Origin of the sequence: Staphylococcus delphini (assembly GCF_900636325.1) — a bacterium.
Classification (GTDB): Bacteria; Bacillota; Bacilli; order Staphylococcales; family Staphylococcaceae; genus Staphylococcus; species Staphylococcus delphini.
In genome coordinates this window covers 2076174-2798161 of the sequence record NZ_LR134263.1, presented here as the reverse complement: position 1 = coordinate 2798161, position 721988 = coordinate 2076174, and the positions used below count along the sequence as shown (strand labels likewise).

Below are 721988 nucleotides of genomic sequence, written 5' to 3'. Positions count from 1 at the left end.
TTTAACTCCATCTTCCTAAGTAAAAATTTTTGTTATACACAATATCCCCACCTGTGAATGACGTTAATCACAGGGTGTTAATAATTATCCACAATTTAATCACAAGCTGTGGATGAGTATCATTTGATTGTGAGTTATTCACAATATATTTGCGTACATTACATAGTATTCAACCTATGTAGAATAAGGGATTACACCACTTATCCACACAATTATACTTTTTCACAAGGGGTGATGTCAAACGGCTGTGAATATGTTGTTATCATCTTGAGTAACTTGTGCACATAAAAATGTTATCCACAATTCGAGCGACAGGGGATGTGAATAAGTGGACAACTTTTCAACAACGATTATCGAGAATTATGAAAAAACCCACTTGATTTACAGAGATGATTTTGTTATATTGTAGTAGTTGCTTGAAATGTAGACGTTTCATTTTAGTAGAGAAATATCTATTTTGAACTTATTAAAAATGAAATTAACTTAATTTATCTATAATGACGTATTTAGATAATTGAATGAATGAAGATGGAGGTGTTTTGCATGGTAAAACGTACTTATCAACCAAATAAGCGTAAACATAGTAAAGTTCATGGTTTCAGAAAACGCATGAGCACTAAAAACGGCCGTAAAGTATTAGCTCGTCGTCGTCGTAAAGGTCGTAAAGTTTTATCAGCATAAGATCACTGACTCATTCAGTGGTCTTTTTTTTGAGTAAACGACGATTGAATGAGACATGATTGAGCAATTGTGACGAATTAGAAGAGGATCAATGAAAAACGATGAAGTTTGAGTGGTTGTCCTAATCACTATCCCGTTATTTTGGTCATTTTGAAGAAAGACGAGTGATGTACAATGGAAAAAGCATATCGAATAAAAAAAAATGCTGACTTTCAATTGATTTATCGCAAAGGTAAATCTGTAGCCAATCGCCAATTTGTCGTCTATACTTATGAAACTCAGACGTTAACACATTTTAGACTAGGCATCAGCGTCTCAAAAAAGTTAGGTAATGCTGTGACTCGAAATCGAATTAAAAGAAGTATAAGAGAGTGCTTTAAAGTGCACAAAGAAGACATCTTGCCGAAAGATATTATTGTGATCGCAAGGTTTCCTGCGAAGACGATGTCGACAGCTGAAATTCAAAAGAGTTTAGAACATGTTTTAAAAATTGCGAAGGTCTTTAACAAACGAATAAAGTAGGGGAGATTTAGACTTCGGTTTGTGTGACTTCAGACAAACCGAAGTCTAACTTCTAATAACGTATAAAGAAAACTTTAATTAATATACCGTAAATAAAAACATGTGATTCGCAATAGATTGAGAAACATTTTACAATATGAAAAGGAATATTGTGTTAAAGGGAGGTACGTCAATCGTGGAACAACTGGATACGATAACGAGTATATCAACACCAATGGGGGAAGGGGCAATCGGTATTGTCCGTTTATCAGGTTATGATGCGGTCGAGATTGCAGATAAGCTATATAAAGGAAAGCATCTGTTAAAGGATGTCCCGACGCATACGATTAATTATGGTCATATTATTGATCCGGAAACTGAAGAAGTCGTTGAAGAGGTGATGGTGTCAGTATTACGCGCACCACGTACGTTTACACGAGAAGATATCGTGGAGATTAACTGTCATGGTGGTATTCTGACAATCAACCGTGTACTTGAATTAACGATGACATACGGCGCAAGAATGGCTGAACCCGGTGAATATACGAAGCGTGCTTTCTTAAATGGTCGTATCGATTTATCACAGGCTGAAGCGGTCATGGACTTTATCCGTTCTAAGACTGACCGGGCGTCTAAAGTAGCGATGAATCAAATTGAAGGGCGTTTGAGTGACTTAATTAAGCGTCAACGTCAATCGATTTTGGAGATTTTGGCACAAGTCGAAGTGAATATCGATTATCCTGAATATGATGATGTAGAAGACGCGACAACCGAGTTTTTATTAGAGCGTTCACAAGAGATTAAACAAGAAATTCAAAAGTTACTCGATACGGGTGTACAAGGTAAAATTATGCGTGAAGGTTTATCAACAGTCATCGTTGGTAAGCCAAACGTTGGGAAGTCTTCGATGTTGAACAATCTCATTCAAGATAACAAAGCGATTGTGACGGAAGTTGCTGGGACAACGCGTGACGTGCTCGAGGAATATGTCAATGTCCGCGGTGTACCGTTAAGATTGGTTGATACAGCCGGGATTCGTGAGACAGAAGATATTGTCGAACGTATCGGTGTGGAACGTTCGCGTAAAGCTTTAAGTGAAGCGGATTTAATTCTATTCGTTTTAAACTATAACGAACCATTAACGGAAGATGATCGTAAATTATATGAAGTGATTAAAAACGAAGATGCGATTGTCATTATTAATAAAACTGATTTAGAACAACGCTTAGACCTTGCAGAAGTGGAAACAATGGTAGGAGACATGCCAATCATTCAAACTTCGATGCTCCAACAACAAGGGATAGACGAGTTAGAAATACAAATACGTGATTTATTCTTTGGTGGAGAGGTACAAAGCCAAGATATGACGTACGTGTCTAATTCTCGCCACATTTCATTATTAAAGCAAGCTAAAAATGCAATACAGGATGCGATTGATGCTGCAGAAATGGGTGTCCCAATGGATATGGTACAAATCGACTTAACGCGCACATGGGAAATTTTAGGTCAAATTATAGGTGAATCCGCAAGTGAAGAATTGATCGATCAACTGTTTAGTCAATTCTGTCTCGGAAAATAATTATTGGAGGTTAACGAAATGGTAAAATCATTCGACGTGATTGTAGTAGGCGCTGGACATTCCGGTATTGAAGCCGGACTCGCATCAGCGCGACGTGGCGCACATACGCTCATGCTGACAATCAATTTAGATAATATCGCATTTATGCCATGTAACCCATCAGTAGGGGGACCTGCGAAAGGGATTGTCGTACGTGAAATCGATGCGCTCGGTGGACAAATGGCGAAAACAATCGATAAAACACACATTCAAATGCGTATGTTGAACACAGGAAAAGGGCCAGCTGTACGTGCATTACGTGCTCAAGCAGACAAAGTGCTGTATCAACAAGAAATGAAACGTATTTTAGAAGATGAAGATAACTTAGAAGTGATGCAAGGAATGGTAGACGAACTGATTATCGAGGACGGAAAAGTGAAAGGTGTCCGTACGAATATCGGTACAGAATATCGCGCAAAAGCCGTTATTTTAACGACAGGTACATTTTTACGTGGTGAAATCATTCTCGGTAATTTGAAATATTCAAGTGGTCCAAACCATCAATTGCCATCAATCACACTTGCAGATCATTTACGTGAACTTGGATTTGAAGTTGTGCGCTTCAAAACAGGCACACCACCACGTGTGAACGCGAAAACAATTGATTATAGTAAAACCGAGATTCAACCTGGTGATGATGTGGGTCGTGCATTCAGTTATGATACGACAGAATATATTTTAGACCAGCTCCCATGTTGGTTGACGTATACGAATGGCGAAACACACCAAGTGATTGATGATAACTTGCATTTATCCGCGATGTACTCAGGTATGATTAAAGGAACAGGTCCGCGTTATTGCCCATCCATTGAAGATAAATTTGTGCGTTTTAATGATAAGCCAAGACATCAACTTTTCCTTGAACCAGAAGGCCGTAATACAAATGAAGTTTACGTCCAAGGGTTGTCAACAAGCTTACCTGAAGAAGTGCAACGTCAAATATTAGCGACGATTCCAGGTTTAGAAAAAGCAGACATGATGCGTGCAGGTTATGCGATTGAATATGACGCACTCGTCCCAACACAATTATGGCCAACGCTTGAAACGAAAATGATCAAAAATCTTTATACAGCGGGTCAAATTAACGGAACATCAGGCTATGAAGAAGCGGCAGGTCAAGGTTTAATGGCCGGAATTAATGCAGCAGCGCGTGTATTAGGTAAAGAAGAAACGATTTTACGCCGTTCAGACGCGTACATCGGTGTGTTAATTGATGACCTTGTGACAAAAGGAACGAATGAACCGTATCGTTTACTGACATCTCGTGCCGAATACCGTTTGTTATTACGTCATGACAATGCAGATTTACGTTTAACAGACTTAGGTCACGAATTAGGTTTAATTTCTGATGAACGTTACGAAAGATTTAATACGAAGCGTCAACAAATCACTGATGAAATTGCACGTTTAGAACAAATTCGTGTTAAACCGAGCGAACGTGTACAACAAATTATTGAAGAAAAAGGCGGTTCTCGTCTTAAAGATGGTATTTTGGCGAAAGAATTGTTACGTCGTCCAGAAATGACGTATGAAACGATTATTGAGATTTTAGAAGAAGACCATCAATTGCCGGCAGATGTTGAAGAACAAGTTGAAATTCAAACGAAATATGAAGGTTATATCACGAAGTCATTGCAACAAGTAGATAAAGTGAAACGTATGGAACAGAAGAAAATTCCGGAAGACTTGGATTACAGTAAAATCGACAGTCTCGCAACGGAAGCGCGTGAAAAGTTAGCTGAAGTGAAACCGTTAAACATCGCACAAGCGTCACGTATTTCTGGTGTTAATCCGGCCGATATTTCGATCTTATTAGTCTACTTAGAACAAGGCAAAATTCAAAGGGTGAAATAAATGAGCGTAGAATGGTTAGCGACACAATTAAGCGAGCACGGGATCACTTTATCTGAGCATCAAAAGCAACAATTTGAAAAATATTATGAAATGCTTGTAGAATGGAATGAGAAAATTAATTTAACAAGTATTACTGAAAAGCATGAAGTGTATTTGAAACATTTTTATGATTCCATCACGCCGAGCTTTTATCATGATTTCAATCAACCACTCAACTTGTGTGATGTGGGCGCAGGTGCAGGGTTTCCTAGTATTCCATTGAAAATTATCTTTCCAGAAATGCATGTAACCATTGTTGATGCATTGAACAAACGCATTCAGTTTTTAAATCAATTGGCAGAAGCGTTAGAATTGGAAGGTGTCCGATTTGTGCATGATCGTGCAGAAACATTTGCGAAGAATGAAGACTACCGGGCGTCTTTCGATGTAGTCACAGCAAGGGCTGTCGCACGTATGACAGTGTTGAGTGAACTCTGTATTCCGTTAGTGAAAAAGCATGGTGTCTTTCTGGCATTGAAATCTTCAAAAGGTCAAGAAGAGTTGGAAGAAGCACGCTTTGCAGTAGGTGTATTAGGTGGACGCATTGAGCGCGTAGATACGTTTGATTTACCGGAAGATGCAGGTGAACGTCAAATTGTAACGATAGAAAAACGGAGCCAAACGCCTAAAAAATACCCGCGTAAACCGGGAACGCCAAACAAATCACCACTTGTTGGATAAAGCATGGATTATGGAATATTAAAGGGAGAGAATAAACATGAAGAAACCCTTTTCTAAGTTATTTGGTTTAAAAAATAAAGATGACCTACTAACAGTGACAGATGAAGACAAAAAGGGCGTGCAATCGATCAATATTGAAAAAATCGTGCCTAATCGATACCAGCCACGTCAAAAGTTTGATACTGCACGTATTGAAGAATTGGCCGAGTCGATTCGCGCACACGGTTTACTTCAGCCGATTGTTGTGCGTCCGATTGAAGAAAATATGTATGAAATTATTGCAGGTGAACGCCGTTTTCGTGCTTTGCAAATGAATCAAATGACAGAAGCGGAAGTACTCGTGCGTCATTTAGATGATGAGGAAACAGCTGTAGTTGCACTGATTGAAAACATTCAACGTGAAAACTTATCAGCTGTGGAAGAAGCAGAAGCTTACAAAAAATTGCTAGCATTTGAAGGCATTACACAAGCGGAACTGGCTAAAAGTGTTGGAAAGAGTCAAAGTTTCATCGCGAACAAGTTGCGTTTGTTGAAATTAATGCCCGTCGTGTTGGAAGCAGTTCGTGAACATCAGATTACAGAGCGTCATGCCCGTGCGCTCGTTGGCCAAACGCCTGAATTTCAAGAAGAGATGCTCGGCGTTATTTTGAAAGAGCAATTGAATGTGAAACAAACCGAGGAACGTTTGAAGGCAACAGCCGTTAAAGATGATGTGGTGGAAGAGAAAGTCGTGGCGCGTCCTCCTGAATTTGCACAAGACGTCTCTGAAGCCCGTGACATTATTGCGGATAGTTTGATGGAAATCCGTGCTAATGGGATTCGGTATGAACAGAAAGAAAAAGAACATGAGGATTATGTGGAGATTCAAATCCGATTGTATCGTAAGTGATGTTAGACTTAGATGACTTGCACCTTTTCTTTTTGGCTGTCAGAAGTCTTGCACGGTTCTTGCAATCTAGGTGTAGATTCATATTCTAATAATTAAATATCAAACCGTTTGTAAATAGACGTATGTTGAGGGAAGTCTCGGGTACGTCTATTTTTATTTTCTGAGGATGAAAATAGTCTTGTTTGCTAGCTTCCTACTTTTCTAGCTGTATGAAGATTTCGGTCTTAGGGGCTATGACCTTTACCACCAACTTGGATATAGTGGTATTATCTTGTTTGACTAAAGGAGAGGCAACATGACACGCAAAAAAGTTGAACTGATTGCCATATCGGTATTATTGGTGACTATGGTGGTCTATATTTCAATGAGTTTAATCAATTTGAATCAAAAAGAAGTTTATTATGGCCAAGTGACGCACAAAAATGACAGTATCGCTTTGTATTCTGAAAATGACAAGCATACGGCATATTTAAATAAAGATATTGAACAAATGAAAGAGGGCGACTGGATTAAAGTGACGATGACGGATCAAAAAGGGGTTATTTTGAATGTCGAACCTATAGCTGAAAATGAAGTTCCGAAAAAAGTATTAACAACAATAAAAGGTTAGTCATATATCTATGCGTATGATCAAGTGAGCGATGGTGGCTTGGTCGTACGCATTTTTATTTTGAGGAAAATGTCATTTATATTTGACATCCTCCTGAAAATCTCATAATATAAAAGTACAATATATGTGACATTCTGAAAGGGGCATACATGATGAATCGATTGGTGGAATATAGGAAAAAATGTGGGATTTCCCAATTAGAATTGTCTCGAAAAGTAGGGGTCTCCAGACAAACGATTAATTTGATTGAAAATAATAAATACAACCCGTCACTGAAGTTATGCATTAGTATTTGTTTAACATTAGGTGTCACCTTGAATGATATTTTTTGGGAGGACTGATAGGACATGATGGATAACAAAAAGCGCTTCATAAATCGTATGTTAGGTTTCATGCAAGGTCGAGATGAGAGAGAAGAACAATTGATTAATGAAAAAATGACGTACTTATTTTTGAACTCTTTTTGGATACTTTTGTTATTCCTTTTTATTAGTCTTGCTGTTGATGCATATCAAAATACATTGAGCGTCGGAACTGTTTTGATACTCGTTCTAGTATTGTTTAACGCTGTATCTGTTTTAATTACTTTGAAGAAAGCTGATGTATATAAAGAAGTAGTTTATAGCAAAGAAGCATATCACGCTATGTTGAAAAAAGTAAGATTCCAATGCATTTTTGCGAGTGTATTGTTCCTTGTAATCTCGTTGTTAATCAATATATTGTTTGCATTCCTTTCACACCAACGACTCACTTTTTCGGATATCAACTTTTTAGGATGGCTGATCGGAAGCATCTTGTTTGGCGTTTTTTCCTATTATTACGCTAAAAGTAAAATTACTATAGAAAAATAACCATATCAAAAACAGCATGAAAAAAGAGCCTAGGCCCGCGCACCTAAGCTCTTTTTTCATGCGTTATAATGTTTCTTTAGCAGCTAATACGGTGTCTTGCGTTAATTCGTGGCTATTGACCCAATATTCAGTAACGTCTGCACCACGTTCTTTAAAGATACGACGAACGTATTCGCTTGCTTCAACAGGTACCATAGGATCATTTTTACCCATTGAAAGGTAGACAGATTGATCGGATAAGTCAAGGTCTTCGGGGACGTCTAATGGATAAAGTGGTGCAAATAATAAGCCCTTTTTGTACGGCATCGCTTCATTCAACATTAAGCTAATCGCCATGTTTGAGCCGTTTGAGAAGCCTACTAAAACCACTTGATCTAAGTCGAAATGGTATTTGTCTGCTGCACTTTCAAGGAATTCGTGCAATTCAGTTGTTCTAAATTTCAAGTCTTCTACGTCATATTGGCCTTCACCGTGACGTTTAAAGAAGCGGTTCATCCCATTTTCTGAGATATTCCCGCGTACACCTAAAACATTGTAAGAAGGGTCTAACATTTCGGCAACGGGTAAAAGGTCATGCTCGTTACCGCCTGTCCCATGTAATAAGACGAATGTTGGTTTTGAAGAGTCACCTTGTTTAAAAATGTGTTCCATCTCGTGTCACCTCTTTTGTGATTATCTCGGTCTTTCGATTGTAAATGTTTCGCCTAAACGTGCATAGTCATCGCCAGCAAGTCGGCTTACGGGTTTAACATTTTCTACGTCAATATACCCTTTTTCTAGATCAAATAAATCTTCATCTATATAAACCTTTTGAATTTCAAGTAATAACAAATCATTTGTGTTTTCATTGCGAGCATTTTTAATTTCAACGTGTTGATAGAGCTTGACTTCAAATCGGATACTACTTTCATTCAAGCTAGGAACGCTGACCATTTCCGAATCTGTCGTCGTAAATGTCGTATGATCCAATTCGCTTTCATCAGGAGGTAGCAGCGCAGCCGTTTGATTCGCATTCGCAACGTTATCTTCAGTGACGACATGCACGACTGCTTCTTTCGTCGTTAAGATATTGCGCGCAGTGTCTTTCATCTCGCCTTCTTTACGATTGATTGCTACCGACAATAGTGCTGGTTCTGAAGCGACAATATTGAAAAAGCTGAACGGTGCAATATTGAGAAGACCTTCCTCAGACTGACTCGTAATTAATGCGATAGGTCGAGGCACAACAGAACCGATTAAAAATTTATACATTTGCTGTTTTGATAATTCAGATGCGTAAAAAGCGTACATGGTCGCCCTCCATTCTCATATCACTTTTGCACATGAATGCGTGTCTTATTTTGTGCTACGTGTTGTGTCAAATGGGCGTACTTCAGATTCGATGTACGCTCTTTGATCTTCTAAGAATGGTGGTAATGATAATGATTCACCTAAAGTTTCGTATGGCTCGTCACCCATGAATCCTGGACCGTCAGTTGAAAGTTCGATTAAGATGTGACCCACGCGAGTGTAAAGTGCTTTGAAGTAGAAACGGTCTACAATACCAGAGCTTCTTACACCTAATTCATTGTATCTTTCAAACCATTCTTCAATTGCTTTGTCATTTTCTACACGGAATGATACGTGGTGCACTTGACCATAACCTGGACGGCTTTCTTTTGATTCGTCTTTACGTAAGATGACTTGACCACCGTTACCACCTTTACCTACTTCTAAAAGTGTAACGTTTTCTTCTTCTTTGATTGGTTTCATACCATAAAGTTCCATTAATGCTTGTTTGAACTCATCATAGTAGCTGACTGTAATTTCGATTGGACCTAAACCATAAATCGCTTTGTCTTGAGGTACAGGACCATTTTTCCATGCGACACCTGGTTCAACACCTGTATTATTTTCATCTGAGAAGAGTTGATATCTTTGACCATCTTCTTCTTCAAAACGTAATACTTTCGTACCAAATACTGTGTCGATGTCGTCGTGCTTAACACCAAACTCGTCGAAACGCTCTTTGTAGTATTCTAAAGCTGCATCGTTTGGTACGCGGAAACCAGCACGGCTGATTGAGTTTGTACCTGGTGCGCCTTTAGGGTTGTTTGGGAAATCAAAGAATGTCATATCTGTACCAGCGTTACCTTCATCATCAGCGAAGAAAGTGTGGTACGTATAAATGTCATCTTGGTTTACTGTTTTTTTAACAAGTCTCATACCGAGTACATCAGTAAAGAAGTGATAGTTACGTTCTGCGTTATCTGTCATTGCTGTTACGTGGTGAATTCCTTTTAATGGAAATGGTATCATTTAAAAAACCCCTTTTTAATTAATTATCTCTAATTCGAACTAATTGGAAAGTGAAAGAAAAGTACACATCATTGTGCTAATGTTCATGCTGTGTACTTAAAGTCTTTAATGTTTGCTGTAATGTTGCTAATTCTTCATCTGTGAGTATCGAAAAAGCCTGTTCGATTGCTTTCGTATGCTTTGGAAAGATGTTATCCATGAGTTGCTGGCCTTTGTCGGTTAACGAGATATAACTGACACGTCTATCTTTGGTACATTGGCGTCGCTGTAGGTAACCTTTGTTTTCTAAAGAGTTAATGACATAAGTTGTACTGCTACTCGCAATTAAGATGCGTTCTTGAATCCGTTGAATCGTATGTTCACCTTTATTGTATAGTAGTTCAAGTACGGCAAATGCGGTGACACTTAGCCCATATGATTTGACGTCACTACGAATAATGTGATCAATCATGTCATTGGTTCGTTTGATGCCGATTAATGTTTTGAGTGCAGTTTCTGTTCTCTGCAAGTGCCAACACCTCCTTTTTATTTCGAATTCGAGATAATTATAACGTGAATAGAAAGCGTTGTAAAGTATTTGGTTTAAATTTTATACCAAGTAAGCCGAATATTTTGATACCGACTTTGAAAACGCTATACTAATGATGCATGATTCATTATAAAAGGAGGTATCATTATGGCAGAAATTAAAAAAGGTCATAATAAGTATTATGTTGGAGAATCTGAAAGCAATCCAGAAGCACTCATGACATACGTACCGGGAGAAACTCAAATTATTATTGATCATACAGAAGTGGGCGATTCATTAAGAGGGCAAGGCGTAGGGAAACAATTAGTTGAAGCGGCAGTAAAAGATGCACGTGAAAACAACTTCAAAATTTTCGCAACATGTCCATTTGCTAAAGGCGTTTTGGAAAGTACACCTGAATATCAAGATGTATATGGTGCGTAATGGCATCGTGACATCCATGAATATGAGTTGAGAATGAAAAAGGCGAGATGCTTCACAATATGTGAGGACATCTCGTCTTTAGTTTTATTGAGGACTATCCGTGTAGGGGGTTTCTTGAATTTGGTTCGTATTCATTTTTAGTGGTACTAAGAAATGTTGACAGTTTTCCCATGATAAATGGGTTTTGAAAATCTCGAACCCTTGATTGAAAAATGTTGAAAGTGTATCTAGGGTTTCAGGTGTCATCTGTTTCATTTCATAGATTAATTCCGTGAGTTGACGGTCAAAATACGCGTCCGAGATTAAAGGCTGGTCGAATGTAAAGTCTTGGCTAACGAATGGATAAGGTAATACAAAAAACGTTGGCCCTTCGAATCGGTCGTCACCAAACCAGAAGCCGAATTCGATAAAGTGTTCATCAAACGCCGCATACTCAATAACTTGGGAAGGTTCAAACATTTCATGAAAGGCATTGTAGTGCACTAAACATGAGATGTCGAAAGTCCCCCAGAAAAGTCCCGGCTTCATTTTGCGCGCGCGATAAGGTGCAATGAAATATTGCATGGCACGTGTCGCAAATGTCATCAGCTTTAACACTTCACGACTCACTGACTCATCATAATGACAGTGTGTGGTGTCCTCAGAAAATGGTGTCGTATCCTCTACTTCTTGTGGGCGCTCATTAATCGCTACCTCGATACCATGACGATGTAATGCATCCTGAATTTGTTGATAGTAGCTTTGAATCGTCACGCCATCTTTTAAAGGAATCGTCTCTTCGCCATCATTCGTCTCAATTAAAATCATATGTTTCACTAAATTCACACTCACACTATAGGTAGACGATTGATAGAACAGTATGCCTGTAGAAAAGCCTGTCGTTGTAATATCTAACACGACATGTTGCCATTGTGGTTCTTGAAAGGCACTTGCCAACTTATGTTTACCTAGAATTTGTGATAAACGGTGGAGCGTCTCTTTTTCATCTTTCCAATCCGCAAGTTTTAACATGAGGAAAACCTCCAATTTCAATTATTTTTATGTGAAGATTATAATTTCATCATATCAATATCAACACAGAAAAGGTAAACAATTGCATTCTGACATGATCTAAAGGCGCAAATTTTAATAGGGGTGAGTGACGAGCTGTGTAGAACGAAACAAAATGTGAGCGCGGTGAGATAATGACTGAGCATTTTAAATAGGAGATCAGAGCCATCGTTTTCCTGAATATAACAGATGAAATTTGTGACAGTATTGTGAATTTTGAGAATATCAAGTAGAATAAAGAAAACGCTTACATTTTACTTCATAAGGGATATTTTTCAAAAAGGGGGATGCTGTATGATTACGTTTTTAGTGTCTATTGTTTTATTAGTGTTAGGTTATTTTACATATGGGAAGTACATCGAGAAAATGTTTGGACCTCAATACGATCGTCCAACACCTGCACACGATCAACGTGATAATGTGGATTTCGTACCGATGAAAACATCTTCAAATGCCTTAATTCAACTGTTAAATATTGCAGGCGTAGGGCCAATTTTCGGTCCTATATTAGGCGCACTTTATGGACCGGTCGCCTTTTTATGGATAGTGTTGGGATGTATTTTTGCGGGGGCAGTTCATGATTATCTCACAGGTATGATTTCCATTCGTAACCGGGGTGCGCATTTACCGATATTAGCTGGAAAGTTTTTAGGGACAGCGATGAAACATGTCGTTAATCTTTTCACGTTATTGTTATTATTATTGACGGGAACGGTATTTGTGACAAGTCCTGCACTGTTGTTACATCATTTAATGCAAGGCCATGTCGCTTTAGGTGCCATTATATTTGTTATTTTTGTATATTACATTTTATCGACCATCTTGCCTATTGATAAAATTATAGGACGTATTTATCCAGTGTTTGGGGCATTGTTGATGTTGAGCGCAGTGGGGATAGGTTTTCGCTTAATTCAAACTGGAGCACCTATTCCGGAATTAACTTTTGAGAATATGCATCCGGCCCATGCTCCGATTTTTCCGTTGCTATTTTTTACGATTACTTGTGGTGCGTTATCCGGTTTTCATGCCACACAATCGCCCATCATTTCACGTACGACGAATCAAGAGAAAAATGGTCGGCTCATATTTTACGGTATGATGATTGCTGAAGGGATCATTGCGATGATTTGGGCAGCGGCAGCGATGAGTTTATTTGGCAGTTATGGTGGCTTGCAAGCAGTTTTAGCAAAAGGTCAAGCGGCGCTCGTTGTGAGTGAAGCGTCGACGATATTGCTCGGCTCAGTATTTGGCACAATCGCAATTTTAGGAGTGATTGTGTTGCCGATTACGAGTGGAGATACCTCTTTTCGTAGTGCACGTATGATCATTGCAGATTATATTAATTTAGATCAAAAACCATTCAGTAAACGCTTTTTAGTGGCGATACCTTTGTTTGTGTTGAGCTTTGGACTTACACAAGTCGATTTTACAATATTATGGCGCTATTTCTCTTGGGCGAACCAAACAACGGCAGCCGTCGCATTGTGGGTTGGCGCGATGTATTTATTGATTGCGAAAAAGAACTTCTGGGTAGCACTCATTCCGGCTACATTTATGACGTGGAATTTATTCACTTACATTTTAAGCCAGCCGATTGGGTTCGGATTGGACTTGAGTTTAAGTTATGGCTTGGCGGTATGTTGTACAATTGCTTGGGTCGGCTATTTCTTCTATCAATATCGTAAAATCACAGGGGTTCAGACGTTCCAGTTAGATTACCCTGTCAAAACGTGAAATAGCGGCATGGATGACCCATTTAAGACAGCGCGCACTCTAAAAAATAGATTTTGAGGCACAAGTATATCAATAAATAATAAAATCCGAGGTTTTCGTAATAAATTATACAAAAGGCTCGGATTTTCTTTTTTTATATTTGGTAACATTAAGAAAATAGGTCATCTACTGTTGTATCAAATAATTTTGCCAACTTAAACGCTAATGCTAACGTTGGGTCATACTTATTGTTTTCTATTGCATTAATAGTTTGTCGAGATACTTTCAATTTGTTACTCAATGTTTCTTGAGAGAATCCATGTTGTCCTCTATACTTCTAAATTTTGTTTTTCATTTGTGTCTGTTCCCCTTTTTAATGAGGCGTCTAATGAATAGAAATCTAACACAATATGCTCCCTAAAGTTATCCATCTATGACTTTTCAGTATTTAAACAAAATAAATGGCACAGTATTATTTTGTCGCAAAAGTAAAAATAGCTTAATTCAGGTTCAAGTGACTCAGGGTGGTGAATTGTTGAATGGCTTATATCATTGAGCGATTGCTTACAGTTTATGGATGAAATATGCTAAAGTAATCAATAGATAGACATCGATGTATGTATTTTTTTGAGAGTGATTGACAATGATATGTTATTATTGAATAATGTCTAATAGTTTTAATTATATCGTCATAAACCATATAAACAAAGGTATTCAAATAATATGTAATAAGGCACTTCCGAATTCGTATGAGATTGGGAGACCGTTCTTCGATTGTTTAGAATATCGATGTCAAAGACTTAATTATCATTCATCAAATTAGGACATGCGTCAGGTGTGATTTAGCGATATTCAAGGAGATGAAACATATGATAGTAGAAGAGATACAAGGCAACATCGCAAATTTATCTCAAGAGGAAAAGAACGTTCATATTGAAAAGGTGTACTTAGAAAACTCTGACTTAGTGAAACGTATTCAGCGTGTGACGTCAGACCATGGCACTGAAATTGGGATTCGTTTGAGTCAGCCGATTGATTTACAATATGGAGACATTTTATATCGTGATGTAAAAAATATGATTATTATTGATGTGAACTCAGAAGATATTATTGCGATTAAACCACGTACCATTAAAGAAATGGGAGATATCGCACATCAACTAGGAAACCGCCACTTGCCAGCTCAATTTACAGACGATAATGAAATGTTGGTTCAGTATGATTACTTAGTAGAAGATTTATTGAAAGGTCTTGGTATTCCTTATGAACGTGAAGATCGTAAAGTGAACCAAGCCTTTAAACATATAGGACATTCTCATGATTAATCAAGCGCATTTGAAGCTCTTTCAATTTTGTGATTCTCAATTTCCGACAGGTGCGTTTAGTCATTCTTTCGGATTAGAAACGTATATTCAACGTGGGGATATTCATGATGGTGCTTCATTTCAAGCATGGTTAGAAGTGTTTTTGAAGGAGCAGTTAACGTATACAGATGGTTTGGCGATGCGTCTTGTGTATGAAGCCATCGAAGCGAATGATACGGCAGCCATCGAACGACTCGATCAATTGTTGTTCGTGCAAAATATTCCGCGAGAAACGAGAAATGGGACGAAGCAAATGGGTAAGCGGATGATTCAGCTCGCGCGTACGATTTACCATGAAGACAAATGGTTGGACTGGTACGGTGAAAAGGCCGCAGCATATGAGTTGCATACCCATCCGGCAGTGGTGTTTACATTGCTGGGCCATCATTTAGGAATTGAAATTGAAAAAATTATTGATTATTACTACTACCAAAATGTTTCAAGCTTAACGCAAAATGCTGTGCGTGCGATACCGTTAGGGCAAACAGAAGGGCAAACGATTGTAGCTGACATGATTCCATTTATTACGACAACACGTGAGGGCGTGATGCAATTGGATGAAGCGGATTTTGGTTTGACCGTACCAGGTATCGAGATGAATCAGTTGGAACATGAAAATGTAGATGTACGTATTTTTATTTCATAGGAGGAATGAAACATGAAACCGATTAAAATTGGTGTAGGTGGACCTGTTGGCGCAGGGAAAACACAACTGATTGAAAAACTTGTTAAACGTCTATCTGAGGAGAAAAGTATCGGCGTTATTACAAATGATATTTATACAAAAGAAGACCAAAAAATCTTAGTTAACTCAGGCGTATTGCCAGAAGACCGTATTATCGGTGTGGAAACAGGGGGCTGCCCACATACAGCGATTCGTGAAGATGCTTCCATGAACTTCGCGGCGATTGATGAACTCATGGAACGTCATTCAGATATTGAGCTGATTTTCATTGAGTCAGGTGGCGACAACTTAGCAGCAACATTTAGTCCGGAACTGGTTGATTTTTCAATTTATATTATTGACGTTGCGCAAGGTGAGAAGATTCCGCGTAAAGGTGGTCAAGGAATGATTAAATCCGACTACTTTGTGATCAACAAAACCGATTTAGCGCAATATGTAGGGGCTTCATTAGAACGTATGGCTGAAGATACAGAGAAATTCCGTAAAAATCGTCCGTTCGCATTTACCAACTTAAAAACGGATGAAGGTTTAGATGATGTGTTAAATTGGATTAAAAAGGACGTCTTTTTTGAAGGATTAGAATAATGGCAATTTCTAAATGGACAGGTGAGTTAGATTTAACCTTTAAACATGACGGTAGACGTACCGTAAATGGGAAAACGTATTTCCAAGGTGGGCTTAAAGTCATTCGGCCCACTTATTTAAATGGAAGTCCTCATCCGACGATGTTTTTGATTAACTTAGGCGGTGGGTTCGTTGATGGTGACCGTTACCGCATGGCTGTCCACTTTGAGCCACGTACGCATGCGATTTTAACGACTCAAGGTGCGACAATTGTTTTTAAAACATTGGAAGATAAAGTCGAGCAGTACCAAACGTTTCAACTCGATGACGAATCGTTTATGGAATTCATCAGTGATCCGATTATTGGTTATTCAGAGGCGAAATTTTATCAAGCCAATCAATTCCATTTGAGTCCGACTGCTTCGATGTTTTATACCGATATTTTAACGCCAGGTTATGATAAAGAAGGACGCCAATTTAATTATCATTATTTACACCTCAAAAACGAAATTTATGTGGATGAAAAACTCGTCGTATTTGATAATTTGAAGTTAGATACGCAGAAAAATAAAGTGACGCATATGGGCTATATGGAAGGCTTCACACATATGGCTTCTTGTTTTTACATTAGCCCAGGTGTCAATCAGAAAGTCGTTGAAGCGGTACAAGAAGTGGTGACACCTTATATCGATGAACATTGCCGTGTCGGTGTGACATTGCTGCCAACGCACGGTTTAACATTTCGTATTTTAGCGTATTCTACAGACGTCATTCAACGGGTTATTCACGCCGTACATCAATTTGTTATGGAAAATTATCATGAAGAAGACGCACAATTTTTAAGAAAATATTAAAGTAACGGAATACATCACATCAAAAGCTTCTTTTCCTGAATTTAAATGGGAAGAGAAGCTTTTTTATTTAGGGAAGTCTTGGGGGAGTCTTAAAATGAATAGTGATAAAACGATTAGGGAGACACTCATAGCTTATGATAGAATTAAAAAGGTTACATAAGCTTTAAACTTTCTCGTGTTGTTGAAAATAAAAATGTATGGAGGAACTTTTAGTGATTACGAAACTTGAAATGCATATTATGATAGGGCTCATCATTGGTGCGATATTACTTTTTTCAATATCATCTGTTTCACCCAATCAAAATTTCAGCTTGTTTCTATTTTTAGTTATCTTAGCCGTTTTAAATATAGTTTACTTATGCATTGCCAGTATATACGTATGGAAAGATTACAAGAATAAGCAGTAAATAAGGTCGAAATTACTTCTGTCATTTTGGGGTTGAGGCATAAAATTTTTGATGCTATTGTTGCAGTAGTTTGTTTTACTTGCCCTATTCCTAAGATGAATGTTTTTGGATTGCCCTCATGGCTTCGCGTTTTTACTGTTTTACAATTGTTTTTTAGTATTTTGGCATCACTGAACTACGCCTAGCTGATTTTAAAATTTTTTCTAGGTGTTATACTGAATATGTAGGAGAATTTTGAGTTGTTTAGTCATAACGAGTACGACTAACGCAGAAATTTCCTGTGTATATAACGCAAGATGTGCATAGTATAGTTTCATAATTGTAAGTACATATAGCTTTTATAACGCAATGTAGAAAATATGGAACCATTGTACTTTAAATCGCTCAAAGCATATAAGAGATATGAATCCCCTCTATAGATTTAACGTTTATAAAATCCCCCCTATATTTTATAGAGGGGGTTAAATTATTTAACAATAATCACGGGTATTTGCGCACGTTTAGCGACTTTATGGCTAACACTGCCAAGCACCAATTCTTGCAAACTATTCAAACCACGTGTTCCCAAAATAATAGCTTGATAATGTCCGCTATTTGCAACTTCAACTACTTTGTCTGTTGGGATGCCATGGACAAATTTAACTTCGTGATTGACATGATGTTCTACAAATAATTTTTTTATGAAATGGAGCTTTTTTTCTCTTTCTTGTGTTAAACTAGCACCTTGTTGTCCATGTAAAACATCTGTTTTTGACTCATCAACGTCTATAACTGTAAGAATTGTAACCATCGTATGTTCATCTACAAAGTTCAGCGCCTCTTGAGCGGCACGTTCGCTATTTTCTGAACCATCTGCAGCGAGTAAAATGGATTGATACATAAAAACCCTCCTTAATTTAAATGATTTTCGTTTAATTGGCTTAATTCTGAAACGATTTTTCGACTATCTGTGTTTAATTTTTCAACATAGACAATGTTATTTTTCTCTTCAAGTTTTCTAACTATCGTATCAATAGCATCTACTGCTGAATCATCCCATAAATGCGCATGGGCAAAATTCAACACTATAGTACTATTTTCGATATTAAAATTCATTTGTTCCATCATAGAATCAATGGAAACAAAGAACATTTGACCTTTAAAAGAGAAATGATGTTGCTTATCTATTTTTTCATGAATAACTTCAACTTTTGAAATTTTAGTGGCAAAGAATAGTGCACTGAAGACGACCCCTACGATGACACCAATAGCTAAATTATGTGTCATTAACACGATAATGACCGTTAAAATCATAACCAGTGCATCTGTTTTGGGTGCTTTTCTAATATACTTAAATGAGTTCCAGTCAACAGTTCCAATAGAAACCATAACCATAATGCCCGCAAGAATCGGCATAGGTATTTGAACGACGACGCCACCAAGAACAATGATCATAAATATAAGAACAATACCTGCTGTAAATGTAGACAACCTACTATTTGCACCTGATTTAACATTAATCACTGATTGTCCGATCATGGCACAGCCTCCCATACCACCAAAGAAACCAGTAATAATATTGGCAATACCTTGTCCTCGTGATTCTTTATTTTTACTACTATAGGTATCTGTCGCATCATCTACAATTTTAGCTGTCAGTAGACTTTCTACTAAACCTACAATAGCCATTGATAATGAATATGGGAAAATAATTTGCAATGTTTCTAAATGATACGGAACGTTAGGTATTAAAAAGTGAGGTAAAGTTTGTTTAATATTTCCTAAATCTCCTACAGTTCGTATATCAGCGCCTGTATACATATAAAGCGCAGTTAAAATGATTATCGCTATTAATGGGGCAGGAATAGCTTTAAAGAATCTTGGAATGACATATACAATAAATAAAGTGATTATTACATATATATAGGTCGATATAGATATGCCAAAAATATGTTCTATTTGAGACATGAAAATTAGAATACCTAATGCATTAACAAATCCAATCATTACAGATCTTGGAATAAATTTCATTAAACGGCCAACTTTAAGAATACCTAATAATAATTGGATGAAGCCCATTAAAATGGTCGCAGCAAAAAGGTATTCGACACCATGTTCCTTAACTAAAGGGGTGACCAAAAGAGCAACAGCACCGGTAGCACCAGAAATCATTGCAGGCCTCCCGCCAACTATCGCTGTTACAGTAGCAATAATAAATGCTGCATACAAGCCTATCATGGGATCTACACCAGCAATAATTGAAAAAGCAATAGCTTCAGGGATTAATGCTAATGCGACAACAATACCAGCAAGTATATTTTTTCCAGGCTGGTCAAGCCATTCAGCCTTTAATTTCTGAACCATCATTTCATCTCCTTTACTTTAATCATATTGTAAAGTATAACAGAAAAGTTTCATATGTATACCCCTTAATGAGACTGTATGTTACAATTTCTTACAAGGTGGTGTATTAAAATGAAATATGGTTATATTAGACCTGTGACGATCAATGACAGTATCAATGAACAAATAAAGAAAATAGAAACGTACACAAATCATATTATTGAAGAAATGCATGCTAATAATAAAAAAAGAGAAGAACTAGACGTTTTGCTAAATTTAAAACTCACTTCTAATGATATTTTGTATATTACAGATTTATGTATCATTGCAGATTCTACAAAACATTTATTAGATATATTGGATACACTTTCTCAAAAAGGAACTTCTCTATATGTAATTAATTTGAATAAAAATATTATAAAAGATGACAAAAGTTCCTTTATAAAGACATTGCATGATATTGCAGATTTTCAAAGTGATATTGTGAAATTTAGAACACGTATGGGGTTAGAAAATTATACAAGAGAAGGTAAAAGTCTTGGCAGACCGAAGCGTGATGATAAAAATTTAAGAGATGCAATAGAAATGTATATGAGTAAAAAATACACTTTAGATGAAATAAAGGAAAAAACAAACATAAGTCGAGCCACGTTATACAGACATTTAGATCAATAATCCCCCTTAATTTATCATAAAGGGGGAGGTAGATTATAAGCATTTTAATTGTTTTTTATTAATAAAATAGGACGCCTAAGATTATACCTACCAATACAATAGCCCAAGAAGGCATTTTGAAATACATTAACAATACGAACAATAAGCTGGCTAAAGCAAAATCTAATTCTGATTGAATCGTTGAAGTCCAAATCGGGTTATAAAAAGCGGCAATAAGAATGCCGACGACACCTGCACTTATCCCTTTTAAAAAACCTTCAGCATAAATATTAGATTTAATATTATCCCAGAATGGAAGAATTCCAAATAACAAAAGAAATGCTGGTAGGAAAATAGCAATCGTAGCCAATATCGCTCCTCCAATGCTCTCTATAGACATCCCAATATATGAAGCAAATGTAAATAGAGGTCCGGGGACAGCTTGAGCAGCAGCATAACCCGTTATGAAGTTATCGGGCGATATTAATCCTGATGGTACAAACTCATTCTTCAATAAAGGTAAGACCACATGTCCTCCCCCAAAAACTAATGAACCTGATCTATAAAAGCTATCAAACATTTTTAGCCATAGATGATTTGTCATAGAACTCGCTATAGGTAAGACGGTTAATAGTAAAAAGAATAATGATAATGAAACAAAACCTAAGCTTTTAGGTAACGTAAATAATTTGTTTTTAATTTTAGTTCTATTTGTTGAATTTTGTTTTAAAAAGACGAGGCCATATACGCCGGTTATTGATAGTCCAATGACTTGTATATAAATGTTATTGATTACTAATGATAATATGAGAACGAACAATGCCAATGCAACAGTGGTTTTGGTATCTGCTAATTTTTTACCCATTCCGATAATAGCTTGAGCTACAATAGCAACAGCTACGAGTTTTAAACCTTGCATCCAAGTAAAACTTGTATCACTATTTGTAAATAGCGTCGAAAAAATCATGAGTATGATTACAGAAGGGAGCGTAAATCCGATAAATGAGATTATACCGCCCCAGACGCCACCTCTTATCGTTCCTATCCCAATACCTACTTGGCTACTTGCAGGACCGGGTAAAAACTGGCATAGTGCCACCAGATCAGAATACTCTTTTTCATCAAGCCACTTTCTTTTTTTTACATATTCATCATAAAAATAGCCTAAATGGGCAGTAGGTCCACCGAATGATATTAAACCAAGCTTTAATGCTACAACAAATATATTTATATATTTATACATAAAAACCCCCTTTTATTTCGATGTTAATTCTTTGCTTGACTATTGAATTCTTTAATTCTTTTGCCGATTTCATCTCTGACGCGTTGGAATTCTGACCACGCTTTACCTGCTGGATCATCAAATCCCCAGTGTTCTTTTTTTACGTTCGGTGGTAGTATAGGACAATGATTGTCTGCATCGCTACATAATGTCACGACCAAATCGGATTGTTTTAAAATATCATTATCAATCAAGTCTGATGTATGGCTTGATATATCAATATCTACTTCTTTCATAGCTTCTATTGCTTTAGGATTAACACCATGAGTTTCAATACCAGCAGAATAGACGTTCCAATCTGCACCCAATAATGTTTTGCCCCAACCTTCAGCCATTTGGCTACGACAAGAGTTGCCTGTACATATAAAATAAATTGTTTTCCTATCCATAATTAAAGCCTCTTTTCTTAAAATATGATGAGTGTAAGGTATAAACCTAAGAGTGTAACAAATAGCACTGGAATAGTCATGATAATTCCAGTTTTAAAGTATGTTCCCCATGAGATCTTCACACCTTTTTGTGTTAAGACATGTAGCCACAATAATGTCGCTAAAGAACCAATTGGCGTAATTTTAGGTCCTAAATCTGAACCTATAACATTTGCATAAACCATACCTTCTTTTAATATGCCGGTAGCGTTGGATTGACCAATTGCTATAGCATCTATTAAAACTGTAGGCATATTATTCATAATTGATGATAAAAAGGCTGATATAAAGCCCATACCCATAACACTGCTGAATAATCCATGACTTGAAATATTGGATAATACATCAGCTAAAATTGTTGTGATTCCTACGTTTTTCAAACCAAATACAACTAAGTACATACCAATAGAAAATAGAACGATATTCCATGGTGCGCCTTTAATGACTTGTTTTGTTTGAACTGCTTTAGATTTACGAGCGAATAGTACAAAGATAATAGCAATAATACCTGAAATCATTGATACTGGGATTTGAATTAACTCACTAACTAGATACCCCACGAGTAGTGTTGCTAATACAATCCATGAAATTTTAAATAATTTAGGGTCTTTAATTGCATTTTTAGGATCTGAAAGCGTTTCTGTATCGAATGTTTTAGGTATAGATTTTCTGAAATATAACCATAAAATAAAAATACTAGCAATAAGAGAGAATATATTAGGAATAATCATGCGACTAAAATATTCAATAAACCCAATATCGAAGTAATCTGCAGAAACAATGTTAACTAAGTTACTTACAATTAAGGGTAAGGATGTAGTATCTGCAATAAAACCACTGGCAATAATAAAGGGGAAAATCGATTTTGGATTAAACCCTAGATTCCTTACCATAGCTAATACAATAGGCGTTAAGATTAAAGCTGCACCATCATTTGCGAAAAATGCTGCGACAATTGCCCCAAGTAGCATGATTAAAACAAACATTTTTAATCCGTTACCGTTTGAAGCCTTAACCATATATATCGCAGACCATTCAAAAAAACCAATTTCATCTAATATTAATGAAATCAGAATAACAGCTACAAAGGTTAAAGTAGCGTTCCAAACAATACCCGTGACTTCTAATACATCGGAAAAACTTACGACTCCTGTAATGATAGCAACGATAGCGCCAATTAAAGCTGTAATCCCAATATCTAAACCTTTAGGCTGCCATATCACAAAGGTCAAAGTTAAAAGAAAAATCACAATTGCTAAGGTAATCATCAACATTCACCTGATTTCACATCTCTACATATACAGCGTTGATTAGATGTATTAATGACGAGTAAATTTTGATTGATATCATCTAAAATAGAATGATTAAGTCGATACATGTGTTTGTTGCCGTCTTTTCTTGCAATAACTAACTTGTTACCTACTAATGATTTCATATGATGGCTTAACGTAGGTTGTGAGAATTGAAAATGTTTCAGTAAGTCGCAAGCACATAACTCGCCACAAGAAAGTAAATCTAGTATTTCCAACCTACTTGGATCTGATAAAACCTTTAATATTGCTGATATTTCTTGATAAGACATGAATATACCTCCTATGCTCAACATATATTAACATCTATATAGATTACTGTCTATGTTATTTCGTTTACTGCTTTTAAGTTTGGGATGTAATACCTACTTCTTTAGTTATAAATTATTTATATTTTTAGTTATCTTAGCCATTTTAAATAGAGTTTACTGATGCATTTCCAGTATATGTGTATGGATAGATTACAAAAATCAGCAGTAAAAATGTGGTTTTCATGTATTAGCGAATCGAACAACTCACAAAAACACACCCTAAAAGTAAGTTCAACCAATACTTTTAGGGTGTGTTATGTTAATTCATATGCGTGACCTTACTATTAATTCGCTTCGACAGCTTCTTGACGTAATTTGCGTGCGCTGTTAACCAGTACTGTCAATGCGGCCTTCACTTCATCTTCTTTACGTGTTTTGAGACCACAGTCTGGATTCACCCAGAATAATGAACGGTCGATTTGTTGTAAACCACGTTCAATTGCTGTTGTAATTTCTTCTTCTGTCGGGATACGTGGACTATGAATGTCATACACGCCTAACCCGATACCTAAATCATAATCAATATCTTCAAAGTCTTTAATGAGGTCACCATGGCTACGCGACGTTTCGATTGAAATCACGTCTGCATCTAAGTCGTGAATCGCATGGATGATTTGTCCGAATTGCGAATAGCACATATGCGTATGGATTTGCGTTTCATCTGTAACTGAAGACGTCGCCAGTTTAAAGCTATGCACCGCTTTCGCTAAATAATCTTCGTGATATGCTTTGCGTAATGGTAAGCCTTCACGTAATGCTGGTTCGTCCACTTGAATCACTTGGATGCCTGCCTTTTCTAACGCTAATACTTCTTCGTTAATCGCAAGCGCAATTTGATCTTGAACTGTTGAACGAGGAATGTCCACACGTTCGAACGACCAGTTTAAGATGGTTACAGGACCTGTCAGCATGCCTTTCACCGGTTTGTCCGTTAAGCTTTGCGCATACACAGTTTCATCAATCGTTAATGGCGCTGTCCATTTTACATCACCGTAAATGATTGGTGGTTTTACCGCACGTGAGCCGTATGATTGGACCCAGCCAAATTTCGTCACGAGGAAGCCGTCTAACTTTTCACCAAAGAACTCGACCATGTCATTACGTTCAAACTCACCGTGTACGAGGACGTCTAAACCGATGTCTTCTTGAATTTCAATCCAACGTTTAATTTCATCTTGTACAAATTGACGGTACGCTTCATCAGAAATACGGTTATTTTTCCAATCTGCACGCTGTTTACGCACTTCTGGTGACTGCGGGAATGAACCAATCGTCGTTGTCGGTAAATCTGGTAAGTTTAAGCGTTGTTGTTGCACGACTTTACGCTCAGAAAATGCAGAAGCACGTTCGGCACGAACACTGTCAAAATCATACTCAAGGTTTTTGAACGCTTGGCTTTGGAAACGTGTATATTGCGCATGTAAACGGTCATATGCTTCAGTATCGTTGTCATTCACAGCACGTTTCAATGCATCTAACGTTTCTAATTTTTCTGTCGCAAAGCTTAAACCGTCGCGAATGTCGTCTGCTAACGTTTCGTCTTCTAATGATACAGGGACGTGTAATAATGAAGAAGATGGATTGATATATAAATCATCGGAATATTGTGATAATTTTTCGATTAAAGCTTTCTTCGCTTCAACATCTGCAGCCCATACATTTCTACCGTCGATAATACCCGCAAATAATGTTTTTGAACGGTCAAAGTCACCATTTTCGATTTGTTGTAAGTTGTAGCCGCGATCATGTACAAAGTCTAATCCGAGACCTTTGACTGGTAATGCACTTAAAAACTTCACATTTGCACGCTCGAAATACGTTTGAATGACTAACGCTTTTGCGACATCAGCTTCCGCAAATGCCTCGTATGCTTCACGTGTAATGGCTTCTAATTCAGCCGCTTGATCTGTCACTAAAATCGGTTCGTCAATTTGAATGAGTGCTGCCCCTGCATCGATGAGTGATTGTAATACTTCAACGTACAGTGGTAATAACGTACGCACTTTGTCTTCAAATGATTGCGCGCCACCTTTAGAAAGTGCTACGAATGTCACAGGTCCGACAATAACAGGATGTGCATTCACATTAAGCGCTTTTGCTTCGTTAAAACGTTCCAATAAACGATTGTGGTTCACGCGAGGTGTCACATTATCCCATTCAGGTACGATATAGTGATAGTTTGTGTTAAACCATTTGACAAGTGCACTTGCGACGTGTGACTTGTTACCGCGTGCGATATCGAATAGTAAGTCATCATCTACGTCACGGTCTTGGAAACGCGTTGGAATGATATTGAATAATAAAGATGTATCTAAAATGTGATCGTATAATGAAAAGTCGCCCACAGGTACGCTATCTAAGTTACAGTTTTGTTGTAATACTAAGTTAGAACGGTGTAATTGTTGTAATGTGTCGTCTAATTCAGCTTTTGTAATTTTGTTGTTCCAGTAGCCCTCAATGGCTTTTTTCCATTCACGTTTGTGTCCAAGTCTTGGGAATCCTAAGTTTGTTGTTTTAATTGTCATAAAATCGCCTCCTGATGGGATGTTGTAATTGATTTCGAATAGGCTGCAAGTTCTAATGAGTAATCAATACGCTCAAACGGTGTAATTAAATACAAGCCGTTGAAATACGTATGGACGGTGTCGATAAGTGATTTACAAAGCGATAGACTCAGTTCATACGTTGCTTGTCTATCATCGGCAACAGCTTCAAACTGTGCGAGTACATCGTCTGACATTTTGATGCCAGGGACTTCGTGATGTAAAAACAACGCATTTTTGTAACTTGTAATCGGCATAATCCCAATAAAAATAGGGACATCGAGATGCTTTGTCGCTTCGTAAATCTCGACAATTTTTTCTTTTGTGAAGACCGGCTGTGTAATAAAGTAATGCATGCCGCTCTTAATTTTTGTTTCCATTTTGCGGACTGCGGCTTTGATGTTACTCACATGAGGGTCAAAACCTCCCGCGATGTTGAACTGTGTGGCGACTTTTAACGTATCGCCGTCAGTGTTCACGCCTTTGTTAAATCTGAGTGCCAGTTCGGTCAATCCTTTTGAATTTACGTCATACACATTCGTTGCCCCTGGGAGATGCCCGACTTTCGAAGGGTCTCCGGTAATCGCTAAAATCTCATGGACTCCGATTAACGATAAACCGAGGAGGTGAGATTGCAGTCCGATTAAGTTGCGATCGCGACACGTAATGTGAACGAGCGGTTCGATGTTGTATTGTTGTTTGATTAAACTCGCGGCTGCAATGTTGGAGATGCGAACCGTTGCTAAAGAGTTGTCCGCTAACGTTACAGCGTCAATTTGGGCGTCATCTAAAGCTTTGACGTTTTGGAAAAATTTCGTCGTATCGAGATGTTTCGGTGTATCGAGCTCGACGATGATGGTCGGTCGTTCTCGTACACGCGTTGCCAAGTTTTGACGTGTTGGCTTCGGTGCTTCAGATGTTTGTTTTTGATGAATCGGAATGACTTTTTTCTCTTGAATCGGCTTTAACCCTTGGACAGCTGTTTTAATTTTGCGAATGTGATCAGGTGTCGTCCCGCAACAGCCACCGATAAGCCGGACCCCTTCTTGAATGAGTTGTTCCGCGGTCTCACCAAAGTATTGCGCGTTATCACTATATTTAAAAGTTTGCTGGTCGATATCGAGTAAGCTCGCATTCGGATAGCACGACAAGTACGCATTGTTCGGCAATTCAATATGGCCAAAAGTACGCTTCATATGGTGTGGGCCGTGATGGCAATTCAAACCGACAATGTCTGCACCTGCTTTGACCAATTGTTGTAATGCGCTGTTAATCTCTTTACCGTTGACTAAATAATGTGTGTTAGAAGCGGTCAGTTGCGCAATAATTGGAATGTCGTACTTTTGTCGTGTTTGCTTAATCGCATTGAGCAATTCTTCATCATCGTAATAGGTTTCGAATAACAGACCATCGACACCTTCAGCAACGAGCGTATCGACTTGAATGTCCGTGTGATATTGAATGGCTGACAGTGACAGTTCGCCTTGTTTTGTACTTCTAAAGCCACCGACCGTCCCTAAGATGAATGTGTCAGGTCCTGCCGCACGTTTGGCAATGGCTACTGCAGCTTGATGAATGGCTTTGACTTGGTGTTCCAATCCGAACTGTTGTAATTTTTCAAAATTGGCACCGTACGTATTCGTTTGAATGACATCTGCGCCAGCTTGAATGTATGACCGATGAATCTTTTCAACTTTATCAGGATGTGTCAGGTTGTATGCTTCAGGGCAGGTGTCTAAGCCTTCCGAGTAGAGAATGGTCCCCATCGCACCATCAGCGACGAGAATATTGTTTTTCAGTGCGTTCAGTAGTCGACTCATAGGATCCCTCCTTTAATGCTTGATCGAGGTCGGCGATTAATTCATCAGCATCTTCCAACCCAACGCTCAATCGAAATAGTCCGAACGTAATGCCACGCGCTTCTCGAATCTCTTGAGGGATGGCGGCATGTGACATCGTATAAGGGTGTGAAAGAATCGTTTCTACACCACCGAGACTGACTGAGACGAGTGGTAAAGTGAGCTGATCGACAAATCGTTGCGCATAGGTTTCATCTTTTAATCGGAAACCAATAACGGCACCCCCATGTTTAGCTTGTTTGAGATGTACGATGTTGTTGCCTGGATAGTACACTTGCGCAATCGCCGGATGTTCCGCCAAAAAGTGATAAATCCGTTGTGCACTTTTGACAGATTGTTCATAACGGATGACAAATGTTTTCAGATGTTGGGTCAACGTCCAACTGTCATAAACAGATAAAGCGGTTCCTGTGCCATTTTGTATTAAATACAGTGCTTCGGCGAGTGCGTCATCATCTGTAATGACTGCGCCTGCAATGAGGTCGCTATGACCCCCTAAAAACTTCGTCGCGCTATGAATGACGATATCCGCACCGAGCGCCAGTGGATTTTGGCAAAGCGGGGTCATAAACGTATTGTCCACCGCTACTAAAATGTCGTGTACTTGGGCAATATGAACGACTTTTCGAATATCTGTAATTTTGAACAGCGGATTCGACGGTGTTTCTATGTAGATGAGTCGTGTGTTCGGACGAATCGCTGCACGGATTTCTGCCACATTTTCAGCATTCACCGTTGTAAATGTCAGACCAAAGCGCGATAAAATTTGTTCTGTAAGTCGAAATGTCCCACCGTACACATCATCCGGTAAAATGACGTGGTCGCCTGCTTTTAACGTTAAAAATACAGCTGTAATCGCGGCGATACCAGAGTTGAATGCGAACGCTCGCTTTCCGCCTTCAAGTTGTGCGAGTTTCGTTTCGAGCAATTCGCGGTTAGGATTGCCACTCCGCGCATAATCATAAGGAACAGCCTCGCCTAATCGTTGTTGGTGATACGTCGATGCATAATATAGCGGTTGATTGGCACATTGATACGCGACGCCACGCTGTGTATCATGAATCAGTTCAGTTTGTTTAGAACGTGTCATCTGTGCTCACCTCTTTAGATTTTTCTAGTGCTTGAATGAAATCTTGTTCAATATCTTCATAAGCTTCAATACCAATCGAAAGTCGAATTAAGTGTTGGTCAATGCCGCGACGATCTTTCTCCTCATCTGGCATATCGATGTGTGTTTGGGTATAAGGGAAAGTGATAAATGTTTCTGTGCCACCTAGACTTTCCGCAAAACGCAATACTTTCAACTGTCGTAACAATTGATCGACACTATAACCAGGTGCGAGACGTAAACTTAACATACCTGTTCGTCCGCAATAGAGCACGTCTTGAATGCCTGCCAAATTTTCACAAGTTGCTGCAAATCGTTGCGCATTTTGTTGTGACCGTTCGACGCGAAGATGTAATGTCTTTAATCCACGTAACAATAAGTAACTGTCAATCGGTGAAAGTGTCGCGCCAATCATGTTGTGAAATTGGCCTAACTTTTCTGCAAGGACTTCATCTTTCGCAGTGACGACGCCAGCAAGGACATCATTATGCCCACCGATATATTTCGTCGCTGAATGTAACACGATATCTGCACCGTCGCGTAAAGGTGTCGACAAATAAGGTGTGAGAAACGTATTGTCGATAATCATTAATAACTCGTGCTCTGACGCTATGTCGTAATAAGGCGTCAAGTCAATTTCAATCATCAACGGATTTGAGATTGGTTCTATAAATAAGGCTCTTGTTTTCGGTGTGATGGCAGCTTTCACAGCGTCTGGATTTTCAAAATCGATGTAGTGAAAACGAAGCCCATATTGCGTTTCATAAAATTCAAATAGTCGAAACGTGCCGCCGTATAAGTCAAACGAGACGAGTATTTCATCTCCGGGTTCAAAAAGATTACAGACCAATTGGATACTTGCCATGCCACTCGCCGTCGCAAATGACGCGACACCGCCTTCAAGTCGCGCAAATGCATCTTCAAAAACTTGTCGCGTCGGATTTTTAGTTCGTGTGTAGTCAAATCCAGTTGATAGTCCGAGTCCTTCATGTTGGTATGCCGTAGAGAGATAAATTGGATTTGCGATAGCGCCAGTGTCATCTTGAGTCAACGCAATTTGTGCCAGTGTCGTTTCTTTCATCAGTTCAACCTCCTCTTCAAAAATAAAAAAGCTTCCGTCCTTTAGATCCAATAAGACATTAGATATAAAGGACGAAAGCTTGTTCGTGGTACCACCTTTGTTCGTGACATGATTGCTCAAATCACCTCTTCCAGTACGCGAAATTGTGTGCACTGTAAAGCGTATGATAGATATGGAATGTGAGGGATACCTTTGGAATACTTTACCGTGCCACAAAATGTGAATACTGAGTCGCTATAACGGGCGAACCCGGTGATACCTCATATCGGTACCAACACTCCAAGGCCATTTTCAAACGTGCTTTCAATACCTTCTCTCAGCGAACGAAGGCTCTCTGTAAATGCAGGGGACGTTTTACTTTCCTTTTTACAGTGTTTAGGAATATGGTGTTGTGCTTTGATAAAACACACTTTACACGATGACAAAAAGGTTGTCAACATGTTTTCTGAAAATTTAGAAGAGAGGGAAATTTGGCGCGACTTAAAATCATGGAGAAAAGCTTGTGTCTCAATGGTGCAAACAGTAAAATGGAATGGTAAAAAATTTGAAGGGTTGGTGAAAAGGATGACCGAAAAATGGCAAAGTCAACAAAATGATGCCGAGCAAGTTCAACGACTGGCATTGACGGAAATTAGGCCGAATCCGTACCAACCTCGCAAAACGTTTGATGCTGAAAAGTTAACAGAGCTTGCGCAATCGATTGCACAGCATGGCGTGTTGCAGCCCATTATCGTAACGCAAGCGATCAAAGGGTATCATATCGTAGCGGGTGAACGCCGTTATCGGGCAAGTCTAGAGGCAGGCTTAACGCACGTTCCAGCTATCGTTAAACCATTTTCAGATGGTGAGATGCGCGAACTGGCGATTATCGAAAACTTGCAACGTGAAGATTTAAATGCTTTAGAAGAGGCAGAAAGTTATCAACAACTGATGCAACATTTAAATCTGACACAACAAGAGGTCGCAGCACGGTTAGGCAAATCAAGACCGTATATAGCGAATATGTTGAGACTGCTCAAGTTACCTGTTAAGATTAGGACTTTAATACGAGAAGGCCAACTTTCAGGCGGACATGGACGCACACTACTCGCACTCAAAACACCCGAAACGATGATACAATACGCAAAGTTAGCCATCCGGGAGTCTTGGAGCGTGAGATATTTGGAACAACGCGTCGCCGAACATACAGGTAGCGCGCAACAAGCGACCTCGCGTCAACAGCATACGACGAAAAAGCCTGCACTGATTCGCCAACATGAACAACAATTAAAAGAACAATATGGCACAAGTGTAGAAATTTCGACGAAGAAAAATGTAGGCGAGATTACTTTTACATTCCACTCTGAAAGTGACTATCGCAGGCTGATTCAATTACTTAAAAATATGTAATGTCTCCAAGGGTGTGGACATCAACATTGAAGATTATGCATAGAGAAGGGAGTTAATTATGGAGCAATTTAAAGCAATACTCAAAAGTATGGTGCAACCGTTATTAGATCCAGAAACCTATTCGAACCTTTTAACAAAACTAATTATTGTTTTAATCTACGTGTTGGCGGCTTTTATCATTATACGTATTTTAAACAAAGGTATCGCACAATTTTTCAAAGTCAACAATCGTTCAGGTAAAACCAATCGTGCCAAAAGATCAAAAACATTGATTACCCTCGTTCAAAATGTGGTCGGTTATATTGTATGGTTTATCACTTTAACGACGGTGCTTAGCAAATTTGGTATTAGCGTTGAAAGTATTTTAGCAGGGGCTGGTGTCGTTGGTTTAGCGATTGGTTTTGGTGCGCAAACACTCGTGAAAGACGTCATTACAGGGTTCTTTATTATATTTGAAAATCAGTTTGATGTCGGGGACTATGTGAGTATTAAAAACAACAGTGCGCCGATAGCAGAAGGAACAGTCAAATCGATTGGTCTACGTTCGACACGCATTTTATCGTTTACAGGTGAGCTTTCGATTATTCCAAACGGGACGATGAGCGAAGTGACGAACTTCTCAGTGACCAATGGTGTCTCCATTATTGATATTCCAGTGTCGATTCATGAGAAAATTGACGAGGTAGAGAAGAAAATGAACCTCTTCTTAAAAACGATTCCTAAAAAGTATGATATTTTTATCGAACCGCCTGAAGTATTAGGTGTCGATAAATTCAATAGCTATGAAGTGATGATTCGTGTGGCGGGTGAAACGTTGCCTGGTGAAAGCTTTGGTGGATCGCGTATTTTACGTCGTGAGTTAAAAGAGTTTCTACAGTCTGAAGGTATTGAAGCGCCAATGCCGACACTTGTTCAGTTATATCAAGAACAACACAACAAGGAAGCATAGAGGTGAAATTGAGTGGCTTCAAATTACGAATTAAATGATATAGTAGAGATGAAGAAGCAACACGCATGTGGAACAAATCGTTTTAAAATTATTCGTATGGGTGCAGACATCCGTATCAAATGTGAAAATTGTCAGCGCAGCATTATGTTACCACGTCAAATATTCAACAAAAAAATAAAAAAAGTGCTCGAAAAAGCGAGTTCAAATGAGAAGGAGAATGAAACATGGCTTTAACAGCTGGTATTGTCGGCTTACCTAACGTCGGAAAATCAACTTTATTTAACGCAATTACAAAAGCAGGTGCACTTGCTGCAAACTATCCTTTCGCAACGATTGACCCTAATGTCGGCATCGTTGAGGTACCTGATACACGTTTAACACAATTAGAAGCAATCGTAAATCCGAAAAGAACGGTACCTACAACGTTTGAATTTACAGATATTGCTGGAATCGTGAAAGGTGCCTCAAAAGGGGAAGGTCTCGGCAATAAATTTTTATCACACATTCGTGAAGTCGATGCGATTTGCCAAGTTGTGCGTGCTTTCGATGATGAAAATGTCACACACGTTGCAGGACGCGTGAACCCGATTGAAGATATTGAAGTCATCAACATGGAGTTAGTGTTAGCGGATTTAGAATCTGTTGAAAAACGTTTGCCACGCTTAGAAAAAATGGCGAAACAAAAAGACAAAACAGCCGTGAATGAAGTGCGCATTTTAACAAGAATTAAAGAAACACTTGAAAATGGGCAACCTGTCCGTAGTTTAGCGTTTAATGATGAAGATCAAAAATATGTGAACCAAGCACAATTATTAACGTCAAAATCAATGTTATATATCGCGAACGTCGGTGAAGATGAAATTAATGACGCAGAAAATGATAAAGTGAAAGCGATTCGTGAGTATGCGGCACAAGAGGATTCAGAAGTGATCGTCATTAGCGCCAAAATCGAGGAAGAGATTGCGACATTAGACGAGGAAGATAAAGCGATGTTCTTGGAAGAATTAGGGATTGAAGAGCCTGGTTTGAACCGTTTAATCCGTAAAACATATGATTTATTAGGATTGGCGACGTACTTTACAGCAGGTGTGCAAGAAGTGCGTGCATGGACGTTTAAGGAAGGTATGACGGCGCCACAATGTGCGGGTATCATTCATACAGACTTTGAACGTGGTTTCATTCGTGCTGAAGTGACGAGCTATGAAGACTTCGTGGCTAATCAAGGTGAACAAGGTGCGAAAGAAGCGGGTAAAATGCGCTTAGAAGGTAAAGATTACGTAATGCGTGATGGCGATGTCGTGCATTTCCGTTTTAATGTGTAGGAGATAACAAAGAGAGCTAAAGTGTTGAGATCATCAGCATTTTAGCTCTTTTTTGGTGTTTCGGTACATTACGCGTATTGGAATGAGAAGGCGCACGAGGACTAGAGACGATCGCGTGTTTCCTAGAGGGTGATGCGCTTGTTAATCATCGCTATGATGGACTATCGTATTTGTGACATATCGATGTGGTATAATGGTTTCAAAATGAGATAGAGTATTCTGAAATTTCCGTGTAAAATCGATAAAATATCATGTATTATGCAAAAAAAGTGGTAAAATGTGCTTAATAGAGGGTGTGTATAGCAGACAACAATGAGAGAGGTGAGGACGATGTTAGTCCGTGTGAACCAACTACAAAAGACGCTAAATGGTAAAAATGTGATTAATGATATTTCTTTTACTTTGAAACCGGGAACGATTAATGCGATTTTGGGGCCGAACGGGGTAGGGAAAACGACGACAGTTCGCTTATTGACAGGTTTACTTCAACCAACGCATGGTGAAATTGAGGTGTTTGGAGTAAAGACGACAGACCCCCATTTTGAACGCGTGCGTAAACAGATGGGTGTGCAAAATGATGGGAATTTGTATGAAAATCTCACAGTATATGAAAATTTAAAAATATGGGCACGTTTTTACGATGTGCCAAAAGTAGTGATGGACGACCGAATTGATGCATTATTAACTTATTTTGAGTTAATTGAACGTAAAAAAAGTAAAGTTGGGACATTGAGTAAAGGTTTGAAACAAAAAGTCGCGATTATGCGTGCGCTCATTCACCACCCAAAACTATTGATTTTAGATGAACCGACGTCTGGTTTGGATCCATCAGCATCTGAATCACTGAACACCTATTTACAACAGCAAGTGCGAGAGGAAGAAATGACGGTATTTATGTGTACACACCATTTGCAAGGACTAGAACAAATAGCTGACCATATTTTTATGATGGATGACGGTCGTTTTATCGCTTCAGGACGTGCGGAAGATTTGTTGCGTGAAGCATGGCCACAAGTGGAATTTGATATTCATGTGAGTGATGTGACACGTGCATTGGCTTTATTGGAAAATGAGCAGGCATTTGTCGCCCAAGAAAATAGTGACACAGAAGGGTATCTCCGTGTGAAAGTGGAGGCTTATGACAATATTTCCCAGGTGATTAAACTGTTTACAGCACACCAACTCGACGTGTATACAGTCACTGAAGTTCAACATACGATTAAAGAATTATATTTCATGAAGATGGATGTGGTGCAACATGATTAATATGAAACATGTCTTCACAATTGTTTACAAAGACGCATTGGATATTAGAAGTGATCGTGGCGTTTTTGTATCGGTATTTATTGTTCCGTTTATTTTTAGTCTAGTTTTCCCGTTAGCGATAGTGCTTGGTGATGTCAGTTTTGGTGTTGTTGATTATATAGGCGGGGCGCGTATGTTTATTGACCAGTTGCCTGACCAAGTGTTACCGAAATCCATCGACCATCATCACGGTATTGTTTATGCAATCTTGATGTATTTCTTTATTCCATTTTTCATTCTCATACCGGTATTTGTATCCAGTATGTTAGCAACGACAAGTTTTACGGGCGAAAAAGAGCATAAAACGATTGAAGGCCTCCTCTATACGCCGATTACGAATAAAGAATTGATGCTTGGAAAGATTTTAGTTTCAGGCATTCCGGCGATTTTGCTTACTTGGATTTCAGTATTGATTTATGGCATTATCGTCAATGTTTATGGCGTCAAAGTGTTAGGTGAGATGATTTTTCCGAATTTTAGTTGGCTCATGGTCACTTTCCTCGTTGCGCCGCTCATTACGTTTTTATCCATTTCATTTGTTGTAGCCGTATCGCAACGTGTGAATACGAGTAAATCAGCACAGTCTATTTCAATGATTTTAATTTTACCGATTATTGGTTTTATCATTTCTCAAGCAAACGGTGCATTTTTGTTTGGTCCGATGATTTCAATGATTCTCGTCGCTGTATTGATTGTCGTCGATATCATCGTTTATTTAACCATTTCAAAACGATTTAATTCAGATAAATTGTTAACAAAATAGGATATAAAAAATGAGACACACATCATAGGATGACGTATGTCTCATTTTCATTTTTATTTGAAGATTGATAAGAAGCTATTGAAAACGTTTTTCACTGTGTTGGCAGTTTCAGCCGCAGTAATAGCCGCTTTAACTACTGATGGGTTTTGGTATAAAGTGTATAAAACTTTACCTGTATTAATGCTTTCTGTTACAAGATTTCTTGTGTGAGCATATGAGCTGTAAAATGGGTTAGCATTTTTATCAATTTCTAAAGGGGCAATATATGCTTTTGTTCCGTTGTCGTTTAAAAAGCCAAGCACAGTTTTATCAATTAAACCTTTATGATTTTTATATAATTCTGTATAGTATTTTGCCTTATTATATTTTTTAGTAATATAATTATACTGCTCTTTTAAATAATCTAATCCACTTGTCACACCATCTTTAACATACGTATAGCCATTGTACACGCCGTCTTTGAAAGCGTTCCAGTAGCTTGAAAGTGTTGAAGTTGTAGCTTCTCCTGTTTCAGGTAATACAGGTGTAACACTACCATTGTCTTTCACATCTGGTGTCGCTTCTGTTGATGGTGCAGTTTCTTTAGTTTCAGCTGTTTTGTCAGTTTCAGTTTTATTCTCTACTTTAGGTGTTTGTACTTTAGGCGCTTCCACTTTAGGTGCTTTTTCAGCTTTAGCGTTGTTTTCAGCTTGAGGTTTTTTCTCTGCATCCGCTTTTTTCTCTGTGTCTGCTTTAGGCGCTTCTTTTACTTTGCTGTCACTTTCAGCTTTGTGCTCTTCTTTTTTCTCTACTTGTGGTGTGTCTTCAATCGGTACTGGTGTTTTTTCAATGTTCGGTGATTCGCCAATTTGAAGACCTTGGCTTTTCGCTTCAGCATCTGCTTTAATTTTCGCATCACGAGGCGCGTTGATTTTATCTAATTCTTTTTGGAAAGCATCAACTTTATGACGTGGAAGTTTGTTCACTGCATGTTGTGCTGCACGTCTGTTTTGAATTGTATCTTCTTTCGTCAATGCTTTAAGTGCTTCGTTAGCAGCAAGAAGATTTTGATGTTCCTTTTCTAACAAGTCGTTATGAGGTGTTTGTGGTTGCTCAGCTTCTGGTGTGCTGTTCAATGACTTAACGAAAACCTCTTGACTTTGATCAGCATCTTCTCTGATTTCGCTGATGTATGCGTCACGTTGTTGTTCAGATAAATCCTCATTGTGTAATACACTGTAAAATGCATTTTGTTGTGCAACACGACGCTCAGGGTTTTTAGCGTCTTTAATGGATTCTGAAAATACGTTTTGTGCACTTTCTGGGTTTTCATGAAGTTTTTTGATGTATTGGTCACGTTGGCTCTCTGAAATACCTTCCATATGTAACACTTGGTAAAATGCTTTTTGCTCTGGTGAAACGTTTGTTGATTCATAACTTACTGGCTGTGCGTCTGCAAGTGATGATGTTTGCTCGCTTGCGTTTGCAGTGCCTTGTGAAATTAATGTTGCTAAAGATAATGTTGCTGCCCCAATTAATAACTTTGATGTGTATTTAGTTTTCATTGTTCATTCCCTTTCTGTCTATATGCGCTTTCGTTTTTATTATTAACACAAAAGAATATACCACGTTTTTATGAGTATAAAAATTAACTGTTTCTTAATTAAAAGTAAAAAACCATTAATTTTAATTCTTGTTAAGGAGAAAGCGGTTTATTTGAAATGATTTTAAATAGGGAACTAAGTAAATGGTGCGTCCGAACAATTTAGATTGAGGAATTCGTGAAACATATTGTAATTTGTAAGGGGCTATGATACAATTTTTGAATGTGAGTAATGAAAATTATTCCTTGCTTGTCATTTGAATTTTGACAAGCCGCATAGACCATAAGGAGGTGCCAATATACAATGAGAACATATGAAGTAATGTACATCGTGCGTCCAAACATTGAAGAAGATGCACGCAAAGCAGTAGTGGAACGTTTCAACGGAATTTTAGCTTCTGAAGGTTCTGAGGTATTAGAAACTAAGGACTGGGGTAAACGTCGCTTAGCTTATGAAATTGAAGACTTCAAAGATGGTTACTACAACATCGTACGTATCCAGTCTGAAAACAACAAAGCTACTGACGAATTCCAACGTTTAGCTAAAATCAATGACGATATCATTCGTTACATCGTTGTCCGTGAAGACGAAAACAAGTAATAGAATAATTGGGGGCGTGTAAATGCTTAATAGAGTCGTATTAGTAGGTCGCTTAACTAAAGATCCAGAATACAGAACGACACCCTCAGGCGTAAGTGTAGCGACATTTACCTTAGCGGTTAATCGTACATTTACGAATGCGCAAGGGGAACGTGAAGCAGACTTCATTAACTGTGTTGTTTTCCGTAAACAAGCAGAAAATGTTAACAACTTCTTGTTTAAAGGAAGTCTCGCTGGCGTTGACGGTCGCTTACAATCACGCAGTTACGAAAACCAAGAAGGCCGACGTGTATTCGTCACTGAAGTGGTATGTGATAGTGTTCAATTCCTTGAGCCAAAATCACAAAACCAACGTCACGCGAACCAGAACCAAGGTAATCAATTCGATAGCTACGGTCAAGGTTTCGGTGGACAACAACAAGGCCAAAATTCGTCTTACCAAAACAATCATCAACCAGCTAACGATAACCCATTTGCGAATGCGAACGGCCCTATCGATATTAGCGATGATGATTTACCATTCTAATGACAATCTGAACGTATAGAAAACAATCTTTAATGTAAGGGAGGCACTAATCATGGCAGGTGGACCAAGAAGAGGCGGTCGTCGTCGTAAAAAAGTTTGTTATTTCACAGCAAACGGTATTACACACATCGACTACAAAGATACTGAGTTATTAAAACGTTTTATCTCAGAACGCGGTAAAATTTTACCACGTCGTGTAACAGGAACTTCAGCTAAATATCAACGTATGTTGACTACAGCGATCAAACGTGCACGTCATATGGCATTATTACCATTCGTTAAAGACGAAGCGTAAGCCAAACTAATAAAGACCCCGTACATCCATTGAGGTGTATGGGGCTTTTAAATTAAAAGTATTTGAAATCAATAAAAAGCATGACTTTTATAAATAAGCGTAGTAATATTAGAGTATTAGAAGCCAACTAACGCCTCTTAACAATGCGAAACAGAGTTGGCCTTTTTTGTATAAATAGAGGGGTTTAGATGTTTGGAAATATGTGGGGTGGGTGAAATGAAAGAAGTTCACAAGTTACTTTTTGGACGAGTGCTAACAAATATTGGTGATAGTATCATACTCATCTCATTAACGTGGTATGTTGCTGTTACTTACCATAATACTTTATATTTAGGCATCATTGGTGTTATCGTAGGGTTTATTGATGTGTTCATGTTCTTTTTAGGACCCATTTTAGATAGGTACAACATTAAAAAAATCTTATGTATCAGTACACTTGCACAAGTTTTTATAGTGATGCTGATGTCTTTGTATTTCTTATTAGATCATCAACATTTGCTTATTTTGTACGTATTGCTAAGTATGTCTACACTATTTTCGTCTGTGATTTATCCTGCAGAAAGTGTACTTATTCCCCAACTGTCTACTCATGAGCGTCAAGTGATTAAATATAATGCAATATTTCAAATAACATATAAAGGGCTAGATGTGGTATTAGATGCTTTAGTTGGGGTTTTACTCAGTATATTTTTGATAGTGAATATTTTTTCATTCAATGTCATCATATTTGTTGTAGCCTTTTTTGTTTTTAAACTGCTTAGGTTAAATTCAACAACAATTCGTCATAAAGACAATATAGAAGCTAGCAATCGAATATTAAGCCGTTATTTAGCAGATTTGAAAGAAGGGATGAAATACGTATCGCGTCCTAAAATATTAAAACTTTTACTTCCGCTATCCGTTATCAACTTTTCTATTTCAGCTGTAACGGTGATTTATCCTAAAATAGCTGTGCTAGAAGGAAACGATAGTAAAGTGTTTTCAATGATACTCTTTGTTAATGGTCTAGGGCTCATCTTAGGTTACCTAGTGGGACCAAAAATCATTGGGTATATCAAGTTTAGCAAATTACTATTTAGTAGCTTTCTCATGCTGTCGATTATATGGTTATGTATTTACCTATTCATTAATGTAAGCTATGTTTATATATTACCGATGTTTTTAGTTTCAAATATCATGATTGGAATTATCAACTTAGCTTTTATCAACGCGTTTCAATTATTGCCACCTCAAAATATGCTAGGTCGTGTAGCAACTACAAATGAGACATTACTAAGTATTTTGATACCATTTGGGGCGTTCACTGGTGGGATTTTACCTCAAATTTTTGATACGATCAATATCAATTTTATGTTAGTCAGTGTCGCGAGTTTGGTCATTTCACTTTTTTATGTAACGGATAAAGAAATCAAGAAAATGAATGACTTCATGTTGATGACAAAGGAATAAATCATTTTAAAAACATGCAAATCAAAACCCCGTCCCTTATCAATTGTAGGGCACGGGGTTGATTTCTTGTATTCACTTAGCGGTCCCAATATCTTGCTCTATCAAATGCTTTTACAATTGTATCTGGTTCATCTGATGTGAAGACACCAGGCGCATTTAATTTAATTTTTGAATGACCTAATTGTTTCGATGCTTTCTCATTCACGACTAACGGCTTTTTATGTTTATACGTCATTTCCGCAAATGCTTCTGCTTCTGTCAACAGGTCTGAACCGTCTGATAATACGATTGCACTGTCGAATAGTGTAGGGTGTGCAGTGTCGTATGTTTCAGTAATACCGAAATCTTCGTCAATCGAACGCGGTTGTTGACCTACGAATGCATAATTCAGCTTGTTGTCTGCAAATACTTTCGCATAAGACTTGAGTGTTGCTTCACTAATGTCACCACTGACTAATACTGCTACGGAATGTCCTGGTAATGGAATGTCGAATTTTTCCATTGTGAGCTGACTGTCTTTCGCTGTAGACTGTACTTCTTCGTTTTCTTCGGGCACAGAGACGCCCACATTTGCAGCGACTTCCTCGGCTAATTGACGGTCTACTTTATTTAATTGATTGACGGCGTTTTGTTTGACCATTATAGACTTGCACATGCCAATTTCAAATGAAAAGCCTGCGACCATATGCTCATATTCAGGTTTTGTTAAGCTGTTTAAATATAATTTCGCTTGGCTATAATAATCTTCAAAACTTGCGCTACGTTTTCTGATTTTATGACCTTCTACTTTTTCTTGATAATGTTCATAACCGCCTTCTTCTCTCGGCGTGGTATGCGGGTCATTATGGTTTAACGCATTTTTATGGTAAGCCGTTTGTCCTTTGTGTACATTCATTTGGTGCATCGCGTCACGTTGGTTGTTGTGTACTTCATTGACAGGACGATTGATTGGAATTTGGTTGAAGTTTGGTCCGCCCAGTCTTGAAATTTGCGTATCTGTATACGAGAATAAGCGCCCTTGTAATAAAGGATCATTTGAAAAGTCGATACCAGGCACGATATGACCCGGGTGAAAGGCAGCTTGTTCTGTTTCGTCAAATACGTTAGACACATTGCGATTGAGCGTCATTTTACCTACAATTTCAACAGGCACTTGATCTTCTGGCCAAATTTTTGTCGGGTCTAAAATATCAAAATCAAAGTCGAATTCTTGTTCTGGACGAATGATTTGAAGACCGAGCTCCCATGCAGGATAGTCGCCTTTTTCGATAGATTCATATAAGTCTTTACGGTGGAAGTCGATATCTTTACCGGATAAAATTTGTGCTTCATCCCAAACCAATGACTCTAAACCGTGCAGTGGCTTCCAATGAAACTTCACAAAATAAGATTGCCCTTCACGATTGACGAGACGGAATGTGTGCACGCCGAACCCTTCCACTTGTCTAAAGTTTTTCGGAATACCACGGTCACTCATCGCCCAAAATGTCGTATGTGTTGATTCAGGATTTTGCGCAAAGAAATCCCAGAACGTATCGTGGGCACTGCCACCTTGAGGCATTTCGTTATGTGGCTCAGGTTTAACTGCATGAATTAAATCAGGGAACTTAATCGCATCTTGAATAAAGAATACTGGGATATCGTTACCTACGAGATCGAAAATGCCTTCATCTGTATAGAATTTTGTCGCAAAACCACGTACGTCTCTTACTGTATCCGGTGAACCTTTAGAGCCTTGTACAGTCGAAAATCTCACAAATACAGGTGTGGTTTTTTCTGGATGCGTTAAAAAGTCTGCAGAAGTGTACTCAGATAAATCCTTATAAACTTGGAATTCACCATGCGCACCAAATCCACGAGCATGAACAATTCTTTCAGGGATACGTTCGTGGTCAAAGTGCATGATTTTTTCTCTAAAATGGAAATCTTCTAGTAAACTCGGACCACGTTCGCCGACAGTTAAGGTGTTTTCATCTTCACTTACTTTGACGCCGTGATTGGTCGTCATCGCTTGGCCATCGTTATTTTTCTCGTCATTTTTCAATTGTTCTAGCTTTTTATTATTCATTTCCAACTCTCCTCCCACGATATAGTGACTAACAATATACATATACCTTTTTGGAAAGTGGAGAAACATTTTACACCAATGTATAATGAATATACTCATTCATTTATAAATATGATAATAGTGTTGTAGCGTGGTGCAAAAGACAGTAAACAGCATGCATGGATGTTGAATGATAGTTAATAAGATTTTCTGTTAAAAAATTAAGGATTGACAATTAATATAATCTCGGTACAATTAGAAATTAAAAAGATAGAGAAAAGAGGCTATTATGAAAGCGGAATTAAGGGAGATACCTAAGCTCGAGTTACATTGTCATTTAGATGGGTCAGTCAGTTTGAAATATCTAGAACATCAAAGTCAGCAACAAGGCGTGGCGATTCAATGGGACAAAGTGACAGTGGATCAACATTGCCAGAGTTTAGCGGAATATTTACAGTCATTTGACGAAATTTTAAAGGTGATGCAAACACGAGACAGTTTGAGCGCAGCTGTCGTTGATGTGGCAGCACAAGCAACACTAGATGGCGTCAAATATATTGAAGTGCGTTTTGCACCCGCATTTCATCAAGCACAAGGGTTACAGATTCCAGAAATATTAACAGCGGTGTGTGAAGGTGCGACTGTGGCTGAACACACTTTCGATATCAAAGTAAGAATGTTAGTGTGTGGAATGAAACATCATTCGGAGGAAATGAACCGTACGATATTCGACAGTCTCCGCGATCATAAAACTTTAGAAGACTACATAGTGGGCGTGGATTTAGCTGGTGATGAAGCGGCGTCCCCAACAACGGAACATGAAGCATTGATTCAATATGCACAACAACAAGGCTTGAACATTACGTTACATGCTGGCGAATGTGGCTGTGCTAAAAATGTGTATGATGCAGTGCGATTCGGGGCACAACGTATCGGTCATGGCGTGGCAGCATTTAAAGATGACGACGTACTTGCGGCTGTGAAAGCCCAAGATGTATTACTCGAATTTTGCCCACAAAGCAACCTACAAACGAAAGCTATTGAATCATTAGATCGTTTAGATTTACAACGCTTATTGAAAGAAAATATCGCATTCTTAATCAATACAGATAATCGTACCGTGACACAAACGAATTTATTAGATGAGTACGCATTGTTATTGGAACATAAACTGTTGAATTGGGAAGATATCGCACACATTAATTTAAAAGCGATTGACTATATCTTTGCGGATGCATCCACTAAAACATGGTTAACGCAACAATTTGAAGTAGAAGTGCATGAGAAGAAAACGGCTGGTGAATTTTAAGGACAGCGGAAAGAGAACTACAATTTCTTCGGAATACTAAAATGTGTATCGCATGTTTTAATGAGCATCACTCAATATCAAATCATCAAATACAACCGAGTCCGAGACCAAAGTATCTCAGATTCGGTTGTTTAATAGGCGTTATTTCAAACTATCTTCAATGGCTTTAATTTCATCTTGTTTTAAATCGATAATGAGCTCACCATCTTTTGTATCTTCTTTCAATGCGGCTTTTGCTTCTTCAGAGTGGTACAGTTCAGCAATACGTTTGTACACTTTATTGTCTTTATCTTTCGAGTTGACTGCGATGATGTTGATATAAGGTTTAACCGCATCAGAGTCAGAAGCTTCTAAATAAATCGGATCTTTTTTCGCGTCTAAGCCTGCTTTTGTTGCGACCCCATTATTAATTACTGAAATATCGACGTCAGACAATGCTCTTGCTGTTTGTTGTGCATCGACTGCTTTAATATCTAAGTTTTTAGGGTTGCTTTTAATATCTTTAATAGAACTTGATAAACCGAAATCTTTATTTAATTCAAGGAGACCTGCTTTTTCGAGTAATTTCAATGCACGTGCTTGGTTAGACACGTCGTTTGGAATGACCACTTTCGCGCCATCTTTCACGTCTTTAATGTCTTTAATTTTTTCTGAGTAAATGCCTAAAGGTGCCAGTACAGTTGTACGAATCGGTGTAATTTCAGTGCCCTTGTTTGCTTTTTTAAACGCTTCTAAAAATGCGAAATGTTGGAAAGCGTTCATATCGATATCGCCATCATTGAGTGCTGTGTTAGGAACGTTATAATCCGAAAACTGCTTGATTTCTAAGTCAATATCTTCTTTTTTAGCGAGTTCTTTTACTTTTTCCCAAGCTTTTGTGTCATTTGAAGCAACGCCAAGTGTGACTTTTTCAGATTTGTTATTGCCACAAGCGCTTAATACGAATACAGCTAATACTAAAAAGGTAATCAGTTTTTTCATAAATATATCCTCCCGTTAATGTCGTCGTACTTTTTTAGCGAGTGCATTCCCAATAGATTGAATAACTTGCACGATAATCACTAAAACGACAACAGTAATAATAATCACAAGTGTATCGAAACGTTGGTAACCATAAACAAGTGCCATATCCCCAATGCCGCCACCACCGACAGCACCAGCCATTGCGGTTGCACCGATGAGCCCGATAATCGCCGTAGTGAGCGATAAAATAAGTGAACCGAGTGCTTCAGGTAATAGGAAATAACGGATAATCTGTATCGGTGTGGCACCCATCGCATGTGCGGCTTCTATAATGCCTTCGTCTACCTCTAAAAGTGAGTTTTCAACAAGTCTAGCAATATAAGGGGCTACATAAACAGTCAATGGTACAATAGCTGCCGTTGTGCCGATAGATGTCCCTACAATCAATTTAGTAAATGGGATGATTGCGATAAGTAAAATAATGAATGGCACAGAGCGCAAAATGTTAATCACTGGGTTTAAAATGTGATGAATCCAAGCGTTGGGCCATATCCCATTTTGTCGGGTTGCCACTAATACAATGCCAAGTGGAACGCCGATTAAAGCGCCAAAAATGAGTGAAATGGTCACCATGTATAATGTTTGATACAGTGCTTCTAGTAATTGTGCGCTATCAATAGATGAACCTAGCATGTCGGCACCCCTTTCTCATATTGGATTTGATGATGTTCGAAATAAGACGTAACCTGCTGTTGTTGCGCCGCGTCTCCCTTGATCAGTAACCATAAATAGCCGACTGTCTCTTCTTGAATGTCAGCCATCGTCGCGTGTACGATATTCACATTTACGGCGGCTTTTTGAATCAAATCATTAATCAATGTTTGTGTAATTTGAGTCGATTCGATAAACAGGCGATAAAGTTGGTGTTGATTATCAATTTGAAGGTTGTCCATCACTTTTTGAGAAGGTGAGGTATTAATGACAGTAGATACGAAACGTTGAGCAGTCGCAGTTTTAGGATGACTGAACACTTGCTTCACCGTATCCAACTCAATGACGACACCATTTTCCATAATGGCGACACGGTTGCAAATGCTTTGAATGACACTCATTTCATGTGTAATGACGATAATCGTGACCCCAAAAGTTTCGTTCGTCTTCTTTAATAATTGAAGAATTGAATCTGTCGTTGCTGGATCGAGTGCACTGGTTGCTTCGTCACAGAGTAAAATTTTAGGACGTGTCACGAGTGCGCGTGCGATTGCCACACGTTGTTTTTGACCGCCAGACAGTTCATTAGGAAAGTTGTTCGCTTTGCCAGATAATCCTACAAAGTGAAGCATTTCTTCGACGCGAGACTTAATTTCATCCATGGGTACTTTACGTAATATGAGAGGCATGGCGACATTTTTAAAGACAGTTTTAGAATCCAATAGGTTGAATTGTTGAAAAATCATCCCGATATCTTTTTTGACGGCTCTTAACTGTGCAGGGGCATATGTATTTAAATGATGGCCATCGACATAAACGTCACCAGAAGTTTGTTGTTCTAATTGATTGATCAGACGAACAAGTGTACTTTTCCCCGCACCACTATAGCCAATGACACCAAAAACATCACCCGCTTGAATGGAGAAAGAGATGTCTTTAAGGGCGTGAACCGAATGACTCCCTTTCTTAAATATTTTATTCACATTTTTAAACTCAATCATACAGGCCTCCCAGAATTCCGACTTCACAACTAAGCGATATGTTATGTATTGTAGAAGAACTTTATAAGCAAGTCAACACAATTTTGGGCATTTTCAGAAAAATTACAATCGTTTGTTATTAGAGACATATTGTGGCATGTGTATATGGAAAATGGATGTTTCTTTTTGGAATTTTAGTGAGAAATGGAAAGGGTGGGATGGGGGTGTACATCACAAAATTAAAGCGCATGATGATATAACGAAGGTGCTGTCTGACTTCTCAACACGGAATACTTTTGAGAAGCCGAGTCAGCTTTATAATAAGCGGCAATGAAACTACTGTCTCCAGAAGAAGCGAGAGTCTTTTTTATCATGAATATTAAAATCAATCATGTCGTACAACAACTTGTAATTAACTTCATCTGTCCACTTAATCTTCATAAACATTTTAGTCATTTGATAACCCGCTTTTTCAATATCTTTCGCAAAAGTATCTAATGTATGTTTCTCTGGTGCAACGGCAAAGTGGGGTTTCGCTTTACTGAACCCTAAAATAAAAGTGCCATTTTCTTTGTACAATAACATCGGTTGGTTCCATTTGATTTCCATAGTAAGCTCAGGATATTGATTTAATATTGTGTCGATCACTGTTGCCAATTTGTCACGATGTTCTTGTTTTTCAATGGTTTCCAAAAATTCCGCTAATGTCTCCATCATGTCGCCTCCATACGCATTTTTAGACTGCGGTCTGTCTTAAATTTAATGCTTCTGACTTTATTATAAGCGATATTTTAATTTAATGTGACCACTTCAATATACCCTACTTTGAGTCAAAATGAACCACCATATAAATTGTAAACTTTATTATAAAAATAGTTACAATTATGATATACTGACTTTTATATGAGGAGGAATGACTATGAAAATAGCGAAACAAATATTAGAAGGTCGTGCATTGACTCCAGATGAAGCATTAGATTTGTTGGTAAATCCGTCCTATGACACGATGGATCTTGTTCATGAAGCGTACCAACTTCGCAAACATTATTATGGACATAAAGTGAAGTTAAATATGATTTTAAATGCGAAAAGCGGCATTTGTCCTGAAGATTGTGGCTATTGTGGTCAATCGCGTGAAATAAAGCAAAAGCAACGTTACGCTTTAATCTCAGAGGATGAAATTACAGAAGGTGCACGCGTCGCAGCTGAGAATGACATTGGAACGTATTGTATTGTGATGAGTGGTCGCGGTCCGAGTGATAAGGAAATTGACCATATTACGTCGTCTGTTGAACGTATCAAAGCGGAACATCCACAGTTGAAAGTGTGTGCCTGTTTAGGTTTAACGAATGAGACGCAAGCAGAGAAGTTAAAAGCAGCAGGGGTCGACCGTTATAATCACAATTTGAATACGAGTGAAAATTATCATCATGAAGTCGTCTCAACACATACATACGAAGACCGTGTGAATACTATTGAAATGATGAAGCGAAACAACATTTCACCTTGTTCGGGTGTCATTTGTGGGATGGGAGAGTCTGACCAAGATATTGTAGATATGGCTTTTGCATTGAAAGAAATCGATGCGGACAGTATTCCAGTCAACTTTTTACATCCGATTAAAGGTACGAAATTTGGCGAGATGAATCAACTGACACCAACACGCTGTTTACGTATTTTGGCACTTTTTCGCTTGATCAATCCGACAAAAGAAATTCGTATTGCAGGGGGAAGAGAAGTTAATTTACGTTCACTACAAGCGACAGCGTTAATGGTCGCGAATTCAATTTTTGTAGGCGATTATTTAATTACAGGTGGACAGCCGAATCAATTAGACTATGACATGATTCAAGATATGGGATACGACATTGATTATGGCACATCTCATGAATCGGAAGTGTTCGTTTAATCACATCTTTCTTAGCGCGCATGATACTTTTACGCTTAGGTCCCAGGAATGATAGTATTGTTGAACATTCATGGTAAAATAGAGAAAATAGCGTAGCACTAGGAGGAAGTGACGGAAATGTATAAAAAGCTATTAATCAGTGGCGTGGTCACATCGATGTTAATGGTAGGCGTTGCTCAAGCCGCGAATGAATTTAAGCCCAAAGAAGAAATATTTATCCAAGGCGCCGATTTGAATAACAACCAACTTGCTGAGACGAAAGAAAAGTTAGGGGTCGGCAACAATGTGACGACGTATAAAGTAACCAATACGGATGTCATTGAATATACCGGGACAGAATACGACTTTATCCATTCTAGTGCTTTGATTAAACCAAAACGCTTTACGAGTGGTGTGGACGTAGAAATTGAAACGCCTGAAAATATTACACGTATTACACGAGAACAGTATATGAATGCAGCGATTACATCAGGTATTCAAGATGCAACGATTAAAATTGCTTCTGTCGATCAGGTGACTGGTGAAGGTGCATTGACAGGTATTTATAAAGCTTATGCTACACAAGGTCATCGTTTAAATGCGCAAGATATTCAAAATGCGAACCAAGAAATGAATCATTTAGCGCAAATTAGTGAAAATCATCAAAATAAAGATGGCTATTCTGATGAAGCGTTGAATGCAGCAGTTGCAGAAATGAAAGCCCAAATCGCTGAAGCAAAAGCGTCGCATCAACAGCTGAACAGTACAACAATCAACCAAATCGTCAACCAAACGTTAACAGAGCGTGGACTGTATCAGATTTTAAGTGATAACGAAATTGCGGTTATTCAAAATATCATGATGAACGTCGCGCAATCCAATGTAGTCAACCAAGATCCGGATGCGTTTAAAAAACAGGCGACTGAATTAAAAGAAATGATTCAAAGCCAAGCCGGCGACAAACTGAAGAAGTTGAAGGATTTAGATAATGAGGAAACACGTAATTTCTTGCAAAAACTGTGGGATGCCATTGTCAGCATTTTTACTAAAATTTGGAACTGGTTGATTTCGTTTTTGTAGGATAATGTTGATTCCCAATTGCAGAACCATGCTTTACTATTTTAAGGTGTTTGTCCTTTTTTGATTGCACTCAAGGGGCTCCCTTTCCTAGGGGCTGAACCTTTAACTAACTAACGCTTGATTGAACTGTTACATTGGTGGAAGCGTTAGTGGATTTGCCGGTTCAGCTGATCCCTCAGGAGTCTCGCCCAAATTTGCAATCAATAAGGACTTGATTTTATAAGTACGCACCGTTCTAGCAATCTTACGCTTGTCTCTAAACTTCAAATGGGGATCGTGTTTTAAAAAAGTGGAATGCCAATTACAGTATTTCAAAACAATCAACCTTTCACTTGAGGATGGGGATAAGCTCAATTTTTGTGTCCCATCTTATCTTTTGTTTACTGAATCAGCCTAGGTCGATTGTAGTGATTGCACTCAAAGGGCTCTCACATGCTTACTTCGATGGATGAAAAAGCTGTGTTGAATAAAAATAGAAAATCGGACTGGTGAAAAGACAACCCTTTCTCACCAGTCCGATTAATGATATGAATCCTATTTAGTTACGAATCAAGTAGTCGAATGCAGATAATGCTGCTGTTGCGCCTGATCCCATAGAAATAATAATTTGTTTATAGCGTTGGTCTGTACAGTCGCCTGCCGCAAAGACACCAGGAATGTTCGTGTTTCCTAAACGGTCGACTTCAATTTCACCCATGCGGTTACGTTGAACAGTATCACCTAACCATTCTGTATTAGGAGAAAGACCGATTTGAACGAAGACACCATTTAAATCAACATGTTTTTCTTCATCTGTAGCTCTATCTGTATACGTGAGCCCGTTGACACGATCGTCGCCAGTAATCTCTTTCGTAGCAGCTTGTGTAATCACTGTTGTATTCGGTAATGAATTTAAGCGATCTTGTAATACAGAGTCTGCTTTTAATGACTCACCGAACTCAAGGACTGTTACACTTTTACAAATACCTGCTAAGTCAATCGCGGCTTCAACACCAGAGTTACCGCCACCGATAACAGCGACGTCTTTACCTTCGAATAGAGGTCCGTCACAGTGCGGGCAGTATGCGACACCTTTGTTTGCGAATGTGTCTTCACCTGGTACACCGATTTTCTTCCAACGTGCACCTGTTGCGATAATGAGTGAGCGTGTTTTAAGTACTGCGCCGTTATCTAAAGTCAAATGAACGATATCATCTGATTTTTCTAATCCTTCTGCACGTACGCCAGTCATCGCATCTACATTGTAGTCTTTAATGTGTGCTTCAAGGCTTGTCGCAAGTGATGGACCTGTCGTCTTCTTCACGCCAATTAAGTTTTCAATATCAGCTGTGTCATTCACTTGACCACCAATTCTATCTGCTACGATACCTGTTTTTAAACCTTTACGCGCAGCATAGATGGCAGAACTTGCACTTGCAGGACCGCCGCCAACTACGAGGACATCAAATGTTTCTTTGTTTTCAAATTCAGAAGCATCAGGACCTTGACCTAACGCACTCAGAATGTCTGTCACTGTCATACGGCCGTTACCAAATTGTTCACCATTTAAGAAAATTGCAGGGACCGCCATAATGTCTTCTGCTTCTTTTTTGAACACTGCACCATCAATCATCGTATGTGTAATATTCGGATTGATGACACTCATTAAGTTTAACGCTTGAACAACATCAGGACATTTTTGACATGTTAAGCTGATAAATGTTTCAAAATGAAGGGGTTCGTTAATAGACTTGATTTGATCAATTACAGATTGTTCTTCTTTTGGTGCACGACCACTTACTTGTAAGAGTGCAAGGACAAAAGAATTGAACTCATGACCAAGAGGGACACCAGCAAATGTAATGCCAGTGTCCTCATTTGGTCTGTTGATACTAAAGCTAGGCGTACGCTTTAATTCAGCTTTTTCTACTGTAATTCGAGATGACATGTCTGAAACTTCATTGACGAGATCGTTCATTTTTTGAGAATGATCGTCATCGCCAGTGCTCACTTTCAGTACAACGTCACCTTCCATCAAATCAAGAAGTTGTGAAAGTTGTTGCTTTAATTCTTGATTTAACATTCAGTATAGCCTCCTTAAATTTTACCTACTAAGTCTAATCCTGGAGTTAAAGTTTCGCTACCTTCTTCCCATTTCGCTGGGCAAACTTCACCTGGATTTTGACGAACGTATTGTGCTGCTTTGATTTTGTGTACAAGTGTGCTTGCGTCACGGCCGATACCGTCTGCATTGATTTCTGCTGCTTGAACCACACCGTCTGGGTCAACGATGAAAGTACCGCGTTGTGCAAGACCAGAAGTTTCATCTAATACATCAAATTGACGTGTAATCGCTTGAGAAGGATCACCAATCATTGTATATTGTAATTTGCTGATGGCATCTGAATGATCGTGCCATGCTTTATGTACAAAGTGAGTATCTGTAGAAACAGAAAATACGTTTGTACCTAACTCTTGTAATTTTTCGTAATGATTTTGTACATCTTCTAATTCAGTTGGACATACGAATGAGAAATCTGCAGGGTAGAATACGACAACACTCCAGTTACCTTTTAAATCTTCGTGTGTAACTTCAATAAATTCATCTGTTTTTGCATTGTATGCTTGTGCTGAAAATTCCTCAATTTGTTTACCGATTAATGACATAATCAAAATCCTCCTATTTATATGAATCATTATTATTTGGATTAGAACCAAGTTTTTACTTTGTGATAATTCCTTATTAATAATAATTCTAATCTCAAGTAGTATTATGACATGGAACAATCATTACGTCAAATAAATACAAAAGATTTTTATCCAATTTGAAGTTAAACGCTTTCATAATTAATAGCGATTTTGATGTTATAGGTGCAATAAAGCCTAAATACAGTAAAAACGCCACTTTTCGATCACAATTTGGTCACATGTGATGATTGTTCCGCATTATTTTTTATTGTAGTAAAGATAATAAAGCAGATGATACATTGGAAATAAAAAAACGGAAATAAGTTAATTGATAAAAGATTTGAATATCATTTATATGCTTTCATTCTCAATTAAAGGGTAAACATAGAAAGCGCTTTGTTGATATTATCATAACAGATGTGATTTTCGTTAATTAAATAAAGTGCGAGTATAATAGCTAGGAACCATGCACGAATCATGCGTTTTAGTAGGGCAAGTGTTACGATAGAGAAAAGGATGTTAGGAGTGTTTTTTATGTCAGAATATGTGTATGATTTGGCCAAGCGACATCATTCAGTGAGAAAGTTCAAACAAACACCGATCGAACGAGCAACGATTGAAAAATTAATAGAAGCAGGACAAATGGCATCGACGTCAAGTTTCTTGCAAACGACGTCATTTATAGGTGTAGAATCCGTTGAAAAGAAAGAAGCGCTCAGAGAAGTTTCAGGCCAGCCTTATGTCGTTGAAAATGGGTACTTGCTCGTTTACGTGATTGATTACCATCGTCACCAATTGATTAATGAAAAAATGAAAGCAGACATGGAAGCGAGCTTTGAATCAGCTGAAGGATTATTAGTCGGTACAGTTGACGCGGCATTAGCGGCTCAAAATATTGCATTGACGGCTGAAGATATGGGTTACGGCATTGTATATCTCGGTTCATTACGTAACGATGTGCAACGTGTACGCGAAATTTTAAATTTACCTGAACACGTCTTCCCATTATTCGGTATGGCCATTGGAGAGCCAGCAGATGACGAAAATGGTTCACCTAAACCGCGCCTTCCATTATCCCATGTGTTCCATGTGGATACTTACAATCAAGATGACGCTGAATTGTCTGAACAAATTGAAGCTTATGATCAAACTGTGTCTGAATATTATCAAGAACGCACACAAGGCAAACGTGATGAAACATGGTCCGATCAAATCGCTGGCTTTATGAGTAGCAAGCAACGATTAGAGATGAATGATTGGTTGCAAATGTCAGGATTTAATAAGAAATAATATATCGATAATCAAATAAATTCTCCCCGTTCAAAATAAATGGATGGGGAGTTTTTTAGGATTAAAGATGAAGTCCTTGTATTTTATTTCTACACACATATATATAAACTAAATAAGGTGAAAATATTTATTTAATATTGTTGAAAATCAGATTGGTATAAACTATAATAAAGGTGTAATGTTATTATAAAGGAGGATGAAATTATGAAAAATAAGATTTTGAGTACTTTAGTCGCTGGGTTATTGTTAATAGGTATTGGTTCGTCTAGTATAGTTAGTGCAGCAACTATCTATACTGACGGAGGAACTTGGAATTATGGTGTAGGAAGTAAATACGTATGGTCATATTATAGTAATAACTATAGATACCATAGTTCAACAGCAATTGGGAAAACAAGATCGTTTAGTGGATTTAGAAAACCTGGAGTTAGAGCACTGGCATCATCAGAAAAGAGATGGTGGTGGCGTAATGAAGCATATTATAATGTATACTAAGTTTCCAATTTATAGAGGTGAGCAATGAAGTGGATGAAACACTTATTAGATGTGGTCACGCTCACACTAATAAGCTTATTTTTAATTCTTGTACTGTACGAAGAGGACAGCGAAATACTTACTGGAAGTCGTGTGATGCTTGAAGTTGAAAGTTGGGACTACCAACATTCAAAAGCAGAAGTTTTTGAGAAGTTTGAGAAGGTAGCGAAAGATGCAGATATTGCGATTTTTAAAGTCGTTATCGATCATAAAGAACATCAAGTCGATAAAGCGATTTATGCGTTTAATGAGCAAGCCAATCATCACACTATTGCGCCGATGAATACGACATATAGTTACCATCATTTAACGCATGATCAACTGATGCAGCGAGATGTACGTGGTGATTATTTTATATTAGATGATATTGCTAATAAGGAACAATTGAAAACAGCTTTAGAAAGTGTCGGTCTAAAGGTGAGGATGGGATCTGTACAATCATGGATGATCTATGGGGATGTGCTCATTAATCGAGGCGTACTGCTTCCATTTGTGACATTACTTATTATCTATTTGTTGTATCATTTGCATTATCGAAGTCAAAATTTTAAAACATATGCGACGATGCGTTTACATGGTTATCGTTTTTTTAATATCTTGTTTCTGAATATTGAAAAAATTATTATCAGATGGTTGATATTAGCCATAAGTGTCGGATTCCTTTCGATAGGGCTGTTGAAATGGTTAGGATTGGACGGTCAACTCGAATATTTTGTAAGTCGTCTCATCGTTGCGGATATTTTATTTTGGGGAATTTTATCTATCAGTTCATTACTGTCTTGTATCATACTTATCCGGATAGATATCCCATTGATGATTAAAGGACTCAAGCCATATCGTCTGTTACGTGCGATGAATCATATCTCTAAGTTGAGTATGTTAGTTTTACTCACACTCCTCATTTTGCCGAATCTTAATCAAATGAAAAAGTTAGAACAAATACAAGAGACAGAAGCATGGTGGGGCAAACTAGATGATTATTACACAATTGACTTGAAACCCATACGGCGTAGTATGAACGAAGAAATGGAATTTGCGAAACGATATCATCAAATGTTTATATATAGTGAGCGACATGAACAAGCATTATTGATGAATCAAAATGTATTGTATGAACCAAGTCAAACAAATTATTCGCCAGACGAAGGAAATGTGCTGTTTGTCAATCAAAACTTTGTTGATTTTTTTAAGTCTCAATTACGAGAGTTACCGAATTTAGAAGACCGACCTGGACAAATAGAGTTGTATTTACCTCCTCAAGCTAAAAATGAAGTCTCAGCCATACGTGCAGATTTTCAGGATTGGGTGAACTATCAACTTCCAAATCCAGAATCAAAGACAAAGGTACTAGTGACGCAGTTGAAAAATCCTTACGAAATTTACGCCTTTGATGTACGTACGGGATTGTCGACAACCTATATGAAGTCGCCTGCGATTTTAATGTTAAATGCTAAAGACTTAACGGATGATTTTTATTATTCCACATTATCACAAGGGGAATTGATTTTTAAAAATTATGAAAATATTATCCGTAATATCGACCGCTTTGATTTGAAAGATGATGTGCAAGGTGTAACCAATTATAAAGACAGTGTTATGAAAACGTATCGAGAAACACAAACGAAATGGCTTGTGTATAGCTTTTCTAGTGGTATCGCTATGACAGTCTTGTGTATCGTGACATTATTAGATGTATTGCATTACTTTGAGCAGCGTCGTCAATGGTTACTTATGCGAAAAATGTTTGGCTTCAGACGTTGGCAAAACTATCGCAACTATATCGTATTAAATGGTTTATTTACTGCTCTTATTGGCGCATTCTTATTTGAAAAGACACAAAATAGTAATGTGATATGGATTTTTGGCGTGATTTTGCTGTTTCAATTCTTCATTCAATGGGTTTACATCCATTATTTAGAAAAACAATTCAATGTACTAATTAGGGAGGCTTAAATATTGAAGAAAAATATGCTGATATCGATTGCAGTAATCGTCATCGGGTGTGTTCTATTTTTAGCTTTTGTACGTCTGACGTATGTTGATTACTTTAATCCATTTTTAAAGAAGGAGACATCTTATGCGGTGGTACCATTAGGAACACAAACGTATGTGGATATTCAAGCGTATGACGAATCGGGCGAACCACTCAAATATCGTTTGAATTTCGGTGGATATGATGCCAAGTCTGATCATGTAAAAGTGATTCACAAAGGTAAATACGTCTTTGAGATTGAATATATTCATGACCTTTCAAAATGGCCTAAAGAGGTGAAGAAGAAAGAATGATTGAATTAAAAAATGTAACGATTCAAAAAGGGAAACGTACGATTTTTGACAATGTGAATTTGACGTTTGAACCGGGGAAGTCTTATGCGCTTATTGGTCATAGTGGGTCAGGGAAATCGACTTTGCTGAATGCGATTGCAGGATTCGAAACATTGAAACAAGGTGAGGTGCGATTCGATCAAAAAAGATTGAAAGCTGATTTTCGTTTTTATCGCGATATCCTCGGCTATGTATTTCAAAATTATGGTCTTGTTGATTCAATGACGATTAACCAAAATCTCGATATGGCACTGGCTTTCAAGAAAGTATCCAAATCAGAACGCCAACAATTGAAAACACAATGTTTACAAAAGGTTGGGATTGATATGAATCATAAGCGTAAAGTTGCGACATTAAGTGGAGGCGAGCAACAGCGGGTAGCATTAGCGCGTTTATTGCTCAAACAACCGCGCCTGATTTTAGCAGATGAACCGACTGGCTCTTTAGATGACGCGAACGGGCAGAAAGTAGTGGAACTCTTGTTTGAAATGGTAGATGAAAGACGAATACTCATTATCGCCACTCATGACTTAGCACTTGCCCAACGATGCGACGAGATTATTCAAGTTGATGCACTAAAATGTCACAGTAGCGAATTAGAAACCGTACAATAAACATAAGTTAAAAGAGATAGGGGCATTAATATTAGCAGAAAAGAAATGGCGTATCACAGCCAACTTGCCCTCTGTCTCTTTGATTATGTTTATATACATATGTGATTGACTTTGTAGACGCTCTATGAAAATTAAGCTTCAGTATGTACGAAATGTACACTTTAATCTCATTTACAATAAAGCAAGTAATTAACGATGAAATCAAAAGCAAGTTACATCGCATTAATGTAAAAAGTTGCCCTCTTTCTATGACTTTGTAGAGTAAGATTGTCGTGATGGATGAGACTCCCGAGGGATCAGACGCAGCCGAAAATCCGCCAACGCTTCACTTATGTCACAGTATGATTAAGCGTTGGCTAGTTGAGGCAAGTCCCCTGGGAAAGCGAATCCATCAAGACAATCCTAGAACTAATAAATCGTAGGAAGAGGGCAAGTTCATCCGCATATACTGTTTTGTAACTATTGTGTTACTTAATGTTGTGCGGTTAATTCGTCCATATAATTGGAATGGAAAATGTCTTCATCGAGTTGTTTTGTCAGTTTGGCAGTGCCTGTACCCGCTAAGATAGAGTCATTCACGTTAAGTGCTGTACGACCCATATCGATCAGTGGCTCGACTGAAATTAAGACACCCGCAAGACCGACCGGCAAGTTCAATGCAGATAAGACCAGGATTGAAGCGAATGTTGCACCGCCCCCTACACCTGCTACACCGAATGAACTTAACACGACAACGATAATGACTGTCACAATAAATTGTAGATTCACTTCAACACCCGCGACAGGTGCGACCATGATTGCAAGCATTGCAGGGTAGATTCCCGCACAGCCATTTTGTCCGATAGATAGTCCAAATGAGCCCGAGAAGTTTGCGATAGCTTGAGGCACACCTAGACGATTCGTTTGCGCTTGTACGTTTAATGGCAATGTACCAGCACTTGAACGCGAAGTGAATGCGAATAAAATAACTTCGGCTGTTTTCTTCACATAATGTACTGGATTGACACCAATAACAGCTAAAATGATTAGGTGAATGATGTACATTGTAATGAGTGCTGCATACGACGCAATCACGAACTTACCGAGTGTCCAAATCGCAGCAAAATCACTCGTCGCAATTGTGTTAATCATAATCGCTAAAATCCCATAAGGCGTTAGGCGTAAAACAAATGTGACGATAGCCATGACAAGTGCGTAAATGGCATCAATACCGCGTTTTAAAGTTTGACCATTTTCAGGTTGTTTACGTGCGACACGTAAAAATGCAAAGCCTACAAATGCGGCAAAGATCACGACTGCAATAGTAGAAGTTGCACGTGCACCAGTGAAATCTAAAAATGGATTTGACGGTAACAATTCTAAAATTTGTGTTGGCAATGTTGTTGCAGTAAGCCCTTTCGCTTTATCAGTAATTTCGGCGCTACGAGCATTTTCTGCCTGACCTAAGTCAATACTAGAAGCATCTAAATTGAATGCGAGTGCATAGATAATACCGATAATCGCTGCAATCGTTACGGTACCAATCAAAAACATGAAGATTAAGCTGCCGACTTTAGCAAACTTTTCTCCAATTTCAATTTTCGTAAATGCCGCGACGATAGAAACAAAAATCAGTGGAATGACAATCATTTGTAGCAATGCAATATACCCATTCCCAATTAAGCCGACCCAATCAGTTGTTTGTGTCGTCACTTGACCTTCAACGCCATAAATGAGGTGGAGGAGGAGGCCTAATACGATACCTAAACCTAGCGCAAAGAACACACGTTTAGGGAATTTGACATGTTTTTTCGCCATCACCCACAGGCTCAATAAGGCGAGAAGAAAAATAATTAAGTTAATAATAATTAAAAATATAGACATACATACGCTTCCTTTTTAATTCCGACTTATATAATAGGATAATAGTAAGGAAACGTAAAATCAAGATATATTTTTTATATTTGCTTAATTTTAGGTGTAAATGGAGCGAGCTGACGTTGGGCTTCGCTATCCTCGTCAACGAGTTGTGCCATCAGTTGTCCAGCAATGGGTGACAGTAAAATCCCGTTACGATAATGCCCTGTCGTCACAAACAGTTGAGGTGCAATTTCGCCCATAATAGGGATTTCATCTTCTGTAATGGGACGAATCCCTGTCCAAGTTTTAATGACATGGTGTGATCGTAATGCGGGAATCATGTTCAAACTTTCTCGGTCAAGCCACGCAAGGTTATCGTCATTGTTGTCAGTGTCCCAACAATCATAATCAGATGTTGCACCAATTAAGAAGCGATTCGGCAATTTTGGGACGATGTAACAGCCGTTCATATTAAAAATCGTTTCTTTTAAACCGGCGTAATCAGACGCAATCAATTTGACGTCACCTTTAACAGGATGTGTCGGTAATTCGAAACCTAATTGTTGAAGCAATGCGCCGCTCCATGCGCCAGCTGCAATAATGAGTTCGTCAGCTTCAAAAGTGCCTTTTGACGTCTTAATGCGGTAACAATGATGGTGTCGCTGTAACGAGTAAACCTCCGTATGGGTCATTAATTCGATATGGGCACGTTCCATGACCGAAGCAATAAGCGCTTGTGTGTAAAGGTTCGCATTAATTTGGCCGTCGTCTTGAATTTTGAACGCGGCACTTTGTGATGGATCGAGATGGGGAAACCGTTGCGTTAATTGTTCCGTAGACAGTTGGGTGACGGTGTGGTCATGATGGTGTAAAAAATCGAACTGTTGACGGACGGCTTGGACATCTTGAGGTTGAGAAGCGACTTTGATGAGTCCATGCTGTTGATATTCGATATGAATCCCCGTTTCGTGCTCCAAGGCTTGGGCTAATTCAGGCATCATCGCACGACTTTTCATTGCAAGTCGATAAAGTGGGGTATCTTCAAAAAATTCATTTTGTGCGCCTAACATACCACCCGCAGCATAAGACGCGTTCATTCGTGGGGTGGAGCGATCAATGATACGGATGTGACGATGTTTGGCATCGAGTTGGCGTGCAATAGATAACCCCATAACACCTGCACCAATAATCAGGGTTTGTTTCATAAAAAAAGACCTCCTGCATAAAAGGATGCAAGAGGAAAGCATATATGATTAGAATAATGTGACTACGCATCATTCATCTTGAGACTATTTCGTCGTCATATTGCGCTTCCCTTCGTTGGTTCTAACCACGTCAGGTTCAAAGAGTTAAGATACCATCTTTCTCAGCTCACCTCGAGCACCCCTAGCTTATGTTTTTTATTGATTATTCATGAGTATTACTCAAACGGACGTTAAATCCAAACTTTTACATTTTTTAGCTTATCATCAATGTTGCTTAACCACCAAATAAACGTTGGAAGAAACCTTTTTTCTCGTTGCGGTGAATCGTTTCCGCAAGCTCTTGATGTTCTTTTGTTTGGGTTTCAATGGTTTCTTGCGTTTTTGACAATTGCTCTGTTTGTTGTTGTTGCGCAGTAGTCAAAGCTTCAAGAGACTTGTTGCTCGTCTCCAACTGTGTATGTAACTGCTGATGTAATGCTTTAAGCTCTTCTTGTTGTTGATGCACTTGTGAGACCATTTGACCTAACATTTGACGTTCTTCACGCATTTGATTAATTTCGTGGCGCAACTCTTGAATCAATTGTGGCACTTGTTGGTCAGCAGGTAATTGTTGCTCGTTTTCTTTAACGATGACCTGTAAAAAGTCTTTTTCTTTTTCGAGTGCTTCGAAAGCAAGATCGTAACTATTCGTTTGTGCGACACGTTCAGCAATTTCTTGGAAGAGTTCGATATCTTCCTCTTTAAAGTCTGTCGCTTCACGTCCACGATATTCAGTCTTGTTTAAATGATAGCCGCGTTCTTCAAGATGTTGGACAATTTTACGGACTTGTTTTTCACTAAGCTCAGATCGTTGAGCAAATTCTTTTGTTAGCATATGCCATTAGGTCCTTTCTCTCATGTTTTTAGACTGTCGTTAGTGTGCGTTCAGTGACCCGTCAGTCTTACCTCTCTATCATTGTAACGGCTTTAACGGTTGATTTCAAGGGCTTAGGCATAAGGTTCTTTGCGCAAATCCATTTTAACGAGTAATGGATAAATGACATGTCTTGGAATACGGTTCGCAAAAACATATTTGATGATATAGGCAGATTTAATACTCGTACCGTAAATATCCTTTGTTAGAGGAATATTGGCTTTAATATACAACTCCATAGGGACCGGTTTACCATTGCGATTTAATGAAGGTTGTAAATAAGTCATATCACTTTGTTTTTCATAACCGTGTTGCACTAAAAAGCGACGACGGAATGCAATTTTATCAGCCGTTTCAGTGTCCACGTCGGGTGATTCAAATGTCGACTCAAACATAAAGAAATTCACATCTCGGCCGTGGAGTTGGTTAGAAATTTGATTCACATCTTTTTCGATTTGTTCAAGTGTCGCTTTAAGGTACTGTTCACAATTGTCACCGGGCTCACTCAAGAGATAGACTAAAAAGCCCACATTGGTGGTCGCTTCGTAATGCGCTGTCGCAAAACTGACAACTTCATCGTTTTCGATACCTACGAGAAAGACGAAATCATATTGTGTTTTTTCGGTTTTTAAGGATTGTTCAAATACGGACTCGTCTTCTGTTACGAGGGGGTCTAGTTTATCCATATAAAATTCTAATGCTGGGACATACCATGGATCTTGGGTTGATTGAATATGTACAAAATGCATGTCACTTCACCTCTCTTAATGGCTTTAGTATAGCATATATAGATCGAGAAATAGCACAATTAATGGGGGATAGGTAGGTCAATTTCCAGAAATAAATACTTCACCCAAGACTTAATCCTTTCAATACAATGAGGTGTACGAAAGTTAAATTAAATCTTGGGTGAAGTTGTAAGGACCATCGATATGCGTGAATGATTATTCAATCTCGCCGTGATGTTCAGATGGTGCATGTTTATCTTGTGATTTTTGGTTCGCAGCATTATGTTTTTCAAATTCATCTTGACCATATCTCACTTCTTGAACCATCACCACAATTTTGTCATTTAAAATGTCTTGTTTCAGGTCTTCTTTTTGTTCGTCAGAGAAACCAAATTTTGTTAACGCAGCTTCTTCACCATCTTCGCCAATGAAAAAGCGCATAAATTTCTCACTAATCGTACCCGTTGTTGTTTTGTGTTGAATTTGAGAATCATGAAAGCGATCTGTGTTAAGTTTATCTTTGCTTAATACAACGATTTGATTTTCTTTAACGCCTTCTTTTAATAATTGATCTACATATTGAACTGCTTCATCTTCAGTTCGTTTCACTTCGCATTTTGAGATGTTATAAAGTGTCATGCTATGGACCTCCCGCTCATGTTTTATATGTATCTACCCGTATTCTTTACGTGTTAAACGGTTACATTCTTATTATGGCGTTTACAGCACGAATAAGCAAGAATTTACATAAATTTCTGAAAACACTTGATTTAGTACGATAGTATTGCGTAAGTACTTTAAATTTGCTATCATCATGTAATAATTTATCACGCTCATATAATCTGAAGAATATGGCTTTAGAAGTTTCTACCATGTTGCCTTAAACGACATGACTATGAGTAATGGGACATCTATGTAATATGTAACGCGCTGTATCAATGCCTGTATATGTACGGTATCTATTTTCTCCGCGCATCACTACGATAGGTCTTTAGACGTGACATAGTGCCACTTTACAATTGTATGACTCTTACTCGTATACCTGAAACGCTATTCTTTAGTTTTGGGTTTTTTTGATATCTTTTTCGAGGAGGAATTGGAGTGGACGCATTGAGAAGAAAGGTCATTGAAGATGGCGTCGTGATTGATGAAAAGATTCTTAAAGTTGACGGGTTTTTAAACCACCAAATTGATGCAGCTTTGATGTACGATATTGGTCAAACCTTTTACGAACAGTTTGTGGATCAAGGTGTGACAAAAATTCTGACTATTGAGGCATCGGGCATTGCACCCGCAATCATGGCGGCTTATCGTTTTGATGTACCTTGTCTATTTGCTAAAAAGGCGAAACCGAGCACGTTAAATGCCGGTTATTACCAAACAGATGTGCACTCGTTTACTAAAAATAAAACGAACACTGTCATCGTTTCGGAAGAGTTTTTGTCTGCAGATGACAAGGTATTAATTATTGATGACTTTTTAGCAAATGGTGAAGCAGCATTAGGATTACACCGCTTAGTTGAACAAGCTGGCGCAACAACAGTCGGCGTGGGTATTTTAGTGGAGAAAAGTTTCCAACAAGGTCGCTCACGTTTAGAAGAGGCAGGCTTAACGGTGTCATCATTATGCCAAGTCGCCTCATTAACAGACAACAAAGTGACATTAGTGGGAGATACAGAATCATGAAGCGATTTTTATTAAGTTTACAACATTTACTCGCGATGTATGCAGGTGCCATTCTCGTCCCTATAATAGTAGGAACAAGTTTGAACTTTACACCTGAACAAATTGCTTACTTAGTGACAGTGGATATTTTCATGTGTGGTGTGGCGACGTTCCTTCAAGTTTATCGCGGCATCGGTATTGGTTTGCCGGTCGTTTTAGGATGTACCTTTACAGCAGTTGCCCCTATGATTTTAATCGGTCAAACGAAAGGCATCGATGTGTTATACGGTTCGCTCTTTTTATCAGGGCTTTTGGTCATTGTCATCGCACCGTTTTTCGCATCATTAGTTAAACTATTTCCGCCAGTCGTTACCGGAAGTGTCGTGACAATCATTGGGATTACATTAATGCCCGTTGCAATGAATTATATGGCAGGGGGACAGGGCGCTAAAGATTACGGTGACCCGAAACACATTTTACTCGGTTTTGCGACACTTGTGATTATTTTAGTGTTACAACGTTTTGCAAAAGGATTTTTAAAGTCGATTGCGATTTTACTTGGCTTAGTGTTCGGTACGATTTTGGCGAGTGTGTTTGGTCTCGTTGATGTTGCACAAGTCGGTCAGGCGAACTGGTTTGAATTACCGAAGCCATTCAGATTCACAGGCTTTTCCTTTGATGTCGGTGCTACGATTGTCTTTTTCATCGTCGCACTAGTCAGCTTAATCGAATCTACAGGTGTTTATCATGCCTTGAGTAAGATTACAGGAAAGCAACTCGAGCGTAAAGATTTCAGAAAAGGTTATATGGCTGAAGGGATTGCGATTACATTAGGTTCAATTTTTAACGCCTTTCCTTATACGGCTTATTCTCAAAATGTTGGTTTAGTGTCATTATCTGGTGTGAAAAAGAACGACGTCATTTACGGTATGGTCATTTTACTAGTGATTTGTGGCTGTATCCCAAAACTTGGCGCACTCGCGAACATTATTCCATTATCTGTACTCGGTGGCGCTATGCTTGCCATGTTTGGTATGGTGATGGCATATGGTGTACGCATTTTGATTGATATTAACTTTAAAAACCAAAACAACTTATTGATTATTGCGATTTCAGTTGGCTTAGGCGCAGGAATTACAGCAGTGCCAGAAGCTTTCAAAGGTCTTGGCGATCAATTTGCATGGTTTACACAAAACGGTATCGTGTTAGGTACGGTTTCAGCAATTATCTTGAATTTATTTTTTAATGGTATAAACTATCAACAAAGCAAAGAAAATGTGAAATAATAGTAGGTATAAAATTGAATGGAGGCTGTCAATAGTTATGTGGGAAAACAAGTTTGTAAAAGAAGCACTCACTTTTGATGATGTACTTTTAATCCCAGCAGAATCAAATGTGTTACCGAAAGAAGTCGACTTAAGTGTAGAGTTATCAGACAAAATCAAGTTAAACATCCCTGTGATTTCAGCAGGAATGGACACAGTTACAGAGTCTAAAATGGCGATTGCAATGGCAAGACAAGGTGGTTTAGGTGTCATTCACAAAAATATGAGCATCGAACGCCAAGCAGACGAAGTACAAAAAGTGAAACGTTCAGAAAATGGTGTTATCACTGATCCGTTCTTCCTTACACCAGAAGAAAGTGTTTATGAAGCAGAAGCATTAATGGGCAAATACCGTATTTCAGGTGTGCCTATCGTCGACGATAAAACATCACGTAAACTTGTTGGTATCCTGACAAACCGTGACTTGAGATTTATTGAAGACTTTTCAATTAAAATTTCTGATGTCATGACACAAGAAGATTTAGTTACAGCTCCAGTTGGTACAACATTACAAGAAGCGGAAGAAATTTTACAAGCACACAAAATTGAAAAATTACCGCTTGTTGAAGATGGTGTATTACAAGGATTAATCACAATTAAAGATATTGAAAAAGTACATGAATACCCATACTCAGCAAAAGATGCCCATGGTCGTTTACTTGTAGCTGCAGCGATTGGTATTGCGAAAGACACTGATATCCGTGCACAAAAATTAGTAGAAGCGGGTGTGGATGCATTAGTCATCGATACAGCACACGGTCATTCACAAGGTGTCATCAATCAAGTGAAAGCGATCAAAGAAAAATATCCTGAAATTACAGTGATTGCTGGTAACGTAGCGACAGCAGCAGGTACAAAAGCATTGTTTGAAGCAGGTGCAGACGTTGTTAAAGTGGGGATCGGACCAGGTTCAATCTGTACAACACGTGTCGTTGCAGGTGTAGGTGTACCTCAAATTACAGCGATTTATGATTGTGCGACAGAAGCACGCAATCACGGTAAAACAATCATTGCAGACGGTGGTATTAAATTCTCAGGCGATATCGTGAAAGCATTAGCAGCAGGTGGCCATGCAGTCATGTTAGGTAGCTTACTTGCGGGTACTGAAGAAAGCCCAGGTATGGTAGAAATGTTCCAAGGCCGTCAATATAAAGTTTACCGCGGTATGGGTTCATTAGGTGCGATGGAAAGTGGTTCAAATGACCGCTATTTCCAAGAAGATAAAACACCTAAAAAATACGTGCCAGAAGGTGTAGAAGGCCGTATCGACTACAAAGGACCATTAGCTGATACAATTTATCAACTTATCGGTGGTGTGAAGAGTGGTATGGGTTATACAGGCTCAGCGAACTTGAAAGCATTACGCGATGAAGCACAATTTACAAAAATGAGTGCAGCAGGTTTAGCAGAAAGTCACCCACATGATGTTCAAATTACTAAAGAGTCACCGAACTACTCATTCTAATGGATAAAGGAGTACACAGAGTATGGAAATGGCAAAAGAACAAGAGCTGATTCTTGTCCTCGATTTTGGTAGTCAATACAACCAATTAATTACACGTCGTATTCGTGAAATGGGCGTATACAGCGAATTACATGACCACGAGATTTCAATTGAAGAAATTAAAAAGATGAATCCAAAAGGTATCATTTTATCAGGTGGTCCAAACTCAGTCTATGCAGATGATGCATTTACGATTGATCCTGAGATTTACAACTTAGGCGTACCAGTATTAGGTATTTGTTACGGTATGCAGCTGACAACGAAAATATTAGGCGGTAGAGTGGAACGTGCGAACCAACGTGAATACGGTAAAGCCATCATCAACGCCAAGTCAGACGAACTATTTTTCGGCTTACCAGAAGAGCAAACGGTTTGGATGAGCCACTCAGATAAAGTTATCGAAATTCCAGAAGGCTTCGAAGTCATTGCAGACAGCCCAAGTACACAATATGCTGCAATTGAAGATAAAAAGCGTCGCATCTATGGCGTACAATTCCACCCAGAAGTGCGTCACACAGAGTATGGTAATGACATTTTACGTAACTTCGTGCGCCGCGTTTGTGAATGTACAGGCGAATGGACAATGGAAAACTTTATCGATATCGAAATCGAAAAAATTCGTGAAAAAGTCGGCGATCGTCGTGTCCTTTGTGCAATGAGCGGTGGTGTCGATTCATCAGTCGTGGCTGTATTATTACACAAAGCGATTGGTGATCAATTAACATGTATCTTTGTAGACCACGGTTTATTACGTAAAGGTGAAGGCGACATGGTGATGGAACAGTTCGCGGAAGGTTTCAACATGAACATTATCCGTGTGAACGCCAAAGAACGTTTCATGTCTAAACTTGAAGGCGTTTCAGACCCAGAGAAAAAACGTAAAATTATCGGTAACGAATTTGTTTACGTATTTGACGACGAAGCATCAAAATTAAAAGGTGTTGATTTCTTAGCACAAGGGACACTTTATACAGATGTGATTGAATCAGGTACAAAAACAGCACAAACAATTAAGTCACACCATAACGTAGGTGGCTTACCTGAAGATATGGAATTCGAATTAATTGAACCAATCAACACATTATTTAAAGATGAAGTCCGTGCATTAGGTATCGAACTTGGTATTCCTGAACATTTAGTATGGAGACAACCATTCCCAGGACCAGGATTAGGTATCCGTGTCTTAGGTGAAATTACAGAAGACAAATTGGAAATCGTTCGTGAATCAGATGCGATCTTACGTGAAGTGATTCGTGAAGAAGGCTTAGAACGCGAAATTTGGCAATACTTCACAGTGTTACCAGACATCCGTTCAGTAGGTGTGATGGGTGATTACCGTACGTATGATTACACAGTCGGCATCCGTGCAGTGACATCTATCGACGGCATGACAAGTGACTTTGCCCGTATTGATTGGGAAATCTTACAAAAAATCTCAACACGTATCGTCAATGAAGTTGATCACGTGAACAGAGTCGTATATGACATCACATCAAAACCCCCAAGCACAATTGAGTGGGAATAATGATATAGCGTAAATGATAGGCTAGAATTACCGTTATGATGCGGTTTCTAGCCTCTTTTATTTTGCGTTGAATACGTTTTGAATACGTTAATGCTAAAAATTGATATCATTTGCGAATTTTCAGTTACGTGAGCATAAATAGCCATAATGATTTTAATGTCGCCATGTCCTAAACGGTTTTGAACTTCTTGGATAGATAACCCCGCTTCAAATAAAAGTGAACAATGGGTATGGCTAAAGCCGTGTATCTTGATAAGCTTAAATTGATATTTCTGACAAATACTATCTAATACTTGTTGACATGTTCAGGACAGAGAGATTTGTTACTGATAACATGTATTATCCGTCTTTTTTAATAGAGAAGCGGTTTTGTCGGCAATCTGATACGATATTACAAATTGCATCGTGTTTTCATGATATATGTATTAAAAGTTAAACTTAGTATGCAACTTTTTAATTAATTCTTCAGAAGCGCTAATGATATCAATAGTATCAACACCAATTTTTAATAAAGATGTATCATCATAAAAAATGATAAAAGGTTGAATCTGACTATTTTTGATATAAATGCAATAATTTAACGCTTCTGTAATATCTATATCGGATATACTAGAAATGATATATTTTTCATTATCGCAATGAATATTTTCACGCCAATTTTTTATATTAATATACCATCCAAGACGAGTCACCTCTCTTTTACAAACAGGTGAGATAATTTTTGATAGGAATGAACCATTAATCTTTGACTTGAACGATAATCTCATTATTTCTACAAGGTCTCTTTTTTGAATCGAGTCAATATCCCATCTTATTTTGTAATTATCTTCAACTTGAAAATAAGGCGTTTCACTGTTTAAGTCGAATTGAACTACTAGAATTTTTAGTTTAATCTCCATTATTAATCTCCAAACTTCTTTAAATTAGTATCAAATGTGCCGCTACCTGTTTTTTACTGCCCAATTTCTTAATTCTGATTTATTATAACCTAATGAAGCACTTATTAAGATAATTACTGCTAAATAGTCAACGATTCTATTAAAATGGGTATCTTCAACATTCATTCTAATATACGGATGCAAGTGAAAAACAAAGTAAAAAACGCATGAAATCAATGGTTAAAAGAACGCGAAACAGGATTTTACAAGTAACATGCAATTAAAAAATTTATATAAATCAGAGTAAGTCTACACATCAAAATGAATTTTTGTTAAAGGATGATGATAATATCGGTATAACAGATTTGCTCCTTTTTAGCGGTAATTTTTCGAATATTTTTTGGCTTCTTTTACGATAGTAGTCACTGTAGACTCATATGGTTATGTATGTTTCATCATTATCTAGAATAATAAAAAAACCATGATTTCGCTCAGCCCCTTATGGTGGGGTGTCTACTCTCATGGATTATGTTAACTTATTTATAAGCAGATATTGACATCGGTTTTATCAATAGTCAATATTTGACAACAAAGCCTCTCCATTTTACGTATCATGTCTTGATATGTTTGTTTAGCAATATAATTGTTTATTTGTGAGTGTGTTTATATGCTCAAAGTGACTCATACAGCTGTTTTAAATAACATATTACTGTTTCGCTTGGAAATTTTTTGAATATGTTTTTTGAATGACTTTGTAGCTACCAATTTTTTAGTTTTTGCTTTGTCTTGATAGAATGTTATATTATGTTGCCATTCGGCTCCAACAGGTGTTTTTCTTTCATAAATTTTATCTTTATAATATATCACTTTATCTGTACCTAATATGTCATTGCTTATAGCTGATATTCCACCGACCGCTCCAGTTGCTGTATTACTTCCACCTACTCCTTTAGCTACTAAAGCTAGTAATGTACCTGCTCCCATTTTTAACGTTAGATTTCTGGCTTTTGTATCACCGCTTGTTGTTGTAAGGTATTTCCATCCACCGGCAGCCTCAGCTTGATTTTGAGTTGTATAAGTTATTTTACTTTCGGGAAAAGAAGGCAAAATAAGGCTTGAAGTTAATATTGTTGCTGCAGTTATTAAATGTACTTTTTTTGAGAAGTTATTCATATCAAAAATCAGCCCCTATAAAATAGATTGATGTTAAAGGGAATTTCGTCTTAGGATCATGATTTAAGAAAATAATCAGAAAAATATAAGTATTGTGAAAAATAATTGTGATTGATATAGTAGTAAATAAAAGAAAGGTGAAGTCTATGTTTAAACAATCAATCGCAAAAGAGCTATATCAAATTTTACAAGATCAAATGACTTTTGACGAAATCTACCAGTTGATTGAATATCCAGCTAATGAAAATCATGGGGAGTATTCATTTCCGACATTTCAATTGGCTAAAATTTTTAAAAAGCCTCCAGTTGAGATTGCCAATAGTATCAAAGAAAAGTTTGATAATGTTGATGTTCGTCAAACAGAAGTTGTGAATGGTTTTCTCAATTTCTTCTTGGATAGGGATGTGAGTGCACAGAAAATTATTGCACATTTTGGTAATGGACATTTAGAAAGTAACCAAACATTAAGTGGAGAAAAGATTGTTATTGATTACTCAAGTCCGAATATTGCTAAACCATTTTCGATGGGGCATTTGAGAGCTACAGTGCTTGGTGACAGTTTGTCCAAAATACTTGAAGCAAATGGTGCAGAAGTGATTAAAATCAACCATTTAGGTGACTGGGGAACGCAATTCGGTAAGCTTATTGTTGCTTATCAAAAATGGGGAGATGCGAAGAAAGTTGAGGAAAATCCGATAAAGGAACTTTTTTACTTGTATACCAAATTTCATAAAGTGAGTGAAGAAGATCCGCAACTTGATGCAGAGGCGAGAGAAGCTTTTAGACTGCTTGAAAGTGGGAACGATGAGTACGAAGCGTTATGGTCTTGGTTCCGTGAAGTGTCAATGACGTCCTTTAATGCACTCTACAAACTTTTGGATATCCATTTTGATTACATACAAGGTGAAGCTTTTTATAATGATAAATTAACAGATACTGTCAAGTTACTGGAGCAAAAGGGTTTATTAAAGCGTGATGACGGCGCCTATATTGTAGAATTAGAGGATTTACCACCAGCATTAATCAAAAAGAGTGATGGCGCTTCCCTCTATATTACTCGTGACTTATCTGCTGTTTTATATCGTACAGCAACTTTTGACCCAACACGTATCTTATATGTTGTTGGCCAAGAGCAATCTATTCATTTTAAGCAACTCGAACAAGTGACGCATTTATTGGGATTAAAAACTGTCATAGAACATGTTCCGTTCGGTTTGATTTTACAAGGTGGCAAAAAAATGTCCACAAGACAAGGGAAGGTCGTATTGCTTGAAGGCATCATTGCTGAAGTGGAAGCGGCTGTACTCAAAACTTTAGAAGAAAAGCAATCTCAATTAACGAATAAACAAGAAACTGCGCGAGAAATTGCCATTGCGTCTGTTAAGTTTTACGATTTGAAAAATGATCGTTTGAGTAGCTACGATTTTAGAATTGATGAGATGTTAGCGTTCGAAGGCGACACAGCACTATATATTATGTATACGTATGCAAGAATGCAATCTATTTTAAGAAAGAGTGGATATGCGAATAATGCTAAGGAAAGTTTTCAATTCGAAGAGAACATGTGGGCGATTTTGAAGCATTTGAAATCTTATCATGAAGTTCTAGAGATTGCTTCGGTTAACTATACACCATCTTCAATTTGTCGATATACATTACAGTTATGTCGTCATTTTAATAGCTATTACAATGTTGAAAGAATATTAGGTAGTGAAAATGAAAAGTCGAAAATGAAATTATTAGAGATTGTTTCTAAAAATATTGAAGAAGCAATGCAGTTATTAGGTATTAAATTAATCAAAGAGATATAGGGAAATGTTAAAAACAAAAAATATAAAAGAACGACCACCAATTTACATCGTTATGCTGTAAATGCTATGGTCGTTTTTTAATTTAAGATATATTTTTCAAACTTATCGTAGGCATAGACTATTAATGCAGTTCACAAGCGAAGCCATCATGATTTCCATCTAATCGTCGTTGATAAGCTGGATGACCGAGTGGCACGCCGGCAGGATAAACTTTTTTGAGTTCCTTGCAGTTTCTGAAATATGTTTGCTGAGGTGCACTATTTTGATTGACTGTTGCGTGATTTGACGGTGTGTTGGCGGTATTGTGAGTAGGTGTTTGGGCCGATGCCGTATCTTGTGTAGCAGAATTCGTCTGTTCAGACCATATGCCTAACTTTTCTTGTTTTGCCAACGCTTCAGCCGCTTTCAATCGATCTAAATATTTCGTGTTAGGCGGGTATACATAAGCCACCTTTGCCAGTCCTTCTCTGACTAAAATTTCATTGACCATTTTACCATCTACAAATACGTATGCTAAATCTCTACCGTATTTATCTGTTTTAGGACCGACATCATATTCAATTTCAATCTTTTGGGCGTTACTCAGCAGAGATCTCGTTCGTTCAGATGCTTCTCTGCCGAATGGTTGAACACCTAAACGGGGATGTTTCGTTTCAGGTGTATCAATTAATAAATAACGAACCGTTTTTTCTTTGCCGTCAATATTAAACTTGGACGTATCCCCATCAATATGTTTAATAAATATTGCAGCAACTAAATTATCTGACGTTTTATGCTGATTTTCGTCATTGTCAGCGTTATTCTCACCTTTTGATTGCTTTTCTTCAGCTTTTTTACGAGTTTCCGCATCCTTTTTGTCTTTCTCCGCCTTATTTTTCTCTTTTTTAGCTGTCTCTTTTTTATCTTTATCTACTTGATGAGTTTTAGTATCATGGGATGCATTTTTATCTTTAGTCGTATGATTTGTTAAACCAACTAAAATAAAAAGAATTAGAAGTGGAATGAAACTGATTGCGTATCTCTTTGCGACAGGTTTTACGGGCTGCTTTTTAAAGTAATTCACAATCATTTTGATGAACAAATAAACATTATAAATCCAAACGAGCAAGAACAGAAACGTAACAATATTTCCTAACACCTTTTCCCTCATCCTTTACTTTTTCTTTTTATTATGAGGAAAAAATATGTTTATGTAAACAAAATTTCTTATAATATTATGTATTCTGCTCTGAAAATTAAAAACTGAGTAAAGCTCGAATAAGGGGAGAGTAAAGAGTGGCGTTTCAATAAGTCTTTAATCTTACAATTCGAGAAGAATGTAGAGTGCTTTGTCATCAAACAACTTTTTATGAAACTCCCAATACTTACGTTTATCTGTTTGATAAACTGCGTACGATGCTCTACTAGCTTGTTCAGATTCTTTACCTAATAATTGTGCATTAACAAAATGATATGATGCTTTATTAGTCTCTAAATAATCTTTGTTTATCTTAGGATGTAAATGGCGGTTATAAAATGTAGGAAAATGGCGGAATGAAAATGCTGTTTTTCCTACATTTTTTATTTTCTAAAATATATAATCATGTCTTAACTCAATCTTTGAATGGAGGTTGTTTGATTGAGACATGATATATACGAAGGAGTGTCATTTTACATTATGAAAGGCATAAAACCAAATTACGCTGAACTGGCTAGACAATATCATTGTGATCCAAGGACAGTAAAAAAATATTATGAAGCTGGGAAAGGCAATGAGTTGAAAAAATTAAAAACAAGGAAAACGACAAAGAGAGTATCAAAATTAGAACCCTATAAAACGCTCATAGACGAAAAATTAGAGCTAGGTTGTACGGCTATGGCGATTTATAAATATATTACTAAAAAAGGATATGAAGGCAAATATACGATTCTTAGAGAATATTGTAAGAATAAAAAAGGAAAGGAAATTAAAAAAGCAACTATACGGGTAGAAACACGCCCCGGTATAGCTGCTCAAGTAGACTGGAAAGAAGATATGGTCATGCATGATAAATTTGGGAAACGTTATCAATTTAATATCTTTCTTTACGTTCTACACTATTCAAAAATGAAGTATATCACATTAACTTGGGATAGAAAACAAGATACATTATTTCAATGTTTGAAAGAATCTTTTGAGTACACTGGAGGTGTTCCTAAGGAAATATGGTTCGATAATATGAAAACGGTCGTTGATCGTCCTAGAACACAATATAGAAAAGTGGTATTTAACACCCTTTTTCATCAATTTAGTAAAGATGCAAACTTTGAACCCATCGCGTGTAGGCCGTATAGGCCGCAAACCAAGGGCTCTGTGGAATCTTTAGCTAAATTTGTGGAACAACGTTTAAGGCCCTACGATTACGAATTTTATGACGCTGTTGAACTTATCAGTCTTGTCAATCACTTTTGTCATGAAATGAACATAACGAAATATCGCAAGCAACTGACTGCTATCCAATTGATTTATTCAATTCTGAAGAAAAACATCTATTGAACCCGTTTAATGTGCAGTTACTAAACACCTATGTCGAAGATGAATGCATTCGAATTGTTTCTAAAGAGTCGATGGTTAATTTTAGAAAAGGTAAATATTCAGTACCTACAAAGTTTATTGGTGAGGAGGTTGAATTAATCTTTAATGAATTGACTGACAAATTATCCATCTACTTTGATGCCGAGTTAATTAGAACCCATCATTTATCGGAAAAGAAATTCAATTATGTTACCAAAGATATGTGTGAGATATTGAAGTCTGACGCATTCAAGCACAAAGACGATCAAGAAATTCTTACGTATATCGAAGATTCATTATTAAAATATGACGAGGTATAGGAGAAACAGATATGTATACAGACCATCAAAAGCTATTAGAAAGCTTTCAACAGCTCAATCTAAAAATGATTAAAGACTATTATCCGAAGTATTTAGAATCACTATCCAAGAATCAAAAATCTTTAACTGAAATTTTACTTGAGTTGACAGAAAAGGAAGTAGAATATCAAGCTGAACAAAAATTTAAACGTGCTATTAAGTTAGCACGTTTCCCTAAGGTTAAATATTTAAATGACTTTGATTTCACGTTTCAGCCAAGCATTAATAAACAAGAAATACTCACATTAAAATCCATGCATTTTCTAGAGAAGAGTATCAATATATGCTTCTTAGGTAATAGTGGTGTCGGTAAGACACATCTAGCAATATCGCTAGGCGTAGAAGCTTGTAAACAAAATATCAAAACTCGATTCTATACTTTTAAAGAATTAATTGAACTCTTAACCACTTCAGAGGAGAAAGGAATCATCAATAAAACTTTAAAACAATTAAACAGAATTGAACTACTTATTATTGATGAGATAGGCTATACACCCATTTCAAAAGAACAGGCAGACCTCTTCTATCAATTGATGTCACTAAGATATGAAATGAAATCCACGATCATAACGACGAATATCCCTTTTTCTAGTTGGGGCGACTCATTTAGTAACAAGATAGCGTCAGCAGCCATTATTGATAGACTTATTCACCATTCAAAAATATTTAAAATTACAGGCGATTCATACCGACTTAAAGACTATAAAAGTGAAAAAAGTTTAAACATACGTCATTCTTAAACCGCCAAAAAACGACATTTTCAAACCGCTATTGAAATAGGAGATACCTTTCTTTCGTACATCTTACAAAATGGACATTGATAATCTCCAAAAACAATGATTTCTACTTTTTTGTCTTCTCTATTATTAATTGAAGGATAGTATAGTCTTAAATATGTATAAGAGTTTAGTTTCTAAAATCAATAATTGTGAATCTTTTAAAAGAGTGCTAGATAGATAGGATATTTAAGTTCTAAATTTTTTAACTTAATGAAACTTAAAAGTTATTTCAAACGATGATTTTTTTCAGAAAAAGAACCGATTTATGTGACCTTAGTCACATAAATTTTAAATGAGATAGTCTAAACTTAGAATTAGAAGTTCAGACACGAGAGGAGGAATTGCTATGGAACAAGGTGTAATGGTTAGTAACAAAGGTTGCTCAGCATGCGCGGTTGGAGCTGTTTGTCTAGCTGATGGTCCTATTCCTGATTTTGAAGTAGCTGGTATTACAGGTACATTCGGTATAGCTTCTTAATTGAGTATTTACTAGGGGTGTAGCGACTTGTCGTTACACTCAATTTTTAAAGGAGATTTCTATATGCAAAGATATATAAAGTTTAATGAACACGTTAGGTTGCATCAGCTCCCAGAAGGTGGAGTAATAGAAATGAGCTTTAGAGATTCCAAATTTGATATGTTAGAGTTTGAATATTTAGATTTAAATTCTTCTGCATTTGAAGCATGTACCTACTTTGATGGTAGTAAAAAGATAATAGATATTATTCAAGGTATGTGCATTAAGTATGATTGTGAACTTAAGGATCATATTAATTGGTACAGTGATCTAATTAAAAAATTATACAGTAAAAAATTAGTTACACTAACACAAAATAGTAATTCGGGATCAATTAATTTAACAGGTTCTAAAGAACATATTACACCACTACATACAACTTTTGAGATAACTCACAAATGTAATTTAGAATGTAAACACTGTTATTTAGAAAGCTCTCCATCTGTTAAAGATACATTGAGTTTTGACGAGTTTAAAAAAATAGCAGATGAAATGTATAACAATGGGGTTTTAACATGTGAAATTACTGGAGGAGAAACATTTGTCCACCAACATGCAAAAGAAATAATAGAATATGCACTAAATAAGTTTCATAAAGTAGGCATATTAACTAATGCGACTATTTTAAGACAAGACGTATTAGATTTGCTTACAAAATATAAGGATAAGATTATAGTTGGTATATCATTAGATAGTGTTAATCCTGAATCAAATAACGAGTTTCGACAACATCCTAGAGCACATCAACTAACGTGTAAAAATATTAAAAGATTAGCTGATAGAGGTATTTTTGTAAGAGTAGGTATGTCTATTTATGAAGATAATATGTGGGAAATAAAAGACATGGCTAAATTAGTTAGAGAATTAGGAGCACAAGCATTTGCTTATAATTGGATTGATGACTTTGGTCGAGGAAAATCAATAGACGAAATGAAGTTAAATAAACAAAATGATATTTCATTTAAAGAATTTGAGGTGAATGTTTTAAAAGAAAATAAAGATATCATTCCACTTATATCGATTAATGAAAATAAAGCTAATAATTGCGGTGCTGGATGGCGCTCAATAGTTATGGATCCTAACGGTAATATAAGACCTTGTGCATTATTTCCAAAAGAATTTAAAATTGGTAATTTAAAAGATTCTAGCTATGAAGAAGTGTTCTCTAGTGACATTGTCAATAAATTATGGAAATTACAATCACCTCAAAGTTCTAGTTTATGTTCAAAAGAATGTCCGTTTAGAGATTACTGTACAGGATGTTACTTAAAAGGATTAAACACGAATAAAAATCATCGAAAAGACAAATGTAGCTGGATAAAAGAACAAAAACTTGAACCACTGATGGAAAATATTTAGGAGTGATAACATGTCGAAAAATTTATTGAGATTAATAATAGTTATTATTTTTACAATATCAACAGTAGTATTTATAGTGAAAGAAGATTGGGTTTTCTCAGCTATTTTTGGAATTATCTCTATCGTATTTTTATTAAGATTAATACAAGGGGCTAATAATGATAAAAATCTGTGACTTATATGTTTGGTACGACAAGGAATTCATTTTAGAAGATATAAATTTACAGCTAAAGAGTGGAGAAATTTATGCTTTGATTGGTAAAAATGGTAGCGGTAAAACTACACTTATCAATACAATTTGTGGGGTTTTGCCTACATTTAAAGGAAGTATTGTTATGGGCAATGCTTTCTTTAATGCAGAAAGCACTTCTAAAATAATACAAAACAGTAAAAAGGAAAGGTTTTATATAGCAGATAATCCTGAAAAAATAAAATACATGAATTGTTTGCAATATATAAATTTAATACTAGACATATACAAAACGAAGGTAGATCAAAAATTATTACAATATTATATGGAAAGGTATCAATTTACAAATCATAAAAATAAGATAATCGATGAGCTTTCTCTTGGAAATCTCAAGAAACTTAATATTATATGTTCTTATCTAATAAATACTAAAATTTTAATTTTTGATGAACCATTAAATGGACTAGATATTCAATCCATTGAGAAATTTATAGAAGATATACAACTATTAAAGAATAAGGGATATTTAGTAATCTTATCTACTCATATTCTTGATGTAGTTGAAAGGTTTACTAATAAAATTGTATTAATTAATAACAGAAAAGCCACTGAATTAACATTTGAGAATGCTAGTCAAATTAGAGAGGTTTTGGGTGTGAATGAAACTACATAGATATCTAAAATATATAGTTCTCACAGAGAGTAACAAATACCATGTAAAATCGATAAGTAGATTACTTATAAGTATATCGATTTTGTTGATGTTTGAGTTTTATTTAATTTTGAATAGTGATATAGAAATCACTATTATTAAGCATGCCCATTTTAAATTGATTATTTCTTTGACTTCATTTTTTTTAGCATTATCGTTTTGGAGTTCATTTAGAAACAGTTATGTACATACCATGTTTAAGCCATTGCCAGTAAATACAAAAAAATTGTATCTATCGATGGTTGTATATATTTTTTTAGAGGTAGGTCTAAAGAGAATGATTTACCTTTTGATATTGCCTATATTTTTGTATATAACGTCAGATATTAGTTTAACAAATACTATTATAATGATGGTTTCGTACATATTGATGATTTTTTTAACTTTTAGTTGTGTAATTATTTTTTTTGAAACAACTGATTTGTTGAAAAATATAATTCTTACAATTCTCTTATTATTAGTGTCACTGTCACCACCAGTATTTAGCTTTATATTAATAATTATAATGATAAGTTTAATTTATGTGTGTTTTGATAGTATTAAACTGTTAGAAAACAAAAGAACTAATAAATCTGTTGAAAAAAAAGAAGAAGTATCGATATTAAAAATTGAAATAAAAAAATGGATTTCTGATAAGAGTAATTGGATTAATTGTGTCATAGCAATAATTTTTATCGCTATACTGACGTTTAATTTAAATTCCATTGAAAATATAGACCCAAATATTAATTACTTTTTAATCATGATAATTGTACTAGCGATGAGTCCAGTTTATTTATTGTTTTCAACAGATAAAAATTATCAAAGATTATATGTATATTTACCTATAAATAAGCGCAAAGTGTTTTTAATTAAATTTTTGATATGCTCCCTTTTAATGTTAATGATTTTAACATTAAGTTTAGCGATATTCTCATTAATTAAACATAATATAGATTTAAGAGTTATTAACATATATATAATTATGCTTTTTTGTGCATATTTCAGATTGAAATTTGATCAAAAGTTTCCTATATTAAATTGGTCATCTAAACAGGATATATGGAAAAACCCAAAAAAATATATTTCTTTAATCATTTTAATACCATATATATATTTAGCTTTAACTTATAGTATTTGGATTACACTCCCTTTAATGCTTGTGATTTTTGTTTTAAGTAAATTTAAGCCTAATAGGGGTGATTATTTTGTCTTTCTATATTAAAAATGTTAAATCTTCTATATACAATTCGACTATGGAAATAGAACAACTACCAAAAATGAACTTAAGTAAACTAAATTATTATCAATTGTTGTCCTACACGTTTAATGAACTATTTGGGAAATTAGATTCCTATAAACATAGAAGATACACTAGCTTAATTTGTTATAACAATCAGTTTTTCTGGTTATATAATACTTTAAGTTTAGATAATGATTATGATTATGATAATTGTCATTACACAGTAAAAGAATTAAATGAAGCAAAAGATAAAGCAAAAATGAGTTTAAAAGCAAAGATAAGTCAATATCAATTAAGTCCATTTAACATTCATAGGAATGAATATAAAGAAATTCTTGGTTTAGACGATATTTATGGAAAATATAGATATGGAAAAGTAGAAAAATTTTATTTAGTAGATCTGCAAAAGAAAGATATCGATGATGTTATTTTAAGGAATTATGAATATAAGTATAGTAACTACAACAATTTTACAAGAGTAGATAATCCTATAATACATAACAAGTATAATCTTAATAATAACCTTAAAATAAGAAATAACATTTCTGAAATAGGATTAGATAGCCACCCTTTTTATACACTCTGTTGGAGTATTAAATCTAATTGTATTGAGGATACATGTTTTTATGGTAATTTATTGCAAGCATATCTTTCTCATTACGGACATTCAAAATTGTTTGAAGAACTTAGAATAAAGGCTTACCAACTTTACCACTTTAGTTCATATTTTGATAATGAATGTAATCTATTTTTTATACATTTTAGTTCAGATGTTAAGAAAAAAAACGATATTAAAAATTGTGTAAAAAATATAATGAAAAAATTGTGGCTGAGTATTGAAGAATTTGAGAGTATTAAAACCTTTTTAGATACCGAATTAAGATTTTTATTAGATAAACAATACGGTTATAACTTCTATTTATTTAAGTTAGGGCAGAAATATAAAAAGTTTGCTCATCCATTTTATGACATAAAAAAACTGAACTACTTAGAATTTAATAGCATGGTCAAAAATATGACATTTATCGCTTTAGATGAAGGGTGATTATATGCTAAAAGGATTAGATAATAGTATTATGAAGATTGAATTTGCAGGGATTAGCGGTCTAGGTTTTGATATAAAAAACTCATATATCAATTGTATTAGTGTAAAGATTAATTTTGGAGGGCTAGATAGTAAAATTGGATATGCTCACTTTTTGGAACATATGAAATTTTGGAGAGACGATAATCATCTTTATGAAGAAATGAAAAATTTAAGTATTGTCTTAAATGCTACCACTAGTGTAAATAGTACTTATTTTACATTTTTTTGTGCTCCATATGTGTCAGAGGATGCTTTAAATGTATTGTTAAAGTATTTGAAAAACCATGACTTTTCAAAAAATATTTTTGAAAAAGAAAAGAAAGTAGTGATCAACGAAATTAAAGGATATAAAAGTATTCAATCTCAGGATATGAAACTTAATATCATAAGAGACCGTATACTAGGGACCGAAAAAAATATTAATAAAATTTCATTATATGATTTACATAAAATATCTAAAAGTTTTTATAATAAAGATAATATGAGTATTTATGTTATTGGAGATATTGAATTCACCAAAAAAAACAATAATAGTAATTATCATAATGATGTTACCAAAAAGAAGATTATTACTAAGGATGGAGAGTGCGAGATACAAGGAACCGAAGAAGTACTTTTTTTAAAAATTCTTTTGTTAAATATCGCTAATAACAAATCTTTAGTATATTATAATAATCAATTTCTATATTATGGTGAAAAGAAACAACTAGTAAAAAACATTAATCTATTTGAGGAAAAAGATAATAGGATGACTGATAACATCTATAAAGATATTTTAGATAAAATGAGTGCAGTAGTTGAAATAAAAAATATTGTAGAGTTTTGGGAATTGCATAATAATTTTTTCTCGACAATACAAAATATATGCGAAAGTGAAAAATTATTAGATTTAATAAATGAGCTTAAGGGTGAGTTATCATGAAGACAAAATATCAATTTCTATTTGTAGTATTGGTAATGTTAGGCACTTATTATATTTTCGGCATTAATAAATATATTGATTATTGGTTAAATTTTTTCATTATTAAAAGTTCGTGGTCAGAATTTGTGTGTATATCTGTAATAATTACGTTTATAGCAGTTCCATTTCATATGTATATTAATAATAGGATAAAGCATATTAATCAGATTAATGAAAAGTTTTTAGAGGAAAGAAACAAAAAAGATTTTGATATAGAAAAATTTAAAAAAATGTAGAAATTCCTAGTGGCAATTTTATTTATAAAGGCATCATACCTATTACTTTATTAATAGGACTAGGCTTAAAAATTTCAAACCACTTTTCATTAAAACTCCCTTTATTGCTTGTTATATTATTGTATATATTTACTTTTATAAGTACCTTTTATTATAGTTCTAATTTCATTAAAAACATTATCAATAAATGCTTCACTAGATATATTGTTTTACTAGTTGTAAGCGTGATTATCTTGTATATACTGTCAGTAGAGGAACAATTATTTTTATTAACTTTTTCAATCATAATATATCTATCTAGTCGCTTAAGCTTTATTAAAAAATTAACAAATATTACAAAAGTTTAAAGGACATTCTTCACAGTTAATCTGATTTTTAATTGATTCTAAATCTAAGATAATAAACTTTTTGCTCTTTTTATCATAATCTAGAATATTATCGTTTTTTAATTTAGATATTGTTTTGGTTACTCTTTCTCTACTCATACCACATAATTGTGAAAGGTCTTCATGTGTTAATTTAACATCTATTAATATAGTTCCATTTTTGAGTGTTTTTCCAAAAGAATTGGCTAATCGAACTAGATTAGAGAGAATCATTCCCTTTTTACCGTAAAAAGTATAGTCTCTTATAGTTAATTCTCTTTTTCTAACTTCATTATATATATATTTTAAAATTAATGTATTAAGATTATCATTATCAATATATTTTTTTAATTTATTAATAGAGACTTGATATAAAGTAGTATTTTCTTTGAAAAATAAGTGATAGTTTATTTGGATATCATCAATAGTCTCCATATAAACGCTTCCTTTTTTACATATTTTTGATAATAGAACTTTACCCGTGATATCTGTATGCTTTAAAAAAGCTACCCCTTTTTCGAAAGCATATAAAAATTTTTCTCCATTATTTAAATGAACAATTTCATCGTGTATAAAACTTTTACGGTCTCCATATTTTTTTATTAGACTAAATAACTCATTGTTCAACTTTAACATTGCAAAACGTCCCCTTTTTTTTAAATAAGGCTCTAACTTCGTTTCGAAATATAGTGCATTATCATTTACATATTGCTACTTTCTCAGCTAACTGACATGTACTTTTAGAACGCTGTGAGAACCTATTTTCAAAATACGAACCCCCTATATACACAATTAGTGTACCATAACTTAATTCTAAGGTCTTTTGTGAACATAGATTCTTTGTTGGGTTTATGAACACAAAAATATATATAATATTTACTTATTAGACATAAAAAGAGAGTGTACAGAAAACAATGATGCTAGACTAAGAAACGGACACGGTAAATTGATAGGAATTTCATGTATAATAAAAGAAATCAATTTATAGGAGTGTCAGTGATGGCGAGAAGAAAATACGATCATAGCTTTAAAATGGAAGCAATTCAATTAGTCGAATCAGGGAGACGTGCCTCAGAAGTTTCTAGAGATCTAGATATTCCTATTCAAACGTTAACAAGATGGCTGAGTATATACCGTAAAGACGGTGAAAAAGGTTTTGTCGGTAGCGGTAAACGTACGTCAAATAAACAAGCAGAAGCAGATTTAGAAAAGCGATTAAGAGATTTAGAAGAAGAGAATAAAATCTTAAAAAAGGCTATGCACATCTTTGCCAAAGACCAGAAGTAATATACAGGTTTATTTATGAACACCGACATGAATTTCGCGTTGTGAAGATGTGCCAAGTCCTTGGTGTTTCGAAAAGTGGTTATTATGATTGGAAAAATCGCAAGCCAAGTGCGCGTATAGTAAAACGTGATGGTTTGAAGAAGCATATTTATCAAATTTATATTAAGAGTCAAAAGCGATACGGAAGCCCCAAAATCACACAAATACTGAGGAGTCATGGCCATACTGTAACCCAAAGAACTGTCAGTAGATTGATGAAGGAGCTCGGTATAAGGTCTATCACAAAAAAGAAATACAAGGCAACGACCCATTCAAAGCATCATCTTCCTGTCTACCCTAATTTATTGAATCAACAGTTTAAAGTATCACAACTTGGCAGTGTTTGGGTGGCTGACATCACGTATGTATACACAAAAGAAGGATGGCTCTATTTAGCTACAGTCATGGACTTGTTTTCTCGTAGAATCATTGGCTGGGTGATGGCAGCTCGTATGACAAAAGAACTTGTGATGTCAGCTTTAAACAAAGCGTATACAATTCAAGAACCTAAAGAGGGATTAATCCATCACTCAGATCGAGGAAGTCAATATGCCTCAATAGAATATCAAAATTTACTACGTGAAAAAGGGATTCAGAGCAGCATGAGTCGTAAAGGAAACTGTTACGACAACGCATGTATAGAATCTTTTCATAGTATCATCAAAAAGGAATTGATACATCATCAGAACTATAAAACCAGGAATGAAGCGATGTTTAGCATTGTGGAGTATATCCTTACTTTTTACAATTCCAAAAGAGTGCATTCAACGTTAAATGATATGAGCCCCATTGAATTTGAGAAGAAATACGCAACAAAATAACCTAGCTCAGAATGTACTTTTTGATTTTTAAAAGTACATGATGGGCTAGGCTAGCAAGCGAAGCGCGGTAGAATTCTCTTTTTTCTGTGTCCGTATTCTTGACATAGATCCAAATTCTTCCTCTAATCTGATTAAGTCTTCAACTTCACTACCTATTTTGGGTTCCTGTAACTTGTTATTTAAAGTGTGCTCTCCTTTTCTGGCTTTTTCTAATAACTCATTTTTTTCTATTACAAGTTGATCGATTTTCTCAGTTTTGTCCCTAATATCGTTTTCTAAATTCCTTAATTCTGATTGTAAGATGTTGTTAGCATTGTCGAAAATAGTTTTATCTATCGGTAAAAAATGTTTTTGTTCTTTGATGTTAGAGGTATGACATTTAAAGTGCTGCTTTTTTTACTATCTTTTTTATTTAATATAATAGCAAAATGACCTCCAGATAATTCACTGCCGATATTCACTCCAAAATCGACATAAATGATAGTTCCTCTTTTATATTGGTTATAATGAGGTCTAATCTTCCCTTCTAGTTCTTTGGTTAATAAATTTGAATGAGAACGTAACCAAAAAGGTAAAGTAATAAACCTTTCATTGCCACTGTCGAATAAATTTTTATATTTTCCATTAGTATCATCTAATATTTCATAAGCTCTTTCTTTATCCATATTGTTGCACCTCCCTTTAATTCTAAAAAAATAGATACACCTATAAGTGTAAAAACAATAATTCTGTTGCAGTGAATTTGATTTGAAATATTATATCATAATAGTTAGTCTTGGGATACTCAGTTTTGTTGGTGACAAAGTTATTATTAATGCTTTAGAGCATAAAATGTAAAAGATTGGCTATTAATAAGGAGTTTGCTAGTTTTTAATTAAATTTTAAAAGACTTTGAGAGCTTAAATTTAGAAGGATTAATTATAAATAGGATGATACTATAATCGTTTTGTACTGTTTAAGTGTATATTTAAAACAAAAACCTATGATTTCAGCACCCCTTTATATTGGGCTTGCCTATGATCATAGGTTGTGGTAAATTATTTTTAGGCAATAGTATTTAACGTTAGTTTGTCGGCAACAAGTTGAGCAGTATTTTTCTCATTCTCTTATGTGTTTTAGCTCATGAAATCATTAATGCATTAAAAACTCAGCCACGCATTTTAATTTCCGTGGTGACAGCTCACACGCTTCTAAACGGAACGCTGCTGAAAGTCCCCATAAATGGCTTTATAGATGCAATAAGCACCAATACTCAAGATGATAAGCATGTAGATTGCCATTCCCCAAGATGTTAAAAATACGCCTAATAATATACCAAAACGCGCGATGAGTTCAGATAAGTTAAAGCCTAACGAATTAAAGGCGGAGTAAGTTCCTCGTTTATTTTCAGGTATCATTTTGAAGCGGTTGACATCAAAAATAGGGACGTATATGATTTCTCCAATCGTTGCGACCATCATGAATACAATGAGTAAATAAAAGTGATTCAAATGGGTGACACTCGCATAACCGACGACGTACATGACCATGCCAAGTAACAAAATATATTTTTGATTGTATGACATGGACCACTTAGAAATGATATATGTACAAGAGATGACAATGACCGTGTTCACAACCATCAGTATAGAAAACATTTTAACGCCATCAATGTTTAAATATGCAAAATGGATAGGATTGAAGGTCTCTTTCAATCGTATCGCAATGTACGAAGACGCAGAAAGTTCTCCCATCATCAATATACTGAAACCGAGCGTCATAAAAATGAACCGGCGATCTTTCAGTACGGTATCATAACTTTTTATGATTCTGATTGGATGAATGGTAGTGAGATCGTTGGAAAAGTGACCGTGATCTTTAGGGAGCCACTTCCAAAGCGCGCCAAAGACAGCAAAAAATATTAGAAACGCTAGAAATAATAGTGTTGCCTTATAATTGTGGTATAAAAGTCCACCAATTAATGCTCCGAGCGCAGTTGCCACGTTTGTCAGCCAGTAATCGATTTTATAAATGAAGTTTTCGATATCAGGTGTGATGGCGTCCATAATCATCGTGTCCATTGCAGGATATTGGAGTCCCCAAACAATGTTGTATATCGCGTAACAGATACAAAATAGAGCGATACTTTGATGGGAACTGGTCATGATGATTGCCATCAATAAGAGCATTGTGCCCATTATACTTTGATAGAGCAATACAGCTTTCTTTTTAGGGAATGTTTCGATAAGATGTCCGCCTACTATGGACACTGGAAAGTTTGCGACGACGAGTAGTGTCAAAAAGATCCCCGCAAATTTTGGATTCGCTAAGTCGCTTAAATATAATGCAATAAATGGTAAAAATGCCATTGTAATGAATTCTTGAAAAAAGTTACTGATCAGTCGTACGCGTAACGTAATACTTATTTTATGCCACATTGTTTTTTCTCCCATATTTCCGGTAATACGTTTATTGTAGCGTGTATTCGAATGGTTTTCAAAAAAGCCTGACAATTTGTAGTGCTTGGCGCGATCAAATGATACAATAGACCAAACTTAAAATTCAGAAAATAATGATAACAACGAAAGAAGGAATGACATTGAATACATATGAAATTACTTTAAAGGATAATGCTTATAAATATAACAATGTTGCAATGACGTTTAATTTGGATTCGGTAATAGATGAAAAAGGTGACAAAATTTTCAACTTCAAAGTGACGAGCACGTTTGACAACCAAAGTGTTTCAACGGACTTAGCGCTATTTGAGAGTGACATGCAGCAGTTACAGCAATTTGAATTAAAAACGGGTATGACTGACATTAACTTTTTGGAACCCGATCTCTATTTGTCTGTGATTCATCTTGAAGGCGATGAAATCATACTTTACGTCCACTATGATTCGGGTATGTTGTACTCTAATACAGGTACAGATTCGGGTGTAGCGGTTAAATTGAATGTCACTCAACATGCTTTTCTGTCATTTATTGATGAATTGACAGACCTGATTAAAGAGTGAAGGAGCCAATTAAATTGTAAGTTGACTTAGCAGAAAAATATTGAGTTCAATCAATTTGATTTTTTACACAAGTATGTTTAATATAATAACAAATTAAACTTAATAGGGGATGTAAAATGGCGTATTATAAAAATGATTATGAAATGTTTGCAAGAGAATTTAATGAAAAACTTATTGCTTCTGCTAAGTCTTATTTTAAATACGATAATAAGGATGAATATAATGGTTCCTTATTTGTTACTGAAAAAGCATTTATCTTTGCTGCTCAAAAGAAAGCATTTATATATAGAATTCCACTAGGCGATCTTAACATTAAGTTTTAAAGCTATAAAAGCGAAGTTACCTCTTGAAATTGATTAAACAAATATAGGAGTGGGACGATGAACGCTGCGATGTATATTTTTTGTATGCTGATTTGGGGCCTTAATTTTATAGCGGTTAAAATACAAGGGGAAAGTGTAAGTTTAGAAGTGGCACTCCTCTATCGCTCTATGATTGCGTTAGTTTTATTTAGTGTGTTGTTATGGGTGTTACGTCAACGTATTGCATTAAATAATGTAAATTGGTTAACAGTGATAGGCTTCGGTCTTTGCAATTTTACTGTGAGTTATTTGTTGCTCTATTACGGGACGTTTTATAGTACAGCAGCCATTGTGACGCTCATTTTCTCAATGAAGTCTATTTTGACGCCTGTTCTCATCAGCATTGTATTTAAAAAGGCTATTGCTCCTAAAATTTATATCGGAGGTTTTTTAGGGATTCTCAGCGTCATGGTGATTTTGTATCCTGATTTGAATCATTTGTCTAGCCAGTTCATTACGGGCATTGTGATGGCAATCTTTGGAACCATCATCACTTCTGTAGGGGATGTCTTGTCGTTGTTCAATAGTAACAGAGGGACGCACCCGGTTCTTGCAAATACGTTTGGTATGGCGGGAGCTGTTCTATTCTTACTGTTTTATACGTTAATCCAAGGTCAACATTATACTGTTCCTACAGACGTGAATTTTTGGATAGGTCTCCTCTATTTATCAGTTTTAGCTTCTTTTCTTGCGTGGCTGTTTTATTTGAAATTAATTCAAAATATCGGGGCTTCGGAAAGTAGTTACATGGTGGCGATGTTTCCAGCTATTGGGGGCATCGCGAGTGTATTATTGGGTGAATCCCAATTGAGTATGAGTTTAGTTTTAGGCATTGTTTTAGCTTGTTTCGGTGCTTATTTGGCATTAAGGAAAAAAGATGTATCAAACGCTTACCAACATTAAACATATTAAAAACCATTGTCGCGCATCTAAGACAATGGTTTTTAACATACGTCTCTACTTACAATGATAGAAAGGGGTTTGCTTTGAGAAAGGCTTCGGGTGAACTTTTGTTTAACCATTGATCGACTAATGCACCTTCGACGTGACAAATGAAGCGACCGTCGACCATTAAATATTCGCCGTCTTCGGAACCATGACCGAGTATCGCGACGTCTTGATGTGCTTGCTTAAAGTGATTGCGCAAAAAGGATTTCATCTCATTGAATGCGGTAATGTAATCGTGCGCCTCTTCGTTTGGAATGCTGTAAGAACCGACTTTCGTTTGACCAGGGACAAGGCCAGTTGTATCGGAAAGGACCGCTACTGGATTGTAGACCGCGATAATGTCTCCTTCATTGGCAGAAAATGAATAGCGACTTAAAATAAAGTGACTGTTTTGCCAATGCACTTCTTGATAATCAGGTAAATCCTCATATTCTAAATAATACGTTTCGAACTGTATACCTTCTATTGTTTCTGTATGTAACTTCATGCTGTCGACGGCCTCTAACCATGATTTGACTTCTTCTTCCGTTTTGAAAATACCTACGACTTGCCGTGTGTCATATTGTTGTAATTCTAATAAATACATCACGCATCGCCTACTTTCGTTAAGTTGTTTTATAGGTTGATTGTACCTGTTCAAAACGATGTATTCAAAGCGAAATGTGTTGGGATGATTTGAGTCGTACGTCGCTGCAATGTGCCTTGAATTATTATGCTTAAAAACCTATAAACTGAGAAGTGAATAAATTTAATGCTTAGTTAATATTCAGTTAATATCATTTGCCCATTTAATGTATTAAATTTAATAAGTATTGAATATTATTGTAGGTGAGGTTAAGGATGTTAAAAGAAAATTATAAATTAAGAAAATTAAAAGTGGGTTTGGTTTCAACGGCTGCTGCGATGATTTTTGTCATTTCAAATGGGACGGCAGAAGCATCTGAAAATACAGAGACAGAAGTGAAAACGGAAGAACAAAGTGTTGCATCAGAAGAAAAAGAAGGCGTATCAGAATCTGTTGCACTTCAACAAGCGCAGGCCATTCAACTTGATGAAGTACGTCCAGGAGATACACAAGTTTCCGGCTATACGCAGCCGAACAAAGCGATTTCAATCAAAATTGACAATAAAGATATCGTCTCATTAGATGAAGATTACGAGGAAGTCGTGTCAGATGACGAAGGTAAATTTACATACGACTTAAAAGGGCGCAAAATTGTTTACAATCAAAAAGTGGATGTTGAAGCAACGGCCCCATTAAACTTAGAAGAATTAGATGAAGAAGTACTAGAAAGTGACGAGTCGGACAATCTGGATGTATTGGGAGAATTGGAAGATGAAGAAAGTATCGAAACTTCTGTAACAACACCGCGCTACGAAAATGCCTATACAGTTCCAGAAAAACGCTTGGAACCTATGGCAGATCAACACCAAGTTTGGATAGAACCTGTATTAGAAGGTTCAGGCGTGATTAAAGGTCACACTTCAGTCAACGGTAAAGTGGCATTAGCGATTAACAATCAACATGTCAACTTGGGCGATAAACCAGAGCAACTCGAATCCTTAAATGATGTCCAATGGCAAGAGCGTTATGAGGGGATTTGGCGTCAAATTAATGATAAAGGCTTTTTTGAATTTGATTTGAATCGTCTTTACAATAAATCGTATTCACTTCACGCTGACGATGTCGTGACGCTAACATTTAAATCGGATGATGCTAATGATGCGCTAGGACCAGTAGTGTTTAATGTACGTACAGAACCTTTTGAACGTGTAGCGGACGCGCAAACAGTTTATCAACTGAGCGAGCATCCAGCGATTGAAAAGTTAGCTGATGTTGCACAAGGCATCGAGGTACAACCTATATTAGGGGATGTATTGTATTCTGAAACACGCGGTGATCATAAAGTCATTGTAGAGGGTACGAAAAAGGTTGAAGGCCGTACGCAATATGGCAATGCAATCATTCAAATTGACTCTAATCTTGGCGAACATCGCAGTTTCCCAACATTACAAGCAGATGCGTCAGGTCATTTTACATTTGATTTGAAAGAAGCAGGGACACAATTGTTAAACGGAGAAGTATTAACGTTTAAAGTTTTAGACCCACAGACGAGCCAAGTGTTAGCTGAAACAACAATGGGCATTCACCCAGCGGACAAAAAGGGACGTGCATCGGAAAAATCCTTTTTGTATGGACCACTTACAGATGCTGAGAAAGCAAAATTAAGAGAAGAAATTTTACGCCCAATGGTTTTTGATGCTACAGACGATTTAGACCCAGATGCAGAATGGGCTGATGACATGGAAGAAGTAGATCCAGATGCAGCACCTACTGTAGAAAAAGCTGATGAAAATGTAGCGGCAGCATCAACTGATGAAATGGCGGACGTCACTGCAGAAACTAAGGAAAATGGTGAAGTAGATGCCAATACCGCATCGACTGCAACACCAATTGATGAGGCGGATAAAGAAATGCAAACGTCTGAAACGGACAAGGAAGCGGCATCATCTGAAAATGATACGACTTCTCCAATAACAGATGTGACATTGCCAAGTCCTGTAGAGCCATCAAACAACAATGAAGTGATGAATACAACAGCTATCGAAAACATGGGCGACAAAGCAGATATGGTCCGTTTCCAAAACAGACTGCCGTTACTGCAAATGATGCAAAGCCAAGGGACAAAAGACACGCCAACATTGATGCTTCAATGGAATGGGACAACAGAACGTATGACGGATGTCACTCAAGCGATGTCACAAGAAACAGTAGCGAAATCTACGGCGGTGAAAGTATCAAAAAAGTCTTTTACAGCAAAACAAGAAGCGTTACCCCATACAGGTTCTACTACGAAAGTTTCGTTATGGTCCATATTGATGCTTGCTTCGGGCGCAGCGTTGTTAGGGTATAAACGTCGTCGTCAGTCTTAAAACAGGTCTATCTCAAAAAGGATAGAAAGCAATCGGCGTGATGACAAAACGAGCCAAGTTGTTGATATCACGTCACAGTTAGAAATTTATATAGAAGAGAGAATGAATGAGAGCGATTCGTTCTCTCTTTTTTTATGTAAATGAATAAAAAAATATGCGGCTCATACTTCAGTCCTATTGTATATCTAAATTTATTTGATATATTTATAAGTAGATAGTACCAAATATACGCCAGTGAGGTGTTGAACATGATAAGAATAGCTTTTACACTTTTTGCCTTATTGCTTTTGTTAGCTGGATGCGGTGACAAAGACTCTAAAAAAGAAGAGCAAGCATCGACTCAAAACAACAAGACAGAAAAAACAGCAGATCAGAAAGACAACCCATCAGAAAAAGAACAGAAAGAAAAAGCAACAGCAGAAAAAGAAAAACAGTCGGAGCAAGCAGCAGATACAGAAAACAACAATGAGATGAACAGTCAGCAGCAGACACAACAGCAAGGCAATCAGGCACAAACTCAAAATAGTGGAAATCAAGCTACTGTCAACACTCAACAATCTCCAGCACACCAAAATGCGGACGATACGTCTAAAATTGCATTGGCATTTTTCGGCAATGATATCGATCATTACAGTTTAACGCAGTCTGAAATTATGAAAGGTGTGTACGAATATCAAGGTCCAGGTATGACATCGACAAGACAGGTCAACCAATTAACGTTGAAACGTATGCCAGCGATACCTAATGCACCACAAGGGATGAAGTTTTACACTGTTATGCCGGCTAAAGGAAACTTTGCGACAATTATCGGTGTGAATGACAATAAAGTATTCGTCGGTGGTACGCAAGGTGCACTCGTGGATTATCAAAAACTATTAACAACGGGTAAAGAGATGAATGCACAAAGTTTATATCAAGCGCATAAAAATGACCCGGCGTTGACAACGATTACGAATAAAATTCAAATTACAAACTAATAATGTATCATGGCGTGTCTCAGGAAGGATACGCCATTTTTGATGAGTGAGGCGCGTGTATTGAGGGAATATGTTAAATGCGTCGATACCTATGAACAAGCGAAATGATCATAACGATACAAAGAGAGGGAAAAACATTGAAAATTATTGCGACGAGTTTATTTGTGAATGACCAAGAGAAAGCAAAGCAGTTTTATACAACGCAATTAGGCTTTGAATTAAAACATGACATTGATTTAGGTGGGGCACGTTGGTTGACGGTAGTGGAACGTGACTCAGACAATCCTGTTGAAGTTGTGCTCGAGCCGAATCAAAATCCGATTGCGCAAGATTACCAAACACGTCTATTTGAGAGTGGTATTCCGGCGACGATGTTCGGGGTAGATGATCTTGAAGCGACCTATCAAGATTTAACCGCGAAAGGGATTAAGTTTACAAAAGCGCCGATGACTATGGGAGATGTAAAACTAGCCATCTTTGACGATACATGTGGCAACTTGATCCAAATCATTGAACAAGTATAAATAGAAAAGATTTAAAAGCAGATCGCTATTATTGCTTTTTATATAATAGGAAAGGTATAGACGAACAAAAAACTTTTATTTGTGGTTACCATATAGCAAAAGATTTGTTGAGACTTACAGGACAAGAAGAATTACCATTGTTTAATCCATTAAAGGCTGTAGCAAGAAAGAGCAATAATCAAAATAAGAAAGATAATATAAATAAAGTCTCTAGGCAATGGAATGATGTGGCACGTCAATTGAGTGATGCGATTAATTTATTTATTGCATATTGGGATCAGCCTATTTATGGTGTTTTAGCAGCAATACAGTTTGAAATCAATGCTAAATACTATAAACGACCGAAAGACTCTAAAATAAAGTCTGTAAATACATGCTTATATCGGATAATTAATGAAAAGACTTTAAAAGATATAGAACAAGAACTCTCTAAAGAAAATGATATTAAAAATTATGATTTTAGCCTTCTTAATGAGATTTTAAAAAGAAATAACATTAAATCGAGTTTTGGTTAGACACATGAGGTGTAAATATTGAGGAAGAAAGTTTATATAGAAAACCGATACTTGAATTATTTGATATTCAGTGATAATGAAGAAAGTAAGAGTGCAAAGCAGCTATTTGAGAGTATTGGTAATTGGATATTTTCAAATAGCAATCAACAAGAAGCTAAGTTTTTAATAACAGAGATGATATGTGAAATATTTGAGTTGCAGTTTAAAGTAGATTTTAAGTATAGAAGTGAAATAATAGAAGTAATTAAAAGTAAATCTGAGTATATTCATGTAAAAGAGAAAATGAAGAAAGACATAATCAGGGCATACACCGAAACACAACAATTTTTGAAAGATAATCGAAATAATAATGATTTTATTATCTTATATAGGAGCCTAAATCGAAATGAATTAGAGCTGTTTAAGTCAGGTAATCAAAAAGTTACTAGTAATATATTGAATTCTTTTTCTACAGATCCCAACTATCATAGAAGAGAACTACAAGTTTCAGTTAAAGTACCAATTAAGAATGTATTATTTTATGATAACCTATGCCCAATGAGTCGTTCTACAAACTTGGGGTTGTTTGTAGAACGTGAAGCTATAGTTATATGTGAAGATAGCGAATTTTTAATAGATGAAGTTATTAGCGAAGATATTAATATAAGGAAATGTAGAGATATAGAAGAGAATTATAATTAAAGGAGTAATGTAAATGCATGATTTTGAAGATATTATGTTTGTTGCCGAAGATATTTACAGCTATTTTAGTAAATTATCTAGAGAAAATGCTAGAAATGCATCTGAACAATGGGATATTTCTGAAGCACATTCTCAATCTGGTACATTAGCGTTGTGCTTAGAAAATATTTCTAAAAATATCGAAGATTATTCAGCGGAGGAGTTGAGTAAAATGATTTATTCTATTTCCAAAGCCCAAAGAGAAATATTTAAATTAATATGATTTATAATGATACATAGCAAGTGCAATGTATAAGGTATATATAACTTGTTTTACAAAAACCGCTAATGACGGTATAATTAAATTAACGATGAAACAATGTGCATAGGATAGCAAAACCCCCACAGCCGACCAAAGCTTTGTGGGGGTTTTTGTTTGTAATCATTTAATCTTATCATAGATATAGTTTGCAACTATACCTGTAATAATAGGACATATGATACAAGAAACGATGAACATACAAATGTACATAAGGATAGCACACCTCCTTTCCGCACAGGAAGTGCAGTACAATTATAATATAACAATAGAAGAAATGCGTATTAAATATGAAAAATTTAACATTATAGAAGTTTATGAAAAGGCAAAAAATGACAAGAAAGACGTATTGAAAAAAGATGAAGATTAAAAATAGATAAAAAGACCTTCAAAAATCAATATTAACGATGTGATTTAAAGGTATCTTTATCTCATTATTATCATGACCTTTAGTAATAGCAATGTAGTTTTCTAAGGTGTTTATTCGATCGATAAGTCCCTCTATATTTTGGATATAACCATTGTGCCAATAACTTAAAATACAAAAAATGTTCTTGTGCATAATGTATGTAATTTTATCATTTAAAATACTAAGCTGATCTTCAGAGAAAACAGGCATATCAGGATTTATTACTTTCATATAAAAACACCTCACAGCAATATTAGAACATATGTTCGCTTATTGTAAAGCGATATTACAGTAAAAAGAAGTGATAGACAGTGAAAAGAATTTATATTGAAAATATAGATGAATATATTACGATAGACGACCTGGATTTTGAAAAAGTCAGTCAATTAAAATGGCATATTGTTTATACACATCATGTGTTGAGCTGTAGAGCATTTAAAGATTGTTTTTGATTAAAGTATGTTAACAAAAAAACCTCTTTTGACTGTCTAAAAAACGACTTGTTTTTGAGACGAATTTATATCGACTTTAATTATTTTCAGTTAGACCCTGGATTATGCAAAATATCTAGGGTTATTTTCTCTCTATATTCTCAAAACTTGTATCTTTATCTATGTGTTATAATTGTCAAATAACGTGAATTTTGAGATAATACGTAGAGCTCTCATTTGCATCGAAAAATTATTAAGGAGGTAATCTATGGCAAACGTTGGTTACGCTCGTGTTTCTACACAAGATCAAAAACTAGACAGTCAGATTGATGCTTTAAAAGAGTATGGGTGCACTAAAATATTCAGCGAAAAAGTGAGCGGCAGAAAATTTAAAAGAACAGAACTTGATACATGCCTCGAATATTTGAGAGAAGGGGATACACTAGTTATATATAAGTTAGATCGATTGGGAAGAACCACTAAACAATTAATAGAACTTTCTCAGTGGTTTGAAGATAATCATATTGAACTTCATATCATTAATATGAATATCAATACAAAAGATGCTATGGGGAAAATGTTTTTTACAATGATGAGTGCTTTTGCTGAATTAGAGGCTAATTTATTGAGTGAACGAACTAAGAAGGGACTTGCGGCTGCAAGAGCTAGAGGTCACAAAGGAGGAAGACCATCACTACCTGACTATAAAAAACGAGAAATCAAATTCTTATATGATGAACAGAAACTTACAGGGGAAGAAATTGCTAAGCAAACTGGTGTTAGTCGATCTACGGTTTATCGTGTTATAAAAGATTTGACATAACACAAAGAATTAATATAGAATCATTTGTTACTTATACAAGTTATAAATAATTCTATTGATATTCGTTACAAAACATTGAATTAAAGGTTATATGGGAAAAGAATAGTCAATTAATAGCTATTCTATTATTAGATTTGCAGGAGAAACAGTAGTAATATGATATATTGAAAATGACAAGATTGTCTGTATTTGATGTACCTGTCCTCTTCTTACGATTTGTCAATGGTTAAATAATTAAAATTGATATTACTGAATTTGACCATCCAATTTTTATTACTTTGAATAAGGTGTTATGATGTATTTGAGTATATGGTTTCGTTAGTGTGGTGTTCTATGATAATCATATAATTTATCATTGACTATCAAGTAGTGAATGGTCTTTAATAAGCGATTGATACTTGCTATTACGGCAGTCTTGTGGTATTTCCCATGAGGCTGCTCTTTTAAGTTATAATAATAATCTACGATGTGATTTTGATAATGTTTTCTTCCCCTAGGAATGTTCATAATGATTAAATATAATAAACGCCTTCCTTTTTTATTTCCTCTTTTATTAATCGTATCTCAACTATTTGAAGTTCCTGATTGATAATATTTAATATCAGTGCCTACAAATGAATTCAGTTGTTTATTTCCTTTAAATTCTCTAATGTTGCCAAGTTCCTCAATAAGCAATGCAGCTGTAAGTTATCTGATATCTGAAATTGAAATAATATCTTCAAACTCAGTAGTATTCCTTGCTAAATCAATCATTTCTTGATCAAATTTTTCTTATATTCTATCCCAATAAGTAGTTTGTCGCATAAGTATTGAACTTTTCATAGGAGGAAAGGAGAGTTGTGAACATTCGGAAAACTATTATTATTTATCTCAATTAATTTTTTGGCATACTTATGAGCTTTTTAATTGAAATGCCTTTATCAGTTGAATGGAGTACTTTTTCCACCAATTTATCATTAGTTAAAATACTTAAATAATCAGGATGAGAAAATTCTGTAGATATATTTAATGCAATTTTTGAATGTATGCTAGTAAATAATGCTTCTCCGCATGGTAATGTTTGATGGAGCGTTTTTACTAACTCAACTTTGAGACGATTTTGGTTGATCTTCATTTCTAAGTGAAAACGCGAACGTTCTCTCAGTTCAAATTATACCTCTTCAGATTGAAGTTGTACCTTTGAACCTTTCATTCTAAAGGCAAAAAGTGCGAGTTGATGTACATCTGACTTATTTGTTTTCTATGATCTTAATGATCTCATTTTGAACTTGGCTTCTAGAGGATTCATTTCTAAGTAATCTATTTTGTTAATTTCACAAAAGCGCTTCATGCCTCTTGAATAAATACCTGTGTATTCAAATGGGATAAATAGGGAATAAAGATGCTTTATATAATTTTTAAGATGCTGTATATCTATCATAGTAACAATGAATGATAAGAAGTCAGCAAAAGTCATAGTAGGGAAAATGTAACGAAGGACTGAACAATATTCAATACAAAGTAAAGATTGGAGGTTATAGATTTACGACGTTCGGAATACAGTCTTAACCGGCAGCTTATGAAGTATAAGTAGTGTAACGAAAAAACATACATAAGTGTGTACAGCAAATCTTAGATGAAATGTATCATAAGTCTCCACCACTGATAAATCTTGTTGTAAGACCTGACAACATAGAAAAAGCTATCAAGAAGACTAAGAAAAACAAAGGTACTACTGGAATTGACGGCATGAAAGTCAGTGAAACATGCTCATTTTGCGCATTATTTTTCGTAGATAATTAAACAACTACTGGATGATACATACCAACCTCAAGCAGTTCGAAAAGTTCAAATTCCCAAGCCAAATAGGAAAATGCGTGTGCTTGGTATCCCTGTCGATAGAGACAGAGTAATACAACAAGCGATTGAACCAGTCATCGACCGAACATTTTCAAATCACAGCCATGGTTTCAGACCGACTACGGAAGCAAAAAGAAATTTAATACGCGCCTTAAGGAAAATAACGAAACAAAATAGACCCGCTACCTTTAAAGATATTATCGCTGAAATTAATCAAGTGACGCGAGGTTGGATAAATTACTTCGGCAGAGGTTTTATCAGAGGATTTATTGAAACCACGCAATCTTGGTTAAACCGCCGACTTAGACAACTCTTACTTAAACGGTGGAAAAGAGTAAGAACTAAATATAAGATGTTGTGCCAATATGGTCTTTATCATAGAAGTGCGATGAAAATCGCAGAGTCTCGCAAAAAGCACTGGCGATTACGATTATCAAACATACCCACGAGGTTCATCGTGCACTTACAACAAAACAACTCTACAAGTGGAGGGATACCATTAACCCAGCTTGCAGATTTGACTTGCGTAAGATATTGAACCGCCGAGTACGGAATCGTACGCTCGGTGGTGTGAGAGGGCGAATAGTTAATTAATGACTTCAGTCACTTGAGCGCATAAAGCGTACGAAACAATAAACTACTTTAAGTCAAAAGTGATATAGGAGAGATAGGAGATGTGTTTATTATACCTTCTTTACCAAGTGCTATGATATATGACTTTCATAGGTTAAGGCGTTTTCAACTTAGTATTTCTTGTTTTATATGTAAGTGTAAATCTATTTATACTAGTATGTGCTATTATATATAGTGTGACGATAAAATATTGAAAAGAGGTTATTATGAACTATGAACGATTCATCTAGGAGTTTTAAAGAAGTAGCTAGACACCTTGGTTTATCATCGGAAGATATAGTAAATAAAGGGGAGGAATTATTAGGCACTCTAGGTTTAGATTCCTTAACACTCTCTCGTATTAGAGGGTTAATGGCCCCAAAACCAACATATCAAGTTCTAAGTGGACTTACTATAAATCAAATATTAGAAAAAATTGATATTTCTTATGGAAAAGTAAATGTTTCAGAACCAAAAAGGTTAAACTCTTTTGAATTTCCGTTAACCCCGATTCAAGAATCTTATTATATGGGGATATTACAAAACAAACCTTGTCAAATTTACACTGAAATAGATATAAAGGAAGTTGATGTTTATATCTTAAAAAAATCAATAAATAGAGTAGTTAAAAGACATCCAATGCTTAGAGCAAAAATTACTGATAGTGGATTACAAATGGTAAGGGAAGATAGTACTTCTGATATATATATAACGGACAATGAAAATTTTGATTCTATTAGAGAAAGTTGTATTGAGAAATTAAGATCAAATCCTGAATTATATTGGGATGTACAACTATCCAAAGTAGATGCTGAAACTACTAGGATACATATAATAATTGATATGATTTTTATAGATGCTATGAGTGCTATGCAGTTATGCAAAGAAATTTCAGATGAATATAATAATATGTTAGTTGGAGAGACTACAGGGTTTTATGATGAATTTAGATTGAATTTTATAGATTATTGCGAATCAATTAAAAAAAGGAAAACTTCTAGAGAAACTATGTTGTTTTGGGAATCAAAAGTGTCAGAACTACCTAATTCTCCTAATTTGCCAATAACGACTGAAGTATCTTTCAATGAAATGTTTTTTGATAGAGAAACTTTCACTTTAAAAACAGAATGTTGGGAATTTTTAAAAGATATATCTGCGGATGAAGGCATTTCTCCTAATTCATTAATTATAGCAATTTTTTCGGATGTTTTAAAACTATATTCAGAAAATGAAGATTTTACCTTAGCAATAACTAAGTCTAATAGGCCTGTAGATAGTAAAAACAATTTTGCAGGTGTAGTTGGTAACTTTACGGATGTTACTCTATGTCCAATCATTGATAGATATGGTCAAAATGTTGTATCTAAAGCAAAAGAGATTAATGACTTCTTAAGGATAAGTATGGAACACGATGATATAAGTGGAATAGACATTATAAAAATGCTTAAAGATTACTATAAAGACCAACATATTAATTTTCCAGTTGTTTTCACTTCTTTTTTAGGAATATTCGAGTCAGGTATCCAATTAAATGGCAAGGAATTTATTCTTAATTACCAACGTACTCAAACACCACAAATCACTTTAGATTGCCAAATATATGAAAACAACAATGGTCTCGTAGTAAATTGGGATTATGATAACAAAATCTATAGTATGGATCTTATAAGAAGTATGATGAATGAAATGGAAAATTTAATGATTAAATTAACATCTAATCAATCTTCTAAAGCTGAAATACCAATAAAATCTATCGATTTAATAGAACGAATAAATGATACTTCTGATGATTTTGGGGATACAGAATTTAATGCACTACATGATTTGATTGAAGGTAATGAAAGAAAATATTTTACAAAAACTGCTATTATAGATCGAGAATATACTTTGAGTTATGGTGAAATGATAAAGTTATCAAGGATGCTAGCAGGAAAATTGCAGAAAAAAGGGGTTAAGCCAGGATCACATGTTCCTATCATTTTAAAGAAAGGATGGGAGCAAGTAGTTGCAGCATTAGCAGTGCTTATGTCTGGGGGTATTTTTGTACCGTTGAATCACAAAGATCCTGAAAAACGTTTGAACGAAACTGTTAAATCTTTAAATAGTGAATTAGTTATAAGTAATGAAATGTCAATTAGTCTGAACTCTGTATTAAGACACAATGGGGATATTGAATTTTTAGATATTACTTATGACAGAATTAATAGTTTCGAACATTATAGTTATAATCCAATTAAGGTGGCAGATAATCAATTAGCATACATAATATTCACTTCTGGCTCTACCGGAAAACCAAAAGGAGTAGAAATATCACATAATAGTGCAATTAATACTTGCTTAGATATTAATAAGAAATTCTCAATTGGTGATGATTCCATAGCTTTTGGCATTTCAGCATTCAATTTTGATTTGTCTATATGGGACATTTTCGGGGTTTTAGGTGCAGGTGGAACGTTGGTTATATGTAGAGATGATAAAGTAAGAGACCCTGATTATTGGTGGGATCAAATTCAAAATCATAATATAAATATATGGAATTCTGTCCCGACAACTTTTGAAATGTTATTAACAGCTTATTCTGAAGATAAAAAAAATCAGTTAGAATTATCTTTACTTAGTGGAGATGCAATTCGATTTAGTTTAGTTGAGAAAGCTCAAGAGATTTTTCCGGAATTAAAGATTGTTGGCTTAGGAGGAGCTACAGAAGCATCGATTTGGTCAAATTATCATGTATATTCATCTAAATCGAAAAGATTGGGAAGTAAACTATTACCTTATGGTAAACCATTAGCCAACCAACAAATATATGTACTTGATAAAAATTTGAAGTATAGACCTCAAAATGTTGTTGGTGACATATATATAGGTGGAAAAGGTTTGGCTAAAGGCTACTTTAACAATAAAAAGTTAACTCAAAAAAGTTTTATAAATAGTGATAGATTTGGACGTTTGTATAAAACGGGAGATTTAGGAAGATACCTTAGCAATGGTGAAATTGAAATTTTAGGTAGACGTGATATGCAGATGAAAATTGGTGGTCATCGTATTGAACTAGGTGAAATTGAAAAGTGTGTTCAAAATATGGAAAATATTATCAAGGTTAATGTAATAGCAATTAATACAGATACAAGGTATTTAGTTGGTTTTGTAGTAGTTAATCGACATACTGGCAATGAAGAAATTGAAATTAAAGAGTATCTAGCAAACTATGTCCCTGCATATATGATACCACAAAAGTGGATTATAATAGATGATATGCCAAGCACGCTTAATGGAAAAGTAGATGTAAATAAATTAAAAGAAATAGCGCAATATAAAATGTTTGAATTTGACAATCAAAAATATACAGACACATCAACCAATAACAACTTAATATTAGAAAAAGTAAGTGAGTTGTTAGAGATATCACCTCAAAAAATAAATATGTCTAAAAGCCTTTTTGAACAAGGCTTAACATCATTACATGCTGTGAAATTAGTTAATATTTTATCTGACATGTGGAACACCAAGTTACCATATAGTTTGTTATTTAATAATCCTAGTATTGAAAAATTGATGGAATATTATAAAGGAAAAAGTGGTGTTGAGATGCAATTTAAAGATGATGGTGATAGCGCTTCGGATGATTCTATAGCAGTAATAAGCAGCTCATGTAGACTTCCGGGAGGCGTGAATTCTACAGATGAGTTATGGGACATGCTATTAGAAAGAAAAGATTGTATTACTAAAGTACCACCTTCCCGTTTTGATATAGACACTATATATAATACAAATAGAGATTTGGTAAACAGTAGTTATACAAACAAAGGTGCATTTATAGACAATGTTGAGTATTTTGATTATGATTTTTTCTCTATACCTCTTGCTGAAGCTAAAGCAATGGATCCACAGCAAAGAATACTTCTCGAAGTACTTTATGAAGCTTGCTATAAAGGGGGATACGGAAAAGACGAACTAAATGGATCTGATACGGGTGTATTTATAGGTCAAATGAATTATGATTGGATGACTGATTTTTCTTTTAACAAAGAATATGCTGGTACAGGTGTGTCTCCTTCTATAACATCTAACCGTATATCTTATATTTTAAACTTAGTTGGTCCTAGTATGACTATAGATACTGCGTGTTCCTCTTCTTTAGTAGCAGTCGACAATGCAGTCTCTAGCTTGTTGAGTAATTCTTGTTCAATGGCTATAGCTGGTGGGGTTAATTTAATATTATCAAAAGAACCATATATAACTACATGTAAAGCTGGAATGCTATCAATTGATGGACGATGTGCTACGTTTGATAGTAAGGCTAATGGTATTGCAAGAGGAGAAGGTGTTGGTGTAGTTGTATTAAAAAGATTGGCAGACGCTAAACGAGATGGTGACAACATTATAAGTGTTATTAAAGGTACTGCAGTAAATCAAGATGGAAAAAGTGCATCTTTAACAATTCCTAATGGTTACGCACAAGAAAATGTTATAAATAAAGCGCTTAATAGAGCAAATATTCATGGAAATGACATTGACTATATTGAATGTCATGGGACAGGTACGCCTTTGGGAGATCCTATAGAAGTTGAAGCAATTAAAAATACACTTGGAAAAAATCGTAATTATCCTCTGGTATTAGGATCGATAAAAACTAATATTGGTCACTTAGAAGGGGCAGCAGGAATAGTGGGATTGATAAAAACCATAGAGGTCTTGAAACACAAAATAGCCCCAGGAAATGTTCATTTTAATGAACTGAATCCAAAAATAAGTTTTGATGATTTTAATGCTGTCATTTCATCTAATAATATAAATATTGGTCTTCAAAAAGATTCAATATTAGCCAGTGTATCTTCTTTTGGCTATGGTGGAACTAATGCACATGTGATTTTAGAATCTTGGAATAATGAAAATAAAAGTATTAGTAAAGCTCTTCCAGACGTAGAGAAACAGATATTTAACTCGAAACCATTACCATGGAATAAACAAGATGTAAAATCTGAAATTCAAAAAAACATCATAAAAGAACACGTATATGAAATTAATTGGGAATTGATGAATTCATCAAAAGTTGGTTTTGATATGAATGAAACGTCATACCTTGTTATCTCTGAAGGTTTAATTGATAATCTACCATCAAACTGGAAACAGGTGAGTAGTAAAGACTTAGATATTGTAAAAGCAATGATTCAATCTAAAATTTGGGATGGGATTATTGTGATTAATACAGATAGCGAAGACAATGTTTATAAGGCATTAGAAATATTGAAATACTTGGCTAGTGACTCCAATATTATTCAAACACCTATAAGTTTTGTTAGCCATTTTGATAATGTTAATGACTCGGGTATTCAAGGTCTTTTAAAAACTTTCCGTTTAGAATTTCTGGAAGTACAAGCACAAAATATTAAATATAAGAATGAAAATAATCTATTCGCTAATATTGTAAGTTGTATGCATCAACCTTCGGAAGAAGATCTATTAATTGAATCTGATAAAGAAGTATATGGGCTGAGATTAAATCATTCTTCAAAATTAGATGAATTAAAAGAATTAGAATTAAATCCTGATGGGACATATATAATTAGTGGTGGTCAAGGTGCTTTAGGACTTGTTTCGTTAAGATTATTAGTACAAAAAGGTGCTAGAAATATAATCTTACTTTCTAGATCATCATTAAAAGAGGATGTTCATGAAGAATTAAATGCATTGAGAAAAGAATCTAATATAGAACTTTTAAAATGTGATGTATCAAATGAGACAGACGTTAGAAAAGTAAAAGAGTGGCTTAGTGAAGTGAATTGGCCAAATGTTAAAGGGATTATTCACACCGCAGGTGTACTAAGCGATGCTGTTATACAAAACCAAACATCTGAGACTCTTGAAACATCGTATGCAGCTAAGGTGCATGGTGCACATAATTTGCATGACATATTCTTACCACCTGATTTTTTATTATTATTTTCATCAGCAGCGGCAACATTTGGTTCAGCTGGTCAAGGTAATTATGCGGCAGCGAATTCTACACTTGATGCTTTAGCTGAAAAATGGAGTAATAATAATGAAAATGTATTATCAATACAATGGGGCGCATGGTCTGATGGAGGAATGGCAGAGCGTCATTCGGCAACAAATTATTCTGAAGAAATTGGGTTTGGATCTATTTCAAATGAATTAGGAACTCAAATGATTGAGCAAGTAATTGCCAATAAATTAGTAGGTGTATTATGCTTTACTCCAATTAATTGGAACAAGCTAAAATTGTCTACTCAATTAGTTTCTCATTTAGCAAATACTACAAGCCAATCTGTAGTTAATAGGTCGAAAAGTAAAGAGGGAATTACAAATATGACTGTAGAATGGACTTATGATGAAATTCTTTTGAAAATAAAAGAAAGTATATCTCAATTTTTAACTCCAGACCAAGAATTAAATCTAGATACATCTTTCATGGAATCAGGTCTTTCTTCATTAGATTTAGTTCAGTTTAGACAAAAATTGTTAGAGGTTTTTCAAGGATTTGTAAAACTTCCGGCACACTTTGCTTTTAATTATCCTAATATTGAAGATGTTGCAAATCATATATATGACCAACTATCTGAAAGGAACTTAATAAAAATAAAGAATTCTAAAAATGGTTGGAATTTACTGAAAAACACTGATGAAGGGAATCCTATTTTCTTATTAGGAGGCGTTGTGGGTTCTGCTGAAGATACATTTGGTAGAATTTCAGACAATTTGCAAAATCCAGTATACGCTTATATGCCAGTAATACCAGCTGAAGTCAATATAGATAAAAATAATATCAATATAATAGCAGAAAACTTAAAGGAAAAATTATTAGAAATTAATTCATCAGATAATATTACAATTGGGGGCCTTTCATTCGGAGCTACATTAGCGATAGAACTATCTTTGATTCTTGAAAGAGAAGGATATAAGGTGAATTTAATATTGTTTGACCCTAGGCATATACCTCCCTATGTAGCACCAGAAGACCCAGCACCTTTTGAAATATTATCAGAGCATTATATACCTAGTGCTCGTATTAAAAATAAAGTTAAAATTATTCAAACAGAAGAAGTATTTAAAGAAAATCAGTCAGAGTTGATGAAAGAATCTTCTAGAGGATTTCAAAATAATGAAGAAGTATTAAAAAAAACAAAGGAAATTTGTACTAATTTAGAGATTGTTAAAAGTAAAGGTCATCATTTTAATTTACTTTATAAGCATGCTGAATTTGTCGCTAAGGAGATTAATAAGGTTATGACTCAAGAAGAAAAAATAAATGAACCAATTGCAGTAATTGGAACAGCATGTAGATTACCGGGTGATGTATCATCTACAGAAGAATTTTGGGAAATGCTAAAAGAACATAAAGATTGTGTAACTGATGTTCCTCGTTCTCGATTTGATATTGAAAATGTCTATAGTGACAATATAAATGCTATAGGCAAAAGCTATACAAAAAAAGGTGCATTTATGAGTAATGTAGAATATTTTGACTTTAAGTTTTTTAACATTTCACTTAAAGAGGCTAAAACTATGGATCCTCAACAACGTATATTGTTAGAGGTAGCGTATGAAGCTTTCTATAATGCCGGTTACACTAAGGAATTGTTACGGGGTTCAGATACTAGTGTTCATATAGGTATGGCTAATGACGATTGGCGCACTATGAAAGAGAATAAAGATATAAATACACCTTACTTTGGATCTAGTGTTGCGAATTCTATTGCATCAAATCGATTGTCATATATATTAGGCTTGAACGGTCCAAGTATGACTATAGATACTGCGTGTTCATCTTCACTAGTAGCAATAGATTTAGCTGTCGAAAAATTGCGCAGTGGTAAAGTATCTAAAGCATTAGTTGGTGGTGTTAATATAATGTTGCATCCTAGATCTTATATTGGTTGCTGTGCTGCCAAAATGTTATCTTTTGAAGGAAGATGTGCTACTTTTGATAAAAATGCTGATGGATATTGTCGTGGTGAAGGAGTAGGCGCTGTTGTATTAAAACGTTTGAGTGATGCTCAAAGAGATGGAGATCCTATATTAGCAGTTATACGTGGATCTTCTGTAAATCAAGATGGTAAAAGTGCATCTTTAACAGCTCCAAGTGGTAGAGCACAAGAAGCAGTTATAAATGAAGCTTTAGAAGACGCAGGAGTGATAGGTAAAGATATAGATTACGTTGAGTGTCACGGAACGGGAACTCGATTAGGAGATCCTATTGAAGTAGAAGCATTGAAAAATACTTTAGGTGATAACCGTGATTCTCCATTAGTTATCGGTTCAGTTAAAACGAATATTGGTCATTTGGAGGGGGCTGCAGGAATAGTTAGCTTTATTAAAGCAATTGAAGTTTTACGACATCGAGAAGCTCCGGGAAATGTTCATTTCAAAGAATTAAACCCTGAAATTGATATAAATGATTTTAACGTTGTAATCTCCTCTAGATCTACACCGTTAGGTGAAGGGAAAGAAGATTCTTCTTTATTGGCGGGAGTCTCTTCATTTGGATTCGGAGGAACGAACGCTCATATAATTTTAGAATCGTATAAAGAAAATGAGAAAATGGTCAATAGACCTTTCAAATATAACTCTGTATTTTTACCTTGGAATAGAGTTCCTAACCCATTGCTAAGTAACAGAGTGAATAACAGATATATTTCTGATATTAATGAGGAAGTTATGAAATTGTGGGAAGATCATAAAATCAATGAAGAAGTTATTGTACCGGCCTCAAATCATATTGCGACGTTGGCTGGAGCAGCTTTACTAGATAATACGCTTGAAAACTCTAAAGGGGTATTAATAGAAAACACATTAATGATCAATCCATTAGTTATTAATGATAATATTTCTCGAATAATTTGTTGTAATACAACTAATAATAATTATGTTATAAAGAATGACAAAGATGTTAAGTTTGCTGAGTGTGGCGATTTTCGATTACTCTTTGATAGAAGTAAATTAGAAAATATAAATATAGAGAGGATTTCACAACAGTGTGATATTTTCGATGAAAATATTTTATATAATAGTATTAAGCAATACGGCGTAGATTTTGGGCCGAAATATCGAAACTTAAAGAATGTTTATATTGGTAAAAGTGAAGCAATTGCTGATATAGAGGTTGATTATCAAAATTCTCTAGAAAAATCTTTGTCATTGTTACATCCAGCGACAATAGATGCTAGTCTACAGTTACTAGGTTTTTGTTCTATAGAAAGTAGTGGTATATGTATTCCTTTTCATATAGAAAAAGCAGAAGTCTATTTTGTAGAAGAGCAGCCTAAAAATCTTTTTGCCTATGCAAAAATCGATAAATCAGAAAAAAATCATGTAGAAGGAACAGTTATTATATTTGATGAAAATAACGAAGTTGTTACTCGTTTATCGGGAGTAACTTCAAGAGGATTAAATACTAAATTATCTAAAAAAACAGAGGATAACCGCTCAGCGAATAATATAAAAGAACATGTATATGAAAGCAAATGGGAATTAATTAACTCATCAAAAGTTGATTTTAATATGAATGAAACGTCATACCTTGTTATCTCTGAAGGTTTAATTGATAATCTACCATCAAACTGGAAACAGGTGGATAGTAAAGACTTAGATATTGTAAAAGCGATAATCCAATTTAAGACTTGGGATGGGATTATTGTGATTAATACAGATAGCGAAGACAACGTTTATAAGGCATTAGAAATATTGAAATACTTAGCTAGTGACTCCAATATTATTCAAACACCTATAAGTTTTGTTAGCCATTTTGATAATGTTAATGACTCGGGTATTCAAGGTCTTTTAAAAACTTTCCGTTTAGAATTTCTGGAAGTACAAGCACAAAATATTAAATATAAGAATGAAAATAATCTATTCGCTAATATTGTAAGTTGTATGCATCAACCTTCGGAAGAAGATCTATTAATTGAATCTGATAAAGAAGTATATGGGCTGAGATTAAATCATTCTTCAAAATTAGATGAATTAAAAGAATTAGAATTAAATCCTGATGGGACATATATAATTAGTGGTGGTCAAGGTGCTTTAGGACTTGTTTCGTTAAGATTATTAGTACAAAAAGGTGCTAGAAATATAATCTTACTTTCTAGATCATCATTAAAAGAGGATGTTCATGAAGAATTAAATGCATTGAGAAAAGAATCTAATATAGAACTTTTAAAATGTGATGTATCAAATGAGACAGACGTTAGAAAAGTAAAAGAGTGGCTTAGTGAAGTGAATTGGCCAAATGTTAAAGGGATTATTCACACCGCAGGTGTACTAAGCGATGCTGTTATACAAAACCAAACATCTGAGACTCTTGAAACATCGTATGCAGCTAAGGTGCATGGTGCACATAATTTGCATGATATATTCTTACCACCTGATTTTTTATTATTATTTTCATCAGCAGCGGCAACATTTGGTTCAGCTGGTCAAGGTAATTATGCGGCAGCGAATTCTACACTTGATGCTTTAGCTGAAAAATGGAGTAATAATAATGAAAATGTATTATCAATACAATGGGGCGCATGGTCTGATGGAGGAATGGCAGAACGTCATTCGGCAACAAATTATTCTGAAGAAATTGGGTTTGGATCTATTTCAAATGAATTAGGAACTCAAATGATTGAGCAAGTAATTGCTAATAAATTAGTAGGTGTATTATGCTTTACTCCAATTAATTGGAACAAGCTAAAATTGTCTACTCAATTAGTTTCTCATTTAGCAAATACTACAAGTCAATCTGTAGTTAATGGAGATAAAGCAATTGTTAAAGAGGAAAATGATACGGATTATTCTTCTATCCTTTCGAGTGTTAGACAATGTGTTAATGAAATTGTTCCTAACGATATATCAGATGATAGTACTTTGATGGACAATGGCTTAGACTCTTTAGGATCTGTTATGTTAGCTCAGGCATTGAGTCAAGAATTTGATTTGTCATTAAATAGCGTTTTTGTCATTAATAATCCAACCATTAAATATATGGCTGAAGAAATTACCGAAAAAAAGAAAGTTAATAATATAACGTCAAACATTACTATAAATAAAGACCAAATTCATGATTTGAAAAGCGTAGATTCTAATCAAAAAACTAATGGTATAGTTAATATGGCAGATCATAAGGTAAATGAACCAATTGCAGTAATTGGAACAGCATGTAGATTACCGGGTGATGTATCATCTACAGAAGAATTTTGGGAAATGCTAAAAGAACATAAAGATTGTGTAACTGATGTTCCTCGTTCTCGATTTGATATTGAAAACGTCTATAGTGACAATATAAATGCTATAGGCAAAAGCTATACAAAAAAAGGTGCATTTATATCGAACATTGAGAATTTTGATTATGAGTTTTTTAATTTAACTCTTCCAGAAGCTCAGGTAATGGATCCTCAACAACGTATATTGTTAGAGGTAGCGTATGAAGCTTTCTATAATGCTGGATACAGAAAGAAAGAATTATTAGGTTCTAATACAGCTGTATATATCGGTCAAATGAGCTATGATTGGTCTCATATGGAATTAGAGGGTTCATTAGAAGATCCCTATTATGCTGCAGGATCTTCTCCATCTATAACATCAAATCGATTGTCATATATATTAGGTTTGAATGGTCCAAGTATGACACTAGATACAGCTTGTTCATCTTCACTAGTAGCAATAGATTTAGCTGTCGAAAAATTGCGCAGTGGTAAAGTATCTAAAGCATTAGTTGGTGGTGTTAATATAATGTTGCATCCTAGATCTTATATTGGTTGCTGTGCTGCCAAAATGTTATCTTTTGAAGGAAGATGTGCTACTTTTGATAAAAATGCTGATGGATATTGTCGTGGTGAAGGAGTAGGCGCTGTTGTATTAAAACGTTTGAGTGATGCTCAAAGAGATGGAGATCCTATATTAGCAGTTATACGTGGATCTTCTGTAAATCAAGATGGTAAAAGTGCATCTTTAACAGCTCCAAGTGGTAGAGCACAAGAAGCAGTTATAAATGAAGCTTTAGAAGACGCAGGAGTGATAGGTAAAGATATAGATTACGTTGAGTGTCACGGAACGGGAACTCGATTAGGAGATCCTATTGAAGTAGAAGCATTGAAAAATACTTTAGGTGATAACCGTGATTCTCCATTAGTTATCGGTTCAGTTAAAACGAATATTGGTCATTTGGAGGGGGCTGCAGGAATAGTTAGCTTTATTAAAGCAATTGAAGTTTTACGACATCGAGAAGCTCCGGGAAATGTTCATTTCAAAGAATTAAACCCTGAAATTGATATAAATGATTTTAACGTTGTAATCTCCTCTAGATCTACACCGTTAGGTGAAGGGAAAGAAGATTCTTCTTTATTGGCGGGGGTCTCTTCATTTGGATTCGGAGGAACGAACGCTCACGTAATTTTAGAATCATGGCAAAATAAATAATATAGGACGTGAAAAAATGAATAATGTAATTAAATGTTATGACTCTGATAAACATTTATGGGTTTTTACTGGTCAAGGTTCTTTGAATCTGAAAAATATTAAACACTTATATAACAAAAATAATACTTTTAAGTTCTATTTTTCTAAATATATTTCTCAGTTAGAAGATATATTAAATATTTCCATAATGAAAATGATTTTGGATGAATCTTCTGAATTAAACCAAAGGACTGATTTAGAGCAACCAATAACTGTGGCGCTACAGTTAGCGATAGCTAGAATGTGGAATGGAGTGAATTTCTATCCTTCTGTTGTTATCGGTCATTCAATTGGAGAATATTCAGCGGCAGTCATTGCAGGTGTTATGGAACCTTCTGATGCACTGCTATTAGCAACGCATAGAGGAAATTTAATGTCTAAATCTCCAGAAGGTGGAATGGCAGCTGTGTTTAAAGGGATAAAAGAATTGCTCCCATTACCTAATGATATCGTAGTAGCAGCTAAAAATGCGCCAGATCTAACTGTTATTTCAGGTCCATATCAACAATTAGAAAAGTTCTTAAATATTAATCATAGGGATAACTATGTGATGCTAAATGTAGGGCATGCTTTTCACTCACCTTCAATGAGAGAAGCTGCCTCTAAATTTGAGAATTATGTACAAAAAACCAAACTTAAATATCCTAATAAATCTGTAAAATTCATTTCTACTTTAACAGGGAACGAAGAAACGGAAAAACTCACTAGTACAAATTATTGGGTTGAACAAATAGTTCAACCTGTAAATTATTTAAAAGCTATTAAAACCTGTAAGCAAATGTTTCCTAATGTATCGTCAGTTTCAGAATTAGGTGTGAGTTCAACCTTATTAAATATTACTAAAAAAACATTAATAAACACAGGAAAAATAAAATACATTCCGTTCGATTCAAATATAAAAATTGTTAAAAGAAAAAATAAATTATATAATTCTAAGCCTATTCCATGGAATAAACCTAAAATAAACAATAGATTTCAAGAAAGCATGTTAAATAAGTATGCTTTTGAAACTAATTGGGAATTAATAAGCTTATCAAAAGCTGATTTTGATATGAATGAGACATCATATCTTGTTATCTCTGAAAATTCAATTGATAATCTGCCACCAAAATGGAAACAGATTGACGGTAAAGATTTAGATATTGTAAAAGAAATGATTCAAACTAAAGTTTGGGATGGAATTATTGTGTTTAGCACAGATATAGAAGATGATGTTTATAAATCACTAGAAATATTGAAATACTTAGCTAGTGATACCAACATAATTCAGACACCTATAAGTTTTGTTAACCATTTTGATAATATTAACAATTCGGGAATTCAAGGTCTTTTAAAAACTTTCCGCTTAGAATATCCAGAAGCGCAAGTACAATATATTAAATACAAAGATGAGAATAATATATTCTCTAATATTTTGTATTGTATGTATCAATCTTCGGAAGAAGATTTATTAATTGAATCTGACAAAGAAATATATGGATCAAGATTGAATCGTTCTTCCAAATTAGATGAATTAAAAGAATTAGAATTAAATCCTAATGGAACATATATAATTAGCGGTGGGCAAGGTGCTTTAGGACTTGTGTCATTAAGATTATTAGTGAAAAAAGGTGCTAGAAACATAATTTTGCTTTCTAGATCATCATTAAGAGATGATGTTCATGAAGAATTAAATGTATTGAGGAAAGAATCTAGTATAGAACTTTTAAAATGTGATGTATCAAATAAGGAAGATGTAAGGAAAGTAAAAGAGTGGCTTAGTGAAATGAGTTGGCCAAGTGTTAAAGGGATTATTCATGCTGCAGGTGTGCTGAGTGACGCTGTTATACAAAACCAAACATCTGAAAGCTTTGAAGTATCTTATTCAGCTAAAGTACATGGGGCACATAACTTACATGATATGTTTTTACCACCTGACTTCTTACTGCTATTTTCTTCGGCAGCAGCAATATTTGGTTCGGCTGGACAAGGTAACTATGCGGCAGCAAATTCTACACTCGATACTTTGGCTGAAAAGTGGAACTATAACAATGAGAATGTATTATCAATACAATGGGGTGCTTGGTCTGATGGAGGAATGGCAGAACGCCATTCAGCAGCAGATTATTCTGAGAAAATTGGATTTGGCTCTATCTCAAATGAACTAGGATCACAAATGATTGAGCAAGTACTTGCCAATAAATTAAAAGGTGTATTATGCTTCACTCCAATTAATTGGAGTGAATTTACATCAAATACTTCTTTTATTAGTAATTTCATTTCTAAAAAAAGGGAATTAAATAATGATATAAGTAAAATAGATGTATATAGTACTGTCAAAAGCATTGTTTATGATACTTTGGGTAAATCTCTAGATGATTACGATTCTCTATTAGATAATGGGATAGATTCACTAGCGAGTGTATCTATTCGTAACAAAATTATGAATATATTTGATGTCAACTTAACACCTTCACTTTTGTTTGATTATCCTAATATAAAAGCAATTACTAAGTATATAAATAGTGAACTTGTTGGTTATAATACAAAAAATTTAGGATATGAAAACTATATTCAATCAAGTTTACCTGTTCTTGTTATCGGAGCTGGAGTTAGTGGGATTTCTTTTGCAAGAAAACTAGAGAGTCAAGGGATTTCCACTATAATAATGGAGTCCAAAAGTGAAATTGGAGGCGTATGGAGTAATTTAGCTAACAGTCATTCAAAATTACAAATTGATTCTCCTGGATATGGTTTTGATTGTACTGTTCCCCCTTCTTTAAATACGCATAAGTGGTCTAGTGTCTTTCCTACAAGGGATGAGATACTTAAAGAACTGAAAAGTATTTCGACTTCACTTGAAGGTGAAATACTTTATAATACACATGTTGAAAAAGTGAAAAAAATTTCTGAAAATGAATATGAAATAACTTATATACAAAATTCTAGTGAAAAGAGCATTAATGTATCTGGCGTAGCTGCTTTCACTGGTGGTTTACATAAACCAATAAAGAAAAAAATACCTAATGAAGACTGTTTCAAAGGACATATAGCTTCTGGAATTTCAAATGACACTCCTAGGGATATATTTAAAAATGCATCAGTTGCTATTTTAGGGCACGGTGCATTTGCAATAGAAAATATGCGTACAGCTTTTGAAAACGGAGCGAATAGTGTCACAATAATATGTAGAAAAAGAAATCTAGTTATGCCTAACTTTGGGAATTGGCTACTTAATTCAAGCGATAGTACGATGTCAGCAAAAGATGTTATAGAAGTAATGAGACCGTTTTATAAAGCTTGTGGAATTAATATTGAAGAATTAAATGCAATTATAGAGGAACAAAACGGAGAATGGAAAATTAATCAAAATACTGTTCCAGCAGGTTCTGACTTGTATTTTTTATCACAAATTTTAGGTAAGTTGAAGGTTGTAATTGCTGAACCCGAGAAACTTACAGAAGACTCACTTATATTAAATAATGGACAATCTATTGAATGTGATGTCTTTCTTAAATGTTTAGGCTCAAAAACAGACGATAGTATTATAAAAAACATATTTGGAGATAAGGCTACGATACATGGCTTGTGGATTAACGAAGATCCAAACCTAATTACTTATAATGATGGAACCAATGGATCTCAAACCTTAAATAACGTTAAATCATTATTATGTAGCAGTTATACGTTTTTTGTACAATCATTTGTTCAACCATATATTGACTATAGAAAAGACCCAATAAAATTTGACAAACTTATGAAAAGAATAAAAAACAATCCAAAAGAATCAACTGTTGAAATTCTATATACTGAGCTTTGGGATTACTTAGAAAAAGCTAAAAAGAATCTAGCTGCTCACGTAGAAGAAGAATGTCCTTTTGATGTGTTTCAAAGCAAATGCGAAAGCGAATGGGAATATTATTCAAAATTACTAGCTAATGATACTTCTTCTACTATTTCTTTATGGGAATTGATGAAACCAACTTTGCATATAATTAAAAAGCGTAATCCTTCTCTTCCTATTGAAACACGTAAATATAGTCCCTTATTCGGATTTATTTCGACATATATACCAAGTAAACCGAGAGTTTTATTTTTAGCTGGTCAAGGGACTAACTCACAATTATCGAAAGAATTACTAAACCAAACCGGATGGTTAAAACATTCAAATCTTGATTTTGTTATACCAGATGCACCATTTGAAATGCCTGCATTTACAAATGAAGAACAGTTAGAATTATTAGGTTTAGATGAACTATCGAAATCAGGTAAGTATAAAAAAATACTTCCTACAGGGAGTGGAAATCAGGGTTTGAATTATTGTACAATAATTATGAAAATAATGACCCTATTCATATATCTACTACAGATCATTTACAATGGAAAGCTTCTTTAAAATATTTGAAAGAAGTTATAAATGAATTTGGTCCTTTCGATGGTATAGCTGGTTTCTGTGAAGGAGCGTCTATTGCACATGCTGCATTATCTTTACAAAAACATGGTCATGATTTTGGATTGTCTAAAACTAAGTTTTTAATCGCTATGGCACCTTGGGTTTCTCCAATTCACAAAATATTAGATACTCAAATCTCAAACACAACTTTGGATATTCCCATGTTACAAATCGTTGGAAATAATGACATGAATGTTTTTTTAGACGCTGCTCCTAAATTTGCAAATAATTTTAAATATTATAAAGAATTCAGGCATAATGGCAAGCATGTATATCCACTATTAAGTCAAAAATTGCAAGTTGAATTAGAAGATTTAATATTAAGATCTAAATAGGTTTGATGAACTAAATGAAAGAGGTGGTTCCATCTATCATTCAATCACTAATTCTAAGTACTATAAACCTGATCCTTTTGAATTGCCACGTAGTCTTGAGTTAGCCATAGAGCATATATACAAGCCTTGTGGTTTAGAAATTAATGGAATTCCTCAACGTGAATCTGAAAGTGTTGAATATAATGCATGTAGATTAAAAATTGAAGGTAAAAACATTGTATACAGAGATGCAAAGACTACTCAACATAAAATTGGTCAGTTTGTAACTGTATGGAAAAGACCTTTTAAAAGCATAGTTCCTTTTGATAGTACAGATGACATAGACATTTTAATAGTAGGTGTAAGAGCACCTAATCATAGAGGTCAATTTATCTTGGATAAAGAGATACTTATTAAAAAAGGGGTTGTATCGCATGCAGCTAATAAAGGGAAACTCGCTTTTAGAGTATATCCACCATGGACTTATCCCTCTAAATATAGCGCAATTAGAACACAAAAATGGCAATTGAATTACTTTATTGATTATAGTAATCCATATCAGTACATTGATAGGGAAAAGTTATATAGTTTACTAAATATCTGATTTGTATAAAGCACTTCATAAGTATGGAGTGCTTTGTTAATTACAATTTAACTTTATGAGGTGAAATTTATTTGTGTAATATAGAAATATTAAAAATGGAAGCCAATAACTATATTAACTATAGCTATATAGTGTATAACAAATTTAACGTCGGATTAATTATAGATCCTAGTTGGAACTATGAAAAAATCGATTCAAAATTGACTGAAAAAGAAATAAAATTACAAGCTATATTGTTAACTCATGAACATTTTGATCATATTAACTTGGCTGAAAAACTATCGCAAGAATATAAAATACCAATATATATTTCATGGGAATCTATACAAAATTGCAATATAAATAGAAAAAATGCAAAAATTATTTCAAATGAAAGTGTAATATATATTGATGATATACCTATATATCCAATTTTTACACCAGGACATACGAAAGGTAGTGTTTCATACCTTATTTCTACAAACCTATTTACTGGTGATACTTTATTTATAGAAGGATGTGGAATGTGCACAGATGTCACATCAAGTCCACAAGCTCTTTTTTATTCTTTAAAGCGTCTGCTAAAAATTATTCCTAAATCAACAAAAATATATCCCGGACATAGATATAATGCAGAGTTAGGAAAATCTTTTTCGTATACAATAAGTAATAATATATATTTAAATATTGATACATTAGAAGATTTTATAGCATTTAGAATGAGACCTAACCAAAAAGGGTTAATGAACTTCATTTAAAAAAAGAAGGTTATGTGACTATGATTGAAATATTTTCTTTAAAACTACCCAACAAATTCAGTTCCGAAAATTTCAAATTTGCTATAAATAACATCTCTGATTCTAAAAGAAATACTATAGAAAGATATATCTATAAAAATGATCGATTAAGATCTTTACTTTCTGATTTACTAATTAGATATATAGTTATGAATAAATTTAATCTTAAAAATGATGACTTAGTATTTTGTAGTAACAAATATGGAAAACCGTTTTTAAAAAATAGTTCTGATTTTCACTATAATATATCTCATTCAGGTAAATGGATAATTTGTGCTATTCACTCTCAGAAAATTGGTGTAGATATAGAAAAAGTCAGATATTTAGACTTTAATATTCTAATTCAATCATTTTCTAAATATGAAAAATCTTACTTTACTAATGTCGGAGAAGATGACATTAGTAAAACATTTTTCTATATATGGACATTAAAAGAGAGCTATGTAAAAGCTTTAGGTAAAGGCCTTTACATTCCATTAAACTCTTTTACAATAAAAAATCCCTTTTTAGAGAATGACATATCAGTTTACACTAATTATTATGATAACAATTTTTATTTTAAAAAGTATCATTATGATAATTACATATTTTCTGTGTGTTCAAAAGTAAATGAATTCCCTACTTCTATTAATGAAATTGAAATAGAAGATATTTTAAGACATAAGAATTTCAATAGAAAGGAATAAGTATTATGAATAACACTTATATCTCAAAGGAATTAGTAATCTCTGTTATAAATGTAATAAGTAACTTGTCTTTAACGAATATTAAAATTGATAACTTGAACTCTGATTACGAAGCATTTACTTTTGAGTTAGATAAATTAACTTTTAAAAGTAGATTAGCCAAAAAAACCCCAAAAAAGAAAGGGTATTTTGTTGCTTTTTGGCGAAAAAATGAATGTAATGTGAATATCCCTTTTGATTATGATACAACAGAAGATATATTAATCATAAATATTATAGACAATGAAAAAATAGGTCAATTCATATTTCCTAAAAATATTTTGAAAGAAAAAGGAGTTATAAAATCAAATAAAGCTAAAGGTAAAATGGCAATGCGTGTTTATCCGAGCTGGGTTTCAAATTTAAATCCTACTGCTAAAAGCACACAAAAATGGCAAACGAAATACTTTGTAGATCTCTCAAATGACTTTAACGAAGAAAAACTATACTCTTTGTATTTTAGATGATAAACAACAAAACATTATGATTTTATTAAGAGAGTAACTATTAGGCCTGGATTAAATATGCTTGCTATATTCGCGAGTGTGCTTTTAAGTTATACAAACTTTAATTATCTGTTTTATTCATTAAGTTAATTATTCCTAAAATGATGAGAAAAAATTCTACCAAATGAAATAATTGAGCTTATTTATTTATATAGAAGTGCCGTATTTAGATATATATATATAAAACTAGAGAACAGCTGCTAATAAAATGGACCCTATAGATGAGACACTAAAAAAAGAGTCAGTCTATAGGGTTATTTTAATGTATAATTTTAGTAACTACTTCATTGACTAAGAGGTGTAAAGTGATGAGTAAACGTTTATTTACTGAAGATGAGATTGCAGATTTAAAATCCAACAAATACGTGCTTAATGTATCACCTAAAGCTATCACATATACAGAAGAATTTAGAGAACATTTTGTTGAAGAATATGAAAATGGAAAGACGCCTTCACAAATCTTTAAAGAGGCTGGGTTTAATACGAAAATCTTAGGAAGACGAATTAGTAACTTTAGAGAACGCGTACTTATGATGAAAGACCGACCTGAAGGATTACAAGACACGAGGAAAGAAAATTCTGGAAGACCTAGATTATCAGAAATGACACTAGAAGAAGAAAACAACTATTTAAAACATAAAATCCAACTTCAGAATCAACAAATAGAGGCGCTAAAAAAAACGAATTCTATCAATCGCCGTGCTTCAAAAGCTATACGCAAGAAAAATTCGAACTCATAGATAGCTTGATTTCAAGAGACAATAACTTACTTAATATATCTTGGCTGTGTGAGATTGTCCAAGTTGTCAATAGCGGTTTGAAAATGTTGTTTTATGGCGGTTTGAAAATGTCGTTTTTTGGCGGTTTAAGAATGACGTATGTTTAAACTTTTTTCACTTTTATAGTCTTTAAGTCGGTATGAATCGCCTGTAATTTTAAATATTTTTGAATGGTGAATAAGTCTATCAATAATGGCTGCTGACGCTATCTTGTTACTAAATGAGTCGCCCCAACTAGAAAAAGGGATATTCGTCGTTATGATCGTGGATTTCATTTCATATCTTAGTGACATCAATTGATAGAAGAGGTCTGCCTGTTCTTTTGAAATGGGTGTATAGCCTATCTCATCAATAATAAGTAGTTCAATTCTGTTTAATTGTTTTAAAGTTTTATTGATGATTCCTTTCTCCTCTGAAGTGGTTAAGAGTTCAATTAATTCTTTAAAAGTATAGAATCGAGTTTTGATATTTTGTTTACAAGCTTCTACGCCTAGCGATATTGCTAGATGTGTCTTACCGACACCACTATTACCTAAGAAGCATATATTGATACTCTTCTCTAGAAAATGCATGGATTTTAATGTGAGTATTTCTTGTTTATTAATGCTTGGCTGAAACGTGAAATCAAAGTCATTTAAATATTTAACCTTAGGGAAACGTGCTAACTTAATAGCACGTTTAAATTTTTGTTCAGCTTGATATTCTACTTCCTTTTCTGTCAACTCAAGTAAAATTTCAGTTAAAGATTTTTGATTCTTGGATAGTGATTCTAAATACTTCGGATAATAGTCTTTAATCATTTTTAGATTGAGCTGTTGAAAGTTTTCTAATAGCTTTTGATGGTCTGTATACATATCTGTTTCTCCTATACCTCGTCATATTTTAATAATGAATCTTCGATATACGTAAGAATTTCTTGATCGTCTTTGTGCTTGAATGCGTCAGACTTCAATATCTCACACATATCTTTGGTAACATAATTGAATTTCTTTTCCGATAAATGATGGGTTCTAATTAACTCGGCATCAAAGTAGATGGATAATTTGTCAGTCAATTCATTAAAGATTAATTCAACCTCCTCACCAATAAACTTTGTAGGTACTGAATATTTACCTTTTCTAAAATTAACCATCGACTCTTTAGAAACAATTCGAATGCATTCATCTTCGACATAGGTGTTTAGTAACTGCACATTAAACGGGTTCAATAGATGTTTTTCTTCAGAATTGAATAAATCAATTGGATAGCAGTCAGTTGCTTGCGATATTTCGTTATGGTTCATTTCATGACAAAAGTGATTGACAAGACTGATAAGTTCAACAGCGTCATAAAATTCGTAATCGTAGGGCCTTAAACGTTGTTCCACAAATTTAGCTAAAGATTCCACAGAGCCCTTGGTTTGCGGCCTATAAGGCCTACACGCGATGGGTTCAAAGTTTGCATCTTTACTAAATTGATGAAAAAGGGTGTTAAATACCACTTTTCTATATTGTGTTCTAGGACGATCAACGACCGTTTTCATATTATCGAACCATATTTCCTTAGGAACACCTCCAGTGTACTCAAAAGATTCTTTCAAACATTGAAATAATGTATCTTGTTTTCTATCCCAAGTTAATGTGATATACTTCATTTTTGAATAGTGTAGAACGTAAAGAAAGATATTAAATTGATAACGTTTCCCAAATTTATCATGCATGACCATATCTTCTTTCCAGTCTACTTGAGCAGCTATACCGGGGCGTGTTTCTACCCGTATAGTTGCTTTTTTAATTTCCTTTCCTTTTTTATTCTTACAATATTCTCTAAGAATCGTATATTTGCCTTCATATCCTTTTTTAGTAATATATTTATAAATCGCCATAGCCGTACAACCTAGCTCTAATTTTTCGTCTATGAGCGTTTTATAGGGTTCTAATTTTGATACTCTCTTTGTCGTTTTCCTTGTTTTTAATTTTTTCAACTCATTGCCTTTCCCAGCTTCATAATATTTTTTTACTGTCCTTGGATCACAATGATATTGTCTAGCCAGTTCAGCGTAATTTGGTTTTATGCCTTTCATAATGTAAAATGACACTCCTTCGTATATATCATGTCTCAATCAAACAACCTCCATTCAAAGATTGAGTTAAGACATGATTATATATTTTAGAAAATAAAAAATGTAGGAAAAACAGCATTTTCATTCCGCCATTTTCCTACATTTTATAACCGCCATTTACACAAGTTTCAAGATCAGGTTTTTATGCGTGGAAAAAGAGAAACGCTAAGCGCATTGAGTGTGAGAAAAAGGATGAAAAAGATTTTGAATTGATTCTAGCAGCGTTTAATAAGCGAGGGTACTCTAAAGGTTCAAGAAGTATTCATATGACCCTGTTACACCAAGGCGTTGTCATGAATCGAAAAAAGATTATTAGACTTATGAAAAAGTTTAATTTAGTATGCCCAATAAGAAAGCCAAATCCGCATAAACAAGCAATGAAGTATTCTAATGAACAACGTGTTAAAGATAATTTAGTTAACCGTCATTTCAAAATGGGCGGTCCAAAAACAATTCTTCTTACGGATATTACATATTTATATTATGGAAAAGGCAAAATCGCATACCTATCTACTATAAAAGATGCTTACACAAATCAGATACTTTCGTATGAATTAAGTGAGAGTCTGAAAGTATACATTGTATTAAATACGGTTTCAAAACTCATGAAGAAACACCATATATCAAAAAATAAAAAATTAATTATCCACTCAGACCAAGGAATTCACTATACATGTACATCATTTCAAGAATTAGTTAGCGCAAGTGGTTTGAAACAATCGATGTCTAGAAAAGGGAACTGTTGGGATAATGCACCTCAAGAATCGTTTTTTGGTCATATGAAAGATGAAATCAAAAGCATCAAAGGTATTCATGTTTTTCAAGATCTGGTTCGACTAATAGATGATTATATCGATTACTACAACAATGATAGGTTTCAAATAGGGCTGGCAAAGTTATCTCCAAATCAATTTGAGACGTACATTAAAACGGGAGATTATCCATTGATTCAATATCAAAATCCCCCGGCGGTCCCAATATCTCACTATCGAAGTTAAACTCAGTCTCAAATTTAGTGTGATATTGAATAATGAGTTTATTCATTTCTACGGATAATACAATTGAATCAATGTCACACACACTTTCATCAAACATTAGAAAGACATAGAAGTCATAAATAAGGTCATTAGAGCTATTCTTCAACACAAACTTCAGGGTATCATGTAAGTAACTTTCAGATAAACATATCAATCTAAGGGAATTATATGACTCATAGTAATCCAAAAGATTTGTATCATTCAAACCATTAAAATATCGAATCATCCAATTAGGTACCATTCTATTCTCATGTGCCACACAAAACTCACTAAAACTCATAATTTCCATAGTTATAATTTTAAAGCAAAAGCCCATACTCTTAGTTTTGAGTACAGGCTCACATTGCCTTAACTCCTCCTATGTCAATCATAGTGGGAGTTAATTATTAAGTTAATTACCTTTTTTAAAGTGTCCTTGACATGGGGTCCATTTAGATGCTGTAAATGTGACAGTGTCTGTTTTTTTGTGCGCAAAATCTGTTTTTTGAACCCGCATTTATTAAGTATAAGAAATAAAAATGAATGAAATAAGATAACAACAGCTTGAAAAAGGAAAATCATAAAGTTGATAATGATTATCATTGTTGACAATTCAAAAATTAGGGAGTAGGATATTTTTAAATCGGTATGATTACGATTTGAAAAAATTAATATTTATTTTTAAAGGAGATGGAATAACATTGGAAATTGTGCATTTTTCAAAATTTAATCCATCTGGAAATATGACCGTATTAGTCGACTCACAACACGATCCTGCCGACTATGCACGGATTGCACAGCAACTGATGCAAACGTCGCATGTAGGATGTGAACAAGTAGGCTTTATTGTCAATAGTGAAGGCGACATTCCACATCAACTTGTTATGAGCGGACAAGAATTTTGTGGTAATGGCACGTTATCATTTATCCATTATTTAAAGGACAGAAAATTACTTTCGGCGTCCTCTTTTCATTTAAAGGTGTCAGGATTGGATGAACCTGTGGCGTGTGCAGTGGATGAAGAACGTCATCTGTATGAAACGACTTTACCAGAGCCGCACGCGATTAAAGTGCAACATTATGTGATTGATGATGTTTTGTTTGAAGGTTTAGAAATTCAATATGATACATACCAACATTTTGTTTGTCCGATTACTGTTTGGTCAGACAAACTCGCGACGTCAGTTGAGGCGTTTGTAAGAACACAATCATGGCCTGAACATCTAACGGCAGTGGGCATGATGCTTTATGATACGTTACATCAACGTTTGTATCCACTTATTTATGTGCCACAAATCGACAGCATCATTTGGGAACAAAGTTGTGGTTCGGGCACAGGATCGGTAGGCATTTATGAAGCGTATCGCCATCAGCTAGACCATGTAGAAAAAGAAATTGCACAACCTGGAGGCGCATTGTCTGTCATTGTCGATCGAAAAGAAACAGGTTATACGATTGCGATTAAAGGACAAGTTTCAACGGTGGCCACGGGTTTAGCATACATAGAATAGGAGCTCGAGATGATTAAAATGCAACAGAATACGAACGAATTTGAAACACGTTTGAAGTATTATCAGCAACAGTTTGAGCATTTATACGAGACGATTCAGCAAGGAGAGCGTGCACTGGATGATTTAGAGCAATTGATTGATGAATATAGTGGCTACATCCTTGACGATCAGCCGATACAACAATATGAGCATTGGCGTACATCTACGTCTGAACAGCAACCGCTCATCAAACCATTAGCAGACATTACGGCGCGTTGTGTGAAACTCATGGAGTCGACACGTGCACGTCGATTGATTCATGGACAACTCGGTTCGACGGGATACTTTGATAATATCGAGCACTGTATTTCAGAGGAGTTTGGACAGTTCGAGATTACGCCGGAAGATACGGTACTTCTTGTAGGTTCAGGCGCGTATCCGATGACCCTCGTTCAAATTGCGCAAGAAACAGGTGCGCGCGTGATTGGCATTGACATTGATGAAGAAGCGGTGCGTTATGGCCGACAAGTGATTGACATTTTAGCGCCAGATGCCCCGATTGAAATTCATCAAAAAACAGTGGCAGAACTAGAAGCTATTCGAGAAGTGACGCACGTGATTTTCAGTTCGACGGTGGAAATGAAATATGACATTTTAGAAGAACTGTATGATTTAACGGATCATGACATTGTCGTGTCGATGCGTTACGGTGATGGCTTAAAATCGATTTTCAATTATCCAAAACAAGAAACGCATCCACAATATTGGACGTGTGTCGATGATATTACGCGTCCAGACCAAATTTTTGATATTGCACTTTATCAAAAACGATCAGAAGGGCGTGCATAATATGGCAAAATCTGTATTGATTGCGGGGACGGGCCCTGTTGCGGTACAACTCGCGGTATTGTTTAAACGCCATACACCCCACAATGTCGATATGGTCGGGCGAGGGCGTGAGACAGAGAAATCGCGACAGTTTTGGACAGCGTATCAAGCGGCACCTGAATTGGAAGTCCGCGTACAAAATGAGTTGCATGCTTCTTTGGCGGGCACGACATCCCTAGGACAGTTGTACGACTGTTATGAAGCGGTCTTGCCACAATACGATGTGTTAGTGCTAGCTTGTACAGCAGATGCATATAGTCAAGTCATTCAACAATTACCATCTGACGTACGTCAACGGCTCAAACATGTCATTCTCGTCTCACCCACGTTCGGTTCGCATATGATTGTACAACAACAATTAAGTGTCGACCAACCGCAAATCGAAGTCGTGTCATTTTCGACGTATTTAGGTGATACCGGTGTGCCAAATCCAGAAACACCGCATCGTGTCCTCACTAAAGGTGTCAAGAAACATTTATATTTAGGGACGACACATGCGCAATCGGACTTTTCCCGGGAAATAGTAACCCTTATGGCTCAAGTTCAAATTCCTGTAACAACCGTAGCACACCCGCTCATGGCTGAGTCACGGAACAGTTCATTGTATGTGCATCCCGCATTATTTATGAATGAACATGCCTTGAAAGCTGTGTTTGAAGGAATGACCGTCCCATTTTACGTGTACAAATTATTTCCAGAAGGACCGATAACGATGCGTCTTATAGCGGAAATGCGTCAAATGTGGCAAGAAGTCATGGCGATATTACAACGTTTGAATATCGATACGTTGAATTTATTGAAATTTATGGTGAAAGAAAATTACCCACTACGCCCTGAAACGATGGATGAGGCACGCATTGAAGGATTTGAAACGTTGTCACCGATCGAACAAGAATATTTATTATATGTCCGCTATACCGGCATTTTGATTGATCCATTTTCAGAACCTGATGACAACGGAAAATACTTTGACTTTTCGGCCGTCCCTTTTAAACCCGTATTTCAAAATGAACAAGGGATTTGGTACATTCCGAGGATGCCGAGTGAAGATTATTACCGGACACAAATGATGCGCGGTATGGCACGCACACTCGATATTGCGACGCCGATGATGGATACATTGATCGAACGTTATGAAGCGCAACTGACTGCGTTTCAACAGACGCATGTTGGTGACGCGTTATCATCGCAATTCACAATCCAGTCGTTTGAGGAAGATATCGCTCGCATTGACGCGTTATTGAACCTAGATGAGTAAATGACAATGGACAGTGATGAGGAAAATCAGATGTATTGCAAACATAGCGCATTATCTTTTGGGCTGATGTGCAATATGAAGGCATCTTAGCTGCTGATTGTCTGTGACGATAGATTTTGATTGGATTTGTACGCAAATTTGAGATTGCAAGAACTGCCCGAGCCTCCTGGGAACGTGAGGGCAAGTTCAGCAATCTTCGCTCTAAAAGCTTTCATTTGTACCAAAATGCTAGCACGACGAAGTGAAATGAGATAAAGAGAGGATATGAATGATGATGAAAAATTTAAAGTGGATTGCCATGTGTGTTGTTTTTATACTCGTACTCGCAGCTTGTGGCAACTCTAAAGCATTAGAACAGAAAAAAGAAGATAAAAACCTTACATATGCCACATCTAAAGATATTGGAGATATGAACCCACACGTATACGGCGGCTCGATGTCAGCGCAAGGCATGGTCTATGAGTCACTCGTCGACCATACGCAAAAAGGGATTGAACCGTTATTAGCTGAGTCATGGGATGTTTCAGAAGACGGTAAAACTTATACATTCCATTTGAGAAAAGGTGTGAAATTCCAAGATGGGACGCCTTTTAATGCAGATGCAGTGAAAAAGAACTTTGATGCGATTCAAGCAAACCAAAAGTTACATTCATGGATTAAATTATCAACATTAATCGATCGTACAGAAGCGAAAGACGATGATACATTTGTGATGACGTTGAAAGCACCGTACAACGCAACATTGGAAGAACTGGCAATGACACGTCCTTACGTCTTTGTCTCACCTAAAGCATTTAAAGATGGCGGTACGAAAGATGGTTTGAAATCTTACGTTGGTACAGGTCCATACAAATTGAAATCTCACGACAAAGATGAGCAAGCGACATTTGAACGCAATACGGATTACTGGGGTGGCGAGCCTAAACTGAAAACGATTGTTGCTAAAGTATTGCCTGCAGGGGAAACTTCATTTTTAGCATTACAAAAAGGTGAAGTGAACTTTGCATTTACAGATGACCGTGGTACAGACAACATCGACAATGAAGCGATGAAAAAGTTAACGGACAATGGCGATTTTCAATTGAAGCGCAGTCAGCCGATGAATACGAAAATGATTGTTGCAAACTCTGGTAAAAAAGACAGTCCTGCACAAGATAAAGCAGTACGTGAAGCATTATGGCATAGTGTCGATCAAAAGCGTATTGCGGATAAAATTTTAGACGGTACTGAAAAACCAGCGTCACAGTTATTCTCAAAAAACGTGCCACATGCGAACATTGATTTACCGAAACGTGATTTTGATTTGAAAAAAGCAGCGGCGCTATTAGACGAAGCGGGATGGAAGCAAACTGACAAAGGTGAAGTACGTGAAAAAGACGGTCAAAAGCTTGAAATGACGTTATATTATGACAACCATTCAAGCTCGCAAAAACAAGAAGCCGAATTTATTCAAGCGAAAGCGAAAGAAGTCGGCATGGCATTGAAAATTGTAGGCGAAACATCTGATAAAGTGGCAGAACGTCGTACATCGGGGGACTATGATTTACTGTTCAACCAAACATGGGGCCTTCAATATGACCCACAAAGTACGATTTCTGGATTTAAAGCAGATACAGGTTATAAAGCGGCCGTTTCAGGTATTAAAGAAAAAGACCAACTGTTTGATAATATCGATACCGCTTTAGAAACGCAAGATGCAAAAGAACAAGAACAAAAATATAAAGACATTTTAACAACAGTTCATGATGAAGCAATCTTTATCCCGATTTCTCATGGGGGTATGACAGTGGTCGCGCCGAAAGATTTAGAACACATTTCGTTTAAACAATCACAATACGAATTGCCATTTGAACAAATGGATTACAAATAGGGTGGTTCATCGATGGCATATAGTGTGATGAAACGTTTGTTACTGATGATACCGTTGCTGATTGTCATTAGTTTTTTAACTTTTGCATTAACGCATTTATCCAGTGAAGATCCCGCTGTCGTCATTCTACATGCACAAGAAGTTCCTGACATTACACAAAGTTTAATCGAACAAACGTGTGCTAAGTACCATTTGGATGCGCCGTTCCTCGTACAATACTGGGAATGGCTGCAATCCGCGGTACAGCTACAATTTGGGCATAGTTTCGTAACCGGCGAAGATGTCGGCTTGAGACTATGGCCTGCATTTTTTAATACATTGAAGTTAACACTCATTTCAAGTTTGGTGATTATTGTGTTGTCATTACTGTTCGGTATTTTGACGGCATTGTTGCGTGGAACGTGGTTTGATCGTATGACACGGACGACAGCTTTCGTATTAACCGCAATTCCATCTTATTGGCTAGCGGCGATATTAATTATTTTTTTATCGGTTAAATTGAATGCATTGCCGACGTCTGGCTTAACCGGTCCTGAAAGTTATATTTTACCTGTTGCGGTCATTACGCTCGGTTATACAGGGATTTATTTTAGAAATGTTCGAAGTGCGGTCATTCAGCAACTTGATCAAGATTATGTGCTATATATGCGTGCAATGGGTGTGCCGATGTCGCAACTGCTCATTTATGTTGCGCGTAATGCGATGCAAGTCGTCGTTTCTATTTTTTGTATGTCGATTCCTATTATTTTAGGTGGTTCTGTCGTCATCGAAAACGTATTTGCATGGCCGGGTATGGGTCAACTAAGTGTTAAAGCCGTGTTGGAACAAGATTTTCCGATGATTCAAGCGTATGTACTCATCGTTTCGGTGTTGTTTATTTTGTTTAATACGTTGGCAGACGTCATTAATATGTGGCTGAACCCGAAATTAAGGGAGGAGCATTAACATGATCGTTTTCCAAAGATTATTACAAGATAACGGCGCGAAATGGGCGTTGGCAATCATTGCGGTTTATATTTTACTCGGTATTTGTGCACCTATTGTGACGCCTTATGATCCCAATGCGGTGAATATCGATGACAAATTTGCCGGTATGTCATTTGCACACTGGCTCGGGACGGATCATTTAGGACGAGATATTTTAACACGCTTAATTTTTGCGATACGGCCGAGCTTTTTACTCATTTTATTCGCATTAGCCTGTTCAGTGTTGATTGGGACGTTACTTGGCTTTATTTCAGGCTACTTTGGACGCTGGATCGATGCACTTGTGATGCGTATTTGCGATGTCATGTTATCGTTTCCTACATATGTCATGACGCTCGCTTTAATCGGTGTACTCGGCATTGGATTGAAAAGTATTATCGTCGCACTCATCATTACGCGCTGGGCATGGTTTTGCCGAATTATTCGAACAAGTGTAATGCAATATCGTAACTCAGATGATGTCAAATTTGCACGTACGATTGGTCTGTCACACGCACGGATTATTATGACACACATTTTACCGCGAACTTTAGCGGATATTGCGATTATTTCAACGAGTTCGATGGTGTCGATGATCTTACAAATTTCAGGCTTTTCATTTTTAGGCTTAGGCGTTAAAGCACCGACAGCAGAATGGGGCATGATGATGAATGAAGCACGTAAAGTGATGTTCAGTCACCCTGAGTTGATGTTTGCGCCAGGTATTGCGATTATCGTCATTGTGTTAGCGGTGAACTTTTTATCCGATGCCCTCCAAATTGCAATCGATCCGAAATTATCACAACAACAAATGAAACAACGTATTAAGAAAGGGTGGATATAATGGCGGAACAAGTCATGCGTGTAGAAGATTTAACGCTCATTGATGGTCATACGAATCATGTCCTCGTCCATCACTTTAATTTGACGTTACATCGTGGTGAGGTCATTGCGATTATCGGTGAAAGTGGCAGTGGTAAATCGATGACGTGTAAAGCATTACTGGGGCTGAACGACCGTAACATTCAGATGAGCGGTGAAATTTGGTTCCAAGGAGCAGCATTGCATGAAGCCTCTGAAGCGGACTTTCGAAAAATCAGAGGCCGACGTATTGCGATGATTATGCAGCAAGGTGCGACAGCGTTTAACCCTTCTTTTACAGTGGGCGCACAGTTGACGATGATGTTGAAGCAACACCGTCCCATGTCGTCCCAACAACAGAAAGCGACGTTACAACATTATTTCGACATGCTCGGTTTAAGAGATTTTGAGCGTATTTTAAAGTCCTATCCGCATCAATTGTCAGGCGGCATGTTGCAACGGTTAATGATTATATTAGCACTCGCACTCCAACCGGACATCATTATTGCGGATGAGCCGACTACTGCACTCGATGCCATTACACAGTATGAAGTGATTGAAGAATTGCGTGAGGTCAAAGAAAAAATCGGTTGTGCTATGCTGTTTGTCTCACATGATTTAGCGGTAGTAAAGTCGATTGCGGACCAAGTCATCGTCATGCGTCATGGAGATGTCGTGGAGTCAGGTACCGCACACCAATTGTTTACACAGCCACAACATGCATATACACAATTTTTGATTGCAGCACGAGATCGAGTGACGCGTTATTACAAATCATTGCGAGGTGATGCGTCATGTTAGAAGTCCAAAATGTCACGAAATCCTATCGTAGTGGTGTGAAAAGGCAAAAACGGCAAATCGTGAAACAAGTCAGCTTTCAATGTAACAAAGGCCAAAGTATTGCGATTATCGGTGAAAGTGGGAGTGGTAAATCCACATTGGCGCGCATGATATTAGGTATCGAAAAGCCAGATTCAGGGACAGTGATGTTGGATGGTCAACCGGTCTACCAACGTCACGCCCGTCTCGGCAAAGTGAGCGTCGTGTTTCAAGATTACAAATCCTCACTGCATCCCTATTTCAATGTGCGTCAAATTTTAAATGAAGCACTGAGTCAATGTGATACATCGGTTGACGATAAAGAAGCACATATGACGGCATTACTCGAACGTGTCGGATTAAGTGCAGCCTTTTTAAATAAATACCCTCAAATGATGTCAGGTGGAGAAGCGCAACGTGTCGCTATTGCAAGAGCAGTCATTACGAATCCAGACTACATTGTATTAGATGAAGCGATTAGTGCGCTCGACATGTCGATTCAGTCGCAAATTTTAGATTTATTAACGACACTGAGAGATAAATATCAGCTCAGTTTAATATTTATTACACATGATATTCAAGCGGCGGTCTATTTATGTGAAGATTTGATTATTTTTAATGACGGTCAAATTCAGGAACGTTTAAATAGACACCAGCTGAAAGACCTTCAAAATGACTATACACGTGAACTTTTTGAAAAACAATTTATGAACTAGGAGGCTATGATATGAAAGGTGCACTCGCTTGGCCTTTTTTGAGATTGTATATTCTCGCACTTTTTTTCTTTAGTGCCAATGCTATTTTGAACGTCATGATTCCGTTACGCGGACATGATTTAGGTGCAACCAATACGACAATCGGTATTGTCATGGGGGCCTACATGTTGACAGCCATGCTTTTTCGTCCATGGGCAGGGCAAGTCATCGCTAAAGTCGGTCCAATCAAAATATTAAGATGGATTTTAATCATTAACGGTTTTGCATTGATTTTATATGGATTTACAGGTTTAGAAGGTTACTTTATTGCACGTGTGATGCAAGGGGTATGTACAGCCTTTTTCTCCATGTCATTACAAATCGGGATTATCGATGCGTTACCTGAAGAAGATCGTTCACAAGGGATTTCCTTATACTCACTCTTTTCTTACATACCAGGCATTATCGGACCAATGATTGCAGTCGGGATTTGGCAATTAGATAACTTGAGCTACTTCGCATTGACGATGATCATTATCGCGATTACGACAGGTGTGGTCGGTTTCAGTGCGACGCTTCATGGACAAGATGATGCAGACACGACGCCTGCGCAACAAGAAAAGATGCCATATGGTGCGATGACAGTGTTCTTGCAGTTATTTAAAAATCCGTTTTTATTGAAAGCAGGGACGATTATGCTTGTGGCCTCAATTGGCTTTGGGGCAGTGGCAACGTTTATCGTGTTGTACGTCAATACGTATCAAGTCGGTCACGCGAGTCTATTTCTAGCTGTACAAGCGATTACGGTCGTATTTGCACGTTTTTTTTACGTCAATACATTCCTTCAGATGGACGCTGGCACGTTCGCTTTATGTTAGGTGTCCTCGGATTATTAACTGTCGCGCTGTTATTCATTGCAGTCGGTCCTTATGTCGGCGCATGGATACTTTATATCAGTGCCGTCATGATTGGTTTGACGCAAGCGATGGTTTATCCGACATTAACTTCATTTTTAAGCTTTAAATTACCGAAAGTTGGACGAAATATGTTACTTGGTCTCTTTATCGCAACAGCTGACTTAGGTGTTTCACTCGGGGCTGCATTAATGGGTCCTATAGCAGATATGGTCGGCTATGCAAATATGTATCTCATTTGTGGTATTTTAATGGCATTCATTACATTGATGAGTATTGAGAGAAGACCGCAATTTATAGAAAAATAATGTAAAAAAATAAACAGGCTAGGACGTCATGATCAAGTTTTCCTAGCCTGGTTTTTAATTTCAGAAATATCCAAGCAGTTATCGAAAATTCAAAAAATTCTCTGCAAGCATTACTGTGTATCAAATTTAATATTATAAGATAACTCAGAATCCACGATATCTTTATCCAGTGCGCCATTCCATTGATTGTGGTAATTCAATGGTTGCTCAGAAGCTTGCCACTCTTCAAAGCTTTTACGATCTTCCCATAATGAAATCACAACATAACGATTTTGTGGGTCCAAGGGTCTCAAAACACGTAGCGATATGAAGCCATGTACATCATTCAAATCAGCTGTGCGACTTAGAAAGCGTTCCTCAAATGTTTCACTTTGATTCAGATCTACTTTAATATAATTTAAGACACAAAAATGATGCGGTGTGAGTTCGCCTGTCGCTTCTATAGCAGTATATGTTTTGGCATCATTATTTTTATATATGGTCACTGTCGTCCCATCTTCTTCAATTTGATAAAGAAGATCTTTATGAGAGAGTATCATGCTTTATACCTCCTTATACTTATTATTAAATACCCGTTATTTCACATTTTAATTGCACAAATTAAATTTATCGAAAATTATATATTACATTTTCTAAATTCAATGTAAAATTTAAAAGCGAACATTAAATTAAAAGCCGCCACATGTCGGAATGTAGCGGTGCATCAACAGCATAGTGAAACATATAGGGAGGCGGCATATGATTAAAAAAATTTTTAAATGTCATATGTGATGAGTTAAACTTTAATTCGAATGCGCACTGGCCTGTTCTTTTCGTTCGACAGCAGTACTCCATAATAGGAAGACGAGTCCAATTAATGTAAGCAATGGCGCGATTAAACTTAGACTAGCGACGGGGAGTGTGCTCACAACAAGACCATCGATAAAGGCCCCTAATGCATTGCCGATATTAAAGGCGGATTGATTGAGTGTACTGGAAAGTATTGGTGCTTCTTGGGAAATGAGCGTACTTTTGTATTGAAGTGAAGGGCTCATGCTAAAGCCAATAAAACCGAAAAGAAAGACGCCGATCACCATGATTATCGGATGGAACTGAATGAAGTAGAGCAGTCCAAAGTAAGCAGCAAAAATAATAAAAATGCCCATCAGTAGTATTAACAACGCTTTACGGTTAAGACGGAAAGTAAGCATGACGACGATAGGACCTCCAATCGCGACATCTAAAGCGTAACCAGTAATCAATTGTCCTACCTGGCTCACAGATACATTTAAATCATTCGCCACGTTAGGAAGTAAGCCCATGATGACGAATTCAGTCATTCCAATCGCAAATGCTCCAATTGCTAACATCCAAATTGCAATAGGATACTTCTTCATAATGGATTCCTCCTGTTTTCATTTATTTTCATAACGGTGATGATACACATGCCACGTACTTATGAAGCTGTATTTGAGAAAGTAGTTATTAAAAAATGAGCCATGCTGTTGTTGGATTATTATCGTGTAGCACCAATCAAACATGACATACGCGTTTAATCCGCATACAGAAGTGGAAAAGAGACAAGGTTAAAAAGATGATAAAGAGAAAGGAGTATCGCGATGATTAATATCATTTCTGCGATAGGTTCGATTGGTACGTTTATTATGGCACTGTTCTATTTTATTTCCGTCACCGTGCAACTGTATCAAATGAAAATGAGCTTTTTGCCTGCACTCGGATTTAACCAAATTTTGATGACGCGTGATGGAGAAAAGCTAAAATTGAGAAATACATCATCATATGAAAAAGAAGATGACCAATGGGGCGATGATTATTTGAAATTATTTAACCTTGGTGCGGGTGCCGCTAAACAAATCAAGATAGAAGTGTACTTGGATGAAGAAAACGTGTTACAGAGCAAGTATGTCAGTATTTTACCAAGCAAAGAAAGTTACCTTCTCCCTATTAACAAAGACGTATTTAAGGAATTAGACAGTACTATTGAAAATAATGGCTATGAATCGAACCTCCAAATTAAAATTCAATATCAACATAACGTCAGTCGAAAAGTACAAACGCTCTACTTACAAGGGAAAATTGATAGCTTCAACCGTTACGATGAAAGCTCCGTTTATGAATTACAATTTATCCAATCAGAAAATCAAAACACAAAAGAATAGTTTGATATGTGCAAGGGTAGTGCGCCCGCTGTGGTGGCATACCCTTGTTTTTTAATGGATTCAAACAGCACCAACATTGTTAAATCGCAAATGACAGCATAGATTTAGCTACTGCAGTATTTAAATTAATGTGGTTGCTTTAACTTCCAAGTGCTATATTTTCTCAAAATCATATCGAACGCGAGATGGAAAGTGACGAAACTAGAGTTGTCAACTTGATTGAACAAACGGAAAGGTGTGCTATGAACATAGATGTTAAACGTTGCATGTTGCGCTAATGAATTGTCTTGAAGTGTCGTCACACTAATATAGGAAAGTTCTCGTGCTTTAATAGATTTGATGACCTCTTCAAAACGTGTAGTATCACCGGAAAGCGAAATAATAATGAGCAATTCACATGGCGCCATCATATCGAGTGCATGTAAAAGTTCTAGTTCATTTTTCAAGACGACAGATTTTTTGTGCAATGCGAGAATTTGACGTTGTACATCTTGTGCGACGGATTGTTGTGCTGTGCCTGTCCCATAAATATAAATAAAAGGCGCGTCATCAATACGTTGGTTAAGGCTCGAAAAATCGATGTGATTGAGATGCTTCATCGTTTGTTGAATATCGTGTTCAAGTAATGCAATAGTATCTTGTGGTAATGCTTCCTTTTGATAGTTGAGTTTAATATACGTTTTTAATTCGCTATAGCCGTCAAATCCTAATTTACGGCAGAGACGATGAATAGATGAAATGGATGTGTGTGCGGCTAAAGCTAAGTCTTGAATTTTCATTTTCTTCATAGCATCAATATGGTCATGAATGGTTTTGATAATATGTAAATCATTGTCGTTCAACTGGTCATAGTTTGCATTTACAAATCTATCTAATAGCACCTTCAACGCCTCCTGAAAATATTTTCATCAATTGTAAATATAACCCAATCGTACTATGTGGTTCCAAAAAGTGTCAAACGGATTCCAAAATGTAAGCGCTTCAATTATATTGAGGCTAGATGAAATGCATCGTTTGTCGACACAGTTCATCAAATGAAAAAGATTAGAAAGATTAAAAGTAATTCGGAGTAGTCACGCGTGTTTAATCATAACAGCGCGATATCGGTTCGCACAGAAATCTTCTAATCTGATGGAGGGATTTTTGCTCATGAATGCAATCAAACGTTTTGGGAGTGCGATGATTGTTCCTGTTATTCTATTTGCGTTTTTCGGTATTGTTGTTGGGTTAGCGACACTATTTAAAAACGAAAATATCATGGGAAGCATTGCAGCAAAAGGGACAACGTGGTTTAACATTTGGAGTGTGATTGAGAGTGGGGGTTGGACCATCTTCACCCACATGGAGTTAGCTTTTGTGATTGGTTTGCCTATCTCATTAGCGAAAAAAGCACAAGGGCGTGCAACTTTAGCAGCATTGATGATCTATCTCGTATTTAATAATTTCATCAATGCATTACTGACGATTTGGCCGGATATGTTTGGGGTTGATTTAAGTAAAGGGGTCGAAAATGTTACGGGTGTTAAAACGATTGCAGGTATCCCGACATTAGATACAAGTATTATCGGTGCCATTTTGATCTCAGCGATTGCGATTTGGATACATAACCGTTTTTATGATCAAAAGTTGCCTGAGATGTTAGGCATTTTCCAAGGGCTTACATTTGTTGTCATGATTGGTTTCTTTTTGATGATTCCAGTTGCAGTTGCTACAGCATTTGTATGGCCATACGTCCAAGTAGGAATTAAATCATTACAAGGTGTGATGTTACATTCAGGGCTCATCGGTGTATGGTTATTCCACTTTTTAGAGCGTATTTTAATACCAACTGGGTTACATCATTTCATTTATACCCCATTTGAGTTTGGGCCAACTGCGGTAGATGGTGGTTTGAGACCTTATTGGATTCATCATCTTAATGAATTTTCTAACTCAACGAAAGCATTAAAAGAACTCTATCCATATGGTTTCTTATTACAAGGAAATATCAAAATGTTTGGATTGCTTGGTGTCGCTTTAGCAATGGTTTTCTCAACGCCAAAAGCGAATAGAAAGAAAGTCATCGCATTGGTTGTGCCAGCTTCATTAACTGCAATATTTGCTGGCATTACAGAGCCATTAGAGTTCACATTCTTATTCATTGCACCATATTTATTCGCGATTCATGCAGTATTAGGCGCAACAATGGTGACATTAATGAATGCGTTCGGTGTCGTTGGTCTGATGGGTGGCGGCTTGATTGAAATTGCTGCGACGAACTGGATTCCATTATTCGGTAATCATGCGAGTGTATATATCGCACAATTCATTATCGGCTTTATTTTCACAGGTATTTATTTTGTGACCTTCAAATATTTAATTGAAAAGTTTGATATTCCAATTCCAGGACGTAAAGGTGATGAAGGTGCTAAGTTGTTTACGAAAAAAGATTATCAACAAAAGCAAAGTGCGTCCAAACAAGCATTAGGTGAAAATGAATATGACCAAAAAGCGATTTATTATTTAGAAGGTCTCGGTGGCAAAGACAACATTGTTGATGTGACGAACTGTGCAACACGTTTACGTCTAACTGTTAAAGATCCAAATTTAGTGAGAGAAAGTGACTACTTTACACATGAACAAATGGCCCATGGATTGGTGAAGAGTGGGCGTAGTGTTCAAGTGATTGTTGGCATGAGTGTGCCACAAGTCAGGGATTACTTTGAAGAAAAGTTAGAAAAAGAGGAGGAAGTATAAATGAAGAAGTTCACTATTACAATTGCAGGTGGCGGAAGTACGTTTACACCGGGAATTATTATGATGTTATTGGATTATTTAGACGAGTTTCCAATTGATACCATCAAACTTTATGATAATGATGAAGCCCGTCAAAAAACGATTGCAGACGCATGTGAAATCATTTTGAAAGAGCGTGCACCAGAAATGAAACTGATTGCCAGTGTGGATCCAGAAGAAGCATTTACGAATGTAGATTTTGTGATGGCACACATTCGAGTAGGCAAGTATGCGATGCGTGAATTGGATGAAAAGATTCCATTGCGCCATGGTGTCGTCGGTCAAGAAACTTGCGGACCTGGTGGTATTGCATACGGGATGCGTTCTATTCCAGGTGTGCTTGAATTGGTTGACTTTATGGAAAAATATTCTCCAGATGCGTGGATGCTCAATTACTCAAACCCTGCAGCGATTGTAGCTGAGGCAACACGTAAATTACGTCCGAATTCTAAAATATTGAACATTTGCGACATGCCGATTGGAATTGAAGAACTGATTGCGAAAAATTTAGGACTTGAATCTCGTAAAGAGTTTGAAGTGAATTATTACGGTTTAAACCACTTCGGATGGTGGACAGATATTCGCGATAAAAAAGGTAATTCTTTGATGCCTGAAGTAATTCGTCATGTCAGTGAGCATGGTTATGCGACAGATGGTAGTTCTGAATTAGAAAAGCAAGAGAGCTGGAACAATACACTTAAAAAAGCACGTGACGTGCAAGCGTTAGATCCGCAAACAGTACCGAATACGTATTTGAAATATTACTTCTTCCCAACGCAAGAAGTAGAACATTCGAATCCAGAATATACACGTGCGAATGAAGTCATGGATGGACGTGAAAAGTTTATCTTTACGCAATGTCAAAATATCATCGACAAAGGTACAGCGAAAGACACGGAATTAACTGTTGATGAGCACGCGTCATACATTGTAGACCTTGCAAAAGCGATCGCATACAATACGAAAGAGCGTATGTTGATGATCGTTGAAAACCAAGGCGCAATTATTAACTTTGATCCAACAGCCATGGTAGAAGTGCCTTGTATTGTAGGTAGCAATGGTCCAGAAAAGTTAGTCGTTGGCGAAATTCCACGCTTCCAAAAAGCATTAATGGAACAACAAGTCGGCGTGGAAAAGCTTGTTGTAGAAGCATATGAAGAAGCATCATATCAAAAACTATGGCAAGCGATAACTTTATCAAAAACAGTACCGAATGCGGCAGTAGCAAAAGCAATTTTAGATGATTTGATTGAAGCGAACAAAGCGTACTGGCCAGAATTGAAATAAGTATAAAAATGGAAGTCTGGGCGCGTGAATTTTCTCAGACTTCCTCATTCAAATTTTCCAATCCAAAAGTTGTAACTACTTACTTTTCACTATAGCCTACTTTGATTTTGATAGGCGAGCAAGGTGTAAATGGTCTCCAAATGTGGTGTATCCAATTGATGGGCTTTGGCACGTCGATAAATGTAACCTTGTATCGCTTCTACTTCTAAAGGATGTTGATTCATCGTATCGTAATACATGCTCGTCCCCATTTCATCAGGATAACCTGCATAAATATTCATGATTGATGTGACGAAATCCGCACCGAAATGTATCCCTTCCGCACGTGCCACTTGTTCGCCTTCTATTAACAATTGACGGCAAAGTTCAGCCATCCGTTCATCTTTAAGGACACGGGCAGTATCGCGTCCGAGTGCAGTGACGGTATTAATACCAAGATTGACAATTAATTTATACCAAATCGCTTGTTGAATATGAGGTTCCAACACGAGTTTTAATTTTGTTGCTGAGAACGCTTGAGCGAGTTGTTCTGTAATGACATCAGATTGAAGGTGCAGTTTGTAATCTCTAAAGTGTGTCACATGGTTGTCCTTCTTCTGACCACTCACATAAACGACCGCTTGATAGGCGTGATAATCTTTCAATTGCTCGAGCATACCATAACCATTTTGTGCAAGAATGAGGGTGGTTTTGTCGTGTGTGAGTGCGGGGAGTTTGGCAATCACATTCGCCAATTGATGGGTCTTCACGGCGATAAAAATTAAATCAAACGGTTCTGATGCTTCTTGGAGTGCATTTACAGAAAGCGTGCGAGTTGTCTGATCCGCATAATCTTCAAATGTTAAAGTTTGATGACGACGTCCGAGTAGTGTGACTTCGTATTGATCAGATAAGGCAACCGCGATAGAAGTCCCCACTGCACCAGGGCCGATAACAGCAATTCGAGTCATTGGATATCACCTTTCTTCTATTTAATTTAAGCTTTTTTCCACATATGAATATGCTTTAATTTATTATGTTTTAGAAAAGTTGTAAAGTATATCATGTGGAATGATTTAGAATGACGAATGATTCAGTGAAGTTTTGTCAAAGACTTTTCATAATCATGAGGACGATTCTATAAAAATCAAAAAAATCAATGGAAAATACAAGTGACTTGATTTACTATTGATATAATAAAAATTAAAGGGTGAAAGAATTGAAAACTTTAAATCATATTCAACAAATGAAGCGTGACGGTGAAAAAATTTCAATGGTGACCGCTTATGATTACCCAAGTGCGAAACAAGTTGAAGAGGCCAATATCGATATGATTCTAGTGGGAGATTCACTAGGCATGACGGTATTAGGATATGAAAGCACAGTCGATGTAACACTTGAAGATATGTTGCATCATAGCCGTGCTGTTCGACGTGGTGCGCCCAATACGTTTGTTGTCGTTGATATGCCATTTGGTTCAGTAGGTATCGATGCTAAAACAGATATTGAAAATGCGATTCGTCTTTATAGAGAAAGTCGCGGAAATGCTTTAAAAGTAGAAGGTGCACATTTGACTGACTTTATGACACAAGCAACACAAATGGGCATTCCGATTGTCGCACATCTCGGTTTGACACCTCAAAGTGTTGGCGTGTTAGGTTATAAAATGCAAGGTGCAACGAAAGAAGCGGCACAACAGCTGATTGAAGATGCTCAAGCAGTTGAACGTGCAGGCGCGATCGCATTAGTACTTGAAGCGATTCCGAGTGATCTCGCCCAAGTCATTTCAGAAAAATTAACAATTCCAGTAATTGGTATCGGTGCAGGTAAAGGGACAGATGGCCAAGTGTTGGTTTATCACGATATGCTTAATTATGGCGTGGATCGTCATGCGAAATTCGTGAAACAGTACTGTGATCTCTCAATCGGTATCGCTGCGTTAGAAAAATATAATGAAGAAGTGAAAACAGGTGTATTTCCATCTGAAGCATACACTTATAAAAAGCAAATTATGGATGAGGTAGACGCATGACACAACGTATAACATCAATTCAAGAAATGCAACAACTCGCAAGACAATTTCATCGTGAAGGCAAGTCAATCGGTTTTGTACCGACGATGGGAGCGTTACATGATGGTCATTTAACGATGATGCGTCAATCAACAGAAGAGAATGACATCACCGTGATGAGTGTCTTTGTTAACCCATTACAATTCGGTCCAAATGAAGATTTTGATGCCTATCCACGTCAAATTGATGAAGATGAGGCGATGGTCAGTCAAATCGGTGTGGATTACGTCTTTTATCCCGCAGTAGAAGAAATGTATCCAGGTGAAATCGGTACTCATGTAACAGTGGGACGTTTAGCAAAAGTATTAGAAGGTGCGCTACGTCCAGGTCATTTTGATGGTGTTGTGACAGTGGTGAATAAGTTATTTAACATTGTTCAACCAGATGTCGCATACTTTGGTAAAAAGGACGCCCAACAACTCGCAATCGTCGAACAAATGGTCCGCGATTTTAACCACCCCGTTAGAATTGTCGGTGTCGATATTGTGCGTGAAGCGGATGGATTGGCGAAAAGTTCAAGAAATGTTTATTTAACAGCGGAAGAACGACAAGAAGCCGTCCATTTGCGTCAAAGTTTAGTGCTCGCACAGTCGCTATATGATGCGGGTGAGCGTGAAAGTAGCGTCATTATTAATAAAGTGACACAATATTTAGAGACCCACACAAGCGGTCAAGTTCAAGAAGTTGCAGTATACAGTTACCCCGAATTAAGAGAGCAAGCACATATAGAAGGACGTATTTTTATATCATTAGCCGTGAAGTTTACCCAAGCACGGTTAATCGATAACATTATTATTGGAGATGAAACAGAGAAATGATAAGAACTATGATGAACGCAAAAATTCATCGTGCACGTGTCACAGAAGCCAATTTGAACTATGTCGGTAGTATTACGATTGATCAAGACATTTTAGATGCAGTGGATATTTTGCCAAACGAAAAAGTAGCGATTGTAAATAATAATAACGGTGCACGTTTAGAAACATATGTCATTGCCGGTGAGCGCGGCAGTGGTAAAATTTGTTTAAATGGTGCAGCAGCGCGTCTCGTACAAGTTGGCGATGTCGTGATTATTATGACGTATGCGCAGTTGGATGAGACGGAGTTAAAAACACATTCCCCTAAAGTGGCAGTGATGAATGAGCATAATGAAATTGTAGAAATGATTCATGAGAAAGAAGATACGGTAATTCTTTAAATATAAAGTATAACAGGGCTAGGATAACATTATTCCTAGCCTGTTTTTTATGAATGATGCTACAAAAAAGAGGCAACCGCATCGGATTCCCTCTTTTTATATCAAATAGAACTTTTAAAGATCTATCGTAATTTTTTGGATTTTATTGACATCGACCGTGTCGCTCATACGGTGATCTTGTAACTTTTTATTTAACTCTAAAGTCATGATGTCTGTATCTTTATCGCCAATTTTGATGACAATTTTACCGTTGTTTGAGTCGTTTTGGTATAATCCATAATTTTTCATCAGCATTTTTCGAAGTTTAAAGTCTAATTCTTTTAAAGACACTTCTTCTTTGTTTATAGTAAAGTCGTTTGTGTGAATACTTGAAGTTACCCAATCATTTTTTCTATTAATTTCGATGTTAGGTTTTTTCACATAATCGTGGTATGTAGCTTTATTTGATTGAGTAATGCCGCCAATAGATTTAATCTCAGCACTTCTATCTGTTCCCTCTGGCACTACAAAAAGATCTAAATTAGAATAAGTTTTTTGCGCATCAGTGTATTTTGACAAGTCACTTCCGTCTAATGAAACAAGCACTGAGATACCGGCATTTGTTATTACATTAAGTTTGTTATTTCCCTGTACATGACCAGTAACTTTGAAGTCCTCCAAAGGGGTTTTAGAGTAATAATCTTTTAACGCCTTCGTTTGAGTATTAATAACTTGAATATCCCCTTCATTAGCGAATGCTGCTGCGTGACTTTGTAGGCCAACGCCTGTTGTTAAAATACCTACTGCCAAGCTAACTTTTAAAATTGTTGAATGATTCATGATGATTCTTCTCCTTAATATGCTGTCATCTATAGTGTGTCATTGAAGACTTTTTAATTATATAAAGATACTAGGGATTTTAATATTAACTATTTTTTAAATGATTATTAACTTATGAGCTAAAAAATTAATAAGTAAAACCCTCACTTTAGTTTGGAAACTTAAAATAAGGGTTTACGTGATTATTTTATATTTTATTGACCATTGTAAGCTTTATCAATCATTTTGTTAAAGCGTTTTTGGTGCGCTTTGCTTAATGTGTTCACTTTTTGTTGAGCCGCAATTCGGTCTTGATAACGATGTGTGTCAACATATTGGATTCAGCTTCTCTGACATGGTTACGTCGAATAGCGCGTTTCTCTCTTTCCGTGTAACCAGATGTATCACTTTCACTCAAACCGTACAAATAGCCTGACTTTTGGAATGTTGTCGATTCATCAATATCAACAATATTGCTTTCTGTAATTGTTTCAGTTTCAACAGGGGCTTGTTGAGGTGCGTCAGACTGTTCTTGTTGTAAAACAGGTGCCTCGACTTGTTCAGGTTTCTCTTGTACATTTTCTTTTGGTGCGTCTACCGTTTCAGATACTTGTTCGCTATTCAGAGTTGCTAAAGGTTGCGCATTACGCCCTTGAGGGACTTCAAATGTCGTCTCAGTCTTCATTTGTGGGATAGCAGTCATGGGTGTATGTACTGTTGTTTCAGTGTAAACAGGTTGCTGTGGTTTGACAGTTTGTGGCGCTTCAATTGCCATACTATTGCCTGATGCTTGAGGAACTGTTGGCTGACTAGAATGAGCTGATTCGTCAGCAGCTTTCTGTTTCAATGCTCTAGGGTGTCTTAAGTTCACGTTATTTTTAGCTTCTTTTGCATCTTTTCTCAGTTTATTTTTTACTTCATGATTGTTTTCATTTTCTGCTGTCAAAATCGGTATATCTTGAGGACGTGCCAAATCGATTTCTTCAAAAAACTCATCAATAATTGTTTCTAAGTCTTCTACTTTTCTATCTAACATGCGTTTGTTAATTGCTTTCTTTTCTTTACGCTCTTTATCTGTATAACCGATACTCATATCGAGTTTGTTATACAAATTAGATATTGCATCACCTTGTCTAGTAAAGGTTTGACCTAACATTAAAATTTGGTTTTCTAACTTATTTAATTGTTCCTCTGCGCGATCTTGATCTTCGTCATTGAATGGTTTCAACTCAGGGTGTTTTTCATTCAGCTCAGCGATTTCTCTTTCAAAGTCGTTTTTATTTTTTTTCAATTCTTCAAAAACTGACTTGTACCTTTCATACGTTAATCCTACGACAGCTGTTGGAATAGGTTCATTATTTTTTTCCTTTATTCTCTTTACTTTTTCACCTTGTAAAAATTGGTTCATGGCGTCCATTTCAGCCATATAGCGTTGCTTATATTTTTTAACTGCCGCCGCATATTCTGGCTCATCATATTTTTCATGACCATGAATACTTAATGTATAAATCAAGTCTTCTAAGCTCTTTTTATATTGCTCCGTTGTATATGATGATGTATAACTTTGGTCTTTAATAGATAATGCTTTTGATTTATAAGGATTTTCTTCCCCGGTAACGATAGCGGATGCTTCTCCGCCAACTAAAAAGTGTGAAGCGAGAACAGCACTCGCCGATAAAACAAGCAATTTCTTTTTCATTAATGAATCTCCCTTAATATGAATATATTTATAGTTACAAATTATTTTTTAATCTCCCAATTAATTAATTTGCAAGTTTTGATTATATATTAGTTTGAAAACAAGAGAAATTAACTCGGAATTAATTGATATTAAACAATTCTTAAAGAGGTGTAATAATTGATTAAGAAATGATGTGCAAAACTTTATATTGCATGAGTTAATCAACAATGTCACCCACTTCGATTTCAACTAAATGTCCGGCAACTGGTTTTCATCACATGTGAAGAGCAAAGGTCATTCTAAACCAAAGTCGGCCACTTTTTAGTGCTATTTTTATCTAGCGAATACCAAAAAAACCATTCCACTGACAATGTTTCTTTTTACATCTTTCCCTTTAGACTGCTCCTACACGTGATGCCCCATGCAATGTTTATCATTGAAAACGTACTGCGCTTTGATAAATATTTTTGACCATATGGACGTGTTCCTTTATGACAAATTATTGACAATATATAAAAAAATTAATGGACGAACCGATTTTTAATTGTCAATTTCGCATTAATATGACATACTTTTATTTAATTAGTATGACACATTAAAAAGAAAGAGGTGCCCAGTATGACAAAATATGTTTATGCATTTGATGAAGGTCAGAAAAATATGAAGGATTTACTTGGCGGAAAAGGGGCCAATTTATCAGAAATGAAGCGTTTAGGTTTGCCTGTGCCTGATGGTTTCACGTTAACGACAGCGGCATGTATTGAATATTTAGAGCGTGGTGCGCAGTTGTCTGATGAAGTGAAAGCCCAATTACAAGCGCAGTTGGAGGCATTTTCAGCGCGCACGAATAAGGCGTTTTCTTCGGATGACAATCTGTTGCTCGTTTCTGTGCGTAGTGGGGCGAAAATTTCGATGCCGGGTATGATGGATACGATTTTAAATTTAGGTTTGAACGATGAAAATGTTGAAAAGCTGGCACGTAAAACGAATGATGCGCGTTTTGCTTATGATTGTTATCGTCGTCTCTTACAAATGTTTGGGGAAGTGGTGTACGGGATTCCGATGACTGCTTTTGATACATACTTCGATAACTACAAAGCGACGCACAATTATCAAAATGATGCTGATATTCCGGCTGAAGGGTTACAAGAAATTTGTGAGCATTTTAAAACGGTGTATATTGAAGAAGTGTACAAACCATTCCCACAAAATCCGCTCGATCAGTTGTTAGAAGCGATTGAGGCAGTCTTTAAATCTTGGGATAATGACCGTGCACGTGTGTATCGTGACTTGAATGACATTCCACACAATATTGGAACAGCTGTAAATGTACAAGAAATGGTGTTCGGTAATAGTGGACCGCAAAGTGGAACGGGGGTTGCTTTCACACGTAATCCTGTGACAGGTGAAGCGAAATTATTTGGTGAATATTTGTTAAATGCACAAGGTGAAGATGTGGTGGCCGGGATTCGTACGCCTCAAGATATTGCGACATTACATGACCAAATGCCGCATGTCCACGCACAATTCGTCGCTGTAGCAGAACAACTCGAACAACATTATCAAGATATGCAAGATATTGAATTTACGATTGAAAATGAAAAGCTCTATATTCTGCAAACGCGTAACGGTAAACGTACAGCGAAAGCAGCGATGCAAATTGCGGTTGATTTAGTTGAAGAGGGTGTCATTTCGAAAAAAGATGCGATGACTAAAGTGGACGTGAAATCCATTGATACGTTATTACATCCAACTTTTGAAGCACAAGCGTTAGAAAGAGCGACAGTCATTTCAAAGGCAGGTTTACCGGCGAGTCCAGGTGCAGCAACGGGTAAAATTGTGTTTTCAGCAGCAGAAGCGAAACGTCAAGCTGAGGCGGGTGAAAAGGTCATCTTAATGCGTCCAGAAACGTCGCCGGAAGATATTGAAGGGATGATTGCGAGTGAAGCGATCGTAACGACACATGGTGGAATGACGTCGCATGCCGCTGTAGTTGCGCGTGGTATGGGGAAATGTTGTGTGACAGGCTGTGCGGACCTTGAAATTAATACACGTGAGAAAACAGTGACGTATGCGCATGGTCAGTTATTTGAAGGTGATGAAATATCTGTCGACGGTGCACAAGGTGACATTTATGCAGGTATCGTGGAAACGACAAGTGCAGAACATAGCGAGGCGTTCGAGCAATTTATGCAGTGGACGGAAGAAATTGCGCGTCTAGATGTTCGTATGAATGCGGAAACGACGCCTGATATTGAAGCAGGTTATCAGTTCAATGCGCAAGGGATTGGTCTTGTCCGTACAGAGCATATGTTTTTCGGTGCAGAACGATTAGTAGAAATGCGTCGCTTCATTTTATCTTCAGACGATGAGACACGAACACAATCTTTAAATCGTATTCGCACATACCAAACAGAAGACTTTGAACAAATTTTCCGTTTATCAGGCGAGCGTCCAACGATTGTGCGTTTACTCGATCCACCGCTTCATGAATTTTTACCGAAATCTGACGAAGAAATTGACAGTGTCGCACAGCAGTTAAACATTTCTGCGGCACAGCTAAAGCAACGCATGGCAGAATTACATGAAACGAACCCTATGCTAGGCCACCGTGGTTGTCGTCTCGCGATCACATACCCAGAATTGTATGTTATGCAAGTCGAAGCGATGATGAAGAGTGTGGCACAATTGAAAAATGAGGGTATCGCATGTCATCCAGAAATTATGGTGCCGCTGGTTTCTACTGTGGCAGAATTTAAAGTGTTAAAAGCACAAATTCTAGATGCGATTCAGCAAATTGAGACAGACACGAACCAATCACTTCATTATTTAGTGGGAACGATGATTGAAACACCACGTGCTTGTGTGATTGCGGGTGACCTGGCGAAAGAATGCGACTTCTTCAGCTTTGGTACGAATGATTTAACCCAGCTCACTTTCGGTTTTTCTCGTGATGATGCAGGAAAATTTATTAATGACTATTTGAACCAACATATTTTAGCAGCCGATCCATTCCAAACTTTAGATGTGGATGGCGTGGGGGCACTCGTTCGAAATGCGTCAGAACAAGCAAAAGCCGCAAATCCTAATATTAAAATCGGTGTCTGTGGTGAGCTCGGCGGGGATCCGAAATCTATCCATCACTTTAACCGTATGGCGATTGATTATGTGTCTTGTTCGCCATTCCGTGTACCAGGTGCCAAGTTAGCAGCAGCACAAAGTGTCGTTGAAAGTGAGGGATAATATGGCAACAACACCGCAATTGACCATTTTTATCATTTCAGATTCATTAGGTGAGACTGCACAACGTATGGTGCACGCGGTGATGAGTCAATTTCCGAAGCTGACCCAAATAGAAATGAAGAAATTTTCATTGATTGAAAGCGAGGAAGCGCTCCTTAACGTGCTAAAACTCGCCAAAGAACGGCAAGCCATCGTCGTGACCACGTTAGTGACGGATCATTTCAATGCATTGGGGCAAGCGTATGCTGCAGAACATGAAATTCCATACATTGATTACATGTCACCACTTATGCAGCATGTTCAAGCTGCAACGGGTCATATGCCTGTGAAGGAAAAAGGAAAAATACGTGAGTTAGATGAAGACTATTTCAAACGGATTGACGCGATAGAATATGCAGTCAAATATGATGACGGCAAACATTTCACAGACATTGAAGAAGCGGACGTCCTCATCGTCGGTGTTTCCAGAACATCTAAAACGCCATTGAGTATGTATTTAGCGAACAAAGGGTACAGGGTCGCTAATATTCCGTTAGTACCTGAAATCGGTATCCCTTATGACATCGTAAAAGACAAAAAATTGAAAGTCATCGGTCTCACCGCAAGTCCTGAATACATTATGAGCATTCGAACAGAGCGTGTGAAAGTGCTTGGCATGAAAGGGAAACAAGCGTATTACAATGATTTACAGCGCATTAAAGCAGAACTCGCTTATGCTGAAGAAGTGTTCAAGCAGCTCAATGCGACAGTCATTAATACAGAATATCGCTCGATTGAAGAATCCGCATTTTATATCGAAAAGGTTTTACAACAATAGCGGTTTGATGATGTGAATGAGGACAAAATTTCGATATGAAGTCAATCAAGCACATCGAATTATGGGTGTCTCATGAACAGCAATGCATTGTAACCATAAAGGCTGGGATCATATCTCAGTCTTTTTGGTTTTCGCCACTGCACAATTTTAATGTTACATCACGTTTAAAAGATTATATTGATAACATTTTGATTGCGCGTCAAACTTTCAAATATACTTCTGACGGTTCAGTAGGGTGAATGACTGATAATGATAAAGCGCTATATATCCAGGCGAGCGGTTCCATTTATACTAACGAAGATCGCTATCAACCTTTAGATTTTGCGCCTCAATATTTAAAAGCGATATTTAAAGAAATGATGGCATTTGATGACTTTTACATCGTTCGCACGCAAGGTACAGCTAAATTAAGTAAAGAAGCGGTATTACAACAGGCACAATACGATTTAGAGGGAGTTTTCCAAGCATTCTATAGCTAAATATAAAAAAGCTGTGAAGCAATCTAGTGTCACAGATTCCTTCACAACTTATCTGATTCTTTCTCCGACGATATGTGAACGAGATGTTTCGTTTGTATCGACACAATCACATCTCACTTAATGGCACGACATGTGATCCAACGCAAGATTTAATGCTAACACATTGACATAATCCTCATACAAAGTACCTTGATGGGCTTGGTTAGAAATGAGTTGATTGATTTGTTCTGTTGACAGGTTTCTGCGTTCTGCAATGCGCGCGACTTGTTGTTTCGCGTTGTCTACAGTAATATCCGGGTCTAAACCTGAACCTGATTCTGTAACGGCATCAATAGGTGTATGGCCGTTTGTTTGTTTTAAAGTTACCACTCTCTGTTGAAGTTCAGGATGCCCATTAGCATAGTTATGACTACCAGAAGCGATCCCGTTTTCTTTGATCATGGCGGCATCCATATTATATTTCACAGCACTCACACGCCCATGAAAGTATTGGGGTTTATCCCACTGCTGACCGATTAACTCGGAACCGACGACTTGATCGTTTAGTCTCACTAGGCTACCGTTCGCTTGATGATGAAACACTGTCTGTCCAACTGCAGTGACAGACAGTGGAAAGATGAGACCACATAAAATCATTGTCATTACAACGAGTCCTATACTACTTCTTATTGCTTTCATACTACATCCTCCTATAGCCATCATTGAATTAAAAGATCAATTAATTTAATGCCAATAAAAGGGATCATCATCCCGCCGAGTCCATAGACCAACATATTTTTCATCAATATCGTTTCAGTCGATGCTCCTTTAATGCGCACCCCTTTCATCGCAATAGGAATCAACAATGCGATAATGAGTGCATTAAAGATGAGCGCTGAAATAATGGCAGATTCAGGGGAATGTAACTGCATAATATTTAAGCGACTCATTTCAGGTATCGTGACCATCATCATGGCAGGTAAAATAGCAAAATATTTGGCAATATCATTCGCAATACTGAATGTTGTCAATGCGCCTCTCGTCATGAGTAGCTGTTTTCCGATTTTGACGACTTCCATTAATTTCGTTGGATTGGAATCTAAATCAATTAAGTTTGCGGCTTCTTTTGCGCTTAAAGTCCCTGAGTTCATCGCTAGGCCGACGTTCGCTTGGGCAAGCGCAGGGGCGTCATTCGTTCCGTCACCTGTCATCGCAACAATGTGGCCTTTTTCTTGTTCTTCTCTAATGACTTTGATTTTATCTTCCGGTTTACATTCGGCGATAAAACGGTCGACACTGGCTTCTTTCGCAATAGTAGCGGCAGTCAATTCGTTGTCACCGGTACACATGACTGTTTCGATGCCCATTTGACGCAACTCTTGAAAACGTTCCACTAAGCCTTCTTTAATGACATCTTTTAAATAAATCACGCCTAAAATCGTTTGGTTTTCGACGACAATTAACGGTGTGCCGCCTTTACTAGACACTTCAGTGACGAGTGCTTCAATATTGGAAGGGATCACGCCCCCTTGTTGTTTCACATATTTCAACATACTATTAGGTGCGCCTTTAAAGACGGAGCGTTCACCAATAATCATCCCGCTCATACGTGTTTCTGCTTTGAATGGGCGATAATCTCCTTTGACCTCCTCTGGCAACTGTACGGATGAACGTTTGGCTAAAGTGACGATACTTTTGCCTTCAGGTGTATCATCTTCAACGGAACTTTCATACGCTGCGACGAGTAATCTGTCGTACCATTCCTCTCGAACAGGCAGTAAGGCTTCCGCTAAACGATTACCGTAAGTGATGGTGCCGGTTTTATCTAAAATTAAGACATCGACATCGCCACACGTTTCAATCGCGCGTCCACTTTTCGCTAAAATGTTAAATTGTGTAACACGGTCCATACCCGCTATCCCAATGGCAGAAAGTAATCCTCCAATCGTTGTTGGAATTAAACAAACTGTCAATGCAATCAATGTTGCGATAGGGACATTGAGATTTAAATATTGGGCAATGGGATACAACGTTAAAATGACAACGAGAAAAATAATCGTTAATGTCATCAGCAACGTAAACAGCGCAATTTCGTTGGGTGTTTTTTTACGTTGGGCCCCTTCAACGAGGGCAATCATTTTATCTAAAAATGTCGCGCCTTCTTCACTGTTTACTTCAATAATGAGCCAGTCCGATGTCACGGTTGTTCCACCAATAACACCTGAAAAATCGCCACCTGATTCTTTAATGACTGGCGCAGACTCTCCGGTAATGGCAGATTCATCCACTGTTGCAATCCCTTTAATAATGGTACCGTCTGACGGAATCATTTCACCGGATTTTACGAGAATACGGTCACCTCGTTTTAAAGCTGACGCATCAACCGTTTCGTATACTTCAGCGTTGACTATGCGACGTGCAATCATATGAGACTTTGTTTCTCGAAGACTGTTCGCCTGTGCTTTACCGCGTCCTTCTGCAATCGCTTCTGAAAAGTTAGAGAATAGCACGGTAAAGAATAAAATGATGAAAATCGTAAATAAATAAAGTCGTGACATCGCGTCATCTGTAAAAATTTGTGGCACGATTGTCATGATTAACGTTAAAACCATCCCCACCTCTACGACAAACATAATGGGATTTTTAATGAGAGATACAGGGTTTAATTTAATAAAACTCTCCTTGATGGCGTGTCTGACAATCGCGCCATTCACCACATGAGATGATTGTTTCATTGAACACAGTCTCCTTTATTTTAATGATAAAAATTCGCCAATCGGTCCAAGTAATAGAACAGGTAAAAATGTCAAACCACTCAACAAAATAATGAAAATTGTGAGTGATACCCCGAAGAAAGGTTTGTCGATCGCAATCGTTTGATCACTTTTTTGATAGGCCTTTTTATTCACCAAACTCGAAGCAATCATCACTTGTAAAATGATAGGGGCATAGCGTGCAATCAACATGACAATACCTGTCGAAACGTTCCAAAATGTTGTATTATCGCTTAAACCTTCAAAGCCAGAACCATTATTCGCTGCAGATGAGCTCATTTCGTAAAGTACTTGTGAAATACCGTGAAATGCAGGATTGGTGATCGCCTCACTCGCACCTGGAACGATAAATGCCAAAGCTGTTGCGATTAAAATCAATACCGGATGAATTAAAAAGGTCAACGCAATCAGTTTCATTTCGCGACCTTCTATTTTCATCCCTAAATAATGTGGTGTTTTGCCGACCATCAAACTACAAATAAAGACGGCTAATAAAACGTAAATGAGCATATTCATGAGTCCGACACCTTCACCACCGAAAATGGCGTTCAACATCATGAGCACGATAGGCACGAGACCACCAAGAGGGGTAAGTGTGTCATGCATATTATTGACTGTACCGGTCGTAAATGCGGTCGTAATCGTTGTGAATAACGCTGACAGACCCGGACCAAACCGGACTTCTTTCCCTTCCATATTTGGGCCAATGACGCCTAAATGAGACAACACGATATTGCCTTTATACTCTGCAATCAATGCGATGACAAAGCACACTAAGAAAAAGAGCAGCATGGTTCCGAAGATGACATAAGCATGCGCATGAATGTGTTTACCGCTTTTAGTCAACATCCGTCCAAATAGCAAGACGAGTGCACCCGGAATTAACATCATACTCAACATTTCAATATAGTTAGACCATACAGTCGGGTTTTCAAAAGGTGTGGCAGAGTTTGCGCCTAAAAAGCCACCCCCATTCGTACCGATATGCTTAATGGACTCTAAAGATGCCATAGGACCATATGCGATATGTTGAACTTTTCCTGTAATCGTATGCAGCGTTAAGTTCCCTTTTAAAGTTTGCGGTGTCCCTTGACTGATTAACAGGAGACTTACAATGAATGACAAAGGTATGGAAACACGCACTAAAAAGCGCACCATATCTTGATAAAAGTTGCCGATAATATCTGTCATTCCTGTTAAACGGCGCAACATCGCAATACAAACCGCGTAACCTGAAGCGCTAGACGTAAACATTAAATAAGTGATGACCATCATTTGTGTTAAATAGGTTAGACCGGATTCACCAGCGTAATGTTGCAAGTTCGTATTCGTTAAGAACGACACGGCTGTGTTAAATGCTAATGACACAGATTGATTTAAATTATGGTTAGGATTTAAAAAGAGCCATTGTTGAATGAGCAGCAGTACGAACGTCAACGCGCCCATCAGTCCATTAAACAATAGAAAATGTTTCAGGTACGTCTTACCCGACATATGCTCTAATTGCGTCCCTAAAACTTTATAAATGCCTTTTTCAACACCTGAAAATACTTTATCCGCGGGGGTAGGTGTTAATAATGCCACACTGTATAAATAACGACTTAATAAAAATGCACATAGAAAAAAGATGATTAAAAAGATAACGATTTCCATGTTTTCCCTCCATCAATAGCTAAATTTAAAACTTTTCACTGTAAATTAAGGCATAGACTAAATAGCCGATTAATACGATGACGATCAAACCTAATATGCTAATCATCTCTGGACCTCCTCCTTATTGCCGAAATCATTATATAAAAATTTCTATAAGGGGATTATTAATATTTGCGTCGTTTTATTAAGAAGTTATTAAGATAAATAAAAACGTATTTTTTATAGAAAATGTAAGATTTGAAGTTTATGATGAGTGAGAAGAGGTGAAAAATATGGAGCGTCATCCAACGATAAAAAAAGGGTCATTAACGATATATTTGGGTTATTCTCCGGGTGTAGGTAAAACCTATGAAATGTTATCCAATGCGATCGATGCTTATCACGAAGGCGCGGATATTAAAATTGGTTATATTGAGCCACATCAACGTAAAGAAACCCAAGCCCTTGCTGAACAATTGCCAGCCATTCAAACAAAATCTAAAAATCACGGCAGCCACGCATTCCAATATTTAGATGTCGATCAAATTATTGAAGACGACCCAGATGTTGTCCTCATCGATGAATTAGCGCATACCAATATTTCAAAAGAGCGACATGAAAAAAGGTACATGGATATTGAAGAAATACTTTCCCACGGCATTGATGTCCATACAACATTAAATATTCAGCACATCGAAAGTTTGAGTGAACAAGTGGCGTTACTGACGGGGGTCAAAATTAAAGAGCGTGTACCTGACCAATTCATTATGTCGAGTGATGCGATAGAGGTCATTGATATTTCACCAAAGCAACTCATCAACCGACTTAAAGCAGGAAAGGTGTATAAAAAGGAACGACTTGATACCGCATTTTCGCATTTTTTTACATACGAGAACCTTACTGAATTACGAGAATTAACACTGAGAACAGCCGCGGATATGATGAGCCAAAAAGAACGACTTTATAAGAAAAATGCAGATATTACCCCGCATGTCGCAGTCGCTATCAGTGGAAGTATCAGCAACGAAACCGTCATTCGAGAGGCACGTCGCATTGCAAATCGTGAGCATGCTCAATTTACAGCGGTGTATATTGACGTGTTTGATCATGAAGGGAAACAGTATGCAAATAATAGTCAAGTGCACCAAAATTTAATGCTGGCGCAGTCGTTAGGGGCATCCGTCAAAGTGATATATGATAATCAAATTGCATCGGGGCTTGATGATTGGTGTAAATCTCAGAAAGTGACGAAACTCGTTATCGGTCAACATATGAATGACAAATGGCATACACGGTTGAAGCGGCCTTTAATTGATCAATTACTTGATTTAAAACATCATTATAAAATTGAAATTGTGCCGATTAAGCATATTCAAATGAAAGCAAAGCCTGAGCGACAACAGCAACATATGCAACAAAAGCGTTGGACCGTCGATATTTTTAAAATGATTGCGATTCAAGCGATTTGCGTACTTTTAGGCTTGTGGATTTATAGCACAGGCAAAGGAGAACAAGATACAATCATTCTCCTGTTGTTTTTATTAGGGATTGTCGTTTTAAGTATGTGGACACAATCGTATTTGATCGGCTTTTTCGCTGCGATTTTAAACGTGTTAGTATTTAATTTCTTTTTTACCGTGCCAAGATTTACGTTTGAAGTTTATCGCTTTGACTATCCTATCACTTTCACGATCAGCATTATCGTTAGTATCGTCACGAGTGGCTTGTTAAAACAAATTAAACATCAGTACATCGTCACGAAACATCAATTGTACCGGACCGATATTTTGTTGCAATTTAATGATTCAATTAAACAAACGTACACGATTCCTGATTTATTGGTGAATGCAAGACATCAAATCCAACATTTGTTAAATCAAGAAGTCACGATTTATTTAGTAGAAGATGAAAAAATTTCAAACACGATACCGGCTGAAGGGCCACAGACTCATGATTCTCGCCATCAACAAGCGCTAAGTTGGATCATTAAAAATCAAAAGCGTGCAGGGGCAACGACGGATACGTTTCCAGGTATTCACTATTTGCTCATACCGATCGGCACAAAACCGGTCAAAGCGATTGTTTCCATACACTTTTCTGAAGCGAAAATTATCGATTCCTATGACAATTCTATTTTAGAGTCCATGTTGAATGAAATGTCGCTTGCTGTAGAGAACTTGAGCTTACTTCGTCAAACACGAGAGTCGATGTTACGAGCTGAGCGGGAGGTGGCACGTGCGCACTTTTTACGCTCCATTTCTCATGATATTCGCACACCACTCACCTCCATCATCGGATACTTAGATGTCTTATTGCTCAATGGGAAAGAAATGCCTCGCGCAGAACAACAGCAGTTAGTTTCGCGGTCGTTTGACGAAGCCCAGTATTTACACATGCTCGTTTCCAATATTTTGTCACTTACCAGACTCGAGCATTCGAATATGAAGCTCAACCGCCAATTGTATCTCATTGAAGAATTAGTTGAAGAAATCGAATCCGTGCTTGAACGTAGACGACTCAACAAGCAAGTGAAAGTGTCAGCATTACATGAGATGTGCTTCGTCAATATTGATAGTAAGCTCATTTTACAAGCGGTTTTTAATTTGATTGAAAATGCGTTAAAACATACGCCTCCTGAAACACCGATTATGTTAAGAATCAGTAAACATGAACCACACATTTTATTTGAGGTAATCGATAAGGGACCGGGATTGTCGGATGAAGAGCAACAGACGATTTTCCAACCTTTTGAGAAGCATCAACTTTTCAAAGACAATAAGAAAGATAGTATGGGACTCGGGCTTTATCTCGTGCAAGCGATTCTACAAAAACATGACAGTCAGTTAAAATATCGACAAAATGAGCCACATGGGAGTATATTTTATTTCAACTTACCTTTTGAAAAAGATACAAATTGAGGAGTGAAGTGCCGTGAATACAAAAATATTAGTGGTAGAAGATGATGCGGCGATTACCCATTTGCTCGATGTCTCATTAACCCTTGATTATTATGAAGTCATCACTGCGACAAATGGAAAGGACGCTGATTTTCAAATACGTTCTAAAGCACCAGACATCATTTTATTAGATTTAGGGTTACCCGATATCGACGGTTTAGAATTGATTAAAAGGATACGGCAAACTTTCGATATTCCTATTATTGTGATTAGTGCACGATTGGATGAACAAACCATTGTGGAGGCATTGGATAACGGTGCGAATGACTACATGACCAAACCGTTTAATGTGGATGAATTACGCGCACGTATTAGAGTGGTGCAACGGTTGGAGCATATGCAGAATCAAAAAGAAATTGTCTTTGAAAATGGCCCATTAGTCGTGTCGTATCAAGCTAAAACGGCCCAAATGGATGATCAAATGCTCAATCTGACGCCACACGAATTTGCCTTATTAGAATTATTGTGTCGTCACGTAGGTAAAGTGCTTACGTATGATATGATACTTAAAGCAATTTATGGTTATGTGAACCAATCAGAAATGCCGAGCTTGCGTGTACATATGACGTCGTTGCGCAATAAACTGACACAAGCCCATCCCGAGTCGAAACAACTCATTATTACGCGGCCTCGCATCGGTTATCAAATGCAATATTGGCAATAAAGTTATGCTGAAAAACAATGTTTCTGACTGTTTTATAATCATTCAATCATAAATAAGTGAGTAGGAAAGAGGTTGGGGATAACGTATCCCAGCCTCTTCCTGTGTGTTTAAAAAAATAAAGATACTGAAAATCAACCCATTATGGGACATAGATATTGATGTGTTGGGCTTATCTCATCCCCTCATTTTGCTACCTTAATTTGCGGTCCTGTTGTTTATTAGGCACCACAAAATAAAGAATCGCAAAGACGATAATGGAAATAAACGTGACGGTTGCTGTGATTGTCGGACTTAAACCAAACAGCACAGACGACAAGACACATAGCGTACTCACAATGATGGCAATTAAATAAATACGTTCTTTTAATTTTTGCGACATGACTTCTCACCTCTTTTACAACTTAATCATAACAAAATACAACATCGTTTCAATACTAAACTTTTGATGAAATACTATAAAAAAGTGTTTTTTCATTGTCGACAACTGATGAATGTGTTATATTGCAAGATGACTTAAACGATTCAACGTATTAAAGCATAGAAAAAGAGAGGATGAACGGTTTTGTCGCAACGGTCACAATGGAAATCGTCAACCGGCTTTATTTTAGCGAGTGCCGGTTCTGCGATTGGTCTAGGTGCACTATGGAAATTCCCATACATGGCGGGGATGTTCGGTGGTGGCGCATTTTTATTCATGTTTTTAGCTTTCACGATTTTAGTAGGCTTGCCACTACTCATTATGGAATTTGCGGTCGGTCAACTCGGTCGCACGTATACAACAGAAATATTTGGTCAATTAACAGGGCGCAAATGGTTAAACGGTATCGCTTGGATCGGTAATTTAGCGGTGTTTGTGTTGTTTAGTTTTTACAGTGTGATTGGCGGTTGGATTATCGTCTATCTCGGTTTTGTTCTTGCGCAATTGTTCCACATTGTGCCGACACAGCTTCATGATTTGCAATTTCAAGATATGATTAGTCAACCGCTCTATGTCGTTACAGGGCAGGCGATTTTTATTGCATTAACATGTGGTATCGTCATGCGTGGCGTACAACAAGGGTTGGAAAAAGCGTCGAAATTAATGATGCCATTACTATTAGTCTTTTTAATCATCATCGTAGTGAAAACATTATCGTTGGATGGGGCGATGGAAGGGGTGCGTTTCTTATTTCAACCCCGTGTCTCTGAAATCAATATGGAATCGATGTTATTCGCCTTAGGACAGTCCTTTTTTGCGCTATCACTTGGGACAACAGGGATGATGACGTATGCGAGTTACGCTTCAACAGACATGCCGATTAAAACATCCGCAGTGACGATTTTAATCATGAATATTGCCATTGCGATTTTAGCAGGGCTTGCCATTTTTCCAGCATTAGAGACGTTTGGCTACCAAGCGAAAGAAGGACCTGGCTTATTGTTTATCATTTTGCCACTCGTTTTTGAAAAGATGCAGTTCGGTACGCTATTCTATGCGATTTTCTTAGTGCTCTTTTTATTCGCGGCACTGACATCTTCCATTTCACTACTGGAGCTGAACGTGTCGAACTTAACGCGCAACGATAATCGTAAACGTCCAACGATGGCTTTTATAATCAGCTTAGGCGTTTTCATCGTCGGTGTACCTGCTACATTGTCATTTGGACCGCTCAGCCACATCCAATTTGGTGCCGGTTCCATTTTTGATAATATGGACTTTGTTTTTTCAAACATTTTATTACCTGTCGGCGCCTTAGCTTCAACACTAGCGATTGGCTATGCGATGGAAAAGGTGCGTTTGAAAACAGGATTTGGTAAGGATCCTCTGAAATTGTTTTCGATATGGTACATGTTCATTCGATACATTTTACCGGTTGTCATTTTATTGGTTTTCATTTTGCAATTAGTGTAAGAAATGTTCTATTCAAGTTGATTCAATTCAATTATACGCATGTTTGATGGTCTCCAAGGATGGATTGAACACACATCAAAATAAAGAGGAAGTGACTGGGAAAACGCCAATTGTTCCCGATTCGCTTCCTTTTTTATTTTGGGCACTCACATTATTCATAAAGGCGGTCGTCATCTAATGTGCTATGTTGAGCGAAATGACACAAATCATGAATCATTTGTTCGCGTAGTTCGGTCTCTCGTGCAGTTACTTCCAAACCGTGTGCTGCTAAAATGTCGAGACGGCCCATCCAAAAAATCATATCTAAAATGTGATACGCCGAGGCATAGTCTGGATGATCGCCACGAGACCAATTGAAAGTCGCTTGCCAAGTCGGCGTCACTGCTGACAATGCTTGATACAGTTGTTGAAACGGTGCTTTGAAATGCCAATTCGTAATCAGGTCACGCTGTTGTTGGGCAGTTTCGATGTGCTCTAGCGGTGGCACGGGCCCGCCTAAGCGTTGAATGACACGTTGAAATTGCCGCGGGGCTAATTTTTTTTGTTCGTTTTTAATATAAATGTCCCCCTCAGCTGTCGTGTGACCTAATAATACGGGGACATTGACATGGCGATAGTCTCGTTCGATATTAGCTGTGGCAACTGGTTGGTATAACAATTCTAAGCCTTTTGATGGGCCATACTGCATTTGGTGTCTCGCCATTAACGCTAATATCCCTTGTGCATCGAGTTCATGCCAAGGTGTGGACGGATAGTGTTTGGCTTTTAATGCTGTAAAGGCGTCTGCTTTATCGGATGCGACGTGAGGAGATTCCAAATGCAAAATCCCGCTTAACATGACAGCATTTTTAATCCAAGGCCGCACTGTAGGCATACGCAACATGGCCGCAACGCTCATTGCACCCGCGGATTGACCCATTAAGGTGAGGTGCTCCGGGTTTCCACCAAAATGTACGATATTTTCACGTATCCATTGTAGTGCACACATTTGATCTGACAAGCCATTATTCGCATCCCACTCCGGATTGATTGTAGACCAGTCTAAGAAACCGAGTGCACCTAAACGGTAATTCAACGTAACGACGATGACGGATTCGCGCTTGACGATTTCATGAGGATGATACAACGCTTGTGCGCTATGACCATTCACAAAACTGCCTCCATATATGAATACAATGACAGGCAATGGTTGGTGAGAGGGTGTTGCAGGACGCCAAATATTTAAAGTGAGACAGTCTTCACTCTGCGGGTAGTCTTGCACGTGTGTATCAAAAAAGGACTCTAATGAATTCGGTGGCTGAATCGGGACAGGTCCAAATGAAGTCGCTTGAAAATCTTCTGGCCACGTTGACAACAGTTGCGCATGTTTAAAACGTAATGCCCCAATAGGTGGTTGCGCATAAGGAATCCCTTTAAATACTTCATAATCAGTATGACGTTCACCATGAATCGTGCCTTTAGGTGTATGCAGTTCCATCCATCTCTCCCCTTTGTACTGTGAAATGTATCATATGATTGCTTTCATTATAACGCAAACGCGGCTTTCTTGTATGGGATGGCAATGTATAGGCATAAAGTGACAACATGCTTAATGCGTACCTCATAATTGAATCGCTCATTTGCAATTGTATAGCGCTATATCGATTGCTTTTAAGATAATTTGTATTTTTATAGCGATTAGCATTGAAACCGACACACATTTATCTTATAATTCATATGTATTAACTAAGAATTAGACGGTTGAAATGAGGGGACAGTGTTGAGAAATTTTGACTTGATTGGCCGGACACCGCTTGTACAACTCGAGCATTACAGTACGGACCGGGTGCAAATCTTCGCCAAATTGGAGATGCATAATCCAGGGGGCAGTGTGAAAGATCGCTTGGCCAAGTATTTAATCGAGCATGCGATAGAAGAAGGTCAGCTTCACCCCGGTGATCAAATTGTGGAAGCAACAGCGGGCAATACAGGTATCGGGCTAGCGATTGTTGCAAATCATTATGACATTAAATGTGTCATTTTTGCGCCAGAAGGTTTTTCAGAAGAGAAGATTTCGATTATGAGGGCACTCGGCGCTGAGATTCATCGTACACCCCAAGCAGAAGGGATGCTCGGTGCACGACAATGGGCCGAAAGCTATGCTGATGAGACAGGTGCTTTTTATACGAATCAGTTTGAAACGCGCAATAATCCAGCAGCGTACCGGGACACATTAGCAGTTGAACTCATTGAGGCACTTCCGGATTTAGACTACTTTGTTGCGGGTGCAGGTTCGGGTGGCACATTTGCAGGTGTAGCAGAGGCGCTCCAACCTCATGATGTGAAGTCGATTGTCGTTGAGCCACCCGGTTCTATTCTGAGTGGTCAAGAAAAAGGGCGCCATGATACAGAAGGCATTGGCGTTGAAGTGTGGCCACAATTTTTAAAACGAGAATGGATCGAAGCGGTCGAAGTGGTACCGGATGAGGTTGCTTTTCAACACGTAAAAGACTTAGCACGTTACGAAGGCATATTAGCGGGAAGTTCTTCAGGTGCTGCATTGGAAGGTGCGATTCGAGCGGCGTCCCGATTAGAACAAGGAACAGTTGTAGCCATTTTTCCTGATGGCAGTGATCGCTATATGTCGAAAAAGATATTTCAATACGGAGGAGATTTAAATGAATAAAAAAACATTATTGATCCATTGTGGGAATACAACTGATGAATATACAGGTGCGGTGACGACGCCGATCTATCAAACGAGTACGTATGAACAAGATGCGATTGGGGAGTTGAGACAAGGCTTTGAATACTCACGTACAGCGAATCCTACACGTTCATCACTCGAGTCTGTCATTGCTGATTTAGAACATGGGAATTACGGTTTCGCATTCGGTTCAGGCATGGCGGCCATCAGTGCAGTGATTATGTTGTTAGACCAAGGCGACCACATCATTGTCGGTTCAGATGTATATGGCGGCTCATATCGTGCAATGACACGCGTCTTCACACGTTTCGGTATTGAATTTAACTTTGTTAACACAACAGATGTTCAAAATATTGAAAATAAGATTAAAGATAATACGAAAATGTTATTTATCGAAACGCCATCCAATCCATTGTTACGTATTACAGATATTCAAGCAGTAAGTGAAATCGGCAAGCAACACGAACTCATTACTGTCGTGGATAACACATTTATGACGCCATATTATCAAACACCGTTGTCACTTGGCGCAGATATCGTTGTACATTCAGCGACGAAATATTTAGGCGGTCATAGTGACGTTGTAGCTGGACTTGTCGCAGTTAAAGATGAAACACTCGCAGAACGTATCGCATTTGTCCAAAACTCAACAGGGGGCGTATTAGGACCTCAAGACAGTTACTTGCTGATTCGTGGGATGAAAACATTAGCTTTACGTATGGAACAAATCGAACGTAACGCATTAGCTGTCGTTGAAATGTTGAATCAACATGACAAAGTGACGAAAGTGTATCATCCAAGCCAACCGTCACATTTAAACTACGACGTACATCAAGCGCAAGCAGACGGCACAACAGGTATCATCTCATTCGAAGTCGCAGATGTAGAAAAAGCAAAATTCCTCGTGAGACAAACGAAATATTTCACCTTAGCAGAAAGTTTAGGTGCAGTTGAAAGTTTAATTTCTGTACCAAGTTTAATGACACATGCTTCTATCCCCGCAGATGTTCGTGCAAAAGAAGGCATTGCGGATGGCTTGGTACGCTTATCATTGGGTATTGAAGATACAGATGATCTTGTAGAAGATTTAAAACAAGCACTCGATCAATTATAAGTCATGTTGGATTGAGGAGGCAGTACAGAAATCTCATGTGCAACAAAGATTTTGTCTACTGTCCCCATAGTAAGGCTCACTAGGCTTCTCAAAATCACGAGCAATAAAAATAATAAGCCTTAAGCCATCACGATTCTCGTTTATAAAATTAATCACATTCGACAACGTCATGCCATGTCTCGATTTGAACATGGTATGGCTTTTTTATATCCGCCAAATAAAAATGACCTTCGTGGGTGCCAAATTTAGTTGCGGTAAGTCCCAGGAACGCGCAAGTTAAACCAATACGGTATCAATAGCACCAAAAACTTTTATGTCCTATCTTCATGCGCACGCTTTTTAATAAGTATGAAACGAATATATCTAATCAAAATCATATAAAAATATTATAATTTTGATAAGTTGCAGAATTAGTCCCTAGGTTTATCTTATGATGAAAAACCACATTAAGGACTTTCGACAGGAGGCGTGATCAATGAATAGGATTAGAGTCGTACATAGCGTGAACGTTTTGAATTACTTATTTTTAATAGTTGGTGGACCGATTTGTGTGCAATTGATGATAGCGCTTGGTGATTTATTATTATATTTTGATACAACGTCATTAGCTGTTGGCATATTTTCATTGTGGCACCTGAACTCAGATGATGCGAAGTTACGAAAAGTAGGACTCATTTGGTTTATCGTCAATTTGCTAAATATATTTGTTTTGACACCTTTGATTATTTTTGTATTATTTTTTGGCATAAGTTTTTAACGACCGAAATCGCGTCTTGTCTTGTTGGATAGATCGTATCAAATTTTATCATAATACATAAATTCTCTTCCATAAACAATGATGAAGGAGTCATATCTCTCACAATTATGAAAGATAAATAAAAGAAATATTCGAGAAAAATGTCTTTATGAATAATATGATAGCTATTATTTTAATTCTCAAATAAACATGAGTAAATATATATCTATTCTAAACACCGCCATAACAGTTTTTGTAATCATAATGTTATATAACAGACATATTTCTACATGATAATCAGTGTATAATATAAAACTGTATGAGAGTAATATCTTCTATCTTAATAAGGAGGGAAACGAATGCGTAAAAAGTTCATCGCAGCATTATTAGGAACAACAGCTGCCGCTACAGCATTAACAGCACATGCAGATGCTTCAACAACATATCGCGTTAAAGCTGGGGATTCTCTTTGGTCTATTGCGACGAAATATAACATCACAATAGCGCAACTTAAACAACGTAATGGACTAACATCTAACTTGATTTTTCCAAACCAAGTGTTGAATATATCTGGAGGCAGCAGCACATCACGCTCAACAGCGCAATCATCAAATTCAAGTCATAGCAGTTCGTCATCAACAGTATATACGGTGCGTTACGGGGACACTTTATCTGGCATTGCAGCGAGATATGGAACAACATACCAAAACATTATGCGTTGGAATGGTTTGAATAGCTTCTTGATTTTACCAGGACAAAAGTTAAACGTGAGTGGTCCGTCAACATCAAGCCACAAAACAAGTAGTACAACAGCGAAGAAGGCAACGCCGAAACCAACGACAAGAACGTCTTCAAGAAATGCGAGTTATTACACAGTACAACCTGGGGATTCATTGTCATTAATCGCATCTAAATATGGTACGACTTATCGCCATATCATGGATTTGAACGGTTTGACATCGTTCTTAATTTTTCCAGGTCAACAATTAAAAGTGAGTGGTACAGCAACGTCGACGTCTTCAACACAATCGACTTCACGTCCGTCGTCAACAACGCCAAAGCATAACTCGCCTACATTTAATCATCAAAACCTTTACGATTGGGGTCAATGTACTTGGTACGTTTTCAACAAACGTAAAGAAATGGGTATGCCAATTAGTACATATTGGTGGAATGCGAATGCATGGGATGATAATGCAGCGCGTGACGGTTATTTAATCAACCATCAACCAGCAGTGGGCGCCATTTTACAGTCTGACTTAGGTTACTATGGGCACGTTTCTTATGTAGAGCGTATTAACCCAGACGGTAGTATTTTAGTATCAGAAATGAACTTTACTGCGGCACCAGGTATTTTGACATATCGTACAGTTGCAGCTTCTCGTGTAAGTTCATTCAAATATATTCATTAATCGAAAAAGGCGTGAGTATGCATTTTAATGTAGTGCTCACGTTTTTATTTATGTTCATCAATGTCGGATGGGCTAAAAATTTTTGTTGTTTTTGGTTCAAATCTCAAAAAGTTTGAATTTCATGTCATATGCTGTTAACACATTAGTAATAATCACATGGTTTTGGGGATAGTGCGATTAACATGACCGTCATGATGCGCTCGATGAAAGGTATGTTAAAATAATAAAAACAGCGATGTCAAAAAGAGGCAGAGGAGGGCGTGAGATGGATCGACGAATTCGTAAAACAACGAATGCAATTAAATCCGCACTTATCCAGTTGTTAAAAACTGAACCGTTAGACAAAATTACGATACAACAAATTGCAGATACCGCGGATGTCCACCGTGCGACATTTTATCAGCATTATTATGATAAATATGACTTGTTGGATCAAATTGAATATGAAGTGTTGGAAAAGATGCGAGTTAATTTTAATGATAAAGCGAAACAGCTCAAAGCGTTGAATAGTGTAGAAGAAGCGGCGATTGTGTTCAAGGAGATTCCGAAAGCGATGTTGACGATGATTTCAGAGGATATTGAACGCTATCAAGTGCTTTTAAGTAGTGGACGTAACCATGAAATTGAACAAAAACTAGGCGATATGATTGCGTTAAACCTCAAAAGTTTATTGCCTAATCCTGATGAAATTGAAGGCATTCCATTTCGTTACTTTCACGCTTTTGTATTAGGCAGTATGTGGTCGTTAATGCGCACATGGGTGTTGGATGAAGAACGTTTGCCGATAGATGCGCAAGTCGAAAACATTTATAAGCTCATGTATGAAGGACCGTGGAGAATGGTTTATCGTGCGTATCGTACATAAAAAGGCGTCGAACAGAAATCACAATGTAACGTTGGATTTCATGTTCACGCCTTTATTTGTTGTAGGACAATATAGATATCGCTTGTATTAGCTACGTGTACGAATCGCTTGGATTTTTTGAATGCCACTCCACACTTGACGGCTTGCTGAGAAGAAAGACCACGCTTTTGTGAACTTGCTTTTCGCACCAAGTGATAAATAGAAGCTTAATACGACATCCACTAAGCCAAGACCGACTGAAATGTAGCTCAACTTGCGGTTTTTTGAGCGATAAATGTAAGAATTGTAAAAGTCTACAACTAGTGTTGCGCCTGTTAAAGCAGTTGAAAGCACACTTAATGATTTGTTAGATTTTTTAGCCATAATACTTCCCCCAATGATTATAGTAAGATGTCATTCATTATAACATTAGTGATAGACCAAAGCTCAATAGATGCACTTTCCTTAAATTATTGCCGACACATCTTTTAGGTACAGCGTTGTAGAAAAATTTCAGTCCAATGACCGAAACACTTTTGGATGAAAATGTTATCTTAATTTGTTATCATTCGAGTAAGGAACAATATGATATATAAGTTATTATAAAGTGGAAATTTAATTCGACAATTACAAATAACATAAATTCCTAATTTTTTAGAACAGTATCGAGAGAAAGAGGAGTGGTACACATGAATCAAGTTACAAAAATTGCAGTCGCAACAACTTTATCATTAGGTACATTATTAGGGGCAACAGCTGGGTCAAGTGCAATCCATGCAGACGCACATGCCGCAACGGAACAGCAAACACCTTATTACACATATAACGGCTTATTTAACTTTAAAGGGAATAAAGCTTTAGAGGACCGAAACTTTTACCGTGCATTACAACACGACAACTTTAAATATGAAGGCTTAAAAGTTGGCGATTCTACATTCGCTGACGTTAAAAAAGCGGTAGGGAACGACGTGAAAAAATATTATGAAGAAAAAGGTGTCACATACTACGAGAAAAATGACGTCATTTTCGGTATTAATAGCGAAGGCAAATTGGTCAACATGACATTATTGATTGAAAAAATTAATCATAGTGACAAATCTGTACGCGAGCACGTGAAACAAGGCGAAATTTATGATGCCAAAACAACACATGTCGCATTTTACTCAGGTAACTCAATTGTGATTAAAGCAAAAGAGAGCCGTTAAGATTGAGGTGCACTTTGCCCATATAACGTCATAGTTAAAACAAACTCCGGGACTTTTCGTGAATAGTAGACGAAAGCCTCGGAGTTTTTGCGTTGATGAGAGCTTGTTTAAGTATTTCAATTTAATGCAATCGTGTGGCTTTGTTCGGCTTCTGCAATAGACTTGGCGAGATGTTGTGTATTCACAGGCGATTGTAATATCATACTTATTCCGACAAACTGCCAAAGAGATGGGGGGCAGTGCGTGATTCGGTGACGTCTTTAAGTCCTGCAGGTGGGCCGCTATAAAGCACACGCCCACCTTGATTCCCAGCGCCAGGTCCGACGTCAATGAGCCAGTCTGCTTGTGTCATCATCGTGATATTATGTTCGATTAAGATGACGGTATGACCTTCTTCAATGAGTTGATCAAAGCGTGTTTGTAGAATCGGGATATCATCTTCATGTAAACCTGTTGATGGCTCATCGAAAATAAATATTTTTTCTGTTACAGGTTCAATCATGTAGCGCGTCAATTTGAGCCGTTGAATTTCCCCGCCAGATAAGGTGTCGAGTGATTGGCCGAGTGTCATATAGCCGAGCCCTGTAGATTGCAAGGCACTTAACGTTTGAGCAATGGCGTCATGTGTTTGGAAAAGTGATAAGCCTTCTTCAACGGTGAGTGCTAACACGTCTGCGATAGAATAACCGTCGACTTTCGCCTCCAACACTTCTGGACGATAGCGGGTGCCCCTACATACTTCGCATACTTGGGAGAAGTCTGGCATAAAGGCGAGTTCGGTTTTGAGTACGCCTTTCCCGTTACAATTTGGACAGGCCCCATCTGAGTTATAACTGAACATACTTTTTTTCAGTCCTGTTGCTTTACTGAAAAATTCACGAACGTCGTCGAAAATACCTGTGTACGTTAATAAATTCGACCGGTTGGAAGTGTGTACGCCTTTTTGATCTATGAGTATCGCATCTTCATGTTTCGCAAAACCGCCTTTAATTAAGGAGCTTTTCCCTGAACCTGCGACACCTGTCACCACCGTTTGCGCATTTTTCGGGATCGCGACAGAGACGTCTTGTAAGTTGTTGTGTTGCAAATGTTCTAAATGTAACCATGCTTGATTGTCACGAATCGTTGACTGTTTCAAGTGATGTTGACGTGTCAATGCGCGCGCTGTATCGGTATCGGACTGTTTAAGTTGTGCATAACTGCCTTCAAATGTAATCTGGCCGCCATGTTTCCCTGCGCCAGGTCCGATGTCAATCACGTGATCCGCAATTTTGATGACGTCGGGATCGTGTTCGACGATGATGACGGTGTTGCCTTTATCACGGATATTGAGCATAATTTCGTTAATTTTTTCAATATCTGCAGGATGTAAACCAACACTCGGTTCGTCGATAATGTACACGAGGTCGGTTAACGGACTGTTCAAGTGACGAATCAGCTTAATCCGTTGTGACTCCCCGCCAGAAAGGGTCGTTGTTTCACGGGCGAGCGTTAAATAGTTCAGCCCAATATCATTCAAAGCTTGGAGTTGGGCTTTCAATGGTTCGATAATATAAGTCGCTTTGTCGCTGTCGATTTGCTCTAAAAAGGGAAGGGTTTCTTCAATCGTCAGTGCTGTAAAATCGGCAATGTTCAAGCCGTGAATTTTACAGCTGAGCACTTTTTGATTTAAGCGTTGTCCGTGACAGACAGGGCATGTTTGCTTGGTGACTACGCGTTCAACGTCCTTTAAAAAGCGTTTCTTCTCAAAGTTATCATTAATTAAAAATGAGCGTCGGAACCGGTGAATTAACCCTTCAAATTTTGCAGTTCTAGGCCATTCTGCGGGTGGATTTTTCAAACGTGTCGGCTCGGTGTAAAGAAACGTAGCAAGCTCTTCCTTTGTGTAGTCTTTGAGCTTTTTATCATTATCAAACAAACCCGAATAGCGATACCGTTTCCCGCGCCAACTATCCGGCTTAAATGACGGGAAGCGAATCGCATCTTCATTTAAAGATTTGTCGAAATCGAGCAGTTCGTTCAAGTCGATATCCTCGACATAACCGAGTCCTTGACAATGTTCACACATCCCATTCGGATTATTGAACGAAAAGACGTCTGAGTAACCGACGAAAGGTGTGCCAATACGCGACCACAATAGCCGGACGGACGCATAAATGTCTGAAATGGTACCGACCGTTGAGCGCGAATTGCCACCGAGTCTTTTTTGATTGATAACCATAGCGACGGGCAAGTTTTCAATATGGTCAACATCCGGTTTTTCATATTGCGTCAATTGGTGCTGAATATAACTCGAATAGGTTTCGTTCAACAGTCGTTCGGATTCAGCGGCAATCGTATTAAAGACAAGGGAAGACTTGCCGGATCCTGAACGCCCAGTTACGACCGTTAACTGATGTTTTGGAATGGAGACGTCAATATTTTTTAAGTTGTTTTGACGTGCGCCATGAATATGAATCGCTGTCATATCAATTCACCTCATTCACATTGTACCCGTTTTCACTCGGCTTGAAGCTCAGTCTAGATGAAAAGGAAGTTGATGGCGATGTTTCACAAGCCAAGCGGTTATCATAGCTGTAATCGGAATACAGACTGCAATGGCAATGCCACCTAACGCAATCGTAATGACTTCTTGTGCAAACAATTTGGCGTTGAGCATATGGCCGAAACTGTAATGCAAGTTGAAAAACCAAAAGACAATGGTCATCGAGCCCCCAATCAATGCGAGATAAATGGTGTTCGCAGACGTCGCTAAAATTTCTCGGCCGACGCGCATGCCTGAATGAAACAGTTCGCGTTCGGATAATGAGGGATTGGTCTCGTGTAACTCGAATACAGGTGAGCTAATCGTAATCGCCAAGTCAATCACTGCTGCAATGACGGCAAGTAGCACAGTAAAAATCATAAACTGCGCCATATCAATCCCAATATTTAATGAAAAGATATAAGTTTCGTCTTGTTCTTCTTGGGTGAACCCTTGTAGATGTCCCCAATGTACGGATAAGTAAACGGCGACAATCATTAATAGTGTCGTGACCATGCTCGCGATAAATGCAGCTAAAGTTTTTGTATTAAAGCGGTTGAGTAAAAATAAGTTAACCATCGAGACAATAATGCAAAAAATGAAAGTAACAACATAAATCGGTGCGCCAAAAACGATGGCGAGTACGGTCATAAACAAAATGATAAAGTTTAAAAATAGCGTTAAAAATGAAACGAGTCCTGTTTTACCGCCAAATATGAGCATCAGTATAAAAAGAATTAAACCTAAGATGACAATGGCATTCATCGTGTTGCACCTCCTCGTAGGCTTAACCATAAACGCATGAGAAAAATGGTCAATGGGATAGTTAAGACGATACCAATCCCGCCTGTAATGGCCCGGGAAATTTCTAATGACCAATTCATGCTAATGCTGTAAGTGAGCGTGTTGCCATTTTTTAAATAAAGTAAGAGCATCGGTAAACTTCCTGCAAGATATGAGAATAATAAAATATTCGTCATCGTTCCCATAATGTCACGACCGATGTTACGACCTGCGAGTACCCACCGTTGCATTGAAATGTGTGGCGACCGCTCTAACACTTCATACATCCCGCTTGAAATCGTAATGGCGACATCCATCACTGCCCCAAGCGTCCCGACCATAACGGAAGTAAGGAAGACGGTTCTAGGTTGAATCGTGAGAAAGCTCATCGTTTCATATTTAATCCCATGTCCATGTGTTAAACCGATGACACTCCATGCGATAAAAATACAAATGAACGTGCCGAGTAAAGTGCTGACAATGGTCACAATCGTACGCATCGACCAACCAATTACGAGCCACAGTGTTAAAGTTGTCGCAATAACGACTGCGAGACTCATTAGTAAAAAGAGATTCAGTTGCGGATACGTGTGATACAAACTAATGGCCGACAAAATGGCAAGCGCGTTAATGACGAGTGATAGGATGGATTGAAGTCCAATCCGTTGTCCGACAATGAGTAATGCGATAAAGAACGCGCTGATGACTGTAACGAGTACGGTATCGCGTTTTTTCTCGATAATATATGTATCTTTTTGATTTTTTCCTTTGTGTAGCAGAACTTTATCACCCGGTTGATACGCTTGTTCTTCAGTTTTCGATGCGTTATACCGGTGTTCGACGTGAAGGGTGTCGCCTTGTTGTTTCGTATTTAACAATTTCACTTGCAATACGTCTTCATATTTCACATCTTGATTATGTTGTTCATCTACTGACTTTTCTTGGTGATGACTTTCAATTTTCGTCACTTCACCGAGCGGGATATGATAAAACGAACTATTCAAACGTGTGAATACAATCGCACAAATCGCTACGAGGATACTCACCACGATGATGATGGTGTTTGTTTTTTTCGAAAGTTGCTTCATAAATCATTCTCCTTAATGATAAACCGAACGTTGTTGTATATGTGTCATGATGATTTGTATCACTTCATCACGTAATGGTTTTTGTAAATCGCGTCGATAAATGAGGCGTAACGTTTTTTTGAAATCTGTATGTGACAATGAAATCTTTTTCCATTGTTGATTTTGACTATATAAGTTGATGTACGTTGGCGCAAGTACGAAGCCTTTTTGATTGCGCAAAATAAAGCGTGCGAATTGTTCTTGATTCAAGACGCGGACGGGCTTGTCGGCATGCGTCATCAAATACGTTTTGAAGTCTGTAGGGATCGGTTCGAGCAAGTATAACGGTTGTTTCAATATGTGAGATAACGGTGGGTTCGGCACATTCATCATTGGCGCGTGTAAGTCTCCATATAAGACGTACGTTTCTTCCACTAGCGGCACTACTTCAAATGTAGGATCCGTCGTTGTAGCAGTCGTCAGTGCAAAATCAATTTCTTGTGCTTGCAACGCTTGTAATGACTCATGTTCATCTAACAATGCAGGAATGAGTGACAAGGACAGTTCGTTTTCAATTGTCTGTAACACTTGCGGTAAAATTTGGCCGATTGAGCCGTCTACATAACCGATAGTGAAGACGCTTTGCTGCTGTTGTACTTGAGTTTGAAACTGTGACAAAGTGAGATCAACTTGCTCGAGGATTTGTTGGGCATACGTTAGCAACTGTTTGCCTTCTGCGGTTAAAAAGACGTTACGGCCACGACGATAAAATAATGATGTTTCAAGTTCGTTTTCTAAATTATGAATATGACGGCTAATTGCAGATTGTGCGACGTTCAATTCGAGTGCTGCTTCAGAAATATGTTCACGTTTTGCGACTTCGACAAAGTATTTGAGTTGTTTCAATTCCATACCATTCCACCTCTTGCTATTTATATTATCTCAAAATTAGATAGATTTCATCTCAAGTATATATTGATGTGATAAATCGCTTTGCTATATAGTTGAAATATTACTAAAGGGAGGTGTCAGAAATGTCTAACAATTATTTAAATTCCAAAATCGGACTTTATGACAGTCGTGAAGAACATGACGCGTGTGGGATTGGCTTTTATGCGAATATGAATAATGAACGTTCTCATGAGATTGTCGAAAAGTCTTTAGAAATGTTACGCCGTCTTGACCACCGTGGAGGTATCGGTGCAGATGGTATTACAGGTGATGGGGCAGGCATTATGACAGAAGTGCCTTATCAATATTTTTCAGAAGTCACTGATTTTGATTTACCGGCTGAAGGTGACTATGCGGTAGGGATGTTGTTTGCTAACGTCAAGATTTCTGACACAAAACATGCAAAGGTAATTGCATCATTGTTTGAAGGAGAAGGATTGCGTGTCATCGGTGAGCGTCAAGTACCGGTCGACGTGACGTGTCTCGCGCCGCATGTAGCAGAAACGATGCCAGTCATTCAGCAAATATTCGTCGTGAATGATAGCGCTCAAGACTTTAAGCGTGCATTGTACCTTGCGCGTAAACAAATCGAAAAATATGGGGAAAGTGCACAGTTAGATTTATATTTTACGAGTTTATCGACACGTACCATAGTTTATAAAGGATGGTTGCGTTCAGACCAAATTAAATCATTATATGTCGATTTACAACAGCCCTCATACGTATCGAAATTCGGATCGGTACACTCGCGTTTTAGTACGAATACATTTCCGAGTTGGGAGCGTGCACATCCAAACCGCTTGCTCATGCATAACGGTGAAATCAATACGATTCAAGGTAATGTCAACTGGATGCGTGCCCGTCAACGTCGCTTAATTGAAACGATTTTTGGCGAGGCACAACATAAAGTGCATCAAATATTGGATGAATCGGGCAGTGACTCGGCAATTGTGGACAATGCACTGGAGTTTTTAAGCTTAGCGATGTCGCCTGAACAAGCGGCGATGTTACTCATTCCAGAACCGTGGTTGTATAACGAAAGTAACGATCCGAAAGTACGCGCATTTTACGAATTTTATAGCTATTTAATGGAGCCATGGGATGGACCGACCATGATTTCATTCTGTGATGGTGACAAGTTAGGGGCTTTAACCGATCGAAATGGCTTGCGACCAGGCCGTTATACAATTACGAAACAAAATGAAATCGTCTTTTCATCAGAAGTCGGCGTCGTGGATGTAGACGAAGCAGACGTTGTATTTAAAGGACAACTGAATCCAGGTAAGTTATTGCTCGTCGATTTTAATCAACATAAAGTCATCGAAAATCATGAATTAAAAACCACGATTGCAGAGCAGCAACCGTATTTGGAATGGTTGGAAACCTATCAACACAAGCTCGATTTGGAAGCAGTCCCATATGCGGCTGGGCCTGTTGCTGTAGACCATGTTCTTCAAATGCAACAACGCTTTGGCTATACGAAAGAAGAATTGGATAAATATTTAACGGAACTTGTGACGGGTGGTAAAGATCCTATTGGGGCAATGGGTTACGACGCGCCACTTGCTGTACTCAGTGAACAACCTGAATCACTGTTTAACTATTTCAAACAACTCTTTGCGCAAGTAACGAACCCACCGATTGACGCATATCGTGAAAAAATTGTAACAAGTGAATTGAGTTATTTAGGTAAAGAAGGTAACTTGCTCAAACCGGGGCCAGATGTCCTTAAGCGGGTGCAACTGAAACATCCCGTGTTGACGCCAGCACAATTAGACGTCATCGGACAAGAAGGCTTTACGTTAGCAGAGTTTTCGACAGGTTACACAGGTGGCTTAAAAGAGGCGCTAGACAACTTAGGGGGAGCGGTCGTCAAAGCGGTACGTCAAGGGGCAGAAATCATCGTGTTAAATGATAGTGACGTCACCGAAGCAGACCAGTATGCGATGTCGATTTTATTAGCGGTGAGTCATATTCATCAATTATTAATCCGGGAAAATTTACGGATGCAAACGAGTATTGTCGCAAGTTCTGGTGAAACACGTGAAGTGCATCATCTCGCTTGTTTAGTCGGTTACGGTGCGAATGCAGTCATCCCGTATCTTGCACAACAAACAATTGCACAATTGACAGAGCGCGGTCGATTAGACGGTGTAGTGGCCGATAATGTCGCGCGTTACAACGCCATTTTATCAGAGGGACTGATTAAAGTAATGGCGAAAATGGGTATCTCTACGGTTCAAAGTTATCAAGGGGCACAAATTTTTGAAGCGGTAGGGTTATCCGAAGCAGTGATTGACGATTATTTTACGGGCACAACTTCAAAATTATCGGGTATCTCCATTGAAACATTAGACGCTGAAAACAAGGCGCGCCAAACAATTAAAGGTGACACATTAGATCCAGGAAGTACATTCCAATGGCGTCAACAAGGTCAACATCATACATTCAATCCGACAACGATTCGATTACTCCAACATGCGTGTCGCGACAATGATTATGCACAGTTTAAAGCATTTTCTAAAGTGGCGAACGACCAAACGAGCAGCCATATTCGAGACTTATTTGCATTCAAATCACAACAGGCCATCGATATTGCACAAGTCGAACCGGTTGAGGAAATTGTGAAACGCTTTAAAACGGGTGCGATGAGTTACGGTTCAATTTCACAAGAAGCGCATCAAACATTAGCGGAAGCGATGAACCAACTCGGCGGTAAAAGTAATAGTGGTGAAGGTGGAGAAGCTTTATCACGCTATGAACCGCAAGCAGATGGACGCGACTTCAAAAGTGCGATTAAACAAGTGGCTTCAGGCCGTTTTGGTGTAACGAGTCATTATTTACAACATGCGAAAGAGATTCAAATCAAGGTTGCTCAAGGCGCTAAACCAGGGGAAGGCGGACAGTTGCCAGGCAGTAAAGTGTATCCATGGATTGCGGAGGTGCGTGGTTCAACACCAGGCATTGGCTTGATTTCGCCACCCCCACATCACGATATTTATTCGATTGAAGACTTAGCCCAATTGATCCATGACTTAAAAAATGTTAATCGTGATGCGGACATTACTGTGAAACTCGTATCTAAATCAGGTGTCGGCACGATTGCTGCAGGGGTTGCGAAGGCATTTGCAGATAAAATCGTCATTAGTGGTTACGATGGCGGAACAGGTGCGTCACCGAAAACGAGTATTCAGCATGCGGGATTACCATGGGAGCTCGGTCTTGCAGAAACACATCAAACGCTTATGATGAATGATTTGCGTTCACGTGTGCGTTTGGAAACAGATGGTAAGTTACTAACAGGTAAAGACGTTGCCTATGCATGTATGCTCGGTGCGGAAGAGTTTGGTTTTGCGACAGCACCGTTAGTCGTCTTGGGCTGTATTATGATGCGTGTGTGTCATAAAGATACGTGTCCAGTCGGTATCGCGACACAAAACGGTGACTTGCGTAAACTCTACACAGGTAAAGCGCAACATGTGGTGAATTATATGCATTTCGTTGCCGAGGAATTGCGTGAAATTATGGCAGAACTCGGTATTCGTACAGTCGATGAGCTTGTCGGACGTACAGACTTACTGAAACGTTCAGCTGTTGCCTATCATCATCCAAAAGCGCGTGAAATGAAGTTAGAAAACTTGTTGTATCAACATGACGGTCCACGTACAAAAGAAATTGAACAACGTCACGGTCTCGAACATGGCTTTGATTTGACGACGTTATTACCCGCATCGCAAGCGCATATTCAAGCGGGCAGTCACTTTAAAGGTCAGTTCGAAGTCGGCAATGAACAGCGTAACGTCGGTGTCATTACAGGTAGTGAAATTACGCGCACACACGGTTTGCATGGCTTGCCAACAGATACAATTGTAGCTGAAACGCATGGGCATGCCGGTCAAAGTTTAGGTGCATGGATACCACAAGGGTTGACGCTCTATCATACGGGTGATGCGAATGACTATGTCGGTAAAGGATTATCTGGCGGTAAAATTGTCGTCAATGCACCGAATGTCGCGCGTGAAGACGAAATCATTGTCGGTAATGTTTGTTTCTATGGTGCCACGAAAGGTGAAGCGTATATTAATGGGCGTGCGGGTGAACGTTTCTGTATCCGTAATAGTGGTGTACACGTTGTCGTTGAAGGTGTCGGTGATCATGGCCTTGAATATATGACAGGCGGGCGTGTCGTCATATTAGGTGATGTCGGTAAAAACTTTGGCCAAGGCATGAGTGGGGGTGTGTGTTACGCGTTCCCTTCAGATGTTGAACAGTTTAAAGCACACAATCAACTGGCAACATTAGATTTTGATGTGGTCGAGGACGAAGCGGAAAAAGCGATGTTAAAAGGCATGTTGGAACGTCATCTGGCTTATACAGATAGTCAAAAAGCAGCAGTAATTTTAGCTGATTTTGAGGCGCACTTACAGCAATGTGTCAAAGTCATTCCGAAAGATTATAAGCAAATGGTGCAAAAAATTCATTATCATCAGCAACAACGTGCATCACAAGACGACGCGTTATTAGCTGCATTTAATGATGATCAAAATATAGATGAAGTGGCACAAGCGGAACCGATTGCTGTGTACTAAAGGAGGCTAACTATGGGTGAATTTAAAGGTTTTATGAAATATGATAAGCAAAAGCTCGCAGAAATGCCTCTAGAGACACGTATTCATCACTATGAGGCATATCAGTCACGTTTCTCACAAGAAGATGCGCAACAACAAGGGGCACGTTGCATGGATTGTGGGACGCCATTTTGCCAAGTAGGTGAAATGGTCGAACGTGAAACAGTGGGCTGTCCGCTCGGTAATTACATCCCAGAATGGAACGATTTAGTGTATCGCGGTGACTTTAAAACGGCATACGAACGTTTAGCAGAGACGAACAATTTTCCGGATTTTACAGGCTATGTGTGTCCAGCTCCGTGTGAAGCATCATGTGTCATGAAGATTAATCGCGAATCTGTAGCGATTAAAGGGATTGAAAGAACGATTATTGACGAAGCGTTTGAACAAGGTTGGGTGAAGCCGAAAAGCCCTTCAGTACGTCGCGATGAAAAAGTAGCGATTATCGGGAGTGGCCCTGCAGGATTAGCCGCAGCAGAAGAGCTAAATGCATTGGGATATCAAGTCGTCGTGTATGAGAAAAATGCCCAACCAGGTGGCTTACTGACTTATGGTATTCCAAATATGAAGCTCGATAAAGAAGTTGTGTTTCGACGTATTCGTTTATTAGAAGAAGCAGGTATTACTTTTCACTGTAACGTAGAAATCGGTAAAGATGTGAGCAAAAGTGAACTGGATGAGACGTATGATGCTGTCGTCGTTTGTACAGGTGCCGAAAAGCCGCGTGACTTGCCGTTAGAAGGTCGTATGGGTCGTGGTATTCACTTTGCGATGGATTATCTGACTGAACAAACGCAATTGTTATTGCTTGAAACGGATACGCAAACCATTTCGGCTCAAGGTAAAAAAGTCGTGGTCATTGGTGACGGTGATACAGGGGCTGACTGTGTTGCGACAGCATTACGTGATGGTTGCGAATCCATTATCCAATTCAACCGTAAAGCGCGTAAACCTGAGCGTTTTGAATTTAACTATAGCTGGCCGCTTGCACAACCTGTATTGAAGAAAGACTATGCGCATCAAGAATATGAAGCGAAATATGGGCAAGAACCCCGTGCATATGGTATTCAAACGATGCGCTTCGATGTCGATGAGTTAGGTGATGTCCGCGGTATTTATGCGCAAGTCCAACGCGATCATGCTGACGGTACAATTGTAGGGGATGATCGAGAAATTTTTATTCCGGCTGACCTCGTTTTGCTCGCGATTGGCTTTGAAGGTGTCAAATCACCATTGGCACACGCATTGCAGTTAAAAGTAGAGCGTCAAAAAATTGTGGCGGACACAAAAGATTATCGTACGAATCAGTCAAAATATTTTGTAGCAGGGGACGCACGACGCGGTCAAAGCCTTGTTGTTTGGGCGATTAAAGAAGGCCGTGAAGTCGCGCAATCAGTGCACCGCTACATAGCCGGAAAAGTTTTTATATAAATTTTGTAAAATTCTTGTTGACAATGTGAACGAGCTGTAATAATATATGTTATGTGCTCGTCACACGGAGGAATACCCAAGTCTGGCTGAAGGGATCGGTCTTGAAAACCGACAGGGGCTTAACGGCTCGCGGGGGTTCGAATCCCTCTTCCTCCGCCATTATAAGTAAAATCCAAGACTAATAGATATAAAAGCCAAACATTCAAGCGGTTGAATGCTTGGCTTTTTTTTGCGCTTTTTTAACTTAATTGAACCAGAAGTTGTTCATCCTCTATGTGTGGGTGTTCGTTGTCATTGTAAAACACACTTCCTGATACATCCTTCTATATTGTCACCTCGTATGACAGGGATCAGAAATTGTAACATATTTTGTACTACAATTATCAATGTAGTGATGAGAGCGTATTTAACTGTTTGATTTAACGATGCTAACGGGATATTAAAAATAATTGAGGTGAATCAATTATAGCTACAATTACAATTAGAGTCAGTGATGATGAGAAAGTTTTTAAAGTATATAGCAGACTTTTTAGGGTTGAGTTTGAGCGAAGTACTTAAACAATATACTTTTGAAGATTTAGAAGATATCTATGACGCTAAGGTAGGAGATGAAGTGTTAAAAGAATATCGTGAAACAGGTCAAAACGCTTTGGATGTTGAAGATGTAATGAAGTAAATGATAAGACTGGGAAGAAATTCTCGGTCTTTTTATTTTCGAAATGGTAAAAACGTATTTCTTCTCATCTTGCTCATGTTGCCAAGCGAAAGCGCGATGTGATCTTGAGCCAACGTTACATAAAGTACAATAAAAAAGGAAAATGTAAATGTAAGCCTTTACAAAACTTCTCTGTACAAGTTTCTAAATAAGGAGTGACAGTGATGGCAGTGAAAAAGAAAGATGTCCGTGATATTATCGAAGCAATTGGTGGAGAGGAAAATCTTCAGTCCGCAACACATTGTGTGACGCGTTTGCGATTAGTGTTAAAAGATGACAATCAAGTGGACAAAGACAAGTTAAGCGAGAACCCACTTGTTAAAGGGCAATTTAAAGCGGATCAACAATATCAAATTGTAATTGGTCCTGGAACGGTAGACGAAGCATACAAAGTGTTGATGGAGGAAACGAATACGCAAGCGGTATCGAAAGAGGAAGCGAAAGCACAAGCGGCCAAAAAAGGAAATCCGTTACAACGTTTAATTAAGTTGCTTGGTGATATTTTCATTCCGATTTTACCTGCTATCGTAACGGCTGGTTTGTTATTAGGGATTAACAATGTGTTGACGATGAAAGGTTTAGGTGATGCGCCGTCCATTATAGAAAGATTTCCGCAAATTGCTGATTTCGCTAATATTATTAACGTCATTGCGACAACGGCATTTATTTTCTTGCCAGCATTAGTCGGATGGAGTGCAATGCGTGTGTTTGGTGGCAATCCGGTATTAGGGATTGTGCTCGGGCTCGTATTGATGCATCCACAGTTGTTATCACAATATGACATTGGTAAAGTTGATGAAATTCCAGCGTGGCACATTTTTGGTTTAACAATCGAACAATTGAACTATCAAGGACAAGTGCTGCCTGTCCTCCTCGCAGCGTATGTGCTGGCGCAAATTGAAAAAGGGTTGAACAAGGTCGTTCATGATTCGATTAAACTCCTTGTTGTCGGCCCAGTCGCATTGTTAGTAACTGGATTTTTAGCATTTTTATTTATCGGACCTCTCGCGTTATGGATTGGTACAGGTATTACATCAGCGGTTCAATTTTTATTTGGCAATGCCGGCTGGTTTGGCGGTGCCGTGTATGGCTTATTGTATGCACCACTCGTAATTACAGGTTTGCATCACATGTTTTTAGCAGTCGACTTCCAACTCATGGGAAGTGAACTCGGTGGTACGTACTTATGGCCAATTTTAGCGTTGTCTAACATTGCGCAAGGTTCAGCCGCATTTGGCGCATGGTTCGTGTATCAACGTCGTCAAATGAATAAAGAACAAGGTTTAGCGATGACATCTGGTATTTCAGGCTTTTTAGGCGTGACAGAGCCAGCAATGTTTGGTGTCAACTTGCCATTGAAATACCCATTCTTCGCTGCCATTTTAACGACGATGGTCACTGGAGCGATTGTAGGTGGCTCTGGCGTATTAGGTTCAGTCGGTGTCGGTGGCGTACCTGCAATCATTTCGATTAAATCACAATTCTGGGGTGTTTTCGGTATTGCGACGTTGATTTCGATGGTCGTACCGGCAGTATTAACGATCATTTTCTCAAAGTTAAGTCGTGAAAAAACGAAAAAAATGGTCAATGACGAACAGTAAGTTTTAACATGTTGCACAGCACAAAGAAAAAATAAGGTGGGTTTCACATGGTAAGGCAAGATTGGAAAAAATCAGTTGTGTATCAGATTTATCCAAAGTCTTTTAACGATACGACAGGTAATGGGGAAGGCGATTTAAAAGGGATCATTGAAAAACTGGATTATTTACAATTTTTAGGGGTCGATTATTTATGGCTCACACCGATTTACGATTCGCCGATGAATGATAATGGCTATGACATTCGTGATTACTATCAAGTGAATGCGCAATTTGGGAATAAAGAAGATTTACGCACATTGATTGACGAGGCACATGCACGTGGATTAAAAATGATGCTTGATATCGTTATCAATCATACATCAACAGAACACGAATGGTTTCAACAAGCGCAACAGTCAGTAGACAATCCGTATCGCGATTATTACTTTTTTAGACGCTCAGAAGATGGGTCGCCGACGAATTGGCTATCGAAGTTTGGTGGGAACGCATGGCAGTATGATGAAGCGACAGATGAATATTATTTACATTTATTTGATGTGACCCAAGCGGATTTGAATTGGGATAATCCGGAAGTGCGTCATGCATTGTATGAAATGATTAATTATTGGATTGATTTCGGTGTAGATGGCTTTCGCTTTGACGTGATTAATTTGATTTCTAAAGATACGTTTGAAAACTCAAATGACATCGGCAAAGAATATTACACAGATGGGCCACGTGTGCACGACTATATCCATGAAATGAATCGTCATACGTTTGGTGATCGCAATATGATGACGGTCGGTGAAATGTCGTCTACCTCCATTGACCATTGTATTCAATATACGAATCCAGAGCGCCAAGAGTTGAGTAGCGTGTTTAACTTTCATCATTTAAAAGTCGATTATCGTGACGGGCAAAAGTGGACGAACCAAAAATTTGATTTGTTGCAATTGAAGCAGATTTTGATGGAATGGCAAACGAAAATGTATGCTGGCAATGGTTGGAATGCGGTTTTTTGGTGTAATCATGACCAACCGCGTGTCGTTTCAAGATTCGGTAGTGATGCGACTGAAGCGTTACGTCAACAAAGTGCCAAAACGTTAGCCATTGCCTTACATTTATTACAAGGGACACCGTATATTTACCAAGGTGAAGAAATTGGCATGACAGATCCGCATTTTCAGTCGATTCAACAATATCGTGATGTGGAGTCGTTGAATGCGTATCGTGAAATGCGTGAAGCCGGGATAGACGAAGCGGAAATATTAACGATACTCGGGCAAAAATCGCGGGATAATTCACGTACGCCGATGCAATGGAATGGTGAAGCGCATGCCGGTTTTACAACTGGAACACCGTGGATTGAAGTTGCGGATAATTACAACACGGTGAATGTCGAAGCGGCCATAGCAGACCCGGAATCCATTTTATACACGTACAAAAAGTTAATTCAGTTGCGTCATGAACACGATATTGTGACGTATGGAGAAGTTGTGCCGCGCTATCTCGATCATCCGCAACTGTTTGTGTATGAACGACGCTATCAAGGGGACACTTGGTTGATTATTGCGAATATGACATCAGAAAAAGTCACATTGCCGGAAGATTTGGATCGCTCTGGTTCGGTCGTCCTTCAAAGTGGTATAATAAAAGGAAATGAACTCGAAGCATATGCAGCAATCGTTGTAGCGAGATAATGAAAATGAGAGGCAAGTCGGATGAAAAACCAAAATAAATTTCAATATATTTATGAACGTTTACGTATCGCAATTTTGGAAGGTGAATATGAATACGGTGAACAATTGCTTTCTGAACATCAGTTGGTGAAAAAATACAACGTGTCACGTGAAACAGTGCGGAAAAGTTTGAACATGCTCGTCTTGGATGGCATGATTCAAAAAATTCGTGGTAAAGGTTCAGTCGTCATTTATCAAGGCGTGACAGAGTTTCCATTTGCTGATTTGAAAAGCTTTAAAGAGGTTCAATCGCAACTCGGTCTTCATTACGAAACCGTCGTCGTCCGTTTTGAAAAGATCAAAGCGGCGGACGTGCCTCAAGTGAAAAAGGCGTTGGAACTAACAGCTGACGAAGAACTATGGCATTTCATTCGTTATCGTCAAATGGAAGGTATAACGAAAATTGTTGATGAAGATTATGTGCGTGCGAACCTGTTTCCAGAGTTGTCTGAAACGGTCGTTCAAAACTCTTTATACGATTATATTGAAAAAGTGAAAGGGTATGAGATTAGTTTTTCGAGCAAATCGATTACGTTCGAACCGTTTGGAGAGTTGGAGCGCGCAGCATTTGGCGATGTGACACCTCAATATTCGGCCACTGTACGAGGCATCGTCCATTTGAAAGATACGACAAAATTTCAGTATAATGTATCTAAACATATTGCCACTGAATTTAAATTTATTGATTTTTCTAGACGACATTCACATTTATCATAATGGGTGAAACATTACATGATTTTCATTGCTTGCAATCTTGATTATGCTTGCAATTCTAATCTGAAGTATAGTATTATTAGATGTACCGTGCTAAGCGGGGAGGTAGCGGTTCCCTTTACTCGAAATCCGCTTTACGCGAGGCCGAATTCCTTTGTGAAGGGTGTGTATTTGTGAAGTCTGCCCAGAGCACGAGGTGTTTGAAGATTTCGGTCCTATGCAATATGAACCCATGAACCATGTCAGGTCCTGACGGAAGCAGCATTAAGTGGATCCTCGTATGTGCCGTAGGGTAGCCGAGATTTAGCTGTCGACTCTGGTAACGTTTGTGATGCGCATTCGACACAGAGGTGCACGGTTTTAATTTTAAATGTAATGTATTGTGAAATAGATACAAGAGTGGCTGTTAAGAGTCGCTCTTTTTTTATACTTTATTTTAACGCTAAGGGGTTGAAGCAATGTCTATATTTTTAAGTACACCAACTGAAAATGATTATGAAGCAACATATGAAATGATTGCAACAGCATTTGAAGACGTTCCTGAGTCTGACCATCAAGAACACCACCTCGTCAAACGTCTGCGCTTGTCACCGAATTATCGTTATGAATTAGAAGTCGTTGCGAAAACAGATGAAGGCGACATCATCGGTCACGGCATGTGCTCTGAAGTGACAATTCAAAATGATGACACGACGTATACTGCACTTGCATTGGCCCCGTTAGCTGTCGTGGCGGAATATCGTCATAAAGGGATTGGTCGAGCACTCGTTCATGCTATAGAGGAGCGTGCATTTGCTGAGAACTATACAGCAATTGTCGTGTTAGGGCATGCCGATTACTATCAAAAGTTAGGTTATGAGGAAGCGGCACCACATCATATTTTGGCGCCATTTGATGTACCATCTGAAAACTATCGTGTCAAATTTTTGTGGGATACACTCGAGGACCCGCCTAACGGTAAAGTGATCTATCCAGACGCATTTTTTGAATAGGATGTTGCCATACAAATCAGTCGTAACGTGCTATAATGAAACCATTGTTAATTCGGAGGTGCCAAATTGGATTACCAAGCATTATATCGTATGTTTCGTCCTCAAAGCTTTGAAGATGTTGTAGGGCAGGAACATGTGACCAAAACACTTAAAAATGCTATTGCTAAAGGTAAACAGTCGCATGCTTATATTTTTAGTGGGCCACGTGGTACTGGGAAAACGAGTATCGCTAAAATATTTGCCAAAGCGATTAACTGTGAAGTACGTGATGACGGCGAACCGTGTAATGAATGTGCAAGTTGTAAAGGCATCACACAAGGATACAATTCTGATGTGATTGAAATTGACGCAGCAAGTAACAATGGTGTCGACGAAATTCGTAATATTCGTGATAAGGTGAAATATGCCCCGAGTGAATCGAAATATAAAGTGTACATTATTGACGAGGTACACATGTTGACGACAGGGGCGTTCAATGCGTTGTTGAAAACGTTAGAAGAGCCGCCTGCACACGCCATTTTTATTCTTGCGACGACTGAACCACATAAAATACCGCCGACGATTATTTCACGTGCACAACGCTTTGACTTCAAGGCGATTAATGCCAACCGTATTGTGGACCGTTTGAGCTATGTGGCACACCAACAACAAATTGAGTTTGATGAGGCTGCTTTGACGTTTATCGCTAAAGTGTCTGAAGGTGGGATGCGTGATGCGCTCAGTATTATGGACCAAGCGATTGCATTTGGTGACGAACGTTTGACATTAAAGGATGCTTTAGATGTAACGGGGAGTTTAGACGAATCTGACCTCAACGTCCTTTTCCAAGACATTGTTCAAGGTCATGTCCATGAAGCCTTTGAGCGCTATCATCAATTCGTGAGTGAAGGTAAAGAAGTGAATCGTCTCATTAATGACATGATTTATTTTGTAAGAGATACGATTATGGCAAAAACGACGCAATTAGAAACAGAATACGATGCGCTTATGCCATTTAATTTAGAAGCCTTATACAAAATGATAGATGTCATTAACGACACACTCGTATCCATTCGATTTAGTGTGAATCAAAACGTCCATCTAGAAGTCTTGCTCGTGAAGTTATCTGAAATGGTGAAAGAAGTGGGCCGTACAGGTGAAGTCGTAGTCAATCATGCGCCAACTGAACAACATGACGCGATGATAAGACGAATGGAAGCGTTGGAGTCTGAGTTACAAACATTAAAATCTCAAGGCTTCTCCACAGCGACTGCACCACCTAAGCCACAAGCACCAACTAAACGTCGAGGAAGCGGTTCGACGTATTCTGTTGAGCAAATTGCGAAAGTATTGGATAAAGCGAATAAAGAAGACATTGCACTGATTAAAGAACGCTGGGCAGATGTCATTCAATATGCGAAAGATCGTAATCAAAAATCGCTCGTCAGCCTGCTTCAAAATTCAGAACCTGTCGCGGCAAGTGAAGATAAAGTGTTAATCAAATTTGACGAAGAAATTCATTGCGAAATCTTGAAAAAAGACGAAGAGAAAAAGCAAAGTATTGAAAATGTCGTGAAAGATATGATTAACAAATCTGTAGAAGTCGTCGGTGTCCCAGCTGATAAATGGATGCAAGTGCGCAGTGATTACATTTCAAATCGTAAACGTGAGAATACTCAGAACAACGCATCAGAAGCAGAAAAACCAGCTGAACAACAAAATGACGTCGTACAAACTGCGAAAGATTTGTTCGGTGAAGAGATGGTGCATCTGATGGATGAAGAAACATGACAAGCGATTGAAAGGTATGTATAATTGAAATCGAATCTAAGAGAGATATACTCTTATCATAATAGAGTTGAAAATTAAGGAGGATTTATTTATGCGCGGTGGCGGAAATATGCAACAAATGATGAAACAAATGCAAAAAATGCAAAAGAAAATGGCAGAAGAGCAAGAAAAATTAAAAGAAGAACACGTTGAAGGAACAGCTGGCGGTGGCATGGTCAAAGTCGTTGTTTCTGGACATAAAGAAGTGGTCGATGTCATCATTAATGAAGAAGTAGTAGACCCAGAAGACGTAGAAATGTTACAAGACCTTGTATTAGCAGCAACAAACGAAGCGATGAACAAAGCAGACGAATTAACTGCAGAGCGTTTAGGTAAACATACTAAAGGTCTTAACATCCCAGGAATGATGTAAGATGCATTATCCTCAACCGATATCGAAACTGATTGATAGTTTCATGAAATTGCCAGGCATTGGTCCTAAGACGGCTCAACGTCTGGCATTTCACGTACTAGATATGAAAGAAGATGACGTCGTACAATTTGCTAAAGCGCTCGTGGATGTCAAACGAGAACTCACCTATTGTAGTGTGTGTGGTCATATTACCGAACAAGACCCTTGCTATATTTGTGAAGATAAACAGCGTGATCGTTCAATGATTTGTGTCGTTGAAGATGATAAAGATGTGATTGCAATGGAGAAAATGAAAGAATATAAAGGGTTATATCACGTGCTACACGGGACGATTTCACCTATGGATGGTATCGGACCTGAAGATATCAATATTCCAAGTTTAGTAGAACGCTTGAAAGATGAAGGGGTCAAAGAGTTGATTTTAGCTATGAATCCGAATTTAGAAGGTGAATCTACAGCGATGTACATTTCACGCCTTGTTAAACCTTTGGGCATTCGCGTGACGCGACTGGCACAAGGTTTGTCGGTAGGTGGCGATTTGGAATATGCGGATGAAGTGACATTGTCGAGAGCGATTTCTGGCCGTACAGAAATGTAACGGTTTAACCTTATTATGAAGAAAAGCGACATGAGTGGCTACATACTTAAGTTGCTTTTCTTCTTTTTTGTTGTTATGGATTCGAGGGCTATGTATGAAAAGATGCGATTTTAAAATGTTTGATTACATCTTTTTCAATTAATCCTAAAAATAAAAACAACAATGTGCGCTTTATATAACAAAGTGATTGAAATGGTGTAATTTTTATGATTGTTAAACTGCTTAAAAGGCTGTATAGTTATATCTTGTTGAGCGACACAATAAGTTGCTACAACGAAGACGAAAAATAATTAAAAAAAGTTGTTGACTTTGTTAAATGACTTATGTATAATTAATTCTTGTCGAGTTAAAAAATAAATGACATGAACATTGAAAACTGAATGACAATATGTCAACGTTAATTCCAATAATTTGAGTACTTCAAAAGTACTTTCAAGAGTGATTGACTTAAACAATCAACGAGCTATATCAAGCTTACTTCTTTTATGGAGAGTTTGATCCTGGCTCAGGATGAACGCTGGCGGCGTGCCTAATACATGCAAGTCGAGCGAACAGATAAGGAGCTTGCTCCTTTGACGTTAGCGGCGGACGGGTGAGTAACACGTGGGTAACCTACCTATAAGACTGGAATAACTCCGGGAAACCGGGGCTAATGCCGGATAACATGTTGAACCGCATGGTTCTACAGTGAAAGACGGTCTTGCTGTCACTTATAGATGGACCCGCGCCGTATTAGCTAGTTGGTGGGGTAACGGCCTACCAAGGCGACGATACGTAGCCGACCTGAGAGGGTGATCGGCCACACTGGAACTGAGACACGGTCCAGACTCCTACGGGAGGCAGCAGTAGGGAATCTTCCGCAATGGGCGAAAGCCTGACGGAGCAACGCCGCGTGAGTGATGAAGGTCTTCGGATCGTAAAGCTCTGTTGTTAGGGAAGAACAAATGTGTAAGTAACTGTGCACATCTTGACGGTACCTAACCAGAAAGCCACGGCTAACTACGTGCCAGCAGCCGCGGTAATACGTAGGTGGCAAGCGTTATCCGGAATTATTGGGCGTAAAGCGCGCGTAGGCGGTTTTTTAAGTCTGATGTGAAAGCCCACGGCTCAACCGTGGAGGGTCATTGGAAACTGGAAAACTTGAGTGCAGAAGAGGAAAGTGGAATTCCATGTGTAGCGGTGAAATGCGCAGAGATATGGAGGAACACCAGTGGCGAAGGCGGCTTTCTGGTCTGCAACTGACGCTGATGTGCGAAAGCGTGGGGATCAAACAGGATTAGATACCCTGGTAGTCCACGCCGTAAACGATGAGTGCTAAGTGTTAGGGGGTTTCCGCCCCTTAGTGCTGCAGCTAACGCATTAAGCACTCCGCCTGGGGAGTACGGTCGCAAGACTGAAACTCAAAGGAATTGACGGGGACCCGCACAAGCGGTGGAGCATGTGGTTTAATTCGAAGCAACGCGAAGAACCTTACCAAATCTTGACATCCTTTGACAACTCTAGAGATAGAGCTTTCCTCTTCGGAGGACAAAGTGACAGGTGGTGCATGGTTGTCGTCAGCTCGTGTCGTGAGATGTTGGGTTAAGTCCCGCAACGAGCGCAACCCTTGAACTTAGTTGCCATCATTAAGTTGGGCACTCTAAGTTGACTGCCGGTGACAAACCGGAGGAAGGTGGGGATGACGTCAAATCATCATGCCCCTTATGATTTGGGCTACACACGTGCTACAATGGACAATACAAAGGGCAGCAAAACCGCGAGGTCAAGCAAATCCCATAAAGTTGTTCTCAGTTCGGATTGTAGTCTGCAACTCGACTACATGAAGCTGGAATCGCTAGTAATCGTAGATCAGCATGCTACGGTGAATACGTTCCCGGGTCTTGTACACACCGCCCGTCACACCACGAGAGTTTGTAACACCCGAAGCCGGTGGAGTAACCATTTGGAGCTAGCCGTCGAAGGTGGGACAAATGATTGGGGTGAAGTCGTAACAAGGTAGCCGTATCGGAAGGTGCGGCTGGATCACCTCCTTTCTAAGGATAATATACGGAATATCACCATTAGGTGATAAGCGGATTAACGTGACATATTGTATTCAGTTTTGAATGCTCATTCATTTGAGGATTCAGAATGATTTGTACATTGAAAACTAGATAAGTAAGTATAGATTTTACCAAGCAAAACCGAGTGACAAGCGTTTAAAAGCTTGAAACAAAAAATTATCGCTAGTCGTCAAATGACGACTCACATAATTAATAACTGGTGATTTTGGACAAGATTGTATTTCGGTAGACAGACATGATGTTTTGAAAACGTTTGTCAGTCTATGAATCGCAAGCATGAGCGAAGGCGCTTACTACGCGTAAGTAACTGAGTGAATGTGAAGTGATGAAGCCGAATGCGAACGTTTGCCAAAATATTATTGTGATAGGTGACGTATTTATGGATTGACCAAACGTTGATGAAAGCGTTTGTCAGTCAACGCATTTCTTGATGCGCGCAGTGAAGTTTACTTTCCGTAAATGAACAAGCGAAGAAAGAAATAAGGCAGAATGCGAACGCTTATCATAACGTTTAGATTAAGTTATTAAGGGCGCACGGTGGATGCCTTGGCACTAGAAGCCGATGAAGGACGTTACTAACGACGATATGCTTTGGGGAGCTGTAAGTAAGCTTTGATCCAGAGATTTCCGAATGGGGAAACCCAGCACGAGTTATGTCGTGTTATCTGCATGTGAATACATAGCATGCAAGAAGGCAGACCCGGAGAACTGAAACATCTTAGTACCCGGAGGAAGAGAAAGAAAAATCGATTCCCTGAGTAGCGGCGAGCGAAACGGGAAGAGCCCAAACCAATAAGCTTGCTTATTGGGGTTGTAGGACACTCTGTACGGAGTTACAAAAGAATTTGTTAGACGAATAACCTGGAAAGGTTAATCATAGAAGGTAATAATCCTGTAGTCGAAAACAAATTCTCTCTTGAGTGGATCCTGAGTACGACGGAGCACGTGAAATTCCGTCGGAATCTGGGAGGACCATCTCCTAAGGCTAAATACTCTCTAGTGACCGATAGTGAACCAGTACCGTGAGGGAAAGGTGAAAAGTACCCCGGAAGGGGAGTGAAAGAGAACTTGAAACCGTGTGCTTACAAGTAGTCAGAGCCCGTTAATGGGTGATGGCGTGCCTTTTGTAGAATGAACCGGCGAGTTACGATCTGATGCAAGGTTAAGCAGAAAATGTGGAGCCGTAGCGAAAGCGAGTCTGAATAGGGCGAATGAGTATTTGGTCGTAGACCCGAAACCAGGTGATCTACCCTTGGTCAGGTTGAAGTTCAGGTAACACTGAATGGAGGACCGAACCGACTTACGTTGAAAAGTGAGCGGATGAACTGAGGGTAGCGGAGAAATTCCAATCGAACTTGGAGATAGCTGGTTCTCTCCGAAATAGCTTTAGGGCTAGCCTCAAGTGATGATTATTGGAGGTAGAGCACTGTTTGGACGAGGGGCCCCTCTCGGGTTACCGAATTCAGACAAACTCCGAATGCCAAATAATTTAACTTGGGAGTCAGAATGTGGGTGATAAGGTCCATATTCGAAAGGGAAACAGCCCAGACCACCAGCTAAGGTCCCAAAATATATGTTAAGTGGAAAAGGATGTGGCGTTGCCCAGACAACTAGGATGTTGGCTTAGAAGCAGCCATCATTTAAAGAGTGCGTAATAGCTCACTAGTCGAGTGACACTGCGCCGAAAATGTACCGGGGCTAAACATATTACCGAAGCTGTGGATTGTCCTTTGGACAATGGTAGGAGAGCGTTCTAAGGGCGTTGAAGCATGATCGCAAGGACATGTGGAGCGCTTAGAAGTGAGAATGCCGGTGTGAGTAGCGAAAGACGGGTGAGAATCCCGTCCACCGATTGACTAAGGTTTCCAGAGGAAGGCTCGTCCGCTCTGGGTTAGTCGGGTCCTAAGCTGAGGCCGACAGGCGTAGGCGATGGATAACAGGTTGATATTCCTGTACCACCATTATTCGTTTTAAGCGATGGGGGGACGCAGTAGGATAGGCGAAGCGTGCTGTTGGAGTGCACGTCCAAGCAGTGAGATTGAGTGTTAGGCAAATCCGGCACTCTTAAGATTGAGCTGTGATGGGGAGAGGAACTTGTTCCTCGAGTCGTTGATTTCACACTGCCGAGAAAAGCCTCTAGCTAGAATAACGGTGCCCGTACCGCAAACCGACACAGGTAGTCAAGATGAGAATTCTAAGGTGAGCGAGCGAACTCTCGTTAAGGAACTCGGCAAAATGACCCCGTAACTTCGGGAGAAGGGGTGCTCTTTGGGGTTCACGCTCTGAAGAGCCGCAGTGAATAGGCCCAAGCGACTGTTTATCAAAAACACAGGTCTCTGCTAAACCGTAAGGTGACGTATAGGGGCTGACGCCTGCCCGGTGCTGGAAGGTTAAGAGGAGTGGTTAGCGCAAGCGAAGCTACGAATCGAAGCCCCAGTAAACGGCGGCCGTAACTATAACGGTCCTAAGGTAGCGAAATTCCTTGTCGGGTAAGTTCCGACCCGCACGAAAGGCGTAACGATTTGGGCACTGTCTCAACGAGAGACTCGGTGAAATCATAGTACCGGTGAAGATGCCGGTTACCCGCGACAGGACGGAAAGACCCCGTGGAGCTTTACTGTAGCCTGATATTGAAATTCGGTACAGTTTGTACAGGATAGGTAGGAGCCTTAGAAGCGTGAGCGCTAGCTTACGTGGAGGCATTGGTGGGATACTACCCTAATTGTATTGGATTTCTAACCCGCAGCACTTATCGTGCTGGGAGACAGTGTCAGGCGGGCAGTTTGACTGGGGCGGTCGCCTCCTAAAGAGTAACGGAGGCGCTCAAAGGTTCCCTCAGAATGGTTGGAAATCATTCATAGAGTGTAAAGGCATAAGGGAGCTTGACTGCGAGACCTACAAGTCGAGCAGGGTCGAAAGACGGACTTAGTGATCCGGTGGTTCCGCATGGAAGGGCCATCGCTCAACGGATAAAAGCTACCCCGGGGATAACAGGCTTATCTCCCCCAAGAGTTCACATCGACGGGGAGGTTTGGCACCTCGATGTCGGCTCATCGCATCCTGGGGCTGTAGTCGGTCCCAAGGGTTGGGCTGTTCGCCCATTAAAGCGGTACGCGAGCTGGGTTCAGAACGTCGTGAGACAGTTCGGTCCCTATCCGTCGTGGGCGTAGGAAATTTGAGAGGAGCTGTCCTTAGTACGAGAGGACCGGGATGGACATACCTCTGGTGTACCAGTTGTCGTGCCAACGGCATAGCTGGGTAGCTATGTATGGACGGGATAAGTGCTGAAAGCATCTAAGCATGAAGCCCCCCTCGAGATGAGATTTCCCAACTTCGGTTATAAGATCCCTCAAAGATGATGAGGTGAATAGGTTCGAGGTGGAAGCGTAGCGATACGTGGAGCTGACGAATACTAATCGATCGAAGACTTAATCAAAATAATTGTTCATAAGGTAATGCTTGTGAAAATATACTTACTATCTAGTTTTGAATGTATAACATTCAACAACTTAATCTGGTGCCAATGGCAAAGAGGTCACACCTGTTCCCATGCCGAACACAGAAGTTAAGCTCTTTAGCGCCGATGGTAGTCGGACTTACGTTCCGCGAGAGTAGGACGGTGCCAGGTTATTTCGAAAGCTTCGAAGCAATTTTTATTGTTTCGGGGCTTTTTTGTTATCTGTTGATGTGCTTCCCACTGCGCTCTACGCATCTGCATCTATCAGGCCAGTAGCGGTTATGTTAAAATCATGGTGTTAGCAAACGATTTCAATGTATATAAGAAAGGAGGGCTATAGGTGCAACAACCATTAAAGGCAAAAATGTTGGAATGGCAAAAAAAACAACCGATTTCGATGCATGTCCCGGGGCATAAAAACGGGACAATCGGTGACCTTTCAATGACACAAGTTCCATATGATATCACGGAAATTACAGGTTTTGATGATCTTCATCATGCTGAAGCTGTGTTATATGAAAGTATGGTTCAATTGAATAAACATCCGGATTATCGCGGTTACTTTTTAGTAAATGGGACGACAAGTGGTATACTCGCAGTCATTCATGCTGTTGCGTCGATTCAAGGCGATGTTTGTATTGCGCGAAATGTTCATAAATCCGTGTTTCATGCATTGGAATTAGGACAACAACGTGCGCAAATTTTGGCGACGTCCGTGAGTGAGCAAACGGGTCAATATTTGAAACCTGACGTTGAGACAACTGACTTGGCACATGCAAAATTGGGTGTCGTGACGTATCCAAATTATTATGGCGAAACGTTTGATGTGGCACATGTCGTTGAACAATTTCATCAGTTTAATGTGCCTGTTCTTGTTGACGAGGCGCACGGTGCACATTTTGATTTACCCGGCTTTCCAGAGTCAAGTATGCGAGCAGGGGCGGATTATGTTGTGCAATCGTATCATAAAACGTTGCCGAGTTTGACGATGAGTTCAGTGTTGTGGATACATCGAGATGCCCCTTATCGTGAATGGATTGAGTACGGTTTACAAGTGTTTCAATCTTCTAGCCCGTCTTATTTACTTATGCAAAGTTTAGAAGCTGCTCAAGCGTTTTATGCATCGTATGATAGCACGTTATTTTTTGAAAAACGCGCACGACTGATTGCTGCACTTGAAAATAAAGGTTTGACAGTGATTAAACCTCAAGATCCCTTGAAATTGTTAATTCGATATGAAGGCATGACGGGTTCATCGTTACAAGCAGAAATGGAAGCACAAGCGATTGATGTCGAACTGTCAGATGAAAATGCGGTGCTGTGGGTTTTACCGTTATGGCACGAGGAAGATCGATTTCCTTTTGAAGCACTGCTCGAAAGGATTAACCGGATGACCTTAACGCCAGAAATCAACTCAGTTCACGACAGCCACCCCCACTTATTTACACAACCAAGTACATATCAAGCAATGGGCATGCATCCGTCGCGGTCTATTGCTTATCAAAAAGCTGAAGGGTGGACATTAGCTAGACATTTAACACCTTATCCACCCGGTATTCCGTCACTGTTAAAAGGAGAAATAGTGACAGCAGATATGATAAAATTAATAGAATATTGGCAGTCTAGAGGCTTTCGTGTGGAAGGTCTTACGGATGGCAAAATCACAGTGAAGGATGAATGAAAATGTCTCTGTTTATCACAATTGAAGGTCCAGAAGGTTCAGGGAAAACGACTGTTGTTCAAGCAGTTTCGGAACAATTAGCGCAACACTTTGACGTCATGACGACACGCGAGCCAGGTGGCGTACAAACAGCTGAAACGATTCGTCAAATTTTATTAGATGGTGAAACGATGGATGCGCGGACAGAAGCCTTATTATTTGCGGCTGCGAGAAGAGAACATCTTGTTGCGAAAGTACTTCCAGCATTAGCACAAGGAAAACTCGTCATTTGTGACCGTTTTATAGACAGTTCTTTAGCGTATCAAGGTTATGCGCGTCAAATTGGGGTAAAAGAAGTACAAACTATTAATGATTTTGCGATTGAGGGGCGTTATCCAGATTTAACGATTTATTTGGATATCCCAGCTGAAGTCGGTCGAGCGCGTATTGAAAGTAATCGTCGCGCACAAAATCGTTTAGATAAGGAAAGCGTGGCATTTCATGAGCGTGTAGTTGAAGGATATCAGCAACTCATCGCACAAGATCCTCAACGTTTTGCGGTCATTAATGCAAATCAACCGATTGAGCAAGTGGTGGCTGCGACATTAAAAGCGATCCAAGACCAAATGAACGTGCAGTAATGTCGTTTGATACAAAGTGAAGTCATGTACTCAGATATGTTATACTAAACTCCAAGAGGTGTTAGAAAAATGAAAATGATTATAGCAATTGTTCAAGACCAAGATAGTCAAGAACTTGCAGACAAACTCGTTGAAAACAATTTTCGTGCAACAAAATTAGCAACGACGGGTGGCTTCTTGCGTGCGGGTAATACAACATTTTTAAGCGGTGTGGAAGATGATCGCGTGGAGGAAATACTTGAACTCATCGGCGGCTCATGTGGCAATAGAGAACAACTCGTATCGCCTATTACGCCAATGGGAGGCAGCGCAGATTCTTACATCCCATATCCTGTTGAAGTAGAAGTCGGTGGCGCAACAGTCTTTGTCATGCCAGTTGAATCGTTCCATCAATTTTAAAATAGTAAGGAAGGTTGTGACAGTATGACCCCAACAAGTCATATGTATGGTCGCAACCTTTTTTATTGAAATGGATGTGTATGCTATCGAAACAAGTCGATAGAGATCTTAACAAAAGCCTGATCATTTTCTTAATAAATATCTATCCAATGAAGATGTTGACGAATGAAATAAAGTCATAGTCTATCCACACATATTGCGGTAAAATGGAGTAGTATCTCATATCTCTATCCATCAATATCTTTACAAAAGGAGCGCAAGGTTAATGGAAGTAATCGAACAACTCACCAAAGCCTATCACAATCAAAAACTGTCACATGCGTATTTATTCGAAGGTGATGATGCTGAAGCAATGAAGACGACCGCGATAGCCTTTGCGCAGCTCATTTTATGTCAAGATGAAGAACGATGTCGCTTGAAAGTTGAAGGGCAAAACCATCCTGACTTTCAATATGTGATGACAGATGAGACGACGCTTAAAAAAGAACAAGTCGAAAACTTAGTCCATCACATGAACCAATTGCCTATTGAAGGAGACTATAAAGTATACATTATCCAAGACTTTGAAAAGTTAACGATTCAAGGTGAAAATAGTATTCTGAAGTTTTTAGAAGAACCGCCGAAAAATACAATTGCGATCATTATGACAACCAAACCTGAACAAATTTTAGATACGATTCATTCTCGTTGTCAGCATGTGTATTTTAAGCCGATGTCACGTGCTACATTTGTGTCGCGATTAACTGAGCAAGATGACACGATGACTGTACCGATTGCAGAGTTGTTAAGTACGTATACGACACAACTTGAAGTGGCGCTACAACTTCATGAAAATGTTGAATTAGCTCCAATGCGCAAGATGCTTTTACAATGGTGTGAGAAGTTGTTAAAGCAACGCGAAATGGCATTAATTGGTGTCGTGGAATTGATGAAACATGCGAAGACGAGACAGTTACAATTGTTAGCCTTATCTGGCATGAATGCGTTTTTCCAAGATTTAATGTACGTCAAAGTGGGCATGGTGGACCGGATTACATTTTCAGAGTTGCAGTCAGAATATGAAACGTTGGTGACACAGTTGAGTTATCACCATTTAACCTATATTATAGAACAAATAACAGAAGCACATAAAAAGCTCAATCAAAACGTGAATGCCACGCTAGTATTTGAGCAAATTGCAATCAAAGTGAAAGGGTGACGCTAATGCATGCTGTTGTAGGGATTTATTTTGAAAAGTCCAACACATTAGAATATTATGCGCCGAATACAACTTCACTCACAATAGGGCAGTATGTCGTGGTGGAATCTAAGCGTGGCCACGAATTAGGTGTTGTGAGACATGCGCCGAGAGAAGTGTCGGAGCAAGACGTCACGCTGCCATTAAAACCTGTTTTACGTGTCGCAACAGAAGCGGATATCATCCAATATGAAAAAAATGAAGTGGATGCAGCGCGTGCGGCGGACATGTGTAAAGCATTTGTCGAACAATTAGGTCTGGAGATGCGCGTCGTAAATTGCGAATACATTTTAGACCGTTCTAAAATCATTTTTAATTTTACAGCGGATGAACGTATCGATTTCCGAAAATTAGTGCGTATGTTGGCGCAACGTTTAAAAACACGTATCGAATTGCGTCAAATTGGTGTGCGTGATGAAGCGAAACTGCTCGGTGGGATTGGTCCGTGTGGGCGTTCGCTATGTTGTGCGACATTCTTAGGGGATTTCGAACCGGTCTCAATCAAAATGGCCAAAGACCAAAATTTATCGTTAAATCCGACTAAAATTTCGGGTGCATGTGGGCGTTTAATGTGTTGCTTGAAATTCGAAAATGATTTTTATGAATCGGCACGTGAACAGTTGCCAGATATAGGCACACGTATACAAACACCAGAAGGACATGGTGAAGTTGTCAGTCTGAATATTATTGATGTATCCATGCAAGTGCGACTAGATGGCATGGAACAATTGATGGAATACCATATTGAAGAATTAGAAACATTAAAATAGGGAGGTACATCTGTTGGATCGAAACGAATTATTCGCGCGCTTAATGCAGTTAGAACAACACGTCGCACGTTTGAATGAAGGCATGCAAGAGTTAAAGGCACTAACTGTTGAGCTAGTGGAAGAAAATGTAGCATTACAACTAGAAAATGACAACTTTAAAACATTGATGCAACAAGAACGAGAAAATGTGGAAGCAGCGCAAGTTCAAGAAGCAGAAACAGCGCCTCAAAAACCTGTGAAAAAGCAGCGCCAAAGTCGTGAATATTTTGCGAAACTATATCATGAAGGCTTCCATATTTGTCATGATGTATTCGGTAAACATCGTCATGGCGAGGATTGTATGTTTTGCCTCAATGTGCTGAATGAGAAGCAAGAATAGAGGTGCTGTGATGTTACAACCTGGTGAAAGATTGGATTATTTAATACGAGAAGACTTACGCATTATTCAAAATGATGCGGTCTTTTCTTTTTCTACAGATGCACTGCTATTAGGTCATTTTACAGAAGTGAGAAAACGAGATCGTATTTTAGATATGTGTGCAGGTAATGGGGTGATTCCACTTTTATTGTCGGACAAAGGAAATAACGTGATTACAGGGGTGGAGATTCAGCCACAGCTCGTAAATATGGCAGAGCGCAGTATTCAATACAATCATTTAGAAGATCGTATTGCAATGGTTGAAATGGACATTAATGCGCTCGTTCAAGCGTACGCGCCAGCACAGTTTGATTTAATCACCTGTAACCCCCCTTACTTTAAAGCGAATCAAACGAATCAACATCAACTTGAAGCTCACAAAATTGCGCGTCATGAAATTTTTTGTACGTTAGATGATTGTTTGCGTGTCAGCAATCATTTATTAAAAGAAGGTGGCCGCATTGTGATGGTACATCGAGCAGAACGAATGCTAGATCTGTTTGAATCTATGCGTCATTATCGTATTGAACCGAAACGCTTGCATATGATTTATAGTAAGCCTGGAAAAGCCGCACAGACGATTGTCGTTGAAGGGCGTAAAGGGGGACGTCAAGGCCTCGATATTGCACCGCCTTTTTATATTTATGATGCGCAAGGGGACTATACGCCAGAAATGAAGGAGATTTATTATGGCTAAACATTATACGTATATCGTACAATGCAATGATGCGACGTTTTATACGGGATATACAAATGATTTGGAAGCGCGCCTCGTCAAACATAATGAAGGTAAAGGTGCGAAATATACCAAAACAAGACGACCGGTAGCATTGCGTTATCATGAAATTTTTGAAACGAAATCAGAAGCGTTAAAACGAGAACATGCGATTAAAAAGTTGACGCGACAACAAAAAATACAATTAATTGAGGAGCGATAACATGGGAGAGCTCTATTTAGTCGGTACGCCGATCGGAAACTTAGAAGATATGACATTCCGAGCGATTCATACGTTACAACAGGTGGATCTCATCGCCTGTGAAGATACACGTGTGACGAAAAAATTGTGCCATCATTTTGAGATTACCACCCCTTTAAAATCGTACCATGACCATAATAAAGAACAGGAAACGGAAACTTTGATCGACATGTTAGTGGCAGGAAAAACTATCGCTTTGGTCTCTGATGCGGGCTTGCCATTGATTTCAGATCCGGGGTATGAATTGGTTGTGCGTGCACGTGAACAAGGTATCGCAGTAGTGCCAATTCCTGGGCCGAATGCAGGTTTGACCGCATTGATGGCGAGTGGCTTGCCTTCATTTACATATACGTTTTTAGGGTTTTTACCTCGCAAATCACGTGACAAAACGACTTTACTAGAAACGAGAATGTATCAAGACAGTACATTGTTATTGTATGAATCGCCGCACCGTGTGAAAGATACGCTTGACGTGATTGCTCAAATCGATGCTGAACGGACAGTGACGCTTGGACGAGAGTTGACGAAGAAGTTTGAGCAAATTACGACTGCACCTGTCACAACATTGCTTGAACAATTAGAAACAGACATTCCGTTACGAGGAGAATTTGTCGTTATTATCGAAGGTGCTGCGCCAATCGAAGGGACGGCATGGTTTGAAACGCTGTCCGTTGAAGCACACGTGACGCATTACATTGATGAAGGCATGAAACCGAAAGCGGCGATAAAAAAAGTTGCACAAGAACGCGAAATGTCGAGCAAAACCGTCTACAACATTTTTCATAATATTCATTAGTGAGACACCGCAAGACAAATAGGTTGTAACATTGAAAAACAACTAAATTTTAGATATATTAGATAAGATAAGAATTGAGGAGGAGCGCTGATGGTGAAAGATACTTTTTATATTACAACACCGATATACTATCCGAGTGGGAATTTACACATTGGACACGCGTATTCAACAGTAGCAGGCGATGTCATTGCGCGTTATAAACGTTTACAAGGCTTTGATGTACGCTATTTAACTGGGACTGATGAGCACGGTCAAAAAATTCAAGAAAAAGCTCAAAATGCAGGAATGTCAGAGCTCGATTATTTAGACGGTATGATTAAAGATATTAAAGCGTTATGGGAAAAGTTAGATATTTCCAATGATGACTTTATTCGTACTACAGAGCGTCGTCATACAGAAGTCGTTGAAAAAATCTTTGAAAAGTTATTAGAAAAAGGCGACATCTATTTAGGTGAATACGAAGGTTGGTATTCAGTACCGGACGAAACGTTTTACACTGAAACGCAACTGGTAGACCCTGTGTATGAAGACGGTAAAATTGTGGGTGGTAAAAGTCCAGACTCAGGTCATGAAGTGGAATTGGTGAAAGAGGAGAGCTATTTCTTCAAGTTATCCAACTATACTGACCGTTTATTAGCGTTTTATGATGCGCACCCAGAGTTCATTCAGCCCCCTTCACGAAAAAATGAAATGATCAATAACTTTATTAAACCAGGCTTAGAAGACTTAGCAGTATCACGTACGTCTTTCAACTGGGGTGTCAAAGTGCCTTCTAATCCGAAACACGTCGTTTATGTATGGTTAGATGCGCTGGTGAACTATATTTCTGCGCTCGGTTATTTAACAGATGACGACAGTTTATTCCGTCAATATTGGCCAGCAGATATTCATTTAATGGCGAAAGAGATTGTACGTTTCCATTCTATTATATGGCCGATTATTTTAATGGCATTGGATTTACCATTACCTAAAAAAGTGTTCGCACACGGTTGGGTATTGATGAAAGACGGTAAAATGAGTAAGTCTAAAGGCAATGTCATGGATCCGAACGTGCTGATTGATCGTTATGGTTTAGATGCGACACGTTACTATTTAATGCGTGAATTGCCATTCGGTTCAGATGGCGTATTTACACCTGAAGCTTTCGTGGATCGTACGAACTTTGATTTGGCGAATGATTTAGGTAACTTAGTCAACCGCACAATTTCGATGATTAATAAATATTTTGATGGTGAACTGCCTGCATATCAAGGTCCAACACACGAATTGGATGAAGCAATGGAACAAATGGCGTTGGATACGGTACAAGCGTATCATGAAAGTATGGATAAGTTGCAGTTCTCTGTCGCATTATCAACAGTTTGGAAGCTGATCAGTCGTACGAATAAATACATTGACGAAACAACACCTTGGATTTTAGCAAAAGATGAATCTCAAAAAGCAGCGTTAGGTAATGTGATGGCGCATCTCGTTGAAAATATTCGCTTTGCGGCAGTGTTATTACGTCCATTTTTAACACATGCGCCTTATCAAATCTTTGAACAATTAAACATTAATAACGAAGCATTACACGGCTTTGAAGGCTTGGCAACTTACGGTCAATTGACAGAACCGATTATGGTGACAGAAAAGCCACAACCGATTTTCCCACGTCTCGATGTGGAAGCGGAAGTGAGCTATATTAAGGCCTCAATGCAACCGCCAAAAGAAGCAAGCGTTGAAGAAGAAGTGCCTGACAAAGCACAAATTGATATTAAAGATTTTGATAAAGTGGAAATTAAGGCAGCGACGATTATCGATGCTGAGAAAGTCAAAAAATCTAATAAGTTATTAAAAATTCAAGTAGATCTTCATAATGAAAAGCGTCAAATCATTTCAGGTATTGCGCAATTTTATGAGCCAGATGATATTATTGGTAAAAAAGTGGCTGTAGTGACGAATTTGAAGCCTGCGAAATTGATGGGACAAAAGTCTGAAGGGATGATTTTGTCGGCGGAGAAAGATGATGTGTTGACGTTGATTAGTTTACCGAATGCGGTGCCGAATGGTGCTGTGATTAAGTAGGGTGTTTGAGGAGAGTGAGACGGTGATGTTGATGTGTCTCACTCTTTTATTTCATGCTGAACATTTGGGGGTAGTGACGGATTGCGGATTGCTGAAACGCGCTACGCTTTCCAAGGCGCTGAAGTCTCAACTAAATTTGGCTTGATGGAAGTGGGCATTTAGTGGAAGCCAAATTGGATTTTCGACTTCAGCAGATGCCTTAGGAGTCTTGCGCGTTTCTTGCAATCTGGGTGAGTGTCTCAATTGTTTGTATAGTTGAAATTCAAAGGGTGAGATACATGAGATGGCTGAGTTTCTCCACATCGCATCACCCTTCTGATTTTTTAGGGGTGGAGAGAGTAGAGTATTTGGGGGTAGCGATGGATTGCGGATTGCTGAATTGTGCTGCGCTTTCCTAGGGCTGACCCTGCAACTAACTAACGCTTGATTAAACTGTTACATTTGTTGAGGCGTTAGTGGATTTTCCGGGCCAGCTGATCCCTCAGGAGTCTTGCACAATTCTTGCAATCTGGGTGAGTGTCTCGAGCTGACAAGTGGTGGGTTGATATGTTTCTAGCTAAACTGCACCTCATGAAACAAAGCCCATCACATCATCCTTCAGTTTTGTGTGCCTGTGAGTAGCGGGGCAAGGGTTTTGCTGATGTGTGCCATGGTATGAATCGTGGTAATAGTGAAGTGATGCGTGAATGTGAACGTGTGATTTTGATAGATGGAGGAGGATTTTTATGTTAATTGATACTCATGTGCATTTGAATGCGGATCAATACGATAAAGACCTAGAAGCTGTGATTCAACGTGCGCTAGATGCGGGTGTGGATCGCATGTTTGTGGTCGGTTTTGATACGAAGACAATTGAACGCGCGATGCAATTGATAGAGGATTATGATTTTATTTATGCGATTATTGGTTGGCACCCAGTTGATGCGATTGACTTTACGGAGGAGCGTTTAGCGTGGATTGAAAAGTTATCGGCGCACCCTAAAGTCATTGGTATTGGTGAAATGGGCTTAGATTATCATTGGGATAAATCACCGAAAGAGATTCAAAAAGAAGTGTTCCGTAAACAAATTGCGCTCGCGAAACGTGTGAAGTTGCCGATCGTCATTCATAACCGAGAAGCGACGCAAGATTGTATCGATATTTTAATGGAAGAGCATGCTGAAGAAGTCGGCGGGATTATGCACAGTTTCAGTGGTTCTCCAGAAATTGCTGATGTGGTGATTAACAAGTTGAATTTCCACATTTCATTAGGTGGTCCTGTGACATTTAAAAATGCGAAACAACCTAAAGAAGTGGCAAAACATGTGCCGTTGGAGCGTCTACTTGTCGAAACAGATGCGCCATATTTAACACCACACCCATACCGTGGTAAACGTAATGAACCTGCGCGCGTCACGTTAGTTGCTGAAGAAATTGCGCACTTACGTGGGATTTCTTATGAAGAGGTAGCACGCCAAACTACGGAAAATGCAGAAAAATTATTTGGGTTATAATGAAACAAACATGATGACAAACATAAAGAAGGTGCAATGGTGAAAATCAATGAATTTATTGTAGTAGAAGGCCGTGATGATACAGAGCGTGTGCAACGGGCTGTGACGTGCGATACGATTGAAACGAATGGGAGTGCGATTGACCAAGCTATTTTAGATGTTATTCGTCAAGCTCAAGAGACGCGCGGTGTGATTGTATTAACAGATCCTGATTTCCCGGGTGATAAAATTAGAACGACGATTCGTGAAACGGTACCGGGTGTGAAACATGCATTTATTGATCGTGAACGTGCTAAAAATAAACGCGGGAAAATTGGTGTTGAACATGCCAGTCTAGACGATATTCGTGACGCACTCATGCACGTGTCGACGCCTTTATCTGAAGCGCAAGAAACGATTAGTAAAGATGTGCTCATTGATTTAGGATTAATCATTGGTCCTGCTGCAAGACACCGGCGCAACCTTCTAGGCAAACGTCTACACATCGGTCATTCTAACGGGAAACAACTATTAAAAAAGCTTAATGCATTCGGCTATACGGAAGCGGATGTACGTCGAGCATTAGAAGAAGAGGAGTAAAGATATGCATGATAAAGATATTGCCACGCCGTCGAGAACACGTGCTCTATTAAATCAATATGGCTTTAATTTTAAAAAGAGTTTAGGTCAAAACTTTTTAATTGATGTGAATATTATTAACCGTATTATTGATGCGAGTGGTATTGATGCGACGACAGGTGTCATTGAAATTGGTCCTGGGATGGGGTCGCTCACAGAACAGCTTGCTAAAAATGCACAACATGTTTTAGCGTTTGAAATCGATCAACGACTTATTCCTGTGCTTGACGATACATTATCGCCTTATGACAATGTGACGGTGATTAACGAAGATATTTTAAAGGCGAATGTGGCTGAGGCGATTCAACAGTATTTATCGCACTGTGACAAAATTATGGTCGTTGCCAATTTGCCTTATTACATTACGACGCCGATTTTGTTAACGTTACTCGAGCAAGATTTAAATATTGATGGTTATGTCGTGATGATGCAAAAAGAAGTCGGCGAACGTTTAAACGCACAAGTCGGTACTAAGGCATACGGCTCATTATCTATTGTGGCACAATACTATACCGAAACGTCCAGAGTGCTCACGGTGCCGAAAACGGTCTTTATGCCACCGCCGAATGTGGATTCGATTGTCGTTAAGTTAATGAAACGTGACACGCCAATCGTGGATGTAGATGATCCGAATGCGTTTTTCAAAATGACGAAAGGTGCGTTTAGCCAAAGACGGAAGACCATTTACAACAATTATCAGACGTTATTTGAAAATGGTAAAGAACAAAAAGATACGATTTTACAATGGCTTGAGCAAGCAGGTATAGACCCGAAACGACGCGGTGAAACACTATCGATACAAGAATATGCACGTTTGTATGCGGAATTAGAAAATTTCCCAAATTTGTCTTTGTAAATTGATTGACAACAGCTTTCCACCTTGCTAAAATTAAAATTTTATTTGACGAAACACTTCGAGATGTGTTATAATACACTTGTAGCGAGGTGGAGCAATATGCCAAAATCTATTGGAGACATCAAAAACTCTCTTGATTGTCAATTAGGAAATCGTATTGTACTTAAAGCTAATGGAGGTCGCAAAAAAACGATCGAACGTTGCGGTGTGCTGACTGAGACATACCCGTCAGTGTTCGTTGTAGAATTGGACCCAGAGAAACATAATTTTGAACGTGTATCTTATACTTATGCAGATGTATTGACTGAAAATGTTCAAGTATCATTTGTAGAAGATGAGTTACAACAAGAAACAATCGCACAATAAAAATACAGAGACTATCTACATAATAACCATTCTACTGTCGCGAGTAGAGTGGTTTTTTATTGTGTTGTGATGTTCATTTTTGTTGCGATCATGCGTTCGTTGTGTGATTGGGCAAATGGACAACGTTTTGTGTTTTTGACGTCGTGCATCACGTTTATCATGATGAAAATAGCTTGCATCAAACTTTTTAATTTACGTCATCCTTGGTAAACTAAGGCGATGTATTTTTGTCGTATAGAAGATGCTGAACATGGCAATGCGAGTGAGACGCGCTATCACGATAACATTTAAGCTAAGTTACTATACTGAAAAGTGATTCGCATGCTTGAATCGGGGTGTTCGTCTCGTCGCTTGTCATTCATTGATCAAGCGCTTATTAAAAGCTATACGAGACGACTGTTGGTGCGGCTGAAGTCGAAAATGCACCATGTTCAATTAAGCGTTGGCGTGTTACAGTGTGGCATATGAAAAGTTTCGGCATCATGTAAGATAAACATTAAAAAACAACCGTTCGGCTGGAGATAGTGCATGTATGTTAAACAAGGTGCAATTTTAATCTGTATGAGCGCACTTTGAAACGGTTATGTGTTAAAATCACAGTAATACCATTTGGAAAGAGGAAATTGGAATGATTTATGAAACAGCGCCTGCTAAAATCAATTTGACATTGGATACTTTGTATAAAAGAGATGACGGTTATCATGAAGTTGAAATGATTATGACGACGATTGATTTGAACGATCGGCTGTCATTTGAAAAAAGAAATGATTCGCGTATCGTTTTAAAAGTTGATGAAACATTTATTCCTTCTGATGACCGTAATTTAGCGTATCGGGCAGCACTTTTGATGAAAGAAACTTATAAAATTAAGCAAGGTGTAACGATTACTTTAGAGAAAAATATTCCTGTTGCAGCGGGTCTTGCAGGTGGCTCAAGTGATGCAGCAGCGACGATGCGTGGGATGAATCGTTTGTTTGAATTAAATCGTTCTCTTGATGAATTGAGCGAACTTTCAGCGGCAATCGGTTCAGATGTTCCGTTTTGTGTGCACGGTACAACGGCACTTTGTAAAGGGCGTGGTGAAATTCTCGAAATTTTACCGAAAACCCCTTCAGCTTGGGTCATTGTTGCAAAACCACAAGCCGGGCTATCGACGCCTGAGATTTATGGAGGGTTAGATTTGAGTCAACCTTTTCCAGTGCATACGCAACAATGTTTAAAAGCGATTGAAGCTAATGACTATGATGCGCTATGCAAAAGTTTGTCTAACCGCTTAGAGCCTGTTTCTATGCAACTCCAACCTGAAATTGCTAAAATCAAAACGAACATGCTGAATAACGGTGCGGATGGTGCATTGATGAGCGGGAGTGGCCCAACTGTATACGGCTTTGCACAACGTGAACGCCAAGCACGCCATATTTTTAATGCGGTGAGCGGTTGTTGTAACGATGTCTATCTCGTAAGAACACTGGGGTAAAAAGGAGAAAGGGTGACAGCAGTGCGATACAAAAGAAGTGAACGTATTGTTTATATGACACAATATTTAATCAATAACCCGAATAAACTCGTACCACTGACGTATTTTGTAACCAAGTTTGAACAAGCGAAGTCATCAATTAGTGAAGATGTCCAAATCATTAAAGATACACTAGTTAAAGAAGGATTGGGGACAGTGGAAACGATATCTGGCGCAAGTGGGGGTGTGAAATATCGCCCGCAAATGCAAAAGGATGAGGCACAAGCAGTGATTGATGAAGTGATTTCATTACTGCAAGAAAAAGAGCGCTTATTGCCTGGCGGGTATCTGTTCCTCTCTGATCTCATGGGGAATCCTGCATTGTTAAAACGTGTCGGTCGACTCATTGCGACGATTTATATGCAAGAAGAGTTGGATGCGATTGTGACGATTGCAACTAAAGGGATTTCGTTGGCGAATGCTGTGGCGAGTGTACTGAACTTGCCAGTCGTCGTCATTCGTAAAGACAATAAGGTTACAGAAGGTTCAACAGTTTCAATCAATTATGTTTCAGGATCGACAAGGAAAATCGAAACAATGGTATTATCTAAACGTACGTTAAAGGAACATTCAAACGTGTTGATTGTGGATGACTTTATGCGTGCTGGTGGTTCAATTAATGGCGTTATGAATTTAATGAATGAGTTTAAAGCCCACGTAAAAGGGGTATCAGTACTTGTAGAATCCAAAGAAGTCAAACAACGACTGATTGAAGATTATACTTCCTTAGTACGTCTCTCTGATGTCGATGAATACAATCAAGAATTTAAAGTCGAGTCAGGGAACAGTCTATCTAAATTTTAAAGGTAAAAGGAGCGTTCAATTATTTGAAAATCATTAACACGAACAATGCACCTAAAGCAGTTGGACCTTACTCACATGCTTCAATCGTCAACGGACTCGTTTACACTTCTGGTCAAATCCCATTGAACCTGGAGGGGGAAATTGTAAGCGATGATGTAGAAAAGCAAACTGAGCAAGTGTTGGAGAATCTAAAAGCGGTATTGGATGCTGCGGGGTCAGATTTGAATCACGTTGTTAAAGTTTTAATCTTCTTATCGGATATGGAAAACTTTCAAAAAGTGAATGAAGTATATACAAAATACTTTGACACACACCGTCCTGCGAGAAGTGCAGTGGAAGTTGCACGTTTACCGAAAGATGTAAAAATAGAGATTGAAATGGTTGCTGAGGTTAAAGAGATATAATCAAAAAAGTTAAGATGATGACTTCTTAAAAACATACTATTAAAGTATACTTAAATTACTATAGGGGGCTCACTACATGAAAGTGACAGACGTTAGACTTAGAAAAATACAAACAGATGGCAGAATGAAAGCCTTAGTGTCAATTACCTTAGATGAATCATTCGTTATTCACGACTTGAGAGTGATTGAAGGTAATTCAGGTTTATTCGTAGCTATGCCAAGCAAACGCACACCAGATGGTGAATTCCGTGATATCGCTCATCCAATCAACTCGGAAATGAGACAAGAGATTCAAGATGCGGTAATGAAAGTATATGATGAAACTGATGAGGTTTTACCTGCTCAAAAACCAACATCAGATGCATCAGAAGATACAGAAGAAGTTGAATAGTTTTTTCTTTTTATGAGGTTTTGTCATTGTGGTGATGGCAAAGCCTTTTTGTTTGCTTTCACAACATAGTGCCAGTAGGCTGAAATGTGAAAGCGGTTTCGTATATCGTTTAACAGGGCATCGCAAGCACTTGATAATTAGAATGTCTAAAATAAGAAATGATTTTCCACACGTTAGGCAAATCATATATACTGATGCGTAAGCACATAAAAAGGTATTTTTAAAAGGGGGAAAGATATGAACGATAACTTTAAAAATGAATTGATGCAAACGATTAAGCAGGCGTGGATCAAAGATATTGAACAGCTACATAGTGTAGATGAAATCAGTGAGCAATCCCACCACTATTTAGAAATGCTGAAACATTTAAATGCATTAACGATCGTTAACAACAATGAATCAAAGCAATCAATAGCACGCACGAATGATGAAAAAGAGGAACATAGTCAAAGCGATGAATTAGATAATGTCTATATCTTAAGTAGAAATTTACGTGGAGGTATAGGATTAAAAGAAAATAACGATAAAGATACCGTTTATGTGCCGGAAAATATTATACGTTCAGAAAATTTAGAGCACGGAGATTACTTTGCCTATGAAAAAAATGGCTTATCCATTGGAAGAGATAGTTTTATCAAGATAGAAACGTTACCTAAAGGCAGTATTGAGGAGAAAGAAATAACGAGTTATGATTATGCGGTTATAGCATTTGATGATATATTACAGAGTTATATTTGTAATGAATATTATAATGATGGCGTTTTAACTAAATTAACAACGATTTTAATACATGACGAAGATGTGGCTAAATTTAAATTAGAAGTGGGAGATTTAGTAACGATTGCGCATATGCCGGATAAAAGTATTGCTCGGGTACGTTGGAAATATAGCTTAAATGAGGCAATTCCTACACCTACATCTAAAAAGCCAACTTATTATAAACAAAATACGCAGGGAAAAGATGAAGATGAAGTAGATAAAGAAGAATTTTTGGGCATTTATGTTGGTGTATTAGGAGCGGAAAAGTTTAATAACGGCTATACAGAAGAGGTCAATAAACGCGGTGGAACAATTTTCTATACGGATTCTGATGTATCTAGTACCGTTGAAAGTGTAATTAATAAGTCGGATATTGTGTTAATACCTATATTTAATACGAGTCATGCCAAAGCTTTAATTGCCAAAAAACTAGCGAAAAAGAATAATAAGCCTTTTATCATTTTAAAATCGAATGGACGAAATACTTTTGTGAATGAAATCAGAGCACAATTAGAGGAGATGAGAAAAGAAAGTGAATAGTGTATGTTGTAAAAAGTAATGATACTTAATAAACATGACAATATTTTAAAAGATCGAATATTAAATACGATTTAAACGAGTGAATATGAATGGTTCAAAGAGCAATATAGAATAGCAAAATTAAGATAAGTTTTTACTGCTTTATTAATATAGATCAGCTTGTTGCTATGAATTTTTTAGCTGATCAGCCTTTTTAATTGGAGAGGTATCGAATGAGCGCAGCGTTGAGCAAGCGATAAAGGTTATTCCGAAAGGCGATTTTTGACAGACTTGCCACGAAGCTAAGTGTAGAAAGCCGTTGTTGTGTAACATTGGGTCCAAGTTAAATTTTAATGATCTCTATCCGAATACAGGGATGATGAGGTTACACCTTGAAAGTGTGTGCACGGTTAAATTATAATTGTATAGAAGTGTATAAGATAATGGAGGGTTCATTGCCATGCAAAAACATGCAATCGTTTTAGCAGCGGGTAAAGGCACAAGGATGAAATCGAAGCAAGCTAAAGTACTGCATCAAGTTGCCGGGAAGCCGATGATTGGTCATGTCATTGATCAAGTGCGTGCTTCTGGTGTTGATCAAGTTGTCACTATCGTCGGTCACGGTGCGGAAAGTGTAAAAGAGAAGTTAGGGGATGCTTCTTTATATAGCTTTCAACAAGAACAACTTGGTACGGCACACGCTGTAAAGACAGCAGCTGAGCATTTATCAGCAAAAGAAGGGATTACACTTGTCGTTTGTGGTGACACACCGTTAATTACAAGTGCAACATTGTCTCGTTTAGTGGCACATCACGAACAAGAAGGCGCACAAGCAACTGTGTTATCAGCGACAGCGCCTCAACCGTTTGGCTATGGTCGTATTGTCCGTGATGCGCAAGGTCAATTGATGGAAATTGTTGAAGAAAAGGATGCCAATGACAGTCAGAAAGCAATCACTGAAATCAGTTCGGGTATTTTCGTTTTTGACAATCAGACGCTATTTGAGATGTTAGAACGTGTGGACAACAATAATGCGCAAGGTGAATACTACTTGCCGCAAGTTTTAACGTTAATTCTTCAAAATGAGGGTAAAGTCGCAGTTTATCATACGGATGATTTCGAGGAGATTATGGGTGTCAATGATCGTGTGGCGTTAAGTCGAGCTGAAAAAGCTTTTCGCCAACGTATCAATACGTACCACATGCAAAACGGCGTAACCTTGATTGACCCTGATTCAACTTATATTGGTGCTGAAGTTGAAATCGGTGCAGATACCATTATCGAGCAAGGTGTTCAATTGTCAGGGCATACCGTTGTCGGTGAAGGTGTCACAGTCGGTCAATATTCTCAAGTACACAATAGTCACATTCATGACGCTGTGACGATTAAGCATTCGGTGATTACTGATGCAGTCGTCGGTGCCAAGTCTACAGTAGGACCATTCGCACAATTACGTCCAGGCGCAGATTTGGGCAAAGAAACGAAAGTCGGTAACTTTGTTGAAATTAAAAAAGCACGCTTAGACGACGAAGCAAAAGTGTCACATCTCAGTTATATTGGCGATGCAGAAATTGGGGCAAGAACAAATGTCGGTTGTGGTTCCATCACTGTGAACTATGATGGCGTCAACAAGTTTAAAACGATTGTAGGTAAAGATGCGTTTATCGGCTGTAATACGAATCTCATCGCACCTGTGACTGTAGGAGACGGTTCGCTTATTGCAGCAGGTTCTACAATTACAGATGAAATTCCTAAAAATAGCTTAGCACTCGCGCGTTCAAAACAAGTGACAAAACCGGGATACATGACTCAAAAAGAGCAATAGTTTCACATGAAAGACTAAAAACGGTCTGTTGTAATTAAAAAGAGTGACCAAAACAAAATTGGAGGATTCATAATAATGTTAAACACCGAATATAAAAATTCGTCTTTGAAAATTTTCTCGTTGAAAGGTAACGAACCACTTGCACAAGAAGTCGCAGATCATGTAGGTGTTGAATTAGGTAAATGTACAGTTAAACGTTTTAGTGATGGTGAAATTCAAATTAATATTGAAGAAAGTATTCGTGGTTGTGATGTGTTCATTATCCAACCGACTTCTAACCCTGTAAATGTACATTTGATGGAACTTCTTATTATGATTGATGCATGTAAACGTGCTTCAGCAGCAAACATTACGATTGTTGTGCCATACTACGGTTATGCACGCCAAGACCGCAAAGCCCGCAGCCGTGAGCCAATTACAGCGAAGTTAGTGGCTGATTTATTCGAAACAGCTGGCGCGGATCGTATGATTGCATTAGATTTACATGCACCTCAAATTCAAGGATTCTTTGATATTCCGATTGATCACTTGATGGGTGTTCCGATCTTAGCGGACTATTTCTTGAAAAATAAAGAAATCGATCCAGAAAAAAGTGTTGTTGTATCACCAGACCATGGCGGTGTGACACGCGCACGTAAATTAGCAGATATTCTGAAAACACCTATCGCTATTATTGATAAACGTCGTCCAAAACCGAATGTGGCAGAAGTGATGAACATTGTGGGTGAAATTGAAGGACGCACAGCGATTATTATTGATGACATTATTGATACGGCGGGTACGATTACTTTAGCGGCACAAGCGTTAAAAGATAAAGGTGCCACAGAAGTATTCGCTTGTTGTACACACCCTGTATTATCGGGTCCAGCGAAAGAACGTATCGAAAATTCAGCCATTAAAGAATTAGTCGTAACGAACTCAATCCAATTAAACGACGAACAAAAGCCAAACAATATTACAGAACTTTCTGTAGCAGAATTGTTAGCACAAGCGATCGTACGTGTGTATGAACGCGAATCTGTGAGTGTATTATTTGACTAATGCATGTTGACTTATTATCAGCCCTCGTGTAAAATGGGTCTGTTCGTGTCAATACGGACAAATACACACTTGCAAGCAACATAGGTTGATGGGCAAGTGCAGCACAATAGTGTGCAATGGAAAGGTGGAAAATGAATATGGCTTCATTAAAGTCTATTATTCGTCAAGGTAAACAAACTCGCGGTGACTTACGTAAAATCCGTGAAGCAGGTAAAGTACCAGCAGTTGTTTATGGTTACGGTACTAAAAACGTATCAGTTAAAGTAGATGAAGTAGAATTCATCAAATTGATTCGTGAAGTTGGACGTAACGGTGTGATTGAACTTGGTGTAGGTTCAAAACAAATCAAAGTAATGGTATCAGATTACCAATACGACTCACTTAAAAACCAAATTACACATATTGACTTCTTAGCAATCAATATGACTGAAGAGCGTACTGTAGAAGTACCTGTTCACTTAATTGGTGAAGCTGTTGGCGCTAAAGAAGGCGGCGTAGTTGAACAACCATTATTCAACTTAGAAATCACTGCTACACCAGACAGCATTCCTGAATATATCGAAGTAGATGTTACTGAATTAAACATCAACGACAGCTTATCAGTAGCTGATGTTAAAATTTCTGGTGACTTCACTATCGAAAACGATGCTGAAGATACAATCGTTTCAGTTGTTGCACCTACTGAAGAGCCAACTGAAGAAGAAATCGAAGCAATGGAAGGCGAATCTACTCAAGAAGAGCCAGAAGTTGTGGGTGAATCTTCAGACGAGGAAGCAAAAGAAGAAGAATAAAAATGATGTCAATATCATTGCAAGAAGAGCTGAGCCTTATGGGTGTCAGCTCTTTTTGGCGTTGTGGTTGGTGCTCGATTTAAGAAAAGTAATGGAGCCAAATGTAAAAAAGAAGACGTCGTACCAAGCGATACCTTTTTTTGAAATGGCCAATGAAAAAATGCGTGTTGAAAAGTAGTTCAATATGAGAAGCGTGAAAAAGCATTCGTGATATGTGCCGTTGCATAATGTGAAAAGACGTCATTAAAGGTGTTAAGCGTGGCATGAACGCCTATTCAGATTTGAACGTCATCATATCGCGATTTTGAATTTTGGATAAGTTGTGAGTGTTTCGAATAGAAGTTTTATAATAGGAATAGGACGATTCACCAAGTTCAAGGCCAAATGTGTTAATATAGGGATATTAAACGCAAATGATAATGAATAGAGCGTAGGAGAAAGACAAACATGGAGGTCAATGATGAAGTGTATTGTAGGCTTAGGTAATATAGGAAAAAAATATGAATATACGCGACATAATATCGGTTTTGAAGTCATCGATCATTTACTTGATAGACATCAAATCAAACTCGACAAACAAAAGTTTCGTGGCGCTTATACAATAGAGCGCATCAATGGTGAAAAAGTGATGCTCATCGAACCATTGACTTTGATGAATTTGTCAGGTGAAGCGGTTGCCCCTCTGATGGATTACTATGATGTAGAGGTAGATGATTTACTCGTACTGTATGATGATTTAGATTTAGCACAAGGTCATGTACGTTTACGTCAAAAAGGTAGTGCTGGTGGACATAACGGCATGAAATCCATCATCCAAATGTTAGGCACGAGTGACTTTAAACGTATTCGTATTGGTATTGATCGTCCTTCGAATGGGATGGCGGTCAAGGATTATGTATTACAGCGCTTTTCAACCAATGAAATGAAAGTGATGGATACAGTCATTCAACATGTGGCAGATGCCGTAGAAGCATTTATAGGAAACGAAAAATTCGAAAATGTAATGAATCGATATAATGGTGAGGCTAAGTGAAATCAATAATCAATGAAATTATAAATAGAGACTCGAGATTTAAAGATTTAGCAGAGCAAGTCGGTCAATCCAATGTGCTCGTGACAGGATTAACCCCTGCCGCGAAAGCATCTATCATTGCGGAACTTTATCAATCGGACCACCGCCAAGTCGTTTTGGTTACAAACAATTTATATCAAGCGGACAAGATTGAAGCGGATTTATTACAGTTTGTTCCGGCTGATGAAGTGTATAAATATCCTGTTCAAGATATTATGACAGAAGAATTTTCAACGCAAAGCCCGGAATTAATGAGTGAACGTGTACGAACGTTAACAGCACTCGCGAATGATCGTCGCGGGTTATTTATCGTCCCTTTAAATGGCTTGAAAAAGTTGCTCACACCCAAAAAAATGTGGCGCGACCATCAAATGACTTTTGAAGTGGGCGACGATATTGAGATTGACGCGTTTTTAGAAAAATTAGTGAGCATGGGATATCGACGTGAATCGGTCGTATCCAATATTGGTGAATTTTCGGTGCGTGGTGGCATTATTGATGTGTATCCGTTACTAGGTGAACCGATTCGAATTGAACTGTTCGATACGGAAGTGGATTCGATTCGCCAATTCGATGTAGAGACGCAACGTTCATCAGAAAATATCGACAGTGCGGAAATTACGACGGCGCATGATTATATTATGACAGAGGCCGTACGACAACAGATGATGACAGCGTTGAAGTCTGCTTACGAAACGACGCGACCTAAAATTGACAAGTCAGTACGTCAAGATTTGAAAGAGACGTATGACAGTTTTCAAATGATTGAGGATACACATTTTGATCCCCAAATATTGCGTCGTTTAGTGGCGTTTATGTACGAGACGCCTACAACGATTTTAGATTACCTCAAAGATAATGCGGTTATTTTAGTTGATGAATACAATCGTGTTCGCGAAACTGAGGATTCATTGTCGGTTGAAACAGAAGACTTTTTACAGAATTTGATTGAAAGTGGTAAAGGTTTTATCGGACAGCGTTTTATGGATGATGAGGCATTTGATCGAATGTTACGCCAGTTCAAAATTACGTTTTTCACGTTGTTTACCGCTTCAATGCAAATGAAGTTAGACGACATGATTAAGTTTTCGTGTAAACCGGTCCAACAATTTTACGGGCAATACGACATTATGACTTCTGAATTCCAACGCTATATGCGACAAGAAGACCGTGTCGTCGTCATGGTAGAAACGGCAACGAAAAAAGAACGTATTCAGGCGATGTTAAGTGAGATGCACATTCCTACCTTGTTAGAGCCTGACGTTGACACAATGGCGCCTGGACATGCGGCGATTATTGAGGGCAGCTTGTCAGAAGGCTTCGAACTCCCTTACATGTCGCTCGTTGTCGTGACAGAACGTGAATTGTTTAAGTCTAAGCAGAAAAAGAGTACGAAAAAGCGACGCAAAACGTTAAGTAATGCGGAAAAAATTAAATCATACCAAGAATTGAATGTTGGCGATTATGTCGTGCACGTCCATCATGGTGTAGGGCGCTACCTCGGCGTGGAAACTTTAGCAGTAGGTGACGTACACCGCGACTATATTAAAATTCAGTATCAAGGCACAGACCAACTCTTTGTACCTGTCGATCAAATGGAGCAAGTGCAAAAATATGTCGGTTCAGAAGATAAATCGCCAAAGCTATATAAGTTAGGTGGCAGCGAATGGAAGAAAACGAAAGCGAAAGTTCAGCGCAGTGTAGAAGATATTGCGGATGAACTCATTGCTTTATATAAAGAACGCGAACAATCTGTCGGTTATCAATTTGGACCAGATACAGAAGAACAATACGCGTTTGAAATGGATTTCCCATATGATTTAACGGATGACCAAGCGAAATCGATTATCGAAATTAAAAATGACATGGAAAGCCAAAGACCTATGGACCGTCTGTTATGTGGTGACGTAGGTTACGGTAAAACTGAAGTAGCTGTCAGAGCGGCTTTCAAAGCAGTGATGTCAGGGAAACAAGTCGCATTTTTAGTGCCGACGACCATTTTAGCGCAACAACATTATGAGACGTTGATTGAGCGGATGCGTGATTTCCCTGTCGAAATTCATTTGATGAGTCGTTTTCGTACTCCTAAAGAAGTGCGCGAGACAAAAGAAGGTTTGAAATCAGGCTTTGTGGACATCGTTGTAGGGACACATAAGTTGCTCGGTAAAACGGTTGAGTACAAAGATTTAGGCTTACTTATTGTCGATGAAGAACAACGCTTTGGTGTGCGTCATAAAGAAAAAATTAAGCAGTTAAAAGCAAATGTCGATGTACTAACGTTAACTGCGACACCGATTCCGCGTACGTTGCATATGAGTATGTTGGGCGTACGTGACTTATCGATTATTGAAACACCACCAGAAAACCGCTTCCCAGTCCAAACGTATGTCTTAGAGCAAAATACTAATTTTATTAAAGAAGCTTTAGAACGCGAACTTTCTAGAGACGGCCAAGTGTTTTATCTCTACAACCGTGTAAGCGCCATTTACGAAAAGCGTGAACAACTTCAAATGTTGATGCCAGACGCTTCAATTGGTGTCGCGCACGGTCAATTGCCAGAACGTGACTTGGAAGAAACGATGCTCGACTTTATTAATGGAGAGTACGACATTTTAGTGACGACGACGATTATCGAAACAGGTGTCGATGTACCGAATGCGAATACACTCATTATTGAAGATGCTGATCGCTTTGGTTTGAGTCAGCTGTATCAATTGCGTGGGCGTGTCGGTCGTTCGAGTCGTATCGGGTATGCGTATTTCCTTCACGCAACGAATCGCGTATTGAATGAAGTCGCTGAAGAACGTCTCCAAGCGATTAAAGAATTTACCGAACTCGGCAGTGGCTTTAAAATTGCGATGCGTGATTTGAACATTCGGGGTGCAGGTAACTTACTCGGTAAACAACAGCACGGTTTCATTGATTCGGTCGGCTTTGACTTGTACTCACAAATGTTAGAAGAAGCGGTAAACGAAAAGCGTGGCATTAAAGAAGAAACGCCGGTCCCTGAGCTAGAGTTAGACTTGAAACTCGATGCATATTTACCAGCCGAATACATTCGCAATGAACAAGCGAAAATTGAAATTTACAAGAAGTTGAGAGCGACTGAAAGTATGGAGCAATTGATGGATATTAAAGATGAATTGCTCGATCGTTTCAATGCGTATCCAACAGAGGTTGAGCAATTGTTAGATTCTGTAGAGATTAAAGTCCATCTCCTTCACGTCGGTGTGCAATCCGTGAAAGATACAGGCAAAACGATTGAAATTTTATTAACGCAAAAAGGTACAAATGATATTGACGGTGAAGCATTATTTAAAAATACATTGGCGCTCGGTCGTGCAATGAAAGTCGGCGTACAAGATGGCTGTATGAAAGTGACATTGACGAAAGGGAAGCAATGGCTCGAATCGCTGAAGTTTTTAGCGAAGACGTTGGAAGAAAGTTTGAGACTCCCGCATGAAGTCTAACACAGCATTTAATGGTGTCGTTGTCCTGACGTTAGGGTTGATTGTCGTCAAAATATTGAGTGCTTTATATCGTGTCCCTTATCAAAATGTACTCGGCGATGAAGGATTGTATGCGTATCAACAAATTTACCCTATTGTGGCGTTAGGTGTAGTATTGTCGAGCAATGCGTTGCCGAGTGCGTATACGCAAATGTTAGGGCATCAGCGTGTATCGAAACCCTTCTTCATTCGGTTATGTCGAATATTGACAGGTGTAGGTCTAGTCATTTGTGCGCTGATGTTCATCGGTGCGAAAGCGGTCGCGTTGTTAATGGGTGATCCGCAATTAACGCCGATGATTCGAGCGGCAAGTTTCAGTTTTATTTCTGTAGGCGCGCTCGGTTTATTGCGTGGCTATTTTCAATCTCAATACGAAATGCACATGCCCGCGTATTCACAAGTGTTGGAACAATTTGTCCGCGTCGGTTTAATTGGTGTTGTGATCGGGTTGTTTATCTTTCAAGACTTGTCGATTTATCAGGCAGGCATGTGGGCGATTGTCGCGTCAACTGCAGGTTTTGTAGTAGCGACGGTGTTTTTAGCTTTCAAAAGTCACCTACCTGCTATGTCCATCGATCAAGAAAGCTTGCAGTGGCGTCGTTTTCTCGTTGCGACAGTCGTTTTTGCAATCAGTCATTTAATCGTCATTTTATGGCAAGTGGTCGATAGCTTTACAATTGTGAATATGTTGCGTTACGGTACAGGACTCACGTTTGATGAAGCGATTACGCAAAAAGGAATTTTCGATCGTGGCGCGTCCTTTATTCAAATGGGGCTCATCGTCACAACGACATTTTGTTTCGTGTTAATTCCACTTTTGACAGATACGAAGAAAAATGGACAGCGCCAACAAATGCACAGTTATGCGAATGCCTCACTGAAAATTACGATTGTGATCAGCAGTGCGAGCGGTATTGGGCTTGTCAATTTAATTCCGTTACTCAACCGTGTCTTTTTTGAACGCGCAGCATTGACGGGGACATTGTCGCTATATATGTTAACCGTCATATGCGTGTCACTCATTATGATGTACATCGCGTTGCTAGAAGTGCATGAACAATTTCGTATGATTATGAAAGCACTCGTCATCGGAATCGTCACAAAAGGCGTGCTCAACAGCATTGCGATTCCGTTGTTTGGTATTTTGGGTGCAAGTATAGCGACGGTCAGTTCTTTAGTCGTGTTCGTTGTTGTCTTACATCATCGCGTCGTACAGCTCTATCGCCTTCACGCCTTGCGAAAGTTTTATGTGAAATTGGTTTTAGCTTTATTGGTCATGACAGCTGTTGTACAATTATGTCATTATCTCATTCCTGCTGAGACACGTTTCGGTGGTTTAGTTGAACTCCTTATTGCAGCTATGGTCGGTGTCGGTAGCATCGTCTTCATGCTGTTGTACCTCAATATTTTAAGTAAAGAAGAATGGATTCATTTACCGTTTGGCGATAAAGTCATTTCGTGGGAGAAAGGAAGAAAGTCATGACACAGCAACTGACAATTATAGGATTAGGGAACTACGGTTTAGACGAATTACCCGTAAGTATATACAAATTAATCCAACAACAATCTAAAATTTATGTGCGTACGAAAGCGCATCCCGTGATTGCACAATTAGAAGGCATCGCGATCGAAAGTTTTGACGATGTTTACGAAGCGCATGAAACATTTGAACCAGTGTATCAAGCGATAACAGAGCGATTGTTCGAGTATGCGCAACATGAAGACATCGTGTATGCTGTGCCGGGTCATCCACGCGTGGCCGAGACGACGACACAGCTATTGTTGCAAAATGCACCCCAACATAATGTGACAGTTAAAGTGTTAGGTGGACGTAGTTTTATTGATGATGTATTTGAAGCAGTCAATGTCGATCCGAACGATGGCTTTACGATGTTAGATGCAACGGCGCTAACGGTAGACATGCTCAATCCACGGACAGCAACAGTCGTGACGCAAGTTTATAGTGACATGGTTGCCGGTAGCTTAAAGTTAACCTTGATGGAACGTTACCCGGATGACTTTGAAGTGATGGTTGTTGACGGGGCACATCAAGGTGGGGCACAAGTGACGCGTTGTCCAATATATGCATTAGATCATGATGTAACGTATACGAATTTAACGAGTGTCTTTGTACCGAAAGTGACTGATGAGACAGCGTTATATGGTGATTTTGATTATGCGGACCAAGTGATTGCGCGTTTAGTTGACGATGAACACGGTTGCCCTTGGGATAAAGTCCAAACGCATCAAACGTTAAAGCGCTATTTACTCGAAGAAACGTACGAGTTATTTGAAGCGATTGATAACGAAGATGATTGGCATATGATTGAAGAGCTCGGCGATATCTTGTTACAAGTGTTGTTGCATACGAATATCGGTCGTAAAGAAGGGTACATGGATACGCGTGAAGTCGTAGCAAGCTTGACTGAAAAGATGATTCGACGCCATCCGCACATTTTTGGTAGTGAAAGTGCGCAAAATGTCGACGATGTGAAAGCGATTTGGAAAACTGAAAAGCAAGCAGAAGGTAAAAAAGAACGTGTTAAATTTGAGAAAGTATTTGCGACCCATTTCTTAAAATTGTATGATGAAGTCAAAAATAAAGACTTTACGGAAGAAGAACTTAAAGCTTATATAGAACAGGGGGATAGTGATGAGACTCGATAAGTATTTAAAAGTGTCACGCTTAATTAAACGTCGCACACTCGCTAAAGAACTGAGTGATCAAGGGCGTGTTGCGGTGAATGGGAACACTGCCAAAGCGGGGACAGACGTGAAAATAGATGATGAGTTAGTGATTCAATTTGGTCAAAAAATCGTTACGGTTAAAGTCACAGGATTAAACGAGCATGCGACAAAAGAAAATGCTAAAGGGATGTTCGAACTCGTTAAAGAAGAGCGCATTCAGTAAAGGGTAAATAAAGAAAGGTGACGCCCCATGGCCCAAAAAATTCAAAATATCGGCAACCAGTATACAAGCCAAAAAAATGCTAAAAAGCAGCGACATGAACGCCGGAAAAAAGTTGTAAAAAAACGCATTTCTGTTTTCGGAGGGATATTGCTCGCCATCATTATTGTGCTGTTAGTGATGTTGATGGTACAAGTGAAAGGGAACCACGAAGCATCGGTAGAACGTCAAAAGAAAGAAGCGCAATATCAAAAGTTACAAGATCAAGAAATTGAATTAAAAGAACAACTAAACAATCTGAATGATGAAGCGTATGTCGAAAAAATCGCGAGAGACGAGTACTATTTAAGTAATGATGGTGAAATTATTTTCAAATTGCCAGAGGACGCCAAGAACGATAAGCAGTCCGAGAAAAAGTAGCGCACTTTTAGATTTGGATTGTTAACAAGTAAATAACGTAAAGAAAAAAGGCGATGTTCAATTTGCCATTGTGAAAACAGTTAAACAAACGTATAATAGAACTATATATCGAACTAAAGCGGGAGGAGGCATTATAACAATGTCAATCGAAGTAGGAAGTAAGTTAAAAGGTAAAGTCACTGGTATCAAAAAATTTGGTGCATTCGTGGAGTTGCCTGAAGGAAAAAGTGGGCTAGTTCATATTAGTGAAGTAGCAGACAACTATGTCGAAAATGTAGAAGACCATTTAACAGTCGGTGATGAAGTAGAAGTAAAAGTATTATCTATTGCAGATGATGGTAAAATTAGTTTATCTATTAAAAAAGCAAAAGAGCGCCCACGTAAGCAAAAACCGGCGCAAAAACCAGAAGACTTTGAGAAAAAGCTATCTAACTTTTTAAAGGATAGTGAAGACAGACTTACTTCTATTAAGCGTCAAACAGAATCAAGACGTGGCGGCAGAGGTTCACGTCGTTAAGTATTGATAATCACTTAGAGGTTGAGAAACGAAGGATAACTTTGACTCTCAGCCTCTATTTTAATGTAGGAGTGACATCGATATGCAACAAAACTGGAAAGCGACAGACCATATCGTCGTTGCGGTTTCGACAGGAATTGATAGTATGGTACTGTTGCATCAATTGCTATATGATGAGACATTAACGTATTGCCAATTAACTTGTTTGCACGTACATCATGGTTTGAGAGAGGCGTCAGAGCAAGAGGCAGCATTCATTCAACATTACTGCAAACAGCATGACATTCCGTTCTATATGAAGCGATTGGACTTGTCGGATGCGGTGGTAGAAGGGCGAAGTATTCAAAATGATGCAAGAGAGATGCGATATCAATGGTTTGATACGATGATGCACCAATTGGACGCGGACGGTTTGCTCACTGCGCACCACGAGGATGATCAAGTGGAAACGATTTTTTACCGGTTGTTTACTGGAAAAAGTACACGCAGTTCACTCGGCATGTCAGCCATTGAAGCGCGTAACGGATATCGTTTGTTCAGACCGTTGTTAAATACACCGAAGCATGTCATTCGAGCTTATCAACAGCAACACGATGTCCCTTATTTTGAAGATACGTCGAATGCGAGTAATACCTATGTCCGCAATGATATTCGCAATCGGATTTTGCCGCAAATTGACGAGAATGCGCAGTTACAGTCGCAACAATTGTTAAAACTTAAAGCGTGGCATGATGAAGCGTTCATGTTGATGCAACGTGAAGTGGACGACTTTATCGAGCGATTTGTGACATCAAACGCACATTCTTTTGCTGTATCAAGAAACGCTTTCAACGCCTTGACGTACCATGTTAAAATATTAACCTTAGATACTTTGTTGCAACAATTTGAGGAGGATACCGTTACGATAAGTGAGCGTGCGTATGCAGATTGGTTACAAAAATTAGCCGGTCCAGTCGCACAAACACAATTGATGCACACAAACCAATGGCATGCTAATATCGTGTATGATAAATTAGTAATAATGGCGCCAATGCAAAAAAGCTTAGATACATATACTTTACGGGTGACTGAAGCGGGAACGTATCGCTTTGGTCGTTATGACGTTCAGATCACTGACATGATGGACCTGCCCGGCTCTGAATTGCGCATTCGTGCTCGTCAACCCGGCGACCGTATTGCACGACATGATGGGCATCATAAAAAAGTATCGCGGCTGATGATTGATGCGAAAGTTCCTGCATATTTGAGAACGCAAATACCGATCATCGAAACGACGCATGGAGACATTTTAGCTGTAGGCACGTTGTATATTCAGCAACATTATCAAGATGTAATTAAGATTCAATTTATGGGAGATGACATACATGAAAAATGATGTAAAAGAAGTGTTATTAACGGAGGGTGACATTCAAGAGATTTGTCGCACATTAGGTGAAACAATCACAGCAGATTATCAAGGGAAAGATCTGTTTTGTGTCGGTATTTTAAAAGGATCAGTCTTATTCATGACAGACTTAATTAAGCATATCGACTTGCCACTTGCGATTGATTTTATGGATGTATCAAGTTATCACGGTGGTACAGAATCAACAGGTGAAGTACAAATTTTAAAAGACTTAAGTTCATCAATCGAAAATAAAGATGTATTAATCATTGAAGATATTCTTGAAACAGGTACGACATTAAAATCTATCACAGAATTATTACAATCTCGTCGCGTGAACTCATTAGAAATTGTGACATTACTTGATAAACCGAACCGTCGTAAAGCGGATATTGAAGCGAAATATGTCGGTAAAAAAATTCCTGATGAGTTTGTGATTGGCTATGGTTTAGACTATCAAGAAAAGTATCGTAACTTACCTTATATTGGTACACTAAAACCTGAAGTGTACGCAAAATAATCACGTTGATTAGGGCATATCCTCAGCGTTGATAAAAGTCAATTACTAGCCATTTGTGTAACAATTATGGTAAAATTTTTATTAGTTTTATATTTGAAGTAGGAGGAAACGACGCATGCAGAAAGCTTTTCGTAATGTGCTGTTTATAGCCATTGTCGGCGTTGTTATCTTTGGGCTATTTTCATGGATTAACGGCAATGGAAATGTACCTAAAGAGTTAACGTACACGCAATTTATTCAAAAGTTGGATAATGGAGAACTAAAATCTTTAGAAATTCAACCAGAAAATAACGTTTATAAAGTGAGCGGTAAGTTAAAAAATAATGACGATTATGCCTCAACAATTTTGTTTAATAATGATCAAGAATTGAATAAAGTTACTGAAACAGCCAAAGACCAAAAAGGATTAGATTTTACTGTTAAAGAAGAAGAAGGACAGAGTGTATTTGTAAGTATTATTTCTACATTAATTCCTGTTTTAGTGATTGCTTTACTCTTTATTTTCTTCCTTAGCCAAGCACAAGGCGGCGGTGGTGGCGGTCGTATGATGAACTTTGGTAAGTCCAAAGCGAAAATGTACGACAGTCAAAAAGGCCGTGTACGTTTCACAGATGTTGCCGGAGCAGATGAAGAGAAACAAGAACTCATTGAAATTGTTGACTTCTTGAAAGATAATAAGAAATTCAAACAAATGGGTTCACGTATTCCGAAAGGGGTCTTATTAGTAGGGCCACCAGGTACAGGTAAAACATTGCTTGCACGTGCAGTAGCGGGTGAAGCAGGTGTACCGTTCTTCTCAATTAGTGGTTCGGACTTTGTTGAAATGTTTGTCGGTGTCGGTGCGAGCCGTGTCCGTGATTTATTCGAAAATGCGAAGAAAAATGCGCCGTGTATCATTTTTATAGATGAAATCGATGCAGTCGGTCGTCAACGTGGCGCAGGTGTTGGCGGTGGTCATGATGAACGTGAACAAACATTAAACCAACTTCTTGTAGAGATGGATGGTTTTGGTGAAAATGAAGGCATCATCATGATTGCAGCGACAAACCGTCCTGACATTTTAGATCCTGCGTTATTACGTCCGGGCCGTTTTGACCGTCAAATTCAAGTTGGACGTCCAGATGTGACAGGTCGTGAAGCAATTTTACATGTTCACGCTAAAAACAAACCTTTAGATGAAACAGTAGACCTTAAAGCGATTGCGCAACGTACACCGGGCTTTTCTGGTGCCGATTTAGAAAACTTACTCAACGAAGCGTCATTAGTTGCGGCGCGTAGTGGTAAGAAAAAAATCGATATGCGTGATATTGAAGAGGCTACAGACCGTGTCATTGCAGGTCCAGCTAAAAAATCACGTGTCATTTCTGAAAAAGAACGTAATATCGTTGCTCATCATGAAGCAGGACATACAATTATCGGTATGGTCCTTGACGAAGCTGAAGTGGTGCACAAAGTAACTATCGTCCCACGTGGTCAAGCGGGTGGTTACGCAATGATGTTACCGAAACAAGACCGCTTCTTAATGACTGAACCAGAATTGCTCGATAAGATTTGTGGTTTACTTGGTGGACGTGTCGCTGAAGATATTATCTTTAACGAAGTCTCAACAGGTGCGTCAAATGACTTTGAACGTGCGACACAAATTGCGCGTGAAATGGTGACGAAATACGGTATGAGTAAAAAACTGGGTACTGTACAATTCTCACATGGTGGCGGACAAGTCTTCTTAGGTAAAGACATGTCTGGTGAACCTGAATACTCAGGTCAAATCGCCTTTGAAATTGATAAAGAAGTTCAGCGTATCATTAAAGAACAATATGAACGTTGTAAACAAATCTTATTAGAACATGAATCACAATTGAAACTCATCGCGAAAACGTTATTAACTGAAGAAACATTGGTTGCAGAACAAATTCAATCATTATTCCACGAAGGCCATTTACCAGAAGTGAATTATGATGATGCAAAAGTCGTTAACCATTCTGAAAATAAAGCGTTTGACGAAGGGAAATATGGTAAGTCTTATGAGGATATTCGTCGCGAACAAGAAGAATTGACAGAACACGCAAACCGTGGTCAATCAGAACGTCGTAATGAAGACGAAACAACAAATGAGACTGAGTCAAAAGACAGTGAAGACACACAACAAAATGACAATGGCGATAAAACGGGTTATGAACAAGAACCAAACATTGATCGTCCAGGCAATGATCAACCGCCACGTCAATAAGCGATAAACATCAGGGCTTTTCTTGAAAGCAGAACACTTTTAAGAAAAGCCCTTTTTATAATTGGTGAACACTGATGAGATGAAGGGGTGTACCCTTTTCAAAATCATGGGGGCATAAGTGGTGGCAAAGCTTTATAAAAACAGTTGTCTCATCGTGAGAAACGCGAAGCCATGAGGGCAATCAAGAACCATAAATCATAGGGAAGGCAAGTTAAATAAAATACCATATCAATTGCATCAAAAATTTTTATGTCCGCTCCTCTTTCGCTAGTTTGAATGTATAAATGATTTCTATCTCGATACGTAATAAAGCTGTAGAAAGCATTTTGGTTGAGTCGTACGAGACTTCCGCGTATGATAATGCAAAGTAGTGACCTTCCAACCAAACCAGTGACGGACATAGATGATAATCAATCCATAACACAGAATGAACTGCATAAATTTAAGGAGTGATATAGCAAAATGACACATGACTATTTAGTAAAAGCGTTGGCCTTTAACGGAGAAATCCGCGCATATAGTGTCAACGCAACGGAAACAATTCAAGAAGCACAAAAGCGTCATTATACATGGCCCACTGCATCTGCAGCTTTAGGTCGAACAATGACAGCAAGCTTAATGATGGGTGCCATGTTAAAAGGCGACCAAAAATTAACAGTAACGGTAGACGGCGATGGCCCAATCGGTAAAATTATTGCTGATGCAGATGCGAAAGGGAAAGTAAGAGGCTATGTGACGAACCCTCAAACGCACTTCCCACTCAATGAACAAGGCAAATTAGATGTGCGTCGTGCAGTCGGGACAACGGGCGCAATCAATGTCGTAAAAGATGTGGGCATGCGTGATTATTACACAGGTAGTAGCCCTATCATTTCAGGTGAACTCGGTGAAGACTTCACATATTATTTTGCGAACAGTGAACAAGTTCCTTCATCAGTCGGTGTCGGTGTACTTGTTAACCCAGATAACTCTATCAAAGCAGCGGGTGGATTTATCCTTCAAGTCATGCCGGGTGCCAAAGATGAAACTATCGATCGTTTAGAAGCAGCGATTAACACGATGAAACCTGTATCAACATTAATTGATGAAGGTTTAACACCGGAAGAAATGTTAGAAACGATATTAGGTAAAGACAATGTGACAATTTTAGAAAGTATGCCGACTGAATTTGAATGTAACTGTAGCCACGATAAATTTTTAAATGCGATCAAAGGTTTAGGTCAAGCCGAAATTGAAGATATGATTGCAAAAGATCACGGTGCAGAAGCGGAATGTCATTTCTGTCGCTCACGCTATGCATTTTCAGAAGATGAATTGAAGGCGTTACTTGCTGAAATGCCATCTTAAACACACGTAACAAGCTAGAATCAAAATTTTGAGTATATTTAATTTTATATTTCCCTTAACTTGCCCCCATGCACACGCATTCTTTGAGGTTGCCGGTATGGATTCGCTTTTCCAGAGACTTGTCTTAACTCGCCAACACTTCGTGATATTGTTATATTAGAAGTAGCATTGGCGGTTTTTCAATCCCTCGGAAAATCCCCATCCATTTTGGCATTTTTACATTGATAACAGTGGTGTATGAGGGCAAGTTTTGAGTTTGATGAACCATTTCAAAATAGTTATCGTCTCACGTGAATTGATGGCTAATTCAGTAACATTTAAACGACGTCATTTCTTCTCGGTCTTCAATGATATAAAATTGAGTGTGCGAGTCTTTTAAATGAGAAAGGCGTTATCATCGCTCGATATCTAGATAAAAAAACAGTTGCGACTGAGAATGTGCTTTTGCTCGCGTACATTTAGTGGTACACTATAGATATCCGATATAATAGCTATGTTTTAACGAGAAAATTAATTAAAAAGTGAGGTTGTTGATGATGGTCAGAAAACCAGTAGATAATATTACAGACATTATTGGTCAAACACCTGTTGTTAAGTTACGTCATCAAGCAGGTGAAGATGCTGCGGACATTTATGTAAAATTAGAATATCAAAATCCAGGCGGTTCTGTGAAAGACCGTATTGCCTTAGCGATGATTGAACAAGCAGAAAAAGAAGGCAAAATTAAGCCGGGTGACACAATTGTCGAACCTACTTCAGGCAACACAGGTATCGGTTTAGCATTTGTATGTGCGGCAAAAGGTTATAAAGCCGTTTTCACAATGCCTGAAACAATGAGTATGGAACGTCGTAACTTATTAAAAGCTTACGGTGCAGAACTCGTATTGACACCAGGTGCTGAAGCGATGAAAGGTGCAATTAAAAAAGCGAAAGAGCTTAAAGAGACACATGGCTATTTTGAACCACAACAATTCGAAAACCCAGCTAACCCAAGAGTGCATGAATTAACAACAGGTCCAGAACTTGTCGAACAATTTGAAGGTCGTACCATCGACGCCTTTTTAGCAGGTGTAGGTACGGGTGGTACATTGTCAGGTGCTGGTAAAGTGTTAAAAGAAAAATATCCAGACATTCAAATCGTTGCCATCGAACCTGAAGACTCACCAGTATTAAGTGGTGGCGAACCAGGACCTCATAAATTACAAGGTTTAGGTGCGGGCTTTGTACCAGGTACATTAAACACAGAAATTTATGATGAAATTATTAAAGTCGGTAATGAAGTAGCGATGGAAACATCTCGTCGTGTTGCTAAAGAAGAAGGTATCTTAGGTGGTATTTCTTCAGGTGCGGCCATTTATGCGGCGATTCAAAAAGCGAAAGAATTAGGTAAAGGTAAGACAGTTGTAACGGTATTGCCAAGTAATGGTGAGCGTTACCTTTCTACACCACTTTATAATTTTGAATAATCAAGAACAGTGGGGCTGTGCACATACAGTCCTGCTTTTTTATTGCATTTTAGCGATGTGGCTATAGAAAATGATGCGTCTCACTTAGCCATCAAGTTCGCGTATTATTCCGCTTTAAAGACGATGGTTGACATTATATGAAAGCTTCAGAAATCTGTTATAATATACCTATTCTAAGGTGGATGTGAATGGTTGAATGAGACGGAAAGGAAGATCTTAACATGCCACAAACACAAATTATGGGTATTTTAAATGTCACACCGGATTCGTTTTCTGATGGTGGACGCTTTAATGAAGTTGATCGCGCAGTTGAACATGCAACAAAGATGGTCGAACAAGGCGCGCATATCATTGATGTAGGGGGCGTATCCACACGTCCGGGTCACGAGAAAGTCACAGTGGAGGAAGAACTTGCACGTGTCATTCCGGTCGTTAAAGCTTTACAACATTTGGACGTCACTATTTCAGTCGATACATTTCGAAGTGAAGTTGCGGAAGCGGCACTTGAAGCGGGCGCTACAATGATTAATGATCAGTGGGCAGGGCTCTATGATACACGCATGTTTCAAGTGGTTGCGAAATACGACGCAGAACTTATTTTAATGCATAATGGTGATGGCAAGCGGGACGTACCAGTTATGGACGAAATGCTTGTCATGTTATTAAAGCAAGCAAATAAAGCGGTGCTCGCCGGGATTGACCGTGACCGTATTTGGCTTGATCCGGGCATTGGATTTGCGAAAACGCGTGAAGAAGAACAAGAAGTGATGTCACGCTTAGATGAACTTGTGGCAACAGGTTATAAAGTTTTGTTAGCGACGAGTCGAAAACGTTTGATTAAATTTTTACTCGGTGACGACAATCAAGTTGATGAGCGTGATGAAGCGACGGCAGCCACGACAGCTTACGGTATTATGAAAGGTGTACATGGCGTCCGCGTACATAATGTTTTAATGAATGCGCGATTAGCCAAAACGATGGATGCGTTGAAAGGATATGAAGATGGAAGATAAAATATTTTTACAAGGACTTGAATTTTATGCGTATCATGGCGCGCTCCCTGCAGAAAATGAAATTGGTCAAATTTTTACCGTTGATGTTGAAATGAAAGTAGATTTAAGTGTAGCGGGTGCGTCTGATCGCGTGGAAGATACTGTCCATTACGGCGAAGTATATGAAGACATTAAAGCCATTATGCATGATTCCGCAGTGCAATTAATTGAACATCTTGCGGAACGTATTGCATTACGTATAAATTCACACTATAATCGTGTAATGGAAACGAAAGTTAGAATCACTAAAAAAAATCCACCTATTCCTGGTTATTATCAAGGTGTCGGTGTAGAAATTGTGAGGGCGAATCACCATGATTGATGCGTATTTAGGTTTAGGCAGTAACATGGGTGACCGAGAAGCACAGTTAAAAGCAGCGATTGATTTATTAGATGCCCATGACAAGATTAATGTTGTTGCGATTTCATCTATTTATGAAACGAAGCCGGTCGGATATACAGAACAACCTGATTTTTTGAATTTATGCTTACACATTCAAACACAACTTTCTGCACAAGACTTGTTAAAGGTCGCTTTAGAAACTGAGGCAGAGTTACATCGTGTACGTAAAGTGCGATGGGGCCCACGTACAATGGATATTGATATTTTATTGTATGGCGATGAAATCATTGAAGAAGATGATTTAACGGTGCCGCATCCGCGTATGACTGAACGTGCTTTTGTGATGGTACCGTTAAATGATATAGCTTCCAATGTCATCGAACCGCATTCGGGCCAAAAAATTCAACAGATCGTACCTCATGATGATACAGTAGTGAAATATAAAGCAATATTGTGATGGATTTTGGTGATTGACTTTGAATATATTGGAGGAAATTTGAAATGTGGAAAATTGGCGACGTTGAAATTGAAAACAGAGTCGTTCTCGCACCTATGGCAGGTGTGTGTAACTCGGCGTTTCGACTCACTGTAAAAGAATTCGGTGCCGGGCTAGTGTGCGCAGAAATGGTGAGCGACAAAGCGATTTTGTTTAACAATCCAAAAACGATGAAAATGTTATACATCGATGAAAATGAACGTCCATTATCGTTACAAATTTTTGGTGGTGAAAAAGAAACATTAGTTGAAGCTGCCGAATATGTAGATAAAAATACAACAGCTGACATTATTGATATTAATATGGGCTGTCCAGTATCAAAAATTATTAAATGTGAAGCGGGTGCACGTTGGTTGTTAGATCCGAACAAAATTTATGAAATGGTGTCGGCGGTAACAGAACGCGTGAGCAAACCTGTGACATGTAAAATGCGTATCGGCTGGGATGAGGACCATATCTTCGCAGTTGAAAATGCAAAAGCTGCTGAACGTGCGGGTGCTGCGGCGATTTCGCTACATGGTCGCACACGTGTTCAAATGTACGAAGGCAAGGCGGATTGGGATATTATTCGTCAAGTGAAAGAAGCGGTGAACATTCCGGTCATCGGTAATGGTGATGTTACGAGTCCAGAACTTGCTGAAAAAATGCTGAAAGAAACAGGCGTGGATGCAGTTATGATCGGACGAGAAGCATTAGGCAATCCATGGATGATTTATCGTACGGTGCATTATTTAGAAACAGGCGAGTTAATTGACGAGCCTCAAATCGACGAAAAAATTGAGATTGCTTTATTACACTTGAATCGTCTCGTTGATTTAAAAGGTGAAAAAGTGGGCGTTATGGAAATGCGCAAACACGCGTCATGGTACCTTAAAGGTGTCCGAGGCAATGGCAAAGCGCGTAAAGCATTAAACCAGGCAGAAACATTAGCCGAAATGACTGAGATTTTAACAGAATTCCGTGATGAACAAATGGAAAAACAAAAAATAGAGGCATAAGAAGCGAAAAGGAGAGGTAAGCATGACAGAAGAATTGAATGACCAAATGCAGGTCCGTCGACAAAAATTACAAGAATTAAGAGACTTAGGGATTGATCCATTCGGTGAGAAGTTTGAGCGTACTGGAACTGCGGAAACGTTAAAAGCACAATGGGATCAATACGCTAAAGAAGAACTTGCTGAAAAAGAAGCGGAAAGTCATACAGTAATTGCAGGTCGTATTATGACGAAACGTGGTAAAGGTAAAGCAGGATTTGCACATATTCAAGACTTATCCGGTCAAATTCAAATTTATGTACGTAAAGACCAAGTCGGTGATGAACAATTTAATATTTGGAACACTGCAGATTTAGGTGATATTGTCGGCGTTGAAGGTATTATGTTTAAAACAAATACTGGTGAATTATCAGTAAAAGCGAAGTCATTCAAACTTTTATCTAAAGCGTTACGTCCACTACCAGACAAACATCACGGTTTACAAGATATCGAACAACGTTACCGTCAGCGTTATCTTGACTTAATTACCAACGAAGAAAGCACGCAAACGTTTATTAATCGTAGCCGTATTCTTCAAGAAATGCGTAATTACCTTAATGAAAAAGGCTTTTTAGAAGTGGAAACACCAATGATGCATCAAATCGCAGGGGGGGCTGCAGCGAAACCATTCGTGACACACCACAACGCATTAGATGCAACACTTTACATGCGTATTGCGATCGAACTTCACCTTAAACGTCTAATCGTAGGTGGCTTGGAGAAAGTATATGAAATCGGACGCGTATTCCGTAACGAAGGTGTTTCTACACGCCATAACCCAGAATTTACAATGATTGAATTGTATGAAGCGTATGCAGACTACAAAGATATTATGTCATTAACTGAAGAGTTAGTTGCACATATCGCTCGTCGCGTATTAGGTACAACTTCAGTTCAGTACGGTGATGAAACAATTCATTTAGAACCACAATGGCGTAGATTACACATGGTTGATGCCGTTAAAGAAGCAACAGGTGTAGACTTTTATGAAGTGAAATCAGACGAAGAAGCACACGAATTAGCGAAAGTGCATGGCATTGAAGTAGATGACAATATGAAGTACGGTCACATCTTAAATGAATTTTTCGAACAAAAAGTAGAAGAAACTTTAATTCAACCGACATTCATTTACGGTCATCCAATTGAAATCTCTCCTTTAGCTAAGAAAAACCCTGAAGATTCACGCTTCACTGATCGTTTTGAGTTGTTCATTGTAGGTCGTGAACATGCGAATGCGTTTACAGAATTAAACGACCCAATCGATCAACGTCAGCGCTTTGAAGCACAATTAGTAGAAAAAGAACAAGGTAACGACGAAGCGCATGAAATGGATGAAGATTTCATTGAAGCGTTAGAATACGGTATGCCGCCAACAGGTGGATTAGGTATCGGTATTGACCGCCTTGTGATGTTGTTAACGAATTCTCCATCTATTCGTGACGTGTTATTATTCCCATATATGCGTCAAAAATAAGATATATCATCAAACGCTTGTACATTGACTATTCAGTGTACAGGCGTTTTTTTAATTTCAGTAAAGGAGAAATGGATGAACGATAGGGGCATTTCATATTGCAATGCGTAGGCAAGAGAATACTATGATGTATGGAGAATGGATATGGTGAAGCTTGGTTGGTTCCACAGGTGGTGGGGTATCGAAGGGGTTGTGTAAACCATCTTAAATTTATTTTTAAAAAAGGTGATAAAAAGTGTTGACTTTAAAATGATAATTAAGTATTATATAAAAGTCGTCAAATTGAACGGCAAACCAAATTTAAAATGTTTGTAAAAAACTTAAACAAAGTGTAAAATTAACTATTGAAAAGTATTTGCAAAACATGTATTATAAAAAGGTAGCCGATGAGCTACTTAATAAAATAATTATTGTCTGGTGACAATGGCAAAGAGGTCACACCTGTTCCCATGCCGAACACAGAAGTTAAGCTCTTTAGCGCCGATGGTAGTCGGACTTACGTTCCGCGAGAGTAGGACGTTGCCAGGCATTACATATGGAGAATTAGCTCAGCTGGGAGAGCATCTGCCTTACAAGCAGAGGGTCGGCGGTTCGATCCCGTCATTCTCCACCATTGCCGGCCTAGCTCAATTGGTAGAGCAACTGACTTGTAATCAGTAGGTTGGGGGTTCAAGTCCTCTGGCCGGCACCATTTTATGAGCCATTAGCTCAGTTGGTAGAGCATCTGACTTTTAATCAGAGGGTCAGAGGTTCGAATCCTCTATGGCTCATCATTCGAATACTATTGAGCAGAAGTAGTTCAGCGGTAGAATACGACCTTGCCAAGGTCGGGGTCGCGGGTTCGAATCCCGTCTTCTGCTCCATTATTTTTGCCGGGGTGGCGGAACTGGCAGACGCACAGGACTTAAAATCCTGCGGTGAGAGATCACCGTACCGGTTCGATTCCGGTCCTCGGCACCATCTTTAATCATGCGCCCGTAGCTCAATTGGATAGAGCGTTTGACTACGGATCAAAAGGTTATGGGTTCGACTCCTATCGGGCGCGCCATCTTAATAACGGGAAGTAGCTCAGCTTGGTAGAGCACTTGGTTTGGGACCAAGGGGTCGCAGGTTCAAATCCTGTCTTCCCGACTTCTGTAAAATAACATGGGGGCTTAGCTCAGCTGGGAGAGCGCCTGCTTTGCACGCAGGAGGTCAGCGGTTCGATCCCGCTAGTCTCCACCATTATATTTTTGAAATGAACATTGAAAACTGAATGACAATATGTCAACGTTAATTCCGATAATTTGAGTACTTCAAAAGTACTTTCAAGAGTGATTGACTTAAACAATCAATGAGCTATATCAAGCTTACTTCTTTTATGGAGAGTTTGATCCTGGCTCAGGATGAACGCTGGCGGCGTGCCTAATACATGCAAGTCGAGCGAACAGATAAGGAGCTTGCTCCTTTGACGTTAGCGGCGGACGGGTGAGTAACACGTGGGTAACCTACCTATAAGACTGGAATAACTCCGGGAAACCGGGGCTAATGCCGGATAACATGTTGAACCGCATGGTTCTACAGTGAAAGACGGTCTTGCTGTCACTTATAGATGGACCCGCGCCGTATTAGCTAGTTGGTGGGGTAACGGCCTACCAAGGCGACGATACGTAGCCGACCTGAGAGGGTGATCGGCCACACTGGAACTGAGACACGGTCCAGACTCCTACGGGAGGCAGCAGTAGGGAATCTTCCGCAATGGGCGAAAGCCTGACGGAGCAACGCCGCGTGAGTGATGAAGGTCTTCGGATCGTAAAGCTCTGTTGTTAGGGAAGAACAAATGTGTAAGTAACTGTGCACATCTTGACGGTACCTAACCAGAAAGCCACGGCTAACTACGTGCCAGCAGCCGCGGTAATACGTAGGTGGCAAGCGTTATCCGGAATTATTGGGCGTAAAGCGCGCGTAGGCGGTTTTTTAAGTCTGATGTGAAAGCCCACGGCTCAACCGTGGAGGGTCATTGGAAACTGGAAAACTTGAGTGCAGAAGAGGAAAGTGGAATTCCATGTGTAGCGGTGAAATGCGCAGAGATATGGAGGAACACCAGTGGCGAAGGCGGCTTTCTGGTCTGCAACTGACGCTGATGTGCGAAAGCGTGGGGATCAAACAGGATTAGATACCCTGGTAGTCCACGCCGTAAACGATGAGTGCTAAGTGTTAGGGGGTTTCCGCCCCTTAGTGCTGCAGCTAACGCATTAAGCACTCCGCCTGGGGAGTACGGTCGCAAGACTGAAACTCAAAGGAATTGACGGGGACCCGCACAAGCGGTGGAGCATGTGGTTTAATTCGAAGCAACGCGAAGAACCTTACCAAATCTTGACATCCTTTGACAACTCTAGAGATAGAGCTTTCCTCTTCGGAGGACAAAGTGACAGGTGGTGCATGGTTGTCGTCAGCTCGTGTCGTGAGATGTTGGGTTAAGTCCCGCAACGAGCGCAACCCTTGAACTTAGTTGCCATCATTAAGTTGGGCACTCTAAGTTGACTGCCGGTGACAAACCGGAGGAAGGTGGGGATGACGTCAAATCATCATGCCCCTTATGATTTGGGCTACACACGTGCTACAATGGACAATACAAAGGGCAGCGAAACCGCGAGGTCAAGCAAATCCCATAAAGTTGTTCTCAGTTCGGATTGTAGTCTGCAACTCGACTACATGAAGCTGGAATCGCTAGTAATCGTAGATCAGCATGCTACGGTGAATACGTTCCCGGGTCTTGTACACACCGCCCGTCACACCACGAGAGTTTGTAACACCCGAAGCCGGTGGAGTAACCATTTTGGAGCTAGCCGTCGAAGGTGGGACAAATGATTGGGGTGAAGTCGTAACAAGGTAGCCGTATCGGAAGGTGCGGCTGGATCACCTCCTTTCTAAGGATAATATACGGAATATCACCATTAGGTGATAAGCGGATTAACGTGACATATTGTATTCAGTTTTGAATGCTCATTCATTTGAGGATTCAGAATGATTTGTACATTGAAAACTAGATAAGTAAGTATAGATTTTACCAAGCAAAACCGAGTGACAAGCGTTTAAAAGCTTGAAACAAAAAATTATCGCTAGTCGTCAAATGACGACTCACATAATTAATAACTGGTGATTTTGGACAAGATTGTATTTCGGTAGACAGACATGATGTTTTGAAAACGTTTGTCAGTCTATGAATCGCAAGCATGAGCGAAGGCGCTTACTACGCGTAAGTAACTGAGTGAATGTGAAGTGATGAAGCCGAATGCGAACGTTTGCCAAAATATTATTGTGATAGGTGACGTATTTATGGATTGACCAAACGTTGATGAAAGCGTTTGTCAGTCAACGCATTTCTTGATGCGCGCAGTGAAGTTTACTTTCCGTAAATGAACAAGCGAAGAAAGAAATAAGGCAGAATGCGAACGCTTATCATAACGTTTAGATTAAGTTATTAAGGGCGCACGGTGGATGCCTTGGCACTAGAAGCCGATGAAGGACGTTACTAACGACGATATGCTTTGGGGAGCTGTAAGTAAGCTTTGATCCAGAGATTTCCGAATGGGGAAACCCAGCACGAGTTATGTCGTGTTATCTGCATGTGAATACATAGCATGCAAGAAGGCAGACCCGGAGAACTGAAACATCTTAGTACCCGGAGGAAGAGAAAGAAAAATCGATTCCCTGAGTAGCGGCGAGCGAAACGGGAAGAGCCCAAACCAATAAGCTTGCTTATTGGGGTTGTAGGACACTCTGTACGGAGTTACAAAAGAATTTGTTAGACGAATAACCTGGAAAGGTTAATCATAGAAGGTAATAATCCTGTAGTCGAAAACAAATTCTCTCTTGAGTGGATCCTGAGTACGACGGAGCACGTGAAATTCCGTCGGAATCTGGGAGGACCATCTCCTAAGGCTAAATACTCTCTAGTGACCGATAGTGAACCAGTACCGTGAGGGAAAGGTGAAAAGTACCCCGGAAGGGGAGTGAAAGAGAACTTGAAACCGTGTGCTTACAAGTAGTCAGAGCCCGTTAATGGGTGATGGCGTGCCTTTTGTAGAATGAACCGGCGAGTTACGATCTGATGCAAGGTTAAGCAGAAAATGTGGAGCCGTAGCGAAAGCGAGTCTGAATAGGGCGAATGAGTATTTGGTCGTAGACCCGAAACCAGGTGATCTACCCTTGGTCAGGTTGAAGTTCAGGTAACACTGAATGGAGGACCGAACCGACTTACGTTGAAAAGTGAGCGGATGAACTGAGGGTAGCGGAGAAATTCCAATCGAACTTGGAGATAGCTGGTTCTCTCCGAAATAGCTTTAGGGCTAGCCTCAAGTGATGATTATTGGAGGTAGAGCACTGTTTGGACGAGGGGCCCCTCTCGGGTTACCGAATTCAGACAAACTCCGAATGCCAAATAATTTAACTTGGGAGTCAGAATGTGGGTGATAAGGTCCATATTCGAAAGGGAAACAGCCCAGACCACCAGCTAAGGTCCCAAAATATATGTTAAGTGGAAAAGGATGTGGCGTTGCCCAGACAACTAGGATGTTGGCTTAGAAGCAGCCATCATTTAAAGAGTGCGTAATAGCTCACTAGTCGAGTGACACTGCGCCGAAAATGTACCGGGGCTAAACATATTACCGAAGCTGTGGATTGTCCTTTGGACAATGGTAGGAGAGCGTTCTAAGGGCGTTGAAGCATGATCGCAAGGACATGTGGAGCGCTTAGAAGTGAGAATGCCGGTGTGAGTAGCGAAAGACGGGTGAGAATCCCGTCCACCGATTGACTAAGGTTTCCAGAGGAAGGCTCGTCCGCTCTGGGTTAGTCGGGTCCTAAGCTGAGGCCGACAGGCGTAGGCGATGGATAACAGGTTGATATTCCTGTACCACCATTATTCGTTTTAAGCGATGGGGGGACGCAGTAGGATAGGCGAAGCGTGCTGTTGGAGTGCACGTCCAAGCAGTGAGATTGAGTGTTAGGCAAATCCGGCACTCTTAAGATTGAGCTGTGATGGGGAGAGGAACTTGTTCCTCGAGTCGTTGATTTCACACTGCCGAGAAAAGCCTCTAGCTAGAATAACGGTGCCCGTACCGCAAACCGACACAGGTAGTCAAGATGAGAATTCTAAGGTGAGCGAGCGAACTCTCGTTAAGGAACTCGGCAAAATGACCCCGTAACTTCGGGAGAAGGGGTGCTCTTTGGGGTTCACGCTCTGAAGAGCCGCAGTGAATAGGCCCAAGCGACTGTTTATCAAAAACACAGGTCTCTGCTAAACCGTAAGGTGACGTATAGGGGCTGACGCCTGCCCGGTGCTGGAAGGTTAAGAGGAGTGGTTAGCGCAAGCGAAGCTACGAATCGAAGCCCCAGTAAACGGCGGCCGTAACTATAACGGTCCTAAGGTAGCGAAATTCCTTGTCGGGTAAGTTCCGACCCGCACGAAAGGCGTAACGATTTGGGCACTGTCTCAACGAGAGACTCGGTGAAATCATAGTACCGGTGAAGATGCCGGTTACCCGCGACAGGACGGAAAGACCCCGTGGAGCTTTACTGTAGCCTGATATTGAAATTCGGTACAGTTTGTACAGGATAGGTAGGAGCCTTAGAAGCGTGAGCGCTAGCTTACGTGGAGGCATTGGTGGGATACTACCCTAATTGTATTGGATTTCTAACCCGCAGCACTTATCGTGCTGGGAGACAGTGTCAGGCGGGCAGTTTGACTGGGGCGGTCGCCTCCTAAAGAGTAACGGAGGCGCTCAAAGGTTCCCTCAGAATGGTTGGAAATCATTCATAGAGTGTAAAGGCATAAGGGAGCTTGACTGCGAGACCTACAAGTCGAGCAGGGTCGAAAGACGGACTTAGTGATCCGGTGGTTCCGCATGGAAGGGCCATCGCTCAACGGATAAAAGCTACCCCGGGGATAACAGGCTTATCTCCCCCAAGAGTTCACATCGACGGGGAGGTTTGGCACCTCGATGTCGGCTCATCGCATCCTGGGGCTGTAGTCGGTCCCAAGGGTTGGGCTGTTCGCCCATTAAAGCGGTACGCGAGCTGGGTTCAGAACGTCGTGAGACAGTTCGGTCCCTATCCGTCGTGGGCGTAGGAAATTTGAGAGGAGCTGTCCTTAGTACGAGAGGACCGGGATGGACATACCTCTGGTGTACCAGTTGTCGTGCCAACGGCATAGCTGGGTAGCTATGTATGGACGGGATAAGTGCTGAAAGCATCTAAGCATGAAGCCCCCCTCGAGATGAGATTTCCCAACTTCGGTTATAAGATCCCTCAAAGATGATGAGGTGAATAGGTTCGAGGTGGAAGCGTAGCGATACGTGGAGCTGACGAATACTAATCGATCGAAGACTTAATCAAAATAATTGTTCATAAGGTAATGCTTGTGATAAATATACTTACTATCTAGTTTTGAATGTATAACATTCATCATATTTTTGTTTGGTGACTATGGCAAAGAGGTCACACCTGTTCCCATGCCGAACACAGAAGTTAAGCTCTTTAGCGCCGATGGTAGTCGGACTTACGTTCCGCGAGAGTAGGACGTTGCCAAGCAAAACTTTTATCATGGCCAGTTGGTCATTTTTTCTTGGAAAAATTAGAAAAAACAATAAAAGTTGTTGACTTTTTAACAAGAGCACTGTATAATTATCTCTTGTCGAGTCAAAAAGAAATGACATGAACATTGAAAACTGAATGACAATATGTCAACGTTAATTCCGATAATTTGAGTACTTCAAAAGTACTTTCAAGAGTGATTGACTTAAACAATCAACGAGCTACATCAAGCTTACTTCTTTTATGGAGAGTTTGATCCTGGCTCAGGATGAACGCTGGCGGCGTGCCTAATACATGCAAGTCGAGCGAACAGATAAGGAGCTTGCTCCTTTGACGTTAGCGGCGGACGGGTGAGTAACACGTGGGTAACCTACCTATAAGACTGGAATAACTCCGGGAAACCGGGGCTAATGCCGGATAACATGTTGAACCGCATGGTTCTACAGTGAAAGACGGTCTTGCTGTCACTTATAGATGGACCCGCGCCGTATTAGCTAGTTGGTGGGGTAACGGCCTACCAAGGCGACGATACGTAGCCGACCTGAGAGGGTGATCGGCCACACTGGAACTGAGACACGGTCCAGACTCCTACGGGAGGCAGCAGTAGGGAATCTTCCGCAATGGGCGAAAGCCTGACGGAGCAACGCCGCGTGAGTGATGAAGGTCTTCGGATCGTAAAGCTCTGTTGTTAGGGAAGAACAAATGTGTAAGTAACTGTGCACATCTTGACGGTACCTAACCAGAAAGCCACGGCTAACTACGTGCCAGCAGCCGCGGTAATACGTAGGTGGCAAGCGTTATCCGGAATTATTGGGCGTAAAGCGCGCGTAGGCGGTTTTTTAAGTCTGATGTGAAAGCCCACGGCTCAACCGTGGAGGGTCATTGGAAACTGGAAAACTTGAGTGCAGAAGAGGAAAGTGGAATTCCATGTGTAGCGGTGAAATGCGCAGAGATATGGAGGAACACCAGTGGCGAAGGCGGCTTTCTGGTCTGCAACTGACGCTGATGTGCGAAAGCGTGGGGATCAAACAGGATTAGATACCCTGGTAGTCCACGCCGTAAACGATGAGTGCTAAGTGTTAGGGGGTTTCCGCCCCTTAGTGCTGCAGCTAACGCATTAAGCACTCCGCCTGGGGAGTACGGTCGCAAGACTGAAACTCAAAGGAATTGACGGGGACCCGCACAAGCGGTGGAGCATGTGGTTTAATTCGAAGCAACGCGAAGAACCTTACCAAATCTTGACATCCTTTGACAACTCTAGAGATAGAGCTTTCCTCTTCGGAGGACAAAGTGACAGGTGGTGCATGGTTGTCGTCAGCTCGTGTCGTGAGATGTTGGGTTAAGTCCCGCAACGAGCGCAACCCTTGAACTTAGTTGCCATCATTAAGTTGGGCACTCTAAGTTGACTGCCGGTGACAAACCGGAGGAAGGTGGGGATGACGTCAAATCATCATGCCCCTTATGATTTGGGCTACACACGTGCTACAATGGACAATACAAAGGGCAGCGAAACCGCGAGGTCAAGCAAATCCCATAAAGTTGTTCTCAGTTCGGATTGTAGTCTGCAACTCGACTACATGAAGCTGGAATCGCTAGTAATCGTAGATCAGCATGCTACGGTGAATACGTTCCCGGGTCTTGTACACACCGCCCGTCACACCACGAGAGTTTGTAACACCCGAAGCCGGTGGAGTAACCATTTTGGAGCTAGCCGTCGAAGGTGGGACAAATGATTGGGGTGAAGTCGTAACAAGGTAGCCGTATCGGAAGGTGCGGCTGGATCACCTCCTTTCTAAGGATAATATACGGAATATCACCATTAGGTGATAAGCGGATTAACGTGACATATTGTATTCAGTTTTGAATGCTCATTCATTTGAGGATTCAAAATTCAAATGGGCCTATAGCTCAGCTGGTTAGAGCGCACGCCTGATAAGCGTGAGGTCGGTGGTTCGAGTCCACTTAGGCCCACCATTTGAAATTGTACATTGAAAACTAGATAAGTAAGTATAGATTTTACCAAGCAAAACCGAGTGACAAGCGTTTAAAAGCTTGAAACAAAAAATTATCGCTAGTCGTCAAATGACGACTCACATAATTAATAACTGGTGATTTTGGACAAGATTGTATTTCGGTAGACAGACATGATGTTTTGAAAACGTTTGTCAGTCTATGAATCGCAAGCATGAGCGAAGGCGCTTACTACGCGTAAGTAACTGAGTGAATGTGAAGTGATGAAGCCGAATGCGAACGTTTGCCAAAATATTATTGTGATAGGTGACGTATTTATGGATTGACCAAACGTTGATGAAAGCGTTTGTCAGTCAACGCATTTCTTGATGCGCGCAGTGAAGTTTACTTTCCGTAAATGAACAAGCGAAGAAAGAAATAAGGCAGAATGCGAACGCTTATCATAACGTTTAGATTAAGTTATTAAGGGCGCACGGTGGATGCCTTGGCACTAGAAGCCGATGAAGGACGTTACTAACGACGATATGCTTTGGGGAGCTGTAAGTAAGCTTTGATCCAGAGATTTCCGAATGGGGAAACCCAGCACGAGTTATGTCGTGTTATCTGCATGTGAATACATAGCATGCAAGAAGGCAGACCCGGAGAACTGAAACATCTTAGTACCCGGAGGAAGAGAAAGAAAAATCGATTCCCTGAGTAGCGGCGAGCGAAACGGGAAGAGCCCAAACCAATAAGCTTGCTTATTGGGGTTGTAGGACACTCTGTACGGAGTTACAAAAGAATTTGTTAGACGAATAACCTGGAAAGGTTAATCATAGAAGGTAATAATCCTGTAGTCGAAAACAAATTCTCTCTTGAGTGGATCCTGAGTACGACGGAGCACGTGAAATTCCGTCGGAATCTGGGAGGACCATCTCCTAAGGCTAAATACTCTCTAGTGACCGATAGTGAACCAGTACCGTGAGGGAAAGGTGAAAAGTACCCCGGAAGGGGAGTGAAAGAGAACTTGAAACCGTGTGCTTACAAGTAGTCAGAGCCCGTTAATGGGTGATGGCGTGCCTTTTGTAGAATGAACCGGCGAGTTACGATCTGATGCAAGGTTAAGCAGAAAATGTGGAGCCGTAGCGAAAGCGAGTCTGAATAGGGCGAATGAGTATTTGGTCGTAGACCCGAAACCAGGTGATCTACCCTTGGTCAGGTTGAAGTTCAGGTAACACTGAATGGAGGACCGAACCGACTTACGTTGAAAAGTGAGCGGATGAACTGAGGGTAGCGGAGAAATTCCAATCGAACTTGGAGATAGCTGGTTCTCTCCGAAATAGCTTTAGGGCTAGCCTCAAGTGATGATTATTGGAGGTAGAGCACTGTTTGGACGAGGGGCCCCTCTCGGGTTACCGAATTCAGACAAACTCCGAATGCCAAATAATTTAACTTGGGAGTCAGAATGTGGGTGATAAGGTCCATATTCGAAAGGGAAACAGCCCAGACCACCAGCTAAGGTCCCAAAATATATGTTAAGTGGAAAAGGATGTGGCGTTGCCCAGACAACTAGGATGTTGGCTTAGAAGCAGCCATCATTTAAAGAGTGCGTAATAGCTCACTAGTCGAGTGACACTGCGCCGAAAATGTACCGGGGCTAAACATATTACCGAAGCTGTGGATTGTCCTTTGGACAATGGTAGGAGAGCGTTCTAAGGGCGTTGAAGCATGATCGCAAGGACATGTGGAGCGCTTAGAAGTGAGAATGCCGGTGTGAGTAGCGAAAGACGGGTGAGAATCCCGTCCACCGATTGACTAAGGTTTCCAGAGGAAGGCTCGTCCGCTCTGGGTTAGTCGGGTCCTAAGCTGAGGCCGACAGGCGTAGGCGATGGATAACAGGTTGATATTCCTGTACCACCATTATTCGTTTTAAGCGATGGGGGGACGCAGTAGGATAGGCGAAGCGTGCTGTTGGAGTGCACGTCCAAGCAGTGAGATTGAGTGTTAGGCAAATCCGGCACTCTTAAGATTGAGCTGTGATGGGGAGAGGAACTTGTTCCTCGAGTCGTTGATTTCACACTGCCGAGAAAAGCCTCTAGCTAGAATAACGGTGCCCGTACCGCAAACCGACACAGGTAGTCAAGATGAGAATTCTAAGGTGAGCGAGCGAACTCTCGTTAAGGAACTCGGCAAAATGACCCCGTAACTTCGGGAGAAGGGGTGCTCTTTGGGGTTCACGCTCTGAAGAGCCGCAGTGAATAGGCCCAAGCGACTGTTTATCAAAAACACAGGTCTCTGCTAAACCGTAAGGTGACGTATAGGGGCTGACGCCTGCCCGGTGCTGGAAGGTTAAGAGGAGTGGTTAGCGCAAGCGAAGCTACGAATCGAAGCCCCAGTAAACGGCGGCCGTAACTATAACGGTCCTAAGGTAGCGAAATTCCTTGTCGGGTAAGTTCCGACCCGCACGAAAGGCGTAACGATTTGGGCACTGTCTCAACGAGAGACTCGGTGAAATCATAGTACCGGTGAAGATGCCGGTTACCCGCGACAGGACGGAAAGACCCCGTGGAGCTTTACTGTAGCCTGATATTGAAATTCGGTACAGTTTGTACAGGATAGGTAGGAGCCTTAGAAGCGTGAGCGCTAGCTTACGTGGAGGCATTGGTGGGATACTACCCTAATTGTATTGGATTTCTAACCCGCAGCACTTATCGTGCTGGGAGACAGTGTCAGGCGGGCAGTTTGACTGGGGCGGTCGCCTCCTAAAGAGTAACGGAGGCGCTCAAAGGTTCCCTCAGAATGGTTGGAAATCATTCATAGAGTGTAAAGGCATAAGGGAGCTTGACTGCGAGACCTACAAGTCGAGCAGGGTCGAAAGACGGACTTAGTGATCCGGTGGTTCCGCATGGAAGGGCCATCGCTCAACGGATAAAAGCTACCCCGGGGATAACAGGCTTATCTCCCCCAAGAGTTCACATCGACGGGGAGGTTTGGCACCTCGATGTCGGCTCATCGCATCCTGGGGCTGTAGTCGGTCCCAAGGGTTGGGCTGTTCGCCCATTAAAGCGGTACGCGAGCTGGGTTCAGAACGTCGTGAGACAGTTCGGTCCCTATCCGTCGTGGGCGTAGGAAATTTGAGAGGAGCTGTCCTTAGTACGAGAGGACCGGGATGGACATACCTCTGGTGTACCAGTTGTCGTGCCAACGGCATAGCTGGGTAGCTATGTATGGACGGGATAAGTGCTGAAAGCATCTAAGCATGAAGCCCCCCTCGAGATGAGATTTCCCAACTTCGGTTATAAGATCCCTCAAAGATGATGAGGTGAATAGGTTCGAGGTGGAAGCGTAGCGATACGTGGAGCTGACGAATACTAATCGATCGAAGACTTAATCAAAATAATTGTTCATAAGGTAATGCTTGTGATAAATATACTTACTATCTAGTTTTGAATGTATAACATTCATCATATTTTTGTTTGGTGACTATGGCAAAGAGGTCACACCTGTTCCCATGCCGAACACAGAAGTTAAGCTCTTTAGCGCCGATGGTAGTCGGACTTACGTTCCGCGAGAGTAGGACGTTGCCAAGCAGAATTTTAACGCATAGGATGCGATGAGCCGATAGAGACTGTAAAGTCTCTTTTTTTTGTCTTGATTTTGATTTGGAATTTTGTGATGGTGCCAACGCTGATTTGACTTCTACCTGATATGCAATTAGATGTCGATAGACCATCCCCCTCTTTAATAAAGCAGATGTTATAATGATGTCGAATAAATTGAACGGATTAAAGATTATAGAAATTAAGGTGATGTTCATGTTTAAGTATTTTAAAAGCTTATTTGAGTTAGATCAACGAAAAATCGATCTTCATCGAGGTTTGAGGCAGTTTGTTCTGATGCTGATTCCACTCTTATATGGCTTAATATTTAATGATTTTGCGAATGCTTTACTTGCAACAATCGGAACGTTTGCAAACATATATGTTTTTAAAGGAACTGCAATATCGCGTTTAAGATCTGTGACTTTTGCATCCATCGCATTAGTTTTAACGATGATGTTTGGGACTTTAACTGCGGGTCACACACTCCTATTTGGAATTTGTTTACTGATTGTAGCAGTCGTACCACACTATATTTTTGTTACTTTAAATATTCCTGGTCCTTCATCAACGTTCTTTATTATTGCATTCAGTTTATCGAGTGTAATGCCTATCGATCCTAGTGCATTTTTACATAGAGGTCTCGTTGTTGCAGTAGGGGGATTATTCGCAATTTTGTTTGTCTTTATTGATATTAAAGTAAGGCCTGTTCGACCTGAATATACTGCTGTTGTTCAATCCTTTAAAAGTGTACAAAAAATGGTTGAATCTTATAATGAGCAAGCGAAATTTAGTGATATGGCGAAAGATACAGTTCAAATTTTGATGGCGACTTCTGAAATATTAAAGACCTCACATTCTAAAGTTATTAAAAGATCAAGTGATGCGCAACGCTTAATGTTGTTGCATCGTATTGCAGAAGGTATTTACTCTGAATTATTAGAGTTGAATGCGAAAGGTCAGCGTCCCATTCCGGCGATAATTGTGGAAATGGCGAGTTATGTGACTGGACGTGTGCATGATTTTGCTGCGCCCTCGGAAGTATGGAAAAAGCCGGTTCATGTTGCACCTGAATTTGAAAATTTAGTAAATGCAATGTATAAGGTTGATGAAGTGATTGGTATGCCCCGTGAGCAAGTTGAAAAGCAAATGATTATGCAATCTCCACAGTATTGGAAAAGATTACGTTATCACTTAACACCTGAATCGATGAACTTTATATCTACAGCGAAGTATACTTTAATTTTAGGTGTTTCAATTTTTGTTGCGCTTATTTTTGATTTTGAGCGTGCCTATTGGATTCCCCTAAGTGCGCATACCGTGTTAATAGGGGGCACAACTGTGGCAAATATTGAACGTGCTGGTGCAAGATGGATTGGTACGACGGTTGGGGTGACCATTGCGGCATTGTTTTTATTATTTGACCCTAATATTGTGATGGTGGTTGCCGTTTTGTGTTTGAGTGGTGCGGTTACAGAGATGATTATCGGCGCAAACTATGCATTAGCAATGATTGCCATTTCAATGCAAGTGATTTTATTGGGCGGACTTGCACAAGGGAATTTGTCTGCTGTTATTGCGATGACACGAGTGATGGATACAACAATTGGTATTGTGATTACGATTGCTGGTGTGATGTTGATTGGGAGTCGCCTTGCTTCTAAACGTTTGCCAGAAATTATGGCTGAAGTGATGCGTATTGAAGCACAAATATTCCATTGCTTATTTTCGGAAACGCGTTATGATATCCAAGCATTTAAACATCATGATCGTTTGCGACTCAAAATCAATATCGAAAATATGGAAGCGATGTATCGTTTTGCTTATGGAGAGTTGACATCTAATAAAAAAAGAATACAATATTTTTATCCAGCTATGTTTATCCTCGAACAAATGAACTTTAAATTATTGCAGGCCATTGAAGACCCGAAACGTCCTTCGATTGATGGGACAGCGATAGCTCAATACTTATTGGCCTTTGAAAATGTGGCAAAACTTTTTGAGCGAGGACAAAGGGCAAAACAGATGATTGATTTGCCTGAGATGGCACGATATGCCCAATTAAGACGCTCACTCATGCAACTGCAAGAAATAGCGCTGTATGACTATCAATATGTGAAAAATCCCAACTTATTACGTGATAATGATTAACGTCTGGTGAAAATATAGACAATAAAAGCATGCTGAGTGTATGAGATTTTGAATAACACTCAGCATGCTTTTTTATGAGGTTATCTCATGTTGAAAGCACGCAATTAATTGTTGGACATGCGCTTCAATTTCAGATTCATGAATACCACCAAAGCCGACCACAAATTGAGGTTGTACTTGTTGGGTTTCATAAAGATAGTGAGACAGCGGTATCATATTAATGTCATAGTGTTTTAGCTGTTTGATGCATTGTGCCTCGCTCCATCCATTTTTAATTGTAAGAATAAAATGCATTCCCGTTTTTTCTCCTGATATATCAAAAAGTGCTGGATGTTGTTTGAGTGGTTGTAAAATCCTATCTCGCTTATGACGATAAATTTTTCTCATACGATTTAGGTGACGTTCGAATTGATTGGTTTCCATAAACTGAGACACGATATATTGTGTATGTCGAGGTACCGTGCCACCTTCAATATTTTCGATTGTTTGATAATGTTGGATTAAGGACTCAGGTAGTACAGCATAAGCAACTCGAATTGTTGGAGAAATTGATTTTGAAAATGTACTCACATAAATGACACTACCCGTTTGGTCTAAACTTTGAAGTGCTGGAATAGGTTTTCCTTCATAACGAAATTCTGAATCATAGTCGTCTTCAATAATAAAGCGTTGAGGGTCTGCACTAGCCCATTTCAGTAAACGCATTCGCTTTTTGAGGCTCATGGTGACACCTGTTGGAAATTGATGACTCGGCGTAATGTAAACGATGTGTTGTGACGCATTTTCAATCGTATTCATTGCAATCCCATCTTTTTCAACGGGCACAAAACGATAAGGAATGTGTTTACGTTTTAATACTTGATGAACTTGAGGGTAAATAGGGTCTTCTAGCATCATCTCTTTTTGTCCTGGAAGTAAGTCTGTAATGATAGACAATAACTGTTCTGTAGACGAAGCGACAATCACTTGTTCGGGCGTGGATTGTACACCGCGACTATGGAATAGATAACGACTGATTTGTGCACGTAAAGCATCATCTCCTTGCTTATGCCCTGGTTCAACGAGATGAAATTGTAATTCTTCAAACGCTTCTTTCGCATATTTTCGAAATTGATCGAAAGGAAAGTGTGCTTGATCTATCATGCCTAAGTTAAACGCATAAGCGGGTTCGGGCGTTATGTTTTGCTGTGAATGAAATGCGGCTAGCGGTGCCTTGTTAGTCAATGGCAGTGTTTCGATGTCACTCACAAAGAAACCAGACTTGGGTTGACTGTAAATATAACCCTCATCCACGAGTTGTGCGTAGGCATTTTCCACTGTGGTTTGACTGACTGACAAATATTGACTCAGCTGACGTTTAGAAGGCAATTTTTCTCCTTCATGCATACGTCCGTTGATAATACTTTGTTTAATATTATCGTAAAGTTGAATATAAATCGGCTGATCTGCGCGTTGATTAATGTCAAACATCAGCATTTCCATCTCACACCCTCCAATCTGACCCCTTAATATTTTGTAATTCTGACACTTTAAGCGGTTCAGATAATAGTATAAGCTACTTGTGTAAATAATAAAAGGGGGTTTCATCACCTATGTCTAAACAAGTCGGATCAGAACGTGTTAAACGAGGAATGGCAGAAATGCAAAAAGGCGGCGTCATTATGGACGTTGTGAATGCAGAACAAGCGAAAATTGCGGAAGAAGCAGGTGCGGTTGCAGTCATGGCACTTGAACGTGTCCCATCTGATATTCGTGCAGCAGGTGGCGTGGCGCGTGCATGTAATCCATCTATTGTAGAAGAAGTGATGAATGCTGTATCTATTCCGGTCATGGCGAAATGTCGTATCGGTCATATTACAGAAGCGCGTGTATTAGAAGCCATGGGTGTGGACTATATCGATGAGTCTGAAGTATTAACACCTGCAGATGAAGTGTTCCATTTGAAAAAAGATGAATATACAGTGCCATTCGTTTGTGGCTGCCGTAACTTAGGTGAAGCAGCGCGTCGTATCGGTGAAGGTGCTGCGATGTTACGTACGAAAGGTGAACCAGGTACAGGGAATATCGTAGAAGCTGTACGTCATATGCGCCAAGTGAATCAAGAAGTGAAACGTATCACTGTGATGAGCGATGACGAATTGATGACAGAAGCGAAAAACTTAGGTGCGCCATATGAAATCTTAAAAGACATTAAAAAACATGGTCGTTTACCAGTCGTGAACTTTGCGGCAGGCGGCGTGGCAACACCTCAAGATGCGGCATTAATGATGGAATTAGGTGCTGACGGTGTATTCGTAGGTTCAGGTATTTTCAAATCTGAAGACCCAGAAACATTTGCTGAAGCGATTGTACAAGCGACGACACATTACCAAGACTATAAATTAATTGGTGAGTTAGCGAAAAAATTAGGTACAGCAATGAAAGGTATCGATATTAATCAACTTTCATTAGAAGAACGTATGCAAGAGCGTGGTTGGTAAGATGAAAATCGGTGTATTAGCTTTGCAAGGTGCGGTACGTGAACATATCCGTCATATTGAACTTGCGGGTCATGAAGGTATCGCAATTAAAAAAGTTGAACAATTAGAAGAAATCGATGGCTTAATTATTCCTGGTGGTGAATCGACAACTTTACGCCGTCTCATGAATCTTTACGGTTTTAAAGAGGCGTTACGTGCATCAGAATTACCTATGTTTGGTACGTGTGCAGGCTTAATTGTCCTTGCGAAAGATATCGTAGGGGAAGAAGGCTATCTACAAAAGTTAGATATTACAGTAGAGCGTAATTCATTTGGGCGCCAAGTGGATAGTTTCGAGTCTGAACTACACATTAAAGGCATTGACCAACCGATTGAAGGTGTCTTTATTCGTGCCCCACATATTCAATCAACAGAATCAGCCGTTGATGTATTAGGGACAATTGATGACAAAATCATCGCTGTACAGCAAGGTCGCTATTTAGGCGTATCGTTCCACCCAGAATTAACAGATGATTATCGCATGACACAATATTTTATTGAGCATGTGATGCAGCAGTAGGAATAAATAAAAAAGTAGGCTAGGACTTTCAAAATGGTCCTAGCCTTTACTGTTGTAATACGATATGGGGTGTATAAAGAATTGGATAAATCCCCCAATTACGTTTTCATACAAACATGGTGAGGTGTCACTTTAGATTACGGATTTATTGAATAGGATTTTCTAAAATATCTTTTTTACCTTTGTACCACCGAGCAATATCTTTCGTTATGGGTTCCAAGATTGCATTTTTATCGTCATCTCCTCCTTTGACCAATATACCAACCAATTGGTCATTATCTTCTAAAAATACAGAGGAGCCGGATTGACCACCGTATGCAGGTAAGTTTGTTTTAATAAAATCACTATTCGCGAAAGTGATTTCTCCTGTGAATCTATATTGTTTATGAGCGTGGTAGTTATATGGATATCCATATGAATATACCTTTTTACCTATCATACCTTTTAGTTCTTCATCTGTGAAACCTTGAAGTTTTATTTCAGTTTGTGCGAAATCTCTTTGATAATGAATATAGTCCTTACTTTTTTCGCTATCTGGACCATATACAAAAGCGACATCTTTGTTTTCATATGGATTAAAAAGTGTTATGGACATTGATCCAAAAGGTGTTAATAGTCCTGATTCAGCGGGGTAAACGGTACCTACAGAACCTTCTTCAAACCCATTACCACAATGTGCAGCAGTAATTCCAAAATTAGAAGTCAACATTGTAGTGGTACACGGCAGACCTTTTGGACCTTGGAAGATTGCTGTTCTCTTTGCGAGCGGGTCATTTTGAATATCTTCAATCATGCTTTTCGTTCCTTCTTCTACGCCCAAAACATTCGTAGCATTAGTACCCGTCATGCCGATAGTTGTTAAAAGTAAAAATGTTGAACTGAATTTTAAAAATGATTTTTTCATTGATGTCTTCCTTTTCTGTGATTTATTTGTATTAAACCAGTCCGTTAATTCTGTATGCATTGATGATGTCATTTAAATAAAGCTAAAATCCTCATTTGTTGCATATTTGATAAAAATATTTTTAGAATGATTTACTAAAAATTAAAATATCATTGTCACTTGTTTAAATTATATAATGCATGTAGTGATTAATCTACTAAAATTTAAAATATAAATTATATTATTGTCGGATTAGTGAAAGAGTCTCTAGTCCGAGTTTTTTGATTACCTTTTATTAACGAAAAAACTAATCTTTCATAATAAGAAATGAAAACGACGCTTAAATATTCAATTTAAACCTGTCGCCCAACTTAAATGATTTGAAAAGACACAACAAAATAGAGACTCAGCCGTAATGACTGGGTCTCTTTTATATGTGATATATTTGTTTATCTTTCCCAATACTTTGTGCAGCTTACAAGAAGAACCCTGCGATTGCTGCTGATACGAATGATACGAGTGTTGCACCGAATAATAATTTTAATCCGAAACGTGCTACCATGTCGCCTTTTTCGTCGTTTAATGATTTGATGGCACCTGAGATGATGCCGATTGAGCTAAAGTTGGCAAATGATACTAAGAATACCGACACGATACCTAATGAACGTTCTGATAAACCAGATGCTTTGCCGAGTTCAGTCATCGCTACGAATTCGTTGGATAATAATTTCGTTGCCATAATTGAACCTGCGTCCACTGCGTCACTCCAAGGAATCCCTGTTAAGAATGCGAGTGGTGCAAAGATAAAGCCGATTAATGTTTGGAAGTTCCAGTCTACTGAACCGCCAGAAACGAAGCTTACAAGACCGCCAACCAGTCCATTGAGTAATGAAATTAAGGCGATATAACCGATTAACATCGCACCTACAATCACTGCAACTTTAAATCCGTCTAAAATGTATTCCCCTAACATTTCAAAGAAGGATTGTTGTTTCTTTTCTTCTTCAATTAATAATTTGTCGTCTTCTTCATTCACTTTATATGGATTGATAATTGAAGCGATGATGAAACCGCCTAATAAGTTTAATACGACTGCTGTTACAACATATTTCGGTTCAACTAATGTAAAGTATGCCCCGATGATCGATGCTGATACTGTTGACATTGCTGATGCTGTCAATGTGTATAAGCGTTGTTTCGTAATGTAAGGCAATTGTTTTTTAAGTGAAATGAAAACTTCTGATTGACCTAAAATCGCTGCTGCAACGGCATTGTACGATTCTAAACGGCCCATTCCATTAATTTTTGAGATTAAGAAACCTAACACGTTAATGATTAATGGTAAGATTTTTGTATATTGCAAAATACCGATTAACGCAGAAATGAAGACGATAGGTAATAAAACGTTTAAGAAGAATGACATTGCACCTTCATTCGCTAAACCACCGAAAACGAAATTTACACCGACGCCTGCTTGTTTAAGCAAGTAGCCAAATCCGTTCGCAATACCGCCAACAATCGTAATCCCAATGTTCGTTTTAAGTAAGAAGAACGCTAAGATCAATTGAATGACTAACATGATGCCAATGTATTTCCAGCGTACATTCTTTTTGTCAGAACTTGCAATAAAAGCGAGGGCTAAGAAAACACCTATCCCGATGACCCCAATTAAAATATGCATGCGTGTTCCACCTCTATTTTTTCTAATTAATTTTTTACTAAGACTATCATACAACAAAAATGTAAGCAGTAACATAACTATTTATCAAATTTAAAATCAAATTGGTTGAAAAAGGTCAAAGTGGGTTCTATAATATAGTCAAAGATGGTCAAAAGGGGTGATACCATGCATAATATGTCTGACATCATAGAACAGTACATTAAGCAATTGTTTGAAGAGGCACAAGATGATGTTGTTGAAATTCAACGTGCCAATATTGCACAGCGTTTTGATTGTGTACCATCTCAGTTGAATTATGTCATTAAGACGCGCTTTACTAATGAACACGGCTATGAAATCGAAAGTAAACGCGGTGGCGGTGGCTACATTCGAATCACAAAAGTTGAAACGAAAGACCAAAACAATTACATTAAACGCTTAATGGAGTTGATTGGTCCGGCCCTTTCGCAACAACAAGCTTTGTATATTATTGACGGCTTGCGTGAAAATCAATTAATTACGGATCGAGAAGCAAAAATGATTGCGGCAGTCGTGGACCGGGAAACATTAAAAATGGATGTCGCGTCGAGAGATATTATCCGTGCGAATATTTTAAAACGGTTACTTCCCGTAATTAATTATTATTAGAAGGGTGATGTGCAATGAAAATCGATAAACGTGAACTTGATAAACAGCAAAACAAGCACCTTGAATTTCATCCTATTCAAGCTTACGATCAATCAGGTTATGATCAATCTGACGAACAATGGCATGAAGGTGATGACGTTGAAGGCACATTCGTTATCCAACAAATTTTGCAACATTTGGCAGCAAAACATGGTCTGAATGTGGATCAAGTTGTTTATCGAGAGCAAAAACGCTGTCCGAACTGTCAAATGACGTTGAAGGATATTGCACATGTCGGTAAATTCGGCTGCGCGCAATGTTACGAAACATTTAAAGAAGACGTGTATGACATTGTGAGACGTGTCCAAGGTGGTCATATCGAACATTCAGGGAAATGTCCGAAGTCATCACAACATAAACGTGCGCTGAAAAAGCAACTGGAAGAAAAACGTGCACGCCTTGAATTATTAGTCGCGCAACAAGCCTTTGAAGAAGCGGCGATTGTCCGTGATGAAATTCAAGCACTTGAGCAACAAAGCGAGGTGTCCCAACAAGATGATGCATAATTTAGACCAACATATGAGTGATTGGATGAAAAAGGTGAATGCACAACCGGTCATTATGTCCTCGCGTATTCGTTTAGCACGCAACCTTGAAAACTATGTGCATCCACTCATGTTTCCATCTGAAGCTGAGGGACATCGCGTCATTAATGAAGTGCAAGATGTATTAACAGATTTAAAAGTACTTCGCTTAGACGAGCTCGACCAATTGAGTAAGTATAAGCTAGTAGCCAAACACTTAATCAGTCCTGAGTTGACGAAACAACCGGCATCTGCAGTATTGTTAAATGAAGATGAGTCGGTAAGTGTGATGGTGAATGAAGAGGATCATATTCGAATTCAAGCAATGGGTAATGATTTGTCATTAAATGAACTTTATCAAAAAGCATCCGCCATTGATGATATATTAGATCGCACGTTACAAATCAGTTATGACGAGCAACTCGGTTATTTAACGACGTGTCCAACGAATGTCGGTACAGGGATGCGTGCGAGTGTCATGTTGCATTTGCCGGGTTTATCCATTATGAAACGGATGAACCGCATTGCGCAGACGATCAACCGTTTTGGCTTTACGATTCGAGGGATTTATGGTGAAGGCTCACAAGTTTATGGTCATATTTACCAAGTTTCAAATCAGCTGACGTTGGGAAAAAGTGAGCAAGAAATTATTGATGCCTTAACAGAATTAGTAGATCAAATTATTCACGAAGAACTGGCTTTACGTGAACGATTAAACGAACACAATCATACCGAAACTTTAGATAGAATATATCGTTCTTTGGGTATATTGAAGTATAGTCGTTTAATTTCGGTGGAAGAAGCGTCCTATCGTTTAAGTGATATTAAGTTGGGCGTCGATTTAGGCATTTTAGATATGGAAGATTTTCGATTTAATGAATTAATGGTTGCGATACAGTCACCATTTTTGATAGATGAGACAGATGAACAATCTATTGAAGCAAAACGAGCAGAGATTTTAAGAACATATATATAAATAGGAGGTTGGCATATGTTATTTGGAAGATTAACAGAACGCGCGCAACGTGTACTCGCGCATGCACAAGAAGAAGCAATCCGTTTAAACCATTCGAATATTGGGACGGAACATTTATTACTCGGGTTAATGAAAGAACCTGAAGGCATTGCTGCAAAAGTATTAGAAAGCTTTGACATTACAGAAGAAAAAGTGATTGAAGAGGTTGAAAAACTGATTGGTCACGGTCAAGAGCAAATGGGTGCGTTACATTACACACCACGTGCGAAAAAAGTCATCGAACTGTCTATGGACGAAGCGCGTAAGTTACAACACAATTTCGTTGGAACAGAGCACATTTTACTTGGGCTTATTCGTGAAAATGAAGGTGTGGCCGCACGTGTATTCGCGAATCTAGACTTGAATATTACAAAAGCGCGTGCTCAAGTGGTCAAAGCGTTAGGTAGCCCAGAAATGTCTAACAAAAATGCTCAAGCTGCAAAATCAAATAATACGCCAACATTAGATGGTTTAGCGCGTGACTTAACAGTGATTGCGAAAGATGGCACATTGGATCCAGTCGTAGGACGTAACGCTGAAATTACACGTGTCATTGAAGTGTTGAGCCGTCGTACGAAAAATAATCCTGTGTTAATCGGTGAACCAGGTGTCGGTAAAACGGCGATTGCTGAAGGTTTAGCGCAAGCGATTGTGAACAATGAAGTGCCTGAAACATTAAAAGGTAAACGTGTCATGTCATTGGATATGGGGACTGTTGTGGCAGGTACGAAATATCGTGGTGAATTTGAAGAACGCTTGAAAAAAGTGATGGAAGAGATTCATCATGCAGGTAATGTCATTTTGTTCATCGACGAAATGCATACGCTCATCGGTGCAGGTGGTGCAGAAGGTGCGATTGATGCGTCTAACATTTTAAAACCGGCGCTTGCACGTGGCGAATTGCAATGTATCGGTGCGACAACGTTAGATGAATACCGTAAGCATATCGAAAAAGATGCAGCACTTGAACGTCGTTTCCAACCTGTTCAAGTTGACGAACCAAGTGTACAAGATACGATTGCGATCTTAAAAGGCTTACGTGATCGTTATGAAGCACATCACAGAATTAACATTTCTGATGAAGCGGTAGAAGCAGCGGCGAAATTAAGTGACCGTTATGTACAAGACCGTTTCTTACCAGACAAAGCGATTGACTTGATTGACGAGGCAAGTTCAAAAGTGCGCTTGAAGAGCCATACGACGCCTTCAAACTTAAAAGAAATCGAACAACAAATCGAGCAAGTGAAAAAAGAAAAAGATGCAGCAGTTCACGCACAAGAATTCGAAAATGCTGCAAACTTACGTGATAAACAAACAAAACTTGAAAAACAATATGAAGAAGCGAAAAATGAATGGCAAAACCATCAAGGCGGTCAACATACAACATTGGTTGCTGAAGATATTGCCGAAGTCATTGCAGGTTGGACAGGTATTCCGTTAACACGCTTGAATGAAACTGAGTCTGAGCGTTTACTCAACTTAGAAGACACATTACATGAACGTGTCATCGGTCAAAATGATGCCGTGACCGCGATTTCTAAAGCAGTGCGTCGTGCGCGTGCAGGCTTGAAAGATCCGAAACGTCCAATTGGTAGCTTCATCTTCTTAGGGCCAACAGGTGTCGGTAAAACAGAACTTGCCCGTGCATTAGCTGAAGCAATGTTCGGTGAAGAAGATGCAATGATTCGTGTCGATATGAGTGAATTCATGGAGAAACATGCAGTGAGCCGTCTTGTAGGGGCGCCTCCTGGATATGTCGGTCACGATGATGGTGGTCAATTGACTGAAAAAGTACGTCGTAAACCGTATTCTGTCATCTTATTTGATGAGATTGAAAAAGCACATCCAGACGTCTTTAACATTCTTTTACAAGTGTTAGATGATGGTCATTTAACAGATACGAAAGGGCGTCGTGTAGATTTCAGAAATACCGTGATTATTATGACATCTAACGTCGGCGCGCAAGAACTTCAAGATCAACGTTTTGCTGGTTTCGGTGGTAGTGCAGAAGGTCAAGACTACGAAACAATTCGCAAAACGATGATGAAAGAATTGAAAAATGCCTTCCGTCCTGAATTCTTGAACCGTGTAGATGATACGATTGTCTTCCATAAACTCAATAAAGACGAATTGAAAGAAATCGTAACGATGATGGTTGGTAAATTAACAAGTCGTTTATCTGAACAAAACATTAACGTACGTGTGACAGAAGCGGCGAAAGATAAAATTGCCGAAGAAGGTTATGATCCAGAGTATGGTGCGCGTCCATTGATTCGTGCCATCCAAAAAACGGTGGAAGATAACTTAAGCGAGCTTATTTTAGAAGGTAAAGAGTTAGAAGGTAAAAATGTAACTGTCGATTATGATGGCGAAACATTCCAATATGACATCTCGGAAGTTGAGTTGGATGAGGATAAAGCAACGACAGAATCATAGGTCATGAGGTAGAGCAGTGGTGAAGGTCTATTTAGATTTTCACCGCTGTTTTTTGTTGTGCGCGACGTGGGTTAAAGTAAGGTAGTGAAAAGATTTTGCTTTTTACAGGCTACATTTTTAAGTGTTTGTTGTATATTATTTATAATTGAATCGTGTGTTTCGATGAGAACGCATATTTAAAGCGCTTAAATGATAAAGGACAACATTTGTCATAAATCTTTTTCAAGTATAAAATAAGGTATGTTATATGTAGAGACGGAGGTGTCTGAGTGGCAAAAACGAAAACGATTTTTGAATGTACGGCCTGTGGTTACCAATCACCTAAATGGATGGGTAAATGTCCAAATTGTGGTGCTTGGAATTCAATGGAGGAATCTTTTGAACAAAAAACTGCGAGTCCTAAACACGGTGTAAGGGCGCAAAAGACAAGTTCGGCTAAAATACAAAAGCTCAATGACATTAAACAAGAGCTTGCGCCACGTATCCAAACGAATAGTGGTGAATTAAACCGTGTGCTCGGTGGCGGTATTGTAGAAGGGTCACTCGTGCTGATTGGTGGCGATCCAGGGATAGGGAAGTCGACACTGTTACTGCAAATGTGTGCGGCGTTATCTAAAGAAAAAAGAGTACTCTATATTACTGGTGAGGAATCACTCAATCAAACTAAAATTAGAGCGGATCGTTTAGATGAAGATGCGAGTCAACTGAACGTATTTGCGGAAACGGACTTAATGGTTATTCATGAAGCGGTGAAAAAGGTCGAGCCTGATTTGATCGTCGTGGACTCGATTCAAACGATTTATCATCCTGAAATTAGTTCGGCGCCGGGCTCTGTGTCGCAAGTTCGTGAAAGTACGCAAAGCTTGATGCATATCGCAAAGCAGATGAATGTTGCGACGTTTATTGTAGGCCATGTGACGAAAGAAGGCCAAATTGCGGGGCCGCGTTTGCTGGAACATATGGTGGATACGGTGCTTTATTTTGAAGGTGATGAACATCACGCGTATCGTATTTTAAGAGCGGTGAAAAACCGTTTTGGCTCTACGAATGAAATGGGCATTTTTGAAATGAAGCAGTCCGGTTTAAAAAGTGTACTCAATCCGTCAGAAATGTTTTTAGAAGAACGGACGACCAATGTTGCAGGTTCGACAATTGTTGCAACGATGGAAGGAACACGACCATTATTGATTGAAGTACAAGCGCTTGTGACACCGACAACGTTCAATAACCCGAGACGTATGGCGACAGGTATTGACCATAATCGCCTCAGTTTATTGATGGCGGTGTTAGAGAAAAAAGAAGGGTATTTACTACAACAACAAGATGCTTACATTAAAGTAGCAGGGGGCGTCAAACTTTCTGAACCTGCTGTCGACTTAGGTATCGTCATTGCGACAGCTTCTAGTTTTAAAGACCAAGCAGTAGACGGCCTCGATTGTTATATTGGCGAGGTTGGATTGACGGGTGAGGTGCGCCGTGTTTCACGTATTGAGCAACGTGTGCAAGAAGCGGCAAAACTGGGCTTTAAACGCGTAATTATTCCTAAAAATAATATTGGCGGATGGCAGTTCCCAGAAGGTATTGAAGTGATTGGCGTGACTTCTGTCAATGAAGCATTGAAACACGCATTAAAAAATTAAAAAGGAGGGATGATAGAGGTGAATTTTATTAAATTATTAGTGATTGTGTCTTATATTATTATTGGTAGTGTGTTAGGCATACTCTTAATCCCTGCTGTTATGATTGATTTTAATGTCAGTCATCCTCCGATGTTGGAGAATAGTTATGTGACGTCGATTATGGGCGTTGTTATCATGTTTTTATTATTTGGTTGGTTTATCCCCCGTATTGCGTATGCGATGAAAGATTTAGAGCAATTTGTGTTAGGTTATAGTGCTATTGAAATTATCTTCGCAACCATTGGCTTGTTTATGGGTCTACTCATATCTGTCATGATTTCCTTTATTCTTGAATTTATCGGGACGGATTTGATTAACCGTATCGTCCCTATCCTACTTACATTAAGTTTAAGTTATCTCGGTTTTCAATTTGGTCTGAAAAAACGTGATGAAATGCTGTTGTTTTTACCGGAAAATATGGCGCGTTCGATGGCGATTAATGCTCGCAATGCTGTGCCGAAAATTATCGATACGAGTGCGATTATTGATGGCCGTATTTTAAAAATTATGGAAGCGGGATTTATTGATGGTGAAATTCTCATTCCTCAAGGTGTCATTAATGAATTGCAAGTCGTTGCGGATGCGAATGACAGTCTTAAGCGCGATAAAGGGCGCCGTGGTTTAGAAATTTTGAATGCGATTCATCTGTCGAAACACCCGACACGTATTATTCACCCGCAACGCACGCATCAAGACATTGACGACCTGATTGTGAGGCTTGCACAACATTATCGTGCGCACGTGATTACGACGGATTATAACTTGAACAAAGTATGCAGTATTCAAGGGATTCAAGTGTTAAACGTCAATGATTTATCTGATGCGATTCGTCCTGAAGTGCATCAAGGCGATCGTTTTGACTTGATGATTACAAAAGTTGGGAAAGAGCCTGGTCAAGGTGTCGGTTATTTTGATGACGGCACAATGGTGGTCGTGGATGATGCGAAACAATACGTGAATCAAGTCATCACACTTGAAGTAATCAGTATGTTACAAACGGCATCAGGGCGAATTATTTTTGCGAAGAAGGTGGAAGCATAAATGTCAAATTATCACGTGATTATACCAGCAGCAGGAACAGGCAGTCGTATGGGGCGTCCATATAATAAACTGTTCATTGAAGTTGCGGGGCGCCGTGTGTTAGCGCATACGCTTGCCGTTTTTCAATCCGATGTACAGTGTGAAGGCATACATTTGGCGATACACGAGAGAGATCGGGACCAACTTGAGGCATTAACAGCGCCATTTTCAAAAGTAAAAAGTTTAGTCGTTGGCGGCGAGACACGTCAAGATAGCATTCATCAAGTGTTGCAAAACGTTGAGTTCACGAATGACGCTATTGTCCTTGTGCATGATGGGGCCCGCCCGTTTGTTACACATGCTACGATTCATGAGGTGACGGTTGCCATTCAAACATATGGAGCAGCCATTGTCGGTGTGAAAGCAAAAGATACGATTAAACGTGTGTCTGACCAATTTGTAACGGAAACATTGGATCGTGCGACATTATGGCAAGTGCAGACGCCTCAAGGTGCGACATTTGAACTGCTTGCTTCAGCCTATGACCATGCAAAGGCACAACAAATGATGGGGACGGATGACGCCTCGTTAATCGAAGCATATGGTCAACGTATTTATATGGTTGAAGGGGATTATGATAATATTAAATTAACGACTGAAGAAGATTTAACACACGCAGAAGCAATTTTAGAAAAAAGGAGTCGACATCATCATGTTTAGAGTTGGATTAGGATACGATGTGCACGCATTTGATGCGACCCGCCCTTTAATTATTGGTGGGATTGAAGTGCCACATACACATGGTTTGAAAGGGCATAGTGATGCGGATGTCTTGTTGCATGCGATTACAGATGCGATGTTAGGGGCATGTGCATTAGGGGATATCGGTAAGCTCTTTCCAGATACGGATCCACAATTTAAAGATGCAGATTCGAAAAAATTATTAACAGAAGCGTACGCAGAAGTTCAAAAAGAAGGTTATGTCATTAATAACATTGATGCGACGATTATTGCGGAAAAACCGAAATTCCGCCCTTATATCGATGAGATGCGCGCAGTCATTGCTGGTCTTTTTGCTGTCGATATTAAGCGTGTGAATGTGAAAGCGACGACGAGTGAAAAGTTAGGGTTTACAGGGCGTCAAGAAGGAATTGCTGCTCAAGCGATTGTGTCATTAACGGCAACAACTTAACCTAAACTGTGATATGCATAAATAGGCATGACATGCTATAATATAACAATTGAACAATGAAACAGGAGTGAACGAAATGAGTAACCGAGTGAGAGTAAGATATGCACCAAGTCCAACAGGCTATTTGCATATTGGTAACGCACGTACGGCATTATTTAACTATTTATTCGCGAAACATTACGATGGTGATTTTGTCATTCGTATTGAAGATACAGATTCTAAACGTAACTTAGCGGACGGTGAATCATCACAGTTCGATAATTTGAAGTGGCTAGGTTTGGATTGGGACGAATCTGTAGACAAAGATAAAGGCTATGGACCTTATCGCCAATCAGAACGTGGTGAAATTTATCAACCATTAGTCGAGCAGTTATTAGCAGAAGATAAAGCGTACAAATGTTATATGACTGAAGAAGAGTTAGAGGCAGAACGTCAAGCACAAATCGCACGTGGTGAAATGCCGCGTTACGGTGGGAAACATGCGCACTTGACTGAAGAAGAACGTCAGCAGTTTGAAGCGGAAGGACGCAAGCCTGCAATCCGTTTCCGTGTGCCCCAAAATCAAACATATACGTTCGATGATATGGTGAAAGGGCCTGTCACATTCGAATCTGACAACTTCGGCGACTGGGTCATCGTGAAAAAAGACGGTGTGCCAACATATAACTTTGCAGTAGCTGTGGACGATCATTACATGGAAATTTCTGACGTCATTCGTGGTGACGATCACATTTCTAACACACCTAAACAATTAATGATTTACGAAACATTTGGCTGGGAACCACCACGCTTTGCGCATATGACTTTAATTGTCAATGAACAACGTAAAAAATTAAGTAAACGTGACGGTCAAATTTTACAATTTATCGAGCAATATCGCGATTTAAGTTATTTACCAGAGGCGTTATTTAACTTTATCGCATTGTTAGGTTGGTCTCCAGAAGGTGAAGAAGAGATTTTCTCTAAAGACGAATTCATCAAAATCTTCACTGAAAAGCGTTTATCAAAGTCACCAGCATTTTTCGATAAACAAAAATTAGAGTGGATTAACAACCAATATATGAAAGAAAAAGATGCGGAAACAGTATTTGAAATGACATTACCGCATATGATCAAAGCAGGCTTATTGCCAGAATCACCATCAGAAGCGGAGTTAGATTGGGGTCGCAAGTTAGTTGCACTTTATCAAGAACAAATGAGCTATGCGGGTGAAATTGTACCGTTATCAGAGTTGTTCTTCCGCGATGAAAAAGAGTTGGACGAAGCGTCACAAGAAGTGTTGAACGGCGAACAAGTGCCGCAATTGATGACAGCATTGTACGGTAAGTTAGAAGCTTTAGAAAACTTTGAAGCGGCTGAAATTAAAAAGATCATTAAAGAAGTCCAAAAAGAAACAGGTATTAAAGGGAAACAATTATTTATGCCAATCCGTGTTGCAGTAACAGGCCAAATGCATGGACCTGAGTTGCCGAACACGATGGAAGTATTAGGACAAGATAAAGTGCTTCGTCGCATTCAAAGTTTATTATAAAAATGAGTGTGTTCGATTTTCGCACTTGATATCACTTTGAAAATCGACTACTATTAAAGTGGATTTGAATAGAATAAAGGACAAGTAAGCAAATGGCGTGTGAATCAGAGAGTGTACGGTTGGTGAGAGTGCACCACAAAGTTTGTTGAATGCACCTTTAGGATGAGAATTGAATAACCAATTGAGTGAGTATATGGATGCAAAGTTTAAGCTTTGAACATGTACTAATTGAGAGTGGAACCGTGCACATATCGCACCTCTGACATATGACATGTTAGAGGTGCTTTTTTCAATTCTGGTCACGCTTTTTAAAGAGGACGATGAAGCCAAGGGTGGATTGTCCGTGAAAGTCGTTTTTCGGTTAGATACAAGAATAAGTATTGTCATGCTATTTGAAGGAGGGGGTTAAAGTGTTCCGACGTATGATGGATGATGTCAAAATGGTGTTTGAACAAGATCCAGCAGCACGCTCAACGATAGAAGTGATTACAACTTATGCGGGTTTACATGCGGTTTGGAGTCATTTGGTTGCACACCGTTTATATCAAAAGAAACGTTACGTACTTGCAAGAGCGATTTCTCAAGTTTCACGCTTTTTTACAGGCATTGAAATTCATCCAGGTGCTAAAATTGGACGCCGTTTATTTATTGACCATGGTATGGGGGTGGTCATCGGTGAAACATGTACTATTGGTGATAATGTGACGATATATCAAGGTGTGACATTAGGGGGAACTGGTAAAGAAAAAGGGAAACGTCATCCCGATATTGGCGATAACGTCCTCATCGCAGCAGGTTCTAAAGTGTTAGGTAATATTAAGGTGCATTCCAATGTCAATATCGGTGCCAATTCGGTCGTGCTTCAAGATGTTCCAAGTTATTCTACAGTGGTAGGTATTCCAGGACGTATTGTGAAGCAAGATGGTAGACGTATCGGTAAGACATTTGATCATCTCAACTTGCCAGATCCAATTTATGAACAACTCAAACAACTTGAACGTCAACTTGAACAAACTAAAAATGGAGAGATTAAAGATGATTACATTATATAATACATTAACACGTCAAAAAGAAGTGTTTCAGCCTATCGAACCAGGAAAAGTGAAAATGTATGTGTGTGGCCCAACTGTGTACAATTACATCCATATTGGGAACGCGCGCCCAGCGATTAACTATGACGTGGTCCGCCGTTATTTCGAATATAAAGGTTATGAAGTGAATTACGTCTCAAACTTTACTGACGTGGATGATAAATTGATCAAGCGTTCGCAAGAGTTAGGCGAAACAGTACCAGAGATTGCGGAACGTTACATTCAAGCCTTTTATGAAGATACAGAAGCCCTGAATGTTAAAAAAGCGACATCGAATCCGCGCGTGATGGATCATATGGATGACATTATTAAATTTATTAAAAAGTTAGTTGATGAAGGTTATGCATATGAAAGTGGTGGCGACGTTTATTTCAGAACGCGTCAATTTGAAGATTATGGTAAGTTGAGTCACCAGTCGATTGACGATTTGAAAGTCGGTGCACGTATTGAGCAAGGTGAAAATAAAGAAGATGCACTTGACTTCACACTTTGGAAAAAGGCGAAACCAGGTGAAATTAGCTGGGAGAGTCCATTCGGCGAGGGCCGTCCAGGGTGGCATATCGAATGTTCCGTGATGGCCTTTGAAAAGCTCGGCCCTACGATTGATATTCATGCTGGGGGAAGCGATTTGCAATTCCCGCACCACGAAAACGAGATTGCACAGTCAGAAGCACATAACCATGAGACATTTGCGAACTACTGGATGCACAACGGTTTCATTAATATTGATAATGAAAAAATGAGTAAGTCTTTAGGGAACTTCATTTTAGTCCATGACATTATTAAAGAAGTGGACCCAGATGTATTACGCTTTTTCATGATTAGTGTTCATTATCGAAGCCCAATCAACTACAATCTAGAACTTGTTGAAGCGGCGAAAAGTGGTTTAGAACGTATTCGCAATAGTTATCAAGCATTGACAGAGCGTGAAGCTGTGGCGACAGACTTAACAGATGACGCAGTGATGTTAACAAAAATTGATGCGATTTTGACGCAGTTTGAAACAGTGATGGACGATGACTTCAACACAGCAAATGCGATTACAGCTTGGTACGATTTAGTGAAGCTCGCGAATAAATATTTATTAGAGGACAATACATCGACACAAGTGATTCAACGTTTTAAAGAAGTGTTTGGTATCTTTAGTGATGTGTTAGGTGTGCCGTTAACTTCGAACCATGCAGAAGGGTTACTCGACGAAGAAATTGAACAGTTGATTGAAGAACGTAATGCTGCACGTCAAGCAAAAGATTATGCGCGTGCTGACGAAATTCGCGATCAATTGAAAGCCCAAAACATCATTTTAGAAGATACGCCACAGGGTGTGAGATATAAACGTGGATAAACCGACAAATGCCAAACTACTCAATCCACTGTCGCTCGCTTATGTCGGGGATGCGGTGCTTGATCAATATGTCCGTACGTATATCATTTTAAAGCTTCAAAGTAAACCGAATCGTCTGCATCAAGAGGCGAAACGATTTGTATCAGCTAAAAGCCAGGCAGTGACGCTGGAACATTTAATCGCGCAAGATTGGTTCAATGAAGAGGAACTTGCGGTTGTGAAGCGTGGACGAAATGCGAAAAGTTATACGAAAGCGAAGAATACAGATGTCCAGACCTATCGGAAAAGTTCTGGTTTAGAAGCGGTCATTGGCTTTTTATATTTAGAGCATCAAGAAGAACGATTGGAAGCATTGTTAAAAGTGATTGTTGAAAATGTTGAAGAAAGGCGTTGAAATCCATGGACTCGGAAATTATTGTGGGTCGTCATGCAGTGAGAGAAGCAGTCATATCAGGGCATACGATTAATAAAATCTTAATTCAAGAAGGGATTAAGAAGCAGCAAATTGAAGAAATTTTAAAAACTGCGAAATCAGCAAAACTCGTTGTCCAAACGGTACCAAAATCAAAATTAGACCAACTGGCGAATGCACCCCATCAAGGTGTTGCGGCATTCGTTGCACCATATGAATATGCAGACTTGAATCAATTTTTAGCAGCACAAGGGCAAAAAGAAGGCTTGTCTACCGTGTTGATTTTAGATGGTTTAGAAGATCCGCACAACTTAGGTTCTATTTTACGAACGGCCGATGCGACAGGTGTGGATGGGATTATTATTCCTAAACGTCGTTCGGTCAGCTTGACGCAAACTGTAGCGAAAGCTTCAACAGGTGCGATTCAGCATGTTCCTGTGATTCGCGTGACAAACTTGTCGCAAACGATGGATGTATTGAAAGACAAAGGGTATTGGATTGCAGGTGCAGAGGCGAGCAATGCGACAGATTATCGTCAAATGCAAGCCGATATGCCTTTAGCGATTGTCATTGGCAGTGAAGGCCAAGGAATGAGTCGTCGTGTGAAAGAGAAATGTGACTTTTACATTAAAATTCCAATGGTTGGTCATGTGAACAGTTTAAATGCATCGGTCGCAGCGAGTTTGATGATGTATGAAGTATTTCGTAAACGTCAACCTATCGGCGGTGACAAGTAAATGATGAAGGACTATTACGTAATCATAGATGGATATAACATGATTGGTCAGTCCCAAGAATTGAGTCGTGTCGCTAAAGAAAGTTTAGAAGAAGCGAGAGAACAATTGCTCATCGAAATTTCCAACTATAGTGCAGTGACAAAAGGTAAAATTGTCTGCGTGTTTGATGCTTATGATCGGGGTACACCACAGTCGGAATATGAGTATCACGGTGTGCATGTCGTATTTACAAAAGAACACGAAACAGCAGATAGTTTTATCGAGCGCTACGTCTATAATATTTATAATAAGCATACGACCCATATTACAGTCGTGACGAGTGATATGAGTGAGCAACATGCCATTTTTGGAACAGGTGCTTACCGTTTATCCTCCAGAGAAATGTGGCGTCATTTAAAAGAAAACAAAGAGAGTGTGACCAAATCGATGGATGAATTTGGTGAAATGAAGCCACGTACACGTATTCAGTTATCAGAAGAGTTGTTATCTGAATTTGAAAAAATAAGACGCGGCAAGTCTCAAGATTAATCGTTTTGCAAGTTGTAGTGAGACGCCTTTGACAGATATGATAAGACATCATTGGTCGAAGGTGAGGAAAGTTTCATGGCACAAACCCCTAATCCAAACGATATTGTTTCAGAAACCATACAACGTGCGCAACAGCAGCAACCCGAAGCAATTGAAAAGTTGGTTCACTATATTGAGCGTATCGCGCGAAAAAGTTTTGGTGATTTTAGTGTAGCCCAAGCAGATTGTGATGATTTAGTACAAGACGTTGTTCTCGCAATTTATCAAAAAATACAAAGCGAGCAGTTTTATTTTGGTATTCCATTCGAACATTACATTAATCGTACCATTTATCGGCGTAAACTTGACTATCGGCGCAAAAAACTGACCCATCAGCGTATTTTTGAAGATTATGTCGATGGTTATGCAATCAGTTATCGAACCCAGTTGGCCGAGCAGCAACGCCATAGTCACGAATATCTTCATTATATTCAAGACACGTTACAACAGACACTTCAACAGCTGAGTGCATTTGAAATGCGTGTGCTAGATTACCTTGTTGCAGAATGGAGACCTGCAGAAATTGCACATGAACTGAACGTTTCGGATAAGAAAGTTTATAACGCGTTGTATCGAATTCGTCAAAAATTGAAAAGTCTCGTCACGTAAGAAAGTGGTTTGACAATTGAATATAAACTTATGTATAGTAAACTGGTATTATAGAAGCAAGGTGAGAGATGTTGAAAAAAGTGCCGTTAAATTGCGAGAAATGTGGCAATCGAAACTATCACGTACCGAAATCACCGAACGTGACGGAGCGATTAATACTGAAAAAGTTTTGTGCGAAATGTAATACGCATACACTTCATAAAGAATCCAAATAATTGGAGGGGAATTGATTATGCCGAAAAAAGAAAGTTTCTTCCAAGGCGTTAAATCCGAAATGGAAAAAACAAGTTGGCCAACAGGTCCCGAGCTTGTTAAGTATACAACAATTGTAGTTATGACCGTATTGTTCTTCTTGTTATTTTTCTGGGGTTTAGATATCGGAATTGGTCAGTTAATTGAAATGATAAAATAGGAATGAGGAGTTGTCAGCATGTCTGAAGAGCTAGGTGCAAAACGTTGGTATGCAGTACATACCTACTCTGGTTACGAAAACAAAGTTAAAAAGAATTTAGAAAAACGTGTCGAATCAATGAATATGACAGAGCAAATCTTTAGAGTCGTCATTCCAGAAGAGGAAGAAACACAAGTTAAAGATGGTAAAGCGAAAAAACAAATGAAGAAAACATTTCCGGGTTATGTCTTAGTTGAACTTGTGATGACTGACGAATCTTGGTACGTCGTTAGAAATACACCTGGTGTGACAGGTTTCGTAGGATCAGCAGGTGCAGGTTCAAAACCGAATCCATTGCTACCAGATGAAGTTCGTTTCATCCTTAAACAAATGGGCATGAATGAAAAATCTATCGATGTCGAAGTTGAGTTAGGTGAACAAGTGCGTATTACGTCTGGACCGTTCGCAAGTCAAGTCGGTGAAATTCACGAAATTGAAGCGGATAAGTTTAAATTGACGGTTCTCGTAGACATGTTCGGAAGAGAGACACCTGTAGAAGTTGAATTTGATCAAATCGAAAAACTTTAATTGTAGTATAAAATGTTACAAAAAATGTGTTGTATTAAGTTAACGCAAATGTTATAATAACGAGGTCGCGCATTCATAGCGCTACATTTCGTCACGAAATGTTAAGAGTGGGAGGGCAAAAATGAGCCCTGTGACCACATCACGATATCAAGGAGGTGCACATCGTGGCTAAAAAAGTAGAAAAAGTAGTTAAGTTACAAATTCCAGCAGGTAAAGCAAACCCAGCACCACCAGTTGGTCCTGCATTAGGTCAAGCCGGTGTGAACATTATGGCTTTCACAAAGGAATTTAACGCACGTACACAAGAACAAGTGGGTTTAATTATTCCGGTTGAAATTTATGTATATGAAGACCGTTCATTTACATTCATTACAAAAACACCACCTGCAGCAGTTTTACTTAAAAAAGCAGCAGGTATTGAAAAAGGTTCTGGTGAACCAAACAAAAACAAAGTTGCAACTGTAACTAAAGATCAAGTACGTGAAATTGCTAACACTAAAATGCCTGACTTAAACGCTGCTGACGAAGAAGCAGCTATGCGTATCGTTGAAGGTACTGCACGTAGTATGGGTATTGTTGTTGAGTAATTATCAACATATTGACAATTAACAAAATGATACGATAAATTTTCGAAAACGAACGCAGGTAGGCCTATGATTAATGACATATTTCATCATTCTGTGCGTATTGACGCAAAGGGCTATCTGCGCTCAACTTGCTATTAAGGCAAGTTAACGTGGGAGGACATTCCGATAAAACCACTAAAGGAGGACAAAAAATGGCTAAAAAAGGTAAAAAGTATCAAGAAGCTTTAAATAAAGTTGATCGCCAAGCGCTTTACACTGTAGAAGAAGCAATTCGTTTAGCTCAAGAAACGTCTATCGCTAACTTCGATGCATCAGTAGAAGTTGCATTCCGTTTAGGTATCGATACACGTAAAAACGATCAACAAATCCGTGGTGCAGTAGTATTACCACACGGAACTGGTAAATCACAACGTGTATTAGTATTCGCTAAAGGTGACAAAATTGCTGAAGCAGAAGCAGCAGGTGCTGACTATGTAGGCGATGCTGAATACGTAAACAAAATCCAACAAGGTTGGTTCGACTTTGATGTTGTTGTTGCAACACCAGACATGATGGGTGAAGTTGGTAAATTAGGTCGTGTATTAGGACCTAAAGGTTTAATGCCAAACCCTAAAACTGGTACAGTAACAATGGACGTTAAAAAAGCTGTTGAAGAAATCAAAGCGGGTAAAGTTGAATACCGTGCTGAAAAAGCAGGTATCGTTCACGCTTCTATCGGTAAAGTTTCATTTGAAACTGAAAAATTAGTTGAAAACTTCAAAACTTTACAAGATGTGTTAACAAAAGCAAAACCATCTTCAGCTAAAGGTACTTACTTCAAATCTGTTGCAGTGACAACTACAATGGGTCCTGGTATCAAAGTAGATACTGCAACTTTCAAACTATAATTCAATGCGCACTTAATGATTGACGTTTTGTTTAATCATTAAGTGCATCATAAAATATAAAAAAGGTTGACGAATGACACGAAAACCTTTATATTAAATTCTGTTGAATATTTTACCTAAGACAGTAGGAGTTCACGAAAGAACTTAAAACAACATCCTACCGAGGCTAAAACGGACTTGAACGTTAACGCATTCAAGCACTTTTTGCCGTGGGTAAAAAGTGTTTTTTTAATTTAAGTACACACTTAATTATTAAAGCACCCAAAACTTATCTATGGAGGTGTCAAAATGTCTGGAATCATTGAAGCGAAAAAACAACAAGTTGATGTTATTGCTGATCAACTTAAAAGTTCTGTTTCTACAGTAGTTGTTGACTACCGTGGTTTAACAGTAGCAGAAGTAACAGAATTACGTAAGCAATTACGTGAAGCAAATGTTCAGTACAAAGTGTACAAAAACACAATGTTACGTCGTGCAGCTGAAAAAGCTGGTATTGAAGGCTTAGACGAGTTCTTAACTGGTCCTACAGCAGTCGCATTCACAACTGAAGATGTGGTTGCACCAGCTAAAGTTATCGCTGGATTCGCTAAAGAACACGAAGCTTTAGAAATCAAATCAGGTATCATGGAAGGTAGTGTCATCACTGCTGACGAAGTGAAAACTGTTGGTTCATTACCATCACACGAAGGTCTTGTATCTATGCTTCTTTCTGTATTACAAGCACCAATGCGCAACTTCGCTTATGCGGTTAAAGCTGTTGGAGAAAGCAAAGAAGAGAACGCAGAATAATTAATCAATTAAAAAATTAATCAATTGGAGGAAAATAAACATGGCTAATCAAGAGCAAATCATTGAAGCAATTAAAGAAATGTCAGTTTTAGAATTAAACGACTTAGTAAAAGCAATTGAAGAAGAATTTGGTGTAACTGCAGCAGCACCAGTTGCAGTAGCAGGTGCAGCAGGCGGAGACGCAGCAGCAGAAAAAACTGAATTCGACGTTGAATTAACTTCAGCTGGATCATCAAAAATCAAAGTTGTTAAAGCAGTTAAAGAAGCAACTGGTTTAGGCTTAAAAGACGCTAAAGAATTAGTTGACGGTGCTCCAAGCATCATCAAAGAAGCTATGCCTAAAGAAGAAGCTGAAAAACTTAAAGCTCAATTAGAAGAAGTTGGCGCTTCAGTAGAATTAAAATAATTCATTGATAAGTGAAAAACCCGCTATTACGTAATAGCGGGTTTTTGAATATTAAACAATAAAGAGGTGCAACGCCTATGAGTCATTACTATGATGCACATCCCGATGCCGCAACAGACGAAAAAGAAATTACATACGCATATCAACAACATCAACTCCATCTCACTACAGATGCAGGCGTTTTTTCTCGAGATCAAGTCGACTTTGGCTCTGATCTCCTCGTTCACACATTTTTGAATGCACATCCTCCAGGTCAAAAGAAGACGATAGTGGATGTAGGATGTGGTTATGGACCTATCGGATTAATGCTCGCTAAAGTCGCGCCACACGATCATATTACCATGTTAGACGTCAATCATCGTGCATTAGGTTTGGCAGAGAAAAATGCACAGCGCAATCAGTTGTCGAATGTGACGATCCAAGAAAGTGATGGCTTATCACAGGTTGCTGACGAGACACAGCACTATGTTGTCACAAACCCGCCTATTCGTGCAGGGAAGCAAGTGGTCCATCAAATTTTCGTTGATGCGCATCGTGTTCTTGAAGCAAATGGTGAATTGTACGTCGTGATTCAAAAGAAACAAGGCATGCCATCCGCGAAGAAAAAAATGGAAGCAGTTTTTGGCAATGTCGAATCAATTAAAAATAGTAAGGGCTATCATATTTTAAAAAGCGTTAAACCTTGATTTTAATGCTTGTTTATGATATAGTCGTAAGATGAAATAATTATGTTCAATAAGTGTGTACTTTTACGGTTAAAGTTTCATTGTAACATTTCAAAATAAGACTTATAGAATAGAAAATGGTGTCATCGTTTTATGTGCTACCGTTTTCTTTTTGTCTTGTTACATGATGAGGGCTGAAAAGTGTTCGCACAATTTTTGAGGGGTGAATCTGTTTGGCAGGTCAATTTGTCCAATATGGAAGACATCGTAAACGTAGAAACTACGCAAGAATTTCGGAAGTTTTAGAGTTACCAAACTTAATTGAAATTCAAACGAAATCGTATGATTGGTTCTTAAAAGAAGGTTTATTAGAAATGTTCCGTGATATTTCTCCTATCGAAGACTTCACGGGTAATCTTTCATTAGAATTTGTTGATTATAGATTAGGTGAACCAAAGTATGATTTAGAAGAATCAAAAAACCGTGATGCAACGTACGCGGCACCATTACGTGTGAAAGTTCGTTTAATCATTAAAGAAACAGGCGAAGTGAAAGATCAAGAAGTATTTATGGGTGATTTCCCATTGATGACAGAAACAGGTACTTTTGTGATTAACGGGGCAGAACGTGTTATCGTATCACAATTAGTTCGTTCACCATCTGTATACTTCAATGAAAAATTAGATAAAAATGGACGCGTGAATTATGATGCGACAGTGATTCCTAACCGTGGTGCTTGGTTGGAATACGAAACAGATGCGAAAGATGTCGTTTATGTGCGTATCGACAGAACGAGAAAGTTACCATTAACAGTATTATTACGTGCGTTAGGTTATTCAACAGACCAAGAAATCATTGAATTAATTGGGGATAACGAATACTTACGCAATACTTTAGAAAAAGATAGCACAGAAAATACAGAACAAGCGTTACTTGAAATTTATGAACGTTTACGTCCGGGTGAACCACCAACTGTAGAAAACGCAAAAAGCTTATTATATTCACGTTTCTTTGACCCTAAACGTTATGATTTAGCAAGCGTTGGACGTTATAAAGCAAACAAAAAATTACATTTAAAACACCGCCTATTCAATCAAAAATTAGCTGAACCTATCGTTAATACAGAAACAGGTGAAATTGTTGCTGAAGAGGGCACTGTTTTAGATCGTCGTAAATTAGATGAAATTATGGACGTTCTTGAAACAAACGCGAATGCACAAGTCTATGAGCTTCCAAACAGTATCATTGATGAGCCTGTAGAAATTCAGTCTATTAAAGTTTATGTACCAAATGATGATGAAGAACGTACAACAACAGTTATCGGTAATGCATTCCCAGATTCAGAAGTGAAATGTATTACACCGGCTGATATTGTGGCATCTATGTCATACTTCTTCAACTTATTACATGGTATTGGTTACACAGACGATATCGACCACCTTGGTAACCGTCGTCTACGTTCAGTAGGTGAGTTGTTACAAAACCAATTCCGTATCGGTTTATCAAGAATGGAACGTGTGGTACGTGAAAGAATGTCAATCCAAGATACAGATTCTATTACACCACAACAATTAATTAACATTCGTCCAGTGATTGCATCCATTAAAGAGTTCTTTGGTAGCTCTCAATTATCTCAATTCATGGACCAAGCGAACCCACTTGCTGAGTTGACACACAAACGTCGTCTATCAGCATTAGGACCTGGTGGTTTGACGCGTGAACGTGCACAAATGGAAGTGCGTGACGTCCACTATTCTCACTATGGTCGTATGTGTCCAATCGAAACACCTGAGGGTCCAAACATTGGTTTGATCAACTCATTATCAAGTTATGCACGTGTGAACGAATTTGGCTTTATCGAAACACCATATCGTAAAGTCGATATTGAAACAAACACGATTACTGACCAAATCGACTACTTAACTGCTGATGAAGAAGACAGTTATGTTGTCGCACAAGCGAACTCACGTCTTGATGAAAATGGTCGCTTTATTGATGATGAAATTGTGTGTCGTTTCCGTGGTAACAACACAACAATGGCTAAAGAAAAAATGGACTACATGGACGTATCGCCGAAGCAAGTTGTATCAGCTGCGACAGCGTGTATCCCATTCTTAGAAAACGATGACTCTAACCGTGCGTTAATGGGTGCGAACATGCAACGTCAAGCGGTACCATTGTTAAACCCTGAATCTCCATTTGTAGGAACAGGTATGGAACACGTTGCTGCACGTGACTCAGGTGCTGCTGTGATTTCTAAATATCGCGGTCGTGTTGAACATGTGCAATCAAGCGAAATTTTAGTACGTCGTTTAGTTGAAGAAAACGGTCAAGAAGTTGATGGTACGTTAGATCGTTATCCATTAGCGAAGTTCAAACGTTCAAACTCTGGTACATGTTATAACCAACGTCCAATCATCGCAAAAGGTGACATTGTAGAAAAAGGTGAAATCCTTGCTGATGGTCCTTCAATGGAACTTGGTGAAATGGCATTAGGTCGTAACGTTGTCGTTGGTTTCATGACTTGGGACGGTTACAACTACGAGGATGCCGTTATCATGAGCGAACGTTTAGTTAAAGATGATGTGTACACGTCTATTCATATTGAAGAGTATGAGTCTGAAGCGCGTGACACTAAACTTGGACCTGAAGAAATTACGCGTGATATTCCAAACGTATCTGAAAATGCACTGAAAAACTTAGATGATCGCGGTATCGTTTACGTTGGTGCAGAAGTTAAAGATGGCGACATTTTAGTAGGTAAAGTAACGCCTAAAGGTGTAACGGAATTAACTGCTGAAGAACGTTTATTACATGCGATCTTTGGTGAAAAAGCACGTGAAGTTCGTGATACGTCATTACGTGTACCTCACGGCGCTGGCGGTATTGTACTTGATGTTAAAGTGTTCAATCGTGAAGAAGGCGATGACTCACTTTCACCAGGTGTCAACCAACTCGTACGTGTGTACATTGTTCAAAAACGTAAAATTCATGTAGGGGACAAAATGTGTGGTCGTCACGGTAACAAAGGTGTCATCTCTAAAATTGTTCCTGAAGAAGACATGCCGTATTTACCAGACGGTCGTCCAATCGACATCATGTTGAACCCACTCGGTGTACCATCTCGTATGAACATCGGACAAGTTTTAGAGCTTCACTTAGGTATGGCAGCTAAAAACTTAGGTATCCATGTTGCATCACCAGTATTCGATGGTGCGAACGATGATGACGTATGGTCTACAATTGAAGAAGCAGGTATGGCACGTGATGGTAAAACTGTCCTTTACGATGGACGTACAGGTGAACCATTCGACAACCGTATCTCTGTAGGTGTGATGTACATGTTGAAACTTGCACACATGGTTGATGACAAGCTTCACGCACGTTCTACAGGACCTTACTCACTTGTTACACAACAACCGCTTGGTGGTAAAGCACAATTCGGTGGACAAAGGTTTGGTGAGATGGAGGTATGGGCACTTGAAGCATACGGTGCGGCATACACATTACAAGAAATTCTCACATACAAATCAGACGACACAGTAGGCCGTGTAAAAACTTACGAAGCTATCGTTAAAGGTGAAAACATCTCAAGACCAAGTGTTCCTGAATCATTCCGCGTATTGATGAAAGAATTACAAAGTTTAGGTCTTGACGTTAAAGTGATGGACGAACAAGATAACGAAATTGAAATGCGTGACTTAGACGATGATGACATTCCAGATCGCAAAGTCAACATTCAACCGTCAACTGTTCCTGAATCACAAAAAGAATTTAACGAATAATGATGAATTGTAGATAGATTAAGCGGAATAGAGACTTTGATGAAGTTTGAGTTTGTATTCAAATGTGACACTTGGAATGCAACAAGTGCCATATGCGATTAATCGTTTCGGAAGTGTGATCGGAATCCAACGAGAGGGGTTGGGTTTCGATGCATGCCCGATACTGCAACATTTTTAAGATAAATTGTAAATCAATCAACTAGCACAGTTAATTTAAACTAAAGGAGGTAGGCTCCTTGATTGATGTAAATAAATTCCATTACATGAAAATAGGACTCGCTTCACCTGAAAAAATTCGTTCTTGGTCATATGGTGAGGTCAAAAAGCCAGAAACAATTAACTACCGTACGTTAAAACCAGAAAAAGATGGTCTTTTCTGTGAAAGAATTTTCGGACCAACAAAAGACTGGGAATGTAGTTGTGGGAAATATAAACGTGTACGCTATAAAGGTATGATTTGTGACCGTTGTGGTGTTGAAGTTACAAAATCAAAAGTACGTCGTGAACGTATGGGACACATTGAATTAGCAGCACCTGTGTCTCACATTTGGTACTTCAAAGGGATCCCAAGCCGTATGGGTCTCTTATTAGACATGTCACCACGTGCATTAGAAGAAGTGATTTACTTTGCTTCATACGTTGTGGTTGATCCAGGCCCAACAGGTTTAGAGAAGAAAACATTACTTTCAGAAGCAGAATTCCGTGATTACTATGACAAATTCCCTGGTCAATTCACTGCCAAAATGGGTGCAGAAGGGATTAAAGACTTATTAGAAGAAATCAACTTAGATGAAGAGTTGAAAATGCTTCGTGATGAGTTGGAATCTGCGACAGGTCAACGTTTAACACGTGCCATCAAACGTTTAGAAGTTGTGGAATCATTCCGTAACTCAGGCAACAACCCAGCATGGATGATTTTAGATGTACTACCTATTATTCCACCTGAAATCCGTCCAATGGTACAACTTGATGGTGGCCGTTTTGCGACAAGTGACTTAAACGATTTATATCGTCGTGTCATCAACCGTAACAACCGTTTAAAACGTTTATTAGATTTAGGTGCGCCTGGCATCATCGTACAAAACGAAAAACGTATGTTACAAGAAGCTGTGGATGCATTAATCGATAACGGTCGTCGTGGTCGTCCGGTCACAGGTCCAGGTAACCGTCCACTTAAATCACTTTCACACATGTTGAAAGGTAAACAAGGTCGTTTCCGTCAAAACTTACTTGGTAAACGTGTCGACTATTCTGGTCGTTCGGTTATCGCGGTAGGGCCAAACTTGAAAATGTATCAATGTGGTCTACCAAAAGAAATGGCATTAGAATTGTTCAAACCGTTTGTCATGAAAGAACTCGTACAACGTGAAATTGCGACAAACATTAAAAACGCGAAAAGTAAAATTGAGCGTACAGAAGATGAAGTTTGGGATGTATTAGAAGATGTCATTATCGAACACCCAGTATTACTTAACCGTGCACCAACGTTACACAGATTGGGTATCCAAGCGTTCGAGCCGACTTTAGTTGAAGGTCGTGCGATCCGATTACACCCACTTGTAACAACAGCTTATAACGCCGACTTTGATGGTGACCAAATGGCGGTTCACGTACCTTTATCAAAAGAAGCACAAGCTGAAGCACGTATGTTAATGCTTGCCGCTCAAAACATCTTGAACCCTAAAGATGGTAAACCAGTTGTTACACCGTCTCAGGACATGGTTTTAGGTAACTACTATTTAACATTAGAGCGTAAAGATGCAGTCAATACGGGTATGATGTTCAATGATACGAATGAAGTCATTAAAGCTTATGCGAATGGACACGTTCACTTGCATACGCGTATCGGTGTTCAAGCGTCATCATTCAACAACCCAACATTTACTGAAGAGCAAAATCGCAAAATCTTAACAACTTCTGTAGGTAAAGTGATCTTTAACGAAATTATTCCAGATTCATTTGCATACATTAACGAACCAACAGCGACGAACTTAGAGAAGAGTACGCCTGATAAATATTTCGTTGATGCGTCTGAACTTGGAGAAGGTGGTTTAGCTGAGTACTTTGAAAACACTGAACTCGTGCCACCATTCAACAAAAAATTCTTAGGAAATATTATCGCAGAAGTGTTCAATCGCTTCAGTATTACAGATACGTCTATGATGCTTGACTTAATGAAAGACTTAGGTTTCAAATACTCTTCAAAAGCAGGTATTACAGTTGGTGTAGCTGACATCGTGGTATTACCTGATAAACAAGAGATTTTAGACGAGTCTGAGAAATTAGTTGAACGTGTACAAAAACAATTTAACCGTGGTTTATTAACAGAAGAAGAACGTTACAATGCGGTGATTGAAATTTGGACAAATGCGAAAGATAGAATCCAAGCGAAACTGATGAAGTCTCTTGATAAGACGAACCCAATCTTCATGATGAGTGACTCTGGTGCCCGTGGTAACGCCTCTAACTTTACGCAACTTGCTGGTATGCGTGGTTTAATGGCCGCTCCATCAGGTAAAATTATCGAACTTCCAATCACATCATCATTCCGTGAAGGTTTAACGGTATTAGAGTACTTTATCTCGACTCACGGTGCGCGTAAAGGTCTTGCCGATACAGCACTTAAGACTGCCGACTCAGGTTACTTAACACGTCGTCTCGTTGACGTTGCTCAAGACGTTATCGTACGTGAAGAAGACTGTGGTACGGATCGTGGTTTACTCGTTTCAGATATCAAAGAAGGTACAGAAATGATCGAACCATTTATCGAACGTATTGAAGGACGTTATTCTAAAGAAACAGTACGTCACCCAGAGACAGACAAAATCATCATTCGTCCGGATGAATTGATTACACCTGAAATTGCGAAAGAGATTACAGATGCGGGCATTGAAGAAATGTACATCCGTTCTGCATTTACATGTAACACACGTCACGGTGTATGTGAAAAATGTTACGGTAAAAACCTAGCAACTGGTGAAAAAGTAGAAGTCGGTGAAGCAGTCGGAACTATCGCTGCACAATCTATCGGTGAACCAGGTACACAGTTAACAATGCGTACATTCCATACAGGTGGGGTAGCCGGAAGCGATATCACGCAAGGTTTACCTCGTATCCAAGAGATTTTCGAAGCACGTAACCCTAAAGGTCAAGCAGTGATTACTGAAATTGAAGGTGTCATTGATAACATCACAGTGGGTAAAGACAGACAACAAGAAATCGTTGTTAAAGGTGCTAACGAAACACGTTCTTACCTTGCATCAGGAACATCACGTCTGAAAGTCGAAATCGGCCAATCCGTTGCACGTGGTGAAGTCTTAACGGAAGGTTCAATCGAGCCGAAAAACTTCCTTTCTATCGCTGGTTTAACAGCAACAGAAGAGTACTTACTTAAAGAGGTACAAAAAGTTTACCGTATGCAAGGTGTAGAAATCGACGACAAACACGTTGAGGTGATGGTACGTCAAATGTTACGTAAAGTGCGAATCATTGAAGCTGGTGACACGAAATTATTACCAGGTTCACTTGTTGACATCCACAACTTCACAGATGCAAACCGTGAAGCGTTTAAAGAGCGTAAACGTCCAGCAACTGCAAAACCAGTATTGCTCGGTATTACAAAAGCGTCTCTTGAAACAGAAAGCTTCTTATCTGCAGCATCATTCCAAGAAACAACACGTGTCTTAACTGACGCAGCGATTAAAGGTAAACGTGATGATCTTCTCGGCCTTAAAGAGAACGTTATTATCGGTAAGTTAATCCCTGCAGGTACAGGTATGAAACGTTATAGTAAAGTTGATATTGAAAAGGATGATGTGACACAGCCAGGTCTTGAAAATCAAGTGACTGTAGAATAACTTTTCATTTCCAGTGAGTTGAACAGAAGTCATCGATATCGGTGGCTTCTTGTTCGAACTGACTGTGAAAATCTTCAACAAAATCATAGAATATTTTCGAATAACTGTTGACGAACGATTTGCTAAAATGATAATATAGTAAAGGTTGATGCAAGCAGTACTTTGGAGGATATGTAAATGTCTAATGAAAAAGTCACACGCTTTGACAAACAAGCCTACGTGGTTGGTCTGAAGGAAACGTTAAAAGCGCTTCGTGATCAACGCGTAAACAAACTGATTATCGGCGAAGATGTGAATGTGCATTTGCTTGCGCGCGTGTTAAGCTTTGCCAATCAAAATATGATACCTATCGAATTCTTTTCAAGTCGACAAGCACTTGGAGAATATGTTGGTATAAATGTAAAGGCGACAGTCGTTGCTTTGCTCAAGTGAGATTAGTAAGTATGATGCTTACTAAATTTTATTTAACCAAAAAATGAACCACCTGGATGTGTGGGATTAAGAAATGAAGAGAGGAGGAAACTTGAATGCCTACTATTAACCAATTAGTACGTAAACCAAGACAAAGCAAAACTAAAAAATCTGATTCACCAGCTTTAAATAGAGGTTTTAACAGTCAAAAGAAACAATTCACTAAATTGAATTCTCCACAAAAACGTGGCGTATGTACACGTGTGGGTACAATGACTCCTAAAAAACCAAACTCAGCGTTACGTAAATATGCACGTGTGCGTTTATCAAACAACATTGAAATCAACGCATACATCCCTGGTATCGGACACAACTTACAAGAACACAGTGTTGTACTTGTACGTGGTGGACGTGTAAAAGACTTACCTGGTGTGCGTTACCATATCGTTCGTGGTGCATTAGATACGTCAGGTGTTGACGGTCGTATGCAAAGCCGTTCGTTATACGGTACTAAAAAACCTAAAAAATAAGATTAAAAGATTGTAAAAATCTCATTTAATCATGATGAAAGAAATCAAATATACTATAATAGGAAGGGAGGACTTGTATTATGCCTCGTAAAGGATCAGTACCTAAAAGAGATGTGTTACCAGATCCAATTCACAACTCTAAGTTAGTAACAAAATTAATCAACAAGATTATGTTAGATGGTAAACGTGGAACTGCTCAACGTATTCTTTACTCAGCATTCGACTTAGTTCAAGAACGTTCTGGTCGTGATGCAATGGAAGTTTTCGATGAAGCAATCAACAATATTATGCCAGTACTTGAAGTTAAAGCTCGCCGTGTAGGTGGTTCAAACTACCAAGTACCTGTAGAAGTTCGTCCAGAGCGTCGTACTACTTTAGGTTTACGTTGGTTAGTAAACTATGCGCGTCTTCGTGGTGAAAAAACTATGGAAGAGCGTTTAGCTAACGAAATCTTAGACGCAGCTAACAACACTGGTGGTGCAGTTAAGAAACGTGAGGACACTCACAAAATGGCTGAAGCGAACAAAGCATTCGCTCACTACCGCTGGTAAGATATTTGCGAATTCCCTGAGCAATTTCTGTATAGTGCCATCAACTTGCTTTTTAGCCGTTGGTTGAACAGTTCTATACATGCTTAGGGTAAAGCTATATCTAATCATATAATCCTATATTCTGGAAGGAGAAAGAATACCCATGGGAAGAGATTTTTCTTTAAAGAACACTCGTAATATCGGTATCATGGCGCACATCGATGCTGGTAAAACGACGACGACTGAACGTATTCTTTATTACACTGGACGTATCCACAAAATTGGTGAAACACATGAGGGTGCTTCACAAATGGACTGGATGGAACAAGAGCAAGACCGTGGTATTACGATCACTTCAGCGGCTACAACTGCTGAATGGAAAAATCACCGTGTAAATATCATCGATACACCTGGGCACGTAGACTTCACTGTAGAAGTTGAACGTTCATTACGTGTACTTGATGGTGCGGTAACAGTTCTTGATGCGCAATCAGGTGTAGAACCTCAAACTGAAACGGTTTGGCGCCAAGCAACTACATACGGTGTACCACGTATCGTATTTGTAAACAAAATGGACAAAATCGGTGCGAACTTCGATTACGCTGTAAGCACTTTACATGACCGTTTACAAGCAAATGCTGCACCAATTCAATTACCAATCGGTGCTGAAGATGAATTCTCAGCTATCATTGACTTAGTAACAATGAAATGTTTCAAATACACGAACGATTTAGGAACTGAAATTGAAGAAACTGAAATTCCTGAAGACTATCGTGAACGCGCTGAAGAAGCACGTGAAGCATTGATTGAAGTTGTTGCTGAAACAAATGAAAGCTTAATGGAAAAAATCTTTGAAGAACAAGAAATCACTGTTGATGAGCTTAAAGACGCAATCCGTCAAGCAACAACAGATGTTGAGTTCTACCCAGTACTTTGTGGTACAGCATTCAAAAACAAAGGTGTTCAATTAATGTTAGACGCAGTAATTGACTACCTTCCATCACCTTTAGACGTTAAACCAATCGTTGGTCATCGTGCGGATGATCCTGATGAAGAAGTTATCGCTAAAGCGGACGACGATGCAGAATTCGCTGCATTAGCATTTAAAGTTATGACTGACCCTTACGTTGGTAAATTAACTTTCTTCCGTGTTTACTCTGGTACTTTAACTTCAGGTTCATACGTTAAAAACTCAACTAAAGGTAAACGTGAACGTGTAGGTCGTATTTTACAAATGCACGCGAACTCACGTGAAGAAATCAGCACTGTATATTCTGGTGATATCGCAGCGGCTGTAGGTCTTAAAGATACTGGTACAGGTGATACACTTTGTGGAGAGAAAAATGACATCATCCTTGAGTCAATGGAATTCCCAGAGCCAGTTATTCACTTATCAGTTGAACCTAAATCAAAAGCAGACCAAGATAAAATGACGCAAGCGCTTGTGAAACTTCAAGAAGAAGACCCTACTTTCAAAGCGCACACAGATGAAGAAACTGGTCAAGTTATCATTGGTGGTATGGGTGAGCTTCACCTTGACATCATTGTTGACCGTATGAAGAAAGAATTTAATGTAGAAGCAAACGTGGGTGCACCAATGGTATCTTACCGTGAAACATTCAAGTCTTCTGCAGCCGTTCAAGGTAAATTCTCACGTCAATCTGGTGGTCGTGGTCAATATGGTGACGTTCACATTGAATTCACACCAAATGAAACAGGCGCAGGTTTCGAATTCGAAAACGCTATCGTTGGTGGTGTTGTTCCTCGTGAATACATCCCATCAGTTGAACAAGGTCTTAAAGACGCAATGGAAAATGGTGTATTAGCTGGATATCCATTAATCGATGTGAAAGCTAAATTATTTGATGGTTCATACCATGATGTCGACTCATCTGAAATGGCCTTCAAAATTGCTGCATCATTAGCACTTAAAGAAGCTGCTAAAAAATGTGATCCAGTTATCTTAGAACCGATGATGAAAGTTACTATCGAAATGCCTGAAGAATACATGGGTGACATCATGGGTGACGTTACTGCTCGTCGTGGACGTGTAGATGGTATGGAACCACGTGGTAACGCACAAGTTGTTAACGCTTATGTACCACTTTCAGAAATGTTCGGTTACGCAACTTCATTACGTTCTAACACGCAAGGTCGCGGTACGTACACGATGTACTTCGATCACTATGCAGAAGTACCTAAATCAATTTCTGAAGAGATCATTAAAAAGAACAAAGGTGAATAATTCATCATCTTAGTTTGACGCGTCGTCCTTGAGGGTAACTCAAATAGCGACTGGTTTTTAAATTGATTTTTTCCAAGAAATGATTTATAAAGGAAATAACATTATCTATCTCATGTTGGTGAGTAACTTTCATGAGAGATATTAAAATAATAATTCTTAATCAAAGAGGAGAGATTTCATAATGGCAAAAGAAAAATTCGATCGCTCAAAAGAACATGCCAATATTGGTACTATCGGTCACGTTGACCATGGTAAAACGACTTTAACAGCTGCAATCGCAACTGTATTAGCAAAACATGGTGACTCAGTTGCACAATCATACGACATGATTGACAACGCTCCAGAAGAAAAAGAACGTGGTATCACAATCAATACTTCACACATCGAGTACCAAACTGAGAAACGTCACTATGCACACGTTGACTGCCCAGGACACGCTGACTATGTTAAAAACATGATCACTGGTGCTGCTCAAATGGACGGTGGTATCTTAGTAGTATCTGCTGCTGACGGTCCAATGCCACAAACTCGTGAGCACATTCTTTTATCACGTAACGTTGGTGTACCAGCATTAGTTGTATTCTTAAACAAAGTTGACATGGTAGACGACGAAGAATTATTAGAATTAGTAGAAATGGAAGTACGTGACTTATTATCTGAATACGACTTCCCAGGTGATGACGTACCTGTAATCGCTGGTTCAGCATTAAAAGCTTTAGAAGGCGATGCACAATACGAAGAAAAAATCTTAGAATTAATGGAAGCTGTAGACACTTACATTCCAACTCCAGACCGTGACTCAGACAAACCATTCATGATGCCTGTTGAGGACGTATTCTCAATCACAGGTCGTGGTACAGTTGCTACTGGTCGTGTTGAACGTGGTCAAATCAAAGTTGGTGACGAAGTTGAAATCATCGGTTTAACTGAAGAATCTTCTAAAACAACTGTTACTGGTGTAGAAATGTTCCGTAAGTTATTAGACTACGCTGAAGCTGGTGACAACATTGGTGCTTTATTACGTGGTGTTGCACGTGAAGACATCAACCGTGGTCAAGTATTAGCGGCTCCTGGTTCAATCACACCACACACAAAATTTAAAGCGGAAGTTTACGTATTATCAAAAGACGAAGGTGGTCGTCATACACCATTCTTCTCTAACTACCGCCCACAATTCTATTTCCGTACTACTGACGTAACTGGTGTTGTAAACTTACCAGAAGGTACTGAAATGGTAATGCCTGGCGATAACGTTGAAATGGAAGTTGAATTAATTTCTCCAATCGCTATCGAAGACGGTACTCGTTTTTCAATTCGTGAAGGTGGACGTACTGTAGGATCAGGCGTTGTAACTAACATCGAACAATAATCTATCATAAATATAGATAAAAAAAGAGTTGGCCTCGGCCAGCTCTTTTTTATTTACTGTAAAGATGAAAAGGGCGATGCTTTTCTTCCCTTTTTTAGACACTGCTTTAACACTTTACTCAGCTTCTCTAATTTCTTCATTGATATCCTCATAATCAATTTCAGCCTCTGTGAACGAGCGATGGTGGACTGGAAAATGTTGCGTCAGCGTCTCAAAATCTTGAATTTCGACGTCAGCTACTTCAATGTGAAAATCTAACACGTGCCCACCGAATGTTCGCGCATCATCGACAAAGTGAAGATGAAAGCCACCTGCGCCAATGCCATGAAACAGTTCGGGTGTATAAAAGCCAATGAGTGTACCAGAAATATTGGAGCGCGAATATTCGGGTTGTTGCTGTGCGGACTCAATTAAGCGACGATATGGAGGGGTTTGTCCGGGCATCATTCGTACGTGCATATGTTGAAATGTCCCGGTAATTTTGACTGCTGAAAAGGCATTTGGACTACGCATTTTAGTTCGGACCTGCGCTAATACATGTTGCGCGGATTGATTTGTCGCTTTAAACGTATGGTGTGCCTGGAAATGTGTAATTGTCGCGAAAGGCGTGAGTTCTTCTCCAGTGAGTTGCGTGAATTCGTTTTGCGCATTGGCGTGAAATGCTTGACCGTCTATAAAAATGACTTCACCATCCGATCCAGCTAACGTGCCTAAACCCGCATCACCTTGTTCGAGGATGTCTTGAATCGTTGCAGTCCCTTCTAATAAGCCAGCCATGAGTGTACCCAGAGTTCCATGTTGATAGAGTGTATCTCCCATCGTAACATTCCTTCCATTGTGAAATTTTATAGAGAAAAGGAAACGGGACCGGGACATCAAGTTTTCCCAGTCTCATTCAAACGAATTTTAGATTGATTATTTATTAATGATTTTAAAACTGTGTGAAAATGTGAGTGAATGGGATACAAAAAAGATGCTATTGATTTCTTGATTTCATAAACTTGCCCTCAGTTTGCTGTATTTGAAGTAAGATTGCCCAGAAGGCTGAGACTCCTGAGGGAATGCGTGCATACTGCTGACGTTGACTTCTTTACTTTAATAGTGGTTACTGTTTATAGCAGTAGCAGTCTGACTTCTCAATGCATGCGCTTTTGAGAAGTCTAGTCAGCCTTGCGGGGGCAGTACGACGAAATCTTTGTTTCACATGGGATTTCTGTACTGCTCCTAAAATCCACAATGAATGGGTGCCCTGGGAATCAATAAACGGTGTTCCAAGAGCAGGATTTTCGACAGAACTCCCGCGATTTCGGCAAAATTTGGAAATCAATTTTGCTCATCGCTCGGTTCTGCTCAACTCCTAAGCGCTTTTGTCACAACCTCCCTTCAGCCCCTACGAACGCGAAGCCATGAAGGCAATCAAAAACATAGATCGTAGGGTGAGGGCAAGTTAAACAAAAATACTGTAGCTATAGCATCAAAAATTTTCGTATCCCATCTCCCTCATGTTATTTTCTGTTAATCTTTGAATATGCCTTCAAGTTCTAAAATCTTCATAAATGTGCTCACGGCGTATTTCATCGCATCTTCGTCAATATCAAAATGCGGACTGTGATGTGGCCAATCTGTGCCTTTTTGAGCGTTACCACAGCCAGTTAAGAAAAATGCGCCAGGTCTTGCTTTTAAATAAAATGAAAAGTCTTCACCGACCATCATTAAATCGGACTCTTGGTATCGGAAGTTTAGCGCATGAGCGGCATTTTTAACGATATTTGCTGATGCTTCGTGGTTGTAAACAGGCAAATAGCCTTTAATGTAATCAAACGTATAAGTGACATCGTTAGCCAGTGCGAGTCCTTGGAGTAACAGGTCCATCTTGTGGTAAATATGCGCTTGGACATCTGTTTCGAAAGTGCGCACAGTACCACGACAAGTCGCTGTATCAGGAATGACATTATCAGCTTCACCGGCTTCAATTTTACCGAAAGAAATCACGGCTTGTTTGACAGGGTCTAACGTACGAGAAACGATTTTTTGTGCGCTTAAAATAAACTCTGCAAGGATGACAATCGGATCAATCGTTTCGTGTGGTTTAGCCCCGTGGCCACCTTTACCATGAATGGTGATGTTAAATTCGTCTGGTTGTGCCATCATCGGACCTGGTCGTGTGTGAATCGTCCCAGTCGGATAACCGCTCCATAAATGATTGCCATATATTTTATCGACACCCATTAAGGCATTATCTGCAATCATTTCTTGCGCACCGCCAGGCATCACTTCTTCACCATATTGGAAAATTAAGACGACTGTTCCTTTTAATTGAGACTGATGCGCATGGAGTAATTCAGCGACGGTCAATAAAATCGTCGTATGGCCGTCATGACCACACGCATGCATCACGCCAGGAACTTGAGAACGATAAGGCACCTCTTTTAAATCTTCAATCGGGAGTGCATCAAAATCCGCACGTAATGCAATCGTCGGACCTGATTCATCTCCTGTGATTCGTGCAATAATGCCGTTCCTTCCAACTTTTTCGTCAATTTCAAAATTTAATTGTTGAAGTCGTTGCAAAATATAGGCATGTGTTTTTGTTTCTTGAAATGACAATTCAGGATGTTGATGCAGATAGCGCCGAGTTTGAACCATCTCCTGTTCTTTGTCATAAGCCAATTGGAACCAATCGGTCACGCGTATTCTCTCCTTCAATTCGATTATGGCATTTATTATACACTTGCTTTTAAGTTTGTTCAAAATGCGTTATGATTAAGGAGATTTAAAAGTGAAAGGGGAAATTCAGGTGGTACAACAATTAAACGACTTTCTTGATGAAAATTTGAACCATTTAAAAGAAAATGGACTGTATAACGAAATTGATACAGTTGAAGGTGCAAATGGACCAGAAATTCAAATTAACGGCAAGAAATATATCAATTTGTCTTCAAACAACTATTTAGGTTTAGCGACAAATGAAGATTTAAAAACGGCAGCTAAAAACGCAATTGATACACATGGGGTCGGTGCTGGTGCGGTCCGTTCAATCAACGGGACATTAGACTTACATGACGAGTTAGAAGCGACATTAGCTGAGTTCAAAGGAACAGAAGCAGCAGTTGCCTATCAATCAGGCTTTAACTGTAACATGGCAGCGATTTCAGCCGTGATGAATAAAAATGATGCGATTTTATCTGATGAATTGAACCATGCATCAATTATTGATGGTTGTCGATTATCAAAAGCGAAAATTATTCGTGTGAACCATTCAGATATGGATGATTTGCGTCAAAAAGCGAAAGAAGCTGTTGAATCAGGTCAATACAACAAAGTGATGTACATTACTGACGGTGTCTTCAGTATGGACGGCGACGTTGCCAAATTACCTGAAATCGTCGAAATTTGCGAACAATATGGCATTATGGTGTATGTAGACGATGCACACGGTTCAGGTGTGATGGGTAAAGGTGCAGGTACGGTGAAACACTTTGGCTTGCAAGATAAAGTCGACTTCCAAATCGGGACATTATCAAAAGCAATCGGTGTTGTTGGTGGTTATGTTGCTGGTTCACAAAAATTGATCGATTGGTTAAAAGCGCAATCACGTCCATTCTTATTCTCAACGTCATTAGCGCCTGGAGATACAAAGGCGATTACGGAAGCCGTGAAAAAGTTAATGGCTTCAACAGAATTGCATGACCGTTTATGGGAAAATGCAAATTACTTAAAAGAGGGCTTATCACGCTTAGGCTTTGATACAGGTCAATCTGAAACACCGATTACACCTGTGATTATTGGTGATGAAAAGAAAACACAACAATTCAGTAAACGTTTGATGGAAGAAAGCATTTACGTGAAATCGATTGTGTTCCCAACAGTTCCACGCGGTACGGGTCGTGTACGTAATATGCCGACTGCTGCACATACAACAGAAATGTTAGATCAAGCATTAGAAGTGTATGCGCGTGTCGGTAAAGAACTCGGCATTATCGAATAGAATATGTAAGTAGGGCAGTGCATCTTAGGGTGTACTGCTTTTTTTATTGGCATCTTAGTATAAGGGGGAATAGGATATAAACATTTTTGATGCTATTGATGGAATATTTTTAAACTTGTCCTTTTGCTTATCTATAGACTTAAATGTTGAAGATAAAACATCCTGTATGAAAACGCTTATTTATAGTAAAATATGAATGAAGTCATGTGTGAGGAGGTGTCCTGTATGTTTCTTATAGTTGATAGTTGCAGATATTTACAGATTATACGCAACAAATTTGCGACTTTAATTTCAAAATTGGTGGAGTCTGTCCTTTTTGAAGTGTTGAATCAAACTATAAGGAACGGACACTTTAAAGTTCTTCCTTATAGATAATATGGAGGAAGAATGATGAATTTATTAAATGCATCGAATATAACGAAAAATTATACAGAAGAAACGTTATTTGATTATATCAAACTCACGCTTAACACTGGTGACAAAATAGGTATAGTTGGACGTAATGGAGAAGGAAAAACAACTTTATTGAAATTACTTTCAGGTATAGAAAAGCCTTCAACAGGCGTAGTGAGTTGGAAGAAAAATATTAGAATAGGATACTTAAACCAAACGCCTCAATATGAAGAAGATGCAAAGGTATATCAGTGTTTAAAATCTGTATTTCAGGAGTTAAATAAGGTATCGGAGCAACTTGAAGAATTAGAAGACAGAATGAGTAAAGAAATAGACAATATCGATATGTTAATGGCACGTTATGGAGAATTACAGACTTATTACGATGAAAATGGCGGATACAAAATGGATGCCGAAATACGTAGAGTCGCCCATGGCTTAAATATAACGCACTTACTAGAGTCAGTTTGGGGAGATTTGTCTGGAGGAGAACGGACAAAAGTGGTTATTGCGCAAATATTAATCCAACATACAGAGTTGTTATTATTAGATGAACCTACAAACCACCTTGATTTTAAAGCGATTGAGTGGTTAACAAACTATATAAAAAATTACCAAGGTGCTGCTGTTATTATTTCACATGATCGCTATTTTTTAGATGAGACTGTCAATCAAATTATAGAAATAGATCAAAAGCAGCTACACTTTTACAATGGAAATTATTCATATTTTGTTGAGGAAAGAGAGAAGCGGCTTTTAAATGAATTTGAAGCTTATCAAACACAACAAAAGAAAATTAAAAAAATGAAAGAGTCGATTCAACGATTAAGAATATGGGCTAGCCAAGCGAATCCGCCAAATGCTTCCATGTATCGTCGGGCAAAAAATATGGAAAAAGCTTTAAATCGAATTGAACGTTTGGAAAGACCTACGATAGAAGCAGCAAAAATGAAAATGCAATTACAAGAAGGAAAACGTGTTTCCAATAGAGTGGTTGAAATGAAAAATATTACTAAAAGATATGATGATTTATTATATGAAAATGTGAATATGTTGGTAAGAAGAGGTGAACATGTAGCGATTATAGGAGATAATGGTACAGGGAAATCTACACTATTAAAGTTGGTTTTAGGGATGGTTTCAAGTGATAGTGGTATGATTAAAACGCCAGATAATTTAAAAATAGGCTACCTGTCACAACATGAATTTGAAAACGAGCACAATGAGACTTTATTAAATGTATTTCGTGAAAAAGTTAATGTATCAGAAGGACAAGCTAGACATATTTTAGCAAATTTCATGTTTTATGGAGAAGATGTCTTTAAAAAAGTTAAAGATTTAAGTGGTGGTGAAAAAATCCGACTACGCTGGGCACAAATCGTGAATTCAAATTACAATTTACTTGTATTAGATGAACCTACAAACCATTTAGATATAGATGCAAAAGAAACAATAGAAGAGGCGTTGTTAGATTATGAAGGGACTATTATTGCAGTTTCACATGATCGTTACTTTCTCAATAAACTATTTAATGTTACTTATTTATTAAAAGACAAAAAGTTAGAAAGATTTGAAGGTCATTATGATTATGTTAAAGAAAAATGCTTACTGTAATCAATAGTGCAATGGGGGTTAGGGCATTCAGTTGTCATAACCCTCTTTTTCATTTTAAGCAAAAGGTTTGGTGTCGTTACTGTATTTTAGTGTATGCTATACGTATACAAGAAAGCGCTTAAGTGATATAATCTGAGTGTATATGACATGGAATGATTGTACATAGAATACATATGTCCGCATGAGAGAAACAGATTGGAGATGGAAGATAATGAAAAGAATTATGATTACCGGTGCGTTAGGGCAAATTGGAACAGAATTGGTTGCAAAATGTCGTGAAATTTATGGCAATGAAAATGTGTTAGCGACAGATATTCGTGAACCGGAAGCGAATTCTATTGTGGCAGCGGGACCATTTGAAATTCTCGATGTTACAGACGCAGACAAAATGGTTCAATTAGTGGAATCATTTAAACCTGACACGTTGATGCACATGGCAGCATTGTTATCAGCGACGTGTGAGCAAAATCCGTTACTCGCATGGAACTTGAACATGGGTGGTTTAGTGAACGCGTTAGAAACAGCACGTGAATACAATTTACAATTTTTCACGCCAAGTTCAATCGGTGCTTTCGGACCAGACACACCTAAGAAAAATACAGCGCAAGTGACGATTCAACGTCCGAACACAATGTACGGTGTTAACAAAGTATCAGGTGAATTGTTATGTGACTATTACTTCACTAAGTTTGGTGTGGATACTCGTAGCGTGCGTTTCCCAGGGCTCATTTCATACGTTAAAGAGCCGGGTGGTGGCACGACGGATTATGCGGTTGATATTTATTTCCAAGCTGTGAGAGAAGGCAAATATACGAGCTATATTCAAAAAGACACGTATATGGATATGATGTTTATGGACGATGCGATTGACGCGATTATTCAATTAATGGAAGCAGATGGTGGCAAACTCATCCATCGTAATGCTTATAACTTGAGTGCGATGAGTCTTGAACCTGAAATGATTAAAGAAGCGATTCAAGCCCATATTCCAGACTTTGAATTAACGTATGATGTTGATCCAGCCCGTCAAGATATTGCGGAAAGTTGGCCAGATAGCATTGATACGAGTTGTGCACGTGGAGAATGGGGCTTTAATCCACAGTATGACTTAGAAAAAATGACAGTCCGTATGCTTGAAGGGATTCGTGAAAAAGAAAGTCATAAAGCATAAAAATTGTTAAAGTAGTGCGAGATAAGGATGCGGTATCGTGTTCATATTTCGCACTATTTTTATGTGCGTTTATCTCTCGTGCAAATACAACTTATTACACACGTGTCAATCATAAAAAGCAATTATTTTAATTTTCGGAATACTCATTGAATTATAGGTCGGTCATTGCTATAATGGTTAATATTATATTTTACATATGGGAGGAATAATCATGTCAGAAAAAATCGAATTAAAAGTGAGCCCTGCATTAAAAGAAAAACCTGATTTGAGCACACTCACTTTTGGTGAAATCTTTACCGATTACATGTTAAGTTTTGAATATTCATCAGATGAAGGATGGCACGATTTAAAGATTATTCCTTATGGTCCAATTGAACTGTCACCAGCCGCACAAAGTCTCCATTACGGCCAAGCTGTTTTTGAAGGATTAAAAGCATATAAGCATGATGGCGAGGTTGTCTTATTTAGACCTGAGGAAAACTTTAAACGTATCAATCAATCATTAGATCGTTTAAAAATGCCAGAAATTGATGAGGCGTTATTATTAGAAGGATTGAAGCAACTTGTCGATATCGATCGGGATTGGGTACCAGATGGAGAAGGTCAATCGCTCTACATCCGTCCATTTGTTTTCGCAACACAAGGCGTTCTAGGCGTACATCCTTCTCACGAGTATCGTTTATTAATCATTTTATCGCCATCAGGTTCATATTATGGCGGAGATTCGTTACGTCCAACGAAAATTTACGTAGAAGATGAGTACGTGCGTGCAGTACGTGGTGGTGTCGGATTTGCGAAAGTAGCTGGAAACTATGCGGCAAGCTTACTTGCACAAGCCAACGCAAACCAACTCGGCTTTGACCAAGTGTTATGGCTAGATGGTGTGGAACAAAAATATGTGGAAGAAGTCGGAAGCATGAACATCTTCTTCGTCATCGATGGTAAAGTGGTGACACCATCATTAAACGGTAGTATTTTACCAGGTATTACGCGTAAAACAGTATTAGAATTAGCTGCATCATTAGGCTATGAAACTGAAGAACGCCGCATTTCTATTGATGAATTGTATGAATTACATCAAAGCGGTGCACTTACAGAAGTATTCGGTACAGGTACAGCCGCTGTCATCTCACCAGTGGGTACGTTGCAATACAGAGAAGAAGAAATCGTGATTAATAACAATGAAACAGGTCCAATTACGCAAAAACTGTATGATCATTACACAGGCATTCAAAGTGGACAATTAGAAGACCCACACGGTTGGCGCGTTGTCGTTCCTCATTATGAAAGATAATCACCATCAAAAGCTAGAAATCCTGATATGAAGGGGTTTCTAGTTTTTACATTTACGCCTTGAAATTATTTTATATACTATTAAAGTAATGGTATATAAGTGACACTAGGGTGGTGGCATTTATTTGACTAAACGTGATAAAATATTAGAGAAAATAAAAAACAATCCAAGAAATGTGAATAAAAAAGATTTTATCTCTCTACTAAGGAAGTACGGTTTTGAGGTAATGAATCATAGAGGTAAGGGTGGACATATGATGTATAGACATCCTTTATGTAAAGAAATCCCTATGAGAACAGTTAATATTACAGATCCTATACGCAAATATCATATTGAAACTTTACTAAAAGATTTAGAAAAGGTGATAGCATGAAAGATATAAATTACTATTTAAAATTACCTTATACGTTAAAAATAGAGCAGGATACGGATTATGATGGTAGTGAATATTTTATAGCTAAATATGAAGAACTAGATGGACTTGTTGGTACTGGTGATTCAGAAATAAAAGCTGTAAATGATCTTTTAACAATAAAAAAAGATTGGTTTGAAGCGAATTTAAATGTAGGTACGCCTATACCAGAACCAATTACTAAAAAAATTGAAGAACAAACAAGGTTCACATTACGTCTACCCTCTCATATAGATAAGCAATTAAATCAATATATGCAACGAGAAAATGTTAGTAAAAATACTGCCATTATAGTTTTATTGCAATCTGGTTTATATCATAACTTTCATGAAGAAATTGAAAATAAAGTTTCACATCGTCTTAATTGAGTTGAATTAATCACCATCAAAAGCTAGAAATCCTGATATGAAGGGGTTTCTAGTTTTTTACTGTAGCATAAATGGATTGAGGAAGGGCGCTTGTATTTTGTGTTGAATGAAACGCCGTTATAAACAGCGCTGTATGATGAGCCGTGCAGTTGATTCATATAAAAAACCGAGATGTATCGCGATGGATGACGAACGTCTCGGTTTTTATGGAAATATTAGAGTTACCTGTTTAGTTGTCGGGAAAGGAACAGGTGTGATTGAATATACGTGAGCTAAAGATAATGATTTTTTAGGACTACTTTTATTTACTATACGCTTTTACTGGATAGTGATCAGAGTAATCGTTATACACGTAAAGGTATGGGAATTTGTAAACATCCCAAGTTGGTGATTTTTCAGCTACAGCTTCGTTAATGAGTTGGCCAGGTTGGCGATGATCTTTATCTACAAAAATATAGTCTAGATATTCTGGTGCACTATGTGGATAATTGTATTTGGCAATTGAGTTAGATTGAGGATCCCATGTGCTTGAATGACCTGCGTAAAGGACATCATTAACATTTAAGTTTTTCAACATGTCTTGGAATTCGCCGTTTCCAGCATTTTTGTTTACATTCATATCTCCGCCAATGTAAACGACTTCATCTTTAGGGATGTTTTTGTTTTTAACAAAGTCACTGATTTCTTTCATTTGTTCAGCTCTAATTGCTCGGTCTTGACCTCTACCACATCGAGAGTCTTCAGATTGTGTATGTGTACCGATAACGTGAACAAATTTTCCGTTCTTTTCTATTTTTGTGTAGACAAAGCCTTTGTTGCTGTCATTGTCAAAACCACAGCCATGTCGGAAAACGTGTTGAATCTTTTCTTTAATTGGGTATTTACTGATAATCGCAACACCACCATTTTCAAAAGTTGTACTTGAATAATGACCTTCCGTACGATCCCACCCTGAATATGAACGACCGAGTACGGGGGTTTGGTGTGGATAGGATGATTTTAAATGATTGAGTAGCTGATTTGCTGAAGTCGGGTAGAATGCTTCATTAAAAATCACTACATCGTTATCTTGTATATATTTTGCTTTTGAAATTAAATCTGCACGCTTACTTTGTCCCCAGTTAGGATAAAGATAACCAGAAAGCATGTAAACATTGTGCGTTGCTAATTTGAGTTCCGGTTGATTTTCGTCTGAAGCAGCATGGCTAACGCCAGTGTTCATGATACCTAAAAGCATGGTAGTGGCTAATACTAGTGATGTTAATCGTTTTTTTGGTTTTAGTTTTTTCATGTTCATCACTCCTTCTGCTATATTTTACATCATATATAAAATAAAAAAATTAAATGGTTCTTAACTGTTTGTTAAACATTGAATAAATATTGAAATGCTATTTTCTTTAATAGAAAGATTTTGTAACATAAGAATGTGTTGGACGTGACGGAATGATTTAAAAAGGTCTTTTTGAGTTGTTTTTGTCACTTTTAGTTTGATATAAAGAGAGAAATGAGATGAACGGAGGCATATGAATGAATGCAACGAAGTGGATTTTATTTGATAAAGATGGGACATTGATTCATTTTGATGAGAGTTGGACGAAAACCGGAATTCAACTGGTCGATGATGTATGTGACCATTTCCAACTTGAGCGTCGACAAGCGGTGTATCGTGCGATTGGCATTAAAGAGGGGCGATTTGAGAAGGATAGTGTGATGAACGGGGGAACATTGAAAGATTTGATTGCGGTTTTCCAACAGTTTTCGGATGAAGAGATGGGAGAATGGATTGCGCAACGAAGTCAAACGCTCATCAGTCAACGTGTCCCTGAAATTGAATTGTATGAAGGTGTAGCGGCATTAGTGCAACGTTTAAAGGCGCAAGGTTACGCGTTAGGTATCGTAACGAGTGACAATCATACGGGTGTGACACAATTTTTGGAAGAAACGCAATTGACGGATGTATTTGATATGGTCATCTCAACGAATGATGGACAGTATGAGAAGCCAGATATTCGTTTGCTTCAGCCGTTATGGAATCGCGGTGTGCGTGGGAAAGATGTGATAATGGTGGGCGACACGGATAATGATATGTTGACCGGTCAAAATATGAAAAGTGCGCTGAATGTAGGCGTCCGTACAGGATTAGGACAAGAGGCAACGTTTGAAGCGGCAGATGTCGTCATTGACCATGTCGGTTTGTTAGAAAGTGTGTTAGCCAAAGCGAAATAATGTGGAAAAAGCGATACTTTCATATACCTATAAAGAAACAGGCCGGAAAATCTTCCAGCCTGTTCATTTTGCGATTTGAGTCATTGAGAGCATGGAAGCGGAGATGCTCAAAAATGACTTCATCTTTCTAATATATTGATTTTAGAAGTGTTTACAATGATCAAGATACGTTTACCCTAATTTTATGAACGTTGATTGACTTGTCTATAAGTATGAATGACATGTTCGATTTTCTTCAAGACGACATCAATCGACTCCGGATCATCAAACAAGTCGTACTCTTTAATATTCACGCGCACGACTGGACATGCATTGAACTGATTAATCCAATCGTCATAACGTTGGAATAACATTTTCCAATATTCAGGATCCGTTTCAATCTCCATTTGACGGCCACGCGTTTGAATTCGCTCAATCACGGTATCGTAATCTGACTCAAGATAAATGAGTACGTCAGGTTTAGGGAAATAAGGCGTTAATACCATCGCATCAAACAAGTTCGAGTACGTTTGGAAATCTTCAGGTGACATCGTACCTTGTTCTTCATGCATTTTCGCAAAAATATCGACATCTTCATAAATCGAACGGTCTTGAACAAATCCGCCGCCATATTCAAACATACGCTTTTGTTCTTTGAAACGTTCAGCTAAAAAGTAAATTTGTAGGTGAAAACTCCAACGTGTAAAATCGTGATAAAATTTATCTAAATACGGATTATGTTCAACATTTTCATAAGATGTTCTGAAATTGAGTTTTTCAGCGATGGCACGTGTTAAAGAAGATTTCCCTACACCGACAGTCCCGGCGATAGTAATAATAGCGTTGGACGGTATATCATATTGATTCATGTTCATGGCCTCCGATTAGTTCATTAATTTGATTAAATACATACGCATAATCTGCTTCATTTTGGACAAAATCAAGGTTTGTCGTATCAATCCACAACACCGCATGTCCTTCATTTTTTAAAGAATTGTAGTAATTTGCATAGTCTTCTTTAAGTTTTAGTAGATAACTGTCTTGAATATGGGCTTCAAAACTACGATCACGTTTGGCGATGCGTCGTTTGAGCACACTTAAATCTGCATCTAAAATGACCGTAAAATCCGGTGAGATGAGATCTTCAGTTAAAATGTCATAAATTCTTGAAAATTTATCATATTCTGTGTCATTCAAAGTATTACGTGCAAATATTTTGTTTTTATATATATGATAGTCACTGACAATACCATCTGTATGTTCTGCAAGGTCTTGATAATCTTTGTAGCGGTGGCATAAAAAGAACATCTCAGTTTGAAAGCTCCATTTTGAAATATCAGTGTAAAAGTCTGATAAATAAGGGTTTTCGCCGACGATTTCTTTCGCTTCATAAAAGTGATAAGATTGACTCAACTGATGTGCTAATGAAGATTTGCCAACGCCTATCGGACCTTCAATTGCGATAAACGGTTTTTTCATATTTTTCGCTCCATATCATTTATTTTAACCAGTACTAAAAATTTTAACATAAGTGAGGCTAATTCTGTATGACAAGTCATCAATATTATATGTCAATTGCGCTAGAAGAGGCGAGAAAAGCTGCTAAAAAAGGAGAAGTCCCGATTGGCGCGGTCGTTGTCAAAGATGAAAAAATTATTGCACGGGCGCACAATTTACGAGAAACAGATCAAAGTCCGACAGCACATGCGGAACATCTAGCTATGGAGCGCGCTGCAGAAGCTTTAGGCACATGGCGTTTAGAAGGGTGTACGTTGTATGTCACATTAGAGCCGTGCGTCATGTGTGCAGGTACGATTGTGATGAGCCGAGTCGATACGGTGGTATTCGGTGCAATGGATCCGAAAGGGGGCTGTGTCGGCAGTTTGATGAATCTTGTGCAAGACAGTCGAATGAATCATCGTGCGACCGTCGTGAGTGGGGTGTTGGCTTATTCATGTGGCGAAATTTTACGGCAATTTTTTAAAGCGTTACGGTTGCAGAAAAAAAGAAAGAAAAGTTAAGTCATATGAGGTGGTTTTTCTTTATATGAGTAGAGGAGTTAATTCACTTTGCGATACTTCCCTAGCTAACTTTGATAAAATGAGTTTATATTTTATGAGAGACAGATGAACGAGAGAAAAGAACTGAGAGAGGGATAAAGATGGTTAAACTGATAGCAACAGATATGGATGGCACGTTACTGAATGCGGCTCATGAAGTATCCAAAGAAAATATAGAGGCGATTCAATATGCCCAGTCTCAAGGGATTACAGTTGTTATTGCGACAGGTCGTGCGTTTTATGAAGCGAATGATCCTATTGCAGCGACAGGTTTAAAAGTACCGTATATTTGTTTGAATGGTGCAGAAGTACGTGATGAAAGTTTCGATATCGTCCATACGTCGAGTTTGAATCATGGCTTATATCAACGCATTCGTCAAACATTAAACGATGAAAATATGTACTATCAAGTCTATACGAACTTTGGTATTTATACAGAAGACCCAGAGAAAGACTTAGCTATTTATTTAGACATTGCGAAACATTCTGGTCAACAAGGCGATGAAGCGAAAATTAGAAAACATATCCAACACCGTATCGATTTGGGGACGTTGAAAGTCGTTGATAATTATGACGAAATCGAATCCGTACCAGGCGAACTGATCATGAAAGTTTTAGCGTACGACAAAGATTTAGCTAAAATTGAACGTGTGAAAAAGAAATTGTCAGAAAGCAGTAATTTAGCAGTGTCCTCATCATCACTCGGTAATATTGAAATTACACATATTGATGCACAAAAAGGGTTAGCCTTACAAGCCATTGCTGAACAACTCGGTATCGATATGGCGGACACGATGGCAGTGGGCGATAACTTAAATGATAAATCGATGTTAGAACGTGCTGGCGTGGCCGTCGCGATGGAAAATGCATTGCCAGAATTGAAAGACTTAGCGACATTTGTGACAGATTCGAATGAAAACAGCGGTGTCGCCAAAGCCATCTATCGTGCATTAGGGAAAGAAGAATAAAACGATATGACCACAATCTCACTTACTAGATAGCGGGGTTGTGGTTTTTATGATTGATAATTTACTGAACTATAAAACGACAAAAAACTGGCAAGGTGTTTATCACCTCACCAGTCCATCTATCCAATCCCATTATTTTCGATACTTTAATTTCGCAAATGCGTCATGTTGGTGAATTGATTCTTCGTTACGACATTCAATATCAAAGCCTTCTAACCAAGAGACTTCGACTAAATCAGCCGCAATTAAACGAATCAAATCTTCCACAAAACGCGGATTTTCATAAGCACGTTCTGTCACGCGCTTTTCGTCCGGACGTTTTAAAATCGGATACAACATGGAGCTAGCATTGGCTTCCATCGCATCTAAAATGATTTCTTTATAATCTTCTGGTAGTGTTGCTGTTTTATCGAAATACGCTTTCACTGTAATGATGCCACGTTGGTTATGTGCAGAATACTCACTGATTTCCTTTGAACAAGGACATAGCGTCGTAACAGCTGCCTCAATAGTGATTTCTTTACGAGACACTGCATCATTTTCTAGTGCTAAACCAAACGTCACATCCGCACTGCCCACAGCTTTCATTTGTGTAACTGGGCTATAGCGATTAAAGAACCACTTACCACTGACATCCACACCCGCACTGTGCTGCTTCATGCGACCTTTTAATTGGTTTAATAATTGCGTTAATGCGTCAAACTCCAGACGAATACCGTTGTCATATTCTGCTTCTACAGATTCTAAAATACGGCTCATATTAATGCCTTTTTCGTCTTTATTCAGGCTTGTTGAAAAACTAAAGTTCCCAGCGGTTTGATATTGATCAATCCAAACTGGGTACACGAGATTTTTAATGCCTACTTCTTCTATTTCAAACAAAAAATTCTTGTGTGTACTTTGAAGGTCGGTCATTTCGGCTTTTGTTGTAGGTTTTGACCCTTTAATAGGATCTACTGAACCAAAATGTTTCCAACGACCTTCACGTGTCGATAAATCGAATTCAGTCATGTATCTTCCTCCACTAAAATGTCACATGCATGTGCAATACGTTATTTATTTAAATGAATAAGTCCAAAATGTTTCGGTTGTTAAAAAGTTTGCAGCATCTTTAGGCACACCGGAAACGTCACCTTGTGGATTGGCAAGTTGCTCAAGGAAAGGTCCCGTTTGTGAACGATGTGCTTCGAATGCGGCATATTTACGGTCTTGATAAGCTGAAATGTCATTGACGATATCAGGTTCGCCCAACTGTTCAACGGCGTCATTACTAAATGCGACTAATTGCAGTCTTGGACGACGAGATGCCTCCATACGACCAACAGTTCTCACGACCGCTTCTGCTGTTGCTTCATGATCAGGATGGACGGCATAACCGGGATAAAATGAAATAATCGTGGAAGGTTGTGTTTCATCGATGAGTGATTGCACCATCGCATCCATTTCTTCCACGGGTTCAAATTCCACAGTTTTATCACGCAAGCCCATTTTACGTAAATCTGTAATACCGATTGCTTTCATGGCGTCATCGAGTTCACGTTCGCGAATGTCTGGCAGTGATTCACGTGTAGCGAAAGGTGGGTTGCCGAGATTGCGTCCCATTTGCCCGAGTGTCAGACATGCATACGTCACTGGCACACCTTCATCAATATAACGTGCAAGCGTACCTGCCGAAGAAAATGTCTCATCGTCCGGGTGTGGGAAGATGACAAGAATATGGCTTTCAGTTGTCATAATCATCATAACTCCTTTCTATGCTTTAAAAGGCTTGTGGCTCATTTCAAGTGCTGCCGCAAGCTGTCCTTCATAATTGAATCCTGCCAGTAAAAACATCCCGTCTTCTGTCACATCATAATGTGTTAAACCTTGAACATATACCCAACTATGGTCGGCAAGTTTGAGTCCTACGCGGTAAGGGTCTTTTTCTCCGCCTTTAAGTTGTGCATGCTGGTAAGTGACTTGGATGTTTCTTAAAAAAGTGCCTGCATTGAATACACGTTGATCGAAATGATTGGCATAAGCGCCATTAGTCGTTTCAACGTGAAGATAGACAGGTTGATTTGCGTATTGGTCGAGTAATGCTTGTACCGCTTCGTCTGTAATCGGTTGCAAAAGATTCACTGCCTTCCTGATTATGATTATCTATCTATTTTACTAAAAATCATTGGAAATTAATATAGCTCTGCTCAGTTTAATCTTGTAGTCGGTGAAAATCATGCGGTGAATAGGTTGTGGTCGCTCTTTTCGCTAACAGTTGTTCATAACTCGACGTGAAATGGGCCAACCGTTCTTTATTTTGTAGTAAATGGTAACTCAATAAATCAATAATAAAGTGATTGGCGAGTTGAGAATTAATAAAGTAAGCATCATGTGTTTGATTACGGTCGGCGGTCATAATGATGCGATGACAATGTTGTTCCAGTGCAGGTGTCCGAAAATGAGAAATGGCTATCATAGTCGCCCCGTTTTCACGACCATGACTTAAACTATCCATAATTTCTTTCGTAGCACCACTATTCGTAAATGCGACGATCGTAGTATTGCCATGACACATGTGCCCGATGACTGTCATTAAATGCGCATCCGTAATCGCGAGTGTGTTGAAGCCCATGCGCGACGTGCGAAAGTACAATTCTTGCGCGCTTAATCCTGAGCTGCCAATGCCGATAAAAATGATTTTATCACTCTGTTCAATGGTGTTGACGAGATACATCAAATCGTCTTCAACGAGAAATTCACCCGTGTGATCCATGATGGCGCGATAATGTTGATGCAAAATTTGAATGGAAGGACTATTGTGAATCGGTTCCGTTTGCAGTTCATGTTGGATGGCGAAACGAAACGATTGGAAGCTGTCGTAATTTAATTTATGTGCAAAGCGTGTAATACTAGAAGGTGACACCCCAATCGCATCCGCTAACTGATTAATTGCACCTAAGTCCGTATGATCATCCACCGACAAAATAAATTGAGCGATTTGCTGGTCGACTTTTGTGAAATGATGTTGATTTTGTTGAATACGATTTTCAATTTTCATTGTCATCCTCCTTTAAACTCAGTATATTTGAAAATAATTTCCAAAACAACATATTTTGTTGACGAAAATTTTCTTAGTGATATATTGAGAGTGAACAGGGAAGAAGAGGGTGACAAAATTGAATACATTATTTGATAAAGCACAGCAATTTGGGAAGTCATTTATGTTACCGATTGCGATTTTACCGGCAGCTGGATTATTACTTGGTATTGGAGGCGCACTGAGTAATCCGAACTCTATCGAAGCGTATCCGTTTTTAAATATCCCATTGTTGCAACATTTGTTTGTATTAATGCGGACAGCTGGCAGTATTGTGTTTCAAAACTTGTCAGTATTGTTTGCGATAGGTGTTGCAGTCGGTTTAGCGCGAGCAGATAAAGGTACTGCGGGGTTAGCTGCGATGTTGGGATTTTTAATTATGAATGCAACGATGAATGGCCTCTTGACGATTGCCGGACAGATGGCAGCACCTGACCAATTAGCGAAAGCAGGACAAGGGATGGTTTTAGGTATTCAAACTGTAGAGACAGGTGTGTTTGGTGGTATCATTGTCGGTATCATGACGGCAATGCTTCATAACAAATACTATAAAATCACATTGCCGCAGTTTTTAGGCTTTTTTGGAGGCTCGCGTTTCATTCCGATTGTGACGGCTTTTGCATCTATTGTATTAGGTTTAGTGATGTTCTTTATTTGGCCGTTATTTCAACATGCGATTATGGGAGCGGGTCAACTCGTGAAGCAAACAGGCGTGATTGGTACGTTCCTATATGGTTTCATATTGAGAATGCTAGGGCCTTTCGGATTGCATCACATTTTTTATCTTCCATTTTGGCAAACCGCGCTCGGAGGTTCACTCGAATTGAATGGCAAACTGATTCAAGGGATGCAAAATATCTTTTTTGCACAATTAGGAGATCCAACAACGACACATTATTATGAAGGTATTTCACGTTATATGTCGGGCCGTTTTATTACAATGATGTTTGGGTTACTTGGTGCGGCACTCGCGATATATCATACAGCAAAACCTGAGCGCAAAAAGGTGGTCGGTGGTTTGATGTTATCTGCAGCTTTAACGTCTTTTTTAACAGGTATTACAGAACCGTTAGAGTTTAGCTTTTTATTTGTGGCGCCTTTACTGTATGTCGTGCATGCTTTACTAGATGGTTTAGCGTTTATGATGGCAGATATTTTTAACATCACGGTTGGGCAGACGTTTAGCGGTGGTTTTATAGATTTTATTTTGTTTGGTGTTTTACAAGGCCAAGCGAAAACGAATTATTTATGGATTATTCCAATTGGTGTCGTCTGGTTCATATTGTATTACGTCATTTTCAGAGTTTTGATCCAGATGTTTAACTTCAAAACCCCAGGGCGCGAAGATGAAACGACGCAGCAAACTGTAGCGACGACTGAACGTGCGACAACAATTATTCAAGCGCTAGGTGGTCCAGAAAATATTGAGATCGTGGATTGCTGTGCGACACGCCTGAGAGTCACGTTAAAAGATACACAAAAAGTCAATGAAAGCTTGATTCAAAGTACTGACCCTAAAGGAATCATTACGAAAGGAAACGGCATCCAAATTGTCTATGGACCTCACGTTTCGACCATTAAAAATGAAGTAGAAGAACAATTAGAAGGGAGTCATTAGATGAATTTAACACAAGGATTAATCGTATCTTGCCAAGCGTTACCAGATGAGCCACTCCATTCCTCATTTATTATGGGAAAAATGGCGTTAGCCGCAAAACAAGGGGGCGCTGTGGGGATTAGAGCGAATACGAAAGCAGATATTTTAGCGATTAAAGAAGAGGTGGATTTGCCAGTCATTGGTATTGTGAAGCGGGACTACGACAACTCTTCTGTATTTATTACTGCGACACAAAAAGAAGTGGATGAACTTATTGAAAGCGGATGTGAAGTCATTGCGATGGATGCGACATTGCGTGAGCGTCCTGCTGAAGATTTAGAAACATTAGTGCAATACATCCGTAAAGCAGCGCCCAATGTTGAAATTATGGCAGACATCGCGACGGTAGAAGAAGCGCAAAACGCAGAACGTCTCGGCTTTGACTATATTGGTACAACGCTACATGGCTATACAGAACAAACGACAGGGCAAGTGTTATACGCCAATGATTTTGCGTTTTTAAAAGACATATTAGCGAACGTATCTCAAAAAGTCATCGCTGAAGGCAATGTCATCACGCCTGAAATGTTAAAAACAGTCATGGATTTAGGTGTGTATGCAGCAGTCGTCGGTGGTGCCATTACGAGACCACGCGATATTACGAAACGTTTCGTGAAAATGATTGAGGAGGAATAAGCACAATGAAAATCATTAATTTAGGTAGTGAAGCGAACGCATCATTTTACGTTGCGAGCGAATTATTTAAACAAATGTTATACCAAAAAGACAGTCGTTTAGGTTTGGCGACGGGTGGCACAATGGTTAAAGTGTATGACTATTTAGTGGAATTACTTCAAAAAAACCAACTCGACGTGTCTCAAGTGGAAACATTTAACCTAGATGAGTACGTTGGCTTAGCGTCTGATCATGAAGAAAGCTATTGTCAATATATGAAACATGTTTTATTTGGCGCATATCCTCATTTTACTGCTGAAAATATTCACGTGCCAAATGGTGAAGCGTCAGATATTGAAGCGGAATCAAAGCGTTATGAAGCGCTATTAGAAGAAGGCGGTCCGTTAGATATTCAAATTTTAGGCATCGGTCAAAACGGTCATATCGGTTTTAATGAACCAGGGACACCGTTTGAAAGTTTAACGCATTGTGTCGACTTAACTGAAAGCACAATCAAAGCGAACAGTCGTTATTTTGAGTCGATTGATGATGTGCCGAAACAAGCGATTTCAATGGGGTTAAGCTCTATTATGAAAGCGAAACGTATCATTTTGTTAGCGTTTGGTGAACAAAAACGTGAAGCGATTCGTCATTTAATGAGCCAAGAAGTGACTACAGATGTGCCAGCGACAATTTTACATCGTCACCCCCATGTCGAAGTGTTTGTGGATGACGCGGCAATGCCTGAAATTGACAAGTAAGTCGTGTTGAATAGAAATCCGACATGTTTCATCTCTTTTGAAAAGGGTATTCCACCAACTGTGAGAGAAAAACATGACGGAGGATTGATGAAATCATGGAATTACAATTAGCCATCGATTTATTAAATAAAGAAGACGCAGCAGAACTTGCGAAAAAAGTAACGGATTATGTCGATATTGTTGAAATTGGGACACCTATCGTCATTAATGAAGGTTTACCTGCTGTACAACATTTAAAAGAGAACGTGAAAGATGAAGACGTCAAAGTATTAGCTGACTTAAAAATTATGGACGCGGCAGACTATGAAGTGAGCCAAGCAGTGAAATTTGGCGCAGATGTGGTCACAATTTTAGGTGTGGCTGAAGATGCATCAATCAAAAATGCGGTGGAAGAAGCGCACAAGCATGGTAAAGAATTGCTTGTCGACTTAATTGCGGTACAAGATTTAGAAAAACGTGCGAAAGAAATCGACGCATTAGGTGCAGACTATATCGCAGTGCATACAGGTTATGATTTACAAGCACAAGGGCAATCACCATTAGATAGTTTAAGAAAAGTCAAATCAGTGATTAAAAACGCTAAAGTTGCTGTCGCTGGTGGTATTAAACTTGAAACTGTGAAAGAAGTTGCGGATGAAGGTCCAGATTTAATTATTGTAGGCGGCGGTATCGCAAATGCTGACGATCCACGTGAAGCGGCGAAACAAATCCGTGAAGCGATTGAAGGTAAGTAACATGGCTATTCAACAGCAGTTTGAACGGATTCGCCGTGAGATTGAACAGACGTTATCACAAGTGGATAATCAAGCGATTGCGCAATTCGAACAAGTTGTATCCGATGCAGAAGCGGTGTTTGTGACAGGCAAAGGCCGTTCAGGATTCGTCGCGAACGGTTTTGCGATGCGATTGAACCAACTCGATAAAAAGGCGCATGTCGTTGGAGAATCGACGACACCGTCCATTCAAAAAGGGGATGTGCTTGTTGTCATTTCCGGTTCAGGTTCGACAACACATTTAAAACTGTTAGCCGATAAAGCGCATGAAGTCGGCGCCACGATCGTATTGGTGACGACAGCAGCGGATTCTAAAATTGGTGAATTGGCAAACGTGACACTCATTCTACCAGCTGGCACGAAATATCAGGCTGAAGGTTCTGAACAACCACTCGGCAGCTTGTTTGAACAAAGTGCACAGTTGATGTTAGATGGTGTCGTGTTAGACTTTATGACCGCATGGAATGTCGATGAGACAACGATGCAAAACAATCATGCGAATTTAGAGTAAATTGAATCAAATGACAAATTAAAGTCGATGAAAAGCTAGTTTCTACAATACAGATGTAGAGGCTAGCTTTTTTGAAGTGCGCGGAAGGATTGAAAATGAAAACCAGGGTCTGAGTGATAATTGAATGACAAAACCTATATACCTCGATGTTGGAAGTGGGGATAGGGGACTGTTCTGTTCCACGTACGTCAGATGCTGTTAATAGAACTACTTGATAATTAAATAGGAAACATGTATTAGCAACGGATGACACAATTTGTTAGATTAAAGTAAAGGCAATAATGAAGGAGGCAATAAGATGGAGTATTCACCAAAACAAGGGGTTAGAAGTCACGGTTTGCCACACGATCCATTTAAGAGTAGTACAGTCCCACGTCCGATTGGTTGGATTTCAACGGTTTCAAAAGATGGCAAAGATAATTTGGCACCTTATAGTCAGTATCAAAACTTAACTTGGGACCCGCCAATGGTTATGTTTGCGGCGAATCAATCCGTACTCGGCAATCATGAACGCAAAGATACAGTAAAGAATGCGGAAGAGACGGGTTGGTTTGTTTGGAATATGGCCACGTATGATTTGCGAGAAGCGGTGAACTTGTCATCAAAAGCATTACCACCTGAAGAAGATGAGTTTGAGTTTGCAGGCGTCACGAAAGAAGCATGTATTGAAGCCCCCGGATATCGTGTTAAAGAATCGCCCGTACATTTTGAATGTGAGTATGTACAAACCATTCGCATTCCAACGGGGGATCCTGTATCAACAGTCGATATTGTCATTGGCCGTGTCGCGCAAGTTCATATCGATGACAAGGTGATTATGGAGAATGGAAAGTTAGATATCAAGTCTATTCGTCCGATTGCACGCCTCGGTTATTATGATTACACTGTGGTAGATCAAATTTTCGAAATGAAAGCCCCAGCCGCAACGAAAGAAGAGCTTGCAGGACTTGAAGGACGTAATTTCGATAATCAAACTGAATAAGCGTGCTTCCGATACCATTAAGTGATGTCGTTGCATTCTTACAGGCGCATTTAAATAAAAGAATAGAAAATCTTTGGAATGTTTAAGTTTGATTCTAAGATTTCATAGGAGGACAGCAATGTTTTTAGTTGAATTGAAATGTAGTCATTGTAACAAAAAGTTAACAAAAGATGATGAAATTATGATTAAAACCAAAGTCTCTGAACTTAAAGGTATCACAAATTTAAAATCTTGGGCGACATTGCAAAAGATATATTGTCTGCGTTGTTATAACTCGAAAGAAAGCGTGTAGCAGAAAAGTATGCTGTTCAGTTTCTGTGGTGAAAAGAGAATTAAAATTTTTACATTAAAGACTGGGAAAACGTATCATCATGTCCCGGTCTTTTTTCATTTATATGCACAATCAACTCGCTTTACTTATAAATAAAAAAAGAATATATTGGATTATATCTATAAAAGGACGAGAAATAGCGTTTAAACTTTGCGATTGAAAGGATGAAAGAGATGAAAATAGCCATCATTGGACCCGGTGCGGTAGGAACAGCGATCGCTTCGGCATTGGATACGCTAGATGTAACATTGTTAGGGAGACAAGATAAAGTCATGACATTTGAAGAGCGCGATACAGGAGAACGTAAAAGTATCCCTGTCAAAGCGTTGTCATCTGTAACGACGCCGTTCGATGTCGTGTTTATTGCAGTGAAGACCCATCAAATTGATACAATTTTACCACAACTGAAAACCATCACGCACGCGCAATCGAAAGTGATTTTAGCGCAAAATGGTAGCGGCTTACTTCCAAAATTAGAGGGCTATGATGCGTATCAAGCGGTCGTATACATTAGTGGTGAAAAGCAGGAGGATAAAGTGAGACATGACAAAGATTACCGCATTCAGTTGAAGCAAGATACGTTTACTGAACAATTGAAAGCGGTCATTTCAACGACAAAGCTCACGTTAGAACTTGAAGACAATATTGAGAAGGCAATTTGGTTTAAATTGATTTTCAACCTAGGTATGAATACATTAACTGCATTAAGTCGAGACACCGCGCGCCTGTTAAAAGACGACCGTATGCTTGAATTATGTAAAAACTTGCTTAAAGAAGGTTTGCAAGTCGCTAACGCAGAAGGAATTACGTACGAAGATTCATTTGTAGATGATGTCATCGCAGCATATCGAATCTTCTCTGACGAAAGTGCGACAAGCATGTATTATGATACGATGAACGAACGTGTGACAGAAGTTGAAGCGATTCAAGGGTATATTTATAGACAAGGTCAAAAGCATCAACTTCACATTCCTTATATTGAAACGACCTATACATTGTTGGCGCATCAAAATGAAGTCAGACAGCGATAAACATATAGTCTGTTATGGTGAAATATAGGAAAACATGATTTCACTACAATCAAATCTTTTGAAATCCATGTGATAGCAAATGACTCAATATATTCATATTTTATCATGTTTAAAGTATGAAAAAGAGCGAAAAACTTGTTATAATCAATTTATAAAATAAAGAAAGCGCATTTGTTGATACAATATGAGTACGTGAACGTCTTTTTTGATCAACAAATGTTGCGGCACTGGCGTTCACGACATAGAAAGAAGGTAAAACATGCCAAAACTTATTTTATGTAGACACGGACAAAGCGTCTGGAATGCTGAAAACTTATTTACAGGATGGGCAGACGTCGATTTATCCGAACAAGGTCACAACGAAGCCATCACATCAGGAAAAAAATTGAAAGAACAAGACATTCATATTGATATCGCATTTACCTCATTATTGAAGCGTGCGATTAAGACCACGTTTCATTTATTAAATGAGTCTAATCAACTCTTTGTACCCGTTGTTAAATCGTGGCGTTTGAATGAACGTCATTATGGCGGTTTACAAGGATTAAATAAAGATGAAGCACGTCAGCAATTTGGTGAAGAACAAGTCCATATTTGGAGACGCTCTTACGATACACCACCGCCAGCACAAGATGAAGCACAACGCGAGAGCTATTTAAAAGATCGCAAATACGAATTATTAGATAGACGTGTAATGCCTGAAGCTGAAAGTTTGAAAGATACTTTAGTGCGTGTCATCCCATATTGGAACGACCAAATTTCTCAAGAACTATTAGCTGGTAAAACAGTGCTTGTGGCGGCACACGGGAACTCATTACGTGCTTTGATTAAATATTTAGAAGGTGTATCGGATGAAGATATCATCGGCTATGAAATCAAAACAGGTGCGCCACTGATTTACGAACTGTCAGATGATTTAAAAGTCATTGATAAATATTATTTATAACAACTGTATCATTTTAAGGCTGGGCATTTCATGATGACCCGGCCTTTTTATATGGAAATGCATCGATATTGACCCGTTCTCATTACATTTTGCATGATACGTGATGACATCATTTGAACTTTGGAGATACAAAAATGACGTTCACATATGTGGAAAGTGCGCGCTATGTTAAAATAAAGCAAAACTGTAAAAGTAGTGTGATGAAGTTTGGAATTGTTAAAGCGACTTGAAACCTATGCCGTAGAAAGGCCGGAACATATTGCAATTAGGATGGATAATGTGACGCTCACCTATGAAACGTTGTGGCAACATGTCCAAAAGGAAAGTAAAACATTGCCCGCGAATATGACGTGTCAAAATGTGATGTTGACGCATACTCAAACGGCGGACTTTATCGTGGCTTATTTAGCAGTGCTCGTACGTCAAGGTGTGCCGTGCGTGCTCGGGCCACAATGGTCAATGGAACAACGGGATGCCCTCATGAGATTACACCGTATAACTTATATATGGGATGATGGCGGGTTGAAGTGTACTTCATATGAACCCTCACATAAAGCGCCAACGATTCCGCAATGCTTACATATTGGGTTTACGTCAGGTACGACAGGTTTACCGAAAGGCTTTATAAGAGATTTACCGTCATGGATTGCTTCGTTTGAGGTGAATGATACGTTACTCGATGCCTCTACACAGACGTATATGGCGCTCGGTCCGTATGCCCATTCGTTAACGTTGTATGTGCTGATTTATGCGTTATGGAATGGCAAAACGTTTATCGGGCAAGATCGCTATAATATGGCAAAAGGTCTGTCGTATGTTGCAGAACTTCAACAAACGTGTGCATTGTTTCTCGTACCTACAATGGTGTACGATGGGATCCATTTAGGACAACGATCACAGTGGGTACGTCACATTTTTATTTCAGGGGACAAATTGCCAGCTCGTCGTCACACACAACTCCAAACGGTATTTCCTGAAAGTACGATTGATGAGTTTTTCGGCACGTCGGAAGCGAGCTTTATTAGTGTCAATCGAAATCAAACTGCGCCACTCGATTCTGTGGGGCGTCTATTTCCAAATGTGACGGTGACTTTACGTGAACGAGATGATGCCGGAATAGGACAATTGTTTGTGAAAAGCCCGATGACATTTTCAGGTTATCTCGGTGAGGACGCCGTTAATGATTGGATAGCGACAGGTGATTACGCCCGTATCGAGAATGATGTGTTGTATTTACAAGGACGTGTACAAGACCGCTTAATTATTGGTGGGAAGAATGTGTATCCTGCCGTGATTGAACAATATCTCAAGCAATGGCCTGAAATTGTAGATACAGTCATTGTGCGACGTCCACACGATAAGCTAGGTGAGTTAGCGATTGCACTTTATATCGGTCCGGAGCAGTTGGATGTTCAAGCGGTTCGGCACTGGCTGTCATCACGTGTTTCGAGATATGAAATACCTTCAAAATTCATTCGCGTCACATCATTGCCATATACTGCGAGTGGAAAAGTTTCGAGAAAAATGGCACAAATGTGTTATGAAAGGGGCGATTATCAATGACGAAAGCAGTCATCGTTGCAGCAAAACGGACGCCAATTGGAGTGTATGGTGGCCAACTTCAAAAATGGGAGCCTGAGCATTTATTGAAACCGTTATTCGAACATTTTGAAGCGACATTACCTTGCTCGCTCAATGATTTGGATGATGTCATTCTCGGTAATATTGTCGGTAAAGGGGGCAATATTGCGCGAAAAAGTTTGCTCGAGGCAGGGATAGATGTGTCTGTCCCAGGTCTCACGGTTGATCGTCAATGCGGTTCGGGCCTTGAAGCGATTCATTTGGCGAGTCGACTCGTTGAAAGTGGCGCAGGGGACTTTTATATTGCAGGGGGTGTCGAAAGTACGAGCCGTGCACCTTGGAAAATGGAAAAGCCGACCTCACTGTATCCAATGACACCTCCGACATTTTATGACCGTGCTCCATTTGCGCCGGCAGGTCAAGATCCAAGTATGATTGAAGCGGCAGACAACGTGGCAGAACAGTATCGTGTATCACGTGAAGAGCAAGATCGTTTCGCGGTTCAAAGCCATCAACGTGCGAGTGAAGCGATTTCGGCGGGTATCATGTCAGCTGAAATATTGCCTTTAATGGTGAAAGGTCAGCAGATGACACAAGATGAAAGTGTTAAGCCGCATCTTCAGTATGAACGGATTGCACGGTTAAAGCCATTGCGTGAAGATGGGACAGTGACAGTCGGTAATTGTTGTCTCAAACACGACGGCGCTTGTCTAGTTGTCGTCATGTCTGAACAAAAAGCACGCGAACTTGGTATGTCAGAAGGTCTGATGTTTGTGGATTATGCGATTGAAGGGGTGGATCCGCATGTATTAGGCATCGGTCCTGTACCCGCAGTACAGCGTATTTTGGAACGACAACAACGAACGATAGACCAAATTGATGCTGTAGAATTGAATGAAGCTTTTAGTGCGCAAGTGCTAGCGTCTGCACGTGCGTTGAACATTCAAGAGGCGCAATTGAATCGTTACGGTGGTGCAATTGCGATCGGTCATCCGTATAGTGCGAGTGGTGCGATTTTAGTGACCCGTCTGTTTTATATGAAAGATGCACAAAGTACGATCGCGACAATGGGCATTGGAGGAGGCATGGGTAATGCAGCACTTTTTGAACGTTGGCGACCGTGAAGTTAAAGATTACTGTTTTGACAAAAGTACAGTCCATCGTTATCAGCAATTTTTTAATATGCCACAGACGACCACTGTGCCTTTATTAATGACTGCACGAGTATGGCCGCTTTTTTCGCTATTTCGAACGTTTAAAGAGACGGCAATTGAACTTGTAGCGACAGAAATTGAAGCGCATCACCCTTTAAAAGTAGGCGTGCATTATCAAGTGACGATGGCAGTGTTAAAAGTCCAACAAATCAAGTCATTTCAACGTTATCAAATGGCGTTATCATTCGAGCAAGGCGAGACATGCCATTGTCGTATCATACAAACTTTTGTTAGTCGGAGGGGGTCATGATGTATTTTTCAACAGAAGACGTGCAGCACTATTTAGCACTAGTGAATGACACGAATCCGATCCATACGGACATTGTGCCAGGCCAACTCGTTGTGCAACGGATATGTGTCGCAGCAGCAGTTGAACCCATCGCCGTACGTTATAAAAACCCTATTATTGTCGATGAACGAGTCACTTGGTATCGCGACAACATGCAAATTCAAGTGTTGGGAATAGATGAACAGCTGAAACTCGTGATAGCAGTAGAGGAGACAAACAATTAAACCCGTAAAAATAGCGATGAACATGTCTATTGTCATAGGAGATGCGTCATCGCTTTTTGAGTACCTGTTTTTATGTGACTTCTGTGACGCTTTTGTTCTTAATCTGGTAAGTCTTTCTTTATTGAGAGAATGGATAATTCTCTTTATTATATTTGCAAAGCTGAAATTGGGGTATAATTCATAGGTTCAAGCGCCAATATAATTTTGGTGAGTAATTATTGATGAATTTTTTATGTTTCGAATACACTCAAAGCAACGAAATATTCACTCTTTTCAAAATTTCAGAAATTTTCTGTTTACTTTGGTTGTTAAGTGTGATAAAATGTAATCGTGAGTATATACACTTTTTGGGAGGTTATTCATATGATTACACTTTTAAATTTACAACGCCTACAAATTAAATCGGAAACGTTCGACTATTTTGAGGCTAGTTGTACCTCATGCGGAGCTTCATCGTGCAATGGGCCAGATCCAATTCATTGATAGTATTTAAAAGGAGACGATTAATATGGACAAATTATTAGAATTACAAACACTAAAAATATTAGAAACATTTGACTATTTGGAAAATAGTTGTACTTCTTGTGGAGCCTCATCGTGTAATGGACCGGATCCAATTCATTAATGGTATTTATAAAGGGAAGAACTACATGAACAAACGGGCAGAGTTGTAACTAAAAATCTAGTGTATTAGCTAATTATTGTATTTTAAGTGAAATATCATGTGTAAAATTAATATAATTTATTTAGATAATATATATATTTATATTTGCTGTCATTAATAAATAATAATGCGATAAAAGGTTCGAAAGCTTTTATCGTTTTATTTTATAGGTGATAAAGATGAAAATTAAATTACTACAACCCAAACTATTTCTCATTTATGTTTTTATGTTGATTACGGCTTTGGATGGCTTGGTGATTCCGACGCTAGTGGCTGGTATCATTCGTTCGGTTGAAATCAAAAGTCTTTCCTCACTCATCCATTATTTTACTTTCGGTATCATCGGTTACTGTACAATTCGAACTGGTTTATACCTATGGAATCTGTACCAACAAAAATATATTCTAGACTTCAATCATACATATAAAGGAAAAATGATACGAAAATACTTTTCAGGAAACCATGCATCTATGCGTGCCGATTTATTAAGTTTTATTATCAATGATTTCAAATTTCTTGAAACCAACTATATCAAATCTTTGTTTTTATTTATATACTGTGTCAGTTTTTCTTTCATCTCTGCCACGTATGTCCTTGTGATTGATTATCAGCTTGGTTTATTATTTATACTCTTTTCTACTATCCCTGTGATTACGCCTAAGCTCTATAAAAATAAAGTCAAACAGTCCACAGATACATGGTCTTCGGATTCTTCTCAATTTGTAGATCGTCTCAATGAATATTTTAGTGCGTTGACAACGATAAGATTATTTAATAAACAGTCTTTCTTCCAGTCTGCTTTAACAAATCGATTGCATCATCTAGAAAAAAGTAACTATACCGTGCAGAAAAATCTTTATCAGTCGAATTGGGTGACGCACTTATTATCTGGTGTGAGTTCGTTTGTCCCTTTATTTATCGGAGGACTTTTCGTAATTGAAGGTCACCTTTCTTTGGCTGCTTTAATGGCAGTTTATTTGGCGAGTGATCGCATCGTTACGCCAGCTGTCAATGCGATAGATTATTATAATAAACTGCGGTCCTCAAATACGATTGTTCGTAAATATGATCATTTTATCGCCTCACTCACTCATGAGAATAGTGACGTGCAAAATATTTCAAATAGACCGGTCTCGACGCTTCTTCCTATAAAGTTTGAGGACATCTTGCATCAATATGGTGACCGCATCATATTTGAACATGTACATTTAACGATTAATCAAGGAGATCATATCTTATTAAAAGGACCTTCAGGAAGTGGCAAATCTACTTTTTTCAAACTGCTATTGTTACTTGAGCGACCACAAAAAGGACAATTAGTTTTTAACAATAAAGATTCACAACAAATGCATTTTATTGATTTAGTTCATTCTATTCATTATTTCGAACAAAGCCCTTTTATATTTAATGCGTCCATACTATTTAACATTACATTAGGCGAATCGTTTGATGATGATCAACTCGATAATGTAATTGAGCAATGTCATTTAAGTAATTTCGTTCAGACACATGGATTAGAATATCATACAGGTGTCAGTGGAAATCGTTTGTCAGGGGGGCAAAAGATGAGGATTGCATTGGCACGTATTATGATTAGAAAGCCAAAGTTTGTGCTACTCGATGAATTTTCTGCAGGATTAGATAAAGAAAATGCAGATTTTATAAGAGGTATCATACACCAACAAATTGAAACAGTCATTGAAATTACACATGATGAAAGTATAGAATCAAACTATTACAATAAGACTTACGAAATCAAAAATGTAAAAGTAACAGAGGTGAATTAGATGCAAGATCCTAAATATTCAAATCACTTTAGATTCAGTTCTTATGACACATTTTTTTATAAGAAAGGAAATATTGATGATGATTATTTATTTTATGACTCTATGTATTTAAGAAATATACATAATGTGTATCACAAAGATCCGTGGACATATATACATTATACTTCTACTTTGCATACATCTATATGGAAAATACATATATCGGCAACTGTTAAAAATCTACAAACAGTTCTGAAAATCGTCGCAAATTATTGTGATAAAATTAAATTAAACTTTAAATTTAATTCAACATTTAATAATTTTGTATTAATGAATAGTAAGGAAATTTCTAGAGTTTCTGCAGGGAAATTTATAACGGTGTATATTGAAGAATTAGGAGATTTAGAAATTCATTTGAAGGAATTATCTAAGTGTCTAGATAAATTTGAGGGACCATATATTTTGACAGACTTACATTATAAAAATAACATTTATTTAAGATATGGAGAATACTATCCTATTACTCTGATGAATGAAAAAGGAGTTTTTGAAAATTTTATAGTAAAAAATAAAGAATCATTAATTAAAGATGTAAGAAAACCTTATTATCAAGAATATGATTTTATAAAGAAACCTGACTTTTTAGAATTTTTAAATGAAGACACCATATCAATTCTATTGTCTAACTATAGTATTAATGATGTATTACACTTTTCAAGTGGAGGTGGTGTCTATATAGGTTATTCTAAGGATAAAAGGACTAAAGTTGTGATTAAAGAAGCTCGTAACTACACAGGGTTAGATTATAATTTGATATACTTTTCCGAAAGATTGAAAAACGAATATAATTTGCTTTTGAAACTATCCTATACAAAAAATGTTCCTGAAGTTTATGGAATACTTGAGGATAATGGCAACACATATTTGATAGAAGAGTATATTAATGGAGTAACTTTGAAAGAATACATTTTAAAATATAATCCTTTAATGAGGCCAAAAAGCGATAAAAGAATAAATAAGAGTTACTTTAAAAATATGTTTGAAATTATGATACAAATAAAGTCTATAGTCCAAAAGTTTCATACAAAAGATATAGTGATTGGAGACTTATCATTCAATAACTTCATAATTAATGAAAAATCATTAGAAGTTAAAATGATAGACTTAGAGACATGTATAGAGTTATCTGATTTTAGAGAAGGCCATAAGACGATGATAACACCAGGTTTTAATAACACATCAAAGAATCCCATAGAAAATGATAGAAACAAATTTGATACATTAATTGTAACGTCAATTTTTCCGTTGAATAATATAATGCATTATTTTGATGAAAAATATTGTGAAATATTAGACATTTTTAGACATATAACAGATGATTTTCCATACGTACAAAGAATTATCAATCTATCTTTTGGTGGTATAAAAAGTGCAAGCAAAGAAAATTCAAAAGAATCATTATATAGTTATATTAATTTGATTTCTAATAGTATAATGGCAGAATTCTCAAATGAAGAAGGAGTTTTTTTTCCTGCTGATCCTCATGTATATAATACAAATAAATATAGTGTATCACATGGGCTTTTTGGCGTTTTATATTCTTTGTATAAAATAAATAACGAAAACATAGTATACATCAATAAAATAATTGATGATAAAATAATATTCAAATTATTCAAATGTGATAATATACCTAAAGGTATTTTTATGGGATTTTCTGGTATATGTTGGGTTTTATTTGAATTGGGTTATAAAGAAATTGGCAAACAATTATTTGAAGAAAAAGTACTTTATAAAATATCTAAAGACAACGGCATGTTTTATGGAAATGCAGGAATGTTAATGACCAGTATAAAAATATATGTTGAAACACAGGATAAAAATTATTTAGAGTATGCAAATTATTTAGCTTCTTATATGATGAAAGATGTAAACTTTAACGAGTTGCTTACGGGATATGGAGAAGGCATATCTGGTATTTCTTTATCTTTAATATACTACTATAAAATAACAATGGATATTAAGGTGCTAAATACTGCAATAAAATATTTTGATATAGAATATAATAATATGATAAAAGATAAATGTTATTTAGGTATAAAAAGAAATTTTGAGAAAAATGATAGAATCGTTAATTCTCCATATATATATGATGGTATAGCTGGAGTAGGTATTGTTGCTATTCGATTGTTTTTAGTAACAAAAGACAAAAAGTATTTGGAAATAATTGAAAAAATTGTACTTTCTTGTGACTATAAAATCACTTTATTTTCCGGATATATGAGAGGTATGGCCGGCATAATAAGTTTTTTAACAGATGTAATAAAGTACATAAAAGATGAAGACTTAGTACTAAAAGCAACAGAAATAATCTCTCAATTTGAAACTAGTATGAAATTACACATAATAAATAAGGGTGAATACAAACATTTTCTTGGAGAGCAATTATATAAAGCGTCTTGTGATTATTCAACAGGAGGTGCTGGGATTATATTGCAAATATATTATAATAAAAATAATAAAATGATGAACAATCCTAATTTTTTGTTAGATGAACTTATAGATATTTGATGTTATGACAAAAAATAAAAAGGGGGATGGGACATAGACCTTCAGCTCCATTAAGAAAAAGCCGTCAAAATTCATTTTTTAGAATTTGATGGCTTTTTTCTTATTAGCGAACGAAAATGAGCACTGGTTTTAGCCAGTTTTCGTATATTTACTGCTATGAGTGCGATGCCAAGTTCACACTCAACTTTTGATTGATTGCGAACCGATAATCTTTGAAAACCCAAATTAGCCTTCAGATTTCCAAAAGTTGATTCAACATCTATCTTTCTCTTTTGATAAATGTGCTTCGTTTTTGGATCTGAAAGCTGCTTATTTGTGAAGGCTTTAAAATAATCCCAAGACAAATAAACTTTTACTTGTCTTGGGATTAGTGCTTTGCTTCATACATTGACTTCGTAATGGACAGCCCACACACTCTTAACATGCATCTCATTTAAAATCTCTTTGAATACCGTATCCATCTCTTCTCTTTCTGTAACTCTGGAAATGTAATGTCTTCTTATTCGGACATATATAATCATCTCCTACCTCGTTGTATTCCCAGTTAGCAGTAATCAATGGATTGTTTTTATATTTACGCTGCTTCTCTTTGAGGTACATACTATAAGTGATTAAAGGTGTTTTCTCAAATTCATCGAGTATTATGGTATAGTTGTATTCACTTCCGTAACCTGCATCTGCCACGATATACTTTGGAATGTCACCATATCATTTGTGAATTGATTTTAAAAATGGTTCGAGCGTTCTTGTATCATCTGGATAACTATAAACACCAAAAGCTAAAACGAATTGATTATTGGTAGCTATCTGTAGATTGTAACCCGGTTTCAACTGACCGTTTCTCATATGGTCATCTTTCATTCTCATGAAAGTCGCATCATGATCAGTCTTAGAATAACTTTTTCTGTCGCCATAAATTTCCATTTGCTTGTCATATTTTAATTTACGGTCCTTAAAATCTTGGATAGCCTTCTTACTTTGTCTCACTTTACTTCTTTCTTTTCTAAGGTTTTTTCTTGTCTCTACATCTTGAGTTGTTTCAATTTCAGACGTGAGCGCATCATTTTTATGACCTAAATGCGTCTCTATTTGATTCAGTTCTTCACTTGTTAATTCATGTCCAGATTCACGCTTGATTTCAGGAATAATCTCTTCAGAAACGAGTTGTTCATATAATGCCGTTGATTTTTCAATGACAGACTGACTAAAACGCTTCGTATTAGCCAGCCACTGGAATGTATACTTATTCGCATTGGCTTCTATTTTTGTGCCATCAATATAAATGACATCCTCTGTAATGAGTTGATCTTCTAATAACTGTGCTCTTAAACCGACGAATAAAATATGTAGAAATTCCATCATATGGGGATTCACTCTAAAGCGATTGATTGTTCTATAAGTTGGGGTTTGACCTTGCGCAAGCCACATCATTCGGCAACTATCTTTTAAGAGGTGCTCGATTCTTCGCCCTGAAAAAACAGAATTGGCATAACTATACAATATAATTTTCAACATCATTTTTGGGTGGTATGATGAAGGACCTCTTTGGTTATAATATGGATTAAAAGCTTCTTGGGGAATAGATTCTACCAGCTTGTTGATTACGAATACGACATCATTTTCTGGAAAAGACATCTCAGTTTCTAGTGGAAGTGTAAGTTGAGACATGTTATAATTTTTGTACATATAAAGCACCCCTGTCTATTATTTTTGTGGTTATTAATAATTATACGGGAAGTGCTTTATTTTTTTAAGTAATATCTAAAAAGCTCTGATTAAATGTTTTTCAACATCTAATCAGAGCTTTTTTAGCAAACAAGGGGGGGTTATGTCCCATCCTCGTAAGAAATACTGGCGGTTATCGAACACGCACGAGGTTCATCGTGTACTTACAACAAAACAACTCTACAAGTGGGGATTAATACCATTAGCCCAGCTTGCAGAGTTGGCTTACGCAAGATATTGAACCGCTGAGTACGGAACCGTACGCTCGGTGGTGTGAGAGGACGAGTAGTCAATTAATGGCTATTCTCCTACTCGATTAGTTGTAGAGTAGAGTAGAGAGAAGTAGATCGACCAACCCCGTGGATCTTTGAATCCGCATGCTCAGAAAATTAAATTTCTGTCACTTCTACTTCAATTTGTTCAACACGATTTGACGCACCATGATCGACAGGACCGACAAAATCGTTCATTTTCCAACCATTTTTAATGGCAGAAGCTACGAACGCTTTCGCATTAATCACGGCTTCTTTTGGTGTTTGCCCATTCGCTAAGTTGGCTGTTGTCGCCGCCGCAAATGTACAGCCTGCTCCGTGGTTGTAACTTTGTTGGAACATGTCTGTTGTTAATTGATAGAATTTGTTGCCATCATAGTATAAGTCGTATGATTTATCTTGATCTAACGCTTTACCACCTTTAATCACCACGTGTTGTGCACCTTGCTCGTGAATGATTTTCGCTGCTTTTTTCATATCTTCAATTGATTTTAACGTACCTAAACCTGATAGTTGACCTGCTTCAAAAAGGTTCGGTGTCGCAACAGTTGCTTTCGGTAATAAATACTTAATCATTGCTTCAGTATTTCCCGGGTTAAGCACTTCATTTTCACCTTTACATACCATAACAGGGTCTACTACGAAATTTTTTGCGCCTGATTCTGTGTATGCTTCTCCGGCACGTTGGATGATTTCTTCGCTACCGAGCATACCTGTTTTGACTGCATCCGGTCCTACGCTAATGACTGTTTCAAGTTGCTTGTTGAACACATCAAATGGGATAGGGCTCACATCATGTGACCAAGTTTCTTTATCCATTGTGACAATTGCCGCAAGTGCAACCATACCGTACGTGTCTAACTCTTGAAATGTTTTTAAATCGGCTTGCATTCCCGCGCCCGCACTTGTGTCTGATCCTGCAATCGTTAATACTTTTTTCAAAGCCATCATTCATTCACTCCTTCAATTGTACATCTGTTACATCATACCATAATGAGGATGGTAACTGCTGTACACTACAATATGCTTATGTTCACCATTTTAGCATGCGCGTTGAAAGGCTGCTATAAAAATGTTTATTGAATCATAGCGGTGAGTGAGGCGAAATTATGTTAAAATGTGGCTGAGGTGAAGAAGATGGATTGGTCAACAATATTTCATGAAATTAAAGAAAAGCATGATTTTAAAGCGATGCATGACTTTTTAGAAAAAGAATATACGACGCAAATTGTTTACCCCGAGCGAAAAAATATTTATCAAGCTTTTGACCTCACGCCATTCGAAAATGTCAAAGTGGTAATATTAGGACAAGATCCTTATCATGGTCCGAATCAAGCACATGGTTTAGCATTTTCAGTGCAACCGGGTGCGAAATTTCCACCTTCATTGCGAAACATGTATCAAGAGTTGGCTGACGATATCGGTTGTCAACGGACGTCGCCACATTTACAAGATTGGGCGAGAGAAGGTGTGCTGTTATTGAATACGGTGCTGACAGTACGTCAAGGTCAAGCACATTCACATAAAGATATTGGCTGGGAAACATTTACGAATGAAATCATCCAAGCGATATCTGATCATAAAAAAGGTGTCGTCTTTGTATTGTGGGGCAGACCGGCACAACAAAAAGAACGATTGATTGATACATCGCGCCACTACGTCATTAAATCACCACATCCAAGTCCATTGTCGGCACATAGAGGCTTTTTTGGTTCTAAACCGTATTCCAAAACCAATGCCTATCTTGAAGCACAAGGTTTAGCGCCAATCCATTGGTGTGAACAAAAGGAGGAAACGTATGAATAAAGACAAACTGATTCAACTGTTGGAACACGAATTGGTTCAAGCAGACGCCGCGACGACTGATGCAGCTTTTGAAAAACATATGTATGCCATTCATGCTTTAACGGCGCTGTATACGGGGCAAGAGACAAGTACACCATCACGTTCATCTTCAGCCGTCACACCGAAAAAACAAGCGTCGGCACAAGTGACAGATGAAGAGATTCGAATGATGGGCGGTAAAGTATCATCTTCTAGCGCAACCGCACAAACGACATCTGATCAACGTATGGTGACGGATGATGAAATAGGCAATGGTGCTTCAATTTTTGATTTTTAATGGTCACTTTGATGAGGAGGAAATATTGTGAAAGTATTTATTATTTTAGGTGCACTGAACGCTTTAATGGCAGTGGGTACAGGGGCTTTCGGTGCGCATGCATTAGACGGGAAATTATCAGAACATTATATGTCAGTATGGGAAAAAGCGACAACATATCAGATGTATCATGGATTAGGTCTGATACTGATTGGCATTATCGGTGGTGCACTGAACCTTAACGTCGGCTGGGCAGGTTGGCTCATGTTTTTCGGTATCGTGTTCTTTAGTGGTTCACTGTATATCTTATCCTTAACGCAAGTGAGCGTGCTTGGTGCAATTACGCCAATTGGTGGCATTTTGTTTGTCATTAGCTGGCTCATGCTTGCCATCGCAGCTTTTAAATTATAAGTTCAATCGAATCAAGTTGGAAAAGACAGGCAAACGTCTGTCTTTTTTTGTTGGAAAAAATGGAGTGTGCGTAATTCAACTTAATTTACACATTGTTGATACCGACAAAAACAAAGAATGGATTAGGACATAAAAATTTTAAGCCTCAATCCATTCATATATTTTTGACTGATTAATTGATTTTAAAGTAGTTGGAAAATGAGGGAGAATGAGATACGAAAAATTGATGCTATTGATTTCATAAACTTGCCCTCAGTTTCGCTTAATCTGATGTGCATCTTGCTTTCAACATTTCAAAATCAATTATTCTTCTATCATTTTTTCAACATCACGTTTTCTCGTATCCAAAATCAATTGTGTCAGCTCATCTTTATCCATACGACGCAATTTTGGAAAACGAATAAAGAAGAACACCAATCCGAGAATCGTCCAACCCCCTAACGCAATGTAGGATGGCATAGATAACGACGCCGGTGAAAATGGTAACAATAATAACAGTAAAAAGATCAAGGCAAAAATTGAGCCAATAATCGCAAAGACTTTATACACTGGTCCGTATGTTTGACTATTTTTATTAAAGCTAAACAATTTCGCGGCTGCAAGACATGTCACAAGGTAGGCGATAGACACCCCTGTAGATGACATATCGACAATCCATGTTAATGCAGTACGGCCTAACCATGGTGCAATCAATGTAATCGCAACCAAGAACATAATCGCAACGTATGGCGTTTTATATCTTTTGTGTAATTTACTAAATAACGACGGCATAATACCTGAGCGACCCATTGAGAATAACAGACGACTTGAGCTTAACAAGAAGCCGTTTAAACCGGTAAAAATCCCCATAATGATCGCAATACTGAGTACGCCAAGTCCGATTGTACCGAATGCTTCTCGTGTGACAGAACCGGTCAACCATAAGTCACTACTACCACCTGACAACCAGCCTGTATATAAAATCATTAAGATATAGGTCAAGCTCGCTGCAAGTAAACTATAAACGATTAATTTAAATGTTTTATTCGGTGAGAAGTCAAATTCTTCTGCAGTTTGTGGGATATTATCGAAACCGACGTAGGCCCACGGTGCGACTGCGACAATCATAATAATCGCTTGGAACCATCCATAATGTGTCCCATTATAAGGTTTTAAATTATCTAATGAATAGTTAGAACCAAAGAATGATCCGATAAAAAGTAATACGACGACCACGACCATCGCAACACAGAAATAATATTGCAATGAACCTGAAACGCTTGCCCCTTTAATCGCAATCAACATAAAAACGAGTAAAAGGATAGATGCAATTAAAATTTCAGTAATGTAGACATCCCAACCTGCAATCGTATAAAGTTTGCCAAATTCAATCACATCTGGCAGTAAAAACTTAATTAATAAACTGAACGCTGTCGCATTTAACGCGACGACACATATGTATCCAAACGTTAAAAACCATGCTGAGAAAAAGCTGACATAACGCCCGAATCCTAAAAAGCTAAATGCAAAGCCGCCACCTGACACAGGAAAGCGTTCCACTAATGCACCGTAACTTACCGCGATAACAATCATTAATAAGGCACCGATAAAGATACCGATTGATGCGGCAATAGGTCCGGATGATTGAATCCAGTCACCTGGTAAGATGAACGAACCCCAACCGATACATGAACCATAAGCAATGGCCCAAACAAATTTTTCTGAAAGGTTTTGTTGGAGATCACCACGATCAGGTTTTTGATTCTTTTTTTTCATTATTTTTCACCCCTGAATATTCTTATACCCCTGTTTTATTTTTTTATAACAACGAATTTCGACAGTTGGAAAATAAATGATAACCTAAATATTGAAAAATTGCATTAAAAAAATGCGTTTTATAGATTGCGATTGATGTAAATGCTTGTGAACTACTGTTTGAAGACATATTGTTTTAATTGTTGTATTTGTGTATAATAATCAAAAAACTAAAAAGGGGTGAGTGGGATGCAACATTTCAGACTCGCTGTGAATGACGACATTGATTTTGTTTACCCAACACTTAAGGATGCACCAGCGCTTTATAAAGTTGTCGATCAAAATCGAGACCATCTCAAAATATTTTTACCATGGGCTGAAACGATGACCTCTGTGGAAGAAGAAGCGGCATTTATGCAACAAACGTTAAACTTAGTTGCAGAGGGGAAAGCGCTATTTTTCTTGATTTATAAACAAGATCAACTCATTGGGACTATTGATTTACATGCTTGGAATGAAAAAACACGTAAGGCAGAAGTCGGTTACTGGCTTGCGAAAAGTGCAAATGGTCAAGGGATAACAACCGCTGCAGTACGCAAATTATGCGATATTGCATTTACGGATTATCACCTCAATAAATTAGAATTGCGTGCGAATGTACTTAATATTGGGAGTAATCGTGTGGCAGAAAAAGTGGGATTTCGTTTCGTTGGTGTCAAACATGAAGACGAAAGAGATGGCGACCAATTCGTGAGTATGAATTATTATGAATATTTGAAACGTGATTTTGATCATGTGGTAGATGATACCCGATATGTGTAAATGTTACATCTTTTGTGAGACAATTCATAAAAAATCAATAAATTTCTAATATTTGTATCCCAAAATGATTCAAAACATGATACAGTAAGGGTAAGCAAAAGATATGACAGTAAACATATCATTTTGTGTTTTTCATTTTCAAAAAGTTCTCCAATAAAAGGGCCTGTTCACATTGATAGCGTAGCGACTATGAATGATCGAACAGGCCTGTTTAACGTTTGCGCTTATTTTGATGACATCGTTTTGACGCCGAAATATGTGACTTTACGCCACAGCCATTCGAACGGCCCCTGTGTAAAATGACGTTGATACACATAACATATGACGACTTGTATAAAAAACAAAGCGAGCGCAAAAAGGTAAGTTTGGTAAAGTGGCAATTGATTGTAAAAGCCAAAACCGAATCCAGCAAAGAATAATACGCAAACAATAGATTGAGTTAAATAGACGGACAAGCTCATTTTTCCAGGATAACGAAACGGCTTGAGTAACTTTTGAGCCGCTGTATACTGCATGACGCGGAAAAAGAGAAGTACGATGCCGACAGAGAACAAGGGCCCGCCTATAGTAAAACTAAACATCATATAACCAGGGTTCGTGATGATATAAGCCCCGATAAACTTAAGCCCCGTCCCGATAATAATAAAGAGACTGCCTATTTGTGTCGCGTGTGCTGGATGTTGTTTCACCCATTCGACTAAGTTGCCTTTCATCGCAGCCATGCCTATCAATAAATAAGGAAAGATATCGATCCAGTCTGCCGTCAATGTAGTGATGAGGTTAGCGAAGTTATCTTGTGCATTATAAATGAAGAAATCCATGTAATGTGGACTCGTTTTGGCTTGGACTAATGCTTGTAATTCTGCTTGGTCGCCCCCACTTAAAGGTAATTTTGCTTTCGTGAGCCATCCCATAATGAGAAAAGGCAATCCCCAAACGACTACTTTAATGCCAAATAAAATGATGGCAAGTTTTTTAAGCTTTTTTATCGAGAACTGGGTCAACCACATCGCGCCAAACCCCATAACGGCGTACGTCAATAAAATGTCTCCTGAAAATAACAAATAGCCATGTAATAAGCCTATCATCATCAAAAATAGCAGTCGCCGTAGCATAACAGGCTTGAAAGCAATGCCACGTTGATGCGTACTTTTATAAATCAACATTAAACTAAAGCCGAATAAGAAAGAAAAAATAGGATAAAAAGAATCGATGACAAATAGCGATACGAGTCGAAATAAAAAGCCATTGACGCCTTGGAGTGCAAGATCTAGACGTGTATGGTTATAAGGGAAACTAAAAACTAGAATATTCATCAGTAAAATACCGAACAAACTGATTCCTCGTAGCGCATCTAATTCAATGATACGTTGCTTCGTAGCTTTGGATGCCATAATGGATAACCTCGCTTCTCTCTTTTTATAGGTTCATCTCAGCTAGAACTTAGGTGTATGAATCGCAGGATAGCATACTTGTGACATCAACAACAGTGAAACTACCTTCCCATTTTAATAATATTTGAGTATAAAATTTGTGCCATATCGTCAGGAGATTCTTGGCAACCTTGCATGAGCCAACTGTAAATGAGTGCAAGTTCACCGCCAATCGTATAGTTGATAAAATATTTGGATTGTTGCAATTGCGGCAGTTGATTTAATAGCTTTTCATAAGCATCACGTGTAAATTGTAAATATTGATGAATGGCTTTTAATTGCGGTTGTGTCACGATAATGGTCATGAAAAAAGTTTGGTGGCGTTTCATATATTTAAACAGTAAACGAAATGTTTTGATGATACGCGCTTTTGCCTCTTCTAACGGGTAAGACTCAATCACATTTGACGTATACAAAATAAGCTTTTCATACTTTGCCATATGATATGTCGTCAAAACATCAAACAATTGATATTTATCTTCAAACTGGGCGTAAAATGTTGAACGATGAACGCCACTCTCTGCACAAATTTCTTTAATTGTAATCGCATCAAGAGGTTCCGTTTTTAACAATTCAATCATTGCCCTCACGATGCGCCGTCTTGCTTTTAACTTTGTTTTTCCCATATTATCACCATCATTATTATATTATAAATTTCAATCCGACACATTTGTAATGATTGTCTGTATTTTTCAAAAGTGAATTATCTTATAATACAGAAGTTGAATTGATTGAGAAAGGGAGTAGTAAAAATGAAGAAATTAGTCATGATTAACATTGTTACGATTATCGTGTTAATTATCATCGGTGTTGTAGGATTTTATTTCTACAATCAATCTGTGAACTATATTAAAACAGACAACGCACAAGTGGATGGGGACCAAATTAAAATTGCCAGCCCAGCGTCAGGAAAAATTAGTAGCTTAGATGTTCGTGAAGGCGACACATTGAAAAAAGGGGATACTGTCGCGAAAGTACAAGGTGCAAGTCAAGGTGAAGCGCCACAAACGATGACGATTACGATGCCTAAAGCTGGGACTATCGCAAAATTAGATGGTCAAGAAGACGGTATCGCGCAAGCAGGTCAACCGATTGCTTATGCTTATGATCTCGACGACTTATATATCACAGCAAATATTGACGAAACAGAAGTAAAAGACGTTCAAAATGGTCAAGATGTTGATGTGACGATTGATGGTCAAGACGCAAAAGTAAAAGGTAAAGTTGATCAAATCGGTCATGCAACTGCCTCAAGCTTTTCATTAATGCCATCATCGAATAGTGACGGCAACTACACAAAGGTGACACAAGTGGTGCCTGTTAAAATCAAATTAAACAGCCAACCTTCTAACGGTGTTGTTCCAGGCATGAACGCTGAAGTAAGTATTCACAAAAATTAAGAGAGGGGGTCATCACATGTTTATGATGATTTACACCATAATTGCTCTTATTGTGATTATCATACTGAACTGGACGATCATTCGAGGTAGAAGGAAGAAATCACTTTCTCAACAACATCGTGACGTCACATCAGACACCATGCAATCCGAACGTGATGTACATCCAACGACACATACTTTTCGTTTAGATGAAGATGATCAGCATTCAGCAGCAGCTTCGACACGTCAAAGTGAAACTGAAGAGGACGCGTCTCATACAACATCTGATGAAAATGATGACGCACGTCGACATGCGACAGCGGATCAAGCCAAAGCTGACCGTCAACCAGTAAATGAAAAAGTAGCGGATGCCACTCAAAGTTATGTCTTTAAAAAAGGTGTCACACGTGGCAAAATTTTAGTCGCGATGATTTTCGGGATGTTCATCTCTATTTTGAACCAAACATTGTTAAACACAGCACTACCTCGAATCAATACAGACTTTAATATTTCTGCTTCAACAGGACAATGGTTGATGACAGGCTTTATGTTAGTGAACGGGATTTTGATTCCAATTAGTGCATTCTTATTTAACAAATATTCATATCGCCGCTTATTCTTAACTGCGATGTTGATATTTACGGTAGGCTCGCTCGTCTGTGGTTTCGCTTGGAGCTTTCCGATTATGATGGTCGGTCGTGTCCTTCAAGCGATGGGTGCAGGGGTGCTCATGCCATTAGGTACGAATGTGTTTATGACAATCTTCCCACCTGAAAAACGTGGTATGGCCATGGGAACAATGGGGATTGCGATGATTTTAGCACCAGCCATTGGACCTACACTGTCAGGTTATATTATCGAAAACTATGACTGGCATACGATGTTCTTCGGTATGTTTATCGTCGGGATTATTTCACTCGCACTTGCGTTTGCATGGTTCGGCATTTATCAAAAAACGACGAATCCAAAAGCAGATATTCCGGGTATCATTTTCAGTACAATTGGTTTCGGTGCATTGTTATACGGCTTTAGTGAAGCGGGGAACGATGGCTGGACGTCTACAAAAATTGTCATCATGTTTATTATCGGAATCAGCTTTACGGTGGCGTTTGTCGTGCGCGAAATGACAATGAAAGCGCCAATGTTGAATTTTGAAGTACTTAAATATTCAGGATTTACATTAACTGCAGTGATCAATATGATTCTCACAATGAGTCTTTTCGGTGGTATGATTTTACTACCACTTTATTTACAAAGTTTAAGAGGTTTCTCAGCGCTAGACTCGGGGTTATTACTGTTACCAGGTGCATTAATTATGGGTGTGATGGGCCCTATAGCTGGTAAATTGCTTGATACGATTGGGATTAAGCCGATTACGATTATCGGTTTGGCCATTACAACATATGGTACTTGGGAACTGACACAATTAACGATGGATACACCTTATCGTAGTATTTTAATGATTTATATTATCCGTTCGTTCGGTATGAGTTTTGTGATGATGCCGATTATGACAGCAGGAATGAACGCATTGCCGTCACGTTTAATCTCTCATGGTAACGCCTTAGTGAATACGATGAGACAATTAGCCGGCTCAATTGGTACGGCAATCTTAGTGACAGTGATGACACAACAAACCGAATCCCATTTGGCAACATTCCAACAAGATTTAGACCGTACAAATCCAACGATTCAAGATAGCTTGCAAGCCTTGGCGCAACAACTTGGTGGTCAAGAACAAGCAATGGGGGCTATTATTAAATTCGTAAATCAGCTTGCGTCTGTTGATGGGGTCAACAGTGCGTTCTGGGTCGCGACGGCTTTAAGTGGTTTAGCGCTCATTTTAAGTTTCTTCTTAAAGGGCAAATCACATTACATTTCAAACGAATAGTCAGTGTGCTGCTTTGTTAGGTAGAAACTTGCGATTTCCTCTTAACTATATTAATTAATGATTGCCTTTATGGACTCGCGTTCTTAGGATTTGCCTCAACTAAATTTGGCTTGATTAAAGTGTACACTGGATAGAAGCCAAATTGGATTTTCGGCTGCGTCTGATCCCTCAAGAGTCTCGTCCATTGGGGCAATTTTTTCAGTATAGAGGAAAAGACAAGTTTCTGTAAAGCAGTGCATTGCCAATATTAAAATCATGTGATGTTTAGAGGGTGATTGTTTTTTGAAGATATATGGTGAGTTGATTGCCCTTATGGACTCGCGTTCTTAGGATTTGCCTCAACTAGCCAGTGCTTGATTGTGCTATGACAGTTTGGATTTAGTGGTCACGCTATGTCATCATGCAGAGGCGCACGGTTCTATCTTGCTGCCACATGTCAAAAAGAATATTAGGGCTTTGATGATCCAGCAGTTCAAGCATGGTCAGAGTTTCAACGTGTCAGAGATAAAATAAAAGGCATTTCAATCAAATCATAATGCGAACGATCATATTAATTAATTAGTAAAAACACAAAAACTGTAAATGAAAAGGCGCTACTTTTACATTCTGAATGATTAAGACATAGAAAGAGGACTGATGAGATACATTGAGATCTTAGTGGTCCTTCTTTTTGTCGATTAATTTGATCATTAGCGAAGTAAATATGGTTAAAAAGAGGTAAATATACGAAATGCAAAGAGGCACGATGTTTCGTATTGTAATGATAAGTTGTAGTTTTTCTGTTTCAATGTACAAGGCTTTTAGCGAAAAATTAATTCAGTGATACGAAACTAGGTTTATCTATAGCATGCTAATAAAAGAGTCGTTATTTTGAGGTGAAAATATTACAGGATATTATGGTAAGCCTACTTTTGGTTCTCTATGTTAAAAAATGGGATGCAGATATTTTTGTCCGCATCCCATTTTTTAATGAATAGCTACTATTCAATTAAATCCAATTTTGCATTCATTTTCGCGTTACGATCGAGCATGCGTTCATAATAATGCTCATACCGTTCCCATTCGTGAGGCGTCATCGGATCCATATTTAAGCTGCCACCTAAATCTTTAATCGCATAGAGCAGTTTAAACATGACATCTTGCACGGTGATTGGACGGCCGAGCAATTCTTGCAATGACGCCATACTAGACGGATGAATGTCTGGATAAGTGAATTTCGTCGTTTCGCCTTTTAGTGCGCGTTCATAAAAAGCACGCATCAGTTCTGCACGCTCACTTCCTGAACCTTCGACGCACAAGTAAATTTGAACGGCGATGCCACCACGAACACGGCGTTGTGAAATACCGGCAAATTTTTGATTGTTAATACTTAAATCAAACTTGCCTGGACAATACGAATGCGTAATTTCATGTGTCGCAATCTCCGTAAAGTCATCTTCAAACATTTGACTCATCAATAAATACATGACCGTAAAGGCCTCATCAATGGTCACTTCAGTTTTCCCTTTGAACATTAAGGAAATGTTTAAAATACCTTGATCTAAGACGACACCAAGACCGCCTGAATTACGCACAATCGCATTATAACCACGTTCATCTGTCAAATATTGAATGCCATCTTTCAAATAAGGCAAACGTGAATCGTGAATGCCTAAAATAATCGTATGTTGATGTACCCATGTCCGCACAACACTAGGAGATAAGTCCGCACCGACACTTTCTGAAAAGGTGTCGTCAAATGCGAAAGACTGCATGGGCTCTAAACCAGAAGAATGGTCCACATAGCGCCATGTGTGACCATTAAAATATTTGTGTGCTAAATCCATTATTGTAAACTTTGAGCTGCTGTAATAATAGATAAGTTGTAAACGTCTTCTGTAGAGCTACCGCGTGATAAGTCATTCACTGGTGAGTTTAAACCTTGTAGGACAGGACCAATGGCATCATAACCGCCTAAACGTTGCGCAATTTTGTAACCAATGTTACCTGCTTCAAGACTTGGGAAAATAAATACGTTCGCGTCACCTTGGATTTTTGCATCAGGTGCTTTTTTCTTCGCCACTTCTGGTACGATTGCAGCGTCAAATTGGAATTCACCATCAATGATGACGTCTGATAAGTTTTCAGCGTCGATTTTTTCTTGTGCCAATTTTACAGCTTCAGCAACTTTTTCAGTGTCATCTGATTTTGCAGAACCTTTTGTTGAGAAGCTTAACATTGCCACGCGTGGGTCCATGCCGAAGCTTTGTGCTGTTTTCGCACTTTCAACCGCAATTTCAGCTAAGTCTGATGCGGCTAATTCAGGGTTAATCGCACAGTCACCGAAAATAAATTGTTGATCTTCTTTAATCATGAAGAAAACACCTGATGTCTTAGAAACACCTGGTTTTGTTTTGATGATTTGAAGTGCTGGACGAACAGTGTCTGCTGTTGAGTGGGCTGCACCGCTCACTAAACCGTCAGCATGACCTGCATAAACAAGCATTGTACCGAAGTAGTTCACATCATTTAATAACGATTGTGCTTGTTCTTCAGTCGCTTTTCCTTTACGACGTTCTACAAATTGTTCAACGAGTGTAGCTTTTAGGTCGCTCGTATCAGGTTGGATGATATTTAAACCTTCAATATTTAAAGATTTTTCTGCAGCAAGTGCTTTGATTTTGTCAACATTCCCTAATACGATTGGCGCAACGTAGTCAGAAGCTTGTAAATCAACAGCAGCTGTTAATACACGCTCATCTTCTCCTTCTGGTAATACGATACGCACATTTTTACCTGAAAGTTTGTCTTTCAGTACATCTAATAAACTAGACATAATGGTCCTCCTCTACTTTCCTTCATCGATTTTCCACCTATTATTATACGGCATTTATAGTGAGATTTCCATGACACTAATTTGTAATCATTTAAATCGTTCTGTCCAAATATTTTATGATAAAATTTAGTTTGTACAGATAATAATAATTCTAAGGAGTGTTCTGAATGAGTCATGCAGCAGAGACTTTAGATGGTTGGTATAGTTTACATTTATTTTATGCGATAGATTGGGCATCTTGGCGTTTAGTGCCTCAAGAAGATAGAGCGGACAAGATTGCTGAGTTTCATCGTTTAATGGATCGCTTGAAACAGGCACAATCAGAGGGACAAGGTGACCAAGTGTTATATAACGTAACTGGTCAAAAAGCAGACTTACTGTTATGGGTGTTACGTCCAGAAATGAAAGATTTAACTGAAATTGAAAACGAAATCAATAAGTTAGCGATTTCAGATCATTTCATTCCGACATATTCATACGTATCTGTTGTAGAATTGAGTAACTATCTTGCAGGGGATTCGAATGAAGATCCATACGAAAACCCACACGTAAAAGCAAGATTGTACCCAGAATTACCAGAAAAAGAATACATTTGTTTCTATCCAATGAACAAACGTCGTAACGAGACATACAACTGGTACATGTTATCAATGGAAGAACGTAAAAAGTTAATGTACGATCACGGGATGATTGGTCGTAAATATGCAGGTAAAATTAAACAGTTCATTACAGGTTCAGTAGGTTTTGATGATTTCGAATGGGGCGTGACGCTATTTGCAGATGACGTGCTTCAATTCAAAAAAATCGTTTATGAAATGCGCTTTGATGAAACGACTGCCCGTTACGGTGAATTTGGCAACTTCTTCGTGGGTCACCGTTTAGATACAGCACGTTTTGATGCATTAATGACAATTGAACAGTAAGGAAGAGAGGCAGTGTACGTCGATATAAGGGCGGCACTGTCTTTTTTGATATTGAGGTAAATCGATCATTTTCGTTGGATAGCATAGTTGTTGTGAATGAATTGTTGCTTGAAATTGCTACTAGGTTTAAGCATTATCAAAGCAGTCATTACATTTTATTGTTTACTTCTTACTATGACTATTTTTTAGAAATTCATATCATATTTTGTAGTTTGGATTTAAATATGTTTGTATTGCTTTTAAAACTTTACTTTTTAGATTGTCTTGTAATGCATCTTTATAGTGATGTTGGCGAGCGTTTAAGTTTAAAGCACGTATTTGAATCGTATCTATTACGCCAGATACCAGTTCTTTTTTGGTTTTAAGCTCTATATCGGTTGGATAACGCAACTCACGATTTGTGATAGGTACAACTCAAACAAATTCAGTGCCGTCAATCATCATTTGGTTATTGATCACTAAACAAGGTCTCATGTTTTGTTTTTCACGACCGCGAGTTGGATTTAAATCAATGTAAATGATGTCAAATTGTTTAATACTCATATTTCACGACCTACACTTTCGCCGAATTCTACTTCTGATTCTTGATACTTACCACCATTTTGGAAGAAGTTTTTGATACTATCTTCAATAGATACTTTTTTTTAGTAATAAACAGCCCACCATTTATTTTTTGTACTTCAACTGTATCGCCAATCTCAAAATCAACGGATTGAATCGTTTTTTTTACTTAAACTCATCGCTTGACTATTTCTGTTTTTAAAAATGCGTTCGGTCGATATACTTACATTGTTAAATGTTTGAGTCATTTTTATCATCTCCATAAACATATTATAATAAAAGTACTTACTTATGTAGATACAAAAGTGAAAGGTTTGAGGAAATGATGATGCTATAAGCGAGACATCTATTTTTATATCGTTGCGTGGCGTTATCATCTATCATAGCAATCTCATCGTAAATCGGTTATAATTTTTAAATTAAGCGACAGAGTATGAGCCTTTCCAAATTGGATGCAGATCGAAATATATAAAAGTAGGTGACGGAGATGACGCGATACATACCCACGGATCGAGAGGTTACAAATCTGGTGACATTGGCAGGGCGTATTTTATTAGAATGTGGTGCTGAGGCGACGCGTGTGGAAGATACGATGACGCGGATTGCACAAAGTTACGGGTATGAAGAGACACAAGGTTATGCGCTCAATATTTTTATTAACTTTTCATTATCACCTGACCACGAAACCCGTATGGTGAGAATTAAAAAGAACGATACGAATTTAAGAAATATTTATTTAGTGAATCACGTTTCGCGTCAAATTGCACGACAGGCGATTGATTTTAAAGACGCTTATGCGATGTTGAAACAATTAGAACATGAACAAGGGCGGTATGCATTAGGACACAAAATGTTGTTTGCGGGACTCATCTCGATGGGCTTTTTATATTTACAGGGTGCTACATGGGTCGACTTACTTCCTGCAGTGCTTGCCGGTGCAATGGGTTATTTCGTGACAGAATGGATGAAAAGTAAAGAACTCACATTATTTATTCCTGACTTTTTAGGCGCCATTGTGATTGGGTTAATTGCGATACCATTAAATCATTGGTTGGGCAGTCCTAATATCGGTGCTACCATTACTGCTGCGGTGATGCCGATTGTACCGGGCGTCTTAATTACGACAGCCATTCAAGATTTATTCGGACGTCACATGCTGATGTTTACCGCCAAATTTTTAGAAGCGATTGTCACATCATTTGCGATTGGTGCAGGGGTGACGACAGCGTTTCTCATCTTGTAGAAGGGGGCAACCATGACGATAGTATTCATTTTCATATGTAGCTTTTTAACCTCTTTTTGTTTTGCATTTGTGTATGATGCGCCGAAGCGGTTGTTTTTACCGGCTGGTTTATGTGGCGGTTTCGGTTATTTAACGTTTCATATCGCTTTTGAAATATTCGGTATCGACAGCATATACGCGAGTTTATATGGCAGTTTTATTCTCGGCATCATTTCGCATATCATGGCACGTCAATATAAATCACCCGTAATTCTGTTCATGGTGCCCGGTATTATTCCGTTAGTGCCAGGAAGTATATTCTTTAAAGCGACACAACAATTGTTGACATTAAACTTTAATGAAGCGAGTGACATTTTCGTTCGTGCTACATTGATTGCTGGCGCGATTGCGGTCGGATTGTTAATTTCGGATCAAGTGGCGAAGTCATTTATTCGTAAACCGATTGCGATATTGAAGTTGCCCGCTAAAAAATAGTGTACAGATTTCAAGTTAGTGGCTGTATATGACTAGAAAAGCGCCAGTATGGATGGAGTAAATGAAACTTCAACCTATACTGGCGTTAGTAATGTATTAACTGTTGGGCTTTCCGATTAAAAACAAAGAAAGACATACAGTTAACATGGCAACAATCAAAGCAAACACCACGGTTTCATAAAAATGATCAAACGTAGGGTGAAAATAGCGCGCTGTGCAATAGACTAAAAAAGTGATTAATCCTATTTTAAGCGCATAAATGAATCTCTCCATCTCATCACCTTCTTAATCACACCGTCCAGTGGCATTGAGTAGACGTGAACTGGCGTGTTTTTTTCATGATGCTTTTGTTAATGATTTTCACTTTATCACAATTCCCTATTTTTAAAAATAATAATCAGTTTTAGCGTGAACATTTAATATCATTTATTGAAGTGTATTTTCATTTGGCGTGCAATAAAAAGGTTTGACATAGAAAGCGCTTAACTTCCTCTAGATAGCGCATTGTTAAATATGCTATACTATTTAAAAAATTAATACAATTTGGGATGTTCTATTGAAAACAAAGGGGGATGTATCATGAACAATCCAAACGAATCAAGATTGTTAACTTTTTTTACTGACAAAAAGAAGGATCCATCGTACACATTGGCTCAAGCAATCGGACTCGTCCTCGGACCATTATTGTTCGCATTGATTTTACTTTTTGTTCGGCCGGATGATTTAGCTTTCAAAGGGGTTTACGTCCTTGCGATTACAGCTTGGATTGCGATTTGGTGGATTACGGAGGCCATTCCAATTCCAGCGACAAGTTTATTGCCACTCGTGCTGTTGCCGTTAGGACATGTCATGAACAGTGCAACCGTATCCGCGCAATACGGGAATGATATCATTTATCTGTTCTTAGGTGGTTTTATTTTAGCTATTGCGATGGAACGTTGGGACTTACATACACGGATTGCGCTCACGATTATTAGCAGTATTGGTACGAGTACAGGGCGCATTTTACTTGGTTTCATGGTCGCAACAGGTGGTTTATCGATGTTTGTATCGAACACAGCTGCGGTAATGATTATGATTCCGATTGGTTTGGCGATTATTAAAGAAGCCAATGCATTGAGAACGAAAGCGGATAGTGATGAAAGTATTCAAAAGTTTGAACGCTCACTTGTGCTCGGTATCGGTTATGCCGGCACTATTGGAGGGTTGGGCACACTAATTGGAACGCCGCCGTTAATCATTTTAAAAGGGCAATATGCGACAAACTTCGGCGGTGAACTGAGCTTTGCGAAATGGATGATTGTCGGTGTACCCACAGTCATTTTACTGTTATTTTTAGCATGGCTGTACTTCAAATTTATCGCATTCCGTCATGATATGAAAACATTGCCAGGCGGTCAAAAGGTCATCAAAGACAAATTGGACGCGTTAGGTAAAATCAAGTATGAAGAAAAAGTCGTATTCGTCGTCTTTTTATTAGCGAGTTTTTTATGGATTTCACGTGAATTTTTATTATCTAAATGGGCTTTCACAGAACTTGTGGCAGATGGGACGATTGCGATGTTCGTGTCCATTTTACTATTTTTAATTCCAGCGAAACACCAACATAAGCGCATTTTAGATTGGTCTGTCGCAAAAGAATTACCGTGGGGCGTACTCATTCTATTTGGTGGCGGTTTAGCCTTAGCCAAAGGGATTCAACAAAGTGGACTCGCGGCGTGGCTCGGTGAACAGCTGACGTTGTTAAAAGGGGTCAGCCCGATTATTATCGTCGTGGTCATTACCGTGTTCATCTTGTTCTTAACGGAAATCACATCCAATACAGCGACAGCTACGATGATTTTACCGATATTAGCGACACTGTCTGTAGCGATTGACGTCCACCCATTATTGTTAATGGCACCTGCTGCGATGGCGGCTAACTGTGCGTACATGTTGCCAGTAGGGACACCACCGAACGCGATCGTCTTTGGTACAGGTAAAATTCAAATTAAAGAAATGGCAGTCAAAGGATTTGTCATGAACTTAATCAGTATTGTCGTGATTATCGTCGTCGTGTACTTTATCATGCCGCTCGTGCTCGGAATTGATATTACAAACAGTATTCCGATTAAAAAATAATAAGACGCATATATTGATAGGCGTTGAACTACAGTCTGGATGTATTTTTAGATTGCAATGTTCAATGTCTATTTTTTCTGTGCTTGACTACTATATAGTTCAACTGTACAATGCAACTATACAGTTAGACTATATAGTGTGTGGTGAAAATAAATGAAAAAAAGACCTCAACTTGTCCCGTTATCAGAAACAATGCATTACATTTTATTAGCATTACGGCAACCGTTACATGGCTATAGTGTGATGACTTATGTCCAAGAGTTAAGCTTAGGTCAAGTACAAATCGCTGCTGGCACATTGTACGGGGCATTAGAAAATTTAAGTAAACATGGCTATATTCAAATGATTAGTGATCCGAAAGAACGACGCAAAGTGTACCAAATCACAGCACGAGGCGAAGAAATTTTGAAACTTGAAACAGAACGCTTGGAACATTTAGTGTTACTTTATCAACAAGGAGGGACGTCAAATGGGAATGCGTTATAAAAAATGGAGATGCTTTTTTGATCCTCTCAAAGAAGAACAGTGGTTGAATCATCAACTTCAACAAGGTTATCGTTTAGTTAGAGTGTCGAGCTTAGGTACTTATTATTTCGAAAAAGCGACTGAACCTCATATCGTACGCTTAGATTATCAAGAAATTTATAGCCGCCAAAAAATGGATGATTATCTTGCTCTATATGAATCATTTGGTTGGCAGCACGTATACGGCTATCGATTTGGTTGTACGAATCAATATTGGATGAAAGCAGGGGATGAGACAGAAGTGCTGTTTTCTGATCGTGAGTCTTTAAGCAATTATTATAAACGTTGGCTGAAATTTTTGAATGGGTTGCTTTTAGTATTTTTCGCATTATTCATTTCTAATTTAACTAAAAGTCCTTTCGCAAGTGATATTTTCTTAACTCCGGGACTATGGGAGAAGGAAGGTGCTGAGTTTTGGTTTGCGTACTTATTTGAACTGCCCTTTGCGATAATGCGCCTTGTCGGCAATTTTACTTATTTGATTTTCTTGATACCGTTTTTGGTTGTTTATCATAAATTCAAAAAGAAATTGAAAGCACTCAATGTGTAAGAAAATTGGCTTAGAACATTTGCTCATTTTATAGTAAGTCGTAATATAAGAGAGAGGCTGGAAATTAAGCGCCAGCCTCTTTTTTGGCGAATAAGTGAAACAATAAGGTTCTAATTTGCGTGTTCGTTAACCCAGTCCGCGATTCCTTGCGTAAACGGGAGGAAATTGCCTTCAAAATTTTCTGTTCTTGTGATAAGGATACCGACAAATCCACCATCTTTTAAGAAGACACCAGATCCTGATTGTCCTTCATACGTAGGCAATGATGTATGAACGAAAGTGGCTTTTTGATAGTAATAATCAATGCTACCATCACTGCGATATTGCTTATAACCACTAAACTTGTACGGGTAACCATACGCGTATACGTCAAGCCCCATAATACCGTATAAGTCTTGATCACTGAAAGCAGTAACGGGTGTCTTGAATGGTTTAATATAGTAATGATAGTCTCTACTTTGGTCTGCTTCAGTTCCTTTCAATATCGCAATATCATAGTTCGTATTTGGAATATAGGTACTAATATCCATATAACCAAAAGGGGTACTTAATCCTGATGCTCCCGGATAAATTCTGCCGTTATGTGTCGTAGGGTGATCCCCGCCGCAATGTTTCGCCGTTAATGCGACAGTTGAGGAAATGAGTATGGCCGTACAATGTGAGTGGTCCGCAGATTCGTATTTAGCCGTATATTTACTGTGAGGGTCTTTAACTGTATCTGGGACAACTTCTTGTGTGCCTTTTTTCGCATCAGCAGTATCAATAGGGAAAATGATAAAACAGAGTAGAGACACTAATAATAGAAAGCGTAATTTTTGCATATAATCACTCCTTTAACTTAATTCACAATAACTTTAAAATTTATGAAATAATCATCACGTTTATCCTAAAAATGACAACGGATAATAGCACATGAATGATTACATTAAAATCTTAATTTGCGTGTGCGTTAATCCAGTCTGCAATTTCTTTATTAAAAGGAAGGACATTTGCTTCATCTTTATTTGTTGATGAAACAATAATTCCAAGAAACTTGCTATCTTTTGTAAATACGCCAGACCCTGATTGTCCTTGATAGGCAGGCATATTTGTATCAAGTTGAGGAAGGTATTGACTATAATGAGTGATTTTGCCATCACTGCGATATTGCATAAAGACTCCTCCTTTGTATGGGTATCCGTATGAATAGACATCAGAGTTAACGAACTTATTAAAGTCTTCATCTGTATAACCAGTAACTTTCGTACTAAATGGTCTAATATAATATTGGTAGGCTTTACTTTGATCTCTTAAAAGCCCTCTAATTACTGCTATATCGTACTTTGGATGTGGGAAGTATTCTCTAATATTCATATAACCGAAAGGCGTATTTGGACCTGATGCGCCAGGATATATTGTACCGGCACCTTTTAAGTATTTAGTGCCACCACAATGTTTTGCGGTGACTGCGGCAGTTGATGAAATCAGAATAGCTGTACAAGTGTGACTGATACCTGAAACATATTTTGCCGTATATTTACTGTGCGTGTCCTTAACTGTATCTGGAACAACTTCTTGATGAGGCTCTGTAGCTGTATCTGGAGATGCTTCTTGGGCGTAAGCGTTATCGATAGGAAAAATGATAAAGCATGCTAAAGACAATAGAAGTAACAATTGTAATCTTTTCATATGATCACACCTTTATTTGATTATTTTATCAATCATCATAATCATAAAAAGTATGTATTATTAGTTCAATAGCGTTTTTTCTATGGCTTTATTTTAAAAAGCGCCCAATGACAGATGAATGATAACGTACTGAACATCGATGTGTGGCAAGTGTAAACTGCTTAAAGCATCAATTTGTGGCAATTGACTAATGGGGTTGTCGGAACAGCGGGTATGTATTTTAACACATCGTAGTGCTATTTAAGTATTTCTACCTTGAAAAATTGAGAAAAAAGAGTAAAATGAATAGAGTTAAAAAATTGAGAGGTGGGACGTCGAGGTGAAAAATAAATTTTTGGTTTGCGATGATTGCCAAGCAGTAAATCTTAAAACGTTGACGCAAAAACTGAAAAAGCTTGACCCAGACGCTGAGATTGAAGTGGGTTGTCAATCATATTGTGGACCAGGTCGACGTAAAACATTTGCGTTTGTTAATAACCGTCCACTTGCTGCAACGACTGAAGAAGAATTAATGGAAAAAGTTCAGAAGCAGCTTCAAAAACCACGCGATCCTGAAGAAGAAGAGCGTTTGAGAAAACGTAATGAAGAACGTAAACGTCGCAAAGAAGAACAAGACCGTAAATTAAAAGAAAAATTGGCGAACCGTAAAGCGTAAGTCATTTTTCTTATTCAATATATGCCTATACAAAGAGACGACACTGACCCCAAGTGTAACCGTCTCTTTTTTGTGTGCGCAGATACTTTAACAAAAGCGCGCGTACCGTTGTATCATCTGTACTAACGTCCCTTATATTACTATCATAACTGTGAATTTAATGAGGTTAACGGAAAATTAAACGGTGGACGGAACTTGCTAATGACAGTGCGAAAGAGGAGAAGCCACTTCTTAAATTTAAAAATGATTGCTATTTAACGCAGTAGCTATTTGCTTTTTCAGCACGCATCATCTAGTCATGATTGAACCCCTCCTTTATAACGACGAGAGAGACGCCAATTTAAAAACAAATCACAGTTTAAGGGAGATAAAACTTTTGTCATCATCGACTCACTTCATTGCAACAACTTGCGCTCTAATTTATGAGTGTTGACGAAATAAGTAGAACTTGCATCGAAAGGACCCGTGTGAACGGAATGAAGCATGTTGACCCGACCATTTCTAACCACAGAAACTTGCACGCACAGACAAATGTTGTTGACGTAAGATTGCCAAGACGGACGAGACTCCCGAGGGATCAGCTGAACCGGAAAATCCACCAACGCTTCAACCAGTGTCACCGTAATATCAAAGCGTTGGTTAGTTGTAGGTTCAGCCCTGGGAAAGCGAGTCCGTAAGGGCAATCGTTAGTCAACGCACATGTTAAAAAAACCAAGTTGCTGCAACGAAAACAAGTACAATCATAAAGCCTTTTCCACGCGGGCTCGCCCTTAATTTATGATATAATAAAAAGTATTCTAGCAAGCAATAAGGAGCGAAATGTGGAATGTATGAAGTAAGAATTGCTACACCCGATGATGTAATAGGTATCCGCGATGTTGCGACGAAAGCGTGGTACAATACGTACTTAAATATTTATGCAGCTTCAACTGTGAATGAACTCCTCGCAGCTTCATATAACGAAGAGCATTTACGTAAACGATTAGAAGAACAATTATTTATGGTTGCGATTGAAGATCAAGAAGTGGTCGGTTTTGCGAATTTTATTCAAGGTAGTGAACTGTATTTGTCTGCGCATTACGTACGCCCACATTCTCAAAATAAAGGATACGGCCGTTTACTTTTAGAACAAGGCCTCGCGCATTATGAAGGTCAATATGATGCGGTCTATTTAGAAGTCGATACGAAAAATGAAAAAGGTGTCGCATTTTATGAACAAGAAGGCTTTGAAATCATTCGTACATATGAACATGTGATGTACGGTGAAACGATGAATCTCGCACTCATGAAAAAGCCATTAAACTAAATGCGAACAAGGAGGGTTTTGATTGACAGAAACAGCTTATGTTACACGTAAGTTATCAGAAGAGAAAGTGTTCAAAGATCCCATTCATCGCTATATTCACGTTCAAGATCAGCTGATTTGGGATTTAATCAAAACAAAAGAATTTCAACGGTTGCGTCGGATTAAACAGCTTGGGACATTGAATTTAGCTTTTCACACTGCTGAACATAGTCGTTTTGGTCATTCCCTCGGTGTGTACGAAATTGTCCGTCGCATGATTGATGAGACGTTTAAAGATCGCCCAGAGTGGAATAATGCCGATCGTCCACTCGCGATGTGCGCGGCGTTGTTGCATGATTTAGGTCATGGCCCGTTTTCGCATAGTTTCGAAAAGATTTTTAATACCGATCACGAAGCCTATACACAAGCGATTATTATGGGCGATACGGAAGTGAATGCGGTATTGCGCCGTGTGAGTGAAACATTTCCGGCTGAAGTGGCAGAAGTGATCAATAAAACGCATCACAATGCATTGGTCGTGTCGATGATTTCGTCACAAATTGATGCGGACCGTATGGATTATTTACAACGAGATGCTTATTTTACAGGGGTGTCTTATGGTACGTTTGATATGGAACGGATATTGCGATTGATGCGCCCTTCAGCAGATGAAGTGTTGATTAAAGAGAGCGGGATGCATGCGGTTGAAAACTTTATTATGAGCCGTTATCAAATGTACTGGCAAATTTATTTCCATCCGGTGAGCCGTGGTGGTGAAGTGGTGTTGAATCATTGCTTTAAACGTGCGAAATATTTATACGAGCAAGGTTATAAGTTTAATATTCCGCCGCGTGATTTTGTGCCTTTTTTCGAAAATCGTGCGACTGTTGAAGAATACGTCCAATTAGATGAAGCGGATGTGACGTATTACTTGAAACGTTGGATTGATGAAGACGACCCGATTTTAAGTGATTTGGCACGACGCTTTATTCATCGCGATTTATTTAAATTTTTACCGTTTGATGGCTCGATTATTACGATTACGGAGCTCCGTGATTTATTTGAACAAGCAGGCATTGATCCAGATTACTATTTTGTGAGTGATTCGTTTTCTGATTTACCTTATGATTACGATCGTCCAGGTTCCAATCGTCAACCCATCCACTTACTACAAAATAATGGCGGGATTCGTGAAATTAGTAGCCAATCGTTAATCATTTCAAGTATTACGGGGATTAAACGTGAAGATTATAAACTGTATTACCCGAAAGAACTGATTATGAAAATTGAAGATCCAGAGCTTAAAGGGAAAATCATTAACTTATTAAATGAGCTGAATTAACCGTTTAAGTGTTTAATACATGCACAACTTGAACGATACATTTTAAAAAGTATGAAAAGATTTGGAGGTACAATGAGATGGCTGAGAAAAAAGGGTTTAACTTTAATATTATCAAGAACGATCCACTCGATGGGCATAAAGGGACAAATATTGGTTCGATCAGTCTCGATAATATTGCGCCCGTTTTTATCGATATCGAAACGCAAGAAGCCTTTATCGACATTGGTGCCATGCATGCACGTGCAGCAGTAGAACGTGGTGTGAAATGGATTACTGATAAAGAGACTGTCGATGTCGAAGGGGCAAAAGCGTACTGGCTATGTTGGGTGACAACAGAGCGCGGTGAACAAGGTCCTTACTATGCGGGGGTAACTGCGGCGTATTTATTAGTGAATAAAACGATTCGTCGTGGCTATAAAAGTATGCCAGAACATGTCAATATGATGGATAAATCGATGAAACATAAAGTCATTGTGGATCATATTGGTGCAGAAAATCGTCAAATATTAGCAGATTTTCTTAAAACGCACAATCCTGACATGTGGGCGAATGCATCAGAAACGTTACACCAAGCGTTTGAAGATACGAAATAAGGTGAGACTTCATTGTAGTTTGCGTCATGCCGGCCAAAGGTGACTTGATTTCTAAACAACTTATGCGAAGTGACTTTAGAAGGGAGTCACCTTGTGCATTTTGGCCATGATGTTGACTCAAATCGCGCGACAAATGTGAAATTTTATACGTTCAACACATGTGAGATGTGATATAATGGCAAGTATTATTTGATGAAGTAAGGTGAATATGACCATGGAGCATAACATCAAAATTGATGTCCATCAAATTGTGAAAAGAGATGCGGAAAAAGAGCATTTTTCACATCAAACAACGGGCCAATGGTTGAAAAAAGGTGAGGATTGGATTCGTTACCAAGAACAAATTGAAGATGCCACTGTCAATGTAACGATTAAACTGACAGATGAGAGTGTCAAGTTGATGCGTAAAGGCGATATCAATATGAACATGCATTTTATCGAAGGGCAAGATACGACTACTTTTTACGAATTGCCTCATGGAAAAATGGTGTTGACGGTGCATACGATGAGCATCCTTCATTTTGTGACACCGGATGGCGGTAAGTTAAAAGTGCATTATGCATTATTCCAAGGTGATGAAAAAATGGGCACCTATCAATACGAAATGAAATATAAGGAGATATAAGATGAATATTATTGATCAAGTGAAACAGACATTGATTCAAGAAATCGAAAAAAGTATTCAACAAGCGAATATAGTTGAGTCGATTCCTGAAATCAAAATCGAAATTCCAAAAGACACGAAAAATGGAGACTATGCGACTAACATTGCGATGGTGTTGACGAAACTCGCGAAACGTAACCCAAGAGAAATCGCGCAATTGATTGTGGACCATTTAGATACTGAAGCGGCACATGTTAAAAAGATTGATATTGCGGGACCAGGGTTTATTAATTTTTACCTTGATTCAAGTTATTTGAATGCGGTGATCGATCAAGCTTTAGAGCAAGATACGCAATTTGGCCGTGTAGCAGAATCGAAAAATGAAAAAATATTAGTGGAATACGTCTCAGCGAACCCGACTGGCGACTTACATATCGGACATGCCCGTAACGCCGCAGTAGGGGACACGTTATGCAATATTTTAGATGCAGCGGGTTATGACGTGACAAGAGAATATTACATTAACGATGCAGGGAACCAAATTACGAACTTAGCGAAATCCATCGAAGCCCGTTACTTACAACATTTAGGTCAAGAAGCGGAAATGCCGGCAGACGGGTATCACGGTCAAGACATTAAAAATATCGGTGCGGATTTAGCTGAAAAACAACCGAACTTAATGGATTTATCGGATGACGAACGTCTAAAAACATTTAGACAACTCGGTGTAGATTATGAGATGGCGAAATTAAAACAAGACCTCGCTGATTTCAACATTCATTTCGATCATTGGTTTAGTGAAACATCTTTATACGAAAAAGGCGAAATTAAAGCAGTTTTAGAACGCATGAAAGACAATGGTTACACGTATGATCAAGACGGCGCGACGTGGTTACGTACGACTGATTTCAAAGATGACAAAGACCGTGTGTTAATTAAAAAAGATGGTACATACACATACTTTTTACCAGATATTGCGTACCACTATGATAAATTCCAACGTGGCAACGACAAATTGATCAACTTATTCGGTGCGGATCACCACGGCTATATTAACCGTCTGAAAGCGTCACTCGAAACGTTCGGTGTGGATAGCGACCGTCTAGAAATTCAAATTATGCAAATGGTGCGTTTAATGCAAGATGGCGAAGAAGTGAAGATGAGTAAACGTACAGGTAACGCGATTACATTAAGAGAAATTATGGATGAAGTCGGTATCGATGCGGCGCGTTACTTCTTGACGATGCGTAGTGCGGATACACATTTCGATTTTGATATGGCGCTTGCGAAAGAGCAGTCTCAAGACAACCCGGTTTACTATGCACAATATGCACATGCGCGTATTTGTTCGATTTTACGTCAAGCAGAAGCACAAGGGTACCAAGTCGAAAAAGGGGCCGATTATCAAACGATTACTAACGATAAAGCCATTGAATTGTTGAAGAAAGTCGCGGAATTCGAACCGATGATTGAAGGTGCAGCAGAAGCCAGAGCACCGCATCGTGTGACGAATTATATTCAAGACTTAGCCGCACACTTCCACAAGTTTTACAATGCAGAAAAAGTATTAACAGAAGATCAAGCGAAAACACAAGCACATTTGGCATTAATTGATGCTGTACGTATTACATTACGCAATGCATTACAATTGGTTGGTGTCACTGCACCAGAACAAATGTAAATGAAAAGGGCAATTTCAGTTCGTCAAGTGCTGAAGTTGCCCGCTTTTTTACGATTTTAGTCAACAGTAAAAAGAAATGATACTTATCACTTTGCTATTTGAAATAAGAGGAGATAGAAAAAAGATTTATATGGGTGCTTATGGTGATATTGAAGTTCAAAACCTATGATCATAGAAAATTAGGAATAGCTGGGAAAATGGTTGTTTATATACTCATGTATAATTTTCTTTAATTTTGTACATCTAAACCAAGCAATAATTTTAAGTTGCTAAAAATTCTGAATTTTGATAATATAGACTTAAGGGGAAGGGATATTAATGACACATCGTTTAGAAAAAGCAGTATTTTCAAAAGAAATAAGAAATGAATTGAAACCATTGATAAAGAAAAATAATTATATAAACATCATAGCATTATTATTCGATTGGATTATAATATTGGGGAGTGCTTTAGCTTCTATATATTTTAATAATATTTTTGTTTATATTTTAGCTATTGTATTGATTGGTAGTAGAATGAGAGCTTTTGATAATTTAATGCACGAGGCCTGTCATAGATCATTATTCACAAATAGATTTATGAATAAGTGGGTAGCTTGTTTTTTTGTTGCTTTTCCAATATTTACGAGTTATACAGCATATTGTAATTCACATTTTAAACACCATAGAAATTTATGGGATGAAGAAAATGACCCCGATACTCAAAGATATAGATTAGTTGGTTTAGACAAGCCACAGAAAAGTACAAAAGCATTTGTAAAGAACCATATAGTGAAGGGTGCTTTTATTATTTCATGTGCCTAAATACATAATGGGGACTATATCAGCTAATTTATATACTAAAGAGGTTCCAAAGTCAGAACTTTGGGTTAGGAATGTATTGTAAATGGCGGTTATAAAATGTAGGAAAATGGCGGAATGAAAATGCTGTTTTTCCTACATTTTTTATTTTCTAAAATATATAATCATGTCTTAACTCAATCTTTGAATGGAGGTTGTTTGATTGAGACATGATATATACGAAGGAGTGTCATTTTACATTATGAAAGGCATAAAACCAAATTACGCTGAACTGGCTAGACAATATCATTGTGATCCAAGGACAGTAAAAAAATATTATGAAGCTGGGAAAGGCAATGAGTTGAAAAAATTAAAAACAAGGAAAACGACAAAGAGAGTATCAAAATTAGAACCCTATAAAACGCTCATAGACGAAAAATTAGAGCTAGGTTGTACGGCTATGGCGATTTATAAATATATTACTAAAAAAGGATATGAAGGCAAATATACGATTCTTAGAGAATATTGTAAGAATAAAAAAGGAAAGGAAATTAAAAAAGCAACTATACGGGTAGAAACACGCCCCGGTATAGCTGCTCAAGTAGACTGGAAAGAAGATATGGTCATGCATGATAAATTTGGGAAACGTTATCAATTTAATATCTTTCTTTACGTTCTACACTATTCAAAAATGAAGTATATCACATTAACTTGGGATAGAAAACAAGATACATTATTTCAATGTTTGAAAGAATCTTTTGAGTACACTGGAGGTGTTCCTAAGGAAATATGGTTCGATAATATGAAAACGGTCGTTGATCGTCCTAGAACACAATATAGAAAAGTGGTATTTAACACCCTTTTTCATCAATTTAGTAAAGATGCAAACTTTGAACCCATCGCGTGTAGGCCTTATAGGCCGCAAACCAAGGGCTCTGTGGAATCTTTAGCTAAATTTGTGGAACAACGTTTAAGGCCCTACGATTACGAATTTTATGACGCTGTTGAACTTATCAGTCTTGTCAATCACTTTTGTCATGAAATGAACCATAACGAAATATCGCAAGCAACTGACTGCTATCCAATTGATTTATTCAATTCTGAAGAAAAACATCTATTGAACCCGTTTAATGTGCAGTTACTAAACACCTATGTCGAAGATGAATGCATTCGAATTGTTTCTAAAGAGTCGATGGTTAATTTTAGAAAAGGTAAATATTCAGTACCTACAAAGTTTATTGGTGAGGAGGTTGAATTAATCTTTAATGAATTGACTGACAAATTATCCATCTACTTTGATGCCGAGTTAATTAGAACCCATCATTTATCGGAAAAGAAATTCAATTATGTTACCAAAGATATGTGTGAGATATTGAAGTCTGACGCATTCAAGCACAAAGACGATCAAGAAATTCTTACGTATATCGAAGATTCATTATTAAAATATGACGAGGTATAGGAGAAACAGATATGTATACAGACCATCAAAAGCTATTAGAAAACTTTCAACAGCTCAATCTAAAAATGATTAAAGACTATTATCCGAAGTATTTAGAATCACTATCCAAGAATCAAAAATCTTTAACTGAAATTTTACTTGAGTTGACAGAAAAGGAAGTAGAATATCAAGCTGAACAAAAATTTAAACGTGCTATTAAGTTAGCACGTTTCCCTAAGGTTAAATATTTAAATGACTTTGATTTCACGTTTCAGCCAAGCATTAATAAACAAGAAATACTCACATTAAAATCCATGCATTTTCTAGAGAAGAGTATCAATATATGCTTCTTAGGTAATAGTGGTGTCGGTAAGACACATCTAGCAATATCGCTAGGCGTAGAAGCTTGTAAACAAAATATCAAAACTCGATTCTATACTTTTAAAGAATTAATTGAACTCTTAACCACTTCAGAGGAGAAAGGAATCATCAATAAAACTTTAAAACAATTAAACAGAATTGAACTACTTATTATTGATGAGATAGGCTATACACCCATTTCAAAAGAACAGGCAGACCTCTTCTATCAATTGATGTCACTAAGATATGAAATGAAATCCACGATCATAACGACGAATATCCCTTTTTCTAGTTGGGGCGACTCATTTAGTAACAAGATAGCGTCAGCAGCCATTATTGATAGACTTATTCACCATTCAAAAATATTTAAAATTACAGGCGATTCATACCGACTTAAAGACTATAAAAGTGAAAAAAGTTTAAACATACGTCATTCTTAAACCGCCAAAAAACGACATTTTCAAACCGCCATAAAACAACATTTTCAAACCGCTATTGACATGTATTTTGGGTTGCTATAATTACATTATCAATTATTTTTAATTTTTGGTGGTATATCATTTTATATTGGATAGTCCCAACTTTAACAACTTTTCAGATAATAAGGTATTGGGCAGAAATGGCAGAGCATTCGGGCTTAAATAATGGTAGTGAGCTTACGGCTAGTAGGAATACATTTGGTATGCCATGGACTATTTTTATTTTTCACCCACATCATGATAATTATCATTTAGTTCATCACCTGTTCCCAGCTATACCACATTATAACTTAAGAAAAGCACATGAAATTTTAATGAGAGATGATTCATATAGAAATGCTCATCATTGTACAGGTTTTTTTAAAACTACTTTACCTGGGTTTTATAGTGTGGTTAAAGATATATGTACGCCAAATAACGAAAGAAAAGAGAGTTAATCTATGTTGCAAGCTTTAATACATGGAATTTTATTAGCATTAGGCTTGATTTTACCATTAGGTGCTCAAAATGTGTTTGTATTTAACCAAGGTGCCAATCATGGGAAAATAAGTAAAGCTTTACCAGTCATTATAACGGCTGGATTATGTGACACTTTTTTAATTGTAATTGCTATTTTAGGTGTTTCTTTAATCCTGATATCTATGCCAACTTTGCAGCTTGTCATTTATATGATTGGTTTTTTATTTTTAATGTATATGGCATGGTCTTTGTGGAAAGAAAAGCCTTCGAATATTGAAGAAATAGAGCCGATGCGTCCTAGAAAACAAGTGCTGTTTGCTTTATCTGTTTCTTTGTTGAATCCGCATGCGATAATGGATACTGTAGGTGTCATTGGAACAAGTGCTGCGGTATATGCGGGGTACAACAAAATTATTTTTTCTATAGCGACCATTTCTGTCTCGTGGATTTGGTTTGTATTTTTAGCGATACTCGGAAAACTAACAGGAAAAGTGGATAAAACAGGTAAGTATATTGTGATTTTAAATAAGTGTTCCAGTATCATTGTATTGATTGTTGGCTTAATAATATTAAAAAACATTATTGAAATTTTAAATTAAGGGGGGATGGTACATAGAAAATTTTGATGCCATTGATGCTTTTTTGTTAAACTTGCCCTCCCTATGATTTATTGTTTTGATTGCCCAGAAGGCTTCGCGTTCCTAGGGGCTGATCCTACAACTCAATTTGGCTTAATTGAAGAACACACTTAATGGAAGCCAAATTGGATTTTCCGGACCAGCTGATCCCTCAGGAGTCTCAGCCTTCTGGGCAATCTTTTTATCAAATACAGTCACTCAGGGCAAGTTTCTATGAATGAAGACACACAATAGTATTCATTTTTATGTCCAATTCCTCCTTATTTTTCGACGATTTAATCATCATTAGTGGATATTCATCCATAAATAAAAACAGAGACTGGAAAACATAATCTCCCAGTCCCTCTTTGTTAAAAGTTCTGATGAGATGTAAAAAACATTTAGTCAGGGCTTTTTAGATATGATTAAAAAATAAAGCACTTTCCGTATTATTATCATCAAACTTGTAGCAGCTATTCCTCAAGAAGCTTTCCCCATATGATAACCACAGCAACCCTTCATCAGACTACCTAAAAATAATGTTAAAAATCATACTCAATTAACGGGTTAAAGCATTGAAGCCATTTAAAATTGCATTGGCATTGTCGTCTATAATGATTAGCGATAAGGCTTCGTAAATCGAATGATGAACATACTCAGTTCGAACAATAGTATCAAAGGGAAGGACAATAAAATATTTAACATCACGTCAGGCGGTGCAATCAAGCTGGCCAATACGAAACATCCAAAATACACATACTTGCGATAAGGGCGTAACATAGTCGCATCAATCAGCTCGAATTTGGCTAAACCAATAAACAAAATGGGCAATTGGAAAATAACGCCAAAGAAGAGTGACCATCGCAATAGTTCTGTTAAATATTGTTTAAATCCAATCACCGGATCAATTGACATTAATTGTGACAAATTGAATGAATACTGAATGATAAGTGGAAAAATGAGCCAGTAAGCCAGTACGATACCCGTCAGAAACAACATCACGGAAATGAGGCTATATTTATAAACGAATTGGCGCTCAATGTCTTTTAAACCTGGCGCGATAAATGCCCACAATTGATAAAAAAGCACGGGAGAAACGATACATAATGTACAAAATAAGATAATCATAATGTAAATCTGTATCATTTCGGTAAAACTAAAGGCATGCAACTGGACGCCATTTTGAGCTATAGCGTGAATGAATGGCTGAATCCACCAATGTGATGAAATGTAGACTACGATGAGTACGAGGCCAAACGTCATACCTATTTTGATTAACCGTGCTCTCAGTTCGTTAAAATGATTGAGTAACGATAACTCATTTGTGTTCTTGTTTCGTAGATTTTGTACTGGGTGTGTCTAATGATTCGTTATCTTCTGTAATATGTTCTGTGGCAGATTTAAATTCGCGTAACGTTGAACCGATTGCACGACCAAATTGAGGTAACTTTTTCGGTCCAAACAAAATGAGCGCAATAACACTAATGATAATGAGACCTGTTGGACTTGCCATACCTAAAACAAACGTACCTTCTAGCATAAAAATCCCTCTTCTCTTAAAATTTTTCTAATCACCTTTAGCGATACAAGTCATCATATGAATCCATTTTAAAGCAATAGATGTGCGATAAACGAACCATCATCAATTTTCTCAACGCATTCAACATTTGCATTAAAGAGGCTGAACATAGAAAATTTCAAGCCTCAATCCATTCATAGATTTCTGATTCATTAATGACTTTAAAGTAGTTGAAAAATGAGTGTGAATGAGATATAAAAAATGATGCTATTGATTTTCTTCATTTCAAAAACTTGCCCTAAGTCATTACTTTTGATGTAAGAGTGCCCAGAAGTCTAGTCAGCCTTGCGGGGGCAGTACGACGAAATCTTTGTTGCATATGAGATTTCTGTACTGCTCCCAAAATCCACAATGAATGGGTGCGCTGGGAATTAATAAACGGTGTTCCAAAAGCAGGATTTTCGACAGAACTCCCGCGATTTCGGCAAAATTTGGAAATCAATTTTGCTCATCGCTCGGTTCTGCTCAAATCCTAAGCGCTTTTGTCACAACCTCCCCTCAGCCCCTGGAACGCGAAGCCATGAGGGCAATCTAAAACTACATATCATAGGGAGGGCAAGTTCGACGAAAATATTACATCAATAGCATCAAAAAATTTTATGTCCCATCCTTAGCCTCTTAACCAATAACGACTACTTTTGCTTACTTTTCATTATATAAATGAGGACGACGAAAATAATGAAAACAGCTTGTGCGACGATCGTCTCAACGGTTGGATAAAAACCAATCCAACTGAGTGTCGGCACATGTTCTAAACCGTGTCTTGGTATAATATTTAACAATTGTAATTTTTGAATGCTCATACCAAGCATTTTGAACGCCATCACAAAGAGTATAAGCGATAAAAATTTGAAAATGTAATAAATCGGAATGAGTTTCACGATAAAGCGATATAAGAATGCAAAAATCATTAAAACGACCAATGCATACACAATACCGAGGATAAACTGTACGGCGGTAATGTTGCCGACCATCCCCATGTAAAAGACGATTACTTCGACGCCTTCTCTCAATACGGTAATCAATCCGATAACACCGAGCAAGAGGAGGTTACGGTTTTGGATTGCGTTGTCATACATCGACTGCATCATCGCGTCCCAACGTTTCGCATTGGAGCGTTGGTGCATCCAAATCCCTACGATGTACATTAAGAATACAGCCACTAAGCCTAACGTCGCTTCCATACCTTCGCGAAGTACGCCACTATCACCTAGTAAACGGATGAACAAGAATGCGAGCAACAGACTGATAATTAAACCAGCTACGGCACCACTGAGCACACTTGCTGTACCTTTTCTGTCTTTCATTTGACGTGTCATCGTTGTTAATGTCATCACGATGAGTAACACTTCTAAGCCCTCACGTAAAAAGATCAGCATGACATCCCATGCAGTATAGCCTTGTTGACCGACAGTTTCTGCAATATCTTGGTTGATTTCAGTCAATGATTTTTTCACATCTTCTTTGTTATGATCATCTAATATACTTTGATAATAGGGGATGCGATTTTCGATTTTGTTATAAAGACTGATATTTTTCGTTTGAATTTCACCTTCGACATATGGCCAGACTTTAATAAATTGACTGAGAGATTGGTCGGCTTGAGCTAAATCGCCTTTATCAATCGCTTGAATCGCTTTATCGAGATGCGTATTCAAGTCTGTCGCATGGTGTTTCCCTTTATTTTTCGTTGTTGTCGCGTCATCTGCTTGATCGATAGCTGACTTAAAAGATTGCCAACTGGATTCAACCTTTTGCGTATTCAACGGTTCTTTTTCAATCGCAACCCTTAACTGCATTAAATAAACTTCAATTTGTCCATATTGATCGACACTTTTATTTCTAATGACAGATTCGTGTTTCGTCCAAATGGAATTTAATTCACTATTAAGTTGTTTTAATTTGTCTTGATCGTTCGCTTGAATCGCTTTTTTAATCGGTGCCTGTTGTTGATCGATTAATGACTGTAACGTGTTAATTTCTTCTGTATCATCTGATTTGTTGACTGTATTCTCATAAGCAATGAGTGACTTGGTTAATTCTGAAAGCTGGGTCGTTTGTTGTTCAGTCGAGCCCTTTGGATTCAGTGCTTTCAAAGCGGATTGCACATCTTGGCCTTCTTTAGAATCGTCAATGTGCAATGCAGTCACTTGCTTGTCCACTTGGTCAATACTTTGTTTTTTATCCTCATTTGATGTGTTTTTATCTTGTAATGTTGATTTGGCATCTGAAATCGCGACATACACATCACTAAAGTTCGTTTCCGCCGCATCGACATCAGGTAGTCGAACGATGCTAATCAACAATACAGCTATGATGAAGCATTTAACTAAATAGCGATTCACCTAAGTAACCTCCCTTTTTAACGCCTGGGAGAATTAAAAACAAGCCAGACCCTTTATGTGTAATATATTCATTTAATTTATCTACGGCGCCTAAACTGTTTTGAATATCAATAAACTGTTGTGGATGCTTCTGGAATGAAATAAACAGTAGCCCTGCATCATAGTTTCCGGTTTTATCGTTCGTACCACGCATATAATTGTACGAACGACGCAAAATTTCAGTATTCGCTTCTTTGGCTAAACGTGCATGCGCATCTTTCGGAATGACATACTCACCTTGTGCATCTTTCGCGGTTAAATCCATCTCATCAAATTCATCTTTTTTACCTAAAGGGGCACCTGAAGCACGATGACGTCCGAAAGTCGCTTCTTGTTCTTCTAAAGCAGTACGATCCCAAGTTTCAATATGAATTTGAATTTTTCTAAGTACACAATATGTGCCGTACGTCGCCCAACCGTCATCGATAAACACATAGTTTTTGTAAGCTTTCGTATCACGCGGATTTTGTGTGCCGTCTTTAAAAGCCATTAAATTACGCGGCGTTTCTTTCCCTTTACTTGAAATAAAGCCTGTTTCTGACCATTTCACTTGAACGACATCAAGATACGGACGGATTAAGTTATGAATGGCATGGAAAGCGACTTGTGGGTCATCCGCACAAGCTTGAATGAAAATATCGCCACCTGTAATGTCTTTATCTAACTGATCATTTGGAAAGTGCGGTAAATCTTTAAATGAACGGGGTACTTTGTTGTTCAGCCCTAATTTTTGTAAAAAGGATTTACTCACCCCAAAAGTAATCGTCAATTTGTTCGCATCGAGACCCATCGCTTCACCCGTATCAACAGGGGGGAGGAGCGTGTTGCTCGTCGTTTTTCCAATCGCATCCCCGTGCATCATTTTGACTGTGCGCTCAGTCCAAGTTTTAAACATTTGTTGAATTGCAGATTTATCTTTACTTTTTAAGTCTAATACCGCTAAATTAATGTTTTTTTGTGTCGGCGTCGTAATGCCTGGCTGGACTTTACCGTAAAATTGGTACGCTTGATCGGCTTCCTCTTCAGGTGTGTCAAACATCGATTTAAATGAAAAAAGGCTGCCCACACCACTCGCACCAATCGCAACGCCCGCACCGCCAATCCCTAACATTTTAAGGAATGAACGTCTTGAATAAGTCGTTTCGTTATGGTTGTGTTGTTGTGTCATTCTGTAACCACTGCCATTTGGCTCAACGGTTCACCAAGCTCATTGACTGCGTTTGAAAGTTCTTTTTTCTGAGCGTCTGTTAATTCAGTATATAAAATATAACCGTCGCCTTTTTTATATTGATCCAATAAGCCGTTCACTTTATCAAATTTTGCTTTAATTTTTTCGCTTAAAGCTTTATCTTTTTTATCTAAAGTAGGCTTAAAGAGTTCATAAATTTTTTCGGCACCTTCAATGTTCGCTTTGAAGTCATATAAATCTGTGTGAGAATAAATTTCCTCTTCACCCGTAATTTTAGAAGTTGAAATTTCATTCAATAAATCAACAGAACCTTGAAGCATTAATTTTGGTGTAATTTCCAATGTGTCGGCTTTAGCACGTAATTCTTTCGCGTCTTTTAACAATTGATCGGCATCTTTTTTCGTTGTGTCGGTAATCATTTGATCTTCATATAACGCTTTTTCGATTTTATGATAGCCCGTCCATTCGTTTTCCTTTTTCTCTTCTTTTAAGTCAGCTAAACGCGCATCAATTTTAGGGTCTAAATCGCCAAATGATTCAGCGACAGGCTCAGAACGTTCATAATGCATACGAACTTTCGCATACAATGATTTCGCTTTTTCCATATCATCGTTTTTAATCGCTTCAACAAATGATTCCGTCCCAGTGAGGAATTGGTCTAACTCTTTATCTGTAAATTTTTTATATTCTTGTGTTGATTTTTCTAACGCTGCTTTATTTTCTGTATTGTCTTTAGATGATTGTTCCATTGATTTGTCACTATTATCTTGATTGCCACATGCAGCGAACAGCAGTGATGATGCTAATAATACCGTAGTCAACTTTTTCATCTTTTCCACCTCATAGCTATAATAGAGTCCTATCAATTGTCGAAATTATTTGCCATTATAAAACGTTGTATGTATCTCACCCTCTACAACGAAGCCCTTGATATATGAAGAAGCATGTTCTGAAAATCGTATATAATGATAAACGGTCTCTCTCAATTGATAATCATTTTCAATTAATTATATTCCGATGCACAAACACTGTCAATACAGTTTTTTACCGTATTTTATTAGATAGCTTATTAAATATAAATTTCTGTTGATATCGCTTTCAAAAGGAATGGAACAAAGAGTTTTTTGATGTTAACGATGCAATATTTTTGTTAAACTTGCCGGTAATGATTTCTGTTTTTAATGGCTATCATGGCTCTCTATTTAAGTTCAGGCTCATGATACAGTCGATGAAAATGTCTATTAAGGTGGTTTTCAAAAATTTGTACAAAAAATTAATTTAAGACGCCAAAAATCAATGAAAAATGATAAGATAAACAAAAATAAGATGAAAAATGGGAGTGGAAGGATGAAATTAAAATGGTTCGCACCTGTGATTGTCATGGTTGTCTTCATGCTCGCGGGTTGTAACTTCAATACAAATCAGTCGAAGGAGACAGGCAAATCTTCAGATAAAGGTCCGGAACGTATCATTTCGTTAATGCCAAGTAATACAGAGATTTTATATGAACTCGGACTAGGTGATAAGGTGGTAGGTGTTTCTACGGTAGATGATTATCCGAAAGCAGTGAAAGAGAAGCAACAATTTGACGCAATGCAACTTAATAAGGAAGCTTTGATTAAAGCGCAACCGGATTTGATTTTAGCGCATGAATCACAAAAAGCATCTCAAGGTAAAGTGTTGGATAGTTTAGAAGAAAGTGGCATTCATGTTGCTTACGTCAAAGATGCGCACTCGATTAATGAAATGTATGAAACGTTTAATCAAATTGGAAAGCTCACAGGAACTGAACAACAAGCAGAAAAATTAGTGAAAGAAACGAAACATAACATTCAACAGGTGATCGAGACGATTCCGAAGCACAAAAAAGCACCTCACGTGTTTATTGAAATTGCATCCGAACCAGAAATATATACAGCGGGTAAAGGGACATTTATGAATGACATGTTAAAGCAACTCCATGCTCACAATGTGTTTGATGATACGGAAGGTTGGCCGAAAGTGTCTAAAGAACAAATCATTAAGAAAAATCCAGATGTGATGATCGCGACTTCGGGTGTCTCGACAGATGATTATCGTAAGGCTGTAGAACAACGGGGCGGTTTCGACAAAGTTCAAGCAGTGAAAGATGACCGTGTTGTCGCTTTAAATGATGACATGTTATCACGACCCGGACCGCGTTTAGATGATGCGATGAAAATGTTGAGAGATGCTGTGTATGAAAAATAACGTAATGAAGGGCTTCATGAGCATCAGTGCATGGAGCCTTCTTTTAATGGTTGTTTGTGCATACAGTTTATTCAGTCGATTAGAATGGCACACGCCTTTAACAGCGACACTGATTATGGAGGTGCGTCTTCCTAGAACATTGCTCGCCTTGTTTGCAGGCATGGGGCTCACTATAGCAGGGCAAATGTTTCAAATTATCTTGAACAACCCACTTGCAGATAGCTTCACACTTGGACTGGCAAACGGTGCAACAGTGGGGGCGGCACTTGCTGTATTACTCGGCTTACCTTTTGTATGGATTGCGCCTTTAGCGATGGTGTTGGGCATGCTCTCATTAGTCGTGGTGATGACTGTCGCTTATACTATTTCGAGAGGCTATCCAACGCGCGCGCTCATTCTAGCTGGGATACTCATCGGTTCGTTGTTGAATGCAGTGCTGTTTTTACTCGTCCAATTCCATCCGCAAAGACTCCAAAATATTGTGGCGTATATGTTCGGTGGGTTTGGGGCTGCGGAATATCGGGAAGCGGTCGTGGTGATGAGCGTCTTTATCATTATCACATTGCTCCTTATCATGTTAGTTCCAAAAATTAAATTACTGCAAATGAACACGCTCTCGAGTGCTGCATTAGGGCTTCATGTCGAGCGCTTATCGGTGACTGTATTAATATTAGCGACCATGATATCGACAGTCATTATCGGCTTTGTAGGTGTGATTGGCTTTATCGGCATGGTCATTCCGCAATTTGTGCATCGTTTGAGCCGAGGGACATTACCTTTTAAAATGGTTTTAAATGTTTTAATCGGCGGGACAGCGATGGTGCTAGCAGATGTTTTAGGTGCGCAACTGCTTGACCCGATTCAACTGCCCGCAAGTGTCGTTTTAGCAATTTTAGGCATTCCACTGATGTTTTATCTCATGATAGTTGAACGACCTTAAGCAATTGACTAATATAGTATTATATGAATTTTAAAGAATAAGTAATGAGGTATACCATGGACTTAACAAACATTAAAGCAATTATATTTGATTTAGAGGGAACGTTGTTAGATCGACAAAAATCACGTGAAAAATTTATTGAAGAGCAATACGAACGTTTTCATGATTATTTAGTACGTGTACAAGCCTCAGACTTTCGCAAAAAATTTATCGAACTGGACGACGATGAAGATCATGACAAACCAGATTTATATAAAGGCATCATCAAGCAATTTAATATTGATCGTTTAACATGGAAAGATTTATTTTACGACTTTGAAATGCATTTTTATCGGTATGTTTTCCCGTTTCATGATACGACATATACTTTACGCAAACTGAAGGAAGCCAATTATAAAATCGGTGTGATCGCCAATGGGAAATCTAAAATTAAGCGATATCGTGTTTATGCGCTAGGTATCGAATCGTACGTGACGCATTTGACGACTTCTGAAATGGTGGGCTTTCGAAAACCGCATCCACGTATTTATGAAGAAATTATTGAGAAATTAGACGTCGCACCAGAAGAGGTGGTGTATGTCGGCGATGATGCGTTGAATGACGTCGCGCCTGCTCGAGCAATGGGTATGGTCAGCGTCTGGTATCGTCATGGTGAAAGGAAAGATGAGATTATTCCTTTAGAATCAGAAATGGATTTTGAAATTACAACACTAGAAGAATTATTAGATATTTTAAACATCGAACGGGAGGCTGAAAAGTAATGCATTTATTTAGATCATCAGATGGGACAGCACTGAATTATCGCTCAATGGGGAAAGGTTATCCGATTGTGATGGTACATTCGGTGTATATGAACCATACAGTATTTGAAGATATTGCGAAACGTTTGTCACGTTATTTTCAAGTGATTTTAGTCGACTTGAGAGGGCACGGTTACTCTGACAAACCGTTAGCAATTGATTTTCATGATTATAGCCAAGATTTAAAAGAATTGATGGAGTTTTTATACATCGAATGTGCGACGTTTATCGTGATTGAAATGGGAAGTGCGGTTGCATTAGACCTCGTTCAACGTGATCCAAAGAAAGTGTCAGAACTTATTTTAATTAATCCGACCGTCTCTGGAGAAGGCTTACCACATGAGCGCTTGTTCCGTAAATACGCTGAAACGATTCGAACTTGGAGCGATTCAGAACAAGATAAGTTTTTAGAAAAGCATTTATACTATGCTAAAGGAAAAGTGCGCAAGTTTCTTAAAAGTGTCAATGACTCAGCAGCTTTATTAACAGATTATGAGAAAAATGCAGTGGACCAATCATTTACAGATTTTGAACTCAGTGAACCATTGTCTGAAGTGCAAGTGCGTACACTCGTGATTGCAGGTGTGGCGAATGAACGTATTGCGCCGAGCGAATCTGAAAATATTGCCGAGTTGATGCCAAATGCGACGTACGAATTATTTAAAAAGTCAGGCGTATATCCATTTGTAGAAGAAAAGGAAAAATTCCTCAAAACAGTAAAAAATTTCATGCAAAGAACGACGCATAATATGGACTTGTAACCGTTTTGTAATATAACTGTTATTTTATTGCGATTTAGGGTATGATGATAATGAGCACAAAAAAGAGAGACAAAAGAGGAGCGTGTGCCCTATGAAAAAGCTAGTCAGTGCAATGTTAATAACAGGACTTACATTTTCGGGTATTTATGCAGGTACAGCAGATGCGATGTCAGGGAATACATTAGAATCAGTGAAATCATTACAACACGGCGATCGCACAGTAGAAGGTGTGACAATTGGTGAACGGATGAGTGACGTGTTCCGAGACAAAGGCCATGGGATTCATACGAAAGAAGCATATGGTCATCACCATTATTATGAATTTCATACAAAAGACGGTGTAATGATTGTGACTGCGAGTGGCGCGGGTCGTCATGCGAAGGTAACACGTGTGAGTATGATTTACAATAAACTGAACGGTCCGAAGTATCAAGAGGTGAAGGATCAAGTGAGTGCACGTGCGACTAAACGTGAACATCATAACCATGTCACAGGTGGTAGCGGTTATATTTCAGATGGCGAAGTGGCATACCAATTTGCGACTTCTACACCAAAAGATCAAACATTGAAGCTTTATCGCATTGATGTTGAGTAATGTGCGACGCGACTGAACAAACGGAAGCGTCTACACGCCACGTCTCACTTCTGATATAATGGTGCTATCAAATGAGACGGAGGATTTTATGAGACCTAATGATCGGACTTTACTGGAGAATGTAGAAGATTACTTTACGCACAAAGGTGTATCTCCAAGTTTAATCGACGACGTTAAAGAAAATTTGAGAAAAGATATTCAAAAATCAGAAGCGGAAGATAAAGACTATATCGAATATCGTCAAAAATCTCCGGCTGAAATTATATTAACGATACAAAAAAACTTATTTATATTACAGTTCAATCCAGTCGTATTTTTTATCATCAACTTTATCTTAATTTCATCGCTCTATGACAAGCAACTGGTGCCATTCGGTGCTGCGACAGGTTTATCTCTCATATATATGCTTGTCATGTTGCCGATATCGATCATGATATATACGCGAATCATGCACAAAAATTATCTGTATCGCAATAAAATAGAGAGTTATGCAGGCGGGGCTTTAGCCGTTTTCGCCCTCATCCTCATTTTAATGAATGCGTTTGATTTGAACTTAGGTATTCATGTTGTGACGCATTATGCACATATTGCGATGGCAGTGATTGGCGTGATTGTAACGAGCTTTGGATTGTATAAAAAGTATTTAGAATACACGGGAATTGGCTTATTATTACTCCAAAAGACCATTGATGTGATTATTGCTGATGATCAGGCGGCTCAGCTCATTTCCATTGCGATTTGGGTGATGATTTTAGTGTTGATTATTTTCTACACAATTGAATTGTCAGCGAGTAAACGGACATAAATAGCATCCAAGCAATATAAAATCCCCTTTCGAAGCGTGTTTCATTAAGAAATGTCACTTGGAAAGGGGATTTTAGTATGGATTAAACAGAATAAGAAAGTAAAACCACTCGTTGTAGTCGTACAAAAAACAACGAGTGGTTTTACTTTACACTTGCACGTATGCTCAATAAGCCCCATACGCTTCATGATTCATGCTTTGTCCCAAAATTACTGTGGTCGAATATCTGTAGATTTGATTGTTTCATTAACGCGGTCTAATAAAGCGTTGATTTTTTCACGTTGCTGATCGTTAATTAAAATCAGTACCGTACGTTCATCGTTTTCATTACGGCGTTTATCGAAATATCCTTCTTGAGATAAGTTTTTAACAGCTTTCACAACTTGTGGTTGCTTATAGTTTAAGTTGTTAATAATATCTTTTAAATAATATTCCTCTTCAATTCTATAGCTTAAGTGTGTTAAAACTGCGAACTCTTCAAAACTAATTTTAAATTCCTTTTTAATCACACTTTTTAATCTATCAGCGTATGTCACCATAGATAATAACTCAAAACAATCTTTGACTCTTGTAACAGCCATACTCATAACCTCCCATATATATTACCCTTAAACGTGTTTTGAAATATAATACTTGATATATTACATCTCAATAAAATCCCGTTAACACCTTATATTATAGCAAATGAAGTGTATACAACACCACTAAAATGCACTAGTATAAATCTTAATATATTTAATTCGAACGGAATTATTTAATATATTATATCTAATGGGCCTGCATTTGTAAAATAAGACACTTCAACGTTTTACAACATTATAATGATCATAATCAATATTCGAAGTGAGCACGATAAGGTGTCATATATGGTCATTGATCCGTAATTTGCAATTAAATAACTAGAATAACGCAAAAAAAGCAAAAAAGAATTTAATGTTGTGTTTAACTTGGTTCTAAAATATTTGCATTGGGATTCCTAACAACTTTTCCACCAATAAAAACACCTTTATTAATTAAAAGTTGCTTATTTATTTTATCATAATTTATTATGCATTTGATGAATTTACAGTTTTTACATATAACTAGAAATGGCTGATTCAATAATATTTAAGCTGGTCATATGATAAAGGGAAGTTCAATTTTGAGGTTAAAATGAATTCAAATTGGTAACGACTTAGCAGATGAAAAAATATTTAGATATGTGTAAGGGGACTTTCTTTGAATAGCAAGATAGGTTTAAAATATAGATAACTAAAGGGTTTAGAAAGATTGTATAGATGAGGAAATCCGAGTGTAATGGTTTGTGTTTCGTTGAGAGGATAGTAAAAAATATCTTAAATCTAAAAGGTAATTTATTGTGGGTTTGAATAAAATTTTGAGCAAACGAGCAAATTGGTACTAGTTAAAATTTTATGCATTTGCACAATAACGAAGACGGTACTGATCATTGGAGTCTTAGTGGTATGCTGATTCAACGCATTTTCAGTAAAGTGAGTGTAAATGATGTTAAATTTTGTTGTAGATAATTGGCTAAAGCTATCTCGTATACGATTTGAGGATAATCATAAAAAAATAGGCAAGTGTCACCTGTACAAATGAAGCAATGATACCGCTGCTAAAAATGCCAATGCTTTGTAAACACAGTGGTACAGCCTATTCTATGCGACTACTTTGTCGGCTTTACAGCGGCTTTCGAATGATGATTATTTTTTGAAATTGTACAAATAAGTATATAGTATAAATAAAAAGATGTGTAAAAATAATGCGAAATAAAAAATTTAAATATTTATTGACAGGATGATGACTCAATGCTTTAGCGTATTTCTTATATATACGATTCTTTTTAAAGTTGCATCAAAATTTAACATATTTAATTAAAAATCACAGCATTATATATGTCCTTTTTGTATTAACGTACATTTTATTGTGGTACTAAATAATTATGAGCTACATTTATTGTGATTTGTAGTGAATTGAGATAATAAAAGGACATAAATGTATGTAAAAACAAAAAACGTCTTCAAAAAAATGCATGATTCATACACTTTAGAGAAGACGATGGATAAAATAGTGTGTGCTTAGTTGAACTGAATGATCATAATCGCAATAATAATGAGCACAAAACCTAATAAGCGCTGTTTCGTAATATGACGATGTGGTACACCGAATAGTCCGAAATGATCGATGAGTAAGCCCATAATAATTTGGCCAACCATCACAGTAATAAGTGTGAAAGTAACCCCAATGACAGGCGTTAAAATAATATTCGTTGTGACGAAAATGACACCTAATGTCCCGCCAACAAAATGCCACCATTTCAATGGACCGTATTGCTCAGACGTTGCATGAATTTTAACATGTCTGTGTAGTATCAACGTCAAGATAATGAGCGCTGAAGCCCCGACTGTAAATGAAACTAATGACGCAAAGAAGGGGGAGTGGAGCGTTTGGCCTAAATGACTATTGATTGCTGTTTGAATGGGCGGCGTAAAACCAATGATCATACCGACAAGCATCCATGGCCCATTATGACCCGTTTGTGCCAATTGCTTAGCGTTCTTTTGCAGATTCATTAAAATAATACCGATGAGCAATAACACAATCCCGAGCACTTTCATCACATGTAGCGTTTGAACATCTACATTGAACCAACCGAACGTATCAATCAACATACTCATTAAAATTTGACCAGTAATCGTTGTTACGACGGTTAACGATGCGCCAATACGTGGTAACAAAATCATATTACCCGTTAAATAAATCACGCCCATCAACCCACCCACATACCAGTAATAATCAAAATGGTAATGTCCGAAAGCTTTGGCAGTCAGTAGGTGTGGATTGAGTATAAAATTGAGTATCACCAGTAATAATGTTCCGACCGTAAATGAAATGGCAGAAGCATATAAAGAGGATTGCGTGTACCGGCTTAACCTAGAATTGATGGAAGTCTGTACAGGAATGACAGACCCCGCCACTAACCCTAAAATCAATAAGAGTGAAAGCATAATTAACCATCCTTTTGTTTAGGTGTGCTATGATTATAGCAAAATGTCTATGGGATAATGCTATATTTGAATACGAATAATTTCAATAGGAAGACATACAGGGTGAACGATGTCGTTTGCAACTTATTGATTATTATAAGGCAATAATAAAATGTAGTAAATCTTGCATGTAAAAATGTATAATCACCATTGGTAACCGCACCATGACTAAGAATGAAGTTAAAGGAAAGTTGTGATATTTTGAAGGAACATGAAATCGTACGTGTGATTGATGAGCATCTCTTTTTTATTAATGTTAATGCGTCATCAAAGCTTGAAGAGGGGCAGTATGTTGAAGTGCTTAATCCTTTTAAATCTTATAAAACGTTAGCACGTATTGATGAAGTATACGAAAAATATGCGATTTGTCAAAAGCTTGGGAAGTATAAGATTTTTTATGGTGATGAAGTGAGAATTCGTCCGAACTATCAACCTAATGTGTGAATATAGAAGTTGCGAAAGTGGCGAGGTATCAAATTTTTGATAGCCGAGATGATAGGCATTTTGAATTGTGGTGTCCATTCATCCGAAGCTATCTCATATGAATTTGAATATACAAAGGCTGGGATGCGCTCTCAGTCTTTTTTGCATACAGCTTTGAGATTAAGGAGATACCGATAGATTCATAATAAACGTAAAAAAGGCCAGGATATTAATTTCCTAGCCTCTATCTACTTATGGATCGGTAATTCATTAATTGGAAAATGAGAGTGAATTGAATACCAAAATTGATGCTATTGGTTTTTGATTGCCACTTCTCTCATGCGACAGATTAAAACAACACAATGACAGATTTATCAATGACTTGAGCGCCTGCCACTTTAACGACAGGGCCATGTACCGTCTTCAATATATTTAATGCCACTAACTTCTCTGCTTCCTCTTGTACGACTTCTTTTGTGATGGTCCCTTTAATATTAGGTAAACTTAATTTGAAAGTTTTTTGCAATGCGTCTAAAAATGTGATTTCTAAAGTTTTTACGTTCATCGTACTTGCTCCTTTTTATTGAATATTTTCTGATGTCGTTAATTCGATAGTGTCATACTGCTCGCCAGTCAACTTTTCAATCATTTGACTGAAAGCTTTTAAGTCCTCGCGTGAAGCGTCCGTTTTTAACTGTGTAAAGCGACGTGATGCTTTCTTAGGTTTTCCCTCTGGTGATGTTGTTGTTTGCGTCAGAATAAGTGTTAAGTGATTGATGTTCATGTTTCTGACCTCCTTTCACTTTATATATCGAAATCCAACGCAAAAAATCACACCCTTGATGCGAAAAAATTTTGTGAAAGTTGTTTAATGTTACTCAAATATAGTTTATAATTAAATGAGAAACATAAGGGAGGGGAAACGGGTGAATTGCGTGGATCCAATTCGTGAAATGAGAGATATTCATAGGATGTATGATTTTTTACAATCCCATTCGATGCGTGATTATTTGTTTTTTAAGTTTGCAATTCATACGGGTGTTAAGTTAGTAGAATTATTAAATTTAACGGTCGGACAAGTGATAGATGATGATGGCACTGTCATTGAGAAGTGGGAAGTGTCTCAAAATCAGGAGGTAGGTGTGCGTATCCCGGATAGTTTAAGGGAAGAGTTAAAGGCGTATATCGATGCTGAGGCGTTAATTAAGACGGACTTATTATTTCGCTCTAAACGGACACAAAAAGGATTGAGTCGACAACAAGCCTACCGCATTATTAATACAGCGGCACAGCAATTAGGCCTCGAACATATTGGCTTGACGACTTTGAGAAAAACTTTTGCCTACCACGCGTATCAATCGGGCATTTCTATTTCAATGATTCAAAAGTATCTCGGGCACCAAACGTCACATGAAACGATGAAATTTATCGGTGTGTCTAAAAAAGAAATGGATACGACAATCGCTTTAAACTTATAAAAATAGAGAAAAGGAGGCGTGATGATGCTGAGTGGTTTGTTACTTATTTTGATTGTTATGATGGGTGCACTTGTCATCTCGATGCAATGGCAGGCGACACGTTTATCGCATTGGATTGCGATGCTTGCACCTATCATCTCATCAATTGTGTTTATTTTTTATGCTCCTCAAGTTTTAAATCATCAGCAAATCGTTGAAACAATTCAATGGTTCCCTGTACTAGATATTAACCTCATCTTGCGCTTAGACGGACTCGGTCTATTTTTTGCGCTACTGATTTCACTCATAGGTGTGGCAGTATTTTTCTATGCGACACGCTATTTATCACACCAACATGATGATTTACCTCGCTTTTACTTGTATCTTGTCTTATTTATGTTCAGTATGTTGGGCATTGTGCTTTCCGATAATACCATTATCCTTTATATATTTTGGGAATTGACGAGTGTGTCATCATTTTTATTAATTAGTTATTGGTATGATACTTCAGAAAGTCAAAAAGGGGCAGTGACGTCCTTTATGGTGACAGTCTTTGGTGGTTTGGCCATGCTCGTTGGAATGATCATGTTGTATTTCATGACGGGAACGAATGTGATCAGTGAACAACTGAGTCAACGTCATGACATTGCAGCACATCCATTATTTATCCCAATGATGTTGATGCTGTTGCTAGGGGCGTTTACAAAATCTGCACAGTGGCCGTTTCATTTTTGGTTACCGAAAGCGATGGCAGCTCCAACGCCAGTGAGTGCTTATTTACATTCGGCGACGATGGTCAAAGCAGGTATCTACTTGTTACTTCGCTATACGATGTTGCTCGGATTGAGTGATGCGTACACTTATTTGGTGACAGGTGTGGGCTTATTGACGATGATCTTCGGTTCGTTGACGGCGCTTAAACAATATGATTTGAAAGGGATTCTTGCTTATTCCACTATAAGTCAGCTCGGGATGATTATGTCGATGGTCGGCCTCGGTGGTGGTATTGCACAAGCGACAGACACCCATATGATAGAAATATACGCATATGTGCTGTTTGCGGCAATTTTCCATTTGTTCAATCATGCATTGTTTAAAGGGACGTTATTCATGGGTGTCGGCTTAATCGACCACGAAACCGGGACACGTGATATACGAAAGCTCGGTGGTTTGAGACGTCATTTACCTGTGACAATGGTTGTCATGTTTGTGGCATCATTAGCGATGGCAGGTGTTCCGTTATTTAACGGTTTCATTAGTAAAGAGATGTTTTTCGAAAGTTTAATTGAAGCACATCATTTAAGTGCGTTTAATGTGCCACTTATGATTGTGATTGCATTGATCGGATGGTTGGCAAGTATTTTCACATTCATTTATGCCGTATATTTAATTAAAACGACCTTTTTCGGAGCGCTCCAAATAGAACGTCATGTGCATGAGCCGCGTCTGATGATTTTACCTGCGACCGTATTGGCACTATGTTTACCCCTCATCTTTATCGTGCCACAGTGGGTAGGGACACATGTGATTACACCAGCATTTAGAGGTGTCGTGCATACAGAGGCCATCGTCCAAACGGCACCGCATCTCGCGCAATGGCATGGCTTTAATGTGCCATTATTGATGAGTGTGACCGTGATTGTGCTCGGTATCGTAGGGGTGTTTTCTGTCGATCGTATACGCACGCGCTTTTTATTTGCTCAAGAGAATGCATTATCGGTTGAAAATATTTTCCATACGTCATACGAGTCGCTGGAGCGTGTGTCAGGTTATGGGTTACGTCATTTAATGAACAATCGACTCAATTCCTACATTATCGTGACGTTACTCATTTATTTCATTATTAACGTGTACGGCTTAATACGTGCGGGCGTACCGGAACTTTATGATATAGAAGTGACGGATTACCACATTTTCCATATTCTGTTACTCGTGACCATTATGTTGATTGGTTTTGCGCTTATATTTATTCGCCAACGTTTAACTATGGTCATTTTAACAGGTGGGATTGGTTATATTGTGACATTGTTTTTTATTTTAATGCGCGCACCGGATTTAGCATTAACGCAATTAGTGACTGAAACGATTACAACGGTACTGTTTATTGTGAGCTTTTCAAGATTGCCGAATGTCCCACGTGGCAAGTTTAACTTTAAAAAAGAAGCGGTGAAAATCGCGGTGTCATTGATGACTGCCATTACAGTCGTCGGTTTGATATTTATGATTCAACAAGCGAGTGCATTAGAAACGATTTCTGTGTTTTACCATGATGCATATGAAAAGTCTGGTGGTAAAAATATTGTGAATGCGATTCTGGGAGACTTTAGGGCGCTCGATACGTTGGCAGAAGGTTTAGTACTGATTATTGCAGGCTTAGGTATTTATACGTTACTCAACTTTAAAGATAGGAGAGGTCAAGATGAAAGAGAATGATTTAGTCCTTAAAACAGTCACACGTATTGTCATATTCATCATTTTGACATTCGGTTTTTACCTCTTCTTGGCAGGCCATAACAATCCAGGAGGCGGCTTTATTGCGGGATTAATTTTAAGTTCTGCCTTTATCTTAATGTTTTTAGCGTTTGATGTCGCTCAAGTGTTAGACGCGCTGCCCATCGACTTTAGAAAGTTGATGATTATCGGTGCGTTAGTCTCTTTAACGACTGCGATTGTTCCTGTGTTTTTCGGCAAAAATATTTTGTATCAGGCCGATTGGTACGTCAAATTCCCGTATTTTGGTGAAGTGCATCTTTCTACCATTATGTTTTTTGAAGCGGGCATCACATTAAGTGTTGTTGGCGTCGTTGTTACAACCATTCTATCGTTGAGTGGAGGGAAATCATGAATATCATATTACTCATCGTCATCGGATTTTTAGTTTTTATCGGCACATATATGGTGTTATCGAAAAACTTAATACGTATCGTGATCGGTATCGCGATTTTTACACATGCAGGTAATTTAATCATTATGAGCATGGGAGAGTATACGCCTCAAAAAACCGAACCGTTAATTGTGGGGAGTAACCAAAATTTTGTCGACCCATTGTTACAAGCGATTGTATTAACAGCAATCGTCATTGGTTTTGCGATTACGGCCTTTTTACTCGTGCTAGTTTATCGTACGTTTAAAGTGACGAAAGAAGATGAAATAGATGTTTTAACTGGAGGTGAAGATGATGAATGATAATTTATTAGCCGTTCCAATTCTTGTGCCTCTCATCTGTGCTTTATTTCTAGTGATTTTGCATCGACAAGTACGGTTGTCTCGACGTATCGCATTAGGTGCGCTATTGATTTCGTTTATCGTCTCTTTAATCATGTTAATCGAAGTCATGAAACATGGCCCGATGACATTAGACTTTGGTGATTGGCCAGCCCCGTTTGGTATTCAATATGTGGGTGATCCATTAAGCCTGATATTAGTGACGACAACCTTTTTAGTCGTTTTCATGATTGTGGCATTCGGCTTTGGACGTGGTGAAAAACGTGCCAGTCGCTACTATTTACTGTCCTTTATTTTATTTTTAACAACAGGGGTCGTCGGTTCGTTTTTAACGGCAGACTTATTCAATTTATATGTTATGTTTGAAATTATGTTATTGGCATCATTTGTACTCGTCACACTCGGTCAATCTGTAGAACAACTTCGTGCGAGTATCATTTATGTCGTTTTGAATGTGATAGGGTCTTGGTTTTTCCTCGTTGGCATTGGCTTGTTGTATCGCCAAATCGGGACATTGAACTTCACACATTTGGCGATTAGAATTCAAGAGTTACATGATCCAACCGCAATTCATTTAGTTGCGATGTCATTCATTGTCGCATTTGGTTCCAAAGCCGCATTAGTGCTCTTTATGTGGTTGCCTAAAGCGTATGCGGTATTGAATACAGAACTTGCCGCATTGTTTGCTTCGTTAATGACAAAAGTAGGCGCCTATGCACTTATTCGATTTTTCACCCTTATTTTTAATCAGAGCGGTGATATTGTCGAACCATTACTCATTGTGATGGCTTGTCTAACGATGCTCCTCGGGGCGATTGGGACGGTTGCGTATAAAGATATTAAAAAAATTGCAGCGTATCAGGTCGTCTTGTCGATTGGTTTCGTCATATTTGGTCTTGGAACGCATACATTTTATGGCGTTAATGGAGCGATATTCTATTTAGTAAATGACATGATTGTTAAAGCGTTATTGTTTTTCATTATTGGTATCATCGTTTATACGACAGGTTATCGTCAATATCGTCATTTAAAAGGGCTTGCCAAAAAAGAACCATGGCTCGGTGTGGCATTGATTATAGTTACACTAGCTATTGGAGGTGTGCCGCCGCTAAGTGGTTTTCCCGGGAAATTATTGATTTTCATGGGTGCGATTCAACATCAACATTATATCGGCCTAACATTGATGATTTTAACGAGTTTAATCGGGATGTTTAGTTTATTCCGCGTGTTCTTTTATATGTATGCAGGCAATGATAATAAAGGAGCAAAAATAGATTATAAACCGATTAGAATGAATCGTAAGGCCATCGTTATGTTTATGACAGGTGTCACTTTAGCAATGGGTCTTTTTGCGCCCATTATTTATAAAGTAACTGAACAAGCGACAACTTTATCAATGAATCCACATCAATATGAAAAAATGGTGAATCCAGAACTGCGAGGTGGCAGTTAGATGAGACAAATTGGTTTAAACGTCATGATTGCATTTTTGTGGGTACTTTTCCAAGATGAAGATGCATTTCGACTGACGACATTTGTGACAGGTTACATTATCGGTATTGTAGTCATCTATATCGTGCATAAATTTTTCGATCAAGAATTTTATCCGAAAAAAATATGGGTGTCTATAAAGTTTCTGGCCGTTTATTTATATCAATTATTGACGGCAACGATTTCAATTACGAATTACGTCCTTTTCAAAACGAATCAAATGGATCCAGGATTGGTCACCTATGAAACACAATTAGATAAAGATTGGGAAATTACGTTTTTAACGATTCTCATCATTATTACGCCGGGATCAACAGTCATTCGTGTGAATCGTAAACCGAGCATTTTCTTAATTCATGCGATTGATACGACTGAAAAAGAGAAAAAGAGCTTACTCAAAAGTATTAAACAATATGAGGAGTTAATCGTGGAGGTGACGAAATGATTGAGGCATTAACGCAATTTTTTTTATCAAGCGCATTAGTCATTTTTGCAATTTCGTTAGTCGTCGTATTATTTCGTCTTGTCAAAGGACCGACTACTGCAGATCGTGTGGTCGCTTTTGATGCGATAAGTGCGATTTTAATGTCGACAGTAGGGGTGCTCAGTCTATTATTTGAAACATTTTCATTTTTAGATTCCGTATTGCTCATAGCGATTATTTCGTTTTTAAGCTCGGTCACAATTTCCCGTTTTATCGAAGGAGGCAATGTTTTTTATGGCGATGACAAATGATATCATTGAACTTTTAGCAGCCTTTCTTGTATTCGCGGGAAGCCTTATCGCATTAGTCAGTGCTATTGGTTTAGTCCGATTTAGAGACGTGTTTTTACGGATTCATGCCGCGACCAAAGCTTCGACAGCATCCGTATTGTTAACACTCGTCGGCGTATTCATTTACTTTATCATTGCACAAGGTTATTACAGTGTACGGACATTGTTAGCGTTAGTATTTATTAACATTACTGCACCAGTGGGCGGTCATCTCATCTCAAGAGCCGCCTATCGTACAGGAGCATACATGTATCAAAAAAATGCCGCTCAACAAAATACCGATTTGAATAAAGAACATTTGGACGAAGAAGCCAAACGTCAAATCCGTATCGAAAAACGTGCCAAACGGCGTAAACGCATCTATTCAAGGTTGGATAAAGATGATAATTAGTTGACAGAAACAAAAACACCCCTCTCTATGAATGAGAAGTATAAAACTTCAACATCATAGAGAGGGGATTTTTATCATTCTATTTGGATTGAAATGGAGGTCTCAATTGAAATTGCTAGAATCAGCCTTTGTTGTCAGTAGAGCTGTCATCATGTAGATTACAAATCTGGACGAGGCGCCTAGCATATTTAGAATAAAACGAAAACGCCCGCTCTATAGAGAAAGGGGAGTTCGGATGAAAGTACTGTTAGAATTCTGCCGTTTTCCTAAGTCGTTATATTTTAGAATGACTATGGTTCAAATTGCAAAAACCGTGCAAGACGCCCGAGGGATAGAGCCGAAGCGGAAAATCCACCAACGCCTTCCCTCTGTAACTTTCAATCAAAGCGTTGGTTAGTTGTAGCGAGGCCCCTGGGAAAGCGCAGCACGGTTCAGCAATACGGCTAAAGTTAACTGTAGAATTCTAAAATATTACTGCATGCTTTCATGAATCGTCTTAATATTCGATTCCATCATCTTATAATACGAATCCCCATCGCTACCTTCCTTACCAATCGAATCCGTATAAACTGTACCGTAAATCTTGGCACCCGTTTCCTCGCCAAGACTCTTCATACTCTTATCACTCACACTCGTTTCAAGCAATAAGTTTTTAATATGATGCTCCTTAACAAAATCAACCGCTTGCTTCATTTGTTCAGGCGTACCTTGGTTTTCAGTATTGATCTCCCAAATGTAACCAGGTTTCACATCAAATTGTTGAGCGAAATACTTAAACGCACCTTCACTTGTAATCATGACACGTTTTTCTTTCGGAATATCATTGAACTTATCTTTACTCTCTTTATTTAATTTTTCAAGTTTTGATAAGTACTCAGAACCTTGTTTGTCATAATCTTTTGCATGAGTTTTATCTACATTTTCAAGAGCGGCTTTAATTGTTTTCACATACTCAATCCCATTTCCTAAGCTGAGCCAAGCGTGTGGGTCGATATTGTGTTCAGATTTTTCACCTTGTTTTAAGTAAATCGGTTTTACATTTTTAGAAGCTTGAATGACTGTATCATCTTTAATCGATTTGTTTGCTTGCTTCAATGCTTTCTCAAACCAACCGTTACCACTTTCAAGGTTAAAACCATTGTAAATAATGACATCAGCGTCAGTTAAAGCTTGAACGTCTTTCGGTTTAATTTCGTATTCGTGAGGGTCTTGACCAACAGGGACGATTGAATAAATTTCTGCGTCATCTCCTGTAATATTTTTAGTCATATCGTAAAGAATAGAGTTCGTAGTGACAATTTTTAATTGATGCTCGGATTCGTTTCCTTTGTTGATACCACAAGCAGCGAGTAACACAGAGAGAATCACTAAGGCGAAAATTCGTTTCATCATGATGTTTGAAATGCTCCTTTTTGTAATAAATTTTTTAGTTTAATGATGCCAAAAGTAAGGCCATATAATACGGCTGAAATGAGCACGATGACGGCACCACTTGGCAAATTCATTTTAAAACTCATATAAATGCCCAACGTTGAACTGATGACACTAAAGATGCTTGAAACCATCATCATCGTGGACAATTTTTTAGTAAATAAAAACGCTGTTGAAGCGGGTGTGATGAGTAAAGCAACGACTAAAATAACACCGACTGTTTGCACACTTGCGACAATGACCAGTGCGAGTAATAACATGACAAAATAATGAATCAATGTCGTGTTTAAGCCACTCATACGACTAAAAATTGGATCAAACGTCGACATTTTGAGTGGTCTGTATAGTATTAAAATCAATGCGAGAACGACTATGCTGACAGCGAATGTAGTATGAAACGCAGATTGGGTAATCGCGAGAATGTTACCAAAAAGAATGTGATATAAATCAGTGGCTGAATGAATCACACTAATGAGTACAATCCCTAGTGCTAAAAAGGTAGTGAAAGTAATCCCAATAGCAGCATCTTTTTTCGTTTTAGACGCTTCAGAAATATACCCAATCATCATGCTGCTTAACATCCCCGTAACCATTGCGCCGATAAACATCGGAATATTCATTAAAAATGAGAGTGCTACACCAGGTAAGACTGCGTGACTCATCGCATCTCCCATGAGCGATAAACCTCTTAAAATAATGAGACAACCGACGACACCACAAACGACACCGACTAAGATGGCCGTTAACATCGCACGTGATAAAAACTGATACTCAAAGAGGTGTTGAACGAACGACATGTTGTGCCGACTCCTTTCTGTGCATAGGTGTATCTTCTTTGGCTTGGTGGTAACGACTTAAAAATACAGATTCGATATTTTCAGGCTGTAATGCTTCAGCGCTGTCTCCCAAAAATGCGATCGATTGATTTAGAAGAAGGATACGATCAAAATATTGTTCTGCTGTTGAAAGGTCATGGTGTACAATTAAAATCAATTTCCCTTGTTGCTTTAAATGTTGCAACTTCTCAAAAATAATCCGCTCACTTTTGAAATCGATACCGACAAACGGCTCATCTAGAAGGTAGACGAGGCTATCAGACATCAGTGCGCGTGCAATAAAGACACGTTGTAATTGTCCGCCGCTCAATGCATGGAGTTGTCGTTTGCGTAATTCATAAAGTTCGAGTTCTTTTAAAAGTGCATCCCTTTTTTCTCGAATGACTTTAGGAACACGTCGAAACCAACCAATTTCTTGATAGCAACCTGTTAAAACTAAATCTTGGACGTTAATTGGAAAGTCCAGATCCAGTACAGATTTTTGTGGAATATATGTAATATTCGTCAATTGTTGTTGCGCTGGCTGTTGATTCAGTGTGACTTTCCCTTTCGCAGGCAGTTCCCCAATGATTGATTTGATGAGGGATGATTTTCCGCTCCCATTCGGTCCCATAATGCCTATCATTTCACCATTAAAAGGTAAATTTAAAGATATGTTTTTAAGGACGTGCTTTTGACCAAGGTGCAAGTTTAAGTTTTCTATAGACAGCATAATTAACACCACCTTCACTAAATATTAGGCTACCCTAATAAAATTATACGATAAATTGAAAATTGTCAATATGAATTCGTTTCGTGGTACAATAAAGTGAATATTTGAGAGAGGTGAACATATGTTAACTGAGGAAAAAGAAGACTATCTTAAAGCGATATTAAGTCATGATGGTATCAATAAGTATGTTTCGAACAAAACATTGTCTCGCTTTTTAAACATCAAGCCGCCATCCGTCAGTGAAATGGTCGGTCGATTGGAAAAGGAAGGCTATGTGATGACTAAGCCGTATAAAGGTGTCAAATTGTCCGAGCTTGGCTTGTCATATACGTTAGATGTGATTAAACGCCATCGCCTCATTGAACTGTTTCTCATTGAAGTGTTAAATTATACTTGGGAAGAAGTGCACGTAGAAGCAGAAGTGTTAGAACATCGAGTGTCGAAACTCTTTGTTGAACGATTAGATGAGCTACTAAAATATCCAAAAACGTGTCCTCATGGCGGTGTGATACCGCGTGATAATCATTTTGAAGAAATATACAAAATTCCGCTCCTCTCTTTTGAAGAAGGCGATGTTGTGACGATTCGTCGAGTGAGAGATCGTTCAGAATTGTTGGTGTTCTTATCGAGTAAGGCGCTGTCGATTGGTGATACGGTGAAAGTGATAGCGAAAGATGATATTAATCGTTTGTTGGAGTTGGAGAATAAGGGCGAGAAGATTGTGTTGAGCTATCAGAATGCGGAAGTGATTTTTGGTGAAAAAGCTTAGTTTATTAGCTTTTCGGTTACATGATGGAGATGGCGAATCTTTGTAGATGGATGAACCGGGCTGTGTTTTCCTAGGGGCTGATTCCTCAGGCGCCTTGTCTCAACTCAGTTCGGTTAAGTTAAGCGATATTGAAGCCGAAAAAAGAACAAATCACATCAAAAACGGTTGTAGGAGAGAAGGGAGTTCTCATCTACAACCGTTTTTATGATGCCGTGACGTCTATAGTTTTTTGACGGTGAGTAATAAATAGATAAAGAATGGGGCGCCAAATGCTGCGATGAACACACCGGCTGGGACTTCTTTCGGTAAAAAGAGTGTGCGACCGATTAAGTCAGCCACCATAAGCGAAATGGCACCGATACAAGCGGTCATGATGAACTGTTTGACGGTACTTGTTCGAATTAGTGTTTTAGCGATATGGGGTGCAATCAACCCGATAAAGCCAATGTTCCCTACAAAACTAATGGCAACGGATACGAGTAATGTTGCAACGATAATTTGTAACAGTCGCGTTTGTTGTATATGTAGGCCAAGTCCTGTTGCGACAGATTCATTTAAAGCGGCAATTTTCATGCGTGGTATGATGACCCATAACAGCGGTGTCATCAAGAGCAGTGCGCCACATAAAATGAGACTGTCTTGAAAAGAGGCGCCGTATAAACTCCCAACGAGCCATGTATAAGCTTTAGAGGCCGAGAGTTGTTTGGTTGTAAGTAATAGGCCTTGTGTGACGCCCATGAGTACCGTTTGTAATGCGATGCCAATAATGATGAGTGTCGAGGGACGAATTTGATGGTTCATTTGAAATGACATCAAGATGAACATCGCGACTGTTCCTCCCGTGATGGCGAATAGCGGGAGAAGGTGAATGCTTAAATGACTAAACCATGTGATAAAGAGTACAGCACTTAAACTCGCACCCCCTGTGACCCCAATAATATCAGGGGAAGCGATAGGGTTTTTCAGGACATTTTGTAATAACAGTCCACTCAGACCGAGCGCTGTCCCTGCAAGAATCGCAAGTGTAATGCGGGGAAGACGTAAAACTTCTAACGTAAATTGATAAGCACTCGCATTCGGATTGATAAAATATGCGATGACATCTGAAAAACGAATGACGTCTGATCCGAACATCATGCTTAACAAACCTACGATGACAAGACTCATGAGGCCGATGCATAGATGGATATTGTCTTTAATATAGCGCTCATTTTTCATACACGGTAAATCCCCTTTTTCATAAGATAAATCAATACTAAAGCGCCCAAAATACCAGTAATAATGCCCACGGGTAGCTCTAGCGGTCGAATGATGACTCGCGCAACAATGTCCGCACTGATCATTAAACAAGACCCGAGCAATGCAGTATACGGAATCAATAACTGATAGCGAGGGGGCAGTATGAGTTTGGCAATATTTGGAATGATGAGTCCGACAAATACAATCGAACCGGCAAGTGCGACGGAACTTCCTGCGAGCACACTAATCATCAATACGATCACCCATTTGATGCGCTTTACATTTTGACCTAACCCTGTCGCAATCTCATCGCTTGTCATTAAAATATTGAGATGTGGCGCCATGAAAATTGCAGCAATGAGAAACAAAAGGATGACCGCCATCATCCACGGTATGTCCCAAATATTCCGCAACGATACAGAACCGCTCAGCCAAAATAATAAGCCTTGGAGATTCGTTTCGTTCATAATTAAAATACCTTGTGTAAAGGCAGTGAACAGCATTGAAATGGATGCGCCGGCAAGGATGACGCGTTGAGGTGAAAAACGCGCTTGTTTAAACATACCTAATCCGACGACAAGTATCGTGACGAGAATCGCGCCTACAAAAGCCATCACGACGAGTGCTTCAAATGAGTGAACACGAATCAATGTGATGCCCGTAACGATAAAAAAGACGGCTCCTGCATTGACGCCGAACAGTCCTGGTGAAGCAACCGCATTCCGTGTGAGCACTTGCATGAATAGACCTGCAACTGCAAGGGCAGCACCAGTGAGTAGGGCGATGATTGTTCGCGAAGCACGTGAACCTGTCACAAGGGTATGGACATCGTTTTGGCCGTCAAAGTGGAACAACGCCTGTATCAACTGAGGCAGTGATACAAGCGTGTTTCCAATCATTAGGCTTAAAAACGATACAATGACAAGACATGCACTTGCGATAAATAAGTGATGTATCGGTTTAAGCGACATAATGTAACTCCTTATGTTATTGCTTTTTAATATCGAGTTTTTCGTATAAATCGTCAATCAATTTAAGTGAAGATTGGTAACCCCCTGCTAAGTTCCAAGTGATTTCGTCTACACCATCAACGACATGTCCTTTTTTCACAGCGTCTAGGTTTTTCCATTCTGTACTTGATGTCCATTCTTGTTCAGTTTTTTGTACAAGGTCGGCATCTTTTGCTTTCGGATCTGATTTGAAAATGAAGATTTGGTCAGCATCCATCAACGGAATACTTTCTTTTGAAGTCAATTGAATAATGTCTTTCCCTTTATCTACTTCTTTTTGTTGTGCTTCAGGACGTTTAAATCCTAAATCTTGTAAAATATCTCCAGCGTAACCACCAGCATAAATACGTGTTTGGTCAGCACGGAAGTTCACAACAGAAGCTGAAATAGGCCATGCATCACCGTATTTGGCTTTAGCATCTTTTTGGAATGCTTTCACTTTATCATCATATTTTTTAAGTAATGATTGTGCTTCTTTTTCTTTTCCTAAAGCTTTCCCCATCATTTCAGTTGTATCTTTAAATTTATAAACAGTATCTGTCGTAATCGTTGGGGCGATTTTTGACAATTGATCATATACTTTTTCGTTTCTCACTTTAGAAGCAACGATAAGATCAGGTTTTAATTTTGAGATTTCTTCTAAGTTTGGCGCAGGTTCTTGACCGACATTTTTAGTGTCTTTCAAATCATCTCTGAGGTATTCAAATTGTGGTGCTTGTGTCCAAGATTCTACGGCACCCACTGGTTGAACACCTAAAGAAACTGCGACATCCGTTGCGCCTTGATATAAAGTTACCACACGTTTAGGTTCGCCTTTAATTTCAGTCGTTCCCATTGTGTGTTTAATTGTTGTTGTATCTCCTTTCTTGTCTGACGCTTCTTTGTGACTTGAATTGCCACACGCAGATAAGACGAGTAATAAGACTAAAGGTAAAACGAGTAGCTGTAAAAGTTTATTCATGAGATTAACTTTCCTCCTATGTATCATCGGTATTTTCAAAAATAATGAGAATCATTATCAATTAAAGTATGTCGAATTTCAAATCATAAGTCAATAATAATTTTATCTTTTCAACAAAAATTATAAATATTTGACTTATAAATTGAATATCAATATAATGCCACCATAACCGATAATGATAATCATTCTCAGTTATAAATATTTCATCTCAATTCGATACAAGGAGGTCGTCGTTTTTGGTTAAAAATGAAGCAGCATATGATTCGTTATTATCTTGTATTGGCCAGACGCCTATCGTACAACTGCAACGGTTATTTCCTGAACATCGTGTGTTAGCAAAATTGGAATATATGAATCCGGGTGGCAGTATGAAAGATCGTCCAGCCAAATTTATTATAGAGCGTGGGTTAGCGACTGGAGAAATTAACGCATCAACCCATTTAATAGAAAGTACATCAGGCAATCTCGGCATTGCATTAGCGATGATTGCAAAAATTAAAGGATTAAAGCTGACATGTGTGGTCGATCCTAAAATTTCACCAACGAACTTGAAAATGATTGAAAGTTACGGTGCCAACATCGAAATGGTGGATGAACCCGATGAGCATGGTGGCTATTTGATGACACGTATTCAGCGCGTCAAAACATTGTTAGCAGAAACAGAAAACGCCTATTGGATTAATCAATATGCGAATGATTTAAATTGGCAAGCGCATTACCACGGTGCCGGTACAGAAATTGTTGAAGCGGTGAAAGAACCGATTGACTATTTCGTTGCTCCTGTGAGTACGACAGGTAGCATTATGGGAATGAGTCGCAAAATTAAAGAGCATCATCCGAATGCGCAAATTGTCGCTGTGGATGCGAAAGGGTCGATTATTTTTGGTGATACGCCATGTGATCGAGAATTGCCTGGAATTGGAGCCAGTCGTGTGCCAGAAATCTTAAATGCGGCTGAAATTGATGACGTGATACATATTGACGATTATCAGTCTGCATTAGGATGTCATCAATTAGTGGATCAAGAAGGCATTTTTGCAGGAGGTTCGACTGGTGCGATTATCAGTGCCATCCAACAACTTACGCAAAAGGTTGAGCCTGGTGCTACTATTGTGACGATTTTGCCGGATAGAGGCGATCGCTATTTAGATTTAGTGTATTCAGAAAAGTGGTTCGAACAATTAAAAAATAAACAAGAAAGTGAGACTTATTAATATGAAGCATCCATTATTGTATTTAAATCGTACGGACATTGAACAAGCAGGAGGGGCACAGTCACAAATTTATGTTGATGCATTAACAGAAGCATTAACGGCACATGCGAATCAAGATTTCGTCCAACCGTTGAAACCTTATTTACGTCAAGATGCTGAAAAGGGTCATATCGCCGACCGTATTATTGCGATGCCAAGTCATATTGGTGGTGAACATTCAGTATCTGGAATCAAATGGATTGGGAGTAAACACGACAACCCTTCAAAGCGTCAAATCGAACGTGCTAGTGCGGTGATTATTTTAAATGATCCAGAAACGAACTACCCGATTGCGGTCATGGAAGCAAGCTTAATCAGTAGTATGCGTACAGCAGCTGTTTCAGCGATTGCGGCACGTCACTTAGCACGACCAGGTTTTGAAAACTTAACGATTATTGGTTGCGGCTTGATTGGTGACAAACAGCTCCAAACAATGCTTGAACAGTTCGATCATATTCAAAAGGTGTATTTATATGATCAATTTGAAGCAGCATCACAAAAAATGATTGAAAAGTGGTCTGCACAACGACCAGATATGACATGGGTTCAAGCGCAATCTGCACGTGAAGCTGTTGAAAATGGTGATGTAGTCATTCCATGTACAGTGACGGATCAACCGTATATCGAATACGACTGGTTACGTCAAGGCGCTTTCGTCAGCAACATTTCGATTATGGATGTGCATAAAGAAGTGTTCATTAAAGCAGATAAAGTTGTTGTAGATGATTGGTCACAAAGTAATCGCGAAAAGAAAACGATACATCAACTCGTTCAAGACGGTTTATTCAGTCGAGAACAGTTGCACGCTGAACTTGGACAACTTGTGACAGGTGAGAAGGTCGGACGTGAACATGACGATGAGATTATTTTATTAAATCCAATGGGCATGGCGATTGAAGACATTGCGAGTGCATACTTCATTTATCAACGTGCGCAAGCTGAAAATATAGGCACAACATTAAGTCTTTATTAGGAGTGGCATAGATGGTAAGCGAACACGAACACAATGTAACGCGTGCACAACAATACATATTAAAAGACCTTGTGGATGCGTTATTATTTGAAGATTTAGGTGGCATTGCATCAACGAGTGAACGATTAACGATACAGCAACAGACGTATTTACGTTATGAGAAGAAGGGGATTGTGTTGCTCATTCCGGTTTATTTCAGTGGTCTGAATGTGTATCGCTTTAATGGAGAGGCAGTGTTCCACATTGAAAGTAAAACGTGTATGCCTTTGACAGTGCATGAATTGTGGGAATTATTTGTCACAATGAATGCAGATTTAGCGACTGAGTGGGCACATGCGCGCTTTGCAGAGGGATTGGCGGCAGCTGTAGCCGAGTTAACGGCACAATATGACGGATTTAAAGCGAGTGAACAGCCATTCATCTTGTCAGAACAGCTTGCCAGTTTGAAAGACCGACCTTTTCATCCGGTCGCAAAAGAAAAGCGAGGATTGTCAGCAGAAGATTATGCTGTGTATCAAGCGGAATATCATCAACCATTAGCTGTGCACGCTGTTGCAATTCGAAAGTCACATGTCATACAAGGTAAAGGGGTGACAGACAAGCAGTACGCACAGTTTTGGGGTGACACATTGCTTCGATGTCAACAAGCGCTCATTGAGAAAGGGTGTGACACCGCAGACTATGTCATTTTTCCGGTACACCCTTGGCAATACGAACATGTCTTGCCGGTTCAATTTAGCGCAGAAATCGAACAAGGTATCGTCGTCTTGCTTGATGTGACGATGGGACAATACCTCTCTTCTTCATCTATGCGTACATTGATACCATTAGACGCACCGTTCACGCATTTAAAAGTACCGTTTGCAATGCAATCACTGGGTGCGTTAAGACTCACACCGACACGTTACATGAAAAATGGTGAAGCAGGAGAAGCGTTATTGCGTGATATTATCGCTCAAGATGCGTCATTGAACGGTCGTGTGAAGTTATGTGACGAAACGGTGTGGTGGTCATATATGAATGAAGCACAAGATATTTTTCAAGATCAATCGGGACACCTCACTATGCAGTTACGATACTACCCTGAGTCTGTAAAAGATGCACAGTTGGTCACTTCGATGGCGGCACTTGCTGCACATGAATCGACACTCTATGAACGCATTTTAGAGACGGACCATCCAACGACCGAACAAATTAATGCATTGTTTGAACAAGTGAGCGATGCATTTTTACAGATGACACTCGTATTGATGAAATACGGTGTGTTGCCTGAATTGCACGGTCAAAATGTGTTAGTTGTCTTTCGAGAAGGGCGTGTGGCGGAATTTGTATTGCGTGATCATGATACGGTCCGCATTTTCCCAGAGTGGTTAACAGCACAAGGTTTTGAACTGCCGAACTATGCAGTGAGAAAAGACACACCGAATACACTATTAAATGAAGATATTGAAACATTTTTTGCTTATTTTCAAACGTTAGCAGTGAGTGTCAATTTGTATGCGATTGTCGATGCTTTAGTCGATGTATTTAAAGTATCTGAAGCGGAATTGATGACACAGTTGAGACAAACGATGCAACGTCACATCGATACAATAGATTGGTTGCCTGGGACATCTGAAGAAGTAAAACGTATTATTTTTACGCACGACACATGGCCATTCAAACGCATTTTACTGCCATTGTTACATCAACGTGGTGACGGTGGTGGAAGTATGCCATCGAGTATCGGCCGTGTCCCCAATCCAATGAAATGGACAGATGATCATAGAACAAACGTGGCGACGTAATTTCAGAACGCTATGGCTCGGTCAGTTTATGGCCATAGCGGGTCTGACCGTGTTAGTTCCATTACTTCCAATCTATATGGCGTCTTTAAAACAGTTGAACGTTTTTGAAATTCAGTTGTGGAGCGGGATTGCCATTGCGGCACCTGCCATCACAACGATGTTAGCTTCTCCGTTATGGGGAAAGCTCGGTGACCGACTGAGCCGAAAATGGATGGTGTTGCGTGCACTGTTCGGCTTAGGGCTATGTCTCTTATTAATGGCTTTTTGTACGACACCGTTTCAATTTGTACTCGTACGCTTGTTACAAGGCTTGTTTGGCGGTGTGGTCGAAGCTTCGAGCGCATTTGCGAGTGGTGAAGCCCCGGAATCTGAGCGTGGCGCGGTACTCGGTAAATTACAAAGTGCTGTGAGTGCCGGCTCTCTCGTAGGTCCACTGATTGGCGGTGTGCTCGCGACAGTGCTCGGTTTTCAAGCGCTCTTATTCTTAATTGGCCTTATCACTTTGTTGATGAGTATTCTGGGCGTCTTTTTCTTAATTGAAACGACACATACACACGCGAATACAGCACAGCCACAAGTTAAAAAAAGTGTGCGTCAATCGATAAAATGTTTGTTATGTACGCAACTGACTTGTCGCTTTATCATCGTCGGCGTATTAGCAAACTTTGCGATGTACGGCATGATGACTGCTTTAGCCCCATTAGTAAGCACCGTCAATCATCTTCACATTGATGATCGTGCGGCAGTCGGTATTTTACAGTCAGCGTTTTGGACAGCTTCGATGATGAGTGCACCTTTTTGGGGTTACTTCAATGATAAAGCTTATGTCAAAAATGTATATATTATTGCGAGTATTTTATGTGGCATCAGTGTGCTTTGGCAAGGTGTGGCGACAGACTTGTGGATGCTAGGAATCGCACGTGTGTTACAAGGTTTAACTTATAGTGCGCTCATTCAAAGTGTCATGTTTGTCGTTGTGAATGCGAGTCACCACCAACTGAAAGGGACGTTTGTAGGCTCGACGAATAGCTTCTTAGTAGTCGGTCAAATCGTTGGTAGTTTGAGTGGTGCAATGGTGACAAGTTATACCGCACCGGCGACGACATTTATCCTGATGGGCGTGATTTTCGCATTGAGTAGCACACTATTATGGACTTCACATATTAAAAATCAAAAAATCAACCCAATATTGACGGGTTTTTGGGAGGTTAAAGAGCAACGTGCAAAACTTTAAGATGAACAAACGCGCGGAACATGCTGCGTTAGAACGACTGCTCAATATTTATTTTAGAGAAAAAGGTTGTAGCCCTAAAAAAGAAGGAACGTCTCAATGGCACATCGCTTTAAAAGAGGATTTGACGTTACGTGGCAAGTTGCGCTATGTCTCATCAATGGGGCATCACATGTATGATTCAGCGGTTTACTTAGAGAGTATCGGCCATGTATCGCAATTGACACCCCTTGAGGCGATCAGATATTTGCTTGAAGCGATTGCGTACGATGAAACTTCGCCGACTGAGACAACGATAGTAGAAGCGGTTTATCAAGATATATGTAACAGTATTTCACGAACAACACGTTATCTCGATCAAGCGAGACGACATGCACCACCACATCAGAATCATTATATCGCATCAGAACAATCACTTTACCTAGGTCATCCTTTTCATCCGACGCCGAAAAGTGCTACAGGCTTTACTGATGAAGATATTGAACAGTATGCACCTGAATGTCATGTTGCGTTCCAACTGCATTACTTAGCGGTGGATCCGGCTCTATTAGTCGAACGTTACGTGCCCAATTATGAAGCGCGCATTGATGAAACGGTGCGTCAACTTGCACAAATTAAGGAAGATGAGTATACCGCAACCTATCGTTTACTGCCAGTCCATCCTTATCAAATTGAAGTGCTCAAACAACAGCCGACGATTCAGCAACATCTCGCAAATGGTACAATTCAAGACTTAGGGCAACGTGGCCATGTCGTTTATCCGACGTCATCTGTGCGAACAGTATTCGTAAAAGCGTTGAATATTTATTTGAAGTTGCCGATTCAAGTGAAAATTACGAATTTTGTGAGAACAAATGACTTCGAACAAATTGAAAGAACGTTGGATGCGGCAGAAATTGTAGCGGCGATCAAGCCAGAATATGAAACGGCGACATTTAAATTGATGTTTGAACAAGGCTACCGTGCATTGCAACCAGATAATGATGCTGCGATAGATATTTTAGCCAATAGTGCGATGATTGTGCGTGAAGGCATTGAACAGTACGAATCATTAGAAGAAATTCACGTCTTAGCAAGCTTGTTTGAAACGATGCCAGATGAGCCGACGTCAAAATTAGGTCAAGCTTGGTTGCGCAGTGGACTATCTCATGAAGATTGGCTGACAATGTATTTAAATCAAGTCATTTGGCCAATGTTGAAATTATTTGCGGACACAGGGATTAGTCTCGAAGCACACGTCCAAAATACACTCATTGCGCTAGAAAAAGGGCGTCCAACAGTGTGTTATGTGCGCGATTTAGAAGGCATTTGCGTTTCTGAACGTATTGCGACAGCACAAGGGATGATTCCGCATCAAATTAGTGCAGACAGCCCGGTCGTGTATACGCATCATGAAGCGTGGCACCGTTTTAAATATTATGTCATTGTGAATCATTTAGGCCATCTCATTTCTACGTTAGGTAAAGCAACAGGTGATGAAGCCCTGTTATGGCAAACCGTTAATCGCACATTGGAAACGTGGCAAGAACGTGCAGAAGGGCATGATGTGTTAATGCAATGCTTGGAAGATTTACGTTATAATCCGACATTTGCTGCGAAGGCGAATTTGATGAGTAAATTACAAGAACGCGGTGAAGACCCGATTTATATTAAAATTCCTAACCCGATTAGTCAGGAGGAGGACAGTATTTATGAAACAACTGATTGAACAAGTGAGGCAACGTATCATGCAACAGTTGGTCACGTCACTCATATATGAAGACGTGGTGCGTTATGAACAGTTCCCGCACGATGATGATGAGTGTGATACGTTCGTTATTGAGGGTGAAACCGCGACGTATCGTGTGCAACTGCAACAGTCCGATAGTTTTGAACGACTCAGGCTCATCTCTCCAGTTTGGCGTATTGCAGATGGGGAGGAAGCGGTCACTCTTGACTATGCGCAACTGTTACGAGAAATGCGTTTTACATTTGATAAAGATGAACAAAAATTAGAAGACTTTATCATCGAATTATTACAAACCGAACTCAAAGACACGCAAGCGCAACGTTATCGTGCTCAACAATCACAGATGTCATTAACGACATTTGATGATTATGAATCGTATGCCATGGAAGGTCATATGTATCACCCAAGTTATAAATCACGTCTCGGTTTTACACTGGACGACAATGCACGCTATGGTCCGGATTTCCGACCGTCATTTCAACTGCAGTGGATTGCGATTGCACCAGATCACATGGAAACGACGGTATCCGCGAGTGTCAATACAGTAGCATTGCTTCAACGTCAACTCGGTGCAGAGACGTTAGCAGCATTTGAAAAGACACTTCAACAACATGGACACTCACTTGAAACGATGGTGCTCATCCCGGTACACCCGTGGCAGTTTGCACATGTCATTCAAGTCGAATTTGCGGAAGCATGGATGCATGGAGAGATGTTATGGCTTGGGACAAGTGACGAAATGTATGTGCCGCAACAGTCTATTCGAACACTCACACCGACCGATCGTAACAAATATTATTTGAAAACACCGATCAGTATTACGAATACATCAACAAAACGTGTGTTAGCCCCTCACACGATTGAAAATGCCGCACAAATTACGGATTGGTTAAAACGTATTCAGTCAAAAGATACGTATTTACAACAAAGTTTAAAGACGGTATTTCTAGGTGAAGTATTAGGTCATGCGTATCACAATCCGACCTTGTCCGAGGTAAAACAACAACGTATTTATGGAGCGCTCGGTGTTATTTGGCGTGAAAATATTCATCATTATTTAGCATCGCATGAGTCAGCGATTCCATTTAACGCTTTATATTCAGTAGATGCTGACGACCGACCGCTCATTGATGCGTGGATGTCAAAATACGGTGCAGAACAGTGGATGGCACAATTTTTCAGTGTCGCAGTGACGCCGCTGATTCATATGTTGTATAACCACGGCATTGCGTTTGAGTCGCACGCACAAAATATGATGTTAATTCATGAAAATGGCTGGCCGACACGTATTGCATTGAAAGATTTCCATGACGGGATTCGCTTTAAGCCGAGCTTGTTAAGTGAGATTGCACAAAACCCGCAATTACGTGATACACCTGAAGCGCATCGTAAAGTGAACCGCAACTCATTTATCGAAACAGACGATGTCGATCTCGTTCGTGATTTTCTACATGATGCCTTTTTCTTTATTAATATTGCAGAAATCATTGACTTTGTTGCACGTCAATATGAGTTAAAAGCGTCAGAACAGTGGGCAATGGTCCGTACAGTCATTGAACAGTACCAACAGCAATTCCCAGGTCTTGAAAATTATAGACACTTCGATTTATTCGTACCGACCATTCAAGTGGAAAAATTGACGACACGCCGTTTACGCGAAGATGTGGCATTACGTCTTCACGAAGTACGCAACCCGTTGAGGAGGTCTGAAGTATGACATCATTATCACTGAAACGTAACTTAGCAGAAGGAAAAGTACAGTATGGATTGATGAATTCGATTCCGGATCCACTCGTCATCGAAATCATTGCTGCAAGTGGTTATGATTTTGTCGTTATTGATACGGAACATGTTGCAATTAACGATGAAACGTTAGCGCATATGATTCGTGCTGCTGAGACGGCCAATATTATTCCGATTGTCCGCGTGACGGCTGCAATTGAACGCGACATCATTAAAGTGTTGGACATGGGTGCCAAAGGGATTGTGGTCCCACATGTGAATGACCGTGAAACAGCAGAACGGATTGTGAAGTTAAGTCGTTATTACCCACAAGGCATGCGCAGTTTGAATGGCGGACGCGTCGCACGATTTGGCGAAATGCCTTTAAAAGAAGCGATGGTTGAAGCAAACGCATCGATATGTGTCATCGCAATGATAGAAAATATGCAGGGCGTCCGCGCAATTGATGAAATTGTGCAAGTAGCAGGTTTGGATATGGTCATTGAAGGTGCGGCTGATTTATCCCAATCACTCGGCATCCCTTGGGAAACAAGTCATGATCAAGTTCAACAAGCGATTCAGCATGTTTACACGACTACGGCAACTGCAGGCAAACAGTTTTGCGCTTTGCCGCGAGATGACCAACAAGTGCAACGATGGCAACAGCAAGGCGTCCAATGTTTCCTCATGGGCGATGACCGCGGGAAACTGTATCGTCATTTAAAACACAATTTAGCACAGGTGAAAGAGGTGACGGTTCATGACGGCGATTCATACATTAGTTAAACAGCTCAAACAACAAGGCTCGCTCTGCCATTTTATTTATGATATGGACGCCCTACGACAACATCTCGAAACGGTGACATCACAGCTCCCTGACAATTGTGAAATGTACTATGCAATGAAAGCGAACAGTGAGTCTGAGATTTTAGCCGCGATTCAGCCGCATGTCGCTGGCTTCGAAGTGGCGTCAGAAGGTGAAATCACAAAAGTGTTGGCACATACGACAGCAGAGCATGTCATTTTTGGTGGACCGGGAAAGACTGACGAATCTTTACAATACGCGATTCAACAAGGGATTCGACGCATTCATGTTGAAAGTTTATATGAATTAGAGCGTTTAAATGCATTGCTTGAACAAGAAGATGCGACCATGTCTATTTTGTTGAGAGTGAATTTAGCCGGACCTTTTCCAGCTGCGACGTTACATATGGCTGGTCAACCGACACAATTTGGTATTGATGAAACCGAAGTCGACACTGTCATTGCAGCAGTGCAAAAGATGCCACGTGTTCAATTAGAAGGCTTTCACTTTCATTCGATTTCTAACAACTTAGACGCCGCCTTGCATTTACAAGTGATGACGTTATATTTCCAAAAGGCAAAAGCATGGGCAGCACAACATGGCCTTACATTGCAACATCTGAATGTAGGTGGCGGTATCGGTGTGAATTACGCGGACTTAAATGAACAGTTTGACTGGACGTATTTCACGACAGAACTGGCTGCTTTAATTGAAGAAGAAGGTCTACAAAATATAACCATCAACTTTGAATGTGGTCGCTACATGGTGGCACATATCGGCTATTACGTAACCGAAGTATTGGATATTAAACGTGTGCATGGCGCATGGTTTGCTATTTTAAAAGGGGGCACACAACATTTCAGGCTGCCTGTCTCATGGCAACATAATCATCCATTTGAAATATTGCTGCTAGCTGAACAGTCAAATCAAATTGCACCGAGAACGCTTGAACAACAGGCAGTGACGCTCGTCGGTCAATTGTGTACCCCTAAAGATGTGTTTGCTAAAGCGGTGGAAATCCCGGCACTGTCTACAGGTGATGCAGTCATTTTCACATATGCCGGTGCGTATGGTTGGTCAATTTCACATCACGACTTTTTAAGCCATCCGCATCCACAATTCATTTACTGGTCAAGTGAAAAGGAGGGAGAATCATGAAACAGATTTACGACACATTGCAACTGATTCCTGTCGACAAGATTGACCTCCACGAAGCATTTGAACCGAGTCGATTAGAAAAAACGAAGGAGAGCATTGCTAAAGAACAGCATTTACGTCATCCTGTGCTCGTCGTTAAAACATTATTTGGTCGCTATATGGTCATTGATGGTGTGCACCGATTTATGAGTTTGAAAGCGCTAGGCTGTGAAGTGATTCCAGTACAAGTGATTCAACGCACACAGTATTCCATTGGCAGTTGGCATCATAAAATTCCACATGGCGCATGGTGCGAGGGGTTAACGGATGAGGTACTCTTACCGTGGACGACAGAAGTTCGCGACGAAACCCCTTTTATTACGATGTGTAATCAACAGACAGAACATTATTTATATGCAGCAGATTTAACAGCAGATAAACTGGATGTTTGGAAAAAGGTTGTGAACAGTTACAGTGCCAGTTGCAACGTTGAACGTGTGCCACATAGTGCCTGTTTGTGTCTCGATAGCAATGACATCTTAATGAAATATCAGCCTCTTCAAATTGGTGAAATTGAAGCTGTTGTACAAAGAGGTCAAACTGTACCAGCGGGTGTCACGCGTTTTAACATTGCAGGGCGTTGTTTAAATTTACAAGTCCCGCTCCATTTATTGAAAAATAGCAATTTAGCCAATCAGGAACAGTGGCATACATTTTTACAGAAGAAAATTGAAAGCATGCGTTGCTATACTGAAAAGATATATTTAATAGAAGCAGAATAAAACGCATCATCGTTGGTATTGATATGAAGTAAAAAGGCTGGGGAACAATGACGTTTTCCCAGTTTTTCTTGTTACTTTTTGTTGAGAAACGATTCATTGAAATCTCGCCCTTTGAGATGCAACGGCTCAAATAGGCGAGACTCATGAGGGGTGATGTTAAAGGTAGAGAAACGTCATCTAACTTTAAAAGTGGTTATTGTTTATCGCAGTAGCAGTAGCAGTCTAACATTGGGACATACAAAATTTTTATGTTCTCGCCTTTATTCATTCATAGATTTAAGAATCATCAATAATTAGAGGAGGACATGTTGAATGAAATAATAAATGGCTAACAAGTTCACGACAATCCATAAACTTGAAAAGAAAACAGTAGGCAGTTTTGTCAACATTTTTAACGCTGTCCCGTCCCATTCAGGTTGAGGGCGTGCGAATGTAAGTTGCACAATCGTAATCGTCGACTGAATAATTTCGCCTAACAGTGTCCCAAGTATGAAATGGTAAACGAGCATATAAATGAATGAATAGTTCGTTAAATTTTCAGACTGAATACCTAAATAACCAATCAGTATTAAAAAGGCAATGATAAGTAATGGAACAGCCTTTCTTGACGTTTTCCATGTAAAGTAAATGAACACAAGAATATATAGCATAATAAACAATGCGCCTTGTCCCTTACTTTGAATATACAAACCTAAAATCAACATGATAGGCGACATGAGATAGCCACCTAATGTCGTGATGATATGGCCTGAACGACTTCTACTAGCGGTGACAGCATAACCTTGTTGACCTGTTGCGTTACGTTCACGTCTGGTTGCGACAACGACAAAATCTCGTACACGTCCGCCTGATAAGCGATTAAATAGCACATGGCCGAATTCATGCGTCAAGACTGGAATATAATTCAGCGCAATGTCTAATAATGAAAAAATAGAACGGTATGCATAATGGCGGCTTACGAGGTAGAGGCCTGTGATACATAAAAGTAAAATGAATGAAATAGGGATAGGTGAAGTAATCCACGAATATCCGTGCATAGATGTCAATCCTTTCGCAAAACTTATTTTCCATTATAACGGGTTTATTGCGTCTGAACTATAGACTTAAGTCCTAAAGTGTATCATCCAATTGACGTATCACTTTTGCAGGATTACCGGCGACAATCGTATATGCAGGTACATCACGTGTCACGACGCTCCCTGCAGCAATAGTCGCTCCTTGATGCACTGTGACACCGGGGAGGACGAGCACACCTTCACCGATCCATACATCATCTTCAATGGTAATTTTTTGTCCTTGCTCTATCCCTGTACGACGCTCTACCGGGTCAAGTGGATGATTGACAGTAATCAGTTGTACGTTGGGTCCGATTTTGACGTTATTGCCGATAAAAATAGGAGCAATATCAAGCCATGTGTTGTGCGTATTCACATATACATTGTCACCTAAATGAATATTGTAACCGTAGTCGAAGTAGAACGGTGGCTCGATATAACAATGCTGTTGTACGTGACCTAACATGTGCGTCAAATACTGCTCGCGTTGTGCGATGTCTGTCATTGCATTGTATGTATTGCGAGCTGAAGCGGCTTGTTGACGGTCATGTACGAGTGTCGCATCGCTTGGATAATAAGGTAATTCATTGATCATTTTGTCTTTTTCAGTCATTAGAGCACTTCCTTCCCGTAATGTCGTCTTAATTGATACGCAACGTACCCAAAAAGCGGACATCTAAAATATTAAACACAGTGTATCATCATCTCGGACTTTGGAATGAACTTTCAATAAAAAGTATGATTTAGCTTGATTTTGGTGTAAAATGTGTTAAAGTGACATCAATAAATTGTAAAGACCATGTAAAACAAATTGAATTGAAATTAAATGAAAGATTGAAGGTGAGACTATGGCTAAAGCATTGCCTACTGGTCATCATGAGGGCACTTTTCCTAGTCGTGGCACTACAGTAGAGGAAACATATACGTTTAAAGAGAAAAAAGCGCAAGTCCAAGTGATGGATGTGATGTTTGATAATGTCACATTGATGGACATGCATCAAAATATTTTAAAATATATGCATACTGAAACGAAACATAATTTATTTATTGTGACGGCTAACCCAGAAATCGTCCATTATGCATCAGAAAACCCATTATATGCTCAAATGTTGAAACAAGCAGACTTTATCGTTCCGGATGGGACAGGTATTGTTAAAGCTGCTCGGATATTAGGTCAACCTTTACAAGAACGTGTGCCGGGTATTGAAGTGATGGAGACATGTTTAAATATTGCAGATTTAGAGCGCAAAAAAGTGTTTTTACTTGGCGCGACATCTCCAGTTGTTGAAAAAGCTGCACGACGCATTCAACGTCAGTACCCACATATCGATATCCAAACGCATCACGGATTTATCGATATCACTGATCAAAACGTTATCGAACAAGTGCGTGATTTTAACCCGGACTTTATTTTTGTAGGGATGGGCTATCCGAAGCAAGAACAATGGATTCAACATAACCGCCATCATTTCGACCATACATTGATGATGGGAGTCGGCGGTTCGATCGATGTTTATAGTGGAGAAGTGAAACGCGCACCGTACGTATGGAGAGCGATGAATCTAGAATGGGCTTACCGTGCGTTGACAGATATGAAGCGAATTCACCGTTTGAAAAGAATTCCTAAGTTTGTCGTCGGTGTGTATAAACAAAAATATTTAAAACAATAGCGTTATGATAGAGCGAGTGCAACCCTTAAACGAGGAAATTGAGGGGCCTCGCTCTTTTTGAGTTTAAATAGCCTTTCTCAAAAAATTCCTTGGCAGCACGTATACTTATGGAAATAGCAAAGGGGGACAGCGTGAGGAGGAGCATAACAATCAAATGACAGATAAGAAAAACGAGAATGCCTTCAAAGGGGTTAGAACCTAAATTTTTGCTAGCCTGCTATGGTTATATTTAAATAAGCGAATCTGTAAGTGCCTCTAAGAACATGAGTCCTTTGTGGCGCCTCTCAACTTACATTCCGCCCAATCACTTAGCCCAAAGCAGGTCAAAAACTTTGATCATCACTCTGTCCTTATTCGTATAAACTTGCCCGCATTCCTAGGATTTATCAAAAATGTGATTGCCAAGATGGATGAGACTCTTGAGGGATCACTTTAGCCCAAAGCAGGCCAAAAATTTTGATCATCACTCTGTCCCCATTCGAAAAAACTTACCCGCATTCCTAGGGTTTGTCAAAAATGTGATTGCCAAGATGGATGAGACTCTTGAGGGATCAGCTGAACCGGAAAATCCACCAACGCTTCAACAAATGTGACAGTTTAATCAAAGCGTTGGTTAGTTGTAGGTTCAGCCCCTAAGAACGCGAATCCATCAAAGCAATCCTAATCAATCAGATTCCAAGGATAGGGGGCAAGTTTCTACGCATTATCATTAAACAATCATCAAATTCATCACAAATATATTGAAATTAGGCATATGTTGAAGCGGGATAGGGTAAAAGTTCACTGCATCGATTATGAAACGAATAGATTCATCGTGTCTGATGCAGTGTGTGAGGGTTGAAGTGATTAAGCGTACATGGAAAAGTTATTTGACGACAAAGCGGTTTTCATCTAAAGCTTGACGGAATGCTTTTTGTTCTGCAGTCGATTTTTTCTTGAAATCTTTCAAAAAGGCTTCATATTTAGGAAGGACGTCTTCCACAGAGCCGAAATCTTTAAGTTGTCCTGCTTCAATCCAAGCAATTTTCGTACAAAATTCTTTCACTTGGCGTAAGTTGTGGCTGACAAAGAAGATTGTTTTTTCATCTTCTTTAAATTCATAAATCTTTTTCAAACTCTTTTGGGTAAACGTTTGGTCACCTACAGACAACGCTTCGTCAATGACAAGAATTTCTGGATTGATTGTCGCACTAATGGAAAAGCCGAGTTTCGAACGCATCCCGCTTGAATATTTTTTAACGGGTTGATAAATAAACTCACCTAATTCGCTAAATTCGACAATTTCAGGTGTGAGTGCTTTAATTTCATTTTTTTTGAAACCCATGCACAACATTTTGAACTCAATATTTTCCATACCTGTTAAGTTGCCATTGAGTCCGGCGTTAATTGCGATAACACTGACATCACCAGTTTTATCAATATGCCCATGTGTCGGTGTGAGCGAACCACCAATCATATTGCTCAATGTCGACTTACCGGAGCCATTAATCCCGACTAAACCGATAACATCACCTGCGTAGGCTTGGAATGTGACATCTTTGAGTGCATAAAATGTTTTGTTTTTATGTTTGGGCCATATAGCATCTTTAATACGTTCTTTATTATTACGATAAATACGATATTCTTTAGTCACTTCGTTAATACTGACAGTTGGATTCATCTGTGAACAGTCCTTACATTGATAATATTGAAATGAAATTTGGTTTTTGCTTCCATCATCTTGTGTCTATACATTATAATATATTACTAAGTGGTTGTTAAATTTGTGAAGCTATTGTAAAGTATTATGGATACAATGTATCATTCTACTTAAATCAACTTAGCTTTTCAATTAAAGAATAGGCGATGAGACATACTAGGTCAAATATTAATGCACAATATGACTTTGATGATTGGCTCTAGATGGATTATCCAGCATGTGAAAGCGTGGTAAATTATGAATTCTGTTATTACCGTAATGAAAGAACATTTTAAAAGTTTTTATCTAATTCAGCGGTTAGCACAATTCCAGCTTAAGATTTCAAATCATAATAACTATCTCGGATTTGCTTGGGAGATCATTAATCCTGTGATACAAATTATGGTTTACTGGTTTGTCTTCGGTTTTGGGATCAGAAGTAACCACCCGATTGATGGCGTCCCTTTTATTTATTGGTTGCTCGTCGGTATTAGTATGTGGTTCTTCATTAATCAAGGTATTTTAGAGGGAACAAAATCGATAACCATGAAATATGGACAGGTGGCGAAAATGAATTTCCCACTTTCTATCATTCCGACATATATCGTCACAAGTAAACTGTATGGGCACATGATGCTTGTAGTAGCGATTGTCATTTTATGTACAGTGAGTGGTATTACACCAACGATTTATATTTTGCAACTGTTCATTTATATTCCATTTGCGTTTTGTTTGACGGCATCAGTGACACTCCTAACATCAACATTAGGCGTGCTTGTCCGTGATACGCAAATGGCAATGCAAGCTTTATTAAGGGTTCTTTTCTATGCTTCACCGATTCTTTGGACACCTCCAGCGGGATCGTTAGCAGAAAAGATTTTAATGTTTAACCCTATTTATTTTGTAGCGGAGAGTTACCGTGCAGCGATACTATTTCATGAATGGTACTTTATTACGCATTGGGAACTGGCACTTTACAATGTGTGCGTTACAGCGATGTTATTTATTATTGGTTCGATGTTACATATGCGCTACAGAGATCACTTCGCAGATTTTATGTAATGAGAACAGTCCCTCAATACATTAGATTTGTGTTGAGGGTTTTGTTTTAAATAACATTTTAGGGTGGTGAAGAAATGATGCGTTATTATATCAAAGCATTTTATATTTGTATGGTCGCGTGCTTAAGTCGACTGTACAGTTCGTTACGTATCGATAGAAAACATATTGTCTTTTTAATGACTTTTAAAGAAGATCAATTACCAATTATATATCAACTGAGTCAACGCGGTTTTAACATTACCGTTTTTGCAAAGCCTAAAGATTTTCACTATTTAGAAAATAGAAAACATATTACGTATTATCCTTTGAAACAATCTTCCATTTTAAAGCAGTTAGCCGCATTAGCTACCGCAAAAGTGGTGTTTATTGACACCTATTATTTAATGATGGCAGGCTGGCGCAAAAAAGAAGGCCAAACCGTCATTCAAACGTGGCATGCGGCAGGTGCATTGAAGAAATTTGGTTTAGAAGATCATTCAGTAGATTTGACTCAAAAAGAACATGCTGATCAATATTGTGCAGTGTATCAAGCGACAGATAAATACTTAGTCGGTGGTCAACAGATGGCAGATTGCTTTGAAAAGGCGTTCGGTGCACGTTATGAACAGCTGCTGAGCTTTGGGAGTCCGAGATTAACGACATACCGACGCATCGACCGACAAGCACATCAACAAAAACTGAAAAAACAACTAGGTATTCAAAACAAAGTCGCTGTCTATTTACCGACTTATCGTGAAGGTGGACAAACGAACCGTACGATTGACAAAGAAACATTTGAGATGGCGGTGCCTGGCTACACGTTGTTAAGTAAATATCATCCTACCGTTTCCGCAGCGGCAGAAAATATTAAAATGTGTACGCTTGATCTTGTCATATTGGCAGATTTAATTATTACGGACTACAGTTCTTTAGCGATAGAAGCAAGTATTGTCAATACGCCAACCTTATTTTACGTATACGATGAGGCGGATTATGAAATTGTACGAGGGCTCAACAAGTATTATTATGACATCCCGCAAGAATATAAAGCGTATGACGAGCGCACATTGTATGAACGTATTAACGAAGGACAATTACAACCATTATTCCAAAAATGGCATCAATATAATACAAGTGAAAGCTTAAATCAAGTCGTTAATTATGTAGAAAAACTCGTGCGAATTTAGCGTAAACACTGGATATTTTTAGGAATTGAGAAATGTTTATGCTATAATTCTACAAAATGAAGAAAATATTAAAAATGTTAAGGAGGTGTAAAGATGAAACGTGTCATTACATATGGAACGTATGATCTTTTACACTATGGACATATTGAATTACTAAGACGTGCACGTGAAATGGGGGATTACCTCGTTGTAGCACTCTCAAGTGATGAATTCAACCGCGTTAAAAATAAAAAATCATATTACAACTTTGAACAACGTAAAATGATGCTTGAATCGATTCGTTACGTTGACCTTGTGATTCCTGAAAACGATTGGGGACAAAAAGAAACCGACGTTGAGAAGTATGAAATCGATACTTTTGTAATGGGTCATGACTGGGAAGGCGAATTCGATTTCTTAAAAGATAAATGTGAAGTGATTTACTTGAAACGTACGGAAGGTATTTCTACGACACAAATCAAACAAGAATTATATGGCAAAGACGCAAAATAATATGAATTCAAATGGATCAACAATGCGATGGGATTGCATTCTTGGTCCATTTTTGTTACTCAAAAACTTTAAAACCAAAAGTATCTGAAAATTAAGAAAATACATTGTTCTATACTTATTTGCGTGCTATATTGAGTGTGATGGGGTTGAAATAAGGTTGTTTTATCTTATAACGATATATGACGTTTTAATCTCCAAATCTAAAAGTGAAAGGGTGTTTATGATGAAAACAGTTAAAAATACACCAAAAGTAAAACGATTTTCACACCAGTACAAAGGAAAATTACAAGATAAATCATTTTTTGAAATTTGACCTTAAGCGATATAGCGCTCCTTATTTCAAGAAATGTTTAGACTAAGGAGCATCAGATGACATTTTTTAAAACTTTAAAACAGTATCCGTCTGCGCAAAAATTTTTATGGTTCAGTATCTTCTTTTTCTTTTCAATGTATTTATCAAAAACTGTGCACGCATTGTGGTTTGAAGAAAATCATGCACTCACATCTTTCGGTTTTTCCTATACCATGATGGCTATTGCGGGAAGTTTATCATTTTTCACTGGTAAAATAGGAGATAAAATTTCTCCCAGTTTTGCCTTAAAGCTAGGCGCTATCGTGTATGCTATCGGTCTCGTATTAAGGGTCTTTACACAATCTTTCTTACTCGCGGGGTTCTCTGGTTTCGTCGCTGGGCTAGGTGCCTCTCTTGTCATCATTTCATTGCGCTTTTGGATTTTAACCATTGGCACTAAAGAAGATAGGCCGGCTATCGTTTCTATTAACGAAACTGGCACAAGTATTGGAGTTGCAGTAGGAACAGTGGTAGCAGGCCTGCTTGTTACACTATTTGCACACATCGTCGAACATCCGATGATTTACGTGCTGATTTTAGCGGCAGTGTGTTGTGCTTCAACTACGCTCTTAGTCCCTAAATTCCCTAAAAAAACAAGCGATGAAGTTGAAAAAGAAGCAAAAGAACAGCAAGAAAAGCCTATAAAACAATATAAAGTACTCGTGGTAGGCGTCGTCCTTTTCGGCGTGATCATAGGCTTAGCAGTGAGTTTAATCAGTCCGTTTATGCCTATTATATTGAAAAATCAAGGTCTCCCAGTGTCGCTCATCGGTATTTTTATAGCAGTGAATAGTATAGTTTCAATCGTAGCTTCTCCGTTATTTGCTAGTCAAAAAGTCAACCGCTATAAACATTGGATATTTTTCGGTGGTGAAGTGATTGCAGCGATATTGTTGCTACTCTATTTAACACCACTTTCAAGCTTCGTTATTTTGTTGATTTTAGTAGTAAGATCTTTTTTATACACAGGGTCTTTCATTGCACAGGAGTTAATGGAACTTGAAATGTTTCCACAACAGCATTTAGGATTCTTTTTTGGGCTTTCACAATCTTCTTTCTTCATTGGAGATGCGGTTGGAGGGACATTTGGCGGATATATCTACAGTTTATCTATCACGATGGGGATTCTCATGTGTACAGCATTGTTATTGTTCAATGCAGTGCTCTTTCCAATCTTTTATGTGATGATGTCCAAGTATGGGAAGCGCAAAATTTAGGAGAAGTTGAGGGCTGTGTACTTATAAATGATAGGTCGTCGCATGTACAGAAAAGAAGAACAGGGGTTGAGAGTGATATCTCAGCCCTCGTAGCTCTTGAAATTACGAATCCTTCAGCAAACAACAATCACACTACTTTAAAATAAGGTATGGTGAAAGGACGATACATTTTTGATGTTTTGATATGAAAAAACTTGCCTTCTTTCCCCAATGTTGAGGCAAGATTGCCTTGATGGGTTCGCAAGTCCCCTGGGAACGCGAATCTATCAAGGTAATCATTTTTAATAGATCTGTTCAAAAAAGAGGGCAAGTTTACTCATATTCATTATTTCAATGCATCAAAAAAGTTAAGCCACAAGTTCACAATCTTATTTTCTAAACAAGCGTCTAACAATACGATGTAATATCAGCGCGAGTATTAATACAACGACCACCAATGCGATTGTCGTCAATACTGGAAATGCACGCCAAGTCGATACCACCACAGACTTCGATTCATAAATCAGCGGGTTCTCCACTTTTACAGTAGGGGGACCATCATTTTTCGTAATAAACTTCCGTGAGTAGTCGAGATGCACTGTGCTGTCTTTTACTACAAAATGATAAGGTTCAGCCATGTCTTTCGGTACGACATCGTATAAATCTTCTGTCACATAGTACGATTTCCCATCAATTTTGTGTTTACCTTTAGACAGTACCTTTTTATAGTCATATTGTGAAAACGTATAGTTAATGGCACTCGCACTCATCATGTTACGTTGTTTCTCGCCACCGAGATGTTTATAATCGCCAGCGCCCATAATAATATGAAAAATGCGGAATTTTCCACGTTTTGTCGTTAATGAGTTGTTGTAATCTGCAATGTCACTCGAACCTGTTTTCAATCCATCTGTTCCAGGTAAACTCATGTTGCCACCTTCTAACAGATCGTTAAAGGTATAGTATGTGACACCGTGTTGTGTCGGTGCAATTTGTTTAGTGAAATACAAAATTTTAGGTGTGTCTTTCACAACATGCTGGGCAAGAATGGCATAATCGCGTGCTGAAGATGTTGAAGATGGTTCGTGCTGGTATTTCTTTGGCGCGAATTCCAATAATAAGCGGTTTTCTGCACCAGTAGGATTCACATAGTGGGTGTGCGTCATACCTAGAGATTTGGCAGTGTCATTCATTTTATCGACAAAGTCTGATGTATTATCTGAAACTTGATTGGCTAAAATCAGTGCAGCTGCGTTACTTGAAGCGGAGACTGTAATCTGAAGCAATTCTGCAATGGTGTATGTTTCACCAGGATAAAGTTTCGTATTACTCAACTCTGGTAAGGTGGACATCCGGTAATGTTGGTCAGTGATTTGGACCGTGTCGTTTAAGGATAATTTCTTTTCTTTGACAGCTTGTAACGTTAAGTACATTGTCATGAGTTTGGTCATAGAAGCAGGATACCATTGTTGTTCGCTTTGAAACGTATATAAAATTTGTCCTGTTTGACTGATGTTGATCATGCCTTCAGGTTGATAAGCCCACGAGACAGGGTAACCACTTTGTTGTGCAAGTTCAACCGGTGTGGGTGTATATGCACGTGCAAAAGGTGTTATAATAGTGGAAGCGAAGAATACAACCACAATGGATAATATTATTTTTTTCATATGTATTCCCTCAATCTACAAAACTATAAATGATAAACAACACGATTCATTTTACCACAAAGTTTATCGTTTATAAATGTTAATGCAGACGGATATGATGGGCATGAGAGATGATATGAAACTGAGTTAAGCCGTTGTGGTCACTTTGAGAACAATCTGTTGAAGGGTAAAAGTAGAGGTAATCGTAAATGCGGTAAGACTGCCTTCAGAGTGAATGAAGACTGAGAGGTGTCTTATAGCATCACTATAACGAAAATAAAAGAGGTATGAAGTTATGAAAGCACGCAACCCACTTGTATTTTTATTAAAGAAAATTTCATGGCCAGTTGGATTGATTATCGTGGCCGTGACGATTGCTTCAATAGGTAGTTTGACCGGATTATTAGTGCCTTTGTTTACAGGGCAGGTGGTCGACAAATTTACTTTTGAATCGATTAGTCCTGTATTTATTATTGCACTGGTAGCGGTATTTTTAGTGAATGCCGTGTTAAGTGGTTTCGGTTACTATTTACTTAATAAAATTGGCGAAAAAATTATTTACGCGATTCGTTCTCTTTTGTGGGGCCATATTATCCACTTGAAAATGCCGTTTTTTGATAAAAATGAGAGCGGGCAATTGATGAGTCGTTTAACAGATGATACGAAAGTCATTAATGATTTTATATCACAAAAGTTACCAGGATTTTTCCCCTCGGTGATTACGCTCATTGGGTCATTAATTATGCTGTTCGTCTTGGATTGGCAAATGACACTTCTTACATTTATTACCATTCCAATCTTTATATTAGTAATGGTGCCGCTCGGTAAAATTATGCAAAAAATATCAACGAATACGCAAACTGAAATTGCGAATTTTAGTGGGCTACTCGGGCGTGTATTAACAGAAATGCGTTTAGTGAAAGTGGCCAATACTGAGAAACTAGAATTGGATAAGGCACATAGCAACCTTAAAAAGATTTATGACTTGGGGCTGAAACAAGCGAAAATTGCTGCCGTCGTTCAACCGATTTCAGGGATTATTATGCTGATTACAATTGGTATTATTTTAGGTTTTGGAGGTATGCGTATTGCCTCGGGCGCGATTTCAGCGGGGACACTCGTGGCGATGATTTTTTACGTTTTAAATTTATCGATGCCTTTGATTAACCTTTCTACATTAGTGACGGATTATAAAAAAGCAGTAGGGGCGAGCCAGCGTATTTATGAAATCTTACATGAACCACTTGAAAACATCGACGTACCGAATTTTCAAGATAAGATTCCCACTGGCGACTTGAAATTTGATCATGTCTACTTTGGATATGATGATACGCCAGTCCTTAAAGATGTGTCATTTAATGTATTACGTGGCGAAGTGACCGCTTTTGTAGGGCCTTCTGGTTCGGGTAAAAGTACATTGTTCAGCTTGATTGAACGGATGTATGAGATTGATCAAGGTGGCATTTATTATAATGGTACTTCTATTGATGCGCTATCATTAACAGATTGGCGTAGAAAAATCGGTTACGTCATGCAAAGTAATGCGATGATGAACGGCACGATACGCGATAATATTTTATATGGTGTGGATCGAGAAGTATCTGAAGAAGAATTGATCCATTATGCCAAACTTGCGAACTGTCATGAATTTATTATGGAATTTGAACAAGGTTACGACACCATCGTTGGGGAGCGCGGCTTGAAGCTGTCAGGCGGTCAACGTCAGCGCATCGATATTGCACGAAGCTTTGTGAAAAACCCTGACATTCTGTTATTAGATGAGGCAACCGCAAACTTAGATAGTGAAAGTGAGCGTAAAATCCAAGAAGCATTAGATGTTTTAATGGAAAACCGTACGACCATCGTTATTGCGCACCGTCTCTCTACAATTAAAAAAGCGGGGCAGATTATTTTCTTAGACCATGGCGAAGTGACAGGCAGAGGACGTCATGAAGAATTGATGCAAACCCACACAATGTATCAGCAATTTGTTGAAACTCAAAATTTAACACAGCATCGAGCAGTAACAGAACAAACTGAGACAGAACGATAACGAAAACAAAAAGACTGGGTAGCTGAAACCACTTGAAGCAGTGCGTTTTGGACCCAGTCTTCTTATTGTCAATATATGATGCGTGGCGTAACGCAACACAACACCATCACTGCAAATGTTTCGGTAAACTTTCAGTCGGACAACCTTGATTACTTTCACATGCACTACATTTTCCTTGCTTCGACTTTTTGAAAAATCGAACTATTACCCAAGTTGCATAACCTAATATCAATGCAATTAATAACAAATTAATGAATAATGTCAATTTCAACGCCTCCTATATAAAGTACGAACCGATTTGATAGACTAACAATGACAACACATATGCAATGACAAAGGGATATGTCACAGCAAGCATCGTCCATTTCCATGAAGGGGTTTCTTTACGTATCGCAGCCACTGTCGCAAGGCATGGGGTGTAAAGTAAAATAAACACCATGAATGAATAGGCAGAGAGTGCTGTGAAATGTGTTGATACAGTAGCGACGAGACTCTCTTCGCTAACCGCAAAAATAATGGCCATGGAACTAATGATAACTTCTTTCGCTAAAAATCCAGGAATGAGTGTCGCAGCGGTTTGCCATGAACTGAATCCAAGTGGTGTGATCAGTGGCGCAATAGTCGCACCAATCATGTGTAAGAAACTTTGATCGATAGGGACATCAATACCAGATGGTCCTGTGTAATTGAGCAACCAAATCACAACAGAACCTGCAAAAATAAATGTGCCTGCTTTTTTAACAAATCCTTTTCCTTTTTCCCAAGTGCTACGCCATAATGTTTTAATTGAAGGTAATCGATATGGCGGTAACTCTATGACAAAAATGGACGTATCTTTTTTTAGCACTGTTTTAGAGAGTAACCAGCTTACGAGTAGCGCGACAACAATACCTAATACGTATAGACTTAACACGACAAGTGCTTGATGTTGTGCGAAGAAAATGGCTACGAACAAACCATATACTGGAAGACGTGCAGAACATGACATGAACGGTGCGATTAAAATGGTCGTCAGCCGTTCTTTTTCTTCTTCGATACTGCGAGCCGCCATAATACCTGGCACGTTACAACCGAAACCGATAATCATCGGAATAAATGACTTGCCGTTAAGGCCGAATTTTTCCATCATCCGGTCCATAATCACTGCAATACGCGCCATGTAACCTGAATCTTCTAATAATGAAATGAAGAAAAACAGCACTAAAATTTGTGGAATGAATACGAGTACACCGCCGACGCCCGCAATAATACCATCTGTCACCAAGTCTTGAAGTGCCGGATAAATACCGAGTTTATTCATGATATTGACCGTTTGATCGGTTAAAGGGCCTCCGAAAAATGCGTCCAACTGATCAGAAAGCGGTGTCCCAATCCAAGTAAACGTAATTTGAAAGATGAGCCACATCATTCCTAAAAAGATAGGGATCCCCAGTATTTTATGTGTGAGCAACGCATCGATCCGTTCAGTCAAATGTTGACGCTCTGCATCTGGATAAGTCACGACTTCAGCAAGCATAGTATCGATATACTGTTGACGACATTTCAAAATATGTTGTTCAAGGTCGATCGTATTGAACTGTGCCGTCAATATTTCAAACTGTTGTAGCGTTTCTTCATCCAAATAGCGCAACACAGCTGGGTTATTAAGCAAATATTGAATAGCCAAAAAACGGTAATGGCGCTGTGCTAATGGAAGTGTCGAGGGTAACGCTTTGACAAGTTGTGTTAATAAATTTTCAACGGCATCACCGTAATGAATTTTTAAAGGTCGTTGTCTTGAAACATGACGGTCAGCAAGCGCATTGAGCACTTCATCGCTCCCTTTACCGGTACGTGCGATAATAGGAATAATCGGGATATGCAATTGACGCATTAAACGTTGGTGGTCAATCCGGATGCCGCGTTTATTTGCCACGTCAATCATGTTCAGACCGATGAGCATTGGCGCGCCATATTCTAGCAATTGCACAGTTAAATTAAAATTGCGTTTAATTTGGGCCGCATCGATAATGTTGATCATACCGTCGAATTTTTCATGCAGTAAATAATCTGTTACGACAGTTTCATCACGGGAAATGGGTACTAAGTCGTAAATCCCTGGTAAGTCGATTAAATGACCGAAATTTTTCTTAAGTTGACCGACCTTTTTGTCTACTGTGACACCGCTCCAGTTTCCGACATATTCATATGAGCCGGTTAAAGCGTTGAAAAGAGACGTTTTTCCTACGTTCGGATTCCCTAAAATACAATATGCATTACTCATAAGCATGCTCCAATCTAATTTCGCAAGCATCACAGTTACGAATACAAATATGTTGACCGTTCACTTTTAATGTACAAGGTCCTTTGAATAATCCTTTTTGATGGACAGAAATTTGACATCCTTCTACACAACCTAGGGCTCGTAAACGATGCTTTAAATGGACATTGTCTGTATCTAATCCTTTGACACGATATTGTTTTCCAATCTCAGCATTTCCAATATGTAACATACGCACACCTACTTATCGTTAATGATAATCATTTTCACTTAATTATAGAATAAGCCGGTTTTCGTTTGTAGGCAATAACTTTTTAGTACCAAATGTGAAAAAATATCGAATTTCAATCGAAACATTTCACAGTGCCAAATTAAAAAATGAATTAAATCGTATCGTGTTTAGATGAATTGAACTTAAATGATACTGAAAAAAATATATTCTCAGTATGTAAACGTCGTGGTATACTAATGGTGTTAAAAAACAGTTGAAAGGTAAGAGGTATCTCTTTATGTATTTGATTATTAACATTATTGGATTGTTTGTCTTTTTAGGGGTTGCATTTTTATTCTCACGTGACCGTAAAAACATTCAATGGGCTTCTATTGCGACGCTTGTTGTCCTTAACTTGATTTTGGCATGGTTCTTTGTATATTTCCCAGCTGGTACGCTCGCCGTTAAAAAAGCAGCGGAGGGGATTTCTTGGGTCATTGATGCATCGTTTGCAGGGATTGGCTTTGCATTCCATAGCTTCACAGCGCCAAAACAATTGGACATGGCAGTAGCAGCGTTATTCCCAATTTTATTAGTTGTGCCACTTTTTGATATCTTGATGTATTTACGTATTTTGCCATGGATTATGCGCGGAATTGGTTGGGTACTTGCAAAAATTACACGTCAGCCTAAATTCGAGGCATTCTTCGGTATTGAAATGATGTTCTTAGGAAACACTGAAGCACTCGCGGTTTCAAGTGAACAATTAAAACGTATGAAAGAAACACGTGTACTGACTTTAGCGATGATGTCGATGAGTTCGGTATCTGGGGCGATTGTTGGGGCTTATGTGACAATGATTCCAGGTGAATTAGTATTGACAGCGATTCCGTTAAACATTGTCAACGCGATGATCGTTGCTTCTATTTTAAACCCTGTAAAAGTTGAAGTAGACGAAGATGTGATTTACGATTTACGCGCAAATGAAGCACGTCAACCATTCTTCTCATTCCTTGGTGACTCTGTGTTGAATGCTGGTAAATTAGTACTCATCATTATCGCTTTCGTTATCAGTTTCGTTGCATTAGCAGAATTAGCAGACCGTTTAATTCACTTAGTAACTGGTGGTATTGGTCACTTATTCAATGCAAAAGGTAGCTTCGGTCTTGACCAAATTTTAGGTGTATTCATGTATCCATTCGCATTGTTACTTGGTTTACCATTAGATGAGGCATGGTTAGTTGCACAAAATATGGCGAAGAAAATTGTAACGAATGAATTTGTTGTTATGGGTCAAATCGCAGGAGAAGTGAATGATTACGCACCTCACCGTCGTGCAGTCATTTCAACATTCTTAATTTCATTTGCAAACTTCTCAACAATCGGTATGATTATCGGTACGTTAAAAGGTATTGTGAATGAAAAAACATCTGACTTTGTATCTAAATATGTACCAATGATGTTATTAGCAGGTATTTTAGTATCATTATTAACAGCTGGTTTTGTAGGTTTATTCGCGTGGTAAAATCAACCGCCTGTGAATAAATCACAACGTTTTTGAATATAGGAACGAGGGGCTTGGACTAAACGATGTCTGAGCCTCTTTCTTATTTTTGCAAGACACTTTCTATGACATGCGTGAGAAGAAGTATGCATAAAAATAGAGCAGCCCAGCTGATGCTGAACTGCCTTAGACGGGAAATGAATAATTTTGATTGATATTCGAGCATGATATCAATCTCGAGCAAAAAATCTCTTGTACTATAAAAAAACACAAAGGAGATGGCCTCTTGTTGACTAGATGACTAGCAACAAATAAGGTAGTTTCTATTATACACACATTCTCGTCAAAAGTAAACAAAATATTCAGAAATTTAAAATTTTATTTTGCGGCTGCTGAAAAGAGTCGTCACTCAAGGGGTTCGCTTTGTCACAAAGTTGTGATAGTATGGCTTATGACGAGTTAGAAATGATATAAAAGAATGGGAGGAATCATTGGGTGAGCAGAACAATAAGAGATTTGTTATTAGTTATCGTTGGCGCATTTATTTTTTCAGCGGGGGTCAATGCATTTGTCATCGCCGGTGATCTCGGTGAAGGTGGCGTGACAGGTCTTGCTATCGTACTTTATTATGCGTTTCACTGGTCGCCTGCCATTATTAACTTTGTCGTTAATGCGGTATTGATTGCGATTGGTTACAAGTTTTTAAGTAAAAGAAGTATGTATTTAACGATTGTGGCTACAATTTTAATTTCTGTATTTTTAAGTTTAACGCATACTTGGCAAGTCAAATCAGATGATATCATTATTAATGCTGTGTTCGGTGGATTTTCAGTCGGTTTAGGTATTGGCATTATCGTTTTAGCCGGTGGTACGACAGCTGGAACGACCATTTTGGCACGTATTGCGAATAAGTATTTAGACGTTAGTACGCCTTATGCATTGCTCTTTTTTGACTTAATTGTCGTCTTGATTTCATTGACAGTGATTCCGTTAGATCGCGCGCTGTTAACCGTAATCAGTTTATATATCGGTACAAAAGTGATGGATTTCGTTATTGAAGGGTTAAATCCTAAAAAGGCAGTGACGATTATTTCAAAAGAACCTGACCGTATCGCTAAAATGATTGATGAAGATATCGGTAGAGGTGTGACGATTTTAAATGGGCGCGGTTATTTCTCCAAACAAGAAACAGACGTGCTTTATGCCGTGATTAGTAAAACGCAATTGTCACGGACGAAGCGGTTAATTCGTAAAATTGATCATAGTGCGTTCGTGGTCGTGCATGACGTGCGTGACGTCTATGGCAATGGCTTTTTAGTAGAAGATTAAAAGTAAAATGAAGGGCTGGGCATTCAATGTCTTAGCTCTTTTTTTGTGCGATTTGGCTAAAGAGAAGTTTAAAAGTGTTTTTTGACTACGCGTGAATCAAAATATTTAGATGCATGCGTATACATTAGAGGATGGATGAAGTCCAATTGAGACTATTTTGAGTTAGAAATTTTTGATAAATGATGATATACTTGGCATAAACATGATAATGATTATCAATTGCATAAAATGTATATAGATTTCATAATATTAGGGAATGAAAAGCTCACGATTCGTGGTGAGTGTGAACAGTAACGCCTTAATCACGTAATCGATGGTGTGTAAGGGCGTAATCGTTTTAAGAAAGAAGGATGACGATGAGTAGATTAACAGGTAAAGAGGTCACAATTGGGTATGGTGACCGTGTCATTGTTGATAATTTAGATGTCGCAATTCCAGATGGTGCCATTACGTCAATTATTGGGCCCAATGGCTGTGGCAAATCAACATTATTAAAAGCACTTTCTCGATTATTAAATACAAAAAGTGGTGAAATTTGTTTAGACGGCAAAAATATTCATGTCCAGTCAACAAAAGAAATAGCTAAAAAAATAGCGATTTTACCTCAGTCTCCAGATGTGGCGGATGGTTTAACGGCTGGAGAGCTTGTTTCTTATGGTCGTTTCCCACATCAAAAGGGCTTTGGTCGTTTGAACGAAGAAGATAAAAAAGCGATTGATTGGGCGATGCGTGTGACAGGAACGATAGATTTTAAGCATCGTGCAGTCAACGATCTAAGTGGTGGGCAACGTCAACGTGTTTGGATTGCGATGGCGCTCGCACAAAAAACAGACATTATTTTTCTTGATGAACCGACAACGTATTTAGATATTTCACACCAACTTGAAATTTTAGAACTTGTACAAGAACTGAATGCTGAACACGGCACGACAATTATTATGGTATTACACGATATTAATCAAGCGATTCGTTTTTCAGATCACCTCATCGCAATGAAAGATGGCGATATTATTAAACAAGGTGATACGCATGAAGTACTGACGAATGAAATTTTAGAACGCGTATTTAATATTGATGCAGAGTTGAGTACAGATCCACGTACAGGTAAACCGATGCTCGTGACGTACAACCTCTTGTGTAAACATTACGAAAAAGCCTAAAGGTTGGATAAACGGAGTATAGAACATGTTGGAAAAAAGAGTAAATATGAAGTGGAGTGATGCGGTACAGTTTGGCTGTGCCGTTATCGTATTGTTGATAGTATTTATTATTGCGACTTTATTAGGTGAAGCGCATGTGAATTTAAGTACCATTTTTGAAGCAATTTTTCATTATAATCCAAAAATCCAAGCACACAATGTGATTTCAGAAGTTCGTATCCCTCGAAATATCGGTGCTGTGCTAGTAGGGATGGCGCTTGCAACAGCGGGTGCCGTGATTCAAGGTGTCTCTAAAAATGGACTTGCAGACCCCGGCTTAATTGGTTTGAATGCTGGGGCTGCTTTTGCTTTAGCGCTCACTTTCGCACTGTTTCCAGGCGCATCATTTATTGCGCATATTATTGCTGGTTTTATCGGGGCGATGCTAGGTGGCGCGATTGTGATGACGATTGGTGCGTCGAGACGAGATGGTTTTAACCCAATGCGTCTCATTTTAGCCGGTGCTGCTGTCAGTGCGCTGTTAACGGCACTCAGTCAAGGGGTGGCGCTCATTTTTCGTCTCAATCAATCCATTAACTTTTGGAGCGCAGGTGGGGTGTCAGGCACCAATTGGCAACAAATTCAAATCAGCGTGCCGATTATTTTAGTGTCGTTAATCTTATTAATATTGATGAGCCGACAGTTGACGATTTTAAGTTTGGGTGATGCGTTAGCTGTAGGACTCGGTCAAAATATAAAAATGGTCCGCACAGTCGCTTTAATTTTATCGATGCTACTTGCAGGCGTTTCTGTAGCAATGGTCGGTCAGATTGCATTTGTCGGTCTCATCGTCCCTCATATCGTACGTTTTTGGGTCGGTACAGATTATATGAAAGTCCTTCCGATGACTGCGGTAGTAGGTGGTACACTCGTCTTAGGTGCGGACCTTGTGGCGAGACTGTTAGGTGAAGCGCCAATGAGTGCCGTTATCTCCTTTATCGGTGTCCCTTACTTTTTCTATTTGATTCGTAAAGGAGGACGTACGCTATGATTCATCCGCGTTTAAAACGAAAGCAGCAGTTAACATTCATTAGTGCACTCATCCTTTTAATGCTCGCAATCGCATGGAACTTAACGACGGGTGAATATGCGATGTCGTACGGCCAAATTATTCAAACTTTCCTAGGACAAGGTGATGCGGCAGATCGACTCATTTTAATTGATTTTCGTTTGCCACGTGTCGTCATTACGTTGTTAGCGGGAATTGCTTTAAGTATGAGTGGTGCTATATTACAAAGTGTCACTAAAAACCCTCTCGCTGAACCGGGAATTTTAGGCATTAATGCAGGAAGCGGTTTTGCTATCGCGTTGTTTATCTCTTTAGGTCAAATACACGCCGATCAATTTGTCTACGTTTTACCTATTGTCAGTATGATGGGCGGCTTAGGGACGGCACTCGCCATTTTCATATTGAGTTACCAAGGCGATAAAGGGCTTTCTCCGGCAAGTATGGTGTTGATTGGTGTCGGGATGGCCACTGCATTATCTGGTGCAGCACTTACGATTATGGCGACCTTTAATAAAGAGCAATCTGAATTTATTGCAACTTGGCTAGCCGGAAATATATGGGGTGATACATGGCCATTTGTGTTTGCCTTTTTACCATGGCTCATCGTATTAGTGCCATTTTTATTCATCAAGTCAGAAACACTTAACATTATAAATACGAACGATACGGTGTCTAAAGCATTGGGCATTCGACTCAATAAAGAACGGTTCATTTTAGTTTTAGTAGCCGTGACGCTTTCAAGTGTTGCAGTCGCTGTCGCCGGTGCAATAGGTTTCATCGGTTTAATGGGCCCGCATATCGCGAAATCTATCGTCGGTCCGAGACATCAACTTTTCTTACCGATCGCCATTATAATAGGGGCATTATTACTCGTTGTTGCAGATACGCTGGGCAAAATTCTTTTACAACCGAGTGGCTTACCTACCGGATTAATCGTTGCTGTCATTGGTGCGCCATATTTCTTATATTTGATGTATCGCACACGTTCTGTATAATTTCAGCCTCAAGATTGAAGTATATTTCTATAAAATATGTTAAAATGTTCATTGTATTAAAAAATTTGATAAAATTGGACTTAATGTGATTCGCCAATCTGTAATCTTAGTGCAAGTATGTTAAGATGATAGTGATTGGACTATGGCACATTCAGGAGGACGAGCCATGCAAGATTTAATAAAGAGACATGTCTTAAACGGCGAATTTGACGCAGTGAAAAAATTAATGTCTGCCACTGACTTTTTAGAATTTGAAGAAGCCTATATTTCCAGTGCGTATGAAGATGAAAGCGTCATGTATTACACTTGCTTGTTGTACATGATTAAAGAAGAAGAAACAACTGAAATCCATGACTTAGCTTTTCTATTACTCGTATACCCTTTAAGTGACGTGCCAGGTGCAATTGATGCAGCGTATTATCATGCCGAATCTTCTATTGATTTGACAAAGGGTAAAGAGGTGAAGAGCTTGTTGCAAATGTTATTGTTACATGCACTTCCGGAACCTGTGATTTCTGATAAAAAAGCTTTCGAAGTTTCGAAACAAATATTAAAACTTGATCCGAGCAATAAAGTCGCACGTAATGTATTGAAAGATACTGCAAAACGTATGGATCAAGTCGTTGTTGACTTTGACCAATTAAGTCATTATAAAGACGCATAATTTTTTGAATAGAAACCATTCGATGTGATGCAAGCATTGGATGGTTTTTTTACATGTGTAGATAATGTGACGTTCCAGTACATGACATTGAGGAAAACTGATTTCTTAGTTTGGTTTTATGTCAAAAGAGATACAGTGTTAACAAAGGGGGAATGAAAGATGATGAATAAAGAAATGCCATTGATACAATTTACAATCAAATATTGAAAGTAAAATTGTAGCAGTATCTATTTATTATCAATTTGTGTATAATAAACAAGTTCGAAAAAAGAGGGGGTTGAATTATGGGGAACAAAAGTTATTCAAAAATTATTATGACGGTATTTCTCATTGGTGCTTTTTTCATGATTTTAAATGAAACACTATTGAATATTGCATTACAAGAGCTAATGCATTACTTTGATATTTCGAGAACGACCGTGCAGTGGATGGCTAGTGGTTTTATGATGATCATGGGAATTGTTTCACCACTATCTGCGTTAATTATCCAATGGTTTACGACAAGACGATTATTTTTAGGGCTACTCGTCATCTTTACAGTAGGTTCATTCGTGGCAGGTTTTGCTGTGAATTTTCCGATGTTATTAACAGGACGAATGATTCAAGCAGTGGGGACTGGCTTGATGATTCCCCTTATTATGAATGCGATGCTCCTTTTATTTGATGAGTCAGTGAGAGGGCGTGTCATGGGGACATTTGGACTGATCATCATGTTTGCACCTGCACTAGGGCCGACTTTATCAGGTGTTATTGTTGACTATTTAGGATGGCGTTGGTTGTTTTTTAGCGTTATTCCGTTTATGTTATTTACATTTGTATTTGCATTTATTTTCTTAAAAAATGTGGGAGAAGTCACACGACCTAAAATCGATGTACTGTCAATTATTCTATCAACGGTCGGTATTACAGGATTAATCTTCAGTGTGTCTAAAGTGAGTTCGGTAGATGGCGGCTTATTAAATTGGGAAATCGCCGTACCACTTGTTATTGGACTTATCAGTATTATTGCTTTTATCCGTCGACAGTTTATTTTAGAGGAACCTATTTTAGATTTTCGCGTATTGCATTATCACAATTTCCGTAAAGGGATGATCATTTTTGTGATTGTGATGATGAGTATGTTTGCATCTGAAATTGTGATGCCGATGTATTTACAAGGACCTATGGGATTCTCAGCTAAAGTTGCAGGTCTTATTTTACTACCGGGTGCTTTGTTAAATGGTTTACTCTCACCATTTATGGGAGGATTGTTTGACAAATTTGGACCGCGTAAAATGGTTATTCCTGGTTTGTTTTCACTTTTGGCAGTCGCGATATTCTACACAACCATTCATCCAGGTATTCCAGTTTATGTCTTTGTGATTGCTTATATTGTACTCATGGTCGGCATTGCTTCTATTATGATGCCAGCAAGTACAAATGGTTTAAATGCTTTACCACAAGATAAGTATCCACACGGCACAGCGATTTTTAATGTCCTACAACCGATTGCAGGGGCAACAGGTATTGCGGTGTTTGTAGGTATTGTTTCTGGTGTACAAAATAACGAAATCTCAAAACATGAACATGTGACACAAGATATTATCAACAAAGCGATGACGATGGGGATGCACAGCGCTTATATTTTCGCAATTGTATTGATTGTAATTGGTATTTTCTTCGCGTTTAGATTAACAAACGCTTCTAAAGAAAAGAAATTACAAGAAGCGGCTTCACAAACATCAGAACAATGATGATATCGTCTTTTTAGGGGCTAGGAAATGAAGTTTTCTTAGTCTCTTTTTCTTATGTATGGGTATTTCACTAGATGAGGCTAAGGATAGAAAGCCGGTCTCGTTTTCAAATCAACGGTACTTCATTTTAAAAAAATTAATATTTCTGTTTAGTTATGTATAATGTTACAATTAAAATGAAATTCCGATAAAATCCGTGCTCCAAAATAATGAATTCAAGTGTCATGATGAAAAAGAATGCAATTTTCCCATGTTTTTTGCATTCTTATAAGAAATTGTCCTTGATTTCCCTTTAAATATGAATAAAAATACAAAAACAATACACTATAGCGTTTGTTTATTCGATAAAGGGTATAAAAAATAGCGTGTAAATGAATTTGATGACATCATGAACGCTGTCGTATCAAGGGATACAGACGTTTTTAAAACTTGATGAAATTTGAAATTAATGAATGAATATGTTTTAATGTTTAACGTGTTTTGCTAACGAGGAGGTCAAAACAGTATGAAAAAATATAGTGAAGCTATAAAGATAGCTTTTGCCTATGTAGGGGTAGTGGTCGGTGCCGGCTTCTCTACAGGTCAAGAAGTACTGCAATTTTTTAGTCAGTTCGGTATTTATTCCTATATAGGTGTGGTGATTTCAGGGTTAATCTTGACGTTTATCGGTCGTCAAGTTGCGAAAATCGGAACAGCGTTTGACGCGGAAAACCATGAATCAACACTCGAATATCTATTTGGTAAAAAACTTGGACTTGTGATTGACTATGTTTTAATTTTGTCATTGTATGCTGTAACGATTACGATGATTGCAGGTGCAGGTTCAACGTTTTATGAAAGTTTCGGCGTGCCAATATGGCTTGGCGCATTGATTATGTGTATTATCGTTTATATTACGTTATTAATGGATTTCAACAAAATTGTGCGCGCATTAGGCATTGTGACACCGGTATTGATTGTGTTAGTAGTACTGATTGCCGTAGCATCATTATTCCAAGGTTCGATCCCATTTTCAAAAATCAACAGTGTAGTAGAAAAGCCGAATTTAGGTATCGCGATTTGGAACGGTTTTAACTATGGTGGTTTAGCTTTCGCAGTTGGTTTTAGTACGCTTGTAGCCATTGGTGGCGATGCGTCTAAACGATTAGTTTCAGGCTTAGGTGGCTTAATTGGTGGCGTTGTTTATCTCGTACTTTTAGGTTTAATCAACTTTGCGCTTCACTCTGAATATACTGAGATTAAAGATGCAGCGATTCCTACATTAGTTTTAGCTGGAAAAATATCACCTATTTTAACGTTTGTACTTTCTATCGTGATGTTAGCGGTCATGTATAATACGATTTTAGGCTTATCTTATTCATTTGCAGCGCGGTTCACATCACCGTATTCTAAACGTTATTATATTATGATTTCTATTTTAGTCCCATTAGCTTATGCATTGAGTTTCGTAGGTTTTGAAGGCTTAATCGCTGTCGTGTATCCAATGATGGGGGTTATCGGTCTATTTATCGTTGTTGCAGTTGTTGTTAAATACTTCTATAGAAAATCTCAAGATAAGAAATTCATTGCTTAATTAATAGGATATGTTACAATTTTTCCGAAAGGAAAGATTGGAATGACAAATCGTAGAAAAAGATGGATTTTGATTACCGTCATTATTCTTATTGTTATAGCCGGTCTGATAACCGGCTATTTTTTGAATTCTCGTGCCTCCAAAGTGGGTGAGAATAAAGTTTCGATTCAAAACAAAAATGTTTCAGCTTTTGAAAATATTACATATATGGAAGGACTTCCAAACAGTCAATTGGATATTTTAATGCCGAAACATGTGAATGCCTATGACAAATTGCCAGTTATTTTTTGGGCACACGGCGGTGGCTTTATCGCAGGGGATAAGCAATATAAAAATCCTCTACTGGCGCAAATTGTAGAGCGCGGTTATGTTGTGGTGAATGTCAATTATGCGTTGGCTCCGGAATACCAATATCCGACCCCACTTATTCAAATGAACAATGCAGTTCGTTTTATTAAGGCACATGAGCAAGAGCTACCGATTAATTTAGATGAAGTGATTATCGGCGGGGATTCTGCGGGCGCACAAATTAACAGTCAGTTTACAGCGATTCAAACGAATGCGCAATTGCGTGCTGACATGGGGTTTGAACAGCAATTTAAACCAGAACAACTGAAAGTAGCTATTTTCTTTGGTGGTTTTTACGATATGCAAACCGTACGTTCGACTGAATTTCCAAGAATTGATTTATTTATGAGAAGCTATACAGGCGTGAAACATTGGGAAACACGGTTTAAAAATATTGCTGAAATGTCGACGAAAAATCAAATTACGTCTGATTTCCCAGCCACTTATTTGTCAGTAGGTGATGCGGATCCGTTTATGAGCCAAAATGTTTCTTTTGCTGATGCGTTAGAGAAAAAAGGTGTTGTTGTAGAACGCTTTTTCTTTGACGGTTCACATCAATTAAAACATCAATATCAATTTCATTTACAGAAACCAGAGTCTAAAGAAAATATTCAAAAAGTATTGGGCTTTTTAAGTCGAAATACGTCTAACACACAAGTGAATACAGAAGTGAAAGATGACATTCATACAGAAATTAATTTAAATCCGTATGATATGTAGTGTCGATAAATGAACGTCGGCTGTGCTCAATTGATTTAGTAGTAGCCATCTACATCAAATGATGAGAAAGAGGTTGGGATGATTTAACACCCAACCTCTTTCTCTGCATATCTATAAAGGCAAGGGGGGATATCAAGCTTCCTAGCCTGTTGCCTATGTTTTGTTAGCCATGAAAGCGTCTTAATTTATCAAAAATCTTAAATGGATTAACAATGAATTTAGTGATTCGCTATTGGAAATGGTACACTAAATGTATCAATGTGATTCATCTGTCGGTTCACTTAATAAATAAGCCATAATCAGTTCGTTAAAATATTGCCCTTGAATTTTTAAAGTGTGGCGCATTTCACCTTCAACTTTAAATCCGGCACGTTCATATAGATGAATAGCTGTTTTATTTTCAGTGACTACAGTTAACGCAATTCGAGTGATCCCGCGTTCTTGACACCATTTTTTACAATGTTGAATTAAATCAAAGCCAATACCTAAGCCTTGGAATTGACGTAGCACCGCCATGGAAATTTTTGCTTGATGTTCAATACGACGAAGTTTTTGAGTGGTCACCGTCAAATAACCGACTAATTGATGTTCATTTTCTGCGACGAGGATGGTGAGATGGGGTGAAGTGATGACAGCTTCGATACGTGAAATCGCGTTTTCAAATGAAGGCATATATTCACCTGGATCATAAAGCATGTATTCTGATTCTTCAAAAACTTGTTGCATCAGTGTAGTCAATGCTTCCACATCATTGATACTGACTTCCCTGATTGTAATCGTCATGCCTATACCTCCATTCAGTACTTAATCATAGGATACGTTGTTGGAATGCTCTTAAGCTTATTGTAGCCTAATTTAATAAATATAGGAAATTTCTAACATGATTAATTGAGTTTTGAAAAATGGATTATAGATTGATAATGAAAAGAGAAAGGAGTTTTTTATGAAACCGCATGTGTTGTTAGCTGGAGGTACCGGTTATATCGGCCAAAGCTTAATCAAAGAATTGCGTGATACGACGATACTACATACTATCTCACAATATCCTGAAAGTCAGTCGCATACGGACGTCACAGTGATTAAAGGTGATATTTATCATTATGCGGATGTGTTACGTGCAATGGAAAAAATAGATATTGCAGTCTACTTTTTAGATCCGACGAAACACTCAGCCAAAGTGACACGTGCATTAGCGAAAGATTTAAATTTAATTGCGGCTGATAATTTTGGACGTGCTGCCGCGCAACAACAAGTGAAAGAAATCATATATGTGAGGGGAAGCCAGTTTGATGATGAAACAGTCAAACAATTAGGTGCTTATGGCGTCCCTGTTAGAACGACTGAACATGCTGTCAAACGTCCGCAAATTTCTGTTGAATTTCAAACGTCAAAATACAACGATATTCGTATTGCACATCATATCCCAAGACCTCAACCTTGGAATTTAGCGCAATGGATTCAACAATTGCGCATATGGCTCACGATCACACCGGGCACGAGGGTTACGGTTGAACAAGAAGGCCAACAATTCAAAGTGTACCGCAAAAATAGTGCGCAGTTGTTAATGCAGATAGAGTTGGAAAAAATAGATGATGATTTGTATCGACTCGTGATGACACAAGGGCGTTTAGCACGATTAAATCAAGGCAAGCGTGCACAAATTGAATTTCGATACATTCGTCAATTCGATTTTGTGATTGCCCACGTCTTTGATTTTATTCCAAACGCACTCTGGCCGGTCGCATATTTTGTTCAAGTACCCTTTATTCAAATGATGCTGCGTGGTTTTGATACGAAATGTCGCATTCATCATTTTCAATATCGTAAACAAAACGGAGAGGACTTACGTTACACAAAGGACTGATGAAAATGGATATACTCCTTGTAGAAGATGATCAAACTTTATGTCAACAAATTACTGAAGCATTAGCCAGTTGGGATTTCAATGTGATTAAAGTGCACGATTTTAATGCTGTGCTCCAAACTTATCTTGAACATGAACCGCATATGATTTTAATGGATATTACGTTGCCGAAATTTGATGGTTTTTATTGGACGCGCCAAATTCGTCAACATTCAAGTGTGCCTATCATTTTCATTTCGTCTCGTGATAGCCCGATGGATCAAGTGATGAGCATGGAAATTGGTGCCGATGATTATGTGCAAAAGCTGTTTCATATGCCCGTACTCATTGCGAAACTTCAAGCGATTTTCCGACGTGTGTATCAATACAATCAACAAGAACGGCGCACAATGATTTGGCAAGAGGCGGTCGTCGATTGGTCAAAAGGCACAGTGACCAAGCAAGATGATGTGACTTATTTATCCAAAACTGAAATGTTGATTTTAGAAGTGTTGCTGCAACATAAAAATGAGATTGTGGCGAGAGAAGACTTAATGACAGCACTCTGGGATGACGAAGCGTTTGTCAGTGATAATACGTTGACGGTCAATGTGAATCGTTTGCGTAAAAAGTTAACAGCAATGGGGATGCCGTCGGTGATTGAAACGAAAGTTGGAAAGGGATATATTGCGCATGACAACGTCTAAATGGTTTTTATATTTCTTGAGAGAACGTATCAATTGGATTGTAATGTTTATTGTTTTTGATGTTATATTGTTGTGTTTTGGCTTTTTAGATGATGACATTCCTTACCATAATTTGGTGTATGTGATTGGCGTCAAATGGATTGTAAGTGTGTTCTTTTTGCTTCGTGTCTATATAAAAGAAACACGGTTTTATATGCATTTAGAGACATTTGAAGAGATTGAAGTTTTCCAACAGAATCGACTAGCAGAGACGCCTTTTGAAAAAGTGACCCTCAATTATTTAGAAACAAAGATGATGCAGTTGCAACAATCGATAGGCGAACAACAGCACCGAATAGACTTGAATGAACAGAGCATGACAGAATTTATTCACGATATCAAAACACCTGTGACGGCGCTCAAGTTATTGATTGAAAAAGAAGAAAACCATGTGAGAAAGCAGCAACTCATGTATGAATGGTCACGGATTGATTATATGCTGGACCAACATTTGTTTTTAGTGCGTCTCAATCATCAAGCGCATGATATGTATTTTGAAAAAGTGACATTGCGTGAACTGGTCATTGATGAAATACGACAAACACGTCATATTGCGATGCATAAAGGGATAGGGTTTAATGTCGATATTTCTGAAACGACAAAGGTGTACACGGATAAGCGGTGGATGCGTATGGTCATTCGGCAAATTATTTCAAATGCAATTAAGTATTCTGAGCATGCAGATATAGATGTGTATCAGACGATGGAAGAGGGACATGTTCAGTTACATATTCGTGATTACGGTGTCGGCATCGCACAACACGATATGCCACGTATTTTTCAACGTGGTTTTGCAGCTCAGAATGGCGCGCACGTACAATCCTCCTCTGGCATGGGGCTTTATTTAGTGAAAGCAGTCCGTGAAGCACTTCGGTTTGATATCGATGTCACTTCTCAAATCGGTGAAGGGACGACTGTCACGATTCAGTTCGCCAAACAAAATGATTATATTGCACGCATGTCAAAGTGACAAAACTGTCACATGAGGCATGCGTTTTGTCACGTGATTCACACGATTTTGATGCGGATGTCCGCTAAAATAAAAGTATCAATTCATTGTAAAGGAGTGTTCAACGTGTCTATTCTAAAAGTGAGTCACGTGAGTAAAATATATGGCAATAAAAAGCAATCATTTGAAGCGTTAAAGGATGTGCATTTTACAGTTGAAAAAGGTGAGTTTGTGGCGATTATGGGGCCTTCAGGATCGGGGAAAACCACTTTATTAAACGTCATTAGTTCGATTGATAATGTCACAAGAGGTACAATTGAAATTAACGGTCAAGATATTACGAGAATGTCTAATAAACAATTATCCTATTTCAGAAAAAAAGATGTCGGTTTCATTTTTCAAGATTACAACGTGTTGCATACTTTAACAGTACGAGAAAATATTATGTTACCGCTCTCAATTACGAAACTCAGTCATCAAGAAGCAGAAACACGTTATCAAGAAGTGACAGAGGCGTTAGGGATTACTGATATTGGTAGCAAATATCCTGATGAAATTTCAGGAGGACAAAAACAACGTACCGCAGCAGCACGTGCATTGATTAGTAAACCGGCGATTGTTTTTGCTGATGAACCTACTGGGGCATTGGACTCTAAGAGCGCACAGGACTTGTTAAAACGTTTAGAAACCATCAACCAACAAATGGAAACGACGATTGTCATGGTGACACATGATCCGGTTGCCGCGAGCTATGCGAATCGTGTCATTATGTTAAAAGATGGTCAAATTCATACGGAGTTATTCCAAGGCGAACAACCTGTTTCACAATTTTATCAAGAAATCATTCACAACCAGAGCGTATTAGGTGGTGTGAAACATGCGTTTTAGTGCGATCGTCCTCAAAAATTTTAAACAAAACTTAAGACATTATGGCATTTATTTGTTTTCTTTAATGCTTAGTATCGCACTTTATTTTAGTTTTGTGACTTTAAAATATACCGATAGTATTGCAGATGGAGAAAACGCAAAATTGTTAAATTCAAGTGCAGGAATCGGTGAAAAGTTTTTATTTGTGATTATCATCATATTTTTAATGTATGCGAATCGGCTATTTATTAAACGCCGGACGAAAAGTTTTGCGCTATTTCAACTCATCGGTTTATCACGTAAAGATTTAATGCGCATGATGATGCTAGAACAAGCGATCATCTTTATCGGAACAACAGTCATCGGACTGCTTCTAGGCTTATTTGGTTCACGTTTATTACTATTGATTGTTAAAAAGACAGCTCAAATCCCACTTGAAATTAAAATTTTATTTGAACCTGCAGCGCTCACAGTGACGATGATTTTGGTGGTCATTTCATTCATCTTAATTATGGTGCAAAGTTTTATATTCATTAAGCGTCGTTCGATTATTCAACTGATGTATGATGTGCAACAAAGTGAAGCGACACAAGCAAATATGACGAAAACAGAAATGATTTTTGGGATTCTCGGCATTGCGATGATTGGATTAGGTTATTACTTATCGACAATCATGCTTAAAAATGTTGAACTTATCTTAATTTCTGCGCTTTCAATACTCTTTTTAACTGTTGTGGGGGCGTACTTCTTTTTCAGAAGTTCCGTGTCGTTAATTTTTAAATCATTAAAAAGAAGCAAACGTGGTTACGTTAATGTGACAGATGTTGTGTTTACTGCGTCGATCATGCATCGAATGAAAAAGAACGCCTTCTCATTAACAGTGATTGGAATTATTTCAGCGATTACGATTACATTGTTATCTTTTGCGACGATTAGTAAAGCAAACATTGAAAATAATGTAAATGGCCTCGCACCTCATGAATTTACGTATATTAATCAAGGAGAGGCCCAAAAGTTTGAAGCGTATTTAAATGCGAAAAATATTCCATATAATAAAGTGGTCCAACATGTCATCGAAGTACCAATTGTTCATTCGGGTAAAGCATTGCATAAAGACGTTAACAGCCTGCCAATCATTAGTGATGCAGAAGTTGACAAAATGGATGTAAATCCAGGTGAAATTACATTAGTCAATTACTTTAAAGTATCAGAAGCTTTTATTGGGTTAGATGAAGGGGTGACAATCGATTTAGGACGTAAAGAGAAGCATGCCCCATTAGAAATTACAGAAACATCGCCATACAATGTGTTATCTTATCGTGCAACTTTGGGACGTTCTGTAGGCATTGTCGATCATAAAACATTTGAGATGCTTAAAGCAACGCAGATTAAAGATAAAGACAATCCACCGGTTACACAGGTGGGATTTGATTTGAAAAATGCGAAAGATGTTGCAACAGTTGAAAGTGCGAATGAGCAATTCAATCAAATGTTATCACAGTCTCGTACATCATTAGAAAAAGAACAATTGGCATTTTCAGGTATGTTCTTGTTTGTAAGTGGCTTCTTAGGAATTGCCTTTTTAATTGCAGCAGGATGTATCATTTACATTAAACAAATGGATGAAAATGAAGATGAAATGGCAAACTATCAAATTTTACGTAAAATGGGTTACACACACCAAGATATGTTTAAAGGATTAGCATTGAAAATCGCTTTTAACTTTGGGTTACCGTTGATCATCGGTTTAGGACATGCCTTTTTCGCAGCACGCGCTTTTAATACATTGATGAATGGCGTGGACTTTGCACCTGTTATTCTTGCGATGACAGTTTATGCGGTCATTTATTTGATATTTGCAGTGCTCGCTTATTATCATTCGAGACGTGTGATTAAGTTTTCGATTTAACAATGTGAAAGGGAGAGAAAGTTGATGTTCAGGTTGAGCCAGATGCATCTTCTTATCCTATCTTTCTATGTTTTATTTTTACAGTTTATCCTCGTTAAATGAATTTAGCGGGGGTGTTTTTTTGTTGTGATACGTTTCGTTTTCTCCAGTCATAAGTTTGTCCTCATTGATTGGCTGTCTTTGTTATTCAATTATTAAAAAAGGCGAGATTTCTAAAGGGTCAGATGCAGCTGAATTGGATTGAGGCAAGTCCATAGAAACACGAACCTATAAGGGCAATTGTGAATTTAAAATTTTCGAATCACAGCGTCAATGATAAGTTTTTATTATCACGATAAAGTGTGTGATAAAGTCAAAATGAGTCAGTAAAAAGCTTAAAAAATTTTTCTAAGATTTTAATTATTTTACAAAAGCGACATATTTAAGGCGATTTGCATCAAAAAAATTACAAAATACGCCACAAATAGTGCCTTCACCTTCCCGAAAAGTCTTATCCAATGATTGATTTCACATCTTCACAAAATAAAATGTTAAGGTTTTGTAAATTTAATTGTAGCTTCTTTAAATATGTGCTATTTTCGAATAGGATTATGAAAAAATGTGAAAACATTGGGCACCAACAAAATTGAAAGTTAAAAAGGTGATGTTGCCTGCACGTTATGTTTTGAGTTAACAAGGAATTAACAATATTTTATAATTAAAGTAACATAACTTTTACAATAGTGATTTAGGTAATCGCTGAATGGAGGATTTTGACATGATTAGGAAGAAAAAGGATAAGTTCATGGAGCGTCTAGAGGATATGATTTTCAATTTAGACCGAGCTGCAATCGAATTCGGTAAAATGGATTTCAATACACATTTAGATTTGCGAGCTTATGCCGACAACGTGAAGACGTATGAATCTCATGGTGACGAATTAATGCACCAAGTGATTACAGACCTCAATCAAACATTTATTACACCTATTGAACGTGAAGACATTATGTCATTGTGTAATGCGATTGATGACGTCTTAGATGCGATGGAAGAAACGTCCGCTATGTTTGAAATGTACTCAATAGAATATACAGATGAATACATGTTAGAGTTTGTAGATAATATTCAAAAAGCAATCGGGGAAATGAAATTAGCAATTGGCTTAATGACAGAGAAAAAGCTTTCACATATGCGCGTTCACTCAATCAATATTAAAGAATACGAAACAAATTGTGACGGTATTTTACGTCAATCCATTAAACATATTTTTAATAGTGAAACAGATCCTGTCACTTTAATTAAGATCAAAGACATTTATGAAAGTTTGGAAAATATTGCTGACCGCTGTCAAGCTGTTGCGAATAATTTTGAAACAATCATAATGAAAAATAGCTAAGGGAGTCCTCATTTATGGAGTTTTTGTTGCTTATTACAGTAGCTATCATTATCTTTTCGTTATTATTTGATTTTATTAACGGATTTCACGATACAGCGAATGCAGTAGCGACAGCGGTATCGACACGTGCCTTAACGCCAAGACAAGCCATTTTCTTAGCAGCTATCATGAACTTTATTGGTGCTTTGACATTTACAGGTGTGGCTTCAACGATTACAAAAGAAATTGTGGATCCATTTACTTTAGATAATGGTCTCATCGTTGTATTATCCGCGATATTAGCTGCAATTGTGTGGAATTTAGTCACTTGGTTTTACGGTATACCGAGTTCGTCTTCACATGCGTTAATCGGTGCAATTGCTGGTGCGGCGATTGCTTCTGCAGGTTCAGTTGATGTATTACACTATCAAGGTTTTACAAAAATCGTGCTTGTGTTAATTTTATCGCCTGTGATCGCGTTCGTTGTCGGTTTTATCATGTATACGATTGTCAAACGTGTATTTAGAAATGCGAATTTGACACGTGCGAATCGTAACTTCCGTATTTTCCAAATTTTCACAGCGTCGTTACAGTCGTTCTCACACGGGACGAATGATGCGCAAAAGTCAATGGGTATCATTACAATGGCATTAATCGTAGCAAATATGCAAACAAGTGTCGAGCCAGCATTATGGGTAAAAGTGGCCTGTGCTGCTGCAATGGGCTTAGGTACAGCAGTCGGTGGTTGGAAAATTATTAAAACTGTCGGTGGCAATATCATGAAAATCCGTCCTGCAAATGGGGCGTCAGCAGACTTAGCATCCGCGTTAACGATCTTTGTGGCATCATCGTTACATTTTCCATTGTCAACAACACACGTCGTTTCATCTTCAATTCTCGGTGTGGGCTCATCTAACCGAATTAAAGGTGTGCATTGGAATACAGCTAAACGAATGATTGTGACATGGGTGATTACATTACCTATTTCTGCATTGATTGCTGGTATTTTTTACTTCATTTTAAATTTATTCTTATAATGATAAATATATAAGCAAAGAGCTGAGATGTATGTCTCGGCTTTTTTTGATGTCAATTATTTGGGGAGTAGTACAAAGTTCTTATTGTGACAAAAGTATCGTCGTGATGCTCTGGCAAGGATAATGAGGGTGCTCTCAAACGTCGCACAGCTTTTGACAAACTACAAAAACACAATGTGCATTTTCGTTAAAAGGGCAACAAAAAAGATTAACCAATGATGTCCAAAAACACCTTAGTTAATCTCTCTCTTCGCAATATTAATGAATATAATTGTATGATGAAGCAATTGATGCTGGAATTGTGCGATAATCTTGTTGTCCTGGTGGTGTATTGTAGTTCATTTCTGAAATTAAAATACTACCATCATAGTTCACACGTTCAACAAAAGCCACGTGACCCACAGGACCTTCAAAGTTTTGCATAATTGAACCAGTTGTTGGATTATGGTCTACTGTATAACCATCTGCTGCGGCATTAGCTGCCCAATGATCAGCGTTCCACCAATACGTACTAATAGGTTGACCGATTTGTGCACGACGATCAAATACATAATACGTACATTGACCCCAATCGTATAAGTTTTGATGGTTAAATGTAGGTGTGTTGAATTGGCCGATTGTTGAGATGCTACCTGTTCCGCCGGCGCCACCTGTTTTTGGTGCAGTGCCGCCCCTGTTACCACCAGGGATTTGAAGTTGTTGGTTAGGATGGATTAAGTAGCTCGTTAATCCGTTAGCACGCATTAAGTCTTGAACAGATACACCATATTTTGTGGCAATAATATTTAAAGATTCGCCAGCTTGTACAGTGTATGCGCCTCCAGTTTGTTGTGGTACAGTCGCAGAAGATTGCGCACCACTGCCGCCACCGATAGATAAGACTTGGCCTGGGAAGATCATGTTGTTTTGTAATTGATTGGATTGCTTAAGTGCATCAACTGTCGTGCCATATTTTTGCGCGATGGACCAAAGTGAATCACCAGATTGGACTGTATATTGTGTTGACGCGTCGGCATCTTGATGATTGAACATAGCGACGGCTGCCGCACCTGAAGTCAACGTACATGCAAATGCGAGTTTTTTCAATGTATTGCCTCCTTATTTACACGAATGATAATATCTGTTGAGCAATGAATAACGAAATGTGTAATTTGATTATTAATTCAATCATTATGATAACAAAAATATAATCATATAGGGGAGATGTTACGAATCTGTAATATTGCAAAAAATATAGTTGTGTTATCGTATAGTACTTAAATGTTGTCACTATCCAATTTGTAGAAAATTTGACTTGCAAATCTTTTGAGATAATTAAAGTTTTTGTAATATAAATGTATCGTTTCTCAATGGAATAGTTGTATCATTTCTACATTTGATTCTGCTGTAACATATCGTAAAATAGAAGGAAAGGAGGCAAAATGAGATGGCAACACAAAATCAATCCCGTTCTGCTTATGCTAAAGTATGGTTGTTTTTTATGTATTATTGGCTGATTTTTGGGATTTCAACATATTTCGGACAATTTTTACCGATAGCTTGGCGACAACCACTCTCTATCGGACTACTCGTCTTAATCTTAGCATCAATGGTATTTCAACGTGTGCGCTTTAGTGGCCCGATTATTTCTCACATTTATACGATTGTCGTCGGATTATTATCTTATGCGGCATTTATGTATACATTACAAGACTTAGGCGCGCGCTTATTTTTCAATATGGTGATTTTAGCCGTGTCTGGATTCGTTATTTTTGGTATCCTCGGTTATTTTTGGATTAAAGATGCGTCGAGCTTAGGAAGATATTTATTTGTGACATTAATCGCACTGATTTTAGCAGGTCTTGTAGGTTGGTGGATTCACAGCCCAGTTTATTACATGATCATTGCAGTTGTCGGGTTATTACTATTTTTACTGTATACACTTTATGACTTCAATCGTATGAAGCGAGGTCAGTTTTCACCACGAGAATTAGGCTTTAATTTATTTATAAACCTTTTCCACATTATTCGTTATGTGTTAGAATTAGCTCGTATCATGAAACGATAAAACAATTGCATATTTGAAACAATCCACTGGAAGTGCCGTTCATAATGGCTGAGATTGAAATGTTGATTTCAAAATTCCTGAACCTGATCCAGTTCGTACTGGCGTAGGAAAGTGGCTGTATTCGTGTCAAGTGAGGCTACTTTTCTGTTGTAAAAAATGGGGAAGTAGTTTTTTTATTGTAAATAGCAAGGGAGGGATAAGGCGATGATCATTGTGATTACACCGTATGTTGTATTAGACGACTGGCATATCAAAAGACTCTGTGTTATTGAAAATCGGATCGCAGGTGTCATTATACGGACGCCAATGAATCGACACGCACTCAAGCAATGGCTCATCCGATTATTGGCGAACGACTTTCCAAAATCTAAAGTCATCATACATACGGACATAGCATTAGCGGCAGAACTCGGCATTTCAAATGTGCATTTTAAAGAGGGGGATCAACGTGCTGCATCATTAAAAGAAGCACACCCGCATTATCAAGTGAGTATGTCGACACATTCAGCAGCGATGGTTCGTAATGCAAAAGCGCAACATTTAGATTTTGTGTTATTCGGACACCTTTTTCCCACTTCGTCAAAACCTGACTTGCCACCGCGCACACAACTTGAAATGGATGAAGTTTTGGCTATTGATTTTCCAGTAGTGGCATTGGGAGGCATCACAGCTGACACAGTACAACAGATATCGTCTCATTTTACAGGAATTGCGTGTATGAGCAGTGCATTTGGACATAAGCTTCAACAGTTTGAAAAGATGATTGATAATTGGTCATTAAAGAAGGTGAAATGAATGGAAGTTTTTGTAAATGGAGAACGGCAACAATTTGAAGAAGGCACAACGGTACAAGACATTTTAGACCATTACGGTATTGAAGCGAAACGGATGGCAGTCGAACGTAATGCAACAGTCGTGAAACGTTCGGCATGGGCCACAACTGAAGTACGGCAAGATGATCGATTAGAAGTGTTAGAATTTGTAGGAGGCGGTTAACAGATGTTTAAAATTGGAGATTTAACATTCAACTCGAGATTATTTTTAGGAACAGGCAAATTTGAAAACGAAGCCATCCAGTCTAAGGCGATTGAAGCATCAGAAACAGAAGTGCTCACATTTGCGGTGCGACGTATAAGTTTATATGACCGAAATTTACCGAACCCTCTAGCGAATGTCGATTTATCAAAGTTTACGACATTTCCTAATACAGCAGGAGCAAAAACAGCAGAAGAAGCGGTGCGTATTGCTGAATTAGCGCGTGAAGCTGGCGTGTGTGACATGATTAAGGTCGAAGTGATTGGCGATGATGATACATTACTTCCAGACCCACTCGAAACGTACAAAGCGTGTGAAATTTTATTAGAAAAGGGTTATATTGTTTGCCCATACATTTCAGATGATGTCGTGTTAGCTAAGCGACTCGAAAGTTTAGGTGTTCATGCGGTGATGCCACTTGCTTCTCCGATTGGGACAGGACGCGGTATTACTAACCCATTGAATTTACGTTATATCATCGAAAAATGTGAAGTACCGGTCATTGTAGATGCAGGGATTGGTTCAGCAAAAGACTGTGCCGAAGCGATGGAACTTGGTGCAGATGCGATTTTGCTCAATTCAGCTGTATCCCGTGCACAAGATCCCGTGAAAATGGCCGAAGCGATGAAAAAAGGCATTGAAGCGGGGCGTCTGAGCTATGAAGCAGGGCGTATTCCGATTCGTTATAATGCAGTTCAATCAAGTCCATCAGAGGGGCTAGGCTTTTTATAATGACACGCTATCATAGACAAATCCGCTTCCCACATTTTGGAGAACAGAGCCAACGTCAGTTACAACAATTGCACGTCTTTGTCATCGGTGTCGGTGCTTTGGGAAGTGGTATTGCAGAACAACTGGTGAGAAGTGGTGTCGGCAAACTGACCATCGTCGATAAAGATGTGGTGCATCTATCTAACTTACATCGTCAAAGCGGCTATGTTGAAGCAGATGCTGAAGCGATGAAGCCGAAAGTATTTGCGCTAAAGGAACGACTCGCGATGATGAATCATGAAGTCACAATCGAACCGTTATACGAAGAAGTGACAGCACGGAATATTGAAGGCATTCTCGAGGAACTCCAACCAGACATCGTACTTGATGGCTTGGATCGTTTTGAAACACGTTATTTAGTGAATGAAGCGACACGAAAATTGGATATTCCTTATATTTATGGTGCAGTTGTGGGAAGTCAGCTGAGTGTCTTTCCTATTAGTCATGACGGTCCTTGTTTACATTGTGTGATGCCGGATGTGCCTGAGACGATGGAAAGTTGTGACCTTAACGGCGTCTTGCCACCCGCTGTTCATTTGGCGAGTAGTTTTGTCGTGGCAGAAGTCTTTTATTACTTGATGCATGGTGATTTTTCTTACCAAATGACAACAAGTGATATTCATCAAGGTAAAGTGAAAAAGATCTCGATTCAAAGTCTTAAAGAAGCGGACTGTCCCGTATGTGCTCAGCATCAGTTCATGCGTCTACAAAATAAACAACTCAAATCTACGCAATTGTTATGTGGTGGCGTATTTCAGTTTAGATTGGCTCCAGAACAATTTGAAGCAGCGATAAGTAAAGAAGTTGCAATTTTGATTGATAATCCTTTCGTTAAACGCTTTCGACTTGAAGCGTGTGACATGACATTGTATCAAGATGGACGGCTATTAGTATATGGCGCAGAGGATATTCATACGGCACAATCCGTCGCTCGACAACTGTTTGAACACCCCATTCCTATTTAGAATGTTGCCATAGTCTAAATTTTACATGTATAATAAAGGGTACTCAAAAAAGTATTTGAAAGCGAGATGGAAGTCATGGGACGTAAATGGAATAATATTAAAGAAAAGAAAGCGCAAAAAGACAAAAATACAAGTCGTATTTACGCTAAATTTGGTAAAGAAATTTATGTAGCGGCGAAATCAGGTGAACCCGATCCTGAGTCAAACCAACAGTTAAAATTTGTCCTTGAACGCGCAAAAACTTATTCTGTACCCAACCATATTATTGATAGAGCGATTGAAAAAGCGAAAGGTGGCGGCGAGGAAGACTTCGATGCGCTTCGCTATGAAGGTTTCGGTCCAAGTGGTTCGATGGTGATTGTGGATGCCTTAACGAACAACGTCAATCGTACAGCTTCTGATGTGAGAGCAGCTTTCGGTAAAAACGGCGGAAATATGGGCGTATCTGGCTCAGTGGCTTATATGTTTGACCATACGGCGACGTTTGCATTTGAAGGCTTTGATGCGGATACCGTGCTTGAAGCTTTAATGGAAAATGATATTGATGTCCGTGACGTCATTGAAGAAGGCGGTTTAACGATTGTATACGCAGAGCCTGATCAATTTGCGACTGTCCAAAAAGCATTAGTCCAATTAGGTGTGACATCATTTGAAGTTGCTGAACTTGAAATGTTACCACAAACGGAAGTTCAACTTTCAGCAGAAGATCAAGACACATTTGAGAAATTAATCGATGTATTAGAAGAATTAGAAGACGTTCAACACGTTTATCATAATGTAGAACTTGCATAGTCACTGGAGGTCAATGCCATGGAAGCACAAGATTGGGTGCGCCATTTAGAATTAACCCCTCATCCAGAAGGGGGCTATTATCGTCAAACGATTTTAAGTCCGGATACGACGAATGAAAGACCGCATTATTCTAGCATTTATTTTCTGTTAGAGGATAAAAATATTTCACATTTCCATCGTATTGATGCGGACGAGATTTGGTATTATCATGCCGGTGAGACGTTGACGATTCATTTGATTTTTCCAGATCATACGTATCGTGCCGTGCAATTAGGTCCGAATGTCGCGGACGGAGATGTATTGCAATATGTGGTGCCAAAAGGGACGATATTTGCGTCATCTATTGAATGTGAAAATACCTTTGCGGTTGTCGGATGTATGGTGCAGCCTGCGTTTCAATTTGAGCATTTTGAGTTGTTTACACAAGCGGAATTGTTAGCATGGTATCCGGAACATGAGGAAATCATACGTCAATATGCGAAGGTTTTAGTGGATTAATCGATTTGTTAGAAAGGCTGATGAGATGTGATGTCTTGTCGGTCTTTTTTGTTGTCGTCATTGATAGTGAAGCCGTAAACGAAACATAAAAAATACTTGAATCAGATTACGCTTTTCCAGAGACTTGCCGCATCTGCGCGATGTTGATTTTGAATCTTATGCATCAAAACGTGTAGATCATCTGAGTAAAAAATAAGGTGCTCGAGTACGTGTTTATCATGTTTTTGATTAAATTCGCTATGAATTTTGTATGATTGGCTAGTTGCAACAAGTGACATCCTACTTCGATTTATATATAATGAAAAAAAGGGAGTTGGTGGCTGTGAAAGTGAAATATATTGACAAACGTCACTGGCGTCGCCTCTTAGACCATGATTATATCGAAGTTAAAGTCAATAATAATAAATTTAAAGGCATAATAGGTTTAATTTCAATTAAAAAGGTGAGAGATCCTTTAGAGGTGACTGTTGTAAATCAACGAATGGTAGTAGCTGACGATGGCTATCAATGGCTACAAATCCTGCCAGAGAAAAAGCGTTACAGCATGACAGTAATGTTTGATGACAAAGGACAACCTTTACAATACTATTTTGATATTAATTTAAAAAATATTATACAAAAAGGTAAGGCACGAACGATTGATTTATGTTTAGATGTGCTTGCTCTACCAGATGGCCAATATGAGCTTGTCGACCAAGAAGACTTAGAGCGAGCCTTGAAATCGAATCAAATTACGCGAAAACAATATCATGAAGCTTATGTGATTGCACATCAATTAATGATTCAAATTGATGAGGATTTTGAGAGTATACAAAAGAAGGCAATGTATTGTTACCACAAAATTAATCGCAAATATCAAAAGCAAGAAAAGTATAAACAGTTTGAAACATCAAATGGAGATGGTTTTCACACACCGTAGCAACCACCACTGTGTGCTGTGAAAGGATTTCTGCACACTGGACAAATATCTTGTCTAGTGTTTCTTTTATTTTTGAGGAGGCTGTACGATGAAAATTGATGATTATCGGTTATTAATTACTTTAGATGAAACACGCACACTGAGAAAAGCGGCTGAACGTCTTTATATTTCACAACCTGCTGTGACCCAACGTTTGAAATCTATTGAACGTCATTTTGGTGTGGACATTTTTATCCGTACGAAAAAACAGCTGATTACGACGACGGAAGGTGCGATGGTCATTGCTCATGCGAAATCGATGCTGAAACAAGAGCGTCTATTTCAAGATAAAATTAAGGCGCATGTCGGTGCGATTAATGGGACATTATCGATTGGTTGTTCCTCTTTAGTCGGTCAAACGGTATTGCCAGAAGTATTGAACCGGTACACTGCGGAGTTTCCAAATGTTGAAATTCAATTACAAGTCGGCTCTAGTGAACATATTAAAGCGAACCATAATGATTACCATATTATGATCGTGAGAGGGAATCAATTGTTAAATATGCACAATGACCATTTGATGGATGATCAACATTATTTCATCTATCCTAAAAATAAAGAAACTGAATTACATAAGCTACCTTTTATTGAGTTTCAAGCAGACCCGGTCTATATTAATCAAATCAAGACATGGTATCAACAGCATATGTCTCAAGATTATCATGCACGCATTAAGGTGGACCAAGTGGCGACGTGTAAAGCGTTGTTGTTAAGTGGCGTTGGGGTGACGATTTTACCGGAAATTATGATAAAAGACTTAGATACCTCTCAGTTTGCAATGTTAAAAGTGGACGTAGAAGAACAATCTTTAGTCCGTTCTACGTATTTAAGCTATGACATGAGTATGGTACAGTTACCTCAAGTCAGTTCATTTATTAATGTGTTTAAGACATATTTACACATTGAAGATATCGAATAAAGACATGTGATGGAGAGAAAAAGAGAACATAGCATCATGTGATTCTATATCAATTTTAAGTATATAAGGGAGAACACACATGTTTCGTGAATTGTTAACGATTAAAAATTATAAGTTATTTATTGTGAATATGATGCTAATTGGGATGGGCATTGCGATTACAGTCCCATTTTTTGTTCTATTTGCAACGAACCAATTGGGGATGACGACCAATCAGTTTGGGCTGTTATTGGCATTAGCGGCAATTAGTCAATTTACGATGAATAGCATTGTCGCACGTTTTTCAGATACGCATGTAATCAATCGAAAAGTGATTATCATCGCAGGTTTATTCATGGGCGCTATCAGTTTTACGTTGCCATTTTTTGTTCATTCGGTTGTACTGTTTATTATTTTGTATGCCATTTTTCAAGGGTTATTCGCTCCGGCTATGCCCCAACTTTATGCTTCTGCAAGGGAATCTATTAATCAATCTACATCGAGTAGTCGCGCGGTATTTGCCAATTCTGTATTACGTTCCATGTTTTCGTTTGGCTTTTTATTTGGTCCACTCGTCGGTAATATTTTAAATCAGTCGTGGGGCTACAGTGGTCTGTTTGGTGGGACAGTCGCCATTATTTTGACGACGCTACTCCTACAAGTGTTCTTTTTTAAGGACATCAAAGCGAAAAAACCTGTGCGTGACAGTGTGGCGACAGAACAAGATGCACCGTCTATGTTGAAGCATCGCTATTTAATTGTGCCGTTCATTGCTTTTGTGTTGTTACACATTGGTCAGTGGATGTACACGCTCAATATGCCTTTATTTGTAACGCAATATTTACATGAAGAAGAAAAATATGTCGGCCATCTTGCGAGTTTGTGTGCCGGTTTAGAAGTGCCGTTTATGATTATTTTAGGTATGGTTGCAAGTAAAGTAGAAACAAGAACGTTATTAGCGATAGCGGCAGTTTGTGGTAGTCTGTTTTTCGGTAGTATCGGAATATTTGAAAGTGTCCACATGATGCTCGTTGGTCAAGTGTTACTCGCGGCATTTTTAGCTGTATTACTTGGTATCGGTATTAGTTATTTCCAAGATGTTTTACCGCAATACCCCGGCTATGCGTCAACATTGTTCGCAAATGCTATGGTTATCGGTCAATTGTTAGGGAATTTATTAGGTGGCGCGATGAGTCAGTGGGTCGGTTTAGGCAATGTCTTTTATGTTTCTGCGCTATCATTGGCATGTGGTTTTGTGTTAATTTTATTTACTAAAAAGAGTAGAAAAACAGTTCAAACTGTGTAAATAAGGAGTTGACGTATAACAATGTCAGACGTAATTTTATGGGTGCTCATTTTAGCGGCATTCGTATTGGCATTTATCGGTTTAATCAAGCCGGTGATTCCAGCTATTCCCGTATTGTGGGTGGGCTTTTTGATTTATCAATTCGGCATTAATGGTGCCACGTTGTCATGGATTTTTTGGACTGCGATGATTGTACTCACGATTTTTATTTTCATATCTGACTTATGGCTCAACCGTTATTTTGTGAATCGGTTTGGGGGTACGAAAAAAGGGGAGTGGGCCGCTTTAATCGGTGTACTCGTCGGGGCATTTGTGCTGCCGCCATTCGGTGTGATTATTGTGCCATTTATCGCTGTCATTATTGTTGAAATGATGCAGTCTCAAAATTTCATACAAGCCGTCAAAGCAAGTTTCGGGTCGCTAGTCGCATTTTTCTCTAGCGCCGTGATGCAAGCGGTACTCATGTTTGTCATGATCGTTTGGTTTTTCATTGATGCATTATGGATTAACTAAGATCATAAAAACAGTCAGGTGAATGAATGGTAAATCACGCCATGCATCGACCTGACTTTTTTATGGAATGCAGCAAGTTGAAATTTATCGCCAAGATGCACTTTTAGCGTGGTCGTCGTTTTTATATTTCAACATGCCCAGTGGAACGATAATAAACGATGCGATAATAAATGCCCAATTACTAATATGGATATACGGGCCGAATTGTAAAAAGTTTTGTGGGAAAAAGAAAATAATAAAAATTAATAAAATCAGGGCGATCAGTACGACATAGCCGACTAACCAAGCGAGACGTGAATAGTCAAAAGCTTGAAGTTGTATCATTTTAAAACAAGACCAAATGAATAAAAAAGTAACGAAGATTCCCGCAACAAAAGTGAGCGGAAAAGTGTATAAAAAGACACGTGTGTCATTAATGAAAAATCCTAAAAACCCTTTTAAGAAGCAGAATACGCCCAACAAAAAGACGATATGTTGTAAAATATAATGACAAATATTTTTAAACGTATGGTTAGGCATCTCTTTAATCGTTTGAATGGCGTGTTTTTTAGGATGATGATCAAAAAATTCCATCGCATGCAAGCCTTTGTTTTCAGCTTTGAGTAAATGGTCTAAAATACGCTGTAGCACTTTTTCGGAGTCATGTGCATTGACGCGCATATCCGCTCGAACATAGGTCATGTAACTTTCAAAGATTTGACGATCCGTATTGTTCAGCCGTAACGATTTAACATTATTTTCTTTCATCAGTTCATTTGTCGTTTTCATCGGTCAAGCACCTCCTCTAATTTAAATCATAGTGAACTGTACTTATTATGACGATATTCATGAGATAAATCAATCCTAAATGAAAGGAGCGGGTCATGATTATACTTACATATGAAGATAGCGATTATATTCATCGTGTAGCAGTGCAGCACGTCAAACTGTTACAATCAGATACTTTAATGCGAACGCAAGGCACACAAATGGAAATCGCACTTTATGAAGACATGATTGCACATCGATTGCGTTATGCAGGAGACTGGCTAGGCATCGTGACAAACAGAGAGAAACATATGAAAGGTTATGCATGGGCCCATTATGAACCGGCAAATGCGCAAGTGACCATTGAATCATTATATGTTGTTCCTGAACATCGACAACAAGGGTATGCGACTGAATTGAAACAACAGATTGAAAAGTGGGCCAAATCAAAGGGCGCACGTCAAATCATCGGTACAGTACAACAATCTAATCAAGCGATGGTGCAACTGAATGAAGCATTAGGATACCGTGTGGAAAAATATATTATGTCAAAATCATTAGAAGAATCATAAGCATTATGCGAATCTGTTTAAACCGTGATAAAATAAAGTGTAAGTCATTCTAAATGGAGAGAAATAACAATGAAGAAACAACTTATCGCACTTCTGGGAACAGTCGTATTGTTATCAGGGTGTGGCAATAGTGAAAAAGAAAAACTACAAAATGAAATTAAATCGTTAGAAGACGAGCAAAAAGAATTACAAGAAGAAAATAAAAAGTTAAAAGATCAAAGTGAAAAATTAGATAATCAAATTAAAGATCTTGAACATTCTATTGATAAAGCGAAAACTTCAGAAGATAAGAAAAAAACGAGTAGTAAAGACAGCAAGAAATCAACAGAATCTAAAAAAGATGCTAAATCAACAGAAACATCTGATACGCAAGAGAAAAGTTAATTTGAGTGATTCACTTAACGTCATTTTGATATTTTGCGCTATTGACACAACCCGCAATGAATCGCGTTTGATGTTGAGAGGGATAGGGTATTAAAAACACATATATTACGGAGAGAAAAGAGGGTTATCGTATGTACGAAAAAGAATTTAGATTATTAGAAGGGCGCGACATTTCACTGATTGAACTTGGACGCGAACTTGAAAATATTACAGGGTATTCTATTATTGATTCCACAGGTGAATTACAACGTTCTATCGCATTGAAACCGAATTTTGATCATGACTGGGAAACTTATACCGCGACATATCGTTTGAACCATAAAAATGATTTTGTGGACGCTGTATTTACAACGCAAAAAGGACAAAAACCAGAACGATTAAAAGAGGTACCTGTGACGATTCAACTGTTGAGCTATATTTCTAGAGTGTAACGACATGAATATCGCACCGACAACTGAAGGCGCAGGATACATCTGATTGAGCAGTTTGATAAAGATGACAGATGTTGACTGAAGATGGGCCCAGTGAAACTTTCAGAAATCAAATGTATAACTGAGGCGGGAAGCTGAAATCACAAGGCGTACATGCGATTTCTGACCCGCTTCTTTCTTTGGATACACGGTTAAATGGGGGAGGCACAATGACAGTTTATATAGAGACAAATCGATTGAAATTAAGAGACTGGCAAGATGAAGATTTGCAACCATTTCAACAATTGAACGCAAATCGTCAAGTCCGCCAGTTTTTCCCAAGTTTATTAAGTTATCAAAAAACAGCATTGGACTTTGAAGCGATGAAATCTTATTTAAAGCAGCATCAAATCGGATTGTTTGCTGTAGAGTTAAAGGCAACGAAAGAGTGGATAGGGTTTATAGGGGTGAATTATATTCCACAAGCGGTAGATTATCCTTTTGAAGAGCTCCCATTTTATGAAATCGGTTGGCGATTGTCTCCTGAAGTTTGGGATAATGGAATTGCGACAGAAGGGGCAGAAGCGGTGCTCGATTATGTAGCTGAACGCGGCGTAAGTGAAGTGTACGCGATGGCAGCAAAAGTGAATCATGCATCGATTCGTGTGATGGAAAAGATTGGTATGACACATTATGATGATTTCGAGAAGCCGGGATTGAGTGAATATCATGTACTGAGGCCACAAGTACGTTATAGAAAGCAGTTGAAGGAAGCATAAGCAAACACTACTTTTCAGGATTCTCAGCATGAAGTGTACTCGTATATCAAAAGTTGTGAGGCTATGTCGGCCTCTTTTTTTTATGTTTTTTTCAAGAAGTTAGAAGTAAAAATAGGAGATGGTACGTGTATAGAAGTAACAGATTAAATCGAGGTGTAGTCGGAATGAAAAGTGGGATAGTGGCAAGTTGGGGGTAGAAAATAAAGCTTGTGCAAACAGACACGTATGAAGCTCACTTGAAACGCGTCTGTTGCAATTTTGCTATGGTGCAAAAAACAGCCATGCTTAATCGTATGTACGTGTTGAAATCGGCTTGGCATTTTGAAGGCCTTCCAACAATGCTTGAGGCGTTTCATACACACCTGCAAGCTTTTCATACTTTTGATCAATAAAGCCTTCATGAATCATATGTGCAATCAATGCTTCTAAAGGTTTGTAAAATTGTTTAATATTAAAAATACCAATAGGTTTTTGATGTAAACCAATTTGTGCCCAACTATAAACTTCGAAAAACTCTTCAAGGGAACCGGCACCACCTGGAGCAATGACAAATGCATCGGCGAGGTCTGCCATTTTTTGTTTACGTTCATGCATGGAATCAACTAAAATCAGCTCAGATACTTTTTGACTCGTAATTTCACGTTCGTCTAATAAGCGAGGCATCACACCTATTGCATGACCGCCATGATCTAATACGCCATCTTGTATTGCGCCCATAATGCCCACAGATCCCGCACCGAAAACAAGCTCAATCCCTTGTTCTGCAAAGTATTGACCTAAAGCATAGGCTTCTTTGACATAGGTCTCATCAAATCCTTTACTTGCGCCACAATAAACTGCTATACGTTGAATCATTTTCATCGCTCCTTGTTTAATCCATCTTTAGTTATAGTCTAAAACAAAAAGAAGTGCATGTGTAGCAAAACAAGAAATGTTAAGACACATGCACGGCTATGGAGATTGGATACAGCGGCGAAAAGATGTTTCAAAATTGAGTCGTTGCTTTTGATCGAAAGCAGGTGGCCCTTTATGATGACGTTTTGTTTTTCGACGCGCTTGCTGATGATAGTATCGTTGGGCAAGCAGACGATCAATATTTTCGGGTGTATAAATGTGGCCGTTGTGATGCAGGACATGTTTGACTTTTTCTAACGCTAAACTGGCTAATCCATAGTCTTGAGTGACAACAATATCATTCGGTTTTGCATGTTGGAGTAACATAAAATCCACAGCGTCACGTCCGCCATCGATATATTTGACTTTTACATGCGAAGGAAAATCTTGAACAGTAAAATGACTATAACTGCGAAATAAATATACAAAAATGCCTGTCTCAGCCGTGATTCGAACGATGGAATCGACGACTGGACAAGCATCGCCATCTATCAAAATGCGCATTTATCGTCCTTGTTTCTTCATGGATTTTTTAGAGGTGTCATTTAACTGTTGGATTTGTCTTAATGTGTCGCTGTCTTGCACTTGGCGCTCCATATTTTGATAATGTTGTTCGTATAAAGGTGCGTTGTCTGAAGTTGTTTCGACTTGACCTGGCGCACTTGATGTCGGTTGACCTTCGCCAGTATGACTTTGCGTCGTTTGGAGTTCAGATAACGTCGTAATACGTTGTTTTTCTTGTTGGTCATTGGATTGAACCGTGTTGTCATGATTTGCTGAACGATTAGTAGGTACTACATCTGTCGCATGTTCGGCCTTTTCTTCGTGCTTTTTCATGTCTTTCATATTTTTCTTTAATGCTTTTTCACGTGCTTTAGCAGCTTTTTCTTCTTTCTTATGACGTTCTTTTAGGTGCTTTTTTAAATTTTTGTTCATTTTGTCGACTTCTTTTTTGTTGCGCTTTTCAATTTTTTCAGCACGTTTCTCAGTTTTAGCATCGTGCTGTCCTGGTGTATGCCCAACTTTTTCTTCATACTTTTGCATTTTTTTCATTGTTTTAATCATTTGCTTTTGACGTTGATCAAATGCTTTATCTTCGTCTTTGTGACGTTCTGCAATGTGCTTTTCTAAGTTTTTCGCTAACTTGTCAATTTCTTTGCGGTTTTCTTTAGCAATTTCTTTTCCACGTGCACGCACATTTTCAGGACGATTATAACGTTGGATTTCAGCTTCTTTTTTCATCACTTTATTGTAGTCATGACGACGTTTTTTAGTTTGAATAGTGCTTTTTAAATGGCTTGATCCTGAAACAACAGAGTCTTTCACAGAATTCGCAACTTGACCTGTTTTATGTGCCACAGTTTTCGAAGTATTCACTGTTGTTTGTGTCACTTTTTGGACATCGGGATGTGCTTTAAATTTTTTGCGTTCTAAGATGAGTGGTACGAGAAATACAGGTAAAACATTGACTATCATTTTTATTGTTTTATTCATGAACGTTGCCTCCAATTATGAGTATACTTATGATTTTTTACCCTTTCAGCCGTATCGATAAACGCTAAATGGTGACGTTACACTATGGCACACATCAAAAATCGATAAGTTAAACGTATTTCGTGTTGTAATAATATTGTACATTGTTTTGACGAAAATTTAAAAAGTGAACTCATTTTCTTGGAATTTCTAAAATCGGGGATAGGTGCACGCAAGTGTGATGCCGATGTCGACATGACTTTTTCACTATGAGTCCTCATGCAAATGACGGAAGCATTCATGTGTGTAGTGTTCAACTCGGTGGCAGTATTGAAAGGGTAAAAAAAGTGGGGCTAGACACGCAATGGTCTCAACCCCTTCCTCATATTTTGATGCATCTTCAATTATTTAATAATACCGAAATAAACGACAGCAATCACGACGACAAGTACGATTCGGTAAATCGCAAATGGTAATAATTTAACGTTTTGAATTAATTTCAAGAACAGTTTGATTGAAATAAAACCGAATGTGAAAGCCGCTAAGAAACCTAAAATGTAGAATGGAATATGTGCCAATTCGATATAATCTAAATGTTTAATAATCGATAAACCACTTGCTGCTAACATGACAGGCACCGCCATAATGAATGTGAAGTCAGAAGCAGATTTGTGGTCTAACTTCATTAATACCCCTGTTGAAATGGTTGACCCGGAACGTGAAAATCCTGGCCACATTGCAACGGCTTGAGAAAGACCAATGACAAAAGCTTGAAAATAAGTGATTTCATTAAGGCTTTTTGGATTTTTAACGTTAAGGCTAAATTTATCGGCAATAATCATATAAATCGCACCAAGGAATAAACCGATGAGCACAGTGGGTACGCTAAATAAATATTTTTCAATCAAATCGTCGAATAATAGACCGAGTACCCCTGCTGGAATCATCCCAATAATAATGTGTAAGAGATTTAAACGACGTGGTTTTGAACGACGGCCTGGCTGTTGTGTGGGTGCATATTTACCGATATGTAACATTTCGAAATACTTGTGACGAAAAATCCATGCCGCAGCAAAAATTGAACCGAGTTGGATTACAATTTTAAAGGTGAAAGCAGATTCTGGTCCTAAAAACTCAGTCGATTTCAACCACATATCATCGACTAAAATCATATGTCCTGTTGAAGAAACAGGAGCGAACTCAGTCATCCCTTCAACGATACCAAGAATAATGGCTTTAATTAATTCGAAAAATAACATACAAGAACCCTCTTTAATCATTTTTGTGTAAATTTTAATATAACATAGCATATGATAGCATATTCGCATTTAAGATGTCTTTTCCTAACATGAAATTTTTGAAATATACGTCTTGAGCAGTAGGAAGCGCATCATGTGTATGAATTTGAAAATGGTGCCAGTAAAACTTTAATTGAAAGATTTTAGACAAAAAATAGTCGAATTTTTTCACGTGAAAGGGATTGGGCGACCATGTAAAATGGAGAAATGACACATACAAATGGAGGCGAAAATGAAAGATGAAACAACTACATCAATGGGCGAAACAATTTTATAGCTTGCCCATATTTATGGCTATCGTTTGTATCGGTCTTGCGCTATCAGTCGTTGCTCAAAATGTAACGATTGGTATTATATTAGAACGCATTCTCACGCACCAACCTACAGCATGGTCTGTCATGATTGGGTTTTTAGCGTTGACACTTATATTACGTGCAACTTTAGATTTTGTGAATGGATGGCTAGGGGAGCAACTGGCACATCGTGTTCGACAGACGATTCGAGGACGCTTATTACAGCAAGTGTCGCGACAAGCTGTTGGTGAAAGACTGACGATGGCGACGGAAACCTTGTCTGAAATGTTGCCGTTTTATCGCAATTATTTACCTCAAGTGTTCAAGTCGACATTTATCCCTCTTGCTATTATTGTAACGATGCTTTTTGTGCATATACCCACAGCTTTAATTATGCTCGTTACGGCACCATTTATTCCTATTTTTTATATTGTTTTTGGTCTGAAAACACGTGATGATGCCAAAGATCAAATGACATTTTTAAATCAATTTGGTCAACGTTTCTTAAGTTTGACGAAAGGGTTAGTCACTTTAAAACTGTTTAACCGTTCCGAACAAGCAGTGGAAACGATTAGTGAAGAAAGTACACAATTTCGTGATAAGACGATGACGATATTAAAAAGTGCATTTTTATCTGGCTTAATGTTGGAGTTTATTAGTATGTTAGGAATTGGTTTAGTCGCTTTAGAGGTTGGGTTAAGCTTGATTGTATTTCAATCGATACATTTTGGTACAGCTGCGATTGCGATGATTATGGCCCCTGAATTTTATAATGCGATTAAAGACTTAGGTCAAGCCTTTCATACAGGAAAAGAAAGTGAAGGTGCCAGTGACGTGATTCATGCGGCATTAGAAGAACGTGAAGCGGTGACCGGTCATGAAATCAATGTTGATGAAAATCAAGCACCACTCATTCAAGTACGTAACCTTCAATACCATTATCCCAATACGACGTCCAATGTATTAACGGATATGCATCTCGACATTTTTGAAGGCGACCGTATTGCATTAGTTGGTCCAAGTGGTGCAGGTAAATCCACATTTGTGCGTTTGTTGATTGGTGAACTGTCACCACAAGAAGGCCGTATCACGTATCAACGACAAGATTTGAAAATAGGTTATCTTTCTCAAAATCCGTATATTTTTAATGCGACGATTGCAGAAAATGTCGCTGTATTTAATGATGTTCCTGCCGAAAAAATTACTGCGGCATTGGAAGCGGTACAGTTAATGCCCGTTGTCGAAAGGTTTCAACATGACATTGAAACGTTGATTGGTGAAGGTGGCGAAATGTTATCTGGCGGTGAAATGAGAAGAATAGAGCTCGCGCGATTATTATTGTTAGAGCCAGAGTTTGTCGTTTTAGATGAGCCTGTCGCAGGATTGGATAGTACGACGGAACAAGTGATTCAACAAACGTTAGATCGTTATTTCCAACATACGACACGTTTAACGATTGCACACCGTCAGTCTACAATCCAGCATGCGACACGACGCATTTATTTAGCAGATGGTACGATTCAGTCTGATGATGATCGTATTCAACTTTCGTTAAGGCATACGGAAAATGGAGGTGAAGAATAAATGAAACTCCAACAAGTTATCAATATTAAGGGGGATAAAGATATTGTTATGGCCATTTGTATCGGTGTATTTGGAAGCCTTGTTGCACTGGGCATGTTCTTTTTAAGTGGTTACATGATTACTCAAAGTGCTTTAGGTGCGCCGTTATATGCCTTAATGGGCTTAATTGTAACGGTGAAATTATTTGGGTTTATACGTGCCATAGCGAAATATTATGAACGGCTGCGCTCTCACCGTGCGACCTTTACGATGTTGAGAGATGTGCGGGTTCAGCTTTATCGGGCTCTTATTCCGATTGTGCCTGATGTTTTTCGGAAGTTTCGCTCAAGTGATTTACTCGGCAAAATGGTGACACAAGTGGAAACGTTGCAAAATATATATTTGCGCGTCTATTATCCACCTATTGTAATTGGGGTCACGACGCTTATTTCGGCAGTGGCTTTAAGCTATTTTTCATGGGTACATGCCGTCGTTTTAGTCGTTACAATCGTAATTGCTTTATTCATTTTACCTGCATTACGTGTTAAACAAGCGACACGTGTGCGATTACATGTGAATCAAACAGGGGAGCGTTGGATGCATGCGTATTTTGACTACATTTTAGGTCGTGATGAGTTAAAACGATTTAAGAGTGATGAGAAATATAATGCACAACTTATGGCTTCCGAAACGGCATTCAGCCAAGCAGAACACCTGACACAACGGAGTCACCTCGTTTACGATTATATACGTCATTTAATCAGTATGGCAGCATTACTCGGTAGTATCGTGCTCGTGGTAGTGATGGTCGAACAACAACAAGTCGATGTTGTCTATGTAACGAGCATTATTTTAATGATTTTGACATTATTAGAACAAGCTGTGCCGATGAGTCAAGTCGCTGATTATAAAAGTGAGACGGATCTAGCACAACAAAACTTATCAGAAGTGATGGGGCATCGTAAAAATGCGATTGGAAAAGAGCAGGTAGACGTTCATCAAATGTCTCATGGTGCGCCACTGTTAACATTGAAAGATGTCACGTTATGCTACCAACATCAACAGCGTCCAAGTGTGCAACATTTAAATCTACACATCCGTAAAGGTGAACATGTCGCCATTGTAGGGGGATCTGGTTCGGGTAAATCGACGTTATTACAATTGTTAATGGGACTCTATACACCAAGTGAAGGCCAAATTTTAATAGGTGACCATGCGCTAAACGATTTAGATATGACACATTACTATCAACAGTTAAATACGATGTTGCAACAGCCACATTTTTATGACGGTACAGTTTATGAAAATTTATTGACTGATGCTTCAACAGCTCAATGTCGGACTGTGCTCAATCAATTACGCTTGCAACATATTGTGTTAGATCGACCGGTGACATTTAATCGAAATACATTGTCAGGCGGAGAATTTCAGCGATTAGCAATTGCGCGTCTCATGTTGCGAGAAGCTCCGATTTGGCTACTTGACGAACCAACAACCGCGCTAGATATAGAAAATACAAAACATGTGATGCAGCAAATCCATCAACAAGCTGAAACATTGGTCGTTGCAACACATGATGTACAATATTTAACACAGTTTGATAGAATCATACAGATGGAAGAAGGAAAGATGATTGGAGAGATGACACCGGAGCAATTTTTAGCTGAAAAAGTTCATGGATAGGTTAGGTATTACTAACGGTATAAAAAATGAATAAGCTATTGTGGAATAACGACAGCAGGTTTGATGAAAAAAGAAACGACTGGTTATATCGGCTATGAGAGGTGTAAAAAAAGCGCTCAGAATGTCGTTGGAGGGCATTCAAGCGCTTTTAAATGATGATTATGTATGTATAGATAAACTAAGGTTGTATCAGTTAAACAAAAAATGGTATGCTCTCAATATAGTGTCATAACATCAATAACGTTATAGATTTAAATATCAATCACACGAGCCCCAATATTTTCATCGTGTTAAAATTGATATTGTCCCCTAAAACAAGTCTATCTATATCAATACGAAAACGCTGCTTATGACTTAGAAGTAGTGACTGATTACAGTCGTTTACTTACTTTCATCAAAAGCTGTAATCACTTTTTCTAATAATCGAGTTAGTTCGTTTACTTCGTCAGGTGTTAAAGATGAAGCTTCTGCAACTAGTTGAGATGCATTTGCTAATTCTGGTTCCATTGCTTTACTTTTCTCAGTTAAATGAACAAATACTTCGCGTTGGTCGATTTCAGAACGTTCTCTTTTAATCAAATCAATTTGTTCCATACGTTTTAATAAAGGTGATACGGTCCCTGTATCAAGGGCTAAGTCTGTTACAACTTTTTTCACATTTACAGGGGATTGGTCCCATAAAATCTCTAAAACTAAAAATTGCGGATACGTGAGCTTATATTTTTTGAAAATCTTGTTTGAATAATAGCGGTTAACTTGTCTTTGTGCGTTATACAAACTAAAACATACTTGCTCTTTTAAGTTTAAATGGTCAGACATAATTAGTTCTCCTCCAGACATTCTATCCGTTTTCTCTTTTTCTATCACGAATGGGAATCCGTCCATAATCGAGTGATTTAAGCCGTTCTCACTTAAATCTATGCTATCCTTAAAATATAGCATGCAGTAATTTTAGAAGATAAAGCGTACTTTATCAAGTTTAAAGTCAGACATATACATATATTATAACAGATTTGTAGATTTTTTTGAGAGAAAGGGTTAAATTTATGTTTAAAAAACAAACATCACTCATATTGATACATGGATTTCTCGGAAGTGGCAAAACCACATTCTTAAATCATTATATGACGCAAATATTAAAAAAAGATGAGAAAGTTGCACTCATTGTAAATGAATTTGGTGATTTTGATGTAGACAGTCATCTTTTGAGTCAATATCATGTACAACAATCAGCATTACAAGGGTGTATTTGCTGCGATATTCAACACGATTTAATTGCGCATTTGTACCAATTAACACGTGATGCAGAAGTTAATTATATCATTGTAGAAGCGACGGGTGTTGCAAATCCGATTGATATTTTGGTTGCCTGTCAAGACCCTTTATTAGTAGATGCATTTTCATCAATAGAAACAATAGGCTTAGTTGATAGCGTCAGATTTATGAAACGACATGACAATACTGCACAAACGAAAGCTTTAATGGAAGATCAAGTTCGTGCGAGTCAAACGATACTGGTTAATAAAGTGGATTTAGTAGACAATGACGCACAACTTCAAATGGTGATTAAAGAGATTAAGGCGCTATCACCTAAAAGTCGTATCGTTCTCACGCAATATGGTGAAACATTGAAAGTAATTGAAAAAGGTGCAAATGCACAAAATGTCGATGTGACCGGGGTTCATAGTCATACTCATGCACATTATACGAGTTTACAATATCACTTCAATAGTGCCGTCTCTCAGGAAGCACTTGTACAATTCATTTTAAGGCTACCTGACAATGTATTGCGACTAAAAGGCTATATCCGTTTGCGCGAACAACCAGACGAGATCTTCTTAATTCAATATTCAGAAGGGTTGCCCGCTATTGAAAGTGTAGGTCACCTGACACTCCCAACTTCTATTGTCATCATAGGCGAACAATTAGATAAGGCCATGTTAAGAAATCAATTAGATATGTTACAATTTACTTAATTCTGGATTATTCAAGGGGTGTTTAAATGGATCAAATCACTATCAATCAACATGTGAAATATTCTAGAGTCATACAAGGCTTTTTTCGAGCGCATCAATGGCAGAAATCGACACAAGCTATGAATCGTTTCATCCATGAACTTGTTGAGCGTGGTGTGACAACGATGGACCATGCGGATATATACGGACATTACACTGTGGAAAAAATGTTTGGAGATGCATTGGCGTTGTCACCTGAACTGCGCGATAAAATTCAAATCGTAACGAAGTGTGGGATTGTCCTGCCGAATCAAATTTACCCAGAGCAAACTGACCATCGTTATGACTTAAGTAAACAGCATATTAAACGTGCAGTTGAGCGTTCATTAAAGTCATTTCAAGTAGAGTGTTTGGATAGTTTGTTGATTCATCGTCCATCGCCACTCATGAAACCGTGTGAAATTACCGATGCGTTAAAAGATTTAGTCAAAGAAGGCAAATTGTTGTCATTTGGCGTATCTAATTTTCAGCGTCCACAGTATGAATTATTAAATCGTTGTTTGAAAGACGACAAATTTCATATCGCAGTGAATCAAATTGAAATTTCACCTTATCATTTAGAAGCGTTTCATGACGGCACCATAGATGATATGTATCGTGAAGGCGTGAAGTTAATGGCTTGGGGTCCGTTTGCAGGCGGACGTTTATTTGACGAAAATGATCCAGTTGCAGCACGCGTCCTTCCAGTATTAACTCGAATTGCGAAAACACATCATACTTCAGTTGCTGCGGTAGTGTCGGCATGGTTTAAAAAGCACCCAGCTGATATCATGCCTATTATTGGAACTGAACGACTCGAGCGTGTTGACGAAGTGATTGATGGACTCCAACTTGAATTGCATGACCAAGAATGGTTCGATATTTATACTGCTGCACAAGGCTACGACATTCCATAAAATTGTCACATCACATGGGAGTCAATGTACAGCAAACTTTAGTACAATTAAACGTGATTATTAGGAATTGAGAGGGAAAAATATGACAGAAGAGGAAAAAATTAAGCGCAGTCGTTTCAAACGTAATGTCATCGCGATACCATACATCATCTTTGGCTTTATCGTTGCATTACTATTTATCTTTTCACCGGATATCATTTGGCTCGTCACTATTTTTGGTATCTTTATGGTGTATAATGTCATCGCGATGTTTATTGCCTTTTTATTCAAATATGGGCGCACCGCATTGTATTTATTGATGATGACCGCATTGATGGCTGGTGCATTTGCGCTTTATCTCTATATGCTACTTGAATTTCATTAGGTGAAATGTGTGCACGTTTACATGGTGTCCGTCCATGTAGGCGTGTTTTTTTCGGTGTGTGTGGCATTTATTAATTTTAATTAATCTGTTAAAGTTTGAAACGTATTTCTGTTTTAGTTTGTCATTATTTATCTTATAATAAACATATCACATTATTTAAGAACGAAAATACGTTAGGAGGTAAGATGATGCTCATTAACTTTGAATTCAAAAACCATCTTTCTTATAGAGATGATACAGTTTTTAGTATGGAAACAGGAAAAAGACTAAGGAAGTTAAAAGAGAATACTTATGAAGTTCAAAAAACACGTCATACAGAAAAAATCAATTTATTAAAAAGCGCAATTGTGTTTGGTGCAAATGGTTCTGGTAAATCTAATTTAATTAGTGCATTAAAGTTAATGAAACAATTAATTTTGAGCGAAAATATGAGTGCTACAAAAAGAATTCCTAAAGCCTCTTTTCTACTAGATGATTATTCAGATAAAAATAGTACAAAGTTATGTGTGGAAATCGTAGCAAACGGAATTCAATATCAATATCAATTTGAATATGTAGAGACGGCTATTTTACGTGAAACATTACTTTATTATGAAAATGGTAAATACCATAAATATTTTGAAAGAGATGAAGAAGCATTTATTATTACGCCTAAATGGGTTAAAGATGAAGTGACGAAAACGAGAAGAAATGGACTCTTTTTAAAAGTTGGTCAAAGTGTGAATGATACACATTGTTTGAATGTCTATCGATGGTTCTCCAATCAACTCGTTTTCATTAACGGGCATTTAGATCATCATGATATTAAAGAAATGCTACATGTTATAGAAAATGAAGAAAGCAAAAGAGACCTGATAGAATTTTTACAGAAATGTGATATTAAAGTGGCTGATATTGATACAACTATAGATACTTTTAACATACCTAAACAGTTATTGAACATTTTAAATGCAATTAATAACGAAGATGAAGAAGTAATGAATACAAGTGAAGCAGAACTGAAAACTGATGTTTATAAGTTGAATTTAGTATATAAAAAGTATAATCAAGAAGGCGATAGAATAGGAAGTCAACGTATTGCTTTTAATCATGAATCTGAAGGTACGAAAAAATTGATTACTTTGGCACTGAATATACTGGACGAAACTAAAAGGGGAAGCGTTTTTGTGATGGATGAATTTGATGATTCTCTACACTTAAATCTTTCAAAAATTATGATTAAACTGTTTAATCTAATGGAGAACAGAAGTCAATTTATTTTGACTTCGCATCAGCTATTTTTACTAGATTGCGATTTACGTGTGGATCAAATTTATTTAGCTAAGAAAGACTTCGAAGGCGCTAGTGAATTGTACAGTATATTTGATTTTAATGATGACTATGGCAAAAGGTCAGATTTAACAATTTTTAAACGTTATTTGGAAGGTGTCTATGGTGCGGTTCCTAATGTAACGATAAATGATTTTACAACTTTGATTGGTAAAAAGCATCATGTGGATGGTGGTGAGAATGAGTAAAAACAAAAGACGAGGACGAGAGAAAAAAGGCAAAACACCAAACAAAAAAGTTAAAATATACTGTGAGGGTTACACTGAAAAGCACTATTTTGACATGTTAAGGAAAAAGCATAGCAAGTCGAATATCAGTGTGAGTGTTGAAGCGGTTTCTCAAAGTCATAAAGCATTAGTCAAAAAGGTGATTAATAAAGAGAAAGTAGAGAAAAGTGATGTAGTCGTTATCGTTTTTGACAATGACAATCAATCTACTGAAGATATTTCCCAGGCTATTTCAGAAATTAGGAAAAACAACTATTATTTATTTTACAATACGAATCAATGTTTTGAATTATGGTTATTACTACACCTAGAATCTGTAGAAAAAGATAGAAGTTTAAGCGCCGAACAGCTTAATAAGAAATTGGAAACGTATTGCCAAGTTGAAAAGTGGAAAAATTACAAGAATGAAAATTTTAACCAAATTCAAGAAATGTTCGAGGATAATGTGGAGTGCGCAATGAAAAATGCGCTTAAGTTAAATCAAGGGAATATTAATGTGACGAAACAAAAATAGCCCATACCTCATTAAGCAAAATCCTTATACGAATATCCATCATGATTTAAAAGTTATTTTTAATATTACAAAGCGTTTATAAGTAAGTCATAAACCCATCCCCTTGTGTCATCTTCTATAACGATTCATTAGCATTTGTCACAAAGATTACATGTAAAAATGTGAATGGTGTTATACATTTATAAAAATGCAATGATATAATAAAAGTGATGAAAGACAAGGGGGTTTTGGAATATGAGACGAAAAAAAGTTTCAATTATTGGATCAGGTCACACAGGCGCAACACTTGCATTTATTGTTGCTTCTCATGGTAATGCGGATGTGTTGATTGTTGACCGTGAAAAGAACGCGTCAGTGATGAAAGGGAAAACATTAGACATGCAACAAAGTGGGTCTATTTTGGGCTTTAATGTGCATGTGAATTCCACTGTCGACTATGCGGATACGAAAGATTCGGATGTCGTTGTTATCACTGCAGGGGTCCCACGTCAACCTGGTATGAGCCGTGATGATTTAGTCCAAACGAATGAACAAGTCATGGTCGAAGTGACGAAGAAAATTGTGCAATATTCACCTAACTGTACAATTATCGTCTTAACGAATCCAGTTGATGCGATGACGTATACCGTTTATCGTACATCAGGTTTTCCGAGTGAACGTGTCATTGGACAATCAGGCGTGTTAGATACGGCGAGATTTAATACATTTGTGGCGGAAGCTTTAGATGTTGCGGTGAATGATGTGACAGGATTGGTGTTGGGCGGTCACGGGGATACGATGGTGCCGTTAGTGCGTCATAGCCAAGTGAATGGTGTGCCTCTTAATGAACTGTTACCGCCAGAAAAAATGGAAGAAATTGTTGAAAGAACACGTAAAGGTGGCGCAGAAATTGTCCAACTGTTAGGCACGGGTTCAGCTTATTATGCACCTGCAGCGGCAGTGTATGAAATGTTGATTGCGATTTTAGAAGATCAAAAGCGTGTATTACCAACGATTGCTTATTGCCAAGGGGAGTACCAGCTGAATGATATTTATATCGGCGTACCAACTGTATTAGGTGCAAATGGTGTCGAACGTATCATTGAATTAGAGTTAACGGATGAAGAAAAAGCGCAGTTGAAACGTTCAGCTGAAGCGGTTGAAGGTGTAAAGGCAGCGCTAAAAAGTTTATAAAACCAGTTGATTATTGAACTGTGCATCCCTTTACTCGACCCACACTGAATCGGGCCGTGACGGTTCATGCGTTCAATTTCATATATATAAATAAACCCCGCGTCGTTTGATGGGACGTGGGGTTTTAGCATTATGAAAAAATTTGGAAAAGGACGCCGATAAAAGCAAGTGTATTATTAAACATATGCAAGAAAATAGACACAGCAATGTTACAACCACTTTTAATGTAAGCGACGACGAACATCGTTGCTAGAAAAAGATACGGTACCGCTTCCAGTGGATGATGTGCGGCAAACATATGTAAACTCGCAAAAATAACGATCGAAATCAGACCTGTTAACATGACACCCCATTTTTTACCGAGCTCGCCAATAATGATATGACGGAAAAGCAATTCTTCAGTAATCGGTGTCAAAATGGCTAAACTTAAAAATACGAGTGGTAACCAAGCCGGTTGATGGAAAAAGGTCATGAGTGCTTCTTGGTTGCCTGTTTCTTTAAATTGCCATTGTTCAGGTAACAACTGTAATACATAAGTGAAAATCATATTCGCAATCATATAGAACACATACGCACTGATCATTAGCTTAATATGCTTTTTACTTTGCGAAAGTGCGACGGTTATCTTAGTTTTTAAGCCGTGACGATGCGACCATGCCAAATAAATGATGACAAAGATGGACGTGAGTATACCGATAATTAATAGTGCCATTGCGACCGGTATATGTGTTGATGGGATTAAGAATAGGCTGAACACATTGCCCAGAATGATTTGTGCTAAAAAATAGATGACTATCGCCCATAAATCACGCCAGGCGACTTGCTTTGAAGACATATGCATCATTTTCCTCCTAGGTACTTTGCTTCTATATTCATTAAATGCCAAACAGCAATAAATATAAGCTTACAAATTGAAGACATGTAAGTATATAACTGTATTTTAGCAATAATTTCACTTTAAAGGGAAGTTGCCAGTTTGGAAAATGTCGTTCGTAATACAACATTTGAATTCCAAATACTGCAATGCCCATAGGTAGTAACAGCATGACGAGGGGCCACCATTTGCGCCAGCCGATTTGATAGTAAAATAGGGTGATCAGAAGTTGAAAAACCGGTATCGCACTGATAAATATAATGGTTGAAATCATGTACGGCTTCGAACTCCTTTCACAAATAAAAATAGTAACGCCTGAATTAATATGATAAATGAAATGAAAATAAGTGCCTCAAGATTCAGTGCTTTCAATGTTGAGACGATGACGGAAAATGGATGATTAATAATATGCACGCTATGAAAACGTAAAAAGCGACCTACATAAATGCCGAGTCCATTCAAAACCATCATGCCAAACAAAGCCACGATACGTAATACAGTGACTTGAATGAGATGATAAATTTCCATCACAATTAATACATAACAATAAAGTGCGAAGATGACTGATGAGATGAGCAATGTGAAATGGAACCACTCATATAAATTGAGTTCAGCCAAAAAGTTAAATGTAAATTGATTCAAATGGATTAAATCTGTCACCATGTAAAACGTGTTCGGTAACATTAATACAAAAATAAGTAAGTATATGATAAAAAGCGGCCATTCGAATGCACGCCTCGGTATAAAAAGTTTGATTAAATAGGCCAATTCTAATGGAATATAAGCTAAAGATACATTGAGTGTTAAAAACATTAATTGATTGGGAATAAGTATTGAAATAAGAATTAATACCACATAGGTGATACGTGCAATGTATCGGGCATTCATCGTGATACCTCCTTCTATGAGATATATAGCATAACCGTTAATGTCGATGGTTTCAAATGTTTCACTGTCGTTTAAAGAGGAATCGGTCTCGAGTTGTAGAGGTGACAGTGAAAGTGCGGGAAAGCGGAATCGTTACATCACGCGCACCGGCCACCTCTAGATGATCATCAGCTATAAAATGATAAAATGAGTTTGTGTTAATCGTATACAAAAAGTTTGATGTTCTTTATTTCAAAATCTTTTAATTTTAGTGTTTCAAAACTTTCTTTTGTAAAATAAATGTTATATAATGTTGTAATATTTTGAATGAAGCGGAAGGAGTGGCGCATTTGAAAAAACAATTCATCATCTTATATTTGAATATTTTCTTAGTCTTTTTAGGAATCGGGCTCATTATTCCTGTGCTACCGGTCTATTTAAAAGATTTAGGGCTTACCGGGGCAGATCTAGGTGTACTCGTTGCAGTATTTGCGCTCGCTCAAATGTTGATTTCACCTTTTGGCGGGACTTTGGCAGACCGATTAGGCAAAAAACTCATTATTTGTATTGGCTTAGTTTTATTTAGTATTTCGGAGTTTTTATTTGCATGGAGCCACACTTTTTCGTTACTTATCGTGTCACGTGTACTCGGCGGTTTTAGTGCTGGGATGGTCATGCCAGGGGTGACAGGTTTGATTGCGGATCTCTCTCCACCAAAAGATAAAGCGCGCAATTTTGGTTACATGTCAGCCATCATTTCAGCGGGCTTTATTTTAGGGCCAGGGATAGGTGGTTTCTTGGCAGAGATTTCACATCGTTTGCCCTTTGTTTTTGCTGGTGTGCTCGGCGTTTTGGCCTTTATTTGTACTTTGATCTTCATCCAGTCACCGAAACGTGCAACGACGCAAGGGTTTGCACAGTTTGATAGTGCGGAATTTGGCAAAATTAATTATAAAGCCTTTATTACGCCTGCCATTTTAACGTTAATTTTAGCGTTTGGCTTATCTGCATTTGAGACGTTATTTCCATTGTATACGGCGGACAAAATGGATTTTACACCAGGTGACATTTCAATTGCGATTACAGGTGGCGGTATTTTTGGTGCCATCTTCCAAGTGTTCTTATTTGATAAAATGATCCGTCGCATGAGTGAGCTCGTATTTATTATTTATGCTTTAATCTATTCGGCGTTTGTCCTTATGCTCCTTATTTTTGCACATAGTTATTGGCACGTGATGTTGATCTGTTTCATCGTGTTTATCGGCTTTGACTTAATTCGACCTGCATTAACGAATTATTTCTCAAATATTGCAGGGAATCGTCAAGGCTTTGCGGGTGGACTTAATTCAACATTTACGAGTATGGGGAATTTCATTGGACCGCTCATTGCCGGTGGTTTATATGATGTCAATATTGAATATCCATTATACATGTCGATTATTTTCATGCTCCTCGGTTGTATTGTAATTTTGATTGAAAAACAGTTGCGACGTCATCAAAATTTGAAACAGTCTTAGAGATGTGAATTAAAAATAATTTGAAACAGCAGATATCTCATTTGGCACGTCATGACGACATTGGTGTCATGCGATAATCTGCTATTTTCATGTTATAATGTGGGAAATTGAATTGAAGAAGTAGGAGCGAATACGTGATGCACATTAAAATATTAGGCTATAACATTTTTCAAAAAGGTGGCACAACGCGAAGTAACCTCAATTTAATCCAAAGTTTCCTGCGTGCAGGTCATCAAGTGACATATGTCAATTACATGCACTTTCGTCAACGTCAAGTCACTCAATTGAAAGCTGAAGAAGGGCAAGCGATTGAAGGCGCGCAGTTTATCGCATTTCGCGGGGTACAGACGTTAGCTCAGGCAGACTTATTGATTTTAACACGTGAGGACTTTTTCAAATTTGCGCGAGAAGTGAAACATCGTACGCCGGAAATGCGCATTTTAGGTGAAATTCACAGTCCGTTGGCGTATCTAAACCCACAAATGGATCTGGCATTAGAAGCGATTGATGCGGTGCGTGTGAGTACGCCAAAAATTGCAGAAGCATTTCAAGAGCGCTATGACTATCCGTATGTCTTTCCGATGTATGTGAACCATCAGCACGTGCAATTTCAAGCGCAACCCGTCCATCAAACGCACAATTTATTAATGAAAGCCCGCTTTGAAGATGAAATTAAAGACATTTCGTATGTGTTAAAGTTGATGCGCTATTTCGTGCATACACAAGGTGAAACGCGCATTCATCTTTATTTACAAGGATATGGCCCCTCACTGGAACTGTACGAAAATCTCGTCGTTGCGTATCATTTAGAAGATTATGTCCATATTAACGGACCAGAGCCGACAGATTATATTTACGTGTCCACATCGCCATATGAAACGTTCGGTTATTCGATATTAGAAGCAATGGCACAAGGCAATCGTGTGTGTCTTTATCCGGGTGAAGATGGTGTGTTGAAAGATATTTATGCGCCGTTTCATGCAGTCACTTGGCTCACAAAATCATTAGAAAGTGATGCTGCAAAAATTGTAGAGATGGTGAATGGCACGTATACAGATGCGGAACGTGAAGCGGATGTCGAGACTTTCCATACACAACTTGCGCAAGGGCACGATACAGAGGCATTGATTGCTCAAACGAAAGCTATGGCAGCAACGCATACGATTGATGTGGCGCAAATTGCCAAACCGAAAATGAAAGCAAGTTATCAATATGTCCAAAATACGGCGAAACGTGTCGCAGTAAAAGTGAAAGAGACAGCAGAACAAGCACCGAAAAGTCCGTTTCGTAAAGGGTCACGTTTGTATCAACTGACGCGTAAAGGGCTCTTTAACGTTGAAGCACAAGTGAAAAAGTTTCAAAATCAACGCCGTCACGTGTCTGATCAAGCGGTGTTTATCGAATCATTTCATGGTAAAAACTTTTCAGGTGATCCGAAAGCCATTGCATGTGCGATGCAGCGACTATATCCGGAACTTACGATTTATGTGAGTGCAGCGGATCCATTAGTGGAAATGGAAATTCGTAGCTATGATATGACACCTGTACGCTTTGGCACACGTGCTTACATGCGTGCTTTTGAACGATGTCGTTATGCGGTCATTAACGGAAATTTGTGGGATAGACTGGTGAAACACCCTGACCAACAAGTGATTCAAACGTGGCATGGTTTTCCGCTTAAACGGATGGTGAATGACCTAGTAGATGCTGTTGAACGTCAAAAACAAGCCCAACAATTTGCGCCACGCATGCAGAAGTGGGATGTCTTGTTATCCACTTCAGAACGTTACGAAACGTATATTCGATCGGCATTTCGACTTGATACGCATCCGAATTTAACGATTTTACGTGACGGTGCACCACGGAACAGTTTGTTAATCCGCCATCAAAACGATGAAGCGAAATGGTTGGAAATTCAAGAAAAGTATTTCTTCCAAAGAGATGCGTCTAAAAAGTACATTTTATTCTGTCCAACTTGGCGTAAAAATGCCCGAGAATCAGTGTCAGAATTAGATATTGTCGCATTGTTGGAACGTCTCCCGTCTTCTTATGAAATGATTGTGAAATTGCATCCGAATGAAGGACATTTGCGTGAACGTTATCAGAATTTACATCCGCGCGTCCATTGCTTTTTTAATGAAATGGTTGACATTCAAGAGTTATATTTAATATCAGAAATACTGATTTCAGATTATTCGTCAGCAATGTTTGATTATGCGCATTTAAATCGTCCTATTTTAATTCTTGATGAAGATACCGTAGATTATCAACAGGATGTCGGCTTTTACTTTGATATGACGGAGTTTCCAAGTATTCAAAAAGTCGCACCAGATGTTGAAACAATTCAGCAATACATTGAAACAACACCATCTGTTGATCATCAAAAGGTCATTGCACAATTCATGACGTATGACCAAAGTGATTCAGATGAACAAGTTGTGCGGTCGATATTTGCGCGATAAATGATAGAAAGAAGGTAGACTCATGGCGAAACAAAAGAAAACGAATGCGATGCGTCAATTGGATAGAGCGAAAGTAGACTATGAGATTCGAACGTTTGAAGTCGGCGAAGGTCATCTTGAAGGTCATGAAGTTGCAGCGCTAATTAACGCAAACAGTGCAGAAGTATACAAAACGCTCGTTCTTGAAAATGCGAACCATGAACATTTTGTTTTCGTTATTCCGGTGACAGCACATTTAGATATGAAAGCAGCAGCGGCAGCGGTAAACGAAAAGAAATTGCACTTGATGCCACTCGACGATTTGAAAAAAGTGACAGGCTATGTACGTGGAGGTTGCTCGCCGATTGGAATGAAGACCCATTTTCCAACAGTCATTAATGGTACGATAGAGCTGCTCGACAGGGTCTTTGTGAGTGCGGGACAACGCGGCGTACAAATGGGCTTAGCGCCGCATGATTTAATTGAGATGAGTCATGCTGAAGTGAAGCAGGTCATTCAGTAATTTGGAATAGGCGTGATACTTTGGAACATCTGCCATATACAACAAATGTCTGACATTGATATAGGCCCCGGGACTCATGTATACAATGCGATTCGTGAGATATTATAAGGATGTAGCGAAGTTAAAAAATTCTAAATATCGAGTTGTAAGTGATGAAAGTCAGAGATTATTTTGACCGTATTAAAGAAAATTTGTTAGATATGAAGGTCGGTTCTAAAAGTTTTGTGATTATGATTGTGTCAATGGTGTTGTTAAGTATGATTTTCACACCATTTATCGGTATTCCAGCTGGTGCAGTCATTGGTTCTTACGCGTACGAACGTTATTAAAATCATAGCATATAAACAAGAAGCGTGATGCGACGAAAAAGTCGGTCACGCTTCTTGTTTAAGCTTGTATATGATGTAAATGTCAATGATAATAAATGTCCAGAAAATGAGTAAGCTAACAACACTTAATATGAGTGCAATATTCGATTCTTTCGTCATAATATTATAAATGTCTAGTACGACAAAACCTATAAAAATCACTAGAGAAATGACTAGCGATGTCAGCCGTGCTTTTTTACTTTTTAGCATCACCACGTCCTCCTTCAATCTCCTATTTATCTATGATTACTTTAACAAAAGATTGAAACCATTTCGATGGAATCACGTGGTCATGATGATAATACTCGCCATCTTAATTTTTCAATGACGTTTGCTTTTGAACTGCGCCTTAATCGTATGGAAAAGATACGCAGCACCTAGCGCACAGAGTATGACAATGATGATATTGACGATCCATTGCCACCCATGTTCTGATGGTAGATAAGAAAAGAGTACAAAGAAAGGAACAACAAAAATCAAATCCAAAATGCCGATACCATTCAATGCTTCATCGAGGTTATCCGTTTTCAAATCTGTCACGCTCCTTTTTGAATTGTTCATTGATTAGATGTAATCCCTTTAACCCTATCATAGCACGACGACATAACGATTCATATTGATTGTCATGGCTGAATGAAGAGCAAAGTGAAAAATTCCAATGCTCTTTTTGACTGAATGTGACTGATTTTTGTCATTCCTCACCTATATATGACTGATTTTGAAAAATTATGAACGAAAATGGTTGATTAATGAAAACGGATACACTATAATGTAACTAAATTGAGGTGATAAAGTTGTTAACGGAAAAAAGGCATGAACTTATACTCACTGCATTGGAACAACATCAATTCCTATCATTACAACATTTAATGGAATATACGGGCTCAAGTGCTTCCACAATTCGACGTGACTTATCGAAACTCCAAGACGATGGCAAGTTGACGCGTGTGCACGGGGGCGCAAAGTTAATTAGCGAACAAAAGGAACCTGAACTTCATGAGAAACGTACACAGCATATTGAAGAAAAGGTGGAAATTGCGAAAAGAGCGGCACAGCTAGTGAATGATGGTGATTGTTTGTATTTAGATGCCGGTTCTACAACTTTAGAAATGATTCCTTTTTTAACGGCGAAAGACATTACGGTGATTACGAATGGGTTAACACACGTTGAAGAGTTATTGAAAAAAGGGATCGCGACTAAAATTATCGGTGGCGATGTGAAGGCGAACACTTTGGCGGTAGTCGGTAGTCGTGCAGTCTCGTTCTTACAACATTATCGCTTTAATAAAGTATTTCTAGGTGTGAATGGTATCGACTGTGAAGCAGGGCTCACGACACCGGATGAACGTGAGGCGATCGTGAAAGAGACAGCCATGCAACACGCGCAACAAGTGTATATACTTGCGGATGCATCAAAGTTCAATCAGCAATACTTAGCGGCGATTCACGCGACAGAGCAACCGATTTTAATTACTTCAGAAAAAGCACGTCATATGCGTCATTTTGATATTTATGACAATCATTTTGAAATATTAGGAGGCAAATGATGATTTATACAGTGACATTCAATCCATCTATTGATTATGTCATGTTTGTAGATGATTTTGCTGCGGGTGCGTTGAATCGTACGACGGCCACCGCGAAATTTGCGGGTGGTAAAGGGATCAACGTTTCTCGTGTCTTACAAACATTACAAGTCCCTTCAACAGCTTTAGGGTTTATCGGTGGCTTTCCAGGTCATTTTATCGAAAACACTTTAAAAGCAGAAGGAATTCATACGGCATTTACACAAGTTGATGAAGATACGCGCATCAATGTGAAGTTGAAGAGTCAAACTGAAACAGAAATTAACGCAGCAGGCCCACATATTACTGAGGCCCAAGTGGCGACGTTATTCGAACAACTTCAAGCGACGACTTCAGATGATATTGTCGTTGTCGCCGGAAGTGTGCCTTCAAGTTTGCCGGATACGATTTATATCGATATTGCAAAAATCACACAACAAACAGGTGCAAAACTTGTCGTTGATGCTGAAAAGTCTTTAATCGAAGGGATTTTGCCGTATCAACCTTTATTTATTAAACCAAATCAACACGAACTTGAAGCAATGTTTAACACGAAGATAGAGACAGACCAAGACGTGTTAATGTATGCCCGCCGTTTAGTTGATAAAGGCGCACAATCCGTTATCGTATCACTTGGTGGTGCTGGTGCGATTTATGCGGATCGAGAAGTGGCTTACAAAATTCAAGCGCCACAAGGTCAAGTTGTCAATACAGTCGGCGCTGGTGATAGTACAGTAGCCGGAATGATTGCAGGGCTTTCACAAAACCTCGCGTTACCTGAAGCACTCACATTAGCCATTGCATCAGGTTCTGCGACAGCCTTTAACGATGATTTAGCACAATATGACACGATTCAAGAACTCCAAGCACATGTGACGATTCAACCACTTAATGAGGAGGGGTAACATGAGAATTACTGAGTTACTCACAAAAGAAACAATCGCAATGGACCTTTCAGCGACGACGAAAGAGGGTGCCATTGACGAGCTCGCACAACAATTAAATCAAGCAGGAAAATTAAATCACTTAGATGACTATATTGCAGCGATTCACAAACGCGAACAACAAAGTTCAACAGGTATCGGTGAAGGGATTGCGATTCCACATGCGAAAGTAGAAGCGGTTAAAACACCAGCGATCGCATTCGGTAAGTCTAAAGCAGGTGTTGACTACGACAGTTTAGACATGCAACCGGCACATTTATTCTTTATGATTGCTGCACCAGCGACAGGCGCGCAAACACATTTAGATGCTTTAGCCAAATTATCGAGTGTTTTAATGGACGAAAGTGTACGTCAAGGTTTATTAGAAGCGGATTCACCTGAGGAAGTACTTGCAATTATTAATAAAGCAGATGATGAAGCAACAGATGAAGACACAGAAACAACGGCTGAACCTGCACCTGTAGACAATGATGAACCTTATATTCTTGCGGTGACAGCTTGCACAACAGGTATTGCACATACGTATATGGCACGTGATGCTTTGAAAAAACAAGCTGAAGAAATGGGTATTAACATTAAAGTCGAAACAAACGGCGCGAGTGGTATTAAAAACAGATTAACGCAAGAAGATATCGAACGTGCGACAGGTGTGATTGTTGCGGCGGACGTTCACGTTGAAACCAACCGTTTTAATGGTAAAAACGTGGTTCAAGTTCCTGTAGCTGATGGGATTAAACGCCCAGAATCATTAATTAACACAGCATTAGATACAACGCGTAAACCATTCGTAGCTGACAATCGTCAAAGCGCAAATGACGAAGATGAAAAATTAAGTGTCGGTAAAGCGATTTACAAACACTTGATGAATGGTGTGTCGAACATGTTGCCGCTTGTTATTGCGGGTGGTATTTTAATGGCGATTGTATTTATGATTGGACCAAATGCGATGGATCCGAAAAGTCCGGAATATAATGCGTTTGCTGAAACATTATGGAACATCGGGAATAAGAGTGCATTTGCGTTAATCATCCCAATTTTAGCGGGTTACATTGCACGTAGTATTGCTGACAAACCAGGTTTCGCAGCAGGTCTTGTAGGGGGTATGCTTGCAGTCTCTGGTGGCTCAGGATTTTTAGGTGGCATTATTGCTGGTTTCTTAGCCGGTTATTTAACACAAGGAATTAAGAAAGCAACGCAAAACTTCCCGCAAATGTTAGAAGGGCTTAAACCAACATTGATTTACCCAATCGTTTCTGTTACTGTCACAGGCTTATTGATGATTTACGTATTCAATACACCTGCTGCATGGTTAAACAATGCTTTAATTTCAGGATTGAACAACTTATCAGGTAGCAATGTGGTCATTCTCGGTATCGTACTCGGTGCAATGATGGCGATTGACATGGGTGGTCCATTCAACAAAGCCGCTTACGTGTTCAGTACTGCAGCGTTAACAGCAGGCAATACAGCACCGATTACAGCAGCAATGGTTGGCGGTATGGCACCCCCAATTGCACTTGCGATAGCGATGATGATTTTCCGTTCTAAATTTACTAAAGAACAACGCGGTTCAATCATTCCTAACTTTGTCATGGGGGCAAGCTTTATTACTGAAGGGGCTATTCCGTTTGCGGCGGCAGACCCATTACGTGTCATTCCGTCAATGATGATCGGTTCAGGTGTTGCTGGTGGACTTGCGTTACTATTCGGTTCAAATATTAACGCGCCACACGGTGGTTTAGTCGTGATTATTGGTACAGACCCAAGTCACGCATTACTCACACTGCTTGCCATTTTAATTGGTGCAGTTGTCGGTGCGGTGATTTACGGTATCATCAAACAATCACCCAATAAAGCATAGACATTTTTGAAGAGACATATGGAGCTGGGAAATTAAGTTTCCTCAGCTCCTTTACTATATTTTGTTGTGTATACCAAGGGATGGGGCTTGGAAAAATTAAGCCTCAAGCCATTCATAGATTTCTGATTCATTAATGACTTTAAAGTAGTTGAAAAATGAGTGTGAATGAGATATAAAAAATGATGCTATTGATTTTCTTCATTTCAAAAACTTGCCCTAAGTCATTACTTTTGATGTAAGAGTGCCCAGAAGGCTGAGACTCCTGAGGGGCGACGTGCATACTGCTAGCAGTCACTTCTTTACTTTAAAACTGACTACCGTTTAACGCAGTAGCTGTCTGGCTTCTCAATGCGCATGCTTTTGAGAAGTCTAGTCAGCCTTGCGGGGGCAGTACGACGAAATCTTTGTTACACATGAGATTTCTGTACTGCTCCCAAAATCCACAATGAATGGGTGCGCTGGGAATCAATAAACGGTGTTCCAAAAGCAGGATTTTCGACAGAACTCCCGCGATTTCGGCAAAATTTGGAAATCAATTTTGCTCATCGCTCGGTTCTGCTCAAATCCTAAGCGCTTTTGTCACAACCTCCCCTAGGAACGCGAAGCCATGAAGGCAATATAAAGCCACAAATCATAGGGAGGGCAAGTTTAACAAAAATATTGCATCAATAGCATCAAAAATTTTTATGTCCCATCCCCGTGTGTTTTTTTTTAGTGTTTGGGAAAAGTTTGAGGCTCAAGATGTCAGAAATCGTCTCTCAACTTCAAAATGCGTTCGATGTACTGTGTCGCCACACGTATTAACATAGGGTACGTAGCAATAAAGGGAGTCAATCAAAATAAAACAAGGATAAAACGTAATCTGAACAAAATGGGTCTCAAGTCTCACAGGTTCATAGTATAATTTCACTCAAAGATATGATATGATAAAATTAATATTTTTGTGTCTGGAGGTTGCTCAATGGGAAGGATTTAGGAAATGTGAATATGACTTGTCGCTATAGCCAAATCAATACAACATCGCTTTCTATTGGGCGATGTCAATTAACGGAGGTGAATCCCTATCTAATAGGGAACTAATTGGATAGTACGACCATATTATACTTATTTATATTTTTTGCATTAATTGCTTTAACTACAGTCTTTGTAGGTTCTGAATTTGCATTAGTAAAGGTGAGAGCTTCACGTGTGGAACAACTCATTGCTGAGGGAAATGGGAATGCACGTGTCGTGAAAAAAATGATTTCAAATTTAGATTATTATTTATCAGCCTGCCAACTCGGGATTACAGTGACTTCACTTGGATTAGGTTGGTTAGGTGAGCCTTTATTTGAACGAATTTTACACCCGGTCATCGAACTGTTGAACATCCCGGATGCGCTAGTGATGACGGTATCGATTGTAGTGGCTTTTACTGTCGTGACATACATTCATGTCGTGATTGGTGAATTGGCACCGAAAAGTTTAGCGATTCAATATACAGACCGTATCGCATTACTTTATGCAAGACCGCTGTACTATTTCGGATTGATTATGAAGCCGCTCATCTGGTTAATGAATGGTTCTGCGCGCTTTATCATTCGAATTTTTGGTGCAGATCCCCATGCAGGTAATGAAGCGATGTCAGAAGAAGAACTCAAAATCATTATGAATAACAGCTATCATGGTGGTGAAATTAACCAAACTGAGCTCGCATATATGCAAAATATTTTTTCATTTGACGAACGCCACGCGAAAGATATTATGGTGCCGCGTACGCAAATGATTACACTGAACGAACCTTTTAATGTTGATGAGTTGCTGGAGACGATTAAAGAACATCAATTTACACGTTATCCTATTACGGAAGACGGCGATAAAGACCACATTAAAGGTTTTATAAACGTGAAAGAATTTTTAACGGAATACGCGTCAGGTGTACCGATTAAAATTAGTAACTATATTCATGAATTGCCAATGATTTCAGAGACGACACGCATTAGTGATGCGCTTGTACGTATGCAACGCGAACATGTACACATCAGTTTAATTATTGATGAATACGGTGGTACAGCTGGGATTTTAACGATGGAAGATATTTTAGAGGAAATCGTCGGTGAAATTCGAGATGAGTTTGACGATGATGAAGTGAACGATATTGTGAAGTTAGACGAGCAAACATACCAAATTAATGGACGTGTCTTGCTCAGCGACTTAGAAGAAATGTTCGGCATTGTCTTTGAAGATTCAGAAGATATTGATACGATCGGGGGTTGGCTTCAAGCGCAAAACACCGATCTCGAACAAGACGATTTTGTCGATACGGTGCATGATCGTTGGGTGATTTCTGAAATTGAAAACCATCAAATTATTCATGTGTTATTGCGTTACGAATACAACGAAGCACGCATGAAAAATGAAGATGACGAGGATGATTATTTAAAAGATGAATCCTAAATGAGTCATTGCAAGTGTGTCAGAGCAATCGGAGACATGTGCACAAGTAACTGAACAACATTTTATGTAATTGTTTCTATGTAGAGCGGACATACGAAATCTAATGTGAACGTTAGAATTCTATGCCGCTTTTTTATTTTGAGAGTGAAAGTTATGTTTTTCATGCAAAGGGGCAGAAGCAAGGGATAGTAGATAGAAAAAAGCTAATGGAGTAGGTGCACAAAATGAAATTACGTGTGATTGTCCCGTGTTTTAACGAAACGGACGTCTTACATCAAACGATTCAAGAATTAACAGAAATACTAGAAAAAGATAGCGTCGACCAAACTTATGATTACGACATGTTGTTTGTTGATGATGGGAGTCAAGATGATACGATGACGCTTCTCCAACAGGCAGCCGCACAGTCACCCCATGTGAAGTTTATTTCATTTAGTCGAAATTTCGGGAAAGAGGCTGCGATGATTGCAGGGTTTGAACATAGTACGGATTGTGATGTGGTCGTGATGATTGACGCCGATTTACAACATCCGCCTGAGTTGATACCTGAAATGGTCCAAGCGTATCGTGAAGGCTATGATCAAACTATTGCCAAACGTAATCGGGCGGGTGAACATGTATCGCGCAAATGGGTAACCCGTTTATATTACAAAATGATCAATTATTTCATTGAGGATATAGAGTTAGAAGATGGTGTCGGTGATTTTAGAATGTTAAGTCAGCGTGCCGTCCGTTCGCTCGTCAGCTTGAAAGAGTACAACCGCTTCTCAAAAGGACTCTTTTCATGGATTGGTTACAACAGTAAGGTCATTCATTATGAAAATGTCGAGCGTGAAGCGGGTGAATCGAAATGGTCATTCGGAAGTTTGCTCAATTATGCGATAGATGGCTTAATTTCTTTTAATTACAAGCCACTCCGTACAATGATTTATTTAGGACTCCTCATTTTTGGTGTCAGTATGATTTATATTATTTATCTCTTTATTGATACACTCATTCACGGTGTTGACGTACCAGGTTACTTTACTATTATTGCTGCAGTGCTCTTTATTGGTGGGATTCAACTCGTTTCGATTGGTGTCATCGGTGAATATATTGGGCGTATTTATTATGAAGTGAAACAACGACCGAAGTATATTGTGGAAGCAGCGAATGTGGAAATGCCAGAATTTCATGAAGAAAAGAAGTAGGTTAGTGTCATTTGGCCCCTTTTTTCTTTTTTGAACATGTCACATGCATAGGATTGCCGTCTTTCCTTTTCAAACATTTCACATGCATAGGATTGCTTTAATGGGTTCGCTTTCCCAGGGGACTTGCCTCAACTAGCCAACGCTTGATTGAACTGTTACATGAATGAAGCGTTGGCGGATTTTCGGCTGCGTCTGATCCCTCGGGAGTCTCACCCATTTTTGCAATCTTGCATGGACAGAAGTAAGGAAAGGGGGCACTCCTATTCAATTAACTTAAATAACGGCATCAAAGATTTAATCGCTCTTCAATCTATTACCCTTTTTTACATTTTCCCTCGGGAGTCTCGTCCATCCGGCAATCTTGCATGGACAGAAGTAAGGGAAGAGGGCACTCCTATTCAATTAACTTAAATAACGGCATCAAAAATTTAATCGCTCTTCAATCTATTATCCTTTTTTACATTTTCCCTCGTAAGTCTCACCCATTTTTGCAATCTTGCATGGACAGAAGTAAGGAAAGAGGGCACTCCCTATTTCATCGATTCAGTTAGCTTCATCTAGACAGTTACTGCGTCAAACATTGGACATCATTAAGTTTAAGAGGTTAAAACATAAAAAATTTTTGGCCTTAATCCCTTCATAGATTTATGATGCATTAATCTTTTTAAAATAGTCGGAAAATGAGGGGGAATGGGATACAAAAAATTGTTGCGATTGTATGCTGGGTTGCATAAACTTGCACTCAGTTTTGCTGTATTTGATAAAAGGTTGCCCAGAAGGCTGAGACTCCTGAGGGATCAGCTGGTCCGGAAAATCCACCAACGCTTCAACAAATGTAATCGTAAAATCAAAGCGTTGGTTAGTTGGAGGATCAGCCCCTAGGAACGGGAAGCCTTCTGGGCAATCAAAAACTATAAATCATAGGGAGGGCAAGTTTAACAAAAAAGCATTAATGGCATCAAAATTTTCTATGGCTCACCCCCTCGGAAGTCTCATTCATAAAGGCAATTTTGTGTGTGCATTTAGGAGAAAGAGGACGAGTTTTCCCATCTAAGTCATCGTAGCGCAAGATATGTAAGACTAAAAATATTTAAAATAGAATACAAAAAAGGTGTAAGTCGGAAGTCAACCTTAAAGACTTCGCAACCTACACCTCAAGCTATTTTAAAATAAGCGCATTAAGAAAAACGCAACTTATTTTTTGCCTCGCATTTTACCTAAAATTAATGAAGCTAATGCGATTAAAATAATTGATCCGATTAATGCTGGTAAAATGTATACGCCACCGAATTCTGGTCCCCAATGGCCTAATAACCAGCTACCAATTGCAGAACCAACTAAACCTGCGATAATATTTCCAATAATACCACCTGGAATATCTTTACCTAAAATTGCACCAGCAGCCCAACCAATGAGACCGCCGACGATTAACATCACTATAAAACCCATAGTAAATGCCTCCTTTATTTTCTATACTATGTTAAGGCTCAATTAATACATACCACGTTCGATTTGTTTTTAATCATCTTTTTCTAAAATAAATATTTGTTCGAACAAAAAGATGAGGATAAGGCACGCATAAATGATGAGATATAAGTACCAAAAAGGCGTCAATAGCATCATCAGTATCATGGACGCAACAATAAAGCAGGCACCGATGAATAATGGGGTTTTCATTTTCAAACGGCGATAAAAAGTTTCAAACCGTGGTGAATGAAACACACTAGAAAATTGTAAAATGGCGCCGAATAAAAAGACAGCTGGTGCTAAGTACGGCACAGACATGTAAATCGTTTGATTTGCCGTTTGAGTCATCACAACGAATAAAATGCTAATCATCATAGCAATAATACCAGTGAAAAATTTTTGGTTTTGAATCTTAAATGTATGTACATGGCGATCTAAATACATTTGCAAGATGAACCAAGTCAAATACATTAAAAAGCTACTCATCGTAATAAAATTCAGCTGGTTTAATAAAATAGGGTTCAGTAAACTATTCACAGTTATCGCAAATAAGAAAGCACTTAAACGTACGTATTGGTATTGATGTCGATACATATCAATGAGAAATACGCCAACGACGATAATGATATTTAAGATGACAAATAAGGCCATTGTGTTCTCCTAACTTTTCGCAATTCATTACTCTATTATATCAATATCACTGTGGATAAGCATTTAATAACACTTTTAACGAAATAACATTTTGAGGCGATCGTGTTTAAACGATTGATTCGTGACTTTCTTAATGCGCGTGATAACTAAACGCCTTTTTGATTACTCCAAATTAATGTGTGCAATTGGGGTAAGACGAACACTTCATTCATCTCTGCATCCGTTGTCACACGGTCGATTAACTGTTCGTAACGCTCGAGTAGTTTCGCTGTATGTTGTTCGACATGATCTTCTAAATAAGGGTTACCCACTTGTAAGTAGAACGGAATGTCTGGATAACGTTGGTGAATCATTTTTGCAAAGTCATAATCTGCATCATCAAATACGACCACTTTTAAATTAATACGTGAGATATCTAATTGTTCAATGACTTCATCTAAACGTGGTAGATTTTGTTGCATACCAGAACTTGGTGGCTTAGGTGAAAGGGTCAGGTCATTGATTTGGCGCATCCAAGGCTTGAACTGTGATCCTTGTGTTTCAAGTGCTGTACGGATGTCATTGGCTTCACATAAATCTACAAATGATTGCAGCCCTTTAATTAAAGCAGGATTCCCACCAGAAATTGTGACGTGATTAAAACGATTGCCACCGATATTTCTCAGTTGTGCTAAAATTTCTTCTGCTTCCATCATTTCAATGTCATCTTTCATACTGCCATCCCAAGTGAACTTTGAATCGCACCAACTACAGCGAAAGTCACAGCCTGCAGTACGGACGAACATCGTTTTACGACCGATTACGCGGCCTTCACCTTGAATGGTAGGGCCGAAAATTTCGAGTACAGGTATTTTAGCCATGACGTTGCTCCTTATTTTTAGGGCGATAAACGACGTAACTTGTAGGTGTCTCACGTAAAAACACTTGTAAACATTTCGGCGCATTCGGCAATTCTGCTAACCGTGCGCTCACGATGTCATAAATCGTTTGTGCCACAATTTCAGTGGAAGGACTTTTACCTTGAAATGGTACGAGATCGTTTAGTAAATAATGATCGAATTGGTCATGAATTAAGCTTTTCAATTCACTAAAATTAATTAAAAAGCCCATGCTGTCCAGTTCATCTCCGCCAATCGTTAAATTGACAAAGTACGTATGACCGTGCACACGTGTACATTTTCCGGCACGTTCGTCAGGAATGAAATGTGCCGCTGAAAAGTTAAAGTCTTTATTCAGTTCAAACATATAATCATGGTCGACTTGAGGATACATTTGTTGCATCATTAGACTTCACGTCCTTTCTCAGCAAGATATTGTTCAAGACCGCGCTGGCGTAATTGACATGCCGGACATTCGCCACAGCCTTCTGCGATCATGCCGTTATAACACGTTAATGTCCGGTCGCGCACGTAATCGAGTACACCTGAGTCATCACTTAATGCCCAAGTTTCTTTTTTGTTGAGCCACATGAGCGGTGTATGTATCACAAAATCACGGTCCATCGCTAAATTCAATGTGACATTCATTGATTTAATAAAGCTGTCACGGCAATCAGGATACCCAGAAAAGTCTGTCTCACATACCCCTGTAATGAGATGTTTGGCACCGATTTGGTACGCTAATGCACCGGCAAATGAGAGGAAGAGTAAGTTTCGAGCAGGGACGAACGTATTCGGGACGTCATTATGGCTGTCTATCGTCATATCATGTGATGTGAGCGCATTCGGTGTGAGTTGGGAAAGCAATGCCATATCGAGTACGTGATGTTTGAGTCCTTGGTCTTCGGCGATTTCTTTTGCGACTTCGATTTCTTTCGCATGACGCTGACCATATTCAAATGTAACCAGTTCAACTTCTTTAAAATGTTTTTTAGCATAGAACAGACAAGTCGTACTATCTTGCCCGCCGCTAAATACAACAAGTGCTTTTTCGTTATTGAGCACTTCTGACATGATTGATCGCTCCTTTAATAGAGAAGCTCCTAAAATAAGGCATAAAAAAAGCCGTCACTATAAAAAATAGACGGTTACAAGTGTCTAGTTTTTTATAGAGGGTTGATAGCTAGGAACCTCTGCAATTCAATTCTGTTCCATACTGTAATACATTTAGTGTGATAAATCAAGTCGTGCTCTGCTCATTATCACTTCAACTTTGTCAATTAGGTCGACATTTGTGATAATAGAAGTATTAAAGAAAGAACGAGGCAAAAACTATGATAGTGATGATAGATAATAAAGATTCTTTTACGTATAATATTGTTGATTATGTCGAATATGAGCATCAACAACCTGTCACGGTAATCGATGTCGATGCCGTTTCTATTGCGACATTAAAAGAGATGCAACCGACAGCACTCATTATTTCGCCTGGACCTGGTGCGCCAGAAGATTATCCTATCCTATTTGAAGTCGTGAAAGCATTTGAACATACGACACCGATTTTAGGCGTTTGTTTAGGTTTTCAACTATTAGTGACGTATTATGGTGGTAAAATTATACACGCGCCACGACCTGTCCATGGGCATACGACGCGCATCAGCCATGACCAGTCACAGTTGTTTCAAGGGTTACCTGCGCAGTTTGAAGTGATGCGTTATCATTCGTTAATGGCCGATCCTATGACGATTGCGAAACCGCTCGTTGTGTCAGCACAAAATGAACAAGGCATCGTGATGGCGGTGCGTCACATGTCACGACCGATAGACGGGGTTCAATACCATCCCGAATCAATTTTGTCTGAATACGGTCACGAACAAATACGAAACTTTTTGAGAAAAGCGGAGGTCAGCCATGGTTGTGAAGTTTAATTATAAATATTATAACGATCCAAATACGACCACGACATATCAATATCATTTTGAAGAACCGCTCCATACAGGCGTTGCACGAGCATTGAAAGAAGTCGGTCAAATCATTGAAGCGGCGGCACAATATCAACAGCAAGGGTATTACGTCGCACTTTATTTGCCATACGAAGCGGCACCGTATTTTCATGAAGATTTTCAAACGTATACGCCGAACAATAGTATTTATGCAGCATATTATGTATTTGATACGCCTGTTGATGCGTTGCAAGCCGCTACAGCTGAACGCGTGAAACTCAGTCAAGGTGGGCGGTTTCAATTTATGGATGATAAACATACGATTACACAACATATCCGTACGATACATGACGAAATTACAGCAGGGTGGACGTATCAAGTGAATTATACGACGCGTCTCAAAAGTTTTGATCAGATGTCAATTTCTACGTTGTATGACCAGTTGACGCAACAAACGAATGGTGATTATACAGTGCTCATTGATACAGCAGAAGTGAAGGTTGCGTCTATTTCGCCGGAGCTCTTTTTCCAAGTAGGTGACTTTGGTGATCAAGGTCGGACAGTCGTGAGCAAACCGATGAAAGGGACGATGCCAAGAGGTGCGACAGTTGAAGAAGATGAACGTCACGCTCAAGCATTGCGCCAGTCTGAGAAAGATCGTGCGGAAAACGTCATGATTGTCGATTTATTGCGTAACGATATTGCACGTGTGGCCAAACGAGGCAGTGTTAAAGTGTATCATCCGTTTGCGATTGAACGTTATCAAACGGTTTTCCAAATGACGACGATGGTTGCGGGTCAGATTGCAGACACGACAACATATGAAACGTTATTGCGTGCACTTTTTCCGTGTGGTTCTATTACAGGTGCGCCAAAAGTGAATACAATGCGCATTATTCATCGTCTTGAAACGGCACCGCGTCACATTTATTGTGGGGCTATTGGTTTACTCCATCCGAATGGGCGCGCGATTTTTAATGTACCGATACGAACGGTCGAACAAATCAACGACACATTGTATTATGGTGTCGGGGCAGGGATTACGATAGATTCTGATCCGGATCAAGAATATGCAGAATTTCATGCGAAAACGAAAATATTAGAGGGATTGCGATGAATTTATTTGAAACGATGCGATTGGACCATGGTGAAATACCGCGACTGGCGTATCATGCAGAACGACTCCAGCGTTCAAGTACGGCGCTCGGGTTACCATTTGACGACTTAAAATGGCAACAAACCATTCAACAGTTATGCGAAACGTATGCGCGGGGACAGTATCGGGTCAAAGTCATACTTGAACCATCAGGGGAATTGCGTACAGAAGTGGGGACGCTCCAAAAACGACGACGATGACTGCCCAGTTTGTTCCTATGAAAAGCGATATCCCTGAATGGCAACGGATATATAAAACGTCTGAACGTGAACATGTTGCGCATTCGCATACGACCCAACTCGCTTTGTTTTACGATGAGACGACGGATAAAGTGCTCGAATTTGATATTGGGAATGTCGTGCTTACAGTAGATGGTACACATTATACACCGATTTACGACAACGATTTTTTACAAGGGTGTATGCGTCGCGATTTGTTAGCTAGCGCACGTATTAAGGAAAAGTATTTGACGATAGTGATGGTAAAGGAAGTATTGCAACACGGCGGACAATTGTGGATGATTAATAGTTTGCGTGAGTGGGTGCCCATTACGCTGAAATCCAAAAAGTAGGTGATTGTATGATCGGGCTCTATATTTTAGGTTTTCTCATTGTGATGTGGATCGGTCAAATCGTGTCACAACGGCTTGTTGCACGTCAGTATCGCTTATGGGTCTACTTATGGATGGTAGGTATCCTTATCATTCAGTGCATGCTCATCTATGGTTTTGTCGGTGAACTCGCACAACATACAAGTGAAATTTTAAGTTTATTTTATGATGATAAATAGAGGTGAAAAAATGAAAGTTTATAGTCAAGGAGATCAGGCGATTGTTGTCTCTTTACAAGGAGACGTGACACCTGCCGCTACTGAAAAGTTACTACTGATACGTCATTGCTTAATCAATCAAAACTATCCATTTATTACGGAAATTGTACCGACGGAAACGGATATGTTAATTTCTTATGATGCACGCATGATGATGAAACATTTGAATATTGATTCGCCATTTTTACATATGAAAGCGGTCATTGAAAATATTAATATAGAGGATATGACCTTAGACAAGGAAATTCATTGTGTGAAAGTCCCGATTGTCTATGGTGGCGAGAACGGACCGCACTTGGACATGATATTAAAAGAGTTGCATATGGATCGCCAAACATTTATTGATATACATACAGGTGCAGATTATTTCGTTTCGATGATGGGCTACTCACCAGGTTTTCCATATTTATCCGGTGTCGACGCGCAAATTATTGTCAATCATACCGCAACTGAACCACGATTGATTCCAGCAGGATCGGTCATTTTAGAAAACAATAAATGCGGCATTACAACGACCGAAACGTATAGCGACTGGCTCGTAATCGGTCATACGTCATTGCCATTATTCAACCCTAAAAAAGAGGATTTCGCGTTGATTTCATTAGGGGACCACGTGAAGTTTTTTGAAGTACAAGCAGGAGGGAACGACGCATGACAATCATCATAGAAGACAGCGGATTATTTTCAAGTTTTCAAGATTTTGGACGCGAAGGCTATGAACATATGGGGGTCATTCGCAGTGGCGCTTTAGATGTGTTGGCACACGAAATTGCGAACCGCTTAGTCGGCAATGACCGCAATGAAGCGACACTCGAAATGAGCAATCAAATGGCGCGTATTCGTTTTACAGAACCGACGTTAATCGCATTGTCGGGTGCACAAGGTGTCGCACATACAGATGACATGCGTGTACAAATGAATAAGTTGTATTTAATGAACAAAGGAGACGTGTTAGCTGTTGATCATCTACGCCGTGGTTCGCGTTTGTATTTAGCGGTTGCGGGTGGTTTTGAACTCGATCAATGGCTCGGTTCGACGTCGACAGATACGATTTCGGGCATGGGCGGATTTAAAGGACGTCGTTTACAAGCCGGTGATACGATTGAACTCAAACGCGATTATAATGCGCGTCATCATCAGTTGTTTAAAAACTTGGCACAGCGTAAGACGGTCGATTGGGGTGTGGATGGTTATGCCTTGTCTTTCAACTATTTATCAGATGTCGTGCATGTCATTCCGAATAAAGGGACAGAAGATTTTGAAGCGGAAGTGCTCCGTCAATTCACAAATGGTGAGTATCAAGTGACGAGTAAAGCGAATCGTATGGGCGTCGTTTTAGAAGGGACGCCGATTAAAGCGTATTATGATGACATGCCCCCGCATCAATCTGTGAAACGCGGGACAATTCAAGTAAAAAAAGAAGGCGCACCTGTCATTTTATTAAACGACCATTATACATTAGGCAGTTACCCACAAATAGGTACAATTGCCTCTTATCATTTGTCTAAAATTGCGCAAAAACGTCAAGGTTCGAAAATTAAGTTTCAATTTATTGACGTGTTGCAAGCAGAACAAAACTTAGTGAAATATCACAAATGGCGTAAACAACTGTTCCAAGGTATCGAGTTTAGAATGCAAAAAGAAATGCTGAAGTAGGTCTTTGAAATGTGTAAGGAATCATTGTTGAAACCATTCTATTAGTGTTTTTTTGCGAAAAGATGACGCAGCCGGTCGACACTCCCGAGGGAAAAGCCGAAGTCGAAAATCCGCTAACGCTACATTTTATCACTGTTCAATTGGGCGTTAGCTAGTTGAGACAAGTCCCTGGGAAAGGGAGACCGAGGCAAGTCCAAGAGGTAGGGTCATCCTAAAAAGAGGTGTTGAAGTAAGCACATTTGGCAGGAGACAAAGAAATACTACTTGAGTCCGAGTACAATTTCAGCGCATTACAGTATAATCAAATACATTCGACTTGCTGTGCACAACGCTTGATGAAGACAATATGAAGCACTGATAAAGTCAATATGAAGTTGCAATGAATATGATCCATGCAAACAGTTTTGACTTGAAATTTTATGTTAACTCCTATATATTGATATATTGAAATTACTGTTGAATATTACAAAATGATTACAAATAACATAAAAGCTAAGCGAAACTTTTACAATCTTAGTGTAAACAATAAAGAAAACAGCTTTGAGGATTAGAATTAAATACGGGGGAACAATTATGGAAAAAGGAAAAAAGAAAATAGGCATTTTTACGTTTTTCCTACTGATGGTGTTAACAATTGCAATAAAAACGTATTTTGCTTATTATGTGGACTTATCACTTGGCGTGAAAGGTTTAACACAAAATTTAATTTTATTAATGAATCCATACAGCTTAGTAGCACTTGTTTTAAGTGTGTTCTTATTCTTTAAAGGACGTAAAGCGTTTTGGTTCATGTTTGTTGGCGGGTTTTTGCTTACCTTTTTATTATATGCCAATGTCGTATATTTCCGCTTTTTCTCGGATTTCATTACATTTAGTACATTGAACCAAGTGAGCAATGTAGACTCCATGGGCGGTGCAGTGAGTGCATCATTCCAATGGTACGACTTTGTTTACTTCCTTGATCTGATTGTGTACTTATTTGTACTCGTGTTCAAACGTCAATGGTTGAGCCGCAATGTATTTCAGAAAAAGTTTGTGCCGGTAGTCATGGCTACAGCAATCGCGTTATTCTTCTTAAACTTAGCGTTTGCGGAAACAGACCGACCTGAATTATTAACACGTACATTTGACCATAAATATCTTGTGAAATACTTGGGGCCATACAACTTTACAGTATATGATGGCGTCAAAACGGTACAAAACAATCAGCAAAAGGCACTCGCTTCTGAAGATGATTTAACAGAAGTATTGAATTATACAAAACAAAAACAAGCCACACCGAATATGGAATACTACGGGAAAGCTAAAGGTAAAAATGTCATTAAAATCCATTTAGAAAGCTTCCAAACCTTCCTAATTAATAAAAAAATTCATGGTGAAGAAGTGACGCCGTTTTTAAACAAATTGTCGTCAGGTAATGAGGACTTTAGATATTACCCACATTTCTATCACCAAACGGGTCAAGGTAAAACGTCAGATGCTGAGTTCACAATGGATAACAGCATGTACGGGTTGCCTCAAGGTTCGGCCTTTTCATTAAAAGGTGATAACACGTTCCAATCTTTACCAGCGATTATGCATCAAAAACAAGGCTATACAACGAATGTGATGCATGGTGACTATAAAACATTCTGGAACCGTGACCAAGTGTACCGTCATTTTGGTATCGATAAGTTTTACGATGCCACATATTTTGACATGTCCCCAGAAAACTTAGAAAACCTTGGACTCAAAGATAAAGAGTTTTTCAAAGAGGCAGCGGGATACCTATCTAAAGAAAAACAACCGTTCTATTCACATTTAATTACGTTGACGAACCATTATCCGTTTACATTAAGTGATGAAGACGCAACGATTGCAAAAGGTGACACAGGTAACTCAACGGTCGATGGTTACATTCAAACAGCGCGCTATTTAGATGAGTCATTAGAACAGTTCATTCATGACTTAAAAGAACGTGGCCTATACGACGACTCAGTTATTATGATTTACGGTGACCATTATGGTATCTCAGAAAATCATAACAAGGCGATGTCACAGTTATTAGGCGAAGAGATTACACCAGCGAAGTTTAATGACTTGAATGCGACTGGTTTCTGGTTGAAAGCACCAGGCGTTGAACCTAAAGTGGACGACACATATGCAGGTCAAGTTGACGTTATGCCAACGTTACTTCACTTGTTAGGTATTGATACGAAAAACTATCTCATGTTTGGTACAGATATGTTGTCTAAAGACCATAAAGAACTTGTGCCATTCCGTAACGGTGATTTCGTGACAAGAGATTATAAATATGTGAATGGTAAAGCATATAGTAATAAAAATAATCAGCCGTTAGAAACACCACCTGCCGATCTTGATAAAAATAAGAAGCAAGTACAACACGATTTAGAAATGAGTGATAAAGTCTTGAACGGTGACTTATTCCGCTTCTATGACAATCCTGATTTCGATAAATTGAACCCGGCAGATTATAAATATCCAACAGGTCCAAAGGCAAATCAAAAATAAAATGTGATGATAGGGAAGTGTACAAATCAGTACATTTCCCTGTTTTTTATGGTGGGGTTATAAAAAATATGACTTATGAATCCATATATGAACACAACAAAAAACCGCTCAGTGTGTCATCACATTGAACGGTTTTTGAATTTACCCTAAAGCAACATCCAGTATCATCATAATGGTAAAGCCAACCATCAAGCTTAGTGTCGCAAGGTCTGTGTTTTTGCCGGCTTGTGAATCGGGAATTAATTCTTCAACAACAACGAAAATCATCGCCCCTGCAGCAAAAGCGAGTGCGTAAGGCAGTATCGGAGTGACGACCAATACAGCAGCTGCACCCAATGTAGCAAAAACAGGTTCTACAAGTGCTGAAGCTTGTCCATAGTTGAAGGCTTTCCATTTGGACTGTCCTGAAGCATGCATCGGTAATGATAATGCAGCCCCTTCAGGAATGTTTTGAATCCCAATACCAATGGCAAGTCCGAGCGCCCCTAGCAAAGTTGCGTGTTCATTTCCTGTCGCAATACCACCAAAGGCAACCCCGATTGCGAGCCCTTCAGGAATGTTATGCAATGTAATCGCAAGTAATAAAAGTGTGTTTTTATTTAGACTCGTCTCAACACCTTCTTGATGTTGTGATTCATCAGCTGCGTTTCGATGCATATGTGGAATGACATAGTCTAAAGAACGGATGAAAACCCCACCGAGTAAAAAGCCAATTGCAGCAGGGAGCCACGGTACTGCACTGTCCGAACTGCTTTCAATGGCCGGTTGGAGTAATGACCAAAAACTTGCGGCGATCATAATACCCGCAGCAAAGCCTTGCATCGAATTCAACACTTTTTCGTTGACACTTTTAAATACAAATACGGTTGCAGCCCCTAATGCGGTTAATAACCACGTGATGATACCTGCAAGTAATGCTTGTAAAAAGGGCGGCATGTTTGAAATATAATCCAACATTGAAATAGCTCCTTGTATCATTTGTTCCAAAAAAAGTGTATAATATATAGAACTGATTTAAGGTTAACAGATAAATGTGAGTAAATCTATAAGAAAAAGGGTGTATGTGTTGTGGAAGCGTATAAAATTGAACACCTCAACAAATCTTATGCGGATAAAGTCATTTTTGATGATTTACAGTTATCCATTTCCAATCAAGAGCGAATCGGATTAGTTGGTATCAATGGAACGGGGAAAAGTTCATTGCTCAAAGTCATTGCAGGCATGGATGAAGATTTTGATGCCGTTCAATCGCATCCGAAACAATATCGAATTCGTTATGCGGCACAAAATCACAACTTGGATCCAACATTAACAGTTTATGAAGCGGTTTATAGTGCGGATGCTAAAGAGTTGCAAGTCATTAAACGTTATGAAGAAGCTACTGCACAATACGCAGAGCAACAGACTGACAAAGCGTTTGATGCAATGATGGCCGCACAAGCTGATATGGATGCTTACAGTGCTTGGGATTATAGTGCTGAAATTAAAACGATTTTATCGAAACTTGGCATCCATGATACGACACGCCGGATGAGCGAACTCTCAGGTGGCCAACAAAAGCGCGTGGTGTTAGCGCGTACGTTGATTGAAAAACCAGATTTATTATTATTAGACGAACCGACGAACCATTTAGATTTCGAATCGATTCATTGGTTAATTCAATTTGTAAAGTCTTATCCGAAAACAGTCGTCTTTGTGACACACGACCGTTACTTTTTAAATGAAGTGGCGACGCGTATTGTAGAATTGCGAAATGGCAAGTTAGATACATATCCAGGGAACTATGAAGCGTATATTGCAATGCGAGCAGAGCGTGAAGAAATTGAAGCACGTCAACAAACGAAGCAACGTGCACTATTTAAACAAGAGTTAGCGTGGATGCGTGCCGGTGTTAAAGCGCGAACAACGAAGCAACAAGCAAGGCAAGATCGTTTTCATGATTTAAAGGAACAAGTACAATCGCATCAAGTGCAAGAGAAGGGATCATTGAATCTGGCTTATTCGCGTTTAGGTAAACAAGTCTTTGAACTTGAAAATGTGACGAAACGCATTAATGGCCGTACGTTATTTGAAAACGTGTCGACATTGATTCAAAAAGGTGTGCAAGTCGGTATTGTAGGGCCAAACGGTGTCGGTAAAACGACGATGCTGAACATTTTAGCAGGTGAAGACCAACAATTTGAAGGTGTTTTAAAAGTAGGTCAAACGGTAAAAGTGGCTTACTTTAAACAAACGGATGAACGATTGAATCGTGATGTCCGTGTCATTGATTTCTTGCGTGAAGAAAGTGAGTTAGCGCGTCAAAAAGATGGGACAACTGTTTCGATTACGCAATTGTTGGAACGCTTTTTATTCCCGAGTGTGACGCATGGTAAGAAAGTGTATAAACTCTCGGGTGGCGAACAAAAGCGTTTGTATTTATTGAAGTTGTTAGTGCATCAGCCGAACGTGTTGTTGTTAGACGAACCGACAAATGATTTGGATACAGAAACGTTAACGATTTTAGAAGATTATATTCAAACATTTGGTGGGACTGTCATTACTGTGAGCCATGACCGTTACTTTTTAGATAAAGTCGTGGATTGTTATTGGTATATTCATGACGGTCAAATCGACATGATTTTAGGTCAGTTTGAAGATTATTTAGCATATCAAAAGCAACTTGAACAAGCAGCAACTCAAGTGGAATCCGTGAAACAGCAACCGACAGTACAACCGAAAAAGAAAAAAGGATTATCATACAACGAAAAACGAGAATATGACATGTTATTAGTGCGCATCGAGGAAACAGAATCGCGTCTAGCTGAAATTGACGCCGAAATGATCGAAGCGAACGCAGATTATGCCAAAATCAAAGCATTAAATGAAGAAAAAGAAACGCTCGAAGCTCAATATGATACCGACATGACGCGGTGGAGTGAACTAGAAGAAATATTAGAACAATAGAGGGATAGCATGGAGCAAACATTGTCGCATTATTTTGGATACAAATCTTTTCGTCCTGGTCAAAAAGAGATTATTGAACGGGTATTGAATCATCATCATACGTTAGGGGTGTTACCCACAGGTGGGGGTAAATCGTTATGTTACCAAGTGCCAGGATTGATGTTTAAAGGAACGACCATTGTCATTAGTCCTTTAATTTCGTTAATGAAAGACCAAGTGGACCAATTGACCGCAATGGGAATAGCTGCGGCTTATTTGAATAGTAGTTTAAGTACGCAAGCGCAAAAAGAGATAGAAACGCAATTGGTCAATGGTGAGTTGAAATTTTTATACATCGCACCGGAACGTTTTGAACAAACTTATTTTGAAATGTTGCTGCGACGTGTCGATATTTCACTTGTCGCATTTGACGAAGCACACTGTATTTCAAAATGGGGACACGATTTTCGACCGAGTTATCAAGCGGTGATTCAACGCGTATTGACCATGCCGCAACAGTTTTCAATTGTCGCATTGACTGCAACAGCAACGACAGAAGTGCAACAAGACATTATGGAACGGTTGATGATTTCACGTCAGCATTTAGTCAAAACAAGTATTCGCCGTCGTAATTTGAAGTTCCAAGTGAATGGCACATATCAACGTCAAAAATTTGTATTGGATTATATTCAAAAGCATAGTCAGAAGGCGGGGATTGTTTATTGTTCAACGCGTAAACAAGTAGAAGCCTTGTACGAAGCGTTAGAAGACGCAGATGTCCCTGTATCCTACTATCATGCAGGAATGACAGCAAAACAAAGAGATGAAGCTCAAAATGACTTTTTATATGACCGTACTCGTGTAGTCGTCGCGACCAACGCATTCGGTATGGGAATTGATAAATCGAATGTCCGCTATGTCATTCATTACAATATGCCGGGTGATTTGGAATCGTACTACCAAGAAGCTGGACGTGCAGGTCGAGATGGATTAGATAGTGATTGTATTTTATTGTACAGTGATCGAGATATTGGTTTACATCAGTATTTTATCGGTGCCTCAAAAGCGGACGACGATTACAAGGAACGCATGGGCGAAAAATTAACGAAAATGATTCAATATACAAAGACGACGAAATGTCTGGAAGCGACATTAGTGCATTATTTTGAGCCGAATGAAAAGCTTGAAGAGTGTCAGCAGTGTAGTAACTGTATCGATAAAAATAAAACGTACAATATGACGAAAGAAGCGAAAATGATTATTAGCGGTGTCGCGCGCTTACGTCAACAAGAAGGATATCAAACGGTCATTCAAGTTTTGCGTGGCGAGGTTTCGGATTACATTCGTCATCAAGGCTATGAAAACCTTTCGACGTATGGCTTGATGAAAGACTATACGACGGGTGAGTTACATCATTTAATCGATGAACTCCGCTTTAAAGGTTTCCTCAACGAACATGACGAAATACTCATGTGTGATGCCTCAGTAGAAAAATTGTTGAGTGAAGATACGCAAGTTTATACGACACCGTTCAAACGTAAGTCGAAAGAAACAGTGCATATTAACACTGTAGAAGGGGTCGACCGTACGTTATTTGAAAAACTTGTCGAAGTCAGACGTGAAATGAGTGAACGTTTGAACATGCCACCGACGAATATTTTTACTGACTATACGTTAGAAGCTTTTGCGAAAAGAAAGCCTGTCACAAAGCAAGAAATGATTCAGATTGATGGTGTCGGCAGTTATAAGCTGAAGCACTATTGTCCTGAATTTTTAGAAGCGATTCAAGAATATAAAATGCATAGTTCGTAAAACATCAGATGGAGCTAGGGGGAATGCCCGGCTCCTTTTTTACAAATAAAACGATTGTTTATTGATCGGGATAGGACGGGTCTCTAGAGCTCGACAGGGCGTGTGACATGTCGACTTCGAATGCTTAAAAATTTCAAGTGCAAATCAAGTTATTTTTGCAATGAATTGTGCTTTAATGAGTGTATTGCCTGTTGTTTAGGGTAATGGAAAATGTAACGAAATAAACGAAATGAAAACGAAAAGATAGAGGGATTGTATGATAAAATTTAGCAATGTTTCTAAACGTTATGATGACCGAGTCGTCGTCAATCAAGTGGATATGGAGATTAACGAAGGTGAATTTTTCGTCTTGATTGGTCCGTCTGGCTCAGGTAAAACGACAACGATGAAAATGATCAACCGGTTAATACCATTATCTGAAGGTTATATCTATTTTAAAGATCGCCCGATTAGTGATTATTCAGTGTACGAAATGCGTTGGGATATGGGATACGTGTTACAACAAATCGCCTTATTTCCGCATATGTCAATACGTGACAATATCGCACAAGTACCGTTGATGAAAGGCTGGACAAAAGAAAAGATTGATGCACGCGTCGATGAACTATTGTCGATGGTTGGACTGGACCCAGAACAGTTTAGAGACCGGAAACCTGAAGAATTATCAGGAGGTCAACGTCAACGTGTCGGTGTGGTCCGTGCACTCGCAGTTGACCCGCCAGTCATTTTAATGGATGAACCGTTTAGCGCATTAGATCCGATTACCCGAGAAAAATTACAAGATGACTTGCTAAAATTGCAAAGTCAAATTAAGAAAACGATTGTATTTGTGACACATGATATCGAAGAAGCGTTCAAATTGGGAGACCGTATTTGTTTATTGAATCATGGTCATGTGGAACAAATTGGTACACCGAACGACTTTATTAAATCACCCAAAAATGATTTCGTTTGCCAATTTTTAGGTGACTTGACGAGTGTTGTCCTGAATCATTTCTCACTCGGTAAAGTTGTAGAACTTGCAGGTGAAAAAGCGACCGAGGCACAAGTACGCCAATATCCTGTCGTCCATGCAGAGCAAACAGTGAGTGACGTTTATGATGAATTAGTACAACATGAAGCGGTCATAGTCCCAGTTGAAGGTGAGCAGTGGTCTTTATCACGCCAAGACATCTTTAGCTTTTTATCAAAAAATCAGGCAGGTGAGACAGCATGAACACATTTTTAGAGACATTGAATAGCCGAAAAGGTGAATTACTTGCTGCCTTACTTGAACATATACAGCTGTCATTCATTGCGTTGCTGATTGCGGTGCTCATTGGTGTACCACTGGGCATACTATTAACGAAAACGAAAAAAATATCTGAAGTGGTGATTAACATTGCAGCGGTCTTACAAACGATTCCGTCACTTGCGTTGCTCGGTCTCATGATTCCGCTCTTTGGTATTGGAACGGTCCCCGCTGTCATCGCCCTCGTTGTTTATGCATTATTACCGATTTTGCGTAATACATATACGGGGATTACAGGTGTAGACAGTTCGTTAGTAGAAGCGGCTAAAGGGATTGGTATGAAGCCGTTGCGCCGTTTAACTAAAGTGGAATTACCGTTAGCGATGCCCGTGATGATGGCAGGGATTCGTACAGCGATGGTGCTCATTATCGGTACGGCGACATTAGCCGCATTAATCGGTGCAGGTGGTTTAGGTGACTTAATATTATTAGGTATCGACCGTAACAATACATTATTAATTTTAATTGGCGCGATTCCAGCAGCCGTATTAGCCATTTTGTTCGATGTGATTTTAAGAATTTTAAGCCATATTTCTTACCGTAAAATGTTAACGACACTCGGCATCATTTTACTACTCATGTTGATGGTTACGATTGCGCCGCTCTTCTCTAGTCAAAATGAACGTATTACGATTGCTGGGAAGTTAGGCACAGAACCTTCAATCATCACCAATATGTACAAGATTTTAATTGAAGACGAAACAGATTATACTGTGTCAGTGAAAGACGGCATGGGTAAAACAACATTTTTATTCAATGCATTAAAATCAGACGATATTGATGGTTACTTGGAATTTACAGGTACAGTATTAGGTGAGTTGACGAAAGAATCACCGAAATCTAAAGACGAAACAGAAGTATATGAACAAGCGAATGCAAGCTTGGAAAACAAATTTGATATGACGTTATTGAAGCCGATGCAATACAACAATACGTATGCATTAGCAGTGAAGCGTGACTTTGCGGAAGCACACAATATTAAAACGATTAGCGACTTGAAAAAAGTGGAAAGCGAGATTAAACCAGGTTTCACACTTGAATTTAATGATCGTGAAGATGGTTATCCTGCGATTCAAAAAGCGTATGATTTAAACTTCCAAAATGTGAAAAAGATGGAGCCTAAATTGCGTTATCAAGCTGTTGAAAGTGGCGATATTAACTTAATTGATGCATATTCGACAGATGCAGAATTGAAACAATATGATATGGTCGTGCTCGATGATGACCGTAAAGTGTTCCCGCCATATCAAGGGGCACCGTTGTTTAAAAAATCATTTATTGAAGATCATCCGGGTGTTGAAAAAGCATTAAATCAATTAGAAGGTAAAATCTCTGATGAAGAAATGCAAGAAATGAATTATCGCGTTGCTGAAAAAGATGAAGATCCGTATACAGTTGCGAAAGAATATCTTGAGAAACAAGGATTAATCGGCAAGTAGAACTATTGTTTGAGTTTTATTTGTGGATAGGTTGACGAATAATTTGTTGACTTTATTAGAAATAGTATAGGACCGACTGGACTGTTGTGATCTTTCAAAATTTTTGAGGGGCGTCATGGTCCAGTCTTTCTATATCAATGGTATCATCCGGTAGTCATTATGATACACGTACGACCTCGACTTTTTACTTGTACGTGACCCAATTTTTTGTTCGAACCTTTGTTGATTACGAATAAATAGACAGATGCTCTAGCATTTTAAAGCGTTAATCGTTATACTAGTAAATATATTTTAAAAATTCTGATTTATGGGAGGTTTAGAAATGAAGTCTCAAATTTCTAAATTAAGTGCGTATCAACCTGGATTGTCACCGGAGAAATTAAAAGAAAAGTATGGCATTGAGGGTGAGCTTCATAAACATGCTTCTAATGAAAACCTATTTGGTCCATCTCCTAAAGCGAAACAAGCGATTAAAGATCATGTGGATGACCTCTTTTTATACCCTGAACCGAATGCACCATTGTTACAAGAAGCCATTGCAAAACATTATGGTGTAGACAAATCGCAAGTTCTTTTTGGTGCCGGTCTTGATGAAATGATTGTGATTATTTCTAGAACGTTAGTCCGTGCTGGCGACAATATTGTGACAAGTGCGGGAACATTTGGCCAATACTTTCACAATGCGGTCGTAGAAGATGCGGAGACAATTCTAGTCCCACTCATTGATGGCACGTTTGATTTAGACGGCATCGCAGCAGCGATTAATGACAAAACAGCTGCAGTATGGATTTGTAACCCGAACAATCCAACTGGAACATATCACACACATGAGGATATTGTAGCATTTTTAGAAAAGGTGCCTTCACATATTCCAGTATTTATGGATGAGGCTTATGCGGAATATGTCTCTGCAGAAGATTATCCAAAAACGTTAGAATTAATGAAGCAATATGAAAATGTTGCGTTAATGCGTACGTTCTCGAAGGCGTATGGTTTAGCAGGCTTACGTATCGGTTATCTCATTTCTGCGCCAGAGTTAGCTGCACAATTAAACGTGATTCGTCCGCCGTTTAATACGACGCGTTTATCTGAACAAGCCGCATTGAAAGCGTTAGAAGACCAAGAATATCTACAACAAGTCGTGGAGACGAACCGTGTGGAACGTGAAAAATTTTTTGAGCTTGAAACAACTTTAAAAATTTATCCGTCTCAAACAAACTTTGTCTTTGTAGAGACAGAGCGTGCGAAAGAATTGGATGAATCGTTGTTACGTAACGGCATTATTGCGCGACTTTTCCCTAATGGTGTCCGCATTTCATTAGGCTTTCCGGAACAAAATGAAGTGATTCGCAACGTGTTGCAAACATTCTAACCTGTAAAAATGATATACACACCTTGTGCGGGAATCATCAAACGCTGAGACAAAGTATGTTATGATAAAGCGGTGAGATGAATGTATACAAGGAGCGATAACATGAGAACTTCAATAGGGATTGATATGGATGAAGTACTGGCAGATACGATGGGTGCGATTTTAGATGAGTTGAACCGCCGTACACAATTAGGTGTGACAATCGATCAAATCGCTGGAAAACGTATTTATGAAATCATGCCAGAACATACGAAAGAAATCCGTGATATTTTGGCATCAGATGGCTTTTTTGGCCGTTTAGATGTGATGAAAGATGCACAACAGGTCGTTAAAAAATTAGCTGAGCACTATGACATTTATATTGTCACAGCTGCAATGGATGTGCCGACATCTTTCCATGACAAATACGAATGGTTGCTGAAACATTTCCCATTTTTAGATTCACAACAATTTGTGTTCTGTGGCCGTAAAGACATTGTCGCGACGGATTATTTAATTGATGACAATCCGCGTCAACTTGGGGGACATACAGGTAAGCCGTTGATGTTTTCAGCGCCACATAATGAAGGGAATACCGATTTTGAACGTGTGAATAACTGGAAAGAAGTAGAAGCCTACTTTTTCGGTAAAGAAGCATAACGTTTAAAACGGCAGCATTTTTTAATCCAAAACATCAAAAAAGCAGTGACGCCATTGGAGCGTTTCACTGCTTTTTTTGATTCCCTAGTTATCTTTTGCTTGCCCCGGTTCTACCGTCAACAATTCAATCGCTTGGGGAATGATTTCAATATCAACCGGTGTATCTAAAGCAATTTCACCATCGATATCGACACGCATTGACGGCTCAGTCTGCACATGAATGTGACGACTTGGAATGTGTTCGATATTGTCGCTAATTTCACTCCACGTCATACTATCACGTAAACTAAAAATATCTTTAAGGATACTCATGCTGTAATTATTAAAAATGAACGTATTGAGTTCACCGTCAGAGGGCGACATTTCCATGAGCGGAATTTTGCCACCACCGATAAAACGACCATTTGCAAATAACAACATGGACGTTTCACCTGTATACGTTTGACCATCAATGTCTAATGTATAGTTGAAAGGCTTTGGATTAGAAAGGGTTTTAAGTGTTGATGTAATATAACTTAATTTGCCGAACAAGTCTTTAGATTTACCTTGTACATTTTCAGCATTTTGTACCATCAAACCAATGCCCGCAAAGTTTAATACATATTGATCTTCAACTTTCATCACATCGTATTTATGAGGTGACGCAAGCAACAGGTCTTGACTCGCTGGGCCTGCTTTAGTAGATAAATTCAAGGTTTTCGCAAAGTCATTAAACGTGCCACCCGGAATAATACCGACTGGGAGGTTTAAGTCATATTTTAAGACACCATTAATTAATTCGCTGACCGTTCCATCGCCGCCTAAAATGAACAGAACATCGATGTCTTCGCAATTGTTTTGGTCTTGTATACGTTGACAATATTTTTCGATGTCACCTTCATTTTCGCTTAATTGAATGGTAAATCTTTTGCAGAGTTGGGTTAGCGCGACAGTTACTTCACCCAAGCCTTCATGTATTTTGTTGAGTCCTGAATGTTGGTGATAAAAAAGAACGCCGTGTTCGTATTGTGGTGCCATAAGATTGCTCCTTTCAATACACGTACACTTTATTGTACACCGCAATTGTGCTGATGTTAATCATGACAACTTCAATAGATAAAAAAGGGTGAGTACACGAAGGATGTCCCAAACGTATACTCACCTTATTGTGATGTTAACGAATACCTTTCATAGCTCTTAAGATAAATGGTGAACCGATGACGGCTAAAAGCGCGACAACGATAGCGATACCGCCAATAAGACCGAAATAGTTTTGGTTCCCAATAATAGGTTGAAGTTTCACAAGTTGTGCATTGATCGCTTGTGCTGTTGCATTCGTTAATAACCATAAACTCATCATTTGAGAGTTGAAGTTTTCAGGTGCAAGTTTAACAGCTGAACTGTTTCCTGTTGGTGAAATACAAAGCTCACCAATCACACAAATGATATATGACAAGATAATCCATACAAACCAAATGTTAGTATCATTGTAAGCATAAATCACACCCATCATCAGTATGAACGAGCTACCTGCTAAAAATAAACCAATAGCGAATTTAATCGGTAAACTTGGTTCAAAACGGCCTAATCTTCTCCATAGCCAAGAAATGACTGGTGCGAAGACGACAATGAAAAATGGGTTAATCGATTGGAACCATGTCACAGGGAATACACTTTCCCAGCCGAATAAGTTGAAAGCAAGATCTGCTTTTTCATCTGCATATACGGCAAGAACGTTAGCTCCTTGTTCTTGAATCGACCAGAAAATAACGCCGACAATAAATAAAGGAATAAACGCAATAACACGTGAACGTTCGACATCAGTTGTATCTTTACTCACAATCATAATCGTAAAATAAACAAATGGTAATGCAAATCCTAAAACTAATACGATTAAACTCACTAAATTAAAAGAAAGTGTTCCAGTCATCGATGCGATCGCAACGACTACGACAATCGCAGCGATAATCAGACCGAAAATCATACCGTACTTTTTCTTTTCTGCTAGGCTTAAAGGATTCGGTGGTGCGACGCCGATACGTCCTAGATTACGCTTATGAAATAAAAGGTAAAAAAGGAGTGACAGCCCCATACCGATCGCAGCAATTAAGAAGCCACCATGAAAGTTACCGACATTTCTAAAGTGGTCTAACACGAGTGGTGAAATAAACGCCCCCATATTTACGGCCATATAGAAAATAACGAACCCTGAATCTACACGGCTATCATCTTTAGGATAGAGACGACCCACAATATTTGAAATGTTTGGTTTCATCAGACCTGAACCTACAATAATAAAGAACATTGATGACAGTAATCCTGTTAAACCAAAAGGTAAGCTTAAACAAATGTGACCGATAATAATTAACACAGCACCATAAAACATGGAGCGTCTTGTCCCCAGTATTCGGTCAGCTACCCAGCCCCCTAAAATAGATGTCATGAAGATTAACGAGCCATACACAGCTATCAACGATTGAGCGAATGTTTTTTCGAGCCCTAACCCACCTTGACTGACATTGTAGTAAATGTAGTAAATCAATAGGGCACGCATACCGTAATAACTAAACCTCTCCCAGAATTCTACGGTATATAATACGCCTAGACCACGAGGATGGCCGAAGAATCCTTTTTGAGGAATTTCTTGTACAGCTTTTTCGTGTGATAATTCTGACATTTCAATCAATCCTTCCTATCTAAACAAAACATATAATAGAAAGTTTACGCCTGATGAAAATAAATAGCAATTAGTTTTTTAAAAATAATAAAATTTAAAAAATTCAGACAAAAAATTAAGTTAAAAACGCTTGAATCATACACTATTGATAGACATCACATTTGAAGCGCACATGTGAAATGTCTTGTTAAATAAAGAAAGTGATAAGATGGCACGTTTAAATGGAAAATCAATACTTGGAAACGGAGAAGACGTAAGTGGAGAGAAGAAGGGAGGTGAATGTTTTTAGAAAATAATATGAGCGGTGAAGATATTGCTATCCTCAACCGCTCATATTTATAAAGTTTTAACTTATTTTACGCCTTGCATCAAGTTTTTAATTAATGGTGTGATTAAAATTAAAATGACGCCGATCGCTACTGCAAAGAGTCCTGAATAAAGGAAGTATTCGTTTGTACTCATATGGACATAAATCTTCACCATTTGTGCATTTAAACCTTGCGCCATGGCATTCGATAAAAACCATATACTCATCATTTGGCCTGCAAACGCATCAGGCGCAAGCTTAGTTGTTGTTGATAAACCGATAGGCGATAAGCATAGTTCACCAAATGTAACGAGCAAGAAACTCACAACTAACCATAATGGATTAATCAAACTGTTACCGTCTGGAATAATCATAATTAAGTAGGATAGACCGGCTAAAATAACCCCTAATGCAAATTTAACAGCAGTAGGCGGATTATAACGCCCCAGTTTTACCCATAAAATAGAGAATAAAGGCGCTAAAATAATAATGAAAAATGGATTTAAGGATTGGAACCATGCAGGTGGAATGTGGAAATCAATCCATCCTCCTGTGACTTTAGCTAAATCAAGTTGAGTTTTTGTATCAGAGAACTGCGCTAAAACCGTTGATCCTTGCTCTTGAATCATCCAAAAGGCTACAGATGCAATAAACAATGGAATGTATGCAAAAACACGTTTACGTTCTTGGTCTGCTGTTTTCTTACTTAAAATGATTCTTGTAAATATAAGAATCGGTAAGAACACGCCTAAAAATGTAATGATGTTTGAGAACGTTTCAATTGTTAAATGGCCTGTTGCTTGTAGTCCAACACCCACAAGAATCAGTATGATAGCGATACTTCCGACAATTTTGATGAGTCTTGAACGTTCTTTTTTCGTTAATGGATCTGGAACTTCGACACCGGCAAGACCGAGTGACTTTTTATTCGTAAACAGGTACGCCAACAAACCAAAAAACATCCCTACAGCTGCAATGGCAAAGCCGACATGGAAACCGATATTGACTTGTACCCATCCGATAATGAGTGGTGAGAGTAATGCCCCTAAATTAATACTCATATAAAAGATCGTGAATGCCGAATCCATGCGCGCGTCGTTCTTATCGTATAACAATCCTACTGTCGAGGAGATGTTTGGCTTCAATAGACCTGTCCCCATAATTAAAAAGAGTAGTGCAATCAATAGTAAGACAAGGCTGTTCGGTAGTGACATTAATATGTGACCAATCATGATGAGCACCGCACCATAAAACAGTGCGTGACGTGTCCCTGTAATACGGTCGGCAATCCAACCTCCGATAACACCACTCATGTAAACTAAAGCGCCATAAATAGAAACGATTTGAAGTGCAACGCCTTGGTCTAAACCAAATCCACCTTTAGCCACTGAATAATAAATATAGAAGGCCAAAATACCTTTCATACCGTAGTAACTAAAACGTTCCCAAAATTCTGTAAATACTAGCGTACTTAACCCTTTTGGATGACCGAAGAATCCCGAACGTGGCGTACTGTTAAGGATTTCTTCTTTTGTATAATGCGAACTCATTGATAATTCCCCTCCAGTTCAAATCAAGTTAAACTTATTCTATAACTCATCGGTATCATACACAAGGTTTTTTTATACAAAGAACATTTTATAATATATTTTTATGGTTATGTAAATATATATAGTTTACTTCTTGATGTATCATTTATCTGTTTTTTGTACGTATATTCCGATAAAGTCACTAAACTTTATCAGTTATTATAGCACCTTTTTCTCGCTTAGCAATAAAATATTTAAAATTTTTGGCAGAAAGACCTTTTTATCAGTCTAAACAATAAATATGGCACCTTTGAATTCTTATTTTACGGAAAAGTGAGTTGTGAGTTGGAATGGGTGAAAACAGGTCAGCGAAGATAAAAATGAGTGCATCTCTATATAATAGTAGAAAAGTTGATGGCGATTTAATTTAAAGTGTTTAAAAAGAGGTCTGGTTTGAGAGGTAACAAAAAGCGCGCTGAGACATAAAGTTTTCTCAGCGTGCTGCCTACGATATGATGTTAACGGTTGTCGATTTTTTCTGGATACATGTCATGATTCATGAGACGGTGTTCTGCCATTGTTTCGTATTTCGAATTTGGACGACCATAGTTAGTGTATGGATCGATTGAAATGCCGCCACGTGGTGTGAACTTGCCCCATACTTCAATGTAATGCGGATCCATTAACGCAATTAAGTCATTCATAATAATATTCATACAGTCTTCATGGAAATCTCCATGGTTACGGAAACTGAATAAATAAAGTTTTAACGATTTAGATTCGACCATTTTGACATTGGGAATATATGAAATGTAAATGGTAGCAAAATCAGGTTGTCCTGTAATCGGGCATAAAGATGTGAACTCAGGACAGTTAAATTTAACAAAGTAATCGCGATTTTGGTGTTTGTTATCAAATGTTTCTAGAACATCTGGGCGGTAATCAAAGTTGTAAGTGTTATTTTGATTACCGAGAAGTGTAATATCTTGTAATTCGTCTTTTGTACGTCCTTCTGTCATAAGGAAGGCCTCCTTTATATTATTTTGATGGTTGTTGACGATGTTTAGAACGTGTCGAGCGTCGTGCTTTTTCGAACATATAATAGCTTGCACTTAAAATAATGATATAACCGATAATCGCATAAAAATCAGGTGATTCATTAAATAAGATAAAGCCGATAATTGCTGTAAATATAATAGACGCATAAGTGAATATCGAAATATCTTTGGCTGGCGCGTAACTATATGCGACTGTAATACCGATTTGACCTACCGCAGCCGACAGACCTGCTAAAATCAAGTAAACGATTTGAATCATACTCATCGGTTCAAATGTAAATGCGACGAACGGTATCAGCACAATAACCGAAAAGAATGAGAAATAAAATACGATCGTGTATGGGGCTTCTCGTGTACTTAAAGCACGTACAGCGGTATATGCTGAAGCCGCGAAAACACCGGATAATAGTCCGACAATCGCAGGGATGACATCAGATGAAAATTCAGGTTTAACGACGAAAAGCATACCTATGATTGCGATAATCATTGAAGTGATTTGATATTTTTGAATAAATTCCTTTAAAAAGATGAGGCTTAACAGTATCGTCCAAAAAGGATTCAATTTCATCAAAATATCGGCATCACTTAACACCATATGATCAATGGCATAGATGTTTAACAGGACGCCCATTAAACCTAAAACAGAACGTGTCACTAATAAAGGTTGACTACTGAGTTTACCGAAGAAGGGCTGTTTATATTTAAGAATAAAGAATAACGGAATAAACATGGCTACGAAATTTCGAGCGAGTGATTTTTGAAATACGGGTAAATCGCCGGATAGACGAAAAAAAACTGCCATAAAACTAAAACCAATAGCAGAAATTAAAATAGCGATGATTCCTTTCACTTTAGTATTCATGATATCGCCTCTTATTGATAAAAATTTGACTTATACATAGTAGCACAAAATGATACAACTTGCATTATATCTTGGGATTTTACTAAAAGGAGATACAATAATAGGGAACTTACGTTCTGTTTTAGAAGTCTATATAAACGTTTCGGTTAAGAAAGTCAAGTGAGAGATGCACTTCAATCAGAAAATAATTTTTTTTGCTCTTCTAGTGGTTGATTTCATCGCTTTTGATGACAATGGGTGACAAAAGTTCCAATTTATCTCTTTAAATTAAGAATAGAGTTCTGTATAATGAAACACATAATATAGTATGAGAGAGCGGAATTAAACACAACATATAGTGTTTGAGAGATGGCTAACAGCACAAGAATGGACAAAATCAATGGAGCTTTACACGATTTTGAACATTCTATTTCTTTGATTATCTACATATAGTAGCTGTGTCAATGTGAGTCATTATGAGATGTGAATAATGGCAAGTTAGCAACTTTTCAACTTATTTTATGAATTAAACAACAGCAAATATATGTTCGTATTTTATTTAATTACATTTATATTGTGAATAAGAAAAAGTAACATTAAAAAGCACACGAATCATTTATCTCGTAAGAAAGGTGGTTATTCAGGATGAAAGTGGTATTTTATTCTTTTACGGGTAATGTGAGACGATTCGTTAAACGCACAGAACTTGATAACACACTAGAGATTAATGAAACCAACGCCTCAGAAGAAGTGACTGAACCTTTCATTATTGTGACAGGGACAATTGGTTTTGGTGAGGTACCTCAACCAGTCCAACAATTTTTAGAAATTAATCATGAAAATTTAAAGGGTGTGGCTGCAAGTGGCAATCGTAACTGGGGAAGCAACTTTGCGAAAGCTGGCACGACGATTGCAGATACGTATCACGTCCCTTTACTAATGAAGTTTGAATTACACGGCAATAGTCAAGATACAACGGAATTTAAAGAGAAGGTGGTCAATTTTTATGAAAACTATGGAACAAAAACAGTACAAGCATATTGAACTTAACAACCAAGTGACTAAAAGAAATGAAAATGGGTTTTTTCAACTTGAGAAAGATCAAGAAGCACTTGCGATTTATTTAGAAGAGATTCAAGATAAAACCGTTCATTTCGACAGTGAATTAGAACGCCTTCACTTTTTGGTTGACAACAATTTTTATTACAATGTGTTTGAAGAATACAGTGAAGCACAACTTGTTGAATTGATTGCATTTACAACCGCAATTCCATTTCGCTTTGCAAGTTATATGTCAGCAAGTAAATTTTTCAAAGATTATGCATTAAAGACGAATGATAAGTCGCAATATCTTGAAGACTATCATCAACATGTGTTCATTGTGTCACTCTACCTTGCAAAAGGGAATGTTGACCTAGCAAAACAATTGATTCAAGCGATGGTAGAGCAACGTTACCAACCAGCGACACCTACATTTTTAAACGCGGGTCGTGCACGTAGAGGCGAGTTAGTTTCATGTTTCTTATTAGAAGTAGACGACAGTTTAAACTCTATTAATTTTATCGATTCAACAGCTAAGCAATTGAGTAAAATCGGTGGCGGTGTAGCGATCAACCTATCGAAATTACGTGCGAGAGGTGAAGCGATTAAAGGCATTAAAGGTGTTGCGAAAGGTGTCTTACCGATTGCAAAAGCGCTTGAAGGTGGCTTTAGCTATGCCGATCAATTAGGTCAACGTCCAGGTGCAGGCGCAGTGTACTTGAACATTTTTCACTATGATGTAGAAGAATTTTTAGATACGAAAAAAATCAATGCCGATGAAGATTTACGTCTTTCAACGATTTCAACAGGCTTAATTGTGCCATCTAAATTTTTCGACTTAGCCAAAGAAGGAAAAGACTTCTTCATGTTTGCACCACACACGGTAGAACAAGAATACGGCGTCACATTAGATGACATTAATATTGAGGATTACTACGATGAGCTTGTGGCTAATCCAAATATTATGAAGAAAAGTAAAGATGCGCGTGAAATGTTAAATATGATTGCACAAACACAATTGCAATCAGGTTACCCTTATTTAATGTTTAAAGACAATGCGAACCGTGTGCATCCTAACGCTAACATCGGTCAAATTAAAATGAGTAATTTATGTACAGAAATTTTCCAACTGCAAGAGACTTCAATCATTAACGATTACGGTGTAGAAGACGAAATTAAGCGCGATATTTCTTGTAACTTAGGTTCATTAAATATTGTGAATGTGATGGAATCAGATCAGTTTAGAAATTCTGTGCACACAGGTATGGACGCGTTAACAGTCGTAAGTGACGAAGCGAACATTCAAAATGCGCCAGGTGTGAAAAAAGCGAACAGTGAATTGCACTCAGTAGGTTTAGGTGTGATGAACTTGCACGGTTATTTAGCGAAAAATCATATCAGTTATGAATCAGAAGAAGCGAAAGATTTTGCGAATGTGTTCTTCATGATGATGAACTATTATTCAATCGAACGTTCAATGCAAATTGCGAAAGAACGCGGCGAAGCATTTACAGACTTTGATCAATCAGACTATGCAAACGGTCGTTATTTTGAACGTTACACTTCTGAAGACTTCTTGCCACAATCTGAAAAAGTGAAGGCATTGTTTGAAAATCATCCGATTCCGACACGTGAAGATTGGAAAGCATTGCAAGCAGAAGTAGAAAAGCATGGTTTATATCACGCGTACCGTTTAGCGATTGCGCCAACACAAAGTATTTCATATGTACAAAACGCAACAAGCTCAGTTATGCCGATTGTTGACCAAATTGAGCGTCGTACTTACGGTAATTCAGAAACGTTTTATCCAATGCCGTTTCTATCACCGCAAACAATGTGGTATTACAAATCAGCATTCAATATCGATCAAATGAAATTGATTGATTTGATTGCAACGATTCAAACACATATTGATCAAGGGATTTCAACGATTCTATATGTGAATTCAGAAATTTCAACACGTGAATTGTCACGTTTATACGTTTACGCACATCATAAAGGCTTAAAATCATTGTATTACACACGAAATAAATTATTGAGTGTAGAAGAATGTACGAGCTGTGCGATTTAATATCGATGTCAATGTAGGCAGCTTTGCTATTAACAATAGTGCATCGAGGCTATAGCACTTTATAGAAATTGAACGATGAGCAATCAGGCTAGGAAGATGAAATGTCCTAGCCTGAAAATAGAAACGAACGTGGGGCAGGTGATGACTGAACGAGATGGTGATTTTAATTGTTCGGTCATCCTTGCCAGAGTGGGACAGTGCGTTAAACGGCTGTCTCACTCGCAACTTAAAAAATTTAGGGAATGGGGCACACGTTTGGCCCATTTGTTACACATCATAATATAGATAGGAGCAGATAAGGTCAATGATAGCTGTAAATTGGAACACACAAGAAGATATGACGAATATGTTTTGGCGCCAGAACATTGCTCAAATGTGGGTGGAAACGGAATTTAAAGTTTCAAAAGATATCGCAAGTTGGAAAACTTTAACTGAAGCAGAACAAGAAGCGTTTAAAAAAGCATTGGCAGGTTTAACAGGTTTGGATACACACCAAGCTGATGACGGTATGCCATTAATTATGCTACATACGAAAGATTTACGTAAAAAAGCCGTTTACTCATTCATGGGGATGATGGAACAAATCCATGCTAAGAGTTATTCGCATATTTTTACAACCCTGTTACCTTCTAGAGAGACGAATGAGTTACTAGATAAATGGGTACTTGAAGAACCACATTTAAAATACAAATCTGAGAAAATTATTAGCAATTACCATAAATTGTGGGGGAAAGAAGCGTCTATTTATGATCAATACATGGCGCGTGTTTCAAGTGTCTTTTTAGAAACTTTCCTATTCTATTCAGGTTTCTATTATCCGCTATATTTGGCTGGACAAGGCCGCATGACGACATCTGGTGAAATTATTCGTAAAATTTTATTAGACGAATCGATCCACGGTGTATTCACTGGCTTAGATGCGCAAAGTTTACGTAATGAATTATCAGAAAGCGAAAAACAAAAAGCAGACACAGAAATGTATAAGTTATTAGAAGACTTATATGCCAATGAAGAATCGTATACACGTAGCTTATATGAACCGATTGGCTTAGCGGATGATGTCATGAACTATGTCCGTTATAACGGGAATAAAGCACTGTCAAACTTAGGATTTGAACCGTATTTCGAAGAGCGTGAATTCAGTCCGATTATTGAAAACGCCCTCGATACATCAACGAAAAACCATGATTTCTTCTCAGTTAAAGGTGACGGTTATGTGCTTGCATTGAATGTAGAATCATTGCAAGATGAAGATTTCATTTTCTAATCATTAAAGTATTTAAGAAGAGTGGAGCAACAGAACATGTTGTTTCGCTCTTTTTTGATACACTTGCTTTTTGAGAAAAATGAAAGTGATTTTAAGTAAGAGAAAGGGGAAATTGTGAAGAAAAAAGATTAGGGCCGAGACACAATGGTGTTTCCCAGCTCTAATCCCAAAAGTATATTAAATTTCGAAATAATGGTGATAATGAAACTTACAACGGTTATTAAAATGCGCTTCACATTGAGGACAAGATTCGGTCATCATATACGTTTCAATCGGCATCTCATAACCGCAAACGCCACATAAAATAGCGCGCTTATCAAATTCATCCGAATGCCAACGTTTCGGACGATGTTTTTCAGATTCATTATGACATTTAAAGCAAGGATAATATTTATGACAACATTTAAACTTAATTGCGATCACATCGAATGGCGTATTGTAGTGTGTACAACGTGTTTCTTGGTCGACAGTCGCACCATAAACTTTCGGCATTGCATTCGCTCCTTAAACTTTTCTTTATTTCTCTAAATTTTCCCCAATAATACGAACTTCTCTTTCTAACTCAATCCCAAATTTTTCTTTCACGACGTTTTGGACATGATGAATTAAGTTTTCGTAATCTGTCGCTGTCCCGTGATCGACATTTACCATAAATCCAGCATGTTTACGAGAGACTTCGACGCCACCGATACGATGTCCTTGCAAGTCGGCATTTTGAATGAGTTGACCTGCAAAATGACCAGGTGGACGACGGAAAACACTACCACATGATGGATATTCAAGCGGTTGTTTAGATTCGCGTCGTTCTGTGAGATCATCCATTTTCTCTTGAATGTCTTCTTGCTTTCCAGGTGTGAGTGTAAATGCAGCTTCCAACACGACATAATGCTGTTGTTGGATAATACTATTACGATAATCCAATTCAAGTTCATTATGTGTTAATTTAAGCAATTCGCCACGTTCATCAATGACAAGGGCGTAATCGATCACATCTTTCACTTCGCCCCCATAAGCGCCTGCATTCATATAAACAGCGCCACCGATAGAACCAGGAATCCCGCATGCAAATTCAAGACCTGTTAATGAAACGTCGCGTGCTTTTCGAGACACATCGATAATAGCCGCACCACTGCCTGCAATAATTGTCGCATCAGAAGTGACGATGTGATTTAAAGACAATAAGCTCAAAACGATTCCTCGAATACCGCCGTCTCTAATAATAATATTTGAACCATTTCCCAAATAGGTTACAGGTATGTCATGTTCATACGCATATTTCACGACTTTTTGTACATCTTCATAACGTTCGGGTGAAATATAAAAATCCGCATTCCCCCCCGTTTCAGTGTAAGTATAGCGTTTTAATGGTTCATCTACCTTAATAATACTTGCAGGAATCAGTTTTTTTAAATCCTGTAAGATGCTAGAATGATTCACAAATAACATCCTTTCTGTTCGTTATAATCCATAGTGTTTTTGCCAATTATAAATCAATTGTTCATATTTGATGGTCTTTACAAAGTGTGTTTGGTATTTTTAGACTTAATTATATTTTAACTGTTTTAATAGAACGCGTCATGTATGAACTTTTTTATGTTGCGTATTGTTGAAGTTGTTTAAACCATTGCTTTTTTAAGTTTTCATAATCTCGGATAGGCATGAATGGTTGTTCGAGAGAGGTTTTTTGCGCTTTAAAAAATTGAATGGCTGCTGGATGATGCGTTAATAATTCATGAAATTGTTGGTATTGTTGGAAAGTAGGCGTGTGCATTTGAATAATATGTAAGCGGACTTCTTGCTTTAATTCATTCAGATTATTAAATTTTGCCATCACGACTTTCTTTTCATAAGCATGGTGTAAACGATAAAATCCTGCATAGTTTAAGCGCTTTTCATCTAAAGACGTAATGTCGTGCAAATTTTCAACACCGACTAAAATATCTAAAATGGGTTCGGTCGGATAATTAAAATGAAAAGTACCGCCGATATGTTGTGTGAACTTCACCGGTGAGTCTAAAAGATTAAACAAAATGTGTTGGTATTTTTCGTATTGTGTCGCATAAAATACCTGTTGATTTTCAGTCGTAAATGGTTGGACATGACGATACATATGGAGGCCTCCTTGAGTGTCCTTTTGCGTAATTCTGCATTACTATATCATATATTATTTTCAAGTTAAATACGTTTATGTATAATACGAATTGAATAAGAGGTGCAGCGATGAAAAAATGGATAAAATTGATCATTTTAAGTTTCATGATGATTGGCAGTCTTACCGCATGTATGGCATCATCCCAAAAGCAGATGCATGCATTCGACCAACAAATGAAGACGGTCGCAGAAAAAGAGCGCAATGTGAATCGAACATTAGAACAAATGAATTTAAACCAACTGTATGATTTGAGTCAAACAGATACGACAGATGCGAACAAAAAAGCGTTTGATCAACTTAAAAAGCAAATTGACGATGAATTAAAGCCGGCGATGAAAGCGTATCGTCAAGAGGCGAAAGCACTTCCTGAAACAAATAAAGATTTGAAAGCGTTGAAATCTACATATTTAGAGGGCATAAAGGGTAAAGAAGAAGTAGTTGAAAAATTGGATCAGTTTATCGTACTCTGCCAAAATTCAATCCGCGCGAATGAAAACATACTGGATTTCACACAACAATTTGAAAAGTATCGTAGTCGTGTAGAGACGCAAATAAGTAGTGCGAAACAAACGTCGCAAGGGTTAGAAGATAGCGCAAAATTAGAGGCACGGCTCGATGAAAATAATCGCCATATCAAAGAAAAAGCAGAGACTTCTATCCGTGAAAAAGATGGAAAGGCACAAATGCAGGCGATTCAAGAAGAAGTGATTCCGTTAGTTCAAACACAAATTAAAGATTTAAATGAAATGCAACTCCGAGATGAGATGACGAACCGCGCACGACAAAATGCAGTGCAAATGTATTACAGTCTTGAGCGCTATTATCAAGAACGTCTCAAAACGATTGACTATAATCAAAAATTAGCTCAGGTGAATATTCGTAAACTCATTACGAAAGCGAAAGATTTAGACAGCTATAACGCACCGTACGAAAATCAGCGAGATCAGTTGAATTCAAACTAATGGACGCGCGCTGTTTTAGATGGATTGTTTCGGTAGATGGGGAGCGGATTCAAAATTAAAGGTTAACAAGCCTATATTATGTGTGTATAATGGTAAACATTGAGAAAAGTACTTAGTTAATTGAGATAAAAGACAAACAGAAAATCTACTTAGAGGTGAAGAGAATGGCGATTAAGCTAACTTCGATTGACCAATTCGAACAAATGATTGAAGAGAATCCATATATATTTATTTTAAAACATAGCAATACTTGTCCGATTTCGGAAAACGCATTCGACCAATTTAATAAGTTTTTATATGAGCGTGATATGGATGGTTACTATGTCGTTGTTCAAGAAGCACGTGAACTATCGGATTATATTGCTGAAAAGACAGGTGTCCAACATGAATCACCTCAAGCGCTTTATTTCGTAAACGGTGAGGTCAAGTGGCACGACAGTCATAAAAATGTGAATGTCTCTGAACTTGCGAAAGCTGAGGAATAGGCTGACATTGTTTGATAATGGTTGAATCGATGTGATGATATGTCATGATCGATAGACCTGAAAAGCGCAACCAAGAAATATTTGAAAATATACGAAAGCAACACACGCGATCAACTAGGATGTGTTGCTTTTTATTTTGAGCAATGACATACGTGTGATGAGTACGTATCATGGGGGGAATTGAGGAAAGAGGTTGAAATCGAATGTTCAGTTCATTTGTACACTTTTGAAGGTCAAGGCTATAATATAGAATAATGAGATTGGAAGTAATAAACGGATATTCAATCAATAAAGCATATGATCTATCACACGACAGGTTGAACATCAATATTTGAGAGATAAGAGGGTGACCACATGAAAATATTAGTAGCTATGGACGAATTTAATCACATTATTTCGAGTTATGACGCAAATCGCTATGTAGAAGAAGGTGTGGCGAGTCAAATTGAGGATGCAGATATTGTACAAGTCCCACTATTTAATGGGAGAAGAGAATTATTAAATGCCGTCTTTTTATGGAAATCTGGGACACAATATCAAATTTCAGTACATGATGCGGCGATGCAAGCTGTAGACGCCACGTACGGTCAAACAGATGATGGCATTACCGTTATAGAAGCGGGGCGATTTTTAAAAGGGACGTTACCACTTGTAGAACAGTCAAGCTATGGTTTAGGCGAAGTGATGCGTCATGCTTTGGATAAAAACGCGCAACATATGATTATTTCAGTAGGTGCTATCGATACATTTGATGGTGGCGCAGGGATGTTACAAGCTTTAGGTGCACAGTTTTACGATGATGAAGGGCGTACTGTTGATATGACAAAAGGTGGCGGCCAAATTAAACATGTGCGACGTATTGATCTTGAAGGTTTACATGAAGGTTTGAAAGCGTGCCGTATTCAGATTGTGACAGATTTTGAGAGTAAGTTATACGGCAAACAGAGTGCAGTCATGAAGACCTATCCAAATCTTCAAATCGACCGAGAAGAAGCAGTGGTAATTGACAATTTGCTTTGGTATTGGAGTGAATTGTTTAAACATCAGCATCATATCGTGCTTGGTACGGTTGAAAGAGGCGGTGCTGGTGGCGGTATTGCGGCAACGTTACATGCATTATATAAAGCTGAAATTCAAACGAGTCATGAATTAGTTGATCAAATTACAGGATTGAATCAATTAGTTAAACAAGCGGACTTAGTGGTATTTGGTGAAGGCATTGATGAACAAGACGAAATGATTGAAACGTCTTCATTAAGAATTGCTGAACTGTGCCAACAATATAATAAGCCGGCTATCGCACTATGTGGTACAGCGGATAAATTCGAACGATTCGAAGCACTAGGTGTGACGGGTATGTTCAACACGTTTATAGAGATGCCGAAAACATTAACTGACTTCAAAATGGGGATACAGTTAAGAAATTATGCCGTACAAGCCATTCGATTGTTGCGCACATCGTTTAATTAATAAGAGGACATGAATTTAAAAGGACAGAGACTGGAGCATATCAAAAGTTCTCCAGTCTCTGTGTTTTTGTGGAATGATATCCATCTATCGTTTAACAGACATTGATGATATTACTGTTAAACACTTCTATTTTCTCTCTTTTTACAAGGCTTATTTTTCTGCTACTTTTTGGACGATGCCTAAGATGACTTGTACAGCTTGTGCCATGACATCGATAGAAGCATATTCATAAGGACCGTGGAAGTTATCACAGCCAGTAAATAAGTTCGGTGTCGGTAGGCCCATAAATGAAAGTTGTGACCCATCTGTACCGCCACGAATCGGCTCAGTATTGGGTGTGATATGAAGGTCAGCATAAACCGCTTTTGGAATGTCGATAATATGTTGTAGCGGCTTAATCTTTTCTGCCATATTACGGTATTGATCATTGATAACAAGATGAACAGGATCGTAATAATAACGTGAATTGATATCTTTTTGAATTGCAATGAGTTGTTGTTTTCGATTTTCAAAAGAAGTGCTGTCATGGTCGCGAATGATGTACTGTGCAGTCGCTTTTTCAACGTTACCATTCAGTTCCATGAGGTGGAAGAAGCCTTCGTAACCTTCCGTATGTTCTGGAACTTCATTGGCAGGTAATGCTTGATGAAACGCGTTAGCTAAATTCAATGCGTTAACCATTTTATCTTTTGCAGAACCTGGATGCACATTCACACCATCAAACGTAATTTTAGCTTCTGCCGCATTAAAACTTTCAAATTGTAATTCACCTAATTGACTGCCATCCATTGTATAGGCAAAGTCTGCGTCAAAACGTTCCACGTCGAATTTGTGAGGACCGCGACCGATTTCTTCATCAGGGGTAAAGCCGACACGAATACGGCCATGTTTAATTTCTGGATGTGCAATTAAATATTGGAGTGCTTCCATAATTTCAACGACACCTGCTTTATCATCGGCACCAAGTAATGAAGTCCCATCTGTTGTCATGAGTGTATGCCCTTTGACTTTAAGGATATCTGGAAAGACTTCAGGATTAATTTCGCGACCAGATGTACCTAAAGTAATGATGCCGCCATCATATGAGTCTATAATCTGAGGATTTACATTTGCGGCGTTGAAATCAGGTGACGTGTCCACATGCGCTAAAAATCCGATCGTAGGTGCATCTGTTTCAATATTCGCTTCTAATGTGGCGAATAGGTAACCGTGACGATCTAAATCGGTATCAAGTCCCATCGCTTTTAATTCACTTTCCAAAAGACGAAGTAAATCCCATTGACGCTCAGTAGAAGGGGTCGTCTCGCTATTCGGGTCAGATTGTGTATTGATTTTAACGTAACGTGAGAGTCTTTCGATAATTTGTTCTTTCATACTTAACACTCCTTTTTATCTACTTAGATACGGTTATTCATATGGTATCCTTTACGATAATGCTTTCCTTTAAGTTTACCATAGGCATGTTTAAGTCGTGTATAGATGTAGTAGAAGATTTCGGCGCAAAGAATACCGAATGCGATGGCACCTGATGTTAAAGTCACTTCTAAAAATTGATTGACTGCAGGCGTATAAGCATTTGTTACGAGTAAACGGGTTGCTTCATATGCTGCACCTCCAGGCACTAACGGAATGATACCCGGCACAATGAAAATAATGACAGGGCGCTTGTAACGACGGCTCATCGTATGACTCATGATTGCAAGGATAAAACTTCCTAAAAAAGCAGCCATGACAATCCCATAGTTCATATCAACTGTAAATTTATAAATGGACCAACCCATGGCACCTACAAAGCCTGATGCGAGTAAAAGGCGTTTCGGCGCATTGAAAATGATTGAAAATAGCATCGTCGAAACAAAGCTAATTAAAAACTGCGCAATATAATAAAAAATATAAGTCAATGTCCTCACACCTTTCTAGAAAATAAGTAGTACAATCGCAACGCCGGCCCCAATCGCAAATGCAGTGAGGGCAGCTTCTACCCCCCGCGACATGCCTGCTAAAAGTTCACCCGCCATTAAATCACGAATGGCATTTGTAATTAAAATTCCGGGTACAAGTGGCATGACACCTGCAATGGTAATAATATCTTGATTGGTCGCCCATCCATTTTTAGTGAAAAAGGCGGCCACTGCAATGACAACTGTTGCACTAATGAATTCTGAGAAAAATTTAATTTGAATAAAGCGCTGGACTAAGTCGAATGTTAAAAATGCAGCGCCTCCCGCAATAACCGCATAAATAAAATCTTGTCGAACACCGCCGAACATAAATAAAAAGAAACCACATGCGATAGATGCAGCTAAAAACTTAATGATAAATGAATATTGTAGTGAAGCGTGTTCTAAATGAATCAGTTCCGCTTTTGCTTCGTCTAACGTTAATGCATTACGCGAAATCTTTCTTGAAATATTGTTAGCGAGTGCAATCTTTTCTAAGTCTGTCGTCCGTTCACGCACCCGCACAAGACGTGTATTCGTCCGGTCATTCAGTGAAAAAATAATCGCTGTTGATGTGACAAAGGCGTATGTATCTTCTAGACCAAAGCTCGCTGCAATACGGCCCATTGTATCTTCTACACGATAGGTTTCTGCGCCACTTTCTAACAAAACCTTACCCGCAAGTAGGACGACATCAATGACTTTGTTTTCATCAATAATCGTGAGTGCTTCTGCCATGGCTGTGTCTCCTTTCATCTCAATCAATAGTCAGTCTACATGGGAATAATACCACTTGCAACAGTTAATACTTAGTTTTTATGAAAGTTTTAAAAGTATGATTTGGCAAATGAATGAAAATGAAGTGGGGAAGAAATTCTATTTTAAGTCAAGATTGCTGAACGAGTTCTCCTTTTCCCAAGGACTTGCCTCAACTAAATTCGGCTTGATTGACGTATACATTGGATGGAAGCCGCATTGGATTTTCGGCTGCGTCTTTATCCTTCAGGTGTGTCGAATTGTTCTTGCAATCTTTAACATGGTGTTTCAATACATGGGTGCCACACGTTATTCATACATTAATGAGTGGGTGATTGGAACGTTATCCCAGACCTTAAAACTAAGCAAATATTGAATCAAAGCATATAAAAAAGCCACCTCTCTGTCATCAAAGAAAGGTGACTTTAATCTGTTATTTTGGGCTGATAATAGGGCTGAACATCACTTGATTACGCCCTTCGTTTTTTGCGACATGTAACATATCATCAGCATCTTTAAATAATTTGCGTTGTGATTTATGACTTTCACTCGTCATGTAACCGACGCCAATAGAGACGGAGAGTTTAATGACAATTTTGTCTGGCAAATGGAAATTTGATTTTTCCACAGCTTTACGAATACTTTCAGCAAGTTTGACACATTCGTCTAAAGAACAATCACGTAAGACGACCGAAAACTCTTCGCCGCCGTTTCGGAAAATGCGTGTTTTTTTAGGTACATAATTTTGTAAAAGGTGTGACATTTGTTTTAATACGGCATCACCTGCATGATGTGTATAAGCATCGTTCACATCTTTAAAACCATCAATATCAATTAATAATAACGCTAAACTTTGGCGTTCATCTTCTGCAACGCGTGCCATCTCGTTTAAATGACGGTCAAATTCTTTTACATTGCCTAAACCGGTTAAGTAATCGACAGTATCTTCATTCTCATAACGTTCGATGAGTGAGAAGAATCTGAGCAAGTCGACGTAAAATACGGCTGTTACTAATGTTGCAATCATTGAAATAGGGATTAAATAGAGCACTTCTACGGTATCAAATGACGGCATGATCATTGCAATAATCGCTAAAATAATAATGCTTAAAATATTTAAGATTTGAATCGCAACGACATGATTTTGCTTGAGAAATGGTCCAATTGTACTTACAATAGCTGCAATGACTAATAACGACACAGCATAAGTTAATGTCGTCGATAATACAAAGTAGCCGACCAACGCGATAATGACTGCTGCGAAAACTGTGTAAAATGAATTTGTATATCGGCCTAAAAAGAGTAAAGGGACAAAAGAAAGTTGAATCATATAGTTTTCGATTGGAATAGGTTGAAATGCAAGTAACAACCCTACAATAGTCATCAATACGGTAATATAACTTTTTGAGAATCTAAAGTCATGAGATTCAGCGTATTGAAGACGATGAAATAAATATATTCCAGCGATTGTCACTGAAATATTATAAATAATAGCTTCAATCATAATTAAGCGACTCCTTTTCTTTACCATTAGTTATTGTATGTGAAATGTTACAATTTGTCATTATTTTTTATGACGTGTAAAGATTTATGCGATTGAAAATGTTTTTATAGGAACTTGAGTCCTAATATGTGATAAAATAAACCTGTATTTTAACCTTATCAACGCGTTTATTTAAATGAAACATACATACATCATTCAATTTAATTGATGGGTTTAATGTGCTTTTAATTTAATGTAAAATAAATATATTGGCAACACGGACATAATAAAAAATAATTAATGTATAATCGTGTATTGTGTGTTGTCTTGTATTTAACTGATGTGCTGATGTCGTTTAATTGCGAATGAATGAGACATTAACTGTTTCAAATCATCTTGCCGTTGTTGAACGACGAATGAAGAAAAATTCCGTGTAATGTAGGTGAACTGATGTATACTTTAACACTCATTGGCGTCTCGATGATAGTCAGTTTAATAGTTACACCAATAGTAATAGCCGTTTCTAAAAAGCTAGATATTGTAGATAAACCCAACTTCCGTAAAATACATACTAAACCCATTTCGATGCTTGGGGGTACGGCAATATTATTATCTTTCTTAATAGGAATTTGGCTTGGACATCCGATTGAACGAGAAATCAAGCCGCTATTACTTGGTGCAATTGTTATGTATTTTGTTGGATTAATAGATGATTTATATGACTTAAAGCCTATACTTAAATTAATAGGTCAAATTGCAGCGGCATTAGTCGTTGTGTCGTACGGCGTGACTATCGATTTTATTTCCATTCCAATTGGGCCAACGATTTACTTCGGATGGTTAAGTGTCCCAATTACCATTTTTTGGATTGTAGCCATTACGAATGCGATTAACTTAATAGATGGCTTAGATGGACTTGCAGCAGGCGTCTCTGTCATTGCGCTTGTGACGATTGCGTTTATTGCGATTTTACAAGGCAATATTTTTATCATTATGATTTGTAGTGTTCTGATTGGTTCACTTTTTGGATTTCTTGCTTTCAATTTTCATCCAGCTAAAATCTTTTTGGGAGATAGTGGCGCGTTATGTATCGGTTTTATTATCGGTTTCGTATCACTACTCGGTTTTAAAAATATTACGTTTATTTCCTTGTTTTTCCCGATTGTCATTTTAGCAGTGCCATTTATTGATACACTCTTTGCGATGATTCGCCGGGTTAAAAAAGGGCAACATATTATGCAAGCCGATAAATCTCACTTACATCACAAGTTATTAGAGCTCGGTTATACGCATCGACAAACGGTGATTTTAATTTATTCTATCGCATTTATGTTTAGTGTCGTGAGCATTATTCTATATCTCTCACAACCGTGGGGCGTCTTTTTAATGATCATCCTCATTGTCATTACGATTGAATTGATTGTTGAATTCACCGGCTTAATAGACGATGATTATCGCCCATTACTTGACCTCATAGCCAGACAAAAGCGATTAAGAAGTAAAAAATAAACATTGAAACATATATTACTTGGAGCTGGGATATTAAGATTCCTCAGCTCCTTTACTATATTTTGTTGTGTATACCAAGGGATGGGGCTTGAAAAAATTAAGCTTCAAGCTATACATAGATTGCATATTCATTAATGACTTTAAAACGGTCGGAAAATGAGCGTGAATGGGATAAAAATTGATGCTATTGTTTTCTTGATTTCATAAACTTGCCTTCAGTTCTGTGTATTTGATATAAGATTGCCCAGAAGGCTGAGACTCCTGAGGGAATGCGTGCATACTGCTGACAGTCGCTTCTTAACTTTAATAGTGGTTGCTGTTTATCGCAGTAGCTGTCTGACTTCTCAACGTATACACTTTTGAGAAGTCTAGTCAGCCTTGCGGGGGCAGTACGACGAAATCTTTGTTACACATGAGATTTCTGTACTGCTCCCAAAATCCACAATGAATGGGTGCGCTGGGAATCAATAAACGGTGTTCCAAAAGCAGGATTTTCGACAGAACTCCCGCGATTTCGGCAAAATTTGGAAATCAATTTTGCTCATCGCTCGGGGTTCTGCTCAAATCCTAAGCGCTTTTGTCACAACCTCCCCTCAGCCCCTAGGAAACATATTAAGATAGTAGTGAAGAAATTATGACGATAGTTTCTTCACTACTTATTTTTTATAATAGGTAGTTGAGAGAAGTTAAATCGAGCTTCGCGTGGATTTAAAATTCGTTAGGAAACTGATTGGCTTCACTCCCTTATGAATTTTGTTTCAATATGTAGGCTCTAGAAGTCGTGTAAGAAAATAAAGTGATTAAGGATTAAGGGTGAAGGTTTGCTTATCTCAAGACTTAATTAAGGAGGCATTTTATGCATATTTTTGGTATTGATATCAGTAAAGCATCGGCATTTGTGGCCCATTATGAAGATGAAACATTCGTTAAAGAATTGGACTTATTCTATGATTCAAAGAACTTACTTCAGTTCTACACATATTTAAAATGTTTTGAAGATAAGTTATTGATATTCGAAGCAACAGGTGTTTATTCAACAATTATTCGTCAATTTTGTATCAATCATAATATTAAACATATTTGTATAAACCCCTTAGAAGCACACTTTAAGATGAAGTCATTAAGAAGATATAAGACAGATAAGGTGGATGCACATAAACTCGCTCATTTAGGCTTTACACTAGATGAAAAATACATTATTCATCACACTTCAGATGAAGATATTGAGAGAAAGAGTTACACACGTTTAATCATGCGTATTGAGGACGATTTAACTAAATTAAAAACGAGACTTAAAGAGAGGCTATCTCAAGTATTCCCGTCACTTCAAGACTTAGTGAAGCACAACTATAATATTCCTAACTTAAGGCTTATCAATTTATTTGCACATCCTCAATTCGTCTTAAATTTGACTAAACAACAACTCAAAAAGCTCATTAAGCAGCACAATAACTGCCAAAAGACACATCTTGAAAATCTGACTATCAAGCTTGTTGAATGGGCTCAAAACACATATATTACCGTCCACGAAGAGCACCCACTTGTCGAAGAAATCAAAGATATTACTGAAGATTTAATTCGACTCATTGGTAGAAAAAAGAATTATGTCGCTAAACTCAAAAAATTATGTGCTGATCAAAAATTATATCACGTCTTATTAAGTATCAATGGTGTTGGAGAACAAAATGCGGCTTTACTCACAGGGGAATTAGGGAATATTGATCGCTTTGAGACGAATAAGCAACTCAATGCGTTTGTTGGTATCGATATCGTCAGATATGAATCAGGAACGGTTTATAAAAAAGACCGTATTAATCGGCGTGGCAGTAGTGTAGCACGAAAAATTCTCTATCAAATGGTTGAGCTTTTTATTATGAATCAACACCGTCAGCAGAATCATATTTGCGATTATTACTATAAATTAAAAGAGCCACCTTACAATAAACATCATAAAGTGGCCATGATTGCTTGTGTGAACAAGCTCATTAAAGTTATGCATTACTTAAACACTACAAACTCAAGATATGACTTTGAACGTGCTACAAGGCATTTAAAGGATAACTCAATAAAGCCTTCCTAGGATAACCACTTCCATTAGCCAAGCACTATGCACATCTTGAGTTATATACACAGGAAAATTCTACACTAGTCATACTCGTTATGACTAAATAACTCAAAATTTTCCTACACATTCAGTATAACACCTAGAAAAAATTTTTAAAATTAGCTAGGTGTAGTTCAGTGATGCCAAAATACTAAAAAAACACTTGCAAAACAGTAAGAACGCGAAGCCATGAAGGCAATCTAAAGCCACTAATCATAGGGAGGGCAAGTTTAACAAAAATATTGCATCAATAGCATCAAAAATTTTTATGTCCCATCCCCAAGTTTTTACACGGTTGAAAGTAGCGAATCATGCTTGTTTTCATACGGTATGTAGCCTTGGATGCATATGGAAAGTACAAGAAAGGAAATGTTGGACTAGGTTACAAAGTTAATCAATGTCAAAAGGTAAGCGCATCACTGGGTCAGTTTCTAAAGTATATTTACCTTGAGTATGTTGATTGGCAAATTGTATGAATGCCTCATATTCTTCTTCAAGGACATCGATGTGGTACGTCACTTGGTCTGTATATGCGGTGTCGCGAAGCATAAAAGTAGTCGATTGGAGTTCATATTCAAATTTTCCAGTTAAATCATAAGCCATCGAAATACGGACAGGAATCGCCGGACGTAATGCGACACGGCCGACATCTTGGATCACATCACGTACAGCACCGCCATATGCACGTATGAGCCCGCCTGTTCCAAGTTTAATCCCACCAAAATAGCGGGTCACTACCACAGCGACATCATGGACATCCAACTTTTTTAACATTTCTAACATTGGAACACCCGCCGTGCCGCTCGGTTCGCCATCATCATGGGCTTTTTGAATGAGCATCGTATCACCAATCGTATATGCCGAACAGTTATGCGTTGCTTCACGGTGTTCTTTTTTCTTCGCTTCAATAAATGCTTTTGCCTCATCTTCATCATGGACCGGTTTAATATGGGCAATGAAACGAGATTTACTAATGACGTTTTCTATAATGTGTTCATCTTTAATTGTAATTACTGAATCTGTCATACAGGTCACCCTTTATTGTAATAATTGCTTAACTCATTATACTATATTTAGATTTAAGTTAAAGATTGTGAAAGTATGCTACATGACTTTGCAAAATATAGTATGATAGTAGCATATGTGGAAATAAAGAATGTCGTGATGACAAAGAAAGCATGAAAAAATAGCATTCCATGATGAAATTTGTTATATAATAAACTGTCGAGATCAATTCATACAAAAAGCAGTATCGTCTATGATGAATGTTTTTGCACATATGCGTGATTAAAATTAAGTGTTTGCTTTAGAGGAGGAAGAAAACATGAAAATAGCTGTCATGACTGATTCAACAAGCTATATCCCTCAACATATATTAGAAAAAAACAATATTCGTATTGTACCGTTAAGTATTACGTTAGAAAGCGGTGAAAACTATAAAGAAAATATTTCAATCTTTGCGGACGAATTTCATGAAATATTAAGAACGTCAGAATCTATCCCAACAACGAGTCAACCTGCCATTGGTGAAATGATCAGTGCGTACGAAGCGTATAGAGATGAAGGTTACACGGATGTTATTGTTGTGCATCTTTCAAGTGGCATCAGTGGGGCATATCAAACGGCGATGCAAGCTTCAACAATGGTCGAGGGGATTCGTGTACATCCAGTCGATTCCAAAATAGCATGTTTACCTGAAGGCTCCCTTGTATTGCGTGCTTTAGACTTGATTGAACAAGGATTAGATGTCGAGGCAATATTGGCAGACCTAGACGATATGGTTCAACATGTAGGGGCATTTTTAGTTGTAGATGACTTGAAGAACTTGCATAAAAGTGGCCGTATTACAGGTGCCCAAGCGTGGATTGGAAATTTATTGAAGATGAAACCTGTACTGACATTTGAAGATGGTTTGATTGTCCCTTACGAAAAAGTGCGTACGAAAAAAAGAGCGCTAAAGTTAATTGAAGATAAAGCGGTTGAATTATCGAACGAATATGAACAGTCGACGATTATGGTCATTGGTGGCGATGATAGAGAAGAGTCTCAAGGCGTTTACAAAGATCTCAAAGAAAAGTATCCGAATAAAAATATTGTCTTTTCAGAACTGGGTCCCGTTATTACATCGCATTTAGGATTAGGTGGATTTGGTATCGGCGTCGTCAACCGTCATATCGATGTTCCTGATTCAATCAATGCTGAACGTTAACAATCAAATGCGTTTAAAGCAGCTTCCTAGGTAGGGGGCTGTTTTTATTTTGAAGAGATGTCGTATTAAAAGTAGGTACGGTCAGAAAAAATTTTTCCAATTAAAAAAGTAAAATGAGGCGTTGGGACGTGTATGTTATTGAAAGGAGCTTCAAAATGTATTTTAATGGCCAACTCGTAACAGACGCGACGTTATACGATGACAATCAAATTATTCAAGTAGACAAGGGGGTGACACGTAGATCAAATGGATGGCGATGTACACGATGTGCAACTGAGGAACGACACCACTTTTATCAATATGAAAGTGATGTGCTGAATGAAACAATCACCTATTGTCGTCACTGCATTCAAATGGGACGGATGGATAGTGTGACAGCTGTTTTTACATTGAGAAGTGTCACTTGTCGTTCGGAAGCGGCGTATCAGTTACCCTTTCAACTGTCGGCACAACAGCAATATGCCTCTGATCACATTGTTCAAGCTGTGCTGCGTCATGAATCATTATTACTTCATGCCGTGACAGGTGCAGGTAAGACCGAGATGATGTTTGAAGCCATTGCTCAAGCACGTCGTCAAGGATACAATGTCGCGGTCGTTTCACCACGGCTAGATGTGGTCATTGAAGTGAGTATGCGGATTAAGCAAACATTTTTAAATGAAGCGATTGATATATTACATCAAGCAAGTCAGCAGCAGCATGAAGCACATTTTGTCATTTCGACAGTACACCAACTGTATCGATTCAAGCGGCATTTTCACGTTATATTTATTGATGAAGTCGATGCTTTCCCACTCGCAATGGATCCCTCTTTAATGCAAACGATTGAAAATGCAGCAAGAATGGAAAAAGCACTCATTTATATGACAGCCACCCCGCCGCCGCATTTAAAAACGCAATTTGATGATGCACATACGATTACTTTACCTGCTAGATTTCATCAGCATCCTCTAGTGATTCCTACATTTAAATATTTTAAGCTTCGAGTGAACAAAGTGCAGTTTTATTTATTCACACGCATGAAAGCCCAACAAGAACAGCAACGGACAACGTTAATTTTTTTCAGTGACATACGTGAAATGAAGCGATTTTTTGAAACGTATGCGCCTTTAATGGAACGTCTAGGATTGGTTTACAGTGAAGACCCTGAACGGTTACATAAAGTAGAGGCTTTACGCAACGGTCTATACGACATCATGTTAACGACAACAATATTGGAAAGAGGATTCACGATGCCTTATTTAGATGTATGGGTGGTGGATAGTCACCGCTATACTTCAACAGCCTTAATACAAATCGCTGGACGTGTAGGACGTAAAGCTGTTTGTCCAGATGGTGACGTGTTGTTTTTGCATGAAGGACGCACAAAGGCGATGTATGATGCCCGTCGTCAAATTGCTGAAATGAATCAACTCGCAAAGAAACGAGGATGGATTAAATGAAACGCTGTCTTTTTTGTATGAATACGATGCATGATGCGATTTTAATGGCGAACCTCTTTTCTAGAACGGATCCTCTCTGCCCGAAATGTCATGAATTAATCGAGAATTGTCGTTTTGATGAGGAGAATCGATGTGCATATTGTAAAGGCAAATTAGATCTTTCAGGGGAATGCCACAATTGTCGGAACCTCACCGCTATGGGTGTACAATTTGAACACATTGAATCACTTTTTCATTATGATCATTTTGTGAAAACATTGATACATCAGTATAAATTTTTAAACGACGTCGCACTTGCGAAAGTTTTTGCACATTACATACGGATAAAACGTGTGAAAGATGAACTGATTGTACCGATGCCATCCAGTCAAGACCACGATTTACAACGCACTTTTAATCCAGTTCAAACGATACTGCATCATCTGGAATTACCTTATGTCGCATGTTTAAAAATGCGTCCTCGCTCGAAACAATTTGCGTTATCACGTTCAGAACGTTATGCAGTCGATAATCCCATTTACTTCGATAGTGATATTTCTCTGGAAAACAAAAGTATTCTCCTTATTGATGATATTTACACGACTGGTCACACTGCCCACTGTGCTGGAAATGTATTATTACAACAAAAAGTCAGAAAATTAAGTATGTTAACGTTTGCGAGATAGCGTAAACATGTTAAAATATAAGTAAGGAATATATTATAAAAAGAGGTTGAAAGGAGCGAGCACTATGATTAACTTTGAAATTCATGGAGACAACCTCACAATCACAGATGCTATTAGAAATTATATTGAGGAGAAAATTGGTAAGTTAGAACGCTATTTCACTAATGTGCCAAATGCAACAGCGCATGTGAAAGTGAAAACATATCAAAATTCAAGTACTAAAATCGAAGTGACAATTCCATTGAAAAATGTAACGCTTCGTGCAGAGGAACGACACGATGATTTATATGCAGGTATCGATTTAATTAATAATAAACTTGAACGTCAAGTTCGTAAGTATAAAACACGCGTTAATCGTAAAAACAGAGACCGTGGTTATGAAGAGGATGTATTTACAGAAGTTGAAGCGACTGAACCAGAAGTGGAACAAGAAGCAACAGCGTCTGATATCGAAATCATTCGTTCTAAAACATTCAGCTTAAAACCAATGGACTCAGAAGAAGCTGTACTACAAATGAATTTATTAGGACATGACTTCTTCGTGTTTAATGATCGTGAAACAGATGGCACAAGCATTGTTTATCGTCGTAAAGATGGTAAATACGGTTTGATTGAAACTGAATAATCTCTAATCATGATAAAGAGATGACGTTCATTGCGTGGCACAACTCGATAACTAAAAAATCTTGATTGAACGCGTGATGAGTCGTACAAAAAAGGGTGGGGCAAGTGTATAAATCTAATCAGATGCATTAGATTTAAAGCTTGTCCCTTCTTTTATCAAATGGGAAATGTTTGTGTGCCGTATGGTTCAAAAGTCTGACTACAAGTTTTATATTTGGTTTATACGTCGAACGTCTTTCATAGTAGGAAGTTGATTCGAATATCATAAAGAAACATCATGCATTGTTATTTGACGGTATGAGGTATTATAATAAAATTGTTAAATGATACGTATATATATAAGTGGTTTGAGTATAAATTTATACCGAAAAATGATATGATGGATAGTTGTAAGCGGCACAGTTTTATGGCTAAAGGAGCGAACAAAATGGGTTTGATAACTAAAATGATTGACGGTAATAAACGAGAAGTCAAACGTTTAAGTAAGTTAGCAGATAAAGTCATCGCATTAGAAGAAGATATTGCATTGCTAACTGATGAAGAAATGAGAGCGAAGACGAAAGCTTTCCAAGAAGAACTTCAACAAATAGAAGACATTAAAAAACAGAATAATAAATTAGATGATATTTTACCGGAAGCCTTCGCACTTGTACGTGAAGCTTCTAAACGTGTGTTCAATATGACACCATATAAAGTACAAATCATGGGTGGGATCGCCATTCATAAAGGTGATATTGCAGAGATGAGAACCGGTGAAGGTAAAACATTAACTGCAACGATGCCAACCTATTTAAATGCATTAACTGGTCGCGGTGTGCATGTCATTACGGTAAACGAATATTTATCTAGTGTTCAAAGTGAGGAAATGGCAGAACTGTACAATTTCTTAGGTCTGTCAGTCGGCTTGAATCTCAATAGTTTAAGTACAGTAGAAAAACGTGAAGCTTATAGTAAAGATATCACGTACAGTACAAATAATGAACTTGGCTTTGACTATTTACGTGACAACATGGTGAATTACAAAGAAGACCGTGTGATGCGACCATTGCATTTTGCGATTATTGATGAGGTCGACTCAATTTTAATCGATGAAGCCCGTACGCCGTTAATTATTTCAGGTGAAGCGGAGAAATCTACATCTTTATATACACAAGCGAATGTATTTTCAAAAATGCTTAAAGCTGAAGAAGATTATAACTATGATGTCCAAACGAAAAGCATTCAGTTGACGGAACAAGGTATCGACAAGGCAGAACGCATGTTTAAAATTGAAAACTTATACGATGTGAAACATGTAGATGTGATTCACCATATTAACCTTGCTTTACGTGCGCATTATACAATGCAGCGTGACGTAGATTACATGGTAACCGGTGGCGAAATTCTGATCGTTGACCAATTTACAGGTCGTACAATGCCAGGACGTCGTTTCTCAGAAGGTTTACACCAAGCGATTGAAGCGAAAGAAAATGTACAAATTCAAAACGAATCTAAGACAATGGCGTCGATTACCTTCCAAAACTATTTCAGAATGTACAACAAGTTAGCGGGTATGACAGGTACAGCTAAAACAGAGGAAGAAGAGTTCCGTAATATTTACAACATGACTGTAACTCAAATTCCAACGAACCGACCTGTCCAACGTGTCGACCGTTCAGACTTAATTTATGTGAGTCAAAAAGGTAAATTTGATGCGGTTGTTGAAGAAGTGATTGAAAAACATCGCAAAGGTCAGCCTGTATTATTAGGTACTGTCGCAGTAGAAACATCGGAATATATCTCGAATTTATTGAAAAAACGCGGTATTCGTCATAGTGTGCTTAATGCGAAAAACCATGAAAGAGAAGCGGAAATTGTTTCAGGTGCAGGGCAAAGAGGCGCTGTAACGATTGCGACAAACATGGCCGGACGTGGGACAGACATTAAACTAGGTGAAGGTGTTGAAGAGCTAGGTGGTCTAGCCGTCATTGGTACGGAACGTCATGAATCACGCCGTATTGATGATCAGTTGCGTGGTCGTTCAGGTCGTCAAGGTGATAAAGGGGACAGTCGTTTCTATTTATCATTACAAGATGATTTGATGGTGCGCTTTGGTTCGGAACGTATGCAGGCGATGATGAGTCGTCTAGGCATGGATGATTCTACGCCGATTGAATCTAAAATGGTATCACGTGCTGTAGAGTCTGCACAAAAACGTGTAGAAGGTAACAACTTTGATGCGCGTAAACGTATTTTGGAATATGATGAAGTTTTACGTAAACAGCGTGAAATCATGTATGAAGAACGTAATCAAATCATTGACCAAGATCAAAGTACCGACCTAGTGATGCAAATGATGCATTCCACATTAGACCGCGCATTGCTACATTACGTGAATGAAGACGAAGAAAAGATGGACTACGAGCCACTCATTCACTATGTTCAAGACATCTTTTTACATGAAGGTGACTTAACAGAAAGTGAAATTAATGGCAAAGATAGAGAAGATATGTTTGAAGTCATTTGGGCGAAAATTGAAGCTGCATATAATCGTCAAAAAGATCAACTTGGCGAGCGTATGCCGGAGTTTGAACGTATGATATTATTGCGTTCAATCGACAATCATTGGACATCACATATTGATACAATGGACCAACTCCGTCAAGGGATTCATTTACGTTCGTATGGTCAACAAAATCCATTGCGTGACTATCAAAACGAAGGACATCAATTGTTCGATATGATGATGCAAAGTATTGAAGAAGATGTCAGCAAATATATTCTGAAATCTGTCATCACGGTAGAAGAAGATGTTGAACGTGAGAAAACGAAAGAGTTAGAAGGTAAACACGTTTCAGCTGAAGATGGCAAAGAAAAAGTTAAACCACAACCTATTGTAAAAGAACATGAGGTCGGACGTAATGAACCATGTCCATGTGGAAGCGGCAAAAAATATAAAAATTGTCATGGCAAATAGTGGTGACAATAGTTGAATATTTAAAAGGAGCGATACATGATGGAATTGTCCGAACTTAAACGCAATATGGATAGTTATAGCGCAAAATTAGAACAACTTAGGGGGTCTCTTTGACTTAGAAAACAAAGAGACGAACATCCAAGAATACGAAGAGATGATGGCGGACCCACAGTTTTGGGATAATCAAGAGCGTGCGCAAACGATTATCGATCAAAACAATGCGATTAAATCCGTTGTAAACAATTACTATGAAGTTGCTGAAACGCTTGAAGAGATGGTGGCGACGTATGAATTGCTACAAGAAGAATATGATGACGAAATGAAAGATGATTTAGAACAAGAAGTCATTGGATTCCAAACGAAAGTGGATCAATTCGAATTGCAACTCTTGCTGGATGGCGAGCATGATGCAAACAATGCCATTCTCGAGCTACATCCTGGTGCGGGTGGTACAGAATCTCAAGACTGGACAAATATGTTGTTACGCATGTACCAACGTTATTGCGAACAGCAAGGATTTAAAGTAGAAATTGTGGATTACCAAGCAGGCGATGAAGCGGGTGTGAAGAGTGTTACGATGCTCGTCAAAGGACACAATGCTTATGGCTATTTAAAAGCAGAAAAAGGTGTGCACCGTCTCGTTCGTATTTCGCCGTTTGATTCTTCAGGTCGTCGCCATACGTCATTTGCGTCATGCGATGTCATTCCTGAATTTAACAACGAAAAAATCGAAGTTGAAATCAACCCAGACGATATTACTGTGGATACTTTCCGTGCTTCGGGTGCAGGGGGTCAGCATATTAACAAAACTGAATCAGCCATCCGTATTACGCACCATCCGACAGGTATTGTTGTGAATAACCAAAATGAACGTTCACAAATTAAAAACCGAGAAGCAGCCATGAAAATGTTGAAAGCAAAACTTTATCAACTCGAGCTAGAGCAAAAAGAACAAGAGCTCGCTGCGATTCGTGGTGAACAAAAAGAAATTGGTTGGGGCAGTCAAATTCGTTCTTACGTGTTCCATCCTTATTCAATGGTGAAAGATCACCGTACAAACGAGGAAACGGGCAACGTCAACGCAGTCATGGACGGTGAGATTGGTCCGTTTATCGAAGCGTATTTAAGACATCAAATGCAATAAGATGAAACGTATCTCAAACTAGGGGCTAGGGCATTCAATTGTTCAAGCCCCTGAATTATATGGATGATGAAGACGTTTGATGTTTAGTATGTGCACGTACAAGCATTTTTTCAAAAGATAGAGAAACAAGTGATATAAACAATATAAATGTGTTAATATAATCAACAAATGGACATCAAATGTAAACATGACAGGAGGAGGTTGATTATGGGAATTCATCAATATTTTAAAAGGTTATCAGACTTAGAAAAGCTCATTCGATTACCCGGGAAATTTAAATACTTCGAGCATAATGTAGCCGCGCACTCTTTCAAAGTTACAAAAATTGCCCAGTATTTAGGTACGGTTGAAGAGCATCATGGCAAGACAGTGGATTGGAAAAGTTTATATGAAAAGGCGCTCAACCACGACTTTGCCGAAGTATTTACAGGAGATATTAAAACGCCTGTGAAGTATGCAAGTGGTGAATTGAAAAAACTGTTCTCACAAGTGGAAGAGGAAATGGTTGATACATTCATTAAAGAAGAAATTCCAGAACAGTATCAAGATATTTACCGCCGTCGCTTACAAGAAGGTAAAGATGACTCGTTAGAAGGACAAATTCTATCAGTCGCAGATAAAATTGATTTATTGTATGAAACATTTGGTGAAATACAAAAACGTAATCCTGAACCTCTATTTTTTGAAATTTATGAGATGAGTCTTGAAACGATTATGCAATTTGATCATCTGGCTTCCGTACAGGATTTTATTGAAAATATTATTCCAGAAATGTTAACTGAAAGATTTATACCACGCACTGAATTAAAAGAAATGACGATGCAAATCCTAAATAAAAGAAAGATGTGATAGGGTTGATTTGGTATCTATTGGCCGCTTTTTTTCCTTGTGTCCTTGTGGTTGTTTTCAGCGCGATAACGAGAAGTAAATGGATGGGAACGCTCATTACATTAGTCGTGATCGGTGCATCAGTTTATAAAGGTTTTTTCCATAATGAATGGATTATTTTCCTTGACGTTGTATCATTGTTAGCAGGGTATATTATTGTAGAAGAACTCAAAATTCATCATATCGAGCATGATAAAGAAGGCGGTATGTGATTGTTGTGCAAATGTCCTCGTAATTATAGCGGCATCAGGAGTGAATCTGACACAGTTTGAATGTAATCAGAAGCACTCCTCTTTGTGTTGGATTACGAACAAATGTTTGTATTTTGTCGTTGTGTTCTGTTAAAATATGAGTATTAAGCAGATAGGAGGCGGACAGTGAATGGAGCATCATGACTTTAAAATTGCTTCAAATTTCGAACCACAAGGGGACCAACCCCAAGCAATCAAAGCACTGGTAAAAGGGATAGAAGAAGGCAAGCGTCACCAAACATTACTCGGTGCAACAGGTACGGGTAAAACATTTACGATGAGTAATGTCATTAAAGAAGTGGGCAAACCGACGCTGATTATTGCGCATAACAAAACGTTGGCAGGGCAATTGTACAGTGAATTCAAAACCTTCTTCCCTGAAAATAGAGTGGAATATTTTGTGAGTTACTACGATTATTACCAACCAGAAGCGTATGTTCCGTCTACCGATACGTTTATTGAAAAAGATGCGTCAATTAACGATGAAATAGACCAACTCCGACATTCAGCAACGAGTGCGCTGTTTGAACGAGATGATGTCATTATTATCGCCAGTGTAAGTTGTATTTACGGTTTAGGTAATCCAGACGAATACCGTGACTTAGTTGTGAGCATTCGTGTAGGGATGGAAATGGATAGAAGCGAGTTGTTGCGAAAGCTCGTTGACGTACAATATACACGAAACGACATTGACTTTAGACGCGGAACATTTAGAGTACGCGGCGATGTCGTTGAGATTTTCCCAGCTTCACGTGAAGAGTTATGTATTCGTGTGGAATTTTTTGGTGATGAAGTCGACCGTATTAGCGAAATTAATTATTTAACGGGTGAAGTATTAAAAGAACGTGAACACTTTGCGCTTTTCCCAGCTTCTCACTTCGTAACCCGTGAAGAAAAAATGAAGATTGCGATTGAGCGTATTGAAAAAGAATTAGAAGAACAACTGGCATATTTAAGAAGTGAAAATAAATTACTCGAGGCGCAACGTTTAGAACAACGAACGAATTATGATTTAGAGATGATGCGCGAAATGGGCTTTACGTCGGGGATTGAAAACTATTCGGTTCATCTTACGTTACGACCACTTGGCTCTACACCGTACACTTTGTTAGATTATTTTGGTGATGATTGGCTGATTATGATTGATGAGTCGCATGTAACGTTACCTCAGATTCGTGGTATGTACAACGGTGACCAAGCACGTAAAAAAGTGTTAGTTGAGCATGGTTTCCGTCTTCCGAGTGCTTTAGACAACAGACCATTGAAGTTTGAAGAGTTCGAACAAAAAGCGAAACAACTCGTTTATGTATCGGCGACACCAGGCCCATATGAAATCGAACATACAGATGAAATGATTGAACAAATCATTCGACCAACTGGCTTGTTAGATCCGAAAATCGAAGTCCGCCCTACGAAAAATCAGATCGACGACTTGCTCAGTGAAATCCAAGAACGAACAGAACAAGGCGAACGTGTACTGATCACAACGTTAACGAAAAAAATGAGTGAGGATTTAACGACTTATTTAAAAGAAGCCGGTGTAAAGGTCAATTACTTGCACTCTGAAATTAAAACGTTAGAACGGATTGAAATTATTCGAGATTTACGTATGGGAACATTTGATGTGCTCATCGGTATTAACTTGCTTCGAGAGGGACTTGATATTCCAGAAGTATCATTAGTGGTGATTTTGGATGCGGATAAAGAAGGTTTCTTACGTTCTGAGCGTTCGTTAATCCAAACGATGGGCCGTGCAGCGCGTAATGATAAAGGGCATGTCATCATGTATGCAGATCGAATAACGGATTCCATGAAAGTCGCGATTGATGAAACGGAACGACGTCGTGAAATTCAAATCGCATACAATGAAAAACATGGCATTGTACCGAAAACAATTAATAAAGAGATTCATGATGTCATTAGTGCAACGGTCGAAACGGATGAAACAAATGAAGATCAACGTAAAGAAGTACCGAAGAAAATGACGAAAAAAGAACGTGAAAAAACGATTGAAAATGTTGAAAAAGAAATGAAAGAAGCCGCAAAAGCATTAGATTTTGAAAGAGCAACCGAATTAAGAGATTTATTATTTGAACTAAAATCAAAAGGGTGAAATGCATGAAAGAACCATCAATCGTAGTGAAAGGGGCCCGTGCCCACAATTTAAAAAATGTTGATATCGAATTGCCAAAAAATCAGTTAATTGTCATGACAGGACTGTCGGGATCAGGAAAGTCTTCGCTTGCATTTGACACGATTTATGCTGAAGGGCAACGTCGATATGTGGAGTCTTTAAGCGCATATGCTCGTCAGTTTTTAGGGCAAATGGATAAACCAGACGTAGATACTATCGAAGGTCTGTCTCCAGCGATATCGATTGATCAAAAGACAACGAGTAAAAACCCGCGTTCAACGGTGGCGACTGTAACGGAAATTTATGATTACATTCGTCTCCTTTATGCGCGTATCGGAAAGCCTTTTTGTCCCAATCATGGTATCGAAATCGAATCACAAACTGTACAACAAATGGTCGATCGTATTATGGAATTGGAAGAACGTACGAAAATCCAACTGTTAGCACCTGTTGTGAACCATCGTAAAGGGACGCATGAAAAATTATTAACGGACATCAGTAAAAAAGGTTATGTACGTGTGCGTGTTGACGGTGAAATTATGGACGTGACACAAGTGCCAGAACTTGATAAAAATAAAAACCATACGATTGAAATTGTGGTGGACCGTTTAGTTGTGAAACCGGGTATTGAAACACGTTTAGCAGATTCCATCGAGACCGTACTTGAATTAGCAGACGGTCGACTCGTTGTGGACATTATTGATGGAGATAAGCTGGAGTTTTCAGAAAAGCATGCATGTCCAATTTGTGGCTTTTCAGTCGGTGAGTTAGAGCCGAGAATGTTCAGTTTTAACAGTCCATTTGGCGCGTGTCCAACGTGTGATGGTTTAGGTCAAAAGCTAACTGTAGACTTAGATTTAGTCGTTCCAGATAAAGATAAAACACTGAATGAAGGCGCGATTTTACCGTGGGAGCCGACAAGTTCGGACTTTTATCCATCGATGTTAAAACGTGTGTGTGAAGTGTATAAAATCAATATGGATAAACCATTTAAAAAATTAACTGAACGCCAAAGAAATATCATTTTATATGGTTCAGGGGACAAAGAAATTGAGTTTACATTCAAGTCGAAATTCGGTCAAGAGCGTAAACGTACGATGCCGTTTGAAGGGGTAGTCCCGAATATTGAGCGTCGTTATCATGAGTCACCTTCAGAATATGTACGTGAAATGATGCAAAAATATATGGGGGAACAAGTGTGTGAAACGTGTCATGGCCAACGATTGAGTCGTGAAGCGTTGTCGGTTTATGTAGCAGGTAAAAATATCGGCGAAGTGGTAGAACAATCCATTAAAGAAGCTTTGATATATTATGAAAACATCGAGCTATCTGAACAAGATGCACAAATTGCCCATTTAATTTTAAAAGAGATTACGTCGCGGTTAGCCTTTTTAAATAACGTTGGACTCGATTATTTAACGCTGAACCGTTCATCTGGCACATTGTCAGGTGGGGAGGCGCAACGTATTCGACTAGCAACACAAATTGGTTCTCGTTTGTCAGGTGTCTTGTACGTGCTAGATGAGCCTTCTATTGGCTTACATCAACGTGACAACGATCGTTTGATTCATACATTACAAGAAATGCGCGATCTCGGGAACACATTAATTGTAGTTGAACACGACGAAGACACGATGATTGCGGCAGACTACCTTGTTGATATTGGTCCAGGTGCGGGTGAGCATGGTGGTGAAGTCGTTGCGAGTGGTACGCCGAAACAAGTGATGCGTAACTCAAAATCACTCACAGGTCAATATTTAAGTGGCAAAAAGTTCATTCCCGTTCCGGAACATCGTCGTCCAGTGACTGACCGTAAAATTTCAGTCAAAGGTGCGCGTAGTAATAACCTCAAAAATGTCGACGTTGATTTTCCACTTTCTGTCATGAATGTTGTGACAGGGGTATCAGGTTCAGGAAAAAGTTCGCTCGTGAATGAAGTGTTGTACAAATCATTAGCTAAGGCGATTAATAAATCAAAAGTCAAACCTGGTGAACATGACGAAATGACAGGCATGGATCAAATCGATAAAATTATTGATATCGATCAGTCGCCTATAGGAAGAACACCACGTTCTAACCCAGCCACATATACAGGCGTATTTGATGATATACGAGACGTCTTTGCCTCAACGAACGAAGCAAAAGTACGTGGTTATCAAAAAGGGCGTTTTAGTTTTAACGTTAAAGGTGGCCGTTGTGAAGCGTGTAAAGGTGATGGTATTATAAAAATAGAGATGCATTTTCTACCTGATGTGTATGTGCCTTGTGAAGTATGTCATGGCAAACGTTACAATCGTGAGACGTTGGAAGTCACTTATAAAGGAAAAAATATTGCTGACGTATTAGAAATGACTGTAGAAGACGCAACTCAATTTTTTGAAAACATTCCTAAAATCAAGCGCAAATTACAAACGTTAGTCGATGTTGGATTAGGCTATATTACGCTTGGGCAACCTGCAACGACACTTTCAGGTGGTGAAGCGCAACGTGTTAAACTCGCCTCAGAATTACACAAACGTGCAACAGGACGCTCAATTTATATTCTCGATGAACCGACAACAGGCTTACATGTCGATGATATTAGTCGATTGTTAAAAGTGCTCAATCGACTCGTTGAAAATGGTGATACCGTTGTGATCATCGAACATAATTTAGATGTCATTAAAACAGCAGATAACTTAATTGATTTAGGTCCTGAAGGTGGTGACGGTGGCGGTACGATTCTTGCGACAGGGACACCTGAAGAAATTGCTGCTATCCCAGAATCTTATACGGGTCGTTATCTTAAAACTGTATTAGCGCGTGATAAGGAACGAATGGAGGGCTAAGCCATGGAAGAAGCTAAAGTCAAAGTACTGGAATTACTGAAAGATGGCAAGATTTCTGTAGAAGAAGCAACGACATTATTGGACGCGATGACAACGGAAGACAAAGTAGCACATGCCACAACGAAAGATAAAAGTGATCGTTCTGAAAAGACGACGCGTGATTTTGAAGAGACGGTAGAAGGTTTTGTGAATACGACATTGGATAGTGTCGCGAGTTTGTTAAAGCATGGTCAAAAGTTTATTACTGTGAATCGTGATAAAGTGAAAGAGATGAGTGAAAGTGAACGTCAGGCAGCTTTGAAAAAAGTGGAAGAGACGTTGAATGAAGTAAGAGAGAAAATGAAGAAAGATTAATATTTAGAGGAAGTGTACTGTGAAGGGGGCACTTCCTTTTGTTTTTGGCACAAAAATTCACATAGATTGCCTCACCGTGCTGTACATTTTTACAGTTTTCGCAATGAAAGCTGCGTGGCTAACCCTATATCGCATTTATATAATCCGAAAACATGGATACCATTCCATCTCCACTGCCTCACAGTAATCCATTTTATTTCAAACTAAAGTTGCGTATCTCTCATGCATTTTTAGTGGTATACTTTGAATGCTAAAGGACACTGCAAAAAAGACGGGATATGTGTTAAGATATAGCGATGTTCATACTGATACACTGAACTTTTGATAATGGAAATGTACAACAAAGCGAGCACGTTTTTCGTGATTTTGCATACGTGTTGAAATGTGTTTCAAATGTGGAGATTCATGTATAATGAAACAAGTAATGCGTAGTCAAAAGCGATTAAAAATAAAAATTAATTTAAAGTAAACAGTAAAACTGAGGTGATTAGATGCTAACGACACAAGATTTAGTTAAGCGATTTAATATGAATGTGGTCGCTGGTGAAGCGGGATTAAACCGTCCAATACATAATACAGACATTTCAAGGCCTGGTTTGGAAATGGCAGGGTATTTTTCTCACTACGCTTCCAATCGTATTCAACTTTTGGGTACAACGGAACTGTCTTTCTACAATTTATTACCAGATGCTGAACGTCAAGGGCGCATGCGTAAACTTTGTCGTCCTGAAACGCCAGCCATTATTATTACGCGTGGGCATGATGCGCCGGATGAGTTGTTGGAGGCGGCACAGGAGTTAGATACACCGTTGATTTATGTCGAAGAAGCAACGACACGTGTCATGGGCCGTTTGACAACGTATCTCGAACATGAACTTGCCAATTCGACATCGTTACATGGTGTGCTCGTCGATGTGTATGGTGTCGGTGTATTAATTACAGGGGATTCCGGTATCGGTAAAAGTGAAACAGCTTTGGAACTTGTGAAACGTGGTCATCGTCTTGTTGCGGATGATAACGTAGAAATTAAAGAGATTACGAAAGATCAACTCATTGGTAAGGCACCTAAAATCATTGAACATTTGTTAGAAATTAGAGGATTGGGCATTATTAATGTAATGACTTTATTTGGTGCGGGTTCGATTTTAACGCAAAAACGCATTCGCTTAAACATTAATCTGGAAACGTGGCATCAAGATAAATTGTATGATCGTGTCGGTTTAAATCAGGAAACACTTAAGATTTTAGATACCGAAATTACGAAAAAAACGATTCCTGTTCGTCCAGGGCGAAATGTAGCGGTTATCATTGAAGTAGCGGCCATGAACTACCGCTTGAATATTATGGGCATTAATACAGCAGAAGAGTTTAACGAACGTTTAAATGCTGAAATCTTAAAAAATAGTCAACAAAATAAAGGAGACATAGAATGATGATAGGATACATTGATCCAGTCGCTTTTTCCTTGGGCAGCTTAGAAGTGAAATGGTACGGGATTATCATAGCGAGTGCGATTTTAATCGGGTATTGGATTGCACAAAAAAGCGCACAGTCAGTCGGTTTCCGCGAAGATGATCTTGTCAATATTTTATTAGTTTGTGTATTTGTTGCGATTATTAGTGCGCGTTTATATTTCGTACTTTTTCAACTGGATTATTATATTCAAAATCCGATAGAAATTCCGATGATTTGGCATGGCGGTATTGCGATACATGGGGGGCTCATCGGTGCGTTTGCGATGGGAATTTACTACTGTTATCGCAAAAACTGGCATCCGTTTCAATTAGGTGATGTAGTAGCGCCAAGTATTATTTTAGCGCAAGGCATTGGACGTTGGGGTAACTTTATGAACCACGAAGCGCACGGTGGTCCAGTGAGTCGTTCGTTTTTAGAATCGCTACACTTACCGCAATTTATTATTGAAAATATGCAAATTAACGGTATTTATTACCAACCGACATTTTTATATGAATCGATTTGGGATGTGATCGGTTTTATTATTTTAATTACTATCCGTCGTCATTTGAAAATCGGCGAAACATTTTTCATCTATATCATTTGGTATTCGATCGGTCGTTTCTACATAGAAGGCCTGCGTACAGACAGCTTAATGTTAACCGAGACGATTCGAATTGCACAGGCTGTCTCAATTGTAAGCATTATCATTGGCGTGGTCTTTATTGTATGGCGTCGACTAAAAAAAGATGTGCCACTTTATCGTGAAGCAAAAGTGTTAAGTTGGCCGTTCGACAAGAAAGGAAAGCGTTAAGTTGAAGCGACGACTTAAAGTTTATCCAGCGGGCGGTCATAATGCATTACATGATCTGTATCGTTATATTCGATTTATGCGACTTTTTAAAAATACGCTCATTATTGAAATAGCGAGATATATACCTCATGTCGGTGTGAAACGATGGATGTACCGCCGTTTATTAAAAATGACGATAGGTGAAAAAACTGCATTTGCTTTTAAAGCGGTGCCTGATTTATTATATCCAGAAAAGATAAAAATAGGTCATAACGTGATTATTGGTTACAATACAACTTTATTAACCCATGAATTTTTAACTGAATCGTTAAGAGTCGGTGAAGTTGAAATTGGGGACCATACGATGATTGGTGCGAATGTGACCGTATTACCAGGTGTGAAAATTGGCAGCCACGTTCAAATTGGTGCGGGAAGTGTCGTTTCAAAAGATATTCCCGACTATACTGTGGCGTATGGCAATCCGATACAACTGCACTCAAAACATTAGAAAAGAGAGGTGACAATGGATGACACAAAAACGAAATATTATACAGTTCAGCGATGATGTGGCACTTTATGAACGTCTAGCAAAACAAAAAATACAACAACAAGATTATGTGAAAGCACAACGCTATTTAGCAAAAGTGTTAGCGTTGTCACCAGATTGTTTTGAGGCGAAACAGCAACTTGCGACATGTTTTATTAAGTTAAATGCGCCAAGACGTGCTGAAGCGATTTATTATGAAGAAATTAGTAAGGGAAATGAGTTGGAAGCTTCTTACTATGAATTAAGTCAGTTGAATATTGACTTAAATGAGCCAAACAAAGCGTATCTATTCGGTTTGAGTTATGCTTTTTTAGCAGATGACGAAGCATATCGAGAAGAGTTAGAAGACATGTTTGAAGTGGCATTCAACGGCGAACATCCACTTGAAGAAGAAAGTCAGTTGTTTGTCACACAAGTCATTTTTCAATATTTATTCGGTCAAGGGCGTTTGTTAGAAGCGCGTGAATATTTGTTGAGACAGGACGAAGCAATTCAAGATAATCGAATCATCCGCAATTTACTCGCGATGTGTTATCTCTATTTAAATGAAAACAAAATCGCTCAAGAGATGTTTGAACGTTTGTTGAAAGAGGACCCTTCCGATGTGCATGCGTTATGCCATTACACTTTGTTGCTCTATAACATGAATCAACAAACACGCTTCCAAAATTATGTGAAAATATTAAACAAAATCAGACCGATGAATGATGAAGAGTCTTTTAAACTTGGGATTGTGCTCAGTTATTTAAAGCAGTATCCAGCTTCCCAACAGTTGTTAGTACCACTACACCGCAAAGGCAAGTTTCAGACCTTTCAACTGTTTCATGCGCTTTCGTTCAATTATTATTACCTAGGAAATATCGAACAGAGCCATCACTTTTGGCAAGTATTAACGCAATTTTCGAAAGCGAATCGTGGTTTTCCGCCATGGGTCATCGAGGAAAGTGCCCATTATTTTACTCAACACGTAGAGCCTTTGTTGCTCAGTGATGATCAACATGAACGTTTGTACGGTCTCTTTTTGTTAAATCAACTCAACGGTAAAGAAATTTTGATGACGAAAGAAGTTTGGACGATTTTAGAATCAATGGGAGATTATGAAAAATTGTATCTCTCTTACCTCATTCAAAATCTAAAACTGACGAAACTACACTTTATTCATCAAGGTATGGAGGCACTCTACCGCCTTCCAGAAACACAACCTTATGCCGCCCTCTTTTTAAGTTGGATGAGTTATGCAGAAAGTCTATTAGCCGAGCAAGTCGACCACGAACAAGTGGAAGCGTATGTGGCTGCGGTCGCTTATCTCTTTTTCAACCAAAAAGAAAACCATGATATGACGCGACCACAAATTATTGAACACTTTGATGTGGCAACAGATGCTTTTGAACAAGCACTTCAGCATTTGTTGAGCATTTAGATTTGAGTCCATGAATTAAATGTTGTAAAATGCGTATGATGAAATTAAAGGAGGAACAGATCATGTCAGAACAAGTAAGATATGATGTTGCGATTATTGGTGCAGGACCAGCAGGCATGACAGCTGCTGTTTATGCCTCACGCGCGAATTTAAATACAGTAATGATTGAACGCGGTATGCCAGGCGGGCAAATGGCGAACACTGAAGAAGTCGAAAACTTCCCAGGTTTCGAAATGATTTCAGGACCTGATCTTTCAAGTAAGATGTTTGATCATGCGAAAAAATTCGGCGCTGAGTACAAATATGGCGATATTAAAGGCATTGAAGATAAAGGTGATTACAAAGTCATTGATTTTGGTTCTAGTACACTTGAAGCGACAGCTGTGATTATTGCGACAGGTGCGGAATATAAAAAAGTAGGGGTACCTGGAGAAGAACAGCTTGGAGGTCGCGGTGTCAGCTACTGTGCTGTATGTGATGGTGCTTTCTTTAAAAACAAAAATGTCTATGTCATCGGTGGTGGCGATTCAGCAGTAGAAGAAGGTACGTTCTTAACTAAATTCGCTAGCAAAGTCACAATCGTACACCGTCGTGATCAATTAAGAGCACAAAAAATTCTCCAAGACCGTGCTTTTAAAAACGATAAAATTGATTTTATTTGGAATCACACACTTAAATCTGTTAATGAAAAAGACGGTAAAGTCGGTTCATTAACACTTGTTTCAACAGTGGATGGCACTGAACAAACAGTAGAAGCAGATGGATTATTTGTATATGTAGGTATGAAACCTCTCACACAACCATTTGAAAACTTAGGTATCACAAACGAAGCAGGCTATATTGTGGCAAATGATGATATGAGCACTGCCATTAAAGGTATTTTCGTAGCCGGAGACGTTCGTGAAAAAGGCTTACGTCAAATCGTGACAGCGACAAGTGACGGTAGTATTGCCGCTCAAAGTGCACAAGAATATATCGAAAGCTTACACGACTAATTTTTAAACACATGACATTGAATCAACAGGAGCTGGGACCCCGTTTCCAGTTCCTTTTTTATAGTTTTTCATCATTTTTGAAGATGTGCAGCCTCCCTCTATAACTTTAGACTGATTTCATGTAAACTAATAGAGAATATGATTGGATGGTGGTTAATAATGCAACATGAAGAAAATAATGAAATCGTAAAAAGTGAGCTCCTTGTTGTCACAGGTCTCTCTGGTGCAGGGAAATCATTAGTCATTCAAAGTTTAGAAGACTTAGGCTATTTCTGTGTCGACAACTTACCGCCGATTTTACTTCCGAAATTTGTAGAATTGATGGAACAGGGGAATCCGTCGATGCAAAAAGTTGCGGTAGGGATTGACTTGAGAGGACGCGAATTTTTCCAATATTTAGTACGTGAAATCGATGCAGTACAAAGTCGCAAAGATGTCATTGTTGATGTGTTATTCGTTGATGCAGATACTGAAAAGCTCATTTCACGCTATAAAGAAACACGTCGTAAACATCCTTTACAAGAACATACGGAGTTACCGCTCGTCAAAGCCATCAATGAAGAACGCAAATTACTAGCAGAAATAAGAAGTTTGGCGAATTACACTTTAGATACAACAACATTATCACCTAAAGCCTTGAGAAAACGTGTTTATGAATACTTTAACAAAGAAAATAAATCAACATTTACAATCAATGTCTCTAGTTTTGGTTTTAAGCATGGCATTCAAATCGATGCAGATTTAGTGTTTGATGTCCGCTTTTTACCGAACCCATACTATGTAGCGGAATTGCGACCACTCACAGGTATGGATGAAGATGTTTATAAATATGTGATGAAGTGGAAAGAAACGAATACCTTTTATGAAAAACTATTAGATTTATTGTTATTTATGATTCCGGGTTATAAAAAAGAAGGCAAATCACAACTCGTTATCGCAATTGGATGTACGGGTGGTCAACATCGCTCAGTCGCACTAGCACAACGTTTAGCTGAAGAACTAAAGCAAATTTATGATTATAATGTATATGTTCATCATCGTGATGCGCATATAGAAAGTGGCGAGTAAAATGAAACAACTTAAATTAGTACTGATTGGTGGAGGTACTGGTTTATCCGTTTTGGCAAGAGGATTAAAAACTTTTCCAATAGATATTACAGCAATTGTGACAGTAGCAGATGACGGTGGCAGCACGGGGAAAATAAGAGATGAGATGGATATTCCGGCACCAGGAGATGTACGTAACGTATTGGCTGCTTTAAGTGATGTAGAACCGACACTTGAGCAACTGTTTCAATATCGATTTAAAGAAGATCAAATTAGCGGTCACTCACTGGGAAACCTGTTGATTGCGGCTTTAACGAATATTACTCATGATTTCGGTCATGCTGTGAAAGAACTAAGTAAAATTTTAAATATTAAAGGCCGTGTTATACCGTCGACGATTTCGAGTGTCTCTTTGAATGCAGAAATGGAAGATGGCGAAATTGTTACAGGGGAGTCTAATATTCCAAGAAAACAAAAGAAGATTAAGCGTGTGTTTTTAGAGCCGGCAGATGTGCAACCGATGGACGAAGCGATTGAAGCATTGCGTGAAGCGGATTTGATTGTGTTAGGTCCAGGCTCGTTATACACGAGTGTGATTTCAAACTTGTGTGTCAAAGGCATTGCCAATGCGATAGTCGAAAGTGACGCGAAAAAATTATATGTTTCTAACATTATGACGCAACCGGGCGAAACAGATCATTACACAGTCATGGATCATATCGATGCCATTCATCAACAACTCGGTGATCATGTGCTTGATTTTGTGATTGCGAATCAACTAGAATTTTCACCTCAGATTATTGAAAAATATGAATCAAAGGGCGCAAAGCCTGTGTATTATGATAAGGATGAATTGAATCAACTCGGTGTGCAGCTCGTGACAGGACAGCATCTTGTAGAAGTTTCAGAGCATGATTATGTGCGCCATCGTACAGAAGTTTTGGCAGAAATGATTTATGAAATTGCCTTACAAGAAATTAGTACGATTCAGTTTGACCCAGATCAATTCAAATCCTAATTGTAGCCATTTTGAACCATAGCAAATAGAAAGGGAAAGATTCATTATGAGCTTTGCATCTGAAATGAAAAATGAACTGACACGAATTGAAGTTGACCATGCGAATGCTAAGGCAGAACTGAGCGCACTGATTCGAATGAACGGGGCCTTGAGTCTGTCTAATCAACAATTTGTGATTAATATCCAAACGGAAAATGCAACGACGGCGCGACGTATTTATTCACTGATTAAATTTGTGTTTAAAGTTGAAGTTGAAATATTAGTGCGCAAAAAAATGAAGTTGAAGAAAAACAATATTTATATTTGTCGAATAAAAATGAAGACGAAGGAAATTTTGGATGAACTTGGGATTTTGAAAAACGGCATGTTCAGCCATGATATCGCTCCTGAAATGGTGAAAGATGACGAAATGAGACGGAGTTACTTACGTGGCGCATTTTTAGCAGGTGGCTCCGTGAACAATCCAGAAACGTCTTCATATCATTTAGAAATTTTCTCGCTCTATGAAGGTCATTCAACTGGTTTGACACAATTGATGAATACGTATGAGTTAAATGCAAAAAGTTTAGAACGTAAAAAGGGATGGATTACATATCTCAAAGAAGCTGAACGCATTGCTGAATTTTTAAGTTTGATAGGTGGTTATCAAGCGTTATTAAAGTTTGAAGATGTGAGAATTGTCCGAGATATGCGAAATTCAGTTAATCGTCTCGTTAATTGTGAGACGGCAAATTTGAATAAGACAGTCAGTGCGGCCATGAAACAAGTGGAAAGTATTCAATTGATTGATCAAGAAATCGGCATTGATAATTTGCCAGATCGACTAAGAGAAGTTGCGAGATTACGTATTGAGCACCAAGATGTCTCGCTAAAAGAATTAGGTGAAATGGTGAGCACCGGTACCATTTCCAAATCAGGCATTAACCATCGTTTGAGAAAACTGAATGAAATGGCTGATAAAATTAGAAGTGGAGAACCATTTGAAGTGTAAAAGCCATATTTATCTCATCATAACCATCATCAACAACGTAAAAGTTACAATAACGACTTAATCGGGAATAGATGAATGAAAGTCCATAAAAAGGCCGTGAAATGTTCGTCATCCAGCGCGCTATTGACTATTAAAACAAAAAGAACCCCGCCGTTATGGGATTCTTAATTTTAAAAAGTGTGTTATTGAATGGTATGAACCCCCTCGAGAGGAATCGAACCTCTATCGTAAGAACCGGAATCTTATGTGTTATCCATTACACTACGAGGGGTTAATTGCGTAAGTCTATTCACCATTGTACCTTTCGGGCATGCGAGGGTCAACTCCTAACACAAATATGTCTAAGAGTGCGTTGTTTTTGACCATTTTTGACTTTTGCGTTAGAATAAACATAAATTAAACAATTTAGGAGGAATCACCAAATGAATTTAATTCCTACAGTTATTGAAACGACAAACCGCGGTGAACGCGCATACGATATTTATTCACGTTTATTGAAAGACCGTATCATCATGTTAGGTTCAGCGATTGATGATAACGTAGCAAACTCAATCGTATCACAATTGTTATTCTTACAAGCACAAGACGCGGAGAAAGATATTTATTTATATATTAATTCACCTGGTGGTAGTGTGACAGCTGGTTTTGCGATTTACGATACAATTCAACATATTAAACCAGATGTACAAACAATTTGTATCGGTATGGCAGCATCTATGGGATCATTCTTATTAGCTGCAGGTGCAAAAGGTAAACGTTTCGCATTACCAAACGCAGAAGTGATGATTCACCAACCCCTTGGCGGTGCACAAGGTCAAGCGACTGAAATCGAAATCGCAGCGAAACACATTTTAAGAACACGTGAAAGATTAAATAAAATTTTATCAGAACGTACAGGTCAACCTATTGAAAAAATCGAAAAAGATACAGACCGTGACAACTTCTTAACTGCACAAGAAGCGAAAGAATACGGTTTAATCGATGAAGTAATGGAGCCTGAAAAAGCTTAATAAAGTGATGCGATAAGTGAGGGGTGAGACAATAGTTTCATCCCTCTTTCCTATATTGGGAGGATTTGAAAGTGTGTATTCAGGGAGGAATGACGATGAAGCAACATGTTAGACGAGCGACACTTAATGATTTAGAAGCAATTATGACAATTTATAATCACGCCATTTTGCATACTACAGCAGTTTATACATACGAACCCACAAATATTGAAGAACGACGCCAATGGCTAGCACAAAAGGAACGTGATGGCTATCCTGTTTTTGTTTATGAAAATGAAGGGACAGTGTTAGGTTTTGCGACTTATGGCCCTTTTAGAAATTGGCCCGCCTATCAATTTACCATTGAGCATTCCATCTATGTTAGCCCCGATGCAAGAAGACAAGGTGTGGCGTCTCAGTTATTAACGGTGGTGATTGAAGATGCAACGGCGAATGGTTATCAAACGATTGTGGCTGGCATTGATGATAGCAATGAAGGAAGTTTGAAATTGCATGAAAAAATGGGCTTCAACAATATAGGCACATTGGAAAAGGTCGGCTATAAATTTGAACGTTGGCTCAATCTTGCATTCTATCAAAAGCAGTTAAAATAAGATGAAAATTGAACGTTGGGCTGTTAAAAGTGATTATAGACCACTAAAAAGATGACTCTGAGTGTAAAAAAGGTTGTAAAATCAACAACAACTCGAGTCATCTATAGTGGTTTTTATTTTGAATATAAATCCTTTAAAGCTGACGGCAAGGTTGGAAAGTCGAATTGAAAGCCTAAGTCTGATATTTTTTGTGGCACCATGTATTGTGTATCGAGTATGAGCGTCGACATTTTACCGAGCACAAGACGTAGCATCAATGCAGGCATCCAAGTGTAATGTGGTCGATGCATGACGCTTCCTAAAACTTTGCCGAATTGATGCTGTGTTTCGGGTGCTGGTGCTGATAAATTATAAGGTCCTGAAGCTTTGGGAGACTGAATGAGAAATTGAATGGCACATACTAAATCTGATAAATGAATCCATGAGTACCATTGACGGCCATTCCCCACACGTCCACCGACAAAGAAACGATAAGGCATTGCCATCATGGGTAGTGCGCCACCGTCACGAGATAGAATCAGTCCAAAACGTCCGCAGATGACACGTGTGCCAAGTTGTTCAAACAGTGTCGCTTGTCTTTCCCACTGATACACGATTTCTGATAATAAATCGTGCGGTGTCGTTTGATATGATTCAGTGTACACAGCGGTTTCTGATGGTGGATAATATCCCATAGCACTGGCATTAAATAGCACATCTGGTTTTCTCTCACGTTGTTTAAATAAGTCAAACAGCGCACTTGTCGCTTGAATACGACTGGTCATCATAAGCTGCTGATGCTGAGGTGTCCAACGTTTGTTCAATGTAGCGCCTGCTAAATTAATGACAATGTCAATGTGCGGGACTTCTTCTTCCCAACCGTCCTTGCTCCAATTTATATAATGTACATGTTGTTGTTGCGAGGTTTTATCACTTCTTGTCAGGATATAAATCATCGCTTCATTAGAACGTGTAAGTTGTTCAACTAAAGCACGTCCCACCATACCAGTGCCACCTGTAATTAAATAGCGTTTCATAGGCTTCACTCCTTTACTTTATGTGCGTTCATAGTATTGTCAATAAATGGTCATCAATTCTTCACTAACGATGTCTTAAATCTGTTTATTTTTTCACAAAGTACGTTATAATAGAGATACCTTCGATAATTAATACATCTCTTAATTAAATTCAGTATACCCCTTAAATATATACGACGAAGGTATTTTTGACTCCCTTTAGTAGAGATCTGGATGATGCAGCATTCAGATCTCTTTATTTTTGTTAGGGCATCGTTATCGTCTTCGTTGATAGCTTCAAAGTGCCTCATAAAAATGACCCGTGTAAGATAATTATTTATTTTTACGTTGACGGTCATTCATTTTTTGATTGATGAACTTACCAATGACACGATAAACGATGAAACGAATGAGCATATTAACAATTCTTTTCATTTTAACTCTCCTTTACATCTGTCGTAGTACATACATTCCTTTATTTTTACAAATTAAACTTAAGGACGTGTCAGACTTAACTAGAATTAGAAACCTGTATTAAAAAAAGCTTTTCGCATGAATGATTTCAAGAGATATAAACGGGTAAATAATAAGATGAATAGTAAAAAGTTAAATGGTTCTATTTCATGGCTATGTCCGGCGTGATAGATAGAAAGAGAGAGGCGATCATGTGACAATCAGATGATCGTGACGTTTACATTCATTGAAATTCCAGTATACTAAAAGCTAACGCATTTTATTAATTACAATAAAATGCGTGCGTTAAGTTTTGAATTCACAATGAAATATGATTGAATAAAATATATTGTCATCAATTTATAAAGAGAGGGAATGCAATGTCAGCACCAAAACCAAATGAGCAAGGTAACCGCAATGTGAAACCGAATAAAAAAAAGAGACGTTTACTCGGCTTTTTAAGTGTCGTCGTCATACTATTATTGCTCGGGGGCCTCGTCTTTGCCATTTTTTCATTTGTCGATCAATCGCATAGAGGGAATGAACGTCTAAAAGAGAAGTCAATTGAGGAACAAAAGGAAAAGCGTGACGCAGAAATTAAAAAAGAGAGAGAACGAAAAGAACGTGAAGCTCGAGAAAAAGAACGAAGCATTGAAGCGGCTCAAGCTGAACAAGAGCGATCTATTGAAGCCGCACGTCAAGCAGAAATAGAAGCTGAACGTCAAGCGCAACTCGAGTGGCAACGTCAACAACAGCAACAACAACAAAGAGAAAAAGCAGCAGAAGCTCGAAAATCGAAGGAAAAAACGGATGACGAGAAAGACGACAGCGATAGTGAAGCAACAGAAGAGGAATCTGAAACAAAAGAGGAACGTACAACGGAAGAGGCCACGACCGAAGAATCGAAAACGACACAACCTAAACCTTCAACCGAGCAGCGTTCATCTCAAGAAGCGCAAACAGGTCAATCGCAGTCTAACGAGCGTCCAACAACTGATAGAAGTATTGCACCAAAACAGAGCTCAGAAACACCTTCCAAACCGCGCAATAGTGACGAGTCATAACGTATCGTAATTATAAACAAAATGAATAGGGCAAAAAAGGGCTGTTGAGACATGTAAATCTCAGCAGCTCTTTTTTATTAATGATGCATATCCATTTAGAAAATGAGGTTAAGAAGCAATGTTAAGAGTATCGATATAATAATAGAGAAAAGACAGCCAGGCAAACATCCTACAGGGGTACAACCGATTGTGCGCACATATGTCCGTTGAAATGGTCCTGTATCGTTTTGGAATGTATCATCTTGGCGACGGTTAATTTCATCAGGATGTCGATAGCGTGGGTCGGATGGCTCAATGACTTCGGGTTGATCAGATTGTTTAGACATAGTTTCACCTCTTTCTTTCAATGTAAATTATCTTGTCAATGATTGCAATGAATGGCGTATCGATGTTTAGTTTTAGTGAAAAATGTGAATTATAACAGCACATCAGTAATTATGTTGTGCATTGGTGGTCGTTATTTGTCCAACGTTTATAAAAATCGGGATGCTTTTTGACTTGCATTTGTTGTGCACAAATAGTATGATGAATTTGTAAACATGATCAGTATTTAGTGTATTTGGGACTAAAAATGTCACGGCATGGCTTGAATATGGCCATCTTGTCACTATTAAGGAGGCCTTTATCATGGAACGTATGATTCATGTTCAACAAAAAATTGTGCCTGACTTGATAGACAAAATGCGTCGACGTTTTTCTATTCTAACAACGATTCAAAAGTATCAACCGGTTGGGCGGCGGACTTTAAGTGAGTTGCTTAACCTCACTGAGCGTGTGCTACGTTCAGAAACAGATTTATTGAAACAACAAGAATTGATATCTGTAAAATCAACAGGTATGACATTGACTTCTCAAGGTTTAGATGTTGTCTCACAGCTGAATGCATATTTCGATCAGTATACGGACTATCATCACCTTGCACAATCCATCAAATCGACATATCAACTTGATGAAGTTCATGTGATTCCTGGTGATAGTGATAAAGATTCAAACGTTAAAGTAGAATTAGGTCGCATCGCTGGACAGCTTCTTGAAAAGCAACTGTATGACCATGCTATTGTGTCAGTAACAGGTGGCTCTACTATGGCATCGGTAAGTGACGCAATGTCGCATTTGCCTTTCCAAGTACTCTTTGTGCCGGCACGTGGCGGTCTCGGTCAAAATGTCATCTTTCAAGCGAACACAATTTGTTCTCATATGGCTCAAAGGACTGGCGGCAGTTACACAACGTTATATGTGCCTGAACAAGTGAGTGAATTGACCTATCAAAATTTAATGAACGAACCTTCAGTGATTCAAACGCTCGATAAAATACGTGAATCACAGTTTACAATACACGGCATTGGTGATGCGCTGAAAATGGCGAAGAGAAGACAATCGTCACCAGAAGTCATAGAAAAACTTCAACATCATTTTGCTGTGGGTGAAGCGTTTGGTTATTATTTTGATCAACAAGGCCAAATTATTCACAGAGTTAAAACGATTGGTATTCAACTAGAAGAAGCGCAATCAAAAGCACATATTTTTGCTGTCGCTGGCGGAGAATCCAAAGGGCTTGCGATTAAAGCTTATCTTAAGATGGCGACACCTAATACGGTGTTGATTACAGATGAAGCTGCGGCAAAAGTAATCACAAGGGAAAAATTTGTTGAAAATAAAAAGTGAGTGAATTGTTTAAGTATTGAATTGATCCACTTTTTAAATATCATTTAAAGGAGGCCATTAACATGGCAGTAAAAGTAGCAATTAACGGATTTGGTAGAATTGGTCGTTTAGCATTTAGAAGAATTCAAGATGTGGAAAATATCGACGTTGTAGCAGTAAACGATTTAACAGACGACGATATGCTTGCACACTTATTAAAATATGACTCAACACAAGGTCGTTTTACTGAAGAAGTAGAAGTAATTGACGGTGGTTTCCGTGTAAATGGTAAAGAAGTGAAATCATTCTCTGAACCAGAACCTAAAAACTTACCATGGGGCGAGTTAGACATCGACGTGGTATTAGAATGTACTGGTTTCTTCACTGATAAAGAAAAAGCTGAAGCACACATCGAAGCAGGCGCGAAAAAAGTATTAATTTCTGCACCAGCTAAAGGTGACCTTAAAACAGTTGTATATAACGTTAACCACGAAATTTTAGATGGTACTGAAACAGTTGTTTCTGGTGCTTCATGTACAACAAACTCATTAGCACCTGTTGCAAAAACTTTACAAGACAACTTCGGTATCGTTGAAGGTTTAATGACAACAATTCACGCTTACACTGGTGACCAAAACACATTAGACGCACCTCACAGAAAAGGTGACAAACGTCGTGCGCGTGCAGCTGCTGAAAACATCATCCCTAACTCAACTGGTGCTGCGAAAGCAATCGGTTTAGTTATTCCTGAAATCGATGGTAAATTAGACGGTGGTGCACAACGTGTTCCTGTAGCAACAGGTTCATTAACTGAATTAACTGTAGTATTAGAAAAAGAAGTTTCTGTTGAAGAAGTTAACAAAGTCATGAAAGAAGCAACTAACGAATCATTCGGTTACACTGAAGACGAAATCGTTTCTTCAGACGTTGTTGGTATGACTTTCGGTGCTTTATTCGACGCAACTCAAACACGTGTAATGACTGTTGGCGACCGTCAATTAGTTAAAGTTGCATCTTGGTACGACAATGAAATGTCATACACTGCTCAATTAGTTCGTACTTTAGAATATTTAGCAAGCCAATCTAAATAATATAGATTAAAATAGGTTTGTAAGTACTTAAATATGTGCTTCTAACTATTTTGTAGCTGATAGTAGGCGGGGGAGCACAAACGCTTCTCCGCTTATTTTAAAATTGAGAGCGATAACAAGGAGGATGCTTTATGGCAAAAAAGGATGTCACAAATGTTGAATTAAAGGATAAGGTTGTTCTTGTACGTGCGGATTTCAATGTTCCTATGAAAGACGGCGAAATCACGAACGACAACCGTATCGTTCAAGCATTGCCAACTTTAAAGTACATCATTGAGCAAGGTGGGAAAGTGGTCGTATTCTCACACTTAGGTAAAGTGAAAGAAGAAAGTGATAAAGAGAAACTTTCACTAGCACCTGTTGCAAAACGTTTATCAGAAAAATTAGGTCAAGATGTCCAATTTATTCCTGAAACACGTGGCGAAAAATTAGAGTCTGCAATCCAAGCATTAAATTCAGGTGATGTGTTGATGTTTGAAAATACACGTTTTGAAGATGTTGACGGTAAGAAAGAATCTAAAAATGACAGTGAATTAGGTCGTTACTGGGCATCACTTGGCGATATTTTTGTTAATGATGCATTCGGTACAGCCCACCGTGAACACGCGTCAAACGTTGGTATTTCAACACATTTAGAAACAGTTGCTGGATTTTTAATGGAAAAAGAAATTAAATTTATCGGCGGCGTTGTTGAAAATCCAAACAAACCGGTTGTTGCTATCCTTGGTGGTGCGAAAGTTTCTGATAAAATCGGTGTTATCGAAAACCTATTAAACATTGCTGACAAAGTGCTGATCGGTGGCGGTATGGCCTACACATTCTTAAAAGCACAAGGCAAAGAGATCGGTCTTTCATTACTTGAAGCAGATAAAATTGACTTCGCGAAAGATTTATTAGAACGTGCAAGCGATCAAATCGTATTACCAGTTGATGCAAAAGTTGCGAAAGAATTCTCAAACGATGCACAAATTACAACCGTTTCTATCGACGACATTCCTGAAGACCAAGAAGCAATGGATATTGGTCCTGAGACAGTTGCACTTTTCAAAGAACAATTAAAAGGTGCGCATACAGTGGTATGGAATGGACCAATGGGTGTGTTTGAATTCAGTAATTTTGCACAAGGTACAATTGGTGTTTGTGAGGCGATTGCTGAACTGCAAGATGCGACAACAATTATCGGTGGTGGCGATTCTGCAGCAGCGGCAATGCAACTTGGCTTTGAAGATGACTTCACGCACATTTCTACAGGTGGCGGCGCGTCATTAGAATACTTAGAAGGTAAAGAATTACCAGGCATTAAAGCAATTTCAAATCTATAAGTCTAGATATGAGATTTGATTGAACAATAGAGGGAGTGTTTAATAGTGAGAAAACCAATCATCGCAGGTAACTGGAAAATGAACAAAACTGTACAAGAAGCAAGAGATTTTGTACAAGCGTTACCAGCATTACCAGATACAAATGAAGTTGAGGCAGTGATTTGTGCGCCTACCATTCAACTTGATGCACTGATTTCATTAACAAAAGACAATGTTGCGCCAGGTCTTAAAATTGGTGCGCAAAACACTTATTTTGAAGATAGTGGTGCGTTCACAGGGGAAACATCTCCAGTCGCATTAGAAGCATTAGGTGTAAGCTACGTTGTTATCGGTCACTCTGAACGTCGTGACTTATTCCACGAAACAGATGAAGATATTAACAAAAAAGCACATGCAGTATTTAACCACAACATGACACCAATCATTTGTGTGGGTGAATCAGATGAAGAACGTGAAAGTGGTCAAGCGAACGAAATCGTTGAAGCACAAGTAGAAAAAGCATTAAAAGGTTTATCAGATGAACAAATTAAACAAGTTGTTATCGCATACGAACCCATTTGGGCGATTGGTACAGGTAAATCTTCAACAGCGAAAGATGCGAACGAAATGTGTGCAGCAGTTCGTCAAAAAATCGCGAAATTAACAAGTGATGAAGTGGCACAAGCGACACGTATTCAATACGGCGGTAGTGTTAAACCAGGCAATATTAAAGAATATATGGCTGAAACTGATATTGATGGCGCATTAGTTGGTGGCGCATCACTTAAAGTAGAAGATTATACTCAATTGTTAGAAGGTGCAAAATAATTATGGCAAAAAAACCTACAGCGCTGATTATTCTTGATGGGTTTGCGAATCGAGAAGAAGTACACGGTAATGCTGTTAAACAAGCGCATAAACCAAACTTTGATCGCTACTATGAGAAGTATCCTACGACTCAAATTGAAGCAAGTGGTTTAGATGTGGGACTTCCTGAAGGACAAATGGGGAATTCAGAAGTGGGCCATATGAACATTGGTGCTGGACGTATTGTGTACCAAAGCTTAACTCGTATCAATAAATCTATTGAAGATGGCGACTTTTTCGATAATGACGTCTTAAACAAAGCGATGGACCATGCATTAAACAATCATAGTGCATTACACATCTTTGGTTTGCTTTCTGATGGTGGCGTACACAGTCATTACAAACATTTATTCGCGTTGTTAGAATTAGCGAAACGTAAAAACTTAACAAAAGTTTATGTCCACGCATTTTTAGATGGTCGTGACGTTGATCAAAAATCAGCTTTAAAATATATCGACGAAACAGAAGAGAAATTTAAAGCATTAGGTGTAGGTCAATTTGCATCTGTATCAGGACGTTACTATGCAATGGACCGTGATAAACGTTGGGATCGCGAACAAAAAGCGTACGATGCGATTCGCGGATTCAGTGATGTGAAGTACGCATCAGCGCGTGAAGGTGTTCAAGCAAACTACGACAACAATTTAACTGATGAATTTGTTGAACCGTTTGTAGTTGAAAATCAAAACAATGGTGTGAACGATGGCGATGCTGTCATTTTCTACAACTTCAGACCAGACCGTGCTGGCCAGATGTCTGAAATCTTTACGAGCAAAGCATTCGACGGTTTTGAAGTTGAGCGCGTGAATGATTTATTCTATGCGACATTTACAAAATACAATGATCAAGTCGATTCAGCAGTTGTATTTGAAAAAGTAGACTTGAAAAATACAATTGGTGAAGTGGCACAAGACAATGGTTTAGTTCAATTACGTATTGCTGAAACTGAAAAATATCCACACGTGACATATTTTATGAACGGTGGACAAAATGAAGAGTTCGAAGGTGAACGTCGTATTTTAATTAATTCGCCTAAAGTTGCAACGTATGACTTAAAACCTGAAATGAGTGCTTACGAAGTGCGTGATGCATTACTTGAAGAGTTGGATAAAGGCGAGTTAGACTTGATTATCCTTAACTTTGCCAACCCTGACATGGTAGGCCACAGTGGAATGTTAGAGCCAACGATCAAAGCGATTGAGGCTGTAGATGAATGTTTAGGTGACGTTGTTGATAAAATCTTAGACATGGACGGACAAGCGATTATTACGGCCGACCATGGTAACTCAGATGAAGTATTAACAGATGACGATCAACCGATGACAACACATACGACTAACCCAGTGCCTGTCATTGTCACAAAAGAAGGCGTCACATTACGTGAAACAGGCCGTCTTGGCGATTTAGCACCAACGTTACTTGATTTATTGAACATCAAACAACCTGAAGATATGACGGGTGAATCATTAATTCAACATTAAATTATTTGAGAAACACAGATGAATCGCTATAATAGCATTAAGTAGTCAAATATAAAACGGAATAAAGTATGTTCAAACCATATTGAATATATATTTATAAATTGATTGAAAAAGGAGATTTAACATTATGCCAATTATTACTGATGTATACGCTCGCGAAGTATTAGACTCACGCGGTAACCCTACAGTTGAGGTAGAAGTATTAACAGAAAGTGGTGCGTTCGGTCGCGCATTAGTGCCATCAGGTGCATCAACTGGTGAACACGAAGCAGTAGAATTACGTGACGGCGATGCGGATCGTTACTTAGGTAAAGGTGTAGAAAAAGCAGTTGAAAATGTAAACGAAATTATTGCACCTGAATTAATCGAAGGCGAGTTCTCAGTATTAGAACAAGTTTCAATCGATAAAATGATGATTCAATTAGATGGTACTGCAAACAAAGGTAAATTAGGTGCCAATGCGATTTTAGGTGTTTCTATTGCAGTTGCGCGTGCAGCAGCAGACTTCTTAGGACAACCTTTATACAAATATTTAGGTGGATTCAATGCAACAGTATTACCAACACCGATGATGAACATTGTTAATGGTGGTTCTCACTCAGACGCACCAATCGCATTCCAAGAGTTCATGATTTTACCAGTGGGTGCTGAGTCATTCAAAGAAGCTTTACGTTGGGGTGCTGAAGTCTTCCACGCATTAGCTAAAATCTTGAAAAAACGTGGCTTAGTGACTGCAGTAGGTGATGAAGGTGGATTCGCGCCTAAATTCGAAGGAACTGAAGATGGCGTAGAAACAATTCTTGAAGCCATCAAAGCAGCTGGTTTAGAGCCAGGTAAAGACGTATTCTTAGGTTTTGACTGTGCATCATCTGAGTTCTATGAAAACGGTGTGTATGACTACACTAAATTCGAAGGTGAAAATGCAGCGAAATTAACTGCTGAAGAGCAAGTAGACTACTTAGAACAACTTGTTAACAAATACCCAATCATCACAATTGAAGATGGTATGGACGAAAACGACTGGGAAGGTTGGAAGTTATTAACTGAACGTATCGGTGACCGTGTTCAATTAGTAGGTGACGACTTATTCGTAACAAACACTGAAATTTTATCTAAAGGTATCGAACAAGGTATCGGTAACTCCATCTTAATCAAAGTCAACCAAATCGGTACTTTAACAGAAACATTTGAAGCAATCGAAATGGCACAAAAAGCAGGTTACACTGCAGTCGTATCACACCGTTCAGGTGAAACAGAAGATACAACAATTGCGGACATCGCTGTTGCAACAAATGCTGGACAAATCAAAACAGGTTCATTATCACGTACAGACCGTATTGCGAAATACAACCAATTGTTACGTATTGAAGATGACCTTTACGAAACAGCTAAATATGAAGGCTTAAAATCATTCTACAACTTAAGCAAATAAGTAGATGATACAAGTAAGAGAGGTTAGGACATCACGTTCTAACCTCTTTTGTTGATTAATTTTTGATAGGTAGAGGACGAGTCATATTTTTGGTGGACGTTGCCCCTCTTTCCTTTTTGAACATACTTTCCACGCAAGATTTCGAAATAAAGCAAGCTCATCCTATCAAATTTTGTGTTCTTTAATAAGTGTTTGTATCCACTCACGCCACCGCATCGTTATTTTTTATTATCTTATTCACTTACTTTAAATTGGAATGATAGTTTTGTATTTTTAGGTAGGGATATGTTTTGTAAGGAGTTTTTGAAACGCAAATTCATCAAGACAATCTTAAGGTAACAAAATGTTCGAATCGGAAAAAGCGTAGAGGTTTGTATCGATTATGACAGTCACCTTATCAAAATTTATTATCCTTTTAATGATTCGTTTATTATGTTGAAACTGGTGTATTTAACATTCGTTTTCTTTCATCGTTTTAAACTGTTATAATAGTTTTAAATGATGAAGAAGGAGAAAGGAAATGCCACAAATTCAAGACACGGAATTACGTGCCCAACATACAGGGAAATTACTCGCTTATCTCTCATTTCTCTTCGCCGTTTGCTTAGTCATCCATCAAGTCATGATTGTGGATGGTCAAGTGGTGACGTACATGCTTGAACATTCAGGTAATAAAGCGACAGAGAATAGTATTAACGCCATCAACAATAGCTTGCGTTACATTGGTATTCTCTACATACTTGCTAATGCAGCAGGGGTGGTCGCATTAAAAAACCAACATCCTTATTTATGGTGGTTTATGTTAGCGGTGTTCATTTCACAAATTTTCAACGCGTTACTCAATCCACCGATTCTTTACACAGCGATTTTTTATGTGAAAGGTTTCTTCGGTTTAATCCCATATGCGGTAGTAATCATTGGATCGCTTATACTGGCAGTGATGATGATTCGGGTGAGTGTCAAGCGCAAGTCCACGTTTAATCGATAAAGCTTGTTGTGAATCGATTAAATATATGATAAAATAGCTTTCGTATATGATGAATGGAGGACAGTCTGATGCATAGTTTTTTCGTAGTATTACTCATTATTGACTGTATCGCGCTCATCACTGTTGTTTTATTGCAAGAAGGTAAAAGCAATGGCTTATCAGGTGCCATTAGTGGTGGTGCTGAACAATTATTTGGTAAACAAAAACAACGTGGTGTAGATTTATTTTTGCATAGATTGACAATTGTACTTTCGATTATTTTCTTTGTATTAATGTTAGGTATCAGTTACTTTAATATGTAAAGTCCGGCCGTTGAAAAGTCGGACTTTTTTGTTTGTGTACACTGTGTCAAACCGATAAAATAGAGTGTATGAGTTATTGAAAGGACGAGAGTTTACCGATGAAGATTCAATTACCGAAACCTTTCTTTTTTGAGGAAGGGAAACGTGCAGTATTATTATTACACGGTTTTACTGGCAACAGTTCAGATGTCAGACAATTAGGGCGCTTTTTACAGAAAAAAGGGTACACGTCTTATGCACCTCATTATGAAGGGCATGCGGCGCCACCTGAAGAAATTTTACAATCGAGTCCCCACGTATGGTATAAAGATGTGCTCGATGGTTATGAATTTTTAGTGGAACACGGTTATGACGAAATCGCTGTCGCTGGTTTATCACTAGGTGGTGTTTTTGCATTGAAACTAAGCTTAAACCGAACAATAAAGGGTATTGTAACGATGTGCTCACCAATGTACATTAAAACTGAAGGGACAATGTATGAAGGTGTGCTAGATTATGCCCGTCAATTTAAAAAATATGAAGGTAAAGATGACGAAACGATTGAGCGCGAAATGGCAGCGTTTCACCCGACTGACACGTTGAGAGAGTTACAAGGAACGATTCAAGAAGTGCGCGACAGTGTGGATGAAGTGATTGATCCTATATTAGTGATACAAGCTGAACAAGACGAAATGATTAATCCAAATTCTGCTAACGTCATTTTTGATGAAGTGATGTCGGACGAAAAACGAATTTCTTGGTATAAAAAATCGGGTCACGTCATTACGATTGATAAAGAAAAAGAAGCAGTATTTGAAGATGTTTATCAATTTTTAGAGTCATTAGATTGGTCTGAATAAATAGCCGATAACACATCTATTTTAACTATTTTATAAAAAGAAAGGAGGAGCAAAATGAATTTAAAAGAAGAGATTATCGCAATCATTAAGAGTGCAGATTATGAACCTATGTCTGTATCTGACTTCCAAGATGCATTAGGACTGAGTAGTGCGGATTCATTTCGTGACCTTATAAAGATTTTGGTAGAGTTAGAACAAACAGGAATGGTGACGCGTACGAAACAAGACCGTTATCAAAAACAACAACAGAAAACAAATTCAGGTTTAGTAAGAGGGACGTTAAGTCAAAATAAAAAGGGATTTGCCTTTTTACGTCCAGATGATCAAGAAATGGAAGACATCTTTATTCCGCCGACTAAAATCAACCGTGCAATGGATGGCGACGTCGTATTAGTTGAAGTGAAGAAGTCGCGCGGTGATTTTCGTAAAGGCAAGTTCGAAGGTGAAGTGAAGGCGATTGAATCCCATTCGATTAAACAAGTTGTCGGTACATTTTCTGAAGCGCGTCATTTCGGTTTCGTGGTGCCAGATGATAAACGCATTATGCAAGATATTTTCGTGCCAAAAGGTCAAGAACTCGGTGCGGTAGAAGGTCATAAAGTGTTAGTGCAAATTACGCAATACTCAGATGGTACGAACAGTCCAGAGGGGCAAATTTCAGCAATTTTAGGCCATAAAAATGATCCGGGTGTTGATATTTTATCGATCATTTACCAACACGGCATTGAAATTGAGTTTCCTGATGATGTATTGAAAGAAGCGGAAGACGTACCTGAAACGATTCAACCCGATGAACTTAAAGGGCGTCGTGATTTAAGAGATGACCTGACGATTACAATCGATGGGGCAGATGCGAAAGATTTAGATGATGCCATTGCTGTGAAAAAGTTAGACAATGGCAACACCGAATTGACGGTTAGCATTGCGGACGTGAGCTATTATGTCACAGAAGATTCAGCGTTAGACCGTGAAGCATATGATCGTGCGACAAGTGTCTATTTAGTCGACCGTGTCATTCCGATGATTCCGCACCGATTGAGTAACGGGATTTGTTCGTTAAATCCTGAAGTCGACCGTTTAGCGATGAGTTGTCGTATGGAAATTGATGCTCAAGGTCAAGTGGTCAAACACGAAATCTTTGAAAGTGTGATTCATTCTAACGCACGTATGACTTATGACGCGGTAAATCGGATCATTACAGACAAAGATGCAGCGACAAGAGCACAATATCCAGAAATCGTGCCTATGTTAGATTTAGCACAGACGTTATCACAACAATTGATTGCGATGCGTAAAAAACGTGGCGAAATCGACTTTGACATTAAAGAAGCGAAAGTGATCGTGAATGAGGAAGGGATTCCAAAAGAAGTCGTGACACGAGAGCGCGGTGAAGGTGAACGTTTAATCGAATCATTTATGTTGATTGCGAACGAAACAGTGGCAGAACATTTCAATAAAATGGAAGTGCCATTCATTTACCGTATTCACGAGCAGCCGAAATCAGAACGTCTCCGTCAGTTCTTTGATTTTATTACGAACTTTGGCATTATGGTCAAAGGGACAGGCGAAGATATTCATCCAAGTACACTTCAAAACATTAACGAAGAAATTGCTGGGCGTCCGGAAGATATGGTCATTTCAACAATGATGTTACGTTCGATGCAACAAGCACGTTATGACGCCGATAACTTAGGCCATTTCGGTTTAGCGGCAGATTATTATACGCATTTCACATCACCGATTCGTCGTTATCCAGACTTGATTGTTCATCGTTTAGTGCGTAAATATTTAATCGAAAAGTCAATGGATGGCCGTGCAATGCATGAATGGGAAGAAAAGCTCCCGCAAATCGCTGAGCATACGTCCAATCGTGAGCGTCGTGCGATTGATGCAGAACGTGATACAGATGAACTGAAAAAGGCAGAGTTCATGATTCAACATATTGGAGATGAATTTGAAGGTGTCATTAGTTCTGTCGCGAATTTTGGTATGTTTGTAGAATTGCCAAACACGATTGAAGGTATGGTTAACATGCAAAATATGTCTGATGACTATTACCATTTTGATGAGCGACAAATGGCATTGATTGGTGAACGAAAAGCGAAAGTTTACCGCATTGGTGATGTCGTAAAAGTTAAAGTCATTCATGTTGATGTGGATGAACGTCAAATCGATTTCCAAATTGTAGGCATGCCAATTGATGTGAGCTCGAAACGTGAAAGAGACCCACGTGGTAAAACGATTCAAGCGAAAACAAAAGGCAATCAATTTGAGAAAACTGATAAAAAGAAAAAGCGTCAATCACGTAAAGGTAAAAATGCGAGACAACGTGACAAATCAGGTAATACACAGCATAAACCATTTTATAAAGGTAAAAAAGTAAAGAAAAAAGCACGTAAAAAGAAAAAATAACTCGAGGTGAAACCAATGCCAAAAAAATCAGGAAAAGGCACATTAGCAGAAAATCGTAAAGCGCGCCATGACTATAACATCGAGGACACGATTGAAGCGGGCATTGCGTTACAAGGGACTGAAATTAAGTCGATTCGTCGTGGGAGTGCCAATTTGAAAGATAGTTATGCACAAGTGAAACATGGCGAAATCTTCTTGCATAATATGCATATTGCGCCTTATGAAGAGGGCAACCGATTTAATCATGATCCGCTACGTGTACGTAAACTGTTACTACACAAACGCGAGATTTTGAAATTAGGCGAGCGTACACGTGAGATTGGTTATTCGATCATTCCGCTTAAATTGTATTTGAAACACGGCAATTGTAAAGTATTATTAGGCGTTGCACGCGGTAAGAAAAAATATGATAAGCGCCAATCATTAAAAGAAAAAGCGGTCAAACGTGATATGGACCGTGCGATGAAACAAAAATATTAAGAATTTGCGAAGTATGTCAATTTTTGATATGATATAATGTGCTTTCATATCACGGAAGCACATTGAATACTATGGGGACGTTTATGGATTCGACAGGGGTCCCCCGAGCTCATGAAGCGTGTCGGAGGGTTGTCTTCGTTACCAACACATCAGTTTATAATAACTGGCAAAACTAACAATAACTTCGCAGTAGCTGCCTAAGCGCACTCTGCATCACCTAACAGCATCGCCTATGTGCTGTTAACGTGATTCAACTTGAGTAGGATACGCGCGTCACTGCCGTTTGAAGTCTGACGTGAAGAGATGAATCAAACTAGCATCATGTTGGCTGTCTATCGCCTTGCATGATGTGAATTTCAACGATAGACTACACACGTAGAAACATTTGTATCAGGACCTTTGGACGCGGGTTCAAATCCCGCCGTCTCCACTACATATAAAGCTAGAACCTTGTCATAACAGGGTTTTTGAAAAGCAAGTGTCAATAAAGTGTCAAGAGTATATTTCTCTGGCTTTGTGACCTTGCTTTTTTGTTTTGAATGAAAGTTATCATTTTGTGAACATGACCAATGATGGATAAACCTAAGAGTCATGTCAATGTCGCAGGCGTCAAACAGGACGAGTGTAAGGCGCTTACATGTATGATTTTTTATAATCACAACTTGAGCAGGCGATTGTTTATATAATTTAATTATTATATTATAAGTATATATAGCTATTCTTGGGTTTTTGAATGGAGGAGAAAAGTATGAACAAGAAACGATTGCTCTCAAGTATATTTGGAATTATTGTAGGCTTACTCGTACTTTCAATGTCTGATGCTTTAGCGGATAATTCGGCAGATCCAACACCAGAACAACTACATAAATCAAGCGAATTCACTGGTGTAATGTGGAATTTAGAATATTTATATAAAGAGCATGGTATATCCGCAAGTAATGTAAAATCTTTTGATAGCCTTTTGAGTCACGATTTGATTTTTAATATAAAAGGAGAGCAAACACAAGACAGTTATGAAGTAAAAACAGAATTGATGAACAAAGAATTAGCTGAAAAATATAGAAATCGGCAAGTAGACCTTTATGGCACAAATTATTATGTGAATTGTTACTTCTCTCAAAAAGGAAAGCAAGATAATAATAAAACTTGTATGTATGGTGGTATAACAAACTATCAAGGCAATCACTTTGATAATGATGCGTCACAAAATATTGTAGTAAACGTTTTTGAAGACAAGAAGAATAGCCTTTCCTTTCAAATTCAAACCGATAAGAAACAAGTCACTGCACAAGAACTTGATATAAAGACTAGAAACTTTCTAATTAGTAAACTAAACTTATATGAATACAATAGCTCTCCTTTTGAAACGGGTTATATTAAGTTCACTGAAAAGGATGGCAGTTCGTTTTGGTATGATATGATGCCGCCACCAGGTAATGCATTTGATCAAGCTAAATATTTATTGATATACAATGATAATAAGACTGTTGAGTCTAAAAGTGTAAAAATTGAAGTGTATTTAACTAAAAAAGAAAGATCATTTAAACATGACAAGATAGAACGTGAAGTTGAACCATCGCATCACTGAAATATTTGTACGATGGTTAGGGTTTAAAAGCAGGCATTTCGGTGCTTGTTTTTTATTTTGCTAAAACTGACAATGTGAGTATGATGGAACACTGATGTATTCAAAATCACAAAAAACAAAAAGGGTACGATGATGTACATGTACCCTTTATACATTGCTGAACCTTTGTACTAAACGTTCTTTATGATGGAATGACAAGACGCTCACATTATATTGAGATAGCATGGTTGCCACAGCGTCACTGATATCATCTTCGTTATCAGTAATGATGTTGAGTCTAGCATTAGCATCAAACGTTTGATTTCTATACGCTTCGACATCATCCCAATCAAAAAGTGCGTTTTTAGCAGTATTTATATTAATATTTTTTATCGCTTTAACATATTCAGTGGTTTGGCCAGGAAATACAGCGTCAAAATGATGAGTCAATTTAGATTTGCCTTCTATTTTAAACTCTGGAAAAATATTGGGATAAAGATTGCGATTTTTTAAAAAATAATGTATAACTTCATCTTTAAACATGGATCTTATATTTTCTTTTTTCAAAATAGCGAGGTGGCTGATTTCGGATAAAGTTAAAATATAATCATGTATCGCTTGAGGTAAGTTTTTTCTATTTGTATACAGCGATAATGTATCGTTTTCTAAAAATAAACCGTGACTGTCCATAATATTTTTCAGGAGTTGATACTTTTTTTGTTGTTTATGCCGCATTAAATCTATACCGAATTCCTCCATATTCCACAATGTTTCACCATGGTCTGTTAATTTATAGTGGCTTCCAGTAAATGATATGTTTACAGAAATAGAATCTCCAAAAAAATCAACAACAGGGGAATAAAATTCGATTGACTCATTTTCTAATGGTAGAAACTTAGATTCGTTTTTTAAATAGTTGAAATATTCTTCACTAATAGATTTAATTTCATTTTTAAACATTGTATCACCACCTTAAAAATAGATTCGTTTCAACGTTAATATTATCATTGTGTCGTGTTTTTGTATATTCTAGTAGTGCAAACAACTGGTTAACAAAATCTGAATTATCTTCAAAAATTTTATAAGGAAGCGCATAAGCTCTCATGTAAGTAGAACCGTCATTTTTTCTTAAACATTCTTCCTCAGAAAAGATATTGATTCTGTTTCCTCTGATTATTTCGTTATTTGAATTTTTATGAAATCCATTATTTAAGTTTATTCTTATGAGACAAATATTGAATTCTGTCTCTCTAAAATTTAATGAGACTTTTCCTGGTCTAACGAAATAGCTTAATACAAAGGATTTTTCTGAATTGGTGGCTGTAATATTTATGGTTCCCTTACATTTTTCCTCCAATTGAATATTATATTGCGTTAAAATCTCTTTACACAAAACTAATAATTTTTGAACATCATTATCAGTTAATTTTATATCCATTGTAAATCTCCTTTTTAAATTTTTTAAACTTTAGAACTTGTGTTGAGTTGTTTTAAATGTTTTTTCTTTAACGATTCTCGATGAAAATTGTCATATCGTTGGGATACAAAGATTTTAAAATGAAATTTATAAATGGTATGAGTTAAGAGTAGATAATTGAAAAGGACTAAAAAGGAACAGAGAAATAAGGTTCAATTTAATATTTAAAAAGCACCTAAGAATTTGAGAGTAATAATTAGGTGCTTCTTATTTTTTTGTTGTAATTAATAGTGTTGAATTGGAGTTGTTTCAACTTTGAATCTGTTGTTATTACGTTACTGTGTCAAAATGGCTTTTATCCTATCTTTATCTGACCAATGTAATATTGAAAGATGTTCATGCTCTGCTGCTTGACGAGCTTTAGCTGTAATCGGATGCTCAATGTCATTTGCGACGATGAACATTTGAGGAGCTAATCCGCTTCTACTAGGTCTATTATGTTTAACATCTCTGTACATAAAAGCATCAGTCGTCACTTTATTAAAATCTAGATGGTTTGCAAAATTGATAAGTTTTTCAGGTTTTGATTTTGTTTCCGGTAAAATGAAATCAATAAAATATTTGATTCCTGATTCTCCTGAAACTGAAACTTTTGTAGAACCTAGAATTTCTTCGTTGTATAAAAAATCGAATACTTCTTCATAAAAGAGTCGTGACACATTTGACTTTGTCGTTAATGTTAAATCATATATTTTTAAAATCCCTTGTATCAAGTTATGTTTTGACTGAGCGAAACTATTATTTTTGACATTAGTGACAATTTCTTCTCCATCTAAAACGAGGTTAAATTGGTTTAACACATTTTGAATGAGTCTACTTCTGGCTTTTGTATGAATATCAATACCTGCGAGCTCAAGTTCATTCATTGTTAAACTGTCGTCAGATAATCGAATGTCGTTATTGGGTAATACATCAAGATATATTCTAATATAATCATTTAATGGATTGATAAACGGTGTTGTTATTTCTGTTGAATCTTCTAATTCTTTGTATTTGTAATTTTGTTTCATCCATTTAAAATATTCATTCATTTTTTGTTCAATGCTCTCCATATGCAATTCACTCCTTTCTGCTTTAAAGTGATTATGGCTTGATGATGATATTGTCTTTTTTTATTTTAGTATAATCCATAAAAAAATCTAGAGCATCTATCATCTCGTTAATCAGTTCAATATTTTGTATGTCGTGTAATGGTATAGCAATAGTACCGTTTTTATATTCATCCGTCATGATATGGAGGTGTGGCGTAGGTATTCGATTAAAGTTTGGAGGATTGGCATGATCACTTCCATTAACGTCAAATCGTATCATAGTGCTATTTTGATTCATACTGTATAGCATTATAGTAAGGTTATCGGGATTTTTATGACCTCTTTTATTTATAATTAATTTAAATCTTTCAGCGTCATCTATAATATGAATCAAATGGTGCTGAATTTGCTCTCCAACACTGGGTAAGTTGACAATATTTTTTCGAAGACCTTTATTTTACGCATTAATTGTTCGTATATTTCTTTTTCCATAGGCATCCGCCTTTATTAATGTTTCATTGTGATTTGCTGATATCGGACGGATTAGATTGAAAATGGTAGGTGAAAATTGTCATATCGTTGGGATACAAAGATTTTAAAATGTAGTCAATCAAAAGCTTGAGTTCAAGGTAGGTGGATTGAACGGAGGTTGAGATAACTGGAATATTTACATCAATATTATATTGTGCTTCTTATATTTGCAAGTCTCAATTTGAGGGATTGAATTGCGCTTGAAATGATTTTAAGTCAGCCAAAATCCAAGGCGCAATAGGACTAAATAACGCTCTTTTTTGCATGAAAGATGGAGGATATATCCGAAGTCATCGCAAGTTTATCATTTCACAATAGCGTTGCACGATAAAAACATAAAAACATTTTTAAATTCAATATATTTCATGGTACACTTTATACAATACAATTGCTCAAATGTGTCAATATAGGGACATAACATTAAACAGCGAAGTATTACATCAACACTTCAATTCTCCTAATTTGATGATACCTTTAGTGGTTAACGATTCAGTTAATGGATAGGTAAAGGTGGAGAATGATAGAGGAGTAGAATAAATGTGAACAAAAGAAAAACAACTCGACTCACTTATTTCATCATAAGTGTCACTATTATTGTCATATTTGCAAGTGGTCTTTATTTATATCATCAGTTTAAACTGTTGAGTGAAGAGGATCAATTTACGTTAGAAGATAGGGCGCAACACCAAAAGGAACATACTCCTGAGAAAACAGAGGAGATTCAGCCGCTTAAGACGGTCGTTGATCAACAAAATCCTGTATACAAAACGATTGATCAATATTTAGAAAGTGTCCAATTCAACGGAACGATAGCCGTGTTTGAAGATGGCAAATTAAAAATGGATAAGGGATACGGTTATCAAGATTTTGAAAGCCAAAAGAAAAATAGTCCGAATACGATTTTTTTGATTGGATCTGCTCAAAAGTTTTTAACGGGAATGATTGTTAAAAAGTTGGAAATTGAAAATAAAATCCATGTGGAAGATTCTGTTACTAAATACATCCCTGATTTCCAATTTCCGCAAGATATTACGATTCAAGACCTACTGCGACATCAAAGTGGTTTATATAAATACCAAGGTTCAGATGATATTTCAGATTTAGATGGTGCAATTCAATCTATTGAAGCTCGAGGCATCGACCCTAATTTTTATCATAAACATTTTTACAATGATGCCAATTACCTGGTGCTTGCGAAGGTCATTGAAAATGTAACGGGACAATCCTATGTTCAAAATTATTATCGTTATATTGCAAACCCTTTTAAATTAATGCATTCAGCGTTTTTCGATGACGAACGGTATAAAGGTGATATGGCAAAAGGGTATCGATTCGATAATCAAACACAAAATGTAGCCTTTCGAGAGCCGCATTATTTGAATCAATATTATGGTGCGGGCAATTTGTATATGTCAGCGCACGATATGGGTGTGTTAGTGCGGAAGTTACAGACGAATCACATTTTTCCTGAAAAGGTTACCTTACCGTACATTCACGAATTCATGACGACGCGTTATCCTGAAAAGTATCGCTACGGTTTTTATGTGTATAATAATTTCAACCGCATCAACGGTATTTTCTTTAATCAAATATTTACGACGTATTACAACGATAAATTTATTGTTGTGTTAGGCACGAACTATGATCAACCTAAACCAAACAATAACGAAGCACGTATTAAGCATATTTATTTTGACATTTTAAATCAGCATGCAATTGTTAATCAGCCTGGTGTCACAGTGCCGGTGCCGAAATCACCATAAATCGACTCAATAAAAACGCAATGAATCTTATCATCAAAGGTTCGTTGCGTTTCTTATTATAGTTTCATGATCGCACTTTGAAGTAAATAAGGTTGTTCATATTTTAGCGTGAGGTGCTGGATAAATTGGATACATGTGTCATATGTCACCGTTTGTATGTCAAGTTGTTTGAGTAAAGTAGTATACCTTTCTTTTTCTGAGGGTGTCGCGACTTTTTTGAAATAACCCCACAAATGTTGGAATGTATTTATAAATGCGGAATGTTCAATCGGTTTTGTTAATATTTCTTGAATGGTTCCTTCGATTGTTTTAAAAGAGGCGCCATGTTTAATCAATGTTTGAACGGTTTGATAGTCTTTATAGTTACGCATCATGACGTTGTATTTTTGATAGCGCCAAGTATGTTGAATTCTCGTCGTTTCTTTCATTTCACACCTCTTATGTATAATAAATGAGCCAATGATCCTCGATGTAATGACCATTAATCTTACGTGCATTTTCTTCTAAAGCTAGAAATTCGAATCCAAAGTTATCATAAAAAATTTTTGCGGCAATGTTGTTTGATGCGACAGAGATGAAGATGTTTTCAATGCCATTCTCTTTGGCGTGGGGGATGAGGACTTCTAATAATTGTTGGGCTATCCCTTCATTTCGATATTGAGGTAGCACATATAAATGTTCAATGACTGCTTTATGGCGTTTCGTAAGCTGTGAATTGTAGTTGAGTTGAATGAAACCGACTAATGTGTCAGCGTCGAATGCACCTAATAGTACTGCGCTTGCCTGATTATCCGGGTGAAATAAAGCATCGATGTCTTCAGGTGTTAGTTCAACTTCATAATGATTCGGGTTTGTTTCGATCAGTTGCACGTCGTTGATGAGTTGTTTAAATTGACTCAAATCGTTGCGCGTCAATATTTTTATCATTGCGCCACCTCCAGTTTACTTCAATCCGTTATCTCACTATTAATCATAAACAATTAAAATTGTAAATTCAACGTTATTTAAGAATCTTCTGAATTTAAAAAATACATTTATAAAAAGAATGCCGTTTATCATTATTAAAATATAGCTTTAAATCCATATCGTGTCGTGTTTAAAAACAGTATGAATAAGCAGGACAAGTTAAAAATATGACAGCACTGAGTGAACAAAATGCGATATCATATCAATAATGGTGACACATGTGAATGACGTGGTGCAGCATTTTTCCTAATAAAAAGAGCAATCCCACTATAAAAGTAGCATTGCTCTTAAAGATTGCTGAACGGATCTCGATTGATGAGCCGACAATGACTCGGAAATTGAGATTTAATCTAGCAAACTATATTACTTTTTTAGAAAATGACTTAATCTTCAACTGTCACATTCATACTAAATTCAATATTGCCATTTGTTGCTTTTGAATATGGACAGAATGCATGTGCTTCCTCTAAGCATTTTTCGGCATCTTCTTGTGACATGTTTTTAACTTTTGCTTGAATGTCGACACCTAACATTGGGCTTTCTGAACTAGGATCATCCATTAATTTCACTGTTAAATCTACAACTGGTTCAGCTTTACGGAAACCATTACGTTTTAATATTAAATCAAAAGCCCCATTGAAGCATGACGCATAACCTGTCGCAAATAATTGCTCAGGATTTGTTTCGTTCTCTTTCGCGTTATCGGGTGGCGCTAATCTAAATTCTAATTTATTGTCATCTGTTTGGACGTGACCTTTACGTCCGCCAGTGTTTGTTGCAGTTGTTTGATAAATAATACCCATCATGAAGACCTCCTTGTTTTTAATGTTTCGTCCTATTATTTACCCGATGAAATACTTTTTAATCATCACATCTTTTCAAGATAAAAAGAATAGGCTATAGTTATTTTATTCAGAATTAACTGACATTTTTACTGGGAGGAATGAACAATGACAAAAATTTTAGTGTTTGATGTAAGGGAAGACGAGTTACCAGCGTTAGAACAATGGAAAGCAGCGCATCAAGATGACGTTGAGGTTGAATTGATTGAAGCACAACTGGATGCGTCACATTTGGCACAATTGACGGATGTCGACGGTATTTCAATTTCGCAAACGACGCAATTTGACAGCCAATTTTATAAAGTGTTAGCAGAAAATGGGATTTTTCATATTGCGCAACGTTCGGCAGGATACGACCAGTTTGATTTAGAAGCGGCAAATCTTGAAAATGTTAAAATTAGTAACGTACCGAGTTATTCGCCACAATCGATTGCTGAATTCGCAGTGACACGTACGTTAGAGTTAGTGAGACATACAGCACAAATTGACCGTAATATGGCTCAAAATGATTTCACGTGGAATCTAAATTTACAAGGTCGTACGGTGGAATCTTTAAAAATTGGTGTGTTAGGCACAGGGCGTATTGGAAGTCGTGCAGCTAAAATATTTAAAGGATTCGGTTCAGAAGTTTTAGCCTATGATATTGCACCGGATGAAGCACTAAAAGACGTGGTGACATATGTAGACAGTCTTGAAACGCTCATTTCACAAGTCGATGTGTTAACACTTCACATTCCTGGTTCTAAAGAAAATCATTATTTGATTAATGATGCGGTTTTAAAACAAGCGAAACCGGGATTGTTACTCATTAATGCTGCACGTGGTAGCGTAGTGGATACGACAGCGTTAATCCGCAGTTTAGAAGCGGGGCATGTCGCAGGGGTAGCCATTGATACGTATGAAAATGAAGGGGCATACTTCAGACATGACTGGGGCGGCCGTGAATTAGAGGATGAGACTTTAAAGGTACTATTGAATCATGAAAAAGTATTGCTCTCACCACATGTCGCATTTTATACTGATGAGGCTGTGAAAAACTTAGTCGACATTCCATTAGATGATGTTTTATCATTTATTCGTACTCGACACGCAGAAAATATTGTTAATCCATAAAGAGAAAAGGTGAAACAGAATTGAAAACACAAATTGTTGCGAGCTTAATGCCTTTAAATCCTACGTTGACGCATGAGGAATTGCACGATATCAAACGTTACGCGAATGATTTTGATATTCTTGAGTTGCGCATTGACGGGATTCCTAATTGTGAAATACCGGTGATTGAAAAGATGGTTCAACAAATTGTCGCACTTCCCATTACATTTGAGTTGCTAGTGACGTATCGAACGTCTCAACAAGGAGGGAAAGGGGCATTATCAACAGATGCGTATTTACAGTTATTGCGTCAGTTAGCCACGTTAGACAAAATTGATTTCATTGATATTGAATGGGAACCTGATCAAGATGACCGTCGTCAAGTGGTGGAAGCGATTCATCAAGGTGGAAAAGTGTCGATTGCGTCTTATCATAATTTTGAAATGACGCCTACGATAGAGGTGCTGAAGAAGACGTATTATCATATGTCGAAACTGGGGGCGAATCATTTAAAGGTTGCGGTGATGCCCAAGACACAACAAGATGTATTAACATTGTTACAAGCATTAAGTGAGGCGCATGAAGCATTACAACAATGGGTGACAGGAATTTCAATGGGGCAACTCGGACTGATTTCTAGAACGGCACAAAACACGTTCGGTGGCGCGTTGTCTTATGGTGCATTGTCTGACAGCGTTGCACCAGGCCAACTTCACGTAAAAACATTGGCACAAGTTTTACCGCTATACAGTATATTTGAAAGTTAAAACCCTGTCGTTTATAATTGATAATGGTTATCAATCAAAAAGGGGTAGATAGAATGGAACTCCAACAAGCGATTCAATCGAGAAGAAGTATAAAGAAGTTCAACAGAGATATGTATATAGACGAAACAGCATTAAAGGATGCAATTTTTGGAGCGGCAGACGCACCGAATCATGGGATGAGGGAGCCATGGCGTGTTGTGTATGTACCAAAGCATAAACTTGCTGAAATGAGTCGTGAAATTTCGCGTTATGCTTTTCCGAGAGATCTCGAAAAGCAACAAAGTCATTATGAGGCAGTGACGAAACTAGGTGGGTTCCTTGCAATTGTGATGAAATGTGATGCACGACAACGTGAAGAAAATGAAAATTATTTAGCGGTAGGGGCATTTGCGCAAAATCTCCTTTTATTACTGTATGAAAAAGGAATCGGGACATGTTGGAAAACACCCGAGTATATTTTTAAACCTAAAGTACGTACAGCATTTGGTGTGGGGCCAGATGAAAAGTTAATCGGGTTTATTTATTTAACCGATTTGGAAGAGGAAACCGACTATCGCAAAGTACCACGAAAAAACAGAGGAATCATGACAGAATTTTAAATATAAATACTTTCATCTTGTCATGCTGTCATTTAAAATACCCTGTTCATTAAGGCTGCATCTTTAATGAACAGGGTAAATTTATTTTTTTCTCAAACATTGTATTATTAGGGCTACTTTTAATAAGCCATTGACAAATCGTAGGAAAAAGGCAATCCGTAAATCATCTCATTAAATGAGGGGATTGTGATTTACGGACTACCCTCTGATTTATTGTTCTAGGTTACCCTAAACTTTCAGCTAAATAGCTTTCGACTTGTTCAGGTGACTTAGCATTGGCAGAATGTAAGTGGTGTAGCTTTTCGCCATTTTGGAAAATTAAAAGGCTTGGAATGCCCATCACTTCATATTGTGTTGCTGCGTCTTCTAATTCATCACGATTCACTGCATACCATTTGTATTGGTTATACTTTTCAACGATAGGGTCAATCCACATATCCATTGCTCTACAGTCTGGGCACCAACCTGCTTCGAATTTAACAATGACAGGCTCATTGCATTGTATCACTTCGTTAAATGATTCCATATTTTTAATACTTTGCATGTTAGAACTCTCCTTTTTTAACTTTTGAGTAACGATATTATAACGAATTTTACCCAAGAAGTCATCTTTGTAAATTGAGTATTGAAAAAGATGTGAGGGTCGTAAATCGTTAGTGCGAGCTCAGTTTTCGACTTTTTGATGCATATGATTAAAGTATGTTAGAGAGTTGTCCTTCGAATCACCACATAAAAATTACATAATGAGTGGCGTTTCATTCTAAACACGAGATAGTACGATTTCGGTATAATTTGGAAATCAATGTTGAGCATCTCTTGGCTTTGCTCACGTCCTAACATAACAACCAAAATAGGTATAAGAGAGGCATAACTTTTTGATGACATTAAATGAGTCGGATTCATGAAATTATGCGCTTCTACATCTCAAATTGCGCTCTTTTCGTTACAACTGTGTATAAGATAAGGTTGTTGCGCGTTTCTTTTTCCGCCTCAGTAATTTTTTTCATGGCCCTGTGATGCAAGAACGGCAATGTAAGTGAGAGACCTTATACGGATACGATTAACTCACTAAGTAGCATGCCATTACCTCTTTCCAAATGTTTAACGCAGAAGATTGCCAGATGGACGAGACTCCCGAGGTAAATGAGAAAAATGGTACGTGGTCCTTTATGTTTGATAGTGCCAATGCTTAACACAGTAGCTGGCTAGGTGACGTTATCTGAGTCAGTTCAATAGGAATGTCCACTCTCCATGCACTTGTTCATGCATGATTGCCGGACGGACGAGACTCCCGAGGGATCAGTTGAACCGGAAAATCACAATGAATGGGTGCGCTGGGAATCAATAAACGGTGTTCCAAAAGCAGGATTTTCGACAGAACTCCCGCGATTTCGGCAAAATTTGGAAATCAATTTTGCTCATCGCTCGGTTCTGCTCAAATCCTAAGCGCTTTTGTCACAACCTCCCCTCAGCCCCTGGGAACGCGAGTCCAAGACGGCAATCGTATGCAAGCGACATGTTCAAAAAAAAGAAAGTAACGGCAATCGTATGCATTTGACATGTTCAAAAAAGAAAATGCGGGTAAATTCAGCACTATTCATTAAAAATTTACATAAGCTCTATGACATGCACAATACTCTGAAAAAACTCCGACTTCACAGCACCAATCGCATTTCGAACAATGTATAGCAGGCATACAAAGCATCATATATGTTGAATTATGCTTACTAAAAACAAGCATTTTAAATAATAATTTGTTATATTTAAATTAATTTGAACGAGGAGGTTTAATGATGATTAAATTTTATCAATATCCAAACTGCACAACTTGTAAAAAAGCAGCCAAGTTTTTAACAGATAATGGCGTGAGCTTTGAACCTATTGATATTACACAACATACACCGACAAAAGAAGAGTTTCGTCAAATCATTGAAAAATCAGATTTAGAAATTAAAAAATTCTTCAACACGCACGGTGCAAAATATAAGGAACTGAATTTAAAAGATCGATTAGGTGAGATGAGTGATGAAGAAAAATTAGAATTACTCGCATCTGATGGCATGTTAGTGAAAAGACCACTTGCGGTTTCGGGTGATACGGTAACAGTTGGTTTTAAAGAAGCCGACTATCGTGACATTTGGGTGTCATAAAATAGTTGATTGAACCGTTGCAATGTGTCATGATTAACTTGTAACCGTAATCATTAAATAGGAGGGGATTCAAGTGGCAGTGCCAAGTGGATTAAAATATTCAAAAGAACATGAATGGGTAAAAGTTGAAGGAAATACTGCAATCATTGGTATTACTGACTTTGCGCAAAGCGAACTTGGGGATATCGTTTTCGTTGAGCTTCCAGAAGTTGAAGACGAATTAACAGAAGGTGAAACTTTTGGTAGTGTAGAATCTGTTAAAACAGTATCTGAGTTATATTCTCCAGTTTCTGGTAAAGTCGTTGCAGTGAATGAAAACTTAGAAGATGCACCAGAAGCAGTGAACGAATCACCATACGAGGAAGCTTGGATGGTTAAAGTTGAATTAAAAGACGAAAGTGAACTAGACGCATTATTAGATGCAGCTGGTTACGAAAAAATGATCGGCGAATAATATCATAATGAGAACTCCTGGGTAATTTAATTATCAAGGAGTTTTTTATACTCAAATATTTTTTAGAAGGTGAAGACCATGACGATGATCCATAAGGTTATTGTTGTTGAAGGGAAATCTGATAAAAAACGTGTTCAAGAGGTGTTGTTGGAACCTGTCGAAATCATTTGTACACATGGCACGATGGGAATCGAAAAGTTAGACAATATGATTGAATATTTGTATGATAAACAAGTCTACATTTTAGTTGATGCAGATGCAGAAGGTCGTCGCATTCGCAAATGGTTTACGACATATTTGAGTGAAAGTACTGATATTTTCATAGATACAAAATATAGTGAAGTTGCCCGTTGTCCCCGCGATTACCTCTCAAATGTATTGCAGCATTTTGACTTTAAAGTGAAGCAAGACTTTTATGTAAAAGGGAAGTATTCATATGAAGAGTGTTTCAAAGCAATTGAACAATATATCTGAGCATTTTAATCAACGTGTGCATCTGATTTTTGGTTATACACCGATGTGTGGCACATGTAAAATGTCAGAACGTATGCTAGATATCGCGAATGAAATCACCCAGTTACCGATTGTGAAGTTAGACTTGAATTATCACGCTGAGTGGAGTCAAGAAAAAGCAATTCAATCGGTCCCTATTTTAATGATCATGCGCTACGATCAAGAAGTAGAGCGCATCTATGCATTTCATTCCGTGCCTTATTTGTTAGAAAAATTAAAAAAAGTCATTGACGACAGTGAGTGACGATGATAATATAATAATCAATCGAATAGTCAGAAAACTCTTATCCAGAGTGGTGGAGGGATGTGCCCTATGAAGCCCGGCAACCGTCTATATTTAGAAATGGTGCCAATTCACATAAAGTAACGATTTACTTTTGAAGATGAGAGAAAAGCGTCCATATTTATGCTTTCTCTTTTTTCTTTAAAAGGGGAAAGCATTTTTTTTTCGAAAATTTTTAAAGTAGCAACACAGGGGAGGAACAGTATGATCACGCTTAAAAATATAGTGAAAAAGTACGAAAGCAAGACGAAATCTGTTACTGCTGTAGATGGTGTCAATCTTGAAATTGGGAAAGGCAAGATTTATGGCATCATTGGATTTTCAGGTGCAGGTAAAAGTACTTTAGTCCGTTTATTTAATTATTTAGAAAAACCAACGTCAGGTGAAGTAATTATTGGCGGTGATAACATTGGGCAATTAAGTCCAGCTGAACTACGTCAAAAACGTCAAAAAGTGAGTATGATTTTCCAACATTTCAATTTGTTGTGGTCAAGAACTGTACTCGATAACATCATTTTTCCACTTGAAATTGCGGGTGTGCCTAAAAGCCAAGCGAAAGCACAAGCATTAGAATTAGTGTCTCGCGTTGGGCTACAAGGGAGAGAACATGCGTATCCATCCGAATTATCAGGGGGACAAAAGCAACGTGTCGGTATCGCGCGTGCACTCGCTAACGATCCAGAAGTATTGTTGTGTGATGAAGCGACAAGTGCGTTGGACCCACAAACAACAGATGAAATTTTGGATTTATTACTACAACTCAAAAACGAGAAAAACTTAACAATTATTATGATTACACATGAAATGCACGTCATTCGTCGTATTTGTGATGAAGTTGCAGTCATGGAAAATGGTCGTGTGATTGAAGAAGGCAAAGTGTCACACATTTTCGAGCATCCACAACATCAAGTGACACGTCGATTCGTTCAAGATGATTTGAAACCGAGTGATGACAGTGAAGATTTAGCGCAAACCTTTAAATTAGGCAAAGATGAAGTGTTGGCTAAACTCATTTTTTCTGGTGAGAATACGACGCATCCAGTGGTGTCACACTTAACGCAAACACACGGGATTTCAGTGAATATTTTAGAAGGCAATATTAAGCATTCTAAAACGGGCACATTAGGTTATTTATTAGTGCACATTGAACAGTTTTCGAGCATTAACTTTGATCAAATTCAAGCAGAGTTAAAAGCACAAAATGTTGAGATAGAGGTGGTCAGTCATGGGTAAAAGTTTTAGCGAAATCTTGCAAGAAATGATTACAATGCCGAATGTACGTTGGCCAGATGTATGGGAAGCAACGTACGAAACATTGTATATGACCATCATCTCGACAGCATTTTCGTTCGTGTTAGGTCTGATCCTAGGTGTCATTTTGTTTTTAACATCGAAAAGCGAATCCAAAATCGGTCGTGTCTTTTATAGCATTGTATCGTTTGTGGTGAACTTATTCAGAGCGATTCCATTTATCATTTTAATCTTGCTCTTAATTCCGTTCACAAGTTTAGTGCTCGGTACGATTAGTGGTCCGACAGGTGCGTTACCTGCATTGATTATCGGTGCTTCACCATTCTATGGACGCTTAGTTGAGATTGCGTTGAAAGAAATTGATAAAGGTGTCATCGAAGCGGCACGTTCAATGGGGGCAACAACTTGGAACATTATTCTTAAAGTGTTAATTCCAGAGTCATTGCCGGCACTCATTTCAGGGATTACTGTGACAGCAATTGCGTTAGTAGGATCGACTGCGGTTGCCGGAGTTATCGGTGCTGGAGGATTAGGTAACCTTGCTTATCTGACAGGTTTCACACGTAACCAAAATGACGTGATTTTAGTTTCAACGATTTTAATTTTAATTTTAGTATTTTTAATTCAATTTCTTGGGGATTGGATTACAAATAGAATTGATAAACGCTAATGATTAAGGAGAATGTGGAATGAAAAGAATTTTATCGATTATTGTTATTTTAGCTTTAGCCATTGGACTTGCTGCGTGTGGAAATAAAACAGCAGATAAAAAAGATGATAAGAAAATTGTCGTAGGGGCATCACCAGCGCCACATGCAGAAATTTTAGAACAAGCGAAACCATTATTGAAAGATAAAGGTTACGATTTAGAAATTAAAACAATTAACGATTACACAACGCCAAACAAATTATTAGATGCTGGAGAATTAGATGCAAACTTCTTCCAACATACACCATATTTAGACACTGAGAAAAAAGAAAAAGGCTACAAAATCGAGTCTGCAGGTGACGTTCATATCGAACCAATGGCTGTCTACTCACACAAATATAAAAGCTTAAAAGATTTACCAGATGGTGCAGAAATTTTCGTTTCTAACAACCCAGCTGAACAAGGTCGTTTCTTAAAATTCTTTGTAGATGCAGGCTTAATTAAAATTAAAGATGGCGTTAAAATCCAAAATGCAACATTTGACGACATTGTAGAAAATAAAAAGAACATCAAATTTAATAGCAAACAAGCTGCAGAATTTTTACCAAAAACGTTCCAAAATGATGAAGGTGATGCTGTGATCATCAACTCTAACTTTGCGATCGAACAAAAATTAAACCCTCAAAAAGATTCAATTGCTGTTGAAAAAGGGGAAGACAACCCTTATGCAAACTTAATCGCTGTTAAAGAGGGCCATAAAGACGATGCGAAAATTAAAGCGTTAATGGAAGTTTTACATTCTAAAGAGATTAAAGATTTCATTAAGAAAAAGTATGACGGTGCTGTATTACCTGTAGAATAAGGTGCATCGCCCTGAGGTATGATTTGAAATAAAAATAAGATGTGGTGTGATCAGGTGAAAGTCAGTTAAAAGGCTTCACTATCACACCACATTCATTATAACGAAGATGAACAGAATACGAGGGGAGCGTATGATACATATGAGAAAATTATCAGTATTTTTAACGGCAATGGTGGCATTAGTGCTCGTTTTAGCAGCATGTGGTAAAGGAAGCAATGAAAGCGACAGTAAAAAAATTGTTGTAGCAGCGACACCAACACCGCATGGGCAAGTTGTGAAAAAGGCTGCTGAGATTATGAAGAAAAAAGGCTATGACGTTGAAGTGCGTGAAGTCAATGACTATAAAATTCCGAATAAACTGTTAGACAAAGGTGATGTCGATGCGAACATGTTCCAACACGTTCCTTATTTAAAAGCTGAACAAAAGTCGCACGGTTATCAAATTGAAGAAGTCGGCAAAGTATTAACGACACCAATGGCTGTTTATAGTAAAAAACATAAAAGTTTAAAAGACTTGCCAGATGGCGCTAAAATTTATATTTCAAATAACCCAGCTGAGGAAGGCCGTTTCTTATCATTTTTCGTTAAAGCGGGATTAATTAAGATTAAAGATGGTGTGAAAATTGAAGATGCAAAGTTAGATGACATTGTGGAAAACAAAAAGCATCTTGAGTTCGATAACCAACAAGGAGCGGAATTCTTACCAAAAACGTACAACAATAATGAAGGGGATGCGGTGATTATGAACTCCAATTACGCAATTGATAATGGTTTGAAGCCATTGAAGGATTCGATTGCGGTTGAAGACGAGTCATCTCCATTTGCGAATATTTTAGCTGTTCAAAAAGGACATAAAAATGATGAAAAATATCAGGAGTTATTGAAGGCATTACAGTCAGATGAAGTGCGTGATTATATTAATAAAGAGTTTGATGGTGCTGTCATTCCTGCGAAGTAATGTTTGGGTTCACATTTTATATATAATGCATTTGAGAAATATGCCTATTACTTAAAACGGGTGGCGTTTCCTGAGGTGCTGAAGTCTTAACTGAATCCAGAGCTTGGTTTAATTTGTAGTTTTATATAAGCTGGATTGAATTTTCGACTTCGGCAAAATAACTTGGGGGCCTCGCTCGTTTTATCCATTTGAATTCAAAGTCTGTGAATTGATGAAGGAAGGACGTGAAAATTTTTAGAAAATAAAAAATATAGGAAAAACAGCATTTTCATTCCGCCATTTTCCTACATTTTATAACCGCCATTTACAATACATAAGGCCCCCCTTTTTACCATCTGATTTTTTGAATTTTTTCAAATAAACTTTCAAACATATTTTTGTAATTATTAGCACCTATGCTATCACAAAACTTTATGTGTAGGACTATAGCATTTTCGATATTATTACTAGGACTTTTTAGATAGGTTTCGAAAAGTTTAAATAATTTAACCATATAAAGTTCAAAGAAATTATTTTCTTTTACGCTAATGTTATAAGCCATACTTAACCATTTATTAAAATGTATTCTATCGTTACGTTCAATTGCGATAACTAATGCATTTACTATTATTCTTACTTGATCATTCCCATAAGGCCTTAAATCTTCAAACTTGGTAAATCTTTTCAAACATTTTGATAGAAGTATATCAATTAATTCTATATCAAATATATACATACAATTAGAAAAAATTGTCAATTCATATTTTGTCCAATATTCTGCGTCTATTAGATAACGAGATATATTTTGACATTTAATAGAATTTTCAATATTAAGAATTTTATTAATCCTAGAATCAACTACTTCAAGTAAATGACTTCTTTTAGGTTCTGAAAATTGAATACTTATAATCTTAGTCATTGATTTTAAAGATGAAACATCCTTTTTTATTGTGAAATGATCAAGTGTTTCTAATACTTTCATTGTTTTATTAGAGCATCCATTTTCATGTATTATTAAAAATTCTTCCGGTGTTATATTGAGCCTATCAAGTAAAGAAAAAAAATTAGTGATACTTGTATCCATTCTATTATTTACGTATTTGTAATAAGCACTCCTAGTGAAAATATTTTCACACAATGAAGTAACAGGAATGTTTTTGTTTTTACGAATTATTTCTATTGTAGCACCAAACATAATATCCCCCCTAAAAGTGTAAACTTTAGTTTACATTATACAATATTATAGTTTGGTTGCGTATAACATAGTGTACAAGGAACAGAGATGGGGGGATTAATATGTTTCACTTATTATTTAAAGCAGCAATAGATTTTTTAGTACTATGTAGTGTATGGCTAGGTATTTACTAATCTCAATATGTGGTGATCTTTATGAAAATAAGTTTAATAATGAGTGTTAGGAATAAATCTCTTTTAGTACTTTTAATAATATTACTTGCATCAACATTAACTGGCACTTTCATTCAGTTTTTAAAAGGGTACATATTCCAAAATGCAATTGAATTGAAATTCAGCCATATGAGTCTATTTATTATATTTTTGGGCTTAACAATACTTTTTGAAGTGTTGCTATATTATATTGAATGGTTGTATGAAAACAAATTGATTAAAGAAGCTTTGGCTAAACAAAAAATTAGTGTTGGGAAAACAATACTTAATTTAAAGCATTACAAAGACATAGAAAATATTAAGGAAAATAATTTGAATAAACTGACAAATATTATTGATAGTTTAGAATATAGTTACTATAAGGCATTTTTTGATGTACTGTACTTATTATTTAGAGTACTATTTGTATCGGTTGCGCTTATATATATCAACATTTATGTCGGACTTATTGTGATCCTAATGATGTTTCTTCCATTATTAATCACAAAAATATTTAAAAATAAACTTGCTCACTTAGAAGAGAAATTGTATGAACAAAAAGGTGTGAATTTAAAATTTTATAAAAACTTGATGGATAATTTGAAGTATATAAAAGTATTCGAATTAAGAAAGCATTATTATCGAAAATTCATAACTAATGTTGGAGTAGAAAAAAAGAGTTGGGCAACATCTAAGAATTATCAAGTTACTTTAAATGCTGCTTATTCATTAAGTTCGTACTTATCACACTTTATAGTATTAACTATTGCAATTTATTTAGTTTATAAAAATGCTATTAATCCAGGTACAGTAATCACATTATTAGGATTAGTGGATCAACTGAGCATGCCCATACTTAGCCTTTCAAGAAATATAAATAGTATTAATAGCACAAAGAAACTAAGAAGCCAATTATCTAACAATTATAATACAATAGATGATAGTGAATTGGTAACGATTGATTTTAAAGACAAAATACATGCTAGTGGTTTAGAACTTAATATCAAAAATTATAATTTAATTTATAAAGATGTAGAATTTTGCAAAAACAAAAAGCATTTAATTATTGGAAGAAGTGGCATAGGTAAATCTATTTTTATTGACGCGCTTCTAGGATTGAGCCCGATAGATGCGGGAGTTATTCAATATGATGCTAAACAACTGAATGAACATACGAATCCATTGAAAAAAACATCCTATATCATGACAGAAAATATATTATTTGATGAAACTGTGCTATACAACATCATATTCAATAATACCGCGACTGAGAAGCAATATTTCATTATTAATAAACTATTGCCAGACAATGTCATTTTCGAAAAAAGTATTGATAAATTGTCGAGTGGTGAAAAAAGAAGGGTGTTGCTGCTAAGGGGACTATTGTCAGATAAAGATACATTAGTTTTTGATGAACCTACATCAAATTTAGATGAAAGTACGAGTCAGGTATTTTGGGATTTACTCATGAATATTAATCATAAGACAGTCATCATCATCTCACATAACACACCTCAATATATTTCTGAAAAATTTGATTATATCATTGATTTTGCCAATTATGTAGAAAGGAATCGTGATATTTAATATGGAGGTTATATATTTTGGAGTTGATACTGTAGAGGGATATTTAAAGTCATTTGGATTGATAACTAAAAACAAAAAAATCATCTGAAAATTCTTGATGCATATCCACCGCTACCGGACTATATCATAAATAAAATTATTGTAGAAGTTAATGAAAACTCTCCATTAATAATCGAAAATTGGAAAGTAGGAAAAAATAAGGTTAAATTTATTAATGATGATGAGTATTATATATATTTGGAGGAATTTTCATATCCTTATTATAATGATTTAAAAGGAAAATCAGTGCATACTAACCAGTGTTTAAATTTTCATCAAGAGATATTTATACCTAATCGTTATACACGTATACTTCTAGATCTAAGGTGATAGTATTACAGAAATGAAAAATTATTACAATAAATTGATAGATATAATTAAATTACAAAAAATAGTAGAAATTAGTTTATTAGTTTCTAATACTACATGCAGCTCTGCTGAGTTATTTGTTGAACAAATGGCGTATAGTTATAATATATTAATAAATTGAGTGAGTTAATAGATAACAACAATATAAAGATAACCCATGGTAAATCAAAAAAAATGATGGAAAAGTGGACCGATAAAGTGAATTTTTCACCTCCTATTACTGTACCATTTTTTCAAAACTAGTTTTCTTTTTTTCATGGATGTGCAATTCGTATAAAAAATAAAACAGTTGTTATTTTGGGACCAAGTAGATCAGGTAAAACAACTTTAATAATGGAATTAATGGATTTAAAATGTAAACTTATCAGTGATGATTTGGTAGTGATAAATAATATAGATGGTTCCATTCTCCCTTTTAAAAAGCCAATAGGAATCAGAAATACTAATAAATTTCTTTTTGAAAAAAGAATTCAGAGATTACTTATAGATAAAGATAATTCCCCCTTTTTTTCATTAGCAAATGGATTGCAAACCGCTCTAATTCACATAACTGATGTAAATGATTGGTCATTTTTCGAAAAAGCCAGTTATATCGATGAGATTTATTTTATAAGCGACAATTTTAAAGACGTCGATAGTCCAGAAGATTTTTTTAAATTATTTTTAAAACAAGCTTGTATTTCAATGGATATAGTAAATACTCTTATGAAAATATATTTACAATTAAAAAAAACACCAGCTAAAATTAACGTTAGAGATTTAAATGACGTCTTAAAGGTGTTAGACATCTAGGGGTGAGAGCATGAATAATTTAGCAATTAAATTGGAAAATGTGAAATTTACGTACGGCACAAAAGCGCTGATTACAATTAAAACGTTAGCGGCTTATAAAAATGAAAGGATAGCCATCGTAGGAAAGAATGGTTCTGGTAAAACAACACTTTTAAAGCTGATTCAGGGTATTATCACTCCGCATGAAGGGACCATCAAAACATATATTAAAATGACATATATTCCTCAAATTGAATATGATCAACTGACAGTAGATACCAATACATTAGATTTTGAGTTGCTATCAAAATTTCATGTTCCAGATATTACAATGACACACTTAAGTGGGGGAGAAAAACGTAAGCTACTTTTAACAGAAGGTCTGTCTTATTATACTGAAGGTTTATTATTAGATGAACCTACTACTCATATGGATTATAAAGGGATAAATCAGTTGAAATCTATTCTAAATTACCATTATGGCTTAGTCATATTTGTGAGTCACGATAGAGATTTTATCAATGAAATTGCAACGCAAATATGGGAAATTGAAGATGGACAAATTAATGTATATTTAGGGAACTATGACGATTATATGCAACAGAAAAATGAAATGTTAGAAGCTGTTAAAAATGAAAATGATAAGAAGCAAAAAGAAAGGAAGAGATTACAAAAATCTTTGGAAGAAAAAAGAAAGCAAGCAGAAAGTATTGAAAAAATAAGCAAAAAGCAGAGAAAGCGTCATATTAAACCGAATCGTTTAGCAGCCTCAAAACAAAAAGATACTGTACAGAAAAGTATTTTTAAAAATGCTAAAAATATTGAGAAAAGAATAGAAAATATAGGAGAGGATTTAACAATTGGAGAGCTTCCTCAAATTGAGTTTCCTACTGTAAAAAGTTTGGAAATGCATAAAAGGTTTCCTATTATGGGCGAGGACATCACACTCACAATCAACGATAAACAAATTTTTAATCGTCTTAGCTTTCAATTTGAAAAAGGCGAAAAAATAGCGATTATAGGTGATAATGGCACGGGTAAAACCTCTCTTCTCAATTATATAATTAGAAATGAAGAAGGAATGACTATTTCTAAAAATGCTAAAATTAAAGTTTATGAACAAATGGGTTATATTTTGGATGACGATCAAACATTGATTAAGTATCTTGAAGAGAAAAGTGATTATGAAAACAGCTTGATTAAATCGGTTATTTTAAACCTTGGATTTAGCCAACTCGAAATCAATACGAAAAAAATGAATGAATTAAGTGGGGGAGAAGCGACTAAACTGAGTATCGCCAAATTGTTATTAGAACCCTCCAACGTATTAATTTTAGATGAACCTACGAATTTTATGGATGTTTACACGATAGAAGCGCTTGAAAATCTTTTGATGAGTTATAAAGGCATGGTTATCTTTACAACACATGATCAAGCCTTTGTAGACAAAGTTGCCACGCAAGTTTGGGAGATTAAAAATGCGCGTCTACAAAGAATATAAGTTCCAATCTGAGTAGAAAATCACTTGTTCTTATGACAATGTATGAAGTTTAATGCTTTTGGTAGAGGAATAAATGATTTTTCCAATACATTAGAAGGATAAAACACACGCCATCAAGTGAGTACTTGAGTCGCTCTTATGGGGTGTATTCTAAAACGCAATTTCGAATGTTATTTTAATAATTGGAAATTTTTAGAAACAAATTGTTTTGGGAAGGTATGTTTATTTCTAATCGTATAGATTGCTATTACATTTAATAGGATGTTTCTCATGGGGCTTGTGTTGATGAGATTTAATGTATGATTTTTCCAATCTATTTCAAAATTGAGATGAATGTTGCAGCTTTTTGATTTTTATAGTTCGCACCTGGCCAATGAAAACCATTCCAGTAATTTGTGTAATTATCCAAGTTTCTTTGTAAGTGACTGCGGTTTTTGTTTTTTGAGCATCGCTAGGTTTATATGACAAGACACTTAAAAATTCAAGATTAAAATTACCTTTTGCTTAAACCGGGATTTGATATGTTGAATAAGAAGTTTTGACATACGCTTAACTTACTTTGTCTACCGCCTAAAATAATTCATTACATGGTAGCTATCTTGGTCATAGGGTTCCCAAGTGCGATTCATGATTTTATATGCTTCAACATTCCAACCACTTATTTTGTTATCAGTGTGGCTATCGATAGTTGTTCTATAGCTTGCTTGTTTATAATTAATTGTTTCTGAACATGACTCATTTCCGTTTATTCCACCTGATAAACCTTTTGAGATACTAATATCTCCTTCCAAAGAGTAGCCTAGCGAATTTTGAAAGTGAAACGCATCATTTTGATGTTTAGGTGCATCATCTACAACATTGGTACCTTTTGAATTTGCATTGACTAAGCCAGTATATTTAGCATCGAATAAAAGTTTGAAAAGATATAATCACTGTGATTGGGACATTGACACCATGAGTTAATATTACCAGCAGCTTTTAGGATTAATGTAGCTTTATCGCAGTTTTATTTCAATAAAATTCCCTTTAAAGTTATCGAAATGTTTTTGAAAGTACTATATTTTGTATGGTCTTTTTAAGGTGAAAGCTAACAGTAAGATAAAAGCAGATTACTTAATAAAGTATACAATAGAAAAGGAAAAAGCTGATAATCCTACATAATTGTATTTATTTATAAAAAAGATAAGCATATAAATGAAGTTTGCGTGCCAATTTCTTTTTTTCCTAGCGATAACGAACCATATTTTAGGTGTGTTTATGTGTACGCTACTACAAAGTAAACTGATATATGGTGAATATGCAGAGGTTTTGTATCACAATAAATCTTATGTCAATTAAAAACATTAAGAAACTGAAGGTCTGTATCCGAAGATGGTGAAAAAACTATCGTCATCACGTTCTATCCACTATAGTAAAATGTTCTAGCAAAATGACTTGGTATGGAAGTCTTGCCCGTTTCTTGCAATCTAGAGTGTTCGTCACAACTATATTAAATTTTGAAAGTATGAATATAGGGATATTGGTGAATTGGTAAGTAAAACATCACTGAATCCTTTATATTAAAAGGTGTACGTGGAAAGTAAATCACCATAACGATTCATTACCAAGTTGAGCGCCTTAAAAATGAACCATTCCGTATTTCTTCCTATAATAATGTCAAAAAGCACACATGATTGTAATGGTTCACGTGTGCTTTCAGTTTATTTTGTTTCAGCTTCGGCAGTAAATTGACCTAAGACGTAACTGATAACAAAACCGATAATGAGTGTTACGATAGAAACGACCCATGAGAGTCCTGATGTTGGCAGGCCAGGGAACACTGAGAAGAGTGAACCGATGACAAGCCCTAATATCGCAGCATATGTTAAATAGGTATAATGTTCGAGTAAAAATGTAATGATCTTACTTGCGATAACAAAACCGATGACGACACCGACACCGACGAGTAATATGACAGGAAGTCCTTCAAAGTTAAAACGAACAGCTTCTGAAATAGAAAATGTCACTGTACTGTAGACGCCGAATAATAATAACACGAATGAACCTGAAATACCGGGTAATAGCATCGCACTTGATGCACAAATCCCTGCTATTAAGTATTTTATTAACATCGGTCCTGATACATCGATGTGTGAAGGTACAGCATGACTACTATCACCTTTGAAAAACGCCATTGATGCTAAAATAATAACGCAGGCAAGCATAACGAGCCAATGTTGAATGTGATAGGTCTGTCTATATCTTGAGATGCGTAATAAAAATGGAATAATGCCTAATATCAGTCCAAAGAAAAAGAACATAGTCGGGACGGGATGTTCCGCTAATAAATAATTAATGACACTACTTAAAATACCGATTGCTAAGCCCATACCTATCACGATCGGTAATAAAAATAAAATACTCTTTTTAAAATTCTTTGAGAAAACACCACTTACAGATTGAATAAAATCATCATATATTCCGAGTAATAACGCAATTGTACCGCCACTTACGCCTGGGATTAAATCACTGACACCCATTGCGAAACCACGAGGAATATTAGAAAGTTTAAATTTCGACATAATTGTAATCCTTTCTTTTTTATCCATACATCATAACATATTATACCCATTTTCTATTAGCGATAATATCATCTTGATTTGAATGAGAACAGAGTGCTTTTAATTATCAATAACGTTTCTAAAAAAGTTTGTGAGAATGATTCTTCTACAAACTGAATATATAACGCTAAACGGTTTATCAATCCCTTTATTTCCGTTATAATAAGCAACTAGATAGATTTGAAAACCTTTTGACGTTACATTAAAATTATTATAAACTAAACTATGGAATCTAACATTATTTTGGAGGGAATATTAATGCCATCAACATTAGAAATTAAAGACTTACATGTGTCTATTGACGATAAAGAGATCTTAAAAGGTGTTAACTTGACAATCAACACAGGGGAAATTCATGCCATCATGGGGCCAAACGGTACAGGTAAATCAACATTATCTTCAGCAATTATGGGCCACCCATCATATGAAGTGACACAAGGTGAAGTGTTATTAGATGGAGTAAATGTTTTAGAATTAGAAGTTGATGAACGTGCTAAAGCGGGTCTTTTTTTAGCTATGCAATACCCATCAGAAATTACGGGAGTGACAAATGCGGACTTTATGCGTTCAGCAATCAATGCGCAACGTGAAGAAGGTAACGAAATTAACTTAATGCAATTCATTAAAAAGTTAGACAAACAAATGGATTTCTTAGACATGGATAAAGACATGGCGCAACGTTACTTAAATGAAGGTTTCTCTGGTGGGGAGAAAAAACGTAACGAAATTTTACAATTAATGATGTTACAACCTAAATTCGCTATTTTAGATGAAATTGACTCTGGTCTTGATATCGACGCATTAAAAGTGGTATCAAAAGGAATCAATGAAATGCGCGGAGAAGAATTTGGTTCATTAATTATCACGCACTATCAACGTTTATTAAACTACATTACACCAGACCACGTGCACGTAATGTATAACGGTATCGTAGTGAAATCAGGTGGTGCTGAATTAGCAAAACGCCTTGAAGCAGAAGGTTATGAATGGGTTAAAGAAGAATACGAATCAGTAGTGGCAAACCAATAATCATCACAGGAGGAAATAATTATGACGACTGAAACATTAAATATTTCTGAAGCTCAACTTGTTGATTATTCACAAGCCCATAACGAACCTTCGTGGATGACTGAATTAAGAAAAAAAGCACTTAAACAAGTCGAATCTTTAGAAATGCCTAAACCAGATAAAACAAAATTAACGAAATGGGATTTTGACTCATTTAAACAGCATGAAACAGAAGGTGCTGTATACAACGATTTAAAAGAATTACCGAAAGAAATCGATCGTATTATTAACGTCGAAAACACTGAAAACTTAGTGATTCAACACAATAATACGCTTGCATATACAAAAGTCAATGAAAAAGCGCAACAAGACGGTGTGATTATTGAGCACATTCAAGAAGCGTTAGTAAACCATAGTGATTTAGTAGAAAAATACTTCATGAAAGATGCAGTGACTGTTGATGAGCATCGTTTGACAGCGTTACACACGGCATTAATGAACGGTGGTATTTTCGTCTATGTACCGAAAAATGTTGTTGTCGAACATCCAATTCAATATGTTGTACTTCATGACGATGACAATGCAAGTTTCTTCAATCATGTTTTATTAGTGACTGAAGAAAGTGCTGAAGTGACGTACGTAGAAAACTATTTATCAACAGCGAGTGGCGAAGGAAACCAATTGAATATTATTTCAGAAGTGGTTGCTGGCGCGAACTCTAACATTTCATATGGTTCTGTTGACTTTTTAGACCAAGGTTTTACAGGTCATATCATTCGTCGTGGTGTGACTGCAGCAGATGCCTCTATTCGTTGGTCATTAGGTTTAATGAATGAAGGCGACCAAATTATTGATAATACAACAAACTTAATTGGTGACCGTTCATCTTCTGAGCTTAAATCAGTTGTGGTTGGACGTGGTACACAAACAATTAACTTAACATCTCGTATTGTGCAATACGGTAAAGAAACAGATGGCTATATCTTGAAGCATGGTGTGATGAAAGAAAATGCTTCTTCTATCTTTAATGGTATTGGTCATATTAAACATGGCGGTTCAGGTTCATCAGCTAACCAAGAATCACGTGTGCTCATGCTTTCTGAAAATGCACGTGGTGATGCGAACCCAATTCTATTAATCGATGAAGACGATGTAGAAGCAGGACACGCAGCATCAGTAGGTCGTGTAGATCCAGAACAACTTTACTACCTTATGAGTCGTGGTATTTCGCAATCAGAAGCAGAACGTCTTGTTATTCACGGTTTCTTAGATCCAGTTGTACGTGAATTACCAATTGAAGATGTTCAACGTCAATTACGTGAAGTGATTGAGCTGAAAGTAGGCAAATAATACAATTCAAGAAAGGTCTGTGATTGTAGTGGCCGATACAAAACTAAATGTAGAAGCAATTATTAAAGACTTTCCCATTTTAGAACAGCAAGTCAATGGGAAACGTCTTGCATATTTGGATTCAACAGCAACAAGTCAAAAGCCGAAGCAAGTGATTGACGCTTTGTCAGATTACTACGAGCGCTACAATTCGAACGTGCATCGTGGGGTGCATACACTCGGTTCACTTGCGACAGATGGTTACGAAGGGGCACGTGAAACGGTCCGTCGTTTTATCCATGCGAAATATTTTGAAGAAATTATTTTTACTCGTGGTACAACGGCAGCGATTAATATGATTGCGCATAGCTATGGAGATGCCAATGTCAGTGAAGGTGATGAAATTGTTGTCACACAAATGGAGCACCATGCGAATCTTGTCCCTTGGCAACAACTCGCGAAACGTCAAGGTGCGACATTAAAATTTATCCCAATGGCAGAAGATGGTACGATTACATTAGAAGCTGTGCGTGAGACTGTTTCAGAACGTACGAAAATTGTAGCAATTGCGCATGTTTCTAACGTATTAGGAACAATTAATGATATTAAAGCGATTGCAGAAATTGCGCATGAACATGGTGCGATTATTTCAGTTGATGGTGCACAGTCTGTTCCACATATGAAAGTAGATGTTCAAGATTTGAATGTTGATTTTTATAGTTTTAGTGGCCATAAAATGCTTGGACCAACAGGAATTGGTGTCCTTTACGGCAAAAGAGAACACTTAAATCAAATGGAGCCTACTGAGTTCGGTGGCGATATGATTGATTTTGTGGACTTGTATGACAGTACTTGGACAGACTTACCGACGAAGTTTGAAGCAGGCACACCTTTAATAGCTCAAGCGATTGGTTTACAAGCAGCTATTGAATATATTGAGTCCATTGGTTTTGATGCGATTCATGACCATGAACATGCTTTAACAACGTATGCCTATGAACAAATGTCACAAATTGAAGGTATCGACATTTACGGACCATCTAAAGACAAACGTGCAGGTATCATTACGTTCAACCTTAAAGATGTACATCCACATGACGTTGCGACTGCTTTGGATACTGAAGGTGTTGCAGTGCGTGCAGGTCACCATTGTGCACAACCATTAATGAAATGGTTAAACGTTTCTTCAACAGCGCGTGCAAGTTTTTATATCTATAATACAAAAGAAGATATCGATCAACTTGTCGAAGGATTGAAACAAACGAAGGAGTTTTTCTCATATGAATTTTAATAATCTAGACCAATTATATCGTTCGGTGATTATGGATCATTACAAAAACCCTCGCAACAAAGGTGTCATTGAAGACGGGACGATGACTGTCGATATGAACAATCCCACTTGTGGTGACCGTATCCGCTTAACATTTGATATTGAAGACGGTGTCATTCGTGATGCGAAATTTGAAGGTGAAGGTTGTTCGATTTCGATGTCGAGTGCGTCGATGATGACTGAAGCGATTAAAGGGCATAGTTTAAAAGAAGCCATGCAAATGAGCCAAGAATTTACGAAAATGATGCTCGGTGAAGATTATGAAATCACTGAGGAAATGGGAGATATTGAAGCATTACAAGGTGTTTCTCAATTCCCAGCCCGCATTAAATGTGCCACACTTGCATGGAAAGCACTTGAAAAGGGTACTGTAGAAAAAGAAGGTAAAAGTGAAGAATAGTCATTTGTGAGAACTTTTTACACAGCGATAACGATAGAGTTGAAAATGAGTTGTCATAAGGCACTCATGAATGAATTAGAAATAGGAGTGATGATTGATGGCTAAAAAAGCACCTGATGTAGGCGATTATAAATATGGCTTCCATGATGAAGACGTATCGATTTTTAGATCAGAACGTGGCTTAACAGAAAATATTGTACGTGAAATTTCAAGAATGAAAAACGAACCTGAATGGATGCTAGACTTCCGTTTAAAATCGTTAAAACAGTTTTATAAAATGCCAATGCCACAATGGGGCGGCGACTTATCTGAATTAGACTTTGACGACATTACGTATTATGTTAAACCGTCAGAGCGTTCAGAGCGTTCTTGGGATGAAGTACCTGAAGAAATTAAACGTACTTTCGATAAATTAGGTATTCCAGAAGCTGAACAAAAGTATTTAGCAGGTGTATCTGCACAATATGAATCAGAAGTGGTTTACCATAACATGGAAAAAGAACTTGAAGAAAAAGGTATCATCTTCAAAGACACAGATACAGCATTAAAAGAAAACGAAGAACTTTTCAAAGAATATTTTGCATCTGTTATTCCAGCAGCTGACAACAAGTTCGCAGCATTAAACTCAGCAGTATGGTCAGGTGGTTCATTCATTTACGTACCGAAAAACGTAAAATTAGACACACCATTACAAGCGTATTTCCGTATTAACTCAGAAAACATGGGTCAATTCGAACGTACATTAATCATTGCTGATGAAGGTGCATCTGTAAACTATGTTGAAGGTTGTACAGCACCAGTGTACACAACGAACTCATTACACTCGGCAGTGGTTGAAATCATTGTACACAAAGATGCGCACGTTCGTTATACAACGATTCAAAACTGGGCGAACAACGTGTATAACCTTGTGACAAAACGTACATTCGTTCATGAAAATGGCAACATGGAATGGGTTGATGGTAACTTAGGTTCGAAATTAACAATGAAATATCCAGCATGTGTATTACTTGGTGAAGGTGCAAAAGGTAGCACATTATCTATCGCATTTGCGGGTAAAGGCCAAGTTCAAGATGCGGGTGCTAAAATGATTCATAAAGCACCAAACACATCTTCAACAATCGTTTCAAAATCTATTTCTAAAGACGGCGGTAAAGTGGTCTACCGCGGTATTGTACACTTTGGACGTAAAGCGAAAGGCGCACGTTCAAACATCGAATGTGATACGTTAATTTTAGATAATCAATCAACATCTGATACGATTCCTTACAACGAAATTTTCAATGACCACATTTCATTAGAACACGAAGCGAAAGTTTCTAAAGTATCTGAAGAGCAATTATTCTATCTCATGTCTCGTGGTATTTCTGAAGAAGAAGCGACTGAGATGATTGTAATGGGCTTCATTGAACCATTTACAAAAGAATTGCCAATGGAATATGCCGTTGAAATGAACCGTCTCATCAAGTTTGAGATGGAAGGTAGTATCGGTTAAGCTGAATACGTATGGTTGAGCGGTTTTGATTGTTGAAAAATGCCGCTTGATACCATTTTGATGGAGCTGGGACATTAAGTTTCCTCAGCTCCTTTACTATATTTTGTTGTGTATACCAAGTGATGAGGCTTGAAAAAATTAAGCCTCAAGCATACATAGATTGCATATTCATTAATGACTTTAAAACGGTAGCAAAATAAGGGGATGGGATACAAAAAATTGATGCTATTGTTTTCTTGGTTTCATAAACTTGTCCTCAGTTTCGCTGTGTCTGTTATAAGATTGCCCAGAAGGCTGAGACTCCTGAGGGAATCCGTGCATACTGCTGACAGTCGCTTCTTTACTTTAATAGTGGTTGCTGTTTATCGCAGTAGCTGTCTGACTTCTCAACGTATACACTTTTGAGAAGTCTAGTCAGCCTTGCGGGGGCAGTACGACGAAATCTTTGTTACACATGAGATTTCTGTACTGCTCCCAAAATCCACAATGAATGGATGCGCTGGGAATTAATAAACGGTGTTCCAAAAGCAGGATTTTCGACAGAACTCCCGCGATTTCGGCAAAATTTGGAAATCAATTTTGCTCATCGCTCGGTTCTGCTCAAATCCTAAGCGCTTTTGTCACAACCTCCCCTCAGCCCCTAGGAAACGCGAAGCCATGAAGGCAATCTAAAGCCACAAATCATAGGGAAGGCAAGTTTAACAAAAATATTGCATCAATAGCATCAAAAATTTTTATGTTCCATCCCCATTTTTACACAAGTTTTTTATGTCTTACCTTAATTTCGAAAGGATGCGCTATATGAAAAAGATCATGATTGTCAATACAAGTCACCATCAGTTTGAGAATAATAAAAAGGAGACTGGGTTATGGTTAGGCGAACTCGTCCATTTTTATGACTATTTCAATCGCGAGGGCTATACCATTGACATGTTTAATATTAATGGGGGTGACACACCTATTGACCCAGTCAGTTTAAATAAATTGATGTTAGATCGTGCCACTCAAACTTATTATGAAGATGCACATTTTATGGATTTACTAAAAAACGCGCAACCTATAACTCACGCAAATCCTCAAATGTATGATGCCATCTATTTCACTGGAGGTCATGGTGTGATGTATGATTTTCCTGACAATGACGCTATACAAAATGCGGTGAATGAGATATACAATCATGGCGGTATCGTTGCTGCGGTATGTCATGGTGTTACGGCATTATTAAACGTGAAAAATAACGATGGAAGATATTTTGTAGATAGCAAGCAACTTACGGGTTTTTCGAATTTAGAAGAAGTGTTGGCGAATCGTAAAAAAATCGTTCCATTTATGTTGCAAAGTGAACTAGAAAAACGGGGTGCGAAATATAGTAAAGCAAAATGGCCATTTAGACCTTATATTCAAATTGATGAAAGATTAGTGACAGGGCAAAACCCACAATCTCCCAAACATGTCGCACAAGCCGTTGATGAGTTATTGCAGCAAAATAAAACCACTATTCAAGCGTAGGGCGAATTTTTTTGCTAAGGTATCCAAGCCATGACATAAAACTTGTATCAAATCAAGTTAAATGACGGATGAAAATCATGCGAGTATTCCATGTGATTCATTTGCAATTTAGCTATCGTTCAGACACAATAATATTATCATTACCGTATGTTATTTCGGTGTGTAAGGTTTGAGATGATAGAAAAGTAGAAACGATGTGTTTGATTTAGTAAGAGATAGGGTGAGACATTCAGTTTTCTCATCATCTTCTTTCTAATGTTTTTATTGCGCATTGACAATTATAAAACAGTTGCAAAATGAGAATACGTTTAACATATCGACTATTTTCTTATGCTAGAGATTAAGAGGGGGAACAGCTTAATGATCATTGCGATCATTTTACTCATCATTGTCTCTTGTTTCTTTTCGGGGAGTGAAACGGCACTTACCGCAGCAAACAAGGTCAAATTAAAATCTGAAGCGGACCAGAATCACCAAAGATCCGCGAAATTATTGAAGTTATTAGAAAAACCGAGTGAATTCATTACCACTATTCTAATCGGTAATAACATTGCGAATATTTTGTTGCCAACATTAGTTACGATTTTAGCAGTAGATATGGGCTTAAGTGTCGGTATTGCGTCCGCGGTGTTAACGGTCGTCATTATCGTATTTGCTGAAGTGATTCCGAAATCTGTAGCCGCAACGTTTCCAGATCCAATTGCACGTTTTGTATATCCAGTGATCCACCTTTGTGTCATCGTTTTTAAGCCGATAACGGTCGTGTTGAATGCTTTGACAGATGGCATTAACCGTATATTGTCACGTGGTCAAGAAAATCAAGGTATGTCTAAAGAAGAAGTGCGCACGATGGTGTCGATTGCAGGTACGGAAGGCGCATTTAACGAAATGGAACGGAATCGTATTCAAGGGGTCATGGATTTTGATCGTTTGAAAGTGAATGATGTCAGCAATACACCACGTGTGAATGTGACGTCACTATCTGTAGAGGATACGTATGATGAAGTGTATGACATTGTGATGAATCATCCATACACGCGTTATCCGGTATATGAAGGTGATATCGATAACGTGGTAGGCGTGTTTCATTCTAAATATTTGTTAGCTTGGAGTAAAACACCCGACAAAGCAGTGACAGATTTCTGTTCAGAGCCGTTGTTTGTTTATGAACATAACCGTGCTGAATGGGTATTGAGAAAGATGACGGTCACACGTAAACATATGGCCATTGTCCTTGATGAATATGGTGGTACAGATGCGATTGTGACACATGAAGATTTGATTGAAGAAATGTTAGGTATGGAAATTGAAGATGAAATGGATCGCGAAGAAAGCGATAAATTGAAACTAATCCGTTAACGCGATATGAAAATATAGAAACTGGCTGGGAGATCATTGTGTCCCGGCTTTTTTCTTAAACTTAAGGGGAAAGCGTAATGTGGTATAAAACAAAGGTGATAGAACAATGTCGAATTGACTATCCAATGATACAAGCGGGAATGGCCGGAAGTACGACACCAGAACTCGTCGCAACGGTCAGTGAATTAGGCGGACTTGGGACGATTGGTGCAGGTTATATGACGCCAGCAGCACTCGAACAAGAAATTTTAAAAGTGAAAGCACGCACATCCAAGTCTTTTTCAGTCAATTTATTTGTGCCAGAGTCATTTTCATATACAGATGCAGAGGTGGCGGCGATGAACGACTTTTTAGCACCTTATCGCCAAGCATTAAATCTTGAACAACCGACAATTGGCGAACATGATTCTGCTGCATTTGACACAATGATTGACATTGTCGTTGAACAACACGTTCCGATTTGCAGTTTCACTTTTGGAATTCCTGATGAAAAAACAATCAACCGTTTAAAAGCAGCAGGTACAATATTAATTGGCAGTGCGACAACCGTTGAAGAAGCCAAAGCAGTAGAAGCGGGAGGTTTAGATGCAGTTGTGGCACAAGGAAGTGAAGCAGGCGGTCACCGTGCGACATTTATTGATCGTCAAGAGACGACGTCATTAATCGGAACAATGGTACTCATTCCTCAAGTGGTGGATCATGTCAATATTCCAGTGATTGCAGCAGGTGGTGTGATGGATAGTCGCGGTTGGCTTGCAAGTCATGCGCTAGGTGCACAAGGCGTTCAAATGGGGACAGCTTTTTTAACAACGCATGAACGTAACGCAAAATCAGTGCATAAACAAGTGATTTTTAACAGTAATGAAACAGATGCGATTGTGACACATGAAATCAGTGGGAAACCTGCAAGAGGACTGCACAATGCGTTGATTCAGCATTTACGCGAAGAAGGTCCGGCCGTTTTACCTTATCCAATACAAAATGATTTAACAAAACAAATTCGGGCTGCGGCAGGAAAAGCAGGTCTCACCAAATGGATGCATATGTGGAGTGGTCAAGGTGTCCGTCTCGCGCAAGATCATGATGCGGCTACTTTTTTCAAGCAACTGATTCAAAATGCACAGTCACAAGCTGAACAATTCAACATGTAACTATGCATCATGTGGGCCCGCTATACCGTATCGCCTGCAGTACGATGGGCGAGCCATTCTAATAACATATTGAGATGTGTCGCCCCAGGGTTAATACAATCCAAATGATCTAAATAAGGTAAGGCATAGAGTGTTAAATATTGGCCATGCTTATAGTTTTCTTGTACATAGGAGAGCGTGGTATCCATATGTACGGAAGTGTCGTTAAATCCGTGTATAATGAGTGTATCGACATCAATGGGCGCTTGCATTAAAGGTGAAGCCGCGCGCATCGTATGGGTTGAGCTAGAGTCAAAATATTCTGCTGCAGCGTCTTGTCCTAAATGTTGGTGTAACGTGTAAAGGACGTCTGTCACAGGTGCGAGCGCGACGATTTGATCGAATAACTGTGCGTTTAATAAGGCGAGTTGTCCACCCACGGAATGTCCGATGCCGACCAGTTGTTGTGGTTGATAGTCAGAAGCTTTAAAATGTTGGATTGCTGCTGCCACATCGTCGCTCGGTATCGGCCATGGATGTGCTGTACCGCGACGATATTCCACATTGACTACCGCATAGCCTGCTTCAATCAATGTATCAATCATTAAATCCATCATCGCTTTACTATATTTTTGTCTCCAATAGCCACCATGAATGAGAACAATCCATGCTTGTGACGTCTTCTGTTCATTGTCATAAATGTCATAATGTTGGTCTTCATGTGTCCCGTAACTGATTTGTTTTACCATCATTAAAAACTCCTTTTTGCACGTCTTTAATCCCATTATACCCGATGCCGCTTTCCAACAAACGAGGGGCACCATCACGTACATCATCGTGGTGGATATGATAAAATGAAGGCGGTGATAAAAATGATAGAAATTGGTCTAACAGGGTGGGGCGATCACGACACCTTGTATGAAGATTTACAGCGCAAAACAGACAAACTACAAACTTATGCAAGTCATTTTCCAGTCGTTGAATTAGATGCGTCTTACTATGCCATCCAACCTGAACGTAATATTGTGAAATGGATGAGTGAAACGCCACAACGCTTTAAATTCGTCGTCAAAATTCATCAAGCACTCACGTTACATGCAGATTACCACGACTATGCAGACACGATTGAAAGTTTATTTCATGACTTTCGACTGATGTTGCAACCATTAGTGGAAGCCAATCGTTTAGCCATGGTTCTCGTGCAGTTTCCGCCTTGGTTTGATTGTAATGCTAAAAATATTAAATATATTCGCTACGTCCGCGCGCAACTCGAGCATGTACCGGTATGTATCGAATTTCGTCATCAATCTTGGTTCCAAGGTGAAATGAAAGAGCATACGTTACAATTTTTAACAGACAATCAACTGATTCATTCGGTGTGTGATGAACCGCAAGTCGGAGAGGGGAGCATCCCATTGGTGAACCGCATTACACATCAAACGGCACTCGTTCGACTTCATGGACGAAACAAGTATGGTTGGACGAAAAAGGATATGACGGACCAAGAGTGGCGAGATGTGCGGTATCTTTATAATTATAACGCTGAAGAATTACAACAATTAGCAGATAAAGTAACATTATTAAATCAAAAAGCGCAACATGTATATGTCGTGTTTAACAACAACTCAGGCGGTCATGCTGCAGCAAATGCCAAATATTTTCAAAAGCTTTTAGGCATTGATTATGAAGGTTTAGCACCACAACAACTTAAATTATTTTAGAGGAGGGCATGACGTTGAGTGTCATTATTCTTATTTTGGTAGGATTTTTATCCGCTATTATCGGTTCTTTAGTCGGAATCGGTGGCGGCATTATTATTGTTCCGACATTAATTTATTTTGGTGTCACATTAAATGTTTTAGGAGGCATTACACCCCAGACGGCCATTGGTACATCATCTATCATTTTGATTGCGACAGGGTTGTCCTCAACGGTAGGGTATTTAAAACAAAAACAAGTGGATGTGAAAAACGGCTTTATCTTCACGATTGGGATTATTCCTGGGGCATTGATTGGTGCTTACCTCAGCCAGTATTTAACACTCCATTCATTTAATCTATATTTTGGGATGTTTTTGATTCTTGTGTCTGTTTTACTCATGGTGCGTCATCGTATCCCACCGATTAAGGCTTTCCAACAAGAACGCTATATGAAGTCATTTACAGATGCACACGGTGAGCATTATCGTTATGGTGTAGTGCCATCTATTGCGGTGATCGCGTCATTTGTTATTGGTTTAACAGCAGGCTTATTTGGCATTGGCGGTGGTGCATTGATGACGCCACTCATGTTACTGGTGTTCCGTTTCCCACCCCATGTTGCAGTAGGGACAAGCATGATGATGATTTTCTTCTCAAGTGTGACGGGTTCCATCGGCCATATTATGTTAGGTCATGTGTTATGGGGTTACAGTTTGATTTTGATCATTTCAAGTTGGGTCGGTGCACAATTAGGTGTGAGATTAAATAAAACGGTCAAATCCGATACCGTAGTCTTAATTTTACGCTTAGTCATGCTAGGATTAGGGATTTATCTCATTTTACAATCATTCTTTAACTAAAAAGTGAGGCGAGATTATGCGTTTAACGATTTATCATACGAATGATATTCACAGTCATTTACATGCTTATTCACGTATCACAGCTTATTTAACAAAGGCACGTGCACAATTAACGCACCCTTCTCGTTATGTCGATATCGGCGATCATGTCGATTTGTCCTTACCTGTAACAGAAGGCACGTTAGGGAAGCGCAATATCGAACTCCTGAATGAAGCAGGATGTGATGTAGCGACAATCGGGAACAATGAAGGCATGACGATTTCACATGAAGCGCTGAATGCATTGTACGATGAGGCACAGTTTAAAGTGACGTGTACGAATGTATTAGATGAATCAGGTCAATTACCGCACAACTGTTTAACGTCTTATATTGAACAAATCGAAGGCGTACGTGTGATGTATGTCGCAGCAACCGCACCCTTCACCCCATTTTATCGCGCACTAGATTGGGTAGTGACTGATCCACTTGATGCGATACGACAAGAAATCGCCGTGCATGAAGGTGAATATGACGTTTTGATTGTATTGAGTCATGTCGGTATCTTTTTTGATGAGAAACTTTGCGAAACGATACCAGAAATTGATGTTATCTTTGGTGCGCATACTCATCATTATTTTGAAGATGGTGAAGTTCAAAATGATGTATTAATGGCGGCAGCAGGAAAGTACGGTCAATATTTAGGGGAAGTGACGTTAGAGATAGAAGACGGTAAAGTCATTGAGAAGACTGCGATGTTACATCCACTCGAACAATTGCCTGAAGTTGAGACGAACTTTGAAGCGGAAGGGAAAGCACTCCTCAACGCACCAGTCGTGGATACACCGATTACTTTGCAACGTGCGATGAATCATATTACAGAAGCGAGTTATTTGTTAGCTGAAAGTGTGCACGAATTTACCGAAGCGGACTGTACAATTATTAATGCAGGACTGATCGTCAAAGGCTATACGGCACAACGATTAACCGAATACGATATCCATCAAATGTTGCCACATCCGATCAATGTCGTGCGCATTCGTTTAACAGGGGCTGAATTGAAAGAAGTGTTATTGAAAGCCCGTGCACAAGAATATATGTACGATTACGCGCAAGGTCTAGGTTTTCGTGGGGATATCTTTGGCGGTTATATTTTATATGATGCGGGCTACATTGAATCGAGTGAACGTTACTTTGTGAATGGCAAAGAGATTGATGATGAGGCGACTTATATTTTAGGGACAGTCGATATGTACACGTTTGGACGCTATTTTCCAACCTTAAAAGACGGTCACATCCAATATTTAATGCCTGAGTTTTTAAGAGACATATTTAAAGAAAAGTTGTTAACGGTTTAATTTGCATGAACAGGAGATTTTAATTTCTTGTAAATTTCGTTATAATATAGTAAGACCTATAAATTATGGGAGGTTTTCCGCTGTTATGGCTACAAAAAATGAAGAAATTTTACGCAAACCAGATTGGCTTAAAATAAAGTTAAACACAAATGAGAACTACACAGGCTTAAAGAAAATGATGCGCGAAAAGGGACTACATACTGTATGTGAGGAAGCAAAATGTCCAAACATCCACGAGTGTTGGGGTGAGCGTCGTACGGCTACATTTATGATTTTGGGTGATGTTTGTACACGTGCATGTCGTTTCTGTGCAGTTAAAACAGGTTTACCGAATGAGTTGGACTTAGGTGAGCCAGAACGTGTCGCTGATTCAGTGAAACAAATGAACTTGAAACACGTCGTTATCACTGCAGTAGCGCGTGACGACTTGAAAGATGCCGGTTCAAACGTATACGCTGAAACAGTACGTAAAGTTCGTGAGCTTAACCCATTCACAACAATTGAGATTTTACCTTCTGACATGGGTGGCGACTATGAAGCTTTAGAAACATTAATGGCTGCACGTCCGGACATTTTAAATCACAACATCGAAACAGTACGTCGTTTAACACCAAGAGTGCGTGCGCGTGCTACTTATGATCGTACATTAGAATTTTTACGTCGTTCTAAAGAGTTGCAACCAGACATCCCAACAAAATCAAGTATTATGGTGGGATTAGGTGAAACCATTGAAGAACTTCACGAAACGATGGATGATTTACGTGCGAACGGTGTAGATATTTTAACAATCGGTCAATATTTACAACCTTCTCGTAAACATTTAAAAGTACAAAAATACTACACACCATTAGAATTTGGTAAATTGCGTAAAGTTGCGATGGAAAAAGGCTTCAAACATTGTCAAGCGGGTCCATTAGTGCGTAGTTCTTACCATGCAGATGAACAAGTAAATGAAGCAGCAAAAGCGAAACATCGACTTGGTGAAGAACAACTTAAATTATAAGAACCAGGTGATGAACGTATGATTAAAGTAGGAAACCATTATTTTGAATTATTAACGTCATATAAAGATGGGTTCAATGAAGATGATTTTATTGCGAGATATTCTGAAATTCTAGATAAATATGACTTTGTCGTTGGGGATTATGGTTACGATCAATTGAGATTAAAGGGCTTCTATCATGATTCCTATAAAAAAGCAGATTTTAACAAGCGCTTTTCAACGATACAAGATTATCTCTATGAATATTGTAATTTTGGATGTGCCTACTTTGTCGTACGTCGACTTTCAAAAGCAGAAGTCGAACAACAATTAGGACATGATGCGCCTATTGATGCAACAGATAAATTGAAGGATGTCAAAATACAACCGACAATACAAGATTAAATCATTCGAATAATCTATGAGCAGCATGTGCATAGTGAAGTAAAGTTAACTTCATCGTGTGCGTGCTGTTTTTTTAATTGGGATATTAAGCATTGAGTGTGATCAGTTACGTAGAAAACAGAGGAAAGCACTGAAAAACACGTATAACAAGAGGTTTATTGACCAGAAAATCTCACTCCATCAACCCCCAAAAATGATTGAGAGGAAGAAGTAAAAGCGATGAGGAGAAGCGCTAAAAATATAAAACAAGAAGTGGAGAAGTCGAGTGGTTGTATAACATTGAGTCATTTTTTATTCCAGTTCCAAAATTGCCAAGAACCGTGCAAGACTCCCGAGGGATGATGTAAAAACAAAATAACGTCATTTAACTCTAAAAGCGGGGAGTGTTGAACGCAAAAATCAGCAATATTTCCAGTCAATGTATCATTACAATAGCGCCTTGTATTATATCCACATAAGTAGTAGAAATCTCACACCATCAACCCCCAAAAATGATTGAGAGGAAGAAGTAAAAGCGATGAGGAGAAGCGCAAAAAATATAAAACAAGAAATGGAGAAGTCGAGTGGTTGTATAACATTGAGTCATTTTTTATTCCAGTTCGAAAATTGCCAAGAACCGTGCAAGACTCCCGAGGGATCAGCTGGCCCGGAAAATCCAATTCGGCTACCTTCCAATGTACACTATAATCAAGCCGAATTTAGTTGAAGGGATCAGCCCCTGGGAAAGCGCAGCACGGTTCGGCAATCGGACGAACAAAAAAGCGATTACCCGAAATGTTTATACCCTCTACTAAAAAGCGATGATTCGTAATGCTTATCAACCTACTGAATCACTTCATGCAAATAAGCCGTAATCTCATCGCCTTCTTCTTCACTCACACCCAAAATATAAGCAATATAACCTTCTTCCTCTAAATCATCCGTCCCAATAATCCCAAACTTATTCGTCTGCGTGTTCAACACTAACGTCTTACCATAATGACGATCCGTTTGAATCAACACCAAATCATAACGACTATGTTCACCAACAAAGCCAACAAAACGAATTTGAGAAGGTTCCATATCATCATATAAAAACATATCTATCATGTGTGTAACTCCTTTAAAATCATGTTAAGGCAAGTATAGCGATAAATGAAGTTGCATGCAAAATTATGATATGATAGAGGGGAATAGGGGTGACCACAAAGTGTATTTTGTTGATAAAACGCAATTAGAAACGAAATTAAAATATTTAAAACAACTCACTGAAGATTATGAGGCGGTAAAATCAAATCATTACGCATTTGAACGTGTCGCACAAATGTTAATTGAGTCCTCGGTCGATATCGGCAACATGATTATCGATGCCTTCATTTTGAGAGACCCAGGCAATTATAAAGATGTCATTGATATTTTAGAGCTTGAGGGTGCTATTTCTAAAGAGACCCAACACGCTTTACACCAAACGATTGATGTGCGCCGTCAGTTCGTGCACTATTACGATACATTAGATACAGCGCAGTTAATCCCATTATTTGATCAAACAGTTCCATTTTATGAGCATTTTATTGAGGAAGTTTTACAGTTTTTAGAAAATGAAAATGTCCCTGTAACAGCATTTGGAAAAGGAGCGCAATAAGCAATGAAAGCATACAAAGGCTATTTAATCGACTTGGATGGAACGATGTATAAAGGTAATCAAAAAATTGAAGGTGCATCTGAATTTATTGATTACTTAAATGAAAATCAAATTCCACATTTATATGTGACGAATAACTCAACGAAAGCACCAGTCGATGTTGTGGAAAAATTAACGACGATGGCCATTGACGCAAAGCCACAAGAAGTCATTACGTCAGCTATGGCAACAGCAGATTATATCCATGGTGAAAAACCAGGTGCCACAGTCTTTATGATTGGAGGCTCTGGATTAGCGACAGCATTAGAAGAGGCGGGCTTACAACTTAAAAATGACATCGATGTCGATTATGTCGTAGTAGGTTTGGACGAAGCGATTACTTATGAAAAATTAACGACAGCCACGTTAGCAGTTCAAAACGGTGCGACATTTATTTCTACCAATCCAGATCCATCGATTCCGAAAGAACAAGGCTTTTTACCAGGCAACGGTTCTTTGACAAGTGTTGTAACGGTATCATCTAAACAACAACCGATCTTTATTGGTAAACCTGAAACACCGATTATGGATAAATCGCTCGAAGTGCTACAACTGAACAAAGATGAAGTGGCGATGATTGGTGACTTGTACGACACGGATATTATGGCAGGCATTAACTTCGGCATCGATACGATTCATGTTCAAACAGGTGTGACGTCGAAAGAAGAAGTGATGCAACGTGACGTACCGCCGACTTATAGTGTGAAAGATTTGAATGAGTTACGTGAACAATTAATCAAAGGCGAGTGATAGAAATGGAAAAAATTTTAGTAACGCGACGTATTCCACAGAAATTTGTAGAGCGTCTTGAAACTTTAGGCGAAGTTGAAATGTGGGATCATGAATTGACACCTATGCCACGCGAGAAATTTTTAGCAGCAGTCCAAGATAAAACAGCAATCCTTGTCACGTTGAGTGAGAAAATCGATGCCACTTTATTTGAAGCGGCGCCGAATTTGAAAATTGTCGCAAATATGGCTGTAGGTTATGACAATATTGATTTACAAGCAGCAGCCCAACATGAAGTCGAGATTTCAAACACACCGCATGTGCTTACTGAAACAACAGCTGAATTAGGCTTCGCGCTCATGATGGCAACGTCCCGACGTATCGTAGAAGCAGAAAAATATGTACAAGATGGTAAATGGGAAAGTTGGGGGCCTTATTTGTTAGCGGGCAAAGATATTTATCATTCAAAAGTTGGTATTTTTGGAATGGGTGAGATTGGCCGTGCCTTTGCGCGTCGTTTAAAAGGCTTCCACGCTGACATCTTGTATCACAACCGTTCGCGAAATATTCAAGCTGAACAAGAACTAGGTGCATTTTACACATCTTTTGATCAATTGATTAAAGAAAGTGATTTTATTATTTGTACCGCACCGTCTACACCTGATACGCAAAATAAATTCAATAAAGAAGTATTCAAAAACATGCGTAATGATGCGATTTTCATTAATATCGGCCGTGGGGATTTAGTCGTTGAAGAAGATCTCGTTGAAGCGATTGAAACAGGAGAAATTGCAGGCTGTGGCTTAGATGTCGTGCGCGATGAACCGATTCGTACAGATCATCCGTTACTGCAATATCCGAACGTCATTGTGACACCACATATCGGTAGTGCGACAGTACTCACACGTGACCAAATGATCCAAACGTGTTTATTAAATATTAAAGACGTTTTAGAAGGTCAAAAACCACGCAATCAAGTGAAGGTGGATTAAGTCTATCATATTTGGCTTGTTTCTTTTAGCTGAAATGCAGAATGAAATGTGTCCACTGTGCGTTAAGAGCATGTCCACTTTTCGTTAAGAACATGTCGCATGCATACGATTGCCGTCTTGGACTCGCGTTCCCAGGGGGCTGATCCTTCAACTAACCAACGCTTTGATTTTACGGTGACATTTGTTGTAAGCGTTGGTGGATTTTCCGGATCAGCTGTTCCCTCGGGAGTCTCGTCCATCCGGCAATCATGCATGAACAGAAGCAAGGAAAGAGGGCACTCCCATTTTATCGACTCAGCTAACATCATCTAGATAGCTACTGTGTTAAACATGAGCCACTTTCATATGTAAAAGAAAAAACTTGTTAATTTTCACACTTTCCCTCGGGAGTCTCGTCCACCCGGCAATCATGCATGAACAGAAGCAAGGAAAGAGGGTACTCCCATTTTATCGACTCAGTTAACATCATCGAAAAGTTGAGGCTCTTTTCAACTTATTTTTTGCTTAGGGACACCTGTGATTAATTTTCCAGTACATCTATTCATCGTCACCTAGTCAGCTGTTGCGTTAAACATTGGCCAGAATTAAAAACAAAAGTATCTCGTTCATTTTTATCAATGCCATTTCAAAAGTGGCGGGAAGTGTCATCCTATGCATTTTTAAACGTGTCTGAAAAATAAAGAAAAGGCTGAGGAAATTTGACATCCCAGCCTTTACACTTTGCTCATATGAAATACAACATTCAAATCAACATGTTGTTAGAATACTTGTTCGACCTCGACAACACCTGGCACTTCTTCTACTAATGCACGTTCTATACCAGCTTTTAAAGTAATTGTACTACTAGGGCATGTTCCACAAGCACCGAGTAATTGAAGTTTTACAATACCATCTTCCACGTCGACAAGTTCACAGTCGCCACCGTCACGTAATAAGAACGGGCGTAATTTCTCAATGACTTCTGCAACTTGATCGTACATTGTAGCATTTTCAGTTGGCATGTGTAATGCCTCCTTTCAAATTTAAATGGTTCATTTTATCCTTATCTTTTTATTATAATAGAATCAGTACAAAAAATCTATCGAATCAATTAGGGGGATGGCTATGGAAAAAGTAAGCGTCGTTGTTTATGGTGCAGAAGTCGTTTGTGCAAGTTGCGTGAATGCGCCAAGTTCGGAAAACACGTATGATTGGTTGAAAACATTATTACCACGCAAATATCCAAACATCGATTTTGAATATACGTATATTGATATTATGGGGTCACAAGATAATTTGTCAGATCATGATATGCAGTTTATTGAACAAATTCAAGAGGATGAGTTATTTTATCCACTAGTGACGATGAACGATGAATATGTGGCAGATGGTTATGTTCAATTGAAGCCAATTAAACGTTTTATTGAACGTAACTTTGAAGTATCTGCAGAATAGGGGAAGTTGAGATCAACAGCGGTGAGTGTGAATCAGCACTTACCGTTTTTTGATGCATTTTTGAGTTGATTTCTAAAACATTGACGCATGATTGTAGCCCCCTTAATATAAAAATGCCAATATGGGCGAGCATCCCGAGAATCAGTTCCGGGAAATACGAGCTCATTTTGGCATTTATGAAAATAGCGTTTAAATGAATAGTAAAAGTTCAATTTCTATCCGTTATGATGTTTATACAACCAAAGTACGCCTGATTTCAAGATGGAAGCCAAACGTCCAGTCACTGTAGTGTCCATCAAGTAAGCGAAACCTTTCTTTTCACCTAAAGAACCTAAGAAACCTTGAATTTTAATTTCAGGCATTTTTTCAGGTAAACTTTTGCCTTTCCACAATGTAGTTAACACCATGGCGATTTGGTCAGCTTGTTCTTCAGCGAGTTGCGCGCTCGGTGCATGTGGCAAGTTCGCACAGTCTCCAACAACATATACATTAGGATACGTTGGGATTTGGTGATATTGGTTTACCATGACGCGATTACTACGACTTAAGTCAACTGGCAAATTGCGCACGATTTCGACAGGTTGAATACCCGCTGTCCAGACGATGAGGTCGTGTTCATTTTTCGTTTCTTTATTATAAAGTATACCGGGTTCAACTTTGACGATATCCGAATTAGGCACGACTGTGACATCGTGTTGATCGAACCATTTTTTAACATAATTACTTAATTTTTCAGGGAATTGATTTAAAATACGCTCACCGCGGTCGTATAAGTAGATTTTCAAATCGCTACGGCTTTCGCGTAATGCACTTGCAAGTTCGATACCGCTTAAACCAGCACCGACAATACCGACAGTTGCATTGGTAGGAAGGTCAGAAATGTCGTGATAAGTTTTACGAGCGTCATGTAAAGTTTGGATGCTGTACGTATGTTCTTTAGCACCTGGGACATTGTGGTATTTATCTTCGCAGCCTAGACCGATCACTAGTTCATCGTAATCGACTTTTGTTTGACCTACAGAAATGATTTGATTGTCTAAATCGATATCTGTAATTTCTCCGTATACTGTGTGGGTTCTGTCATGTTGTGGGAAATTAACACGTACCTCTTTATCAGATTTAGAGCCAGCAGCTAATGCATAAAATTCTGTTTTAAGCCCATGGTAAGGCATCCGGTCGATTAACGTAATATTATAATCATTTGGAAGCGCGTCTGGTAAAATTTTAGACATAATGCGCATGTTACCATAACCGCCGCCTAGCAATACTAAATTCTTCATTTTGATACCCCTCTTTAGTGATGTATATTCCGATATCTATTTCAGCAATGGACTCCAAACAAAACGAAATAAATACCGTTCAAGTTATTGATCATAGCTCTAAACTTCATTATATCCCTTTTTCGAAAGCCACACAAACAAAGGAAGACACGTGCTTTCAAAATTTTTCATAAGCCAATTTTGTCAATCCAACCGACGCGCATGATGAAGCGTTAACATGAGCCGTCACATAGATGTCTGTTCTAAAATTTGTTATACTGATAACATTAAAACATAGAAGAGGGTGTAAAATGAATCCGATTGTCGAGTTTTGTATTTCTAATATGGCGAGAGGTTCAGAAGTTGTTTACCAAACTTTAGAAAATGATCCGGGCGTGGATGTTCTAGATTATGGTTGCCTTCAAAACTGTGGAATTTGTTCGTCGGGGCTTTATGCACTTGTGAATGGAGATATAGTCGAAGGTGATACGCCAGACGATTTATTGCAAAATATTTATAAGCATATAGAAGAAACGTGGATTTTTTAAGGAGGCTAAAACATGGCAGTAGTCAATTTGACAGAAGCAGCAGCATATGAAGTGAAAGATATGTTGAAGCAAAATGATATGGCAGATGGTTATTTAAAAGTGAAAGTAAACGGTGGGGGCTGTACAGGCTTAACGTACGGCATGACTGCTGAAGCTGAACCTGGTGAAAACGACGAAGTACTTGAATTTTTTGGTTTAAAAGTACTTGTAGATAAAGAAGATGCGCCGATTTTAAATGGCACAACTATTGACTTTAAACAATCTTTAATGGGTGGCGGTTTCCAAATTGATAATCCGAACGCGATTGCATCATGTGGTTGTGGTAGCTCATTTAGAACAGCGCAGGCAGCAGGTTCACCAGAAAGTTGTTAATCGGGTAAATGGAGGACAACATCCTTTTTAATGCGATTAACGTCACGCTTAAAAAGACTGAAATGTAACATATGAAATCAACCACGCAGTGATATTGAATATCCGAGACTTTTCGTCATATCGAATCGTCTCGGTTTTCTTCGTATGACACAGATGTATTCAAATGAAATCAAGTAGGTCATATCATAGGCTAAGCACACTTACAATTATTTGACGTGTCACAAGCTATTTTAAAAAGACGAGTGACAAAAATAATGAAAATCTGTTGAAAACTTATAGGGTATTAACTTGAATTCAATAATAAAAAACTATACACTAATGAATGACAACATTTTACAATTTTGTGTACTGTAAAAATTGAGAGGGTATACAGTATTATTGGAATTTGATTATATTTACGAAAGAATAGGTGAATGCAAATGGCAGAACGTAAAAAAGTACTTGTTTTAGGTGCTGGTTATGCGGGCTTACAAACTGTTACAAAACTTCAAAAACAATTATCAGAACAAGACGCACAGATTACTTTAATCAACAAAAACGACTATCACTATGAAGCAACTTGGTTACATGAAGCTTCAGCAGGTACATTAAATTATGAGGATGTCTTATATCCAATCGAAAACGTGTTGAAAAAACATGTTGATTTCGTTCGTGCGGAAGTCACAAAAATCGACCGCAATGCGAAAAAAGTTGAAACAACACGCGGTATTTTCGAATATGATATTTTAGTTGTTGCTTTAGGCTTTGAATCAGAAACATTTGGTATTGAAGGTATGAAAGAACACGCTTTCCAAATCGAAAATGTCAATACTGCGCGTCAAATCTCTCGCCATCTTGAAGATAAATTTGCAAATTATGCTGCATCAAAAACAAAAGACGACAAAGACTTAGCGATTCTTGTCGGCGGAGCAGGATTCACTGGAATTGAATTTTTAGGTGAATTAACAGACCGTATCCCTGAACTTGCTAACAAATATGGTGTAGAACAAAGTAAAGTCAAAGTCACTTGTGTAGAAGCTGCGCCAAAAATGTTACCAATGTTCTCTGATGAGCTTGTTAGCCATGCAGTGAGCTATTTAGAACAACGTGGTGTAGAGTTCAAAGTCGGCACACCTATCGTTGCAGCAAACGACAAAGGTTTCGTTGTTAAAATTAACGATGAAGAGCAACAATTAGAAGCGAACACTGTCATTTGGGCTGCAGGTGTTCGTGGTAGCCAATTAATGGAAAAATCGTTCGAAGGCGTTAAACGTGGACGTATTGTAACGAAACAAGATTTAACTATTGAAGGTTACGACGACATCTTCGTTATTGGTGACGTCTCTGCATTCATTCCTGAAGGTGGCGATCGTCCATTACCAACAACAGCACAAATCGCAATGCAACAAGGTGAAAAAACAGCTTCTAACATTGTGAACATCTTAAAAGGTGCACCAACAGAAGCCTTCAAATATATTGATCGTGGTACAGTATGTTCATTAGGTCGTCATGACGGTGTGGGTATCGTTTATGGTCGCGAAATTACTGGTAAAAAAGCAGCATTCATGAAACGTGTCATTGATACACGTGCCATCTTTAAAATTGGTGGTTTAGGTTTAGCTTACAAAAAAGGTAAATTTTAAGCATTAATCGACCCTGCTTTGATCCGACGATATTAAAATTCGAAGTCTCACTGAGTAAGGTTTTGCAATAAATAACGCGTTGACGATGAAACGGTATGACTTTCATCAGTCCAATGCTTGATTAGAGAAAAAGATTTTAAGCATACGGTACACATATACAGTGCAACAAAATGTATATGATAATGCAGGGAGTGGAAAAAGGAATCTAAATGTTAGATTTAGGTTGCTCTTCCACTCCTTTTTTACATATTGAAAAGGAGTGAAAGTGATGCCTTCACAGCAAACAGAAACAGCAGCTGCGATCATTGCAGGTGTCCCAGAACATTTAAATCAATATTTCGATGTCGTGAAACAGGATACGGCATTTTTCGAAGCATTGACGGAATTAAAAGCACATCATCTCATCAGTTCAAAAGTAGGTGATATCGCGTCTACTGCAGTCACAATAGAAGGCCAAATGTATCGTTTAATTACGGTAGGTCTAGGTAATTTGAATCAATTGAAAGCACAAGATTATTTGAAAATATGGGGCAAATTATTCCAATATTTACAACAAGGTGCGATTGCTAAAATCAATTTAAAAGTGAATACGTTTTTCGCCAAATCCCTGGAATCAGAAACGATTTTTAATTTAATGGGGCTTCAAAGTGAACAAGCGATTTATCAATTTGATGATTATAAATCTGACAAAAAAGCACCGTTCCATCTTAAAATGGTATTGGATTGTGACCAAGTATCAGACTATACAGCGCCAATTGAAGCAGGACAAAAGTTAGGTCGCGCCATTAACCGTGCGCGTGATTTGAGTAATACACCCCCAAATATGATGACGCCTGCTTATTTAGCTGAAACGGTGGAACAGTATTTTAAAGATACCTCAGTTAAAGTCCACATTAAAGACGAACACGCGATTGAACAAGAAGGATTCGGATTAGTCCAAGCTGTCGGCAAAGGGTCTATACATCCTCCGCGCATGATTACATTAGAATATCAAGGAGACCCAGACCATGAAGACCAAGTGATTGCTTTAGTCGGTAAAGGGATTACGTACGATTCGGGTGGTTATTCCATTAAATCTAAAAATGGCATGCCGTCAATGAAATTTGATATGAGTGGTGCGGCGAATGTCATGGGTATGGTTGAAGCGATTCGAGCATTGAAGTTGAAAGTGAATATTGTAGCAGTCATTGCGGCAGCAGAAAATATGATTGCGAATAATGCGATGAAGCCGGATGATGTATTTACAGCGCTCAGTGGGGAAACTGTTGAAGTGCCGAACACCGATGCAGAAGGGCGTTTAGTGTTGGCTGATGCGACGTTTTATGCGAACCAATACAAACCTGAGATGATTATGGATTTCGCGACACTGACAGGTGCGGCAGTTGTAGCATTAGGTGAAGATAAAGCAGCCGTGTTCCAACATCGTGTCCAACCAGAAGTGCTGAATCAAATCTTTCAAACTTCTCAAATTTATGAGGAACCTGTGTTTGAATTGCCGATTACCGAGACAGAACGTAAAAATATTAAAGCATCTGATGTGGCGGATTTAACGAACCATGTCAATGCGCACGGTAAAGCTTTATTTGCGGCAGCATTTATTACACATTTCAGTGGTCAAACCCCGCATCTTCATTTTGATATTGCGGGGCCAGCGACAATCAATAAAGCGACACATAAAGGTCCAAAAGGTCCAACAGGCTTTATGATTCCTACTATTGTCACATGGTTGAAAAATCAATACGGTATGAATCAGTAAAGAAAGGGGAGTGTGCCATGAATTTGTGCCACTCCCGCTTTATTTTTGATGTGGTAAGCATTGACGAATGACGTGACAACTGTTACCATTATACCCATATGCTTTAGCTCGATAATGAATTAAAGGAGATAGAAAAAATGAATGCTGTGTTAATAGCGGTCGTCATCATGATAGTGCTCTGTTTATGTCGGCTTAACGTCGTCATTAGTTTATTTATTAGTGCACTCATCGGCGGATGGATTGCAGGTCTGCCATTTGATAAAACGATTACAACTTTTACTGAAAATATTGTGGATGGGGCAGAAGTTGCGCTCAGTTACGCTTTACTCGGTGGCTTTGCTGCACTCATTTCATACAGTGGGATTACAGATTATCTCGTACGTAAAGTGATTTTATCTATTCGTGCAGAAGAGACAAAAGTTTCAAGAATTAAAGTGAAAGTACTCATTATCGTGAGTTTACTATTACTGAGCATCATGAGTCAAAACGTGATTCCAGTCCATATCGCTTTTATTCCAATTGTGATTCCCCCTTTATTAAGCTTATTTAATGAATTGAAAATCGATCGCCGCTTAATTGCGATGATTATTGGTTTTGGTCTATGTTTCCCGTATGTCTTATTACCATTTGGCTTCGGTCACATTTTCCATGAGATTATTCAAAAAGGATTTGAAAAGGCGCATCATCCGATTGCATTTAATATGATTTGGAAAGCCATGCTCATTCCAGCATCGGGTTATATTATCGGACTGATTATCGCCATGTTTTATTATCGTAAACCGAGAACGTATCGGGAAACAGCAGCGCAAGAGGAAGAAGTGGCTGTGGATTTAAAACCAGCTGTCATTATCGTTACGGTTGTCGCGATTTTAGCTACATTTCTCGTTCAAATGTTCTCAGATTCAATGATTTTCGGAGCATTGGCAGGGGTACTTGTCTTTTTCATTTCTGGTATTTATTCTTGGCGCAAACTCGACGACCAATTTGTGGATGGCATTAAAATTATGGCCTACATCGGCGTCGTGATTTTAACAGCGAATGGTTTTGCAGGTGTGATGAATGCGACAGGTGATATTGAAAAGTTAGTGACAGGGTTAACTGCGGTTTCAGGAGATAATTTATTGGTAAGTATTGTACTCATGTATCTCATCGGTTTAGTCGTGACTTTAGGAATTGGTTCTTCATTTGCGACGATTCCCATTTTAGCCGCGCTCTTTATACCGTTTGGTGAAGCAATGGGAATGAGTACGATGGCATTAATCGCATTAATCGGTACAGCGAGTGCACTTGGAGATTCAGGTTCTCCAGCAAGCGATTCGACACTAGGGCCAACAGCAGGGCTCAATGTAGACGGTCAGCACGATCATATTCGCGATACGTGTATTCCGAACTTTGTCTTTTATAATATTCCACTCATTATTATGGGAACCATTGCGGCACTCGTATTATAATAATAGAAAAAAGGAGTGACCCTCATGACAAACTTAATCGAGTTATTAGAAATGAAAGTCGAAGCGCAGGAAGACGGCTATTTGAAAATGTCGATGCCTGTGACGGATAAAGTTAAACAGCCATTTGGTTATTTACATGGCGGTGCATCACTCGCATTAGGTGAAACTGCTTGTTCGTTAGGCTCGGCCCATTTAATAGATACTTCGATGCATATTCCTTTAGGGCTAGAAATGAATGCGAACCATATCAGCTCAGTCCGTGAAGGTGTGGTCTATGCAGAGGCACGTATTTTGCATCAAGGTCGTACGACACATGTGTGGGACATTCATATTAAAAATGAAGCAGGGCAGTTGATTTCAGTCATGCGCGGTACCATTGCGATTAAACCATTGAAGAAATAATTTGAGAGAAGGGCAGGCAGAGATGTGCTTGCTCTTTTTGTATGTAAAGATAACGCCGAAGTTACAATGAAAAACGGCTAGGACACCAACACTCCTAGCCGTTTTTATATATTGAGTAAACATAATGTTCTATCTCTATAATTTGGTATCTTTCATGTCTTCTTTAATTTCATCCAACTTCAATCGTTTAGAAGCGGGTGTTTTAAGGTTATACGCTGCTTTCAATACGAGATGGCTCGCTAAAGGGCCTGTAATAAATACAAAGACAATCCCGATAATCAATTGAAAGTTGACGTAGCCTTCTTTACCGATGAAATAAATAAATGTCCCGGTTAATAACAACATTGCGCCAAGTGTTGAAGCTTTACCCGCAGCGTGCGCACGAGAGTACACATCATCGAGACGTATCATTCCAATGGCTGCGAGGGCACTAAATAACGCACCGACGATAACAAGAATCAAACCGATACTAATCGTGATCGTTTCTGTCATGTTCAATCACCTGACCTTTATCCATAAATTTGGCGAACACGGCTGTACCTAAAAAGGCTAGAATCCCAATTAAAAGAATCGCTACAATCATATAATGTGTGTCTAAAATAATTGAGAACAATCCGATGACCGCCATTAATTGAATGCCAATCGCATCTAACGCCACGACACGATCGGGTAATGTAGGACCAAGAATCACACGGACAAGCATTGCTAAAATCGATAAAACGACGATGACTAAAGCAATAATGATGAAAATATCATAGTTCATTACGATTCACCCACCTCTCTCACTGCTTTTTCAAGAGAGCCTTTAATACCAGCAACTTCTTCTTCTTTTGTCGAGAAGTTCAAACAGTGAATATATAAACGTTTCATATCATCATTGACCCCGATCACAACAGTACCAGGTGTTAATGTGATTAAATTCGATAATAATGCGACTTGCCAAGGATGCTCTAAGTCTGTTTCATAGACGAAAAACGCAGATTCATTTTTAATGCGTGGTTGAAGGATAATACGCAATACATCAATATTCGCTTTGATAAGTTCGAGTAAAAAGACAAATACGAGTTTAACGACTTTGTATAACGTAATCACGTAAAAGCGTCCAGGTAATAGTTTGCGCATTAAAAATACAAGTAATAAAGCGAAAAGATAGCCTAAGACGAAAGCGTTCATCGTATAACTGTCAGAGACGAACAGCCAAAATATCGCTAAAAATAAATTAATGACGATTTGTATTGCCATATTACTGCACCCCCAATACGCTATGAATATACGTGTCTGGTTGATAGAATGACTTCGCAGCTTCTGCAACGATTGGATACAGTTGTCCTGCTGTCAGACCGAAGACCACCGAAATAACGACTGCTAAAACACTCACTGCTAATAAACCGCGGTGATGTAAGCGTGGGTTGTACACATAGCCATAACTTTTACCAAAGAAACCACGTAAAAAGATGTTGATGACTGAATAAAGTACAACGAGGCTTGAAAGCAGCACGATAATACCTGTCGCATAGAATCCTTCTTCAAATGCAGCTTGCACGATGTAAAGTTTGCCGTAAAAACCACTTAATGGCGGAATCCCAGCTAAACTTAATGCCGCAATGAAAAATGTCCAACCTAATAATGGATAGTGATGAATCAGACCACCAAATTTACGTAAGTCCGTTGTTTTCGTAATTTTAAACATAATCCCAATCAGGAAAAATAGCGCGGCTTTAATTAACATATCGTGAAGGGTGTAGTAAATCGCACCGACCATACCTGATTCGTTCATTAAGCCCACACCAACTAAAATGACGCCGACTGCAATCATAATGTTGTATAAAATAATACGCTTCGTATCACGGAAACCGACTGCACCGACTGAACCAAAAATAATGGTCAACAATGCGAGGGCTAAAATCGTGTAATGCGAGAAAGTCAATGTATCATGGAAGAATAAACTCATGACACGTGCAATCGCATAAACGCCGACTTTTGTGAGTAGGGCACCGAAAAACGCAATAATGGCAAATGGTGGCGCATAGTAAGCCCCTGGTAACCAGACATACATTGGGAAGACCCCGGCTTTTGTCGCAAATACAAAGATAAATAAAATAAATGCGACACTGAGTAAACCTGGATGATCTTCTGAAAGTGTATTTAATTTTAGACTAATGTCCGCCAAGTTTAATGTACCGACAATAGAGTATAAAATGCCGACCGCCATGACGAAAAAGGCAGAAGAGACAACATTCACTAACAAGTATTTGACGCTTTCTTGAAGTTGGATTTTAGTGCCACCAATCACCATTAAGCCATAAGATGACATTAAAAATACTTCGAAAAAGACGAATAAGTTAAAGATGTCGCCTGTAATAAATGCACCGTTAATCCCTGTGAGCATCATCATGACTGTGAAATAGTAATAATACGTTTCACGATGTAACCCAATCGACTGGTACGAAAATAAAATAATCAGTAACGTAATAATAATACTAGTTGTCACGAGGAGGGCACTAAATAAATCGAGTACGAAAACGATACTATAAGGCGCCTCCCATGCCCCCAATCTTAAAACAATCGGATGACCGCTTTGCCATACGTTCACTAAATTCCATATCGAAAACGCTAACGTGACAAGCGTCCCAGTTAATGCGATGTAACGTTTAATAAAAGGTCGGAGTCCACTGACAATTAACAGAATCGCTGTCATAATTGGGACAACTAACACCATAACGATTAAGTTTTCATTCATCATCTTCTTGTGGCACCCCTTTCATTCTTTCTACGTTGTCTGTTCCTAATTCTTTATAACTTCTGAAAGCGAGTACTAAGAAAAAGGCAGTCACCGCAAATGAAATAACAATCGCTGTTAAAATTAATGCTTGTGGGATGGGGTCTACATAATCAGAAACGCCTTTTTCATATATAGGGACGTTCCCGTTTTTAAGCCCACCCATCGTTAAAATAAATAAGTTTGCAGCGTGTGATAATAATGTTGTACCGATAATAATTCTGATCAAACTTTTAGAAAGAATGAGGTACACACTGATGGAAGTTAACAAGCCACAAACGACGATTAAAACAATTTCCATTACTCATTCTCTCCAATCGTTAGAATAATTGTAAGGACTGTGCCGATAACGACAAAAAGGACGCCGGTATCAAAAATCACAGCTGTATGCACATGCATCGGTTGTAACAATGGCAACGGAATATCCACAGACGTATGTGTGAAGAAGTTCTTACCATATGTCCAACTGAGCATAGGTGCACCGACACAAAACGTTAAGCCTACAGCAATTAACTTTTTAAAATCCCACGGGAAAACTTTACGCAATGTTTTAACGTCAAATGCCACTGCAATAATGACGAGCGCACTTGAGACGAGTAAACCACCGATAAAGCCGCCCCCCGGTGTATAATGTCCAGCTAAGAAAAGTGAGAAGCCGAACATCATAATTAAGAAAAAGATAATTAATGATGAATACTGCGCAATTAAATCATTTTTCTGTCTGTTCAATCTTCTCAACCCTTTCATAACCGTTTTTATGTTTCGCACGTAATTTAATTAATGTGTATATGCCCATACCTGCAATGCCGAGTACTGATGATTCGAACAATGTATCGGTACCACGGAAGTCAACAAGTATCACGTTCACCATGTTTTTACCTTCAGCGAGGTCATACACATGTGCTTTGTAGAATTCACTAATAGATTCGAAGTGACGGTTGCCGTAAGCGATTAAACCTAACACAATCACCACTGCGCCGACCCCGATAGAAATGATCGCATTCACGACACGATAGCGTACAGATTCGTTGTAACGACTCATATTAGGCAAGTGATAGAAACAAAGTAAGAACAATGCCGTTGAAATCGTTTCTACAACGAATTGTGTTAAGGCAAGGTCAGGCGCATTAAAGAAAATAAAGAAAATCGCCATAGAGTATCCGACAGCACTTAACATGATAATGCTGAACAAGCGTGAACGTGCAAAAATAATCATAATCGCCGCAATCGTAATCGTAATCACTGATACAAATTCATAAAGTCTGATAGGCGATACCTTCATAAAGTCAACTGTGAAAGGTACGAAAATCAGTGTCACAAAAGTAAGGACAATCATCATGAAAAAGATAATGACTAAATTGTTGCGATTGAAACCTGTCATATAAGTACGCGTAATTTGTGTCGCGTAGTACGGTGTGTAACGTCCTGTTTGGTTATACCAATGATTTAAGGTCAATGCGTTTGGAATGCCTCTTAATATTGGTACCCAACGTTTGGCCGTCAATATGAGTACGGCACCGACAGCGTAAATGACTAAAGTTGCGATAAATGCTGGTGTGAAGCCGTGCCATAAATGGAATGACGCACTCACTTCATTTGTGTTCGCAATTGATTTGACTGCAGGTTCAACGAGTGGTGCAGATACAATACTAGGGAATAATCCAATCGAAATGACTAAAATGGCTAAAATCGTTGGTGAAATATTCATTAGTATTGAAGCTTCATGTGCTTTGTTCGGAAGTGCATCAGGCTTATGATCACCTAAGAAAATTTCCACAATAAATTTAAATGAATACACAAATGTGAAAATACTTCCGACAATCGCGATGATAGGGATTAACAAGCCGACTGTGTTTAAACTAAAAACAGAGGCATGTGTCACTTCTATCATAGATTCGATAAAGGCTTCCTTAGATAAGAAACCGTTAAATGGGGGTACCCCCGCCATACTTAATGACGTAATGATAGATAAAGTGAATGAAATCGGCATGATTGTCATTAAGCCACCGAGTTTACGAATATCACGCGTTCCCGTCGCATGGTCCACGGCACCTGTAATCATAAACAGTGCCCCTTTAAATGTTGCGTGGTTGATGAGATGGAAAATCGCTGCACTGTATGCGGCAAGATATAACTGACTTTCATCGCCTTGGAAATGGTAACTCACAGCACCAATACCGAGCATCGACATGATCATCCCAAGTTGAGACACAGTTGAAAATGCTAAAATGCCTTTAAGATCTTGTTGCTTCGTCGCATTAAGTGAGCCCCAGAAAAGCGTCACGAGACCAAATGCGGTTACAGCCCAAATCCATCCTTGCGACACTGCAAAAATCGGTGTTAAACGCGCAATGAGATAAATACCTGCTTTGACCATTGTTGCTGAATGCAGATACGCACTGACCGGTGTCGGCGCTTCCATTGCATCAGGTAACCAAATGTAAAACGGAAATTGTGCAGATTTTGTCATTGCACCAATAATCACAAAAATCATGGCGAGTAGAAAAATCGGTGACGTTTGAATTTGGTCAACGTTTTCGATAATGTCACGAATACGCCATGTGCCTGAAGCAAGATACAGCAAGATGAAACCACCGAGTAGTGATAAACCACCAAAAACGGTAATCATCATTGACTTCATTGCACCATACAGTGACTTGTCTTTGTGTCGCCAAAAAGAAATCAATAAGAAACTTGAAAATGATGTTAACTCCCAGAAAAAATAAAGGACGAGTAAATTATCAGAAAGGACGACGCCGAGCATCGCACTCATAAACATTAACAAGTAACAATAAAAATGGCCGAGTTGTTCTGATTGGCTTAAATAACTAATTGAATATAGTACAACAAGACTCCCAATGCCAGTAATCAGTAAACTAAAAAGTAAACCTAGACCATCGACATAAACGTCAAAGTTCATCCCAATTTGTGGCATCCAAGCAGCAGACTGTTCTGTAAATTGCCCGGACATTGTTGGTTGAATATAAGATAAAAAATAAGCAAACAATACAACCGGTATCGGCAAAACAAACCAACCGAGATGGATGCGTTTGTAGAAGCGATACAATATCGGAATGAGTATTGCGAATATTAACGGCAACAGTACCGCCATATGTAACCAACTCATAAATTGCCCTCCTTTAAAAACTACGATATATCTATTATACATGATTGTGGAACGTCTGAAAAACATGGCTATACATAGATGCGTCTAGATTTCAATCACTTTTAAATAAGAAGAAACACGTCGATATTATGAAAAATTTGTTTTATATTGGCGTGTATAATCTTCTTTAAGTTGTGCCAAACAATTTAAGGATGCATGCGCAAAAGGGATATCCATTTCTTGTAATTGATGTTCGAGTGTTGTAATCGCACGTTGTAACGTCACTGTATAATCTTCAATGTCACCTTCGAATGGTTTTAAACGACTTGGAGATGTATATCTTTTTTCATAGAGACTTAACGCTTTTCGTTCATGGAAAAAGACCCCTTCAACTTCATTTGGGTTATGAAGGTCGCCTTGTTTCGGGTGTTTAATCACTTGTAGCACTTTGACTAACACCTGATCACCCTTTTCTTCTACGACCTCTACAGCATAGACACCAGTTTTATGTGCAAAACGATAAAGCATGTCAATACCATCCTCTCTCAAATATGTTAAAATAGTGATATACAACAGTTTATCACGAATGGAGTATTAAAAAATGACTAACTATCCACAATTAACGAAAGAAATTCAAGAAAATGAAATTAAAGTGATCATGCATACGAATAAAGGGGACATGACATTAAAGTTATTCCCTGAGATTGCACCTAAAACAGTTCAAAACTTTGTTGAGCTTTCTAAAAAAGGTTACTACGATGGGATTACGTTCCACCGTGTCATCAATGATTTTATGATTCAAGGTGGCGACCCAACTGGTACGGGTATGGGTGGCGAAAGTATTTACGGTGGCCCATTTGAAGATGAGTTTTCAATGAACGCGTTTAACTTATACGGTGCGTTATCAATGGCTAATGCAGGTCCAGGTACAAACGGTTCACAATTTTTCATCGTTCAAATGAAAGAAGTACCGGCACAAATGGTAGACCAACTTGTTGATGGCGGCTGGCCAAAAGAAATCGCTGAAGCATACAAAGAAAAAGGCGGTACACCTTGGTTAGATCAAAAACATACAGTATTCGGTCAATTGATTGAAGGTGAGGACACTTTAGAAGATATCGCAAGTGTTAAAGTCGGTGCACAAGACAAACCGATGTACGATGTTGTCATTGAATCGATTGACATTGAAGAATAATCAATGAATGGAGGTCATCACGTGGCAAATAATGATTTGAATATTCGATTATATCAATATTTAGCGGATTGGAATCCTATGCAATTTGATGACCCAACAATGGGAGACGCAGAAGTTTACGAAATGATGGATGCAGTACATCAAATAGGCGAGGCAGAAGCCGTTGCACAAGCGTTTCAACAGATTTTTCAATTTGCTTTTGATGAAACATTGCCGTATGCGGTCTGTTTAGGTAAGGCGACTGAAGCGGTGAATTTGCAAATGGAATGTAGTATTTCTTAATGATGGAGAGGGCGACAACAATTTGATGTTGAAATAGCCCTCTTTTTTTGGTCACTATGCTATGATTGCCTTTAAAGTAAGATATTAACGTCGTCCAATGAGAATTCTCCATAAGCGCTGTTACACAATTATACGTATGGAATGTATAGATGTTCACATAATATTGTAATGGTTATCCTTAGTATCAAGAAAAGAATAAACTCGTTTCACTTGGATAAAAAGAACTCTTTTTGGGACTTTTTACTCTTCGCTATTCAAAATACCATTGATTACATCAACGTGAAGGTTGCTATTCCTATATCCTTCCAAAACATCATCAACTTGTCGATTTGGAATTTCAGGAAGTTCTCTTATATCACATAAAGCCTCTTTAAATTCTTTTTTAGTCACTTTATCTTCGTTGAATGTTAATTCAAATAAATAATCATTCAATTTCTTGATTTCTTCAACGTTATAACCATAACGTAATAAAACTAAATCTTTTGTTTTTAAATGAGGCGCCAACTCTTCTTGTAAAACATCTATTGATTGCTTAATTAATAAAAGTTTAGATTCTAATTCTTCGTTATTCATTCAAATCACACTCTCTTATATTAAAGTTTGACCTACTTGAGACACCCAGTAAGCAATGCTACGAGCAGAAGAATCTTTAATACCTGTTCCCATTAACGCTTGGGCCACTTGACCTGCTACATTGCCCCATGTAGCCTGTTCTTGTTTTAAAATCTTTTTTAAAGTCGGTTCAACATATTTATTCCAACGTTTTTCTAAAGATTTACCAGCACGAGGACTTATCTTTTGAACTCCTGAAAATACAGCATTTTGTTCTTTATCATTGCTTTAATTCAATTCCTTTATTGAAGTTGATCCTCGAAAATCTTAACAAACGTAAAACTTGGCAAATTGTCGATTTGATGGCTCAAACTAAACGGATTTTTGTCTTTAAGTTTAGTTAAGGATTCTTCTCAACACCAATAAATTTTCTCGGCATAGATAAATACGTAACTTACTTTTTTCGTTTAGCGTTCCAGCCAATTAAAACATTAGAAATAAAACCAACTACGCCACAGAATAGAGCTACAAAAAATGAATGATCTCCCATATAAAAAACAACTAAAAATATTAAAATGCCTGTTATCAAACTAATTATGAACGAACTTAAATTCATAAAACAAACAACCCCTTTTTAGTAAATTTTATCATAAGAATTAATCTATCAATAGCCCATGAATATCTGATTAATGATGTTTTGAGTTCATTCATGACTTATTTAGTAACCTAATTCTGAACATCTGAAATAACAAAGGTTTTAAATGGAATGAAATTCATGACTGAGACTGAGACATCATTCCTGTCCACTTCACTTAAAGGGGCTGAGGTATATGTGTCATTTCTTTTACACTAAAAAGTATGAAATCGTTTGTATAATTACTTATGGAATCCATCTAGGCACAACGATACTTGTTAATCAACTTTGCGCTGTATCTTCAATACTTCTGGTAAAATGAGTAATTTGATTCAAAGCTTTAATAAGGCTAACAATTGTGATTACAGAAACCCTTTTTCTTTTGGGCTTTACTTAAAGATAAAGTGTTAATTGTAGTTCACTAGCTCTGTTAATCTCCTTAACTACTTTTTTTTACTTATCGAATAGGTGTAGAACATTATTTTTGAAATTAAATTATAAAAGTAGTGTACTTTTCAGATTTTATGGGTAAAATATACATAAGAGACAAAAAATTCTGTTATTTTATTTGTATTCAAGGGGGAATTGTCATGCCAAAAAAGTTATTTAGCATTGATTTGCACAAGACGATGGACCAACAAGCGCACCCAGGACATAACAGATGGCACCCAGATATTCCAGCAGCATTTTCAGTCGAACCAGGTGAATCATTTCGCATGGAATGTCTAGACTGGACAGATGGACAAATTTCTAACAACGATGATCCGAGTGATATTAAACATGTAAACCTCAATCGTGTTCATGTTTTGAGTGGACCTGTTTACGTAAATGGCGTCGAACCAGGCGATTTATTAGTCGTAGATATTTTAGATGTCGGCGCGTTTCCAGAGCACGAGTGGGGATTTAACGGTATTTTTGACAAGAATAATGGCGGAAGTTTTTTAGTCGATCATTATCCAGAAGCGCAAAAATCAATTTGGGACTTTAATGGTATCTTTGCATCAAGTCGACATGTCCCAGGCGTCGAATTTGCGGGTGTAATTCATCCAGGTTTAATTGGTGTTGCACCGTCACATGAGATGTTGGCAGAATGGAATAAAAGAGAACGTGCACTCGTGGATACTGATCCGAATCGTGTCCCACCTTTAGCGAATTTACCAAATGAAGATGCGGTCGTTCTCGGCACTTTAAAAGGAAAAGACTTTGATCGCGTTGCTAAAGAAGGGGCACGCACAGTACCGCCACGTGAGAATGGCGGAAACTGTGATATTAAAAATTTATCTAAAGGTTCGAAAATTTATTTCCCTGTGTATGTCGAAGGTGCAAAACTATCTGTAGGCGATCTTCATTTTTCACAAGGCGATGGTGAAATTACATTTTGCGGTGGTATTGAAATGCCGGGTTGGATCGATTTAAGAGTGAACGTGATTAAAGGTGGCATGGAAAAATATCATATTAAGAAAAACCCTGCATTTAATCCTGGACCTGTCATGCCAAACTATTCAGATTATATTGTATTTGAAGGTATTTCAGTTAATGAATTTTCAGGCAAACAAACATACTTAGATGCAAATACAGCTTATCGAAATGCTTGTTTAAATGCGATTGAATTTTTAAAAACACGTGGATTTACTGGAGAACAAGCATACATGTTGCTTGGCTCAGCACCTGTACAAGGCACTGTTGCAGGTATTGTTGACATTCCAAATGCTTGTTGTACGATTGCCATACCACGAGAAATTTTCAAACCGGGTGTATTGCCGGATAAGGGTGAATTTTAATGCCAAATTATTCATATACATGTGAGGTGTGTGGGACTTTTACGATTCGACAACGGATATCGGAGCAACATGAAACAGCCACATGCCCATCGTGTGAGCGAACAGCTAAACGTGAATTTGTCGCATTTCAAACGTACAAAATGGATGATCGTGTGAAACGACGTATTGAGCAAGGTCAGCAACCGCGTACAATGAAAAAAGAAGACCTGCCAATGCAACAGCGTCGTTCATCACAAAACACGCGTCCATGGATGGTTGGACACTAAGCACAACGTAAAAAAGAGACGAGGTACACGTACCTCGTCTCTTCATATCGAGTTAAACTAGATTACATTTTAACAACGTTTGCTGCTTGCGCACCACGTTCGCCTTCAACGATATCAAAGTCAACATTTTGACCTTCTTCTAAAGATTTGTAGCCATCTCCAACGATTGCTGAGAAATGTACAAATACATCGTCGCCGTTTTCTCTTTCAATAAATCCAAAACCTTTTTCTGAGTTAAACCATTTTACTGTACCGTTATTCATATAGAATACCTCCACGTGCTTTTGCACAAATATTTGCAATAAATTCATTGATTAAAAAAGAGGATATTCTAAACAAATACACTACATTTAAATTCAAGTTCTTTTATTACGATAACCTAACTATACGCCCTAGTTTGAATAAAGTAAAGCATTATTATTTCAAAACTTTAAAAACAGACGTTGAAAACAGCTCCAAACCCGGGCGCACGTAGGCACGAAAAAATATAAAAATATAAAGGTGCGCTTTTTTATTAAAGAGAGGAGACACTACTTTCAAAATTGTAGAAGAAGGGAGTAAAACACGATTGTTCATCGTTCAATCTGTCTAGAAGAAGTAAAAGATTGTTTGAACAAAGAAGAGAAAGGGGTTAACCATGAAGTAAATAGTGCAATGACAAAATCGGAGTGTTGGATGTCAAAAAAGAAAGAGAAAAACAACCTCTCTCTTTCTTTTTTATTGTGAGATACACTTTCAGATATAGGTATCATCTAACTGAAGATTGGAAAGCACAGTTTCTGTACATGTAATACTAAATTTTGAGTGCTTTTTAAATTTTTAACTCTAACCCAAGCATTTCTGATGTGTCATTACATATAAGCACAATATCTCCTTAATCGCTGGTTTAGGCACTTACAATGATAGAGATATTTGCGCTTTTTTATAATTAAAAAATAAAATAATGGTCAATGATTATTTCATCAACCGTCAAAAATATACAACCAGTATATACAACGAAAAAAAAGCCAATGCACATACCGCACATTGACCTCAAGCGTTATTTAGACTCATATCTCATCTTCTTTTTGGACTGTTTCACCCAATATGGCAAACGTTCCTCTAATGTTCGAAACCCATATTTTTCAGTTTCCTGAATTTCATCCAATACTGAATACTTACCTTTTTTACGCTCATAATTTTTAAAATAGTCATTATCCTTTAAAGATAAATTTAATTTTCCGTTTTGATCAATAGAGATGATTTTGGCTTTCACAGTTTGACCTGGTGACAAAAGCTTCTTTAAATTGTGTACATAATCATCCATGATTTCGGATATATGAATGAGTCCTTCAGTACTGTCAGGGGTCTCGACGAAAGCGCCGTAGGGTTGAATACCAGTCACGCGTACTTTGACATGTTGCCCAACACGATACTGTCTTTTCAACATTCATAACCCCTTATCGATTAGTTTTTAACATTTTAATCATAGCACATCTTTGAAAAATCTCCTAACTATTCGTTATTCAGAATGGATAATTGACAACAAACATTCACGTGCTTATATAGTAAATGGTGGGATTAAATACATCACTGCAAAAGGCGCGTAAAAATCACTAATTTTAAGCAGAACACTATTGCAAAACCAAGGTTAAAGAGTCTATAATTGCTTATAAATGAAAGCGCTTAATTACTATCGATTGACTCAAAATGATTCGAGCATTTGAGTACCTCATGGCATGTGACACGAACAGCTTTTAGGTTGATACAAATAGTGTTTTCTTTTACAAATATGTCATGAATATGTCATGATAGATGTAAGGGTTTTCTTATTATAAACAAAGGAGGATTTTTAAATGATTCCATATCAACACGAACCATTTACAGATTTTACGAAAGAGGAAAATCGCGAGGCTTATTTTCGTGCATTAGAAAAGGTTGAAAGTGAACTCGGGAAAGATTATCCATTAATTATTGGTGGAGAGCGCGTATTCACTGAAGATAAAACACGTGTATACAATCCTTCAAATCGCGAAGAAACTATTGGCTATGTTTCAAAAGCAACGAAAGAACATGCGCAACAAGCGTTAGATGCAGCGAAAGAAGCGTTTAAAACTTGGAGAAAAGTAGATCCTAAAGTACGCGCGAATATTTTATTCAGAGCTGCTGAAATTACACGTAAACGTAAGCATGAATTCTCTGCATTACTTTCAAAAGAAGGCGGTAAACCTTGGAAAGAGGCAGATGCAGATACAGCGGAAGCGATTGACTTCATGGAATATTATGGTCGTCAAATGCTCGAACTTAAAGACGGTAAACATGTAAACAGCCGTCCTGGTGAATACAACCAGTTTGATTACTTGCCTGTAGGTGTCAGTGTTGTTATTTCTCCATGGAACTTTGCATATGCGATTATGGCGGGTACAACGTCAGCACCGCTTGTAACAGGGAACACAGTATTATTAAAACCATCTTCTAATACTCCAATTATTTCTTATAAATTTATGGAAGTTTTAGAAGAAGCCGGTTTACCTAAAGGGGTCGTAAACTGGATTCCTGGTTCTTCAAGTGATATTGGTGACTTCTTAATCGAAAACAAAGATGTGGGCCTCATTTCATTTACAGGTTCTAAAAAAGTCGGTAAAGAAATTATCCAAAAAGCATCAGTGATTCAAGAAGGTCAACACCATATTAAACGTGTCATTGCTGAAATGGGTGGTAAAGATGCAATCATCGTCGACAACGAAGCGGATTTACAAGTTGCCACAGATGCTATTGTTTACTCAGCGTTCGGTTTCTCAGGTCAAAAATGTTCAGCATGTTCACGTGTTATCGCGCATCAAGACATTTATGATGAATTGTTAGAGCGTGTTAAAGAAGCAACTGAAAAAATTAAAGTCGGTAATGCTGCAGAGCCGGATACGTATGTGGGTCCTGTCATTGACCAAAAATCTTTAGATAAAATTAAAAACTACATCGAAATTGGTAAAGGTGAAGGTCGTCTTGTAACAGGTGGTAATACAGACGAAGAAGTCGGTAACTTTGTATATCCAACGATCTTTGCTGATTTAGATCCAAATTCACGCGTGATGCAAGAAGAAATTTTCGGTCCAGTTGTCGGTTTCACTAAAGTTAAAGACTTTGATGAAGCGATTGATGTCGCAAATGATACAGAATACGGTTTAACAGGTGCCGTGATTTCAAACAACCGTATGAAGTTAGAACAAGCGCGTCGTGACTTTATGGTCGGCAACCTTTACTTCAACCGTGGCTGTACAGGTGCTGTTGTGGGCTACCAACCATTCGGCGGTTTCAAAATGTCAGGTACAGACTCAAAAGCAGGTGGACCAGACTACTTAGTATTACACATGCAAGGTCGTTCAGTATCAGAACATCTATAATGATGAATTAAATAACAGAAACGTACAGGACACATTGTTTTGTACTGATGTAGGGTAAATCATTTATGAGCACCGTTCACTACTTGAATGATAGGTATTGGATGATACTATTAATCGATTTGCCCTACACTTTCATGTGAAGAGATGTGCGTATTATATTTAAGGAGGAGATGGCATGGTAACAAAATCTGAAGAAATCATTGAAAAAACGAATCATTACGGGGCGCATAACTATTTACCGCTTCCAATCGTGATTGCCGAAGCTGAAGGGGTATGGGTAAAAGACCCAGAAGGCAATCGTTATATGGATATGTTAGCGGCATATTCAGCAGTCAACCAAGGGCATCGTCACCCTAAAATTATTCAAGCTGTTAAAGAACAAGCGGATCGTGTCACACTCGTTTCTCGTGCTTTCCATAGTGACAATTTAGGGGAATGGTATGAAAAAATCTGTAAATTATCAGGGAAAGAGAAAGCCTTACCGATGAATACAGGTGCAGAAGCGGTAGAAACAGCATTAAAAGCTGCACGTCGTTGGGCGTATGAAGTGAAAGGCATTAAACCAAATGAAGCTGAAATCATTGCGATGGTCGGTAACTTCCACGGTCGTACAATGGCGCCGGTATCACTTTCATCAGAAAAAGAATATCAACGTGGTTATGGGCCACTATTAGAAGGTTTCCAAAATGTTGAGTTTGGTAACATTGAAAGTTTAAAAGCGGCCATTAATGAAAATACTGCTGCTGTTTTGATTGAGCCGATTCAAGGTGAAGCAGGGATTAACATTCCACCAGAAGGCTATTTAAAAGCAGTACGTGAACTTTGTGACGAACACAACGTATTATTTATTGCAGACGAAATTCAAGCTGGTTTAGGGCGTACAGGTAAACTCTTTGCGACAGATTGGGATGATGTAAAACCAGACGTTTACATTTTAGGAAAAGCACTCGGGGGCGGTGTATTACCAATTTCAGTTGTACTTGCAGATAAAGAAGTACTGGATGTCTTCACACCAGGTTCACATGGTTCGACTTTCGGGGGTAATCCACTCGCATGTGCCGCTTCAATTGCTGCACTTGATGTCATTGTTGATGAAGACTTACCAGGTCGCTCACTTGAACTCGGTGACTATTTCAAAAATGCATTACTTGAAATTGATCACCCGGCGATTAAAGAAGTACGTGGTCGCGGTCTCTTTATCGGTGTGGAATTGCATGAAGATGCACGTCCTTATTGCGAACGTCTTAAAGATGAAGGGCTTTTATGTAAAGAAACACACGATACAGTCATTCGATTTGCACCCCCATTAATCATCACAAAAGAAGAGTTAGATTTTGCGATTGAAAAAGTGAAAAAGGTGTTCGCACAGGGGTAAAAAGTTAAACGTTTAATTTGAGCGGAAACCACTTTAAAATAAAAACGCTTATGTTACAATACGAATGTAAGCGAAAACAATAGTAGGAAAAAGAGGCGAAATGGATCATGGCTGAAAAAAATAATTTAGTGACGTCAACGCAAGGCATCATTAAGGAAGCAATGCATAAATTAGGCTTTGATGATGGCATGTATGAACTTATCAAAGAACCTTTAAGATTTTTGACAGTACGTATTCCAGTGAAAATGGACGATGGTACAGTCAAAACATTTACAGGTTACCGCGCACAACATAACGATGCAGTTGGGCCAACTAAAGGTGGGGTACGTTTCCATCCAGATGTTGATGAAGAAGAAGTTAAAGCATTGTCAATGTGGATGACATTAAAATGTGGTATTGTCGACTTGCCATACGGCGGTGGTAAAGGTGGTATCGTTTGTGACCCACGTCAAATGAGTATTCATGAGGTTGAACGTTTATCTCGTGGTTATGTGCGTGCGATTTCACAAATTGTTGGACCGACAAAAGACATTCCAGCGCCAGACGTATTTACAAACTCTCAAATTATGGCGTGGATGATGGACGAATATAGCCAAATGGACGAATTTAACTCTCCAGGCTTTATTACAGGTAAACCTATCGTATTAGGGGGTTCACAAGGACGTGACCGCTCAACAGCATTAGGTGTTGTTATCGCCATTGAAGAAGCTGCAAAACGTCGTGGCAAATCCATTGAAGGTTCACGTATTGTCATTCAAGGTTTCGGTAATGCAGGTAGCTTCTTAGCGAAATTCTTGTACGATAAAGGTGCGAAAATTGTAGGTATTTCAGATGCTTACGGTGCACTTCATGACCCAGAAGGACTGGATATCGACTACTTATTAGATCGTCGTGACAGTTTTGGTACAGTGACAAACTTATTTGAAGATACGATTTCAAACAAAGAGTTATTCGAATTAGACTGTGATATTTTAGTACCAGCAGCCATTGCGAACCAAATTACTGCAGATAACGCAGCAGACATTAAAGCTGAAATTGTTGTAGAAGCAGCTAACGGACCAACAACGCCTGAAGCAACAAAAATTTTAACTGAACGTGGTATTTTATTAGTGCCAGACGTGCTTGCAAGTGCGGGTGGTGTAACAGTTTCATACTTTGAATGGGTACAAAATAATACAGGTTATTATTGGACTGAAGATGAAGTCAATGAAAAGTTACGTGAAAAATTAGTGAACGCATTTGATACGATTTATACTTTAGCTGAAAATCGTAAAATCGACATGCGATTAGCAGCCTATATTGTAGGTATTAAACGTACTGCAGAAGCGGCACGTTACCGCGGTTGGGCATAAGAGAAAAAGAGATGAATAAGCAGAGACGCTGGAATGAGCGTTTCTGCTTATTTAATACATTGAAACTTGAAAATTCAGGTGAAATATCAAGGAGGCCACAACAATGAATAGAAGTACGTTCACCCTCATTATCGCAACTATTTTTTCAGTAGCGGGTATCACGTTTGCGATGAAGCACGAATGGTTGATTGCAGCACTGTTCATCTTGATTGGCGTGATTTACGTAATTAAAGGCATCAATCGCGGTCAATCTAATAAGTGATAGGTAAAAACGGTATATGTCAAATAGCCAGTTCATGCATGTATAAGTGCAAGAACTGGCTATTCTGTATTTTAACAAGAATCGGAAACCGCTTTACATCTTTTATTGTTGAATTAATGCGTGATATAGGTCTGGATAGTTCGTGAAGACGCCTGTGACTCCATATTGATTTAAACGCACCATTGTTTTTTGATCGTTAACGGTATAAGGATGAATATAAAAGCCATCTTGACGTAATGTGCGTGTATTTTTAGCAGTTAAATCATGAAAGTCGGGTCCAACACCGACAGCATAATTTTGTATTTTTTTAAAATCAGAATGAGACTGTTTCTGAAGTTCGCCTCTCTCTAACAATTGTACGAGTGGAATACGAGGATTCTCGTGATGAACCTTTTTAAGACTGTCTCTTGAAAATGATTGAATGACGACTTTACCGTTACGCAAATTCTTTTTACAGTCGAGCCCATATCGATGTAATTGGCGGAGCAGTTTTTCCTCCATGCCTGGATAAACATCAGGTGACTTTGTTTCGATGTAATAATTGACACTTGTACCATAACGACTGAAAATCTCATCAAGTGTTGGCACTTGTTGACCGACATATTGCGGATTTTGGTACTTTGGATATTTTTGGTTGAACCATGAACCGGCATCTAACTGTTTCAATTCAGCAAGTGTATAATGATCGACACGGCCTGTGCCATTGGTTGTACGGTCAACTTTGTCATCGTGCATCGCAACTAAATGACCATCTTTTGTCATTTGTAAATCCAGTTCTAAATAATCAGCATGCATTTCATAAAGGCTTTTATCGTAAGACGCAAAAGTATGTTCCGGCGCATAACCACTCGCGCCACGATGTCCGATATTCACATAAGGTTTGTTCAAAACATTGTGTTGACTTGGAGAGAGGGGTGTCGCTTGATGATGGCCATGATTTTGAGGTGAACCGGCGTTTGCACTATCAACAAGTGCGCTGGAACCAGCAAGCAGTGTTCCGATTAAAACGGTTGATGCAAAAAGGTGTGATGCAGCTTTCATTTTGACGCCTCCTTAGTATAATAGTTAATTTCAGCATAGACAAAATTTAAAAAAATGGCAATACTCTTAATTTAAAAATTACTTTATCTTTATGTTTGAAATGATTGCGATACATTCAATTAAAAGGGGCGGATGTGAATCGTGACAAATCAGCATGTTTAACGTTGCCACCTTGCTATGTAGACACAAAAAAGAGACACGGACTTTCAGTTGTCCGAGCCTCATATTTGGATGGTCCTACTTTGAATGATGTTGTGCGAAATGGGTCTTTGCGACGTCGATTTGGTGACGCACTGCATCTTGACCTGTAGCACCGTAACTTTGACGGCGTTTCACCGCTTCATCAGGTTGTAAATATTGATAAATATCTGCTTCGATTTGGGCGTGATGGTCTTGATACACCTCTAACGGAATATCGAGTAAATACATCTCATGTTGAATCGCCCATAGAACGAGCTTACCGACAATTTCGTGAGCCTCTCTAAACGGGATACCTTTCGTTACGAGATAGTCTGCTAACTCTGTCGCATTTGAAAAGTCTTGACGCACTGTTGCTTGGAGACGATCGGTGTTCACAGTCATCGTTGCGACCATACCGTCAAAAATGCGCAGTGACCCTTTGATCGTTTCAATCGCATCAAATAGACCTTCTTTATCCTCTTGCATATCTTTATTATAAGCAAGCGGTAATCCTTTTAATGTCATCAATAAACTCACGAGATGTCCAGTCGTACGGCCTACTTTACCGCGAATAAGCTCAGCCATATCAGGATTTTTCTTTTGTGGCATAATAGATGATCCTGTTGAAAAACCGTCAGATAATGTGATAAATTTCGCTTCTTCCGATGACCAGAAAATGATTTCTTCAGCAAAACGAGACAGGTGAATCATCGTTAAGTTAATATTGTTCAACGTTTCAACAATGTAGTCGCGATCACTCACGGCATCGATACTGTTTTCATATAACCCATTAAAACCGAGTAACTTTTGTGTTTCATGACGGTCAATTGGATATGTCGTCCCACTCAATGCTGCGGCGCCTAAAGGGGAGACATCGATGCGTGCCAATGACTCTTTGAAGCGCGTCTGGTCACGTTCGAGCATCCAAAAATACGTCATGATATGATGCGCAAATGAAATCGGTTGTGCACGTTGAAGGTGTGTATAGCCGGGCATCATCGTTTCTACATGCTGTTCTGCAAGCTGCAATAACGTTTGTTGAAAAGCATGAATGTAATCAATAATCGTATGCACTTCTTTTTTCGTATACAAATGCATATCCGTTGCAACTTGGTCATTACGGCTACGTCCGGTATGCAGTTTACCGCCGACAGGACCGATACGTTTAATCAATTCATGTTCAACATTCAAATGAATATCTTCTAATGCTGTTTGAAATTCGATTTGTCCTTCATGAACGTCGTGTTGAATGTCTTTTAACGTTTGGATAATCAATTCACTTTCTGCTTCAGTTAAAATATTTTGATGTGCGAGCATCGTTGCGTGTGCAATGCTACCTTGAATATCTTCGTTAATGAGCGTTTGGTCAAAGTGAATCGACGCATTAAAAGCATCGACCCATTCTTCTGGTTTCTCTTCAAATCTACCGCCCCAAGCTTTTTTACTCATCCGCATAGCCTCCATGTAACATTGCGTTGACTTGTGTTGGTAAGCCATAAATATCGATAAAGCCCACTGCAGATTGTTGGTTGAACGCATCTTCTTTCGTATAAGTTGCTAGTTTTTCATTGTAAAGCGTGTACGGTGATTTTCTACCATTGACGATGGCATGACCTTTAAATAGTTTGACACGTACTTCACCCGTCACATATTTTTGCGTATGGTCTACAAACGTTTTAAGGGCATCAGTTAAAGGTGAAAACCATAAGCCGTTATACACTTGTTCTGCAAATTGCTTTTCAATAATGGGTTTAAAATGCGCCACATCTTTCGTCAAAGTGATCGTTTCTAATGCTTGGTGCGCTTTAATAATCACTTCAGCACCTGGTGTTTCATACACTTCTCTTGATTTAATACCGACGAGACGATTTTCAATATGGTCGATTCTACCGATACCATGTTTTCCAGCGAGTTCATTTAAATACAAAATGAGATCATCTAATGCATAATACTCACCGTTAATATGTGTTGGAATGCCTTGCTCAAATGTAATTAAAATTTCATCAGCTGTATCGGGTGTATCTTCTAATTCTGCTGTTAAATCATAAGCATCTTGTGGTGGTGCGACATACGGATCTTCTAGTACACCACATTCATTGCTACGGCCCCATAAGTTTTGGTCGATAGAATACGGAGACGCTTTGCCAATAGGGACAGGGATATTGTGTTTTTTCGCATAATCGATTTCTTCTTCACGACTCCAACCCCATTCACGTACAGGTGCAATCACTTTAAGGCTTGGATCCAATGCTTTAATTGCGACTTCAAAACGCACTTGGTCATTGCCTTTTCCTGTACAGCCATGCGCAATAGCAACGGCATTTGTTTCGTGTGCAATTTCTACTAACTTTTTAGAAATGAGTGGGCGAGACAATGCAGAAACGAGCGGATACGTTTGTTCATACATCAGATTACCTTTGATCGTATAACCGACATAATCTTCCGCAAATTCTTTCGTTGCATCTATAACATGAGACTCAATTGCGCCCATATCGAGTGCTTTTTGATAAACAAGGTCTAAATCTTTTCCTTCACCAACATCCAAACAACATGCAATGACGTCGTAACCTTGTTCAATCAACCATTTAACGGCCACACTTGTGTCTAAACCGCCTGAATATGCTAAAACCACTTTATCTTTCATCCTAGTCACCTCTGTTAAAGAATTAATATTTGATTAAGTTTACTATAACACAAATGAATTTATATGCAAATAACCAAATAAATATTCATATAAAATGCATGTCAATGGGTATGCTTGGGTAAGTCAATTGAATTTGTTGAAACAACTTAGTAAAATGAAAGTGCGTTAAGTTAAATTAGGAGGCAATAGTGTATGACACATATCCAATTAGATTATCAAAAAGCTTTAAAATTTTTCGGTCAACACGAATTAGATCAGCAACAAGATGCTGTTAAAGCAATTCACCGTACAATTCATGAAGGTACAGGTGCAGGAAGTGACTTCTTAGGATGGGTTGACCTACCAGTTAATTACGATAAAGAAGAATTTTCACGTATTAAAGAAGCAGCTAAACAAGTACAATCACATTCAGACGTACTTGTCGTAATCGGTATTGGTGGTTCGTACCTTGGTGCACGTTCAGCAATCGAAATGTTAACACCAGCATTCAAAAAAGATAGCGAATATCCTGAAATTATTTTTGCGGGTAACCATTTATCATCATCATATTTACAATCACTCATCGACTATTTAGCAGATAAAGACTATTCAGTTAACGTGATTTCAAAATCTGGTACAACGACTGAACCTGCAGTTGCGTTCCGTATTTTCAAAAAATTATTAGAAGAGAAATATGGTAAAGAAGAAGCAGTTAAACGTATTTTTGCAACAACTGACCAAGCTAAAGGTGCATTGAAACAACTTGCGACAAATGAAGGCTACGAAACATTCGTCGTACCTGATGATGTCGGTGGACGTTTCTCAGTATTAACAGCAGTAGGTTTATTACCAATCGCTGTAGCTGGTATTGATATCGATGCAATGATGGGCGGTGCAGCAAAAGCACGTGAAGAATTATCTTCTGACGATTTGTCTTCAAACATTGCATACCAATACGCATCAATCCGTAATATCCTTTACAACAAAGGTTACACTACAGAAATGTTAATTAACTACGAACCATCATTACAATACTTCAATGAATGGTGGAAACAATTATTTGGTGAATCAGAAGGTAAAGACTTAAAAGGGATTTATCCTTCAAGCGCTAACTTTACAACTGACTTACACTCATTAGGTCAATATGTACAAGAAGGCCGTCGTTTCTTAATTGAAACAGTATTAAAAGTAGAAAATCCTGAACACGATATTACAATTGAAGAAGATGCGGATGACTTAGATGGCTTAAACTACTTAGCAGGTAAAACAGTAGATGAAGTTAACACTAAAGCATTCGAAGGAACTTTACTTGCGCATACTGACGGTGGCGTGCCTAACATGGTTGTTAAATTACCTCGTTTAGACGCTGAAACATACGGTTATGTTGTTTACTTCTTTGAATTAGCAGTCGCAATGAGTGGTTACCAATTAGGTGTGAACCCATTCAACCAACCAGGTGTAGAAGCTTATAAACAAAACATGTTTGCATTATTAGGTAAACCTGGATTTGAAGATAAGAAAAAAGATTTAGAAGCACGTCTATAATTCGAGATGGCTGTTGAATAGAATATAAAAGAAGGGCTGATGAGGCATACGTTGTCTTGTCAGTCTTTTTAGTGCACGCGTTGACTCAGTATCCTATTTTTGTTCAGGAGTAGGGACAACAAAAATTTTGTGTTACATCCCCCCTTATCGTTAAAAGTGAATTTAAAGTAATCAATGAAGTGCAGGATTTAAATGTAAAAGTTAACGTTTTAAGAGAAATTATGATAAGATAAAATTTGTTATGATGAAATTGATAGGATTGGGAGTGCAAAATTGAAGTTTCTGATAAAGATGACATTCGCTCTCATCAGCGCATTGGTCGTTTTAGCCGTCCTCGTCTTGTTTGTTGTCATCCCATATGAAGTAAAACATCAAAACATGGACACAACACTGCAACCCCATGATCGGCTGTTGGTGAATAAACTCGCACCACGCTACAATGGGATTCATCATCAAGATATCGTTGTCTACTATGCGGATGGTCAGTATCGTGTGGGACGCGTGATTGGAGAAGCGGGGCAATCAGTTGAATTTCAAAAAGGTCAACTGTATTTGGACCATACCCCTGTGACTGAATCGTATGTGAATCAACAAGATCAGCGGTCATGGTCACTGAAATCACTGCCGAATTCAGAAAGTGATATCATACCGCCAAACACGTATTTAATATTAAACGATCGTCGTGATGATGGTGTCGATTCTCGAAAGTTTGGTCTCATTAAGAAATCAACTATTGAAGGTAAGTTATGGATACGTTATTATCCTTTTGATAGAATAACGACTCATTTTTAAAATAAGAGGTGTAAAGCTGTGAAAAAAGAGACAATGGAATGGTTGCTGTCTATAGGATTAGCATTATTGATTGTAGGTCTATTGTATGCATTTGTCATTAAACCCTATAACATTAAAGGTGATTCTATGGACCCTACATTAAAAGATGGAGAAAGAGTTATCGTTAACAAAATAGGGAAAACTCTAGGTCATTTAGATAATGGTAATGTCATCGTCTTCCATGCAGATGAAACGAATGACTATGTAAAACGTATTATCGGTAAACCGGGTGATCATGTCGTTTATAAAAATGACCAACTGTACTTAAATGGTAAAAAAGTAGATGAACCTTATTTGGATTATAACCTTAAACATAAAACTTATGAACAAATTACCGGTTCATTTGATTCTAAAGACTTGCCAGGTAGCAACGGTCAGGAACAAATTCCGAAAGATAAATATCTCGTATTAGGTGACAACCGTGAAGTGAGTAAAGATAGCCGTGCTTTTGGGCTTATCGATAAAGATCAAATCGTAGGGAAAGTCGCATTTAGATTCTGGCCATTGAGTGAATTTAAAATTAACTTCAATCCAGATCATACAGATACACAAGAGTAATCATGAATTTTAGTGTTTAATGCATAGACATCATAAAGAGATTCGATAACAAAAAATACTAAGCAGAGGCTGGGAGACCATGACGTTTTCCCAGCTTTTTCTGTGTCAAAAGATCCAACAAACGACTGACTTTCATAGAGTATCAAGTGGGGTTAATGCTATAATAAACTTTAAATAATGAATGCCGATTTGTATTAAAGATAGGGGGGGATTCGATGTTTCGAACACTTTTAGGTCGTGCTGGAACGGGCAAAAGTACACAGATGTTAGCAGAAATTAAAGACAAAATGAAAGCACAACCGATAGGGCATCCTATCATTATGATTACTCCGATGCAAGGGACGTATTTGTATGAACAAGCACTCGTCAAAGACACCGCATTGTTAGGGAGTGTGCGTACAGAAGTGTTGCACTTTGAACGACTGGGTCATCGCATTATCCAAGAATTAGGTGGCGTGCATGAAAAACGTTTGTCGTCGATTGCTATTGAAATGATGATTTACGATATTTTACAAGAAGCACAAACAGAGTTGAAGTTGTATCGCTCACAAGTAGGTTATATGGGATTTAGTACAAAAGTGCGGGAACAAATTCAAGATTTCGAAAAATATGCTGTCACTCCTGAGATGGTTTCGGAAATGGCTACCGATGCGCACCTTGAACCACGCACCCGTCATAAGTTACACGACATTGGGTTGATTTATGAAAAACTGCAAGCCCGTATGTCTTCGGAATATATTACCGGGGAAGCGATGATGAATCGACTTGTCACGCTCATTCCACAGTCGAAGTGGCTCAAACAAGCAGACATATACATAGATGGGTTTCATAACTTTTCGACTCAAGAATATCAACTGATCGAAGCTTTAGTGAAGCATGTGAAGTCTGTGACGGTAGCATTAACGACAAACGGCGATCAAGATGTATTAAGTATGTTTCGTAAGCCGTCTGAGTCGTTACGTCATTTTGAAGAGATGGCTCACCGTGTTGGTCAACCACTCGAACGCCTGTATTTTCATACGCAGCAACGATTCAAAGCACCGTCATTAACCGTGTTAGAGCAGCAGTTTGACGCATTACAACCTGAAAGTCATCATGCAGCGGACGATGGGGTTCGCATACTAGAAGCACCGACGACACGTGAAGAGGTCAATGAAGTAGCACGTGCGATTTTAAGAGATGTGCGTGAAAAACAGTACCGTTATCAAGATATTGCAATTTTGTATCGTGATTCGTCGTATGTCTATTTGTTAGATGCAATTTTGCCACAATATGATATTCCGTACAATATTGACGTCAAAAAATCGATGACACACCATCCGATTATGGAAATGTTGCGTGCATTAATCGAAGTGTTGCAAACAGAATGGCAGTTTGAACCGTTGATGCGTTTGTTGAAAACGAATGTCTTAACCCAAACGATTCCAGATAGTGCCTATTTAGTCCATTTGTTGGAAAACTTTGCGATAGAACGAGGGATTTATGGCAAACGTTGGCTCGATCCACAATATTTTGAACTGAATCAATTCCGTAAAATGGGTATCCGACCGAACGATCCATTGACGGAAGAAGAGACGGCTACATTTGAACGTGTGATCGATTTGAAAACGAAAGTGTTTAATCAATTGTTGAAATTTGAAGAAAAATTAGCACAAGGTTCAAATGCCAAAGCTTTTGCGACGTATTTTTATGAAACGATGGAAGATTTTGAACTGCCCAATCAGTTGATGACGCAGCGGGATATGTTAGATGAGCAAGGTCAACATGAAGCAGCAGAAGAAATTGACCAGATTTGGAACGGGTTGATTCACGTGTTGGATGATGTTGTGACCGTGTTTGGTGACCGTGATATGACGTTAATGCGCTTTTTAGAAGTGTTAGATGTCGGTTTGAACGAACTCGAATTTTCAATGATTCCACAAACGTTAGATCAAGTGACGATTGGGACGATGGATTTAGCGAAAGTGGATAATAAAAAGCACGTGTATATGGTCGGAATGAATGATGGTGTGATGCCCCAAGCGATTAACGGTTCTGGTTTGATCTCAGACAATGAAAAGAAAGCATTTGAAACACATGCGGGTGTACAGTTGAGCCCGACATCCGATATTTTACAAATGGATGAAGCATTCGTTTGTTATTTCGCGATGACACGTGTGACAGAAGCGGTGACCTTCTCATACAGTTTGATGGATGCGAGTGGTGCAGAACGAGAAAAAAGTCCGTTTTTAAATGATATCCGTCAAATGTTCCGTAACTTAGACATCATCCAACTGACACACCAACACGCACGTGACACATTATCACTTATCGAACATCCACATCAAACGAAAGTGCATCTGTTTGAAGCATTTAAAACGTGGTTAGATGAAGGATTGATTTCAGATACATGGTTTACGACTTATGCTGTGATGGCGCAATATCCACAACTCAATGACGGTCTGACACATTTGAAATCAGCACTGACTTACAATAATGATACCGTACAATTAGATGCAGAGTTGACGGCACAGCTCTACGGTAAAGCAATTCATGCGAGTGTGTCCCGTTTTGAAGGGTACCAAAATTGTCCATTTAAACATTATACGTCACACGGTTTGAGGCTCAATGAACGGACAAAATATCAACTTCAAAATTTTGACCTAGGGACAATTTTCCATGACGTTTTGAAATATATCGCTGAAAAGGTTGAAGGGCGTTTTAATCAATTGACAGAACTTCAAATTGCGCAATTGACGAACGACGCATTAGAAACCTTATTACCACACGTACAGTTTAATTTGTTGAACTCAACGTCGTATTATCGTTATTTATCACAACGTATCGGTGCAATAGTTCAAGCGACATTATATGCGATGAAGTATCAAACGTCGCATTCTCAATTTAAACCGATCGCATTTGAAAAGTCGTTCCGTAAATCACCGAAAGATGCATCCGAACTGAAAGCAGAAACGTTGTATACGTCACAAGGTATGCCGATTTATATTCGTGGCCAAATTGACCGTATTGATACGTACCAAAAAGATAATAAAAGTTTCGTCAATATTATCGATTACAAATCATCATCTTCAAGCGCATCACTCGATTTAGTGAAAGTGTATTACGGCTTGCAAATGCAAATGATGACCTATATGGATATCGCGCTTCAAAATAAGGAACGTTTAGGTTTGGTGGAAGAAGTGAAACCAGGCGGCTTTTTATACATGTACGTGCATCAGTTTAGAGATGAAAAGCGTGCGTGGAATGATATCGAAGCGGCCAAGTTAGATGAAGCCTTTTTGAAGTCGTATCAATTACAAGGGTTGCTCAACAATGATGTAGATGTATTAGAAGCGTATGATGAAAGATTGACAGCGGGCTTTAAATCAGACATCGTGCCACTCGGTATGAAAAAAGATGGCAGTTTAAATGCGACGAGTAAAGTGGCGGATGAAGCAACCATTTATAAACTGATCCAACATAATAAGCAAAACTTTGTGGATATCGCAAGTCGTATTATGGATGGACATAACGAAGTCGCGCCAATGCAATACCGCAATCATTTGCCATGTCAATATTGTCAATATCAAGCCGTTTGTCACGTAGATAGTATGATTGATAGTCCGAAATACCGTCGAGTGGATGAAAAAATTAAGCCCCTTGAAATACTTGCGGCAGAAGAAGAGGAGGATGAAGTATGATTCCTACAAAACCTGAACACGTACAATGGACCGATGCACAGTGGGAAAGTATATACGCAAAAGGTCAAGATGTACTTGTAGCAGCAGCGGCGGGTTCTGGTAAAACAGCAGTCCTTGTTGAGCGCATTATTCAGCGTATTTTACGTGATGGCATTGATGTCGACCGTTTACTCGTTGTGACATTTACGAACTTGAGTGCACGCGAAATGAAACATCGTGTCGAGGCGCGTATCCAACAAGCCGCTATTGAAGATCCTTCCAATCAACATTTAAAAAATCAACGGACAAAAATTCATCAAGCACAAATTTCAACGTTGCATAGCTTTTGTTTACGTCTCATTCAGCAACATTATGACGTGTTGGACATTGATCCTAACTTTAGAACTGCGAGTGAAGTTGAAAATGTCTTGCTGCTCGAAGAAGTGATTGATGACGTGTTTGAAAAGCATTACGACCGTTTGGATCCAACATTTGTGACATTGACTGAGCACATTTCGACAGATAGAGATGATGCCGCATTACGTTTAATGGTTAAAAATTTATATGATTTCAGTATCGCAAACCCTGATCCGATTGGTTGGTTACATGCGTTAGATCAACCTTATTTGGAGCGTCATTTGCAACAACATTATTTAGATATTTTAAACAAGTATGTCCGCTTATATTTAGAAGCAGCACAAAATGCGATAGAAGAAGCGTATCATCAATTCGAATTGGTAGGGGATTTTCCTAAGCACATTGATTTTATCGAGGGTCACCGCCAATTTTTACGCCGACTATTAAGTGAACAGCTTATCGACAAAACAGCAGTGGCGACGTATCAACTCGGTCGTATCCCACCTAAACCGAAAGCTGTAAAAGAAGATCCGATGCTTGATGCGGCTTATGAAAATTTTAAAGCGTATTATGAGCAATTTAAAGACAATCTCAATGCAGTGAAATCTACATTCGTTGGACGTGATGATGAGACACTGCTTGAGGAATTGCAACACTTAGCACCGCGTGTGAAATATTTGGCCACCTTAACTGAAGATGTCATCCATGCATTCAGTCGTGCGAAACGAGCGCGGAACATCTTGGACTTTTCAGATTATGAACATTTTGCGTTACAGATTTTAAGAGATGAACAAGGTGACCCGTCCGAAATTGCGGCGTTATATCGTGAACGTTTTGAAGAAATATTAGTCGACGAATATCAAGATACGAACCGCGTACAAGAAAGTATTATTGGCAGTATTAAACGCGGGGACGAATCAAACGGTAATTTATTTATGGTGGGTGACGTGAAACAATCCATTTATAAATTTAGACAAGCGGATCCGAGTCTGTTTATCGAAAAATATCAACGTTTTAACCAACCGGATCAGTCAAGTGGTTGGCGCATTGATTTATCGCAAAATTTCCGTTCTCGTAAAGAAGTGCTCTCGACGACGAACTATTTGTTTGATCATATGATGGATGCTGAAGTGGGTGAAATTGAGTACGATGCCGCTGCAAAACTTTATTACGGTGCGCCGTATGATGAGGTCGATATCCCTGTGCAGTTTAATGTTCTGATGGTCGATAAAGACCGCGAGATGACTGCGAGTGAGCAAGAGGCGTATTTTATTGCGCAACAGGTACAGACGATTTTAGAGACCCAAAAAGTGTATGATCCGAAAACAGGTGCGTATCGTCCGGCACAATATAAAGATATCGTCATCCTTGAAAGAAGTTACAGTAATGCAAGGCTCATTCAACAAGCGTTTAAAGATCAAGATATTCCGCTGTTTGTGAATAGTAAGCAAGGTTATTTTGAACAAACAGAAATTCGTTTAATGTTGTCATTTTTGCGTACGATTGATAACCCACTGCAAGATATTTATTTAGTCGGCTTAATGCGTTCGGTCATTTATCAATTTACAGAAGATGAACTGGCTAAGATTCGTATTGTATCGCCACATGATAACTATTTTTATCAATCCATTCAACATTACATGGCAGATGAAGCGGCGGACCCTGCAATTGTGGCAAAGTTAAAGCCGTTTTTAAATGATTTAGTACGCTACCAAGACTACAGCCAACATCATCCAGTGTACCAACTCATCGACAAACTGTTTAATGATCATTACATCATTCAATATTTTAGTGCACTAGTAGGTGGGCGTGGCCGTCGTGCGAATTTACATGGCCTGTTTAATAAAGCTGTCGATTTTGAAAATTCTAGTTTCCGCGGTTTATTTCAATTCGTTCGTTTTATCGACCAAATGATTGAACGGGGTAAAGACTTTGGTGAAGAAAATGTTATCGGTCCAAATGATAATGTCGTACGTATGATGACGATTCATAGTAGTAAAGGTCTTGAATTTCCATTTGTCATTTATTCAGGGTTAACGCGCGACTTTAACAAAAATGATTTAGGAAAACCTGTCGTACTGAATCAACATGAAGGTCTCGGTTTACAATATTATGACGAGGCACAAGGATTATTTTATCCGTCGCTCATTTCAATGAGTATCGATTTGATCAATCAAAAAGAGTTAATCTCAGAAGAAATGCGATTGATTTATGTTGCTTTAACACGCGCAAAGGAACAACTTTATTTAATCGGAACGTCCAAAAAAGCAGACGCACTCGAGATGATGGCAGCCGTTACAATTACTGATGAAAAATTAGCAGCCATTGACCGATTTAACGCGAAAAATCCGTTTCAGCTGATATATAGTATCTTGAGTAAACATCAGAACACGAATATTCAACGCCATCAGCAGTTCGAATCAGATGTGGAGGCTTTGGATGCAGCTGTCAAGCCACGACTGCAGTTACAACATATTGATGCAAGAGATGTGTTGCCAACAGAACAAGATTTGGCGACATATCAAGGTCACGCGATTGAAACGTTAGAGGCGCGACTGGCTGCGACCCCGTTAGACGATGAACTCGCGCAACGTGTCATGCAACAATTGTTGTATGTTTATCCGTATCAACAAGCCGTACAACAAGCTTCAAAGCAATCTGTGTCAGAGCTAAAACGCCAACTTGATACAGAACAAGCCGATACGAACTATGAGCGTGTCCGACAATATCGTTTAGGCGTGGCCACGTATGAGCGCCCGCAGTTTTTACAAGAACAACAACATACTGCAGCAGAAGTAGGAACGTTGATGCACACGGTGATGCAACATTTGCCATTTAAAGAAGCCGGATTAACAGAACAAGCATTAAATGACTACATTGAATCATTGGTCGAGCGTTCAATCATTCGCGCACATGATGTGAATGTCATTGCGATGGAAGAAATTAAACGTTTCGTTCAAAGTGATTTGTATGGTCGCATTGCGAAAAGTGACGAAGTGTATACCGAATTGCCGTTTGTCGTGAATCAACATCAAGTCGAACATACACCAGATACGACAGATGCTTCTATTATTCAAGGGATGATTGACCTGGTCTTTAAAGAAAACGGCCATTATTACTTCGTGGACTATAAAACAGATGCACTCATTCGTCGTAAAGGGATGTCTGATGAAGCGTTGGAAAGACAATTGAAGGAGAAGTATCGTGTCCAAATGCAATATTATCAACGTGCATTAGAAACCATTTTGAAATGCCCAGTGAACGGCTATTTATACTTCTTTAAATATGGCGAACTCACGATTTAAGTAGATTAACTTCAAAAATTTGTGATTTGTCTAAATTTTTCGTTATAATATGACTAAGATATACGTTAGGAGCTGATTATGAATGAAATTCCTATCATTCAAACATAAAGGTGAAACTTCATATGGAGTGAAGGTAAAAAGAGAAGAAGCGGCTTGGGATTTAAAACAAGTCTTCGCAAATTTTGGAGAAGGTGACTTCCATCCCAAAACATTGCTCGAAGGATTACAACAAAACCATACTTTAGACTTTCAAGAGCAAGTACGTAAAGCAGTTGTTGCTGCAGAAAAGAGTGGTAACGGCGATGCGTATAAAGTGAAATTTGAGGATATCGAGTTTTTACCACCAGTAACACCTACGAATAACGTCATTGCATTTGGACGTAATTATCAAGCACATGCAGAAGAGTTAAAACATGAAGTGGATCGTTTATATGTATTTACGAAAGCAGCTTCGTCATTAACAGGTGATGAAAGTACAATTCCGAACCACCAAGACATTACAGACGCTTTAGATTATGAAGGTGAACTCGGTGTCGTCATCGGTAAATCGGGTGAAAAAATTCCAAAAGGTTTAGCGTTGGATTATGTATATGGTTATACCATTATTAACGACATCACAGACCGTAATGCACAAAAAGCACATGACCAAGCATTCTTGTCTAAAAGTTTAACAGGGGGTTGCCCAATGGGTCCTTACATCGTGACAAAAGATGAACTCCCTACACCTGAAAACGTAAATATTGTGACAAAAGTGAACAATGAAATTCGTCAAGATGGGAATACTTCACAAATGATTTTGAAAATTGATGAGTTAATTGAAGAAATTTCAAAATATGTGGCGTTACACCCAGGAGATATTATTGCGACCGGTACGCCAGCAGGTGTTGGTGCGGGTATGAATCCGCCGAAGTTTTTACAACCTGGTGATGAAGTGAAAGTCACGATTGATAATATTGGAACGTTAACAAACTTTATTGCGAAAGATTAATATTAAAAAGGCATCGAGCAATTGAACGCTTGGTGTCTTTTTTTATACTCCGGTGATTGGAGCATTTCGGATTTTAGGGGATGGATTGCTTTTGGGGTTCGCTTTCCGAGGCGCTGAAGATCTCAACTAAATTTGGCTTGATTAAAGTGAACATTTGATGGAAGCCAAATTGGATTTTCGACTTCAGCAGATGCCTCAGGAGTCTCACCCCATCGCAATCTCATCAATTACCGTTCATTGGCACGTCATGGGATGTTTAATTTGAGTGTTAAAAGCACTAGGTCAATCACTCGATGTCCGTATGTTAATCTTCGCATAAAGTTAGTTTAAGGGGGAAAAAGAGGAGGAAGGATAGTGTGAGGGGGATGGATTGCTTTTGGGGTTCGCTTTCCGAGGCGCTGAAGATCTCATTACCAATCTGATAAAGTTATTTTCTATACACGCATCAACTATTTTCATGACTAATGAAGAAAAGAGAAGGGGTGTACGTATGACTAGGAGATTTTTCAGTAGTGAATAGAAAAATAAATTATGATTACAAGTGTTTGGAATAACAATAATTAGGTAATTAAAATGTGTAGAAGACTATATTATGTTATGATTGAAAAGATACGCAACATAAGGAGGTTATCAAACATGATTTTAATCAACGTACATATCGTCAGTTGGATTGTCCTTTTGATTTTGTTTTATGCGACGTATGAAAATTATTCAAACAAGCAAGGCCCGACGCCATTATTTAAATCACTTCATATGGCAACGCGATTATTTATGCTTCTCGTTTTAATGACTGGTTTTTGGCTTGCAATCAAAGCATTTTCAGTTACGGGCGTGAGTCATATGTTAATGACTTTAAAAATGGTTGCAGGTATTGCAGTGGTCGGTTTAATTGAAGTGACTTTAGCGCGTAAGAAGAAAAAAGCGTCAAGTCGAGGTGTCTTTATTGCGACTTTCGTTGTAGCTATTGTGACGATTATTTTAGGTGCTATTTTACCATGGGGTCCGATTACGGGGTTATTCCAATAAGTGGTTACATGTTTGAAATGTGAGTCATTTATGAAAGTACAACCGTTCATATCAAATAACGCAAACTTATCTCCTGGAGGATTCATATATGATTTAACTGTTATACAAGCAGGAGATATAAAAGATAGTTGGATAAAAGCTGCTGCTGCTGGCAAGTCAGCTCAAATTGATCATTGCCAAGCTACTAACCCAGGACATACAAATGGAAATGGTGTTTTAGCATATGAAAATGTTAAATTTAAATAAAAAAAGAGGGATATTCTATGAATAAAATATCCAAAATTTTAATAACACTTTCAATATATGTAATCATATTTATAACATGTAATATACTCATAGAAAATAACAGCAAATATATCATTTTTGCAATAACAGGACTAATAACAATCTATACAATATCGAAATTATATACTATGGAAAATAAAAAACATTAAAAATTCACATTTTATTCAATGCTCCTTTTTAAATAGAAACTTTGAACCCTAAAATCCAAAAACATGTTAAATGACATTCAGTTTAGGGTTCTTTTTCTTTTTCAAAAAGCTTTCTCAGTATAAAAAACAACACATTTGTTTCTCAGACGTTCAAAAAGTAGCAATACACGCTTCTAAGTGTATTCATAATATCCCACTAAAAAACGCTATCGCGAGTATATGAGCCTCTAAGTGTTGCCCAAACGCTTAACGGGTTCCACCCTTGCGTTTTCAGAGGCTCAAATACTACTTACGAACATGCAATATCCACATATCACGCATCAGTAGAATAGTCTGGCTTAACAGGCTTATCATACTCATCACGTTTAAAATCCATAACAGATTCATCTGACACACCATGCACAGTTGGCAACGTTAAATGATTACTACTCCAATATTAACCCTTGTTTTTACGTGCTGGCGTATTCAATAAATCTTTTGTGATATATTTCGTCACATAGCTACTAATTTTTGATTTAAACCCCATCATTTGCACATTTGATAAACCATGTTCCCAATCTGGACAATTAAATATTTTTTGATTTCTAAACGTCTTACCACAATAAACTAAAGTTGGTTGCAAATTATCAGTCACCATATGCCAATGAATCAATACACTTTTATGACGTTCTGGTATTGCTATATACATAAACGGTTGTTCACTTTTTCGATTATGTATAGCGCGCATTTTATGTAACCATTTACGCATTTCTTCAAAACGATATTCATCTTCAAATGCTTGCTTACATCTTTTGGAGTCAAATGTAAGCGTCTAAACCATATCGAAATAATTATTCAAAACTAAATCTTTAATTTTCGTTTTCATTTAAACATATAACTTTTTTGATTTTCCAAACGTTCTTCTTCAGTCAAATCTGAAAATAATTATGTCCCATTTCCATGTTTTTCATATTATAGATTTCGTGCTTTATAACCGAGCATATTAATTAAGTCTTTAGGATGTGCAAATGGCGGCGCATAAGCAACTTCAAATTCTGTTAATTCGTCAATGGTTGCTTGATGCATTAATGCCATAGATAGGACGTCAATGCGTTTGTCGACATCTTTTTGACCCACTGCGGCAGCTCTTAAAATGCGACGTGTTTTTTTATCAAAATATGCTCTCAAATGCACTTTGCTGTTATCAGGGTAATAACCGGCATGCGTATTAATGTTGACTTCGACCATTTGATGATCAAAGTTTTTCAATTCTTGCGGTGAGATACCTGTACTTGCTAATCTGTAATCGAAAAATTTAACGATATTAGCACCGACGTAACCTTTAAATGTCACTTCTGGATGACCTGCAATTTGTTCAGCGACGATACTTGCACCGCGATGTGCACCCCAAGCGAGTGGGACATGTGCAGGGAGATCAACGTGACGATAAAAGCTTGTAACAATATCGCCGACCGCATAAATGTTTGGAATGTTCGTTTCGAATTTGTCATTAACTGGAATGTAGCCTTTTGCGTCAAGTTGAATACCAGAGTGTTGAATGAACTCTGAATTGGGTTGGACACCAACACCTGCAATAATCATGTCATAATCTTCAACTGCGCCTGACTTAAATGTGACTGTATGACCATCAATGGATTGAATTTCTTCATTTAAGCGATACGGAATATCGTATGCATTAAGTGCATCAAAAATGACACTGTTCATGTCTTGATCCATCAGTTTATTCACTGCTTCAGAACGGTGAATTAACGTCGGCTGTAACCCACGATGATGCATATTTTCAACCATTTCGAGACTCACATATCCCGCGCCAACAATTAAAACAGTTTTCACATTGTTTTCGCGAATATATGTATCGATTTGGTCAGTATCGTCCATATTGCGCAATGTGAAAAGATGAGGCGCGTCAAAGTTCAGGCGACTTGCACGTGCACCGGGGCTGAGCACTAAAATATCATAAGGATCTTCAAATGTTTCACCAGTGAAGTGGTTTTTCACAGTTACAGTTTGTTTTTTGCCATCAATCTTGAGGACTTCGTGTTTCACTTTAACATCAATATTCTTTTTAGCCTTAAATTTTTCTGGCGTTGCTGATAAAATGTCATCTCGTTCTTCCACGACATTTCCCAGGTAATAAGGTAAACCACAATTTGCGAAACTCATAAAACTATCTTTTTCGTATACAGTAATACGGCTTTCATTGTCTAAACGTCGAATTTGACTAGCACTTGTTGCACCACCCGCGACTGCACCGACGACGATAATATGTTTTGTCATTGTAACCACTCCTTCTTCCAACTGTTGTATTATTTCTCTTTAGGTATATTTAAGTTAAAGAAACGATTCAAATAAATGCCGATACCGTCTTCATTATTCGACAGTGTTGTTTCTTTCGCAACATGTTTGAGCTCGTCAATCGCATTTCCCATCGCAATTCCATGTTTCGCGTATTTAATCATTTCTAAATCATTATCTTCATCGCCAAATGCAATAATATGGTCATGTTCGATTTGTAGGCAGTCTTTCACAATATCAATTCCGACTGCTTTACTGATGCCCTTTTTGACAATTTCAATGACTGGGAAAGGGGCCCCCCAACGACGATGTTCGATATTTTCAGCATAGAAGCGTGTCAACACTTGTTTCACACGTGGAATCATCACTTCTTCTGCTTCGATTAATAGTGACGTTGGATCTTCATTTAAGTTTTCACGTAGGTCGCCCACTTTTGTCACTGGATTGCCCATGCTAAAACCTTCAAAAAGACGTGGGTCAGGTTGATCTAAAAAGACGCAATCTTTCACTTCAGCAATCATGTTTTTCACTTGCATTTTTTTCAAAGTTTCAATAATGCTTGTCGCAAGCCCTTCATCTAAACGATGGTGTTGCACTGGGAATGTTTTATCATGTGGGTGATGTACAAACGCACCATTAAAGTTAACGATAGGCGTTTTTAATCCGAGTTGATCGTAATAACGTTGGCTCGCACGATAAGGTCGACCCGTTGCAATGATAATGGCGTGTCCTTTTTGTTGTAGTGCTTTTAACACACGAAATGTATATTCTGGAATCTCCTTTTCATCATTTAAAAGTGTTCCATCTAAATCTAAACAAATTAAATGTTGTTTCATTCATACTCTCCTTAGTACCAAGTTTCAGTGTATTCATATCATAGCATTTTATTGTCGAAAAGTGGGGATTTTGATATATTGTTACTAGTAATAACATAAAAGAGGTGATACGGATGGAAGAGGCACTGAAAGATAGTATTTTAGGCGCGCTTGAAAATGTCATTGACCCTGAGTTAGGGATTGATATTGTCAATTTAGGGCTTGTTTATAAAGTTGATTTAGATGATGATGGTTTATGTACTGTAGAAATGACACTGACTTCAATTGGTTGTCCATTAGGACCGCAAATTGTTGACCAAGTGAAAACAGTATTAGCAGAACTTCCAGAAATTCAAGATACCGAAGTGAACATCGTTTGGAATCCACCATGGAATAAAGATATGATGTCACGTTATGCTAAAATTGCGTTAGGTATCAGCTAATATTTTGAAGTAGTGAAAGGGGCTTTCTCAATTGTGAATTCAATTTTGAAAGTCTTTTTTCACCTATGGGCAGCACGCCAACTTGCCTCTTGAAGTGACAGGTCAATGACAGCATTGGAAGTGTAGCGATAACGGTGTTAAAAAATTTTAGATACGCAATAAAACGTTTACATTAATTTTAGCGAATACAATTGTACGAATGAAAACAAAAGTATACAATATATAATCAATACATTAAATTTGGAAAGAATGATGTTTGTGTGGAACTTTAATCAACGAGACAGAAAACCTATCAGTCCGCGATACATGCCTGGGTTAGACGGTATTAGAGCGGTGGCAGTTATCGCAATCATTATCTATCATCTCAATCCGCAATGGTTGTGGGGTGGCTTTCTAGGGGTAGATACATTTTTTGTGATTTCTGGTTATTTAATTACGAGTTTGTTATTAACAGAGTATCATAATACGGGAAAAATTGAATTGACATCATTTTGGCTAAGACGTGTGAAACGACTGATTCCTGCAGTGCTCTTTTTAGTCATGGGTGTACTTGTGCTGACCTTAATTTTCATGCCTACAGAAATTGAAAAAGTACGTGCGGATAGTATTGCGGCAATATTTTATGTGTCGAATTGGTGGTACATCATGCAAAATGTCGATTACTTTGAACAATTTGCAGTACAACCATTAAAACATTTATGGTCGTTAGCAATAGAAGAGCAATTTTATCTCGTGTTTCCGATTGTATTACTCAGTTTGTTAAGCTTTATACGTCGTCTGAAATCAATACGTATCATATTTTTAATCTTACTCGTCATCTCCATGATCACGATGATGGTGTTATATGTACCGAACGAAAATGTGGCACGTGTTTATTTTGGGACTGACACACGGATCCAAACATTATTGATGGGGGTATTACTTGCCCTTGTTTGGCCACCATTTCAATTAAAAGCGAAAGTGAACCGCAAGATGCGCATGATGATTGATACTGCGGGTGTCGTCGGCTTGGCGATTTTGTTCATTTGTTTCAAGTTCGTATCTGAGACGAATAGTATTCTTTATTACGGTGGATTTTTTCTCATTTCAGCTGTCACATTATTAGTTATCGCGAGCAGTGTGCATCCTTCAGGGTATTTTGCGAAGTTTTTAGGCAACAAAGTTTTTACCTTTATAGGGAGTCGTTCATATAGTTTGTATTTATGGCATTATCCGATTATTGTGTTAATTCACCATCAGTTCGTGCAAGGTCAAATTCCACCTTTAGTTTATGTCGTTGAAATTTTATTGATGGTACTCATGGCGGAGTTTTCTTACAAATTTATCGAACAGCCATTTAGAAAAGAAGGCTTTAACATTTTCGCCTTTCATCATTTAAAAAATTGGCGTTCACAAAAGGTTTTGCGGACATGGTTAGTGCTTATTTTACTTATTCCAACGTTACTCGTGATGGTGGGGGTCTTTAACCGTTTCGCCCAAAATAATAGTGCGCAAGTAACAGAAGTGAATACCGAAGAAATTGATAAACTGATTACCCAGCCACTGCCGTTACCACAACTTGAAATTGATGGCTTTGTCGTCAAAGGGAATAAGCAAAAATATGCATCATGGAAACCGTTATTGATTGGTGATTCCGTGATGGTAGACATTGGTGATTACTTTAAATCATTTGTGCCTAAAGCAGACATTAACGGTAAAGTTGGACGTCAATTGGTCGAAGCCACTTCTCTTGCTAAACAACAGTATCAAAGCTATCGTGATAAAAATGACATTGTCGTCCTTGAATTAGGGACAAATGGTGATTTTACAGATGAACAGTTGAACAGTTTGCTAGAACAATTTGGCAAGGCCGATATTTATCTCGTCAATACACGCGTTCCACGTTCTTATGAATCACATGTGAATCAAGTATTAGCGAAAGCCGCGAAAAAACGAGCGAATGTGACGTTAGTCGATTGGTATAGTCGTTCTGAAAATCATACAGAATATTTTGCGCCGGACGGTATTCATTTAGAGCCACCAGGTGTACGCGCATTAACGAACAGTATTATTCAAGCGATCGAAAAAAATCACAGTACGAAGAAAAAGAATAAGTAAGAAAAGGAGGGGATGGGACATAAAAATTTCAAGTCTCAATCCATTCATATATTTTTGACTGATTAAATGATTTTAAAGTAGTTGGAAAATGAGGATGAATGGATAAAACATTGATGCTATTGATTTATTGATTTCATAAACTTGCCTTCAGTTTCCCTGTATTTGATATAAGATTGCCTAGAAGGCTGAGACTCCTGAGGGAATGCGTGCATACTGCTGACAGTCGCTTCTTTACTTTAATAGTGGTTGCTGTTTATCGCAGTAGCTGTCTGACTTCTCAACGTATACACTTTTGAGAAGTCTAGTCAGCCTTGCGGGGGCAGTACGACGAAATCTTTGTTACACATGAGATTTCTGTACTGCTCCCAAAATCCACGATGAATGGGTGCGCTGGGAATCAATAAACGGTGTTCCAAAAGCAGGATTTTCGACAGAACTCCCGCGATTTCGGCAAAATTTGGAAATCAATTTTGCTCATCGCTCTGTTCTGCTCAAATCCTAAGCGCTTTTGTCACAACCTCCCCTCAGCCCCTAGAAAGCGAAGCCATGAAGGCAATCTAAAGCCACAAATCATAGGGAGGGCAAGTTTAACAAAAATATTGCATCAATAGCATCAAAAATTTTAAAGCCCCATCCCTTGGTATACACAACAAAATATAGTAAAGGAGCTGAGGAAACTTAATGGTCCAGCTCCTATTTTTAATGATTGAAAAAGCTGAATGGGGTTAAATATATGAGGAAGCATTAAAAAAATAGTCAAAAAAAGTCAAAGTTATCGATTGATTTTTAGTGAATGTGGCCTTATAATAGAATTAAGGTCAAAGAAAGTCAAAGTCAATCCGACCTATTTCAATAAAGGAGTGAGACATTTTGGACATTAATCAAATGACACATGCGATTCAAAATGCACTTCAAAAAGCAATTGAACATGCGAAAACGTACAAATTAACAAATGTAGAAGTAGAGGCTGTATTAAAAGCAGTTCTCGAAGCACCAGAAAGCTTATTCCAAAGTATTTTAGAACGTGCAAACATTGATACGCATGCTTTAAACCAAGCTTATGAGGACAAGCTAAAAAATTATCCTACAGTGAAAGGTGACAACGTCCAATACGGGCAATATATGTCCCCTCAAATGAACAATTTATTCGTTAAAGCTGAAAATTACATGCAAGCATATGATGATCAATATATTTCGATGGAACATGTTTTACGTGCGGCCATCGATGTTGATGAAACGACGAAGCAATTTGTTGACGGTAAAAAAGAGGTCATCATTGAAATCATTAAAAAGATAAGAGGAGGGAATCATGTGACTACACAAAATCCTGAAGTAAACTACGAAGCATTAGCAAAATATGGTCGTGACCTCGTTGAAGAAGTCCGTAAAGGCAACATGGACCCTGTCATTGGTCGTGATGAAGAAATTCGTAATACGATTCGCATTTTAAGTCGAAAAACGAAAAACAACCCTGTGCTTATCGGTGAACCCGGTGTCGGTAAAACGGCGATTGTTGAAGGATTGGCACAACGTATCGTAAAAAGAGATGTGCCGGATTCATTGCTTGATAAGACTGTGTTTGAGTTAGACTTGAGTGCGCTCGTTGCAGGTGCGAAATACCGTGGTGAATTTGAAGAACGACTCAAAGCGGTATTGAAAGAAGTGAAAGAATCAGAAGGCCGTATTTTACTCTTTATAGATGAAATTCATATGTTGGTCGGTGCAGGTAAAACGGACGGTGCGATGGATGCCGGCAATATGTTGAAACCGATGTTAGCTAGAGGTGAATTGCACTGTATTGGTGCGACAACATTAAATGAGTATCGTGAATATATTGAAAAAGATTCTGCGTTAGAGCGTCGTTTCCAAAAAGTTGCGGTTGCAGAGCCGACTGTTGAAGATACGATTTCTATTTTAAGAGGTTTGAAAGAACGTTATGAAGTCCATCATGGTGTGCGTATTCAAGACCGTGCACTCGTTGCGGCAGCGGAATTGTCAGATCGCTATATTACAGATCGATTCTTACCGGATAAAGCGATTGATTTAGTCGACCAAGCTTCAGCAACGATTCGTACAGAAATGGGTTCAAATCCAACTGAACTCGACCAAGCGAATCGTCGTGTGATGCAGTTAGAAATTGAAGAAAATGCATTGAAAAAAGAGTCTGATGAAGCAAGTCGTATTCGTTTGAAAGAATTACAAGAAGAATTAGCTGAAGAAAAAGAAAAACAAGCAGCATTGCAAGCACGTGTGGAAAATGAAAAAGAAAAAATTGCAAAAGTGCAAGAAAAACGTGCAGAGCTTGATGAAAGTCGTAAAGCATTAGAAGATGCAGAAAACAACTATGACCTTGAAAAAGCAGCGATTCTTCAACACGGTAAGATACCAGAATTAGAAAAAGAATTAAAAGCGTTAGAAGCGGCATTCCAAGAAGAAAAAGGGACAGACTCAGACCGCATTATTCGTGAAGTTGTGACAGACGAAGAAATCGGTGAAATCGTCAGTCAGTGGACAGGTATTCCTGTGTCGAAATTGGTCGAAACTGAACGTGAAAAATTATTACACTTATCCGATATTTTACATGAGCGTGTCGTAGGTCAAGATCGTGCGGTAGATTTAGTCGCAGATGCGGTCGTACGGGCGAGAGCAGGAATTAAAGACCCAAATCGTCCTATTGGTTCATTCCTATTTTTAGGGCCAACAGGGGTCGGTAAAACAGAATTAGCCAAATCATTAGCGTCATCATTGTTTGATTCTGAAAAACATATGATTCGCATTGATATGAGTGAATATATGGAAAAACACGCGGTCTCTCGTTTAATCGGAGCGCCTCCAGGTTATGTAGGTCATGATGAAGGGGGGCAATTAACGGAAGCAGTGAGACGTAATCCTTATTCAGTCATTTTGTTAGACGAGGTAGAAAAAGCACATACAGATGTCTTTAACGTATTACTGCAAATTTTAGATGAAGGTCGTTTAACAGATTCAAAAGGACGTAGCGTTGATTTCAAAAACACAATTATTATCATGACAAGTAATATCGGTTCACAAATTTTACTTGAAAATGTGAAAGATAGTGGCAAGATTGATGAGGCAACAGAAAAAGCAGTCATGAACAGTTTGAATGCCTACTTTAAACCTGAAATTTTAAACCGTATGGACGATATCGTATTATTCAAACCATTAACTGTGGATGACATGCAAATGATTGTCGATAAAATCTTGATTAACTTGAACATGCGCTTAATGGATCAACGTATTACATTAGAAATTTCAGACGAAGCAGCAAAATGGATGGGTGAAACAGCATACGAACCACAATTTGGTGCACGCCCACTTAAACGCTTCGTACAGCGACATGTCGAAACACCACTTGCACGTATGATGATTAAAGAAAATTTACCAGAAGGCACAATCGTACGTGGTGACTTGAAAGATGGCGACATTCATTTTGAAGTAGAAAAACCGCAAAGCGTAGAGAGTGAAAACGAATAGATTCAAGGTAGAGACTGGGAGACAATGAAGCTTCCAGTCTTTCTTTCGTTGTCATAAACATAAAAAATTTAATAGAAATATTGAGATTTACTGAAAAAGGTTTTAATATAGATGTGTGAATTTAATATTAACCAAATTCGCGCATTATACATAGAAAAGGTGAAGAACTTGAATAAATGGACAAAAGCATCAGCAGCACTTTTAGCATTAGGCATCGTTTCTTCTAGCGTATCGACAGCAACATATGCTTCAGGTAGTGGCGCGGTTAAAACAGAACAAACAGAAAAGCACGAAACAAAAGAGAAAGATAAAGCAGCACAAACGCTAGGTCAACAAAACATCATGAGTGTGGCTTGGTATCAAAACTCAGCAGAAGCTAAAGCGTTGTATGCACAAGGTTATAACGCAGCAAAAGAAACATTAAGCAAGAAAATTAAAAATCACCACGGTGGTAAAAAGTTAGCGATCGTCCTTGATATTGATGAAACGGTACTCGATAACTCACCGTATCAAGCAACGAATGCATTAAAAGGTCAATCTTTCCCAGAAGGTTGGCATGAATGGGTACAATCTGCACAAGCGAAACCTGTATATGGTGCGAAATCATTCTTGAAATATGCAGATCGTCATGATGTTGAAATCTTTTATGTATCAGATCGTTCACATGAAAAAGATTTAGACGCGACAATCAAAAACTTAAGAAATGAAAAGTTACCACAAGCCGATAAAAAGCATGTGTTATTGAAAAAAGAAGGGGAAAAAGGTAAAACTGAACGTCGTGATAAAGTACGTACAGATTACAATTTAGTGATGTTATTTGGTGACAACTTATTAGACTTTGATGAGCCTAAAGAACCGACAGCGAAGTCACGTGAAGCTTTAGTGAAGCAACATGAAGATGATTTCGGTAGCAAGTACATCATTTTCCCTAACCCAATGTATGGCAGCTGGGAAGCGACATTATACGACAATAACTACGGCTTAGAAAACAATAAAAAAATTCAAAGTCGTGAACAGTCATTACGTTACTTTGATGCGAAAACAAATAAAGTAAAATCATATGAAATGCAGTAAATTTTACTCAACCTTAAAAACTGATGAGGCATGATGGAAGTCTCGTCAGTTTTTTTACATATAGCAAGTGCTTTGAAATACGTGTGGCATATGTAAAAAAGGCAAGACATTGAACAAAACTTCTGTTCAACATCTAACCTTTTCAAAATTACATACTATGTCAAATCTCATTCGTATCTTGTGATTGTTTAGGTGGTGTCGTTGCAACATCTAACAATGCAAGTGCAATCACCATAATGACAGCGACAAACAGTGGTGTCACAACATTGAGTGGACCGCCACCACTCAAGCTATTTAAAACGAAATTAATCATTTCTACAAGTAAAATAGCCCAAATCAATGTGATGAAGTATTTCATTGTATATTGCCTCCATTTAACTGATAATTCTATTATAGTACGCTTGAGATGTTTTGTATACCATCCCTAGCATGTCACTTGTCTTTTTTTGTGACAATATGTTAAATTAATACCTGGTATTAAAAAATTTAAAAGAAGGTGTTCAAACCATGAATGTAGGTATTAAAGGATTTGGCGCATATGCCCCAGATCGTGTTGTCGATAATGCATATTTTGAATCATACCTAGATACTTCTGACGAATGGATTTCACAAATGACTGGGATTAAAGAACGTAGATGGGCAGATGAGAATCAAGATACATCTGATTTAGCGTATGAAGCAAGTATTCGTGCGATTGAAGATGCAGGTATCGATGCACAAGACATAGACATGGTTATTGTTGCAACATCTACTGGAGATCATCGTTTTCCAACAGTGGCAAATATGTTACAACAGAGACTAGGACTCGGTAAAGTTGCATCTATGGATCAATTAGCCGCATGTTCTGGATTTATGTACGGTATCGTTACGGCGCGTTCATTTGTATTATCAGGTGAATATCAAAATGTGCTTGTAGTCGGTGCAGATAAACTTTCAAAAATTACAGATTTAAATGACCGTTCAACTGCTATTCTGTTTGGAGACGGTGCAGGTGCAGTGATTATTGGCGAAGTATCTGAAAATCGTGGTATTCTGAGCTATGAGTTAGGTTCAGATGGTGTTGGTGGCAAATACCTTTACCAAGATCAAGAAACAAACTTTATTCGTATGAATGGCCGCGAAGTTTTCAAATTTGCGGTACGTGTGATGGGTGAATCGTCACAACGTGCAGTTGAAAAAGCGAATTTAGGCCCAGATGACATTAATATGTTTATTCCACACCAAGCGAATATCCGTATTATGGAATCCGCGCGTCAACGATTAAATTTACCAAAAGAGAAAATGAGTGTTTCAGTGGATAAATTTGGTAACACATCAGCAGCTTCTATCCCGCTCAGTGTCAAACAAGAACTAGAAAATGGACGTATTAAAGACGATGATGTCGTTGTTTTTGTAGGCTTCGGTGGCGGACTCACTTGGGGCTCAATCGTCATCAGATGGGGTAAATAAATAGAGGAGGAAATGAATATGACAAAAAAACAGCGTGTTGTAGTGACAGGTCTTGGTGGCTTATCACCAATCGGAAATGATGTCCCGACAATGTGGGAAAATGCATTAAAAGGTGTGAATGGTATCGATAAAATTACAAGAATCGATACTGAACCTTACCAAGTACACATTGGTGGAGAACTGAAAGATTTTAATGTAGAAGACTTTATTCCTAAAAAAGAAGCACGTAAAATGGCGCGTTTTACACAATATGCCGTTGTAGCATCACGTGAAGCGTTAACAGATTCAGGACTTACTATTGATGAAACGAATGCGAATCGTGTCGGCGTATGGATTGGTTCAGGCATTGGTGGTATGGAAACATTTGAACAAGCATATGATCAATTGAAAGCTAAAGGACCACGTCGCGTTAGTCCTTTCTTCGTACCGATGTTAATTCCAGACATGGCATCAGGACAAGTGTCAATCGATACAGGTGCGAAAGGGCCAAACGGTGCAACAGTTACAGCATGTGCGACTGCAACGAACTCTATTGGTGAAGCGTTTAAAATTATCGAACGTGGCGATGCAGATGTGATGATTGCAGGTGGAACAGAAGCGCCAATCACACATATGTCTATTGCAGGGTTCAGTGCGAGCCGTGCATTAACTACAAACGGTGATATCGAAACAGCATGTCGTCCATTCCAAGAAGGTCGTGACGGTTTTGTCATGGGTGAAGGTGCAGGGATTTTAATTTTAGAATCATTAGAATCTGCACAAGCACGTGGCGCGAAAATTTATGCTGAGCTTGTCGGATACGGTGCGACAGGTGATGCATATCATATTACTGCGCCAGGTCCAGAAGGTGAAGGGGGTTCTCGTGCGATGGAAGCTGCGATTAAAGATGCAGGTATCCAACCGAGCGACATCCAGTACCTCAATGCTCACGGCACAAGTACACCAGTAGGCGACTTATCTGAAATTCAAGCGGTTAAAAATACGTTTGGTGAAGCAGCGTATAACCTTAAAATTAGTTCTACAAAATCAATGACGGGTCACTTATTAGGTGCAACAGGTGGTGTTGAAGCGATTTTCTCTATTTTATCCATCCGTGATAGTAAAATCGCACCGACTATCCATGCAAATTCACCAGATCCAGAAATTGACTTAGATATTACACCAAACGTTGCGGTGGATCATGACATCGAATACGCAATGAGTAACAGTTTAGGATTTGGTGGACACAATGCTGTATTAATTTTCAAGAAATATAGTGAATAGAATGATAAAACTCAGCGATGATGCTTTCTATGACGATAGAGGGTGTCATCGCTTTATTCATGTCTGTAACTTTTTCTAAAAAACAGTACGACGATGAATGCGAGGACAGCACAAACGACATAGACGATACCATAGTGAAGCGGGACTAACAACTCAAATAAGACATACGATAAGAGGGTCAAACCGGATACAATACTTTGTGTTAATGAAAATACGCGTGATTTGAAATGTTCTTCAATCATTTGATGCATCATCATTTGAAATGGAATATGATTCAGCGACATTGAACAGCCTAACCACACGTTACTGAGCAATATCAAACTATAGACGAGCATAGGATGCGTGAGTGAAAAGTATGTAGATGCAACAATGAGTAAGGATAATGCTTGTAATATCATGGAGATGACATATAAATTTTTAATATGGCTATTGATTTTAAACATTGAGATAACGAGCGAGGATGATCACTTTTAATGAATGATGGTGAAATAAGAAAATTCTGTTAATTTTTCAACTATAAAAAAGACGAGGTCATTCTAAATTGCCTCGTCTTTTTGGGTCATATCATGGTTAAAGCAATTTTCATATCTTTGAATAGTTATACATCACTGTTTGTATTAGAAGTACATTTGAATGGTTACATGAGGGTCTGATTTGAAAATGAAATAGTAATAAGTCACTATATAATAGTAGAAAGTCGTCACAAACATTCCGTTTATGCAATAAAGTCATATTGCCGTCATACTGCTATATGGCTATAAAAGCAGTATGTATCGCTAGATGTCTATTAACGAAATAAATACTTTGAACTTGTATGATATGGCTAACTTCAAAGTAATCAAGCATCACAGTGACATTTCGGAATAATCAGACTTCATATACATGCTAAACAAACATTTGTGCATAACACATATACAGTTTTTTAAATTAAATATGCAATAATGATCGCTAATAAAAAGTAAATGAGCTGCATGATTAAAGCAGGTTTAATCCATGGTGATACGAAATGATGTGCTTTTTTAGGCTCTTTAGGGTTAAAAAATTCATCATCTTCTATACGTGAGCGATTTTTTTTGCGCATCATTTGATAACGAAATTTTCTAAAACCATAACTAGTGACGTCAAGTATCCCTTCTTGCACAACTAATAAAGTGAATAAAAGGATGCCGACTAAGACAGAAAAAGTAAAAAAAATATTCAATAGATGCGTCACAGTGTGCGTCGTCAATGCCCATATCATCAAGCTTCCAATAGGTGTCAATAAAATATAAATCAGTGCATTTTTGTTTAAAGTTTTCATCATTTCAGTCCTTTTTAGTATTTACTTACATCATTGTAAACGAAAGTGCATCATTTGGCATTAAATTCTTAACAGCCAAAAATTTTATTAACGTTTAAAACGGTTGGTGCAAAGCTTGCAACGCTATAAACTTTATTGCATTAAATTAAAACTGTATTGATTAAATTTTATGAAAAGTCTATAATGGCATTAATATTTCTGAAAATTTGGAAGGGAATGTTAATTCGTAAGTAGGGGGTAAAAATCAATGCTTAGATATACGTTAAAGCGTTTGCTGTATATGGTCATTTCTCTATTCATCATTGTAACCATTACATTTTTCTTGATGAAATTAATGCCAGGTTCACCATTTAACGATGAAAAGTTAAGTGAACAACAAAAGACAATTTTGAATGAGAAATATGGATTAAATGATCCACTACCTGTTCAGTACGGCAACTATATGAAAAATGTTGTAAAAGGAGATTTTGGTAATTCATTCCAATATGACAACCAACCTGTTTGGGATCTCATCAAACCGAGACTCGTGCCGTCGTTTCAAATGGGCTTATTTGCGATGGTTATTGGTGTCATTTTAGGGGTGATACTCGGAGTGATTGCAGCGACCCGACAAAACACATGGGTCGATTATCTCGCCACCTTTATATCGGTTATCGCCATTTCGGTACCGTCATTCGTATTAGCCGTATTATTGCAATACGTGTTCGCGGTACGTTTACAATGGTTCCCGGTAGCAGGTTGGGAAGGGATATCTACGGCAATCTTACCATCACTCGCATTATCAGCAGTTGTATTAGCGACAGTTGCACGATACATTCGAGCAGAAATGATTGAAGTGTTGAGTTCTGATTACATATTACTTGCTCGAGCAAAAGGGAATTCGACAGCAAGAGTATTATTCGGACACGCGTTACGAAACGCACTCATTCCAGTTGTCACAATCCTTGTACCGATGTTAGCAAGTATTTTAACTGGGACATTAACGATTGAAAATATTTTCGGTGTGCCAGGACTTGGTGACCAGTTTGTGCGTTCAATTACGACAAATGACTTCTCAGTGATTATGGCGATCACATTACTATTCAGTACATTGTTTATCGCTTCAATTTTCATTGTGGACGTCCTTTACGGTTTGATTGATCCACGAATTCGTTTGCAAGGGGGTAAAAAATAATGTCAAATCAAGAACGTCATTTACCACAAGATGATCATTCAGGCGCGACAGTAGCGCAAACCTCTGGAATTATGCACGAAGATTTTATTCGTACAGGTGCACCGGATAGTGGAGAACAAGAATTTCAACGTGAGGGTCGCACATTTTGGCAAGATGCTTGGGCACAATTAAAGCGTAATAGACTTGCGGTAGTTGGGATGATAGGCCTTGTGATTATCATCTTATTCGCTTTAATCGGGCCTCTGTTAAATGGTCACGATTATGCAGAACAAGATGTCCAACGTCGTAACTTACCGGCGAAAATTGCAGTATTAGATCAAGTGCCGTTCCTCCCATTTGATGGTCAAGGTGTCGATGGGAATGCTTATGAAAAGGCAAATGTGACTGAAAATTTCTGGTTTGGAACAGATCAACTCGGACGTGATTTATGGACGCGTACGTGGGAAGGGACACAAGTTTCACTCTTTATCGGACTCGTTGCAGCGTTGTTAGACATTTTTATCGGTGTCATTTACGGTGCGATTTCTGGTTATTTCGGTGGACGCGTCGATGATGTCATGCAGCGTATTATTGAAATTATTTCTTCAATTCCAACGTTAATTGTCGTCATTTTATTCGTCTTAATTTTTGCGCCATCGATTTGGACAATTATTTTAGCGATGACGATTACAGGATGGATTGGCATGAGTCGTGTCGTACGTGGAGAATTTTTAAAATTGAAAAACCAAGAATTCGTTTTAGCGTCACGCACGTTAGGGTCATCCAATTTAAAATTAATTTTCAAACATATTTTACCGAATACGTTAGGTGCGATTATTGTAACGTCTATGTTCACTGTGCCGAATGCGATTTTCTTTGAGGCATTTTTAAGCTTTATCGGTATCGGGGTTCCAGCACCAAGAACATCATTAGGTTCGCTTGTTAACGATGGGCGTGCCATGTTACTCATCCACCCGCATGAATTGTTTATTCCAGCGGTCGTGTTAAGTTTATTAATTCTATTTTTCTATCTCTTTAGTGATGGATTGCGTGATGCATTTGACCCTAAGATGCGTAAATAAAGGAGGAATGTACAATGTCTGAGCGTGTATTAGAAATCAATGACTTGCATGTTTCCTTCGATATTGAAGCAGGGGAAGTGCAAGCGGTTAGAGGCGTGGATTTGTACTTGGATAAAGGTGAAACGTTGGCCATCGTTGGGGAGTCAGGTTCAGGAAAATCTGTAACAACGAAAGCCATTACGAAATTATTCCAAGGTCAAACAGGGCGCATTAAAAACGGTAGTATTATTTTTAATGGGGAAGATTTAACCCAAAAATCAGAAAAAGAACTCATGAAGTTACGTGGGAAAGAAATTTCAATGATTTTCCAAGATCCGATGACGTCACTCAACCCAACGATGAAAATTGGGAAACAAGTGATGGAACCCATTATTCGTCATATCGGCTTAAGTAAAGCTGAAGCGAAAAAACGGGCCGTCGAGTTGTTAAAATTGGTTGGTTTAAAACGTGTTGAAGAGCGTTTCAATGCCTATCCACATCAATTTTCAGGCGGTCAACGTCAACGTATTGTTATTGCGATGGCACTGGCATGTGAACCGAAAATTTTAATTGCGGATGAACCAACAACAGCACTTGATGTAACGATGCAAACACAAATTTTAGACTTGATGAAAGAACTTCAACAAAAAATTGATACGTCTATTATTTTTATCACCCACGATTTAGGTGTCGTGGCGAATGTGGCAGATCGTGTTGCGGTGATGTACGGGGGGCAAATGATTGAGACAGGCGATGTCAACGAAATATTCTATGACCCCAAACACCCATACACATGGGGATTATTGTCATCGATGCCAGATCTAGAAATGGCTGATGATACGGCGTTAATGGCGATTCCAGGGTCACCACCAGATTTAACACGTCCACCAAAAGGAGATGCCTTTGCGGCGCGGAGTGAGTATGCGTTGGCAATTGATTTCAAAGAGGCACCGCCATGGTTTAAAGTGTCGCCAACACATTTTGTTCGTTCATGGTTGTTAGATGAACGTGCACCTGAAGTTGAACCGCCAGAAATGGTAAAGCGTAAGCAACGTCCAATGCCGAACAACTTTGCCAAACCAGAACGCGTAGAAAGGGTGTCGTTTAATGAATGAAAAAGAAGTATTAGTTGAAGTGAAAAATTTAAAGCAATATTTCAATCAAGGCAAACGCAATGAAGTTCGTGCGATTGAAGATATTTCTTTTAAAATTTTTAAAGGGGAAACTTTCGGACTTGTAGGCGAATCAGGTTCTGGTAAATCGACAACAGGTAAAGCCATCATTAAGTTGAACGATGTGACAGATGGACAGGTGCTTTACGAAGGGGTTAACATTCAAGAAATTAAAAAACGTAAAGATTTATTGAGATTTAATAAAAAGATTCAAATGATTTTCCAAGATCCATACGCATCACTGAATCCACGTTTAAAAGTGATGGATATTGTTGCGGAAGGGATTGATATTCACGGTTTAGCGAAAGACAGTAAAGACCGTAAAAAGCGTGTCTATGATTTGTTGGAAACTGTAGGATTAAGAAAAAGTCATGCCAATCGTTATCCGCACGAATTCTCTGGGGGTCAACGTCAACGTATCGGGATTGCCCGTGCATTAGCTGTGGAACCCGAATTCATTATTGCAGACGAACCTATTTCAGCATTAGACGTATCGATTCAAGCACAAGTTGTGAACTTAATGCAAAAATTACAACGTGAACGCAACATTACATTTTTGTTTATTGCGCATGATTTATCAATGGTGAAATACATCTCGGACCGCATTGCTGTGATGCATCTTGGACGAATTGTAGAACTCGGACCTGCTGATGAAATCTATCACAATCCGATTCACCCTTATACGAAGTCTTTATTATCTGCCGTACCACAACCTGATCCAGACAGTGAGCGTACAAGAACACGTGTCGCTTATGAAGAGGATCATACGAAAAATGATCAACGTCGATTAGTGGAATGTACGAAAGATCATTATGTATTTGCGACAGAAGAAGAACTGAAACAATTTCAAACGGAACACCAATCAGTCGGTGTATAAAGACGGAAAGGGGGAATCATAATTGAAAAAGCAACATAGATTTAAATTATTAATCACATCTATTTTATCAGTACTCGTATTAGCAGCTTGTGGTAACAATGGTGGTATTTATAGTGATGAAGGACAGGTATTCCGTAAAGTTATCCCTCAAGATATGTCCTCACTCGATACAGCAAAAGTGACAGATACAGTCAGTTTTGATAAGTTCAACCAAGTGTATGAAGGTTTATATACATTAGATGGTAACGATAATGCCGTACCAGGTGTTGCGAAAGGTCAACCGAAAATTTCAGATGACGGCAAAACGTGGACAATCGAGTTACGTAAAAATGCGAAATGGTCGAATGGGGATCCTGTAACAGCACACGATTTCGTCTTCGCATGGCGCCGTGTGTTAGACCCAGATACAGCTTCAGAATATGCGTACATTATGTATGATTTGAAAAACGCCGAACAAATCAATATGGGTAAAAAGAAACCGTCAGAACTTGGGGTAAAGGCTCTAGACGATTACACGTTACAATTTGAATTGGAAAAACCGATTCCATATTATAAAGAAATGTTAGCGTTCGGTACGTTTTTACCACAAAATGAAAAAGTCGTGAAAAAATTTGGTGATCGCTATGGTACAACTGCTGAAAAAGCGGTGTATAATGGACCATTTAAAGTGAAACAATGGGCCGTTGAAGATAAAATTTTATTAGTGAAAAACGACAAGTATTGGGATAAAGATGTTGTCAAACTTGATAAAATTAACTATAAAGTGTTAAAAGACGGTCAAGCAGGTGCGTCACTCTACGATACAGAGTCAGTCGATGATACGACGATTACTTCAGAGCAGGTGGACAAATATAAAGATTCACCGGCATTAAAAAAACGTTTACTTGCATCGACGTTTTATTTGAAATTAAACCAAGATAAAGTGCCTGCATTGAAAAATAAAGATATGCGTCTTGCATTGGCACAAGCGATTAATAAAGATGAGTATGTCGACTCCGTACTTAATAATGGTTCGCAGCCAACTGATGGATTTACGGCAAAGGCAACAGCAAAAGACCCAAATGGTAAAGATTATACAGATCAAATTAAGTCACCATTAAAGTACAATCCAAGTGAAGCGAAAGCTAACTATGAAAAAGCGAAAAAAGCATTAGGTCAAAAAGAATTTACATTTACAGTTAATACTGAAGATACACCAGGCTCTAAAATTTCCGCTGAATTTATTAAAGCGCAAATTGAGAAAAACTTACCGGGGGTTACAATCAAAATTCAACAATTACCATTCAAACAGCGTCTTGCACGTGAACAAAGTGGGAACTATGATATTTCTATTTCTGGTTGGGCACCAGATTATCCTGATGCGATGACATATCTATACATTATGACAACAGGAAACTCTGTTAACAACACAGGCTGGAGTAATAAAGTGTACGATCAAAAAGTTAAAGATGCGAATGGACCGTTGTTAACTGATGTTAAAAAACGTAACCAAACTTTAGTGGAAGCTGAAGAATTATTATTAGCTGAAGCACCCATCGCACCAATTTATCAAAAAGGTGAAGCGCATTTAACAAATCCACAAGTGAAAAATCTTTATTATCATAACTTCGCTGGAGATACAACATTGAAATACGCTTATATCGATAAGAGTATTGATAGAGAAACAGGTAAGAAAAAAGAGAAATAGTTGAAAGAAGTCATTAAAAAACGTGTGACTGTGTAGGAGAGATTCGATGCAGTCGCACGTTTTTTGATAGAGGGTGTTGAATGTGTCATCTTTCCATTATGAACATGTCACATGCATACGATTGCTGTCTTGGACTCGCATTTCCCAGGGGACTCGTCTCAACTAAATTTGGCTTGATTAAGGTATACACTTGATGGAAGCCAAATTGGATTTTCGGCTTCGTCTGATCCCTCGGGAGTCTCGTCCATCCAGCAATCTTGCATGAGTAGGCGCAAGGAAAGAGGGCACTCACATTTCATCAACTCAGTTAACGTCATCTAGACAGCTACTGCGTTAAACGTTGGCAACATTCAAACATCATATACTTTATTATTTTTCTTGCTTTACATCGGGGATCTCGTCCATCTGGCAATCTTGCACGAAAAGGAGCAAGGAAAGAGAGCAATTTCATGTAACCGCCTCAAATAACGTCATTAAGAAGTTTTGCCTTTTTTCAACCTATTTTTGTCCTGTTATTGCGTTAGAATTTGAGTAGCACCAAGAGAATAGAAAAATGTATTTACCACCAGTGCATTCATTTATCGTTATCTGGATAGCTACTGCGTTAAACGTTGACAACATTCAAACATCATATACTTTATTATTTTTTTACTTTACACCGGGGGTCTCGTCCGTCCGGTAGTCGGTAGTCATGCACGAACAAGATTAAAGAAAGAAGAAGCTGTGAAGGTTACATTGCACGTATATCGATAAAAAGAGACTATTTCTGTAAAGTAGCGCTGTTAAAAGTTCTACAATAGTAATATATTATCGCTTTTCGGTTGACCAATAATCATCTCTCATTCTTTCCCACATCAATAAAGCACTAAAATAAAATCATCAAAAACTGACGCGCACCGGATGTATTAATTATGATTTTCTACCTAAAAGCAATGGGTTAAGGTCAGTGAAAAGTTTTGAATCTATAGAAGCAAAAAGGGGTATAACAGCAGAAAAAAATTGCAAAGCAAACAGCGACCAGGTCGAGACTCACATGATACAGTCTCTCCTTCAAAAGCAATGGGTTAAGGCCGTAACAAAGCATATCAATAAGTAATGCACGTTTGCAAGATTGCAAGAATCATTCAAGACTCCTGAGGGATCAGCTGAACCGGAAAATCCACCAACGCTTCAACAAATGTAACAGTACAATCAAAGCGTTGGTTAGTTGAAGGTTCAGCCCCTAGGAAAGCGCAGAATGATTCAGCAATCGATAGATTACACCGGTTTGTTTTTGTGGTGCTAAGCTAATTAACGCTTACGTCCTAACCCCATTGCTTTTTCCATTTTTTTCAATGTTTTAAATGATGCGCGATGTGCTTTGTCGCGGCCTTCATCTAAAATTCTATCCAACTCATCTGATCCATAAAAACTATTGAACTTCTCTTGGAAATCCGTCAAGAAGTTTTCAACCACTTCTGCTAAATCTCCTTTGAACTTACCATAACCTTCATTTGCATAACGATCCTCCAATGACGCAATCGACTCACCTGTTAAGCTAGAATAAATCGTCAATAAATTCGTAATGCCTGGCTTGTTTTCTTTATCGAATTTGATAATCCCATCCGAATCTGTCACGGCACTTTTAATCTTTTTCGCAGCGACTTTAGGCTCATCTAATAAAGAAATGAAGTTTTTAGGATTGTCATCACTTTTACTCATTTTCTTAGTAGGGTCTTGTAAACTCATCACACGACCGCCGACTTCTGGCATTTTAATCTCTGGCTTTGTTAAAACGTCATTATAGCGACTGTTGAAACGGTCTACTAAATTACGTGTCAATTCGATATGTTGCTTTTGGTCATCACCCACAGGCACGATGTCAGTGTTATATAAGACGATATCCGCTGCCATTAAAGGTGGATAAGTTAATAAACCAGCTGGAATACCTTCGCTTTGTTTTTGAGATTTATCTTTAAATTGTGTCATACGTTCCAGTTCGCCGATAGAAGAAATCGTTGTGAGCATCCATCCTGCCTGTGCGTGGGCTGGCACTTCGGATTGAATAAATAATGTTACTTTTTCTGGATTAAGCCCTGTCGCAAGGTAAATTGCTGCGAGTTGGCGAATTTGTTTTCTTAATTTCAAACGATCTTGTGGTACCGTAATCGCATGTTGGTCCACGATACAGAAATAACAGTCGTACGCATCTTGAATGTCGACAAACTGCTTTAATGCACCGATGTAATTACCGATTGTGGGGATACCACTCGGTTGAATTCCTGAGAATAACGTTTTCATATTGGATAGCCTACTTTCTTTCATGTTTAATCGATACTCCTATTGTAACAGTATTTTCATCGTTTGTAAGTTATGATATGATGAACGTAATGATTGGATTTACAAAACTACTACTAAAGTCTGATTATTGAAATCATTGGATTATTTTGCATTTTTCTCATTTAATTTTAATGTTTTAGGTGTATAATAGAAACATAGCGTTAGAAGCGAAAACGTAAAGATTTGAATTGTTTTAACACATATTGAGCAGTCAATCTTGAAACGTTAAATTACAATGAATTCATTTTCATTAAATTAGGAGAGTGAGATGTATGGTAACATTATTTACTTCACCAAGTTGCACATCTTGCCGTAAAGCGAAAGCATGGTTACAAGAACATGACATTCCGTATACGGAGCGAAATATTTTTTCTGAACATTTAACTTTAGATGAAATTAAACAAATTTTAAAAATGACTGAAGATGGAACGGACGAAATTATCTCAACACGTTCTAAAACATACCAAAAATTAAACGTGGATATCGACGCACTACCTCTTCAAGATTTATATGCGATTATTCAAGATAATCCTGGTATTTTACGTCGACCAATTATTTTAGATGATAAACGATTACAAGTGGGCTACAACGAAGATGAAATTCGTCGTTTCTTACCACGTAAAGTACGTACGTTCCAATTACAAGAAGCGCAACGTATGGTAGATTAAGCTTTCATCGTAATGAAGTTATATATTAAAGGACTAGAACTTTTGACGTTCCGGTCCTTTTTCTGTTTTTATCCATGCGATATTCACGCTATAACATTTACAATTAAAATAAATTGCTCTCAAAATATTGTCATTGTAAAGTCTAGGTATAAAATGAACATGACATAGAGGAAGTTATAAAAAATGGTGCCATAAACAGATTGTGTTATACTTAATATAGAATATTCTTGAAAGATTGTATAATACAGACAAATAGATTGAGTTTTTGGAAGTTGTTTAATACAATAGGATTACTATTCATCGACTGTAAGGAGTGAGATGATATGAGAATAGAACGAATTGATGACATGACAGTAAAACTTTTTATTACGTATACAGATATAGAAGCACGTGGATTCAAACGTGAAGATCTTTGGACGAACCGTAAACGCGGAGAAGAATTTTTTTGGTCAGTCATGGAAGAAGTCAACGAAGAAGAAGATTTTGTGGTTGAAGGGCCATTGTGGATTCAAGTACATGCCTTCGAAAAAGGTGTCGAAGTAACCATTTCAAAATCTAAAAATGATGATTTAATGCAAATGTCTGAAGAAGATAGCGCCTTTGATGAATTTGACAGTCAACTCAATGAATTGTTGTCACAGTCGTTGAAAGATGAAGAAACAGAAAATGATAAAGATACAGAACAATCATATCGTAAACGTTCAAATAAAAATCGTGCAACAACACGTACGGCCATCTTTAAGTTTGAAGATTTAGAAGATGTGATTGCTTATGCACACCGAAATGATCAACGTCTGACACAATTTGAAGACTTACTTTATATGCTAGATGACACGTATTATTATGTTGTTCATTTTGATGAGACTGTTGCAGAATCGCACATCCATGACTATTATGGCCAAATTTTAGAGTTTACTGCACCAAGTGATAAAACAGAATTTTATTTGAATGATTACGGTAAAATTGTGATGAGTCATAACGTGGTAGAACAAGTGAAGCGTTATTTCCCTGAAGCAGAATAAATTGAATATCAAATAAATTCAAAAGAGATCAAGTGTCATTGGCGCTTGGTCTTTTTATTTGCGGAAAAATTTACCTTATCCCAAAGTAATTCTACAAACTTAAACGTGTAATAGGATGAGGTGAAAAAAGATGTTAACAGCTTATAATGTGCAATCACAACAAATTTTAGCAACGCAGGCACGTAAGGAAGAAGTGTATCATTGTCCAATTTGTAAAGAGGTATTGATTTTAAGGCAAGGGGTGCGAAAAGGGGCTCATTTTGCGCATTATCGGCATTCAATGGGACATTTACATTTAAAAGGAGAGTCTGTTCAGCACGCACGATGTAAAGCTACTTTGTATGAACAACTTTGTAAGGTCGATTCGTCAACACAATTGGAACCTTACATCAAAAACATTGCACAAATTCCAGATATTATTTTTGGAACATGGGCTATCGAGATTCAACTGAGTTCTATTGCGATAAAGACGATGAGAGCACGGACAGAAGGATTGCAAAGTGAGGGATATCACGTTTTATGGTTAGTCGAAAAACCTCAAATGAAAAAAGGGCTTTATGTGTTATCACAACTGCAACAACAATGCATTATGCCTTCTACAAAAACGTTATATTGTATAGATACGACGTCATGTGAGTTGTTCAGATTATCTCGCATTATGCCGATTACCGCTAAAACTTTTCATGGAGAGTTGACACCCCTTTCTATTCAAGCATTTAGCCACGCATTACAGCAGGATCCTCAGTATGATGTGATTGTCAGAAAGTTGTCGACATCTCAAATTTTGAAATACATTCAGCAATGTCGGCGTCAAAACAGTGTGCTCGAGCCTACGTTGTCATTAATGTATCAAATGCGCATGTTGGACGAACAAGTCGCGAAAGTTACAGGCTTTTTATTCCCAGAACAAATATACATCCATACGCATCCAGTGTTATGGCAATTGTATATATTGAAATGTCTTCAAGCAGGTATACCGAGTCATTCACTGTTGTTAAAGCAATTAAAGTTTCGTCATTTTGCGGTAGAGGCATGCGATCGTCAACAAATCATCAACCGAATCGTACAGCGTTATTTAAAAGTTCTCAATTTGTAGGTATATAGAGTGCATTATTATGAGAAAAATGAGAAAATAGAAGTATTACATACATCACGAGGAGGAATTTATAATGAGCCAACAATTGACAAGAGAACAACAAGAGCAGAAATATCCAGAGTATTCATGGGACCTCACGACAATTTTCGAAAGTGATGAGGCTTGGGAAGCAGCGTTTAAAACAGTTGAAAGCTACCTTGGAAAAGAAGAGCAATTCAAAGGCCATTTAGGTGATGACGCCGAAACATTGTATCAAGCCCTTTCATTAGAAGATGAAATTGAAACAGAAATTGAATCAGTTTATGTTTATGCACATTTAAAGCAAGACCAAGATACAGCGAATGACAAATACACAGGTTTTGAGGTGCGTGCACATCAATTAGCGATTAAATTAAGTTCGGCATGGAGTTTCTTAGTACCTGAATTACTTCAAATCGATGAAAAAACAATCGAATCTTACGTTGCTAAGCATGAAGGATTAAAACGTTTCGAATTTGATTTGAACTTAATTAATCAAAAACGTCCGCACGTCTTAGATGCAGAAAAAGAAAAATTATTAACTGAAGCACAAGATGCGTTGTCTACACCGAGCAATGTGTTCAGTATGTTTGATAATGCCGACTTAACTTTTGATGATGTCACAGACAAAGACGGTGAAAAGCATGCATTGACACAAGGTTCATACATCAAATATTTAGAGTCAGATGATCGTATTTTACGTCAATCAGCTTATGAAAACATTTATAAAGCTTATGGTAGTTATAACAATACATTGGCGGCAACATTAGCAGGTGAAGTGAAGAAGCATGTGTTTAATGCACGTTCTCACAACTATAAGAGTGCAAGAGCGCAAGCATTAGGGAACAACCATATTCCTGAAGAAGTTTACGACAATCTCGTGAAAACAGTTCATGAATACTTACCACTGTTACATCGTTACACAAAATTAAGAAAAGAATTACTCGGTGTCGATGATCTGAAAATGTACGATATGTATACGCCAATGGTTAAGGACATCAAGTTTGAAATGCCTTATGACGAAGCGGTTGAGTGGATGTTAAAAGGTCTTGAACCGATGGGTGAAGAATATTTAAATGTCATTAAAGAAGGTTTGAATAACAGATGGGTCGACGTTTATGAAAACAAAGGTAAACGTTCAGGTGCTTATTCATCAGGTTCACACAAAACCAATCCATTCATTTTATTAAACTGGTCTGACACAGTATCTGACTTGTATACGTTAGTACATGAATTTGGTCATTCAGCGCACAGTTATTTCAGCCGTAAAAACCAACCATCGAATATGAGCGGTTATTCTATTTTCGTAGCGGAAGTGGCATCAACATGTAATGAAGCGTTATTAAGCCACTACATGGAGCAAAATTTAGATGACAAGCGTCGTTTACTGTTACTCAACCAAGAGTTAGAACGTTTCCGTGCAACGTTATTCCGTCAGACCATGTTTGCAGAATTTGAACATAAAATTCACCAAATTGAAGAAGCAGGGGAACCATTAACAGCAACACGTATGAACGAAGAATATGCTGCATTAAACCGTCAATATTTCGGTGATACTGTTGAAACAGATGATTATATTAGTAAAGAATGGTCACGCATTCCGCATTTCTATATGAACTATTACGTCTATCAATACGCGACAGGTTACAGTGCAGCACAAAGTTTAAGTCATCAAATTCTAACAGAGGGTGCACCTGCTGTTGAACGTTATATCAATGAATTCTTGAAAAAAGGAAGCTCAAATTATCCAATCGAAATCTTGAAAAATGCCGGTGTCGATATGACAACACCAGGTCCAATTGAGGACGCATGTAAAGTGTTTGAACAAAAATTAGACGCTTTTGAAAAATTAATGAAAGCTTGATGATGCTGAATCCGTTTACAATATGTCAGATTTGTGAAAGTTTTAATTTCTGGGTTTAAATGGGTTGAAACAACATCACACACGTGATATATTATGAACATGAAATTAATCACATTACAAACATACCCCTTTGTTTGAAGTGAAAAATTTCTCCCATCCCCTTTGTTTAGCGCCGTGTCAAAACACGGCGTTTTTTTAATACTTTCATTTCCTGTTTATTAACAATAATCCCTACATTTATGACACTCAAAATGATTAACATTCCACTTAATCAACAAAATATTCCGTTTATAGCTATCACGCTTTATTTTATAAGAAGTGCACAATATAAAAGTGTGTATGAGAAGTCATTCCAAGTTGACTATAGTAAAATGGTTGATTAAAAAGCCTCTATATGTATGTTATCGTTATCTTTTCTATTCAATCACTTTGCTGTAGAAGAAGTACAAAGCGTTTTAATACTTTATCAAACAAGTTTATAAAAATGGATTGAAAACCCTCGAACTTGTGCTTGCATATCGCCACACTGATTCGTGATTTACTATGATGATGGGAGAACTTTAAAAAGAGAGAAGCACATTTCTTATTCGAACGTGAGCATTTCAAATTTTTAGACCTATGCAAGTCGTATGAGGGGATAGAAGGTTGTAAATGATGCCATTGCAAATAGATAGTACCTTCAAAATAAAATATGTGCACAGCGTTCAAAACCAATGTAAAAAAGAGGGCCCCACAAACGAGACACCTCTTTACATCATCGACTTCCAAAATTCGCCGTCTGGATAATTCAATTTTCTTACTTTCTGCTGCAACATTAATTTCTTTAACTCTTTTTGCAATGTTTTTTCTGGCCATTCATAAATAGTGAGTAACTCTTCCTCAGTCACCAGTTGCTTTTGTTGAATATACTCGCATAATTTAGGTGGTAAGCTTTTTTCTATAGGTGATCCCATCATTTCGTTAATGATATACGTATAAATATGGTACGGATAAAGCCCTTCCACTTTTAACCCTTCAGCTTGAATATCCTCATTAAAAAAGACTAAAGAAGGGGCTTGTTCGACTTCCATTTCTCGTGCGATATGGAGGTCGACTTTCAAACTCTCACGTAATTGTCCATTTTTTAAATCGTCAAGGTAAACATTATAATCTAGCCCAGCATTAATAATACATTTCGCAATCATGTCCTCTGTCACAATATCGCGCTTCGGTATAATTTCATTTTGAATGAGATGCATAAAACGATGCGCGCGTGCACGACCTTGAAGCTCTGCTGCTTTAAAGGCGAGTGCAATATTGTCTCGATCTGATGTACTTTGTGCCTGACATTTCGTGAGTACCCGCAATGATGGGTTTAAAATATGACGAATACGGATATATTGATGATATTCAATTCTTAACTTTGACAAAACGGCCGATAGCTTAAAACTGTCTTTGTCAAATGGATCAAAAAAAGAATAGATTTCGATCTTACTGACAGGTGAAAGATTTGAATCTTCACGACAAGTATTTACAATAGCTCTCAATTCTTTCGTCATGTTATTTCACCTACAATTAATTTTCTATATTGACCATGTGATTTGCTGTTAAACGTAATCTTTCGTACAAATAATCGCCCGCACCATGAGGAAGTTGGGCGTGCGTGATGGCAGTATGCATATTTTCAAGCCAAGCTTCTTTCGCTTTGTCGTCGATAGCAAAAGGCATATGGCGCATTCTTAACATCGGGTGGCCGTGTTCTTGGGTATACAAGTCGGGGCCCCCTAAAAATTGCGTTAAAAACTGTTTTTGCTTACGTGCTGTTTCTGCAAAATCACCTGGAAACAAATGATTAATACGATTATCCTGTTCTACAAGGCTATAGAAGTGATCAATCAGCTGATAGAGCCTTTCTTGTCCAATCACTTCATAAGGCGTTTGTGTCATTTATATCACCGCTCATATGACTTATTATATATAAATCATAACATGAATTTTTACATTTCAAAGCAAAAACACTTACATACAAGATGTTTCGTGTTTATCGCTGTACTGAATAGAATTTTTGGATAAATTGAAGGTACAAGATGACGATTTTTAACGTGCAAAAATCACCTTCTGTATCCTTTAAGCGTCATTAAATAGATAGAGATTAAGCCAAGGCGTACGCATTACCTTTCTCTCAAAACTACTTTCAAAATGTTATTTTTATTATTTTACAGTTTATGAAATAAGAGATAAAGAAAAACGCATGATATGCTATAAAGCTTTTAAGTTTTTCATTGATGTTTGCGTTGATATTCGAAAAAGCGTTGCACTTTGTTTTTCGGGACAACAGGTGATAATTTCAGCTGTGCCAATAAATTGTTAAAAGCTTGTTGACCGACTTCGAAATCATGTACTTCAAATTCGAGCTCATAATCTTCAGTGCCTAAGTACAGACTATGGTCAAGTACGAGTAACCCTTCGTCTGTCTGCGTTTCTAATCGATACGTCGTTAAAGCACCTAAAATTTTTAGTGCATCTAATTGAACATGTCGCTGCTCAAGGACTTCGCGTATGTCGTCATCGATATCAGAAGGTTCGAGTATCATATTTTCTGCTGGTTGCATGTGGAGTCGCGCATTGTATTCTAACAAACCGACTGTGTCAGGGACTTTTAATGTCAGTTCAAAAGTACCGTCAGCTTTTTCGCGAATGCGCAATGCCATTTTTTGAGATTGTATTTGAAAATCATCTGTATCGATATAGTAATTAACTTGTTTAAAAGGGGTCTGATTGTTAAAATATTGTGTTTTGATAGATGTATAACTGTCTGCGTCCAATAATTGTTTAAATTCTATTTCACGTTCGATTGCCAATGAAATCACTCCTTATGCCATATTATGCCGAATTGATACTTGAATGAAAAGTATTTAGAATAGGGTAGAGTTCACCAATGAGAGTGTGCGTGAATTGTGATAAAATGTTATGTGATGAGGAGGAAAGTATATGCGTATTTATGTCAACGAAGTAAAAATTCAAGATAACCGTATTTTATGCTATACGGATCAACCTACAGAAGGTCTAACAGAAGTCGGGCAAATGCTCGCCGATAGTGACCGTCATGCTTTTGTTTATTTATTAGACGATGGCTCTTCATTCTCATACTTATTGTTTGTAGAAGAAACTTGGTCAATGCTTCACGAACATCGAGATAAAGAGATCGTCATTAATGATTCCTTAACGCTCACAAAGTTTTCTGAGGAATTAGATTACTTGCTCGATAATATTAAAGGTAATTCCAACTATGGGAAAGAATTTGTGTCTGCTGTTGAAGAAACATTTGAACTCGAATGAAGCGGAGTGAGGTAAGATGAACCAATGGGAAATTTTTCTAGCACCCTATCAACAAGCCATAGATGAATTAAAAGTGAAATTAAAAGGTTTGCGCAAACAATATCAAGTGAATGAACATAATGCACCAATCGAATTTGTCACGGGTCGCGTCAAACCGATTTCGAGTATTGTTGATAAGGCGAATAAAAGGGGGATTGCATTCGATTGTCTGCGTGAAGAGATGTATGATATCGCAGGACTTCGAATGATGTGTCAATTTGTAGATGATATTGATATTGTTGTGGCATTATTGCGTCAACGAAAAGATTTCAAAGTAGTCGAGGAACGTGACTACATTAGCAATACGAAACAAAGTGGCTATCGTTCTTATCATGTCATTATTGAGTATCCCATCGAAACGTTAGATGGTACGACGACGATACTCGCGGAAATTCAAATTCGAACTCTCGCAATGAACTTTTGGGCGACGATTGAACATACATTGCGTTATAAATATGATGGTGACTATCCACCAGAAATTCAAACGAGACTCGAACGTGCCGCTGAAGCCGCTTTTCTTTTAGATGAAGAAATGTCTGAGATCAAAGAAGAAATTCAAGAGGCACAAAAGTACTATTCTAAAAAGCGTGCCAGCAAGCATGATCATGATGATTGAGGTGTGTATAAATGCGTTACGTTATTTTATCTAAGGGAGATCCTAAATCAGAAGCATTGAAGCATAAAATGATGTGTCACATGCAAGACTTTAATATGATAGAGGATGCTGAAAACCCTGAAATTGTTATTTCTGTCGGTGGTGATGGCACTTTACTTCAAGCGTTCCACCATTATAGCCATATGTTGTCACGTTGCGCATTTGTCGGGATACATACTGGGCATCTCGGTTTTTATGCAGATTGGCTTCCTCATGAAGTTGAAAAGCTGGTTATCGCGATTAATAAAGCTGAGTTTCAAGTGATTGAATACCCATTGTTAGAGGTGATTGTCCGTTATAACGATGAAGGGTATGAAACGCGTTATCTTGCATTAAATGAAGCAACGATGAAAACTGAAAATGGCAGTACGTTAGTTGTAGATATTGATATTCGGGGTCAACATTTTGAACGTTTTAGAGGTGACGGGCTGTGTGTCTCTACGCCATCAGGTTCGACGGCCTATAATAAAGCGTTAGGTGGGGCGCTCATTCATCCGTCATTAGAAGCGATTCAGTTGACTGAGATTGCGTCGATTAATAATAGAGTATTCCGTACAGTCGGATCGCCGCTCGTCTTGCCTAAACACCATACTTGTCATGTGAAACCTGTCAATCACGGTACGATTTTGTCGACTGTCGATCATATTAGCGTCAAACATAAAAATGTGAACGCTGTCCAATACCGCGTCGCCAATGAAAAAGTACGATTTGCACGTTTTAGACCTTTCCCATTTTGGAAACGTGTGCATGATTCGTTCATTTCTAGCGGTGAATCATTGTGATTTTTAAATATCATGTGACGGAATCGACAACGTTAAAAACATTTTTATATGAACAACAATTTTCAAAAAAGACGTTGAGCGCCATTAAACAAGATGGCGCTCTCCTTGTTAATGGCACGGCACGTACGGTACGCTATTCTTTGCAAGTTGGTGATATATTGGAAGTCCATTTGCCGACAGAGCTACCGAGTCCGTATCTTGAGCCTTACGATGCGCCTTTAAATATTTTGTATGAGGATACGTGGTTGTTGATTGTGGCCAAGCCGAGCCATCAAAATACCGCACCTTCACGTGAGCATCCACATGAAAGTTTGGTCGAGCAAGCGTTGGCACATATGCAAAAGCGTGGTGAACGCGGGATTCCGCATATTGTCACACGGCTGGATCGCAATACGATGGGTATCGTCATTATCGCAAAATCACGTCATATGCATCATCTCATGAATCAATGCGACATAGAGAAGTATTATGAATGTATTTGTGAAGGCGTTTTGACAACACAAGGCGAGATTGATCAACCGATTGCAAGAGCGTCAGATAGTATTATTAATCGAATTGTCTCGGAAAAGGGAAAACGAGCGCGAACCATTTATTGGCCACTTAAAAATTTCAAGACTTATACATGGTGCCGTGTTAAACTTGAAACGGGTAGGACACATCAGATTCGTGTGCACTTTCAATGGTTAGGGGCGCCATTAGTGGGCGATACATTATATGGACAGGCACATCATACGTATCAAACCCAATTATTAAAATGTGCGGAGGTCAGGTTTGTACATCCATTGACTCAGGAACAACTGACAATCAAGAGTGAACAGCCTCACTTCGAACAATTATTAACCACTTTGTAGATTTACAGGAACGATGGAGGTGGCAAACGTGGTGAACGACAATGAACAAATCTTGTTAGGTGACGAAGAACTGTTCAACAAAGCTTTGTTAGATGATTTCATCGCGAAAGGGGATATTGACGGCTTTCGTGAAGAGTTTTTAGCATTGCACTCATATGAACAAAGCGAATATTTCGAAGTCAGTGACGATGATGTCCGTCAAAAAATGTATCGATTTTTATCTCCAGAAGAAGTTTCGGAGTTCTTTGAGAATTTAGAGATTGATGAGGAAGATTACGAAGCATTATTTGAAACGATGAATGCGACTTATGCGAGTCAAGTGCTCGAGCAGATGTCTTACGATAATGCGGTCGATATTTTAAACCAGCTTTCGAAAAAGAAAATCGCGAGTTTATTAATGTTGATGAACCGCGAAGAAGCGAAAGAAATTAAAGCATTACTCCATTATGACGAAGATACAGCCGGCGGTATCATGACGACGGAGTATATTTCACTCACGATTAATACACCAGTACATGAAGCGTTAATGCGTGTGAAAGATCAAGCGCCAGACGCCGAAACCATTTATGTGATTTTCGTCGTGGATGAAGATAAAAAACTGGTCGGGGTTATTTCATTAAGGGATTTAATTATTGCCGAAAATGATGCGTACATTGAAGATATTATGAGCGAACGTGTCATTAGTGCCAATGTCGCTGATGACCAAGAAGATGTTGCGCAAACGATGAGAGACTATGACTTTATCGCGATGCCGGTTGTAGATTACCAAAATCATCTGTTAGGGATTATTACGATTGACGATATCGTCGACGTTATGGATGAAGAGGCAAGCGAAGACTACTCTCGTTTAGCCGGGGTATCGGATATCGACTCAACTGATGATACGATCTTCCAAACCGCCTTAAAACGTTTGCCGTGGTTACTCATTTTGACCGTATTAGGTATGATTACAGCATCCATTTTAGGCTCATTTCAAGAAACGTTAGAAAAAGTGGCGCTATTAGCTGCATTTATTCCAATTATTAGCGGGATGTCCGGAAATTCAGGCACCCAGTCGCTTGCCGTATCTGTTCGTAATATTTCAACAGGTGATATTAAAGAAAAAAGTAAGATTAAACTTGCATTACGTGAATCAGGCAGTGGCTTTTTGACAGGAATTACCTGTGCAATAAGTTTAAGTTTGATTATTATGTTGTTGTACGGTCAACCTTTTCTTGCATTGATTGTAGGGACAAGTCTGACAATCGCGATGACAGTAGGGACAACGATTGGTTCTGTCATTCCACTTGTGATCAATCGTTTAGGTATTGACCCTGCTGTTGCGAGTGGTCCGTTTATTACAACGATTAATGATATTGTTAGTATGTTGATTTATTTCGGATTAGCTACGACTTTTATGTCATATTTAACTTGAGGGGGTACCCATGGGATTTGTATCGCTTGTCGTCGTCATCGTAGCTGCTATGATGACGCCGATTTTGATTCATAGGTTGAAAATATCATTTTTACCTGTCGTGGTCGCCGAAATTTTAATGGGGATCATCATCGGAAATTCGTTTTTAAACCTCGTTCATCGTGACGAAATGTTAAATATTCTGTCGACGTTAGGCTTTATATTTTTAATGTTTTTAAGTGGTTTGGAAATTGACTTTTCAGCATTTAAAAAGGATAAAGGTAAAAAGAAAAAAGATGAAGAACAACAAAGTCCGAGTCATTTTAAACTCGCATTAAGCGTATTTATGTTGATTATGATTTTGTCGGTGATACTTGCTTACGCCTTTCAATGGCTAGGCTTAATCGATGACGTGCTGCTCATGATTATTATCATTTCAACAATTTCATTAGGTGTTGTAGTTCCAACGTTGAAGGAAATGAACTTAATGAGTACGACGATTGGCCAATTAATTTTGTTAGTTGCGGTATTAGCCGACCTTGCAACGATGCTGTTACTCACTGCTTATGGTGCGTTACATGCTTCAGGTGGTGGCACGATTTGGTTAATCGGTATTTTAGTTGTCTTTACAATTGTGTTCTATTTCTTAGGTGGCTTATTCAAAAAAGCACCATTTTTAGAAAAGTTAATGGCTGGAACGACACAAATTGGGATTCGGGCTGTATTCGCACTCATCATCTTACTTGTTGCGTTAGCTGAAGGTGTCGGTGCGGAACATATTTTAGGTGCCTTTTTAGCAGGTGTTGTCGTGTCATTACTCGGACCCACACAAGATTTGGTTGAAAAGCTCGACTCATTTGGATATGGCTTCTTCATTCCGATATTCTTTATTATGGTTGGTGTGGATTTGGACATTCCATCATTAATTAGTGATCCTAAAGTATTACTCATTATTCCAGTGCTCATCATTGCATTTATTATTTCTAAATTAATTCCTGTTATGCTGCTGAAAAAATGGTTTGATATGAAGACAACGATTGCGTCTGCATTTTTATTAACGTCGACACTCTCACTTGTCATTGCAGCGGCCAAAATTGCTGAAAAACTTGGCACGATCAGTGAAGAAATTTCTGGTATTTTAATTTTGAGTGCTGTCATTACATGTGTCTTTGTGCCGATTGTCTTTAAGAAATTAATTCCGATTCCTGATGAAATGCAACGTTCCATTAAAGTGGGTATGATTGGGAAAAACCAATTGTCGATTCCGATTGCACAGGGATTGCGTTCACAGTTATATGAAATTTCATTGTACTACCGAAAAGACTTATCAGATCATCGCGTATTGTCAGATGACATTACGATGATTGAAATTACAGACTACCATTCAGATATATTGGAGCGGTTAGGTTTGTATGATAGTGATATTGTCGTATGTTCAACTAACGATGATGAAATTAACCGTCGTGTAGCATTAATGGCTAAAGAACACGGTGTCGAACGCGTTATTTGTCGTCTCGAAACGAATGACGAATCTCAAGAACTGAGCAGCCAAGGCATCGAATTGTTCAGTAATTTCCAAAGTAATCAAATTTTATTAAAAGGCATGATTGAGACACCAAACATGCTGAACTTATTAAGCAACGTCGAAACATCATTGTACGAAATTGGTATGTACAATTACGCTTTCGACCATATGCAACTCCGTCATTTCCCATTTGGCGGCGATATTATCTTTGTCCGTATTATTCGAAACAATGAATCAATCGTGCCTCACGGGGATACACAACTCCAATATGGTGACCGATTGATTGTGACAGGAACGAAAGAATACGTCGATCAACTGAAAATAGAATTAGAAATGTTTTAACTGAACTTAGACACAGTTTTGAAATATGGACGTTAACTATTTCAAGGCTGTGTCGCTTTCTTCAAAAGGGAAATACTTTTCAAAATTTAGTACCAGATGTTAAAATTAAAATAATCATGTTATTAAACGTAAAGGAGCAATCTACAGTGATGAATCTTGAAGGTAAAACTTTTGTAATTATGGGGATCGCAAACAAGCGTAGTATTGGTTTCGGTGTAGCAAAAGTATTAGACCAATTAGGCGCAAAATTAGTGTTTACATACAGAAAAGAGAGAAGTTTTAATGAATTAGATAAGTTGATCGATCAACTGAATCAATCTGAAAAGCATGTGTATCAAATCGATGTACAAAGTGATGAAGAGGTTGTCAATGGCTTCGAAAAAATTGGTCAAGAAGTTGGCAAGATTGATGGTGTATTCCATTCTATCGCGTTTGCACGTGTAGAAGAATTAAGAGGTCGTTTCTCAGATACATCACGTGACGGTTTCTTACTTGCACATGACATCAGTGCGTATTCGTTAACGATTGTCGCACGTGAAGCACGTAAAATTATGAATGAAGCGGGTAGTATCGTGACATCATCATACATTGGCGGCGAATTTGCAGTACCGAACTACAATGTAATGGGTGTTGCAAAAGCAAGTCTTGAAGCATCTGTGAAATATTTAGCAGCAGACTTAGGTCAAGATAACATTCGTGTGAATTCGATTTCTGCAGGCCCCATCCGTACATTAAGTGCACGAGGCGTTGGAGGCTTCACAAGCATCTTAAAAGAAATTGAAGAACGCGCGCCTTTAAGACGTAATGTCGATCAAGAAGAAGTCGGGAAAACAGCTGCGTACTTATTAAGTGATTTTTCTTCTGGCGTAACAGGGGAAAATATTCATGTTGACGCAGGTTATCACGCGATTCGATAAAATATAATAAAAAAGACACCCACCTATTTGGAAAGGGTGTCTTTTTTTGATGCTTAGACTTGCAGACCTATTAATCCTAGTCACTACAAACATTCAAAAAATAACCATCTCTAACTTTTGGGAAGTGTGATGGTTATTTTTTAATAACTAAACTATTGCCACCGTCTTTTTAACGGTCTCACTGAGGGGATGGGACATAAAAATTTTTGATGCTATTGATGCAATATTTTTGTTAAACTTGCCTCCCTATGATTTGTGGCTTTAGATTGCCTTCATGGCTTCGCGTTCCTAGGGGCTGGCCCTTCAACTAACTAACGCTTGATTAAACTGTTACATTTGTTGAAGCGTTAGTGGATTTTCCGGACCAGCTGATCCCTCAGGAGTCTCAGCCTTCTGAGCAATCTTATATCAAATACACAGAACTGAAGGCAAGTTTATGAAATCAAGAAAACAATAGCATCAATTTTTATCCCATTCACGCTCATTTTCCGACCGTTTTAAAGTCATTAATGAATATGCAATCTATGTATGGCTTGAGGCTTAATTTTTTCAAGCCTTATCACTTGGTATACACAACAAAATATAGTAAAGGAGCTGAGGAATCTTAATGTCCCAGCTCCGTTTTATACTTACAAAATAGCACATACAGGGATTTTTGTCTAATGTATTTGTTCATATGTTTTTTTCGCCAAATAAGGGTGAGACCTAAGATAGACAAAACTTCAAATCTTATAATAATATAAAAATTTTGAATGATCCGTCGATGTTAAAGTTAATTTTATCACTATAAATAAAAAACATGCTCACCCCAAAGTTGAAGTCAGCATGTTTGTTTATCCATTAAAGCATTCCTTTATCATCGACGTCACTGTGGGCTTTATGCATAATTTGATGACGGTACTTGAACACATTACGTACGATAGTTTTAAGTACAGCATAAAGGGGTACTGCGACTAAAATCAGTGTAAAGCCACCTAAACTACCTGAAGCTAAAATCACAATGATAATCGTGAGTGGGTGAATGTTTAGTGATTTACCCATGACGTTAGGTGTAATGACGTTACCTTCTAGTTGTTGCGCAATCAAAGTAATGACACAGACCCAAATGAACGTGGTTGGACTTTGAATTAAGCCTAAAATACCGGCTGGTAAGAACGCCATCCAAGGACCTAAAAACGGAATCATATTCGCTACAATCGCAAACATGACTAAGAGCATTGTGTACTCTAACCCGATAATCGAATAACCAATATATAAAATAGCCCCAAGAATTAAACTCACTGTCACTTGACCTTGAATGTATGACATCAGCGTTTGGTTTAAATCTTTTAATAAGTTAACGATGAAAATTTTACGTTCGCCATTAAAAATATTTGCGACAGCTGGAATAAAACGTTCGTGGTCTTTTAACATGTAAATCAAGAAGAATGGTACTAAAATCAATAAGAACAATGTCGACACAATACTTGAAATAATGTTAAGCGAGTTAGACAACAGGTCTGAAGCCATCTGACTTAAATAAGACACGATGTCGTTAATTTTTTCTGTCACTTGATCAGGTAAGCGATCGCGTTGATCGAGTGCAAAATTAATTAAACGTTCAGTTTCACGTTGAATAAATGGAATTTGATGGATTAAATTCTCGATTTGCGTGGCAATAACCGGTCCAATCACACCAATAACTGCCGCCATCATTGCTGTTAATGCAAGTAAGATAATCGTAATACTTGCCCATCTCGGCAGATGACGCTTCTCGAGCATTTTTTGGAATGGCAAACAGATGTAAAATAAAAAACCACTCAGCAATAAAGGTAATATAATAGATTGAATGATAATAATGATTGGCATAAATATGTGGTTAACATCTAAAAATAATTTGATGATTAAAAATAAAAGTAGTAGGGCTACACCCGTTCGGAACCACACTTTATTTGTCATGCATTGTTTCCTCCTTCTATAAGAACACTGATTACAGTATATCCCAATCGGAATCACGTTAAAAGAAAAAATTTAATCCATATTCGAATCATTTTCATTTTCGCGTGGTGTATTGTCATTAAAAAAGAGTTGCGCGGAATTTTTTAACTGTGTATACTTATATCAGATTTATCAGAAAATTTTTGAAAATGGACATATAGGAAGAAGGGGGAATGCTTATGTTAGAAACGATTGTGGGATGGCTCAACGATATTGTTTGGAGTAAGCCATTAGTGTATGGTCTTTTACTAACGGGAGTCGCATTTAGTTTAATGAGTCGATTTTTACAGGTCCGTCACTTTAAAGAAATGATTCGTCTCATGTTTCAAGGCGAAAAGTCACCAACTGGGATTTCTAGTTTTCAGGCTATTGCGCTATCATTAGCAGGTCGTGTAGGTACAGGGAATATCGTTGGGGTGTCTACTGCGATTTTCATCGGGGGTCCTGGTGCAGTTTTTTGGATGTGGGCTACTGCATTTTTAGGCGCAGGGACAGCATTTATCGAGTCAGCATTAGGTCAAATTTATAAGCAAGAAGAAGACGGTGAATACCGTGGTGGTCCAGCGTACTATATTGAAAAAGGGATTAAAGGTAAATTTGGGAAAGTTTACGGTTTAGTCTTCGCGATTGTGACGATTATTTCAGTGGGTCTATTGTTGCCAGGTGTTCAGTCGAATGCGATTGCAAGTTCAATGCATAATGCGTTCGGTATTCCTGCGTGGGTGATAGCAGTCGTGCTTGTAGTCGTTTTAGCGCTCATTATTTTTGGTGGCGTAAAATGGATTGCGAAAGTAGCGACGGCAGTTGTTCCGTTTATGGCGATTATTTATATTTTAATGGCGATTGTCATTATCGTACTTAATATTCAAGAAGTGCCAGCATTATTTGCGCTTATCTTCAAATCAGCGTTTGGTATGGAAGCGGCATTCGGTGGTATTATCGGTGCAATGATTGAGATTGGTGTAAAACGTGGTCTATATTCAAACGAAGCAGGTCAAGGTACAGGCCCTCACGCAGCGGCAGCAGCAGAAGTGTCACATCCTGCGAAACAAGGTCTCGTTCAAGCGTTTTCAGTTTACGTGGATACATTATTCGTTTGTACAGCAACAGCACTCATTATTTTAATTTCTGGTACATACAATACGACAGATGGTACTGTTGGTGCGAATGGTATGCCTGGTTTATTGAAAAATGGAGAAATTTTTGTCCAAAACGCAGATGGCACGAAAGATTATTCAGGCACAGCGATGTACGCACAAGCAGGGATTGATAAGGCATTACAAGGTTCAAGCTACCATTTTGATCCAGCTTTCTCAGGATTTGGTTCATACTTTATTGCGATTGCGTTATTCTTCTTTGCTTTTACAACAATTTTAGCGTACTACTATATTGCAGAAACAAATGTGAGTTTCTTAACGAACCGAATTGCTAAAAATCAAACACACTTATGGCGTAATGTGACACGTCTCGTCTTAATCGCAGCGACTGCATACGGTGCGGTAAAAACGGCGGATATCGCATGGGCTATGGGGGATTTAGGTGTAGGGTTGATGGCGTGGTTAAACATCATCGCAATTTGGATTTTACACAAACCTGCCATGCATGCATTAAAAGACTTTGAACGTCAGAAGAAAGAAAAAGGGACAGGTAAAACCGCGATTTACCGTCCAGATCCTAAAGAGATTCCAACTGCTACGTTCTGGTTAGAAGATTATCCAAAACGTTTGAAAGAAGAAGATATTCAACCGTAACGTCACAAATTAGACAAAAAAGCGTCAAATCAAGCTTTATAGATGAACACAACACGCGTCTCCTGATACAATGAGATTAATTCGTATGAGGAGGCGCTTTTTATGACTACATTTAATCCAGGTGAAGTAACGGTCACACATCTACAAAGCGACTACTTAGAGCGAGAAATTACATTATCAGTCTATTTGCCGAAAGATTATTCTGATTTATATAAATCGAAAGTAATTTTTTGTTTTGATGGTCGTGACTTTCTAAGTTATGGTCAACTTCATCGTGTATATGAAAAATTAAGAAAAAATGGGGAAGTCGAACGGGCCATCATCGTCGGACTGCATTATCAAGATGTGAAGATGCGTCGAATGGAGTTCCATCCAGAAGGGGAAAAGGCTGCACAAACGGTTCAAGCGGTTGCCAATGAAATCTTTCCTTGGATTGATCGAAATTTTGCGACATATAAGGTCGGTCACGCAAGAATTTTACTAGGTGATAGTTTGGCCGGGAGTATTGCACTGTTAACTGCACTATCTTATCCACGTGTCATGAGTCAAGTCGGCTTATTAAGTCCACATTATGATGACATTGTGAAAATGATATTCGAACGTTGTCAGTTTAAATCTGAATTAAACATTTGGCATGCAGTAGGTGAAGAAGAGATTGATTTCAAATTGCCGACAAGTGGTGAACGTGCCGATTTCTTAACACCCAATCGTACATTGAAAGATTTATTTGAATCGAAACAAATGACCTTTTACTACGAAGAATTACAGGGTGGACACAATTGGAAAACTTGGCAGAAAGCATTGCCAAAAATGTTAACATACTTTTTAGGTAACTCGTTATAAGAAAATTTGCTATAATAAAAGTAAGCGAATACAAAGGAGGAATTCAAATGATTTTAGGATTAGCGTTAATTCCGTCAAAAGATTTCCAAAGCGAGGTCAACGCTTATCGTAAACGTTATGATAAGCACTACACAATGATTCAACCTCATATTACGATTAAAAGTAATTTTGAAATTGATGAAAAAGACCTTGATCAAGTTAAAGCTGAAATAGAAAAGCGTTTAGAAGGGGCACAACAAGCAGAGGTTTACGTATCAAAAGCATCAAACTTTGCACCTATTACAAACGTTATTTATTTTAAAGTTGAGAAAAATGCAGCATTAGAAGATTTATTCAACCGCTTTGATGGCGAAGATTTTTACGGTAAATCAGAACACGCATTTGTACCACACTTTACGATTGCACAAGGTTTAACAAGCCAAGAGTTTGAAGATATTTATGGTCAAGTGCATTTAGCAGGCATTGATCATAAGGAAACGATTGATACATTATCATTAATGCGTTTTAAAGAAGATGTAAAAGAATGGGAAGAAATCGCTACTTTTTCATTATAAGACGCTGTGATGAGGCTTAAGTGATTGAACATCATGCCTCATGATTTCAAATTTATGTCTCATTTATGACATGACTGCACGATGACCAAAGTTTTTTAACGAATCAATGTGTTATGTTAATTAAGCTCAGTCATTTTTAAGGTGCGTGTGATGTACAAAATTATTCAGCCACCTGTTGCCTTCTGTCAAACTATAAGGTACAATAAAGGTAACAAAAACATCTGCATTTATGCACCAATCCCCTTACTAATGGCAGTAGTAAGGGGATTTTTATTGGTGTGAAAAATCGTCAAATGTATCACGGCTAACGGATTATATACTATAATAAATGATAAGTGCGTTAAATGGAGGAAGGACAATGTCAATTACAGAAAAACAGCGTCAACAACAAGCTGAATTACATAAAAAATTGTGGTCTATTGCGAATGATTTAAGAGGGAACATGGATGCGAGCGAGTTCCGTAATTATATTTTAGGTTTGATTTTTTATCGCTTCTTGTCCGAAAAAGCAGAGGCAGAAGTGGCGGATGCATTATCAGGCGAAGATCAAACATATGAAGAAGCTTGGGCAGACCCTGAATACCAAGAAGATTTGAAAGCGGAATTGTTAGACACAGTGGGCTACTACATCGAGCCACAAGATTTATTTAGCACCATGGTGAAAGAAATTGAAAACCAACGCTTCGATATCGAACATTTAGCACAAGCGATTCGTAAAGTTGAAACGTCGACACTCGGTCAAGACAGTGAAGAAGACTTTATCGGATTGTTCAGTGATATGGATTTAAGTTCAACACGTCTCGGTAATACAGTGAAAGATCGTACAGCGTTATTAAGTAAAGTGATGGTGAACTTAGCGGACTTGCCATTTGTTCATAGCGATATGGAAATTGACATGTTAGGGGATGCGTACGAATTTTTAATCGGACGTTTTGCGGCAAATGCAGGTAAAAAAGCGGGCGAATTCTATACCCCGCAACAAGTGTCGAAAATTTTAGCGCAAATCGTCACATTAGGAAAAGATAAATTGAGAAATGTATACGACCCAACATGTGGCTCTGGTTCATTATTGTTGCGTGTTGGTAAAGAAACGAAAGTGTACCGTTACTATGGGCAAGAACGTAACAATACGACGTACAACTTAGCACGCATGAACATGTTGTTACACAATGTGCGTTATGAAAACTTCGACATTCAAAACGATGATACGTTGGAAAATCCAGCCTTTTTAGGTGAGAAATTCGACGCCGTGGTTGCCAATCCACCGTACAGTGCGAAATGGTCCGCAGACAGTAAATTCAATGATGACGATCGTTTCAGTGGTTACGGCAAACTCGCACCGAAATCGAAAGCCGACTTTGCTTTTATTCAACATATGGTCCATTATTTAGATGATGAAGGCACAATGGCAGTCGTATTACCACATGGCGTCCTATTCCGTGGTGCCGCAGAAGGTGTTATTCGAAAATATCTCATTAAAGAGAAAAACACTTTAGATGCGGTCATCGGCTTACCGGCGAACATTTTTTACGGCACAAGCATTCCGACATGTATTTTAGTCTTCAAAAAATGTCGTAAAGCCGACCAAGACGTGTTATTTATTGATGCTTCCAACGCATTCGAAAAAGGTAAAAATCAAAACCACCTGACAGACGAACACGTTGAAAAAATCATGAACACATACAAAAACAGAGACACCATTGATAAATACAGTTATGCCGCAACATTACAAGAAATAGAAGAGAATGATTACAATCTCAACATTCCGAGATACGTTGACACGTTTGAAGAGGAAGCACCGATAGACCTCGACCAAGTCCAACAAGACCTCGCCGGCATCGACAACGACATCGCCCAAGTTGAAGAAGAAATCAACAACTATTTGAAAGAACTGGGAGTGGTGCAGCATGACTGATTTAAAGAGAAATGTCCCAGAGTTACGATTTCCTGAGTTTGAAAGTGAGTGGGAAGAGAAGAAGTTGGGAGAATTATGTACTTTTAGTAATGGAATTAATGCTAAAAAAGAACAATATGGTCATGGACGTAAATTTATAAATGTGTTAGATATTCTAAATAAAAATTATATAACTTATAATGAAATAATTGGGAAAGTAGCTGTATCTAAAGAAGTTGAACACCGGAACAAGGTGGAATATGGTGATCTATTATTTTTAAGGAGCTCAGAAACAAGAGAAGAGGTAGGAACAAGTAATGTCTATTTAGATAATACGTTTGCTCTCTATGGTGGATTTGTTATTAGAGGAAAAAAAGTAGCTAACTATGACCCAATGTTTATTAAAAATCTGCTAAATACTTCTAAAATCAGAAATATGATTAGTGCCTCTTCTGGTGGAAGTACTAGATATAACGTAAACCAAGAAATATTAAAAAAATTGAAGTTAAAATTTACTGGAATAAATGAACAACAAAAAATTGGCGAGTTCTTCAGTAAACTTGACCGTCAAATTGAGTTAGAGGAAGAAAAATTAGCTTTGTTGGTAGAACAGAAAAAAGGCTATATGCAAAAGATTTTCTCACAAGAACTTCGGTTTAAAGATGACAATGGAGAAGAGTATCCGGAGTGGGAGGAGCATAAGTTAGGGGAAGTATACAAAGTGACAATGGGGCAAAGTCCCAAAAGTATTAATTATACAGATGATCATAGCTATCCTGTTTTAGTACAAGGAAATGCAGATTTATATAAAGGTAATATTTATCCTAGAATATATACGAAAGAAACTACAAAATTAGTGAAAGACGGAGATATATTGCTAACTGTAAGAGCGCCAGTAGGAGAAGTAGGGATAGCTCAATTTGAAGCATGTATAGGCCGGGGTGTCTGCTCAATAGAAGGAGATAAGTTTATTTATTACCATCTAGAATATTTTAACCTTCAAAGTAAATGGCAAAAGTTATCTCAGGGTAGTACATTTGAATCTATTTCAGGAAGCGAAGTTAGAAATGTTGAAGTATCTATACCAAGTGCAAGTGAGAGAGAAAAGATAAGTCGTTATTTCACCAAAATCGATCAGTTAATTAAACGACATAGTCAAAAAATTGACTTACTTAAACAGCGTAAGAAAGGCTTCTTACAAAAGATGTTCGTATAAATATAAAATGTAATTAACAATAGATATCAAGCGAATGAAAAACCTCAAATGGAGATTACAAATGAAAAATTAAACCTTAAAAAACTTTATTCTATTATTATCTCTAATACTAACTATTACTTCTGTAACTGGACTGATTGAAACTGGAAATATTAATGCAAGTGAAACATCTATTAACTCAATATTCATCCATTCCATATATCCTTAGAATGATATTTCTATTCGTCGGTGCGAGTGTTTGCGTCCGACTTCTTTCAGATTCCACTTCGCAGTGGACACCCTTGTCTTTCGCTAACAGTTCCTCCTACCAAGTCTGTAACGGCCTTTCACCGTCAAGGTGTTACCCATGTCAGGCGCACCTAAAAGCCCTCCAAAGTTCACATATGGCCATGTGCCTTTGAAGGACAATTTATAGTTTTTATAGACGATGCACTATTCTTGCTTAAATAAACTCGTAATTTCAACTGTTAACTTCTTTTTTCATCATGAATAGTATTCGTGACATATCTTTAGTTTAAAATAGCAATAATTGTAAACTTGACTACATCAGATTACAACAAAAGCACTCTGTTTTATATGCGATTTTTAAATATTTAAAAAACACAATTTTTTGTATTGACAAAGAGTATTGTGTATGGGTATACTTTAATTGTACTTTTTTATTATAACTTTTTGAGAGCAGGTATTGCTATGGATGCTTTATTGAAATTGTTTGGTTTAAATGAGGTAAATTTGGGAATTGTTAAATACACTTACAAAGGTAAAAAACACCAATGGTAATAATAAAAGGTCGTCTCTTATGAGTCGGCCTTTATTACTGTAAAGTGAGGATACTATGTACATATTAAAAGATAATAATTATTCAAAAATAGAAGTTGTTCTTTTGTGTTTATCACTTACTATACTATCTTCTTTTGTTCTTAACTTAGGAAGTTTATTTGTCATATTATCACCTCATACTAAAATCAATAATTTGTATATTATTATTTTAGGAATAACTATGGTGGTAGGTTTTATCTTTATTCCTACAGTTATTTTGAAAAGATTAATCGGCTTTAATACTAGCCCAATAAGATTAATTAATATATACAAATTCCTTATGTATATAATTCTAATTTTTGTTGTTTCTTTGTTTTACTCTGTAAAGATGGAAGAAATAATACATCCTTTTGTGGTAGCCACATGTGAAGAATATTTATTTAGGGGCCTTTTTTTTAGCTTACTACTAACTAAATTTTCTAAGTTCAAATCTATTATAATAGGATCTTTAATTTTTTCTTTACTATTACATTTAAATGGTAATTTTATCGAAAATCTATTGATAAAATTACCTACTAGTGTAATTTTATATATTATAAGAGAGAAAATAGGTTTGCAAGAATCCATAGTCGTGCACTGGTTATACAATCTAATTATAACAAAAATTTCAATGTAGGAGATTTTTATCGTGAATAAAAAATATTTTTATCTTTTCTTAATCAACGCTTTAATATTCTTTATAGGTATATTAATAAATACTAAGATGTCACTGTTTATTTTTATTTTGATTTCATATATTTTCCCTGTAATTAGCAATAATATAATCAATTTTGTCTTTAAAAGTACTAGAAGTTTAAAGTCCAATTTACTGATATCATTGATTTCGACAATTTGCTATTTTGTTTTCAGTGTTTATTTTATTTCACGCCCTGACTTCGAAAGTTTCATTAACAGTAATCAACAAAGGACAGGAGACATATCTATTGAAATAAATCCTGGCTTAGCAAATATTGAACAATTAATATTTGTGTTTTTATTAAACTTTATATCTCTATTTTTAGTCAGTTTGTTTTTTAGAAAGGAGCGTTCCGATGTTAGAAATCAAAAAATTAAGTAAAAAATTCAAAAAAAATCATAAATATTCGTTAGAAAACGTTAATTTTACAATCAAAAAGGGGGAAATAGTTGGTTTAATAGGTAAAAATGGTGCTGGAAAAACAACATTAATGAAACTTATAGCTAAAGCAATAAAACCTACTAGTGGCGAGATTTTTTTCAATAAAAAAAATATATTAAATTCACCTAATTCTTTGAAAGATATTGGATTTATGATTGAAAGCTCACTATTTAATCACTTAAATGCATTAGATCATTTAAAATATTTCATTAACTTAAATGGAAAACCAGATCATTATAAAAATATAAAACCCATCCTAGAATTGGTTGATTTGTGGGAAAGACGTTATGAGAACCCTAAAAATTTTTCTTTTGGGATGAAACAAAGACTTTCCTTAGCACTTTGTTTAGTGACAAATCCGAAAATCCTAATATTAGATGAACCTTTTGTAGGATTAGACCCTAATGGAGTTGATAAATTAATTATGACTCTAAAAAAATGGGTTCTAAATCAAGATACCGCTATTATAATTTCAAGCCACCAACTAAGTGAATTAGAAGAAATCTGTAATCGTTTCATTTTTATAGAAAACGGAAAACTAAAAGATGACTTTACAGCTGATGATTACAATGCTACTATCATAAAGCTTGATAGACCTTTTAATTTCTCAGAAGAATATCAAAAAAAATATAACGATAGAATTTCATTAACAAGAAATAATTCTATTATAGAAATATATGATAAAGATAATATTTTTAATGAATTGCTTTCTGATTTATTAAAAGAATATAAAATATTAAGTATAACAGACAAAAACAACTTTATACATAATAAATTTAAAGAAGAGGATGAATAATATGGTGAAATTCAAACCTATATTTTTTAATTTACTCAAAATGAGAAGCTCTTGGCTATATTTACTATTTGGCTTATTCCCGTTAATTCTTTTTATAGTATCTTTTTTCAATACTAACTTTATGCAACTAAGTGGCGAAAAAGGGTCTCTTAGCTTTATGGAGTTTTTTTCTTCTGTGTTCGTTATTCAAAATAATGCTGTTATTCCCTTGGTTGTACTAACATATATTATAGGACTGAATTTCCACACTGAAAAAGAAACAGGACAACTCTACTTTTATAAAGACCTTCAAAGGACGAAACTTTTTAACAGTAAGTTGCTTTCATTACTTTTTCTATACATATTATTTATAATAGTTCTAATAATTAGTTCTTTGATATTATATTATTTTCATATTAATAATACATCATTGTCTTCTCATAAGTTATTCCCTGATAGTAAGAGTGACTTAGAATTTGTTATTATTGAATTTTTAGGTACATTTTTTATCCAAATATTATGTATTTTATTAGCAATACTACTTTCGATCAGTTTACCTAATGGTTACACTATTTTAGGGGTGTTATTTTTCTTTATTATAAGTTCAATTGCACCGTTTTTAAGTACTCTAAAATTTATTTTCCCAAATGGATACCAAGAAAAACTTACAAATTCTAACTTCGACAATATCTTAACATTAATATTTTTTATATTCTTTATCTATGCATTAATTTTCTATATAATTAGTATATTCAAATTTAAAAATCTTGAGTACTAGTGATGCTAGACTAAGAAACGGACGGGGCTGGGACATAGACCTTCAGTTCCTTTATCGAGTAGGAGAATAGCCATTAATTGACTATTCGTCCTCTCATACCACCGAGCATACCGTTCCGTACTCGGCGATTCAATATCTTGCGTAATCCGACTCTGCAAGCTGGGTTAAAGGTATCAGCCCCACTTGTAGAGTTGCTTTTTTGTAAGTGCACGATGAACCTCATGCGTGTTCGATAATCGCCAGCATTTCTTACGTGACTGTGCGATTCTCATCGCACTAATATGGTCAAGACCATATTGGCGTAACATCTTATATTTAGTTTTTACTCTTTTCCACCGTTTAAGAATGAGTTGTCTAAGTCGACGGTTTAACCAAGATTGCGTGGTTTCAATAAATCCTCTGATAAAACCTCTACCAAAATAATTTATCTAACCTCGCGTCACTTGATTAATTTCAGTGATAATCTCTTTAAAGGTACCGGGTCTATTTCGTTTCGTTATTTTCCTTAAGATGCGTATTAAATTTCTTTTTGCTTCCGTAGTCGGTCTGAAACGATAAACCCATTGACCTTGGTTATTAGACAATTCAAGAACTTTAAACGTGTGACTGCTCCGACTCTACTTTTCTCTTCATTGACAACCAACTTCAGTTGTTTTTCAATGAATTTCGTTACACTCGTCATGACGCGTTCACCTGCACGTTTTGTGCGTACAAAGATGACAAAGTCATCTGCATATCGTACAAAACGGTGTCCACACTTTTCGAGTTCTTTATCCAGTTCATGTAGATAAATATTACATAGTAAGGGAGAGATAACGCCCCCTTGTGGTGCACCTATCTTTCTTTCTGCGACTTCGCCAGATAGGTCAATGGCAGCCACTTGTAAGCTTCTACGGATAAATGTGGAAATTGACTTGTCTTGAACATGGCGTTCGAACAGATACATGAGCTTATCATGGTTCAACATGTCAAAGCACTGTTTCAAATCACAATCTACGGCTATTTTATAACCTTCTTCGTAGTAAGTGGCACATTGCTTAAGTGCTGTGCCTGTGCTACGATTAGGTCTGAAGCCATGGCTGTGATTTGAAAATGTTCGGTCGATGCCAGGTTCAATCACTTGTCTAATCGCTTGTTGTATTACTCTGTCTCTAGCGACAGGAATACCAAGCACACGCATTTTCCCATTTGGTTTGGGGATTTGAACTTTTCGAACTGCTTGAGGTTGATATGAACCATCAAGCAGTTTTTTCGTTATCTGCGAAAAGTACTGCTCAAAGTGAGCATGGAGTTCGCTGACTTTCATGCCGTCAATTCCAGGAACACCTTTGTTTTTCTTAACCTTCTTGATAGCTTTTTCTATGTTGTCAGGTCTTACAACAAGATCCATCAATGATGGAGACTTACGATACATTTCTTTCATTTCATCTAAGATTTACTGTACACACTTATGTATCCTTTTTCATTCCACTACTTATTTTTCCATAAGTTGCCGGTTAAGACCGTATTCTGTACGTCGTAAACCTATAACCTTCAATCTTTACTTTGTACTGAATATTGTTTAGTCCTTCGGTACATTTTCCCTACTATAACTTCTGCTGACTTCTCATCATTCGTTGTTACTACGGTAGAGAATACCACTGATGAGACCTCCCCGGGTAAGGTGTAATCCCTTACCACTAACGTCACCGCATCATTTACTATATAGAACTCGGGTAGTATCGGGCTTCATCTTGTTTGGTAGATTCATCCATTCTATATAGCATTAGTATGATGTTTATATTCGTCGGTGCGAGTGTTTGCGCCCGGACTTCCCTCAGATTCCACTTCGCGGTGGACACCCTTGTCTTTCGCTAACAGTTCCTACTACCAAGTCTGTAACAGACTTTCACCGTCTAAGTGTTACCCACGTCGGGCGCACAAAATTTAAACATGCTATTAAGTTAGCACGTTTCCCTAATATTAAACATTTAAGTGACTTTGATTTCACGTTTCAACCAAGTATTAATAAACAAGAAGTACTCACATTAAAATCCAAGCATTTTCTAGAGAAGAGTATCAATATATGTTTCTTAGGTAATAGTGGTGTCGGTAAGACCCATCTGGCAATATCGCTAGGTGTAGAAGTTTGTAAACAAAATATCAAAACGAGATTCTATACTTTAAATAATTAATTTAAATATTAAATAATAAATAGAGAAAATGAATAATAAATAAAACTTTAAAACAATTAAACAGAATCGAACTCCTTATCATTAATGAGATAGGCTATACCCCCATCTTCAAAGAACAGGCAGATCTCCTCTATGATTTAATGTCACTAAGATATGAAATAAGATCCATAATCATAACGACGAATATCCCCTTTTCTAGTTGAGGATTCATTTAGTAATAAGATAACGTCAGCAGCCATTATTAATAGACTGATTCATCCTTCAAAAATATTTAAAATTACAGGTGATTCATACCGACTTAAAGATTATAAAAGCGAAAAAAGTTTAAACATACGTCATTTTTAAACCGCGATTGACATCAGTTTCTATTGGAATTGTAAGGTGAGACATGTTACAATTCTTATGACTCCATAATATCTCCTTTTCTATTATTTTTGTGGTTATCAATAATGATACGGTAAGTGCTTTTTTATAATACCTAAAAAAGCCCTGATTAAATGTCTTTGACATCTAATCAGGGCTTTTAGCGAAGAGGGCAGGAATTATGACTCAGTCCCATTACGGGCTAGACTAGCAAGCGAAGCACGGTAAAATTCTCTTTTTTTGGATTCTTGACATAGATCCATAGTTTATATTAATATATGTCATAACTTATTTATTATTTATAATAATTTTTTTATAGTTTTTATTGATGATTTATGAATTTTAAAGTGCATTACCTTTATTTACTTTTTTAGAAAGCGTGATGAGTTTGAGAAGCACTTTTAAAACCTTGATAACTTGTTTAATTGCTCTAATTGTAATGACTTTAATAAATGCTCTTTCACCTCTCATCGGTTTATTTAATTTTATAGGTATGGGTGATGTAGGATATGTGGCTTTTCATGTATTAATTTTAGTATTAACTTCCATAATTTTTATTTTATGGATTAAAAAAGGATTCAAAGCTGATTTGAATGATTATCGAATCACAGCACCTTATCTTAAAGTAGAGTGGTTTCTGATAAGTCTTGTAGGTATAGGACTTATGTATTTACTATTTAATATACTAACAAACGGCAAATGGGAATTTAATAATGGAAACTTATTTTTGTTAACAATAGTTATTCTTATAACTTCTTTAACTACGGCTATTTCAGAAGAACTTTTTTTTAGAGGATTTTTAATGGGTTATATCGAAAAGAAAACTAATATTAATTTCAGTTTGATTATAACATCATTTTTATTCGGTGCTGTTCACCTTATGAATGGGGTTGATAATCTTAAAACTTTATTTTTAGTTATCACTGGAATTTTTATTGCTGGGATTTTTTATGGATTGATTTCTATATATTATCGTACAATATGGGCATCAATTACAGTTCATTTCCTCTTTGATTCAACACAGTTATTCGATATTACAACCGAAAGACATAGTCAAAGTTTAATAGAGTATGTCTACCATAGTCCGTATATAACTATTACTGGTGGGGAATATGGCTCTACTGTATCTATCATTACAATGTTTTCTTTTTTAATTATGATTTCAATTATAATATTTAAAAAACGTAGAGAAAGCAATTCTTCATAAATTTCTTCACAGTTTTTTGCTACAGTGAGGTGTAAATGGCGGTTATAAAATGTAGAAAAATGGCGGAATGAAAATGCTGTTTTTCTACATTTTTTATTGTCTAAATTATAAATCACCTCTTAACTCGATTTTTGATCGGAGGTTGTTAGATTGAGATAGTATTCTGTACGTCGTAAACCTATAACCTTCAATCTTTACTTTGTACTGGAAATATTAATGCAAGTGAAACATCTAACAACGAAATCACACAAGAAGATTTACATAAAAGTAATTTACAAAATCCCAATGAAGTAGAAATTATTGATAAAACAAATAACGATACAGATCCAGTAATTGCATTATCTAAAGAAGATATTGATTTAAAAGCAAATATTCAATATGATTTGGATACTGATACAGTGGGCGTTAAGGGTAATTATATTGACGAAAATAGTAATCAATAAATAAGCAGTATAATATTTTAATAGATCAACTTGAAAATGAAGAATATGAAGCTACATTTATCGATAAAGATACTGGGGAAGTAACAAAATACAACTCAATTGAAGCTAAATCATCTGTATGGCCATTAATCATATTAGCAGCTGTAGCTAGATATGGTCTGAAATAGGCTTTAAAAAAATATGGAAAGAAAGCAACTCAAAACGCTATTAAAACTAAAGCCTAGTAAAGTTTTACCTCCAATAGCAAATTTAGGTGCAAATAAAAGAAAACACATTCTTGCTAGTAAACATAATTGGAGCAAAGTAACTAAAAACAGTTGGAGTGATGTTTCTAAAGTAATGTCACATGTTATGAGGCATGGAAATCAAAGCAGATATAAGAAAAAAGCATATCAAAAACACTTACCATGAGTGGTAGGACTGTAGTTGTAACCTATGCACGTAAAACGGTAATATATGTACCGAATGGGTGGGTCAAATAAATGAAGAGTACTAACATTATATTAAATTTATTGCCAACTGAATTACAAAAAATGTTAGAAAACAAAGATATAGAGAATGTTTTAACATACTTTATGTCAAACGATATTTCAGACGAAAAATTAGCATTTTATTTATCAAACCTTGCTAATCAAATTAACACGATTGAATATCATGAAATGGTCGCAAGCATCTATCATTTTCACTTTAATTATGTGGATAGTGCTTATGATTTAGCTTATTATCACTATTGGCAATCACTAGAAATCTCACAATTTAAAGATCAAAATCTGTTAAATGAATTTTTAGAAATTCTAGATGAACCAGATTTTGATATGATTACCAAAGAGAATATTAAAATGGTTGCAAATAAAGTACTTGAAAAAGATCCTAAAAATGATATAGCAATGAAATATGTTAAATCATAATTAAATCAAACATACTAAGATTAGTAGTGGAGTAACCTACGAGCAACAACTTATCATCAAAAAAATCCCGCTACGTTTGCCCAGCTGAGCGAATGTAACGGGATTTTATTTTCATTTTTATAATTTTTGTAAAATGCCTAAGCTTGAGAAAAGAATCGCTACGATAATCACGATGAAGATCGCACGTGTTGAGTTCATATTTTTACGACCTAATAACCAATATACAGCGAATACTACTGCTAATGGCACAAGACGTGGTAAAATCATGTCAGCATTTTTACTGAAATTGATTGTCACGTCGCCAAGTGTTGGTGCAAATGCAAATTTCACACGAATCATTGTCGCAACAAGCGCACCAACCATGAAAACACCCATTAATGTTGCTGCGTTTGTCAATGATTCTAAACGGTGTTGCATTGTTGTAACGAGTGAAATCCCTTCTTTATAAGCGAATGGTAATTGTTTCCATCTGAAGCCGATAATGAATAAGACTGCGAAGAACCAAAGTAAAATACCAAATGGGTTACCGTCTGCGGCCATGTTAGCTGCGATGGCACCGAAGATCGTTGGAATTAATGAACCGAAAATGGCATCCCCAACTGCCGCGAATGGTCCCATCAAACCAACTTTAATCCCTTTCACAGATTCTTTTGCTTTAAGTCCTTCATTTTCTTCCATTGCGATATCGATACCTGTCACAATCGTATTAAAGTAGTTACTTGTATTGAAGAATTGCGCATGTGTACGCATCATTTCTTTTAATTCAGGTGAGTTATCGCCATACATTTTGCGCAATTGCGGTAAAATTGTAAATAAGTACCCAGAGCCTTGCATACGTTCGTAGTTCCAGCCCCATTGGAAGAAGAATAAACTCCGCAAGTTGATTTGACGAAAGTCTTTCTTCGTGAGTTTATACGGCTCTTTAGGGGGTCTTCCTGTTAATGTTGGATCTTCAAACGGATTGTTTAATGCTAAAGGTTCTTTTGAATTTTTTGTTTTAGAGTTCGTCATCTTCTATTTCCCCCTCATCATCTACATTTGACTGTTGACGTTGTTGACCCGCATATCTTGGTGCTGTTTGCGTGCTACGTTGGTAAGCCATTGCTGCTAAACTGAAACCGATTAAAGCAACTGCAAGCATTGGAAGTGGACCCATTGCAGCTGTAAAGTTTTTGTCTAACCCAGCAACTGAAGTCCCTAATGTTGTTAAACCACCAAAAATCGTAACGAATAATGCAGTAATGACGAAACCAAGAATAAAGTATGGGTAATGACGTTTTAATGGTAAGTATTTTAATAAGATTGCGAAACCAACAGCTGGTAAAAGAGCACCTGCCAATGTTAAGCCATCACCTAACCATTTTAAGTCTGTGTTCAAGTAATTCACGACCGGTTTAACGATATTGCTACCGAAAGTTAAAGCTAAGAATACAGGAACCGCACGTGATAACGACCAAGGAATGGCACCATATAAGTAGTTACGCTCAATGCCTCTGTAGTCCATTTTTTCAATTTTGCTATCAATACGATGCGCAAAGAATGTGTTTGTGAAACGTGCTAAGATGTCTGTTTGAATCATTAAGCTCGCTACTGGTACACCTAATGTTGCTAGGGCTTGTTCTGGGTTCATCCCAATCGCTACCGAAAAGGCAACAGATAAAACAGTCCCTGAGTTGGCGTCGATATGAGACGCACCACCGAATGTCCCTACACCGAGGATGGTTAATTGCATACCGCCCCCGATGATAAGGCCTGTAGTGACATCACCCATAACGAGACCACTGATAAGGCCGGCCATAACAGGTTGTGCTAAAAATCCAAATGATAAGTTATCTAGGATTTGGACACCTGCATAAATTGTTAAAAGTAAAATTTGCCACCATAGAATATCCATAATTTTCAACTCCCTTTATGTTAACGCTTACATAATTTATTTAAACTAAAGCTATATGCGCATCACATATAGCTTTAGAATAAAGCAGTGTCATATTGATTTGATTATTGACGCTGACGCTGTGCAGATTTGTTTCGTGCTTGTAAATGATTGAGTGTAGGTTTTGTTTCAGATAAAATCTGAAGTTCACCATCTTTCACAAAACCTTCTTCTCTCCCTGTCAATGCTTTAATCAATTGTTGCTTCAATTCATTTTTAATCGCTTGATGTTCAGCTTCATGAATTAAGTTATGCTTTTCATGTGGATCATTTTGATAATGAAACAATTGTTCGATGCCTCTTACCGGATACCATGTATATTTCCACGTATCATTCATGATAAATTGGTTCGAATCTTTACCGAAACTGTGTTCACCATGTAGATAGTCGCGTGTCACAAAAGTATCGTCGTAAAGGGCAGGTTTTAAGCTCACACCATCAATGTTTGTTGGAATGTCGATATTGGCCAAATCTAATAAAGTTGGATAAATATCTCTTAATTCAGCAATTTGATGTAAATCGTGATGCTTCCCTTTTAATAAGTTGCCTTTATCATAAATCATCATCGGAATATGGATACTTCCTTGATACGGATACGCTTTTCTGAATAAATTGTGTTCACCTAATTGATCGCCATGGTCAGATACAAATAAAATAATGGTATTTTTGGCGATACGTTGTTCATTCAGCGCGATCAGGAAGCGACCGATTTGGTGATCGATATGTGTGATATTGCCATAATAGCCTGCACGCATCCGATCGAGTTCGTCTTTATGATAATGTCCTTTTTTAGCTGTAATACTAAAAGGTAACGGTTCCTCTATATCTTTCCAATCACCAATCTCAATCTCCGGAAATTCATCTATTTTATTCATATACATATCAAAATAGTATTGGGGCGGATTGAGCGGTGGGTGAGGGCGTGTAAATGAAAGGTTTAAGAAAAATGGTTTTTCGGGGTCTCTTCTTTGTAAAAAACGAATGCCTTCATGTACAACCCAATTTGTTGGATGATACTGTTCCTCATACATCCACGGACGTGCGACCCATGAATTCGGTTCGATACCATCGTCCATTAAATCTGCGCGATGGCCTAACTGTTCTTTCAACCACATTAAATAATCGTCAGCATATTCAAAATTTTGACCATACGGTGCGGTGTATTTACGTGCTTCGTGAAGATAACCATCATGCAACATCACATGATCAAAGCCAATACGTTTTCGTTCAGGTGTTACGTGCAACTTGCCCACTGCTTCTGTTTGATACCCTGCATTTCTAAAACTATCTGCCATAAATTGATCATAAGCCCAGTCCACATTGTCTTCATAACCGACACGACCATGATTCGCTTGTGTCAATCCTGTCATCAATGCTGCACGACTTGCGATACAACTTGGCACGGCAGTATACATTTGATTAAAATGATAACCTTGAGATGCCAACATATCCAAATGAGGTGTTGAAACGACAGGGTGGTGATGATGACCTAACGTGTCAAAGCGCAGTTGATCCACACAAATGAGGATGATATTCGGTTGTTGTTGTGTATCCATCCAATCTCTCCTTTCTCTATTTAATTTAAAAATAGCACTAATGGTACGTATTGACAATATGACCAATTTTAAAGGGAATCAATGAATTATGGGGGTGTTAATGTAAGCGTTTACTTAATTTTAAGGCATTTCAGCTTGTCATGAGTGGTTATGACCAGTTTTGAAAATTTTCGTCACTTTTACCAAAAATCTTGTTTATAGCTAAATGGAATACATGTTTTTATTTAAATGGCTATATGATTTGAATAAAGTGGAGGTTAAACGTACCTCAAATACTTCTAAGCCGTTTTGAAAAGAATGATATCGAGAATCTAAAGAAATACTTAACAAGAAACATTGAAGAATATGATGATATAATTAAAGAAATTAAGCAATATTTAGTGAGGTGAGCAATATGTATAAAGTAAAATACGCAAGTTTAAATTATTATCCTGATGTTTTATTGATTTCAAATATAGCTGTTGCAGTTGTCTTTCAGGTAGATGGAACTTCTTATCATAAGAATCACTTTAATATTATGCCAAAAATAAATAAACTTTTTACATTTGATGACGAACTTAATCCGAAATTCACTAAATTATTGTTAAATTCTATTAAAGAGAGCGTATTGAATTTTAAAGGAGAGTTATCTGACTTTACCTTCAATTATGTGAATAATTTCAAATTCACGAGTATCGAAGCTCAAACATTTAATGATTTAAAACAAGTCGAAAAGTTCATTGAAGATACGACGCGGTATATATTGCATACTTCAATGAATGAAGATAAAAAAATGACAGAAGATGAAAAGAAAGAATATATCACGACTTATCTTAAACAAAGATTTGCGAAAGTAAGAAAATCATATAGAGTCATTGGCAAAAATAAGAAAGATAACATAACATTTGATTTCATGGTTGTAGATGAAAGTGGGCAAAATATCGGATTTAAAATCATAAATAAATCAAATCAAGCCATGTACAGTATTCGTTCTTTTGCCATGCACGCCATGATTAATAAAGAAAATTTGACATTTATTTTAGATGAAGATATGAATGATGAAAAAGCGTTTGTTAAAGATTTAAAGCAGCCCAATATTATAGCGTTAGATAAAAATGAACTTATAACATTAAATTAATTTTTTACCGTACTTTTTTGGTACGGTTTTTTTATGTCCAATAGAAATAAGAAAAAATTGAAAAGCGAGGTTTAAGCATGTGATGACCGTAACCTCGCTTTTCAAATATATTTAATTATATTTTAATAAACCCGTCGTTGTTTGACGAAATATACGCCATAAAATAGAGCTAAGAAAAAGATAAGGAGTGCCGCGAAATAAAATGTAAAAATAGGGCTGCCCATAATTTGAGAGATTGGACCGCCGAATAATGGTCCAAGCATGGCACCAAAGCCCTGGATACTATTGATTACACCCCAAGTTTCTTCTTGTTCACTCGGATGGATAAATTGTGCCATAAATGTATTCCATGTCGGTAAAAGTAAACCGTACAGCAAGCCGATAAATAACGCGATAATCCAAACGATGACAATTTGCTGAATCAATGTTAATGCGAAAATTGATAAGCCATAAATGATAAAACCGGCAAAAATGACACTATACATAAAGCGTGTAGAATAGGCATCAATCATTTTTGATAAAAACAGCATTGAAATCGTACAACCAATACCGCCAATCACAATCGCTACCGTATATTCAACGGTACTGACACCGACGATATCCACAGCATATTGAGGCAGGACAGGAATGAGCGCACTGATCGCAATCCCTTGCAGTAAAATCCCAGGAAAGAGCACAAGGTGACGCTGTGACACACTCACAATTTGTCTAAGCTGTTGTTTCACATTTTTCGTATTATAATCTGTTAACTTCACTTTAACAAAATAATAAAGCACAAAAGCAATCGCTACACAAAGGGCCATCAAAAAGTTAAAATGTGTCGGATGTGCTTTGAAAATTAGGTTCATTCCAATCATACCGGCTAACATTCCTGCAAGCCATGCAAAATAAACGTAACCCATCTGAGTGCCACGTTTTCTTTCATCTACACTGGCGAGCATGATAACCCATATTGGACAGACAGCAACACCGAGCATGACAGCACTTAAAATAAGAATCATCGGCGAGGTCGGCATCCAAATAATTAAAAAGAGACTCACTAAAGCGAGAAAAAATCCTGAAGTGAGTACAACTTTAGCGCCAAAACGTTTCAACACAAAGCCAACGAAAAAGTTTGTTATTGAGTCAGCGATAAAATGTATGGAAATTGCAATTGAAGTAATACTAACGGCAATGGTCGTTGCTGTCGGTAATAAAGGTAAATAACTTAATACATACATTCCTCTTGCAAATTCCATCAGAAATAAAATGACTAATAGGATATAGAAATTCCGCATAGCCATCTTATTTGACGAGTAGTTTTGCATATAAAGGCACCTTTCCATATACAGTTTCGAATGTTGAAGCGTTGTAAAGTAAGTCTAACAAGTCTTGGCATAAACGTTTCGTCGCATGCGGTTGACGCGCTTCACTCATATTGTGTATCATTTGGTCGATTTCATTTGAGTGACGTGTTAAATGCGTTACAATATCAATCGCCTCTGTCGGTGTGTTCGCAATTTTCCCGAAGCCTTTTTGTTCAAAATAGAGCGCATTTTCTAATTCTTGACCTGGCGCAGGATTCAAGAAAATCATTGGTATTTTTCGGATTAACGCTTCTGAAATGGTAATGCCACCCGGTTTCGTAATCATTAAATGACTTGCCGCCATCCATTCATTCATATGGGTCGTATAACCTAAAATAAGCACGTTAGGATTGTCTTTAAACGCAGTAGACAATTGACGTTTCAGTTCTTTGCTGTGACCACATATCATGACGACTTGTGCATTCTGACTTTCATCAAGGATACGTTGAATCATTTCGTCAAATCCTTTAGACACACCAAACGCACCCGCCGACATTAAAATGGTTTGCGCTTCGGGATCAAGGTGATGTTGACGTAACCAAGCTGCGCGATCAATCGGCTCTTCAAATTGTTCAGAAATAGGGATACCCGTTACTTTAATACGATCACTTGGAATGCCCACTGCTTCAAATTCTTGCTTCAAATCTTGTGTGGCTAAATAATAGCGCTCAGAATTCGGTGTAATCCAGTTTTTGTGCATACGATAATCCGTCATGACCGTCGCAATTGGAATGTTCATATTAAACTGCTCAGTCAATACAGACATGACTGGTGTCGGGAAAGTTACCAAAATCAAATCTGGTTTTTCTTTTAATAGTAAGTTGAGTAATTTATTTAAACCGTAATATTTATAGAAGCACTTATCTAATTGATCAGGGCGACTATAATAAAATGCTTTATACATACGGCGGAAATACTTAAAACTATTGATGTACCACTTTTTAGTAATCGTTGTCATAATCGGATGTGCTTCGAGAAACAAATCACGTTGTATGACTGTCAGATTGTCAAGATTCATTTGATTCAACTGTTCAACAATACTGTTCGTCACTTGAATATGGCCATTGCCGAATGAACCGGTGATAATCAATATTTTTTTCTTTTCAGTGATCATGAAAGCCACCCTCCGAGATATTGAGACTTTAACTGGTTCTATGCTAGTGTACCGCAATTTGTACGTCTTGTGAAAAGTTAAAGGCATTTCTTACAAAACGAAAACAATGTTAAAATCATTTTGACTGTACACCTCGTTGTAAAAGATGAGAAAATGTGTATACGCTACCCATATTTTACGGTAAATTCATTATATTATCTTAATATACTCCATAGATAGGCACAATAGTGATTTACATATTTCAGTCTTGAGATGTAAGAAAGAATAAAATAATATTTAAATCAATATACCCTTATATTAAAATTTCAATCGTATTTGACTGATAAAAAGCAGTTGGGGTTGGGACATCAAAGTTTTTCCTATTCAACCTCATTATCCGACAGTTTTAAAATCATTAATAAATCATCGACCTATGAATAGATTGAGGCTAAAAATTTTCTGTCTCTCGTCTCCATTCCTAATAGGATTTCAAGCAAAAAAGTGTATAATAAATGAGTGTATATATAAAGGAGAGATGTCTGTGAATGCACAACAATTATTTGATCATATTTTAATTAAACAGGTCATAGGACGTTTAGATATTGAAGTGAATGATATTACGACAGATTCGCGTCAAGCAAAGGCTGGCAGTATCTTTGTTGCATCAAAAGGCTATACCGTCGATAGTCATCGTTTTGCGCAAGACGTCGTAGAACAAGGATGTCAGATTGTTGTTGTGAATCGTGCGCTTGAATTACAAGGTGACGTCACCCAAGTGGTCGTGCCAGATACGTTACGTGTCGCGAGTCATTTAGTGCATCATTTGTATGGATTTCCAAGCAAGCAACTGACGACGATTGGTGTCACGGGGACAAATGGTAAGACATCGATTGCGACGATGATTCATCACATTTATCGAAAATTAGGCAAAGGCAGTGCGTATTTAGGTACGAATGGCTTTCAAATTAACGAAACAGTGACAAAAGGTGTGAACACGACACCAGAAACCGTGGTCTTAACGAAGAAGATTCACGAAGCGGTAGAAGCAGGGGCTGAAGCGATGACGTTAGAAGTGTCCTCGCATGGGTTGAGTTTAGGTCGTTTGAGTGGTGTTGAATTTGATGTTGCGATTTTTTCAAATTTAACACAAGATCATCTCGATTTTCATGGCACAATGGAGGCGTATGGTCATGCGAAATCGTTGTTATTTAGTCAACTCGGCCAAGATTTGAGTCGTGATAAATACGTGATTATTAACGCAGATGATCCATTTTCTACTTATTTAAAATCAGTTACGCCATACGAAAGTTTAACATATGGCATTGAACAAGAGGCGCAGTTCATGGCAACGAACATTCATGAATCTTTACAAGGCGTGACGTTTGATTTTGTAACACCTTTTGGTACATATCCAGTGCGTTCACCGTACATCGGTCGATTCAACATTGCGAACTTAATGGCAGCAATGTTAGGTGTATGGGTGAAAGGTGCACCACTAGAAACGGTCACAAAAGTTGTCGCTGATTTAGAACCGGTAGAAGGGCGTTTAGAAGTACTTGATCCATCATTGCCAATCGATTTAATTATTGATTATGCGCATACAGCAGATGGTATGTCGAAATTGATTGATGCAGTTGAACCGTTCGTTAAGCAAAAACTTATTTTCCTAGTCGGTATGGCTGGAGAACGTGACTTAACGAAAACGCCTGAAATGGGACGTGTCGCTTCACGTGCAGATTATGTCATTTTCACACCGGATAACCCGGCAAATGATGATCCGAAAATGTTGACGGCCGAACTTGCGAAAGGTGCGACACATGATCGTTATGTGGAATTCACAGACCGCGCAGAAGGGATTCGACATGCGATTGAAGTGGCAGAACCAGGTGATACCGTTATCCTTGCCTCTAAAGGACGTGAACCGTATCAAATTATGCCAGGTCACGTCAAAGTGCCTCATCGTGACGATTTAATCGGGTTAGAAGCAGCGTATCAAAAATTCGGTGGAGGTCCAAATGAAGATTAGGGAAAGTCATAGTGAAAATTATTCAGCTAAAGTTTGGTTATATCACAATCAAAAAGAACATTATATTGTCGTATCGATTCCAGATTTGTACTGGTCGATTCAAATAGAAGATACACTATATGGTGAAGAACTAACAGAACATTTATTTGTGCATTTATTTAATGTAATAGATGAGGAAGAAGCACAAATTTTAGCATTGCGTATCACAAGATGGTTACAAGAAGTTTGATGAATTAAAGGAGACGTACAATGAGTATTAAAAAAGAAGTAGAATCCCGCAAGACGTTTGCGATTATTTCTCACCCTGATGCGGGGAAAACGACATTAACTGAAAAACTGCTGTACTTTAGTGGTGCGATTCGTGAAGCAGGGACAGTCAAAGGGAAGAAAACAGGTAAATTTGCGACAAGTGACTGGATGAAAGTTGAACAAGAACGTGGGATTTCGGTTACAAGTTCTGTGATGCAGTTTGATTACGATGATTTTAAGATTAACATTTTAGATACACCAGGGCACGAAGATTTCTCTGAAGATACGTACCGAACGTTAATGGCGGTCGATAGTGCGGTCATGGTCATTGACTGTGCGAAAGGGATTGAGCCACAAACATTAAAGTTATTCAAAGTGTGTAAAATGCGTGGAATTCCTATTTTTACATTTATTAACAAACTTGACCGTGTTGGGAAAGAACCGTTCGATTTGTTAGATGAAATTGAATCCACACTCGGTATCGAAACGTATCCGATGAACTGGCCAATTGGTATGGGACAAAACTTCTTCGGGATTATTGATCGAGAAGAACGTACGATTGAGCCATTCCGCGATGAAGAAAACATTTTGCATATTAATGAAGATTATGAATTAGAAGAGGTACATGACATTGCGAATGATAGTATTTTTACACAAGCGATTGAAGAGTTGATGCTTGTGGATGAAGCTGGCGAGTCATTCGATAATGATGCATTAATGCGTGGAGATTTAACACCCGTCTTTTTCGGCTCTGCATTAGCAAATTTCGGGGTACAAAACTTCTTGAATGCCTATGTTGACCATGCACCGATGCCACATGCACGTCAAACAGATGAAGAGGTTGAGGTAAGTCCGTTCGATACAGATTTTTCAGGGTTTATCTTTAAAATCCAAGCGAACATGGACCCGAAACACCGCGACCGTATTGCCTTTATGCGTGTTGTAAGTGGCGCATTCGAACGTGGTATGGACGTGACTTTGCAACGTACAGGTAAAAAACAGAAAATCACACGTTCAACAAGTTTTATGGCTGATGACAAATCGACAGTGAATCATGCTGTAGCGGGTGACATTATCGGTTTATATGATACAGGAAATTACCAAATTGGAGATACACTTGTTGCAGGTAACCAAAAGTTCCATTTCAAGGCATTGCCTCAGTTTACACCTGAAATTTTCATGAAAGTATCACCGAAAAACGTCATGAAACAGAAGCATTTCCATAAAGGGATTGAGCAGCTCGTGCAAGAAGGAGCGATTCAATATTATAAATCACCACATACGAACCAAATCATTTTAGGTGCAGTAGGACAACTCCAATTTGAAGTGTTCGAACATCGTATGAACAATGAATATAATGTCGATGTTGTGATGGAACCTGTCGGTAAAAAAATCGCGCGTTGGATTGAAAATGAAGAAGACGTGCAAGATAAAATGAGCACGAGTCGTTCGATTTTAGTAAATGACCGTTATGATAATAAAGTGTTTTTATTTGAAAATGATTTTGCGACACGCTGGTTTGAGGAAAAATTCCCTGAAATTAAATTGTACAGCTTGTTATAATGGGAGGACATGGACTACAATCATCAACCAAGTGAACTTACCCTGTTTCCTCTATTAGCATGAATATATACTATGATTGCCCCTTATGGACTCGCGTTCTTAGGGGCTGAACCTCTAACTAAATTTGGCTTGATTGAAGTGAGCACTTGATGGAAGCCAAATTGGATTTTCGGGAGCAGTACAGAAATCTCATGTGTCTCAAAGATTTCGTCGTACTACCCCCGCAAGGCTGACTAGACTTCTCAAAAGCATCAGCATTGAGAAGTCAGACAGCTACTGCGTTAAACAGTAACCACTATTAGAGTAAAGAAGTAACTGTTAGTAATATGCACGTATCCCTCAAGAGTCTCACCCATTTTGGCAATCTTTTTCTTTAACATTTGGGGAGCAGGGCAGGTGCATGTGATGTAGTGAGGTCATCTCATCAAAGTACAAGCAGTCCACTTTAACCACCCGTTTTTTGAGAAATGGATGAAAGAAAAACAAAAGTGTTGATTTTTAATATTTTATTTATTTCAAGATTATAGACTGTTATTTTCATAAAAAATTGGGTATAATGTTAACATCATAATTAAATACCTGTGACTGACTATTGTCAGAGGGGAGTAACTTGATTAGCGTCATAAACGTTAATAACGCTTTGTCGTCATTACGAAGAAACTGAATTTCTTCCGGTGAAGCGGGCATGATAAATTTGCTAAGTGAGACCTTTGCTATTGATGTAGCATGGGTCTCTTTAATTATGTCTTTGACTGAGCGTGGGTGTTCACGCGAAACATTGGAATGATACAGGGCGCGCACATGTGCCTATATAAAAATTGAAGGAGTGGTCTGTGAATGGATCCGAGTTTGTTATTATCTTATGGATGGGTCGTATTAGTACTTGTATTTTTAGAAGGACTATTGGCTGCAGATAATGCAATTGTTATGGCTGTTATGGTAAAACATTTACCACCAGAACAACGTAAAAAAGCACTATTTTATGGTTTGTTAGGCGCATTTGTTTTCCGTTTAATCGCATTATTCTTAATTAGTATTTTAGCGAATTTCTGGTGGATTCAAGCGATCGGTGCGGCATATTTAATTTATATGTCAGCGAAAAACTTATATGACTTTTTCAAACATAAAGGTGGAGAACTCGAACAACCTGACAACGATGATCATCATTATGACGAGTCAGGTGTTGAGAAAAAAGTGAGTGCGAAAGAATTTTGGGTCACTGTCCTCAAAGTTGAAGTTGCAGATATTGCTTTTGCGATTGACTCGATGTTAGCTGCATTAGCGATTGCTGTAACATTACCGAAGATTGGTGTGCATTTCGGGGGGATGGATGCAGGTCAATTCGCGGTAATGTTTATCGGTGGTCTAATCGGTGTAATTTTAATGCGTTTTGCTGCAACATTCTTTGTAGAGCTACTGAACAAGTATCCTGGCCTTGAAGGTGCTGCCTTTGCGATTGTCGGATGGGTCGGAATTAAACTTGTCGTACTCGTCTTAGCACATGAAGATATTGGTGTGATTCCACATGACTTCCCACATTCTACATTGTGGCAAATCATTTTCTGGACAGTGATGATTGGACTTGTACTAATCGGTTGGTTTACATCAGCAGTACGTAATAAAAAGCATGATGCATCATAATGAAATGTGAATAAGGGTGTTTGACTTAGGCTGGGATATACGTTATCTTGGCCTTTCTTTATGTTTTGCTGTATTAAAGCAATAGCAATATCAGTGTTTAAACAGGGGGCGATTGCTTTGTTGTTGAATGATGCAAAGTGAAACGCGTATTTAAAATTCGATAAACATCAATATTGTCAGGTTGCGACGTATCGCAGAAAATACATCTTAAAATCATTCGAAAAGTTTGCGATATATAGGTAAATATTACAGAAATTTAAGTAGCGATATGTCATAATAGATAAAAGAGATACATAAGGAGGGCGTGCAATGGAACGAGATCAAAAACATGTGATTCCAAGGCAACATTATAAGCGCAAACGTCGCGAATATTTCCATAATGAAGAACGTGAGGAAAGACTCAAAGCTGAAGAAAAAGAAAACGCGCTCAAAGCTGAAAAGGAAAAAAAGCAAGCGAAAAATAATGAAGAACGTGTTAAAGATAATCTACGTAAAGCACGTATTGAAAAATTAACACATGACGAGGGGGATAAAAATCATCAACCGTCTGAAATAACAGCCGAAGAAAAATTCGAAAGTGCACGACCACTTGAAGAGACATCATCAGTGACGATTAATGGCAGTCAAGCGAAAGAAGCGGCGCGTACAGGTGCAGTAGCCGAAACAACGCATCAGCCAAACAAGCCGCCACATGAGACTTCAGAAACAACCACAAAGGCTGAAGATGAACAAGACCATACTGAAGACCGCCACCAAACAGAGGCGTCGAAACATCAATACACGACAAAACGTGATTGGACTGAAAAAGTCACACAATTCATCTCTAGAGAATGGGCGAAAATTTTAATTGTACTTGCGGCCATTTTAGTCTTGTTGTTATTGTTTGCTATTTTTAATAACGTCAATAAAAGTAATAATGCGAATATGAAGCAAGCACTTGAAACGCAACAGAAAGAGAAGGGGACGAATAAAAAAGTCACACAAACGATGGCAAACGCGAATACAGCTGTAAAATCTGTCGTTTCGATTGAAAATAATAGTCAGCCTACACCGGATGCAGTTCAGGATTCAGATGCTCAGGCACAAGTTGAAAAAGAAAGTGGATCGGGTGTCGTCTACAAACAAGTAGGCGACACTCTTTACATACTGACAAATGCGCATGTCGTAGGAGACCGTAAAGAACATGAACTCACTTTTGGTGACAAGCAAACTGCTAAAGCTAAAGTGATTGGTAAATATAAAATGGCTGATATTGCTGTGATGACGATGAAAGCCCCTAAAGACGATACATTGAAGCCACTTGAACACGGAGATTCTAGTGCAGTTGTATTAGGAGAACCGGTTTTAGTTGTGGGCAATCCGTTGAGTCTTGACTTCCAAAATACAGTCGGTGAAGGTATTGTATCAGGATTAAATCGTGATGTCCCAGTTGACCTCAACCAAGACAATGAGTACGATACATTGCTCAGTGCGTTCCAAGTTGATGCACCGATTAATCCAGGTGACTCAGGTGGTGCGGTAGTCGATCAAGAAGGCCATTTAATTGGTATCGCATCACTAAAAATTAACATGCCAAGTGTTCAAAATATGGGGTTTGCCATTCCAATTAACTCAGCGTTAGCCATTGCGCAAAAAATCGAAAAAGAAGGCGACATTCAACAACCGAAGACGGATATTGATATGCAAAACGTGGTAGATGTGGATAAAGTAACACGTGATGAATATAAGATTGCTCAAGATGTGTCCACAGGTGTCGTCGTTCAAAAAGTTAACGACAACAGTCCGGCCAAAAATTCTGGTTTGAAAAAAGGTGATGTCATAGTAGAATTAGATAGTAAACCTATCAAAGATAATTTGGCTTATAAACAAAAGTTAACGCAACACATTGATCAACAAAAGCCAGTGAAGTTAAAGGTCTTACGTGAAAATGAGGTGAAAGAAATCTCATTCAAATTGAAATAGTTTTGGGGTGAATGACTTGTCCATAGTCAAATTACTACTAAAAAAATCCAGCCCACAACAAGGGATTGTCTTGTATTACCTTGTCGCAATTGTCGGTGCGTTTTTGCTACTGAATCTGCCAGGTGTTCATAAACCAGGGGTAAAAGTCGCACCGATTGATACATTGTTTGTAGCGGTATCAGGTGTCAGTGTGACAGGATTAACACCAGTCAATATTTCCGAAACATATTCAGCCTTTGGATACATTGTCTTGTTGGTCATCCTTAATATTGGTGGCATTGGTGTCATGGCCATTGGTACGCTGTTATGGGTTGTATTAGGCAAGCACATTGGCATACGTGAACGTCAGCTCATTATGTTAGATAACAATAGAGAGGCGATGAGTGGGACAGTCAAACTGATTTTAGATATTGTGAGAGCGATTTTAGTGATTGAATTAGTAGGTGCAACACTGCTCGCATTTTATTTTTATCAAGATATTCATGATTTAAAAGATGCGATATTACAAGGTGTCTTCGTTTCCATCTCTGCGACGACAAATGGGGGATTAGACATAACAGGGGACTCCTTAATCCCATACGCGAACGATTACTTTGTACAAACGATTGTGATGTTTCTTATCGTTTTGGGTTCAATCGGCTTCCCAGTATTATTAGAAATTAAAGCATACATTAAAAATAGGATTCCAAACTTTCGATTTTCACTGTTTACTAAAGTGACAACGGTGACGTATTTAATTATTTTAGTTGTAGGAGTAATCGGAATTTTATTAATTGAAGCGAATGGTGTGTTCGCAAATGAATCATGGCACAAAACGTTATTTTATGCGATGTTTCAATCGGTGTCGACGCGAAGTGCAGGATTACAAACTTTTGATGTGTCACAGTTTTCAGATGCGACAAACCTTCTGATGGGTGGCCTCATGTTTATTGGTTCCTCACCAAGTTCTGTCGGTGGCGGTATACGAACGACGACTTTCGCGATTATTATCCTGTTTGTCATTAACTACAAACCGAACGCTGAAAAGTCATCTATTAAAGTATTTAATCGTGAAATTCATAATCAAGATGTTCAGCGTTCCTTTGCAGTATTTTGTATTGCGATTGTGATGACATTTGTAGGTACATTTATCATCATATTAAACGAAGGGCATCATATTGATTTCATTAAGATTTATTTTGAAATTATGTCTGCATTCGGAACATGTGGTTTATCGACGGGCATTACTTCGGAGCTCGGTAGTGTTTCAAAAGTCGTCTTGATGATTTTAATGTTTATCGGACGTGTCGGCTTGATTTCGTTTATTATTATGATGAGTGGCAATCGTGAGCCAGCGAAGTATCATTTCCCGAAAGAACGCATTCAAATTGGGTAATAATAGGAAGGGGGAAGTGTTGGAAATCCCAGCGCTTCTCCTGTTTTTTTGTATGAGGGGACTGCGATGATACAGAGTTCAATGCAACAGTCAGCCCATAGAAATAAAGAATCGCATCAACCAAATAAAAAAGCCATAGCCTGTTTTGAAAACTGACAGGTTATGGCTTTTTTAATGTGTTATTATTGGTCGATGTGTTGTTTAATATGTTGCGTCACTTCAACCCAACCGCGCCATCCGATGTGGACAGCATCACTCATGTAATAAGATTCATAGTCGCGACGTGATAAATCCACAACATGGCCGTGATGGTCTTCAATCGTTTTGACAATCTTCTCATTGACTGCTATACGTCTGTCACGTGGAAGATTAATGTGATCGTACCATTTACCATTGACAGGTATTAACACGTACTGTACATCCGCACCCGCTGCATTGAGTGTATCCACTAAAAGTGATAAATCATCATACTCAACGGATTTTAAGTGGAACTCGTGGTCACGGCTCACAGACTTTTTATGCTTTAATTTTTTCCAATACTCATCCTTGATTTGATAAGGGTTAGACTGACTGTGATGCGCCCCGTATTGATGCGCTTCTTTGTCTAATGCTTTCCAATTTAATGGTTGCTTTTGACTTTTATCGAACAGTCTCGGCAATTTACCTTGATGATGAAACGGTAAATAACTTTTCAACGCTTCCATTTTCTCAAGATGATTCGCATAAAGTGGGTTTAAGAAATGACCTTGTGCTTCGTGTGACTGTGCAAATTGTTTTAAAAAGTCGTTTTGCTTATTGTCTTTAAAATGCAATAAACGTTTGGCTAAGCGTGTTTTAATATCGTTAGAAATATTTGGGTTATTGAATATACTATTAATTTGTAACTGAGAAGCACGACCTTGGTAATTCTCTTCAGTTAAGCCATGTCTCGTAAACCATTGTGGTGATACAATGACCGTCATTTTTTTGTTTTTTAAATGGTCATATTGTGCACCTAACGTCATTAACTGAATTAAATCCGTGGAACCCCCAGTACCTACATAAAAGAGGTTTTTCGTGTGCCCCTTTAATAAGATGGCAGGTTGAAAAGGGTCCTCTTTGTTAAGCTCGCTCGAACCATATACTGGGTAGTAATGAGGGTCCTTAATCATAGCTTCTTGCACATATTGGCCTTTTAACATATCGCTATCTGTGGAGACTTGATACTTTGGCAGTTGGTTTGCGATATGAGGTGGCACAAACCATTGAGCTGGTAATATGATGAAAATACCGAATAATAGAATACTCACCAAAAAAGCAATGATGTAAGGTTGTTTTAACTTCATTTTAATTTTGCCAATTCGTTAATGATTTGATTTGGCGTACCCCAATCTTCTCTATTAAAGTCCATAATTGGTACTTCTATATCAAGTTCGTCTTGAAACGCAACTAATAATTGTACAGATTGCATTGAATCCATAATGCCTTCATCAAAAATATGAATATCTGGATTTGATTTCACAATATCATCATCGGCCACTTCTGCAATAATATCTAAAACTTTTTCATTAAATTCCATAAAACTCTCTCCTTAAATTAATTGTCCTGAAAAGATTAAAAAGCCAAAAGCGACACAGTGGAAAGTGATAACGATGCTCAATGCATTAATCACCGGGTGATCCCACTTGCCGAAACGCTTTTTACGCCATTTTTCATAGTGGTTATACAAAAAGAATAACAATGCGTGATACAAACCATACGCGACATAAAACCATTCAAATCCATGCCAAAGTCCCATAATCCCAAAGTTAAGTAAGAAAGCAAGGTTAGACACATGGAAGTTTGATTTAATGTATTTTTTCTTAGTCATAAAGAAAATAAAACGCATGTAAATACAATCACGGAACCAGAACGATAGACTCATGTGCCATCTATTCCAGAAATCTTTAATATTTTTTGCTCTAAATGGTTGGTTAAAGTTAATCGGTGTTTCAATACCATACAAGTAACTCAACGCAATGGCGAATAAGCTGTAGCCTGCAAAGTCAAAGAACAGGTAGAAACTATAGCCATACATGTATATCACGTAATCACCAAATGTATCGAGGTGACCTGTATAAGGTGTCACAAAATACTGTTGGACGAAATGCGCAATGATGTATTTGTAAAGAAAACCTATCATAATGTAATGAATCGCTTTACCAAGTAATTGTGAATAGTTGTCCATTGTCATTTCTTTATCATAATCTTTCACAAAACGGCGATAGCGATCGATAGGTCCAGAAGAAATCGTAGGGAAGAACGTAATAAATTGTACGAGTTTCTTCACGTCCACCGTTTGCTTCAATGTACCATCATGAATTTCCATAATCAGTTGCACACTTTTGAACATAATGTACGAAATACCGAGGAAACCGAACAGTTCCACGATTTTTGAGCTGTGCAAATGAAGCTGTCCAGAGCCTAGCCACGAACTTTGTAGGAGTTTGACCATAAAGAGTGGCAAGATAGACAAAATCATTGTCGTAATGTAAAGCGGTGTGGAGCGCTTGTTTGCTCTAAGGCGCTCGAAAACTTTAATAATAAGCACTTGCCAAATAATATACAAAGCAAGGCTCAGCAAATGATAACTTAAATATTTGATACCGAATAAGTTATGTTGATTGTCGGCAAATATTATGACAATCATAATCAATGTACTGATGAAATTGTAAACTTTAGATCTTTTGCCTAATAACCCAAGTATAATCACAGGTAACAGCACAATGAGCGCAATCGCAAAAAAGTGAAAGCTACTATATGGGATCATGATTGATATACCTCGTTAATTCGTTTGCGGTCGAGTTTACCATTGTTAGTCAGTGGCATCTCTTCAGCAATTTCGATTTTTTTAGGAATCATATAATCCGGCAACTCAGCTTTAAGACGGTGCTTCACTTCTTTTGGCACATCTGCTGGATCGATGTCTTCAGAATTTAATTTAACGACGCCTTTCAAGTAGGCAATTTTGTCTTTTTTATAAATTGGCACAACCAATGACGTATTTACAAATGGCAATGCGTTCATTTTAGCTTCAATTTCTTCAAGTTCCATACGATAGCCGTTATATTTAATTTGGTTGTCAATGCGGCCTTTGATAAACCACAAGTCATCTTCAAATACAGCTTTGTCACCTGAATAGTAAGCGCGTTTGTCGCCATCTTTGAAAAAGGCTTTCTCTGTTTTTTCAGGGTCTTTTAAATAACCCGCACTTACTGAATTACCAGTAATAATAAGCTCTCCTTCTTCAGTCACACTTAATGTCGTCCCTTTTCTCGGTAAGCCCACAGGAACATATTTGTGGCTATCAAGCACTGATTGCGTCACTCGAATACTTGTAATCGCAACAGTCGCTTCTGTAGGACCATACGTGTTGTATAAATAAGATTGTGGAAACTTATTTAACAATGTTTGCGCTGTATGATGACCTAACACTTCACCACAGAACAAGAATGTACGTAAGTGTGGCATGCCTGCTTCATTGACATTTGGTAACATTAAGCAAATTTCCATAAATGATGGGGTAGACACCCAAACATTAATTTTCTCGTTTTGGAACAGCTCATATAATTTTTTAGGTGCTGCAATCATTTCTTTGTTGACTAACAATAGTGTACCGCCTGAAATGAGGCACGGGTAAATCGCCATAACTGATAAATCAAATGAGAATGGTGCTTGGTTTAACCAAACATCTTTCGTGTGATATTGGTTCAATAAATCCACCCAATTTGCGAACTCTACTAAGCTCTCGTAATAAATTTTAACACCTTTAGGAAGACCTGTTGAGCCCGATGTAAAAATCGTGTAAGCAATACCATCATTTTGCATTAAAGGCAATGATGATACAGTCTCGAATGATTGAATATCTTGAATGGTAATCTCTGTCACACCTTCATAATTAAGCGGTGTATCTGTCGTGTTAATTAAAAATTGTGGTGAAACCTTTTCTATAATATGTTGAACACGGTTTGCAGGTATCGATTGATCAATTGGAACATAACCGCATCCGGCTTTAAGTGCACCAATCATACCCACTACCATAAATGGAGACATGTGGCCATAAACAATAACAGGGTTGTTGCTTGTAAGCAGTTGTGATGCTAAGCGTGAGGAATAACTTTCTAACTCTAAATAAGTTAATGATTCACTCTGATGTTGTACGGCAACTCGGTCCGGCTGAGTTTGACTGTGCTGTGAAATCATTGTTAAAACATCTTTCATGTGTCGGCTCCTTTAATGATTAAAAATCGTTGTAGATAAAAGTATTTTGTGTATCACCATTACCATAAATAAAATATAAAGTCAGCATGATTGCAAAATAGAGCAACGTTAATGCGACAGTTTTAATCGGTAATTGTTTTAATTTCATAATAAATTTTCACCTTCTGCATGATATGACATGAGGGTTAAACGTGCTCATTTAACCTAGATAAAATTAATGTAATTTAATACTTTATGAAAGTCAATTCATTTCTCGAAAAAAAGGATAAAAATACAAGAAAATAGGTCTGGAGTTGTATGAGTATGTTTTTAATATATAAAATTATAGTTTAATTAAAGATTTCTATTGAACCATATTTAAAAATAACAACTGTTTGCTTATGATAAATTTTTTCAAATGAAACGTGTTTGCATTTATTTTTGTATGCAAGGAATAATGATAGTGGGGGAATGTCGAGATATGGTAGAATACGAGTTGAATATTGAGATTTGGGGTGAAAGCAATGAGTGAGCATGATGAAATAAATATACAAATTATAGCGACTTCTGATATGCATAGCCATATACTCAATCAAACTGAACGTTCCAATATATATCGAGCAGGTACCTATATTAATGAAGTAAGACAGCAATATCCGCATGTCGTATTAGTGGACAACGGTGGTAATTTAGCAGGCAGTGTGACAGCTTTTTATTACGCCATTATTGCGCCATATAAAAGGCATCCGATGATTAAGTTAATGAATGCGATGAACTATGATGCGAGTGGCATGAGCGAAAATGAATTTAAATATGGTTTAGATTTTTTTAATCGTTCTGTCGCATTGTCACGTTTTCCATGGTTATCGGCGAATGTAGAATATGCTGTCACGCATGAACCGTATTTTTCAACACCTTATACTGTGAAGGATATTGAAGGGCTGAAATTAGTCGTGATGGGCGTGTCATCTGAAGGCTTGATGAAAAATGAAAATGTGGAAATGGAGCCTGAAGTCATTGTCGAAAGTGCGACTTTTGCAGCACAACGTTGGATTCGCTATATTTATGAAACGATAGAACCCGACTTTCTCATTGTTTTGTACCATGGTGGCTTGTCAAAATTAAGTCATGATGCAAAATCACAATTCGAAAATCGTGCAGAAGAAATTATGAAACAGGCGGGCATTATTGATTTGATGATTACGGGTCATCAACACGAAACGATTATTGAAAACGATGGGACGACGCTATATGTTCAAGCAGGTCAAAATGCTGAAAATGTCATTCATGTTAATGCGAAATTTAAAAAACGACGGAACTCTTTTGAATTGTTAGAGATGCAGCCAGAGATTGTGACATTGACGGATTATGAGGAAGATGAACGTTTATTGAACTTAACGTATTACGATCGAAAAACGATACGAAATTGGAAAAACGAATATATTATCGCGCATGAAGTGGATATGCAATTTGATACATTTCATGAGTTGTTAATCCAACCCCATCCATACATTCAATTGCTACATCAAAGTTTGAACCATGAAACGGAAATCCCATTAACATGTGTACATTTGCCCTTACCGAATACGAAAGGGTTAAAAGGGCGTTTGAAAAATGAAGATGTTTATCGTACGTATCCGCATCCCGACAAACCGATTGATCTTACATTAAAAGGGAGCGATATTAAACGTTTAATTGAAGAAAGTGTAAGTCATCTTGAATTAGAAAAAGGGCAGTGGACGTTGAAAGATACAGACCCGACACACTTTTTATTCTGGTCAGGTTTTGACTATACTGTAGATATGTCGAAGCCGATAAATGCGCGTGTTACGGATTTTGAATTGCGTGAAGATTATTGTTATCGATTGGTGACGACGGATTATATTTATCGCCATTATCGTCATCTGTTAAGTGAAGCGGTCGTGCACCAAACATTTCCAATCACGATGCCAGAGTTGCTCGTTCGAGAAATTCAAGCAAAACAAGCGCTGCAGCCTGTAACGCAAAATATGCATATTATAAGTGAAACATCGAAGGAATAGAATATAAGAAAAAAGACCCATGTCTAGCATTTCATAAAGAAACGCGACATGGGTCTTTGTGTGCATCACACTTAAATCACAAGTTGAAGTTAGTGTGATTGTTTTTTATCTTGGCGTTTTTTACGTGCAAAGAGTAAAGCACCTAAAGCAGCTAAAATACCACCAAATAATGTACCTTGATGTGATTCAGTTTCACCTGTTTCAGGTAAAGCTTTTTGTGGTTGAGATGGATTTACTTTTTCGCCATGCGTTTTTGATTGTGTAGCATCAGTTGAACTTGGTTGTTCAGGGTTCTGAGTGCTTGGTACTCCTGGATGACTTGGTTGTTCCGGAGTAGGGTTGTTCGGTTGACCTGGTTCAGAAGGTTGTTCTGGACTAGGGTTATTCGGTTGACCCGGTTCAGAAGGTTGTTCTGGACTAGGGTTATTCGGTTGACCCGGTTCAGAAGGTTGTTCTGGACTAGGATTATCAGGTTGACCAGGATCAGTCGGTTGATCTGGATCTGGGTTATCAGGTTGACCAGGATCAGTTGGTTGGTCTGGATCCGGGTTATCAGGTTGACCAGGATCAGTTGGTTGGTCTGGATCCGGGTTATCAGGTTCAGTTGGTGGCTCTGGTGTCTCTTTGTAGAAGCCGCTGTCCAATGTAAGGTCATCATTGTCACCCACAGTCACTTTTGTAGAAGTACCGTTTGAGTCGTTTTCTGCTGTACCTTGACCTGTTTGTGTTGGTGTGTAACCCTCAGGTGTTTCGAAAGTAACCGTGTATTCGCCTGGTTTAACGTCTTCAAATAAGTAGTTACCTTCATCGTCAGTTGTACGTGTACCTACAACGTTACCGTCAGCATCTTTTAATGTGACTGTTACATTAGCGATACCTGGCTCATTATCGTCTTGGATACCGTCTTTATTCGTGTCTTCCCAAACTTTGTCACCAATATTACGAGTAGGTGGAACAGGTGGTTCAGTTTTGTAGAAACCACTGTCGAGTGATAAGTCATCATTGTCACCCACAGTCACTTTTGTAGAAGTACCGTTTGAGTCGTTTTCTGCTGTACCTTGACCTGTTTGTGTTGGTGTGTAACCCTCAGGTGTTTCAAACTCGACAGTGTAGTCACCTTGTTCAACATTTTCAAATAAGTAGTTACCATTTGTATCAGTGACACGTGTATCGACAACGTTACCGTCTGCATCTTTTAATGTGACTGTTACATTAGCGATACCTGGCTCATCAGCATCTTGGATACCGTCTTTATTCGTGTCTTCCCAAACTTTGTCACCGATATTACGAGTAGGTGGAACAGGTGGTTCAGTTTTGTAGAAACCGCTGTCGAGTGATAAGTCATCATTGTCACCCACAGTCACTTTTGTAGAAGTCCCATTAGAGTCATTGTCTGTTGAACCTTGACCTGTTTGCGTCGGCGTATAGCCTTCAGGTGTTTCAAACTCGACAGTGTAGTCACCTTGTTCAACATTTTCAAATAAGTAGTTACCATTTGTATCAGTGACACGTGTATCGACAACGTTACCGTCAGCATCTTTTAATGTCACTGTAACGTTAGCAATACCTGGCTCATCAGCATCTTGGATACCGTCTTTATTCGTGTCTTCCCAAACTTTGTCACCGATATTACGAGTAGGTGGAACAGGTGGTTCAGTTTTGTAGAAACCACTGTCAATCGTTAAGTCGTCACGGTTTTCAACCAAAATACGTGCAGAAACCCCGTTCGAGTCTCTTCCTAATGTACCTTGACCTGTAATCGTCGGCGTATAGCCCTCAGGCGTTTCAAAATCAATAGTGTATTCGCCCTCTTTAACGTCTTCAAATAAGTAGTTTCCTTTATCATCAGTCGTACGCGTACTCACAATATTACCGTCAGCATCTTTTAATGTGACTGTCACATTAGCGATGCCTGGTTCATCAGCGTCTTGAATACCATCTTTATTTAAGTCTTCCCAAACTTTATTACCAACATTTTGTGTCGGTATTTCAGTGAGGTAAAAACCTTGGTCAACGGTTAAGTTGTTTCCGTCACTAATGATGCCTTGTGCACTTGTCGGACCATCTGAATCTAACGCATCATTACCTTGGTTTTGTGGACTCGCTGTGTAGCCTTCAGGAGTTTCGAAGTCAACGGTATAAATTCCATTTTTCAAATTATCAAAAACGTATTTGCCGTTCGCATTGGTTTCAGTGTGCTCAATCACTTTTCCATCGCTATCTTTCAAAGTGACTTTTACGCCGGGAATTCCGAGTTCACCTGCATCTTGAATACCATTTTTATTCGTGTCTTCCCAAACTTTGTCGCCCAATTGATATAAAGCCTCTGTTCCATCTGCATTCCCACTAGACGCACTTTTCAGAATATTATTATCCCATGTGATACGATCGTATTGATTATATTTATTTTTCGTATACATTGAAGCACGTAAGTTTAAGTCTTCAGAAGAACCCGAAACCTCTTTACTTGAAACTTTAATAATGTAACGCGCGCCGTGCAAGTCACCGAGGAAAATATCTGCCATGTTTTCGCCGTTACGATAAATCGTTTGAAATTGCTTGGTTACATCCTCATATTGACTATCATCTACACCGAAACTACTATTAAGTGCCTGATTGTCAGCAACTTTTAAAATTTTGATTTGAGTGGCATCTGGGTTTACTTGACCATTACTTGTGGCAGGATCGTTTTGGAAGCCTTGAACTCTTACGACAGTGCCATATGCCTCTTTTTGTAATGGATTGACGTAAATGTATTGTTCATATTCACCTGTTTTAGGGTCTTCCATCGTGATCATTGATTTCAAGTTAGAGTCGCCGACATTGTAATATTGACCGTAGTGTACATTGAGCTGTGTATCAAATGTTTCACCAGCGATTTCATAATTTAAAGGATATGTTGCTGACTCTTTTGCGACTTGACGATCCATAAATTGTGTTAAGTTGAATGAACCACTTACATTTTGTAAATTATTAACCACGTTAGTAAATCTATAAGTCAATGTATGGCTATCTACGTCATACTCACCTAAATGTTTCAGTCGCTTCATTTTGTTTTTCTTCTGTTTGAGCAACGTCAGCTTCTTTTGGACTTTCTTTAGCTTGTGTTGTGCTGTCTTTAACTTCTGATGATGCAGCATCTGAAGTTTGCTCAGTAGGTGTTGCTTCTTGTTCAGTCACTTCTTGATCTTGAGTTGGTGAGATTTCTGTTTTAGGTTGTTCTGCTGTAGCTGTTGATTCATCTATAGAAGTTTCATTCACTTTTGTTTGTGAGTCAGCTTGTTCTTCTGCCGACGCTTTGTTTGAGCCTTCTTGTAATTGCGTCACAGTCACAGGTGTTGTTGAGTTTTCAGCTGCAAAAGCTTCGTGGTGAATGCCGAAAAATGCAACAGTTCCGATTAAAAAGGACGCTGTACCTACAGAACACTTTCGAATAGAAAAGCGAGAAAGCGTTCTAGCGTTTCTTAAATTAGGTGTTTTCATTTAAATATCATCTCCAATAACATTTGTTGATTGAAATTTTCAATCAATCGTGTAAGAATTCTATCATAATAAACTGTTTAATACAAGAAAAGAAGTTAAAAGATTTAATTAATCAAGCGTTTTTTAAACGGAATCTTTTCTGCTTTATAAATATTATTTTTTTGCAAATAGTTAATTTCAACCAGTGATTTTGTACTCTAATTCTATTAAACAAAATAATGATTAACTGAGACTTGAGGATTAATTTAATTATTATATTATAATATAAAGTTTTTGTGCGAGTGCGATCTCTTTCAATTCATTTTGTAGCTATGAAAGTGATTATTACGATTCATAACAATGTCGTGTTGTCTGCAAAGTTAAAGTGTTGTACTATACAAAATAAAGAGATAAAATAATCTATTTTCAAGTTAAGCATCAAAATGTCTAGGATTTAAAATACAGTTTGCGATGACTTGAGAAAATAAATCATTGTATCCATTTAAGGTCTTAAAAATAAGGTGGATACAATAGAAAGGGGACTTATATGAACAAGAAAGAAACAGCATTAACGATATTGAATATTATCGCAAATGTCATCCTCTCTGTCGTGATTGTTGTACAAATGGTGGATAAACGTCGTTCAAAGTCACGCAGCCTTTAATTCGATAGTATGTATTCAAAAAAGTAAGAGACGATATATGTATTATTCTGAGGCTATTTCAAATAGGAGAGCATCAGATAATGGAATAAGCGGTTCTTTTGTGAAGGGGATGGCTTTTACAAGTGGATCCCATGCATATGGATGTTTGTTTATTATAATATATACTCATTTTTACAACAAGTTTTTTGAATGCAATGTGAATAAGTTGGGACTAGGCATATTCTTGATTTGAAAGGTTAGATAAGGATATTGAAAGAAAAGCGTAATAGGGCTTGTGAAGACATTACAGAAATTGTGAGAAATGTAATCGTTGTCCTTACAAGCCTTATCGCTATTATCAATATCGTAGTCGAGGCTTTAAAATGTGAGGAGTTGATTAAGGTGACAAATAGAAATAAAGATATAATGGCCATTATTTTTAATATTGCCGTGATTATCATATGTGGTATAGGTATTTTTTATTTGCTGAGTTATTAAAATGTTTGAAAATGGGAAGTTACAACACTTTAATTTGTGTGCTTGAGATTATTGATGGCTAGTGTCACATCTATTGAAACAATCATAATGAATAGATTTGGCACGAAAGATTAAGTGGGCGAAATATGATTAAACAGGGCGATCATTCCTACTGCCCTGATTTTTTGTGTTAAGAAATTGATATCATTAACATTTATACATATTAAAGTAATTTGATATATTGATATTGGGGAGTTGATTAAGGGATTGTTTAAACTTTTAAAGGGGTTTTTGCAATGAACAAGAAAATAAGTAAGATTGTTACTGCTACAGTTCTTACATCGCTTTTAACAGATCCTGTATATCTCATATTGGATGCTAACAACGTTAATGCTGAAACGACTAAAACGATCGATGAAGAAATGAAGCGAAAAAAAGAAATTGGAAATGCTTTATTGAACGAGATAAACAATAGTAAAAAGGACTTCAAAGATCCAAGTATAGCTGAAAAATTAAAAATTCAAGTTGAAAATTATAGAGATGGCGTTGCAGAAAGAGGGAAAGCAACTTTAACTGCTAAAGCAGGGGCTAAGGCGATTAAGGCAACTGTAAATAAAGTTGGGGAAAAAGCATGGAATAAATTAGTTGAGAAGGTAGAAAAAACAAGCGGAATAAAATTGGTTATGTTTCACTATCAAAGTATCAATAAATTTTGTGATATTTTAACAGGATTTGAAGGTAATTTAGCAGATGCTATGGCGACAGGATTGACTCGTAATTTTGGGTTTAATCAACAGTTTGCTTATATTGTTGCTAGAGCTTTCATCGCAATTGTGTTGTAGGTTTATTTGCTATGAGTACTAATAAAATAGTTTATTTGGTGTTTCTGATAATTACCTTTATTATTTATGTGTCTTTACCTGTTATAATTGGAAAAAATTCATTTGATGCTCGATTATTTGTTATTTTCCCCTTACTGTTTTTTGGAGCTTTTTTATTTTCTTCCGGCAATAATAAAAAGAAGTGATTGAAATACTATATCTTGGCTATTTTAATATTTTAAGGAGATTATTATGTTAAAAGAAAAAGAAAGCTTTAGATTACTTTATCAAGCAATACGAGAACTTGCAGATAAAATTGGAGATAATCAAGTAGAAACCAATTCTGTTAGTTTATTATTATTAGATTTTGATTTTGAACACGAAGTATTTGATAAGTTATATTTAGCAATTTTAAAATATTTAAATACAGTGAGTATAGATGATATAAGTCATAGTGAACTTTTGGATTTGATAGACAATACAATTCCAAAAGATCGAGAACTTAATACCTTTATAAAAAATAGAGTAATTATTGGTTTTGCTAATAATTATTTTCCAGAACTACAAGTATTAGCAGATACTATAAAGTCTGATATGGGAAGTTTATTAAGTCAATAATTCGATTTCTAAACTGTATTTAAGGTCAACTGTTGCGACAGTTACCTATCCACGGGACGTTTTTCTATACTTTTACGATTTTGGGAACGTTTCAGGGACGTTTAGGATGAAATACGATGTTCAACTAAAAATAACCAAAAACAACAAAACACCGTTATACCAACGTTTTAAATTACGTGATATAACGGTGTATTAACGAAAAATAATCAAAATACGGAAACATTAAAAGTAGCTGCGGATGTGATGAAGTCATATGGGTTAGCAGTAAATAGAAACACGGTTCGCTTGCATAACGAATTCTTCGGTACTTCTTGCCCACATCGTTCATGGGAGTTGCACGTCGGCAAAGGTGCGCCATACACAACTACAAATATTAATAAAATGAAAGATTATTTTATTAAACGTATCAAACACTATTATGACGGTGGAAAGTTAGAAGTTAGCAAATCGGAAACTATCAAACAATCTGACGTTAAACAACTAGTTAAAAAGCAAGAAGCAAAACAAGTTGTTAAGGCGACAGATTGGAAACAGAATAAAGACGGGATTTGGTATAAAGCAGAACATGCCTCGTTCACAGTGACAGCAAGCGAGGGAATCATCACTCGCTACAACGGTCCTTGGACTGGTCACCCTCAAGCAGGAATATTAAGAAAAGGTCAAACGATTAAATATGATGAAGTTCAAAAATTTGATGGTCACGTTTGGGTATCGTGGAAAACGTTCGAGGGAGAAACAGTGTATATGCCAGTGCGAACATGGGACGCTAAGACTGGTAAAGTAGGTCCGTTGTGGGGAACAATTAAGTAAAGTATGATATACTATGTATATCCACGACATGAAAGGGCGGTCATTACGACTGCCCTGTTTTTTTGTATAAAACAAAGGAAAATCTTACAAAAAACTATATTTTTAACTAGATATGGTATAATTAATCATATTTTAGATTAGGAGATTTGTGATGAGACCGTTAGAAGCCAATACTAGAAGTAATTTCGACCAAACATTAATAAATTTGAATTATATAATAGACGAAACTAATGAACTCTGCAATGTTTTTAAAGAACAACCTAAAACCGAAGAACAAAAGAAGAGGTTAGGAAGAAAAAGAGCAGATTATATAATATATGAATCAAATACAGATAACCCACTAGCCGTTGTAGAAGCCAAAAAAATAGGTGAAGATATTGAAAAAGCTTCTAGTCAAGCTATAGAATATGCAAGATGTATAAAGGCTCCTTTAGCATTTGTTACAAATGATACTAATATCTTAGGGTTTGATGTGATATCAAATAATGTTTTGAAAATTGACAATATGCCCTTACAAAGATTTGTTGATGAAAGTTTATTGTTACGCTTTATACAAGAGGGTGACGATTTAATTAGTAAACCTATAAGTGAAAAGTTAAATAAAGCAGAAATATTAAACATTTTTAAGAAAATTAATGATTTATTGAGGAAAGAAGGATTAAGAACTGGTCATGAGAGGTTTTCAGCTATATCAGACTTATTATTCTTAAAATTATTAAGTGAGGATAGTAATTTAGGAGAATATACAGGAAATACTGCGATGCATATAGGTAAAAATACAGTTGGGAAGAATTGAAAAAACAAGACGACAATAACTTAGTGGATTTTTTCAATGATATTGTAAGGCCTAGATTGATAAAAAGATATGGTGCTATTTTTGAAAACCAATTTACTATTAAAAAGGATAGTATTTTAAGAAAAATAATCGAATTATTAGATCCTATTAATCTTTCTAAAGCTAATTCTGATATTAAGGGAGACGCTTTTGAATATTTCTTAAAAAATTTAACTAATGGTAACAAAGATTTAGGAGAGTATTATACACCGAGACATATAATACAATCAATAATAGGTGTTCTGGATCCTAAGTATGGCGAGAAAATTTATGATCCTTTTTGTGGAACTGGAGGATTTTTAATTGAAGCTTTTAAATATTTAACATTAAAATCAGACATGTCTAATCCAGATATTAGAAAGTTTATTAAAAGTAAGAGTTTATATGGTAGTGAAATAAGTTCTACTGCTAGGATAGCTAAAATGAACATGATTTTGTTTGGGGATGGAAGTACAAATATATATCAGCAGGATACTCTTGAAAACCCAAAGAAAAATAAGTACGATATTG

637 protein-coding genes, 11 tRNA genes, 10 rRNA genes, 2 other RNA genes, 21 pseudogenes, 4 riboswitches and 2 other annotated features (1 of these 687 only partly in view) are annotated in these 721988 nt (G+C 38.1%); of the genes and pseudogenes, 491 read left to right on the top strand and 190 right to left on the bottom strand.

Annotated elements, in window-relative coordinates:
* The first annotated feature begins 543 nt into the window (after positions 1-543).
* The 9 genes from rpmH (at position 544) to EL101_RS13125 (ending at position 7724) form a co-directional block, all read left to right on the top strand.
* Complete coding sequence (rpmH, locus tag EL101_RS13165; protein ID WP_000240855.1) at positions 544-681, top strand: 50S ribosomal protein L34; 138 nt, start codon at positions 544-546, stop codon at positions 679-681.
* Between the two features lie 174 nt (positions 682-855).
* Positions 856-1203 (top strand): ribonuclease P protein component, encoded by a 348-nt coding sequence (gene rnpA / locus EL101_RS13160; RefSeq protein ID WP_015728500.1) that lies wholly within the window; start codon positions 856-858, stop codon positions 1201-1203.
* 214 nt (positions 1204-1417) lie between these two features.
* The gene (mnmE, locus tag EL101_RS13155; protein WP_241523317.1) at positions 1418-2761 is read left to right on the top strand and encodes a tRNA uridine-5-carboxymethylaminomethyl(34) synthesis GTPase MnmE; all 1344 of its coding nucleotides are present in this window, start codon (positions 1418-1420) and stop codon (positions 2759-2761) included.
* Positions 2762-2779: 18 nt separating this feature from the next.
* On the top strand, positions 2780-4654 hold the full coding sequence (gene mnmG / locus EL101_RS13150) for a tRNA uridine-5-carboxymethylaminomethyl(34) synthesis enzyme MnmG (RefSeq protein WP_096595911.1): 1875 nt from the start codon (positions 2780-2782) through the stop codon (positions 4652-4654).
* Positions 4655-5374, top strand: coding sequence for a 16S rRNA (guanine(527)-N(7))-methyltransferase RsmG (rsmG, locus tag EL101_RS13145; protein ID WP_096595910.1), 720 nt, complete (start codon positions 4655-4657; stop codon positions 5372-5374).
* Between the two features lie 37 nt (positions 5375-5411).
* Entirely contained in the window at positions 5412-6263 is an 852-nt protein-coding gene (locus EL101_RS13140) for a ParB/RepB/Spo0J family partition protein (RefSeq protein ID WP_096595909.1), read from the top strand.
* A gap of 295 nt (positions 6264-6558) precedes the next feature.
* Entirely contained in the window at positions 6559-6873 is a 315-nt protein-coding gene (locus EL101_RS13135) for a hypothetical protein (protein ID WP_096595908.1), read from the top strand.
* A gap of 152 nt (positions 6874-7025) precedes the next feature.
* On the top strand, positions 7026-7214 hold the full coding sequence (locus EL101_RS13130) for a helix-turn-helix transcriptional regulator (protein ID WP_080552883.1): 189 nt from the start codon (positions 7026-7028) through the stop codon (positions 7212-7214).
* A gap of 6 nt (positions 7215-7220) precedes the next feature.
* Positions 7221-7724 (top strand): hypothetical protein, encoded by a 504-nt coding sequence (locus EL101_RS13125; protein WP_096595907.1) that lies wholly within the window; start codon positions 7221-7223, stop codon positions 7722-7724.
* A 63-nt stretch (positions 7725-7787) separates the two neighbouring features.
* Here the strand turns inward: EL101_RS13125 and mhqD are convergent, their stop codons facing one another.
* From mhqD to EL101_RS13105, 4 genes are all read right to left on the bottom strand, one after another.
* Entirely contained in the window at positions 7788-8375 is a 588-nt protein-coding gene (mhqD, locus tag EL101_RS13120; RefSeq protein ID WP_096595906.1) for a methylhydroquinone degradation carboxylesterase MhqD, read from the bottom strand.
* 21 nt (positions 8376-8396) lie between these two features.
* On the bottom strand, positions 8397-9014 hold the full coding sequence (locus EL101_RS13115; protein WP_096595905.1) for a flavin reductase family protein: 618 nt from the start codon (positions 9012-9014) through the stop codon (positions 8397-8399).
* A gap of 45 nt (positions 9015-9059) precedes the next feature.
* Positions 9060-10022 carry a ring-cleaving dioxygenase gene (locus EL101_RS13110; RefSeq protein ID WP_096595904.1) on the bottom strand — a complete coding sequence of 321 codons (963 nt, stop codon included), beginning with the start codon at positions 10020-10022 and terminating at the stop codon, positions 9060-9062.
* Between the two features lie 76 nt (positions 10023-10098).
* Positions 10099-10530 (bottom strand): MarR family winged helix-turn-helix transcriptional regulator, encoded by a 432-nt coding sequence (locus EL101_RS13105; protein WP_096595903.1) that lies wholly within the window; start codon positions 10528-10530, stop codon positions 10099-10101.
* Positions 10531-10698: 168 nt separating this feature from the next.
* On the opposite strand from EL101_RS13105, the gene EL101_RS13100 reads away from it, so the two are divergent.
* Entirely contained in the window at positions 10699-10974 is a 276-nt protein-coding gene (locus EL101_RS13100) for a GNAT family N-acetyltransferase (RefSeq protein WP_096539763.1), read from the top strand.
* A gap of 84 nt (positions 10975-11058) precedes the next feature.
* On the opposite strand, the gene EL101_RS13095 is transcribed toward EL101_RS13100, so the two are convergent.
* Positions 11059-11985 (bottom strand): DUF5996 family protein, encoded by a 927-nt coding sequence (locus tag EL101_RS13095; RefSeq protein WP_096595902.1) that lies wholly within the window; start codon positions 11983-11985, stop codon positions 11059-11061.
* 333 nt (positions 11986-12318) lie between these two features.
* On the opposite strand from EL101_RS13095, the gene EL101_RS13090 reads away from it, so the two are divergent.
* The gene (locus EL101_RS13090; protein ID WP_096595901.1) at positions 12319-13758 is read left to right on the top strand and encodes a carbon starvation CstA family protein; all 1440 of its coding nucleotides are present in this window, start codon (positions 12319-12321) and stop codon (positions 13756-13758) included.
* 148 nt (positions 13759-13906) lie between these two features.
* On the opposite strand, the pseudogene EL101_RS13085 reads toward EL101_RS13090, so the two are convergent.
* Positions 13907-14092 (bottom strand): annotated as a pseudogene (locus tag EL101_RS13085) (helix-turn-helix transcriptional regulator).
* A 514-nt stretch (positions 14093-14606) separates the two neighbouring features.
* On the opposite strand from EL101_RS13085, the gene ureE reads away from it, so the two are divergent.
* The 4 genes from ureE to EL101_RS13065 are packed head-to-tail and all read left to right on the top strand — an operon-like array spanning position 14607 to position 17204.
* Positions 14607-15062: an urease accessory protein UreE gene (gene ureE / locus EL101_RS13080; RefSeq protein ID WP_096595900.1), complete on the top strand. Its 456-nt coding sequence runs from the start codon at positions 14607-14609 to the stop codon at positions 15060-15062.
* Positions 15055-15747: an urease accessory protein UreF gene (locus tag EL101_RS13075; RefSeq protein WP_096595899.1), complete on the top strand. Its 693-nt coding sequence runs from the start codon at positions 15055-15057 to the stop codon at positions 15745-15747. The genes ureE and EL101_RS13075 overlap by 8 nt, the downstream gene beginning before the upstream one ends.
* A gap of 12 nt (positions 15748-15759) precedes the next feature.
* On the top strand, positions 15760-16371 hold the full coding sequence (gene ureG / locus EL101_RS13070; RefSeq protein WP_019166031.1) for an urease accessory protein UreG: 612 nt from the start codon (positions 15760-15762) through the stop codon (positions 16369-16371).
* Positions 16371-17204, top strand: coding sequence for an urease accessory protein UreD (locus EL101_RS13065; RefSeq protein ID WP_019166030.1), 834 nt, complete (start codon positions 16371-16373; stop codon positions 17202-17204). The genes ureG and EL101_RS13065 overlap by 1 nt, the downstream gene beginning before the upstream one ends.
* Positions 17205-18077: 873 nt before the next feature.
* On the opposite strand, the gene EL101_RS13060 is transcribed toward EL101_RS13065, so the two are convergent.
* On the bottom strand, positions 18078-18491 hold the full coding sequence (locus tag EL101_RS13060) for a universal stress protein (protein ID WP_096595897.1): 414 nt from the start codon (positions 18489-18491) through the stop codon (positions 18078-18080).
* A gap of 11 nt (positions 18492-18502) precedes the next feature.
* A complete protein-coding gene (locus EL101_RS13055; protein WP_096595896.1) occupies positions 18503-19954 on the bottom strand; it encodes a SulP family inorganic anion transporter in 1452 nt (483 codons plus the stop codon).
* Between the two features lie 111 nt (positions 19955-20065).
* On the opposite strand from EL101_RS13055, the gene EL101_RS13050 reads away from it, so the two are divergent.
* Entirely contained in the window at positions 20066-20608 is a 543-nt protein-coding gene (locus EL101_RS13050) for a recombinase family protein (protein ID WP_096595895.1), read from the top strand.
* Between the two features lie 58 nt (positions 20609-20666).
* Here EL101_RS13050 and chrA read toward each other — a convergent pair whose 3' ends face one another.
* The 8 genes from chrA to EL101_RS13010 all read right to left on the bottom strand — a co-directional run bounded on the left by chrA (position 20667) and on the right by EL101_RS13010 (position 30509).
* Positions 20667-21830 carry a chromate efflux transporter gene (chrA, locus tag EL101_RS13045; protein WP_096595894.1) on the bottom strand — a complete coding sequence of 388 codons (1164 nt, stop codon included), beginning with the start codon at positions 21828-21830 and terminating at the stop codon, positions 20667-20669.
* A 23-nt stretch (positions 21831-21853) separates the two neighbouring features.
* On the bottom strand, positions 21854-22258 hold the full coding sequence (arsC, locus tag EL101_RS13040) for an arsenate reductase (thioredoxin) (RefSeq protein WP_096595893.1): 405 nt from the start codon (positions 22256-22258) through the stop codon (positions 21854-21856).
* Positions 22259-22275: 17 nt separating this feature from the next.
* Positions 22276-23568 (bottom strand): arsenite efflux transporter membrane subunit ArsB, encoded by a 1293-nt coding sequence (gene arsB / locus EL101_RS13035; protein ID WP_164715599.1) that lies wholly within the window; start codon positions 23566-23568, stop codon positions 22276-22278.
* Complete coding sequence (locus tag EL101_RS13030) at positions 23565-23879, bottom strand: ArsR/SmtB family transcription factor (RefSeq protein ID WP_096595891.1); 315 nt, start codon at positions 23877-23879, stop codon at positions 23565-23567. The genes arsB and EL101_RS13030 overlap by 4 nt, the downstream gene beginning before the upstream one ends.
* 323 nt (positions 23880-24202) lie before the next feature.
* Positions 24203-26443 carry a 5-methyltetrahydropteroyltriglutamate--homocysteine S-methyltransferase gene (metE, locus tag EL101_RS13025; RefSeq protein WP_096595890.1) on the bottom strand — a complete coding sequence of 747 codons (2241 nt, stop codon included), beginning with the start codon at positions 26441-26443 and terminating at the stop codon, positions 24203-24205.
* Positions 26440-28281: a bifunctional homocysteine S-methyltransferase/methylenetetrahydrofolate reductase gene (locus tag EL101_RS13020; protein ID WP_096595889.1), complete on the bottom strand. Its 1842-nt coding sequence runs from the start codon at positions 28279-28281 to the stop codon at positions 26440-26442. Before EL101_RS13020 ends, metE begins: the two co-directional genes overlap by 4 nt.
* Positions 28235-29410 (bottom strand): cystathionine beta-lyase MetC, encoded by a 1176-nt coding sequence (gene metC, locus EL101_RS13015; RefSeq protein ID WP_096595888.1) that lies wholly within the window; start codon positions 29408-29410, stop codon positions 28235-28237. The genes EL101_RS13020 and metC overlap by 47 nt, the downstream gene beginning before the upstream one ends.
* Entirely contained in the window at positions 29397-30509 is a 1113-nt protein-coding gene (locus EL101_RS13010) for a PLP-dependent transferase (protein WP_096595887.1), read from the bottom strand. The genes metC and EL101_RS13010 overlap by 14 nt, the downstream gene beginning before the upstream one ends.
* Before the next feature lie 64 nt (positions 30510-30573).
* Positions 30574-30888, bottom strand: a binding site (T-box leader).
* A 59-nt stretch (positions 30889-30947) separates the two neighbouring features.
* On the opposite strand from EL101_RS13010, the gene EL101_RS13005 reads away from it, so the two are divergent.
* The 6 genes from EL101_RS13005 to EL101_RS12980 all read left to right on the top strand — a co-directional run bounded on the left by EL101_RS13005 (position 30948) and on the right by EL101_RS12980 (position 36237).
* On the top strand, positions 30948-31898 hold the full coding sequence (locus EL101_RS13005) for a ParB/RepB/Spo0J family partition protein (protein ID WP_096595886.1): 951 nt from the start codon (positions 30948-30950) through the stop codon (positions 31896-31898).
* Positions 31899-31956: 58 nt separating this feature from the next.
* Positions 31957-32847, top strand: coding sequence for a mechanosensitive ion channel family protein (locus tag EL101_RS13000; protein ID WP_096595885.1), 891 nt, complete (start codon positions 31957-31959; stop codon positions 32845-32847).
* A gap of 12 nt (positions 32848-32859) precedes the next feature.
* Positions 32860-33081: a DUF951 domain-containing protein gene (locus EL101_RS12995; RefSeq protein ID WP_096595884.1), complete on the top strand. Its 222-nt coding sequence runs from the start codon at positions 32860-32862 to the stop codon at positions 33079-33081.
* Positions 33072-34169: a redox-regulated ATPase YchF gene (gene ychF, locus EL101_RS12990; RefSeq protein WP_096595883.1), complete on the top strand. Its 1098-nt coding sequence runs from the start codon at positions 33072-33074 to the stop codon at positions 34167-34169. The genes EL101_RS12995 and ychF overlap by 10 nt, the downstream gene beginning before the upstream one ends.
* Before the next feature lie 330 nt (positions 34170-34499).
* Positions 34500-35435 (top strand): ABC transporter ATP-binding protein, encoded by a 936-nt coding sequence (locus tag EL101_RS12985; RefSeq protein ID WP_096595882.1) that lies wholly within the window; start codon positions 34500-34502, stop codon positions 35433-35435.
* Complete coding sequence (locus EL101_RS12980) at positions 35428-36237, top strand: ABC transporter permease subunit (protein ID WP_096595881.1); 810 nt, start codon at positions 35428-35430, stop codon at positions 36235-36237. Before EL101_RS12985 ends, EL101_RS12980 begins: the two co-directional genes overlap by 8 nt.
* A 53-nt stretch (positions 36238-36290) precedes the next feature.
* Here EL101_RS12980 and EL101_RS12975 read toward each other — a convergent pair whose 3' ends face one another.
* Entirely contained in the window at positions 36291-37781 is a 1491-nt protein-coding gene (locus EL101_RS12975) for a B domain-containing protein (RefSeq protein WP_096595880.1), read from the bottom strand.
* A 342-nt stretch (positions 37782-38123) separates the two neighbouring features.
* Here EL101_RS12975 and rpsF point away from each other — a divergent pair, with 342 nt between their 5' ends.
* The 4 genes from rpsF to EL101_RS12955 all read left to right on the top strand — a co-directional run bounded on the left by rpsF (position 38124) and on the right by EL101_RS12955 (position 40690).
* Positions 38124-38420: a 30S ribosomal protein S6 gene (rpsF, locus tag EL101_RS12970; protein ID WP_014614921.1), complete on the top strand. Its 297-nt coding sequence runs from the start codon at positions 38124-38126 to the stop codon at positions 38418-38420.
* Between the two features lie 22 nt (positions 38421-38442).
* The gene (ssb, locus tag EL101_RS12965) at positions 38443-38946 is read left to right on the top strand and encodes a single-stranded DNA-binding protein (RefSeq protein WP_096539724.1); all 504 of its coding nucleotides are present in this window, start codon (positions 38443-38445) and stop codon (positions 38944-38946) included.
* 52 nt (positions 38947-38998) lie between these two features.
* Positions 38999-39241, top strand: a complete 243-nt coding sequence (gene rpsR, locus EL101_RS12960; protein ID WP_014614919.1) for a 30S ribosomal protein S18 — start codon at positions 38999-39001, stop codon at positions 39239-39241.
* A gap of 216 nt (positions 39242-39457) precedes the next feature.
* Entirely contained in the window at positions 39458-40690 is a 1233-nt protein-coding gene (locus tag EL101_RS12955) for an MFS transporter (protein ID WP_126489892.1), read from the top strand.
* Positions 40691-40766: 76 nt separating this feature from the next.
* On the opposite strand, the gene EL101_RS12950 is transcribed toward EL101_RS12955, so the two are convergent.
* Positions 40767-42758 carry a catalase gene (locus EL101_RS12950; protein WP_096595878.1) on the bottom strand — a complete coding sequence of 664 codons (1992 nt, stop codon included), beginning with the start codon at positions 42756-42758 and terminating at the stop codon, positions 40767-40769.
* Between the two features lie 268 nt (positions 42759-43026).
* On the opposite strand from EL101_RS12950, the gene add reads away from it, so the two are divergent.
* The gene (gene add / locus EL101_RS12945) at positions 43027-44046 is read left to right on the top strand and encodes an adenosine deaminase (protein WP_096595877.1); all 1020 of its coding nucleotides are present in this window, start codon (positions 43027-43029) and stop codon (positions 44044-44046) included.
* Between the two features lie 141 nt (positions 44047-44187).
* Here the strand turns inward: add and gmpC are convergent, their stop codons facing one another.
* From gmpC to EL101_RS12925, 4 genes are all read right to left on the bottom strand, one after another.
* A complete protein-coding gene (gene gmpC / locus EL101_RS12940) occupies positions 44188-45027 on the bottom strand; it encodes a dipeptide ABC transporter glycylmethionine-binding lipoprotein (protein WP_019166962.1) in 840 nt (279 codons plus the stop codon).
* A gap of 15 nt (positions 45028-45042) precedes the next feature.
* A complete protein-coding gene (locus tag EL101_RS12935) occupies positions 45043-45702 on the bottom strand; it encodes a methionine ABC transporter permease (RefSeq protein ID WP_096595876.1) in 660 nt (219 codons plus the stop codon).
* On the bottom strand, positions 45696-46721 hold the full coding sequence (locus EL101_RS12930; RefSeq protein WP_096595875.1) for a methionine ABC transporter ATP-binding protein: 1026 nt from the start codon (positions 46719-46721) through the stop codon (positions 45696-45698). Before EL101_RS12930 ends, EL101_RS12935 begins: the two co-directional genes overlap by 7 nt.
* Before the next feature lie 315 nt (positions 46722-47036).
* Positions 47037-47417 carry an iron chaperone gene (locus EL101_RS12925; RefSeq protein ID WP_240622710.1) on the bottom strand — a complete coding sequence of 127 codons (381 nt, stop codon included), beginning with the start codon at positions 47415-47417 and terminating at the stop codon, positions 47037-47039.
* A 202-nt stretch (positions 47418-47619) separates the two neighbouring features.
* Here EL101_RS12925 and bioB point away from each other — a divergent pair, with 202 nt between their 5' ends.
* Positions 47620-48609, top strand: coding sequence for a biotin synthase BioB (bioB, locus tag EL101_RS12920; protein WP_096595873.1), 990 nt, complete (start codon positions 47620-47622; stop codon positions 48607-48609).
* Positions 48610-48726: 117 nt separating this feature from the next.
* Positions 48727-49668 (top strand): DUF1002 domain-containing protein, encoded by a 942-nt coding sequence (locus EL101_RS12915; protein ID WP_096539712.1) that lies wholly within the window; start codon positions 48727-48729, stop codon positions 49666-49668.
* A 538-nt stretch (positions 49669-50206) separates the two neighbouring features.
* On the opposite strand, the gene ahpF is transcribed toward EL101_RS12915, so the two are convergent.
* Complete coding sequence (gene ahpF / locus EL101_RS12910) at positions 50207-51730, bottom strand: alkyl hydroperoxide reductase subunit F (RefSeq protein WP_096595872.1); 1524 nt, start codon at positions 51728-51730, stop codon at positions 50207-50209.
* Between the two features lie 14 nt (positions 51731-51744).
* Positions 51745-52314 carry an alkyl hydroperoxide reductase subunit C gene (gene ahpC, locus EL101_RS12905; RefSeq protein ID WP_096539709.1) on the bottom strand — a complete coding sequence of 190 codons (570 nt, stop codon included), beginning with the start codon at positions 52312-52314 and terminating at the stop codon, positions 51745-51747.
* Between the two features lie 555 nt (positions 52315-52869).
* Here ahpC and nfsA point away from each other — a divergent pair.
* From nfsA to EL101_RS12880, 5 genes are all read left to right on the top strand, one after another.
* Positions 52870-53625, top strand: coding sequence for an oxygen-insensitive NADPH nitroreductase (gene nfsA, locus EL101_RS12900; RefSeq protein ID WP_096595871.1), 756 nt, complete (start codon positions 52870-52872; stop codon positions 53623-53625).
* Between the two features lie 204 nt (positions 53626-53829).
* On the top strand, positions 53830-54120 hold the full coding sequence (locus EL101_RS12895) for a lactococcin 972 family bacteriocin (RefSeq protein WP_096595870.1): 291 nt from the start codon (positions 53830-53832) through the stop codon (positions 54118-54120).
* Positions 54121-54144: 24 nt separating this feature from the next.
* On the top strand, positions 54145-56112 hold the full coding sequence (locus EL101_RS12890; protein ID WP_096595869.1) for a DUF1430 domain-containing protein: 1968 nt from the start codon (positions 54145-54147) through the stop codon (positions 56110-56112).
* A gap of 3 nt (positions 56113-56115) precedes the next feature.
* Entirely contained in the window at positions 56116-56445 is a 330-nt protein-coding gene (locus EL101_RS12885; RefSeq protein ID WP_096595868.1) for a YxeA family protein, read from the top strand.
* Entirely contained in the window at positions 56442-57098 is a 657-nt protein-coding gene (locus EL101_RS12880; protein WP_096595867.1) for an ATP-binding cassette domain-containing protein, read from the top strand. Before EL101_RS12885 ends, EL101_RS12880 begins: the two co-directional genes overlap by 4 nt.
* A gap of 471 nt (positions 57099-57569) precedes the next feature.
* On the opposite strand, the gene EL101_RS12875 is transcribed toward EL101_RS12880, so the two are convergent.
* The 5 genes from EL101_RS12875 to EL101_RS12855 form a co-directional block, all read right to left on the bottom strand.
* Positions 57570-58961: an L-cystine transporter gene (locus EL101_RS12875; protein ID WP_096595866.1), complete on the bottom strand. Its 1392-nt coding sequence runs from the start codon at positions 58959-58961 to the stop codon at positions 57570-57572.
* Positions 58962-59035: 74 nt separating this feature from the next.
* Positions 59036-60142, bottom strand: a complete 1107-nt coding sequence (gene thiO / locus EL101_RS12870; RefSeq protein ID WP_096595865.1) for a glycine oxidase ThiO — start codon at positions 60140-60142, stop codon at positions 59036-59038.
* A 90-nt stretch (positions 60143-60232) separates the two neighbouring features.
* A riboswitch (TPP riboswitch) is annotated at positions 60233-60335 on the bottom strand.
* Between the two features lie 81 nt (positions 60336-60416).
* Positions 60417-61016, bottom strand: a complete 600-nt coding sequence (locus tag EL101_RS12865) for a DNA-binding protein (protein WP_096595864.1) — start codon at positions 61014-61016, stop codon at positions 60417-60419.
* A gap of 113 nt (positions 61017-61129) precedes the next feature.
* Complete coding sequence (locus tag EL101_RS12860) at positions 61130-61804, bottom strand: hypothetical protein (protein ID WP_096595863.1); 675 nt, start codon at positions 61802-61804, stop codon at positions 61130-61132.
* Positions 61805-61999: 195 nt separating this feature from the next.
* On the bottom strand, positions 62000-62422 hold the full coding sequence (locus tag EL101_RS12855) for a general stress protein (protein ID WP_096595862.1): 423 nt from the start codon (positions 62420-62422) through the stop codon (positions 62000-62002).
* A 174-nt stretch (positions 62423-62596) separates the two neighbouring features.
* Positions 62597-62699, top strand: a riboswitch (purine riboswitch).
* Between the two features lie 185 nt (positions 62700-62884).
* Here EL101_RS12855 and xpt point away from each other — a divergent pair.
* The 4 genes from xpt to guaA are packed head-to-tail and all read left to right on the top strand — an operon-like array spanning position 62885 to position 67802.
* Positions 62885-63469, top strand: coding sequence for a xanthine phosphoribosyltransferase (gene xpt, locus EL101_RS12850; protein ID WP_096595861.1), 585 nt, complete (start codon positions 62885-62887; stop codon positions 63467-63469).
* Complete coding sequence (gene pbuX, locus EL101_RS12845; RefSeq protein ID WP_096546826.1) at positions 63466-64734, top strand: xanthine permease PbuX; 1269 nt, start codon at positions 63466-63468, stop codon at positions 64732-64734. Before xpt ends, pbuX begins: the two co-directional genes overlap by 4 nt.
* Positions 64735-64771: 37 nt before the next feature.
* The gene (gene guaB / locus EL101_RS12840; RefSeq protein ID WP_096595860.1) at positions 64772-66238 is read left to right on the top strand and encodes an IMP dehydrogenase; all 1467 of its coding nucleotides are present in this window, start codon (positions 64772-64774) and stop codon (positions 66236-66238) included.
* Between the two features lie 22 nt (positions 66239-66260).
* Positions 66261-67802: a glutamine-hydrolyzing GMP synthase gene (guaA, locus tag EL101_RS12835; protein WP_019166941.1), complete on the top strand. Its 1542-nt coding sequence runs from the start codon at positions 66261-66263 to the stop codon at positions 67800-67802.
* 47 nt (positions 67803-67849) lie between these two features.
* Here the strand turns inward: guaA and EL101_RS12830 are convergent.
* From EL101_RS12830 to EL101_RS12815, 3 genes and pseudogenes are all read right to left on the bottom strand, one after another.
* Positions 67850-68136, bottom strand: a pseudogene (locus tag EL101_RS12830) (tyrosine-type recombinase/integrase); the annotation flags it as partial.
* A 91-nt stretch (positions 68137-68227) separates the two neighbouring features.
* A complete protein-coding gene (locus tag EL101_RS12825; protein ID WP_096595858.1) occupies positions 68228-68701 on the bottom strand; it encodes a hypothetical protein in 474 nt (157 codons plus the stop codon).
* Positions 68702-69361: 660 nt separating this feature from the next.
* Complete coding sequence (locus EL101_RS12815; protein ID WP_096595857.1) at positions 69362-69853, bottom strand: hypothetical protein; 492 nt, start codon at positions 69851-69853, stop codon at positions 69362-69364.
* Positions 69854-69999: 146 nt separating this feature from the next.
* On the opposite strand from EL101_RS12815, the gene argS (EL101_RS12810) reads away from it, so the two are divergent.
* Positions 70000-71664: an arginine--tRNA ligase gene (argS, locus tag EL101_RS12810; protein WP_096595856.1), complete on the top strand. Its 1665-nt coding sequence runs from the start codon at positions 70000-70002 to the stop codon at positions 71662-71664.
* Positions 71665-71785: 121 nt separating this feature from the next.
* Here argS (EL101_RS12810) and EL101_RS12805 read toward each other — a convergent pair whose 3' ends face one another.
* Positions 71786-72802 (bottom strand): thermonuclease family protein, encoded by a 1017-nt coding sequence (locus tag EL101_RS12805; RefSeq protein ID WP_179299312.1) that lies wholly within the window; start codon positions 72800-72802, stop codon positions 71786-71788.
* Positions 72803-73321: 519 nt separating this feature from the next.
* On the opposite strand from EL101_RS12805, the gene istA (EL101_RS12800) reads away from it, so the two are divergent.
* From istA (EL101_RS12800) to EL101_RS12760, 11 genes are all read left to right on the top strand, one after another.
* Positions 73322-74179 carry an IS21 family transposase gene (gene istA, locus EL101_RS12800; protein WP_241971469.1) on the top strand — a complete coding sequence of 286 codons (858 nt, stop codon included), beginning with the start codon at positions 73322-73324 and terminating at the stop codon, positions 74177-74179.
* Complete coding sequence (locus EL101_RS13600; protein ID WP_241971468.1) at positions 74176-74517, top strand: Mu transposase domain-containing protein; 342 nt, start codon at positions 74176-74178, stop codon at positions 74515-74517. The genes istA (EL101_RS12800) and EL101_RS13600 overlap by 4 nt, the downstream gene beginning before the upstream one ends.
* Positions 74518-74528: 11 nt before the next feature.
* Positions 74529-75296, top strand: a complete 768-nt coding sequence (gene istB / locus EL101_RS12795) for an IS21-like element helper ATPase IstB (protein WP_126489891.1) — start codon at positions 74529-74531, stop codon at positions 75294-75296.
* 385 nt (positions 75297-75681) lie between these two features.
* Complete coding sequence (locus tag EL101_RS12790) at positions 75682-75813, top strand: subtilosin A family bacteriocin (protein ID WP_096598771.1); 132 nt, start codon at positions 75682-75684, stop codon at positions 75811-75813.
* 63 nt (positions 75814-75876) lie between these two features.
* Positions 75877-77211 carry a radical SAM/SPASM domain-containing protein gene (locus EL101_RS12785; protein WP_096598769.1) on the top strand — a complete coding sequence of 445 codons (1335 nt, stop codon included), beginning with the start codon at positions 75877-75879 and terminating at the stop codon, positions 77209-77211.
* A 10-nt stretch (positions 77212-77221) separates the two neighbouring features.
* Positions 77222-77386, top strand: a complete 165-nt coding sequence (locus EL101_RS13310) for a hypothetical protein (protein WP_164715589.1) — start codon at positions 77222-77224, stop codon at positions 77384-77386.
* Positions 77370-78074: an ATP-binding cassette domain-containing protein gene (locus EL101_RS12780; protein ID WP_096598767.1), complete on the top strand. Its 705-nt coding sequence runs from the start codon at positions 77370-77372 to the stop codon at positions 78072-78074. Before EL101_RS13310 ends, EL101_RS12780 begins: the two co-directional genes overlap by 17 nt.
* Before the next feature lie 406 nt (positions 78075-78480).
* A complete protein-coding gene (locus tag EL101_RS12775; protein WP_240622774.1) occupies positions 78481-79317 on the top strand; it encodes a hypothetical protein in 837 nt (278 codons plus the stop codon).
* Positions 79301-80380: an insulinase family protein gene (locus tag EL101_RS12770; RefSeq protein WP_096598763.1), complete on the top strand. Its 1080-nt coding sequence runs from the start codon at positions 79301-79303 to the stop codon at positions 80378-80380. Before EL101_RS12775 ends, EL101_RS12770 begins: the two co-directional genes overlap by 17 nt.
* Before the next feature lie 4 nt (positions 80381-80384).
* Positions 80385-81344, top strand: coding sequence for an insulinase family protein (locus tag EL101_RS12765; RefSeq protein WP_164715588.1), 960 nt, complete (start codon positions 80385-80387; stop codon positions 81342-81344).
* Positions 81341-81619, top strand: coding sequence for a hypothetical protein (locus EL101_RS12760; protein WP_096598759.1), 279 nt, complete (start codon positions 81341-81343; stop codon positions 81617-81619). The genes EL101_RS12765 and EL101_RS12760 overlap by 4 nt, the downstream gene beginning before the upstream one ends.
* Positions 81620-81942: 323 nt before the next feature.
* Here EL101_RS12760 and EL101_RS12755 read toward each other — a convergent pair whose 3' ends face one another.
* Positions 81943-82620 carry a Crp/Fnr family transcriptional regulator gene (locus tag EL101_RS12755; RefSeq protein ID WP_096598757.1) on the bottom strand — a complete coding sequence of 226 codons (678 nt, stop codon included), beginning with the start codon at positions 82618-82620 and terminating at the stop codon, positions 81943-81945.
* Positions 82621-82983: 363 nt separating this feature from the next.
* Here EL101_RS12755 and EL101_RS12750 point away from each other — a divergent pair.
* Positions 82984-84131 (top strand): annotated as a pseudogene (locus EL101_RS12750) (IS3 family transposase).
* 332 nt (positions 84132-84463) lie between these two features.
* Here the strand turns inward: EL101_RS12750 and EL101_RS12745 are convergent.
* Positions 84464-84796 (bottom strand): type II toxin-antitoxin system PemK/MazF family toxin, encoded by a 333-nt coding sequence (locus EL101_RS12745; RefSeq protein WP_096598645.1) that lies wholly within the window; start codon positions 84794-84796, stop codon positions 84464-84466.
* 525 nt (positions 84797-85321) lie between these two features.
* Positions 85322-86548, bottom strand: a complete 1227-nt coding sequence (locus EL101_RS12740) for an MFS transporter (protein ID WP_096598643.1) — start codon at positions 86546-86548, stop codon at positions 85322-85324.
* Between the two features lie 161 nt (positions 86549-86709).
* On the opposite strand from EL101_RS12740, the gene EL101_RS12735 reads away from it, so the two are divergent.
* The 3 genes from EL101_RS12735 to EL101_RS12725 all read left to right on the top strand — a co-directional run bounded on the left by EL101_RS12735 (position 86710) and on the right by EL101_RS12725 (position 88394).
* Positions 86710-87129, top strand: a complete 420-nt coding sequence (locus EL101_RS12735; RefSeq protein ID WP_096598641.1) for a hypothetical protein — start codon at positions 86710-86712, stop codon at positions 87127-87129.
* Between the two features lie 116 nt (positions 87130-87245).
* On the top strand, positions 87246-87452 hold the full coding sequence (locus EL101_RS12730) for a hypothetical protein (RefSeq protein WP_096598639.1): 207 nt from the start codon (positions 87246-87248) through the stop codon (positions 87450-87452).
* Positions 87453-87509: 57 nt separating this feature from the next.
* Positions 87510-88394: a DMT family transporter gene (locus tag EL101_RS12725; RefSeq protein ID WP_096598637.1), complete on the top strand. Its 885-nt coding sequence runs from the start codon at positions 87510-87512 to the stop codon at positions 88392-88394.
* 58 nt (positions 88395-88452) lie between these two features.
* Here EL101_RS12725 and EL101_RS12720 read toward each other — a convergent pair whose 3' ends face one another.
* Positions 88453-89025 carry a hypothetical protein gene (locus EL101_RS12720; RefSeq protein WP_096539673.1) on the bottom strand — a complete coding sequence of 191 codons (573 nt, stop codon included), beginning with the start codon at positions 89023-89025 and terminating at the stop codon, positions 88453-88455.
* Between the two features lie 254 nt (positions 89026-89279).
* Here EL101_RS12720 and EL101_RS12715 point away from each other — a divergent pair, with 254 nt between their 5' ends.
* The 7 genes from EL101_RS12715 (at position 89280) to EL101_RS12685 (ending at position 94738) form a co-directional block, all read left to right on the top strand.
* On the top strand, positions 89280-91373 hold the full coding sequence (locus tag EL101_RS12715; RefSeq protein ID WP_096598635.1) for an LPXTG cell wall anchor domain-containing protein: 2094 nt from the start codon (positions 89280-89282) through the stop codon (positions 91371-91373).
* Between the two features lie 248 nt (positions 91374-91621).
* Positions 91622-92350, top strand: a complete 729-nt coding sequence (locus tag EL101_RS12710) for a hypothetical protein (protein ID WP_096598633.1) — start codon at positions 91622-91624, stop codon at positions 92348-92350.
* A gap of 137 nt (positions 92351-92487) precedes the next feature.
* Positions 92488-92874: a VOC family protein gene (locus EL101_RS12705; RefSeq protein ID WP_096539667.1), complete on the top strand. Its 387-nt coding sequence runs from the start codon at positions 92488-92490 to the stop codon at positions 92872-92874.
* 137 nt (positions 92875-93011) lie between these two features.
* Positions 93012-93389, top strand: a complete 378-nt coding sequence (locus EL101_RS12700) for a hypothetical protein (protein ID WP_096598631.1) — start codon at positions 93012-93014, stop codon at positions 93387-93389.
* 18 nt (positions 93390-93407) lie between these two features.
* Complete coding sequence (locus EL101_RS12695) at positions 93408-94070, top strand: hypothetical protein (RefSeq protein WP_096598629.1); 663 nt, start codon at positions 93408-93410, stop codon at positions 94068-94070.
* Positions 94071-94083: 13 nt separating this feature from the next.
* Entirely contained in the window at positions 94084-94332 is a 249-nt protein-coding gene (locus EL101_RS12690) for a hypothetical protein (protein ID WP_096598627.1), read from the top strand.
* Between the two features lie 214 nt (positions 94333-94546).
* Complete coding sequence (locus tag EL101_RS12685) at positions 94547-94738, top strand: hypothetical protein (protein WP_096598625.1); 192 nt, start codon at positions 94547-94549, stop codon at positions 94736-94738.
* Positions 94739-94756: 18 nt separating this feature from the next.
* On the opposite strand, the gene EL101_RS12680 is transcribed toward EL101_RS12685, so the two are convergent.
* Entirely contained in the window at positions 94757-95008 is a 252-nt protein-coding gene (locus EL101_RS12680; protein WP_096598623.1) for a YolD-like family protein, read from the bottom strand.
* Positions 95009-95476: 468 nt separating this feature from the next.
* Here EL101_RS12680 and EL101_RS12675 point away from each other — a divergent pair, with 468 nt between their 5' ends.
* Entirely contained in the window at positions 95477-96031 is a 555-nt protein-coding gene (locus tag EL101_RS12675; RefSeq protein WP_096598621.1) for a recombinase family protein, read from the top strand.
* Positions 96032-96595: 564 nt separating this feature from the next.
* On the opposite strand, the gene EL101_RS13865 is transcribed toward EL101_RS12675, so the two are convergent.
* Positions 96596-96706, bottom strand: a complete 111-nt coding sequence (locus EL101_RS13865; RefSeq protein ID WP_420894430.1) for a transposase — start codon at positions 96704-96706, stop codon at positions 96596-96598.
* 945 nt (positions 96707-97651) lie between these two features.
* On the opposite strand from EL101_RS13865, the pseudogene EL101_RS12665 reads away from it, so the two are divergent.
* From EL101_RS12665 to EL101_RS12625, 9 genes and pseudogenes are all read left to right on the top strand, one after another.
* Positions 97652-98408 (top strand): annotated as a pseudogene (locus EL101_RS12665) (group II intron maturase-specific domain-containing protein).
* A gap of 308 nt (positions 98409-98716) precedes the next feature.
* On the top strand, positions 98717-110905 hold the full coding sequence (locus EL101_RS12660; RefSeq protein ID WP_126489890.1) for a non-ribosomal peptide synthetase: 12189 nt from the start codon (positions 98717-98719) through the stop codon (positions 110903-110905).
* Between the two features lie 16 nt (positions 110906-110921).
* Positions 110922-115319 carry an SDR family NAD(P)-dependent oxidoreductase gene (locus tag EL101_RS12655; RefSeq protein WP_126489889.1) on the top strand — a complete coding sequence of 1466 codons (4398 nt, stop codon included), beginning with the start codon at positions 110922-110924 and terminating at the stop codon, positions 115317-115319.
* The gene (locus tag EL101_RS12650) at positions 115244-115711 is read left to right on the top strand and encodes an alpha/beta hydrolase family protein (protein WP_126489888.1); all 468 of its coding nucleotides are present in this window, start codon (positions 115244-115246) and stop codon (positions 115709-115711) included. The genes EL101_RS12655 and EL101_RS12650 overlap by 76 nt, the downstream gene beginning before the upstream one ends.
* An 82-nt stretch (positions 115712-115793) precedes the next feature.
* On the top strand, positions 115794-116294 hold the full coding sequence (locus EL101_RS12645; protein ID WP_197717997.1) for a MepB family protein: 501 nt from the start codon (positions 115794-115796) through the stop codon (positions 116292-116294).
* 71 nt (positions 116295-116365) lie between these two features.
* On the top strand, positions 116366-117031 hold the full coding sequence (locus EL101_RS12640; RefSeq protein WP_096598751.1) for an MBL fold metallo-hydrolase: 666 nt from the start codon (positions 116366-116368) through the stop codon (positions 117029-117031).
* Between the two features lie 20 nt (positions 117032-117051).
* On the top strand, positions 117052-117756 hold the full coding sequence (locus EL101_RS12635; protein ID WP_096598749.1) for a 4'-phosphopantetheinyl transferase family protein: 705 nt from the start codon (positions 117052-117054) through the stop codon (positions 117754-117756).
* Between the two features lie 5 nt (positions 117757-117761).
* Entirely contained in the window at positions 117762-118262 is a 501-nt protein-coding gene (locus EL101_RS12630; RefSeq protein ID WP_096598747.1) for a MepB family protein, read from the top strand.
* 347 nt (positions 118263-118609) lie between these two features.
* Entirely contained in the window at positions 118610-119041 is a 432-nt protein-coding gene (locus EL101_RS12625) for an HTH domain-containing protein (RefSeq protein WP_096543367.1), read from the top strand.
* Between the two features lie 125 nt (positions 119042-119166).
* Here the strand turns inward: EL101_RS12625 and istB (EL101_RS12620) are convergent, their stop codons facing one another.
* Both istB (EL101_RS12620) and istA (EL101_RS12615) read right to left on the bottom strand, forming a co-directional pair.
* Complete coding sequence (istB, locus tag EL101_RS12620) at positions 119167-119934, bottom strand: IS21-like element helper ATPase IstB (RefSeq protein ID WP_096596554.1); 768 nt, start codon at positions 119932-119934, stop codon at positions 119167-119169.
* Positions 119935-119945: 11 nt separating this feature from the next.
* Complete coding sequence (gene istA, locus EL101_RS12615; protein ID WP_241971460.1) at positions 119946-121142, bottom strand: IS21 family transposase; 1197 nt, start codon at positions 121140-121142, stop codon at positions 119946-119948.
* Between the two features lie 212 nt (positions 121143-121354).
* On the opposite strand from istA (EL101_RS12615), the gene EL101_RS12610 reads away from it, so the two are divergent.
* The 10 genes and pseudogenes from EL101_RS12610 to cntE all read left to right on the top strand — a co-directional run bounded on the left by EL101_RS12610 (position 121355) and on the right by cntE (position 132266).
* Positions 121355-122179: an IS3 family transposase gene (locus EL101_RS12610; protein ID WP_240622746.1), complete on the top strand. Its 825-nt coding sequence runs from the start codon at positions 121355-121357 to the stop codon at positions 122177-122179.
* Positions 122180-122907: 728 nt separating this feature from the next.
* Complete coding sequence (gene cntK / locus EL101_RS12605) at positions 122908-123708, top strand: histidine racemase CntK (protein WP_240622747.1); 801 nt, start codon at positions 122908-122910, stop codon at positions 123706-123708.
* 18 nt (positions 123709-123726) lie between these two features.
* Positions 123727-124536 (top strand): staphylopine biosynthesis enzyme CntL, encoded by an 810-nt coding sequence (cntL, locus tag EL101_RS12600; RefSeq protein ID WP_373364892.1) that lies wholly within the window; start codon positions 123727-123729, stop codon positions 124534-124536.
* Between the two features lies 1 nt (position 124537).
* On the top strand, positions 124538-125833 hold the full coding sequence (cntM, locus tag EL101_RS12595) for a staphylopine biosynthesis dehydrogenase (protein WP_096598142.1): 1296 nt from the start codon (positions 124538-124540) through the stop codon (positions 125831-125833).
* 271 nt (positions 125834-126104) lie between these two features.
* A complete protein-coding gene (cntA, locus tag EL101_RS12590; RefSeq protein WP_179299329.1) occupies positions 126105-127703 on the top strand; it encodes a staphylopine-dependent metal ABC transporter substrate-binding lipoprotein in 1599 nt (532 codons plus the stop codon).
* A gap of 12 nt (positions 127704-127715) precedes the next feature.
* Positions 127716-128648 carry a nickel/cobalt ABC transporter permease gene (gene opp1B / locus EL101_RS12585; RefSeq protein ID WP_096598138.1) on the top strand — a complete coding sequence of 311 codons (933 nt, stop codon included), beginning with the start codon at positions 127716-127718 and terminating at the stop codon, positions 128646-128648.
* A 1-nt stretch (position 128649) separates the two neighbouring features.
* A complete protein-coding gene (gene cntC / locus EL101_RS12580) occupies positions 128650-129513 on the top strand; it encodes a staphylopine uptake ABC transporter permease subunit CntC (RefSeq protein ID WP_096598136.1) in 864 nt (287 codons plus the stop codon).
* Entirely contained in the window at positions 129513-130331 is an 819-nt protein-coding gene (gene cntD / locus EL101_RS12575) for a staphylopine uptake ABC transporter ATP-binding protein CntD (RefSeq protein WP_096539653.1), read from the top strand. Before cntC ends, cntD begins: the two co-directional genes overlap by 1 nt.
* Positions 130325-131065: an ABC transporter ATP-binding protein gene (locus EL101_RS12570; protein ID WP_096539651.1), complete on the top strand. Its 741-nt coding sequence runs from the start codon at positions 130325-130327 to the stop codon at positions 131063-131065. The genes cntD and EL101_RS12570 overlap by 7 nt, the downstream gene beginning before the upstream one ends.
* Positions 131066-131076: 11 nt before the next feature.
* A pseudogene (cntE, locus tag EL101_RS12565) lies at positions 131077-132266 on the top strand (staphylopine family metallophore export MFS transporter CntE).
* A 110-nt stretch (positions 132267-132376) separates the two neighbouring features.
* On the opposite strand, the gene EL101_RS12560 reads toward cntE, so the two are convergent.
* Both EL101_RS12560 and EL101_RS12555 read right to left on the bottom strand, forming a co-directional pair.
* Positions 132377-132805, bottom strand: coding sequence for an antibiotic biosynthesis monooxygenase family protein (locus EL101_RS12560; RefSeq protein WP_096539640.1), 429 nt, complete (start codon positions 132803-132805; stop codon positions 132377-132379).
* A gap of 243 nt (positions 132806-133048) precedes the next feature.
* Entirely contained in the window at positions 133049-133642 is a 594-nt protein-coding gene (locus EL101_RS12555; RefSeq protein WP_096598134.1) for an MFS transporter, read from the bottom strand.
* 222 nt (positions 133643-133864) lie between these two features.
* Here EL101_RS12555 and EL101_RS12550 point away from each other — a divergent pair, with 222 nt between their 5' ends.
* Positions 133865-134425, top strand: coding sequence for a hypothetical protein (locus EL101_RS12550; RefSeq protein WP_096598132.1), 561 nt, complete (start codon positions 133865-133867; stop codon positions 134423-134425).
* A gap of 125 nt (positions 134426-134550) precedes the next feature.
* Here EL101_RS12550 and EL101_RS12545 read toward each other — a convergent pair whose 3' ends face one another.
* Positions 134551-135306, bottom strand: coding sequence for a MurR/RpiR family transcriptional regulator (locus EL101_RS12545; protein WP_096598130.1), 756 nt, complete (start codon positions 135304-135306; stop codon positions 134551-134553).
* A gap of 268 nt (positions 135307-135574) precedes the next feature.
* On the opposite strand from EL101_RS12545, the gene EL101_RS12540 reads away from it, so the two are divergent.
* Positions 135575-137161 carry an alpha-glucoside-specific PTS transporter subunit IIBC gene (locus tag EL101_RS12540; RefSeq protein ID WP_096598128.1) on the top strand — a complete coding sequence of 529 codons (1587 nt, stop codon included), beginning with the start codon at positions 135575-135577 and terminating at the stop codon, positions 137159-137161.
* Entirely contained in the window at positions 137162-138487 is a 1326-nt protein-coding gene (locus EL101_RS12535) for a 6-phospho-alpha-glucosidase (protein WP_096598126.1), read from the top strand.
* A gap of 89 nt (positions 138488-138576) precedes the next feature.
* Here the strand turns inward: EL101_RS12535 and EL101_RS12530 are convergent, their stop codons facing one another.
* Complete coding sequence (locus EL101_RS12530; protein WP_096598124.1) at positions 138577-139437, bottom strand: oxidoreductase; 861 nt, start codon at positions 139435-139437, stop codon at positions 138577-138579.
* A gap of 275 nt (positions 139438-139712) precedes the next feature.
* Between EL101_RS12530 and panB the strand changes: the two genes are divergently transcribed.
* From panB to panD, 3 genes are read left to right on the top strand one after another with little or no spacing between them, the layout of a single operon-like run.
* A complete protein-coding gene (panB, locus tag EL101_RS12525; protein WP_422396471.1) occupies positions 139713-140498 on the top strand; it encodes a 3-methyl-2-oxobutanoate hydroxymethyltransferase in 786 nt (261 codons plus the stop codon).
* Positions 140495-141355, top strand: coding sequence for a pantoate--beta-alanine ligase (panC, locus tag EL101_RS12520; RefSeq protein WP_096598120.1), 861 nt, complete (start codon positions 140495-140497; stop codon positions 141353-141355). The genes panB and panC overlap by 4 nt, the downstream gene beginning before the upstream one ends.
* Positions 141352-141735, top strand: coding sequence for an aspartate 1-decarboxylase (gene panD, locus EL101_RS12515; RefSeq protein WP_019166912.1), 384 nt, complete (start codon positions 141352-141354; stop codon positions 141733-141735). The genes panC and panD overlap by 4 nt, the downstream gene beginning before the upstream one ends.
* A gap of 114 nt (positions 141736-141849) precedes the next feature.
* Here panD and EL101_RS12510 read toward each other — a convergent pair whose 3' ends face one another.
* Together EL101_RS12510 and EL101_RS12505 are read right to left on the bottom strand one after the other, a co-directional pair.
* On the bottom strand, positions 141850-142554 hold the full coding sequence (locus tag EL101_RS12510) for an exotoxin beta-grasp domain-containing protein (protein ID WP_096598118.1): 705 nt from the start codon (positions 142552-142554) through the stop codon (positions 141850-141852).
* Between the two features lie 262 nt (positions 142555-142816).
* Entirely contained in the window at positions 142817-144232 is a 1416-nt protein-coding gene (locus EL101_RS12505) for a coagulase domain-containing protein (RefSeq protein ID WP_240622744.1), read from the bottom strand.
* Positions 144233-144832: 600 nt separating this feature from the next.
* Here EL101_RS12505 and ppdK point away from each other — a divergent pair.
* From ppdK to EL101_RS12490, 3 genes and pseudogenes are all read left to right on the top strand, one after another.
* On the top strand, positions 144833-147457 hold the full coding sequence (gene ppdK, locus EL101_RS12500; protein ID WP_096598116.1) for a pyruvate, phosphate dikinase: 2625 nt from the start codon (positions 144833-144835) through the stop codon (positions 147455-147457).
* Position 147458: 1 nt separating this feature from the next.
* The gene (locus EL101_RS12495) at positions 147459-148274 is read left to right on the top strand and encodes a pyruvate, water dikinase regulatory protein (protein ID WP_096598114.1); all 816 of its coding nucleotides are present in this window, start codon (positions 147459-147461) and stop codon (positions 148272-148274) included.
* 131 nt (positions 148275-148405) lie between these two features.
* Positions 148406-148753, top strand: a pseudogene (locus EL101_RS12490) (NAD(P)H-dependent oxidoreductase); the annotation flags it as partial.
* 117 nt (positions 148754-148870) lie between these two features.
* Here EL101_RS12490 and kdpC read toward each other — a convergent pair.
* Genes kdpC through kdpF form a run of 4 tightly spaced genes read right to left on the bottom strand, consistent with a single transcriptional unit; the run spans position 148871 to position 153265 of the window.
* Positions 148871-149431: a K(+)-transporting ATPase subunit C gene (gene kdpC / locus EL101_RS12485; protein ID WP_096598112.1), complete on the bottom strand. Its 561-nt coding sequence runs from the start codon at positions 149429-149431 to the stop codon at positions 148871-148873.
* Between the two features lie 20 nt (positions 149432-149451).
* A complete protein-coding gene (kdpB, locus tag EL101_RS12480) occupies positions 149452-151467 on the bottom strand; it encodes a potassium-transporting ATPase subunit KdpB (RefSeq protein WP_096598110.1) in 2016 nt (671 codons plus the stop codon).
* Between the two features lie 15 nt (positions 151468-151482).
* On the bottom strand, positions 151483-153159 hold the full coding sequence (kdpA, locus tag EL101_RS12475) for a potassium-transporting ATPase subunit KdpA (RefSeq protein ID WP_096539612.1): 1677 nt from the start codon (positions 153157-153159) through the stop codon (positions 151483-151485).
* A gap of 25 nt (positions 153160-153184) precedes the next feature.
* The gene (gene kdpF, locus EL101_RS13860) at positions 153185-153265 is read right to left on the bottom strand and encodes a K(+)-transporting ATPase subunit F (protein ID WP_064485063.1); all 81 of its coding nucleotides are present in this window, start codon (positions 153263-153265) and stop codon (positions 153185-153187) included.
* Between the two features lie 166 nt (positions 153266-153431).
* Between kdpF and EL101_RS12465 the strand changes: the two genes are divergently transcribed.
* A complete protein-coding gene (locus EL101_RS12465) occupies positions 153432-156056 on the top strand; it encodes a sensor histidine kinase (protein WP_096598108.1) in 2625 nt (874 codons plus the stop codon).
* Between the two features lie 13 nt (positions 156057-156069).
* Positions 156070-156759 (top strand): response regulator transcription factor, encoded by a 690-nt coding sequence (locus EL101_RS12460; RefSeq protein WP_096598106.1) that lies wholly within the window; start codon positions 156070-156072, stop codon positions 156757-156759.
* A gap of 190 nt (positions 156760-156949) precedes the next feature.
* On the opposite strand, the gene EL101_RS12455 is transcribed toward EL101_RS12460, so the two are convergent.
* The gene (locus EL101_RS12455) at positions 156950-157138 is read right to left on the bottom strand and encodes a hypothetical protein (protein WP_019166899.1); all 189 of its coding nucleotides are present in this window, start codon (positions 157136-157138) and stop codon (positions 156950-156952) included.
* 183 nt (positions 157139-157321) lie between these two features.
* On the opposite strand from EL101_RS12455, the gene EL101_RS12450 reads away from it, so the two are divergent.
* Complete coding sequence (locus EL101_RS12450) at positions 157322-158650, top strand: sodium-dependent transporter (RefSeq protein ID WP_096598104.1); 1329 nt, start codon at positions 157322-157324, stop codon at positions 158648-158650.
* Between the two features lie 151 nt (positions 158651-158801).
* Here the strand turns inward: EL101_RS12450 and EL101_RS12445 are convergent, their stop codons facing one another.
* The gene (locus EL101_RS12445) at positions 158802-160127 is read right to left on the bottom strand and encodes a carboxylesterase family protein (RefSeq protein WP_096598102.1); all 1326 of its coding nucleotides are present in this window, start codon (positions 160125-160127) and stop codon (positions 158802-158804) included.
* A gap of 282 nt (positions 160128-160409) precedes the next feature.
* Between EL101_RS12445 and EL101_RS12440 the strand changes: the two genes are divergently transcribed.
* The 5 genes from EL101_RS12440 to EL101_RS12420 all read left to right on the top strand — a co-directional run bounded on the left by EL101_RS12440 (position 160410) and on the right by EL101_RS12420 (position 165463).
* On the top strand, positions 160410-161315 hold the full coding sequence (locus EL101_RS12440) for a PLP-dependent cysteine synthase family protein (RefSeq protein ID WP_096598100.1): 906 nt from the start codon (positions 160410-160412) through the stop codon (positions 161313-161315).
* Positions 161308-162450: a bifunctional cystathionine gamma-lyase/homocysteine desulfhydrase gene (locus EL101_RS12435; RefSeq protein ID WP_096598098.1), complete on the top strand. Its 1143-nt coding sequence runs from the start codon at positions 161308-161310 to the stop codon at positions 162448-162450. The genes EL101_RS12440 and EL101_RS12435 overlap by 8 nt, the downstream gene beginning before the upstream one ends.
* 475 nt (positions 162451-162925) lie before the next feature.
* Positions 162926-163207 (top strand): hypothetical protein, encoded by a 282-nt coding sequence (locus tag EL101_RS12430; RefSeq protein ID WP_240622745.1) that lies wholly within the window; start codon positions 162926-162928, stop codon positions 163205-163207.
* Positions 163208-163545: 338 nt separating this feature from the next.
* Positions 163546-164598, top strand: a complete 1053-nt coding sequence (locus EL101_RS12425) for a LysM peptidoglycan-binding domain-containing protein (RefSeq protein ID WP_096598096.1) — start codon at positions 163546-163548, stop codon at positions 164596-164598.
* Positions 164599-164863: 265 nt separating this feature from the next.
* Positions 164864-165463: a TetR/AcrR family transcriptional regulator gene (locus EL101_RS12420; RefSeq protein ID WP_096598094.1), complete on the top strand. Its 600-nt coding sequence runs from the start codon at positions 164864-164866 to the stop codon at positions 165461-165463.
* An 87-nt stretch (positions 165464-165550) separates the two neighbouring features.
* On the opposite strand, the gene EL101_RS12415 is transcribed toward EL101_RS12420, so the two are convergent.
* Positions 165551-165826, bottom strand: coding sequence for a hypothetical protein (locus tag EL101_RS12415; protein WP_096598092.1), 276 nt, complete (start codon positions 165824-165826; stop codon positions 165551-165553).
* A 305-nt stretch (positions 165827-166131) separates the two neighbouring features.
* Between EL101_RS12415 and isaB the strand changes: the two genes are divergently transcribed.
* Entirely contained in the window at positions 166132-166647 is a 516-nt protein-coding gene (gene isaB / locus EL101_RS12410; RefSeq protein ID WP_096598090.1) for an immunodominant staphylococcal antigen IsaB family protein, read from the top strand.
* A 205-nt stretch (positions 166648-166852) separates the two neighbouring features.
* Here isaB and EL101_RS12405 read toward each other — a convergent pair whose 3' ends face one another.
* Genes EL101_RS12405 through gltC form a run of 4 tightly spaced genes read right to left on the bottom strand, consistent with a single transcriptional unit; the run spans position 166853 to position 171933 of the window.
* Positions 166853-169114 carry an ATP-binding cassette domain-containing protein gene (locus tag EL101_RS12405; RefSeq protein WP_096598088.1) on the bottom strand — a complete coding sequence of 754 codons (2262 nt, stop codon included), beginning with the start codon at positions 169112-169114 and terminating at the stop codon, positions 166853-166855.
* A gap of 48 nt (positions 169115-169162) precedes the next feature.
* The gene (locus EL101_RS12400) at positions 169163-169936 is read right to left on the bottom strand and encodes a YibE/F family protein (RefSeq protein WP_096598086.1); all 774 of its coding nucleotides are present in this window, start codon (positions 169934-169936) and stop codon (positions 169163-169165) included.
* Entirely contained in the window at positions 169933-171042 is a 1110-nt protein-coding gene (locus EL101_RS12395; protein ID WP_096598084.1) for a YibE/F family protein, read from the bottom strand. The genes EL101_RS12400 and EL101_RS12395 overlap by 4 nt, the downstream gene beginning before the upstream one ends.
* A 12-nt stretch (positions 171043-171054) precedes the next feature.
* Positions 171055-171933 carry a glutamate biosynthesis transcriptional regulator GltC gene (gene gltC / locus EL101_RS12390; RefSeq protein ID WP_096598082.1) on the bottom strand — a complete coding sequence of 293 codons (879 nt, stop codon included), beginning with the start codon at positions 171931-171933 and terminating at the stop codon, positions 171055-171057.
* Between the two features lie 122 nt (positions 171934-172055).
* Here gltC and gltB point away from each other — a divergent pair, with 122 nt between their 5' ends.
* The 71 genes from gltB (at position 172056) to EL101_RS12035 (ending at position 246461) form a co-directional block, all read left to right on the top strand.
* Complete coding sequence (gltB, locus tag EL101_RS12385; RefSeq protein ID WP_096598080.1) at positions 172056-176561, top strand: glutamate synthase large subunit; 4506 nt, start codon at positions 172056-172058, stop codon at positions 176559-176561.
* A gap of 12 nt (positions 176562-176573) precedes the next feature.
* Positions 176574-178031 carry a glutamate synthase subunit beta gene (locus EL101_RS12380; protein ID WP_096598078.1) on the top strand — a complete coding sequence of 486 codons (1458 nt, stop codon included), beginning with the start codon at positions 176574-176576 and terminating at the stop codon, positions 178029-178031.
* Positions 178032-178097: 66 nt separating this feature from the next.
* A tRNA-Ser gene (locus EL101_RS12375) sits at positions 178098-178190 on the top strand.
* A 334-nt stretch (positions 178191-178524) separates the two neighbouring features.
* The gene (gene relB, locus EL101_RS12370) at positions 178525-178707 is read left to right on the top strand and encodes a type II toxin-antitoxin system RelB family antitoxin (RefSeq protein ID WP_197717996.1); all 183 of its coding nucleotides are present in this window, start codon (positions 178525-178527) and stop codon (positions 178705-178707) included.
* Between the two features lie 203 nt (positions 178708-178910).
* Complete coding sequence (gene treP, locus EL101_RS12365; protein WP_096598074.1) at positions 178911-180347, top strand: PTS system trehalose-specific EIIBC component; 1437 nt, start codon at positions 178911-178913, stop codon at positions 180345-180347.
* Between the two features lie 47 nt (positions 180348-180394).
* Positions 180395-182026, top strand: coding sequence for an alpha,alpha-phosphotrehalase (treC, locus tag EL101_RS12360; RefSeq protein ID WP_096598072.1), 1632 nt, complete (start codon positions 180395-180397; stop codon positions 182024-182026).
* 21 nt (positions 182027-182047) lie between these two features.
* On the top strand, positions 182048-182782 hold the full coding sequence (gene treR / locus EL101_RS12355) for a trehalose operon repressor (protein ID WP_096598070.1): 735 nt from the start codon (positions 182048-182050) through the stop codon (positions 182780-182782).
* 85 nt (positions 182783-182867) lie between these two features.
* Positions 182868-183137: signal recognition particle sRNA large type (gene ffs, locus EL101_RS12350), an RNA gene on the top strand.
* A gap of 100 nt (positions 183138-183237) precedes the next feature.
* Positions 183238-183771 (top strand): GNAT family N-acetyltransferase, encoded by a 534-nt coding sequence (locus EL101_RS12345; RefSeq protein ID WP_096598068.1) that lies wholly within the window; start codon positions 183238-183240, stop codon positions 183769-183771.
* Positions 183772-183837: 66 nt separating this feature from the next.
* A complete protein-coding gene (dnaX, locus tag EL101_RS12340; RefSeq protein ID WP_096598066.1) occupies positions 183838-185541 on the top strand; it encodes a DNA polymerase III subunit gamma/tau in 1704 nt (567 codons plus the stop codon).
* A gap of 91 nt (positions 185542-185632) precedes the next feature.
* A complete protein-coding gene (locus EL101_RS12335) occupies positions 185633-185953 on the top strand; it encodes a YbaB/EbfC family nucleoid-associated protein (RefSeq protein WP_019166099.1) in 321 nt (106 codons plus the stop codon).
* A 1-nt stretch (position 185954) separates the two neighbouring features.
* The gene (gene recR / locus EL101_RS12330) at positions 185955-186551 is read left to right on the top strand and encodes a recombination mediator RecR (RefSeq protein WP_014614826.1); all 597 of its coding nucleotides are present in this window, start codon (positions 185955-185957) and stop codon (positions 186549-186551) included.
* 482 nt (positions 186552-187033) lie between these two features.
* A 16S ribosomal RNA gene (locus EL101_RS12325) occupies positions 187034-188584 on the top strand.
* A gap of 544 nt (positions 188585-189128) precedes the next feature.
* A 23S ribosomal RNA gene (locus EL101_RS12320) occupies positions 189129-192050 on the top strand.
* Positions 192051-192127: 77 nt separating this feature from the next.
* Positions 192128-192242 (top strand): 5S ribosomal RNA (rrf, locus tag EL101_RS12315).
* The 16S, 23S and 5S rRNA genes sit together here, the layout of an rRNA operon.
* Before the next feature lie 169 nt (positions 192243-192411).
* On the top strand, positions 192412-193752 hold the full coding sequence (locus EL101_RS12310; RefSeq protein WP_096598395.1) for an Orn/Lys/Arg family decarboxylase: 1341 nt from the start codon (positions 192412-192414) through the stop codon (positions 193750-193752).
* Positions 193753-193754: 2 nt separating this feature from the next.
* Positions 193755-194372 (top strand): dTMP kinase, encoded by a 618-nt coding sequence (tmk, locus tag EL101_RS12305; RefSeq protein WP_096598397.1) that lies wholly within the window; start codon positions 193755-193757, stop codon positions 194370-194372.
* 69 nt (positions 194373-194441) lie between these two features.
* Positions 194442-194771: a cyclic di-AMP receptor DarA gene (locus EL101_RS12300; RefSeq protein WP_019166569.1), complete on the top strand. Its 330-nt coding sequence runs from the start codon at positions 194442-194444 to the stop codon at positions 194769-194771.
* Positions 194772-195036: 265 nt separating this feature from the next.
* Positions 195037-195969 carry a DNA polymerase III subunit delta' C-terminal domain-containing protein gene (locus tag EL101_RS12295; protein ID WP_096556908.1) on the top strand — a complete coding sequence of 311 codons (933 nt, stop codon included), beginning with the start codon at positions 195037-195039 and terminating at the stop codon, positions 195967-195969.
* A 5-nt stretch (positions 195970-195974) separates the two neighbouring features.
* On the top strand, positions 195975-196778 hold the full coding sequence (locus EL101_RS12290) for a PSP1 domain-containing protein (RefSeq protein ID WP_096598399.1): 804 nt from the start codon (positions 195975-195977) through the stop codon (positions 196776-196778).
* A gap of 13 nt (positions 196779-196791) precedes the next feature.
* Positions 196792-197157: a DNA replication initiation control protein YabA gene (yabA, locus tag EL101_RS12285; RefSeq protein ID WP_096598401.1), complete on the top strand. Its 366-nt coding sequence runs from the start codon at positions 196792-196794 to the stop codon at positions 197155-197157.
* A gap of 10 nt (positions 197158-197167) precedes the next feature.
* Positions 197168-197893, top strand: a complete 726-nt coding sequence (locus EL101_RS12280; RefSeq protein ID WP_096598403.1) for a tRNA1(Val) (adenine(37)-N6)-methyltransferase — start codon at positions 197168-197170, stop codon at positions 197891-197893.
* A complete protein-coding gene (locus EL101_RS12275; RefSeq protein ID WP_096598405.1) occupies positions 197886-198134 on the top strand; it encodes a GIY-YIG nuclease family protein in 249 nt (82 codons plus the stop codon). Before EL101_RS12280 ends, EL101_RS12275 begins: the two co-directional genes overlap by 8 nt.
* Before the next feature lies 1 nt (position 198135).
* Positions 198136-198969 carry a 16S rRNA (cytidine(1402)-2'-O)-methyltransferase gene (gene rsmI, locus EL101_RS12270; RefSeq protein WP_096598407.1) on the top strand — a complete coding sequence of 278 codons (834 nt, stop codon included), beginning with the start codon at positions 198136-198138 and terminating at the stop codon, positions 198967-198969.
* A 90-nt stretch (positions 198970-199059) separates the two neighbouring features.
* Complete coding sequence (gene metG / locus EL101_RS12265) at positions 199060-201033, top strand: methionine--tRNA ligase (RefSeq protein WP_096598409.1); 1974 nt, start codon at positions 199060-199062, stop codon at positions 201031-201033.
* A 725-nt stretch (positions 201034-201758) separates the two neighbouring features.
* On the top strand, positions 201759-202526 hold the full coding sequence (locus EL101_RS12260; RefSeq protein ID WP_096543163.1) for a TatD family hydrolase: 768 nt from the start codon (positions 201759-201761) through the stop codon (positions 202524-202526).
* A gap of 39 nt (positions 202527-202565) precedes the next feature.
* Entirely contained in the window at positions 202566-203105 is a 540-nt protein-coding gene (gene rnmV, locus EL101_RS12255; RefSeq protein ID WP_096598441.1) for a ribonuclease M5, read from the top strand.
* Between the two features lie 4 nt (positions 203106-203109).
* The gene (gene rsmA / locus EL101_RS12250) at positions 203110-204000 is read left to right on the top strand and encodes a 16S rRNA (adenine(1518)-N(6)/adenine(1519)-N(6))-dimethyltransferase RsmA (protein ID WP_096598411.1); all 891 of its coding nucleotides are present in this window, start codon (positions 203110-203112) and stop codon (positions 203998-204000) included.
* 99 nt (positions 204001-204099) lie between these two features.
* Positions 204100-204366, top strand: coding sequence for a biofilm formation stimulator Veg (gene veg / locus EL101_RS12245; protein WP_096598413.1), 267 nt, complete (start codon positions 204100-204102; stop codon positions 204364-204366).
* Positions 204367-204994: 628 nt separating this feature from the next.
* A complete protein-coding gene (ispE, locus tag EL101_RS12240; RefSeq protein ID WP_096598415.1) occupies positions 204995-205843 on the top strand; it encodes a 4-(cytidine 5'-diphospho)-2-C-methyl-D-erythritol kinase in 849 nt (282 codons plus the stop codon).
* A gap of 21 nt (positions 205844-205864) precedes the next feature.
* Complete coding sequence (gene purR / locus EL101_RS12235; protein ID WP_026066943.1) at positions 205865-206686, top strand: pur operon repressor; 822 nt, start codon at positions 205865-205867, stop codon at positions 206684-206686.
* Between the two features lie 23 nt (positions 206687-206709).
* Positions 206710-207090, top strand: coding sequence for a RidA family protein (locus EL101_RS12230; RefSeq protein ID WP_014614808.1), 381 nt, complete (start codon positions 206710-206712; stop codon positions 207088-207090).
* Positions 207091-207166: 76 nt separating this feature from the next.
* Entirely contained in the window at positions 207167-207481 is a 315-nt protein-coding gene (gene spoVG / locus EL101_RS12225; RefSeq protein ID WP_014614807.1) for a septation regulator SpoVG, read from the top strand.
* 237 nt (positions 207482-207718) lie between these two features.
* Positions 207719-208780 (top strand): DUF2325 domain-containing protein, encoded by a 1062-nt coding sequence (locus EL101_RS12220; protein ID WP_096598417.1) that lies wholly within the window; start codon positions 207719-207721, stop codon positions 208778-208780.
* A 439-nt stretch (positions 208781-209219) separates the two neighbouring features.
* Positions 209220-210584 (top strand): bifunctional UDP-N-acetylglucosamine diphosphorylase/glucosamine-1-phosphate N-acetyltransferase GlmU, encoded by a 1365-nt coding sequence (gene glmU, locus EL101_RS12215; protein WP_096598419.1) that lies wholly within the window; start codon positions 209220-209222, stop codon positions 210582-210584.
* Between the two features lie 75 nt (positions 210585-210659).
* A complete protein-coding gene (locus tag EL101_RS12210; protein ID WP_014614805.1) occupies positions 210660-211625 on the top strand; it encodes a ribose-phosphate diphosphokinase in 966 nt (321 codons plus the stop codon).
* 137 nt (positions 211626-211762) lie between these two features.
* Positions 211763-212416, top strand: coding sequence for a 50S ribosomal protein L25/general stress protein Ctc (locus EL101_RS12205; RefSeq protein WP_096556894.1), 654 nt, complete (start codon positions 211763-211765; stop codon positions 212414-212416).
* Between the two features lie 460 nt (positions 212417-212876).
* The gene (gene pth / locus EL101_RS12200) at positions 212877-213449 is read left to right on the top strand and encodes an aminoacyl-tRNA hydrolase (protein WP_014614803.1); all 573 of its coding nucleotides are present in this window, start codon (positions 212877-212879) and stop codon (positions 213447-213449) included.
* Between the two features lie 5 nt (positions 213450-213454).
* Positions 213455-216958, top strand: coding sequence for a transcription-repair coupling factor (gene mfd / locus EL101_RS12195; protein ID WP_373364903.1), 3504 nt, complete (start codon positions 213455-213457; stop codon positions 216956-216958).
* On the top strand, positions 216948-218480 hold the full coding sequence (locus EL101_RS12190; protein WP_096598425.1) for an oligosaccharide flippase family protein: 1533 nt from the start codon (positions 216948-216950) through the stop codon (positions 218478-218480). The genes mfd and EL101_RS12190 overlap by 11 nt, the downstream gene beginning before the upstream one ends.
* Positions 218477-219664 carry a MazG nucleotide pyrophosphohydrolase domain-containing protein gene (locus EL101_RS12185; RefSeq protein WP_096598427.1) on the top strand — a complete coding sequence of 396 codons (1188 nt, stop codon included), beginning with the start codon at positions 218477-218479 and terminating at the stop codon, positions 219662-219664. The genes EL101_RS12190 and EL101_RS12185 overlap by 4 nt, the downstream gene beginning before the upstream one ends.
* Positions 219651-219908 carry an RNA-binding S4 domain-containing protein gene (locus EL101_RS12180; RefSeq protein WP_019165011.1) on the top strand — a complete coding sequence of 86 codons (258 nt, stop codon included), beginning with the start codon at positions 219651-219653 and terminating at the stop codon, positions 219906-219908. The genes EL101_RS12185 and EL101_RS12180 overlap by 14 nt, the downstream gene beginning before the upstream one ends.
* Positions 219909-219935: 27 nt before the next feature.
* A complete protein-coding gene (locus EL101_RS12175; protein WP_019165010.1) occupies positions 219936-220325 on the top strand; it encodes an FtsB family cell division protein in 390 nt (129 codons plus the stop codon).
* 139 nt (positions 220326-220464) lie between these two features.
* Complete coding sequence (locus EL101_RS12170) at positions 220465-220842, top strand: S1 domain-containing RNA-binding protein (RefSeq protein WP_014614797.1); 378 nt, start codon at positions 220465-220467, stop codon at positions 220840-220842.
* Between the two features lie 82 nt (positions 220843-220924).
* Positions 220925-222217 (top strand): tRNA lysidine(34) synthetase TilS, encoded by a 1293-nt coding sequence (gene tilS, locus EL101_RS12165; RefSeq protein ID WP_096598429.1) that lies wholly within the window; start codon positions 220925-220927, stop codon positions 222215-222217.
* Complete coding sequence (gene hpt, locus EL101_RS12160; RefSeq protein WP_096556882.1) at positions 222207-222746, top strand: hypoxanthine phosphoribosyltransferase; 540 nt, start codon at positions 222207-222209, stop codon at positions 222744-222746. Before tilS ends, hpt begins: the two co-directional genes overlap by 11 nt.
* Positions 222747-222861: 115 nt before the next feature.
* Complete coding sequence (gene ftsH, locus EL101_RS12155; RefSeq protein ID WP_096598431.1) at positions 222862-224976, top strand: ATP-dependent zinc metalloprotease FtsH; 2115 nt, start codon at positions 222862-222864, stop codon at positions 224974-224976.
* Positions 224977-225438: 462 nt separating this feature from the next.
* Complete coding sequence (hslO, locus tag EL101_RS12150; RefSeq protein WP_096598433.1) at positions 225439-226323, top strand: Hsp33 family molecular chaperone HslO; 885 nt, start codon at positions 225439-225441, stop codon at positions 226321-226323.
* A gap of 536 nt (positions 226324-226859) precedes the next feature.
* Positions 226860-227789, top strand: a complete 930-nt coding sequence (gene cysK, locus EL101_RS12145) for a cysteine synthase A (protein ID WP_096598435.1) — start codon at positions 226860-226862, stop codon at positions 227787-227789.
* 221 nt (positions 227790-228010) lie between these two features.
* Complete coding sequence (gene folP / locus EL101_RS12140; RefSeq protein ID WP_096598437.1) at positions 228011-228802, top strand: dihydropteroate synthase; 792 nt, start codon at positions 228011-228013, stop codon at positions 228800-228802.
* Positions 228792-229163: a dihydroneopterin aldolase gene (folB, locus tag EL101_RS12135; protein WP_096598439.1), complete on the top strand. Its 372-nt coding sequence runs from the start codon at positions 228792-228794 to the stop codon at positions 229161-229163. The genes folP and folB overlap by 11 nt, the downstream gene beginning before the upstream one ends.
* Entirely contained in the window at positions 229156-229641 is a 486-nt protein-coding gene (gene folK, locus EL101_RS12130; protein WP_019165002.1) for a 2-amino-4-hydroxy-6-hydroxymethyldihydropteridine diphosphokinase, read from the top strand. Before folB ends, folK begins: the two co-directional genes overlap by 8 nt.
* Positions 229642-229685: 44 nt before the next feature.
* The gene (gene dusB, locus EL101_RS12125; protein ID WP_014614788.1) at positions 229686-230678 is read left to right on the top strand and encodes a tRNA dihydrouridine synthase DusB; all 993 of its coding nucleotides are present in this window, start codon (positions 229686-229688) and stop codon (positions 230676-230678) included.
* A gap of 22 nt (positions 230679-230700) precedes the next feature.
* A complete protein-coding gene (gene lysS / locus EL101_RS12120) occupies positions 230701-232188 on the top strand; it encodes a lysine--tRNA ligase (RefSeq protein WP_096598440.1) in 1488 nt (495 codons plus the stop codon).
* Between the two features lie 413 nt (positions 232189-232601).
* A 5S ribosomal RNA gene (gene rrf / locus EL101_RS12115) occupies positions 232602-232716 on the top strand.
* Positions 232717-232725: 9 nt separating this feature from the next.
* A tRNA-Val gene (locus tag EL101_RS12110) sits at positions 232726-232801 on the top strand.
* Positions 232802-232803: 2 nt separating this feature from the next.
* Positions 232804-232879 (top strand) — tRNA-Thr (locus EL101_RS12105).
* Between the two features lie 6 nt (positions 232880-232885).
* Positions 232886-232958: transfer RNA gene (locus tag EL101_RS12100), tRNA-Lys, on the top strand.
* A gap of 18 nt (positions 232959-232976) precedes the next feature.
* Positions 232977-233051 (top strand) — tRNA-Gly (locus EL101_RS12095).
* 8 nt (positions 233052-233059) lie between these two features.
* Positions 233060-233148 (top strand) — tRNA-Leu (locus tag EL101_RS12090).
* A gap of 11 nt (positions 233149-233159) precedes the next feature.
* Positions 233160-233236, top strand: a tRNA-Arg gene (locus EL101_RS12085).
* 9 nt (positions 233237-233245) lie between these two features.
* Positions 233246-233319, top strand: a tRNA-Pro gene (locus EL101_RS12080).
* Positions 233320-233336: 17 nt separating this feature from the next.
* Positions 233337-233412, top strand: a tRNA-Ala gene (locus EL101_RS12075).
* A gap of 133 nt (positions 233413-233545) precedes the next feature.
* A 16S ribosomal RNA gene (locus EL101_RS12070) occupies positions 233546-235097 on the top strand.
* A 544-nt stretch (positions 235098-235641) separates the two neighbouring features.
* Positions 235642-238563 (top strand): 23S ribosomal RNA (locus tag EL101_RS12065).
* An 80-nt stretch (positions 238564-238643) separates the two neighbouring features.
* Positions 238644-238758: ribosomal RNA gene (gene rrf / locus EL101_RS12060) — 5S ribosomal RNA — on the top strand.
* Between the two features lie 243 nt (positions 238759-239001).
* Positions 239002-240553: ribosomal RNA gene (locus EL101_RS12055) — 16S ribosomal RNA — on the top strand.
* A gap of 105 nt (positions 240554-240658) precedes the next feature.
* Positions 240659-240735: transfer RNA gene (locus tag EL101_RS12050), tRNA-Ile, on the top strand.
* Positions 240736-241184: 449 nt separating this feature from the next.
* Positions 241185-244106, top strand: a 23S ribosomal RNA gene (locus tag EL101_RS12045).
* 80 nt (positions 244107-244186) lie between these two features.
* Positions 244187-244301: ribosomal RNA gene (gene rrf / locus EL101_RS12040) — 5S ribosomal RNA — on the top strand.
* Positions 244302-244607: 306 nt separating this feature from the next.
* The gene (locus tag EL101_RS12035) at positions 244608-246461 is read left to right on the top strand and encodes an FUSC family protein (RefSeq protein ID WP_241971467.1); all 1854 of its coding nucleotides are present in this window, start codon (positions 244608-244610) and stop codon (positions 246459-246461) included.
* Positions 246462-246533: 72 nt separating this feature from the next.
* Here the strand turns inward: EL101_RS12035 and pdxR are convergent, their stop codons facing one another.
* Positions 246534-247943, bottom strand: a complete 1410-nt coding sequence (gene pdxR, locus EL101_RS12030; RefSeq protein WP_096597826.1) for a MocR-like pyridoxine biosynthesis transcription factor PdxR — start codon at positions 247941-247943, stop codon at positions 246534-246536.
* Between the two features lie 110 nt (positions 247944-248053).
* On the opposite strand from pdxR, the gene pdxS reads away from it, so the two are divergent.
* Both pdxS and pdxT read left to right on the top strand, forming a co-directional pair.
* Positions 248054-248941: a pyridoxal 5'-phosphate synthase lyase subunit PdxS gene (pdxS, locus tag EL101_RS12025; RefSeq protein WP_096597824.1), complete on the top strand. Its 888-nt coding sequence runs from the start codon at positions 248054-248056 to the stop codon at positions 248939-248941.
* Position 248942: 1 nt separating this feature from the next.
* Positions 248943-249500, top strand: a complete 558-nt coding sequence (gene pdxT, locus EL101_RS12020) for a pyridoxal 5'-phosphate synthase glutaminase subunit PdxT (protein WP_096597822.1) — start codon at positions 248943-248945, stop codon at positions 249498-249500.
* A 145-nt stretch (positions 249501-249645) separates the two neighbouring features.
* Here the strand turns inward: pdxT and EL101_RS12015 are convergent, their stop codons facing one another.
* Both EL101_RS12015 and EL101_RS12010 read right to left on the bottom strand, forming a co-directional pair.
* Positions 249646-250404, bottom strand: a complete 759-nt coding sequence (locus EL101_RS12015) for a trypsin-like serine peptidase (protein ID WP_096597820.1) — start codon at positions 250402-250404, stop codon at positions 249646-249648.
* 454 nt (positions 250405-250858) lie between these two features.
* On the bottom strand, positions 250859-252064 hold the full coding sequence (locus EL101_RS12010) for a NupC/NupG family nucleoside CNT transporter (protein WP_096597818.1): 1206 nt from the start codon (positions 252062-252064) through the stop codon (positions 250859-250861).
* Between the two features lie 165 nt (positions 252065-252229).
* On the opposite strand from EL101_RS12010, the gene EL101_RS12005 reads away from it, so the two are divergent.
* The 30 genes from EL101_RS12005 to tuf all read left to right on the top strand — a co-directional run bounded on the left by EL101_RS12005 (position 252230) and on the right by tuf (position 283928).
* Positions 252230-252691, top strand: a complete 462-nt coding sequence (locus tag EL101_RS12005) for a CtsR family transcriptional regulator (RefSeq protein WP_014614779.1) — start codon at positions 252230-252232, stop codon at positions 252689-252691.
* 14 nt (positions 252692-252705) lie between these two features.
* Entirely contained in the window at positions 252706-253236 is a 531-nt protein-coding gene (locus EL101_RS12000; protein WP_014614778.1) for a UvrB/UvrC motif-containing protein, read from the top strand.
* Positions 253226-254230, top strand: a complete 1005-nt coding sequence (locus tag EL101_RS11995) for a protein arginine kinase (protein ID WP_019166691.1) — start codon at positions 253226-253228, stop codon at positions 254228-254230. Before EL101_RS12000 ends, EL101_RS11995 begins: the two co-directional genes overlap by 11 nt.
* A gap of 15 nt (positions 254231-254245) precedes the next feature.
* A complete protein-coding gene (locus EL101_RS11990) occupies positions 254246-256705 on the top strand; it encodes an ATP-dependent Clp protease ATP-binding subunit (RefSeq protein WP_019166690.1) in 2460 nt (819 codons plus the stop codon).
* Positions 256706-256974: 269 nt separating this feature from the next.
* A complete protein-coding gene (gene radA, locus EL101_RS11985) occupies positions 256975-258345 on the top strand; it encodes a DNA repair protein RadA (RefSeq protein ID WP_096555020.1) in 1371 nt (456 codons plus the stop codon).
* A gap of 18 nt (positions 258346-258363) precedes the next feature.
* Complete coding sequence (locus EL101_RS11980) at positions 258364-259425, top strand: PIN/TRAM domain-containing protein (RefSeq protein ID WP_019166688.1); 1062 nt, start codon at positions 258364-258366, stop codon at positions 259423-259425.
* Positions 259426-260124 carry a 2-C-methyl-D-erythritol 4-phosphate cytidylyltransferase gene (gene ispD / locus EL101_RS11975; RefSeq protein WP_096597816.1) on the top strand — a complete coding sequence of 233 codons (699 nt, stop codon included), beginning with the start codon at positions 259426-259428 and terminating at the stop codon, positions 260122-260124.
* Entirely contained in the window at positions 260117-260596 is a 480-nt protein-coding gene (gene ispF / locus EL101_RS11970; protein WP_096540454.1) for a 2-C-methyl-D-erythritol 2,4-cyclodiphosphate synthase, read from the top strand. Before ispD ends, ispF begins: the two co-directional genes overlap by 8 nt.
* 76 nt (positions 260597-260672) lie before the next feature.
* A complete protein-coding gene (gltX, locus tag EL101_RS11965; protein WP_103214016.1) occupies positions 260673-262127 on the top strand; it encodes a glutamate--tRNA ligase in 1455 nt (484 codons plus the stop codon).
* A 422-nt stretch (positions 262128-262549) separates the two neighbouring features.
* Positions 262550-263179, top strand: a complete 630-nt coding sequence (gene cysE / locus EL101_RS11960) for a serine O-acetyltransferase (RefSeq protein WP_179299327.1) — start codon at positions 262550-262552, stop codon at positions 263177-263179.
* On the top strand, positions 263163-264563 hold the full coding sequence (gene cysS / locus EL101_RS11955) for a cysteine--tRNA ligase (RefSeq protein ID WP_096597810.1): 1401 nt from the start codon (positions 263163-263165) through the stop codon (positions 264561-264563). Before cysE ends, cysS begins: the two co-directional genes overlap by 17 nt.
* Positions 264556-264957: a Mini-ribonuclease 3 gene (locus tag EL101_RS11950; protein ID WP_096540448.1), complete on the top strand. Its 402-nt coding sequence runs from the start codon at positions 264556-264558 to the stop codon at positions 264955-264957. The genes cysS and EL101_RS11950 overlap by 8 nt, the downstream gene beginning before the upstream one ends.
* A 5-nt stretch (positions 264958-264962) precedes the next feature.
* Positions 264963-265712: a 23S rRNA (guanosine(2251)-2'-O)-methyltransferase RlmB gene (gene rlmB / locus EL101_RS11945; protein WP_096597808.1), complete on the top strand. Its 750-nt coding sequence runs from the start codon at positions 264963-264965 to the stop codon at positions 265710-265712.
* A gap of 3 nt (positions 265713-265715) precedes the next feature.
* A complete protein-coding gene (locus tag EL101_RS11940) occupies positions 265716-266240 on the top strand; it encodes an NYN domain-containing protein (protein WP_026067072.1) in 525 nt (174 codons plus the stop codon).
* Between the two features lie 75 nt (positions 266241-266315).
* Positions 266316-266888: an RNA polymerase sigma factor gene (locus EL101_RS11935; protein ID WP_096597806.1), complete on the top strand. Its 573-nt coding sequence runs from the start codon at positions 266316-266318 to the stop codon at positions 266886-266888.
* Positions 266889-266959: 71 nt separating this feature from the next.
* Positions 266960-267103, top strand: a complete 144-nt coding sequence (rpmG, locus tag EL101_RS11930; RefSeq protein WP_019166678.1) for a 50S ribosomal protein L33 — start codon at positions 266960-266962, stop codon at positions 267101-267103.
* Between the two features lie 17 nt (positions 267104-267120).
* Positions 267121-267300 carry a preprotein translocase subunit SecE gene (gene secE, locus EL101_RS11925; protein ID WP_014614757.1) on the top strand — a complete coding sequence of 60 codons (180 nt, stop codon included), beginning with the start codon at positions 267121-267123 and terminating at the stop codon, positions 267298-267300.
* An 18-nt stretch (positions 267301-267318) separates the two neighbouring features.
* Complete coding sequence (gene nusG / locus EL101_RS11920) at positions 267319-267867, top strand: transcription termination/antitermination protein NusG (protein WP_014614756.1); 549 nt, start codon at positions 267319-267321, stop codon at positions 267865-267867.
* Positions 267868-268031: 164 nt separating this feature from the next.
* A complete protein-coding gene (gene rplK / locus EL101_RS11915) occupies positions 268032-268454 on the top strand; it encodes a 50S ribosomal protein L11 (RefSeq protein ID WP_014614755.1) in 423 nt (140 codons plus the stop codon).
* Positions 268455-268645: 191 nt separating this feature from the next.
* The gene (rplA, locus tag EL101_RS11910) at positions 268646-269341 is read left to right on the top strand and encodes a 50S ribosomal protein L1 (RefSeq protein WP_014614754.1); all 696 of its coding nucleotides are present in this window, start codon (positions 268646-268648) and stop codon (positions 269339-269341) included.
* Positions 269342-269438: 97 nt separating this feature from the next.
* Positions 269439-269580, top strand: a sequence feature (ribosomal protein L10 leader region).
* Positions 269581-269629: 49 nt separating this feature from the next.
* Positions 269630-270130, top strand: coding sequence for a 50S ribosomal protein L10 (gene rplJ, locus EL101_RS11905; RefSeq protein ID WP_019166677.1), 501 nt, complete (start codon positions 269630-269632; stop codon positions 270128-270130).
* A 40-nt stretch (positions 270131-270170) separates the two neighbouring features.
* Complete coding sequence (rplL, locus tag EL101_RS11900) at positions 270171-270536, top strand: 50S ribosomal protein L7/L12 (protein ID WP_014614752.1); 366 nt, start codon at positions 270171-270173, stop codon at positions 270534-270536.
* A 77-nt stretch (positions 270537-270613) separates the two neighbouring features.
* A complete protein-coding gene (locus EL101_RS11895) occupies positions 270614-271222 on the top strand; it encodes a class I SAM-dependent methyltransferase (RefSeq protein ID WP_096597803.1) in 609 nt (202 codons plus the stop codon).
* A gap of 212 nt (positions 271223-271434) precedes the next feature.
* Positions 271435-274986 (top strand): DNA-directed RNA polymerase subunit beta, encoded by a 3552-nt coding sequence (rpoB, locus tag EL101_RS11890; RefSeq protein ID WP_019166645.1) that lies wholly within the window; start codon positions 271435-271437, stop codon positions 274984-274986.
* A gap of 263 nt (positions 274987-275249) precedes the next feature.
* Positions 275250-278843, top strand: coding sequence for a DNA-directed RNA polymerase subunit beta' (gene rpoC / locus EL101_RS11885; RefSeq protein WP_240622736.1), 3594 nt, complete (start codon positions 275250-275252; stop codon positions 278841-278843).
* 177 nt (positions 278844-279020) lie between these two features.
* Entirely contained in the window at positions 279021-279275 is a 255-nt protein-coding gene (locus EL101_RS11880; protein WP_019166643.1) for a ribosomal L7Ae/L30e/S12e/Gadd45 family protein, read from the top strand.
* Between the two features lie 95 nt (positions 279276-279370).
* Complete coding sequence (gene rpsL, locus EL101_RS11875) at positions 279371-279784, top strand: 30S ribosomal protein S12 (RefSeq protein ID WP_014614747.1); 414 nt, start codon at positions 279371-279373, stop codon at positions 279782-279784.
* A gap of 80 nt (positions 279785-279864) precedes the next feature.
* Positions 279865-280335 carry a 30S ribosomal protein S7 gene (gene rpsG / locus EL101_RS11870; protein WP_014614746.1) on the top strand — a complete coding sequence of 157 codons (471 nt, stop codon included), beginning with the start codon at positions 279865-279867 and terminating at the stop codon, positions 280333-280335.
* Between the two features lie 142 nt (positions 280336-280477).
* Complete coding sequence (gene fusA, locus EL101_RS11865; RefSeq protein WP_096597799.1) at positions 280478-282559, top strand: elongation factor G; 2082 nt, start codon at positions 280478-280480, stop codon at positions 282557-282559.
* Between the two features lie 181 nt (positions 282560-282740).
* Positions 282741-283928 carry an elongation factor Tu gene (gene tuf, locus EL101_RS11860; RefSeq protein ID WP_019166641.1) on the top strand — a complete coding sequence of 396 codons (1188 nt, stop codon included), beginning with the start codon at positions 282741-282743 and terminating at the stop codon, positions 283926-283928.
* Between the two features lie 114 nt (positions 283929-284042).
* Here the strand turns inward: tuf and budA are convergent, their stop codons facing one another.
* Positions 284043-284747 carry an acetolactate decarboxylase gene (gene budA / locus EL101_RS11855; RefSeq protein WP_096597797.1) on the bottom strand — a complete coding sequence of 235 codons (705 nt, stop codon included), beginning with the start codon at positions 284745-284747 and terminating at the stop codon, positions 284043-284045.
* A gap of 696 nt (positions 284748-285443) precedes the next feature.
* A complete protein-coding gene (locus EL101_RS11850) occupies positions 285444-286616 on the bottom strand; it encodes a M20 family metallopeptidase (RefSeq protein ID WP_096597795.1) in 1173 nt (390 codons plus the stop codon).
* A gap of 109 nt (positions 286617-286725) precedes the next feature.
* Between EL101_RS11850 and EL101_RS11845 the strand changes: the two genes are divergently transcribed.
* The 7 genes from EL101_RS11845 to EL101_RS13305 all read left to right on the top strand — a co-directional run bounded on the left by EL101_RS11845 (position 286726) and on the right by EL101_RS13305 (position 293439).
* Entirely contained in the window at positions 286726-287916 is a 1191-nt protein-coding gene (locus EL101_RS11845) for a glycine C-acetyltransferase (RefSeq protein WP_096597834.1), read from the top strand.
* A 390-nt stretch (positions 287917-288306) separates the two neighbouring features.
* A complete protein-coding gene (abc-f, locus tag EL101_RS11840; protein ID WP_096597793.1) occupies positions 288307-289923 on the top strand; it encodes a ribosomal protection-like ABC-F family protein in 1617 nt (538 codons plus the stop codon).
* A gap of 211 nt (positions 289924-290134) precedes the next feature.
* Positions 290135-291094, top strand: coding sequence for an L-threonine 3-dehydrogenase (locus EL101_RS11835; protein WP_096597791.1), 960 nt, complete (start codon positions 290135-290137; stop codon positions 291092-291094).
* A 211-nt stretch (positions 291095-291305) separates the two neighbouring features.
* On the top strand, positions 291306-292388 hold the full coding sequence (locus EL101_RS11830) for a branched-chain amino acid aminotransferase (RefSeq protein ID WP_096540434.1): 1083 nt from the start codon (positions 291306-291308) through the stop codon (positions 292386-292388).
* A 124-nt stretch (positions 292389-292512) separates the two neighbouring features.
* Complete coding sequence (locus EL101_RS11825) at positions 292513-292761, top strand: type II toxin-antitoxin system HicA family toxin (protein WP_096597789.1); 249 nt, start codon at positions 292513-292515, stop codon at positions 292759-292761.
* Complete coding sequence (locus EL101_RS11820) at positions 292758-293168, top strand: type II toxin-antitoxin system HicB family antitoxin (RefSeq protein WP_096597787.1); 411 nt, start codon at positions 292758-292760, stop codon at positions 293166-293168. The genes EL101_RS11825 and EL101_RS11820 overlap by 4 nt, the downstream gene beginning before the upstream one ends.
* Before the next feature lie 106 nt (positions 293169-293274).
* Entirely contained in the window at positions 293275-293439 is a 165-nt protein-coding gene (locus EL101_RS13305; protein WP_160215376.1) for a hypothetical protein, read from the top strand.
* 30 nt (positions 293440-293469) lie between these two features.
* Here the strand turns inward: EL101_RS13305 and sph are convergent, their stop codons facing one another.
* Positions 293470-294459, bottom strand: a complete 990-nt coding sequence (gene sph / locus EL101_RS11815; protein WP_096540432.1) for a sphingomyelin phosphodiesterase — start codon at positions 294457-294459, stop codon at positions 293470-293472.
* Between the two features lie 236 nt (positions 294460-294695).
* Here sph and EL101_RS11810 point away from each other — a divergent pair, with 236 nt between their 5' ends.
* Positions 294696-295394 carry an HAD family hydrolase gene (locus EL101_RS11810; RefSeq protein ID WP_096597785.1) on the top strand — a complete coding sequence of 233 codons (699 nt, stop codon included), beginning with the start codon at positions 294696-294698 and terminating at the stop codon, positions 295392-295394.
* Positions 295395-295576: 182 nt separating this feature from the next.
* Here EL101_RS11810 and EL101_RS11805 read toward each other — a convergent pair whose 3' ends face one another.
* Entirely contained in the window at positions 295577-296242 is a 666-nt protein-coding gene (locus EL101_RS11805) for a deoxynucleoside kinase (RefSeq protein WP_096597783.1), read from the bottom strand.
* Complete coding sequence (locus EL101_RS11800) at positions 296229-296852, bottom strand: deoxynucleoside kinase (RefSeq protein ID WP_019166675.1); 624 nt, start codon at positions 296850-296852, stop codon at positions 296229-296231. Before EL101_RS11800 ends, EL101_RS11805 begins: the two co-directional genes overlap by 14 nt.
* A gap of 68 nt (positions 296853-296920) precedes the next feature.
* Here EL101_RS11800 and tadA point away from each other — a divergent pair, with 68 nt between their 5' ends.
* Together tadA and EL101_RS11790 are read left to right on the top strand one after the other, a co-directional pair.
* Positions 296921-297394, top strand: a complete 474-nt coding sequence (gene tadA, locus EL101_RS11795) for a tRNA adenosine(34) deaminase TadA (protein WP_096540426.1) — start codon at positions 296921-296923, stop codon at positions 297392-297394.
* Between the two features lie 140 nt (positions 297395-297534).
* Positions 297535-298401 carry a Cof-type HAD-IIB family hydrolase gene (locus EL101_RS11790; protein ID WP_096597781.1) on the top strand — a complete coding sequence of 289 codons (867 nt, stop codon included), beginning with the start codon at positions 297535-297537 and terminating at the stop codon, positions 298399-298401.
* A gap of 132 nt (positions 298402-298533) precedes the next feature.
* Here the strand turns inward: EL101_RS11790 and folE2 are convergent, their stop codons facing one another.
* From folE2 to EL101_RS11770, 4 genes are all read right to left on the bottom strand, one after another.
* Positions 298534-299412 (bottom strand): GTP cyclohydrolase FolE2, encoded by an 879-nt coding sequence (gene folE2, locus EL101_RS11785; protein ID WP_096597779.1) that lies wholly within the window; start codon positions 299410-299412, stop codon positions 298534-298536.
* A gap of 45 nt (positions 299413-299457) precedes the next feature.
* Entirely contained in the window at positions 299458-300135 is a 678-nt protein-coding gene (gene bshB2, locus EL101_RS11780) for a bacillithiol biosynthesis deacetylase BshB2 (protein WP_096597832.1), read from the bottom strand.
* A gap of 18 nt (positions 300136-300153) precedes the next feature.
* Positions 300154-300513 carry a YojF family protein gene (locus EL101_RS11775; RefSeq protein ID WP_164715587.1) on the bottom strand — a complete coding sequence of 120 codons (360 nt, stop codon included), beginning with the start codon at positions 300511-300513 and terminating at the stop codon, positions 300154-300156.
* A 79-nt stretch (positions 300514-300592) separates the two neighbouring features.
* Complete coding sequence (locus tag EL101_RS11770) at positions 300593-301438, bottom strand: MurR/RpiR family transcriptional regulator (protein ID WP_096597775.1); 846 nt, start codon at positions 301436-301438, stop codon at positions 300593-300595.
* 118 nt (positions 301439-301556) lie between these two features.
* Between EL101_RS11770 and EL101_RS11765 the strand changes: the two genes are divergently transcribed.
* The 15 genes from EL101_RS11765 (at position 301557) to EL101_RS11700 (ending at position 317393) form a co-directional block, all read left to right on the top strand.
* Positions 301557-303095, top strand: coding sequence for a PTS transporter subunit EIIC (locus EL101_RS11765; protein ID WP_096597773.1), 1539 nt, complete (start codon positions 301557-301559; stop codon positions 303093-303095).
* A complete protein-coding gene (locus EL101_RS11760; protein WP_096597771.1) occupies positions 303096-303770 on the top strand; it encodes an N-acetylmannosamine-6-phosphate 2-epimerase in 675 nt (224 codons plus the stop codon). It begins immediately after the preceding gene.
* A gap of 5 nt (positions 303771-303775) precedes the next feature.
* Entirely contained in the window at positions 303776-304510 is a 735-nt protein-coding gene (gene nagB / locus EL101_RS11755; protein ID WP_096597769.1) for a glucosamine-6-phosphate deaminase, read from the top strand.
* Between the two features lie 95 nt (positions 304511-304605).
* Positions 304606-305244 (top strand): 3-hexulose-6-phosphate synthase, encoded by a 639-nt coding sequence (gene hxlA, locus EL101_RS11750; protein WP_096597767.1) that lies wholly within the window; start codon positions 304606-304608, stop codon positions 305242-305244.
* 1 nt (position 305245) lies between these two features.
* Positions 305246-305794 (top strand): 6-phospho-3-hexuloisomerase, encoded by a 549-nt coding sequence (hxlB, locus tag EL101_RS11745; RefSeq protein WP_096597765.1) that lies wholly within the window; start codon positions 305246-305248, stop codon positions 305792-305794.
* Between the two features lie 298 nt (positions 305795-306092).
* Entirely contained in the window at positions 306093-306776 is a 684-nt protein-coding gene (locus EL101_RS11740; RefSeq protein WP_096540399.1) for a flavin reductase family protein, read from the top strand.
* A 118-nt stretch (positions 306777-306894) separates the two neighbouring features.
* A complete protein-coding gene (locus EL101_RS13300) occupies positions 306895-307068 on the top strand; it encodes a hypothetical protein (RefSeq protein WP_096597763.1) in 174 nt (57 codons plus the stop codon).
* A 212-nt stretch (positions 307069-307280) separates the two neighbouring features.
* Positions 307281-308138, top strand: a complete 858-nt coding sequence (locus tag EL101_RS11735) for an oxidoreductase (protein WP_096597761.1) — start codon at positions 307281-307283, stop codon at positions 308136-308138.
* 259 nt (positions 308139-308397) lie between these two features.
* Entirely contained in the window at positions 308398-309084 is a 687-nt protein-coding gene (locus EL101_RS11730) for a 2,3-diphosphoglycerate-dependent phosphoglycerate mutase (RefSeq protein WP_096597759.1), read from the top strand.
* A 213-nt stretch (positions 309085-309297) separates the two neighbouring features.
* Positions 309298-310647, top strand: coding sequence for an AMP-binding protein (locus EL101_RS11725; protein WP_096597758.1), 1350 nt, complete (start codon positions 309298-309300; stop codon positions 310645-310647).
* On the top strand, positions 310644-311789 hold the full coding sequence (locus EL101_RS11720; protein WP_096597756.1) for a thiolase family protein: 1146 nt from the start codon (positions 310644-310646) through the stop codon (positions 311787-311789). The genes EL101_RS11725 and EL101_RS11720 overlap by 4 nt, the downstream gene beginning before the upstream one ends.
* Positions 311758-312129, top strand: coding sequence for a hypothetical protein (locus tag EL101_RS11715; RefSeq protein WP_096597754.1), 372 nt, complete (start codon positions 311758-311760; stop codon positions 312127-312129). Before EL101_RS11720 ends, EL101_RS11715 begins: the two co-directional genes overlap by 32 nt.
* Complete coding sequence (locus EL101_RS11710; protein WP_240622734.1) at positions 312126-312392, top strand: hotdog family protein; 267 nt, start codon at positions 312126-312128, stop codon at positions 312390-312392. The genes EL101_RS11715 and EL101_RS11710 overlap by 4 nt, the downstream gene beginning before the upstream one ends.
* An 843-nt stretch (positions 312393-313235) precedes the next feature.
* The gene (locus tag EL101_RS11705; protein WP_096597750.1) at positions 313236-314843 is read left to right on the top strand and encodes an ATP-binding cassette domain-containing protein; all 1608 of its coding nucleotides are present in this window, start codon (positions 313236-313238) and stop codon (positions 314841-314843) included.
* Complete coding sequence (locus EL101_RS11700; RefSeq protein WP_096597748.1) at positions 314844-317393, top strand: class III lanthionine synthetase LanKC N-terminal domain-containing protein; 2550 nt, start codon at positions 314844-314846, stop codon at positions 317391-317393.
* A gap of 71 nt (positions 317394-317464) precedes the next feature.
* On the opposite strand, the pseudogene EL101_RS13855 reads toward EL101_RS11700, so the two are convergent.
* Positions 317465-319079: pseudogene (locus EL101_RS13855) on the bottom strand (IS1182 family transposase).
* 142 nt (positions 319080-319221) lie between these two features.
* Between EL101_RS13855 and EL101_RS13850 the strand changes: the two are divergent.
* Positions 319222-319359, top strand: a pseudogene (locus tag EL101_RS13850) (group II intron reverse transcriptase/maturase); the annotation flags it as partial.
* A gap of 148 nt (positions 319360-319507) precedes the next feature.
* On the opposite strand, the gene thiD reads toward EL101_RS13850, so the two are convergent.
* On the bottom strand, positions 319508-320338 hold the full coding sequence (gene thiD / locus EL101_RS11685; protein ID WP_096597830.1) for a bifunctional hydroxymethylpyrimidine kinase/phosphomethylpyrimidine kinase: 831 nt from the start codon (positions 320336-320338) through the stop codon (positions 319508-319510).
* 189 nt (positions 320339-320527) lie between these two features.
* Between thiD and EL101_RS11680 the strand changes: the two genes are divergently transcribed.
* From EL101_RS11680 to EL101_RS11670, 3 genes are read left to right on the top strand one after another with little or no spacing between them, the layout of a single operon-like run.
* Positions 320528-321196: a uracil-DNA glycosylase gene (locus EL101_RS11680; protein ID WP_096540382.1), complete on the top strand. Its 669-nt coding sequence runs from the start codon at positions 320528-320530 to the stop codon at positions 321194-321196.
* Positions 321189-321512, top strand: coding sequence for a DUF5327 family protein (locus tag EL101_RS11675; protein WP_096597746.1), 324 nt, complete (start codon positions 321189-321191; stop codon positions 321510-321512). The genes EL101_RS11680 and EL101_RS11675 overlap by 8 nt, the downstream gene beginning before the upstream one ends.
* Before the next feature lie 27 nt (positions 321513-321539).
* A complete protein-coding gene (locus EL101_RS11670; RefSeq protein ID WP_096540378.1) occupies positions 321540-321902 on the top strand; it encodes a DUF423 domain-containing protein in 363 nt (120 codons plus the stop codon).
* Between the two features lie 303 nt (positions 321903-322205).
* Here EL101_RS11670 and EL101_RS11665 read toward each other — a convergent pair whose 3' ends face one another.
* Complete coding sequence (locus EL101_RS11665) at positions 322206-323657, bottom strand: APC family permease (RefSeq protein WP_096597744.1); 1452 nt, start codon at positions 323655-323657, stop codon at positions 322206-322208.
* A 228-nt stretch (positions 323658-323885) separates the two neighbouring features.
* Between EL101_RS11665 and EL101_RS11660 the strand changes: the two genes are divergently transcribed.
* Positions 323886-324458, top strand: a complete 573-nt coding sequence (locus tag EL101_RS11660; RefSeq protein ID WP_096597742.1) for a GNAT family N-acetyltransferase — start codon at positions 323886-323888, stop codon at positions 324456-324458.
* A 224-nt stretch (positions 324459-324682) separates the two neighbouring features.
* On the opposite strand, the gene EL101_RS11655 is transcribed toward EL101_RS11660, so the two are convergent.
* Positions 324683-325852: a DUF418 domain-containing protein gene (locus EL101_RS11655; protein WP_096597740.1), complete on the bottom strand. Its 1170-nt coding sequence runs from the start codon at positions 325850-325852 to the stop codon at positions 324683-324685.
* 101 nt (positions 325853-325953) lie between these two features.
* Complete coding sequence (locus tag EL101_RS11650; RefSeq protein ID WP_096597738.1) at positions 325954-326517, bottom strand: TetR/AcrR family transcriptional regulator; 564 nt, start codon at positions 326515-326517, stop codon at positions 325954-325956.
* 126 nt (positions 326518-326643) lie between these two features.
* Here EL101_RS11650 and EL101_RS11645 point away from each other — a divergent pair, with 126 nt between their 5' ends.
* The 3 genes and pseudogenes from EL101_RS11645 to EL101_RS13595 form a co-directional block, all read left to right on the top strand.
* Positions 326644-327291: an HlyD family efflux transporter periplasmic adaptor subunit gene (locus EL101_RS11645; protein ID WP_096540368.1), complete on the top strand. Its 648-nt coding sequence runs from the start codon at positions 326644-326646 to the stop codon at positions 327289-327291.
* A 16-nt stretch (positions 327292-327307) separates the two neighbouring features.
* Positions 327308-329161, top strand: a complete 1854-nt coding sequence (locus EL101_RS11640; RefSeq protein WP_096597736.1) for a DHA2 family efflux MFS transporter permease subunit — start codon at positions 327308-327310, stop codon at positions 329159-329161.
* 375 nt (positions 329162-329536) lie between these two features.
* A pseudogene (locus tag EL101_RS13595) lies at positions 329537-329697 on the top strand (low molecular weight phosphatase family protein); the annotation flags it as partial.
* 444 nt (positions 329698-330141) lie between these two features.
* Here the strand turns inward: EL101_RS13595 and EL101_RS11635 are convergent.
* Together EL101_RS11635 and pta are read right to left on the bottom strand one after the other, a co-directional pair.
* Positions 330142-330987 (bottom strand): lipoate--protein ligase family protein, encoded by an 846-nt coding sequence (locus tag EL101_RS11635; protein ID WP_096597734.1) that lies wholly within the window; start codon positions 330985-330987, stop codon positions 330142-330144.
* Positions 330987-331976 (bottom strand): phosphate acetyltransferase, encoded by a 990-nt coding sequence (gene pta, locus EL101_RS11630; protein WP_096597732.1) that lies wholly within the window; start codon positions 331974-331976, stop codon positions 330987-330989. Before pta ends, EL101_RS11635 begins: the two co-directional genes overlap by 1 nt.
* 167 nt (positions 331977-332143) lie before the next feature.
* Between pta and hemQ the strand changes: the two genes are divergently transcribed.
* Entirely contained in the window at positions 332144-332899 is a 756-nt protein-coding gene (hemQ, locus tag EL101_RS11625) for a hydrogen peroxide-dependent heme synthase (RefSeq protein ID WP_096597730.1), read from the top strand.
* A gap of 198 nt (positions 332900-333097) precedes the next feature.
* Here hemQ and EL101_RS11620 read toward each other — a convergent pair.
* Both EL101_RS11620 and EL101_RS13725 read right to left on the bottom strand, forming a co-directional pair.
* Positions 333098-333442: pseudogene (locus tag EL101_RS11620) on the bottom strand (type II toxin-antitoxin system PemK/MazF family toxin).
* Positions 333439-333708, bottom strand: a pseudogene (locus tag EL101_RS13725) (AbrB/MazE/SpoVT family DNA-binding domain-containing protein). The pseudogenes EL101_RS11620 and EL101_RS13725 overlap by 4 nt, the downstream one beginning before the upstream one ends.
* A gap of 239 nt (positions 333709-333947) precedes the next feature.
* Between EL101_RS13725 and EL101_RS11610 the strand changes: the two are divergent.
* From EL101_RS11610 to EL101_RS11590, 5 genes are all read left to right on the top strand, one after another.
* On the top strand, positions 333948-334703 hold the full coding sequence (locus EL101_RS11610; RefSeq protein WP_179299326.1) for a threonine/serine exporter family protein: 756 nt from the start codon (positions 333948-333950) through the stop codon (positions 334701-334703).
* 12 nt (positions 334704-334715) lie between these two features.
* Entirely contained in the window at positions 334716-335177 is a 462-nt protein-coding gene (locus tag EL101_RS11605; RefSeq protein ID WP_019166289.1) for a threonine/serine exporter family protein, read from the top strand.
* 579 nt (positions 335178-335756) lie between these two features.
* Positions 335757-337298: an SLC13 family permease gene (locus EL101_RS11600; protein WP_096597726.1), complete on the top strand. Its 1542-nt coding sequence runs from the start codon at positions 335757-335759 to the stop codon at positions 337296-337298.
* Positions 337299-337451: 153 nt separating this feature from the next.
* Entirely contained in the window at positions 337452-337784 is a 333-nt protein-coding gene (locus tag EL101_RS11595) for a PadR family transcriptional regulator (RefSeq protein ID WP_096597724.1), read from the top strand.
* Positions 337768-338373, top strand: a complete 606-nt coding sequence (locus tag EL101_RS11590) for a DUF2812 domain-containing protein (RefSeq protein ID WP_096597722.1) — start codon at positions 337768-337770, stop codon at positions 338371-338373. The genes EL101_RS11595 and EL101_RS11590 overlap by 17 nt, the downstream gene beginning before the upstream one ends.
* A 110-nt stretch (positions 338374-338483) precedes the next feature.
* Here EL101_RS11590 and EL101_RS11585 read toward each other — a convergent pair whose 3' ends face one another.
* Positions 338484-339194: a trypsin-like serine peptidase gene (locus EL101_RS11585; protein ID WP_096597720.1), complete on the bottom strand. Its 711-nt coding sequence runs from the start codon at positions 339192-339194 to the stop codon at positions 338484-338486.
* A gap of 112 nt (positions 339195-339306) precedes the next feature.
* Entirely contained in the window at positions 339307-340041 is a 735-nt protein-coding gene (locus tag EL101_RS11580) for a trypsin-like serine peptidase (RefSeq protein ID WP_096597718.1), read from the bottom strand.
* 319 nt (positions 340042-340360) lie between these two features.
* Between EL101_RS11580 and EL101_RS11575 the strand changes: the two genes are divergently transcribed.
* The 11 genes and pseudogenes from EL101_RS11575 to EL101_RS11525 all read left to right on the top strand — a co-directional run bounded on the left by EL101_RS11575 (position 340361) and on the right by EL101_RS11525 (position 350316).
* A complete protein-coding gene (locus tag EL101_RS11575; RefSeq protein ID WP_014614671.1) occupies positions 340361-340696 on the top strand; it encodes a YuzB family protein in 336 nt (111 codons plus the stop codon).
* 826 nt (positions 340697-341522) lie between these two features.
* Positions 341523-342002, top strand: coding sequence for a GNAT family N-acetyltransferase (locus EL101_RS11570; protein ID WP_096555148.1), 480 nt, complete (start codon positions 341523-341525; stop codon positions 342000-342002).
* 22 nt (positions 342003-342024) lie between these two features.
* Positions 342025-343323, top strand: a complete 1299-nt coding sequence (locus EL101_RS11565) for an HD domain-containing protein (protein WP_096597716.1) — start codon at positions 342025-342027, stop codon at positions 343321-343323.
* Between the two features lie 77 nt (positions 343324-343400).
* A complete protein-coding gene (locus EL101_RS11560) occupies positions 343401-343916 on the top strand; it encodes a YwhD family protein (RefSeq protein WP_096597714.1) in 516 nt (171 codons plus the stop codon).
* A 214-nt stretch (positions 343917-344130) separates the two neighbouring features.
* Positions 344131-344541 (top strand): YwiB family protein, encoded by a 411-nt coding sequence (locus EL101_RS11555; protein ID WP_096540336.1) that lies wholly within the window; start codon positions 344131-344133, stop codon positions 344539-344541.
* A 1-nt stretch (position 344542) separates the two neighbouring features.
* Entirely contained in the window at positions 344543-346201 is a 1659-nt protein-coding gene (gene argS, locus EL101_RS11550) for an arginine--tRNA ligase (RefSeq protein ID WP_096597712.1), read from the top strand.
* A gap of 318 nt (positions 346202-346519) precedes the next feature.
* Positions 346520-347081: pseudogene (locus EL101_RS11545) on the top strand (fatty acid desaturase); the annotation flags it as partial.
* Positions 347082-347243: 162 nt separating this feature from the next.
* Positions 347244-348440 (top strand): IS21 family transposase, encoded by a 1197-nt coding sequence (istA, locus tag EL101_RS11540; RefSeq protein WP_241971460.1) that lies wholly within the window; start codon positions 347244-347246, stop codon positions 348438-348440.
* Between the two features lie 11 nt (positions 348441-348451).
* Positions 348452-349219, top strand: coding sequence for an IS21-like element helper ATPase IstB (gene istB, locus EL101_RS11535; protein WP_096596554.1), 768 nt, complete (start codon positions 348452-348454; stop codon positions 349217-349219).
* 59 nt (positions 349220-349278) lie between these two features.
* A pseudogene (locus tag EL101_RS11530) lies at positions 349279-349695 on the top strand (fatty acid desaturase); the annotation flags it as partial.
* A gap of 3 nt (positions 349696-349698) precedes the next feature.
* Positions 349699-350316, top strand: a complete 618-nt coding sequence (locus EL101_RS11525) for a LysE/ArgO family amino acid transporter (protein ID WP_096596555.1) — start codon at positions 349699-349701, stop codon at positions 350314-350316.
* A gap of 636 nt (positions 350317-350952) precedes the next feature.
* On the opposite strand, the gene tatC is transcribed toward EL101_RS11525, so the two are convergent.
* The 5 genes from tatC to efeO all read right to left on the bottom strand — a co-directional run bounded on the left by tatC (position 350953) and on the right by efeO (position 356316).
* Positions 350953-351597: a twin-arginine translocase subunit TatC gene (gene tatC / locus EL101_RS11520; protein ID WP_240622779.1), complete on the bottom strand. Its 645-nt coding sequence runs from the start codon at positions 351595-351597 to the stop codon at positions 350953-350955.
* A gap of 55 nt (positions 351598-351652) precedes the next feature.
* Complete coding sequence (locus tag EL101_RS11515) at positions 351653-351874, bottom strand: twin-arginine translocase TatA/TatE family subunit (RefSeq protein ID WP_096596557.1); 222 nt, start codon at positions 351872-351874, stop codon at positions 351653-351655.
* Between the two features lie 671 nt (positions 351875-352545).
* A complete protein-coding gene (locus EL101_RS11510; protein WP_096596558.1) occupies positions 352546-354258 on the bottom strand; it encodes an FTR1 family protein in 1713 nt (570 codons plus the stop codon).
* Positions 354239-355465: an iron uptake transporter deferrochelatase/peroxidase subunit gene (efeB, locus tag EL101_RS11505; RefSeq protein WP_096596559.1), complete on the bottom strand. Its 1227-nt coding sequence runs from the start codon at positions 355463-355465 to the stop codon at positions 354239-354241. Before efeB ends, EL101_RS11510 begins: the two co-directional genes overlap by 20 nt.
* Positions 355462-356316, bottom strand: a complete 855-nt coding sequence (gene efeO, locus EL101_RS11500) for an iron uptake system protein EfeO (RefSeq protein WP_096596560.1) — start codon at positions 356314-356316, stop codon at positions 355462-355464. Before efeO ends, efeB begins: the two co-directional genes overlap by 4 nt.
* Before the next feature lie 517 nt (positions 356317-356833).
* On the opposite strand from efeO, the gene EL101_RS11495 reads away from it, so the two are divergent.
* The 6 genes from EL101_RS11495 (at position 356834) to EL101_RS11470 (ending at position 361616) form a co-directional block, all read left to right on the top strand.
* Positions 356834-357715, top strand: a complete 882-nt coding sequence (locus tag EL101_RS11495) for an ABC transporter substrate-binding protein (RefSeq protein ID WP_096596561.1) — start codon at positions 356834-356836, stop codon at positions 357713-357715.
* Entirely contained in the window at positions 357705-358655 is a 951-nt protein-coding gene (locus tag EL101_RS11490) for a FecCD family ABC transporter permease (RefSeq protein WP_096596562.1), read from the top strand. Before EL101_RS11495 ends, EL101_RS11490 begins: the two co-directional genes overlap by 11 nt.
* 56 nt (positions 358656-358711) lie before the next feature.
* A complete protein-coding gene (locus tag EL101_RS11485; protein ID WP_096596563.1) occupies positions 358712-359416 on the top strand; it encodes an HAD family hydrolase in 705 nt (234 codons plus the stop codon).
* Positions 359416-360216 carry an alpha/beta fold hydrolase gene (locus EL101_RS11480; RefSeq protein ID WP_096596564.1) on the top strand — a complete coding sequence of 267 codons (801 nt, stop codon included), beginning with the start codon at positions 359416-359418 and terminating at the stop codon, positions 360214-360216. Before EL101_RS11485 ends, EL101_RS11480 begins: the two co-directional genes overlap by 1 nt.
* 91 nt (positions 360217-360307) lie before the next feature.
* Positions 360308-360811: an SA0570 family protein gene (locus EL101_RS11475; RefSeq protein WP_096555168.1), complete on the top strand. Its 504-nt coding sequence runs from the start codon at positions 360308-360310 to the stop codon at positions 360809-360811.
* Positions 360812-360899: 88 nt separating this feature from the next.
* The gene (locus EL101_RS11470; RefSeq protein WP_096596565.1) at positions 360900-361616 is read left to right on the top strand and encodes a hypothetical protein; all 717 of its coding nucleotides are present in this window, start codon (positions 360900-360902) and stop codon (positions 361614-361616) included.
* Between the two features lie 209 nt (positions 361617-361825).
* Here EL101_RS11470 and sarA read toward each other — a convergent pair whose 3' ends face one another.
* On the bottom strand, positions 361826-362197 hold the full coding sequence (gene sarA, locus EL101_RS11465; RefSeq protein WP_014614657.1) for a global transcriptional regulator SarA: 372 nt from the start codon (positions 362195-362197) through the stop codon (positions 361826-361828).
* A 1497-nt stretch (positions 362198-363694) separates the two neighbouring features.
* The gene (locus EL101_RS11460) at positions 363695-364624 is read right to left on the bottom strand and encodes a DMT family transporter (protein ID WP_096596566.1); all 930 of its coding nucleotides are present in this window, start codon (positions 364622-364624) and stop codon (positions 363695-363697) included.
* A gap of 213 nt (positions 364625-364837) precedes the next feature.
* Between EL101_RS11460 and EL101_RS11455 the strand changes: the two genes are divergently transcribed.
* Positions 364838-365107: a hypothetical protein gene (locus EL101_RS11455; RefSeq protein ID WP_019166256.1), complete on the top strand. Its 270-nt coding sequence runs from the start codon at positions 364838-364840 to the stop codon at positions 365105-365107.
* A gap of 328 nt (positions 365108-365435) precedes the next feature.
* Here EL101_RS11455 and EL101_RS11450 read toward each other — a convergent pair whose 3' ends face one another.
* On the bottom strand, positions 365436-365651 hold the full coding sequence (locus tag EL101_RS11450; RefSeq protein ID WP_096540310.1) for a DUF2922 domain-containing protein: 216 nt from the start codon (positions 365649-365651) through the stop codon (positions 365436-365438).
* Positions 365652-365666: 15 nt separating this feature from the next.
* On the bottom strand, positions 365667-365870 hold the full coding sequence (gene sroA, locus EL101_RS11445) for a sigS mRNA-stabilizing protein SroA (protein WP_096596567.1): 204 nt from the start codon (positions 365868-365870) through the stop codon (positions 365667-365669).
* Between the two features lie 142 nt (positions 365871-366012).
* On the opposite strand from sroA, the gene EL101_RS11440 reads away from it, so the two are divergent.
* Genes EL101_RS11440 through EL101_RS11405 form a run of 8 tightly spaced genes read left to right on the top strand, consistent with a single transcriptional unit; the run spans position 366013 to position 372424 of the window.
* Complete coding sequence (locus tag EL101_RS11440) at positions 366013-366564, top strand: tyrosine-type recombinase/integrase (protein ID WP_096540306.1); 552 nt, start codon at positions 366013-366015, stop codon at positions 366562-366564.
* 21 nt (positions 366565-366585) lie between these two features.
* Positions 366586-368976, top strand: a complete 2391-nt coding sequence (locus tag EL101_RS11435) for a DUF4040 family protein (protein WP_096596568.1) — start codon at positions 366586-366588, stop codon at positions 368974-368976.
* Positions 368963-369388 carry a monovalent cation/H+ antiporter subunit B gene (locus EL101_RS11430; RefSeq protein WP_014614650.1) on the top strand — a complete coding sequence of 142 codons (426 nt, stop codon included), beginning with the start codon at positions 368963-368965 and terminating at the stop codon, positions 369386-369388. The genes EL101_RS11435 and EL101_RS11430 overlap by 14 nt, the downstream gene beginning before the upstream one ends.
* Positions 369385-369729 carry a Na+/H+ antiporter Mnh2 subunit C gene (gene mnhC2 / locus EL101_RS11425; RefSeq protein ID WP_019166251.1) on the top strand — a complete coding sequence of 115 codons (345 nt, stop codon included), beginning with the start codon at positions 369385-369387 and terminating at the stop codon, positions 369727-369729. Before EL101_RS11430 ends, mnhC2 begins: the two co-directional genes overlap by 4 nt.
* The gene (locus EL101_RS11420) at positions 369722-371221 is read left to right on the top strand and encodes a Na+/H+ antiporter subunit D (RefSeq protein ID WP_096596569.1); all 1500 of its coding nucleotides are present in this window, start codon (positions 369722-369724) and stop codon (positions 371219-371221) included. Before mnhC2 ends, EL101_RS11420 begins: the two co-directional genes overlap by 8 nt.
* Complete coding sequence (locus EL101_RS11415; RefSeq protein WP_096540296.1) at positions 371222-371704, top strand: Na+/H+ antiporter subunit E; 483 nt, start codon at positions 371222-371224, stop codon at positions 371702-371704.
* Complete coding sequence (locus EL101_RS11410) at positions 371701-371994, top strand: monovalent cation/H+ antiporter complex subunit F (protein WP_096596570.1); 294 nt, start codon at positions 371701-371703, stop codon at positions 371992-371994. The genes EL101_RS11415 and EL101_RS11410 overlap by 4 nt, the downstream gene beginning before the upstream one ends.
* Entirely contained in the window at positions 371978-372424 is a 447-nt protein-coding gene (locus EL101_RS11405; RefSeq protein WP_096540294.1) for a Na+/H+ antiporter subunit G, read from the top strand. Before EL101_RS11410 ends, EL101_RS11405 begins: the two co-directional genes overlap by 17 nt.
* Positions 372425-372895: 471 nt before the next feature.
* On the opposite strand, the gene mntC is transcribed toward EL101_RS11405, so the two are convergent.
* The 3 genes from mntC to EL101_RS11390 are packed head-to-tail and all read right to left on the bottom strand — an operon-like array spanning position 372896 to position 375403.
* Positions 372896-373816 (bottom strand): manganese ABC transporter substrate-binding lipoprotein MntC, encoded by a 921-nt coding sequence (gene mntC, locus EL101_RS11400; protein WP_096596571.1) that lies wholly within the window; start codon positions 373814-373816, stop codon positions 372896-372898.
* Positions 373813-374652, bottom strand: coding sequence for a metal ABC transporter permease (locus EL101_RS11395; RefSeq protein ID WP_019166243.1), 840 nt, complete (start codon positions 374650-374652; stop codon positions 373813-373815). The genes mntC and EL101_RS11395 overlap by 4 nt, the downstream gene beginning before the upstream one ends.
* A complete protein-coding gene (locus tag EL101_RS11390; protein ID WP_096540290.1) occupies positions 374627-375403 on the bottom strand; it encodes a metal ABC transporter ATP-binding protein in 777 nt (258 codons plus the stop codon). The genes EL101_RS11395 and EL101_RS11390 overlap by 26 nt, the downstream gene beginning before the upstream one ends.
* A gap of 121 nt (positions 375404-375524) precedes the next feature.
* Between EL101_RS11390 and EL101_RS11385 the strand changes: the two genes are divergently transcribed.
* On the top strand, positions 375525-376172 hold the full coding sequence (locus EL101_RS11385; protein ID WP_096596572.1) for a metal-dependent transcriptional regulator: 648 nt from the start codon (positions 375525-375527) through the stop codon (positions 376170-376172).
* Positions 376173-376391: 219 nt separating this feature from the next.
* Here the strand turns inward: EL101_RS11385 and EL101_RS11380 are convergent, their stop codons facing one another.
* From EL101_RS11380 to EL101_RS11370, 3 genes are read right to left on the bottom strand one after another with little or no spacing between them, the layout of a single operon-like run.
* A complete protein-coding gene (locus EL101_RS11380) occupies positions 376392-377390 on the bottom strand; it encodes a FecCD family ABC transporter permease (RefSeq protein ID WP_096596573.1) in 999 nt (332 codons plus the stop codon).
* On the bottom strand, positions 377387-378382 hold the full coding sequence (locus tag EL101_RS11375) for a FecCD family ABC transporter permease (protein ID WP_096596574.1): 996 nt from the start codon (positions 378380-378382) through the stop codon (positions 377387-377389). Before EL101_RS11375 ends, EL101_RS11380 begins: the two co-directional genes overlap by 4 nt.
* A 16-nt stretch (positions 378383-378398) precedes the next feature.
* A complete protein-coding gene (locus tag EL101_RS11370) occupies positions 378399-379382 on the bottom strand; it encodes an ABC transporter substrate-binding protein (protein WP_019166238.1) in 984 nt (327 codons plus the stop codon).
* Between the two features lie 236 nt (positions 379383-379618).
* Here EL101_RS11370 and sbnA point away from each other — a divergent pair, with 236 nt between their 5' ends.
* Genes sbnA through sbnI form a run of 9 tightly spaced genes read left to right on the top strand, consistent with a single transcriptional unit; the run spans position 379619 to position 390801 of the window.
* Entirely contained in the window at positions 379619-380596 is a 978-nt protein-coding gene (sbnA, locus tag EL101_RS11365) for a 2,3-diaminopropionate biosynthesis protein SbnA (protein ID WP_096596575.1), read from the top strand.
* Position 380597: 1 nt separating this feature from the next.
* Complete coding sequence (gene sbnB / locus EL101_RS11360) at positions 380598-381608, top strand: 2,3-diaminopropionate biosynthesis protein SbnB (protein ID WP_096540281.1); 1011 nt, start codon at positions 380598-380600, stop codon at positions 381606-381608.
* 11 nt (positions 381609-381619) lie between these two features.
* Positions 381620-383395, top strand: coding sequence for a staphyloferrin B biosynthesis protein SbnC (gene sbnC, locus EL101_RS11355; RefSeq protein ID WP_096596576.1), 1776 nt, complete (start codon positions 381620-381622; stop codon positions 383393-383395).
* A complete protein-coding gene (locus EL101_RS11350) occupies positions 383367-384629 on the top strand; it encodes an MFS transporter (protein WP_096596577.1) in 1263 nt (420 codons plus the stop codon). Before sbnC ends, EL101_RS11350 begins: the two co-directional genes overlap by 29 nt.
* On the top strand, positions 384616-386334 hold the full coding sequence (locus tag EL101_RS11345; protein WP_096596578.1) for an IucA/IucC family protein: 1719 nt from the start codon (positions 384616-384618) through the stop codon (positions 386332-386334). Before EL101_RS11350 ends, EL101_RS11345 begins: the two co-directional genes overlap by 14 nt.
* Positions 386318-388072: a staphyloferrin B biosynthesis protein SbnF gene (sbnF, locus tag EL101_RS11340; RefSeq protein ID WP_096596579.1), complete on the top strand. Its 1755-nt coding sequence runs from the start codon at positions 386318-386320 to the stop codon at positions 388070-388072. The genes EL101_RS11345 and sbnF overlap by 17 nt, the downstream gene beginning before the upstream one ends.
* Positions 388069-388863, top strand: coding sequence for an HpcH/HpaI aldolase family protein (locus EL101_RS11335; protein ID WP_096596580.1), 795 nt, complete (start codon positions 388069-388071; stop codon positions 388861-388863). Before sbnF ends, EL101_RS11335 begins: the two co-directional genes overlap by 4 nt.
* Entirely contained in the window at positions 388838-390040 is a 1203-nt protein-coding gene (locus EL101_RS11330) for a type III PLP-dependent enzyme (protein ID WP_096596581.1), read from the top strand. Before EL101_RS11335 ends, EL101_RS11330 begins: the two co-directional genes overlap by 26 nt.
* Positions 390037-390801: a bifunctional transcriptional regulator/O-phospho-L-serine synthase SbnI gene (gene sbnI, locus EL101_RS11325; RefSeq protein ID WP_096596582.1), complete on the top strand. Its 765-nt coding sequence runs from the start codon at positions 390037-390039 to the stop codon at positions 390799-390801. Before EL101_RS11330 ends, sbnI begins: the two co-directional genes overlap by 4 nt.
* 293 nt (positions 390802-391094) lie before the next feature.
* Here sbnI and EL101_RS11320 read toward each other — a convergent pair whose 3' ends face one another.
* Both EL101_RS11320 and EL101_RS11315 read right to left on the bottom strand, forming a co-directional pair.
* Complete coding sequence (locus tag EL101_RS11320) at positions 391095-391838, bottom strand: M50 family metallopeptidase (RefSeq protein WP_096596583.1); 744 nt, start codon at positions 391836-391838, stop codon at positions 391095-391097.
* Positions 391839-391911: 73 nt separating this feature from the next.
* The gene (locus tag EL101_RS11315) at positions 391912-392469 is read right to left on the bottom strand and encodes a sugar O-acetyltransferase (protein WP_096596584.1); all 558 of its coding nucleotides are present in this window, start codon (positions 392467-392469) and stop codon (positions 391912-391914) included.
* Between the two features lie 235 nt (positions 392470-392704).
* On the opposite strand from EL101_RS11315, the gene tarA reads away from it, so the two are divergent.
* Positions 392705-393526 carry an N-acetylglucosaminyldiphosphoundecaprenol N-acetyl-beta-D-mannosaminyltransferase TarA gene (tarA, locus tag EL101_RS11310; protein ID WP_096596585.1) on the top strand — a complete coding sequence of 274 codons (822 nt, stop codon included), beginning with the start codon at positions 392705-392707 and terminating at the stop codon, positions 393524-393526.
* 865 nt (positions 393527-394391) lie between these two features.
* Here the strand turns inward: tarA and tagH are convergent.
* Positions 394392-395186, bottom strand: coding sequence for a teichoic acids export ABC transporter ATP-binding subunit TagH (gene tagH, locus EL101_RS11305; protein WP_096544055.1), 795 nt, complete (start codon positions 395184-395186; stop codon positions 394392-394394).
* Between the two features lie 276 nt (positions 395187-395462).
* Here tagH and EL101_RS11300 point away from each other — a divergent pair, with 276 nt between their 5' ends.
* The 4 genes from EL101_RS11300 to EL101_RS11285 all read left to right on the top strand — a co-directional run bounded on the left by EL101_RS11300 (position 395463) and on the right by EL101_RS11285 (position 399493).
* The gene (locus EL101_RS11300; protein WP_096540255.1) at positions 395463-396266 is read left to right on the top strand and encodes an ABC transporter permease; all 804 of its coding nucleotides are present in this window, start codon (positions 395463-395465) and stop codon (positions 396264-396266) included.
* A 74-nt stretch (positions 396267-396340) separates the two neighbouring features.
* Positions 396341-397432 (top strand): teichoic acid glycerol-phosphate primase TarB, encoded by a 1092-nt coding sequence (gene tarB, locus EL101_RS11295; protein ID WP_096596586.1) that lies wholly within the window; start codon positions 396341-396343, stop codon positions 397430-397432.
* A gap of 93 nt (positions 397433-397525) precedes the next feature.
* Positions 397526-397924, top strand: a complete 399-nt coding sequence (gene tagD / locus EL101_RS11290) for a glycerol-3-phosphate cytidylyltransferase (RefSeq protein ID WP_096596587.1) — start codon at positions 397526-397528, stop codon at positions 397922-397924.
* 369 nt (positions 397925-398293) lie between these two features.
* Positions 398294-399493 (top strand): MFS transporter, encoded by a 1200-nt coding sequence (locus EL101_RS11285; RefSeq protein ID WP_096596588.1) that lies wholly within the window; start codon positions 398294-398296, stop codon positions 399491-399493.
* A gap of 368 nt (positions 399494-399861) precedes the next feature.
* Here EL101_RS11285 and pbp4 read toward each other — a convergent pair whose 3' ends face one another.
* Positions 399862-401139 carry a penicillin-binding protein PBP4 gene (pbp4, locus tag EL101_RS11280; protein ID WP_096596589.1) on the bottom strand — a complete coding sequence of 426 codons (1278 nt, stop codon included), beginning with the start codon at positions 401137-401139 and terminating at the stop codon, positions 399862-399864.
* 274 nt (positions 401140-401413) lie between these two features.
* Between pbp4 and EL101_RS11275 the strand changes: the two genes are divergently transcribed.
* Complete coding sequence (locus tag EL101_RS11275) at positions 401414-403171, top strand: ABC transporter ATP-binding protein (protein ID WP_096596590.1); 1758 nt, start codon at positions 401414-401416, stop codon at positions 403169-403171.
* Between the two features lie 106 nt (positions 403172-403277).
* On the opposite strand, the gene EL101_RS11270 is transcribed toward EL101_RS11275, so the two are convergent.
* From EL101_RS11270 to EL101_RS11260, 3 genes are read right to left on the bottom strand one after another with little or no spacing between them, the layout of a single operon-like run.
* Positions 403278-403436, bottom strand: coding sequence for a FeoB-associated Cys-rich membrane protein (locus tag EL101_RS11270; RefSeq protein WP_096596591.1), 159 nt, complete (start codon positions 403434-403436; stop codon positions 403278-403280).
* Positions 403437-403448: 12 nt separating this feature from the next.
* Positions 403449-405434 (bottom strand): ferrous iron transport protein B, encoded by a 1986-nt coding sequence (feoB, locus tag EL101_RS11265; RefSeq protein ID WP_096596592.1) that lies wholly within the window; start codon positions 405432-405434, stop codon positions 403449-403451.
* Positions 405427-405663 carry a FeoA family protein gene (locus EL101_RS11260; RefSeq protein ID WP_096596593.1) on the bottom strand — a complete coding sequence of 79 codons (237 nt, stop codon included), beginning with the start codon at positions 405661-405663 and terminating at the stop codon, positions 405427-405429. Before EL101_RS11260 ends, feoB begins: the two co-directional genes overlap by 8 nt.
* 277 nt (positions 405664-405940) lie before the next feature.
* Between EL101_RS11260 and EL101_RS11255 the strand changes: the two genes are divergently transcribed.
* The 9 genes from EL101_RS11255 to EL101_RS11215 all read left to right on the top strand — a co-directional run bounded on the left by EL101_RS11255 (position 405941) and on the right by EL101_RS11215 (position 416716).
* Positions 405941-407167 carry a NupC/NupG family nucleoside CNT transporter gene (locus EL101_RS11255; protein WP_096596594.1) on the top strand — a complete coding sequence of 409 codons (1227 nt, stop codon included), beginning with the start codon at positions 405941-405943 and terminating at the stop codon, positions 407165-407167.
* 474 nt (positions 407168-407641) lie between these two features.
* Positions 407642-408475: a YitT family protein gene (locus EL101_RS11250; protein WP_096596595.1), complete on the top strand. Its 834-nt coding sequence runs from the start codon at positions 407642-407644 to the stop codon at positions 408473-408475.
* Between the two features lie 356 nt (positions 408476-408831).
* Entirely contained in the window at positions 408832-409635 is an 804-nt protein-coding gene (locus tag EL101_RS11245) for an ABC transporter ATP-binding protein (protein ID WP_086428356.1), read from the top strand.
* Positions 409636-409660: 25 nt separating this feature from the next.
* Entirely contained in the window at positions 409661-410665 is a 1005-nt protein-coding gene (locus EL101_RS11240; protein ID WP_096596596.1) for a FecCD family ABC transporter permease, read from the top strand.
* Positions 410662-411678 carry a FecCD family ABC transporter permease gene (locus EL101_RS11235; protein WP_096588852.1) on the top strand — a complete coding sequence of 339 codons (1017 nt, stop codon included), beginning with the start codon at positions 410662-410664 and terminating at the stop codon, positions 411676-411678. Before EL101_RS11240 ends, EL101_RS11235 begins: the two co-directional genes overlap by 4 nt.
* 166 nt (positions 411679-411844) lie before the next feature.
* Positions 411845-412342, top strand: a complete 498-nt coding sequence (locus EL101_RS11230) for a hypothetical protein (protein ID WP_096596597.1) — start codon at positions 411845-411847, stop codon at positions 412340-412342.
* A 284-nt stretch (positions 412343-412626) separates the two neighbouring features.
* Entirely contained in the window at positions 412627-414075 is a 1449-nt protein-coding gene (locus tag EL101_RS11225) for an MDR family MFS transporter (RefSeq protein WP_096596598.1), read from the top strand.
* A gap of 505 nt (positions 414076-414580) precedes the next feature.
* Complete coding sequence (locus EL101_RS11220) at positions 414581-415648, top strand: YkvI family membrane protein (RefSeq protein WP_096596599.1); 1068 nt, start codon at positions 414581-414583, stop codon at positions 415646-415648.
* A gap of 42 nt (positions 415649-415690) precedes the next feature.
* A complete protein-coding gene (locus EL101_RS11215; RefSeq protein ID WP_096596600.1) occupies positions 415691-416716 on the top strand; it encodes an alpha/beta hydrolase in 1026 nt (341 codons plus the stop codon).
* 255 nt (positions 416717-416971) lie between these two features.
* Here EL101_RS11215 and EL101_RS11210 read toward each other — a convergent pair whose 3' ends face one another.
* The gene (locus tag EL101_RS11210) at positions 416972-417499 is read right to left on the bottom strand and encodes a GNAT family N-acetyltransferase (protein WP_096596601.1); all 528 of its coding nucleotides are present in this window, start codon (positions 417497-417499) and stop codon (positions 416972-416974) included.
* 160 nt (positions 417500-417659) lie between these two features.
* Here EL101_RS11210 and EL101_RS11205 point away from each other — a divergent pair, with 160 nt between their 5' ends.
* The 7 genes from EL101_RS11205 (at position 417660) to EL101_RS11175 (ending at position 425421) form a co-directional block, all read left to right on the top strand.
* Positions 417660-418580 (top strand): NAD(P)H-binding protein, encoded by a 921-nt coding sequence (locus EL101_RS11205; RefSeq protein ID WP_096596602.1) that lies wholly within the window; start codon positions 417660-417662, stop codon positions 418578-418580.
* Positions 418581-418585: 5 nt separating this feature from the next.
* Positions 418586-419266, top strand: coding sequence for a response regulator transcription factor (locus EL101_RS11200; protein WP_096596603.1), 681 nt, complete (start codon positions 418586-418588; stop codon positions 419264-419266).
* Entirely contained in the window at positions 419253-420275 is a 1023-nt protein-coding gene (locus tag EL101_RS11195) for a sensor histidine kinase (RefSeq protein WP_096596604.1), read from the top strand. Before EL101_RS11200 ends, EL101_RS11195 begins: the two co-directional genes overlap by 14 nt.
* A gap of 105 nt (positions 420276-420380) precedes the next feature.
* Positions 420381-421142 carry an ABC transporter ATP-binding protein gene (locus tag EL101_RS11190; RefSeq protein WP_096596605.1) on the top strand — a complete coding sequence of 254 codons (762 nt, stop codon included), beginning with the start codon at positions 420381-420383 and terminating at the stop codon, positions 421140-421142.
* Positions 421132-423030 (top strand): FtsX-like permease family protein, encoded by a 1899-nt coding sequence (locus tag EL101_RS11185; protein ID WP_096596606.1) that lies wholly within the window; start codon positions 421132-421134, stop codon positions 423028-423030. The genes EL101_RS11190 and EL101_RS11185 overlap by 11 nt, the downstream gene beginning before the upstream one ends.
* 757 nt (positions 423031-423787) lie before the next feature.
* Complete coding sequence (locus EL101_RS11180; protein ID WP_014614598.1) at positions 423788-424405, top strand: DUF47 domain-containing protein; 618 nt, start codon at positions 423788-423790, stop codon at positions 424403-424405.
* Positions 424406-424419: 14 nt separating this feature from the next.
* Positions 424420-425421, top strand: a complete 1002-nt coding sequence (locus tag EL101_RS11175) for an inorganic phosphate transporter (RefSeq protein ID WP_096596607.1) — start codon at positions 424420-424422, stop codon at positions 425419-425421.
* 258 nt (positions 425422-425679) lie between these two features.
* Here EL101_RS11175 and EL101_RS11170 read toward each other — a convergent pair whose 3' ends face one another.
* Positions 425680-426507 (bottom strand): LysM peptidoglycan-binding domain-containing protein, encoded by an 828-nt coding sequence (locus EL101_RS11170; RefSeq protein ID WP_096596608.1) that lies wholly within the window; start codon positions 426505-426507, stop codon positions 425680-425682.
* A 340-nt stretch (positions 426508-426847) separates the two neighbouring features.
* Here EL101_RS11170 and EL101_RS11165 point away from each other — a divergent pair, with 340 nt between their 5' ends.
* The 11 genes from EL101_RS11165 (at position 426848) to EL101_RS11115 (ending at position 435204) form a co-directional block, all read left to right on the top strand.
* Complete coding sequence (locus tag EL101_RS11165; RefSeq protein WP_096596609.1) at positions 426848-427468, top strand: Bax inhibitor-1/YccA family protein; 621 nt, start codon at positions 426848-426850, stop codon at positions 427466-427468.
* A gap of 18 nt (positions 427469-427486) precedes the next feature.
* Positions 427487-427595: riboswitch (TPP riboswitch) on the top strand.
* Positions 427596-427672: 77 nt separating this feature from the next.
* A complete protein-coding gene (locus tag EL101_RS11160) occupies positions 427673-428263 on the top strand; it encodes a thiamine phosphate synthase (RefSeq protein WP_096596610.1) in 591 nt (196 codons plus the stop codon).
* Positions 428264-428464 carry a sulfur carrier protein ThiS gene (gene thiS, locus EL101_RS11155; protein ID WP_096596611.1) on the top strand — a complete coding sequence of 67 codons (201 nt, stop codon included), beginning with the start codon at positions 428264-428266 and terminating at the stop codon, positions 428462-428464.
* Positions 428465-428467: 3 nt separating this feature from the next.
* On the top strand, positions 428468-429235 hold the full coding sequence (locus EL101_RS11150) for a thiazole synthase (protein ID WP_096596612.1): 768 nt from the start codon (positions 428468-428470) through the stop codon (positions 429233-429235).
* Positions 429235-430239 carry a ThiF family adenylyltransferase gene (locus EL101_RS11145; protein ID WP_096596613.1) on the top strand — a complete coding sequence of 335 codons (1005 nt, stop codon included), beginning with the start codon at positions 429235-429237 and terminating at the stop codon, positions 430237-430239. The genes EL101_RS11150 and EL101_RS11145 overlap by 1 nt, the downstream gene beginning before the upstream one ends.
* A gap of 75 nt (positions 430240-430314) precedes the next feature.
* On the top strand, positions 430315-431031 hold the full coding sequence (locus EL101_RS11140) for a YebC/PmpR family DNA-binding transcriptional regulator (RefSeq protein WP_096596614.1): 717 nt from the start codon (positions 430315-430317) through the stop codon (positions 431029-431031).
* An 18-nt stretch (positions 431032-431049) separates the two neighbouring features.
* The gene (locus EL101_RS11135; RefSeq protein ID WP_096596615.1) at positions 431050-431529 is read left to right on the top strand and encodes a cupin domain-containing protein; all 480 of its coding nucleotides are present in this window, start codon (positions 431050-431052) and stop codon (positions 431527-431529) included.
* 322 nt (positions 431530-431851) lie between these two features.
* A complete protein-coding gene (locus tag EL101_RS11130; RefSeq protein ID WP_026067041.1) occupies positions 431852-432448 on the top strand; it encodes a ribonuclease FAU-1 family protein in 597 nt (198 codons plus the stop codon).
* An 88-nt stretch (positions 432449-432536) separates the two neighbouring features.
* Positions 432537-433406 (top strand): LysR family transcriptional regulator, encoded by an 870-nt coding sequence (locus EL101_RS11125; protein ID WP_096596616.1) that lies wholly within the window; start codon positions 432537-432539, stop codon positions 433404-433406.
* 79 nt (positions 433407-433485) lie between these two features.
* Positions 433486-434691, top strand: coding sequence for a sugar efflux transporter (locus EL101_RS11120; RefSeq protein WP_096596617.1), 1206 nt, complete (start codon positions 433486-433488; stop codon positions 434689-434691).
* 21 nt (positions 434692-434712) lie between these two features.
* Entirely contained in the window at positions 434713-435204 is a 492-nt protein-coding gene (locus EL101_RS11115) for a DUF456 domain-containing protein (protein ID WP_096596618.1), read from the top strand.
* Between the two features lie 84 nt (positions 435205-435288).
* Here the strand turns inward: EL101_RS11115 and EL101_RS11110 are convergent, their stop codons facing one another.
* Positions 435289-435972, bottom strand: coding sequence for a DUF1129 family protein (locus EL101_RS11110; protein WP_014614584.1), 684 nt, complete (start codon positions 435970-435972; stop codon positions 435289-435291).
* A gap of 95 nt (positions 435973-436067) precedes the next feature.
* Between EL101_RS11110 and EL101_RS11105 the strand changes: the two genes are divergently transcribed.
* From EL101_RS11105 to EL101_RS11090, 4 genes are all read left to right on the top strand, one after another.
* Entirely contained in the window at positions 436068-436523 is a 456-nt protein-coding gene (locus EL101_RS11105; protein ID WP_096596619.1) for a GNAT family N-acetyltransferase, read from the top strand.
* A 69-nt stretch (positions 436524-436592) separates the two neighbouring features.
* Positions 436593-436907 carry an SA0632 family lipoprotein gene (locus EL101_RS11100; RefSeq protein ID WP_096596620.1) on the top strand — a complete coding sequence of 105 codons (315 nt, stop codon included), beginning with the start codon at positions 436593-436595 and terminating at the stop codon, positions 436905-436907.
* A gap of 131 nt (positions 436908-437038) precedes the next feature.
* Complete coding sequence (locus tag EL101_RS11095) at positions 437039-437338, top strand: hypothetical protein (RefSeq protein ID WP_096596621.1); 300 nt, start codon at positions 437039-437041, stop codon at positions 437336-437338.
* Between the two features lie 209 nt (positions 437339-437547).
* Positions 437548-438096 carry a GNAT family N-acetyltransferase gene (locus tag EL101_RS11090; RefSeq protein WP_096596622.1) on the top strand — a complete coding sequence of 183 codons (549 nt, stop codon included), beginning with the start codon at positions 437548-437550 and terminating at the stop codon, positions 438094-438096.
* 285 nt (positions 438097-438381) lie between these two features.
* Here EL101_RS11090 and EL101_RS11085 read toward each other — a convergent pair whose 3' ends face one another.
* From EL101_RS11085 to EL101_RS11070, 4 genes are all read right to left on the bottom strand, one after another.
* The gene (locus EL101_RS11085) at positions 438382-438948 is read right to left on the bottom strand and encodes an LOG family protein (protein WP_096540474.1); all 567 of its coding nucleotides are present in this window, start codon (positions 438946-438948) and stop codon (positions 438382-438384) included.
* 99 nt (positions 438949-439047) lie between these two features.
* On the bottom strand, positions 439048-439494 hold the full coding sequence (locus tag EL101_RS11080) for a YaiI/YqxD family protein (RefSeq protein WP_096596623.1): 447 nt from the start codon (positions 439492-439494) through the stop codon (positions 439048-439050).
* Positions 439495-440484: a hypothetical protein gene (locus tag EL101_RS11075; RefSeq protein ID WP_096596624.1), complete on the bottom strand. Its 990-nt coding sequence runs from the start codon at positions 440482-440484 to the stop codon at positions 439495-439497.
* A gap of 383 nt (positions 440485-440867) precedes the next feature.
* Entirely contained in the window at positions 440868-441722 is an 855-nt protein-coding gene (locus EL101_RS11070; protein ID WP_096596625.1) for an undecaprenyl-diphosphate phosphatase, read from the bottom strand.
* Positions 441723-442000: 278 nt separating this feature from the next.
* On the opposite strand from EL101_RS11070, the gene EL101_RS11065 reads away from it, so the two are divergent.
* Together EL101_RS11065 and EL101_RS11060 are read left to right on the top strand one after the other, a co-directional pair.
* Positions 442001-443638 (top strand): ABC transporter ATP-binding protein/permease, encoded by a 1638-nt coding sequence (locus tag EL101_RS11065; protein ID WP_096596626.1) that lies wholly within the window; start codon positions 442001-442003, stop codon positions 443636-443638.
* Positions 443639-445300 (top strand): amino acid ABC transporter ATP-binding/permease protein, encoded by a 1662-nt coding sequence (locus tag EL101_RS11060; RefSeq protein ID WP_096596627.1) that lies wholly within the window; start codon positions 443639-443641, stop codon positions 445298-445300. It abuts the gene before it with no gap.
* Positions 445301-445681: 381 nt separating this feature from the next.
* On the opposite strand, the gene mgrA is transcribed toward EL101_RS11060, so the two are convergent.
* The gene (gene mgrA / locus EL101_RS11050) at positions 445682-446119 is read right to left on the bottom strand and encodes a global transcriptional regulator MgrA (RefSeq protein WP_096596628.1); all 438 of its coding nucleotides are present in this window, start codon (positions 446117-446119) and stop codon (positions 445682-445684) included.
* 227 nt (positions 446120-446346) lie between these two features.
* Here mgrA and EL101_RS11045 point away from each other — a divergent pair, with 227 nt between their 5' ends.
* The 6 genes from EL101_RS11045 to mdh all read left to right on the top strand — a co-directional run bounded on the left by EL101_RS11045 (position 446347) and on the right by mdh (position 451818).
* On the top strand, positions 446347-447276 hold the full coding sequence (locus tag EL101_RS11045) for a CobW family GTP-binding protein (protein ID WP_096596629.1): 930 nt from the start codon (positions 446347-446349) through the stop codon (positions 447274-447276).
* A 26-nt stretch (positions 447277-447302) separates the two neighbouring features.
* Positions 447303-448211 (top strand): aldo/keto reductase, encoded by a 909-nt coding sequence (locus tag EL101_RS11040; protein ID WP_019166176.1) that lies wholly within the window; start codon positions 447303-447305, stop codon positions 448209-448211.
* An 82-nt stretch (positions 448212-448293) separates the two neighbouring features.
* A complete protein-coding gene (locus EL101_RS11035) occupies positions 448294-448575 on the top strand; it encodes a hypothetical protein (RefSeq protein ID WP_096555292.1) in 282 nt (93 codons plus the stop codon).
* A gap of 185 nt (positions 448576-448760) precedes the next feature.
* Entirely contained in the window at positions 448761-450092 is a 1332-nt protein-coding gene (locus tag EL101_RS11030) for an AAA family ATPase (protein WP_096596630.1), read from the top strand.
* Entirely contained in the window at positions 450085-450645 is a 561-nt protein-coding gene (locus EL101_RS11025) for an RloB family protein (RefSeq protein ID WP_164715586.1), read from the top strand. The genes EL101_RS11030 and EL101_RS11025 overlap by 8 nt, the downstream gene beginning before the upstream one ends.
* Positions 450646-450879: 234 nt before the next feature.
* Positions 450880-451818 carry a malate dehydrogenase gene (mdh, locus tag EL101_RS11020; protein WP_096596632.1) on the top strand — a complete coding sequence of 313 codons (939 nt, stop codon included), beginning with the start codon at positions 450880-450882 and terminating at the stop codon, positions 451816-451818.
* 130 nt (positions 451819-451948) lie between these two features.
* Here mdh and EL101_RS11015 read toward each other — a convergent pair whose 3' ends face one another.
* Complete coding sequence (locus tag EL101_RS11015) at positions 451949-452653, bottom strand: CPBP family intramembrane glutamic endopeptidase (RefSeq protein ID WP_240622726.1); 705 nt, start codon at positions 452651-452653, stop codon at positions 451949-451951.
* A 309-nt stretch (positions 452654-452962) separates the two neighbouring features.
* On the bottom strand, positions 452963-453580 hold the full coding sequence (locus EL101_RS11005; protein WP_096596635.1) for a DUF1361 domain-containing protein: 618 nt from the start codon (positions 453578-453580) through the stop codon (positions 452963-452965).
* Positions 453581-453909: 329 nt separating this feature from the next.
* On the opposite strand from EL101_RS11005, the gene norA reads away from it, so the two are divergent.
* The 4 genes from norA to EL101_RS10985 all read left to right on the top strand — a co-directional run bounded on the left by norA (position 453910) and on the right by EL101_RS10985 (position 458369).
* A complete protein-coding gene (norA, locus tag EL101_RS11000; protein ID WP_096596636.1) occupies positions 453910-455076 on the top strand; it encodes a multidrug efflux MFS transporter NorA in 1167 nt (388 codons plus the stop codon).
* Between the two features lie 137 nt (positions 455077-455213).
* On the top strand, positions 455214-457538 hold the full coding sequence (locus EL101_RS10995) for a CDP-glycerol glycerophosphotransferase family protein (RefSeq protein WP_096596637.1): 2325 nt from the start codon (positions 455214-455216) through the stop codon (positions 457536-457538).
* A gap of 22 nt (positions 457539-457560) precedes the next feature.
* On the top strand, positions 457561-458040 hold the full coding sequence (gene ybaK, locus EL101_RS10990; RefSeq protein WP_096540155.1) for a Cys-tRNA(Pro) deacylase: 480 nt from the start codon (positions 457561-457563) through the stop codon (positions 458038-458040).
* A 152-nt stretch (positions 458041-458192) separates the two neighbouring features.
* The gene (locus EL101_RS10985) at positions 458193-458369 is read left to right on the top strand and encodes a VraH family peptide resistance protein (RefSeq protein ID WP_142302264.1); all 177 of its coding nucleotides are present in this window, start codon (positions 458193-458195) and stop codon (positions 458367-458369) included.
* Positions 458370-458414: 45 nt separating this feature from the next.
* Here the strand turns inward: EL101_RS10985 and EL101_RS10980 are convergent, their stop codons facing one another.
* Together EL101_RS10980 and EL101_RS10975 are read right to left on the bottom strand one after the other, a co-directional pair.
* Positions 458415-458618 carry a hypothetical protein gene (locus EL101_RS10980; protein WP_096596638.1) on the bottom strand — a complete coding sequence of 68 codons (204 nt, stop codon included), beginning with the start codon at positions 458616-458618 and terminating at the stop codon, positions 458415-458417.
* A gap of 111 nt (positions 458619-458729) precedes the next feature.
* Positions 458730-458948: a DUF6007 family protein gene (locus EL101_RS10975; RefSeq protein WP_373364900.1), complete on the bottom strand. Its 219-nt coding sequence runs from the start codon at positions 458946-458948 to the stop codon at positions 458730-458732.
* Positions 458949-459202: 254 nt separating this feature from the next.
* On the opposite strand from EL101_RS10975, the gene EL101_RS10970 reads away from it, so the two are divergent.
* The 5 genes from EL101_RS10970 to EL101_RS10945 all read left to right on the top strand — a co-directional run bounded on the left by EL101_RS10970 (position 459203) and on the right by EL101_RS10945 (position 466404).
* Positions 459203-459955: a DeoR/GlpR family DNA-binding transcription regulator gene (locus tag EL101_RS10970; RefSeq protein WP_096596640.1), complete on the top strand. Its 753-nt coding sequence runs from the start codon at positions 459203-459205 to the stop codon at positions 459953-459955.
* Positions 459955-460878 carry a 1-phosphofructokinase gene (gene pfkB, locus EL101_RS10965; protein ID WP_096596641.1) on the top strand — a complete coding sequence of 308 codons (924 nt, stop codon included), beginning with the start codon at positions 459955-459957 and terminating at the stop codon, positions 460876-460878. The genes EL101_RS10970 and pfkB overlap by 1 nt, the downstream gene beginning before the upstream one ends.
* A gap of 1 nt (position 460879) precedes the next feature.
* On the top strand, positions 460880-462778 hold the full coding sequence (locus EL101_RS10960; protein WP_096596642.1) for a PTS fructose transporter subunit IIABC: 1899 nt from the start codon (positions 460880-460882) through the stop codon (positions 462776-462778).
* A 1080-nt stretch (positions 462779-463858) separates the two neighbouring features.
* Complete coding sequence (locus EL101_RS10950) at positions 463859-465214, top strand: hemolysin family protein (RefSeq protein WP_096596643.1); 1356 nt, start codon at positions 463859-463861, stop codon at positions 465212-465214.
* 224 nt (positions 465215-465438) lie between these two features.
* On the top strand, positions 465439-466404 hold the full coding sequence (locus tag EL101_RS10945) for a glycosyltransferase family 2 protein (protein WP_096596644.1): 966 nt from the start codon (positions 465439-465441) through the stop codon (positions 466402-466404).
* Positions 466405-467598: 1194 nt separating this feature from the next.
* Here the strand turns inward: EL101_RS10945 and EL101_RS10940 are convergent.
* The 5 genes from EL101_RS10940 to queC form a co-directional block, all read right to left on the bottom strand.
* A complete protein-coding gene (locus tag EL101_RS10940) occupies positions 467599-467853 on the bottom strand; it encodes a GlsB/YeaQ/YmgE family stress response membrane protein (RefSeq protein WP_014614552.1) in 255 nt (84 codons plus the stop codon).
* Between the two features lie 69 nt (positions 467854-467922).
* Positions 467923-468522 carry a hypothetical protein gene (locus EL101_RS10935; RefSeq protein WP_096596645.1) on the bottom strand — a complete coding sequence of 200 codons (600 nt, stop codon included), beginning with the start codon at positions 468520-468522 and terminating at the stop codon, positions 467923-467925.
* Between the two features lie 146 nt (positions 468523-468668).
* A complete protein-coding gene (queE, locus tag EL101_RS10930) occupies positions 468669-469382 on the bottom strand; it encodes a 7-carboxy-7-deazaguanine synthase QueE (protein ID WP_096596646.1) in 714 nt (237 codons plus the stop codon).
* Positions 469375-469806 (bottom strand): 6-carboxytetrahydropterin synthase QueD, encoded by a 432-nt coding sequence (gene queD, locus EL101_RS10925; protein WP_019166156.1) that lies wholly within the window; start codon positions 469804-469806, stop codon positions 469375-469377. The genes queE and queD overlap by 8 nt, the downstream gene beginning before the upstream one ends.
* Positions 469806-470474, bottom strand: coding sequence for a 7-cyano-7-deazaguanine synthase QueC (gene queC / locus EL101_RS10920; protein ID WP_096596647.1), 669 nt, complete (start codon positions 470472-470474; stop codon positions 469806-469808). The genes queD and queC overlap by 1 nt, the downstream gene beginning before the upstream one ends.
* Positions 470475-470734: 260 nt before the next feature.
* On the opposite strand from queC, the gene EL101_RS10915 reads away from it, so the two are divergent.
* The 8 genes from EL101_RS10915 to ltaS all read left to right on the top strand — a co-directional run bounded on the left by EL101_RS10915 (position 470735) and on the right by ltaS (position 477494).
* Positions 470735-471328, top strand: a complete 594-nt coding sequence (locus EL101_RS10915; RefSeq protein WP_096596648.1) for an anthranilate synthase component II — start codon at positions 470735-470737, stop codon at positions 471326-471328.
* A complete protein-coding gene (locus EL101_RS10910) occupies positions 471312-472460 on the top strand; it encodes a chorismate-binding protein (protein WP_096596649.1) in 1149 nt (382 codons plus the stop codon). Before EL101_RS10915 ends, EL101_RS10910 begins: the two co-directional genes overlap by 17 nt.
* The gene (locus tag EL101_RS13590) at positions 472457-472699 is read left to right on the top strand and encodes an aminotransferase class IV (protein ID WP_241971466.1); all 243 of its coding nucleotides are present in this window, start codon (positions 472457-472459) and stop codon (positions 472697-472699) included. The genes EL101_RS10910 and EL101_RS13590 overlap by 4 nt, the downstream gene beginning before the upstream one ends.
* Positions 472696-473070, top strand: coding sequence for an aminotransferase class IV (locus EL101_RS13585; RefSeq protein ID WP_241971465.1), 375 nt, complete (start codon positions 472696-472698; stop codon positions 473068-473070). Before EL101_RS13590 ends, EL101_RS13585 begins: the two co-directional genes overlap by 4 nt.
* An 8-nt stretch (positions 473071-473078) precedes the next feature.
* Positions 473079-473288 carry a hypothetical protein gene (locus tag EL101_RS10900; RefSeq protein ID WP_019166151.1) on the top strand — a complete coding sequence of 70 codons (210 nt, stop codon included), beginning with the start codon at positions 473079-473081 and terminating at the stop codon, positions 473286-473288.
* A gap of 10 nt (positions 473289-473298) precedes the next feature.
* Complete coding sequence (locus EL101_RS10895) at positions 473299-473982, top strand: 5-oxoprolinase subunit B family protein (RefSeq protein ID WP_096596651.1); 684 nt, start codon at positions 473299-473301, stop codon at positions 473980-473982.
* Positions 473979-474983, top strand: a complete 1005-nt coding sequence (locus EL101_RS10890) for a 5-oxoprolinase subunit C family protein (RefSeq protein ID WP_096540120.1) — start codon at positions 473979-473981, stop codon at positions 474981-474983. Before EL101_RS10895 ends, EL101_RS10890 begins: the two co-directional genes overlap by 4 nt.
* Before the next feature lie 573 nt (positions 474984-475556).
* Positions 475557-477494 (top strand): polyglycerol-phosphate lipoteichoic acid synthase LtaS, encoded by a 1938-nt coding sequence (ltaS, locus tag EL101_RS10885; protein WP_096596652.1) that lies wholly within the window; start codon positions 475557-475559, stop codon positions 477492-477494.
* A 141-nt stretch (positions 477495-477635) separates the two neighbouring features.
* On the opposite strand, the gene EL101_RS10880 is transcribed toward ltaS, so the two are convergent.
* Positions 477636-478451, bottom strand: a complete 816-nt coding sequence (locus EL101_RS10880; protein WP_096596653.1) for a ZIP family metal transporter — start codon at positions 478449-478451, stop codon at positions 477636-477638.
* A 111-nt stretch (positions 478452-478562) separates the two neighbouring features.
* On the opposite strand from EL101_RS10880, the gene EL101_RS10875 reads away from it, so the two are divergent.
* The 6 genes from EL101_RS10875 to EL101_RS10850 all read left to right on the top strand — a co-directional run bounded on the left by EL101_RS10875 (position 478563) and on the right by EL101_RS10850 (position 486972).
* On the top strand, positions 478563-480440 hold the full coding sequence (locus EL101_RS10875) for an ABC-F family ATP-binding cassette domain-containing protein (protein ID WP_096596654.1): 1878 nt from the start codon (positions 478563-478565) through the stop codon (positions 480438-480440).
* Positions 480441-480449: 9 nt separating this feature from the next.
* Positions 480450-482231, top strand: a complete 1782-nt coding sequence (gene recQ / locus EL101_RS10870; protein WP_096596655.1) for a DNA helicase RecQ — start codon at positions 480450-480452, stop codon at positions 482229-482231.
* 256 nt (positions 482232-482487) lie between these two features.
* Positions 482488-483447, top strand: coding sequence for an ABC transporter ATP-binding protein (locus EL101_RS10865; protein WP_096596656.1), 960 nt, complete (start codon positions 482488-482490; stop codon positions 483445-483447).
* Complete coding sequence (locus tag EL101_RS10860) at positions 483444-484961, top strand: ABC transporter permease/substrate-binding protein (RefSeq protein ID WP_096596657.1); 1518 nt, start codon at positions 483444-483446, stop codon at positions 484959-484961. Before EL101_RS10865 ends, EL101_RS10860 begins: the two co-directional genes overlap by 4 nt.
* Before the next feature lie 322 nt (positions 484962-485283).
* Positions 485284-486333, top strand: coding sequence for a histidinol-phosphate transaminase (gene hisC / locus EL101_RS10855; RefSeq protein WP_096596658.1), 1050 nt, complete (start codon positions 485284-485286; stop codon positions 486331-486333).
* 102 nt (positions 486334-486435) lie between these two features.
* Positions 486436-486972 carry a 5' nucleotidase, NT5C type gene (locus EL101_RS10850; protein WP_096596659.1) on the top strand — a complete coding sequence of 179 codons (537 nt, stop codon included), beginning with the start codon at positions 486436-486438 and terminating at the stop codon, positions 486970-486972.
* Positions 486973-487056: 84 nt separating this feature from the next.
* Here the strand turns inward: EL101_RS10850 and EL101_RS10845 are convergent, their stop codons facing one another.
* The 5 genes from EL101_RS10845 to EL101_RS10825 all read right to left on the bottom strand — a co-directional run bounded on the left by EL101_RS10845 (position 487057) and on the right by EL101_RS10825 (position 493384).
* Positions 487057-487989, bottom strand: a complete 933-nt coding sequence (locus tag EL101_RS10845) for a diacylglycerol/lipid kinase family protein (protein WP_096596661.1) — start codon at positions 487987-487989, stop codon at positions 487057-487059.
* A 136-nt stretch (positions 487990-488125) separates the two neighbouring features.
* Positions 488126-489628 (bottom strand): peptide MFS transporter, encoded by a 1503-nt coding sequence (locus EL101_RS10840; protein WP_096596663.1) that lies wholly within the window; start codon positions 489626-489628, stop codon positions 488126-488128.
* Positions 489629-489979: 351 nt separating this feature from the next.
* A complete protein-coding gene (locus EL101_RS10835; RefSeq protein ID WP_096596665.1) occupies positions 489980-491485 on the bottom strand; it encodes a peptide MFS transporter in 1506 nt (501 codons plus the stop codon).
* 497 nt (positions 491486-491982) lie between these two features.
* Positions 491983-492483 (bottom strand): preQ(1) synthase, encoded by a 501-nt coding sequence (queF, locus tag EL101_RS10830; protein ID WP_096596667.1) that lies wholly within the window; start codon positions 492481-492483, stop codon positions 491983-491985.
* 19 nt (positions 492484-492502) lie between these two features.
* Positions 492503-493384, bottom strand: a complete 882-nt coding sequence (locus tag EL101_RS10825) for a DMT family transporter (RefSeq protein ID WP_096596669.1) — start codon at positions 493382-493384, stop codon at positions 492503-492505.
* 624 nt (positions 493385-494008) lie between these two features.
* On the opposite strand from EL101_RS10825, the gene nrdI reads away from it, so the two are divergent.
* From nrdI to nrdF, 3 genes are all read left to right on the top strand, one after another.
* Positions 494009-494407 (top strand): class Ib ribonucleoside-diphosphate reductase assembly flavoprotein NrdI, encoded by a 399-nt coding sequence (gene nrdI / locus EL101_RS10820; protein WP_019166135.1) that lies wholly within the window; start codon positions 494009-494011, stop codon positions 494405-494407.
* Positions 494370-496475: a class 1b ribonucleoside-diphosphate reductase subunit alpha gene (nrdE, locus tag EL101_RS10815; protein ID WP_096586394.1), complete on the top strand. Its 2106-nt coding sequence runs from the start codon at positions 494370-494372 to the stop codon at positions 496473-496475. The genes nrdI and nrdE overlap by 38 nt, the downstream gene beginning before the upstream one ends.
* A 304-nt stretch (positions 496476-496779) precedes the next feature.
* On the top strand, positions 496780-497742 hold the full coding sequence (nrdF, locus tag EL101_RS10810; RefSeq protein WP_019166133.1) for a class 1b ribonucleoside-diphosphate reductase subunit beta: 963 nt from the start codon (positions 496780-496782) through the stop codon (positions 497740-497742).
* Between the two features lie 177 nt (positions 497743-497919).
* Here nrdF and EL101_RS10805 read toward each other — a convergent pair whose 3' ends face one another.
* The 3 genes from EL101_RS10805 to EL101_RS10795 form a co-directional block, all read right to left on the bottom strand.
* The gene (locus tag EL101_RS10805) at positions 497920-498234 is read right to left on the bottom strand and encodes a CHY zinc finger protein (protein ID WP_096596671.1); all 315 of its coding nucleotides are present in this window, start codon (positions 498232-498234) and stop codon (positions 497920-497922) included.
* A gap of 24 nt (positions 498235-498258) precedes the next feature.
* Positions 498259-499188 (bottom strand): UDP-N-acetylmuramate dehydrogenase, encoded by a 930-nt coding sequence (gene murB / locus EL101_RS10800; RefSeq protein ID WP_201748798.1) that lies wholly within the window; start codon positions 499186-499188, stop codon positions 498259-498261.
* Positions 499189-499333: 145 nt separating this feature from the next.
* The gene (locus EL101_RS10795; RefSeq protein WP_096596675.1) at positions 499334-499852 is read right to left on the bottom strand and encodes a GrpB family protein; all 519 of its coding nucleotides are present in this window, start codon (positions 499850-499852) and stop codon (positions 499334-499336) included.
* A 110-nt stretch (positions 499853-499962) separates the two neighbouring features.
* Here EL101_RS10795 and EL101_RS10790 point away from each other — a divergent pair, with 110 nt between their 5' ends.
* The 3 genes from EL101_RS10790 to EL101_RS10780 all read left to right on the top strand — a co-directional run bounded on the left by EL101_RS10790 (position 499963) and on the right by EL101_RS10780 (position 502811).
* Positions 499963-500856, top strand: a complete 894-nt coding sequence (locus EL101_RS10790) for an EMYY motif lipoprotein (protein ID WP_096596677.1) — start codon at positions 499963-499965, stop codon at positions 500854-500856.
* Between the two features lie 164 nt (positions 500857-501020).
* Positions 501021-501341 carry a bacillithiol system redox-active protein YtxJ gene (gene ytxJ, locus EL101_RS10785; protein ID WP_019166129.1) on the top strand — a complete coding sequence of 107 codons (321 nt, stop codon included), beginning with the start codon at positions 501021-501023 and terminating at the stop codon, positions 501339-501341.
* A gap of 354 nt (positions 501342-501695) precedes the next feature.
* Positions 501696-502811, top strand: a complete 1116-nt coding sequence (locus EL101_RS10780; RefSeq protein ID WP_096596679.1) for a glycerate kinase — start codon at positions 501696-501698, stop codon at positions 502809-502811.
* 150 nt (positions 502812-502961) lie between these two features.
* Here EL101_RS10780 and pepT read toward each other — a convergent pair whose 3' ends face one another.
* The 4 genes from pepT to gdpS all read right to left on the bottom strand — a co-directional run bounded on the left by pepT (position 502962) and on the right by gdpS (position 507011).
* Positions 502962-504185 (bottom strand): peptidase T, encoded by a 1224-nt coding sequence (gene pepT, locus EL101_RS10775; RefSeq protein WP_096596681.1) that lies wholly within the window; start codon positions 504183-504185, stop codon positions 502962-502964.
* 23 nt (positions 504186-504208) lie between these two features.
* Positions 504209-504658, bottom strand: coding sequence for a threonine/serine exporter family protein (locus EL101_RS10770; protein WP_236653948.1), 450 nt, complete (start codon positions 504656-504658; stop codon positions 504209-504211).
* Positions 504659-504727: 69 nt separating this feature from the next.
* Positions 504728-505489: a threonine/serine exporter family protein gene (locus EL101_RS10765; RefSeq protein ID WP_019166125.1), complete on the bottom strand. Its 762-nt coding sequence runs from the start codon at positions 505487-505489 to the stop codon at positions 504728-504730.
* 451 nt (positions 505490-505940) lie between these two features.
* A complete protein-coding gene (gdpS, locus tag EL101_RS10760) occupies positions 505941-507011 on the bottom strand; it encodes a GGDEF domain-containing protein GdpS (RefSeq protein ID WP_019166124.1) in 1071 nt (356 codons plus the stop codon).
* Positions 507012-507440: 429 nt separating this feature from the next.
* Between gdpS and EL101_RS10755 the strand changes: the two genes are divergently transcribed.
* Both EL101_RS10755 and EL101_RS10750 read left to right on the top strand, forming a co-directional pair.
* Positions 507441-508499, top strand: coding sequence for a glycosyltransferase family 4 protein (locus EL101_RS10755; protein ID WP_096540075.1), 1059 nt, complete (start codon positions 507441-507443; stop codon positions 508497-508499).
* A gap of 856 nt (positions 508500-509355) precedes the next feature.
* A complete protein-coding gene (locus tag EL101_RS10750) occupies positions 509356-510579 on the top strand; it encodes an IS110 family RNA-guided transposase (protein ID WP_096598797.1) in 1224 nt (407 codons plus the stop codon).
* 414 nt (positions 510580-510993) lie between these two features.
* Here EL101_RS10750 and EL101_RS10745 read toward each other — a convergent pair whose 3' ends face one another.
* On the bottom strand, positions 510994-511629 hold the full coding sequence (locus tag EL101_RS10745) for a YigZ family protein (protein ID WP_096542295.1): 636 nt from the start codon (positions 511627-511629) through the stop codon (positions 510994-510996).
* A gap of 298 nt (positions 511630-511927) precedes the next feature.
* On the opposite strand from EL101_RS10745, the gene fakB1 reads away from it, so the two are divergent.
* The 19 genes and pseudogenes from fakB1 (at position 511928) to whiA (ending at position 534364) form a co-directional block, all read left to right on the top strand.
* Positions 511928-512812 carry a fatty acid kinase binding subunit FakB1 gene (gene fakB1 / locus EL101_RS10740; RefSeq protein WP_096596459.1) on the top strand — a complete coding sequence of 295 codons (885 nt, stop codon included), beginning with the start codon at positions 511928-511930 and terminating at the stop codon, positions 512810-512812.
* A 155-nt stretch (positions 512813-512967) separates the two neighbouring features.
* Positions 512968-514254 carry a DEAD/DEAH box helicase family protein gene (locus EL101_RS10735; protein ID WP_096596460.1) on the top strand — a complete coding sequence of 429 codons (1287 nt, stop codon included), beginning with the start codon at positions 512968-512970 and terminating at the stop codon, positions 514252-514254.
* A complete protein-coding gene (locus EL101_RS10730) occupies positions 514251-514919 on the top strand; it encodes a ComF family protein (RefSeq protein WP_096596461.1) in 669 nt (222 codons plus the stop codon). Before EL101_RS10735 ends, EL101_RS10730 begins: the two co-directional genes overlap by 4 nt.
* A 64-nt stretch (positions 514920-514983) precedes the next feature.
* On the top strand, positions 514984-515544 hold the full coding sequence (hpf, locus tag EL101_RS10725; protein WP_014614506.1) for a ribosome hibernation-promoting factor, HPF/YfiA family: 561 nt from the start codon (positions 514984-514986) through the stop codon (positions 515542-515544).
* A gap of 426 nt (positions 515545-515970) precedes the next feature.
* A complete protein-coding gene (gene secA, locus EL101_RS10720) occupies positions 515971-518499 on the top strand; it encodes a preprotein translocase subunit SecA (protein ID WP_096542287.1) in 2529 nt (842 codons plus the stop codon).
* 39 nt (positions 518500-518538) lie between these two features.
* A protein-coding gene (gene prfB / locus EL101_RS10715) for a peptide chain release factor 2 (protein WP_096542285.1) occupies positions 518539-519643 on the top strand; the annotation gives its coding sequence in 2 pieces (ribosomal slippage) (positions 518539-518610 and positions 518612-519643; 1104 coding nt in all).
* 207 nt (positions 519644-519850) lie between these two features.
* Positions 519851-520492 (top strand): YfbR-like 5'-deoxynucleotidase, encoded by a 642-nt coding sequence (locus tag EL101_RS10710; protein WP_014614503.1) that lies wholly within the window; start codon positions 519851-519853, stop codon positions 520490-520492.
* Between the two features lie 5 nt (positions 520493-520497).
* Complete coding sequence (locus EL101_RS10705) at positions 520498-520743, top strand: CsbA family protein (protein WP_026067036.1); 246 nt, start codon at positions 520498-520500, stop codon at positions 520741-520743.
* Between the two features lie 169 nt (positions 520744-520912).
* Entirely contained in the window at positions 520913-522895 is a 1983-nt protein-coding gene (gene uvrB, locus EL101_RS10700) for an excinuclease ABC subunit UvrB (protein WP_096542283.1), read from the top strand.
* Positions 522896-522900: 5 nt separating this feature from the next.
* Entirely contained in the window at positions 522901-525744 is a 2844-nt protein-coding gene (gene uvrA, locus EL101_RS10695) for an excinuclease ABC subunit UvrA (RefSeq protein WP_096596462.1), read from the top strand.
* 3 nt (positions 525745-525747) lie between these two features.
* Positions 525748-526098: an SHOCT-like domain-containing protein gene (locus EL101_RS10690; RefSeq protein WP_096596463.1), complete on the top strand. Its 351-nt coding sequence runs from the start codon at positions 525748-525750 to the stop codon at positions 526096-526098.
* Between the two features lie 491 nt (positions 526099-526589).
* Positions 526590-527531 (top strand): HPr(Ser) kinase/phosphatase, encoded by a 942-nt coding sequence (gene hprK, locus EL101_RS10685; RefSeq protein ID WP_096556986.1) that lies wholly within the window; start codon positions 526590-526592, stop codon positions 527529-527531.
* Positions 527531-528367 carry a prolipoprotein diacylglyceryl transferase gene (gene lgt / locus EL101_RS10680; protein WP_096596548.1) on the top strand — a complete coding sequence of 279 codons (837 nt, stop codon included), beginning with the start codon at positions 527531-527533 and terminating at the stop codon, positions 528365-528367. Before hprK ends, lgt begins: the two co-directional genes overlap by 1 nt.
* A gap of 349 nt (positions 528368-528716) precedes the next feature.
* Positions 528717-528839: pseudogene (locus EL101_RS13845) on the top strand (acetyltransferase); the annotation flags it as partial.
* A gap of 34 nt (positions 528840-528873) precedes the next feature.
* Positions 528874-530313: a tetratricopeptide repeat protein gene (locus tag EL101_RS10670; protein WP_096596465.1), complete on the top strand. Its 1440-nt coding sequence runs from the start codon at positions 528874-528876 to the stop codon at positions 530311-530313.
* Positions 530314-530375: 62 nt separating this feature from the next.
* The gene (gene trxB / locus EL101_RS10665; RefSeq protein ID WP_096596466.1) at positions 530376-531308 is read left to right on the top strand and encodes a thioredoxin-disulfide reductase; all 933 of its coding nucleotides are present in this window, start codon (positions 530376-530378) and stop codon (positions 531306-531308) included.
* A gap of 159 nt (positions 531309-531467) precedes the next feature.
* A complete protein-coding gene (gene rapZ / locus EL101_RS10660; protein WP_096596467.1) occupies positions 531468-532376 on the top strand; it encodes an RNase adapter RapZ in 909 nt (302 codons plus the stop codon).
* A gap of 1 nt (position 532377) precedes the next feature.
* Entirely contained in the window at positions 532378-533373 is a 996-nt protein-coding gene (locus tag EL101_RS10655) for a gluconeogenesis factor YvcK family protein (RefSeq protein WP_096542267.1), read from the top strand.
* Positions 533374-533419: 46 nt separating this feature from the next.
* On the top strand, positions 533420-534364 hold the full coding sequence (whiA, locus tag EL101_RS10650; protein WP_096596468.1) for a DNA-binding protein WhiA: 945 nt from the start codon (positions 533420-533422) through the stop codon (positions 534362-534364).
* A 199-nt stretch (positions 534365-534563) separates the two neighbouring features.
* Here the strand turns inward: whiA and EL101_RS10645 are convergent.
* Positions 534564-534635 (bottom strand) — tRNA-Arg (locus EL101_RS10645).
* A gap of 151 nt (positions 534636-534786) precedes the next feature.
* Here EL101_RS10645 and clpP point away from each other — a divergent pair.
* Together clpP and EL101_RS10635 are read left to right on the top strand one after the other, a co-directional pair.
* On the top strand, positions 534787-535374 hold the full coding sequence (gene clpP, locus EL101_RS10640) for an ATP-dependent Clp endopeptidase proteolytic subunit ClpP (protein WP_014614489.1): 588 nt from the start codon (positions 534787-534789) through the stop codon (positions 535372-535374).
* A 95-nt stretch (positions 535375-535469) separates the two neighbouring features.
* Positions 535470-535967, top strand: a complete 498-nt coding sequence (locus EL101_RS10635; RefSeq protein WP_096588864.1) for a GNAT family N-acetyltransferase — start codon at positions 535470-535472, stop codon at positions 535965-535967.
* A 113-nt stretch (positions 535968-536080) separates the two neighbouring features.
* Here the strand turns inward: EL101_RS10635 and EL101_RS10630 are convergent, their stop codons facing one another.
* Positions 536081-536983, bottom strand: a complete 903-nt coding sequence (locus EL101_RS10630) for a TIGR01777 family oxidoreductase (RefSeq protein WP_096596469.1) — start codon at positions 536981-536983, stop codon at positions 536081-536083.
* Between the two features lie 812 nt (positions 536984-537795).
* Here EL101_RS10630 and EL101_RS10625 point away from each other — a divergent pair.
* Complete coding sequence (locus tag EL101_RS10625; RefSeq protein WP_096596470.1) at positions 537796-538479, top strand: DUF4887 domain-containing protein; 684 nt, start codon at positions 537796-537798, stop codon at positions 538477-538479.
* 95 nt (positions 538480-538574) lie between these two features.
* Here the strand turns inward: EL101_RS10625 and EL101_RS10620 are convergent, their stop codons facing one another.
* Entirely contained in the window at positions 538575-538805 is a 231-nt protein-coding gene (locus EL101_RS10620; protein ID WP_096596471.1) for a hypothetical protein, read from the bottom strand.
* Between the two features lie 301 nt (positions 538806-539106).
* Between EL101_RS10620 and EL101_RS10615 the strand changes: the two genes are divergently transcribed.
* From EL101_RS10615 to EL101_RS10555, 13 genes are all read left to right on the top strand, one after another.
* Positions 539107-540144, top strand: coding sequence for a sugar-binding transcriptional regulator (locus EL101_RS10615; RefSeq protein WP_096596472.1), 1038 nt, complete (start codon positions 539107-539109; stop codon positions 540142-540144).
* A 62-nt stretch (positions 540145-540206) separates the two neighbouring features.
* On the top strand, positions 540207-541214 hold the full coding sequence (gene gap, locus EL101_RS10610) for a type I glyceraldehyde-3-phosphate dehydrogenase (RefSeq protein ID WP_096542255.1): 1008 nt from the start codon (positions 540207-540209) through the stop codon (positions 541212-541214).
* A gap of 131 nt (positions 541215-541345) precedes the next feature.
* Positions 541346-542536 (top strand): phosphoglycerate kinase, encoded by a 1191-nt coding sequence (locus EL101_RS13580; RefSeq protein ID WP_096596473.1) that lies wholly within the window; start codon positions 541346-541348, stop codon positions 542534-542536.
* A gap of 45 nt (positions 542537-542581) precedes the next feature.
* Complete coding sequence (gene tpiA / locus EL101_RS13575) at positions 542582-543343, top strand: triose-phosphate isomerase (protein ID WP_096596474.1); 762 nt, start codon at positions 542582-542584, stop codon at positions 543341-543343.
* Between the two features lie 2 nt (positions 543344-543345).
* A complete protein-coding gene (gpmI, locus tag EL101_RS10595) occupies positions 543346-544863 on the top strand; it encodes a 2,3-bisphosphoglycerate-independent phosphoglycerate mutase (protein WP_096596475.1) in 1518 nt (505 codons plus the stop codon).
* Positions 544864-544990: 127 nt separating this feature from the next.
* Positions 544991-546295 (top strand): surface-displayed alpha-enolase, encoded by a 1305-nt coding sequence (eno, locus tag EL101_RS10590; protein WP_014614479.1) that lies wholly within the window; start codon positions 544991-544993, stop codon positions 546293-546295.
* A gap of 520 nt (positions 546296-546815) precedes the next feature.
* Entirely contained in the window at positions 546816-547283 is a 468-nt protein-coding gene (locus tag EL101_RS10585) for a hypothetical protein (RefSeq protein ID WP_096596476.1), read from the top strand.
* Between the two features lie 68 nt (positions 547284-547351).
* Positions 547352-547585 carry a preprotein translocase subunit SecG gene (gene secG, locus EL101_RS10580; RefSeq protein ID WP_014614477.1) on the top strand — a complete coding sequence of 78 codons (234 nt, stop codon included), beginning with the start codon at positions 547352-547354 and terminating at the stop codon, positions 547583-547585.
* 98 nt (positions 547586-547683) lie between these two features.
* Positions 547684-548424: an alpha/beta hydrolase gene (locus tag EL101_RS10575; RefSeq protein ID WP_096596477.1), complete on the top strand. Its 741-nt coding sequence runs from the start codon at positions 547684-547686 to the stop codon at positions 548422-548424.
* 54 nt (positions 548425-548478) lie between these two features.
* On the top strand, positions 548479-550836 hold the full coding sequence (gene rnr / locus EL101_RS10570; protein WP_096596478.1) for a ribonuclease R: 2358 nt from the start codon (positions 548479-548481) through the stop codon (positions 550834-550836).
* Between the two features lie 15 nt (positions 550837-550851).
* Positions 550852-551316, top strand: coding sequence for an SsrA-binding protein SmpB (gene smpB / locus EL101_RS10565; protein WP_014614474.1), 465 nt, complete (start codon positions 550852-550854; stop codon positions 551314-551316).
* 73 nt (positions 551317-551389) lie between these two features.
* Positions 551390-551749, top strand: a transfer-messenger RNA (tmRNA) gene (ssrA, locus tag EL101_RS10560).
* Positions 551750-552064: 315 nt separating this feature from the next.
* Positions 552065-552904 (top strand): exotoxin beta-grasp domain-containing protein, encoded by an 840-nt coding sequence (locus EL101_RS10555; RefSeq protein WP_096596479.1) that lies wholly within the window; start codon positions 552065-552067, stop codon positions 552902-552904.
* Positions 552905-553051: 147 nt separating this feature from the next.
* On the opposite strand, the gene EL101_RS10550 is transcribed toward EL101_RS10555, so the two are convergent.
* From EL101_RS10550 to EL101_RS10535, 4 genes are all read right to left on the bottom strand, one after another.
* The gene (locus EL101_RS10550) at positions 553052-553843 is read right to left on the bottom strand and encodes a DUF1828 domain-containing protein (protein WP_096542241.1); all 792 of its coding nucleotides are present in this window, start codon (positions 553841-553843) and stop codon (positions 553052-553054) included.
* 4 nt (positions 553844-553847) lie between these two features.
* Positions 553848-554321, bottom strand: coding sequence for a DUF6978 family protein (locus tag EL101_RS10545; protein ID WP_096596480.1), 474 nt, complete (start codon positions 554319-554321; stop codon positions 553848-553850).
* Positions 554322-554635: 314 nt separating this feature from the next.
* Positions 554636-555412, bottom strand: coding sequence for a DUF1828 domain-containing protein (locus tag EL101_RS10540; RefSeq protein ID WP_096596481.1), 777 nt, complete (start codon positions 555410-555412; stop codon positions 554636-554638).
* A gap of 31 nt (positions 555413-555443) precedes the next feature.
* Positions 555444-555785, bottom strand: coding sequence for a DUF6978 family protein (locus EL101_RS10535; protein ID WP_373364896.1), 342 nt, complete (start codon positions 555783-555785; stop codon positions 555444-555446).
* A gap of 676 nt (positions 555786-556461) precedes the next feature.
* Here EL101_RS10535 and EL101_RS10530 point away from each other — a divergent pair.
* Positions 556462-557685, top strand: coding sequence for a serine hydrolase domain-containing protein (locus EL101_RS10530; RefSeq protein WP_096596482.1), 1224 nt, complete (start codon positions 556462-556464; stop codon positions 557683-557685).
* A gap of 56 nt (positions 557686-557741) precedes the next feature.
* On the opposite strand, the gene EL101_RS10525 is transcribed toward EL101_RS10530, so the two are convergent.
* From EL101_RS10525 to EL101_RS10510, 3 genes are all read right to left on the bottom strand, one after another.
* Complete coding sequence (locus EL101_RS10525) at positions 557742-558113, bottom strand: DUF1722 domain-containing protein (RefSeq protein WP_096596483.1); 372 nt, start codon at positions 558111-558113, stop codon at positions 557742-557744.
* Positions 558114-558123: 10 nt separating this feature from the next.
* The gene (locus EL101_RS10520) at positions 558124-558612 is read right to left on the bottom strand and encodes a GNAT family N-acetyltransferase (RefSeq protein WP_096596484.1); all 489 of its coding nucleotides are present in this window, start codon (positions 558610-558612) and stop codon (positions 558124-558126) included.
* A gap of 422 nt (positions 558613-559034) precedes the next feature.
* Positions 559035-559454, bottom strand: coding sequence for an Ohr family peroxiredoxin (locus tag EL101_RS10510; protein ID WP_096596486.1), 420 nt, complete (start codon positions 559452-559454; stop codon positions 559035-559037).
* Positions 559455-559601: 147 nt separating this feature from the next.
* On the opposite strand from EL101_RS10510, the gene EL101_RS10505 reads away from it, so the two are divergent.
* The 3 genes from EL101_RS10505 to EL101_RS10495 are packed head-to-tail and all read left to right on the top strand — an operon-like array spanning position 559602 to position 561951.
* Positions 559602-560606: a D-2-hydroxyacid dehydrogenase gene (locus EL101_RS10505; protein WP_096596487.1), complete on the top strand. Its 1005-nt coding sequence runs from the start codon at positions 559602-559604 to the stop codon at positions 560604-560606.
* A gap of 20 nt (positions 560607-560626) precedes the next feature.
* Positions 560627-561352 (top strand): type I 3-dehydroquinate dehydratase, encoded by a 726-nt coding sequence (gene aroD / locus EL101_RS10500; protein WP_096596488.1) that lies wholly within the window; start codon positions 560627-560629, stop codon positions 561350-561352.
* 53 nt (positions 561353-561405) lie between these two features.
* On the top strand, positions 561406-561951 hold the full coding sequence (locus EL101_RS10495) for a nitroreductase family protein (protein ID WP_096542220.1): 546 nt from the start codon (positions 561406-561408) through the stop codon (positions 561949-561951).
* Between the two features lie 223 nt (positions 561952-562174).
* Here EL101_RS10495 and EL101_RS10490 read toward each other — a convergent pair whose 3' ends face one another.
* The gene (locus tag EL101_RS10490; RefSeq protein WP_096596489.1) at positions 562175-562495 is read right to left on the bottom strand and encodes a thioredoxin family protein; all 321 of its coding nucleotides are present in this window, start codon (positions 562493-562495) and stop codon (positions 562175-562177) included.
* Between the two features lie 1249 nt (positions 562496-563744).
* Here EL101_RS10490 and EL101_RS10485 point away from each other — a divergent pair.
* From EL101_RS10485 to EL101_RS10450, 8 genes are all read left to right on the top strand, one after another.
* Entirely contained in the window at positions 563745-564101 is a 357-nt protein-coding gene (locus tag EL101_RS10485) for an arsenate reductase family protein (RefSeq protein WP_164715596.1), read from the top strand.
* Positions 564102-564174: 73 nt separating this feature from the next.
* Positions 564175-564555 carry a glycine cleavage system protein GcvH gene (gene gcvH, locus EL101_RS10480; RefSeq protein ID WP_014614456.1) on the top strand — a complete coding sequence of 127 codons (381 nt, stop codon included), beginning with the start codon at positions 564175-564177 and terminating at the stop codon, positions 564553-564555.
* Between the two features lie 78 nt (positions 564556-564633).
* Positions 564634-565029, top strand: coding sequence for a toprim domain-containing protein (locus EL101_RS10475; RefSeq protein WP_019166877.1), 396 nt, complete (start codon positions 564634-564636; stop codon positions 565027-565029).
* The gene (locus EL101_RS10470; protein ID WP_096596490.1) at positions 564992-565312 is read left to right on the top strand and encodes a thioredoxin family protein; all 321 of its coding nucleotides are present in this window, start codon (positions 564992-564994) and stop codon (positions 565310-565312) included. Before EL101_RS10475 ends, EL101_RS10470 begins: the two co-directional genes overlap by 38 nt.
* Positions 565313-565349: 37 nt before the next feature.
* Positions 565350-565458, top strand: a riboswitch (SAM riboswitch).
* A 97-nt stretch (positions 565459-565555) separates the two neighbouring features.
* A complete protein-coding gene (locus tag EL101_RS10465; protein ID WP_096542212.1) occupies positions 565556-566584 on the top strand; it encodes a methionine ABC transporter ATP-binding protein in 1029 nt (342 codons plus the stop codon).
* Complete coding sequence (locus tag EL101_RS10460) at positions 566577-567272, top strand: methionine ABC transporter permease (protein WP_019166874.1); 696 nt, start codon at positions 566577-566579, stop codon at positions 567270-567272. The genes EL101_RS10465 and EL101_RS10460 overlap by 8 nt, the downstream gene beginning before the upstream one ends.
* A gap of 19 nt (positions 567273-567291) precedes the next feature.
* Positions 567292-568113, top strand: a complete 822-nt coding sequence (locus EL101_RS10455; RefSeq protein WP_096596491.1) for a MetQ/NlpA family ABC transporter substrate-binding protein — start codon at positions 567292-567294, stop codon at positions 568111-568113.
* 139 nt (positions 568114-568252) lie between these two features.
* On the top strand, positions 568253-569071 hold the full coding sequence (locus EL101_RS10450) for a MetQ/NlpA family ABC transporter substrate-binding protein (protein ID WP_096596549.1): 819 nt from the start codon (positions 568253-568255) through the stop codon (positions 569069-569071).
* Positions 569072-569399: 328 nt separating this feature from the next.
* On the opposite strand, the gene EL101_RS10445 is transcribed toward EL101_RS10450, so the two are convergent.
* Complete coding sequence (locus EL101_RS10445; protein ID WP_096596492.1) at positions 569400-570245, bottom strand: Rgg family transcriptional regulator; 846 nt, start codon at positions 570243-570245, stop codon at positions 569400-569402.
* 194 nt (positions 570246-570439) lie between these two features.
* On the opposite strand from EL101_RS10445, the gene EL101_RS10440 reads away from it, so the two are divergent.
* From EL101_RS10440 to abc-f (EL101_RS10430), 3 genes are all read left to right on the top strand, one after another.
* Positions 570440-572023 (top strand): ATP-binding cassette domain-containing protein, encoded by a 1584-nt coding sequence (locus EL101_RS10440; RefSeq protein WP_096596493.1) that lies wholly within the window; start codon positions 570440-570442, stop codon positions 572021-572023.
* Between the two features lie 741 nt (positions 572024-572764).
* Positions 572765-573223, top strand: coding sequence for a hypothetical protein (locus EL101_RS10435; protein ID WP_096596494.1), 459 nt, complete (start codon positions 572765-572767; stop codon positions 573221-573223).
* Positions 573224-573233: 10 nt separating this feature from the next.
* The gene (gene abc-f / locus EL101_RS10430) at positions 573234-574703 is read left to right on the top strand and encodes a ribosomal protection-like ABC-F family protein (protein WP_096596495.1); all 1470 of its coding nucleotides are present in this window, start codon (positions 573234-573236) and stop codon (positions 574701-574703) included.
* 563 nt (positions 574704-575266) lie between these two features.
* On the opposite strand, the pseudogene EL101_RS13570 reads toward abc-f (EL101_RS10430), so the two are convergent.
* Positions 575267-575557: pseudogene (locus EL101_RS13570) on the bottom strand (leukocidin family pore-forming toxin); the annotation flags it as partial.
* A gap of 846 nt (positions 575558-576403) precedes the next feature.
* The gene (gene popT / locus EL101_RS10415; RefSeq protein ID WP_096596496.1) at positions 576404-577264 is read right to left on the bottom strand and encodes a polyprenyl-phosphate transporter PopT; all 861 of its coding nucleotides are present in this window, start codon (positions 577262-577264) and stop codon (positions 576404-576406) included.
* 297 nt (positions 577265-577561) lie between these two features.
* On the opposite strand from popT, the gene sufC reads away from it, so the two are divergent.
* The 8 genes from sufC to EL101_RS10375 all read left to right on the top strand — a co-directional run bounded on the left by sufC (position 577562) and on the right by EL101_RS10375 (position 586884).
* Positions 577562-578332 (top strand): Fe-S cluster assembly ATPase SufC, encoded by a 771-nt coding sequence (gene sufC / locus EL101_RS10410; RefSeq protein ID WP_096542204.1) that lies wholly within the window; start codon positions 577562-577564, stop codon positions 578330-578332.
* Between the two features lie 21 nt (positions 578333-578353).
* Positions 578354-579661 (top strand): Fe-S cluster assembly protein SufD, encoded by a 1308-nt coding sequence (sufD, locus tag EL101_RS10405; RefSeq protein ID WP_096596497.1) that lies wholly within the window; start codon positions 578354-578356, stop codon positions 579659-579661.
* A gap of 28 nt (positions 579662-579689) precedes the next feature.
* On the top strand, positions 579690-580931 hold the full coding sequence (locus tag EL101_RS10400; RefSeq protein ID WP_096542299.1) for a cysteine desulfurase: 1242 nt from the start codon (positions 579690-579692) through the stop codon (positions 580929-580931).
* On the top strand, positions 580921-581370 hold the full coding sequence (gene sufU / locus EL101_RS10395; protein ID WP_019166867.1) for a Fe-S cluster assembly sulfur transfer protein SufU: 450 nt from the start codon (positions 580921-580923) through the stop codon (positions 581368-581370). Before EL101_RS10400 ends, sufU begins: the two co-directional genes overlap by 11 nt.
* A 97-nt stretch (positions 581371-581467) precedes the next feature.
* Positions 581468-582865 (top strand): Fe-S cluster assembly protein SufB, encoded by a 1398-nt coding sequence (gene sufB, locus EL101_RS10390; protein WP_019166866.1) that lies wholly within the window; start codon positions 581468-581470, stop codon positions 582863-582865.
* Positions 582866-583666: 801 nt separating this feature from the next.
* Complete coding sequence (locus tag EL101_RS10385) at positions 583667-584374, top strand: type 1 glutamine amidotransferase domain-containing protein (RefSeq protein ID WP_096596498.1); 708 nt, start codon at positions 583667-583669, stop codon at positions 584372-584374.
* A 360-nt stretch (positions 584375-584734) separates the two neighbouring features.
* On the top strand, positions 584735-585733 hold the full coding sequence (locus tag EL101_RS10380) for a hemolysin family protein (RefSeq protein ID WP_096596499.1): 999 nt from the start codon (positions 584735-584737) through the stop codon (positions 585731-585733).
* A 77-nt stretch (positions 585734-585810) separates the two neighbouring features.
* Positions 585811-586884: an NAD(P)H-dependent flavin oxidoreductase gene (locus tag EL101_RS10375; protein ID WP_096596500.1), complete on the top strand. Its 1074-nt coding sequence runs from the start codon at positions 585811-585813 to the stop codon at positions 586882-586884.
* A gap of 20 nt (positions 586885-586904) precedes the next feature.
* On the opposite strand, the gene EL101_RS10370 is transcribed toward EL101_RS10375, so the two are convergent.
* Positions 586905-587612, bottom strand: coding sequence for an alpha/beta hydrolase family protein (locus EL101_RS10370; RefSeq protein WP_096596501.1), 708 nt, complete (start codon positions 587610-587612; stop codon positions 586905-586907).
* Positions 587613-587735: 123 nt separating this feature from the next.
* Between EL101_RS10370 and EL101_RS10365 the strand changes: the two genes are divergently transcribed.
* The 5 genes from EL101_RS10365 (at position 587736) to EL101_RS10345 (ending at position 592146) form a co-directional block, all read left to right on the top strand.
* Entirely contained in the window at positions 587736-588584 is an 849-nt protein-coding gene (locus tag EL101_RS10365; RefSeq protein ID WP_096596550.1) for a DUF72 domain-containing protein, read from the top strand.
* Between the two features lie 8 nt (positions 588585-588592).
* Positions 588593-589423, top strand: coding sequence for a sulfite exporter TauE/SafE family protein (locus EL101_RS10360; RefSeq protein ID WP_164715584.1), 831 nt, complete (start codon positions 588593-588595; stop codon positions 589421-589423).
* Between the two features lie 16 nt (positions 589424-589439).
* The gene (locus EL101_RS10355; protein WP_096596503.1) at positions 589440-590759 is read left to right on the top strand and encodes a bifunctional metallophosphatase/5'-nucleotidase; all 1320 of its coding nucleotides are present in this window, start codon (positions 589440-589442) and stop codon (positions 590757-590759) included.
* Between the two features lie 85 nt (positions 590760-590844).
* Positions 590845-591762, top strand: coding sequence for a lipoyl synthase (lipA, locus tag EL101_RS10350; protein ID WP_014614435.1), 918 nt, complete (start codon positions 590845-590847; stop codon positions 591760-591762).
* 18 nt (positions 591763-591780) lie between these two features.
* Complete coding sequence (locus tag EL101_RS10345) at positions 591781-592146, top strand: YutD family protein (protein ID WP_014614434.1); 366 nt, start codon at positions 591781-591783, stop codon at positions 592144-592146.
* 822 nt (positions 592147-592968) lie between these two features.
* Here EL101_RS10345 and EL101_RS10335 read toward each other — a convergent pair.
* Entirely contained in the window at positions 592969-593235 is a 267-nt protein-coding gene (locus EL101_RS10335) for a DUF3055 domain-containing protein (protein ID WP_019166991.1), read from the bottom strand.
* Positions 593236-593335: 100 nt separating this feature from the next.
* Between EL101_RS10335 and EL101_RS10330 the strand changes: the two genes are divergently transcribed.
* From EL101_RS10330 to EL101_RS10320, 3 genes are read left to right on the top strand one after another with little or no spacing between them, the layout of a single operon-like run.
* A complete protein-coding gene (locus EL101_RS10330; RefSeq protein ID WP_170141204.1) occupies positions 593336-593767 on the top strand; it encodes a DUF86 domain-containing protein in 432 nt (143 codons plus the stop codon).
* 3 nt (positions 593768-593770) lie between these two features.
* Positions 593771-594556: a TIGR01457 family HAD-type hydrolase gene (locus EL101_RS10325; protein WP_096542182.1), complete on the top strand. Its 786-nt coding sequence runs from the start codon at positions 593771-593773 to the stop codon at positions 594554-594556.
* A gap of 5 nt (positions 594557-594561) precedes the next feature.
* The gene (locus tag EL101_RS10320; protein WP_096596506.1) at positions 594562-595527 is read left to right on the top strand and encodes a 2-hydroxyacid dehydrogenase; all 966 of its coding nucleotides are present in this window, start codon (positions 594562-594564) and stop codon (positions 595525-595527) included.
* A gap of 758 nt (positions 595528-596285) precedes the next feature.
* Here the strand turns inward: EL101_RS10320 and EL101_RS10315 are convergent.
* Positions 596286-596528: a NifU family protein gene (locus EL101_RS10315; protein WP_014614429.1), complete on the bottom strand. Its 243-nt coding sequence runs from the start codon at positions 596526-596528 to the stop codon at positions 596286-596288.
* 103 nt (positions 596529-596631) lie between these two features.
* Between EL101_RS10315 and EL101_RS10310 the strand changes: the two genes are divergently transcribed.
* Positions 596632-596961: a YuzD family protein gene (locus EL101_RS10310; protein ID WP_096542176.1), complete on the top strand. Its 330-nt coding sequence runs from the start codon at positions 596632-596634 to the stop codon at positions 596959-596961.
* A 215-nt stretch (positions 596962-597176) separates the two neighbouring features.
* On the opposite strand, the gene EL101_RS10305 is transcribed toward EL101_RS10310, so the two are convergent.
* A complete protein-coding gene (locus EL101_RS10305; RefSeq protein WP_019166986.1) occupies positions 597177-598241 on the bottom strand; it encodes an NAD(P)/FAD-dependent oxidoreductase in 1065 nt (354 codons plus the stop codon).
* A 290-nt stretch (positions 598242-598531) separates the two neighbouring features.
* Between EL101_RS10305 and EL101_RS10300 the strand changes: the two genes are divergently transcribed.
* The 6 genes from EL101_RS10300 to EL101_RS10275 all read left to right on the top strand — a co-directional run bounded on the left by EL101_RS10300 (position 598532) and on the right by EL101_RS10275 (position 604371).
* Entirely contained in the window at positions 598532-598768 is a 237-nt protein-coding gene (locus EL101_RS10300) for a YuzB family protein (protein WP_019166985.1), read from the top strand.
* 12 nt (positions 598769-598780) lie between these two features.
* Positions 598781-599140, top strand: a complete 360-nt coding sequence (locus EL101_RS10295) for a HesB/IscA family protein (RefSeq protein WP_014614425.1) — start codon at positions 598781-598783, stop codon at positions 599138-599140.
* A 419-nt stretch (positions 599141-599559) separates the two neighbouring features.
* The gene (locus EL101_RS10290) at positions 599560-600762 is read left to right on the top strand and encodes an NAD(P)/FAD-dependent oxidoreductase (protein WP_096596507.1); all 1203 of its coding nucleotides are present in this window, start codon (positions 599560-599562) and stop codon (positions 600760-600762) included.
* A 268-nt stretch (positions 600763-601030) separates the two neighbouring features.
* Entirely contained in the window at positions 601031-602518 is a 1488-nt protein-coding gene (locus tag EL101_RS10285) for a leucyl aminopeptidase family protein (RefSeq protein ID WP_096596508.1), read from the top strand.
* A gap of 137 nt (positions 602519-602655) precedes the next feature.
* The gene (locus EL101_RS10280; protein ID WP_096542170.1) at positions 602656-603969 is read left to right on the top strand and encodes a Na+/H+ antiporter family protein; all 1314 of its coding nucleotides are present in this window, start codon (positions 602656-602658) and stop codon (positions 603967-603969) included.
* Between the two features lie 24 nt (positions 603970-603993).
* Positions 603994-604371: a PaaI family thioesterase gene (locus tag EL101_RS10275; protein WP_096596509.1), complete on the top strand. Its 378-nt coding sequence runs from the start codon at positions 603994-603996 to the stop codon at positions 604369-604371.
* A 135-nt stretch (positions 604372-604506) separates the two neighbouring features.
* Here EL101_RS10275 and EL101_RS10270 read toward each other — a convergent pair whose 3' ends face one another.
* The 8 genes from EL101_RS10270 to kapB form a co-directional block, all read right to left on the bottom strand.
* Positions 604507-604863: a Na+/H+ antiporter subunit G1 gene (locus EL101_RS10270; RefSeq protein WP_019166980.1), complete on the bottom strand. Its 357-nt coding sequence runs from the start codon at positions 604861-604863 to the stop codon at positions 604507-604509.
* Positions 604841-605134: a Na(+)/H(+) antiporter subunit F1 gene (locus EL101_RS10265; protein ID WP_096596510.1), complete on the bottom strand. Its 294-nt coding sequence runs from the start codon at positions 605132-605134 to the stop codon at positions 604841-604843. Before EL101_RS10265 ends, EL101_RS10270 begins: the two co-directional genes overlap by 23 nt.
* Positions 605134-605613 (bottom strand): Na+/H+ antiporter subunit E, encoded by a 480-nt coding sequence (locus EL101_RS10260; RefSeq protein WP_019166978.1) that lies wholly within the window; start codon positions 605611-605613, stop codon positions 605134-605136. Before EL101_RS10260 ends, EL101_RS10265 begins: the two co-directional genes overlap by 1 nt.
* A gap of 1 nt (position 605614) precedes the next feature.
* The gene (locus EL101_RS10255) at positions 605615-607114 is read right to left on the bottom strand and encodes a Na+/H+ antiporter subunit D (protein ID WP_096596511.1); all 1500 of its coding nucleotides are present in this window, start codon (positions 607112-607114) and stop codon (positions 605615-605617) included.
* Positions 607104-607451, bottom strand: coding sequence for a Na+/H+ antiporter Mnh1 subunit C (gene mnhC1 / locus EL101_RS10250; RefSeq protein WP_014614416.1), 348 nt, complete (start codon positions 607449-607451; stop codon positions 607104-607106). The genes EL101_RS10255 and mnhC1 overlap by 11 nt, the downstream gene beginning before the upstream one ends.
* The gene (locus tag EL101_RS10245; RefSeq protein ID WP_019166976.1) at positions 607451-607897 is read right to left on the bottom strand and encodes a Na(+)/H(+) antiporter subunit B; all 447 of its coding nucleotides are present in this window, start codon (positions 607895-607897) and stop codon (positions 607451-607453) included. Before EL101_RS10245 ends, mnhC1 begins: the two co-directional genes overlap by 1 nt.
* Positions 607860-610277 carry a Na+/H+ antiporter subunit A gene (locus EL101_RS10240; RefSeq protein ID WP_096596512.1) on the bottom strand — a complete coding sequence of 806 codons (2418 nt, stop codon included), beginning with the start codon at positions 610275-610277 and terminating at the stop codon, positions 607860-607862. The genes EL101_RS10245 and EL101_RS10240 overlap by 38 nt, the downstream gene beginning before the upstream one ends.
* Positions 610278-610403: 126 nt before the next feature.
* Positions 610404-610784 carry a sporulation phosphorelay system protein KapB gene (gene kapB, locus EL101_RS10235; RefSeq protein WP_096596513.1) on the bottom strand — a complete coding sequence of 127 codons (381 nt, stop codon included), beginning with the start codon at positions 610782-610784 and terminating at the stop codon, positions 610404-610406.
* Positions 610785-610857: 73 nt separating this feature from the next.
* Here kapB and EL101_RS10230 point away from each other — a divergent pair, with 73 nt between their 5' ends.
* Both EL101_RS10230 and EL101_RS10225 read left to right on the top strand, forming a co-directional pair.
* Positions 610858-611451: a peptidylprolyl isomerase gene (locus tag EL101_RS10230; protein WP_014614412.1), complete on the top strand. Its 594-nt coding sequence runs from the start codon at positions 610858-610860 to the stop codon at positions 611449-611451.
* A gap of 21 nt (positions 611452-611472) precedes the next feature.
* The gene (locus EL101_RS10225) at positions 611473-611733 is read left to right on the top strand and encodes a DUF1871 family protein (RefSeq protein ID WP_096596514.1); all 261 of its coding nucleotides are present in this window, start codon (positions 611473-611475) and stop codon (positions 611731-611733) included.
* Positions 611734-611973: 240 nt separating this feature from the next.
* Here the strand turns inward: EL101_RS10225 and EL101_RS10220 are convergent, their stop codons facing one another.
* Positions 611974-612306 carry a hypothetical protein gene (locus EL101_RS10220; RefSeq protein ID WP_096596515.1) on the bottom strand — a complete coding sequence of 111 codons (333 nt, stop codon included), beginning with the start codon at positions 612304-612306 and terminating at the stop codon, positions 611974-611976.
* Between the two features lie 1203 nt (positions 612307-613509).
* Between EL101_RS10220 and fmdA the strand changes: the two genes are divergently transcribed.
* Both fmdA and EL101_RS10205 read left to right on the top strand, forming a co-directional pair.
* Positions 613510-614700, top strand: coding sequence for a formamidase (gene fmdA / locus EL101_RS10210; protein ID WP_096542162.1), 1191 nt, complete (start codon positions 613510-613512; stop codon positions 614698-614700).
* Positions 614700-614966 (top strand): FmdB family zinc ribbon protein, encoded by a 267-nt coding sequence (locus EL101_RS10205; protein WP_096596517.1) that lies wholly within the window; start codon positions 614700-614702, stop codon positions 614964-614966. The genes fmdA and EL101_RS10205 overlap by 1 nt, the downstream gene beginning before the upstream one ends.
* Before the next feature lie 62 nt (positions 614967-615028).
* Here the strand turns inward: EL101_RS10205 and EL101_RS10200 are convergent, their stop codons facing one another.
* Together EL101_RS10200 and ygs are read right to left on the bottom strand one after the other, a co-directional pair.
* Positions 615029-615229 carry a cold-shock protein gene (locus EL101_RS10200; protein WP_096542158.1) on the bottom strand — a complete coding sequence of 67 codons (201 nt, stop codon included), beginning with the start codon at positions 615227-615229 and terminating at the stop codon, positions 615029-615031.
* A gap of 776 nt (positions 615230-616005) precedes the next feature.
* Complete coding sequence (gene ygs, locus EL101_RS10195) at positions 616006-616395, bottom strand: S1 domain-containing post-transcriptional regulator Ygs (RefSeq protein ID WP_019166970.1); 390 nt, start codon at positions 616393-616395, stop codon at positions 616006-616008.
* 406 nt (positions 616396-616801) lie between these two features.
* Here ygs and pruA point away from each other — a divergent pair, with 406 nt between their 5' ends.
* The 4 genes from pruA (at position 616802) to EL101_RS13295 (ending at position 621335) form a co-directional block, all read left to right on the top strand.
* Complete coding sequence (pruA, locus tag EL101_RS10190; RefSeq protein ID WP_096596518.1) at positions 616802-618346, top strand: L-glutamate gamma-semialdehyde dehydrogenase; 1545 nt, start codon at positions 616802-616804, stop codon at positions 618344-618346.
* Positions 618347-618521: 175 nt separating this feature from the next.
* Positions 618522-619721, top strand: coding sequence for an ornithine--oxo-acid transaminase (locus EL101_RS10185; RefSeq protein WP_096596519.1), 1200 nt, complete (start codon positions 618522-618524; stop codon positions 619719-619721).
* A gap of 107 nt (positions 619722-619828) precedes the next feature.
* A complete protein-coding gene (locus tag EL101_RS10180) occupies positions 619829-621073 on the top strand; it encodes a Glu/Leu/Phe/Val family dehydrogenase (RefSeq protein ID WP_096542152.1) in 1245 nt (414 codons plus the stop codon).
* Between the two features lie 103 nt (positions 621074-621176).
* Positions 621177-621335, top strand: a complete 159-nt coding sequence (locus EL101_RS13295) for a hypothetical protein (RefSeq protein WP_019166967.1) — start codon at positions 621177-621179, stop codon at positions 621333-621335.
* A gap of 102 nt (positions 621336-621437) precedes the next feature.
* Here EL101_RS13295 and EL101_RS10175 read toward each other — a convergent pair whose 3' ends face one another.
* The 3 genes from EL101_RS10175 to EL101_RS10165 all read right to left on the bottom strand — a co-directional run bounded on the left by EL101_RS10175 (position 621438) and on the right by EL101_RS10165 (position 625200).
* Positions 621438-622376, bottom strand: coding sequence for a glycerophosphodiester phosphodiesterase (locus EL101_RS10175; RefSeq protein WP_096596520.1), 939 nt, complete (start codon positions 622374-622376; stop codon positions 621438-621440).
* Between the two features lie 237 nt (positions 622377-622613).
* Positions 622614-624005: an argininosuccinate lyase gene (argH, locus tag EL101_RS10170; protein WP_096596521.1), complete on the bottom strand. Its 1392-nt coding sequence runs from the start codon at positions 624003-624005 to the stop codon at positions 622614-622616.
* On the bottom strand, positions 623998-625200 hold the full coding sequence (locus tag EL101_RS10165; RefSeq protein WP_096596522.1) for an argininosuccinate synthase: 1203 nt from the start codon (positions 625198-625200) through the stop codon (positions 623998-624000). The genes argH and EL101_RS10165 overlap by 8 nt, the downstream gene beginning before the upstream one ends.
* A gap of 192 nt (positions 625201-625392) precedes the next feature.
* On the opposite strand from EL101_RS10165, the gene EL101_RS10160 reads away from it, so the two are divergent.
* From EL101_RS10160 to EL101_RS10125, 8 genes are all read left to right on the top strand, one after another.
* A complete protein-coding gene (locus tag EL101_RS10160; protein WP_014614399.1) occupies positions 625393-626724 on the top strand; it encodes a glucose-6-phosphate isomerase in 1332 nt (443 codons plus the stop codon).
* Between the two features lie 273 nt (positions 626725-626997).
* Positions 626998-627516: a signal peptidase I gene (gene lepB, locus EL101_RS10155; RefSeq protein WP_170141205.1), complete on the top strand. Its 519-nt coding sequence runs from the start codon at positions 626998-627000 to the stop codon at positions 627514-627516.
* Positions 627517-627534: 18 nt separating this feature from the next.
* Positions 627535-628113 (top strand): signal peptidase I, encoded by a 579-nt coding sequence (gene lepB / locus EL101_RS10150; RefSeq protein WP_096542133.1) that lies wholly within the window; start codon positions 627535-627537, stop codon positions 628111-628113.
* A 215-nt stretch (positions 628114-628328) separates the two neighbouring features.
* Positions 628329-631793 carry a helicase-exonuclease AddAB subunit AddB gene (gene addB, locus EL101_RS10145; protein ID WP_096596524.1) on the top strand — a complete coding sequence of 1155 codons (3465 nt, stop codon included), beginning with the start codon at positions 628329-628331 and terminating at the stop codon, positions 631791-631793.
* Positions 631790-635434: a helicase-exonuclease AddAB subunit AddA gene (addA, locus tag EL101_RS10140; RefSeq protein WP_096596525.1), complete on the top strand. Its 3645-nt coding sequence runs from the start codon at positions 631790-631792 to the stop codon at positions 635432-635434. Before addB ends, addA begins: the two co-directional genes overlap by 4 nt.
* Before the next feature lie 82 nt (positions 635435-635516).
* Positions 635517-636422, top strand: coding sequence for a fumarylacetoacetate hydrolase family protein (locus EL101_RS10135; RefSeq protein ID WP_096596526.1), 906 nt, complete (start codon positions 635517-635519; stop codon positions 636420-636422).
* 636 nt (positions 636423-637058) lie between these two features.
* Positions 637059-637448, top strand: a complete 390-nt coding sequence (locus EL101_RS10130) for a YisL family protein (protein WP_096596527.1) — start codon at positions 637059-637061, stop codon at positions 637446-637448.
* A gap of 30 nt (positions 637449-637478) precedes the next feature.
* Entirely contained in the window at positions 637479-637694 is a 216-nt protein-coding gene (locus EL101_RS10125) for a hypothetical protein (RefSeq protein ID WP_126489886.1), read from the top strand.
* A 624-nt stretch (positions 637695-638318) separates the two neighbouring features.
* Here the strand turns inward: EL101_RS10125 and EL101_RS13565 are convergent.
* The 3 genes and pseudogenes from EL101_RS13565 to EL101_RS10110 form a co-directional block, all read right to left on the bottom strand.
* Positions 638319-638633: pseudogene (locus EL101_RS13565) on the bottom strand (rolling circle replication-associated protein); the annotation flags it as partial.
* A 200-nt stretch (positions 638634-638833) separates the two neighbouring features.
* Positions 638834-640159: a CoA-disulfide reductase gene (locus tag EL101_RS10115; RefSeq protein WP_096596529.1), complete on the bottom strand. Its 1326-nt coding sequence runs from the start codon at positions 640157-640159 to the stop codon at positions 638834-638836.
* A 29-nt stretch (positions 640160-640188) separates the two neighbouring features.
* On the bottom strand, positions 640189-641013 hold the full coding sequence (locus EL101_RS10110; RefSeq protein ID WP_019166002.1) for a Cof-type HAD-IIB family hydrolase: 825 nt from the start codon (positions 641011-641013) through the stop codon (positions 640189-640191).
* Positions 641014-641126: 113 nt separating this feature from the next.
* On the opposite strand from EL101_RS10110, the gene EL101_RS10105 reads away from it, so the two are divergent.
* The 4 genes from EL101_RS10105 to EL101_RS10090 all read left to right on the top strand — a co-directional run bounded on the left by EL101_RS10105 (position 641127) and on the right by EL101_RS10090 (position 648101).
* A complete protein-coding gene (locus EL101_RS10105; protein WP_014614389.1) occupies positions 641127-641435 on the top strand; it encodes a metal-sulfur cluster assembly factor in 309 nt (102 codons plus the stop codon).
* A gap of 252 nt (positions 641436-641687) precedes the next feature.
* On the top strand, positions 641688-643532 hold the full coding sequence (locus EL101_RS10100) for an acyltransferase family protein (RefSeq protein WP_096596530.1): 1845 nt from the start codon (positions 641688-641690) through the stop codon (positions 643530-643532).
* 870 nt (positions 643533-644402) lie between these two features.
* Entirely contained in the window at positions 644403-647027 is a 2625-nt protein-coding gene (gene clpB / locus EL101_RS10095) for an ATP-dependent chaperone ClpB (protein ID WP_096542775.1), read from the top strand.
* A gap of 168 nt (positions 647028-647195) precedes the next feature.
* Positions 647196-648101, top strand: a complete 906-nt coding sequence (locus EL101_RS10090) for a 5'-nucleotidase, lipoprotein e(P4) family (protein WP_096596551.1) — start codon at positions 647196-647198, stop codon at positions 648099-648101.
* Positions 648102-648261: 160 nt separating this feature from the next.
* Here EL101_RS10090 and EL101_RS10085 read toward each other — a convergent pair whose 3' ends face one another.
* Positions 648262-648459, bottom strand: a complete 198-nt coding sequence (locus EL101_RS10085) for a DUF2929 family protein (RefSeq protein ID WP_096542773.1) — start codon at positions 648457-648459, stop codon at positions 648262-648264.
* A 149-nt stretch (positions 648460-648608) separates the two neighbouring features.
* Between EL101_RS10085 and EL101_RS10080 the strand changes: the two genes are divergently transcribed.
* Both EL101_RS10080 and fabF read left to right on the top strand, forming a co-directional pair.
* Positions 648609-649550 (top strand): beta-ketoacyl-ACP synthase III, encoded by a 942-nt coding sequence (locus EL101_RS10080; RefSeq protein ID WP_096596531.1) that lies wholly within the window; start codon positions 648609-648611, stop codon positions 649548-649550.
* An 18-nt stretch (positions 649551-649568) separates the two neighbouring features.
* Positions 649569-650813: a beta-ketoacyl-ACP synthase II gene (fabF, locus tag EL101_RS10075; protein WP_096542771.1), complete on the top strand. Its 1245-nt coding sequence runs from the start codon at positions 649569-649571 to the stop codon at positions 650811-650813.
* Positions 650814-650866: 53 nt separating this feature from the next.
* Here the strand turns inward: fabF and EL101_RS10070 are convergent, their stop codons facing one another.
* Positions 650867-651211, bottom strand: coding sequence for an MFS transporter (locus EL101_RS10070; protein ID WP_126489885.1), 345 nt, complete (start codon positions 651209-651211; stop codon positions 650867-650869).
* Positions 651212-651735: 524 nt separating this feature from the next.
* Entirely contained in the window at positions 651736-652116 is a 381-nt protein-coding gene (locus tag EL101_RS10065) for a DUF3899 domain-containing protein (RefSeq protein WP_240622760.1), read from the bottom strand.
* Positions 652117-652360: 244 nt separating this feature from the next.
* Between EL101_RS10065 and opp3b the strand changes: the two genes are divergently transcribed.
* From opp3b to EL101_RS10040, 5 genes are read left to right on the top strand one after another with little or no spacing between them, the layout of a single operon-like run.
* Complete coding sequence (opp3b, locus tag EL101_RS10060; RefSeq protein WP_019165993.1) at positions 652361-653287, top strand: oligopeptide ABC transporter permease; 927 nt, start codon at positions 652361-652363, stop codon at positions 653285-653287.
* Entirely contained in the window at positions 653287-654348 is a 1062-nt protein-coding gene (gene opp3C, locus EL101_RS10055; RefSeq protein WP_096596533.1) for an oligopeptide ABC transporter permease, read from the top strand. The genes opp3b and opp3C overlap by 1 nt, the downstream gene beginning before the upstream one ends.
* 14 nt (positions 654349-654362) lie before the next feature.
* Positions 654363-655442, top strand: a complete 1080-nt coding sequence (locus EL101_RS10050) for an ABC transporter ATP-binding protein (RefSeq protein ID WP_096596534.1) — start codon at positions 654363-654365, stop codon at positions 655440-655442.
* On the top strand, positions 655435-656376 hold the full coding sequence (locus tag EL101_RS10045; RefSeq protein WP_096596535.1) for an ABC transporter ATP-binding protein: 942 nt from the start codon (positions 655435-655437) through the stop codon (positions 656374-656376). The genes EL101_RS10050 and EL101_RS10045 overlap by 8 nt, the downstream gene beginning before the upstream one ends.
* A gap of 22 nt (positions 656377-656398) precedes the next feature.
* Positions 656399-658063, top strand: coding sequence for a peptide ABC transporter substrate-binding protein (locus EL101_RS10040; protein ID WP_096596536.1), 1665 nt, complete (start codon positions 656399-656401; stop codon positions 658061-658063).
* A gap of 1290 nt (positions 658064-659353) precedes the next feature.
* On the opposite strand, the gene trpS is transcribed toward EL101_RS10040, so the two are convergent.
* On the bottom strand, positions 659354-660343 hold the full coding sequence (trpS, locus tag EL101_RS10035; RefSeq protein WP_096596553.1) for a tryptophan--tRNA ligase: 990 nt from the start codon (positions 660341-660343) through the stop codon (positions 659354-659356).
* Between the two features lie 311 nt (positions 660344-660654).
* On the opposite strand from trpS, the gene spxA reads away from it, so the two are divergent.
* The 4 genes from spxA (at position 660655) to pepF (ending at position 665050) form a co-directional block, all read left to right on the top strand.
* The gene (gene spxA, locus EL101_RS10030) at positions 660655-661050 is read left to right on the top strand and encodes a transcriptional regulator SpxA (RefSeq protein WP_014614374.1); all 396 of its coding nucleotides are present in this window, start codon (positions 660655-660657) and stop codon (positions 661048-661050) included.
* A gap of 323 nt (positions 661051-661373) precedes the next feature.
* A complete protein-coding gene (mecA, locus tag EL101_RS10025; protein ID WP_096596537.1) occupies positions 661374-662072 on the top strand; it encodes an adaptor protein MecA in 699 nt (232 codons plus the stop codon).
* 130 nt (positions 662073-662202) lie between these two features.
* Positions 662203-663168: a competence protein CoiA gene (locus tag EL101_RS10020; RefSeq protein ID WP_096596538.1), complete on the top strand. Its 966-nt coding sequence runs from the start codon at positions 662203-662205 to the stop codon at positions 663166-663168.
* A 73-nt stretch (positions 663169-663241) separates the two neighbouring features.
* Positions 663242-665050, top strand: coding sequence for an oligoendopeptidase F (gene pepF, locus EL101_RS10015; RefSeq protein ID WP_096596539.1), 1809 nt, complete (start codon positions 663242-663244; stop codon positions 665048-665050).
* Between the two features lie 749 nt (positions 665051-665799).
* On the opposite strand, the gene yjbH is transcribed toward pepF, so the two are convergent.
* The 3 genes from yjbH to EL101_RS10000 all read right to left on the bottom strand — a co-directional run bounded on the left by yjbH (position 665800) and on the right by EL101_RS10000 (position 667890).
* On the bottom strand, positions 665800-666588 hold the full coding sequence (gene yjbH, locus EL101_RS10010) for a protease adaptor protein YjbH (RefSeq protein ID WP_096596540.1): 789 nt from the start codon (positions 666586-666588) through the stop codon (positions 665800-665802).
* Between the two features lie 16 nt (positions 666589-666604).
* Positions 666605-666976, bottom strand: coding sequence for a truncated hemoglobin YjbI (locus tag EL101_RS10005; protein ID WP_096542747.1), 372 nt, complete (start codon positions 666974-666976; stop codon positions 666605-666607).
* 332 nt (positions 666977-667308) lie between these two features.
* Positions 667309-667890 carry a CYTH domain-containing protein gene (locus tag EL101_RS10000; protein ID WP_096596541.1) on the bottom strand — a complete coding sequence of 194 codons (582 nt, stop codon included), beginning with the start codon at positions 667888-667890 and terminating at the stop codon, positions 667309-667311.
* 130 nt (positions 667891-668020) lie between these two features.
* On the opposite strand from EL101_RS10000, the gene EL101_RS09995 reads away from it, so the two are divergent.
* The 7 genes from EL101_RS09995 (at position 668021) to fabI (ending at position 674872) form a co-directional block, all read left to right on the top strand.
* Positions 668021-668368 carry a UPF0738 family protein gene (locus tag EL101_RS09995; protein WP_019165980.1) on the top strand — a complete coding sequence of 116 codons (348 nt, stop codon included), beginning with the start codon at positions 668021-668023 and terminating at the stop codon, positions 668366-668368.
* Between the two features lie 16 nt (positions 668369-668384).
* A complete protein-coding gene (yjbM, locus tag EL101_RS09990) occupies positions 668385-669023 on the top strand; it encodes a GTP diphosphokinase (RefSeq protein ID WP_096542743.1) in 639 nt (212 codons plus the stop codon).
* Between the two features lie 11 nt (positions 669024-669034).
* Positions 669035-669844: an NAD kinase gene (locus EL101_RS09985; protein ID WP_096596542.1), complete on the top strand. Its 810-nt coding sequence runs from the start codon at positions 669035-669037 to the stop codon at positions 669842-669844.
* A complete protein-coding gene (locus EL101_RS09980) occupies positions 669841-670695 on the top strand; it encodes an RluA family pseudouridine synthase (protein WP_096596543.1) in 855 nt (284 codons plus the stop codon). Before EL101_RS09985 ends, EL101_RS09980 begins: the two co-directional genes overlap by 4 nt.
* Positions 670696-670723: 28 nt before the next feature.
* On the top strand, positions 670724-672109 hold the full coding sequence (gene mgtE / locus EL101_RS09975) for a magnesium transporter (RefSeq protein WP_179299318.1): 1386 nt from the start codon (positions 670724-670726) through the stop codon (positions 672107-672109).
* A 10-nt stretch (positions 672110-672119) separates the two neighbouring features.
* A complete protein-coding gene (locus EL101_RS09970; protein ID WP_096596545.1) occupies positions 672120-673955 on the top strand; it encodes a monovalent cation:proton antiporter family protein in 1836 nt (611 codons plus the stop codon).
* 146 nt (positions 673956-674101) lie between these two features.
* A complete protein-coding gene (gene fabI, locus EL101_RS09965) occupies positions 674102-674872 on the top strand; it encodes an enoyl-ACP reductase FabI (protein WP_019165976.1) in 771 nt (256 codons plus the stop codon).
* Between the two features lie 840 nt (positions 674873-675712).
* On the opposite strand, the gene cozEa is transcribed toward fabI, so the two are convergent.
* Entirely contained in the window at positions 675713-676810 is a 1098-nt protein-coding gene (cozEa, locus tag EL101_RS09960; protein WP_096542730.1) for a lipoteichoic acid biosynthesis protein CozEa, read from the bottom strand.
* A 218-nt stretch (positions 676811-677028) separates the two neighbouring features.
* On the opposite strand from cozEa, the gene EL101_RS09955 reads away from it, so the two are divergent.
* The 9 genes and pseudogenes from EL101_RS09955 to EL101_RS09910 all read left to right on the top strand — a co-directional run bounded on the left by EL101_RS09955 (position 677029) and on the right by EL101_RS09910 (position 685839).
* Complete coding sequence (locus tag EL101_RS09955; RefSeq protein WP_096596546.1) at positions 677029-678600, top strand: alanine/glycine:cation symporter family protein; 1572 nt, start codon at positions 677029-677031, stop codon at positions 678598-678600.
* Between the two features lie 102 nt (positions 678601-678702).
* A complete protein-coding gene (locus EL101_RS09950) occupies positions 678703-679443 on the top strand; it encodes an esterase family protein (protein WP_096595825.1) in 741 nt (246 codons plus the stop codon).
* A 47-nt stretch (positions 679444-679490) separates the two neighbouring features.
* On the top strand, positions 679491-679997 hold the full coding sequence (locus tag EL101_RS09945) for a 2'-5' RNA ligase family protein (protein WP_096596547.1): 507 nt from the start codon (positions 679491-679493) through the stop codon (positions 679995-679997).
* Between the two features lie 358 nt (positions 679998-680355).
* Positions 680356-681912, top strand: a complete 1557-nt coding sequence (locus tag EL101_RS09940; protein WP_126489884.1) for a type I restriction-modification system subunit M — start codon at positions 680356-680358, stop codon at positions 681910-681912.
* Complete coding sequence (locus EL101_RS09935) at positions 681905-683107, top strand: restriction endonuclease subunit S (protein WP_096598313.1); 1203 nt, start codon at positions 681905-681907, stop codon at positions 683105-683107. Before EL101_RS09940 ends, EL101_RS09935 begins: the two co-directional genes overlap by 8 nt.
* An 88-nt stretch (positions 683108-683195) precedes the next feature.
* Positions 683196-683291: pseudogene (locus EL101_RS13560) on the top strand (SAR2788 family putative toxin); the annotation flags it as partial.
* A gap of 651 nt (positions 683292-683942) precedes the next feature.
* Positions 683943-684542, top strand: coding sequence for a CPBP family intramembrane glutamic endopeptidase (locus EL101_RS13720; protein WP_096598311.1), 600 nt, complete (start codon positions 683943-683945; stop codon positions 684540-684542).
* A 12-nt stretch (positions 684543-684554) separates the two neighbouring features.
* The gene (locus EL101_RS13375; RefSeq protein ID WP_096543547.1) at positions 684555-684983 is read left to right on the top strand and encodes an Msa family membrane protein; all 429 of its coding nucleotides are present in this window, start codon (positions 684555-684557) and stop codon (positions 684981-684983) included.
* Entirely contained in the window at positions 684958-685839 is an 882-nt protein-coding gene (locus EL101_RS09910) for an ABC transporter ATP-binding protein (protein ID WP_096598309.1), read from the top strand. The genes EL101_RS13375 and EL101_RS09910 overlap by 26 nt, the downstream gene beginning before the upstream one ends.
* Positions 685840-686725: 886 nt before the next feature.
* On the opposite strand, the pseudogene ltrA reads toward EL101_RS09910, so the two are convergent.
* A pseudogene (gene ltrA / locus EL101_RS09900) lies at positions 686726-688010 on the bottom strand (group II intron reverse transcriptase/maturase).
* Between the two features lie 385 nt (positions 688011-688395).
* Between ltrA and EL101_RS13715 the strand changes: the two are divergent.
* The 5 genes and pseudogenes from EL101_RS13715 to EL101_RS09880 all read left to right on the top strand — a co-directional run bounded on the left by EL101_RS13715 (position 688396) and on the right by EL101_RS09880 (position 691691).
* Positions 688396-688770, top strand: coding sequence for an ATP-binding protein (locus tag EL101_RS13715; RefSeq protein ID WP_258026460.1), 375 nt, complete (start codon positions 688396-688398; stop codon positions 688768-688770).
* A gap of 32 nt (positions 688771-688802) precedes the next feature.
* Positions 688803-688973: an ATP-binding protein gene (locus tag EL101_RS13710; RefSeq protein WP_308446753.1), complete on the top strand. Its 171-nt coding sequence runs from the start codon at positions 688803-688805 to the stop codon at positions 688971-688973.
* A gap of 542 nt (positions 688974-689515) precedes the next feature.
* On the top strand, positions 689516-690340 hold the full coding sequence (locus tag EL101_RS09890; protein WP_096598307.1) for a CPBP family intramembrane glutamic endopeptidase: 825 nt from the start codon (positions 689516-689518) through the stop codon (positions 690338-690340).
* 203 nt (positions 690341-690543) lie between these two features.
* Positions 690544-691265, top strand: a pseudogene (locus EL101_RS09885) (SAR2788 family putative toxin); the annotation flags it as partial.
* Complete coding sequence (locus EL101_RS09880) at positions 691266-691691, top strand: hypothetical protein (RefSeq protein ID WP_096598306.1); 426 nt, start codon at positions 691266-691268, stop codon at positions 691689-691691. It abuts the pseudogene before it with no gap.
* 117 nt (positions 691692-691808) lie between these two features.
* Here the strand turns inward: EL101_RS09880 and EL101_RS09875 are convergent, their stop codons facing one another.
* The 3 genes from EL101_RS09875 to EL101_RS09865 all read right to left on the bottom strand — a co-directional run bounded on the left by EL101_RS09875 (position 691809) and on the right by EL101_RS09865 (position 695180).
* Positions 691809-692702 (bottom strand): PTS system mannose/fructose/sorbose family transporter subunit IID, encoded by an 894-nt coding sequence (locus EL101_RS09875; RefSeq protein WP_096598304.1) that lies wholly within the window; start codon positions 692700-692702, stop codon positions 691809-691811.
* Positions 692689-693585: a PTS mannose/fructose/sorbose/N-acetylgalactosamine transporter subunit IIC gene (locus tag EL101_RS09870; RefSeq protein ID WP_096542708.1), complete on the bottom strand. Its 897-nt coding sequence runs from the start codon at positions 693583-693585 to the stop codon at positions 692689-692691. Before EL101_RS09870 ends, EL101_RS09875 begins: the two co-directional genes overlap by 14 nt.
* A gap of 104 nt (positions 693586-693689) precedes the next feature.
* Entirely contained in the window at positions 693690-695180 is a 1491-nt protein-coding gene (locus EL101_RS09865; protein WP_096598302.1) for an arylsulfatase, read from the bottom strand.
* A gap of 394 nt (positions 695181-695574) precedes the next feature.
* Between EL101_RS09865 and EL101_RS09860 the strand changes: the two genes are divergently transcribed.
* Complete coding sequence (locus EL101_RS09860) at positions 695575-696297, top strand: hypothetical protein (protein ID WP_096598301.1); 723 nt, start codon at positions 695575-695577, stop codon at positions 696295-696297.
* A gap of 122 nt (positions 696298-696419) precedes the next feature.
* Here EL101_RS09860 and ltaA read toward each other — a convergent pair whose 3' ends face one another.
* Together ltaA and EL101_RS09850 are read right to left on the bottom strand one after the other, a co-directional pair.
* Positions 696420-697604, bottom strand: coding sequence for a lipoteichoic acid biosynthesis MFS flippase LtaA (gene ltaA / locus EL101_RS09855; protein WP_170141207.1), 1185 nt, complete (start codon positions 697602-697604; stop codon positions 696420-696422).
* On the bottom strand, positions 697582-698757 hold the full coding sequence (locus tag EL101_RS09850) for a diglucosyl diacylglycerol synthase (RefSeq protein ID WP_096598297.1): 1176 nt from the start codon (positions 698755-698757) through the stop codon (positions 697582-697584). The genes ltaA and EL101_RS09850 overlap by 23 nt, the downstream gene beginning before the upstream one ends.
* Before the next feature lie 520 nt (positions 698758-699277).
* Here EL101_RS09850 and EL101_RS09845 point away from each other — a divergent pair.
* From EL101_RS09845 to EL101_RS09820, 6 genes are all read left to right on the top strand, one after another.
* A complete protein-coding gene (locus EL101_RS09845) occupies positions 699278-700762 on the top strand; it encodes a UDP-N-acetylmuramoyl-L-alanyl-D-glutamate--L-lysine ligase (protein WP_096598295.1) in 1485 nt (494 codons plus the stop codon).
* Positions 700752-700991: a YueH family protein gene (locus tag EL101_RS09840; protein WP_015728912.1), complete on the top strand. Its 240-nt coding sequence runs from the start codon at positions 700752-700754 to the stop codon at positions 700989-700991. The genes EL101_RS09845 and EL101_RS09840 overlap by 11 nt, the downstream gene beginning before the upstream one ends.
* A gap of 20 nt (positions 700992-701011) precedes the next feature.
* The gene (locus tag EL101_RS09835; protein WP_096588953.1) at positions 701012-702574 is read left to right on the top strand and encodes a peptide chain release factor 3; all 1563 of its coding nucleotides are present in this window, start codon (positions 701012-701014) and stop codon (positions 702572-702574) included.
* A gap of 837 nt (positions 702575-703411) precedes the next feature.
* The gene (locus EL101_RS09830) at positions 703412-704215 is read left to right on the top strand and encodes a TerC family protein (RefSeq protein WP_096598293.1); all 804 of its coding nucleotides are present in this window, start codon (positions 703412-703414) and stop codon (positions 704213-704215) included.
* A gap of 309 nt (positions 704216-704524) precedes the next feature.
* Positions 704525-706177 (top strand): S1C family serine protease, encoded by a 1653-nt coding sequence (locus tag EL101_RS09825; protein WP_096598291.1) that lies wholly within the window; start codon positions 704525-704527, stop codon positions 706175-706177.
* Positions 706178-706193: 16 nt separating this feature from the next.
* On the top strand, positions 706194-707552 hold the full coding sequence (locus EL101_RS09820; RefSeq protein ID WP_096598289.1) for a TrkH family potassium uptake protein: 1359 nt from the start codon (positions 706194-706196) through the stop codon (positions 707550-707552).
* A gap of 182 nt (positions 707553-707734) precedes the next feature.
* On the opposite strand, the gene dltD is transcribed toward EL101_RS09820, so the two are convergent.
* From dltD to dltX, 5 genes are read right to left on the bottom strand one after another with little or no spacing between them, the layout of a single operon-like run.
* Complete coding sequence (dltD, locus tag EL101_RS09815) at positions 707735-708877, bottom strand: D-alanyl-lipoteichoic acid biosynthesis protein DltD (protein ID WP_096598287.1); 1143 nt, start codon at positions 708875-708877, stop codon at positions 707735-707737.
* On the bottom strand, positions 708874-709110 hold the full coding sequence (dltC, locus tag EL101_RS09810) for a D-alanine--poly(phosphoribitol) ligase subunit DltC (protein WP_019167122.1): 237 nt from the start codon (positions 709108-709110) through the stop codon (positions 708874-708876). The genes dltD and dltC overlap by 4 nt, the downstream gene beginning before the upstream one ends.
* Before the next feature lie 12 nt (positions 709111-709122).
* Positions 709123-710340, bottom strand: a complete 1218-nt coding sequence (gene dltB / locus EL101_RS09805) for a D-alanyl-lipoteichoic acid biosynthesis protein DltB (RefSeq protein WP_096598285.1) — start codon at positions 710338-710340, stop codon at positions 709123-709125.
* Positions 710337-711791, bottom strand: coding sequence for a D-alanine--poly(phosphoribitol) ligase subunit DltA (dltA, locus tag EL101_RS09800; protein WP_096598283.1), 1455 nt, complete (start codon positions 711789-711791; stop codon positions 710337-710339). Before dltA ends, dltB begins: the two co-directional genes overlap by 4 nt.
* Before the next feature lie 19 nt (positions 711792-711810).
* Positions 711811-711879: a teichoic acid D-Ala incorporation-associated protein DltX gene (gene dltX, locus EL101_RS13840; RefSeq protein ID WP_394356362.1), complete on the bottom strand. Its 69-nt coding sequence runs from the start codon at positions 711877-711879 to the stop codon at positions 711811-711813.
* 415 nt (positions 711880-712294) lie between these two features.
* Here dltX and EL101_RS09790 point away from each other — a divergent pair, with 415 nt between their 5' ends.
* Positions 712295-713812 (top strand): bifunctional metallophosphatase/5'-nucleotidase, encoded by a 1518-nt coding sequence (locus tag EL101_RS09790; RefSeq protein ID WP_096598279.1) that lies wholly within the window; start codon positions 712295-712297, stop codon positions 713810-713812.
* Positions 713813-713901: 89 nt separating this feature from the next.
* On the opposite strand, the pseudogene EL101_RS13870 reads toward EL101_RS09790, so the two are convergent.
* Together EL101_RS13870 and EL101_RS13545 are read right to left on the bottom strand one after the other, a co-directional pair.
* Positions 713902-714693: pseudogene (locus EL101_RS13870) on the bottom strand (SdrD B-like domain-containing protein); the annotation flags it as partial.
* A 66-nt stretch (positions 714694-714759) separates the two neighbouring features.
* Positions 714760-717295: pseudogene (locus EL101_RS13545) on the bottom strand (SdrD B-like domain-containing protein); the annotation flags it as partial.
* A gap of 1395 nt (positions 717296-718690) precedes the next feature.
* Between EL101_RS13545 and EL101_RS09775 the strand changes: the two are divergent.
* The 5 genes from EL101_RS09775 to EL101_RS09755 all read left to right on the top strand — a co-directional run.
* The gene (locus EL101_RS09775) at positions 718691-719236 is read left to right on the top strand and encodes a hypothetical protein (RefSeq protein ID WP_096598275.1); all 546 of its coding nucleotides are present in this window, start codon (positions 718691-718693) and stop codon (positions 719234-719236) included.
* A 231-nt stretch (positions 719237-719467) separates the two neighbouring features.
* Positions 719468-719833 carry a hypothetical protein gene (locus EL101_RS09770; protein WP_096598273.1) on the top strand — a complete coding sequence of 122 codons (366 nt, stop codon included), beginning with the start codon at positions 719468-719470 and terminating at the stop codon, positions 719831-719833.
* A gap of 243 nt (positions 719834-720076) precedes the next feature.
* Positions 720077-720643, top strand: coding sequence for an SH3 domain-containing protein (locus EL101_RS13700; protein ID WP_275086916.1), 567 nt, complete (start codon positions 720077-720079; stop codon positions 720641-720643).
* A 151-nt stretch (positions 720644-720794) separates the two neighbouring features.
* Positions 720795-721439, top strand: coding sequence for a type I restriction enzyme HsdR N-terminal domain-containing protein (locus EL101_RS09760; RefSeq protein WP_096598271.1), 645 nt, complete (start codon positions 720795-720797; stop codon positions 721437-721439).
* Positions 721436-721988, top strand: the 5' end (the start) of a protein-coding gene (locus EL101_RS09755; protein ID WP_096598269.1) for an N-6 DNA methylase. 1040 nt of this gene lie beyond the right edge of the window; 553 of the gene's 1593 nt are visible here — the first part of the coding sequence; the start codon lies at positions 721436-721438; its stop codon lies off the right edge, out of view. The genes EL101_RS09760 and EL101_RS09755 overlap by 4 nt, the downstream gene beginning before the upstream one ends.

What these genes read in the sequence shown, in the direction of transcription:
- EL101_RS10585 (WP_096596476.1), top strand. Translation starts at nt 546,816, where the DNA reads ATGCCACAAATTCAAGACACGGAATTACGTGCCCAACATACAGGGAAA.
- metE (WP_096595890.1), bottom strand. Translation starts at nt 26,443, where the DNA reads ATGACAATTAAAACAACAAACTTAGGATTCCCAAGACTTGGACACAAA.
- EL101_RS10270 (WP_019166980.1), bottom strand. Translation starts at nt 604,863, where the DNA reads ATGACAGAAACGATCACGATTAGTATCGGTTTGATTCTTGTTATCGTC.
- ltaS (WP_096596652.1), top strand. Translation starts at nt 475,557, where the DNA reads ATGGAAAAAGGAAAAAAGAAAATAGGCATTTTTACGTTTTTCCTACTG.
- EL101_RS10460 (WP_019166874.1), top strand. Translation starts at nt 566,577, where the DNA reads ATGGGTAAAAGTTTTAGCGAAATCTTGCAAGAAATGATTACAATGCCG.
- EL101_RS11710 (WP_240622734.1), top strand. Translation starts at nt 312,126, where the DNA reads ATGATGTATTTTTCAACAGAAGACGTGCAGCACTATTTAGCACTAGTG.
- secA (WP_096542287.1), top strand. Translation starts at nt 515,971, where the DNA reads ATGGGTTTGATAACTAAAATGATTGACGGTAATAAACGAGAAGTCAAA.
- EL101_RS12280 (WP_096598403.1), top strand. Translation starts at nt 197,168, where the DNA reads ATGTTACAACCTGGTGAAAGATTGGATTATTTAATACGAGAAGACTTA.
- EL101_RS10370 (WP_096596501.1), bottom strand. Translation starts at nt 587,612, where the DNA reads ATGGTAAAACAAATCAGTTACGGGACACATGAAGACCAACATTATGAC.
- EL101_RS11570 (WP_096555148.1), top strand. Translation starts at nt 341,523, where the DNA reads ATGTATGAAGTAAGAATTGCTACACCCGATGATGTAATAGGTATCCGC.
- EL101_RS12395 (WP_096598084.1), bottom strand. Translation starts at nt 171,042, where the DNA reads ATGAAGCAACTTTCGAAAAAAACAAACACCATCATCATCGTGGTGAGT.
- EL101_RS11420 (WP_096596569.1), top strand. Translation starts at nt 369,722, where the DNA reads ATGAATGATAATTTATTAGCCGTTCCAATTCTTGTGCCTCTCATCTGT.
- EL101_RS10445 (WP_096596492.1), bottom strand. Translation starts at nt 570,245, where the DNA reads ATGTTTGGTGCTACAATAGAAATAATTCGTAAAAACAAAAACATTCCT.
- EL101_RS11205 (WP_096596602.1), top strand. Translation starts at nt 417,660, where the DNA reads ATGAAACCGCATGTGTTGTTAGCTGGAGGTACCGGTTATATCGGCCAA.
- EL101_RS11740 (WP_096540399.1), top strand. Translation starts at nt 306,093, where the DNA reads ATGGAGTATTCACCAAAACAAGGGGTTAGAAGTCACGGTTTGCCACAC.
- EL101_RS12980 (WP_096595881.1), top strand. Translation starts at nt 35,428, where the DNA reads ATGATTAATATGAAACATGTCTTCACAATTGTTTACAAAGACGCATTG.
- EL101_RS10020 (WP_096596538.1), top strand. Translation starts at nt 662,203, where the DNA reads ATGTTAACAGCTTATAATGTGCAATCACAACAAATTTTAGCAACGCAG.
- folE2 (WP_096597779.1), bottom strand. Translation starts at nt 299,412, where the DNA reads ATGACTGAATTCGATTTATCGACACGTGAAGGTCGTTGGAAACATTTT.
- gmpC (WP_019166962.1), bottom strand. Translation starts at nt 45,027, where the DNA reads ATGAAAAAACTGATTACCTTTTTAGTATTAGCTGTATTCGTATTAAGC.
- EL101_RS12465 (WP_096598108.1), top strand. Translation starts at nt 153,432, where the DNA reads ATGGAGCGTCATCCAACGATAAAAAAAGGGTCATTAACGATATATTTG.
- EL101_RS10285 (WP_096596508.1), top strand. Translation starts at nt 601,031, where the DNA reads ATGCCTTCACAGCAAACAGAAACAGCAGCTGCGATCATTGCAGGTGTC.
- EL101_RS12730 (WP_096598639.1), top strand. Translation starts at nt 87,246, where the DNA reads ATGGCGTATTATAAAAATGATTATGAAATGTTTGCAAGAGAATTTAAT.
- EL101_RS11600 (WP_096597726.1), top strand. Translation starts at nt 335,757, where the DNA reads ATGAACAATCCAAACGAATCAAGATTGTTAACTTTTTTTACTGACAAA.
- opp3b (WP_019165993.1), top strand. Translation starts at nt 652,361, where the DNA reads ATGCTTAGATATACGTTAAAGCGTTTGCTGTATATGGTCATTTCTCTA.
- glmU (WP_096598419.1), top strand. Translation starts at nt 209,220, where the DNA reads ATGCAAAAACATGCAATCGTTTTAGCAGCGGGTAAAGGCACAAGGATG.
- tagH (WP_096544055.1), bottom strand. Translation starts at nt 395,186, where the DNA reads ATGAATCCAACTGTCAGTATTAACGAAGTGACTAAAGAATATCGTATT.
- queC (WP_096596647.1), bottom strand. Translation starts at nt 470,474, where the DNA reads ATGTCAGAAGTGCTCAATAACGAAAAAGCACTTGTTGTATTTAGCGGC.
- rpsR (WP_014614919.1), top strand. Translation starts at nt 38,999, where the DNA reads ATGGCAGGTGGACCAAGAAGAGGCGGTCGTCGTCGTAAAAAAGTTTGT.
- EL101_RS10470 (WP_096596490.1), top strand. Translation starts at nt 564,992, where the DNA reads ATGAAGAGTGTTTCAAAGCAATTGAACAATATATCTGAGCATTTTAAT.
- EL101_RS11770 (WP_096597775.1), bottom strand. Translation starts at nt 301,438, where the DNA reads ATGAAAATTGAAAATCGTATTCAACAAAATCAACATCATTTCACAAAA.
- EL101_RS12555 (WP_096598134.1), bottom strand. Translation starts at nt 133,642, where the DNA reads ATGAAGAAGTATCCTATTGCAATTTGGATGTTAGCAATTGGAGCATTT.
- nusG (WP_014614756.1), top strand. Translation starts at nt 267,319, where the DNA reads ATGTCTGAAGAGCTAGGTGCAAAACGTTGGTATGCAGTACATACCTAC.
- mnmG (WP_096595911.1), top strand. Translation starts at nt 2,780, where the DNA reads ATGGTAAAATCATTCGACGTGATTGTAGTAGGCGCTGGACATTCCGGT.
- EL101_RS13050 (WP_096595895.1), top strand. Translation starts at nt 20,066, where the DNA reads ATGAAATATGGTTATATTAGACCTGTGACGATCAATGACAGTATCAAT.
- EL101_RS11180 (WP_014614598.1), top strand. Translation starts at nt 423,788, where the DNA reads ATGATTAGGAAGAAAAAGGATAAGTTCATGGAGCGTCTAGAGGATATG.
- guaA (WP_019166941.1), top strand. Translation starts at nt 66,261, where the DNA reads ATGGAAATGGCAAAAGAACAAGAGCTGATTCTTGTCCTCGATTTTGGT.
- EL101_RS11135 (WP_096596615.1), top strand. Translation starts at nt 431,050, where the DNA reads ATGGAAGCACAAGATTGGGTGCGCCATTTAGAATTAACCCCTCATCCA.
- EL101_RS09860 (WP_096598301.1), top strand. Translation starts at nt 695,575, where the DNA reads ATGTATAAAGTAAAATACGCAAGTTTAAATTATTATCCTGATGTTTTA.
- EL101_RS12785 (WP_096598769.1), top strand. Translation starts at nt 75,877, where the DNA reads ATGCAAAGATATATAAAGTTTAATGAACACGTTAGGTTGCATCAGCTC.
- rlmB (WP_096597808.1), top strand. Translation starts at nt 264,963, where the DNA reads ATGGACTCGGAAATTATTGTGGGTCGTCATGCAGTGAGAGAAGCAGTC.
- isaB (WP_096598090.1), top strand. Translation starts at nt 166,132, where the DNA reads ATGAATCAAGTTACAAAAATTGCAGTCGCAACAACTTTATCATTAGGT.
- EL101_RS10465 (WP_096542212.1), top strand. Translation starts at nt 565,556, where the DNA reads ATGATCACGCTTAAAAATATAGTGAAAAAGTACGAAAGCAAGACGAAA.
- EL101_RS10315 (WP_014614429.1), bottom strand. Translation starts at nt 596,528, where the DNA reads ATGCCAACTGAAAATGCTACAATGTACGATCAAGTTGCAGAAGTCATT.
- hxlA (WP_096597767.1), top strand. Translation starts at nt 304,606, where the DNA reads ATGGAATTACAATTAGCCATCGATTTATTAAATAAAGAAGACGCAGCA.
- nrdF (WP_019166133.1), top strand. Translation starts at nt 496,780, where the DNA reads ATGATAGCTGTAAATTGGAACACACAAGAAGATATGACGAATATGTTT.
- EL101_RS12865 (WP_096595864.1), bottom strand. Translation starts at nt 61,016, where the DNA reads ATGCTAACAAAAGAATTTGCTCAACGATCTGAGCTTAGTGAAAAACAA.
- hprK (WP_096556986.1), top strand. Translation starts at nt 526,590, where the DNA reads ATGCTAACGACACAAGATTTAGTTAAGCGATTTAATATGAATGTGGTC.
- EL101_RS12455 (WP_019166899.1), bottom strand. Translation starts at nt 157,138, where the DNA reads ATGTCGCAAAAATTAAAAGAACGTATTTATTTAATTGCCATCATTGTG.
- secG (WP_014614477.1), top strand. Translation starts at nt 547,352, where the DNA reads ATGCATAGTTTTTTCGTAGTATTACTCATTATTGACTGTATCGCGCTC.
- cysS (WP_096597810.1), top strand. Translation starts at nt 263,163, where the DNA reads ATGATTACATTATATAATACATTAACACGTCAAAAAGAAGTGTTTCAG.
- EL101_RS11330 (WP_096596581.1), top strand. Translation starts at nt 388,838, where the DNA reads ATGACGGCGATTCATACATTAGTTAAACAGCTCAAACAACAAGGCTCG.
- ahpF (WP_096595872.1), bottom strand. Translation starts at nt 51,730, where the DNA reads ATGTTAAATCAAGAATTAAAGCAACAACTTTCACAACTTCTTGATTTG.
- EL101_RS11245 (WP_086428356.1), top strand. Translation starts at nt 408,832, where the DNA reads ATGAGTAGATTAACAGGTAAAGAGGTCACAATTGGGTATGGTGACCGT.
- EL101_RS11075 (WP_096596624.1), bottom strand. Translation starts at nt 440,484, where the DNA reads ATGAATAAAACAATAAAAATGATAGTCAATGTTTTACCTGTATTTCTC.
- EL101_RS12975 (WP_096595880.1), bottom strand. Translation starts at nt 37,781, where the DNA reads ATGAAAACTAAATACACATCAAAGTTATTAATTGGGGCAGCAACATTA.
- EL101_RS13300 (WP_096597763.1), top strand. Translation starts at nt 306,895, where the DNA reads ATGTTTTTAGTTGAATTGAAATGTAGTCATTGTAACAAAAAGTTAACA.
- veg (WP_096598413.1), top strand. Translation starts at nt 204,100, where the DNA reads ATGCCAAAATCTATTGGAGACATCAAAAACTCTCTTGATTGTCAATTA.
- EL101_RS11315 (WP_096596584.1), bottom strand. Translation starts at nt 392,469, where the DNA reads ATGACTGAAAAAGACAAAATGATCAATGAATTACCTTATTATCCAAGC.
- EL101_RS10850 (WP_096596659.1), top strand. Translation starts at nt 486,436, where the DNA reads ATGAGAACTTCAATAGGGATTGATATGGATGAAGTACTGGCAGATACG.
- EL101_RS12420 (WP_096598094.1), top strand. Translation starts at nt 164,864, where the DNA reads ATGGATCGACGAATTCGTAAAACAACGAATGCAATTAAATCCGCACTT.
- EL101_RS13075 (WP_096595899.1), top strand. Translation starts at nt 15,055, where the DNA reads ATGATTAATCAAGCGCATTTGAAGCTCTTTCAATTTTGTGATTCTCAA.
- hisC (WP_096596658.1), top strand. Translation starts at nt 485,284, where the DNA reads ATGAAGTCTCAAATTTCTAAATTAAGTGCGTATCAACCTGGATTGTCA.
- thiS (WP_096596611.1), top strand. Translation starts at nt 428,264, where the DNA reads ATGGAAGTTTTTGTAAATGGAGAACGGCAACAATTTGAAGAAGGCACA.
- EL101_RS10485 (WP_164715596.1), top strand. Translation starts at nt 563,745, where the DNA reads ATGATTAAATTTTATCAATATCCAAACTGCACAACTTGTAAAAAAGCA.
- EL101_RS09910 (WP_096598309.1), top strand. Translation starts at nt 684,958, where the DNA reads ATGTTAGAAATCAAAAAATTAAGTAAAAAATTCAAAAAAAATCATAAA.
- EL101_RS11940 (WP_026067072.1), top strand. Translation starts at nt 265,716, where the DNA reads ATGAAGGACTATTACGTAATCATAGATGGATATAACATGATTGGTCAG.
- EL101_RS10945 (WP_096596644.1), top strand. Translation starts at nt 465,439, where the DNA reads ATGAAATTACGTGTGATTGTCCCGTGTTTTAACGAAACGGACGTCTTA.
- EL101_RS12745 (WP_096598645.1), bottom strand. Translation starts at nt 84,796, where the DNA reads ATGGATAAAGAAAGAGCTTATGAAATATTAGATGATACTAATGGAAAA.
- EL101_RS12765 (WP_164715588.1), top strand. Translation starts at nt 80,385, where the DNA reads ATGCTAAAAGGATTAGATAATAGTATTATGAAGATTGAATTTGCAGGG.
- clpP (WP_014614489.1), top strand. Translation starts at nt 534,787, where the DNA reads ATGAATTTAATTCCTACAGTTATTGAAACGACAAACCGCGGTGAACGC.
- EL101_RS11195 (WP_096596604.1), top strand. Translation starts at nt 419,253, where the DNA reads ATGACAACGTCTAAATGGTTTTTATATTTCTTGAGAGAACGTATCAAT.
- sufC (WP_096542204.1), top strand. Translation starts at nt 577,562, where the DNA reads ATGCCATCAACATTAGAAATTAAAGACTTACATGTGTCTATTGACGAT.
- kdpA (WP_096539612.1), bottom strand. Translation starts at nt 153,159, where the DNA reads ATGGAAATCGTTATCTTTTTAATCATCTTTTTTCTATGTGCATTTTTA.
- EL101_RS12755 (WP_096598757.1), bottom strand. Translation starts at nt 82,620, where the DNA reads ATGTTAAAGTTGAACAATGAGTTATTTAGTCTAATAAAAAAATATGGA.
- EL101_RS11140 (WP_096596614.1), top strand. Translation starts at nt 430,315, where the DNA reads ATGGGACGTAAATGGAATAATATTAAAGAAAAGAAAGCGCAAAAAGAC.
- EL101_RS10935 (WP_096596645.1), bottom strand. Translation starts at nt 468,522, where the DNA reads ATGGCCTTATTTGTCATCTTAAATATCATTATCGTCGTTGGCGTATTT.
- EL101_RS11225 (WP_096596598.1), top strand. Translation starts at nt 412,627, where the DNA reads ATGGGGAACAAAAGTTATTCAAAAATTATTATGACGGTATTTCTCATT.
- EL101_RS10895 (WP_096596651.1), top strand. Translation starts at nt 473,299, where the DNA reads ATGAAAGTTTATAGTCAAGGAGATCAGGCGATTGTTGTCTCTTTACAA.
- EL101_RS11165 (WP_096596609.1), top strand. Translation starts at nt 426,848, where the DNA reads ATGGCAACACAAAATCAATCCCGTTCTGCTTATGCTAAAGTATGGTTG.
- efeB (WP_096596559.1), bottom strand. Translation starts at nt 355,465, where the DNA reads ATGACACAACAACACAACCATAACGAAACGACTTATTCAAGACGTTCA.
- ytxJ (WP_019166129.1), top strand. Translation starts at nt 501,021, where the DNA reads ATGGCGATTAAGCTAACTTCGATTGACCAATTCGAACAAATGATTGAA.
- EL101_RS09850 (WP_096598297.1), bottom strand. Translation starts at nt 698,757, where the DNA reads ATGATCACTGAAAAGAAAAAAATATTGATTATCACCGGTTCATTCGGC.
- EL101_RS11555 (WP_096540336.1), top strand. Translation starts at nt 344,131, where the DNA reads ATGGAGCATAACATCAAAATTGATGTCCATCAAATTGTGAAAAGAGAT.
- EL101_RS10290 (WP_096596507.1), top strand. Translation starts at nt 599,560, where the DNA reads ATGGCAGAACGTAAAAAAGTACTTGTTTTAGGTGCTGGTTATGCGGGC.
- EL101_RS10555 (WP_096596479.1), top strand. Translation starts at nt 552,065, where the DNA reads ATGAACAAGAAACGATTGCTCTCAAGTATATTTGGAATTATTGTAGGC.
- EL101_RS11275 (WP_096596590.1), top strand. Translation starts at nt 401,414, where the DNA reads ATGAAAGCACGCAACCCACTTGTATTTTTATTAAAGAAAATTTCATGG.
- EL101_RS10910 (WP_096596649.1), top strand. Translation starts at nt 471,312, where the DNA reads ATGGTTGTGAAGTTTAATTATAAATATTATAACGATCCAAATACGACC.
- EL101_RS12890 (WP_096595869.1), top strand. Translation starts at nt 54,145, where the DNA reads ATGAAGTGGATGAAACACTTATTAGATGTGGTCACGCTCACACTAATA.
- EL101_RS12560 (WP_096539640.1), bottom strand. Translation starts at nt 132,805, where the DNA reads ATGATACTCTCTCATAAAGATCTTCTTTATCAAATTGAAGAAGATGGG.
- EL101_RS13125 (WP_096595907.1), top strand. Translation starts at nt 7,221, where the DNA reads ATGATGGATAACAAAAAGCGCTTCATAAATCGTATGTTAGGTTTCATG.
- istA (WP_241971469.1), top strand. Translation starts at nt 73,322, where the DNA reads ATGAAAGGCATAAAACCAAATTACGCTGAACTGGCTAGACAATATCAT.
- EL101_RS10635 (WP_096588864.1), top strand. Translation starts at nt 535,470, where the DNA reads ATGAAGCAACATGTTAGACGAGCGACACTTAATGATTTAGAAGCAATT.
- EL101_RS12855 (WP_096595862.1), bottom strand. Translation starts at nt 62,422, where the DNA reads ATGACACTTTATAACATCTCAAAATGCGAAGTGAAACGAACTGAAGAT.
- rpsF (WP_014614921.1), top strand. Translation starts at nt 38,124, where the DNA reads ATGAGAACATATGAAGTAATGTACATCGTGCGTCCAAACATTGAAGAA.
- arsC (WP_096595893.1), bottom strand. Translation starts at nt 22,258, where the DNA reads ATGGATAGGAAAACAATTTATTTTATATGTACAGGCAACTCTTGTCGT.
- tarA (WP_096596585.1), top strand. Translation starts at nt 392,705, where the DNA reads ATGGCTAAAGCATTGCCTACTGGTCATCATGAGGGCACTTTTCCTAGT.
- gdpS (WP_019166124.1), bottom strand. Translation starts at nt 507,011, where the DNA reads ATGATTGAAGCTATTATTTATAATATTTCAGTGACAATCGCTGGAATA.
- EL101_RS11590 (WP_096597722.1), top strand. Translation starts at nt 337,768, where the DNA reads ATGGGAATGCGTTATAAAAAATGGAGATGCTTTTTTGATCCTCTCAAA.
- EL101_RS09955 (WP_096596546.1), top strand. Translation starts at nt 677,029, where the DNA reads ATGTTAGAAACGATTGTGGGATGGCTCAACGATATTGTTTGGAGTAAG.
- lgt (WP_096596548.1), top strand. Translation starts at nt 527,531, where the DNA reads ATGATAGGATACATTGATCCAGTCGCTTTTTCCTTGGGCAGCTTAGAA.
- EL101_RS10070 (WP_126489885.1), bottom strand. Translation starts at nt 651,211, where the DNA reads ATGATATTACAAGCATTATCCTTACTCATTGTTGCATCTACATACTTT.
- rnpA (WP_015728500.1), top strand. Translation starts at nt 856, where the DNA reads ATGGAAAAAGCATATCGAATAAAAAAAAATGCTGACTTTCAATTGATT.
- rplL (WP_014614752.1), top strand. Translation starts at nt 270,171, where the DNA reads ATGGCTAATCAAGAGCAAATCATTGAAGCAATTAAAGAAATGTCAGTT.
- tadA (WP_096540426.1), top strand. Translation starts at nt 296,921, where the DNA reads ATGACAAGTCATCAATATTATATGTCAATTGCGCTAGAAGAGGCGAGA.
- EL101_RS13055 (WP_096595896.1), bottom strand. Translation starts at nt 19,954, where the DNA reads ATGGTTCAGAAATTAAAGGCTGAATGGCTTGACCAGCCTGGAAAAAAT.
- EL101_RS10375 (WP_096596500.1), top strand. Translation starts at nt 585,811, where the DNA reads ATGTGGTATAAAACAAAGGTGATAGAACAATGTCGAATTGACTATCCA.
- EL101_RS11645 (WP_096540368.1), top strand. Translation starts at nt 326,644, where the DNA reads ATGAAGAAATTAGTCATGATTAACATTGTTACGATTATCGTGTTAATT.
- EL101_RS10320 (WP_096596506.1), top strand. Translation starts at nt 594,562, where the DNA reads ATGGAAAAAATTTTAGTAACGCGACGTATTCCACAGAAATTTGTAGAG.
- trxB (WP_096596466.1), top strand. Translation starts at nt 530,376, where the DNA reads ATGTCAGAACAAGTAAGATATGATGTTGCGATTATTGGTGCAGGACCA.
- EL101_RS10985 (WP_142302264.1), top strand. Translation starts at nt 458,193, where the DNA reads ATGAAAGTCAGAGATTATTTTGACCGTATTAAAGAAAATTTGTTAGAT.
- EL101_RS10940 (WP_014614552.1), bottom strand. Translation starts at nt 467,853, where the DNA reads ATGGGTTTTATAGTGATGTTAATCGTCGGCGGTCTCATTGGTTGGGCT.
- EL101_RS10240 (WP_096596512.1), bottom strand. Translation starts at nt 610,277, where the DNA reads ATGAGTTGGTTACATATGGCGGTACTGTTGCCGTTAATATTCGCAATA.
- EL101_RS12790 (WP_096598771.1), top strand. Translation starts at nt 75,682, where the DNA reads ATGGAACAAGGTGTAATGGTTAGTAACAAAGGTTGCTCAGCATGCGCG.
- EL101_RS10160 (WP_014614399.1), top strand. Translation starts at nt 625,393, where the DNA reads ATGACACATATCCAATTAGATTATCAAAAAGCTTTAAAATTTTTCGGT.
- hxlB (WP_096597765.1), top strand. Translation starts at nt 305,246, where the DNA reads ATGGCTATTCAACAGCAGTTTGAACGGATTCGCCGTGAGATTGAACAG.
- recR (WP_014614826.1), top strand. Translation starts at nt 185,955, where the DNA reads ATGCATTATCCTCAACCGATATCGAAACTGATTGATAGTTTCATGAAA.
- EL101_RS12380 (WP_096598078.1), top strand. Translation starts at nt 176,574, where the DNA reads ATGGGTGAATTTAAAGGTTTTATGAAATATGATAAGCAAAAGCTCGCA.
- EL101_RS11385 (WP_096596572.1), top strand. Translation starts at nt 375,525, where the DNA reads ATGTTAACTGAGGAAAAAGAAGACTATCTTAAAGCGATATTAAGTCAT.
- EL101_RS11415 (WP_096540296.1), top strand. Translation starts at nt 371,222, where the DNA reads ATGAGACAAATTGGTTTAAACGTCATGATTGCATTTTTGTGGGTACTT.
- pruA (WP_096596518.1), top strand. Translation starts at nt 616,802, where the DNA reads ATGATTCCATATCAACACGAACCATTTACAGATTTTACGAAAGAGGAA.
- EL101_RS10915 (WP_096596648.1), top strand. Translation starts at nt 470,735, where the DNA reads ATGATAGTGATGATAGATAATAAAGATTCTTTTACGTATAATATTGTT.
- kdpB (WP_096598110.1), bottom strand. Translation starts at nt 151,467, where the DNA reads ATGAAACAATCATCTCATGTGGTGAATGGCGCGATTGTCAGACACGCC.
- lysS (WP_096598440.1), top strand. Translation starts at nt 230,701, where the DNA reads ATGACAGAAGAATTGAATGACCAAATGCAGGTCCGTCGACAAAAATTA.
- nfsA (WP_096595871.1), top strand. Translation starts at nt 52,870, where the DNA reads ATGTCAGAATATGTGTATGATTTGGCCAAGCGACATCATTCAGTGAGA.
- fabF (WP_096542771.1), top strand. Translation starts at nt 649,569, where the DNA reads ATGACAAAAAAACAGCGTGTTGTAGTGACAGGTCTTGGTGGCTTATCA.
- rplA (WP_014614754.1), top strand. Translation starts at nt 268,646, where the DNA reads ATGGCTAAAAAAGGTAAAAAGTATCAAGAAGCTTTAAATAAAGTTGAT.
- EL101_RS10540 (WP_096596481.1), bottom strand. Translation starts at nt 555,412, where the DNA reads ATGGAGAGCATTGAACAAAAAATGAATGAATATTTTAAATGGATGAAA.
- EL101_RS12760 (WP_096598759.1), top strand. Translation starts at nt 81,341, where the DNA reads ATGAAGACAAAATATCAATTTCTATTTGTAGTATTGGTAATGTTAGGC.
- sufU (WP_019166867.1), top strand. Translation starts at nt 580,921, where the DNA reads ATGAATTTTAATAATCTAGACCAATTATATCGTTCGGTGATTATGGAT.
- EL101_RS13130 (WP_080552883.1), top strand. Translation starts at nt 7,026, where the DNA reads ATGAATCGATTGGTGGAATATAGGAAAAAATGTGGGATTTCCCAATTA.
- rplJ (WP_019166677.1), top strand. Translation starts at nt 269,630, where the DNA reads ATGTCTGGAATCATTGAAGCGAAAAAACAACAAGTTGATGTTATTGCT.
- EL101_RS10080 (WP_096596531.1), top strand. Translation starts at nt 648,609, where the DNA reads ATGAATGTAGGTATTAAAGGATTTGGCGCATATGCCCCAGATCGTGTT.
- EL101_RS11040 (WP_019166176.1), top strand. Translation starts at nt 447,303, where the DNA reads ATGGATCAAATCACTATCAATCAACATGTGAAATATTCTAGAGTCATA.
- EL101_RS11375 (WP_096596574.1), bottom strand. Translation starts at nt 378,382, where the DNA reads ATGTCGCTTAAACCGATACATCACTTATTTATCGCAAGTGCATGTCTT.
- EL101_RS11100 (WP_096596620.1), top strand. Translation starts at nt 436,593, where the DNA reads ATGAAGAAACAACTTATCGCACTTCTGGGAACAGTCGTATTGTTATCA.
- EL101_RS11350 (WP_096596577.1), top strand. Translation starts at nt 383,367, where the DNA reads ATGATCATAGAACAAACGTGGCGACGTAATTTCAGAACGCTATGGCTC.
- treR (WP_096598070.1), top strand. Translation starts at nt 182,048, where the DNA reads ATGAAAAACCAAAATAAATTTCAATATATTTATGAACGTTTACGTATC.
- EL101_RS09865 (WP_096598302.1), bottom strand. Translation starts at nt 695,180, where the DNA reads ATGGATACACAACAACAACCGAATATCATCCTCATTTGTGTGGATCAA.
- ssb (WP_096539724.1), top strand. Translation starts at nt 38,443, where the DNA reads ATGCTTAATAGAGTCGTATTAGTAGGTCGCTTAACTAAAGATCCAGAA.
- istB (WP_096596554.1), top strand. Translation starts at nt 348,452, where the DNA reads ATGTATACAGACCATCAAAAGCTATTAGAAAACTTTCAACAGCTCAAT.
- EL101_RS10860 (WP_096596657.1), top strand. Translation starts at nt 483,444, where the DNA reads ATGAACACATTTTTAGAGACATTGAATAGCCGAAAAGGTGAATTACTT.
- EL101_RS10455 (WP_096596491.1), top strand. Translation starts at nt 567,292, where the DNA reads ATGAAAAGAATTTTATCGATTATTGTTATTTTAGCTTTAGCCATTGGA.
- EL101_RS12430 (WP_240622745.1), top strand. Translation starts at nt 162,926, where the DNA reads ATGAATAGGATTAGAGTCGTACATAGCGTGAACGTTTTGAATTACTTA.
- EL101_RS13090 (WP_096595901.1), top strand. Translation starts at nt 12,319, where the DNA reads ATGATTACGTTTTTAGTGTCTATTGTTTTATTAGTGTTAGGTTATTTT.
- EL101_RS11220 (WP_096596599.1), top strand. Translation starts at nt 414,581, where the DNA reads ATGAAAAAATATAGTGAAGCTATAAAGATAGCTTTTGCCTATGTAGGG.
- EL101_RS12710 (WP_096598633.1), top strand. Translation starts at nt 91,622, where the DNA reads ATGATAAGAATAGCTTTTACACTTTTTGCCTTATTGCTTTTGTTAGCT.
- EL101_RS10230 (WP_014614412.1), top strand. Translation starts at nt 610,858, where the DNA reads ATGACTAACTATCCACAATTAACGAAAGAAATTCAAGAAAATGAAATT.
- EL101_RS11790 (WP_096597781.1), top strand. Translation starts at nt 297,535, where the DNA reads ATGGTTAAACTGATAGCAACAGATATGGATGGCACGTTACTGAATGCG.
- EL101_RS10890 (WP_096540120.1), top strand. Translation starts at nt 473,979, where the DNA reads ATGACAATCATCATAGAAGACAGCGGATTATTTTCAAGTTTTCAAGAT.
- EL101_RS10490 (WP_096596489.1), bottom strand. Translation starts at nt 562,495, where the DNA reads ATGCAAAGTATTAAAAATATGGAATCATTTAACGAAGTGATACAATGC.
- EL101_RS10620 (WP_096596471.1), bottom strand. Translation starts at nt 538,805, where the DNA reads ATGTCTAAACAATCTGATCAACCCGAAGTCATTGAGCCATCCGACCCA.
- opp1B (WP_096598138.1), top strand. Translation starts at nt 127,716, where the DNA reads ATGGCATATAGTGTGATGAAACGTTTGTTACTGATGATACCGTTGCTG.
- EL101_RS12780 (WP_096598767.1), top strand. Translation starts at nt 77,370, where the DNA reads ATGATAAAAATCTGTGACTTATATGTTTGGTACGACAAGGAATTCATT.
- ispF (WP_096540454.1), top strand. Translation starts at nt 260,117, where the DNA reads ATGTTTAGAGTTGGATTAGGATACGATGTGCACGCATTTGATGCGACC.
- EL101_RS10335 (WP_019166991.1), bottom strand. Translation starts at nt 593,235, where the DNA reads ATGATAGATATGTTTTTATATGATGATATGGAACCTTCTCAAATTCGT.
- EL101_RS11560 (WP_096597714.1), top strand. Translation starts at nt 343,401, where the DNA reads ATGGCTGAGAAAAAAGGGTTTAACTTTAATATTATCAAGAACGATCCA.
- mgrA (WP_096596628.1), bottom strand. Translation starts at nt 446,119, where the DNA reads ATGTCTGACCATTTAAACTTAAAAGAGCAAGTATGTTTTAGTTTGTAT.
- rpmH (WP_000240855.1), top strand. Translation starts at nt 544, where the DNA reads ATGGTAAAACGTACTTATCAACCAAATAAGCGTAAACATAGTAAAGTT.
- EL101_RS12415 (WP_096598092.1), bottom strand. Translation starts at nt 165,826, where the DNA reads ATGGCTAAAAAATCTAACAAATCATTAAGTGTGCTTTCAACTGCTTTA.
- metC (WP_096595888.1), bottom strand. Translation starts at nt 29,410, where the DNA reads ATGACACGTTCTAAACAAACTGAACTGATTCATGATACACAGCGTGGC.
- ygs (WP_019166970.1), bottom strand. Translation starts at nt 616,395, where the DNA reads ATGTTGAAAAGACAGTATCGTGTTGGGCAACATGTCAAAGTACGCGTG.
- EL101_RS10520 (WP_096596484.1), bottom strand. Translation starts at nt 558,612, where the DNA reads ATGATAAAAATATTGACGCGCAACGATTTGAGTCAATTTAAACAACTC.
- EL101_RS10385 (WP_096596498.1), top strand. Translation starts at nt 583,667, where the DNA reads ATGAAAAAGATCATGATTGTCAATACAAGTCACCATCAGTTTGAGAAT.
- EL101_RS10175 (WP_096596520.1), bottom strand. Translation starts at nt 622,376, where the DNA reads ATGAAAGCTGCATCACACCTTTTTGCATCAACCGTTTTAATCGGAACA.
- EL101_RS11030 (WP_096596630.1), top strand. Translation starts at nt 448,761, where the DNA reads ATGATGCTCATTAACTTTGAATTCAAAAACCATCTTTCTTATAGAGAT.
- rsmG (WP_096595910.1), top strand. Translation starts at nt 4,655, where the DNA reads ATGAGCGTAGAATGGTTAGCGACACAATTAAGCGAGCACGGGATCACT.
- EL101_RS11605 (WP_019166289.1), top strand. Translation starts at nt 334,716, where the DNA reads ATGACGATAGTATTCATTTTCATATGTAGCTTTTTAACCTCTTTTTGT.
- EL101_RS12190 (WP_096598425.1), top strand. Translation starts at nt 216,948, where the DNA reads ATGAAGTCTAACACAGCATTTAATGGTGTCGTTGTCCTGACGTTAGGG.
- EL101_RS09880 (WP_096598306.1), top strand. Translation starts at nt 691,266, where the DNA reads ATGAAGAGTACTAACATTATATTAAATTTATTGCCAACTGAATTACAA.
- EL101_RS10880 (WP_096596653.1), bottom strand. Translation starts at nt 478,451, where the DNA reads ATGTTGGATTATATTTCAAACATGCCGCCCTTTTTACAAGCATTACTT.
- mnhC2 (WP_019166251.1), top strand. Translation starts at nt 369,385, where the DNA reads ATGAATATCATATTACTCATCGTCATCGGATTTTTAGTTTTTATCGGC.
- EL101_RS12435 (WP_096598098.1), top strand. Translation starts at nt 161,308, where the DNA reads ATGAATAAAAAAACATTATTGATCCATTGTGGGAATACAACTGATGAA.
- EL101_RS12175 (WP_019165010.1), top strand. Translation starts at nt 219,936, where the DNA reads ATGGCCCAAAAAATTCAAAATATCGGCAACCAGTATACAAGCCAAAAA.
- feoB (WP_096596592.1), bottom strand. Translation starts at nt 405,434, where the DNA reads ATGAGTAATGCATATTGTATTTTAGGGAATCCGAACGTAGGAAAAACG.
- gltB (WP_096598080.1), top strand. Translation starts at nt 172,056, where the DNA reads ATGTCTAACAATTATTTAAATTCCAAAATCGGACTTTATGACAGTCGT.
- kdpF (WP_064485063.1), bottom strand. Translation starts at nt 153,265, where the DNA reads ATGATTAGCATATTAGGTTTGATCGTCATCGTATTAATCGGCTATTTA.
- ppdK (WP_096598116.1), top strand. Translation starts at nt 144,833, where the DNA reads ATGACAAAATATGTTTATGCATTTGATGAAGGTCAGAAAAATATGAAG.
- EL101_RS11240 (WP_096596596.1), top strand. Translation starts at nt 409,661, where the DNA reads ATGTTGGAAAAAAGAGTAAATATGAAGTGGAGTGATGCGGTACAGTTT.
- EL101_RS10005 (WP_096542747.1), bottom strand. Translation starts at nt 666,976, where the DNA reads ATGACACAAACGCCTTATGAAGTGATTGGACAAGAAAGGCTCTATCAG.
- EL101_RS10185 (WP_096596519.1), top strand. Translation starts at nt 618,522, where the DNA reads ATGGTAACAAAATCTGAAGAAATCATTGAAAAAACGAATCATTACGGG.
- add (WP_096595877.1), top strand. Translation starts at nt 43,027, where the DNA reads ATGAAAGCGGAATTAAGGGAGATACCTAAGCTCGAGTTACATTGTCAT.
- EL101_RS11820 (WP_096597787.1), top strand. Translation starts at nt 292,758, where the DNA reads ATGAAAGATATAAATTACTATTTAAAATTACCTTATACGTTAAAAATA.
- rnr (WP_096596478.1), top strand. Translation starts at nt 548,479, where the DNA reads ATGAATTTAAAAGAAGAGATTATCGCAATCATTAAGAGTGCAGATTAT.
- EL101_RS13110 (WP_096595904.1), bottom strand. Translation starts at nt 10,022, where the DNA reads ATGATACCATTTCCATTAAAAGGAATTCACCACGTAACAGCAATGACA.
- EL101_RS11105 (WP_096596619.1), top strand. Translation starts at nt 436,068, where the DNA reads ATGATTATACTTACATATGAAGATAGCGATTATATTCATCGTGTAGCA.
- folK (WP_019165002.1), top strand. Translation starts at nt 229,156, where the DNA reads ATGATTGATGCGTATTTAGGTTTAGGCAGTAACATGGGTGACCGAGAA.
- nagB (WP_096597769.1), top strand. Translation starts at nt 303,776, where the DNA reads ATGAAAATCATTAATTTAGGTAGTGAAGCGAACGCATCATTTTACGTT.
- EL101_RS12915 (WP_096539712.1), top strand. Translation starts at nt 48,727, where the DNA reads ATGTATAAAAAGCTATTAATCAGTGGCGTGGTCACATCGATGTTAATG.
- EL101_RS12935 (WP_096595876.1), bottom strand. Translation starts at nt 45,702, where the DNA reads ATGCTAGGTTCATCTATTGATAGCGCACAATTACTAGAAGCACTGTAT.
- EL101_RS11285 (WP_096596588.1), top strand. Translation starts at nt 398,294, where the DNA reads ATGACATTTTTTAAAACTTTAAAACAGTATCCGTCTGCGCAAAAATTT.
- EL101_RS11015 (WP_240622726.1), bottom strand. Translation starts at nt 452,653, where the DNA reads ATGTCTTCAAAGCAAGTCGCCTGGCGTGATTTATGGGCGATAGTCATC.
- EL101_RS10085 (WP_096542773.1), bottom strand. Translation starts at nt 648,459, where the DNA reads ATGAAATACTTCATCACATTGATTTGGGCTATTTTACTTGTAGAAATG.
- EL101_RS11835 (WP_096597791.1), top strand. Translation starts at nt 290,135, where the DNA reads ATGAAAAGAATTATGATTACCGGTGCGTTAGGGCAAATTGGAACAGAA.
- rpoC (WP_240622736.1), top strand. Translation starts at nt 275,250, where the DNA reads ATGAAAATAGGACTCGCTTCACCTGAAAAAATTCGTTCTTGGTCATAT.
- EL101_RS11655 (WP_096597740.1), bottom strand. Translation starts at nt 325,852, where the DNA reads ATGGCATCCAAAGCTACGAAGCAACGTATCATTGAATTAGATGCGCTA.
- EL101_RS12210 (WP_014614805.1), top strand. Translation starts at nt 210,660, where the DNA reads ATGTTAAACACCGAATATAAAAATTCGTCTTTGAAAATTTTCTCGTTG.
- spoVG (WP_014614807.1), top strand. Translation starts at nt 207,167, where the DNA reads ATGAAAGTGACAGACGTTAGACTTAGAAAAATACAAACAGATGGCAGA.
- EL101_RS12535 (WP_096598126.1), top strand. Translation starts at nt 137,162, where the DNA reads ATGAAGAAGTTCACTATTACAATTGCAGGTGGCGGAAGTACGTTTACA.
- EL101_RS09770 (WP_096598273.1), top strand. Translation starts at nt 719,468, where the DNA reads ATGTTAAAAGAAAAAGAAAGCTTTAGATTACTTTATCAAGCAATACGA.
- istA (WP_241971460.1), top strand. Translation starts at nt 347,244, where the DNA reads ATGAAAGGCATAAAACCAAATTACGCTGAACTGGCTAGACAATATCAT.
- EL101_RS12035 (WP_241971467.1), top strand. Translation starts at nt 244,608, where the DNA reads ATGCTGATTCCACTCTTATATGGCTTAATATTTAATGATTTTGCGAAT.
- EL101_RS13020 (WP_096595889.1), bottom strand. Translation starts at nt 28,281, where the DNA reads ATGAGTCGACTACTGAACGCACTGAAAAACAATATTCTCGTCGCTGAT.
- ispD (WP_096597816.1), top strand. Translation starts at nt 259,426, where the DNA reads ATGTCAAATTATCACGTGATTATACCAGCAGCAGGAACAGGCAGTCGT.
- EL101_RS11370 (WP_019166238.1), bottom strand. Translation starts at nt 379,382, where the DNA reads ATGAATAAACTTTTACAGCTACTCGTTTTACCTTTAGTCTTATTACTC.
- EL101_RS11215 (WP_096596600.1), top strand. Translation starts at nt 415,691, where the DNA reads ATGACAAATCGTAGAAAAAGATGGATTTTGATTACCGTCATTATTCTT.
- recQ (WP_096596655.1), top strand. Translation starts at nt 480,450, where the DNA reads ATGGAGCAAACATTGTCGCATTATTTTGGATACAAATCTTTTCGTCCT.
- EL101_RS11150 (WP_096596612.1), top strand. Translation starts at nt 428,468, where the DNA reads ATGTTTAAAATTGGAGATTTAACATTCAACTCGAGATTATTTTTAGGA.
- EL101_RS11065 (WP_096596626.1), top strand. Translation starts at nt 442,001, where the DNA reads ATGAAACAACTACATCAATGGGCGAAACAATTTTATAGCTTGCCCATA.
- queE (WP_096596646.1), bottom strand. Translation starts at nt 469,382, where the DNA reads ATGGCTAAAATACCTGTACTCGAAATTTTCGGCCCTACCATTCAAGGT.
- EL101_RS09835 (WP_096588953.1), top strand. Translation starts at nt 701,012, where the DNA reads ATGAGTATTAAAAAAGAAGTAGAATCCCGCAAGACGTTTGCGATTATT.
- EL101_RS11460 (WP_096596566.1), bottom strand. Translation starts at nt 364,624, where the DNA reads ATGCTTTCACTCTTATTGATTTTAGGGTTAGTGGCGGGGTCTGTCATT.
- EL101_RS11935 (WP_096597806.1), top strand. Translation starts at nt 266,316, where the DNA reads ATGGCACAAACCCCTAATCCAAACGATATTGTTTCAGAAACCATACAA.
- EL101_RS10575 (WP_096596477.1), top strand. Translation starts at nt 547,684, where the DNA reads ATGAAGATTCAATTACCGAAACCTTTCTTTTTTGAGGAAGGGAAACGT.
- EL101_RS12290 (WP_096598399.1), top strand. Translation starts at nt 195,975, where the DNA reads ATGCATGCTGTTGTAGGGATTTATTTTGAAAAGTCCAACACATTAGAA.
- EL101_RS10255 (WP_096596511.1), bottom strand. Translation starts at nt 607,114, where the DNA reads ATGATGAATGAAAACTTAATCGTTATGGTGTTAGTTGTCCCAATTATG.
- EL101_RS12005 (WP_014614779.1), top strand. Translation starts at nt 252,230, where the DNA reads ATGCATAATATGTCTGACATCATAGAACAGTACATTAAGCAATTGTTT.
- EL101_RS11475 (WP_096555168.1), top strand. Translation starts at nt 360,308, where the DNA reads ATGAAAAAGCTAGTCAGTGCAATGTTAATAACAGGACTTACATTTTCG.
- EL101_RS12400 (WP_096598086.1), bottom strand. Translation starts at nt 169,936, where the DNA reads ATGAATGCCATTGTCATCTTAGGTTTAATTCTTTTTATACTGATGCTC.
- EL101_RS10245 (WP_019166976.1), bottom strand. Translation starts at nt 607,897, where the DNA reads ATGAAAGGGTTGAGAAGATTGAACAGACAGAAAAATGATTTAATTGCG.
- EL101_RS12495 (WP_096598114.1), top strand. Translation starts at nt 147,459, where the DNA reads ATGGCAACAACACCGCAATTGACCATTTTTATCATTTCAGATTCATTA.
- EL101_RS12720 (WP_096539673.1), bottom strand. Translation starts at nt 89,025, where the DNA reads ATGTATTTATTAGAATTACAACAATATGACACACGGCAAGTCGTAGGT.
- tmk (WP_096598397.1), top strand. Translation starts at nt 193,755, where the DNA reads ATGTCTCTGTTTATCACAATTGAAGGTCCAGAAGGTTCAGGGAAAACG.
- EL101_RS09760 (WP_096598271.1), top strand. Translation starts at nt 720,795, where the DNA reads ATGAGACCGTTAGAAGCCAATACTAGAAGTAATTTCGACCAAACATTA.
- EL101_RS10115 (WP_096596529.1), bottom strand. Translation starts at nt 640,159, where the DNA reads ATGACAAAACATATTATCGTCGTCGGTGCAGTCGCGGGTGGTGCAACA.
- EL101_RS10105 (WP_014614389.1), top strand. Translation starts at nt 641,127, where the DNA reads ATGGAAGAGGCACTGAAAGATAGTATTTTAGGCGCGCTTGAAAATGTC.
- EL101_RS13000 (WP_096595885.1), top strand. Translation starts at nt 31,957, where the DNA reads ATGGAGCAATTTAAAGCAATACTCAAAAGTATGGTGCAACCGTTATTA.
- mhqD (WP_096595906.1), bottom strand. Translation starts at nt 8,375, where the DNA reads ATGGAACACATTTTTAAACAAGGTGACTCTTCAAAACCAACATTCGTC.
- EL101_RS12660 (WP_126489890.1), top strand. Translation starts at nt 98,717, where the DNA reads ATGAACGATTCATCTAGGAGTTTTAAAGAAGTAGCTAGACACCTTGGT.
- EL101_RS11995 (WP_019166691.1), top strand. Translation starts at nt 253,226, where the DNA reads ATGATGCATAATTTAGACCAACATATGAGTGATTGGATGAAAAAGGTG.
- EL101_RS12345 (WP_096598068.1), top strand. Translation starts at nt 183,238, where the DNA reads ATGTCTATATTTTTAAGTACACCAACTGAAAATGATTATGAAGCAACA.
- EL101_RS12930 (WP_096595875.1), bottom strand. Translation starts at nt 46,721, where the DNA reads ATGATTGAGTTTAAAAATGTGAATAAAATATTTAAGAAAGGGAGTCAT.
- yjbH (WP_096596540.1), bottom strand. Translation starts at nt 666,588, where the DNA reads ATGACGAAAGAATTGAGAGCTATTGTAAATACTTGTCGTGAAGATTCA.
- EL101_RS09830 (WP_096598293.1), top strand. Translation starts at nt 703,412, where the DNA reads ATGGATCCGAGTTTGTTATTATCTTATGGATGGGTCGTATTAGTACTT.
- EL101_RS11110 (WP_014614584.1), bottom strand. Translation starts at nt 435,972, where the DNA reads ATGAAAACGACAAATGAACTGATGAAAGAAAATAATGTTAAATCGTTA.
- folP (WP_096598437.1), top strand. Translation starts at nt 228,011, where the DNA reads ATGCCACAAACACAAATTATGGGTATTTTAAATGTCACACCGGATTCG.
- EL101_RS11480 (WP_096596564.1), top strand. Translation starts at nt 359,416, where the DNA reads ATGCATTTATTTAGATCATCAGATGGGACAGCACTGAATTATCGCTCA.
- EL101_RS11895 (WP_096597803.1), top strand. Translation starts at nt 270,614, where the DNA reads ATGAGTCATTACTATGATGCACATCCCGATGCCGCAACAGACGAAAAA.
- EL101_RS13005 (WP_096595886.1), top strand. Translation starts at nt 30,948, where the DNA reads ATGTTTTCTGAAAATTTAGAAGAGAGGGAAATTTGGCGCGACTTAAAA.
- EL101_RS11260 (WP_096596593.1), bottom strand. Translation starts at nt 405,663, where the DNA reads ATGTTACATATTGGAAATGCTGAGATTGGAAAACAATATCGTGTCAAA.
- dltA (WP_096598283.1), bottom strand. Translation starts at nt 711,791, where the DNA reads ATGAAAGATGTTTTAACAATGATTTCACAGCACAGTCAAACTCAGCCG.
- EL101_RS10065 (WP_240622760.1), bottom strand. Translation starts at nt 652,116, where the DNA reads ATGATGAAAACTTTAAACAAAAATGCACTGATTTATATTTTATTGACA.
- argS (WP_096597712.1), top strand. Translation starts at nt 344,543, where the DNA reads ATGAATATTATTGATCAAGTGAAACAGACATTGATTCAAGAAATCGAA.
- cysK (WP_096598435.1), top strand. Translation starts at nt 226,860, where the DNA reads ATGGTCAGAAAACCAGTAGATAATATTACAGACATTATTGGTCAAACA.
- EL101_RS10980 (WP_096596638.1), bottom strand. Translation starts at nt 458,618, where the DNA reads ATGCTAAAAAGTAAAAAAGCACGGCTGACATCGCTAGTCATTTCTCTA.
- uvrB (WP_096542283.1), top strand. Translation starts at nt 520,913, where the DNA reads ATGGAGCATCATGACTTTAAAATTGCTTCAAATTTCGAACCACAAGGG.
- EL101_RS13580 (WP_096596473.1), top strand. Translation starts at nt 541,346, where the DNA reads ATGGCAAAAAAGGATGTCACAAATGTTGAATTAAAGGATAAGGTTGTT.
- EL101_RS10360 (WP_164715584.1), top strand. Translation starts at nt 588,593, where the DNA reads ATGACGTTGAGTGTCATTATTCTTATTTTGGTAGGATTTTTATCCGCT.
- EL101_RS11080 (WP_096596623.1), bottom strand. Translation starts at nt 439,494, where the DNA reads ATGCGCATTTTGATAGATGGCGATGCTTGTCCAGTCGTCGATTCCATC.
- EL101_RS09935 (WP_096598313.1), top strand. Translation starts at nt 681,905, where the DNA reads ATGACTGATTTAAAGAGAAATGTCCCAGAGTTACGATTTCCTGAGTTT.
- sbnC (WP_096596576.1), top strand. Translation starts at nt 381,620, where the DNA reads ATGGTAAGCGAACACGAACACAATGTAACGCGTGCACAACAATACATA.
- EL101_RS10805 (WP_096596671.1), bottom strand. Translation starts at nt 498,234, where the DNA reads ATGCCGAAAGTTTATGGTGCGACTGTCGACCAAGAAACACGTTGTACA.
- EL101_RS12300 (WP_019166569.1), top strand. Translation starts at nt 194,442, where the DNA reads ATGAAAATGATTATAGCAATTGTTCAAGACCAAGATAGTCAAGAACTT.
- EL101_RS11120 (WP_096596617.1), top strand. Translation starts at nt 433,486, where the DNA reads ATGTTTCGTGAATTGTTAACGATTAAAAATTATAAGTTATTTATTGTG.
- EL101_RS10380 (WP_096596499.1), top strand. Translation starts at nt 584,735, where the DNA reads ATGATCATTGCGATCATTTTACTCATCATTGTCTCTTGTTTCTTTTCG.
- EL101_RS13310 (WP_164715589.1), top strand. Translation starts at nt 77,222, where the DNA reads ATGTCGAAAAATTTATTGAGATTAATAATAGTTATTATTTTTACAATA.
- EL101_RS10355 (WP_096596503.1), top strand. Translation starts at nt 589,440, where the DNA reads ATGCGTTTAACGATTTATCATACGAATGATATTCACAGTCATTTACAT.
- EL101_RS13140 (WP_096595909.1), top strand. Translation starts at nt 5,412, where the DNA reads ATGAAGAAACCCTTTTCTAAGTTATTTGGTTTAAAAAATAAAGATGAC.
- EL101_RS10300 (WP_019166985.1), top strand. Translation starts at nt 598,532, where the DNA reads ATGAATCCGATTGTCGAGTTTTGTATTTCTAATATGGCGAGAGGTTCA.
- EL101_RS11640 (WP_096597736.1), top strand. Translation starts at nt 327,308, where the DNA reads ATGTTTATGATGATTTACACCATAATTGCTCTTATTGTGATTATCATA.
- EL101_RS10995 (WP_096596637.1), top strand. Translation starts at nt 455,214, where the DNA reads ATGCACATTAAAATATTAGGCTATAACATTTTTCAAAAAGGTGGCACA.
- EL101_RS10755 (WP_096540075.1), top strand. Translation starts at nt 507,441, where the DNA reads ATGTATACTTTAACACTCATTGGCGTCTCGATGATAGTCAGTTTAATA.
- cntL (WP_373364892.1), top strand. Translation starts at nt 123,727, where the DNA reads ATGCAACAGAATACGAACGAATTTGAAACACGTTTGAAGTATTATCAG.
- EL101_RS11380 (WP_096596573.1), bottom strand. Translation starts at nt 377,390, where the DNA reads ATGAAAAATGAGCGCTATATTAAAGACAATATCCATCTATGCATCGGC.
- bioB (WP_096595873.1), top strand. Translation starts at nt 47,620, where the DNA reads ATGAAAATAGCGAAACAAATATTAGAAGGTCGTGCATTGACTCCAGAT.
- EL101_RS11185 (WP_096596606.1), top strand. Translation starts at nt 421,132, where the DNA reads ATGCGTTTTAGTGCGATCGTCCTCAAAAATTTTAAACAAAACTTAAGA.
- cntD (WP_096539653.1), top strand. Translation starts at nt 129,513, where the DNA reads ATGGCGGAACAAGTCATGCGTGTAGAAGATTTAACGCTCATTGATGGT.
- EL101_RS09970 (WP_096596545.1), top strand. Translation starts at nt 672,120, where the DNA reads ATGGGATTTGTATCGCTTGTCGTCGTCATCGTAGCTGCTATGATGACG.
- EL101_RS09995 (WP_019165980.1), top strand. Translation starts at nt 668,021, where the DNA reads ATGCGTATTTATGTCAACGAAGTAAAAATTCAAGATAACCGTATTTTA.
- EL101_RS10110 (WP_019166002.1), bottom strand. Translation starts at nt 641,013, where the DNA reads ATGAAACAACATTTAATTTGTTTAGATTTAGATGGAACACTTTTAAAT.
- pth (WP_014614803.1), top strand. Translation starts at nt 212,877, where the DNA reads ATGAAGTGTATTGTAGGCTTAGGTAATATAGGAAAAAAATATGAATAT.
- pepF (WP_096596539.1), top strand. Translation starts at nt 663,242, where the DNA reads ATGAGCCAACAATTGACAAGAGAACAACAAGAGCAGAAATATCCAGAG.
- EL101_RS09875 (WP_096598304.1), bottom strand. Translation starts at nt 692,702, where the DNA reads ATGACGAACTCTAAAACAAAAAATTCAAAAGAACCTTTAGCATTAAAC.
- ispE (WP_096598415.1), top strand. Translation starts at nt 204,995, where the DNA reads ATGATTTATGAAACAGCGCCTGCTAAAATCAATTTGACATTGGATACT.
- gltX (WP_103214016.1), top strand. Translation starts at nt 260,673, where the DNA reads ATGAGTAACCGAGTGAGAGTAAGATATGCACCAAGTCCAACAGGCTAT.
- EL101_RS10475 (WP_019166877.1), top strand. Translation starts at nt 564,634, where the DNA reads ATGACGATGATCCATAAGGTTATTGTTGTTGAAGGGAAATCTGATAAA.
- EL101_RS12715 (WP_096598635.1), top strand. Translation starts at nt 89,280, where the DNA reads ATGTTAAAAGAAAATTATAAATTAAGAAAATTAAAAGTGGGTTTGGTT.
- istB (WP_096596554.1), bottom strand. Translation starts at nt 119,934, where the DNA reads ATGTATACAGACCATCAAAAGCTATTAGAAAACTTTCAACAGCTCAAT.
- EL101_RS11735 (WP_096597761.1), top strand. Translation starts at nt 307,281, where the DNA reads ATGAAAATAGCCATCATTGGACCCGGTGCGGTAGGAACAGCGATCGCT.
- panC (WP_096598120.1), top strand. Translation starts at nt 140,495, where the DNA reads ATGACACAACGTATAACATCAATTCAAGAAATGCAACAACTCGCAAGA.
- EL101_RS12815 (WP_096595857.1), bottom strand. Translation starts at nt 69,853, where the DNA reads ATGAATAACTTCTCAAAAAAAGTACATTTAATAACTGCAGCAACAATA.
- EL101_RS10265 (WP_096596510.1), bottom strand. Translation starts at nt 605,134, where the DNA reads ATGAACTATGATATTTTCATCATTATTGCTTTAGTCATCGTCGTTTTA.
- EL101_RS12530 (WP_096598124.1), bottom strand. Translation starts at nt 139,437, where the DNA reads ATGACTCGAATTGCTGTTATCGGCCCTGGTGCAGTGGGGACTTCTATC.
- EL101_RS10505 (WP_096596487.1), top strand. Translation starts at nt 559,602, where the DNA reads ATGACAAAAATTTTAGTGTTTGATGTAAGGGAAGACGAGTTACCAGCG.
- EL101_RS09870 (WP_096542708.1), bottom strand. Translation starts at nt 693,585, where the DNA reads ATGGATATTCTATGGTGGCAAATTTTACTTTTAACAATTTATGCAGGT.
- EL101_RS10325 (WP_096542182.1), top strand. Translation starts at nt 593,771, where the DNA reads ATGAAAGCATACAAAGGCTATTTAATCGACTTGGATGGAACGATGTAT.
- EL101_RS11705 (WP_096597750.1), top strand. Translation starts at nt 313,236, where the DNA reads ATGAAAATTAAATTACTACAACCCAAACTATTTCTCATTTATGTTTTT.
- pbuX (WP_096546826.1), top strand. Translation starts at nt 63,466, where the DNA reads ATGAAGCGATTTTTATTAAGTTTACAACATTTACTCGCGATGTATGCA.
- EL101_RS09945 (WP_096596547.1), top strand. Translation starts at nt 679,491, where the DNA reads ATGATTTTAGGATTAGCGTTAATTCCGTCAAAAGATTTCCAAAGCGAG.
- chrA (WP_096595894.1), bottom strand. Translation starts at nt 21,830, where the DNA reads ATGTATAAATATATAAATATATTTGTTGTAGCATTAAAGCTTGGTTTA.
- EL101_RS10310 (WP_096542176.1), top strand. Translation starts at nt 596,632, where the DNA reads ATGGAAAAAGTAAGCGTCGTTGTTTATGGTGCAGAAGTCGTTTGTGCA.
- EL101_RS11395 (WP_019166243.1), bottom strand. Translation starts at nt 374,652, where the DNA reads ATGTCGTTCGTTCAACACCTCTTTGAGTATCAGTTTTTATCACGTGCG.
- EL101_RS10275 (WP_096596509.1), top strand. Translation starts at nt 603,994, where the DNA reads ATGACAAACTTAATCGAGTTATTAGAAATGAAAGTCGAAGCGCAGGAA.
- mnhC1 (WP_014614416.1), bottom strand. Translation starts at nt 607,451, where the DNA reads ATGGAAATTGTTTTAATCGTCGTTTGTGGCTTGTTAACTTCCATCAGT.
- EL101_RS12275 (WP_096598405.1), top strand. Translation starts at nt 197,886, where the DNA reads ATGGCTAAACATTATACGTATATCGTACAATGCAATGATGCGACGTTT.
- EL101_RS13295 (WP_019166967.1), top strand. Translation starts at nt 621,177, where the DNA reads ATGAATAGAAGTACGTTCACCCTCATTATCGCAACTATTTTTTCAGTA.
- secE (WP_014614757.1), top strand. Translation starts at nt 267,121, where the DNA reads ATGCCGAAAAAAGAAAGTTTCTTCCAAGGCGTTAAATCCGAAATGGAA.
- EL101_RS13100 (WP_096539763.1), top strand. Translation starts at nt 10,699, where the DNA reads ATGGCAGAAATTAAAAAAGGTCATAATAAGTATTATGTTGGAGAATCT.
- rpsL (WP_014614747.1), top strand. Translation starts at nt 279,371, where the DNA reads ATGCCTACTATTAACCAATTAGTACGTAAACCAAGACAAAGCAAAACT.
- fakB1 (WP_096596459.1), top strand. Translation starts at nt 511,928, where the DNA reads ATGAAAATAGCTGTCATGACTGATTCAACAAGCTATATCCCTCAACAT.
- sbnI (WP_096596582.1), top strand. Translation starts at nt 390,037, where the DNA reads ATGAAACAGATTTACGACACATTGCAACTGATTCCTGTCGACAAGATT.
- dltB (WP_096598285.1), bottom strand. Translation starts at nt 710,340, where the DNA reads ATGATCCCATATAGTAGCTTTCACTTTTTTGCGATTGCGCTCATTGTG.
- EL101_RS11485 (WP_096596563.1), top strand. Translation starts at nt 358,712, where the DNA reads ATGGACTTAACAAACATTAAAGCAATTATATTTGATTTAGAGGGAACG.
- tuf (WP_019166641.1), top strand. Translation starts at nt 282,741, where the DNA reads ATGGCAAAAGAAAAATTCGATCGCTCAAAAGAACATGCCAATATTGGT.
- EL101_RS09790 (WP_096598279.1), top strand. Translation starts at nt 712,295, where the DNA reads ATGAGTGAGCATGATGAAATAAATATACAAATTATAGCGACTTCTGAT.
- EL101_RS12955 (WP_126489892.1), top strand. Translation starts at nt 39,458, where the DNA reads ATGAAAGAAGTTCACAAGTTACTTTTTGGACGAGTGCTAACAAATATT.
- EL101_RS12880 (WP_096595867.1), top strand. Translation starts at nt 56,442, where the DNA reads ATGATTGAATTAAAAAATGTAACGATTCAAAAAGGGAAACGTACGATT.
- EL101_RS10790 (WP_096596677.1), top strand. Translation starts at nt 499,963, where the DNA reads ATGAAAAAATGGATAAAATTGATCATTTTAAGTTTCATGATGATTGGC.
- EL101_RS10220 (WP_096596515.1), bottom strand. Translation starts at nt 612,306, where the DNA reads ATGAATAACGAAGAATTAGAATCTAAACTTTTATTAATTAAGCAATCA.
- EL101_RS10615 (WP_096596472.1), top strand. Translation starts at nt 539,107, where the DNA reads ATGGAACGTATGATTCATGTTCAACAAAAAATTGTGCCTGACTTGATA.
- EL101_RS10730 (WP_096596461.1), top strand. Translation starts at nt 514,251, where the DNA reads ATGAAACGCTGTCTTTTTTGTATGAATACGATGCATGATGCGATTTTA.
- gltC (WP_096598082.1), bottom strand. Translation starts at nt 171,933, where the DNA reads ATGGAATTGAAACAACTCAAATACTTTGTCGAAGTCGCAAAACGTGAA.
- EL101_RS10865 (WP_096596656.1), top strand. Translation starts at nt 482,488, where the DNA reads ATGATAAAATTTAGCAATGTTTCTAAACGTTATGATGACCGAGTCGTC.
- smpB (WP_014614474.1), top strand. Translation starts at nt 550,852, where the DNA reads ATGCCAAAAAAATCAGGAAAAGGCACATTAGCAGAAAATCGTAAAGCG.
- dltD (WP_096598287.1), bottom strand. Translation starts at nt 708,877, where the DNA reads ATGAAGTTAAAACAACCTTACATCATTGCTTTTTTGGTGAGTATTCTA.
- EL101_RS11580 (WP_096597718.1), bottom strand. Translation starts at nt 340,041, where the DNA reads ATGAAAAGATTACAATTGTTACTTCTATTGTCTTTAGCATGCTTTATC.
- EL101_RS11070 (WP_096596625.1), bottom strand. Translation starts at nt 441,722, where the DNA reads ATGTTATTTTTCGAATTAATTAAAGCCATTATTCTTGGTATCGTTGAA.
- EL101_RS11810 (WP_096597785.1), top strand. Translation starts at nt 294,696, where the DNA reads ATGAATGCAACGAAGTGGATTTTATTTGATAAAGATGGGACATTGATT.
- EL101_RS09950 (WP_096595825.1), top strand. Translation starts at nt 678,703, where the DNA reads ATGACTACATTTAATCCAGGTGAAGTAACGGTCACACATCTACAAAGC.
- EL101_RS12260 (WP_096543163.1), top strand. Translation starts at nt 201,759, where the DNA reads ATGTTAATTGATACTCATGTGCATTTGAATGCGGATCAATACGATAAA.
- EL101_RS10900 (WP_019166151.1), top strand. Translation starts at nt 473,079, where the DNA reads ATGATCGGGCTCTATATTTTAGGTTTTCTCATTGTGATGTGGATCGGT.
- abc-f (WP_096596495.1), top strand. Translation starts at nt 573,234, where the DNA reads ATGAATAATTTAGCAATTAAATTGGAAAATGTGAAATTTACGTACGGC.
- EL101_RS11470 (WP_096596565.1), top strand. Translation starts at nt 360,900, where the DNA reads ATGAGACCTAATGATCGGACTTTACTGGAGAATGTAGAAGATTACTTT.
- EL101_RS10495 (WP_096542220.1), top strand. Translation starts at nt 561,406, where the DNA reads ATGGAACTCCAACAAGCGATTCAATCGAGAAGAAGTATAAAGAAGTTC.
- metG (WP_096598409.1), top strand. Translation starts at nt 199,060, where the DNA reads ATGGTGAAAGATACTTTTTATATTACAACACCGATATACTATCCGAGT.
- EL101_RS11665 (WP_096597744.1), bottom strand. Translation starts at nt 323,657, where the DNA reads ATGAAAAAAAAGAATCAAAAACCTGATCGTGGTGATCTCCAACAAAAC.
- thiD (WP_096597830.1), bottom strand. Translation starts at nt 320,338, where the DNA reads ATGGCTTTGAAAAAAGTATTAACGATTGCAGGATCAGACACAAGTGCG.
- EL101_RS12875 (WP_096595866.1), bottom strand. Translation starts at nt 58,961, where the DNA reads ATGTCTATATTTTTAATTATTATTAACTTAATTATTTTTCTTCTCGCC.
- EL101_RS11045 (WP_096596629.1), top strand. Translation starts at nt 446,347, where the DNA reads ATGTTTAAAAAACAAACATCACTCATATTGATACATGGATTTCTCGGA.
- argS (WP_096595856.1), top strand. Translation starts at nt 70,000, where the DNA reads ATGTTTAAACAATCAATCGCAAAAGAGCTATATCAAATTTTACAAGAT.
- EL101_RS10135 (WP_096596526.1), top strand. Translation starts at nt 635,517, where the DNA reads ATGAAATTCCTATCATTCAAACATAAAGGTGAAACTTCATATGGAGTG.
- EL101_RS11730 (WP_096597759.1), top strand. Translation starts at nt 308,398, where the DNA reads ATGCCAAAACTTATTTTATGTAGACACGGACAAAGCGTCTGGAATGCT.
- EL101_RS13060 (WP_096595897.1), bottom strand. Translation starts at nt 18,491, where the DNA reads ATGTATCAATCCATTTTACTCGCTGCAGATGGTTCAGAAAATAGCGAA.
- mdh (WP_096596632.1), top strand. Translation starts at nt 450,880, where the DNA reads ATGAGACGAAAAAAAGTTTCAATTATTGGATCAGGTCACACAGGCGCA.
- EL101_RS12220 (WP_096598417.1), top strand. Translation starts at nt 207,719, where the DNA reads ATGAACGATAACTTTAAAAATGAATTGATGCAAACGATTAAGCAGGCG.
- sph (WP_096540432.1), bottom strand. Translation starts at nt 294,459, where the DNA reads ATGAAAAAACTAAAACCAAAAAAACGATTAACATCACTAGTATTAGCC.
- EL101_RS11595 (WP_096597724.1), top strand. Translation starts at nt 337,452, where the DNA reads ATGAAAAAAAGACCTCAACTTGTCCCGTTATCAGAAACAATGCATTAC.
- EL101_RS11675 (WP_096597746.1), top strand. Translation starts at nt 321,189, where the DNA reads ATGAATAAAGACAAACTGATTCAACTGTTGGAACACGAATTGGTTCAA.
- nrdE (WP_096586394.1), top strand. Translation starts at nt 494,370, where the DNA reads ATGAAAACTATGGAACAAAAACAGTACAAGCATATTGAACTTAACAAC.
- EL101_RS10180 (WP_096542152.1), top strand. Translation starts at nt 619,829, where the DNA reads ATGGCTGAAAAAAATAATTTAGTGACGTCAACGCAAGGCATCATTAAG.
- EL101_RS11495 (WP_096596561.1), top strand. Translation starts at nt 356,834, where the DNA reads ATGAAATTAAAATGGTTCGCACCTGTGATTGTCATGGTTGTCTTCATG.
- EL101_RS10655 (WP_096542267.1), top strand. Translation starts at nt 532,378, where the DNA reads ATGAAACAACTTAAATTAGTACTGATTGGTGGAGGTACTGGTTTATCC.
- hemQ (WP_096597730.1), top strand. Translation starts at nt 332,144, where the DNA reads ATGAGTCATGCAGCAGAGACTTTAGATGGTTGGTATAGTTTACATTTA.
- queF (WP_096596667.1), bottom strand. Translation starts at nt 492,483, where the DNA reads ATGACAGAAGGACGTACAAAAGACGAATTACAAGATATTACACTTCTC.
- EL101_RS12010 (WP_096597818.1), bottom strand. Translation starts at nt 252,064, where the DNA reads ATGCATATTTTAATTGGGGTCATCGGGATAGGTGTTTTCTTAGCCCTC.
- EL101_RS10435 (WP_096596494.1), top strand. Translation starts at nt 572,765, where the DNA reads ATGGAATTAATGGATTTAAAATGTAAACTTATCAGTGATGATTTGGTA.
- tarB (WP_096596586.1), top strand. Translation starts at nt 396,341, where the DNA reads ATGATGCGTTATTATATCAAAGCATTTTATATTTGTATGGTCGCGTGC.
- abc-f (WP_096597793.1), top strand. Translation starts at nt 288,307, where the DNA reads ATGAATTTATTAAATGCATCGAATATAACGAAAAATTATACAGAAGAA.
- mnmE (WP_241523317.1), top strand. Translation starts at nt 1,418, where the DNA reads ATGGGGGAAGGGGCAATCGGTATTGTCCGTTTATCAGGTTATGATGCG.
- EL101_RS09890 (WP_096598307.1), top strand. Translation starts at nt 689,516, where the DNA reads ATGAGTTTGAGAAGCACTTTTAAAACCTTGATAACTTGTTTAATTGCT.
- EL101_RS11200 (WP_096596603.1), top strand. Translation starts at nt 418,586, where the DNA reads ATGGATATACTCCTTGTAGAAGATGATCAAACTTTATGTCAACAAATT.
- EL101_RS11650 (WP_096597738.1), bottom strand. Translation starts at nt 326,517, where the DNA reads ATGGGAAAAACAAAGTTAAAAGCAAGACGGCGCATCGTGAGGGCAATG.
- EL101_RS11585 (WP_096597720.1), bottom strand. Translation starts at nt 339,194, where the DNA reads ATGCAAAAATTACGCTTTCTATTATTAGTGTCTCTACTCTGTTTTATC.
- EL101_RS11235 (WP_096588852.1), top strand. Translation starts at nt 410,662, where the DNA reads ATGATTCATCCGCGTTTAAAACGAAAGCAGCAGTTAACATTCATTAGT.
- EL101_RS11805 (WP_096597783.1), bottom strand. Translation starts at nt 296,242, where the DNA reads ATGAATCAATATGATATACCGTCCAACGCTATTATTACTATCGCCGGG.
- thiO (WP_096595865.1), bottom strand. Translation starts at nt 60,142, where the DNA reads ATGAAACAAACCCTGATTATTGGTGCAGGTGTTATGGGGTTATCTATT.
- EL101_RS11880 (WP_019166643.1), top strand. Translation starts at nt 279,021, where the DNA reads ATGTCTAATGAAAAAGTCACACGCTTTGACAAACAAGCCTACGTGGTT.
- rapZ (WP_096596467.1), top strand. Translation starts at nt 531,468, where the DNA reads ATGCAACATGAAGAAAATAATGAAATCGTAAAAAGTGAGCTCCTTGTT.
- dltC (WP_019167122.1), bottom strand. Translation starts at nt 709,110, where the DNA reads ATGGAATTTAATGAAAAAGTTTTAGATATTATTGCAGAAGTGGCCGAT.
- EL101_RS12895 (WP_096595870.1), top strand. Translation starts at nt 53,830, where the DNA reads ATGAAAAATAAGATTTTGAGTACTTTAGTCGCTGGGTTATTGTTAATA.
- EL101_RS11490 (WP_096596562.1), top strand. Translation starts at nt 357,705, where the DNA reads ATGAAAAATAACGTAATGAAGGGCTTCATGAGCATCAGTGCATGGAGC.
- EL101_RS11680 (WP_096540382.1), top strand. Translation starts at nt 320,528, where the DNA reads ATGGATTGGTCAACAATATTTCATGAAATTAAAGAAAAGCATGATTTT.
- EL101_RS12625 (WP_096543367.1), top strand. Translation starts at nt 118,610, where the DNA reads ATGAGTAAACGTTTATTTACTGAAGATGAGATTGCAGATTTAAAATCC.
- ychF (WP_096595883.1), top strand. Translation starts at nt 33,072, where the DNA reads ATGGCTTTAACAGCTGGTATTGTCGGCTTACCTAACGTCGGAAAATCA.
- pdxR (WP_096597826.1), bottom strand. Translation starts at nt 247,943, where the DNA reads ATGGAAATGCTGATGTTTGACATTAATCAACGCGCAGATCAGCCGATT.
- EL101_RS10845 (WP_096596661.1), bottom strand. Translation starts at nt 487,989, where the DNA reads ATGGCACCACAATACGAACACGGCGTTCTTTTTTATCACCAACATTCA.
- sufB (WP_019166866.1), top strand. Translation starts at nt 581,468, where the DNA reads ATGGCTAAAAAAGCACCTGATGTAGGCGATTATAAATATGGCTTCCAT.
- EL101_RS10735 (WP_096596460.1), top strand. Translation starts at nt 512,968, where the DNA reads ATGTATTTTAATGGCCAACTCGTAACAGACGCGACGTTATACGATGAC.
- EL101_RS10745 (WP_096542295.1), bottom strand. Translation starts at nt 511,629, where the DNA reads ATGACAGATTCAGTAATTACAATTAAAGATGAACACATTATAGAAAAC.
- EL101_RS11455 (WP_019166256.1), top strand. Translation starts at nt 364,838, where the DNA reads ATGAAGTTAAAGGAAAGTTGTGATATTTTGAAGGAACATGAAATCGTA.
- EL101_RS11320 (WP_096596583.1), bottom strand. Translation starts at nt 391,838, where the DNA reads ATGCACGGATATTCGTGGATTACTTCACCTATCCCTATTTCATTCATT.
- EL101_RS12505 (WP_240622744.1), bottom strand. Translation starts at nt 144,232, where the DNA reads ATGAAAAAGAAATTGCTTGTTTTATCGGCGAGTGCTGTTCTCGCTTCA.
- EL101_RS12185 (WP_096598427.1), top strand. Translation starts at nt 218,477, where the DNA reads ATGACACAGCAACTGACAATTATAGGATTAGGGAACTACGGTTTAGAC.
- EL101_RS09940 (WP_126489884.1), top strand. Translation starts at nt 680,356, where the DNA reads ATGTCAATTACAGAAAAACAGCGTCAACAACAAGCTGAATTACATAAA.
- istB (WP_126489891.1), top strand. Translation starts at nt 74,529, where the DNA reads ATGTATACAGACCATCAAAAGCTATTAGAAAGCTTTCAACAGCTCAAT.
- EL101_RS12630 (WP_096598747.1), top strand. Translation starts at nt 117,762, where the DNA reads ATGAATAACACTTATATCTCAAAGGAATTAGTAATCTCTGTTATAAAT.
- EL101_RS13720 (WP_096598311.1), top strand. Translation starts at nt 683,943, where the DNA reads ATGTACATATTAAAAGATAATAATTATTCAAAAATAGAAGTTGTTCTT.
- EL101_RS12445 (WP_096598102.1), bottom strand. Translation starts at nt 160,127, where the DNA reads ATGGAACTGCATACACCTAAAGGCACGATTCATGGTGAACGTCATACT.
- EL101_RS11515 (WP_096596557.1), bottom strand. Translation starts at nt 351,874, where the DNA reads ATGCTAGAAGGTACGTTTGTTTTAGGTATGGCAAGTCCAACAGGTCTC.
- EL101_RS12170 (WP_014614797.1), top strand. Translation starts at nt 220,465, where the DNA reads ATGTCAATCGAAGTAGGAAGTAAGTTAAAAGGTAAAGTCACTGGTATC.
- EL101_RS10550 (WP_096542241.1), bottom strand. Translation starts at nt 553,843, where the DNA reads ATGTTTAAAAATGAAATTAAATCTATTAGTGAAGAATATTTCAACTAT.
- trpS (WP_096596553.1), bottom strand. Translation starts at nt 660,343, where the DNA reads ATGAAAACGTTATTCTCAGGAATTCAACCGAGTGGTATCCCCACAATC.
- treP (WP_096598074.1), top strand. Translation starts at nt 178,911, where the DNA reads ATGGCAGTGAAAAAGAAAGATGTCCGTGATATTATCGAAGCAATTGGT.
- eno (WP_014614479.1), top strand. Translation starts at nt 544,991, where the DNA reads ATGCCAATTATTACTGATGTATACGCTCGCGAAGTATTAGACTCACGC.
- sbnF (WP_096596579.1), top strand. Translation starts at nt 386,318, where the DNA reads ATGAAACAACTGATTGAACAAGTGAGGCAACGTATCATGCAACAGTTG.
- EL101_RS11025 (WP_164715586.1), top strand. Translation starts at nt 450,085, where the DNA reads ATGAGTAAAAACAAAAGACGAGGACGAGAGAAAAAAGGCAAAACACCA.
- ltaA (WP_170141207.1), bottom strand. Translation starts at nt 697,604, where the DNA reads ATGCAAAACTACTCGTCAAATAAGATGGCTATGCGGAATTTCTATATC.
- EL101_RS10765 (WP_019166125.1), bottom strand. Translation starts at nt 505,489, where the DNA reads ATGGCAGAAGCACTCACGATTATTGATGAAAACAAAGTCATTGATGTC.
- EL101_RS12740 (WP_096598643.1), bottom strand. Translation starts at nt 86,548, where the DNA reads ATGTGGCATAAAATAAGTATTACGTTACGCGTACGACTGATCAGTAAC.
- EL101_RS09825 (WP_096598291.1), top strand. Translation starts at nt 704,525, where the DNA reads ATGGAACGAGATCAAAAACATGTGATTCCAAGGCAACATTATAAGCGC.
- istA (WP_241971460.1), bottom strand. Translation starts at nt 121,142, where the DNA reads ATGAAAGGCATAAAACCAAATTACGCTGAACTGGCTAGACAATATCAT.
- pdxT (WP_096597822.1), top strand. Translation starts at nt 248,943, where the DNA reads ATGAAAATCGGTGTATTAGCTTTGCAAGGTGCGGTACGTGAACATATC.
- EL101_RS12540 (WP_096598128.1), top strand. Translation starts at nt 135,575, where the DNA reads ATGAATGCAATCAAACGTTTTGGGAGTGCGATGATTGTTCCTGTTATT.
- pdxS (WP_096597824.1), top strand. Translation starts at nt 248,054, where the DNA reads ATGTCTAAACAAGTCGGATCAGAACGTGTTAAACGAGGAATGGCAGAA.
- EL101_RS11175 (WP_096596607.1), top strand. Translation starts at nt 424,420, where the DNA reads ATGGAGTTTTTGTTGCTTATTACAGTAGCTATCATTATCTTTTCGTTA.
- EL101_RS11720 (WP_096597756.1), top strand. Translation starts at nt 310,644, where the DNA reads ATGACGAAAGCAGTCATCGTTGCAGCAAAACGGACGCCAATTGGAGTG.
- mecA (WP_096596537.1), top strand. Translation starts at nt 661,374, where the DNA reads ATGAGAATAGAACGAATTGATGACATGACAGTAAAACTTTTTATTACG.
- EL101_RS11800 (WP_019166675.1), bottom strand. Translation starts at nt 296,852, where the DNA reads ATGAAAAAACCGTTTATCGCAATTGAAGGTCCGATAGGCGTTGGCAAA.
- EL101_RS11230 (WP_096596597.1), top strand. Translation starts at nt 411,845, where the DNA reads ATGCAAGATTTAATAAAGAGACATGTCTTAAACGGCGAATTTGACGCA.
- pepT (WP_096596681.1), bottom strand. Translation starts at nt 504,185, where the DNA reads ATGAAAGAACAAATTATCGAAAGACTCTCACGTTACGTTAAAATCAAT.
- EL101_RS11390 (WP_096540290.1), bottom strand. Translation starts at nt 375,403, where the DNA reads ATGCTGTCTATAGAAAACTTAAACTTGCACCTTGGTCAAAAGCACGTC.
- EL101_RS11125 (WP_096596616.1), top strand. Translation starts at nt 432,537, where the DNA reads ATGAAAATTGATGATTATCGGTTATTAATTACTTTAGATGAAACACGC.
- lipA (WP_014614435.1), top strand. Translation starts at nt 590,845, where the DNA reads ATGGCTACAAAAAATGAAGAAATTTTACGCAAACCAGATTGGCTTAAA.
- cozEa (WP_096542730.1), bottom strand. Translation starts at nt 676,810, where the DNA reads ATGACAAATAAAGTGTGGTTCCGAACGGGTGTAGCCCTACTACTTTTA.
- budA (WP_096597797.1), bottom strand. Translation starts at nt 284,747, where the DNA reads ATGGGAGATACACTCTATCAACATGGAACTCTGGGTACACTCATGGCT.
- ybaK (WP_096540155.1), top strand. Translation starts at nt 457,561, where the DNA reads ATGGCGAAACAAAAGAAAACGAATGCGATGCGTCAATTGGATAGAGCG.
- EL101_RS11005 (WP_096596635.1), bottom strand. Translation starts at nt 453,580, where the DNA reads ATGAATGCCCGATACATTGCACGTATCACCTATGTGGTATTAATTCTT.
- EL101_RS10280 (WP_096542170.1), top strand. Translation starts at nt 602,656, where the DNA reads ATGAATGCTGTGTTAATAGCGGTCGTCATCATGATAGTGCTCTGTTTA.
- EL101_RS12685 (WP_096598625.1), top strand. Translation starts at nt 94,547, where the DNA reads ATGATACAAGAAACGATGAACATACAAATGTACATAAGGATAGCACAC.
- EL101_RS10545 (WP_096596480.1), bottom strand. Translation starts at nt 554,321, where the DNA reads ATGGATATAAAATTAACTGATAATGATGTTCAAAAATTATTAGTTTTG.
- gpmI (WP_096596475.1), top strand. Translation starts at nt 543,346, where the DNA reads ATGGCAAAAAAACCTACAGCGCTGATTATTCTTGATGGGTTTGCGAAT.
- EL101_RS10750 (WP_096598797.1), top strand. Translation starts at nt 509,356, where the DNA reads ATGCATATTTTTGGTATTGATATCAGTAAAGCATCGGCATTTGTGGCC.
- EL101_RS11410 (WP_096596570.1), top strand. Translation starts at nt 371,701, where the DNA reads ATGATTGAGGCATTAACGCAATTTTTTTTATCAAGCGCATTAGTCATT.
- cntC (WP_096598136.1), top strand. Translation starts at nt 128,650, where the DNA reads ATGATCGTTTTCCAAAGATTATTACAAGATAACGGCGCGAAATGGGCG.
- EL101_RS09840 (WP_015728912.1), top strand. Translation starts at nt 700,752, where the DNA reads ATGAAGATTAGGGAAAGTCATAGTGAAAATTATTCAGCTAAAGTTTGG.
- EL101_RS12690 (WP_096598627.1), top strand. Translation starts at nt 94,084, where the DNA reads ATGCATGATTTTGAAGATATTATGTTTGTTGCCGAAGATATTTACAGC.
- addB (WP_096596524.1), top strand. Translation starts at nt 628,329, where the DNA reads ATGTTTCGAACACTTTTAGGTCGTGCTGGAACGGGCAAAAGTACACAG.
- addA (WP_096596525.1), top strand. Translation starts at nt 631,790, where the DNA reads ATGATTCCTACAAAACCTGAACACGTACAATGGACCGATGCACAGTGG.
- EL101_RS12205 (WP_096556894.1), top strand. Translation starts at nt 211,763, where the DNA reads ATGGCTTCATTAAAGTCTATTATTCGTCAAGGTAAACAAACTCGCGGT.
- cntA (WP_179299329.1), top strand. Translation starts at nt 126,105, where the DNA reads ATGATGAAAAATTTAAAGTGGATTGCCATGTGTGTTGTTTTTATACTC.
- EL101_RS11660 (WP_096597742.1), top strand. Translation starts at nt 323,886, where the DNA reads ATGCAACATTTCAGACTCGCTGTGAATGACGACATTGATTTTGTTTAC.
- EL101_RS13590 (WP_241971466.1), top strand. Translation starts at nt 472,457, where the DNA reads ATGAATTTATTTGAAACGATGCGATTGGACCATGGTGAAATACCGCGA.
- EL101_RS11635 (WP_096597734.1), bottom strand. Translation starts at nt 330,987, where the DNA reads ATGGATTTAGCACACAAATATTTTAATGGTCACACATGGCGCTATGTG.
- EL101_RS10365 (WP_096596550.1), top strand. Translation starts at nt 587,736, where the DNA reads ATGATAGAAATTGGTCTAACAGGGTGGGGCGATCACGACACCTTGTAT.
- EL101_RS12675 (WP_096598621.1), top strand. Translation starts at nt 95,477, where the DNA reads ATGGCAAACGTTGGTTACGCTCGTGTTTCTACACAAGATCAAAAACTA.
- mntC (WP_096596571.1), bottom strand. Translation starts at nt 373,816, where the DNA reads ATGATGAAACGAATTTTCGCCTTAGTGATTCTCTCTGTGTTACTCGCT.
- EL101_RS13700 (WP_275086916.1), top strand. Translation starts at nt 720,077, where the DNA reads ATGAAGTCATATGGGTTAGCAGTAAATAGAAACACGGTTCGCTTGCAT.
- EL101_RS11525 (WP_096596555.1), top strand. Translation starts at nt 349,699, where the DNA reads ATGTTGCAAGCTTTAATACATGGAATTTTATTAGCATTAGGCTTGATT.
- EL101_RS13305 (WP_160215376.1), top strand. Translation starts at nt 293,275, where the DNA reads ATGAAACGCCGTTATAAACAGCGCTGTATGATGAGCCGTGCAGTTGAT.
- cntM (WP_096598142.1), top strand. Translation starts at nt 124,538, where the DNA reads ATGGCAAAATCTGTATTGATTGCGGGGACGGGCCCTGTTGCGGTACAA.
- EL101_RS11715 (WP_096597754.1), top strand. Translation starts at nt 311,758, where the DNA reads ATGCAGCACTTTTTGAACGTTGGCGACCGTGAAGTTAAAGATTACTGT.
- guaB (WP_096595860.1), top strand. Translation starts at nt 64,772, where the DNA reads ATGTGGGAAAACAAGTTTGTAAAAGAAGCACTCACTTTTGATGATGTA.
- EL101_RS09775 (WP_096598275.1), top strand. Translation starts at nt 718,691, where the DNA reads ATGAACAAGAAAATAAGTAAGATTGTTACTGCTACAGTTCTTACATCG.
- EL101_RS10710 (WP_014614503.1), top strand. Translation starts at nt 519,851, where the DNA reads ATGGGAATTCATCAATATTTTAAAAGGTTATCAGACTTAGAAAAGCTC.
- EL101_RS10770 (WP_236653948.1), bottom strand. Translation starts at nt 504,658, where the DNA reads ATGCTATTTTCAATCATTTTCAATGCGCCGAAACGCCTTTTACTCGCA.
- EL101_RS10510 (WP_096596486.1), bottom strand. Translation starts at nt 559,454, where the DNA reads ATGGGTATTATTTATCAAACAACTGCAACAAACACTGGCGGACGTAAA.
- EL101_RS11335 (WP_096596580.1), top strand. Translation starts at nt 388,069, where the DNA reads ATGACATCATTATCACTGAAACGTAACTTAGCAGAAGGAAAAGTACAG.
- gap (WP_096542255.1), top strand. Translation starts at nt 540,207, where the DNA reads ATGGCAGTAAAAGTAGCAATTAACGGATTTGGTAGAATTGGTCGTTTA.
- EL101_RS12510 (WP_096598118.1), bottom strand. Translation starts at nt 142,554, where the DNA reads ATGAATCATTCAACAATTTTAAAAGTTAGCTTGGCAGTAGGTATTTTA.
- EL101_RS13030 (WP_096595891.1), bottom strand. Translation starts at nt 23,879, where the DNA reads ATGTCTTATCAAGAAATATCAGCAATATTAAAGGTTTTATCAGATCCA.
- EL101_RS10050 (WP_096596534.1), top strand. Translation starts at nt 654,363, where the DNA reads ATGTCTGAGCGTGTATTAGAAATCAATGACTTGCATGTTTCCTTCGAT.
- EL101_RS10165 (WP_096596522.1), bottom strand. Translation starts at nt 625,200, where the DNA reads ATGAAAGATAAAGTGGTTTTAGCATATTCAGGCGGTTTAGACACAAGT.
- EL101_RS12655 (WP_126489889.1), top strand. Translation starts at nt 110,922, where the DNA reads ATGAATAATGTAATTAAATGTTATGACTCTGATAAACATTTATGGGTT.
- EL101_RS11210 (WP_096596601.1), bottom strand. Translation starts at nt 417,499, where the DNA reads ATGACGATTACAATCAGGGAAGTCAGTATCAATGATGTGGAAGCATTG.
- kdpC (WP_096598112.1), bottom strand. Translation starts at nt 149,431, where the DNA reads ATGAAAGCAATAAGAAGTAGTATAGGACTCGTTGTAATGACAATGATT.
- pbp4 (WP_096596589.1), bottom strand. Translation starts at nt 401,139, where the DNA reads ATGAAAAAAATAATATTATCCATTGTGGTTGTATTCTTCGCTTCCACT.
- fusA (WP_096597799.1), top strand. Translation starts at nt 280,478, where the DNA reads ATGGGAAGAGATTTTTCTTTAAAGAACACTCGTAATATCGGTATCATG.
- EL101_RS12570 (WP_096539651.1), top strand. Translation starts at nt 130,325, where the DNA reads ATGTTAGAAGTCCAAAATGTCACGAAATCCTATCGTAGTGGTGTGAAA.
- EL101_RS10100 (WP_096596530.1), top strand. Translation starts at nt 641,688, where the DNA reads ATGTTTGTGTGGAACTTTAATCAACGAGACAGAAAACCTATCAGTCCG.
- EL101_RS12860 (WP_096595863.1), bottom strand. Translation starts at nt 61,804, where the DNA reads ATGCATTTTGTACATATTCAATCAACCCAAGATCCATGGTATGTCCCA.
- treC (WP_096598072.1), top strand. Translation starts at nt 180,395, where the DNA reads ATGGTAAGGCAAGATTGGAAAAAATCAGTTGTGTATCAGATTTATCCA.
- EL101_RS11095 (WP_096596621.1), top strand. Translation starts at nt 437,039, where the DNA reads ATGTACGAAAAAGAATTTAGATTATTAGAAGGGCGCGACATTTCACTG.
- EL101_RS11035 (WP_096555292.1), top strand. Translation starts at nt 448,294, where the DNA reads ATGACAGAAGAGGAAAAAATTAAGCGCAGTCGTTTCAAACGTAATGTC.
- sarA (WP_014614657.1), bottom strand. Translation starts at nt 362,197, where the DNA reads ATGGCTGTTACAAGAGTCAAAGATTGTTTTGAGTTATTATCTATGGTG.
- rsmA (WP_096598411.1), top strand. Translation starts at nt 203,110, where the DNA reads ATGCATGATAAAGATATTGCCACGCCGTCGAGAACACGTGCTCTATTA.
- EL101_RS09985 (WP_096596542.1), top strand. Translation starts at nt 669,035, where the DNA reads ATGCGTTACGTTATTTTATCTAAGGGAGATCCTAAATCAGAAGCATTG.
- EL101_RS13585 (WP_241971465.1), top strand. Translation starts at nt 472,696, where the DNA reads ATGACTGCCCAGTTTGTTCCTATGAAAAGCGATATCCCTGAATGGCAA.
- EL101_RS10450 (WP_096596549.1), top strand. Translation starts at nt 568,253, where the DNA reads ATGAGAAAATTATCAGTATTTTTAACGGCAATGGTGGCATTAGTGCTC.
- EL101_RS10780 (WP_096596679.1), top strand. Translation starts at nt 501,696, where the DNA reads ATGAAAATATTAGTAGCTATGGACGAATTTAATCACATTATTTCGAGT.
- rsmI (WP_096598407.1), top strand. Translation starts at nt 198,136, where the DNA reads ATGGGAGAGCTCTATTTAGTCGGTACGCCGATCGGAAACTTAGAAGAT.
- EL101_RS10130 (WP_096596527.1), top strand. Translation starts at nt 637,059, where the DNA reads ATGATTTTAATCAACGTACATATCGTCAGTTGGATTGTCCTTTTGATT.
- EL101_RS10045 (WP_096596535.1), top strand. Translation starts at nt 655,435, where the DNA reads ATGAATGAAAAAGAAGTATTAGTTGAAGTGAAAAATTTAAAGCAATAT.
- EL101_RS11760 (WP_096597771.1), top strand. Translation starts at nt 303,096, where the DNA reads ATGAATTTAACACAAGGATTAATCGTATCTTGCCAAGCGTTACCAGAT.
- EL101_RS10305 (WP_019166986.1), bottom strand. Translation starts at nt 598,241, where the DNA reads ATGAAGAATTTAGTATTGCTAGGCGGCGGTTATGGTAACATGCGCATT.
- EL101_RS11610 (WP_179299326.1), top strand. Translation starts at nt 333,948, where the DNA reads ATGACGCGATACATACCCACGGATCGAGAGGTTACAAATCTGGTGACA.
- tatC (WP_240622779.1), bottom strand. Translation starts at nt 351,597, where the DNA reads ATGACGTTTGGCCTCGTACTCATCGTAGTCTACATTTCATCACATTGG.
- EL101_RS11300 (WP_096540255.1), top strand. Translation starts at nt 395,463, where the DNA reads ATGAATTCTGTTATTACCGTAATGAAAGAACATTTTAAAAGTTTTTAT.
- uvrA (WP_096596462.1), top strand. Translation starts at nt 522,901, where the DNA reads ATGAAAGAACCATCAATCGTAGTGAAAGGGGCCCGTGCCCACAATTTA.
- EL101_RS11405 (WP_096540294.1), top strand. Translation starts at nt 371,978, where the DNA reads ATGGCGATGACAAATGATATCATTGAACTTTTAGCAGCCTTTCTTGTA.
- EL101_RS10630 (WP_096596469.1), bottom strand. Translation starts at nt 536,983, where the DNA reads ATGAAACGCTATTTAATTACAGGTGGCACTGGTATGGTGGGACGTGCT.
- EL101_RS13095 (WP_096595902.1), bottom strand. Translation starts at nt 11,985, where the DNA reads ATGTTAAAACTTGCGGATTGGAAAGATGAAAAAGAGACGCTCCACCGT.
- fmdA (WP_096542162.1), top strand. Translation starts at nt 613,510, where the DNA reads ATGCCAAAAAAGTTATTTAGCATTGATTTGCACAAGACGATGGACCAA.
- sbnB (WP_096540281.1), top strand. Translation starts at nt 380,598, where the DNA reads ATGAAGCATCCATTATTGTATTTAAATCGTACGGACATTGAACAAGCA.
- rpsG (WP_014614746.1), top strand. Translation starts at nt 279,865, where the DNA reads ATGCCTCGTAAAGGATCAGTACCTAAAAGAGATGTGTTACCAGATCCA.
- EL101_RS10260 (WP_019166978.1), bottom strand. Translation starts at nt 605,613, where the DNA reads ATGGCAATACAAATCGTCATTAATTTATTTTTAGCGATATTTTGGCTG.
- panB (WP_422396471.1), top strand. Translation starts at nt 139,713, where the DNA reads ATGAAGCGTGACGGTGAAAAAATTTCAATGGTGACCGCTTATGATTAC.
- EL101_RS12405 (WP_096598088.1), bottom strand. Translation starts at nt 169,114, where the DNA reads ATGACAGCGATTCATATTCATGGCGCACGTCAAAACAACTTAAAAAAT.
- EL101_RS10825 (WP_096596669.1), bottom strand. Translation starts at nt 493,384, where the DNA reads ATGAATACTAAAGTGAAAGGAATCATCGCTATTTTAATTTCTGCTATT.
- EL101_RS10200 (WP_096542158.1), bottom strand. Translation starts at nt 615,229, where the DNA reads ATGAATAACGGTACAGTAAAATGGTTTAACTCAGAAAAAGGTTTTGGA.
- EL101_RS12825 (WP_096595858.1), bottom strand. Translation starts at nt 68,701, where the DNA reads ATGGAGATTAAACTAAAAATTCTAGTAGTTCAATTCGACTTAAACAGT.
- tagD (WP_096596587.1), top strand. Translation starts at nt 397,526, where the DNA reads ATGAAACGTGTCATTACATATGGAACGTATGATCTTTTACACTATGGA.
- EL101_RS12725 (WP_096598637.1), top strand. Translation starts at nt 87,510, where the DNA reads ATGAACGCTGCGATGTATATTTTTTGTATGCTGATTTGGGGCCTTAAT.
- EL101_RS11450 (WP_096540310.1), bottom strand. Translation starts at nt 365,651, where the DNA reads ATGAACGTAAAAACTTTAGAAATCACATTTTTAGACGCATTGCAAAAA.
- EL101_RS13135 (WP_096595908.1), top strand. Translation starts at nt 6,559, where the DNA reads ATGACACGCAAAAAAGTTGAACTGATTGCCATATCGGTATTATTGGTG.
- kapB (WP_096596513.1), bottom strand. Translation starts at nt 610,784, where the DNA reads ATGCTTTATCGTTTTGCACATAAAACTGGTGTCTATGCTGTAGAGGTC.
- EL101_RS12635 (WP_096598749.1), top strand. Translation starts at nt 117,052, where the DNA reads ATGATTGAAATATTTTCTTTAAAACTACCCAACAAATTCAGTTCCGAA.
- murB (WP_201748798.1), bottom strand. Translation starts at nt 499,188, where the DNA reads ATGTTATTTGTGAATCATTCTAGCATCTTACAGGATTTAAAAAAACTG.
- EL101_RS11830 (WP_096540434.1), top strand. Translation starts at nt 291,306, where the DNA reads ATGTCAGAAAAAATCGAATTAAAAGTGAGCCCTGCATTAAAAGAAAAA.
- pta (WP_096597732.1), bottom strand. Translation starts at nt 331,976, where the DNA reads ATGTCTAGTTTATTAGATGTACTGAAAGACAAACTTTCAGGTAAAAAT.
- relB (WP_197717996.1), top strand. Translation starts at nt 178,525, where the DNA reads ATGATGAGAAAGTTTTTAAAGTATATAGCAGACTTTTTAGGGTTGAGT.
- EL101_RS12335 (WP_019166099.1), top strand. Translation starts at nt 185,633, where the DNA reads ATGCGCGGTGGCGGAAATATGCAACAAATGATGAAACAAATGCAAAAA.
- yjbM (WP_096542743.1), top strand. Translation starts at nt 668,385, where the DNA reads ATGAACCAATGGGAAATTTTTCTAGCACCCTATCAACAAGCCATAGAT.
- spxA (WP_014614374.1), top strand. Translation starts at nt 660,655, where the DNA reads ATGGTAACATTATTTACTTCACCAAGTTGCACATCTTGCCGTAAAGCG.
- sroA (WP_096596567.1), bottom strand. Translation starts at nt 365,870, where the DNA reads ATGAACATCAATCACTTAACACTTATTCTGACGCAAACAACAACATCA.
- EL101_RS11990 (WP_019166690.1), top strand. Translation starts at nt 254,246, where the DNA reads ATGTTATTTGGAAGATTAACAGAACGCGCGCAACGTGTACTCGCGCAT.
- EL101_RS12425 (WP_096598096.1), top strand. Translation starts at nt 163,546, where the DNA reads ATGCGTAAAAAGTTCATCGCAGCATTATTAGGAACAACAGCTGCCGCT.
- EL101_RS10345 (WP_014614434.1), top strand. Translation starts at nt 591,781, where the DNA reads ATGATTAAAGTAGGAAACCATTATTTTGAATTATTAACGTCATATAAA.
- EL101_RS10525 (WP_096596483.1), bottom strand. Translation starts at nt 558,113, where the DNA reads ATGAAAGAAACGACGAGAATTCAACATACTTGGCGCTATCAAAAATAC.
- EL101_RS11060 (WP_096596627.1), top strand. Translation starts at nt 443,639, where the DNA reads ATGAAACTCCAACAAGTTATCAATATTAAGGGGGATAAAGATATTGTT.
- EL101_RS12950 (WP_096595878.1), bottom strand. Translation starts at nt 42,758, where the DNA reads ATGAATAATAAAAAGCTAGAACAATTGAAAAATGACGAGAAAAATAAC.
- EL101_RS11090 (WP_096596622.1), top strand. Translation starts at nt 437,548, where the DNA reads ATGACAGTTTATATAGAGACAAATCGATTGAAATTAAGAGACTGGCAA.
- pfkB (WP_096596641.1), top strand. Translation starts at nt 459,955, where the DNA reads ATGATTTATACAGTGACATTCAATCCATCTATTGATTATGTCATGTTT.
- EL101_RS10840 (WP_096596663.1), bottom strand. Translation starts at nt 489,628, where the DNA reads ATGTCAGAATTATCACACGAAAAAGCTGTACAAGAAATTCCTCAAAAA.
- dusB (WP_014614788.1), top strand. Translation starts at nt 229,686, where the DNA reads ATGTGGAAAATTGGCGACGTTGAAATTGAAAACAGAGTCGTTCTCGCA.
- hslO (WP_096598433.1), top strand. Translation starts at nt 225,439, where the DNA reads ATGACACATGACTATTTAGTAAAAGCGTTGGCCTTTAACGGAGAAATC.
- EL101_RS12295 (WP_096556908.1), top strand. Translation starts at nt 195,037, where the DNA reads ATGGAAGTAATCGAACAACTCACCAAAGCCTATCACAATCAAAAACTG.
- EL101_RS12925 (WP_240622710.1), bottom strand. Translation starts at nt 47,417, where the DNA reads ATGATGGAGACATTAGCGGAATTTTTGGAAACCATTGAAAAACAAGAA.
- EL101_RS10690 (WP_096596463.1), top strand. Translation starts at nt 525,748, where the DNA reads ATGGAAGAAGCTAAAGTCAAAGTACTGGAATTACTGAAAGATGGCAAG.
- folB (WP_096598439.1), top strand. Translation starts at nt 228,792, where the DNA reads ATGGAAGATAAAATATTTTTACAAGGACTTGAATTTTATGCGTATCAT.
- EL101_RS11700 (WP_096597748.1), top strand. Translation starts at nt 314,844, where the DNA reads ATGCAAGATCCTAAATATTCAAATCACTTTAGATTCAGTTCTTATGAC.
- opp3C (WP_096596533.1), top strand. Translation starts at nt 653,287, where the DNA reads ATGTCAAATCAAGAACGTCATTTACCACAAGATGATCATTCAGGCGCG.
- hpf (WP_014614506.1), top strand. Translation starts at nt 514,984, where the DNA reads ATGATTAACTTTGAAATTCATGGAGACAACCTCACAATCACAGATGCT.
- tilS (WP_096598429.1), top strand. Translation starts at nt 220,925, where the DNA reads ATGCAACAAAACTGGAAAGCGACAGACCATATCGTCGTTGCGGTTTCG.
- ureG (WP_019166031.1), top strand. Translation starts at nt 15,760, where the DNA reads ATGAAACCGATTAAAATTGGTGTAGGTGGACCTGTTGGCGCAGGGAAA.
- EL101_RS13115 (WP_096595905.1), bottom strand. Translation starts at nt 9,014, where the DNA reads ATGTACGCTTTTTACGCATCTGAATTATCAAAACAGCAAATGTATAAA.
- EL101_RS12000 (WP_014614778.1), top strand. Translation starts at nt 252,706, where the DNA reads ATGAAAATCGATAAACGTGAACTTGATAAACAGCAAAACAAGCACCTT.
- EL101_RS11430 (WP_014614650.1), top strand. Translation starts at nt 368,963, where the DNA reads ATGAAAGAGAATGATTTAGTCCTTAAAACAGTCACACGTATTGTCATA.
- ftsH (WP_096598431.1), top strand. Translation starts at nt 222,862, where the DNA reads ATGCAGAAAGCTTTTCGTAATGTGCTGTTTATAGCCATTGTCGGCGTT.
- EL101_RS10205 (WP_096596517.1), top strand. Translation starts at nt 614,700, where the DNA reads ATGCCAAATTATTCATATACATGTGAGGTGTGTGGGACTTTTACGATT.
- EL101_RS12550 (WP_096598132.1), top strand. Translation starts at nt 133,865, where the DNA reads ATGATTAATATCATTTCTGCGATAGGTTCGATTGGTACGTTTATTATG.
- EL101_RS10795 (WP_096596675.1), bottom strand. Translation starts at nt 499,852, where the DNA reads ATGTATCGTCATGTCCAACCATTTACGACTGAAAATCAACAGGTATTT.
- cysE (WP_179299327.1), top strand. Translation starts at nt 262,550, where the DNA reads ATGATGGATGATGTCAAAATGGTGTTTGAACAAGATCCAGCAGCACGC.
- EL101_RS13010 (WP_096595887.1), bottom strand. Translation starts at nt 30,509, where the DNA reads ATGAAAGAAACGACACTGGCACAAATTGCGTTGACTCAAGATGACACT.
- whiA (WP_096596468.1), top strand. Translation starts at nt 533,420, where the DNA reads ATGAGCTTTGCATCTGAAATGAAAAATGAACTGACACGAATTGAAGTT.
- EL101_RS10295 (WP_014614425.1), top strand. Translation starts at nt 598,781, where the DNA reads ATGGCAGTAGTCAATTTGACAGAAGCAGCAGCATATGAAGTGAAAGAT.
- bshB2 (WP_096597832.1), bottom strand. Translation starts at nt 300,135, where the DNA reads ATGACAACTGAAAGCCATATTCTTGTCATCTTCCCACACCCGGACGAT.
- EL101_RS10835 (WP_096596665.1), bottom strand. Translation starts at nt 491,485, where the DNA reads ATGAGTTCGCATTATACAAAAGAAGAAATCCTTAACAGTACGCCACGT.
- EL101_RS11255 (WP_096596594.1), top strand. Translation starts at nt 405,941, where the DNA reads ATGTATTTGATTATTAACATTATTGGATTGTTTGTCTTTTTAGGGGTT.
- popT (WP_096596496.1), bottom strand. Translation starts at nt 577,264, where the DNA reads ATGTCGAAATTTAAACTTTCTAATATTCCTCGTGGTTTCGCAATGGGT.
- queD (WP_019166156.1), bottom strand. Translation starts at nt 469,806, where the DNA reads ATGATGCAACAAATGTATCCTCAAGTCGACCATGATTATATGTTTGAA.
- EL101_RS11115 (WP_096596618.1), top strand. Translation starts at nt 434,713, where the DNA reads ATGTCAGACGTAATTTTATGGGTGCTCATTTTAGCGGCATTCGTATTG.
- panD (WP_019166912.1), top strand. Translation starts at nt 141,352, where the DNA reads ATGATAAGAACTATGATGAACGCAAAAATTCATCGTGCACGTGTCACA.
- EL101_RS12680 (WP_096598623.1), bottom strand. Translation starts at nt 95,008, where the DNA reads ATGAAAGTAATAAATCCTGATATGCCTGTTTTCTCTGAAGATCAGCTT.
- EL101_RS11160 (WP_096596610.1), top strand. Translation starts at nt 427,673, where the DNA reads ATGATCATTGTGATTACACCGTATGTTGTATTAGACGACTGGCATATC.
- EL101_RS10440 (WP_096596493.1), top strand. Translation starts at nt 570,440, where the DNA reads ATGAAAATAAGTTTAATAATGAGTGTTAGGAATAAATCTCTTTTAGTA.
- EL101_RS12985 (WP_096595882.1), top strand. Translation starts at nt 34,500, where the DNA reads ATGTTAGTCCGTGTGAACCAACTACAAAAGACGCTAAATGGTAAAAAT.
- ureE (WP_096595900.1), top strand. Translation starts at nt 14,607, where the DNA reads ATGATAGTAGAAGAGATACAAGGCAACATCGCAAATTTATCTCAAGAG.
- EL101_RS11435 (WP_096596568.1), top strand. Translation starts at nt 366,586, where the DNA reads ATGATGCTGAGTGGTTTGTTACTTATTTTGATTGTTATGATGGGTGCA.
- argH (WP_096596521.1), bottom strand. Translation starts at nt 624,005, where the DNA reads ATGAGTAAAAAAGCTTGGGGCGGTAGATTTGAAGAGAAACCAGAAGAA.
- sufD (WP_096596497.1), top strand. Translation starts at nt 578,354, where the DNA reads ATGACGACTGAAACATTAAATATTTCTGAAGCTCAACTTGTTGATTAT.
- nrdI (WP_019166135.1), top strand. Translation starts at nt 494,009, where the DNA reads ATGAAAGTGGTATTTTATTCTTTTACGGGTAATGTGAGACGATTCGTT.
- hpt (WP_096556882.1), top strand. Translation starts at nt 222,207, where the DNA reads ATGAAAAATGATGTAAAAGAAGTGTTATTAACGGAGGGTGACATTCAA.
- EL101_RS10625 (WP_096596470.1), top strand. Translation starts at nt 537,796, where the DNA reads ATGTCAGCACCAAAACCAAATGAGCAAGGTAACCGCAATGTGAAACCG.
- EL101_RS13065 (WP_019166030.1), top strand. Translation starts at nt 16,371, where the DNA reads ATGGCAATTTCTAAATGGACAGGTGAGTTAGATTTAACCTTTAAACAT.
- ahpC (WP_096539709.1), bottom strand. Translation starts at nt 52,314, where the DNA reads ATGTCATTAATCGGTAAACAAATTGAGGAATTTTCAGCACAAGCATAC.
- EL101_RS11145 (WP_096596613.1), top strand. Translation starts at nt 429,235, where the DNA reads ATGACACGCTATCATAGACAAATCCGCTTCCCACATTTTGGAGAACAG.
- EL101_RS10960 (WP_096596642.1), top strand. Translation starts at nt 460,880, where the DNA reads ATGAGAATTACTGAGTTACTCACAAAAGAAACAATCGCAATGGACCTT.
- efeO (WP_096596560.1), bottom strand. Translation starts at nt 356,316, where the DNA reads ATGAAAAAGTTGACTACGGTATTATTAGCATCATCACTGCTGTTCGCT.
- EL101_RS10125 (WP_126489886.1), top strand. Translation starts at nt 637,479, where the DNA reads ATGAAAGTACAACCGTTCATATCAAATAACGCAAACTTATCTCCTGGA.
- EL101_RS10670 (WP_096596465.1), top strand. Translation starts at nt 528,874, where the DNA reads ATGACACAAAAACGAAATATTATACAGTTCAGCGATGATGTGGCACTT.
- EL101_RS12015 (WP_096597820.1), bottom strand. Translation starts at nt 250,404, where the DNA reads ATGAAAAAATCATTTTTAAAATTCAGTTCAACATTTTTACTTTTAACA.
- EL101_RS12180 (WP_019165011.1), top strand. Translation starts at nt 219,651, where the DNA reads ATGAGACTCGATAAGTATTTAAAAGTGTCACGCTTAATTAAACGTCGC.